Origin of the sequence: Nitrospira sp., from assembly GCA_037045225.1 — a bacterium.
GTDB lineage: Bacteria > Nitrospirota > Nitrospiria > Nitrospirales > Nitrospiraceae > Nitrospira_A.
This window is the reverse complement of the sequence record JBAOHZ010000009.1, coordinates 1-922746: the sequence shown is the minus strand read 5'-3', so window position 1 is coordinate 922746 and position 922746 is coordinate 1. Positions and strand designations below refer to the sequence as shown.

General features: G+C 57.9%; 786 protein-coding genes, 4 tRNA genes and 5 pseudogenes (1 of these 795 only partly in view). 506 read left to right on the top strand and 289 right to left on the bottom strand.

Annotation, left to right across the window (positions count from 1 at the left end; genetic code table 11):
• The 27 genes from V9G17_05110 to V9G17_04980 form a co-directional block, all read left to right on the top strand.
• Positions 1-531, top strand: partial view of a carboxypeptidase-like regulatory domain-containing protein gene (locus tag V9G17_05110; GenBank protein ID MEI2751962.1) — the 3' portion only. It extends 264 nt beyond the left edge of the window; 531 of the gene's 795 nt are visible here — the last part of the coding sequence; its start codon lies beyond the left edge, outside the window; its stop codon occupies positions 529-531.
• A gap of 30 nt (positions 532-561) precedes the next feature.
• On the top strand, positions 562-1488 hold the full coding sequence (locus V9G17_05105; GenBank protein ID MEI2751961.1) for a carboxypeptidase regulatory-like domain-containing protein: 927 nt from the start codon (positions 562-564) through the stop codon (positions 1486-1488).
• 37 nt (positions 1489-1525) lie between these two features.
• On the top strand, positions 1526-2125 hold the full coding sequence (locus tag V9G17_05100) for a hypothetical protein (GenBank protein ID MEI2751960.1): 600 nt from the start codon (positions 1526-1528) through the stop codon (positions 2123-2125).
• Between the two features lie 29 nt (positions 2126-2154).
• Entirely contained in the window at positions 2155-3552 is a 1398-nt protein-coding gene (locus tag V9G17_05095; GenBank protein ID MEI2751959.1) for a HEAT repeat domain-containing protein, read from the top strand.
• 218 nt (positions 3553-3770) lie between these two features.
• Entirely contained in the window at positions 3771-4568 is a 798-nt protein-coding gene (locus tag V9G17_05090; protein MEI2751958.1) for a carboxypeptidase-like regulatory domain-containing protein, read from the top strand.
• A gap of 293 nt (positions 4569-4861) precedes the next feature.
• Complete coding sequence (locus tag V9G17_05085) at positions 4862-5851, top strand: methyltransferase (protein ID MEI2751957.1); 990 nt, start codon at positions 4862-4864, stop codon at positions 5849-5851.
• An 8-nt stretch (positions 5852-5859) separates the two neighbouring features.
• The gene (locus V9G17_05080; protein MEI2751956.1) at positions 5860-6576 is read left to right on the top strand and encodes a DUF420 domain-containing protein; all 717 of its coding nucleotides are present in this window, start codon (positions 5860-5862) and stop codon (positions 6574-6576) included.
• Between the two features lie 35 nt (positions 6577-6611).
• A complete protein-coding gene (locus tag V9G17_05075; protein MEI2751955.1) occupies positions 6612-7112 on the top strand; it encodes a PCP reductase family protein in 501 nt (166 codons plus the stop codon).
• 76 nt (positions 7113-7188) lie between these two features.
• A complete protein-coding gene (locus V9G17_05070; GenBank protein MEI2751954.1) occupies positions 7189-8274 on the top strand; it encodes a hypothetical protein in 1086 nt (361 codons plus the stop codon).
• Complete coding sequence (locus tag V9G17_05065; protein ID MEI2751953.1) at positions 8271-10139, top strand: cytochrome ubiquinol oxidase subunit I; 1869 nt, start codon at positions 8271-8273, stop codon at positions 10137-10139. Before V9G17_05070 ends, V9G17_05065 begins: the two co-directional genes overlap by 4 nt.
• Positions 10140-10162: 23 nt before the next feature.
• Positions 10163-10825 carry a DUF3047 domain-containing protein gene (locus V9G17_05060; protein ID MEI2751952.1) on the top strand — a complete coding sequence of 221 codons (663 nt, stop codon included), beginning with the start codon at positions 10163-10165 and terminating at the stop codon, positions 10823-10825.
• Between the two features lie 42 nt (positions 10826-10867).
• Complete coding sequence (locus V9G17_05055) at positions 10868-11260, top strand: hypothetical protein (GenBank protein MEI2751951.1); 393 nt, start codon at positions 10868-10870, stop codon at positions 11258-11260.
• A gap of 15 nt (positions 11261-11275) precedes the next feature.
• A complete protein-coding gene (locus V9G17_05050) occupies positions 11276-12190 on the top strand; it encodes a formylglycine-generating enzyme family protein (protein MEI2751950.1) in 915 nt (304 codons plus the stop codon).
• A gap of 11 nt (positions 12191-12201) precedes the next feature.
• Positions 12202-13155: an SUMF1/EgtB/PvdO family nonheme iron enzyme gene (locus tag V9G17_05045; protein ID MEI2751949.1), complete on the top strand. Its 954-nt coding sequence runs from the start codon at positions 12202-12204 to the stop codon at positions 13153-13155.
• Between the two features lie 513 nt (positions 13156-13668).
• Positions 13669-15591 (top strand): cytochrome ubiquinol oxidase subunit I, encoded by a 1923-nt coding sequence (locus V9G17_05040; GenBank protein MEI2751948.1) that lies wholly within the window; start codon positions 13669-13671, stop codon positions 15589-15591.
• An 86-nt stretch (positions 15592-15677) separates the two neighbouring features.
• Complete coding sequence (locus V9G17_05035) at positions 15678-16991, top strand: nitric oxide reductase (protein MEI2751947.1); 1314 nt, start codon at positions 15678-15680, stop codon at positions 16989-16991.
• 48 nt (positions 16992-17039) lie between these two features.
• The gene (locus V9G17_05030; GenBank protein ID MEI2751946.1) at positions 17040-18077 is read left to right on the top strand and encodes a cytochrome c; all 1038 of its coding nucleotides are present in this window, start codon (positions 17040-17042) and stop codon (positions 18075-18077) included.
• 62 nt (positions 18078-18139) lie between these two features.
• Positions 18140-19909 carry a c-type cytochrome gene (locus V9G17_05025; GenBank protein MEI2751945.1) on the top strand — a complete coding sequence of 590 codons (1770 nt, stop codon included), beginning with the start codon at positions 18140-18142 and terminating at the stop codon, positions 19907-19909.
• Positions 19910-20000: 91 nt separating this feature from the next.
• Positions 20001-20621, top strand: a complete 621-nt coding sequence (locus V9G17_05020; protein ID MEI2751944.1) for a molybdenum cofactor guanylyltransferase — start codon at positions 20001-20003, stop codon at positions 20619-20621.
• A complete protein-coding gene (locus tag V9G17_05015) occupies positions 20618-21652 on the top strand; it encodes a glycosyltransferase family 9 protein (protein ID MEI2751943.1) in 1035 nt (344 codons plus the stop codon). The genes V9G17_05020 and V9G17_05015 overlap by 4 nt, the downstream gene beginning before the upstream one ends.
• An 84-nt stretch (positions 21653-21736) precedes the next feature.
• Complete coding sequence (gene argS, locus V9G17_05010; protein MEI2751942.1) at positions 21737-23491, top strand: arginine--tRNA ligase; 1755 nt, start codon at positions 21737-21739, stop codon at positions 23489-23491.
• Between the two features lie 13 nt (positions 23492-23504).
• Complete coding sequence (gene tgt / locus V9G17_05005; protein MEI2751941.1) at positions 23505-24662, top strand: tRNA guanosine(34) transglycosylase Tgt; 1158 nt, start codon at positions 23505-23507, stop codon at positions 24660-24662.
• Positions 24663-24685: 23 nt separating this feature from the next.
• Positions 24686-25006: a preprotein translocase subunit YajC gene (yajC, locus tag V9G17_05000; GenBank protein MEI2751940.1), complete on the top strand. Its 321-nt coding sequence runs from the start codon at positions 24686-24688 to the stop codon at positions 25004-25006.
• 35 nt (positions 25007-25041) lie between these two features.
• Positions 25042-26691, top strand: a complete 1650-nt coding sequence (secD, locus tag V9G17_04995) for a protein translocase subunit SecD (protein MEI2751939.1) — start codon at positions 25042-25044, stop codon at positions 26689-26691.
• Positions 26692-26904: 213 nt separating this feature from the next.
• Positions 26905-27822 (top strand): protein translocase subunit SecF, encoded by a 918-nt coding sequence (secF, locus tag V9G17_04990; protein MEI2751938.1) that lies wholly within the window; start codon positions 26905-26907, stop codon positions 27820-27822.
• Positions 27823-27898: 76 nt separating this feature from the next.
• Entirely contained in the window at positions 27899-31075 is a 3177-nt protein-coding gene (locus V9G17_04985) for a PAS domain S-box protein (GenBank protein MEI2751937.1), read from the top strand.
• Positions 31072-32523, top strand: a complete 1452-nt coding sequence (locus V9G17_04980) for a sigma-54 dependent transcriptional regulator (protein ID MEI2751936.1) — start codon at positions 31072-31074, stop codon at positions 32521-32523. The genes V9G17_04985 and V9G17_04980 overlap by 4 nt, the downstream gene beginning before the upstream one ends.
• A 1-nt stretch (position 32524) precedes the next feature.
• On the opposite strand, the gene V9G17_04975 is transcribed toward V9G17_04980, so the two are convergent.
• Positions 32525-33631: a WD40 repeat domain-containing protein gene (locus V9G17_04975; GenBank protein MEI2751935.1), complete on the bottom strand. Its 1107-nt coding sequence runs from the start codon at positions 33629-33631 to the stop codon at positions 32525-32527.
• A 196-nt stretch (positions 33632-33827) separates the two neighbouring features.
• Here V9G17_04975 and V9G17_04970 point away from each other — a divergent pair, with 196 nt between their 5' ends.
• The 13 genes from V9G17_04970 to V9G17_04910 all read left to right on the top strand — a co-directional run bounded on the left by V9G17_04970 (position 33828) and on the right by V9G17_04910 (position 47542).
• Positions 33828-34859, top strand: coding sequence for a hypothetical protein (locus V9G17_04970; protein MEI2751934.1), 1032 nt, complete (start codon positions 33828-33830; stop codon positions 34857-34859).
• A gap of 13 nt (positions 34860-34872) precedes the next feature.
• Positions 34873-35478, top strand: a complete 606-nt coding sequence (locus V9G17_04965) for a 4Fe-4S dicluster domain-containing protein (protein ID MEI2751933.1) — start codon at positions 34873-34875, stop codon at positions 35476-35478.
• Positions 35479-35689: 211 nt separating this feature from the next.
• Positions 35690-36667, top strand: a complete 978-nt coding sequence (locus V9G17_04960; GenBank protein MEI2751932.1) for a molecular chaperone TorD family protein — start codon at positions 35690-35692, stop codon at positions 36665-36667.
• A gap of 99 nt (positions 36668-36766) precedes the next feature.
• Positions 36767-37720 (top strand): ethylbenzene dehydrogenase-related protein, encoded by a 954-nt coding sequence (locus tag V9G17_04955; protein MEI2751931.1) that lies wholly within the window; start codon positions 36767-36769, stop codon positions 37718-37720.
• 276 nt (positions 37721-37996) lie between these two features.
• Positions 37997-39778, top strand: coding sequence for a radical SAM protein (locus V9G17_04950; GenBank protein MEI2751930.1), 1782 nt, complete (start codon positions 37997-37999; stop codon positions 39776-39778).
• Positions 39779-39868: 90 nt separating this feature from the next.
• On the top strand, positions 39869-40990 hold the full coding sequence (locus tag V9G17_04945; protein MEI2751929.1) for a hypothetical protein: 1122 nt from the start codon (positions 39869-39871) through the stop codon (positions 40988-40990).
• Positions 40991-41023: 33 nt separating this feature from the next.
• Positions 41024-41836: a tetratricopeptide repeat protein gene (locus tag V9G17_04940; protein MEI2751928.1), complete on the top strand. Its 813-nt coding sequence runs from the start codon at positions 41024-41026 to the stop codon at positions 41834-41836.
• A gap of 24 nt (positions 41837-41860) precedes the next feature.
• Positions 41861-42154, top strand: a complete 294-nt coding sequence (tatA, locus tag V9G17_04935; protein ID MEI2751927.1) for a twin-arginine translocase TatA/TatE family subunit — start codon at positions 41861-41863, stop codon at positions 42152-42154.
• Between the two features lie 46 nt (positions 42155-42200).
• Entirely contained in the window at positions 42201-43454 is a 1254-nt protein-coding gene (locus V9G17_04930; protein MEI2751926.1) for a hypothetical protein, read from the top strand.
• A gap of 195 nt (positions 43455-43649) precedes the next feature.
• A complete protein-coding gene (locus V9G17_04925) occupies positions 43650-44372 on the top strand; it encodes an ethylbenzene dehydrogenase-related protein (protein ID MEI2751925.1) in 723 nt (240 codons plus the stop codon).
• A gap of 117 nt (positions 44373-44489) precedes the next feature.
• A complete protein-coding gene (locus tag V9G17_04920) occupies positions 44490-44903 on the top strand; it encodes a PDZ domain-containing protein (protein ID MEI2751924.1) in 414 nt (137 codons plus the stop codon).
• A 24-nt stretch (positions 44904-44927) separates the two neighbouring features.
• Complete coding sequence (locus tag V9G17_04915) at positions 44928-46235, top strand: multiheme c-type cytochrome (GenBank protein ID MEI2751923.1); 1308 nt, start codon at positions 44928-44930, stop codon at positions 46233-46235.
• Positions 46236-46303: 68 nt separating this feature from the next.
• A complete protein-coding gene (locus tag V9G17_04910) occupies positions 46304-47542 on the top strand; it encodes a multiheme c-type cytochrome (GenBank protein ID MEI2751922.1) in 1239 nt (412 codons plus the stop codon).
• 84 nt (positions 47543-47626) lie between these two features.
• Here the strand turns inward: V9G17_04910 and V9G17_04905 are convergent, their stop codons facing one another.
• Positions 47627-47881 (bottom strand): hypothetical protein, encoded by a 255-nt coding sequence (locus V9G17_04905; protein ID MEI2751921.1) that lies wholly within the window; start codon positions 47879-47881, stop codon positions 47627-47629.
• 362 nt (positions 47882-48243) lie between these two features.
• Between V9G17_04905 and V9G17_04900 the strand changes: the two genes are divergently transcribed.
• The 5 genes from V9G17_04900 to V9G17_04880 all read left to right on the top strand — a co-directional run bounded on the left by V9G17_04900 (position 48244) and on the right by V9G17_04880 (position 56317).
• Positions 48244-50298 (top strand): sodium-translocating pyrophosphatase, encoded by a 2055-nt coding sequence (locus tag V9G17_04900; GenBank protein ID MEI2751920.1) that lies wholly within the window; start codon positions 48244-48246, stop codon positions 50296-50298.
• A gap of 171 nt (positions 50299-50469) precedes the next feature.
• The gene (locus V9G17_04895; GenBank protein MEI2751919.1) at positions 50470-50667 is read left to right on the top strand and encodes a ubiquitin-like protein Pup; all 198 of its coding nucleotides are present in this window, start codon (positions 50470-50472) and stop codon (positions 50665-50667) included.
• A gap of 194 nt (positions 50668-50861) precedes the next feature.
• Positions 50862-52568 carry a single-stranded-DNA-specific exonuclease RecJ gene (gene recJ / locus V9G17_04890; GenBank protein ID MEI2751918.1) on the top strand — a complete coding sequence of 569 codons (1707 nt, stop codon included), beginning with the start codon at positions 50862-50864 and terminating at the stop codon, positions 52566-52568.
• 2 nt (positions 52569-52570) lie between these two features.
• Positions 52571-54754: a bifunctional (p)ppGpp synthetase/guanosine-3',5'-bis(diphosphate) 3'-pyrophosphohydrolase gene (locus V9G17_04885; protein MEI2751917.1), complete on the top strand. Its 2184-nt coding sequence runs from the start codon at positions 52571-52573 to the stop codon at positions 54752-54754.
• 48 nt (positions 54755-54802) lie between these two features.
• Positions 54803-56317, top strand: coding sequence for a cyclic nucleotide-binding domain-containing protein (locus V9G17_04880; protein MEI2751916.1), 1515 nt, complete (start codon positions 54803-54805; stop codon positions 56315-56317).
• A gap of 16 nt (positions 56318-56333) precedes the next feature.
• Here the strand turns inward: V9G17_04880 and V9G17_04875 are convergent, their stop codons facing one another.
• Positions 56334-56846, bottom strand: coding sequence for a DUF192 domain-containing protein (locus tag V9G17_04875; GenBank protein ID MEI2751915.1), 513 nt, complete (start codon positions 56844-56846; stop codon positions 56334-56336).
• 141 nt (positions 56847-56987) lie between these two features.
• Here V9G17_04875 and V9G17_04870 point away from each other — a divergent pair, with 141 nt between their 5' ends.
• Positions 56988-57173: a hypothetical protein gene (locus V9G17_04870; GenBank protein ID MEI2751914.1), complete on the top strand. Its 186-nt coding sequence runs from the start codon at positions 56988-56990 to the stop codon at positions 57171-57173.
• 142 nt (positions 57174-57315) lie between these two features.
• Entirely contained in the window at positions 57316-57948 is a 633-nt protein-coding gene (locus tag V9G17_04865; GenBank protein ID MEI2751913.1) for an NAD(P)H-dependent oxidoreductase, read from the top strand.
• A gap of 693 nt (positions 57949-58641) precedes the next feature.
• Here the strand turns inward: V9G17_04865 and V9G17_04860 are convergent.
• The 12 genes from V9G17_04860 to V9G17_04805 form a co-directional block, all read right to left on the bottom strand.
• On the bottom strand, positions 58642-59931 hold the full coding sequence (locus V9G17_04860) for a 4Fe-4S dicluster domain-containing protein (GenBank protein MEI2751912.1): 1290 nt from the start codon (positions 59929-59931) through the stop codon (positions 58642-58644).
• Positions 59932-60039: 108 nt separating this feature from the next.
• Entirely contained in the window at positions 60040-63483 is a 3444-nt protein-coding gene (locus V9G17_04855) for a molybdopterin-dependent oxidoreductase (protein MEI2751911.1), read from the bottom strand.
• Positions 63484-63969: 486 nt separating this feature from the next.
• Complete coding sequence (locus V9G17_04850; GenBank protein MEI2751910.1) at positions 63970-65391, bottom strand: sigma-54 dependent transcriptional regulator; 1422 nt, start codon at positions 65389-65391, stop codon at positions 63970-63972.
• Positions 65392-66593: 1202 nt separating this feature from the next.
• Positions 66594-67784 (bottom strand): calcium:proton antiporter, encoded by a 1191-nt coding sequence (locus V9G17_04845; GenBank protein MEI2751909.1) that lies wholly within the window; start codon positions 67782-67784, stop codon positions 66594-66596.
• A gap of 41 nt (positions 67785-67825) precedes the next feature.
• Positions 67826-68140, bottom strand: a complete 315-nt coding sequence (gene sugE / locus V9G17_04840) for a quaternary ammonium compound efflux SMR transporter SugE (GenBank protein ID MEI2751908.1) — start codon at positions 68138-68140, stop codon at positions 67826-67828.
• Positions 68141-68332: 192 nt separating this feature from the next.
• Positions 68333-71464: a CusA/CzcA family heavy metal efflux RND transporter gene (locus V9G17_04835; protein ID MEI2751907.1), complete on the bottom strand. Its 3132-nt coding sequence runs from the start codon at positions 71462-71464 to the stop codon at positions 68333-68335.
• Between the two features lie 4 nt (positions 71465-71468).
• Entirely contained in the window at positions 71469-72704 is a 1236-nt protein-coding gene (locus V9G17_04830; GenBank protein ID MEI2751906.1) for an efflux RND transporter periplasmic adaptor subunit, read from the bottom strand.
• The gene (locus V9G17_04825; protein MEI2751905.1) at positions 72701-74134 is read right to left on the bottom strand and encodes a TolC family protein; all 1434 of its coding nucleotides are present in this window, start codon (positions 74132-74134) and stop codon (positions 72701-72703) included. The genes V9G17_04830 and V9G17_04825 overlap by 4 nt, the downstream gene beginning before the upstream one ends.
• 866 nt (positions 74135-75000) lie before the next feature.
• Positions 75001-75645 carry a response regulator transcription factor gene (locus tag V9G17_04820; GenBank protein MEI2751904.1) on the bottom strand — a complete coding sequence of 215 codons (645 nt, stop codon included), beginning with the start codon at positions 75643-75645 and terminating at the stop codon, positions 75001-75003.
• The gene (locus V9G17_04815) at positions 75642-76784 is read right to left on the bottom strand and encodes a sensor histidine kinase (GenBank protein MEI2751903.1); all 1143 of its coding nucleotides are present in this window, start codon (positions 76782-76784) and stop codon (positions 75642-75644) included. Before V9G17_04815 ends, V9G17_04820 begins: the two co-directional genes overlap by 4 nt.
• A gap of 82 nt (positions 76785-76866) precedes the next feature.
• The gene (locus V9G17_04810; GenBank protein ID MEI2751902.1) at positions 76867-78258 is read right to left on the bottom strand and encodes a sigma-54 dependent transcriptional regulator; all 1392 of its coding nucleotides are present in this window, start codon (positions 78256-78258) and stop codon (positions 76867-76869) included.
• Entirely contained in the window at positions 78230-80185 is a 1956-nt protein-coding gene (locus V9G17_04805; GenBank protein MEI2751901.1) for an ATP-binding protein, read from the bottom strand. The genes V9G17_04810 and V9G17_04805 overlap by 29 nt, the downstream gene beginning before the upstream one ends.
• 424 nt (positions 80186-80609) lie before the next feature.
• On the opposite strand from V9G17_04805, the gene V9G17_04800 reads away from it, so the two are divergent.
• From V9G17_04800 to V9G17_04735, 14 genes are all read left to right on the top strand, one after another.
• Complete coding sequence (locus V9G17_04800; protein ID MEI2751900.1) at positions 80610-81467, top strand: formate/nitrite transporter family protein; 858 nt, start codon at positions 80610-80612, stop codon at positions 81465-81467.
• Positions 81468-81523: 56 nt separating this feature from the next.
• The gene (locus V9G17_04795) at positions 81524-83122 is read left to right on the top strand and encodes a DHA2 family efflux MFS transporter permease subunit (GenBank protein MEI2751899.1); all 1599 of its coding nucleotides are present in this window, start codon (positions 81524-81526) and stop codon (positions 83120-83122) included.
• The gene (locus V9G17_04790) at positions 83119-84627 is read left to right on the top strand and encodes an efflux transporter outer membrane subunit (protein ID MEI2751898.1); all 1509 of its coding nucleotides are present in this window, start codon (positions 83119-83121) and stop codon (positions 84625-84627) included. The genes V9G17_04795 and V9G17_04790 overlap by 4 nt, the downstream gene beginning before the upstream one ends.
• 4 nt (positions 84628-84631) lie before the next feature.
• Positions 84632-86188 carry an HlyD family efflux transporter periplasmic adaptor subunit gene (locus V9G17_04785; GenBank protein MEI2751897.1) on the top strand — a complete coding sequence of 519 codons (1557 nt, stop codon included), beginning with the start codon at positions 84632-84634 and terminating at the stop codon, positions 86186-86188.
• 255 nt (positions 86189-86443) lie between these two features.
• Entirely contained in the window at positions 86444-87988 is a 1545-nt protein-coding gene (locus tag V9G17_04780) for a sigma 54-interacting transcriptional regulator (GenBank protein ID MEI2751896.1), read from the top strand.
• A 443-nt stretch (positions 87989-88431) separates the two neighbouring features.
• A complete protein-coding gene (locus V9G17_04775; GenBank protein ID MEI2751895.1) occupies positions 88432-91872 on the top strand; it encodes a molybdopterin-dependent oxidoreductase in 3441 nt (1146 codons plus the stop codon).
• Positions 91873-91964: 92 nt separating this feature from the next.
• Positions 91965-93254 carry a 4Fe-4S dicluster domain-containing protein gene (locus V9G17_04770; GenBank protein MEI2751894.1) on the top strand — a complete coding sequence of 430 codons (1290 nt, stop codon included), beginning with the start codon at positions 91965-91967 and terminating at the stop codon, positions 93252-93254.
• A 290-nt stretch (positions 93255-93544) separates the two neighbouring features.
• Positions 93545-94201: a CHASE3 domain-containing protein gene (locus V9G17_04765; GenBank protein MEI2751893.1), complete on the top strand. Its 657-nt coding sequence runs from the start codon at positions 93545-93547 to the stop codon at positions 94199-94201.
• A 1182-nt stretch (positions 94202-95383) separates the two neighbouring features.
• Complete coding sequence (locus V9G17_04760; GenBank protein ID MEI2751892.1) at positions 95384-95629, top strand: hypothetical protein; 246 nt, start codon at positions 95384-95386, stop codon at positions 95627-95629.
• Positions 95630-95653: 24 nt separating this feature from the next.
• Complete coding sequence (locus V9G17_04755) at positions 95654-96043, top strand: hypothetical protein (GenBank protein MEI2751891.1); 390 nt, start codon at positions 95654-95656, stop codon at positions 96041-96043.
• Between the two features lie 19 nt (positions 96044-96062).
• A complete protein-coding gene (locus tag V9G17_04750) occupies positions 96063-96968 on the top strand; it encodes a prohibitin family protein (GenBank protein MEI2751890.1) in 906 nt (301 codons plus the stop codon).
• 33 nt (positions 96969-97001) lie between these two features.
• Positions 97002-97217 (top strand): hypothetical protein, encoded by a 216-nt coding sequence (locus V9G17_04745; protein MEI2751889.1) that lies wholly within the window; start codon positions 97002-97004, stop codon positions 97215-97217.
• Between the two features lie 108 nt (positions 97218-97325).
• Complete coding sequence (locus tag V9G17_04740) at positions 97326-97739, top strand: response regulator (GenBank protein MEI2751888.1); 414 nt, start codon at positions 97326-97328, stop codon at positions 97737-97739.
• Between the two features lie 187 nt (positions 97740-97926).
• Positions 97927-98172: a DUF2934 domain-containing protein gene (locus tag V9G17_04735; GenBank protein MEI2751887.1), complete on the top strand. Its 246-nt coding sequence runs from the start codon at positions 97927-97929 to the stop codon at positions 98170-98172.
• Positions 98173-98248: 76 nt separating this feature from the next.
• Here V9G17_04735 and V9G17_04730 read toward each other — a convergent pair whose 3' ends face one another.
• The gene (locus tag V9G17_04730; protein ID MEI2751886.1) at positions 98249-100066 is read right to left on the bottom strand and encodes a M3 family oligoendopeptidase; all 1818 of its coding nucleotides are present in this window, start codon (positions 100064-100066) and stop codon (positions 98249-98251) included.
• 152 nt (positions 100067-100218) lie between these two features.
• On the opposite strand from V9G17_04730, the gene V9G17_04725 reads away from it, so the two are divergent.
• Complete coding sequence (locus V9G17_04725; GenBank protein ID MEI2751885.1) at positions 100219-100548, top strand: hypothetical protein; 330 nt, start codon at positions 100219-100221, stop codon at positions 100546-100548.
• A 23-nt stretch (positions 100549-100571) separates the two neighbouring features.
• Here the strand turns inward: V9G17_04725 and V9G17_04720 are convergent, their stop codons facing one another.
• Positions 100572-100889 (bottom strand): tetratricopeptide repeat protein, encoded by a 318-nt coding sequence (locus V9G17_04720; GenBank protein MEI2751884.1) that lies wholly within the window; start codon positions 100887-100889, stop codon positions 100572-100574.
• Positions 100890-101086: 197 nt separating this feature from the next.
• Here V9G17_04720 and V9G17_04715 point away from each other — a divergent pair, with 197 nt between their 5' ends.
• The 6 genes from V9G17_04715 to V9G17_04690 all read left to right on the top strand — a co-directional run bounded on the left by V9G17_04715 (position 101087) and on the right by V9G17_04690 (position 106162).
• Positions 101087-102031 carry a histone deacetylase gene (locus V9G17_04715; protein ID MEI2751883.1) on the top strand — a complete coding sequence of 315 codons (945 nt, stop codon included), beginning with the start codon at positions 101087-101089 and terminating at the stop codon, positions 102029-102031.
• The gene (locus V9G17_04710) at positions 102028-103302 is read left to right on the top strand and encodes a hypothetical protein (GenBank protein ID MEI2751882.1); all 1275 of its coding nucleotides are present in this window, start codon (positions 102028-102030) and stop codon (positions 103300-103302) included. Before V9G17_04715 ends, V9G17_04710 begins: the two co-directional genes overlap by 4 nt.
• A gap of 28 nt (positions 103303-103330) precedes the next feature.
• Positions 103331-104224, top strand: a complete 894-nt coding sequence (locus V9G17_04705) for a sulfurtransferase (GenBank protein MEI2751881.1) — start codon at positions 103331-103333, stop codon at positions 104222-104224.
• 80 nt (positions 104225-104304) lie between these two features.
• Entirely contained in the window at positions 104305-104661 is a 357-nt protein-coding gene (gene smbP / locus V9G17_04700) for a small metal-binding protein SmbP (GenBank protein MEI2751880.1), read from the top strand.
• Positions 104662-104745: 84 nt separating this feature from the next.
• Entirely contained in the window at positions 104746-105537 is a 792-nt protein-coding gene (locus V9G17_04695) for a nitrilase-related carbon-nitrogen hydrolase (protein ID MEI2751879.1), read from the top strand.
• Positions 105538-105601: 64 nt separating this feature from the next.
• The gene (locus tag V9G17_04690) at positions 105602-106162 is read left to right on the top strand and encodes a YqgE/AlgH family protein (protein MEI2751878.1); all 561 of its coding nucleotides are present in this window, start codon (positions 105602-105604) and stop codon (positions 106160-106162) included.
• A gap of 84 nt (positions 106163-106246) precedes the next feature.
• Here V9G17_04690 and uvrA read toward each other — a convergent pair whose 3' ends face one another.
• Complete coding sequence (gene uvrA / locus V9G17_04685; GenBank protein ID MEI2751877.1) at positions 106247-109033, bottom strand: excinuclease ABC subunit UvrA; 2787 nt, start codon at positions 109031-109033, stop codon at positions 106247-106249.
• Between the two features lie 152 nt (positions 109034-109185).
• Here uvrA and V9G17_04680 point away from each other — a divergent pair, with 152 nt between their 5' ends.
• The 7 genes from V9G17_04680 (at position 109186) to V9G17_04650 (ending at position 115785) form a co-directional block, all read left to right on the top strand.
• Entirely contained in the window at positions 109186-109977 is a 792-nt protein-coding gene (locus V9G17_04680) for an arylamine N-acetyltransferase (protein ID MEI2751876.1), read from the top strand.
• Positions 109978-110012: 35 nt separating this feature from the next.
• Positions 110013-111029, top strand: a complete 1017-nt coding sequence (locus V9G17_04675) for a WYL domain-containing protein (protein ID MEI2751875.1) — start codon at positions 110013-110015, stop codon at positions 111027-111029.
• A gap of 231 nt (positions 111030-111260) precedes the next feature.
• Complete coding sequence (locus V9G17_04670; GenBank protein MEI2751874.1) at positions 111261-112532, top strand: hypothetical protein; 1272 nt, start codon at positions 111261-111263, stop codon at positions 112530-112532.
• A 75-nt stretch (positions 112533-112607) separates the two neighbouring features.
• The gene (locus tag V9G17_04665) at positions 112608-112793 is read left to right on the top strand and encodes a hypothetical protein (GenBank protein ID MEI2751873.1); all 186 of its coding nucleotides are present in this window, start codon (positions 112608-112610) and stop codon (positions 112791-112793) included.
• Between the two features lie 55 nt (positions 112794-112848).
• Positions 112849-113547: a hypothetical protein gene (locus tag V9G17_04660; protein MEI2751872.1), complete on the top strand. Its 699-nt coding sequence runs from the start codon at positions 112849-112851 to the stop codon at positions 113545-113547.
• Entirely contained in the window at positions 113534-114289 is a 756-nt protein-coding gene (locus V9G17_04655; GenBank protein ID MEI2751871.1) for a hypothetical protein, read from the top strand. Before V9G17_04660 ends, V9G17_04655 begins: the two co-directional genes overlap by 14 nt.
• Before the next feature lie 194 nt (positions 114290-114483).
• Positions 114484-115785 (top strand): CHC2 zinc finger domain-containing protein, encoded by a 1302-nt coding sequence (locus tag V9G17_04650; GenBank protein ID MEI2751870.1) that lies wholly within the window; start codon positions 114484-114486, stop codon positions 115783-115785.
• Between the two features lie 33 nt (positions 115786-115818).
• Here the strand turns inward: V9G17_04650 and V9G17_04645 are convergent, their stop codons facing one another.
• The 8 genes from V9G17_04645 to V9G17_04610 form a co-directional block, all read right to left on the bottom strand.
• Entirely contained in the window at positions 115819-116232 is a 414-nt protein-coding gene (locus V9G17_04645; protein MEI2751869.1) for a DUF86 domain-containing protein, read from the bottom strand.
• Positions 116225-116620 carry a nucleotidyltransferase domain-containing protein gene (locus tag V9G17_04640; protein MEI2751868.1) on the bottom strand — a complete coding sequence of 132 codons (396 nt, stop codon included), beginning with the start codon at positions 116618-116620 and terminating at the stop codon, positions 116225-116227. Before V9G17_04640 ends, V9G17_04645 begins: the two co-directional genes overlap by 8 nt.
• Before the next feature lie 229 nt (positions 116621-116849).
• Entirely contained in the window at positions 116850-117059 is a 210-nt protein-coding gene (locus V9G17_04635; GenBank protein MEI2751867.1) for a type II toxin-antitoxin system RelE/ParE family toxin, read from the bottom strand.
• On the bottom strand, positions 117056-117322 hold the full coding sequence (locus V9G17_04630) for a type II toxin-antitoxin system Phd/YefM family antitoxin (protein MEI2751866.1): 267 nt from the start codon (positions 117320-117322) through the stop codon (positions 117056-117058). Before V9G17_04630 ends, V9G17_04635 begins: the two co-directional genes overlap by 4 nt.
• 60 nt (positions 117323-117382) lie before the next feature.
• Positions 117383-117721 (bottom strand): DUF3147 domain-containing protein, encoded by a 339-nt coding sequence (locus tag V9G17_04625; GenBank protein MEI2751865.1) that lies wholly within the window; start codon positions 117719-117721, stop codon positions 117383-117385.
• Between the two features lie 12 nt (positions 117722-117733).
• Positions 117734-118753, bottom strand: coding sequence for a hypothetical protein (locus tag V9G17_04620; protein MEI2751864.1), 1020 nt, complete (start codon positions 118751-118753; stop codon positions 117734-117736).
• A 98-nt stretch (positions 118754-118851) separates the two neighbouring features.
• On the bottom strand, positions 118852-119535 hold the full coding sequence (locus V9G17_04615; GenBank protein MEI2751863.1) for a CPBP family glutamic-type intramembrane protease: 684 nt from the start codon (positions 119533-119535) through the stop codon (positions 118852-118854).
• Positions 119536-119542: 7 nt separating this feature from the next.
• The gene (locus V9G17_04610) at positions 119543-121093 is read right to left on the bottom strand and encodes a TolC family protein (protein ID MEI2751862.1); all 1551 of its coding nucleotides are present in this window, start codon (positions 121091-121093) and stop codon (positions 119543-119545) included.
• A gap of 59 nt (positions 121094-121152) precedes the next feature.
• On the opposite strand from V9G17_04610, the gene V9G17_04605 reads away from it, so the two are divergent.
• The 6 genes from V9G17_04605 (at position 121153) to V9G17_04580 (ending at position 129533) form a co-directional block, all read left to right on the top strand.
• Positions 121153-121599, top strand: coding sequence for a hypothetical protein (locus V9G17_04605; protein MEI2751861.1), 447 nt, complete (start codon positions 121153-121155; stop codon positions 121597-121599).
• Between the two features lie 641 nt (positions 121600-122240).
• A complete protein-coding gene (locus V9G17_04600) occupies positions 122241-123314 on the top strand; it encodes a glycosyltransferase family 4 protein (GenBank protein MEI2751860.1) in 1074 nt (357 codons plus the stop codon).
• 33 nt (positions 123315-123347) lie between these two features.
• A complete protein-coding gene (locus tag V9G17_04595) occupies positions 123348-124628 on the top strand; it encodes an MFS transporter (protein MEI2751859.1) in 1281 nt (426 codons plus the stop codon).
• A gap of 224 nt (positions 124629-124852) precedes the next feature.
• On the top strand, positions 124853-125872 hold the full coding sequence (locus tag V9G17_04590) for a BON domain-containing protein (protein MEI2751858.1): 1020 nt from the start codon (positions 124853-124855) through the stop codon (positions 125870-125872).
• A 54-nt stretch (positions 125873-125926) separates the two neighbouring features.
• The gene (locus V9G17_04585; GenBank protein MEI2751857.1) at positions 125927-127270 is read left to right on the top strand and encodes an MFS transporter; all 1344 of its coding nucleotides are present in this window, start codon (positions 125927-125929) and stop codon (positions 127268-127270) included.
• A gap of 97 nt (positions 127271-127367) precedes the next feature.
• Positions 127368-129533 carry an amylo-alpha-1,6-glucosidase gene (locus V9G17_04580; GenBank protein MEI2751856.1) on the top strand — a complete coding sequence of 722 codons (2166 nt, stop codon included), beginning with the start codon at positions 127368-127370 and terminating at the stop codon, positions 129531-129533.
• Positions 129534-129638: 105 nt separating this feature from the next.
• Here the strand turns inward: V9G17_04580 and V9G17_04575 are convergent, their stop codons facing one another.
• Both V9G17_04575 and V9G17_04570 read right to left on the bottom strand, forming a co-directional pair.
• Positions 129639-131117, bottom strand: a complete 1479-nt coding sequence (locus V9G17_04575; protein MEI2751855.1) for a M28 family peptidase — start codon at positions 131115-131117, stop codon at positions 129639-129641.
• A 107-nt stretch (positions 131118-131224) separates the two neighbouring features.
• Positions 131225-131662 carry a DUF5069 domain-containing protein gene (locus V9G17_04570; protein MEI2751854.1) on the bottom strand — a complete coding sequence of 146 codons (438 nt, stop codon included), beginning with the start codon at positions 131660-131662 and terminating at the stop codon, positions 131225-131227.
• A gap of 201 nt (positions 131663-131863) precedes the next feature.
• On the opposite strand from V9G17_04570, the gene V9G17_04565 reads away from it, so the two are divergent.
• From V9G17_04565 to V9G17_04535, 7 genes are all read left to right on the top strand, one after another.
• Positions 131864-132109: a hypothetical protein gene (locus V9G17_04565; protein ID MEI2751853.1), complete on the top strand. Its 246-nt coding sequence runs from the start codon at positions 131864-131866 to the stop codon at positions 132107-132109.
• A gap of 107 nt (positions 132110-132216) precedes the next feature.
• Positions 132217-132966: a hypothetical protein gene (locus V9G17_04560; protein MEI2751852.1), complete on the top strand. Its 750-nt coding sequence runs from the start codon at positions 132217-132219 to the stop codon at positions 132964-132966.
• Between the two features lie 279 nt (positions 132967-133245).
• Positions 133246-133545 carry an RNA-binding protein gene (locus V9G17_04555; protein MEI2751851.1) on the top strand — a complete coding sequence of 100 codons (300 nt, stop codon included), beginning with the start codon at positions 133246-133248 and terminating at the stop codon, positions 133543-133545.
• Positions 133546-133693: 148 nt separating this feature from the next.
• On the top strand, positions 133694-135046 hold the full coding sequence (locus V9G17_04550; GenBank protein MEI2751850.1) for a DEAD/DEAH box helicase: 1353 nt from the start codon (positions 133694-133696) through the stop codon (positions 135044-135046).
• Between the two features lie 57 nt (positions 135047-135103).
• Positions 135104-135637, top strand: coding sequence for a peptidylprolyl isomerase (locus V9G17_04545; GenBank protein ID MEI2751849.1), 534 nt, complete (start codon positions 135104-135106; stop codon positions 135635-135637).
• A 228-nt stretch (positions 135638-135865) separates the two neighbouring features.
• On the top strand, positions 135866-137131 hold the full coding sequence (gene pfp, locus V9G17_04540) for a diphosphate--fructose-6-phosphate 1-phosphotransferase (GenBank protein MEI2751848.1): 1266 nt from the start codon (positions 135866-135868) through the stop codon (positions 137129-137131).
• Between the two features lie 47 nt (positions 137132-137178).
• The gene (locus tag V9G17_04535) at positions 137179-138132 is read left to right on the top strand and encodes a hypothetical protein (protein MEI2751847.1); all 954 of its coding nucleotides are present in this window, start codon (positions 137179-137181) and stop codon (positions 138130-138132) included.
• Between the two features lie 47 nt (positions 138133-138179).
• Here V9G17_04535 and V9G17_04530 read toward each other — a convergent pair whose 3' ends face one another.
• The 3 genes from V9G17_04530 to V9G17_04520 all read right to left on the bottom strand — a co-directional run bounded on the left by V9G17_04530 (position 138180) and on the right by V9G17_04520 (position 142834).
• Positions 138180-139931, bottom strand: coding sequence for a tetratricopeptide repeat protein (locus V9G17_04530; GenBank protein MEI2751846.1), 1752 nt, complete (start codon positions 139929-139931; stop codon positions 138180-138182).
• 308 nt (positions 139932-140239) lie between these two features.
• Positions 140240-141802, bottom strand: coding sequence for an AAA family ATPase (locus V9G17_04525; protein ID MEI2751845.1), 1563 nt, complete (start codon positions 141800-141802; stop codon positions 140240-140242).
• A gap of 171 nt (positions 141803-141973) precedes the next feature.
• Complete coding sequence (locus tag V9G17_04520; GenBank protein MEI2751844.1) at positions 141974-142834, bottom strand: DnaJ domain-containing protein; 861 nt, start codon at positions 142832-142834, stop codon at positions 141974-141976.
• Between the two features lie 198 nt (positions 142835-143032).
• Between V9G17_04520 and galE the strand changes: the two genes are divergently transcribed.
• The 3 genes from galE to V9G17_04505 all read left to right on the top strand — a co-directional run bounded on the left by galE (position 143033) and on the right by V9G17_04505 (position 145948).
• The gene (galE, locus tag V9G17_04515) at positions 143033-144052 is read left to right on the top strand and encodes a UDP-glucose 4-epimerase GalE (protein ID MEI2751843.1); all 1020 of its coding nucleotides are present in this window, start codon (positions 143033-143035) and stop codon (positions 144050-144052) included.
• 4 nt (positions 144053-144056) lie between these two features.
• Entirely contained in the window at positions 144057-145232 is a 1176-nt protein-coding gene (locus V9G17_04510; GenBank protein ID MEI2751842.1) for a hypothetical protein, read from the top strand.
• Between the two features lie 224 nt (positions 145233-145456).
• The gene (locus V9G17_04505; GenBank protein ID MEI2751841.1) at positions 145457-145948 is read left to right on the top strand and encodes a hypothetical protein; all 492 of its coding nucleotides are present in this window, start codon (positions 145457-145459) and stop codon (positions 145946-145948) included.
• A 122-nt stretch (positions 145949-146070) separates the two neighbouring features.
• Here the strand turns inward: V9G17_04505 and V9G17_04500 are convergent, their stop codons facing one another.
• A complete protein-coding gene (locus V9G17_04500) occupies positions 146071-146334 on the bottom strand; it encodes a hypothetical protein (protein MEI2751840.1) in 264 nt (87 codons plus the stop codon).
• 15 nt (positions 146335-146349) lie between these two features.
• The gene (locus V9G17_04495; GenBank protein MEI2751839.1) at positions 146350-147051 is read right to left on the bottom strand and encodes a hypothetical protein; all 702 of its coding nucleotides are present in this window, start codon (positions 147049-147051) and stop codon (positions 146350-146352) included.
• A 237-nt stretch (positions 147052-147288) separates the two neighbouring features.
• On the opposite strand from V9G17_04495, the gene V9G17_04490 reads away from it, so the two are divergent.
• Positions 147289-147540, top strand: a complete 252-nt coding sequence (locus V9G17_04490; protein ID MEI2751838.1) for a transposase — start codon at positions 147289-147291, stop codon at positions 147538-147540.
• A 493-nt stretch (positions 147541-148033) separates the two neighbouring features.
• On the opposite strand, the gene V9G17_04485 is transcribed toward V9G17_04490, so the two are convergent.
• Both V9G17_04485 and V9G17_04480 read right to left on the bottom strand, forming a co-directional pair.
• Entirely contained in the window at positions 148034-148726 is a 693-nt protein-coding gene (locus tag V9G17_04485; GenBank protein ID MEI2751837.1) for a carbonic anhydrase, read from the bottom strand.
• Between the two features lie 27 nt (positions 148727-148753).
• Positions 148754-149176, bottom strand: a complete 423-nt coding sequence (locus tag V9G17_04480) for a globin (protein MEI2751836.1) — start codon at positions 149174-149176, stop codon at positions 148754-148756.
• 243 nt (positions 149177-149419) lie between these two features.
• Here V9G17_04480 and ychF point away from each other — a divergent pair, with 243 nt between their 5' ends.
• The 3 genes from ychF (at position 149420) to trmL (ending at position 151613) form a co-directional block, all read left to right on the top strand.
• A complete protein-coding gene (gene ychF, locus V9G17_04475; protein MEI2751835.1) occupies positions 149420-150511 on the top strand; it encodes a redox-regulated ATPase YchF in 1092 nt (363 codons plus the stop codon).
• Positions 150512-150567: 56 nt separating this feature from the next.
• A complete protein-coding gene (locus tag V9G17_04470) occupies positions 150568-151023 on the top strand; it encodes a ferritin-like domain-containing protein (GenBank protein ID MEI2751834.1) in 456 nt (151 codons plus the stop codon).
• Between the two features lie 125 nt (positions 151024-151148).
• On the top strand, positions 151149-151613 hold the full coding sequence (gene trmL / locus V9G17_04465) for a tRNA (uridine(34)/cytosine(34)/5-carboxymethylaminomethyluridine(34)-2'-O)-methyltransferase TrmL (GenBank protein ID MEI2751833.1): 465 nt from the start codon (positions 151149-151151) through the stop codon (positions 151611-151613).
• 74 nt (positions 151614-151687) lie between these two features.
• Here the strand turns inward: trmL and V9G17_04460 are convergent, their stop codons facing one another.
• Complete coding sequence (locus V9G17_04460) at positions 151688-153571, bottom strand: potassium transporter Kup (GenBank protein ID MEI2751832.1); 1884 nt, start codon at positions 153569-153571, stop codon at positions 151688-151690.
• A gap of 321 nt (positions 153572-153892) precedes the next feature.
• Between V9G17_04460 and V9G17_04455 the strand changes: the two genes are divergently transcribed.
• From V9G17_04455 to V9G17_04435, 5 genes are all read left to right on the top strand, one after another.
• Positions 153893-156280: a Tex family protein gene (locus tag V9G17_04455; GenBank protein MEI2751831.1), complete on the top strand. Its 2388-nt coding sequence runs from the start codon at positions 153893-153895 to the stop codon at positions 156278-156280.
• Positions 156281-156711: 431 nt separating this feature from the next.
• Positions 156712-156966, top strand: coding sequence for a DUF2024 family protein (locus V9G17_04450; protein MEI2751830.1), 255 nt, complete (start codon positions 156712-156714; stop codon positions 156964-156966).
• 12 nt (positions 156967-156978) lie between these two features.
• Positions 156979-157647, top strand: a complete 669-nt coding sequence (locus tag V9G17_04445) for a MarR family winged helix-turn-helix transcriptional regulator (protein ID MEI2751829.1) — start codon at positions 156979-156981, stop codon at positions 157645-157647.
• Positions 157648-157680: 33 nt separating this feature from the next.
• Complete coding sequence (locus tag V9G17_04440) at positions 157681-158124, top strand: group 1 truncated hemoglobin (GenBank protein ID MEI2751828.1); 444 nt, start codon at positions 157681-157683, stop codon at positions 158122-158124.
• A gap of 118 nt (positions 158125-158242) precedes the next feature.
• Positions 158243-158842 carry a protoglobin domain-containing protein gene (locus V9G17_04435; GenBank protein ID MEI2751827.1) on the top strand — a complete coding sequence of 200 codons (600 nt, stop codon included), beginning with the start codon at positions 158243-158245 and terminating at the stop codon, positions 158840-158842.
• 288 nt (positions 158843-159130) lie between these two features.
• Here V9G17_04435 and V9G17_04430 read toward each other — a convergent pair whose 3' ends face one another.
• The 18 genes from V9G17_04430 to V9G17_04345 all read right to left on the bottom strand — a co-directional run bounded on the left by V9G17_04430 (position 159131) and on the right by V9G17_04345 (position 177092).
• Positions 159131-159733 carry a pyridoxamine 5'-phosphate oxidase family protein gene (locus V9G17_04430; GenBank protein ID MEI2751826.1) on the bottom strand — a complete coding sequence of 201 codons (603 nt, stop codon included), beginning with the start codon at positions 159731-159733 and terminating at the stop codon, positions 159131-159133.
• Positions 159734-159968: 235 nt separating this feature from the next.
• Complete coding sequence (locus V9G17_04425; protein MEI2751825.1) at positions 159969-161312, bottom strand: sigma-54 dependent transcriptional regulator; 1344 nt, start codon at positions 161310-161312, stop codon at positions 159969-159971.
• 19 nt (positions 161313-161331) lie between these two features.
• Positions 161332-162918, bottom strand: coding sequence for an ATP-binding protein (locus V9G17_04420; GenBank protein ID MEI2751824.1), 1587 nt, complete (start codon positions 162916-162918; stop codon positions 161332-161334).
• A 451-nt stretch (positions 162919-163369) separates the two neighbouring features.
• Positions 163370-163762 (bottom strand): hypothetical protein, encoded by a 393-nt coding sequence (locus tag V9G17_04415; protein ID MEI2751823.1) that lies wholly within the window; start codon positions 163760-163762, stop codon positions 163370-163372.
• Positions 163763-163828: 66 nt separating this feature from the next.
• Positions 163829-164800 (bottom strand): serine O-acetyltransferase EpsC, encoded by a 972-nt coding sequence (gene epsC / locus V9G17_04410; GenBank protein ID MEI2751822.1) that lies wholly within the window; start codon positions 164798-164800, stop codon positions 163829-163831.
• Between the two features lie 34 nt (positions 164801-164834).
• Positions 164835-166697 carry a family 2A encapsulin nanocompartment cargo protein cysteine desulfurase gene (locus tag V9G17_04405; protein ID MEI2751821.1) on the bottom strand — a complete coding sequence of 621 codons (1863 nt, stop codon included), beginning with the start codon at positions 166695-166697 and terminating at the stop codon, positions 164835-164837.
• A 4-nt stretch (positions 166698-166701) separates the two neighbouring features.
• Positions 166702-167673: a family 2A encapsulin nanocompartment shell protein gene (locus V9G17_04400; protein ID MEI2751820.1), complete on the bottom strand. Its 972-nt coding sequence runs from the start codon at positions 167671-167673 to the stop codon at positions 166702-166704.
• 226 nt (positions 167674-167899) lie between these two features.
• Positions 167900-168826: a cysteine synthase A gene (cysK, locus tag V9G17_04395; GenBank protein ID MEI2751819.1), complete on the bottom strand. Its 927-nt coding sequence runs from the start codon at positions 168824-168826 to the stop codon at positions 167900-167902.
• The gene (gene thiS, locus V9G17_04390) at positions 168826-169026 is read right to left on the bottom strand and encodes a sulfur carrier protein ThiS (GenBank protein ID MEI2751818.1); all 201 of its coding nucleotides are present in this window, start codon (positions 169024-169026) and stop codon (positions 168826-168828) included. Before thiS (V9G17_04390) ends, cysK begins: the two co-directional genes overlap by 1 nt.
• A gap of 26 nt (positions 169027-169052) precedes the next feature.
• A complete protein-coding gene (locus tag V9G17_04385) occupies positions 169053-169457 on the bottom strand; it encodes a sigma 54-interacting transcriptional regulator (protein MEI2751817.1) in 405 nt (134 codons plus the stop codon).
• 16 nt (positions 169458-169473) lie between these two features.
• Positions 169474-170541, bottom strand: coding sequence for a sulfate/molybdate ABC transporter ATP-binding protein (locus tag V9G17_04380; protein ID MEI2751816.1), 1068 nt, complete (start codon positions 170539-170541; stop codon positions 169474-169476).
• The gene (gene cysW / locus V9G17_04375) at positions 170538-171416 is read right to left on the bottom strand and encodes a sulfate ABC transporter permease subunit CysW (protein MEI2751815.1); all 879 of its coding nucleotides are present in this window, start codon (positions 171414-171416) and stop codon (positions 170538-170540) included. Before cysW ends, V9G17_04380 begins: the two co-directional genes overlap by 4 nt.
• A 17-nt stretch (positions 171417-171433) precedes the next feature.
• Positions 171434-172270 (bottom strand): sulfate ABC transporter permease subunit CysT, encoded by an 837-nt coding sequence (gene cysT, locus V9G17_04370; protein MEI2751814.1) that lies wholly within the window; start codon positions 172268-172270, stop codon positions 171434-171436.
• 76 nt (positions 172271-172346) lie between these two features.
• Positions 172347-173375: a sulfate ABC transporter substrate-binding protein gene (locus V9G17_04365; GenBank protein MEI2751813.1), complete on the bottom strand. Its 1029-nt coding sequence runs from the start codon at positions 173373-173375 to the stop codon at positions 172347-172349.
• 230 nt (positions 173376-173605) lie between these two features.
• On the bottom strand, positions 173606-173833 hold the full coding sequence (locus V9G17_04360) for a hypothetical protein (GenBank protein ID MEI2751812.1): 228 nt from the start codon (positions 173831-173833) through the stop codon (positions 173606-173608).
• Between the two features lie 29 nt (positions 173834-173862).
• Entirely contained in the window at positions 173863-174543 is a 681-nt protein-coding gene (locus V9G17_04355; GenBank protein ID MEI2751811.1) for a hypothetical protein, read from the bottom strand.
• A 47-nt stretch (positions 174544-174590) separates the two neighbouring features.
• On the bottom strand, positions 174591-175415 hold the full coding sequence (gene modA / locus V9G17_04350) for a molybdate ABC transporter substrate-binding protein (protein MEI2751810.1): 825 nt from the start codon (positions 175413-175415) through the stop codon (positions 174591-174593).
• Between the two features lie 36 nt (positions 175416-175451).
• The gene (locus V9G17_04345; GenBank protein ID MEI2751809.1) at positions 175452-177092 is read right to left on the bottom strand and encodes a hypothetical protein; all 1641 of its coding nucleotides are present in this window, start codon (positions 177090-177092) and stop codon (positions 175452-175454) included.
• A 226-nt stretch (positions 177093-177318) separates the two neighbouring features.
• Here V9G17_04345 and V9G17_04340 point away from each other — a divergent pair, with 226 nt between their 5' ends.
• From V9G17_04340 to V9G17_04290, 11 genes are all read left to right on the top strand, one after another.
• Positions 177319-178512 carry a substrate-binding domain-containing protein gene (locus tag V9G17_04340; GenBank protein ID MEI2751808.1) on the top strand — a complete coding sequence of 398 codons (1194 nt, stop codon included), beginning with the start codon at positions 177319-177321 and terminating at the stop codon, positions 178510-178512.
• 47 nt (positions 178513-178559) lie between these two features.
• Positions 178560-179390, top strand: a complete 831-nt coding sequence (modA, locus tag V9G17_04335) for a molybdate ABC transporter substrate-binding protein (protein MEI2751807.1) — start codon at positions 178560-178562, stop codon at positions 179388-179390.
• 118 nt (positions 179391-179508) lie between these two features.
• Positions 179509-180147, top strand: a complete 639-nt coding sequence (locus V9G17_04330; protein MEI2751806.1) for a hypothetical protein — start codon at positions 179509-179511, stop codon at positions 180145-180147.
• A 66-nt stretch (positions 180148-180213) separates the two neighbouring features.
• Positions 180214-181908, top strand: coding sequence for a porin (locus V9G17_04325; protein MEI2751805.1), 1695 nt, complete (start codon positions 180214-180216; stop codon positions 181906-181908).
• A 12-nt stretch (positions 181909-181920) separates the two neighbouring features.
• Positions 181921-182679 carry a molybdate ABC transporter substrate-binding protein gene (gene modA / locus V9G17_04320; protein ID MEI2751804.1) on the top strand — a complete coding sequence of 253 codons (759 nt, stop codon included), beginning with the start codon at positions 181921-181923 and terminating at the stop codon, positions 182677-182679.
• Complete coding sequence (locus tag V9G17_04315; protein ID MEI2751803.1) at positions 182657-183052, top strand: hypothetical protein; 396 nt, start codon at positions 182657-182659, stop codon at positions 183050-183052. Before modA (V9G17_04320) ends, V9G17_04315 begins: the two co-directional genes overlap by 23 nt.
• 70 nt (positions 183053-183122) lie before the next feature.
• Positions 183123-183251, top strand: a complete 129-nt coding sequence (locus V9G17_04310) for a TOBE domain-containing protein (protein ID MEI2751802.1) — start codon at positions 183123-183125, stop codon at positions 183249-183251.
• A 78-nt stretch (positions 183252-183329) separates the two neighbouring features.
• Complete coding sequence (gene modB, locus V9G17_04305) at positions 183330-184004, top strand: molybdate ABC transporter permease subunit (GenBank protein ID MEI2751801.1); 675 nt, start codon at positions 183330-183332, stop codon at positions 184002-184004.
• Complete coding sequence (locus tag V9G17_04300) at positions 183989-185083, top strand: ABC transporter ATP-binding protein (GenBank protein MEI2751800.1); 1095 nt, start codon at positions 183989-183991, stop codon at positions 185081-185083. The genes modB and V9G17_04300 overlap by 16 nt, the downstream gene beginning before the upstream one ends.
• A gap of 888 nt (positions 185084-185971) precedes the next feature.
• Positions 185972-186520: a transcriptional repressor LexA gene (gene lexA, locus V9G17_04295; protein ID MEI2751799.1), complete on the top strand. Its 549-nt coding sequence runs from the start codon at positions 185972-185974 to the stop codon at positions 186518-186520.
• Between the two features lie 11 nt (positions 186521-186531).
• A complete protein-coding gene (locus V9G17_04290; GenBank protein MEI2751798.1) occupies positions 186532-186783 on the top strand; it encodes a hypothetical protein in 252 nt (83 codons plus the stop codon).
• Between the two features lie 119 nt (positions 186784-186902).
• On the opposite strand, the gene V9G17_04285 is transcribed toward V9G17_04290, so the two are convergent.
• Positions 186903-187355, bottom strand: a complete 453-nt coding sequence (locus V9G17_04285) for a hypothetical protein (GenBank protein ID MEI2751797.1) — start codon at positions 187353-187355, stop codon at positions 186903-186905.
• Positions 187356-187481: 126 nt separating this feature from the next.
• Positions 187482-187664: an RCC1 domain-containing protein gene (locus V9G17_04280; protein MEI2751796.1), complete on the bottom strand. Its 183-nt coding sequence runs from the start codon at positions 187662-187664 to the stop codon at positions 187482-187484.
• A gap of 553 nt (positions 187665-188217) precedes the next feature.
• Here V9G17_04280 and V9G17_04275 point away from each other — a divergent pair.
• The 8 genes from V9G17_04275 to V9G17_04240 all read left to right on the top strand — a co-directional run bounded on the left by V9G17_04275 (position 188218) and on the right by V9G17_04240 (position 215184).
• Complete coding sequence (locus tag V9G17_04275; protein ID MEI2751795.1) at positions 188218-189711, top strand: TolC family protein; 1494 nt, start codon at positions 188218-188220, stop codon at positions 189709-189711.
• Positions 189689-190474, top strand: coding sequence for an efflux RND transporter periplasmic adaptor subunit (locus V9G17_04270; GenBank protein ID MEI2751794.1), 786 nt, complete (start codon positions 189689-189691; stop codon positions 190472-190474). Before V9G17_04275 ends, V9G17_04270 begins: the two co-directional genes overlap by 23 nt.
• Positions 190475-190477: 3 nt before the next feature.
• On the top strand, positions 190478-191842 hold the full coding sequence (locus V9G17_04265) for an HlyD family efflux transporter periplasmic adaptor subunit (GenBank protein MEI2751793.1): 1365 nt from the start codon (positions 190478-190480) through the stop codon (positions 191840-191842).
• 3 nt (positions 191843-191845) lie between these two features.
• Complete coding sequence (locus V9G17_04260) at positions 191846-193984, top strand: HlyD family efflux transporter periplasmic adaptor subunit (protein MEI2751792.1); 2139 nt, start codon at positions 191846-191848, stop codon at positions 193982-193984.
• Positions 193985-194337: 353 nt separating this feature from the next.
• Positions 194338-205746 (top strand): DUF4347 domain-containing protein, encoded by an 11409-nt coding sequence (locus tag V9G17_04255; protein ID MEI2751791.1) that lies wholly within the window; start codon positions 194338-194340, stop codon positions 205744-205746.
• Positions 205747-205763: 17 nt separating this feature from the next.
• Positions 205764-211397: a cadherin-like domain-containing protein gene (locus tag V9G17_04250; GenBank protein ID MEI2751790.1), complete on the top strand. Its 5634-nt coding sequence runs from the start codon at positions 205764-205766 to the stop codon at positions 211395-211397.
• Positions 211394-213319: an ATP-binding protein gene (locus tag V9G17_04245; protein MEI2751789.1), complete on the top strand. Its 1926-nt coding sequence runs from the start codon at positions 211394-211396 to the stop codon at positions 213317-213319. The genes V9G17_04250 and V9G17_04245 overlap by 4 nt, the downstream gene beginning before the upstream one ends.
• A complete protein-coding gene (locus V9G17_04240; protein MEI2751788.1) occupies positions 213316-215184 on the top strand; it encodes a response regulator in 1869 nt (622 codons plus the stop codon). The genes V9G17_04245 and V9G17_04240 overlap by 4 nt, the downstream gene beginning before the upstream one ends.
• 223 nt (positions 215185-215407) lie before the next feature.
• Here V9G17_04240 and V9G17_04235 read toward each other — a convergent pair.
• Positions 215408-215483: transfer RNA gene (locus V9G17_04235), tRNA-Met, on the bottom strand.
• A gap of 396 nt (positions 215484-215879) precedes the next feature.
• Here V9G17_04235 and V9G17_04230 point away from each other — a divergent pair.
• A complete protein-coding gene (locus V9G17_04230) occupies positions 215880-216809 on the top strand; it encodes a mechanosensitive ion channel family protein (GenBank protein MEI2751787.1) in 930 nt (309 codons plus the stop codon).
• A gap of 45 nt (positions 216810-216854) precedes the next feature.
• Here V9G17_04230 and V9G17_04225 read toward each other — a convergent pair whose 3' ends face one another.
• Genes V9G17_04225 through V9G17_04125 form a run of 21 tightly spaced genes read right to left on the bottom strand, consistent with a single transcriptional unit; the run spans position 216855 to position 239816 of the window.
• Positions 216855-218765, bottom strand: coding sequence for an acyl-CoA dehydrogenase family protein (locus V9G17_04225; protein MEI2751786.1), 1911 nt, complete (start codon positions 218763-218765; stop codon positions 216855-216857).
• 21 nt (positions 218766-218786) lie between these two features.
• Complete coding sequence (locus V9G17_04220) at positions 218787-220508, bottom strand: class I adenylate-forming enzyme family protein (protein MEI2751785.1); 1722 nt, start codon at positions 220506-220508, stop codon at positions 218787-218789.
• The gene (locus tag V9G17_04215; GenBank protein ID MEI2751784.1) at positions 220483-221661 is read right to left on the bottom strand and encodes a citrate/2-methylcitrate synthase; all 1179 of its coding nucleotides are present in this window, start codon (positions 221659-221661) and stop codon (positions 220483-220485) included. The genes V9G17_04220 and V9G17_04215 overlap by 26 nt, the downstream gene beginning before the upstream one ends.
• Positions 221603-222547: an isocitrate lyase/phosphoenolpyruvate mutase family protein gene (locus V9G17_04210; GenBank protein MEI2751783.1), complete on the bottom strand. Its 945-nt coding sequence runs from the start codon at positions 222545-222547 to the stop codon at positions 221603-221605. The genes V9G17_04215 and V9G17_04210 overlap by 59 nt, the downstream gene beginning before the upstream one ends.
• Entirely contained in the window at positions 222537-223943 is a 1407-nt protein-coding gene (locus V9G17_04205) for an MmgE/PrpD family protein (protein ID MEI2751782.1), read from the bottom strand. Before V9G17_04205 ends, V9G17_04210 begins: the two co-directional genes overlap by 11 nt.
• Entirely contained in the window at positions 223940-224743 is an 804-nt protein-coding gene (gene meaB / locus V9G17_04200) for a methylmalonyl Co-A mutase-associated GTPase MeaB (protein MEI2751781.1), read from the bottom strand. Before meaB ends, V9G17_04205 begins: the two co-directional genes overlap by 4 nt.
• Before the next feature lies 1 nt (position 224744).
• Positions 224745-225692 (bottom strand): hydroxymethylglutaryl-CoA lyase, encoded by a 948-nt coding sequence (locus V9G17_04195; GenBank protein MEI2751780.1) that lies wholly within the window; start codon positions 225690-225692, stop codon positions 224745-224747.
• Positions 225670-226518 (bottom strand): enoyl-CoA hydratase-related protein, encoded by an 849-nt coding sequence (locus V9G17_04190; protein MEI2751779.1) that lies wholly within the window; start codon positions 226516-226518, stop codon positions 225670-225672. The genes V9G17_04195 and V9G17_04190 overlap by 23 nt, the downstream gene beginning before the upstream one ends.
• Before the next feature lie 26 nt (positions 226519-226544).
• Positions 226545-228149, bottom strand: a complete 1605-nt coding sequence (locus V9G17_04185) for a carboxyl transferase domain-containing protein (protein MEI2751778.1) — start codon at positions 228147-228149, stop codon at positions 226545-226547.
• Between the two features lie 13 nt (positions 228150-228162).
• Positions 228163-228570, bottom strand: a complete 408-nt coding sequence (locus V9G17_04180; GenBank protein ID MEI2751777.1) for a cobalamin B12-binding domain-containing protein — start codon at positions 228568-228570, stop codon at positions 228163-228165.
• A complete protein-coding gene (locus tag V9G17_04175; protein MEI2751776.1) occupies positions 228561-229409 on the bottom strand; it encodes an MBL fold metallo-hydrolase in 849 nt (282 codons plus the stop codon). The genes V9G17_04180 and V9G17_04175 overlap by 10 nt, the downstream gene beginning before the upstream one ends.
• On the bottom strand, positions 229406-231001 hold the full coding sequence (locus V9G17_04170; protein MEI2751775.1) for a methylmalonyl-CoA mutase family protein: 1596 nt from the start codon (positions 230999-231001) through the stop codon (positions 229406-229408). Before V9G17_04170 ends, V9G17_04175 begins: the two co-directional genes overlap by 4 nt.
• A 30-nt stretch (positions 231002-231031) precedes the next feature.
• Positions 231032-231913, bottom strand: a complete 882-nt coding sequence (locus tag V9G17_04165) for a 3-hydroxyacyl-CoA dehydrogenase NAD-binding domain-containing protein (protein ID MEI2751774.1) — start codon at positions 231911-231913, stop codon at positions 231032-231034.
• Between the two features lie 13 nt (positions 231914-231926).
• A complete protein-coding gene (locus tag V9G17_04160) occupies positions 231927-233111 on the bottom strand; it encodes a thiolase family protein (protein MEI2751773.1) in 1185 nt (394 codons plus the stop codon).
• Complete coding sequence (locus tag V9G17_04155; GenBank protein ID MEI2751772.1) at positions 233108-234265, bottom strand: dihydrolipoamide acetyltransferase family protein; 1158 nt, start codon at positions 234263-234265, stop codon at positions 233108-233110. Before V9G17_04155 ends, V9G17_04160 begins: the two co-directional genes overlap by 4 nt.
• Positions 234266-234288: 23 nt before the next feature.
• Entirely contained in the window at positions 234289-235281 is a 993-nt protein-coding gene (locus V9G17_04150; protein ID MEI2751771.1) for an alpha-ketoacid dehydrogenase subunit beta, read from the bottom strand.
• Between the two features lie 2 nt (positions 235282-235283).
• Entirely contained in the window at positions 235284-236279 is a 996-nt protein-coding gene (locus V9G17_04145; protein ID MEI2751770.1) for a thiamine pyrophosphate-dependent dehydrogenase E1 component subunit alpha, read from the bottom strand.
• 28 nt (positions 236280-236307) lie between these two features.
• Positions 236308-237069 carry a hypothetical protein gene (locus V9G17_04140; protein MEI2751769.1) on the bottom strand — a complete coding sequence of 254 codons (762 nt, stop codon included), beginning with the start codon at positions 237067-237069 and terminating at the stop codon, positions 236308-236310.
• Positions 237066-238070, bottom strand: a complete 1005-nt coding sequence (locus V9G17_04135) for a fumarylacetoacetate hydrolase family protein (protein MEI2751768.1) — start codon at positions 238068-238070, stop codon at positions 237066-237068. The genes V9G17_04140 and V9G17_04135 overlap by 4 nt, the downstream gene beginning before the upstream one ends.
• Positions 238067-239182, bottom strand: coding sequence for a homogentisate 1,2-dioxygenase (locus V9G17_04130; GenBank protein MEI2751767.1), 1116 nt, complete (start codon positions 239180-239182; stop codon positions 238067-238069). Before V9G17_04130 ends, V9G17_04135 begins: the two co-directional genes overlap by 4 nt.
• Positions 239183-239219: 37 nt before the next feature.
• Complete coding sequence (locus tag V9G17_04125) at positions 239220-239816, bottom strand: VOC family protein (GenBank protein MEI2751766.1); 597 nt, start codon at positions 239814-239816, stop codon at positions 239220-239222.
• A 225-nt stretch (positions 239817-240041) separates the two neighbouring features.
• On the opposite strand from V9G17_04125, the gene V9G17_04120 reads away from it, so the two are divergent.
• The 11 genes from V9G17_04120 (at position 240042) to V9G17_04070 (ending at position 256308) form a co-directional block, all read left to right on the top strand.
• A complete protein-coding gene (locus tag V9G17_04120; GenBank protein MEI2751765.1) occupies positions 240042-240809 on the top strand; it encodes an iron-containing redox enzyme family protein in 768 nt (255 codons plus the stop codon).
• A 24-nt stretch (positions 240810-240833) separates the two neighbouring features.
• On the top strand, positions 240834-242549 hold the full coding sequence (locus tag V9G17_04115; GenBank protein ID MEI2751764.1) for a long-chain fatty acid--CoA ligase: 1716 nt from the start codon (positions 240834-240836) through the stop codon (positions 242547-242549).
• A 20-nt stretch (positions 242550-242569) separates the two neighbouring features.
• Positions 242570-243760, top strand: coding sequence for a thiolase family protein (locus V9G17_04110; protein ID MEI2751763.1), 1191 nt, complete (start codon positions 242570-242572; stop codon positions 243758-243760).
• Between the two features lie 31 nt (positions 243761-243791).
• Positions 243792-245015 carry a 3-hydroxyacyl-CoA dehydrogenase NAD-binding domain-containing protein gene (locus tag V9G17_04105; GenBank protein ID MEI2751762.1) on the top strand — a complete coding sequence of 408 codons (1224 nt, stop codon included), beginning with the start codon at positions 243792-243794 and terminating at the stop codon, positions 245013-245015.
• A gap of 90 nt (positions 245016-245105) precedes the next feature.
• Entirely contained in the window at positions 245106-245894 is a 789-nt protein-coding gene (locus V9G17_04100; GenBank protein MEI2751761.1) for an enoyl-CoA hydratase, read from the top strand.
• A gap of 36 nt (positions 245895-245930) precedes the next feature.
• Positions 245931-247151 (top strand): patatin-like phospholipase family protein, encoded by a 1221-nt coding sequence (locus V9G17_04095; protein ID MEI2751760.1) that lies wholly within the window; start codon positions 245931-245933, stop codon positions 247149-247151.
• 20 nt (positions 247152-247171) lie between these two features.
• The gene (locus V9G17_04090) at positions 247172-249109 is read left to right on the top strand and encodes an acyl-CoA dehydrogenase family protein (protein MEI2751759.1); all 1938 of its coding nucleotides are present in this window, start codon (positions 247172-247174) and stop codon (positions 249107-249109) included.
• 54 nt (positions 249110-249163) lie between these two features.
• On the top strand, positions 249164-250147 hold the full coding sequence (locus tag V9G17_04085; GenBank protein ID MEI2751758.1) for a hypothetical protein: 984 nt from the start codon (positions 249164-249166) through the stop codon (positions 250145-250147).
• 436 nt (positions 250148-250583) lie between these two features.
• The gene (locus V9G17_04080) at positions 250584-252401 is read left to right on the top strand and encodes a ShlB/FhaC/HecB family hemolysin secretion/activation protein (protein MEI2751757.1); all 1818 of its coding nucleotides are present in this window, start codon (positions 250584-250586) and stop codon (positions 252399-252401) included.
• Positions 252402-252537: 136 nt separating this feature from the next.
• Positions 252538-253815, top strand: a complete 1278-nt coding sequence (locus V9G17_04075) for a filamentous hemagglutinin N-terminal domain-containing protein (GenBank protein MEI2751756.1) — start codon at positions 252538-252540, stop codon at positions 253813-253815.
• Between the two features lie 18 nt (positions 253816-253833).
• Positions 253834-256308 (top strand): CHAT domain-containing protein, encoded by a 2475-nt coding sequence (locus tag V9G17_04070; protein MEI2751755.1) that lies wholly within the window; start codon positions 253834-253836, stop codon positions 256306-256308.
• Positions 256309-256456: 148 nt separating this feature from the next.
• Here the strand turns inward: V9G17_04070 and V9G17_04065 are convergent, their stop codons facing one another.
• Positions 256457-257134: a S16 family serine protease gene (locus V9G17_04065; protein MEI2751754.1), complete on the bottom strand. Its 678-nt coding sequence runs from the start codon at positions 257132-257134 to the stop codon at positions 256457-256459.
• 270 nt (positions 257135-257404) lie between these two features.
• Here V9G17_04065 and V9G17_04060 point away from each other — a divergent pair, with 270 nt between their 5' ends.
• The 9 genes from V9G17_04060 (at position 257405) to V9G17_04020 (ending at position 266780) form a co-directional block, all read left to right on the top strand.
• The gene (locus tag V9G17_04060) at positions 257405-258268 is read left to right on the top strand and encodes an SDR family oxidoreductase (protein ID MEI2751753.1); all 864 of its coding nucleotides are present in this window, start codon (positions 257405-257407) and stop codon (positions 258266-258268) included.
• Between the two features lie 53 nt (positions 258269-258321).
• Positions 258322-258744, top strand: coding sequence for an NUDIX hydrolase (locus tag V9G17_04055; GenBank protein ID MEI2751752.1), 423 nt, complete (start codon positions 258322-258324; stop codon positions 258742-258744).
• Positions 258745-259002: 258 nt separating this feature from the next.
• Positions 259003-262158 (top strand): PAS domain S-box protein, encoded by a 3156-nt coding sequence (locus V9G17_04050; protein MEI2751751.1) that lies wholly within the window; start codon positions 259003-259005, stop codon positions 262156-262158.
• 31 nt (positions 262159-262189) lie between these two features.
• On the top strand, positions 262190-262837 hold the full coding sequence (locus V9G17_04045; GenBank protein ID MEI2751750.1) for a response regulator transcription factor: 648 nt from the start codon (positions 262190-262192) through the stop codon (positions 262835-262837).
• 193 nt (positions 262838-263030) lie between these two features.
• The gene (locus tag V9G17_04040; GenBank protein MEI2751749.1) at positions 263031-263204 is read left to right on the top strand and encodes a hypothetical protein; all 174 of its coding nucleotides are present in this window, start codon (positions 263031-263033) and stop codon (positions 263202-263204) included.
• A gap of 57 nt (positions 263205-263261) precedes the next feature.
• On the top strand, positions 263262-263618 hold the full coding sequence (locus tag V9G17_04035; GenBank protein ID MEI2751748.1) for a hypothetical protein: 357 nt from the start codon (positions 263262-263264) through the stop codon (positions 263616-263618).
• Between the two features lie 106 nt (positions 263619-263724).
• Positions 263725-265137: a sigma-54 dependent transcriptional regulator gene (locus tag V9G17_04030; GenBank protein ID MEI2751747.1), complete on the top strand. Its 1413-nt coding sequence runs from the start codon at positions 263725-263727 to the stop codon at positions 265135-265137.
• Positions 265138-265449: 312 nt separating this feature from the next.
• Positions 265450-266016, top strand: coding sequence for a DUF882 domain-containing protein (locus V9G17_04025; GenBank protein MEI2751746.1), 567 nt, complete (start codon positions 265450-265452; stop codon positions 266014-266016).
• A gap of 287 nt (positions 266017-266303) precedes the next feature.
• Positions 266304-266780, top strand: coding sequence for an FKBP-type peptidyl-prolyl cis-trans isomerase (locus tag V9G17_04020; GenBank protein MEI2751745.1), 477 nt, complete (start codon positions 266304-266306; stop codon positions 266778-266780).
• On the opposite strand, the gene V9G17_04015 is transcribed toward V9G17_04020, so the two are convergent.
• The 5 genes from V9G17_04015 to V9G17_03995 form a co-directional block, all read right to left on the bottom strand.
• Positions 266777-267175 carry a hypothetical protein gene (locus V9G17_04015; protein ID MEI2751744.1) on the bottom strand — a complete coding sequence of 133 codons (399 nt, stop codon included), beginning with the start codon at positions 267173-267175 and terminating at the stop codon, positions 266777-266779. The two genes, V9G17_04020 and V9G17_04015, sit on opposite strands and share 4 nt — an antisense overlap.
• Before the next feature lie 162 nt (positions 267176-267337).
• A complete protein-coding gene (locus V9G17_04010; protein MEI2751743.1) occupies positions 267338-268507 on the bottom strand; it encodes a hypothetical protein in 1170 nt (389 codons plus the stop codon).
• Between the two features lie 34 nt (positions 268508-268541).
• Positions 268542-268754, bottom strand: coding sequence for a hypothetical protein (locus V9G17_04005; protein ID MEI2751742.1), 213 nt, complete (start codon positions 268752-268754; stop codon positions 268542-268544).
• 102 nt (positions 268755-268856) lie between these two features.
• Positions 268857-269519 carry a hypothetical protein gene (locus V9G17_04000; GenBank protein MEI2751741.1) on the bottom strand — a complete coding sequence of 221 codons (663 nt, stop codon included), beginning with the start codon at positions 269517-269519 and terminating at the stop codon, positions 268857-268859.
• A gap of 103 nt (positions 269520-269622) precedes the next feature.
• Positions 269623-270330 (bottom strand): chlorite dismutase family protein, encoded by a 708-nt coding sequence (locus V9G17_03995; GenBank protein ID MEI2751740.1) that lies wholly within the window; start codon positions 270328-270330, stop codon positions 269623-269625.
• Between the two features lie 142 nt (positions 270331-270472).
• Here V9G17_03995 and V9G17_03990 point away from each other — a divergent pair, with 142 nt between their 5' ends.
• The 3 genes from V9G17_03990 to thpR are packed head-to-tail and all read left to right on the top strand — an operon-like array spanning position 270473 to position 273025.
• Positions 270473-271087 (top strand): hypothetical protein, encoded by a 615-nt coding sequence (locus tag V9G17_03990; protein MEI2751739.1) that lies wholly within the window; start codon positions 270473-270475, stop codon positions 271085-271087.
• Between the two features lie 46 nt (positions 271088-271133).
• Positions 271134-272417, top strand: coding sequence for a competence/damage-inducible protein A (locus tag V9G17_03985; protein ID MEI2751738.1), 1284 nt, complete (start codon positions 271134-271136; stop codon positions 272415-272417).
• The gene (thpR, locus tag V9G17_03980; protein ID MEI2751737.1) at positions 272414-273025 is read left to right on the top strand and encodes an RNA 2',3'-cyclic phosphodiesterase; all 612 of its coding nucleotides are present in this window, start codon (positions 272414-272416) and stop codon (positions 273023-273025) included. Before V9G17_03985 ends, thpR begins: the two co-directional genes overlap by 4 nt.
• A 433-nt stretch (positions 273026-273458) precedes the next feature.
• On the opposite strand, the gene V9G17_03975 is transcribed toward thpR, so the two are convergent.
• Positions 273459-273710, bottom strand: a complete 252-nt coding sequence (locus V9G17_03975) for a hypothetical protein (protein ID MEI2751736.1) — start codon at positions 273708-273710, stop codon at positions 273459-273461.
• Between the two features lie 434 nt (positions 273711-274144).
• Here V9G17_03975 and uvrB point away from each other — a divergent pair, with 434 nt between their 5' ends.
• Positions 274145-276142: an excinuclease ABC subunit UvrB gene (uvrB, locus tag V9G17_03970; GenBank protein ID MEI2751735.1), complete on the top strand. Its 1998-nt coding sequence runs from the start codon at positions 274145-274147 to the stop codon at positions 276140-276142.
• A gap of 39 nt (positions 276143-276181) precedes the next feature.
• On the opposite strand, the gene V9G17_03965 is transcribed toward uvrB, so the two are convergent.
• Positions 276182-276442, bottom strand: a complete 261-nt coding sequence (locus tag V9G17_03965) for a DUF4321 domain-containing protein (GenBank protein ID MEI2751734.1) — start codon at positions 276440-276442, stop codon at positions 276182-276184.
• Between the two features lie 407 nt (positions 276443-276849).
• Here V9G17_03965 and ffh point away from each other — a divergent pair, with 407 nt between their 5' ends.
• The 11 genes from ffh to V9G17_03910 all read left to right on the top strand — a co-directional run bounded on the left by ffh (position 276850) and on the right by V9G17_03910 (position 285758).
• Positions 276850-278199, top strand: coding sequence for a signal recognition particle protein (ffh, locus tag V9G17_03960; GenBank protein ID MEI2751733.1), 1350 nt, complete (start codon positions 276850-276852; stop codon positions 278197-278199).
• A 106-nt stretch (positions 278200-278305) separates the two neighbouring features.
• Entirely contained in the window at positions 278306-278641 is a 336-nt protein-coding gene (gene rpsP / locus V9G17_03955; protein MEI2751732.1) for a 30S ribosomal protein S16, read from the top strand.
• A 10-nt stretch (positions 278642-278651) separates the two neighbouring features.
• Positions 278652-279179 (top strand): ribosome maturation factor RimM, encoded by a 528-nt coding sequence (gene rimM / locus V9G17_03950; protein ID MEI2751731.1) that lies wholly within the window; start codon positions 278652-278654, stop codon positions 279177-279179.
• Position 279180: 1 nt separating this feature from the next.
• The gene (gene trmD / locus V9G17_03945; GenBank protein MEI2751730.1) at positions 279181-279954 is read left to right on the top strand and encodes a tRNA (guanosine(37)-N1)-methyltransferase TrmD; all 774 of its coding nucleotides are present in this window, start codon (positions 279181-279183) and stop codon (positions 279952-279954) included.
• A gap of 19 nt (positions 279955-279973) precedes the next feature.
• Positions 279974-280387 carry a 50S ribosomal protein L19 gene (gene rplS / locus V9G17_03940; GenBank protein MEI2751729.1) on the top strand — a complete coding sequence of 138 codons (414 nt, stop codon included), beginning with the start codon at positions 279974-279976 and terminating at the stop codon, positions 280385-280387.
• 53 nt (positions 280388-280440) lie between these two features.
• A complete protein-coding gene (locus V9G17_03935) occupies positions 280441-281115 on the top strand; it encodes a ribonuclease HII (GenBank protein ID MEI2751728.1) in 675 nt (224 codons plus the stop codon).
• A gap of 16 nt (positions 281116-281131) precedes the next feature.
• On the top strand, positions 281132-281518 hold the full coding sequence (locus tag V9G17_03930; GenBank protein ID MEI2751727.1) for a YraN family protein: 387 nt from the start codon (positions 281132-281134) through the stop codon (positions 281516-281518).
• A gap of 112 nt (positions 281519-281630) precedes the next feature.
• A complete protein-coding gene (ftsE, locus tag V9G17_03925) occupies positions 281631-282299 on the top strand; it encodes a cell division ATP-binding protein FtsE (GenBank protein MEI2751726.1) in 669 nt (222 codons plus the stop codon).
• Positions 282296-283195, top strand: coding sequence for a permease-like cell division protein FtsX (locus tag V9G17_03920; protein ID MEI2751725.1), 900 nt, complete (start codon positions 282296-282298; stop codon positions 283193-283195). Before ftsE ends, V9G17_03920 begins: the two co-directional genes overlap by 4 nt.
• Positions 283192-284382: a peptidoglycan DD-metalloendopeptidase family protein gene (locus V9G17_03915; protein ID MEI2751724.1), complete on the top strand. Its 1191-nt coding sequence runs from the start codon at positions 283192-283194 to the stop codon at positions 284380-284382. The genes V9G17_03920 and V9G17_03915 overlap by 4 nt, the downstream gene beginning before the upstream one ends.
• 26 nt (positions 284383-284408) lie before the next feature.
• Positions 284409-285758: a S41 family peptidase gene (locus V9G17_03910; protein ID MEI2751723.1), complete on the top strand. Its 1350-nt coding sequence runs from the start codon at positions 284409-284411 to the stop codon at positions 285756-285758.
• On the opposite strand, the gene V9G17_03905 is transcribed toward V9G17_03910, so the two are convergent.
• A complete protein-coding gene (locus tag V9G17_03905; GenBank protein MEI2751722.1) occupies positions 285733-286254 on the bottom strand; it encodes a histidinol-phosphatase in 522 nt (173 codons plus the stop codon). The genes V9G17_03910 and V9G17_03905 overlap by 26 nt on opposite strands.
• 100 nt (positions 286255-286354) lie before the next feature.
• Between V9G17_03905 and thiS (V9G17_03900) the strand changes: the two genes are divergently transcribed.
• The 9 genes from thiS (V9G17_03900) (at position 286355) to V9G17_03860 (ending at position 295560) form a co-directional block, all read left to right on the top strand.
• A complete protein-coding gene (thiS, locus tag V9G17_03900) occupies positions 286355-286561 on the top strand; it encodes a sulfur carrier protein ThiS (GenBank protein ID MEI2751721.1) in 207 nt (68 codons plus the stop codon).
• Between the two features lie 17 nt (positions 286562-286578).
• A complete protein-coding gene (locus V9G17_03895; GenBank protein ID MEI2751720.1) occupies positions 286579-287349 on the top strand; it encodes a thiazole synthase in 771 nt (256 codons plus the stop codon).
• 129 nt (positions 287350-287478) lie between these two features.
• Entirely contained in the window at positions 287479-288105 is a 627-nt protein-coding gene (gene thiE / locus V9G17_03890) for a thiamine phosphate synthase (protein ID MEI2751719.1), read from the top strand.
• A gap of 122 nt (positions 288106-288227) precedes the next feature.
• On the top strand, positions 288228-289997 hold the full coding sequence (gene arc, locus V9G17_03885) for a proteasome ATPase (GenBank protein ID MEI2751718.1): 1770 nt from the start codon (positions 288228-288230) through the stop codon (positions 289995-289997).
• 11 nt (positions 289998-290008) lie between these two features.
• Entirely contained in the window at positions 290009-291508 is a 1500-nt protein-coding gene (dop, locus tag V9G17_03880) for a depupylase/deamidase Dop (GenBank protein MEI2751717.1), read from the top strand.
• A 13-nt stretch (positions 291509-291521) separates the two neighbouring features.
• Complete coding sequence (prcB, locus tag V9G17_03875; protein MEI2751716.1) at positions 291522-292346, top strand: proteasome subunit beta; 825 nt, start codon at positions 291522-291524, stop codon at positions 292344-292346.
• 3 nt (positions 292347-292349) lie between these two features.
• On the top strand, positions 292350-293033 hold the full coding sequence (gene prcA / locus V9G17_03870; protein MEI2751715.1) for a proteasome subunit alpha: 684 nt from the start codon (positions 292350-292352) through the stop codon (positions 293031-293033).
• A 131-nt stretch (positions 293034-293164) separates the two neighbouring features.
• Entirely contained in the window at positions 293165-294541 is a 1377-nt protein-coding gene (gene pafA / locus V9G17_03865; protein ID MEI2751714.1) for a Pup--protein ligase, read from the top strand.
• Positions 294542-294573: 32 nt separating this feature from the next.
• The gene (locus tag V9G17_03860) at positions 294574-295560 is read left to right on the top strand and encodes a M23 family metallopeptidase (GenBank protein MEI2751713.1); all 987 of its coding nucleotides are present in this window, start codon (positions 294574-294576) and stop codon (positions 295558-295560) included.
• Between the two features lie 68 nt (positions 295561-295628).
• Here the strand turns inward: V9G17_03860 and V9G17_03855 are convergent, their stop codons facing one another.
• The 8 genes from V9G17_03855 to galU form a co-directional block, all read right to left on the bottom strand.
• Positions 295629-298058 (bottom strand): response regulator, encoded by a 2430-nt coding sequence (locus tag V9G17_03855; GenBank protein MEI2751712.1) that lies wholly within the window; start codon positions 298056-298058, stop codon positions 295629-295631.
• A gap of 3 nt (positions 298059-298061) precedes the next feature.
• Positions 298062-298496: a response regulator gene (locus tag V9G17_03850; protein MEI2751711.1), complete on the bottom strand. Its 435-nt coding sequence runs from the start codon at positions 298494-298496 to the stop codon at positions 298062-298064.
• Positions 298497-298498: 2 nt separating this feature from the next.
• Positions 298499-301267, bottom strand: a complete 2769-nt coding sequence (locus V9G17_03845; GenBank protein MEI2751710.1) for a PAS domain S-box protein — start codon at positions 301265-301267, stop codon at positions 298499-298501.
• Positions 301268-301489: 222 nt separating this feature from the next.
• Positions 301490-302911 (bottom strand): HD domain-containing protein, encoded by a 1422-nt coding sequence (locus V9G17_03840; GenBank protein MEI2751709.1) that lies wholly within the window; start codon positions 302909-302911, stop codon positions 301490-301492.
• Between the two features lie 23 nt (positions 302912-302934).
• Positions 302935-303414: a DUF2062 domain-containing protein gene (locus V9G17_03835; protein ID MEI2751708.1), complete on the bottom strand. Its 480-nt coding sequence runs from the start codon at positions 303412-303414 to the stop codon at positions 302935-302937.
• The gene (thiL, locus tag V9G17_03830; GenBank protein MEI2751707.1) at positions 303414-304496 is read right to left on the bottom strand and encodes a thiamine-phosphate kinase; all 1083 of its coding nucleotides are present in this window, start codon (positions 304494-304496) and stop codon (positions 303414-303416) included. The genes V9G17_03835 and thiL overlap by 1 nt, the downstream gene beginning before the upstream one ends.
• Position 304497: 1 nt before the next feature.
• Positions 304498-306993: an endopeptidase La gene (gene lon / locus V9G17_03825; protein MEI2751706.1), complete on the bottom strand. Its 2496-nt coding sequence runs from the start codon at positions 306991-306993 to the stop codon at positions 304498-304500.
• An 84-nt stretch (positions 306994-307077) separates the two neighbouring features.
• Positions 307078-308019 (bottom strand): UTP--glucose-1-phosphate uridylyltransferase GalU, encoded by a 942-nt coding sequence (gene galU, locus V9G17_03820; protein ID MEI2751705.1) that lies wholly within the window; start codon positions 308017-308019, stop codon positions 307078-307080.
• A gap of 318 nt (positions 308020-308337) precedes the next feature.
• Here galU and bamA point away from each other — a divergent pair, with 318 nt between their 5' ends.
• The 70 genes from bamA (at position 308338) to cysE (ending at position 384727) form a co-directional block, all read left to right on the top strand.
• The gene (gene bamA / locus V9G17_03815) at positions 308338-310662 is read left to right on the top strand and encodes an outer membrane protein assembly factor BamA (GenBank protein ID MEI2751704.1); all 2325 of its coding nucleotides are present in this window, start codon (positions 308338-308340) and stop codon (positions 310660-310662) included.
• A gap of 42 nt (positions 310663-310704) precedes the next feature.
• On the top strand, positions 310705-311280 hold the full coding sequence (locus tag V9G17_03810) for an OmpH family outer membrane protein (protein MEI2751703.1): 576 nt from the start codon (positions 310705-310707) through the stop codon (positions 311278-311280).
• An 11-nt stretch (positions 311281-311291) separates the two neighbouring features.
• Complete coding sequence (locus V9G17_03805) at positions 311292-311828, top strand: OmpH family outer membrane protein (protein ID MEI2751702.1); 537 nt, start codon at positions 311292-311294, stop codon at positions 311826-311828.
• 42 nt (positions 311829-311870) lie between these two features.
• Positions 311871-312326, top strand: coding sequence for a 3-hydroxyacyl-ACP dehydratase FabZ (gene fabZ / locus V9G17_03800; GenBank protein MEI2751701.1), 456 nt, complete (start codon positions 311871-311873; stop codon positions 312324-312326).
• Between the two features lie 68 nt (positions 312327-312394).
• Positions 312395-313204 (top strand): acyl-ACP--UDP-N-acetylglucosamine O-acyltransferase, encoded by an 810-nt coding sequence (gene lpxA / locus V9G17_03795; GenBank protein ID MEI2751700.1) that lies wholly within the window; start codon positions 312395-312397, stop codon positions 313202-313204.
• A gap of 3 nt (positions 313205-313207) precedes the next feature.
• Positions 313208-314050: a UDP-2,3-diacylglucosamine diphosphatase LpxI gene (gene lpxI, locus V9G17_03790; protein ID MEI2751699.1), complete on the top strand. Its 843-nt coding sequence runs from the start codon at positions 313208-313210 to the stop codon at positions 314048-314050.
• A gap of 52 nt (positions 314051-314102) precedes the next feature.
• Positions 314103-315092: a Gfo/Idh/MocA family oxidoreductase gene (locus tag V9G17_03785; GenBank protein ID MEI2751698.1), complete on the top strand. Its 990-nt coding sequence runs from the start codon at positions 314103-314105 to the stop codon at positions 315090-315092.
• A gap of 39 nt (positions 315093-315131) precedes the next feature.
• Positions 315132-316265, top strand: coding sequence for a lipid-A-disaccharide synthase (gene lpxB, locus V9G17_03780; protein ID MEI2751697.1), 1134 nt, complete (start codon positions 315132-315134; stop codon positions 316263-316265).
• Entirely contained in the window at positions 316262-317998 is a 1737-nt protein-coding gene (gene msbA / locus V9G17_03775; protein ID MEI2751696.1) for a lipid A export permease/ATP-binding protein MsbA, read from the top strand. Before lpxB ends, msbA begins: the two co-directional genes overlap by 4 nt.
• An 11-nt stretch (positions 317999-318009) precedes the next feature.
• Positions 318010-318693 (top strand): lysophospholipid acyltransferase family protein, encoded by a 684-nt coding sequence (locus V9G17_03770; protein ID MEI2751695.1) that lies wholly within the window; start codon positions 318010-318012, stop codon positions 318691-318693.
• A gap of 49 nt (positions 318694-318742) precedes the next feature.
• A complete protein-coding gene (locus V9G17_03765; GenBank protein ID MEI2751694.1) occupies positions 318743-320095 on the top strand; it encodes a 3-deoxy-D-manno-octulosonic acid transferase in 1353 nt (450 codons plus the stop codon).
• A gap of 11 nt (positions 320096-320106) precedes the next feature.
• Positions 320107-321177: a tetraacyldisaccharide 4'-kinase gene (gene lpxK / locus V9G17_03760; protein ID MEI2751693.1), complete on the top strand. Its 1071-nt coding sequence runs from the start codon at positions 320107-320109 to the stop codon at positions 321175-321177.
• Positions 321170-322858: a lipopolysaccharide heptosyltransferase II gene (gene waaF / locus V9G17_03755; protein MEI2751692.1), complete on the top strand. Its 1689-nt coding sequence runs from the start codon at positions 321170-321172 to the stop codon at positions 322856-322858. Before lpxK ends, waaF begins: the two co-directional genes overlap by 8 nt.
• 17 nt (positions 322859-322875) lie before the next feature.
• Entirely contained in the window at positions 322876-323919 is a 1044-nt protein-coding gene (locus V9G17_03750) for a glycosyltransferase family 9 protein (GenBank protein MEI2751691.1), read from the top strand.
• A complete protein-coding gene (locus tag V9G17_03745) occupies positions 323916-325019 on the top strand; it encodes a glycosyltransferase family 4 protein (GenBank protein ID MEI2751690.1) in 1104 nt (367 codons plus the stop codon). Before V9G17_03750 ends, V9G17_03745 begins: the two co-directional genes overlap by 4 nt.
• Positions 325016-327157, top strand: coding sequence for a sulfatase-like hydrolase/transferase (locus tag V9G17_03740; GenBank protein ID MEI2751689.1), 2142 nt, complete (start codon positions 325016-325018; stop codon positions 327155-327157). The genes V9G17_03745 and V9G17_03740 overlap by 4 nt, the downstream gene beginning before the upstream one ends.
• A 52-nt stretch (positions 327158-327209) precedes the next feature.
• Positions 327210-328811, top strand: a complete 1602-nt coding sequence (locus V9G17_03735; protein ID MEI2751688.1) for a glycosyltransferase family 2 protein — start codon at positions 327210-327212, stop codon at positions 328809-328811.
• A gap of 49 nt (positions 328812-328860) precedes the next feature.
• The gene (locus V9G17_03730; GenBank protein ID MEI2751687.1) at positions 328861-329964 is read left to right on the top strand and encodes a glycosyltransferase family 1 protein; all 1104 of its coding nucleotides are present in this window, start codon (positions 328861-328863) and stop codon (positions 329962-329964) included.
• Between the two features lie 256 nt (positions 329965-330220).
• Positions 330221-331288 carry a putative lipopolysaccharide heptosyltransferase III gene (gene rfaQ, locus V9G17_03725; protein ID MEI2751686.1) on the top strand — a complete coding sequence of 356 codons (1068 nt, stop codon included), beginning with the start codon at positions 330221-330223 and terminating at the stop codon, positions 331286-331288.
• A gap of 206 nt (positions 331289-331494) precedes the next feature.
• A complete protein-coding gene (locus tag V9G17_03720) occupies positions 331495-332532 on the top strand; it encodes a glycosyltransferase family 4 protein (GenBank protein ID MEI2751685.1) in 1038 nt (345 codons plus the stop codon).
• Between the two features lie 72 nt (positions 332533-332604).
• Positions 332605-333093: a class I SAM-dependent methyltransferase gene (locus tag V9G17_03715; protein ID MEI2751684.1), complete on the top strand. Its 489-nt coding sequence runs from the start codon at positions 332605-332607 to the stop codon at positions 333091-333093.
• A 31-nt stretch (positions 333094-333124) separates the two neighbouring features.
• A complete protein-coding gene (locus tag V9G17_03710) occupies positions 333125-334204 on the top strand; it encodes a glycosyltransferase (GenBank protein MEI2751683.1) in 1080 nt (359 codons plus the stop codon).
• A 6-nt stretch (positions 334205-334210) separates the two neighbouring features.
• Entirely contained in the window at positions 334211-335008 is a 798-nt protein-coding gene (locus V9G17_03705; protein ID MEI2751682.1) for a glycosyltransferase family 2 protein, read from the top strand.
• An 88-nt stretch (positions 335009-335096) separates the two neighbouring features.
• Complete coding sequence (locus tag V9G17_03700; protein MEI2751681.1) at positions 335097-336176, top strand: glycosyltransferase family 1 protein; 1080 nt, start codon at positions 335097-335099, stop codon at positions 336174-336176.
• A 147-nt stretch (positions 336177-336323) separates the two neighbouring features.
• Positions 336324-337058: a sugar phosphate nucleotidyltransferase gene (locus tag V9G17_03695; protein MEI2751680.1), complete on the top strand. Its 735-nt coding sequence runs from the start codon at positions 336324-336326 to the stop codon at positions 337056-337058.
• On the top strand, positions 337059-338087 hold the full coding sequence (rfbB, locus tag V9G17_03690; GenBank protein MEI2751679.1) for a dTDP-glucose 4,6-dehydratase: 1029 nt from the start codon (positions 337059-337061) through the stop codon (positions 338085-338087).
• Entirely contained in the window at positions 338075-338917 is an 843-nt protein-coding gene (rfbD, locus tag V9G17_03685) for a dTDP-4-dehydrorhamnose reductase (protein ID MEI2751678.1), read from the top strand. The genes rfbB and rfbD overlap by 13 nt, the downstream gene beginning before the upstream one ends.
• Before the next feature lie 242 nt (positions 338918-339159).
• Complete coding sequence (locus V9G17_03680) at positions 339160-339774, top strand: CatB-related O-acetyltransferase (GenBank protein ID MEI2751677.1); 615 nt, start codon at positions 339160-339162, stop codon at positions 339772-339774.
• A 420-nt stretch (positions 339775-340194) separates the two neighbouring features.
• Positions 340195-341526, top strand: a complete 1332-nt coding sequence (locus tag V9G17_03675; GenBank protein ID MEI2751676.1) for an O-antigen ligase family protein — start codon at positions 340195-340197, stop codon at positions 341524-341526.
• 97 nt (positions 341527-341623) lie between these two features.
• Positions 341624-342634, top strand: a complete 1011-nt coding sequence (gene gmd, locus V9G17_03670; GenBank protein ID MEI2751675.1) for a GDP-mannose 4,6-dehydratase — start codon at positions 341624-341626, stop codon at positions 342632-342634.
• A complete protein-coding gene (locus V9G17_03665) occupies positions 342631-343581 on the top strand; it encodes a GDP-L-fucose synthase (GenBank protein MEI2751674.1) in 951 nt (316 codons plus the stop codon). The genes gmd and V9G17_03665 overlap by 4 nt, the downstream gene beginning before the upstream one ends.
• Positions 343582-343631: 50 nt before the next feature.
• The gene (locus V9G17_03660) at positions 343632-344312 is read left to right on the top strand and encodes an NTP transferase domain-containing protein (GenBank protein ID MEI2751673.1); all 681 of its coding nucleotides are present in this window, start codon (positions 343632-343634) and stop codon (positions 344310-344312) included.
• 39 nt (positions 344313-344351) lie between these two features.
• Complete coding sequence (locus tag V9G17_03655; protein MEI2751672.1) at positions 344352-345527, top strand: DegT/DnrJ/EryC1/StrS family aminotransferase; 1176 nt, start codon at positions 344352-344354, stop codon at positions 345525-345527.
• The gene (locus tag V9G17_03650) at positions 345524-346561 is read left to right on the top strand and encodes an NAD(P)-dependent oxidoreductase (protein ID MEI2751671.1); all 1038 of its coding nucleotides are present in this window, start codon (positions 345524-345526) and stop codon (positions 346559-346561) included. The genes V9G17_03655 and V9G17_03650 overlap by 4 nt, the downstream gene beginning before the upstream one ends.
• A 24-nt stretch (positions 346562-346585) precedes the next feature.
• Complete coding sequence (locus V9G17_03645) at positions 346586-347602, top strand: N-acetylneuraminate synthase family protein (GenBank protein MEI2751670.1); 1017 nt, start codon at positions 346586-346588, stop codon at positions 347600-347602.
• Positions 347599-348312, top strand: a complete 714-nt coding sequence (locus V9G17_03640; protein MEI2751669.1) for a formyltransferase family protein — start codon at positions 347599-347601, stop codon at positions 348310-348312. Before V9G17_03645 ends, V9G17_03640 begins: the two co-directional genes overlap by 4 nt.
• Positions 348309-349208 carry a polysaccharide deacetylase family protein gene (locus V9G17_03635; protein MEI2751668.1) on the top strand — a complete coding sequence of 300 codons (900 nt, stop codon included), beginning with the start codon at positions 348309-348311 and terminating at the stop codon, positions 349206-349208. The genes V9G17_03640 and V9G17_03635 overlap by 4 nt, the downstream gene beginning before the upstream one ends.
• A gap of 52 nt (positions 349209-349260) precedes the next feature.
• Positions 349261-350265, top strand: a complete 1005-nt coding sequence (locus tag V9G17_03630; protein MEI2751667.1) for a Gfo/Idh/MocA family oxidoreductase — start codon at positions 349261-349263, stop codon at positions 350263-350265.
• Positions 350258-351019 (top strand): GNAT family N-acetyltransferase, encoded by a 762-nt coding sequence (locus V9G17_03625; protein MEI2751666.1) that lies wholly within the window; start codon positions 350258-350260, stop codon positions 351017-351019. The genes V9G17_03630 and V9G17_03625 overlap by 8 nt, the downstream gene beginning before the upstream one ends.
• Before the next feature lie 75 nt (positions 351020-351094).
• Complete coding sequence (gene asnB, locus V9G17_03620; GenBank protein ID MEI2751665.1) at positions 351095-352924, top strand: asparagine synthase (glutamine-hydrolyzing); 1830 nt, start codon at positions 351095-351097, stop codon at positions 352922-352924.
• A 50-nt stretch (positions 352925-352974) separates the two neighbouring features.
• A complete protein-coding gene (locus V9G17_03615; protein ID MEI2751664.1) occupies positions 352975-354096 on the top strand; it encodes an N-acetyl sugar amidotransferase in 1122 nt (373 codons plus the stop codon).
• Positions 354093-354476 carry a hypothetical protein gene (locus tag V9G17_03610; protein ID MEI2751663.1) on the top strand — a complete coding sequence of 128 codons (384 nt, stop codon included), beginning with the start codon at positions 354093-354095 and terminating at the stop codon, positions 354474-354476. The genes V9G17_03615 and V9G17_03610 overlap by 4 nt, the downstream gene beginning before the upstream one ends.
• On the top strand, positions 354477-355316 hold the full coding sequence (locus V9G17_03605; GenBank protein MEI2751662.1) for a class I SAM-dependent methyltransferase: 840 nt from the start codon (positions 354477-354479) through the stop codon (positions 355314-355316).
• Entirely contained in the window at positions 355313-357067 is a 1755-nt protein-coding gene (locus V9G17_03600; protein ID MEI2751661.1) for a hypothetical protein, read from the top strand. Before V9G17_03605 ends, V9G17_03600 begins: the two co-directional genes overlap by 4 nt.
• 298 nt (positions 357068-357365) lie before the next feature.
• A complete protein-coding gene (locus V9G17_03595; protein MEI2751660.1) occupies positions 357366-358673 on the top strand; it encodes a phytanoyl-CoA dioxygenase family protein in 1308 nt (435 codons plus the stop codon).
• Positions 358674-358679: 6 nt separating this feature from the next.
• Positions 358680-359708, top strand: a complete 1029-nt coding sequence (locus V9G17_03590) for an FkbM family methyltransferase (GenBank protein MEI2751659.1) — start codon at positions 358680-358682, stop codon at positions 359706-359708.
• Complete coding sequence (locus V9G17_03585) at positions 359696-361462, top strand: ABC transporter ATP-binding protein (protein MEI2751658.1); 1767 nt, start codon at positions 359696-359698, stop codon at positions 361460-361462. Before V9G17_03590 ends, V9G17_03585 begins: the two co-directional genes overlap by 13 nt.
• A 29-nt stretch (positions 361463-361491) precedes the next feature.
• Positions 361492-362196, top strand: a complete 705-nt coding sequence (locus V9G17_03580) for an FkbM family methyltransferase (protein ID MEI2751657.1) — start codon at positions 361492-361494, stop codon at positions 362194-362196.
• Positions 362197-362198: 2 nt separating this feature from the next.
• Positions 362199-363110, top strand: coding sequence for a hypothetical protein (locus V9G17_03575; protein MEI2751656.1), 912 nt, complete (start codon positions 362199-362201; stop codon positions 363108-363110).
• Positions 363111-363113: 3 nt separating this feature from the next.
• Positions 363114-363926, top strand: a complete 813-nt coding sequence (locus V9G17_03570) for a methyltransferase, TIGR04325 family (GenBank protein MEI2751655.1) — start codon at positions 363114-363116, stop codon at positions 363924-363926.
• Between the two features lie 4 nt (positions 363927-363930).
• On the top strand, positions 363931-364659 hold the full coding sequence (locus tag V9G17_03565; GenBank protein ID MEI2751654.1) for a class I SAM-dependent methyltransferase: 729 nt from the start codon (positions 363931-363933) through the stop codon (positions 364657-364659).
• Positions 364656-365645 (top strand): GDP-mannose 4,6-dehydratase, encoded by a 990-nt coding sequence (locus V9G17_03560; protein ID MEI2751653.1) that lies wholly within the window; start codon positions 364656-364658, stop codon positions 365643-365645. The genes V9G17_03565 and V9G17_03560 overlap by 4 nt, the downstream gene beginning before the upstream one ends.
• Positions 365646-365656: 11 nt before the next feature.
• Positions 365657-366799, top strand: a complete 1143-nt coding sequence (locus V9G17_03555; protein MEI2751652.1) for a DegT/DnrJ/EryC1/StrS family aminotransferase — start codon at positions 365657-365659, stop codon at positions 366797-366799.
• Between the two features lie 455 nt (positions 366800-367254).
• A complete protein-coding gene (locus V9G17_03550; protein MEI2751651.1) occupies positions 367255-367815 on the top strand; it encodes a hypothetical protein in 561 nt (186 codons plus the stop codon).
• Between the two features lie 226 nt (positions 367816-368041).
• Entirely contained in the window at positions 368042-368959 is a 918-nt protein-coding gene (locus V9G17_03545) for a glycosyltransferase family 2 protein (protein MEI2751650.1), read from the top strand.
• 15 nt (positions 368960-368974) lie between these two features.
• Positions 368975-369817, top strand: coding sequence for a glycosyltransferase family 2 protein (locus V9G17_03540; GenBank protein ID MEI2751649.1), 843 nt, complete (start codon positions 368975-368977; stop codon positions 369815-369817).
• 23 nt (positions 369818-369840) lie between these two features.
• Entirely contained in the window at positions 369841-370923 is a 1083-nt protein-coding gene (locus V9G17_03535) for a glycosyltransferase (protein ID MEI2751648.1), read from the top strand.
• Between the two features lie 66 nt (positions 370924-370989).
• Positions 370990-372165: a glycosyltransferase gene (locus tag V9G17_03530; GenBank protein MEI2751647.1), complete on the top strand. Its 1176-nt coding sequence runs from the start codon at positions 370990-370992 to the stop codon at positions 372163-372165.
• Positions 372166-372172: 7 nt separating this feature from the next.
• Positions 372173-373573, top strand: coding sequence for an undecaprenyl-phosphate glucose phosphotransferase (locus tag V9G17_03525; GenBank protein MEI2751646.1), 1401 nt, complete (start codon positions 372173-372175; stop codon positions 373571-373573).
• Between the two features lie 100 nt (positions 373574-373673).
• The gene (locus V9G17_03520; protein MEI2751645.1) at positions 373674-374213 is read left to right on the top strand and encodes an HAD-IIIA family hydrolase; all 540 of its coding nucleotides are present in this window, start codon (positions 373674-373676) and stop codon (positions 374211-374213) included.
• A 41-nt stretch (positions 374214-374254) separates the two neighbouring features.
• A complete protein-coding gene (locus tag V9G17_03515) occupies positions 374255-375706 on the top strand; it encodes a mannose-1-phosphate guanylyltransferase/mannose-6-phosphate isomerase (protein MEI2751644.1) in 1452 nt (483 codons plus the stop codon).
• A gap of 81 nt (positions 375707-375787) precedes the next feature.
• Complete coding sequence (locus tag V9G17_03510) at positions 375788-377188, top strand: phosphomannomutase/phosphoglucomutase (GenBank protein MEI2751643.1); 1401 nt, start codon at positions 375788-375790, stop codon at positions 377186-377188.
• Positions 377172-378002, top strand: a complete 831-nt coding sequence (locus V9G17_03505; protein MEI2751642.1) for a DUF3108 domain-containing protein — start codon at positions 377172-377174, stop codon at positions 378000-378002. Before V9G17_03510 ends, V9G17_03505 begins: the two co-directional genes overlap by 17 nt.
• A 133-nt stretch (positions 378003-378135) precedes the next feature.
• A complete protein-coding gene (gene fbp / locus V9G17_03500) occupies positions 378136-379134 on the top strand; it encodes a class 1 fructose-bisphosphatase (protein ID MEI2751641.1) in 999 nt (332 codons plus the stop codon).
• A 36-nt stretch (positions 379135-379170) separates the two neighbouring features.
• Positions 379171-380094: a class I fructose-bisphosphate aldolase gene (locus tag V9G17_03495; protein ID MEI2751640.1), complete on the top strand. Its 924-nt coding sequence runs from the start codon at positions 379171-379173 to the stop codon at positions 380092-380094.
• Between the two features lie 27 nt (positions 380095-380121).
• The gene (locus V9G17_03490) at positions 380122-381666 is read left to right on the top strand and encodes a DegQ family serine endoprotease (GenBank protein ID MEI2751639.1); all 1545 of its coding nucleotides are present in this window, start codon (positions 380122-380124) and stop codon (positions 381664-381666) included.
• A 50-nt stretch (positions 381667-381716) separates the two neighbouring features.
• Entirely contained in the window at positions 381717-382742 is a 1026-nt protein-coding gene (locus V9G17_03485; protein MEI2751638.1) for a PIN domain-containing protein, read from the top strand.
• Positions 382743-383558, top strand: a complete 816-nt coding sequence (ispD, locus tag V9G17_03480) for a 2-C-methyl-D-erythritol 4-phosphate cytidylyltransferase (GenBank protein ID MEI2751637.1) — start codon at positions 382743-382745, stop codon at positions 383556-383558.
• Positions 383555-384037 (top strand): 2-C-methyl-D-erythritol 2,4-cyclodiphosphate synthase, encoded by a 483-nt coding sequence (ispF, locus tag V9G17_03475; GenBank protein ID MEI2751636.1) that lies wholly within the window; start codon positions 383555-383557, stop codon positions 384035-384037. The genes ispD and ispF overlap by 4 nt, the downstream gene beginning before the upstream one ends.
• A gap of 39 nt (positions 384038-384076) precedes the next feature.
• Positions 384077-384727 carry a serine O-acetyltransferase gene (gene cysE / locus V9G17_03470; protein MEI2751635.1) on the top strand — a complete coding sequence of 217 codons (651 nt, stop codon included), beginning with the start codon at positions 384077-384079 and terminating at the stop codon, positions 384725-384727.
• A 74-nt stretch (positions 384728-384801) separates the two neighbouring features.
• Here cysE and V9G17_03465 read toward each other — a convergent pair whose 3' ends face one another.
• The 3 genes from V9G17_03465 to V9G17_03455 all read right to left on the bottom strand — a co-directional run bounded on the left by V9G17_03465 (position 384802) and on the right by V9G17_03455 (position 387339).
• The gene (locus V9G17_03465) at positions 384802-385119 is read right to left on the bottom strand and encodes a PsiF family protein (protein ID MEI2751634.1); all 318 of its coding nucleotides are present in this window, start codon (positions 385117-385119) and stop codon (positions 384802-384804) included.
• 82 nt (positions 385120-385201) lie between these two features.
• On the bottom strand, positions 385202-385963 hold the full coding sequence (gene truA / locus V9G17_03460; GenBank protein MEI2751633.1) for a tRNA pseudouridine(38-40) synthase TruA: 762 nt from the start codon (positions 385961-385963) through the stop codon (positions 385202-385204).
• A gap of 47 nt (positions 385964-386010) precedes the next feature.
• Positions 386011-387339, bottom strand: coding sequence for an N-acetylmuramoyl-L-alanine amidase (locus tag V9G17_03455; protein MEI2751632.1), 1329 nt, complete (start codon positions 387337-387339; stop codon positions 386011-386013).
• Between the two features lie 93 nt (positions 387340-387432).
• Between V9G17_03455 and V9G17_03450 the strand changes: the two genes are divergently transcribed.
• Entirely contained in the window at positions 387433-387966 is a 534-nt protein-coding gene (locus tag V9G17_03450) for an NYN domain-containing protein (GenBank protein MEI2751631.1), read from the top strand.
• Here the strand turns inward: V9G17_03450 and V9G17_03445 are convergent.
• The 3 genes from V9G17_03445 to V9G17_03435 form a co-directional block, all read right to left on the bottom strand.
• Positions 387953-388732 carry a TatD family hydrolase gene (locus tag V9G17_03445; protein MEI2751630.1) on the bottom strand — a complete coding sequence of 260 codons (780 nt, stop codon included), beginning with the start codon at positions 388730-388732 and terminating at the stop codon, positions 387953-387955. The genes V9G17_03450 and V9G17_03445 overlap by 14 nt on opposite strands.
• Before the next feature lie 53 nt (positions 388733-388785).
• A complete protein-coding gene (locus V9G17_03440; GenBank protein MEI2751629.1) occupies positions 388786-397488 on the bottom strand; it encodes a glucoamylase family protein in 8703 nt (2900 codons plus the stop codon).
• A gap of 636 nt (positions 397489-398124) precedes the next feature.
• Positions 398125-399183 carry a 3-deoxy-7-phosphoheptulonate synthase gene (locus V9G17_03435; GenBank protein MEI2751628.1) on the bottom strand — a complete coding sequence of 353 codons (1059 nt, stop codon included), beginning with the start codon at positions 399181-399183 and terminating at the stop codon, positions 398125-398127.
• A gap of 174 nt (positions 399184-399357) precedes the next feature.
• Here V9G17_03435 and V9G17_03430 point away from each other — a divergent pair, with 174 nt between their 5' ends.
• From V9G17_03430 to V9G17_03420, 3 genes are all read left to right on the top strand, one after another.
• Complete coding sequence (locus tag V9G17_03430) at positions 399358-399678, top strand: hypothetical protein (protein ID MEI2751627.1); 321 nt, start codon at positions 399358-399360, stop codon at positions 399676-399678.
• Between the two features lie 104 nt (positions 399679-399782).
• Entirely contained in the window at positions 399783-402221 is a 2439-nt protein-coding gene (locus tag V9G17_03425; protein ID MEI2751626.1) for a TonB-dependent receptor, read from the top strand.
• Positions 402222-402424: 203 nt separating this feature from the next.
• Complete coding sequence (locus tag V9G17_03420) at positions 402425-402892, top strand: hypothetical protein (protein MEI2751625.1); 468 nt, start codon at positions 402425-402427, stop codon at positions 402890-402892.
• 46 nt (positions 402893-402938) lie between these two features.
• Here the strand turns inward: V9G17_03420 and V9G17_03415 are convergent, their stop codons facing one another.
• The 5 genes from V9G17_03415 to V9G17_03395 form a co-directional block, all read right to left on the bottom strand.
• Positions 402939-404438: a hypothetical protein gene (locus tag V9G17_03415; protein MEI2751624.1), complete on the bottom strand. Its 1500-nt coding sequence runs from the start codon at positions 404436-404438 to the stop codon at positions 402939-402941.
• A 104-nt stretch (positions 404439-404542) separates the two neighbouring features.
• Entirely contained in the window at positions 404543-406087 is a 1545-nt protein-coding gene (locus V9G17_03410) for an efflux transporter outer membrane subunit (GenBank protein MEI2751623.1), read from the bottom strand.
• A gap of 82 nt (positions 406088-406169) precedes the next feature.
• Entirely contained in the window at positions 406170-407441 is a 1272-nt protein-coding gene (locus V9G17_03405; protein MEI2751622.1) for an efflux RND transporter periplasmic adaptor subunit, read from the bottom strand.
• Complete coding sequence (locus V9G17_03400; protein ID MEI2751621.1) at positions 407438-409135, bottom strand: efflux RND transporter permease subunit; 1698 nt, start codon at positions 409133-409135, stop codon at positions 407438-407440. Before V9G17_03400 ends, V9G17_03405 begins: the two co-directional genes overlap by 4 nt.
• On the bottom strand, positions 409119-410618 hold the full coding sequence (locus V9G17_03395) for an efflux RND transporter permease subunit (protein MEI2751620.1): 1500 nt from the start codon (positions 410616-410618) through the stop codon (positions 409119-409121). Before V9G17_03395 ends, V9G17_03400 begins: the two co-directional genes overlap by 17 nt.
• Before the next feature lie 597 nt (positions 410619-411215).
• Here V9G17_03395 and modA (V9G17_03390) point away from each other — a divergent pair.
• The gene (gene modA, locus V9G17_03390; GenBank protein ID MEI2751619.1) at positions 411216-412076 is read left to right on the top strand and encodes a molybdate ABC transporter substrate-binding protein; all 861 of its coding nucleotides are present in this window, start codon (positions 411216-411218) and stop codon (positions 412074-412076) included.
• On the opposite strand, the gene V9G17_03385 is transcribed toward modA (V9G17_03390), so the two are convergent.
• Complete coding sequence (locus V9G17_03385; protein ID MEI2751618.1) at positions 412066-415263, bottom strand: multidrug efflux RND transporter permease subunit; 3198 nt, start codon at positions 415261-415263, stop codon at positions 412066-412068. The genes modA (V9G17_03390) and V9G17_03385 overlap by 11 nt on opposite strands.
• A gap of 12 nt (positions 415264-415275) precedes the next feature.
• A complete protein-coding gene (locus V9G17_03380; GenBank protein ID MEI2751617.1) occupies positions 415276-416442 on the bottom strand; it encodes an efflux RND transporter periplasmic adaptor subunit in 1167 nt (388 codons plus the stop codon).
• A gap of 215 nt (positions 416443-416657) precedes the next feature.
• Between V9G17_03380 and V9G17_03375 the strand changes: the two genes are divergently transcribed.
• From V9G17_03375 to V9G17_03355, 5 genes are all read left to right on the top strand, one after another.
• Positions 416658-417149: a MarR family transcriptional regulator gene (locus V9G17_03375; GenBank protein ID MEI2751616.1), complete on the top strand. Its 492-nt coding sequence runs from the start codon at positions 416658-416660 to the stop codon at positions 417147-417149.
• A 106-nt stretch (positions 417150-417255) separates the two neighbouring features.
• Positions 417256-417600, top strand: coding sequence for a helix-turn-helix transcriptional regulator (locus V9G17_03370; protein ID MEI2751615.1), 345 nt, complete (start codon positions 417256-417258; stop codon positions 417598-417600).
• Positions 417601-418099: 499 nt separating this feature from the next.
• Complete coding sequence (locus tag V9G17_03365) at positions 418100-422422, top strand: hypothetical protein (protein ID MEI2751614.1); 4323 nt, start codon at positions 418100-418102, stop codon at positions 422420-422422.
• 22 nt (positions 422423-422444) lie between these two features.
• Positions 422445-424310 (top strand): hypothetical protein, encoded by a 1866-nt coding sequence (locus tag V9G17_03360; GenBank protein ID MEI2751613.1) that lies wholly within the window; start codon positions 422445-422447, stop codon positions 424308-424310.
• Positions 424311-424553: 243 nt separating this feature from the next.
• Positions 424554-425683, top strand: a protein-coding gene (locus V9G17_03355; GenBank protein ID MEI2751612.1) for an IS3 family transposase whose coding sequence is annotated in 2 segments (ribosomal slippage) — positions 424554-424806 and positions 424806-425683 — 1131 coding nt in all. Because the reading frame shifts where the segments join, the coding sequence is not laid out codon by codon here.
• 355 nt (positions 425684-426038) lie between these two features.
• On the opposite strand, the gene V9G17_03350 is transcribed toward V9G17_03355, so the two are convergent.
• From V9G17_03350 to V9G17_03310, 9 genes are all read right to left on the bottom strand, one after another.
• Positions 426039-427763, bottom strand: coding sequence for a hypothetical protein (locus V9G17_03350; protein MEI2751611.1), 1725 nt, complete (start codon positions 427761-427763; stop codon positions 426039-426041).
• 2 nt (positions 427764-427765) lie between these two features.
• Positions 427766-433084, bottom strand: coding sequence for a hypothetical protein (locus V9G17_03345; protein MEI2751610.1), 5319 nt, complete (start codon positions 433082-433084; stop codon positions 427766-427768).
• 21 nt (positions 433085-433105) lie between these two features.
• The gene (locus tag V9G17_03340; GenBank protein MEI2751609.1) at positions 433106-433915 is read right to left on the bottom strand and encodes a hypothetical protein; all 810 of its coding nucleotides are present in this window, start codon (positions 433913-433915) and stop codon (positions 433106-433108) included.
• A 20-nt stretch (positions 433916-433935) separates the two neighbouring features.
• Complete coding sequence (locus tag V9G17_03335; protein ID MEI2751608.1) at positions 433936-436548, bottom strand: hypothetical protein; 2613 nt, start codon at positions 436546-436548, stop codon at positions 433936-433938.
• A gap of 20 nt (positions 436549-436568) precedes the next feature.
• Positions 436569-439823 carry a DUF6603 domain-containing protein gene (locus V9G17_03330; protein ID MEI2751607.1) on the bottom strand — a complete coding sequence of 1085 codons (3255 nt, stop codon included), beginning with the start codon at positions 439821-439823 and terminating at the stop codon, positions 436569-436571.
• On the bottom strand, positions 439820-442399 hold the full coding sequence (locus V9G17_03325; protein ID MEI2751606.1) for a M64 family metallopeptidase: 2580 nt from the start codon (positions 442397-442399) through the stop codon (positions 439820-439822). The genes V9G17_03330 and V9G17_03325 overlap by 4 nt, the downstream gene beginning before the upstream one ends.
• A 193-nt stretch (positions 442400-442592) precedes the next feature.
• Positions 442593-445922: a DUF6603 domain-containing protein gene (locus V9G17_03320; protein MEI2751605.1), complete on the bottom strand. Its 3330-nt coding sequence runs from the start codon at positions 445920-445922 to the stop codon at positions 442593-442595.
• The gene (locus tag V9G17_03315) at positions 445923-448028 is read right to left on the bottom strand and encodes a phospholipase D family protein (protein MEI2751604.1); all 2106 of its coding nucleotides are present in this window, start codon (positions 448026-448028) and stop codon (positions 445923-445925) included.
• 261 nt (positions 448029-448289) lie between these two features.
• Positions 448290-448568: a hypothetical protein gene (locus V9G17_03310; protein MEI2751603.1), complete on the bottom strand. Its 279-nt coding sequence runs from the start codon at positions 448566-448568 to the stop codon at positions 448290-448292.
• A gap of 150 nt (positions 448569-448718) precedes the next feature.
• Between V9G17_03310 and V9G17_03305 the strand changes: the two genes are divergently transcribed.
• From V9G17_03305 to V9G17_03295, 3 genes are read left to right on the top strand one after another with little or no spacing between them, the layout of a single operon-like run.
• The gene (locus V9G17_03305; protein MEI2751602.1) at positions 448719-449021 is read left to right on the top strand and encodes an integrase core domain-containing protein; all 303 of its coding nucleotides are present in this window, start codon (positions 448719-448721) and stop codon (positions 449019-449021) included.
• A 17-nt stretch (positions 449022-449038) separates the two neighbouring features.
• Positions 449039-449398, top strand: a complete 360-nt coding sequence (locus tag V9G17_03300; protein ID MEI2751601.1) for a transposase — start codon at positions 449039-449041, stop codon at positions 449396-449398.
• The gene (locus tag V9G17_03295) at positions 449328-449696 is read left to right on the top strand and encodes a hypothetical protein (protein MEI2751600.1); all 369 of its coding nucleotides are present in this window, start codon (positions 449328-449330) and stop codon (positions 449694-449696) included. The genes V9G17_03300 and V9G17_03295 overlap by 71 nt, the downstream gene beginning before the upstream one ends.
• A 54-nt stretch (positions 449697-449750) precedes the next feature.
• Here V9G17_03295 and V9G17_03290 read toward each other — a convergent pair whose 3' ends face one another.
• Both V9G17_03290 and V9G17_03285 read right to left on the bottom strand, forming a co-directional pair.
• A complete protein-coding gene (locus V9G17_03290) occupies positions 449751-450062 on the bottom strand; it encodes a type II toxin-antitoxin system RelE/ParE family toxin (GenBank protein MEI2751599.1) in 312 nt (103 codons plus the stop codon).
• Positions 450052-450345 (bottom strand): type II toxin-antitoxin system Phd/YefM family antitoxin, encoded by a 294-nt coding sequence (locus tag V9G17_03285; protein MEI2751598.1) that lies wholly within the window; start codon positions 450343-450345, stop codon positions 450052-450054. The genes V9G17_03290 and V9G17_03285 overlap by 11 nt, the downstream gene beginning before the upstream one ends.
• A 682-nt stretch (positions 450346-451027) precedes the next feature.
• Between V9G17_03285 and V9G17_03280 the strand changes: the two genes are divergently transcribed.
• On the top strand, positions 451028-451417 hold the full coding sequence (locus V9G17_03280) for a hypothetical protein (GenBank protein ID MEI2751597.1): 390 nt from the start codon (positions 451028-451030) through the stop codon (positions 451415-451417).
• 276 nt (positions 451418-451693) lie between these two features.
• Entirely contained in the window at positions 451694-452272 is a 579-nt protein-coding gene (locus V9G17_03275; protein MEI2751596.1) for a phosphatase PAP2 family protein, read from the top strand.
• A 5-nt stretch (positions 452273-452277) separates the two neighbouring features.
• On the opposite strand, the gene V9G17_03270 is transcribed toward V9G17_03275, so the two are convergent.
• The 10 genes from V9G17_03270 to tmk form a co-directional block, all read right to left on the bottom strand.
• Positions 452278-453243, bottom strand: coding sequence for a GTP-binding protein (locus V9G17_03270; GenBank protein MEI2751595.1), 966 nt, complete (start codon positions 453241-453243; stop codon positions 452278-452280).
• A 232-nt stretch (positions 453244-453475) separates the two neighbouring features.
• Positions 453476-454423 carry a cation diffusion facilitator family transporter gene (locus tag V9G17_03265; GenBank protein MEI2751594.1) on the bottom strand — a complete coding sequence of 316 codons (948 nt, stop codon included), beginning with the start codon at positions 454421-454423 and terminating at the stop codon, positions 453476-453478.
• 121 nt (positions 454424-454544) lie between these two features.
• Entirely contained in the window at positions 454545-456329 is a 1785-nt protein-coding gene (gene ftsH, locus V9G17_03260; protein MEI2751593.1) for an ATP-dependent zinc metalloprotease FtsH, read from the bottom strand.
• Between the two features lie 229 nt (positions 456330-456558).
• Positions 456559-458571: a hypothetical protein gene (locus tag V9G17_03255; protein MEI2751592.1), complete on the bottom strand. Its 2013-nt coding sequence runs from the start codon at positions 458569-458571 to the stop codon at positions 456559-456561.
• Positions 458572-458631: 60 nt separating this feature from the next.
• Complete coding sequence (locus V9G17_03250) at positions 458632-460206, bottom strand: radical SAM protein (protein ID MEI2751591.1); 1575 nt, start codon at positions 460204-460206, stop codon at positions 458632-458634.
• Positions 460176-460889, bottom strand: coding sequence for a glycosyltransferase family 2 protein (locus V9G17_03245; protein ID MEI2751590.1), 714 nt, complete (start codon positions 460887-460889; stop codon positions 460176-460178). Before V9G17_03245 ends, V9G17_03250 begins: the two co-directional genes overlap by 31 nt.
• 265 nt (positions 460890-461154) lie before the next feature.
• Positions 461155-462036: a hypothetical protein gene (locus V9G17_03240; protein ID MEI2751589.1), complete on the bottom strand. Its 882-nt coding sequence runs from the start codon at positions 462034-462036 to the stop codon at positions 461155-461157.
• Positions 462033-464054, bottom strand: coding sequence for a methionine--tRNA ligase (gene metG, locus V9G17_03235; protein ID MEI2751588.1), 2022 nt, complete (start codon positions 464052-464054; stop codon positions 462033-462035). The genes V9G17_03240 and metG overlap by 4 nt, the downstream gene beginning before the upstream one ends.
• Before the next feature lie 201 nt (positions 464055-464255).
• Complete coding sequence (gene holB / locus V9G17_03230; protein ID MEI2751587.1) at positions 464256-465287, bottom strand: DNA polymerase III subunit delta'; 1032 nt, start codon at positions 465285-465287, stop codon at positions 464256-464258.
• Entirely contained in the window at positions 465274-465999 is a 726-nt protein-coding gene (gene tmk / locus V9G17_03225; GenBank protein MEI2751586.1) for a dTMP kinase, read from the bottom strand. The genes holB and tmk overlap by 14 nt, the downstream gene beginning before the upstream one ends.
• 134 nt (positions 466000-466133) lie before the next feature.
• Here tmk and V9G17_03220 point away from each other — a divergent pair, with 134 nt between their 5' ends.
• The 17 genes from V9G17_03220 to glgA all read left to right on the top strand — a co-directional run bounded on the left by V9G17_03220 (position 466134) and on the right by glgA (position 482181).
• Positions 466134-466808: a DUF502 domain-containing protein gene (locus V9G17_03220; protein MEI2751585.1), complete on the top strand. Its 675-nt coding sequence runs from the start codon at positions 466134-466136 to the stop codon at positions 466806-466808.
• Between the two features lie 51 nt (positions 466809-466859).
• Positions 466860-468497: a bifunctional UDP-N-acetylglucosamine diphosphorylase/glucosamine-1-phosphate N-acetyltransferase GlmU gene (gene glmU / locus V9G17_03215; protein ID MEI2751584.1), complete on the top strand. Its 1638-nt coding sequence runs from the start codon at positions 466860-466862 to the stop codon at positions 468495-468497.
• 9 nt (positions 468498-468506) lie between these two features.
• Positions 468507-470339, top strand: a complete 1833-nt coding sequence (gene glmS, locus V9G17_03210) for a glutamine--fructose-6-phosphate transaminase (isomerizing) (GenBank protein ID MEI2751583.1) — start codon at positions 468507-468509, stop codon at positions 470337-470339.
• A 143-nt stretch (positions 470340-470482) separates the two neighbouring features.
• Positions 470483-470776, top strand: a complete 294-nt coding sequence (gatC, locus tag V9G17_03205; GenBank protein MEI2751582.1) for an Asp-tRNA(Asn)/Glu-tRNA(Gln) amidotransferase subunit GatC — start codon at positions 470483-470485, stop codon at positions 470774-470776.
• Positions 470777-470801: 25 nt separating this feature from the next.
• On the top strand, positions 470802-471167 hold the full coding sequence (gene panD, locus V9G17_03200) for an aspartate 1-decarboxylase (protein ID MEI2751581.1): 366 nt from the start codon (positions 470802-470804) through the stop codon (positions 471165-471167).
• Complete coding sequence (gatA, locus tag V9G17_03195; protein ID MEI2751580.1) at positions 471167-472642, top strand: Asp-tRNA(Asn)/Glu-tRNA(Gln) amidotransferase subunit GatA; 1476 nt, start codon at positions 471167-471169, stop codon at positions 472640-472642. Before panD ends, gatA begins: the two co-directional genes overlap by 1 nt.
• A gap of 18 nt (positions 472643-472660) precedes the next feature.
• Positions 472661-473062 (top strand): DUF948 domain-containing protein, encoded by a 402-nt coding sequence (locus tag V9G17_03190; protein ID MEI2751579.1) that lies wholly within the window; start codon positions 472661-472663, stop codon positions 473060-473062.
• Positions 473052-473372 carry a YtxH domain-containing protein gene (locus tag V9G17_03185; protein MEI2751578.1) on the top strand — a complete coding sequence of 107 codons (321 nt, stop codon included), beginning with the start codon at positions 473052-473054 and terminating at the stop codon, positions 473370-473372. Before V9G17_03190 ends, V9G17_03185 begins: the two co-directional genes overlap by 11 nt.
• A 2-nt stretch (positions 473373-473374) precedes the next feature.
• The gene (gene gatB, locus V9G17_03180) at positions 473375-474802 is read left to right on the top strand and encodes an Asp-tRNA(Asn)/Glu-tRNA(Gln) amidotransferase subunit GatB (protein ID MEI2751577.1); all 1428 of its coding nucleotides are present in this window, start codon (positions 473375-473377) and stop codon (positions 474800-474802) included.
• Positions 474803-474913: 111 nt separating this feature from the next.
• On the top strand, positions 474914-476200 hold the full coding sequence (gene eno / locus V9G17_03175; GenBank protein ID MEI2751576.1) for a phosphopyruvate hydratase: 1287 nt from the start codon (positions 474914-474916) through the stop codon (positions 476198-476200).
• 5 nt (positions 476201-476205) lie between these two features.
• Positions 476206-476568 carry a septum formation initiator family protein gene (locus V9G17_03170; GenBank protein MEI2751575.1) on the top strand — a complete coding sequence of 121 codons (363 nt, stop codon included), beginning with the start codon at positions 476206-476208 and terminating at the stop codon, positions 476566-476568.
• Positions 476565-477449, top strand: a complete 885-nt coding sequence (gene era, locus V9G17_03165) for a GTPase Era (protein ID MEI2751574.1) — start codon at positions 476565-476567, stop codon at positions 477447-477449. Before V9G17_03170 ends, era begins: the two co-directional genes overlap by 4 nt.
• 103 nt (positions 477450-477552) lie before the next feature.
• Positions 477553-478890: a magnesium transporter gene (gene mgtE / locus V9G17_03160; protein MEI2751573.1), complete on the top strand. Its 1338-nt coding sequence runs from the start codon at positions 477553-477555 to the stop codon at positions 478888-478890.
• 63 nt (positions 478891-478953) lie between these two features.
• Entirely contained in the window at positions 478954-479703 is a 750-nt protein-coding gene (gene recO, locus V9G17_03155) for a DNA repair protein RecO (protein MEI2751572.1), read from the top strand.
• Between the two features lie 63 nt (positions 479704-479766).
• On the top strand, positions 479767-480123 hold the full coding sequence (locus V9G17_03150; GenBank protein MEI2751571.1) for a DUF971 domain-containing protein: 357 nt from the start codon (positions 479767-479769) through the stop codon (positions 480121-480123).
• A gap of 49 nt (positions 480124-480172) precedes the next feature.
• Positions 480173-480628 (top strand): hypothetical protein, encoded by a 456-nt coding sequence (locus V9G17_03145; GenBank protein ID MEI2751570.1) that lies wholly within the window; start codon positions 480173-480175, stop codon positions 480626-480628.
• Between the two features lie 23 nt (positions 480629-480651).
• The gene (gene glgA / locus V9G17_03140; GenBank protein MEI2751569.1) at positions 480652-482181 is read left to right on the top strand and encodes a glycogen synthase GlgA; all 1530 of its coding nucleotides are present in this window, start codon (positions 480652-480654) and stop codon (positions 482179-482181) included.
• Positions 482182-482207: 26 nt separating this feature from the next.
• Here glgA and V9G17_03135 read toward each other — a convergent pair whose 3' ends face one another.
• A complete protein-coding gene (locus V9G17_03135; protein MEI2751568.1) occupies positions 482208-482705 on the bottom strand; it encodes a hypothetical protein in 498 nt (165 codons plus the stop codon).
• A 583-nt stretch (positions 482706-483288) separates the two neighbouring features.
• Here V9G17_03135 and aepX point away from each other — a divergent pair.
• Positions 483289-484923, top strand: a complete 1635-nt coding sequence (gene aepX, locus V9G17_03130) for a phosphoenolpyruvate mutase (GenBank protein ID MEI2751567.1) — start codon at positions 483289-483291, stop codon at positions 484921-484923.
• Positions 484924-485039: 116 nt separating this feature from the next.
• Positions 485040-486167 carry a phosphonopyruvate decarboxylase gene (gene aepY / locus V9G17_03125; protein ID MEI2751566.1) on the top strand — a complete coding sequence of 376 codons (1128 nt, stop codon included), beginning with the start codon at positions 485040-485042 and terminating at the stop codon, positions 486165-486167.
• Between the two features lie 261 nt (positions 486168-486428).
• Here the strand turns inward: aepY and V9G17_03120 are convergent, their stop codons facing one another.
• Entirely contained in the window at positions 486429-487040 is a 612-nt protein-coding gene (locus tag V9G17_03120; protein MEI2751565.1) for a LuxR C-terminal-related transcriptional regulator, read from the bottom strand.
• A gap of 664 nt (positions 487041-487704) precedes the next feature.
• Between V9G17_03120 and V9G17_03115 the strand changes: the two genes are divergently transcribed.
• The 38 genes and pseudogenes from V9G17_03115 (at position 487705) to V9G17_02930 (ending at position 533461) form a co-directional block, all read left to right on the top strand.
• Positions 487705-488406: a polysaccharide biosynthesis/export family protein gene (locus V9G17_03115; protein MEI2751564.1), complete on the top strand. Its 702-nt coding sequence runs from the start codon at positions 487705-487707 to the stop codon at positions 488404-488406.
• A gap of 60 nt (positions 488407-488466) precedes the next feature.
• Positions 488467-489090: a polysaccharide biosynthesis/export family protein gene (locus tag V9G17_03110; protein ID MEI2751563.1), complete on the top strand. Its 624-nt coding sequence runs from the start codon at positions 488467-488469 to the stop codon at positions 489088-489090.
• A 133-nt stretch (positions 489091-489223) separates the two neighbouring features.
• Complete coding sequence (locus tag V9G17_03105) at positions 489224-490672, top strand: hypothetical protein (protein MEI2751562.1); 1449 nt, start codon at positions 489224-489226, stop codon at positions 490670-490672.
• Positions 490669-493023 carry a GNVR domain-containing protein gene (locus V9G17_03100; protein ID MEI2751561.1) on the top strand — a complete coding sequence of 785 codons (2355 nt, stop codon included), beginning with the start codon at positions 490669-490671 and terminating at the stop codon, positions 493021-493023. The genes V9G17_03105 and V9G17_03100 overlap by 4 nt, the downstream gene beginning before the upstream one ends.
• The gene (locus V9G17_03095) at positions 493007-494074 is read left to right on the top strand and encodes a TIGR03013 family XrtA/PEP-CTERM system glycosyltransferase (protein MEI2751560.1); all 1068 of its coding nucleotides are present in this window, start codon (positions 493007-493009) and stop codon (positions 494072-494074) included. Before V9G17_03100 ends, V9G17_03095 begins: the two co-directional genes overlap by 17 nt.
• A 7-nt stretch (positions 494075-494081) precedes the next feature.
• Entirely contained in the window at positions 494082-495011 is a 930-nt protein-coding gene (locus tag V9G17_03090; GenBank protein MEI2751559.1) for an XrtA system polysaccharide deacetylase, read from the top strand.
• Between the two features lie 691 nt (positions 495012-495702).
• The gene (gene rfbF, locus V9G17_03085) at positions 495703-496473 is read left to right on the top strand and encodes a glucose-1-phosphate cytidylyltransferase (GenBank protein MEI2751558.1); all 771 of its coding nucleotides are present in this window, start codon (positions 495703-495705) and stop codon (positions 496471-496473) included.
• A gap of 5 nt (positions 496474-496478) precedes the next feature.
• The gene (gene lhgO, locus V9G17_03080; GenBank protein MEI2751557.1) at positions 496479-497675 is read left to right on the top strand and encodes an L-2-hydroxyglutarate oxidase; all 1197 of its coding nucleotides are present in this window, start codon (positions 496479-496481) and stop codon (positions 497673-497675) included.
• 10 nt (positions 497676-497685) lie between these two features.
• Positions 497686-498768 carry an SDR family oxidoreductase gene (locus V9G17_03075; protein ID MEI2751556.1) on the top strand — a complete coding sequence of 361 codons (1083 nt, stop codon included), beginning with the start codon at positions 497686-497688 and terminating at the stop codon, positions 498766-498768.
• A 50-nt stretch (positions 498769-498818) separates the two neighbouring features.
• Positions 498819-500054: a class I SAM-dependent methyltransferase gene (locus V9G17_03070; protein ID MEI2751555.1), complete on the top strand. Its 1236-nt coding sequence runs from the start codon at positions 498819-498821 to the stop codon at positions 500052-500054.
• Positions 500051-500599: a dTDP-4-dehydrorhamnose 3,5-epimerase gene (gene rfbC / locus V9G17_03065; GenBank protein ID MEI2751554.1), complete on the top strand. Its 549-nt coding sequence runs from the start codon at positions 500051-500053 to the stop codon at positions 500597-500599. The genes V9G17_03070 and rfbC overlap by 4 nt, the downstream gene beginning before the upstream one ends.
• Entirely contained in the window at positions 500596-501924 is a 1329-nt protein-coding gene (locus V9G17_03060; GenBank protein MEI2751553.1) for a DUF4910 domain-containing protein, read from the top strand. The genes rfbC and V9G17_03060 overlap by 4 nt, the downstream gene beginning before the upstream one ends.
• A gap of 12 nt (positions 501925-501936) precedes the next feature.
• Positions 501937-502878 carry a phytanoyl-CoA dioxygenase family protein gene (locus tag V9G17_03055; GenBank protein ID MEI2751552.1) on the top strand — a complete coding sequence of 314 codons (942 nt, stop codon included), beginning with the start codon at positions 501937-501939 and terminating at the stop codon, positions 502876-502878.
• An 872-nt stretch (positions 502879-503750) separates the two neighbouring features.
• On the top strand, positions 503751-504821 hold the full coding sequence (locus tag V9G17_03050) for an NAD-dependent epimerase/dehydratase family protein (protein MEI2751551.1): 1071 nt from the start codon (positions 503751-503753) through the stop codon (positions 504819-504821).
• Between the two features lie 40 nt (positions 504822-504861).
• Positions 504862-506100 (top strand): glycosyltransferase family 4 protein, encoded by a 1239-nt coding sequence (locus V9G17_03045; protein ID MEI2751550.1) that lies wholly within the window; start codon positions 504862-504864, stop codon positions 506098-506100.
• A 27-nt stretch (positions 506101-506127) separates the two neighbouring features.
• On the top strand, positions 506128-507045 hold the full coding sequence (locus V9G17_03040; protein ID MEI2751549.1) for a glycosyltransferase: 918 nt from the start codon (positions 506128-506130) through the stop codon (positions 507043-507045).
• Positions 507046-507108: 63 nt separating this feature from the next.
• The gene (locus tag V9G17_03035; protein MEI2751548.1) at positions 507109-508272 is read left to right on the top strand and encodes a glycosyltransferase family 4 protein; all 1164 of its coding nucleotides are present in this window, start codon (positions 507109-507111) and stop codon (positions 508270-508272) included.
• A gap of 83 nt (positions 508273-508355) precedes the next feature.
• Positions 508356-510242 carry a carbamoyltransferase gene (locus V9G17_03030; GenBank protein MEI2751547.1) on the top strand — a complete coding sequence of 629 codons (1887 nt, stop codon included), beginning with the start codon at positions 508356-508358 and terminating at the stop codon, positions 510240-510242.
• A gap of 36 nt (positions 510243-510278) precedes the next feature.
• Entirely contained in the window at positions 510279-511289 is a 1011-nt protein-coding gene (locus V9G17_03025) for a UDP-glucuronic acid decarboxylase family protein (protein ID MEI2751546.1), read from the top strand.
• A gap of 50 nt (positions 511290-511339) precedes the next feature.
• A complete protein-coding gene (asnB, locus tag V9G17_03020; protein MEI2751545.1) occupies positions 511340-513235 on the top strand; it encodes an asparagine synthase (glutamine-hydrolyzing) in 1896 nt (631 codons plus the stop codon).
• A 168-nt stretch (positions 513236-513403) separates the two neighbouring features.
• A complete protein-coding gene (locus V9G17_03015; protein ID MEI2751544.1) occupies positions 513404-514774 on the top strand; it encodes a glycosyltransferase in 1371 nt (456 codons plus the stop codon).
• Between the two features lie 62 nt (positions 514775-514836).
• Positions 514837-515889 carry a polysaccharide deacetylase family protein gene (locus V9G17_03010; protein MEI2751543.1) on the top strand — a complete coding sequence of 351 codons (1053 nt, stop codon included), beginning with the start codon at positions 514837-514839 and terminating at the stop codon, positions 515887-515889.
• A gap of 689 nt (positions 515890-516578) precedes the next feature.
• On the top strand, positions 516579-517619 hold the full coding sequence (locus V9G17_03005) for a FemAB family XrtA/PEP-CTERM system-associated protein (GenBank protein MEI2751542.1): 1041 nt from the start codon (positions 516579-516581) through the stop codon (positions 517617-517619).
• A complete protein-coding gene (locus V9G17_03000) occupies positions 517616-518893 on the top strand; it encodes a DegT/DnrJ/EryC1/StrS family aminotransferase (protein ID MEI2751541.1) in 1278 nt (425 codons plus the stop codon). Before V9G17_03005 ends, V9G17_03000 begins: the two co-directional genes overlap by 4 nt.
• Before the next feature lie 67 nt (positions 518894-518960).
• The gene (locus V9G17_02995; protein ID MEI2751540.1) at positions 518961-520091 is read left to right on the top strand and encodes a glycosyltransferase family 2 protein; all 1131 of its coding nucleotides are present in this window, start codon (positions 518961-518963) and stop codon (positions 520089-520091) included.
• Positions 520092-520164: 73 nt separating this feature from the next.
• On the top strand, positions 520165-520551 hold the full coding sequence (locus tag V9G17_02990; GenBank protein ID MEI2751539.1) for an SxtJ family membrane protein: 387 nt from the start codon (positions 520165-520167) through the stop codon (positions 520549-520551).
• Between the two features lie 16 nt (positions 520552-520567).
• The gene (locus tag V9G17_02985) at positions 520568-520720 is read left to right on the top strand and encodes a DUF5989 family protein (GenBank protein ID MEI2751538.1); all 153 of its coding nucleotides are present in this window, start codon (positions 520568-520570) and stop codon (positions 520718-520720) included.
• A 22-nt stretch (positions 520721-520742) separates the two neighbouring features.
• Complete coding sequence (locus tag V9G17_02980; protein MEI2751537.1) at positions 520743-521801, top strand: polysaccharide deacetylase family protein; 1059 nt, start codon at positions 520743-520745, stop codon at positions 521799-521801.
• Positions 521802-521852: 51 nt separating this feature from the next.
• Positions 521853-523040: an ATP-grasp domain-containing protein gene (locus tag V9G17_02975; protein ID MEI2751536.1), complete on the top strand. Its 1188-nt coding sequence runs from the start codon at positions 521853-521855 to the stop codon at positions 523038-523040.
• Positions 523041-523049: 9 nt separating this feature from the next.
• Positions 523050-523661: a low molecular weight protein-tyrosine-phosphatase gene (locus tag V9G17_02970; protein MEI2751535.1), complete on the top strand. Its 612-nt coding sequence runs from the start codon at positions 523050-523052 to the stop codon at positions 523659-523661.
• A gap of 64 nt (positions 523662-523725) precedes the next feature.
• Positions 523726-524472, top strand: coding sequence for a class I SAM-dependent methyltransferase (locus tag V9G17_02965; GenBank protein ID MEI2751534.1), 747 nt, complete (start codon positions 523726-523728; stop codon positions 524470-524472).
• Between the two features lie 108 nt (positions 524473-524580).
• Positions 524581-525957: an O-antigen ligase family protein gene (locus tag V9G17_02960; protein ID MEI2751533.1), complete on the top strand. Its 1377-nt coding sequence runs from the start codon at positions 524581-524583 to the stop codon at positions 525955-525957.
• 91 nt (positions 525958-526048) lie between these two features.
• Complete coding sequence (locus tag V9G17_02955; protein MEI2751532.1) at positions 526049-527158, top strand: glycosyltransferase family 4 protein; 1110 nt, start codon at positions 526049-526051, stop codon at positions 527156-527158.
• Positions 527159-527293: 135 nt separating this feature from the next.
• Positions 527294-528394, top strand: a complete 1101-nt coding sequence (locus tag V9G17_02950) for a glycosyltransferase family 4 protein (GenBank protein MEI2751531.1) — start codon at positions 527294-527296, stop codon at positions 528392-528394.
• Position 528395: 1 nt separating this feature from the next.
• Entirely contained in the window at positions 528396-529634 is a 1239-nt protein-coding gene (locus V9G17_02945; GenBank protein ID MEI2751530.1) for a glycosyltransferase family 4 protein, read from the top strand.
• A gap of 66 nt (positions 529635-529700) precedes the next feature.
• On the top strand, positions 529701-530942 hold the full coding sequence (locus tag V9G17_02940) for a glycosyltransferase family 39 protein (GenBank protein ID MEI2751529.1): 1242 nt from the start codon (positions 529701-529703) through the stop codon (positions 530940-530942).
• 4 nt (positions 530943-530946) lie between these two features.
• Positions 530947-532518, top strand: a complete 1572-nt coding sequence (locus tag V9G17_02935) for a hypothetical protein (GenBank protein MEI2751528.1) — start codon at positions 530947-530949, stop codon at positions 532516-532518.
• A 128-nt stretch (positions 532519-532646) separates the two neighbouring features.
• Positions 532647-533461 (top strand): annotated as a pseudogene (locus V9G17_02930) (IS3 family transposase).
• A 203-nt stretch (positions 533462-533664) separates the two neighbouring features.
• On the opposite strand, the gene V9G17_02925 reads toward V9G17_02930, so the two are convergent.
• Positions 533665-534951, bottom strand: coding sequence for an IS110 family transposase (locus tag V9G17_02925; GenBank protein MEI2751527.1), 1287 nt, complete (start codon positions 534949-534951; stop codon positions 533665-533667).
• 138 nt (positions 534952-535089) lie between these two features.
• On the opposite strand from V9G17_02925, the pseudogene V9G17_02920 reads away from it, so the two are divergent.
• Positions 535090-535341: pseudogene (locus V9G17_02920) on the top strand (transposase).
• Positions 535342-535387: 46 nt separating this feature from the next.
• Here V9G17_02920 and V9G17_02915 read toward each other — a convergent pair.
• A complete protein-coding gene (locus V9G17_02915) occupies positions 535388-536389 on the bottom strand; it encodes a hypothetical protein (protein MEI2751526.1) in 1002 nt (333 codons plus the stop codon).
• Positions 536390-536965: 576 nt separating this feature from the next.
• Between V9G17_02915 and V9G17_02910 the strand changes: the two genes are divergently transcribed.
• From V9G17_02910 to V9G17_02820, 19 genes are all read left to right on the top strand, one after another.
• On the top strand, positions 536966-538261 hold the full coding sequence (locus V9G17_02910; GenBank protein ID MEI2751525.1) for a nucleotide sugar dehydrogenase: 1296 nt from the start codon (positions 536966-536968) through the stop codon (positions 538259-538261).
• Between the two features lie 344 nt (positions 538262-538605).
• A complete protein-coding gene (locus tag V9G17_02905) occupies positions 538606-540921 on the top strand; it encodes a secretin N-terminal domain-containing protein (GenBank protein ID MEI2751524.1) in 2316 nt (771 codons plus the stop codon).
• On the top strand, positions 540918-541424 hold the full coding sequence (locus tag V9G17_02900) for a prepilin-type N-terminal cleavage/methylation domain-containing protein (protein ID MEI2751523.1): 507 nt from the start codon (positions 540918-540920) through the stop codon (positions 541422-541424). Before V9G17_02905 ends, V9G17_02900 begins: the two co-directional genes overlap by 4 nt.
• A complete protein-coding gene (locus V9G17_02895; protein MEI2751522.1) occupies positions 541399-541806 on the top strand; it encodes a prepilin-type N-terminal cleavage/methylation domain-containing protein in 408 nt (135 codons plus the stop codon). Before V9G17_02900 ends, V9G17_02895 begins: the two co-directional genes overlap by 26 nt.
• 13 nt (positions 541807-541819) lie before the next feature.
• Entirely contained in the window at positions 541820-542602 is a 783-nt protein-coding gene (locus tag V9G17_02890; GenBank protein ID MEI2751521.1) for a LysM peptidoglycan-binding domain-containing protein, read from the top strand.
• Between the two features lie 42 nt (positions 542603-542644).
• Positions 542645-543859, top strand: a complete 1215-nt coding sequence (locus V9G17_02885) for a type II secretion system F family protein (GenBank protein ID MEI2751520.1) — start codon at positions 542645-542647, stop codon at positions 543857-543859.
• A gap of 69 nt (positions 543860-543928) precedes the next feature.
• On the top strand, positions 543929-545662 hold the full coding sequence (locus tag V9G17_02880; protein ID MEI2751519.1) for an ATPase, T2SS/T4P/T4SS family: 1734 nt from the start codon (positions 543929-543931) through the stop codon (positions 545660-545662).
• A gap of 3 nt (positions 545663-545665) precedes the next feature.
• The gene (locus tag V9G17_02875) at positions 545666-546673 is read left to right on the top strand and encodes a hypothetical protein (GenBank protein MEI2751518.1); all 1008 of its coding nucleotides are present in this window, start codon (positions 545666-545668) and stop codon (positions 546671-546673) included.
• Between the two features lie 3 nt (positions 546674-546676).
• On the top strand, positions 546677-547303 hold the full coding sequence (locus V9G17_02870; protein ID MEI2751517.1) for a PilN domain-containing protein: 627 nt from the start codon (positions 546677-546679) through the stop codon (positions 547301-547303).
• The gene (gene pilO, locus V9G17_02865; GenBank protein ID MEI2751516.1) at positions 547300-547872 is read left to right on the top strand and encodes a type 4a pilus biogenesis protein PilO; all 573 of its coding nucleotides are present in this window, start codon (positions 547300-547302) and stop codon (positions 547870-547872) included. Before V9G17_02870 ends, pilO begins: the two co-directional genes overlap by 4 nt.
• Positions 547873-547876: 4 nt before the next feature.
• Positions 547877-548638: a hypothetical protein gene (locus V9G17_02860; protein ID MEI2751515.1), complete on the top strand. Its 762-nt coding sequence runs from the start codon at positions 547877-547879 to the stop codon at positions 548636-548638.
• A gap of 10 nt (positions 548639-548648) precedes the next feature.
• Positions 548649-549233: a hypothetical protein gene (locus V9G17_02855; GenBank protein MEI2751514.1), complete on the top strand. Its 585-nt coding sequence runs from the start codon at positions 548649-548651 to the stop codon at positions 549231-549233.
• A gap of 125 nt (positions 549234-549358) precedes the next feature.
• Entirely contained in the window at positions 549359-550672 is a 1314-nt protein-coding gene (locus V9G17_02850; protein MEI2751513.1) for a glutamate-5-semialdehyde dehydrogenase, read from the top strand.
• Positions 550673-552457 carry a hypothetical protein gene (locus V9G17_02845; GenBank protein ID MEI2751512.1) on the top strand — a complete coding sequence of 595 codons (1785 nt, stop codon included), beginning with the start codon at positions 550673-550675 and terminating at the stop codon, positions 552455-552457.
• A gap of 182 nt (positions 552458-552639) precedes the next feature.
• Positions 552640-553158: a type II secretion system major pseudopilin GspG gene (gspG, locus tag V9G17_02840; protein ID MEI2751511.1), complete on the top strand. Its 519-nt coding sequence runs from the start codon at positions 552640-552642 to the stop codon at positions 553156-553158.
• 309 nt (positions 553159-553467) lie between these two features.
• Entirely contained in the window at positions 553468-555855 is a 2388-nt protein-coding gene (locus V9G17_02835; protein MEI2751510.1) for a CHAT domain-containing protein, read from the top strand.
• A complete protein-coding gene (locus V9G17_02830; GenBank protein ID MEI2751509.1) occupies positions 555852-556718 on the top strand; it encodes a hypothetical protein in 867 nt (288 codons plus the stop codon). The genes V9G17_02835 and V9G17_02830 overlap by 4 nt, the downstream gene beginning before the upstream one ends.
• A 122-nt stretch (positions 556719-556840) precedes the next feature.
• Positions 556841-558037, top strand: coding sequence for a response regulator (locus tag V9G17_02825; protein ID MEI2751508.1), 1197 nt, complete (start codon positions 556841-556843; stop codon positions 558035-558037).
• A gap of 99 nt (positions 558038-558136) precedes the next feature.
• On the top strand, positions 558137-559456 hold the full coding sequence (locus tag V9G17_02820) for a hypothetical protein (protein ID MEI2751507.1): 1320 nt from the start codon (positions 558137-558139) through the stop codon (positions 559454-559456).
• An 84-nt stretch (positions 559457-559540) separates the two neighbouring features.
• On the opposite strand, the gene tmpT is transcribed toward V9G17_02820, so the two are convergent.
• On the bottom strand, positions 559541-560182 hold the full coding sequence (gene tmpT, locus V9G17_02815) for a thiopurine S-methyltransferase (GenBank protein MEI2751506.1): 642 nt from the start codon (positions 560180-560182) through the stop codon (positions 559541-559543).
• Between the two features lie 310 nt (positions 560183-560492).
• Positions 560493-561464 (bottom strand): alpha/beta hydrolase, encoded by a 972-nt coding sequence (locus V9G17_02810; protein ID MEI2751505.1) that lies wholly within the window; start codon positions 561462-561464, stop codon positions 560493-560495.
• A gap of 247 nt (positions 561465-561711) precedes the next feature.
• Here V9G17_02810 and V9G17_02805 point away from each other — a divergent pair, with 247 nt between their 5' ends.
• On the top strand, positions 561712-562665 hold the full coding sequence (locus tag V9G17_02805) for an AraC family transcriptional regulator (GenBank protein MEI2751504.1): 954 nt from the start codon (positions 561712-561714) through the stop codon (positions 562663-562665).
• Positions 562666-562908: 243 nt separating this feature from the next.
• Here V9G17_02805 and V9G17_02800 read toward each other — a convergent pair whose 3' ends face one another.
• Positions 562909-563037 (bottom strand): hypothetical protein, encoded by a 129-nt coding sequence (locus tag V9G17_02800; GenBank protein ID MEI2751503.1) that lies wholly within the window; start codon positions 563035-563037, stop codon positions 562909-562911.
• Between the two features lie 230 nt (positions 563038-563267).
• On the opposite strand from V9G17_02800, the gene V9G17_02795 reads away from it, so the two are divergent.
• Entirely contained in the window at positions 563268-563807 is a 540-nt protein-coding gene (locus V9G17_02795) for a Slp family lipoprotein (GenBank protein MEI2751502.1), read from the top strand.
• 194 nt (positions 563808-564001) lie between these two features.
• Complete coding sequence (locus V9G17_02790; protein ID MEI2751501.1) at positions 564002-564418, top strand: hypothetical protein; 417 nt, start codon at positions 564002-564004, stop codon at positions 564416-564418.
• A 329-nt stretch (positions 564419-564747) separates the two neighbouring features.
• On the opposite strand, the gene V9G17_02785 is transcribed toward V9G17_02790, so the two are convergent.
• Positions 564748-565266, bottom strand: coding sequence for a hypothetical protein (locus V9G17_02785; GenBank protein ID MEI2751500.1), 519 nt, complete (start codon positions 565264-565266; stop codon positions 564748-564750).
• 905 nt (positions 565267-566171) lie between these two features.
• On the opposite strand from V9G17_02785, the gene fdhD reads away from it, so the two are divergent.
• The 5 genes from fdhD (at position 566172) to V9G17_02760 (ending at position 573571) form a co-directional block, all read left to right on the top strand.
• On the top strand, positions 566172-567119 hold the full coding sequence (gene fdhD / locus V9G17_02780; protein ID MEI2751499.1) for a formate dehydrogenase accessory sulfurtransferase FdhD: 948 nt from the start codon (positions 566172-566174) through the stop codon (positions 567117-567119).
• Positions 567103-569580, top strand: a complete 2478-nt coding sequence (locus tag V9G17_02775; GenBank protein MEI2751498.1) for an FdhF/YdeP family oxidoreductase — start codon at positions 567103-567105, stop codon at positions 569578-569580. The genes fdhD and V9G17_02775 overlap by 17 nt, the downstream gene beginning before the upstream one ends.
• A 74-nt stretch (positions 569581-569654) precedes the next feature.
• A complete protein-coding gene (locus V9G17_02770) occupies positions 569655-570845 on the top strand; it encodes an alcohol dehydrogenase catalytic domain-containing protein (GenBank protein ID MEI2751497.1) in 1191 nt (396 codons plus the stop codon).
• Between the two features lie 439 nt (positions 570846-571284).
• A complete protein-coding gene (locus V9G17_02765; GenBank protein MEI2751496.1) occupies positions 571285-571635 on the top strand; it encodes a hypothetical protein in 351 nt (116 codons plus the stop codon).
• 175 nt (positions 571636-571810) lie between these two features.
• Positions 571811-573571, top strand: coding sequence for an amidohydrolase (locus tag V9G17_02760; GenBank protein ID MEI2751495.1), 1761 nt, complete (start codon positions 571811-571813; stop codon positions 573569-573571).
• A 579-nt stretch (positions 573572-574150) separates the two neighbouring features.
• Here the strand turns inward: V9G17_02760 and V9G17_02755 are convergent.
• The 4 genes and pseudogenes from V9G17_02755 to V9G17_02740 form a co-directional block, all read right to left on the bottom strand.
• On the bottom strand, positions 574151-575866 hold the full coding sequence (locus tag V9G17_02755; GenBank protein MEI2751494.1) for a thiamine pyrophosphate-dependent enzyme: 1716 nt from the start codon (positions 575864-575866) through the stop codon (positions 574151-574153).
• Positions 575867-576000: 134 nt separating this feature from the next.
• Positions 576001-576927: pseudogene (locus V9G17_02750) on the bottom strand (transposase).
• Between the two features lie 604 nt (positions 576928-577531).
• On the bottom strand, positions 577532-578572 hold the full coding sequence (locus tag V9G17_02745; GenBank protein MEI2751493.1) for a transporter substrate-binding domain-containing protein: 1041 nt from the start codon (positions 578570-578572) through the stop codon (positions 577532-577534).
• Positions 578573-578630: 58 nt separating this feature from the next.
• Positions 578631-579233: a hypothetical protein gene (locus V9G17_02740; GenBank protein ID MEI2751492.1), complete on the bottom strand. Its 603-nt coding sequence runs from the start codon at positions 579231-579233 to the stop codon at positions 578631-578633.
• A 661-nt stretch (positions 579234-579894) separates the two neighbouring features.
• Between V9G17_02740 and V9G17_02735 the strand changes: the two genes are divergently transcribed.
• Positions 579895-580239 carry a cytochrome P460 family protein gene (locus V9G17_02735; protein ID MEI2751491.1) on the top strand — a complete coding sequence of 115 codons (345 nt, stop codon included), beginning with the start codon at positions 579895-579897 and terminating at the stop codon, positions 580237-580239.
• Positions 580240-580387: 148 nt separating this feature from the next.
• On the opposite strand, the gene V9G17_02730 is transcribed toward V9G17_02735, so the two are convergent.
• Complete coding sequence (locus V9G17_02730; protein MEI2751490.1) at positions 580388-580546, bottom strand: integrase core domain-containing protein; 159 nt, start codon at positions 580544-580546, stop codon at positions 580388-580390.
• A gap of 177 nt (positions 580547-580723) precedes the next feature.
• Here V9G17_02730 and V9G17_02725 point away from each other — a divergent pair, with 177 nt between their 5' ends.
• From V9G17_02725 to V9G17_02715, 3 genes are all read left to right on the top strand, one after another.
• On the top strand, positions 580724-580972 hold the full coding sequence (locus V9G17_02725) for a hypothetical protein (GenBank protein MEI2751489.1): 249 nt from the start codon (positions 580724-580726) through the stop codon (positions 580970-580972).
• A gap of 22 nt (positions 580973-580994) precedes the next feature.
• Positions 580995-582203 (top strand): threonine ammonia-lyase, encoded by a 1209-nt coding sequence (ilvA, locus tag V9G17_02720; protein MEI2751488.1) that lies wholly within the window; start codon positions 580995-580997, stop codon positions 582201-582203.
• 823 nt (positions 582204-583026) lie between these two features.
• Entirely contained in the window at positions 583027-583971 is a 945-nt protein-coding gene (locus tag V9G17_02715; GenBank protein MEI2751487.1) for an alpha/beta hydrolase, read from the top strand.
• Between the two features lie 422 nt (positions 583972-584393).
• Here the strand turns inward: V9G17_02715 and V9G17_02710 are convergent, their stop codons facing one another.
• Complete coding sequence (locus tag V9G17_02710; GenBank protein MEI2751486.1) at positions 584394-584789, bottom strand: VOC family protein; 396 nt, start codon at positions 584787-584789, stop codon at positions 584394-584396.
• Positions 584790-585377: 588 nt separating this feature from the next.
• Between V9G17_02710 and V9G17_02705 the strand changes: the two are divergent.
• The 3 genes and pseudogenes from V9G17_02705 to V9G17_02695 all read left to right on the top strand — a co-directional run bounded on the left by V9G17_02705 (position 585378) and on the right by V9G17_02695 (position 588907).
• A pseudogene (locus V9G17_02705) lies at positions 585378-585512 on the top strand (IS3 family transposase).
• A gap of 135 nt (positions 585513-585647) precedes the next feature.
• Positions 585648-588170 (top strand): excinuclease ABC subunit UvrA, encoded by a 2523-nt coding sequence (locus V9G17_02700; GenBank protein ID MEI2751485.1) that lies wholly within the window; start codon positions 585648-585650, stop codon positions 588168-588170.
• 496 nt (positions 588171-588666) lie between these two features.
• A pseudogene (locus V9G17_02695) lies at positions 588667-588907 on the top strand (transposase).
• Positions 588908-589553: 646 nt separating this feature from the next.
• Here V9G17_02695 and V9G17_02690 read toward each other — a convergent pair.
• Both V9G17_02690 and V9G17_02685 read right to left on the bottom strand, forming a co-directional pair.
• A complete protein-coding gene (locus V9G17_02690; protein ID MEI2751484.1) occupies positions 589554-589898 on the bottom strand; it encodes a hypothetical protein in 345 nt (114 codons plus the stop codon).
• A complete protein-coding gene (locus V9G17_02685) occupies positions 589895-591805 on the bottom strand; it encodes a C1 family peptidase (protein MEI2751483.1) in 1911 nt (636 codons plus the stop codon). Before V9G17_02685 ends, V9G17_02690 begins: the two co-directional genes overlap by 4 nt.
• A gap of 1157 nt (positions 591806-592962) precedes the next feature.
• Here V9G17_02685 and V9G17_02680 point away from each other — a divergent pair.
• Positions 592963-593337, top strand: a complete 375-nt coding sequence (locus V9G17_02680) for a hypothetical protein (GenBank protein ID MEI2751482.1) — start codon at positions 592963-592965, stop codon at positions 593335-593337.
• Between the two features lie 135 nt (positions 593338-593472).
• Positions 593473-594495 (top strand): hypothetical protein, encoded by a 1023-nt coding sequence (locus tag V9G17_02675; protein ID MEI2751481.1) that lies wholly within the window; start codon positions 593473-593475, stop codon positions 594493-594495.
• 57 nt (positions 594496-594552) lie between these two features.
• Here V9G17_02675 and V9G17_02670 read toward each other — a convergent pair whose 3' ends face one another.
• From V9G17_02670 to V9G17_02650, 5 genes are all read right to left on the bottom strand, one after another.
• On the bottom strand, positions 594553-595116 hold the full coding sequence (locus V9G17_02670) for a hypothetical protein (protein MEI2751480.1): 564 nt from the start codon (positions 595114-595116) through the stop codon (positions 594553-594555).
• A gap of 207 nt (positions 595117-595323) precedes the next feature.
• Positions 595324-596441, bottom strand: a protein-coding gene (locus V9G17_02665) for an IS3 family transposase (GenBank protein ID MEI2751479.1) whose coding sequence is annotated in 2 segments (ribosomal slippage) — positions 595324-596189 and positions 596189-596441 — 1119 coding nt in all. Because the reading frame shifts where the segments join, the coding sequence is not laid out codon by codon here.
• 115 nt (positions 596442-596556) lie between these two features.
• Positions 596557-596889: a hypothetical protein gene (locus tag V9G17_02660; GenBank protein MEI2751478.1), complete on the bottom strand. Its 333-nt coding sequence runs from the start codon at positions 596887-596889 to the stop codon at positions 596557-596559.
• 137 nt (positions 596890-597026) lie between these two features.
• The gene (locus V9G17_02655; protein ID MEI2751477.1) at positions 597027-597320 is read right to left on the bottom strand and encodes an addiction module antidote protein; all 294 of its coding nucleotides are present in this window, start codon (positions 597318-597320) and stop codon (positions 597027-597029) included.
• Positions 597317-597649, bottom strand: a complete 333-nt coding sequence (locus tag V9G17_02650) for a type II toxin-antitoxin system RelE/ParE family toxin (protein ID MEI2751476.1) — start codon at positions 597647-597649, stop codon at positions 597317-597319. Before V9G17_02650 ends, V9G17_02655 begins: the two co-directional genes overlap by 4 nt.
• Positions 597650-598356: 707 nt before the next feature.
• Between V9G17_02650 and V9G17_02645 the strand changes: the two genes are divergently transcribed.
• The 4 genes from V9G17_02645 to V9G17_02630 all read left to right on the top strand — a co-directional run bounded on the left by V9G17_02645 (position 598357) and on the right by V9G17_02630 (position 602981).
• Positions 598357-598575, top strand: coding sequence for a hypothetical protein (locus tag V9G17_02645; GenBank protein ID MEI2751475.1), 219 nt, complete (start codon positions 598357-598359; stop codon positions 598573-598575).
• Positions 598572-598886: a type II toxin-antitoxin system RelE/ParE family toxin gene (locus V9G17_02640; protein ID MEI2751474.1), complete on the top strand. Its 315-nt coding sequence runs from the start codon at positions 598572-598574 to the stop codon at positions 598884-598886. Before V9G17_02645 ends, V9G17_02640 begins: the two co-directional genes overlap by 4 nt.
• Before the next feature lie 144 nt (positions 598887-599030).
• A complete protein-coding gene (locus V9G17_02635; GenBank protein MEI2751473.1) occupies positions 599031-600929 on the top strand; it encodes a radical SAM protein in 1899 nt (632 codons plus the stop codon).
• Between the two features lie 90 nt (positions 600930-601019).
• Positions 601020-602981: a radical SAM protein gene (locus tag V9G17_02630; GenBank protein MEI2751472.1), complete on the top strand. Its 1962-nt coding sequence runs from the start codon at positions 601020-601022 to the stop codon at positions 602979-602981.
• 353 nt (positions 602982-603334) lie between these two features.
• Here the strand turns inward: V9G17_02630 and V9G17_02625 are convergent, their stop codons facing one another.
• Positions 603335-603589 (bottom strand): hypothetical protein, encoded by a 255-nt coding sequence (locus tag V9G17_02625; GenBank protein ID MEI2751471.1) that lies wholly within the window; start codon positions 603587-603589, stop codon positions 603335-603337.
• Positions 603590-603671: 82 nt separating this feature from the next.
• Between V9G17_02625 and V9G17_02620 the strand changes: the two genes are divergently transcribed.
• From V9G17_02620 to V9G17_02605, 4 genes are all read left to right on the top strand, one after another.
• The gene (locus tag V9G17_02620) at positions 603672-604913 is read left to right on the top strand and encodes a hypothetical protein (protein ID MEI2751470.1); all 1242 of its coding nucleotides are present in this window, start codon (positions 603672-603674) and stop codon (positions 604911-604913) included.
• Between the two features lie 488 nt (positions 604914-605401).
• The gene (locus tag V9G17_02615; GenBank protein MEI2751469.1) at positions 605402-606331 is read left to right on the top strand and encodes a PhzF family phenazine biosynthesis protein; all 930 of its coding nucleotides are present in this window, start codon (positions 605402-605404) and stop codon (positions 606329-606331) included.
• 90 nt (positions 606332-606421) lie between these two features.
• Positions 606422-607453: a zinc-binding dehydrogenase gene (locus V9G17_02610; GenBank protein ID MEI2751468.1), complete on the top strand. Its 1032-nt coding sequence runs from the start codon at positions 606422-606424 to the stop codon at positions 607451-607453.
• Positions 607454-607503: 50 nt separating this feature from the next.
• Positions 607504-607938: a CBS domain-containing protein gene (locus V9G17_02605; GenBank protein MEI2751467.1), complete on the top strand. Its 435-nt coding sequence runs from the start codon at positions 607504-607506 to the stop codon at positions 607936-607938.
• Between the two features lie 354 nt (positions 607939-608292).
• Here the strand turns inward: V9G17_02605 and V9G17_02600 are convergent, their stop codons facing one another.
• The 3 genes from V9G17_02600 to V9G17_02590 form a co-directional block, all read right to left on the bottom strand.
• Complete coding sequence (locus V9G17_02600) at positions 608293-608841, bottom strand: molybdenum cofactor biosynthesis protein B (GenBank protein MEI2751466.1); 549 nt, start codon at positions 608839-608841, stop codon at positions 608293-608295.
• Positions 608842-608959: 118 nt separating this feature from the next.
• Complete coding sequence (locus V9G17_02595; GenBank protein ID MEI2751465.1) at positions 608960-609286, bottom strand: (2Fe-2S) ferredoxin domain-containing protein; 327 nt, start codon at positions 609284-609286, stop codon at positions 608960-608962.
• A 49-nt stretch (positions 609287-609335) separates the two neighbouring features.
• Entirely contained in the window at positions 609336-609779 is a 444-nt protein-coding gene (locus tag V9G17_02590) for a gamma-glutamylcyclotransferase family protein (protein ID MEI2751464.1), read from the bottom strand.
• Between the two features lie 202 nt (positions 609780-609981).
• Between V9G17_02590 and V9G17_02585 the strand changes: the two genes are divergently transcribed.
• Positions 609982-610437 carry a hypothetical protein gene (locus V9G17_02585; GenBank protein MEI2751463.1) on the top strand — a complete coding sequence of 152 codons (456 nt, stop codon included), beginning with the start codon at positions 609982-609984 and terminating at the stop codon, positions 610435-610437.
• Here V9G17_02585 and V9G17_02580 read toward each other — a convergent pair.
• A complete protein-coding gene (locus V9G17_02580) occupies positions 610427-610753 on the bottom strand; it encodes a Rieske 2Fe-2S domain-containing protein (GenBank protein MEI2751462.1) in 327 nt (108 codons plus the stop codon). The two genes, V9G17_02585 and V9G17_02580, sit on opposite strands and share 11 nt — an antisense overlap.
• A gap of 196 nt (positions 610754-610949) precedes the next feature.
• Between V9G17_02580 and V9G17_02575 the strand changes: the two genes are divergently transcribed.
• Positions 610950-611495: an HNH endonuclease gene (locus V9G17_02575; protein ID MEI2751461.1), complete on the top strand. Its 546-nt coding sequence runs from the start codon at positions 610950-610952 to the stop codon at positions 611493-611495.
• A 90-nt stretch (positions 611496-611585) separates the two neighbouring features.
• On the opposite strand, the gene V9G17_02570 is transcribed toward V9G17_02575, so the two are convergent.
• Positions 611586-612038, bottom strand: coding sequence for a hypothetical protein (locus V9G17_02570; GenBank protein MEI2751460.1), 453 nt, complete (start codon positions 612036-612038; stop codon positions 611586-611588).
• Between the two features lie 173 nt (positions 612039-612211).
• On the opposite strand from V9G17_02570, the gene V9G17_02565 reads away from it, so the two are divergent.
• Positions 612212-612865, top strand: coding sequence for a bifunctional precorrin-2 dehydrogenase/sirohydrochlorin ferrochelatase (locus V9G17_02565; protein ID MEI2751459.1), 654 nt, complete (start codon positions 612212-612214; stop codon positions 612863-612865).
• Positions 612866-612917: 52 nt separating this feature from the next.
• Entirely contained in the window at positions 612918-613226 is a 309-nt protein-coding gene (locus V9G17_02560; GenBank protein ID MEI2751458.1) for an MTH1187 family thiamine-binding protein, read from the top strand.
• 8 nt (positions 613227-613234) lie between these two features.
• On the opposite strand, the gene V9G17_02555 is transcribed toward V9G17_02560, so the two are convergent.
• The 13 genes from V9G17_02555 to V9G17_02495 form a co-directional block, all read right to left on the bottom strand.
• Complete coding sequence (locus tag V9G17_02555) at positions 613235-614656, bottom strand: DUF4403 family protein (protein MEI2751457.1); 1422 nt, start codon at positions 614654-614656, stop codon at positions 613235-613237.
• A 101-nt stretch (positions 614657-614757) separates the two neighbouring features.
• The gene (gene alr / locus V9G17_02550) at positions 614758-615921 is read right to left on the bottom strand and encodes an alanine racemase (GenBank protein ID MEI2751456.1); all 1164 of its coding nucleotides are present in this window, start codon (positions 615919-615921) and stop codon (positions 614758-614760) included.
• Between the two features lie 25 nt (positions 615922-615946).
• The gene (gene frr / locus V9G17_02545; GenBank protein MEI2751455.1) at positions 615947-616510 is read right to left on the bottom strand and encodes a ribosome recycling factor; all 564 of its coding nucleotides are present in this window, start codon (positions 616508-616510) and stop codon (positions 615947-615949) included.
• Between the two features lie 11 nt (positions 616511-616521).
• Complete coding sequence (gene pyrH / locus V9G17_02540) at positions 616522-617247, bottom strand: UMP kinase (GenBank protein ID MEI2751454.1); 726 nt, start codon at positions 617245-617247, stop codon at positions 616522-616524.
• The gene (tsf, locus tag V9G17_02535; GenBank protein ID MEI2751453.1) at positions 617244-617840 is read right to left on the bottom strand and encodes a translation elongation factor Ts; all 597 of its coding nucleotides are present in this window, start codon (positions 617838-617840) and stop codon (positions 617244-617246) included. Before tsf ends, pyrH begins: the two co-directional genes overlap by 4 nt.
• A gap of 51 nt (positions 617841-617891) precedes the next feature.
• Positions 617892-618665 carry a 30S ribosomal protein S2 gene (rpsB, locus tag V9G17_02530; GenBank protein ID MEI2751452.1) on the bottom strand — a complete coding sequence of 258 codons (774 nt, stop codon included), beginning with the start codon at positions 618663-618665 and terminating at the stop codon, positions 617892-617894.
• Between the two features lie 230 nt (positions 618666-618895).
• The gene (gene argJ / locus V9G17_02525; GenBank protein ID MEI2751451.1) at positions 618896-620107 is read right to left on the bottom strand and encodes a bifunctional glutamate N-acetyltransferase/amino-acid acetyltransferase ArgJ; all 1212 of its coding nucleotides are present in this window, start codon (positions 620105-620107) and stop codon (positions 618896-618898) included.
• A 54-nt stretch (positions 620108-620161) separates the two neighbouring features.
• A complete protein-coding gene (gene argC, locus V9G17_02520; protein ID MEI2751450.1) occupies positions 620162-621235 on the bottom strand; it encodes an N-acetyl-gamma-glutamyl-phosphate reductase in 1074 nt (357 codons plus the stop codon).
• A gap of 112 nt (positions 621236-621347) precedes the next feature.
• Positions 621348-621740 carry a 30S ribosomal protein S9 gene (gene rpsI, locus V9G17_02515; protein MEI2751449.1) on the bottom strand — a complete coding sequence of 131 codons (393 nt, stop codon included), beginning with the start codon at positions 621738-621740 and terminating at the stop codon, positions 621348-621350.
• Between the two features lie 42 nt (positions 621741-621782).
• A complete protein-coding gene (gene rplM / locus V9G17_02510; protein MEI2751448.1) occupies positions 621783-622214 on the bottom strand; it encodes a 50S ribosomal protein L13 in 432 nt (143 codons plus the stop codon).
• Positions 622215-622264: 50 nt separating this feature from the next.
• Positions 622265-622753: a bifunctional nuclease family protein gene (locus V9G17_02505; GenBank protein MEI2751447.1), complete on the bottom strand. Its 489-nt coding sequence runs from the start codon at positions 622751-622753 to the stop codon at positions 622265-622267.
• Positions 622754-622756: 3 nt separating this feature from the next.
• On the bottom strand, positions 622757-623212 hold the full coding sequence (locus V9G17_02500; protein MEI2751446.1) for a bifunctional nuclease family protein: 456 nt from the start codon (positions 623210-623212) through the stop codon (positions 622757-622759).
• A gap of 228 nt (positions 623213-623440) precedes the next feature.
• On the bottom strand, positions 623441-623722 hold the full coding sequence (locus V9G17_02495) for a Fe(2+)-trafficking protein (protein MEI2751445.1): 282 nt from the start codon (positions 623720-623722) through the stop codon (positions 623441-623443).
• Between the two features lie 177 nt (positions 623723-623899).
• On the opposite strand from V9G17_02495, the gene V9G17_02490 reads away from it, so the two are divergent.
• The 3 genes from V9G17_02490 to V9G17_02480 all read left to right on the top strand — a co-directional run bounded on the left by V9G17_02490 (position 623900) and on the right by V9G17_02480 (position 625438).
• A tRNA-Leu gene (locus tag V9G17_02490) sits at positions 623900-623986 on the top strand.
• A gap of 269 nt (positions 623987-624255) precedes the next feature.
• Positions 624256-625029: a hypothetical protein gene (locus V9G17_02485; protein MEI2751444.1), complete on the top strand. Its 774-nt coding sequence runs from the start codon at positions 624256-624258 to the stop codon at positions 625027-625029.
• A gap of 148 nt (positions 625030-625177) precedes the next feature.
• A complete protein-coding gene (locus V9G17_02480; GenBank protein ID MEI2751443.1) occupies positions 625178-625438 on the top strand; it encodes a sulfurtransferase TusA family protein in 261 nt (86 codons plus the stop codon).
• Here the strand turns inward: V9G17_02480 and V9G17_02475 are convergent, their stop codons facing one another.
• The gene (locus V9G17_02475) at positions 625439-626191 is read right to left on the bottom strand and encodes an SAM-dependent methyltransferase (GenBank protein MEI2751442.1); all 753 of its coding nucleotides are present in this window, start codon (positions 626189-626191) and stop codon (positions 625439-625441) included.
• A 64-nt stretch (positions 626192-626255) separates the two neighbouring features.
• Here V9G17_02475 and ccsA point away from each other — a divergent pair, with 64 nt between their 5' ends.
• The 23 genes from ccsA (at position 626256) to V9G17_02360 (ending at position 652637) form a co-directional block, all read left to right on the top strand.
• Positions 626256-627062, top strand: a complete 807-nt coding sequence (gene ccsA, locus V9G17_02470; protein ID MEI2751441.1) for a cytochrome c biogenesis protein CcsA — start codon at positions 626256-626258, stop codon at positions 627060-627062.
• Between the two features lies 1 nt (position 627063).
• Positions 627064-628470, top strand: coding sequence for a glutamyl-tRNA reductase (gene hemA, locus V9G17_02465; GenBank protein MEI2751440.1), 1407 nt, complete (start codon positions 627064-627066; stop codon positions 628468-628470).
• Between the two features lie 85 nt (positions 628471-628555).
• Positions 628556-629488, top strand: coding sequence for a hydroxymethylbilane synthase (gene hemC / locus V9G17_02460; GenBank protein ID MEI2751439.1), 933 nt, complete (start codon positions 628556-628558; stop codon positions 629486-629488).
• 5 nt (positions 629489-629493) lie between these two features.
• Positions 629494-631059 carry a uroporphyrinogen-III C-methyltransferase gene (cobA, locus tag V9G17_02455; protein ID MEI2751438.1) on the top strand — a complete coding sequence of 522 codons (1566 nt, stop codon included), beginning with the start codon at positions 629494-629496 and terminating at the stop codon, positions 631057-631059.
• 51 nt (positions 631060-631110) lie between these two features.
• Positions 631111-631503 (top strand): CBS domain-containing protein, encoded by a 393-nt coding sequence (locus V9G17_02450; GenBank protein ID MEI2751437.1) that lies wholly within the window; start codon positions 631111-631113, stop codon positions 631501-631503.
• A gap of 7 nt (positions 631504-631510) precedes the next feature.
• Positions 631511-632494: a porphobilinogen synthase gene (gene hemB / locus V9G17_02445; protein ID MEI2751436.1), complete on the top strand. Its 984-nt coding sequence runs from the start codon at positions 631511-631513 to the stop codon at positions 632492-632494.
• Positions 632491-633456, top strand: coding sequence for a bifunctional riboflavin kinase/FAD synthetase (locus V9G17_02440; protein ID MEI2751435.1), 966 nt, complete (start codon positions 632491-632493; stop codon positions 633454-633456). Before hemB ends, V9G17_02440 begins: the two co-directional genes overlap by 4 nt.
• 3 nt (positions 633457-633459) lie before the next feature.
• The gene (tilS, locus tag V9G17_02435; GenBank protein ID MEI2751434.1) at positions 633460-634947 is read left to right on the top strand and encodes a tRNA lysidine(34) synthetase TilS; all 1488 of its coding nucleotides are present in this window, start codon (positions 633460-633462) and stop codon (positions 634945-634947) included.
• A 2-nt stretch (positions 634948-634949) separates the two neighbouring features.
• Positions 634950-635501: a hypoxanthine phosphoribosyltransferase gene (hpt, locus tag V9G17_02430; GenBank protein ID MEI2751433.1), complete on the top strand. Its 552-nt coding sequence runs from the start codon at positions 634950-634952 to the stop codon at positions 635499-635501.
• An 88-nt stretch (positions 635502-635589) separates the two neighbouring features.
• Entirely contained in the window at positions 635590-637404 is a 1815-nt protein-coding gene (gene ftsH / locus V9G17_02425) for an ATP-dependent zinc metalloprotease FtsH (protein MEI2751432.1), read from the top strand.
• A gap of 277 nt (positions 637405-637681) precedes the next feature.
• The gene (gene folP / locus V9G17_02420) at positions 637682-638491 is read left to right on the top strand and encodes a dihydropteroate synthase (GenBank protein ID MEI2751431.1); all 810 of its coding nucleotides are present in this window, start codon (positions 637682-637684) and stop codon (positions 638489-638491) included.
• Entirely contained in the window at positions 638484-639833 is a 1350-nt protein-coding gene (glmM, locus tag V9G17_02415) for a phosphoglucosamine mutase (GenBank protein ID MEI2751430.1), read from the top strand. The genes folP and glmM overlap by 8 nt, the downstream gene beginning before the upstream one ends.
• A 26-nt stretch (positions 639834-639859) precedes the next feature.
• Positions 639860-642391 (top strand): DNA internalization-related competence protein ComEC/Rec2, encoded by a 2532-nt coding sequence (locus tag V9G17_02410; GenBank protein MEI2751429.1) that lies wholly within the window; start codon positions 639860-639862, stop codon positions 642389-642391.
• 426 nt (positions 642392-642817) lie between these two features.
• Entirely contained in the window at positions 642818-643999 is a 1182-nt protein-coding gene (locus tag V9G17_02405; GenBank protein MEI2751428.1) for a glycosyltransferase family 4 protein, read from the top strand.
• Between the two features lie 183 nt (positions 644000-644182).
• Positions 644183-645250 carry a DegT/DnrJ/EryC1/StrS family aminotransferase gene (locus tag V9G17_02400; GenBank protein ID MEI2751427.1) on the top strand — a complete coding sequence of 356 codons (1068 nt, stop codon included), beginning with the start codon at positions 644183-644185 and terminating at the stop codon, positions 645248-645250.
• 184 nt (positions 645251-645434) lie between these two features.
• Positions 645435-646466, top strand: a complete 1032-nt coding sequence (gene mtnA / locus V9G17_02395; GenBank protein ID MEI2751426.1) for an S-methyl-5-thioribose-1-phosphate isomerase — start codon at positions 645435-645437, stop codon at positions 646464-646466.
• A 187-nt stretch (positions 646467-646653) separates the two neighbouring features.
• Complete coding sequence (ndk, locus tag V9G17_02390; GenBank protein MEI2751425.1) at positions 646654-647073, top strand: nucleoside-diphosphate kinase; 420 nt, start codon at positions 646654-646656, stop codon at positions 647071-647073.
• Between the two features lie 7 nt (positions 647074-647080).
• Complete coding sequence (locus V9G17_02385; protein MEI2751424.1) at positions 647081-648640, top strand: tetratricopeptide repeat protein; 1560 nt, start codon at positions 647081-647083, stop codon at positions 648638-648640.
• A gap of 197 nt (positions 648641-648837) precedes the next feature.
• Complete coding sequence (gene gcvH / locus V9G17_02380; protein MEI2751423.1) at positions 648838-649224, top strand: glycine cleavage system protein GcvH; 387 nt, start codon at positions 648838-648840, stop codon at positions 649222-649224.
• A 91-nt stretch (positions 649225-649315) separates the two neighbouring features.
• The gene (gene lpdA, locus V9G17_02375) at positions 649316-650737 is read left to right on the top strand and encodes a dihydrolipoyl dehydrogenase (GenBank protein MEI2751422.1); all 1422 of its coding nucleotides are present in this window, start codon (positions 649316-649318) and stop codon (positions 650735-650737) included.
• Positions 650737-651279, top strand: coding sequence for a helix-hairpin-helix domain-containing protein (locus tag V9G17_02370; GenBank protein ID MEI2751421.1), 543 nt, complete (start codon positions 650737-650739; stop codon positions 651277-651279). The genes lpdA and V9G17_02370 overlap by 1 nt, the downstream gene beginning before the upstream one ends.
• Complete coding sequence (gene tyrS, locus V9G17_02365) at positions 651276-652493, top strand: tyrosine--tRNA ligase (protein ID MEI2751420.1); 1218 nt, start codon at positions 651276-651278, stop codon at positions 652491-652493. The genes V9G17_02370 and tyrS overlap by 4 nt, the downstream gene beginning before the upstream one ends.
• Before the next feature lie 69 nt (positions 652494-652562).
• Positions 652563-652637: transfer RNA gene (locus V9G17_02360), tRNA-Gly, on the top strand.
• A 398-nt stretch (positions 652638-653035) separates the two neighbouring features.
• On the opposite strand, the gene V9G17_02355 is transcribed toward V9G17_02360, so the two are convergent.
• Positions 653036-653743 (bottom strand): response regulator transcription factor, encoded by a 708-nt coding sequence (locus tag V9G17_02355; GenBank protein ID MEI2751419.1) that lies wholly within the window; start codon positions 653741-653743, stop codon positions 653036-653038.
• A gap of 531 nt (positions 653744-654274) precedes the next feature.
• On the opposite strand from V9G17_02355, the gene V9G17_02350 reads away from it, so the two are divergent.
• The 22 genes from V9G17_02350 to V9G17_02245 all read left to right on the top strand — a co-directional run bounded on the left by V9G17_02350 (position 654275) and on the right by V9G17_02245 (position 681577).
• The gene (locus V9G17_02350; protein ID MEI2751418.1) at positions 654275-654826 is read left to right on the top strand and encodes a UpxY family transcription antiterminator; all 552 of its coding nucleotides are present in this window, start codon (positions 654275-654277) and stop codon (positions 654824-654826) included.
• A gap of 67 nt (positions 654827-654893) precedes the next feature.
• On the top strand, positions 654894-655172 hold the full coding sequence (locus V9G17_02345) for a transposase (protein MEI2751417.1): 279 nt from the start codon (positions 654894-654896) through the stop codon (positions 655170-655172).
• A gap of 95 nt (positions 655173-655267) precedes the next feature.
• The gene (locus tag V9G17_02340; GenBank protein ID MEI2751416.1) at positions 655268-655942 is read left to right on the top strand and encodes a polysaccharide biosynthesis/export family protein; all 675 of its coding nucleotides are present in this window, start codon (positions 655268-655270) and stop codon (positions 655940-655942) included.
• Between the two features lie 27 nt (positions 655943-655969).
• On the top strand, positions 655970-656584 hold the full coding sequence (locus V9G17_02335) for a polysaccharide biosynthesis/export family protein (protein ID MEI2751415.1): 615 nt from the start codon (positions 655970-655972) through the stop codon (positions 656582-656584).
• A gap of 234 nt (positions 656585-656818) precedes the next feature.
• Positions 656819-658030, top strand: a complete 1212-nt coding sequence (locus V9G17_02330; GenBank protein ID MEI2751414.1) for an outer membrane beta-barrel protein — start codon at positions 656819-656821, stop codon at positions 658028-658030.
• 93 nt (positions 658031-658123) lie between these two features.
• Complete coding sequence (locus V9G17_02325) at positions 658124-658993, top strand: ABC transporter permease (GenBank protein MEI2751413.1); 870 nt, start codon at positions 658124-658126, stop codon at positions 658991-658993.
• A gap of 5 nt (positions 658994-658998) precedes the next feature.
• Positions 658999-660339, top strand: coding sequence for an ABC transporter ATP-binding protein (locus V9G17_02320; protein MEI2751412.1), 1341 nt, complete (start codon positions 658999-659001; stop codon positions 660337-660339).
• A gap of 963 nt (positions 660340-661302) precedes the next feature.
• Positions 661303-662691, top strand: a complete 1389-nt coding sequence (locus V9G17_02315) for a DUF6298 domain-containing protein (GenBank protein MEI2751411.1) — start codon at positions 661303-661305, stop codon at positions 662689-662691.
• Positions 662692-662702: 11 nt separating this feature from the next.
• Positions 662703-663695 carry a glycosyltransferase family 2 protein gene (locus V9G17_02310; protein ID MEI2751410.1) on the top strand — a complete coding sequence of 331 codons (993 nt, stop codon included), beginning with the start codon at positions 662703-662705 and terminating at the stop codon, positions 663693-663695.
• Between the two features lie 311 nt (positions 663696-664006).
• Positions 664007-664843 (top strand): class I SAM-dependent methyltransferase, encoded by an 837-nt coding sequence (locus V9G17_02305; GenBank protein MEI2751409.1) that lies wholly within the window; start codon positions 664007-664009, stop codon positions 664841-664843.
• Between the two features lie 140 nt (positions 664844-664983).
• A complete protein-coding gene (locus tag V9G17_02300; GenBank protein ID MEI2751408.1) occupies positions 664984-666414 on the top strand; it encodes a glycosyltransferase in 1431 nt (476 codons plus the stop codon).
• A 138-nt stretch (positions 666415-666552) separates the two neighbouring features.
• The gene (locus tag V9G17_02295) at positions 666553-667359 is read left to right on the top strand and encodes a class I SAM-dependent methyltransferase (protein ID MEI2751407.1); all 807 of its coding nucleotides are present in this window, start codon (positions 666553-666555) and stop codon (positions 667357-667359) included.
• Between the two features lie 93 nt (positions 667360-667452).
• Positions 667453-668295, top strand: coding sequence for a DUF2334 domain-containing protein (locus tag V9G17_02290; protein MEI2751406.1), 843 nt, complete (start codon positions 667453-667455; stop codon positions 668293-668295).
• Entirely contained in the window at positions 668238-670226 is a 1989-nt protein-coding gene (asnB, locus tag V9G17_02285) for an asparagine synthase (glutamine-hydrolyzing) (GenBank protein MEI2751405.1), read from the top strand. Before V9G17_02290 ends, asnB (V9G17_02285) begins: the two co-directional genes overlap by 58 nt.
• Positions 670169-671314, top strand: a complete 1146-nt coding sequence (locus V9G17_02280; GenBank protein ID MEI2751404.1) for a glycosyltransferase family 4 protein — start codon at positions 670169-670171, stop codon at positions 671312-671314. Before asnB (V9G17_02285) ends, V9G17_02280 begins: the two co-directional genes overlap by 58 nt.
• 88 nt (positions 671315-671402) lie before the next feature.
• On the top strand, positions 671403-672614 hold the full coding sequence (locus V9G17_02275) for an O-antigen ligase family protein (protein ID MEI2751403.1): 1212 nt from the start codon (positions 671403-671405) through the stop codon (positions 672612-672614).
• 216 nt (positions 672615-672830) lie between these two features.
• Positions 672831-674159 (top strand): glycosyltransferase family 39 protein, encoded by a 1329-nt coding sequence (locus V9G17_02270; protein ID MEI2751402.1) that lies wholly within the window; start codon positions 672831-672833, stop codon positions 674157-674159.
• Positions 674160-674175: 16 nt separating this feature from the next.
• Positions 674176-675381 (top strand): glycosyltransferase family 4 protein, encoded by a 1206-nt coding sequence (locus tag V9G17_02265; protein MEI2751401.1) that lies wholly within the window; start codon positions 674176-674178, stop codon positions 675379-675381.
• Between the two features lie 2 nt (positions 675382-675383).
• Positions 675384-676541: a glycosyltransferase gene (locus tag V9G17_02260; GenBank protein ID MEI2751400.1), complete on the top strand. Its 1158-nt coding sequence runs from the start codon at positions 675384-675386 to the stop codon at positions 676539-676541.
• Between the two features lie 452 nt (positions 676542-676993).
• A complete protein-coding gene (locus tag V9G17_02255; protein MEI2751399.1) occupies positions 676994-679645 on the top strand; it encodes a glycosyltransferase in 2652 nt (883 codons plus the stop codon).
• Positions 679646-679647: 2 nt separating this feature from the next.
• Positions 679648-680403, top strand: coding sequence for a class I SAM-dependent methyltransferase (locus tag V9G17_02250; protein ID MEI2751398.1), 756 nt, complete (start codon positions 679648-679650; stop codon positions 680401-680403).
• 154 nt (positions 680404-680557) lie between these two features.
• Positions 680558-681577 carry a glycosyltransferase gene (locus tag V9G17_02245; protein MEI2751397.1) on the top strand — a complete coding sequence of 340 codons (1020 nt, stop codon included), beginning with the start codon at positions 680558-680560 and terminating at the stop codon, positions 681575-681577.
• A 54-nt stretch (positions 681578-681631) separates the two neighbouring features.
• Here V9G17_02245 and V9G17_02240 read toward each other — a convergent pair whose 3' ends face one another.
• The gene (locus V9G17_02240) at positions 681632-682927 is read right to left on the bottom strand and encodes a right-handed parallel beta-helix repeat-containing protein (GenBank protein MEI2751396.1); all 1296 of its coding nucleotides are present in this window, start codon (positions 682925-682927) and stop codon (positions 681632-681634) included.
• A 294-nt stretch (positions 682928-683221) separates the two neighbouring features.
• On the opposite strand from V9G17_02240, the gene V9G17_02235 reads away from it, so the two are divergent.
• The 15 genes from V9G17_02235 to V9G17_02165 all read left to right on the top strand — a co-directional run bounded on the left by V9G17_02235 (position 683222) and on the right by V9G17_02165 (position 703851).
• On the top strand, positions 683222-684487 hold the full coding sequence (locus tag V9G17_02235) for a glycosyltransferase family 4 protein (GenBank protein ID MEI2751395.1): 1266 nt from the start codon (positions 683222-683224) through the stop codon (positions 684485-684487).
• Between the two features lie 126 nt (positions 684488-684613).
• On the top strand, positions 684614-685351 hold the full coding sequence (locus V9G17_02230; GenBank protein ID MEI2751394.1) for a class I SAM-dependent methyltransferase: 738 nt from the start codon (positions 684614-684616) through the stop codon (positions 685349-685351).
• A 461-nt stretch (positions 685352-685812) separates the two neighbouring features.
• Positions 685813-687462, top strand: coding sequence for a Gfo/Idh/MocA family oxidoreductase (locus V9G17_02225; protein ID MEI2751393.1), 1650 nt, complete (start codon positions 685813-685815; stop codon positions 687460-687462).
• A gap of 2 nt (positions 687463-687464) precedes the next feature.
• Positions 687465-688391 (top strand): class I SAM-dependent methyltransferase, encoded by a 927-nt coding sequence (locus V9G17_02220; GenBank protein ID MEI2751392.1) that lies wholly within the window; start codon positions 687465-687467, stop codon positions 688389-688391.
• A gap of 129 nt (positions 688392-688520) precedes the next feature.
• Positions 688521-689654: a glycosyltransferase family 2 protein gene (locus tag V9G17_02215; protein MEI2751391.1), complete on the top strand. Its 1134-nt coding sequence runs from the start codon at positions 688521-688523 to the stop codon at positions 689652-689654.
• 98 nt (positions 689655-689752) lie between these two features.
• Positions 689753-690802, top strand: a complete 1050-nt coding sequence (locus V9G17_02210) for an NAD-dependent epimerase/dehydratase family protein (protein MEI2751390.1) — start codon at positions 689753-689755, stop codon at positions 690800-690802.
• A 34-nt stretch (positions 690803-690836) separates the two neighbouring features.
• Entirely contained in the window at positions 690837-692189 is a 1353-nt protein-coding gene (locus V9G17_02205; GenBank protein MEI2751389.1) for an NAD(P)/FAD-dependent oxidoreductase, read from the top strand.
• Between the two features lie 64 nt (positions 692190-692253).
• On the top strand, positions 692254-693216 hold the full coding sequence (locus tag V9G17_02200; GenBank protein ID MEI2751388.1) for a polysaccharide deacetylase family protein: 963 nt from the start codon (positions 692254-692256) through the stop codon (positions 693214-693216).
• Between the two features lie 92 nt (positions 693217-693308).
• Positions 693309-694448, top strand: a complete 1140-nt coding sequence (locus tag V9G17_02195; GenBank protein MEI2751387.1) for a DegT/DnrJ/EryC1/StrS family aminotransferase — start codon at positions 693309-693311, stop codon at positions 694446-694448.
• Complete coding sequence (wecB, locus tag V9G17_02190) at positions 694445-695563, top strand: UDP-N-acetylglucosamine 2-epimerase (non-hydrolyzing) (GenBank protein MEI2751386.1); 1119 nt, start codon at positions 694445-694447, stop codon at positions 695561-695563. The genes V9G17_02195 and wecB overlap by 4 nt, the downstream gene beginning before the upstream one ends.
• Before the next feature lie 121 nt (positions 695564-695684).
• Positions 695685-697181: a VanZ family protein gene (locus tag V9G17_02185; GenBank protein MEI2751385.1), complete on the top strand. Its 1497-nt coding sequence runs from the start codon at positions 695685-695687 to the stop codon at positions 697179-697181.
• Positions 697182-697318: 137 nt separating this feature from the next.
• Positions 697319-698476: a DegT/DnrJ/EryC1/StrS family aminotransferase gene (locus V9G17_02180; GenBank protein ID MEI2751384.1), complete on the top strand. Its 1158-nt coding sequence runs from the start codon at positions 697319-697321 to the stop codon at positions 698474-698476.
• Positions 698473-701040 (top strand): SDR family NAD(P)-dependent oxidoreductase, encoded by a 2568-nt coding sequence (locus tag V9G17_02175; GenBank protein ID MEI2751383.1) that lies wholly within the window; start codon positions 698473-698475, stop codon positions 701038-701040. Before V9G17_02180 ends, V9G17_02175 begins: the two co-directional genes overlap by 4 nt.
• A 123-nt stretch (positions 701041-701163) precedes the next feature.
• On the top strand, positions 701164-703485 hold the full coding sequence (locus tag V9G17_02170; GenBank protein ID MEI2751382.1) for an AAA family ATPase: 2322 nt from the start codon (positions 701164-701166) through the stop codon (positions 703483-703485).
• A 93-nt stretch (positions 703486-703578) separates the two neighbouring features.
• Complete coding sequence (locus tag V9G17_02165) at positions 703579-703851, top strand: hypothetical protein (protein ID MEI2751381.1); 273 nt, start codon at positions 703579-703581, stop codon at positions 703849-703851.
• Positions 703852-704229: 378 nt separating this feature from the next.
• Here V9G17_02165 and V9G17_02160 read toward each other — a convergent pair whose 3' ends face one another.
• Entirely contained in the window at positions 704230-704595 is a 366-nt protein-coding gene (locus V9G17_02160; protein MEI2751380.1) for a hypothetical protein, read from the bottom strand.
• Between the two features lie 203 nt (positions 704596-704798).
• Between V9G17_02160 and V9G17_02155 the strand changes: the two genes are divergently transcribed.
• From V9G17_02155 to V9G17_02140, 4 genes are all read left to right on the top strand, one after another.
• Complete coding sequence (locus V9G17_02155; protein MEI2751379.1) at positions 704799-705260, top strand: cupin domain-containing protein; 462 nt, start codon at positions 704799-704801, stop codon at positions 705258-705260.
• Positions 705261-705299: 39 nt separating this feature from the next.
• Positions 705300-705710: a hypothetical protein gene (locus tag V9G17_02150; GenBank protein ID MEI2751378.1), complete on the top strand. Its 411-nt coding sequence runs from the start codon at positions 705300-705302 to the stop codon at positions 705708-705710.
• 8 nt (positions 705711-705718) lie between these two features.
• Positions 705719-706426, top strand: coding sequence for a septal ring lytic transglycosylase RlpA family protein (locus V9G17_02145; protein MEI2751377.1), 708 nt, complete (start codon positions 705719-705721; stop codon positions 706424-706426).
• 266 nt (positions 706427-706692) lie between these two features.
• Positions 706693-708006: a hemolysin family protein gene (locus tag V9G17_02140; protein ID MEI2751376.1), complete on the top strand. Its 1314-nt coding sequence runs from the start codon at positions 706693-706695 to the stop codon at positions 708004-708006.
• Here V9G17_02140 and ligA read toward each other — a convergent pair.
• From ligA to V9G17_02125, 3 genes are read right to left on the bottom strand one after another with little or no spacing between them, the layout of a single operon-like run.
• Positions 707981-709993 (bottom strand): NAD-dependent DNA ligase LigA, encoded by a 2013-nt coding sequence (gene ligA / locus V9G17_02135; GenBank protein ID MEI2751375.1) that lies wholly within the window; start codon positions 709991-709993, stop codon positions 707981-707983. The two genes, V9G17_02140 and ligA, sit on opposite strands and share 26 nt — an antisense overlap.
• A gap of 7 nt (positions 709994-710000) precedes the next feature.
• A complete protein-coding gene (locus tag V9G17_02130) occupies positions 710001-711899 on the bottom strand; it encodes a hypothetical protein (protein ID MEI2751374.1) in 1899 nt (632 codons plus the stop codon).
• Positions 711899-712849, bottom strand: coding sequence for a MoxR family ATPase (locus V9G17_02125; protein MEI2751373.1), 951 nt, complete (start codon positions 712847-712849; stop codon positions 711899-711901). The genes V9G17_02130 and V9G17_02125 overlap by 1 nt, the downstream gene beginning before the upstream one ends.
• Positions 712850-713088: 239 nt before the next feature.
• Here V9G17_02125 and V9G17_02120 point away from each other — a divergent pair, with 239 nt between their 5' ends.
• The 10 genes from V9G17_02120 to V9G17_02075 all read left to right on the top strand — a co-directional run bounded on the left by V9G17_02120 (position 713089) and on the right by V9G17_02075 (position 722339).
• Complete coding sequence (locus V9G17_02120) at positions 713089-713772, top strand: LysM peptidoglycan-binding domain-containing protein (protein MEI2751372.1); 684 nt, start codon at positions 713089-713091, stop codon at positions 713770-713772.
• Between the two features lie 19 nt (positions 713773-713791).
• Positions 713792-715288 carry an anthranilate synthase component I gene (gene trpE, locus V9G17_02115; protein MEI2751371.1) on the top strand — a complete coding sequence of 499 codons (1497 nt, stop codon included), beginning with the start codon at positions 713792-713794 and terminating at the stop codon, positions 715286-715288.
• Positions 715289-715380: 92 nt separating this feature from the next.
• Positions 715381-715944: an aminodeoxychorismate/anthranilate synthase component II gene (pabA, locus tag V9G17_02110; GenBank protein MEI2751370.1), complete on the top strand. Its 564-nt coding sequence runs from the start codon at positions 715381-715383 to the stop codon at positions 715942-715944.
• A gap of 85 nt (positions 715945-716029) precedes the next feature.
• Positions 716030-717046, top strand: a complete 1017-nt coding sequence (trpD, locus tag V9G17_02105; GenBank protein ID MEI2751369.1) for an anthranilate phosphoribosyltransferase — start codon at positions 716030-716032, stop codon at positions 717044-717046.
• Positions 717047-717050: 4 nt separating this feature from the next.
• The gene (trpC, locus tag V9G17_02100; protein MEI2751368.1) at positions 717051-717875 is read left to right on the top strand and encodes an indole-3-glycerol phosphate synthase TrpC; all 825 of its coding nucleotides are present in this window, start codon (positions 717051-717053) and stop codon (positions 717873-717875) included.
• Positions 717872-718186: a hypothetical protein gene (locus tag V9G17_02095; GenBank protein ID MEI2751367.1), complete on the top strand. Its 315-nt coding sequence runs from the start codon at positions 717872-717874 to the stop codon at positions 718184-718186. Before trpC ends, V9G17_02095 begins: the two co-directional genes overlap by 4 nt.
• 4 nt (positions 718187-718190) lie before the next feature.
• On the top strand, positions 718191-718823 hold the full coding sequence (locus V9G17_02090; GenBank protein ID MEI2751366.1) for a phosphoribosylanthranilate isomerase: 633 nt from the start codon (positions 718191-718193) through the stop codon (positions 718821-718823).
• 47 nt (positions 718824-718870) lie between these two features.
• Entirely contained in the window at positions 718871-720061 is a 1191-nt protein-coding gene (gene trpB, locus V9G17_02085) for a tryptophan synthase subunit beta (protein ID MEI2751365.1), read from the top strand.
• Positions 720062-720255: 194 nt separating this feature from the next.
• Entirely contained in the window at positions 720256-721056 is an 801-nt protein-coding gene (gene trpA / locus V9G17_02080; GenBank protein ID MEI2751364.1) for a tryptophan synthase subunit alpha, read from the top strand.
• A gap of 209 nt (positions 721057-721265) precedes the next feature.
• Positions 721266-722339 carry a GAF domain-containing protein gene (locus tag V9G17_02075; protein ID MEI2751363.1) on the top strand — a complete coding sequence of 358 codons (1074 nt, stop codon included), beginning with the start codon at positions 721266-721268 and terminating at the stop codon, positions 722337-722339.
• 2 nt (positions 722340-722341) lie between these two features.
• Here V9G17_02075 and V9G17_02070 read toward each other — a convergent pair whose 3' ends face one another.
• The 8 genes from V9G17_02070 to V9G17_02035 form a co-directional block, all read right to left on the bottom strand.
• A complete protein-coding gene (locus V9G17_02070) occupies positions 722342-722947 on the bottom strand; it encodes a hypothetical protein (GenBank protein ID MEI2751362.1) in 606 nt (201 codons plus the stop codon).
• A 46-nt stretch (positions 722948-722993) separates the two neighbouring features.
• A complete protein-coding gene (gene traF / locus V9G17_02065) occupies positions 722994-724139 on the bottom strand; it encodes a conjugal transfer protein TraF (protein MEI2751361.1) in 1146 nt (381 codons plus the stop codon).
• A gap of 144 nt (positions 724140-724283) precedes the next feature.
• On the bottom strand, positions 724284-724952 hold the full coding sequence (locus tag V9G17_02060) for an ABC transporter ATP-binding protein (GenBank protein MEI2751360.1): 669 nt from the start codon (positions 724950-724952) through the stop codon (positions 724284-724286).
• 61 nt (positions 724953-725013) lie between these two features.
• On the bottom strand, positions 725014-726291 hold the full coding sequence (locus V9G17_02055) for an FtsX-like permease family protein (GenBank protein MEI2751359.1): 1278 nt from the start codon (positions 726289-726291) through the stop codon (positions 725014-725016).
• Between the two features lie 2 nt (positions 726292-726293).
• Positions 726294-727775: a lysine--tRNA ligase gene (lysS, locus tag V9G17_02050; protein MEI2751358.1), complete on the bottom strand. Its 1482-nt coding sequence runs from the start codon at positions 727773-727775 to the stop codon at positions 726294-726296.
• 101 nt (positions 727776-727876) lie between these two features.
• Positions 727877-729020 (bottom strand): peptide chain release factor 2 gene (gene prfB / locus V9G17_02045; protein ID MEI2751357.1). Its coding sequence is split into 2 segments (ribosomal slippage): positions 727877-728950 and positions 728952-729020, totalling 1143 coding nucleotides; the frame shifts between segments, so codons are not numbered across the junction.
• A gap of 18 nt (positions 729021-729038) precedes the next feature.
• Entirely contained in the window at positions 729039-730673 is a 1635-nt protein-coding gene (lnt, locus tag V9G17_02040; GenBank protein ID MEI2751356.1) for an apolipoprotein N-acyltransferase, read from the bottom strand.
• Between the two features lie 94 nt (positions 730674-730767).
• Positions 730768-731139: a hypothetical protein gene (locus tag V9G17_02035; GenBank protein MEI2751355.1), complete on the bottom strand. Its 372-nt coding sequence runs from the start codon at positions 731137-731139 to the stop codon at positions 730768-730770.
• Positions 731140-731647: 508 nt separating this feature from the next.
• Here V9G17_02035 and V9G17_02030 point away from each other — a divergent pair.
• Both V9G17_02030 and V9G17_02025 read left to right on the top strand, forming a co-directional pair.
• Positions 731648-732592: a hypothetical protein gene (locus tag V9G17_02030; GenBank protein MEI2751354.1), complete on the top strand. Its 945-nt coding sequence runs from the start codon at positions 731648-731650 to the stop codon at positions 732590-732592.
• A 54-nt stretch (positions 732593-732646) separates the two neighbouring features.
• Positions 732647-732769 carry a hypothetical protein gene (locus V9G17_02025; protein MEI2751353.1) on the top strand — a complete coding sequence of 41 codons (123 nt, stop codon included), beginning with the start codon at positions 732647-732649 and terminating at the stop codon, positions 732767-732769.
• Positions 732770-732854: 85 nt separating this feature from the next.
• On the opposite strand, the gene V9G17_02020 is transcribed toward V9G17_02025, so the two are convergent.
• The 3 genes from V9G17_02020 to V9G17_02010 all read right to left on the bottom strand — a co-directional run bounded on the left by V9G17_02020 (position 732855) and on the right by V9G17_02010 (position 734318).
• Positions 732855-733196, bottom strand: coding sequence for a PilZ domain-containing protein (locus V9G17_02020; GenBank protein ID MEI2751352.1), 342 nt, complete (start codon positions 733194-733196; stop codon positions 732855-732857).
• On the bottom strand, positions 733193-733660 hold the full coding sequence (locus tag V9G17_02015) for a VanZ family protein (GenBank protein ID MEI2751351.1): 468 nt from the start codon (positions 733658-733660) through the stop codon (positions 733193-733195). Before V9G17_02015 ends, V9G17_02020 begins: the two co-directional genes overlap by 4 nt.
• Before the next feature lie 145 nt (positions 733661-733805).
• On the bottom strand, positions 733806-734318 hold the full coding sequence (locus tag V9G17_02010; protein ID MEI2751350.1) for a pyridoxamine 5'-phosphate oxidase family protein: 513 nt from the start codon (positions 734316-734318) through the stop codon (positions 733806-733808).
• Positions 734319-734503: 185 nt separating this feature from the next.
• Here V9G17_02010 and bamE point away from each other — a divergent pair, with 185 nt between their 5' ends.
• From bamE to V9G17_01985, 5 genes are all read left to right on the top strand, one after another.
• The gene (gene bamE / locus V9G17_02005; protein ID MEI2751349.1) at positions 734504-734905 is read left to right on the top strand and encodes an outer membrane protein assembly factor BamE; all 402 of its coding nucleotides are present in this window, start codon (positions 734504-734506) and stop codon (positions 734903-734905) included.
• On the top strand, positions 734880-735497 hold the full coding sequence (locus tag V9G17_02000; GenBank protein ID MEI2751348.1) for a hypothetical protein: 618 nt from the start codon (positions 734880-734882) through the stop codon (positions 735495-735497). The genes bamE and V9G17_02000 overlap by 26 nt, the downstream gene beginning before the upstream one ends.
• A 12-nt stretch (positions 735498-735509) precedes the next feature.
• Positions 735510-735947, top strand: coding sequence for a hypothetical protein (locus V9G17_01995; GenBank protein MEI2751347.1), 438 nt, complete (start codon positions 735510-735512; stop codon positions 735945-735947).
• Between the two features lie 3 nt (positions 735948-735950).
• A complete protein-coding gene (locus tag V9G17_01990; GenBank protein MEI2751346.1) occupies positions 735951-736553 on the top strand; it encodes a hypothetical protein in 603 nt (200 codons plus the stop codon).
• A 111-nt stretch (positions 736554-736664) separates the two neighbouring features.
• A complete protein-coding gene (locus V9G17_01985; GenBank protein MEI2751345.1) occupies positions 736665-738095 on the top strand; it encodes a DUF6298 domain-containing protein in 1431 nt (476 codons plus the stop codon).
• Between the two features lie 14 nt (positions 738096-738109).
• Here V9G17_01985 and V9G17_01980 read toward each other — a convergent pair whose 3' ends face one another.
• Positions 738110-738637 (bottom strand): putative 2OG-Fe(II) oxygenase, encoded by a 528-nt coding sequence (locus tag V9G17_01980; protein MEI2751344.1) that lies wholly within the window; start codon positions 738635-738637, stop codon positions 738110-738112.
• 276 nt (positions 738638-738913) lie between these two features.
• On the opposite strand from V9G17_01980, the gene V9G17_01975 reads away from it, so the two are divergent.
• From V9G17_01975 to V9G17_01945, 7 genes are all read left to right on the top strand, one after another.
• Positions 738914-739117 (top strand): dodecin family protein, encoded by a 204-nt coding sequence (locus V9G17_01975; GenBank protein MEI2751343.1) that lies wholly within the window; start codon positions 738914-738916, stop codon positions 739115-739117.
• Between the two features lie 8 nt (positions 739118-739125).
• Positions 739126-739302, top strand: a complete 177-nt coding sequence (locus tag V9G17_01970) for a hypothetical protein (GenBank protein MEI2751342.1) — start codon at positions 739126-739128, stop codon at positions 739300-739302.
• A gap of 211 nt (positions 739303-739513) precedes the next feature.
• Positions 739514-741079 carry a PAS domain S-box protein gene (locus V9G17_01965; protein MEI2751341.1) on the top strand — a complete coding sequence of 522 codons (1566 nt, stop codon included), beginning with the start codon at positions 739514-739516 and terminating at the stop codon, positions 741077-741079.
• Complete coding sequence (locus V9G17_01960; protein ID MEI2751340.1) at positions 741076-741549, top strand: hypothetical protein; 474 nt, start codon at positions 741076-741078, stop codon at positions 741547-741549. The genes V9G17_01965 and V9G17_01960 overlap by 4 nt, the downstream gene beginning before the upstream one ends.
• A gap of 433 nt (positions 741550-741982) precedes the next feature.
• Positions 741983-744088, top strand: coding sequence for a DNA topoisomerase VI subunit B (locus tag V9G17_01955; GenBank protein ID MEI2751339.1), 2106 nt, complete (start codon positions 741983-741985; stop codon positions 744086-744088).
• Positions 744089-744096: 8 nt separating this feature from the next.
• On the top strand, positions 744097-745203 hold the full coding sequence (locus V9G17_01950; protein ID MEI2751338.1) for a DNA topoisomerase IV subunit A: 1107 nt from the start codon (positions 744097-744099) through the stop codon (positions 745201-745203).
• Positions 745204-745367: 164 nt separating this feature from the next.
• Positions 745368-745790: a hypothetical protein gene (locus tag V9G17_01945; protein ID MEI2751337.1), complete on the top strand. Its 423-nt coding sequence runs from the start codon at positions 745368-745370 to the stop codon at positions 745788-745790.
• A gap of 95 nt (positions 745791-745885) precedes the next feature.
• On the opposite strand, the gene V9G17_01940 is transcribed toward V9G17_01945, so the two are convergent.
• Positions 745886-746317 (bottom strand): hypothetical protein, encoded by a 432-nt coding sequence (locus tag V9G17_01940; GenBank protein ID MEI2751336.1) that lies wholly within the window; start codon positions 746315-746317, stop codon positions 745886-745888.
• A 145-nt stretch (positions 746318-746462) separates the two neighbouring features.
• On the opposite strand from V9G17_01940, the gene V9G17_01935 reads away from it, so the two are divergent.
• Positions 746463-746771 (top strand): hypothetical protein, encoded by a 309-nt coding sequence (locus V9G17_01935; GenBank protein ID MEI2751335.1) that lies wholly within the window; start codon positions 746463-746465, stop codon positions 746769-746771.
• Between the two features lie 651 nt (positions 746772-747422).
• Here the strand turns inward: V9G17_01935 and V9G17_01930 are convergent.
• Both V9G17_01930 and pgm read right to left on the bottom strand, forming a co-directional pair.
• Positions 747423-748121, bottom strand: a complete 699-nt coding sequence (locus V9G17_01930; GenBank protein MEI2751334.1) for a CHAP domain-containing protein — start codon at positions 748119-748121, stop codon at positions 747423-747425.
• Between the two features lie 195 nt (positions 748122-748316).
• Positions 748317-749969, bottom strand: coding sequence for a phosphoglucomutase (alpha-D-glucose-1,6-bisphosphate-dependent) (pgm, locus tag V9G17_01925; protein ID MEI2751333.1), 1653 nt, complete (start codon positions 749967-749969; stop codon positions 748317-748319).
• Between the two features lie 157 nt (positions 749970-750126).
• Between pgm and V9G17_01920 the strand changes: the two genes are divergently transcribed.
• From V9G17_01920 to V9G17_01900, 5 genes are all read left to right on the top strand, one after another.
• Positions 750127-750393 (top strand): thioredoxin family protein, encoded by a 267-nt coding sequence (locus V9G17_01920; GenBank protein ID MEI2751332.1) that lies wholly within the window; start codon positions 750127-750129, stop codon positions 750391-750393.
• Positions 750394-750405: 12 nt separating this feature from the next.
• Complete coding sequence (locus tag V9G17_01915; GenBank protein MEI2751331.1) at positions 750406-750570, top strand: hypothetical protein; 165 nt, start codon at positions 750406-750408, stop codon at positions 750568-750570.
• 104 nt (positions 750571-750674) lie between these two features.
• Entirely contained in the window at positions 750675-753923 is a 3249-nt protein-coding gene (locus V9G17_01910) for a PD-(D/E)XK nuclease family protein (protein ID MEI2751330.1), read from the top strand.
• Complete coding sequence (locus tag V9G17_01905; GenBank protein ID MEI2751329.1) at positions 753916-757302, top strand: UvrD-helicase domain-containing protein; 3387 nt, start codon at positions 753916-753918, stop codon at positions 757300-757302. Before V9G17_01910 ends, V9G17_01905 begins: the two co-directional genes overlap by 8 nt.
• 17 nt (positions 757303-757319) lie before the next feature.
• On the top strand, positions 757320-757724 hold the full coding sequence (locus V9G17_01900) for a tetratricopeptide repeat protein (protein ID MEI2751328.1): 405 nt from the start codon (positions 757320-757322) through the stop codon (positions 757722-757724).
• Between the two features lie 27 nt (positions 757725-757751).
• Here the strand turns inward: V9G17_01900 and lgt are convergent, their stop codons facing one another.
• The gene (gene lgt, locus V9G17_01895) at positions 757752-758585 is read right to left on the bottom strand and encodes a prolipoprotein diacylglyceryl transferase (protein ID MEI2751327.1); all 834 of its coding nucleotides are present in this window, start codon (positions 758583-758585) and stop codon (positions 757752-757754) included.
• 327 nt (positions 758586-758912) lie between these two features.
• On the opposite strand from lgt, the gene V9G17_01890 reads away from it, so the two are divergent.
• The 4 genes from V9G17_01890 (at position 758913) to V9G17_01875 (ending at position 760628) form a co-directional block, all read left to right on the top strand.
• Positions 758913-759164 carry a YtxH domain-containing protein gene (locus V9G17_01890; GenBank protein ID MEI2751326.1) on the top strand — a complete coding sequence of 84 codons (252 nt, stop codon included), beginning with the start codon at positions 758913-758915 and terminating at the stop codon, positions 759162-759164.
• Between the two features lie 156 nt (positions 759165-759320).
• Positions 759321-759407, top strand: a tRNA-Leu gene (locus V9G17_01885).
• A 136-nt stretch (positions 759408-759543) separates the two neighbouring features.
• The gene (locus tag V9G17_01880; GenBank protein ID MEI2751325.1) at positions 759544-759888 is read left to right on the top strand and encodes a nucleotide pyrophosphohydrolase; all 345 of its coding nucleotides are present in this window, start codon (positions 759544-759546) and stop codon (positions 759886-759888) included.
• Between the two features lie 320 nt (positions 759889-760208).
• Positions 760209-760628, top strand: coding sequence for a hypothetical protein (locus V9G17_01875; GenBank protein MEI2751324.1), 420 nt, complete (start codon positions 760209-760211; stop codon positions 760626-760628).
• A gap of 213 nt (positions 760629-760841) precedes the next feature.
• Here the strand turns inward: V9G17_01875 and V9G17_01870 are convergent, their stop codons facing one another.
• Together V9G17_01870 and V9G17_01865 are read right to left on the bottom strand one after the other, a co-directional pair.
• A complete protein-coding gene (locus V9G17_01870) occupies positions 760842-761291 on the bottom strand; it encodes a hypothetical protein (GenBank protein MEI2751323.1) in 450 nt (149 codons plus the stop codon).
• Between the two features lie 323 nt (positions 761292-761614).
• Positions 761615-762505, bottom strand: a complete 891-nt coding sequence (locus tag V9G17_01865; GenBank protein MEI2751322.1) for a pseudouridine synthase — start codon at positions 762503-762505, stop codon at positions 761615-761617.
• A gap of 468 nt (positions 762506-762973) precedes the next feature.
• Here V9G17_01865 and V9G17_01860 point away from each other — a divergent pair, with 468 nt between their 5' ends.
• Positions 762974-763444: a tetratricopeptide repeat protein gene (locus V9G17_01860; protein ID MEI2751321.1), complete on the top strand. Its 471-nt coding sequence runs from the start codon at positions 762974-762976 to the stop codon at positions 763442-763444.
• A 17-nt stretch (positions 763445-763461) separates the two neighbouring features.
• Here V9G17_01860 and def read toward each other — a convergent pair whose 3' ends face one another.
• From def to hrpB, 3 genes are all read right to left on the bottom strand, one after another.
• A complete protein-coding gene (gene def, locus V9G17_01855) occupies positions 763462-763953 on the bottom strand; it encodes a peptide deformylase (GenBank protein ID MEI2751320.1) in 492 nt (163 codons plus the stop codon).
• A gap of 2 nt (positions 763954-763955) precedes the next feature.
• Positions 763956-764504 carry an ACT domain-containing protein gene (locus V9G17_01850; GenBank protein ID MEI2751319.1) on the bottom strand — a complete coding sequence of 183 codons (549 nt, stop codon included), beginning with the start codon at positions 764502-764504 and terminating at the stop codon, positions 763956-763958.
• A 102-nt stretch (positions 764505-764606) separates the two neighbouring features.
• Positions 764607-767105 (bottom strand): ATP-dependent helicase HrpB, encoded by a 2499-nt coding sequence (gene hrpB / locus V9G17_01845; GenBank protein MEI2751318.1) that lies wholly within the window; start codon positions 767103-767105, stop codon positions 764607-764609.
• Positions 767106-767292: 187 nt separating this feature from the next.
• Between hrpB and V9G17_01840 the strand changes: the two genes are divergently transcribed.
• Complete coding sequence (locus tag V9G17_01840) at positions 767293-767493, top strand: hypothetical protein (protein ID MEI2751317.1); 201 nt, start codon at positions 767293-767295, stop codon at positions 767491-767493.
• A gap of 7 nt (positions 767494-767500) precedes the next feature.
• Entirely contained in the window at positions 767501-768085 is a 585-nt protein-coding gene (locus tag V9G17_01835; GenBank protein MEI2751316.1) for a hypothetical protein, read from the top strand.
• Between the two features lie 32 nt (positions 768086-768117).
• On the opposite strand, the gene V9G17_01830 is transcribed toward V9G17_01835, so the two are convergent.
• The 3 genes from V9G17_01830 to V9G17_01820 all read right to left on the bottom strand — a co-directional run bounded on the left by V9G17_01830 (position 768118) and on the right by V9G17_01820 (position 774176).
• Entirely contained in the window at positions 768118-769440 is a 1323-nt protein-coding gene (locus tag V9G17_01830) for an outer membrane beta-barrel protein (GenBank protein ID MEI2751315.1), read from the bottom strand.
• Between the two features lie 277 nt (positions 769441-769717).
• Positions 769718-770686, bottom strand: coding sequence for an acetyl-CoA carboxylase carboxyltransferase subunit alpha (locus V9G17_01825; protein MEI2751314.1), 969 nt, complete (start codon positions 770684-770686; stop codon positions 769718-769720).
• A gap of 37 nt (positions 770687-770723) precedes the next feature.
• Positions 770724-774176 (bottom strand): DNA polymerase III subunit alpha, encoded by a 3453-nt coding sequence (locus V9G17_01820; protein ID MEI2751313.1) that lies wholly within the window; start codon positions 774174-774176, stop codon positions 770724-770726.
• A gap of 234 nt (positions 774177-774410) precedes the next feature.
• Between V9G17_01820 and V9G17_01815 the strand changes: the two genes are divergently transcribed.
• The 3 genes from V9G17_01815 to V9G17_01805 all read left to right on the top strand — a co-directional run bounded on the left by V9G17_01815 (position 774411) and on the right by V9G17_01805 (position 777933).
• Positions 774411-775352 carry a hypothetical protein gene (locus V9G17_01815; GenBank protein MEI2751312.1) on the top strand — a complete coding sequence of 314 codons (942 nt, stop codon included), beginning with the start codon at positions 774411-774413 and terminating at the stop codon, positions 775350-775352.
• 281 nt (positions 775353-775633) lie between these two features.
• Positions 775634-776626 carry a hypothetical protein gene (locus V9G17_01810; GenBank protein MEI2751311.1) on the top strand — a complete coding sequence of 331 codons (993 nt, stop codon included), beginning with the start codon at positions 775634-775636 and terminating at the stop codon, positions 776624-776626.
• Between the two features lie 74 nt (positions 776627-776700).
• Positions 776701-777933, top strand: a complete 1233-nt coding sequence (locus tag V9G17_01805; protein ID MEI2751310.1) for an NnrS family protein — start codon at positions 776701-776703, stop codon at positions 777931-777933.
• A gap of 100 nt (positions 777934-778033) precedes the next feature.
• On the opposite strand, the gene V9G17_01800 is transcribed toward V9G17_01805, so the two are convergent.
• Positions 778034-779284 (bottom strand): hypothetical protein, encoded by a 1251-nt coding sequence (locus tag V9G17_01800; GenBank protein MEI2751309.1) that lies wholly within the window; start codon positions 779282-779284, stop codon positions 778034-778036.
• A 4-nt stretch (positions 779285-779288) separates the two neighbouring features.
• Complete coding sequence (locus V9G17_01795) at positions 779289-780194, bottom strand: OmpA family protein (GenBank protein ID MEI2751308.1); 906 nt, start codon at positions 780192-780194, stop codon at positions 779289-779291.
• 355 nt (positions 780195-780549) lie between these two features.
• Here V9G17_01795 and purH point away from each other — a divergent pair, with 355 nt between their 5' ends.
• The 5 genes from purH to V9G17_01770 all read left to right on the top strand — a co-directional run bounded on the left by purH (position 780550) and on the right by V9G17_01770 (position 785254).
• Entirely contained in the window at positions 780550-782103 is a 1554-nt protein-coding gene (gene purH, locus V9G17_01790; GenBank protein MEI2751307.1) for a bifunctional phosphoribosylaminoimidazolecarboxamide formyltransferase/IMP cyclohydrolase, read from the top strand.
• Positions 782104-782274: 171 nt separating this feature from the next.
• Positions 782275-783552, top strand: coding sequence for a phosphoribosylamine--glycine ligase (purD, locus tag V9G17_01785; GenBank protein MEI2751306.1), 1278 nt, complete (start codon positions 782275-782277; stop codon positions 783550-783552).
• A gap of 26 nt (positions 783553-783578) precedes the next feature.
• Complete coding sequence (locus V9G17_01780; GenBank protein ID MEI2751305.1) at positions 783579-784226, top strand: L-threonylcarbamoyladenylate synthase; 648 nt, start codon at positions 783579-783581, stop codon at positions 784224-784226.
• 54 nt (positions 784227-784280) lie between these two features.
• A complete protein-coding gene (locus V9G17_01775; protein ID MEI2751304.1) occupies positions 784281-784709 on the top strand; it encodes a hypothetical protein in 429 nt (142 codons plus the stop codon).
• Positions 784710-785020: 311 nt separating this feature from the next.
• The gene (locus V9G17_01770; GenBank protein ID MEI2751303.1) at positions 785021-785254 is read left to right on the top strand and encodes a hypothetical protein; all 234 of its coding nucleotides are present in this window, start codon (positions 785021-785023) and stop codon (positions 785252-785254) included.
• A 301-nt stretch (positions 785255-785555) separates the two neighbouring features.
• Here V9G17_01770 and V9G17_01765 read toward each other — a convergent pair whose 3' ends face one another.
• Genes V9G17_01765 through rsmD form a run of 3 tightly spaced genes read right to left on the bottom strand, consistent with a single transcriptional unit; the run spans position 785556 to position 787803 of the window.
• Complete coding sequence (locus V9G17_01765) at positions 785556-786749, bottom strand: pyridoxal phosphate-dependent aminotransferase (GenBank protein ID MEI2751302.1); 1194 nt, start codon at positions 786747-786749, stop codon at positions 785556-785558.
• A complete protein-coding gene (gene coaD, locus V9G17_01760) occupies positions 786746-787234 on the bottom strand; it encodes a pantetheine-phosphate adenylyltransferase (protein ID MEI2751301.1) in 489 nt (162 codons plus the stop codon). The genes V9G17_01765 and coaD overlap by 4 nt, the downstream gene beginning before the upstream one ends.
• Positions 787231-787803 carry a 16S rRNA (guanine(966)-N(2))-methyltransferase RsmD gene (rsmD, locus tag V9G17_01755; protein ID MEI2751300.1) on the bottom strand — a complete coding sequence of 191 codons (573 nt, stop codon included), beginning with the start codon at positions 787801-787803 and terminating at the stop codon, positions 787231-787233. The genes coaD and rsmD overlap by 4 nt, the downstream gene beginning before the upstream one ends.
• Before the next feature lie 669 nt (positions 787804-788472).
• On the opposite strand from rsmD, the gene radC reads away from it, so the two are divergent.
• Positions 788473-789189 (top strand): DNA repair protein RadC, encoded by a 717-nt coding sequence (radC, locus tag V9G17_01750; GenBank protein ID MEI2751299.1) that lies wholly within the window; start codon positions 788473-788475, stop codon positions 789187-789189.
• 133 nt (positions 789190-789322) lie between these two features.
• Positions 789323-791428: an elongation factor G gene (fusA, locus tag V9G17_01745; protein MEI2751298.1), complete on the top strand. Its 2106-nt coding sequence runs from the start codon at positions 789323-789325 to the stop codon at positions 791426-791428.
• 43 nt (positions 791429-791471) lie between these two features.
• Here the strand turns inward: fusA and V9G17_01740 are convergent, their stop codons facing one another.
• The 11 genes from V9G17_01740 to lepA form a co-directional block, all read right to left on the bottom strand.
• Positions 791472-792872, bottom strand: a complete 1401-nt coding sequence (locus V9G17_01740; protein ID MEI2751297.1) for a Do family serine endopeptidase — start codon at positions 792870-792872, stop codon at positions 791472-791474.
• A gap of 90 nt (positions 792873-792962) precedes the next feature.
• Complete coding sequence (locus V9G17_01735) at positions 792963-793607, bottom strand: TrkA C-terminal domain-containing protein (protein MEI2751296.1); 645 nt, start codon at positions 793605-793607, stop codon at positions 792963-792965.
• A gap of 29 nt (positions 793608-793636) precedes the next feature.
• Positions 793637-794239: a glycerol-3-phosphate 1-O-acyltransferase PlsY gene (plsY, locus tag V9G17_01730; GenBank protein MEI2751295.1), complete on the bottom strand. Its 603-nt coding sequence runs from the start codon at positions 794237-794239 to the stop codon at positions 793637-793639.
• A 48-nt stretch (positions 794240-794287) separates the two neighbouring features.
• Positions 794288-794902 (bottom strand): CDP-diacylglycerol--glycerol-3-phosphate 3-phosphatidyltransferase, encoded by a 615-nt coding sequence (gene pgsA / locus V9G17_01725; protein ID MEI2751294.1) that lies wholly within the window; start codon positions 794900-794902, stop codon positions 794288-794290.
• Positions 794903-794935: 33 nt separating this feature from the next.
• Positions 794936-795868, bottom strand: a complete 933-nt coding sequence (locus tag V9G17_01720; GenBank protein ID MEI2751293.1) for a KpsF/GutQ family sugar-phosphate isomerase — start codon at positions 795866-795868, stop codon at positions 794936-794938.
• 83 nt (positions 795869-795951) lie between these two features.
• Entirely contained in the window at positions 795952-796773 is an 822-nt protein-coding gene (gene kdsA / locus V9G17_01715; protein ID MEI2751292.1) for a 3-deoxy-8-phosphooctulonate synthase, read from the bottom strand.
• A 151-nt stretch (positions 796774-796924) separates the two neighbouring features.
• Positions 796925-798526: a CTP synthase gene (locus tag V9G17_01710; protein ID MEI2751291.1), complete on the bottom strand. Its 1602-nt coding sequence runs from the start codon at positions 798524-798526 to the stop codon at positions 796925-796927.
• 17 nt (positions 798527-798543) lie between these two features.
• Positions 798544-799314 carry a 3-deoxy-manno-octulosonate cytidylyltransferase gene (gene kdsB, locus V9G17_01705; protein ID MEI2751290.1) on the bottom strand — a complete coding sequence of 257 codons (771 nt, stop codon included), beginning with the start codon at positions 799312-799314 and terminating at the stop codon, positions 798544-798546.
• Between the two features lies 1 nt (position 799315).
• Positions 799316-800389 carry a D-glycero-beta-D-manno-heptose-7-phosphate kinase gene (rfaE1, locus tag V9G17_01700; protein MEI2751289.1) on the bottom strand — a complete coding sequence of 358 codons (1074 nt, stop codon included), beginning with the start codon at positions 800387-800389 and terminating at the stop codon, positions 799316-799318.
• Complete coding sequence (lepB, locus tag V9G17_01695; GenBank protein ID MEI2751288.1) at positions 800350-801129, bottom strand: signal peptidase I; 780 nt, start codon at positions 801127-801129, stop codon at positions 800350-800352. Before lepB ends, rfaE1 begins: the two co-directional genes overlap by 40 nt.
• Positions 801126-802937: a translation elongation factor 4 gene (gene lepA, locus V9G17_01690; protein MEI2751287.1), complete on the bottom strand. Its 1812-nt coding sequence runs from the start codon at positions 802935-802937 to the stop codon at positions 801126-801128. The genes lepB and lepA overlap by 4 nt, the downstream gene beginning before the upstream one ends.
• Positions 802938-803080: 143 nt before the next feature.
• On the opposite strand from lepA, the gene bioA reads away from it, so the two are divergent.
• Positions 803081-804463, top strand: coding sequence for an adenosylmethionine--8-amino-7-oxononanoate transaminase (gene bioA, locus V9G17_01685; protein ID MEI2751286.1), 1383 nt, complete (start codon positions 803081-803083; stop codon positions 804461-804463).
• Between the two features lie 174 nt (positions 804464-804637).
• A complete protein-coding gene (locus tag V9G17_01680) occupies positions 804638-805864 on the top strand; it encodes a hypothetical protein (GenBank protein MEI2751285.1) in 1227 nt (408 codons plus the stop codon).
• A 22-nt stretch (positions 805865-805886) separates the two neighbouring features.
• Here V9G17_01680 and V9G17_01675 read toward each other — a convergent pair whose 3' ends face one another.
• From V9G17_01675 to pyrR, 11 genes are all read right to left on the bottom strand, one after another.
• The gene (locus tag V9G17_01675) at positions 805887-807035 is read right to left on the bottom strand and encodes an efflux RND transporter periplasmic adaptor subunit (protein ID MEI2751284.1); all 1149 of its coding nucleotides are present in this window, start codon (positions 807033-807035) and stop codon (positions 805887-805889) included.
• A 290-nt stretch (positions 807036-807325) separates the two neighbouring features.
• The gene (locus V9G17_01670) at positions 807326-808126 is read right to left on the bottom strand and encodes an SAM-dependent chlorinase/fluorinase (protein ID MEI2751283.1); all 801 of its coding nucleotides are present in this window, start codon (positions 808124-808126) and stop codon (positions 807326-807328) included.
• Between the two features lie 80 nt (positions 808127-808206).
• Complete coding sequence (gene greA / locus V9G17_01665) at positions 808207-808683, bottom strand: transcription elongation factor GreA (GenBank protein MEI2751282.1); 477 nt, start codon at positions 808681-808683, stop codon at positions 808207-808209.
• A 145-nt stretch (positions 808684-808828) separates the two neighbouring features.
• Positions 808829-812098: a carbamoyl-phosphate synthase large subunit gene (gene carB / locus V9G17_01660; GenBank protein ID MEI2751281.1), complete on the bottom strand. Its 3270-nt coding sequence runs from the start codon at positions 812096-812098 to the stop codon at positions 808829-808831.
• A gap of 21 nt (positions 812099-812119) precedes the next feature.
• Positions 812120-813103 (bottom strand): M48 family metallopeptidase, encoded by a 984-nt coding sequence (locus V9G17_01655; GenBank protein ID MEI2751280.1) that lies wholly within the window; start codon positions 813101-813103, stop codon positions 812120-812122.
• Between the two features lie 47 nt (positions 813104-813150).
• The gene (sppA, locus tag V9G17_01650; GenBank protein MEI2751279.1) at positions 813151-814113 is read right to left on the bottom strand and encodes a signal peptide peptidase SppA; all 963 of its coding nucleotides are present in this window, start codon (positions 814111-814113) and stop codon (positions 813151-813153) included.
• Positions 814106-815290 (bottom strand): glutamine-hydrolyzing carbamoyl-phosphate synthase small subunit, encoded by a 1185-nt coding sequence (carA, locus tag V9G17_01645; GenBank protein ID MEI2751278.1) that lies wholly within the window; start codon positions 815288-815290, stop codon positions 814106-814108. Before carA ends, sppA begins: the two co-directional genes overlap by 8 nt.
• Positions 815291-815299: 9 nt before the next feature.
• Complete coding sequence (locus V9G17_01640; GenBank protein ID MEI2751277.1) at positions 815300-815803, bottom strand: DUF4149 domain-containing protein; 504 nt, start codon at positions 815801-815803, stop codon at positions 815300-815302.
• 14 nt (positions 815804-815817) lie between these two features.
• The gene (locus V9G17_01635; GenBank protein ID MEI2751276.1) at positions 815818-817110 is read right to left on the bottom strand and encodes a dihydroorotase; all 1293 of its coding nucleotides are present in this window, start codon (positions 817108-817110) and stop codon (positions 815818-815820) included.
• Positions 817111-817165: 55 nt separating this feature from the next.
• Positions 817166-818086 carry an aspartate carbamoyltransferase catalytic subunit gene (locus tag V9G17_01630; GenBank protein ID MEI2751275.1) on the bottom strand — a complete coding sequence of 307 codons (921 nt, stop codon included), beginning with the start codon at positions 818084-818086 and terminating at the stop codon, positions 817166-817168.
• A gap of 14 nt (positions 818087-818100) precedes the next feature.
• Positions 818101-818661, bottom strand: coding sequence for a bifunctional pyr operon transcriptional regulator/uracil phosphoribosyltransferase PyrR (gene pyrR, locus V9G17_01625; GenBank protein ID MEI2751274.1), 561 nt, complete (start codon positions 818659-818661; stop codon positions 818101-818103).
• A gap of 329 nt (positions 818662-818990) precedes the next feature.
• On the opposite strand from pyrR, the gene V9G17_01620 reads away from it, so the two are divergent.
• The 4 genes from V9G17_01620 (at position 818991) to V9G17_01605 (ending at position 823176) form a co-directional block, all read left to right on the top strand.
• Entirely contained in the window at positions 818991-820877 is a 1887-nt protein-coding gene (locus V9G17_01620; protein ID MEI2751273.1) for a transketolase, read from the top strand.
• Positions 820834-821574, top strand: coding sequence for a Crp/Fnr family transcriptional regulator (locus tag V9G17_01615; protein ID MEI2751272.1), 741 nt, complete (start codon positions 820834-820836; stop codon positions 821572-821574). The genes V9G17_01620 and V9G17_01615 overlap by 44 nt, the downstream gene beginning before the upstream one ends.
• Before the next feature lie 172 nt (positions 821575-821746).
• Positions 821747-822718: a multicopper oxidase domain-containing protein gene (locus V9G17_01610; protein MEI2751271.1), complete on the top strand. Its 972-nt coding sequence runs from the start codon at positions 821747-821749 to the stop codon at positions 822716-822718.
• A 113-nt stretch (positions 822719-822831) separates the two neighbouring features.
• Positions 822832-823176, top strand: coding sequence for a hypothetical protein (locus V9G17_01605; GenBank protein ID MEI2751270.1), 345 nt, complete (start codon positions 822832-822834; stop codon positions 823174-823176).
• 207 nt (positions 823177-823383) lie between these two features.
• On the opposite strand, the gene V9G17_01600 is transcribed toward V9G17_01605, so the two are convergent.
• The 3 genes from V9G17_01600 to V9G17_01590 all read right to left on the bottom strand — a co-directional run bounded on the left by V9G17_01600 (position 823384) and on the right by V9G17_01590 (position 825241).
• Positions 823384-823704, bottom strand: coding sequence for a cupin domain-containing protein (locus V9G17_01600; protein ID MEI2751269.1), 321 nt, complete (start codon positions 823702-823704; stop codon positions 823384-823386).
• Positions 823701-824624, bottom strand: a complete 924-nt coding sequence (locus tag V9G17_01595) for a CoB--CoM heterodisulfide reductase iron-sulfur subunit B family protein (protein MEI2751268.1) — start codon at positions 824622-824624, stop codon at positions 823701-823703. The genes V9G17_01600 and V9G17_01595 overlap by 4 nt, the downstream gene beginning before the upstream one ends.
• A gap of 173 nt (positions 824625-824797) precedes the next feature.
• Complete coding sequence (locus V9G17_01590) at positions 824798-825241, bottom strand: hypothetical protein (GenBank protein MEI2751267.1); 444 nt, start codon at positions 825239-825241, stop codon at positions 824798-824800.
• Between the two features lie 186 nt (positions 825242-825427).
• Here V9G17_01590 and V9G17_01585 point away from each other — a divergent pair, with 186 nt between their 5' ends.
• From V9G17_01585 to V9G17_01575, 3 genes are all read left to right on the top strand, one after another.
• Positions 825428-826303 carry an HDOD domain-containing protein gene (locus V9G17_01585; protein ID MEI2751266.1) on the top strand — a complete coding sequence of 292 codons (876 nt, stop codon included), beginning with the start codon at positions 825428-825430 and terminating at the stop codon, positions 826301-826303.
• Positions 826300-827721: a Si-specific NAD(P)(+) transhydrogenase gene (gene sthA / locus V9G17_01580; GenBank protein ID MEI2751265.1), complete on the top strand. Its 1422-nt coding sequence runs from the start codon at positions 826300-826302 to the stop codon at positions 827719-827721. Before V9G17_01585 ends, sthA begins: the two co-directional genes overlap by 4 nt.
• A 160-nt stretch (positions 827722-827881) precedes the next feature.
• Complete coding sequence (locus V9G17_01575; protein ID MEI2751264.1) at positions 827882-829522, top strand: tetratricopeptide repeat protein; 1641 nt, start codon at positions 827882-827884, stop codon at positions 829520-829522.
• Here V9G17_01575 and V9G17_01570 read toward each other — a convergent pair.
• From V9G17_01570 to V9G17_01535, 8 genes are all read right to left on the bottom strand, one after another.
• On the bottom strand, positions 829488-831614 hold the full coding sequence (locus V9G17_01570) for an EAL domain-containing protein (GenBank protein MEI2751263.1): 2127 nt from the start codon (positions 831612-831614) through the stop codon (positions 829488-829490). The two genes, V9G17_01575 and V9G17_01570, sit on opposite strands and share 35 nt — an antisense overlap.
• A 242-nt stretch (positions 831615-831856) precedes the next feature.
• On the bottom strand, positions 831857-832582 hold the full coding sequence (locus V9G17_01565; protein MEI2751262.1) for a hypothetical protein: 726 nt from the start codon (positions 832580-832582) through the stop codon (positions 831857-831859).
• Positions 832583-832611: 29 nt separating this feature from the next.
• A complete protein-coding gene (locus V9G17_01560) occupies positions 832612-832968 on the bottom strand; it encodes a PilZ domain-containing protein (GenBank protein MEI2751261.1) in 357 nt (118 codons plus the stop codon).
• A 23-nt stretch (positions 832969-832991) separates the two neighbouring features.
• Entirely contained in the window at positions 832992-834443 is a 1452-nt protein-coding gene (locus V9G17_01555) for an RtcB family protein (protein MEI2751260.1), read from the bottom strand.
• Positions 834444-834598: 155 nt separating this feature from the next.
• Positions 834599-835039 (bottom strand): archease, encoded by a 441-nt coding sequence (locus V9G17_01550; protein MEI2751259.1) that lies wholly within the window; start codon positions 835037-835039, stop codon positions 834599-834601.
• A gap of 5 nt (positions 835040-835044) precedes the next feature.
• Complete coding sequence (sdhB, locus tag V9G17_01545) at positions 835045-836019, bottom strand: succinate dehydrogenase iron-sulfur subunit (protein MEI2751258.1); 975 nt, start codon at positions 836017-836019, stop codon at positions 835045-835047.
• A 69-nt stretch (positions 836020-836088) separates the two neighbouring features.
• Entirely contained in the window at positions 836089-837246 is a 1158-nt protein-coding gene (locus V9G17_01540) for a Xaa-Pro peptidase family protein (protein ID MEI2751257.1), read from the bottom strand.
• 51 nt (positions 837247-837297) lie between these two features.
• The gene (locus V9G17_01535; protein ID MEI2751256.1) at positions 837298-840714 is read right to left on the bottom strand and encodes an AsmA-like C-terminal domain-containing protein; all 3417 of its coding nucleotides are present in this window, start codon (positions 840712-840714) and stop codon (positions 837298-837300) included.
• A 303-nt stretch (positions 840715-841017) separates the two neighbouring features.
• Between V9G17_01535 and V9G17_01530 the strand changes: the two genes are divergently transcribed.
• The 3 genes from V9G17_01530 (at position 841018) to V9G17_01520 (ending at position 842980) form a co-directional block, all read left to right on the top strand.
• The gene (locus V9G17_01530) at positions 841018-842262 is read left to right on the top strand and encodes an MFS transporter (protein ID MEI2751255.1); all 1245 of its coding nucleotides are present in this window, start codon (positions 841018-841020) and stop codon (positions 842260-842262) included.
• A 144-nt stretch (positions 842263-842406) separates the two neighbouring features.
• Entirely contained in the window at positions 842407-842643 is a 237-nt protein-coding gene (locus V9G17_01525; GenBank protein MEI2751254.1) for a hypothetical protein, read from the top strand.
• Entirely contained in the window at positions 842636-842980 is a 345-nt protein-coding gene (locus V9G17_01520) for a type II toxin-antitoxin system PemK/MazF family toxin (protein ID MEI2751253.1), read from the top strand. The genes V9G17_01525 and V9G17_01520 overlap by 8 nt, the downstream gene beginning before the upstream one ends.
• A 60-nt stretch (positions 842981-843040) precedes the next feature.
• Here V9G17_01520 and V9G17_01515 read toward each other — a convergent pair whose 3' ends face one another.
• The 3 genes from V9G17_01515 to V9G17_01505 all read right to left on the bottom strand — a co-directional run bounded on the left by V9G17_01515 (position 843041) and on the right by V9G17_01505 (position 846193).
• Positions 843041-843520, bottom strand: a complete 480-nt coding sequence (locus tag V9G17_01515) for an NUDIX hydrolase (GenBank protein ID MEI2751252.1) — start codon at positions 843518-843520, stop codon at positions 843041-843043.
• Positions 843521-844106: 586 nt separating this feature from the next.
• Positions 844107-844439 (bottom strand): hypothetical protein, encoded by a 333-nt coding sequence (locus V9G17_01510; protein MEI2751251.1) that lies wholly within the window; start codon positions 844437-844439, stop codon positions 844107-844109.
• 224 nt (positions 844440-844663) lie between these two features.
• A complete protein-coding gene (locus tag V9G17_01505; protein MEI2751250.1) occupies positions 844664-846193 on the bottom strand; it encodes an MBL fold metallo-hydrolase in 1530 nt (509 codons plus the stop codon).
• A gap of 370 nt (positions 846194-846563) precedes the next feature.
• Between V9G17_01505 and V9G17_01500 the strand changes: the two genes are divergently transcribed.
• From V9G17_01500 to V9G17_01485, 4 genes are all read left to right on the top strand, one after another.
• Complete coding sequence (locus V9G17_01500; GenBank protein ID MEI2751249.1) at positions 846564-847085, top strand: peptidylprolyl isomerase; 522 nt, start codon at positions 846564-846566, stop codon at positions 847083-847085.
• 266 nt (positions 847086-847351) lie between these two features.
• Complete coding sequence (locus V9G17_01495; GenBank protein ID MEI2751248.1) at positions 847352-847738, top strand: hypothetical protein; 387 nt, start codon at positions 847352-847354, stop codon at positions 847736-847738.
• A 543-nt stretch (positions 847739-848281) separates the two neighbouring features.
• Positions 848282-848485, top strand: a complete 204-nt coding sequence (locus V9G17_01490; protein MEI2751247.1) for an AbrB/MazE/SpoVT family DNA-binding domain-containing protein — start codon at positions 848282-848284, stop codon at positions 848483-848485.
• Positions 848482-848853 (top strand): type II toxin-antitoxin system VapC family toxin, encoded by a 372-nt coding sequence (locus V9G17_01485; protein MEI2751246.1) that lies wholly within the window; start codon positions 848482-848484, stop codon positions 848851-848853. Before V9G17_01490 ends, V9G17_01485 begins: the two co-directional genes overlap by 4 nt.
• A 419-nt stretch (positions 848854-849272) precedes the next feature.
• Here the strand turns inward: V9G17_01485 and amrB are convergent, their stop codons facing one another.
• From amrB to V9G17_01415, 14 genes are all read right to left on the bottom strand, one after another.
• The gene (gene amrB, locus V9G17_01480) at positions 849273-850523 is read right to left on the bottom strand and encodes an AmmeMemoRadiSam system protein B (GenBank protein MEI2751245.1); all 1251 of its coding nucleotides are present in this window, start codon (positions 850521-850523) and stop codon (positions 849273-849275) included.
• 201 nt (positions 850524-850724) lie between these two features.
• Complete coding sequence (locus V9G17_01475) at positions 850725-851480, bottom strand: hypothetical protein (protein MEI2751244.1); 756 nt, start codon at positions 851478-851480, stop codon at positions 850725-850727.
• A gap of 4 nt (positions 851481-851484) precedes the next feature.
• A complete protein-coding gene (locus V9G17_01470; protein ID MEI2751243.1) occupies positions 851485-852330 on the bottom strand; it encodes a hypothetical protein in 846 nt (281 codons plus the stop codon).
• A gap of 78 nt (positions 852331-852408) precedes the next feature.
• A complete protein-coding gene (locus V9G17_01465; protein MEI2751242.1) occupies positions 852409-853059 on the bottom strand; it encodes a hypothetical protein in 651 nt (216 codons plus the stop codon).
• Positions 853056-854303, bottom strand: coding sequence for a DUF6754 domain-containing protein (locus tag V9G17_01460; GenBank protein MEI2751241.1), 1248 nt, complete (start codon positions 854301-854303; stop codon positions 853056-853058). Before V9G17_01460 ends, V9G17_01465 begins: the two co-directional genes overlap by 4 nt.
• The gene (locus V9G17_01455; GenBank protein ID MEI2751240.1) at positions 854300-855427 is read right to left on the bottom strand and encodes a hypothetical protein; all 1128 of its coding nucleotides are present in this window, start codon (positions 855425-855427) and stop codon (positions 854300-854302) included. The genes V9G17_01460 and V9G17_01455 overlap by 4 nt, the downstream gene beginning before the upstream one ends.
• A gap of 280 nt (positions 855428-855707) precedes the next feature.
• Positions 855708-857558, bottom strand: a complete 1851-nt coding sequence (locus V9G17_01450) for a glutamate mutase L (protein ID MEI2751239.1) — start codon at positions 857556-857558, stop codon at positions 855708-855710.
• Positions 857555-857929: a hypothetical protein gene (locus tag V9G17_01445; GenBank protein MEI2751238.1), complete on the bottom strand. Its 375-nt coding sequence runs from the start codon at positions 857927-857929 to the stop codon at positions 857555-857557. The genes V9G17_01450 and V9G17_01445 overlap by 4 nt, the downstream gene beginning before the upstream one ends.
• A 108-nt stretch (positions 857930-858037) precedes the next feature.
• Positions 858038-858475: a DUF4124 domain-containing protein gene (locus V9G17_01440; GenBank protein MEI2751237.1), complete on the bottom strand. Its 438-nt coding sequence runs from the start codon at positions 858473-858475 to the stop codon at positions 858038-858040.
• 138 nt (positions 858476-858613) lie between these two features.
• Positions 858614-858967 (bottom strand): hypothetical protein, encoded by a 354-nt coding sequence (locus tag V9G17_01435; protein MEI2751236.1) that lies wholly within the window; start codon positions 858965-858967, stop codon positions 858614-858616.
• A gap of 6 nt (positions 858968-858973) precedes the next feature.
• Positions 858974-859342, bottom strand: a complete 369-nt coding sequence (locus V9G17_01430; protein MEI2751235.1) for a hypothetical protein — start codon at positions 859340-859342, stop codon at positions 858974-858976.
• A 77-nt stretch (positions 859343-859419) separates the two neighbouring features.
• Entirely contained in the window at positions 859420-859725 is a 306-nt protein-coding gene (locus V9G17_01425; GenBank protein MEI2751234.1) for a Rieske 2Fe-2S domain-containing protein, read from the bottom strand.
• A 44-nt stretch (positions 859726-859769) separates the two neighbouring features.
• Positions 859770-860657 (bottom strand): Mrp/NBP35 family ATP-binding protein, encoded by an 888-nt coding sequence (locus tag V9G17_01420; GenBank protein ID MEI2751233.1) that lies wholly within the window; start codon positions 860655-860657, stop codon positions 859770-859772.
• Between the two features lie 286 nt (positions 860658-860943).
• Positions 860944-861777: a fatty acid desaturase gene (locus V9G17_01415; GenBank protein ID MEI2751232.1), complete on the bottom strand. Its 834-nt coding sequence runs from the start codon at positions 861775-861777 to the stop codon at positions 860944-860946.
• Positions 861778-862978: 1201 nt separating this feature from the next.
• Between V9G17_01415 and V9G17_01410 the strand changes: the two genes are divergently transcribed.
• On the top strand, positions 862979-865978 hold the full coding sequence (locus V9G17_01410) for a proline dehydrogenase family protein (GenBank protein ID MEI2751231.1): 3000 nt from the start codon (positions 862979-862981) through the stop codon (positions 865976-865978).
• On the opposite strand, the gene V9G17_01405 is transcribed toward V9G17_01410, so the two are convergent.
• Positions 865868-866773 carry a hypothetical protein gene (locus V9G17_01405; protein MEI2751230.1) on the bottom strand — a complete coding sequence of 302 codons (906 nt, stop codon included), beginning with the start codon at positions 866771-866773 and terminating at the stop codon, positions 865868-865870. The genes V9G17_01410 and V9G17_01405 overlap by 111 nt on opposite strands.
• A gap of 108 nt (positions 866774-866881) precedes the next feature.
• On the opposite strand from V9G17_01405, the gene V9G17_01400 reads away from it, so the two are divergent.
• Together V9G17_01400 and bioD are read left to right on the top strand one after the other, a co-directional pair.
• Complete coding sequence (locus tag V9G17_01400) at positions 866882-867637, top strand: SDR family NAD(P)-dependent oxidoreductase (protein MEI2751229.1); 756 nt, start codon at positions 866882-866884, stop codon at positions 867635-867637.
• Between the two features lie 181 nt (positions 867638-867818).
• Positions 867819-868565, top strand: a complete 747-nt coding sequence (gene bioD / locus V9G17_01395; GenBank protein ID MEI2751228.1) for a dethiobiotin synthase — start codon at positions 867819-867821, stop codon at positions 868563-868565.
• Here the strand turns inward: bioD and thiE (V9G17_01390) are convergent.
• The 14 genes from thiE (V9G17_01390) to V9G17_01325 form a co-directional block, all read right to left on the bottom strand.
• Positions 868513-869190, bottom strand: a complete 678-nt coding sequence (gene thiE / locus V9G17_01390; GenBank protein MEI2751227.1) for a thiamine phosphate synthase — start codon at positions 869188-869190, stop codon at positions 868513-868515. The two genes, bioD and thiE (V9G17_01390), sit on opposite strands and share 53 nt — an antisense overlap.
• 203 nt (positions 869191-869393) lie before the next feature.
• Positions 869394-870743, bottom strand: a complete 1350-nt coding sequence (gene accC / locus V9G17_01385) for an acetyl-CoA carboxylase biotin carboxylase subunit (protein ID MEI2751226.1) — start codon at positions 870741-870743, stop codon at positions 869394-869396.
• Positions 870744-871049: 306 nt separating this feature from the next.
• A complete protein-coding gene (gene accB / locus V9G17_01380) occupies positions 871050-871625 on the bottom strand; it encodes an acetyl-CoA carboxylase biotin carboxyl carrier protein (protein ID MEI2751225.1) in 576 nt (191 codons plus the stop codon).
• On the bottom strand, positions 871622-872182 hold the full coding sequence (gene efp, locus V9G17_01375) for an elongation factor P (GenBank protein ID MEI2751224.1): 561 nt from the start codon (positions 872180-872182) through the stop codon (positions 871622-871624). Before efp ends, accB begins: the two co-directional genes overlap by 4 nt.
• Before the next feature lie 25 nt (positions 872183-872207).
• The gene (aroQ, locus tag V9G17_01370) at positions 872208-872705 is read right to left on the bottom strand and encodes a type II 3-dehydroquinate dehydratase (GenBank protein ID MEI2751223.1); all 498 of its coding nucleotides are present in this window, start codon (positions 872703-872705) and stop codon (positions 872208-872210) included.
• A 143-nt stretch (positions 872706-872848) separates the two neighbouring features.
• Positions 872849-873505, bottom strand: coding sequence for a tetratricopeptide repeat protein (locus V9G17_01365; GenBank protein ID MEI2751222.1), 657 nt, complete (start codon positions 873503-873505; stop codon positions 872849-872851).
• Positions 873506-873509: 4 nt separating this feature from the next.
• The gene (coaBC, locus tag V9G17_01360) at positions 873510-874769 is read right to left on the bottom strand and encodes a bifunctional phosphopantothenoylcysteine decarboxylase/phosphopantothenate--cysteine ligase CoaBC (GenBank protein MEI2751221.1); all 1260 of its coding nucleotides are present in this window, start codon (positions 874767-874769) and stop codon (positions 873510-873512) included.
• A gap of 9 nt (positions 874770-874778) precedes the next feature.
• Positions 874779-875141, bottom strand: coding sequence for a DNA-directed RNA polymerase subunit omega (gene rpoZ / locus V9G17_01355; GenBank protein MEI2751220.1), 363 nt, complete (start codon positions 875139-875141; stop codon positions 874779-874781).
• Positions 875134-875850, bottom strand: a complete 717-nt coding sequence (gmk, locus tag V9G17_01350; protein ID MEI2751219.1) for a guanylate kinase — start codon at positions 875848-875850, stop codon at positions 875134-875136. The genes rpoZ and gmk overlap by 8 nt, the downstream gene beginning before the upstream one ends.
• A 30-nt stretch (positions 875851-875880) precedes the next feature.
• Positions 875881-876759: a YicC/YloC family endoribonuclease gene (locus tag V9G17_01345; GenBank protein ID MEI2751218.1), complete on the bottom strand. Its 879-nt coding sequence runs from the start codon at positions 876757-876759 to the stop codon at positions 875881-875883.
• The gene (nth, locus tag V9G17_01340) at positions 876756-877427 is read right to left on the bottom strand and encodes an endonuclease III (GenBank protein MEI2751217.1); all 672 of its coding nucleotides are present in this window, start codon (positions 877425-877427) and stop codon (positions 876756-876758) included. The genes V9G17_01345 and nth overlap by 4 nt, the downstream gene beginning before the upstream one ends.
• A 33-nt stretch (positions 877428-877460) precedes the next feature.
• Entirely contained in the window at positions 877461-879230 is a 1770-nt protein-coding gene (hflX, locus tag V9G17_01335; GenBank protein ID MEI2751216.1) for a GTPase HflX, read from the bottom strand.
• Positions 879181-880239, bottom strand: coding sequence for a tRNA (adenosine(37)-N6)-threonylcarbamoyltransferase complex transferase subunit TsaD (gene tsaD / locus V9G17_01330; GenBank protein MEI2751215.1), 1059 nt, complete (start codon positions 880237-880239; stop codon positions 879181-879183). The genes hflX and tsaD overlap by 50 nt, the downstream gene beginning before the upstream one ends.
• 246 nt (positions 880240-880485) lie before the next feature.
• Positions 880486-882915, bottom strand: coding sequence for an ATP-dependent Clp protease ATP-binding subunit (locus tag V9G17_01325; protein MEI2751214.1), 2430 nt, complete (start codon positions 882913-882915; stop codon positions 880486-880488).
• Between the two features lie 286 nt (positions 882916-883201).
• Here V9G17_01325 and V9G17_01320 point away from each other — a divergent pair, with 286 nt between their 5' ends.
• Positions 883202-884062, top strand: a complete 861-nt coding sequence (locus tag V9G17_01320; GenBank protein ID MEI2751213.1) for an NAD(+)/NADH kinase — start codon at positions 883202-883204, stop codon at positions 884060-884062.
• Positions 884063-884083: 21 nt separating this feature from the next.
• On the opposite strand, the gene V9G17_01315 is transcribed toward V9G17_01320, so the two are convergent.
• The 4 genes from V9G17_01315 to V9G17_01300 all read right to left on the bottom strand — a co-directional run bounded on the left by V9G17_01315 (position 884084) and on the right by V9G17_01300 (position 889211).
• Positions 884084-885454, bottom strand: coding sequence for an FAD-dependent oxidoreductase (locus V9G17_01315; GenBank protein MEI2751212.1), 1371 nt, complete (start codon positions 885452-885454; stop codon positions 884084-884086).
• Between the two features lie 185 nt (positions 885455-885639).
• Entirely contained in the window at positions 885640-887094 is a 1455-nt protein-coding gene (locus V9G17_01310; protein MEI2751211.1) for a class II fumarate hydratase, read from the bottom strand.
• Between the two features lie 233 nt (positions 887095-887327).
• Complete coding sequence (locus V9G17_01305) at positions 887328-887783, bottom strand: Hsp20/alpha crystallin family protein (protein MEI2751210.1); 456 nt, start codon at positions 887781-887783, stop codon at positions 887328-887330.
• Between the two features lie 294 nt (positions 887784-888077).
• Positions 888078-889211, bottom strand: coding sequence for a citrate synthase (locus tag V9G17_01300; GenBank protein ID MEI2751209.1), 1134 nt, complete (start codon positions 889209-889211; stop codon positions 888078-888080).
• A 467-nt stretch (positions 889212-889678) separates the two neighbouring features.
• Here V9G17_01300 and V9G17_01295 point away from each other — a divergent pair, with 467 nt between their 5' ends.
• The gene (locus V9G17_01295; GenBank protein MEI2751208.1) at positions 889679-890068 is read left to right on the top strand and encodes a hypothetical protein; all 390 of its coding nucleotides are present in this window, start codon (positions 889679-889681) and stop codon (positions 890066-890068) included.
• Positions 890069-890213: 145 nt separating this feature from the next.
• Here V9G17_01295 and V9G17_01290 read toward each other — a convergent pair whose 3' ends face one another.
• Positions 890214-890591: a hypothetical protein gene (locus V9G17_01290; GenBank protein ID MEI2751207.1), complete on the bottom strand. Its 378-nt coding sequence runs from the start codon at positions 890589-890591 to the stop codon at positions 890214-890216.
• 102 nt (positions 890592-890693) lie between these two features.
• On the opposite strand from V9G17_01290, the gene arsC reads away from it, so the two are divergent.
• On the top strand, positions 890694-891044 hold the full coding sequence (arsC, locus tag V9G17_01285; protein MEI2751206.1) for an arsenate reductase (glutaredoxin): 351 nt from the start codon (positions 890694-890696) through the stop codon (positions 891042-891044).
• A gap of 62 nt (positions 891045-891106) precedes the next feature.
• Positions 891107-891349 (top strand): DUF6116 family protein, encoded by a 243-nt coding sequence (locus V9G17_01280; protein MEI2751205.1) that lies wholly within the window; start codon positions 891107-891109, stop codon positions 891347-891349.
• A 10-nt stretch (positions 891350-891359) separates the two neighbouring features.
• On the opposite strand, the gene rnd is transcribed toward V9G17_01280, so the two are convergent.
• The 4 genes from rnd to V9G17_01260 form a co-directional block, all read right to left on the bottom strand.
• On the bottom strand, positions 891360-892565 hold the full coding sequence (gene rnd, locus V9G17_01275) for a ribonuclease D (GenBank protein MEI2751204.1): 1206 nt from the start codon (positions 892563-892565) through the stop codon (positions 891360-891362).
• A gap of 3 nt (positions 892566-892568) precedes the next feature.
• Positions 892569-893198, bottom strand: a complete 630-nt coding sequence (locus tag V9G17_01270; GenBank protein ID MEI2751203.1) for a J domain-containing protein — start codon at positions 893196-893198, stop codon at positions 892569-892571.
• 455 nt (positions 893199-893653) lie between these two features.
• A complete protein-coding gene (locus V9G17_01265; GenBank protein ID MEI2751202.1) occupies positions 893654-894913 on the bottom strand; it encodes a putative Na+/H+ antiporter in 1260 nt (419 codons plus the stop codon).
• 158 nt (positions 894914-895071) lie between these two features.
• A complete protein-coding gene (locus V9G17_01260; protein ID MEI2751201.1) occupies positions 895072-896514 on the bottom strand; it encodes an NAD-dependent malic enzyme in 1443 nt (480 codons plus the stop codon).
• A gap of 230 nt (positions 896515-896744) precedes the next feature.
• Between V9G17_01260 and V9G17_01255 the strand changes: the two genes are divergently transcribed.
• The 5 genes from V9G17_01255 (at position 896745) to V9G17_01235 (ending at position 903136) form a co-directional block, all read left to right on the top strand.
• On the top strand, positions 896745-896969 hold the full coding sequence (locus tag V9G17_01255) for a hypothetical protein (protein ID MEI2751200.1): 225 nt from the start codon (positions 896745-896747) through the stop codon (positions 896967-896969).
• Positions 896970-897122: 153 nt separating this feature from the next.
• Complete coding sequence (locus tag V9G17_01250; protein MEI2751199.1) at positions 897123-900821, top strand: aldo/keto reductase; 3699 nt, start codon at positions 897123-897125, stop codon at positions 900819-900821.
• A gap of 73 nt (positions 900822-900894) precedes the next feature.
• Positions 900895-901470, top strand: coding sequence for an OmpA family protein (locus tag V9G17_01245; GenBank protein ID MEI2751198.1), 576 nt, complete (start codon positions 900895-900897; stop codon positions 901468-901470).
• Positions 901471-901675: 205 nt separating this feature from the next.
• Positions 901676-902059, top strand: coding sequence for a CBS domain-containing protein (locus V9G17_01240; GenBank protein MEI2751197.1), 384 nt, complete (start codon positions 901676-901678; stop codon positions 902057-902059).
• Between the two features lie 162 nt (positions 902060-902221).
• The gene (locus tag V9G17_01235; GenBank protein MEI2751196.1) at positions 902222-903136 is read left to right on the top strand and encodes a PstS family phosphate ABC transporter substrate-binding protein; all 915 of its coding nucleotides are present in this window, start codon (positions 902222-902224) and stop codon (positions 903134-903136) included.
• A gap of 54 nt (positions 903137-903190) precedes the next feature.
• Here the strand turns inward: V9G17_01235 and V9G17_01230 are convergent, their stop codons facing one another.
• The 4 genes from V9G17_01230 to V9G17_01215 all read right to left on the bottom strand — a co-directional run bounded on the left by V9G17_01230 (position 903191) and on the right by V9G17_01215 (position 907038).
• Positions 903191-903730, bottom strand: a complete 540-nt coding sequence (locus V9G17_01230; GenBank protein ID MEI2751195.1) for a Slp family lipoprotein — start codon at positions 903728-903730, stop codon at positions 903191-903193.
• A 71-nt stretch (positions 903731-903801) separates the two neighbouring features.
• Positions 903802-905289 (bottom strand): hypothetical protein, encoded by a 1488-nt coding sequence (locus V9G17_01225; protein ID MEI2751194.1) that lies wholly within the window; start codon positions 905287-905289, stop codon positions 903802-903804.
• A 304-nt stretch (positions 905290-905593) separates the two neighbouring features.
• On the bottom strand, positions 905594-906355 hold the full coding sequence (locus V9G17_01220) for a response regulator transcription factor (protein ID MEI2751193.1): 762 nt from the start codon (positions 906353-906355) through the stop codon (positions 905594-905596).
• A gap of 107 nt (positions 906356-906462) precedes the next feature.
• The gene (locus tag V9G17_01215) at positions 906463-907038 is read right to left on the bottom strand and encodes a Slp family lipoprotein (GenBank protein MEI2751192.1); all 576 of its coding nucleotides are present in this window, start codon (positions 907036-907038) and stop codon (positions 906463-906465) included.
• A 185-nt stretch (positions 907039-907223) separates the two neighbouring features.
• Here V9G17_01215 and V9G17_01210 point away from each other — a divergent pair, with 185 nt between their 5' ends.
• Entirely contained in the window at positions 907224-907760 is a 537-nt protein-coding gene (locus V9G17_01210) for a Slp family lipoprotein (protein ID MEI2751191.1), read from the top strand.
• Between the two features lie 97 nt (positions 907761-907857).
• On the opposite strand, the gene V9G17_01205 is transcribed toward V9G17_01210, so the two are convergent.
• The 5 genes from V9G17_01205 to V9G17_01185 form a co-directional block, all read right to left on the bottom strand.
• Positions 907858-908730 (bottom strand): tetratricopeptide repeat protein, encoded by an 873-nt coding sequence (locus V9G17_01205; protein ID MEI2751190.1) that lies wholly within the window; start codon positions 908728-908730, stop codon positions 907858-907860.
• A 103-nt stretch (positions 908731-908833) separates the two neighbouring features.
• Positions 908834-909772, bottom strand: coding sequence for a hypothetical protein (locus V9G17_01200; GenBank protein ID MEI2751189.1), 939 nt, complete (start codon positions 909770-909772; stop codon positions 908834-908836).
• Between the two features lie 164 nt (positions 909773-909936).
• Complete coding sequence (locus V9G17_01195; GenBank protein MEI2751188.1) at positions 909937-910245, bottom strand: hypothetical protein; 309 nt, start codon at positions 910243-910245, stop codon at positions 909937-909939.
• Positions 910246-910335: 90 nt separating this feature from the next.
• Positions 910336-911706, bottom strand: coding sequence for a hypothetical protein (locus V9G17_01190; GenBank protein ID MEI2751187.1), 1371 nt, complete (start codon positions 911704-911706; stop codon positions 910336-910338).
• 280 nt (positions 911707-911986) lie between these two features.
• Complete coding sequence (locus tag V9G17_01185) at positions 911987-912373, bottom strand: winged helix-turn-helix domain-containing protein (protein ID MEI2751186.1); 387 nt, start codon at positions 912371-912373, stop codon at positions 911987-911989.
• 544 nt (positions 912374-912917) lie between these two features.
• Here V9G17_01185 and V9G17_01180 point away from each other — a divergent pair.
• On the top strand, positions 912918-913427 hold the full coding sequence (locus V9G17_01180) for a phosphate-starvation-inducible PsiE family protein (GenBank protein MEI2751185.1): 510 nt from the start codon (positions 912918-912920) through the stop codon (positions 913425-913427).
• Between the two features lie 165 nt (positions 913428-913592).
• On the top strand, positions 913593-913832 hold the full coding sequence (locus V9G17_01175; protein MEI2751184.1) for a hypothetical protein: 240 nt from the start codon (positions 913593-913595) through the stop codon (positions 913830-913832).
• Between the two features lie 33 nt (positions 913833-913865).
• Here the strand turns inward: V9G17_01175 and V9G17_01170 are convergent, their stop codons facing one another.
• Positions 913866-914606 carry a response regulator transcription factor gene (locus V9G17_01170; protein ID MEI2751183.1) on the bottom strand — a complete coding sequence of 247 codons (741 nt, stop codon included), beginning with the start codon at positions 914604-914606 and terminating at the stop codon, positions 913866-913868.
• A gap of 178 nt (positions 914607-914784) precedes the next feature.
• On the opposite strand from V9G17_01170, the gene V9G17_01165 reads away from it, so the two are divergent.
• The 6 genes from V9G17_01165 to V9G17_01140 form a co-directional block, all read left to right on the top strand.
• A complete protein-coding gene (locus V9G17_01165) occupies positions 914785-915804 on the top strand; it encodes a phosphate ABC transporter substrate-binding protein (GenBank protein MEI2751182.1) in 1020 nt (339 codons plus the stop codon).
• 23 nt (positions 915805-915827) lie between these two features.
• On the top strand, positions 915828-918032 hold the full coding sequence (locus V9G17_01160; GenBank protein ID MEI2751181.1) for an ABC transporter permease subunit: 2205 nt from the start codon (positions 915828-915830) through the stop codon (positions 918030-918032).
• Positions 918025-919674, top strand: coding sequence for a phosphate ABC transporter permease PstA (pstA, locus tag V9G17_01155; GenBank protein ID MEI2751180.1), 1650 nt, complete (start codon positions 918025-918027; stop codon positions 919672-919674). Before V9G17_01160 ends, pstA begins: the two co-directional genes overlap by 8 nt.
• Before the next feature lie 17 nt (positions 919675-919691).
• Positions 919692-920555, top strand: coding sequence for a phosphate ABC transporter ATP-binding protein PstB (gene pstB, locus V9G17_01150; protein MEI2751179.1), 864 nt, complete (start codon positions 919692-919694; stop codon positions 920553-920555).
• A 14-nt stretch (positions 920556-920569) separates the two neighbouring features.
• Positions 920570-921241 (top strand): phosphate signaling complex protein PhoU, encoded by a 672-nt coding sequence (gene phoU / locus V9G17_01145; protein MEI2751178.1) that lies wholly within the window; start codon positions 920570-920572, stop codon positions 921239-921241.
• The coding region (locus V9G17_01140; protein MEI2751177.1) for a Ppx/GppA phosphatase family protein at positions 921242-922746 on the top strand (1505 nt) is incomplete at its 3' end.

Here is a 922746-nt window from a genome sequence, read left to right as displayed (position 1 = left end):
TCGGTCATGAACATGGATCCAGTGATGCATGACATCCAGGCCTACGAGACCTCACAGCTCGGTCCTCGTGTCTTATTCAACACCCCATTGCCGATGAATCCACACCATAAGCGTTTAGTGAGCGCGGAAAGCCATGAGCATCTAGCGGGAACGCCAGTTACTGAAGTCATTCGTATGACCAAGGGGCGACGGATGTTTGTCATGCAGTGCGGGTTCCACGCGTATATGGAGAGTTGGGGATTTGCCGTCGATAATCCCTATTTCGCGTTGACCGCAGATGACGGCACCTTCAGCCTGACGGATGTTCCGCCGGGCGAATACACATTGATGGTCTGGCATCCAGGCGTCGGCACGATGTTGCAGAAGAAAGTGACCGTCACGGAAAAAGGCCTCTCGACCGTCGATTTTGACTTCAAGGCTCCCCAGGGCCGGCGAAGCGTGCATGAAATCGCGCAGAACCCGCATTACGGCCCTGAATCACTTGGGAAGGTTGTGGATATTCGTCCCACATTGCAGCGCCAGGTTCCATAAGGTCGGATTGAAAGAAGAAAGAGGGAGATCATGAGGTTGACTGGTTCAAGTCTGCTCCGTTGTCTTGCCCTCGTCGTGTGGTTAGGGCAGGCCGTGGCTCCTGTTTCGGCCTATGAGATCGTCGACGTTCAGCATGGCGGGACGCTTGAAGGACGAGTGACCTTGTCGGGCGCCGTTCCGGATCCGAAGGCATTTAATCTCATTACGTTCCCGGATCCCACCTATTGCGGGCGGATTTCAAACGGGAAGGGGTGGCGTCTCCTGCGCGACTTCATCGTCAATGCCGAGAGCGGGTTGAAAAATGCCGTGGTATTGCTCGAAGGCGTGGAGGCCGGGAAGCCATTCGATCTTTCAGTGCCCTTGATCGAGGCGCGTGATTGCGTGTTCGGCCCCTGGATGACGATCGTGCGTAATGGCCATGCGGTGGAAGTGGTCAACATGGACCCGGTCATGCATGACATTCAGGGTTATGAAACCTCTCCCGAGGCCGGGGCGCGCGTCTTGTTTAATACGCCCCTGATTCTGAATCACCAGCATCAACGGGGAAATATACATGCGATTCACAACCACGCCCCGGGAAAGTCGCTGGTGGGACCGGTCTATCTGAATAAGGGGAGACGGACATTTTATATGCAGTGTGGCTTTCACGCCTACATGGAAAGTTGGGCGATGGCCGTGAACAACCCGTATTACGCCGTGACGGATGACCAAGGTGCGTTCAGGATCGAACATGTCCCGCCGGGGACCTATCAGATGGTGGTGTGGCATCCGCAGGCAGGACCCGGGGTGACGCGGACGATTACGGTCGGTCCGGACGGAGCGACGGTTGAGCAAGTGGCACTCCCCGCTCCAAGGGGAACCCGGACGGTCTACAGGGCCATGGAGAATCCCCGTTTCGGACTGGAGTCCCTTGGCCATCCCGTGGAGATTGAGCCGCTGGTGGAGCATCAGCACTAAGCGCAAGTGGAGGAGCTTCTCACGGCGGTGGGTGGGAGTGACTCTTGCGGCGTGTCTCTGTTGGTCCGGTGTGTGTGACGCCACGGAGACGGACGGTGTATCCCCCGCCGCTCCGCAGGAGTTTTCCGCCTCGTTGGTGAAGCGGGTTGAAGGGCGGCGCTTCGAAGCCCAGGTTTTTGCAAAAGGCGATCGTATCCGACTGGAGTACAAGTATGCAGTCAAGACCGAGCTTGGTTACTCCAGTATAGAAATTATTCGATTGGATAAACGCGAGTCGTGGTTCTTGCTGGCTCAGCGCCGACAAATTCTTCCGGTTCCCGTCAAGCCCGAAGAAATCCTGCCGATTCAGCCAAGCCTTCCGGGAGAAAAGAGCCGGACATTGGTGGGCGATGCCACGACCATCGGCCATGCGTCCAAGCTCTACGAGGTGCGAGTGGATTATAACGGCCGGAATGAGCGGTTTTACGAATGGGTGGATGTGGAGACCGGCGTGGTCTTGAAACTGGTCAGCCAGGACCGGGATTGGTCCATTGAGTATTCGCGGATTCGTTTCTCTCCTCAGCCGGACTACTATTTTGAGGAACCCACAGGCTATCGACGCTGGGTTCCGGCATCAGCAACACAAGAAAGAGGATAGGCCTCGTGGTACGACCAGGAAGGGATTTCATGGCATTGCACAGTGGGTCGCGTTGGGTTCGAACCGTCAGTGGATGTATGGCCGTCGCGGTTGTGTCCGGGGCGCTTCTCTGCCTCTGGCCGTCGGCGGCGTCTGCGCGTTCGTTGAAGGAGGCACAGGCGGCGTTCGACAAGAAGCAGTATCAGGAGGCCTTGGATCTCCTCGAGCACGTGATGAAAGAGCAGGGGCCTCAGCTGGAGTCCAGGCAACTCAAGACCCGCGCATTGATTTTTTTGGGCAAGCCAAAGGACGCACTAGTCGAGTACGAGCACCTCGAGGCGGACGCGAAGCAGGAGGATCGGGCGCTGCTGAAAGACGTGGCGTTGGGGTTTATTTATGTGCTCGTGAAGGACATGCGGGAGCAGATGCGAGGGGCAGCCTACACGGCCTTGAAAGATGTGGATTCTCCAGAGACGATTCCTGCGCTGGAGGATGGACTGAGTGATGGGTCCGGACTGGTACGCGCCTTGGCGGCAGAGGCGTTGGGGAAATTAGAGGCTGGACGACGATCACCTCGCTTACGCAAGGCATTGGACGATCAGGCGGGATTGGTGAAGGCTACGGTGTTGAAGGTGCTGGGAAAGAGCGGGGATCGTTCGGTGATCCCCCTGCTGGAGAATGCGTTGAAGGACGAACAGCCGGCCGTGCGGCTTGCGGCGGCGGGAGCCTTGTACCACACTGGGCAGACGGCGATGTGGGATACGGTATTGAAGGCTGCCTCGGCCCCCAATCCGGAAGAGCGCGCGACTGCGTTGCGGATGGTGGGGGAGCTGAAGGATGCGCGAGGACTCTCGATCCTTCTGGAATCCATTACCAATACGCAGCCATCCGTGCGGGGAGCTGCCGCCGCCGCCTTGGGCGATCTCGGCAAGGTGCAAGGCATCCCCGCGTTGGAGCATGCGTTGGAGGACAAGATTCCGGCCGTGAAAACCTCGGCGGCGATCAGTTTGGGCGAACTAGGCGTCAAAGATTCGTTGGTGGCACTACGAAAGGCCTTGGCTGATCCAAACCCGGTGGTCAAAGCTTCTGTGGTGTCGGCCTTGTTGCGGGTGGATGAACCGTTTGAGTCGGTCGCATCTGATTTGTACCAGCTGGCACAAAACAATGACCCTGGTACCCGCTCTGCTGCGGGGAAGGCGGTGGGGAGGGCCCACGGTGCCAATACGACCGCCGCTGTGGAGTTCCTTGCCGGCTTGCTGAAAGACCCAATTCCAAGGCCTCGTATTGCCGCCGCCAGGGCGCTCGGTCAAATCGGAGGGGTTGAGGTGTTGCCGATCTTGAAGGCGGCATTGCACGATGAAGACGATGCCGTTCGGGCTACCGTGGGCGGGTCGATCGCACGCATTCTCGGCCATGCGAAGCCATTACCTAATCGCGCGAAATCGTAGGAAACTTTGATGGCTGGATTTCAAGTTGACAGTGTGAGTATGATTCCAGTATAGAAAAATGTTTAGAGGCCTAAGCGTCGTCGACGTGGAGCCACGTCAAATCCTTGCGACTGTCTTAACAAGGGGTAATGGTCACCAGCCCTTGTGCCCTTGTGATTGAGTGGTGACGGAGCAGGTGTTCGGTTTCGGTTAATGTTCATTACTAAGGAGGCAGTGACATGAAGAAGGGTGCGATGAAAGTAGTATTCGGCATTGCGGCCGCAGCATTTTTGGCTGCGCCCCTCACCTCGTTTGCCGGAGGCACGATTTCGGGGAAAGTGACCTATGCCGGGAAGGCGGAGAAGAAGGAGTTTGCGTTCTCCAAGTTTCCCAATCCGAAGTTTTGCCCGAAAAATCCAAACAAGGCCTTGGTTGATGGGGACAAGCGGTTTATGCCGACTATTGATCTTGCCAAGGATGGCGGGCTGAAGAATGCGGTCGTCGCCGTGGTCGATATCGAGGATCAGGCGTTTCAGGATGGATTCAAGGGAACAGACGTTGCGGCGGAGTTCTGTGAATTCTTGCCCTTCAGCGGCGTGGTCGTGAACAACAAGAATTTCCGCGCGGAGAATAAGGATGCCGACCCCGATGATCCCAAGTCGACCTTGGGTGTGTTGCACAACCCGCACAGCTTTGTGGTGAAGGGGTCCAGCTCCGCCACCGGCTTCAACATCGGTTTGGCGAAGAAGGGCGATAAGTTGGAGAAGCCAGTGACGTTCCGTGGCGGCGCGGAGAAGCAGGGCTTCTATCGTTTACAGTGCGACCAGCATGAATTCATGCAGTCCTTCTTCCTCCCTGTCTGGAATCCGTACCATGCAGTGGTGAAGGACGATGGATCGTTCGAGATTCAGGGCGTCCCTGCCGGAAAGCACAAAGTGGTGGTCTGGCACCCGTTTGTCGGCAAGGGCAAGCTGAACGAATTCGAAGTCGAAGTGGCAGAGGGTGGAACGGCCACCTTGAAGGCTGACCTGAAGTAGTTTTGTCTTCAGCGGCGGGATGGCCTGCTGACCGAGGGGCAGTGGTTCAAATCGGACCACTGCCCCTTTTGTTTGCGTGCGCACCGCGCACGACCGTCTCATGTCTCACGCCAGAGGTGTCTCCTTCTGAGTCCAGTGAGTCCATCGGTTCGATCCGGATTCATCGTGCCGGCTAATCCGCGTCCGTATTGGTTTTCGGAGGTGGTTCGCTGCTCGCCACTCGCCTTGCGTTTCCCTTTCTGAACTGGGTAAGATGCCAAATTTTCACACCACATTATCTGAGCGGGTGATCTGTGCCTCGCGAATTGTCTCTCGCCGAAGTTTTCCAGTTAGGGTACTACTGGGAAACCAAAATTCTTTTGACCGCCGTGAAGTTAGACGTCTTTTCGGTATTGGACGGACGAGGCCGTACCGCCTCTGAAGCGGCCGAAAAACTCGGTGCCGATGTGCGGGCGCTGGAGCTCCTTCTGAATGCGCTGGTGGCGGTCAGGCTTGTGTCGAAGTCCGGGGATCTCTATGCCAACACGCCGGTCGCCACGACGCATCTCGTCAAGCATGGGCCGCAGTATGTCGGGCATTTGCTCCTCCTGCACGATGCTGAATGGGGCAATTGGGGCAAGTTGGAAGAGGCCGTCAAAACCGGCCGGTCGCCCGTCACGCAGCATGTCTTTGAGACGGACCCCGCGCTTGGGGCAAATGTCCTGTCCGTGTTGCACCGGATCGGACAGCAGAGTGGCCCTGATTTGGCCAAGCGGCTCGCGCTCGGCGAGGCTCGGACGATGCTCGACCTTGGTGGTGGCGCCGGTACCAATGCTATCGCGTTTTGTCAGATCTATCCGCAACTTTCAGCGACGGTCTTTGATCTACAGACGACGCTGCCATTAACCGAGCGGACGGTGAAAGACGCCGGGCTGGAGGGTCGCGTTGCACTGAAGGCCGGTGATTTCAACCGTGATCCCTTGGGTGGTCCCTATGACGTGGTGTTGATGTCCGACATCCTGCACTATCAGGATCTGGTAACCAATGCGGCGTTGGTGAAGAAGATCTATAACCACCTGAATCCCGGTGGACGCTTGATCATCAAAGACCGGTTCTTGGATGCGTCGGGCACAAGCCCTGCCTGGACGGCGGCTTTTGCCGTCCATATTCTCGTGAATACTGAACAAGGTGCCTGCTACCGCACCGCGGAGGCCATGCAGTGGATGCATGATGGGGGCTATGGCTCGGTAGAAGAAATCGAGCGCACGGCGGTGGTGCAGGGTGTCAGGCAACGTGTCGGGTAGGATGTCCCATGTTTGAGTTTTTACGCCAACCTGGTTTCTTCGGTACCCATGCCACGATGGGGGCCGACCTCAGTCAGTTGATGGCCACCCTGTTCACGGGGCTCTTCATCATCGGGTGGCTGCAGGCTAAGCAGCATCGTGGCCATCACCATCACTGGCTCATGTTGGGCGGGATGGTGACGATGGTCGGGTTCTTCACCGCCTACTATCTGTTCCGGCAGCTAGGGGTGTTGGCATTTGAAGGCAAAGAAGGATTCGGCGGCTCCCAGGCCCTCTATGACTATGTGTTCATTCCCGTGCTGACGATCCACATCATTCTGGTGATCATTGGATTGGTCATGGCCGTGTACATGATTGTGCTGGGATTTCGCTCGCAGCAGTTTCTGAGCGGTGCACGGATTCTGAGCGCGGCTCGGTTACAGACGTCGTGGAAAAAGGTGAGCCTGATATTTGTGGCGCTCCTGGCTGTGGTGATGCTGCTCTTCGGAACACGTGTGATGTCCGCCGGGTTTTCCATGCGAAAGCTGGAGGTCTATATCGGGTTTCTCACGCTGGTGGCGATCGTGTTTGCGGTCGAGATGGGCATTCAACGGATCTGGCCGGATGGCGGTCAGCGGCATCGTGCTCTTGGCCGCTTCACGATGATCGTCTATTGCATCCTCTTTCTGACCGGAAGCTTTACCTATGCGATGTTGTACATCCTGTATCCGGGGAAAATCGGGTAGCAGCGTCGAGCGGAACTGAAGGACTGAGGGGCGATATGCTTGTGTGCGGCTGCGGCGGATGGATGCATACCGAGGGTGTTGAGGAGCGACTCTCCCGTGAAGGTGATGCCACGTGGTTTGTCCGCTCGGAGTGTCGGCCTTGTCGATGGATTGTTGGGGTCGATGTGCCGGTGGGGCAGGTTGATGGGCTGGTCGATCGTTTGATGTGGACTGATGATGCCCGACATCGTCTGGATCGTGTCCCGCCGTACGCCGTTCCAGTCTTGCGTGAACTGGTGGAGGGGTTTGCCCGAGCCAGACGGCAACGAGTGATTACCTATGATTTGATCGATCAGGCGAAAACGGGCGATATGGTCGCGTGGGACCCTGATGCAGAGCAGCGCCTCGCCAATGTGCCGTCGCCGGTTCGTGCCATGGCGCGCGTGGAGTTGGAACGGACGGCGGTGGATCGTGGTGAACGCTCGGTGACCGTCGCTCTAATGGAAGAGGTTAAGGCGCGATATTTCGGCATGGCGGCTCAACGCGACGACGCGTAAATACCGAGGAGGCTTTTGCGCAGGACCTCTAGTGTCGTGCTTGAACCCCGCTTCGTTGAGTTTGGTGACTGACAACATGTTGCACCGATTGGCATTACGAGTCCTTCCAAGTTTGACGCTGGCCGTCACCGAAGATTCCGTTCGTACACGAAAGCGCCTGGTCATGTTTGTCCCCGGCCTGGTGGCCTTTGCGGTATACCGGGCGGCGAAGCATGGCCTGTCGCTGGCAGAGCCGGTGACCCTGTTGCTGTTGAGTGGTGCCGTGTCACTGGTGACGGCAATCTGCGCCTATCGCGTCGGTCGAGCGGTGCCGTTTGCGCAATTGGTGCGTGCGGATGGCGCCCGGCGTATCGGATGGATTCTCGCCTGGATCGGCTTTGTGTACGGCGTGCAGTTGTCGCTGCTTGTGTTGGCGCTGCTCTGGCTGGTCGGATATGACTATGCCCAACATCCCGATGGGCCGGCCATGATGGCCATGATTATTCCGAGTACGGCGGTCGCGCGCGACGCATTCGAGATCGGCTACGTTCGATGGCTTGAAGCCAATGGGCGGCCGTTCATGACGTTTCCCGATGGCGCCGGGCTTCGTGCGCTGTTGGCGCGAGTGACGCCGGCACTGGCGGGGTGGGTGGCCGCTGGAGCGGTCAGTTGCGTAGGGTTCTCGATGCTCCTGGGGGCGCTCTTCAGCGGCGACATGGCCGTATTGGCGCAGGGTGCTGTGGTGACGCTGGCAGCAGGAACGATCGGCCTGCTGGCGTTTTTCGCTGGGCAAGGAAACGGGGCGCCCTGGATGGCCGGATTGTCCTCGACCCGCTGGGGTGAATTAGTAAAGTTTTGGTGGTGGCCCGGGCTGGCCTTTGCCTCGACCTACTATCTGGTATTGGTCGGAGCGTGTCTGTATGTGTTGAAACAGCCGATGAGTTCATCCGGACTCTTCGCTGGCGTCGCCGGCCTCGTCGGCGGCGTGATGGCGCTGTACTGCTACTACCTGGGACATCGGCGGGATATTGAGAATCGTCAGCCTGGAGGAGTGCCCAGCGCGTTATTGCGCTGCCCATTCGTCATGGGCATTCTCGGCAAGTCTCGCGAAGCTACGGCTGGTACGGCATTGAGTGGATCTGCGGCTGTCTTTGAGAAGAGCAGCCAGAGAGCGTCGTCATGATCAAACGCCTGTCGATTCCTGCCGTGATTCTGTTGCTGGTAGTCGGATTGCTGGTGGCCGCGAGTGTGCTGCTGCTGAGTCCGCCCACGCTGGTCGCCGCCGACCCCGCCGCAGATGTCTATTTCCATACGCCTGGTGTGCCCGACGGTCCTTCGGCGCCGACGGCGAATGAGAACCACTACCCGCAGGTCGGGTCACTCGATAGCCGGTTGTTGATGTGGTTTATCATTCAGCAGCATACCTACTTCGGAGGTTTTGTCCTGGCTCTGCCGATTTTTTGCGTCCTCTTGGAGTTTCTGGGGTTGGTCGCGAAGAATCCCGCGATGGCCTTGCGTTATGACGGGTTGGCGCAAGATCTGCTGAAAGTGGCGTTGCTTGCTTTGTCCGTGACCGCGGCGGTCGGGAGCGTGATGCTGACGATGTTTATCATGTTGTATCCCAGCTTCATGCAGTACATGGGGGGCACCTTCAAGGTCATGATGCCCCTGTATGCGCTGGTGTTCGTCGGGACGACCTTTCTGACGATCGCCTACTACTACAGTTGGGATTATATGGCGGCGTCGGAGTCGAAATGGATGCACCTGTCGATCGGCGTGCTGGCGGTGGTATTCGGTACCTCGCTGCTGTTGTTGGCCAATGCCTGGTCAGCCTTCATGATGGCGCCGTCCGGCGTCGACGGACAAGGGCGCTATTTGGGCAATCCCTGGCATCTGCTTCGCTCGGCTCTCTGGAATCCCCTGAACTTGCATCGATTCCTCGCGGACATCATGTCGGGTGGCGCGGTGGTCCTGGCCTATGCCTGTTATCGGTTCTTTTCCGGGAAGAGCCAGGAGGAGCGAGCGTATTACGATTGGGTCGGTTATGTGTTTTTGTTCGTGACCGTCTGCGCCTTGTTGCCGATGCCGTTCGCCGGTTATTGGCTCATGCGTTCCGTGTATGCGTACAGTCAGAGCATGGGCGTCACGATGATGGGCGGGTTGTTGACCTGGCTCTTTGTGGTGCAGGCGTTGTTGATCGGCGCCCTCTTTCTCGGCGTGAATTACTATCTCTGGCAGAGCATGGGGCGCATTCGAGGCGGGGAACGGTATCAGCCGTACTATCAATATCTTCTGCTCGCGCTCACGGGTTGTTTGTTTATTTGGTTGACGCCACACACGATTTTGATGACCGGGACGGAAGTCAAAGCCATGGGCGGAGCGCAACATCCGGTGATTGGAAACTACGGAGTCATGTCGTCGAAGAACGGGGCGGTCAACGTGATGATCTGCATCACCGCGTTGAGCTATATTTTTTATCGACGCGCAAATCGGACGATGACGATCTCATGGGCCAAGTCGGGAAATGTGATTCTTGGGGCCCTGTTCGGCCTCGGGACGGCGCATATCATCGGCCTATCGGTCTATGGATTTTATCTTCCCGCCAGCCTCCGCGTTGGGCTGTCCGGCCCGCAGGCGATCACCACATTGCTCGTGGTCACACTGGGTTTGTTGCTGAACCGGCGCATGTTGCGCGGTGCCACGATTCACGGGCCTGTGCAGTGGGGGCAGATTTCGATTCGCGGTATGGTCGGCTTGTTTGGATTGGCGGCCGCGTTTACCTGGGTCATGGGGTTGATGGGATATATCCGTTCTTCCGGGAGGTTGGCCTGGCACGTCAATGAGTTGATGCCGGATACGTCTCCCTGGGCGTTTACCCCGTCGCTCGGCTTCGCCGCCAAAATGGTCACGATCAACATGGTGCTGTTTTGGGGGGCGGTGTTTTTTCTGTTCTGGGTCTGTCAGCGCGGGCAGCAGCCTGTGATGCATGAAGATGTGAGTGCGGAGAAGGAGGCAGGTTTTCTGCCGTCTCCCTCTCATGAGGGATAGGGACGTTGATGAGGGAATGTGAGATGGCTATGAGGATGTTGGTTGCGGCAATCGGGCTGTTGGGTTTGATGGGGCTAGGCGGTCTGACGGGATCTGATGCGCCGGCCTATGCGGGTGAGGCCGGTGTGTTGGTGCTGGAGGATTTTCAGTCGGCGGATCAGGATGGGTTTCCGATCGATTGGCAACATGAAAACCAGCGTAGTCAGGCCAAGGGCCGCGATGCCTATAAGATTCAGTCGCAGGACGGGACGAAATTTCTCGCTGCGAAGGATGCGGGCCAGCGTGTGAAGAAACGCAAAATCGACTGGGATCCGAAGACCTACCCGGTCCTGACCTGGCGGTGGCGTCTTCATAAGGCCCCAAGCGGGTCGGAACCGATTGCGGCGTTGTATGCCTCGTTGGATACCGACCTCATGTTCATTCCGGTGTTCACCAAATACATCTGGAGCGCCGGTAAGCCAGAGGGGACGTTCGTTGAGGGCGGGATGTTCAGCGGCTCCGAGTTGGTGGTGCAGAGCGGCGTGCTTCCGGTCGGGGAATGGGTCGAAGAGCGTGTGAACGTCTACGAAGACTTCAAGCGTATTCATAAGCATGAGCCGGCAGAAAAAGCCTGGGGCATTTCCCTGTTTGCCGGCCCTGGTGTCGAGATTGATTTTGGCGCGGTCACGGTGAGCGCAGCCAAGTAGCGGCTGCCTGTCTCACGAACAGATGGGGCGAGTATGGAAGCGATGACCAGACCGTCACCGAGGGCGTGGTTCGACGTCGTCTTTGGAGTGGTCGTGATGGGCACGGTCGGTGCGCTGATCGGCACGATTCTGGGTGGCTCGTCCATTCCCCTGGCCTGCGGTCTCGGGTTGGCGCTTGGTGCCGTCGTCGGCTTTCTCGGTGGGCGTCGATTCCTGGTCAGCATTTTGGTTGGTACGGTCCTGGGAGGCCTGTTGGCGTGGTTGGTTGCGGGCGTTGAGAAGGTCTCATTCGGGGCGGGTGCCGGCGCGGCCATGGGTGGATTCCTTGGCGTGCAGATTTCAATGTTGTTGGACATACGCGCGGCGCGCAAAGCCGCGGCGCTGCAAGCGAGTGACGACGCAACGGCGGGGCATTCAGCGGTCACCAAATCATGAGGTGCGAGTAACCCAATGGAAAACAGGGGCGTGTTGATCGGGTCGATTATCTTTGTGTTCGGGTCGTTTATCCTGATGATTGGCAGCTTGGTCTACGAATCTTATAAGGCCAAGCAGATGCGTCAGCTGGCGCAGTCGATCACTACGGAAGCTAAGCCGGTTGCCGCCGCTGCGGCGCAGGACTACTCCATGTATAAGACACTCGTCGGCGACGACGGCCGTGAGATGGTGCAAGTTTCTGAGGGGCCGTTTGTGATGGGCAGCCGGGACAATGATAGTGATCCAGACGAAAAGCCTGAGCATCAGGTGTATCTGAAATCCTACTTTATGGATCGACACGAAGTCACGCAAGACGCGTATGAGCGCTTTGCCAAAATGACGAAGCGACTCAAGCGGAAGATTGAAGTGTTCGACGAGGATCCCGCCAAGTTGCTCAAGCCGGAATATCCCATGATCGCCGTCACCTGGGATGATGCCGAAGCCTATTGCAAATGGGCCGGCAAGCGATTGCCTACAGAGGCGGAGTGGGAAAAGGCTGCTCGTGGAGAAGGGAAGCGTCGCTATGCCTGGGGTGAGGAATTTTTGGTGGGATACGCGAATATCGATGGCAATGAGGATGGATTTCGTTATCTGGCCCCCCCCGGCTCGTTCGAGTCAGGACGTAGCCCGTACGGAATCTACGATATGACGGGCAATGTCGGCGAATGGGTCGCAGATTTTTACGATGAGCATGCCTATCGCGGCTCGCCGTATCGTGATCCGAAGGGGCCTGATCAGGGCGAGCAGCGCGTGATTCGTGGCGGATCCTGGCGGGAGACTAAGCGAAATGTGCGTTCCTCGAAGCGATTTCAGGCGAAACCGTGGCGACATGACATTACTGTCGGCTTTCGCTGTGCCAAAGATATCGAGGCTGATGTGGTAGTGAAGTAGTCGTCCGCACCATGCTCGAAACGCGATTCAAAGTGATCTTCCTTTTGGTGGTGCTGTTTGCCGCGAGCTTGCCCATCATAGCGATTCTTCGCGGAACGGTTTCCACTCCGTTTGAGGCTGAGCCCCAACCGGTTGAGCAGGACCAGGAAGGCTCGAATCCTGAGTCGGCCTCCGTCGAAGAGCCTCTTGAAGAAGAGCTCGTCGTAATTCCTGGTGGGCCGTTTGTGTTTGGGACCAATCGGGGTGGGTTCGATGAGCAGCCTGAGCGGACCATTTACCTCGACCAATTTCAAATCGATCGCTATGAAGTGACCAACGCGCAATATGCCGCATTTGTAAAAGCCACTGGGCATCGGAAGTCCGGACCTCCCCCCCGGTATGCCAAAAATACGCTGCGAATGCGCGGGGTGAATCAGCCGGCGGTGTATGTGTCCTGGGAGGATGCGAAGGCGTACTGCGAATGGCGCGGCAGGCGATTGCCCACTGAGGCGGAGTGGGAGAAGGCGATGCGCGGGCCTGACGGGCGCCTGTGGCCATGGGGAAACGTTGAGGTGCCGAACGGGGCGAATTGGGCTCGAGTGGACGACGGCTTTGAGGTGGCGGCGCCGGTCGGGCGAGTGAAGAGTGATGCTAGCCCATACGGGGTCATGGACGGTGCCGGCAACGTCATGGAGTGGGTGGGTGATTGGTATCTGGAGGGTGCCTATGCTGCGGCTGCCGATCGTAACCCACAAAGTCCTGAGTACGGAACCTATAAGGTGTTGCGAGGGGCGGCCTATACCAGCGCAGGGTCCGATTTACGCATCACCGCACGCAGCAAGATGATGGCGGACTTTCGGGATGAAACCATCGGCTTTCGATGTGCTCAATCGAGTGTGGGAACTACCCAGTCTGGAGCAGGACCAGCCGCGGAGAAAATCATAGGAAATCAAAGTAGTAGAGGATCAGAAACACGGCCAAAATGATATTGACAACCATTCCAGCCAAAACTATAATGTCGAACACTTTTGAATTTTTAGCCATAAAAATCCCTTTAAAAATCATGTGCGTGAGGGATTTTGATTAACACAGCGTCGCTGGTGTGTCAATTCAAAATACGTACTTAAACCGTTGGGGAGAATCATGATGGAAGCTGCTCAGGATGACGTCAAGGTTAAGATCGGCAAAATGATTTTCTACATCACCCTGGCAGTCGGTCTTTGGTTTTTCTACTGGTTTGGCGGCATTCAGTGCCCATGCTGATCCAGTATTCTGGCCTGGGAATTTGTTCATCTTGTTGAGGGGGGTTTGAGATGGGCCAAACAATTGTGTACGTCGTCGTATCGGTAGTGATCTGCGTCTCGTTTTTTGCGGCTGTTGACCACTTTTTGATGGACGCGCAGGGCTTGGACTTTTGGTATCTCCTTCGGAAGTAATGTTCCGACGGGGAGGGGTTTGAAGTTGTTGTTCACATACGCGATGTATCAAGGAGGTAACTCATGGGCTCTGTAACCCGCACGAAGTTGATGTCGATCATGGCGCTGTGCGCAATGATCGGCCTCCTCCTCATGCCTATTCTGGTTGCGATCCCTGCTCTTGCTAGCGACGGTGGCGCTCCTGCCGCTGGCGTGAAGGCGGAGGGTGGTGACGCAAAGAAGGTTGAGAAGGGTAAGGACGTTTATTACAAGACGGAGGGCATTGTCTCGGGTCCGCCGGCTCCGAAAACCACGGATAGCGACAAGGACTATCCGCGGTACAACTTTGAGAGTCGCGTCCTGCTCTGGTTTGCTAACCAGCAGCATCTTTACTACGGCAGCTTCGTGTTGGCTGTTCCTATTTTCTGTATGGTCATCGAATTCATGGGGGTCGTCACCAAGGATAAGGCCATGGCTAAGCGCTACGATCAGCTGGCCTACGACTTTATTAAGATCAGTCTGACGGCCTACTCGTTGACGGCTATTCTGGGCGGCATTCTGATCTTCACCTTCCTCACGCTCTACCCTGCCTTTTTCCAATACCTCTCGGGTATCTTTAGGCCGGTCATGCATATCTATGCATTGATGTTCGTGGCGGAGAGTGGGACGCTGTACATCTATTACTATGGCTGGGACAAGATGAAGGAGGGATTCCTGAAGTGGATTCACCTCAGCATGTCCGTTGTCCTCAACGTCATTGGTACTATCCTGATGTTCCTGGCGAACTCATGGATTGGTTTCATGATGTCACCTGCCGGAGTCGATGAGCAGGGACGGTACCTGGGGAACATTTGGCACGTGATCCACACGGCCTTGTGGAATCCGCTCAATCTGCACCGAATCTTGGGTAATATGGCATTTGGCGGCGGCGTCGTCGCGGCCTATGCGGCCTACCGATTCCTGTCGGCAAAAACCGATGAAGAGCGCGCCCACTATGACTGGATGGGTTATATCGCGATGGCGCTCGGCGTGGCGTTCCTCATTCCCTTGCCGTTCGCTGGTTACTGGTTGATGCGCGAAGTTTATGCCTATCGTCAGCAGATGGGTATTACCTTGATGGGCGGTTTGTTGGCGTGGTTGTTCATCATTCAGGCCACCATGATCGGTATTCTCTTTCTCAGCACCAACTACTATCTCTGGCAAGCATTGGGCCGGATGCGAGGGGCGGAGAAGTATCAGCGCTATATCAAGTATCTCGTGTTCTTGCTGACCTGCGGATTCCTGGTCTTTATTACGCCGCATACGATCGTTATGACTCCCGCCGAGTTGAAGGCGATGGGTGGTCAGCAGCACCCGGTGCTAGGCAACTACGGTGTCATGTCGGCCAAGAACGGCGGCATCAACGTGATCATTACGACCACCGTTCTTAGTTTCGTCTGGTACATGCGAGGCAATAAGGTCTCGACGGTGTCGTGGGCGAAGTTCGGGAACATCTTCATGGGATGTTTCTTCTTCTTCGCGTACCTCAACATCATTATGTTGGCTATCTACGGCTACTATATTCCAGCCAACGTGCGCGTCGGATTGTCTGTCCCGCAGGTGGCTACCACGTTGTCCTGCCTCTTCTTCATGTTCGCCCTGAATAGCGTCATGATGAAGGGTGCGAAGCAGATGGGACCGATTGAGTGGGGTAAAATTTCAGCCCGCTCGCAGTATGCCCTCATCATGTTGGCGACAGCGTTTACGTGGATGATGGGCCTGATGGGTTACATCAGGTCGTCCGTCCGCCTGTTTTGGCACGTCAATGAAATTATGCGCGATAACTCACCATGGGCCTACACCCATACCGTGGGATTCGCTGCGAATATGATTTCGGCCAACGTGCTCTTTTTCTGGATTTCTATCATGTTCGTCTTTTGGTTAGGGGCCCTTGCTGCTAAGAAAGCTCCTGTCGAAGTGAAGGCGGCTGTGCCCGGTCGGGCGACGGCGCCAGCAGTTGGTCACTAATCAAAGCGCAAGAAATGAATCAATGAGGGAGGGTGTCTGGTCATCATGGTGGCCAGAGCCTTCCCCTCCTGCAGGAGGTTTGAGCTGTGATTGAACTCATTAAAGCGGCCTTAGCGATGGGCTGGCCTGCATTAGGGATCCTTGTGGCCCTGATGTTCTATTTTAAGGCGTCCATTTCGGATCCTGTTGCCAACAAGCGTGCGGTGTTCAAGACGTTCATCGGCATCATTGGCGCGGTGCTTCTTTTTATGGCCATCGCCAATTACAAGATGAATTTCTTTGAAGAGTCGAGATTGTTACCAGTGTCGCTGGTCTTGATCACGTCGATGAGCTTCATGATGGCGCTGTATTTCACTAATATCAGTGCCTTGCTGAAGATTGGCGGATTCATGTTTTTTATCGCGGCTGCACTTTCTGGCTATGGTAACTGGTTGCCTCAGGTAGAGGGCGGTTTCCCGCCTGTCGAAGAAAAGAAAGATTTCAGCAATATGCCGCAGACAGAACTTGCCGACGAGGGTGAGAAGATCATCTTTGGCGGAGTCGGGCAGAATAAGGTGCAGGGGGCTATCGGCAAAGGGCAATGTCCCCTCTGTCACGCGTTCCACAAGGGCATGTTGGGTGAGCGAGCGCCAAACCTGGATGGACTTCCGGAGCGTGCAGGGACCCAGATTGATGATCCTCGCTATCACAAGGGTAATGCAGCGGCTCGTGATTCTGACCAGAAGGAAGCATTCCCAGGTTCCGGGACCGCTGAGAATGGGCAAGAATATATTGCAGAATCCCATGCCTGTCCGAGCTGTTTTGTGGTTGCTGGCTACGGCGTGAAGGGCACCAATGACAAAGTGAGCCCAATGCCGTCGATTCACAAGCCACCGATTTCCTTGTCCATTGCGGAATTGGCGGCTGTCGATACATGGCTCTATGTGAGAGAGGGCCGTGAGGCTCCATCTTTTGATGAGATCGTGAAATCGTATGAGAAGTTTATTCCTGAGGCCGACCGTCCGAAGCAGCAGGCCGAGGGTGATGCCAAAGCTGGCGCCAGTGCGTTGATGGCGGATGGGACCGAGCCTGTTGATCAGATTTTTGCCAAAGGTCAGTGCGTGGCCTGCCATACCATCCCTGGTATCGCCGGGGCGACGGGCACGATCGGGCCGAAACTGGTTGAGGGAACGAACGCTCCCTTGCGCATCAAGGACAAGGATTATAAGGGGAAGGCCAAGAGCGTCCCTGATTACATCATGGAATCCATTGTCGAGCCGAGTGCCTACGTGGTGAAGGGTTTCCCGGATAACACTATGCCCAAGGTGTTCGGCCAAAAGCTTAGTGCCGGTGCGCTCAAGAAACTTGTAGATTACCTTTCGCAGGTTCATGAAGGAAAAGAGCCTCCTAAGGCGTCCTAACTGCGATGGGTATCTGGTTGCTACTGCGGAAGAAAGGGAGATGAGGACATGAAAGCATTAATGTCAGTCGGGGCACTGCTCGGAGTCCTGGGACTGCTCATGTTGATCGGCATGATCTTCGGAGTGATTCCCTCGAATACGGTCAGGCTCGTTGAGGGCTATATGCCCATGCAGGTATTGAGTGAGCTAGCTATATTTGTGGCTGGTTTTACCGGCCTCAGCTATCTGGCCAATTCAATGGGAATGGCCTTCCCTCGGTTCTGGCAGGGAGTGTTGTTTTGGGCATTTATCCAAGCCTACCTGAAGTTTCGTATCTATCCGCCAATTCCGTTCAGCGTGCGTGCGATGTACGGAACCGTGTCATTCGTTGCGGTATTTATGTGGGTCTCCGCGAACGAAGAGGATTGGAAGAAGTTTCGTCAGCCTATCCTGAATGTCCTGGATGCCAATACTGGATTCCACAAGGCGCTCAGAACGATGTATCTCATTCTGTTGCCCATCCTTATCGGCGGATTCTCCTTCATGACCATGAAGCCAAGTGTGGATGAGCCGATTGAGCTTCGGACGGTACATCCGGCACCGCCAGCCAGCACGAAGGTGCACGGCAAGACCTATACGTTGCAAACATCACAGAATCCATTCCGGGTGAATCTCGAAGGCAAATATGATCAGGCCTACAGCAATAAGTTGATCGTGGAGCAGGGCATGGGGAGATTAATGGCCCCGAATGCCAACCCTTGGGATGACAAAGCTGAAGGTTATCTGAAGTACGTGCGAGAGGGTGGTGAAATATTCTTCCAGAATTGCCACTTCTGTCACGGTGACAACCTGAACGGCCGCGGTCTGCATGCCTTTGCGTTTAATCCGATTCCCGCTAACTTCACGGATCCGGGAACGATCGCCCAGTTGCAGGAAACCTTCATTTTCTGGCGCGTCGCTAAAGGCGGAATTGGGTTGCCGAACGAAGGATTCCCTTGGGCGTCAGTCATGCCACCATGGGAACAGCACCTGACCACTGATGAAATCTGGAAGGTGATCTTGTTCGAATATTGGCACACGGGATACTATCCTCGGACATGGGACTAATCCTGAATCTTACAAACAACCTGGGAGAACAGGTGGTGAGGTTAACAATGAGCAAACTTCGTATGAACGTAAAGCCGACCCCGATTATCGGAGCGGCCTTAGGTGCCCTTATCCTTTCCGCCAGCGCGGTTGGATTGGGCCACGCTGCAGATCTTCCGGAAGGTTTCGCAAAGGCGGAATTGTCTCCGGCACCTCCAGCGGAAATGATTGAAGCAGGAAAGCGGGTGTATTTCACCAAGTGCGTATGGTGTCACGGAGTTGATGGCGCCGGTGACGGACCAGGTGCTGATCGGCTCTGGCCGCGGCCGAGGAATTTCAATCAGGGCACGTTTAAGATTCGCCATACGGCAAGTGGAGAGTTGCCGCTGTTCAACTATAACGAGAAGAACCCTGATTCCGGAAAGAACGACCTTCTCGATACGGTTACGCATGGACTTCCAGGATCTGCCATGCCTCCGTGGGAAGGCATTTTGACCGAGGAACAGCGTGTTCAGGTCTTGTCGTTTGTGACCACGCAATTGGTCAAGGATCGTAAGTTTACGGACAAACAATCTGAGACGCAAACCGTACTTCAGCTCGGTACCCTCAAGCCTGCTGAAGCGACGGAAGAAAGCATTAAGAAGGGCGCTCAGTTGATTGTCGACAAAAAGTGTATCGAGTGCCATGGGGTAGAAGGTCGAGGAGATGGAAACGCTTTCAATCTAAAAGATGACTGGGGCTTTTCGATCCAGCCTGCGGATTGGCACAAGTGTTGGAACTTCCGTGGGAGCCGCCAAGATCCGTACAACGTGCGGAATATTTTCCGCACGTTCTCGACGGGTGTCAACGGCACGCCGATGCCCTCATTCGCCGATAGTACGTCGGTGGAAGATCGGTGGAGCATTGCCAATTTCGTCAACTCGTTGTGCGAGCGTGATGTTGAAGGTAAGCCGCTCGGCATCGATCCGCTGACCGATAAGCCGAAGATTAACTTCGTTGTTCCTTCCGCTGCCGTCGAAGGGGAAATTTCAAACGACCCTGAGAATGAAATGTGGAAGAAGCAGGGCCGTCGTTATGTTGCGATGGGCGGTCAGATCACCCATAAGCCACGTAACTTTGTGAATCGTATCGATGATATCTGGGTTAAGTCGCTGTACAACGAAAAGAATGTGGTGTACTTGATCCAGTGGGATGACCGGACGAAGAGTGTTGCCGAAGGAAAGCTTCCTTGGGCGCCGACTCAAGTCAATGTTGAGAACTTCGGTGTCAAGGAGCAGGCTCCGAAAACCGGAGAAGAGGGGTCAATCGCTGCTGCTCAGAACAACTATGCCGTCTATAACGATGGTATCGCGTTCCAATTCCCGATCAAGTGGCAGGAGATCCCTGCCCCATTTAAACCACGATATTTGTGGGGAGATGCGAAGTTCAACGCGGACATCTTGAAGTGGGAGGCGGATGGTTCGCTCCGTTCCTTCAAGGGAACTGGTTGGGATCAGGACTTCGAGGAGCGTGACGATTTCGAAGAAAAAGTTAAGCTCCTGAAGTCAGAGTGGAAGAACGGGCAATGGACCGTCATGATCTCCCGTCCCCTGAAGGGCGACAAAGATGATTATGATGAGTACACGCGGTTCGATATCGGTAAGTACATCCCGATGGTCTTTTTTGCCTGGGATGGACATAATGGCGACGCCGGACGCAAGATGGCCGTGTCGGCCTTCTATTACACGATCTTGCAGCCTCCGATCCCGCAGGAAGTGTACATCTATCCCGCGGTGATTGCTGTTGGCGTGGTGTTTTTGGAAGGGTGGATGCTGACCCGCCGTGCCAACAAGAAAAAGGGTAAGGTCCTCTAAGCAACAGTCAAGCTAGAGGCTGTCTTGGAGCGAGGGGGTGAGGAAACTCACCCCCTCGTTTTTTTACTATCGATTGAGGGAATGGTTCGGGATGAGTGAAGGAGTACTAGAGAACGTCACAGGAGTATTAATTGCCGGTGGGAAGAGTCGGCGAATGGGGCGCGACAAACGCTTTCTCCAGATTGGGGGGAGGAGTGTGTTTGATCAGACGCTCTCCCTCCTGATGAAGACCTTCGCGGAGACGATTGTGGTGCTTGCTGAACCAATCGAATTGCTGGATGTGCGTGGGTGTCGCGTGGTGTATGACGCAATTCCCGACGCGGGAAGTCTGGGCGGTCTCTATACGGGGCTTATATCGGCTACACAGCCTCGGATATTTGCCGTAGCCTGTGACATGCCGTTTCTGGATGTGGGGGTGATTCATTTCATGGTGTCATGTGATGAAGCGGCCGATGTGGTGGTCGCTGAGCTCGGTGGGCGATTTCAACCCATGCACGCGGTTTATTCCAAACGGTGCGTCCCATTCCTGAGGGCGATGGCTGAAGGCAAGAATCTGAAGATTCAGAAACTGTTTCTAACGGAAGGGCTTCGAGCGACTGTATTGGGCGAGAGTGAGTTTTCCGCTCTAGGTGCAGGCTGCCGCTCGTTTCAGAATATCAATACTCCCCAAGATCTGGCTGCTGCCGAATCACCGATCTCTGACAAACCGTGACAATTCCCGCTCCGGATGACGGCAGCAAGCGCAGGGTGTTAGTGATTCACCCCGGTGCCCTCGGCGATGTACTGCTCTCCCGCCCCACGATCTCCACGGTTCGAGCTCAGTTTCCTCAACATGAGATAGCGCTCCTGGTCGGACAATCCGTGGGCGAGCTGTTGTGTGAAGCCGGAGAGGTCGATCGAATTTTTCCGCTCGAATCCACTGCGCTGAGTGAATTATGGGCTGGAGTAGATACCCTCCGTCGGGAGTTTCGAACATGGCTCGGCAACTGCGATGTAGCAGTCGGATGGCTTTCGGACACGGAGGGCACCCTCTCGTCGACACTCCGTGCCACAGGTGTCCAGTCTGTTTGTCTCAAGTCTGCTTCGTCCGCTGATCTACGGGCTGAACATCAGTCGGATCGGTATCGTGAGGCCATTCTGGGGCAGGACGCGAGCCAGGCAGTCGGCACTCCACTCATACTCTCACCAATGATTCGAGAACGCGGGAGGCTGATTCTTCGAGGCCTCACTCGCGACAGTCAGCAACCGGTGGTGGTACTGCATGCGGGAAGTGGGAGCGCCCATAAATGTCTCGACGCGCAGCGCTTCGCGCCTGTGATTCAGTGGTTGGCCGAAGTCGGCATGACTCCCGTGTTGCTGGAAGGACCTGCGGATCGTGACGCTGTAGAACGTGTTCTCGAGGCGCTCAAGGGGGCGATACCAGTCATCCGTGGACTGGATGTCTCGATAGTGGCCGGAGTGCTGTCGCATGCGGAACTTTATGTCGGACATGATTCGGGTGTGACGCACCTTGCTGCTGCGTTGTCGATTCCTACGGTTGCCTGTTTCGGTCCTACGGATGCACGTCGTTGGGTGCCGCTCGGTCATGCCGTGTCGGTTGTATCGGGTGCGCCCTGTGCCTGTCTCACTTGGAGCCACGTAGCAGAGTGTCGAGAGCGGGTATGTCTTCAGATTGCTCCCGAGCGGATCATCGAGGCCTGCCGACTATTATTGGCAAAGCGATCGACGGTTCCTGCCTCCTAACTCGCGATCTTGTCTCTCATGTCTCGGTGTGTTAGATTCCCAGTTTGATTTTCGCTGTTTCCACGCAGACTTAGAGGGGTTTTTGTGACTCAGGGTGTGGTGCAAGATAAGGTCAGTCAGGCGTTGGTCGGGGCACTTCGATCGGCACAGCAACGAGGGATGCTGAAGCTTGAGCAGATGCCGGTGGTCAATCTCGAAGCCCCGAAGCGCCCCGAGTGGGGTGATGTCTCGTGCACCGTCGCCATGTCGTTATCGGCCTCGGAACGCCGACCACCGTTTGAAATCGCTCAGATTATTGTGGATCACATCGAGCAGCGAGATGCGTTGTTCAGCCGGGCGGAGATCGCGCGACCGGGGTTTCTGAATCTCACGGTCAAGCGAGAGCTGTGGATGGAGGTGCTGCGCGAGATTGAAGCGCAGGGTCCCAAGTATGGCCACAGCCAAGTGGGGCAAGGCCGGCGAGTGCTGGTGGAGTATGTCAGTGCCAATCCAACCGGGCCGTTGCATGTCGGGCATGGCCGAGGTGCCGCTGTGGGGCAAGCCTTGGTCCGTCTCTTACGCGCGACCGGGCACGATGTCGTCAGTGAGTATTACGTGAACGATGCGGGTCGGCAGATGAAGTTGCTGGGCGTGTCGGTTCTGGCTCGGTATCTCGAGGCCTGTGGACAGGCTGGAGTCTTTCCGGAGGACGGCTACCACGGCGGGTATATTCGCGAAGTCGCCGAACATGTGAAGGCAGAGCAGGGGACCGCGCTCCTCTCGCTTCCTGCTGTTGAGGCGGAACAGCGCAGCAAAGAGTTCGCCTACCGGGAATTGCTGGAGCTCATTCGGCAGGATCTGGAGACATTCGGGATCGCCTTTGAATCCTGGTTCAGTGAAGCCTCATTGTTGTCCTCCGGCGCTGTGGAAGAGGTATTGGGTGAACTGAAACGCAGAGACCTTGTCTTCGATCAGGATGGCGCGCAATGGTTTCGATCCTCTGCATTCGGCGACGAAAAAGATCGCGTTGTTCGGAAGCAGGAGGGGGACTACACCTACCTGGCGTCAGACATCGCCTATCATCGAGATAAGTTGCGGCGCGGTTTTGATCTGCTGGTCGATGTGTGGGGCGCCGACCATCATGGGTATATTCCGCGGATGCAGGCGGTGGTGCAAGCCTACGGGTATCCGAAGGAGCGGCTGCGAGTCGTACTGGTACAGATGGTAAACCTCCTGCGGGGCGGTCAGAAGGTCGAGATGTCCAAGCGGTCCGGCGAGTTCATCACGCTACGCGAGGTGATGGATGAGGTGGGGGCCGATGCCGCCAAGTTTTTCTTTCTCATGCGCGATTCGAGCACACATCTGGATTTCGATTTGGAATTAGCCAAACAGCAATCGCAAGAGAATCCGGTCTACTACGTTCAGTATGTGCACGCTCGCATAGCCAGTCTCCGACGCGTGGCGGCCTCGCGAGGTATTGCTTGTCTCCTTCCAAGTCAGGCCGATCTCAATTTGCTGGAAGACCCTGATGAACTCGCGCTCATTCGGAAACTGTCGACGTTCCCGGTGGTCTTGCAGGCGAGTGCCGTCGAGTTGGAGCCGCATCGAATGGCGTACTATCTTCGTGAATTGGCCGGCATGGTGCACCCCTTTTATAACAAGCACCGAATTCTCCCTCCGGCACCGGACAGCGATGTGACCACCGCCGTTTCTCCTGAGCAGGTGAGCTCTTCAGGCCGATCGGCGGAGGCGATGACGCCAGGCCTCACTGGTGCCAGACTGGCACTGATGTGGGCGGTGCAGCAGGTGGTTCGAAACGGGTTGAACGTGTTGGGCGTGTCAGCCCCTGAGCAGATGTAGGACCACCGATCCCATGTTCACCTTCCGCATCACCCATGAAGAATCCGGCGGACGCGCGCGCGTCGGTGTGTTGACCACCGGACGCAGTGAGGTCGCCACACCGGCGTTTATGCCGGTCGGCTCGTTGGGCAATGTGCGGAGCGTGGATGGGGAGGAACTGCTTAAGATGGGGTATGGCCTCATCTTGAATAACGCCTACCATCTGTACCTTCGCCCCGGGCACAAAGTGGTGGAAGAGTTAGGCGGGGTGCATGGGTTTACGGCATGGCCCGGTGCTATTCTGACGGATAGCGGCGGGTTCCAAGTCTTCAGCCTGGCAAAGTTTTGCAAGGTGTCGGATGAAGGGGTGATGTTCCAATCTCATATTGATGGGTCGTCGCGGTTCATCAGTCCGGAGACCTCGATCGAAATCCAGGAAGCGTTAGGCGCGGACATCATCATGGCATTCGACCATGTCGTGGCATTGCCTTCTTCCCTTGATCAAGTTCGTGACGCGTCGAAGCGGACGTCGCTGTGGGCACGTCGGTGCGTGAGTGCCAAACGACGGACGGATCAGTCCCTGTTCGGGATCGTCCAGGGTGGACTGGATGCCGGCTTGCGGGTGGAGTCGGCGCGTGATCTGGTCTCGGTGGGGTTTGACGGATATGCCGTGGGTGGGTTGTCAGTGGGCGAGGACAAGGCCGACATGTATGGCATGCTGGATGTGACGGTGCCCGAGTTGCCGTCGGCCAAACCTCGCTACTTGATGGGCGTGGGCATGCCGGAGGATTTGGTTGAAGGAGTGGCCCGCGGCATCGATATGTTTGACTGCGTCGTGCCATCGCGTCATGGCCGCACGGGCTGGCTGTTTACCTCGTTCGGACGCGTGGTGATCAAGCAGGCCCGCTATGCGCGTGACGAGCAGCCCATCGATCCGGCTTGCCGCTGCCCGGTGTGCACGCGGTACACAAGGGCGTACTTGCATCACTTATTCGGCGTGAAAGAAATGCTGGGCGCCCGGCTGAATACGATTCACAACTTATGGTTTTTTGCGAAGTTGATGGAAGAGATCCGGAGCGCCGTGCGGGGCGGAACCTTTCAGGAGTTTCGTCGCGAGTTTCATCGGACATATGTCGTGGATCGGCCGACTGGAGATGGTCGATCGGACATTCAGAATGTGGACGTGTCTTAACGGCGATGTAGGCGGGGGACATTATGTGGGATTCGGTAGCATGGGCACAGGGAACATCGGGGAGCACCGGCGCAAGTGGGGGGCTCCTCTCGCTGGTCCCGTTCGTCCTGATTTTCGTCATTTTCTATTTCATGCTGATTCTGCCGCAGCAAAAACGCCAGAAGCAGTTGAAGACGATGATGGAAACCTTAAAGAAGGGCGATAAGGTGATTACGGCCTCCGGAATCTGGGGCACCATCACCAATTTAGGGAAAGACACGGTGACGCTCCAGATCGCGGACACGACTAAAATCAAAATCCAGAAAGAGCATATTGCTCGGCTGCGCGGTGACGAAGAAGATTGACGCACGCGACGGAGACGGGAAGGATTGGCGCACGTATGAAAAAAGTCGGCGGACGGTTGTTAGCTCTGGTGACGATGGTCGTCGCCTCGATCATCTTTTTCTTGCCCTCGTATCAACCCCTGTATAAGGAATTGCCGCGGTGGGTGCGCGAGGTCCTGCCGGACAAGGGAATCACCTTGGGGTTGGATTTGCAGGGCGGTATCCACCTGGTGTTGGAGGTGGAGGAAGATCGGGCGGTAGAGATTGCGGTGGAGCGGTCGGCGGCAGGACTTCAAGATCTGTTGGTGGAAAAGAAGATTCCCGCGGAATCGGTCAAGCGGACCGGCCCGTCGCAGGTCACGATCGGGTTTCAGAATGCCGAATTAAAGGCACAGGTCCAGAAGCTGTTGGATGACTTCCCGACCTATGTCGAGATGGAAGCAGCCGGGTCCGCGAACACGGTCGTTTGGGAGTTGCGGGAAGCGGAGATCAAGCGCATCAAGGATTCCGCCATCAATCAGGCGTTGGAGACGATTCGGAATCGCATCGACCAGTTCGGTGTCGCCGAGCCGCTGATTCAACGACAGGGGCTCAAGCAGGTGGTGGTGCAGTTACCGGGCATCAAGGATGCCAAGCTCGCCAAGGACCTCATCAAGCAGACCGCGCTGCTCGAATTCAAAATGTTGGACGATGATAATCAGCTCAAGCTGGATCTCCCCGGCCGTGTGCAAAAGGGGAAGGAGCGGGAAGACGCGTTCTTGAAGCAGATCGAAGGGAAGGTGCCGGAAGGCGACCAAATTCTGTTCGAGCGGATCGTCGAAAAGGATAGCGGACAGGAATGGCTTGCGCCGTATCTGGTCAAAAAGCGGGTCATGCTCGCCGGCGACGTACTGAGCGATGCCCGCGTGTCCATTGGGCAATTTAATGAGCCCTACGTGTCCGTCACGTTCGATGCGAAAGGCGCGCGTGAATTTGACCGGATCACGGGTGAAAACGTCAAGAAGCGCATGGCGATCGTCCTCGACAATACGATCTATTCGGCGCCGGTCATTCAGGAGCGCATCAGTGGCGGGCGAGCCCAGATCACCGGGACGTTCTCGATGGAGGAAGCCAACAACCTCTCGATCGTGTTGCGTGCCGGCGCGTTGCCTGCGCCTCTCAAGATCATTCAGGATCTGACCGTCGGTCCGTCACTCGGGCGGGATTCGATTGAAAAAGGCGTGAAGGCCACCCTCTTTGCGGGGCTGCTGGTCATCGTGTTCATGGCGATCTATTACCGCTTGTCCGGTGTGATTGCCAACTTCGCACTGCTCCTGAACCTCATTTGCCTGATCGGGGCGCTCGCGGGGTTGAACGCCACGCTGACGTTGCCAGGCATTGCCGGTATCATTCTGACGATCGGTATGGGCGTGGACTCGAACGTCTTGATTTTCGAGCGCATCCGCGAAGAGTTGCGGCAGGGGAAGGCGGTTCGCGTGGCGATTGATGCGGGATACGACAAGGCCTTGCTGACGATTGTGGACTCGCACGTCACGACGCTGATCACGGGGTTCGCCCTGTTTCTGTTCGGGACCGGGCCGATCAAAGGGTTTGCCGTGACGTTGTGTCTCGGTATCGCGATCAATCTGTTTACGGCACTGGTCGGGACCAAAGTGGTGTTCGACCTGTTCAATCAACGCAGAAAAATTGAGCAGCTTAGTATCTAGTGGAGTGGTAATCGTTCGCGCTGGTCATGGGACAGCGGAACCGCTCTCTATCGGAGACAACGCAACAGTACTCACAGGATGTGTGAACAGGCCGTCCAGCGAGGCCGCAGCGAGTGAGGACGTGACGCGTACGGTGTGGTGTACGTGGACCTCTGAGCGACGCAAGAACGACGCTGGTGGGCGTTTCCAATATCCTGCCAGGAAGGAGCCGGCATGTTCGAGATTTTGGGGAAGACGAATATTGATTTCATGGGGAAGCGGTCCATCACATTTGTGATTTCCGGCCTCCTGGCCTTGCTTGGGCTCATCGCAGTGTTGCAAATCGCGCGTGGCGCGGCGAATCTAGGAATCGATTTTGCCGGTGGAACGGCGGTGCAGTTGAAGTTCGATCAGGCGATCCGGATCGACGAGGCGCGGCGTGCGCTGGAAACCAACGGTTTGGGGTCCGCGGAGCTGCAAGAATTTACGCAAGATAACAAGTTGCTCATTCGCGTGAAGGCGTCGACGACGATTGAGGAGAAAGTCGCCGAACGGGTCGTGGCGGTGTTCAGCAAGGAATTTCCCGCCAACAAGTTTGTGGTGGATTCGAGCATGGAAATCGGCCCGACGATCGGGAAGAAGCTCCAGGAAGATGCCATGATCGCGGTCCTGATTTCGTTCGTCGGGATCGTCATCTACATTGCGATCCGCTTCGAATTGCGATTCGGTGTGGCGGCCGCCTTGGCGACGTTTCACGATGTGCTGGCTGTCCTGGGTGTCTTTTATCTCCTCGATAAAGAGATTACGTTGCTGGTTATCACGGCCTTGTTGACCTTGGCAGGATATTCGTTGACGGACACGGTGGTCGTCTTCGATCGTATCCGTGAGAATTTACGGACGCGCCGGCGTGAGGATGAAGAAACGATCATCAACCAGGCCATCAATCAGGTCTTGAGCCGCACCATCGTCACCAGTTTAACCGTGGTCATCGTGCTGATTCCGTTGGTGCTCGCGGGCGCCGAGGTGCTGCACGATTTCTCCCTGGCGTTACTCGGGGGCGTGATGTTCGGCACCTATTCATCGGTCTTCGTGGCGAGCCCGTTGTTGCTGCTGTGGCCCGGCAGTGCCGGGAGTCTCATGAAGCGTCGCTAGGTTCGGATCGTCCGAGCCTGGGCTGAGGCCCTGTCGACTGTTGTGAGAGGGCCGTTGATCGGGGTAAGCCGCACCCATGCTGTTCTGGAGCCGGTCTCACAGTCTCCAGCGAAAGATCATTACGGCCATCGTGATGGTCGGACTCTTGCCGTTGTGTCTCTCCCTCGTGCTCACCTATCTCGAAGAGCGCCGGGCGCTTCGGGAAACCATCGGGGCCAATTTTAAAGAAGTGGCGGTGGAAGCCGCCCGGCGAATTGAGATGCAGGTGACGCGTGGCGTCAATGAGGCGCAACAGCTCGCTGCCACCCCCTTCCTCCGTACCTCGGTGACCGAATCCAATCGGACCTACCTGGATAAGGACGAAAAAACCGTCCAGTCCATGATCAAAGCGTGGCAGCAGCGGTGGCGTCAACGGGACAAACAGAGCGAGTTCCCGCTGTTCATCAACCGGATCGTGACCAATTACCTGATTCGATGGCATGACATCCGGAAGGCCGACTATGTGGGGATTTTTGTGACGGACAACCGCGGCGCGCTCGTGGTGAGTTCGATTCCGCAGGTCGAGTATTACCATGGCAAGGCCACCTGGTGGCAGGCGGTGATGAAACGGGGCACGGGCAAGGTCTTTGTCAGCGACATCTTTTTCGATCCGGCCTTCGGCACCCACGTCGTCAACGTGTCGGCGCCGATCATTGACGATGAGCAGCATGTGACGATCGGTGCGGTCACAGTTCTGCTGCGTCGGGATACCCTATTCCATTCCGTATCGGAAGCCACCGTCGGACAGACGGGGCATGCCATGTTATTCAATTCGGACGGGGTTCCGTTGATCTGTCCGGTGTTGGCGCCTGAAGAACATGCGGTCAAGCCGGAACTGGTGAGCGCCATCAGCGGAAGCGTCGCCGGCTGGACGACGGTCGGGACTGATTCGCATGGTGGAGAGAACTCGATCGTGGGGTTTGCGCCGGTCCGGCTGGGGACTGAATTGACACCCAATAGTTTGGGCGGCAAGCGATGGGTGACATTTGTCCGGCAGGACCCGTCCGAGTCCTATGCGCCGCTCTCACGGCTCGTCGTGCAAGTGACGGTGTATGGCCTGGGGGTGTTCGGTGTGTTGTTGCTGACGGGGTTGATGGTTGCGCGGCGCATCGCGCGTCCGATCGGGCTCTTGCACGAAGGGGTGCAGCGGATCGGAAGCGGGCGGTTGGATCAGCGGCTGGAGCTGAAAACCGGCGATGAAATCGAGCAACTGGCGGACGCCTTCAATAAGATGGCGGCAAACCTGCGCACCTCGTTCGAGCAGATCGAGCAGCGGATGGAGGAGGTCCGTCGGCTGGAGGAGCGATATCGCGATCTCATTGAGCATTCCCCGGAGATGATCTATCAGCTGAATAAGACCGGCCAGTTTGTCCATGTGAACAAGACCGGTCTGGACAAGCTCGGGTACACCCTGGAAGAGATGTTGCAAATGCGTCTCTGGGATCTCGTTCCCAAGGGTCGTGAGACGGAGGTGTTGGCTTATCTGGAGCGATTGGTCTCGCAAGGGCGCAGCACGATAGAAACAGTGTTCGTGGCTGGGGACGGCCATCCGATCGATGTGGAAATTCATGCCACGGCGTTGTTTGAAAGCGGTGGCGGCCTGGTCCACTCGCGCGCGTTTGTCCGCGATGTCACGGAACGGCGCCTGCTGGAGCAGCAAATCCATCAGTACACGACCAGACTCGAACTAGCGGTCAACGAGCGTACGCAGCAACTGGTGGCCTCGCAAGAACGCTACAAGGCGCTGTTCGATTTGGTGGCGGATTCAGTGTTCATGGTGGGAGAAGACGGCGTGATTGTCGCCGTCAACAAACGGGAAGAGCAGGCGTTGGGCTACTCGGAGCAACAGGTCGTCGGAAGCAGTATTCTCAACGTGGTCGAGCCGGTCCACCATGATGAGATGCGAGTGCTGCTGGAAAAGATCCGTGCAGGTGAGCGCCAGGTGCCGACTCAGGAAATCACTGTGTGCGATGCCACCGGCAGGAAAACGCCGGTGGAAATGGACCTGATTTTGGTGCGCGGCAGCGACCATACGTGGGTGATGGTTCAACTTCGCGACATCACCGACCGGAAACGGCTTGAACGGCAGATGCATACCTACCAGCAGGAGCTGGAAGCGAAGGTCAGCGAGCGCACCCGTGAGATCGAAGAGACCAAGCAATACCTTGAGAACCTCCTGGAGAATGCCAATGACGTCATTTACACGCTCGATCGGGAGCAGTGTTTCACGTATGTGAACAGCAAGATTTTGGCGTGGGGATATGCCAAGGAGGATCTGTTGGGGCGTCCGTATCTGGGCTTGCTCTCGAAGCGACATCGGGGGCGTCGGTTGAAATCGACGCTGGATATCGGGATGAAGCAGGTCTATGAGGTCGAAGTGTTGACGAAATCCGGCGAGCCGCGCTCCGTGATGGTCAGCGTGTCACCGCTTCACGGCGTGGAGGGGGAGATTCTGGGGGTGCTCGGGATCGCCCGCGATATGACGGACACGAAGAAGCTCGAGCAACAAATTAGAAACTCCGAGAAGCTGGCGTCGGTAGGAAAGCTGGCTGCGGGGGTGGCGCACGAGATCAACAACCCGCTGGGGGGGATTCTTAATTGCCTCTACAACATGCGTAAGGGGACCCTGTCGCCGTCCAGGCAGGAGGAGTACCTGGTGTCGATGGAAGACGGATTGCGGCGGGTGCAACGGATCGTCCGGCAACTGCTCGATTTCTCGCAGCAGCACAATCCCGAACTCGCGCTAGCCGATATCAATCAAGTCGTCAATCGGGTGTTACTGCTGACGGACCATTTGTTTGTTCCCCACCGGGTGCAGTTGGAGACGGCCCTCTCGCCCGATCTTCCCGAGCTGATGATCGATCGGCATATGATGGAGCAGGTGCTGATGAATCTTGTGTTGAATGCGATTCAAGCGATGCGGAACGGCGGGGTGCTGACCATTCGTACGTCGATGGACGAGGCGCATTGCCTGGTCCGGATTCAGGATTCCGGTTGCGGCATTTCTTCCTCGGTGTTACCGCGGATATTTGACCCGTTCTTTACCACCAAAAATGAAGGGGAAGGCACCGGGCTTGGCCTGTCTGTCAGCCTGGGCATTGTGGAACGGCATGGAGGGAAGATTTTTGTCGAGAGTGAAGTCGGTCAAGGGACCACCTTTACCGTCTCCATTCCGCTTGCGACGGAACGACACGCCATCGGGAGGTTTTCGTGAAAGGGCTGAAGGTACTGATTATTGACGATGAACCGTTGATGCGACTGTCCATGCTGGATGCCTTGGAAGGTATTGGGTGTGAGGTCATGGCGGCGGCGACCGGGACAGAGGGACTGTCTATCTTAGGCACCCGGCAATTCGAGATCGTGATTACCGATCTGCGTCTTCCCGGCGCCGACGGGCTCACCATCTTGAAGGCCTGTAAGGATCGGAGTCCGACGACGGAAGTGATTTTGATTACCGCCCATGGATCAGTTGATACGGCAGTGGGTGCGATCAAGCTGGGGGCGTACGACTACATCACGAAGCCGTTTCAAATGGATGAGCTCCTGTTGATCGTCGAGCGCGTGGGAAAAATTCTTGGGTTACGGCGGGAAAATAGTGAGTTGAAAGAGGTGCTGGAGGATCGATTTAGTTTCGGCGGGATCCTCGGGTGCAACCATCAGATGCGGGCCTTGCTGGAGAAGATCAAGTTGGTGGCCGCGACCGAGGCACCAGTGTCACTGATCGGTGAGCGCGGGACGGGCAAAGAGTTGGTGGCCCATGCCATTCATTTGAATAGTCCCCGGCGCGATCAGCCCCTGATCAAGGTCTGTTGTGCAGACCTTCCCGAGGCTCTCCTAGAGGCCGAGTTATTCGGTTACGAAAAGGGCGCGTTCCCCGGGGCGCTGCGCCAACGACGTGGACGATTCGAGTTGGCACACAAGGGAACCCTGCTGCTCGATGACATGGAGAGGCTCTCCGTCGACCTCCAGGCGAAGGTGTGGCGCGTGCTTCAAGAACGGCGATGTGAGCGTGTCGGCGGGCGGGAATCCATCGCTGTGGATGTCCGTATCATCGGTGCAGCTACGCGTGACCTGACGGAAGGGGCTGAGCAGGGGCGATTTCATCGAGAGCTCTGCGCGCAATTGACGGCCGTGCAGATCGTGCTCCCGCCGTTACGCGAGCGGCGCGAAGATGTGCTGGTGATTGCCGAGCATGTGCTGGAGACGAAGTTGGCCACCCTTGGCAAGTCTCTGGACGGCTTTGCGCAACCCAGTCGCGAGTTGCTGTTGCATTATTCGTTTCCCGGCAATGTCGGCGAACTGGAGCAATTGGTGGAGCGTGCCGCTGATTTGGGGCGTGACGGAGAAGCCGTGCAGCCCTGGGACCTCTGCGGGTTTCAGACCTGTCCCTATCTCGGCGGGGCGCCTCAAGCGGGCTGCGGTTTTTGTGCGGAGGGATTGATGGCGCACATTGAGAAGCCGGAGTCGAGCGCTCCGGTTACACTCGCGACTGCCCGGGAAGCATTTGAGCGGGACTACATTGCCGCGGTTTTGAAGCAGGTGGATGGCAGCCGAACCAATGCCGCTACGATCCTCGGGTTGTCGCGAAAGGCTTTGTGGGATAAATGCAAGCGCTACGGGCTCTCCTCCGCCAAGGGGGAGGCGGAGGAGAGAGAGGAGTAGGTTAGTCTGCCGGCTCTACGCCGCCTTCCCACAACTTCACCGTACGATCCCAGGACGCGCTGGCCAGGCGTAGTCCGTCCGGCGAGAGGGCGATTCCGCGTACGGCCCCACCATGGGTTTTATCGGTTCGGAAGTTGCGGCCCGTGGCGATGTCCCAGAAGCGAATGGTGTTGTCATCCCCCGCACTGATGAGCACTTGTCCGTCGGGGGAGACCACTAACGACCGAACCCATCCATTATGCCCGCGCACGACGCGCAGTTCGTTCATCGTCGGCATTTCAAAGAAACGGATCGTGTTGTCACGGCTGCCGGTGATCAGCATTTTCCCATCTGGCGTAAAGACCATCGCGCCGATCCAGAACTCCATTGGCTTTTGGAATCCTCCATCGTCTTCGATGAAGAAGCCGCGGGTTTCCGTTGAGTCCTCGGCGGTTTCTTCCCAATGACCATTGTGGAGAATTTTCTCCTCTCCGCTCGGCAGCACTTCCCAGATTCTGATCTTCCCGATGTCGGAGCCGCTGGCGAGGTGCATCCCGTCCGGTGAAAAGGCCACACAGACCGACCAATGGTGATCGAATTGGTCTTTCCCGAGCAGGGTCATGAGGTCGGTGCCGGTCGTGACTTCCCAGATCTTGATGTCCTTATTGTGACTGCCGCGAGCCAGCATGAGGCCGTCAGGAGACAACGACAGGCTGCAGACATTGTGATCGTACCGGGTAAATAAGAGCTTGGTCGGCTCGCCGGTTTTCGGGTTCCAGAGGCGGATGGTCCGGTCTTCGCTGCCTGAGGCCAGCGTGCGGCCGTCCGGCGTGAAGACCAGGGCGCGAATATCGGCGGTGTGGCCTCTTAAGGAACGCAGGAGTCGCCCGGTTTCAATGTCCCAGACGCGGACGTAGCGGTCGACGCCGCCGCTGACAATCGTCTGACCATCGGGAGCGTAGGCGACGGACCACACGCCGTGCGAGTGTCCTCGAAACGTCTTCAGTTCACGAAACCCCGCTTTCCAATATGCTAAATGGTCCACGGGCGGGGGCTGTGGGGTTCCGCTCTGGCTGGTCGGTTGTCCTGTTGCAGGAGTGGTCAGGGGCGCTGTCGTTTGATTGCTCATAAAAATTTGTGCCTCGTCGCTGTGCTGAGCGGGGGCCATTGTGCCCCGGCCGACCCTCAACGGTTTGCAAAAAACGCCAAGGGGTTTGTATAATCGGCATTCGTTTCGATGATCGTAAGAGAACGACTGGGAGCAAGTCAAGCGCAGTACCTGTGCGGGTTTTATCCCTTCACCGAACCAGAACATGTGAGGTCTTATGGCAACCGGAGTAGAAGTTTCCAAGCCGTCGATGGAGATCCGTTTTCAGCCGGCCTTACTGCAGGAAGTCATCGACTCCTTTATTGAGAAGACGGAGCGGGAAGGGGATCCGACTTACTATAAAGAGTTTCATGAACTGGCCGATCCGATTTATGAAAAGTTCACCCTCGATGACCGCGAGGCGGAGTTCAAGAAGCTATATCAGTATTTGTTCGGCATCTGGGGATTCTCCGATATCATCCGTGACGCGTTTAATGAATTTCCTGAGCTGAAGCAGCGGGTCGGAATCGTCCTGGTCAAGGGGGTGCTCAAGGAGGATCAGGAAGGGGTCGACGTGTTGCGCAAGTGGGGTTCCGTCGAGCACGACCTGGCCAAGCAATTCGAGGAAAAGGGCCTGAAGGGCGTCGGCATCAAGCTGATTCCGCGGCGATTCTACGATCCGGCATTGACGCGGTACTGTCGCCACGAACTCCTACACATCCATGACATGCTCGATCCGGCATTCGGTTACGATCCCGACACGCGGGTCGGACAGAATCCCGGCGAAGAAACGCTCATCCTCCACCGCTATCGTATTCTCTGGAATATCAGCGTCGACAGCCGCTTGATTGTTTTAGGGAAGGAGCCGATGCTCCAGAAGGAAGATCGATTCAAGGAGTTTCGGTCGTGGTATCGCAAGATTCCACCGGCTCAGTTGAAATCCGTCTTCGAAGGGTTGTGGCAGACGAGCTACTTCACCCATTCGGAACTGGTTGAAATGGCGACCGACACGTTGCGTATCCTTGATCGCGCAGTGGATGTCGAGGGCGGAGAAATTCCGGAGACCAGCACGAAGGTGATGCTCATGCCGGGCTTCCCCTGTCCGCTCTGCCGGTTTCCGACGTACACCTGGGTGGAAGATATGGAGACCAAGTTGGAAAAATATATCTTGGACTTCATCCGCGAGAACCACCCGGGCTGGGATGTCGAGTACGGGGCCTGTGATCGTTGTGTGGAAGTGTACAAGTTGCGGGCCGACGGGGTGATGTAAATCGGGGTGCGTCATGGCCGCTGATCCCAAATACGGGCGTCGTGATTTTCTGAAGGACTCTGTCGTGTCGGTGGCGAAGGCTGCGCGGGAATTTGCGGCCCATAAGGATGCGCCCCGCGCGCAACCGGTCGCACCCGTGCGAACTGACTGGCTGCGTCCTCCGGGTGCTGTCGATGAGGCACTGTTTCTTGAGCGGTGCACACGTTGTAGTGATTGCACGGAAGCCTGCCCGCCGGGCGCAATCGTGAGTGACCTGTCGAACGGGACGCCGGTCATTTTTTCGAATCAGATCGCGTGCGAATTATGCGACGATTTCCCCTGTATCGCCGCTTGTGCGACCGAGGCACTCCTGCCGGTTGCCGATTGCTTTGGTGTGCGAATGGGGCTGGCGACGGTGTCGCACCGTGTTTGCACGGCAGGACAGGGCTGCCACGCCTGTGTATCGAAATGCCCTGTTGAGGCCCTTTCGATGGATTTTCACGCACTCCACCTGGTGGTGGCTCCGGAACGGTGTGTCGGATGTGGTATGTGTGAGCAGATTTGCAAGACGGTCAATGATCGGATTGCGATCAAGGTCACACCGGCGAGAAACTTGTCTGCCGGTGCGATAGGGTACTGAATGCAGTGTGTGTCGAGTTGTGCTAGGCCGCGAAATAATCATGCATGGTAGTGAAACATCGGCGCTTGTGGCGAAGGGAAAGGAGAGAGAGTTCATGCTTGACATCCCTCCCTCCTTTACCTATCATACGCCTCCTGTGCCGCAGGACTCAGATGTTGCGTAGTGTGCGAAAAAAATGCGCAACATGTTGAGGTGAGGAGCAAGATTACGTATGACATCGAAACAGGTCGTGCAGCCCACCTCCCCGTCCTCCACCGCAATCGCTCCTCCGCAGGCGGTTGCTATAAAAGATTCGCCAGCCGTTGAACGCGCGCTCAATCGCAGCAAAATATACCTCCTCTTTTCCTGGAGCTTGTTGTACCCGGAGGATGAGGAGTTTTTGGATTATTTGCAGTGCGGGGAATTCGTCGAAGACGGACGCGCGGCATTAGATGGATTGCGTCTCGCGCTCGATGGAATCGGTGGTGATCGCGCTAGCCAAAAAATTGCCCTGCTGAAAAAGCAGTTCGATCAGATCGAAAAGCTGGTTTCAGCTGAGTGTGTCAATTGGCAGATCGGCGATCTTCAGACGGAACATCGCCGGGTGTTTACGAACGTGATCACGCTGGATTGTCCTCCCTACGAGACGCTTTTCGGGAATGATCACGTCTTTGCGCAATCCCATGTGATGGGGGATATTGCAGGTTTTTACAAAGCTTTTGGAGTCGAACTCTCGAAAGACGTGCATGAGCGTCTGGATCACCTGAGTGTCGAGCTCGAGTTCATGCATTTTCTGACCTATAAAGAGTCCTATTCGCGTTGCCATGATGGTATCGACAAGACCGAGATCGTGGTCGATGCGCAAAAGAAGTTCATCAAGAATCACATCGGCCGATGGGTTCCGTTGTTCTGTCGGATGCTGGCGAAGAAGTCGGATACCGGCTTGTTCAAATTGATTGCCGACTGTATGTCAGAGTGGATGGATTTTGAGGTCGCCTTCCTTGGGGTGACGGTGCAGCCGTACTCTGAGGCGGACTATAGACCAGCTACCTTCAATGCTCCAGAAGGTCAAACCTACGAGTGCGGGGCGCAAGACAAGGGTAATGAGCTCAGCATGCTGCTGAGTGAAGTCGGAGCTGAATCCTTCATGGACCAACGGACGAAAGAGAAGGATGGCGAGAAGAGCGAGGGCCCAGTCGGGACTGCGTAGGAGTTCTCGGTGTGCGGGCCATGCAGTATTCGGTTTTCGGTAGACGTTATACGTTCCCAGTTCTTTTTCTTATTAATCTTTCAGAGGAGGGCATACGCAATGAGACTGGTGCAGACACGCAATAAGCGTTTGGTGTTTGGCATACTGTTCTCTGCGCTGATCGTCGGCATCATGTTGACGATCGGGCAGGTGCCTCTCGCGGTCAGCCAACCGGTGACCATTCCCGTGAAGGCGATCAAGGGGGTAATCCCGATGGATGGTGCAAACCCCATCTGGGAATCAGTGCCAGGTGTCATCATTCCATTGAGCGGCCAGACCATTACGACTCCGATGCACCCGAACATTTCGGTGAAGTCGGTGTTTGTGAAGGCGGTCAGCAATGGGAAGGAATTGGGGTTGCGCCTCGATTGGAGCGACCAGACCAAGAACGACACGGCAATCGGTCCGCAGGATTTTCGCGACCAAGCCGCTGTCATGTTCCCGGTCAACACTGCGGGCGCCCCGCCATTCCAGTGTATGGGCCAGTCCGGTGGGACGGTCAATATCTGGCGTTGGAACGCCGAGTGGCAGAAGGATCTCGGCAAGGATAGCGCTGGTATGTGGGATGTGGATGACCAGTACCCTGGCATCTTCTGGGATTACTATTTCGAAGAGCCGGCAGGTGGAGTCACCTATCCGGATCGTATCGGCCGGAGCCTTGGCCCATTCAATTCCGGTATTTGGTCCGGCAATATCATGTCTGACCCAACCTTGCGCGTCAGCTCCGTCGAGGATCTGAATGCGAACGGGTTTAGCACCTTGACCACTCAAGCCCATCAAGATGTGATCGGCAATGGTGTGTGGGAGCCGTCCGGGTCCCTCAAGGGCGGTGGATACACCGGCCCAACCTGGCGTGTGGTCGTCAAGCGCTCGCTGGAGACCGGCGATGCGAACGACACCCAGTTCAAGGCGGGCGCTTCGGTGCCAATCGCTTTCGCAATCTGGGATGGTTCCAACATCGAGCGTAACGGTATGAAGGCGCTCTCCACCTGGTTCACGCTGAAATTGCCGTGAGCTAAGTGGCCTGACGTGGCCGATCCTGCTCCTGTGTTGGGCAGGAACAGAGTTTCAGATTCGTAGCAAGAGGGCCCCGAGTCGTTGCCAGAAATGGCAAAGTGACTCGGGGCCTTCGTGCATTTGGAGGGAGAGAATGTTTCCCGCTGAGTGATCTAAATTTCTCGCACTGCGAGAGGCGGAGGGTTGCATTCGGACTTGAGCGGAGTGTATAAACCGATACGGTGCAACTCTTCTGAAAACACTGATTTTCCTGCTTAATATAAAGATAATCCTATGAAAGTTTCACTCCTGTTTCCTCCTACGTGGCACCCGTCTCAGCCCTACCTCAGTCTTCCATCATTGACCGGATTCCTCACTCAGGCTGGCGTGAGGGACGTCTCGCAGCGCGATCTCGGTATTGAGTTGCTGGACAAGGTGCTGACGCAGTCCTTTGCGCATGACCTCTATCAGCAACTCGTTGCCAAGCAGAAGAATCTCGAGCGGGAGCGTACCGGAGAGACCGGGCCCGGGAGTGCGGAGCAGCTGGCTCGTGTGATCGAATCGCTGGACCGGTTTCCGTATTTGTTCGAGCGAATTGAGTTGGCAAAAGAGACGCTGCGGGGAGAAGGATTTTACGATATTGAGGCCTACCGCAATAGCCTCTTTCTGATCGATAAATGGCTCGAGGTATTGTCCTCTCTGTATTTTCCGACTCGGATGACCGTGGTCGATAACCAATTCGGCGACTATTCGATCTACTCGTCGAAGGACCTGATCAAGGCCATTCGCGACGAAGGGCAGAATCCCTATATCAGCCTCTTCCGCGAACATGTGTTGCCGTCCATTTTGGCTGATCGCCCCGATCTGGTCGGTGTCTCGATTACCGCGACCTCGCAAATTATTCCCGGTCTTACGCTGTGCCGACTGATCAAGGAGCATGCGCCGGAACTGCATGTGACGGTTGGCGGAAGTATCTTTACCCGGCTGGTCGATAATCTTCGGCGTTGCCCTTGGCTGTTCGATCTGGTTGATGACTTCGTCGTGTTTGAAGGCGAAACCGCTCTGCTGGAGCTGGTACACCAGATGGACGGCAAGCGGGATTTCAGCAAGGTTCCGAATCTGATTTATCGCCAGAACGGCAAAATTACTGTTAATCAGCCCTTTTATTCCGAAAATATCAATCAGCTTACCGCGCCCAATTACGACGGCTTTCCACTGGATCTGTATTTGTCTCCAGAGCCTGTCCTGCCAGTCCAATTTTCACGTGGCTGCTACTACAAAGATTGCGCGTTCTGCGCCCTCACGTTGGATCACCAGAACTTCAGACAGCGTGATCCGGGTAAGACGGTGGACGATCTGGTTTGGTTGAAAGAACGCTATGGCGCGCAATCATTTTTCTTCACCGACGAATGTTTCGCGCTCTCTCCAACCAAACGCCTATGCCAGCAGATGATCGATCGACAGGTGAATGTGAAGTGGACCTGCGAATTGCGGTTCGAAAAGAATCTGACACGCGAACTGCTTGGCCAGATGCGAGATGCTGGCTGTTTGAAGATCGTCTTCGGACTGGAATCCTTTAATCAGCGAGTCATGGATTTCATGAAAAAGGGGATCAAGCAGGAATCCGTTCGCCGAATCGTCGATGACTGCGTCGATCTTGGGATTGCCGTGCATTGTTATGTGATCGTCGGGTTCCCCACGGAGAAAGAGGAAGAAGCGCTTGAGACCATGAACTTCGTGGTGGGGAATAAGAAGCTCCATGAATCCTATGGATTCTCCTGTCAGCCCTGTCTGTTCGATCTGGAGAAAGAGGCGCCGATCATGAGTGATCCGGGGAGTTACGGGATCAGGCGTATCATGCGGCCGGCGACCGAAGACCTCAGCCTGGGCTTCTTTTTTGAAGTGCAGGAAGGTATGACGCCTGCTCAGTCCGAGCAGCTCTATCAGCAGGTCTACGAAAAAATCAGCGAAGTGGTGTGCGAATTACCGTTTAACTATTCCATGGCCGATGGGTTGCTCTATATCGCCCGGGCCAAGTCGCAAGCGTTGCAAGTGCCACAACCGACCGGCTCATAGTGTTCGTGCGGTCATCAGCGCAGGCTGCCCTGCGGCGTTGACCGGTTGTGGTCAGAGGATTATCATCAACGTTTTGCACAGGGGGCTGAGATGTCTGCTGGAGCCGCCGCCGTCGAACGGACAACCGGACGGGTTGAAGATCAGGGGTTGCTGTTCGAATACACCATCAAGGTGGTGTTGTTCGTCGGGTTTTTCGAGCTCGTCCTCTATCGGCTAGTCTCCCGGCTCGGCATGCATATCAGCAAGATTGCGGCCCAGCATGAGTGGGTGGGGACGATCTTCCAGGTGCTGACGTCCGTGGGGTTCGCCCTGTTGAATGTCGTTGCAATCTTTGTGTTTCTGGCCTTGGTGGTGCTGTTGGTCAATCGGGCTCGTACCAGGGGGATCACGGGATTTAATGCCGTTACGATTCCCAGTGTGGCGCTTCTGCTGATCCTCACGGTTTCTTTCTTGATTGTGCCGCCGGCCATGCTGGGTGCTATCGTCTACAATATCGTGACCCTCATTGCGCTCACTGCATTGATGTTGGAGTATCTCTCGCAGCAACAGGAGTGGTCGAAGCGAGTCATGGGGGTGGTGTATTACTTCGGCATATCCGGGTGGCTCTATTATCAAATTTTCTCCACCGCCTATGGGTGGATGGGGGTCATTGCGGCCCCGCCGTTCGTGTATGAGGCCAATCGTCTCGGCGAAGCGTTGATGGTGCTTGCCAGCATCCTGGTGTTCTGGGCCTATGGGCGCGGGGTGTCGTTCCGAACCAGGAACCGGCAGCAGCGCCGACGCGCAATCTGGTTCGGTGCCGTTTCGGCGGTGGTGTTCTTTGGGTTGCTGTTTATGGATTATTTCCTGGGGCTCTACAATCCGGTGTTGGCCAATTCCATCCGGAAAGCCGGGGAGGGGATCAGCTGGATCTTTCAGATGGGCATGGGGTATACCTTCTATCTGCCCTTTGCCTTTTATGTCGCAGGGCTGCTCTGTTGGTCGTACACCGTGATCAGGCTCGTGTCGATGGGGCGTCTGGCGGGATACGGCCTCGCGTTGATGTTTATCGCCGGCTATGCGTTGTTATTTTCCAGTTTGACGCTGATGGTGGTGCTCGGGGTGATGTTACTGACGCTCGACCGTCCCAAAGGTGCGCTGACGGAACAGGCGGCGGTGACCAGGCCACCCCTTGTCGGCACGCAGGAATCTCTCGTTGGTGGACAAATTTAATCTTATGAGTCACCCAGATTAGGATACGTTGTTATGGATGAACAGACACAGACAGGCGGAGCAGAGCAGGGGAGTGCGGCGGTGGATCCTGGCGATCAACCGTTGAGCCCGGATGAAGAAATTGCGGAAATCGAAAAACTGCTCAGTACCGAAGCGGACGATTTTCAGGCACGGTGCCGGCTGGGAGAGTTGTATTTCAGCAAGGGCCGCCTTGACGATGCGCTCACCGAAGTGAAAAAGTCGATCGAGATGGCGGAGGGGCTCCGGACCGAGATGAATCGGTCGCTCGCAATGTACTACTCCAACCTCGGGACCATCTATGCGACCAAGGGGATGATCGACGAGGCTGAAGCTGAATTCAAGCGCGCGCTCGATGTGCATGCCTATGATGTGCTCGCGCTGTTCAATCTCGGCCGCGTGCAGGCGGATAAGCGAAAGTACATGGAGTCGAAGAATTACTACGAGCGGCTTGTCGAGATCACGCCCGACGATCCGATGGCGTGGTACAATCTCGCCGGTGTGTACGTGGAGCTCGACAATCCACAAGTCTCCGATTACAACACCATGGACATGGCGATCCAGTGCTATCTTCGTGTCTTAGAGTTAGATCCGAAGCATCTGGAGGCGAGCTTCAAATTGATGGAAATCGCTCTCAATCACCGGAAGACGGATTTGGCGATCAAGGTTATGGAAAGTGCGGTGGAGCACAGTCCAGACGAACCCCTCGCCTACTACAACTTGATCAGCGTCTACGACAAGTGCAAGATGTTCGAGCAGGCCGAACAGGCTCGTCAGCGCTTGAAAGAACGATTCGCGAAGAAAGCCAAAGAGGGAGCCGCATCCTGAACATGTGAGCAAAGGAGACACACCATGTTTGGCAGTCTTGGTTTTACAGAGTTGATTCTGATCCTGTTTATCGTGCTGATTATTTTCGGGGCAGGGAAGTTGCCGCAGCTTGGTGAGGGGATCGGCAAGGCGATCAAGGGCTTTAAGAAATCCGTCCATGAGGCGGATGCGATCGAGGCTGAGGCCCAGGCGCAAGCGCAGGCTCAGCAGGCCGAACCGCTGCAGGCACAGGCCATTCAGGCCCCGACGCCGGTGACGATGCCGACGCCTGTTGTTGAGCAGCCGGTCGCCGCAGCGCCTCCGGCCGCGCGCGCATAGCATTTGTTCCCACCATGGGCCCAGCATAGAACGGATTGACACAGTTATGGAAACGGACGTTCAATTAGCGGTCGGATATATCGAAACCTTTGCCGGAAACGGGAAGGCGCGAAGCACGGGAGACGGCAAGCGGGCTGTCAAAGCCGGCATTCCCCTTCCGCACCATGTCGCACTGGATCGAGACGAACGCTGGCTGTACTTCGCCGAATCAGGCAGCGACCGGGTTCGTCGTGTCAGTCTCACAGAGGGCACCGTCCATAATTTTGCCGGCATTGGCGAGACCTGCTACAGCGGCGATGAAGGGCCTTGCGGAGAAGCCGGCCTGTATCTGCCGTTGGATATCGTCTGCGATTCCCGCAACGATCTCTATGTCTGTGATTCAGGAAGTAACCGGATTCGAAAAATCGATCGTGAGACTGGAACGATCACGACGGTCGTGGGCACCGGTGAGCATGGATTTAATGGCGACGGCCCGGCGCTAGAGGTCAATTTGACCTGGCCTGCGGCGATTGCCTTCGACGCGGACGACGTCATGTATATCGCGGATACGCAGGCGCACCGAATTCGTCGGTACGACTCGCGCACCGGTCTGGTGGAAACCATCGCGGGAAGTTGGACCGCGGAAGATGAGGCCCGGGAGCAGCCATTGGTGGCACGTAACCTGGTCGTATTGTCCGGCGACGCAATTGGAATCGACTTCAGTGATGATAACGGGTGGCTGATGCCGGTTTGTTCGGATGGTCTGAGTTTGTCGATGTACCTCGATGATGGTCGTCCGGCCTTGGAGGCGCGGTTGTATGATATCGTCGGGATCGCCGTCGACAATGCCGGTGATGTATACATCGTCGACAAAGGCAGCAATCGAGTGCGCAAAATCGATCGTAAGACCGGGCTGATTTCTACCCTCGCCGGTGTTTGCCGGTACGGATATGATGGAGACGGGAAGCCGGCGGCGAAGTCGATGTTGCACGCGCCGGAAGCCATCGTCTTCGATCAACACAATCACGCCTATATCTCTGATACCGGCAACCATCGAGTTCGAAAGGTGGATGCCGACACGGGCGTCATTAGTACGGTGGCCGGCAACGGCGACAGCGGGTACGATGATAAGAACATGGGCGGCTGCGGTGCCGCGCGGTTTGTTGCCAAAGATGCCGCCGGTGCGCTGAAGCACGGCGATGGTCTGCTCGCCATCGAGGCGGTGGTGAATTCTCCGGTGGGGCTGACGCTTGATACGCAGGGATATCTGTACATCTGTGAGCGGGGTGAAAATAAGATTCGTCGCGCCAAACTGTGGTAATTGGAGTGGCGGATTCAGCGTCCCGCGCGCGCACTGGGTGCGGGGGTTTTCACGGTTAGCGGATTGCGTCGGGACATGAGGCGAATGATATCGGTTCACACATCCCGCACTCGGTTAGTGACACTTCTCTCCTGCCTGTTTGTTCTCGCCCTCGTTCTGGGTGGTCTCGGTATCCCCATCGTCAGCTCAGAAGGCATGATTATCCGTGCACAGGCGATTACAGGAGACATCCCGGTCGCTCCTGAAGATCCTCTGTGGCAGAAAATTGCGCCTATGACGTTGCCCTTAAGCGGGCAGGTGATTACCCGTCCGGTGTGGCCGGAGCCGACGGCCCACGCGTTGTCCGTGCGCGCCGTGCATAACGGAACCGACATCGCCTTCTTATTGGAATGGCAGGACAATACGAAAAACGATCGTTTGACGCCGGGTACCTTCCGTGACGGCGTGGCGTTGGGATTACCGCTTGGCGATGCGCCGGCATTTTTCTGTATGGGCCAGCTGGATCATTACATCAATATCTGGCATTGGAAGGCCGATTGGCAGAGCGACATCGACCGGCGTGCGTCCAGAACCACCGAAAAAGACAAGACCGGAAGCGGTGAACCCAGGCGCTTTGAGGTGATTCCGCGGCGGGCGTCTTCGGTGGAAGATTTGATCGGCGGCGGCTTCAGCACCCTGACCACCAAGGAGAAGCAGGGACGCGTCCAGGGAAAAGCCACCTGGAAAGACGGCACGTGGCGGGTCGTGATGCGTCGGCCCTTGTCGAGTGAAGAGCAGGAGAATGAAGCCAAGCTGATTCCGGGGCGTATCCAGGCTGTGTCTTTTGCGGTGTGGAACGGGGAGAACAAAGAGCGCAACGGACAGAAAGCCATTGCCCCTTGGTTTCAACTCGCGCTCGATCCGATCACAAAGACGTAATTCTTCCTGGTAGGATGATACAGTCGGCAGGATGTGGAGGCGAGACCGTTGGAGGGAATGTCCCAGAAGAATCGCGCGATCCTGAACAGAGCCCTTTCTCTCGGAAGGGCTCTTTGTGTGTGTGGGGTCCTGCTTTCCGCAATGGGCTGGGGCAGCCAGGCCGAGGCAGGTCCCGGTGCGAACGGCGAGATGACGGTCGAGGAAGCCATTCAACTCGGGGAAGAGTTTGGGATTGCCGTCGGCGAAGTCGATGAAGAGGTGCAGAAGGAACTCAAGTTGCAACGGCCTGAAGGTGTGGCCGTGTTCGAAGTGATCGGCAATTCCAGGGCAGACTATGCGGGGATCAAGGTGCGGTCGGTCATCAAGGAGATTGACAAGAAGGAAGTCCGCAACCTGATCGATTTCGGGAAGGCCGTTAAGGCGGCCATGAAAGAGTGTAACTTTACCGTCGGGACCTATGAACCGGCAGATCCGGGTGATCCGGTGGGCTGGGGTGTGAACTTTCATTTCGTCGGATGCAAGCGGGACTAAATCAGAACCGGGTACGAGTGCAGCGTGAACGACAAGGGACGATCGATTCAAACATGGGTGATGGGTGGGTTGCTGCTGGTCCTGGCCCTGCTGAACGTCACCTTCCACGAACGGGCGATCGCGCAGAAGTCTGATGGACAGGCGCCGGCTGATTGGGTGGCTGAGATCGAAAAGATCTTCATCCGATCGGAAGACTGTAAGCAGTGCCATGATCGTCACTACGAAGAGTGGAAGGGGATGCGCGAGCAGACCCCGGACCTGAAATCGTTCGGGCGTGTGGACGCGGCCTTGCTGCATGGCACGTCATTCGAATCGCCGGTGTTCCGGACGGTACTGGGGATGTGGATGCAGACGAACCCGACGATGCAGGAACGGCAGCGCTGCTTGTCCTGTCATGCGCCGGCCGTGACGGTCTTCCCGCAGCATGTCGAGAAGATCAGCGCGCAAATCCTGTCCGGCAAGCCGCAGGTCGAGGGGATTGGGTGTGCGTCCTGTCACCTGATTAACGCGGTCGAAACGACGCCGCAGCCTCCTCCGACCTACAAGGTGCAGCCGGGCGACATGCTGTTTGGGCCCTATGCTGATCCGGAAGAGAATCTGGTGCATCCGGCCACGCAGTTGCCCCTGTTTCGTGGCGCGAATTTCTGCACCTCCTGTCATTTCGACAAAGTGAAGGATGTCACACAGAAGGATTTGCCCGGTGAGATCCTCCAAGGGACCATCTGTCAGGATTGCCATATGGAGCCGTCCACGGGGAGTTCCACGTCGAAGCGCGGTGCGATGACTCGCGCAATCGGCCGCCATTGGTTCCGCGGGGTGGTCATTCCGGGGACGTTGCTGAAGAACCGCAATCTGCAGGCAGAGTGGATGCCGCGTATCGATGTGGACGCCACGAAGTCCGGAGCGGCAGTGGAAGGTACTGTGCTGGTGAAGGTCGGCAGCTTGCCGCATAGTTTTCCCGACGGTGATCCGGTGCTCAAGCAGTTCTTCCTCTCGATCACGATCAAGGATGCGCAAGGGAATGTGTTGGGTGAGGACACGAAACAATTCGGCCTTCCCTACGACAAGATTTTGCGCGGCCCGATTCCGGACCCGTTCATCAAGGGCGGCAACACACGCCGTGTTCCGTTCTCCCAGGCCGTGAAGGAGGGTGGGACGCCGGCAACGATTGAGGTGGTGCTCAGTTACGCCTTGATCCCGGAGCCGGACGCGGAGCTCAAAGCCAAGTATCTGGCGACCCTGGCCAATGATCAGGAGCGGGCGACCGCGAAAAAGGTGATTGAGGAATACATTCAGCCTCGGATGCTGACCTATCGGGCCAAATCGCTCTAAGCTTCCTTGCAGTGTGCCGTGCATCGCAGGCAGTGAGGAGTATGCCCTGTGCGGAGGAGATGCCGACGGTGAAGAATCGACGCGGGCTTTTGCAGGGAATTGTAATCGGTCTGGTGCTGCTGATGGTGGCCATGGTCAGTTACGGCGTGCAACAGGGGTTAGCCCAGGACGCCAAGGCCCAAGCGACGATCGAAAAATCGTTTCCCAGTTCGAGCAAGTGCAAGCGTTGTCATGAGCGGGTGTTCGAAGAGTGGGAGACGTCGCCGCTCTCGCGCTCGATTCATACGCCGACGTTTCGAGCCGCCCTCGATGCCTATCTGACTGCCTCTGCAGGGAAAGATAAGGCCCTCTGTTTCCGCTGCCACGCCCCGCATATTCGTGAATTTGCCGACCATGCGCAACTGTTCGTGACTCAGGCCCAATCCGGTGAGCCGTCACTCGATGGTGTTGCGTGTGTGCAATGTCACCTCATCAAGCAAGTCGATCGGACAAAACAGCCGCCTGAGCCGAAGTACGATCTCGGCAGCAAGACGATGTACGGGCCGTACAAAGACTTTGCGCAGAACCTGGCGCATCAATCGATGGAAATAGGCTTATTCCACAAGTCGGATCTGTGCCTCAATTGCCACCAGGTTGTCCCCGCTGCGGTGGATCTCGGTAAGAGCAACGACCTGCTGGGGAATTGGGACCAGAGCAAAGCCGTGAAATCGGGAAAGGAGTGCCAGACCTGTCACATGCCGGAACAGGTCGGCGAATCAGCCAACGGAGAGGCGAAACGCAAAGTGGCGAACCACACGTTCCCTGGCCGCATCGGCCAACTGAGGCAAGAAGCGGCCAAGCTGGAAGTCTTGACCAAAGTTGAAGGGGACAAGACCACCGTGACCGTGGCTGTGCAGAGCCTGGTCCCGCACAATTTGCCGACCACTCACCCAGGGTGGGCCGGCGTCGTGCTGGAGTTAGAGATCAAGGGCAAGAACCTGAAAACGGTGTTCAGCGACAAACGCCTGTACGGCCGTACATACGCCGACGCCAAGGGGCAGAAGACGGTGTTCGACTTTGAGGCCGTGAAAGTGCTGGAAGAAACGGTGCTCAAGCCGGAAGAAAGGCGACTGGAAACGTTTACCTTTGCGACGCCAAAGGACACCAAGACGTTCGACGTCGAGGCCATTCTCAGTTACGCTCCCGTGACCGGGCCGGCTCCCTTTCTGCAGCGCATTGAAGCGGAATCCTCTAAAGGCGCACAGGATCCGGTGTTTCAATCCATCCCCATCGCGAAGTTCAGCGAGAACGTTCCTGTCTCCAGGTAGCGCCCCGTTCTTCGGGGTGCGTCTCCTGTCCGTGCAGAATTTCCGACGGTCACAACTGAGACACGACGTGTTACGAGATGTGGATCACTCGGAGACGATGCTGGAACCGGGGGACTTCATCTTAAAGATCTGAATGGCGCTGTAGATGCCTTTGGCGGGGTGATTGAGGATGAGTCGTGAGTTGGTGATGTGCGTGTCGATCAATTCGTACTGTCCGCCGCTGTAGTACACATCGCAATCATCGATTTCACAGTTCTTGTACACATGATTGTCCAGCGACAGCTTGGCTTTGCTGAATTTCTGCTGATCGACCAAGATATATTCCGGCGCAAATCCCATCACGCACTCCTCAATTCGCGCGCACTATAACAAAGTCGCCATCCTTCCGCAAACAGCCACCGTCGGCGCGTTGGCCGATGGTGTACACCTCCAACCCGTGACGGCACCGATCTTTCGTCTTGATCCGATTCCGACCTCGCTATAGAATGGCGCCACTTTTCGGCCGTTCGTAGCCGTGTCTGTTGTCGGGCCTGCAGCGCTTCTTCCTGCTGCGGTATCGCTCGCGATGGGGTCATCCACGGAGCCTCTGTAACATTCGTCGACCGTTGTCCGTGACTGGTTCATGTGCGCGACGGGGTCTTCACCTAGACATTTGAGCTGGATTCTCAGTTTCACCATTCTGTACACAGGAGGAGAATACTGTGAGCGACTCAGCGATTGTGACCTTTGCTCTGAGTGCGGCGGTGGCCGGTATTGCCTATGGGTTGTATCTTGCCATGTGGGTGTTCAAGCTCGATGCCGGGAATGCGAAGATGCAGGAAATTGCAAAAGCGATTCAGGAGGGCGCCGGCGCGTATATGAATCGGCAGTATAAGACGGTCGGGCTGGTGGCGGCCGTGTTGTTTGTAGTGCTCTGGGGCGCTGGCGCTGTGTCGGATAAGTTCGGCATGTTGACGGCGATCGGATTCTTGATCGGCGCCGGGGCCTCGGCGCTCGCTGGGTATGTAGGCATGATCATTGCGGTTCGGGCGAATGTGCGGACGGCCCAAGCGGCGCACAACGGGATGAATGCCGCGTTAACCGTGGCATTCCGCGGCGGCGCGGTGACGGGCCTGTTGTTGATCGGGCTGGGCCTTTTAGCCATCACCGGGTTCTACACGCTGGCTTCCCAGATAGCCGGACAAGAGAAAGCTATTCATGCGCTCCTCAGCCTCGGTTTTGGCGGCAGTTTAATTTCCGTGTTTGCGCGTGTCGGTGGCGGCATCTACACCAAGGCGGCCGATGTGGGCGCGGATCTGGTCGGCAAGGTGGAGGCGGGTATTCCTGAAGACGACCCTCGCAATCCGGCGGTCATCGCAGACAATGTGGGCGACAACGTTGGCGATTGTGCCGGTATGGCGGCGGACCTTTTCGAAACCTATGCGGTGACGACCGTGGCCGCGATGGTGCTGGCCTTCACGATGTTCAAGGGGGTCAGTGCGCCGATTCTGTACCCACTCGCATTGGGTGGTGTGACGATCTTCGCGACGATCATCGGTATCTTATTTGTAAAGGTGGGCCCGGGCGGCGAAATCATGCCGGCCCTGTACAAAGGATTGTTCGTGGCCGGTGGCATTGCCGCCGTGGCATTTTTCCCGATTACCTCGAAGATCATGGACGGGGTCGGCGGCGTGAGCGGGATGAATTATTACCTGGCGGCGTTGATTGGGCTGGCGGTGACATTAGCCTTGGTGTTCATCACCGACTATTACACGTCCAAGGACTACGCGCCGGTGAAGGATATCGCCAAGGCCAGCGAAACGGGTCACGCGACCAACATCATTGCCGGTCTGGCGGTGGGCATGCAGGCGACGTCCGCCCCAGTGGTCGTGATCGGCGCGGCGATTCTGGGTAGCTACTGGATCTGCGGCGGGGCGGACTCAGGAGGGTTGTATGGCGTCGCGGTGGCGGCGGTGTCGATGCTCTCGATGGCAGGGATCGTGGTGGCGATCGATGCGTTCGGCCCGATCACGGACAATGCCGGCGGGATCGCCGAAATGGCACATCTGGGCAAGGAGGTGCGTGACATTACGGATCCCCTCGACGCGGTCGGCAATACGACGAAGGCGGTCACCAAGGGGTATGCGATTGGCTCGGCCGCGCTCGCGGCGGTGGTGCTGTTTGCCGAATTCGCCCGTGAAGTGGCCAAAGGCACTCAAGCCAGTACCTTTGACCTCTCGAATCCGTTGGTGCTCGTCGGGCTGTTCCTTGGCGGGATGTTGCCGTTCATCTTCGGCGCATTGTGTATGAAAGCGGTCGGCCAGGCGGCCGGGCTGGTTGTCGAAGAGGTGCGGCGTCAGTTTAGGACGATCAAAGGCATCATGGAGGGAACGGGCAAACCCGAGTATGGGACCTGCGTGGACATTGTCACGCAAGCTGCGATTCAGAAGATGATGATCCCAGGGTTGATTCCCGTGGTGGCTCCGATCCTGGTGGGGGTGATCCTTGGCCCGCAGGCGCTGGGTGGAGTCTTGGTCGGCAGCATCGTCACGGGGCTTTTTGTGGCTATCTCCATGACCAGCGGTGGTGGCGCGTGGGACAACGCGAAGAAGTATATCGAAGAACAGGGACTGAAGGGGACTGATACCCACAAGGCGGCTGTGACCGGGGATACGGTCGGCGACCCGTATAAGGACACGGCTGGGCCGGCGATCAATCCGATGATTAAGGTCATCAATATTGTCGCGTTGCTGATCGTCTCGCTCATTGTGAAATAGCGGTAGAGGTACGTGGAGAGGCCTCGTTGATACGGCCGGCTTCATCATGGGCGCGAGGCCGCACTGGATCTCTTCCTTGGCTTGACGCGTTCGACGACCCTAGAGTATGGTGAGAAAGAGTGGATGGTTGGTGACACGTGCTGCACGTGCTGATTGACTGGAGGTGCTCCGATGGAGAAACAGGAGAGGAGACCGGAATCCAGGAAAGAGTCCCATCAGAAGGAAGAGGTCAAGCCGAATCCAAAGGTCGTCGAGTCAGGGAAGAAGATGAAAGAGGACATCGACAAGTTGGTCGATGAAATCGACGACGTACTCGAAAAAAATGCCGAAGAATTCGTGAAGAACTACGTGCAAAAGGGAGGGGAATAGTCCCCTCCCTTTTTTATGCCCCCCTCCCGGTCCGTCTCGTTTTTCTCCCGAAGCGCTGGTCGCTCACCTGAACCTTGACGGTGTCGCGCGTCGCTCTCGTCTCACGGACCCCGTTTGACAAAGAAACGATGACTCGATACCATTCCCTCGCTGCTTAGTAACTTCTGATTATTTCAGGCAAAGATAGAGGCTTCATGCAGGAAAAGTTATGGGTGTTTCGAGCGTTCGATAGTGCCTTGCAGAATACGCTTGCGCGGCAGCTTTCGATCTCGCCGGTGACGGCGTCGGTGTTGCTCGCGCGTGGGGTGACGACTCCGGGTGAAGCGACTCGCTGGATGTCCAGCGTGCAGGGTGGGTTGCACGATCCGTTTTTGCTGCCCGATATCGAGCCGGCTGTCGAGCGACTGCACGCGGCCCTCTCTCGTGAGGAGCAGGTCTGTTTTTATGGCGACTACGATGTGGACGGGGTGTCGGCCACAAGCCTCTACTTGTCGTTCTATCAAGGTCTCGGCGGAAATGCCTGTGGCTACATTCCTCACCGAGTTCGTGAAGGGTACGGGTTGAACGAGGGGGCGGTTCGCCGGTTGGCGCAGAAGGGGGTTACGCTGCTTGTCACCTCGGACTGTGGCACGACATCACATCATGAAATTGCGGTCGCGAAAGAACTCGGCATGGATGTGATCGTGACGGATCACCATCAAACAGATGCCACGATGCCGGCCGCGCTTGCCGTGCTCAATCCGCATCGGCGTGATGCCGTTTATCCCTTCAAGGGGCTGTGCTCCGCGGGGTTGGCGTATAAGGTGGTGTCGGCGTACCAGCAGCGGTATGGATCCGGCGACGTGGATCCTGAATCCTGCTTGGATTTGGTGGCCCTGGCGACGGTGGCTGATATCGTGCCGCTCCAGGACGAGAACCGAATCCTGGTGCGTGAAGGTCTGAGGCAGATCACGCGCGGGGCTCGCTGTGGACTTCGTGCGCTCAAGCAAGTGGCCGGCATTGCGAAGGACTGTACCAGCGAGACCATTGGTTTTCGTCTGGGCCCTCGGCTGAATGCCGCAGGTCGGCTGGATCACGCGATGCTCTGTGTCCAGTTGCTGACGACGAATTCAGATCAGGAGGCCATGCGAATCGCCGAACAGTTGGAGCAGTTGAATCGACAGCGGCAGCAGGTTGAAGAAGGCATCACCGAGGAGGCGGCTGCCTCGTTAAAGGATGAGGCGTCGGCCGCAGCGATCGTGCTGGGCTCGCGCGACTGGCATTTGGGGGTCGTGGGCATTGTCGCTGCTCGATTGGTGGATCGATTCCATCGTCCGAGCATCGTGATTGCGATCGATGATCAAGGGGTGGGCAAGGGCTCGGCCCGGACGGTGGAGGGGTTCGATCTGTATCAGGGATTGTCGGAGTGTAAGGATCTGCTGGAGGCGTATGGCGGTCATCCGAGTGCCGCCGGATTGACTCTCAAGGCGTCACGATTGGAGGAGTTTCGCCGGCGGTTTTGTGACGTGGCGGCCCAGTGGGCCGGTAGTACGCGCAGGGTTCCGACCCTGCACGTCGATGCCGAAGTGAAACTCACGGATGTCAATTTCGATCTGATCCAGGAGCTTGAATCGCTGCACCCCTTTGGCGCCGGTAATCCCGAGCCGACCTTAGCGGTACGTGGGCTGGATGTGGTAGATGCGCGCGTCGTGGGCGAGAAGCATTTGAAGTTGCGTGTGCGGCAAGGGCGATCGTTTATTTTCGATAGCATCGGCTTTCGCATGGGGTCATATGAGGAGCTAGGACTCAGGTCCGGCCGACCGGTCGATCTGGCGTTCAGCCCTGAACGGAATCATTGGAACGGATACGATCGGGTGCAGTTGCGTATCAAGGCGCTCCGTATGAGCGGTGAGGTATCGTAATCATGCCGCACGAGACAGTGACAGAACTCGATCAGTTGCTCGATCGCGTGAAGAGCTACAATATTGAGGCTGATCTCGATTTGGTTCGCCGGGCCTACGACTTCTCGGCCAAGGCGCATGAAGGCCAGATGCGTCGGTCCGGGGAGCCGTACTTTCGCCATCCTCTGGCAGTCGCCGGGTTGCTGACTCATCTGAAGACGGATGTGACGGCCATTGTCGCGGGCCTGCTCCATGACACGTTGGAAGATACGCTGGCCACCCCGTTGGAATTGGAACAGCGCTTCGGCAAAGACGTCGTGCATCTGGTCGACGGCGTGACGAAGATCGGCAAGATTACGTTTCGGAATTACGAGGAAAAGCAGGCGGAGAATTTTCGCAAGATGCTGTTGTCGATGGCGGACGATATCCGTGTCGTCCTCATCAAGCTGGCGGATCGACTCCACAATATGCGGACCCTGGAGTATCTCAGCGAGGGGAAACGGCAGCAGATTGCGCAGGAGACGCTGGAGATTTATGCGCCGCTGGCCAATCGGCTGGGGATCGGCTGGATCAAGAACGAACTGGAAGATCTCTGCCTGAAACATCTCAAGCCGGATGTGTACGAACTGCTGCGTGTGCGGGTGGCGAAGCGGGATGAGGACCGGCAGCAGTACATTGTGGAGGTCATCGATCTGGTCAAGAAGGCCATGGCCGAGGCCGGACTGCAAGGGGAAGTCTCCGGGCGGCCTAAGCATCTGTACGGCATTTACCAGAAGATGGAGAAACAGTCGATCTCGTTTGAGGAAGTGTACGACCTTGCCGCGCTGCGCATCATTACCGACATCAAGATGAACTGTTATGCCCTGCTCGGCGTCATCCATTCGCTGTGGCGACCCTTGCCGGGCCGCTTCAAGGATTACATCGCCATTCCCAAATCCAACCTGTATCAGTCGTTGCATACCACCGTCGTTGGTCCCAAGGGCGAACATGTCGAGTTTCAGATCCGTACAGAGGAAATGCATCGTGTGTCGGAGCAGGGCATCGCCGCCCACTGGAAATATAAAGAGCACGGACGGATCGACGAGAAGGACGGCAAGGTCTTCAGCTGGTTGCGACAGTTCGTGGAATGGAACCAGGACTTGCCCGACAATCGTCAATTTATGGATTCGGTCAAGCTCGATCTCTTTCACGATGTGGTCTACGTCTTTACCCCGCAGGGCATGGTGAAGGAATTGCCCAAAGGCTCTACGCCGGTTGATTTTGCCTATTCCGTCCACACCGAAATCGGCGACCATTGTGTGGGGGCCAAGGTGAACGGCAAGATTGTCCCGCTCAAACATATGATGGAGAGCGGGGACATGGTCGAGATTCTGACCGCCGCGAACCAAACGCCTCATCGGGACTGGTTGAAGTTTGTCCGGACCTCGCGGGCTAAAACCAAGATCAAACATTGGATCAAAGCCGAGGAGCAAACCCGGAGTATCGAGATCGGCAAACGGTTGCTGGAAGCCGAATTTCGCCGGCATGGTTTGGCCCCGGCACAGATGATGCGGTCCGAACAACTCCTTGTCGTGGCCAAGCAGGTGGGGTACGAGACCCCGGAGGAGTTGGCTGCCGCCGTTGGCTTCGGCCACCTGCCGACCTCGCAGGTGATGAGTAAAATCGATCTGCCCGTCGCGGCGGGCGGTCCGGCGGTTGCTCTCGAGACGCCGGCGCCGCCGAAACCACCGATCGGACGGACCGGTGACGTCGGGGTGCAAGTCAAAGGCGCGCGGGATTTGTTGATGCAACTCTCCCGCTGCTGCAACCCTGTGCCGGGAGATCGTATTTTGGGCTATATCACGAGGGGGCGTGGGCTCACGATTCATACCGTTGATTGTCCCAATCTCGAGGCGTTGGATTACGACAAGAATCGTCTGGTTGAAGTCGAGTGGGACCATTCCACTCCCAGTACGCATTCCGTCAAAGTCTCGGTGATTGCCGTGGACAAGACCGGAGTGTTGGCGCATGTCTCGACGGCCATCTCTGAATGCCACGCGAATATCAGTCGCGCTGAAATTACGACCCGCGAGGATCGGAAGGCGATGCTGGACTTCATCATCGAAGTCATGGACACGGCGCATCTGGCTCGGGTACTGAAGGCGATTGAGCGGGTTGAGGGTATCATCACCGTTCGACGTGTGCGTTCGTGGCAAGAGCGTTCCTAGCCTGAGAGGTTGTCGCTTGTTCTCCTCCTCGCCCCAGGTGCTCTCCGCATGAGTCTCGGGATTCTCGTCGGCGCCGCCACCGCGATGTTTGCCATCGTGGCCGCGATCCTGCTTGGCCTGATCTCCCTCTTTGCCAGACGCGGTCAATCCGCGCCGCGTCTTCCGTTCTACGCCGGTGGCGTGGCGTGGTTGTTTGTCACTGCATCGCTGGTGGCCCACAGTGAGTGGCTGCATCACATCCCGCATCTCGTCCAGGCAGGGCTTGATGTCGCGGCCTGGCTCGGCTCATCGTTTTTTCTTTTCACGGTGCTCGATGTCCTGATCATCGGCGAATGGTTGATCGAACGCGGACAGCGGTACATTCCCGATATCGTCCGGCAGATGTTGATCGGCGCAGAGGTGGTGGCCGCCGGAGTAATGATTCTCTGGTTGGTGATGGGGATCAACCTCGTAGCCCTGGTGGCATTGCCCACGGTCGCAGCGGCGATGGTGGGTGTGGCGTTGAAAGATACCGTGACCAGATTTTTCGCCGGTATCGAGTTGGGAAAGATTGTCAAAGTGGGAGACTGGATTACGGTGCTCGATCGGGAGGGCATCGTGACGCACATTGGCATGGAGCACGTCACGCTCCTCACGCGAGAGCGGGACTGTGTGACCCTGGCGAACGATTTGGTGATTCAAGGCGGTGTGACGAATTTTACCAGGCCAACCACGACGCATTTCTGTAACGTCTATGTCGATGCCGCCTATCGAACCCCGCCTGAGCAGGTTTGTGCGACGCTGCTCGAAACTGCTGCGGCGGTGGACGGCGTGTTGCCGGATCCGAAGGCGACCGCGCTGGTTGTCGCGTTTAACGAATCGGCGATCCAGTATCGAATCAAGTTCCCGATCGGTGATTTCGCCCAACGAGATGTCATTGAAAGCACTCTGCGCACCTACATCTGGCATGCGTTTGCGCGGAAGGGCATCGAAATTCCATTCCCGCAGCGGGTTGTGCGTCAGACGGCCGACACAGAGGCTCTGGCGAATAGCCATACGGTCGAGCGCATTGTTGCACAACTCGCGGTGGTCGACTTTTTAGGCACGCTCGACACGAAGCAACTTGGGATGTTGGCCCAGGAAGCGCGATGGGAGTCTTATTTGCCCGGAGAGCGAGTGGTTCGTCAGGGGGAGCCGGGCGAGGTGCTCTATGTCATTGTTTCCGGGAAAGCCACTGTCCGGTTGGAGGAGGGGGGGCTCAGTTCCACGGTGACCACACTCGAAGCCGGGAAGTTTTTCGGAGAAATGTCGCTATTGACCGGTGAGCCGCGTTCGGCCACGGTGTTGGCCGCGACCGAGTTGTTGGTCATTGCTGTGGGGAAGCAGGCCTTGCTGCAGGTCGTTCAGGAAGATCGGCGATTGATCGAGCGAATCGGCGAGGTGGTTGCTCGTCGACAGGCGGCAACCGCCGCGGCGAAGGCGCAGCTGTCTCGTGACGCCGCAGCTCTTTCGGCCGTCACGCACACGCGTTCTCTTATTGAGCGTATTCAGAATTTTTTCTGGGGTGCGCGGAAGGCGCAGTAATGAGGCTGAAGGATGGTCAGGGCTGCTTGAAGCTCAGTTTCATGCCGCGTTGAAGCTGCAGGGCAGCCGCGCGACCCCCGCCAAGCTCCAATACGTACAGGGCTCCTTCTTCCGAGTGGTACTGCGGGCAGCCATCGTCTTGTCTGGTGCAGATAGGAACATTTCGCTCGATGTGGATGATTGTTTTCTTCCCATCCATCCAGATGATATCGAGAGGGATTTTGGTGTTCTTCATCCAAAATGTCCAGGGCTGCGCGTCGCCGAATATAAATAGCATCCCGCGGTCATCGGCCAGATGCTCCCGAAACATCAACCCCTGGGCGCGCTTCAATGCCGTATCTGCTAATTCAGCCTGAATCAGGGTGCCGGTCGGCGTTTTGACCGTAATGAGGGTCTCGGCTGGTGGCTCGGCCGCCCAGCTGGAGCAGGTAAGACTGAACAGTGCGATGCCGAACAGGCACCACACCGAAGGCTTCAGTTTTCTCGGGGAGGCTGTATATTCAGGCCGATCTACCCTTCGGAGCGTCATGGCCGCATCCTAACGGGCTCCTTGTGGGCCGTCAAGGTGCCAACGTGAACGAGGTGGGCTGGCGCTATGCCGCTGTCTTGCAATTCCGCCGGCCCCTGTGCCATCCTCGCGTTATCATTTGATCTTGGATGGAGGGGATTCATGAAAGAAACGCGACGTGTGGTGTACATGCGAGGCGTGTTTGTCTGTCCGAAGTGTCGCCAATCCTACGTGCAGGAAAAATGGATTGAGGAGTTCAGAATCCGCTGCCACAAGTGCGACTATCGTGGAACCTTGACCCAAGTGTCGGTTGAAGAGCACATGGACGAAGAAATCGTTCGCCGGTAAGCGCTGCGGTTCTATTGGGCGAGTTTTCAAGAGTCCCAGTCCCCAGTCCTCGATTCGAAGATGCGACTAGTTCATGCCAGGCCGCTCATGGCCTGGCCCAGCCGATGTCAGGGTTGTTCTCTGCTCCAGTGAGAGGTGTGTCGTGATTCAGCTGTGGCGAGTGCTGCTTCTGTGCGCAAGCAGTCTTCTGGCCGTGCCGATGATTGCCCGAGCGGCTGATAACTCTCCGACGATCAATGTGCTGGTGGCGTATCACTCTCTTTTCGGGCACACCGAGCGAATGGCCGAGGCGGTTGCAGAGGGTGCTCGATCGGTTCCCCAGACGCAGGTTGTTCTGAAGCGTGTGGGGAAAGTGACGGCTGAGGAATTATTCGCTGCCGATGCGATTGTGCTCGGGTCTCCGGTCTATTGGTCCAACATGGCCGGCGAGGTGAAGGCGTTTATTGACGATTGGCAATTCAAGTTCGGGGTCTTCCCGGAATTCAAATTGAGAAACAAGGTGGGGGCGGCGTTCGCAACCGGCGGTCAGATTTCCAGCGGGAAAGAGCTGACGATGCTCTCAATCCTTGCGGCGATGCTGGGGAATCAGATGATTATTGTGAGCGGTGGTGGTGCGTTTGGTGCCTCCGCAACAACAGAAGGCGAGAGCCCTGGAATTGATGTACAAGAGATGACCGGAGCCCGTGAGTTGGGTCGGAGGGTGGCCGACGTTGCCGGTGCGGTCAAGCGAGGATTTGAGTCACAGGGAAATAGAGCCGGCTCGAGTGGGCCGTGATTACTTTGAGATTGGGATTCTAGGACGGCACAGGGTTTTGGCAGGTATTCTCCAGCTGGCTCTTTGCCAGCGACACAAGTTCATGAATATTCTTCGCGCATCGGCCGCAACATCCGCTATCGCGCAATCCGAATTCCGCAACGATTTGTCTGGTGGTCAGGCAGCCCTGACGACCGGCCGTCCGCACATCTGATTCTGTTAATCCCTTACATAAGCAGACATACATGGGTGGCATCTCCCACTGATGATCGGTTGTCCTTGCGGGCGTCTTACTCAGTCAATGTTGCGATACTGATAACCGTTCTCAACTATGATGAGTATAGCGGTCAAAGGGAGAGCTGTCAATATCTGCACAGATACCCTCTATGATGGGGATGAGCTGGGCCTTTCATTCGGCCGAGCCACAGGCTGGCAGGGCAACATACCCAAGGCTTCGCTGTGCTGATGAAGCACGGTACGGACAGAGTATGTTATTTGTGGGAGGAAATTATCGGGTGATGCCCGCAGGGCCTTTCGGCGCTCTTCATGCAGCTGGGTACGTGAAGTGCCTGAATATGTGCATACGCTGGCTCTAGCAACCGTTGCCTATCACCTGAAAGTACAAGGGCAGGAAGTTCTTGCGAACCTCCTGCCCTTGTTGTGCTGCGGTCCTTCACAGGCGAGAGAAGTTGCCCTCTCTCGCCTGTGTGAGTCTTACAGCCAGTTCACGCGCTCGGCCGGCCGAATGTAGATCGGCTCTTCGACCTGAATACGCGCCACTTCCTTGCCCGACTTGTTGAAGCCCAACACGGTATCGTTGTACATGTCGAACCGCTTCCCGTGAATCTGGGTTTCAAACACTTTCGGACCCGGAATGACATCGTACCGGAAGACGATCTGCTGACTGGCTCTCCAGAGCTGGAGCACCGCCAACAGTTCGCGGCTTGGCACGAGGTATTTCTCGATGGCGTTATCCACGCCCGGGCCGAACATCTGCCGTGCGTAGCCACGTGGGCTATGCCGCGGCGGGATGTAGTAGCCGTTGGGCTCGGTGCCCCACTGCGGATACAGCGGGAGCGCCACCTGCTCCACACGAATCGTGTAGTACAGGGGATGCCAGCGGTCTTCCGCCCACAGGCCGTCTTCCCCGATGCGCATCAATGACTGCATGCGGATTTTACCCACGCAGGCCGCCATACAACGCGTTTCCATCGGTTCGCCGCCTGTCAGCGGGTCTTTGCCTTCGATGCGCGGATAACACGCGATACACTTTTCCGAGACGCGCGTGGTGCCCCGATACATCGGCTTCTTGAACGGGCACTGTTCCACGCACTTCTTGTACCCGCGACACCGGTTCTGGTCGATCAAGACAATGCCGTCTTCCGGCCGCTTGTAGATCGCCTTCCGCGGGCAGGCTGCCAAGCAGCCCGGATAGGTGCAGTGGTTACAAATCCGCTGCAGATAGAAGAAGTAGGTCTCGTGTTCCGGCAAGCTGCTGCCGGAGAGACGCCACGGTTCATCGCGCGTAAAGCCGGACTTGTCGATGTTCTCGACCAAGGCCCGCATGGACGTCGCGGTGTCTTCATAGATGTTCACGAACCGCCATTCCTGGTCCGTCGGGATGTACCCGATCGCCGCCTGTCCGACTTTGGCGCCGGCGTCGAAAATGGTCATCCCCTCGAACACGCCGTACGGCGCATGGTGCTTGCGTCCCACGCGGACGTTCCACACCTGCCCGCCCGGGTTCACCTGCTCGATGAGCTGGGTGATCTTCACGTCGTAGAACTGCGGATACCCGCCGTACGGCTTGGTTTCCACGTTGTTCCACCACATGTATTCCTGCCCCTTCGAGAAGAGCCAGGTCGACTTGTCGGCCATCGAACAGGTCTGACAAGCCAAACAGCGATTGATGTTGAACACAAAGGCAAACTGCCACTTCGGATGCCGTTCCTCGTAGGGATACAGCATCTTCCGTCCCAGTTGCCAGTTATAGACTTCTGGCATTGTGAATCCTCCTTCTGAACATGATCATGTAGTTAATGGTTCGCATTCGTTTCAAGTATCGAGGACGAAGTGCCGAGAGGCGTACCCCTCAGACTGTGTACCTCTGTCCTAGACCTTGATCTTGATATGTTCACCCTTCAGCCACTTGATCATGAACTCGTTTTCCTGACCCGGCGTGAAGCCGGTCCGGACTGGTTCCCACGGACCACGGGCTCCGATGCCGCCATCTTCCGCCTTGGTGATGCGGATCAAGCATTCCTTCGGAACCGTGTTGATGCCATGGTGATCGATGGCATAGCCCCACTTGAACTTCCAGGCAATCGTGTGTTTGCCGGGGAGTGAGTCGGTCTGGTGCATCGGCATCAACCAGCTTCTGGTAAACGACTGTTGTGCGCCGTACCGGAAGTTGGACTGATAGCCGGTGTCCACCGCAATGGCGCGTCCGTCTGGCCGCGTCTCGTGCCCTTTCACCGACTTCGCCGTGGCCACATACGGGGCATGTTTTGCCATCGTGACGTGGTACGGATACGCCGGGTTGTACTTGGCACGAATCATCAAACGGGACACCTTGTAGAACGGATCCGAGGGCTTCCAGCCACGATAGGGCCGGTCCACCGGGTTACCGTCGACAAAGACGTAGTCGCCGTCGTTGATGCCGCGGTCTTTCGCCGCTTGCGGGTTGATGTGCAACTGGTGTTCGCCGACACCCGGTGTCCGTTTGTCCATGCGGTACGGATCGCCGAAGTTCGACTCATAAATCTGCACCCAGTCGTTCACTGACCATTGGCTATGCACCCGGTGCCGGGTTTTGGGCGTGACGCAGTAGAACTGGTAGCCCTTTTCCCACAACGGGTTCGGATGCCGCTTGATTTCCGCCCACGGCAGCTTGATGTTTCGCACGTGCTTATCATCATGGTGCTGCGCGGTGATCGGAATACCGTAGTCATCCGGCCGAATGAACGGATTGTTCGAGAAAATCGCGTTCGGCAGATACGGGGTACACTCCGGGCCTTCCCGGTGTGAAATGAAGTTTTCCCCGTATTCGATGGCTTCCGGCTCAATCCGGTAGGTCTCGATACGACCCGACCGCGTCCACTGGGGCTTGGACTCGTTGGTCTCTTCCCAGAGCGGGTGGCGCGGATAGGTACGACCCATGACCATCCAACCCTTTTCCGACTTCAACATGACGTCAGCGCTGTATCCGTAGCAGGTGGCGCTGGCATCCAGCATCCGCTGCGGATAAACATCGACGCGGTTCATGTACACGAAGTGGAATACGCCACGGAAGCGCGCATCTCCGGTCATTTCAGCCAACTTGGCTGCGACGCCGGCGAAGGTGTCCGCATCGTTACGGGTATCGTAGAGCGGGCGGATACCACCCTTCCAGATCTGAATCCACGGATTGGATACCGTGCCAGTCATTTCCGGATAGGTGAATTCCATCCACGAGTTACAGGCAAACGCCACGTCGGCATGGTTGACGTCCGAGGTCATCTCGATGTCTTGCGTGACGATCATCTCGATGTTCGGATCGACGTTTTTCACCATGTCATAGTGGTGCTTCGCGTTGTTCAGAATGTTCACGTTGGTCACCCAGCGGACTTTGCTGGGGCTCGGCATGTGGGTCTTGCCGGTGAACACCTTGCGGCCGTACTTCGGCGTGTTGATGATCAAGGCCGTATCACCATGGTTCCAGTACCCGACTTCTTCACCATAGTAATAGGAACGGGTCTTGATCTCTTTGCCGTGGGCATTCGGATCCAAGGTCAGGTTGAAGGGATCTTCACCGGTATGCACCGCGAGTCCCGCGCCGGACCAAGGAACGGCGTTCCAGATACCGGCCTTGTAGTTACCAGACCAGGTATGGCAGCCCGTCCCGAACTTTCCGATGTTGCCGGTGATGGTCATCACCAACGCAGCCGCCCGGCCCATTTCCGTCATGTGGAAATAGTGACAGACGCCTTCGCCGTTGTGCATCGCGGCCGGCTTGATCGTGCCCGAATCACGCGCCCAACGGACGATGAGGTCCTTCGGCGCACGGGTGATTTGGTGCGTGGTGTCCAGATCGTAGTCCTGCAAGTGGACTTGATACATCTGGTAGATCGACATCACATCGATCTCGCGACCGTTGAGCAGCTTCACCCGGAAGGTTCCGGTCAACGCTGGATCAATGCCGCTCTCCTTGAAGTGGAAGCCGACCTGTTCCCGGTGCAGGGGAACAGCTTTCCCCTTCGCCAGATCCCAGACCATCATGCCGCCGAGCCGTTCAATCTGCTCGGGCTTCAAGGATTGGATGCGTCCCGAATAGCTCTTTGAGAAATCCGGGAATTTGTAATCCGCAATCACATCGCGCGGATCGAGATACTGAAGCGTATCCGTCCGTACGAGCAATGGCAGGTCGGAAAATTCCTTGATGTAATCGATGTCCTGCATGTTTTCGTCGAAAATGATTTTGCAGGCACCGAGGAAGTTCGCGCCATCGGTCTCAGGCCGCAGAGGAATCCAGTAGTCTGCGCGGTAGGCCGTTGGGTTGTACTCCGGCGTAATGACGACGATTCGCGCGCCGCGCTCGATGGACTCGAGCTTCCAGTGCGCTTCCGGCATCTTGTTCTCGACGAAGTTCTTGCCCCAGCTGGTGTTCAGCTTGGAGAAGCGCATGTCGGAGAGGTCGACGTCGCAGTTCTGGGTCCCGTTCCAGAACGGATGGGATGGATCTTGGTCGCCGTGCCAGGTGTAGTTGGAATAGTACTTTCCGCCCTGCGCCTTTTCGGCATCGACTTTGCGGATCCAGGAGTCCAACAACGGCAAGCATCCGCCGTTGAAGCGGGTGTTCATCATCTTACCGACGATGCCGAGCACCGGCATACCGGCACGATGCTTGAACGTCCGTACGCCCGCACCCTTCATCATTTCAATCATTTCCGGAGCGTAGCCCTGCTCGCGGAGACGACGGGCACCGGCTTCACCACTATAGCGCGTCGCGATGAGCACGGCGCCTTTGGCGACATAGGTGAAGGCCGTGTCCCAGGAGACCCGGTTGAGGTCGTCGAGGAAGCGGCTGTCAAACTTGTACTTGCGTTTCACATCGGGCGTCAGCTCGGGGGAGCCGTCGTCCATCCACTGCTTCCAGCCCTTCCGCATCAACGGACCCTTCAACCGATAGGGACCGTACACGCGACGATGGAAGGTGAAGCCCTTCAAGCACATGCGCGGATTGTGTGCGAACGTGCCGCGGTTGCCGTAGAGGTCTTCATAGGTTTGGTGATCGTAGTTCTGCTCCACGCGCATGACGACACCGTTCCGGACGAAGGCCCGGACGCGACAGCCATGGGTGTCGTTCGGTGAGCAGCACCAGGTAAAGGATGAGTCGTACCGGTACTGGTCGTGATACACACGCTCCCAGGACCGATCCGGGTACTCACCCAGCGGGTTCCCAACCTCGATGACCGGCTGCAGCGCGGTCAACGCGAGGACTTTGTCCGCCACGGCCACGGCCGCGACGGTTCCCGCCGAGATTTTGAGAAACTGTCTCCGTGAAACGGAAACCTGCATAATAGCTACCTCCTTGTGAGGCACATGAGTCCCTCATGCACCTGTTCGTACAACCTCACTACACTCACGTGGATGCAATCTGGTCTGGTGTACCCCCTTTCCATGTGTCGAATTGGAAACATTCGCCCCTCACAATTCGAAATTGGTGAGCGGGTATTCGCTCGCGGTATAGGTGTATTACAAGTCACGTGCCGTCGTGGGCAGAAAATGTGGTTACATTTCGTTTTGGTAACAGGGAAATAAGCGCAATAAAAACAATTATTTAATGCGTTTGGTTGTAAGCGAAAATTTGGGATGATCGTCGGTGGGAACAGGGGGGGCAGTAACTGCTGACTACGATAGAGGGGGAAGTTGTTAACTTATTGAAATATATGGGTATATATGTGTCTGTAAAGGCGGACGAGTTGATATGTGTATTATTTATGTAAATTAAACAATGAGTTATGCCATGTTTTTGCTTGAGAGTGTCATGCTTTACTGACACCGCTATTTTTCGTCTTTTGTATAGCGGCGCATGATCTCATGGAAGTAGGAGCGCGGCAGTCCGGCGTCCTGGGCGGCGTGGGTGACGTTGCCCTGGTGGATGGTCAGCTTGGTTGAAATATACCGTCGATTGAAGGCCTCCAGTACCTGCTCCTTGGCTTTTGCATACGGCAGATGGAGATAGTCCTCATCGGAGGCTTCCCGCTGCCGCTCGTCGGGCACGGCGAGCATGCCGGCCACATCCGCGATCCCGATGCGGTCTCCTTTGGCAAGCATCACGGCTCGCTCCATCACATTCCGTAACTCCCGCACATTCCCCGGCCAGGGATAGGCGACCAGCTCCGTGACGGCGGAGGGCTGGAGATCTTCCACGCGTTTCGTAAATTCCTTGGCATAGCGGGCAACGAAATGTCGCGCGAGGACAGGGATATCTTCTGTCCGCTCACGGAGGGGCGGTACACGGATCACCATGACATTGAGGCGAAAAAACAGGTCTTTTCTGAACTCGTTCCGCTTCACCTTCTCTGCCAGATCCTGATTGGTCGCGGCGATAAAGCGCACGTTGACCTTGCGCTGTTGCGTACTGCCGACCGCACGTACTTCGCCGGCTTCCAGCACGCGTAAGAGTTTTGCCTGCAAATTGGCGGGCAGGTCGCCGATTTCGTCGAGAAAAACGGTGCCGTGGCTCCCTGACTCGATCAAGCCGGTTCTGTCGGCCACTGCGCCGGTAAATGCGCCGCGGACATGGCCGAACAATTCACTCTCCACGGTGCCTTCCGAGAAGGTGGTGCAGTCGACGACCTGAAACGGGCCGTCGCTATCGAGACTGCGTTCGTGAATCGCCTTGGCGATCAATTCTTTGCCCGTGCCGGTTTCCCCGATGATCAGTGTGGTGGACGGGACCCGGGCGATGGCTTCGATCATGGCCATCACGCTTCTGATCGGGGCGCTCACGCCCACCAGGTTTTTGAAGGGGATCCGCGGCGCGGTGGGCTCATCGGGTGAAGCTTGCAGCAGGATCTCCGACATGCGCATGGCGCGGTGAATGCGCGCCGAGAGATCCATCGTGTCGTAGGGCTTCACGATGTAGTCGAACGCCCCGTGGCGCATCGCGTCAATGACCGTCTCTATGGCATGGACTCCACTGACAATGATGACCGGGATGCGTCGATTCAGGTCTTGCACCCGCCGCAGGAGTTCAATCCCGCTCATGCCCGGCAAGCGCACGTCGGCAATGATCAGATCGATCGGTTGTTGTTGCAGCCGCTCCAGCGCACCTTCGGCCGTCGCATTGATGACCAGTGTGACCTGCTCGTCCTCATGGCGTGGCAGCTCCTGTTCAACGGTTCGCAAGAACATGTCCACATCTCCCGCGTCGTCCTCGACCAGCAGGATCGTGAAGGTTTTATGCTTGGTTCCAGACATACGTATCTTTACGGGAACTACTCGCCGTCCTTCCGAATAACGCTCGACTCCAATCGCGATTCCTGCGCGAGAGCAGACAAGCGGAGCGTGGTGGAAGCGTGTGAGGGCTGCAGTTTTCTGCAGCATAGCTGGTTATCTTAGGAGGCGAGGGCGAACGAAATCAACTGCTTGCACGGTAGTGTCCGCATTCGGATGGTAGCGTGCTCATGAAACCGTCGGCCTCTTCGTCCGATCGTGTTCACAAGGATGGCGCGCATGTCGGTCCATGTTCTGCGCCTCGCTGCGGCCAGAATTGAGGGGGGCATCTTGTGTCGAACAGGGGGAGTTGGTCATCCGGGAGGTGTTAGTTCCCTCCATGTATATTTTCGTGCGAGGCCTCGTTCATCCGTTCGTATTCGTTTTCTCGTTGCTGCGGAATCGCGCTCATGGCGAGGGGGAGCTGGTTGCTTCGAGACCAGGCGAAGATCGATGTGAGAGAAGATGCGTCGACGAGGTTTGTGCCCTGGTTGGGGGAGAGTGTCGGTGTTGCCTGTTCTTGTCTGCTCGGTCCGATGAACGGTTCCGGCTCAAGCCCTCCTGGCCTATTGATTGTCGGGGGAAGCGGCCGGAGGCGGAGGGTTTGTGGTTGACTGGTGCTGTAGCTTGCCGGGAGCCTCCCATTCTGCCTGCGGGGGACTGCGAGCAGCGTGCGGGTGTGTCTGTTCATTGCGGCGCGGACGGAGGACAGTGTGGAGGGGCCCCGTGTCTGCGAGTGGGCCGGCTGGCTCGTGAGCGGGGATCCGGGAGCGCTGGTGTTCGACTCTGTCCCTCTTACGCACTTGGGATCCCAGGTTGCTGAGAGAACTAGTAGTGTTGTGAGCCATAACGTAGGGAACGTGTGCATAGGCCACCCCTGTTAGGCGATTGTTTGACTGCGGATCAGAATGCCGTCGGGGTCTGTGCGATTCTGTGGCAGTGCACTGAATGGTAACGCATATTCCGTTCCTTCCTCGCTGGGATACGGCGCAGGAGGCAGCTAGGACGGAATGTGTGTGTTGGCCGAGCTGATTGAGGGCAGCGGCCCGATCGTTTCCGGTCTCGATGAGCGCCACTTCATTGTCAGAAGTATGGTGTTGCACTGTGCACGGTGTGCGAATTCGAACGATCAGGCGAGACAAGCCGAGATGCGAAACCCCTGCTGTGCGTACACGGTTCTTATCCGATCACTTCTCGAAAATCAGCATGAGGTAAGCCAGGAACAGGAGTAGGTGGACGGCTCCGAGCAGGACATTGGTGCGCCTGACGGCAAAGGTCAGCATGCTAACCACAAAGGTTAGAACCAGAAGAATGGTGTCGACCGTGTCGATGCCGAGAATGATCGTCGATTCAGTGAAGAATCCAATGGCGAGGACGGCCGGAATGGTGAGGCTGATACTCGCAAGCACCGATCCCAGGAGAATATTGACGGAGCGCTGTAATTGATTGGCCAGCGCGGCACGGACCGCGCCAAGAGACTCGGGAGCCAACACCAGTCCCGCCACCAGTACGCCACCTAAGGTGTGGGGGGCATTCCATAAGCGAAGCGTGTAGTCGATCGGTGTGGCGACATGTTCCGAGAGGATCACCAGTGGAAGCAGGTAGGCCATTAAGAGGAGGGTATGGTGCCAGACAGGCGTCTTCGGGGCCGGTTCAGGCTGATCATGGAGCCGGGCTGTTTTGCGTTTGCCATGACTGCGGGGCGCCACGAAGTAGTCGCGGTGGCGGAGATTCTGAATCGCGAGAAAGACGCCGTACAAACCTAAGGACATGACGATGAGAAAGATGGACTGATGGGGGGAAAACGTCGGGCCCGGCGAGGAGATCGTGAAATTCGGCAGCACAAGTCCCAGCACAGCCAGCGGGACAATGACCGCGAGGAAGGCGTTCGCCCCCTGTAGATTGTAGGTCTGTTCGTGGTACCGCAAGCCGCCGAGCAGCAGCGAAAGCCCGACCATACCATTCAGCACGATCATGACCACGGCAAACATGGCATCCCGCGCCAGGGAGGCATTGCCGTTGCCCGTGTACATAAAGGCGGCGATCATCATCACTTCGATTCCGGTAACCGACAAGGTGAGAATCACGGTTCCCATCGGTTCGCCGAGGCGCTTCGCAAGGTGCTCCGCATGGCGGAGTACGGCAAAGGCGGAGAGAATAATCACGAGCAGGAGCCAGCCAAGGATGGCGCTCAGTCGCACGGGATTAGAGAGGTCACTGAGCCACTCATGGCCATAGTGGAAAAATAGGGCGGCCGTTCCGATAGGCAGGAGCAGTGGCCATTCTCCAAGCGTCCAGCCGGTCGGCTTCGGGGGCTTGCAATTGGGGAAATGCAATACTGAAGACTCTGGTTGTGCGGGGGTGGTGAGTGGCAACATGGTCTAGGTGAATTCGTGAACGAACATCACTGCTGAATGGCTTAGGAGCTGCTTTTGAGCCCGATGATGCCGAGGATGATGCAGAGCAATGAAAGCACTTTGATGGTCGACGCAGTTTCGGCGAAGAAGGCCATCCCGAGGACGGCGGTGCCTGCTGCTCCGATGCCTGTCCATACTGCATATCCCGTTCCTACCGGAATTGTTTTCAACGCTTGAGCCAGGCAACCGAAACTCGCTGCCATGGCAATCAAGGTTCCAACCGTGGGCCACAGTCGGGTAAACCCGTCGGTGTACTTCAACCCGATGGCCCAACAGATTTCAAAGAGCCCGGCGACACAGAGAAACGTCCACGCCATAGTGTTGCTTGCATCAACTTTCGTGGCGTGTGACACGGAGAGGGCAACGCCAACGTTAAAATGGAAACTCCCCCAGGATAGAGATCGTACACGATTATCTCATCCGGGTAACCTCGGCATATCACTAGGGACATTACGCGGATGTGTGAGAATGGCGTGGGAAATGCCCATCCTCATCCGAGAGAAACGTCGTCAATGGGCTGGTTCCGCTTCGGGCCCGGCTGGTTGGTCTGGAGGATCGAGCCATCGATACAGCACCGGCAGGACGATCAAGGTGAGGAGGGTCGAACTGACGAGCCCTCCGATCACCACGACGGCCAGCGGGCGCTGCACTTCTGAACCGATGCCATGGGCGAATGCCAGTGGCATGAGGCCGAGCAGCGCCACCAACGCGGTCATCAGGACCGGTCTGAGCCGAAGTGTGCACCCTTTGATCACCGCGTCATCGCCTTGAAGGCCGTCTTCCCGCAACTTGTTGAAATAGGAGACCAGCACGATTCCGTTGAGGACCGCCACGCCGAACAGATTGATGAATCCGACGGAGGCCGGCACACTCAAATATTCACCTGTCAGCCAGAGGGCGACGATTCCGCCGATCATCGCGAAGGGCAGGTTCATAATGATCAGCGCCGCATGCCGGACTGAATTGAATGAGGCAAACAGGAGGATGAAAATCAAACCGATCGTGATCGGCAAGATGATTTTCAATCGAGCCATAGCTCGCTGCATGTTTTCAAACGAGCCGCCCCATACAAAATGATACCCGGCTGGAAGGTGAACCTCTTTCGCGATTTTGGCTTGAGCTTCGGCGACGACGCTTTCGATGTCCCGGCCCAGCGTGTTGAACCCGACATAGATCCGGCGCTGTAGCCCCTCGCGACTGATCAAGGACGGTCCTTCTTGCAGTTCGACCGTGGCGAGATCTCCGAGTGGAATCAGAGCCCCGGAGGATGTCGTCAGCAGGATATTTTTAATCGTGTCGACGCTGTTTCGATATTGCTCAGGATACCGCAACGTCAAATCGAATCGTTTGTTTCCCTCGTAGACGCGGGTGGCCGGTTCCTGTCCGATCGCCGTGGTAATAATTTCCTGGATATGGGCGACATTGATGCCATGGCGGGCGATTTTGTTGCGATCGATGTCGATGGTGAGGTAGGTCTGGCCGAAGAGTTGCTCGACCCGCACATCGCCCACGCCCCGGACCGACCCCATGATGGTCTGAATCTTTTCAGCCGTACTTCTCAGTACGGACAGATCATCCCCCAGTATCTTGATGGTGGCTTCCGATCGGACTCCGGACAGCAGCTCATCCACCCGTTGTTGGATCGGCTGGCTGAGCAGATAATTGGCCCCCGGCACCTTTTCAATGCGCTTGCGGATCGCATCGTCGAGTCCGGCTTTGGTTTTGGCCGTGGTCCATTCGTCCATCGGACGCAGACTCACGGTTGGGTCACTGGCATTAGGTTCCTGCGGGTCGTTTCCCATCTCCGAGCGGCCGATCTTGGATACCACCATGCGCACTTCGGGGAACTCCATCACGGCGCGCTGCATCTCCTTTTCGATCTCGATGGATCGATCGAGTGAGATGCTGGGATAGCGAATGGTCTGGGGCGAAATCGATCCCTCGTTCAAGATGGGAATAAACTCTCCTCCGAGAAAGGGAAACAGGGCCAGGCTAGCGCCCAGCAGTCCGAGTGCAACGGCCAGCACGGTGACGCGATGTCCCATCGCCCATCGCAATGTTGGAAGATAGACCTGCTTGGCCCAGCGGAGCAGGAAGGTGTCCTCTTCCGTTCCCCGTTTCAGCGTCATCGCGCAGAGAACAGGTGAGAGGGTCAGCGACAAGACCAGGGAGACCAGCAGCGCAATGATGATCGTATTGGCGAGCGGCTGAAACATTTTTCCTTCCATGCCCTGCAGGGTCAGAATCGGAAGGAAGACGAGGATAATGATCAGGATGCCGAAGATCACCGGTTGTCCGACTTCAGTGACGGCATGCAAGATGACCTCGGTCTTGTTGAAGCGGTCGTCTCGCTGTTCGGCGAGGTGTCGATACACATTCTCCACTACCACGACCGAGCCATCGACCATCATGCCGATGGCGATGACCAATCCGCCGAGCGACATGAGATTGGCTGTGAGGCCGACTTGGTCCATGATGATGAAGGTGACCAGCGGCGTCACGATCAGCGTGGCGGTCACGATGAGGGCGCTGCGCACGTTGCCGAGGAACAGAAAGAGAATCACGACCACCAGCACAATGCCCTCAAGCAGCGCTTTGTAGACGGTATCAAGCGCTGCCGTGATTAGTTCGATCCGGTCGTAGAACGGAACGATGCGCAACCCGTTCGGCAGCAGGTGTTTCTGGTGAATCTCCGAGATCTTGTCCTTGATGGATTGCACCACGTCCCGGGCATTGCCGCCGCGCAGCATCAGGACGATGCCGGTGATCACTTCGTGTTTCCCATTCAGGACGGCAGCGCCGTGCCGGACGGCGTGTCCGATTCGAATCTCCGCCACATCTCGCACGTAGACGGGGGTGCCACCCACCTGCTTGACGACGATGTGTTCGATGTCCTCGAGCGTCTTGATCAGCCCGACACCGCGAATCACATATTTTTCATCGTCCTTTTCCAGAATGTTCCCGCCGGCATTGGCATTGTTATTGGCGACGGCATCGAACACCTCATGGAGTGCAAGGCCGTATTTTCGAAGCAGCCCTGGTTCGACCATCACCTGGTACTGTTTGACGAACCCGCCCAGCGAATTCACATCCACGACATCGGGTAGCCCTTTGAGTAGCGGTCTGATCACCCAGTCCTCGATCGTCCGCCGCTCCATGAGGTCCGAATCGCTCATCACAAAGTCTTTGTCGTTGTCGTGCGGTCCCTCAAGGTAGAATTGATACACTTCCCCCAAGCCGGTGGTGTTCGGCACCAATTGCGATGAGGAGCCAGGGGGTAGCAGCTCTTGGACCTCGAGGATTCGTTCAAGCACGACCTGCCGGGCCAAATAAATATCGATGTCGTCTTTGAAGACGACGGTGATCATCGACAGGCCGACCTTCGAAAACGAGCGAATGTCCGTCAGCCCCGGCGCACCCATGAGCTGGAGTTCCATGGGGAAGGTGACGAACCGTTCGACTTCTGCCGGCGACATGCCGGGCACTTTCGTGACGACTTGGACCAGCACGGTGGTGACGTCCGGGAAGGCATCGATGGCGATGGTGCGGAAGGCATAGATCCCTCCGGCGGTCAGGATACACGCCATCACAACGACCAGAACACGTTGACGGAGAGCGAAGGCCAGAAGGGAAGACAGCATCGGGTTACATCTGTTCCCCGAGCAGTTCGGATTTCAGCACGAAGGCACCGTTCGTCACGATCGATTCTCCCTCCAGCAGTCCGTCTTCCACCTTGATTTCACGGCCGTTCGAACTGCCTAATTTCACATCGCGTGCCTCAAAGATGGCGGGCTCGCGTTCGACAAACACGAATTGCCGGTCTCGGTCGCGTTGAACGGCGGCCTGGGGGATGAGCAGCACGTTCGCCTCCGGTTCGGAATAGACCCGCACCGTGGCATACATGGCGGGTTTCAGTTTGCGTTCGGGATTCGGCAATTCCAGCCGAAGCCGCATCGTCCGGGTCGCGGGGTCGAGCACGTCTCCGACATAGGTGATGCGCCCTTGGAAGGCCTGTCCGGGATAGGCGGCCACATGGACCTCCACCGATTGACCTGCTCCTGTCTGATCGGCCCGGATGTAGGGGATATCCTTCTCGGGAATGACCGCCGTCACCCAGACATCAGAGAGGTCGGCGACCACGAACAGTTTTTCAGTGGTTTCTACGACCTCGCCCTTGGTCAGGTTGCGAGCGATGACGCGGCCATCGAAGGGCGCCACCACCGGGACGTGGGAGCGGATCGTGTGATTGCGATCCAGATTGCGCAAGTCTTCCTCCGTGAGACCCAGGATCAAGAGGCGGTCGCGAGCCTCTCGCAGCTCGGCCCGAAGGCTGAGCATTTCTCCTTCTCGTCGTTGCAACTCTGCCACGCCGATGACCTTTTCCTTCAAGAGCGATTCCGCCCGCCTGAACGCGCGTTCGGCGACGTTCAGCTTGGCCGTCGCCTTCAGATACGCCGATTGCGCCATCCCCAGTTCGCTGCTATAGAGCAGGGCCAGCAGGGTGCCCCCTTTGACCTCACGGCCCAAGTCGGCATAGACGTCGATGACCCGTCCGCGGACAAGCGTGGTGATTTCGGCCAGGGCATGTTCATTTGGTTCGACCGTGCCGGGGAAGTCACGGATCGTGCGAAATTCCGAGCGCATGACGGGTTTGATGATGATGCCTGCCGACTTCATTTCCTCGGCGGTCAACCGAACTAGACTTTTGTCGAGGGAGGGCGGCGGCGGGTTTGCTCCAGTCGCGTTGGGAGGTGGGCCCTCGCAGCCCGACAACGCGAGCAGCAGGAGTGAGCCGGCCAGCAGCCTCAGGGGAAACGGCCGGTTACGATTCGGCCGGAATAAACTTGATTGGGTCGTGACTTGTGTCGTGTCGTGCATCATATGGCGCCCCCCACGGCGCGTTCCAGGAGCGCGAGCGACATGGAGAGGTCGAACTGAGCCTGGGCATAGTCTAACAAAATCTGGCGCTGCACACGTTGGGCGTCGAGTACTTCAATGAGACTGGATGCACCTTGCTGAAAACTGAACTTCGCGATCCGCAGCGCCTCGTCGGCCTGTTTCAGGAGTCCCTTCTCATAGACTTCGATCATATCCGCGGTCGTTTTCGCATCCTGGAAATGTTGGCTGACGTTCCTGATGAGTTCATTCCTTGCACGAAGAAATTCGGCTTCGCCTTTCCGTTTGCTGCCGAAGGCTGAGATGATTTCTCCCTGCCGCCGGTCCCACACGGGGGTCGGGAATGTGACGCCGCCGGTGAACGCTTCCCGCCCGATCTCCCGCCAGTAGCTGCCTCCGATCGTGATATTGGGCACGCGGGCCTGACGTTCAAATTCCAAACTATGGTCGGCCTGTTCGACGGCCTTTTGCAAGCGCATGATCGTCGGATGTTGTGTCAGCGCACGTTCCGTCAAGATATCGATGCCGAATCCAGGGCCTGCACGGTGGAGTTGCCCATCAATGGCATACGTCTGGCCGAGCGAGCCAGCCGTCAGGGTATCGAGCATGACGCGATTGACGCGGACGCGATTGCCTGCTCTCGTCAGCGATTGATTGGCCTTCAGCACCTCCACTCCGGACCGGATCGCTTCGAACTGAGGGCTTTCACCGAGGCGTACCCTGGTCCGGACGGCCTTATCGACATCCTCTACCGTGGCCAGGTTTTGCTGTGCGAGGATCAACGCGCGCTGAGCCAGCAGGAGATCATAAAACGCGACCTTCACGTCGGCGACCAAATTCAGCTGGGTTTCCGCCAGTCCAGCCGAGGCGGCGGCCACGCCTGCTTCGCTGGCCCGTTGACGTGCCGCGCGTTTCGACGGCCACTCAATCGGTTGTCCCACCGTCACATTGAATTCCGTCACACGCTCGCGCACGGCCGGATCGAAGAGGCCCAGATCGCGCATCTTGCCGACGCCGCTGTTGGCGCTGACCGAGGGATTGAGATAGGTATAGGCGGCGACCTGCTGTCCACGGTTCTGGTCGATGGTTCCTTCTGCGCTGGCGACTGCGGGATTGTGCGTTAAGGCCAAATTCAGTACGGATTCCAGCGAATAGACCGGTTCAGCCGGCCCTGCCGACGGTGCGATTGACCGGTCGCCGGCGCGGCTGGGGATCGGACTGAGGAGCAGGAGGAAGAGGCCTGCGAGGAGGCCGCAAGCGGTGATCGTCGCGTCGAGCCTGCCCACCGGCATTCTTCGTAGGCCCCATGGTGTGGATCGTTGAGGCATGGAAGTCGGTCCACACACCCGGCCGTCTCCGGCCTCCGATAACTGCAGCGGCTCCTGCATCGAACCGCATCGATCTGCGTAGCTCATCGTCGCCATTCCTCCCTCCGCAGAACCGTGCCAGGCACTGAACGGGGCGTCACTACTACGTGAGAACCCGTTGTTCTGCTTCAACCAACGTAGCATCTTCGCGGAGTGAAGTCGATCAAGCGCACAGGAGTGTGTGCTGCGAGGTATGGTACGGAGAGGGCAGGGTTGGATGCCAAGCCGGTGTGTCCAGCGAGCGTCCAGTCTGTGTGGTGTAGGAGGGGTCTCCCAATGACTTGCGATAAAGCGAGTCCAGCACTGTGCGATTCGATGGAGCCGGCTTGGCGAAAACGTCGACGGTATGGTTCGATGCATCTGGTCGCGAGCATTCCTCTGTGAGCGATCCGTTGTCGCCCTTCGAGACAACGGAAACGAAATGGACAGGTTTTTTGTAACGATTGCAGGACAACCTGTCGATGGAGCCCCACCACGTGGGATCAGGGCCCCGTCATGTCATGTATGGATGAGTTACGCGTCGTAGAGCTGTTCTTGTGTGAGTTGGTGGTACAAGGTGGTGCACTGGGGGCAATATCCTTCGGACATGCGAGGGAGATGCGATGTCGCATTGTAATTATCCATGAACGTCTGCAGGTCTAACCACGTCGCACAGGACTTTCCGTCGGCGCTGTCATTCTGCACGCGCCAACACACCTGACATTGTATGGCTGCATCGTTCATCGTCCAGCCCTTCGTCGACCATACCAAGCCAGCAAGAAGGATGAGCATGGAAGCGTCCAAACCCATACGCGTAGAGTAACGAACAAAAAGAAGGGGGGCAACTAGGCAATGCCCTAGGTCTGCGGTGAAATCTACCGAGGCACATATCGGGGATGCATCCGTTGGCGAAGGGATCGGGGGGTGTTGACCAGCTACGCCGAGGTCAGTCCATGCGCAAGCGCGTACTTCGTCAGTTCTGCGGTGGTACGGAGGTTGAGATGGAAAATGATCTGAGATTTGTGAAACTCCACGGTTTTGGGAGAGATGTTCAGCAGCGAGGCGATTTCCTTGATGGTGCGTCCCTCGGCAATGAGCTGCAGCACCTCCCGTTGGCGCGGCGTCAGTTCCTGCCGTTGCGCAAACAGGCCGGCCTGTGCTTCGGAGAGGGTCGTCACCAGGTCTTTGGTCAGCAGGGAGGTGACGAAATACTGTCCCTTCAACACGGAGTCGATGGCTTGCTCCAGCTCCCTGGCCGCGGACCGTTTGAGCAGGTAGCCCGAGGCGCCGGCCTTAAAGGCCTCGCTGACATAGGCCGGGTCCGCATGCATCGTGACGAAAATGAGTTTCACGTCCGGCAGCAGCTTCTTTAATTGGCGGGCGGCATCGACTCCGTTCAATAATGGCATGGAGATATCCAGCAGGATCAGGTCGGGGCGCAGCTGCGTGGCCGCCTCGATTAACGCGCGGCCGTCCTCCACGGTCCCGATGACGTCGCATCGTTGCTCTAAAATCCGCCGGAATCCTTCCAGCACCAGCGTATGGTCGTCGGCCAGCAACACTCGAGGGGGCGTGCTCATATGGGAATCTCCGCATGCGGAACTGTGACATAGAGGCGTGTGCCCTGGTGAGGGATCGAATCGATGGTGACGGTCCCGTGGACTAGGCGGAGGCGTTCCGCCATGCTGATCAGGCCAAGCCCGCGATGGCTGTCCGCTAGTCGCTGAGTGTCAAACCCGATTCCGTCATCTTGCACGGTGAGCGTGATGGCATCGGCTGTCGCGGCAAGGGAGACCGTCACCTTGTTCGCCTGTGCATGTTTCATCACATTCGCCAGGCTTTCTTGGGCAATGCGGTAGAGACAGGTAGCAACGGCTTGCGGCACGGTCAGGGGCGTCGGCGGCGCTTCGAACGAGCCATGGAGGTTGGCGCGGACCGCACATTCATCGAGCAGGCGCTGTAAGGCGACCGTGAGTCCCAGGTCGTCCAGAATCGACGGGTGAAACTGATAGGCCAGATGGCGCACATCGTCCGACAGTTCGGTGAGCCGATCCTGGATCGAGCGCAGCTCCTTGCTGCAGTCGTCGGCCGAGGGGGGGAGGTTGCTCTCCAGCGACTCGGCTTGAACGATGAGCATGGCTAATCGTTGATTGATGTCGTCATGGAGATCCCGAGAGATGCGCCGGCGTTCCTCCTCCTGGACCGTGAGAAGACGGGCTGCCAGGTCCTGCAACTCCTGCCGACTGATGGCAAGATCGCGCTCGCTGGCGCGGAGGGACTCTTCCGTCTCGACGTGTTCAGAGATTTCATGCAATAGGGTGCGGTTCACGTCAGCCAGTTCGCTGGTGCGGGCGGCCACGCGCGCCTCCAGTTCGTCTTTCGCCTGGCGTAGTCGAATCTCCGCACGCTGTCGTTGTCGCAGCAGCACGGCCGAGATCCACACGACGACGAGCCCGAGGGACGCATTGGTGACGCCCACCCACAGCGGAATGCTGCTCAGGCGGGGCCCTCCCGCGGCCCCTACAATGAGCAGCGCTGTGGCGCATGCGGCGGTGAGCAGCGGAAGTCGTGGATTCGTGGAGAATGAGGCCAGCAGCACGATTCCGGCGTAGAGCGCGCCAATGGCGATCCCGAGCGGCATGAACAGATCGAGCGCGAAGAGGCCGCAGGTCAATCCGACGATGCCTGGGAGGACCCAGCTATTATGCTTGGCGACCATCGCCTGCCTGATTCATATGCCCATTATCCGTCCCTGGGTGATGCGGTTCAACCCCGGGATGCACTCCTTCCCGACTGTCGGTTCAGGCCTGTTCCATTTGCTTCTTGAGGCGCCGGTCCAGGGCGAATCGTGTCAACCCAAGATGTTTGGCGGCCAGCGTCTTGTTGTGATCCGAGAGACGCACGACTTCTTCGATCAGGGCCGATTCGATATCCGCCAGCGTCTGTTGCCCCAGCACCATTTCAATGCGAAGCGAGGGGTGCTCGCCCTGCGCCATGGCCACGGCGATCTGAGGGGACTGTTCGCGCAATTCACGCGGCAGGCAGCCGGCGGTCAAGGTCTTGTCGTGGCAGAGAATCATGGCACGCTCGATGATGTTCTGGAGTTCGCGAATGTTGCCCGGATAGGGGTACCGTTGGAGCAAGGCTTGCGCCTCCGGCTCAATCTCCACGACGTCTTTGCCGAACTCCTTGCCGAATCGCAGCACGGCTTGCATGGAAAGCGGGAGAATATCCTCCGTGCGCACGCGCAGGGGCGGGAGTTCGAAGGTGACCACGTTCAGACGAAAGAAAAGATCTTCCCGGAAGGTGCCGCGCACCGTGTCTTTCTTGAGGTCGCGATTGGTGGCGGTCATCAAACGAAAGTCTACGGACAGGTCTTCCGTGCCGCCGACGCGTCTGAACGTGCGTTCCTGCAGCACGCGAAGCAGCTTCGCTTGCATGGCCGGATCCAGGTCGCCGATTTCGTCCAGAAACAACGTGCCGCCTTCGGCTTTCTCCAGTAGCCCGCGTTTGCGTTGATGGGCGCCGGTGAAGGCGCCCCGTTCGTGGCCGAACAGCTCGCTTTCAAAGAGCTCCTTCGGAATGGCCGTGCAGTTCACCCCGACGAAGGGACCGGTGGCGCGCGGGCTGTTGCAATGGATGACCCGCGCCAGGAACTCCTTGCCGGTGCCCGTTTCGCCTTGGAGCAGCACAGTGGATTTGGCGTTCTCCGCCACATCCCGAACCTGACCGAGCAACAGCTGCATCGCCGGGCTGCGTGCATCGATATTGGCCAACGCGTAGGCATTGTTCTGGTCTTCAAGCGAAAATTCGACTCGGTGGCGCAGGGTGAGGAACTCGACGGCGCGTTCGACGACAGGGTCCACACTGGAGAGATCGACCGATTTGATGAGGAAGTCGTACGCTCCCAACCGCATCGCTTCGACCGCATCCTCCACCGTGCCATAGGCCGTCAGCATGATGATCAACGTGTGGGGAGCGATCGGGCGGAGCTGTCTGAGCGTTTCGGCGCCTCCCAAGCCGGGCATCTTCAAATCCAGCAGGATAAGGTCCGGCACATGCTGGGTGACGGCCCGGATCACATCCTCGCCCGATTCGAAGCCGGTCACGATGTGGTGGCGTCGCGAAAGGCGTTTGACAATGGCGGATCGAATAGCTGGTTCGTCATCCGTGACGTAGATCGTGGCCTGCATGCTGTTCCTCTTCCTGTAGTCGGGGTGGCTGTTGTCGCAAGGGCGCCCAGACGCGAACGGTGGTGCCGCGCGCCAATTCACTGTCCAGCGATATGTCTCCGCCGTGCGCCTCGAGAATGTTGCGGCTGATGGCAAGTCCTAGCCCGGTGCCTCGCGGTTTGCCGCTGGTGAAAAACGGTTCGAACACGTGTGGGAGATGGGTGGGGCTGATCCCGGTTCCCCGATCTGCGACTGCGACTTCCAGCCCCGGCTCCACACCTCGTGCTTGCTGGGCCAGGGTGATGGCAATTGCCCCACCGGAGGCGCTGGCTTCGATCGCGTTCTGCAAGACGTTGAGCAGCACTTGTTTCAGTTGATCGCGGTCGGCCTGAATGGTGTAGGGGGAGTCCGGCGCCGAGAGGTGGATGGTCACCTGTTTGCGCGTGAGCGGCTCATCCAACACCTTCATGACTTCCTGCACCAGCTGTGCCATGTCGAAGGCGAAGGCCACGATCTCACGGGGACGGGCATAGTCGATGATCTGGTTCACGATCCGGTCGAGACGTTTGGTCTCCCGCAGAATGACGGCCAGATCGGGGCGGCGCACATCGGTCGGATCGGTATCGTCGAGTAGGAGGGACGCCGTCGAACCGATGCCGACGAGCGGGTTTCTGATTTCGTGCGCGATGCCTGCGGCCACCTGCCCGAGTGTGGCCAGTCGCTCGGCCCGACGCAGCCGCGATTGCATGAGGTCAAGGGCGGTGATGTCCACGTTGAACCCCTGGTGCATGACGACCGCTCCGGAATGATCGCGAATCGGAATGCGCCGGCTCAAAACTTTTTTGACTGTGCCATCCGGATGGAGAAATCGGAAGACGGTCTCATAGGGCTGTCCTTCCGCCACCGCCTGTGAGAATTCCTCGATGACCCGGGCTCGGTCCTCCGGGTGAATGGCGCGGCGGACTGCGTCCGGGTCTTTTTCTTCGCTCGGGTCGAGACCCGCGAGGAAGCTGTTGTAGCGGTTGCTGAAGACGAGGGTCATGCCGCGCGTGGTGAAGATGCCGAAAGGCGCGTGGTCGACGATACTGCGATACTTGGCCTCTGACCCGGCCAGGTCCTGGTTGAGCTGGCGCAAGTTCGCTTCCGATTGTTGCACCATGGCAATGTGGGAATGGATGGCGGAACTCATGGTGTGCATCACGCGCGACAGGTTGCCGATTTCATCCGTTCGCGTCATGACAGGAACCTGCGGGATCGGGTTGCTATCGGACGCCACGACGGCCCTGGCCAGGCGTTCGAGCGGTGTCGTGATGGAGTGGGCGATGAGGTGCAAGGCGGCCACCATGCAGATCAACGCGAAGAGCCCACCTCCCAGGATGGTCATGAGCATGGTGTCGCGATCCTGAGCGAGTTTTGCGAGTTTGGTATTCAGCGCCGTCTGGGCGAGATGCTCGAAGCGTCCCATGTCCTGGCGAATCTTCAACATCAGGGTCCGCCCTTTGCCCTCCTCGATGTACAGCCGTGCCTCGTCGGGATGCTCGGCCTTGACGGCTTCGATCAACACTTCTTTTTCATCGATGAATTGCCTGACGTATTGTTGGACGGAGGTGATCAACGCGCGTTGATCGTCATAGGTGGAGACCTGCGCTTCCAGCGTCTTGCCGATGTTCAGCACATGGTCCTGAGCGGTCCGGTAGGGGAACAGATAATGCTCCTGGCTCGTGAGCACGAACCCCCGGAACCCTGTTTCGAGGTCTACGATGAGCCGCAGGTACTCCGAGGCCAATCGCTGGGAGTAATAGATGTCATTGAGTTGGCCTTCGTCGTCGGAGAACGTGGTGACGCTGCGGTAGGTCAAGACGCTGAGGAGCAGCACGGTGAGCGCAGGAATCACCGACGCAAGAAACAACTTGCGGGCAATGGGCAGATTGCTGAGCAGGTCACTCAAGGGCGGTCGTACTCTCCGAGGGTAGATATGGTAGTCCGCTCGCTTGTCTCTGTGCAACTTTGTCGCCTGATCCGTCCCGTCGGGGAAGGCGTCCCTCCAGGGGAAATCTATTGCGTCTTGCGCGGATGCCGGGCTCTCCTCCTCATGCAGTTCTTGCGGCCGGATGCAGAATGAGCGGTTTCGCACCGTGCGCCCGTGCGATCTCGCCCGTATTCACCCGCTTCGTCAAGGGAGCGGGTGATGTAGATGAGGATTCGGTCCCGGCAGCGAGGAACCAGCGTCTCTACCAGTCTACGAGGTAGACGGGCCAGCGAGAAACGATGCGGCACGCGCCTTGCTGAAGGCCTGTAAGAGAAACATCTCCGTGACCGTACCAGGCATCGCGCCGACAGTGATAGCCGGCGAACCGAACAAGGAGGATGTGATGGACTATGTGAAGCCATACGGTGTAGTAGACAGTATGCTGGCCGGCGGCGCGCTGAAGCTCAGCTTACCCCCGCGTCAACTCGTGCTCCGCGGCATGCTGGCCGGCGCCTATCTCGGGATCGGGACCAGCATGGCGGTGACGGTGGCCGTCGAAACCGGCTACTGGATTCTGGGCAGTCTGCTCTTCCCCTTCGGATTGGCGCTGGCGATTCTGCTTGGCGCGGAGATCATCACCGGCAGTTTCGCGTTGCTCCCCGTCGCGGTGGCCGATGGTCAGAAAAACGCCGATCTCCGTCATGTGGCGGCCAACATGGGCTGGGTATTTTTAGGGAATCTCCTCGGCAGCGTTTTGTATGCCGGTTTGTTCGCGATTGCGCTGACCACCGCAGGAGACGCGCAAATAAATGCGGTCGGGGCCAAACTCATTGCGATCGCCGAAGCAAAAACTAACTATTATGCCTCTCACGGCACGGCCGGTTTGCTTGCGGCGTTTACCAAAGGGATGCTCTGCAATTGGATGGTCAGCCTGGCGGTCGTTGCGGCCTACATGTCGTCGTCGTTCTCCGGAAAAATTCTCGCGATCTGGGGGCCGACCTTGTTGTTCTTTTCGCAAGGGTTTGAGCATGCGGTGGTGAACATGTTTCTCATCCCTGTTGGCATGTTGCTGGGGGCCAATATCAGTGTGTCGACCTGGTGGCTCTGGAATCAGATCCCGGTGACACTAGGGAATCTGGTCGGGGGTATGTTGTTCACGGGATTGGCAATCTATGCGGCGCATCATAAGAGCGCGTCGGCTGCGACCCCAGCCGTTTCCGCAACGGTGCCTGCTGCTCAACCAGAGACCGCCCGGGCCTAAGCAGTCGGGATACGTCACCTCGTTAAGTGATTACGTGATGGAGCTGGAGCGCGGCGATGGCCACTGTGTATCTCAGACGGTTGCATGGGTGGCGGTTTGTGTTGTTCAACGCCGTGCTTGGCCTGTCGCATATCGTGGTGTTGTTCAATGCCGGTTCCTACATTGCCCTGCTGCCGCATGTGTCGGGCGATCTGGGCGGTGTGTTACCCAGTTTTCTCACCTGGGCGCAGACCGACTTTATGGTCGGGTTGGCTCTGGGGTTTCCCCTCGCGCGATATCTTTCGGGGCGGATCGGCGATTACCGTCTGTTGATCGGCGCCTTCGTGGTGTATAGCGTGGCCTCGTATTTGTGCGGTGCTAGCCAGACGCTTGCGCAGTTTGTGCCTGCTCGCATCGTGCAAGGGGTCGCCGGTGGCATCACCTTGCCGATCGCCCAGTCCATGCTGCTCAACGAATATCCCAAGCGATTGAAGGCGGTGGCATTGACCGTCTGGGGCTTGTTTAGCATTACGCCCTTCACCATCGGGATGCCGGTGGGGGGCTACATCTCCTATATGCTCGGCTGGCGTTTTCTGTTCTACCTGGATTTCGTGCTGACGCTCGTGATCGTCGGTACGCTGGCGGCCTTATTATATGGGCGAGGCTTTCATCGTCGGTACTCGCGATTCGATTGGGGCGGGTTTATCTTGCTGGCGGTGTTGCTCCTGGGGCTTCAGACACTGCTCAATATGGGCAATGATTTCGATTGGCTGGATTCTCCCTTCCTGCAGGCCATCGCGGTCGTCCTTCTCGTGGCGTTTCCCTGTTTCATCATTTGGGAATTGGGGGAGCGCCATCCCACACTGGATCTGCGCCTGTTCATGCACCGTAATTTTGTGATCGGCGTCATCAGTCTGACGCTCGGGTTTTTCTCGATTCAAGGGCTGTTGTCGCTGTTGATCGTGCAGATCCAACTCATTCTCGGCTATTCATCCAAACTGGCCGGGCTCGCCCTGTTGCCGTTGGTGTTGTTGGGGGCGCCTGCCATTGCCGTGATGCATCTCCTCTGCAAGTACATCGATGCGCGCTGGTTGATCTGTCTGAACAGTCTGGGCTTTGCCTGGACCTTCTACTGGCTCGGCCTGTACGACGATCCCCATAGTTATGAGGAACTCTTCTGGCCGATGCTCGTAGAAGGCATTTTTCTGGGGTCGTTTTTTACGCCCGTGACGGTGTTGATTCTGCACGGCCTGTCCGGTCCGCTCATCCTGCGAGCCGCCGAGGTGGCCAACCTTTTACGTGTGGCTGCGGGCGCATTCGGGATCACGTTTCAAGGGATCGTCTTGTTCCGGCGAATCCACTTTCATCAACTGCACCTAGCTGATCACTTCGGCGGACGGCAGTCGATCTCGTTCGATCCGATGGGACAGTTGACGACTAAGCTGAGTGCGGCAGGGTTGTCGCCGGCGGAGGTTCAGGCCAAGCTTGGACAGCTGATTCGCCAGGAAGCGGCGATCCTCGGCGTCAACGATGCGTTTCTCGTCGCGAGTTTCCTATTTGTCGGATTGGGCATTCTCGTGTGGTTCGCCCATCCGACCCACTTGCCGTTGTCGCCGAGTCCAGCTGATGACCTCAGGGAGCGGCGCGCTGAAGAATTAATTGAGGAGGGGCCATGAGATTCCGTGTATCAACTGCCTGCCGATTGCCGATCTATCTCGGGATCGGCTGCGCGCTGTTCTTCGGGGGCTGCGCATGGGTCCCGAAAGGTGATCCAGCGGCACAATATCTTGAGGCACCTGAAATGACGGAGACGCTCGCAGAGGTGACAAGCCGGCTCCAGAATTGGCCGGAGGATCACTGGTGGGAACAGTTCGGCAATCAGGAACTGAATAGCCTGATCGAGGAGGCGCTCAAAGACAACCCCGGATTAAAACGTGCAGCCGCCAGGTTGCGGCAGGCGGAATCTCTTGTCAAAGTCGAAGGGGCGCGGCTGTTGCCGTTTCTGGAGGCCGAGGCATCGTTGACCTATGAACGTATTTCGCAACACGGTGTGTTTGCGGCGTTGAATCCGGAGGTGGCCGGCATACGCATCGCCTACGGGATTATCAACCCGTTGAGCTTCCGCTACGAGTTCGATTTTTGGGGGAAAAATCGGGCCATGCTGGAAGCAGCGCTTGGCCATGCTGGGGCCGAAGAAGCGGAAACGGCCGAAGTGCGCCTCCGATTGACCACGGGCATTGCCCGTGCCTATTTCCGTGGCCAGGCACTGCAACAGCAGCTCACGATTGTCAAAACCATCATCGGCATCCGCCAGGATCTCAAGACGCTGGCGGAGACTCGGTTTCGCCTCGGACTCGATAACGACCAGCCAGTCAAAATTGCGGTGGCCGAGTATGAAGCGGCGTTCAAACGCCAGGCGGCGATCCGAGATCAGTTGGATGTGCAGCGCCATTTGCTGGCGCGATTAGCGGGCAAGGGACCTGATGAGGCGGTGCATCTGTTCGCCAAACCGAAAGTGATCGTTCCCACTCAGATTGCGGCGCCGGACCATCTGTCGCTGGGGTTACTCGTCCATCGGCCGGACCTTGCGGCCGCCATCTATCGTGCTCACGCCGCATCGCGTATGGTCCGGGTGGCGGTCACTCAATTCTATCCCACCATCGATCTGACGGGATTCGTGGGATTCAATGCGCTGACATTGACGAAGGGGACCGATAAGCTGGCCAATTTTCTGTTTAGCGGTCAAAGCTTCAGTTATGGACTGGCACCCGGCCTGCGCATGCCCTGGTTTGAAGGCGGCCGGCTCCGCGGTGAATTGGGGGCGCAACGTGCGGAGTACGATGCGGCGGTGGAGCTCTATAACGATACCTTGCTGGATGCGATGCGGGAAGTGGCCGACAGTTTGAGCGCTTGGCAGACCACGAATGAGATCATGGCTTCGCATAGGCGGTTGGTGGCCTCGTTGGGTGATGACTGGCGGTTGGCGAAGGTGCGACTCGTGAATGGGCTCGATGATGATCGGGAGGTCTTGCGGCATCGTTATCCGGTCCTAGAGCAGGAATATGCGTTGAGGGCTTTGGAGAGCGACCAGTTGGTGGCGGCAGTTGATCTGATCGAATCCTTGGGCGGCGGTTATCACAATCCGGACATTGCAAAACGACCGAAACAGAATCCGAGCTAAATCTATGACCACTACGACGACAGATACGTCCCAGACTCCACAATCCCCTGGTGGCTCGCCGCAGGTTGGCCCCTACCGCATCCATCCGAAGGCTATTCGTGCGCGCCGGAATCGGCAACTATTGGTCGTGGCCGTCTTGGTGCTGGTCGCTACGGTTGCCTATCTGGTGTACTGGTATACGCATGACCGGTTTTGGGTACGAACCGATAACGCCTATGTCACGGGGAATCTGGTGCCGGTGGCGGCGCAGGCCTCCGGCATCGTGACGCAGGTGCTGGCGGAGGAGACGCAGTTTGTCAATCGAGGGGACTTGATGATCCGCTTGGACGAGCATCAAGCCTATGCCGCCCTGGGGAGGGCCCGTGGTCGGCTAGGGGAGGAAGTGCGTCGTATTGCGGCGCTGTTTATCAACCGGAAACAACTCGCGGAAAAACTGCACTCGCGCCGGGCCCGCCTGGACTTGGCCGAACACGACATGGATCGTTATCAACGGGCAGCGCCGAGCGGCGCGATTTCCAAACAGATCCTGCAAAATACCGCAGACAAAATTGCGAGTTTGGACGCGGAGGTGCGGGAGACCCAGGCCGAGCTGGATTCGTTGGATGCGCAGATCGGGGGCACGACCGTCATGGCCCATCCGGCGGTGGATCTCGCGAAGCATCAATTGATCGAAGCGCATCTGGAATATGCGCGCCAACAAATCCGGGCTCCGATTTCCGGATACGTCGCCAAGCGCAAAGCACAGGTGGGAGATCGCGTTCAGCCAGGGGCGCTGCTAATGACGATTGTTCCGCTGGATCATCTGTGGGTCGAAGCGAACTTGCGTGAAACGGAACTGCAACATGTTCGTCCCGGCCAGCCGGCGTTGGTGAATGTGAGTCTCTATGGGTCGAAGCAAACGTTCCATGGGACGGTCGAGGGACTGGTGCCGGGCAGTGGAAGCGCCTTTGCCCTGCTGCCTCCGGATAATTCGACCGGCAACTTCATTCACATCGTCGAGCGTGTCCCGGTGCGCATCGCCTTACCCGCGGACGAACTCCGGGAACATCCGATCCGGCCGGGCCTGTCGACCGTGACGAGCATTAACATCACCGAGTCCGGGCAATCCGTGTGGACTTCTCTGGCGACGCCGTCCACTGCCGAATATGAGACCGATGTCTATGCCGATGAATTGCCCACGGCGGAATCTCTGGCGAAAGAAGTGATCGCGACGAATTTAGTGACGAGCGATCGCAGAGAAGCGATTGGTTCCCTGCTCGATGAAGAAGACGATGAGGAGGAGCTTCAACGGATCGTACCCCGGAAAGGCGATCCGCGGCCATCATCTGAAGGGCGGGTTTTGCCGGACCTGGACCGGATGCGTCCGCATCGCGATCCGGTCCCGAGTGCATTGGTTCCCCGAAGAAGTCCCGATTTGGGGACGACGACGAATCCTCTTACGCCCTCAATCGGTCCAGACTCAGGATCCTTGGGACCCGCGTCCGGGCGCCGTTCTTCGCGACTCAGATCGGACGTTGAGATGGATGAGGGGCGGCGTGCCTTAGGCGTAGGGCGTCAGTAGTTTCACTGCGGAAGCCTTGCGAGGGCAAGCTGTGCCGGACCACGTGATCCAGTTGGCTGCCGCCGGCGACACATGAACGTTTGATGAAGATTCGATGAACGACTGGAACCAGCCATCGGTCAGGCCTATGATGCCGACAGTGCCCAAGCTATAGCGACCATCGAAGCGGGCCTGCGAGTCCTGTGCGTGTCGGTGCCTTTCCTGACGACGTGTCGCTCCAGCACACAGAGGTCGTGATCCGTTCATTGAGAGTCTTTGCTCCGAGAGGGGGGGCACGTCCTGCATAACCTTGCGCTCAACTATCGCACGCTGTTGTCCGTCACCAATGTGCTGAATTCTCAGCGCAACCGACAGAGTTTGTTTCGCGCCGTCACGGATCAGTTGGCGAAAGTGCTTCGGTGGGAGCGGGCTGGAATCACGGTGTACGATTTGGAATCGGACGCATTCCGGTTTTATGCGATGGAGACGAATCTCCCGAAGGTGGTGCTCAGAAGCGATGCGATGATTCCCCACGCGCGCAGCGCAATAGGGTGGGTCTACGATCATCATCAGGTGCATGTGCGGCCCTACCTTCAGAAAGAACGACTGTTTGTCGAGGACGAGAGTTATCTGCAGGAAGGGCTTGGTCGCATGATCAACCTTCCCATGGTCGTTCAGGAGGCCTGTCTTGGAACGTTGAACATCGGCAGCATCGAGGAGGGGTATCCGGACCCGGCCGAAGTCGATTTTCTTCAGCAGGTGGCAACGCAGATCGGCTTCGCCATCGCGCACGTCAACGCCTATGAAGAAATCCACCGTTTGAAACAACAGCTGGTGCGAGAAAATGTGTATTTGGAGGAGCAACTCAACGCCAGTCAGGATTTCGGCATCGTCGTCGGGCGAAGCCAGACCTTCGAGCATGTGCTGACGCTCGCTCGCCAGGCGGCTCCGACGAACGCCACCGTGATGGTAACGGGGGAGACCGGAACGGGCAAGGAGGTTCTGGCACGCGCCATCCATGAGCAAAGTTTGCGGCGCGACCGTGCCTTTGTGCGACTGAACTGTGCGGCGCTCCCTGCAGGGTTGATCGAAAGCGAGTTGTTCGGCCACGAACGGGGCGCGTTTACGGGCGCCGAACAGCAACGGATCGGCCGATTTGAGCTCGCCGATGGCGGCACCTTGTTTTTGGATGAAATCGGCGAGATGCCGCTGGAGGCGCAGGCGAAGCTGTTGCGGGTCCTCCAGGACGGTCTGGTTGATCGGGTCGGAGGCGCAACGGCCATTCCAGTGGATGTCCGGGTGATTGCCGCCACGAACACCGATTTGCAACGGGCGATCCAGCAGGGGCGTTTTCGCAGCGATTTGTACTATCGGTTGAACGTCTTTCCCATCCATATGCCTCCGCTCAGAGAGCGCCCGGAGGACATTCCCATCCTCGCCCGGTATTTCCTGCGGGTTCATTCCCAACGGCTGAAGCGACAGTGTGAGGACTTCGACGGACTGTCGATGGAGCGATTGGTGCATTATGCCTGGCCGGGAAATGTGCGGGAGCTGGAGAACATTGTGGAGCGTGGCCTGATTCTGTGTCGCGATCGCCTGTTGCGTATCGATCCGGCGATGGTGAATGCGCACGTCTCCACCGAATCCACTCCTCGGCGAACGCTGCATGACGAGGAACGACACCATATTCTTCAAACGCTCACGCTGCTCGATTGGCGCATCGAAGGCCTTGGCGGAGCTGCCGACCAGTTGGGGTTGGCCCCGAGCACGCTCCGCAGCCGGATGCTAAAATTGGCTATTCGGCGTCCCTCCCGTACGTAACGAATTCCTCTCCGTCCGTCTTTTTCTCTGCTCAGATGAATGGCGCATCCCACGATGTATCGTGGTGGAATCGTGGTGTCTCACCGCGTGTTGTCGTGGCTGATTCATGGGCCGCGAGAACTTCATGCATTCTTCATCTTCAGCGTTCGGTTTTTCAATGACATAGACATTTCGGCATGAACGGCCTTCGTGGCATGCGAGGTGCACAAGACGTCGTCATGATTTTTTATTTTCTCGATCTTCTCGATGTTCGTTGTGCTTCGCGCAGAGAGATGCGAAACGCTGCGCCGTCGTACGACCGGCCGCTCGTGCGTCGGGAGAACCATCGGCCTGGAAGGAGGGTTCATTTGCATTGGCCTGTTCCGGTCACTGGCGACGTGTTGTGTGGACGCCATGAATCGTGGCGTCGGTAAGGTGTCCTGTCTTCTTATGAGGAGGTATTCATGATGCAGTTATCCCGCAGGCAGTTCTTGAAGGTCTCGGCGGGGACGGTCGCAGTGGCTGCCATTGCCGACAAGGCCTTGGCATTGACCGCGTTGCAACCGGTCGTCGAGGTCGACAATCCCTTGGGTGAGTATCCGGATCGGTCGTGGGAGCGTGTCTATCACGATCAATATCGGTATGACTCGTCCTTCACCTGGTGCTGCTCACCGAACGACACGCACGCCTGTCGCATTCGGGCGTTCGTTCGAAACGGTGTCGTCATGCGCGTGGAGCAGAACTACGATCACCAAACCTATGAAGACCTCTACGGCAACCGCGGCACGTTCGCGCACAATCCGCGCATGTGCTTGAAGGGCTTCACCTTCCACCGTCGCGTGTACGGTCCCTATCGCTTGAAGGGTCCGTTGATGCGGAAGGGCTGGAAGCAGTGGATGGACGACGGTTCCCCTGAACTGACGTCGGAGGCGAAGCGGAAATATAAGTTCAGCAGCCGGTTCTTGGATGACATGCTTCGCGTGTCCTGGGATACGGCCTTTACCTACGTCGCCAAGGGATTGATCGTCATCGGTACTCGGTATAGCGGTGAAGCCGGCGCCCGTCGTCTCCGCGAGCAGGGGTATGCGCCGGAAATGATTGAAATGATGAAGGGCGCGGGCGTGCGCTGCTTCAAGCACCGTGCCGGAATGCCGATCCTCGGCATGATGGGAAAACATGCCAATACCCGGTTTAACAATTGCGTGCTGCCTTTATTGGATAGTTGGATTCGCAAGGTGAATCCGGACCAGGCGCAGGGCGGACGCTACTGGAACAACTACACCTGGCACGGCGATCAAGACCCGTCTCAACCCTGGTGGAACGGGACGCAGAACTGCGACGTCGATCTTTCCGACATGCGCTTTACCAAGTTGAATACGAGCTGGGGAAAGAACTTCGTCGAGAACAAGATGCCGGAAGCGCACTGGAAGTTGGAGAGCATGGAGCGGGGGGCTCGCCTCGTCGTCATCACTCCTGAGTATAACCCCACCGCGAGCCGCGCGGATTATTGGATTCCAGTGCGTCCCGAGACGGATGGCGCGTTGTTCCTCGGCGCCTCAAAAATCATTCTCGATGAAAACTACCAGGATATCGATTTTATTAAGGGCTTTACGGACATGCCGTTGCTCGTACGGACGGATACGCTGCAGTATTTGGATCCGCATGAGGTGGTGAAAGACTATCAGCTCCCGGATTTCACCAAGTCATACTCCGGACGCGTGCAGGGATTAACCCAAGATCAGGTACAGCGCCTTGGCGGCATGATGGTCTGGGACCTGGCGAAGGGGAAGGCTGTGCCGCTCCATCGTGAGCAGGTCGGGGTTCATCTGACTCAGAGCGGCATCGACCCGGCCTTAACGGGCACCTATCGGATCAAATTGCTCAACGGGCGTGAAGTCGACGTCATGCCCATCTATCAACTGTATACGATTCACCTCCAGGACTATGACCTGGATACCGTGCACCAGGTGAATCGTTCACCGAAGGATCTGATTGTTCGCTGGGCGCGGGACTGCGGTACCGTCAAACCAGCGGCCATCCACAACGGTGAGGGCGTGTGCCACTATTTCCATATGACCTCAATGGGCCGAGCGGCGGCGTTGGTGATGATGCTGACGGGCAATATCGGAAAGTTCGGCACGGGTTGTCATACCTGGTCCGGTAACTACAAGGTCGGCATCTGGCAGGCGGCGCCATGGTCCGGCGCAGGAGCGAGTGTCTACTTGGGCGAAGATCCTTGGAATTTGAATCTCAGGGACGATGTCCACGGCAAGGAAATTAAGTATCGCAAATATTATTACGGTGAAGAGCCGGGCTATTGGAACCACGGCGACAATGCCTTGATCGTCAACACGCCGAAGTACGGCCGTAAGGTGTTCACCGGCAAGACCCATATGCCAAGTCCCAGCAAGGTTCGATGGGTGGTGAACGTGAATATTCTGAACAACGCCAAGCACCACTATGACATGGTGAAAAACGTCGATCCGAACATCGAGATGCTGATCACGCAGGACATCGAGATGACCTCGGACGTCAACCATGCCGACGTGGCCTTCGCCGTGAATTCCTGGATGGAGTTTACCTATCCGGAAATGACGGCCACCGTGTCGAATCCATGGGTGCAGATCTGGAAGGGCGGTATCCGCCCGCTGTACGACACCAGGAACGATCTCGATTCCTTCTCTGGGGTCGCCGCCAAGCTGAAGGAAATTACCGGCGACCAGCGGATGGTGGATACCTATAAGTTCGTGTATCAGAATCGCGTGGATATTTACGTGCAGCGCATTCTCGATGCCTCGAGTACGTTTTACGGATACAGCGCCGATGTGATGTTGAAATCGGAAAAGGGCTGGATGGTGATGTGCCGTACCTATCCCCGCCACCCGCTCTGGGAAGAGACCAACGAGTCCAAGCCGCACTGGACGCGATCGGGACGCTTGGAGACCTATCGCATTGAGCCGGAAGCGATCGAATACGGCGAAAACTTCATTTCACACCGGGAAGGCCCGGAGTGTACGCCGTATCTGCCGAACGCCATCATGACGACCAATCCCTATGTCCGACCGGAGGACTATGGAATTCCCGTGACGGCGCAGCACCATGACGACAAAACGGTGCGAAACATTAAGCTGCCGTGGTCGGAAATCAAGCGGCATCCGAACCCGTTGTGGGAGAAGGGCTACCAGTTCTACTGCGTGACGCCCAAGACCCGGCATCGGGTGCATAGCCAATGGTCGGTGAACGACTGGGTGCAGATTTATGAGTCGAACTTCGGCGATCCGTACCGCATGGACAAACGGACACCGGGTGTCGGCGAGCACCAAATCCATATCAATCCGCAAGCGGCGAAAGACCGCGGCATCAACGACGGCGACTACTGTTATGTCGACGGGAACCCGGTGGACCGGCCCTATCGCGGCTGGAAGCCCTCGGATCCGTTCTACAAGGTGTCCCGGTTGATGATTCGTGCGAAGTACAATCCATCGTATCCGTATCATGTGACGATGGCCAAACATGCTCCCTATGTATCCACGGCGAAGTCGGTGAAAGGGCACGAGACGCGGCCGGACGGACGCGCCATTGCGGTGGACACCGGCTACCAGTCCAACTTCCGGTACGGCGCGCAACAGTCGTTCACTAGAAGCTGGTTGATGCCGATGCACCAAACGGACTCTTTGCCGGGTAAGCAGGCGAACTCCCTGAAGTTCAAGTGGGGATTCGAAATCGATCACCACGCGGTCAACACGGTTCCGAAGGAATGCTTGATCCGCATCACCAAGGCGGAAGATGGCGGTATCGGAGCCCGTGGTCCGTGGGAACCAGTCCGGACCGGCTTCACGCCGGGTCAGGAAAACGAGTTCATGATCAAGTGGCTGAAGGGTGAACATATCAAAATTAAAGTCTAGCGTGACGCGTGAATCGTCACTCGTGAAGCGTCGCTGGTACAGGGCGCTTCACGAACGACGAGCAGCGGATTGCGACTGAAAGGAGCACGTCAATGCCAGAAGTCTATAACTGGCAACTGGGACGGAAGATGCTGTATCCCTACGAGGAACGGCATCCGAAGTGGCAGTTTGCCTTTGTGTTCAACATCAATCGCTGTTTGGCTTGTCAGACCTGTTCGATGGCCGACAAGTCGACCTGGCTCTTCTCGAAGGGGCAGGAATACATGTGGTGGAACAACGTGGAAACCAAGCCGTACGGCGGGTATCCGCAGTTCTACGACGTGAAGATCACCCAGCTCATCGAGCAGGTGAACCCGGGCGGGCAGGTGTGGAACGTCCGCGTGGGACGCAAGCACCATGCGCCGTACGGCGTGTTCGAGGGGATGACCATTTTCGACGCCGGCGCCAAAGTCGGACAGGCGGCGATCGGGTACATCCCAACGGACCAGGAATGGCGGTTCGTGAACATCTATGAAGACACCGCGACGTCCATGCGGGCCTTGGTCGAGAACATCGACAAGTCCGGCTTTACGCGCGATGAACCGTGGCGTCTCTCCGGCAGCAGCTTGCCGGAACACGAGACCTACTTCTTCTATCTGCAGCGGATTTGTAACCACTGTACCTATCCGGGCTGCTTGGCAGCCTGCCCGCGGAAGGCGATCTACAAGCGGCCGGAAGACGGCATTGTCTTGATCGACCAGAACCGGTGTCGCGGGTACAAGAAGTGCGTGGAACAGTGCCCGTTCAAGAAGCCGATGTATCGGGGCACCACGCGCGTCTCGGAAAAGTGTATCGCGTGTTATCCGCGCATCGAAGGCAAAGACCCGCTGACGGGCGGCGAGCCGATGGAAACGCGTTGTATGGCGGCCTGCGTGGGTAAAATCCGCATGCAGTCCTTGATGCGCATCGGGGAAGACGGCCTGTGGGCGGAAGACCGCTGGCATCCCCTGTACTACACGATTCGTGTGGAGCAGGTGGCGCTCCCGCTGTATCCGCAGTGGGGCACCGAGCCCAACGGCTTCTACATCCCGCCACGCCACGCTCCTCGGGGCTATGCGCGGCAGATGTTCGGCCCGGGCGTGGATAACGCCGTCGAGAAATACCTCGTGCCCAGCCGCGAACTGTTGGCGGTGCTCCAGCTCTGGAGAGCCAGTCAGCAGATCGTCTTCCGGTACGATGTCATTCCGGGTCCGAAAGTGTTTGAAACCCAGATTCACGGGAAGCGATTCGACATGTACAACGATACCGTGTTGGGCTTCAACAAGTCGGGCAAAGAAATAGCGCGTATTCAGGTCGAAGAGCCGATCTACATTCGGCCGGCCGAGCGCGTGAACTGGCTGTAAGGTCGATGGGTGTCCAGGTAGCATGATGCGCACACGCGTGTTTAGTGCTACGGAGGTCATCGGCCCGGTCTGGTGCGTGGCGCGACACTGGCGCTGCGCGTGTGGCTGAGCAGCCGGTCTGGTGAAAGGAATGCGGTGGGGCGTCTCCGTGAGGGAGCTGTGTTTCTTCACGGGGACTGCCCACGCCGATTGCCTGTCGATGGTGCCGGGCAGAGTGGGCGAAGTCCGAAGGACGCTCTTGCGTGTCGGTCCGCTGATGTTCTGAGACGTGGACTACATCGCAGCGATTCATGAATATCAGAGGACGGTTCATAGGGTTCTTCATCGCGGCCATCGTGGCGTTGGCCGCAGTGTTCTTCGGCCACCTGTTTTTATTTGAGCAGTGGCGGGCTCAGCAGGAACGACAAGTCCATCGGGCGAAAATTCTCAACGAAGTGGCGCATGTGCAGCGGTTGGTCCTGGAAGTGGAGACGAACTTCCGTGGCTACCTACTTACAGAGCAACAGTCGTTTCTCGAACCCATTCGATTGGCAGAAAACAAACTGAACACAGCGCTGGCTCAGTTGGCCGAGTTGACCACCACCACTCCAGGGTTGCAGGCCGGAGTGCGTGTGCTTTCGTCGCGTCTCGATGAATTCGTTGAGAGTAAACAACGCTTGCTCGCCGTTATCGGGGCGGAGCAGCAGTCCCTCGTTCACTCATATGTTCGGGGTGGGAGTGGGCGGGCGTTGTTCCTCACCATCGAAAAAGCGATCGGGGATTTTGAGGTGCGCATTGACCGCGCACTGCCGAGTGAACCCATGACCTATGACTCATGGCTGGAACGAGCGCGTTGGCAGCTGTTGTTGATGGAAAGTGTGGGAGTGATGGTGTGTGTCTTTCTAACGAAAGCGGCGCTGCTTCCGAATAAGACCGGTCTCCAACCGAACCCCCGACTTCTCCTGTAAATCTACCTGGGCTGGTGAGCTCTCCTTCTCATCAATCCAGAGTCCGGTCGTGAACGGTCATCCCGTTTACCTGCCAGGTGTTGATTCGCACTGTGAGCACCGTGCGAATTCGCTCGATTTGGCTCGGTAGGTATCAGAAAACCACAGGAATTCCGCGCATAAGTCATGGCATATGCCTTGCTATATAGCCGTTCATAACAGTGAACGCCTACGAAACAAGGAGTTTACCCATGGTACAGATGATCAAGAAAGTCGGTGATCGGGAATTGGCCTGGGCGATGTTGGCGATTGCAGCAGTCGCTCTTTGGAGTACGTGGGGGCTGGTGAGCTAAATGCGATTCTTCGCATAGTCGATGTAGTCCTTCAGCACCACTGCCTGATTATGTTCCGTATCCGATGCCCCATAGAGTAGCGTGATGGTCTGTGCGTGTGCGAGCCGGGCGAGATCTTCAATCGCACCCTTCTAGGCCGGTAGGCTCAGTTCCTTACGATAACGTGTCTGAAACTCCACCCGCTTGGCCGGGTCATGGCCGAACTATGCGTGGATCGGGTCGTGCCTGGCGACGGAATAGGTGACTGCTCCATTTCTCCCGACAGGGAGGGGCAATATGTGCTGGTCCGCCACGAGCGTGATCGTGGCCGCGATCGGTGTCGATGTGTGGACGGCGATGGAATCCCTGATCATCAGCTCGGCCGCTGTCAGACTGTTCAAGTCCTTTCCTGCCTCAAGGGCCGTTGTGAACCGTTCAACTGGAATCCGCACCTGAACGATGGTGTCGTTTTTCGATGCGGCAACAGCCGTGGAGATTGCGAGACGGTTCTGTCAGTAGAGCTGCTGCGGCCTCCGCTGTTTCTCTGAGCGCGTGATCGTTCCTTCGCTCATCAATTCAGCAAGCGAAGTGCCAGGCTGGATGGGGGGCGATTTTCTGAGTTCCTATGCCGTTACAGGCAATGATCCTCTACGTAGGGGCGATTCCGCACAATGCCTATCGTGCGGAATGCCTCAGTTCGGGAGCTCTGAAGGTGGCGTGACCATGTCGTAGCCCTTCCTGCAGAGTGGATTTCGTTTCCTCGATGCACGTAGCGAGCAGGATCATATATTGCAATGTCGAATGTCTCATGGAATGGGCTGGATCGTAATGTGAAGTGAGCATGGCGCTCGGTGCACAATGGAGGTGCGTGATGGATACTCAGGTCGTTTCTCCTGGCGATGGTGCCATCGACGAGCAGATTCGTGAGTTGCTGCAGCGCTACCGGCGGTTGACCTTCCTCACCCTTGCAGAATTCCTTCCCGTGTACACCTGGCATGCGTTGTTTTCGGCGTTGAACCGGCTCCGCGGTCAGCATGAGGTTGATCTGCTGCCGCTTCCCATGGATTACGAAGTGGTCTGGCAACATGGGCGCGAGCGGCCGACCATAACGGCCTGAGGAGGCATCCCTCTAGGTGTGAGCATGCGATTGTCATGGCCACGTGTGATCAGAGGACTTGTGCTGGTGGCGATTGGTCTCCTGTTCGGTTGTGTCCGCGCAGGGAGTGAACTCGACTTGACGGCCTACGATCAGGCGCAGGACCAACACAAGATTGCTGGATTCTACAGTCAAGAAGCAACGCGACTCCGACACATGGCGCGTGACTTGAAGCAGCGGACTCTTGTGTATGAACGTCTTTTCGGACCGGGTTCAGATTGGGTAGCGGGAACGCGTTTGCTGGAGCAGTCGTATGAGGATGCGGCCCAAGAGTATGAGCGAACCGCCGAACAACATCGTGCGCTGGGTCAGAAGGGGGCGAGCCTCTCAGGCTGTCGCGCCGACACTCCGATGAGCGAGGCCGTCTGTCGTTAGGACGAGGAGGGAGCAGGCCATGCGGCGATGTACGATACTCTTCTTAATCATCGTGTCAGTCTCGGGTTTATCTGGATGCGGAAATACCGTCCAGCCGGGACAGCGAGGGCTTCGTTGGTATCCGTTGACCGAAGGATTGACGACCGAAACTCTCAAGAGCGGGTTCTATTGGCGGGCTCCGTGGAATGACATTTTTGTCTACGACATTCGGTTGCAGAGTTATACGGAGACGGTCGATGCGCTCAGTTCTGACGATCTGTTGGTGAAACTAAAGACCGCCATCATTATGCGGCCGATCGTCGAGGAAGTGTATTTCCTTGCACAGGAGATCGGCCCGGATTTCTATCCCAGGGTCGTGAGGCCGGAATTGTTGGCCGCCGTACGGAGTGTGGTGTCGAACTACCCGATGGTGTCGGTTCCCGAGGAGAGCGCCGAGATCGCCAGCAAAGTCCAGGCAGTCGTGGTGGAAAAACTGAAGGGACGGCATCTGGAAGTCCATAGCGTCGCGCTAGCCGACATCGAGCTGGCGAAGATCGTCCTGGAAGCGGTCGAGCGCAAGCAAGCGAAGGAACAGGAAAAGGAACAGAAGGAATTCGAGCTCGTCATTGCCGAAAAAGATGCGGAGATTGCGCGGCGACGGGCGCGCGGCGAAGGGGACGCCGTCCGGATCAGGTCGGAAGGCGAGGCGGAAGGGTTGAAGATTCGAGCGCTTGGCCAAGCCAAGGCGCAGGAAACGATCACGAAAACGCTGACCGCCGAGTATCTCCGGTACAAACTGTACGATAGTCCGAATGCCAAGATGGTGTTGTTGCCGGATAATTTGCGTGTGCCGATTTTAATCAATCCGGATCAGGATCGCGGAGCGAAGGCGGTTCCCGAGAGTCTCCTGCATGCGGATCAGGAGTTGATGGGGCGGGGACGGTAGATGGTCGGGGCCATTGTTCGAAGGAGGCGAGGCATGTCGTGCAGCCGTTGTCAGGGGTTGATGGTGACCGAGATGTTGTTTAACCCGAATGAAAGTATGAGTCATACCTGGGTGCCGGCCGCCCGCTGTCTCAATTGCGGGAATCTGGAGGATGCACTGATCCGCATGGCGCGGCGTCTTCCCGATCAACTCGGTCGGAGCCGTCGGCCTGGTCCGCAACGTCGGGGTGTGTGGATGCGCACTGGATGAAGGTCTGGACGAGAATCGTCATCCCACTGGTGCGGACCGGATTGTCTGAGTGTGATCGAGGGATTAGGAGAGTTGAGTGGGGGCAGGCCGTCGGCCGAAGGAGGTGCCATGGACGGGTATGGGAAGCGTGTGCTGATCGCGGAGGATGAGGAAAGTGTGCGGCACCTGCTGGCCGTGGTGCTTGAAGAGGCGGGGTATACTGTGCATGTGGCGGAAGATGGCATGGAAGCCCTCGCCGAAATGAAGAAGCGGTGCTTTGATGCGGTGGTGGCGGATTACCGCATGCCTCGCCTGGACGGCGAGCAATTCCTGCTGCTCAGTCGTCTGATGTGGCCACAGACTCCGACCGTGCTCTTATCGGCCGAACATACCGATGTCCCGGAGGTGTTGAGCATCCATGGCGCCTGTGCGCTGGTGCCAAAGCCCTTCGACCCGCAAAGGCTCCTGCAGGCCATGCAGTCGGCGTTGGAGACGGCTTGTGCCTGTGCTGGTCCTCAAACGATCGTGGGAAAAGGCGAATGATGCCCTCCCTGTGTGGCCTCTTCCCGTGCCTGTTCAAATCGAGGAATCCGTTCGTGCTTGATGGCGAATGGGTGGGGCAACGTTCTGTCAGCTGCTCGAATCGGCCTGAATATGGTATGGTACAGGATTCGGTCTCTTTCGCGAGAGGCTCGGTCCAATGATGGATACTCGATTTGATGGAGAATGCATGAAGAAAAAGACGGTGCCGAAGAAGGCCGCCTCGCGTCCGGCGAAACGGATGGTATCAGCGAGTCCAAAGGCGAAGGCTCCCGGGCCGGTCCAGGATATTCAGGTGCGGATTGCGGCACGGGCGCATGAGCTGTATGAACAACGGGGTTGCCTGGATGGGTACCACCTGCATGACTGGCTGGAAGCAGAGCAGGAGATCCTGGGGCACCCGGTGGTGATGGATAAGTCCTCAGAGCGTATCTGAGCAGAAGCGAGAATCATTCGTCGACACAGTCCGGCGACAGGGGGCCGCCCTCGGAATCGAGGACGGCCCCCTGCGGTCATTTCATCGTCTGTTCCAGCTGATCGACCATTCCTGAAATCGCGTCGAACCCAGACTGCCAGAAGGCGGGGGAATTCATGTCTACCCCCACCTCCGCAAGGATGGCTTGCGGCGCCTTCGACCCCCCTGCTGCGAGTAGCTCCAGATATTTGGGAACGAACCCGCTGCCCTGTTCCTGATACATCCGATACAACGCCAATACGAGCAGGTTGCCGAAACTATACGCATAACAATAAAACGGGCTGGCGTAGAGGTGCGGGATGGTCAGCCATTCCCATTGGAATTCCTGCGGCACCCGCAGCGACTTTCCAAATTGCTGCCGCAACAAGGTCATATAAGTCTTGGCCAGATCGGTTGTTGTGGCTCCCTGGGCTACCATGTCGTGGGCGGTTCGTTCGAAGGCGACAAAATAGGCCTGCCGCATGACCGTGGCATAGATGTCGTCCAGCTGGTTGACGAGTAAGCTCTGCTTGACGGACCTGTTGGTTTCCGTGGCCATCAAGGCATCGGACAGAATCCGCTCGCCGAAGACCGAGGCCGTTTCCGCCAGCGGCAACGTAGAGTGGAACGTGAAGACATTGTGCTGCTCGGCCATCATGGCATGGACCGCGTGGCCCAACTCATGCGCCATGGTGGCGATGTCGCGCGCTTCACCGGTGAAATTCAGCATGACATAAGGGGTCAGGGTGGGGGTCACGCTGTAACAATAGGCGCCGCCCATTTTGCCCGGCTTCGTGCGGGCATCGATGTGACGGTCGGCGAAGACGCGTTGCGCCAACTCGGCCAGGCGCGGCGAAAAGCCGTAATAGGCATCCAGCACCATTCGGACCGCGTCCGCATAGCGGTACGTCTTCTGCTCCGCTCGGTGAGGCGCATAGATATGGTAGCGGTTCATCGTTTTGATCTTGCAGAGTCGCGCCTTCAATTTGAAATACCGCTGGAAGATCGGCGCGTTGTTCATGCAGACGGAGAGGAGGGCCTCCACGGCGCGATCAGGAATGTCGTTGCTCAGATTCCGGGATTCCAGCGGCGTCTTGAAGTGCCGCAATTGCAGATTCTCCGCTTTCCAGTCGTTCACCAGGGTTTTGTAGATTTCCCCCAGTAGATCCTGCTGAGTCTCATAGACGCGATACATCTCGTGATAGGCGGCCTCGCGGACGGCGGCTTTCGGGCTCCGGAGGTAGGCCGTCAGGGCTTCGCGATTCATCGTGCTCTTTTTCCCGCCGATGCGCATCGTGAAGGTGAAGCCGTTCGTGACGACATCGTAGAGCTGGTGGACGGCACTCTGCCCGGTAATGTTCTTGATGTTGATGATCTTCTCTTCCGGTTCCGAGAGCGTGTGCGGCTTAAAGCGGCGGATGGTCTCCAGGTGGTACCGGAAGTCGCCGCTGTTCGCCATCAGGCGTTCCGCATTCCGTTGATCCACGCTCTGCCACCATAAATCGAAGAACAGCAAATGGTTTTGGAGGGCAGTGAGATGTTCTTCCACTTTGGTTTTGAATGACCTGGCCTGGAGCTGTTTCGTGTCTTCGGAAAACCACAAATACGCGTAGGCTCCGAGCCGGCCTGAATCCCTCGCGATCTGTTCCGAGAGGGTCAGGAGATTCAGGAAGGCCTGTTCAGGCATAGTGGCAGTCAGGTCTGCGCGAGCCGATTCGAAGCGTGAGACTTTCGCGCTCAAGTCTTTCAGATAGCGGTCGAACTGTGCCACCGGATCGGTGACAAGGTCGGAGAGTTCCCAATGATCGGCAAACTCCGGGGCGGCAGGCGAACGACGTACTGACGCAGCTGCGGCAGTCTTGCGCGAAACGGCCATGGTCGAGGCTCCTAGAAGGTAAGTAATAGACGGAATCATACCATCGTCACGGGCGGAGAGCGTGTAGATTTTTCCAGGACATCTGTCCTCGCCGGGCGGGGCCCCGTTGACAGGTCCGGCTCGAATGTTACAATCCGCCGCACGGTGAGGGTATGACGGAACAAGAGATCAATCGCGCGATTCAATACGTGACCGCCGCGACCTCGCATGGACGAGACACGGTGGCGGAGATTCTCCGGACCGGTCTGTCGGAACTCGCGCAATTGTCCGCGCGGTCCTCTTGCCGATTCGAACGGGAAGATCTCATGGGTTATCTCTGCCTCTGGACGATGAAACGCACCGGCCATCCGGAGCCGCTTGTCCGGGAAGTGCTTGATGGGGCCGGCCGCTGGCTGGATGAAGTGGCGACCACAGTGGAGCAGCGGCGTGACACGCAGGCCAGTGGCGGGGATGACGATGAGCCCGGCGCAGCCACGGCGTAACGGCCTCGGGCGAATGAGGCCGATCAGGCGGGGAGTGCGCTCTTCAGCGCTTCCAGATTTTTCGTGACCATCGCATCGCCGTTCTTGGTGGACACGTCGATGCCCTGCTCCGACACTTGCCGGCATTCTTCGACACGGTTCAGCTTCTGTAGCGACTGCGCCAGCGCATAGTAGGCGGCGGAGTAAGTGGGTTTGACGGTAATGCATTGCCTCAACGCTTTGGCGGCCTCTTCGAAATTGGCATCTTCCATATAGGCTTTTCCGAGGCCGAACCAGGCCACATCATCATCGGGCTCGATAGCTAACACTCGTTTCAGCGGTTCAATTCTCGGATTGGGCATGGTCTTCTCCGTGGTACATCGGTGCAGTGAAGCAAAACCGTAGCATGCGTTTCCGCTCATTGTCTACGCTCTTTCCTGCATGATACTCTGAGTTCGTACCTCGTCTCTCGTCGTTTGTATCTCGCGACAAGCAAGGCATGAGGCTGATAGCCGCCTGCGAGATACGCGTCACGTTTCACGATTCACGGACTCTTCTCATGGGAACCACCGGCCTCATTTACGATCCCCGGTACCTGCAACACGATATGGGCGCCGGTCATCCGGAATCGCCCGACCGGCTGCGTGCGATCATGCAACGCCTGGAACAGAGCGGCACGCTCGCCCGGCTGACCAGAATCGACCCGCGAACAGCCGAAGACGAGTGGATTACCCAGGTGCATCGGCCGGAGTATGTTGCCATGCTCACCCAGCATGCTCCGACGCATGGCCGGATCGCGCTTGACGCCGATACCTCCATGTCTCCCGGATCGCTCCGCGCCGCCTACCTTGCAGCCGGTGGAGCGTTGGCCGGGGTGGATGCGATTATGGTCGGCCAGGTTGAGCATGCCTTCTGCGCCGTCCGTCCGCCGGGGCACCATGCGGAAGCCGATCGGGCGATGGGTTTCTGCCTGTTCAATAATGTGGCGATCGCGGCGCGTTATGTGCAGAAACGGTATGGCGTACAACGGGTTCTGATCGTCGATTGGGACGTTCATCACGGGAACGGCACGCAGCACAGTTTCGAATCGGACCCGTCGGTGCTGTTTTTTAGTACGCACCAATTTCCGCATTATCCTGGGACCGGTCGTGCCAGTGAGTGCGGCTGCGGAGCGGGAGAAGGGCTCACGATCAATGTGCCGATGGAGGCGGGGGAAGGCGACGACGACTATCGGGCGGTGTTTGAAAAAGCGCTGGTGCCGGCCGCCGATGCCTTCAAGCCGGAGTTTGTCATCATCTCCGCTGGTTTCGATGCGCATCGGGACGACCCGCTGGCCAGCATGGGGCTCACGGAAGAAGGATATGCCGACCTGACGAGAATTGTGGCCGGGATCGCGACACACCATTGTCAGGGACGCCTGCTGTCTTCGCTCGAAGGCGGATATAACCTGACGGCGTTAGCCGCGTCGGTCGAGCGACATATTCAGGCGCTGGTGGCGGCATGAAGCCGTGGGTAAAAATTCTGCTGGGTGGGGCAGGTCTCGTCGGGGCGGTGTACCTCTATTACACTGAGGTGAAACCGGTCGTTATTTTCGGGCTCCGGCCGGAGTATGCCCATGCCATTCCATTTCAGAAGGTCCCGGAAGGCCTGACCAGTCTGAAGGCCGAGTCTTGCGGCCAATGCCATCGCGAAATTTATGACGAATGGAAATCCAGTATCCATGCCCATGCCTATGAAGATCCGTTCTTTCAAGCCTACTGGAAAAAGGACAAGCACATCTGGGTCTGTTTGAATTGCCATACGCCGTTGGAGAATCAACAGCCGACGTTGGTCGGCGATATTCCGCGGGGGCGGGTCGAGAAGGCACAGGAGGAACCGAATCCTCGCTTTGATGCCGCCTTGCAGAAGGAATCGATCACGTGTGCCGCCTGCCATGTGCGCGACGGAGTCATTCTCGGACCCTTCGACGATTCTGCCGCACCGCATCCCACGAAATTCGATCCCAGTTTCCGCAACGGGCAGTTCTGTTCGCGTTGCCATAATGTGGTGTCCGGCCCGGCGCAGTTTTACAACGTTGGCCCCTGCGGGACGTATGCCGAGTATGAAGGCAAGTACTTCATGAAGGAGCGGGGCTTCATCTGCCAAAGTTGCCATATGCCGGAGGTCGACCGGCCGGTGGCCGAAAACGGGCCGATCAGGCGTGGGCGTCGACATCTTTGGCGTGGGGGGCACGATCCCGACATGGTGAAGCGGGCGGTGGCCATTCAGGTGAAAGCCGATCCTCCTGCTCCCAAACCAGGCGAGCAGGTGACGGTCACGCTCTCCCTGATGAACGCCGGGGCCGGGCACAAAATTCCGACCGGCGATCCGGATCGGCACTTTACGGTAGAATTCACGGTTCAAGACGGGAGCCGGCAGGTGCTGGCCGAGAAATCGCACACGATGGGCCGCTGGATTATGTGGCAACCGGCCATCGTAGAGTTGTACGATAACCGCTTGCTCCCCTTGGCCAGTCGGGAGTATCAATTTACCTACCGGATGCCGGAGGCATCCAAGGGGTTGACGCTGAAGGCCCGCGTTCGGTACCACATTTTGACCGACGGGCAGCACGAGATGTTGAAGACCAAGTACGGCCTCATGGCGGATGACCCGTACGCGTTTACGGTCTATGAGCGTGAAGTGCCGCTGAATGAGACGCTGGCGAGGGCATTGGTCGATCCCTTGCCCGAACCGCCGCCGATGGCCTGTGCGAGCCCGACCGTATCGAAGGGGTAACTAATCACCGACTGAGATCGAGGAACCCATGCCACATCCATTACTCATTGATAGTGAAACGCTTCAGAACCGCCTGGGACAACCGGGCCTCGTCGTGCTTGATGTGCGAGGCAGGGCTGCCTACGAGTTTGGGAGTCATATCCCCGGTGCCGTGCAGTCCACTTGGCACGAATACAGCGACCCCAATGCTGTCGCCAAGGGGTTGCTGGATCCGGACTTGAAACGAATCGAGAAGCGCGTGCAAGCGCTTGGGATCAATCAGGATAGCGAAGTGGTGATTTATTCAAACCCCTTCGACAATTGGGGCGATGAAGGCCGCATGTTCTGGATGTTGGAGTATTTGGGCCACAAAAACCTCAAGGTGCTGGACGGTGGATGGGTGAAGTGGATCAATGAACGCCGACCGTTCGAGCATGGTGCAGTCCGGTGTGCGCCGGGCAATTTCGTCGTCTCGCCGGTCGAGTCGGTGATCATCATGAAAGAGGAATTGAAAGGGATTGTGCGGAAGGCGAACTCGACGACGACGATCGTGGATGCCCGAAGCCTGGAAGAGTATCTCGGTAAAGAAATTTCCGGGATTCCGAGGCCCGGCCATATTCCCGGTGCTGTCCATGTGGCGTGGAGCGGGTTCCTCCACCCTGATGCCACGGTGAAGGATTTAGCCGGCATCAAGGCGCAGTTGGACTCGAAGGGGCTGAATCCTGAACAGGAGACAGTCTGCTATTGCACGGGCGGGGTGCGCTCGGGCTGGCTCTATTTTGTATTGCGTCTGGCAGGGTATCAGCGGCTCCGGAATTATCCGGGGTCCTGGTGGGAATGGAGTCGCGATTTTGCGTGCCCGGTGGAACAGGATCTGGTCGGGCTGCAGAAACTTCTCGGCCTGTCGGAGTCACAGGTGCCGAACGGCATGCGTCCGTCTTGACAGGATGCGGGGCCGTCTTTATGCTGAAATGTAGTGATATTGCAATTGCGTGTTGTACATACTTAGAGAGGAGGCGGTTCATGCAGACTGCTCAATGGCGGGGAGTCGTGGTAGCCGGTGTGATGATGGCGCTCGTCGGGGCGCCGATGGGAGCCGGTGTGGCTTTCGCGGCAGGAAATAAACATCAGGCTGAAGCGGTGGAGCATGCCAAGGAAGCCGTAGCGCATGGGAAGCAAGGCCATGCGGATGCGTTGGTCAAGCATGCGGAAGCGGCGCTCAAGCATGCCGAGGGCGCGGTGGCCGAAACCAAGAATCCTCATGTCACTGAAGCCATCAAGGGGCTCAAGGACGGGATCGAGCACGGCAAGGCCGGCCACGCCGATGTGGCGACCAAGGCCGTTGAGAACGCCCTTCCCCATCTGTCGGAAGGTATGTAGTCGGTTCTTGCGCGTCGACAGCGTGTAGGTTGAAACGGGCAGGGCTGTCCCTGCCCGTTTTTCTTTGTCCAGAAAGGCGGCATCATGCGGGTCGGGTATTTCCAATTTGATCCGGTGTTTGGAGCAGTCGCGCGGAACCTCGACCACGTGAGTGCTCGACTCGGGCAGGTAGACGCTGACCTGATCGTGTTGCCTGAATTATTCGCGACCGGCTACCAGTTCGTGTCGCAGGAAGAGGTCTTCCAGCTTGCGGAGCCGGTGCCGGACGGGGCGACCACGAAACGACTTGCGGACATGGCCGCGCGTCGGGGGATGACGATCGTAGCCGGGCTGCCGGAGCTGGACGGCCGGCGCTGTTTTAATTCGGCGGTCGTGGTCGGACCCAATGGATTCATCGGTTGCTATCGGAAAACGCATCTCTTTTTCGAGGAAACGCTGTGGTTCACGCCGGGCGACAGCGGCTTTCAGGTCTGGGATATCGGCATGGCCAAGGTCGGCGTGATGATCTGCTTCGACTGGTATTATCCGGAATCCGCCCGCACCCTGGCGTTGCAAGGTGCGGAAATCATCGCCCATCCGTCCAACCTGGTGCTGCCCCACTGTCCGGATTCCATGGTGACCCGCTGCTTGGAGAATCGAGTCTTTAGCGTGACGGCGAATCGGATCGGCAGCGAAGCGCGCGGGGGGAAGGAGCGGCTGACGTTTATCGGGATGAGCGAAGTCGTCGGTCCGCGCGGCCGCATTCTGCATCGCGCGCCACGTGAAACCGAAGATCTGACGATCGTTGAAATCGACCCCGCCGAAGCCAGGATCAAGGCGCTCAATGACTACAACGATCTCCTGCGCGACCGGCGCCCAGCCTTGTATGGCGACTAATTCTGCATCGTATATGTTTCATGACTCAACTTGCGTCACTCACGAGCACACGGTAGGATGAACCATGTCAATTCCACTCGGTAAAGGCATTCTCCTTGTGGCCGCGCCGGCATTGAACGATCCCAACTTCCGGCAGGCGGTGGTGCTCCTGTGTGAACATGGACCGGAAGGGGCGTTGGGTGTGATCGTGAACCGTCCGACCGCCATGTCCATCTCTGAGGCGCTTCCGCAGGTGCCGATCCTGGAAGGCCAACCGCATGTGTTGTATTCCGGTGGTCCCGTGCAAACCAATCAGGTGATGATGCTCTACCGCATCAATCAGACGCCTGAAAATTCGCACCAGGTGTTTGATGGCGTCTGTCTGGGGGGAGACCTGGAGATCATGGAGCGGATTCTGATGGAGCAGCCCGGGCAGGAGTCGTTTCGAGCGTACCTGGGGTACTCGGGCTGGGGGCCCGGCCAGCTGGAGTCAGAAATGCAGGTAGGTTCCTGGATTACGTTGCCCGCCGATCCCTCGATTGTGTTTGAAAAAGAGCCAACCCGTATCTGGTCGGATATCTTTCTCTCCCTTGATGATACGTCCCGCCACTATGCGGATATGCCGTTCGATCCTTCCTCCAACTAAGAGCCTATAGCCAATAGCGTATGGCGTATGATTTGAGCCGAGCGGGTTCAGTATGTCATGCTATAGGCCATAAGCTATCCGCCATTAGCTCTCCAGCATCTTCGCCAGAAACCGCCCCGTGTGGGACTGCGCGACTTTCGCGACCTGTTCGGGACGACCCTCCGCGACGATCTGTCCGCCTGCGTCGCCGCCTTCCGGCCCCAGATCGATCACCCAATCGGCCGTCTTGATCACATCCAAGTTGTGCTCGACGACGATGAGGGTGTTACCGGCGTCCACCAGTTTGTGTAGCACCGTCAGCAGTTTCTTGATGTCGTCCAGGTGTAGGCCGGTCGTCGGCTCATCGAGGATATAGAGCAGATTGTGGGCTGAAGGATCCTTCAGTTCGGCGGCGATCTTCAGCCGTTGCGCTTCTCCGCCTGACAGCGTGGTGGCCGCTTGGCCCAGCCGCAGATAGCCCAACCCGATCGACGACAGCAGGTAAAGTTTTTCGGTCAGCTTGGGCGAGCCGGAGAAAAAGCCCTGCGCCTCCGACACGGTGAGGTTCAGCACATCGTGGATCGTTTTGCCCCGGTACCTGATGCTCAGCACCTCCGGCTTGAAGCGCTTGCCGTCGCATTGCTCGCAGGTGGCGTAGATGTCTTCGAAGAAATACATCTCGAGCTTTTCATACCCATTCCCTTCGCACCGCGCGCAGCGTCCCTCGGCAGAGTTGAAGGAGAAATGCCCGGGTGTCAGGCCTCGCCGCAGGGCATCACGCTCGGAGGCGAACAGAGCGCGGATCTCGTCGAATGCCTTCAGGTAGGTGATGGGGTTGGAGCGTGGCGTCCGGCCGATCGGCTGCTGGTTGATGAGGCGCACGCCGGTCACATGTTCGAGTCCCTTGATCGCTTGAAACTTTCCCATCGGCAATGACTCGATGCGAAAGGCGCGGGCGGCAGCCCGGTACAGGGTCTTTTCGATGAGCGTGCTTTTGCCCGATCCCGAGACGCCGGTGACGCAGACCAGCATGTGGAGCGGAATGCGGACCACGAGATTCTTGAGATTGTGCTCGGCCGCGCCGGCGATGCTGAGCACCTTGCCGTTGCCCGAGCGTCGCATCTTCGGCAGGGGAATGCTGGCCTCTCCGCGGAGGTAGCGGGCGGTGAGGGAGGCCGGATCGGCGAGGAATTGTTTGCGCGGTGCCGCGCAGACAATGTGCCCTCCCTGCTCGCCTGAACCGGGTCCCATTTCGATAATGTGGTCGGCCGCCTGAATCATCAACGGATCGTGTTCCACGACGACGACGGTGTTGCCGTCATTGGCCAGATCGCGCAGGATCCCGGCCAGGGTGTCCGTGTCGCGCGCGTGCAGGCCGATCGTCGGTTCATCCAGTACGTAGAGTGTGCCGACTAACCGGGAACCGAGCTGGTTGGCCAGCGCAATTCGTTGCGCTTCCCCGCCGGACAGCGTTTTCGTCTGCCGCGATAGCGTGAGGTAGTTCAGGCCCACGCGGAGCAGAAAGTTCAGCTTCGCGTGGAGTTGGCGCAGGATATCCTTGGCGATTTCCGCGTCGAAGGCCGGTAGGGTCAGACGCTCAAACCAAGCGGCTGCGGAGTCGATCGTGAGGTCACCGATCTCCACGATGTCTTGCCCTGCGAGTTTGACGAACCGGGCGGCCGGTTTCAGGCGGCTGCCGTGGCACGCCGGGCAGGTGGCGGGACTCCGGTAGCGGCTGAGCAGCACGCGCACGTGCAGCTTATAGCGTTTGGTTTCCAGATAGTCGAAATACTGCCGGATGCCCTCAATGTCAGGGCTCCCTTCCCAGATCAGCCGTTGCACCGTTTCGGGAAGTGCCTCAAACGGGGTGGTCAAATCCACGCCCTGTTTTTTCATCGCGAGCAACATCTGCTTCTGCCACCAATCCGAGCCCGGCTTACTCCACGGTTCGATGACCCCACCGGCCAGCGATTTGCTGCGGTCGGGGATGACCAGGTCCTTATCGTATTGCAGAATATTGCCGAACCCTTTGCATTCGGGGCAGGCTCCCAGCGGGTGGTTGAAGGAGAACAGCAGTGGGCGTAGTGGTTCGAAGGTCCGCCCGCACCCCTGGCAGCGAAAGTGGGTGCTATAGGTCTGGACGCCGTGCCCTATGATCAGTACCTGGCAGGTGCCGTCGGCTTCTTGGAACGCGACTTCGATGGCTTCGATCAACCGGTGGCGGTTATCCGGTCTGAGCACGAGTCGGTCCAGTACGACCTGGATACCCGATTCGCGGGTCTCCGGGAGCACAGCCTGCTCGTGAAGATCCAGGAGTTCCTCGCCGCATCGCAGCCGGGTAAATCCTCGCTTCAGGAGTGAGTCGAGCAGGGAGCGGTCGTGGCCGGGGCCGAGATCCTTGAGGGGAAAGAGAATCATGGCTCGTGCGTCGAGGAATCGTGCCAGCAGTTCCTCGGCGACCGATCCTGGGTGGTAGCCCCGCGCCTCCTGCTTGCAATCCGGGCACACGGGTTTGCCGATTTTGGCGAAGAGCAGGCGCAGCAGGTCGGCGAGTTCCGTGGCCGTGCCGACCGTCGAGCGGGCGGTGCGGATCGGATTTTTTTGTTCGATCGCAATAGCGGGGCGAATGTTGGTGATCCGGTCGACGTCGGGGCGGTTCACCTTATCGAGAAACATCCGCGCGTAGGTGGAGAGCGATTCCACATACCGCCATTGTCCTTCGGCGAACAGGGTGTCGAAGGCCAGGGACGATTTGCCGGAGCCCGAGAGGCCGGTGATGGCGGTGACCTGGTTGTGCGGGATCCGCAGCGAGATGTTCTTGAGATTATTTTGGCGCGCGCCTTCGACGATCAAGTCGTTCGTGGTGCGATCTGGGGGAATACGGTTGGCCACCCTGGAGTCCTCTGTCGGAGAAAGCCGACCATCGTAGCAAGCGCCGGCAGTGATCGCAATGTGGCGCGCGGCGTCAGCGCTGAGGCTCGTGTGATTCACCCGGTAGATTCGTATAATGACCCTCTGATTGAGAGGGCTGTCGGGAGGACTCTATGGTTGATCGAGCACTCTATCTGGCGCGTATCGGATATCGAGGATCAGTGGTTCCGTCGGCTGAGACATTGCGCGGCTTGCATCTGGCTCATGTCTTGACGGTGCCGTTCGAAAATTTGGACATCCATCTCGGGCGCCCCATTTCATTGGAGCCCGCTGCCATTTTTGAAAAGATCGTGGGGCGTTGTCGGGGCGGGTACTGCTATGAGTTGAATGGATTGTTTGCGCTGCTGTTGGAGCAGCTTGGATTTGTCGTCACGCGATTGGCTGCCCGGGTGTGGTATGGAGCGGAGAGTATAGGGCCTCGAAGTCACCAGGCGCTCCTCGTTCGTCTGGACGGGGAGCGGTGGATTGTGGATGTCGGATTCGGAGGTAATGGATTACGTGAACCGTTGCAGTTGACGGTCGGGCAGGAACATCGGCAAGGGCCGGATCAATTTAGGCTCACGACCGACGAGCGGGGAGAGTATATGCTGCAGTGTTGTCTCGAGAATGCCTGGACAAATCTCTATTCCTTCACGCTCGATCCTTGTCTGCCGGTGGACTACCAGTTTGCCAACTATTACCACTCGCATGCGCCTGACTCGCAGTTCGTTCAACGGCACATTTGCACGATGCCCACCCCGCAGGGGCGGAAGACATTCACCGGTAAACTGCTCAAAGTGCGAGGGCAAGATGGTACGCATGAACTTCATGTAACGAGTGAGAGAGAGTGTAAACAGCTGCTCCAGCAGCACTTTGGGGTGATTATTAACGATCACTTGAGGTTCTTGTCGGTGGACGGCGAGTAGCCGTTCGCTGAGGAAGTCAGAGGGGCAGAAGGGGGATGATGGTAGCGCAAAGAGGACGACGTCCCAGAGCCTATAGTCAAGCCGACCGGCTTGCTCGCATGTTGCGCGCACTGGCCAGCCGGTCGATGACGGTTCGGGATCTGGCTGAAGCCTTCGAGGTGACGAAGCGGCAGGTCTATCGCGATCTGGGTCGAATCCATGAAGAAGGGCATCCCCTGGAGCAATCAGACGGTGATGGCGAAAAGACCTGGCGCCTGCCGCTTGGTTATAAGGGGCTCCCGCCGATTATGGTGTCTCCCTATGAACTCATGGCGCTGCATTTTGCCAAGCGCCATCTCGACTATTTGACGGGCACGCCGTTCGTCGAGGATCTCGGCAGTCTCATCAAGAAGGTCGAGGTTGGGTTGTCTCACAGGGTGGTTAATCACCTGGCGCGCATCAATCAGGTGTTTCTGCCTCGCTCTGTGCCGGTGCGGAATTATGTGGGGCAGAAGGTTGTGCTCAAGCAACTCCAGAAGGCGTTACTCCTGCAGTGCACCGTCGTCCTTCAACATCGCAGGCCTGGCTACGACGAACCGGCCGAACATCGCGTGGATCCCTATGTGCTTCTGCTGTATCAGTTTGGATTGTATCTGGTCGGCTATTCGCACCGAGCCCAGGCCTTGCGCATGTTCGCGGTGGAGCGGATTGTGTCGGTGGAGGTGATGGAGGATCGATTTAACCTGCCTGAAGAACTCAAGTTGGATCAGATCTATCAGAGCCTGTTCGGCTTGGTCGATGAACCGGCTCAAACCGTCCGCATCCAGTTCGCTTCGGATGTCGCCTATCTGGTGAAGGAGCGCCGCTGGCATCCGAGTCAGCAGAGCGAGGTTCAGGAGGACGGCTCCGTGATCGCCACCTTTATCGCGGGCGGAGTGGATGAACTTGCCTCCTGGATTCTCTCCTGGGGGCCGGCGGCGAGGGTGCTGGAACCTCAAGTGCTGGTTGAGGCTGTGAAGGCTCAGCTGACTGGTGCGCTGGGCCGTTACCGCTCGGGCCATAACATCGACTAGCTCAGGGAAGTGGCGCCGGGCAAGTTGTCCTCCTTGCTCGCGCAACGCGCGGCCTGGGAAGGTTCTCGTTGGACGCGCGCAGTTGGAGGGCAACTCGCCCATCGCCAATGGCGGGGCATCAGAGCGGTTTGGCCCCTCTCTTTGTCCAATCCATCCCCGCTGCACTGTGACATTTTCTGTCACGCCTGCATGGTAGCGTCCTCTCATCAATGTACCCGGGGAGGGGGTGTCATGCTGACGAGACGGAGTCTTTTCAAATCTGCCGCGACATTCGGGGTGAGTGCCCTCATGCCATGGTTCGATCGGGCCGCTCATGGCTCAGTGCCGGAAGCGCCGCATGGGCATGGGCCAGTTTCTGATGGTTCGCAGTCAGGACGCGAGGGGGCCCTCCTGGAACTGGAAGGGTTGGAAAACCTCAAGGATGACTTGGACTGTGTGGAGGTCGTCGCGTCCGTGGCTTCGGCGCGAAGCATGCCCTGTTCAGCCGAGGTCAATCTGATCCAGGGCAGTTCCCATTGCTTGTTTTGCGGCGAGGCGGGTTTTCGCGTGGGGCCGGAATCTTTTCGCTGCATGTGGTGTGAGGCAGAGGGATCCGCGATTGAGTGTTACGCGAGGGCTGAAGGACTGCCGCATGAGGTGGCGGCGGCGCGCCTTGATGCGCTGTTGAGTGAGGGAGGGCTCAATGGCCGTCGCCGTGAAAACGAACATGCGTACAGGATGTTGGAGGAAGCAGAGCGCTTCTACCATGTCCTGCTTTGCGAAAGACCGGAAGGGGCGGTGGCCCGGGAGTGTCTAGCGAAACAAGAGATCGCGCCGTCCATGATCGAACGGTTTCAGATGGGGTATGCCCCGCCCGATCCGGAGGATCTATTAAGCCGCCATTTAGTGGCGGCAGGGTATGTGATTCCCAAACTGCTGCAAACGGTTCGGGTGAACGAGGAGGGTGAGCAGCAGCAGATCGATCGATTCGGTGGCGGCCACCTGCTCATCCCAATTTGCGACTCGGCCGGGCGTCGTTGGGGATTCATGAAACACAGACTCACCTTGGGGCATGGCTCTCTGGAGACAGGGTGGAGGCAGGACACCTTATCCATCTCGGAGCGACGGCTGCGCAGACTGATCTTTCCCCATCCCGTCTGGCCACAAGATTTCAACCGCCATCAGAGGTTGTTGATTGCGGAGACACCCTGGGAGGTCGTCGCCTTGCACAATGCGGGCATTGAGAAGGTGGCCTACCTGTTCGACAGTGCGACCGATTTCGTTCGGTTACGGACGCTGCTAGCTTCCGGCCAGGACTTCGTCTGTGCATTCGATCACCGAGGAGGGAGGCCGGTGACGGCGTTTGGTTTTCTTGAAAGATTTGAACGTGAGGCGAGGCAACTTTATGTCATGACCGTACCGTCCGAAGGCGGGCTGCTCTCCTTGCTGCAGTCGGGCGGCCACCAAGCGGTGCAGGATGCGATAAGTCAGGCGATCCCGTTTCATCAGTGGATGGGTGAATGACTTCCGCGAAGGAGGCTTGTCATGGAATGGCTGTTGCCGCTTATTTTGTAGATCGTGATTCCTGCCGACTCGCTCATGCAGGTCACCCTGAACAAGTCCCTGGCACAGGTCATTCAGGAGCAGATCAGTTGCCGGAGAGAGTTTGACGAGACGAAGCCGGAATTTGAACAGGCCAATAACATTGATGATGTTATTGCGCGGCTCAATGCTGTCGACAAGGTGCGGAGGGCCGTGCTACTACGCTGCGGCGTGCGGCCGTGAAATTTTGAGCTAGGAAGACCGAGCATTGTCGCAATAAGGTCGATGGAGGTGCCGAATGGCGAAAGGTAATAACCTCACGTATTTGTTTAAGGGGGATTCAGAAACCGCCAATGCGTTGCCGCACTGTTCTGAATCATTTTGGACTGCAGTATTAGGCTTGTTATTTTTTCACCTGGGCGCTCAAAAGGAGCGGGCGGGTGCTTTGAACGTCTACCAGTGCCTGCCTGATGCGAAAAAAGAGCCTTGGTATGAATCACGAAAACCAAACTCCCACATTCACTTAGACGGGGTCTGTCGGAATGATCTGTGTATTGAGCCCACGCGCCTCACTGACTATTACGGTGCAGATGCAACAATGGGGGGAATCCGGCCCGATATTGTTGTTAGGCTACCGCCGACAGAATGCGGCGGTTTTTCGACACATTTAATTCTCGAATGTAAGACGGTGGGTGCTAGGGCAGAAAACGTGCAGTTGGAGAAGTATGTGAAGTTTTCGGATCATCTGCAGGCAAACGGGCACCGGACGGAAGTTCTGTTGGTTATCCCCATTAGTTGCCATACTAATATCTATAATGCTGCTAAGCTGGCACAGCTAAAGTACTCCAACAGGTTTGGGTTGCTTCTTTGGGAGGACCTGTTTCGGAGAATGGTGGAAACAAATTTCATATTGCCTGGATTTGATTTCAAGAAGATCGTCGATGATGGATATACGGATGTCTTAGATACGGAGGTGGCGAAGGATGGATCACTATGATGTGAGCCAGGACAAGGATTGTTTCATAAAGGAAGTCTTGGAAAGCACCGCCACGAGCCTGGAGAAGCTTGGGCGTTCTTCCTTCTCGGTCTTCTATTCGAATCCTTGGATGACGCTGGAGAAGGGGAAATATTACATCGTGGGGCTCAACCCTGGGGGAGCTGAGAAGCCATCCGATAGGCAAGACCATGCGTCTCTCAGTGTCAGATATGGCGCAGACGGCAAGAAGGATTGGAGCGCCTATCTCGTGGAGAGTGAGGGGGAGAAGTGGGAGTCGGCCCTGCAGCCCAATATATCGGCGTTTGCAAATTGTTGTATGGCAGGAGGGCGTGAGAGCTTGCGGCGTATATTTTCGACCAACGCAATCTTTGCTCGTTCTCCAGACTCTTCAGGTATAGCTGGAAAAAAAGACGAGCTCTTCAATCAATCATGGCCGTGGCACGTAAAGTTTCTCGAACGAGTGCGGCCCGAAATCATCATCGCGATTTCCAACAGGGAAGGGAGCAGCCGGTCTGCGTACCAGCTTTTTTCTAAGCACCTGGAAGGTGTGAGTCCTTTGGGTGATCCGATCGAGGCCTACGGCACATTTTCTATCAAAGGCCAAAAGGGGAGGTATAGGCTCTCGTCTGGTCCGCTGGATGTTCGTCTTATTGGGTTACCACATCTTAGCCGTTGGAGCCCGACTTCCGCTAAATCAGCGGAGGCGATAGCAGCTCTGAAGCAACGTGGTTGGCTGGACTAGGTAAAATCAAGAAATCATGCATGGCAAATAGAAGATGGTCTAGCTGCTGAGTCCTGTCTAGATTTTTTATATAGGCACTCCGCTTCATTTTTGTTCTCCAACTGTCTCTGTGACCTTCTCTGTCACACCCTCGTCGTAAGCTTTCCCTTATTCGAAATCAAAGATCGTTCAGTGCAATCGCAGGAGGGAAAGTCATGTTCACGAGGAGGATGTTGTTCAAAACCTTGGCGGTGATAGGGACTGGTTCGCTGTTTTCTGCTGAGAGTGACGGCGCCGACGCACGATGTTCCAGCATCGGGCCCCTGTCCAGCATCGGCCACTTGGCAATGTCTGGTGATTCTTCTTCTGATATTCCTGTCCACGCGCTTGATGTGTCGGCGACCGAACAGTGGGAAAATCTGCTGGACGATCTCGATGCAGCCGAATTGATCGGACGCTACATTACGCTTAAGCCGACCCCTGATGGCATTAACCGCATCACTGGCAGCTGTCCATTCTGCCGCCATGGGACTGATTCGCTGCTGGTCGATGGGCGTGACGATTCCTATTTCTGTACCGACTGCCTTGCGGGTGGGCATGCCCTGGATTTCTATGCGCGCATGGAGGGGCGCAGTCTGTCGGAATCGGTTCGGCAGGTGACGGGGCTCATGGCTTCGGAGGAGTTACAAGGTAAGCGAGCGAGGCTGAAACGATTCCACTGCATTATCGATGAAATCGACCATTTTGCTTGGGAGTCGCTAATTTGCCGTCGGGAAGGAGCCTCGGCTCGCGGCTGGTTGGATCAGCAGGGCGTTACTGCTGGAACGGCAGAAAGATTTTCCATTAGAATGATGTCGTATGCGCTGGGCAAGCAACTCTTGGCGCGGTTGCGAGTGGTGGGGTTCAGTCCTGACGAGGTTGAGCAAGCCGGTGTCAATGGATGGCTGAGTCGCTTGGAAGATCGGCTCAAAGCCGGCGAGTCCGATAACAGTCTTCTCCTGCCGGTGCGAGACCGTGAAGGTCACTGTTGCGGATTCTACGAGCAGTCGATTGGGCCCGATGTGCCCCTCACCTGGTCATCGCACGTTTATCCTTATGGGTATCAGCTGCTCTCGCCTCATCGATCCAATCGACTCGTCTTTTCTGCGTCCAAGGGACGTGACTTTCCCTCCTCGGTCGTTCTGGCGGAGCGACCTTGGGACGTGGTGCTGCTTGTTCAAGGAGGCATGGCGCAGGCCGTATATGTCACTCCGCTCGATTTTGCTGAATACCGGGATCGTCTGGGCAAGTTCTTGATGTGTGCCCGGACGGTGATCTGGCCCATCCATCAGTCGGAGCTGAACGTCGGGTTTCTGCGACAGCTCTTCAGTCTCCCCAGTGAATCCATTGCGCGGCTGACATTTCTCTTATTACCTGAGGGGGAGAGCCTCCCTGGGTTGCTTCGACGCGAAGGGATCGCTGCCCTGCAAGCGAGACTTGCCCGGGCTGTCTCAGTGAAGGGTCTTGTAGGCGGGTGACGTTCGAGGTGCTCCTGAGAGCACCGGCTCAGTCTATGCGCAGGCCTTCACGATGGTCGAGGAGAAGGTGCGGAAGTCGTCCAGATGTTTGGTGATGATTGTGAGGACGATGTCGAGATTGAGGCGGGTGTATTCGTGCACGGCCACGTTGCGGAAGCCGACCATGCGCTGCATGCGGCCCGCCAGCTCGGACGGAAGGATGCCGGCCGTTTGTAGCAGCGCAAATGCGTCACGACTTTCTTGGGGAAGACCGAGTCGTCGCTGGCTGATCACATACATGGCGAGATCGATGGCGGTTTCACAGGCTCGTTGCAGGTTGAGGACGATGGCGTCTTGTTTGGTTTGATTGGCGGCCAGGTTTTGCCGGTCGCCCGCAAATTCTTCGGTGATGCGGCGCAGGCATCGTTCGATGCTCGCGGCTTTGTTGAGGATCACATCATCAGCCATAAACCAGTCCGCGTTCTTTGATGCTCTTCACCAAGTCGCGCCGCTCCTCGTTGAGTCTCGCATAGTCGGCGTAGGCGTACATTTCGAACTCAGCCTTTGCTTGAAGGTTTTTTGTGCCCAGGCACTGTCCCGTCGTGAGGACCTGCATGCGCATCACGGTCGAAGCGCTGCGCAAGTCCACAAGGTCGACGTCGCGATGGAGGCAGATGGCTAGCTCCTGGGCCAGGTGAAAGATCTGCTCGGCGGGGATCGGGTTGGCACTCAGGACAGCCAAATCGATGTCGCTGGTTGGCCGCGCGGTACCACGGGCTTGCGAGCCGAATTGGTAGACCGCCACCAAGTCGAGAATCCGTTCGTTAAGAAACTGTGTGATCGAGGGTGTGTCCATCGGTATGCCTGCTGATTGACCGGAGTATACGTGACGCTTGGAAAAATGTCGAAGCAGACCACTTCGTGCAAGGAAGTGTTGCCGCGCCAGCAGTTTCACCAGCCCCACCAACACATGTCCAGGACCATGTGCCGGCTATGGAAACGCTGCAATCTGACGAGCATCTGCTGGGAGTGAAGACGGTCTAGTGATAGACATCCTTGCGGTATTCAATTGAGAGGATATCCAATCACTCGCTGCCGGTCTTCCGGTAAAGGATTCGATAGGGCCAGACTCGGTAGGACCAGACCTTTTCTTTCTGAAATTTCCCTTTGATCGGTTTGCCTTCGAGGGGATGGTTTGCGAGGTGGCGGATGGCGTCTTTGATTTTGTTGCGGGTTCCGGCGTCGAAGGAGACCACATCCTTAATAGCTTGTGGGGTGAGTCTCGCTTGTCTCACTGCTTTTCGTCGAACACGTCCTTGAACGACCGAAGTTTTCCTGCTTTGGCTTCTTTCTGTCCCTGCTCAAGAGCCTTGACCGCTTTGGGATTTGAGAGCAGCTCCAACGTTTCAACCCAGCTTTCAAATTCTTCCGCCCCCATCACCACCGCTTTAGGGGTTCCATTTTTTGTCACGATGACCCGCTCGGACAAACGATCGGCATTGTCCACCAAGGAGGAAAATCGGGACCGGGCCTGCTTGAGCGACATGGTTTTTGTCATCGTCATACCTCGTTGATGCGGAGTGTACGCAATTGTGTCTCATCCGACAAGTTGTAAGCCCTACCGCGCCAGCAGTTTCACCAACCCCACGCAGCACATGTAGAGCACCATTGATCCGGCCATGGAGAGCCAGAAGCCGACACGTTCGACTCCATAAATCATGCAGCCGACATAGACGAGCCAGGGCGGCACGAACCACAGCAGATTCTTGGCGTAGGTCACGAGGTGTTCACTGCCGCCGTTGAGGTAGATGAGGATGAAGGTCGCGCCGGTCATCGCAGGAAAGGTGCTAGCGAAGGCGGCAAGGAACGACCGGCCTTGCGATCCCAGATAGGTGGAGATGCTGACAATCGTGCCGCCCAATAAGAAGTACAATCCGTACTTAGCCCACTCACCCATCCGCGACCTCCTTCAGCTGCCTCGAAATGCCTGCTGCGCTTCCGCCTCGATCCGATGCCCGAGTCCGGTATAGCGCGGGGAGAAATGGAAGACGACCAGCTCGCGCGCGCCGGCCTTCTTTGCCATCACGCCGGCTTGGTGTGCGGTCAGATGATGCCGGTCCCTCGCCTTGTCCGCATCCTGTTCCAGGTAGGGGGACTCACAGTAAAAGATGTCGGCGCCTTGCGCAAGCTCGACGATCTTGGCTTCATTGTCTTCGTCGTAGCGGGCATCCACGACATAGGCAAGTTTCTGTCCGCGGCTGATGGTGATGAATCGCTCGCGAACGTTGCCTAGGACGAACTCGCGCTCCTCTTTGTGGTGTTCATGGTAGAGCGTGGCCTGGAATCGAAAATCGTCCGGCTTGCTCTGCCAGAGGTACTGCTTCACTTCTTTCAGCCAGGAGCCCACGGGAAGCCCGGCTGCATGCAGCTGCTCCCTGTTGACGTTCACGTGAAACTGTTCTTGCAGCGAATAGGCCAGGGAGGGAATGCGGTGATTGAGCGCGACCGCTTCGATGGTGAACATGGGATCTTCGAGTACGGCAAAGCGATGACCGTCCTGGCGATTGATGCGAGGCACGTCCGGAGTGTCATGGCGCTGAAAGCCGTCGATTGCCGGGAAGGTGGCCTGTCGGATGACCTGCTCGTGGAATTCCTGCACGGTGATGGTGAGCGGATATCCGGCCACGAGGTTCCAGGTATAGCCATGAAGTTTTCCTTGAACATTGGCGATGAGGCCAGGCGGCCCGTAGAGGCGGAGCGTTTTGCCGCGGCCCAGGGCTACTCGGAGCAACGTATCGAACCCGATGAAGTGGTCCATGTGGGTGTGCGAGATGAAGATATCGCCGGCGCGCAACAGGCGGGTCGGCCCGAGCGCATCGTTATGGCCGAGGTCGAAGAGGAGCGCGCGTTTGGACCAGCGTACCTCCACGAATAGGCCGGGATCGCCGAAGACGTCATTCACGAGGTGGCTGGAGAAGGAGGGATTCATGGGTTGATGGGGCCTTCTCTCACGTTGCCTGGAGCGATGAATCCATCGTGAGTGTAACTGTTACTTTAGGTTCTTCAGGCTGCCGGAACAGGGCCGCGTCAGGCCAGAATTGCGCGTATGACACTGTACAAGACGATGACTTCGACGGCGTGGGCCGCGATAGTGGCGTAGAGGTTTCTGAGCATGACCCAGAGGACTCCCCAGACCAGCCCGTCCCAGACGGCAATCCAATGAAGGTGTTGAAAGGTTGCCACCAGAAAGGGGTCGAACGCAAACAGCAGGGCACTCATCGACACGGCGATCGGTACTGGAAGCTTCAGTGCGAGGAGGCGCCCCAGGATGAATCCGCGAAAGTTCAGCTCGACCATCGTGGCGATGAACAGGATGAACCAGGGCACCATGATCAGTTGCGGAATCCTGGCGTGGGGTGTATCGGCGAGAAACCGATAGTCTCCTCCCCAATAGGGGACGAGGTAGAGAATGACGAGAGTATTAATCAGCCCGAGTGCGAGGCCGGTGAGGATGCCCCAACGGAGCCCCTGCGGAATGAGTCGGCTTGTGAGTCCGAGACGCTGGGCCGTGCGTCCGTTGATCGTGCTCCAGGCGAAGAAGGCCGCATAGGCGCAGGCCTGGGGAAAAAACTGAAAGAGGCTGTGCTGTTGGAATGTGGTCGGGGAGCTGTAGAACAGGATCGTCGCGGTCAGGGGGAGCAGCACAAGGGCTGCTCCCCGTTCGTTGGCCTGAATCGCATGGGTTGATGGCGCGTCTTCAGGCTTGATCATGAGCAGGTTATTCGAGCTGCAGGCTATATCGCTCGAGGGTGGTGGCTTTATTGCGGGCCAGATTCGACAGGGACTTGTTGTAGTCCAGGACGGCGCGAAGCTCATTCCCTTGGGCGGTGGCCAGGTCGCGCTGAAAGTCCAGCACGAAGCGTGTCGTGCTGAGGCCGACCTTCAACCGTTCCTGTTCAGCCTGTAATTGTTTCTCGGCCATGATGCGGGCCGACCGGGTGGTTTCGATGCGCTTGAAATCGGTGTGAACGCGACGGACCGCTTCACGAACGCCGACGATCACCTGTTGCCGGACGCTCTGGAGCGATGACTGGGCGTTGCGCGATTCCAGCTGCCGTTTGTTGTAGGTGCTGTAGGCCGACCGGTTACCGATGGGGTAGCTCAGGACCAGGCCGGCGCCGTAGTTGTAGAAGTCACCGCCGAAATTCCGTCTGGTGGAATCGCCATAGTCTGCACCGAGTCCCGATAGTCCCATCGTGCCTTGGACGGAGAGGGTGGGGAGAAGTTGGTTCTTGGCAAATTTCACATTCAGGTCGCTGCTCTCTACATTCTTCCCTGCTTGCAAAACCTCCGGCCGACGCTCCATGGCGATATCGATAGCTTCCTGTAGGCTGATCGCCTCGAGCGACGTGACGGGTGGATCGGTCGGGATGAGGCGCAGGTCCTGTCGGAGGTCTGCTTCGTCGGGATTTAAGAGACGGCGTAGTTGGTCTTCCTGATCCCGAATCGATTTTTCCGCGACGAGGATCTGTTCGACTCGCGAGGCCACGGCGGCTTCCGCCTGCAGAACATCGACGATCGACATCACGCCGGCCTTGGCTTTGGCTCGATTGCTGGCCAGTAGTTCCTCCGCCGCCTTCAGCGCTGCCTGGGCCACCTTAAGGTTCTCATTCGCGAACACCATTTCCCAGAAGGTTTGTTCGACGCTGGCGATGACCGTCAGTACACGGTCGAGGAAGACATGCTGTTCGACGGTGGCATTGTTTTGCGCGATCGAGATGAACGTCCGATTAATGTCGGTGCCGAAGTTTTTCAACAGCGGCTGGGTCACGGTCAGTGCGAGGCCGCCGGTCCAGGCGGGGTTGAAGAGGAACGTATTGGGACCGCTCACATAGTTGCGCTGGGGGCTATAGTTCAAATCGTAGTTGGCGCCGGTCGGGAGATTCTGGGTGATGTCGGCGGTCACGGTGGAGGTGTTCTGGTCGAACTTTGTGATCTCTTGTAGGTTCGCGCCGGTGAAGCCCAGGATCGGCCGGTTGAGCGGTGCGACCTGTCGGTTGTATTGCCCGTTCAAGCTGACGGTCGGATCGAACTTTGCCTGCTCGATCACGATGTCGGCCAGGCGGCTCTCTCGCGTCTGACGGCCGATATGGATGTCGAGATTGCTTTGGAGCGCTTTCAGCACAGCATCGGCGAGCGACATGGCCTCGCGGCGTTCGGTCGGCACCGGCTTGTTCACTTCCAGGCCGGAAGAATCTGGCGCCGTCCAGAGGATGAGCGCCGCTGCACACCCGGTGAGCAAGCACCCCCGGCGGATTGCATTCGTCATAACAATCTCCTTGATGCGAGGTCTGGGTTGAGTCATATTGATGGCACAATGATAGTGGCGTGTACCATAAACACAAGTCAGTGTCCATGCTGGCAAGGGGCCTCGCGGCGGTGAATGTCCCGATGAAAATCTTGCCGGTCGCGGGGCTGACTGTACTGATCGTGGCTGCTTCGGCCGCGGCGCAATCTGTCTCGGGTGTGCGTGGCTTTAATGGTGGGGTGGCTCCACTGTTCAGTCTCGTGGGTCCCGGCAATTTATATGTCGATACTCAAGGCACTCAGGGGTATATCTATAACTTCGGGAATAACTTCGAATCATATAATTTTCGTAATCCCGCAACAGGGCAGGCCTGGAGCGGCGCCGTCATGACCCTTGGCCCGCAACTGTCGGTGGGGCTGATTCAAGGGGCCAATCAAGTCGGTTCTCCGGTGATTTTTCCCCCCGTGTCGCGTGAAGCGGGTCCACTGCTGCCCATTCAGTCCGGCCTCCTCGAGGACATTCCTTAGCCGCCACTTCTCATGCTTTGCCTCGGCGGCAGTTGTGGGTTCGCGCCCGCGCTTGTCGATGCACCATTCCTTCCTTACATAACGCCTCATCAAGAATCGTCTTGTCTGCGCGTCTGCGCCAGCCTGGCAATCGCTCGGCAGTCGTTCGGTTCGGCAGTCGTTCAGATAGGCTCTCAAGGCCGCGATCGTGATTCGTCGATTCTGATTCGGTGTGGACTGAGGGATTTCTGTGGCGGTTTGGTCCCGCAAGGCAAGGCTGTCACAGCTGTTTTGGGGCGGGCGCCTGAATTATCAACAGAATCCACAGGTCTGCACAGCGTTGGTTTCACGGCGACACGGTTATTTAATCATTCTAAGTCGTTGATTCGTAATAATTTTATTCGCAAATGTGGGTGCATGTGATGTGTGCGCTGTGCGGCGGTACAACGCTTGCTTTGCCCGTTGGTAGTTGCCAACGCTCATTCTATCGGCATCCGGACGGCAGGCAGACGACAAAAACAATCAGTCCATGTCAAAGATGTCAATTGAATCGGATAGGCAGAACAGAAAGAATGCGGCGGCTGATGGTGGGCTCGGTGTGAGCAGCGTCGCAGGTCCTGCCACTCGCCGCTGACCGTTCAAGACCAAAGGAGATTGTCCTTATGAGGATTGCCCAGGTATCGCCGCTTTGGGAGAGCGTCCCTCCGAAATTGTACGGAGGCACGGAGCGTATCGTCTCCTACCTGACGGAAGAACTCGTCCGTCAAGGGCACGAGGTGACTTTGTTCGCCAGCGGCGATTCGGTCACGAAGGCAAAGCTGGAAGCGCCCTGTCAGCAGGCCTTGCGTTTGAATACCGGGATTTTCAACCGCGAAGCGCCGCTCATTCAGATGATGGAGCAGGTCTTCGCGTCTGCCGACCAATTCGACCTTATTCACTCCCATCTCGATTTTCTGGCCTTTTCGCTTTCCCGACGCTGCCGCGTCCCCGTTGTGACGACGCTTCACGGCCGGTTGGATTTGCCTGAACTCGTGCCGGTCTTCCGTGACTTTGCGGAGCTGCCGCTGGTTTCCATCTCGGACTCACAGCGCCGGCCGTTACCTTGGTGTAACTGGGCCAATACCGTCTATCACGGCTTGCCCAGTGACCTCTATAAGTTCCATCCCGAACAGGGCAAGTATCTGGCCTTTCTCGGTCGAGTCTCGCCGGAAAAGTGTCCCGATCAAGCGATCGAATTGGCCAAACGGGTCGGAATACCCATGAAGATGGCGGCGAAAGTCGATCCGGCCGACCGTGCCTATTTCGAACGGGTCGTGGAGCCTCTCTTGGATCATCCCCTGATCGAGTTCGTGGGTGAAATTACCGATGCGGAGAAGAGCGACTTCATCGGGAATGCCATCGGTCTGATCTGCCCCTATGACTGGCCGGAGCCCTTTGGCCTCGTGTTGATCGAAAGCCTTGCCTGTGGTACACCGGTTCTCGCTTACCGACGGGGTTCCATTCCAGAAATTATCGGCCACGGTGTGACGGGTTTCATCAGCGAAAACCTCAATGAAATGGTGAGTCAGGTGGAGAAGCTCGGCACGATCGATCGCAACCGCTGCCGGCAAGTGTTCGATGAGCGATTCACCGCTCAACGCATGACGAACGACTATCTGAAGATCTATCAACAGCTCATCACGGATACGGCTGCGCTTCCTGGGAAGCCCGGGCAGCAACACGTGTCGAACCTCTAGTCAGCGCGACATTCACCTCGCGGAAGGACAAGCATGGCAGCTGAGTCGCAATCTACCCCTGAGTCGGAAGTCAACGGGTGGCGGTTATTGGGGACTCGTGATTTCGGCTGCCTTTGGGCCGGCCAGGTCGTCTCCCAGATCGGCGATGGTCTCAATAAGGTGGCTCTCCTCTGGTTCGTGTATGAAATGACCGGGTCCGCGCTGAAGATGACCGCGATCGGGTTGTTGCAGACGATTCCCCCGTTACTCTTCGGTCCGCTGATCGGCGTCTATCTCGATTACCTCCCGAAAAAGACCGTCATGATCGTCGTCGATCTCTTGCGAACGTTGATGGTGCTCTTGATACCGCTGTTTTATGCGTTCGATATGCTGACGCTTGAACGCTTGTACGTGCTGGTATTCCTCGTCTCCATCGTGTCCACGGTGTTCGGTCCGGCTCTGGCGTCCGCGGTGCCGTTGATCGTCCAGCGTTCGCAACTCACCACGGCGAATGCGTTGATTCAGAGTACGACCAACATCGGTGTCTTGTTGGGACCGGCCATGAGCGGGCTGGGCATCGCGTTGATTGGTGCTCAGAATGTGCTCTATGTGGACGCCGCGACTTTCTTGGTGTCCGCGCTCTTCCTCCTGCCGATTCGTGTGCGGGACAGCCGGACGGTGAAGGGCATCAATGTGCTGGCCACGCCGGTGATTCAAGACATGATGGTCGGATTTCGCTTCGTGTTCCTCCAGCACCGGGTGGTGTTCGCGTTGATGATTACAGCCGTGCTGTACAACCTGGCGATCAGCGCCTTCGTGTTTCTCCTCCCGGTTGTGGCGAAGGAATTGCTGCAAGTCGGCCCCATGGAGTTGGGCTGGCTGTGGTCGGCATTGGGGATTGGGATGTTGGCCGCTTCCATCTGGCTGGCTCGGACGCCACAGGGCACCTTCCAGGATCGCATCAGCAAGATCGGGCGCTCGCTGACGGTGGGCGGCATCGCGGTCTGTGCGTTGGGATTGATCCAGACGCCGGTTCTGTTCAGCACGTTCTTATTGATCATCGTCATCGGCGGGAGTACCTCCCTCTTTTATCCGGTCGTATGGGCGATGCTGCAGGAAGTCACCCCGGAGCATTTGCTCGGACGTGTCTTCACCACCTTCAGTGTGGGTGGGATGGCCTCCGCGATGGTGGGTATGGCCGGGTTTGGATGGGCCGCGGATACCTTAGGCCCTGCCGTCAGCCTGATCGGGATCGGAATCGTTTTATTGCTCACTGCGATGGTCACGGTGCAGGTAAGCCGCCGTGGCCTCGTAGTGAGTCCGGCTGTCGCATAATATCCCCCTCAGATCGGTTTCTTCTCGGCCTGCTCGGCCACCATACCGTGTTTGGCGTTTTTTTCTTGCGGATGTGGGCGAGGCTCCTTCGCCTGCTAGTCTCAGAGTTGCTTTCTGCCCCTCCGTCGCGTATGTCTTTTCTTCCAGCTATGCGTCGTTTCCCGAGACGAGCGTGAAGGCGATCGACGTCGAAGTCTTGGTTCCATTCAACACATGAGGGGCACATGCCTATGCGGCTGATTCGGACTGTTTACGTAACAGGAATGTTAGCGCTATTGGTTGCGGTGGGGCTGTGGGATGGGCCTTCGATGGCCTGGGCTGAATCGGCACCTGATGGAAAGTCCGAGGCTCCGCCGGTGCAACGATCGAAGGACCTCGATGTGAAGCCGAAAGAGCCTGAGCTGAAATCGAAGGAGCCTGACTCGAAACCCACGGAACAGAAATCCAAGGAGGCTGACTCCAAGCCGAAGGACGCGGAGCCGAAAGCAAAGGAGTCGGATCCCAAGGCCAAAGATCCCGAGCCCAAGACCAAAGATCCGGAGTCGAAAGCCAAGGAACCCGCGGCGAAGATCAAGGAGTCCGAGCACAAGGGCAAAGAGGTGGAGTCCAAGACCAAGGAACCGGAGTCGAAAGCAAAAGACGCCGATGTGCCGGTCGAGCACCCTTGTCCCACGGTGCCCCATGCGACAGACGTGAAGCCGGCGGCCGAGGCACAGGCTCCATCCAGCGAGCCGGGTGGGGGAGATCGTCTCAAAGCGGCCGAGCCAGAGACCAAGCCAGAGGTTAAGAAACCGATCCGGTCGTCGATGGTGACGGCCAAGCTGGCGCTCATGGCGGACCCGCACCTGTTTCCGTATGACATCGAGGTTGATGCTAAGGACAAGGATCTTGTGCTGCTCGGGAAGGTGTCGCAGGAATCGGATCGGCGAGTGGCCACGGACATCGTTCGCTGTCTCGAAGGCGTGCACGCAGTTGAAAATCGTCTCAAGATCGAACCGGACGCCGCCCATGGCCTTGTCGCGGAACGCGACAAACTCATCACGCAATTGGTGAAAGAGCGGTTCGAGAAGAGCAAAACCTTGCAATCGGTCAAGTTCGATGTAAAAACGGAGGACGGCATCGTCATCCTCAACGGGGCGACACGGTTTCAGATCATCGTGCTCGAAGCGGCGCAAGCGGCCAGACAGGTGCCCGGCGTGCGTGCCGTGAATTCCGACGCCGTGCGATTGGTGGCGGGAGAGTAGAGCGATTCATGAATCCAAGACTATAGGAGGTCCGGCACGAAAGCTGCCGACGCTATGGGACCACGGCACGTGAGCGGAGGAAAGACGGGACGCCCGAACGTGAAGTGGTCGCCGCAACTGTTGACGCGCGACTTCACACTGGTCTGGTGGGGCCAAATGGTCTCCCAAATCGGCGATGGTGTGTCGAAACTCGCCTTGCTCTGGTTCGTCTACGCCATCACCGGCTCTCCGCTCAAGACCACCATGATCGGGCTGCTGCAGACCTTGCCGCCCATTCTGTTCGGTCCCTTCATCGGGGTCATTGTCGATCGTGTGCCGAAGAAACTTCTCTTGATCAGCAGCGACTTGATTCGCGCCTTGGTGCTGGGTGTATTGCCTTGTTTGCTGCCGGTGGACTCGTTCAGCATCGAGCGGCTGTACCTCATGGTGTTCGTCCATGCGGTCGCCTCCGCCGTGTTTGGCCCGGCCTTGACCGCCGCCATTCCGTCATTGGTCTCCCGCCATGAATTCACTGCCGCCAATGCCTTGTTGCAGACGACGACCAGCATCGGGATCATCGTCGGGCCCGCCCTGAGCGGCGTTGGCATTGCGACCATGAGCTCGCAAGAAGTGCTTTGCGTGAATGCCGTCAGCTACGTTATTTCTGCGGTTTGTTTTGCGTGTGTTCAGTTTCCACGGATGGAGGCGGTGCCGTCGGTCGCTGGAGGCTCGCTGGCCGGAACCTTCCGCGATGTGCTGGATGGTTTCCAGTATGTGTTCCATCGGCAGCGGATTATTTTGATGCTCATCGGAGCGGCGTCCATGTATACCTTCGCCACGAGCGCCTTCAGCACGCTCTTTCCAGTGTTCGGCAAGAAGTTGCTGGACCTCGGTCCTATTGAGGTCGGATACCTCTGGTCGGCATTCGGTATCGGGTTGTTGCTGGTGTCGCTGGGCCTGGTGTCCCTATCGACCTGGTCGCTGCCCAAACGGATTCAGTTGATGGCGCTGTCCAGTTTCATCAGTGGTCTAGGGCTGCTGGGATTGATTATGGCGTCGAATCGGTTGATTGCGGCGGCGTTGATGGTCATCATCGGGATGGGGACCGGGACGCTCACGCCGGTGGCCTGGGGTGTGTTACAGGAGATTGCTCCGGCCTCGCTGCTGGGGCGAGTGCTGGCGATTTACAATCTTGGCGCGATGACCTCCGCCATCGTCGGCATGACGATTTTCGGCTGGGTGACGCAAGAGTTTGGCGAGCGCCCCAGCGTGTTCGGGATTGGTGTGGGGCTATTCTTGTCGGCGCTGGTGTCCATGCGGGTGGCGCGCTGGGTGCAGGCCAATTGGGCCGAGACGAGCCTGCCGTCTGAAGACGAGGTGCGCCCCGGGGTCATGGTCACGCAGCCCACGAGCCATTGAGCCGGTTCAGCGAAGAGACGGGAGTAGGCACCGGAGCGAGGCAGGCCGTCAGACGTGACTCATTGTGTCGGTGATTCTGCGAGGACGGGAGGAAGACGTGGAAGAAATTATCAGTGTCAATGATCAGTTCTATATCCTCGCCAGTTCGTCGATGGCGGACGACCGCACACGTGTGCTGAAACATGGGGAGACGTTCGGTGTGTTCGATCGATACGGCGACATTCAGCCGGTGGGGCGGGGGACCCAGGGCGTCTTTCATCAGGGGACGCGGTTTTTGTCGCGGCAGGAATTGTTTCTCAACAACGACCGGCCGATGCTGCTCAGTTCAACGGTCAAGGAGGACAATGCTCTGCTGGCCGTGGACCTCACCAATCCCGACTTGTACCGGGAGGGACGGATCGCGATCCCGCGGGGAAGCGTGCATGTTTTTCGCTCGCGTTTTCTTTGGAATGGGGTGAGTTATGAGCGGTTTCGTCTGTCCAATTACAGTTTAGCGCCGGTGAAGATGACCTTGTCGATCCGCTTTGAGGCCGATTTTGCGGATATCTTTGAGGTGCGCGGAAAAAAGCGTGAGCGGAAGGGTCGGATGCTGCCGAATCTCCTGCGGAAGGATTTACTGGTGTTACGGTATGAGGGTCTCGATGAGGTGACCCGGGAGGCACGGATTCAATTTACTCCCGAGCCGATGGAAATCACCGCGTCACAGGCCACCTTCAGCATTGAACTCGATCCGAAAGGCGAAACGGCGGTGGCGGTGATGGTAGCCTGCGACGTGGCCGACCGCCAGCGGACGCCGTTGGGCTATGATGCTGCGATGGCTGAAGCCGGGCTGGCCTTCGGTGCAGAGCAGACGGAGGATTGCACCATTCAGACCTCCAACGCTCAATTCAATGAGTGGTGGAATCGCTCGGTGTTGGATGTGCGGATGATGGTGACCGACACGAATGAAGGCCCCTATCCCTATGCCGGTGTGCCCTGGTTCAGCACGCCTTTCGGGCGGGACGGGGTCATCACGGCGCTCGAGTGTCTCTGGATTCGACCGGAATTAGCGCGCGGCGTGCTGGCCTATCTGGCATCGACACAGGCCAAAGAGGTGAACCCTGCTCAGGATGCCGAGCCGGGGAAGATCCTCCATGAAACCCGCAAGGGGGAAATGGCGGCGTTGAACGAGATTCCCTTCGGCCTCTATTACGGCAGTGTCGATTCCACGCCGTTGTTTGTGATGTTGGCCGGCGCCTATTACGAACGGACGGCGGATCTGACGTTTATCCAGTCGATATGGGCCAACCTCGAAGCAGCGTTGACCTGGATGGATACGTTCGGTGATCTCGACCGTGACGGGTTTGTCGAGTATGTGCGGAAGTCCCCCACCGGTTTGGACAATCAAGGTTGGAAAGATTCGCATGATTCGATTTCGCACGAGGACGGTTCGTTGGCTGAGGGGCCTATCGCCTTGTGTGAAGTGCAAGGCTATGTATATGACGCCAAGGTGCAGGCGTCAAAGTTGGCAGACGCGCTCGGGTATACCGATCGTGCCAGTCAGCTTCGTCGGCAGGCACGGTCGCTGAGGGAGCGGTTCGACGAGGCGTTCTGGTGCGAGGAATTGTCGACCTATGCCCTGGCGTTGGACGGACAGAAACGCCCCTGTCGGGTAAAGACCTCGAACGCCGGCCACTGTCTCTACACAGGCATCGCAAGTGACGAACATGCGAGGCGTGTGGCAGAGACGCTGATGACCGATGAGTCGTTCAGCGGGTGGGGTGTGCGCACTCTTGCCGACTCGGAGCGCCGGTATAATCCGATGTCCTATCACAACGGATCGATCTGGCCGCACGACAACGCGATGATTGCGATCGGTCTAGCCCGGTACGGCCTCAAGTCCGGTGTGGAAAAAATTATGACCGGCATGTTCGAGGTCAGCCTCGTGCTCGACTTCCACCGGTTGCCGGAATTGTTCTGTGGATTCGTTCGCCGACCGGGCCAGGGCCTCACGCGGTATCCCGTGGCCTGCAATCCACAAGCCTGGGCTGCGGGATCGGCGTTTATGGTGCTCCAGGCCTGCCTCGGGCTCTCGATCCTGGCCTCAGAGCAGAAGGTGGTGTTCACCCATCCGATCCTTCCGGAATTTATCGACAAGATGCAGATCAAGAATCTGAAGGTGGGCACCGCGTCTGTCGACTTGCTGCTACGGCGACATGACCTTGATGTGGGTATCACGGTCATTCGTCGTGTGGGTAAAGTCGAAGTGGTCTCGCTCAAGTAGCGGCGGTGCCGGAAGCGCCGGCCGCTCTGTGAGCGCCGATTCAACGGCATCCGGTTGGGCGTGCAAGTGGTGTGCACAAGAGGCTGCGCAGATGCTTCTGTACTATTAAGGCGCGTCGGCGAGTTGCCAGACGATGGCGAGTACGTACCGCGCGGCGGCGGAGAGAATGTTCGGATCCACGCTGTCTGCCGTGTCGGTGGGTTGATGAAAGTGCGGATGGACTCCGCCGCTCACCACGGTGATGGTGGGAACTCCCGCCTCCTTAAACGGGACGTGATCTCCCCCAGGAAAAAAGCCGAATAGATCGATACGGTCTGCAAGTCCGGCCCATTGCCCGGCCTGTTCCGCAGCAGGTTTCTCTAAACCTGTCACACCGATGGTGAGTCGTCCGTTTCCGACTGCGGCATGATCTACGTTGATCATGGCGATGGTCGAGGTCAGCGGCAGCACGGGTTGGCTCACGTACAGTTTCGATCCCAGCAAGCCTTGTTCTTCTCCGCTGAACGACACCAAGAGAATCGAACGTTTCGGTCCGGTGGGCATCGCGGCGAGCACCCGGGCGACTTCCAGGATCACGGCGGTGCCTGATGCGTTGTCGTCGGCTCCGGCAAAGAGTAATCCACCTTGTTTCCCAAAATGATCGCGGTGGGCCCCGATCAGGATCGCGCCGTTCTGATGAGCGGCGTCCTGTCCGGGAAGCCATGCGACGACGTTCCGGAGCGTGCCGTCCTGTTGCGTACTCTGCCAGTGCGCCTTGACGGACACGTCGGTGTGTGTGGATTGCGGAGCCATGGTGTCGTTCAGTTGTTGCTGGAGGCGACGCAAGCGGTTGTCTGCGCCGGGCGGCTGTGCGTCGAGGATGGCTGCAGCGAGGGCGGTACTGATCCAGGCGCCTGGAATGGTCCGTTGAGGGTCCGTAAGCCCGTAGAACGCACTCGGGCGACCCGTGACACCACGACGAGTTTCGTACGCGTTGAGGATCGGCCCGGTTGCGGTCAGGTAGCCGAGGGCGCCATGCGCGTGGGCCATGTGTACTTTATCCGCGTGGGAGACCTGCGTGGCATACCGTTCGGGTTTTCCACGGAGAAACAGCACCACTTTGTTTCGAACGTCGATACCGGCATAGTCATCGAGTCCGCCGGCCGGGTCGGAGATCCCGTATCCGACAAAGACAATTGGAGCCTCGAGCTCTGCTGAAGGAGTATCGAGGATCGGGAGATAGTCAGTGCCGATCGCGGCAGGTTGTCTCTCGAAAGTCGGTCCGATCTGGAGCAGCGCCCCCTCGCCGATCTGAGTTGTGCGGACGGGAGCGGACTGAATCTGGATCGGCGCGGGATGGCGAGCGGGCGTGGCGGGAGACTCGGAGCCCGCTGAGCGACGCTGTTGTAGATCCAGGAGTCGTTGCCGCACGAATTCGGCGGAAGCAAGGTCGTCGGATGTGCCGGTCTGGCGTCCGTTGAACGTCGGTCCGCTCAAGGTGCGGATATCCGTGAGCATGCGTTCGCTGGAAATCGAGCTCAATGCCTGTTCCAATTCTGGGGAGACCGTCTCTGCGGCGACATGCTGAGCGACAGCCAGAGCCATCCATAGGATGAGCAGTAGTGTGAGCGGGGGGCGAGCAACGTATGACGAGTCAGTGTACCTGGAGTCTCGCAGGCAAGACGCAAGCGGTATGAAACGATGACAGTCCATCAGATCGACGTGGCCGAAGCTTTTTCAGCCGACCAGCGTTGATACCACCGCCAGAGTGGTCGTTGAAGGAATTGGGGGAGCGGATAGCCCAGCCCACGGACATAGCCGTCATCCCGGTCTAGAATGGCGAATGCCCACCGATATTTTTCTTGAAACGCGGCGCAGCGCGTCCGGATTTCCTCATCGGTCAGCGGAATGCGCCGACGAATGGCCGCGCCGATGGCGTCATCGGAGGTCATGTCACGAACCAGCGGCTCGATATCGGCAGGTGTGAGCCGGAGGTGCCGCATGAAGGAGAGGTCCAGCGCGGAGGGATAGGCGTAGGTGCCGAGCGTACCGGCATGAAAAGCACGCACCTTATCAATCAACCGCGGTAGCCAGATCAGGTCTACCAGGGTATCACTCCATCGTCGTGGCGGCTGTTGGCGAAGATCCATGGCGAGGTCTCATAACCCTGGGTGTGAGAGGTTGTGTGTTCATGGGAGGGACTATAACATACCCAACCGATCCCATTGCAGAGAGCTGAAGGCTCAAGGTACTATCGGCCATCAGGGGCATGTCGGGCCTATTTTCCCCGAGCAGCGATCCCGCACGATGGGGCAAGGCAAGATCGATCAGCGAGGCAAGAGGTAGGACCTATGGCAGAACAGGGCAAGGGGCTGTACGACCATCAATACGAACGGTTTCGTGACAATCAGGGCACCCATCAGGGGTATGATTTTCAGCACGGCCCTGCGGGGAGTGTGCCTCCCCCGGTGGTCACGTTCATGGATAAGATCAAGTGGTGGACGTCGCGCGGCTGGCGGCGAAAGAAGATTCTGGCGGAACGCGACCGATTTCAGCAGGAGATTATTCAGCTCAAGCAGGTCCAGCCCAAATCGTAAGCTCTGCTCGAAGGAGGAGTGCTCCCGTGCAATATGGAACCGAGTCGGTGAGGCAGATACAGACTGGTCGTCATCGTCAACAGTGTTCTGAAGGTTATCTGAGACGTATGATAAAGGGGTGGAGTGTCGTCGCGTTGACCATCATGTGGATAGGCGTGGCGGTCACCGCGTGGGCCGTGCCGAAGGAAACGTCGACGGAGAAGGCCGAGCATTTACGCCAGCAAGCCAATCCTCAGCTCTTCAACGATTGGACGTTTGATAAAGATCAGGTTGGAGGGGTTCCAAGAGGATTCCTCGCTGTTGCTTCGGGCGATCAGCCTGGCGGGGCGTGGAAAGTTGAGGCGCAACTCGCCGCACCGTCATCACCGAATGTCGTGCTTGGGGCGTCTTCCTGTCACGCCTGTGTCGAGTTACTCGTCGCCCAGGGATTTCAGTATGAATATCCTGAAGTCGTCGTTCGGATTCGTCAGGGGGCCGATGCCACGTCTGGGCAGGTCGGCGTTGTGTTCGGCTTGAAAGATGCAAAGAATTACTACGCAACCGTGGTGGATTTGTCGCAGAAGTCCATCGAAGTGGTACGAGTGATTGAAGGGAAAGAGGCGATCCTGGGTCGGGCTTCGATGAAGGTAAAGCCGGTTGAGTGGCATACACTCCGGGTCCAACGAAACACCATCATCAGCAAGGATTTTGTGGAGACATTTTTTGATGGGAGCCTGACACTTTCTGTTGAGGATCAAGCACTTGGAGTCGGACAGGTGGGGATGGTCGTGCGGGGGCAGGCCGCCGCACGATTCGACAATTTCAACGCGGCGCCACTGTATTCCAGCCGCCCCCTCTCGGCACCGGCTGCGTACTAGGGCGCAATGGTCGGCGGGCCGGCATGGTTCGCCAGACAATTTCAGGCTTGCCTTTCCCATTTTGGTGGGATACAGTGAAGGTGCTTCATTGCGAAGAGCCTTGGCGGTGAAGCAGGAAAAGAATTACAGGGCTCGAATTCGATGTTGTTTTGGGTTCTTCCCGGGAATTTCGGAAGCCAGAGCTAAGATTGCCGCTGTGTTTGCATCTTCGCCCCATTCCTTCCTCGTCTCTTTCTCGAGTCCCAGACAACACCATTTTATTCTCAAAGGAGGAACCCAATGGGTTCGAAGATCTACGTTGGCGGCTTGCCATATTCAACCACCGAGCAACAGCTGAGTGACCTGTTTGCGGTGCACGGGGCGGTGACGTCGGCGCGCATCATCACGGACAAATTCACCGGTCAATCACGAGGCTTTGGCTTCGTCGAAATGTCGGGAGATTCCGAGGCGCAGGCGGCAATTAACGCGTTGAACGGGACACAATTCGGTGGCCGCACGTTGACTGTGAATGAAGCCCGCCCGCAGGAGCCCCGCTCCGGTGGTGGCGGAGGACGTGGAATGGGCGGGGGCCGGCACTAAGCTGCGCTCGTTTCGCTATACCTATTCAGGGGCTGCCGACAGGGTAGCCCCTGCGTTTTTCTTACCGTGTTGTCCTCTCTCTGGTCTGCAGGGCCATCAGGTTATCTGCCCCTGTTTTCCCAAGATAGAGATTTAGGAGTGTTGTTGCATGGTGTCGTTTGCCGAATTGTCTCTTACATCGTTTCTCGCTGATCGTTTACAACAGGCCGGGTTCACCGCGCCGACCCCCATTCAGAGCGCGGCCATTCCACTGGCGTTGGAGGGGCGTGATCTCTTGGCTCAGGCCAAGACCGGCAGCGGGAAAACGCTCGCCTTTCTGATTCCCTTGATCGAACGGGCCGTCAAAGAAGGCTGGAAGCCTGCCGGTCATGCCTCCGCATCGCATGGCGGATCTGCCAGATCGCCGCGGGCCCTTGTGCTCGCGCCGACCCGTGAGTTGGCCCTTCAAATTGAAATGGAACTGCGCAAGTATGCCCCGCCGTCCGTGACGTCGTTGGCGGTGTACGGCGGTGTACCCATTGAGCGGCACTATCGTGCGTTGCGCCAGCCGCCGTTGATCGTGATCGGCACGCCGGGGCGGTTGTTGGACGTGGCTGGAACGCGTCATTTGGACCTGCGCGGCGTGGAGTATGTCGTGATGGATGAAGCCGATCAAATGTTGGATCGCGGATTCCTGCGTGACATTCAGCGTATTCTGCAATTGCTCCCAGCGCAACGGCAGACCATGCTGTTCTCCGCGACCTTTTCGCCGGAGATTCTGACGCTCGCGGAATCGATGCTGAAGAATCCGGCTCGCACGGCGGTGGATCCCGGAGTGAATACGCCGACCACGATTACGCATGCGTATTACGTCGTGCCCAGCGAATCCTCTCGGGTGCAGTTGATTCACACGCTGCTCCAGTCTCCGGAGTCCGGCGACCAGTCGATGGTCTTCTGCGACCAGAAATACAAAGTGAAACGATTGGCTGCCCGTCTCGGCGGAGAGCCGGCCTCGGTCGGGGCCATCACTGGAAATCACTCACAGGCCCAGCGGGAACGGACCCTCACCGCGTTCCGATCGGGTCGGTTGCGCACCCTGGTGGCGACTGATGTCGCGGCTCGTGGATTGGATGTGCCGACGGTGTCCCAGGTCATTCACTACGAATTACCGGGGAACCCCACGTCGTATGTGCATCGCACGGGCCGAACGGGTCGGGCTGAACGATCCGGGGCCACGCTTTTGATTCTCTCTCCGCAAGAAGAGCATGAATATTTGGCCATGGTGCGCCGTTTGCGAATCCAAACGAAGCGCCTGACCTTGCCGGTATTGGCGGCACTGCCGCCTCCAGCGCACGAGCCGGAGTCAAACGGCCAATCCCGACATGATGGGCGGGGGCGTGATGCCCGACCGCGGCGTGCAGGAGAGCGTCAAAATTCCACGCCTCAGGATGCGCGAGGCGGGCCTGGTCGTCGAGGTTGGCGTGCTGATCGTCCCGCCGCGCCGCGCCGTGGCAATAGTTGAAGAATCGCATGGTCCGGCAGGGATTGCCGGACCGGCATGATTGAGGAGGACGTGTCGATGAAAGTTGGACGGAGTTTGTTGCTGGGCCTGCAGCTGGCCGCGGGTAGCCTGCTCTTGGGTGAAGGTGCGTACGCCCAAGTCGAGCTTCCGATTACCGATGGGGTCAAAGTGTCGTTGGAGTACATCCTGACGCTTCCCGACAAATCCGTGGCCGATTCGAATGTCGGTCAGGAACCGATTGTGTTCGTACAGGGGGCGCATGAAATTGTCCCCGGCCTCGAAAAGGCTCTCGATGGCATGAAGGCCGGACAGAAACGGCGCATCGAGGTGGCGGCGCAGGATGCCTACGGTCCCTACAACAATAAACTACGCCAGAGCGTGGATAAAGAGAAGCTTCCCAAGGACGTCAAGGTCGGGGACATTTTGCAGGCGTCGGATAACCGGCTGGTGAAGGTCTTGGAAGTGAACGACAAGAAGGTGCTGATCGACCTCAACCATCCATTGGCTGGAAAGATGCTCACCTTTGATGTCAATATCCTCAAGGTCGAAAAGGGCGATGCCACGGACGCTCCCGCAAGCAAGACCCCCTAAGCGCGCTCTCCTTACCTGATCGGCGTGGCAGCCGGCGTGAAGCCGGCTGTACCGCCGCCGTTCTACGCAGACATCATTGTCAGGAGTTCCATGAGGCCCATCGATTGCGCCGTTGTGCCGCAAGGGCCTGTCCCCATTCTTGACGCGCACTTCGTCTCCGTGTAGGTTCACAGCACGAAACTTTTTGGACTGAAACACGATCCAAAGCATAGAGGAGATCCATCGCAAATGGGAACCATCAAGCAACGACCGGTGGTGGCAATTCTAGTGGGGGGTGGGCCGGCGCCCGGTATCAATAGTGTCATCGGAGCCGCCACGATCAGGAGTATTCTCGGCGGCTGTGACGTGATCGGCATTCAGGATGGCTTCAAATGGATCATGGACGGCCAGACCAGTAAGGTGAAGCGCCTGTCGATCGAGGATGTCAGTCGGATTCACTTCAGCGGCGGCTCCTACCTCGGCACGGCGCGTGCCAACCCCACGAAGAAACTCGAGCATCTCGATGCCTGCCTGGCGAGTTTGAATACCCTCGGTGTGACCCGGCTGATTACGATTGGCGGTGACGACACCGCGTTCTCCGCGTTGAAGTTGGAACAGCGGGCCGCCGGCCTCTTGCAGGTCGTGCATGTGCCGAAGACCATCGACAACGATCTGGACCTGCCGCATGGAATTCCGACCTTCGGATTTCAGACGGCGCGCCACATCGGCGTGGAGCTTGTGAAAAGTTTGATGGTGGATGCGGAGACGACCTCGCGCTGGTATTTCGTGGTGACGATGGGCCGCAAGGCCGGACATCTGGCGCTCGGTATCGGCAAGGCCGCCGGCGCCACGTTGACGGTCATTCCCGAGGAGTTTCAACAGAAGCCCCTTCGGCTGAAAACGCTGGTCGATATCCTGGCCGGCGCGTTTATCAAACGGCTCAATGCCGGACGATCGGACGGCGTGGCGGTCTTGGCGGAAGGACTGGTGGAAATCATCGATCAGCAGGATCTCGACGGGCTGCAGGATGTGGAGCGTGACCAGCACGGACATGTGCGGTTGGCGGAGATCAACTTCGGTTCCATGCTGAAGCGGGCGGTCGAGAAGGAATTGCGTTCCTTCGGTATTAAGACCACCATCGTCGATAAGAACATCGGCTATGAGCTTCGCTGCGCCGATCCCATTTCGTTCGATATGGAATACACCCGGGATCTCGGTTATTGCGCGGCGCAGTTTCTCCTGGAGGGCGGGAATGCCGCCATGGTCTCGATTCAGAACGGCCGGTTCATACCGATTCCGTTCGGCGACATTCTGGATCCCGCGACCGGCCGCACCAGAGTGCGTATGGTGGATGTGGAGTCCGAGTCGTACGTCATCGCGCGGCGGTACATGATTCGGTTGGCTCCGGATGATTTCAATCACCCTCAGGATCTAGTTCGATTGGCGACTACGGCGGGTCTGGCCGTGGATGATTTCCGGAAACGGTTTGAATACCTGATGGGCAAGGATGTATGAGCGAGGGGCGAGGGCGTGGACCTTGCCTCATCTGCGTGTAGGGCGTCATGACGAGTGACACGACATCGGACACAGAAATTGCGCTCGCCTATGGGCAGCAGCGCGCGCGGGTCTCACCCTGGGGAGCGGCGTTGCGCCGATACTACCAGCTTGAAGGCGATGGGAGCGAAACTGACATTGTCTGGGGGTATGCAGGCGGGGCGCATAAGAAGGGCGGGCAGGGGGATGTGCTCATTCCCTTTCCAGGCCGTGTGGCGGAAGGACGCTACTCCTTTAACGGACAACCGCTGCAGCTCGAACGCAACGACAAGGAAGGTCCGAACGCGATCCATGGATTCGTCCGAGCCCTGCCGTGGAACACACAGCAGGTCGACACGAATAGCGTCTTGTTCGAGGTGTCGCTCGATGCTGCGACGTATGGCCCACGAGGGTATCCCTTTTCTCTTGTCATTCGTGTTGGATATCGTTTGGACGCGCAGGGATTGGCCTGCTCGTTCGCCGTTCACAATGTGGGGCCTGAAGCCGCGCCGGTTGGAGTCGGATTCCACCCCTATTTCGCGGTCGGGACTGCGTTGGTGGATGAGGTGGATGCTAAGATTCCCGCTTCCGGGTACCTCGAGTTTAATGAGCGACTGGCGCCGACGGGCAAGGTCCTCGATGTGAAGGGCACCGAGTGGGACTTTCGCCACCCTCGCCGGGTCGGCAATCGCCGTTTCAATCATTGCTATATCGGATTGGAACGTGATGCGAACGGAACGGCGACGGCCTCCTTGCAACATGAGGGGAGTGGCCGCAGAATCGACATTGTGATGGATCGTTCTTTTTCCGCGATCGTCGTCTACACCGGCGATGCGATCGTCGATGCGCCGCGCCGTGCGTTGGCGATTGAGCCGATGACGTGCGCGACCGATGCCTTCAACCATCCTGAGTGGGGCTTGAAGCGCCTTCTGCCGGATGAAACCGTGTCCGGCCGATATCTGGTCACCCATCGTTCCATCTAACTCTCCTGTTCGGCTGAGACCACCCGAGCCCATCCGCTGTGTGTGCGCTACGACGGCTTCGTCGATTCAACGATACGGAACCGCACTTCATCCACCTGGGTGTAGGCCGAGGTTTGCTCCCCTGCAAATAACCCGCATCGGTAGAGTCCCGTCGTCCAGCCGGTGGATGGACGTGACAGGACGAAGTAACCGGATTGGTCGTTGGTGGACATGATGAGCTGATCCTGTGCCACCGCTGGCTGCGCGCCGGTTAGTTCCGCGTGCTCTTTGAAACAGCGCGCCGAGAGCGGAATTTCATCGTACGAGGCCGTCACCAATCCGAACACCAGGTAAATGTCCGGCTGAGTAGCGGAAAAGCTGATCCCGGGGTCCAGAGGAATGAAGTCGTGGGCGCCGGTGGGCGAATCGTCCCGCATGACTTTCTTTGCCGGGATGACGAATCGGAACCAGGCAAAATCGGCGTCCCGTCCGACCAGGGAGGCCGCTGCATCCAACGTGTTCTGTGGTTTCAAATTCTCCATGGCCTTCGCGGCCAGCTCTGCTTCCGACGGAACGACCGGCGCCGCCGGCGTGGCCTGGGCGGCGTTCTCCATCTCGATTTCCTTGGCCAGTTCGGGGACATGCGGACGAATCTTCTCCAGCCAGCGCAGCAGTTTGTGTTTGTCCAGAATTCTGGTTCCTACTGGAAGTTCGACCTCCTTCGTCGACTGCTCGAATGCCACGGTCGTGTCGTAGAGGATCTTGAATTGAATGTATGCGTCTTCCCATTTCCCCAAATCTACCAGACATTGACCGAGTCGATAGACAGTGGCCGCATAGTCTTCATCAAGCGGATCGAGCCCTTCCATTTTGGGGATGATGCTGATGGCCTCCTTGCACCGGCCCAGGTTCATAAGAATCAGTCCAAGGTGCTGCTTAGCAAGGGGGTCCATCGGATTGAGGAGCAGGAGTTGCCGATACATCGGTTCGGCTTCCTGATAGCGCCCGGCCTCGAAGAGCGCGTAGGCGTCGTGGCGAATCATCGACCAGTCTTTGAGTTGTTTCGGGTTCGCGTCCGGGCTCATCATAGGTGCAAAGCGGCGGCCTCGCTCCGTCGATCCGTAAAACACGGTCAGCAGATTCTTGGCGGACAGCTCCAACGGGGAACCGGGGGAGACTTGTTGCAACACAGACTGCACCTCGCGGTCTGCGCCTTCGTAATCCAAAATGTCGAATCGCGCGCGGGCCATCGCCAACCGCCAGTTGAGCATGTCGGGTCTCAGCTCCACCGCCTGCTGATAGGACTTCAGAGACTCCTCCAGCCGGTCAAGTTTCCGAAGCTCACGGGCCAGTCGCAAATGGATCAACGGGTTCTGAGGGTCGATGGCGGCAATGCGCTGCAATTCAGTGACCGCTTCTTCCACCTGCCCGGACCGTACCAGCACGCTCCACTTCGCCCATCGCACGTCGAGAGCCTTGGGAATGCTCGCCAGGACGGTTTCATAGGATTCAAGGGCCGCTTCGGTGTGGCGTGAGGTGGCGAGCATATCGCCGCGGAGTTGGTGCAGGGCGAACGCGCGCGGGTTGTCATGAATGCCCTGGTCAAGAATACCGAGGGCCAAGTCGGTCGTCCCCTGCTCCCAGGCGGCTTTGGCGCGTTGGGCGACCTGGCTTTCCGAGTGCGGTGCTGGATCGTTCGCCATAGCCCTGGGTGCGTCTGTCAGCGTGACGGGCAGGAGCAGGAGCAGTCCGAGGATGCGAGAGGCCTGAAGGATGAATAGTTGTCGCGCATGTGCGTGAAACCATGTATGGATCGTCATGACATGAGTCTCTAGTGAAGGTGAACAGGTCCCTGTCATTCTCAGGCGAAACACCGGATCGATAGAGATACACTCGGCGCATCGGCCTGTATGCGGTTAGAGGCACCCCGAAGGAGAAGGATTCGCCGTGCTCAGCGGGCGCCTGCACCGTAAATGATCTTACTGTACGATGGCCCAGTTCTGCGAGGTGTCACCACCGGAGCCGGTTCAGGGCGGAGCACGAGGCATGTCCTGACAGGAGGTCCCCCGGTCGGCCGGTGAGGGTTGTCACTGATGCGATTGTCCGGATGGCCCGGAACTGAACCCGCCTACCGCACGTTGACGAAGCGGCCGTGAGCCATGGTTCGAAGCTGATCGATGTCTTCGTGGCGAGTGACCGAGAGCGGCACGGTGCCGGACAGTTCCTGAATCAGGAGATCGGTCGTCAGAGACGTTTTGTGGTGCAAGGCCCGGTAGAGTGCGGCCACCACCGCCTGTTCGATTTCCGATCCGCTGAATCCATCGCTGACACTGACGATCTTTGAAAGATCAAACTTCGTACAGTCCTGTTTGCGGAGCGCGAGATGGATCTTCCAGATGGCGGTCCGTTCGTGGTCGTCCGGCAAGTCCACAAAGAAGATTTCGTCGAACCGTCCTTTACGCAGCAGTTCAGGCGGAAGGGATGCGAGGTTGTTTGCCGTGGCGACGACGAACACCTCCTGCTTCTTTTCCTGCAGCCAGGTCAGAAACGCGCCGAAGAGCCGACGGCTCAATCCGGCGTCGGCGTCTCCGCTCCCGCCGCCTGACACCATGGCCTTTTCGATTTCGTCGATCCAGAGCACGATCGGCGAGAGGGACTCCGCCATCTCGATCGCCTTGCGGAAGTTTTTCTCCGACTCTCCGACGAATTTATCGAAGAGTCGCCCCGCATCGAGTTTGAGCAGCGGGAGTTGCCACTCGCGCGCGATTGCTTTTGCGGCGAGTGACTTGCCGCAGCCCGGGACCCCCACCAGCATAATGCCGCGCGGCGGCGTCAGGTTGAGCGCCTTGGCTTCCGCTGTAAATCCCACCTTCGCCCGCTCCAACCATGACTTCAGGTTGACGAACCCGCCCAGTTCAAATCGGTTATCTTCCAGGGGATAATATTCCAGCAAGCCGCCGTCTTTGATGGCCTGGACTTTCCGTTTCAGGATGGTCTGCACGTCATTGGCGGAAAGGGTGCCGTCTTCGACGATACATTGTGTGATGACCTGCCGGGCTTGATGCAGGGTCAATCCCTGCAGGGCGCGAAGGATGGCGTCGCGTTCCTGTGCCGAGGGGCCGGACTGTGCGGGTTTGGAATCGGTGAGCGAGCGAAGAATGCTCTGCACGACGGTCGTCGAGCCGGGACGACGAGGCGACGTTCTCTTGCCGAGTGACTGCAGCACACTGTGGAGCATCGACTGTAGTTCGTCCCGATCAGGCAGTTGCAAATCCAGCCGAACCGCGATCTGTTCGATGTCGGACGGGAGGACGATGGGATGACCGGTCAACAGACAGGTGGTACGGGAGCGGCCGAAGTGATGACTGACTTCACGCAACTGACGAGCCACGGCGGCGTCTTGCAAGTGCGGCGCAAGATCCTTGAGCCAAAAGATCGCTTCCACAGTCAAGCCGTTGAGGTGTTGAAGGACCGCCAGGGGAGTGGCGGTCATCTTGCTGATGGTTTGCCCCTCGTCCTGCCTGGTGAGGCCCCTGGTGATCGACCATTCGAACAGCGGCATGCGTTCCTGAGCCGCCACGGATTGAAGCAACGTCAGCACCCGTTCTTCTTCCACCGTCTCGATGATAATCAGGGGGTGGCTGGAGCGAATCAATGTGCGGAGGTCATGTACGCTCGTCGATAACGCCATAGGAATGAAATGCTAGCACGAGGGTTTCACCACACCAAGAAAAGGGGCGAATGTGACGAGGCTGGAGGCGCAACGCTAGCGCTGAGGACTGATGGTGGGAGACAATTCCGACAGTCACGACTCCTTCCGAACCGTCAGCGATCGGCCATTCGCCAGCGGCTCTTCTTCCGCCTAGGCGTCATTCTCCGTGAGGCAGCGACCGAGGCCCTGTTGTTCGGCGAGATGGTAGGCATAGTGGAGCGCCGCCAGGTTGGCAACCCGTTCTTCGGCTTCTTCGCGACTGTCTGAATAGATGATCTGCAGCCCGAATCTGGCCGTTAGGGAATCCAGAAAGTCCACGATGCCGTTTCGGTGATACTGGCCGAGCCGCCCTCCGCCGCGGTTGTATTGGATCGTGCCTTCGATCACCAGAAAGCGATGGGGAAAAGCGCGGAGCGGTTCGAGCTCGCGGAGAAAGCGCGGGCGGTTGTCGGATGGATTGGAGAAGATGGTGTCGAACTCCTCTACGCGACGGCGTTCCACGCAAAAAATATCCGGGGCTTCCGCAATCGCATAGTCACCGGCCGGCAGGGTTTGTTTGACTGTTCCAGCGATGCGCACCAGGCCCTTGAATTCGTAGGGCTGGTGTTCGCGGCTATCGACCAGGATATGGATCGCCGGTACCATGATTTTGGGATGGCTGAATCGGGTGACGTTCAGCATCGTTTGTGGACCCCGCAGTTCCTGACGGGATCGCGGAGCTGGTTGCGGTCGAGGCGCCGGCGAGGGGCGTGGAGGCGGTGTCGGTGAGGAAGGATGTTGCCTGCCGGCATCGTACCTGGCCCGGGCCGCGGGGTCGCTGAGTGTTTGATAGGCCTGATTGATTAGTTGGGTTCTGGCCTCGGCCTTCCGGTGCAGAGCCGGCGAATGAACGAAGCGATCGGGATGCCAGACCTGCATGTGCTCATGCCAGGCGCGTTTGATCTCCGCGTCCGACGCGCCGGGAGAGAGTTCAAGAATGGTGTAGTAGTTCGTGGTCCGTTCGTCCCGCATGCGGTGTCCTGATCGATATGACGAAGTGTAGCGGAGTGCGACGGCGAAGCGCTAGCCCGCATGATCGGAGTCGGCAAGGGGCGGTGGGTGAATCCTGCGCGTGTAATACGGGTTCGCCATTGTGGGAAAAGTGTCGGCGGTGTATCGTACGTCAGGATCAGGTAATTCCTGTTGTAAATTCCATCGGAGGCGATTCGCATGATTCTGGTCACCGGCGGTGCCGGCTATATTGGTTCGCATACCTGTGTGGAACTGTTGAATGCCGGCTGTGCGGTCACGGTCTTCGACAATTTTTCCAACAGCCATCCCGAAGCGTTGGTTCGTGTGGAGCGGATTACCGGAAAGTCTGTTCGCCTGATACGCGGCGATTGCCGTGATAAAGCCGCCCTGGTGGCAGCCCTGCGCGAGAGCCGGGCGACGGCGGTGATTCATTTTGCCGGTCTCAAGGCGGTGGGCGAATCGGTCCAGCAGCCATTGACCTATTACGACAACAATGTTGTCGGGTCACTGCGTCTCTTGGAGGCGATGCGGGAGTGCGGCGTGCAGCAGCTGGTGTTCAGTTCCTCTGCCACCGTCTATGGCGATCCGCAACGGCTTCCGCTCACGGAGGACCATCCGTTGTCGGCCACGAATCCCTACGGCAGGACGAAGTTGATGGTGGAGGAGATTCTGCGCGATGTCCAGCGTAGCGATGCCTCCTGGCGAATCTGCATTCTCCGCTATTTCAATCCGGTAGGCGCGCATGCCAGCGGCTTGATCGGTGAGGATCCTCAGGGGATGCCGAATAATCTCCTGCCGTTCGTGGCCCAGGTGGCGGTGGGTCGGCGGGAATACTTGAACGTGTGGGGCAATGATTATTCGACTCCGGACGGCACGGGAGTGCGGGATTATATTCATGTGGTGGATCTGGCACTGGGGCACCTCAAGGCGCTGGAAGCGCTTGATCGGCTGGAGCGTCCGGGCGAATGTTTGACGGTGAATCTCGGGACAGGGAATGGGTATAGCGTGCTGGAGATCGTGCGTGCGTTTGAAGCGGCGAGCGGCAAGCCGGTTCCCTACAAAGTCGCCCCCCGCAGACCCGGTGACGTGGCATCCTGTTATGCCGATCCAGAGCAAGCCCTAAAATCTTTAGGGTGGCGGGCGGCGCGCGGATTGGACGAGATGTGTGCCGATGCCTGGCGCTGGCAAAGTACGAATCCAAAAGGCTATGGGGGCTGACTCTATGGTCGTGTTTCGGGCTGCAGCATGGACAATCGGTGTCGGGGCAGTTGTGTGCGTGCTCTACTTCGTGCCGGTGGCGCATGCGAATCATCAAGGCCATGGAAGCCACGCCGACGGCGAGACTCATCCAAGGGTGGGAACGGGGTACTCGATTCCAGGTGCGTCCTTTCAGATATTCTTGGGGCAAGCCAACGATGTGGCAGAAGGGACCGGTCTGATTCAGGCAGACCGGAGCGCCGCCGTTGAAACGGTGCGGGAGGCGTTGGTTGTCCTCTTGCAGCACCGGTCCGACTATCCGCGTGTCGATGAAAGTCTCGCGAAAGAGGCGCTGGCCAAAGTCGTGATTGAGACGACTGTGGTGAATGACGAGGGGAAAGCATTTCCGTTTCTCGTCGTGCGCACCACACAGCCGGGACGCGTCATCCTGCTGATCAGCGCGGCCTCGCTGAAGGAGAAGGGGTATCTGCATCACCCGGAGACACTGGTTCCGGTGCTTGCGAGAGAATTTCAATGGGTGGCCAGCAAGGCGGACACCGCGCCGAAGCCCAAACTGGTGTCAGGTGAACGAGTGTTGAAATCGGCCGCGATCCGCACGGACCAGGACATTGCCGCCTTGCCTGGGGAGGAGCGGGTACGTATCCTCCAGCAGCTATTCGACACCTACCTGCGAACGGTCGATGAGCAGAAGAGCCTCGATGGTCAGCCCTTTTATGAAGTCGGCAGCACTGCGCCGGTCGCGCCGATTCATCAGGATTCGACGACCAAGCTGTATGAGATCCGGGTTCGTGAGGCCCTGCAGAAGATCGTCCGCGAGCCGTTCTTCTGGGACCGTACGCCGAAGGCAGTTAGAAGCCTGCTGAACGGGAAGGTGTGGACTGTCGCGTTCGTAAAAATCGATCAACGAGATTGGGCGACCCGAACCAGGGTGCTGCCGGAAGAGAAGGCCATTGTGGTTGGCGCGCACGACCAACGCATCCAGCCGGCGGCCATCTTGGTGAATACCTATCGAACGGCTGCGTCCGACGACCCGTTTTATTCGGATACGCAGGGGTTGCCTATGGGCGCACTTTCGGCGGACCAATTGGCGCGTGTGATTGCCTCGGAGATTCAGCACAATATTCAGGAAAAATCGATGACGGGTCACGTGGCGCAGGATGCGCTGACGGCTCCTAAATAAAGACGGAGCCAAGCAGCACAGGATTTCTATCGATGCATCGGTCGCCCGAGTGCCTCACTGTCTGCCGAATAAGAATCGGAAATGACTCTCTGAGGGCTTGCTGATGTTGGCAAGCAATTAATCGAGCAGGAGACCCAACTCGATGCGTTGACGACCTGAGTGCCTACGCAAAACAATTTTTATGTCTCATCGCAATTTGCTGAAATCTCAACAAAAGGTGCCCCATGGTTTACCTTTTGGGAGTTGGGCATCAGGTACAACACAACGGCCCACCCATGACACCGGAGAGGGAGCATGCGACTCGTGATTTCTGCACGTTTCTAAAGTCACGGGCTAAAGATTTGAACATTTCAATGTTGGCAGAAGAATTTAGTGAAGACGCGTTGCGCATAAGCAAGGCCCATGTCGCGATTGTTAAGGATGTCGCCCACAGCCTCGGGTTAAAACATCTTTTCTGCGACCCGACGCGTCAGGAGAGGGTCGAACGTGGTATCAACAATAATCTCGAAAGCCGTGAGCAGTATTGGCTATCTCGACTAGAACATCATTACGACAGCGAGACCATTTTACTTGTGTGTGGTGCTGACCACTTAGAAAGTTTCCGGGAAAAGTTGCAGGATAAAGGTGTTAAGGCGGAGATTCTTCCCGATCAGTTCGGTATCGGTTTACCACCGCTCATGATCACGGAAAAGTCCGGTGTATTTTTAGATTTTTAAGAGCATAGGTCGGAACCCACTCAGTCTTTCGGTGAGCTGTTTAATCGAGTCCGATGATTGTTCAATGCACAACTACTCCTCATTTACCCACAGCAGCGACGCAATAGCTGATGAAAACTAATCTATTGCCCTCTATAAACACAGGTCTGCAAAGCACCGACAAAGGCCAGTACCAATCCGACTATTGCAACGAGAAGACCAACTTTTGCCAATCGATCTGCCGATCTGCCAGCGGTATCAATTACCTCAGTGAGACGTTTGAAATGACGGCTGGTCAATTCCATGCGGAACTGTTCTGCAGGGGGAGAATCCACTTGATACCCTTCCAAAGCCTCCAATAGTTCCTCATCATTCTTCTGCTTGGCCATTTCCCGATATGTTCCCACGTAGTCCGTCTCCTATTATGCGCACTCTTGCCACTCGTCGCCCTTAGAGGACTCCAGGTCTTCAGGCGAAGCAATTTCCATGGTAGAAACAGAGTTTCGCATTAACTTATAACGGATCCCATACTTCACTACATCATAGGCGCGCGTCACTCTTTGATGGTCCGACCACGGCCCCTCTTGCTTATCTAGAATTTGGCACAATATCCGTATCTCTTTATCAAACCTTGCAAGAATGTTGGCGGCGCTGTCGCCACAGATAATGCCATTCAAAGATGTGAAATCAGTTTTGTTTTCCATGCATGAATATAAAACGCGCACTATTTTGCCGTTTCGTAGCGTTGCCTGCACGTGAAAGGGGTTGAAGGAATATATTTCTTCTTTGTTCGTGGGTAATTCAATCACAAATCGACCAGGATTTCCGAGCTTGAATGTTGCGTCGGAAAGACTTTCGCCAAGCTTTAGCTCTTTGAATTCAGTTATGACTTTCGGCAATCCGTGGTAGTGGCGGTATATGAAAAGTCCGCCGATTGAAATTAGCCCTAGCAGGATACCTACGACTAAAGTAACGAATGCTACTTTGCTTGCCCTTGTCCAATTCCATCTATCCATAGTTTGAGTGTAAAGATAGATTATTCCGCAGGAGAATAACCCCAAAAAAATTCCTGAACCTATGCTCATAGTGAACCGGCCAGAGTGTTGAAGGTAGGTATCAAGCACGAGCAAATCATGGTCTCAATTACTTTCTCGCCTTTAGAATCCACTCTCGCAGACCAAGGCTAGGCCAGCCGTGAGAATGTGTCAAGATTGAATGGACATCGGATATGTTGAGCGACACCGTAAGCTCCCCTTGAAATTGAGACCACCCCGACGACATGGTCCAGAGTGGACCGCGGAGGTGGCGAGATGACCGCAGGTGCAATCGAACCCATTGAACGCTGGACGACTTAACCGCGCGTGGCCCTGGTGGCCAGTATCCTGAAGGGCGAGACCTCCGTGGCGGAGGCGGCTCGGACGCATGGGCTGACGGTGGCGGAGGTGGACGAGTGGCGGGAGAAGTTTCTGCTGGGGGCTGAGAACGCCCTGCGGAGTCGCCCGCGAGACGAAGAGGCGTTGAAGGAGGAGCAGATCAAGAAGCTGAAACAGAAGATCGGGGATCTCGTCCTCGGAAACGATATCTTACGGGAGGCCTTGAAACCGTACCCTTGAGCCCGGAAGACATCCGACGCGTGAGGGCCGGCGTGTCGGGTGTCTCGGAACGGCGGAGCTGCCAGGTGCTCGGCGTGGGCCGGGCCTGCCTGCATCGACCGGCCGTTGCGAGAGGGCGGCGTCAGCGGACCGACCCGCCGTGGACGGAACGGCTCCGTCAGCTGATCCAACAGCATCCTACGTTCGGGTATCGGCGACTGTGGGTGCTGTTGCGACTATCGCCTGCAGCAGGAGTTCATCACGCCCTATACGCCGGAGCAGAATGGAATGATCGAACGGTTTTTTCGGAGCCTGAAAGAGGAGTGTGTCTAGCCACACACGTTCCAGACGTGTGTGGAGGCGCGGCGAATCATTCGGAACTGGGTCCAGTGGTACAACCACGAGCGGCCGCATCAGGCGCTGGGGTATCGGAGCCCGATCCAATATAGGGGACAACAATCAACGCAGGTGGCTTGATTTCAGGGGAGTACTACACTGAGTCATGGTGGCTGGGCTAACGGCCGGTCTGTTTGGGCTGTCCGGCTTTGGCTAATTGCATGTTCACGCTCACGACGCCCTCGTTGAGATTGCGATAGGGATAGGCGGAGGTGATGACAGGGAGGGCATCGGCTTGGTCCTGTGTGGTCACGAGGGTGAGCGCCGGTACATACCGGCCGGCGGCGACTTTGACACCGATCAATTTCGCGCCCGGTTCGACCACGACGTGATCGCCGAGTTCAGTGCGGAAGACCAGGGCTTGCATGCCGACAAAGGTATCGTCACCGATTCTGGCTGGTCCATGCACCTGCGATTGGTGGGCCAGCGAGACGCGCTTGCCGATATAGACCGAATAGGTCTTGCCCGCGACCTGCACTTCATTCTCCGGCAATTCATGGTCCCCCTCGAACGTTTCCAACCCATGAATGACGACCCCGTCCTGCACGTTACTGTGATCCCCGACAAAAATGTTCTGCCCTTCATCGGCCCGGACCGAAGCGCCGGGCGCGACGAAAATCAGCTCGCCGATGGTTACGGATCCGATCACCGCAGCCAGGGGATGAATGCGTGCCGACGTGGCAATCGTGGGCACCGTCACGTGAGGATTAAATGTGGTGGGCACGTTGGGGGACACCCAGCCGACCAGCGCGATGCCGATGAGGAGCATGTTCAGGCTCAGGCTGAGTGAGAGTGGCCATGATCGAGTCATCAACGATTCTCCACGGGACAACGGCACTCACCCTTGCTTGGTCGAGGCGGTGTTTGTTCCCTGCATGACGATGTAATGAATCCCCGCATGTAACGCTTTGCGCCATTCAGTTTCTAAGCTCGGCGTACAGTCGCCGTCGTATTCCTTGACGGTGGCAATTAAGCTGTTGACCCAGTACTCATAGAGTTGCGGCGTGATATTCATATGGCGGGCATTATGGGTATCGGCAATACGATTCAGGCACAGGGTACCGACTGGTTTGCCCTCCAAATGCATCAGCATCATGGCGATCCCTTCACGCAGGAGCGCTTTTTGCTTCGTGAAATTGGTATGGGCGAACATCGGTCTGATGCTCGGATGGATTCCGAGAAACATCTCATAGAACCGGTCGAAGAATTCCGGTTGCAGGCAGCATCGTCCATAACTTGCCATCACCTGCTCGATCGGCATGAAACCTCCCTGGGACCGGGCTCACAGCTCATCCTTTTGAAGGTACCCCTTGTCTCCATGTCGGCGGATGGCGCCTTAAACTTGAGGTACGCTTCGGGTCCCTTCATCCCGGCACTCGGGAGTGGACCGGACCGGCCTGGAACACGTAGAATGCGCCTCCGCGGTGCTCACCCCCTCCACCGGTGAGGGGGGTGGGAACCGACAGGGCTGAAACAACAGTGGGCTGACTAGGAAGGGATCGTCATGAGTGTGAAATGTGGAATCGTCGGGCTGCCGAATGTGGGCAAGTCCACCCTGTTCAATGCGCTGACCAAGTCTGGGATCGCTGCGGAGAACTATCCGTTCTGCACGATCGAGCCGAATATCGGCATTGTGGAGGTGCCGGATGCGCGGATGCAGGCGCTGTCGGACATCGTGAAGCCGCAACGGATGCAGTATGCGACGACTGAATTCGTGGACATCGCCGGGTTGGTGGCCGGAGCCTCGAAAGGGGAGGGCCTGGGCAACCAGTTTTTGGCCAATATCCGAGAGACCGACGGGATTGTGAATGTCGTACGTTGTTTTGAAGATGATAACGTGGTCCATGTGGCGGGTAAGGTCGATCCGATTTCCGACATCGCGACCATCGTGACGGAACTCGCGCTGGCCGACCTCACGACAGTGGAGAAGGCTCAGGAGCGGAACGTGAAGCTGATCCGCTCGGGGGACAAAGATGCCGCCAAGCTGGGGGAATTGCTGGTGCAGGTGGCGGCCTGTTTGAACGAGGGGAAACCGGCCCGCACGTTGACGCTCGATCCGGCGCAGCGCGCCTTGTTGAGGCCGTTGTGCCTGCTGACGATGAAGCCTGTGATGTATGTGGCCAATGTGGCTGAAAAAGGGTTTGCCAATAATCCGCTGCTGACGCGAGTGGAAGAATATGCTGCGCATGAAGGGGCGCCGGTCGTGGCCATCTGCGCCGCACTGGAGTCCGAGATCGCGGTCCTCTCTGATGAGGAAAAGCGAGAGTTCCTAACCGACATCGGGATGACCGAACCGGGGCTGAATCGACTGATCCGCGCAGCCTACCAGCTGCTGGGCTTGCAGACGTATTTCACTGCCGGGGTGAAGGAAGTCCGTGCATGGACGATTCATATCGGCGATACCGCGCCGCAGGCCGCCGGCGTCATTCACGGTGATTTTGAGAAGGGGTTCATTCGCGCGGAAGTGATCGGGTATCACGACTTTATCGCCTGTAAGGGGGAAGCGGGAGCGAAGGAAAAAGGGAAAATGCGACTGGAAGGGAAGGAGTACGTGGTGCAGGACGGCGACGTGATGCACTTCCGTTTTAACGTTTAGATGGGTGCGCGAAACATGGGTGGCGCCGGAACCTCCGGCTTAATTGGAGAGATGCGATGAACGAACAAGATACAGAACGGGCGGTCGCGATATTGAATCGGATTATGGAACTGGAGTTGGCCGGCGTGGTGCGGTACACCCACTATGCCTTGATGATCTATGGGTACAATCGGATTCCGATCGTGTCCTGGCTGAAGGGTAATGCGGATGAAAGTTTGGCCCATGCCCACAAAGCCGGCGAGTTGGTGACTCTATTGGGCGGGCACCCCTCGTTGAAGATCGGCACCTTGCTCGAAACCGAGAAGCATGATGTGGGGGATATTCTGCGCGAGAGCCTGGAGCATGAGAAGGCCGCTGCCGCCTCGTATTACGAATTGCTGAAGCTTGCGGAAAGTAAGTCTGTGTTGTTGGAAGAGTATGCACGCGAGATGATCGTCGGGGAAGAGTTGCATCTCGATGAGGTCAATAAAATGCTGCGCAAATCCGGCGATGTGCAGGCATTTCGTTCCTAACGGTTCAAGCTGCCTGACGGAGGCTTGGTCCGGAACTCCAGGCCAAGCCTCCGTTAGGATTCCATGTGCCGGTTACTGTCGCGCGCTGAAGTCGCCCTCCCACCGTCACCCGCTGCTGTCTCCTCATGTTTAACGTGATTCTGTACCAGCCGGAAATTCCTCCGAACACGGGCAACATTATCCGACTCTGCGCCAACACGGGTGCGTCGTTGCATCTGGTCAAACCGTTGGGTTTTACGCTGGAAGACAAGCAGTTGCTACGAGCCGGACTGGATTATCATGAGTTCGCGTCGATCACCGTGTACGAGAGTTGGGCGGAGTGTCTGGAACGGATGAAGGATTGCCGGCTGTTTGCCGTGTCGACAAAGGGCAGGCAACGGTACGATCTGGTGCGTTACACCGAAGGCGATGCGTTGGTGTTTGGCCCGGAAAGCCGTGGATTGCCGGCGGAGATTCTCGGGAGCGTACCTGACCAGCAACGGATCCGCGTACCGATGGTGCCGGGAAGCCGCAGCCTCAATCTGTCCAACTCGGTCGCGGTGGTGCTCTACGAAGCCTGGCGACAGGCGGGGTTTGAAAAGGGGATCTGATCGCTGATCATTTCTTGGCCTGCGCCGTGAAGTCCGACGGAGCAGAATGTGTTACCTGCCGTTCAGTGGAGCCGTCAAATCTCCAGCACCAGCCCTATTTCGACTACCTGATCCGCCGGCAGGTGGAAATAGGAGCTGGCTCGCTGCGTATTGCGTGACAGGAAGACAAATATTTTCTCTCGCCAGATCGCCATCCCCGGTTTCGGTGTCGCCAAAAAGGTTAGTCTGCTCAGGAAGAACGTTGTCTCATCGACAGGAATCGAATGGCCGTGGGCTGCGAGGTGGGCGAGGACACGTGGAATGTCCGGCGTTTCCATGAATCCGCATCTGGCGACGACTTGAAACAGGTTTTCTTGGATGGTGGTGACCTTCAATGGGCCGCCCGATGGAATATAGGGTACGGGCTCTGTGCGGACCGTGAGGATGTAGACCTGCTCGTGGAGAGATTTATTGTGCCTGACATTCTGTAACAACGCGGGCGGGGTGATGTCCGGATGTTGAGATAAAAATACGGCGCGGCCGGGGATTCTGTAGGGTGCCTGCGAAAGAACTTCCCGGACGAACTGAAGCAGGGGAGGAAACTGCTCGCGTAAGTGGTCCGCCACTATCGCGCGTCCTCTCGCCCAGGTACTCATGATCGTGAAGACCGCCGCGCCAAGCAGCAGCGGGAACCACCCGCCATGGGGAATCTTTTGGGCATTCGCGAGAAAGAAGGCGAGGTCGATGAGCAGGAAGCCTCCGACGGTCATGGCTGCCAGGAGCGGGCTCCAGTGCCAATGGGCCTGGACCACGCGATACATCAGGAGGGTCGTGATGATCATGGAACCCGAGACGGCGATGCCATACGCTGCGGCCAGATTACTAGACGATCCGAATGAAAGGATCAGGCCGACGGTACCGATGAACATGAGCCAATTCAACAGACCGAAGTAGATTTGGCCATGTTGCTCGGCGGACGTGTGGGTGATTCGCAACGGCGGCAGATAGCCCAATTGAACGGCTTGCAAGGTCAACGAGAAGGCCCCGGACAGCATGGCTTGTGATGCAATGACAGTCGCCATGGTCGCGAGCGCGATCAAGGGGTACAGCATCCAGTCGGGGGCCAGGAAGTAAAAGGGATTGGCCAGAGCCGCCGGGGTCCGCATGAGGAGCGCACCCTGGCCGAAGTACTGAAGTAGGAGGGCAGGCAGTGCCACCGCAAACCAGCCGAGTTGGATCGGCCGGCGTCCGAAGTGGCCCATGTCGGCATACAGCGCTTCGGCTCCCGTGAGGACCAGAAACACACTGCCCAGCACCAGGATACCGACTGCGGCATGCCGAATCAAAAATTGGATTGCATAGAGCGGACTGGCTGCACGCAGTATTTCAGGGGTTTGGATCAAGCTGTGGAGCCCGAGCAGAGCCATCGTGACGAACCAGAGCAGCATGATGGGACCGAAGATACTTCCGATCGTTCCGGAGCCGCGGCGTTGGATCATGAACAATAAGGCGACCAGCGCGACGGTCAGAGGCAGAATGTAGGGGGTGAACACATCGGTGGTCAGCGTGAGCCCTTCGACCGCGCTCAGGACCGAAATGGCCGGTGTAATTATGCCGTCGCTATAGAGAAAGGCCACGCCGATCAAGCCGAGGGTGACGACAACGTTGAGTCCTTTGCGGAGATCGACCGGGCGGGACTGTTGACTGAGCGCCATGAGCGCCAGCATGCCTCCCTCGCCCTCGTTGTCGGCTTTCATGACGAACAACAAATATTTCACGGTGACGACAAGCACGAGCGACCACACGATCATGGAGAGAATCCCCAACACGTTGTCGGGCGTGACCGGCAGGCCATGCGATTCGTGAAAACATTCGCGCAGGGCATACAGCGGGCTGGTTCCGATGTCGCCATAGACCACTCCCATGGCGGCCACGGTGAGGGAGACGGAAGAGGATTGCTTGTTGAGATGCTTCGGCATGGATGCGTGACAGGGGTTGGACCCGATTCGCGATGCTCCTGTGTTGCAACGGGCGGACTATACCATGTTCGATGAAGAGATGCCGGTCGGTTGTGCAGGACGTCGTACGGCGAAGCATCTGCTCCCATAGGGAGAGAGGTGCGGTTTCCGCATCCGGCCTGGAAGTTGTGCGAATCTTCTGCTAGATTCCGGGTCGACTCGTGAGAACGATCAGCGGCGTCGAGCCGGCCAAGTCCTTCACGTTCATGTGCCAAGAAAGCCTCTGCGACCGGGAGCGTTGCCTCCAGCCAGATTTCGCTTTCGGAAAGTCTACACGAACCTATGACCTCTCCAACGACGCCGACTATTTCCGCTTCAGCGCAGCAACGTATTGTCGATCTCATCGCCAAGGAACTTGGGGTAACCGCCCCACAGATCGCGGCCGCAGTGACGCTGCTGGATGGCGGGGCGACGGTACCCTTCATTGCGCGCTATCGTAAAGAGGCCACCAATAATCTGGACGACACGCACCTGCGCACGTTGGAAGAGCGGCTGCTGTATCTGCGTGAACTGGAAGAGCGACGGCAGACGATCCTGGCCTCGATCGAAGAGCAGGGCAAGTTGACGGACGAACTGCGTCGGGCGGTCGAGCAGGCCGCGACGAAACAAGCCGTGGAAGACATCTATCTTCCCTATAAACCCAAACGTCGCACCAAGGCGCAGATTGCGCGCGAAGCCGGCCTGGAGCCGTTGGCGAACGCGCTCCTTGCCGACCCGACGCTCGATCCGGAGCAGGAAGCCGTAGCGTATGTAAAGGTCGTGCCGGCAGCCGAAGGAGTCGAGGCTATCAATGTGCCTGACGTGAAAACCGCGCTCGAAGGCGCACGCGATATTCTGGTCGAGCGATTTGCTGAAACCGCCGACCTGCTTGCGGCCTTGCGCGCAAAATTGTGGAGCGAAGGCATCGTGACCTCCACGGTCATGCCCGGCAAGGAAACGGCGGAGGAAGAAAAGTTTCGCGATTATTACGCCTATTCGGAAACGATCCGGACGATTCCTTCGCATCGCGCCCTGGCGATGTTCCGCGGTCGTACGCTGGGCGTCCTGAAGCTCGACCTCGGTCTTGGCGAGAGCCTCGAAGCTGTGGTGCCGCATCCCTGCGCGGCGATGATTGCCGCCCATTTCGGCATCGAACAGCGCGGCCGTCGCGCCGACAAATGGCTCACCGATGTTTGCTACTGGGCCTGGCGGGTGAAGGTGCATCTGCATCTGAGCACGGAGTTGCTGTTGCAGGTACGTGAGGCGGCGGAAGCGGAGGCAATCAAGATTTTCGGGCGCAATCTCCATGAACTACTGCTGGCGGCCCCCGCCGGTCCGAAGGCCGTGCTCGGTCTCGATCCTGGTCTCCGCACCGGCTGTAAAGTGGCGGTCGTGGATGCGACTGGAAAATTGCTGGAGACCGCGACGATCTATCCGCATCAACCCCGCAATGATTGGCAGGGGTCGTTGTCAACCATCACACAATTGGTGTTGCGGCACGGTGTCGCCCTCATCTCGATCGGCAACGGCACGGCCAGCCGTGAGAGCGATAAATTTGCCGTGGAAGTCGTCAAGCTGGTGGCGGCGCAGAAGCCGGAACAGAAGCTGGCGAAGATCGTCGTGAGCGAAGCCGGCGCTTCCGTCTACTCGGCATCGGCTTTTGCCGCCGCGGAGTTTCCGGCGCTGGATGTGAGTCTGCGTGGCGCCGTGTCGATTGCCAGGCGGTTGCAGGACCCGTTGGCCGAGCTGGTCAAGATCGATCCAAAATCCATCGGAGTCGGCCAGTATCAGCACGATGTTAATCAGCGAGCCCTGGCGAGATCGCTCGACGCCACGGTCGAAGACTGCGTGAACGCAGTGGGCGTAGACGTGAACACGGCATCGGCGCCGCTGCTGGCGCGAGTATCGGGACTCAATCGCGTGTTGGCTCAAAACATCGTGGAGTACCGCGACGCGCACGGGCGATTTCAGAATCGGCATACGATCCTCAAGGTGCCTCGTTTGGGCGAGAAGACCTTCGAGCAGGCGGCGGGGTTCCTGCGGATTAACGACGGCGACAATCCATTGGATCGTTCCGCCGTCCATCCGGAGGCCTATCCGGTCGTCGAGCGCATGTTGGCGCGGCTCAAGAAAGACCTTGCCGACGTCATGGGCAAGCCGGCTGTGCTGAAGGACCTCTCACCGGCGGAATTCACGGATGAGACATTCGGTCTGCCGACGGTGCGCGATATCCTGACGGAGTTGGAAAAACCCGGCCGTGATCCGCGTCCTGAATTCAAAACGGCGACCTTCAGGGACGGAGTCGAATCGCTTGCCGATCTCCAGTCCGGGATGGTGCTCGAAGGGGTGGTAACCAATGTCGCGGCGTTCGGCGCATTCGTCGATATCGGCGTGCATCAGGACGGCCTCGTGCATGTGTCGGCGTTGGCGAACAAGTTCGTCAAAGATCCGCATGACGTCGTGAAACCGGGGCAGATCGTGAAGGTGAAGGTGCTGGCCGTTGATGTGCAACGGCAGCGGATTTCGCTCACGATGCGCATGGAAGATGCTGCAGCCCCCGCCCTGCCATCTGGCGCGGGAGCCGCGCGTGATCGGCGTCCTTCTGATTCGTCCCGTGCGGTGCCTCGTGAACCCCAACCCGTCGGCGCCTTTGCCCTGGCGTTGGCGCGGGCCAAGGAGAAGCGATCATGATTGGGGCACAGTCCGTGAAGCCCTGACCGAACGGGCTTCTGCCCAGTGCGAATCACGTGAAGGAATTGCCGCCCTCAGGCCTGACGAGCGTGTTGCGGGAAGTCCACGCATCCATTCCATGTTGTCAATCATCCTCTCCTCCGGAAGTCCTCGGTAGAGAGTCTTGCGCCGAACGATTTCTCTTCAGGCGTGTGCCTCTTCCATCGTGCGGCCGCTGATGTCTCGCTTGTCTCGTGTTCCGAGCATGATCATGGGCTAGGCCAGACATTCTCCATTCCACCCTACCGTGAAGTTTCGAGCTAATCGATCGGGGGCTTGCCCCGCTCATCCCGTACTCTGCGAACGTAGGGCCTTGACCGGGGTCGCGCTCTTTGCTATATAGTTAGGAGTCCTAACTATTGCAGTGAGGTCACATCAGAAAGGAGTGAGGGATGGATGCATTGAAGGTGTTCGACACATGGGTCGAGGTTCCGGGGAAGACCCTGCACTTTGACGTTATGACGTTAGATCAGGCGACTGCGTTGAAGTTAGCGAACGAGCATGTTGTGACCCAAGGCTATGCGGCGATCACCGTGACAGCGGAAGAATGCCGGTTTTGCCATCAGGAGCCGCTGGCCATGTTCACCCAACATCAGCAGAGCGAGTTCCTAAAGGCCGGTGGATTCATCGTGCAGCTGTCTGCATAGAGGAGCGTCGATATGGGAAAGCAGCTTCCAATGCAAGGAGAGAAAACGGTCGTTGATCATATTACGACCGGATTGACGAAGGTCGCCGCTGCGTTACGGAGCCAAGCCTGGGAGGGAGGAAGTGCGCGCAAGCTCACTCCGACTCAAGGCCAAATCCTGGTCTTGCTGGCCGAGCGGGCCACGCAACCCATGCGACTGAACGATGTGGCGCGCGAGTTGTGTTTGACGGCGGCGACCACGAGCGATGCGGTCATGACTCTTGTGGAGAAGAAACTGGTCAAGAAAGAGCGATCGCCTGACGACCAGCGGGCGCTTGTTCTCACGCTGACGGCAGGGGGGCGACGCGAGGCGCAACAGACCACAGGATGGACCGAGGTGGTGCGCGCCGGGGTCAGGAGTCTGACTCCGGATGAGCAGACAGTATTTTTGCGAGGACTGACCAAGGTCATGTACTCGTTGCAGGAGCAGGGCGTGATTTCAGTTGCTCGAATGTGTGTCGGCTGCACCTATTTTCAGCCATATGTGCATGTGGATGCGGCACGGCCGCACCATTGCGGGTTTGTGAACAAACCGATGGGGGATGGGCAGTTACGGCTTGAGTGCCCGGACTTTATTCCAGGGTCGCAGCCAGATCAGGCGCGTCGGTCGCAGGAGTTTCTCCGCGGCGGGGAGGGGCACTAAGCCCGAAGCCTTATTTATCAAAGGAGGAGTGTGATGACACGTCATACATGTGCGGGTTTGGTGCTTGTGAGTCTGATGGTGGTAGTCGGAGCAGCCCATGCAGGCGATGGAAAAACAGCCCAGTCGCTCTATGAGCGATTAGGCGGCAAGGATGCTATCACGGCGGTGGTGGAGACCTTTGTGGGAACCGTCGGTGGAGACACCCGCATCAATGGCTATTTCGCGAGTACGGATCTGACGAAGCTCAAGATGCATCTGGTGAACCAGATCTGTGAAGCGAGTGGCGGGCCCTGTGCGTATACAGGTCGGACGATGACCCAGACACACAAGGGCATGGGTGTGCAGGATGCGGCATTTGGAGCCCTGGTTGAGGATCTGGTGGCGGCCTTGGATCACCATCAGGTCGGCAAGGTGGAAAAACGCGAACTGCTGGCCGTTCTCGGTCCGATGAAGAGTGAGATCGTCGAACAGAAGTAAGTCCTCCTGCTGCGAGAGTGGTGAGTGCGCAAGCCTATGGGGCATGGACGTGGCTCCGATGGCATTGGCCTATCCCGCATGCACGATTGTGATGATGAGATCTACATAAAGGAGAACAATGATGAGCCTTAACCCAACGATTCCTGGTTATACCTATGGCACTTCGGCGGTCCCACGTGCGGCGATTTCGATGGAGGAGTTCGAATTACTGAAGAAGACGGTGTTATTTGGTGAGGAGGATGTGAAGGCGCTCCAGCAGTCGAAGACGGTGGTCAAGGATCAGGTCGAGGCCATCCTCGACGTCTGGTATGGATTTGTGGGGTCGAATCCCCATCTCGTGAGCACCTTTGTCCGTGTGGCAGATGGTCAGCCGGACATGGAGTACTTGGGAGCCGTGCGGAAACGGTTCGGCCGGTGGATCCTCGATACGGCCGCTGGTAACTACGATCAGGCCTGGCTGGATTATCAGTTTGAAATCGGGCGTCGGCACCATCGTGTCGGGAAGAACGTGACAGACAAGGTGGCGGCCGCTCCGCATATTCCATTCCGCTATCTTCCTGCTCTCCTCTACCCGGTGACTGCAACCCTTCGCCCCTTCCTGGCGAAGCAGGGGCATAGCGAGGCCGAAGTCAGCGCGATGCACCAGGCATGGATCAAGTCTGTCTTATTGCAGGTGATACTCTGGAGCTATCCCTATGTGAAAGAGGGTGATTTCTAGGGGGCAGGGGCATAGATCGTGGGACGGACGTAGAACTGTTTGTGTCCGTCGGCGATATGAAGTCTCTGGCGGAAATCCGGATTCCGCCTTTCCAGAGACTAATGGGAAAGATGAGGAGCGTGATGATGGTTGCGCAGGCTCGGTTGATGCGTTGGGCCGAGTCTGCAGCGCCCGCCCTGCCATCTGGCGCAGGAGCAGTCCGTCGGCACTTTCGCTGGCCCTCGCTCGCGCGCGAAAGAGAAGACGTAGAGCGCGGTCTACTCGCCATCCGTTGTGCGCGGCAAGCGTTCACGGGGTGACTTTGAAGAAGTTTCCGCCTTTGGCCTGTTCGTCGTCGCTGCCCCACGCCATATGCTTATCCAGTCGTTTGAGGAGCGGCACGTGTTTGGAGCAGTGGATGTACGCTTCTTCCACACCGATGAGGACCCAAGCCTTGGGCTGACGTCCGCCCTTGACGAGGGCGGCTTCGGCGATGCGCGCCGGAATCCGGGAGAGGCTCTCCGGTTCGCTTGGGGTCAGCACACGCGCGGTTCCATTGACATGTAGTCCGACCGTGCTCTGACAGAAGTCGACAAAAATCAATCCGATGTGGGGATTCTCCAGGATGTTTCCCAGGCTCGCCAGCACGCCGTTGCCCCGGTATTCCGGATAGATCAGCGTCTTCTCATCGAGTACTTGAATGAATCCCTGTTCACCGGCTCGAAAGGAGCAGTCGCATTCCCCTTTTCCATCGGCGGTGGCAACGAAGACCATGTCCATCCGCGCGATGAACTGCTGCATCTGTGGATTCAGGTGGGGCAGGGTTTGGTGGGTATAAAATGCCGCGGCGCGAGCCGAGGTGCCGAATTGCTCTTGTGCACGCTGTTCGCCTGATGATCCCGGCCTGGTCATATCGAACGCTCCTTGTGGAAGATGTCGGAGTACGGTGTTGCATGGCTGATTGTCCCTTATGTACGGCAGCGCTGTCGATATGTGCCTGATGGCGAAATCGGGGAGGACGGAAGAGCGATCGGTTGTGAGGGCTGCTCTGGAGGCGTGTCGTCGAACATGATGTAGGCGCCTGATGGATTCGGCGCATGGCTCATGCGGCAAGGATTACATGCGCCAGGGTCAGCCGAGGGGGAATTCAGCCGCCACTCTCGTACTTTTTGAGTTTTGCCGACAGCGTTTTGTAGTCGATCCGGAGCGTTTGGGCGGCTTTGGTTTTGTTGCCGCCACTGGATTCCAATACCCGTTCAATATGCAGGCGTTCGACCTCGTCGAGGGGCAGGTGTGTCTGGTCGTCGGGCGATGGTGTCGCTGACGCGCGCGGGAGCACCTGCAGGACTTCTTCGCGGGTGATCGGCCCGGAGTTCGGACTCATCAGGACCATGCGTTCGATGACATTGCGAAGTTCGCGTATGTTTCCCGGCCAGCGGTACGCTGCCAGGTGCGTGAGAGCCTCCGGCGTAAGCGTTCTCGTTGCGGTGCCAGGAATATGCAGGTGGTGCAGAATATGATCGGTCAGAACGGCGAGATCTTCCGGTCGTTCGCGCAACGGTGGCACCTGCAGCGTCACCGTGTTGATGCGATAGAGGAGATCGTCTCGAAACCGGCCTTGCAACACAAGTTCCTGGATGTCCCGATTCGTCGCGCAGATGATCCGGACATCGGCCCGGAGTGTGCGTGTGCTGCCGACCGGGCGGTATTCGTTCCGGTCGAGAAACCGCAGCAGGCTGACCTGCATCGGCCCCGGCATTTCGCCGATCTCGTCCAGAAACAATGAGCCGCCGTCGGCGGCGGCGATCAGTCCGGGTTTGGCCTGAATGGCGCCGGTAAACGCGCCTTTCTCGTAGCCAAATAATTCGCTCTCCAGCAATTCTCGACTCACCGCTCCGCAATTGACGGCGATACAGGGGCCAGCGGCCCGCCGGCTGTGCGCATGCAGCAGACGCGCGACCACGTCTTTGCCGGACCCGGTTTCTCCCTGGATGAGTACCGGGGCTTGCGACGGCGCGACCTGAGCGATCTGGGTTCTTACTGTCTGCCAAGCCTGGCTGGTTCCATCGACGATGTCGTCCTGCCGATATCCACCGTGGCGCGCGGCCAGATTCTCGCGACGAAGCTCCCGCACCGTACGAAGCTTTGCCAGCGCGGCCTTTACAGCTGCACCGTCGAATGGCGTGTCCTTGATGAGGAAATCCCATGCGCCGTCTTTCATTGCCGCCACCGCGTCTTTGACGTCGCCATGGCCGGTCAAGACGATCACATCGACGTCCGGTTGATGGTCCTTCACCCAACGCAAGATTGCCCGGCCGTCGATCCCGGGCATGCGGAGATCGGTGATGACACAGTCGAAGGAGGCCGTACGGAGTCGATCAAGGCCTTCCTGCCCGCCGCTCGCCGTCTGTGTATCGCAGCCTTCTTCACGGAGTGCCTGTTCCACGACGAGGCGAACAAATTCTTCATCGTCGACAATGAGGGTGCGCATGTGTTCCATGGTCATCCGGTCACGCTGAAGGAGGAGAGGGTGGAGCAGAGGGCCAGTCGACGACGGATCCGGCGCGATCCGGAAAGGCCAGATAGAATGTGCTGCCCGCTCCGGGAGCGGATTCCACCCAGACCCGACCGTCATGTTTGTCCATGACGAGTTTTACGATCGCGAGACCCACGCCCGTGCCCTCGTATTCCTGCGGGCTGTGGAGCCGCTCGAAGAGCCCGAAGATCTTGTCGTATTGAGCCGGGTCGAATCCGATCCCGTTATCTTGTACCCACAGGACGCGTTCACGTTTCATTTGAGTACCGCCGATGGTGATGGTCGGGGGCGTAGCGTGGCGGGAGAACTTCGCCGCATTGTCGAGCAGGTTCGCGATCGCCTGACGGATGCTCACCGGTTCTCCGTAGAGATCGGCAAACGGCAGGGCGACCTGGATTTTCGGCTTTGGACTCTGGAGTCCGCTGAAGCGATCGGTGATGAGGGGCGTGATCATTTCCATCACATTAAAGCGCTGACGAGGCAAATCCTGCTGCTCCAGCCGCGAATATTTGAGCAGGGCGTCGATCATGTGGGTGAGGCGCAGCGCGGAGCGCCGGATCACATCGATCTGGTGTCGGGTCTGCGCGTCGCCTCCGTCAGCGAATTGTTTCTCCAGCAGGGAGGAGAACCCTTCGATTTCCCGCAATGGACCTTTGAGGTCGTGGGCGACGGAATAGGTAAACGCTTCAAGCTCTTTGGTCTTCCGGGCAGTCGCGGCGGTCTGCTCGCGGAGGCTGGTGACCATCGACGAGAGAGAGGCGGTTAAGGTGCCGACTTCGTCGCGGCTGGGCCAGGATTCAAATTGCGCCGTGAGGTCGTGGTGAGCGACACGATCGGCCGTGACCGAGAGACGTTGGAGCGGTTTGGCGATCTGCCGATTGACGGAGACATAGATCACGGTGATGACCAGTCCGAGCACCGCGACGAGGCCTAAGGCAATCAGCCGCGCTTGTTGGAGCAGCAGATCTCCCTCCACTTTCATTTCCACATCGATATCGCGATGGGCGTCGACCAGTTGATCGAGATTATTCATCAGTTTCACGATCAGGCCGTCGGTCTTCGTCACCGGCGAGGGTGCCACGCCGAGGCGTTGGGGGCTGGCGAGCGCAGACTGCCACAAGGTGGATAGTTCCTGCAGGATCCGATCGATCTCGGCGATGGCGCGATCCTCCTGGTCGGCAAGATCCAATCGTTCATGCTGAGTCAACATGCCGAGGAGAATTGGATGGGTGCGGGCCGCATGGGTGGAACGATACAGGTCGAGAGAGTTGCGGATCTGTTCGGCATGGCGGCTAAGCCGAGCAAGGGTGTCGGCCGCATCGGCCTTCGTGATCTGCTCCAGAAAGAGATGCAGCGTGAGGTTCATTTCATAGGCGGAGCGTTGCATGCCTGCCGCCGTGACGATGGCAGGCACCGTAATGCGTTTGTGGCGGTCCACATAGCTGTTGATGCGGCTGAGGTACACGAGCAGCGCTGTGAGGCTCAACGCCAACAGGCTGAGGATGACTCCGAAGGAGATGAAGAATTTTTGTCCGATCGAGCGGTCGTGGAGCCAGCGCATGCAGGCCTCGTGGTGAACATCGAACGTACCACAGAGAGACGGCCCCTGTCAGTCGGGTGCAACCGGCACCGTACTCGAGCGATCTGACAACGCATCTGCGATACGTAGGACCGTTGTTAATGGAAGCAGTGTGCAGCACCGGGCGACTGCTGTTCCAGCAACGGTGCTCCAGCACAGGCTGCTGCTTCGACAGCTCAAAGGTACCATCAGCGCGACCGATCGCCGAGAAAAGCAGACTGTGGATGAGGCAACGAAGGCGGAAAGCAGGGTGAGAGCGATGGGTGTGGGCCTGACGATTGTGGCTGTATCAGCAGGTGCTGTTGATCGCGTGCATGAAGATCGGCCGCGTGCGACAGGGAGGCCTTTGCCGACCACTACGTTCAAGAACTGAATGGCGCGGCAAGAGACAAACGTGGACGCCAAGCGATGCATTGCGTTCAACAGCCGGTGCTCAACGAGTGGCGGCCTCGCCCTGCCACAACATGTCATACCCCAGTTCTTTGGTGTCGGAGCAGAAGGCGGTGACTTTGGCGAAGCTGTTTCGGAAGATGTGATTGGCGTGCGACCGTTCGTGCTCTTCAAACGATCGCCAGTAGGTCACGATCACGTAATGTTCGTCGGCTGTCCTTGATGGAGCGAGTGATCCCTCGTCCGACACAAAGCCGGAGAACCTGAAGACCTGTCCGGCGATGAATCCACCCTTGTCGCCGCCGTACACATCCTTCACGACACTGCAGAGTTCCCCGAAGGCCAACTCGACATCGTCGAAGGTGATCTCGGGTTTCAGCGTGACCGTGTTGAACAGCATTTTCGAGCCGAACGGGACGGTAATGGGTCCGAACATGGGAGCCTCCGCAAGCGAATGGTCATGCAATAGAGCGATCGCCACGCGCCGTTCAAAAGTGTAGGTCTAAATCCTCGGTTGATACACTGCGTCGATCAAATGTTTGGGCTCGACGGTCGTATTGCGCATTTGCGCCTGCAACACATTACTGCCGGCCGGCACGCTGTGGGTCAGCCAGACATTGCCGCCGATGATCGACCCCTTGCCGATGGTGATACGCCCCAGAATGGTCGCGCCCGCATAGATCACAACGTCATCCTCGACGATCGGATGGCGCGGGGTGCCTTTGACCAACCCCCCGTTGTCTCCCTCCTGGAAGCGTTTCGCGCCGAGGGTGACAGCCTGATAAAGTCGGACTCGCTCACCGATGACGGCTGTTTCTCCGATCACGACGCCCGTGCCATGATCGATGAAAAAGGAGCCTCCGATGGTGGCTGCCGGATGGATATCGATCCCGGTGGTGGAATGTGCGATATCGGAGATGAGACGCGCCGGCAGGCGTGCGCCCAACTTGTAGAGCGCGTGCGCGACGCGGTAGTAGATGACTGCGGTCATGCCGGGATAACAGAGCAGAATTTCGGAGGCGCTGGTTGCCGCGGGATCTCCCTGATAGGCCGCCTGGAGATCGGTGAAGAATCGCGCACGAATCGCGGGTAACTGCGCGGCAAACCTGGTCGTGATGTCGTATGCGGACTGGTGTGCGTCGGCGTCCTCCCTCTCATTTCCTTCCGACACGAACAGGAGTCCGCGACGAACTTGATCCTGCAACATGCTCAGAGTCTGGTGTAGTTGGTTGCCGACAAAATAGTCGATGTTGGCTTCGTTCAGATCCGACCGGCCGTAGTGGGTCGGAAACAACACGGCGCACAACCCACCCAGAACTTCCAGTAAGGCTTTCCGGGACGGCAATTCCCGGATGCGGCCTTGATGTCGCACATTGTGCTCGATTTCACGCGAGTGCCGGAGAGCGGCCACGACCTGGTCGATATTCCAGGTCGATGGCGGAGCCTCCAACGATTTGGCCAAATCCTTTTCCATACACCTCTGCCTTTTCCGCGTCGTCTTGCGCTGCCTATTCCGTTTTCAGTTGATGCAAGGCGCGCACGAGTGCGTCGATTTCGTCATGTGTGTTGTAAAACGCCAGCGACGGACGGACGGTCCCGTTGAACCCGAAGCGGCGCACGGTCGGTTGCGCGCAATGGTGTCCGGAGCGCACGGCAATACCCTGTCGATTCAGATGCCGGCCGACCTCTTCATTCTCGAAGCCATCCAGCACAAACGACAAGACACTTGCCTTGTGGGACGCTGTGCCGATCGGTCGAAGCCCGCCGACCGATGCCAGCGCCTGCGTGGCATATTCCAGCAATTCGTGCTCGTAGGCGGCAATCGCAGACATGCCTAGTTTGGTGAGATAGTCGATCGCCGCGCTGAGGCCGACGACACCGGCGATATCCTGGGTGCCCGCCTCGAACTTTTGAGGAATGCCTTGATAGGTCGTCTTGGTAAAGGTGACGTCTTGGATCATATTTCCGCCGCCTTGCCAGGGAGGCATCTCTTCCAGGAGCGCCGCCTTACCGTAGAGCACACCGATGCCGGTCGGGCCGAAAATCTTGTGGCCCGAGAACACGAAGAAATCGCAATCCATGGCTTGTACATCGATGGGCATGTGCGGTGTCGATTGCGCGCCGTCCACGAGCACCGGGACACCGTAGCTGTGCGCCAGCGCAATCAGCTGCTCCACCGGATTCACCGTGCCCAGCGCATTAGAGACATGGGTGACCGCCACCAGTTTGGTGCGACGGTTCAGCAGCGCCGCAAACCCGTCGAGGATCAGCTCGCCGGCTTCATTGATCGGGGCCACCTTGATCGTGGCTCCCGCCTGTTGCGCCAGCATCTGCCAGGGCACAATGTTGGCGTGATGTTCCATGGTGGTCAGCAGGATTTCGTCGCCCCGGCCGATATGCGCCCGGCCATAGGTGTTGGCCACCAGGTTGATCGCCTCGGTCGTCCCCCGCACGAAGACGATTTCCTTGGCATCGGCTGCGTGAATGAAGCCTCGCACCTGTTCACGGCCCGTTTCGTAATGTTCGGTCGAACGGGCGGCCAGTGTGTGGGCTGCGCGATGGATGTTGGAGTTGTCGCGACTGTAAAAGCGCGAGGTGGCATCGATGACGCTTTGCGGCTTCTGGGTGGTGGCCGCGTTGTCGAGCCAGATGAGCGGGTGACCGTTCACCTGTTGGTGCAGCGTGGGAAAGTCGCGGCGAATGGCCTCCACGTTCAAACTGGAAAAGGTCAGGCGTCGCGAGGGAGACGCGGCGGCAGGTGAGGCCGGAAGGCCGGCCTCAGGGGTACGGAGAAAATAATAGTCCGGTGGCGAGACGGTATCGTAAGCAGGAAAAGGTGTTGCAATGGACGGCCGGTGGTCGGCGAACGACCGGTTCGCGGTCGGGGTTGATCCATTGCGCCAGTCGAATCCATTGCCGTGGTAGTGCGGACCGCCGAAGGCGTAGGCGTCTTCGAAGTCCGGGGTGAGTGGTCCAACCTCGGAAGGGTCGTTCGTCAACGGCTGGTTTGCGGATGGCGCCGCCTGATGGTGTTGCTTGCCCCCGTTCCCGTTGCAACGTGGTTCACCGAAGGGGTAGGCGTCATCGGAACCGGGAGTATGTTCACCCGACGGTGTGCCGGCTCCTGTGGGCTGCGTCGAGAGTGCTTGCAAGCCCGGATGGACCGGTGGATGCGAATCGGGTGTGGCCGAGGGGTATCCGCCGGCCAATCCGGGAGCGCCGGGGGCGCTCGCCGGAAAGGTCTGCAATGTGGCCGGCGACGTATTGTGGCCGGCCTGCTCCAAAAAGAACTCCTGAGCCAATCTAGTGATCAGGGCTGTATCGAACGGGTCATGTGTGGGTGTCGGTCCGTTATTGATCGTAGTAGTCATCGTCTTACGCCTTTGGATAGACATACTCGTGATAGAACTTGATCGAGACGTTGTCGAGACGCGCGATGGCATCTTCGGTCAAGACCGCCGCTGAGAAATAGCGTGTCACCAAATGGGACGCGATACCGTGTTCGTTCGTCCCCATGTAGCGGACGGAGAGACCGGTTTCGAGTTCACCGGTGACGCCCGCCTTTTGCAGCCCGACGACACCCTGTTGGGCTTCACCGACGCGCAACAGCAGGATACTCGTGTTACCTGCCTTATCGATCTCCAACTTGTTGCTCGGGATCAACGGAATGCCGCGCCAGGTGATGAATGGCGAGCCGAAAAGATGGACCGTGGGAGGCGGCACTCCGCGCCTGGTCGCTTCGCGTCCGAATGCGGCGATGGCTTTGGGATGAGCAAGGAAAAAGGCAGGCTTCTTCCAGACCAGGCTCAAGAGTTCGTCCAAATCGTCCGGCGTCGCCGTCCCTTTGCGTGTATTGATGCGCTGAGCCGGAGCGACTTCTTTCAGTAGGCCGAATTGTGCATGATTAATGATTTCCCACTCTTCACGCTCCTTGACCGCTTCTACCGTCAGACGCACCTGCTGACGCAATTGGTCAATGCGGTTGCTGTACAGATCGGTGACCCGCGTATGCGTGCGCACGACCGTCTGGATCGTACTCAGGTGATACTCGCGCGGGTTGAGCTCGTAATCCTCAAAGGTCGTCGGCAGTTCCGGCTCGCCACCATCTACCGTGAGGAGATTGACCTTGGCCTCGCCGAATTCATTGGCCTCCTGTCCCTTGACGGCCTTCGCCACCCGATTGAGACGGTAGACACCGCCGTCTACATCCACCCAGGGGAGCAGTTTGTGCAGCCACCGCGGGGTGATATCCGTCATTTGCGGGACGGTGACTGTGGCAGTCGCCAGGTTCCGCGCGGCTTTGGCGCTCAGGCTTTGTGGTTCGGAAACAGTCGCTCGTTCACTCATTGTGTTGTCCTTTCCATAATGTTGGGTACATGCTCTGAACTTGTGATACTGGTTCTCCTTCTTGGCTCACGTCTTCATGCGGTGCCCTCCAGGAATCCGGCATGGTCTGGGGCGGCTCGGTCGCCCGGTTATGGCTCATTCCCATGAGCGGCAGCCACAGGGGGCCGTAGCTCGCAGGCGGCCTGTTCGTGATCGATCAGTTCGGTGACGGTCGGATGCGTTCCGCTTAAATGTTGAAATACTTCTGCATGCTGATGTACCTCTCGCCTGTATCGCAGAGGATGGTCACCACGCGTTTGCCGGGGCCGAGTTCCCGGGCCACCTTCTGGGCGGCGGCCACATTGGCTCCGGCCGAGATTCCCACGAGCAAGCCCTCCTTCTTCGCCAGGAGCTTCGCCGTTTGGTATGCCTCGTTGTCGGTGACGGTGATCACGCGATCGAGAATCTTCTGATTCAACACCTGCGGGATGAAGCCCGCGCCGATGCCTTGAATCTTGTGCGGACCAGGTGGCCCGCCTGAGAGGATCGGGGATCCACTCGGTTCGACCGCCACGATGTCGATGGAAGGATTACGTTCCTTGAACACTTCCCCGCAGCCGGTGATGGTCCCGCCGGTCCCGACCCCTGCGACGAAGGCGTCAAACCGTCCGTCCAGGGCCTCCCAGATCTCCACGGCCGTGGTCTGCCGGTGTGCAGCCGGATTCGCCGGGTTGGAAAATTGGTCGGGCATGAAGCAGGACGGATGCTGCGCCGCGATCTGTGCGGCTTCCCGAATGGAGCCGTTCATGCCCTGGGCGGCTGGCGTCAGCACCAACTGCGCGCCGTACGATGAGAGGAGGCTGGCCCGCTCCGAGCTCATGCTCTCCGGCATGACGAGAATCATCGGATAGCCGCGGACGGCGGCGATGAGGGAGAGCCCGATGCCGGTATTCCCGCTCGTAGGTTCGACGATGGTCGTGCCAGGCTTCAGGCGGCCGCTCCGTTCCGCCTCGTTGATCATGTTGAGGCAGATCCGGTCCTTGATGCTGCCCCCGGGGTTGGAGGATTCGACCTTCGCATAGATCGTCGCGCCGCCTTCTGGTGAGAGCCGATTGAGTCGCACCAGTGGCGTCCGGCCGATCAGCTCTGTGATGTTCCGGTGTACTCGTTCCATCACCGGCCACCACCCATGTAGAACAGAAACTCCAGGCGATCGCCCGGCTGTAACGGGGTGGATCCCAGGTGCTCGCGTTCGATCAGCGTATCGTTCAATTCCACGGCGACCATTTGCGGGTCGATGTGTTTGGCGTTCAGCGCATCCAGGACGACCGACCCCGGAATCTCTTCCGATTTTCCATTGATCTCCACAACCATAGCCGTATCTCTCCAATCCATAAGCATTATGCGTTTACATGAACAACGTGGTCTCGGCGCCGGCCGTCAGTGCCAGGATGGCCGGCAATCCCAAGACCGCATCCACTTCCTTCGTCACCGCGCTCGTGACCGAAGAGTTCGCTTTCCATCAGCGTGTCGCTGGTGGCGGCGCAGTTGACGGCCACGAAGAGCCCTGTCCGGCGGGTGCTCAGCTCATGAATGTGCCGCGCAATCAATTCCTTGCCGGTGCCGGTTTCGCCGATGATGAGCGCGGTCGCATGGCTCGGGGCAATCCTCTGTCCCAATTCCAACAAGGCCTTCGATGTGTCGTCCTCGAAGACCAGGCAACTGGCCCTGCCGGACAGGGAGTGCCCGGTTGGATCGGATGCGGAGACGATCTTCAGCGCACGTTGGGTGTTCGTCGTCGTCACGTGATCCTCTGTGTGCCTATTCCACCGGCTCGGGAAACACCCGGAGCGATTTGGGCCTGACGTAGACGCGTTCGCCGGTGCTGAGCGCGAGTTCCCGCCATTGTTGCTGACTGACTTCACCTTCGATGAGTTCGCCGTTGTCAGTGCGAACCATTTCCAGGCGCGCGACGGCCCCAACGGGCTGGATCCGTCCTACCAAAGCTTCGATGGCTCCCTCCTCACCGGGATGGCGGTACAGATCGATTTCGTGCGGCCTGACGTAGCCGATCGCCGGCCCATCCGGAATATCGCCCTGTTCACGGAGCGCCAGATCGAGGTCTCCGACCTGGACCCGGCCTTCATGGACCCGGCCGTGGAAAAGGTTAACGCCGCCCAGAAAGTCATACACGAACGGGGTGGCCGGCCGTTCGTAGACCTCTTCCGGAGTGCCGATCTGTTCGATGCGCCCCTTATTCATGACGACCACCCGGTCCGCGACCTCCAGCGCTTCATCCTGATCATGGGTGACGAAGACGCTGGTGACATGGAGATCCGTGTGGAGCCGTCTGAGCCAGCGTCGGAGTTCCTTGCGGACCTTGGCGTCGAGCGCACCAAAGGGCTCGTCGAGCAACAGGACGGTCGGTTCGACGGCCAAGGCTCGCGCGAGGGCGACGCGTTGACGTTGACCGCCTGAGAGTTGCCGCGGATAACGATCGCCGAGCCATTCCAACTGCACCAGCTTGAGTAGCTCGCGGACCTTCGCGTCGATGGTCGCATCGGGCGGCCGGGTGGCTCTGGGCCGGACTCTGAGCCCGAATGCGATGTTTTCGAAGACGGTCATATGGCGGAACAGGGCGTAGTGCTGAAAGACGAACCCGACACCGCGCTCACCGATATGGCGATCGGTGACGTCCTGATCGTTCAGGAGAATCGACCCGGTGGTCGGTCCCTCCAAGCCGGCGAGGATGCGGAGCAGCGTGGTTTTGCCGCATCCCGACGGCCCCAGCAGGGCGATCAGCTCTCCGGTCTTCACGTGCAGGTTGATCTCGTGCAGCGCGGAAAACGTTTGAAAGGTCTTGGTGACGTTGCGGACTTCGATACTCATGCGTGGGTCTCCTTCTGTTCTACCGATGAGGTCCATTCCACCAGGCTCTTGGCGGCCAGAGTAACCAGCGACAACAAGGCCAGCAGGGAGGCGACGGCAAAGGCGGCGACGTAGTTGTATTCGTTGTAGAGAATCTCCACATGCAACGGCATCGTATTGGTCTCGCCGCGAATGTGCCCGGACACGACCGAGACCGCGCCGAACTCTCCCATGGCGCGCGCGTTGCAGAGAATGACCCCGTACAGCAGGCTCCATTTGATGGAGGGAAGGGTCACGCGCCAGAAGGTCTGCCAGCCGGTGGCGCCCAGCACGAGCGCCGCTTCCTCTTCGTCCTTACCCTGCGCCTGCATGTGCGGAATCAGTTCGCGCGCCACGAAGGGAAAGGTGACGAAAATGGTGGCCAGCACGATGCCAGGGACGGCGAAGATGATCTTGATGTCGTGTGCGGCCAGCCAGGGACCGAGGGCGCCCTGCAAGCCGAAGAGCAGCACATAGATCAATCCCGCGACCACCGGCGAGACGGAGAATGGAAGGTCGATCAAGGTGATCAAGACCTGCTTGCCCCAAAACTCGAATTTCGCGATCGCCCAGGCGGCCGAGACGCCGAAAACGACATTCAGCGGGAGGGCAATGGCCGTTGCCAGGAGTGTCAGTTGAATTGCGGCGATCGCATCCGGTTCCTGAAACGAGGTCAGATAGGCGCCGAGGCCGTGCTTGAGCGCCTCGAAGAGAATGGCCGCCAGCGGCACGAAGAGGAAGAACCCCAGGAACGTCAACGAAACCAGGATCAGCGTCAGGCGCACAAGGACCGGCTCGGCCACGGTCGAGGCGATACGGGGCACTCCTTTGTCCAAGCTTAAGGCACCGGTTGTCATAATCCCTCCCTGTTCGATTACACTGCCACTTGCCGTCTGCCACTCCACCACTGCAGCCCGTTGATGATCAGGAGCAGAATAAATGAGGCCACCAGCATGACGACCGCGATGGCTGCCGCTCCGGCATAGTCGTACTGTTCCAGTTTCGTGATGATGATCAACGGCGTGATTTCCGTCCGCATCGGCATGTTGCCGGATATGAAGACGACGGACCCATACTCTCCCAGCGCCCTGGCGAAGGCGGAGGTGAAACCGGTCAACAGCGCGGGAAACACCTCAGGAAAGATCACCTTGGTAATGGTTTTCCAACGGGTCGCGCCGAGGCTGGCGGCCGCCTCTTCGATTTCTTTTTCGAGATCCTGGATGACCGGCTGGACGGTTCGCACCACGAAGGGGAGGCCGATAAAGGTCAGGGCGACCAGCACGCCCAGCGGTGTGAATGCGACCTTGATCCCCAGCGGCTCCAGATATTGGCCGATCCATCCGTTGACGGAGAACACGGCGGTCAGGGCGATGCCGGCCACGGCAGTCGGGAGCGCGAAGGGAAGATCGACCAGCGCATCCACGAATTTCCTGCCCGGGAATGAATAGCGCACGAGGACCCAGGCGATGATGATGCCGAAGACGGCATTGATGAGGGCTGCCACGAAGGACAGCCCGAATGTCAATTGGTAAGAGGCCACCGTCCGCGGGTCCGCGACGGCCTGCCAGAATTGGTCCCCTGTCAGCGCAGACGCCTTCACGAACAGACCGGCTAACGGAATCAACACGATCAGGCTGAGATAGAACAGGGTAAACCCGAGTGTGAGTCCGAAGCCCGGTAACACCGTCGGTTGTTTCAACAAGATCGACATGATGGCTCCTTGAGTTGCCATGTGTGCCGGTTCGGCCGGTGACCGCAGATCACCGGCCGGGCCGACACAAGGGCGTTCACTTTCTGGTGCGTGAAATCTCTTGATAGACCTGGTCGAACACGCCGCCGTCCACGAAGTGGACCTTGTTGGCGACATTCCAGCTGCCGGACACTTCATTGATGGTGAACAGCGTCAGCTTCGGAAACTGACCGGCATATTTGGCCGCCACTGTGGCGGATTGAGGGCGATAGTAGTGTCTGGCCGCGATATCCTGCCCCGCGTCGGAGTAGAGATATTCCAGGTAGGCTTGCGCCACTGCTCTCGTGCCCTTCTTGTCGACGACCTTGTCCACCAGGCTGACCGTGGGCTCCGCGAGAATACTGGCCGGGGGCACGATGATATCGAATTTGTTCTTGCCCAATTCTTCGCCGCCCAGGAGGATTTCATTTTCCCAATTGATCAGCACATCGCCGATGCCACGCTCCACGAAAGTGGTTGTGGCGCCCCGCGCGCCTGAGTCGAGCACCGGCACGTTCGTGTAAAGACGGGTGATGAAGTCCCGCGCTTTGGTGTCGTCTCCGCCCGCTTGTTTCAGGGCATAGCCCCAGGCCGCCAGGTAGTTCCAGCGTGCGACGCCGGAGGTTTTCGGATTGGGTGTGATGACCGCCACGCCCGGCTGCACCAGGTCGCTCCAATCCTTGATGCCCTTCGGGTTGCCTTTACGCACGAGGAAGATGATGGTTGAGGTATACGGTGCGCTGTTGTGGGGGAGGCGAGTCTGCCAGTTTTCCGGGAGCAAACCGGCCCGGTGGGAGATGGCGTCGATATCCTGTGCGAGCGCGAGCGTTACCACGTCTGCGCCGAGGCCGTCGATGACCGCTCGTGCCTGTTTGCTTGAACCGCCATGTGACTGTTTGATGGCGACGGTCTGGCCGGTCTTTTCCTTCCAATGTTTGATGAAGGCGGCGTTATATTCCTGGTACAACTCGCGGGTCGGGTCGTAGGACACGTTCAAGAGTGATGGCGACTCAGCAGCCTGCGCGGCTGTGACGGTGGTCAACCCGAGTACGATCGCAAGGGCGCTGACGATATGCGTGAAAGTCATGATGCTCTCCTTGATAAAGGCACACGTATAGCGATTCGGCAGGTCGGCGACCTGCTTCACGGTTCTTCACGGGCACGCTGTTCGGATCAGTGCGGTCGATCGAAGGTCAACAGGGCTGCGGCGCGCACATGCGTGCGTAGAAACGGTATCGGGCTGAGATGATCGGCGTATGGAATGGTGTCATGTGAGTTCCCTTCTCTTCTCCATTCTGTTCGTTCAGGGGCACAGCTCTAAATATTGCGATAGAGAGCGGACCGATTATCCTCGTGCCTGCCTGTACAGGCTCGGCTCCAGTGGTTGACTCGATCCAGCACCACGGCCTCCGTATCTTTGGGAATCGACCTCGTTAAATCCCTGGTCTTGCGTCCGCTCCAATGTTCGACGCATCCATGGCCGCCGGCGTAGGCCCGTTCTGTGATGGCACTGACCGAATCGCCGCCGACGACCAGGATCGACATGGGATCTCCTTGCTCTCTCGCAGATCGCCCTAGGGCTGCGAACTTCTTTCGCTTCCGCGTTCCAGCCCGGGTTGCACCGGCATGGACGACAACGCTTCTCGATAGCGAATCTGCAGCTCTTCTCGCTGATCAGGGGAGAAGAGGCGTACGCCTGAACTCACCTGGACCAGAAACTCCTCCGGCTCGAACGTCACATCGTGCGCGGCTGAGGCCTCGGGGATATTCGGCAGCTGCCGGTCGTATTTGCTGATGTCCGGACCGGGGCTGTGCCGGTCATGCACGCCGCTGATGGTGAGGTGCAGAACGGGCCCTCTGATGGAAATCCAGCCGGTCGTCGTTTCTTCGTCTCCCTGGTCCGTGGCATGGCTCAGGTGGAAGTACGCCCGTTCGGTGGGACCGGCCTGTGCCAGCGCCTTCGCGAGCGGCGGCGCCAACACGGTAATCTCCTCGTTCCGGAATGCCCTGGTGCGGTCGGCTTCCCCGACAAACAACCGATGCAGGAAGTTTCGCCGCTCCCATGCGCGCACTCCTCGAAGTAAAGTCCCGACCTCGGTCGCCGTCAGTGTTGCGGGATGCGCGTTGGTTGTCGCATCAGGGTCCTGTTCCACACGCACTTGACTCAATCCCGATTGATACACGGTCTTGGGTGGTGTCGCAGGCCTGCTGGCGCAACCGGCGACCAAGGTCAGTCCGATCAGAGTGAGTAACACCCGTCTCGATAAAGGGTGCGTGTGCGGTACTGTGCTTCGGATACCGTTCATTGTTTCACCTCCTGCCGCTGAACGAGACCAGCGTCTTCTGTGACACGATCGAATCCATATTCCTGAAAGAGCGCCTGGGTCTGGGGCGCGAGCAAGAACTCAATGAAGTCGCCTGCGCCGGAGACGTTTTTCGCCGTCCATACAGCGGCGACGCCGTAGCGGACCGGCGTGTGGGATTCCACCGGGGCCGTATCCAGTATGCGGACCTTGTCGTTAGAGGCGGCATCGGTGCGATACACGACGCCGACTTCGGCTTCGCCCTTGGCCACGAGATCGAGGACCGCGCGCGAGTGTTCACCGAAGACGTATTGCGACTTCAGTTTGGGTTCGAGTTTGCTGTACTTCAAAAACTGCGCGGCGACTTTCCCCACCGACGAGGTTTTGGGGTCGCCGATCGCAATGCGCCGGACAGGGACGGTTTCGAGGTCATGAATCGTCCCGACTGGAGCGGGAAGCGCGACCCCGGTGATCAGGACCAGCGACGTGCCGGCGAAGGCGCGTTTGGTGCCTTGAATGATTAGCCCTTTCGTTTCGAGCTGATCGATTTCATCAAAGAGCGACGGCAGGAAAATGTCGACCGGCGCGCCCTCTTCGATCTGTTTGCGAAGGCTTTGTGAGGGGCCGTAGATCACCCGCACGTTGATTCCAGGGTGCTCGGCCTCAAATCGTGGCAGCACTTTCCTGAGCGCGTCTTTCAAGCTATTGGCGGCGGCAATGGTCAATGCTTCCGGTTGAGCATGGGCCGGCGGCACCACTCCGGTGATGCCGATCAGCATACTGAAGAGGAGCCAGATGCCGAAGAATGTGTTGCGTCGTGTCATGATCGTCCTCCCGTGACGGTCGCAGGGTCAGGTTGCCTAGAAAAAGAACTGATATTGGACATTGATGCGATTCTCGATGAGGTCTCGTCCGAATCCCGCCTGGCTCTCGAACGGGAACCGGTCCGGGGCGCGGCCGCCGCTCCCCAGGGTGATGTTGGAATAATCGACGACGAGCCGGTTGTTGTAGGTGCCGTCGAAGCTGTAATTGATCGCGGCGCCGAACTCCTTCACCAGATCATCAACCTGCTGCGTTGAGGGATCCATGAATCCATATCGTACGGCCACTTCGAGCTTTCGTGGAATGATGTATTTACCCACCTGCGCGTACCATCCATAGGCTTGGCCGAGATTCACGGCCGGGCCCAGGAATTGAGCTGATGGGACGGTGTTGAGGTCGAAGGGGCTGGTGCCGCTGTTGGCATTACGCAGTCTCTGGTGCCGGTAGTAGCCTTCGGCCTGAAACGACCAGCCTTGATACTTGGCGATGAAGTCCACTTCATAAGTTTGGAAGTCCCAGATTCCGCCGGCGAGCAAGCGGCCGTTGTATGCCTTGGTGACGGCCTGCCGGTAGGCTCGCTCGACAATGTCGGAACGGATTGAACTGAGATAGTTCTGCGCCGGGTTATAGGCGTAGCCGAAGGCGATGGCCGATTGAAGGGTGCGCGAATTCAGGATGTCTCCCTGGCCGTATCCAGGATTGCCGGCGATCTTGTACAGCAACCGAGCGGTATACATCATCTCACCGGTCATGAAGCGCGTGTCATAGTTATACGTTCGGGTCGTTGCTGCCCCCGGGGCTCCGGGTGTTCCGGTCTGGGGGAGCACATTTTGACTGACGGACGTCCCTTCCCTGGCGAGATTCGCGCCGACCCCTCCCCAGAGGCCGAATGCGTAGTTGAATTTGTACTGGTCCTCGTCGCTCGAAATGCTGACGCCGATATCACGGCTATTCTGCTGGTTGGCGGCAAAGGCATTTTGCACGATCAAGTTGTCGGCGAAAGTTGAAGTGGCCATCGAGCTGATGGTCGCGCGATTGAACCAGACGCGCTGTTGACCGGCCTGAATGGTCAACCAGGGGATATGCCAGGAGGAGATATAGGCGTCGAGCAGTCCGGCCCTTCCGCTCCCGCCTTCCTGATTCGAGGTTGTCTGGTCGAAAGCCCAGGAGATGTTGTAGCGAAAGTCCGGGTCGAAGGCGTAGCCCAGAAACTGGAGGCGGGCACGCGGCACGCTAAATTGGTTGGAATCGCTTTGCCTCCTGATGGCGCGGTATTCCACCTGGCCGCCGAGGATCTCGGGATTTCTCGAATCGCCGACGGTGCCCCATCCTTCATTGTAGGCACTGTGGCTGTACCGAACCTGGGTGAGCAGTCGGAGCTTCAGGAAGAATTTGTCGCCGACGCGAAAGTTCAGTCCATTATTGACGTCGATGGTGTAATTCGGCTTCGCGATCTGGTCGCGCTTTTCGAGGACCTTGAGTCCCTTGTCGTATTCTTCCTGGTTGATGATGCCTTTTAAGAATAGGTATTTAAGGCCTGGGTCTTCGCCTGAATAGTATTCCCACTTCCCATCCTTCTTAACCAGCTGCCCTTCCTCGACCGCTTGCACGGAGGTGAAGGTTCCAGCGATCAAGCTGCCGGCCACCAGGGCAATCCCCAAAAACGTGTTGGCTCTCATCTGACCTAACCTCCGAGTTGGCTATATTCGAAACTGTTGATGCCTTACAAAATATTAATGCGTATGCTTTTTATTAAACATCTGTATTCCGGTGAGGAATTAAATACATCAAGTTATGTAAGTTTGTCAACAATTGGATAATAAGAAACTTCGCAAAACAGATCTTTCTTGCCATTCGACAGAATACTTGACAATGGTAATGCATACTGTCATTGTCCGGTCCGCCATGACGAAACACGTTTCTGCTGACGATTCCCAGCTTGTAGAAAATTTACTGAGTCAGCTCAGGCAGGCCAAGGGTCTCTCCCGTGTCGAACTTGCGGCCCAGGCCGGTATTACCCGGCAAGCCGTCCATGCCATCGAAACCAATCAATATCTTCCGACCACTGCCGTCGCACTCCGGCTTGCGCAGGCCCTGGGCTGTCGCGTGGAAGATCTCTTCCGGCTGCTCCCTCAGGAAGAGATTGTCGAGGGCGAATGGTTCACCGCTGCGGCTCCGCTGCACGTGCTCCAGAGTCCTACGCGTGTCAAGGTGGCCCGAGTGGGTGCGCGATTCATCGTTCGACCGGTTGCCGAGTTGGGGGAGGTGATGAATTACGCCGTACCTGCGGACGGATTTGCGCTGCCGAACGCTCACTCATCGCAACGGTCTCAGCATTCATCCCGCCACGTTCAGGTTCGACTTCTGCGTAACCGCCGTGTGATTGAGCAGGAAATTGCCGTGGCTGGTTGCGACCCGTCGGTGTTTCTGGCAGGCGACTATCTTCGACGGCAAAAGGAAGATTGCACTGTGGTGGGATGGACACTCGGGAGCGCTGCCGCGATCGACGCGCTGAAGCGGGGTGAGGTGCACGTGGCGGGTGTGCACGTCGTGGACGCACAATCAGGAGAGTCGAATCTTCCCTATCTGCGTCGGCATCTCAAGGGCAACGAGTACTTGATCATTACCTTTGCAGTCTGGGAGGAAGGGCTGTTGGTCGCCCCGGGCAATCCGAAATCGATTCGTGGAGTCGAGGATCTCGTTCGCGCCGACATCAGTCTGATCAATCGGGAAGCGGGGGCGGGTGCGCGCCTGTTGCTCGATCAACAGTTGGCTTCCGCCGGCATCGCCCCAGGGACGATTCTCGGGTATGACCAGATCGGGCGCTCCCATTTTCAGGTCGCTCGCACCATTGCGGAAGGTCATGCGGATGCGGCGGTTGGAGTGCGGGCGGCGGCCAATCTCTTCGGGCTCGGATTTCTTCCTCTTCAGCGGGCGCGCTACGATTTTGTGGTACCGAAAGCGCACCTCAAGGACCATCCGGGCATTGAAGCATTTTTGAATGTTCTGGTCAGTCGGTCCTTTCGATCAGAAATCGATGCCCTTGGCGGCTACGACATGAGCGAGACGGGAACCGTGCGTGATCTACGCGGGCATTGAAACGGTTCTCGTCGGTAGTGTGACAGGCACCAACGGAGCGGAGTGACATGACAGTTCGAAATAGAGTGATCATGGTGAGGCTCCTGACTCTCGTGTGCGTAAGTCTGCTCCTGTGCGAAGGGTCTGCACGCGCCGGGCAGGAAGTATTCGTGATTGCCGGCTCGCACAGCGTGAAGGGTGTCGTTGATCGCCTCGGTGCCGGATTTGAACGGACCCATCCTGACGTCCGCATGAAGCTCTATGTGGATAGCGGGCTGGATTTGAGGCGAACGATTGCGGGCATGGAAAACAGTATGGTCGGCCAGTATTTCATCGGCAGCGGCCCCATTCATATTGTGGCGCCCGGCGGTGACGAGGTGCTGACCAGGCTGGAGCAAAAATACTATGTGCTGCCGGGGACGAAACAATCCTATGCGGTGGAGCAATTGGTCTTGATCGTGCCGGAGTCATTGGTCGACGCGGCTGAATCGCTGGAAGCCTTGAGCCGAGGAAGCGGTCGCCTCGCAGTGGCCGACCCGTCACACACCCGCTTGGGAGCGCAGACCGGTGCCATGCTGCGCGCGATGGGGCTCGAGGCATCCTTCAAGAGGCGTCTCGACGTGGCGACTGATTCCCGTGGCGTCCTTGACCATGTGTTGAGCGGGCAGGCCGATGCAGGCATTCTTTTCGGGCATGAGGCGGTGAAGGCGCAGGAGCGGGTTCGGGTCGTGGCGAGGCTGGAAAAAGGATATGCCCAAACCGTGCATTCGATGGCCATGGAACGGTACTGCCCCAATCGAAGTCTCTGTGAAGAGTTTTTGGGATATCTGCGCAGCGAGGAGGCGCAAGCCATCGTGCGGGAGGCCGGGTATGGCGTGCCTTCGGATCGGCGTCCATAGCCCAGGCCGCCTGTCATTCAGAAGTGTGAGGGCATCATTGATATATTCATCATCGCGTATAGGCATCCATGAGGAGAGGCAGATGGGACGCATAACGAGACAGGCTCTGTGGAGGCACATGGTCCTCTGGACCTGCGTCGCCGGGTGGGCAGTCGGCCTGACCCTGGGCGGCTGTGCCAGGCTTCCTTATGTGACACGCACGGTGCATGAGGATCAGCGGGTCGTGGTGAAGGTGCAGCGAGAAGTCGAACCCACGTCGTATACGCACCCAGTGCAATTGACCAGCGGTGAGATCGCCAGTTTGCTGCGGGGCTTTTCGATCCGTGAGCAGCAGCGCCTGCCGTTGCGCTGGTTCGCGGAGGAATTGCCGCCCAAACCTCTGTTTCGAGAAGACGAACTCCAGGCCCTGGCGCCACACCTCGAGCAGGGTCTGCAGCAAGTCGGCCCGAACGAGCGAACGCATTTCGAACTCCGTAGCCCCGGGTTCAACCCGGAGTATGGCCGAGATACGATTGCCGGATGGATGGCCGTCCGTGATCCCTACCTCTATATCACGATCGAATATTTTCACACGCAAATCCCCGTACGCAAGTTCGACAATTACGACTCCAACTATCCCCTCCCGCCGCCCACACCGAAGGACTACATCCTCTACTTCGAGCCAGGACGCTTCTGGAGCACCGATGAGGCAAAGGCTCGAGCCGTGGCGTATCGGCAGTTCCTGAAATCCGGAGAGGCCGGCACGGCGCCGCGTTGACGGCCGAGAGGCCGTTGAACCGGCCGATCCGTACGTCGATTTCAACAAGACATCATGGAGTTGATCATGAGTACATACAGGAGAGGTGTGCGCGCATTGATGATCGCCGCGCTGCTTGTGGGGCTCAGTTCTGTGACACTCGCACAGGCGGCGGACTCAGGGAAATTGGTGGAGAAAGACGGCAAGTATGTCTTCGTTGAAAGCATGGATCCGTCCCTGAAACTCCTGCTCGAACGATCCGTCAAGAGCGGCATGATCACTCAGGGAGAGTACGACCAGGTGATGAAAGAGTCGGAGGAACGCACCCAGTTGCTGTCGCCGAGTTTTCGCGGGTGGTACGACCGGGGATTCAACCTCTCGATGAACGACAACGCGTTCTTCCTGAAGATCCGCTTTCGCAGTCAGCTGCGATTTACGCAACGGTTCCGCAACGATGCCTGGCGCAATCCCGGCGAAGCCAAAAATTTCCCTGAATTGCTGGGCGTATTCGGCGACTACCGGGCCAATCGTTCGGAGAACAGCGCGTCATCCTTCAACGTGAGACGGCTGCGGTTTTATTTCATGGGTCATTTGTTCGATCCGGATTTTAAATACTACATCCAGATGCGGGCGGAGACGGCTGAAAACGCGCAGTCTCCCGGGTCCTTGTCGCTCTTCGATGTCAATTTTTCCTACACCCGTTTGCCTTGGGCGAACGTGCAATTCGGCCAATACAAAGTGTATTTCAACCGCTCGCAAATCAACTCGACCGCCTCAATGCAATTCGCCGAACGTGCGCTCGTGCAGGATGCCTTCACGGCGAGTGGTCTGGACCGTCGTGATATCGGTATCACGATCATGAACGATGAAGAGTTGTTTCCCGTCAACTACTACATCGGCGTGTTCAACGGCGCCGGGCCGAGCTTCAACCGGCTGGGCTCCTTTACGTCGGAACAGGCCACCGTCGATTGCCCCGGCGGGCAGACGAGCGGCAATCCGTTCCCCACGCCGGCCGGATGCCCCGTCAATCAACGCAATTTGAACGCGAACACGCGTCTCGATGTGGACCGGCTCATGTATGTCGCACGATTGAACTGGAACATTCTGGGGCGCCCGGGGTATGGAGAAGGAGACCTCGCCTATTCTGAAACACCGCAGTTCGCCATCGGCGGCGGATACTCCTACAACCCCGGGATCAATACGAGTTCCGATAACGCCTTCGTCGGATTGGACCTCGCCAACTTGAACATCCGGCGGCAGCTGGCGGCTTTCGGTAACGGACGCCAGCTCGGCCTCGGGATCGTGGACTATTCCACATGGGCCGCCGATGGGGTCTTCAAGTATCGTGGATTCTCGTTGCAGGGAGAGTTTTATTTCAAGAACGTGATCCGGCACAACAAGGGGTTGCCTTGTATGAATACCGCCTGTACGGAGACCGCGCCGAATAATTTCGGCAATGCCATGGGTTGGTACGTGCAAAGCGGATACTATCTCATCCCGCGGACCGTGGAGCTTTCGGCGCGGTATGCCTATTGGGATCCTGATACCGCCTCCGCCAATGACTTGATCAAGCAGGCGGATGTGTCGCTCAATTGGTTCTTGAACGGGACGTACGATCATCAAATCATGGTGACCTATAGCAATACGCAGTTCGGAACCGGGGGCTACGCGATCGGCCGCAGTGCGCCCCTGCCGCCGGGGTCCGGGATCGTTCCGCTCGACACCGTGGGTGGTACCTTGATCGAAAATGCCATCCGGGTGCAGTATCAAATCTTTTTCTAAGGAGTCTCGAATATGAAACGGCTCATTGCTGCCTGTCTGCTGATATTCTGTGCGACCAGTCCAGTGCGGGCTGAAGACATCGCCGTCGCAGCGGCCTCCGATTTGAATTTCGCCATCAAAGAACTCATCGGTGCATTCGAGAAGCAGACCGGTCACCATGTGAAACTCTCGTTGGGGTCGTCGGGAAACTTTTTTGCCCAGCTCCAGCAGGGCGCCCCCTTCGACCTGTATTTTTCAGCGGACATCGGCTATCCCAGGAAGCTGGAGGAAGCGGGGCTGACCGTGCCGGGCTCCTTGTATCGGTATGCGGTCGGTCGTGTCGTGCTCTGGGCGCCGAAGAGTTCACCGCTTGATGTGTCGAAGGGGCTCACGGTTCTCCGCGAACCCACAATCAAGAAAATTGCCATTGCCAATCCCAAACATGCGCCATACGGGCGCGCGGCGGTCGCCGCGATGGAGCATGCACAGGTGTATGCGGATGTGAAGGATCGCCTGGTGCTGGGGGAGAACATTTCGCAAGCAGCGCAGTTTATTGAGTCAGGTGCCTGCGATGTGGGCATCATCGCCCTCTCCTTGGCGTTGGCTCCGGCGATGAAGAGCGCCGGCACCTATTGGCAGATTCCGGACGAAGCTCATCCACCGTTGGAACAAGGCGCGGTCATTGTGAAGCAGTCCAAGCATCAAGATACCGCGAGACAATTTCTTACCTTCATGCAAGGCCCGCAGGGGCAGGAGATGATGACTCGATATGGATTTACGCTGCCGAAGTAGCCGCGGGGCCTTGGCCTTCTGTGCGCTGACGTTCCTCTTTGCCGCCGGTTGTTCCGAGGCCGTGCTGATGAGCCAGGAATCGGACCAGGGGGGGGTCGTGACGTATATCTTCAAGCAAGACCGCGGCGGGCCGATGGGGTCGCCGTATCGACGGCAGGCGCTGGCGGCGATAGAGGCCAAGTGCAAGGCCGGGTCCCGGTTGGTTCGTGAAGGCGAGGTCAGGGGCTACACCAGCGCGGGAATGGGCACGATCGAAGGCACGGAGGACGAAGAGAGGGGCCGGCGGTGGGGGATTCGATTTGAGTGCAAGGGGAGTGAGAGAGAACACGAAGCAGCTGACCAGTCTCAGTCAGAACCACGGAGGAATCCATGAAACTCAGTGCGAGACATCAATTTGAAGGACCGGTGGTTCGCCTTACCGAGGTCAGGCCATAGCCGAAGTCATGCTGAAGGTCGGGAGCTTGGAATTTGTGTCGGCGATTACCGAAGGCTCCGTCAAAAATATGGGCATCAAGGTCGGTGATGCTGTCACGGTTGCGGTGAAGGCGACCGACGTCATCGTCGGAAAATAATCTTCTGTCGAGCCTCATTCTGCGGTAGCATCCGGCAGGAGCAGATCCGGTACAACGATATCGGTCGTGGACGAGTGTATGAACTGGATCGCGATTTGGGTGACCTTCAAGCTGGCCGCTGCCACGGCGCTGGTTCTCATGATCGTCGGCCTCCCGATCGCCTATTGGGTGAGTTTTTCACGCCGCCGGTGGAAATTTCTCGTGGAGTCAGTGGTGGCACTGCCTTTGGTGCTGCCGCCGACTGTGCTGGGATTCTATATTCTCGTCGCCATCGGACCACACAGCCCGTTCGGACGGTTTTACAATGAACTCGTCGGACATCCACTGCCGTTTACCTTCGAAGGCCTCCTGCTCGCCTCCATTCTCTATAGCCTCCCGTTTGCAGTGCAGCCGTTTGCCGCGGCGTTCGAGCAGGTGGATCGTCGCCTGATCGAGGCTTCCTGGACGCTGGGCGTGTCGAAGCTCGGCACGTTTTTCAAACTGATCGTGCCGTTGTCTAAAGCCGGATTGCTGACCGGTGCGGTGCTTAGCTTCGCCCATACGATGGGAGAGTTCGGGGTAGTACTGATGGTCGGCGGCAATTTGGAGGGTGAGACACGCACCGTGTCGATCGATATTTACGATGAGGTGCAGGCGCTCAATTATGCCGGAGCGGCGAAAACGGCGCTCTTTCTCTTGGTCGTGTCGTATGTCATCTTGCTCCTCGTGTATGCGGTCAATCGGAACGTGTGGGCAGCATGGCCGCGGAAATAGATATTCAACTCGTCAAGACCTTCCCCGGACGTGCGCCGATCAGGGCGCAGATCCGGTATCCGGTCGAGGCCTCGACCGTTTTAATTCTCTTCGGCCCGTCAGGTTCCGGGAAAACGACGATCCTTCGATCGGTGGCCGGGCTGGAATGGCCGGAAGAGGGCACCATTCAATTTGTCTCGCGCACGTGGCTGGATACCGCCTCAGGGATCAGGGTGGCGCCGCAGGATCGTCACATCGGCTACATGGCGCAGGACTACTCGCTCTTTCCGACCTACACGGTGGCTGGAAACATTGGGTACGGCCTCAGCCATCTTTCCGCGCAGGATCGCAAGAAGCGTGTGGATGAGATGGTAGAGCTGTTCCAGCTGCGTGGGCTGGAGACCGCGAAGCCGCGCGAACTGTCCGGTGGACAACAACAACGGGTGGCCCTTGCGCGCGCGGTGGCGCCTCGACCGCTGTTGCTGTTGTTGGACGAACCGCTCTCTGCGCTGGATGCCCCGACTCGGGTACATGTGCGTGATGAACTACGGGGTCTGCTGAAACAGCTTGCGTTGCCGTCGATCATTGTCACGCACGATTGGACCGAAGCCCTCACGCTGGGCGACGTGATGGCGGTCATCAGCGCGGGGAATGTCCTGCAGGTGGGGGCGCCGATCGACGTATTCAGCCGGCCTCACAACGCGGAGGTTGCGCGTGTCGTGGGGGTTGAAACCGTCGTGAAAGGGCGGGTGGTCGGCACTTCGGATGGTATGGTGCGGGTGAGTGTGAACGGTACCACGTTGACGGCCGTGGAAGGTGAATACGCAGGTCCTGAAGTCTTCGTGTGTATCCGGTCGGAGGATGTGGTGCTAGAGCGGAAGCCAACCGCCACAAGCAGCGCGCGGAATCATCTGGCCGGGACGGTTGTCTCGGCCACGGTCCTTGGGGCCTTGGCGCAAGTGACGATCGATTGCGGCTTTCCGCTGGTCGCCATGGTCACTCGTTCGACCGTTGAGGAGTTCGGGTTGTCATCCGGCGTTCCCGTGGTGGCTGCGATTAAGGCAGGCTCGGTCCACCTGGTATCGAGGCAGAGCGACTAACAATCGACGATACGACCGGTCGCCGGGGCGACGGGGCACGCCCACCGACGTACTACGGTTTTCTTGGCGTCGGGCCGTGATGTCTGCCAGACCTCTTCCCCCAATGCGGTCCTCAATCCCTCCACGGGATTGAGGGGCCCATCCTAGCCAACTCTCCTATGAGTGGCTTTTCTAGGTTGTTCTTCCCCGCAATTCTCGTCAAATCAAAGTGTTCCCACAAAGCAGCGGTGCCGATGGTTTGCCTAAGGCCTCGATTAAGCTGCGGAGGCAGAGCCCAGCTCTGTGGCTGAACCTTGGAAGGCAGTCGGAGGGGGCCGAAGGTCCCTTAGGAAGAAGGATTCTAGTCAAAAAAAATAAGGAAGAAGTTGCCTGTGCCCGTGCTCTTTCGGGAGCGTGGAATGTGTGCAGGAGTCAGAGGGAGTCGCGGCGCGATTCTATGGGAATGGATCAGAGGTTTCAATCATGAAAATGCATATTTCGAGAAAAAATCCTCTCCCCAAATTCTGTGGATATCTCTGTTGATAGTCATCCGGCTGACGGCGAATAGACCCGTTAATTCATGCCTCACACCACGTTGCCTATTTATTGGGCATAGAGAAGCGTGCCCTTCTTGACCACAATATATGGGGGGCGGCATCCTATGTGTATGTATTAGCATTCATATTTCTCTGGAATCCAAATCGCTTCAGCGATGATCTGTGGATAGGTGCTTTATTTCTTTCGAGTGTCCACATGGCTCTTGACTTATGCACAGAAGTTTTTCGTTTCCGGAGAAATTTTGGCGTTCAGGACTCAAACGCCACGCTGGAAGAGGCTGTCAGAATAGTCAAGAAAGATGACGGGCATCGCTTGACAGGGGGTACGATATATGTAACCATTGGTTACATCATGACGCCAAGCGAGTTTTATCACATTCGTGAACAATTAGGCCTTACGCAAGAGCAGTTGGCAACGGCGCTCCAGACGACGCGAGTGTCGGTGGCTCGGTATGAGTCCGGCATGCGTCGGATCAGTGGTGCCGTTCAAGTTGCCATCACGCAGCTGGCCAAGAGGACTCAGATTCCGATGGTAGGAGTAGTTGCCGCAGGTCTGCCGCTTGAGCCGGTGACGCAATCTGAATGGGTCGAGGTTCCGTCCGGCATGGTGCGGAGCGGTGAGACCTTTGCGCTTCGTGTGAAAGGGGAGTCGATGATCGATGATGGAATTCTCCCGGGCGACCTGGTTGTCGTTCGTAAGCAGGCGACGGCACAAAACGGTCAGACGGTTGTGGCCCTCGTGAACCGGGAGGCGACCATCAAGACCTATTTCAAGCGTGCGATGCATATCGAACTGCATCCTGCCAACGCGGCGATGAACCCGATAGTTGTGTCACCTGAGGACGAGTTTGCCATCGAAGGTGTGCTTGTCGGCGTGATTCGTCATTGTGAACAGTCGTAATCGAGGAGGGAATGATGATGACTCATCAGCAGCTCGCCATGGTTGAACGTGTCGATGAACTAGAGCGGATGATTGTCCGACTGAATGGGCGTATCGGGGAATTACAGCGAGAGCTGAAGTCTACCAAGGGGATGACGACTCAATCGTGGTCTGGCGCTTCGCGGCTGCGAACGTTGCTGGGCGGAATGAAGCCGGTCGTCACCACGTCTCATCCGATTCGAGAGAACAGGAGGATTGAACGCCATGATCTCTATCTCTTCTGACATCGAGGCCGTGACGGCCGGATGCTGCGCGGATTGTGGGCAGCTGGTGTTACGGCGAACGCCTGTCTGCGATGAGACGACAAAGCTTGTGCGGGAGGTCTGTATCCGGTGCTTGGTTCTCACGTATCAGCGGCGTCAGTTTGAGGCGGGGTGTTGCGGCTGAACCGCTTATTGGTTGACTCGAACGACCATGGCTCCCATGAGGCCACCAGCTTTTCTTGGGAGTTGGCCTTGAGTTTCCTGAGCGCTTCGGCCTCTGCCGGGGTTTGGGAAAAGTTGAGTCGATAAATGAGTGCCTGGCCGATCAGGCGCAGTGCGAAATCATGAATTTCTGATCCCGCTGCTTTGATGAATTGGATCGGCAGCATGATCGCGTGATCGTCTTTTCCCCAATCCTCCTTGGGGGTGATACCGGCTCGCGTCGCTTGTTCAGCGACACCGTTAGCATGCACGGTTCTGAATGCCTGTGCTGTTTCCAGGATGTAGAGCGCCGTACGTTCTTCCGGCGGTGCCCCGTGGATGCCTGCGCAGCCCGTGACGAATAAGAATATTCCGATCCAGCACTTCTTCATCAGCCTCTCCTGGTTCATTTGTAAAGACATCTGAAATGGAGTCGCGTTCGGATGCCGCGTACGTCTCAACGATCCAAGTGATCAACGTTCCTTTCCTAGCTGGTCATAGATATTGCTGTTCGCCGGTTACCACTGATCGCGCATCCCGCTGGTCAGTCCTGCCACCGTGTTGGGTGTGACCTGGTCGTCCGTCGTCCCGTCTTCAAGGCGACCGTCATGATTGCTGCCCCAACATGTAAGTCCCCCTTGCATCGTCACGGCGCAGGTGTGTCGTTTTTCGGTGGCGATCCCTGTGGCTGGCATCATCATGCCAATAACATCCTGGGGAGTGCCTGGTTCGTCAGTGTGCCATCACCAAGTTGGCCGCTGTCATTGCGCCCGCAGCATTGAATCTGTCCACCGGCATGCAGCAGGCATATGTGTGAGGAGCCTGCTGAAACAATGCTATCTTGTCGTCGATGGCCGGTCCGTAAGCAATTTCCCCGTGTTGGAGCCGAGGCGACACCATGCGTCTCGCAAGCAGCTGTTTCATGGACATATGTGTCTCAATGACTGTGGGTTCTGGCCGGTCGAACGGGCAGCCTGTCGAGATGCCGATGGGCAACTTGTGCCGTGCGCCATCTTGAAAAACAGATGGCTGTAGGATTCTGCTGATACCGCTCCCCGCAGGTGAGCAATCGGTGATTTCTGCCGGTGCTCTGCTCCGATCCGTTGCGTCAAGTTTCTGCTCAATGAGACCGATAGTCATACAGGAACAGGGACTCCTGAACGGGAGCCTTTATCTGCAGTGCACCAGGTGCACACGACTCCGGGCTGCATGATGACACGAGTAGTCCTACGAATATTTAGGATGGTGGGGGCCATGGTGATGGTCTCGGGGTGTATGGTCAAACCCTATGTCCTTACTGAGGAGGATGTACGAACCCGTGTTGCCAATGATCTTGAAACTGTGTCCAGTCTCCAGGAGCCGCTGACCGGGCCGATTGATCTCTATGACGCCATCGCGCGAGCGTTGAAATACAATCTCGATGCGAAGGTCAAGGCGATGCAGGCTCAATTGGCGCATCAACAGTTGAATGTAGCCCATTACACGTTGCTGCCGCAGCTGTCGGCGAACGCCGGGTTCGACGGCCGCAATTCGTATAGCGGCGGCAGCGCACAATCGCTGATCGACGGTCGCCCCGTACTGGAACCATTTACTTCGTCGGACAAGAACGTGGTGTCGGGGAATCTCGCGCTGAGTTGGGATGTGTTGGATTTCGGGTTGTCATTCGTGCGCGCTCAGCAGGCGGCGGATAACGTGATGATTGCGGAGGAAGAGCGGCGTCGCATTGCCGTTCGCCTTGTCCAGGATGTCCGGAGCGCCTACTGGAGGGCGGTCAGCGCGGAACGGGTGCTCTACCGGGTGAAGTTTCTCGATGAGTCCGTCAACAAGGCGTTGGAGCGCGCGCAGCAGATCGTCGACAAGAAGCTGCAGACGCCGCTGACGCCGCTCAACTACCGCCGCGACCTGCTGAACATTCAGCGCGAAGTCCAGCGTCTCTATCGTGAGCTCAGTACGGCACGGGTTCAGCTCGCGTCGATGATGGGATTACCTCCGGGGACTGAGTATGAACTGGCCGTGCCTCAGCGGGCGAGCACCTTGCCGGCGGTCCAGTTGGATACCGCGCGGATGGAGGAGCAGGCCCTGACCTTTCGCGCCGAGCTCCGCTCCATCGACTATCAAAAACGCATCAATGCCAAAGAAGCGCGGGCCGTGTTTCTGGAGCTCTTTCCGAATTTGAAGCTCAGCCTCGGAGGCTATTACAGCAGCAACAGCTTCTTTCTCTATCAAAACTGGCTTGGGTATGCGTCTCAGGTGAGTTGGAATCTGCTCTCGGCTTTTCGTATGCCGGCCAAACTGAAGGCCGTGGAGATACATCGTCAGGTGTTGGATGCCCAGAGTATGGCGCTGACCATGACTATTCTGACCGAGGTCCATGTCGGTGCGCTGCAGTTTGCGCATGCGAGTCAGGAATATCTCAATGCAAAAAACTACCACGAGACGCAATTGGCGATCACCGATCATACGAAGAATCTGTGGCTCACGAAGAGTACCAATGACCTGACATTCATTCGTGAACGCGTGAACGATGTGTTGGCTGAGGTGCGCATGGATAGCGCACAGTCCGGCGTCGAGTCCGCATACGCCACCTTGATGGCGTCGCTGGGCGAGGATGCTGCACCGAACGGCATCGACGGGCAGAGTGTCACCTACCTCGCCGACGAACTGAGGAAACAATGGGCGCCCGCTGCGAGTACGGTGGCTGATCCAGGAAGGAGACCGGAATCCCATGCAGTACCGCTGGCCGATTAACGGGGTTTTAGGAGTGACGATCCTGTGGATGGTGTTGCTTGGGCCGCAGGTGAGTTGGCCGAAGGAGGAACGATCGACCCCGGTACTACGAGGCGTGAATGGCGCGTTGCGCGGCATCGTGAAAGCCCGCACGCAGGCCGTGCTCTATTCCCAAATTCAAGGCCGGATCGGTCAGATTCCGGTGAAGGAAGGGCAACGGTTCGAGAAGGGGGCCGCCATGGTCGAAATCGACTGCGAGAAGTATCGTGCAGAATTGGCGGGGGCCTTGGCCGAACATGAAGCAAAAGACAAGACGTTCCGGAACAATAAGGAACTCACCGTACTGAATGCCGTGAGTACGCTGGAGCTGGAAATCTCCGAGGCCGAGATGAAGAAAGCCGCGGCGTCCATTCGTCTGGCGGAGCTGAATGTGCGGAGTTGTCATATCGCGGCGCCGTTTTCAGGCCGTGTGGTGGCGGTGCTGGTCAATGAGTATGAAAACGTCTTCCCCAACGACAAACTACTCAGTCTCCTGGATGACAGCAGCCTTGAAATCGAGTTGGTGTTGCCGTCCTCTACCTTGGGATGGTTGAAACGAAAGTCACCGTTTACCTTTACCATCGATGAAACGCGTCGGGAGTACACGGCGAGAGTGAAAGAGATCGGGGCGAATGTGGATCCGGCCAGCCAGACGATCAAGGTCATCGGCGCGTTCGGCTCGCTTCCCGCGGATGTGCTCGCCGGAATGAGCGGCACCGCACACTTTTCATCGGGGCCACCGTAAGCCATGGCGACGTCTGCCGAACCGAGCGCACAGCAGCTGGCGACACTGATCCATTTAGCGACCCTCACGCACCTGGAGGGCCAGATCCGTGTGGCCAAGACCATCCCGGAACTGCAATTCCTATCGGTGAATGAGACTCGCCGACTGGTTCCGTATGAACAGGCCTATCTTCTGAGCGGCGATGTACCGGGGGGCGGCGCCTGCCAGGTGGTCTGTGCCTCCAGCGTGGCCGTCGTGGAGCGGGACGCGCCCATGATTCATTGGTTGGAGCAGGTCGCTCGATCGCTGAAACAGCAGCAGTCGAGCGATGCTCCGATGGTGGTGTCGGAGGAGATGTGCCCCGATTCGTGCCGCGAGGGGTGGCGCGAGCATGTTCACGGTCATGTCCTGTGGTGTCCATTGAAGCACCCGGACGAAACGGTCTTGGGCATCTGGTGGCTTGAGAAGGAGATTCCCTGGGAAGAGAACGATGTGGCGATCGTTCAGCGGCTTGCTGGAAGCTTTGCGTATGCGTTGAAGTCGGTCGCGCAGCGAAGCCGGACGTGGCCAGGGAGGATCAGAAAGCCGACCGCATGGCTGGTCGGTGCGGCTGTCGTCTTGGCACTCTGCCTGCCGGTTCGGGTGTCAACGGTGGCACCGGTGAAGGTCATGGCGAAAGACTCGACCATTGTCAGTGCGCCGATGGATGGCGTGATTGCCGAGGTCCTGGTGCCACCGAATACGGTGGTCGCGCAACATCGGCCGCTGTTCCGTTACGACGACACAAATGTGCGAAATCAATTTCAGGTCGCGGAAAAGCAATTGGCGGTGGCGGAGGCCGAGCATGCCCAGGCCATTCAAGGCGGGTTCGCCGATCCGCAACGAAAAGCCGATGCGCCCCTCAAGGCGGCCGAAGCCGCGTTGAAAGCCGCGGAGCTCGCCTACGCGCAGGAGATGCTGGATCAGGTCGAGGTCGATGCGCCACAGGCGGGCCTGCTGTTGTATACCGACAAGGCCGACTGGGTCGGAAAGCCTGTCTCTGTGGGTGAACGGATCATGGAGATTGCGGATCCGCAGCGCATCGAGCTGCGCATCGACCTGCCGGTGAGTGACGCGCTGCTGTTGAAGGAAGGGGCGAGCGCGGTGGCCTTCTTTGACGCGTTACCGTTGGAGTCGTTCGAGGCGACGGTGAGCCGGGCTAGTTATCATGCGGAAGTCCTGCCTGGGGATGTGTTGGCCTACCGGGTCACGGCGGAGTTGGCGGCGGTCGACCCCCGTCTTCGCATCGGCTGGCAAGGGTCCGCCAAGGTGTATGGAGAGCGTGGCCCGTTGGCGTTTCTCCTGTTCCGCCGCCCCTTCACGGCTGTGCGCCAGCTGATCGGAGTGTAACCGATGGCCGGGCCCGGGTCAGTCTCCTCTCCACAAGAACGCAAGTTGCCCCCGCTGCGGAAGCATCTGCAGTTTCTCCGGGGGGCACCCACACCGGACGGGGTGCCGACCTGGACGATCGTCGATCCTGTCCGTAATAAATACTTTCAGATTCAGTGGCAGGTCTATCAGCTCTTGCAGCGCTGGTCATGCGGGACGGTGGAGCAGCTGGTCGCGGTGATCAGCCGTGAGACCACGTCGCGCATCGGCGCAGAAGACGTCGAGGATTTGGTCAGGTTTCTGTATGCCAACAACCTGACCGAGCAGTCCGCAAGCGGTCACACCAAAGACTATGTCGAGCAGGAGGCCGCGCGCCATCATGCCTGGTGGCAGTGGTTGCTGCATCACTACCTGTTCATCAAGATTCCGTTGATGCGCCCGCATCGCTTTTTGCAGGCCACGCTGCCGCTGGTGGCGCCGTTCTATACTCCGATGGCGGCCTGGTTCTTTGGAATCGTCGGCGTGGTCGGGTTGTTCCTCGTTGGGCAACAGTGGGAAACGTTTCTCTCGACGTTCTTGCACTTTTTCAGCTGGCGCGGGGCCATGATGTATGGCGCGGTGTTTTGCGCCGTGAAGGTCGTGCACGAATTGGGGCACGCGTATACGGCGACACGATTCGGGTGCCGCGTGCCCACCATCGGGGTGGCGTTGATGGTGATGATGCCGGTCTTGTATTCCGACATCAGCGACTCCTACCGACTGAGTTCTCGACGGAAGCGGATGTGGATTGCCGGGGCCGGGGTGATCGCTGAACTCGGACTCGCCTCGGTCGCGACGCTCTTGTGGGCGTTTTTGCCGGACGGATTGTTCCGGAGCGTGGTCTTCGTCGCCGCAACAACAAGCTGGGTCATGAGTCTGGCAGTGAACCTCAACCCATTGATGAGGTTTGATGGCTACTATTTGCTGGCGGATGGCCTGGGGCTGCCGAATCTTCAGGATCGCGCGTTTGTCTTTGGTCAATGGCAACTGCGGGAGTTGCTCTTCGCGCCCGCCGCCTCTCCGCCTGAGGCGGTCGGGGCATCCACCAGGCGAGTGCTGGTCTGGTATGCCTGGTGCATCTGGCTCTACCGGTTGGTCCTGTTTACCGGCATTGCACTTACGGTCTACCACTACTTTTTCAAAGTGCTCGGTGTGCTGCTGTTTCTGGTCGAAATTCTTTTCTTCATCTGTCTGCCGATCTGGCGGGAGGTAACCGGGTGGTGGAGTCGCCGCGCGGCATTCGCCCGCACGAGCCGCTTTCTCGTGACGATGAGTGTCTTCGCTACGCTGCTCCTGCTTGCCTGGATTCCTTGGTCCAGCCGTGTGGCGATTCCGGGGGTGTTGCAAGCCGGCTCGTACGCCACGGTCTACCCTCCGGCGCCAGGTCGGATTGTGTCGGTCTCTATGCATGCGGGGCAGGCCGTGCGAGCCGGCGACACGTTGCTGGTGCTCGAAAATCCAAAGTTAGCCAAGGATGCCAGGTTGGCGCGGACCCAGGCCGATCTCCTGGATTTCAGGCTGCAGCGTCAAGCTGGGTACGCGGAGGATCGAGACCGCGCGCAGGTGCTTGCTGAATCGCTGCGCTCGAAACTGGCGGAGTTGGACGGCTTTGACGAGAAGCAGCAGCGCCTCGTGTTGCAGGCGCCCATGGATGGGGTGGTGGTCGATCAAGCCGATGCGCTCTATCCGGGACGGTGGATCAACGAAAAGCTGGCGGTCGCCTATGTCGTGAATGCGCAAACCGCCATCGTGGCCGCACTGGCGCCCGTGGAGGACTTGGACGTGCTGGCTGTAGGGCAGGAGGCTCTGTTTATTCCGAACGATGTCACTCGCGAGACCGTTCGTGCCCGAGTGACCGAAATTCGAGATATCGATGAGCAGGATTTTTCGATGCCCTACTTGGCGTCGATCTACGGTGGTGCCGTGCCCGTGCGAAAAGATCCGCATGGCCGGTTGCAGGCGGAGCAATCGGTCTATCGCATTGAACTTAAAGTATTGGATGATGGTATGCAGGCGGACCAGGCCGTGACCGGACTGCTCCATGTTACGGGCAAGACCCAGAGTGTGGCGGCTCGTGTCTGGGATCGGATCGTGGCGGTGATGATCCGGGAAAGTGGTTTCTGAGCAAGGAGTCCCATGACAGCCTGTTCTGTTCACAATCTGGTCGCTCCCAACGCTCCTTTTCCACGTGAGGTGGCGGTGAATCCCGTCCGTTGGTGTCCATAGTTGCTTATTCCTCGATTTTGTTGTCTTCGGTTCTGGCCTTGGGCACTTTCTTTACATAACCCTTCAGACTGACGCGATTTCTGCCGAGAAAGAGGGGGGACACTTTTGCCTTTCAAGGTGATCAGGCACCGGATATGTTCAATTTTTTCAAGAAAATAAGATGGAGGAAGACAGAACGGCCAGCGGCGCCGCAGGTTCCTATCGCTTCTTCGTCATTTAAACAATCTCTCCTTTCTCTCGAGCAACGGTTGATGTTCGACGCCGCGGCGGCGGCTACGGCGGCCGAGGTGACGTCCGAGCAAGTGGCGCAGGACCAGGCCGAGGCGGCAGTCTCGTCAGAGGGGACGGTCGAGGAAACGACTCCGCAGGAGCAGGAGTCGCAAGAATTGCTCAGCGCGATTGCGTCGTACGCACCGGGCGAATCCACGACAGAAGTAGTGTTTGTCGACCCCACGGTCCCGGACTATGAATCCCTGATTGCGGGTATGGGGCCCAATGTGGAAGTCGTTGTGTTGGATGCCTCGCGAGATGGGGTCGAGCAGATTGCCGAATCATTGGCCGGGCGATCAGGGATCGATGCCATACATCTCATTTCGCACGGTGATGAAGGCCGTCTGAATCTGGGGAGCGGCGTCCTCACAAGCGAATCGATGACCGGCCAGTACGCTGAGGAGTTGGCCACGATCAAACAAAGCCTGTCCGAATCGGCCGATTTTCTGGTCTATGGCTGTAGTTTTGCCGAAGGCGAGGCCGGACAAGAAGCGGCCGCACTTCTTAGCCAATTGACCGGCGCCGACGTGGCGGCCAGCATCGATGCCACCGGTTATGCAGGCTTCGGCGGCGATTGGACCTTGGAGACCCAGACCGGCGCCATTGAAACGCACATTGCCGTGACCGATTCCCTGCAGATGGATTGGGTCGGGTTGCTCGACATCTCCACCGGCCTCATCGGCAACTGGACGTTCGACACAAATGCCAATGACAGCAGTGGCAATAACTACGACGGTACGTTGACCAACGGCGCAGCGATTGACACGACCGATGCGACGGACGTCGTCGGCGTGGCAAAGCTGTCTTTGGACGGCGTCGATGACTACGTCGACCTCTCCGCCCATAGCGCCAATTTGGCCGGATTCACCCAGGGCACGATTGCCGGCTGGATCAAGACCACCAGCACCTTTGAGACGATCTTCTCGATCTCCGATACAGCCGACACCGGGAGTTCTGTGGCGTTGTTCCTCGGTGCCTCGGGGTACCTCACCTACGAGGTGCGGGAGAACGGGGTCCTGCAGCTGGGAGTGTATCGGAGCAGTGCCACCATTAACGATGGCAATTGGCATCATGTCGCAGTGACGGTAGGGGCCTCCGGAAACAGTCTGTACGTAGATGGAGTTCTCGCAACCGCAGGCCAACTCACCTACGATGCGGGCAACGCAACAACACAAGGCTTCTTTAGCAGCGTCACCAGCCTCGACTCGATGGCCATCGGGCGGAACCAAGATTCTAGTGGAGGCACATGGTACACGACTGGACTAGTCGACGACGTCCGTGTCTACGACCGAGTGCTGACCGGGGGAGACATCGCACAGCTCTACACCACGAGCAACGATGCGCCGACCATCACGAACCTGAGCGGCGACAGTCTGAGTTATAACGAAGGCGCCGGGGCGGTGGTGATCGAGCAAGGGGCCAATGTGCTGGTGGCCGATATCGACTCATCGAATTTCGATACGGGCACGCTGACCATCTCCATTCCCTCCGGCGGGGACAGCGCCGAAGATGTGCTCAGCATCCGGAACCAAGGGACGGGGGCCGGTCAGATCGGGGTGAGTGGCAGCACCATCAGCTATGAGGGCACTACCATTGGGACCTTCACCGGCGGCAGCGGAGGCAGCAACCTCGTCATCACGTTGAACAGCGGTGCCACACCCACGTCCGTCATGGCGCTGATCAAGAACATCACCTATGAGAATAGGGATACGACGGCTCCCACCACCGGGGCGCGCACCGTGCGCTATGTGCTCACCGATGGAGATGGCGGCACCAGTGCCAACTACGACGCCACTGTGACGGTCAGCGCCGTCAACGACGCGCCCACGGACCTGTCACTGACAGCAGTGGTCGATGATATGGCGACGCATCCAATCACCACGATCGTATCACAAACCGGTTCACAGTTGACCACGGCGACGTTGACCAGCGGATACTCCGTCGACGTCTATCGGTTCGGCAGCGATGTCTGTGCACAAATTTACGATCCTCAGGGGAATCCGGTCGGAGCGGAGGTTCGCGTCTTGGGTGATAGTGATCCGGATATCGGGCCCGTGGCGAATCCGGTGGTGGCGGCCTTGCCCACAGGCGGATTTATCGTCGTGTTTCAGGCTGAGGGGTATCTCAATTCCAATATGTGGGGAGAGGTCATTGTCGCCCGGGCATATGACGATGGAGGGCAGCTGGTTAGTGTGTTGCCCGGCCACGATTCCACGGGCGTGATGATTATCAGTAATACGAGCGCCGGGAATACGTATCAACGTAACCCGACAGTCGACGTCGCGGGCGACGGCACCATCACGGTGTCGTGGAATAATGTGACGGCCGGTCTGTTGCAGCAGCGTCAATTTCATATTCTTGGACCCGTCGTTGCGGAAAATTCGGCCGCGGGCACGGTGGTGACGACCTTGCAGGGCGTGGACCGGGACGCAGGAGAGACGCTGACGTACTCGATTGTCGGAGGCGACTCAAATTTTGAGATCGTTGGCACGCAGCTGCGAGTCAAAGCCGGTGCGGCATTGGATTACGAAACGGCCACGAGCCACACCCTGACGCTACGAGTCACGGACAGCGGCGGGCTCACGCGCGATGAGGTTGTGACCATCGGCGTCACCAATACCAACGACGCACCGACCGTCACGAACCTGAGCGGCGACAGTGTGAGTTATAACGAAGGCGCCGGGGCGGTGGTCATCGAGCAAGGGGCCAATGTGCTGGTGGCCGATGCGGACAGTGCCAATTTCGATACGGGCACGCTGACCATCTCCATTCCCTCCGGCGGGGACAGCGCCGAAGATGTGCTCAGCATTCGGAATCAGGGGACGGGGGCCGGGCAGATCGGGGTGAGCGGGTCGAACGTCACCTACGGCGGCGTGACCATCGGGACCTTCACCGGCGGCAGTAACGGGACGAGCCTCGTCATTACCCTGAATAGCAGTGCCGATGCGACCACGGTTACGGCGCTCATCAAGAACATCACCTATGCGAATACGGATACGGCCGCTCCCACCACCGGGGCACGCACCGTGCGCTATGTGCTCACCGACGGTGATGGTGGCACCAGTGCCAACTACGACGCCACGGTGACGGTGAGTGCCGTCAATGACGCGCCGGTTCTTACCGATTCTGGGTTGACCTTCACCGTGCTCGAAGATGCCGGAGCGCCGGTCAATGGCACGGCCGTGGGCTCGCCTCTCAGTGCCTTTACCGGAAGCATCACCGACCCTGATGGAGCCGTTGCAAAAGGGCTTGCGATCATTAGCAGCACGGAAACCAACGGCACCTGGTACTACACCACCGATGCCGGGGCCACCTGGCTCACTGTCGGAACCGTGAGTAATTCGGCGTCGCTCCTGCTGGCGGATACGGCCGGCACGCGCCTGTATTTTGCGCCCAACAGCAACTACACCGGGAATGTGTTCCCGGGGTTGATTGTGCGTGCCTGGGATCAATCCAGTGGGGTGGTCGGCACCAAAGTCAACACGTCTGTGCAAGGCGGCACCACGGCGTTCTCCCTGGTGGGCGACACGATCGACCCCACCGTCATCGCCGTGAACGACGCCCCCGTATTCAGCAATCTGGACGGGACCCCGGCGTTCACCGAAGGTGGAGCAGCGGTGGTGCTGGATGCCAACGTGTCGATCGGTGATGTTGAACTGTCGGCCCTGAACAATTTCAACGGGGCGACCCTCACGCTGGCGCGGAACGGCGGAGCCAGTGCGGAGGATGTGTTCTCCGGCAGCGGCACGCTGAGCCTCAGCAGCGGCAACGTGGTCGTGAGCGGGACCACGATCGGCACCTATACCAACAGCGGTGGCACGCTCCAGCTGACGTTGAATGCCAGCGCCACGAATACGCTCGTCAACTCGGCGATGCAGCAGATTGCCTACAGCAATAGCAGCGATGCGCCTCCGGCCAGTGCGCAAATCAATTGGACCTTCAGCGACGGCAACAGCGGCAGCCAGGGAACAGGCGGTGCCTTGACGGCCACCGGCAGCACGACCGTGACCATCACTGCCGTCAACGATGCCCCCACCATCACGAATCTAAGTGGTGACAGTCTAAGTTATAACGAAGGTGCCGGGGCGGTGGTGATCGAGCAAGGGGCCAATGCCCTGGTGGCCGATGCGGATAGTGCCAATTTTGATACGGGCACGCTGACCATCTCCATTCCCTCCGGCGGGGACAGCGCCGAAGATGTGCTCAGCATCCGGAACCAGGGGACGGGGGCCGGGCAGATCGGCGTGAGCGGGTCGAACGTCACCTACGGCGGCGTGACGATCGGGACCTTCACCGGTGGCAGTAACGGCAGCAACCTCGTCATCACCCTGAATAGCAGTGCCGATGCGACGACGGTTACGGCGCTCGTCAAGAACATCACCTATGAAAATACGGATGCGGCGTCACCCACTACCGGGGCTCGCACTGTTCGTTATGTGCTCACCGATGGAGACGGCGGCACCAGCGTGAACTACGACACCACGGTGACGGTGAGCGCGGTGAACGACGCGCCCACCTTTAGCGTGGGGGACGGGAAGGCCACGACTAGTTTTGGGTCGGGATGGGAGTTCGGCAAGGAAACCATTCTCCAACCGGACGGCAAGATTCTCGTCGCCGGGTACAGTGACAGCAGCGGCAGCGATGACTTCAGTCTGGCTCGGTATAACGTTGATGGCACGCTGGATACCAGCTTTGGGGGTGGGGACGGCATTGCGCTAGCCGGCATTGTCGGGCGCGCCGAAACGGCGGTCCTGCAGGCGGACGGCAAGATCGTCTTGTCTGGGTACACGACCAATGGCGGCTATCAAGTGTGCCTCGTCCGCTTCAACACTAACGGCACGCTGGATACGAGTTTTGGGGGCGGCGACGGCATTGCCTCGTCTGGGGTGTATGGATCGGCCAAGGACATCGGCCTCCAGACCGATGGCAAGTTTCTGGTTGCGGCTGATTTGTCGAACAACAACTTCAATCTGATGCGGTTCAATAGCGACGGGTCGCTCGATACTAGCTTCGGCGGTGGCTCAGCGTACGTCAGCACCGATCTCGCTGGGGGGAGTGATCGTGCGGACAGCCTCACCATCCAATCCGACGGGAAGGTGATACTTGCAGGGTTTGGGTCCAACGGAACCAGCTTCGATTTTGCGTTGGTTCGGTACAACACGGACGGGTCGTTGGATACGAGTTTCAACGGCACAGGGAAGGTCTTGACCGACTTTGGCGGAAACAGCAGCGATACGGGCAACGAAGTGCGGGTCCAGGCCGATGGCAAGATCGTCGTGGCCGGGTGGAGCGACACCGGCGGTACCAACGATTTTGCGATTGCCCGCTACAACGCCAACGGGACGCTGGATACCGGCTTCGGCACCGGCGGCAAGGTGACCATCAATCTGGGCGGCAGCGACCTCGCCGAAGGGCTCACGATCCAGGCGGACGGCAAGCTGCTCGTCACAGGTACGGCTGGGATCAACGGAAACGATTTTGGTCTGGTGCGACTCAATACGGACGGCTCGTTGGATACGACCTTCAGCGGCGATGGGATCGTCACGATCGATTACACGGCATCTAGTGATGACCGGGCTTATAGCGTGGTGGTGCAAAGTGACGGGCACATCGTGGTGTCAGGGACATCAAAGGTTGGCGCGCTCGGTGAGTACAACTATGCGCTCACCCGATACACCAGCACCGGCGCGCTGGATCCCACACTTGATCCTGTGAATACCTTGGACGGTGCGCCGACGTATACCGAAGGCGGGAGTCCGGTCGTGCTCGATGCAGACGTATCCATCTTCGATGCCGAACTTTCTGCGCTGAATAATTTTAGCGGGGCGACCCTGACGTTGGTGCGGAACGGCGGAGCCAATGCCGAGGATGTCTTCTCCGGCAGCGGCACGCTCAGTCTCACGAGCGGCAACGTGGTCGTGAGCGGGACCACGATCGGCACCTACACCAACAGCGGCGGCACACTCGCCTTCACGTTCAATAGCAACGCGACCCAGACTCTGGTCAACTCGGCCATGCAGCAGATTGCCTACAGCAACTCAAGCGATGGGCCACCGGCGTCGGTGCAGCTCAACTGGACGTTCAGTGACGGCAATAGCGGCAGCCAGGGGAGCGGCGGTGCGTTGACGGCGACCGGCAGCACCACGGTCACGATCACCGGGGTGAACGATGCCCCGACCCTCACGAACCTGAGCGGCGACAGTGTGAGTTATAACGAAGGCGCCGGGGCGGTGGTCATCGAGCAAGGGGCCAATGTGCTGGTGGCCGATGCGGACAGTGCCAATTTCGATACGGGCACGCTGACCATCTCCATTCCCTCCGGCGGGGACAGCGCCGAAGATGTGCTCAGCATTCGGAATCAGGGGACGGGGGCCGGGCAGATCGGGGTGAGCGGGTCGAACGTCACCTACGGCGGCGTGACCATCGGGACCTTCACCGGCGGCAGTAACGGGACGAGCCTCGTCATTACCCTGAATAGCAGTGCCGATGCGACCACGGTTACGGCGCTCATCAAGAACATCACCTATGCGAATACGGATACGGCCGCTCCCACCACCGGGGCACGCACCGTGCGCTATGTGCTCACCGACGGTGATGGTGGCACCAGTGCCAACTACGACGCCACGGTGACGGTGAGTGCCGTCAATGACGCGCCGGTTCTTACCGATTCTGGGTTGACCTTCACCGTGCTCGAAGATGCCGGAGCGCCGGTCAATGGCACGGCCGTGGGCTCGCCTCTCAGTGCCTTTACCGGAAGCATCACCGACCCTGATGGAGCCGTTGCAAAAGGGCTTGCGATCATTAGCAGCACGGAAACCAACGGCACCTGGTACTACACCACCGATGCCGGGGCCACCTGGCTCACTGTCGGAACCGTGAGTAATTCGGCGTCGCTCCTGCTGGCGGATACGGCCGGCACGCGCCTGTATTTTGCGCCCAACAGCAACTACACCGGGAATGTGTTCCCGGGGTTGATTGTGCGTGCCTGGGATCAATCCAGTGGGGTGGTCGGCACCAAAGTCAACACGTCTGTGCAAGGCGGCACCACGGCGTTCTCCCTGGTGGGCGACACGATCGACCCCACCGTCATCGCCGTGAACGACGCCCCCGTATTCAGCAATCTGGACGGGACCCCGGCGTTCACCGAAGGTGGAGCAGCGGTGGTGCTGGATGCCAACGTGTCGATCGGTGATGTTGAACTGTCGGCCCTGAACAATTTCAACGGGGCGACCCTCACGCTGGCGCGGAACGGCGGAGCCAGTGCGGAGGATGTGTTCTCCGGCAGCGGCACGCTGAGCCTCAGCAGCGGCAACGTGGTCGTGAGCGGGACCACGATCGGCACCTATACCAACAGCGGTGGCACGCTCCAGCTGACGTTGAATGCCAGCGCCACGAATACGCTCGTCAACTCGGCGATGCAGCAGATTGCCTACAGCAATAGCAGCGATGCGCCTCCGGCCAGTGCGCAAATCAATTGGACCTTCAGCGACGGCAACAGCGGCAGCCAGGGAACAGGCGGTGCCTTGACGGCCACCGGCAGCACGACCGTGACCATCACTGCCGTCAACGATGCCCCCACCATCACGAATCTAAGTGGTGACAGTCTAAGTTATAACGAAGGTGCCGGGGCGGTGGTGATCGAGCAAGGGGCCAATGCCCTGGTGGCCGATGCGGATAGTGCCAATTTTGATACGGGCACGCTGACCATCTCCATTCCCTCCGGCGGGGACAGCGCCGAAGATGTGCTCAGCATCCGGAACCAGGGGACGGGGGCCGGGCAGATCGGCGTGAGCGGGTCGAACGTCACCTACGGCGGCGTGACGATCGGGACCTTCACCGGTGGCAGTAACGGCAGCAACCTCGTCATCACCCTGAATAGCAGTGCCGATGCGACGACGGTTACGGCGCTCGTCAAGAACATCACCTATGAAAATACGGATGCGGCGTCACCCACTACCGGGGCTCGCACTGTTCGTTATGTGCTCACCGATGGAGACGGCGGCACCAGCGTGAACTACGACACCACGGTGACGGTGAGCGCGGTGAACGACGCGCCCACCTTTAGCGTGGGGGACGGGAAGGCCACGACTAGTTTTGGGTCGGGATGGGAGTTCGGCAAGGAAACCATTCTCCAACCGGACGGCAAGATTCTCGTCGCCGGGTACAGTGACAGCAGCGGCAGCGATGACTTCAGTCTGGCTCGGTATAACGTTGATGGCACGCTGGATACCAGCTTTGGGGGTGGGGACGGCATTGCGCTAGCCGGCATTGTCGGGCGCGCCGAAACGGCGGTCCTGCAGGCGGACGGCAAGATCGTCTTGTCTGGGTACACGACCAATGGCGGCTATCAAGTGTGCCTCGTCCGCTTCAACACTAACGGCACGCTGGATACGAGTTTTGGGGGCGGCGACGGCATTGCCTCGTCTGGGGTGTATGGATCGGCCAAGGACATCGGCCTCCAGACCGATGGCAAGTTTCTGGTTGCGGCTGATTTGTCGAACAACAACTTCAATCTGATGCGGTTCAATAGCGACGGGTCGCTCGATACTAGCTTCGGCGGTGGCTCAGCGTACGTCAGCACCGATCTCGCTGGGGGGAGTGATCGTGCGGACAGCCTCACCATCCAATCCGACGGGAAGGTGATACTTGCAGGGTTTGGGTCCAACGGAACCAGCTTCGATTTTGCGTTGGTTCGGTACAACACGGACGGGTCGTTGGATACGAGTTTCAACGGCACAGGGAAGGTCTTGACCGACTTTGGCGGAAACAGCAGCGATACGGGCAACGAAGTGCGGGTCCAGGCCGATGGCAAGATCGTCGTGGCCGGGTGGAGCGACACCGGCGGTACCAACGATTTTGCGATTGCCCGCTACAACGCCAACGGGACGCTGGATACCGGCTTCGGCACCGGCGGCAAGGTGACCATCAATCTGGGCGGCAGCGACCTCGCCGAAGGGCTCACGATCCAGGCGGACGGCAAGCTGCTCGTCACAGGTACGGCTGGGATCAACGGAAACGATTTTGGTCTGGTGCGACTCAATACGGACGGCTCGTTGGATACGACCTTCAGCGGCGATGGGATCGTCACGATCGATTACACGGCATCTAGTGATGACCGGGCTTATAGCGTGGTGGTGCAAAGTGACGGGCACATCGTGGTGTCAGGGACATCAAAGGTTGGCGCGCTCGGTGAGTACAACTATGCGCTCACCCGATACACCAGCACCGGCGCGCTGGATCCCACACTTGATCCTGTGAATACCTTGGACGGTGCGCCGACGTATACCGAAGGCGGGAGTCCGGTCGTGCTCGATGCAGACGTATCCATCTTCGATGCCGAACTTTCTGCGCTGAATAATTTTAGCGGGGCGACCCTGACGTTGGTGCGGAACGGCGGAGCCAATGCCGAGGATGTCTTCTCCGGCAGCGGCACGCTCAGTCTCACGAGCGGCAACGTGGTCGTGAGCGGGACCACGATCGGCACCTACACCAACAGCGGCGGCACACTCGCCTTCACGTTCAATAGCAACGCGACCCAGACTCTGGTCAACTCGGCCATGCAGCAGATTGCCTACAGCAACTCAAGCGATGGGCCACCGGCGTCGGTGCAGCTCAACTGGACGTTCAGTGACGGCAATAGCGGCAGCCAGGGGAGCGGCGGTGCGTTGACGGCGACCGGCAGCACCACGGTCACGATCACCGGGGTGAACGATGCCCCGACCCTCACGAACCTGAGCGGCGACAGTGTGAGTTATAACGAAGGCGCCGGGGCGGTGGTCATCGAGCAAGGGGCCAATGTGCTGGTGGCCGATGCGGACAGTGCCAATTTCGATACGGGCACGCTGACCATCTCCATTCCCTCCGGCGGGGACAGCGCCGAAGATGTGCTCAGCATTCGGAATCAGGGGACGGGGGCCGGGCAGATCGGGGTGAGCGGGTCGAACGTCACCTACGGCGGCGTGACCATCGGGACCTTCACCGGCGGCAGTAACGGGACGAGCCTCGTCATTACCCTGAATAGCAGTGCCGATGCGACCACGGTTACGGCGCTCATCAAGAACATCACCTATGCGAATACGGATACGGCCGCTCCCACCACCGGGGCACGCACCGTGCGCTATGTGCTCACCGACGGTGATGGTGGCACCAGTGCCAACTACGACGCCACGGTGACGGTGAGTGCCGTCAATGACGCGCCGGTTCTTACCGATTCTGGGTTGACCTTCACCGTGCTCGAAGATGCCGGAGCGCCGGTCAATGGCACGGCCGTGGGCTCGCCTCTCAGTGCCTTTACCGGAAGCATCACCGACCCTGATGGAGCCGTTGCAAAAGGGCTTGCGATCATTAGCAGCACGGAAACCAACGGCACCTGGTACTACACCACCGATGCCGGGGCCACCTGGCTCACTGTCGGAACCGTGAGTAATTCGGCGTCGCTCCTGCTGGCGGATACGGCCGGCACGCGCCTGTATTTTGCGCCCAACAGCAACTACACCGGGAATGTGTTCCCGGGGTTGATTGTGCGTGCCTGGGATCAATCCAGTGGGGTGGTCGGCACCAAAGTCAACACGTCTGTGCAAGGCGGCACCACGGCGTTCTCCCTGGTGGGCGACACGATCGACCCCACCGTCATCGCCGTGAACGACGCCCCCGTATTCAGCAATCTGGACGGGACCCCGGCGTTCACCGAAGGTGGAGCAGCGGTGGTGCTGGATGCCAACGTGTCGATCGGTGATGTTGAACTGTCGGCCCTGAACAATTTCAACGGGGCGACCCTCACGCTGGCGCGGAACGGCGGAGCCAGTGCGGAGGATGTGTTCTCCGGCAGCGGCACGCTGAGCCTCAGCAGCGGCAACGTGGTCGTGAGCGGGACCACGATCGGCACCTATACCAACAGCGGTGGCACGCTCCAGCTGACGTTGAATGCCAGCGCCACGAATACGCTCGTCAACTCGGCGATGCAGCAGATTGCCTACAGCAATAGCAGCGATGCGCCTCCGGCCAGTGCGCAAATCAATTGGACCTTCAGCGACGGCAACAGCGGCAGCCAGGGAACAGGCGGTGCCTTGACGGCCACCGGCAGCACGACCGTGACCATCACTGCCGTCAACGATGCCCCCACCATCACGAATCTAAGTGGTGACAGTCTAAGTTATAACGAAGGTGCCGGGGCGGTGGTGATCGAGCAAGGGGCCAATGCCCTGGTGGCCGATGCGGATAGTGCCAATTTTGATACGGGCACGCTGACCATCTCCATTCCCTCCGGCGGGGACAGCGCCGAAGATGTGCTCAGCATCCGGAACCAGGGGACGGGGGCCGGGCAGATCGGCGTGAGCGGGTCGAACGTCACCTACGGCGGCGTGACGATCGGGACCTTCACGGTGGAGTAAAAACTCTATATAATAATATGCGAATATTAAATTATAACCAACGACCCACCATCACGAATCTAAGTGGTGACAGTCTAAGTTATAACGAAGGTGCCGGGGCGGTGGTGATCGAGCAAGGGGCCAATGCCCTGGTGGCCGATGCGGATAGTGCCAATTTTGATACGGGCACGCTGACCATCTCCATTCCCTCCGGCGGGGACAGCGCCGAAGATGTGCTCAGCATCCGGAACCAGGGGACGGGGGCCGGGCAGATCGGCGTGAGCGGGTCGAACGTCACCTACGGCGGCGTGACGATCGGGACCTTCACCGGTGGCAGTAACGGCAGCAACCTCGTCATCACCCTGAATAGCAGTGCCGATGCGACGACGGTTACGGCGCTCGTCAAGAACATCACCTATGAAAATACGGATGCGGCGTCACCCACTACCGGGGCTCGCACTGTTCGTTATGTGCTCACCGATGGAGACGGCGCTACCAGCGCCAATTACGACGCCACCGTGACGGTCACCGCCGTCAACGACGCGCCGGTGTTGGCCCTGGGTGCCACCAATCTGCTGACGAACGGCTCGTTTGAAAGCGGGGCGACCGGCTGGACCGGGAATACTGGCGTGGAAGTTAATAACCTACTAGGACAATACGGGGTTCCGGCTCCCCCTGACGGAACGTACTTCGTTGAGGTAGAAGGCTCTAATACGCCGGGTGCCCCGAGTTATATCGAACAAACCTTCACCACCGTCGTGGGGCAGACCTATGTGGTCAGCCTCTCTGCAATTACGCGGACGGATGTCAATGTGCAGGATCGTGGCGCGTTCAGTATCAACGGTGTTGAGATCGGCCAGTTCACCACCGGCACGTCCTGGAAAGACTATGCGGTCAGCTTCACGGCGACCTCCACCTCGTCCACCCTGCAGATCACATCCTTGGGCTCGCTCTCAGGGGGCGCACCGCTCACGAGCGATGGTGGAGGCTTAGTCATCGATCACGTACAGGTCGTAACCGTTCAAACGGCGGCGGCATACACCGAAGGGGGATCGCCGGTGGTGCTGGCCGGCACTGCCCGGGTCTTCGATGCGGAACTGAGCGCCCTCGATACGTTCAACGGGGCGACCTTGACGCTGGCGCGGAACGGCGGGGCGGCTGCCGAGGATGTGTTCTCCGGCAGCGGGACGCTCAGTCTCACGAGCGGCAACGTGATCGTGAGCGGGACCACGATCGGCACCTACACCAACAGCGGCGGCACACTCCAGTTGACGTTGAATGCCAGCGCGACGAATACGCTCGTCAACTCGGCGATGCAGCAGATTGCCTATAGCAATAGCAGCGATGCGCCTCCGGCCAGCGCGCAAATCAATTGGACCTTCAGCGACGGCAACAGCGGCAGCCAAGGGAGCGGCGGCGCGTTGACGGCGACCGGCAGCACCATTGTCACGATTACGGCCATCAATGATGCGCCGACGATCACGAGCAACGGCGGCGGTGCGACGGCCTCGGTTTCTGTCGCCGAGACGGAAGCAGCTGTCACCACCGTCACGTCGACGGATGTCGACGGCGGGACCGCGGTCTATAGCATCCTGTCCGCCGGGAGCGGCGGTGCGGCTGACGCGGCACAGTTCAGTATCGACAGCAGTACGGGCGCGCTCGCCTTTTCGCTGGCGCCGGATTTTGAAGCTCCGACCGATAGCAACGGGGATAACGTCTACGAGGTAACCGTTCAGGTGGCGGACGGGAACGGCGGATTTGCAACACAGCTTATCCGCGTCTCGGTCTTGGATGTGGCCAATACGCTGACGGTGAGTACCACCGCCGATACCAACGACAGCGGCATCACCGCCGGCACGCCTGCCCACACCGTGGAATGGCTGAATGCTCACCAGGGCGCCGATGGGCTCATCTCGCTTCGCGAAGCCATTATTGCGGCAAACAACACGCCGGGGCTCAATGTGATCGGCTTTGGCATTGCCGGAACCGGTACGCATACGATTCTGGTGACTGCTGCGCTTCCCACCATCACCGATGCGGTGGTGATCGATGCCACCACCGACGACAGTGTGGCCGCTAATGGCAACCGCCCGGCGATTGCGCTCGACGGCGGACATAGTGTCGCGGGCAGCGGCTTGGTGCTCTCGGCCAGCGCCGACGGCAGTACGATTCGAGGCCTGATCATCCGTGGTTTCAACAGTCACGGAATTCAAATTGAGGCGGGGTCCAGCGGGAATACCATCGCCGGTAACTACATCGGCAGCCTGGATTTCAACGGGGCCAACGCCGGCGCTGGCGCACAAAACCTCGGCGAGGGTATTGCGGTCTTTGGGGACAACAATATCATCGGCGGTGTGACGGCGGCCGATCGCAACATAATCTCCGGCAACGCCTACGCGGGCATCAGTGTATCCGGGGAGGCCGCCGACGGGAACCAAATCCTCGGCAACTACATTGGGCTCGACGCGGCCGGCACGGGCGCCATCGGCAACCGCTCGGGCATCTGGGTTTCCGGCGGCGCCGATGCCACCCTCATCGGCGGTACGACGGCCGCGCACCGCAATGTCATCGCAGTCACGGTGAACGAAGGTATTGGGATTGTCGATACCGGGACGAACGACACCATTGTGCAAGGCAACTACATCGGTACTGATGCCACGGGTACCGCCGCCATGGGTACCGGGCGGTCTGCGGTGACCGCCGCAGGCGGCACGGGGACTGTGATTGGCGGCGATACGGTTGGGGCGGGGAACGTCATTGCCAATAGTGCCGCCGACGGAGTGCGCGTGTATAACACGGGTACATCGGCGTCCATCCTCGGCAACGCGATCTACAACAACGCCCAAGAGGGTATCGACGTTCGAAACGACGGCGTCAGCCTCAACGATGGCGCGCTCCTTGCCGGAGAGCCCAATCTCATGATGGATTTCCCCGTCTTCACGGAGTCGAGCGTTTCCGGCTCCACACTGACGGTGGCGGGGTATATCGGAGTCAATCCGCTGGGCGATACGGATTTTGCCGGTGCCCGCGTCGAAATGTTTCTCAGCAGCAATGACGGCGCCTACGGCGAAGGCCAAGTCTTTTTGGGTTTCCTGACGGCCGATGCCAACGGCCGTTTCAGCGGAACCCTGACCCTCACGACGGCGGTGCAGGTGGGCGACCACCTTACGGCGACGGCCACCAGCACGACGAACCAGACGTCGGAGTTCTGCGCCAATGTGGCCGTCATCGCCGGCAACGGCGCGCCGGTGAACACGGTGTCGGGGGCGCAGAGCGTGGCCGAAGATACGACGTTGGCGCTCAGCGGCATCAGCGTGGCCGACGTGGCTGGGAATCTGAGCACGGTGCAGCTCGCGGTGGGGAATGGGCGGCTCGATGTGACGCTCAGCGGCGGCGCGACGATCAGTGCCGGGGGGAACGGCACGAATACCCTCACGCTCAGCGGCAGTCAGGCGGCCATCAATGCGACCCTAGCCAGCCTGAATTATCAAGGGACGCTGAACTTCACCGGCAGCGACACACTCACGATGACGAGTACGGACAGCAACGCCGCGACCGATATGGATACGGTGGCCATCACCGTAACGGCCGTGAACGACGCGCCGACGGATCTGGTGCTGTCGGCGAATACCGTGGCCGAGAATGCCGCGAACGGGACGGTCGTGGGGACCGTGACGGGGACAGATCCCGATACGGGTGATACTAAGACCTACAGCTTCACGGACAACGCCGGAGGCCGTTTTGCGATCAACAGCAGCACCGGCGAGATCACGGTGGCCGACGGCAGTCTACTCAACTATGAAGCGACGACGAGCCATGGCGTCACGGTGCGGGTCACCGATTCCGGAAACCTCACCTACGACGAGACGTTTACGATTAACCTCACCAACGTCAATGAAGCGCCACTGGGCGCCGACACCACGGTCACGATCACCGAAGATACGTCCCACACCCTCACCACGGCCAACTTCGGTTTCAGCGATGTGGATGCGGGCGATAGCCTGAGTGCGGTGCGGGTCGACACGCTCCCCGGAGCCGGTTCGCTTACACTCTCGGGCGTGGCTGTCACGGCGGGCCAGGTGGTCATCGTTGCCGACATTACGGCTGGGAATCTCGTCTTTGCGCCGGCGGCCGATGCCAACGGCACCGGCTACGCGAGTCTGACCTTCTCGGTGCGAGATGCGAATAACGCGTACGATTCGACCCCGAATACTCTCACGATCGATGTCACCGCCGTAAATGATGCGCCGACGATTGTGATTAATAACGGCAGCACCGTGGCCGAAGGAGGCACTGATACCATTACAGGCGCAGAGCTGGCGGCGAGCGATGTCGACAATTCAGACTCGCAGCTGGCGTTCTCTGTCGGCACCGGTCCGGCCCATGGCCGAATAGAGCTGACGACGGCTCCCGGCCTGTCGGCCACGTCCTTCACGCAGGCCGACATCGTGGCGAACCGGTTGGTCTATGTACATGATGGATCGGAAACGCTGAGCGATTCGTTTACGTTTGCCCTCAGCGACGGAGCGGGAGGATCGGTCGGTGCGACGACCGTGACGCTCACGATTGCACCGGTGAACGATGCGCCGACGATCACCAGCGGTGGAGGCGGGGCAACGGCGTCGATTAACGTGGCCGAAAATGTGACCGGGATTACGATGGTGGTCGGCGCCGATGTGGATCTCCCTGCACAGGCCTTGACCTATGGCATCAGCGGCGGCATCGACCAAGCGCTCTTTACGATCGACGCAACCACGGGTGCGCTGAGTTTCGTGGCGCCCCGCAATTTCGAGGTGGCCACTGACGCCAACGGGGACAATGTCTATGTCGTGCAGGTCCGTGTCACCGATACCCAGGGTGGCGCGGTCACGCAAACGATTCAGGTCACGGTTACCGATGTGGCGGAGGGACTGCCTCCCGCCCCTGTAGCTCCTGTGCTTCCCCCGTCGCTCATCCCAATGCCTCCGCCATCGGTGGTCACCCCTGCTCCACAAACTCAAGCTCTGCCGGCATCACAAGGTTCGCAGGAGTCGATGAGTGCTCTGAAGGCTCCCACCAGAGGGATTCCTACGGAGCAGAGGTTTATCGCCGAGCGCGCTGGGGTGAAGTCATCAATGACGGCGCCTCGCACGGATGACGGTTCGGGGGGAGACGAACGTCTCAAGGGTCGGCTGGTCTCTCGACCCGATGAGGGGGAGACGCAAAACCCATTCGTGATTATGCCGGTCGAGCTTGTCGCGTCCGATGACCCAGCCGGTCCGGAGCCGCCGTTGTCGATCAGTGAGGTTCTGATGACCAAACTGGATGAGGTGGCACGGTCGCTTCAGGAGGCAGCCGGCGTGGAGCAGGAGCAGCAGGCATTCGTGGCTCATGTCACGGCCGTTACCGGAATGACATTATCGGTGGGATTTGTGGCCTGGGCGATACGCAGCGGTTCCTTGCTCGCCAGTTGCTTGACCACCATTCCTGCGTGGCGGACATTCGACCCATTGCCTGTGGTGAGTCTGAGCCGGCGCGAGCGGGCTCGTTGGTGGGAACATACGGATGCCTCGATGCAGGCTGAGGATGTTGAGTTCGAAGGGCTCCAGGATTTATTCGACGCACCTCCGTCTCCCGCGTCCCCATCTGATCCATCCAAAGAATCTGGCTCATCCGGAACAGGAGGCGTATGAATCGGGTGTCGCCGCTCCTTTTTCTCAGCTTCTGCCTCGTCTCGTTGACCGTCGGCGCCCTGTTTGCCGGGGAGGCGCTTGTAGGGTTGGCGCCGGATGAAGCCAAACACGTCTTCGAGTCCCGTAAGGCGCTCTGTGAAAATCTGGCCGTACAGTATTCGGTGCTGGTTTCTTCCCGCCAGATTCCTGCGATTGAGACGGCGATGCATGCGCTGGTCGAACGGAATGCCGATATCTTGTCTACGGCACTGCTGGGGACCGATGGTCAACCGATTGCCGTCGCCGGTGATCACGCGCAGCATTGGGTTCAGCCGGAGGGGGATCGTTCAACGCTGCGCCACATTCAAGTCCCGATCTATAAGGCCGATGCTCATTGGGGCACTCTTCAGCTCTCTTTCCGCACCTCCTACTCATCCTGGATCGAGCAACTGTTCATGGCGCCGTGGCCGAGATTTGTGGCTGCTGTCGCCGCGATCGGTTTTGTCGGGTATCTCGTGCTGTTGAAGCGCACGTTGCGTCATTTGGACCCATCGCTGGTCATTCCTTCTCGTGTCAAATCGGCGCTCGATAGTCTGACCGATGGGGTGGTGATGTTGGATCATTCCGGGTTGATCGTGCTGACCAACGACACATTCTGCCGATCGACGGAGCAACGCCTGTCCTCGCTCCTGGGAAAGCCGTTATCACGCCTTGAATGGATTCAGGAGCAGGGGCCGCTGCCGTTGGTCGCTAAGGGGTATCCTTGGGAACGCGCACAGAAGACGAAGGTACCCGAGCAGGGCACTCGTCTCGGATTGTTGAACAACGACAGACAGTTACAGATGTTCTCCGTGACCAGCACGCCGATATTCGATGATCAGGGAGGAGTACGAGGGGTGGTGGCTTCGTTCCACGACGTGACGGAAGTCGATCGCGCGCACAAGCAGCTGCAGGAGGCGATCGGGGAGCTCGAACAATCCCGCACGAAAGTGGTCACACAGAATCAGATGCTGGAGCAGACAAATGAGACGCTGCAGACTGAAATTGAGCGTCGGAAACGTGTGCAGGACGAGCGGGAGGAGTTGAACAAGCGGTTGATCGAGACGTCGCGTTTGGTGGGAATGGCTGACGTGGCGTCCGCCGTCTTGCACAATGTGGGGAATGTGCTCAATAGCGTGAATGTCTCAGTCGATGTGGTCATGAAAACATTGAAGCAAGCCCCGATCGGCGACGTGGCCCTGGTTGCGTCCATGTTGCGGGCACACAGTCATGATTTGCCTCAGTTCCTTTCCCTGGACCCTCGCGGGCAACAGATTCCAGAGTATCTCTCCATGCTGGCGGAAGCCGTCAATCAGAATGCGTCGCTCGTCGAACAGGAACTGGGCGGCCTCAGCCGTAATATCGATCACATTCGACAGGTCGTCTCCCGCCAAGTGGATCTTGCTCGTCCAGGCGGGGTCGTTCGCGAGGCGGTGCATTTCCAGGATTTGATGGAGCAAGCATTGGAGATCAACCGGTCGGCGCTCCAGAGCTGCGGGTGCGAGATCCGTGAAGAGTATGCGAAAGGGATCGATGGGGTGACGGATCGGCATCAGGTCATTCAAGTGCTGGTGAATTTGATTAGCAATGCCAAGAATGCCATGGCCGTGTACGATGGACCGGTGCGCCGGCTCACACTCCGTCTGAGAGCGGACCCGGATCGTGCCGGATTTGTCCGCTTTGAGGTGACCGATACCGGGGTTGGGATTTCACAGGAACATGCGTCCCGCCTGTTTACCCAGGGATTTACGACCAGGCCGGACGGACATGGTCTGGGGTTACATAGTGCCGCATTGGTGGCCAAGCAGTTGGGTGGTTCCCTTCAAGGTCACAGTGATGGCGAAGGTTTGGGTGCGACGTTTACATTCGATATTCCTCTTCAATCGGTGGAGGTTTCGGCATGACCCTGCCCACGACTGCACGCAATCGGCGCATTATTGTGATCGACGACAATCGAACCATCCATGAGGATTTTCGAAAGATTCTCATTCCTGCCGCAGCCCCGTCTGGCTTACAGCAGGCCAGGGCGGCGCTCTTCGGGGATACGCCCATTTCGCCGACCGTCGAGCCGTTTGACCTCGACTTTGCCGACCAGGGACAACAGGGATTCGACCGGATTCGTAGTGCACGGGAGATCGAACAGCCCTACGCGCTCGCCGTGGTCGACATGCGCATGCCTCCTGGTTGGGACGGCCTGAAGACCATCGAGCATATCTGGGAGGCCGATCCCGAAATCCAAGTCGTCATTTGCACGGCCTATTCGGACCTATCCTGGAATCAGATCGCCTCGCGTCTGGGGGTGACGGATCGATTGTTGATCTTGCGAAAGCCCTTCGATTCGATTGAAGTCCAACAAATTGCCAGTTCGCTCACCTGCAAATGGGAATTGGGGCGCGCGGCCCGGTTTAAGGTCGACGAGCTTGCAGCATTGGTCGATGAGCGTAATCGCGAATTGCAGGCGGTGAATCAGCGACTCGAGCAGGATGTGCAGGCACGGACGACCGAGCTGCAGCGGCGTAATGAGGAATTGCAACAGCTGGTCGATGCGCTCCGGGAGGCGAAGGCGGCGGCCGACAACGCCAACCAGGCGAAGTCCCGATTCCTGGCTCAGATGAGCCATGAAATTCGCACGCCGATGAACGGCGTGCTGGGTATGACAGAACTCCTGCTGGCGACCAGTTTAACCGACAAGCAGCGCCGCTTTTCCCACACGATCCGCGAGTCGGGAACGGCGCTGTTGCACGTGATCAACGACATTCTCGATTTCTCCAAAATTGAGGCCAACAAGTTGGAGCTGGAACAGGTGGAATTTGATCTGGCCCCCATGGTCCGTGGACTCACCGATCTGTTTCACGAGCCGCTGCAGCGAAAAGGACTTCAATGGCACTGTGAGGTCGACAAGACGCTTCCGGCCCGGTGGTGCGGTGACGCAGGGCGCGTCCGTCAGATTTTGCTCAATCTGGTCGGCAACGCCGTGAAGTTTACGGAGCGAGGCGAAATTGTTGTGTCACTTCAGCGGCACCACGACGCCCTCGGACAGGTGATGATGAAGGTGTCCGTGCGTGATACCGGCATCGGCATTCCGCTTGAGGCCCAAAGGAAAATCTTCGACCCGTTTGCCCAGGCCGATGGGTCCATGACTCGCCGGTTCGGCGGAACTGGATTGGGGCTCGCGATCGTACAGCGCCTGGTTGAGATGATGGGGGGGCAACTCGGCGTGGAGAGCGCACCCGGCCACGGATCGACCTTCTGGTTCATGCTCCCCTTGAAGCAGCCGTCAGATGGGCTCGCGACAGGTGACAGCGATGGGGCTGATGGCTCGACGGAATCCGGCCGGATCGTGTCGTCTTCGAAGCCGTCGGATGTCCCTTGTACGGCGCGAATTCTTCTGGCTGAAGATGATCTGACGAATCGCGAGGTGTTGCTTGGTATGCTGGAGTTGTGCGGAACCTCCGCTACCGTCGTGGGGACAGGAACCGGCGTGTTGCAGGCCCTCAGTCAGTCGCCGTTCGACATCATTTTTATGGATTGTGAGATGCCTGAGATGGACGGCTTAACAGCCACCAAGGCGATTCGTGAGCGGCAAGTGACCGGGTCGGATGGCAGGCCTGTCCCTATCATCGCCTTGACCGCGCATGCGCTTGAAACGCATCGCATCGCCTGTCTGGCTGCCGGAATGAACGACTATGTCACGAAACCCGTGACGCTCGAACAGATTGCCAACGCCCTTCGACGGTGGCTCCCCTCGAGTACCTCACAAGCGGCGTAACCTTTCGCAAGGCACAGCGTCTGATGGTTGCGGCCAGGCACCGTGAGACGATGTGTCCCCTCCGTCCTTGCCGAGCTTCCTGCCTCGATGTCTTTCGAGCGTGTGTCTAGGATTCTTCTGAATCAGTGCAGCGAGAGTCTGAGGGGGCACGCGACCCCGCTGGGCGGAGCCGTCGGCAGGCCTGGTGAGGCTGTGCAGTTGCTCGTCGATTCCAGACGAAATTTGGTGGCGGTGACCCGGATTGAACGGGTGACCCGCGGCTTATGAGTCCGCTGCTCTACCAACTGAGCTACACCGCCACTAGAGGATACCGAACCGGTCGAAGTGAACCGGAATAATAGCCGAAGACGAGTTGCAGTGTCTACCGACTGATGCACGAAATTCTTCCTTGATCCGCCAGGCAGCTCCGCCTCCTGTTACGGACTCTTGCACCCTCAGCAGGTCCGGGATCATCCGGCCCCTGTCCATTGTCGCCTGCGAGGTATGACTTGGAAGGAGTGGCAAGAGGGGTGTGATGTCGCTAGACTATCACGCGTGCCCCACGAGTGACGGAATCAATGTAGCCATTCTTGTCGCGCGTCACGATTCCATCGGCGACCACGCCGCGCTGTACCGTATTGCGAGGTTGCGCGGGTACTGACGTGGCCCCGTCGCGAATTGGAAACGCCGGCAGTCCTTACACAAGGGAGATCGATATGATAACTGGAGTATCCTTGCAGACTGCCCTTCCCTGGCTCCTGAGTATGTCCGCAACCGTAGGCATCGCCCTGTTGCGGGTCGGGTTGGTGTTCGTGGTCGGATATATTGCGCTTCGATTTGCCCGATTGGGGTTGCAACAGCTGGAACGGGTGATGGTTCTCACAAGTGACGACGGCGATCAACAGTCCGGAACGGCTCAGAAACGCGCCGCGACGCTCACGGGGATCCTCAGGACCATCGCCCTGACGGCAATCTGGGCGATTGTCATCATCGAATCGCTGCAGGTCGTGGGGTTGGACATCGCACCGATTTTGGCCGGCGCCGGCATTATCGGCTTGGCCGTGGGATTCGGTGCCCAGAATCTGGTGCGCGATCTCATCAGTGGATTCTTCATTATCCTCGAAGATCAAATCAGGCTGGGAGACGTGGCTGTGATCAACGGGACCGGGGGGCTCGTTGAGACCATTACGTTCAGAACGATCGCGTTGCGTGATTTTTCAGGAGTAGTGCACATTTTCCCCAACGGCGGCATCAACACGCTGTCCAATATGAGCAAGGATTGGTCGGCCTTCGTGCTGGACATGGGAGTGGCCTATAAAGAGGACACGGATCGGGTGGTCACGGTGATGCAGGCAGTCGGTGAAGAATTGCGTCACGACCAGGAACTGGGGCCGCTGATGATTGAGCCGATTGAAGTCGTGGGTATTGAGAATTTTGCCGATAGTGCCGTGACGATTCGCGCGCGTATCAAAACCAAGCCGCTTGAACAGTGGAAGGTCGGACGTGAATACAGGCGTCGGATTAAGAAGGCGTTCGACGCGCAAGGCATCGAGATTCCATTTCCCCATCAGACGCTGTACATGGGGGAGGCGAGTCATCCGTTCAAGCTAGAGGTGGTCGCAGGCCTGGGGCTTCAGAAGGTCTAGCAGGATGCTGAAAAAGTCCGCCAGCGGCGTGCACGAGGGTGACGCTCATGTCATGTGCTGGTTGCGACGATAGTCCTCTAGCCGCCGTCGAATGATCCCTTCCGAGAGGGTGGGGTAGTACTCTTTGAGGGCTTGTTTCCCGGTGGTCGCGGCAGTGGTGTCGCGGTGATGCCTGAACTCTCTCAGCCGTTGTTCGATCCGCTGTGTCGCCGTCGCACGGAACGCCTCTGCCAATTCCCACACCGTGGTATGCCCGTCGAGCCTGGCCTGTCGTTCGGCATAGAGCACCGTGGCCAGCATGGCGAAAAGGTCTTCGCCGACGGCTTCAATCTTGTTCTGCAGCCGCTGTTCGTCCCGAAACGCGGCCTGGAATCGCGCCATGGCGTAGAGAATTTCCCGCGCCAGCCGCCGGCTGGTTCGTTCGACATAACGAACTGCAGGCCGAACTTGGGGATGGGCAAGTTCTCGGCCATCGGGCCGTGGCCCTGTTCGCCATTGTCGCAGGTACCAGGGCAGGTAGAAGCGTAGTAACTTCAGCGCTTCCCGGATTTGCTCGAGTATCGAGAGGTGTTCTGCATACAAGCTTTTGGCGCGATCCAGATGAGGACTCAACCCTTCGCGGACGACGAAGGGGCGCAAAATATCGGTGGCGCCTTCGCCGATGCGATACATCTCGGCGTCCCGCACGAGTTGCTCGATGCCGAAGGCCGCCTCTCCGCGCGCCTGTTTGGAGTCGGCGGTTTCGTACCCCATCCCTCCGAAGATCGTTTGCGCGTCCCGGACGAACCGGATCGTGTGTTCCGAACAGAAGATCTTGGCGACAGCAGCTTCAATGCGGATGTCGTATCGATGTTGATCGGCCAGGCGCCAGACCAGCAGTGCCACCGCCTCCATCGCGAAGAGATGACCTGCCATGTCCCCGATCCGGATCTGCTGTGTCTGTCGTTCCGCCAACGGTTTTTGAAATGTGATCCGGGTGGTGGCTCGATCCAAGGTCGGTTGCCAGGCCTGTTTGGCCATGCCCAGGCAGATGGCGGGAATGCTGATGCCTCGCCCCACGTTCAGAATCGTCAGGGCATACTTCAGTCCCTTGCCGATGTCGCCGATCACCTGGTCGACCGGAACCTGTACGTTCTGCAAGGCAATGTGGGCGTTTTCAATCCCGCGACAGCCTTCGAACTGGCAACGTTGGCGTACCTGCACTCCCGGTACCGTCATATCCAGAATAAAGGCCGTGTGGACATGATCGTCTGCCCGATGTCCCTGCGGAGCCGGGATCCAGTCGCGTTTTCCTTCACACTCCACCCGTAAAACTGGAACACGAGCGATGAGCGTGAGATACCGGGCAATCGGCCCATTCGTGCACCAGAGTTTTTCGCCGTTCACGAGGAAGTGGGTGCCGGAGGAATTCAGTACCGCTTCGGTTCGCACGTTGGCTGCATCCGAGCCGGTCATTGGTTCGGTGAGGGCAAACGCGGACAGGGCTTCTTTCGCGACGAGCGGGAGATATTTTTTCTTCTGATCTGCATTCCCGAACAGGAGGATCGGCATGGCAATCCCGATGGACTGCGGCACCGCGACCGTCAACGCCAGAATGTTGCTCCAACCGGCAATCAGGGTCAGGACGCGGCCGTAGTTCGTATAGGAGAAGCCGAGCCCGCCATATTCTTTGGGAATCTTCATGCCGAAGGCTCCGAGCTTGAACAATCCCTGGATAACTCGTTCAGGAATTTTCGCCTGGCGTTCGATTTCCTCCGGGTCCACCTCGTGAATCAGGAAATGTTCGACCTGTTTGCAGAAGGCTTCGCCGGCCGCTTTCTCATCCGGCGGTTCGGGAGGTGTCAGCAAGAGGTCGAAGTTGGGTCGGCCGTCGTAGAGACCGGCCAGGAAACTCTTTCCGGCGAATCGCTCGCGGGCTTCTTCGATCCGTTCAAATCCTTTGAAGAGGATGCTCATGTGGTACCTCACCCGATCTGCTCAATCAGTGTCTTTGAATTGCCTGTCACGATATTGGGCCAGGGTGCTCGCGAGCCTGGATTTTAATTCCAGTCGCTTGGGTTTTCCGGTGGAGGTGTAGGGCACCTCCGTGCCCATCAACAGCACTTTCGGCTGTTTGGCGAACGGCAATCTTCCGCGGCAATGGGCGCGGATGTCGGCCTCTGTCGAAGGCGATGCCGGGTTCTTCGGCACGATGTAGGCGGCGATCTCTTCGCCGTAGTAGCGGTTCTCGAACGGAACGGCCATGGCGAACTTCACGGTCGGGTGCCCCTTCAGCACGTCGTCGATTTCCAAGGGAGAAATATTGACGCCGCCGCGAATGATGAGTTCTTTCAAGCGGCCTGAAATGAAAAAGAACCGTCGTCCACTCTCGTCGGCGATGTAAAATCCCTCGTCGCCTGAACGGAACCAACCCCATTGGAATGCGGCCTCGTTCGCGTCGTCGCGCTTGAAATAGCCGGCGCAAACTGTGCGCCCCCGGATGCAGATTTCTCCACGTGTGTGCTCGGGAACAGGCTTCCCGTATTCGTCCAGAATGGCCATCTCATTGTGACGCAGGGCCGTTCCGATCGACGGGAACTCAAAGTCCGTGAGCCAGTGACGATGGTCTTCTCCCGTGAGGTCGTTCGGGAGAAAGCAGGAATAGCAGGTCGTTTCAGACAGGCCGTATCCATGGCGGATGGGGAATCCAAAACGATCTTCAAAACGGATGGCCGTGTCTCTCAGTAACGGTCCGGCGCCGCAGATCACACCACCAAATTGATCCAGGCGATAGGCCGCGAGGTTTTCGTCGGCATCCAACAGAAACTCAAGCAAGGTGGGAACCACGCTCACACTGGTGACCCGTTCTTCGTGGAGCCGCCTCCAGAAGCTCCCGGTCTTAAACTTCCGATTCAGGACGACGCTTCCCTTGCAGAAGAACGGAGTCATCAGGGTGACTACGATGCCGTTGACGTGATGAATGGGCAGCACGCACATCAAACGGTCGGTGAGACCGAAACCGTGCCGGTCGGCGATGGCATCCGCATCGATCAACAGGTTGGCGGTTGTAAGAATGACGCCTTTCGGCGGGCCGGTTGTGCCGGACGTATAGATGATTAACGCAGGATCGTCGAGTCGGGATGCAGGCGTGGCCGGGCCGGGTCGCGCGGCGCTGCTGATCGTTCGGCGCTTTCCCTTGGTCTCGTTCTCGCCAATGATGCCACCGTCACCCAGGGCAACCACGTCTCGCAGGGCCGGCAGCATGGACTGAAGGCCTGTGATTTCCCCATAGACATCCTGCCAACACAGGGCGACCGAAGCCTCCGAATGTTCGAGGATATATCGCTTCTTCTCCGGTGGTTCTTCGATATTGATCGGCACCACGGCGACTCCCAGCGTCCAGGCTGCAAAGTAGATCAGCGTCGTCAGGTCGTGGTTGAACAGCACGGTGGCAATCCGGTCGCCACGGGTCAGGCCGAACTTGAAGTGCAACATCTCAGCCATTTGTTCGACGATCGTGCCGAATTCCGCATAGCTGTAGGTTCGTCGCAGGTTCCGGTCGTCGTCGCAATAGGTCAGGAAATTTCTGGTGACGAGCCGCGGGTCGTACACGCGTGATCGAAAGAACTCGGCAAATGAGGTCCAGTGGAGTGCCGGCGCACAGCCCACTGCCTCGCGGGCCTGCTCGATGCGGTCATGTACGTCGGTCAACAGGCTCATAGGTCCTCGGTGCCGGCCCGGTGTAGAGCGCTCGTGGTCTGATCAATCGGTTATGTTCCTGCTGCTCCATCACATGGGCGCACCAGCCGGTGATGCGGGAGCAGACGAACAATGGGGTGGACAGTTCACGCGGAATGCCCATCAGCAGGTAGGCCACGGCTGTGTAGAAGTCGAGATTGGGATGCAGCCCTTTTTCCTCCCGCATGATGCGGTGGAGAATGGAGGCGATTCCGTACCAGCGGTGATCGCCGCAGAGATGGCTGAGTCGTTCGGCGTGGCGCTGGATGATGGCTGATCGTGCGTCGCCCTGCCGAAGCACGCGATGCCCGAATCCCATCACGCGACGTTTCTCCGCGAGTGCTTCGCGCACCCATGACTCCGCTCGTTCCGGCCGGCCGATGTCGATGAGCATCGACGCCACCGCTTCGTTGGCGCCGCCGTGGAGGGGCCCTTTTAATGTTGCGACGGCTGCCGTGATCGCGCCATGTAGGTCGGTGAGGGTCGAGGCCGTGACGCGGGCGGCAAACGTAGAGGCATTAAACTCATGCTCCGCGTAGAGGATGAGCGACACGTTCAGCGCTTCGGCCATGGCCGCGCCGCGTTCACCGTCCTTGTGGCCTGCCACCAGATGCAGCAGGTGTTGTGCAAAATGTCGACTCTCGTCCGGCTTCCGGGGGACGGTGCCGGACATCACTCGATGACTATCCGCGATCAACAGTGGGATCTGGCTCAGCAGCCGCATGGATTTGCGGAGATTGGCTTCATGGGATCCATCCTGTGCGTCGGGATCGCTGAGGCCCAGCAGGGAAATCCCGGTGCGCAGCACGTCCATGGGATGCAGGCCTGGTGGCAGACGATCTACAAAACGTTGTACCGGCTCAGGCAGAACGCGATTGTCTCTCATCAAGGCGGTAAAACGATCCAGCTCGTTCCTGGTGGGGAGATGACCGATCAGCAGTAAGTGCGCGACGTCCTCGAAGTTGCTCCATTTCGCTAGGTCGCCGATGGCATACCCACGATAACGAAGGCCTGCCTCTCCTTCATCCACCTGACAGAGGGCCGATTCCCCTGCGATCACCCCCTCAAGTCCGGGGCTATACAGGGGCTGTTCCGGGGTTTTCGTTCCGGGCTGTGCTTGTATCACCTGGTTCATAGGCGCTCCGTGTCTGGTCTTGCCCATTCTCGTATCGAAGCAGACGATAGAGTTCCTGTCGCGTCATCATATGATCGAGCCACGCCCGTTGAGAGCCGAAGAATCTGAGTTCTTGCAGCAGCTTCTCCACCGCGAGGGCTGCCACCCTGAGCGTGCTCACGGGAAACAACACGCCGCGATAGCCCAACGCTTCGAATGCCTCGACGCTCAAGTAGGGCGTCTTGCCGAACTCCGTCATGTTGGCGATTAAGGGGACCTGGACACCTGCCGTCCTCATTGCCAACGCAAAGGTTCCGAACTCCTCCGCGGAGAGCAGGGCTTCGGGGAACAACGCGTCGGCGCCGGCGTTGGCATAGGCAATGCTTCGCTGGACGGCGGCCTGCAGCCCATCGACGGTCCGTGCGTCCGTGCGCGCCACAATGATGAAATCACGATCGCGTTTCGCCTGCACGGCGGCGGTAATTTTATCGACCATGTCACCGGTTGGAATCAGTCGTTTGCCTGACAGGTGGCCGCATTTTTTCGTCTCTTCCTGATCTTCGATCTGCATGCCGGCCAATCCGGCCCGCTCAAATTCCTGGACTGCCTCTTGAACAACCGAAGGCGGCCCATAACCAGTGTCCGCATCCACGATGGTTGGAACCGTCACTGACCGAGCAATGGCAGCCGCTTCCCGCGTCATGTCTTCCAGGGGGATCAACCCGATATCGGGCAGGCCACGGGCGGCCGAGATGGCGGCTCCCGATACATAGACGATGTCGAATCCAGCGCGCTCGATTTGCATGGCCGTCAGGGCATTACAGGCGCCGGGGATGGCCCTCGTTCTGCCGGTCAGCAGCTCACGCAGGCGTTGAGCTTTTGAGCGCGTAGAGCCGTTAGGCATCATGATTGGGCACCCTCAACAGAGGCATCAGCGTGGCGATGTCTGTCTCCTGTTCCAATGTCCATACGAAGCCGATGAGTTTCTCGACACGCGCGCGACCGATTCGTCTCGATGCGAGCACACGAAGTTTGTTTTCCACATCCTGGTCCGACATGGGATTGCCCGGGTGGCCCAAGGGGATGTCCGCCTGCCTCATATACACGTTTCCCGTCGTCGTCCTGAGCGTGAGGCGAGTCGGCATGGTTTCAGGGTAGCGGCCGGCGAATTCCGGCTGGAGGACGACACGCACCTTTTTCATGAGTTCGTGGAGCGCCGGGTCTCGTAACCGGTCAGAGTCGAAGGAGTGTAATGTCGCGCGGCCGTCGAGCAACGCCACGGAGACACAATAGGGGAAGCTGTGATCGGCCGTTTCCCTGGTCGTCGGGTGCCACTTTTCCGGATCACGTCCGATGATGTCGATGGCGACGTCGTAACTGCCGATTTCAATCTCGCTCAGGCGTTGGACTGCATCGTCCCCCTCTGCCTTGAGCAGTTCGGTGCGCAGGGCCAGCGCCGCTTCGACCGCAGTCTGGGCGTGGTATTCGACCGGGAAATGTTTAATGTAGGAATCGAGGATTTTGAACGGGGTCGGCCTGTCGTCGGGAGCCCTCTCTCCACCCAATCTAGGCAGCTCGAACGGACCGGAGACCAGCTTCATGAACCCCTTTTCGCCCTCGAAGACGGGTGCCGGACCTGTCATGCCTCGTTGGGCCAGGAGGGCGGCGAAGAGGCCATTACGTGCCGCATTGGAGAACGCACAGGCCTTCCACATGGACATGTCGCCGACTCTGGTTTGCCGGAGTGCCACGTTCGCCACAGCCGCCAGGTTGATGGCCTGCGTGGTCTGGGCCTCCGACAGTTTCAGCGTTTTCGCTACGCCGAGCGCGGACGAGATCGCTCCGTACGTCACATGGTCCCATCCACGGGGACGCAACGCGGCAGCGTCGCAAAGTCGACATTGGATTTCATAAGCCAGGGCGATAGCCTGGATCACGCGCTTGCCCGAGGCATGGGCTATTTCGCCGGCGGCGAGGACTGCAGCCAGATTGTCCGAAGGATGGGCCGGCTCTCGAGAAAGATAGGTATCGTTGAAGTCGAGGTATCGAACCAACGCGCCGTTGGCGAACGCGGCCAGGTCCGGCAACGTTTTGTGCGACGTTCCCCAGATGGTCGCGCCGCCGGGAACGTGCGCAGATTGCGCCACATGACGGGCGATCCGGCAGGGAGTCGCCTTCCAGGCCCCGAAGGCGCAACCGGCGCTGTCAAGAATCCGTCGCTTGACTTCATGGACGACGTCGCCGGACAGGTCGTCGTAACAGAGAGCCTGGGTGTAACTTGCAAGGCGGTCCGCCAGCATCATGACCCTCTCAACCGCACGCCGGTCTGTCCGTTCGGCGCGTGTGCCAGATCCTGCAGCCGTTGTTGTTCGGCAATCATGGCGAGTAACTCAGGAATGCCCTCTCCCTTCACGGCCACGGTGCGCAACACGTGCGGATACCATTCACGCAGATCGCGCACGGCGGCGTCGGCGCCGTCGCGATCTCCTTTATTGACGACCACGATATTCGCCACTTCTAACAACCCCGCCTTCATGGCTTGCACGGCGTCGCCCAAGCCCGGCGCAACCAGGGCGATGACGGTTTCGGCCACCGACACGACCTCGATGTCGCTCTGCCCGACCCCGACCGTCTCGATCAGGATTACGTCGTAGGCAGCTGCTTCCAGGACTTGCAGCGCGTCGCGAGTCGCCCGTGCCAGCCCGCCGAACTGCCCGCGAGTTGCCATGCTGCGTATGTAGACCCCCGGATCGTCCGCATGCCGCTGCATCCTGACTCGGTCACCCAGCACCGCACCACCCGTGAGGGGGCTACTGATATCCACAGCCAGGACGCCGACCGTTTTGCCGACGCGGCGGTAGGCGGTGATGAGTTGATCGATCATGGTGCTTTTTCCCGTGCCGGGATAACCGGTGATACCGAGTACCGTGGCGCGTTGCTCGGGTGGCGCCAGTTGTTTCAGTACAGCGGTGCCGGTCGGTTCCCGGTTCTCAAGCCAGGTGATCACGCGTGCCACGGCCCGGACTTCACCGGCCTGCACGTGCCTGGCCATCGTCTCGACATCCTCCTGTTTCGACAATCGATCGACGTACGCGTGGCTCATGTCATGCCTTCATCGCAGGCTGTCGTTTTTCACGATCATGGAGTTGCGCGAGTCGCGAGTTCAGCGGATGCCGCACGGCGTCACTGAGTTGTTGCGCACAGGCAGCGACCAACATTTCATCTACTGGTACATTGGCGCCGGATGCTTTCAACGCGAAGACCAGATCTTCCGTCGCCACGTTGCCGGATGCGCCGGGCGCATAGGGACAGCCGCCGAGACCTCCCGCCGAACAGTCAAACGCTGTGATGCCATAGTCCCACCAGGCCGTGAGGGCATTGGCGACGGCCATGCCATAGGTGTCGTGGAAATGGAGTGAGAGGTGCGCCGGCTCGACATGCGGCAGGATCGTGTCGAGTAAACTCCGCATGTCCGTCGGTGAAGCTTTGCCGACCGTCTCGCCCAAGGAGATGTCGTCGACCGCGAGATCCAGCAGTCGTTCCACCAAGTCTCGTACCTGCGTGGGAGGAATCCGGCCTTCATAGGGACAAAACACGACCGTGGACAGGTAGGCTCTCACCGCCATGCCGTCTCGTTTCGCCGCCGCCACAATCGGTCTGAAGCGCACGAGCGATTCCTGCACGGTCGCTTTGATGTTGTGGCGGGTAAAGCTGTTTGAGGCAGCCGTGAAGATGGCGATTTTGTCGACGTTGGCCGCCCGCGCCCGCTCCAGGCCTCGTTCATTCGGGACGAGAGCCGAGTAGATGACACCAGGGATGCGATCGATGGCGCGGAAGACCTCATCGGAATCCGCAAGCTGCGGGATGGCAGCGGGTGACACGAAGGAACCGGCTTCAATTTCCCTCACACCGGTTCGTGACAGGGCATTGATCAAGGCGATCTTGCACAGCGTGGGCACGAATTCCGGTTCGTGTTGCAACCCGTCGCGCGGAGACACCTCGGTGATCCGGATGGGGGCACGCCGTGAATTAAATAGGCCGGCCTGCAACATGCTGGTCCTCCGGTCTCTTCCGTTCTGACTGATGTGCTTGCCCGTCGGCCCATTGCGGTGGTCGCTTTTCTGCAAAGGCGCGGAGCCCTTCCACCGCTTCGGAAGTACAACGAGCACTGGCGTTGGCTTTTGCGCAAGCTGCCTCACGGTCCTCATCGGACAACGAACGTATGCTTTGGATCAATCGTTTTGTTTCTCTGGTTGCGCGGGGAGCCAGCCGCATGATGGTGTCGATGAGTTCGGTGATACGCTCGTCCAGATCGTGCTGAGGAACGACGTCGTGCACGAGGCCGAACCGGTGCGCGACTGATGTCGTGAAAGTCTCGCCGGTCAGGGCATACCGTCGCAGAAACGATTCGCCTGCCTTGCGCAGGAGAAAGGGCGCGATGACGGCTGGGATCAAGCCGAGCCTGGCTTCGCTGAGTGAAAACGTCGCATCCTCTGCGGCGACGACGATATCGCAGACGGCCAGCAAACCAAGCCCGCCTCCGAAGGCAGGTCCCTGCACCCGAGCGATAAGCGGACAGGGCACTTCGTCGATGGTGCGATACATGCGGGTGAGGCGTTGCGCGTCATCTTGTGCCTGGGCGTCCGTGGCCGGAGACGTGGATTGCATCCATTGGAGATCGGCCCCGGCGCAAAAAACTGGTCCGGCACTGGAGAGCAGAACGCCTCTCAGCGAGGGCTCCCGGGCGACGTCGTCGAACGCTTGAGTCAGGTCACTCATCATCAGACTATCGAACGCATTGCGCCGTTCGGGCCGGTTGAGTGTGATGCAGCGGATGGTGTCGCGTGATTCAATCGTCAGGGTCGTATACCGGCGCATGCCTGCCTCCTCATCCACCGCGATCCTCACATACGAAACACCGGCGCATGGGTTTCTCTGGTCGGCGTGGATGCGGCGATATCCAGGCAGAGGCCCAGGACGTGTCGCGTGTCCACGGGATCCAGGATGCCGTCGTCCCAGAGTCGTGCGCTGCTGAAATAGGGACTGCCTTCCTGCTCATATTGCTGCCTGGTGGTCTCCAGGATTCGCCGCTGTTCGTCATCCGACAGCCGTCCCTTTTCTCTGGCCCGCTGTTGTTGCTTCACGGTGACGAGCACTTGCGCTGCCTGCTGCGCACCCATCACCGAGGTGCGTGTGTTGGGCCAGGTGAAGAGGAATCGAGGGCCATAACCACGCCCGCACATGGCATAGTTGCCGGCTCCATGGGAGGCACCGATCAGAATGGTGAATTTGGGGACCTCGGCCGTTGCGACGGCCTGCACCATCTTGGCGCCGTCCTTAATGATGCCTCTCGTCTCATAATCCTTTCCGACCATAAATCCGGTGATGTTTTGCAGGAACACCAACGGAATACGCCGTTGTGCGCACAGCTGGACAAAATGCGCACCTTTCAGGGCCGACTCGGAGAGCAGGACTCCGTTGTTCGCGATGATCCCCACGAGATGGCCCATCCAGTGGGCGAAGCCACAGACCAGCGTGGAACCGTACCGCGTTTTGAATTCATGGAAGCGGCTGCCGTCCACGAGTCGCGCAATCACCTCCCGGACCTCCCATTTCTGGCGCGGATTCGCAGGGATCATTCCGTAGAGTTCTTCGGCCGGGTACAGGGGCGCGTCGATGGTTTCACGACGAAGTTTCGGCGGCCGTCTCCCAAGTGTGGCAATGATCGATCGGCAGATGTCCAATGCGTCGTCGTCATCTTGTGCCAGATGATCGCTGACGCCCGATAGTCGGGTGTGCAGGTCGGCTCCCCCGAGTGCTTCAGTGGTGACGTCTTCGCCGGTTGCGGCTTTGACCAGCGGCGGTCCTGCCAGGTAAATCGTGCCGGTGCCCTGGACGATGACGTTCTCATCGCACATCGCCGGTACGTAGGCGCCGCCGGCCGTGCACATGCCCATGACGACGGCGATCTGGGGGATACCGGCTGCGGACATTCGCGCCTGATTGAAGAAGATCCGTCCGAAATGATCCTTGTCGGCGAAGACCTCAGCCTGCATTGGCAGGAAGATGCCGCCTGAATCGACGAGATAAATCGCCGGCAGACGGTTTTCCAAGGCGATCTCCTGCGCACGCAAATGTTTCTTGATGGTCATGGGGAAGTACGTGCCCCCTTTGACCGTCGCATCGTTGGCCGCGATGATACAGAATCGCCCCGCCACAACGCCGATCCCTGTAATGATCCCGGCGGCCGGCACCTGATTGTCATACAGGCCAAAGGCGGCGAGGGGGCTGAGTTCGATCCAAGGAGACCCTCGATCGAGCAGGGCAGCAATGCGCTCACGTGCCGTCATCTTGCCGCGTTGTTTGTGGAGCGCCATCGCATCGGACGGACCGCCTGCTTGTATGATGGTTAGGTGCTTCTTCAGATCGGCTATCAGGCTTTCGTTGTGTGCCTGGGCACGGCGAAAGTCTTCCGAAGTCTTATCTATGTTGCTCTTCAGGACACGCATGGCGAAATTTCTCTCACTGCTCGACTCGAAGTCCCTTCACGAAACCGACGATATCCTGCATCGGCGTGGCCGGGCGAAAGAGCATTTGCACGCCCGCGGCTTTGAGTCGCGCGGCATCGTCATCGGGGATAATGCCTCCACCAAACAGCGTCACGTCTCCGGCGCCCTGCTCTTTCAGCAACTGCAACACGCGGGGAAAAAGCGAGTTATGGGCGCCGGAATGGATACTGAGGCCGATGGCCCGCACGTCCTCCTGAATCGCGGTGGATACGATCTGCTCCGGCGTCTGATGGAGCCCGGTGTAAATGATCTCCACGCCGGCATCACGCAGCGCCCGGACGACGAGCTTGACGCCCCGGTCATGTCCATCCAATCCTACCTTGCCGATCAGTACTCGAATGGGTGTCGTCGCTACTGCCATAGTTGCACCTCTTCCAGCACATACCGTCCTTCCACGTCCTTCCTGAGATGACCGGCCTGGATCAGGGGGTCGTGTTCAAAGAGCAGCAACCAGTTCTCCGCGAACGCTTGATCCAGCACCCGGCGTTTGGTGTCGAGTGTCCGGAGCGGATCGAGATCGTATCCCATGATGTAAGGGAGGGGCAGATGCGAGACGGTCGGAATCAGATCGCCCAGGAAGAACGCGATCCGGCCTTCCGATTCGACTTTGACACTCTGATGAAAGCGCGTATGGCCCGCTGTGACCACCGTGGTGATTCCCGGCAGCAGTTGCGTATCGCCTTGGATGAGCTCCCACTGATTCAGTTGCGCAACCGGTGTGAAATTGGTTTGTCGATAACTGGCCCTGGTCCGCTCATTAGCCGCAGTGGCATCGTCATATTCACCCTGTTGCACGTAGTAGGTGGCGTTGGGAAAAGCCGGGAGTAGCGCGCCGTTTCCGTTGGTGACCGTATTGCCTCCGGCATGGTCGAAGTGCAGATGGGTGTTGATAACCAGATGGATGTCGTTGGGGGTGAGGCCATGGCGATGGAGCGAGTCGCGCAGGGACGGTGTTCGCTCAACTGCAAACATGGCGTGAAACTTGGCATCCTCCTTATCGCCGAGACCCGTATCCACCAGGACGTGCTTGCCATGGGCCCGGATCAACAGGCAGTTTAAGTGGAGGGGGATACGATTCAGTTCATCAGCCGGGCAGCATTTCTGCCAGAGCGCCTTCGGCACCACTCCGAACATGGCCCCGCCATCCAGCCGGAACCGGCCGTCGGTGACTGGATAGATGTCAAAGGCTCCGAGTTTCATAACACCACCGCTTCGCGATAGGTTCCATACACTTCCTTCAACGCGGCGCAGATTTCTCCCAACGTCGCCTTCGCCTTCACGGCTTCAATCAGAGCCGGCATGAGGTTCTGGTGACAGGCGGCCGTTTCCTGCACCTCCTCTAATGAGCCGGCCATCTTGAAGGGATCACGCGATTTTCTGAGATCGGAGAGGCGCGCGACCTGTTCCTGTTCCACTTCCGGTCCGATCTTCAAAGTGGGGATAGAACGTTGTTCCTGTTCCACGTGATCGGTGACGCCGACGATGGGCCGCTCGTGTTGTTCAATCTCTTTCTGATACCGTTGCGAGGCATCCAGGATTTCCCGCTGCGGAAAACCGCGTTCTATGGCCGCCACCATTCCACCCATCTCATCCAGCTTTCGGAAATAGTTTCGTGCTCCCTCTTCCAATCGGTTCGTCAGTGATTCCACAAAGTAGGAGCCGCCCAACGGATCGACGCAGTTCACGATTTCACTCTCGGCGGCGATGAGTTGTTGTGTCCGCAAGGCCAGCGTCACGGCTTCTTCCGTGGGCAGCGCCAGGGTTTCATCCATTGAGTTGGTGTGGAGCGATTGTGTCCCGCCGAGCACGGCGGCCAACGCCTGCAACGTGGTCCGCACCACGTTGTTCATCGGCTGTTGGGCGGTCAATGAGCAGCCGGCCGTCTGAGCGTGGCAGCGGAGTTGGAGGGAGCGGGGATTCTTTGGGTGGTAACGCTGCTCCATTTCACGCGCCCACAAGCGTCGGGCGGCGCGGAACTTGGCAATCTCTTCGAAGAAGTCATTGTGCACGTTGAAAAAGAACGAGAGTTGCGGAGCGAATGCATCCACGTCGAGACCGGATTTTACAGCCGCCTCCACATAGGTGAGTCCGTCGTACAGTGTGAACGCGAGTTCTTGAACGGCTGTCGAGCCTGCCTCCCGGATGTGGTAGCCGCTGATGCTGATCGGGTGCCACTTGGGAAGATGAGTCGCACAGTAGGCGATCGTATCGACGATGACCGCGAGGTGTGGTTCGGGCGGGAAGAGCCACTCCTTTTGCGCGATATATTCTTTCAGCATATCGTTTTGTATCGTGCCGCCGAGCCGCTCGAACGGGATGCCGCGTTTTTCGGCCAGGGCCAGATACATGGCAAAGATCACCGCCGCCGGTCCGTTGATCGTCATGGAGGTGGTGACCTGATCCAGGGGAATTCCATCGAATAGTCGCTCCATGTCGGCGAGTGAGGAGATCGCCACGCCGCAGTAGCCCACTTCACCCCGTGCCATCGGATCATCGGCATCCAGGCCCATGAGCGTCGGCAGGTCAAAGGCAACGCTGAGGCCGGTCTGTCCCTGTGCCAGGAGATACTTGAAGCGCCGATTCGTATCGTCCGCGGAACCGAACCCGGCGAATTGCCGCATCGTCCAGAAGCGGCTTCGATACATGTTTGGGTAGATGCCGCGGGTGTAGGGGAATGTGCCCGGTTGGCCGAGATCCTGCTCGACGTTCCATCCCTTGAGATGGTCTGGGCCGTAGACTCGTTCGATGTCTAATCCGGAGAGGGAAGAGAAGTGAGATTTCCGCTCGTTCATGACGCAGCCCTCCAGGAAGGAATGCAAACGTCAGCTCACATATGCCGTTTGGTCTCCATACACATAGAATCCGTGTCCGCTCTTTCTCCCCAGCCAACCGGCTTCGACATACTTGCGCAGCAGGGGACAGGGGCGAAATTTCGGATCACCCAGGTCCTGATGGAGCACCTCGCAAATTGCGAGTACCGTATCCAGACCGATGCGGTCGGCCAAGGCCAGGGGACCCACTGGATGATTGGTCCCTTCCACCATCGCCAGGTCGATCGATTCGGCTGTTGCCACGCCCTCCTCCAATGCAAAGACGGCCTCGTTAATCATGGGAATGAGGACCCGGTTGACGATGAAGCCGGGGGAATCCTTGCACAGCACCGCGGTTTTCCCCGTGCGACGGACGAGTTCCAGCGCCAGTTGCACCGACTGCTCGGAGGTCTCGATGGCACGCACTACTTCGACCAGTCGCATGACCGGGACAGGGTTCATAAAATGGATCCCGACGACGCGATCTGGACGACCCGAGGCCATGCCCAAGCTCGCGATTGAAATCGAGGACGTATTGCTGGCCAGCAGGGTCGATGGTTCGCAGACTTGTCCCAGTTGGGCGAACAGCGCCCGCTTCATGACGGGATCTTCGGGTATGGCTTCGATCACCACTTGCGCCTCTCGCAATCGTTGCATGTGCCTCATCGGATGAATGATCGCCATGGCCGATCCGGCCTGATCGCCTCGCAACGCTCCCTTTTGAACCGCTTTTGTGACCCCCTGCCAGATTTTCTTGATGGCGTCTTCCAGTGCCTCTTCCGTCGCATCTATGAGGAGGACATTCCATCCCGCGGTTGCCAGCACCTGGGTGATGCCACGCCCCATCTGTCCCGCGCCGATGACGCCGATGGTTTTGATATCGTCGATCGTCATAGTCGTCCCTGGTTCAGCGCTCCACGAGGAGGGCGAGCGCTTCTCCGCCTCCAATGCAGAGGGCAGCCAGTCCGCGCCGAGCGTCGCGTGCCTCCATGGCATACAGCAGCGTTGTCAGGATCCTGGCGCCGGTTGCGCCGATGGGATGACCCAGGGCCACCGCACCGCCGTTGACGTTGACCTTCTTGGGATCGAGGTCGAGTTCACGATTGATTGCCAGCGAGACGGCCGAAAACGCTTCGTTGATCTCGAACAGGTCGATGTCGTTGACCGACAGGCCTACGTCTTTCAACAGCCTCCTGATCGCATCGATCGGCGCAATCGTGAACCATTCCGGTGCCAGCGCCGCACCGGCATACCCTACGATGCGGGCCATCGGCGCAAGGCCAAGACGGACGGCTTCTTCTTCAGCCATCATGACCAATGCTGCCGCGCCATCGTTGCAGGAGGGGGAGTTGCCCACCGTTAGGACTCCATCGTCCTGAAACACCGGTTTGAGCTGTCGCAGCTTCGTCAGATCCACCCGATTCGGTTCTTCGTCGTCCGAGACGAGAGCCGGCGCTCCCTTTTTCTGCGGCACTGCAACCGGAACGATCTCTTTCTTGAAAGCCTCGCGGGCAATCGCGTCCCTGGCCCGGCTGTAACTTTCCAGGGCGAAATCGTCGACCTCCTGTCTCGACAAACGATACTTGGCCGCACACAATTCTCCCGCATTCCCCATGTGAAACTGGTTATAGACGTCCCACAGTCCGTCCTTGACCAAACTGTCGGTCAGCTCGCCGTGCCCTAGTCGATATCCTTGCCTGGCCTTCTCCAGCAGGAAGGGGGCTCGTGTCATGTTTTCCATTCCTCCGGCCACCATGATGTTCGCTTCGCCCAGCGCGATGGCCCTTGTCGCCATGATCACGGTTTGAAGACTGGAGCCGCAGACCTTGTTGACCGTCACGGCGCCGACGGAATGGGGCAGCCCCGCGCCGATTGCCGCTTGTCTGGCCGGTGCTTGGCCCAAGCCCGCGCCGAGCACGCATCCCATCAGGACGCCGTCGATCCGCTCACCCGGCCGTTGGATGCGTGTCACGGCTTCGGCGATGGCGAGGCTTCCGAGCTTGGTGGCCGGGACTGAGCTGTAGCTTCCGTTGAAGCTGCCCATCGGGGTTCGGGCTGCGCTGACGATGACGGCATGGTGTCTGGCGTTCACAACCGTTTCTCCCAGTCGCTTTCTTCCAGATACTGTTTGACCGTGGCCATGAAGCGGTCGGCCGTGGCGCCATCGATCACTCGATGGTCGAACGAGAGGCTCAAGTAACACATGGGACGGATGGCGATGGCATCGTTGACGACCACGGCGCGTTTCTGCACCGATCCCACTCCGAGGATGGCGGTCTGCGGTTGATTGATGATCGGGGTGCTGAACAGACTGCCGAAGCCGCCGTGGTTGGTGATGGTGAAGGTTCCGTCCTGAACTTCTTCGGGTTTTAATCGCTTGTTCCTCGCCCGTTCGGCCAGGTCTGTTATTTCATGGGCAATCTGGTTCAGTCCTTTGCGATCGGCATGCCGGACGACGGGAACCAGCAGGCCGTCGTCAAGTGCCACCGCGATGCCGATATGCATGTCGTGTTTGATCACGAGTCCCTGCTCTCGCCAGGAGGAATTCAGAAGCGGATGCGCTGTGATGGCGCGAGTGACCGCGCTGATCACGAACGGCAGATACGTGAGTGCGTGACCGTCGCGGAATTTCGCAATGCTGGAGAAGTCCGCTTCGAAAAATGTCGCTACATGGGCCGCCGTGTGACGACTTTGGACCATACGTTCGGCGATGGTCTTTCGCATTTGAGAGAGAGGCACGGTTTCTTCGTGCGTTGAGGCGGGGGGCGGGGATGGCGTTGCAGCTGACGCCTCCTGCGAGCGGCCGGTCGATTCACGCGTGCCGATCACCTCCAGCAGGTCGTGCTTCGTGACTCTCCCGCCATCGCCGGTTCCTGTGATCGCGGTGAGATCCAGGCCATGCTCCTTCGCCAGTTGTCGCACAGCGGGCGAGTAGTGACGCTCGCCCGGTCCTGCCTCCATCGGCCGGACCGTCACGCCCCCGACACGATTCACGACGCCGGATGCCGGCTGAGTATCGAGCCTGGCCAACATCGTTCCCACCGGAACGGTTGTTCCTTCCGGCACGAGTATGTCGGTGAGGAACCCGGTCGCAGGAGAAGGGATATCGAGGGCGACCTTTTCGGTTTCCACCTCCAGGAGGGGCTGATCCTTTTCGACAGAGCCGCCTTGAGGGATCAGCCATTTGACGACGGTCCCTTCTGCGATGCTTTCACCGAGTTGGGGCATCACAATGTCGGTCGCCACGTCAACCTCCGGTTAGGCTCCCCTCAATACGACGCCAACTTCTTCGCTCCCGCGACGATGTCGCTCACTTTGGGCAGAAAGAATTCTTCCAGCGGTGTGCTGAACGGTACCGGCGTGTCCGGCGGGGCGATGCGGAGAATCGGCCCGTCCAGAGAGTCGAAACAGTCTTCCGCCAGCAGAGCGGAAATTTCGGCTCCGATCCCGCCGGTTTTGTTGTCTTCGTGCAAAAGGATGACCTTGCTGGTTTTGCGCACCGACTCGTATATCGTGTCCTTGTCGAGGGGGATCAATGTGCGAAGGTCCACAACTTCCAGGTCGATCCCTTCTTTAGCCAACAGTTCCGCTGCTTCCAGGGCCAGATGGACCATCGCGCCGTACGTGATCACCGAGACGTCGCTGCCGACTCGTTTCACCTCTGCTTTTCCGAGAGGCACGATGTACTCTTCCTGAGGCAAGGCCGCTTTGATCCGGCGATAGAGAAACTTGTGTTCAAAATAGAGAACCGGGTTGGGGTCGCGGATCGCGGCCTTCAACAGTCCTTTTGCGTCGTAAGGAGTGGAGGGCGCGACGATCTTGAGGCCGGGTGAATGGAAGAACCAGCCCTCGGGACATTCGGAGTGAAAGGGGCCACCGTGGACGCCGCCGCCGAATGGGGCTCGAATGACCAACGGGACTGCCGCGCCCCAGCGGTAGTGATTCTTGGCGGCGACTTCGACGATTTGATCGAAGGCGCAGGAAATGAAGTCCGCAAACTGCATCTCGACGACCGGCCGCAAGCCCATCATGGCTGCGCCGATGGCCGCGCCCACAAAGCCGGATTCGGAGAGCGGCGTATCCAGCACGCGCCACTCGCCATATTTTTTCAGGAATCCTTCCGTCACCTTGAAGGCCCCGCCGTAGGCGCCGATGTCTTCGCCCATCAGAAAGACGCGCTCGTCTCGGTTCATTTCTTCATCCAGGGCCTGCGAAATCGCGTCTACGTAGCTGACCTCCTGAGTGAGCGTTGCGGTCGTCATGGCTACACCTCGCCTTCCGTGGCGAACACTCCCACCAGCGTCTCCCGTCCTTCCGGCAAGGGGCTCTGTTCGGCGAACTCCGTCCCTGCGTCGACCTCTTTCTTGGCTCGTTCTCCCACCTCATGAAAATACGATTCGTCGCCATACCCTAACTGCATCACGAGACGTTCGGCCCTCAAGATGGGATCTTTGGTTTTCCATTCCTCCAGCAATTCGCGCGGGACGTATTTGGCGCCGTCGTGTTCCGAGTGGCCATGCATCCGCATGGTTTTGAATTCGAGAAACGTCGGGCCTTCGCCGGCCCGGGCTTTTGCCACGGCTCGCTTCGAGGCGAGGTAGACGGCCGCGACATCGTTACCGTCCACGATCTCGCCCGGCATGCCATAGGCTTTCGCCCGCTCCACGACATCGGTAATCGCCATTTGATACCGCACCGGCGTCGAATAGGCGTATTGATTGTTGGTGCAGAAAAACACGACCGGGAGTTTGCGCACCGCTGCGAAGTTCATGGCTTCATGAAAGTCGCCTCGACTCGTTCCTCCGTCACCGGTTCCGGCAACAGCGACGCGCGATTCTCCTCTGATCTTGAAGGCCAGCGCCGCACCGGCGGCAACCGGCATGTTGTCGGCCAGATGGCTGACGAATCCGATCATCCCGCGTTTCAAATCGCCCATATGCACATTGCCGTCTTTTCCTTTGGTCGGACCTCCCTGCTTGCCGAGGTACTGGGCGATGATTTCTCCGGGTGAAAAGCCACGAATGAGAAACGCGCCCATATCGCGATGAAACGGCGCGATGACATCATCCGGCATCAGTGCCGAGGCATACCCGACGGCGATCGCCTCCATCCCATGACTGGTATAAACGCCGCCGACGATGCGGCCCTGCCGGTAGAGTGCGCTGATCCGGTCTTCCAGGCTTCTCGTCAACCGGAGGTAGTAGTACATTTCAAGGAGGTCGCCGCGTTTGATTTCGTCGGCAATGACCGCAATGTCCATGATGACCTCCTGTGAGGTGGCCAAATACTCAGAGTGCCGGAAGATCCCGCCATGACAATAAGGGTTTCTGCTCCTTGCACGAGTGACACTCAGACGCGTCCCACTGCGGCATGTCGAGGTCCACGCTGAAGTAAAAGGGGAAGCGTGCCGTGAGTTCGTCCATCAAGGGGAATTGCCCGCTGTCTCGTCTGGCAAAGACCATCATGCCTGCCAGTTGTCCTCCGCGATCCGTCACGACCTTTCCCAGTTTGCTGACGCATAAGCCGCGGGTGGTCACATCATTTAAGGAGAGAAAGCGTTCTCCCGCTTCGACTGTGCCTTGGATGATGTCGGTACCGATCTTGCCCGTGTCGTGATTGAAAGGGGTCAGGACGACGCGCAGCGGCATCTGTGCGGCGAGGATGTCGCTGGTTCGTTCGGCCAGAAGGCGAGCGTCCGACGAGGTCGTCACAATGCCCGTCGGCGGGTCGTGTCGAAAGGTCTGCAGGATCCACTCCGCCATGTTGGCCGCGATGAGCGTCACGAAATCGGGGAATCGCGCGATGGATTCAAAGCGCAGATAGACATCGGTGTGGTGACCGGAGACCACTTCCACATGGCTGTCGAAATACACGGCTCGTGAGTCGCGCAGCAGGCGCTGAATATCCCAGGACGACAGGGTGGGATGCGGGGTGTCGCGAATGAGGTGTTCCAGCCGCACATGAAACTCCAACCCCTCATAGACCTTCCTCTGTTGCTCCATCAGCTCCAGAATGGCGGCCTCCGGGGGTTTTATCATTGATGGCATCATGGCCTTCCTGTGCTCCTCTCGTCCTGTGCCGCAATGGTCGTTCTCAGGATGCCGATCGGTTGGATCTCCAATTCGACGACGTCGCCTGGTTTCAAGTATCGATCAATCTCCAAGCCGCAGCCGCCGCCGACTGTTCCAGACCCGAAGAGATCTCCCGGATAGAGGAATTCTCCTCGCGATACGTGCTCGATCATGTGTGCGAAAGACCAGTGGATGGTGCCGAAGCGCCCCTCCGACCAGATCTCGCCATTGATACGGGCGATCATCCGCAGGGAAGCGAGGTCCTGAATGTCATCGGGCGTGACGATGCAGGGGCCGATGGCGGTGGCGAAATCTTTTCCTTTTGCCGGTCCGAGGCGGCAGGCCATTTCCTGGAACTGGATGTCGCGCGCGCTGAAGTCATTCATGATCGTGTAGCCGGCGATGTAGTTCACGGCGTCCCGCTCGGCAATATCGATTCCCTTCCGTCCGATGACACAGGCCAGCTCCAGTTCGTAATCCAGTTTCTGTGTGTTGAGCGGCCACCGAAGTTGATCATCGGGCCCGATGATCGATCGGTGGTTGCCTTTGTAATACACCGGGGCCTTGTACCATTCCGGTGGAATCGGCTGTCCGCGTCGCTTGGAGGTTGCTGCGATGTGTTCCTCGAATGCGATGAAATCGCGCAAGGAGGCAGGATTGGGGAGAGGTGCCGTCACGCGGACATTCGCCGGATCGTAGTAGATCGTCTCACCAGCCGGACCTGTCACGGAGGAGCCCTGGCCCACGGCATAGTCTAATGCGCGACGGGCTGCGGCTGTCGCAGCGGGGCCGCCTTCCAAAAACTCCAACATTGTAGCGGGAAGCTGCGCGTCGGCGAGGCGGCGCGGTTGTGTCTCGCCTTGATCGGCGAGATAACGCGCCTGCGCCATGTTGAGATCCACGATCGAGGCCGCATGTTGCGCTCCGATCCTGGTGAAGGTGCCGACAGGCGTACGCACCTGGAAACTGACGAGTTTCATGGCTGCCTCCAGCTCATGGCATAGTCCTTCAGTTCAACCGCCTCATAGTCTGGCATCACCGCGAAGGCTCGTCGCGACTCGATCATCACGGCGACTTCGTCCGTTTGCTCCTTGATCTTGCTCGCGGCGATGGCCTGCGGGTGCGGGCCATGATGAATCCCTTGGGGGTGCAGCGTGAGCATGCCGGCGTGAATGCCGGTGCGGCTGAAGAACGATCCCTGGTGATAAAAGATCACTTCGTCATAGTCCATGTTGCGATGGTAAAACGGAACGCGCAGTGCGCTCGGGTCGCTTTCCAGCGGCCTTGGCACGAAGGTGGAAATCAACAGTCCGCCGGCTTGAAAGGTTGCATGCACGCTGGGCGGGAGGTGGTAACGCGGGCTGGTGACCGGACGAAAATCTCGCACATTCAATTTGGCGACCCAGAGGTCACCCTTCCAGGCCGCGACATCCATCGGATAAAACGGGTAATACACACGGGTGTAGTCTCCGTCGCGTTTGATGCGCACTTCCCATTCGTGCCGACTCTGGGCATCCTCCGGAGGCAAGGCCAGTTCCGGCTGGACGAGGACCCCCGGATCAAATAACGCATGGCGTCCGAGCGGGCCCCGGTCCGGCACTTCGACGGGCGCCGGGGTTTCGACGATGAGAAACAGCCCTGCTTCTCCCTTCGTCTCGACATGGACCCGGTAGGTGGTGCCCTTCGGAATCACCAGGTAGTCGCCCGGTTCATAACTCAAGCATCCGTAGTCCGTTTCCCATCGGCCTCGTCCGCGATGCACGAAGACGATCTCATCCCCGTCGGCATTGCGCACGAAGTGGGGCATGGTCTCCGTGCGTCTGGAGAGGGAGACTCGGGCATCCGGACTCTGCAAGACGAGGGTCGGGCGTCCGTCGGCGGAAAGGTAATCGGCGGTGGGTAACTCGGTACAGGTAAATGCCCGCGGCCGGAGCGGACCTTCTATTCTGCTCCATGCGGTAGGCGGGTGGTGATGGTACAGGTGCGAGGCGGGGCCGCTAAAGCCCTGGCGACCATGCTCCTCCTCGTGCAGGCCTTCGGGGATCCCAACGTGCGCTTGATTCGGCACGGAACCCTTTTTTACCAGGTACATCACGAACCTCCTGAGGCGTCAGGGACGGCTCGATGCTCTAGGACGCCGGCTGAAACGACTCGGACGGCAAGTCTTTAAACGGCAGCGGAAGTGTTTCGTAGTCGATGATCGTATTCTCAATCCCTCTGGTTTGATCTCGCTCAATATCTCGATAGAGCGCTTCGACGGTCGCGCGGACGAAGGTTTTGGATTCCTCCAGCCCGTGTTGTCGCTGGGTCAGTTCCAGAAACACCCCACACCCGGGAAAGAGGGGATAGGTGAATCGCTGTTTGAGCGGTCCGAAGCCGTCCCGGCCATTCTTGGTCTCTCCGGAGAAGCGGACCCCATGGGATTCCCATTCGCGACAGACCGCGTCGATGTCATCGACCTCGATGGCGATGTGCTGAACCCCTTCGCCGTATTTATCGATGAAGTTGCAGATCTGGGATCGGCGTGCCTTATTGCGACCCTGCATCAGCGCGATCTTCGCGTCGCCCCGTTGAACGACCACGGTATCCATGCTGGACGAGTCACTGCCAACATCCTGAGCGGACCATATAATGTGAAAGCCGAGTACGGTGGTGAAGAGGGATTCAGCGGCGGCGAGATTCTTGACGCAGAGCGTGATGTGATCGATACCGACGGCTTCTTTCATGGTAAGTCCTCCTACCCGGCCAAGGATAAACGTGGAAGGGACTCATGCCATTGTTGCGATCGGGAAGCGAACGATTCACATACGTTCACACTATATAACATAAGAGTTGCATCATTCAATATAGATTTTGTATCATTGCCAATGACGATGAACATGGGAAAGGAAATTCGTATGACGTTCGTTGGAACGAGAAGGGACATTCCGGTATGACCGCGGAGGTGCACGATGTCGTTTTACGAACATGTGCGCGCGGATGTGCTCCGGCACGGAGCGATCAATAATCCCTACCTGTCACGCTTTCGAGGCGGGAACCTTACCGAACAAGAGTTTCATGAGTTCGCCGTGGAGTTTTATAGCTTCGCGCGATTCTTCCCCCGCATTCTTGCCGCACAACTCGTCAACACCGAAGATGAAGCCGTCGCCGATGAGTTGACGAAAGTCCTCTATTCGGAACTCGGCGACGGCATCGTCAAACATCGTCATGAATTGCTGTACCGAAATTTCCTCCGATCGATCGGAATCACCATTCGCGAAGCCATGAACAAACCCATGAGGCCGTCTACCCGTGCCTACATTCATGGGATGGAACGGCTATATGGCAGCAGAAATCATGCAACCGCGTTGGGGGCGTCTTTTGGACTGGAAAACATGGCCATTACCATGTGGGATCATCTGATTCCGGGGCTGATCCTGTTGAAGGAAACCCGGTTTCCACGCATGGATCCCACGTATTTCACCTTTCACCGCCAGCTCGAGGCCGAGCATGAACGAGCCATGGAGCATGCCATGGAAGCCGTCGGTGGAACGGGATGTGCCGAACAGGCAAGGATGTCGGAATCGGAGCAGCGAGATTTCCGCTTCGGAATGAATGCGGTGCTGGACTATCTCGAAGGGTTTTGGATGGGACTGGAGCGGGAGGTGCCCGACTCCATCCAGAATCGGCCTCAACCCGCGCAGCAATTGGTGAGTGACCTGCGCGGGCCATCGCATTGACCCGCTCGAGGGTCGGAGGGTCACATGGAGCGCGTGTGGATCAGCCGCTACGATGCGGGTGTTCCTCTCACCTCCGCCTATCCGGAATGGGCCGTTCCGGACCTTCTTCGGCGTTCTGCCTCACGGTTCCCCGAATCGGCCGCCCTCTTCTTTTATGGCGCACGCATTTCCTTCCGTGAACTGAACGATCTGACCACGCGTTTTGCACGGGGGTTGCTGCGGCTCGGCGTGAAGCCGGGCGATCGCGTCACCCTCATGCTGCCGAACATTCCGCAGGCGGTCATCGCCTATTACGGGGTGTTGAAGGCCGGAGCGATTGTCGCGCCGATGAATCCGCTCTACGTCGAACGCGAAATTCAGAGTCAGTTGGCCGATGCCGGCAGTGAGACCATCGTCGCGTTGGATCTTTTTTATTCCCGCATTCAGGCCGTCCGCGAGCAGGCGGGCCAGCCTGAGCGGATCATCATTACCAGCCTCAGAGACTTTCTTCCGACCGTGAAGCGCCTGATGTATCCGGTCAAGGCGCGATTGGCCAAGCGCTGGGTTGTGGTCGAGAAAACTCCCCCGGTCTACGACTTTCTTGCGCTGCTGGATGCGGCGTGCCCCGGCATCGAACAGGGTTCTCCGCTTCTGCCGTCGGTGGAGCCGGATGCGCTGGCCCAGATTCAATATACCGGCGGCACCACCGGCACGCCCAAAGGCGTCATGCTTTCGCATCGAAATGTGGTGGTCAACGCCATGCAGGGCCGCCTCTGGTGTGCTGATTTTCAGGATGGAAAAGAAGTCTTCTTGGGTGCGGTGCCGTTTTTTCATTGTTATGGGTTGAGTACCTGCCAGAACCTCGCCGTCGCGACTGGTTCTCAGATCGTGCTGCTTCCGCGCTTTCATGCGGAGGAGGCGGTGAAATTGATTCATCGGCACCGGGTCACGATTATGTCTGGCGTGCCGATGATGTTCGCGATGATCACAGAGTTTTCGAAGGTCGGCCGCTACGACTTACATTCGATACGGGTCTGTCTTTGCGGGGCCAGCCCCCTGCCTTTTGAGGTGCAGGAACGATTTGAGCGGTTGAGCGGGGTGAACATTTCGGAAGGGTACGGGCTGACCGAAGCGGGTCCTACGACCCATTGCAATCCGATTCACCGGGAGCATCCGCGCGGCTCGATGGGAGTGCCGTTTCCCGATACAGATGCGCGGATTGTGGATGAAGAGACGGGCGTCAGGGACATTCCCACGGGAGAAGCGGGTGAACTGATCGTCCGCGGGCCGCAGGTCATGCAGGGCTATTGGAAAAAGGCGGCGGACACGCAGGCGGTGTTGCGAGACGGGTGGCTCTATACCGGAGATATTGTGAAGCGGGATGAACGTGGTTTTTTCTTTTTCCTGGATCGCAAGAAAGATGTCATCAAACCATGGGGCGAGACGGTGTATCCGAGGGAGGTTGAAGAAATTCTCTCTCAGCATCCCGCCGTGCGTGAGGCGGTGGTCGTGGGCGTTCCCGACCACCATCACGGAGAAGCGGTCAAAGCCTATGTCGTGCAGAAGGATGGATGGGCGATCACCGAACGCGAACTGATCGACCATTGTCGCCGATTGCTGGCACGATTCAAGGTCCCCGTGACCGTCGAGTTTCGCCGCGAACTACCGCGCACCATTATTGGAAAGGTGTTGCGGCGTGCGCTGCGCGATGAGGCGGAGCTGATGTCGGCTGATGCGCGGGCGTCCCGCAAGGCGATGTGACAGCCTGCAAGGAGGTCGCGATGAAAGACGTCGTCATTGTAGCCGGCGTGCGGACACCCATCGGCAACTTTGGCGGCGCACTGAAAGACCTCCCGCCGCACAAGATGGGCGAATTGGTCGTGCGTGAAGCGGTCTCGCGCGCCAAGGTGGATCCCCGGCTCATCGACGAAGTGATCGTGGGTTCCGTCGGCCACACGAGTGATGCGTACAACGTCGCGCGCGTGATGGCGCTCATGGCCGGACTTCCGGTCCGTACCCCGGCTTATTCGGTGCAGCGAAACTGCTCATCCGGCCTCCAACCCTTCGTCAATGCCTATCAGAACATTCAAAGCGATGACGCGGACGTGCAGGTTGTGGGGGGAGTGGAGAGCATGAGCCGCGCTCCGTTTGTTTCTCGGGACATGCGGTGGGGAAAGCGGCTTCGCAACGCCGAATTGATCGACAGCATCTGGGAAGGATTGACCGATGCGTTTTGTGGCCAATTAATGGGCCGGACGGCCGAGAACTTGGCCGAGGAGTTTGGCATCGGTCGCGAGGAGCAGGATCGATTCGCCGTGGAGAGCCACCGCCGGGCGTTCAAAGCGATTCGAGAGGGTCGTCTCAAGGACGAGATTCTTCCCCTGATGGTGCCTAAATCAGTGGCCGGACGTGAGGTGGCACCGGTCGTCGTTGCGCAAGACGAGGGGCCGAATGTTGGCTTGACGGAACCGCAACTCGCGCTGTATCCGCCGCTCTTCAAAGAGCAGGGGACTGTCACGGCGGGCAACAGTTGCCCCCTTAGCGATGGAGCCGCCGCGGCGATCGTGATGTCCGCCGCACGTGCGCGTGAGTTGGACTGTCGCCCGCTCGGCCGCATCAGGGGGTATGCGTTCATCGGTGTGGAGCCGACGCGTATGGGGATTGGTCCCGCCGAAGCGCTCCCATTGGCGCTCGGGCGCGCCGGCGTCACACTCGCCGATCTGGAACTCATCGAACTGAACGAGGCGTTTGCCGTGCAGTATCTCGCGGTGGAACGTGTGTTGGGACTCAAGCGGGAACTCGTCAACGTGAACGGCGGCGCGATTGCACTGGGGCATCCAGTCGGCATGACGGGAGCCCGGCTGGTGATCACGCTGCTGTACGAGATGCAACGACGCGGCGTGGCGCTCGGTGCGGTGGCGCTGTGCGTCGGCGGCGGGCAAGGCGCTGCGATGGTGCTGGAACGGACGTGATCGGTACGAGTCGAGCGACAGGAGTCGTCCCATGTACATCTATCGAGTCGGTGTGGTGGGGGCCGGGACCATGGGCGCACAGATCGCCGAAGTGGTGAGTTATGCCGGTGTGCCGGTGCTGTTGGCCGATATACAGGAATCACTGGCCAGGCGCGGCGTCGAGTCTGTGCGAGCGATCTACCAGGCCCGCGTGGACAAGGGCAAGATGACGCCTGAGCAACTGGAAGAGAAAATGCTGCTGGTGACGCCGGCGTCGAACCTCGAGGCTCTTCGTGATGTCGATCTGGTGATCGAGGCGGTTTCAGAAGAGTTAACGCTGAAACAACGGATATTCCGCGAGCTGGACCAGGTTTGTGCGCGAAGTACGATATTGGCGAGTAACACCTCCGCGTTATCCATTTCATCGATCGGAGCTGCCACCAGGCGCCCCGGCAAAGTGATCGGACTTCATTTTTTCAATCCGGCCTATGTGATGCCGCTGGTGGAAGTCATTCCCGGCATGGCCACTGATGCTCAGGCCGTCGATGATGTTGTCGGTTTTGCCGAAAGCATCCGGAAGATGCCGGTGATCGTGAAAGAATGCGCGGGGTTCCTCGTGAATCGCCTGCTCTCTCCCTATCTGAATGAAGCGGTATGGTGCCTCCAAGACGGGGAGGTCTCCATAAGAGACATCGATCAGGACATGGTGGCATTCGGCATGCCGGTCGGCCCATTCACCCTGCTGGATACCGTCGGACTCGATATTGCACTCGAAGTCGCCCGTATCCTCCACCGATTCTACGGGCCTCGAATGGTGCCGGCGCCACTTCTCGAAGCCTTGGTGAAAGCGGGGCGATGGGGCGTCAAGTCAGGTCACGGGTTCTACGACTATTCGGGTGCCGAGGAACGGCGCGGCGAGCAGAACCTGGATACTCTGCTGCGGCACGTGCGGCAGGGCGGCAAGTATAGAAAAATGGAATGGACCAGGGCTCGGCCGCTACTGGCGATGGTGAACGAGGCAGTGACTGCGTTGCAGGAGGGCGTCGCGTCGGCGCGAGACATCGATGTTGCGATGGTGGCGGGAACAGGCTTTCCCAACGAGAAGGGAGGACCGTTGCATCTTGCCGATCAGCTTGGGGTCGACCATGTGCTGCATGAATTGGAAGCATGGCGGGATACGCTGGGCGTCCGCTTCTGGCCGGCGCCGATGTTGCGCCGAATGGTTGAGGCGGGCTTCACCGGACAGTTTGCGGGACGAGGGTTCTTTGCCTATTGACGTTCTTGTCGACGGGTTTGATCGGGATGACCTCTCCTTCCTCGATCGAATCTTTGTGGGAGTATTCACCATCGATGATGTGAGGCTCATATGACGACGATAGCCGGCTCGATGCTTTCGTGCAACATTGATGGAGCAGTGGCCACTTTGTTGATCAACCACCCTCCGGCCAACACCCTGACGCCTGAATTGCTGGTAGAGCTGAGCGCCACGTTTGAGCAAGCTGCCAAGGATGACGCGGTCAAAGTGGTGGTGTTAACCGGAGCCGGGCGGTTTTTTATTGCCGGGGCAGACATTCGGGTATTGGCCGCCATAGCTTCGTCAAAGGAGGGGGAGGCCATTGCTCTGCAGGGCCAGGCCATCTTGGATCAGATCGAAGGGTTTGGAAAACCGGTGATCGCTGCCATCAACGGGATTTGCTTAGGCGGAGGTCTGGAATTGGCCATGTGTTGCCATATCAGGTTCGCCGCCGAAGGCAGCCGGTTGGGCCAGCCTGAAATCAATCTGGGCATTATGCCGGGATTCGGCGGCACTCAGCGACTTGCCCGGCTCCTCGGTCAATCGAAAGCCTTGGAACTGATTCTGACCGGCGAGCCGATCTCGGCGCAGGACGCGAAGACGATCGGTCTCGTGTCGCAGGTTTTTCCCCCTGAAGATCTTCTCCGTCAGGCTCAGGGGCTGGCGCGTATGATTGCTTCGAAAGGCCAGATGGCGGTGCGGGCGTCGCTTCGAGCGATTCGTCAAGGTGTTGCGCTGAATCTTCATGACGGCCTGGCCTTGGAAGCGCGCCTGTTCGGAGAGTTGTGCGACACGGAGGACAAACGAGAAGGCGTCTCGGCATTTCTTGAGAAGCGGCAGCCGCATTTCACGGGTCGATGAATGGCCGTTGTGTGTTGAGTCGATGTGGAGCCCAGAATGGCACCGTCTTTCAGCAAGCGGGCGCTGGCGTTGGGCGGAGGCGGCTTCACCGGCTACCTGTTCGAAATCGGCGCGTTGACCGCCCTGGATGATCTTTTCGAAGACGGTGTGACGATGAATGATCTCGACCTGTATGTCGGGGTGAGTGCCGGCGCGGCGGCGGCGTCACTCTTGGCCAATGGCGTCAGGCCGCAGGAGATTCTGGACACGAACCTATCCGGCACCAGACCGTATTACTTCGACCATCGGAATGTGTTTTCTCCCGCCATCGGCGAAGGGCTCAAAACGGTGTGGCGGGTGACACGGCAACTTGTTCCGCTCGTGAAGCTCTATGTGCGTCACTATGGAGAGATGACGTTTATCGATTTGCTCGACAAGGCGCAAGACGCGCTGCCGAGCGGGATTTACACGCTGGAACCCTTCGCGAAGTACCTCGAGACGATCTTCACGGTCAAAGGGTTGAGTAACACGTTCGGCGGACTCACCAAAGAACTCTATATTCCGGCCATCGATCTGGAAACCGGCGAGGGTGTGTTGTTCGGCGACCAGAATTGGCAGGACGTGCCGATTGCACGCGCCGTGACGGCCTCCTCAGCCGTCCCGATTTATTTTTGCCCGGTCCGGATCCAAGGCCGGGACTACATCGATGCGGGTATCGGCCGTATGGCGTTCTTCGAGGTCGCCGTTCAGAAGCATGTGGACTTCATGATCATGATCAATCCGATGGCACGAACTCAGGAGAGGCGGTCACCGCAGGCGCCGCCCGCCGTCGGCAAGTCCGGACGTCGCTTGCGGGATAGGGGATTTTTGTCCATCGGGGAACAGGCCTCCCGGATCAATTTCGACGCGCGGTTCTCGCAAGCCTTGGCGGGCTTCCAGCAGGACTATCCGGAGAAGGAAGTGCTCGTTATTTCTCCGGTGGAAGCCGATGCCCTCCTGTTCGAACGGAGTTTTTTGAGTTACGACGATCGGATTCATCTCCTTCGGGCCGGATATGTGGCGGTATGGACGCTGGCCCGGGATCGTTTTAGTGACCTGGCCGCGCAATTCGGTCGCCATGGTCTGGTGATATCGCAGGCCAGGTTCGAGGGCCGTGCCGGGCGGCGCCTGGAGCAGCTTGAGGAAGTGGCGATGGGTTCTGCTCCGAAGCCTCTTTGTCCCATTGTTGGGCCGGCGCGCATCGGCGGTCTCGGCGCGGCTTGGCGCAAGGCCAAGTAAGCAAATCAGAAGAGGTACGTATGGCGACACCACACCCACTGTTCAAGGGGTCGCTCGCGGCGGCGGAAGTGGCACGCGACACACGTGCCTATTCAGGGTTCATGGCAGGGCTCTTCGAAGGCGTCGTTCGGAGATCGCTCTTTACCGAGGCATCGATCTCGGCGATGAGCGAGGACGCGAAGGAATTTCTCGACACCCTCCGCCTGCTGTTGGTCGACACCGTGGATCCGGAAGCCATCGATCGAGACGGCGCCATCGGCGAAGACGTGATCGAGGCGTTCAAAGCGATCGGTGCGTTCGGGATCAAAATCCCGCGCAGCTACGGCGGGTTGGGTCTCTCGCAGTCGGAGTATCACACCGTGGCGACTCTTCTCGGTAGTCACGACGCGGCGACCAGCGTGTTGCTGTCGGCCCACAATTCAATCGGAGTGGCGGAGCCGGTCAAATTAGTGGGCAATCGCGAGCAACAGCAGCGGTTGCTGCCTCGACTGGCCCGGGGCGCGATTTCCGGATTTGCCCTGACGGAAAAGAGTGCGGGGTGCGATATCTGGGCTCTCAAAACCTATGCCATTCCTGTGCATGAAGGTGGCGTTCTGGTGGGGTATCGACTCACGGGTGAGAAGTTGTACACGACGAATGCCCCTCGTGACCATCATGAATTCCTGGCCTCACTCCTCGTCGTCATTGCTCAGATCGTCACGGTGCCTCAGGACGTCGACCGTCCCAAAGAAGAGCGACGATTCGGGGCGTTTGTCGTTGAGACGAAGTCTGAGGGGTGTCGCTGTACGCGTCTCAACTTCATGGGGGTTCGAGGTATTTACAATGGGCAGGTGCATTTGCGCAACGTGTTTGTGCCGGTGGCTGACCGGCTTGGAGACGAGGGCGAAGGCCTGCGGCGCGCCCTGGAGAGCCTCACGGTCGGCCGACTGACGCTGCCTGCCGCCTGTCTGGGCAATCTTAAGCAATGTCTCTGGCTGGCCCGGGCTCGCGCGCAGCAGCGAGTGCAATACGATCGCCCGATCGGCGAGCATACGGATATCGGTTCCAAAATGGTTCTCATGGCGTCCCGCGTGCTGGCGCTCGAGGCCATCGTGAAGATCACGGGAATCTGGGCCGATGCCAAGGTGGATGTCCGGTTGGAGTCGGCGGCGGCAAAGGTACTCGCAACGGAATGGCTGTTGGACTCGTTGCTCGAGCTGTTCCGCATCTATGGCGGGCGCGCATTTGAGACGCCTGATTCGTTGCGCCTCCACGGAGACCTGCCGGTGCCGATCGAACGGATGATCCGGGACGCGCTCATCAATGTGATCTGGGAAGGCAGTAACGGCATCTTGACGTTATGGATTGCGCGGGAAGGACTTACCGAGTACGTGACGCAGGGCAGGACGTGTCTGGAAGGCGGGATCGATGACATGGCTCAGGCTCTCCCGTTTTTCACGAGGATCTCCGCGCGAGCCTTTACTCCGATGGCTTTCGTTACGCGAGGTCCGCGGTCTGGGGCTGACGCGGCCTCATGGCAGCAGTTTGTGTCAGCGCAGAGCCATGCGCTCGCGCGGAAGGCGCTCTGGGTCAGCGCCCGAGACCGGTACAATCTCCCGCGCAATCAACGTGTGTTGCGAAGCCTGGTGACAGCCGGCCTCCAGCTATTTGCCGTGGAAGCGTTGTTGTGGTACGCATCACAACCGAAGCTCCGGGAGCAGGCCTTGTCGGGAGCGTTGGTGGAAGATTTCTGCCTGCGAGTCAAGGAGGCGTTTCATCCCACACCGTTACTCTCGCTGAAGACGCCCTTGTGGGATGACGATCGGAGGCTGTTTCATCTGGCGAAAGACATTCTTGCAGGCCGGGGCGAGTGGTTGGAGGAGGGCATTATTCCCTGCTGTCCGGGGGGGCGAATCGGTGCCGCAGAGCCCGCGGGTGTAATGCCGGGGTCTTTGGTGGAGCCCTGGTCGGGTCATTGAGACCGGGAGGAGGGCGGCAGTGTCTTCCTAGGATGCATGTTGAATGGAGCCTGTATGACGGAAATGTCCGGGTATTTTGAAGCGATCAAAGACCGCTACGCGTTGACCAGTGATTATACGTTGGCCGAAAAGCTTGGGATTGCGCAACCGGACGCCAACTTGATGCGGCGAGGGCTCAAGGTTCCCAAACCTGAACTCTGCATCAAGATCGCGAAGCTGCTCGACAGGAATCCAGTGGAACTGCTGCTGATTGCCCAAAAGGACAAGGCCCCGAAGCAGGCGAAGGAATATTGGACCCTGGCGTTGACGGCGGTGGATGTCATGCTGCATGTGCCGAAACGTCCGCGGTATCTTCCGAAGAAGGTCGAAGCCATCGGTCGGGAATTGAAGCAGTTGGAGGCACAAACTCTGATCTATGACGGTGCTGCCGCCAATGCGGAAGCGGTTCGACTTATGGAGACGGCGGAACAGTCCGTCGATGCGATGATGGAACGGTGGAATATTTGGAAGAAGGGGGAAGCCCTGTATCCGAATTACCTGTTGGCGAATCAGGCTGCGGTGCGGCGACACGTCAACATCAGACGCCTCCTGATTCTCACTCAGGAACAGATGCAGAACCGCCTGACGGTGTCCGATGCGGTGAACGTCATGGACGATCAGCAGCGTGCCGGCGTCAAGGTATTTTATGCGTTTCGAGAAGCGTTGGTGCAGTCGCCCACTTTTCAGCGGCTCGAGGAGGATTTTCGAAAGCACGGTGCCGCCGAGGACATGAACACGGCGATGTTCGATCGGGAAATTTTAATCTTCTCGCAAACCTATGGTACGGTCCCGCTTGGGATGGTGGGCACGCCCACGCCCATCACCATGATCAATCGGCTTCAAATTTCATGGAAACCGGAGATGATTCGCGACCTGGATCCGGCCCCGCTGTTCGATATGACCCGCTATGTGTTCGAGTATGAGGAAGCCGGTTCATTCCAGGAACAGTTGGCCCGGTTCATGCGGTCGATGCGGGAGGTTCCTCGCCGAGCCGTCTAGAGTCACTCGCACCCATCCGACAGCACACGATATAACACACTAATCGGCGGCCGCATCGTGCGGCACGTGGAGTCAGTCGCTCATCCGGAGTGAACCGTCGCGCGTCGGGCTCGGCGCGCGGAATCTCTTGTGCCGCCGCTCCCTCACAAATGTTCCTTGTGAAGATGGACTCCGCCTGGATGAAAAAACTTTTCGAGGCAGGAGTATTTTGATTCGAGACATGTTATAAGCAGTCCCTTCGCAGATCATACTCTCCAAAGAGATACGTATCGAGCGACTGTCTCATTGTCGTGCAGGCACGGTTTTCTCGAAGAGCGGTACATTGACGCAACAAGAAACATCGCGTGGGTATAAGAGCAATGATGGTGGTCTGGATTGTGGCGGGCAGGGGGACAGCCAGGCTGTACTCCGTCATCAAGAAAGAGGGGAGGCCTTGATGGCTTGCGTGAAGAAGTCGGTGGGGCAGGACGCAGGGATTATTACGTTGACTGGCGCGAGTCTGGCTGTACATGGTGGTGCATTCCGCTCTCAGACGTGCGGTCATTCGTCAGGGAGCCGGCGTCGAACGTTCGTGGCTGTGGCGGCGCTTGTATTATTCGGCGCGCTGGCATGGCCGGCCTATTCACAGACCGGCTCACAGCTCGGCCCCTTGCCCCCGAAATTACCTCAATTGCCTGTGGTGCCTCCTCCCGAACAGCCTCCTACTCTTGACCTCCCATCACCACGCCCCCCGAGTGCGCTCGATCAGGCGGCAAAGGGGCCCAAGATCATGGTGAAGGACGTCCGGCTGATCGGAAATACCGCCTTCACGGCGCAGCAGCTCTCGGAAATCACCGCTCCCTATACCAATCGGGAGTTGACGGCGGAAGATTTGGAATCGTTGCGCCTCGCCCTCACGTACTACTATGTGACCCATGGATATGTGACGTCCGGTGCGGTGGTCCCGGAGCAGGACGTGGCGGACGGTGTTCTGACCATGCAGATCATCGAAGGCAAGATTACGCAGGTCAACGTCGAGGATACCAAGTGGTTCCGACCCTCGTATTTTCAGAGCCGGGTCAATCTGGCGGCTGGTCCTCCGCTGCACGTCGATGCACTCCAGGAACGGTTGCGCGTGATGCAGGCCAATCCCCGGATCGAACGGATCAACGCCGAACTGTTGCCGGGCGCGACCCTGGGAGAGAATACGCTGAACGTGAAAGTGAAAGAAGCCAACCCGTTGAAGGCCTGGTTGGAGTTCAACAACTACCAGTCTCCAGTTGTGGGGGCGGAGCAGGGGTTTGTCACGCTGGCTCACCAGAACCTGTTGGGATTCGGCGATACGCTGAGTCTGCAATACGGGCGGTCGGCCGGGGTGAATCCGATGCTCAACTTTAAATACGAAATTCCGGTGGGGCCGCGTGATACCACGGTCTCGCTGCAATACCGTCGGTTTGATTTCGGAGTTGAGGAATCGCCCTTCGACACGTTGGATATCAAGAACAAGGCGCAGATTTTCGGACTATCGGTCAGACATCCTGTCATCCGGAGGGCCGACCAGGAACTCGCGTTTTCTCTCACGGGCGAACATGCCAGGAATGAAAGTACGTTGGGAGGTAACCCGTACGAGCTCATCAGCGGGGCGCCGAACGGGAAGTTCCGCGTGACCTCGCTCCGCTTCGGTCAGGAATATGCCCGCCGTTCGGCCGATCAGGTGATCTCCCTCTTGTCACGGTTTTCCGTCGGTGTCGGCGCGATGGGGGCGACCGCGAATGGCGATCCAAACCTGCCCGATGCGCGGTTCTTTTCCTGGTTGGGAGAGGCGCAGTGGATCCGCCAGCTTCCCTTGTGGCGCACGCAGTTGGTCAGCCGCGGTGTGGTGCAATTGTCCAACGACCATCTGTTTCCCCTCGAACAGATTGCCGTCGGTGGTCGATACAGTGTCCGTGGATATCGTGAATTCACGTTGATTCGTGACAATGCCGCGATGTTATCGATCGAGGCGCGCGTGCCGGTGTATACGACGAAGGCTGGCGTGGATACGGTTTTTCTCGCGCCCTTTTTCGATTTGGGGCATGGCTGGCAAACGACGGCCCAGACGCCCGGTACACCCCCGAAAACATTGGCAAGTTTGGGTGCCGGCGTCATCTGGAATTTTTGGCGCGGGAGTCATTTCGAACTCTATTATGGAAAACAGTTGAAGCGGTACGATACTGATCACAATAACCTGCAGGATCATGGCGTCCATCTGCAACTGGTGGTAGAGGCGTTCTAGGGGCGAATGGCCAGGGCCGATGGATGGTGTCCTACATCCGTCGTCTCATGGAGTAAGGGGTTCTGCGAGTTGAAGTTGCGCAGCGTTTAAGGTAAGAGAGGAGGCCTTCCTCTCGTATCACATGAGGAGAATTACCATGACGTGTCGCCCCGCAGGTCTGCCGCTGTTCACGTACGGGTTACTCGCCTTCCTGATGCTTCTGGGACATACGGGGTCGATCGCCTACGGGCAGGCCACGAACATCGTTGCGACCCCCTCCGGACCGGGTGGTCTTGGGACCTCCCTGAGCACCTCGGGCAATACCACGAACATCACCGGAGGGACGAGACCGGCAGGCGGGCCAAACCTGTTTCATAGCTTCAATCAATTTTCCGTCGGTACAGGGGATGTGGCCGCCTTCGTGAATCCCGGTGGCGTGTCCAACGTCATCAGTCGGGTGATCGGGGGATCGCCATCCAACATTAATGGAACGGTTCAGGCGCTCAACGCGAACCTGTTCTTTATCAATCCTGCCGGAATTGTATTCGGCCCCACGGCTCATTTGAACGTGTCGGGCTCTGCGTATTTCAGTTCGGCTCAACAAGTGCGCTTGAGCGATGGCGGAATTTTTACGGCCAACACGGGTCTTCTTGCCTTGGATTCCACGCTGTCGGTCGGCACGCCGATCGCCTTCGGCTTTTTAGGGCAGGGTCCGTATGGGTCCATCGTTCTGACTTCTTCCTCTACGGTGCTTCAGACCGGAGCCGTGCTCGGCCTGATGGGGGGCGGAATTCAGATCAACGGATCGAAGATTACTGCGCAGCGGGTCATGCTCGGCAGTACGAGCTCAGCTGGGGAGATGAGTGTTCAGCCATTTGTCTCAAATCCTTTTTCCGGCGTGTCAGGGAACGGGCAGGTCCAAGCCCTGCCTGGAACGTTGATCGTCGCGGGCGGTGGAGGTGTGATTCCCGCATCTATCGATGTGACCCCCAATATCGCCGTGCCGACGGGGGCGCAGGCCAATATCACGACGAATCCTTTCACCCAACGTGTGACACAAATCCAAGTCGTGGGTGTGGATCTGGGTGGGTTGTCGCCTCTTCCAACTGCGAATGCGGCCAGTGTGAATACGGCTAACCCCGTTGATCCTGTGGCATTCTTAAATCGCGCCGCGATGGTGCTTCCCCAGGAGGCACCGGCCCCGCCCGCCCCGTTGTTGACCAGTCGGTGCGCGGCCCGAAAGGACGGCGCATTCAGTAGCCTTGTTCAAGCCTCGCGCGACGTCACGCCGTCACAACCCGGAGGATCCCTGGCGGCGCCGGTGGTGTTGGAGGAAGTCGGCGGCGAAGTCGAGCCAGGCGCTCCCGCGACACAAACTGCACAGAGTCAGGGACAGTCAACGGTACAAGGTCTGGAATCATGGCAAGGGTGCTAGCTTCCCAAGGAGGACGTCATGCCTACGATGCGTAACATGGTCATTCGCCGCGGCATGAAGCGGAAGCAGGGGGCCGCTAATCCATGCCTCACGCGCGCGCGTATCTTGCCGCTGACGATACTCGGTGTAGGGGTGCTTGCATTGAGTGGATTCGCCTGGCCTGCGAGCGGGATGGCGGTGGATTTGTTCGGCGGCTTCGGTGCGTCGTCGATACCGCCCGCACAAGAAATGAAACGGGGGACGACACAGTTTCAGCAGGGCGCGTTTGCCCAGGCCGCAGTGCATTGGATGAACGCGGCGCGCGGGTATGAGGAGGACGGGCAGCCGAAGGAACAGTCCCAGGCGTTGATCAATCTGGCGCATGCGCTTCAGCAGGAGGGGCAGATCCGTCGGGCGCAGGGTACCTTGCAAACCGCGCTGAAACTCTCGGAACAGGCCGGTGAACGCGGCCTCACGGCGGCGATTCTCGCTCAGCTCGGCAACACCTTTCACGTGTTGGGGAAAGACGAACCTGCCACCGAACACCTGACCAGAGCATTGGCGCTGGCGCGTGAGGAAAAAAAACCCCTGTTGGTTGCCGGGGTGCTGAACGATCTGGGTAATGCCCTGACGGCCCGTCGGCAGTTTGCCGAAGCCATCGACGTCTATGCGGAGAGCCGGAGCCTTGCAATCGAGACCAAGCAGCCGGCGCTGGTGGCAACGGCGGAGATCAACGGCGCGATGGCCTTGCTCCAGAACCAACAGCTGGGTGAAGCCCATCGTCATTTGGATCAAGCCTGGTCGGATGTGCGGTCGCTGGAGGATGGTCAGGCGAAGACCGCCGGGTTGTTGAATATCGGCCTTGGTTATCAGGAGCTGTTCTCTGCCTCGACCGCGAAATCCGGCGTGGCCAAGAAATCGGATACGGGGAAGGGGCGTGCGACGGAGGCCGCTGCTTCTGCTGGGCTCGGAGTCGGCCTGCTGAGGCAATCGTCCGATGCCTTTTCCGCGGCCAGGGACGTAGCCGAGCGTACCGGCGATGCACGCGGACAATCCTATGCCTGGGGCTATCTGGGCGGATTGCTGGAACAGGAACACCGCAATCCCGAGGCGTTGGAGTATTCGAGGAAGGCCACCTTCGCCGCGCAAAAAGTGAATGCGCCGGAATCGCTCTACCGTTGGCAATGGCAAACGGCCCGGCTGTTGCGCGCGGCCGGCAAAGAAGAAGAAGCCTTGGCCGCCTATCAACGTGCTGTGACGCTGTTGAAACCGATCCACTACGAATATTCCGTTGGGTATCAGGGACGGCATCATTCCTATTACGAGTCTGTGGCGCCGCTGTTCGTGGAATATGAGGATGTGTTGTTACGGAGAGCGGCGGCTGCAAAGACGCCGGATCAGAGTGAGCAGTTGCTTGTTCGGGTGAAGGAGACGGTTGAGGTTTCCCATGCAGCCGAACTGCAAGATTATTTCCAGGACGACTGTGTGACGACGGTCGCAAGTCATCGAAGCCCCGCTACACTGGCGCCCGGTACCGCGGTGGTGTATCCGATTTCTTTCCCGGACCGGCTCGAATTGCTCCTGGAGACCGTCAATGGGCTCAAGCAGGTCAGGGTTCCGGTGACGGGTGAGAAACTCACGAAAGAAATTCGTTTATTCAGGCGGCTGATCCAGGATTCCCAATCGCAGAACTACCTGTCTTCTGCGCAGACGTTGCACGGGTGGCTGGTGGCGCCTCTTCAGCAGGATCTCCAGGGGGCCGGTATTCATACGCTCGTGATGGTGGCCGAGGGCTCGCTCCGGACCATTCCAATGGGAGCCTTGCATGACGGGCGGCATTTTCTTGTGGATTCACTTGCCGTGGCTGTGACCCCGAGTCTGGCATTGACCGATCTGAGTGCCGCTCAGCGCCGCAAAGGCAGTTTGTTGTCGGTCGGCCTGACCGAATCGGTCGACGGCCAGTCGGCTCCGCGTTATGCGGAGACCGAAGTCCAGGCCATCAGAACGCTCTATGGCGGAAAGTTGCTGATGAACAAACAGTTCTCGGCACCCTCTCTAGAAGAAGAGATCAAGGATCAGGGCGTGGGGATCGTCCATGTGGCCTCTCATACGGTCGTCGGCACTGAGGCCAAAGATTCGTTTGTGCTCGCGCACGACGGTAAGATTACAATGGATCGGTTGTCGCAGTTGGTGGGGCTGCAGCAATATCGGCAGCAACCCTTGGATCTCTTGACGCTCAGTTCCTGTGAAACGTCGGCTGAGGATGATCGCGCGGCACTCGGACTGAGCGGTGTGGCCGTCAAGACAGGGGCGCGGACGGCGTTGGCGAGCTTGTGGACGTCGGATGATGAAACGACTACCGAACTCGTGTCGGAATTTTACCGACAGCTGCAGGACCCGGCGATCTCAAAAGCCGTCGCCTTACAGCGGGCGCAGCAGAAGATCCTTTCTCAGCGTGGTCACACGCACCCCAGTTTCTGGGCGGCATTTCTCTTGATCAATAATTGGATGTGATCGGGACCGGATCTAAGATCCTGATGCGCACACGAGACAGAGCCATCGATCCTATATCGATGGTGCTTGTGTTGGCGTGCAATCAGATGTGGCAGATGTGGGGCGAATCTTGCCGGAGTGTGCTCACGACACTGTAGGAGGGGAGCGACTAGAGTTTTTTCCCAGTCATGATTTCGTAGGCTTCCTCGATCGTTTCCACTTCTCGCACTAGCACATTCGATTCAAGGTTCAGGCTGACCCGGTTGATGCGAGGGGCATAAAACTGTCCTCGCGGCACCAGCAGCACGCGGTAGCCCGCCTTCGCCGCCGCCGTTGTTTTTTCAGCCACCTGTGCGACTTGTCCGATCCTGCCATCACCCTCCAACGTGCCCGTGATCGTAATATCCTGTTTCAGGTGGTCACCTTTCAGCAGGGCGAGGAACCCGATGGCTAGGATGGCCTCTGCCGTTGATCCTTCTGCGTTCAATGGCCCGGAAAATGTCGCATAGAGGGACAAGGTTCCGGTCGGGCGAACGGATGGCGCAAGGCGTTCGACGGCGAAGCGAAAAGCCCGCTGAATGGACCTCATCCCGGTCCCTCTGACGGGAACTTGACTCCGTCCCCACCGAAAGGACAAGGGATCCGGTTGGCTTCCTTCGTCCCATTTCATTACAAATGTTGGGAAGCCGACTTGGTCCTCGGTGTAGGTGGCGATGGAGATGGGGACGGTGAGGGTTCGGCTTGCGGAGGCGGCAGAGGGAATCAGCGACAGCAGGGCAGCGAGGGAGAGGGCGACTCCCGCAACCATGGGTGAGAATGTGCCGCTTCTTGGAAATGCTGTTCGCATGCGCATAAATCAAGTCTAGATGAGGATGCTCGATTGTCAAATCGATGTGGCGTCGTGCTTGCAGGCCGCTGGTGTTCGAGGCAATGGCGGGGCAAACAGCCGAAATTCAACAGATATTTTTCGATGCTGAAATTCCCTACTGAAATGTGTGAGGTGATGAGTCCTAGGAGAGCCTGATGCCTCTTCTCGCTCGCGCGTGGTATTCTGCTGCCGGTCCGCCTGCACAGGTTTGTGTGTGCCGGAGCGGGCTCTGCGTGGAGGAGGTCGGCAATGTCGGAGCGAGGAGCCGTGGTGATCACCGGAGCGTCATCGGGAATCGGTGCTGCCTGCGCACAGTATCTCGATGGGCTTGGCTTTACGGTGTGGGCCGGTGTCCGGAGGAGAGAAGACGGCGAGGCGCTGGCACGTCTGACCTCATCGCGACTCCGGATCGTGATGCTGGACGTGACGGATCCCGCATCAATTGCGGCGGCCGAACAGGTCGTAGCCCAGGCCACGCGCGACACCGGCTTGGCGGGTCTGGTCAATAATGCCGGCATCTCCGTGGCCGGTCCGTTGGAAGTCTTACCGCTGGATGCGGTACGGATGCAATTCGAGGTCAATGTCATCGGCGCGCTTGCCGTGACCCAAGCGTTCATTCCCCTGCTGAGGCCGGCTCGTGGTCGCATCGTGAATATCAGTTCCATCGCCGGCCTGGCGGCTACTCCGTTTCTGGGGGCCTATTGCGGCTCAAAGTTCGCGCTGGAAGCCATGAGCGACGCGTTACGGCTGGAGTTGGTGCCCTGGGGTATTTCGGTCTCGTTGGTCGAGCCGGGTGCGATCCAATCTCAAATATGGCAACGCGCCACGATGTCGGCGACACGGACGCTTGGTGGTGTCGCACCCGAGTCGCTCGCACGCTACGCGCACCTGTTGTCCCGTATGCAAGATGTCATGCAGAAAGCGGCGGCACGCGCGATTCCGGCGGAGGCTGTGGCCCGCGTGGTGGCCGATGCGTTGACCGCCTCACGACCGCGTGCGCGCTATCTCGTCGGCGCCGATGCGCGGTTCAGGGCCATGCTGAAATGGATCCTGCCTGACCGGGTACAAGACCGCCTCTTGGCGTGGTTTCTGGGATTGCCCCACCGCGCCTAGATGGAGTCTGTCAGAGCGAGCCCTGGGTCGTGTGGTGGGGAGAGGGGTGGGTCATGCCTGAAGCGGGCCTCGTGCGATCGGCTGGTGGTGTGGTGTTGCGGCAACAGAATGTGTTGCTGATCCGGGTGTCCGACATCAAAGGACGTCCCGTCTGGTCGTTCCCTAAGGGACGGCTCGATGCCGGTGAAACGCCTGCTCAGGCTGCCGTGCGGGAAGTGTTAGAAGAAACCGGTTGGTGGTGCCGGATCGAGGCGGACCTCTCTACGACCGAATATTGGTTTCAACGACAAGGGCGGCGGTTTCGCAAGACAGTGGTGTGGTTTCACATGTCGGCGCTCGAGGAGTCGGGCGTGCCGGACGGAGAGGTTGACGAGGTGCAGTGGGTCAGTCGCGAGGACGCGCTGGAGCGCCTCACTTATCCCTCGGACGTGGCGTTGTTGTCTCAAGCGCTCTCTCAACGGGCTTTCCCCGGATAGCTGCGGTCGTTGCCCGCACCCTGGCCTCATAAGATTCCATCCGGTCGTTCTTCTCGCCGCCTTGAGGCGTCCCGCATGACTACCTGCCTTGACAGGGCGGGTCCCCTTTACTAGACTCGCCTCGAGAGTAACTCTGTGTCTCGCCGTGCAAGGCAGTGTTCTGCAGAGGCGCGCCCTTCCTCATGATTTGGCTTCTCCGGACGAACGTCCATCAGTGGCGCGTAACTCCGTATTCCCCCATCACCCGAGGACCCGCCTGTGTATAGTCTGGCTCGTTTTTCCCTGTTGGAAATGACTGAATGCTCAGCCGTGTTGCGTCAACTGGGGGAGCAGTCGAACTCTCTGCAGGAGGCGGCGTCGCGTGCGGTGGACTATCTCTTCAACACCCTCGGCGATGCAGGCACAGGGGACCGTGACTGCGTCCTGGTCCGCTGCTTCAAGACGAGCTCCTACAGCCGGTTGGATCCAACGACCCAGGAGATGGTGCGCGAAAAACTGGGGGGGACCGCTCCATTTCCCGATCTCAAGTGTTTTACCCTCATCGCCACGGCCGGTGAAGAGCCGGACTGGAATCACGTGGAACGCTCCCATCGCTACCGCGTGATTCCGATGGTCAACGCCGATTTTGTGAAGCAGTTTCCGATGTTTTCACAACTCCTGCACCAATTCGGTGCGGCGTCCAGCTTCGAGGTGACGCCCGAAGGGGAATGGCTGGTGGATCTGGAGGAGAAGACCTTCAACGTTTTTTATGTTCCGGACGCGGTGGGAAGCACGCATGTGCCGATGCAGAAGGAGTTCGTTCTCAAGTATGGCGTCAAATCGGTCTTGTGTTTCGGCGGGATGTTACCCTCCCGTGATCTGTTCGCGGTGATCTTATTTTCACGAACCCCGGTACCTCGCGAGACGGCGACGCTGTGCAAATCTCTGGCGTTGAGTCTCAAGACGTCATTGTTGGCCTTCGATGAGACCGCTCCTCCGGAAACGGGTGTCGAGCCTTCGTCGAGCGCCGGGTGTGTGGCCGGCGCGCCGGAGCGGCGGCCCCATCTTCGGCACGACTCACGATTGGCCGTGGCAGAGCAATTGTTACAGGTATACGAAAACGCGGTTCGGACGCAGTCGGCAGGCATTGCGCAGGCCAAGCAAGCGGTTCGTGAACGAGCGGACGCGCTGGAGCGATCTGAACAGGCATTGGATGCGCAGACGAGAATCGTGAACTCCGTGCTGCGAAGCATGGGCGACGGCGTGGTGGTGACGGATGCGGCAGGGCAGCTGGTCGTGGCCAATCCGGCGGTGGAAAGCATTCTCGGATTTTCTCCTACGCAGGCCCCTCCGATAGCCTGGGCGGAGCGGTATGAGTTTTTTCATGCGGATACGGTGACGCCGTTCCAGCCGGATGCCTGGCCGCTGGGGCGCGCGCTGCGAGGCGAGAATATTGGGTGGCTCGAAGTGTATCTGCGGGCTTCTCCGAGTTTGCCCGGCCGGTGGATCAGTATCAATGCCCGGCCGATCAAAGATGAGGCCGGTGCGCTGTCCGGGACCGTGCTGGTGTTTCATGACATTACGTGGCTGAAACGGGCGCAGGATGCCTTGTTCGAATCCGAATATCGTTTCCGAAGTTTGGTCGAAGGGGCGCGGGATATCATCTTCACCCTCTCGGCCGACCTCACAATCACCTCACTCAATCCGGCCTTTGAGACGGTCACGAACTGGTCCCGTTCCCAATGGATGGGAGAACCGCTGGTTGCGCTGCTGCATCCCGATGACGCAGGGTTTTGTCAGGATGTCTTGCAGGCCATTCTTGAGCGCGGTGCGCCGCTCACCTGTTCGATGCAGATCAGTACGAAGCAGGGCGGGTATGTGACGGGAGAGTTCGTCGGCACGCCGCAGATGCGCCAAGGCCGAGTCATCGGTGTCTTGGGGATCATCCGTGATGTCACCGAACGCCGCCGGATCGAAGATGCGCTGCGGGTCAGCGAGGAACGGTTGCGCTCCATCGTACAGTCGACGAAGGACGCCATTGTCTTGGTGAATGCGCTTATGAAAGTGGCGTTCTGGAACAAGGGCGCTGAGGCGACCTTCGGGTATTCGGCGGAAGACATCATTGGGCAGCCTGTCACGACCATCATTCCCGAGCGGTACCACGAAGAATTGGAACGAAACGTTCAGCGGGTGCGAGTGCTGGAACGGGTGCAACTGACCAGCAAGACGCTGGAACTCCTCGGTCGACGAAAAGACGGAGGCGAATTTCCGCTTGAGTTGAGTGTGACGTCCTGGCAAGGGAAATCGGATCTCTTTTTTACGATTATCATGCGCGACATCAGCGAGCGGCGCGCGGCGGAGGAAGAACTGGACCGCCTGCATCATCACAACCAAGTCGTGTTGAATTCTGCGGGAGAGGGAATCTACGGGATCGACCGCGACGGGCGACTGACGTTCGTCAATCCGGCGGCCGCGAAAATGTTTGGCTGGGAGGCAGAGCAATTGATCGGACAGTCGTTTGCGACGCTGGTGCATGGTCCCGATGATGCCGACCCGTCCTTTGCTGGACACGGGAGCCCGATTGCCGAGACGCTTCAGGCCGGTGAAATTCTGGAAGAGGCGGACAGCCGGTTCTGGCGAAGAGACGGAACCAGTTTCTCCGTGGAATATGTGAGTACCCCGATTCGTGAACGAGGGGACATCGTCGGGGCGGTGGTTGTCTTTAAGGACACGACGGATCGGAAACGTGCCGAGGAACAATTGCAGGATTCTCTGCGACGCCTTCGTAAGCTCTCCGGGCGGATGGAAGGGATTCGTGAAGAGGAACGCGGGCGAATTGCGCGCGAATTGCACGATGAGTTGGGCGTGGGCCTGACCTGCCTGAAGATCGATCTGTCTCGTTTGGGCGGGTTACTGGGGGAACGGCTGATTCCACGGGATCGTGCCAAGATCGACGACAAAATTCGAGGGATGAAGGAGCAGGTTGATAGTACCATCACCTCCGTACAGCGGATTGTGGCGGAGCTCCGACCGGGTGTGCTCGATGATCTTGGTCTGGTTGCGGCCATCGAATGGCAGTGCCGTGATTTTCAACGTCGCACCGGCATTCCCTGTCACTGCACGGTCAGCCATGAAGATTTGCGGGTGGCCCCTGAGCATGCCACTGCCGTGTTTCGAATTTGTCAGGAGGCGTTGACCAATGTGACCCGGCACGCCAAGGCGACGGAGGTGCAGGTGCGTTTGGAGGATCAGGGCGTGGGATTGTTGTTGCAGGTCAACGACAACGGGTGCGGAATTCCGCCTGATCGGCTTGCCGACGCCAGATCCTTTGGTTTGTTGGGGATGCGCGAGCGCGCCGGATTGCTCGGCGGGGACGTGCAGATTGACACGAGGGAAGGTGCCGGCACGACGATCGTGCTGCAATTGCCTCGGTAACAGAGAGGACCAGCGCATGATGGAGGGTACTATGCGAACAACCGGAACCGTGCGAATTCTTCTCGTGGATGACCATCCGTCCTTTCGCCGTGGTGTGAAGGATATTTTGGAAGAAGGCTTCGAAGGCGCCACGATGGCCGAGTGTGGAAACGCGCAGGAGATGCTTGATCAGGTGCGTGAGCGGTCCTACGATCTTGTGGTCATGGACATCAGCATGCCGGGACGCAGTGGTCCCGAGGTGCTGAAGGAGCTCAAGCAACTGGCGCCGACGTTGCCGGTCTTGATTCTGAGTATGCACCCGGAGGACCAATATGCGATTCGTATGTTCAAGGCCGGTGCCGCAGGGTATCTCACCAAGGCCAGCGCGCCGGAAGAATTGGTGCACGCATCAAAAAAGGTGATGGCCGGTGGCCAATACGTCAGTGCTTCAGTGGGAGAAGCCCTGGCGCTGACGGTCAGGACGGGTATCGACAAGTTGGCGCATGAACGGCTGTCGGATCGGGAGTACGAAGTGCTGTGCTTGATCGCGTCTGGGAAAACCGTCAGCGATATTGCCGAAAGTATTCACCTGAGCGTCACGACCATCAGTACGTATCGGGCAAGAATTTTGGATAAAATGAATCTCAAGAACAATGCGGAGTTAACGCGCTATGCCCTGCAACATGGGTTGGTCGTATGATTGCATGGCCGACAGTCTGCCAGACGTAGTCGTAACTATGACGAACTAATACTGTCTATTTGTGACGCATAAATGGCACCCCTGCCTATAGCATCAGGTTCTCTCCGGGCCTATTCTCAGGCTCATGCATAGTCCCTGGATATCCCCGACGACGACATTGCTCGAGGTCTTTGAGGCTGTTCAAAGAAACGGGATGGTTGAGCGATCGTGTATCGACCGTCGGACCGGTTCGTTTCGGCCTGGTTGGCCCAGTATCTTGACCAAGTTGACTGTGGTGGAAATCGCCATGCTGCAAGACTTGAGCTGGTGGGGGCATCACATGGAGCATCGATTGACGCAAATCACCGACGTTCGACGCACGAGTTAGGCCGATGAACGTGTGGAGGGAATGATGGTGCAATCGGTTGGGAGCAACAGGCCGCGAATGCCGAGGCGACCGACGGTCGCCGTGGTGTATGAAGACGTGACGAACGGGTATAAATGCGCGGATTGGTTTGCGCTGCACGGGTATCAGGCCACCATAACTTCGGCCGTGCATCACTTGGAGCATAACCTGAAAGAGCTTCGGCCGGATGTCATCGTGCTGAGGGTGTCCTCTGTCTCGGCCCCTCTTCAGAGTCCCTTGTCTCGTCTCAAAAAGACCTGCCCGCAAGTGCCCATCATCGCAATGGTAGATCGAACGGCGGACCGCTGGAGCGGATCCCTTCCAGACTTGGCCAAAGCGTTCGGTGCCGATGTGTTTCTGTGCGACTCCTTGGATCCTCCGGCACCGCTTGCGTAGTACGCCTCCACGCCTGACTTGCTAAGACATCGTGTCGCGTAGACCGCGAGCCGAGGGGCTTTTGACCCGTCGCTCTCCGGCCTCATTAGCTGAAAGGAGCCGAATCGTGGCGAAACCCAAAGTATTCATTTTGGAAGATGATCCGTCCATCGCGGCGGCCGTGCGTTCATCGTTCGAGGACGAATTTGAGCTGATCGCCGCCGAGTGGACCCAGACGGCGGTGTTGCAGATTCACGAACAGATGCCACTGGTGACTCTCCTGGCCTTGGAATCGTCGTCGAATTCCGTTGCCGAGGGATACGTGCGAGTCTTGCAGGAATTGCGGCAGACCGGACATGGCGGAAAAGTAATCGCCTACACGGAGAGCACGGAGCGAAGTCTTGCGGTTCGCGCCGTTCAGCAGGGTGCCTACGACGTGTTGTCCAAGCCGCTCGACATGAGCCTTCTCCGGCAGATTATTCGGCGTGCGGCGCGCGTCGCCGATTTGGAACGGGATGGGTTGGGCGTTACGGCAGCGGCAGGTCATGATGAATTCAGCGGCATGCTCGGCACGAGTTCCAGCATCCATCGGATTTTTGACGCGATCCGCAAGGTTTCGACCAATGATGCCCCTATTTTGATCACCGGTGACAGCGGGACCGGCAAAGAGCTGACGGCCCGCGCGATCCATGATCGGGGACTACGGCGGCAGGGGCCGTTTATCCCGATCAATTGCGGTGCGATTCCGGAAAGCCTGCTGGAGTCGGAGCTGTTCGGTTACGAGCGCGGAGCGTTCACGGGAGCCGTGGGGCAAAAGAAGGGCAAGGTTGAATTTGCTCAGGGAGGAACGCTCTTCCTCGACGAGGTCGGCGAACTGCCCAATGCTCTGCAAGTGAAGCTGCTGCGGTTTCTTCAAGATCACACATTTGAACGGGTGGGCGGGTGTCAATCGATCGAAATGAATGTCCGCATCATCGCGGCCACGAACGTGAATCTCAAGGAAGCGATTGAAAAGGGCACGTTCCGCGAAGATCTCTATTATCGGCTCGGCGTCGTGCACATCAATCTGCCTCCTCTGCGAGAGCGCGGCGAAGATATTGCCTTGATAGCCATGGCCTTCCTTCGTCAGGCCGCGGCTCACTACAAGAAGCCGCTCGAGGGATTCACTCGCGAAGCGATGGAGGCGATGCGGGCCTATTCCTGGCCCGGCAATGTGCGTGAGTTGTCCAACAGGGTCGGGCGTGCGGTCGTCATGGCGGAGGGGACGCACGTCACCCCGATGGATTTGGATATCGCGCACTCGACGGTGCCCGGCGACGACGGTTCGATTTCCTTTAAGGTCAATCAACAGCGGATCGAAACCGATCTGATCATGAAGGCGTTTACCTTGTCGCAAGGGAACTTGAGTCGGGCCGCGCAGGAACTGGGTATCAGTCGATCGACCTTGTATCGACGGCTGCGCCAATATGGGATGGATCGAACGCTTGATGCGCGGCGCGTGCTCGGGCTGTCCCCGCGAGCCTCGATGACCGAACACTAATCTCACTGCCGATGGGTGGTGCATGGCGTGCACATGATGCGCGATCTGTGCGCGTCTGAAGGCGGAGCCGGCATTCATCGGGGGAATTGGTTGACCGTTCCTCGGCGATTTGCTAAGAGTAACGGTCTGCATTCACCCGCTGAGTTGGGTGTCTTCCGAGGTGTCTTCTTCCTCGAGGTGTATTCTGTGCCCCGGCGATGTTGACGTGCCGCTCCCAGATGTGGCGGCGGTCAACCACCGGTTCTGCGCGTCACGGCAGACAGCCGCAGAGAGCGACTGATTGTGACCAGATGATTGAGTGGGAGCAACGTGATGGGATCTGACGCACCGTCTCTCTGGACCAGACGGGGATTATTACGCACGGCCACGGCCGGGGTTGCATTGGCATTTGCTCGCGTGGCCTTTCCGTCCAAGACGTGGGCGTCGCGGTTGCCTGACGGCCGGTTGAACTTATACAACCTGCAGACCGATGAACGGCTGTCGGTTACGTACCGGGACGGAGCCGGCGAGTACGATCAGGATGCACTCAATGCGCTCAATCATTTTCTGCGCTGCCACCACACGAACGAAACCGCGATGATGGATGTGCAGCTGATTGAATTCATCAATCTCGTGCAGAAGCGAATCGGCGGTCGTCGCACGGTGCATATTGTGTCCGGGTATCGTTCGCCTGAGTATAACGAGCAGCTCATCAGAATGGGCACACGCGCGGCGCGCCATAGTTACCATATGTCGGGAAAAGCGGTCGATGTGCAGATTCCCGGTGTGTCGTTGCGGACACTACGTGAGGTCGCATTGCGACTCGGTTGTGGCGGGGTGGGATACTATCCGCGTGGCAAGTTTGTGCATCTCGATTCAGGTCCTTACCGGCACTGGTAACGATTGATTCCTGCCTGTTCCTTCGTCGTGCCCCGATTTTTGGCCGCACCGGGCGATTCCCGTTTACGTCGGCCTCCTGCCCAGATCGGTCGACGCCGGACGGTGGTTCCTGCTATTCGCATGACCCCCGTACCTCTCCGTGATAGGGTAGGAGTGGATGTGGCTCCCTGAGTATCGCTATCCGCCACTTGATCGACGAGCGAGAGCAGCCGGTTGGGCGCACAGTCGGCCACGGAGGCGTGAACCATGGCCTGAGTCCATGGGGCAGCCGAGAAGGAGTGTGAGAGATGTTCGTATCCAAGGGCGATCTTGTGTCCGTCGAATATACCATTCGGCTCGAAGACGACCGTGTCATTGAGACTACTGTCGGGGAATCTCCGCTGATCTACACCCATGGACAAGAGGAGATTCTGGAAGGCTTGGAAGCGGCACTTGACGGCATGGAACTCGGGACAGCCAAGCTGGTGTCAGTCGCGCCCGTGGATGCCTACGGAGAGATTCACCCTGAGGGGTTTTTCGAAGTCAGTCGAGATCGAGTTCCGGAGGAGGCCCAACGGATCGGGATGAAGTTGGAAACTACCGCTCCGGACGGTCGGGTGGTGTTTCCTTATGTCGCCGACATCAGGCCGGAAGTGATCGTGCTTGACCTCAACCATCCGCTTGCCGGGAAGACGTTGTTGTTCAATCTCAGGGTGCTCGACATCCGGCGTGGTGAACGCCAGCTGATGACGGGAGCTGTGTTCGGGGAAAACGCAGCGCGTTAACCGACCAGGTCTGGATTCATCCTGGCCATCGACTGGACCGATGTGGCCTTGATCTCGTTATACACAATAGCGCGACCGGCCTGACGAAGACGGCTGAAGATCCCTTCGACTACCACGTAGTCACCCTCTCGCACATCCGACTTTCCCAGCCCCACCACTTTCACAGTTCCTGCGGTGTCCTGCAGGAGAAAGCCGAACGCCGGTTGGCCGTCGCGATTGGTGGCCAGTTGAAAGCTAGTCACGCGTCCGCTGACGGTGACGACTTGGTGGTCGTAGTGATCGGGATGGGCTAGGAGTTCTGTCACTTCGACCAAGGCTGCAGCCGAGAGTACGCTAATGGGGAGGGCGCAAGCCAAAACCGTTACGATTCCGAGCCGGACGACTGTGTTACTCATCGCCCGCCGGAGTGAATGCCCGTCCGTAGGTTGCAGCCTCATGGTTGGATTATACAAAATTCACTCCAGGCTGAGAATCAGGTACTGAAAAAATTTTCAGAAATTTAAGCGTGCAATACGCGTTCTGTTGGCGGGGGCTTCGGCCTTGGTCCCCCCAAGCCGCTATCGCCGCAGATCGTCGTGTAACTCGCCCATGAAACTCGTTAAGACATGCTGCTTCATTTGCCCGACTTCTTCCACCGCCGATTGAGCCGCTGCATCCGCCAGCGCCAGGGCTTCCTTTGTCACCGGCGCCGTACGAGTCAACATCTCCTGCTCGAGTGCATCGGGACTGGTATCGATTTCCGACAGCACAGCCATCAAGCGTTGCAGGCCAAATAACGAACGGGTGTTTTCAGAGTGGACGGCGTTGGAGCTGGCGCCATGGACGAGAGAGAGCCAGAACTTTCCTTCGAGGTCTTCGCCCACGGTGCCCCAGGCGAAGGTCCGAAGTTTTTCCACGAGCGCGTCTTCGGTGCGCTCCAACCCGTCGTAGTGTGCAATGGATCGCTCCACCGGTCGTTCGCCCAAGACCGCGAGGGTCTCTTTCCAGAGGTCGAGCGGTGCGGTTGCCGGAAGATCCTTCGGCGACGACCGTTGGAGAGAGGTTTGAAGGGCCTGCAGGTACTGGTGGAGATGTTTGACCTTCCGCGCTGCGAGACTTCCGGCGGGAATACCCCAGATATGCCCGATCTCGTGATCCTGTAACGGCGCAGCATTAACCGATTTCCATTCCCGCGCTGAGAGTTCATACCGCTTTCGGTACTTGTCCAGCAGGCGCAGTTGCACTTGAAGTTCCAGGCCGAGCCGGGCTTCCTGATAGGCTTCGGCAGAAATGTCGTCTTCATCCCACCGACGATTCAACAGCCGGATGGCCGGTTTGGGAACCGCTGCACGAGCGTCCTGCTTGAGCGCAGTCACCGCGGCTTCGTCTAACTTATATTGTGTGAGCAGGATGTCGGAGGCGGCACGCACCAACCCCTCGGCGAGGGCGATCATCCCTTTCATGCTCTCCATCTGAAGCCACAGGCGTTCTCGGCGCAATCGGACCCGACGTCGATACTCGTCACGGCGGCTGGTCACATCGCGCAACGCATCTTGTTTCACAACCTGGTGGAGGGGTTTCGAGCCGGCAACACAGCGCGGATCGGGCCGATCAGCCGCGATATGGGTGATTTCTTCTTCCGTGATATCAAAGTGCTGCAACAGCAGCAGCTTGAGCATGATCCGGCCTTGAATCGGAGTCTGTTCGATCGTCGAAGTAATGAGATCTGAGGTGAACAAAGCGGTCATGGTGTGGCCCTTCGTGCGACGTAAAAAGGTTCGCTCAAGCCGTGCCTTGGTGGCTGGTTTCAAGGTAGACCGCGACGTATTCACGGATTTGCTGGATGCTGCCGCTGACAAACAGTTCCCGGGGGATTTCGACCCGCACTAACTTGGCAGGATCGACGCCCCGGTCAATGGCGTATTCTTCGTCGATATACAAGGTGACCGAACCGTCGGGAAATCGAATGGCGTAGACCGCGTTGTTTTCAGCCATGGAAGCTGCTCCGTCTGAAGATGTGGACCGGTATAACTATTAGAGGTAACACAGGCTCAACCCGAGTGTCAAAATACGGAAAATGGGACTGACGGTGGGCGGTCAGGGCCTGAAAATTCGCCATCGCCCGATCACATAGCCGGTGAAAAGGACGAGTGCCACGAGGAGTGTGTTTCGAATCCGTCCCGGGCCAAAACAGGCCAAATTGACGAGGGCGTTGGTGGTGCCGTAGGCGGCATACACCAGATAGATCAGCAACGACCACTTCTTGACCCGCAAAAACCCATACCCGACCAGGGTATGGAGAATCGGCGACAGCCCCTTGGTGATAACGCCGGCGACGCCATCCAATTTGGTGCAAAAGAAGGGGAGCAGGTAGTCGGGATTGCTGAGGATGAGCAGGGTATCGTTTGCCGCACTCACGAGAAAGAGGAGTCCGAGAAACCGGATGTCGTGTCCCTGTGACCAAGCGGTGCGGGTTGTTCTGACGAGGTCAGAATCGTTCTCGGCCGGTCCAAGAGCCGCATCGTAGCTTTGCAGGGCCCACCAGGGAAGGGCCAGCAACATAAAGAGGAAGACTTCGGCGGCGCGGCCGGAGAGCCGCCCGAGCGCCAGGCTCAGGAGGATCAGGAGAATGGTGACCAGCCCGTAGGAAAGTCCTGCTCTATATCGTCCACGAATGAGTTGCCCCAGCCCTGGCAGGAAGGCGGAGTAGATCGCCGCAGGGCGATCGGATTTGACGGGGGGAGGGAGTGCAGTGGGCATGGATCGCGAGCGCGTGAGATCAGGCGACGTGTCGGGATAGAAACAACACGGCCTTCGATCTTGAGATCGAAGGCCGTGTCCACAAACTGCTGCGTACTAGCGGTTAGCCGCCCAGGGTATCCAAGGTTTCTTTCAGGCTTTTACGGATGCAGGTGAAAATCGGGGTGTCGCGTAAGGTGTACCGACTGCCCTCGGTCTCACGGAGCGCCATGACCAAGTCGAGGAAGTCTTCCGGCTTGTCGCTCTCGAAGGCCACAACCCATTCCTGGTCATCGAGACCGAACGAATAGGTGGTGTTGAGCTTGACCGAGGGGAAGCGGTGGCCGACTTCAATGTGTTCGTCCATCATGCCCTGCCGCGCGGCTTTGGTGAGCAGGAACCACTCACGAGTTTTCACGAACGGATAGACGAAGATGTACTTGGCTTTGCCGGGAACCACGGTGAGCCGCTTGCTCTCCTGGTTCTCATGAGTATGGTGGTCGACATAAATCGAGCGTTTGGTGATCGCGAGGTACGAATAGGGATTGTAGAGATACTTGCCCAATCCGGAGGCCATGATCTTCGTGCTCATTTCCTGGAACAGTTCGAGCTCATAACTGATGCGCCAGAGCATCAGGTCGCAATCTCCGCGAATACCGACGGTCGTGTAGGCGATGACGAGCACTTTTCCTTGATACTCTTCGACGGCTCGGAGAAACTCCTGCTTGCCGCGTGTGCGTTCATCTTCAGGAAGCCGACGCCAGGCGGGATCGATCTTATAGAACGTAAAATTGACGTACTGACGGCGGGGAGCTTGTTCGGGGCTGGACATGACGAACCCTCCAGACAACTTCTTGATAATGTATAAGAATAAGAGTTAGCTCTTTAGCATTTCGTCTCTGGAGCTGTCAACAGAGTCCGGGGCACGCGAGGCTCGAATTGACAGGCCTATATCGATCTGATACTGCCTGCACATGATGCGCCGTGCTTCAAACTTGCCGATCGGATTCTGGCTCGCGGGAAGCCTCTTTCTGGTGCTGTGCTGGGGCACCGGTTCATCGTACGCCATCGAAGTGCAGCCGACCGCTGAACAGATTGAGGCGACGGTGGAACGGGGGAAGCAGGCGGCCGCTCAAGGTCTCTCCCCGGACCAACTCCATATCTGGTTCGGTGCCGGCGAGGACCTTGCTCCGCGCGGCTTCATCATGACCAAGCTGGGAAGTGTGCTGGTGATGGCTAATCACCTCTCCTTACGAGCCTTGTCGCCGACCGAGCAGGATATCGCCCAGGTCATGGCGAACGAGAATCTGCTGGTCAACGTTCAGTTGTACGGCGATCGGGTGAATTTTGCCGCCGATAGTTACGTGGTGCTGGAGCAAGCCGGTCGGACGGTGAAGCCGGCGACGGTTCGATTTGATGCCAGAGGCGACCGCACGGCGGTGTGGCCGCAACAGCCTGCCTACCGCGCCAAGGTCATTGCGCAGTTCGCCTACGCCGAGCTCGATCCACGGGCGAAGACTACGCTCACGGTCTTTCCTTCCAGCGGAGGCCAGGTCAGCTTCGAGCTGGACTTTGCGCGGATCGAATAGCATCCGCCCCCTCTCGTCTCCTTTCGATCGCACAGGGGTATTCCTCATGAGCAAAACGAAATCCTGGACGGCTGAAACCATCGCAATCGGATCCGAGCTGTTGCTGGGCGGCCGTCTCGACACGAACTCGCTGTTCATTGCCGACCAGCTGGCCGCCTGCGGGGTTGAGCTTCGGTATAAGACGACGGTTGGTGATGACCTCTCTGACATGGTGTCTGTGTTGAAGACGGCGTTGCGGCGTGCTCGTGTGGTGATTCTCACCGGTGGGTTGGGCCCGACGATCGACGACGTCACACGTGAAGCCGTGGCGCGAGCGACGGGGCATCGATTGAGCCGGCGAAAGGCCGCGCTGGATGGCATGACCGCTCGGTTGGCCGAATGGGGAAGAACCCCGACTACGTCGCAGTTTCGGCAGGCCATGATTCCTGCCCGCGCCGATGTTCTTGCCAATCCGATTGGAACGGCGCCGGGCTTCTCGCTTGTGTGGAAGGGCGTGTATCTCGCCGCTTTGCCCGGGGTGCCGCGTGAGATGGAACCGATGGTGCGTGACGGCGTGCTGCCGCAATTGCAAGCGTGGATGCGTACCCAGAAACGATTCAGCGCGTCTCCCATGATTCGGCGAGTGCTCCACACGTCCGGGGTGCCGGAATCAATCGTGGATCAGGCCCTGGCCGGGCTGGTTCCCACAGGGGGCACGATTCAGCTCGGCATCTATGCGTCTCCAATGGAAGTCATGGTGTCGCTGACGGGACCAGCCGGAGCGGAAGGCGCGGTCACCATCGAGCAGATGTTGTGTGAGGCCAAGGCGCGGCTCGGCGATATTGTTTATGGAGAGGAAGAGGAAACCATGGAGTCGGTGGTCGGCCGGTTGCTCAACGAGCAGAAGCTAACTCTCGCCGTCGCCGAATCCTGCACCGGCGGACTGATCGGCCATCGGTTGACGCAGGTGCCAGGCTCATCGACATACGTCGATCGAGTGGCTGTCACCTATAGCAATCGGGCCAAGATCGAGATGTTGGGCGTGCCGGTCGTTGTGCTCGATCGTCATGGTGCAGTCAGTGCGGAAGTGGCCGCGGCGATGGCACGGGGTATTCGTGAACGGAGCAGCGCCTCCGTCGGCTTGAGCGTGACGGGCATTGCCGGGCCCGGTGGCGCGACGGAGAGGAAGCCGGTGGGCCTGGTCTATGTGGGGCTCGACGGAGGCCCGGGCGAAGCGATGACGCAAGAGTTTCGTTTTCATGGCGGTGACCGGACGGTGATCAAGCAACGGTCCTCGCAGGCGGCACTCGATCTGCTCCGTCGCTGGCTGATCAAGAAGGGGCCGGGATGATCAGGGCGTTCCTCGCCATCGAGGTGCCTCCGGAGATATCTACGGCCCTCGCCACTATTCAACAGACGTTGAAACGACAACTCGAACGAACGTGCGATCGCCAGGCGAGGATCAGTTGGGTGCGGCCGGTCTCGATGCACCTCACACTCAAATTTCTCGGTGATGCAACGGACGAATCGATTGAACCGCTTCGGGTGGCCATCAAACAGGTCGTGTCAGCGCATCAGGCGATTCCTATTCCTCTTGAGCGACTGGGTACGTTCCCGGGCCCGCAGGCACCACGGGTGCTTTGGGTGGGACCATCAGGGAGTTGGGAGCAGGGCCGGGAGGCGCTGCGGCTCGCGGCGCTCCATCGTGAAGTGGAAGCCTGCTGCCGGGCAGCGAACTTTGCGCCGGAGGAGCGGCCATTCAGTCCACATTTGACTCTTGCGCGGATCAAAGACGGGGCGCGAGAAGTTGGGCGGGCGTTGGCCCAGAGCGGTGTGATGGAGCGACCTCTAGAGATAGGAGCGCTTCCTGTTGAGGCGGTGGTCCTCATGAGGAGCGACCTGCGCCCGACCGGCTCAGTCTATACGAAACTGTGGAGCGCGAGGATCGGGGAGAGGTAAGTTCTGCGCCCTGAAACGTTTCGAGGCTCGTTCGGGAGGCTCATTAGGATGGTGTCGTCGGAACCGTTGCTTGTGAAGGGTGATGTAGAGGCGATGGCTGAGGCAACGCGCAGGATGCTTGCCCTCTGTGTTTGATACGTGAGACCGACCGACTCTCTCACGCAGCTGTTATTCTGAGTATCCTCATCCCTCAGCCAAACGTGGCGACTCTTCACGCGCCTGGTTTGGTCGAGTGTCTTGGTGGGGGTGTCAACGGGCGTGACGGTGGCCTGGAGGCACGGCTTCAAGCAGGGACTGCCGGCAGGAACCTTTGGCTCGCGGTCTGCTGATTCTTGCCGACTGCGTGCCTGTCTCATGGTTCGGCAATCCGTGCCGCACGATCCGATCTCCAGGCCGAGAGTGCACGCACACACATAATGCGGGGTGTGAGTTCTTACCGGGTGAGGCACTCCTCCGTGACTTCGGTCTTGGTCAGTGAGGCGACCTGTAGGCGACACATGGCGGCCACGATGCCTTCATACACGATGGCGGCGGCTGCCGACCAAGCGGGATTAAAGGGCTCGCCTTGAAACGCCGCTTCGGCGGCTTTTTTCTGATCGTACGTGAGGTCTCGGAGGGCGCGTGCACTACGTTCGTTCGATTCTGCAATGCTCTCGCCTGAACAATGATCTGCCTGATCTGTCATGGGGTCCTCCTGTGTGAATCGACTATGAAATCGACGTCCAAGGCCCGCTAGCGAGAAGTAGAGCAAGCTTGGTGCCAGATCACACTCCCTGATTTGATGTACGAAGACAATTGGCTCAATGTCGTCAGTGGTGGAGGCGGTTGCTCTATCTCCAGCACATTTTCATATACTTACGGATGCCGGGCCGCATCCCATTCGTGGCGACAGGGTGAGAGTGGCTGTTGGGACGAGTGGCGGTCCTGTGGCGGATATGACAAACCTCTACCTATTTGACACTCGCGAGTTCCTGTGGCGACATCGGTGCTCTATCTGTGGGATGAGTGGGTATGTGTGCAGCAGAGAAGAATCCTTGCCGCTGGCGAGCCCTATCATCAGGCCTGTCCGGGTGTTATCTTGGTGAGGCATGAACCATCTAGCAAGTGGATCCATTCGATATGCCTCCGTTTAAACTCGAAGCGCCATTTAAGCCCTGTGGAGACCAGGGGCAAGCCATTGAAAAGCTGACGTCCGGAATCCTGGCCGGGAAGCAACATCAGGCATTGCTCGGCGTCACCGGTTCCGGCAAGACGTTCACCATGGCGAATGTCGTCGAGCAGGTGCAGAAGCCGACGCTCGTGCTCGTGCACAATAAGACCCTGGCCGGCCAGCTCTATCAGGAGTTTAAGCAGTTCTTCCCGCAGAATGTCGTCGGGTATTTCATCAGCTATTACGACTATTACCAGCCGGAAGCCTATATCCCGCAGAGTGATACCTACATTGCGAAGGATGCCTCCATTAACGATGCGATCGACCAGATGCGTCACGCAGCGACGGCGTCGTTGTTGCAACGCAGTGACGTGCTGATCGTGTCGTCGGTGTCCTGCATCTACGGCCTTGGATCGCCGAAGGTGTACGGCGACATGTTGGTGTATCTGGAAGTGGGGATGGAGACGCGGCGTGAAAAGATACTCGCGAAGCTGGTGGAGATTCAGTATGCGCGGAATGATGTGGATTTCCACCGCGGCACGTTTCGCGCGCGTGGCGATGTCATCGAAATTTTTCCAGCCTCGTCGGAAGCGAGCTCGGTGCGGATTGAATTGTTCGGCGATGTGGTGGACGCCATCCTCGAGATCGACCCATTGACCGGGAAGTCGTTGGGCAAGTTGTCGAAGATCACCATCTATCCGAATACACACTATCTCATTGCACCGGATCGATACGAACGAGCGATTACGGGAATTGAGGAAGAGTTGGATCTCCAAGTCGCGGCATTTAAGAAGAACGGTCAGTTGCTGGAAGCGCAACGGATCGAGCAACGCACCAAGTTCGATCTCGAAATGATTCGCGCGATGGGCTATTGCCACGGGATCGAGAACTATTCGCGGCATTTGAGCGGGCGTGCGCCGGGCGAAGCACCCCCGACCTTGCTGGATTATTTTCCGAAAGATTTTCTGCTGATCATTGACGAGTCGCACGCGACGGTGCCGCAGGTCGGCGGCATGTACGAAGGCGACTTTTCGCGCAAACGGACGCTGGTGAATTACGGGTTCCGCCTGCCGTCCGCGTTCGATAATCGCCCGCTGAAGTTTGCTGAATTCGAGCGGATGCTGAAGCAGGTGATCTACGTGTCGGCGACACCCGGTCCCTATGAGCTCGAGCACGCCAAAGGCGAAGTCGTCGAGCAGATCATCCGCCCGACCGGGCTGATGGATCCCCTGATTGATGTGCGGTCGGCGAAGGGGCAGGTCGACAATCTGCTGGCCGAGGTGCGGACGGAGGCGGCGAAGGGAAATCGTGTGTTGGTGACCACCTTGACCAAGCGAATGGCCGAAGACCTCACCGAGTATTATCACGACCTGGGCGTGAAGGTGCGGTATCTGCACTCGGACATCAAGACGCTGGAGCGGGCGGAAATCATCCGCGACCTCCGACGTGGCGTATTCGATGTGCTGGTCGGGATCAATTTGCTGCGAGAAGGGCTCGATCTCCCGGAGGTGAGTTTGGTGGCGATTCTGGACGCAGATAAGGAAGGGTATCTCCGCTCCCATCGGTCGCTGATTCAAACGGCGGGCCGCGCCGCGCGAAATCTGGACGGGCGCGTGATTTTTTACGGGGACACGGTTACGGATTCCATGCGGCGCGCCATGGACGAGACGGCGCGTCGACGTCATATCCAGGAAGCCTATAATGCGGCCCATGGCATTACGCCCGAGAGTATCAAGAAGCAGATTCCCGTGCTGGACTATCCAACCAATAGCGGGAATGAGGGGCAGCTCGAACTGGCGGCAGAGTCGGTGAGCGAGTATGCCACGACAGGCAACATGGAGCAGGTGATTTGCCGGCTTGAGGTTGAGATGAAGGCGGCCGCCAAGAAATTGGAGTTCGAGCGGGCGGCCGAATTACGGAATCGGATCAGAGCCTTGAAATTGAAGGAGTTGGAGTTGGCGGAATAGCTGCAGTCAACTGGGGGGCGCAACGCGCTCGGATTTCTCCTACATCTGTTTGTAGAGATAGGCTCCGAGGAACATCCCTAACACGCTAAGCAGGTTCACCTTGATGCTGAAGCCGAACGTCAGTTTGAGGAGGACCAGGTCGATGGTGAGTGGAGGGCTGATGCCGGGGGAAAAATTGCTGGCAAAGATGTTCTGAATTGCGCCATTCGGGGCCATCACGCGAAGAATTTCCCCGAAAATCCCGCCCAGCATTCCGCCGATCAGGATAAAGATCAGCAGCACGCCGATCGATTTTCTCATCCGATATCTCTCCTCGTTCCCACCGGTCGGCGTATATGTGCCGACTTGAGGCACCATATCGGAAGCGGAAAATGATGTCAACAAAATGCATGCCAGGCGCGGCTGTGGATGCATGTGGCTGATTGCGGAGGTTCTTCCAGAACGAGCCTCGCGTGGCTCCGGGCTTCTTGCGGCGGCCGGACTGAAATGGCCGCACAGGTCTGACGAGGTTGCTGAGGCGAGTTGAGTGCCGTGTCGGCAAGGTGAATTGGAACGGCCTGAGGGAATCGGTCGGAATCGCTCCCGAATATCTTGACTTCACTCTGCCCCCTTCTATAGACTGCCCGATGCTATTTTTTTGATGTTTTTCGAGGCGATCGGAGCTCTGGCTCGACCCCGGCTTCGATGGCCTTTTTGTTTGGTGACTTGTGCTTGACGCGCTCAGCGAAAAATTCGAACGAATCCTCAAGAAGCTTCGTGGGCAGGGTGTGCTCACGGAAGACAATATTGCTGAGGCTTTGAAGGAAGTTCGTCTCGCGTTGCTTGAAGCGGACGTCAACTTCAAGGTCGTCAAGGATTTCCTGGACCGCGTTCGTGAGAAGGCGGTTGGTCAGGAGGTTCTGAAAAGCCTGACCCCAGGGCACCAGGTCGTCAAAGTGGTCTGGGACGAGCTCCGCGGCATGATGGGCGGTGAGCGGTCCGGTATCAGTCTCGCCTCCAGGCCACCGACCATCATTATGATGGTGGGGTTGCAGGGAGCCGGGAAAACAACGACCTCCGGCAAACTCGCTCGGTTGTTTAAGAGCCAGGGGAAGCGCGTGTTACTGGTGGCGGCCGACCCCCGTCGCCCCGCCGCGGGTGATCAGTTGGCGAGTCTCGGGCACGATCTTGAAATCGATGTGCATCGATTCGATCAAGTCGATGCGTCACGTGCCGACGTCGTGCGAATCTGCCAACGTGGGGTAGAGCGTGGCCAAGAGCAAGGGTACGACCTCATTGTGTTGGATACCGGCGGCCGGTTGCACGTCGATGATGAATTGATGGCCGAACTCGTGGCAGTGAAGCAGGCCGTGAACCCCCACGAGGTGCTCCTGGTAGCCGATGCCATGACCGGCCAGGATGCCGTCAATATGGCCGGCCAGTTCGATCAGCAAGTCGGTCTCACCGGGGTCATCTTGACAAAGGTCGAGGGTGATGCGCGTGGAGGCGCTGTGCTGTCCATCCGGGCTGTGACCGGAAGGCCGATTAAGTTTCTTGGGATGGGGGAAAAACTCGATGCCTTGGAGCCGTTCCATCCGGACCGGATGGCGTCGCGAATCCTCGGGATGGGCGATGTGCTCTCGCTCATTGAGAAGGCTCAGGAGACGTTTTCACGGGAAGAGGCCGAAGCTGCTCAAAAGAAACTGACCAGTAGCACCTTTACCCTGGAAGATTTTCGGTCGCAACTCGGGCAGATGAATCGGCTGGGGTCATTCGAGCAAATCCTGGGGATGCTGCCAGGCGGACAAAAGTTGAAAGATCTCGCCAATAGCGGACTGCCGGAAAAGGAAATGAAGCGGGTCGCGGCCATGATCGACTCCATGACCTCACGCGAGCGGCGCGACCACACGTTGATCAACGGGAGCCGAAAGAAACGAATCGCCCGTGGCAGCGGGACAAGTGTGCAAGAGGTCAACCGCTTGATCAAGCAATTCCTGCAGGCCAGGAAAATCGCCAAGGTCATGTCAGGTGGTGCGGGAGGTCGGCGTCAGTTGGCCCAAATGCTTCGAGGCATGTAACTAGGTGACAGTGGTTTCTGTGTGCATATGTTCACGATGGAGAAGAGAGTCCTAACCGAGCGAACACAGCCTATGGCTGACAGCTCATTACTCTGAGGAGGTTCTAGTGGCGGTTCATTTACGATTGGCACGGACAGGGCGACATAAGCGGCCGATGTATCGGGTGATTGCGGCTGACTCACGGAAACCACGCGATGGGCGCTTTTTGGAAATCCTCGGCATTTTCGATCCGCTCAAGAATCCGGCCGTGCCGGTACTGAAGTCGGAGCGGGTGTTGTCCTGGTTGCGGCATGGTGCTCAGCCCACGGTAACCGTGCGGACGCTATTGAAGCGACACGGGGTCTGGAAAGAGTTCGAAACGGAGAAGAGTGCGAAAGTCGAAAAGACTGCGAAGCCGGAAAAGGCCGAGAAGGCTGTCACGAGCGTGAAGAGCAAGAAGTAGCTCGGCAGGCATGGCGACGCTCGACCACGCAGAACTCGTCACCATCGGAAGGATCGAGCGATCGTTCGGGGTGCGAGGCGAGGCGCGCGTGCGTTCGCTTACGGATGTGCCGGGGCGATTCGAGGCTCTTGGGCAGGTGACCATTGTCGGGTCTGCCGGGAAGACCATCGAGACCCGTGTGACACATGTGCGGCCCGGGGGGCCGACGTGGATTGTGGCGTTCGAGGCGTTTACGACTCCTGAGCAGGTCGCCGAGTTTCGCGGAGCCTTCATCCAAGTTCCCCGCGGAGACTCGCCGGCGTTGCCGGCCGACCAGTACTATCAATGTGATTTGATCGGGATGGTCGTGCAGGATGAGGTCGGGACGGTGTTCGGTCGCTTGGAAGAAGTGGTCGCCATGTCCGGCAACCAGAGTTTTCTGGTGCGACAGGACGGAAAAGACATGCTGATTCCTGCGGCGAAACAAGTCGTGGTTGCGGTCGACGTATCGGCACGGGTCATGACCGTGCGGCTGCCGGAAGGGTTTGGAGAGCTGTAACATGCGGTGCGCGGTCGTGACATTGTTCCCGGAGATGGTGGCCCCGGTGCTTGGCCAGAGTATTCTGAAGCGCGCCCAGGAAAAGGGGTTATTGGAGGTGTCGGTTCAGAACTTGCGTGACCACACCTTCGATCGGCATAAGACGGCAGACGATGTGCCGTATGGCGGGGGGGCCGGGATGGTCATGAAGGCAGAACCGGTGCTCCAGGCCATCGATGCGTTAAGGACCCGTTATCGGGCCTCTCATCCGGAGACGACGTTGCGGGTGATTATTCCGTCTCCGCAAGGGCGGCCTTTCACGCAGGAGTTGGCACAGTCGCTGGCGCAGGACGAACGGGTCGTAGTCTTCGTCTGCGGACATTATGAGGGGATGGATGAGCGTGTCAGACTGGCGCTGCATCCGGAAGAAATCTCCGTCGGAGATTATGTCTTGACCGGAGGAGAACTGCCGGCGCTGGTGATGATCGATGCGGCGGCGCGCCTGGTTCCAGGCGTGTTGGGCGATGCGGCGTCGGCGGCCGAGGAGTCGTTTACTGAGGGATTGTTGGAGTATCCGCACTACACCAGACCGGCGGAGGTGCGCGGGATGGCGGTTCCGGAGGTGCTGGTCTCGGGTCACCATGAGGCGATCCGGTTGTGGCGTCGGAAGGAAGCGTTGCGGAATACCTATCTGAAGCGGCCGGATCTCTTGCGGGATCGCGAGCTTGGATTGGAAGATCGACGGTTGTTGAGCGAAGTGATGCAAGAGAGTCTTGTACAGGTACCTGTTCGTTGAGAGGAGGAGGGGAAAGATTATGAATCGGCTAGAACGGATCCAACGATCCTTAACCAAGAAAACGACGCCCAAGTTCGAGATCGGGGATACTGTTCGTGTCCACGTGAAGGTGGTCGAAGGTGAAAAAGAGCGTATCCAGGTGTATGAGGGGACGGTCATCGCCAGAAAAGGCACGCTCAATAGCGAAACCTTTACCGTGCGCAAGCTGTCCTACAACGTCGGCGTCGAGCGGACGTTCCCCATCCACTCACCCAATGTGGCGAAGGTCGATGTCGTCCGCCAAGGGCGCGTACGCCGGGCCAAGCTCTACTATCTGCGCACCAAGAAGGGCAAGTTTGCCAAGGTGGAAGATCGTGAGTTTAAGGTCGAGAGCAAGGCACAGGCAGCGGCCAAGCTTGAGGCGGCCGCAGCAGCCACGGCTGCGAAGGCCTGATCGATCAATCGATTGTGTTGTGTTCCGCTTGAGACCAGGACAGAGGCGCACGTTTGGCTGGTACTCCGAACCCGACGATAGGAGGCCCCACCGAGGAATTTGAGGTGGAGGCTTGGTGTCGCGGGTACCGGCATATAGCCGGGCTCGATGAGGCCGGGCGTGGGCCTCTCGCCGGTCCCGTCGTCGCGGCTGCGGTGGTGTTGCCGCGTCGATGCCGTCTGCTAGGCCTGAACGATTCCAAGCAGGTCGGGGAGGCGGACCGTATTCGACTGTTCGCTGAAATCGTTCGTCGGGCCATCGGCGTTGGCATCGGCGCTGCGACGGAGGCGGAGATCGATCGGTTGAACATCCTTCAGGCGACCCGGGTGGCGATGCAGCGTGCTCTCCAGGCATTGCCGTTTCCGCCGGATTTCTTGCTGCTGGATGCCGTGACGCTCTCCGGGCTGTCGGTTCCTCAACGTTCCATCATCAAGGGCGATGGCCTTTCCTGCTCCATTGCGGCCGCCTCGATCATCGCGAAGGTGATGCGTGATCGCGTGATGGTTGAGTATCACCGTTGGTATCCCCAATATAATTTTGCCGAACACAAAGGCTACGGGACTCCGGAGCACCTCCGTCTGCTCCGGGAGCACGGGCCTTGTTCGATCCATCGCCGGAGTTTTGCGCCGGTGCAGCACCTCTGTGCCGGTGATGCCGGGACGGGGTGTTCCGCTGTCGCCCAGGTTTGAGGGGCCCGCTGGATCGATGCGTGATCGACGTCGTGAAGTGGGGGATGAAGGGGAGGGACGGGCGGAAGCCTACCTGCGGCGGCAGGGGTTTCGTATCCTTGGCCGGAATGTGCGCTCCCCCTTGGGCGAGCTCGATCTGGTGGCCGATGACCAGGGGGTACTGGTGTTCATCGAGGTCAAACGTCGTCGGAACGGAACCTACGGCGGCGCGATCGAAGCTGTCGATGCGCGCAAGCGTGCCAAATTGATTCAACTCGCGGCGCAGTATCTCGCGCAACATCGAATTCGTGATCGTGCGTGTCGGTTCGATGTGGTTTTGATACAGGATGAGGCCGGGACGGTTGGCCCGGTGCAGCATATTGCGAATGCATTCGACGTCGCGGGGGATGATCTGCGATGGTAGGATGGGAATCGCGCTCCTGCGCACTCCTGATTGATCTGCTCACAGTGTGCCGTGTTAAGCGGAAAGGGCTTGAGAGTTCACTCCGGTCCGGCCGCTGTCTCTGCTGCCATCCATGATTCAACTTTTTCACGTCTCAAAATATTACGCCCGCCGTCCGGCGCTATCCGATGTGACGCTGGACATCGAGAAGGGCGAGTTCGTCTTGTTGATGGGGCCGAGCGGCGCGGGTAAATCGACCTTGCTGAAATTGCTGATCGGCGCAGAACGCCCGGATGAAGGGCAGATTCTGGTGCAGGGCCGAAGCTTGTCCAAATTGCGACCGTCTGAAATCCCCTTATTACGTCGAAAAGTGGGGGTGGTGCTGCAGGATTTCCGTCTGCTGCCCAAGAAAACGGTGTTCGAGAATGTGTCGTTGCCCCTGCTGGTTCAGGGGGCCTCCGCCGTTGAAATCAGACGGAAAGTGACGGAGGCGTTACGGTCGGTGGGGCTGGATCATAAGAAGGATCTCTTTCCTCCTGGACTTTCCACCGGCGAACAGCAACGGATTTGCATCGCCCGCGCCATCGTCAATGGGCCGATCATGCTGCTGGCCGATGAGCCGACCGGGAATTTGGACCCGGAGCTGACCAGCGAAATCATCGAGCTGTTCAAGTCGATCAACGCCCGTGGCACAACCATCATCGTGGCGACTCACGATCCCAACGTCTTGGCGCAGGTCAATCGGCGCGTGATCACATTGGATCAAGGGAAGGTCGTCTCGCGGGAGCAGGTGTCCCCGTGAGGCGCCTCGTGTATGTGCTGCGGGAGGCGGTCGCCAATGTGTTGACGAACCGTACGACCACGGTGGTGGCGGTGGCTACCACGGCGTTCACCTTTGCCTGCGTCGGCGTGTTCTTGCTGCTCTATGTCAATTTGAGAGCCATGGCCTCGTCACTCGAGCAGGATATTCAGGTGATGGTGTATTTGCAGGATGACCTGACGGAGCAGACGAGAGGCGATATCGAACTACAACTGAAAGCCGATCGTGCCGTCGGGTCGTTGACCTTTGTGTCCAAGGAGCGGGCCTTGGCCGATTTCCAGAGTCAGTTTCCGGCGGAGTCGCATCTGTTGCAGGGGCTCGGGCAGAACCCGCTTCCGGCGTCGTTCGTCGTGACGCTTGCCGTGGAGTCTCGCTCATCGGACGCGATGCGGCGTTGGGCCACCCGCGCCCAGGCGATTCCCGGAGTCGCGCAGGTGCAATATAATCAGGAATGGGTTGAGGCCTTAGCCGGCATTGTCCGGTATATCGAGGTGGCGGCCATCATCGTCGGCATCATTTTATCCGCGGCGTCGGTCACGATCATCGCAAACACGATTCGTTTGGCGCTGTATTCACGCCGGGAAGAAATTGAGATTCTGGGACTGATCGGCGCGAGCGCCACCTTTATCCGTGTGCCCTACCTGCTCGAAGGCGCCGTGCTCGGGTTGCTCGGCAGCGCCCTTTCGCTGGTGATCCTCAAGGCCGGGTTCGAATTGTTTCGTCATGAAATCCGGTCTGCCAGCCGATTCCTGGGCGTGGACGCCATGCTGACGTTTTTTCCTGTCGAAATGTGTGTGGTGCTCGTGTGTGTGGGGCTCTTCCTCGGCTGTGCCGGCAGTTTTCTCTCCTTGCTCCGATTCGGGGAGGGGCGGGCATGACGTGGGCACGATGGGGATGTGTCGTGATGGCTGTTCAGATGGTTCTGTGGACGGCCCCGGCCTGGGCGGAGCGCAAGGATTCGTATGCGGACAAGATCGAGCAAGAAAAGAAAACACTGGAGAAGCTGCGCGGTACGATTGTCGAGAAGCGTAAGAAGGCGGATGAGGCGGAGAAGAAACGCGAGTCGGTCCTGCAGGGATTGCAGTCGTTGGACGAACGTCTAGTGCGCTACCGTCAGGAGCATCAGGACGTCGTCAGGAAGCTCAAAAAGAAGGATGTGGAAATCGAGCAGATGAGCGTGCAGCTGAGCCGCCTGTCGGAACGTATCGATGAGCGGCAGGATGCCATCGCCGCCCGTTTACGGGTTCAGTATGTCGAAGGGCGCTTTTGGCACCTGAGAACGCTGCTGGCAGCCAGTTCGTCAGGGGACTTTCAACGACGATTTCGGTACCTCTCCGCCGTCACTCAGCGAGAGTATGAGATCATGGACACCTACCGAAAAGATGCCGAGCGGATTGCCGAGGTCGAGCGGAGTCGAGAAGAGGCGCGTCAGGGCATCCTGGCCTACAAGGTCAACACCGAAGAAAAGCTGACCCAGATCCAAGGTTTGAAAAAGCAGAAACGAGTGTATCTTGCGAAAATTACTCAAGAAAAGGAATCGCATGACCGGGCCGTGGAGGAATTGGAGCGGTCGGCCACCCGGGTCGACAGTTTGCTGAAAGAGCTGGAAACCAGACGTCGGGCGGCACTGGCAACTCGCCCCCCCTCTGCGGCTGGAGGCCTCCGTGCGTTGCGAGGGACGCTTCTTTGGCCGACCGAAGGGCAAGTGGTGTCGTACTTCGGCCGGCAGAAGCACCCGACCTTCAATACCTATATCCAGCGAAAAGGGATTGAGATTCGCGCTGCGGAAGGGAGTAATATACGGTCGGTGCTTGCCGGCCAAGTTGTCTACGCGGACTGGTTGAAAGGCTACGGACTCGTTATAATCATGGATCATGCCAACGGAGTCTTTTCGTTGTATGCCCATGCGTCGAAAATATTGACGTCGGTCGGGGCCCGGATCGAAGCTGGAGAAGCGATCGGTGAAACGGGTGATACAGGTATGACGGGTGAAAATACGCTCTATTTTGAGTTGCGCGAGGGGGCGGAACCGGTGGATCCCCTTGTGTGGCTGTCAAAACGGTAGGTCTCGGAAGGAAGGAAACCCACGATATGGAACAGCGGCGAAGCCGACGGTGGTTATATCTCTTGCTGATGGTGACGGTAGCCCTGGGCATCGGCATCGTGCTGGAGAAGGGATTGGAGCGGACCGGCCACGCCTCCGAGACCTATGAAGAACTGCGGACCTTTTCCGAGGTCTTGACGCAGGTGCAGAAGCATTATGTCGACGATACCAAGGTGAAGGATCTCGTGCAGGGGGCGATTCGCGGGATGCTCTCCACGCTGGATCCGCACTCGGCCTATATGACCCCCGAGATGTACAAAGAAATGCAGGTCGAAACCAAAGGCGAGTTCGGCGGGGTGGGGATTCAGATCGGCGTGAAAGAGAACCGATTGGCCGTCATCTCCCCGATCGAAGGCACACCTGCGCATCGCGCCGGGATCAAGGCCGGTGATTTTATTACCAAGGTGAACGACGAACCCACGAAGGATCTCACGCTGATGGATGCGGTGCAGAAAATGCGCGGTCCCAAAGGCACCAAGGTGAACCTCACCATTCAGCGGGACGGCACGGCGGATCCGCTGGCATTTTCACTGGTGCGGGACACCATCAAGATCGAAAGCGTGAAGTTCAAGGTGCTCGACAATACCATCGGGTACGTGCGGTTGACCCAGTTCCAGGAAGCCACCGGGCGGGACCTCAGCCGGGCGCTCAAGCAGTTCAAGGAGCAGAAGGTTCAGGGGACGATTCTCGACTTGCGGAACAATCCCGGCGGTCTCCTGACGGCGGCCGTTGATGTGTCCGAGCAGTTTGTGGGGAACGGGAAGCTGATCGTGTATACCAAAGGTCGCGAGGGGAAGAAGGACGAGTGGTTCTCCAAGACGAAGGAGACGCTGGAAGATTCTCCGATGATCATTTTGGTGAACGAAGGGTCGGCCAGCGCGTCGGAGATTGTGGCTGGTGCGTTGCAGGATTGGGGACGGGCCGTCATTGTTGGGACCACGTCCTTCGGTAAGGGATCAGTCCAGACGATTCTGCCGTTGGGCGACGGGTCGGGACTTCGCCTCACGACCGCCAAGTACTACACCCCGAAGGGGCGCTCGATTCAGTCCACCGGCATCACGCCGGATATTGTGGTCAAGTTGCAGGCACAGACAGTGGCCAAGGCCGGCGAGAAAGACGGAAAAGAGTCTGAGCCGAAGACGGCTAAAGCACCCGCAGGCGGAAAAGATGCCTCATCTTCGGCCAAGCCGGGTGAGGAACCTGCCCATAAGAACGGCACGGTGCCCGCAGGCGATGCCGCTGGGGACATTTCTCTGGACGATGATGTGCAGCTCCAGAAGGCGGTTGAACTGTTGAAGACCTGGAAGATCTTTAGGGAGCTGCGTCCGGCGGCGTAGCCGGCACGGTTCCGATCCGTTCGCGAATGGCAGCGAGCAGCGTATCCTCCGACCCCGAAAAGCCTGGTTGTGTTCTCAGTAAATGAGATGCAACCAGGCTTTCTAAATCGTCTAGTGTGCGGATGTTCAGCCGGAAATATAAGTAACTCACCAGCGCATCGGAGAGGCCCGGCAGTGTAGCCCAGCCGGCCACTTCCTCCGGCAATGGGATCTTCAGTTCTTCATACGCACGAATCGTCCCTGTTGCCAGAAACTCTTCAATCTTCACGGCCAAGTCCCGCCCGATTCCAGGGATATCCTGAAGTTGATGCCGCGCGGCCAGATCAGCCAGGTCTCCCGTCACCGCCAGGATTGAGTCAGCCGCTTTCCGATACGCGCGGACACGATAGGGATTGGCGCGTTGGCCTGCCAATAGGTTGGCCATCGCGCGAAAGATCTCTGCCAGTTGATGGGGATGGTCGTCCATAGTCCTGTGCCCAGCGGTCTTCATCGACATTGTGCGAGGTTCCGATCCCAAACAGCAAGGCCTCTCGGGGCTTGGTTGACAATCGGTTTTCTCGTTTCATAGGATGATCTGGAAAGGCTGAGGTGACACGGTGACCATTCAGGTGAACGGCGAGTCTCGTGGAGTCGGCGACGGACAGACGGTCGCCGCGTTGTTGCATGAGTTGGAAATCCGGGCCGATCGTGTCGCCGTTGAGTTGAATTTGGAGATTCTGGATCGCAAGGAGTATGAGACCCGTGGACTCCGCGAAGGGGATCGGGTCGAGATATTGAGCTTTATTGGCGGCGGAGCGAGGTAACCACATTTATGGATACGATGAACGATCGCTTAGTGATTGCCGGCCGGGAATTTAAGTCTCGCCTCTGGGTGGGGACCGGTAAGTATAAAGATTTTGTCGAGACCAAGAAGGCGATCGAGGCGTCCGGTGCGGACGTGGTGACGGTCGCAGTCCGTCGCGTGAACATTACGGATCGGTCCAAGGAAAATCTTCTGGACTATCTCGATCCGAAGAAATACATCATCCTGCCGAACACCGCGGGCTGTTACACGGTGGAAGATGCCGTCCGGTATGCCCGGCTGGCTCGCGCGGCCGGCGTCTCCGATCTGGTCAAGTTGGAAGTCCTCGGCGATGAGAAAACGTTGTTCCCGGATACGGCCGGATTGATCGAAGCCGCCAAGATCCTCATTAAAGAGGGGTTCATTGTCCTGCCCTATACGAACGATGACCCGATCGTGGCCAAGAAGCTGGTGGATATCGGCTGTCCCGCGGTGATGCCGTTGGCTGCTCCGATCGGCTCGGGGCTCGGGATCCGTAATCCATACAATCTCAAGATCATCATGGAAACGGTCAAGGTCCCCATCATCGTGGACGCCGGTGTCGGAACAGCATCCGATGCCGCGCTGGCAATGGAGTATGGCGCAGATGCCGTGCTCATGAATACCGCCATTGCCGGGGCACAGGATCCCATCGCGATGGCCGAGGCGATGAAGTATGGTGTGTGGGCCGGCCGCCTGGCCTACAAAGCCGGCCGTATTCCACGCAAGCTCTATGCTACGGCCAGCAGTCCGATCGAAGGGATGCTCTAAAAGCCAGTGAGCGATCATGGGCAGATGCCGGCGAGCCGGGTGAAGTTCGTGTGTGAGTGGTGACTCGGTTCTGTTGTGTCGGCATTGCGCATTCAACTGGCATCTTTCAGCATCCAGAATGTTTCTCGAATGCCCTCCGTTGATTTCCGTCTGTATGTAGTGACTGATCGTCATCAGACCGCCGGACGTCCGCTCGCGTCGGTTGTTGGGCGGGCGGCGAGTGCCGGTCTGCGTGCGGTGCAGCTACGGGAGCGTGATCTTCCGATCCGAGAGCTGCTGTCGTTGGCGCTTGAGCTGCAGTGCGCGTTGCCGGACATACAATTGTTCATCAATGACCGTCTAGATCTAGCGGTGGCGCTGGGGTGCCGGGGGGTACATTTGCGCGAGAGTAGTTTGCCGGCCCCGGTGGTCCGAACCCTGTTGCCGCCCTCGCAGTTGTTGGGTTTGTCCGTCCATTCCATCCAGGGGGCGGTGGAGGCAGAGCGGCACGGCGCGGACTTTGTGGTGTTGGGTCCGATTTACGACACGCCTTCGAAACGGGAATATGGGGCGCCGCTCGGTCTCCAGGTACTTGAACAGGCTGCGTGCACGGTCAACATTCCGATTTTTGCGATCGGAGGGATGACGGCCGCTCGCACACGTGAGGTGCGGCAGGCGGGCGCGTTCGGTGTGGCGGTGTTGTCCTCGATCCTGAGCGCGTCGAATATCGAAACCGCGACCGAAAAATTTCTTGCGGCGATCGAGCGTGAATCATGAACGTGTCTGCTGCAGCGTCGGTACCTGCTGCTGTTGACCACCCCATAGGCGGGTGATAGAATCCGAGCCAGTGTTGATGACCGTCACTGACAGGGATTGTAATCGATCCAACGAGTGGGGCGATGGCCGAATCAAAAGGGAGTTCAGGCCGACTCCGGTCCTTCCGTGATTCCGTCAAGCGCCTGACCAAGTCACTTTCTGACGGAGATGGAGTCGTGACACACAAGAACGACGAACAGGCTCGCGAGGTTGAGAAACTTCGCACCCAAATCCAGTCCATGGAGGAGGAGATTCGGCGGCTCTACCAGTCACGCTACCAGCTCGAGCAAACGACGAAGCAGAACGAGAAGCTCGTCGCCACCCTCCAAGAAGCCAAGTCTCAAATCGAAACGTTGCGGGCCGAAGTGGAGAAGCTGACCGCTCCGCCCTCGACTTACGGGATTTTCTCCAGCCTCGATACCGATGGCACCGGGAATGTCTACGTATCCGGCCGTAAGATGAAGGTGAGTCTTCATCCCTCCATCAAAGCGAAATCTCTTCGCAAAGGGCAGGAGGTCATCCTCAACGAAGCGCTCAATGTCATCGAGGTGCGTGGATTCGATGTGCAGGGCGAAGTCGTCCGTTTGAAGGATGTGCTGGAGGGGAATCGGGCGCTGGTGACGCTGCACTTCGATGAAGAAAAAGTTGCGGAGCTTGGCGAGCCATTGCTGAGTGAGCGCCTCAGCGTCGGCGATCATCTCTTGTACGATCCACGGTCCGGCTGCGTCATCGAAAAGTTACCGAAATCGGAAGCCGAGGAACTGGTGCTCGAAGAAATCCCCGATGTGGACTACGAACATATCGGCGGACTCCAGAAGGAAATCGAGCAGGTGCGCGATGCCGTGGAGTTGCCCTTCCTGTATCCCCATATCTTTTCGAACTACAAACTCAGCGCTCCGAAGGGCGTATTGCTCTACGGTCCGCCGGGATGCGGCAAGACGTTGATCGCCAAGGCTGTGGCCAGTTCGATCGCCAAAAAGCTCGGGCATCTCAAGGATAAACAACTCCGCAGCTACTTCCTCCATGTGAAGGGGCCTGAACTACTGAACAAGTATGTCGGCGAGTCGGAGCGGCAGGTGCGTGAGGTGTTCAAGAAGGCCAAAGAACGCGCCGACGACGGTCATCCTGTGATTGTGTTTTTCGACGAGATGGACGCGCTCTTTCGTACGCGTGGCACCGGGATCTCGTCGGACATTGAATCGACCATCGTGCCGCAGTTCCTCTCGGAAATCGACGGGGTGGAGCGTCTGACCAATGTCATCGTTATCGGCGCAAGCAATCGGCAGGATTTGATCGATCCGGCCGTGCTTCGCGCGGGTCGTCTCGATGTGAAGGTGAAGGTCGGGCGCCCGGATGCCACCGCCGCCCGGGACATTTTCTCCAAATATGTCTCGACCGATCTGCCGTTTGACGAGGAGGATCTGAAGCGGCATGCCGGGGATGCCCGTGCACTGGTGGACTCCCTGATGAATATGACCGTCGATGCCATGTATGCGACGACGGACGAAAACAAGTTCATTGAAGTGACCTATGCGAACGGCGAGAAGGAAGTGCTGTATTTCAAGGATTTCGCCAGCGGCGCGCTGATCGAAGGAATCGTGTCGCGTGCGAAAAAATTCGCCGTGAAGCGGGCGATTGCGCAAGAAGGAACCGGCCTGCGGGCCGAGGATTTGATTCGAGCGATCCGTGAAGAGTTCAAGGAGCACGAAGACTTGCCCAACACCACGAATCCGGATGATTGGGCCAAGGTCGCCGGCAAAAAAGGCGAGAAGATTGTCCACCTCCGGACGATCAGCGGCGGGCCGGCTGAGGCGCGCCAGATCGAAACGGTCAACACCGGTCACTACCTGTAGCGCGATATTTCATGAGCGACAATCCTACGCACAGTCCGTCCCGTGTCATTGGCACGGAGACCGAATTCGGTATCGCCAGTCGTGACCCGAATGCGGCCGACCCGGTGGCCAACTCCATTCACCTCATCGGATACTACCCGAATCTGCCGGCGCCGCATGCGGTGTGGGACTACGAGAATGAAAATCCGCTGCTGGATGCGCGCGGGTTTGAGGTCGATGGCGAGCGGGAACGGCCGGGCCCCGATTACAATCGCCAGCTGAATAAGGTCTTAGCCAACGGTGGCCGCCTCTATGTCGATGGCGCGCATCCTGAATATTCTACGCCGGAATGTCTGAACGCCAGGGACGTGGTGGCGTTCGAGCGGGTCGGCGAACGCATCGTCGCGCAGGCTCTGGAGGGCATTACCAAGGCGCGTGGCCGTGATCAGTTCGTGTTGTATAAGAATAATTCAGACGGCAAGGGCAACAGCTACGGGTACCACGAGAATTATCTCGTGTCGCGGGCGGTGCCGTTTGAACGCATCACCCAGGTCCTCACGCCGTTTTTGGTCACCCGGCCGATCTATGCCGGGTCCGGTAAGGTCGGGGCGGAGAACCAGACCAGTCCCGTCGACTATCAGATTTCGCAGCGGGCTGACTTTTTTGAAACGCTTGTCGATCTCAACACGATGGTTCGGCGGCCGATCATCAATACGCGGGACGAACCGCACTCCGATTCGACGAAATACCGCCGGTTACACGTCATTGTCGGAGATGCCAATATGGCCGAGGTATCGACCTATCTCAAGGTCGGGACGCTCTCGATTGTGTTGGCATTGCTCGAAGCCGGCGCCGAACTTCCCCGAATCAGCCTAGCCGATCCCGTGAATGCCATCAAACAGGTCTCCCGAGACGTGCAGATGAAGGAGAGCCTCACGTTGACCGATGGGAGCGCATCGACGGCGATTGCCGTGCAGCGAGCCTACCTCAAGGCCGCTCAGAGCTACTATGCCTGCCACGAACTGGACCAAGTGACGAAGGACGTGCTGGTGCGGTGGGAAGATGTGCTTGACCGCCTGGAACGAGACCCCCGGTCATTGGTGCGGGAACTGGACTGGGTCGCGAAGCGGTATTTGATCGAGTCCTATATGGAGCGCAAATCTTGCGGGTGGGACGATCCGCGCGTCCGCCTGATGGATCTCCAATATCACGATGTTCGTCCTGACAAAGGGCTGTATTACACCCTGGAACGGAATCATCGCATTGAGCGGGTGGTATTGGACCATGAGATTGTGCGGGCGGAATTTAATCCGCCGGTTGGGACCAGAGCCTATTTTAGGGGCCAGTGCGTGAAGAAGTACCCGAACGTCGTCTACGGGGCGAGTTGGACGTCCGTGCTGTTCGATATCGGGCAGAACAAGATCAAGAAAATTCCCTTGATGGATCCCTTGCGGGGAACCGAGGCCCTGACCGGGGAACTCTTGGCTCAAGCGGAGACGGCGGCTGCCCTGCTCGCAAAACTTTCAACCTGACTGCGACTATTGAATGAAACAGTCCTCCTTTCTGCCACATCACGAAGGATCCAGCTTCTTTGATTTCCTTACCCAGCATCACCCTGAGTTGAAGCCTGGTTTGAACGACATCGTGCTCCAGCGAGCGACGCTTCCCGTCGACCTCGGTCGGCCCGGAGCAATCCCGGTGCCGCATGGAACGACGGTCCTGGCGTTGAAATATCGGGATGGGGCGATTATCGCCGGTGATCGACGCGCGACCGAAGGATTCCAGATCGCGGACCGGCGAATTGAGAAAGTCTTTCGCATCGACGACTATTCCGCCATGGCGATCGCAGGGGCTGCGGGGCCGTGTATTGAGATGGCGAAGCTGTTTCAAACGGAGCTTGAACATTACGAGAAGCTTGAAGGTGTGCAACTGTCTTGTGAGGGGAAAGCCAACAAGCTGGGGCAAATGGTGAAGGCCAACCTGCCGATGGTCTTTCAGGGCTTGGTCGTCATGCCGTTGTACGTCGGATATGACCTGAAGCGTCAGGAAGGCCGCATTTTTAAATACGACATCACGGGTGGTCGCTACGAAGAGTCCGATCACCATTCCATTGGCTCCGGCGGCAAAGACGCGCGGAATACCATGCGTGAACATTACCGTCCGGGGCTCCCGGAAGAAGAGGCCCTTCGCGTTGGATTGCTGGCGCTCTACAACGCGGCGGATGAAGATGTAGGGACCGGTGGTCCTGATTTGGTCCGTGGTATCTATCCGACGGCGAAGATCGTCAGTCACGTCGGCATCACGGATGTTCCCGAAGACCGGGTGCGTGCGATGTATGAAACCATGATCGCAGAGCGAAGGAGATCTTAGTCGATGCCGCTGCCCTACTACGTCTCGCCTGAACAGATGATGCAGGACAAGGCGGAGTATGCCAAAAAAGGCATCGCCAAAGGCCGTTCCATCATTGCCCTGGAATATGTGGACGGCATTTTGCTCGCCGCGGACAATCCCAGCTCGTCATTGCATAAAGTTTCCGAGGTCTACGACCGGATTGCGTTTGCCGGAGCCGGCAAATACAGCGAGTTTGAGCATCTCCGGAAGGCCGGCATTCGCCATGCCGATCTGACCGGGTACATGTACAGCCGGGAAGATGTGAGCGCGCGGACCCTGTCCAATGCCTATTCGCAGAGTTTAGGGACGGCGTTCAGTACCGATGTCAAACCTCTGGAAGTGGAAATTCTCGTCGTGCAAGTTGGTGGACAAGGGCAGGCGAATGAGATATTTCGCATCTCCTTCGACGGGAGCATCGTGGATGAAAAAAACCTTGCGGTCATTGGCGGAAGGTCGGAGGCCGTTCAACAATACCTGCGGGAGCATGCCACATCGCAGCCACCAACGCTGAAGGACGGGCTCCGGCGTTGTCTTGCCGCCCTGGAGCAGGTCGCCAGCCAGAAGATCCCTTCCGAAAATCTCGAAGTCGCCGTGCTGGACCGAAACCGGCAGGGGCGGAAGTTCAAACGGTTGAGCAGCACCGATATTTCCCAACTCTTCTCCTAGCCGTCCCCTCCGTGTAACGTTCTCTGTATTCGGGTTCCTGTTCGTGACGCAGGTGTCATTGCGGGCATCTGTTGAAGCCTCACCCTCCACGGTGTATCCTGAAAGAAGCGGAGTCGAGGAAACGTCTTTCCATGCAGCAACGTATTTTCGGTTTGGAAAACGAATACGGCCTGATTTTTTCTCCGAATGGGAAGATTTATCTCCCGATGGAGAAAGTGCTGGGTTATATCTTCGAAGGTCTGATTCCGAACAGCTGGCCGTCGAATGCCTTTCTGGTCAACGGCGCGCGCTTTTATCAGGATACCGGCTGCCATCCCGAGTACTCCACCCCGGAGTGCGACAATATCCTCGATCTCGTCATTCACGATAAGGCGGGAGAGCGATTGCTGGAGGCCTGTTTGCCGGCCGCAGAGGAGCGCCTGCGGGAAGAGGGGCTGTCCGGCGAAATCTACATTTTCAAGAACAACACCGATTCGCTCGGCAATACCTACGGTTGTCATGAAAATTATCTGATGCGCCGGGATGTAGATTTCTGGAAAGTCACCGAGCAGCTCATTCCGTTTTTCGTCACCCGGCAGATCTATTCCGGTGCCGGTAAGGTCCTGAAAGTCTCGGGTAAACCGCAGTACTTCATCTCGCAACGCGCCCAGCATATTCATGAAAAAACCTCCTCTTCGACGACCTCGTCCCGGAGCATCATCAACACCCGCGATGAGCCTCACGCCGACGCGGAGAAGTATCGGCGACTGCACATCATCGTGGGCGACTCCAACATGTCGGAGTATGCGACGTATTTGAAAGTCGGTACCGCCACGTTGGTGCTCTCGATGATCGAAGCCGGGTATGCCGTCAGCGGGATGGAACTTGAAGATCCCGTGAAAGCCATCCGTGAAATTTCCCGCGACCCGACCCTCAATAAGAAGGTGAAGCTGGACGACGGCAGGCAGATGACCGCCATCGAGATTCAGCGTGTCTACGTCAAGCGTGCGAAAGAGTTTTTGGCGGAGCAGGCACATGACCCGGTGCTGGACGATGTGTGGGAGAAGTGGGTGTCGGTGTTGGATCGTCTGGAAGAGGATCCCATGCAACTCGTGCGCGAGGTCGATTGGGTGATGAAAAAGCATCTCATCCAATCGTATACGGATAAGAAAGATTGCGGGTGGGATGACCCTCGGGTCTTTTTGTTGGATTTGCAATTTCATGACGTGAAACGAACGCGAGGGCTGTATTATTTGATGGAAAATCGGGGGATGGCCGTGCGGGTGGTGGAGGAGGAAGCGGTGCAACGGGCGATGTCCGTGCCGCCTCAGACCACGCGCGCCAAAGTGCGTGGCGACTTCATCCGGTTCGCACGGGCCAAGAATCGTTCGTACACCGTGGATTGGACGTATCTGAAGTTGAACGGGTACTGGGAAGAGACGATCCTCTGTATGGACCCATTCAGTGCGGTGAATCGGCGAGTCGAGGAATTGTTGTCGCAGGTGTCGGGCGCGCGATTGTATCGATGAGGCAGGGTAACGGGTAGAGGCGAGAGCAGACCATGTCGTTCTTAGATCGCTTTCTCATCATCTCCGTGGTGCTGCTCACGAGTGTGTTTCCCGTCGAGCTCTTTCCGAACACGGGGCCGGCGCCTCGCGGGGGAGACGGTCAGTTTACCGGGAAGCAGGGGCAGGTGATCCTCATCAACGTGCCGGACATCAAGGATGCTACCAGTGTCAAAGGCGGGTTTCTCGGGCGTAAGGTGACACTCTTTCCGGACCCGACTGCCGGTGGCGGCGCCGGGTATGTCGGATTACTGGGGATCGATCTCCAGGATGAGCCGGGAGCGCACGAACTGACCATCGATGTGCAGCAGGGAGAGAAGATGCGGCATCTCTCCTACCAGGTGCTGGTGTTAAAGGAAAAGTTCTCCGTCGAGCATCTGAAGCTGCCCAAAGACAAAGTCGATCTCGATGAGAAAGCCGCCGCGCGTTGGAAGGCCGAACAGGAACAGGTTCGGAAGGCTCTGGCCGAAGAGTCCGCCATGCGGCTTTGGCAAACGGGGTTTATCGAACCGGTTCATGGCAAGCGCACAGGGATTTTCGGGAGTGTCCGTATTATGAACGGTCAGGCCAGAAATCCGCATAACGGAGAAGATATCGGGGCGCCGATGGGGACCGACGTGATGGCCAGCAACGATGGCGTGGTGCGGCTTGTCGTGGATCACATCTTTTCCGGCCGTGGCATCTTCGTGGATCACGGCCTCGGCCTGTATTCGATGTATTTTCACCTCTCCGACGTGCTCGTGAAAGAGGGCGACCTCATCAAAGCCGGACAGGTCATCGGCAAAGTCGGCGCGACCGGTCGAGCCACCGGTCCCCATCTCCATTGGGGCATGAAGGTCAACGGCGCGCGGGTGAATCCGTATGCCTTGCTGGAATTGCCGTTTACACAGAATCCCGCTGCTGTGCGGCCGGCATTGGCTGCGCCGATGGGGCTCCCGCAAACAGAAGTCAGCCCTACCGCCGTCGGTGGGGATACACGGTAAGGTGAGACGGTTCTAACGCACCGCCTGCCTCCCTCCGAATAAGCCTTCAGACGTCGTGAGAGTATTTCCTAGCTCTTATTCTGCAACCGTGAATCAAGCGCCGTGCCCACCGCTTTTATCAGTGAGTCAGGGGTATAGGGCTTGGGGATGAACGCTGTTTGTGCATCGAGCTTTTCCAACAGCATTTCCCCGCAGTCTGAATAACCGGAGGTGAGGAGAATCTTGATGTTTGGTTGTAGCTTCCGGAGTTGAGTGGCAAGTTGTAACCCGTCTATGCCGGGCATCACCATATCGGTGATCAAGAGGGAGATGCTGCCTTCCCGCTGGTGAACCATCTGGAGGGCTTCCTCACCCGTTCGAGCAACCAGGACCGTATGATGCTGTGCCGCCAACACGGTATGTGCCAAGCCGCGAACCATGTCATTGTCTTCGACCAGAAGAATGGTCTTTGATTGTTCGCTGGCGGTCTTGGGTTGAACCACCGGGCGCGACGGGTTGGAATCCTCGGTGATGCAGGGCAGATAAATGCTGAAGGTGGTGCCGCATCCAGGCTTGCTGTCTATCCCGATTGCCCCCCCACTCTGCCGAACGATTCCATAGACCGTAGACAACCCAAGGCCGGTGCCTTTGCCTAGCTCCTTCGTGGTGAAAAACGGCTCAAATACCTGTGTCAATATATCGGCTTCCATTCCGCAGCCTGTGTCCCGGACGGCGAGCATGACATACGAACCGGGAAGAAGAGGATCTGGCGAGAGCGAATCGGAGTGATTGATCGAAACCGCTTTCGTTTCAAGCTCCAGGCACCCGCCTTGCGGCATGGCATCGCGAGCGTTGACCACGAGATTCATGATCACTTGCTCGATTTGGCCGGGATCCGCCTTGATTCGCCCCAGCGTAGGATCCAAGGCGAGGACGAGTTGCACGTTTTCGCCGATGACGCGCTTCATCAGCTCGACGATATCGGTGACGCGGTCATTGAGGTTGAGCGGTTGGCGTTCGACAATCTGGTGACGCGTAAAGGCCAGCAATTGCTGAGTCAAGGCGGCGGCTTTATTGCCGGCTTCCTTGATTTGTATCATCCCACGCTGCGTCCGAATGGATTGTCCTGGCTCATCCGTTAAGAGCTCGGCCCAGCTGTTGATAATCGTCAGCAAATTGTTGAAGTCGTGTGCAATCCCTCCGGCCATGCGCCCCAGGGCGTCCATTTTTTGTGCCTGGCGAACCTGCCGTTCGAGATCCTTTCGATGAAGAAATTGGGTGATCATGGCGCCTAACGCACCCACCTGTTCCAATCGCGAGGCACTCGGACGCAGCCGTTCAGAGGTGAGAAACTCCATGATGCCCAGGATTTCCTTCCCCGCATCAATGGGGAAGGCGATCCCTCCGTGGAGGTCGGCTTCATGCGCGGCGTGGAATGCCGGGAACTCGGCCTCGTTGAGTATATCCGAGCAGAGAATGGCTTCCCCCGTCTTCCAGACCTGCCCGGCCAGTCCGACTCCTTGTCGTAAGGCAAGGCTCTGATAGATCTGGGAGAAGTGTTCTGCGGGGAGACTTGCCTGGTGCCACAGGGAATTGCAGTGCAGTGTCTTGTCGTGTGAATCGACCAGCCAGAATGCGCCTACCGTCCAACCTTGGAGCTCGCACATAGTGCGAATGATCCTGGGCACCGCTTCACTGAGCGAGACGGAGTGTTCGAGCGCGAGGCCGACGGAGAGTTGAACGGCATGCATCGTTTCGGCTTGTCGGCGTTCGGTGATGTCGGCTTTGGCGCCGATCATGCGAGAGGGCTTCCCCTGGGCGTCGCGGTGCACATACCCGCGATCGATCACGTACGCATAGGTGTCGTCGAGTCGGCGACATCGATATTCGGCCATCCACAAATGTTGATCCGACTGAAGCACGTGGACAAGGTTGGTGAGGACCGAGGCCCGGTCCTCAGGATGAATCTGGTCGGCCCAGGGAATCTGTCCGTGCCGAAGATCCTCAGGCGCCGATCCGTATACTGTTCGATAGACGTCGTTAACCCACGTCGCGCCGGAGGTGATATCCCAGTCCCAGATGCCGTCACGGGTGGCGAGGCAGGTCAATTGAAACCGCTCTTCGCTCTTCCGCAAGGCTTGCTCGACTCGGTGCCGTCCCATGGAATACCGGATGGCGCGTCGCAGCGCGTCGCCCGTCAACCGACCCTTGACGAGGTAATCCTGCGCGCCGCGTAAGAGAGATTCCTCGGCGATGACGTCGTTATCCAATCCCGTCATCACGATGACCGGCGCGTCAGGTGCGTGAGCCCGCACCCGATCAAGGATCTCCAAGCCCTGGCTGTCCGGTAGCGAGAGATCGACCAAGACGGCATCGACGGGACACTCCGCAAGTTTCAGCATCCCGGTTTCAAGCCGATCTGCCCAATTGAGCGTGATGCTGTCCGCTGACTCCTCACAGAGCGCTTGATGGATCAGCTCGGCATCGTCTTCATTATCCTCGATCAGCAATAGATGCATGGATTATCTCTTCAGTAAGGGGAGTTTAGATACCAGCGTCCAATAAAGTTCGAACTGTTTCACGACCATCTGGAATTGGCTGAACGTGACAGGTTTTCGAATGTAGGAGCAGGCCCCCTGTTGAAACGCCCGCACAATATCCTCCTCGCGTTCACTGACGGTGAGCATGACGACGGGGAGCGGGCGAAATCGAGGTTCTGATTTGAGTTCGATCAGCACATCGAGTCCGTTTTTTTTCGGCATGTTGATATCCAGGAGGACCATGCCGGGGAATGGACATTGACTGTAGGGACCTTTCCCACGCAAATAGTCGAGGGCTTCTTCGCCGTCCCGCACGATGGCGACTCGGTTGGCCATGTTTGCAGTTTCGAAGGCTTCCCGGATCAGCAAGATGTCGTCTTCATTGTCTTCTGCGAGAAGAATATCAAATGGCCGCATGGTTATCGCTGCACCTTTCTTTCACCTGGCTGGCTCGCGCCGAACGAAATGATAAAGTCTGATCCGCCGCCTTCGCGAGGTTCGACCCAGGCTCGACCACCGTGCCGTTCGGCCACCTGCCGAACGATGGCCAGCCCTGCGCCGGTCCCCTCTATCTCACGTCCGACTGCACGGCGGAACAGCTCAAATATCCGATCGCGCTGGCCCGGCGCCACTCCGGGGCCGCGATCCCGCACGACCACGCCGAGGAGTTCGGTTCCCTCAAGATCCATCCCGCAATACGGGGCGATCTCAATGTCCGGGGGCTGCCCGGCGGAGGCAAACTTGAGCGCATTCGAGAGCAGATTGTAGATGCCCTGGACGGCCCAGGTGGTATTGACTCGCAGGCACGGAAGGGGCGAACGAATCGTGATGTGTGCGCCGGTTTCTTTGATGCGGTTCTCCAGGCGATCCAGGGCTTCTTGCACCAACTGTTCAGCGTCGATATCGTCAACGGGCGATTCCATGCGTTGCGCGCGGGAGAGCTCCAGGATGTCCTCGAGCAGTTGATTGAGCCGCTGCGTGGCCCGGATCACGCGCCGGAGGAAGTCTTGCCCCCTCTCGTCCAACCGGTTCGCATACTCTTTCTGGACGAGGACGGAAAACCCCTCGATCGCTCGCAGCGGCTCTTTCAAATCGTGCGAGGTCACATACAGGAGGGTGGCCAGATCCATGTTCTTCCTGAGGATCATGAGCTCGGCCCGTCGTCGCGCGGTGATATCCCGGTCGGTTTCCAGTACGAGGCTGCGGCCGTTCATCTTGAGCAATCCCCAGCGGCTCGCCACAAGCACGTCCCGTCCGTCTTTCGTGCGATGGTGAATCTCACCGGTCCATTCCCCGGTGGTCTCCAATTGAGTCTGGATCGTGCTCAGAGGAGAGGGGAGTCGGCTTTGCAGCAGGTGAACACTGTTGTGTCCCAATGCCTCCGATCGGGAATAGCCGTACAGTTGCTCGCATCCTCGATTCCACTCCACGATGCCCATGTCGACGTCCCAGGCAAAAATCGGTTCATACGATAATTCGATGAGCTGGCGTTGCTGAGCCATCAAGTCTTCGGTCCGCTTCCGTGCCGTGATGTCACGGAGGATCACGGTAAATAGCTTTTGCCCGCGGCTCGTTATCTGTGAAATGCTTGCTTCGATCGGAAATTCTTCGCCATTGGCCCGCACGCCGGAAATCATGCCAAGCGTGCCCATCTGGCGCTTGCTGACGTTCGCGTGACTAAAGCCCAGCACATGCTGGCTGTGCGCGGTACGGTACCGTTCGGGAAGGAGCACGGCGACCGGTTGCCCGATTATTTCCTGGACTCGACGACCGAACATCGATTCCGCTGCCGCATTGAAGTGCACAATTTCCTGGCACTCATTGATCGTGATAATGGCGTCCATCGCAGAATTAAATATGCCGCTGAGGATTTGCTCGCTGTCGTGCGCGGCCGCGATCGCGGCTTTCTGTTCGGTAATATCGATGCACGAGCCGATGAAGCCGACGAATCTCGCTTCCCCTTCGAAACGAGGAACCCCGTGATTCAGTAGCCAGCGCCATTCTCCATCATGCCGACGCAGGCGATATTCCATCCTGAATTCGTGCTGCTTACGGAAGGCGTTGTCGTAGACGCGGAGGGTATAGTCGATATCGTCCGAGTGAACATTCTCGACCCATCCATCGCCCAAATCCTGCTCGCGGGTGCGACCGACGAATTCCAGCCAGGGGTTGTTCACCCAAATGCATCTCTGTGTCAGATCGCTGATCCAAATCAACACCGGCGCGTGGTCCGCCATAACCTGAAAGCGATCTTCAGTGGATTTCAACGTCGCTTGCATATTCGTGATGGTCAGCAGCTTCTGTTCCAGCCGTTCATTGGTGAGCCGGAGTTCTTCGGTTCGTTCCTGGACCTCGACTTCGAGACGTTCGTGACTCCTACGCAGGAGGTCCTCTGCTCGTTTCCGGTAGGTGATATCCACGAGGGTGGAGCGGCTGGCGACGAATCGACCGTCTGGGCCCTTGATGGCCGTGGCGTGTACCAGAACCGGCATCAGTACGCCGTCCCCACGCCGCATCGTGAGCTCTAAGTCCCGCACGAATCCTCTCTCCATGAAGCGCGGGTATTCTTGCTGAAACAGTGCGGCGGACTCGGGGGTGATCAGGTCCCGAAAGCACACTTTCCCGATGACTTCGTCTTTGCGATATCCCAGCCAGTCGAGTTCGGTTTGATTGATCGCGACGTAGATGCCTTGCGCGTTCAGTGAGTGGTACCCGCAGGGCGCACGGTCGAACAGGTCCTGCACGTCCTGCGCGTTTTTCAGGAGCAGGGTTTCCCGCACTTCAAAGGCCTTGTGTGACGAATCCAAGGCGGCGGTCTCAACAAGAGTTTGGGTGACGCGCCTATACTGGACGATCAGATAGGCGGTGACCGTAAACATTCCTATGCCGGCCGTGCGATTCACCCATGGTAACCATGTCGGCACGCCATCGAGCAGGGGGGAAAGCAGGAGACCCACGGGGGTGAGCACTGCGCAGATTCCTGCTGTGTAATAGGGGGTCCAGAGAGAGGGAAGCTGGTACGTAAGGAGCACAGGAATGAGGTAGAAGACCCAGACGGGAATTCCGGCCGGTGTGACACAGTCGATCGCGAATATGATTCCGAGCAGGGCGGCAATTATGGAAAAGACGACTCGCTCACGAAGCGAAGCAGCGCTCTCGTATGTGTTGGCCTCGTCGGTAGTATCCATGGCCGCGTCGCTCCTCTGCGGGGGGGGGGGGCCGTATCGCAATCAAGACGCGATGGCGATGGCACCGCAACTATGCACAAACTCGCCGACGATGAATAGAGGCGATATGACCTAGTAAAGTACGCAGGCGTGATGGTTGCCTGAAGAGGACAATGGGGTGTGGGGGGGGGGACGGCCGGAAAGGGGGCCGCCTGGAGCTGGCGTCCGACTAGGGCAAGAGGCTTAGAAATTCGTTTCTATACTTGATGGGGTCTTATTCAGCACGGTTGCAGCGGCGCGGGAGAGGGCGGCGTCCTGATCGTGGTCGAGGGCGTAGATGCGGAACTGCACGAGGCGGGTTGGAAGCAGATCGAGAAATTCCTCCAGTGGCTCAGTCGAGACACCCTTTGTGCCGGGATCGTAGACGAGTAGGGGAATGCCGCGTGTATCTTTGGGGTCCGGGCGCGGATCGAGCGGCGCCATGTCGACGCGGAACGGCAAGGTGTGTAGTTTTGCCGGGAGCGCTTTCTGGATCTGCTGTTGGAATTGTTCATGGCTGGGAAAGTCCATGCCTCGTTCGATGCCCTTTTCCTTGAGTACGGTACTGTAGGCCATTTTCCACTTCACGTCGCGTTCCAGGATATGCGCCCATTCCTGATGTAAGCGCCGCAGGCTGCTCTGGCCGGCTTTCTTCCAACGTCTGACATCTTCCAATAACGACCAGTCGGTCAGCGTCAGGTATTCGTCCATGTGTTTGGCCGGATTGGAGGGGAACAACAGCTTCATGGTGTCGCCGAAGATGTCCCGCAGGTGGATGTCGATGGCGCGGGTCGTACGGTGATAGTACACATTGGAATAGAGATACATGCGGGTGTTCAAAAACATCTGCAGGGCCGGCAGTCCGGTTTTATGGATCGTGAATCCCTTGTCGGTGATGATGGTGTAGTGGATCAAGCGGGTCAGGTCCACCGGTCCCACGGCGACGCCGCACATGTAGGCATCGCGCAGCACATAATCCAGGTTATCGGCAGTGTAGCTGCCGGAAATCACCGGCTGGAGCATGTTGATCCAGCGCGGGATGCGGGAGTTGTCTTTGCCTTTTTCCTTCAGAATCACGTGCGCGATGTGATCCGGATTCAGCTCTTCTCCGCGATCGAAGGGGCCGGATGGGCTGCGACGGATTTTTTTGATGAGCGGTCCCAGGTGCTCGCGGACGATGATCTGGCCGAGCTTTTCATGCGAGAGGCCGAAGGTGTGCAGAAAATTATCATCGAAGAAGTGGCAGAACGGGCCATGCCCGATGTCGTGCACGAGCGCGGTGATGCGCAGGAACTCCTCGACATAGGCGGCTGAAGGCACGTCGGGCGCCGCCTGTTTCAGAAACGGGTACAGGTGGCGCGCAAACCGGCCCGCGACATGCATCGTGCCGAGTGAATGCACGAATCGCGTATGTTCTGCCGAAGGGTACACCCATCGCGCGCTTTGGAGTTGATAGATATAGCGCAGCCGCTGGACCCAGGGAGAATCGATCAGGTCTTTTTCCGTGCGCTCCGATGGATCCGGCGAGGAATACGGGACCGTGAACGAGACATATTCGTGGATGGGATCGGCAATGAGGGCTGATCCGTCGTACGGAGCGGGAGGATGTGCGGATGGGAGTTTCATATATGGTCGACCGCTCGGTGATCTTATCGTAGGCCTGAGGGAGGGGGCAACGGTTGATGGTCGTCTTCCGGCTTCGTGCTGCGATACTTGGACAGTAGCAGATAGGCGAGCGGGTAGGCCAACAGGCTGCCGGCAATACTCAAGACCATCCCGCCGACGAAGAACGGCCAGGCGTAGGGCATGACCTGGTGATAAATCCCAGAGAACGACAGATCGCTCCAGTCGAAGGACGGAAAGTCACGCACGCCCAACAGGACGGCACCGGTCCAATAGGTGCCTCCGAGGATGGGAATCAGCGTCCAGGGATTGTTGAGGAATGCGCCGGCCAGTAACGCCACCACATTGAGCCTGAAGGCCCAGGCGCAGAATCCCACCAGCACCATGTGCAACCCATAGGCCGGAGAAAAACCGAGGAAGACACCGATGGCAAAGGCCAGTGCCGTCCGGTGCGGTGTTTCATTGAGATGGAGAACTTGGCGAAACAGCGATCGTACGTCTGTCATCAACAGCCTTCACAGCCTTGGTGCGAGTCCAGTGACGAGGGACGGAGAAAATGTTCGTAACTGGTGACCGGCAGCGTTTTGGTGGCACCGGCCTCGGTCCGCACCCGCAAGCCGAGCCGTTTCGGAGTAATCGAGCCGATACAGGTCATGCAAAAATCGGTGTTCGCGGCCAGCCGGTCAAATTGCTGTTGTTTGCGGCGGGGGACGGTGAACAAGAGCTCGTAATCCTCACCGCCTTGTAAGGCAATTTGCTGAGCATCGAGCCCGCGCGCCAGGGCGTAGGCTCGGCAGGCCGGAGAAATGGGCAGGGCATCTGGGAAGATCTCTGCGCCGACGCCGCTGGCTTCGCAGACGTGGCGAAGGTCACCGGTCAAGCCGTCGGACAGATCGATCGCCGCGCTCGCCAGTCCATGGGTGAGCAGCCAGCGGCCCTCTGCGATGCGGGCTGACGGCCGGTGGTGTCGAGCCAGCAAGAAGCGAGTCTGTGCCGGGCGCAGATGTGCCTGTGTTGGCCGCCGTGCTGTGGTTAAGAGGTCCAGCCCTGCGTGGGAGTCGCCCAGCGTGCCTGTGACATACACGCGATCGCCGACGCGGGCGCCGCTGCGTAGGAGTGCTCGCCGAGGTTCGACGGTTCCCGTCAGCGTGATGCTGAGAAAGAGGCCTTGCTTGGATGCCGACGTGTCACCTCCGACCAGGCAGACCCGGTAGGGCGTGGTGGCGTGCATCATGCCGCGGTACAGCTGCTGAATCTGTTTCGTCGAACAGGTCGGAGGAATGGCGATGGCAACGAGCATGAAGCGGGGCGTTCCCCCCATGGCGGCGATATCGCTCAGGTTGGCAATCGCGGCCCGGTAGCCGATGTGTTCATAGGCGGAGGTGGCAGGATCGAAGTGCACCCCTTCGGCGAGCAGGTCCGTCGTGATGAGGGTCCATTCATCGGCTGAGGTCTTGAGAATGGCGGCGTCATCGCCGATGCCGCGGTACACCTGCCGATCCGGCCGCGCGGCCTGCGCCTGCAGGAGCCGGATCAGGCCGAACTCGCTACCGACGGAGTTGGGGCGGCGAGATCGGCCTGGCGGCATGTTAGAGAATCAACGAATGGGAGGCGTCCGGGAGGTGGAGGCTCTTCCTCGGCGAGCCGGTTGCCCGCTTGGATGGGGTCGATCGAGCTGATTTTTTTGTCGGCTTGTTGGGTGAGCCCGCGCGTGGCTTGCGAGTAGCCGTGCGTCGCAGCGCTTCCCGGATCACATCGTCCACGGTATCGACAAAGATCAACTCAATGCCTTTGAGGATGTGTTTGGGAATCTCTTCGAGATCCTTTTTGTTACGCTTTGGAAGGACCACCGTCGCGAGCTTCGCCCGCTTGGCCGCGAGAATCTTTTCCTTCAATCCTCCGATCGGCAACACGCGACCGCGCAGGGTGATTTCTCCGGTCATCGCGAGGTCGCGCCGCACGGGAATCTGGGCCAGCGCCGAGGCAATGGCTGTCGCCATGGTGATACCGGCGGACGGCCCGTCTTTCGGGGTTGCGCCGGCGGGGACGTGAATGTGAATGTCGTTTTTGGCGAAGATATCAGGACTGATGCCCAGGGTCTTCTCCCGCGAGCGGACATAACTCAAGGCGGCCTGCGCCGATTCTTTCATGACGTCGCCGAGATGCCCGGTGAGGGTGAGCTGGCCCTTGCCCTTCATGACGGTCGCTTCGATATACAGCACATCCCCGCCGCTTTCGGTCCAGGCGAGGCCCGTGGCGACGCCGATTTCATCCTTTTCAAGTTCCGCTTCGGGAACGAATTTCGCAACGCCCAAAAACTTATTCAAATTGTTCTGGTCGATGGTCTGGCACTCCGATTTGCCCTCGGCCACCTTCTTCGCGACTTTCCGCATGAGGTTGGCGATCTCGCGTTCGAGGTTGCGGACACCGGCTTCGCGGGTATAGTGCGAGATGACATGCCGGATGGTGCCTTCATTGACGCGGATATGTTTCTCGGTGATGCCGTGTTCGTTCATCTGGCGAGGGATCAGGTACTTTTGGGCGATGCCGAGCTTCTCTTCTTCCGTATACCCGGGGATATCGATCACTTCCATACGATCCCGCAAGGCGGGCAGAATCGGATCCATGAGATTGGCCGTTGTCACGAACATGACTTCGGTCAAATCAAACGGCACGCCCAGATAGTGATCGGTGAAGGTGTTGTTTTGTTCCGGATCCAGCACTTCCAGCAGGGCGGCCGACGGATCGCCTCGGAAATCCATGCCGACCTTGTCGACTTCATCGAGCATAAAGACCGGATTGTTCGTGCCGGCTTGTTTCATCCCTTGGATGATGCGACCCGGGAGCGCGCCGACGTAGGTCCGGCGATGCCCGCGGATTTCGGCTTCATCTCGTACGCCGCCGAGGCTGATGCGGACGAACTCGCGCCCCAGCGCGCGGGCGATGGATTTTCCTAACGAAGTTTTGCCGACGCCGGGCGGACCCACGAAACAGAGGATGGGCCCCTTCATCTTCTCTTTCAGTTTACGCACGGCGAGATACTCGATGATGCGTTCTTTCACTTTTTCGAGATCGTAGTGGTCCTCGTTCAGCACCTTCATCGCGGCCTTCAGGTCGAGATTGTCTTTCGACTTTTTATTCCACGGCAGTTCGACCATCCATTCGAGGTAGGTTCGAACGGTGGCGGACTCCGCCGTGTCGGGGTGCATTTTTTCCAGCCGCTTGAGCTGTTTCTCGGTTTCCTTGAGCACTTTCTCGGGCATCTTGGCGTCTTTGATCCGCTTGCGGAATTCCGCCACTTCCTCTGCCCGTTCGTCCAGCTCGCCGAGTTCTTTTTGAATGGCTTTCAATTGTTCGCGCAGGAAGTATTCGCGCTGGGTCTTGTCCATCTCTCCCTTGGCCTGAGCCTGGATCTTCTGCTGCATGGAGAGGACGTCGATTTCCTTGGCGAGAATCTCGCTGATCTGGCGGAGTCGTTGAATCGGATCCACGATTTCCAGCACGGCTTGCGTGATATCGACCTTCAGTCCGAGGTTGGAGGCCACCATGTCGGCGAGGCGTCCCGGATCTTCCAGGTTTTCGATGACGACCATCACATCCGGGATCAGCACCTTCCCCAAGCTCACGATCTTCTCGATCTGCTCCTTGACCGTGCGCATGACCGCCTCGGTCTCTAATGTGGAGCCGGGTTGCTTGATCTCAACCAGTTTCTCGATCCGGACCGAGTAATAGGGATCGTTCTGGATGTATTCCTCGATCCGTGCCTTCGCGAGGCCCTGCACCAGAATCTTGATCCGCTCGTCGGGCAGTTTGAGCATCCGCATGATGATGCCGACGGTGCCGACCGTGTGAATGTCTTCGGGCTGCGGGTTCTCGACATCCAGGGATTTCTGCGTGGCGAGGAAGAGCATGCGGTTGCCCGCGAGCGCTGCCTCAATGGCTTTGATGGACATCTCGCGGCCGACAAACAGCGGGAGCACCATGTAGGGAAACACGACGATGTCTCGCACCGGCAGTAGAGGGAGCTGATCCGGCGGTTCGAGGTTCTGGTTGTTTGAGAAGTCTTGTTCTACTGCTTCAGCCATGAGGCTCCAGTCTGCTGGTGTATGGTCTCAGTCACGATGTCGTGCGGTGGCACGGTTTGGGTGACGGTGATCCGTCATGCCCGGCTAGGTAGTGGTGCGTGTTCGACCTTGGGTGGACCGGCCGGAGCCTCGGCGGCGTGTCTCGGCGGGGGTCGGTCGGAGTCGTTGCTGCAGGAACTCGCCGAACGCAGGTCCCAAGGACGGGTTCTTGAGGGCTAATTCCACGGTGGCGATCAGAAACCCGAGTTTGTCGCCGGCATCGTGCCGTTGCCCTTCGACTTCGTGGGCGAACATCGGGGTGTGTTTCACGAGTTGTCGCAAGGCGTCGGTCAGTTGAATTTCTCCGTTTTTCCCCGGAGGGGTCTTGCGGAGAATCGGGAAAATTTCCGGCGGCAGAACATACCGTCCGATGACCGCGAGATTTGACGGCGCATCGGCGGGTGCCGGCTTTTCCACCAGATCGTCGACCCGGTGCAGCCCCTTGCCCAGGCTTCGAGCAGAGATGATGCCGTAGCGGCTGACCTCTTGCGGCGGCACTTCTTGCACACCTAAGACGGCGCCTTTGCGTTGCTTGTAAATGTGAATGAGCTGTGCGAGACCGGGAACCGGCGAATCGATGATCTCGTCGCCAAGGATGACGGCAAATGGTTCATCGCCGATCAGATGCTGGGCGCAGAGCACGGCATGCCCGAGTCCCATGGCTTCTGGCTGGCGGACGTAGCAGAAGTTTGCGAGATTCGAGATGTGCCGCATCTGGTTGAGCACTTGCCCCTTGCCGCTGCCCTTGAGATTTTCTTCCAGCTCCAGCGACCGGTCAAAGTGGTCTTCGATCGCGCGCTTACCGCGGCCGGTGATGATGATGATGTCTTCGATGCCGGATGCAACGGCTTCCTCCACGACATACTGAATGAGCGGTTTGTCGACCAGCGGCAGCATCTCTTTCGGAGACGCTTTGGTGGCGGGAAGAAAGCGTGTACCCAGTCCGGCAGCAGGAATAATCGCTTTACGTACATCTGTTCTTGTCATAGGGGGGATAGTATGTGAAGGGGTAAGTGAAGTCAAGATTTCCTCCGGTCTTTTCAGGTGCTGCCGATGCGTCGTGGCGCGGGGAAACTCCTTTACATTGAAAAATGTGGTCAATATAATTCGAGAGTTTTTCTGCACATGTGCGGTGGTGCTGCAACGAAAGCGGCGCATCGGTGATGGTTACGACAACAGCTCGCGGGTGGCTGCGCAGGGCCGGTCGGCTCCGTGCGCACGGCTCGACACGGAACGCGACGGTGTCTTATCTCGAAGGCCGGGACAACCAGTGCGTGCATTCCCAGGTGGTACGGAAGGATTGCGGTGACCAAGTCGGGAGGCAGGCGGTGGAGGCTGATTGTCATTCTCGCGCTGGTGATATTCTCCACGTGTGGTGTGGGGGAATTCCTCTACGCGCAGGACGGCGTGCCCACGGTGACGTCGGTCACCATTCGCGGGCAGAAACGGATCGAGCTCCAGGCAATTGAAGGGCGTCTCACGCTCAAGGCCCACGATCGTTTTACCGCGGATGCGCTCCGTGAGCAGGTCAAGATCCTCTATGGCACGGGGTACTTCGAAGACGTTCAGGTTGAGACGGAGCCGGACGCGGGCGGTGTGTCGGTCGGCTTCATCGTGCGGGAGAAACCGTTCATTACCGAGATCGTCTTCGACGGTAACGAGGAATTGAGCGACGATAAGCTCAAAGAGAAGATCACGATCAAGAGCCAGACGTTTCTCGATCAGCAGCAAGCCAAAGAGAGTGCGGAGAAAATCCGGCTCGCCTATCAGGAAGACGGATTCTTCAATTGCCAGGTCATTCCTGTGATTCAGGCGGTGGATGAGGACCGGAAGCGCCTGACGTACTTCGTGAAGGAAGGCACCAAGGCCAAAGTGCGACGCATCAATTTCGAAGGCATGCGGGCTGTCACCAAGGAAGAAATGTTCAAGGTGACGGCGACCCGTGAATGGATTCCTTGGTACGGACTCATCACGCAGATGAAGGTGCCGTCGTTGCTGTCCGATGCCGGCGTGTTGAAACGCGAGGAGCTTGGGAACGATATCGAGCGCATGCGGGAAGTCTATTTGAACAAGGGCTACTTGAATGTGCAGATCAGTCAGCCCACGCTGGAATTGACCGACGATAAGAAATGGTTCGAAATCAGCTATCAGATCGTGGAGGGTGAGCCGTTCATCGTGGAGCAGGTCGGGTTTCGTGGGAACACGGTGTTCGAAGACCATGAATTGCGCGAAGGCTTGAATATTCGGGCCGGCGAGATTTTTCAACGAGCCAAAATCCGGGGTGAAATCACCCGCATCACGGACCTGTACGGCGCGAAGGGCTACGTGTTTGCCGATGTCGTGCCGAACGTCACGCCCGACAACAATGCGCGCACGGCGACGATTCTCCTCAACGTGAAAGAGGGGGAGATGATGCGGATCCGGGAGATTCACGTCACCGGGAACGACAAGACCCGGGACAACGTGGTGCGCCGGGAATTACGCCTGGACGAGCAGGACGTGATCGATACGCTGGCGTTGAAGCGCAGTTTTCAACGCTTGAACAATCTGAACTTTTTTGAAACGGTGGAAATTCTGCCGCAGCAGGTCGACGTTGATAAGGTGGACCTCAATGTGAAGGTGAAGGAGAAGCCGACCGGCCAGTTCAGCATCGGCGGCGGATTCAGCACCTTGGACAAGCTGGTGGCGATCGCGGATATTACCGAAGGCAACCTGGGCGGCAACGGCTGGTTGGGGCGTATCCGCGGGCAATTGGGCCAGCAGCGGTCGTTGGGACTGGTGACCTTCAGGAACCCCTACGTGAACGACTCGTACAATGCGCTCCAGTTGGATATTTACCGGTCGATGACGAACTACATTTCCTACTTCGAGTCCAAGTCGGGCGCGAGCGCAACCTGGAGCCGGTGGCTGTCGGAATATGTCAACGGCAGCGTCAGCCTGTTCGCCGAGCAGTTGAAGTACAGCGATCCGCAGGAAGGCTTGTGTCCGGATCTGATCCCGCTTATCTGCCGACAGCTCGGGACGCAATCGTCGACGGGGTTTCGTACCTCGATTTTTCGCGACACGCGCGACTATTATCTGGATCCGCGCACCGGCTGGCGATTTAGTCTCGGCGTAGACTACGCCACCCCCTCGCTGGGCGGTACCAATCACTTTTTTAAGTATTACGCGGACGTGATCAAGTACACGCCGTTGATCTACGATACGCGGTTTTCGGTGCACGTTCGGTACGGCGCGACGGAGGGGCTTGGGGGCCGGCCCATTCCCCTCACCGAGCGTTTCTTTGTCGGCGGTATCAACACCATGCGCGGGTTCGTCTTTGGTCGGGCAGGTCCCGTGACGCCATCCGGCTCGCTGCTGGGTTCCGCCAAAGAACTCATTTTTAACAACGATTTTATCTTCACCATTTCGTCCGAAGCGAAGCTGAACGGAGTGTTCTTCTTCGATTACGGAAATGGATTCGACGACAACGAGCCGGTTCAGTTTAACAAACTGCGGAGCGCGGCCGGGTTCGAAGCCCGGTGGATTTCTCCGTTCGGTCCCTTGCGGGCGGCCTATGGAATCAACCTTGATCCACGGGAGAATGAGCGCATGGGCGTGTTCGAGTTTACGATCGGGTCGTTGTTCTAGCTGTTAGGGTGTGTGTCGGGGGCTCAGAAAGGAATCGCCGGAATGTATGGATGCGTAGGCCGCAGTGGATCGAGGGGCGCCGGTTGGGTCGGATCGTGCCTGGTGCTCTTGGCCGTGGTGTGGCTACTCGGCGGGTGCCGGTTCGGCCAATCGACGGTGCCGACATCGATGCGTCTCGGCGTGGTAGATCCTCAACGGGTACTAGGGGAGACCAATGCCGGGAAGAAGGCCAAGGAGATGCTGGCCAGCTTTGCGAAGAATCGGCAGGCGTTGATCGAGTTGGAAGAAAAAGAGCTGCGGCGGATGGAAGAAGACTTCGTGAAGCAGGGCAGTGTGTTGAGCGCCAATGCCAAGCGCGAACGGGAGGAGCAATTCCGTCGCCGCATGTCGGAGTACCAGCAGAAGGTGACCGACCTGAATCGTGAAGTGCAGGACAAGCAGAAAGAAGTGTTGGACGGGTTCCGCGAAAAGATCGAAGCCTTGTCGGGTAAGGTGGCCAAACGGTTGGAGCTGCAGGCCGTGTTCGATCGCGGGCGCGGCGGGCCTACGCTCTATTTCGATGAGACGGTGGATGTGTCGTCACAGGTGGTCGAAGAATTCAATAAAACGTATCCATGATGAGGGGGGCCATGAACGTACGTACTTGGATCGTAGCAGGCATGGTGCAGGTGTTGTTGGCGTGGTTGGCGCAGCCTGTCCAGGCTGCGGACCGCATCAAGGTCGCGATGATGGACCAGCAACAGGTCGTCGAGCGGAGCGTGGCCGGGAAACGCGCGCTCGAGGATCTGAAGAGTTATTCCACGACGCGCCAGAAAATCATCGATTCCGACGACCAGGAATTGAAGGAACTTGAGAAGGGGCTTCAAGACGCCTCGCTCTCCGAAGAGGTGCGCAAGGAGAAACAAGAGCAATTCAGGGCGAAGCTGGAGGCCTATCAGCGCCGGATTCAAGACTTCAATCGTGAGGTGCAGGAAAAGCAGAAGGGCATGGTCCAGGATTTTGCACAGCGCATCCATGCGGCGGTCTCGGCGGTGGCCCAGAAGGAAGGATATACCGCCGTCATCGACCGGGGCAGTGAAGCCTCGGTCAAGATCGTCGTCTACGGACACTCGTCGATCGATCTCACGGAGCAGATCGTCAAAGAGTTCGATCGCCAGAATAAGTAGTCGGCAGTTGTAATCGTCTACGCAACACAGGAGGCGGGGCTGATGTCAGTGATGGACAACGTGGAGATTCAATCAATCCTTCCGCACCGGTATCCGTTTTTGCTGGTCGATCGTATTCAAGAGCTTGATCCGGACCGCCGGATCGTCGGTCTCAAGAATGTGACCATCAATGAGCCGTTTTTTCAGGGGCATTTTCCGGGTCGTCCGGTGATGCCGGGCGTCTTGATCCTGGAGGCGTTGGCGCAGGTCGGCGGGGTGCTGGCGTTTAAGTCGCTGGGACCGGCCGGCCGGCCGGTCGTGTATTTGACCGGCATCGACGGGGCGAAATTCAGGAAACCGGTGGTTCCGGGCGACATTCTCCGCCTGGAAGTGGATGTGCTGAAGAAGCGCGCGCCGTTCTGGAAGATGCAGGGCCGAGCCTTCGTGGAGTCCGAACTGGTGTGTGAAGCGGAAGTCACGGCCATGGTGACGGATGAACAGGCGGGTGGGGGCAAGTAGCCGGGGCTCCGTGTCGGCCGGTCGCGTGGCGTTGAACAGCATAGCAGTCGATGGTGAGGAGGTTTTGAGTGAACATACATCCGACCGCGGTGGTCCATCCCAAAGCGGTGCTTGCAGACAATGTGGAGGTGGGCGCCTATTCCGTTATCGGTGAACATGTCAGGATCGGTGCAGGTACCCGAGTCTCGTCCCATGTCTGTGTCGACGGCTGGACCGACATCGGAGAGCGGTGCGAATTGCATCCCTTTGTGTCGGTCGGCGGACCGCCGCAACATATGCAGTACAAAGGGGAGCCGACGAAGGTTGTGATCGGCCACGACAACATCTTGCGCGAGTACGTGACCGTCAATCGGGCGACGGTGCAGGGCGGCGGAGTGACCAGTATCGGCGATTCCAATTTTTTGATGGCCTATGTCCATGTCGCGCACGACTGCCACCTGGGCAATCATCTCATTCTTGCGAATGCGGCGAGTTTGGCCGGACATATTTCGATCGGCGACCACGCGATCATCGGCGGACTGTCGGGCATCCACCAGTTCGTGCGGATTGGCGCCTATGCGATGGTCGGCGGGTGCTGCGCGCTCGGCCAGGATCTGCCGCCGTTCATGCGGGCCGCCGGCGGGTATCGCGCTCGTATGTACGGGTTGAACTCCATTGGCCTGCGGCGACATGGTTTCTCCTCCGAGCGCATCGCAGCGCTGAAGAAGTCCTATGAAGTCCTGTTTCGTTCCGGGCATCGGGTCGCGGAGGCTGTCAAGCTGGCGCGGGAGACCTTCGGGGCCAGCCCGGATGTGATGCAGGTGGCCGCGTTTATGGAAGGCACCAAACGCGGCATTTGCCGTTCGGTCGGTAAGGATCAAGAGGGCGAAGAGGAGTAGCGAGTGGGTGAGCAGGCGGCCGAGGGCAAACACGCGTCCAATGGACTGCAGATTGGGCTGATCGCGGGCAATGGCCGCTTCCCGATCATTTTTGCCGACAATGCAAAGCGGCTTGGGTATTCCGTGTCCGCGGTGGCGCACGAAGGCGAAACCGATCCGGAGCTCGCCCGGCACGTCGATCATATCCACTGGATCAAAATCGGGCAGTTCGGGAAATTAATTGAGGCCTTGAAGGGCGACGGCGTTCAGCGGGCGGTCATGCTGGGCGGCATTAAGAAGACGCATGTGTTTTCCACGGTCCGGCCGGATTTTCGGGCCTTGGCCCTGGCTGCCAAACTGATTCATCTCAAGGATGACGACATTCTTCGCCGGGTCGCGGAGGAAATTGAGCAGGAAGGCATTCAGATTTGTGAATCCACGTTCGGGCTGGAAGGCATTCTCGTTGAGGACGGTACGTTGACGAGGCGAGAGCCCAGCAAGAAAGAATGGGAAGACATCCGGTACGGCTGGGACGTGGGGAAACAGATCGGAGCGTTGGATATCGGGCAGTGTGTCGTGGTGAAAGATCGGGTGATCGTGGCTGTGGAAGCCGTGGAGGGCACGGACGGCGCGATTCGGCGCGGCGGGGAGCTGGCGCACGGCGGTGCGGTGGTGGTCAAGCGCTGCAAACCCCAGCAGGATCTCCGGTTCGATCTTCCCGCCGTCGGCCCGCGTACCATTGAAGTGATGGAGTCGGTGAAGGCATCGGTGTTGGCGTTGGAAGCGGGACGCGGGATTCTCTTAGACCGTGACGAAACGATCGCCAAGGCAAACCGTGCCGGTATCGCGATCGTCGGCATGACATGATGGCGTCCAGGATGGGAACCGGGGCGTGCCTCGTGAGACAGGACTCTGTGCGATGAAACAGCTTCGAGCCGGCGTGATCGGCGTCGGTCATCTGGGGCAGCACCATGCCCGGCATTATGCGACGCTCCCGGGCGCCACGCTGGTGGGCGTGTGCGATGCGTCACCGAGCCGCGCGCAGGTGATTGCGGAACGGCATGGCGCGCAGGCCTGGACGGAACTGGGCGATCTGTTGAAACAGGTCGACATCGTCAGTGTCGTCGTTCCCACCTCCGCCCACTTTGAGACCACCAAGGCCTGTTTGGAAGCCGGCAAGCATGTGCTGGTTGAAAAACCGATTGCCTCGACCTCGGCGGAAGCCCAGGAATTAGTGGCACTCGCAGCGAGGCGTGGGTGCCTGCTTCAGGTCGGACACAGCGAACGATTCAACCCGATCATGCAGCGCATGCGGCCGTACATTGAGCGTCCCGCCTTTATCGAGTGTCATCGATTGAGTGCCTTCGGCGAGCGGGGCACCGATGTCGACGTGGTCTTGGATCTGATGATTCACGACCTGGACCTCGTGCTGTCGTTCAACCCGGGGCCGGTCGAAGAAGTGCGGGCAGCCGGTGTGCCGGTGCTCTCTCCGAACATCGATATCGCGAATGCCCGTATTGCCTTTGCGAGCGGCTGTGTCGCAAACGTGACGGCCAGTCGCGTGTCGACCAGCAAGATGCGTCGCTTGCGTGTGTTTCAGCGCGACCGCTACGTCTCCATCGATTTTCAGTCACGCCAGGCCATCGTCTCGCGCCGCGTGCAGGAGCCTGGCGCCAAGCCGACGATCGATGTCGAATCCTACCAGGCCGGAGATGATGAGCCATTGCGGCTCGAACTCGACTCCTTCATTCAGGCCGTGAACACGGGGACCCGTCCCGTCGTGTCCGGTGAAGACGGGACCGCGGCGCTCAAGTTGGCGACCTTAGTGCAGGAGGCCATCAGCCGGTTTACGCAACGCCATTCCGCAGAGGCCGCAGCGGCGGCGGCCTTTAGCCAAGAGAACGTGTAAGGGGATGACCTCTGTGCCGATCTGCGTGAGACGAGCAGCATGCCGCGCATCTTAATCGTCACCGGGGAAGCCTCCGGCGACCTCCATGGAGCCCACTTGGTGACTGCCCTCAAGGAGCTGGCCCCCGCCCTTCAGATTGTGGGAGTCGGCGGCGCGTCGATGCGAGCGGCCGGCGCCGAACTGGTCAAGGACATCCCTCAACTGGATGTGATGGGACTGATTGGCCTCTCTGCCGTCAAGACCATGTTGCAGCGAATTGCGCGCATTCGGGCACTGATCAAGGGCGAACGCTGGGACCTTGTCGTGTTAATCGACAATCCCGGGCTGAACTTTCATTTTGCGCGGGTCGCCAAAGCCTGCGGACTCAAGGTGCTGTACTACATCGCGCCGCAAGTGTGGGCCTGGCGGCGTGGGCGGATGCGCTGGATTCAGCAGCGCGTCGATCACGTGCTGGCGATTCTGCCGTTTGAAGAACCGCTGTACCGAAAGGCCGGCGTGCGGTGTACGTTTGTCGGCAATCCGCTGCTTGACGAAGTGGCGCCGTCGTATGATCGGGAGGCCTTGCGTCGGCAGTTTGGATTATCGGACGCCGGTCCGGTGATCGGTCTGTTCCCGGGCAGTCGAAAAGGAGAATTGCTCGAGCACATCCCGCTGTTGCTGGAGACGGTGAGGCGACTGGCGGAACGGCATCCGGGCATTCAGTTTCTCCTGGCACAGGCCTCCTCGATTCAGGATGCGTTTCTCGCCGACCTGTTGAAGCAGAGTCCGGTTCCCATTCGGGTCTTCCGCAATCAGGCCAGCGAAGTCATGGCGGCCTCGGACCTGCTGGTCGTCAAATCCGGAACCTCCACGTTGCAAGCTGCGGTGGTGGGGACCCCCATGATTTTGTTTTACCGGGCTTCTTCCTGGCTCACCTATCGATTGGCCCGGCTGTTGATTCGGGTGCCCTGGATCGGTCTCGCGAATCTGGTCGCCGGGCGGGGGATTGTGCCGGAGCTGATTCATGATGAGGCGACGCCGGAACGATTGGTCCACGAAACCGAACGGCTGTTGGGGGATTCCCGAGCGTATGAGGACATGAAGACTGCACTGTTGTCGGTCCGTCATGCGTTGGGCACGCCGGGCGCCTCGCGTCGTGCCGCAGAAGCCGTTCTAGCCGAGTGTCGCTCATGAAGCAGTATCTTCGGTTGCTCAGCTATCTGAACCCCTACCGGTTTCGACTGGGCGCGGCGTTCCTGTGCGCGTTGCTGGTGGCCGGACTCTCCGCTGCCTATGCCTGGCTGGTGCGTCCGGTGCTCGACGGTCTGTTCATCAGCAAGGATGAAAGCCTGCTGCTGGTGCTTCCGATCGCCATCCTGGCGGTGGCGGTGTTGAAGGGGGTCTTCAACTACGGGCAGAATTATTTGATGAATTTTGTCGGGAACCAGGTGATCGGAGATATCAGGGAGCAGCTGTTCTCCAAGCTGGTCCGGTTGCCGGTTCATTACCACGATTCAAATACCTCGGGTCGTCTGGTGTCGCGGGTCATCAACGACGTCAACCAGATGGCCAACGCCGTGACCGGCGTGCTGAAAGATTTGTTCCAGCAGGGGCTGACCTTTCTGGCCATGATCGGCGTGATCATTTACCAGAACTGGAAACTCGCGGCGGTGTCCATGATTGTCGTCCCGCTGTCGGTGGTAACCATGGCGCGTATGGGACGGCGCTTGAGGAGTCTGGCCACGCGCGGGCAGGAACGCATGGGCGATATGGCCTCGACGCTGCAAGAGACGCTCGCCGGGATCCGGATGGTGAAGTCGTTCGGCCGGGAAGACGAGGAGGCTAAGCGGTTTCGCCAGAGCAACGACGCCTTTATTCACACCACCATGAAGGCCATCCAGGTCTCATCCCTCGGGGCGTCCCTTATGGAGGTCATCGGTGTGCTCGGTGTGGCGGGCATTATCTGGTATGGTGGGTATCTGGTCATTCATGACGAGATGACCCCCGGGGCATTCTTTTCGTTTCTGGCGGCGATGTTTATGGCCTACACGCCGATTCGACGATTGTCGGGCGCCAATAATACGGTGCAGCAGGCGCTGGCCGCTGCCGAGCGGGTGTTCGACGTGCTCGATCTTCCAAACGAGCAGGATGTCAGCGGCGGAACCACAGAGTTGCCGGCGATCACCCGGTCTCTCGAGTTTCAGCAGGTCGCGTTCCGGTACGAGGGGCAGGGTGATGCCGCGTTGATGGGGATCGATTTGACGATTCGGGCAGGCGAGGTCATTGCCTTTGTCGGCAGCAGTGGGAGTGGAAAGACGACCTTAGTCAGTCTCCTGCCGAGATTTTACGATCCGACCGGCGGGAAGATTCTCATCGATGGGGTGGATCTCCTGTCGTGCAGCCTGCGTTCGGTGCGGGGACAGATCGGGATTGTGTCGCAAGAAGTCGTGCTGTTCGACGACACGGTTCGCAATAACATCGCGTATGGACGGCAGGGCGCGACGCCGGAGGATGTGACACGAGCTGCGCAGCTGGCCTATGCGCACGAGTTCATCGTTCGCATGCCGGATGGATACGACACGTTGATCGGAGAGCGCGGGGTGAAATTATCCGGCGGCGAACGGCAGCGTCTCGCCATCGCGCGGGCGATTCTCCGTGACCCGCCGATCTTGATTTTGGATGAAGCGACATCAGCTCTGGATACGCAGTCCGAGCGGATCGTGCAGATGGCCTTGGGCAATTTGATGAAGAACCGGACGACTCTGGTGGTCGCCCACCGGTTGTCGACTATTCAGAACGCCACTCGCATCGTGGTTCTGGACAGGGGCAGGGTTGCGGAAGTGGGGTCGCACGAAGAACTCCTGCGCAAGGGCGGCATGTATAAGCGCCTGCATGCGATGCAGTTTGCCGATGCGCTTTCGGAGTAAGGACGTGGGTGATGGAGAAAGACGGTCGTCCGATGCCAACTGATCGATCCGCGGCGACTCCTTCGCCGCAGCCGCTGCTGAAACGGGTCGTCAACGCGCTCAAGGTTGCGGTGGTCCCGCCGGTCGGCTACCAGATTATTCACATGCTGCGCCGCACGATGACCTGGCGCATCGAGGGGGCCGAGCATGTGGACCGGTTGTTTCGAGAAGAGAAGCGGGTGATCCTGGCGTTCTGGCATGCCCAGCAACTGATGATGCCGCTCGCTCTTCCGGGGCTCGAGGCCCATGTGTTGATCAGTCAGCATCGCGACGGGGAATTGATCCGCCGCATCGTGGCCCGGTTCGGGTTGGATGCCGTTCGTGGGTCCAGTACCAGAGGGGGCGCGGAAGCGTTCCGGCAGTTGATTCGCCTCGGTCGGTCCGGCGGCAATCTCGTGCTGACGCCGGATGGGCCGAAGGGACCACGTCAGGTCGCCAAGGTGGGAGTGGTCCAGTTGGCGCGGGCCACCGGTCTGCCGATCATCCCGATGGCTTTCGGCTGCTCAAAAAAAAACTCTTCGCGAGCTGGGATCGGTTCATCATGCCCCACCCGTTCTCACGGGGCTTCTTTCTGCTGGGGCCGCCGATCAGCGTGCCGCCGGACGCCTCAGCAGACGACCTGGAGCGTGTCCGCCGGGAGTTGGAAGACACGCTGAACCGCATGACGATCGAGGCCGATGAGGCCGTCCTGCGGGCTGATCCGTAATGTGGTATCTGTTCTACAACAGTCTCCTGCTTCTGGTTTCCCCGATTATTCTGTTCGTCCTGTTGGCCAAGCAACGTTGTCGTCGCGGGTTGCCCGAGCGGTTGGGCCTGCGTGCGGACAGGGTGTCGGCGGACTCTGCCGGAAGAGCGGGCTGCATTTGGATTCATGCCGTGTCGTTGGGCGAGGTGGTCGCCGTGGCGCCGCTCGTGCGGGAGTTGCGTCGGCGGTATCCCGAGACGAGGTTGGTCGTCTCGACCGTGACCGAAACCGGGCGCGAGGCGGTGGAGCAGCGTCTGGAGGGCGTGGCCGAACACCGGTACGCGCCGCTCGATTTTCCCTGGGTCGTCAATCAAGCGATCGACCGTCTGAAGCCGAGTCTGTATATTTTTGTCGAAACGGAACTCTGGCCGAACATCCTGCGGAGCTTGCGGCGACGGAATGTGCCGTCGATTCTTGTCAACGGCCGATTGTCCACTCGTTCCTTTGAGCGACAGCGCCTTCCGCTGATCCGCGACTTCTACCGGACGATGCTGAACATGATCACCTGTTGTCTCATGCAATCGGAGCGGGACGCGCAACGCATGATCGAGTTGGGGGCCGAGCCGTCGCGAGTTCGATGTACGGGTAACATCAAGTTCGATCAACCGATTCCGCAGGTTTCCGCCGGTGCGGTCGTGTCCAAGGCGGCGCTTGGGCTCACCGACCGGGAGTTATTGGTGGTGGCTGGAAGCACCCATCCCGGTGAGGAAGACGCGATCGTCAACGCGTATCGGATGCTGAGTCCTGAATTTCCTGATCTCCGGTTGGTCCTGGCGCCCCGCCATATCGAACGGGCGGCGCAGGTAGAACAGATGATCCAGGCGAAAGGCCTCACGGTGGCGCGGCGTAGCACCGGCGGACAAGCGCCCATGGCGGGCACGGGCGCGCGGGTGTTGGTCTTGGATACGCGGGGAGAACTAGCCCTATTGTATCGAGAGGCGGTGGTGGCCTTTGTCGGGGGCACTCTCGCGCCGGTGGGCGGGCATAATCTCCTGGAGCCGGCAGTCTGGGGGAAACCGGTGCTGTTCGGTCCGCACACCGACCATTGTGCCGAAGTAGCGGCGCTCCTGGTGAATGCGCAGGGAGGACAGGTGGTGCAAGACGAACAGGACCTTGCGCAGGGCCTGCGAGAGCTCCTTCGCGATCCCGCTATCCAGCAACGGATGGGAGCGGCGGCGCAGCGGGTCGTGGCGGACAACCAGGGCGCGCTCCAGCGCAGCGCGGACATCATCGCCACGTTTTTGCGGGGACGAGAGCCTTCGAAGCACGCACCGGTTCAACAGGGGCACGAGGTATCGGGTCGGCAATCGTAATGGCGGCAACGATGTCGAACGGGCTACGGTCCTGGTTACGGTGGCTCGGCTACCCCTATGAATGCGCGGCCCGGTTTCGCCTGTGGTGTTACACGCATGGGTGGTTTCGCACGCGCCGGCTGCCTCGTCCTGTGATCAGCGTGGGGAATCTCACCGTCGGTGGAACGGGCAAGACACCGGTCGTCATGTATCTGGTGGAGCGGCTGACGGCGCAGGGAAGGCGCGTGGCGATTCTGAGTCGCGGGTATCGGCGGCGCAGCACGGCGCAGCAAGTGCTGGTTTCAGACGGGCAACGGATTTTAGTGGGGCCGGACGAAGCCGGAGACGAGCCCTATCTGATCGCGCGTCGCTGTCCTCAGGCCGTCGTGGCGGTAGGGGCGGACAGATATGCACTCGGCCAGTGGGTGTTGAGTCGCCTGCCGGTGGATTGTTTTGTCTTGGACGACGGGTATCAGCATGTTCAGCTCCATCGCGATGTGAATTTGCTGCTGGTGGATGCGACGGACGCGGCGGGTATCCAGGCGGCGTTGCCGGTCGGACGGTTGCGGGAACCCCTCTCGGCGGCCGCGCGTGCGTCGGCCATCTTGATGACCCGGGTCGATCAGGAACATGACGGTGAATCGGTGCGGCGTCGGTTGGTGGAGGCCTGCGGCTCGTTGCCGTCGCTGGTGCGTGTGGGATTCCGGGCGGAGGAGTTCCGGCGTGTGGGGACGGACGAGCGGCGTCCGCTGGATGCGTTTCGCGGCCGGTCGGCCCTGCTTTTCAGCGGGATCGGCAATGCGGAGTCCTTCCGTACGTTGGTGGCCGGATTGGGTCTCACCGTGGGTGAGTTGCTGGCATTTCCCGATCATGTGCACTATACCCGTGGCGTCATGGAAACCATTCGAGCCAAGGCGAAATCCTGTGGAGCCGATCTGTTGGTGACGACGGAAAAAGATGCCGACAAGGTTGCGCCGTTGTTGGCTGCGGACGAGGTCTGTTGGGCCGTGAGGCTTCGCACCGAGATTCTGTCAGGGCAGGAAGATTTGGAGCGATTGTTGCGATTCGATTCAACCGCAAGCAGGGCGGGGGGCCATGCGTAAGGAGGGCATCCGTCGCATCGTCGTCCGTGGACCCAACTGGCTGGGAGATGCCGTCATGTGCGAACCGGCCTTGAGTCAGGTGCGCACCCTCTTCCCAGAGGCAGAGATCACGTTGCTGGTGAAGCCCGGCATTGCGGATCTGTTGGCGCAGCATCCCGCGGTGAACCGGACGCTGGTGTATGACGATCGGGGACGCCATGCGGGGCTGGTCGGAAAATGGACTCTCGCCGGGGTCTTGCGTCGACACCGATTCGATCTGGCCATCCTGTTTCAGAATGCGTTTGAGGCGGCGTTGATCAGTTTCCTGGCAGGCATTCCGAGACGATTCGGATACGCGACGGACGGGCGAACGCTGTTGCTCACCGACCCGGTGACCGTGCCGCCACGAACGGCGCAACGGCATCAGGTCGAGTACTACTGGGATCTCTTGAAACCCCTGGGCGGGCATGGGCCCGCGCCTGCACCTCGTCTGTTTGTCACGCCGGATGAATCGGTGTTGATCGCCGGGCGGTTGGCGGATGCCGGAATCGGCCCGTCGGATCTGGTAATCGGTGTGAATCCCGGCTCGACCTATGGCCACGCCAAGCGATGGTTGCCGGATCGGTACGCTGAGGTCGTGAATCGTGTGGTGAAGGATGCCCAGAGCCGATCGGGTGCCAGAGTCGGCGTGGTGATCTTGGGAGCCAAGGGTGAGGAGCCGCTGGGAAAAACCATCGCCGAGCAGATTAAGGCACGCACGGTCGTGTGTTCCGGCCAGACCACGGTGCGAGAATTGATGGCGCTGGTGAAGCGGTGCCAGTTATTTCTCACGAACGACACAGGCCCCATGCATGTTGCGGCCGCGTTTCAGGTTCCGCTGGTGGCCGTGTTCGGCCCGACCGATTGGCAGACCACGTCGCCGTTCGGTGTTGATGCCAAGCTGGTCCGGCAGCCGGTGTCCTGCGCGCCCTGTCTCTTGCGGGAATGTCCCATCGATCATCGGTGCATGACCGGGGTGACGGTGGAGCAGGTGTATGCTGCGGCGGTGCATCATTTACCGCTGGTGGCTCCTCCTCCGGCGGTCGAACCAGCGCCGCCGCCAAGCCTCTCCTCCACGTCGCTGGCGGGGGTCACGGTGTTTCTCGATCGTGACGGCACCCTGAATGTCGATACGGGTTACGTGAAGTCTCCCGATGACTTCACGGTGCTGCCCGGCGTGGGCGCGGCGTTGGCCAGATTGAAACAGGCCGGGGCACGCCTGGTCGTCGTCACAAACCAGTCCGGGTTGGGACGAGGATACTTTACGTCAAAGGATCTAGAAGCGATTCACGGCAAATTGCGAGCGATACTGGCCGAGGACGGGGTGACGCTCGACGGGCTGTATTTTTGTCCCCATCATCCCGACGATCGATGCAATTGCCGCAAGCCGGCGCGGGGCATGATCGACCGGGCCCTCGCTGAATTGCAGGTGGACCTGAGCCGCGCCTATGTCGTCGGAGACAGTGTCCGCGATGTTGAATTAGCCAAGCTGGTGGGGGCGCAGAGCCTGCTGGTCATGACCGGACCGTCCGGCGCGGAGGCGTTAGCCGACTTGACGGCGCGCGACCTGCCTCCTGACTATGTGGCGGAGGCGATGTCGCAGGCGGTGGATTGGATCGTCGCCCATGCGACGCACAGGCCTGTTGCCGACTTGCCGCGCTGATCATCCCTGGTGGCTGAATGATCGACATTGTACGCCGACTCCTGCTGATCAAACCGAGCTCGCTGGGCGACATCGTGCATACGATGCCGACCCTGGCGGCGCTGCGCGAGCGGTTTCCCCAGGCTGAGGTCACCTGGCTGGTGAAACGGCAATGGGCGCCGCTCGTGGAGGTCATTGCCGGGGTCGATCACGTCTGTTCGGTATCGGAAGGGCTCAGGGGCTGGTTGGGTCGGGTGCCCGCTCTGCGTGGGGCCGGGTACGATCTGGTCGTCGATCTTCAAGGACTCTTCCGGAGCGGGGCGATGGCGCTGTTGGCCGGCTGCGGTCGGCGGGTCGGGTTTGCTACGGCGCGGGAGGGCAGCCCTCTGTTTTATACTCAGCGGGTGGCGGTTCCTCCGGCGCCCATCCACGCGGTCGATCGTTACCTGCTCGTCGCCGAGGCGCTGGGCGCGACACGTCCAATAGAGCCGCGGTTCGAGTTCATCGATCGATCCGGCGACCAGCAGGCCGTGGACACTATGCTGACCCGAGCGGGAATTACCCCGCATCAGGTCTGGATCGCCATGAACGTCTCTGCGCGTTGGGAGACAAAACGTTGGCCGCCGCAGCATTTTGCGGAGGTTGCCGATCGTCTCTCTCAGTCACATGGGTTGCCGGTGGTCTTGATCGGCGGGCCGGCCGAGCGGCCGGAGTCGCTTGCGGTCACCGCGCTCATGCGTACGAAAGCGATTGATCTGACGGGACAGACCCCTGTAGGCTTGCTCCCCGGTTTGTTGCGTCGCGCGTCCCTGTTGGTGACGAACGATTCCGGGCCAATGCACATCGCTGCGGCGGTGGGGACGCCCGTGGTGGCCCTGTTCGGCCCGACGGATCCGGTCAAAACCGGGCCCTATGGCAAGGGACATGTGGTCTTGTCGTATGCGGTGGAATGCAGACCCTGTTTTCGCCGTGACTGTGCTCGTCCCGTGCCCCTCGAATGTCTGACCGCTGTGCGGCCGGACCAAGTCGTTCGTGCCGTTGAACAACACCTTGAGCGATCACATAAGCCAGGATCATTGTGAACATTCTTATTGCGGAATCCAGCACGGCGGTCGGAGGGCAGGAGCTGGCTGTTTTGCTGCACGCCGAGCGCCTCTTGAAGCGCGGCCATCGTATTCGGCTGGTGCTGGAGCCGCGCAGCCCGATCATGGCCATGGCGAGGGAGCGAGGGCTTCCGGTCGAGCCGTTTGTCATGCGGCAATGGCGCCTCCCGCTGTCGATCCTGGCCTTCCGCGCGTTACTCACGCGGGAGCGTCCGGAGATCGTTCACGTCAATAGTTCGCGCGACAGTTGGATTGCGGCGCTCTCGACACGCCTGCTCAATCCGCGCCCCAAGGTCATTCGTACGCGGCATATTTCGGCGCCGCTCAATAACAATGCCACCACGCATCTGCTGTATCGGCGTCTTTTCGATATGGTCATTGTGACCGGAAGCGAGCGGAACCGGCAGGACCTCATTCACCGGGACGGATTGGCGCCGGAGCGTGTGGCCTCGTTTCCCATCGGGTTGGATGTGGAGCACTTTTCGCCGGCCAAACCTCAGCACGATATCCGGGCCGAACTGGGGATTCCCTCCGGGCATCTGCTGGTTGGGATGATTTCCTATCTGCGGGACTATAAGGGCCACCGGTATCTCGTGGAGGCGGCCGCCAAGGTGCTGAAGGAGCATCAGGGGGTGGCCTTTCTCATCGTGGGTGAGGGACCGGAAGAACAGAATATCCGCGCGCAGATCGAACGCCTCGGGTTGACGGCCGATGTCCGCATGTTGGGATTTCGCGACGATCTGCTGGATGTGTTCCGGTCCTTGAATGTGTTTGTGATTCCCACGGTCGAAGGCGATACCATTCCCCAGGTGCTGATGCAGGCCCTGGCGATCGGACTTCCGGTGGTCTCGACGACCACGGGATCGATTCCCGATGTCCTAACCGACGGGGAGTCCGGGTTCATCGTCCCGCCGCGGGATGCCGATGCCTTGGCCGATCGGATCGGTCGCCTGCTGATCGATCCTGAGCTGCGCGCCGCAATGGGGCGACGGGGCCGTCAGACCGTGGAGCAGTCCTATTCGATCGACCGGATGGTGGATGAGTTGGAGCGCGTCTATCGGCGGGTGATCGCATCATGATGCAACGATGGGCGGACGCTCGCGCCTCGATCCGTAAGAGCGTGTTGTTCTGGTGGATTCTGTTCGTCGTGATGCAAATGGCAGAGCGGGTGTTTCTGCTGCGCGACGCGTTCGAGCAGGAAACTCCCAGCCTGCCGTTGCTGTTCAAAACTCTCATCGTCGGTGTGCGAGGGGATTTCATCACGGCGACCTTCGCGTTAGTGCTGGCCGGGGTCGGGGCCGGAGGGTGGGCGCTGCTGCGGCACGGCTGGAGCGGTCTGAGACGTGCGACACAATCTTTCCTTCTGACGTTTCGATCCGCGCTGCATGTGGGGTGTGTGCTGACCGGCGTCCTCCTGTTCGTGCTGTTGAGTGTGGACATGGGGTACTACGGGTTCAATCGGCAGCACATGGATTTCGTGTTCCTCGAATATGTCGGCGACCTGTTTGCGCCTGCGGCGACACCGGAGGCCACCAATGTGCAGGCGATGCAGCAAACCAGCGCCGAGTTAGGCGCAGCGGGTAAATGGGCAGCACGGCTGGCCCTCTTTCTGAGCATCCAGGCTGTGGCGATGGGGCTGTGGTGGTGGAGTTTCTCTGTTGCCGTTGTGCCGGCGCTGGATCGCTGGCGGCCGGGTTCTGGGTTTCAGGCGAACACGTTGCTCCTGGTTGCGTTGGTGGCCGGCGGAGCCGGATTCCATCATTCCGGTCCCTATGGGATTCGGATCGCGCCGATCGGGAGCATGGTCTATTACACGCTGGCGCAGAATCCCGTCCTCTTTGCGGCTGAGGCCTTACGAATCGCGGTGGTATCACGGGGGTCGATGGAGCAGCGCGCGAATGTCGAGGCGATGCCCTATGAGGTCGCCGTTCAGACCGTGCAACGATTGCTTGGCCCGCAGGGCGCGTTTGTGGACCAGCGGTATCCCTTGGTCCGCACCATGGCGGCTTCTCCGGACGGTGTCCGGTTACCCGCTCAGGCTAATATCCTGCTGATATTTTTGGAAGGGTTGGATCGACGGTATCTCGGGCAGCGGTATGGCGAGATTCAGGGCACGCCTTTTTTGGATCGTCTGAAGCAGGACAGCGTCTACTTCGAGAACTTTTTTTCCAACGGCGTTCAAACCTCGCGGGGACTGTTTGCGACCCTCTGTAGCGCGTTTCCTCGGCAAGGCGCGGCCGCGATGAAAACGCGGTATGCCCACGACTACCTCTGTCTGCCGTCCCTCTTACAGCGTCAGGGGTATAGCACGGAGATGGTGATCGGGCAGCATCGCGACCTGAACCGGCTGCAGTCGTTCGTGGCGCGCAACGGTTTGCAACAGCTGATCGACGAGAGAGATTTTCCTGCGGATGTGGAACGAATGGGCCTCGGCATTGTCGATGGTGCCCTGTTCGACCTCTGCTACGAACGGATCAAGCAACGTCAGGCAGAAGGTAAGCCGTTTTTCCTGACGACGCTCACCTTGTCGACCCACCATCCCTTCGCGGCTCCGCTGAACCATCCCGAGGTGCGTCTGCTGCAGGAGCAGGTGTCGGACAAATATGTGGGCGCCTTGCGCTATACGGATCACGAATTGGAGCGGGTGTTTTCAAAACTCGTTCACGAGGGGCTCCTGCGGAACACCGTCGTCGTCGTGTTGGGCGACCATGGCCGGCACGAACCGGTCGGGAGCAGCGATATCGAGCGAAAGGCGGGCCATTTTGCTTCGCCGTTGTTTATCTGGATGGACGAGTCGTTGCGTAGTCCGGCGACGTATCGCCCGCGAACCGTGTCGGCCGTTGCCAGCCAAGTCGATGTGGCTCCGACCCTGCTGGCACTCAACGGTGCTTTGCCTGCGGTGGGGGCGTTTGCCGGACAGGATCTGACCTGTCTGTTGGTTCGGGACTGCCTATCGAATCAGGTGGCGTATCTCACGAGTGTATACGACAACCTCGTGGGATTGGCCAGTTCAGAAGGGCTCTTATTGTATTCGTTCTCGACCGAGTCGTTTCAAGATGCCACGCTCATGTTCGATGCGGTATCCGAGGACGAGTCGGGCCGGCGACGTCAATTCACTGCTCGCGACCGGGAGTTGATGGCCTTGTACGAGGTGGCGAATGTCGCGCTCGATTCCAATCGCCTTTGGTCCTGGCGCGAGTTCGGAGCACGCTTATGATCCGATGGGACCGAGGATCCATCTCTCAGGTGTGGCAGAAGGATCTGTCGTTGTGAATCATCTACCGGTGTCGGCCGTGGTCATTGCCTACAATGACGAGCCCAATATGCGAGCTTGCTTGGAGTCCACCACCTGGGCGGATGAAATCATCGTCGTGGATTCTCACAGCACTGACGCCACCGAGCGGATCAGCCGGGAGTTCACCGGCAAGGTCTATCAGCATGACTTTCACGGGTTCGGCCGTCTGCGGAACGAGGCCCTGGCCCATGCCACGCACGACTGGGTGTTCAGTCTGGATACCGATGAACGGGCCACGCCCGAATTGCGCGAGGAGATCCGGCGTGTGCTGGCAGGCGGTCCATCCGCCGATGCCTACTTCGTCCCTCGTAAGAATTACTTTCTCGGCCGATGGATCAAACATTGCGGCTGGTTTCCTGACTACCGGCAGCCGCAGTTGTTTCGGAAGAGCCGGTTGCGTTATCGAGAGGAACTCGTCCATGAGAGTTTCGATCTGGACGGGAAAATCGGCTATTTGACGGCGACTGCGCTGCAGTACCCGTTTCGCGATATCGACCATTACTTAGCCAAGCAGGAACGCTACTCCGATCTCATGGCCCGGCGTATGGTCGAGCAGGGGCGTGCATTCTCCTGGCATCAGTTGATCTCGCATCCCTGTTTCACCTTTCTGAAAATGTATGTCGGGCGCAAGGGCTGTCTGGATGGTGTGCCGGGCCTCATCTTGTCCGGGCTCTATGCCTATTACACGTTCATCAAGTACGCGCGTTTCTGGGAGTTGCAGTTGCCCGTGGGTGCGGAGGGCCTCCCGCCCGCACCGGTGAAGCCATCGAGTCGCAACATGAATGCCACTCACGATGGGACGAGACGGAGGGCCATCAGGATTGCAGCAGTGATCATCACGAAAGATGAAGCACACAATATTGCCGACTGCCTCGAGTCCGTGCGCTGGGCCGACGAACTGATCGTCGTGGATGCGGAAAGCCGGGACCGAACCGTGGAGTTGGCAAAGCCGTACACCTCGAAAGTGTTCGTCCGGCCGTGGCCGGGGTATGGTCCGCAAAAAAACTTCGGCATCGATCAGGCGGATGCGGACTGGATCCTCGTCGTGGATGCCGACGAGCGGGTGACGGAGGGCCTGCGACGGGAAATTGAAGCGGCGTTGGAGACAGCCCCGCCTGCCGACATCGGAGGGTATGAGATTCCCCGACGGAATTTTTTCTATGGGAAATGGATCGAAGGCGGCGGGCTCTATCCGGACTATCAGCTCCGGCTGTTCAGGAAAACAGCCGGGCGATACGACGATGTGAAGTTGCACGAAAACTTGACGCTCAGCGGACGTCGGGAGCGACTTCGGGAGCCGTTCGATCACTACAGCATGCCGACCGTCAATCATCACATCCGCAAGATGATGCGGTATACGACGCTCGGTGCCGACGAGAAACTCAAGCGGGTGACGCACATCAGTGGCTGGGTCATTGCCACGCACCATCTTGGAACGATCCTCAAGACCCTGTTCTCGCGCGGCGGGTATCGCGATGGCGTGCACGGCCTGGTGGTGGCGATGTTTGCCGGCCTGCACACGTTCGTCAAATATGCCAAGGCCTGGGAGCGTGTGAACGTCAGGCGGGACGCATGATCGATTCATCCCTGTCCGGCACGAACTCGGCGGAGGTTTCGTTTCCCTGATGCGTATCGGGATCGACGCGGCGTCAATCGTGGGGGACAAGGGCGGCGTCGGCTGGCACACGTATCATCTGCTCCGCTCGCTGCTGGCCTTGGATGAGAAGATCGAGTATGTGGGGTATCTTCGGCCCGGGTCGCTGCAGGCCGGCCGGCTCGAAGGCTGGCCCGTGCACGATCGTCTGCGGTGGGTGGAAACGCCGCGGTGGCTGATGCCATGGCGGGGCGCCTGGGACCGGCTCGATCTCTATCACGGTCCCAATTTCAAGATGCATACGACGGGCCGATCGGGCGGGATCGTGACCATCCATGATTTGTGGCTGGCCAGGCATCCGGAATATTCGAGGAAGTTGTTAGGGCAGGCCGGTTCATCCCGGCGCGCGATGGCCACGGCCAATCGGGCGCGACGGGTGGTGACGGTGTCGGAGTTTTCAGCCCGCGAGATAGAAGCCTTGTATGGAATTCCGCGTGACCGGGTGGTCGTCATCCATAATGGTGTGACTGAGGACTTCTCTCCGGTGCAGGATGAGCAGGCGATGGCAGCGCTGATGAAGCGGTGGTCGATCCCTGCGACAGGATTTATTCTGTTTGTCGGCGGGGCCGATCCACGAAAAAACCACCGTGTTTTTCTGCAGGCCGTGGCGCGGTCGCGGTCTCAGCTTGGAGGACGAGTCATTCTGCTCGTGGGGGATGCGGAACATCCGCAGGGAAGCTACCTCGCGACGGCCCGGTCGTTTGGACTGGAGCAGGAGGTGCGCTGTACCGGTCGTCTCGATCGTGACGAGCTGTGCCGGCTCTACTCCTTTGCCGATCTGTTTGTGTTTCCGTCGCTGTATGAGGGCTTCGGCATGCCGGTCCTCGAGGCAATGGCCTGCGGCGCACCGACGATTACCTCTTCGACGTCGTCGCTTCCAGAAGTGGCAGGGGATGCGGCGCTGCTGGTGGACCCGGAGGATGCCGAGGCGTTAGGAGCGGCGATGGTGAGGGTGCTGTCCGAGCAGGCGCTGCGACGGCAGCTTCGGGATCGTGGCTTTGAGCGGGCGCGACTCTTTACCTGGCCGCGTGCAGCGGTGCGTACCAGTGCCCTCTATCGTGAACTCTGTGCCTGAGGCAGGCTGTTGAAAAAGCCCGCCGGCATCGTGGTCAACGTCTGTGAAGCGTGAATCGTGGGGCGTATCTGTCGGAGATAAGAGCGCATGGCTGATGGCGTATAGCTGGTAGGAAAGACGCGCACTCTCTATTTCGGACCATACGCCATGAGCTATACGCCATAGGCTCTTTTCTGCGGACGAGACACGAACGACGCTTCACGAGCGACGAACGAATGTGCGATTCTCGACGTTGCCGTAGGTCAAAGGAGCAGCGGTGCAACGATCTGCTAGAGTCGGTGGGGTGATGAATTTCCAGAATATCCTGATCATCAAGTTGCGGCATATCGGCGATGTGCTCCTGTCGACGCCGGTGTTGCGCGGGTTGCGGGCCGAGTTTTCCCCCGCGCGGTTGACGGTACTGGTCAATCGTGGAACGGAAGGGGTGTTGGCGAACAATCCCGACGTGAACGAGGTGTTGTGTCTCGAAAAGGGACCCTGGCAAGCCCAGCTGAAATTTGTGCAGATGCTGCGAGGGCGGGCTTTTGACGCTGTGGTCGATCTGACCGATGGCGATCGCTCGGCCGTCATCAGTCTGGCGACCGGTGCGCCCGTCCGTATCGGATTTAATGCGGAACATCGCTGGCGAGGGCTCTTGTACAGCACCGTGGCCAAGCCCCGCCCGACGGATCAGCATCGGGTGGACTACGATCTTTGTGCCCTGCGCGCCCTGGGACTGGACCCGAAGCCGGGCACGCCTGCCTTGTACACCTCGCCGGCGGATGAACAGGTGGTGGAGACTTGGATGCGGGAATCCGGCCTGTTGTCTGCGCAAGGCTCTCCCTTGTTGGTGCTGTTGCAACCGGGGGCCCGCTACTCGCTGAAAGTCTGGCCGCATGAGCGGTTCGCGCAGTTGGCCGATCGTCTTGCCGACAGGTTTGGCTGCCGGATTCTCCTGGGCGGCGATCAGCGTGAACGTGAGGTGGCCGAGCAGGTTGCCCGCAAGACGCGTTGCGCGCCCACCGTGGTCGCGGGGAAGTTTTCGCTGCTGCAGTTTGCCGCATTGGTCAAACGGTGCGCGTTATTCGTCGGAAACGACGGAGGCGCGATGCATATTGCGGCCACGATGGGCACTCCCGTCGTGGCGCTGTTCGGGCCGACCTATCCGCAACGGTGGGGGCCGCGCGGCGGACCGGCCCAGGTGATCTATAAGGGCTTGGACTGCCGGGCCTGCTATCATCCGACCTGCTTGCGCGGGGATGAGAGTTGTATGCAGCAGATCACAGTGGATGAGGTCTGTCTGGCGTCCACTCGCATGTTGGAACGAAGGATGGCGGGGGCGTGAGCGAGGAATCGGTGCGCAGGTGCATTCCAGTGATGTCTGACGTCTGGATGTCTAATGGAGGCCTGCTGTCTGTAATGCGCTGAGCTCGACGATCACCGCGTATGCGTGCCGGGCTGAGGGAAAAGGTGTCTGGGAACTAGCACAGATTGCGGGCATCATTCGTACGGGCTGCGCAAATGCGATAGCGTCCTGAGGGGGATCCGTTCATGGCAAAGATCCGCGTGCTGCATGTGTCGAACCGGCTCGAACTCGGTGGCACGGAGAAGACCCTTCAGATTTTCTGCCAATATCTCGACAAGTCGCGGTTCGAGGTCTTCGCTTGTGGCCGCATGGGCGGCGGGGTTCGGGTTGAGGCGCTCGAACGATACGGCATCCCGGTGTTCATCGAGCCGCCTGATTTGACGCAACTGGTACGCGACTACCACATCGATATCTGTCATGTTCACCGAGCCGGGACCTACGAACCTGGCTCTCTACCCGCGCGTCGCCCCGGCGGCCCTCGCGTCGTAGAAACCAATGTGTTTCATGCGCTGGACGAACAGGAAGGGGACCGCATCGACTGCCACTGCTTTGTTTCCGAGAGTTCCAGGTCGACCTATTTTCGTCGCTATGGAGCCCAGCCTGGTAAGCGGTACGAAGTGCTCTACAACCCGGTCGACTTCTTAGAGGTCGGCGGCGGGGAGAAGTCGTTCAGCCGTACCATCGGACGCTGTAGTCGACCGGATGATCAGAAGTGGCATGATGTCTGCTTGAAGAGTCTGCCGAGAATATTTCGGAACGTGCCGGAAGTCCGTTGCCTGCTTCAGGGTGCGACGGAACGGGTACGGAGCACGCTGACAGGGCTGGGGCTGCAGGGGCGAGTGGAGTTTCTGGAGCCGTCCATGTATGTCAAAGACTTCTATCGGCGTCTCGATATCTTTACGCATGGTTCGCGGATTGGGGAGACGTTCGGGTGTGTCATCGCCGAGGCCATGGCCAACGGCATCCCCGTTGTGACGCTGAGTACCCCTCAGCGAAAGAAGGCCAATGCCCAGGCAGAACTGGTCGAGCACAATGTGACCGGGTTCGTGTGTCGATGGCAGTGGCAATATGCGGGCGCCGTGATTGAGCTGCTGCAGAATGAGGCCTTACGGGCCGCGTTCGGACGACGCAGCTACGAGAAAGCCCGAGAACAATTCGACGCCGCTCTGCTGACGAAACGGTTGGAAGATATCTACGTCGATCTGATGGATATGCGTCCGTAACAGGCGAGGACGTGCCGGGTCGATTGGCCCACCGGCCGGAGCCGGCCGGGCGTGGGAAAGGGTGGTTGCGGAGTGATTGTCATCGATCTTGGATGCGGGAAAAATAAGCAGCGGGAGGCCATTGGGTTTGACTGCCGACGGGAGCCAGGGGTCAACGCCCTCTGCAATATCGAACAGCCGCTGCCGCTCAAGGCCGATTGTGTTGATGTGGTTCACCTGAGCCATGTCATGGAGCACGTGCGCGAGCTGATTCCGTTCATGGAAGAGGTCTATCGGGTGTGCAAGTCGGGCGCTCAGGTACACGTGACCGTTCCCTACTACACGTCTCGCGGAGCCTTTCGCGATCCGACGCATGTGCGGTATTTGACGGAGGATACGTTTCAGTATTTCGAGGCGCCGACCGATTATGGCATCCGGACGAATTTTCGAATTGAGTCGGTTCGGTATGATACCCGCAAGCCGTTTCGATTTCTGCCCGAATATGTCCGCAAACGCTGCCGGCGGCACCTCTGGAATGTGGTTGAGAATATGTACGTGACGCTTCGCGTGGAGAAATCCTAGGCCGCACGAGGATCGAGCCGATCACACTGACATGAAGGTGCTCTATCTGACCGATTCGGAGCCTGACTATCTGGCCGACCAGATCTATGACGGGCTTTGCACAGTGCTGGGGGGGGAGAATGTTTTTGACTTCCCCCGTAAAGCCGCGTATCACGGTCCGGATCCTCGCTCGTCGGCTCTCCTCATCGATCGAGAAGGTGAGGAGGCGCAGGATGCGCTGGTCGAGAGGCTTCGCGCAGGACAGCTTGACTTGGTTCTGTTGTCTTCGCCGAGACGAGGGGTTCAGTCGGCGTTCCGTACCCTCGCAGATCACGTGAGGCTCCCTCCTATTGTGGTGCTCGATGGGGAAGACGATGCGCAGCTTCGCCTGGATCTCCTCAGAGCGGTCGGAGCCGGGATGTATTTTAAGCGCGAGTATCGCAAGCGACCCGCTGGACAGGGCAGGGCCTGGTTTCGAGGTCTGAGGTCGGCGCACGGTGAGGAGTTTGAAGGGCGTATCTTTCCCCTGCCGTTTTCAGTCAGTGCGGCGGCGTTATCGGGGGCGCCGAGTCCGACCCGAGACATCGACGTCTCGTTCGTCGGGCGGGCTTCGCACCGAAAGCGACTGGCCGCGGTCAGGTTATTGAGGGATGCGAGGGATATCCGGTTCGAGGGCGGGGTCTATGCCGAGCCGACCGATCGGCGGTCGAGGCTGGCCGAGTCCTGGTTTGACATCATGGCGGCGAAATTGGTGGGTGATCCTCCGGCCAGAGGCTCGATGAGTAGAATGGGGCGGGAGGCGTATCGCTTGCTCTTGGGCCGTTCAAAGACGGCGCTTTCTATTCGCGGTGGCGGATTCGACACGGTGCGTTATTGGGAAATTGTGGCGGCGAAAACCCCGTTGATCTCCGAGGCTCCGGACATCGACATTCCGCATAACTTCGAACACGGTGTCCACGCCGTGTTCTGTCGGCCGGATTTGAGCGATCTGACCTATTGGGTGCGGCGGCTCCGCGACGATGAAGCCGAACGGCAGCGGATGGCCGAGTCTGCCTATTCGCATGTGCTGGCCTATCATACGACAGCCCATCGGGCGTCGTATCTATTGAAGTTGTGCGCACAGGTACTTTAAGCGTCCATGAAATCACTCAGCCTCGTGATTGCGCTCTACAATCAACTCGAGTTCACTCGACAATGCCTCGCGTCGATCAAGGCCTATACCCCCGCTCCGTTTGAGCTGATTCTGATCGACAACGGTTGTGTGGACGGGACCGCGGAATATCTTCGGGGCGTCGATGCGACCGTCATTTCCAATGCGCAAAACCTTGGCTGTGCGAAGGCCTGGAACCAGGGGATACGTGCCAGTCGAGGTGATGTCATCGGTATCCTGAACAACGACCTGCTCATGACCGCGGGGTGGAGCGAAGCCCTGTTGGCGTTCATGGAACAAGGCGAGTACGGCATTGTGTGTCCCTCGGCTCGAGAAGGACCCCTGGACTATGACTTGGCGGCCTATGCCCGCGAGTTTACTCAGGCCTGCGCCGGGGCGGTGCGGCGGGAACTCTATGCGCCTTGTATGTTGATCGACCGCGCGGTGTTCGATCGGATTGGCCTGTTCGATGAGGCCTTTTCTTATGGCGGCTGCGAAGATACTGATTTCCTCTGGCGCACCAAGGCGGCAGGGTTTTCCGTCGCGATGACCGGCTCGGCGCTCATCCATCATTTCTCAAAAGTCACTCAGGTTGCGGTGTCTCGTACGGAGACCGACCAATACTGGGACCACAATATGGCCCATTTCAAACAGAAGTGGGGTCGGACGATCCGTGGCAATTGGTTTCAACGGCGTCTCACCGATGTGAGAGCCAAGTTGGTTAAACGATCGGAGCAACGCCGATTCGGCCATACGCTGGTGGAAAAATTTCCTCGACGTGTCTGATCGGGGGCAGCCGCTCGGATGAACGACGTCGGCGGGTTTGTTTCGCATCCCGTTCGTCGTGCCACTGCATGAGAGGGATGCCGAGTCTGTGAAGATTGTCATCGCCGCCTGGCATCTCAAGAATGCGACTGTGGGCATCGGACGGTATGCCCGGGAACTGATCGAGGCGCTGGGGCGCGTCGATCAGGTGAATCACTACGAGATTCTGATCCCTCATGCGGAACATCCGTTCACCGTGCGCCCGAATATGCGCTATCGTGTGATCCGGTTCCCGCTGTTCCGTCGCCGTTTCTGGGAGCAGGTGGCGCCGCTCCTCGTCGGTCCGTACGATGTACTTCACTTCCCGTACGATTCCTGCGTGGCCTGGAAACGCGGACGGTTCGTGGCCACCATCCATGACGTCAAGCCGTTGCTGTTTCCGGTGCTCCGTGCGCGGACCAATCTCAATAGTCGCATCGAACAGTGGTTGGTCGGGGACCGCTGGGAAAAGATCGATCACGTCATTACGATCTCCGAACATTCTCGGCGTGATTTGCTGGCGCACGTTCCGCTTCGCCCCGAACAGGTGACCGTGACGTCACTGGGCCTCGATGCCGAGCGGTTTCGGCCGGCCGAGCATCGAGGCGAAAACAAACCCTACGTCTTCTGTGTTGCCGGTGCCGACCCGACCAAAAATGTCGGCCTGCTCATTGACGCGTTTGCGAAACTCCCTGAGACGCTGCGCAGCCGGTTCGATCTGGTCCTGGCGGGTGATGTCTGCAAACGCCTCGATATTCGAGCGGCCGTCGAACATCATGGCATCGGTGCCCACACTAAACTGGTCGGCGTGGTATCCGACCGGGAACTCGTGGCGTATTATCAGCAGGCCACCGTGTTTGTGTTTCCCTCGCTCTACGAGGGGTTCGGTCTACCGGTGTTGGAGGCGATGGGGTGCGGCTGCCCGGTGATCTGTTCGAACGCCTCTTCACTGCCTGAAGTCGCAGGTGATGCGGCGGAATTGATTGATCCACATCGAGCCGAGTCGTTGACCGACGCCCTCGTCAAGGTGTTGGGCTCATCCGATGTGCAGGCGACGCTGCGGGCGTGCGGGATTGCCCGAGCGAAGGAATTTGTATGGGATCGTACGGCCAGGCAGACGGTCGCGGTGTATGAACAGCTCATCGGATAACGGGGCACCGGACGATATGAGCGAATTTTCTGGTCTGAAGCTGGGGCGAGACGTTACGATCCAATCGATGGGGGATGGCAACGGCCGTTTCGCGCAGCGAGTATCCGTCCCGCTGATCCGATGGGCTTGTGACGCTGGGGGTGATGTATGAAAGGTGTCGTGCTTGCCGGAGGGCTCGGTTCTCGCTTACTCCCGCTGACCAAAGTGACGAACAAACATCTCCTGCCGGTGTATGACAAGCCGATGATCTATTACCCCATCCAGACGCTGGTCAATGCCGGCATTACGGAAGTGATGTTGGTGACAGGCGGGAACAGCGCGGGTGACTTCCTGAAGTTGTTGGGAAACGGTCGTGATTTCGGCCTGAAGCATCTCAGCTACACCTATCAGCAAGGAGAGGGCGGCATCGCCGATGCGCTGCGGCTAGCGGAGCATTTTGCCGATGACGGCCCGATCTGCGTGGTGTTGGGCGACAATTTGATTCAGGGGAATATTGCGAAGGCCGCAGGGGCGTTTCGCGCGCAGAAAAGAGGCGCAAAGATCCTCCTCAAGGAAGTGAAGGATCCGCAACGGTTCGGGGTGCCGCACCTCGAAGGCGATCGGGTGCTGAGCATCGAAGAAAAGCCGGCACAGCCTCGCTCGTCCTATGCGGTCACCGGAATCTACTTTTATGATGCCCGTGTCTTCGAGATTACCCGGACATTGAAACCGTCGGGGCGCGGCGAATTGGAAATTACGGACGTCAATAATGCCTACATTGCATCCGGGGAGTTGACCTGGGATGTGCTGGATGGCTGGTGGACGGATGCCGGCACGATCGAATCCCTGTTGGCAGCCAACCAGCTCGTGGCCCAGACCGGGGCGAATAGGATGGAGTTCTAAATGCGACTACTTGTCACCGGCGGGGCCGGCTTTATCGGATCGCACCTGGTACGCCGCTTGATTCAGAGCGGCTCTCATTCGGTGGTGAATCTCGATGCGTTGAAGTATTCGGGCAATCTGGAGAATCTCGCTGACCTCGCCGGGCATCCGCAGTATGCCTTCGTGCACGCCGACATCGGTGATCAACCAGTCGTGCACACAATTCTGCAGGAACACCGCATTGAAGGCATCATCAATTGCGCTGCGGAAACCCACGTGGACCGGTCGATTCTCGATCCCGGGGCGTTTGCCCGCACGGACGTCGTGGGGACGGGCATTCTATTGGAGGAAGCGCGACGGGCCGGAGTGCGGCGGTTTCTGCAGGTCAGCACCGATGAGGTCTACGGTAGTGTCGAGCAGGGCAGCTCTACGGAGAACGATCGATTGGAACCACGAAGTCCCTATTCGGCGAGCAAGGCCGGAGGGGATTTGCTGGTGCTGAGTTATTGGACGACCTACCAGTTTCCGGTGCTGGTCACGCGTGGAAGCAATACCTATGGGCCGAACCAATACCCCGAGAAATTTATTCCGTTATTTGCGACCAACGCGATCGACGGGGAGCCGCTTCCGTTATACGGCGACGGCAAACAATGCCGGGATTGGTTGTCCGTCCATGACCATGTGGCGGGGATCCAGCATGTGTTCGAACAGGGGCAGCTGGGGACTGTGTACAACGTCGGCGGCGGGAACGAGCGTGAGAATATCACCGTGGCCGAACAGATCGTCGGGACACTGGGAAAGTCTCGGTCGCTGATCCGTTTGGTGCAGGACCGCCCCGGACACGATCGTCGCTACTCGATCGACTGCAGCCGGCTGCGGGCTTTGGGCTGGTCGCCGCAAGTGCCGTTCGAGGAGGGGCTGAAGGAAACGGTTGAGTGGTATCGTACGCATGAGAGTTGGTGGCGGACGATCAAGTCCGGAGAGTTCAAGGCCTACTATCAACAGCAGTACGCGAAGCGGTTGCAGCAGGGGACGGCGTGCGGATCGTAATCACTGGTGCGCAGGGGCAGCTGGGGAGAGATCTTCAGCAGACGCTACGCGGGCATCAGCTGACGTTGCTTGATCTTCCCACGTTCGATCTGACTCGGCCGGACTGCGGTCGCGTCATTGCCGAGGCCGTCCCGGAAGTCGTGATTCATGCCGGCGCCTACACGGATGTGGATGGGGCTGAAGGGAATCCGGCCCTGGCCCTGGCGGTGAATGCTGAAGGGACTGAGCGCGTGGCTCGCGCAGCCGCTGACATCGGAGCGAGGCTCATCTGTATTTCCACCGACTACGTATTCGACGGCCGGGGCACGCGCCCCTATGTTGAAACCGACCCGACCCATCCTGTGAGCGTCTACGGTGCGTCCAAATTGGCCGGCGAGCAGCGTGCGTTGGCCTGTTGCCAAAACACCCTGGTGGTGCGTACCGCCTGGCTCTATGGTCTTCACGGGAGGAATTTCGTCAAGACCATCTTGAAACTGGCGGCCGAACGGCCCAAGTTGACGGTTGTGGCCGACCAGCGAGGTTGCCCGACCTTTGCCGAAGATCTTGCGGACATGATTGGACAGTTGGTGGCGCATCCGGCGCAGGGGTTGTTGCATGTGACGAACGCCGGCGAGTGCACGTGGCATGAGTTTGCCGCTGAGATCGTCCGATTGTCGAACGCCCGGATTCCCGTTGAGCCGATCACGACGGTCGACATGCCGAGACCGGCGAAGCGGCCGGCCTATTCCGTCCTTTCAGCAGAGAGGCTCCATCATCTCGGATTCACCATGCCGCCTTGGCAGGATGGCTTGGGGCGTTTCTTGAGCGCACAGAGCAAGCTGGCCTCCTAACCCGCATTATTCATGAGCACTTCTGCCGCAATCGACGCTCCGCCGTTCCGACGAGCCGGCGGGCTCTCCCCTCGGATCTTCGACGTACTGCACGAGTGCGCCTCAGATCTTCTGACCTCGGCGTGCCGGTCTCACGACGCGGCTTGGCGATTTCGAGATGAACGGTCATCAATCATACGGGCTAGCGGAGTCGGGTTCTGCGGGTCTCTGTATCCGAGGCGCGGGCAGCTGTGAAACCGAGAATGAAGTGGTGGTCAAGACTGCTGGTCGCGTTCGGTATCAAAAGTAGTGGGCCTTCTTCCCTGTTCATGCAGCACAATCCTCGATATGCCGCCTTTGAAGTTGGGGAGGGGACCTATGGACATCCGGATATTGTCGTGCCTGACGACGGTAGCACGGTTCGCATTGGTCGGTATTGTTCCATTGCCGGTGGGGTCTCGATTCTTACCAGCCAAGAGCATCACCTCGAGTGGGTCTCGACTTTTCCGTTTCAAGTCATCTTTGGGAACGACCGGGGTCTTCCCATGCCCTCTCGGTCGAAAGGCAATGTGAGTATCGGCCACGATGTGTGGATCGGGACCGAAGCCTTGATTCTCTCAGGCGTCTCCATAGGACATGGTGCGGTGATCGCGGCAAGGAGTGTGGTCACGAAGGATGTTCCCCCCTATGCCATTGTGGCGGGTGTGCCCGCACGTGTGATCCGGTATCGATTCGATCCAGCCACCGTTGCCAGTCTGCTCCGCATCGCCTGGTGGGATTGGCCGCGTGAAAAAATTGAAACAGCCCTTCCTCTGTTGATGTCCGATCGATTGGATGCCTTTCTTGCACAGTACGATGCGGTCAGTGATCGGTCGTAGCGCCTCTCCCTCGGTCTCGCGTTCGAATCAGTCCCGCTGAACCCATCCCCTTGTGCCTGCCGCTCACTCATGTCTCGTGTCCTGGCTCCTCAGGGGACTCGTTGCCTGGATGAAGCATGGCTCGAGCGCTGTGTTTCTTGTGGAAGGGGAGAATTTTCTCTATACTGCGCTTCCACAGAGCCCCCAGCTCGTGCCGCTGTGATGCGCCGGGGTGCGCCGATGGTGAGTGTAACCCCATCACGTAGTTGCCTCCTCGATAGGTGAATAGGAGATTCATATTCCATGCGATGGACTGCCTGTCGGGGATGAGATGATCTGTCCACATTCGAGGAGGCATGGTCATGCGCCATCTGTGGTGTGATGCCGTGGCCGGAGTGAGAATGCTCGAGTTGATCTGCGTCGAACGTGATCTGTGATGTTATGACTGTTACGACTTCATCACCCGTCGATCCAACCATCCAATCCGCTCAAGAAGGAGAGCAGCAGGCCCGTGCGCGTGCATTTTTTTGGGGATTTCAACGGTATGTGATGATCGCCATTGCCTGTTCGAGTTTCGTGCCTGTCTTGTTTCGCTACCAAGAACATATCGTCATCATTCTCATCGCGCTCTGCTTGGGTATGTGTGCGTTGGAAAAGAAAAGCCCCTGGATCAGAAATCCCCTGGATCTACCGCTGTGGCTCTTCATAATCTGGGTGGTCTGTACCGTTCCGTTCGCCACCGATCCTGCCTATAGTTTTGCCGAGTGGAAAAAATTCGTGGCGCAGGCCGGTGTGTTTTATTGGTCCTTGCTGGTATTGGATCGTTGTCGACGAGAGAACCTGCCGCAGCAGATTCTCTGGGCGCTGGTGATGGGCGGGACGGTGCTAGCCATCTATGCACTCGTCGAGTTTGTGCATGACGGGGGAACCTGGAAAGATCGCTTTATACGGGCTCATGGCTATGGATCCGACTACAACTGGCTCAGCACCTATATGGTCATGGCGCTTCCGATCGCCGGCAGTCTCCTGGTTGTGAGTTATTTTGCCTGGGCTCGTGCTATGCAGGTCCTGGCGCTTGTTCTGACGGGAGCCGCACAGGTCTTTTCATATACTCGCGGTGGATGGCTAGGCCATGTGGCCCAGGGAATGATGCTCGCGCTGCTGATCGGTGGACGGCGCTGGGTCTTGGGCGTGCTGGGGTTCCTGGCCCTCGTTGGCGCAGGGTTGGTGGTTGCCTCACACTCTGGATTCCAGACCGATACGGTGGCTGCCAAAACCGTGGATACGAGATTGACGGTCTGGACCATTGGCTTGGGGGAGGTGTCAACTCATCCGATGGTCGGCATTGGCTATGGCAACAACTCGTTTATCAAAAAATTTCAGGAATATTCGGCCGAGAGGCAGGTTCAGCTTCCGGAGCAGGAACGTATCATCCCGGCTATGCACAATACGTTTCTCATGGTGGCGTTGGGAAGCGGCCTTCCTGCGTTACTCAGCTTTATCTGGATCTTTGTCGCGCTCCTGCGTCGACTCATTCCGATTCCCTGGTTGGCTGGGCGGAACGATAAAGTGACAGTGCTGGCTGCGGGGATCGGATTGGCCGTCATCGGCTTCGCGGTGCGCAATCTCTTCGACTATATGTTTATGGGTAGCCTCGCGCATCTATTCTGGTTGTTGGCGGCGGTTGGGATCACCGTGACGGGGCCGGGTTGGCGGATGGCGCGTCACGAGTCAACGTCCGACGATGTGGCGTCGCTCGGCAGGATCGCATAAATCTATCGGCCATGGGTGGTCGCCAGTTCCAGTGCGCGGGTGTGGTGTGGATGCATCGGCCTCCCATGGGGAGGGGGCGAACGGGAGTGTTCAGAGAATGAAAGCCTTGATCACGGGTATTACAGGCCAAGATGGGTCGTACCTGGCCGAATTTCTTTTGGCCAAGGGGTACGATGTGTACGGGATCATTCGCCGCTCGAGTTCCTTCAATACGGCGCGGCTCGATGGGATTTACCAGGATCCGCATATCTCCGGGGCCAAGTTGCATCTGGTCTATGGAGACCTGAATGACGCCAGTTCGCTGAACACAATCATACGAACGGTTCAGCCTGACGAAATTTATAATCTCGGGGCACAGAGTCATGTCCGGGTCAGTTTCGATATTCCTGAATACACCGCTGAAATCACGGGTTTGGGCACGGTTCGATTGCTGGAAGCGATTCGTGAGTCGGGGCTGCGTCCGAAGTTTTATCAGGCCTCATCGAGTGAAATGTTCGGCAAAGTACTGGAAGTCCCACAACGAGAAACCACGCCGTTTTACCCTCGGAGTCCGTACGGTGCGGCGAAGGTCTATGCGCACTGGATTACGGTCAATTATCGTGAAGCGTATGGTCTCTTCGCCTGTAACGGTATCCTCTTCAATCACGAATCGCCTCGTCGTGGTGAAACGTTCGTCACACGCAAGATCACAAAAGCGGCAGCGCGGATCAAACTGGGCCTCCAGCAGGAGTTGTTTCTCGGCAATTTGGACGCGAAGCGGGATTGGGGTTATGCCGGGGACTATGTCGAAGCGATGTGGCTCATGCTGCAGCAGGAGGAGCCTGATGATTACGTCGTGGCGACAGGCGAGACCCACACGGTCCGTGAGTTTCTCGATGCGGCGTTTGGTCATCTGGGGTTGGATTGGCAGCGGTATGTGAGGATCGATCCGCGGTATTACCGCCCGACCGAGGTCGATCTCCTGATCGGCGATCCGGCGAAAGCCCAGCGGCAACTTGGCTGGAAACCGACGGTGGATTTTCATCGACTGGCCATCATGATGGTAGATGCAGATGTGGAAGCCGAACGGCTGAAGTGGCACGGGACCGCATCAAGGGGGGAGAAGTGATCGACACACACGCACGCATTTATGTCGCCGGGCATCGGGGGATGGTGGGATCTGCGATTGTGCGGGCGCTCACGGCTCGTGGATATGACAACCTGCTTCTCCGGACCAGTAAAGAATTGGATCTGCGTGACAACAGGCGCGTCGCCGAATTCTTTTCGGAAACGAAGCCGGAATACGTGTATTTGGCTGCGGCGAAGGTGGGGGGCATTCTGGCAAACTCCACATTGCCCGCTGAATTCATCTATGACAATCTGGCCATTCAGAACAATGTCATTCATCACGCCTATGTTCAGGGCGTGAAGAAACTCCTGTTCCTGGGGTCCTCCTGCATCTACCCGAGAGATTCCCTGCAGCCCATGAAGGAGGAGTACCTGCTGACCGGTCCGTTGGAGCCGACCAATGAGTGGTATGCCGTCGCAAAGATCGCCGGCATCAAGATGTGCCAGGCGTATCGCCGTCAATACGGGTGTGATTTTATTGCGGCGATGCCCACCAACCTGTATGGTCCGAACGACAACTTTGACCTGCAGAACTCCCATGTGCTGGCGGCGTTGCTGCGGCGGTTCCATGAAGCGCGCGAGCAGGGGAAGGAACCACTCCTGTGGGGGAGCGGAACTCCGCTGCGCGAGTTTCTGCATGCGGACGACTGCGCCGAGGCTTGCCTGTTTCTGATGGAGCGTTACTCCGATGCGCAGATCATGAATGTCGGAGCTGGGCAGGAAATTTCTATTGGCGAATTGGCAACGTTGATTGCCGAGGTGGTCGGATATCGGGGGGCAATCCACTGGGACCGTACCAAGCCGGATGGCATGCCGCGGAAATTGATGGATGGAAGTCGGATGCAGACGCTGGGATGGAAGCCGGCGACGTCGTTACGAGCGGGGTTGACCGAAACGTATGCGTGGTATAGAAGGCATGTCGTTGTGCCGTCGATCGCTCCTCCATAACAGATGGACGTGAGTTTCTTTGACTGTGTGCTTCGAAGGCAGGTCCAGTGATGAAGCCGGTTATTAGGGGATTCATTCAAGCGCGAATGTCCTCCAGGCGTTACCCGGGGAAGGTGCTCGCTCCGTTTCGCGGAGAAGCGATGATTCGTCACGTCGTGCGCGCCGTCGAAGAAGCGCTTCCCTCCGAGGACGTGATTGTGGTAACGAGTGTAGAATCCTCCGATGATCCGCTTGTGCGCTATATCGAATCTCTCGATAGGCATGTGTACCGAGGTCCGTTGGACAATGTGCTGGCTCGTTTCGTCGCCTCTGCGCAGGAGTATCCCTGTGATTGGATCATGCGAATCAATGGCGATAGCCCATTGTTGGCTCCTGAGCTAATCCGGCTCGTGTTGTCTCATGTGAACCAGGGTGTTCCGGATGTGGTAACCACCATTTTCCCCCGATCGTTCCCGAAAGGGCAGAATGTGGAACTCATCAGGGTCAGTGCGCTGCAGTCAATCGTTATGGACGATACCACTCGGGACGACCAGGAGCATGTCACCCCATATTTCTATCGACACCCGGACCGATTTCAGATTGTGAATGTGGAATCCGGCGATCGGAGGTTCGCGGATCTCAGTTTGGCTGTGGATACGATCGAAGATCTGTGTCGGCTTGAACAGTTATCAACTGAGGAACTTCGTCGCTTCAGCCCGCCGGTTTTGGCGACGAGCAGCGCCTCATCGTAATCATGTTTCGAGTGGTGTAACCAGAAAGATACGATAGACATGAGTGACAGCGTACCCATTCCATTTGCCCGCCCCTGGATTACCGATGGGGATCGACAGGCGGTTCTAGAGGTGTTGAACGGGCATATCTTGACCCATGGTCCGCAGTGCAAGTCGTTCGAGCAGGAGTTCACAGAGTTTCTCGGCGGCGGCCATTGTGTGTCGGTCAGTTCCTGCATGGCAGCCTTGCATCTGGCGTATCTTCATTTTGGTATCGGGCCAGGCGATGAGGTCATCGTCCCGGCACAAACCCATGCGGCAACGGTTCATGCGGTGGAATGGGTCGGAGCTACGCCGGTATTTGTCGATTGCGATTCCAGGACCGGAAATTTGACCGCTTCGGCAATCAGTTTGGCGCTGACCCCTCGGACGAAGGCGATCTCAGTCGTGCATTTTGCGGGGATTGCGTGTGATATGCCCCCCATCGTCGATCTTGCGCAGCGGCATGGCCTGAGAATCATCGAAGACTGTGCGATTGCGTTGGGCGCGCGACATCAAGGGCGCCATGTCGCACTGTTCGGAGATGCCGGGTGTTTTTCATTCTATCCGGTCAAGCACATGACTACGGGTGAAGGTGGAATGTTCGTTACTCGCCATGAAGCAGTTGCTTCTGCTGTCGCCAGGCTGCGCGCGTTCGGCGTGGACCGTACACACAGTGAGCGAACCGTGCCGGGCATGTATGATGTACCAAGCCTCGGATTGAACTATCGGATGAGTGAGATTCAGGCCGCCCTTGGTCGTTCCCAGCTTCGGCGAATGCCGGACGTACTGACGCAACGGGCGTCGTTGTTTAATCAGTATCGGACACTCTTGGGGGATCTGCCGCAAGTCCGTCTGATCGACACCGATGCGCCCGAATCACGGTCCAGTCACTATTGTGTGAGCGCGGTATTCGAAGGAGAATATGCAGGCAGGCGGAATGACGTCGTGACGAAACTGAATGCGTCTGGAATCGGGACCAGTATCTACTATCCGCAACCTGTTCCCCGTATGACCTACTATCGAAACAAGTATGGCTTTCTGCCTGGTGCGTATCCCCAAGCGACACGCATTAGCGATCAGTCCGTCGCGCTGCCGCTCGGTATGCATATGACGGAGAAAGATGTCAACAGAGTCGTAGCCATGCTGAAGCAGAGCCTGGCAGAGGCTGACAGTGGGAAAGGGCCCGGACGGTGAGCAAACTCCAAGGACGGAAAATTGCGCTGATCGGTGGCGCTGGGTTCATCGGCCATAACCTTGCGTTGAATCTTGCAAAACTCGGTGCGGATGTCCACGCGGTGGACAGTCTACAGGTCAACAATCTTGGCGCGTTCTCAAATTCGCACGACGATGCCAATAAGTCGCTCTACCTTCACTTTATTCACGAGCGACTACAGTTGTTACAAGCGGCTCAAGTCCCGCTGCATGTCGTCGATGCGCGGGACTATCATGTCCTGTCTCGGTGCCTCAACGAAATCAAGCCGGATACGATTGTGCAGTTGGCAGCGATCGCCCACGCGAATCGCGCGAACAAAGATCCGTACAGCACTTTCGATCATAGCTTGCGAACGCTGGAGAACGCACTCGACTGCGCCAGGGGGTTAGGTGCCCAGTTTATCTATTTTTCCTCTTCGATGGTGTACGGGAATTTTGACGGGGAAGCCGTGACCGAGGAGCGTCACTGTGAACCGCTCGGGATCTATGGCGCGCTGAAATATGGAGGAGAGAAACTCGTTATTGCGTATGGCCAGGTCTTCGGCCTTTCTTACACGATTGTCAGGCCGTCCGCATTATACGGCGAGCGTTGTGTCAGTCGTCGTGTTGGTCAGGCATTCATTGAGTCGGTCCTTCGCGGGGCGCCTCTGAGCGTGAACGGGGATGGGAGTGATGCCCTCGACTTCACATATATCCAGGATCTCTTGCAAGGTCTGGTGCTCTGTATTGTCAAAGACGAAGCACGGAACCAAATTTTTAATTTGACCTATGGGGGGGCGCGGTCACTGAAACAGATGGCTGATATCGTGCGTGGCCAATTCCCCAATGTTGAAATCAAATACCAGCCGCGTGATGTGCTGATGCCTGAGCGCGGAACCCTTTCTATTGAAAAGGCAAAGCGATTGCTTGGCTACTCCCCCCAGTATCCACTGGAAAAAGGGTTCGTCGATTACATTCAGTGGTATAAGGAGCTGGCGAACCAACATCAGAGATATTTCCGTCCATCCCGGCGTTGACCCGCGCGAAGAGAGTAACCTGCGTTGAAGTTATTTGGGAAAAATCTTGATGAGACGGTTGCGGTGGTCGCGGAAATTGGTCTCAATCATGAAGGAGACGCGGTAGCCGCAGAACGATTGATCACTCTTGCCGCGCAGGCCGGGGCGGATGCCGTCAAGCTACAAACGTTCACTCCAGAACGTTACGCCTCCGCGTCAGATCCCAATCGACTCGCTAGGGTGACGCGGTTTAATTTGTCACAGGAGGCCCACCTTCATTTGGCAACCCACGCCACAACATTGGGCATTCCTCTGTTTTCAACAGCTTTGACCGAAGACGTGGTCGGCTTCCTCGACCAGTGGTGTCCAGCAATAAAGATTGCCAGTGGGGACTTGACCTTTGAGCCGGTCATACGAGCCGCTATGAGCACGCGAAAACCGGTCATTCTTTCCACTGGAAACGGCACGGTGGAGGAGATCGATCAAGCGTTGCAATGGTGCACAGACGAATTGGGGTCTGATGCGCTGAAAGACCGTCTGGTTCTGATGCATTGCGTTGCTGCGTATCCTGTTCCTATCGAGCAGGCGAATGTTTCGAGCGTGCATTTCCTCAAGCAGAGGTATGGTCTGACGACGGGATATTCCAACCATGTGATTGGTTCGGAAGCTGTCCTTGCGGCAGTGGCAATCGGCGCGCAACTCGTTGAGGTCCATTTCACCGACCGTCGGGAGGGGCGAGAATTCCGGGATCATGCGCTCTCGTTTGAACCGCAAGATTTGAAACAACTGGTGCACAGTATCGGGAGAGTAAGGGCCAGTCTAGGCCGCGTAGGGAAGGAGTTGCAGGCCTGCGAGTTGCCTTTGCGTGAGGTCATTCGCAAGGGCGTGGTCGCGGCGAGAGATCTTCCCGCGGATACCGTACTTTCTGCAGATGATTTGATGTGGGCTCGTCCTGCGACAGGGGTGAAGGCTGCTGAATTGCCCGCGCTTATTGGGAAGCACCTTGTGCAGTCGCTCAGGCGCGGAGAGCAGATTACCTGGAACAAGGTGTGCGAAAGATGAGGGTACTGGTTCTGACGACGGATACTCTGCATCACGCATATTTTGTCCGTGAACTTGTTTCTCAGGTGTCTCGATTGCACGTGATCCTTGAAACCACCGGCATCAAGCCGACGTTTGATGTTGCCCACCCGTTTGAGTTGTTACGTGACCAATACGAACGTGATGAATGGTTTAAAGGGGGGAAGCCGGCGGTCGGCGATTTTGCCGCGGTCACGACGTGTGCAAACGTGAATGACTCCGATGCGGTCGAGTCGGCAACGCGTTTTGTCCCAGACATCACGGTCGCATTCGGTATTCGAAAAGCGGAGTCTGCTTTGATTAGAGCCGCTGGGACCCGAGTGGTGAATTTGCACGGCGGGGACCCTGAATTTTACCGGGGGCTGGATAGTCATCTTTGGGCGATATACCACAGCGACTTCAAAAATCTTGTCACGACGTTGCATATCCTCAACGAAACCCTCGATGATGGGCCGATCATTGGCATCCGCTCCGTCTCGGTCTGCCGAAATATGCGCCTGTATCAATTGCGGCATCACAATACCGAATCAGCGTTGGAACTCACGCGAGTGGCCTTGGACGAGTTGCGGCGTACAGGTGATGTCTCGAGTCGTAGGCAGCGTCAAACAGGGCGCTACTATTCTTTCATGCCCGCCGTGTTAAAGGAGGTGTGTGTGAAACGATTTGAGAAGCATTGTGCCGGGTTAGCATGAACTACTCGTCGAGAATCGCGGACGGTCATATTGCCATCTTTCTGTTTCATGGCGTGACGCTTCCGGTTGATTGTGCCATACGGAACTACACCAGGAAACATATCGAGCGTGAATACTTTATCACCGTGGTCAGGCAGATGAAGCAGGTGGGGACGCCGGTGGGTATGAATGACATACTCCATCACCTAGAGACGGGAGGCCCCCTCCCACCACGACCGTTTGCAGTGACGTTCGATGATGGTTTTCGAAACAATTTATCGGTAGCGGCTCCAGTGCTTGTAGATGAGCAGGTGCCCACGACATTCTACATTACTACCGACTTTGTTGAACGCAACACTATGTCCTGGATTGACCGAGTCGAGTTCGCTGTGGAACAGCGAACTCACGCTGAGCTTCAGCTTCCGTGGGGGGCTCGAGAGTTTCGCGGAGATGAAGAGCGCCGACGTTTCCTGACTGAGGTTCGGCGTATCGTCAAGAATAACTTACTGATCGACGGGGAGCAGCTTGCGACCGAGATACAGCAACAATTGGGAGTAGGGGTCACTCATTCCAGTTCTCATCCGTTGGATCAAAAACTGGATTGGAGCGAAGTCAGGGCACTGGCGGCTGAGCCGTTATTTACTGTCGGAGGGCACGGGCACTCACACGCCGTCCTCGAATCTCTTTCTGGGCAGGAGCTGGATCGAGAGCTGGATATGGGTATGCAATTGTTGAGAGAGAAGGCCGCCGTGCAGGGGCCGCATTACTCGTACCCAGAAGGAATGGCGAACTGCTACTCTTACCGGATTATTCAGGCTTTGAAGGGTAGAGGGGTGCGCTGTTGTCCAAGTGCGATTGATGGCGTCAATGATTCGGCCTCCGATCTATTTCATTTGAAACGGGTGATGGTTGTCTGATCAACTCAGCGGGTGAGTCTGTGGCAAGGTATACAGAGGCAGTAATTCGTTCATGGCGAAGTTGAGAGTTGCGGTAATCGGCCTCGGTGTCGGGGAAAAGCATGCGGAAGCGATTGCCGGCATACCTGAGTGTGAGCTAGCCGTCATCTGTGACACGAACCCGACGAGACTTGCGGCGGTAGCCGAAAGGTTTCCCGGTGTCTTGGCGGTGCAGTCCGATACCGACGTCCTTGATGATCCTGCCATTGATCTGGTCTGCATTGCCAGTTACGATGACAGTCATTTCTCTCAAACGATGCGGGCCTTGGAGCAAGGCAAGCATGTATTCGTCGAGAAACCCTTTGTGCTCCACGAAGAAGAAGCGGTGCTCGTTCGAGAGCAGTTGCGGAGGTATCCGAACCTTCGCTTGTCCTCGAATTTGGTCTTGCGACGATCCCCGCGGTTTTTGGACCTCCGACAGCGAATCATTGCCGGCGATTTCGGCGCGCTCTACCATTTGGAGGCCGAGTACAACTATGGTCGTCTAGAAAAGATTATCGAGGGGTGGCGAGGGAAGTTGCCTTTTTATTCCGCCGTTCATGGCGGCGGCGTACATGTTGCCGACCTCCTCATGTGGCTTGCGCGCGATCGGATTGTCGAGGTGTCGGCGGTAGGGAATGCGGTGGCGAGCAAGGGATCAGGGTTTGGAAATTTCGACAACGTGGTATCGGTACTGCGTTTTGCACGCGGTGCGGTGGGAAAACTCGGCGTCAATTTCGGCTGTCGCCTGCCGCACTTCCACGCGGTGGCCGTATATGGAACGAAAGCCACGTTTTTGAACGGACGGGAACAGGCCTGGCTCTATACCACTCCGGATCCTCATGTTCCCCCCCTCGTGCTGGACACGGCCTACCCTGGCGTGCACAAAGGCGCGCTCATTGCCAGCTTTGTGAAAGCTATCCAGGGAACAGGCGAGGCGGATGTGAGTGAGGACGATGTCTTTTCCTCGCTCTCGGTATGTTTTGCGATCGAACGGAGCGCCCACTCCGGTCTCCCGGTGAAAGTGCACTATGTCTGAACGGTCTTCAGGTCCCCATGCGTCGATTTCCACGTCAGAGCTCTCGATCGTGTCGGATCCATGGCTGGCGACGATCATGGCCCGCGACGTTCACCGTGTGACCGGGGTGTGGACGGTGCGGCAGGAGCACGATACGCTTCGGGAGATTCGAAGGCTGCTCAGCCGTCCAGGATTTGTGTTTGCGCGGATTGCCACACACGAAGTGGGCACGAGTCATCGGCTGGAGGAATGCGGGCTCCGGCTCGTCGATACCGCTCTCACGCTGGAGGCCCAACCACTTCCTAGTGTCAAGACGGTGGGGGGGCGGGTACGGTTCGCAGTATCGGCGGATGAGGCGACGGTACTTGATATTGCCCGGCACAGCTTTCGCTATTCCCGATTTCATTTGGACCCCGATATTCCTCGATCTCTGGCCGATGAGGTCAAAGCGCAGTGGGCTAGAAATTTTTTTAGTCGGCAACGAGGGGATTACATGGTGATCGCCGAACACGAAGGGCGAGTCGTGGGGTTTCTTCAAGCGATCAGTGCGGCAGATCAGGCGCTCTGCATCGATCTGATTGCCGTCCATCCTGACCATCGTGGACTGGGACTGGCTGGCGAAATGATCCGATTCGCATCCAGGGAATGCGAGCGTCCCCGTGCGCTTCGAGTTGGCACGCAAAGCGCCAATATTCCTTCGCTCATGCTGTATCACAAGCTTGGATTCCGCGTTGCGGCCAGCCATCACGTATTCCACTCCCACGGTCCCCTGTAGGAGGTTGACAATTGCCACTGCTGCATAGAAGGCCAGGCGGTGTTCATCTGCTTGCCTGGATGAGGAACCCCTGAGATGTGCGGGATAGCTGGGTTTATCGGGACGCGACGTATTTCCGATGAGTCGTCCCGCCAGTGCCTCGATCTGATGCGACGCCGGGGCCCCGATGCCTCGGGCATGCATCGTTTTATGACACCCACGGGACAGCATGTCCTATTGATGCATAGTCGACTTTCGATCATCGATCTGGATGCCCGCTCCAATCAACCATTCAACGTGGATCGCTCCTGGATGGTACTCAATGGAGAACTGTACAACTACCTTGAAATCAAGCAACGCCTTGCAGAGGTAGGGGTTGCCTTTCTCACGCGATCCGATACAGAAGTCTTTCTCACGGCTCTTTGCCGCGACGGATGGGGGATGCTCGATCAGGCCGAGGGGATGTGGGCGTTGGCGGTCTATGATGAGGAGCGCTGCGAGCTGACCTTATCGCGTGACCGATTTGGGGAAAAGCCGTTGTATGTGGTACGGGCACCGGAGGGCCTGTATTTCGGTTCCGAGCCTAAGTTTCTCTTTGCTCTCATGGGGAGAACGCTGCCGGTCAATCGACACCACGTCCGTCGGTATCTCGTAAACGGATACAAGGCGCTGTACAAGTCCACTGACCGATTTTTTATCGGACTCGAGGAAGTGCCGCCGGCCGGCGTGCTTAGAATAGGCCTCGGGGGTAAAGAGACGCAGACCCTCTATTGGCAGCCGGCCTATCGGCCGGACGACGCGATGTCCTATGCGGAGGCTGTGTCGGGCGTGCGCTCGAGGATCATTGAGTCGATGAGACTGCGCTTGCGCAGCGACGTGCCAGCCGCGTTTTTAATGAGTGGCGGGGTAGATTCGAACGTGCTGATCGGGATTGCCAAGCGGGTGTTCGGGTACGACGTCCACGGGTTTACGATTTTGACGGAAGATGAACGCTATGATGAGAGCGACATGCTCGATCGGTCGATCGCTGCATTGGGCGTCCGGCATACGGGCCTGAGAGCCGACCCTACTGACTATTTGGACAACATGAAGGTCCTGGTGGACTACCATGACGCTCCCATCTCAACCATCAGCCACTACGTGCAATGGCTGCTGATGCGCGACGTGCACGCGCAGGGATACAAGATTTGTTTCAGCGGGGTCGGCGCAGATGAGTTGGTGAGTGGGTATTATGATCACTACTTGATGCATCTCGCGGAGATTCGCCATGAGCCGGAATACGCGTCGACGCGCAAGGCATGGGAGCAGTATGTCCAGCCGCTAGTGAGAAATCCTTACTTGAGAGATCCCGATTTGTTTGTCGCGACTCCTGAATTTCGGGGTCATATTTTTCTGAACAACGACGAATTTTCAGAATATCTGACGGAACCGTTCTCCGAGCCGTTCGCGGAATCTCACTATTCTGACTCGTTGCTTCGAAATCGTATGATGAACGAGATGTTTGTGGAGGCCACCCGCGTCATCCTACATGAGACAGATCTCAATGCCATGTACTTTTCCATCGAAAACCGATCTCCCTATTTAGATCGCGCGCTGTTCGAATTCTGCTATTCGATACCCAATCGGTATCTCAGTCGAGACGGCTATAACAAAGCTGTCTTACGTGACGCAGCACGAGGGCTTGCCCCGGACTGTGTGCTGGATGAACGGCGAAAAGTCGGCTTCAACGCCCCGATCCATGCATTTCTGGACATTAACGATCCGGTCGTGGTGGGGCGGTTGATGGAAGACAGTCCGGTGTTCGATCTGCTCAAGCGGAACAAGGTACGAGAGCTACTCCGCAAGCCTCGGTTGGCCAACAGTGAAAGCAAATTTCTATTCTATTTTGTAAATGCCAAGGTGTTCCTTGAAACCTGTGCCGGCTAATCTTGTCCGATACACAGGAGTGCTGACTCACGACGTCGCCGCTGGTTGATATGGTGTATTGCACCACATGTGTGTTGCCTGATACCCGGCCTAACCTCACGCTCGGTCAGGATGGGGTATGTATTGCCTGCCGGACGCATGGCCGCAAAAGCGAAATTGATTGGGACAGTCGCGCACGTGCCTTTGATCGACTGGTGGTAGAGGTGAAGGCCGCCAGCCACGGGTATGATTGCGTGATTCCTGTCAGTGGCGGGAAGGATAGCACCTGGCAGGTCATACGGTGTCTTGAGGCCGGGTTGACGCCGCTCGCGGTCACCTGGAAGACTCCGGCGCGTACGCTGATCGGACAGCAGAACCTTGACAACCTCGTGGCCCTCGGCGTGGACCACATTGACTATCAGATCAACCCAAAAGTTGAGGGCCGGTTTATGCTGCGAGCGTTGGAACGGTTCGGCAGTACGGCCATTCCGATGCATCTGGCGTTGTTCAACATTCCGCTTAGAGTCGCCGTGAAATTTGGGATTCGGCTGATCGTGTGGGGAGAAAACTCGGCCTTTGAGTATGGGAGTGCGAGCCACGCGCATACCGGGGTCAAATTGGATGACGAGTGGTATCGCACCTATGGCGTGACCCACGGCACCACCGCGGCCGATTGGGTAGGGGAAGATTTCACGGAGAAGGAGCTGGCGGGTTACGTGGGGCCCAATCCCGATGAGTTGGAGAGAAGCGGAACGCACGCAGTGTTTCTCGGATGGTATTTCCCCTGGGATCCACAGAAAAGTCTTGCCGTGGCTCGCGCGCATGGTTTTCAGTCACGATCCTCCGGAGCACGGACGGGCTACTATGATTTTGCCGACATCGACGATGACTTCATCTCGATCCATCACTGGCTAAAGTGGTATAAGTTTGGATTTACGCGGCTCTTTGACAATTTGTCGCTGGAGATTCGAAACGGACGACTTACCCGCGAGCAGGCGGTGGCGATCATCCGTGAGCGCGGGGATCAGACACCCCACGAGGACATCGCCAAATTTTGTCGTTTCGTCGGTATTGAGCAGGCTCAGTTCTGGAAGATTTGCGAAACTTTTCGCAATCGGGCCATCTGGACGCGAGGGGAATCCGGAACCTGGCGTATACCGAACTTCTTGATTCAAGACTGGACCTGGACATGAAATTCAATCCTCAGAATCCGCCCCGACGTTTCGAAGTGGGGAATCGTCTTCGATTCGAACTGCAGGATTGCGGGACGGCACACTTGAATCCCGATGAACAGATCACCTTCGTGACGGAACAGGGCGGGCAGTATGACGTGGTGCGGAAAGACTGGGGCTTCTATGCGACTCCGTCGCTAAACGGTCGGCTTGCGCAGTACGGCTTGCGTGGGGCCCTCGTAGTGAATCAGGCATCACGGCGCTACTACGTGTTGCTGGTTGAGGACGGGAAAGAGCAACTATTCGCCGCATACTGTTCGCAAGAGGGGCTGCAGGTCGTGGCATGGCTGGACAAGGCGGAGACCATAGAAACCATGCTCGGTCAATCCAGTGGATCGTAGATGATGCAGCCCACCTTGCGATGTCCGTGCAATTTGACCTACTGCCAAACGGTCTTTCGTTATGACACGCCGCCATCTGGGGAGATGCGCTTCGATATAGGCGCACAAATGTATCAGCGGTCCTATCTCCGCTGCGCGCTCTGCCGGCACTGGTACTCGGACAATCATCTCGATCTCTCGAGTCTCTACACGCGTGCCTATGTCGATGCCACCTACGGTGACAGGTTTCAAGCGACGTTTCGGCGAATCTTGGCCCTACCTCCAGAGTGTTCCGACAACACTGCGCGCGTAGCTAGAGTGCTGGAATTTATGCGGGCCTTCCCGGTGGCCGGCAGGTCACCCACCCTTCTCGACATCGGTTCGGGGCTCGGGGTCTTCCCGTATCGCATGAAGGAAGCCGGATGGGACTGTACCGTTCTTGATCCCGATACCCGCGCGGTGCAGCATGCCGAAACTGAGGTTGGTGTACGAGCCTTCTTGGGAGATTTTCTCGCAGTCAATCCTGAACAGGTCGGAGTGTTTGATCTGATTACCTTGAATAAAGTGCTGGAGCATGTGGTTGATCCGGTGTGTATGTTGGAACGGGCTGCCGGGTTCCTTAGGCCTCAGGGGCATGTGTATATCGAGCTCCCCGACGGAGAGGTTGCGTCACATCATGGCCCGCAGCGTGAAGAATTTTTCATCGAGCATCACCATGTGTTCAGTGTCGAATCACTCAGCATGCTGGCTGAGCGAGCTGGATTCCTGACGCTATCTGTCGAACGTCTGCATGAGCCCAGCGGGAAGTTTACGTTGTGCGCATTTCTTGCGCCGAAATCTGTTTCGCCGACGGCCCCGTGAAGATTCTTTTTTTTGCCCCTCATGCGGCGATTTGGGTCCATGCGTTTCCCGAGGCGCTGATCGCCGAAACGCTGGCTCAGTCGGGGCATAGCATCGTATATGTGAGCTGCGGCGAGGCTCTGCAGCAGGTCTGTAATCCCATGAACGCCTCTGGCCTCGATCACCTCAGCCGGATCGAGGCACGTCGCGAGATTTGCCGGCTGTGCGGACAGCAGAAGGAGTTACTGCGGCGTGAATTCGGTTTTACAGGATACGATCTGACAGATCTCCTGGAGCCCGCCGATCAGATCAGGGCAACTGAGATGTTGAAGGATCTATCGTTCGAGCAGTGCACGTCACTGAGGCTGGAAAACGTTCCTGTCGGCAAGCTCGCATTGTATGAAACGATTCTCAATCACAAGAAGACCGGCATTGAATTTGATGCCGGTGAACAGCGCGAATATCGTGCGTGGTTGCAGGGCGCCGTCACGACGGTGACAGCCGGAAGGCGACTATTCGAACGGGAGCAACCTGACTGCCTCGTTGTGTATAATTCGTTCTATTCTGTCAATAATGTCATGTGCTGTCTGGCGAGCGAGCACGGCATTCCCCATTACTTTCTGCATGCCGGGGGCAATCTGTCTCGTCGGCTGCAGACATTGATGGTCGGCCGCAATGAGGCCTATGGGTACGCGCGGCGTATTGTCGAACGGTGGCCACAGTTTCGCGATAGGCCGTGTCCGCCGGGTGTAATGCGGGAAATTACCGATCACTTTCTCACGTTGTTCGGTGGCCGAAGCGTATTCAGCTATTCCCCCGCCGCGTCGCGGCAACCATTCGATGTTCGGGCACGATATGGTATCGGAATAGATCAAAAAGTCATGGTGGCGACCATGAGCAGCAACGACGAACGTGCGGCTGCCAAAGCGATCGGTGCGCTTCCGGATCACCCCGCGACCTTGTTTCCGCAACAGGTGGATTGGGTCAAGCGACTCATCGAGTTCGCTGCCGGTCGTACGGATCTATTTTTACTCATTCGCGTGCATCCGCGGGATTTCCCGAACAAACGTGAAGGTATCAAATCCGAGCAAGCGAGGAATCTCGAAGCACTCCTTCGGAAACTTCCCGCGAACGTCTGTGTCAATTGGCCGAACGACCACGTTTCACTGTATGATCTTGCCAATGAAACATCCGTATTTTTAAACGCATGGTCGAACACCGGAAAGGAGATGAGCTTGTTGGGGCTGCCGGTCGTGATCTATGCTCCGGAGTTGATTTATTATCCTTCCGACTTGAATTATGTCGGCACGACGGAATGGGAGTTGATCGAGCGAATCGATCAAGCCCTTCAAGATGGGTGGAGCCTCGAAAGGAGTCGAGCCACGTACCGATGGCTTGCCGTCGAATACAAGTATGGTCTTATCGACATTGGCGACAGCTATAATAGGCCCGAGGATGCTCATGCACGTTCTGTCATGCAACGAATTGTGAACCGTGTGGCGCAGGTGGTCGCGCCATTATACCAACAGGAACAAGATTGCAGGAGAAGAGCTAGTCGGCTTCAGGCGGCACAGGCGGTCGATTCGATCTTTCGTTCGTCCGCGCAGACCCCCTTAGATATTGAGGAGGAGGGTACATTTTCTGACATTTCAGAGAATGAAGAAGGATGGGCGCTCCGGTCTGAATTGGTTCGCATCGGGAAGGCGCTGTTCGGCCCCCGCTCGACTGGAAGAAGCGATACACTGGCTGCACGGTTGCTCGCACTAGAATAGTCAAATTGTTCTGCTTCGCATCAAGTACGTATCGGTGAAATGGTACGTGTCGGTGTGGTCGGTGGTGCCACCGTGGCATCTGGAGCGGTGGCAAGGCGGCGAGTCATCGTTCAGGATCGAAGTGAAAGAACCGGGGTACGCAAAAGGGGCTACGTTAAGTATTCGAACAGCAGCTTGGGAAAACATTGCGTATACGCACGTCCGATACGATTCCGAGCTCGTGTTCGGCAGTAGGCTCTAACTGCCGGCAAATAGAGTCGGCCTTCGTGGTCCGAAGCCCAGAGGTCACATGAACACCATGGTCACACTACCTAAGTCAGAGATGGCAGCATTCCCGCGTGTCGACTATTCCGCACACCCTGCTTACGCCTCGACAGAGTACCTCTGCTCGCTCGATGATGATCGAATAGACAGGGAGGTAGCGGGGATCGATACGGCGTTTCGTGATTTACTGATGCAGGCTGACGGCAAGACGGAAGACGTGGACGTCCGATTCGGCGAGGTAGTTGGGCGCCGGATTGACGTATTGCAGGCCTATGCGCTCGGCTCAGGTGGCCTGACCGGCCGGATCGCGGACTATACGGTCCGAGCCATAGAGGTCGCGAAACAGTCACTGTTAGATGAGTGGAAATTCAAGGTCTGGAGTCATTCTGCCCGGTATCAGCCGGTACTTACCCCGGCGGAAGAGGGGAAGCTGGAGGTTCTCAAGACCGATGGCGTGGTATGCCTTGACTCCAGGGAAGATGTGGTGGCAGGCCTGTGGGAGAAGATGTGGTGGGAGCGTAAGTTATTGAGGCAACAAGCCGCTAGGTTGCCATGGGGGCGTTGCGCGATGGCGCTCGATCTGCACTCGCCAGCCGCACAGTTGCTTCAGTCGGCCTTACAACGCTCGCGAGTGTTCGAGCTCGCCGGCGCGTATTCGGGGTGTCGTATGGAGCTTCTTTATGCAGCCCTGGATCACGCGCATGAACGGCAAGCGTGGTACAAGGGGTGTTACGCCGATGTCGGCATCGACACCACCGCCACTGCCTATATGCACCTGGATGCGGATTGCGATATTGTGAAGGTCATGCTGTATCTCACCGACGTGGAGCCTGAGAATGGGGCATTTCGATTCGTACGTGGGAGTCACCGGTGGGTGCGGTCGCCTTTTCTGATTGCCTTGTACAAGGGATTTGACTGTGAGCAGGACGCCTATTTTGAGCGAGCGCAGAATGGACTCGACTATGAGGGAGGGTACTATCGACCTCGCTTCCATTTGGCATCCCATCGCCAAGAGTTGATGTGTCTCCCGAGCAGTTTTCGGGGCTCGACTCATTTTGGCGACGATGTGATCGATGGCTCTCCGATGTCCAAACGGTTGCTGACAGACGAGCATGTGTTCACGGGGCGTGCGGGAACTGTCGTGCTGTTCCATGGCGCCGCCGGAATCCATCGTGGATCGCAGGTGTCTCGGGGTGAGCGCTGGGCGATACAGATCGCGCTTCGCGCATCGGGAGCGAAAGTGCCACGTCCGTATCGCTCGGCAAAGGACGGCCTTGCTCGGCTTCGATACTATATCCGACGATTGAGGCATACCTTGACTGTAACTTCCGAGGTCGCCTGATCCGCCGTGAGTCAATCTAAGGAGCAGACGGCACTTAAGCCGATCCTTGAACGATTGCTCGGCGACCAGCGCTTGATCATTGCGGATGCCGGCGCAGCGTATGGGTTACCGGCCCATCTGCAGCTGCTGGCCCCTGTGTCTCTCCTCTGTCTTTTCGAACCGCATCCCACGCGAGCAGAAGAACTTCGTCAGCTCCTCGGTGTCGACGCCCGGGTCTTCCAGACAGCGCTGTCACGTCAAGGTGGCGAGCGGACGCTGTATGTGACGAATGTCCCGACGGGAAGTTCCCTGTTGCGGCCGGGGTCTGATGCCGCCCTCAGACTGACCGAACAGGCCTACTTCTTTCCCGTTGAGGAGCAACGGGTTCACACGCGTCGTCTTGAGGATGTGCTCGACGAAGGTGGAATCCCACGCTTGGATTTCTTAAAGGCTGACGTTCAAGGCGCGGAGTTGGAAATTCTTCAGGGACTCGGTGCCTCGCGGGGCCGAACACTGCTGGGGGCTGAACTGGAGGTCGGATTTCCGGGTGGGTATATCGGACAGCCTGGGTTTGGGGACATCGATCAGTTTTTGCGTGATCTTGGTCTCGAATTACTGGACGTGCGTTTGGCCCGCATTCACCGGTTCGTTTCTGGAAGCTACCGCTATCTTTCGGAGAACGTATTCGGTGTCCACGCTGACTCCGCATCGCTTAGTAAGCGGGTCTGGGAGGCCGACGTACTCTACTGTGTGAAACCGACGACACTCTTGGAATCCGGCGATGCACTTGGAGTTCGTCGTCTGGCTGTGCTCTACTGCGCGTACGGATTCTATACCGAAGCGTATCATCTGTTCGATCAAGCCGGTCAGGCAGCGCTGTTTCCTTCCGGCGAAGCCACGCGGCTGAAAGATGATGTTATTCGGCTTCACCGAAGGGCTCGATTTAGTGTGTTTCAGTCAGTCATGTGGCAGCGCCTCACGAATCCATTCCGCCGGTTAGGGGTTCGCGTGCGAAACAAATTATGCGGGCCTCAAGTAGGGAAATGGCAGGAATGATGCCGCTGTTCGGTGTTCGCTGGAGCGCAGCCGCGTCGTGGCTGTCGACTATTCGTTCGCTGGTGGCGTATGCAGTTTTGAAATTTCCGCTGCTCGTTGTCTGTGTCATGCTGTCCCTGATCTCGGTCGCGACGGAGCTGGCGGCCATGACGAGTCTGGTCCCGTTAACGGAATTGGCGGTAGGGCATAGCATTCCCTCGACCAGTAAATGGGTGAGTGTTCCGCAGTGGCTTGGGTATGCTCCAGCTATCGAGTTTTATCTGGCTGTGTTTTTGATACTCATCGGATCGCGTTTGGTGACGTCCTTTGCTTCGAGTGCGCTCGTGTCCTATCTCACGCGGCAAATGATCGCACATTTCTCATCCGAAGCGTTCACAACGTTTGTGAATACGCTCGCTTTCGAGGAGCTTCAGGAGCGTAGCGTGGGGTATTTCATTAACCTGGCCGGCGACGAGGCGAACCGGGCGAGTCAGGTCATCACGGCGTTGCTCCGTCTTATTCCGGTGGCGGTGCTCGGTGTGCTCTATTTTTCAGCCCTTGTCTATCAGTCGTGGTGGGTTGCGATGGGAGTGCTGGGATTTTTAGCGTTGTCCTTGCTGTCTTTAGCGCAAACGTTTCGGAAAGTACATGAACTGGGAGCACGGCAGCAACAAGAGTCTCGGGATCTCAATTCGCACTTTCTTGACGCACTCAATTCGTTGAGGACCGTTCGCAGTTATACGGCTGAAGATTTCGTCAGCCAGAAGTATAAACGGATGATTTATGGATACGCGAAGACCTGTTTTCGTGTCGATGCGCTTTCCCTATTGTCGAGTTTCGTGCCGGCGCTGCTTCTCGTGCTGGTAAGCGGAGCGGCGATTCTGTGGGTGATCGATGCGTCGACAGTCTCGGCCCATGTTCCCCTGATCATGGTGGCGGTCGTGCTTTTGTTGCGATTTTTCCCGGTGGCCGGACAGGCTATCGATATTTTTCTGCGTCTGGTGGCAGATCTTCGCGCAGGGGATGATCTGAGACGAGTTCTTCACGATGTGTCTTCACGGCCCGTGTTGGTGCCTGCCCCGGAGGAGACCACGATCCCTCAGGCCATTCGCCATATCAGATTCAAGAATGTCTCCTTCGGATATTCTCGGAATGCCCCGGTGTTGAGGGAATTTACGGTTTCATTCGAGGCCGGCAACAACTATGCGGTGTTGGGTCCTTCCGGGGTTGGCAAATCAACGTTTGTCGATGTGTTGCTGAAGTTTTACGCTTTTCAAAGTGGGCACATTGCCGTGAACGATGTAGATCTTTCCAGAGTGCCTACGCAATGGCTCCGGGAGCACGTTCGGGTTGTGGAGCAGCATGCCCGTCTCTTCAACGATACGATATTTAACAACGTCGCCTTCGGTGCCGATGTCACGTTGAATGCGGTGCGAGAGGCCTGTCAGGTTACGTGCATCGACGCTGACATTGACCGACTTCCGGATGGATTTAATACTCTGGTGACCTATCAGGGGAGCAATCTTTCTGGGGGACAACGGCAGCGATTGGCGATTGCCCGGGCATTGGTTCGAAATCCCGACGTACTGATTTTGGATGAAAGCGTCAACGCATTAGATGTGCCTCTTCGCCGTCAATTATTAGCGAGTATTCTTGAAGCCTACCGGGAGCGTATCGTGATTTGCATTACTCATGATCCGGCGGTGTCAGAACAGTTTGAGCGGGTCCTCGAGTTTGCCCAGCTCCGTGCGGAGCCTCAGCCGCTCACGTTCTGACGTGGATCGATCAGCCCTATTGAGACGCTATGCGTGACTTCTTCGTCAATTGCCTGAGCACTGTTGTGTATTCCATCGTGCGGGCAGTTCGCCCCGAAGTGCAGTGCTCGTATGCTCAAGAGGGTGAGGACCTTGTGTTGAATCGCCTATTTGAGGGACAGCGGCATGGGTTTTATGTCGATGTTGGTGCCCATCATCCGTTCCGGTTCTCCAATACGTATTTGCTCTCTCGACGTGGCTGGCGAGGGATCAATATTGATCCCAATCCGGAAGCCATGCGGTTGTTCGGACAATGGCGTCGGCGTGACGTCAACCTGATGATCGGTATTGCCGAGGAGTGCGGCAGCCTCCGATTCTTCCAATTCAACGAGTCTGCGCTAAATACATTTGATGAGCAGCTGGCCCGTGATCGGGAGGTGCGGGACGGCTATCAGCTGATCGCGTCGACACTCATTCCCGTACAGCCGCTTCGGCAAGTGTTTGAGCAGCATCTGCCGAAGGGACAGGTCATCGATGTGTTGTCGGTGGATGCTGAAGGGGTCGATCTAAATGTGATTCGGTCGAATGATTGGGACAGGTTTCGTCCATATTGCGTTCTCGTTGAGTCATTACAGTCATCGTTGACTGCTCTGGAGACAAATCCGATGCACCGGTATGTCTCGGAGCATGGGTACGGCTTATTTGCGAAGACGGTCAATACCTTCATCTATTTGGACCAAAAGAACCCGAGATAGCAGTGCTAGCGCCGATTGCCTTGTTCGTCTATAAGCGTCCTGAGCATACGGGACGAGTCCTCGAAGGCCTGAAGAATAACCGCGAAGCACGGGAGTCAGATCTTTTTGTGTTCTCCGACGGGGCTAAGAACTCGCTCGTGAACGAAGATGTGTCTGCTGTCCGGGCACTGCTTCGGGGGCTCACAGGGTTTCGTTCCGTCACCGTCGTCGAACAGTCTGTTAACTTGGGGCTGGCTCGTTCAATCGTGACCGGGGTCACTGATTTGGTGGAACGATATGGACGTGTGATTGTATTGGAGGACGATGTGCTCCCGGGTCCGCATTTCCTGCAGTATATGAATGCGGCATTGGAATGGTACCTGAATGTTTCCGAAGTAGTCAGTATCCACGGCTATTCCTATCCCGTGAGCTGCCAGCTGCCGGAAACATTCTTCCTCCGTGGTGCGGATTGTTGGGGATGGGCCACGTGGGCGCGAGGGTGGCGGCTTTTTGAGCCGGATGGAGCGAAGCTGTTGACTAGACTTTCTGAGCGGGGACTCGCACGTGCGTTTGATATGGATGGTGTGTATCCCTACATGAAAATGCTCGAGGACCAGGTCGGTGGACGGAATGACTCCTGGGCGATCCGTTGGCATGCGGCGGCATTCCTGGAAGGTCTCCTTACACTGTACCCGGGCTCATCTCAGGTGCAAAATATCGGAACCGACGGTAGTGGAACACATGGGGGGCGTGCCGACGAATTTGTGCATATTTCTTGGGGGAGGCCAGTTGTAGTAAGGGATATTCCGATTGAGGAAAGTCAGCCTGCGCGCCAAGCATTTATTCGGATGCTGAAGTCGTTACGACCCTCCGTGCCTCGGCGGATCTGGGCACGCCTACGAGGAATGGTTGGCGACCATGCCGGAGGGATCTGAGGAATGAAGCGAGTAATCAAGTCCTGGATCCCGCCGGCTATTCTCAATGCCTATCGAGGGTTTCGTGCTGATGATATTCGGTTTCAGGGGCTGTTTCCAACTTGGGAGGCTGCGCGTGCTGCCTCATCCGGGTATGACGATGAAGCCATTTTTAGGAAGTCCAGAGTCGCGGCGCTGAAGGTCAAGATGGGGGAGGCTGCGTACGAACGTGATTCTGTGCTGTTTGATCACGTGGAGTTCTATTACCCTCTCTTGGCCGGTCTCTTGCGTGCCGCATGTGCACGAGGTGGACACCTGCGCGTGTTGGATATCGGCGGATCATTCGGAACGGTCTACCGACAATTCAAGGCGTTCCAGCCCCCTCTGGCGTCCGTGCGGTGGAATATCGTCGAGCAGTCTCGAATTGTCGAATCGGGGCGGGCCGAGTTTGCAGATGGCGAGCTGAATTTTTTTTACACGATAGAGGAAGCCGTGAAGCCAGAAGCCCCTGACGTCGTGTTGTTGTCGAGTGTGGTGCAGTATGTCGAGCACCCCTACGATCTCATCCGGGAGGCTTGTTCCATCGGAGCGAACAGTATGCTGATTGCGCGAACGCCCTGTGCGGACGCCATTCAGGATGTCCTCACGGTCCAGATTGTTCCTCCCTCGATTTATAAGGCAAGTTATCCCTGTTGGATATTTGCTGTGGCCAAATTTCTCGAGGCCTTCGCGCCCCAGTATCGACTTGTTGCTTCATTTCAGGAATCAGAGGGATCGTTGCAGAGCGATCGAGGCCCGTTTGAGCTTCGTGGTTTCATCCTGGACCGAAGTTCTTAGCTCTATGTTGACTAGTCTGAAGCGGTACTATGATGCTCAGATGATGCGTCCCGGCCTTCCCGGGCTGTTCATCAACCCGTTTTATTTTGCGAGGAAGGGGTTATATGAGAGTGTCTGTCGCCTTACCCCCCATATCACGGGACGCGTCCTAGATGTTGGCTGCGGGAGTCAACCCTATCGACCCTTATTTAAGGCCGTTGAGTACATTGGTATGGAGCTTGATACGCCGGAGAATCGTGCTCACAAGCAGGCAGATGTGTTTTATGGTGGCCAAGCCTTTCCGTTCGATTCTGAAAGTTTTGATTCGCTCGTGTGTAACCAGGTCTTGGAGCATGTGTTCACACCCACGGAATTTGTGCGTGAACTGAATCGAGTGCTCAAGCCGGGCGGACATTTGCTACTGACAGTGCCATTTGTTTGGGATGAGCATGAACAGCCGTATGATTATGCCCGTTATTCCTCTTTTGGCCTCCTCGCCCTCATCACGAGTGCTGGTTTTGAGGTCGTGGAGCATGTCAAGACTATGAGCGATGTTCGAGTTCTCTGTCAGCTCGTAAATGCCTATCTCTATAAAGTTACGGTCCACAGAAACCAGTATCTCAATCTCTTCAGTACATTGTTGTTGATGGCGCCTATCAATCTTTTGGGTGCCATAGGTCGATTCATGACTCCTTCAAATCCTGATCTGTATCTCGACAATGTCATCTTGGCAAAGAAAGTAGATCACAAATGACGGAGTCTGGCGATTTTTCCGGCTCCAAGGTGTTGATTACGGGAGGAATGGGGTTTATTGGCTCCAACCTGGCTCGAGAACTTGTCCGAAGGGGTGCCAGTGTGACAGTGGTTGACAGTCTCGTCCCAGAGTATGGCGGCAATTTGTTCAATGTCACCGATATTGAACGAAACATCCGGGTGAATATTTCTGATGTTCGGGATGAGCACAGTTTCCGCCATCTCATTCAAGGCCAGGATTTTCTGTTCAATCTGGCTGGGCAGACAAGTCATCTTGACTCTATGGAAAATCCGTACACGGATTTGGAGATCAATTGTCGCGCTCAGCTGTCGATCTTGGAGGTCTGCCGACGCTATCAACCAAAGATTAAGATTGTGTTTGCGAGTACCAGGCAGATCTATGGAAAGCCGGACTATCTGCCGGTGGATGAAAAGCACCTTCTTCGTCCGGTTGATGTGAATGGGATTAACAAGATGGCCGGAGAGTGGTACCACATTCTCTACAACAACGTGTATGACATTCGCTCGTGTGCCTTGAGACTCACCAATACGTATGGGCCCAGGATGCGGATCAAAGATGCCAAGCAGACCTTCTTAGGGGTATGGATTCGTTTGCTTGTTGAGGGTAAGCCGTTTGAAGTGTGGGAGGGGCAGCAGATACGGGATTTTTCATTCGTGAGTGATGTTGTCGATGCGATGCTTCTGGTCGCGGTCAGTGAAGAGGCTAACGGGCAAGTGTTCAACCTGGGCGGAGAGTTGGCAATTACTCTCAAGGACCTTGCTGATCTGCTTGTGAAGGTTACCGGTGGGGGAAGCTATGTCCTGCGATCGTTTCCTGGTGAAAGGAAACGTATTGATATCGGTGACTACTATGCGAATTTTGAGAAAATTCAATCGACGCTTGGATGGGGACCAAAGGTTTCCTTAGAGCAAGGGCTCCATCAGACGGTTGAATTCTACCGTGCGCATCTCGCGCACTATCTTTGACAAGGACCACTGTGTCGGATTCCTCTGCTATTCCTGCCGCCAACCCGCTGGCGGATTACCTTGCTCGGCGACCAGAGATTGATCAGGCGATCCAGCGGGTCCTCTCCGGTGGCCGGTATATCCTGGGGCCAGAGGTCATTGCATTCGAGCAGGAGTTTGCCTCCTTTTTGGGCGCTCGTTTCGCCATCGGTGTAGGAAGCGGCACAGAGGCGTTGCATGTGGCTCTGCGTGCCTGTGGCATCGGCCCAGGTGACGCCGTCATCACGGTGTCTCATACTGCTGTGGCTACGGTTGCCGCAATCGAGTTGGCCGGTGCGATTCCCCTCCTTGTCGATGTCGCCCCCCTGAGCTACACCCTCGATCCAAATCGGCTTGAGGCGGCGATACAGGCCAACCCATCGTTGCGCATCAAAGCGCTGATCCCAGTCCATCTCTACGGTCATCCCGCGGATATGCCCACGATCATGAGCGTTGCGGAGCGATTCAATTTGAAGGTGATCGAGGATTGTGCGCAATCCCACGGAGCTTCGATAGATGGGCGAAAGACAGGTACGTGGGGCCATCTGGCCGCATTCAGCTTTTATCCAACCAAGAATCTGGGGGCACTAGGGGATGGTGGTGCCGTAGTGACGAACGATCCGGAACTGGCTGAACGTGCCACATTGTTTCGTGAATATGGTTGGCGGGAACGCTATATCAGTGAAGTCCCCGGAGCTAACTCCAGACTCGACGAGCTACAGGCTGCCATCCTGCGTGTGAAACTCCAGTTTCTCGACGAGGACAATGCGAAACGGCAGGAGGTGGCCCGGCAGTACGATTCAATGTTGTCGGTGCCCCAGCTCATTTTGCCGCACTGCAGCCCTAGCTTCACGCACGTGTACCACCAGTATGTGATCCGTAGTCCCCGACGTGATGAATTGAAACAGTTCTTGGGGGCGCATTCTGTAGGAACGCTCATTCACTATCCTGTACCGATTCATCAACAGCCGGCTTACCGCGATCGCGTGTTGACACAGAGCGGACTTGCGGCAACCGAGCGGATCTGCCAAGAAATCCTAAGCCTTCCCATGCATCCACACCTGACCTCTGATCAGGTTCGTCGGGTCGGTGATTTGATTCTGTCGTGGCTCAAGGAAGATCATCGGCCTAGGTGATGCGTCATTTTTGTACGTATTTTGACCGGAATTATCTGCCTCGAGGCATCGCTCTATACCGCTCACTTGTGCGGACCTGTTCTTCGTTTCAGCTCTGGATTCTCTGTATGGATGCTGGATGCTATGACCTGCTGGTTCGACTTCACCTCCCACAAGTTCGATTAATCACGATAGAAGAGTTTGAACGGGCGGATCCAGAATTGCTGGCTACGAAAGGGGCGCGATCGAGGATCGAGTACTACTTCACATGTTCTCCGTCCCTTCCGTTGTACATTCTCCGGTGTGACACGGAGATTGATATTATTACGTATCTTGATGCGGACATGTACCTCTTTTCAGACGTTGAGCCGATCTTTAGAGAGTTCAACACGCACTCTATCGGAATCTCTGGCCATAGGTTTCCTGTGCCGTTACTTCATCTGGAAAAGTATGGACGTTACAACGTTGGATGGCTCATGTTCCGAAACGATCAAGCCGGTTTGGACTGCTTGGCATGGTGGCGGCAGCAATGTCTCGACTGGTGTTACGATCGATACGAGGACGGTCGGTTTGCAGATCAGAAGTATCTGGACGAGTGGCCGAGCCGTTTTTCAGGCACGGTGGTACTTAACCATCCCGGTCTGAATGCGGCTCCCTGGAACCTCGGCGGAGTCATGGTGTCTCAGTCGCGTGCCGGAGTTCAGATTGACGACAAGCCGCTCGTTTGTTTTCACTTTCACGGATTCAAACGGATTTGGTCGTGGCTCTACGAACCTAACTTGCTCGACTATCAGGTCAAACCCTCGACAGCTATACGCCGTGGTATTTTCGCGCCGTACATTCGCGAATTAACGGCGATCGAGGCTGAGTTGCAGGCACTACCTGACGGCGCTGCTTCGGTGATGATACTGGAGCGTGGTGGCAGCCAACGAACTGGCGTGATGCGATATCTACGTGGCCTGCGGCGGTGGTTGAAGATGTCTCGCGAGACTATTATGGGGCAGTATCTTATCCGGGTGAACGGACGAGTGCTCTAGGGCTGTGGCTGCTGTCGACAGCGTAAATTGATCATCGCTGTACGGTTGAAGTAGTTTTGCGTCTTTCCATGAGAGAGAATGAGTTGTCCTTGGGCCTCAGTACTCTGGGTGAGTCAGGTGTTTACACCAGGAGTATTTGAATGTCTTGGTGTCGGCGATTTTACTTTACGAGTCGAGCTTCCAGGAGGAGTCTCATAACGAATAGTTCTCACGGTTGGTATATGAAATGATCTCTCAGCTGCCCCTCATCTCGATCGTCACACCATGTCTCAATGGACGTCGGTTCATCGAGGAAGCCATTCAGAGCGTCCTTGATCAGGGTTATCCTCGGATTGAACATATTATCGTCGATGGTGGTTCGACTGACGGGACGCTTGATGTTGTCGGTAAGTATCCACATCTACGCGTGATCAGTGAGCCTGATCGAGGCCTCTACGACGCACTCAATAAGGGGGTGCGGTTAAGCAGTGGGGATATCATCGGGCATCTCAATTGTGATGACTTGTATGAAAAGTTGATGTTTGGGCAGATAGCTGAAAAGTTCATGGCGATGCCTGCTGCCGATGCAGTTTGTGGAGGCGTGGAGGTATTTGAGCATGGCTCGAGGGGAGAGAAGCGTATTATTGGTCAATATATGGGTCCCAAGGATTTGGAGCTTTCATTTGAAAATGTGACCATTGGTCCGGCCATGACGAATGCCCGCTTTTTCAGAAAGAGGGTCTATGAAAAAATCGGACTCTATGAGACGCGTTTTCGTATTGCTGCTGATCGAGAGTTTCTCATTCGTGCGACCTTGGCGGGGATCGAGAGTGTCGGAATACCGAGGGTGTTGTATCACTATCGGGCTCACTCGGGGTCGTTGACTTTTAGTCATAATAGTCCTCATCGCCTGAGGATGCTCAACGAGTATTTGGAAATTGCGGAAGAGCATATACGTACAAATAGCCAGCGCGAACCGGTAGAGCCATTCTGTCGAAAATGGCATGCCAGAACGACAGCCGAAGCTGCTTTACGGGCACTGCGTGAGAGGAACTATACATTAGCGCTGAGCTATGCGAGACGTGGACGAGAGTATAAGCCATCGTGGTCGGTTACCTTCATGGCTATTCTTCTCCGAAGAATTACGACTGGTAAAAGCCATTAACCCAAGATACCGTCCATGAAATTTTCCTTGATTGTCGCAACTGTTGGGCGAACATCCGAATTGCATAGATTGTTGACTTCGTTAGACGACCAGACCTACAGGAATTTTGAATTGATTGTTGTTGATCAGAATCTTGATGATCGGCTCGAGAATGTGATTGCTTCATTTTGTGATCGTTTGACGATTATCCATCTGACTTCGCCCCTTGGTGTTTCGCGAGCTCGCAATGCGGGAATTCAGAAAATAACGGGAGACATCGTGGGATTTCCCGATGATGATTGTTGGTACCCCCATGACCTCTTGCAAAATGTAATTCGATTACTTGAGCAAGGTCACTGTGATGGTGTGACAGGTCGCGTCATAAGCCAAGATGGGCAGATGAGTGCCTATTCGAGATTTGATGAGACAACTGGTCTTGTGTCTTTGACGAACGTGTGGAGGAGAACATGTACCTTTACAATTTTTCTCAAACGAAAAGTCGTAGAAACAATTGGAGGCTTTGATGAAATGATGGGGCCGGGCGCTGGGACCCCTTGGGTGGGAGGAGAGGACATCGATTATCCTGTCAGAGCAATTAGGGCCGGATTCAACATACTCTACTTGCCGGAGATTCAAGTCTTTCATCCTAATCCATTCGACCAGGGATTGGAGGAAATGGCTAAACGGGCGTATACCTATGGTGCGGGAATCGGGAGAGTCTGGAAAAAGCACCATTTCCCACTGTGGTTTATTGCATACTATTTGATCCGGCCACTTGGGGGAGCACTCGTGAGCCTTGTAAGAGGAGAGTGGACAAAAGCCTACTATCACTGGAATGCCTTGTGTGGCAGGTTCGAAGGTTGGAGATCAAAGGTGTAAGTGCCCACACATGAGACTCAAACATGAGAGTGTTACAGATTATTGCGTCCGGAGATGTTGGTGGAGGGACCAACCATGTGCTGCAGATTCTGCGCGGGCTCAAAGACAGCATGTCACTCTATCTCGTAACCCAGCGAGACTCGTACCTTTCCCGAAAAGCGGGAGAGATGGGTATCCCGTGCGTTGGGCTAGACTTTTTCTCAGGTCGACTGGATCCCCGTGTTCCCTTTCGACTCCAAAAAGTTCTGAGGTCCGTGAAGCCACATGTCGTCCATGTTCACGGCGGTCGTGCTGCATTCTTTCAGGCACTCGCAGGGAACGCCGTTCCCTCGGTCTATACCGTTCACGGGTTCCATTTTGCACATAAACCGTTTCCGTTTCGGTGGTTGGCTGCAGGTGCAGAGCGACTTGCTTTGAACCGCGCGAATCATGTGATCTTCGTCTCGCGGTTCGACCAGAACCTCGCCAAAACCTATCGATTATTGTCAGGGAACACGCCTAATTGTGTGATTCACAACGGGATCCCCTGCCCTTCGGTGACGGTTGGTGCTCAAGGTCGGCAGTGCCTCATCGGTTTTGTAGGTCGCCTCGAACCACCGAAGGACCCGCTTCTCTTTCTGGACAGTTTGAGGGAACTTCCCCACTATCGAGCCGTGATCATTGGGGCAGGTTCGCTAGAAATAACTGTCCAGAAAGAAATCGCGCGCAAAGGTTTGGCAGATCGTGTGACGATGCGAGGAGGTCTCTCACATGAGGAAACTATGAACGTAATGAGAGATCTTCACCTATTGGTAATGACGTCGCGGTGGGAAGGATTGCCACTGGTTCCTCTGGAGGCGATGAGGATTGGTGTTCCTGTTGTGACCACTGACGTAGGGGGGATGAGAGAAATAATTGAGGATGGTAAAAGCGGTGTCCTCGTTCCGGACCGTACATCGACAGCCATTGCGCTGGCGGTCAAACGGGTTTGCGAGGATGAACGCTTGCGAGCCAATCTTGTGAATGAGGCACGCAAGCGGGTAACCGAAATATTTTCTGAGGAGACGATGTTGTCTCGAGTGCGAGAGGTATACGAGGGAATCGCTCGGTTTGGTCAAACCGTGTGAAGGTATTCATGAGGAGCATCATTGCCGGCATTGCCTTCCAGTAGTGTATGTCGACATGACGTCGACATGAAAGTTGCCATTGTCCACGACTGGCTGACCGGGATGCGGGGGGGCGAGCGGTGCCTGGAGGCGTTCTGCGAACTGTTTCCTGAGGCCGATCTCTATACGCTGTTGCACCTTCAAGGCAGCGTGTCTCCCACCATCGAGCGCCATCGAATCACGACCAGTTTCATTCAGTCGATGCCGCTGGCGGCGCGATACTACCGATACTATCTTCCGTTGTTTCCGTTGGCCATTGAGCGGTTGCAGCTGGAGTCCTACGATCTGATCCTGAGTTCGAGCCATTGCGCGGCCAAGGGCATCCGCCCGCCGGCGGGCGCGAAACATCTCTGCTACATTCATGCGCCCATGCGGTATGTGTGGGATCAGTTCGACAATTATGCCGGCGGCGGGCGATCGGGACTCGTAGCACGATTGGGGATGGGGGTGTTCCGCGAGCGCTTGCAGGCCTGGGATGTGGCATCCGCCGCGCGAGTGGATGAGTTCGTGGCCAACTCCCATAACATCGCCGCCAAGGTGCAGCGGTACTATGGACGGCCGGCGGCCGTCGTGCATCCGCCTGTGGATTGGCACGCATTTGAAGTCGCGCAACAATCCGAGGACTTCTATCTCATGGTCACGGCATTTGCTCCGTACAAACGGGTTGATCTCGCCATTCAGGCGTGTAATCTTATGAAGCGGCGATTGAAGATCATCGGCAAGGGGCAGGAAGAGTCGAGGTTGCGAACGTTAGCCGGTCCGACGATCGAGTTTCTCGGTTGGCAGCCGGACGAAGTGGTGCGAGACCATTACGCACGGTGCCAAGCGCTGCTCTTTCCAGGTGAGGAAGATTTTGGTATTGTCCCGCTCGAGGCCATGGCCTGCGGAAAACCGGTGATTGCGTTCGGCCGAGGCGGCGCCCTGGAGACGGTATCTCCCCTGGCCGCAGGGGTGCCAGGAGAGGGGGGATTGTGGTCGGCCGCTCATGCGGGTTCGAACCCTCCCGGCCCTGTCGCGACCGGCGTGTTTTTTTTCGAGCAGACCACCGCGTCGCTCGTAGGGGCACTGGAGGCGTTTGAACATCACCGCGCCGAATTCGATCCGCAGTCGATTCGCACGCACGTGGCCGTCTTCGACCGCCGGCTGTTCAAGGAGCGCATGAAAGCCTTCGCGATGAAGGCGCTGACCGGCACGGCTTCATAGGGGGAGCATGCTCAAACGCCACTCCCAATTCCTCAAGAGTCTGTTGTTCTGTATCGACCTCGGGCTGATCTGCGCCTGCTGGGTCGGCGCGTACTACCTGCGTTTCTCCGAGATCGTGGAGCCTGCCACTAAGGGTATTCCTCCTCTCCGGATCTATCTGCTGTTGCTGGTTCCGATCATCGCCGTCTGGGGCATGTCGTTCCAGGCCTTCGACCTCTATCGGCCGCGGCGGATGGGGACGCGGTTGTCGGAGTTTCTCGATGTGGCGAAGGCGAATACGCTGTCGGTGCTGATCCTTGTGGCGCTCACGTTTTTCTTGCGGCAGTACGAATACTCCCGGCTCGTGTTGCTCTTTTTCTGGCTCTTGAATCTCGTCGTGTTGGGATTTTCGAGGGTCTTGTTCAGGGAAGTGCTGCGATTCTTCCGTCGGCAGGGCTACAACCAGCGTCATGCGCTGGTGATCGGCACGAGCCGCCTGGGGCGCCGCGTGGTGGATGCGCTCGCTCAGCATCCGGAACTGGGGGTGAAGGTCAATGGTTTTTTGAGCGCCGATGCCCGGAAGATGGGTGAGCGGATCGATGGGGTGCCGGTGGTCGGGCAGTACGATGATCTTCAGGCGCGTGTCCAGTCCAGCGTCGATATCGTGTTTGTCTGTTTGCCGCCGGAGGATGAGCGGTGGGCTGAGAAAATGTTTACGTTCCTGGCTACCACCATGGTGGAGGTTAAAGTCTTACCCGCCATGTGTGAATTTGTAAGTCTGCGGGCGGAAGCCGAGATGTTCGAAGGGCTCCCGCTCATCACGTTGCAAGGGTCGCCGCTGCACGGATGGAATCTGGTGGTCAAGCGGATGTTGGATGTGGTCGGTGCCTCGGCCGCCCTGATCTTGTTTGCGCCGCTGTTCTGCGCGGTCGCAGGCCTGGTGAAATTCACTTCTCCTGGTCCGATCTTCTTCCGGCAGCTTCGCATGGGGTTGGACGGGCAGGCCTTCGAAATGTTGAAGTTCCGGTCCATGAAACCGGATGCAGAGTCGGAAACCGGTCCGGTCTGGACGCAACCCAACGACGATCGCCGGACACCGATCGGCGCGTTCCTGCGGCGAACGAGTTTGGACGAGTTACCGCAATTCTGGAACGTCTTGCGCGGGGAGATGAGCATTGTCGGCCCCAGACCGGAGCGGCCTGAGTTCATTGCGCGATTTCGTGAGACGTTGCCGCAGTATATGCTACGGCATAAGATGAAAGCCGGCATTACCGGGTGGGCGCAAATCAACGGCTGGCGTGGCAACACGTCGCTGGAGAAACGGATTGAACACGATTTGTACTACATCGAGCATTGGTCGATTTGGTTCGATTGTAAGATTATGCTGCTGACGTTGTGGCGAGGATTTATCCACCGGCATGCCTACTGATCGCGGTGGCCGCCGTCCGGCACCGGCCGCTCCTCCATGGGGAGTTTTCTTGAGTTTCGCCCAATGACTTGTTAACATCGCCAAAGTCGAAAGCCTCTGCATGCCCAGCATACAACGCCGCACAACACACCCCGCGAAGTCGCGTGCTTCTCTGCAACGGATCCTTCGGGGGATCCGACTCTTTGCAACGGATGTCGACGGCGTCTTGACCGACGCCGGCATGTACTACTCCGAATCCGGTGACGAATGGAAAAAGTTCAATACGCATGACGGGATGGGGATCAAGCTCCTGCAGAAGGCCGGCCTTGTGACGGCCATCATTACGCAAGAGTCGACCAAAATCGTGATGCGTCGTGCACAAAAACTAACGATTCCTGAAGTGCATCAGGGCGTATATGACAAATTGGCCGTGCTCAAGGAGCTGGTGGCGCGACATGGTTTTTCTCTGGATCAAGTCGCCTATATCGGTGATGATGTGAACGATCTGCAGGCGCTTGGCGCCGTCGGGTTTTCAGCGGCGCCGGCCGATGGCATGCCGCCGGTTCTTAAAACGGTTCGATACGTGTGCAAGAAAAAGGGCGGAGAAGGTGCCGTCCGGGAAGTGGCCGATCTCATTTTGGCGGCTCAACAGCCACGTTAAGCCGCTCACATTCACGTGATGCCGAAAGTGAAGGGCGCTCCATGGATATGATGGAACATCTCTATCCGGTCATTTTGGCCGGCGGCAGCGGCACCCGCTTCTGGCCGTTGAGTAGGCATCTCTACCCGAAGCAATTGCTGCGGATCATCGGCAATGAGACGCTGATTCAACAGACGATGCGGCGTGTCCTCTCCTGCGCGAAGCCCGAACAGGTCATCATCTCCACCAATCCCGGCCAGGCGGATTCGATTCGTGTGCAATTGGGAGAGTGGAAGTCCCAGTTGCGTGACAACTACGTGATCGAACCGGTCGGTCGCAATACCGCGCCGGCCATCGCATTGGTGGCTGCCGAGCTGCTGTTGCGCGACCCACATGCGATGATGCTGGTCCTGCCGGCGGATCATGTGGTGACGGGGGAGCCGGCGTTCAAGGCGGCGGTGGCATTGGGTGCGCAATTGGCGGCCCAGGGGCATCTGGTGACGTTCGGCATCAAGCCGACCAGGCCGGAAACGGGTTATGGGTATATTCAGCCCAATCGACGAAAATCGCTGGCCAAGAAGGGGCGGCTGACGGGCCATCCGGTCGCGCGTTTTGTCGAGAAGCCAAATCGGACCAAGGCCGCGCAGTATCTCAAGAACGGCAATTTCTACTGGAACAGTGGGATGTTTCTCTGGAAGGCGTCCACGATTCTGGAGGAAATTCAGGCGCACCAGCCGCAGCTGGCCAGGGCGATTCAGCGCGTCCATGCCCTGATGGCATCGGGTGCCGAGCCGGGAGTGGTCGAGGCCGCGTATAAGAAGGTGCCCTCGGTGTCGATTGATAACGGCGTGATGGAGCTGTCGGCTAATGCGGCGATGATCCCGGTCGGATTCGGATGGTCAGATGTGGGCAATTGGAGCAGCCTCGAGGAAGTGGCTCCACGCGATAAGGCCGGCAACGTCGTCAGTGGGCGCGTCGTGGATATGGACAGTACCAACTCCGTGCTTTATGCCGATCGCCGGGTCGTCGCGACGATCGGACTCTCGGACATGGTGGTGGTTGATACGCCCGATGCCACGTTGATCTGTCCGAAATCGCGCTCACAAGACGTGAAGCAGATGGTCGAGATTCTCAAGCAGCAGGGCGCGCCCGAGCATCTGGAGCACGTGACCGTGTTTCGTCCATGGGGATCCTACACGGTCTTGGAAGAAGGTCTTGGATATAAGGTCAAACGCGTGACGGTGAATCCGGGCGGGCGGCTGTCTCTCCAACTCCACCACAAGCGCAGTGAGCACTGGGTGGTGATCGCCGGGACCGCGCGGGTGACGAGAGGCGAAGAGCTGCTGGATCTCCGCGTGGGGCAGAGCACGGCAATCCCTGTCGAGACACCCCATCGTCTGGAAAATCTGGGCACGGAGACGCTCCATATTATTGAAGTCCAAAACGGCCCCTATCTCGGGGAAGATGACATCGTGCGGTTTCAGGACGACTATGGCCGAACGTCTACACGGTGACGTGTGAGTGGGGCGATTGTGCCCTACCTGTCTCGACCAATCAGCAGTTCACCACATCGAACCTCGTACCCGGAGTAAGGCATGGCGCTGTTTCGCGAATATGATCTCAGGGGCATTGTCGGAGAAGAACTCACGGAAGCCATCGCCGAGCAGGTGGGCCGTGCCTACGCGACCATGGCGCGTGAGCAGGGGGCGGTGCGAATCAGCTTGGGGCGCGATGGGCGATTGAGCTCGCCCGGGTTGCAGGAGGCGTTGCTTCGAGGCTTGCTCGCCGGTGGGCTGGATGTGGTGGATTTGGGGCTCTGCGCCTCGCCGCTCCTCTACTTCTCGTTGTTCACCTTGCCGGTGGACGGTGGCATCATGATCACCGGCAGCCACAATGCGGCCGAGTACAACGGCTTTAAAATCTGCATCGGAAAAGAAGCGATTCACGGCGAAGAGATTCAGCGGCTGCGGCGCATCATGGAAGCCGGTCGATTCTCCACCGGTACCGGACGCCTTTCCTCTCACCCCATCATCCCGGACTACTTACAGCATCTCAAAACGAACTTTGCCGGCGTGCGGGCCGACCATCTTCATGTCGTGATCGATTGCGGCAATGGTGCGGCGTCGTTGGTCGCGAAGCAGGCGCTTGAGCAAATGGGCTGCCGCGTGACCGGCCTCTATGACGAGTTGGATGGGCGATTCCCCAACCACCATCCTGACCCCACCGTGGTGGAAAATCTGCAGGACCTGATCGCAACGGTGCGTGAGCAGAAGGCCGATGTCGGCATTGGGTATGACGGTGATGCCGACCGGATCGGCGCGGTCGATGAGCGGGGAGAGATCCTGTGGGGAGACCGTCTGATGATTGTCTACGCGCGGGATATCCTGACCCAGCGCCCGGGCACCACCTTTATCTCCGAGGTCAAGGCCTCGCAATGTTTGTACGACGACATTGCCGCGAAGGGCGGCCGTCCGATCATGTGGAAAACCGGCCATTCGCTGATGAAGGCCAAGCTCAAGGCGGAGTCGGCGGTTCTCGCCGGCGAAATGTCCGGGCATATGTTTTTTGCCGATCGGTATTTCGGATTCGACGATGCCATCTATGCGTCTTGCCGATTGGTTGAGATTCTGGCCAAGACCAAGCAGTCTCTCTCCAGCCTCGTCGCCGACCTTCCTCCGACGACGGTGACGCCGGAGATTCGCGTCGATTGCCCCGACACGTTGAAATTCCAATTGGTCGATCAGGTGCGCATGCAATTAACGACCTATCTCAATGCCGGCAAGCCGGTCGGCGCCTCGAATCTTCGTCTGCGTGAGTTGGTGACAATCGACGGGGTGCGTGCGATTTTCGAAGACGGCTGGGGGTTGATTCGAGCCTCCAATACTCAGCCTGCGCTGGTCCTCCGGTTTGAAGCCCCGTCGCCGGCCCGATTGGATGTGATTCGTGCGACCATTGAAACCGAGCTTGCGCAGGCCAGACGTGTGCTGTCGGCGTAACGCGCCGTTCTTCCCTGCCGGGTTCCATCCGGTGTTGCTGCTCATCGCTCTCATCCTGACGACAGTTCTTCATTTAAGCCCATCTCCTTCTCACGCGATCATAGATGGGCAAGTCCTCGCTTCTGCCCCGCTTCCGTTTGCGAACGGGGAGCGATTGTCCTATGACGTGACCTGGTTGGGGATGCGCGCGGGACTTGCGACCATGGTCGTGGAGGGAACGTCGGGCGAGGGGGGGCGTCAGCAACTCACCCTGGCCATGACCGCCCGATCAAGTCCGACCGTTACGAAGTTCTATCCGGTCGATAATCGAGGCGTGTCCATCGTCGATCTCGATTCGTTCCTCCCCAGGCACATGACGTTTGCCCGTCGGGAGGGCAAGCGGTTCAATGATTTCGACTATACGTTTCGGCATGCTGAAGGGCTGGTGACCGCGGTCAAGGATGGGAAAACCGACGAACTCCCGATCCCTCCCGATGCGCAGGACGCCATGTCTTGTCTCTATTACGTACGCAAGGTGCTGCCGTTTGTGCCCGGGGCGTCACTGGCGATGACCGTCCATCACGATAAGAAAAACTACAAGATGGAGGTCAGGGTCGAAGCCCTTGAAACCGTAGAGGGGGTATGGGGGAAACGGCAGACGGCCCGGGTGGTGGTCATCATGCCGTTTCAGGGGATTTTCCTGAATGAAGGCAATATTCGTGTCTGGTTCACCAACGATGAGCATCGGATACCCGTCAGAATGAAGGCCAAGGTCGTCGTCGGGTCGATTGTGGCCGAACTGACTGATGGGTACGGACCGGCGTCACCCTCCTAATATCCCCGCCTTGGTTTGCTCGTCCGGACGAAAACCGCTATACTCACGCCGAGTTCGTGGGGAGGGCTTCGGCTCTGTCCGAGGCCCTCTTCATGTTGACTTGTCGTCGTCCGCTCCACAAGGATTCCTACGCATGGCAAAATTTCCCATTACATTGAGCCGTTTTATTATTGAACAACAGGCCGCGCATCCCGAAGCGACCGGCGAATTCTCTGTGCTGCTGACCCAAATCGGTCTCGTCGGCAAAATGATTGCGCATGACTTACGCAGGGCCGGATTGAACCAGATCCTCGGCACCACCGGAGAGACGAATATTCAGGGCGAGGTGGTCAAGAAGCTCGATCAGATCGCGAATGATACCTTTGTTCGCGTATTCGAACAAAGCGGGCTCGTGTGCGTTCTGGCTTCTGAAGAAATGGAACAACCCCTGAAAATGGTTCACGAGGGGGCCAAGTACATGCTCTTGGTCGATCCGCTGGACGGATCCTCTAATACCGATGTCAATATGCCATTGGGCGCAATTTTCTCCATCCGCCGGTCGCAGGTGGGGGCGCGCCGGGGGGTTGAAGACGAGTTGCTTCAAAAAGGCACTCAGCAGATTGCCGCTGGGTATGTGTTGTATGGGGCGAGCACGATGCTGGTATTCACTGTCGGGCAGGGGGTGCATGGCTTCACGCTCGAACCCTCCATCGGTGAATATCTCCTGTCGAATGAGAACATTCGAATTCCTAAAAAGGGCAAGGTCTATTCAGTCAACGAGGGGAACTACCACCGTTGGCCCGCCGGCACACAGAAATATCTCGATTATCTGAAAGTGCAGGATAAGGCGACCGGGCGTCCCTATAGCGGTCGGTACAGCGGGTGTTTGGTTGCGGATGTGCATCGCATCCTCTTGGGTGGCGGCGTCTATCTGTATCCGGGTGAGACGGCGAAGCCGGAGGGAAAACTGCGCTTGATGTACGAGGGGAATCCGCTCGCCATGGTCGTGGAGCAGGCTGGTGGCAGCGCGACGACAGGGTTGACGCGTATTCTCGATGTGGAACCGAAGACCCTCCATCAGAGGGTGCCGTTGATCATCGGGAGTGCCGAGGATGTCGGCCAGGCGGAAGCCTACATACAAGGACGTGCGTAACGAGTCATGTGACAGACGTTTGTTGGGAGGATGATTATGAGCAATCGGGTCCAGGAAATCCTGAGTTGGTACGAGAGTGACAATGCGGGGACGAAGACGAACATTGCCCGCCTGCTGAATCATGGCAAGCTGGCGGGTACGGGGAAATTGGTGATTCTTCCGGTGGATCAGGGGTTCGAGCATGGGCCGGCCAGAAGTTTTGCCCCCAATGCCGGCGGCTACAATCCACATTACCATTTTCAATTGGCATTGGATGCCGGATGCAACGCGTACGCGGCGCCCCTCGGGTTCATCGAAGCCGGGGCGAGTCATTTTGCCGGGCGGATTCCGCTTATCCTCAAAGTCAACAACCACGATACGCTGCATGACGAGAAGGATCCGCTGTCGGCCGTGACGGGCAGCGTGCGGGATGCCTTGCGGCTGGGTTGTTCGGCGGTTGGGTTTACGATCTATCCGGGCTCGTCTCATTGCAACGCGATGTATGAGCAGTTGCGGGCGATTGCGGAAGAAGCCAAGAGCTGCGGGTTGGCCGTCGTGGTCTGGTCCTACCCGCGTGGGTCAGGATTGAGCAAGGAAGGTGAAACGGCTCTCGACGTGGTTGCCTACGCCGCGCAGATTGCCGCGCAGTTGGGCGCCCATATCATCAAGGTCAAACTGCCCACGGCCCATTTGGAGCAAGCGGCGGCGAAGAAGGTGTATGAGGCCGAAAAGGTGCCGCTCGGGACGTTGGCGGAGCGGGTCAAGCATATCGTGCAGAGTTCGTTCGATGGACGCCGGATCGTCATCTTCTCCGGCGGCGCCAAGAGCGATGAGAAAACGGTGTTCGAAGAAGTGCGCGCAATTCGTGACGGCGGTGGATTCGGATCCATCATCGGCCGGAATTCTTTCCAGCGTCCTAAGGCGGAGGCCGTCAAGTTCTTGAACACCATCATGGGATTGTATGCCGGGGAAAAGCCGTAAGCGGCGTCCCTTTCGACTGGGAGCACGATGAACGACTTTCGTATTCCTTCAGCGCAGCCACCTGCGAGACGTCCCTGGATCGTCCCAGGACTCCTCGTGATTGCAGGAGTCCTGATCGGAGTCATCCTGACCTCCGATCTCGGATGGCTGCCGACCGGGCATGCGGTTCCTCAACCGAGTCCTGCTCCCGTCGCGACGCCGGTCTCCACGGCCGTGCAGCCTACGCTGCCCGGTGCGGGTGGCCAGAGTTTTGTCGATGTCGCCAAAGTCGTGAAGCCGGCCGTGGTGAACATTTTTGCGACACGGAACGGATCGAATGAGGAAGGGAAGGGCACTCCGTTCGACGATCCGTTTTTTAGACGGTTTTTCGGCGAAGAATGGATGAAGCGATTCGAAGCGCCCAAGGAACGCAAGGAACGAGGGTTGGGATCCGGCGTCATTGTCGATTCGAACGGCCTCATCATCACGAACAATCACGTGGTCAACAAGGCCGATGAGATCAAGGTGTTCCTGTCCGATAAGCGAGAGTTCAAGGCCAAGCTGGTCGGAACGGATGCCAAGACTGACGTCGCCGTGCTGAAAATCGAGACCAGTGGACTGCCGACCGTGGCGTGGGCTGATTCCGACAAACTTGAGGTCGGTGAATTTGTTCTCGCCGTCGGCAACCCGTTCGGATTGACGCAGACAGTCACGTTGGGAATCGTCAGCGCCCTCGGCCGCGCGGCTGGGATTGCCGAATACGAAGATTTCATTCAGACCGATGCGGCGATCAATCCGGGGAATTCCGGCGGTGCCCTGGTGAATGTGCGCGGCGAACTGGTCGGCATCAACACGGCCATCTATAGTCAAAGCGGCGGGAACATGGGAATCGGATTTGCCGTTCCGAGCAACATGGCCCATTCGATCATGGACCAGTTGATCCAGCATGGCAAAGTCGTGCGAGGGTGGCTGGGGGTCTCGATTCAGGAGCTCACACCCGAATTGTCTTCCCAGTTCGGCGTGCCGAAAGACGTGAAGGGCGTTCTCGTCAGCGACATCCTGGATGACAGCCCTGCCAAGAAGGCCGGGTTTGAGCGCGGGGATGTCATTGTCGACTACGATGGCAAACCGATGGATTCGCCGGCGCACCTGCGGAACGCCGTTGCCCAGACGGTGGTGGGGAAAAAGGTGACGGTCAAGATCATCCGCGAAAAAAAGCCGAAGTCCATCGAATTGACCATTGCCGAGCAGCCGAAGAACCTGGCACAAGCCGGAGTCGAGGAGGGGGCGGAATCGGTGGCTCCCGCCGGACTCCTCTCCGATTTCGAGGTGAAAGAACTGAATACGGAATTGGCCGGCCGGTATGGATTGAAGTCGAGTGATCATGGCGTCATCGTCGTCAGGGTGAAGGCAGGGAGTCCTGCAGAAGAGGCCGGTGTGCGTGAGGGCGATCTTGTTCTGGAGGTGAATCGCAAAGCAGTGGGGACCATGAAGGCGTACGAACATACCGCCGCCAATTTGCCGAAAGACCAGGCGGTATTGCTCCTGTTGAGACGGCAGGGGCGAGCCATTTATCTGACACTGAGGCCGTGATTGCTCCGGATCGTCCGTTCGGGGTTGATCACAGAGAGGAGGCAAACAGTATGGTAATACGGGCCATATTTGTTCTTCTCAGCGCTCTTGCCGGTATGGCCTTGTTTCTGCGGGCCCAGGATCCAAGTCGCGAGTTCTTGTTGATGGGGCTGGGGATGGGGGCGGTGGCCGGCGGACTCATCCTGGCTGGCGAATATGCGCTCCGCAGACTGTCATTCGGTATTATTGTCGGTGGTGCAGTAGGTCTCGCCGGCGGTCTTATTCTTACCGGTTTGGTGGAGTGGGTCGGGAGCGCGGTCTTCGATGTGGAGACCTTCCTCTTTCATATCGGTGGGTTAGTCTTTCTCTTGGGATTGCCCTATTTGGGCCTCGCCATGGGCGCGCGGTTCGGCAATGAACAGTTTCCTGGTCTGGATCAGGGGCCGTCGGTAGCCGGGACTTCCCATGCGAGCCTCAAAGTGTTGGACACCAGCGTGATCATCGACGGCCGGGTTGCCGATCTGTGCGAGACAGGGTTTCTGGAGGGGCCGTTTCTGGTTCCCCATTTCATTTTGAATGAATTACAGCACATTGCAGACTCATCGGATTCTTTGAAACGGGCACGCGGGCGCCGCGGGTTGGATATTCTCAACAAGATTCAGAAAATGCCGGGCGTCGATGTCCGGATCATCGAAGAAGATTTCCCCCACGTCAAGGAAGTGGACGCCAAGCTCGTGGTGTTGGCCAAGAAGGTTGGGGGGCGCATCGTCACCAATGACTTGAATTTGAACAAAGTCGCCGAATTGCAGGGCGTGCGGGTTCTGAACATCAATGAGCTGTGTAATGCGCTGCGACCGGTCGTATTGCCGGGTGAAACCATTCGGGTGTTTGTGTTGAAGGAAGGCAAAGAGGCCGGTCAGGGCGTCGCTTATCTCGATGACGGGACGATGATCGTCGTGGACAATGCGCGGCGCTGTATCGGTCGCAATGTGGATGTGACCGTGACCAGTGTGCTTCAGACAACGGCAGGGCGCATGATCTTCACCCGTTTGAAGGAAGACTCCGAACGAGAAGAGTATCAGGTTGCGCGTGGGTAAGTGGGTGCGAAGGACTGGGAGGCGGGTGGCCACCTCTGGCCTCGTCCTGTTGTGGCATTCGTGAGTGTGCCGGTGTCCTCTCGTGACGCGACGCTGCCGTGGTCAGGTCCTCGCACGGTCGCCTTGGTTCCGGCGGCCGGTCGTGGACTTCGCATGGGCGGCCATATCCCCAAGCAGTTTCTCGCCCTCGGGGGACGGCCGATTCTCGCGCAGTCCCTCCTGGTGCTCCAAGCTTCCCCGGTTATCCATGAGATCATCCTGGCCGTTCCTCAGTCTGACCGCCAATATTGCCTCGACCATATTGTGGCGACGGGTGAGTTTGGGAAGGTGACAAAGGTTGTGGCCGGGGGGGAGCAGCGGCAGGATTCGGTGCGGCATGCGCTGGCCGAAGTGAGCCAGGATACGGAGATTGTCCTGGTCCACGACGCGGTGCGGCCGTTTCTGACCGAGGACATGATCCGGAGAGTCGTGGCCGCGGCGGCGGAGCATGGGGCGGCCATTATTGCGCTGCCGATGCGCGATACGGTGAAATATGTGGGCGCAGGCGGAGTGATCGAGCGGACGGTTGATCGCCGGCCCCTGTGGTTGGCACAGACCCCGCAGGCGTTCCGCCGTGCCTGGCTGGAAGAAGGCCATCACAAGGCATTGTTGGGTGGCGTACAAGCGACGGATGACGCTCACCTCGTGGAATTGATCGGAAAACCGGTCGTGGTGGTCGAGGGGAGTGGCGACAATATCAAGGTGACGAGGCCGGAAGATCTCGTGATCGGAGAAGCGATTCTCGGCTCACGAACGGCGGCAAGGAGTGCAGAATGACGGGTGTACGCGTGGGATGTGGTTGGGATATTCATCCGTTGGTCGCCGGGCGCAAATTGATTCTGGGTGGACTCGAAATTCCCCATCACAAAGGCCTGCAAGGGCATTCCGATTCCGATGCCCTGGTGCATGCTATCTGCGACGCGCTGCTCGGGGCGATGGGGGAAGGCGATCTCGGACGCCACTATCCGAGTTCGGATCAGCGATTTAAGAATATTTCGAGCCTCAAGTTGCTTGAAGATGTCGTCGAGAAGCTGCGTGCGAAGGGTTATCGTCTGGCGAATGTGGATAGCACGATCATCGCGCAGGCGCCGCGGCTGAGCCCGCATCTGGCGGCCATGCAGAAGATCATCGCCGGGGTGCTGCACGTGGATCCGGATCTGGTGAATGTCAAAGTCAAAAGCGGCGAAGGGTTGGATGCGGTCGGGCGAGAAGAAGCGGTCGCGGCACAGGCCGTCTGCCTGATCGAGCGGGCCTAGCGCGTAGCGTTCGGCCGGCTGTTGACTCTGATATCACGTATGTTCAAGACCATCTCCCAGGACCTCCAAGCGATTTTCGACCGAGACCCGGCCGCCACCAGCCGGCTCGAAGTCATTTTGACCTACGCAGGATTTCACGCCTTGTTGGCGTACCGCCTCGCGCATTGGCTCAAAGGGCGTCGTGTGCCGTTCCTCCCCCGCGCGATTTCTCAACTAGCCCGCTGGCTGACAGGAATTGAGATTCATCCTTCGGCGAAGATCGGGGAGCGGTTTTTTATCGATCACGGCATGGGTGTGGTGATCGGAGAAACGGCTGAGGTCGGGGACAATGTCACCCTGTTTCAGGGCGTGACCCTCGGTGGAACGGGGAAGGAGCGTGGCAAGCGTCACCCGACGCTCGGCAGTCACGTAGTCGTTGGGGCGGGGGCAAAAATTCTCGGCGGGATTACGATCGGCGACAACGTGAAAATCGGCGCGAATTCCGTTGTCTTGAAGTCCGTGCCGCCGAACTCCACCGTGATCGGAGTGCCGGCCAGGATCATCAAGTCGCAAGGGGAGCGGCTTCCCGATGCGACCATGGACCACACCAATATGCCGGATCCGACCGCCGATCGATTTGCCGCTCTCGAACTAGAACTCATCGAGTTACGGAAGAAACTCGACAATCGAGATTCCCACAACCCTCGCTAGGGTCCCATTCCGCGTCGATGTGACCCTGGTTACCCCCCGGCGCGGCCGTGCGGTGGCGCCGGGGGGTACTGTGCCTAGTTAGACAAACACTCCTTCATAAACTTCTTGCGCTCGTCGCCGGCCAATTTCTTCGCTTTCGCGTCCTTGTTGCACGTGGCCATCTTGTTCTGCTGCGTCGAACCGGCTGCGGCTTTTTCCGGCTTGGCGGAGAGGCATTCCTTCATGAACGCCTTGCGCGCGTCTCCCTTCCCTTCACCACTCAGGCCTTGGGCGTTGGCATCCTTGTTACAGGTAGCCATCTTGTTCTGCTGCGCCCCGGCGTAGCTGAGCTGCGGGGTGATGAGCACGGCTGCCAACATGAGGACAGACATGGCCGTACAGAGATGTTTCATGAGGGACTCCTTGTGAGGTGAACGTAAGTTGCTGGCGCGACTATACCAAACGGAGGGGTTCCTGTCTCGCAGGGGGAGTCACCTAGGTGGGATGGGGGATAGTCGTCTCGCCATAGTCCACCCGGACAAGGTACAGGCCATGGGCCGGCGCGGTTCTTCCCGCCGCTGCGCGAGTGTGCGCGGCGAGTACGTGGCGCATGTCGGCGGACGCTCGTTTCCCCTGGCCCACTTCCACCAGGGTTCCGACCATGGCGCGCACCATCTGTTTGAGGAACCGGTCGGCATAGAAGGAGAGGATGATGAGATCACCGTGGCGGCGAAGGTCTGCCTGCTGTAACGAACACTGCGGGTTGTCGTTGTCGGTCGGGGCGGTTTCGAAGGAGGAGAAATCGTGGGTGCCGGTCAGCGTCGCCGCAGCCTCCGTCATCGCCGCATAGTCCAGCGGTTTATAGAGCATCCAGCTCCAGGCACGGAGGAGGGGCGCTCGCTCGGATCGATTCATCAGGTGATACTCGTACAGCTTCCCTTTCGCCGAGTAGCGTGCGTGAAACGTATCCGGCACCGCTTCAACTGAGAGGGCGCTGATATCGGGAGGGAGGTGGGCATTTAAGGCGCGAAGCCACTCCCGCTGAGAGAGTCCGCGCTCGGTCCTGAAACTGGCGACTTGCCCGAGGGCGTGTACCCCGGCATCGGTCCGGCCTGCTCCGACGAGCGTGAGTTTTGTTTGCGCGATCGCCGCCAGCGCCTCTTCGACGGTGGCCTGGATGGTCGGCACGTTCGGCTGGCGTTGCCACCCGGCATATTGTGTCCCGTCGTACTCGAGGACGAGTTTGAAAGTGGTCATACCATGGAGTCAAAAGGGAGAACTCTAGCCCAACGAGACGGCGCTTGTCATCTGGGAGGATTGGCGTGGAGGTAGGTTTTGACCCCTTCGAAAATCGATTCCGCGATATGTGCCAGGAACGGCTGTGAGCGCATTTGCTCTTCTTCAGCGGGGTTCGACATGAAGGCGATTTCGGCGAGAATGCTGGGCATGGTGGTGAATCGGAGCACGTAAAAAGGGGCGGTCTTCACCCCGTGGTCAATTGTGCTATAGCGCCCGTTGAGGTTTGTCACCATCGCCTGCTTGGCCGTCCAGGCGAGATCGAGCGAATGCTCGATCTTCTTGCTCGTGAGCAGGTCGGCGACGAGGTATTCCCAGCCCACCCCGGTATTATTCAACGGGGTACCGTTTTCTCGCGCGGCCACTTCCAGGGCGCGCTGATCCTTGGCTTCACCGAAATGGTAGATCTCCAGCCCACGGACGCCCTTGTGTGGGTGGGAGTTGACGTGGATGGAGATGAACAGGTCTGCGTCCTTCCCGTTCGCGAACTTGGCCCGGTCTTCCAGCTCGATAAATGCATCGCGCTCACGCGTCATCAGGACACGTGTGTTCGGCAAGGAGCTGAGCAACGATTTGAGCAGCAGGCTGACCTTCAACGTCACATCTTTTTCCGTCGTGCCGTGCTGTCCTACCGTGCCGGGGTCTTTCCCTCCATGTCCGGGGTCGATGACGATGGTCTGGATCGGGCTCGCCGGTTTGGGCGCCACCGGGCGAGCCGGTTCCGTGACGGTGGGACTCGGAATCGCCGGCGGGGTCGGCAAGGAGACGGCCGGAGCCTGTGGCGACGTCGCCGAGGTCTCCCCGATCTGACGGATCTTATCTTTTGGACGCTGTGTGATATCGATGACGAGGCGGTCCGGATTGTCGAGCGAGAACACTTTGTAGCGGGAATTCTGGTTGCGTGTCAGCGTGATGCTGACGACTCGCGGCCGGCTTTGCGCAATTTGAAACGTTTGCGGGATCGTCCCGCCCGACACGCGCTGCTTGGAGGACTTTCCCAGGATCGCGTTATTCACCTCGATGAGCACTCGGTCGGGGTTGCGCAGATGCGTTTCGGAGAAGGAGGTCTTGTGATTCAGGTCGAGTACGAGGCGTGTGCCCTCGGCGGTAGACCACGTGCGAAGGTCGCGGACGATGATCGGATATCGTGAGGGGGCGGTGTGGTCTTGTTTGACCAGCAGGAACCGAGGGGACGGCTCCCCCGTGGAGACCTGAGGAAACTGCGGCCAGGACGGGTCGGTCGTGGTATCGGCGCCGAATGAAGGGCCTACACTCAGCAGGACACAGGCGAACGCGAGCGTGAGAAGGTGCTGGACCAAAGAGACAACATGAGCCACGAACCGGAACTCCTCTCGACAGAGTACCCTCTAGGCCTTTTCTCAGATGTTTGTGGTATTGTCAACAAAAGGCCTTAAACCTCGTAATTGTAGATGGCAACACATCTTCTTGTCGATGGGTATAACCTTGTCGGAAGCGCCGGAATGGCCCTCCCCGCCGGTTCCGGACGCCTGGAGGCGGCGCGTGAGACGCTCCTCAAGAGCCTGGCCGGGTACCGTCAACGAAAAGGCCATGCCATCACCGTCGTCTTCGACGGCTGGCAGGGCGGGCTGGGCGCGGAACATCGCGAATTTCAATCCGGTGTCGAAGTCGTCTATTCCAAGCGAGGTGAACGGGCCGACCAGGTGATTCAACGTCTCGCCCGGTTATACGGCCGGGACTGCGCGGTGGTGTCTTCGGACCATGAAGTGGTCAATTCGGCCAGGGCGGCCGGCGCGTTCGTCATCGGCGCGGCGGAGTTTCGCGCCAAGTTACACGATCGGTCGTTCACCCCGTCGCCTGTGGCCTTTAAAGAGCTGGATCGAGGGCCGGATGATGTGGTGAAACGATCCAAGGACAAGGGGGGGAATCCCCGCAAGCTGCCGAAGTCCCAACGTAAACGAAAGCATCAGCTTAGGGAATTTTGAACAGGCGGCGGGCATTCTCACTGGTGCGGCGGCCTACGTCTTCAATGGTCACGCGGGCGTTGTCGGCGGTGATCGTCGCCAGCAATTCGGCCACGTGCTTCACATAAGCCGGTTCGTTGCGTTTGCCGCGGTGGGGGACCGGCGTGAGATAGGGGCAATCGGTTTCAATGAGCAGCCGGTCCGCCGGGACCGTCTTGGCGATCTCGCGCAGCATGGTCGCATTCTGAAAGGTCAGGATGCCGGAGAACGAGAGATAGAACCCCAGTTCAATCGCATCCTTTGCCAGCCAGGCATCTCCCGAAAAACAGTGAAACACCCCGCCGATTTCTGAGGCCCGTTCTTCCTTCAAAATTCGAACGGTATCGTCCTGCGCTTCTCTGGTGTGGATGATGACCGGGAGCGTCAGTTCACGCGCCAATTGAATCTGCTCGCGAAAGCGCCGGCGCTGTAATTCCGGATCGGAGTGGTTGTAATGGTAATCGAGACCGATCTCGCCATAGGCCACCACCTTCCTGTCGAGGGCCAGTTTCCGGAACTCATCGTACCACTCGTCAGTGATGTGTTTGACTTCATGGGGGTGCACGCCGATCGAGGCATACACGAAGGGATACTGGCCGGCGAGGGCCACAGCCGACCGGCTGGTCGCAAGGTCGCAGCCGATGGTGATCATCGATTCCACACCGGCCTCGCGCGCACGGGCGATCATCGCCTCACGGTCCGATTCGTAACGCGCATCGTCGAGATGGGTATGGGTGTCGATCAGCATGAGGCGCATCCTAACATGGTGACGCCTGCGCTCGAAAGACGCTTGCTGTGCATTTAAGAGGTTGCCACATTCACCTCAACGAAATGTTCGCGACGGTCATCCACAAGTCGAATCGTGAGGTCGGCTTGTTGAACGCCATCGATTGCCACCGACATGGCCTTCTGTTCAGCAACTGATTGCCGCACCGTGATGTGATACAGCGTCTCCCTGAATCGGTAGTGCAACGTGAACGCCTTCCAATCCTGGGGAAGGCAGGGAACGAACCGTAACTGGTTGTGTTCCAGTCTCAGGCCGAGCAGTGACTCGACGATCAACCGATACATCCATCCGGCCGAGCCGGTGTACCAGGTCCACCCGCCGCGGCCGATGTGCGGTGATACCGCATAGACATCCGCCGCCACGACATAGGGCTCGACTTTGTATCGATTGAGGTCCTCGGGTGACCGGGCATGGTTCACCGGGTTGATCATGCGAAATAGTTCCCAGGCCCGTTCCCGGTCGCCCAGTGCGGCGAAGGCCATCGTGGCCCAGAGTGCGCCATGGGTATATTGTCCGCCGTTTTCCCTCACTCCCGGCACGTAGCCTTTGATATAGCCGGGATTCAACGCGGACTTATCGAAGGGTGGATCCAATAGTTGGATGAGGGCATCGTCGCGCCGAACCAAGCGTCGAGCAACGGCCTCCATTCCCTGGTGCGAACGAATGGCCTCTCCCGCTCCCGACAGCACAGACCAGCTTTGCGGAATGGAATCGATTTGGCATTCGTCGTTGGTAGCCGACCCGAGCGGGGTGCCGTCGTCGAAATAGGCGCGACGGTACCATTCTCCATCCCAGGCCTGTTCCTCAATGGTTGTCTGCAACTGAGCCGCTTCTAAGTGGCAACGTTCTGCGAAGGGCACATCACCTTTGCCTTTCGCCACCTCGGCAAACCGCATGAGGACGTCGTAGAGGAAGAAGGCCAGCCAGACACTTTCGCCCTGGCCTCGATCGCCGACCATGTTCATCCCGTCGTTCCAATCACCGGAACCGATGAGCGGCAGGCCATGCGCACCTTTCGTAAGCCCTCTCAGAATGGCGCGCACACAGTGGTTGTATAAACTGTCTGATTGCTCCGAACGGGTGGGAAGGTCGTAGTAGGAGTCTTCGTCCGTATTGATCGGGCGGCCTTCAATGTACTGGATCGGGGCCTCCAGCACTCCGGTGTCCCCGGTCGTCATTACGTAGCGACTGGTGACAAAGGGCAGCCAGAGGAAATCATCGGAGCAGCGTGTGCGCACGCCCCGGTTCGAGGGAGGATGCCACCAATGTTGCACGTCTCCTTCTTTGAACTGACGTCCGGCGCACAGCAGCAGCTGCTCCCGCGCAAGGTCAGGCCTCGCATGCACCAATGCCATCACGTCCTGCAGCTGATCGCGAAACCCAAAGGCGCCTCCCGATTGATAGTACCCGCTTCGCGCCCAGAGGCGGCAGGCCAGCGTTTGATACAGCAGCCAGCCGTTGGCGAGCACATTGAGCGACTGATCGGGTGTTTCCACATGGACCGCTCCCAGCGTATGCGTCCAGTGGTGCCAGACTGTTTCCAATGTCGCGCGGCCTGCCGGCGCCCCTCTGAAGCGGCGAACCAACTGGCGGGCCTCGTCGACGTCTTTTCCAACTCCCAAACGGAAGGTATAGTCGCGCTCTTGTCCCACGGCGAATTCGAACGGTATTTGAATGGCGCCGCAAGGATCCAGGCCGGCGCCAACTTTTCCGGACAGCCGTGAACGACCCATCGACGCCGGATTGCGCAGGGTGCCGTTCCGTCCAAGAAACTCAGTTCGATCGCCGGTGATGCTCCGGGTTCCCTCATCCACGTCGAAGTACGCAATCCGTCCTGGGAAATCCGTGTTGTAGGGATTCCGTGCGAACAACGCACCGGTGGTTGGGTCCACCTCACTGATCACATGCATCACCGATTTGGGTCGCAGGTCGCCCAGCACCCATTCCACATAGCCGGTCGCCGATAGCCGTCGTGGCCGACCCGATTCGTTGCGCAGCTTCAGGACCGTAAATTTCACCGGGGCATCCAAGGCCACATAGACCCAGACCTCTGATCGAATCCCGTTTTCCGTATGCTCGAATACGCTGTAGCCGAATCCATGCCGGCTGACATAAGGGCTCGTGCCCCTGCAGGGCATCGGCATCGGCGACCAGACGTGGCCGCTCTCTTCATCACGGAGGTAGAACGCTTCTCCGCTCGAATCGGTCACCGGATCGTTGTGCCAGGGCGTGAGGCGAAATTCGTGCGCATTCTCGCTCCAGGTATACGCGAGGCCGTTTTCTGAAACGACGGTGCCGAACTGTGGGTTGGCCAGCACGTTGACCCAGGGGGCCGGTGTCACCTGGTCCGCCGTCGTCGTGATGACGTATTCGCGGCCATCGGAGGAAAATCCGCCGAGCCCGTTGTAAAAGAGCAGATCCGTTCGAGCCTCGATGGTAGCCGGTGGATCGGCGCGGTGCGTGCGGGTCGGTTTGAACCGGTAGGCGGGCACCGCAGGGGAGGCGACACGCGCAATCTGCTCCGCCAGCGTGCCGCGTCGATCCGTCAGGATCACGCGCGCGACCGATTGTTGCAGCAGGCGGTCCTCGACCGACATCTGTTCCGCCGTTCGTACGAAGATCCCGCCCGGCCGATCCATGACGTTGGCCTCGACCCCTGCCGAGATCAGGCCCATGATTTGATCGTGGAGGACCTGGCGATAGCCGGCATGATCTTCGTTCCAAATCACGAGGTCCACGACGAGCCCTTTCAGTCTCCAATAGGCATGGGCTTGGACCAACTGGCGCGCCAGATCGATGTTGGATGGGTCCTCGATCCGGAGCAGCACGATCGGCAGGTCCCCCGAAATCGCATAGCCCCACAGGCCTGATTGCCCTCGGCGGTTTTTACTCAAGACGGACGCGTCTGCCCTGAGGGAGGCATTTGCGTAGAGAATCGAGCCGGCCAGTCGGCCATATAGTTGGGCATCCGCTTCGGTGGTGTTGAGCTGACGCAGCACGACTTGGCTGTGGGTCCAGGCGAGTTCAAAAACGCGATCGGCGAGACGCCGGTCTTGATACTTGTCGACCAGGCGCAGGCACAGATCGCGGGTCTCTCCGATGCCCGACACCAGATCCACCGTGACGGACTCCTCCGGGGCGAGGACGATCTGGCTGCGGATGGACACGATGGGGTCCAGTACCGAGCCCTGACTTCCTGAAAGGGGCGCGGAATGGTCCATGGCCTGTGGAGAGGCGAGGGTGCGTCCTCGGCCGATGAACTGCAGGCGATCCGTTTCGTAGGAGAGTTCTCCGTTGTGGGGGCCGCGTACCGCCATGAGGTGAAACGCCCAGGGAGACTGCTCATTCTGCGAACGGCCGCGGCGCGTGGAGAGAATGGCCTGACGTTCGCGGAGGATTTCGGTCTGCACGAACAGATTGCTGAACGCCGGATGGAGGGCATCGGCTGCCGGCAACGCCAACACCACTTCCGCATAACTGGTGAGGTCGATGGTGCGTGTCGTGTCGGAACAGTTGGTGAGCCGGATCCGCCGCAATTCGATATCATCTTCCGGCGACACGACGATTTCAGCATGGGTCTCGATCTCGTGGTCGCAGCGGCGAAATTCGGCTCGCCCTTCGGAAAAGATGACTTCATACGTTTTGGATGGTTTTAAGGTCGGCTGATAGGCCGTGGACCAGACCTCGCCGCTCTCCGCGTCGCGGAGATAGCAGAATGTCCCCCAGTTGTCGCAGGTACTGTCTTCACGCCAGCGCGTCACGGCCAGGTCTTTCCATCGGCTGGATCCGCCTCCCGCGTTCGTGACCATCACGTGGTAGCGGCCGTTCGACAGGAGCTGCACATCCGGTACCGGGCTGTTCGCAGTCGTGAGTACGCGCACCGGTGTGTCTGCCGTGCCGGACGTCGTGCGCAAATCCGAGAGCTCAGTACTGTGGGCATAAAACGCCGTGGCTTTGGGGATTCGCTCTTGTAACACCAGGGTGGTCGCCTGGAAGAGCGGATCGGATTCGAACCGTTTCTGCATCGGGCGGTCGAGGACCAAATAGGCGAAGGAAAGGAAGCTCATTCCCACATGGTGAGCCATGTAGGAGCGAATGATGACTCGCGATTGTCCGCGGGGAAGACGCGAGGGGGTGTAATCGATGGCTTCGTACAGCCCGAACGGTCCATCGGCTCCTTCAGCCGTGAGTCGCTGGAGATTCAGGCACGCCTCTTCCGGCGCAACCATGAGGGCGAGAGAGGTGGCGTAGGGGGCAATGACCAATTCTTCGCCCAGGCCGCGTTTCAGTCCAAGGCCCGGCACACCGAACGCTCGATACTGATAATTCAACTGCACGTCGACCATGTTGTAGCCGGATTCCGAGACGCCCCAGGGAATGTCCCGCTCTCGCCCATATTCGATCTGTCGCGCCACTGCCGCGCGGTAGGTTTGGTCCAGCAACGTGTGTTGATATGTCGGCATGACGAGCAGGGGCATGAGGTATTCGAACATCGACCCGCTCCAGGACAGGAGAATCGGCTCACCCCCTGTCGTCGTGAGCAGACGTCCGAGGGCAAACCAGCTTTCCTGCGGCAGTTGGCCTTGTGCAATGGCCACGAAGCTGCACAATCGTGCTTCCGAAGCCAGAAGGTCGTAGTAGCTGGCGTCCCGTCGTCGTTCCGCGACGTTGTATCCGATGGAGAGCAGGAAACGTGTTTCATCGAATAGAAAGTCGTACTCCATCTGGGCAAACTGATTCGCTTGTTGGGCTAGGTGGTCGAGCGAGGCGATGCGTTGTTCGGCCAGTCGGGTGGCCGTGCCCACATGCCGTCGAAGTTCAAGCAGCCGGGCCCGCTCCGTGTCGGATGTGTCTGGTCCAAGTCGCGCGTCGATCGCCGGAAGCCATTCGCTTTCCAGTCCGGTCAGTGCTCGGAGTGTGGGGATGCGATCCAATTCTGGAAACAGGCGAAGTATCTCCGTGGTGGCGGGACGATCGATCCAGGGCGCCAGCAGGATCAGCTCCGCGAGCGCGTGATGACATTGTCTCGCGACGGCATGGGCCCATCGGTGTGCCTCGGCATTGGAGGCGGGATCGAGATGTGCGATGACCTCATCCACCTGTGTCGTGAGTTGCGTGAAGCTATGGTGCGCTTGCGTTAGCGTGGTCGGCCTGTTGTGACAGGCAGCGGCCAGGCTTTTCTGCAGCGCGTCAGTCTGAGGCGTTGTTGGAGTTCCGAGCGCATCACTCGCCAGCGCGAGGGTATCGCAGAGCCCCTCCAAGGTGCGCTCAGAGAGGATGCTCTGTTCCGGCAGACTGAGGAGGCCCGCTCGCAGGGTCATGACATGCCCTGCCAGATTTCCGCTGTCTACCGAGGAAATGTACATGGGCAGCAGGGGTTTCAATGTCTGGGTGTCGTACCAATTGTAAAAATGACCTCGAAATCGTTCCAAACGTGCCATGCTGTCGAACGTATGAGCCGTGCGTTCGATGAGCTGTCCGGCCGACAGGTAGCCGAAGTCGTAGGCAGAGAGATTGGCCAGTAGTGCCAATCCTATATTCGTCGGCGACGTTCGATGCGCCACCTTCGCGACCGGCTGTTCCTGAACGTTGTCGGGCGGGAGCCAATGATCCTCCTGACTGACGTAGGTCTCGAAAAAGGCCCAGGTCTTGCGGGCCATCTTCCTGAGAAACATCGTCTGGTCGGCCGTGAGTCTGGCTTCGCGTCGGGCGAGCGGTCTGCTGATCCACCAGGTGAACAGGGGAGAGAGCGCCCAGAGGCCGAGTATCGGTGCCGCAACCAGCAGTGCCTCGGCTCGTATCTGTATCAGCACGATCGCGATGATCAGGGCGCCGACGGGACCAATCCACATCGATCGATAGGACGTGATCACGTCTGTCCCGCTCCTGTCCACAGCGCCCGACGGGCTCCATTCCAGCAAGCCTGTCCGGGTGAGCCATATCCGTCCGGCCGTCCGAAGGATGGCGCCCAGGCTGTAGAAGCTTTCGTAAGGCATGCACATGAGTGTCAGGAGTACGTGGGTCAGCTCTTGCGTCATGGCCTGCGCAGTGGCGGTGAGGTGCTGGCTGATTCGCATGTCTTCCGGCTTGCGGCACAGAGCCACGATGGCGGTCAGTAGTGGCGCGATCAGGAATAGGCCACACGTGGCGAGAGTCCAGAGCCAGACGGGGGAAAGCAGGGTCCATCCCAACACGAACAAGGCTGTCAGCGCAGCAGGGACGAGACTGCGTCGCAGGTTGTCGAAAATCTTCCAACGCGACAACGTCGATAGCGGATTGTTGCGGTTGTGTCCATTCGGTCCCGGCACACGCGGAAACGCCCAGCGCGCAATCTGCCAATCTCCGCGGATCCAGCGATACCGTCGGGTCACGTCCGTGTTGTAGCGGGCAGGATATTCTTCGTAGAGCTGCACATCGCTCAAGAGTCCGGCTCTGGCGTAGGACCCTTCCAGCAGGTCGTGGCTCAGGATACGATTCTCCGGGAAGCGATCGCCGAGCGCCTGCTCGAAGGCGTCGACTTCATAGATCCCCTTACCGATGAAGGACCCTTCTCCAAACAGGTCCTGATACACGTCTGAGACGGCGCGTGTGTAGGGATCGATACCGGGTTCGCTGGCGTTGAGCCGCGCGTATCGAGAGCGGTTGGTGCCGGGGAGGCTGACGGCGACCCGAGGTTGCAGAATCCCGTATCCCGCCGTCACGCGTTGTGCCGCAGGATCGTACTGTGGGCGATTGAGCGGATGGGCCATGGCCGCCACGAATTGCCGCGCGGCATCGCGAGGCAACTGGGTATCCGTATCGAGCGTAATCACATATTTCACCGTGGACAGGATGTCCGGTTGTCCGACAATCGTGGCAAACCGATCCCTCGACCGGTCACGCAGGAGCCCGTTCAAGTCCGCCAGTTTGCCTCGCTTGCGCTCGTATCCCATCCAGAGCCGTTCATGCGCATTCCAGCGACGTGGGCGATGGAAAAGAAAAAACGTCTGGCCACGCTCGCCTGCGTATTTGGCATTCAGTGCGTCGATGCCTGCTCCCGCCGCCATCACCAGCTGCTCATCACCCGGGACTGTTTCCTGGTCGGCATCCTGGAAGTCCGTCAACAGGGCAAAGTGCAGGTGGCTGTCCCGGTTGGCGAGGAATCGGACTTCGAGCGACTCAAGAAGGGCGTCGATGCCCTGGGCATGTTGGAGGAGCGTTGGAACGACAACCAATGTTCGTAGGGACGGAGGAAGGCCGTCCGAGAAATCCATTCGCGGGAGGGGATGTGGTGTCACCAGCGCTGTGGCGATCCGGTTCACCAGTGTCACCGCCAGCTGACTGACAGCCAATGCCGCCAGGAATCCCAGCAGGATCAACGGCCACCCGTTCCAACCTCCTGCAAGGGCGAGGGCCAGGAAACATCCAGTGAATGTAGCCGTGAGGAAAGCGATGGAACCGAGATAGACCGGTACGGCACTGGAGCCACCCCATCGTCGAATCGTTTCCACAGCGGAATGGCGTACGCTCACGGCCTGTTCCAACTGCGTCCGTCCGTTGTCGATGAGATAGAAGCCGACATGGGCTGTGCGATGGTCATGCCTCTCTGCAGTCGCCCCTGCCTGCGCCAGCAGGACCGCCTGGCGCGCGACTTCAATTTCCGACAGGGGGCTCCTCTTTGCGAATTGCTCCACGGCATGGCGATACCGGTCACGCGTGGCAAAGTCCATTTGCCCATAGACATGTGCCGGATCTTCATGAAGCGTCTGCTCCACCAGGCTGTGCTCTTCGACAAACTCGCGCCAGTCCATCGCCGCTAGGAAGCGGAGGCTGCCGATGCTGTTGCTCATGGAGACTTGATCGATCGCCTGCTGTTGTGTCTCCGACTGCACCAACTGCTCAATGGTGAGTCCTGACTCGGACAGTCGCTGTTCGATCCAGGTCAGGGGCAAGGCCAACGCCGCGCTCTGTCCCTGGAGACGGCGGGCGAGTTCCGCCACGAAGGCGCTCACCATGGGCGGGTTCGATCGTGCCATGTCTGCGATCACCAGGATGAGGCTCTTGGGATCTTTTTCAGCCGTCTCCATCATCTGGCCCGCCCATTCGTGGGCACGATTGCGATCCACCCTGTCGCTCGCGATGCGGGTGCCGGCGCGTCGCAGGTTTTCAATCAACGCCAGACGAATCATGATGGGGATGGCCCACAACTCACCAAGCTTCAGAGCCGTGACCGTCTGATAGGCGACGACGAAACCGCTAAGACTTTCCGGGTCCACCCGTCCGTCGCCATGCGAGATGATTTCGAGCGCGATGTCATAGACCCTGGGCAAGCCGGCCGATGGACCGTTGCCCAGCCGGGGCAGTTCGCGGCTATAGCCTTTGGGTAGGTGTCGCCTGGCCAGGCGAATCTGTTCTTCGATCAGGTAGAAGTTATCGAGCAGCCATTCTCCGGCCGGTGTGATGCGTCGACTTCCCTTTACGGCCTCGGCCACCAGATTCCGCACATCCAGCAGGACGGCCTCATTCTCAGCCAGTCGAGCGAGCAACGGGTCGGGCTTGTGCTCGGCACTGACGGCATGCAACCCCGCGAGGGTCTTGCCATGCTGGTGCATTTGTTCAGCGCTGAACAGCTCCGATCGCAACGGCGGCTCATCATCTGCATAGGGCCGCGTCGCCGGTTGTCCACTCAGGCGTCCGGTCACCCGACGCCAATTTGCCAAGAGACCTAGGCTGCTCATCTTCAAATTCGAGATTCCCTTCGGTTGAGGTCGCGCACATGGTCTGCGGGGCAGAGGTACGAGGTCGGTACGAGCCGGAAGGCTCCTGCGAGTATAAGCACGGAAGCGGGCACAAGGAGGCGGTCATGCCTGGACCGCATGATGCATGACGACTGCTGTTGCACTCGCCGGTTTGTGGCGACGGCAGGTATTCGGCCGGCGGGCTCGCCCCTCACGCCCGCACCGCGCGGTACGAGCACGCGATGGGTTTTCAGGGCTCCGCATACCGGTCTCACGACGCGGCTCAGGGATTTCCCGGCGAACCGTCATGAAGAATGCGGGCCGCGGAGTCTGCGAGCAACCGGCTATGGGACAATCGACAATTCGGACACTTCGATGCGAGCTGTGATGCGGATCGAACGCAGCGATAGGAGGCGTGCTAGATGCTGTGTCACTCTAGTCCCTTTAGGTGGGGAAAGACAGACAAATCTCCGCAGGGTATCCGACCTGGAGCGTCGAGGGGAGTGATTGAGATACGCGAGGAACAGAGGCGTAGGGTGAGCCGTCGGCGCTCGGTCCGTCGCACTGTTCGTAAGGCAGAGCTGGCGGGTGTTCCTCAGCGGAGGACCGAGTCGTCGACACGAATCTGCCGCAAAACTACACGGAGCGCGTGGCGAGCGATTCGGCCATGCCATAGAGCAAGGCTTCGGTGTCGCTCCAGGCCAGGCAGGAGTCGGTGATCGACATGCCGTAGGTGAGGGCCTTGTTGGGATCCCAGCTTTGCCGGCCACCTTGCAGGTGACTTTCCAACATGAGGCCCATGATGGAACGACGGCCTTGCTGGAATTGCTTGAGGACTTCGCCGGCGACTTCCACCTGGCGTTGGTGGTTCTTGCCGGAATTGTCGTGCGAGCAGTCCACCATCACGCCGCGGGCCAGGCCTTCGCTGGCCACCGCCGTTTCTGCGCGGGCGATATCCTCGACGCTATAGTTCGTGCGTCCGCCGCCGCCGCGCAGCACGATATGATGATCGGGGTTGCCGGTGGTTTTGATGATGGAGGTGATGCCGTCGGCATTGACGCCGACAAAATGGTGCGGGCTCCGGCTGGTGATCATGGCGTTGATGGCGACTTGCAGGCTGCCTTCCGTTCCGTTCTTGAATCCGACGGGCATCGAGAGGCCGCTGGCCATCTCGCGATGGATTTGGCTTTCAGTCGTCCGTGCGCCGATCGCGGTCCAGCTCAACAGGTCGGCGATGTATTGTGGCGTGACCGGGTCGAGCAATTCCGTGGCACAGGGGAGGCCTTTGCCGTTGATGTTCAAGAGAATGGTCCGGGCCAGTTGAATACCTTGAGTAATGTCGCAGGTGCCATCCAGCTGAGGATCGTTGATCAGGCCCTTCCAGCCCACCGTGGTGCGGGGCTTTTCAAAGTAGGTGCGCATGACGATCAGGAGTTTGTCGCGGACGGCGTCGGCCACCGGTTTGAGGCGGTCGGCATACTCGTAGGCGGCATCGGCATCATGAATGGAGCAAGGGCCGACGATCACGATGAGCCGGTCCATGTCACGGCCGTGCAGGATGTTCCGGATCGCCTGCCGCGTCTGGAAGACCAACTCGGACACCTCGTCGCTGATCGGCAGGTTGGTTTTGACATCGCGCGGCGAGGGGAGCGGTTTAATCTCAATGACGTGCTGGTTATCGATCGGCCTGGTCATATGTGTCCCTTTGAAAAGGTCTGTCTGGTTCACCCGTCACGTTAAGAAGGTGCACCAAGATAGCGAATGTTAGAGGATAAAGTCCAGAGGGACGGGGGCGTGCACCGCATTCTTGCTTTCAACCGGGGCGTTTGTTACAACTCAGGCCTCGTAGACCTGTTCACCAGGATGGTCATGTTTCGTCGTCTCGCCGACAAAAAGCCCAGCTCGGTCGTCGCGCTGCTGCTCGCGTGCATGTTGCTCGCGATGGCGCCGTTTGCCGCGGCGTTGGAGATTCATCACGAGCTGGCGGCGGCCGACCATGACGGGCATGAGCATTCCGATACCGACCTCTGTCAGTGGGTGCAATATCATACCGGCCATTCGCTGGTTGGTGATGCACCGGCGACCTGCTCGTTCCTGGCGGAAGCTCCGCCACCGCCCGTTGATCAATCCATCCTCAGTTCTCAGTCTCTCGCGACCACCAGAACGTCGCGCGCACCGCCTCTACCCTAATCTTCACGCCGCGCGTATTTAATTCGGCTGTCTCCGTATCGTCGACGGACCGGGCTTTGCCCTGGGTCGTGACGTGCGCGGGATGATTGTTGGGGGAGGTTTGTATGATGGTGTCGTGTCGTGCCCTGTGTCAGCTGTGTCTCGGACTCATCTTGAGTGTCGTTGCGTTCGGGGCCGTGTCTGGCTACGCGCAGGAACCAGCGGGTCGGCCATCACAGACCATCGTCGGAGTGGTTCAACATCAGGATCTGCGCCGTGTCGGTCAAGCCACCGTTGAGGTAAAGGATCAGGAAGGGAGCCTGGTCGGGACAGCGGTAGCCAATGAGGCGGGAGAGTTTGCCGTGGACATTCCGGCGGCGGGCACCTATTCCGTCAGCGCCGTGCAGGAGACCTATCGTAGCGAGTATGCCATCGTGAAGGCGGGGGCTGCGTCTCTCGCGCCCATCGTGCTCACCCTGTCGCAGACGAAGGAGATTGCACTCGAGGTGGTCTCACCGCTCGCGCCCATTCAGTACAAGGCCTCCAGCGAAACCTATGCGCTGAGTCGCAAGGAGATCGAGGCGTTGCCGCGAGGAAATAACAACGAGCTGCAGGATGTACTCCTCACGATTCCGAGTGCGGTCTACGGATCGCTCAAGCAGGTGCATATCCGTCAAGACCATGCCAATCTTCAATTGCGGGTCGACGGTGTGCCGATTCCAGACACCGTCTCGTCCACCTTCTCGGATGTGATCAGCCCCCGGGCCTGGGAGCGGGCGGACATCATCCTGGGCGGTATGGAAGCCCAATATGGGAACAAGGCGGCGGCCGTCCTGGACATTACGACAAAAAGCGGGACCAAGCCGTCGTTCGGGTCGATGCAGGTCATGGGCGGGTCGAATCAGACGATTAATCCATCGATGGAATACGGCGGCACCATCGGCGAAAAGTTTCGGTTCTATATCTTGAACAGCCACACGGCCACCAACCGTGGCATTGAGCCGCCGACGCTCGGTCATTCGATTTTCCACGGACAGAGCGAACGCAATCAGACGTTCATCCGTGGCGACTATCAGCACGACAATAGAAACAATTTCACCTGGCTGTTCTTGAACTCTGTGGCCAAGTATCAGATTCCGACGCAACCGGGCCTGGACCTGGATCCGAGCGGGCAGATGTTGCCGCTGCTGCAGGCCGGGCGGCCCGGCTTCACTCCGGTCGCCTCACAGGCGCTCAATGAATTCCAAAAGGAAAATAACCAGTACGGCCACATGGTGTGGCGGCATGATGTGAACGCGAACAATTTTTTCAGTCTCGCGGGATACATGCGTCATACGCGCGCCACGTTTAAGACCGACCCGCTGAACGTGCTGGCCTACACGGCCGACCCTACGGGGCCTTTTTCGGCGTCCGATCAGGATCGGAACGCCTATTCGACGGGCCTGCGTCTCGATTATACCTACGTGCATAGTCCTCAACACCTCATCAAAGCCGGGTTCCAAATCGACCGGACCCAATCAGTGAACAAGACGCGGCTGTTCACCTTTGCCGACGATGGGGCGGGGAATCCAACGGGAGACCTACTCAGCCTGAATGCCGACAACCGCCAGATCGGGTATCGCCAGGAGTTTTGGATTCAAGACCAATGGACACCCAATGAACGGTGGACGTTCAACCTCGGGCTCCGCGGTGACGCCGTCCAATACTTGCGGAACGAAGGGCAGGTCAGCCCGCGCGTTGGTGTGAGCTACAAGTACGACCCCTCGAACGTGTTTCACGTCTTTTATGGTCGCATGTTCACGCCGCCGAATCTGGAAGCCATTTCCTTTGCGAAGCTGAACACCGCCGGCACGCGGGCCCAGCCGGATGACACGACGAACAATACCGTGCGGGCCGAGCGGGCACACTACTTCGAGGTCGGCAGTTACCATGCGCTGAACCGGTATGCCACGTTGCAATTCACCGGCTGGTACAAGCTCAGCAATTTCCTATCCGATGCGGGACAGTTTGGCACGACGCCGTTGTTGAACTACTTTGCCTTCGAGCGGGGGTGGCAGCGGGGCATGGACGCGGCGTTGAAACTGCAATTGACCGAGAATCTCACGGCGCGCGGCAATGTGGCCTGGGGGCAATGTAAGGGGTATGGGTTGCAGTCCGGGCATTTCCTCCTGGAGGCGAAGGAAATTGCGGACATCAATTCACGGGGCGGCGTGTTCTGCGATCACATGCAGACCCTGACGAGTTCGGCGATTATGACGTATCGGTTCCTGGAGCGGACCACGGTGACGGGGCAGATGTTGTTCGCGTCAGGATTACGGACGGCGGAAAACGAAGAGGCCAAAACCAACTCCACGCACAGCCCTTCGTACACCATCTACAATGTCTCGATCGCCCATGTGTTTCCGTTGCCTTGGGAGGGACAGAAGTTCCTGCTCGGCTTCGACATCATCAACCTGTTCGATCAGCAGTATTATATCAATCAGGGAGAGGGCAGCATCGGGTTGGGGGTCGCCCATGCGGGGATGCCGAGGTCGTTCTTTTTTCGCGGCCAGTGGTTCTTCTAGGGCAGATGCCGAACAAGGTCGCCAGCGGCGTTCTCGGTCACTCGTCTCCCTGCGACGTACCGCAAGGGTACGCCTCACTCGCCGAGTCCCCTGCGGCCTTGCTGGACGACCTTGTTGGGCATCTGCTCCTGACTGTGAGAAAATGCGGTCTTGCTGGATGGCCTGTTTGAGCATCATCGCCTTGGAATGATTGGGATGACGATATGACGAACATCATTGATGCAGTAGGGTGTGTGACGGGACGGATAGTCTGGATCTGTGTCTTGTGTCTGTGCCTGTCGCCGCTTGCGGCGAGGGGCACGACAGGTGATGAGGCGACGCATGAAGCGGATCATGCGTTGGATGCGGACATCATCGAATTGCCGGAAGTGCATGTGCACGGGCTGTCGCTGAATAAAGATCAGCAGGTAGGGCCGGTGCCGAAATCCACGCCCTGGCCCGCGATTCCCTCCTCGCTGGACGGCAAGCCGCTCGATGATTGGATGAAGGCGCGCTTGCTCGTGTCGAAAGAATCACAGGTGACGGTCGTGGTGTTGGAACCGGCAAAACACCGCGAACTGACTGTGGCGGGCATCATCGCGTTGAACAAATGGACGTTCCTACCGCAACTCAAGGGCGACGACCCCGTCGAGGGAGAACTCACCGTGCGGATTCACTTTCGGTCGCAGTAGGGGCGTCTCGAACAAGCGAAGCCGACGGTCTTTTCGGTACGACTCCTCACTGCGTCGGTCGGCGGCCTCCGTACGGTTCGAACCCTTCTGGAAGAGGATGGTGGAAAGGTGTCGAACCAAAATTGCCGGTCCATGTGTCCGTTTTACTATAATCCTGCCCGGGGGAGCCGACATCTACTGCCACGACGTACTCGCGGTCGTTCGTGATGTGAATGATTGGATTCCCGCCTTCCGGTGAGCCACCCACCCATGCGCCATTGTGCCGAACATACAGATGGCCTTGCGTCAGGTCCATGGCCAGTCCTATCACATCTTTGTCACGCAGCCCGCCCGAGTTCGTAAGATACCGCTTAACTCCGTAGGACAATTGCCCCTCATGTGGGACAAGTCCCCCTTGCTCATTGGCTGTAGACCGGATCCCGACATTGGTCCATGTGTCTGAGACCGCGTTGTCGCTTCCGACATGAACCATGAATTCGGCGTACCATTTCCCTCTGCTGTGCGGCACACTGGCGATGCTCTCCGTCGAAGCGCCGCTCATCCCGTAGCCGACCGTCAGTCGATCCGGCGAAATCATCTTGCGTCCGTGGAATCGTGCAGATGATTCGTTGTCCGATGTGAAGACGACTGGTTGCGTGATCGGCCTTTCGATGGGGGCAGGATAGGCGAGGGTTGTCTTTCCGTCGATCACAATCGAATGGCCTGTATACATGCTCTGGACGGTCACGGGCTCGACTCCGACCATCGCGCGCACGTAGGATTTAAACTCAATCAGCCCATCTCGGGAGGTCACGAGCGTTCGAGAAAATGGAGGCATCATCTGTTCCGGTCCGTCATCCTCGAGAGAGACAATATTGATGGGAACGGTCTTGCTCAGGCCTTGAATCGTTTGACGAGAGTACCCGCGGAGAATAACTGACTCTATGTGGGCATCATCGGTGGCGGAGACCCTCCAATCGACCGGGTCATAGGACATCAGAAAGAGTGTGATAGGTCCGTGCGTGTGCTCCACCTTGATGTGGATGATTCCCTGCGGAGTGTCGATAGGGTGGGGATCGGGACGAATTGCCGTCCCCTCATACACCACCACCGCATGAAGGGCGTGAACAGGTATCCTGTCGAGTGCTGTGGAGGTAAACGTTTGCGGTATGCGCGGCTGCTTGCCCGCTTCAAGAATCTGGCCAAACACCTGCGCAAGAGGCACAGTCATGCCATTGTGGAACCTCACCGCACTGTCCTTAAGAAAGCTCTGCATGGCTGGGTGCAGAATATTTTCGCAGATCACGGAGTCTTTGGTCCCTCGGAGAGAAATCTTCGCGCCGTAGGAATGTGTCCGAGTTGCCTCCAGATCCTCGAGGGCGATAGTGGGGCCGACTCGTATCAGCCCGACGCACTCGGATCGTTTCTCTCCCGCCCCTCTGGATAACTCATAGTGCTGAGCGGCCTGTCGCTGGTCTGCGGCATGGGCATGGTGTACAGCGTAGACGCCCAGGTGCGCGGTCAGCACAAGAGTAAGGGGAAGTGCGAGAGCGTTCCGCATCATCATGAAGGGTGCTACGAACCTCGTAGGGAGGGGAGAAGGGCACATTCCCAAGGATCGCACGAACAACGCCTGCCTCCAACCGATAACGTCATTTATGGGGGCGCCGGCTATCGAACGGCGGGCTTGGTGAGATCGTTGTGCACCCGATTGTTTTCCGCATTGACGTCGATGCCGCCCGCGGGTGCAGGTTTATCGAGATTCGTGTACTGGAAGGTTCCGAAGGGTTGAATCTGGTCGTCGGTCGGCAGTTGCTGGCGGTTCCACCCTCCGCCGAGTGCACGGATGAGACCCACCGAGGATTTCAGTAGTTCAGCCTTGATTTGTACTGAGTCGATGCGCGCGGTGAGCGTGGCGACCTGTGCATAAATAAGTTCAAGGCTGGACGCCAGCCCGCCCTGATAGAGTTCCGTGGTCAGATTTTGCGTCTTGAGGGTGGCACCGACAGCGGCGTCCTGCCGATTGGCTGCAAGGGTCAGTCGGTCCGTCAGGCTCAAATTATTTTCGACTTCGCGGAAGGCGTTGAGCACCGTTGAGCGGTAGAGGTCTTCTGTCTCGCGATAGGCCGACCAGGCCTGCTGCAATTGAGCACGGCGATACCCTCCCTGAAAAATCGGAAGCGACACACTTGAGCCGTACGACCAGAAACTATTGGCGAGCGAGATCAGATTAAAGGCGGTATCTTCAAACCCGCCTCCGGCTCGGAACAACACATTGGGATAAAAGGCGGCGCGGGCAATACCGATCACGCGGTTCGCCTGCGCCATTCGACGTTCCATCCCCGCGATGTCGGGTCGACGCTCAAGCAAGGTGGAGGGGATGGTTCGCGGAATCGTAAACTTCGCCACACGCAGATCATCGACCGGTTCGACCTGAAAACCGGCCGGCGCGAGATTGAGCAGGATGGCGATCGCTTGTTCGGTCACTTGACGTTGCCCCTGAATCTGCGCGTATTTCGTCTCGGTGCTGAACAGCAGCGATTCGACTCGAGCGACGTCCAGCGCCGATGCGATCGCGCCGGCGAATTGCGCCTTCACGAGGTCCAGCGACTGTTGGTACAGGTCGATCGATTGTTTATAGATGGCGCGTTGCGCGTCGTATCCTCGTAGGACGAAGTAATCGGCGGCCAGTTCCGCCTGCAAACTGAGGCGCGCGAGCCCGTAGTCGGCGGCGCGCTCTTCGGCGCGATAGAGCTCGGCACGCGTCGCATTCCGAAGCGCCGACCAGAAATCCGGTTCCCAGGATGCGAGCCCTCCGCCGAGAACGGTCGTCCCGAATTGCGAAATGTCCGGAGGACGAAACAGTCGATTAATGGATTCCCTATTGTCCGAGGCGCCAAACCCTAGGCCGAGGTGAGGCAGGTATTGTGCGCGGGCCTTCATCATCACATCGCGAGCTTGGACGAACCGCTCGGCGGCGGCCTGCAGATCGGGATTGGCCGCCATGGCCTGTTCTTCAAGCTTGTTCAGGACGGGATCGTTAAATAGCTTCCACCAATCCGTGCGCAATTCGTCATCCGACGGCGTCGCCTCGACGAAAGGACTGGCGCCCTTCCATGAGGCGGGGACGACGTACTCAGGCAGTTCATAGCGCGGCGCTAAATCGAAGGCCGGGAATCCCTTACAAGCCGGCAGGCCGAGCGCCAGCAGTATCAAGCTGCACCGCGCGCAGGTGCGAACGAGGTGGAGAAGATCGGGTCTTGTTCGTATGCGTTCGCCCATCACGTGTAACAGCCCCCTATTGGGGTGAGTGTGCAGTTGGGGTCGGGGCTACTTGTGAGCCGGGATCTGCTGTGGCCGTAGGAGCTTGTGCCTCGGGAGTTGTTATTGAGTCAGGGCCTTCTGCGCTGAGGAGATCATAACCGGACGCCGGTGTCACGACGCGCACCTTATCGTTGTCGAGCAATGCGGCGCTCGGATTATTCACGATACGGTCACTCGCCGAAATCCCTTCTGCCACTTCGACGGAGCTGTCGAGGAGTCGGCTCACCGTGATGGGGTGTAAGCGCACGCGGTTGTCCTCCGTCACCACGGCCACTTGCGTGCCGTGCTCTTGGAACACCAACGCGGTGGAGGGAATCGTGAAGACTTGTCTGTCGACCGGTGCCGTGAGATGCACCTGAGCATACGAGCCCGGCCAGAGCGCGCGGTCCTCATTTTCAATGGTGAAGACGGTCACGGCCGTACGTGTGCCCACATCGAATCCGCGGGCGACGGTCAGAAACTTGGCGGTGAAATGACGATTCGGCAGTTGCGGAACGGTCACAGTGGCCGTGAGGCCGGGCTGGAGAAACGGCCCGAACGATTCCGGTACGCTGACGAAGAGGCGCAGCATATGGACGTCGGCCACCGTAAAAAGATTGGTGATGGCTTTTGGAGTATTGAGGTTGCCTTCCTTGCTGACCAGGTCCCCGACATTGATGTTGCGCTGAGTGACCACGCCGTCAAACGGGGCGATGATGTTTTTGAAGCGAATGAACGCATCGATGTTCCGAACCTTTTGCTCCGCGGCCCTGACCTTCGCCGCTTCGGCTTTCAGGTTTTGTTCCTGCACCGTGATCGACTGCTCGGAGACGGCGTGATTGGGGCGTAGTGCCACCCACCGTTGGGCGGTGACTTCGGCGAGTCGGTACCTGGCGCGCTCGGTGTCCAGATCCGCTTTGGCCTGCGCATATTCGGCGTCCAGATCCGGCGCATTGATTTCAGCGAGGATGTCGCCTTTCTTGACCCGATCGCCGTAGTCCTTGTACCACATCTTTACGTAGCCGGTGACGCGTGCGTACATCGGTGCTTCGTACCAACCGACAATATTGCCGGGGAGTGTAATCGACTCGCTTGAGGCCCCCGGCTTGGGATTCACGACGGCCACCGTGGGGACCGCGTCTTCGAGCGTTTGCTCGGCCAAGACTACGGCGTTGCTTTTGGATTCGTATATTCGATAGCCGAGATAACACGCGCACAACAGCGCAGTTGAGAGTGCCAGGCTTTTCCCAGCGAATAAGTGGCTCATGCAGTGTGCTCCTCTTGCCGGGGCATGCGCCGGCTATAGATCATCGCGTAGATGCAGGGCACGAACAGTAGGGTGAAGAGGGTGGCAACGAGCAGGCCGCCGATGACGGCGCGACCCAGTGGCGCATTCGCAGAATACCCCGTCGCCATGGGGACCATTCCGATGATCATAGCTGAAGCGGTCATGAGCACAGGACGGAAGCGCGTGGTGCCGGCTTCGATCGCGGCTCGCAACGCGTCGCCGTGCTCTTCGAGCCGTTCACGGGCGTAGGAGACGACAAGAATCGAGTTGGCGGTCGCCGTGCCCATGGTCATGATGGCGCCCGTCAGCGCGGGTTCCGATAGTCGCGTATGGGTGAGGAACAAAGCCCACGCGATGCCTGCCAGTGCGCCGGGCAATGCCGTAATGATGATGAAGGGATCCAGCCAGGATTGGAAGTTGACGACGATCAGCAGATAGACCAGCGCGATTGCGACAAGGAGTCCGAAGATCAACTCGAAGTAGGCGTCGTGCATGAGTGAGGCCTGGCCATGGATTTCGAGCGCCGCGCCGCGGGGTAACTCGTCTTCCATGCGTTTGGCTACCTGTTCGACATCTGCCAGCACTCCGCCGAGATCGCGCCCTTCGGCGGAGACATAGATGTTGAAGAGCGGCATGATGTTCCCGTGCGTGACGACCCCCGGCGTGCCCTCCGCTGAAAGGTTGGCTAAATTACCGAGGAGCTGGACTGACTGGCCGCTCGAAGAGTCGCCGGAGGACTCGACCGGGATGGTTTTGAGACTATTGACGCTGTTGATCTGTGCCTGCGGCGTATAGACGTTGATCAGATACGACATGCCGGTACTGGGATCGAGCCAATAGATCTGGTCGACCTGTTGGCTCCCGGCGGTGGTCATGAGCAGATTGTCGGCCATCGTCTTCAGGGTTCTGTTGACGCCCAGTCCGAACGTGCGGTTGCCTTCGACCATGAGGGTCGGTGTGCGCATCGTTTGCTGGATCACCACGTCGGTGGCGCCGGGGATCTCGCGAAACTTGCCCACTAATTTGCGGGCGTATTCGTAGTTGGGGTAGACGTCCGGCCCGTTGATTTGTACATCGATCGGTGCCGGTGCGCCGAAGTTGAGAATTTTGGCGGTCAGATCAGACGGCTGAAACGTGAATTCGGTTCCCGGATAACGTTCCCGTAATCCCTTGCGAAGGGTGCGGCGGTAATCCCATACCGGCGACTTTTCATTCTTCAAGAGGATCGTCAGGTCACAATCCTGAGAACCGATCGTCGGCGTCGGAATGAACGCAAGGTTGTGCGGCCCGACCGGCAAACCGCAATTGCTGACGACATTTTCGACCTGGCCCGGCAGTAACTCATGAATGCTGTCGGAGACAAGCGTGGCAATGCGTCCTGAGACTTCGATGCGCGTGCCGAGCGGCGCCCGCATATGCATCGTAATGATCCCCGACCTGATCTCGGGAAAATAATCGCGCCCGAGAAAGAAGAAGAGCGACAGCGAGGCCAGTGCGATGGCCAGGGAGATGGTCACGAAGCTACGGCGATGGGCGATGGCCTGCTCGAGCAGCAGGCCATAACGCTCGCGGAACCGGTTGAAGCCGCGTTCGAATCCCTGCTGGAAGCGAACGAACGGGTTCCGTGATGGCGCCACATCCGTCTGACTCGTCGGATCATGCGGTCGCGACATGGTGACTCTTCATCATATATTTCGCCATGGTCGGCACCAGTGTGCGCGAGAGGATGAAGGAGGCGAGCATCGCGATGATGATCGCCTCCGCCATGGGTTTAAACAGGTAGCCTGCGACGCCGCCGAGTTCGAAGAGCGGAAGCCAGACGATCGCAATACAGAGAGTCGCGACGAGCGTCGGAACGACGATCTGATTGGCGGCATCGATGATGGCCTGTTCGAGCGGCTTCCCCATTTCGATATGGCGATCGATATTTTCGATCATCACGGTCGCATCGTCGACCAGAATACCGACGGCCAGCGCGAGCCCGCCCAAGGTCATCACATTGACGGTCTCTTCGAGGAGATGCAGGCCGATGATGGCGGTCAGGATGGACAGCGGGATCGAGGTCCAGACGATGACCGTGGCCCGCCAGGAGCCGAGCAGCAGGAGCACGATGAGACCGACCAGGGCACCGGCCATCAGCATTTCGTGCAGCACGTCGGAGATCGAATCCTTCACAAAGGTCGAGGCATCGTCGAGCAGCGTGATTTCGACACCTTCCGGAGAAATTTGCTCGGCGCGCGGGATCATCTTTTTGATCCCATCGACCACGTCGAGGGTCGAGGCCTCGGTGCTTTTCATCGCGACGAGGATGACGGTCTGTTTGCCCTTCACCAGCACTGCGTTTTGTTGCACCCGGCCCATGAGCTGCACCGTGGCGACGTCGCGCAGATAGACGAAGGCGTTGCCTTCCCGTTTGATCGGGATATCGTTGAAATGATCGATCTTCAGCGGCGACGCGTTGGTCATGACGATCCAGTCCGTCGACTTGATTTTGATGTCGCCGGCCGGCAGCACGAGGTATTGCTTCATGAGGGCATCGTGAATGTCCGCCGGAGTGAGTTGCCGGGCGAGCAATTTTTGCTGGTCGAGGTTGACCATGACCTGCATGTCCTGGCCGCCGTAGGGGTGCGGCAGCACGATTCCCGGTACGGTCACCAGCAGGGGACGGATGCGCATGTAGACGAGGTTATAGAGCTCCGCGGGCGTCATGCGGTCGGAGCTGATTTGGAGCATGGCCACCGGGATGGACGAGGGGGCGAGGCGCATGACCATGGGCGGCGAGATGTCGGGTGGCAGCGCCTTGACGACGTTCTGCGCGATCCCCACGATATCCGCTTCGGCCCTGCCCACGTCGACTCCGTCCTGCAGAAAAATATTGGTGATGCTGCTGCCGAAGTAGGAGTGGCTGTGGATGTACTTGATGCCTTCCACCGTCGAGGTCAAAAAACGTTCGAACAGATAGGTGATGCGCCCTTCCACCTGCTGCGGCAGCAGGCCGCTGTAGATCCAGACTACGGAGGTGACAGGAATCGTGATATTCGGAAAGATGTCGGTCGGCATATGGAGCACCGTCTTGGTGCCCAACAGTACGATCAGGATGGACATGACCACGAAGGTGTATGGCCTGCGCAGCGCGATGAGGACGATCTCGTTCATGCTCGCCCCCTGCTAGGAGTCTTCTGATGCCGTGTCATTCGAGCCACTCGATCCCCCATGAACATCATCGGGTTCGGTTGCTAAAAGGGGCCGGTGCATCGGCCAATTTTGATGCGGCGAGACATCGTTTTCCTGAGATCAATGATCCCACCTGATGGTGGATCAGGCTGATCCGTCCTCGGTGATAGGGGTGAGGGAGAGCAAGGGACTTGCCATGGAAATTCGATGGCGTTGCGAAGGGGCTTGGCGCACTAGGGCCATATATGGGGCAGGCTTCTCGCCCGTAGCTCCGTTATTTAGTGTCTCCACGGCAGGGTGCCACGAAGAGTGCAGATTCGCTCTGAGCGAATAGTGCGGCAGTTCACTGTTCTTGCAGGATCGGCACGACTGTGAGGAAGCGGGGTCTCAAAGAGGGATCGCGATAAGTATGACTGTTGATTGGTTTGCTCGAGATGGCCGCATGGATTTACGTAGGGGCATCGATATTGCTGCGTATCTAGCCGGTTCTCTGTACCCACTCCGCACGAACGATCATCCGTAGGCGGCGGGGGCCGCGTCGATTCGATCCAAGCTGTTACAACCGGGAGGGCGAGCGAGATGCGTGGAATGACGAATATGCGGAAAGTCGGTGTGGCGCTCTGTCTTGCGGGTCTTGTTGCGGGCGCCATGACGGCCGTCGAGCCTGCACGGGCCGAATCTCTGACGATTGGAGCAGCCTATAGTCTCAAACCGGCCTTCCAGGAACTCGTGCCATTGTTCGAGGGGGAATATGGTGCGACGGTGCGGGTCGTCTATGGCCCCTCGCAGACACTGCGTCGGGACATTGAACAGGGAGCGGCGATCGATGTGTTTCTACCCGCGGCGGCCGAGGAAATAGAAAAATTGCAGAAGAAAGGGTTGACGGTCGGCGAGAGCCCTCGGATCTATGGGCAAACCTCGCTCGTGCTCGTCATGTCGGCAACGTCCAGAGCCACGCCGGTCTCCTTCCGTGATGTCGGGCTCAATCGGGCATTTCGTATCGCGCTCGGTGACCCGAAGACGTCGGGGCTTGGGGACCTCACGGCTCGGCTGCTCACGCAGGTCGAGCCGACGTACAAGAGTCGCTTTCATCCGATTTACGCCCGGCATAGTGAGGAGATGGTTGATCTCATTCAGCACGGCGCGGCCGATGCGGGCATCCTCTATCGCGTGGATGCCATCAGCAACGGGCAGGTGCGCATCATCGACGAAAACCCGTTTGGTGTGCATAGGCCGGTGTATTTCGGTCAGGCGGTGGTCTCGACCTGTCGGACGGAGTCGCGTGCCGTGGCGGAGGAGTTTCTTGATTTCATGACGAGCCCCCGCATCCAGAAGCTGCTGCTCAAGTATGGGTTCGAGTCGATGTCAGCGATGGGGGGAGAGGAGGGGATCAAGCTGGCAGACCGTAAGTACGAGACCATGGACGTACTTAATGAATAGGATTAACTTGGGTCTGCGCGCTGTCCGGCGCTTCGTGTCTCATCGGCTCATCGTGCCGGATCAGCGTGCGTCCCGACAGCAGGCGGAGGCCGACGTAAAATACCGGTGTGAGAAACAAGCCGAACAGGGTCACGCCGATCATCCCGGCGAACACGGTGATGCCTGTGGCGGAACGCACCTCCGCACCGGCGCCGTGGGAGAGCACGAGCGGAACCGTCCCGGCAATGAAGGCGACCGACGTCATCACGATCGGGCGCAGTCGCAGGCGGCAGGATTCGAGTGCCGCCTCGACGATGCCCTTCCCCTGCAGTTCCAACTCGCGCGCAAACTCGACGATCAGGATCGCGTTCTTGCAAGCCAGGCCCATCAGTACGACCAGGCCGACCTGTACGAACGTGTTGTTATCGCCCCCGGTGAGCTTCACGCCGGCGAGCGCGCAGAGCATGCACATCGGCACGATCAGAATCACCGCCAGCGGCAAGGTCCAGGACTCGTACAGGGCGGCGAGCACGAGAAACGCCAACAGGATAGCCACCGGGAACACCAGCAAGGCCGCTTTTCCTTGCGACGCTTCCTGAAAACTTAAATCGGTCCATTCGATGGTCATGCCGTTTGGCAGTACCTTCCCGGCGATCTCGCGAATATTGTCCATTGCCTGTGCCGACGAGAACGTGGCGGGATCGGCCTCTCCCATGAAATCGGCGGCGGGATAGCCGTTGTAGCGCAGCACCGGATCGGGCCCATATGTCTGGCTGAATTTCACCATTGAGCCGATCGGGACCATCTCGCCGCGGTTGTTGCGTGTTTTGAGGTTTGCGATGTCTTCCACCTTGCCGCGGAAGTCGCCGTCGGCCTGTGCGTAGACGCGCCAGGTGCGACCGAATAGGTTGAAGTCATTCACATACGCTGAGCCGAGATAGATCTGCATCGTGGCGAACAGATCCGTCAACGCAATGCCCTGCGTCTTGGCCTTCACACGATCAACCTCGGCATCGAGTTGCGGCACATTGGCTTGGTAGCCGGAAATCGGATACCCCATACCTGGCGTCTGCATGACCGCGCCCTGCAGGCCGCTGACGGCATTCTGCAGTGCTCCGAAGCCGAGTCCGGCCCGGTCTTCCACAAAGAGCCCATATCCCGCGCCGTTGCCGAGTCCGAGAATCGGCGGCGGCATCAACACAAAGGTGATGCCTTCCTTGATGGCGGAAATCTTTTGATTCACTTCTTCGCTGATGTCCTTCGCGCTGCGATGACGCTCCTCGAACGGCGTCAGGATGAGGAAGGCGAGGCCGTAGTTGGGCGTATTCGTAAACTGCAACGGATTCAGTCCGGTCATGGCCACGACATGGGCGACACCGTCGACGGTCTTGCTGATCGCGACGACCTGACGCAGGACCGCATCCGTGCGCTCGAGTGAGGCGCCCTCCGGCAGTTTCACGCCCGCCATCAGATACAACTTGTCTTGCGTGGGAATGAAGCCGCGGGGCACCGCTTGGAACATCAAGCCGGTGGCGAGCAGCAGCAATGCATACACGGCAAAGACAGAACCGCGATGTTTCAACGTACGCGAGACGGTGCCCTGATATCGGTCGGAACTGGCTTTGAAAAAGCGATTGAACGGCCTGAACACCCAGCCGAACAGACGCTCGATCAACCGGGACAGGGCATCCTTTGGTGCGCCGTGGCTCTTGAGCAGTTTTGCCGCCAGTGCCGGTGAAAGGGTCAGTGAATTGATTGCCGAGATGACCGTCGAAATGGCGATGGTCACGGCGAACTGTTTGTAGAACTGGCCGGTGACGCCGCTCAGGAATGCCATCGGTACGAAGACGGCGCACAGCACCAGCGCGATGGCAACGATCGGACCCGACACTTCTTGCATCGCCTGGTGGGCCGCCTGGAGCGGAGTACGGCCTTCTTCGATGTTGCGCTCGACGTTTTCCACCACCACGATCGCGTCATCCACCACGATTCCGATCGCAAGGACGAGGCCGAAGAGCGTCAGGGTATTGATCGAGAACCCGAACAGGTACAGCGCGGCGAAGGTGCCGACCACGGAAATCGGGACGGCAATCAGCGGAATGATCGACGCACGCCAGGTCTGTAGAAAGAGAATCACGACGAGCACGACGAGCAGGATCGCTTCCAGCAATGTTTGGACGACCGCCTGAATGGAATCGCGCACGAACACCGTGGTGTCGTAGTCCGAGCGATAGGTGATGCCGGGCGGAAAACGCGTCTTCAGCTCGTCCATTTTGGCGATCACCGCATCGCGGACGGTCAGCGCGTTTGCACCGGGGGCCTGGAAGATGGCGATCGGCGGCGCATCCTGATTGTCGAGTTGTCCGCGCAGGGTATAGTCGTTGGCCCCGAGTTCGATCCGTGCCACGTCGGACAGGCGTACGACTTCGCCGCCGGCTCCGATCTTCAGCACGACGTTGCCGAACTCTTGGGCCGTACGCAGGCGGCCTTGGGCATTGATGGAGATGAGGAAGTCGGTGCCTTGTGTGATCGGTTCCGCGCCAAGCTGCCCGGCCGAGACCTGGATGTTTTGCTCTCGAACAGAGGCGACGACGTCGCCGGCGGTCATCCCGCGTGACGCGATCTTGTCCGGGTTGAGCCAGATGCGCATGGCGTAGTCGCCGCTGCCGAAGATCTGCACCTGGCCGACGCCGGGCAAGCGAGCCAGTTCATCTTTGATTTTGATGTTCGCATAGTTGCGCAGGTAGAGCGCGTCGTATTTCCCATCCGGCGAAAGCAGCTGGACCATCACCAGGAAGGTCGGCGACTGCTTCTGCGTCGTGACGCCGAGGCTCACCACTTCCGCCGGCAGCCGGGACAGCGCCTGGCTGACGCGGTTCTGTACTTGCACCTGGGCGGCGTCGGGATCGGTGCCGGGCCGGAACGTGACCGTCATTTGCAACACGCCGTCGGAACCGGCGACCGACTTCATGTACATCATGTTCTCGACGCCGTTGATCTGTTCTTCCAGCGGCGTTGAGACGGTTTCGGCAATCACCTTGGGGTTCGCACCCGGATAGATCGCGCGCACGATGACCGCGGGGGGGACCACTTCAGGGTACTCGCTGATCGGCAAAATGGGGATGGCGATCAACCCGGCGGCGAAGATGACGATGGACAGCACCGCGGCAAAGATCGGCCGATCGATGAAGAATTTTGAAAAGTCCACAGCCGTGGCTCCTTATTTCTCAGCCATGGCTGCCGGCGCGGCCGTTGCCGACGGCTTGCCCATCGGAACCTCGGCGGGTATGACCGGCATACCGGGATAAAATATCTTCTGCAGGCCGACCACGACAATTCTGTCGTCCGGTGAGAGGCCGGACCGGACCACGCGTAATCCATCGACCATGCCGCCCGGCACGATGTCCTTGCGTTGCGCTTTCCCGTCTGTGTCGACCGCATACACGTATTTGCGATCCTGATCCGTGAGAATAGCCTTCTCGTCGATCAGGAGCGCCTGTGCCTTCTGGCCGCTGACGAACTGCACGCGAGCATAGAGGCCGGGGGTAAAGATACGGTCGCGATTGGGAAGTACGGCGCGAGCACGTACCGTTCCGAGGGTTGGATTCACCTGAGTGTCGAGAAAGTCGACCGTCCCTGTATGCGGATAACCGATCTCGTTGGCGAGGCCGACGTGCACGGCGTTGTCCTGTGTCGTGCGCTCACGGTTGCGCTCCTGTTCTCTGTAGCGCAAATAACTGTTTTCGTCGGCATCGAAATAGACGTACATCGGATCTTGCGACACCAGCGTCGTCAGCAGGGTTTCGTCGGCTGTCGCCAGATTGCCGACCGTCAGGAGGGCCCGGCTTGCCCGTCCGGAGACCGGTGCACGCACTTCAGTGAAGGACAAGTTGAGCTTGGCGGTGGCCACAGCAGCCTCGGCAGCCTGGACATCTGCCGCGCTCTGCGCCTGCGCGGCGCGACGCAAGTCGAGTTCCTCGTGCGAGATGGCGTTATCCTCGATGAGTGACTGGGCGCGTTTGTTACGGATTGTCTCCAGCCGTTGCGCCACGCGCGCGCGTGCCAGTTGGGCTTGAGCATTCTCCAGGGCCGCGCGGTAGGGGCGAGGGTCGATCAGAAACATCAAATCGCCCCGTTTCACATCCTGCCCTTCCTTGTAGGCCACTCGTTGTACGTAGCCGCTGGCGCGCGGTCGCAATTCAACCGTATCGATCGCGGTGATGCGGCCGGTGTATTCGTCCCATTGTTGCACCGACTTCGAGAGTACCTGCGCAACGCCGACTTCAGGGGGCGGCGGTTGGCCGCCGCTGCTGGCTTGTTCGTTGTTGCAGCTCGTCACAGTCAGCAGTACCGCGAGGAGCCATGGGCTATATCGAAACATGATCATGGTGTACCTACTGGGAATCTTCTTGATGAACGAGATCTCGATGTTTTGAGCCGACAGTGTCAGTCTCACAGAGCCTGTGGCCGAAAGTGTTTCCTCATGACTCTCAGTCGCGTAGTATCCGCCATGACGTGAAATATAGTCAATATATGAATGATCAAAGTATGAATAAGTTAGCGTTGAATGTTGTCTTTGTTTGAAGTACCGTATAGGTCACGATGAAACGTACGAAAACAGTCCCGCCCTCCAAGGACAGGAAGAAGTCAGCGGTCTCTCCCTGCATCTCCACATTGCCACGGCATCGGTTGGTTGAACTCTTGTGGAGCTTTGCTCCGGCCTATCAGCGGTGGTCGGAGTCGCTGTTGGTGGAGAAAGGGTTGTCGCCTCAGCGGTTGCGCATTCTCAGCTCAATCCATGAGCGTGGCCCGAGGATCATGAGCGACCTCAAAAAGGAACTCGGCGTGACGGCGACGAACGTGACGGCGCTCGTCGATTCGCTCGAGAAAGACGGACTGGTCGTGCGAACCAGTCACCCGACGGACCGCCGGGCCACCGTGATCGAACTCTCGGATAAGGTCATGACCGAGCTCTCCCCGCGCTGCACGGAATACAAAGAGCAAGTGGCGGAACTATTCTCCGATCTCAGCGACCAGGAGTGTAAAGCGTTTGTGAATACGCTCGAGAAGCTCTGGAGTCGATTGCAGGGGTAGAGGATGTCCAATGGCCTCAACGACCGTCGGTCATTTCACAACTCAGCCCGACGATCCCATTGACGGCGAACTCTCCGGTTGGATTCACTTCAGAGCGCACTAGACCATGGCACGCGTGACAGTTACCAAAGCTAGCGGAAATATATTTCGAGACTTGGGGTTCTCCGAGGAGAAGTCTGCGCAGTTGATTCTGAAAAGCAACCTGCTGCAGGCCGTTCAGGATACCATCAACAGCCGGGGATGGAAGCAAGTAGAAGCGGCGGGTCAGTTGAGGATTGATCAAGCCAAAGTATCAAAGCTCCTAGCCGGACAGATGGCAGGATTTTCCATTGAACGCCTCGTGCATTTTCTGTCCCTTTTGGGTCAGGATGTCGTCGTGACGGTCCGCCAGGCCCCTCGTGGGAGAAGACGCGGGACAGTGAGAGCAAGGGTGGAGAAGATATCAGTTTAGTATTGTTCCGATTCGTTGGGGGGAGACTACGTGGTTGTTGTATTTCCACTCTCCTTTTTCGGCAGCACGCGGCTCTAAGTCCAAAAGATCGGCCACAGACAAGTCCGTTTCCTCTGCTTCAAACCTGACATATGGGATATGACAATCATTCCCTTTCTATACGTATCTTCCGCCTCGCTATGGGGCGGCTGCGCATGCTCGTGTCACAAGCGGCGCAAGTGACCGTGGTCGTGTTGGAGCCCGGGGAAACACCGGGAGCTGACCGTCGTTGGCATCATTGTGCTCAATAAGTGGACCTTTGCTCCGCAACTCAAAGGTGGCGGTCCCGTCGACGGCGAACTCGCCATGCGGATTCAATTCCGGACGCAGTAAATCTATCACATGCGTGACAGTCAATGGGTCTGCTCCTCAACGGTAGTCTGAATATAAGGCTGATACTGAAAACCTTAATTGAAGAATTGACGAGATTGGTGCCTAGTACCAAGGTCGTAGGAGTGAGATGCCTTACGCTACCCTAGCCAGATTGATCCAGTCGCTTGTTTCATTGTTCCGATCAGCATGGAATAATTATGGTATTCGCCTTTGGGATGAGCGACAAGCCGGGCGTAACGTGTTTCCAGATGGCAAAGTAGAACTGATTGATGTTGAGTTCGACAAGACCATTGCTCGCCTGCGGGGAGAGGAACTTGAAGATGGTTGGATCAGCCCAATTCTAACAACCATCGCGCATCCCTTTGTTACTCCTCAATTTCTTCGTGAGCAAGAAGTAAAGGATTGGCTCGTAGACGAGCAAGTCCGTCGCGACCTAAAAACCTTGGCAATCCGACAACTTCTTGGAAACACGACGCCTGATACCGCAACTCAGAAACGGCTCGTTGAGGCCTATTCAACAGTTTCCACCAACCCACCCTCAACTGCTATTGAAGCAACCAACGGAATAGTTGCCATCCTTGTTGCAGGGTATAAAGCCAGTTTGGAGACGAAGCCTGCTCCTGTTGCAGCCCTAGTTCAGGCTGCAACATCGGAACACAGGGGGGCCATTGAAACAGTTGCTCAGCAAGTATCCAGCGTTGCGGAAAAGCTGAATAGCATTGGGCCAGACGCACTCGTCGTCAGAGTTCATACGGAGCAAGCTTCAAATGAGCTTCGGGGGATTCTCAAGAAACGGAGTTTTCGAACAGATGAAGCACGCGACCAGATGCGGGTCCTTGTTGAGAAACTCTTCTCTGGTGAACTGCGCCAGGCTGATCAAGGAGTAAAGGTTGAAGCGCTTTACTGGGCGGCCAGGCTCCACGTTTTCGAAGCTCAACACGTTCCCCAAGCCAGTAGGTATCTCCACCAATTGCGAGATCTGGATCCCAAATACGATGCGAGGATTGTTGACGCATTCATTCTAGAGCATAAAGACGATGCTGCTGGCGCATTGAGAATACTGCGGGACATCAATACCGCTGACGGCCATTCGACACTGTGGTTAGTCCTCAGTCGAACTCAGGGCAAGCCCACCGCACTGGCTTGGATGGAAGGACAACCCGATCATGGTGAAACGGATTTCTTCACCGGGATTGGATGGCAAAATGTCGCTGTCACACTATGTGAAATGGGAATGTGGGAAAGAGCGGCGACTATCTTATCTGCCGCCCAGGTTCTTGCGGACGACTGGCCGGATCTTGCGTTCGTCGAGGGAGTGGTTAACGCGGCCTTACTACTCCCGGCTGAATCACGGCCACAAGCATTAAGTATGAACATCTTTCATCCCCATATACAGGTAATCCAAGGTCCTGATGCAGATCAGCACCGAACTCGTGCCTGTCATTCATTCGAGCGGGCAGTGAGCCTCCTGACAGGGATTGGCGAGAACAAACGAGCGCAGGTGGCAAAAGATTGGATTCTGTGGCTTCGGCTAACAAACGACAACCTAGAGATTAGGAAGAATGCCCAGGATGAAGTCCGAGCCGCAATGGGCAATGGCAAGCGCGCAGTTGATTACCTCCCGGTCGCCCTTAGGTTCGAAATTGATTTCGATAAGGAGCCTCTTCAGCGATATCTGGCGAATCGGAAAGAGATGGGTGGCCTGGAAGGTCAAGAAGTGTTCGCTGAAGTGAACATGGCTGAGGTAACGATGACAGCAAGAGAATTTGCTGAATTCTTAGAGAGTGAAGAGGCGAGACTGGCAGCACAGGTTCCCAAATCCTTGCTGTCAGGGAAACGTGTGGAAGCCCTTGTCGCGGATGGTCAGATTGCGCGGGCGCGTCATGTCTTGGAAGAGCGCAAGAATGAATGTATCGACCATGACTACGATCGTTTGAACGCCATGATCATTCAGAAGGAGGGTGGTGACGCTAGAACAAAGCTCGAAGAAATCTATAGACAAACTGGAGGATTGCTTGATTTGCAAAATCTTGCCCGAGAGGTTGGTAAGTCGAGGGATTGGGGTGCCTTGCGACCACTCTTGGAAGAGCTATTCCGTCGAGAGCGGACATCGGATAATGCTCGTCGTTTAGTCGAGTGCCTGCATCAAGATAGAAAATGTGGGGATGCCTCTATTGTTAGCTTCTTGAATGACAATGCGGATCTAACCAAAGCTAGTGATGACCTCAAATCGGCGAAAGCCTGGGCGTGCTTTTATCTGGGGAATCTGAAGGAAGCCCGAGGCTTGAACGATCAACTTCTTAAAGCTAGAAACCATCCTGCGGATCTCTTGCTCGATACAAATCTTGCGATCCAGACCGGTGATTGGGAGAGATTTCCAGCCATCGTTGATCGTGAGTGGGAAAGACGAGATTCGTATGACGCCAACCTATTGTTACGTCTTGCTTCCCTAGCTGCAGAAACAGATGCAAGTGCTGGTCGAGCATTCGAATTGGCCAGGCTCGCAGCATCCAAGGCTCCGGACAATCCGAGCATACTCATGAATGCCTATTCCCTCGCCTTTCAGCTTGGTCGAGACCACGATGCAGATCCAACGTGGGTTGCTCGGGCGTCAGAGCTTTCAACCGATAGTGGACCCGTTCACCAAGTGGATATGCGGACTCTGGTTGAGAAGATGGTTCCCGCTAACCGCGAACGGAAACGGCTGATCGAGCGAAGTCTGCTCCAGGGCGAGGTGCCGTTGCACATGGCAGCCGATGTGCTCCACATGCCATTGTCGCGAATGCTCTTGGACCTACCAAAACGGAATACCGAACAGAGTGACGGTCGCCGACGTGCCGTTATTCCAATCGTTTCCGGAGCACGGCGAATTGTTGAACTCAATCCGTCTTGGACAGTCGGTCTCGATATCACCTGCATTATGGTTCTCGCATTCTTAGGATTGTTGCCGAAGGTGTTGCGGTCATTCACTCGGGTGGTTCTTTCAGCCGAAACGATGGTGGTTTTGCTCAACGAGCGCCGCCGAGTGCGTTTTCATCAACCCTCGCGCATTAAAGATGCAGAGAACCTCCGTGAGCTTATTGAAAAAGGACAACTCAAGATAACGAAAATAACTGCAAAACCACCGGAATGGCTTGTAGCAGAAGTAGGTCAGGATCTTGCTGAAATGCTTGAGCAGGCCAGGATGGACAATGGACGGGTCATTCACCCCCGCCCCATCTACCAATTGCGTACCTTCCTCGACAAACATGCTGAATTGAGAGAGTACGAGCACCTGATATTGTCCACTACAGACCTAGCAAATCTTCTCCTTGAAGCTGGAAAAGTCAGTCACGACCTTCACGAACAGGCCAGGAGATATTTGCTAGCACGAGACAAGGATGGAGCAGCGGGCCTTTCTCTGTCTGGCCCCATTTTCGATGCACCCATTTACATCGATGACCTCGCTATTACCTATCTCCAGCAGGCACAATTTCTATCTTCAATTTGTCGGATTGGGATAGATGTTAGAGTTCATCCCTCGATGAACGAAGAACAGTCAGCACTAGTTGCAGCGAGCAGAGAAGGAGAACGACTTAATGAGCAAATCGGTGAGATCGTATCAGCACTGCGCGTGGCCATAGAGAGCGGTAAGGCCGCGTTTCTTCCTCGACAAGATGTTGCCGATGAGAAGATCGGATCGATTTCACATTTCCTTTCGGACACCGGTCCATGCGACATCCTCTGCATCGATGATCGTTTCATGAATCGCCACGGGTTTCTCACCGATAAGAAGGGACGCAATGTCCCAATCATTTGCACTCTGGATTTGATCGGTCACTTAGAAAATCTTGTGGCAATCGACACCGAGGCTAGACATGTCGTCTTACACAGACTTCGTGAGGCGGGTTTTGGGCTGATCCCTGTAACTCTCGATGAACTGGAACGACTCTTACACAAAGCGAATTTCGACTCAGACAATAATTTGATCGAAAATGTAGAGCTTCGGGTGATTCGACAATACCTCATGCGAATTCGTAGTTTGAATATGGTTCAGTCTCCGCTGGAGGAGCCTTTTCTTGCACAGCTTCGGCTAACCTGTGTGCTTATAATCCGCCGACTCTGGCAAGATGACGATCTACCTGTTGCGCGGGTATTGGCTCTGACGGATTGGGTTTGGGATAATGTGTCACCTTCGCCTCTGGATTGGGAGCATTTGGCTCGTTTGGACGATGGTACTGTTTTACGTCAGAGGCATGTCAACTATCTGATCCCCCTACTGAGCCCTTTGGGGCTCAAAGATCCAATCAGATACGATGCTTTTCGGCAATGGATTGAGCGAAGTGTTATAGCACCGCTTCTGCCTGCGAATGATCGATTGATTGATGATTTGGCAGAAAGAACCAAGCTCGAAATAAATTCGCTAGTAAAACGGATAAGTGATGGGAATACCCCCAATCCTGATCGCTAGACACTTGTGCGAGCTTCTGCCTATGCAGATCCAAGCTCGCGTCCTTGGAGACCATGCTTTCGTCTCTCAGTATGGTCGACTCTCTAGAACAGCCTTGACCATTGGTGGAAGAGTTTCCATAGATCAGCACGTGTTGGTTGCAGCTGCTCGTCGATTGTTAGCTGGCCATGGCGACCAGAAGTTAAAAGATATATCAGGTAACCAACTCACTGTTATGTTGGACCATAGTACCGTGGTTTTGAAAGTGGTAGGGCAGAAAGACCAAGAACAGCTAATAGCTCTTACTGATCTCAGCGTTCTTTCCCCAAGCCTCGAACAGAGGGTACAAGCCCTTAAACGCATAGTCGACAGTTTTGGTCCAGCAGCACCGGACTTTTCGGCTCTGGAGACTGCCGCTGAAAACCGCGAACTTACGGATGAAGAAGTTGTAGATCTACTGGAGGAGCGCAGCACCGGGTTTGCCGCTTACAAGGTAAGAATGGAAATGGCGCACAGAGCGGATCGTGTCGAGGTCGATGATATTCTGCCCGATTCTCTTCGTTACTATGAGCTATATTGCGGGCCTGATCCGCGCTTGCTCCCTCCAGAAGAATACCTTTCGGTGGTATTGCCCACATACAGGCAACAGCTGCTACAACGAAATCTTATCAAGGGACTAGAAATCTGCCTACTTGGTGCACTTCGAGACGATCTCATGCCTGCTGCATGGACTAGCCATGTTTCCGATGACGATATGTGGCAAGCTCTTCAGTCAATTGATACCCGTGCTAACCCCTTTGTTGCTCTTGGCGTACTGGATATTGCGATTACCCGCCAGCACGACAGTCGGTATGAGTCATTGGCGAGTGAGATAATAGTCGAGCTTGGGAAGGACAAGTTGCTACGCCCAGATGGCGTAGATTATTACGAGATTCTGTCCCTATTTGCTCAACTCACACTTGACCGTATCAATGTTCTGGAAGGCGGTACGCTACGTCAACCTTTCTGGAAACGCCTTTCTGCTTGGATGCATTCCGGTTTGTTGGTGCAGTCAATCTTGAATATATCCATCAAGCTGGATGCCTTGCGCGAGTGGGTTAACAACAACCGTGATGTGGCTGGGATATATGCCCAGATGGTGGACCTGCGTCGAGAACCGATGTATCGGGCTGGAGAATTCAGTCAGTCGTGCCTGAGAGAAGAAGTCATAGGCAGGTTAGCTGTGCTTAGGACCAGACATCAGGCTGCCGGACGCCTTGTGCCAAACTCTGACGTAATCGACGCAGCGATGGCCAAACTTGCGAAAGAGGGATCGCCACTTGGCTGGGCAATGCCAGGTCCACTTGATGGACATATTCGGCCATCTGAGCGATCGAACCGAAGCCTGTCAGATGCCGACACGGAGTACGTTCTGCGACAGCTTTCTGAAGATCCTTCTGGATCCATCTGGTCGAAGCTGGCGTATTTTTCTCAGTGCTTTGTATTAGGAGGGAAGGTCTTAGCGCAAGCCTGCCAAGCATGTGTAACAGCGAACTTCGACCATGAATTAGTGAAAGGGAGAGAACACCTGGGCCGACTCTTCGACGTGTGTCTTATTGCTGCATCCCACCGAAGCAAAGAATTGGCAAACTCAATTGCAACGATAGCGATCAGGAGAGCGCCCTCGGCTCTAACTGGTGAAGCGGCGGTGGCGCTCCTCCAAATCATATTGTTCGCTAGCGCAGCATTCGAGAATGAGGGAGAATGGGTCGCTTGGACAAGTGATCACCTTGATCGGGTAGCGAATACCCTACCGTGCGGTGAAGCGACAAAGAATTTTTACGAGCATCTTGTTGAGGTTGGGAAAGTATTGCCCATCAGTTCGGCTGTGACTTCTCGCGCCGAATCAGTAGCTGCGGCAGCGAACTGAAATCAGGAAGGAAGCAATGGCGGATTCTCTATAAGTCACTTTGCCATCTTGAAGTGATCTTTTGCTTTTCTTTTCTGAGACCCCCATAAATACGGCCTCTTCAATATAAGGTAACGGGTCGTCTGGCGTATGCAAATCATGGCCAGTGAGCTGATTAATCCCTGCCTCTGACCTTCCCCCCGAAAACTAGACCATTGGCTTGGAAGTGCACCTGTGCTGAGATGGGGCCCACAGGAGGGGCCCATGACTCGAAAACGGCACACGGAGGAACAGATCATCGCAGTGCTCAAGGATGCCCAGGCGGGCATTGGGGTCCACGAGCTCTGCCGCAAGCACGGCATCTCGGATGCCACCTTTTATAAGTGGCGGACGAAATATGCCGGGCTCGAAGTCAGTGATGTAAAGAAGCTGCGCCAGCTGGAAGATGAAAACCGTCGGCTGAAACAGATGGTCGCAGAGCAAGCGCTGGACATTCAGGCGCTGAAGGCCGTCACCGCAAAAAACTGGTAGCGCCCAAGGCGAAGCGAATGGCGGCGCAGTGGATGGCCGAGCGCTTTGGGCTCAGTCAGCGACGAGTGTGCTGGTTACTCACGCTCGACCGGAACACGCTGCGGTATCGCAGCCGACGCCAGGAGGATGCGGCCCTGCGGACGCGCATCCGAGAAATCGCCGAGAGCAAGCGGCGCTATGGGTGCCCCCGAATCTATGTCCGGTTACGGCGGGAAGGTTGGCGCGTGAACCATAAGAGAGTGGAACGGATCTATTATCGCGACGAAGGGCTGTCACTACGGCGGCGACGACGGAAGAAGACCGTGGCGGTGCCACGGGTCGTTTTGCCAACACCCACGCAACCAGGGCGCTGTTATGCGATGGACTTTGTCCATGATCGGCTCGTCAGGGGCCGGCAGTTTAAGTGTTTGACGATGACGGATCTCTACTCGAAAGAAGTCCCGGTGATTGAAGTAGATGTGTCGATTGGTGGGGCGCGGGTGTGCCGAATTCTCGATCGGGTGTTTCTGACTCGCCCGCTGCCCGAGACGCTGATTCTGGACAATGGCCCCGAATTCGCAGGGACCGCACTGGATGCCTGGGCGGCTCAGCACGGCGTCCATCTCCACTTCATTCAACCGGGGAAGCCGACCCAGAATGCGTTTATTGAAAGCTTCAATGGCAAGTTTCGAGACGAATGTCTCAACGAGCATTGGTTTCTGACGTTGCAGGAAGCACAACTCGTGATTGAAGCCTGGCGACGAGAGTACAATGAAGAGCGGACGCACAGTGCCATCGGGAATCTGACACCCATGGAATTCATTCTCAATCATCACAACCGGCCCCAGGCAGCACAGGAGTTAACTTCGTTGGCCGTGGTGTAACAAACGGGGGAAGGTCACCTCAAGCCTAATCCTGTGAGTCGGATAGGTTTTCGTTGCTCAAATCCTGTAGACTTCTGCTCAATACAGGGTGTTCGACGCGGTCTTTCTTTGAAAATATTTCAGCAATAACTTTCAAAGAGAGAAGGGCTTTGCAAGAACACTTACAGATTGGTTGAGTCTCAAGGTAAGAGAGAGGGGGCGAGTGATCGCGGTAGGAAAAAATATTTTCCTATTCTTCGGCTACACAGTGTCTGCATCGGTGATTTGGATAAAAATTGTGGATTGTAAGCGGTTGATTTTGGTTGGCCGTGTGGGGCGCAAACCTACGGCCCGCCGATCAAAATTCAGCGGGCGCTCACGAATTTCCCTCCGTCCCCTTCTCCGCCACATCGAACTGCAATCCGCTTGAGCCTTCGCCACGACCCGGTTCTTTGCGCCGGCCGATCCAGAGATGGGTTGAGCCGTCGATCCAGCGCGCATACTGATACGTCCGTGTGACTCGCGCGCCTTCGCGAGGGACTTCCTCTTCGAACAGCAAGAGTTCGCGATTCGGTTCAAGCAATCGACCCTTCGGATGGTGCAGTCCCTGAATGCCGCCCTCGCCGAATGCCGGGAGTGCTCCGCGCTTGAGTCGCAGGGTGGTGCCGTCTTTCACCGGCAGCAACGGAATCCAGTAGTCCGGCACCGTGGTGCCGAGCCGGTAGATCAACGGTGCGCCATCACTGCCGGCGGCGGGTGGAGACGGTTGTGCCGCCAATGTCTCTTGATAGGCTTCATGGCGGTCCAACGGCCGACCGGAGGCGCTTTCGACGACCTGCTCGACGGCCCAGGCCACGTTGGCCATTTCGTCCCTCAACAACGACAGGTCTTCCACCGGCTGGCTCTCCAACATCGGCCCCAATATCGGCGGCAGGAAGAACAGTTGCTGGTTATCGTTCGTGAGACTGAACATACGCCAGGGTGTGGAAGGTCCATCCACCACGTTCGCGTGGGGAATGAGGAAACGTTCGCCGAACGTGTTGGTGACGACGAGCGCGCGGATCCGAGAAAGCGTGCCCACAGCCAGCTCGAGTGGCAGCAGGAACCAATCGTTGCTGTATTCCAGCGCGAACTTCACGAGCAGCAGGCGGGCCAGGTCCTGCGGGGCGGCCTGGATACTCGCGAAATTCACGGCCCCGTCTTCAAATTCCCAGAAGCGCGCGGAGGGCATGCCGCGAAACGAGACCGGGGCAGGAAGAAACGCTTCCGACAGGGACGCGCGGCTTTCGGTGGCCCCGAGCCCGGTTCCTGAACTCGTGGTGAACGAAAACCAATCCAGTCGTCCATCGAGATATTCCGGCGCAGTCAATACCACTTCGCCTGCGGCTGTCTTGCCCGAGATGCTCAGGGCGTACTCCATTCGTTCTGGAATCCAGGCAGAGGGAGCGGCGCCTTGTTGGAACAGTCTGTCGAGCCACGTCAGCCAGGTCGTGAGGATGCCGATGACTTTCGGTTGATCTCCTGCGGCAATCTGATCGAATGGTGACTCGCGAAACAAGTCATTCAAGGTGTTGCCGGCCTGCAGCACTCTCAGGCGCGCGGCGACCCGAAGGCCATCGATGGTGCGGCCGCTCAGTACGTGGATAAAAGACAGGCTTGCCGCGTCTATCTGCTTGGCTTGTTCCGCCGCGGGAGCGACCAGCACGTAAGTGCTGGCCAACCACTGGGCGCGGGTGGGGCCAAGTCTGGCGGCCTCCAGCAAACGAAGCAGATGCCGGCCGGATTCGGCCGCGAGGCGCCAATTGGGGCGCGAGTCGTCCGTCACTGGTTCTGCTTCCACCAGTGTTTCCAGCGCCAGGTTGTCGGCTGCATAGGGCCTGGCCGGATGTGGGCCGGAGCGTGGCCCCGGTTGGTAGCGGGTCACCGCGGCTGTGTCCACGATCACCTGCGCGGCGGCAGGCGAACCGGCGTCAGCCCCATTGAATTCGCCGAACTGCCATTGGCGGCCCAGCATCCAAAGCGGGTCGTGGAGGCGGGCCTGCAAGCCATCCTGCAAGTCGGGGTTGTTGATGCTGAGGTCAAGTCTGATTCGGGAGGCCATGCCTATGCTCCTATTGCCGGATCGATGACGCTGTTGAAGTCGATGGTGCCGCCGGTGAAGAACAGCGCCGGTGCCGATGGGTCCTGCTCTCCGGTACCCACCGGTTGCAACGCGCGTTTGCCCGCGCAATCCCACGTGGCCGTGCCGTCGAACAGGGTGAAGGCCATGCCGTCCACGATTCGTCCTTCGACCCCCACGGCTGCGGCAGGCACTTCGAGACGCACCCACCTGCCGGATGGCGGCAACGGCCCCATGTACTGCCGGCTGACGGTATTGTCGAGGCCCCACGGAATGAGGTTCTCGCCCCAATAGGCGCGATGTTCCCAACTGTCGTCATGCCACTGCAACATGACCTGTCGCGGCATACGCGCCGGATCGAGATAGATGTGGGCGAACAGGCGATCTCCGACACTAACGAACAGCGGCGCCTTGACACCTCGAAAAAAATGTTGGTGCATTCCGGCGGCGGCCGCCGATTGGTGGGCGCGCGTGCCGGACAGCGGTTCCGGTTTCATACGGATCCAGGTCCAGGTCTCGCCGTCGTCGAAGGGAATAGCGCCCTCCGGCAGTTGATCCTCCACCCAGATCACTTCATCACCGCTGTCGGGCACCACGGCGCGGAGTCGAGCCAAGTCCATCGTCTCCTGCAGGACGGCTTCCAGGCTGTTGAGGTCCCAAGTGGTGCGTCGGTCGGACGGCACGGCGAGCAGCAGCGCTTGTGGGGGTGCGCTGTTGGGTTGATCGTAATGGAATGCCACGCCTGTCGTTTCGCTGGGGCTCGGCACCGTCTCCACCCATTCGTCGAGCAGGAGCCCGGCGAAGGGCTGATCGAAACGGAGCGGTTGCGCGGACGACAGTTGCGCGACCAACGAGACGCGCCCGCGCGGAAAGGGTTTGTCCGGGGCCGGCGGCAGGGCCACCCAGCGATCCTGCGACTGATAGGGGAGTTGTCCGACATGGAAACGAAGTGCGGCGCTCCCCACGGTTTCGGCATACAGCAGGACTTCGTTCAGGCGCGTCGCGCCGGGTCTGACGTAGGCGGCACGTTGGAACCAGGTGACGGCAGCCAGCGGATCCTGCCCCTGGAGCGCGAGGCCGGCGGCGAACGTCTCGTTCAATTGCGCAGCGTTGGCCGCAGTCACGCGCGGCAGTACCAGGAAGTCCTGGCCGAAGATGATCCGGAATCGGGCCAGGTCGTGATCGCGCCGTTCTTCCGGTGTGGCGTTCGCGCGCACAAAACTCTGCTCGGATTCGGCCGCGCGATTCAGCCGCCGTTGGGCTTCGAGCCGCACCGACTGTGCCTGAGTCAGAAGCACGGATTGTGCTTCCGGTCCTGTGCCGCCGAGGTCCATCGGGACTGCGCTCGGTATGCCGAAGTTGGCCAAACCGAACAGCGCGCGGCGAACCTCGTCAAGATTGGAAGTGAGGTCCTGTGACGAGGGCGGCGGCAGGAGGCCGTTCAGAATACGGTGTGCGTCGGTCAGCGCTTGCACCGAACGTGTCGCGCGGCCGGCAAACTCTTCATGGTCCAGCCCAGAGTCGACAGGTGATTCGGGCAGTGACAGGTCACGGCCGTCGAGCGATCGGGCGTTGCTGAGCAGACGGCGCACTGTGGTCGCGACTTCGCACCATTCCGTCACGCTGACGATATCCGCACCCCAGCTACTGTCGCGGCCGAATTCCAATCGAATGATCGCATCCGGCGGCACCGTCGCAGGCCGCGTCTGCTGCAACACGAACCGCCATCGTTGCTCCAACTCGGCCTGCTGTGCCCGAGTGTTGCCTTCGGCCAGATAGATGGCATCCAGCGGGGCGAGTCCGAGCGAAGTCAGCGCGCTCTGGACTGTCTGATAGATCTGCCCGTCCTGCTGGTTGACGTAGTCCGCCTTGCAACGGACCTGGGCTGGGGTTGGCAGGAGCGTTGCCACCCAGGCATTGAGGACCGGTTCGGCCTGGGCACGAGCCGACGACGTGGTCATCGGCCAGGCGCCGGGCGCCGTCCCGTCCGTCGCTGGGAAGAGTGTGCAGAGGCGATGCGTCAAACCGATGCCGCTCCTCGGTGTGCGGATCACGTCCAAGTCAGGTGGCGGAGTTTCACCTGCGGCGATGGCATCCAGTGTGGCGCCGGAGCGGAGGGGATTGCCTTGCACGAGCTGGTAGACGCTTTCGGCCACGACACTGTCGCCCACGGAGTCGACCAGGTCGTCGAGCGCCTTGAGTGTTTCCACCAGCGCCGTGAAGTCCGGGCTGCCGGGCGGTGGAAATCCCAAGGTCGCGTTGCCGAACGGAACGGTGGTGACATCCCACGGAGTTTGCGGCGCCTGGCGTTGTTGGCTCGCGGTCCATCGTCGATGCAGAGCCAGCCCGTCGACGACGGCGGCAGCCGGCAGCGACTTCAGTGCTTCATTCCAATGCGCGGCGAGACGAGTTGTGAGTGTGGCTCTCGCGGCGACAAGGTCGGCCATGGCCTTGCCGCGCTGCCCGCCTTCCTTGGCGAGAGCCTGGCGGTCGAGCTCGGCCGCCAGAGTCTCTTGTCGTCCCGCCATCTGTTGCGCCGCCGGAATCGAATCCGGGTCGGCGGCATTGAGTAGCGTGGCCTGGGCCCGTTCCGCGAGCAGGCGCGAGCCATCCAGTGCGCTGACGGTCTGCTGTGCGGCGGCGGCCTGGGCCATGGCGGTGGTATGCGCCTGGGTCAGCTGTTCTACGCGGGTATCCCACTCATCCAAATCCCGCGCTTCCAACAATTGCACGGCATACCGCCGCACGGTGGATTGGGACACCTTGCCCTGTGGTTTTGCCGCCTGTTGTTGCGCCAACACCTGGGCCGTCTGCGTCACGTGTGCTTGCGCGGCCAGTGCCCGTTGCGCAAGTGTGCCGATCGTTCCGAGTGCGAGGCGGTAGGTTTGCTCGCGACGCTGTCGTTCGGCCTGTAATCCGCGTGCATCTTCTGCCCTGCGCGAGGCCTGGTCGCGCTGCGCCGTCAGCAGCGTCACTTCTTGCGCCAACCGTTCGGTGCGCGTGAGTGTCTCCCGGATGTCGGCAAACCGGTCGGTGCCGGTGAAGCTCGTGAGGGCGCGAAAACGTTGAATGTAGCGGTCCAAGCCGCGTTCGTGGAGACTGCGTTCGAATCGATATCCGAGCAGCGCACTCAGGGATTGCCCTCGGCGCACACCATCGAGCAGCCACTTGGCGCGATGAACCCGTTCAGACGATAGGTCGACGGCAAAGGGTGAAGCGCCGGATGCGCGATTCGACTCCTGGGAAAGGTAGCCGCTCCGCAGCACGGCTGCTGCCGCCGCATGTCCCAGCGACGGGGCATGGACGAATCCTTTGTTGTGTGCCTGGCGCGAGACCGGTGCGGCAACATCGACGGCCGGTGTCGGGACCGGTTGCAGCGGGGCCGCACGCCGGACTTGTTCTACCCAGCCATAGGCGCCAAGCCTGAGGCCGGTGGGTGCTGCCTGCCGCATCATGATCAGCCGTCGGGTAGCGAGGGATGTGCCCCAGGCATCGAGGCGATAGGTGAGAAGATCCATCGCCTCTGCCAGCAGCTGTTGTCGGACCGGTTCGGGCAAGGTCGTCAATTCCTCCCACGCCGGATCGTGTGCGGTCGAGAGCGCGCGTGTCAGCAGCAGCGTTCGAAACTTCGAGGTAAGCAACCGATTTGGCACAGGCGGTTGTTGGGTGGAGACCTCAGGAAATTCGCGCGACGTGTAACGGCAGGCGTTCGCTTCCTGCGCCAACAGCACGACGGGGTTGGATTCCACTGTGGTCTGGAGGGCTTGGGGAACCTGGCGGCGACGCGTCAATCGTTGAGCATGCCACCAGGCGGCCAATGCCCTGTCCTGGTCCTGATCGGTCGTCGAGGTCCAGCGGTCGAGCGCCGCCACCGGCAATAGGCCGTAGGGTTGGCTGTCGACGCGCAAGACCGGCAGTGGTCCGCGAGCACGGACGTACTTCGTGAAATGGTCGCGCAACACCTCCGCCCCGGCTGCGCCGAGCAGTTGCCGCAAGAGCGGACTGTCGCACAGCGTGAGCAGGGCCGCCTGCATGAGCGACGTCCGATGTTGTTCCGTTCCGCCTGCTCCGCGGACATGGGCAAAGACGGTCGCCGGCAGGCCCAGGGCTTGCGCCAGTAGGTCGCCATCGGATCCGGGACGGATCAGCGAGGCGTCCAGCTCGACGCCCATGCTGTCGGCTGCGTCGCCCATGGTCGAACGATAGCCTGCGGAGGTGTCCGCGGTGTTGTTCGTCGGCACGTGTTGCTCGATGAGGGCGAGGCCGCCGGTGTAATGGTGGGCGTCGAACAGTTCGCCCAATCGGCCGGCCGTGGTCGGGGCATCCCATGAGGCCTTGAGGCCCAACACCACAATCCGATCGAATCCTGCCTGCGCGTCTTCCGCCGTGATTGGAATACGTAGACCCATTCCGATGGACTCCGCCGTCTCGAAATCGGTGATCCACTTCATGCCTTCATCGACGGGCGGTAGTCCATTGTTGCCGAACGGGCCTGTGCTGCCGGGGTTCGGCCCGACCGCCACGGTCTCGGGGATTGACTTGCCCCAGGCAGTGACGCGCGCCGCATCGCCACGATAACCGATGGCGACCCAGCGGTCCGGGAGGACCTGCGTGCGTGGCGCGCGCGTCCAGCTGTCGTCGCGACGGGTGACCGTTCCAGCCTGGGCGGGATCAAGCACATGGGCGATCCAGGCGGCGCGGGTGGTGCCGAACTGTTCGGTGAGTCGTTGCCAGCCTTGCCTGATATGCTCCTGTCGGTTTGCGCCTGCTGGGGCAGTGGCGGCATGGGTCCAAAATTCCTTGCCGCGGCGTTCCTCTTCCTCCGTCAATGCCGGCTCGTGGCTATCGAGATGGATGTCGTCGGGATAGACGCGAAGCAGAAGGTCGGTGCCTGGTCCTGGCCGTCTCGAGGCAAACCTGGTTTCCACACGGACAGGAAACAGCAGCAGCGGATGGGTCGTGGCGACCGTGCCGCTGAGGCGATCCGTGCCAAGCAGTCGGGCGGTTGCGGCATCGCGGGCGGTTCGATGTTCGGCGACCTGCGCCGACAGCGCCGCAACGTCGGCTTTCTTGCGAGCCACCGTCTCCTGCGTGGCCGTGATTTGGGCATTGACCCGAGCCAACTCGGCCTGGTGGAGCGCTCGTTGCCTGATGAGCAGGGCGACTCGCCGTTGCGCAGCCTGGGCCCTCGCGACGGCCCGGTCGTGCGCCGCCTGCAATTGCCGGAGTTTGGTCGTCCATGCCCGAAGAAGTGCCGGGGGTAATCGTTCGGGAATCTCTGGTCCTTCAGCGATCGGTCTCACGCAGCTGATCCTTTCATGAACTTAGGGGCCGTCCTGCAAGAGTGTCGTGACTTCAGCTTCGGCTTCCGCCAGCGCCCGTTGGGCCGCCGCCATTTGCGCCTCCGCCTCTGGAATTTGCGTCGCCAGGCCGGCGAGAAGCGTCGTCAGTTCGTTGCGCCTGGTGAGTAAGCCGGCGAGTAGGGTCTCGGCATCCTCCAGCTCGAACCGCGTCGTCAGAAGGGAATCTTCCAACGTCGCTGTGCGGGCCGAAAGTTCCGCCGCCACCTGTTGCAGGGCCTCCCTCGCCATCGGGTCGCGCGTGATCTCTACATTCATGCGCTCGATCTCGGTGAGCTTGGCGTGGAGTTCCTGCCGGCGGAGGTGCAGGGCGGCGATCGCTGCTTGGGTGGCTTGCACCGCGGCGGTTGCCGCCGCAATCTGAGCATCTGCAGCACGCACCTGCGCCTGCGCTTGTGCTGCCCCCTGCTGCGCGTCGGTCACCTTGGCATGGGCTGCGGTCGCGGCGGTTTTGGCCTGAGCAAGTTTTCTTTGCAGCGCAGCCAGACGCGCTCTCCAGGTCGCCGGGGGAATGCCGGCGGGCGGTTCGGATGCATCGAGCAGGTTCTGTTGCGCCTCGGCGACCTGTTCGTCTGCGGCGGCGGCGGCGGCCAGCAGCGGCAGAATGCGCGCCTGGGCCTGGGTCGTCCCATTTTGTGCGTTGGTGCGCTGGGCCTGTGCCGCCGTCGCCGCCTGCTGTTGGGTGGAGAGTTGGGTCGTCAACGTCGTCTGTTGCGCAGCCAAGGCCTGCAGGGCCGTCTGGAGTCGCGTGGTCTCTTGTTCTAAGTAGGGCATGATCTCGTCTCTTTCCGTCGCTACTGCCGGCCCGGCAGCCAGGTTCTGGCATGGACCGCCACGCGGAACGGCGGTTGTCTGGTGATGGTCGCCATATGTGCCGAATTTTTCCCCCAGGGAATCTGATCGACCACGGTATTGTTCAACAGGCCGTCTATCGGCACATAGACAATCCGTTTGAGCGCGGCTTCGTCCGGTGCCAGGTGTCCCCATGTCAGGTCGGGCCAATGGGTGGGCGTGCCGCCATAGGTCGTGGCGATGTCCAGGCCGAATCGCGGTTCTGTCGGCTGCTCCTGCAGCACGAAGAACCAGCCCGGGTGTCCTCCGGCTTTGTTGTCCGCTCCACGCACCTGATCCTCGGTGAGGGGAAAGCCGAGCATGGTGATGTCAGGTGCCTGCGTGGCGCGGAAAATCGGATAACGTTCCGTCGTGCCCAGCTCACGCCTGGTGCCGTCCGCAGACCAGACACTTTCGAGGGCATAGACCATGGCTCTTGGATAACGTCGCAGGAGGTCGCCGCGAATGAGCAGCACTATCTGGCCCACCGCTGAGCCGCGCGCACTGTGGGATCCGAGAGGGCTCTCCGCTGCCCAGGAGGTGATCCGCGTGATGTCGAAGCGAGATTCGCGCTGCGCGTCGGTGGCGGGCAGTTCATCGCCGCCGGCATCCCAGAATTGCCGGAAGTAGGTGCCGCGTTGATCGGTCGGAAATCCTCGCCAGAGCAACTCGCGACTCATCTCGTGGTTGAGCCCGACCAGGTAGGCTTCGATCAATGCCGGATTGGTCTTTAAGAGTGCAATGGTGTTTGACGGCACCTGCTCCATGCCGGGCAACAACAGATCCGGTGCGTAGTCGCGCAAGGGTTCATACATCGGTTGAGGAAAACTCGGCTCGAAAGTCGTCAGCTCCGTATTCTCGACGGTGGGCATCGTCTGTTTCACCGCGGCCAAGACTGTTTCCTTCGAGGCCAGGCGTCGCAGTACTTCGACCTTCAGATCCGACCATTCGCGCAGTGCCGGCACTTGTCGCTGTTTGGTGGCGACGGCGAATTCCATGAGCGGGAGAAACGGCCGGCCAGCCGTCGAAGCAGGCGACGTGATCGGGAGTCGAAGGGCGTCGAATGTGGCGGCATGAGACGCGATCGGACCATTGGCGCGGGTTAGGCGGCGAAAGGCGCCGGTCACGGCCGGATGGCCGGATAACAGGCTGTCCGTGGCAGTCGGCGGCGTCGTGAGGGACGTGGCGATGCCGGTCAACGCCCGCAGCGCCGGTCCCGTGAGTTGCAGCAGCCCGGCCGGGTCGAGCGCCGCGAAGTGTTTCTTGGAGAGGCTGTCACCGACCGCTTCGGCCAACTGTGCGCGCTTGAGCCGCTGCCGATCCCGCCGTTGTTGTTCCAGTTGGTCCCAGGCCGAGGCCATCAACGGCTCCTGCTCGTTGCGGATCACCATGGTGCCGATGCCGGCGGCGATGCGGTGACGTGGATCCAGATTCAGATCGCGGAACCAGTGCGGCGGTTGGTCGGCGGACGGCAGGTTGTCCCGATCGACGTGCCATTGTCCGTAGAGCGGCGGGCCGAGGAGCGCTGGAGATCCACTCGTGCCGGTCATGGCTGCCGGTGCGTTGAGGATGGCGCCCAGAGCCAGCTGGAACGTCTTACGCGGTGGATCGGGCCAGACACGCGGCTGAGTCTCGGGAGTGAGAAGAGCTCCACCCAGATCCAACAGGCTGCCTGGTGCGCCGTGCGGCAACGTCGGCATGCCCCATCCGGGAGTTCGGATGTCCACGGGCCGTAAGCCCACGGTGGACGGCAGGGGTTGGGCTTTCAAGCGGCGTGCGAGTGATTCGAAGTCTCCCGCGAGGCCGGTCCGAAATTCCCACTGGAAAAAAACCGGCAATGTGATCGGCCCGGACGAGTCGGTTTTCGCCCAAGCTGGTTTTAAGGCTTGCTCCTCTTCGGGTTTGATCGGCTCGCCCAGACCGGCCTTTCTCCCCACGTCGTAGGTGGGCACGAGACAGGCGTAGTAGGCGGTATTGGGATCGAGTCGGCGTGGAGCCAGCAGCCGCGAGAGTGTGCGATCGGGATGGTCCTTGAGTATCTGCTGCAGCGTGGCGCGAGGCGTGGGATCGGGCGTCGAGTGTTGGCCGGCCACGATCTGGGCATGGGCCCAGGCCCATGACTGGTCGAGGTCGGGCAAGTCTTCAAGGGCGCAGGTGATCGTCGGCAAGGGCCGATGTGGGTTCGTTTTGAGCGTGGCTCGTTCCTTGGGCACGACGATCAAGCAGACCCACGGGCGCAAGCGTCGTGCGTTATCCGCCGCTGCCGGGGTGAAGAGCCACGGAAAGTCGGGGTGATCGAATTCGATAGCCGGAAAATAATTCGGCTCGAAGTCGGTCATGTGCGCGTGGGGTTCGGTGCGAATGATCTCGCGCGCGTCCAGGCCGGTGATGTCGCCGGGACCGTAGAGTTGCACGTTGACGTCGATGGGCGCACGGTCGTTCACCCTGAGGCGGACGGGTAGGGAGAGGCGCCCCGCCGTGGGCTGGCTGGACGCGCCGGGGCCGGAGAGACCCGCGAGGAGTCCTTGTCTGAGCCAAGAGTAAAATCGATAGATGGCTGCGGTTTGTTCAGGCATGGTGTGTCATTCCGGTTGAATTACATCGTGACAACGGTGTTCCCTCGCCGCCGTTTCCGCGCCGGGGCCTGGCCGGCGGCGCCGAAGGGCGCGACGCGGACCAACACCGCCGCTGAGAGTACATATCCCGGTTTCGGTCGCTCCGGCGGTCGCGTGGGATCCAGCACCAACGTCTCATAGGCAATCGGCGCCGCCAGACCGGCTTCGTCATCCACCGCCAAATCGTCGGCCGCCACCGTGAGGCCGCCCTGTAACGGCACAAACGCCGGTTGCGCCAACTGCTCGTCCTCGCGCAGGTCTTCGAACTGCGCCCGCGCGAAGGGCTCGTGGACCGGCGTGGTCCGCCAGGGTGAGGCCCCGGCGCGATCGGTCACCGAGACCGTCACCGTCGTCGGCCCGCCCACGAGTGGCGCCGTCCCGAGCTTCGTGATGTGCCGGTTGAGCGGCGCGATCCGCTCCCGCAGCGTCAGTTCCGCCCAGGGATGCACGCGGAGACCACTGGTCGGGGGGGCCGTCTCGCGGAGTGTCACCACCGGGGCGCTGCTGCGTGGGACGGCTCCGCTCCAATTGCGCTGGTCGGCCAGGGCGGCGGCGATTAGGTCCACCACATCCACCGCCGCCGGCAGCGGAGGCGCCGTCTTGCTGCCGAACGTCCGCGAGAAGGACACTGAGACCGAGAAGAACAGGAACTTGATCTTGGCCTTGCCCTCCACCTGCCAGGGCGTCGGACCGGCCAGCCGTCCCTGAAACGTGATGCCCATCAATAGGCGGCCGTGATAGCGCAGGGCCAGCGCGGCGCCGACCTCCACCTCAAAGGCCAAGGGGGCCAACTGGATAATCGCATCGAAGCCGAGCAGGCCGTCAAAACTAAAGCCACCTCCCGCCGCATGCAGATCCACGCGGGCGCCGAACTGGACGGTATTCGACGTGACCGCCAGGTAGGCCTGACAGCGTAATTGGAGTGAGTCTCCGTCGGCCAGCTGCAGGGCCAGCCGCTTTAACGCGGGCAATCCTGGCGGCGGGGCAAAGCGCGGGTGGAAGCCGCCGATGGCCAACACGAACTGGGGCTCTCGCCCCCAGCCGGCGCGCAAGGCCATGTCGCCCGTCAGGGTGAACTGGAGAATGCGGGAGTCATAGAGCGTGGCATCCAACGCGACGGTCTCGGCGCTGAGATCCAAGACACCCAACGCATCCATCCGGATCTGAATGAGCGGATGGGTCTGGTTCGGCAACAGGACTTGCAGCCGGCCCAAGACGACCACCCGAATCGGCGCGGGGAATTCGACCAGCAGGGCCAGGTCGAGGGTGAGCAGGGTCGGACTCCCCCAGCGTAGTTGCACCATCGGCCCCACCACATGGCGGCCCGCGGTCGGTGGGAAGACGCGGCGCAGGTCGCTGAAGATCTGCGGGGCATTCCGCAGCGGATCGACCGGGAACAGGATTGAATTGAGCGTGCCGGTCTTGAGCCCATCACGCAGCACCTCGGTGCGGACGGTGCGATGCAGGGCCACCAATCCACCGATGCCGGTGAGGGTGAAGCCTAGGCCGACGGGGATCGGCGTGAAGCCTTCGGCGGTCAAGATGACAATGAGCGAGTAGCCCTTACTGCCGTCGGGCATCCGAGTGGTGAGCAATCCAATGGCCTTGAGGGCGATGGTCTCGGCCAGCTCCAGCTGCAGCATGCCGCTGTATTCGGCCCGTTGGGGATCGAACCCCAGGAAGCCGCCGCCGGTCACCCCCGCCGCGCTAATCGCCAGGCCGAGGCCCGCCGGCGGTTTGAAGCCGAGGGCAAGATCGAACGGACCGACATTACCTTGAGCAAAGGTCGTTTGCAGGCGGAATCCCATTCCTTCCACAGCAAACGATACCGGGCCGAGTTTCCCGGAGATCTGTACCCCGACTGCCAGGGTCAGATCCGCGGAATGGTCGGTTGGCGCGAAGAGTTGCAGCGCAATACCTTTGACCGTGACGGGGCCGATCGAGAGATTCGCAGGCAGGAACGTCTCGAAGGCCTCGCTCCCGGCGAAGTGCACGCCGTTGCGTCGAGACCATTCAACGCCGAGCGGGATCGTGATGCGGCGTTCGCTGTCGCCGAGCAGGTTGTGCAGGAATGAATCGGCCTCACCCGGCTGAAGGACGAGCGTGAGCCCCTTGAGTTGAGCCGCTAACTGAATATCCAGATCGTTGTCGACGGAGGAGGCCCCGAGGTCGACCGACCCGCCTTGGAATTCAAGGCGCGTGCCCTTTGGTGAACCGAGCAGCAAGGTCGGCGTAGCTGGTTTGAAATCGAACCCGATGCCGATGCCGGCTGAGGGGGGCGTCGTTCCCGGTTGGAAGGGGTACTTGATCGACGCGTCGCCGGGGCGGAGCACGATGCCGAGTTGGGAGGCGGCATTGGTGCCCGCGCGCACCCGCAAATCGATGGTCGACGCCAGGCGCAGGGTAAGCGGGAACTCATTGGGGATGTGAGGTTGGATGGCAAGGCCGGGCAAGGTGGAGCCCTTGCCTTTCAGTTCCACGATGCTGATGGCGGCTTCGAGTTCCCGGTCGGCGATCGTAATGTAATAGAACGGGATCTTGAGCCACTGTGAATCCTCATCGAGTTCTTCGTCCTCGTCTGAGTAACCGTTGGCCAAGGATTCTTCTGCCTTGCCGATGAACACGGGAAAACCGAATGCGAAGCACAGTTCGCTGAGGTGTTGGAGCAGCAATGGAAACTTCAAGTCCTGCGTGCCCCATCCGTACACCGTGTGCGGGAGAGACAATGGATCGCGAATGATCTTCGGAATATTGTGCCAATGAAAGTGCGTGCGTATATGGCCGCGCTGATGGGCCGTGGGCGGGATGCTCTCCGTTTCGATGACATTGAGGATCGAGAGCCAATTGAAGAGTGCCGGTTGATGAGCGGCGAGGTAGTCCGTCAGCAGGACCTCAAATAACCGCTCACCGATCTGGCTCAGAAACGCGCTCGCATCCACGTCCGGTGGCGCCTGATCGATTCGATTGATTGCGAGATAGCTGGCTTTGGCTTTCCCGAGTAGAACCAGAATCTCGCTCTCAGTCGGATCATCTCGCAGGGCTTCTACCGCCTGCATGGCTTCGGCAATGGCAGTCCCCAATTGCGTATAGGCCGGAGGGACGGAAGTGGTTTCCCAGCCGAGGCGCAGCATGAAGGATCGGAACGCGTCGGTACTCCCCAACGCGCGACGCAACGGCGCCGAAGCCTCGATCATGGCGCGCGCGACCTGTTCGAATGTGCCGGCCGTGGTGCTCATTTCTGCGGATAGATCTCGCCGTAATCCAGATCGATGGAGAAATGTTTGTGCGGATCGATGATATCGACCAGCAGGTATCGGCACACGGGGCAGAACTCCTTCCCGTCACTGTCCGAGTTGCGCATGATGCAGTTGCCCGTGGGGTGATAGATCCCGCAATGGTATGTTTTTCCGCCGGTAAACAAGCCGACGATCCGGTTCTTATGTTTGAAGCAGCAGGGAAAATCGATATCCAGTTTCTTGGGCTTTTGAATGTCGTTCTCGTCCGGCACGCAGATTTGGTTGCTATCGGGGTCCTGGTTGAGTGCGCAGCCGCGGTTCGTGATGTGGTCTCTGACGTCCAGGGCGATCAGTTCGGCGAAAGGGTAGTCCTCGGAGCGGGCTGATTCGCTGGCTTCAACGGGTAGGTAGAGTACGCAACCTACATCGAACCTTCCTGCGTCGGTTGCAGTAAACGAGTGGCCCGCTTTGGGGGAGACCAGGATGGCGGCGCCCAGGGGATTGTCCGGGCCTTCCGGCTTCGAGAGGTCAGCTACCCCTCCCGGGTCCGCCAAGCCGACGATCTGTAACTGTTCGCTGACATCCGGATTGCGCGGGAGTGGATTGGGGTATCGTCGAGCGCGCAAGAGCACCGTATCGCCCTGCTTGAATTGTAGGCTTTGACCCAAGGGGATCGGAATGCGGAAGACGCCTGGCGTGGCTCGGTCGATGGGGCCCATGACGACGGTGGCTTTGCGGATGCGATGCCAGCGCCATTTGATGAGGTCGCCGTCGATGTCCTTGAACACGTCGATAAGGTCGCTGTGTTTTTGGAGGTTGCCGTATTTCTGATCGATCTGGATGCTCTGCGGCAACGTCCCCTTTCTATTTTCGCTGTACTCGTCGCCCAGGCCGAACGAATGCGCCACCTCGTGACAACCGCGGATCAGACGTCCGTGGGAGATATTCTTGGTGATGCGGCCGGTGAGATCGATGCGATAGGTCGGTTTGCCCGAGACAGGTCTGGCCGGGATTTCGTATCGCTCTTCGACGTTCATGGCGATGTACCCGCGGCCGTAGTTCACCCCTCGATCCCATTTGAGCGAAGAGAAAAGGAAGATCAGTGGGTAGTTGTTGGGGAGTGTGCCGTCCGAACGTTCGGCCCACAGTTGACCGATCGGATTGCCGTGGCCGTCGCGCAGGCGGTTCAAAATCGGATCCACCCGTATGCGTGACATCCGTCGTGGATGAAATCCCACCAATTCCGTATCGCTGCCGTCCGACAGGTTGGGATAGTCTCCGTAGGCCAGTCCGAAGGTCGAATCGGTTTCCTCGAAAAATGTCCGTCTCGCCAACTTTTGCCAATGTCGGACGGTCTTATTGGAAATCCTGTCATGCGGCACGTCGTCGAGGATGCTATCCCAATAGTCGCGGATTTCCTTGATCGGCCGATCGAGCCCTTGGCCAGGAACGGGCAGGCCGAGTCTGAAGAGGAGATTGTTGAGTTCCCAGGGTTTTCCTGCCGATGGATCCTCTGGATCGGGCACGCAGTAGAGGTCCACGGTGTCGTCGGCATTGGTCCGCACGTCCCCGTTGTTCCGTTGCGAAGGATAGACTTCACAGAGCACCGAAATGCCATGGTGGCTTGAAGGCACGAAGGCCTGAAAATAATTCATCGACGTGGAGAGGAGGTCGAAAGGGCGTGTCAGGCGGCTTTTCTTCATCAGGCCTAACAGGCTCCTGATTTGAGATTCGAATTGCGGTTTGTCGTCGGTGGTGTAGCCGTCGCACAGGAAGAGGAAATTGGGGACGAGTTCGGGATTGATCGTCCCGGGCCAGGTGTCCTGGATTTGCACGATCTCGGTTCGAATGGTGGGTTCCACAGCCCAGTCAGATGCGAAGCGAATATGAGCGCTCGCCCTGATCTCTGGTGGCGTGGGGTTGCCGGGATCCCGCAGATCTGCCGGAAGTGTTGCCGTGATCTCCACGGCTGGGTCGCTCGGGCCATTCCCAACCGAAATGATTAACCGGCCTGATGGTTCCACGTTGGCCAGGGGGCTCCACGTCAGCCCCTGATGATTGCTCAGGTCGCCGACGGTATTGTCATCGAACTGCGCGCGCACACTGAATCGTCTGAACGTGGTTTGCGGCAAAGGTGAACCGTCCGGCCGCAAGGTCAGGATCGGCGGCGTGAGCCAGGCGGAGGTCACGCGGTTATGAAGATGAATCCGGATGCTGATGCGGTATTCCTTACCGTCGCTCGAATCCTGCGCCGTGGCGTGAAGGAGGAAATTATGAATGGTCGTGACCGGGCCGGGAGGCGCAGGCACTTGGATTTCCCCGTTGTCATTATTGATCGTGATACCGAATCCGGAGCAGGCCGGCGGCGTCACGGTGAGGTCGAGCACATTTCTGAATGAGGGTTGAAAGTTGATCGTCACGTCCGCATTGGCAGCCAGGTAAGCCGCGGCGTCTTGCGTCGTACCGTCAGGAAGTTCGATATCGACTGTATTGAGTAGTGCCGGCAAGGTTCTGCCGCGCAGGAGGTGGATGTCGTACTCCCGATTGTTTTTCCATCTGATCCCGGTTATCGGCATGGTGGCGTAGACCGTCTGTGGCGATATTCGTGCTGCCGGATGGATGAAACACCTAGCCTCGTGTTGCCTGGCTACACAGGGTCACAACCGTTCCTGCAGGAAGAGCCGAAAGTACTCCGCTCGTGAAAAACTGTCAAATTCGTCTCCGTGGAAAATACGTGTATTGCGATGATGGAATCTGCACGATTCCATATTATGCGACCGCGACGGTGTTCCCTCGCCGCCGTTTCCGTGCCGGGGCCTGGCCGGCGGCGCCGAAGGGGGCGACGCGGGCCAACACCGCCGCCGAGAGCACATACCCCGGTTTCGGCCGCTCCGGCGGTCGCGTGGGATCCAGCACCAACGTCTCATAGGCAATCGGCGCCGCCAGACCGGCGTCGTCATCCACCGCCAGATCGTCGGCCGCTACCGTGAGGCCGCCCTGTAACGGCACAAACGCCGGTTGCGCCAACTGCTCGTCCTCGCGCAGGTCTTCGAACTGCGCCCGGGCGAAGGGCTCGTGGACCGGCGTGGTCCGCCAGGCTTGCGCCCCGGCGCGATCGGTCACCGAGACCGTCACCGTCGTTGGCCCGCCCACGAGTGGCGCGGTCCCGAGCTTTGTGATCTGTCGGTTCAGCGGCGCGATCCGCTCCCGTAGCGTCAGTTCCGCCCAGGGATGCACGCGGAGACCACTGGCCAGGGGGGCTGTCTCGCGGAGCGTCACCACCGAGGCGCTGCTGCGTGGGACGGCTCCGCTCCAATTGCGCTGGTCGGCCAGGGCGGCGGCGATTAGGTCCACCACATCCACCGCCGCCGGCAGCGGAGGTGCCGTCTTGCTGCCGAACGTCCGCGAGAAGGACACCGAGACCGAGAAGAACAGGAACTTGATCTTGGCCTTGCCCTCCACCTGCCAGGGCGTCGGACCGGCCAGCCGTCCCTGAAACGTGATGCCCATCAACAGGCGACCGTGATAGCGCAGGGCCAGCGCGGCGCCGACCTCCACCTCAAAGGCCAAGGGGGCCAACTGGATAATCGCATCGAAGCCGAGCAGGCCGTCAAAACTAAAGCCACCCCCTGCGGCATGCAGATCCACGCGGGCGCCGAATTGGACCGTGTTGGAGGTGACCGCCAGATAGGCCTGACAGCGTAATTGGAGTGAGTCTCCGTCGGCCAGCTGGAGAGCCAGCCGCTTTAACGCGGGCAATCCCGGTGGCGGGGCAAAGCGCGGGTGGAAGCCCCCGATGGCCAACACGAACTGGGGCTCTCGCCCCCAGCCCGCGCGCAAGGCCATGTCGCCGGTCAGGGTGAACTGGAGAATGCGGGAGTCATAGAGCGTGGCATCCAAGGCGACGGTCTCGGCGCTGAGATCCAAGACGCCCAATGCATCCATGCGGATCTGAATGAGCGGATGGGTCTGGTTCGGCAACAGGACTTGCAGCCGGCCCAAGACGACCACCCGAATCGGCGCGGGGAATTCGACCAGCAGGGCCAGGTCGAGGGTGAGCAGGGTCGGACTCCCCCAACGCAATTGCACCATCGGCCCCACCACATGGCGGCCCGCGGTCGGTGGGAAGACGCGGCGCAGGTCGCTAAAGATCTGCGGGGCGTTCCGCAGCGGATCGACGGGGAACAGGATTGAATTGAGCGTGCCGGTCTTGAGCCCATCACGCAGCACCTCGGTGCGGACGGTGCGATGCAGGGCCACCAATCCCCCGATGCCGGTGAGGGTGAAGCCTAGGCCGACGGGGATCGGCGTGAAGCCTTCGGCGGTCAAGAGAATCACCAGCGAGTAGCCCTGACTGCCGTCGGGCATCCGAGTGGTGAGCAATCCAATGGCCTTGAGGGCGATGGTCTCGGCCAGTTCCAGCTGCAGCATGCCGCTGTATTCGGCCCGTTGCGGATCGAAGCCCAGGAAGCCGCCCCCGGTGACCCCCGCTGCGCTAATCGCCAGGCCGAGGCCGGTCGGCGGTTTGAAGCGCGGCGACAGGCCGAAGAGACCCAGATTGCCCCCGCCGAAGGACACGTTCACCAGCACACCCAGCCGATCGATCGTGGCCCTTATAGGCCCAACAGTGATAGTGCCGGTTACGGAGGCTTCCGCATCCAATCCCTCCCCCTGCACATCAAAGCCCAAACGCAGCGCCTGCACCTGCAGCGGCCCTACGCACTTGTTCAACGTCAAGGTCACATCTAAACCGCCGCTGCCTTCGAAGTAGATGCCTCGTTGGCTTGTCCAGCCGAGAAGGAGGTCGAAAGACGCATCTATTTGATCCCGACCGATCGTCCCAGCCAGAAATCCGTCGGCCTCGGACAATGACATCGTCACGTTGCCGTCGACCAGAGCGAGTTCGAGAAAGCTCTCGTAGTCGGTCTCCGAGGTTTTGTCGTAGCCCCCCCTGAGCGATATCTGGCGGACGGTCAGATCAACACCACCGGGAAACGAGACCAGCGAGACGGGCGTACTGTCGGGATGACCATGACGGATCGCCAACATGACACGGCCGTCCGCCGACTTACCCAAACTGGGGGCGGTGTGGACCTCCAACGGCTTGTTCGGCCGAAGGATTATTGCTGTTCGTCTGAGGACATTGGCAGCCGCAGAGATCTCAACGACCGTGTTCTCGAATGTATGCAGGGGGATTTCTCCGTTTAACTGTCCACGTATGATCGGAAGCACTCCGATCCCGCCGTCGGCGGCATTCGGTGAAGTCTGTCTTGCACCGAATACCGACAGCCCAACAATGAGCCCTCCGATGTCGCCTAGCTGCTCATAGAGACGGGTGGAGAGCTGGAAGGTCGTAGCCGCTTCACTCTCGGGAATCGCGCGGCCGAGCAGGATTTCTTCGGCACGGCGGTCCATGGGCTCGAATCGAACCGTTGATCCGATCGCACGAAGGACCAAACCGATTCGGTTAAGCAGATCCACAGCGGCAAAATCTGGAGTGCCCCACCCATACGTTTCTTGCAGATAGCGAGGGGGATCGGACAGCAGCGCTCGCAGATGATTGTAATGAATGATGGCGCGAATGTGCTCCACCTGAAACAGGCTCTCATCGGCGTCGAAATGCTTGAACTCAAATACGTTGATCAAATGGAGCAGGGAGGAGGCGAACGGAGAGGCACCCGAGAGATAGCCGGTCAGCAATAAATCAAAGGTTCGCCGGGGGAGTTCCTTATGGATGTTGGTCCTGGACACATAGTCGCCTTGCGCGGCGAGTCGGGTCGGCAGACCATCGGCGAAACGGCGGATATCTTGGACCAGTCTGCCCATGGCCCTCGCAAGGTCCGCGATGCGAGCCGCCATCAACAGCTCATCGTCCCGTTCGGCTTCGGATGATTCCAGAACAGCGCCCAGCTTTCCGAGAAAGTCGGTCAGATCAATCCCGGTCAGCCCGATCTCGTCCAGCCCCGGCGGGAGCTTCCATCCCAAGAAGTTGACAAAGGCTTTGACCGATCCCGAATTCCGAGCCACCTCCTTGAGGATCGATAAGACCTGGCCAAGCCCAATTACCGCATCGGAGAATGTATTAGGTTTGTTCGCCACCTACTGCTCCAATTGTCCGGCCTGGAAGTCAAACTTGTCCGCCTTTGACCGTATCTTCAGGTCGCTCGTCTTCACACCCAGCCTGCGGAGATACGGCTCGGCCTCTTTTTCAGGCTGCCAGACAAGAATCTTCGCTGGGTGTTTGACCCGCAGACCAGCCGGTTGGGTCGGCTCGTTCAGGAGATTCTTCAATTTGTCATCGGCACGTTGATTCCAGAAGTCGATCCAGCCGGTTCCCGGAACTGGGAACAGCGAGGTGAGGCCGAGATGTTCGCCCCAGAGGGATTGACGGAATGAGACTACGGTTGGGTTGGGAACCGCAGGGTCCGGTTGCTTCTCACAGATCACCACGTTCAACTCGGTGGACCTCGTCGGCTGCCTTGCTTGGCCTGGATTCGCATGTTGCGTCGGCCGTGCCATTCCGATCTTGACCGCTGTCGTGAGGGCGATGACGAGCGGCGTCAACAGCCAGATGACGATACCCATCATCAATCTTTTCCACCATTTCCCTTCCTCGATCTGGTCGGCCAGTTTTTGTTCCACAATCGTAGCAAGCTGAATCTGGTTCAGGGATGCCCCGTCCAGATTGGCGCTGCCGACCGTCGCCCACAGATCATCCACGATGGCCGTCTTGCTGTGGATATAGATCGGCATGATCTCGTATTTGGCGGCAGCTTCCTGGCAACTCCAGATAGTAAAGATGCCCAGGCGTTTCTTGACCGCCGGCTCGCCCAATGCTGTGACAAGATCCGAGCGAAATTGCCTGATCAGTTGGATCTGCCTTTCCGGATAGCCTGACACATCGGGTTTGGCGTTCATCACAAGAATGACTTCCAACTGGGAGGCCTCCGGCATCTGCATCCGCTCAAGCAGGGCGTCGAAAATCTCGGGAGCCGTAAAATACTGATCTTCGAGATAGACGAACTTTTTGGCCTGAGCGATGGCACGCTGGTAGGCCTCGAGGGCACCGGTTTCCCCGTGAGGAAGTGCACGGCCTCCCGTGTGTGACGTCGTAAAGGTCCCTCCGGGCAGGGTACGAACGACCTGCACTCCAATGCCCGGCTGAACCGCAGGAGGCTGCGCGACGGCAGGGGAGAGTGCGGACGACGACGAGTCCGCCGCGTTCCAGACCGTCGTAAAGGTCCGATCAATATGCTCGACCGCCGGTCCCACCACTTTGACGCTGATGTCATGAATCAGAGAGCCGCGATGCCGGCGGTCTTGAATCAAGTGGTCCTGGGCGCCGAAATATGATTGCGACATGGTCGAGCCCAATACGAAGGCGGTGGATCCGTCCAGGATGACCGCTTTCGCATGCATGAAGGACGGAAGGTTCAGCAGAGAAAGAAAGATCGGGAAAGACCGAACGCTGGCGCGACTGCCTTTGAAGAAATCCTCTACCAGGCCGTCTGTGTCGGCGCCGAATATTCTGCCGAACACGGGAATATCCTGAACGAGGATATTGGTGGATCTGAGGCTCGCGGCTTTCACTTTGAGAATCTCGTGCACCCTCAATCCATTCACCGGCACGTTGCTCGAAGGTGGGTCTGGAATGAATTTGGTGACCAGGCCCTTCCCCAGCCAAAAATTCATGTTCATGAAATGGATCGAGGTACTCGCATTGTTGATGGCGTCTGTCAACATGGGAAACATAGTTTCCCCGTCTTTCAATATGACCACCTCGTTGCCGGTGGTCCAGGTGGGGGGAGTGCCGTCCGCGCGAAGATCAGGCTGAGTTGGATCGAGCGTCGCGTTCGTGACCAACCAGCCTTCGATGTTGGCCCGATGGATATTGATCGTGGTCAAGGTAAGGGTACTGTCAGTCACGTCCTTGTGTTCGGCGGTTTGGTGCAACAAGCGCAATCCTGGCCCGTAGACCCTGAGCACGATGTCGGGATTCCTATCGAGCACCCAGACGCGGTATTGGTCGGGTGTGTACCGAATGCTGAAGGAACCATCGTCGTCGCTGAAAACTGGCGTGGAGTCCTCGTTGAGAATCTCCTCGGAGAAGAGCGGATCAAAATCGACCGCAACGATCGCGAGTCCTTTGATCCCCTGATTCGTTCCGGCGTATACGACTCGCCCCTGGATGCTTGTATTGGCCATGATGAAGGCGTTGGAGGAGAATGAGGTGCGAGATTTCTTGAGAAAACTACTCCGGTCGCCCGCACCTGTCAACCGTCGAGGCACGTGTGAATACGTGTATTTATGCGGGTCGGAGCGAGACCGATGGCACGGTTCGGGGAGACGTCAGCCCGCTGGAACAGGCGTCAAGCGACTCATCGAGCAATAGGTGCCTGCATGCCACACCCGCGTGCCCAGGCAATCTCGACGACTCGCTCGCTGGATTGCGCGACCGACATCTGCTCATCGAAGAGCGTGGAGTAGGACGCTGCCATCGTTGTTTGAAAGTCGGGCCAGCGATCTGCCGACACACCAGCCAGAGCTGCGAGCGACGCCCGGTGTCGTGCTCGACGTGAATTCGGTCGTCGGATCGAAAAACTCCTTAGTGGCTCCGGTCGTGCCGTCGGTGAATTGGGTCGTGGCGTCGAACGGCGTCTTTGTCATCTCGACGGTGGCATTCGTCATACAGCCGCCGAGGTTGAGGAGCAATCCGGTAATCAGTGCAAAGCGTGTGGTGATCATATGAGGCCTCTTGGGTTCGCCCGATGTGTACACCAGTGTCATACCACATCGAGGTCCAGGGCCGACCCTAAGAGGAGCCCTAGTTGTGCCGGAACTTGGATTCAGTGCGAATGGGCACGGTTTGGGACACTGCGTCCGATCGGGGCTCACGTGCTGCGAAGCGACAACGGCCTGATCTTCCAGAGTCGGCGGTTTCGACAGGCCTGTCGTGACTATCGCCTGCAGCAAGGGTTCATCACGCCGTATACGCCGGAGCAAAATGGAATGATCGAACGGTTTTTTCGGGGCCTGAAAGAGGAGTGTGTCTGGCAACACACGTTCCAGACGTGTGAGGAGGCGCGGCGGATCATTCGGGACTGTGTCCAGTGGTACAACCACGAGCGACCGCATCAGGCGCTGGGGTATCGGAGCCCGGCCCAATACCGCGTGCAACAATCAACTCAGGTGGCGTGATTTCAGGGGAGCATTACATGCATGCCTACTGCCTGATGAGCAACCACTTCCACCTGCTGGTGGAAACACCCGAGGCTAATCTCTCCAGTGCGATGCGTCAGCTCAATGGTGTCTATACCCAAACCTTTAACCGCCGCCACAGCCGGGTGGGCAATGTCTTAGAAGGCCGCTTCAAGGTGGTCGTCGTGGAGCGGGACAGCTATCTCCTGGAACTGTCACGGTATGTGGTGCTGAATCCGGTGCGCGCGCCTCACTCGCAAGCCGGAGACGTATCTTTGGTCGAGCTATCGAGCGACCGCGGGGCTCATGCCTGTTCCGCGCTATCTGAACGTGGAGTGGCTGCTTGCCCAGTTTGGGCGACAGCGAGCTGTTACTGAGCGGAAGTATCGGGCCTTCGTCGCCGAGGGAATCGGGCAGGATACTCCCTGGGAGCAGAAGCAGGGGCAGGTGCTGCTTGGCAGCGAACGATTCGTCGAAGGCCTGCACTCTCATCTCCAGGACAAGCAGGCGCTCACAGAGATTCCGCGGGCGCAACGCTTTGCCGGCCGCCCGACACTCAGCGACCTGTTTCCCGCCAGGCTCCGTGCCAACCGTGCCCAGCGGGACGCGGTCATTCACCGGGCCCATGTTGAGTATGGATACTCATCCCATTCTCACAGATATTTTCCGCGGTAGGGCGATGAGGCAGAGGCCGTGATGGCCGCATGCGAGGGCCGAGGACCGGCCCTTCTATCGCTTCCGGTGTGTTAACCGTTTGAGTGCTTCCTGATAGACCGCGAGATCTTCCCGTTTTCCAATGGCGACGACTTCGACCAGGATCTCTTGGTCGATGATCCGGTACACGATACGGATTGATTTCTTCGCTGCGTAAAGTTTGTAGTAGCCGGTGAGATCGAGCCCTGCCCGATTGCCAAGATGCTCGCCGAGCCGTGGGGCCGTTTCGAGCTTTCTGAGCTGCTTCGCAACCGGTGCTTTCAGCGATCCGTCAAGCTGTCGAAAGTCCTGGGCGGCTGCGACGGTCAGGACGACGCTATATCGCAACGCGCTGTTCCTTCAGCAACGACTCCAAGGTGACAGTTTTCTTCCCTTTCTTGCGTGCCCGCTGTGTCACTTGGCGATGGATCTCCATATGCTCCAAGAGGTCGAGCGCCTCCGCCATTTTTTCATAGTCATCCACCGGCACGATTACAGCCTCTACCTGATTGTTCTTGAGGACGACGACTCGCCGCCGCTGCTGGGCCTTCAGCGCGGTCAGCACTTTTCCGAACGACCGCGCGACTCGAGATGCGCTGAGAATTTCTTCCTTCTTGTAGGCCACGGCCATGTGGTACCTCATGATTTATTATGCGTGTAATATAGCGTACGATTATATGCAATCACAGGCTAAAAATGCCATGTGATGTAAAGGGGGAGATCCCTTTAGGTGATTCGCGTTCATGGCTATCCCTGCTACCCTGTGATTCCTGGACTAGAAATGGTTGAGCGGCTTGCGCTCTACCTTTATGATGGGTTTCCTCCCTGTCTTGCGCGCCCGCTGCGTGATCCGGTGATGGATCTCCATGTGAGGTCGCAACCGGCATCGACGGGCGGCTCTGATCCTGTCCGCATAAGAGTCGGACGAAATCCGCACTTGGAACTCATTGAAATGATAACCATCACGGCGTATTGTTCATGAAGGGGAGCGGCGTGTTCTACGGACTGAAATGGTCGGACCCGGCTCTCAAGCAGATCCGCCTAAACATAGGTAGTCAGTCACGCGGGGCTTGAGGCGGGATGGCACTCAGCTTCTTCGTGATCGACACAACGATGACTTCCACAGCTCGTGATGACGATGCCTTTGTGCTCGATGCTCCAGATCTGGCTGAAATCAAAGTCGATTGAACCTTCGTGTGGGCCGTGTATCATGAGTTCCTTTCGGTCAGTCCTGGCCGAGAGGAACTTGCGTTCGGAGTCATTGGCTTTGACTGAAGCAGGCTGGCTAACAGCCGACAGGGGTAGTGCAACTCATGCTTCACCCTAATCAATTTACAGTCAACGATGCCTGGATTGGTTTTCGGCTCAACGATGCGGCTGTTGTCACGGAACACGACGGCGACTTTGATTGCCTCGCCTTGATGGACGCGGCGAGTTGCTACATTGTCGGTATGGAAATGTATTCCGCCCGCGCCACGGGGCCGTCCGAGCTAGGGTCGCGCCGTTTGCTGCAGCAAGGGCATGGACGCGCAGGCACATGGCCCTCAAAGCTGTTCGTGGCGAAAGGACAGATTCCAGATACGTTGTGTCAGGAAGCCTCTGGCCTCAACATCGAAGTGGTCATTGTTCCGGAGGATGAACTACTCGTGTTCATCGGCGAAGCACGTGACGGGTTTAAAGAGCGGTTCGGGAGAACACAGTGACGCATAACGAGCTGCTCGAGCCGTGGGGGAATCGGGACGGTGCGGTTGTGTAGAAGCGTGAAGTGAAATGTGACGGCCTGTGGGTAGATGCAGCGGAATGGTGTCAGGTGCCGGTATTGTATGCAGGCGCCTGCACCTCGACACGCTCCACATTGCCATTCTCAGACCTGGTACACGGGCATCCGAATGCCCGATGGCCATTGCTTCTTCCTGTTTTCACGCTCACCGTGTATCGAATCATTTGACTGATCCCTTCGGACCCTTTATCGTCGCGCCATGGGCTTGGACGAGATTCTCTTTCGTGGCATCAACGGCGTGGCCGGGCAGTCGAGCCTGCTCGATTGGGTGATGGTCGAATTGGCCAAGCCGAGCAATCTGCTGTATCCCGTTCTGCTCGCCGCGGCGTACTGGTTCTGGACGAATCGCCGGGAATGTCTGATCGGCGCGGTGGGATTGGCTGCTGTTGTCGGTGCGGCGGATGCCTTGGGGACACAACTCAAGGGGCTGGTGCAACGTCCGCGGCCCTGTGTCACGCTTGCGGATGTGCACCAACTGCTGGGCTGCGGCGGTGCGTTTTCGTTTCCCTCCAATCACGCGGCCAACACGGCGGCGGCGGCGGCGTTTTTCCAGGTGCTCTATCCCAAGACCGGCTGGATCGGCTGGCCGTTGGTCGCGGCCATCGGCATTTCGCGCGTCTACATCGGGGCCCATTACCTGACGGATGTGATCGGCGGATGGGTCCTGGGCGGATTGATTGGGGCAGGCGTGGCCTGGTCACTCACCCGCTGGTCGCGATTCAGGCCGGTTGCTGAGCCGGCCTCTCCCTCGGGGGCCGAGGCCGGCTCACTTTCCTAAGGCAGCTATTCCGCCAGGCAGGCGAGAAGGGCGGCGCGGCAGTTCTCCTGGTCGAAGTTGCGGCCGATCAGCACCATGACGTGGTCGGGTTCATCGAGCAGCATGACCGGCGAGACGGTGCCGGTGCGCGGCGGAAAAAACTGAAACTCCTGTAATTCAGGTTCCTGCGCAAAACGGAAAAAACCCTTCGCTCGTTCCATTCCCTCCGGTAACGACTTCGTCCATTCCATGAACTTTGTGCGATCGAGCGGCTTCGGAAGCCGCACCGTGGTCACCATGGGGTGGTGAGGTGCGCGTGCGTCGCGCCTCTCGTCTGCCGTGGGAAGTTCCCCAAACGACACATTGGTTGGGACCGTGCGTGTCGCCGGTGCGGCGAGCAGTGCTGAAATGTCTAGCCTGGCGTGGTTGGTTTCCCAGATCCGTCCATACGGATTGTGGTGCGTGATGATCTTGCGGAACTGCTCCCAATGACCGGGAATATAGAGATCCCGTTTATTGAGGATTACGTCATCGGCGTAACGAATGGCGTTGCGGGTCACGAGTTCCGCCATGCCGCTATCGGGTAGGGGCACGGGATGCAACATGGCAAAGACCCGCTCAAGCTTCGCGATGCGTGACACGTAGGCATCCGTCACGGCATCGACCACTTCCGCGGGGTCCGCCATGCCGGAGCATTCCAGCACGATCACCGTGGATTGGTAGTCCTGCACGAGTTGAGTGATGCTCCAGGCGAGGTCGTCTTTGGTATCGCAACAGATGCAGCCACCGGCGAGGTTGAGGACCTGCTCCGCGATGGTGCCGGCGCGCGGCCCGTCGATGCTGACTTCGCCTGCCTCGTTCATGAGTACGCCGACCTTGTGCCCCTGGCTGTTCCAGAATTCCAGGAGGCGCATGAGCAGCGTCGTCTTGCCTGCGCCCAGCGATCCGCACAGGACGTAAAAGGGAACGGGGAGAATCTGCGGTTGAGTCATGCGGCTATTGTAACTGCTGAGGTAGTGAGACGGCTAGTTGGTGCTCTAACGCGAGAACCAGGCACGAAGGAATGCAGCGATCATGGACAGATGGTAGGCCAGGTTTCCGGCGGATGATCAACAAGTCTGTCCAGCGCGGCCGCAGCGAGCGAGGAGGCGAGGCGTACCCTTGCGGTACGTTGAGGCCCTGAGCGATGCGAGAACAATGCCGGAGGATTTTTTCACCATCCGCCTAATGATGGCTGTGCAGAAACTCGGGGTGTGAATGTTGGTCGGCGAGTTTGGATAAGTCGCAATGAACGGCTTCGGGATGGCAGCATTCCGTTTCAAGCTGGATGGTCAGATGTTTGATCTTGAATTCACTGGTCACTCGGTTTCGGATCGCCTGGAGAAGGTCGGTCGTTAGCGCCTCGTCGTCCCCATCGACCTGCACGTGTGTGGTCATCATGATGAGGCGCGGTTCAACCGCCCAGATATGCAGGTCATGAACATTTTTCACGCCTGGAATGGCCTCGATGGTGGCGGCAACCTGCGCGGGACTGAGTCCGGGCGGGGTGGACTCCAGGAGGACCTCAAGTGATTCTTTAAAGAGTGGCCACGCACCTCGCACGATCGCCAGCACGACGAAGAGACTGACCAGCGGATCGAGGACCGACCATCCGGTCAACATAATCGCCCCTCCGCTCACCACGACTCCCAATGACACCCAGGCATCGCTCAGCATGTGCCAGAACGCGCTGCGGATATTGAGGTCGTCTTTCGCGCCGTGCTGGAGCAGGAGGGCGATCGACAGATTGGCGGCGAAGCTGATTAGGGCGATCAGCATCACCCAGCCGCCGGGGATCGAGACGGGAGTCAGGATACGTTCGGCGCTCATGATCGTGAGGCCGGCGGCGGTGAGCAGCAGAAGAAACGAGTTGAGGAATGCGGCCACGATGCCGGCCCGGTGATACCCGAAGGTCCGGCTGTCGGTGGCGGGGCGCGCCGTCAGGATATGGGCATACAAGGCCAAGAACAGGGAGCCTTGATCGACGAGGTTGTGGCCGGCGTCTCCGATCAGGCCGATACTGTTCGTGAGGAACCCTCCGACGAATTCCGCGACGATGATGACGGCGTTGAGGGCGAGCGCAATCCTCAATCGGGAGCGGAGTTCATGGTAGGTGTGGGGAATCATCGTCATCAGTGTCTCACGAGAGGCCGACGGGGGCAAGGCGTTGTCAGGGTCTTGTTACGGGCGGGAGGAGGGGCAGCTTCACGTGGGAGGGATGGTACGGGAGGACGTGGCGATAGACGGGACGGTTTCAGTTCGATGCCGCGAGTGTCTTGAGTTCTTCTCCGCTGATCGTTTCTTTTTCGAGCAGCACCTGTGCCGCTTTGCGCAGGATGGCCTCTTGGGATGTGATGAGGGTGCGGGCGCGTTCGTACTGTTCATCGATCAACAGGCGGACCTCACAGTCGATTTCACGGGAGGTGTGTTCGCTGTAGTCCCCCGGTGTCTGCGAAGGGCCGGTCTGCAGGAAGACGGATTGCCGGTCCCGTTCCAGACTCACCTGACCGAGTTTCTCGCTCATGCCGTAGGCCTTGACCATACTCTTGGCGATATCGGTGGCCTTACGCAAGTCATCTTGCGCGCCGGTTGAGACTTCGCCGTAGATGACTTCCTCTGCAGCGCGTCCACCCAGGAGGACCGCAATCCGGTTCTTGAGTTCGGACACGGTCATGAGAAATCGATCTTCAGTCGGGAGCTGCATGGTGTAGCCGAGCGCGGCAATACCTCGAGGAATAATTGAGATTTTATGCACGGCATCGCCGCCCGGGATGGACATGGCCATCAACGCATGGCCGATCTCATGATGGGCGACCCGGGCGCGTTCCATCTTGTTGAGGACGCGGTTTTTCTTTTCGAGCCCGCCGATGACTCGCTCGACCGCTTCTTGCAACTCGGAGAGGGTGACGGTGTCTTTGTTTCGCCGGACCGCAAGCAGCGCCGCTTCGTTCAGGAGATTCGCCAGATCGGCACCGACAAACCCCGGTGTCATGGCGGCGATCGTTTCCAGATCCGCCTGGTTGGCGAGGGTGATGCTGCGGGCATGGACTTTCAGAATCGCGAGCCGCCCGATTTTATCCGGCCGGTCCACAAGTACCTGACGATCGAACCGCCCGGCGCGCAACAGGGCGGGATCCAGGATTTCGGGGCGGTTGGTGGCGGCCACGAGAATGACCCCGGCGCGTGAATCGAAGCCGTCCATTTCGACCAGCAGTTGATTCAGCGTCTGTTCCCGTTCTTCATGGACCATCGGACCGGCCCCGCGAGCCTTCCCCAGCGCGTCGAGTTCGTCGAGAAAAATGATGCAGGGCGCCTTGCTCTTGGCCTGTTCGAACAGGTCCCGCACGCGGGCGGCGCCCACGCCGACGAACATCTCCACGAATTCTGAGCCGCTGATGGAGAAAAATGGGACACCGGCTTCGCCGGCTACGGCCTTGGCTAGGAGGGTCTTGCCGGTGCCCGGTGGGCCGACGAGTAAAATGCCCTTTGGGATCTTGCCGCCCAGCCGGCGAAACTTTTCGGGTGTCTTGAGAAATTCGACAATTTCTTCCAGTTCCTGCTTGGCCTCGTCGACGCCTGCCACATCGGCGAACGTCACCTTCACTTCCTTCTCCACATAGATCTTGGCTTTGCTCTGGCCGACCGTCATGAAGCCTTGGCTTTGTCCCATGCGACGCAAGAGAAACCACCAGACGCCGAAGAAGAGCACGATCGGCACAATCCAGGACAACACGTCGCGGAAGAGCGTGCTTTCGATGACGCCGGTGACCTTTACCTGATGTTCGGCAAGATTCCTGAGCAGGTCCGGGTCTTCGATGCGAATGGTGTGGAAGACCTTGTCCTCTTTCAGCTTCCCATGAATGATCTGCGGCGCGACCGCGACTTCGATGACTTTTCCTGCCGCCACGGATTCTTTAAACTCGCTGTAGGGGATTTCAGTCGGGTTGAAGAACGAGGGGAGAAACGTCTGAAGAAGGATCAGCACCCAGAGGGCGATGAACATGTACCAGATGGAAAATTGCCGCTGTTTAGGATCCATAGAAGACGTGCCGAGTTGGTATGGAAGCGATCTGATCTTGATGATCGCAGGTCTGCTCTTACCAGACCATGAATCAGCCGAACTAGTCAATGGGGAAGCGGGTTGAGGTGAGGAAAGCGAGCTGGCGTGGCCCGCGCCATGCGTAACACCAGCGTTTCATGTCTTGGTTCGGCGCACCTGGGAGGCTGGGACTGAGCTAGGACGCATCTGACCGTCTGCGACGAGGGGGTTAAGACCCTTGCGGTCGCTCAACCGACGCCTCTGATGGAGGGGGTACTGCAAACACGAAGACGCCATTTTTTGAGAAGAGAGGGGTGAGGACACGAGACAGGTCTTTGAGTCGATGATCCAGCACCTCTGCCTCCGGCCCGTCGAATTTCAGGACATGATAGGTCGTGTGCACTCGCCTGAACTCGCGAATATTGAGAATCACATGGGTGAGCCCTTCTGCACGAAGGCGATCTCTGAGGGCCTCTGGGGAGGCCGCGTCCTTCACCCATTGTGTGAGGGGGTGGTCGTGAAATGGGTAGGGGGCAATCGACGGTCGGTCGAAGTAAAAAGGCCTGGTCTCCCCGATGAACAACAGTCGCGCCTCTACGGGCAATTGCTCCCTGACATAACGTGCGGCCTCATAGTGGTCGAGGTACCGGGCCGCATAGCTGTCGGGAGACTCTCGGCCAAGTGCGACCTGGTCTGATGAAAAGACCAGCGAGTGTTGTGCGACAAACCGAGTCCCGCCCCAGATCCCCAACAAGAGGATGCCGGCACAGGCCGCAATGCGGGCATACCGTTTCAGTCGAAGGAGCAAGGTCGTCGTGACGACTAGGCTCAGCACGAGCGCAGGGGCGAGAAAGCGGGTGGTGGTCGAGGTGCTCACCCAGCTTGCCAGCACCAATCCTAGAAATATCGCCAGGGCATCGTACATCCTCCGCGATTCGGGACTGGCCTGCGTCAGGCGCATCACGATCGGGATGATCAGGACGATGCAGAGGGATGCGACGGCGAAGGGGCCTGCATCCGAGGCGGAGCCGAACCGGTCGGGGGTGATCACCATGTCGTACGGGAGTCGTAGAATCTCCCAGAGATCGTACGGACTGCCGAGTGAGGGCAGGTCCCCCAGGAGCCGCGCTTGTTGTTCATCGCCCCAATACTGTCCGCCCAGCCATCGATACCCCATGGGATAAATCGGGTTCCCGGTGGTGATCCAAGCCCGCCCCCACCAGGGAGCGGAAGCCCCGACCGCGACCAGGCTTGCGAGGCCGACCGATCTCCAGGGCCATCCTATAACCAGCGCGGCTACCGCTTCGGCGAGGATCCAGGAGGCGCCGGATAGTTTCACCGAGGCTGCAAAGCCCCACAAGAGGCCGACGGCCAGCCATGGCTGTGAGCGGGTCGGCGGCAGCAGGAGCAGAGCCGCCGCCGCCACGACGGCGATCGTCAGTGACGTTTCGGCAAACGGGAGCGTTCCCAGGAACAGAAGGGTGACGGAAGACGCCAGTGCGCCGGTGATGGCGGCAGGGATTCCGTGGCACTGTCCGGAACGATCCAGCGATTCTGCCAGTCCCCATGCACAAAGACACATCGTGAGCCAGGCGGTGACGTGCATGGCTTGTGCACCGATGGCGCCGGCGAAGGCCATGCCCCATCCAAGCAGCAGGTCGGACGCATGAGGCATGAAGAAGAAATACGACCAGGGAAAGGTCGGGCTGGTTCCTGCGCTCAGCGCATATTGAGGAATAGGGAGGTGGTAGGCGAGGGCATCATAAAATGCGGGTGGGATTGTGGCCCATAGAATGACCAGCAACCACACCGCCCCGACCACGAGACCGTTGAGCCAATCCATCCCTCTGATTGGGGTGAGCCGGGACATGCGGACGTTCCGGCCACAGTCGATGAGCGTCCAGATGGCGAGAAGGCCTGTCACAAGTCCCGCAACCGGATAGATGCCGCAGAGGGCTGCGATCGCCGCAATCAGGGCCAAGATGGCCGTTCCCGTAGCCAGGCTGGTTGCGAGGTGGAGCAGAGGGCGTTCGCTTGAAGGGGAGGGACAGAGCGGGCCCGAGAATCGCTCGACGGCCCTTGCCGCGCCGGATGCTGCAAGGAGGAATGAGCTCGGTATGAAGAGGTATGGAAGACGTGCGGGATCGATCAAGAGGACACCCAGGCCTATGGTCGCCGTTGCGATGAGCGGGATGGTGAACCGTTGGTCGCGATCAGCGGGAAGCCTGTCGTTCTGTTCCATAAGGCAAGAGGAGAAGAGGATTGAACGGCCGCTGCCGGTACTGGCGGCAGCGGTTCCATATTAGCCGGTTTGCACGCGCCTACTTGTCTGGAACGTCGATGTTCTGAGGATCGAGGACGGTATCGCGCTTTGTCCCATGGAGTGTTCGTACCGCAGGGAGGCCGCGCCCTGGCTGAACGGAATATTCAGCCGGCTGCGCACCTCGTGTTCCAACCCGTCGCGGAGCTGGACGAGTTGTGCGGCATCGAGATGGTCGGTAAACACATAGGCGCGATATTCGCCGGGAACTCCCTTGTAGTATTCCGCCACCTCACGATAGTCGACATCAAGGCTATGGAGCCGATCCCTCGATTTCGGGCTGGTATAGGTCCAGATGTTCGGCATGGTTTCGACGGCTTCGTCGAAGTAGGGTGTGCCGGGATAGGTCGTGATGACACTGGCATCGAAGTCGTCTGGTTTGACCGCCAGCAACCAGTCTTGTGTTGCGCGAATGGTCTCGGCTGATTCTCCGGGATGGCCGACCGACATGAGCGCTTTGACCTTCAAGCCGTGCCGTCTGGCGATGTCGATGCAGCGTGTATTGTCGGCGAGGCTGGCCTGCTTTTGGATGTTGGCGAGGATTCGCTCATGGCCCGACTCGAAGCCCACCAGGATCCACCGGAAACCGGCTGCATACATGGCCTGAGCTTGCTCCTCAGTGAAGAGCTCGGCCTTAATGAACCCACGTAGCCGGAACTCGACACCCAGGCGTCGTTGGGTGGAGGTGATGAGCTGCATCAACTCGACGAGGCCGGGATTCACGTTCAGTTCATCGTCGTACAGCATAAATCCGTTGATGCCGTAGGTGTGATGGATGTGGACCATCTCGTCGACGATATTGGCCGCGCTCCGCATTCTCGTGCGGCGCAGCATCGGACTTTTCCTGCCCCCACAGAAACCGCAGCCGAAAGGGCAGCCGAGTTGCGCGATCATTGAGAGCGCCCGGACGCCGTCGATGGAATAGTGGTAGCCGTCGACGTCGACCAGGTGTCGCGCCGGGAATGGGAGCGCGGTCAGTTGGTCGTTGGTCAGGAAGAGGCTCGTTGAAGGATCGTCGCCGTCCACCAGCTTCGGCGGGTGAGCGCTGAGCGCTTCGAACACTGCCTGTTCGCCGTCCCCGGCGACCAGCACATCGAACATGTCTTCCAGTTGCCGAAGAGCGGCCTGGCCGCGACCGGTCACCTGGCGTTTGCGTTCTTGCCGGGAGGCGGCATGGACCAATGTGACGTGTGGTCCGCCCAGGATGATGCGCGCATGGGGACGCACAGCCCGAATCACCCGCTGCAGCTTCGTGGCAGCCGGCATCTGAGGCGTCGTGGCGGTCAAGCCGAAACAGTTGGCCTCGCTGTGCGCCACGTGCAGCCGCGCCACCTCTTCATAGTTTTCGATTCCGGCGAGATCGAGTAATTCAACGGCGATTCCCGCCGCTTCCAGCACCGCGGCGATTTTCAAAATGCCCAGGGTCATGAAGACGCGTTCGTCGAGCAGAAAGATCGACGGGGGAATGATCAGGCACACTCGGTTCAGGACGGCATGCGCCCGCATCCGCTCCCGAGAGGTTGCCATCAGTTGGTGATTGCCGGGCGAAAACGCCATTTGCAGATGGTCCAGAGAATGATGAGGCCGTGGCGCCATGTGATCTTTTTGCCTTGTGCATAGGTCCGGGGCGCGTAGTGAATCGGCACTTCGAGAATGCGAATGCCCTTCCGCATCAGTTTGCAGACGAGCTCGTTGTCGAATTCGAAACCTTTCGCCTCGATCGGGGTGTCGAGCAAGACGCCACGGGTAAAGGCTTTGTAGCAGCCTTCATAATCGGTGAAGCGTTTCCCGTAGAGGAGGTTCGTCGTCCATAGAATGAGGAGGTTTCCAAGATAGTGATTCAGGTACGGCGATCGACGCTTTCCCCAGAATAGAGGGCGTTCGTGGAGGAACCGTGAACCCATAACCGCCTCGCAGCGTCCGGCCAAGATCGGTTCCAGTACGGCCGGATAATCTTCCGGCAAGTACTCCAGGTCTGCATCCTGGAAAATCACGATGTCACCCGTGGCGGCCTTGATTCCGCTGGTGAGGGCCGCGCCCTTTCCGCTGTTGATCGAGTGAGAGATGGTGTGAACGTTGCGAAGGGTTTTCAGCACGTCGCGGGTTCGATCCTGGGAGGCATCGTCGACGACGATGATCTCTTTCGTGATCGAGCCGAGATCGACGGCTGCGACGCGGTTGACCACGGCCTCAATGGTCGATTCCTCATTGTAAGCCGGGATGATGATGGACAGTTTCACAGTTTGATCGGTGTCTGCGGTTTAGGAACGGCTGACGGGACCGCTCGGTCCAGGCTTGTTCTCTGGAGGGGGCGATGACGTGGTCTTGGCTCAGGATTGACGGAAGGACCAAAAATGTCAAACGGATGTCGATTTTCTGAATGAGTCAGGGGCTCTGCCGGTTGTCCAAAAATTTTCCGGTCCGGTGAAGCGCGACGGTCTCCGGTCGCTGTGGACGAAGAAAGCGGACTACAGGAAAGTGTGTGGACTCACTGGGAGAGGAAGGCTAGGGGGTTGGGGTTGGTTTCCGTGTGGGGCGAAGCCGTTCGGAGAGTACGGGGTATTGAGCAGAACCCATCCCGAAGTTACCGGTCGCGTTGTCTGCTGCGATGACGCGCAGCGTGATGCCGTCGGGCGCGTCTTTCGACATCGGCACGAAGAACGGCGCTTCGAAGCGGCTTTTCTCGCCCGCATAAAACATTTGCAGGCGCTCGACGATCCGGTCGCCGAGCAGGAGTTCCGCATAGATGTGGACCTTGCGGGAATCCCAGTCGCTATGCGGTCGGACCAACGCCCCCGAGAGGGTACGTACCGACGCGCGCAGCATGACATCTTCTTTGGCGATGAGTGGCTCGCCCGGTTTCGGATGGTCAATCTGTACCAGGTACCCGTAGAGGTGCAGCACGATGCCGTCGCTTGTCAGGTCGTGTCCGGGAATCAGGAGGACCGTTGTGCTTGCCCGTTGCAAGGCGTTGGGATAGGCCAGCGGTCCTTCGGCAGCAATTTCAACCAACGTGGGGCGCGTGAGGTCGAGTGTGGTGGAGAAGGACGCCGCCGGACGGCCGCTGTAGAGCGGTTCGTCCATGAGGTGCGGCGTGCGCATGATCTGGGTCTGATCGCCCGGTTCTCCCTGTTGAAGGCCGGAAGCCAGGAGTTGCCCGGTTGTCACATCGGTGATGGTGACGCGCGCGCCGCCGACGTCGTGGCCGAGCACGAGGGAGCGGTGCGCGACGACTCGCACGAGTATGGTGGTGGGGAGGGGATCGTTGTAATGGGTTTTGCTCTCGAGTTCGGACTCGGAAGGGTCCGGTGTAAACGCCGCACCCGTACTGCTCAGGAGCATGAGGAGGCAGGTGCCGATCAGTCGAGTGAGGAGGACGCGGTTCATTTCACTTTGGTGCCGGGCTCCACGTCTTCGATGAAGGTGGCGAGGCCGCGTACTTCGCTGTCGCCTGCCGCGAGGACCATACCTTGTGATTCGATGCCCATCAGCTTGGCCGGTTTCAGATTCGCCACGATGACGATGGTTTTTCCGATCAGTGTTTCCGGCTCGTACTTTTTGCCGATGCCGGCGACAATCTGTCGTTGTTCACTGCCGAGGCTCACCTGGAGCTTAAGCAGCTTCTCGGATTTCGGAACCCGCTCCGCCGCCAGTACCTTGGCTGCCTTGAGCTGCACCTTCATGAATTCATCGATGGTGATCTGCGCCGGTTGCGCGGCAGCGGGGGCGGCGGCCGAAGGGGCTGCGCTTGGGGTTGCAGTGGCGGCGGCCGGAGCGGCTGGAGCCGGAGCGGCCGGGGTCGGTTGTGCGGGGGCTGATGTATCGGTCACGTGCTTGGCTCCTTGTGGTTTGGATTCGATGCGAGGGAAGAGCGAGGCGCCCTTCTGGATGCGGCTTCCAGCTAGAGGCGCGTCCCAGCCGTTCTCCGTATCTGAAACCGGCTGCGACAGCTCCAGCGATAATCCAAGTTGGTGAATCATCTGCTGCGCCGCTTGTGGCATGAACGGGTAGAGAAGGATGGCCAGCAGGCGAAGCGCGCGTGCGGACACATTCAATACGGTGTGCAGTTGCGGCTGCGTCTCCGGCTGTTTCGCCAGTTTCCAGGGTGCGCTTTTGTCGATGTATTCATCGCAGGCGCTGTTCAATTCCTCGATCATCAGCAGCACGTCCCGGAAGAGCAAGGCCTGGTAACCGGATTCCACCCTGCCGGGTAGTTGCCGAGCCAGATCTTCGATGCGTGCTTCGAGTTCCGGCAGGACCGCAGGGCCACGATCGGGAATGACGCCTGCACAGGAGCGCTCGATCATGGTGAGTGTCCGGCTCAGGAGGTTGCCGATGCCGTTCGCCAGCGCGCTGTTGATGGTGGTGACCATGGCGCTGTGTGAGAAGTCTCCGTCTTGCCCGAACGGCACTTCGCGCAGCAGGAAGTAACGAAACGCATCCGCGCCGAATTGATCGATCATCGCGTTGGGATCGACGACGTTGCCCCGGCTCTTGGACATTTTTTCGCCATCCACCGTCCACCAGCCGTGGGCAAAAATCGAGTGAGGCAATGGGCGCTCCAGCGCCATCAACATCGTGGACCAGTAGACGGCGTGGGTGGTGAGAATATCCTTGCCGACCAGATGGACGTCGGCGGGCCAGTACCGTAAGCTGACCGGTTTTTCCTGCGGTAGGTATTCGAGGGCCGAGATGTAATTCACGAGCGCATCGAACCAGACGTAGGTGACGTAGTCTTTGTCGAACGGGAGTTCGATGCCCCAGGAGAGTCGGGATTTCGGGCGGGAGATCGACAGGTCGCCCAGCGTTTGGGTCTGCAGAAATCCCAGCACTTCGTTGCGCCTGGAGACGGGGCGAATGAAATCGTCGTGGGTTTGGATGTGGTCGATCAACCGTTCCTGATACTGCCCCATTTTGAAAAAATAGTTATGTTCGCTCAATTGTTCGATGGGACGTTTGCAATCCGGGCACAGGCCGTCGACGACATCCTTTTCCGTCCAGAACCGTTCGTCGTACGTGCAATACCATCCTGTATAGTCTGCCTTATAAATCAGTTGTTTGTCGTATAGCTGTTGAAGGTATCGTTGAACCACTGCCTGATGTGGTTTGTCCGAGGTGCGGATGAAGGCGTCATTTGAAATGTTCAACCGTTGCCAGAGGTTTGTGAACTGTGGCGCGAGGCGGTCGCAATGGGCTTGCGGGTCGATACCGGCCTTCGCGGCGGCCTGCTGGACCTTCTGCCCATGTTCATCCAGACCGGTCAGGAAAAACACGTCGCGCCCACGGAGTCGCCAGTAGCGGGCGAGCACATCGGCGGCCACGGTCGTATACGCGTGGCCGATGTGCGGCACGTCGTTGACGTAGTAGATCGGCGTCGTAATGTAGAAGGTGTCGTGTTTGTTCATCTATTTTCGACTGAAGATAGCAAGATGCCGGCGATGAAAGCTAGCTGGCTGTTGAGAAAGGCCGCCGCCGACATTCTCGGTCGAGGGTCTCCCTGCGACGTACTCGGAGAGTGCGCCTCAGTCGTCGTGCTTCCTGCGGCCTTGCCTGTGCAGGCATTTTCTTCGTCTGGCTAGGAGGATTTGCGCGGAAAGGCTTCTGGCCTATCGCGGCGTGTCGGCGGTGTCGTGAGGTATCAGCAGGTGACGGACCCGCAGCAAGATGGTTTCGAGCGCGATCTGTACGTTCAGGTTCCGATGGGCCTGCCGCTCCAGCTTTTCGAGATCGTTGATCAGGTCCAGCAGTTCGTCGATGTCGATGCGTTCGGCCAGGGCCTGCATTCCGGCCTTTTGATCCAAGTTGAGCACATGATCGGATCCGGCGCCGACGGCCACTAAGAGCACATCGCGCAGCCAACGCAGCAGCCAGTCGAAGGCTTCCGGTCCGCGTTCTTCTTTCGACAGGGCTTCGGCGGCGGTGAGGACGGTGGCATACGATTGGAGGCCTTTGGATGAAAAGATGGCGGCGAATTCTCTCTGGCTGGTTCGTGCCTGTTCAAGATCGCATTCCAGAGCCCGCCCCAATTGCCCGTCGCTGAGCACGGCCAGGAAGTGGGCGTCGGCCGGCGGTAGTTCTCGTTTGAGGATCACGGCGGCTTCGACTTGGGTTTGCGCAGGCGCCGTCAGTCGCAGGGCTTGGCAGCGTGAGCGGATCGTGGCCGGCAGGGCATAGGGTCGGCTCGAGACCAGTATGAACAGGCTGTGGTCGGGCGGTTCTTCCAGTGTTTTCAGCAGCGCATTGGCGGCGCCGATCGTCATGCGATCCGCGTCGTCGATCAGGCAGATCTTTCGATTGCCGATCAGTGGGCGATAGATCATCTGGTGTTCGATGTCGCGAATGAGCTCGATCTTGATTTGAGGATTCGCGAGTTCGCGATCCGGCTCGATCACCATGAAGTCGGGATGGGTGCGTGCCTCTACCTGGCGGCAGGCCCGGCAAGTGCCGCAGGCGTCCGGAGTCTGATCGATCGAGATGGTTTCGCAGAGCAGCGTTTGCGCGAGGCGCAGGGCGAGGAGACGTTTGCCGATGCGATCGTCGCCATGGAAGAGGTACGCGTGGGCGAGCCGATCCTGCATGATTGCAGACCGGAGCAAGGTTTTGGCGCTGTCATGGCCGATGATATCAGCGAATGGCATGGCGAGCCTGTGATGTCTGAGGTGACGGGCGGCCTGTTGCCGGCCTGTTGCGAGCTGCGCTCCGGCGGATCTTATCGAGCATCGGTGTGATGGCTCGAGCGACGGCGCGGGCCACCGTTTCTTTCGATGCCCGTGCGGGTACGACCTTGATTCGTGTGGGGTGACGTTTCGCCAGATCGAGAAATCCGGCGCGCACCTTCTGATGGAACCGGAGGGACTCGCGATCCAGTCGATTCACTTCGGCGGCGGATCGCCGTCGCGCCAGCCCGGTCGACACGGGGAGATCGAACACCAGCGTCAGGTCCGGCGTGAGCGATTGGGTGGCAAGGCGGTTCAGCCGTTCGAGCGTGGCGATGTCTAATCCTCGCGCATACCCCTGATAGGCGAGCGTGGAGTCGGTGAACCGGTCGCAGAGCACGAGGCTGCCACGCGCGAGGGCCGGTGCAATGACCTGAGCGACATGTTGCCGGCGAGCGGCGAGGACCAGAAAGGCTTCGGTTTCGGGCGCGATCGGTTCGTCGGCGCGATCCAGCAACACTGCGCGGATTTTTTCGGCGAGCGGAGTGCCCCCCGGTTCACGGGTTTCCACCGTGTCATATCCCTGCTTCCGGAGGTGCTCACCCAAGAGTTTGGCCTGGGTCGATTTTCCGCACCCCTCGGTTCCCTCGAGGGTAATGAACAGGCCCCGGGGTGGTCGGTTGCGTGGCGTCATGATTCTGGCTGAAAAAACGACGGAGAAAGAGGGCCGGATCCTATTCCAAGTGATTGAAAATAGCAAGAAAAGGCTTGCGACGATTGGTGAAAGACCAGTATCATGCAGCTCTACCAAGGGCCCTTCAGCCGCACATGTTGAAAGCTTCACTCAAACGTTATTTTCTCACCGGTTTGCTGATCATGATCCCCTTCTGGGGGACCATCCTGATCTTGAAGACCCTGTTCGTCAGTCTGGACGGCATTCTCGGTGATGCCGCCGCTCGATTGGTGACCCCCGGCTACTATGTGCCGGGACTGGGGATCGTGGCGCTCATTCTGCTCATTTTTGCTACCGGTCTGTTTGCCGCGAACTTTATCGGCCGTCATGTGGTCAGGCAGTGGGAGGGATTGCTCAATCGCGTACCGGTCGTGCGCGGCATCTATTCCACCATCAAGTCGATGATGGACATTCTCTCGTTTGCGGAACGGGAGAGTTATCGCCGCGTGGTGCTGATTCAGTTCCCCAAGAACGGTCACTATTGTTTTGCGTTTGTCACCGGCGTGACGAAGGGGGACATGCAGCAGCTCTCGCCGGACCCGCTGGTGCACGTGTACGTACCGACCTCGCCCAATCCCACGTCTGGATATTTCCTGTTGGTGCCCGAGCGTGAAGTGATCGCCGTGGATATCACGGTGGAAGAGGCCATGAAACTGATCGTCTCGGGTGGACTCTACACGCCCACTCCTCCCTCGGGCGGCACGTCGCAGGTCGGTGGAAAGACGTGGGCGCCTATTAAGCAACCCGATGCAGGTGTGCAGGTCGGTTGATCCCGCATGCACTCGACAGACCTTGCGTCGATTTTTTATGGTGAAGACTCAATGACTCATGCATCGCAGGACAAGGCCGTGTCACCTTCCATTCCTGGGCTCGGTGTTATCATCATGGCGGCAGGACTCGGCAAGCGCATGAAGTCGGCGCTGGCCAAGGTGTTGCATCCGGTCGCGGGCCGACCGATGGTGATGTACGTACTCGATATCGCCTGTGGCCTCGCGGAGCAGGGTGTGGCAGTCGTGGTCGGCCACCAGGGGGCTGACGTCAGGAAGGTTGTTGCAGCGGTCGGCGGGCAAGTTGCCGTCGCGGAGCAAACCAAACAATTGGGGACGGGGCATGCGGTGTTGCAGGCGCGTCCGGTGTTCGGCGGTGACGCGCAGCGTGCACCATCGCGTTACGTGATCCTCAACGGCGACACGCCCTTGTTGACGGAAGCCACGGTGCGGGAACTCCTCGCGATGCACGATGCGCAGGGAGCTGCGGTGACCCTGTTGACCGCCGTGCTCGACGACGCCTCCGGCTACGGACGAGTCATTCGCCGGCGTCGCGATGAATGGCTGCAAGGCGCGGCGGATAACGCGGTGCAGAGCATTGTGGAAGACAAGGACGCATCCGACGTCGAACGGGCGGTGCGTGAGATTAACGTCGGGACGTATGTGGTCGACGGCGAATTTCTCTTTCCGGCGCTCGACAAACTCGATCCCCGGAATGCGCAAGGCGAGTATTACCTCACCGATATTGTGCAGATGGCAGTTCAGCAGGGACGCACGGTGTCGGCCTTGCGGCTGCGCAACATCGACGAGGGACTCGGGATCAACAGTCGTGTACAGTTGGCGGAGGCTGAGCAGGTGATTCGACAGCGCATTCGGGAGCGATGGCTGGAAGCCGGCGTGACGATGCGGGACCCGGCGTCCACCTGGATCGATGCCGATGTGACCATCGGCCGTGATACGCTGCTCTATCCGAACGTGACGCTCGAAGGCCGGACGGTGGTCGGAGAGAATACCGTGGTGCATTCCGGGACCCGGATCACCGATTGCTCCATCGGCAACAGGGTGGAGATTCTGGATCACTGTATTCTGCGTGAGTCGCAGGTGGAGGAAGAGTGCCATCTCGGACCGTTCGTGCACCTGCGCCCCGGTGTGATCGCGCGACGCAAGGCGAAGGTCGGCAATTTCGTGGAGATGAAAAAGACGGAACTCGGCGAGGGGTCGAAGGCCAACCATTTGAGTTATCTTGGCGACGCCACGATCGGCGCCGGTGTGAATATCGGCGCTGGAACCATCACCTGTAATTACGACGGCTATAAGAAATTTCACACCGTGGTTGGCGACGGCGTGTTCATCGGCAGTGACGTCCAACTTGTTGCGCCCGTGACCGTCGGACAGGGGGCTGTGATCGCGGCCGGGGCCACGGTGACGCAGGATGTGCCGGCGGATGCGCTGGTGATTGCCCGTGTGCCTCAGGTGACTCGCGAGGGCTGGGCGGCTAGGCGGCGTGCGTTACAGAGCGGGCAGGTTCCCCCTGCGGTTCCAGCCGCGACGCGTGCCATGCCTGTCAAGGCTGCAACGTCTGCCAAGACCGTGAAGCGTGCGAAGACTTCTGCGCCTGCCAAGGCAAGGACGGCCTCGACGCGTTCCGTGAAGAAGAAGCAACCGGCAGTTCAACGTACAAAACGGAGGTAACGGCGACCTATGTGTGGCATCGTTGGCTACGTGGGAAATCAGGACGCAGTACCGATTTTGTTGAACGGGTTGTCGAAGCTGGAGTATCGCGGGTACGACTCGGCCGGCGTGGCGATTCAGCGGGGAGAAAAGATTGAGATTCGCCGCAGCGTCGGCAAGTTGATCAACCTGCAGAAGTCGTTGGAGCAGAAGGCCATCGGCGGGATGTGCGGCATCGGGCATACGCGGTGGGCGACGCACGGCAAGCCTTCCGAGCAAAACGCGCACCCGCACCGCTCCGAGAGTTGCGTGCTTGTGCATAACGGAATCATCGAAAACTACGTCGAGCTCAAGCAGCGCCTGGTCAAGGACGGTTACAAGTTTCAGTCTGAAACCGACACGGAAGTCGTCGCGCACTTGATCGATACACACATGAAGACACACAAACTGCATCTGGCGGATGCGGTGCGTGCGGCGGCCAAGGAGATTCGGGGAAGTTATGCCATCGCGGTGATTTCGGAGCGCGAACCCGGCATGCTGGTCGCAGCCCGGTCCGGTTGCCCGCTGGTGATCGGCCGCACGGCTGATGCGTCGTTCGTCGGTTCGGATGTCATGGCGATGTTGTCCCATACCAGGGACGTGACGTTTCTCGATGAAGGCGATGTGGTCGAAGTCACGGCCGGCGCGGTGACGTTTACGGATCTCGACGGTCGGGCCGTCACGCGCAAGAAGACGACGGTGACGTGGGACGCCTCTGCCGCTGAAAAAAGCGGGTATCCCCACTTCATGCTGAAGGAAATTCACGAACAGCCGCAGACGATTCTGGATACCATCCGGGGGCGCTACTCCTATGAGAGTGGTGAGGCGGATCTTCCGGACATCGGACTGACACCGAAGGAGTTTGCCGAAGTCGGACATATTTGGATCGTGGCCTGCGGAACCAGCTGGCACGCAGGCCTGGTCGGGAAGTATTTGCTTGAAGAGATGGTCCGTACACCGGTACAGGTCGATATCGGAAGCGAGTTCCGGTATCGCGACCCGCTGATCGAAAAGAACGACCTGTTCATCACGATTTCGCAGTCGGGTGAAACGGCCGATACGCTGGCTGCGGCGCGGGAAGCGAAGCAAAAAGGGGCGCGTGTCGTCTCGATCGTGAATGTGGTGGGTAGCACCTTGGCTCGCGAGTCCGATGGTGTGCTGTATACCCATTGCGGCCCTGAAATCGGCGTTGCCTCGACGAAGGCGTTTACCGCTCAGTTGGCGGCCCTCTACATGTTGGCCTTGCATCTTGGCCGGGTCCGGGGTGTCCTGAGTGTGGCGGACGGAAAAGCCTGGCTCGATCGCCTGGTCACGGTGCCGACGTTGGTGAAACATGTGCTTGGCCGGGAGGCGGAAATTCTGGCGATCGCAAAACGTTATTACAAGAAATCGGATTTCTTGTTTCTCGGGCGTGGGATCAACTATCCGATCGCGCTCGAAGGGGCGCTCAAGCTCAAAGAAATTTCGTATATCCATGCGGAAGGATATGCCGCGGGAGAAATGAAACATGGACCGATCGCCCTCATCGACAAGAACATGCCTGTGGTGGTGTTGGCCCCCCGGGACCGGCTCTATGAGAAGACCGTCAGTAACCTCATGGAGGTGAAGGCGCGTCGGGCCCCGGTGATTGCGTTCGTGGCGGAAGGTGAGCGCGAATTGGGCAAGATCGCCGACGCGGTCTTTACGATTCCCGACGTGCATCCGTTACTGTCGCCCATTCTCTTTACGATCCCGCTGCAGTTGCTGGCCTATCACATTGCGGTCTTGCGTGGAGAAGATGTGGATCAGCCGCGGAACCTGGCCAAGAGTGTGACGGTGGAATAGTTGGATGTTGAACCTGGCTTCCCACTGCGTTCTCGGTCGCCCGGCATCCTGCGACGTATCCAGAGGGTACGCCTCGTCGTCGAGCTTCCTGTGGCCTTGTGGGAAGACCATGTTGAACATCCTTACAGAAATGAGAGCATGAGATGGAGATCACGAAACAGGACGTCGAGAAGGTGGCCAAGTTGGCGCGGCTGGCGTTGACCGAGGCCGAGACCACGGCCTTTTCACAACAGCTGAATCAGATCGTGGCCTATGTGCAGAAGTTGAAATCGTTTTCCACGGAGGGCGTCGAGCCGACGTCGACCGTGCCGGGGCAGAGTAATGTTTTTCGTCCCGACCTGGTGCAGGCGTCTCTGACGATCGAGCAGGCGTTGAGCAATGCTCCCGATGCGGAGGCGCAGTGTTTCCGAGTTCCCAAAATCATCCAAGAATCCTAAGCGATCGAAGGAGCATCAGCCGACTATGTTTCGACAAATGTTGCGGGCAAAGATACATCGAGCGACGGTGACCGAGGCCTGTCTGGACTATGAAGGCAGCCTCACGGTGGACGAAGATCTGTTGGACGCGGCGGGTATTTTGCCCTACGAAGCGATCGTCTGTTCCAATCTCAACAACGGCGAACGGTTCATGACCTACGCCATGAAGGGAAAGCGGGGACGCGGGGAGATCGTGCTGAACGGGCCGACCGCCCGCAAGGCGGCGGTGGGCGATCAGATTATTATTTTTTGCTACGAGTATTATAGCGACGAAGAGATCAAGCGGCATAAGCCGAAGATCATCCAGGTCGATGGGAAAAACCATATCACTCGTAAGGCTGTGAAGCGCTGATGTCGCTGACGTTGATACATAAGTTTACGCTGGCCGAATTGCAGCGGAGGTTCACGGCCGGGGATGTCACGGCGACGGAGATTGTCCGCGCCTACTTTCTGCGAGTGACGCAGGTCGAACCGAAACTGAACGCCTATCTGACGCAGTGCAAAGAAGCGGCCCTCGGACAGGCGGAACGTCTCGACCAGGCGTTGAAAGGGTGGCGGAAAACCACGCCGATGATGGCCATGCCTTTGGCGGTGAAGGACAATATCTGCACGGAAGGCGTGCGGACGACCTGTGCCTCACGAATGCTCGACACCTTCGTACCGCCCTATGACGCGACCGTGGTCGCCAAGTTGCGGGCGCAAAACTATCTCCTGCTCGGCAAGACCAATCTGGATGAGTTTGCGATGGGGTCGTCCACCGAGAATTCAGCGTTTGGCGCCAGCCGCAATCCCTGGAACCTCCAGACGGTGCCTGGCGGATCGAGCGGCGGGTCGGCGGTGGCTGTGGCGGCGGATGAATGTGTGGCGGCGCTGGGGTCCGACACCGGCGGGTCCATTCGCCAGCCTGCAGCGTTCTGCGGCGTGGTGGGGCTGAAGCCGACATATGGTCGTGTCTCTCGATATGGATTGGTGGCGTTCGCGTCGTCGCTGGATCAAATTGGCCCGATCACCAAAGATGTGACGGATGCGGCCATCCTATTGGGTGCCATTGCTGGTTACGATCCGCGCGACTCGACCTCGGCGAACGTGCCGGTTCCGGACTATCTCAAGGCGCTTAAACGGAAAGATCTCAAACGGCTGAAAGTCGGCGTGCCTGCCGAGTATTTTGCCGACGGACTCGATCCGGAAGTGGACCAGGCCGTGCGTACAGCCATCGAGGGCCTGCGGGAACTCGGGGCGGACATCCGCGAGATCAAATTGCCGACCACCGATGCGGCCGTCGCGACGTACTATGTCATCGCCACGGCCGAGGCCAGCTCGAACCTGGCCCGATACGACGGCGTGAAGTTCGGTGTGCGGGCCGCGGAGAGCAACGATCTCCTAGAGATGTACCTGAAGACCAGAGCGGAAGGATTCGGTCCGGAAGTCAAGCGTCGGATTATGTTGGGGACGTATGTGCTGAGTGCAGGATACTATGACGCGTATTACGGGAAAGCGCAGGCAGTCAGGACCCTCATTCGCCAGGAGTTTGAATCGGCCTTCCAGACGGTCGATCTGATCGTGACGCCGGTCACTCCGACCACCGCCTTTAAGTTCGGTGAGAAGGCCCAGGATCCGCTCCAGATGTATTTGTCCGACATCTACACGATCTCGGCGAATCTGGCCGGGTTGCCCGCCATTGCGCTTCCTTGTGGATTCAGCAAGGCAGGATTGCCGATTGGCTTTCAGCTGATCGGTCGGCCATTTGAAGAGGAGACCCTGTTGCGCGGGGCGCATGCCTACGAGCAGGCGACGAACTGGCGAGCAAAACGGCCGCTGATCCGGTGAGCCTGACAAGGAGGCCCTATGATTGTTGATGTCGCCGCTATTCTTGTCGCCAGTGCCTTCGCGGTGTTGGTGGGCTATCTGGTCCCGCTCTTGATTCAAGTTCGGAAGATGGTGATTGAATCGGAACAACTGGTGACGAAGCTGAACGTCGAGTTGCCGACGCTGATTACTGAATTGCGCACGATGAGTCAGAATCTGAATGAGGTGACCGAGCAGGCGCGTGACGGGGTTGAGCATGCGGCCGTCTTGCTGCATGCGGTGGGAGAAGTCGGGGAATCGGTCAATCAGGTGCATAGTTTGGTGCGAGGGTCCGGCGGGTCGTTGTTGGCCAATGTGGCCAGCGTGGTGGCGGGGCTTCGCGCCGCAAAGCAAGTGGTGAAGGAACGTTTCAAAGAAGGAGGGTCTCACAATGGCAGATAATCACGGTCCATCGTCGGCAGCGGTGTTGTTGGGCTTCTTGAGCGGCGCGGCGCTGGGTGCGGTGGCGGCCATTTTGTTGGCGCCGAGAAGCGGGCAGGAATCACGCGAGATGCTGCGCGGCTACGCCCGACGCGCAGAGGACGAGTTGCGGGATCTGGTCGGCGAAGCGGGTGAGCGGTTTGAAGGGGCGGTCGAAGAAGGTCGTGAGTTCATCGAATCGAAGAAGACCGTCCTGCGCGATGCCTTCGATGCCGGGCGGGAGGCGATGCGTCGGGAGCGTGAGCATTTTACGAAGGGGGAGCCGAGCTGAGCGTGGCATACGAAGTCGTCATTGGTGTGGAAGTGCATGCGCAGTTGCGCACGCAATCGAAGTTGTTCTGTGCCTGCGGGACGACCTTCGGTCTCACGGCGAATTCGCAGACCTGTCCTGTGTGCTTGGGACTGCCCGGGACGTTGCCGGTGATCAATGAGAAGGCCGTGGAGATGGCGGTGCGTGCCGGTCTCGCGATGAACGGCACGATCGGCGTCCGCAACCGTTTTGCGCGCAAAAACTATTTTTACCCCGACCTGCCCAAGGGGTATCAGATTTCGCAATACGAAGCGCCGATTTGCGAGCATGGCTGGATTGAAATTGCCGCCGGCGGCGGTCGCAAGCGTGTGCGAATCCGGCGCGCCCATTTGGAAGAAGACGCGGGAAAAAATCTGCATGAGGCCGGCAGCGGGATGAGCCTGGTGGATTTGAATCGTGCCGGGACACCCCTGTTGGAAATTGTGACTGAACCGGACCTACATTCTTCTGAAGAGGTGGTGGCGTATCTCAAGGCGTTGCGCGACCTCTTAATGTATCTCGATGTCTGTGACGGGAACATGGAGGAGGGAAGTTTCCGCTGCGAGCCGAATCTGTCTCTGCGTCCGGCCGGCCAGACCGCGTTCGGAACGAAGGTGGAGTTGAAGAACATCAATTCGTTCAAGTTCGTGAAGGACGCGGTTGATTACGAAATCAAGCGTCAAACCAAGGTGCTGAACGAGGGCGGGAAGATTTATCAGGAAACCAGACTCTGGAATCACGAACGTGGTGAAACCGCTGTGATGCGCAGCAAGGAAGAAGCGCATGACTATCGGTATTTCCCGGATCCTGACCTGGTTCCATTGGACATTTCGGCCGAATGGATCGAGCACTTGCGCGAGGGATTGCCGGAACTGGCTTCGACGAAGCAGCAGCGATTTATTTCCGAGTACGGCGTGCCCGAATATGACGCGGGCATCCTCACGTCAAGCAAATCGTTGGCGATGTATTTCGAGGCTTGCGTGAAACTGTACCCGCAGCCCAAGACGGTGAGCAATTGGGTGATGGGCGAATTGCTGCGTGAGCTCAATAACTCCGGGATTGAAGCCGATGGATCGCCCGTGACGCCTGAGCGGCTGGTCGAGTTGTTGACCCTTGTGGATGAAGGGGTTGTCAGTCTCAAGGTGGCGCGGGAAATTTTTCCTGATGTCTACGCCTCGGGTAAGGCACCGGCTCAGATCGTTCAGGAAAAGGGGCTCCGGCAGGTGTCCGACGAAGGGGCCTTGGTGACAATGATTGATGAAGTCTTGACGAAGAATCCTGCGCAGGTCGGGCAATATAAAGAAGGCAAACAGCAGGTGCTGGGATTCCTCGTCGGGCAAGTGATGAAGGCCTCCGGCGGCAAGGCGAATCCCGGGAAGGTGAATGAGCTGCTGAAGAAGGCATTGGCCTGAAGCGGGTGTCCGGTGGTCGCCGCGTCACGCATGTCGGCGCGGTATCCAGTGAGTGGTCAGAGAGGCGACAGTGTTGATGGTTCGGTGTGAGTACCTGGAGGAGATACGAGCATGAGCGGAATCAGGAACGTGAAGGCACGACAGATTATCGATTCACGAGGCAATCCCACGGTGGAAGTCGAAGTGCTCCTGGAGAGCGGGGCGCATGGTCGGGCGGCGGTGCCGTCTGGGGCGTCGACCGGTGAAAAGGAAGCCATCGAATTGCGTGACGGCGACAAGAAACGCTGGATGGGAAAAGGCGTGTCCAAGGCGGTGGCGAATGTGAGTAAGACCATTGCGCCAAGGTTGATGGGCATGGAGGCGCTGGATCAGGCGGCCGTCGATCACGAAATGATTGCGCTGGATGGAACGAAGACCAAGGGCAAGTTGGGCGCCAATGCCATTCTGGGGGTTTCGCTGGCGGTAGCCAAGGCGGCGGCCAATGAAACCGGTCAACCGTTGTATCGTTATCTCGGTGGGACGAATGCGCGGGTGTTGCCGGTGCCGCTCATGAACATCATCAACGGCGGCGCTCATGCGGATAACCGGCTCGATCTGCAGGAGTTCATGATCATGCCGGTGGGTGCGCCCCGCTTCAGTGATGCGTTGCGGATGGCCACCGAAGTGTTTCATACGCTGAAGTCGCTCCTGAAGAAAAAAGGGCTGAATACGGCCGTCGGCGACGAGGGGGGATTTGCGCCTGATCTGCAATCGAACGAAGAGGCCCTCGCGCTCATTATGGAAGCGATTGAAGCGGCCGGGTATCGTCCTGGTCAGGATATCGCGCTGGCCTTGGACTGCGCGGCCAGCGAACTCTATGAAAAGGGACGGTATCGACTGGAGGCGGAAAAGAATCCTGAGCGCTCCTCCGAGGAAATGGTGGCCTATTATGGCAAGTTGTTGGATCGTTATCCGATCCTTTCGATTGAAGACGGCTTGAGTGAATTGGATTGGAAGGGGTGGAAGATCCTGACGGAAAAGCTCGGCAAGCGAGTGCAACTCGTGGGAGACGATATTTTCGTCACCAACGTCGAAATCTTTGCCAAGGGCATCGCAGAGGGTATCGGCAATTCAATCTTGATCAAGCTCAACCAGATCGGCACGTTGACGGAGACGCTGGATGCCATCGAATTGGCCAAACGGTCGGGGTATACGGCCATCATTTCCCATCGCTCGGGGGAAACGGAAGATACGACGATTGCCGATGTCGCGGTGGCAACAAATAGCGGATTGATCAAGACTGGGTCGTTGTCCCGGACAGATCGTGTTGCAAAATACAATCAGCTGCTTCGCATTGAGGATGAATTGGGCGCAGTGGCCGTCTATCGAGGCCGTGCCGCTGTTCCATCGAGGACCTAATCGTGATGATGATCAAGCCGAACCGGGGGCGAGATTGGTTGGATTGGCAACGAAAGCTCTGCTCCGCAGGGAAGTGGGTGGGGCTCGGCGCGCTGTTCCTCATGATGGGGACGCTATTGTTCGGCGAGATGGGGATTTCGCGGTATTTGCATTTGCGTGATCATGCGGAGCAACTTGATCAGGAGCTGGCCGAACTTCAACGCTTGAACGGTGAACTGCGCGCGGATCTGGATCGCGTGCAATACGATCCGACTCGTATCGAAGAACTGGCCCGAGAACGGTTAGGGTACGTACGGAAAGGCGAAACGGTCTATCAAATGGCTCCGATTGGAGAGAAAGAGCGGTTTCCCACGGTGAGGACACCATGAAATTTGGAAGTGTGGCCATCATCGGACGGTCGAATGTCGGGAAATCGACGCTCCTCAATCGTCTGCTGAAAGAAAAGATCGCGATTGTTTCCGACAAGCCACAGACCACCAGGACGAGGATCCTGGGTGTGGCGCATGTTGAGGGCGCTCAAATTGTTTTTCTCGATACGCCCGGTTTTCACGAACCGCACCATTTGTTGAACCGCCGCATGGTGCGCACGACGCTGGATACCTTCGACGACGCCGATGTGCTCTACGTGGTGGTTGAGGCCACGGCTCAGCCCGGTCCTGGTGATTTGGCCGTCATCGATCATGTGAAACAGGCCGTCGCGAAGCAGGCACGTCCGGTGGTGCTGGTCATCAATAAAGTCGATCTCGTGAATAAGTCGCGGTTGCTTCCGTTGATGGAGCAGTATCTGCGGATTTTCCCCTGGACGGAAATTGTTCCGGTGTCGGCGGAAACCGCGGACAACGTGGATCGTCTATTGTCAGTGACGGTGTCGCTTCTGGCGGAAGGTGAGGCGACCTACGGCGACGATATGGTCACGGATCAATCGATGCGCACCCTGGCGGCGGAACTGATCCGGGAGAAAATTCTACAGCAGACCTACGAAGAAGTGCCTCACTCGGTGGCGGTCGAGATCGAAGAGTTTATCGAGACCAAGAAACTGACCAAGATCGGCGCCGTGGTGCTGGTCGAGAAAGAGTCGCAAAAGGGCATTCTGATCGGCAAACACGGCGAACGTCTCAAGTTGGTGGGGACTGCGGCACGGGAAGACATGGAACGTCTGTTTGGCATGAAGGTCTTTCTGAAGGTCTGGGTCAAAGTGCGCGAATCGTGGCGGGAAGACGAACAAACACTTGCGGAGTTAGGTTATTAACGACCTTACCATCCAACCGTCCGAGCCGACGCGACTTCCTGATCGGGAGCCGCTGGGGAAAGATGCGTCTCGTGACGCCGGCGGCGGGCAGGCCAAGCCTGACGTGCGGCTGGTCTCCATCCAGCGGCTCTTGCGCCGTGGCGCCATCACCAATTTGGCCAAGATGCTGGCACGCATGCATCCGGCGGATATCGCCAACGTGATCGACCACCTGTCCTCGCAGAAAGAAAAACGCGAAATCTTCGAGCTGGTGCGTGGGGATGTCAAACGCGGGCAGGTGCTCAGCGAATTGGACGGCGAGAGCATCACGCTGGTGTTGTCCGATTTGCTGCCGTCCGATGCCGCCTGGTTGTTGAAGGATCTTGGTTCCGACGATATTGCCTACATCTTAAGTGTGATTCCGAACGATCGCGCCAAGGAGATCCTGGCGTTGATGCGGACGGAGGACTCCACTGAAATCGCCGACCTGTTGAAGTATCCCAAAGGCACGGCCGGCGGGATCATGACCACGGAGTTTTTTGCGCTTTTTGAGGATGCCACGGCGCAGGAAGCCATTCGGCGGTTACAGCAGGCGACCGATGCGGAAATGGTGTTCTACATCTACGTGACGGACAAGGAAGATAGGCTGGTCGGTGTGTTATCCCTGCGTCAATTGCTGACCGTCCCTCCCGCGACTCCGCTCAAAAACATCATGACCCGTGATCTGATCAGCGTGGCCGTGGACATGGATCAGGAGGAGGTCTCTCGCCAGGTTGCGAGTTACAACCTGCTGGCCATTCCGGTGGTGGAGAAAGACGGCAAATTGGTCGGCATCATCACCGTCGACGACGTCGTCGATGTCATCCGAGAAGAGGCGACCGAAGACATGTTGAAAATGGCCGGGGCCATCGAAGAGGACGCGATGTTCAAGTCCTCCAGCATGGCCGCTGCGCGAGTTCGCCTGCCGTGGCTCTTTACCAATCTCGTCGGGAGCCTCCTGTCCGGCATGTTGTTGTGGATGTTCCGGTATACCATTCAGGAAGTGGTGGCCATCGTCAGTTTTATCCCTGTTATCGCAGCTATGGGGGGTAATGTCGGGTTGCAGTCCTCCACGCTGATTATTCGAGGGCTCGCCACCGGTCTGGTGGAACCCACCGACGTGTGGAAGATTTTCTTCCGTGAAGCGAAAATTGCCTTCCTGATGGGCATTGCCTGTAGTTTGATGCTGACGGTGGTGGGCTGGTTGTGGCATCAGGTCTTTCTCGGCATGGTCGTCGGAGTGTCGCTCATTACGGCGTTCCTGGTCTCGACGAGCATGGCGACGGTGATGCCGATCGTGTTGAAGCGAATGGGCGTGGATCCTGCTGTTGCTGCCGGTCCGTTCGTGACGACGGCCAATGACATCACCGGCATTGCCATTTATCTCACGCTGGCAACGATCTTCCTCGAGCAAATTCGATAACGATGCGGCCCAAGCCTGCTCGTTCCCCTGTCTTCCTTCACGCTGGGTGATGAGATGCCGTTGGTGAAGACTGCTGCCATCGTGCTGCACAGCCGAAAGTGGGGCGATGCCGACCGGATCGTGACGTTCTATACGATGCGATTAGGCAAGTTGCGCGGGGTTGCGCGCGGAGCGCGTCGCTTGAAGAGCCGTCTCGGCGGGATGATCGAGCCGTTTACCCTCTGCCAGCTGGATCTGTTTGAGAAGCCCGGCGATTCGCTCTACCGCATCTCGCAGGTGGCGTTGGATGAGCCGTTTGCCAAATTTCGAGACGATCTGACACTGATGACGGCTGCAGGACGTATGGTCAACCTGGTCAGTGCCGTCATGGCAGAAGGTGATCCGGAACCGCGGGTATTTGAGATGTTGGCGTCGGGGTTGCGCACGCTCTTGGAGAGTCGGGACGCGGCCTGGACGACCTTGTTGTTCCAGATTCGCTTACTGGGCATTACGGGGTTTCGGCCGCAAACTGAGCAGTGCGCGACCTGTGGCCAAGCGCATCGCAGTCCGCTTCCGCAATTCTCACCGACGGCCGGAGGGATTGTGTGCGAGCGGTGCGCAAGCCGTCAGCCGTTTCGTTGTACGGTCTTGTCTCGCGGAAGCGTGGCATTTCTTCATCAAGCGTTACAGATACAGCCGGCGCTCTTGACTCGATTGCATGCGGCCGGCCAGGTACGGGCTGAAGTCGAGTCGGCCATTGAAAGTTATGTCACGGTGGTTGCGGGACGACGGCTTCCACCAGTCGATTTTTTGACCAGTGGAGGCCCTGCGTAAAAGGGTGTCCGGTTTGTGTGTTATAGGTGTGTTCGGAAGCCGAGTGAGGGGGCGCTGCTTGTTATGAACGAGACGGTACTTGAACCGACCGATATGGAATGGGTGGAGAAGGGCGTTTTGGGCATCACGTGGAGTGATGGGCACAAGGCCCTCTATCCTGTCCGTTATCTCCGGCAGCATTGTCCGTGCGCTGCCTGCACGGACGAATGGACGGGAGAGCTTCGTCTGAAACCGGATGATGTGCCGATGGTGATTATGTTGCAAGATGTGCAACCGGTCGGACGGTATGCGTTTCAATTTACATGGAGCGATGGACACGATACGGGCATCTATTCGTATACGTTTCTTCGGCGGATGTGCCAGTGCGATATCTGTCAGCCGGTGAAACCTGTGGAACCGCGATCCAGACGGTTACTCTGATCGGTCAGCCGCAGGCGCCTGGTGTCGACGGAAGGGGAGGTGCATTCAGATGAAACCAGCTCGGATTATTGCCGTAGGAGGGTGGCTGCTTGTGGGGCTTCTCTCGGTGGGCTGTTCGAGTCTTCCTTCGCTGGATCGTCAAAAACAGTTGGTTCAGCAGGGTGACTATCGCATTCAACAGTTGACCCCGCGAGCCTTTGTTGAAATCTGGGGGGAGCCGACTTATACCCATCCGCAGTTCACGCATTTCTTCGTGATGCAGGACGGACGGCTGATTCCCCAGTCACGCATGGCGCTGGGAGAATCTCCGCAAGGGTGGGAGACCGGGCTTGCCGCCGGCGATGCGTTGTTCCTGGCCTACGCCGATCGTGGCCAGTATCTGGTATTTCTCGATGAGGCGCTTGTGTACCATGAGGCGATGACGCCTGAGAAGGTCCATGCTGTCGGCAAAACCTGGAAATACGAGTCTCAGTTCAAGACGCGACTCGAAATGTCTCCGCCATGAAGTAAATGGTGCTGGATCTTTCTATGACGCCCTCCTCCAATTATCGTCCCCTGAAGATCTGCATGGTCTCCTCTGAGGTCGTGCCCTTTGCAAAGACGGGTGGGCTTGCCGATGTGGTCGGAGCCCTCGCGACGGAGTTTGCCAGGCTGGGACACGATGTTTGTGTGCTGCTCCCGGCCTATCGGCAGGTCGATGCCCTCGGCTATCAGATGACCGACTGTGCCAGGGTAGCGGTTCCGACGGCGCATGGCCTGATTGAGGCGCGAATACAAGAGCTCGTCGGTCCATTTGCACAGGTGACGGGTTCCGGCCGCCTGCGAGTGTTGACGGTTCGCCATGATCCATTTTTTTCCCGGTCAGGTCTCTACCAGGAGGCCGGTCACGACTACCCCGACAATCTCGAGCGGTTCGCATTTTTTTGCCGGGCCGTCATGGAATTGTTGGTGCACTTCAGCGAAAAAGACGGGTGGCAGGCGGATCTACTCCATGTGCATGACTGGCAAGCGGCCTTGTGTGCGGTGTATTTGCGGGCACTCTATCAGCCGAAGTCCGCTCTCACCCACGTCCGCAGCGTGTTGACCATCCATAATTTGGGGTATCAGGGGCTGTTTCCGGCTGAACAGTTTTCTCTCACCGGCCTGCCTGGCCAGTTGTTTACTCCCGCTGCGCTTGAGTTTTATGGGAAACTGAATCTACTGAAAGGTGGACTCGTCTTTGCGGATCTCCTCACTACGGTGAGCCCCACCTACAGTCAGGAAATTCAGACCCCTGACTATGGGTGTGGTCTGGAAGGGGTGCTCAACGGGCGGAAGCGCGTGCTCCATGGGATCGTCAATGGAATTGATGCCGAGCTCTGGAATCCTGCCAAGGATCTACACTTGCCGACCCAATATTCTCTTTCCGACATGTCCGGGAAGGCACGATGCAAGAAAGGGCTTCAGCGTGAACTGACGCTTCGTACGGAAAAGGGGCCGCTCCTTGGGATGATTGCCAGACTGATTGGCCAAAAAGGTATCGATCTTGTGATCGATGTTATTCCGGAGCTGATGGAACTTGATGTGCAGGTGGCAATTCTCGGGACCGGAGATACGGGGTATGAGCAGCAGGTGCGTGAGTTGGCGGAACGGTATCCGGGAAGACTCGCGGTCCGCAACGTATTTGACGAAGGACTGGCCCATCGGATTGAAGCCGGCGCGGATATGTTTCTCATGCCGTCCCGCTACGAACCGTGTGGCCTGAGTCAGTTATATAGTCTTCGTTATGGCACTGTTCCAATTGTCAGAAAGACGGGCGGGCTGGCTGATACGGTGGTCAACTATACGCCGAGCACGTTCAAGGGATCACGTGCCACCGGTTTCAGCTTTACGGATACGACCGCGACTTCACTCTTGACCTGTCTCTTGCTGGCGTTATCGATCTACCGGAAAAAGGCAGATTGGTACCGTATCGTCAAGGCGGGAATGGAACAGGATTTATCCTGGACTCGATCAGCCGAGACCTATGTGCGTGTATTCCGGGAGCTGGTGCAAGAGAAACGGACGCAGGGAAATTAGGGCGTCACCCGTGCGGAGGCCGTGCGTTATCGGAGAGCGGCCTGGAGTGTGAGTTCGAGATACGACAGCCGTTCCCGAGCCTGCGCCGCATAGTAGGAATAGTCGGATTGTGTCTGGTTTGCTAGTACCTGCCTGAACTCATTTCGTGCCAGGTCATGCTCCCCGACTGCGACGGCCAGATTCCCTGCATGCAGACTACAGGCTGCGGCCATGGCGTGAATGTCTACGGCCAGCCTCGACGCCGGTTGGGTCACCATGCTCTTCAGCTTGGTCGGGAGAAGATTTTCAAGTGGTGATGGGAGGGCGTGGGCCTGGCTAACCTCGCGTAACTTGTATGAATCCAGCACGGCCGACTGGGTTTGGTCCGAAGATAAGCAATGTGTATAGGTGCTCCACACATCCATGAACCGGACATTATCGTATCGAACGGAGGTCGTCGCAGCGCTTGTTTGGCAGCCAGCGATTGACAGGGCAGTGACTAGAATGGCGAGGATGCCGATTCTCATGTCGCGCGTACCGTTCATGTGCCCACTTCCTCCAATCCGCGTCTCCTTGTCGAGACGATAGGGTATTGAGCAAGTGTCGGGCCACGGTTTGAAATTGTAAGTTATTGAAATAATTGACGTGAAATTCGTGTTTGCGGCAGCTCCTGTCTCAATAATATTTCACTGTGTTGAATAGCGCACGGAAGATTAGAGATGTGTGGGGATTTTGGCCTGGCCAATTTGGGGGGGCAGTGTGCCTTTTCAGGAGGCCGACTCGGCTGTTCGGCTGGAACTTCCGGTGGCGCGATGCGCAGGGCCGGGAGGCCGATAATAAGGGGTTGGATCGAGGTCAGCAAGTGTCACTCTAGCGAATTTTTTGCGTGGCTGATATTGTCGGCAAATTGTAGTGTGCGCTGGGTAATTGGATAGGGCACACTCGCGAAAGGTCTGTAGCCAATTGTGATTGGCCTGGCCATGAAAGTTCGCGGTATGCATTGGGTCATGCAGGTCTGTTGCGACGGAAGTGTGACTGGGGCTACCCAATTGCCGGAGTGTTTTGATAGATCATCCCAGCAGTTTAACAGTATCGGGTGCCATCCTTTGGTGAAAGGTTCCTCTGCCAATGAATTCGAGACAAGCACTGACCAAGTCCCGTCAATTCAGAAACCTGCTGTGTTCTGATCAACTGCAATTTATTTGCGAAGCTCACAACGGGCTCAGCGCGAAAATCGTGGAGGAGGCTGGGTTCGCAGGCATCTGGGCAAGCGGTCTCTCTATTTCTGCCCAGTTCGGAGTGCGCGACAACAATGAGGCCAGCTGGACGCAGGTGCTTGAAGACCTGGAGTTCATGTCCGATGCGACTCGAATCCCAATCCTTCTTGATGGCGACACGGGATATGGGAACTTCAACAACATGCAGCGGCTCATTCGCAAACTTGAACAGCGCAACATTGCTGCGGTGTGTATCGAAGATAAACTGTTTCCCAAGACCAACAGTTTCCTCAAAGGCGATGCGCAGCCGCTCGCTGATATGCAGGAGTTCTGCGGCAAGATTAAGGCAGGGAAAGATGCTCAGACCGACCCTGATTTTTGTCTTATCGCGAGGGTGGAGGCCTTCATCTGTGGGTGGGGACTAGCTGAGGCGCTTCGTCGTGCGGAGGCCTATCATCAGGCGGGAGCCGACGGCATTCTCATTCATAGCGCGCTTTCGGTGCCGGATGAGATCCTGGCGTTCAAACGGGAATGGGGCAATCGCTGCCCCGTGGTGATTGTGCCCACGAAGTACTACGCGACGCCGACGGATGTGTTTCGGCAGCATGGTTTTTCAATGGTGATCTGGGCAAATCATATGCTGCGTGCCGCTGTGGCCAGCATGCAGAAGACCGCGCGAGCGTTGAAGGAGAGCGAGCATCTCCTCTCCATTGAGGATAAGGTTGCGCCGGTCTCCGAAATATTTCGACTGCAGAATGCCGCAGAGTTGCTGGAGGCGGAGGAGCGGTATCTCCCTCGAGGTGCCGAGGGTACCTCAGCGGTCGTATTGGCGGCCTCCCGTGGTGAGGAATTGGGGGAGTTGACAGAGGAACAACCCAAGACCATGGTGAAAGTGCAGGGTATTCCGATCCTGAGCCGCATCGTCGATGCGTATAATGCCGTTGGGATTAAAGACATTCTCGTGGTCCGCGGCTATAAGAAAGAGGCCGTGACCCTCCCCAATTTGACGTACATCGATAATCGTGAATTCGCTGAGACCGGCGAATTGGCGTCTTTGTCCCAGGCGCTGCAATCCAGAAAGGGGCGGTTTCAGCCGACGATAATTTCATATGGGGACGTTCTGTTCAATAAGTATATTCCGCAGGCATTATGCCAGGAGCAGGATGACTGCGTCGTGTTCGTCGACAGCAATTGGAAGGATCAAAGCAGTTATGCCCGCCTCGGTGGTTTTGCCGAATGCTCCATTCCGAATTCACGGAGAGCCTTCAATGCCAAAATCTATCTTAAGCAATTGGGGCGGACTGTACCTGAAGAGTCGATCCATGGAGTCTGGATGGGATTTCTGAAGCTCTCTTCCATCGCAGCGAGCCAAGTGAATGAGCTCCTGATAGACATGCTTGCCGATCCAGCGAATCGACGGGCCGGCATTCCGCAATTGTTGCAGGAACTCCTGAAGCGGGACGTTCCGATTCGTGTGTTGTATACGGTCGGTCACTGGTTGGATATCAATAGTCTGGAGGATGTTGTTCAGGCTGGCAATTTCTGAGTGTTCACCCACATTGAGTTGGTGGTGTGATCACGGTTGGATGAAAATCCTATCTGTAGTACAAATACATATTATGTCAGGCTATGCGAAACGTACGCCTTTGGAGGTCTGGCGGCATGATTGACCCACAAGAGTTTATTCAACATCTTCAAGCTAATGGGGTGGAGTTCTTTACTGGAGTGCCGGATTCTCTATTGAAGGATTTCTGTGCCTGCCTTGATCATGTGTCCGGTGCAGGTCAGCACATCATCAGTGCCAACGAAGGGGGTGCTGTGGCGTTGGCGCTGGGGTACCATCTCGCGACACGGAAGGTTCCTCTGGTGTATCTGCAGAATTCAGGGTTGGGAAACATCATCAACCCTCTTCTGTCGTTGGCCGATCCCGAAGTGTATTCGGTTCCTCTGGTGCTTGTGATTGGGTGGCGAGGAGAGCCTGGTGTCCATGATGAACCACAACACAAAAAACAGGGCCGCGTAATGCTTAGCATGCTCGAGGCGATGGAAATTCCCTATTCCATCTTGGGGCCGGAGACAGACGAGTCGTCGGTTGCGCTCGCGAATGCCCTGGCTCATGTTCGAAACGCCAGCGCACCGTTTGCGCTCGTCATTAAGAAAGGGACCTTTCAGCCCTTCACGTTGCCTAGGTCTGATAAACCGGATTTTTCACTTTCCCGAGAGGCGGCGATCCAGCAAGTGATTGGGTTCTTGGGTGCCCGCGATGTGGTCATCTCCACCACAGGCATGTCCTCTCGAGAAGTGTATGAGTATAGGCACCAGCGGGGCGAAGGCCACCAACGGGATTTTTTAACTGTGGGAGGCATGGGGCATGCTTCCCAGATTGCTCTGGGAATTGCCCTCCAGAAACCAGACCGCTCCGTCTATTGCCTTGATGGTGACGGGGCGCTTCTCATGCATATGGGGGCGCTGGCCATTAACGGCGTGCGCAAGGCACGGAACTTCAAGCATATCGTGCTGAATAATGGAGCTCATGACTCGGTCGGCGGGCAGCCAACGGTAGCACTTGATGTCGATATTCAGGGCTTTGCGCGTGCTGCCGCGTACGAATCGGTCTTTCGCGCTCAAACGAAGCAAGAACTTGACGTTTGCCTAGTGGAGTTGCAGCGATCGAGCGGCCCGAGCTTGTTGGAGATCCGAGTGCGCTGTGGAGCCAGAAAGGATCTTGGGCGTCCAGTCACAACTCCCATTCAGAACAAGCATGCGTTTATGGATTTTGTGGAGCGTTGAGCTACCCTGAAGCGATGTGGTTGGGATCGGCCGTCCAGCTATGCGGGGGACTATCTTCTGCCGTGGGAAGGTACGGAAGTGGGTGTCCATGTCATCGAGCGGCGGCTAAATCACCATAGAAGGTTATGAGCAGATACCGAGTATCAGCGTCAATGGATGCGTTCCTGGACTAGGTGCGCCATTAAGGAATGGTGTGAGCGCGGCCGTAAGGTATTTAGATTGAACCAGGTAACTTCTTGTGGCAGGATAAAGTGCGCAAGGCTAAGATCGAAAGACCTGAACGAGCACCCCTGTGCGGGTTGTGGAGTTTGTTTTACGCATAATGTGCTTGATGTGTTCTTTAACGGTCTGTTCGGTAATTTTCAGCGCATTCGCTATTTCCTTGTTAGTCCATCCTTTTGCCAGGTTTTCGACAACAGATTGTTCTCTGTTGGTAAGTTGGAACCGTTCCTTGGCTTGATCGGTATTGAGTTGCTGGCGTCGTCCAAGCTCTTCTAGTGTTACAACGAGGCGGGCATATTGGATTCCGCCCCTGTCTGGGAGCCCAAATCCTCGGAGCAGCACGGGTTGGTTTGGGTTACCCGCGATTCGCTTGACCTCAAATTGCTCCCAATCCTTTGCCTCAGTGCGAACGTGGAGGGCTTTCATGATCTCTGCGCAGAGCTCGGTCAAGGCCGAGGGCAGCACTCCTTGCGCGGCCTTGGCAGGCGCGCCTCCGTTCTCGGCCATATTGATGAGCTTGGAGAGTTCGGCGGCCTGGCGATTCATATGAAGTAGCTGCATCGAGGATGATAAAACGACGATTCCTGCGCCTGCGCGTTGGTCAGCGAGGTTATCTGCAGGTTCCTGAGAGCTGACAGCGTTTTGAGTCACGGTGATTCTCCGTAGGATCGTTGGTCTTTCTAGACAATGGAGCTATTTCTGATAACCTAAGACATATGCTGATCACTAGTAATGCTACATAATACTTTCGAGGTAGTCAAATTATACTTTTGAGGAATCTATCCGTACATCATTGGTATTGTCCGTTCACGTTCGTACTTCTATACTCGTATACTCACACCCGTGCGACACTGCTGTTATGCTAAGGCTTCAGAGGTAGTTCGTTGTGAAGAGTCCGTTAGTCGGGGTTGATTGTTTGCGGAGTGCCCTAGTTTTGGTGGTGGGTACGGGTATCAAAGTCGTAAATCATTAAATTGTAAGTGAAATAACTGAAACAGCTTGCTAAGTGTCTCGAAGGGATAGTGTTCTCAAGCTGCAATCTGATGAGCTTGGAGCAGATCCGCTGATCAAGACCGATTGAGTAGCCCCATGCTGGTGGGCAATTGCTGCGCGGTTAAGGCTTTCTTTGATGAAAGGTCCCTTCTCAGCCTCTCAGATCTATGAGCTATTCCGCTGGACCAGAGAAGTGTAATCCCCCTCCATTTGGAAGCGTGGCACCCTTTGTTACAGGATCGAGACTTCGGTTCTTGCTGGGAAGGTAGATGATTAGTCGTTGTTGCAAATGGTAGTTGGAATTTCTTCAGGAGAATAACTAATGAATGGTACGGCGTTATTTAGCACTATTGTTCTTGTGGGGAGCTTGGGAAGTATCGCGCATGCTACCCAATTTGAGCAGGCACCAAAATTGACCTTGGTGGCAGGCCCATCCCAGGGGACAAACCCTGCCAGTGTACGGCATGGAGGCGAAGGGGCAGAAAAATCATCCCTTACGGTGACTCCAGATTACATTATGGGGCCTGAAGACGTCTTGGAAATTACGGTGTGGAAGAACGCGGATCTTTCTAAGCAAGTTCAGGTTCGTCCGGATGGTCGGATTTCGCTCCCCCTTATCGGTGATGTGTCGGCAGTGGGGCGGACAGCGGGACAATTAACTGACGAGATCTCCGCACGGCTCAAATCCTATATGGAGAACCCGACGGTTTCGATCCTAGTCCGAGAGGTCAATAGTTATCAAATTTACGTGTTGGGAGAGGTGAATGCTCCCGGTAAGTATCCTCTGAAAAGTAAGACCACACTGCTGCAAGCAATCACGATTGCTCATGGCTTTACACAGGTGGCTGCTCGCAACAAAATTGTGGTATTTCGGTTCGGAAAAGATGGTGAGGGATTGAACAAGATTAAGGCGAGTTATGACGACATCGTGCTGAGAGATGGCTCAGATCAAAACATAGAGTTAAAACCGGGAGATCAGATCGTTGTGCCCTCTGAAACAATGGTTGTATTACCGTCAAGGTGAAGTCCATTTGCTAGAATTGTACGGGTGCATGTCGCTGGAGCGAGCCAAAGGAGTTGGAACTTGAAAACTTTCGGTTGCAGATGGTTACGAGGGGGGGTATGTATTGCTGTCAGCTTTCTTCTCACTCTCCCGGGGTGCTGGATCGGGAATGAGCAGATAGACTTCAATGTCACGTATATTCCTCCGAATGAATTTTTGCTGGGGCCTGAGGATGTTCTGGTCGTGAACGTTTGGCGGAATCAGGAGCTTTCACGAGAAGTCATCATTCGGCCTGATGGGAAGATTTCAATGCCGCTGATCGGTGATGTTCAGGCAGCGGGAATGACGTCGAATGTACTGGCCAAGCGAATTGCGGATGGCTTGGCTGAGTTCATGTCGAATCCAACCGTCTCGGTGCAAGTGAAGGAAGTAAATAGTTACTATGTGTATGTTCTTGGTGAAGTGTCAAAACCTGGGAAGGTGCCGTTGAAGTCTTATGCGACAGTGTTGCAAGGGATCTCGCTTGCCGGAGGCTTCACAACATTTGCGTCGAGAAACAAGATCCATGTGCTGAGAGTTGTTCCAAATGGCCAAGGGCAACCGAAGCAGGTTCAGATTCCCGTTCCCTATGAAGATATTATTCAGGGTAAAAACTCGGAGGGAAACTTCTTCCTCAAGGCTGGTGATGTCATTGTTGTGCCGTAGTCAGCGTTTGAGGGTGCTTCGGGTTATCTCGGGAGCGTTGGCCCTGGTGGTGTGGTGGAGTATCTCGGACTCTGCGGCGCAACAGATCCGCGTAGTGCCATCGATATCGGTTACGGAGAGATATGACAGCAACGTGTTCTTTACTCCCGAATCATTCCTGCCGGCAGGAACAAAAGTTGATGATCTCATCACGACGATTACGCCTCAGCTAAACTTCATTCACGGCAATACCCTTGTGAAGACAAATCTGTCAGTCGGGGCGATTATCCAGAAATTCGTAAATAATTCAGCTCTTGACAACGTCGGATTCAATGGAAGTGCAGGGATTGACCTCTCACAGGCTGTGAATAGGATGTTGCCTCGGATGCGAGGCTTTCGGATCATGGGCACGTACTTGTATACACCTTCGGCCCCGGCCTTCGGTGCTGGCGGCCTTGGTGGTGGAGCCGGTATGGGAGGAGGAGGGGGATTTGGCGCAGGAGGGATCGGGCTTATGGGCCCAATTGATTCTGGCCTAATTACTCAACGGATTAGGACCACTATGTTCAGTGTTGGGTTTTCGAACTCCTACTCGCTTTCACCGACCACGGATTTTCAGACCAGTTACATGTACTCTCAACTTAGTTTCGGTGGCTCATTTACACCGTCGACAACAGTTGGCGGGCAACCATCGAACACGGTGTTCGATACTACGACTCATACTATTTCCGCTGGACCAACCTCAAGGATTTCGGCCATAGATTCGTTAAGTATGAAGTATACGTTCACTCAAATGTCTCAACCGCAATTTGGTGATTATGCGACACATGGCGCAACACTGGGTTGGGGGAGAACTTGGAGTAAGGAATGGAGTTCCTCAGCTACTGGAGGGCTAACACTCATTGAGCCAATTCCGGACACCTCTTCTTCTGGTGGGCAACGGAGAATTCCTGCGACGATGTTTCCGACTGGAAGTGTAAGTCTAAGTTATGCGGCGGGCTCATCATTTCTCAGGAAGTTAGGTAGTGAAATTCAAGAGACGACGGGCGGCAGTCCGACCGCTGGTGCAGGCTTCCTTCCCCTCCTTGCTGGGATGAACATGCCGGGAGGGATCGCGGCGCCCGGATCATACCGCCTCACCCTCATGTATAATCTCGGCGTGTTCCCAAGCTTTGTTCAAGCTGCGGGACCTATATATACACACTCCATAATGTTGGGAAGCATGGCTGGCATCACTGACAGACTGAGTGCCCAGGCGCTTTTCAATTTTGCGCGTAGCACTTTTACCTCGGATGCCATTGGTACGACTTTTACTACTTACGGTACGACAGTGTCCCTCAACTATCTCATTGCGCCCATGTTTACGGCCAATCTTAGTCATCAATGGTTGATGTTTGATAGTCAAAGTCAATCGAATGGTTTGAATGCCGCAGATCTCGGATTTGCAAAACAAGTGATTCTGCTAGGTTTCACATACGCGTATTCACCGCGCGGAGATTTTTTCCGATCAGGTGCTTTTTGGGAAGGTTCTTCTGGCGGCTCTTCGTCTGCTGAGTCAGGACTCGGTAAATCTGGATCAGGAGGAGTGGATACAAAGAAATGAATACGCGTACATTGTCACCAGAGGATTATTGGCGAGCAGTTGTTAGCCGAAAGTGGCTCGTTATTTCTGCGATCTTGGTGTCGCTCAGTATCGCTGGTGCAATATGTGCGCTGATGCCCAAGATCTACCAATCAGCCACGAAGATGTGGTTTGAGGGTGCAAAGATAGAAGAGTCTATAGTGAGTGGGCCCAATCCAGCTGGTGCCGGATACATACCCACACTTGAAGATCGAGTGATGGAGGTGCGGCAGTTTGTAATGGGGAGAAAAACGCTCGGTCAGATTGCCGGGGAATTTGGGCTGTTCGGGTACGAGAAAGAACATCCGGAGGCTGCAGAATCTGAGAATGCGATTAGAGCCATGCGAGGGTCAATCAAGGTTGAACCTACCAAGGACAAGCTATTCATAACACTCTCATTCTCAAATGAAGATCCCATTATAGCCAGGGATGTCACGTCACGACTCAGTGATCTGTTCATTGAGGAGACGTTGAAAGACCGGGAACGAGGGGTCGAGGCGGCGGAAGATTTTCTTGGATTGGAGTTGAAGCATGCAAAGGCAGAACTTGAAGTAAAAGAGAAGATTATTTCGGAGTTCAAACAGCAGCATCTCGGGGAGTTGCCGCAGCAAATAGACGCTAATCTTCGGAAGCTTGATCGGCTTCAGGACGATATGCGCTCGCAGAGCGAGCAGGCGCAGAACCTGGCCAATCGCCTGGCTCAAATCGACAAATCAATTAAAGATTACGAGGAAACAGGAGAGGTCGGTACTGATTCTCCCGTCGGCAGTTCGAGTAAACGGAATAAGGATCCGCGCCTGGGGAGAATTAAGGAATTGGAGCGGCGGTTAGTTGAACTCTCGTCCATGTATAAGGAGACGTATCCCGACCTCGTACAAGTGAAGGAAGAAATAAAGAAGCTTCGAGAGATGACGTCAGCTCAATATCGGGATCTGTTACCCGAGAGCGAGGGAGCTGAAGAGCCGGTGGCTGGGAAAAAATCCAGGCGCAAAGCAATTGATCCTTACCACGCCGAACTTCTAAAGCAGAGGGAGGAGATCGTCCTCGAGTTGGAGTCCGTGAAGCGCCATCAATCGCATATCTCTGGGGAGATTTCTCAGTATGAGCGAAGGGTGGAGCATACTCCAGAGCGAGAACAGAAACTGAAGACGCTTGAGCGGGATTATGAAAATCTTCAAAAGAACTATCAATCCCTCTTGGATAAGAAGCTCAGCGCGGGGATGCAGAAAAGTTTGGCTCAGGGTCGTAAGGGAGCTAAGTTTAGCATCGTAGATCCCGCCTACACTCCAGTTGTTCCTGTTGTTCCCAACATTCCATTGATTATGGCGGCGGGTCTTGTCCTCGGATGTGCTTTGGGGTTTGGGGGGGCCGTGGGGCTCGAACTCATGGGGAGAGGGTTCCGATCTGCGGAGGAAGTCGAACTTACTCTGGGCTTGCCCGTCATCGCGTCTATTCCGCTCTACGAAAGTGCCTTTGGCGGCTCAATGCAAACCGTTCGGGCGCTCTCTGGGAAAGCGCGTAGTTCCCCGCTATTGCTGCCAGGTCAGGCAAGGCGGGATGACGAATTTCAGGGATCAGGTGGTCTCCCTGCTACATCTATCGGCAAGCACAGGGTGAGCAATGGGCAACTGCAGAATCCGACTCCTGGGCTAGAATTAGTGTCAATGTGGCGACCCCTTTCATTCGTGGCGGAGCAATACCGCGTTGCGGCGACCCGGCTTGAATTAATGACTGGGGATCGAAAGAGTACGGCGATTGTTGTGACCAGTGCTGTCATGGGGGAGGGAAAGTCTTCGACAGCCCTGAACTTGGGTTATGTGTTGGCCAAAGACCTTGATCGTAAAACCATAGTCATCGATTGTGATCTTAAGCGTCCGATGCAGCATATTTACGCTGGAGTCTGGCAGCAACCCGGACTAGCGGAAGTTCTTCGTGGTACGAAGGTGGTTGAGGATTGCTTGCAGCGACTGGGCGAGGCTGGCCCATGGATTCTCCCTGCCGGGGCGGTCGGAGATAATCCTCTCGCCTTATCTAAGATGCATCAGTTGACTGATTTGATTATTGAACTGAAAGAGAAGTTTGACTATGTGATCATTGATGCTCCGCCGGTATTGCCACTTGCTGACATGCAGGTGTTAGCGAGTATGGGGGATCTGCTAGCCTATGTGGTGAAGGCAAGCATGACCGGGCGTGATGTTGTGCAAAAAGCACTGAAAGCTATCGGTGAGACTGCCAATGTAGGAATCATCTTGAATGGCTTAGATGCACATACCACTCCCTATTATATGCAGCAGGAGTATTACCGCGAAGCGCGCCATGAACAGCTCAAGTAAGTCTGGACATGAGGTTGACCTGGAGCCAGTGGTTTCTCAGCAACCGCTCGTTTCTGTGTCGGTGAGTTTCCCTAAATTCACGCGGCGAATCTTGATTCTTGGGGTGGGACCTCTTGCCCGCGATCTGTGTCAAACCCTGTTGTCAAAACGAACCGGTTTCGCCGAAGTTGTGGGCTTTCTTGATAAGGATGCGAGTCGGATTGGCGAACGTTTAGTGAACCCAAGCATCATTGGAACATATGATCAATTGTTTGAGATTGCTGAACGCTACCAAGTCCATACGGTGGCGGTGTGTTTAGAGGATCGTCGTGCGGTTCTACCAGTTCAAACCCTTTTGGACATGAAGGCCATGGGCCGTGATGTCGTTGACGGCCACTACCTGTACGAGGAAGAATCTGGACGCCTTTCGATTGATCATCTCAAGCCAAGTGCGCTAATTTTCTCGACGGGGTTCCGCCGTCGGTTGGTCACGATGCTTCTTAAGCGGTGCCTTGACGTGGCGGTTGCTGTCGTAGGGATGATCGCGCTGGTGCCGCTGGTATGCATTCTCGCTATTCTCATCAAGATAGATTCATCCGGTCCCGTTTTTTATAGGCAGATGCGAGTTGGCCTGCGCGGCCGTCCGTATATGATCTGGAAGTTTAGGTCCATGCGTCAGGATGCTGAACAGAGTGGTGCACGGTGGGCAACGAGCGAAGATCCCCGGGTTTCCAGGGTTGGGCGATGGATTCGAAAGTGGAGGTTGGACGAGCTCCCACAGTTGATTAATGTCGTGAAGGGCGAAATGAGTTTGGTCGGTCCAAGGCCGGAGCGTCCCGTATTTGTACAAGAATTGAGAAATACCATTCCATACTATGATCTGAGGCACACTGTCCGACCAGGAATCACGGGATGGGCGCAAACCCGTTTTCGGTACGGTGCATCGAAGGAGGACTCACACGTGAAACTTCAATACGATCTATTCTATGTGAAGAATCTCTCGTTGGCGCTGGATTTGAGGATCGTCATTCACACGGTGAAGGTCATGCTGATGGGCGAAGGAGCACGGTAGAGACTGTATGGCTAGTACCATTCCGAGACATTGCTTGTCTTTCGATGTTGAAGAGCATTTTCAGGTCTCTGCATTTGAATCTCCGATGCGAAGACGGCACTGGGAACAATTTGAGAGTCGTGTGGAGGCAAATACCGAGCGACTGCTTGAGATATTAGCGGAGAGGGGTGTGCGGGCAACCTTCTTTGTTCTTGGGTGGGTAGCAGAGCGCTATCCTTCTTTGGTTCGCCGCATTGCATCAGGTGGACATGAAGTGGCGTCACACGGGTATGCTCATGAACTCATCACAAGTCAAACCCCTCATGCTTTTCGTGAAGACATTCGAAGGGCGAAGGCCATTCTAGAGAGCATACTTTCTCAGCCGGTGCTGGGCTATCGTGCGCCAAGCTTTTCGATTACCAAGGATACGATGTGGGCAACTGCAGTCCTGGTCGAGGAGGGGTACGTTTATGATTCCAGTATTTTCCCGGTACTGCATGACCGGTATGGTGTGCCCTCTGCAAACCCAGACGTGCATCAACTGTTGACCGAATCAGGTGTGCTATGGGAAGTGCCTCCCTCAACTGTGAAGTGTCTGGGAGTGCGGGTCCCCGTTGCCGGTGGAGGGTATTTTAGGTTGTATCCATATGTGCTATTGCGCACCCTGCTTCGCAAGCTGGAGGGTGAGGGGGCTTCGCTCGTGATGTATATGCATCCATGGGAGTTCGATCCAGGTCAGCCAAGAATGGAAGGCTCTCTGCTGTCACGAATGCGACACTACCTGAATCTCGATAAAACAGAACGCCGGATGTGTGAACTGCTACAGGATTTTTCCTTCGCTCCCATTCGGCATGTGTTTCCTCAAATTGAACAAACGCAGAGCGGGCGACCGATTTCTGCAGTTGTTGTAGGGCAAGAACTCCTCTCGAAAAATGTATCTCCGGCGGTGCTCAGTTAGTAGTCGACCCGGTACGAGGTGTTGGCATGGGCAATCGTGTGATCCGATTACTATAGGGTAGGTTTTAGGGAGAGTAGCTGTTACGCATTCCGAAAGAGCGCCCAAGTTAGAGCCGGCCAGTTATTGCAGCGAACCAGAATTCATCTCGATATGCTAGATGAGCTTCCTGTGCGTGTGAGGGTGTTGAGGAAGTCATGTAGCTCTCCCCTCAAGTCGTCTAACTTTTGCGACGAGCAGGCTGCAGTGATGTTCGGGGAACATTCCTTTGTGTGCTAAGACTCATAGGTGCCTGCTGTGGCTCAATGATGTGGCGCAGATTGTGTTGAGACCAAAATCCCCTGCAATCGGCTGTGCTACTCTTGTGATGTGGCATTGCTAGTACTATAGACAGATTTTGCAGGGGGTGATCTGTTGCGTTACGACATGGGGCCTGGTCATGTAATGGTAAAGAAATTGACTGGGCAGGCCAGAATGTTCCGTAACAACAAATATCTGAGAGTATATGCTGGAGATCTGGAGGGCTATCTTGCTTATAGTGAGGGGCCAGGATTCTTCTCGCATTAGAGGGCGAGCCGTTTATGGATTGTGGGGGAATTAAATGGCGTGCGGTAGCGAAGCCTGAGGGGTCTTGGTAGGGCAGGTATCGGTAATGGCCTGATTGTGAAAACTATCGACTGCTGGAGGGAGTGACATGAAAGCCGTGATTCTAGCTGGTGGGTTGGGAACTCGTTTGTCGGAGGAAACGGTGCTTCGTCCGAAGCCAATGGTGGAGATCGGTGGTAAACCAATCTTATGGCATATCATGCAGATTCATGCAGTGTATGGCGTCACGGAGTTCGTAGTCGCTCTCGGGTATAAGGGCGACATGATTAAGGAGTATTTTCTTAATTTCTTTGCCATCAACAACGACCTATCCGTTGATCTCTCCACGGGAAAAACAACAATACATGATCGCAATCAGCCAAAATGGACGGTGCATCTCGCAGACACAGGGCAAACAACGCAAACAGGTGGACGAGTCAAGCGTTTAAAAAAGTGGCTGGAGCCGGATGACACGTTCATGCTGACTTACGGAGATGGGGTGGCAGATTTGAATGTCGGCAAGTTGCTTGAGTTTCATCGTTCGCATGGCAAGCTTGCGACCATGACGTCCGTCCGTTCTCCTGCGCGATTTGGTCGTATTGGTTTTGAGGGCGACCGAGTCACGGAGTTTTTTGAGAAGCCCGAGGCAGGGGAGGGCTGGATTAACGGCGGATTTTTTGTCCTCAGTACGAAGGCCTTGGACTATATTGATGGCGATCAGACGGCGTGGGAGCGTGAGCCAGTTGAGCGCCTTGCTCATGCCGGTGAGATGGTCGGGTACAAGCACTATGGATTTTGGTCCTGCATGGATACGTTGAAAGAAAAGGAATATCTCGAGGGACTTTGGCAATCTGGTAAGGCTCCTTGGAAAATGTGGTAGGTCGTATGCAATCGGATTTTCTCGTCATTGGCGGTGGGGTGATTGGCCTCAATATTGCGCGCCGCCTCCGGCAAACGTTTCCTGGCGCATCAGTTCACCTTGTTGAGAAAGAGGAAGACTGTGGCTTGCACGCAAGTGGCCGCAATAGCGGGGTGTTGCATGCAGGATTCTATTATTCGCCAGACAGCTTGAAGGCTAAGTTTACGTGGAACGGTAATCGTCTCTTGACCGAATACTGTGACACGAAGAGAATTCCATTGAACAAGTGCGGCAAATTAGTGGTCGCGAAAGACCAGAATGATCATGCTGGTCTTGATGAACTGCTTCGACGGGGCCGTGTAAACGGAATTCCGCTTGAGGAAATTTCTGAGAAAGATGCAAAAGCGATTGAGCCTCGGGTTAAGACGTGTGCTCGAGCCTTGTTCTCGCCCGCAACGTCAACGGTAGATCCGACTCAAGTCATGCGAGCTATGAAAGCAGATGCCATAGAGGAAGGGGTGCAACTGCACTGCGGGGTTCGGTATCTCTCTTCCTCGAACGGGCAGGTCGTGACCACGAAGGGGACGCATCATGTTGGGTATGTGGTGAATGCTGCGGGGCTATACGCTGATCGCATCGCGCGTGAGTTTGGCTTTTCAGAACACTACCGAATTCTTCCATTTAAGGGACTGTACCTCTACTCCAGTGAACCTGCTGGATCGATTCGAACAAACATCTATCCGGTTCCTGATTTGAAGAATCCATTCCTCGGTGTTCACTTTACCGTGGCGGCGAGCGGAAAAGCGAAGATTGGTCCTACCGCAATTCCGGGATTATGGCGAGAACATTATGGCGGCATAGCAAATTTTCATTGGAACGAATTTCTTGAAGTGGCCATGCGTGGGGTTGGGCTGTTGGCTACCTCCAATTTTGATTTCAAAACCCTCGCGATTCGCGAGATGGCGAAGTATTCGAAGGCAACCATGGTGTCATTGGCAAGTCAATTGGCGGAAGGTGTGACGGCCGAACACTATCAGAGCTGGGGCAGGCCTGGGATTCGAGCCCAGCTGGTCGACATCAGAAAGCGTAAACTTGAAATGGATTTTGTGCTGGAGGGTGATAAGCGGTCGATGCATGTGCTGAACGCCGTGTCTCCCGCGTTCACTTGCTCACTTCCATTTTCCGAACATGTTTGTCAGCAGATCAAAGCCACCTTAAGTTGAGGGAGTACCAATGAAGATTTTGGTCACCGGCAATATGGGGTATGTGGGACCATTAGTGCTGCGTCGTTTACGCGAATCCTATCCGGGAGCAACGCTCATTGGGTATGACATGGGGTACTTCGCTCATTGCTTGACAGGTGCGCCGCGATTTCCTGAAAGTCGGGCGGATGTGCAGTACTTTGGAGATATTCGACAGGTGTCTGAGGACATTCTTCATGGGGTCGATGGGGTAGTTCATTTGTGTGCTATCTCCAATGATCCCATGGGGGCGTTATATGAAGACGTTACGATGACAATTAATCATCGAGCGAGCGTCGATCTTGCGAAAAAAGCAAAGCGTGCCGGTGTGAAGAAGTTTGTCTTTGCGTCAAGTTGTAGTGTGTATGGGTTTGCCGAAGGGGGGCCTCGTCGTGAGGAAGACGAACTGAATCCTCTTACCGCCTATGCGAAGTCAAAAGTGGCGACGGAGCGTGACCTCGCGTCTCTCGCGTCGGAGACCTTCACGGCTACCTGCCTCAGGTTTTCCACTGCCTGTGGGATGAGTGATCGTGTGCGACTGGATCTTGTCTTGAATGATTTTGTCGCTGGTGCATTGGCGTCGAAACGGATCAATATTTTGAGTGATGGAACACCATGGCGGCCACTCATTCACGTCAAAGACATGGCACGTGCAATTGATTGGGCCTTGCAGCGAAATCATCGAGAGGGCGGAACGTGTTTGACCCTCAACGTAGGAAGCGACACCTGGAACTATCAAGTTAAGGATCTTGCAACAGCGGTGGCCGAGGTGATCCCTGGCGTGGAGGTCTCGATTAATAAGGATGCCCAACCTGATAAACGCTCCTATCGCGTAAACTTTGATAAGTTTACGAAAATGGCTCAAGGATTTCTTCCGGCTGTGGATCTTTCGAATGCGGTAGTGGATCTTCGAAATGGCTTGACCGCAATGAAGTTCCAGGACCCTCAATTCAGAACAGGCGAATTCATGCGGTTAGTGACGCTGAAGCGTCTTCGGGAGAACGGGCACCTCACCGACAATCTTGAGTGGGCTGAGCGCGCCGGGACAGGCGCCAAGGGCGTTGCCGGAGCGTAGGTTCTTCAAGATGGCGGTGTAAGGCAACCGTAGTGAAGAAGGGGGTTCATATGGGGCAATCATTGTGTCGATCATGCGGAGCGGTGCTGAATCATACCTTCGTGGATCTGGGCATGTCACCGCTAGCCAATTCGTATATTAAACCCGAACAACGCAACCGCATGGAGCCATTTTTCCCGTTACATGTCTATGTCTGCGAAAAGTGTCTCCTTGTGCAGTTGGAGCAGTTTTCCTCTCCGGATGATATCTTTTCCGACTATGCGTACTTTTCATCCTTTTCTGACTCGTGGCTTGCACATGCGAAGGCCTATGTCGACATGATTGCGGATCGGTTCCATCTGAGTGAGAAGTCAAAAGTAGTTGAGATCGCAAGTAATGACGGATACTTACTGAAGAACTTCGTGGCGCGAGGAATTCCGGTCCTTGGCGTCGAGCCGGCTGCCAATGTGGCTGAAGTGGCAAAGAAGAATGGCATTAATACCAAGGTGGCCTTCTTTGGCGAAAAGACGGCGCTAGGCCTAACGAACGATGCCTGGTCGGCCGATTTGATTATCGGTAATAACGTGCTGGCGCATGTACCGGACTTGAACGATTTCGTGAAGGGTTTGAAGATACTGCTAAAGCCAACCGGCCTGATTACCATGGAGTTTCCTCATTTGCTTCAGCTCATGGAGTCCAATCAGTTTGACACGATTTACCATGAGCACTTTTCCTACTTTTCCTTCCTGGCAGTGGAGCAAGTTTTTGCGCGTCACGGCATGAAGTTGTTCGATGTCGAGGAGTTACCAACCCACGGTGGTTCACTCAGAATCTACGCGTGCCACGATCAGGATGAATCAAAGTCCACCCAGTCCCGAGCGAGAGACCTTAAAGCGAAGGAACAGCGTGCCGGATTTGGTGAATTGAAGCACTACCTCTCATTTTCGCCCAAGGTTGAGGCGACGAAGCGGAAACTACTCTCGTTCTTGATTTCAGCTAAGCAAGAAGGGAAACGTGTGGTTGGGTATGGAGCACCGGCCAAAGGCAATACGTTACTGAACTACTGTGGCGTGCGCACAGATTTGATGGACTATACAGTTGACCGGAGTCCGCACAAGCAAGGTCATTTCCTGCCGGGAGTACATATTCCTATCTACGCGCCAGAGCAGATTCGCCAGACCCGCCCGGACTATGTGCTCATTCTTCCGTGGAATCTCAAGGATGAGGTCATCCAGCAGATGGCGTTTATTCGTGAGTGGGGAGGGAAGTTTGTGGTCCCGATCCCAGAGGTGACGGTCTATCCATGATTTTTACTGAAACTCTGCTGAAGGGTGCGTTTGTCATTGAGCTCGAGCCGGTGCAAGATGGGCGGGGAATGTTTGCCCGAGCGTGGTGCCAGAAAGAGGCTGCGACCAAAGGGATTCAGGTTGCCTGGGTTCAACATAACCTTTCGGTGAGCCATTACAAGGGAACCATGCGCGGTATGCACTACCAAGCAGCTCCGTACGAGGAGGTCAAGCTTGTTCAGTGTATCAGGGGGGCTATCTACGATGTCATGGTAGACTTGAGGCCCGCGTCTCCCACGTATTGCCAGTCTGTCGGGGTGGTGTTGTCCGCGGAGAATCGCCGGATGCTCTATATTCCTGCCACATTCGCCCACGGCTATATTACGCTCCAAGATTCAGCAGAGGTGTTTTATCATATGTCGGCGTACCATGTGCCAGATGCCGCGCGTGGATTTCGATGGGATGATCCCGCATTCGGGATCGAATGGCCGGAGTCTATCACTCACATGTCGGATAGGGATCGAAGTTGGCCGACGTTTGCTCCCAAGCGAGGACCACACTCGTGAGCACAGTGGAGGGGGACAAAGTATCTGGCGCTTCTGAGGTTGGGCGATCGTTGCACGATTTTGTGGCTGAGTTGTATCCCTTGTGCCGGAGCATTACTGGTGACGGGGTGCGTGAGACGCTTCGTTTAATTCAGCGGCGAATTCCCTTGACGATGTGTGAGGTGCCGAGCGGAGCGCAAGTTTTTGATTGGACCGTTCCTTTGGAGTGGAATGTCAAAGATGCGTGTATCAAGGATAAGAATGGGGGACGGATTGCTGACTTCAAAGTCAACAACTTACACCTTATGAGTTATAGCACGCCGATTCAGCGGCGTATGCGACTCGATGAACTACGGCCGCATCTTTTTAGCCTGCCGGATCATCCGGAGTGGATTCCCTACCGTACATCGTACTACCAGGAAAACTGGGGGTTTTGTCTTCCCCATAAGGATCTCGAACGATTAGTGGATGAGGAGTATGACGTATTAATCGACTCCAGCCTTCAGTCCGGCGCACTCACATATGGTGAGTGTTACTTACCCGGTCAGACCTCTGATGAAGTCCTTGTTTCATCTCATATCTGTCACCCATCGCTGTGTAACGACAATCTCTCTGGGATTGCTGTAGCGGTCATGCTGGCTCAGACGCTGGCGCTTCGTCCGCGCCGCTACTCCTATCGGTTTGTGTTTATTCCTGGGACGATCGGTTCCATCACGTGGCTGGCGAAGAACGAGAATGTCATTCCGCACATTAAGCACGGATTGGTGCTGACAGGGATCGGTGATGAAGGCGGGCTTACGTACAAAAGGAGCCGTCAGGGTCAGGCAGAAATTGATCGTGCAATGGTCCATATCCTCAAACATTCGGGAGACGCCCACGCATTGATTGATTTCTTTCCATACGGGTATGACGAACGACAGTATTGCTCGCCTGGCTTTAACCTGCCAGTGGGCTGTTTGATGAGGACGCCCCATGGCGAATATCCAGAGTATCACTCCTCTGCGGACAACCTAGACTTTGTGAAGCCCGAATCCCTGGCTCATTCCTATACTCGCTGCATCGAGCTCTTCGACTTGCTGGAATGTAATCGGACTTATCAGAATCAAAATCCTAAGTGCGAGCCTCAGCTGGGACGCCGCGGGTTATATCGGGCCATCGCCGGGCAGCAAGATAAGCAATTCAAGGAGTTGGTGCTTCTGTGGGTGTTAAATCTCTCAGATGGGCAGCATACTGTGCTCGATATTGCCGAGCGTGCTGAGGTCCCGTTTCATCGAGTTCATGCCGCGGTGGAAGCCCTGTTGAAAGTCGGATTGTTGAAGGAATGTGGGGAGTCCGATCACGTCTGATGTGAGGAGAACATGAACAATACCATTTATTACGATTCTCCTGTCTCCGATGAACAACGACGCCAACTGTTGTTTGATGGGCAGCTCTTGGTGTATACCCCGCGCCCGAGCACACTGGCGCTGATCAGATTTGCCCGTACGTTGATTCAGGAAGCGTTTGCACCGCTTGATCCGGAAACGGCTCAATACCACATGTCCATAGATCAGTACGCAGACACCTTGTTGAAGTTAAAGCCAGGGTTCATTCACCATCCTGAGTCGAAGCGTCTGATTCAGAACATTTTCTTGGAAATGGGGTGTGACCTTGAGAAGACGTACTTTGATGTTCCGAAAATGCGCAGCTCCACGAGTGATAATTACCTGACGACCGGTATTGCCTATGCCTGGCATCCGCATCGGGATACTTGGTATTCTGCTCCGCCCTGCCAGATAAATTGGTGGATTCCAATTTATGATATTCAGTCCGACAATGCGATGGCTTTCCATCCGCAGTATTGGAATCGCCCCGTCAAGAATAGCTCAAACGGGTACAATTACTATCAATGGAATCAGCAGAATCGCGGCGCTCATGTTGCAAAGTTTTTGAAGGAGGATCCTCGCCCTCTTCCTAAGCCGACCGAGCCGCTTGAACTTGATCCCCAGATCCGTCTCATCGTTCCGGCCGGAGGGATTGTCTTTTTTTCAGGGGCACAGATGCACTCGAGTGTTCCCAATACTTCAGGAAAGACAAGGTTCAGCATTGATTTCAGAGTCGTTCATGAAGACGATGTGCGAGGAAAGAGGGGCGCCCCGAAGGTGGATGAAGAATGTACAGGGACCACAATGCGGGACTATTTGCGGGGGACAGACTTTTCGCACTTGCCGGAAGAGTTGGTCGCTCTGTATGACGACGGGACTTCTGCTGATGGTGACCTTGTTTATCGGCACCGGGTAGGTACAGAGGATGCCAAGTAGCCTGTGAGTGGAGTCTCTGTGCTTCTGAATTCTTCTGGGAGTCCGGATAGTCCGAACCTGAGCATTTTCTGGCGACAGTTGTGAGCCCGTGTATCAGGCTGAGAGTCTCGGCTCATGCCTGTTTCAGTTATCGAGCTTGTTCTGTCGACAAGCAAGCGATAATCCTCTGAAATTGCCTATCTGTTGGGTCTGGGTAGAGACGTTCCGTTTACTATTTGAGGATGTGCCTAGGTTCAGGATCTCCCCGTATATGTTGAATGACCCCGTCAGGATTCGAGTAAATTGATATTGGCACTATGCCTGGATTGCACATGTATAAGGGGTAGGCGTTCTTTGGGACTCGTGCCTGACCTCAGGCGATGACCCAATGTCGTAGGCTGGCTAGTTTCGCGTCACTCATGGCGCAAATGGAATATCCGTGCCGCCACGAAAGAAGATCGGCCATGTGTGGCGGTGTGCGATAGCTTGGGTGGTGGGTGATATCGCGCTGCTTGGCGTAGCAGTAACGCTTGCGCTCGGCTGCCTCGATCCCTGCTCTATCCACCTTGGAGAAACAGAATGCCAGATGGGGAAAGCGTTGCAGTGAGAAGGGGGCCGATGGTATTGGGCAAATGTGGATATCGATAATGACAATGAACTTGAATGCTTAAGCATTGTGATCAAGAATAGGCGGAGAAGTTCCGATTCGATGAGCGGGACTGCGTAACTGTTGCGACCGAAAAATTTCTTGGTTGATCGCGGCCATCATGGGAAGAAGATCTTTGCCCTGCCGATGGTTTGCGCTGGAACGAGCAGGCCCCTCAACTGCTAGGGTGGGTTCTCGATCGATGCAGGGCACAGTGATTTGAGAATAGGGAGGGAGTAAGCACATCATGAAGCGAATGCTCGTCACCGGGTCTTCTGGTCTCATCGGCTCTGAGGTGTGCGCGTACTTTCATGGTCACGGATGGTCTATCCATGGCGTCGATAACAACACTCGAGCCACGTTTTTTGGACCACAAGGGGACACGCGTTGGAATCAACGTCGGTTGCAGGCTGATCTGAAGCAGTTCCGCCACCACGAGCTCGATATCCGAGATCGCAAGGGCGCATTAGCGCTCATTCAGGAGCTCAAGCCGAGTGTGATTGTGCATACGGCAGCACAGCCTTCACATGACCTCGCAGCCAAGATACCATTCGATGATTTCGATACCAATGCGGTGGGTACGTTGAATCTCCTCGAGGCGACCAGGTTGCACGCTCCAGACGCAGTATTTGTGCACATGTCCACAAATAAAGTGTACGGCGACGCGCCGAATGAATTGTCTCTCGTAGAGCAAGCCAAACGTTGGGACTATGCGTCGCCCAACGATTTCGATGGAATCACGGAGCAGATGCGTATCGATCAGTCGAAACATTCGCTTTTCGGTGCCTCGAAAGTGGCCGCGGATGTCATGGTGCAGGAGTATGGGCGCTATTTCAGCATGAAGACCTGCTGTTTGCGGGGAGGTTGTCTCACCGGCCCGAATCATTCTGGCGTTGAGTTACATGGCTTTTTGAGCTACCTCGTCAAATGCAATTTAGAGGGCAAGAAGTACAGCATCTTCGGCTATAAAGGGAAACAGGTTCGAGACAATATTCATTCCCTTGATGTCGCACGATTCATTCACGCCTTCATCGAGAATCCACGAAGCGGCGAGGTCTACAATCTCGGCGGCGGACGAGGAAACAGCTGTTCCATTTATGAGGCGTTCGACATGATTGAGGCTATTTCGGGTAAAAAGATGCTGTATGAGTATGTCGACAAGAATCGCGAAGGCGATCATATCTGCTACATCAGCAATCTCAATAAGATGACCACACACTACCCTGGCTGGGGCATTACGAAATCGTTGAAGCATATCTTTGAGGAAATTCACCAGTCGTGGGTAAAGCGGACGGCTGCGGTCAATTCGGCGGTGTAACGGGTTTGTGCTGCGAAGCCACCGAGACGATGCGTACGAAATGAAAGTATTGGTGATTTCAGCGGCGTATCCTCCAATGCATGCGGGGGAAGCGACGAATACGTATCATTTGTGCCGACAGTTGGCTGAGCGCGAGATTGAAGTGCATGTGCTTACGTCGGTCGGGAATGGCGGTACCAATGATCCTCGGATTCATGTGCATCCCATCATGCGGACATGGGGTTGGCTAGAGCTGCCCCGGGTTCGGTCTTTTTTGAAGTGCTGTGCCCCGGATGCGATTTTTCTGATGTACATCGGCCTTATGTACAGGTTTCATCCAATGGTGACCTTCCTGCCCACGCTCTCTAAGAGGCTATTCCCAGATGTACCATTCGTTTCCCGGTATGAGAGTGCGTTCGTGGGGGCCGACCCATCTAAAACGAGTCATGTCTCGCGTTTGTTCAGAAAACTGATGGTTCGATGGGCTGGTACGAAGGATGTGGCGTATAGCTCAGGAACATTGCTGCGCGATAGTGACGTGGTCATTGCATTGTGCGAGCGTCACCGTACGATGTTGATCGAGGAGTGGGCTCCTGTCAGCAAGAAAGTGGAATTGATTCCGCCGCCGCCGAACTTGTTCATTGCTTCGAATGCAGGAGGAGAGGCGCGTGCTCGAGGCCGGAAACGGTTGGGCATGACGTCATCCGAGTTTGTTGTCACGTTTTTCGGATATCTCTATCCGATTAAAGGCATTGAAACACTGTTGCGGGCTTTTGCGGCCGTATCTGCGCAACGGCCTGAGGCCCGTCTCCTGTTCATTGGCGGGAAGGTTGGCTTGGATGTCGAAGGTGGTGCATCCTATTTCGATGAGATGCAGGCGCTTGCGAAGGAGCTGCGCATAGACGGAGTTACAACATGGACCGGCGCCTTCAAGTCTGAGGAGGAGGAAGCATCGCTGTTTCTTCATGCATCAGACGTATGTGTGCTGCCTTTTCTTGAAGGGGTTCAGCTAAATAACAGCTCTTTCGCGTCGATGGTCGCGCACGGACTGCCCATCATTGTGACGCGAGGGCCTTTAATGGATAAGGCATTTGTCCATGGGGAAAACGTGCTGACCTGCGAACCGAAAGATCATCCCGCCGTGGCGAATCTCCTGCTTGAAGTGATGGATCACGTGGATCTGCGCGAGCGCCTCCGGATTGGTGCCTTCAAGCTCGCCGCTGAATGGTTTTCTTGGGAGACGGCGACAGAGAAGACACTGACAGCTTTGCGACCGCGGCTGTCCGACAAGGTTACATAGGTCGCTTATTCTGGGTATCGCCTTCACATGCCTCGTGTATCCGTCGTGATTCCGACATACAATTGTGCGCGGTTTCTTGGGCAGACGATCGACTCGGCGTTGAGGCAGGCATACCGTGATTTCGAAATCATCGTGGTCGATGATGGGTCCACTGACGACACGCAACAAGTGGTGGCGGTCTACGGCAAAACGATCCGCTACGTGTATCAGTCTAACCAGGGCGCATCAGCCGCACGAAATGTTGCCCTCTCAATCGCCAGCGGCGAGTTTATCGCTTATTTAGATGCCGATGACCTGTGGATTGCTGACAAGCTATCTCGTCAGGTCGAGTATATGGATGACCATCCTGCCTGTGGTTTTCTCCATACAGAGGTGTCGGTGATCGATGAACAGAATAAGGTGCTGCATACTCGGTTTAATTACGAGACTAACAGACCTGTTCCGCAGGGGCTCTGTATCAGAGAGCTGTTATTGCGCTCTCATATCCAGACATTGACCGTACTGGAGCGTCGCACCGCGTTTGACGATGCGGGGATGTTTGATTTGCGCTTACCGGTTGCTCAGGATTACTTACATTGGCTCGGAGTGGTCTTGCGTGGCTATGAAGTGGGCTACCTGGCTGAGCCGCTAGGCCAGTATCGGTGGAGAGCAGGAAGCCTCATGTCCAGTCAGCGTCGGTTGGTAGAAGATTTTGTGAGGATATACGAAATCATTGTGGCGGAGTACGGCCTTGAACAGTCGCAAGGGGCTGAAGTGATGGAACTGGTTCAGGCGCAACTGTATGCCACACAGCGACAGCTGGCATATCTTGAGCGGCGGGAAGGTTCGGGTGCAATCGCTAGGAGGCGTCTCTCAAGTCTGATCCGCCAACGGCCGTTTGATCTCAAACTCTATCTGGATTTTGCTAAGAGCTATGTCAGTCGTCAGGTGGCTCAACGCAATTGAATCAGTTCTATCCAAGCTACGAACATTGGTAATTGGTCTGTATCAGTAGGTGCCCCCAGAACTATGAATATTATGCTCGTCACCCCTTGGAGACCGTCCCTAACCGGCGGGGTTAGTACTGTTATCGCTCGTCTGGCTGGAGAATTTCAGAAGAAAGGCCACAATCTAACCATTTTTGTCGCTGATAAAGAAAATCGCCTTCGTCAAATTGAAGCATTGGATGATATTCCTGTCTACGGCATGTACCTCCGCTCCCCGGTGTCATCAACGCATCCTATCCGTGCTGTGATCATGTGTGGTCTCTGGTTCCCGCTTACAATGGTCCAGCTTATCTGGTTGGCTAAGTGGAAACGACTCGACGCAATTTTAATTCAGTACCCGCTGCCCTCAATGTTTTATTTCGGCGTATTGCACCGTGTGCTTGGAGGCACCCTGATTGTGACGTATCAGGGCAATGATGCTCATGACTTGTCCCTGTGGGATCCCAGAGAGCAGCGATTGGTCCGGTTTCTACTGGAGCAGGCCGATCTGGTGTTGGGTGTCTCTCGAACACTCTTGGCGAAAGTGGAATCTGTGCTGCAAGGCGTACATCTGAGATGTCGTCGGCTACTTCCGAACGGTGCGCCACTAGATGTCATCGAGGCCGTTTCCGCTGGTGAGACAGGTCTAACTCTACCCCCAAATTATTTCTTCACTGCGGGGCATCTGATCCATCGGAAGGGGATCGACCTTGTGATCACGGCTTTGCGGGAGGCAAAACAACGGGGGATGGTGTTGCAACTCGTTGTGGCTGGTGACGGACCAGAGCGAGAAAAACTGACACGGCAAGCTCACGAACAGGGTGTATCAGATCAACTACAGTTGTTAGGGAATCAAACTCATAGGCAGGTGCTCAGTTTGATGAAGTCCTGCCTTGCCTTTGTCCTGGCGTCGCGGGCTGAGGGTATGCCGTTGGTCATTGCGGAGGCGATGGCTTGTGGGAAGGCGGTCATTGCGAGCAATGTTGATGGCGTACCGGAGATCGTTCAGGACGGCACAACTGGAATCGTGGTACCTGCAGAAGATCCGGTATCTCTCGCGACGGGCTTGATGAGGTTGTCTTCGGACGTTGTGTTTCGCGAGACGCTAGCCAGGCAGGGAAAAGAGTGGGCTTGTCGCGAGTATAACTGGGAAGTAATTGCAGAGCGATATCTGGGATTCATAGAGGAATTCCAGGTTTCACACTAGAGTTGATGCTTAGGCATCTGGACTGAGGCGCAAGCCCTGTCCCTCTATGAAGATGTGCTGCGGGAGTGCTGACATGGTGCTAGATGGGGGTATCGACCTACTACTTCTATTGGCAGAGAGTCGTGATGAACATTCTCGGTATTTCCGCCTTCTATCACGATAGCGCTGCGTGTTTAGTGTGTGATGGGGAAATTATTGCGGCGGCCCAAGAAGAGCGATTTACGAGGAAAAAACATGATCCGGGGTTTCCCCACAGAGCCATCGACTACTGCTTGCAGGCAGGACAAATTAAGCTCAAGGATGTGCGGCATCTGGTCTTCTATGATAAGCCGCTGGTCAAGTTCGAGCGATTGTTGGAGACCTATCTCGCGTTTGCACCTCGAGGTCTCCAATCCTTCGTGGCTGCGATGCCGGTGTGGCTGAAGGAAAAATTGCTCTTAAAGAGCCTGCTTCAGAAGGAATTCTTGATGCATGCCCCGGATCTGACAACGACTTCATTGCCGCAGATTCTCTTTTCAGAGCATCATGAGTCGCACGCGGCATCAGCATTTTTCCCGTCTCCCTATGAAAAGGCAGTGGTACTGTGTATGGATGGGGTTGGGGAATGGGCCACGACGTCGGCTTGGCTGGGGCAAGGGAATGTACTGACCCCTCTCTGGGAAATTCCTTTTCCGCATTCCATCGGGCTGTTGTACTCCGCGTTCACGTACTACACGGGTTTCAAGGTGAATTCCGGGGAATACAAGGTGATGGGCCTGGCGCCCTATGGTGAGCCAAAATATGTGAAAGCGATCTATGACCATTTGCTGGATCTCAAGCCGGACGGAACCTTTCGTCTGAATATGGACTATTTTAATTATTGTACCGGGCTGACGATGACCGGAGGAAAGTTTGATGATGTTTTTGGGGGGCCACCTCGTAAGCCGGAATCAAAACTGACTCAGCGCGAAATGGATCTGGCCCGTTCAGTCCAGGAAGTGACAGAGGAAGTCATGCTGCGGCTGTCTCGCACGCTGCATCGAGAGACCGGTGTAGACTATATGTGCATGGCCGGTGGTGTCGCTCTGAATTGTGTTGGCAACGGTCGCATCCTTCGGGAAGGCCCCTTCAAGGGGCTCTGGATACAGCCTGCTGCAGGCGATGCGGGTGGGGCATTGGGTGCCGCACTCACTGCGTGGCACCAATATGAGAAACAGCCACGCAAGGTGACTCCCGGAAAAGATGGTATCAAGGGATCGTATTTAGGGCCCTCGCACACCAATGAAGAAATTGAATCCTACCTGAAGAAATCAGACGCCCCCTATATCCGACTCGATGAGAATCATCTCTACGCTCGTGTGGCTGAGGAACTCGCTGCAGGGAAGGTGGTGGGGTGGTTGCAAGGACGTATGGAGTTCGGGCCGCGGGCATTGGGTGGACGTAGTATCCTGGGAGATGCCCGTAATAGAGATATGCAGTCGGTGATGAACCTCAAGATTAAGTATCGGGAATCATTTCGACCTTTTGCCCCATCAGTATTGCGTGAACGAGCATCCGATTACTTTGAGCTGAATGCCGACAGCCCCTATATGCTCCTCGTGGCGCCCGTCGTTGAGAAACGGCGTCTTCCAGTGAGTTCAACTCATGATGGATTATGGGGGATTGAATTGTTGAATATTCCACGGTCTGACATTCCTGCGGTAACTCATCTTGACTATTCAGCGCGGATTCAAACCGTTCATCAGGACACCAATCCACGGTACTACGCCTTGCTCAAGGCCTTTGAAGCCAAGACCGGACACGCGGTGCTGGTGAATACGTCCTTCAACGTGAGAGGGGAACCGATCGTCAGCACTCCAGAAGATGCGTATCGGTGTTTTATGCGCACGGAAATGGACGTGCTCGTCCTTGAGAATTGTGTGCTGTGCAAGGCCGACCAGAAGCCATTGGGAGACGATTCGAATTGGAAGAAAGAGTTTGAGCTCGACTAACCGGTAGCAGAGTGAACACGAAGGAGGAATTGATTCATGCGAATATTGATTACGGGTGGAGCAGGATTTCTTGGTAGCCACTTGTCTGAGTTGCTGGTGGGGCAGGGGCATGACGTCATTGCGCTGGATAATTTGATTACCGGACGGGCTGAGAATATTGCTCACCTGATCGGAAATCCAAAATTCAGTTTTGTGAAATACAATGTGTGTGATTACCTGCACGTAGATGGACAGTTGGACGCAGTAATGCATTTCGCGTCTCCGGCGAGTCCGCAAGATTACCTCGAGATGCCCATTGCTACATTGAAAGTGGGGGCTTTGGGGACACACAAGGCACTTGGGTTGGCGAAAGCCAAAGGGGCGCGCTTTCTATTGGCCAGCACCTCAGAGGTCTATGGAGATCCGTTGCTCAATCCGCAACCAGAAACCTATTGGGGGAACGTGAATCCCATTGGCGCGCGTGGGGTCTATGATGAGGCGAAGCGGTTTGCTGAGGCCATGACGATGGCGTATCACCGGTATCATGGTGTTGATACACGCATCGTGCGAATTTTCAACACGTACGGCCCCAGGATGAGGCCGAAAGATGGCCGGGTTGTCTCGAATTTCATCGTGCAGGCACTTCAGGGCAAACCATTGACGGTTTTTGGTGACGGTTCTCAGACCCGTAGCTTTTGCTATGTCGATGATTTAGTTCGTGGTATCGTGGCATTGTTGATGGTGAAGTCTGACAAGTCAGTCGCGGAACGCACCGACCGCACGAAGTTCCTCACGCAAAAGCCCGACGCAAGTCTGGACAGTATTCATGATCCGGTCAATATCGGGAATCCGCGGGAACTCACGGTTCGTGGGATTGCCGAGATTATCTTGAAATTAACCGGATCTAAGAGCGTAATCGAAGAGCGCCCGCTTCCAGCCGATGATCCGAAAGTACGCCGGCCGGATATTACGAGAGCCAAGAGTCTTTTGGGTTGGGAACCAAAAGTCGAACTGGAGGATGGCATCAGGAAAGCGACAGACTATTTCCGACAGGTTGTCGCGAAGTAGCGAACATCCACGAAGAGCCTCGTCGTTAAACAAGGACTCAGATAGTTGTTATGTGTGGGATTGCAGTTGCCATAGGGTTGAAGGGGCAGCCGATAGAGCGCGTGGCGATCGAACGGATGGCCAAGAGCTTACTGCACCGAGGTCCCGACGATAGTGGGATCTATGTCGATGGTGCTGTTGGAATGGGATTTCGCCGACTTTCGATTCTTGATTTGTCTGAGGCCGGCCATCAGCCCATGGTGAGTGAAGACGAGCGGTATGTGCTGGTCTTCAACGGTGAGATCTTTAACTATGTCGAATTGCGGTCCGAACTTCGGCAATTGGGGTACCAGTTTCGGTCAAGCGGGGACAGCGAGGTGCTGCTTGCGGCCTACCGTCAGTGGGGTCGCGAGTGTCTGTCTAGACTTAATGGCATGTGGGCATTTGTGATCTATGATCGCCAGCATCGGCGGCTGTTTGGCTCGCGCGATCGATTTGGCGTCAAGCCGCTATATTACAGCCGTACTTCAGACGTGATGCAGTTCGCCTCAGAGATCAAGGCGTTACGAGCATCTGGATACCGGCGCGGTGAGATCAATTGGCGCACTGCTTCCAGGTTTCTCTTGGATGGACGTCTGGACAGTCAGGTCGAAACGTTTTACGAAGGGATTGAGCAAATTCCTCCAGGGAGCGGGTTTGAGCTGACACTCGATGGTACGTGGCATCAATGGTTTTTCTGGTCCCTGGATGGGTTACCGCAAAGTGTATCCGAGGACCCTGCGACAACGTTTGCCAATTTGTTCGAAGACGCCGTTCGAATTCGGATGCGAAGTGATGTTCCGGTAGGCGTCTGCTTGTCGGGAGGACTTGATTCGACCGCGATCATTTGCGCCGCAGCCAGGCAGCGAGGTGAGGCGGGCAGTAGTACGTCTGAATCTCTCCAGGCCTTTTGCTACATGGCCAAGGAGTTCGACGAATCGAAGTATATTGCCGATACGTTGGCTCAAACCCATGCTCAGCTCCGGCAGCTGGGAACCAGCCCGGCCGAGCTATGGAGCGATCTGCGCCGATTGCTCTGGTTTCAAGATGAGCCGGTGCATACGATGACGGCGTTAGTAGGTTATCAACTCATGCGCCTTGCCGCGTCTCACGGGATTCGTGTCGTATTGAATGGGCAGGGCGCTGATGAGACCATTGGTGGCTATTCCAGCTATTTTCAAGACTACTGGGTGTCGCTTCTTCGACAGGGACGGGTACGAGAAGCCTGGCAAGCTGTGGCGTCCTACACGGCCGCTCATGGTGGGAATTCGCGGCAACGTTTCACTGCAGCCGCAGCGCGCGGGTTCTCTTGGGAAATGTATAAGGTCGGCGCGTACCGTACCTGGGCGCAGGCGCGTCGCCAGGCACGGCTTCGCCAGAATCCGTGGTTTTCTGAGGACTTCACCAGGTACTTCATCGATGAAGATCCCTCGCCGGTTGAGATGACGTTGTCGCATGCGTTGAAGCAATCGGTAGTCTCTGCCCCGTTGCCCTTGTACCTGCGGATTGAGGATCGCAATTCCATGGCCCATTCGGTCGAAGCGCGCCTTCCCTTTTTAGATTATCGGTTGGTGTCGTTTGTCTCAGCACTTCCCGACGACTGGAAGGTGCGTGGACCGTGGAATAAATATGTGCTTCGAGAAGGCATGAGGGGACGGATCCCGGAGTCTGTGCGAGCGCGTGTGGATAAGATGGGGTTTCCTACCGCGAGCAAAAAATGGTTTGCACATGATCTCTACGAGCCTCTCCGCGATATTCTGGGGAGTCAGGCGGTTCGCGAACGAGGCATCTATAACGCGGGTGCCCTAATCAACGATCTGGAGCGTCATCGCAGAGGTGAAGTAGATTTGGCCAACAGGTTATTCCACGTTGCGGAATTTGAGATCTTGTCGGAGCTCGTGGGCCAAGACCTTGGTCTTGCTGCGTGATGAATAGTCTGGAGCGGCTTTCCGCTGCTGCACCCTGGTGGTTTCTTTCGTGTGTGCCGGCCACATTATTGAAAGTAACATCCATTTGCCCCTGATCAATGTCGTATTTAGCGGGTTGCCTAGTATGCATGGAAGGCATCGAGGTGCCACGGAATCGATGGTGAACCTGTGAAGCGCGTCCTCATTGTCGCCTACTATTTTCCGCCGGTTGCCGCAACAGGAGCGATGCGGCCGCTTGGCTTTTGCCGATACCTCAGCACGTATGGATGGACTCCCCATGTTGTAACTACGACACCGGACTCGGTCTATCCGGTGCATTCGGTCGATGAACGGCTCTCGGGAAAGTTGCCGTCGAGTATTAAGGTGGAGGCGATACCCTATGCGAGCACGCTCGATCGGTTGCTTCATTTCCGCAAATTGATTCGTGATCGTATCGGAAGGAGAGGGAATCACGCAATCGCTGCTGGAGTCAATTATGGCTCTAACGTGAAAACTAATGAGCTGAAGAATTCGGGGCACATCGGTCAGTTGAAGAGATTTGTTCTCGATCGCATGTTCGCGTTTCCAGATCCGCAAAGCGCATGGATGGAGCCTGTGCTCAAACATGTAGGTTCCTTAGCGAAGGATGAGCAACCCGACCTAGTGTTTGCGACTGGCAGCCCATGGACAAGTTTAGCCATTGCTCGGAAACTGGGCCGCCGATTTAGAGTGCCGTTCATCGTCGATTTTCGTGATCCCTGGGCGAGCAATGCAGGTTTTCACTACATTTCCCCTCAGCTCATTCGAAAAACCGAAATGCTTGAACGACAGATTTGCCAAGAAGCTGCGGCTGTGATCGCGAACACTTCGGAACTAAGAACGCATCTTACGGCGCTATATCCAGAAATTCAGGACAAGTGCGTAGCCATTCCCAATGGTTTTCATGCTGACGATTTCGCATTGCCCGCTACTCCTGATGGTGATCAAGCCTCACAACGAGTGGGAATAGAGCTGTGCCATTTCGGGACTATGTACATGATGAGAACGCCGGTGGAATTGCTGCGCGCTCTGTTAGAGTTGGTAGAGGAGGGGACAATTCGAAAAGCTCAGCTGAGGCTTCGATTCATTGGGACCTGGGATGTAAGAAGCGACGAGTGTGAGCGTATGGCACAGGGCCTTGAAAAGCATGGAGTGCTATTGCGAGAACCTCCGGTCAGTCATCAAGAGTGTTTGCGTCAAATGGCTAGGGCCGATGCGTTACTGACAATGCAGCCAGGGTCAACGCTGCAGATTCCGGCGAAGATTTATGAGTACATTGCGACGCGGCGTCCATTAGTGGTGATTGGCGATCCGGGGGCTACTTTCAATTTGGTGCAACGGCATCGCTTGGGCGTATGTTGCTCAAATCAAGCTCCTGCGATCAAGCAGCTATTCACCGACCTGATTTTCGATTCTGCCAAGTTTGTCACTCCTTCGGAAGATGCGACAGCGCTGTTTGACTATAAGAACCTCACCGGCCAGTTGGCGAAGGTCTTTGATGGGGCGAGTGGTCGTACGTAAGGGGAAAGAATCAACTAGACACGCACAAATGCCTTCGTCAGTTGATATCGATATCTTGAGGAATGGAAGGGGCAACGACTGAAATGAGTTGGGCGAGAAATCTCTACTATCATTTGCTCACGTTTCCTGGTGTGGACAAATTGAGTCGCCTGGTGCAGCGAAATTGTGCGACGGTATTCATGCTGCATCGATTTCGCCACATGGGGCGAGGAATCGAAGGGTTTGATGTAGAGCATCTTCGCAACGGTCTGGAGTTTCTTCGGAAACGCAAGTACGATCTGCGTTCACTGGCTTCTGTGATAGAGAGCATGATGCAAGGCGGCACCCCACTCCGAGGTGCAGTGGCTTTTACGATCGACGATGGATATGTTGATCAGGCCGAGGTTGCAGCAAAGGTCTTCGCCGATTATGACTGCCCTGTGACGACGTTCCTCGCTACAGGGTTTGTCGACGGCAAGCTCTGGTTCTGGTGGGATAAAATTGAGTTCATATTCGCCTCCACCAGACGACACGCTATCCGTGTACGGCTGGCCGACCGTTTGATTGACTACCACTGGGACTCCATGGCGGATCGCATCTGTGCACAAGCAGACTTCACTGCAAAGTGTAAGTTGGTATCAGATTCCGATAAACATCTTGCTATTGCTAGTTTAGCAGTTGAGGGGGAAGTATTGGTTCCTGATGTCCCCCCAGAGATATTTTCTCCGATGACCTGGGACCAAGCAAGAGATTGTGAACGGATCGGAATGACCTTTGGCCCTCATACGGTGACTCATCCAATCCTTAGCAGGACGACCGACGTACAAGCCAAAGATGAGATCATGGAATCATGGAAGCGAGTTCGGGAGGAACTGAATAGCCCGGTGCCTATTTTTTGCTATCCAAATGGAGGCTGGGGAGATTTTGGGACGCGGGAAACAGACATTCTGAAGAATGCAGGATTGATTGGAGCCGTGGTTGGAGAACCCGGTTTTGCAGATCCCGACTTACTGGCTCGGGAATGTGCTGGTCCATACAAGATAAGGCGTTTCGGGTTTCCGGAAACGCTGCCTCGCCTAGTGCAGTATGTGTCCGGGATAGAACGATTGAAGCAGAAAGCGCGCAGGGAGTGTTGAGCGTGATCGACTTTCTAATAGATTTCGCAGCCCTGATCAAATCGAAGTTTGACCGGAAAAGATTGGATCGTCGTTGGGCTAAGCTCAGACAGCGTGGAATGGGCCTCGGTGCGGATGTCTGGCTTCCGGCTTCCACCTGGATCGATCCGGATTACTGCTTTCTCATATCCATTGGAGCGCACTGCGGATTTGGAGAAGAATGCCTTATCCTTGCGCATGATGCGCAGATGGACGAGTTTCTTGATGGTGCCAGAGTCGGTAGTGTCAGGATACGTGAGTCTTGCCACATTGGAGCGAGAACAGTGATTCTCCCTGGTGTCGAGATCGGACCGCGTACAATAGTAGGTGCTGGGTCGGTGATTAGTCGGTCCTTGCCACCTAATTCAGTATGCGCAGGGAACCCAGCTCGCGTTCTCTGTTCCCTCGACGAATACTTAGATAAACATCGTAAGAATATTCAGGCTGGACCCGTGTTCCCCTGTATCACCTCGCAGTCGTCTAAAGAGGAGCGACGGAGGATAGCAGAATCCGTGATGGTCAAGTCGGGTTACGTGGTCGGAGGCCGAACCGCGGAGATAAAAGGTCAGGGGGGAACGCCTCGCACTCCGCAGTCATTCTCGCTGCCGTAAATGGCTAGTGACCATGCAGTCTGTTTTTCCCTTCCTCTGAAGATCGTACTCGGGACTGGTATGAAATTAACTATTTCTGATTGTAGCTCCGCCGAGGACCGACTGGGTTGGGATGGCTTTGTTCGTAGTCACGAATGTGGAACTGGATACCATCTGTACTCCTGGAAAAGCGTCATCAACGAGGTGTTTGGACACGATACGATTTATCTCATGGGAAAGAACGAAAGCAGGGAGATCGTTTGCGTTGCTCCGCTCGTTACTCTGTCGAGCCCACTCTTTGGTCGTTTTTTGATCTCGATCCCTTTCCTAAATTACGGTGGCATACTGGCAACCAATCAAGAGGCACGAGCTTCATTAGAAGCGTGTATCGAAGAGATTGCGACTTCCAAAGAAGTTGATCATGTCGAGTTGCGGCAGCAGGAAATCGTGGAAACATCATGGGTCCGAAGCGAGCGAAAGGTGTCTATGCGCTTGTCGCTTCCAAGCACCTATGATGATCTTCAAAAGCAGTTTTCCTCAAAACTGCGTAGCCAGGTTCGCCGGGCTCAAAAAGAGGGTATGACCGCACGCGTCGGCGGGAGTGAGTGCCTCGATGAGTTCTACTGTGTTTTCTCTCGTTGCATGCGCGACTTGGGGACGCCGGTCTATGCGAAGGGATTCTTTGCAAAGATTCTTGAGGTGTTTCCAAAGGAGGTGCGCATCTGCGTTGTTTCTCACGGAGAGACTCCAGTCGCTGCAGGCTTCTTGTACGGGTTCCGATCGTCGTTGGAGATTCCATGGGCTGCATCGGACAAGCGATTTAACAAGCTGGCCCCAAATATGTTGCTCTACGGTACGGTATTGGAATATGCGTGCCGACAGGGTTTTCAGGTCTTTGACTTTGGCCGTTCGAGCCCCGATAGCGGGACCTATCGGTTTAAGGAACAATGGGGAGCTCAGCCACACCAGCTGTACTGGTACTATTGGATGAAAGGTGGGCGCCCGGTTCCTCAGCTGAACCCCCAGAATCCGAAATACGCTCTCGCCATTCGTCTCTGGCAAAATTTGCCAGTCGCGGTTGCGAACCTTCTTGGGCCTCATATTGTGAAACATCTTCCATGAAGGTTCAGCGAACGCTTCCTCCATCGGCTGCACCGATCGAATTCAGGGACCTCGTTGAAGGGCTGCTAGGGCTCCTGCATCCGCAATCCACACTGGAGCAGCTACAGGCTGAATTGGGCCAATACTTTGGCGTGAAACATGTGTGGTTTGTGTCATCAGGAAAGGCCGCGCTCACTCTCATCCTCCAGGCGCTGCATGGGTTATCTGGACGAGAGAAAGTTGTGCTTCCCGGGTATACATGCTTTTCTGTGCCATCGGCCGTTGTGCGTGCAAGACTATCGGTGGCACTGTGTGACGTGGATCCTTTGTCGTTGGATTTCGACTTTGCCCACCTTTCCAAGATGGCCGATTCGAGCGTGTTATGCGTGTTAGCCACCCATTTGCTTGGGATGGGTATTGATGTGCCCAGAGTGGTTGAGTTATGCCGCCGACAAGGGATCTTTGTCGTAGAGGACGTGGCGCAGGCGTTTGGTGGCCATTGCGGTGCCGTTCCATTCGGGGCGATAGGCGATGTTTCGTTCCTGAGTTTTGGGAGAGGTAAAAATATTACCTGTGGTTCTGGAGGTGCCATTCTTACGAATAATGATCGCATCGGTGAAGCCTTGGCGCGTGAATATGCACCGCTTCCTGATATATCGCTGGTCGGCATGCTGAGAAATTGGCTGGAAGTGGCAGTGACGCAGTTGTTGATCAAGCCGTCCCTCTATTGGTTGCCAGCCGGACTTCCGTTTCTAAAGCTGGGCGAAACAAAGTTCTACACGGATTTCCCGGTTAGCCGTCTCGACCCAATACGGGCCGGGTTATTGCGGCGTTGGAAACGGCGGTTAGACAAATCGACTGCGAGCCGAGTCGCGCATTCCGAGCAGATTCTTCGATCGCTCGCCGTAGGTGATGTGCGGACGCTCAAGCCGTTTGTGCGGGGACAGTCGGTATATTTGCGATTTCCCGTGTTGATGCGTTCGAAGCAGGAAAAGGACGCAGTGTGCCGGTTGTCTGCGAGGCAGGGACTGGGAATCAGCTCTATGTACCCATCATCTCTGCAGCATATTGCTGAGCTTCGTGACGCGCTCTCATCCCAGGAGGTACCCCAGTCGACCTCGATAGCGGAACGACTGGTTACGCTTCCAACGCATGAATTCTTGTCCGATTCCGACCTCGTTCGAATTTCTGATGTACTTCAAGCGGCTCAGCGAGTTGCCGGGGAAGAAACGAGATGTCCTTCGGATGTGGCGAACGGTCAGCATCCTGGTTCTCGGTTACCTCGAGTGAACTGATGGATTAGGCGAGTATGGTTCGAGTGGCAGTGGACGGTAAAACGCCGGGAAACTAACGATGTGGTTTATGGAATGGATGTTCTGGGGCTCGATAGTGTTCATTATCTATGCCTATGCTGGCTACTTACTTGCGTTAGTGGTCCTCTCCTGTTTCAGGAACCGGCCTGTGCTGGCCGGCGATATTCAACCCATGGTCTCGTTTGTCATCACGGCCTATAATGAAGAAGCACGGATCAGGGAAAAGATCGAGAATAGTCTTCAGCAACAGTATCCGCGTGAGCGGCTCGACATAGTTGTGGCTTCCGATTGTTCGTCAGACCGAACCGAGGAGATTGTGCGATCGTATGCAACTTCGGGTGTGCGCCTTGTCCGCGCCCAGGAACGAAGAGGAAAAGAGGCCGCTCAAAAGCTGGCGGTGAGTCAGACAAGCGGGGAGATACTGGTGTTCTCAGATGTCGCGACCACCTTGCCGCCTTACGGCATCGCCAATATTGTCAAGTCGTTCAATGATCCAACGGTCGGCTGTGTCAGTAGTGTAGACCAATTTGTAGATGCCCAGGGAAATCTGAGCGGGGAGGGCGCGTATGTTAAATATGAAATGCTCCTGCGCCAGTTAGAAACGAAGGTGAACACATTGGTCGGGCTGAGCGGGTCATTTTTCGCCGCTCGGAGGACGGTCTGCAGCCCTTGGGCAGACGATCTCCAAAGCGACTTTAATACATTGCTCAATTCCATGAAAACCGGGCTGCGTGGGGTGTCGGATCCGCGAAGTGTCGGCTACTATAAGAACTTAACGGATGAGAAAAAGGAGTACCAACGCAAAGTTCGTACCGTCTTAAGAGGAATTGCTGTGCTGATGCGGAGCTTACCGATGTTAAATCCGTTTCGGTATGGAATCTTTGCGTGGCAACTGTTTAGTCATAAGCTCTGTCGGTGGCTCGTGCCATTCGCGATGATTGGCGCACTGGTCTCGAATAGTGTATTGGCAATCGATTCGGTGCCATACCGGGTTCTTTTGCTGGCGCACGTTCTGTTTTATATGATCGCCGTAGCCTATGCCGGGTGCAGCTGGATGCCAAAGAGTAACGTATTTCGATTACCTTCGTTTTTTGTTGTGGTGAACCTGTCCATTCTTGATGCCTGGATGCGGTATTTTCGGGGAGACCGGGTGTTTCGTTGGGAGCCGTCCAAGCGTTAAGTCAAGGATGGTGGTATCGACTGCAACACAAATACGGGTAAGAAATGGAAACCAGAGGTACTGAATGGATGCGGTGGCTGAAAAGAAAGAATTGCGGAATTTTGGATTGATTATTGGTGGTGTCTTTTTCCTGATCGGGATCTGGCCCCTCATCCGGCATGGTGATGGGATGCGCCTCTGGGCCGTTGTGTTGGGAGCAATTTTGGTACCCTTGGGATTGGTGGCGCCGACTATCCTCGCGCCTCTCTTCAAAGTCTGGATGAAGATTGGCCACGTGATGGGATGGGTCAACACCAGGATCATCCTGGGGATTCTATACTTTGGACTGATCACGCCGATGGGGGTCGTGATGCGGATGTTTGGTTGGGATTCTATGCGCAGAACGCTGAGCCGAGATGCTGCGAGCTATCGGGTCGTGCGGCAAGCGAGGCCTCATACCCATATGACCAAGCAATTTTAGGGAGACGGAGATCGGTATGGGGGAGTTTCTCACTGAGCTGTGGGCATTTATGAAGGAGCGGAAGAAATTCTGGCTCTTGCCGATTATCATGATGCTCGCCTTGTTGGGTAGCCTGATAGTCCTGACTCAAGGATCCGCCGTTGCGCCGTTCATCTATACGTTGTTCTAATTCATGGGACGACTCTCTTGATATGAACATTGGCGTTAGAGGGTTCAAGCAGACGATTCGTTCTGCGGTAGCGGGGATCCTCCACACATCATCGGTGTACAGATGGCGGCACCGAGGCAAGGTCCTGGTGCTCATGTATCACCGGGTGCTGACGACGGACGAAGTCTCCTGTCATCCTGTCCAGGCCGGAATGTACGTGCTCGATACCGTATTCGCTCAACAGATGTCTTTTGTGAAAAGCAATTTTACGGTCCTGTCTCTGCAGGAACTTCTTGATCAGTGGCACCGTGGTGCATGGAATGAGCAGGCACGATACTGCGTAATTACCTTCGATGACGGCTGGTTGGACAATTATCGCCATGCGTATCCCGTTCTGAAGCGATTACGTATGCCTGCGACTATTTTCCTTCCCACCGACTATGTGGGAAGCAACGAGTGGTTTTGGCCTGATCAGTTGGCATCCTTATGCAAAGCTGCTGCTGGTAGAACAGAGGGGACTATATCTCCAAAAAGGATTGAGGCTGTGTTGTCCGGTTTCCTAGGCGGAAGCCTCCCTTTCTCGGCTGAGTCGATGGCGAATCATGAGCAGCTAGCGGACCAAATTATTGAGCGTTGCAAGCATCTGCCGATCGATCGTATCCGCGAGCTGGTTCGCGCGTTGGCGTTGGAACTCAAGGTGACATTGCCGCATGGCCGAGTGATTGTAAATTGGGACGAGGTGCGTGAAATGTCTCAGGGAGGCGTGTCATTCGGTTCCCACTCCTGTACACACCGTATTATGACCACCATCACACCAGACGAGGTTTCCGAGGAGCTTGTGAGATCGCGACAGATTCTGCTGGAGCAAGGTGTGAACTATGTGCCGGTCTATTGTTACCCCAATGGAAATAGCGATACCCGCATTCAGGAACAGGTGAGAGTCAGTGGGTATGAGGCTGCAGTGTCCGTGCAGATGGGTGTGGAAGGGAACCGTCCTGAAAATCGGTATGCGATCCGCCGCGTGGGCATTCATAACGACATCACACACACCATTCCACTGTTCTCCTTTCGTTTGTTCGGTCCTCAACCGAGTTCGGTATAAGGTAATCGGGGGAATGGATGTGAGGGCTGTGTCCCGGGGGCGAACATATTCGTGAGAGTCTTGGTTACCGACGGAAATGAGCGAGCGGCGCTTGCCGTCACCAGAGCGCTAGGACGGGAGCATGTGGAGGTAATTGTTGGGGCGGAGTCCCAACGATCCCTTGCAGGATCTTCTCGTTATTGCTGGCAGCGGATCGTCTATCCGTCTCCTTATCAAAATCCTGAAGGTTTCATCGCCGCCTTGATGGAGGTCTTACAGCGCCATCAAGTAGATGCTGTATTTCCCGTGTCCGATATCGCCATGCATGTCCTTGGGCCGGAGAAGGCCCAGATTGAGCGGTACACGCACTTTCCGGCCCCCACGGCCCAGGCATTTCAGGAAATCTCGGATAAGTACCGATTGATGCAGTGCGCGGTTACTGAAGGCGTTTCCATCCCGGGCACTGTCTTTGTCCCTGATGGACGACTCGAGGGGATTATTGCGAAAATCGATGATTTTCCCGTGGTGGTCAAGCCTGGTTGCTCACTGGTGAAAGAGGGCAATTGCTGGATGAAGACGAGCGTCTGCTATGCCGAGTCGCCCGAGGAACTCCTTCGACTCTATCGTGAGCGGCCGTATCTGCAACGACCTTCGTTGATTCAGCAGCGCGTCATCGGGGAAGGCCAGGGCCTGTTCGTGTTGATGCAGGAGGGAAGGCCGTTGGGAATGTTCGCTCACCGGAGACTTCGTGAGCGTCCCCCCTCTGGTGGGGTCAGTGTGTTGCGGGAAAGTATTGCCTTGCCGAAAGTGATGGTTGAGGCTACCCTCAAGCTGTTGCAGCGTGTGAAATGGAACGGGGTGGCGATGGTCGAGTTCAAAGTAGATGCAGCCACGCAGTGTCCCTTGTTGATGGAGATTAATGGGCGGTTTTGGGGTTCATTGCAGTTGGCGGTGGATGCTGGGGTGAATTTTCCGATGCATTTGCTCAACATGGCGATGGGACGGGGCGAGATGGTACCTGAAGATGGATATCGTATCGGAGTCAAGTCCAGGTGGTTGTTGGGGGATTTGGATCAGTTGTTAATGCGTGTGAGGAAGAGCGATCGCGCGTTGAATCTTCCACCAGGGGCCCCGTCGAAGTTGCAGTCACTCATGTCTTTCTGCCTGTTTTTTGAGCGAGACGTGTTTTATGAAATTGAGCGGTTCGATGATCTGGCCCCGAGTCGTTTCGAAGTGATGCGGTATCTCAAATTGGCATAAGGAGTGGTCATGTCGGAGGTTGACGCTCGATCTGAGGTAAAGGTGGTGTCCGCCTCTGTGCGGGATGTCGCTCGTTCAGTGAAGCGAGCTGTCAATGGGGTGCTGGATCGGTGGCGCTATCGGATGTTGCTCACTCGCCAGAGTTTCCCGAATCCTACGAATGCCATTCTAGTGGTGTGCAAAGGCAATATCTGTCGGAGCCCACTCGCAGAAGCCTATCTTAAGCATCAGGTTGGAAAACATGGGTTGACTACTGTGGTTGAGTCGGCAGGGCTCGAAACATCGTTCGGAAAGCCTGCACATCCGTTGGCACAAGTCGTCGGCACGCAGGAAGGCCTCTTGCTTGGCAAGCACGCAACCCAGCCGCTGCACAAAGAGCAGGTCGAACGAGCAGACATCATTCTGGTTATGGAATGGGAGCAGCGTAATCGGGTCATCAAGTTGTACCCTCAAGCCACGCAGAAAGTATTTCTACTCAGGCAATTTTATGACCAATCTGTGCGGGAAGTTGCCGACCCCTACAGCGGGACGCTACAGGATTTTCAGGTCTGTTTCTCAATGATTAAGCGAGCCTGCGATGTGCTAGTGATGCGAATGTTGCCCGCGGCCAAGTCGGGCTAGGGCGACCGGATCGAGGATGAAGAGGCACGTGGATGGCAAAGACTAAGGGAGGCCCGGCATCGACATGAGCTTGCGGACGAGACTGTTCAATATCTATTGGACAATGCGGGGCGCCATTGTGCCGAAGTTGAGATACTCCCAGTATTCGTATGAGGAATCGCTGAAGCGCTATGTGACGCCATCAGTTGAATGGGTGGAGATAGGCTGTGGACACTCCGTCCTTCCCAGTTGGCGAGCGAATGAAGAGCGCCAACTTGTGAAAACCTGCAAGGCCATTTTTGGCATCGACTATGACCTGCCTTCACTGAAGGCACATCCCAACATTACGAAGAAGCTGCGGGGCGATGTCACCAAGTTGCCGTTTAGAAGTCAAGCCTTTGATCTGGTGACAGCCAATATGGTTGTCGAACATCTCGATAATCCAGATGAACAGTTTAGAGAGATTGGGCGGATCCTTAAGTCGAAAGGCGTGTTCTTGTTTCACACCCCAAACGCATACGGTTATGGAGTGATTTTATCCAAGGTTGTGCCTGAGTGGCTCAAGGGTAAGCTTATCTACTTGCTTGAAGGTCGCGAGGAGCATGATGTGTTTCCCACCCACTATAAGGCGAATACTGAAGCTCAGGTCAGGACGCTTGCTCAAGCCAACGGCTTTGAGGTATTGCAGCTTGATTTGATTCCAACCGATGCCATCTTTGCTATGCTTCCGCCGCTGGCAGCCGTAGAGTTGTTGTGGATCCGGTTGCTTATGACGCGGCCGTTCAGGAGTCTTCGGACAAATATGATTGTGGCCTTGAGGAAAGCGGCATAGGAATACCCTGATCCACCAACCTGCCACCTGCACATGCTGGTTTTACCAAGAGGTGGAGATTGGTACTGTCAGTCGTGTGGTAATGTCAGTGGAGAGGTGCGGTTCGATATGTTGAAACCCAGTTCCGTTCGTGTTCACGAGGGGACTCGCTCTGCTAATTCTCGCTTCCGTGTAACGCCACCTGAATCGAATATCGGCTTCTATCTAGTCCTTGTGGCTCTCTTGTTCGAGTTCGGGCGACCGCAAGATTTTTTACCCCCTCTTAAGGTGATTCCGTTTCCTTCTCTCATTGATGTGTCGCTGGGATTAGCCGTTCTTATTTCGGGTAAAGCTAGCCTTGCCAATATTCAAACCAGGCTCTGGATGGGGCTATTAGGGTTCATGGCACTATGGGTGCCATTTGCAAATAATAATTTCCACGCCTTGATGACGTTTAAAGACATGACTTTGTATTTCTTTTTTTATTTAGGGATTGTCACTTTCGTCGATTCTACCAGTCGTATGCACAAGCTTATTCTCGCGTGGTTGGCTGTACATGCCGTATTGGCCGTTAACGGCATGTTGCATCAAGGGCGTGGAGTTGGTGGATGGTTAGGGGACGAGAACGACTTTGGAATGGAAATGAATGTGGCTGTTCCGGTCGTATTTTTCATGTATCAGGCAGCGTCGACTCAACGGGCAAAGTTCGGCTATATCGTCTTGCTGGGCCTCGTTGTTATGTCAGTCGTAGCTACGTCATCGCGAGGCGCATTTTTGGGTTTGCTGGCCATTGGGGCATTCTGCTGGTTTTATTCTTCCCGCAAAATCATGTCACTCCTGGTCGGTGTATGCCTTGCCGGCTTGATCCTCATTGCAGCGCCTCAGGAATACTGGGATCGAATCAGCTCAATCACCGATGACAGCACAGTGGAAACTGGCACTGCTGGCCAACGGATGTTCACCTGGGGAATAGGGTGGGAAATGTTCCTCGCCAATCCCATTTTGGGCGTAGGGCAGGGAAACTTTCCCTGGACAATCGGCGAGTACATGGGAGGACGTACGTGGCAAACGAAATCACTGGCCGGGCGTCAGGCGCATTCGCTTTACTTTACGTTGATGCCAGAACTCGGGCTTGTAGGAATCATCATTTTCGGTGCGATGATCTATCTCAACTATAGAGACACGAGGGTGCGTCAGTACTTTCCCATCGGGTCGCACAGGGTGGGTCAAAAACGTGAAAATAGAGAAGGAAACGATCCTGAATTTGAACGGGCAGCCTTGTTCGGTAATGCAATTTTAGGCGGCATGATAGGGTATCTCACGACTAGCGCCTTCATCTCCACTCTTTACTACCCCACCTTCTGGATTTTGATGGGGTTTGCGGTCGCCCTTCGAAATACCACGCAGTTGTATGCCGTGGCTCAGTCGGATATTGCTGCTTCATCGAGCCCTGAACAGAAGGTTTCTCTTTGGAGCCGGCCTCGAACCGTGAGATTGCGACATTGACGCTGCTGCCGTGTCAGTCCATCCCTGAGAATGGGGTTGCCCCTCTTTCCACATTCACCAGGCAGAGCTGGTGGGAATGCCACCACGCAACATGATTCGAACAATTCTCTTTCTTTCGACTAGCAGCGGGCCTGGTGGGGCGGAGCGAGTGATCAATAATTTGGCCGCGTCGCTGGATCCACAAAGATATCGAGCCGTTCTGTGCCTGTTTCGACCTGGCTGGCTCCAGGACCGAAGTGAGAGTCGAGGAATCCGCACCTTCATCATTCCGACGCACGGGATGACCGATTGGCGATGGGCAATTCAATTCAAACGACTCCTGCGACAGGAACAGGTGGATCTGATTCACGCGCATGAGTTTGATGCCAATGTACAAGGGACCTTTGTCGCGGCGCTTACAGGCCTTCCGCTCGTCGCAACCGTCCATGGGAAAAACTATTTCTGGGAGCGACTCCGGCGTCGCCTGGCATACCGCTGGGTGAGTCGCAGGGCAACTATGGTGGCTGTATCGGAGAATCTCAAGCAATTCATTGTTGAACAAGTCGGAGTTTCTCCGAGTCGCGTCAAGGTGCTCTATAACGGCGTGGATATGTTGCCTCAGTGTGACCGCACTGAGGTGGAGGCGTGTCGAAAAGAATTGGGCCTGCCAGAGAGTCATCAAATTGTGGGGGTGGTGGGTAATCTATATCCTGTTAAAGGGCATCAGTATTTGATTGAGGGGATTCCCTCTGTCTTGGCGAAATGTCCTAACACCTCGTTCGTGTTTGCCGGCAGAGGGCAGCTCGAAACTGAACTGAAGGCGCACGTAGATCGGCTTGGTGTAGGAGGAAAGGTTTTCTTTCTTGGTCTGAGGCAGGACATCCCACGAATCCTGGCCATGCTGGATGTGTTTGTGTTGCCCTCTCTCTCGGAGGGGCTTTCAATGGCAATCCTCGAGGCGATGATAGCCGGAAAACCAGTGGTCGCGACACAGGTTGGAGGGAATCCGGAACTGATTCTCGATGGAGAAACAGGCTTTCTGGTTCCGCCGCGTGATAGTCAGGCCCTAGCGGCTCGGTTAGTAACGTTGTTGACCGATAAGCAACAGGCGGCCCTCTTTGCAGAGAGAGGCAAGCGTCGGGCCGAAGGGCAATTCAGCCTGCGGACCATGGTGTCTTCCTATCAGTCGCTCTATGAGGAGTGCCTGGAATTGGGAAAATAATTCGCCACCCTTCGATGTTGAGCGTATAGTGCCGCTCAGCGTTCCAACAGGGAGAGGCGGTTGTGCTAGGTGGTGAGGTGTTCTATTGAGCAGAACGCAAGTTGCGAATCAGCTGTGAAGGTATGTCATGTCGCGATGGGCGACTTGTGGGCAGGGGCGGAAGTTCATCTGCTTGCGCTCATGACGTACCTCGTTCGACTACACGGGTTCGAATGGGCGGTGGTTCTATTCAATGAGGGGCGGTTGGCGGATGAACTTCGGAAACTTCCGCTCTCCCTCACGGTCATTCCCGAAAAACACCATGGCCCGCTAGCTCTCGCTTCTCGCCTTGGAAAAGTTTTTCGGCAGTTTCGTCCCGATGTCGTTCATACCCACAAGTACAAAGATTCCATCCTCGCTGCACTTGTCGCCCGCTACATGGGGGTCCCTCATGTGGTCAGAGTGGTTCACGGTATGCCCGAACCATTTAAAGGGCTGAGGAATGTGAAGATGGCCGGGTACACGATTGCGGACAGATTCGTGACCGGATGGCTGGTGGATAGGGTGATCGCTGTCTCATCCGACATTGAACAGGCTTTGCTCAGGAGCTATGACGCCGCTCGAATCGTCTGTATACACAATGGGATCGATCTGGAAGCGGTCCGCGTCACTACTCAAAGGGCGGATATGCGTAGGAAGTGGAATATTGACGACAAGGCCGTTTTGATTGGAACGGTGGGACGGCTGGTTCCAGTGAAAGGCCATGCCCTGTTATTGAAAGCCTTTCGAATCCTGTCTCAGTCTTTTCAGAATGTGATATTAATTTTTGTTGGCGATGGGCCGTTGCGTGAGCAGCTTGAAACGGAAGCGAAACGGTTAGGCTTAGATCAATCCGTGATATTCTCGGGCCATCAAGAACAGTCTTATGATTTCATCAACATGATGGACATTTTTGTTTTGCCGTCTCTGCATGAAGGAATTCCGATGGTCCTATTAGAAGCCTTTGCTCTGAAGCGGCCGGTCATTGCGAGCCGAGTCGGTGGAATTCCTGAAGTGGTATCACATGGTGAGTCTGGAATTTTAGTAAACCCGGCGAAGCCTGATGAACTGGCGAGAGCGATTGGCGCTCTCATCGATGATCAGGTAACGGCTGTTGCATTTGGCGTGGCTGGGCGGGCACGAATTGAGGCTGACTTCAGTGCGAGTACCATGGCAAATCAAACAGCTGGGATGTATCGGTCAGTGTGCAAGGGGTGAAATGAGAATTCTGTGGTTGGGACATAATCTTGCTTATCCTCCTAAGGGAGGCCCGCTTCAGCGAAATTACAACTTGCTGAAGGAAGCGGCCAAACATCATGAGGTGCATGCACTCGTGTTTGATCAGCCGGCATCCAGGCCCCAAGGTGTGACTCCACAGGACTGTGTCGAAGCGTTGCGAAAGTTCTGCGCCGGTGTGGAGTGGGTGCCTCTTCCACAGGATTCTCTCGGACTGGGCCGTTATTGTAGGGCGTTTGGTGCTATGGTGAGTGGTGAGCCATATGAGTTCCGGTGGTTGCGTTCTGAAGAGATGTCCGCTCGTCTCACCAACTTGGCCAGCAGGTTTCGCTTCGATGTCGTGCATGTGGATACATTGGGATTGTCTCCCTATGGATTGCTCGTTCCTCATGCAGGGAGGGTGTTGAATCATCACGATATTGAGTCTGCACTGGTCCAGCGACGTGCGTCCAACGAACGCAGTGCAATGAGGCGTGCATTCTGGTTACGGGAATCGGCACACCTGCTTGCCGCAGAAAGACGATGGTGTCCTACCTTCGATGCTAACCTAGTGGTGTCTGAGGATGAAGGACAGTTAGTGAAGGCCTCCTGTGGGAACAGTGCCATTTGCGTCGTTCCGAACGGCGTCGATATCGAATACTTTACCCCGCGACCAGATCCAGGAGGAGCGCAGTTGTTATTTTGCGGGCGCCTCGATCAACTAGCGAACAAAGGCGCCATAACCTACTTCTTTGAGTCGATCTGGCCTCAATTAACAGACAGAATGAAAAATGTGGAAATTAACGTAGTGGGAAAAAACCCTCCGGCCTGGTTAGTGAGGCTATCTCAGCACGATCCTCGAGTGCACGTCCCTGGGTTTGTGGATGATGTCCGGCCCTATTTCCAGAAGTCGACGGTATTCGTCTGCCCCATCACGGACGGGGGAGGGACGCGATTGAAAATACTCGATGCCTTGGCGATGGGCATGCCGATAGTGAGTACGACTTTTGCGGCATCTGGTTTGCGTTTGTACGATGGAAAACATTTGCTTCTGGCTGATACGCCGGCCGACTTTGTGAGCAAAGTCTGTCGATTATTGTCGGATAAGGCTCAAAGAGCCGATTTGACCTTGGCTAGCCGTGAGGTGGTAGTCAGTGCGTATGCATGGGAGGTCATAGGACAGCGGTTGCGCGATGCATATGCTGCCGCGAACTCTCTGAGGATTGCCAAGCGACTGTCGTAAGAGTGCTGCCAGCGCCATACCCTCCGTCTGCCGAATGAGTCTGTTAAGCAAAATGGAAATCTATTAATGAAAACAAATCTTTCCATTTTTGGGGCCGCTGTAGTTGTTCGCCTGCTGATGTGGTGGCTACTGCCCGAGCCGCATTTGCCTTACAATGCTGTCTTTGCCTATCTGAACGGGGCAGAACTCCTGCTGCATGGAGAGGGTTTTTCAGATGTCACATTTCCTTTCTATACCCCTCCATTATATTCCATGTGCATTGCGTTGGTGGCATTTGTGTTTGGTGGGGACGGAATCGTTGGTATCAAGGCCATTCAAGTGCTAGTAGATTCACTTACTGCTGTGACAATATTTGTAATTTTCAGAGACTTGTTCGACCGAGCTATTGGATATCTATCAGCCATGATCTGGGCGCTATATCCCTTCGCCGTTTATCCAACCCTATACATTGGAACGGAAACATTTTTTACGTTCTTCGTTGCCTTGTGGGTGTTGCTTACCACCCGTGCTATGAGGGAAGGTAAGTGGCAACTTTATTGTGGGGCTGGTGCCGTTTTGGCGTTGGCTACCTTGACAAGAGGAACGACTCAGTTCTTGCCACTACTGCTGCCGTTTGTGTTACTAGCCTTTCGAAAACCAGGCGCGCATTGGTGGAGCTATTATCTTATGACGCTGGCATGCTTCATCCTTGTGATCCTGCCATGGGGGGTTCGGAACTATCTTGTCCTGCACGAGATTATCCCGGTTGGGGCAAACAATACGGTTGTTCTGTGGGGATCTTCTGAACCGCTTTGGACCATTGATACCAGGAGTCGAGAATATCCCTTACTACTCGAGGCCGCAAAATCAAAAGGGGTAGTGCCGGAATTATCTGTTACCAGCCTCGTTGAAAGAGACCGGCTTAATGTGCGTTTAGCTATGGAGAACTATCGGGAACGCTTAGCGAAGGATCCCATCAGCATAGTACCTTTTATGGTTAAGAAGTTTCTTCGGCTGTGGTATTCGACAGAGTCGGGTAGCAACCATGGCATGTCTCTGGCCATTAATAGTTTTATTTACATCCCTGCGTTAGTCGGTGTGGTTGTTGCCTGGAGAAGAAAGAGGGCCATCACGGTGGCTCTCTGCGGCCTGGTTGGTTACTTCGCTTTCTTACACTGGATCACTTTGCCCCTATTCCGCTACATGATTCCGGCGATGCCTTACATCATACCTTTTTCTGCGATTGGCCTATTGTTCATTGTAAAGCATAGTTGGCCTGCAATGTACGTCCGCATACATGCCGTGTCACATGCGGAACGGGTAGGCTGAGACTATGAATCGGGAGGCGAATTCTCGGATTAAACTTTTTTTTGACGTGTCAGTACAACGACGATCGTACTACACAGTTTTTGTTCTTCTCTTTCTACTTCAGCTTTGCCCCATCTGGTTTATTTCCTATCCAGCTATGCATGATTACCCGAACCATCTGGCTCGTATACATATTCTTCATCAATATGGTGACAATGAGTCCTATCAGGCTACCTATAGTCGTGACTTGAGCATTCTTCCAAATCAGGCCATGGACCTAATCGTGCCAGCACTGATGGACGTCGTAAGCATTGAATATGCGAGCAAGATCTTCCTTTCACTGGTAGTGGGGGCTATCAATTTTGGCTTCCATTGCCTAGGCCTTGCGGTCAATGGTCGACCTCACTGGAATGCTCTGGCTGCCACATTCTTTACTTATAACTTTGCCTTTGCTTACGGATTTGTGAACTACTTGTTTGGGCTAGGGGCCTATCTTATTACCTTCTCCGTTTGGTTATGGTCATGTTCAAGGTGGACATTCTGGCGAATCGTTTCAGTTTCAGCGCTTGCCATGATCTGCTACGTCTCCCATCTTTCCGCCTTTGTATTTCTAGGAGTATCCATTACATTCTTCATAGGGTGTAATGTTAGCAAAAGTGGGAAATTCCCCCAATTTCATCAACTGCTAGGGTTGATACCATTGCTTCTTCCAGTTAGTGTCCATATTCTTCACGGTGCCATACTGCATGATAAAGGGGGCATGACTTGGTGGCATCCGTTGGTATCAAAAAAGTTGGTAGGTCTGGCATATCCGTTTTTGACCTACGATCTCGTAGTGGATCTCAGCCTCGGACTCGTTTTCATTTTCTTAGTCTCGTTGGCCACCAAGAGGAAAGGACCTCGTTTGGTTTGCCCAGAACTGTTTCTTCTTGGCGTAGTTTTCCTGATTCTTTACGTTCTCTCACCCATGAGTGGTGTTCAGACTAGCTATATCGACAGGCGGTTCTTGCTGCCAGCAATTGCCTGTCTGTTGTTGGGAATTCGATTGGACCTCTCACGACAGATAGGACAGTATGCGATGGTAGGTTTGATTGGTCTATCCTTCGTGCGAGGAGCAGAGGTGTGGTACTTTGGCGACCGAATCGCTAGAGAAGTTCAGAGTCATGTTCGGATGCTTGACATTCTTCCGGATGGTGTACGGTTGTATCCGCTAGTAGTCCACAACCAGTCCTCTGGGCAACGCTGGTTGTGGGACATGCACTTTTTTTATACAGCGCACTATGCCACCGTTTATCGACATGCTTTTGTACCAACCATTTATGCCTGGAAGGGTGCGCATCCCCTCAATCTACGCTCGGCTGTCCAGGACTATGCTCAGATACAGCAGGATACTTCTATGGAGCAAGTCAACTGGTCGAGTATCTTTTCTAAGTACGATTATTTGTGGGGATACAATTTGTCAGATGAGTTCAGGCGATTCCTACTCGCAGAACATAACCTGGTTGCTGAATCGGGGAATGCGATGCTTATTCGGATTGGAAAGGGTGTCATCCCAGAATACTACGGCGCTTCCGAATTGGAATCTATGCAGGAGTGATTACGTCTCGTCCTCTTGATCGCCTCGCTTCTCTGGTTCCCCACCGGATGATCGTAAGCTCCCCCTAGATCGAGACAGCCATGAGGAGAATTTTCTGGCACAATCGTCATCCTAGCCAGGAGGTTCCCATGCGCCAGTCGAAGTTCACCGACACGCAAATCGTGTCGATCCTGAAAGCAGCCGATGCCGGGCGCCCGGTCAACGAGTTGTGGCGGCAGCACGGCATCAGTTCCGCGACCTACGACAAGTGGAAAGCCAAGTACGGCGGGCTCGAGGCCTCGGACGTGAAGCGACTGAAGGAGTTGGAGCACGAAAATAACCGTCTCAAGCGGATGTATGCCGATCTCTCGCTGGAGAATGCAGCGCTGAAAGATGTCATCGCAAAAAAACTCTACGGCCTGCTGAGCGGCGGGAGGTCGTGGCCCACCTGGTCATGGAGGGCGGCCTTCCGGTTCAGCGGGCCTGTCGCGCAGTCGGGCTGAGTCGGGCGACGTACTATCGGCCTGGCATCGATTGGGCTCAGCGGGATGCGCCAGTGATTGCGGCGTTGACGACGCTCGTCGCGGCGAAAAGCCGCTGGGGTTTCTGGAAGTGCTGGAGACGACTCCGATTGGATGGCCAACCGTGGAATCACAAGCGGCTGTGGCGGGTGTACTGCCAGCTCCGCTTGAATCTCCCCCGTCGGACGAAGAAGCGGCTCCCTCTTCGTCCGCGTCAGCCGCTCGTGGTGGTGCCTCAGCCCAATGTGGTGTGGGCCGTGGACTTCATGAGCGATACGCTCTACGGCGGCCGACGCTTCCGGACCTTCAATGTGTTGGATGAAGGTGTCCGGGAAGGCGTGGCCATTGAGATTGATACGTCGCTTCCGGCTGAACGCGTGATTCGCGTGCTGGAGCAAGTCGTGAGCTGGCGGGGACAGCCCCAAGCGATTCGGCTCGATAACGTACTATAGGCGGAAAGCAAACACGCACTGCGGACAGATCTCCTCCGTGCCGTCGGAACGGCCATCCTGCACTGTCGGCAGCCACTCCCAATGGTCTTCCACGGTTTGTGAGGCACTGCTCACCATAGTGATACAAGGTCCTGGCTCAGGCCTTGACCGTACTCCACACAGCAGGCAGCCCCAGTGGAAGCTCCGAGCATTATCTACGAGGTCAGTGCTTGCCTCGACGGCCCACGCGAACGGAGTGCTCCACTGGGAGGGAGTGCCTCAAAGTACGGCCGATAGTCGGTCCCCGTCTTAATCAGGCCATGAGCCACGCGCGCCACTTTAGCGGCGACGGCGCAGAGGGCCTTGCGCTTCCGATCCGGATTCTGAGGATCGGCCTTGATATACCGCGCATACTTTTCGCGAAACGTATTCTGCCGCATCCGAACCGCCCCATTGGCAGCCATCCAGAAGGCATAGCGGAGTCGCGCATTCCCATGCTTCGACAACCGGCTTATCCCACGGAACTGGCCGGACTGCTGCGTGCTGAGATCGAACCCGCAGAACTTGAGGAATTGTCGGTGATGCGGAAACCGACGCAGGTCCCCGGCTTCGGCCAAAATCGTGAGGGCGAGAATCGGTCCCACTCCCGGTAAGGTTCGGAGCCGGTGATAGTCGGGATGGGACTGAAGCACCTGGTCCGCCTGGTGCTCAATCGCGGCCCGGAGAGCGCACAGGTGCTGATGTTCCGCCAGCATCACACGGAACATCTGAATGGCTTCGGAGTCTTCCGCCACGGCGAGCCCAATGCTCTGACGAGCAGTGGCATAGAGGTCAGCGAGGAAACCGCGCTTATTCACTTTGCGGCCCACCACGGTCCACGCCTCGTGCGCAAACACTTCTTGGGAATAGCGGGTGATGGCGGCGGGACAGGGGAACCGATGCAGCAGCTGCGTAAACCACTGCGCCCGCGAGTTCGTGTAGTACCGTTCCGCCTCGGGAAAGTACAGCGGGAGGTAATGGATCATGATGCTATGCTGGACCTGCACCTTCCGAAGTGAGACCTGGTAGTGAGTCTGGGCGAGTTCCTGCAGGTCGTTCATGGCGTGCACGAGCGGATCGTGATACCGCTGGGAAACACCGGTTTTGAGCAAATGGAGCAAGACTTGCGTGTCTTTGGGATCGTTTTTATCCCATGAGTTGTAGAGCGCATCGCGCGTCCGCGCCACCGCGAGGGAAGAAATGAGGCGCAACTCGAAGCCGCATTGGCCCAGATAATAGGCCAGGGGGCGATGGTAGTTGCCCGTGGCTTCAAACCCAATGAGGACCGGCGTCTCGAACGCGCGGAGCCGGTCGCGCAAGGTCTCATAATCCGGCTGGCAGTTCCTGATCCGCCATCGCTGCCGGCGTCCGGTCGGTGGCTCCACCAACACTTCATGAACCAATTTCGCTACATCAATCGCCACGAAGGTACCATTCTGCGTGGTTGTGGAACACGCCATCATAAGATGCCCTCCTCCTAGAGTGAGTTGCTGCTTGGCATTCTAGGGGAGATCTGAACAAACGATGAATGCCTGTTCCGCTTATACTATGGTCCCGAATTCCTCGCCGACCGGTTCATCACCTGGTGCGCGGAACGAGGGATTCAGCTGTGGCACATCCAGCCAGGCAAGCCGGATCAGAATGCCTTGATCGAGCGGTATAACCGGACGTATCGGACCGAAGTGCTCAATGCGTACGTGTTCGAGTCGTTGGAGCAGGTGCGAGAGATCAGTGCCGAGTGGGTGCAGAGTTATAATGAAGAGCGGCCTCATGATGCGTTGGCGGGCCTGCCGCCCGCCACGTATCGGGCCCAAGTGGAGGCCAGAACGTCTCCCATGAAACTGTCTCCTTGACGGGGAAGCTTACGGGGACCCCCGCTTGAACCCGGGAGCGCAACTTTTAAGGCGTTGTAACGGCTCGTAGGGTTGGGCTTGCAGGTGGTCCTGGTGGTTGGTCAGGGGAGGTACCTCCGCTTCCCACCGACACATGCAGGTGGTCCCACATGTGATGCCAAGCTTTGCTGCAGTCACGCCCCAGTGAAACGTTTGGGTAACATTGGTAGACGGCCGTTCCGTCCCAGGTGTGATTATATTGTATGTCAGTAAAACCACCTGGAGAGAGATTTACGCCTGAGTAATTGCCGACAAGTCTGCCGTCTACCCACCATTTCAATATCCCGTCGCGAGAGGTCATTGTGGTGCTTGCTTTTTGATAGAGCTCTATGAAATGCCAACCGGATCCCGGTAGCACGTTCCCGTTTCCGGCATTCGGATTGAACCAGCCACTTCCAGCTCCAGCGGACGGATTGCCACATCCGGGGCTATAGTACGAGGGAATATGGCAATTGTCGTATTGTGTAGATTGCATGTACCATTGAAGTGTTCGAGCCTGATCATAGCCCTGGGGCCCCTGCCAACTTAGGAAGTTCGCGTCGATGTCGCTCTTAATAAAGATAAGTTTATTTACATTATTTGCATTGCCCTGAAAATCTGAATTCGTTTTCCACAGTGTTCCGAGATAGACTTCTCGTGCCGGTCCGGATTGAAACGAATAAACAAATTGCCCTCCACCGGTAGCAGCATTTGCTTCCAGCACCTCGTCAAGTATGCCGGATGGTGATACTGGTCCCGAAGAATCCGTAGAGAAAGGCTGATTTCCATACACATTCAGCATGTTGCAAACGGTTCCCGAGAAGGGGCAATCCACGTGCTGGGAAAATCCAGCCGGTTCATTGGTCCAGACTCCTGCTGCATAACTTTGCTGAACGGCCACAAGGCTCGCACAGAGAGTCAGCATGGCCACAATCGCAGCCAATCGCTGGGAGACCTGAGGTGTCGAGTGACCATCCATGATTGCCCTCTTATTGGTGGTGTATCCCGTATCGAGTGGTGTTGTGATCATGTGGCTCCATCTGTTCGGCTGTAGATCCCTGGTGAAGTGGGGGCTCATGGTTTGGCTGAACAGTTTCCTCCCTCGAGTGAATCTCCATCCGTCATGCAGCAAGATCGATGCCTGCCACACCCGCTGCGGTTCTACCATAACAATAGCTCTTATAACCTTGCAAATGCTTTCACAATTCTTACTTGCTTGATCCGCGACTGCACGACGACCTGTCGGCCACTGAGGACTGAGTGCTGTGTGGAGAAGAGGTCAGTGCCGGTCAAAATGGTGCTGGCCGGACTGCGGCTTGACGAAATGTTCAGGCGCGGCGGTCAAATCTTCCCTGTGAGCAGGAAGGGGAAGGCGTGTTTGGTCATGTCCCTGGACATCACTAGTCGATGATCGTCTGTGCAGCGATGGAGGGGCAGGGTTCGTGCTGTTGTTAGGGCATGTCATCGACAGCCTGTGGTGCGTGGCAGGAGGTGATTGTTGATAGCATGTCCCTGTGCTTGTGGGAAATCGTTGACGGATGGATGATATTCTGCCATTCTTTTTTACGACATGAGTGTTGTGGTGGTGACTGACGAGGGGAGCGACATGGCGAAGAAGACGCAGCGGCAGATCGCAGTAGTGGGGTTGGGGTATGTGGGGTTGCCGATCGCGGTGGCGTTCGGTAAGTCTGCGCCGGTGATTGGGTTCGATATCAATAAGACCAAGGTCGAGGAGTTGCGCAAAGGGGTGGATCGAACCGGGGAGGTATCACCGCAGGACCTAAAATCCAGCCGCGTTCGCTACACGTCCGAGCCGAGCGACCTCAAGACGGCTGACTTTATTATCGTTGCGGTGCCGACCCCCATTAATGACGCCCTTCAGCCGGATCTGACGGCCCTGAAAAAAGCGTCGGAACTGATCGGTTCCAATCTCGCTCCCGGTGCCATTGTGGTGTATGAATCGACGGTGTATCCCGGTGCGACAGAGGAAGACTGTCTGCCGATTCTGGAAAAAGCGTCGGGCATGAAAAGCGGCATTGATTTCAAAATCGGATACTCGCCGGAGCGCATCAATCCTGGGGATAAGGAACACACGCTGGAGCGAATCATTAAGGTGGTCTCCGCCCAGGACGAGGAGTCGTTGGAGATCGTCGCACAAACCTATGCCATGGTGGTGAAGGCTGGAATCCATCGGGCCTCCAGTATCAAAGTTGCTGAAGCGGCGAAGGTGATCGAGAACACGCAGCGCGATCTGAATATCGCCCTCATGAACGAGCTGTCGTTGATTTTTCATCGGTTGGGGATCGATACGCGAGCGGTTCTGGACGCGGCAGGCACGAAGTGGAATTTTCTGAAGTTCAGCCCTGGGTTGGTCGGGGGGCATTGCATTGGAGTCGACCCCTACTACCTCACCGCGAAAGCCGAATCCGTCGGATATCATCCTCAGGTGATTCTGGCAGGGCGACGGATCAATAACAGCATGGGCAAGTATGTCGCCGAGCAGACGATGAAGTTGTTGAGCCAGGTCGAACGGCCGGTCAGTGATTTGCGGGTCGGGGTGTTGGGACTGACCTTTAAAGAGAATGTTCCGGATCTCCGGAATAGCCGGGTGCCGGACATTGTGAACGAACTAAAAGAATATGGAATTCAGGTCATGGTCCATGACCCGCTCGCGGAACCAGAAGAGGCCGTGGGGGAGTATGGCCTGCGCCTCTCGCCTTGGGAACAACTAAAGCAACTCGATGGGATTGTGTTGGCTGTGGCTCATCGGGAATATCTGAAGATGGACATCTCAGAGCTGTTGAAGCCATTGCGGAAACAACGGAACAATGTGGTGGTCGACGTGAAGAGCGTGCTGAGCCCAGACACCTTGCCGGGATCGGTCAAGTATTGGAGGCTCTAGGCTATCGTCGAAGTAATCAGACGGAGATCGTTGACCTCCACCCTCCACCCTCGAATCTCGATCAACACCTTAGTTGATGGATCTTCTCTCCGGAGGCCGGACGGAGCGTCCGGCCTCGTCGGTTCTCCAGCTGCCTTGATGTGCCGATCGATTAATGCCGCGTCTCCTATCTGCCGAAAGAGATAGGCGACGCAGGAATTACGCCTACCGTTCAAAGCGAGAAACTGATTGTCGCGTGTGTGTCAGTTTGATATACCAAAGAGGTTATCATTGTGTTGATCCGACCTATGCGTTCACCCATCCCTATGAAACACATCCCAGCCGCATGTCAATGGACTCGTTGGGTGTTCACGGCGGCGCTCGGTCTGGTATGGGGCTTTGCCGGCGCGGGGTGCGGGACATTCGTATCCCCTGACGTCAAACGCGGGGATCAGCATCTGGCAGCGGGCAACTGGGAAGAAGCCACGGTAGCCTATCGGCAGGCCCTCAAGGACGATCCGTTCGAGCCCTCCCTACAGAACAAATATTCCGTGGCCCGAGAGCGTGCGGCTGCGACGCATGATGAGCGTGGTCGTCAGTTGCTGAAGGACCGTCAGTTCGATCAGGCCGCCGAGGAATTCAAGCGCGCCCTGACGATCGAGCCGACGAGCAAGGAGCATGAGTCCGGCCTGACGGAGGTCTTGCGGTTGAAGGAAGCGCGCGACCGGTATCGGGAAGCGGAACGTCTTGCGCAGTTGGGGCGTGTGAGTGAAGCCATGACCGGCTATATGCGGGCCGTCGAGTTGGACCCCTCCTATAAAGAGGCGCTGGAAGGCGTGGCGAGGCTCTCCGCCGAGCAGCATGCGATCGATCGCGACGACCGACAGAAGCAGCCGGTCACGTTGCAGTTTCGCAATGCGGGCCTGAAGGAAGTGGTGGAGGCGCTGGGGAAGGCGGCTCACGTCAATTTTGTGTTCGACAAGGATGTGCGCAACGATCCTATTACCATCTCGTTGGAAGACAAGCCTTTCGACGAGGCGCTGGCGCTGGTTTTGAACAGCAATAGCCTGTTTTCCCAGAAGGCCGGTCCGACCCTGTTCATCATCAGCCCCAATACCAAGCAAAAGCAGGAACAGTACCAGGACCTGATGATCCGTACCTTCTATCTATCGTCCGCGAAAGCGAAAGACATGGTGGCGCTGCTGAAGTCCATGCTGGAGGTCAAGCACATTCACGGCAATGAAGCGTTGAACACCATCGTGATTCGTGATCAGCCGGAAAAGGTAGAACTTGCGGAGAAGATCATCCAGGCGAACGATCGTGAAGATTCAGAGGTGTTGTTCGACGTCGAAGTGTTGGAAGTGAATCGTACCGTTGATCAGACCTATGGCTTATCCTACCCGAAGCAGCTGGCCGGAGCGGTGATACCTCCCGGATTTGCCGGCACGATTGCGGGGGATATTGGGCAGCAACTCACCTATCGCAACCTGGCGAGTCTGGGGCAGGACAGTTATCTGTTCAAGCTCCCGACAAACGTGCAGCTGGATTTCTTCAAGCAGGTCACTGATGCCAAGACCCTGGCCGCGCCGAAGGTGCGGGTCCTCAATAACAAGAAAGCGGAAGTGAATATCGGCGACAAACAACCGATCTTGCTCTCGACAACCAACGTGCTGCCCGGACAAGCTGCGACCGGTGCGGTACCGACGACCTCGACAGTCACGTCGATCGAGTTTCGCGACACCGGTGTGAAGCTGACGGTGGAGCCGAATATCCACCTGGCGAACGAACTCTCGTTGAAAATGAAGATCGAGGTGATTCGGCTGGGCGATACCGTTCTGCTGCAGCAGTCTCCGCCGATCACGCAGTTCAAATTCGGCAATCGTTCCGCCGAGACCATGTTGAATGTGCGCGACGGGGAAACCATTGTGCTGGGCGGGCTCCTGCAGGAAGAAGATCGTCGGACCAGGGTGACGATTCCCTGGATCGGCGATATTCCCTTTCTGGGCAATCTGTTGAGCTCATTTAAGACCCAACGGGTGACGACAGAGGTGATCTTGACTATCACGCCGCACATCGTCAACTCCTTGCGTCTCCCGAGCCCGCAGGGGCAGGCCTTCTGGTCAGGGACGGAATCAGTGTACTCCACATCCCCCTTGTTTGCCGCGCAGCCGAAAAAGGTGCTGGCGCGCGTGCCGGCGTCGGGTGGTCCGGGGGCAGTCACTGAGAAGAGTTCGCTGAAGAAATCACAAGGCGATGTTACCGGTCAGGACTCGGTGTCACTTTCCCCGCAGCTGACGATTCAGCCTGCGGATGCCACGGCCCACACCGGAAAGGAATATCGTGTGGATGTGCTGGCGAAGCAGGTGCAGGGGCTGGATCGAGAGACCTTTGCATTGGAATTTGATCCAAAGATCCTAGAGTTTCGGGATGCAACCATGGGCGAGGTAGTGGGTGTTGAGTCGGGGAAGGCCGCCGTGGCCGTGAGCTCTGTTGACGGTATCGTTGAGCTGCGGTTGCCTGGTTCCACGAGTGCCGCGAAGGATGAGGGCCGCCTCCTACGGTTGACGTTCCTCGCCAAGGCTCCAGGCGTCTCGCCGCTGCGCATGCGGGTGGTGAAGCACGGAGAGGTCGACAGCCCGGAAGGCGCGAGTGAAGCCAAGGGAGTGGTGAGAGTGCGGTGAAACAGTCAGGCGTCACGTTGCTTGAATTGCTCGTTACCCTGACCATCCTCACCATCCTTGCCTCGGTAGCACTCCCGTTCACAAAGGTCTCCTCCAAGCGGAGCAAGGAAATCGAACTGCGCCAGAACCTCCGGGTCATTCGAGCGGCCATCGACGCATTTCATTTGGAGTGGGCGCGCGACGGGGATACCCTGACGGGGCCGGCATGTGTCAAGAACCGGTTGAGCTGTAAAGACGTCACCGGGCCCTATGGCTACCCGAAATCCCTGGATGTATTGTTGGGAGTCAAGCTGACGGGGGAACAGGCGACGGTGCGTGGGACGACGATGAGGCGCTACTTACGGTCGATCCCTCCGGACCCCATGAGCGGAGCGCCCGACTGGCGTATGCGTTGTTATCGAGATCCTCCCAGTGTGAAGGACTGGTGCGGGGAAGATGTCTACGATGTTACGAGTCACAGTCAGGAACTTGCGCTCAATGGTACGAAATATTGGGAGTGGTAAGCCCGAATGGCCGGCCTCGTCCTCGCCAGGATTTACAATAATCGAATTGATGATCGTGGTGACGATCGTCGGGATTCTTGCCACCCTGGCGGTGCCGTCCTACCACGCAGCCGTCATCAAGGCGAAAGAAGGCGCCCTGCGCCAGGATTTGTTTTCACTGCGCGATGTCATCGATCAACATCGTGCAGATAAAGGGAAGTACCCTGAGGCCATTGATGCATTGGTGTCGGCCGGCTATCTGAGGCGGGTGCCGACCGATCCGTTGACTGGTTCGACCACGACATGGCAGGAGATGGTGGACGAAGGGGAAGGCGGCATGGTCGATGTTTTTTCCGGGTCTGATTTAGTCGGAACCAACGGAGTACCCTACAACCAATGGTAAGGCGATGAATACCATGATACATCAAGGTGGTCTCGTGTGCCGGACGGTCGTCGGCTTGCGACGTGGGTGCTGGGTCTTGATGGTGTTGGCGCTCTCGTTTGGTGGAGGGTGTGCGCGGGTGACCCCCGGTCCTGACGGGCTCCCATCCGACCTCCAGATCACCGCGGATTCTCTTAAAACGGCTGTCCGCGAAGCGCAGCGCACAGCAAGCGAGCTACGTGCTGAACTTGAGGAACAACGGAAGGACCTGGCGGATGCACACGTGGCTCGCGCGCAACTTCAGGGCATGTTGCAGGAGACTGAGCGGCGTCTGGCCGATGCCCGTCAAGTCATAGAATTGCAGCGGGAAGAATTGGCTTCGGCTCGGTCCGAGCGAGAGAAGGTTGCTCAGCTGGATCAGCCGATGACCGGCACGCCTTCCGAGGAGACGTCACCAGCAGCTGATCCGGAAGCCATGGGGCCGGCCCTAGATCGTGAACGAGACCGGTCGGGTGCCGGCCCCCATACCGGCGGCGCCGCAGTGGCGCATCCGGCTGCGTTGGTTCTTGGTAATGAACGACGTTCGGAGAGATCGGCCTCGGCTCAGTCCGCCGCCTCGATCCGAACCATTGTCATTCAGGCGGGGGACACCTTGTGGAGGATTGCGCGTCGTCACAAGGTCCAGCTGAATGCCCTTCGCGCGATCAACGGACTACAGAACAACATCATTGTCGTGGGACGAACGCTCCGGTTGCCGGAGCCTCGGCTGCAGCAGGCGACTTTGCAGTCGGCCTCCCGGGACACACTCGTTCAGTAGAGACCATCTGTTACCACGTGTTGTGTCGAACCGATTAATCCCATGGCTGTCTTCGCATACAGAGCGGCTCGTGCCGATGGCACCACCTTTGAAGGCCATATCGAGGGGGATGATGAGCATCTCGTGCGAGCCAAGCTCGAATCAGACGGGCTGCTGGTCTTTCGTCTGGCGAGGCGGGGAGCGGGCTTTGGAACATCCGGGCTTGCGGCAGGTCACTGGAGGAAACTCCCGCTTCAGGATTTCCTCGTCTTCAATCAAGAGCTGCTGGTCTTGATCAAGGCGGGCCTGCCGATCCTGCGGGTGTGGGATTTGCTGATTGATCGTACCCAACGCGCATCCTTTCGAGAAGCACTCAAGGTGATCAAGCAGGACATTCGCGGCGGAGCCTCGGCTTCCGAGGCCTTGGCCAAGCACTCCATCTATTTTTCTGATCTCTATCTGGCGACGATCCGCGCCGGTGAGCAGTCGGGCAATCTGGCAGAGGTGCTGCAGAGGTATATTGCCTATCTGAAGCTGATGATCGGGCTCCGCCAGAAGGTTTCTAAGGCCTTGGCCTATCCGGCGTTTCTCGTGGTCGTCGGAATTGCGGTGGTTGGGTTTCTGCTGAGTTATGTCATGCCGACCTTCGTGTCGGTGTACGGTGAATCGTCGGCGAAACTTCCGGTGGCCACTCGATGGCTGATCTCCGTGATCAGCGTGGGAGAGGCGCAGCTCATTCCTGTGGCGATCGTCGCCGGTGTAGCTGGCGTGTTGGGGCGTGCATGGTACCAGACTCCGGCCGGTCGATTGTCGGTGGACCGGCAGCTCCTACGGTTGCCGCTTCTCGGGACGATTTTGGTGGAACACCACACCATTCAGCTGACCCGTACGCTGGCGACTGTATTGGCCGGCGGGACTCCGCTGGTGGAAGCGCTTGATATCGCGCGCGGGGCCGTATCTAATCGATTCGTCTCGCGAGGGCTAGTGTCGGCGGTTGGTGAGATTCGAGAAGGCAGCACGCTGGCGGCTGCCATTGAGCGCCCGCAGATTTTGCCGAAGCTCGCGATCGAGATGTTATCGGTGGGTGAAGAGACCGGCTCTCTGGAGCCGATGCTTCGGGATGTGGCTGAGTTTTACGAAGGGGACCTCGACGTCCGGCTCAGCCAGCTCACCACCTGGATTGAGCCGGTGTTACTGCTCGTCATGGGATTGCTCGTCGGTGGCATCGTGATCATCATGTATTTGCCCATTTTTCAAATGGCCGGGACGATCCAATAATCCAGCACCGTCGCGGGTCGTAGGCCCCGTGAGGTGGCTGTTCCCGTATCAGGCTGGGAAGGACTGACTATGCTGATGCAACGTCACTTGACTCGCCCGTCACTTGCCGACGTGCTGGTCCGAGAAGGGATTTTGCCGAGGCGGACCGTGGACCAGGTGGCAGCTCGCCTGGGAGGCAACATGGCGGCCTTGGGGCAGACCCTGGTCGAAGAAAGCACCATTTCCGAGACGCAGCTTGCACAGGCGTTGGCGGCGCAGTATGGCCTTCCATACGACCCGCTGACGGGGTTTCGGGTCGACTCCGAGTTTTATCACACCATTTCGGTCAAGCTGATGCGGCGGCACCCGTTTGTGCCGGTCAAAGAGGAGAATGGAGCGCTGACGATTGCGATTGCCGATCCTCAGAACCTCCTGGCGCTTGATGAGCTGGAAATCCTGTTGAATCGGACGCTCCACTACGTCGTGAGTTCGCGGGCGGCGATTCTTGCTGCGCTGGAGCGAAGTGAAGGGTCCAGTCAGGCGTTGCGTGAGTTGGAAGCGGAGTACCGGTCGGTGCTCGTCAAGGAAGATGAGCGGGGCGAGGAAGTCCTGACCGTCGATCATTTCGGCGAAGATCAGAGCCCGGTGGTCAAGCTGCTCGATACTATTATGTTGAGTGCCATGCAACGCCGGGCGAGTGATATTCACATTGAGGCGACCGATCGTGCCACAACAGTGAAATTCCGCGTGGACGGCATTCTGGTCTCAGCCATGGATCCACTCGACGTGAAGTTGCACCCGCCGCTGGTGTCCCGGATCAAAGTCATGTCCGATCTGGATATTGCCGAACGGCGGGTGCCGCAGGATGGCAGTTTCCGCATGCGGCTTGATCGAAAGACGGTGGACTTCCGGGTGTCGATTCTTCCCAGTGTGTTCGGCGAGTCCGTGGTGATCAGAATTTTGGACCGCGAGGCGATCACGACCGGGGTCTCCACGTTGCGCTTGGACCGGCTGGGGTTTAATGCCGAGGATCTCAAGCGGTTTCGGCGCGCAATTACCAGGCCCTATGGCATGGTGCTCGTGACCGGCCCGACCGGCAGCGGAAAGACCACGACACTGTACGCCGCGATCAGCGAAATGAACATTCAGGAAGACAAGCTGATCACGATTGAAGACCCGGTGGAGTACCAGCTGCCGGGAGTCGTGCAGATTCCGGTCAACGAAAAGAAGGGCCTGACGTTTGCCCGGGGATTACGATCGATTCTGCGGCACGATCCGGACAAGATCATGGTCGGCGAAATCCGGGATGCCGAAACCGCTCAAATTGCGATTCAGTCGGCGCTGACGGGTCACTTGGTGTTTACCACGGTGCATGCGAATAACGTTTTTGATGTCATCGGGCGATTTGCCTCGATGGGCATCGATTCGTATAATTTTCTGGCGGCCCTGACGTGCGTGCTCGCGCAACGACTGATTCGGATCATCTGTCCGGCTTGCCGGCACCAAGTGGTGCTTGATCAGGCGTTGGCCGGAGAATCCGGCCTCGACTACGATCAGTATAAGAACGAGCCGTTTTACGAAGGTAAAGGCTGCCTTGAATGCCATGAGACGGGGTATCGCGGACGGAAATGTATTACTGAGTTCCTGGACCTGACCGATGAGATCAAGGAAATGATTTTGGCCGATCGTGCCTTATCGGAAATTCGGTACCGTGCGGTGACGGACGGGATGATTACCTTGCGGCAATCGGCAGTGAAGAAAGTATTGGCCGGAGAGACGACGTTGCGAGAGATCAATCGCGTGACGTTCAGCGAAGAGCGATAGCCGATGTGGGATTGGATCACTAGTCGTCCGCAGTATTGTTTGAAGATCGGGGCGCGGGATCTTGCCTGGGCCGAGGTGCATCGGAATTGGCGTGGTCGGCCACGGTATCAATGCGTGGTGTCGGCGTTACCCGAGGGAATTGTGCGCCTGTCGCCGCTCGAGCAAAATATTTTGTCCCCGCATGAGTTGGAGTCGCACATTCGAGCGATCGCTGCGTCGGCCACCGCTCAAGACGCCGCTCGGTCGTCTGATCCGGGAGTCCCTCGTGCGGCGACGATCATCTTACCGGATATGGCCGTGCGGCTGGCGGTACTTCAACTCCAAGAACTTCCGTGGAGCTCGGAGGAACGCGAGGCGCTTGTGCGTTGGCGATTGAGTCAGGATCAATTGCTGTCGCTCGCCGGCGTCAAGGTCTTTTCTCAAGTCCTGTCGGAACCAGGCGTTTCGGGCGAGGGGCCTTGCACCGTGTTAGCGGTGGTAGTGCAAGAGGTCGTCCTGGCTCAGTACGAGGCGGTGTGTGAAGCGGCGGGGCTGATTCCGCAGGAAGTGGATATCTCGAGTCTGCGGATGTTTAATTTGTGGGCACAAGGAGCCGGGCGCACCGTTCAATCGACAGCCGACTACCTCTGGGTGAACGCCACCGACGGCGGGGTCACGGCGTTTATTTTTCATAAGGGTACCTTGGTGTTTCTCCGTTCGAAGTTGCAGGGCGGCGTCGGGTCAGGCAGTGCATGGGGAGCGGGTGCCGGGCAGGTGGGGTTGGACCGTATCGTGCAGGAGTGCGCCGATTCCATCTATGCCTGTCAGCAGCAAACGCCGGATTTGGCGATTGATCACGCGGTCCTCGTTGCGGATGACGCGATGGGGGCCGGACTGCAACAACTGTTGGAAAAAGGATTGGGCGTACCGGTGCAGGCGGTGGAGTGGGATCGAGTGCAGCAGTCCGGCGGGGGGCCCATTGCGGGACCACACACGAGTGCCGCATTACCCGCGATTGCAGGGGTCGTGTAGATCATGTCGTTGGATACGCTTGTCTCGAAGGTTCGTGATTTTGCATTGCGCGTCGGGCAACCCTCGGCACGAAGCGGCGCTTTCGCGATCAATCTCAGCAGCCGGTATCGCTGGTATCTGGCTCCGGCGAGACTCGTCATCATGTTATTCGCGGGGGCGATCGGCTTGGCCATCTTGTGGGATATCTCCCAGGCCTGGTTGGTGTGGCAGGATGTGCAATCCATGGAATCGGCCTTGAACCAGGTTCAAGATCGGGACAAGGAGTTGTTGCGAGAAGCACAGCAGGAGGGGCTTGATTTGTCGGAGGCGGCCCTGCAGGTCTTGCCCAAGGAGATCGAGTTCGCCAATCAGTTGATCGAGAAGCGGAGTTTTTCGTGGACCCGGTTTCTGACGGAGTTGGAGCGTGCCATTCCGCAACGCATCGCCGTCAACAGCATTCGGCTTGATCCGACGAATGCCACGATTATGCTGACTGGCTCCGCGAGGGCGCTGGAAGACGTGACCACCCTCACCGTGACCTTTCAAGACCATCCCCAATTCAAGGAACCGGTGTTGGGGCAGCATCGGGTGATGGCCACCGGATTAGTGGAGTTCGACCTCTCGTTACGTTATCGGAACCGTAACCCATGATGTGGCCTGGCCTCGACCGTCTCCAACATACGTGGCGTCAACCCTACGCGCCCATCCTCCCCTGGCTGGCGTTTGTCGCGACGCTGGCCCTCATGAGCTATGCGATTCATGCGTTAGCCCTGGGCACGGCCAAGCAGGAGCAGGTCCGGCTCGAGGCGGACTGGATGAGGGCCCGCCAACAACTGAGCCGGCATAAGGAGGCCAAGAAGGCGAAGGCGGATCTGCAGCGGGTGTGGGCGGTATTGCCGCTGTTTCGTGATTTTGCGCCGCTGGCACTTGGGGTGACGGAGGAGGCAAAGCGAGACCAGGTGACCTTACCGGCGCTGTCCTATCGGACAGAAAAGACCGCGGTCGCGGATGCGACCAAGGCCATCCTGCAGGGAACGGTGACGGGTCGTTATGAGGATTTGCGTCGGTTTCTCTACAACTTGGAATCAGCGGAGGAGTTGCTGTTCATCGAAGACTTAAATTTGGTTCGATCGGGGAATGTGCAGGATCAGCAACTCACCTTTAATATCCGGATTTCGACCTATCTACGAGGGCAACAGTTACAGCCTCCGGCGCCGTGACCTTATGAATCGAATCAGTAAGAATCAAGGGATGCTGCTGGCGGTCCTCGTGGTGTTGTGGCTTGGGTTGCTCATGTGGCAATTCGGTTATTCCACCGAGCAGGAGCGTGTGCCCTTGACTCATGTCAAGGGACAGCGGCCACTGGGCAAAACTTCAGCGGCCCCCGCGGCTTCGCCGCTGCAGGTTCATCTGGATCGGTTGGCCGCCATCAAGGGCCAGCGCGAGGCAACCTTTTCCACGCCCCGGAATATCTTCGCCAGTTTGATGCCGTCCGTATCGACGCCTCCGGCCCCCAAGCCTCAGCCAAGACGGCGTCGGGCTCCCAAGGGAGAGGAAAAGAATCCATCTGGACTGTGGGAATTCAAGCTCCCTGCAGGGGAATTCCCTGGTACGCTGCCGTTTGAAGGGCAGGTGACGTCTGAAGAGTCCCCCGAGGGAGAATCATCCGAGGGAGAGGCGGTTGTTGAGGGACCACAGGGCCCGACCCCGGAGGAGGTGGCGCGGCTGCGCATCGCGACGGAGTTGAACCACTTTCGGTATGTCGGGTTTATGGCGGTGGGAGGCGGTTCGCAAAAGAAGCGCAATATGGCCGTGGTGATCAAGAACGACGAAATGCACGTGGTGCAGGTCGGTGAAGTGATAGCCGGTGAGGTGCTGGTGAAGGATGTGTCGATGCACGAGATCACGCTTCAGGATGTCGCCTCCAAGGTGACGCAGGTCATTCCCGTCACGGATGCACCCAGTGCGGGCGCGCAACCCAACTAGGCAGGGATGTGTGGGGGGTCTTCTCAAGACTGATCGCGGCATTACCTATCTGGCCTTGATGTTCTCGATCGTCCTGATCGGGATCTCTGTGTCGGCGGCCACCCGTCAATGGACCGTGATGGTACAACGGGAAAAAGAAGCCGATCTCATAGCCAAGGGGATCGAAATTCAAAACGCCCTGGCGCTCTATTCAGCCACCATGCAGGTTGGGCGGGTGATGCCCAATGAAATGTATCCCCAGTCGTTAGCCGAACTGACCCGTGCCTACAAGCCGTATTTACGAAAGGCCTATCAGGATCCGATGACGGGCGGAGACTGGGAATACCTGCGTGCGCCGACCGGCGGGATTATGGGGGTCCGGAGCAAAAGCAAGGCCAAACCGATCAAGGAACGGGACTTTCCCCTCGCGGTTCGCCACTTCGAAGGCCGAAAGACGTATCACGACTGGATGTTTCAACATCCCAATCCTTCCTCGCAGTCGATGTTGATGCCGCCGATGATGGGCCTGACTCCCGGGATGATGCCGATGCAACCCGGCGCGCCCGGTTCTACTCCAGGCGTGCCGCCGACACCGGGTCCCGCGCGCAACCCTTGACCCGACTCAGAATCCCACAGTATCCTGTCTGGCTATAAATCGTCGCGTTTCCGTTCACCATCTTGAATAGGCGGAGAGGCTGAGGCAGTAGGTCTCAGGTACCGCCAGCAGCAGGAATCCACGACATGGAACAAGATCTCACCGAATCCCCGGTTCCGGAGCTGGATGCTCCAGTTGAAGTACTCACTCCGGAAGAGTATGTCGCGACCCTGGTCAAAAAGGCCAAGGGGGCGGCCGGCCGGCTCTCCACCCTTTCGACGGCGATTAAAAATCAGGCCTTGGAGGCCATGGCCGATGGGCTCGAAGAGCATGAGGCGGAGCTGTTGGCCGAGAACGAGAAGGATCTCGAGCAATTCGATGCCACGCCCGAGCGAAAAGCGATGGGGGATCGATTGCGGCTGACGACGGAGCGCATTCGAGAGATGGCCGCAGGGATCCGTGATGTTGCGCGATTGCCGGATCCGCTTGGCGAGACCCCCAAGATGTGGACGCGGCCGAACGGGATGCAGGTGGGCCGCATGCGTGTACCGATCGGCGTGATTGGGATCATTTACGAAGCGCGTCCGAACGTCACGGCGGATTCGGCGGCCTTGTGCCTCAAGTCCGGGAACGTCTGCATCTTGCGAGGAGGATCCGAGGCCCTGCATTCAAACGTGGCTATCGCTAAGGTGTTGAGTGAGTCGGCGGAAAAGGCCGGTGTGCCGGCGGGTGCGATCACATTTGTCGAGCGCGCCGAGCGTGAGATCGTTCAGTTGTTGCTCAAGCAGGACCGGTACATCGACCTCATCATTCCCAGGGGCGGGGAATCGCTCATGCGGACGATCGCCGAGCATGCGACGATCCCCGTGCTCAAGCACGACAAGGGAGTCTGTCACACCTATGTGGATGTGGATGCCGATCCCCAGGTCGCCGAGCGGATCTGTCTGAATGCAAAAGTGCAACGGCCCTCGACGTGCAACGCCATGGAGACTCTGTTGGTCCACCACAGCATTGCGCGTACCTGGCTGCCGGCGCTGGTGGAGAAGCTCAAAGCGGCGAAGGTGGAACTTCGTGGTTGTCCGAAGACCGCTCAGCTTTGTCCTGAAGTGACGCCGGCCGCTGAGGACGATTTCGGTCGGGAGTTTCTGGATCTGGTCCTGGCGATCAAAGTGGTCAAGACGATGGATGAAGCCTTGGAGCACATCGCCACCTACGGATCCCAGCACACGGAGGCGATCGTGACGAATGACTACGCCCGCGCCATGCGGTTTCTGCGCGAGGTGGATGCCGGTGCAGTCCTCGTGAATGCCTCGACGAGGCTGAATGACGGCTACCAGTTCGGCCTGGGGGCGGAAATCGGCATCAGCACGTCGCGGCTCCATGCTCGAGGGCCGATGGGACTTGAAGAATTGACCTGTTCAAAATTTGTGGTGCTCGGGAGCGGTCAGATCCGCGAGTAAATGCCGCCTGATTCCTTGGTACACGAGATTCTCCGACGTCCGGGTACGCTCACCTTTCCTTCCAATTTGACGGACCTGCCGCACCTGCTGTGTGTGGCAGGATCCGTCTCGCAGCAACCAACCGGTCATCTCGTCGTCTATGGAAGCCATGGTCGCCGCATCTGCGCGACCGACCCTGATGGCCATCCCTTGCATGAATGTGAATGGGGGACCATCGACGGGACACTGCGCCTCCTGCGGGCCAGGGTGCATCTCGACTGGGGGGCTTGGGTGGGACTGACTCCCAGCGGCCTGGTGAATGTCATGACCCTGGATTTGTCGCGCAAGCCGGGTTGGCAGCGACTCAGGGCGGATGATCTTCGTGGTATGGCGGCGCAAGCGATGCAGGTTCCGTTGGAGGAAGTCCGGTTTTTTTACAACGATCAGGACATGACCATCGGGGCGAAGGGGGTCGCCACGATCCGGCATCGAAAGGATGCGATCTATGTCCTACCGGACGGGACGTTCGACACCAAACAATTCATGGCCTGTATGGGAGCCATGCATTGGGAGGAGATCGACTTTCTCCCGGTGGTGGAGCTCTTTCTCTCGTTGCTGCCCGGCACAGGCTCGGCGCTGTTTGAGTTAATCCGCGGGCTGTATGACGACCAGAACCGGACAAAACCCGCGCCACGCGCGCTGCGGTATCGAGGCATCCCTACGTATCCGTCGGATGCGGCCTACCGGTTGTTCAGTAACTTTTTCTCCCCGCAGATCCCGGGTGGAGGTGATCCCTTTCCTTTGTTCATGGATCCTCCCCGGTCGCACATGGTGACCTGGCTTCCGGTATCGGATGCGCCCAGACGGCATGCCGAGGCGGCACGAAAGCTCTGCGTGACGATTCAAGGACCACGGATCTTGAAAGCCACCTGTTGGGATGATCCGGCCGGATTATCCTATCAACCGTTCGACCGGCGGGGCATGGCACCCTGCGAGCGCGGAGTGGCCGTTGAGCAGGAGCAGCTCCTGTTGGTGGATCGAGGCACCCGCCGGGTGCTTCCGTTGGGCCGCAGCTGGGGGGCTGTCACCGGTCCGCCTCTGGTCGGCGCTGCGCAGCCCGGCATCGATTGGACCGCTGTGTTCGGAGGGGCTGCGCCGGTGGTGAGTCCGGAAGAGGCGTTTGGTGCAGTCCTGCTCTATCCGGACGATGAACGTGAGATCGGTGAGTTACCGACGCAGCCGTTTGTGGCGGACTATCTGCAGGACCTCATCGAGCAGGATCGCCCGTTGGCCGCGCAGGTCGGGCGGGCAGGGCAACAGTTGATCAGCGGCTTCGACGCGGCAATCACCACCTGTATCGCCAACGACTGCCCCCGCGCCTGCACCGTGCTCTACGACCACCCGGCTTTCGCGCAGCGGCAGGCGCAGATGTTATGGAACCTGTGGGCCCGCGCACAACGACTGGATTGGCTCTCCCGTGTACGCATGCGCGTTCGCGCCAATGAGAGGGGCGATCTCAACAACGGGCCATACGATCTCGCCTACGAGTGGACGCCGTTCAGTCACTATGACAAACCGGATGCAGTGGCTGCACGGATGCAGCAGCTTGCTCGGCGGCTCATGCCCGGTGCCGTTGCGTTCATTGTGGGCCCTGCGACGGTCGCAGACGGATGTCGAGCTGCCGGCATGCAAGTCCAGGCCATTACGCCGGTGTCATCGTTGCCGACCTTTCGTATGCACCAGAGCGTGCTTCCCCGCGCGCAGTTGAAGCCCGGCGTGATGCTCTTTCAGGTTGCGCGGCCCTGACAGCAGGGAAGAGACGGGTGTTCTGACGTTTTCGGGAAAGAGCTTACTGTCGATGCGCGATGGAATGGTCGGCAGAAATTGGGCTACAGCGAGGAACGGGTTCCTGTTACAATTCCTGATCGTTATTAAGCGTGAGGAGTACAAGCTCCTCAGGTTCTCTCGAGAGAAGGAGCCGCGTGTATATGAAATGGCATCATGATCCGACCAGTTCAAGCTACCGTCGTCACGGGATGATGCCCGATTCTCGTAGCACTCCACTCCCTCGACTGAAATCGTGCGAGGGATTCTCGTTCATCGAGGTCATGATCGTCGTGGTGATCCTCGCGATTCTGGCTACGCTGCTCATTCCGCGGGTGATGGGGCGCACGGAAGATGCCAAACGGGCCGCGGCCAAGGCCCAAATTTCGAATATCGAAAGCGCGCTGCAACTCTATAAACTCGATAACGGCAACATTCCCACGACCGAACAGGGCTTGAAGGCCCTCGTTGAGCGACCGGTCACAGGTCCTGCCGCCCCCAATTGGAAAGCCGGCGGGTATCTTCCCAAAGTGCCGGTCGATCCCTGGAACGGTCCCTACAAGTACACCACTCCTTCCACGCAGGGTGGCGAGTTCGAAATCATCTCCTTCGGGGCCGACGGGGTCCCGGGAGGCGAAGGGAAAAACGCCGACATCGTGAGTTGGGACCTCGACCGTAACTGACAGTTTTGCTGTGTGATTTCCACGACAGCCTGCTCCCTTCGCCGTTCCTGACCACGCCTGCAGTGCACGTTCTTCTCTCCTCAGTCTTCCTGCGCTCGGTCCCTCACATGCCTCGCGTTGCGTGTTTCTTCTAAAGCCCTCATGGCAGAGAAGGAGGAATGCGTTGGAGTACTGCCGTGTTGGCTTTATTATTGAGGCATGCAGCTAGTCTGTATCATCACTCCAGTCGATTGACGAATAGGCTCATTTAGCGCGTGCGCCACGTCGACTGCGCAGGGCGTTTGGAATTCACTCGTAGGACATGCGGTTATGACTCGTCAGACGAGAAGTCTGTTGTTGCTGTTCGTGTTGATCGCACTGGGCATCTATTACGTCCAAGAATCACGGGTGACGAGTGAGGTTCAATCCAGACCGATCGTTTCAGCCGGCCCGGGACCGGTGGTGGTGGACCAACCTGCCTCCCTTGAGCTGGATGACGCGTTCAAGGCCAATATTCTTCACTATATAGACGGCGTTTCCGTCGTGCCTGCGGAAGACAATATCGCGCATGCCATTCAGTTAGACCATGCGGTGGGCCGCCCGCAAATTTCGCGCGGAGAATATCGAGAAGCCTATCGTACCTACCAGCAAGTCCTCGCGATCAGCTATCGACATGCGAATCTCATGGGGATCGGGATCGCATTGACCATCATGGCCGATGTCGCCCATCGCGCAAAGAATCTCGATGAAGCACTGTTGACCGCCTTACTTGCGTACAAGGTGGCAGAGCAGATGAAAAGTCCTGAAGAAATGGGAGTGGTCGAACTGCTGTTTGCGAGAATGTTGCACGACCGGGACCCCGGTGTGTCGGTGATGTGGCTTCTTCGTGCGCGGGAACATCTTCAAGCCAGCCGCTATCGAGAAGACTATGTCCGTGCGCTTCCATCCCTTGCCGGTAGCCTGACCCACCTGGGCGATCATGAGGGCGCCACAAAGTTGTATGCGGAGGCCTGGGAGGAAAGCCAACGGCTCGGAAACGAGCCTACCCATCAGTGGACAAAATCCGAGGCCGCCAACGGGTATGCGACCGATCTGGCCCGCGCCGATCGGCACGAACAGGCCATTGCGGTCTTGCAGCGTGCCCAAACATTCTTCACGCCGTCGGAAAAACCCACCGATCGTTATACGGGTGTCCTCCGCAGGCTGGCCTACTCCTATGCAGCGCTGAAGAATACCGAGGAGGCCGGGCGGTACTATCATTCCGCGTATGCGAACTATGAGTTGACGCGAGCGAATGAGCCGGGAGAGGACGCCAAAGCGAGACTGGATACGGAGCACGCGGAGTTCATCAATGATTTTGTCAGGTACTCTGTGCGAACCGGAAGCCTTGCGGCTTCGCTGGCGTTGTTAGAATCGAATAAGGCGCGGACGCTCCAGGATATCTTCGAGGATCCGTCCTATAAACAGAGGCAGGAAGAGTGGACGGCGATGGAGCGACGGCAGGCCAAAGAAGGTATCGAATTCTGGGAACGTCCGGGGGATGATTTATTGCCGATGGCGGGAGCAGACCGAGCTCGTGATTACACCGAGATGCGTCGGAGGCATGATCATGAGCGGCGACAATTGCAGGTGACGCTTCAACTCAAGGAACTGGTGGCCATGGGGAGCCTGTCCGCAGAACACATCGGAGAGATTCAACGTGGAATACCGACCGACACGGCCCTGATATCTTTCTTGTTCAGTCACGAGGAGGTGTCGGCGTTTGTGTTGAGCAAGGCAGGAATTCGCCATATTCCGTTGCTCGCTGACGGGGAGGAATGCCGGCGAATGATCCAGCAGCTTCGCCTCACGCTTACGAACCCTCACAACGACCTGTATCGCGAGCCGGCTCAATGGCTGTTTGCGCATCTGCTTCAACCGATCGTAAAAGTGATTCCCAACACGATCAAGACGTTGGTCTATAGCCCTGACGGGCTCCTCTCCCGCATCCCGTTGGAGGCGCTCATGGATGGCGGGCATTTTGTCGCTGAATCATACGAGATCTATCGGGTTCCCTCGCTGCGGTATGCCACGGCGCTTCATACGCTCAAGGCGAGGCCGGTACAGTATGGCATTGCCTGTGTGGATCCGGACATCTCCGGTGCTCGCCTGCCTTTTCAGCAGGAGACAGGGGACTTGCTCAGGCAATTGTATGGTGCCCACGTGACGGCGCTGGTCGGGAAAGAGTGCTCGGAAAGCCGGTTGGTACAAGCCATTCAAGGGACACGACATCCGTCGTTTCTTCACATTGGCGCGCATGGGACGTTTTATCCTGCCCGTGCGATGGAGTCAGCGATCTGGCTGTCGTCGGAAAACGGACATCGCGTCCGCGCACAGAACTGGAATGCCAATGCCATTGCGACGGTGGCAATGAGCGAGGTGGAACTCGTCACGTTGAGTAGTTGCGAGACAGGGCTGACCGATCCGGCTGTTCCTCGGGATGTATTCGGACTGGAGCGAGCGTTCTTCTTTGCAGGGGCGAAAACGGTCGTGGCTCCGCTCTGGGCCGTGAACGATCGGGCGACGGCGGAGTTCATGAGCGTGTTTCACAAGGCCTACCATCGAAACATACCGGCGATTTCTGCCCTCAAACACGCGCAACGAACACTTCTGCAGACGCGGGCTCACCGGCACCCCTTCTATTGGGCCGCGTTTGTGTTCACGGGAGCGGCACGATGATGCTCCGACGAGTTGTTCTACTGCTCCTGCTGCTGGGGAGCCCTGTCGTCTGCGTTGCCGAACAGGAGACGCAGGAGCTGTTGCGTAAAGCGATGCAGCAGCTCACTGCCACTGGGTACTCCGGAGATACGTCATCGGCCGAGCGCTACTTACAGGCAATACTGGAACGGCAGCCGGATCACCTGGAAGCCCGATGGCAGCTTATCTATCTGCGGCTTGCCTCATTGGAAAATTCATCATTGTCTGACCGGGTGGAGGCCCTCTCCCAGATTTCTGAAGAGTTTTCACGCCTGACGCAGGCAATCCAGGAATCAAAGCAAGCAGGGTTTCTTCATTACGTCACGGCGATTCATGCAGGGTATTACAAGGCGTATGATCGCGCATTGAGAGAGATTCATCAGGCGTTGGTGGTGGCCCCGACATCGGCGCGGTATCTGGCGGCGAAGGGAAAACTCTTGATAGCCTCGGGCAACTGGTCAAACCACGATGCGGAGATTGAAGATGGCATCAGGGTGCTCAAGCAGGCCAGGGGGATGACGCAAGGACCGTTTGAGTCAGCGGCGGGCAATGCCATGTACGATTTCTATCTTGCCGGCGCACTGGCCGGCCTGACACACCCTCGGTGGCGGGAAGTGGCGGAACATTACGAGCGCTTCATCGCACAATCCTCTCCGTCGACGGCCTATGCGTTCGCCTTGAACAATGTGAGTATCGCCTATACGCATCTCGGTGCCTGTGACAAGGCAAGGGACGCTGCCAAACAGGCCTTGGTGGTCATGAGTTTCGGTGCCGCTGAATCCAATAAGCGCCATGCTGAATTTTGTCTGGAAATGCAACACATGGGGCTGTTAGCGAAACCATAGGAAGCCTGAGCCCACGGAGGAGCGGCGGAACCGGGCAGATCAGCCCTCGAGTTGCTGCAATTGTTAAGGTTCCCTTGAAGCTGACCGATGAGGAGAGGAGGAAGATCTTGTCGGAGGAGGGGATGATGCGACGTGTAGTCTTTGTGGACGATGCGCCGGAGATCTTGAAGCATCTGCAACGGACCTTGGCTCCGATGCAGGCTGAATGGGCAATGGCGTTTTTTCCCTCCGCCACGGCCGCACTGGCCGCCATCCGTGAGACCCCGTGCGATGTGGTGGTGTCGGATATGACGATGCCGGGGATGGACGGCGCGCAATTTCTCGGCGAGGTGCGCAAGGTCTGTCCGCAGGCGACCCGCATTATCCTCTCCGGAGACCAGAGCCCTGCCAATTATCTGCGCTCTGCCTCAGTCGCCCATCGGTTTCTTCAAAAGCCATTCGATGTCGCCACGCTGAAAGCGACGATTGAGAAGGCGGAAGCATTACGGGACGTGCTGGCCAATCCCGCGCTGCGCAGTCTGGCGAACGAAATTAAGACGCTGCCGAGCCTCCCGTCGATCTACCAGGAATTGATGAAGGAAATGCAGGCCCCGCAGGCTTCGCTGAAGAAGGCGTCCCGCATCGTGGCCAAAGATCTCGGCATGGTCACGAAGATCTTGCAGTTGGTAAATTCCGCCTTTTTCGGTCTCCGTACCCGCGTATCCGATCCCGAGCAGGCGGTGGCTCTGTTGGGTTTCGATACGATCAAGTCGCTCGTACTCTCCAGCCAGGTGTTTGCGCAGTTCGATCAGACGAAGCTGCCGTCGTTTTCGCTGGATGACTTGTGGCGGCACGCGATGCAGGTCGGCACGTGCGCGCGCCGGATTGCGAAGGAAGCCGGGGCGAGCCAGCAGGTCATGGACGAAGCGTTTACCGCTGCCTTGCTCCACGATGTGGGAGTGTTGGTACTGGTGGCGAATAAGCCTGACGACTACGCGCGCGTGCTGGAATTGATGCAGACGAAACAGATACCCGATTGGGAAGCCGAGCGGGAGGTGTTCGGGGCCGATCATGCCCATGTCGGAGCGTATCTGCTTGGAATCTGGGGACTCGGCGACGGCATTGTGGAGGCGGTGGCCTATCATCACCATCCTGCCGACTATAAGGGATCCGGGTTCTGTGCCGTGACTGCCGTGCATGTGGCGAATGCTATGGCTGAGGCCCAGACCCGCTCCGGGGAAAATCCGACCGAAGTATCCGGTCTCGATGAACACTATCTGGCACGTGAGCAGTTTCTCCCTCAGCTTCCGCGATGGCGCGATCTGTGTGTCGCCGCGTGATCCCATCCACTCCATCTTGACCTCCAGTCTTTCTCGGCAGTACAACCGAATATCCTCGGCGTTCGTTGAGTGGAATGTCTCCTAGGAGGAGCCGCGTCCGTGCGATCTGCCTCGATCATCAGTCTGCTGATAGGTACCCTCATCTTGTTGTGCGCACCCTGGAGTCTGGCCGGCACCATCATGGTCGATCTGGGGGTCGAGCAGGGTCCGATGAATCATCGGGCCAACGGGTATTTGGTCAGTATCGAACCGACAGACCCGCCGATGGAGCTGATTCTTCCCTTGAAGCCGACCAGTTTTCGCGGAAACACCGGCTACGTGCTGCACAACTATGACCGGCTCAAGCAGGCCGGGGTGACGGAGTTTCAACTCACCCTCGGATTGGTCTTCGAGCATCGCGCGCTGCAGATTTTCGATATCAACCAGATCGGGCTCGACGACAATTATGGGCCCTGGCTGGCGCATGTGGACCATGTGATCGATCAGGTGCTGCAGCGACAAGTGTCGGTCATCTGGGATATCTATAATGAACCCGATCTTGCGACGCTTCCCCTCAATGACAATGAGCGACTCAAGGAAGGTTGGCGACTGGCCTATCAGCGCATCAGACAGCGAATGCCCGGTGCGAAGATCGTCGGTCCGAGCGTGAGCCGATACCGGTTACTCAAGCCGTTTCTGGAGTGGAGTCACGCCCACGCGGTCTTTCCGGATGTGGTGGCCTATCATGAATATGCAGACCCCTCCGAGGCGCTTAGTTATGTGGCGGACTTGCGCGAGTACTTGCAGGCCCGCGGGCTTCAGCGGCCGATTTCAGTGAACGAGATCCTGGGGCAGGAGTCCTGGACGATCGCCGGATATACTGCCGCAGTGCTGGCGGTGTATGAGCGGGCGGACATCCTCAGTGCGATGCGTGCCTGTTGGCCGGATCCTCAGGATACGAGCCGGGACAGCGTGGAGAACACCTGTGATAACCCCACGCTGGACGGCTTGTTGTATGTCGATCGGAAGCAGACACGGCCGGGGTGGCACATCTACAAGGCCTATGCGGAGATGGAGGGCGTCAGGCTCTATACGATGACGGATCGTGCAAGGCTTCATGCCCTCGCGGCGCTGGACAGGCCGTCCGGCACGTTGCGGCTATTGCTGGGGAAATACGAAGACGATTCGCCTGAAGACACGAGAGTCGTGCTGAAGAATGTCAGGCGGTTGTTTCCCTCGCCGGATGGTAGGACAGTGCATCTGTGCGCCGAACAAATACCTGATGTGGGGTCCGCTCCTCTCGAGTCGCCAGTTGTCACCCTCGATCGTACGCTCTCCGTGGAGACGGATGAGCTCTCGTTCACACTGCCGCAGTTTTATCACTCCGACGCCTACCACGTGAGGCTGAGCCCAACAGGGCATTGCCCAGCCAAACGCTAACCGGCCGCCGACCAGAGAGAACTGGCTTGGATCGGCCACTGTCCTCCGCCCGCGCGGAGCCTGGTGGTGTGCTGCCTACGTCCCTCAGTTCTGTTGTAGCAGCCACACGTGTTCGGTCGCCGCACATTTTCCCTTCAGTCCACCGGGCACCTCTTCGCTGGTGAGGAGCGTGAGTTGGTACTGATCCGCATAATGTCGGCGGACCTCCTCGTGGCTGATTGAGAAGGGAGGGCCTTCTGCCGCGCGTTGGTCATACTCATAACAAATGAGCAGCTGCGGTGCGTGATTGGTGATGTCCGTGAGGTGTGCGGTGTAGCGGCTGCGTATGGTGTCCGGAAGGGCGACCAGGGCGGCCCTGTCATAGATCGCATCCACCGGACCCAGCATTGTTCTCGTCACATCAAAGAGATCGCCGACAAAGATGTCGATGTTGTTCGCGTAGTAGTGAGCGATGCGACCGTTCTTTGTGATGGTTGGTGTCACCCCGAGGCCCGAGAACAGTTGGTCGATGGCGAGTGCGCTCAGTTCCGATCCGGCAATGCGGTAGCCGTTAGACAGCAACCACGGGATATCCAGCGTCTTGCCGCACAAGGGGACAAAAACCCGGTTGCCTTTTCTCAACGCCAGCGCATGAACATACTTCACCAGGAACGGGTTGGCTTCACTCTTGTGGAAGCCAATCTCATTCTTGGCCCACCTGTCATGCCAAAATTGTGCATCCATCATCCCTCACCATCGAGTTGCGGTTGTGATGCCCAGCGGCCCCCTCGTCTCGTCATCGGCAGTCCGGCTGCCGGATCCGATCGCACAGAAGAAGCGCTGCGCATAAGTCAGCCAAAAGGAAAGCAGTCTGCGGGAGCTGAAGCGATTCGAGCCCTGCATGGTGCCATTCTGCTCCAGGCAGTGGGTTCGGCCGGTCGGTCGAGACAGAACGCAGAGGTCTCGGCCGACCGGCTCCAGTGAACATCGCCGGTACTCTAGCAAAACGTGCCGGCTTCTTCCATGTGTCGCGGCCCATTGAAAGAACGTCCGGCGCTTACTTCATATGTTTGCCGAAGAAGGCGAGGACTTTTTCCGGATGCCTGCCGAAATAATTGTATCCATCCTTGAAGCGTCTTGTGGTGTTCTCGATCCAGAGTAATTCCTTCTCCTTGCTGCCCAATAGGTCGAAGGTCTTTTGCGCATCTTCAGGATTTCTCGTCCAAGAGTCTTTCAGTACCTGTACCATCAGCACCGGCATCGTGACGCTGGCGGCCCACAGATGCGGGGTCATTTCGGCGGCAACAAACGCGCCCATCTTGAGCAGCTCCAGATCGATCAACTCTTGATACTGCCTCACGCCCTGCAACTCCGAGAAGGCATCGTAGATCGCTGCCATGGAGACGACCATTGGACTCACCATGCAGCGCACGTTTGCAAACAGGTCGGGGCGTCGGTGAATGGCATGATATTGTGAGTTGCCGCCCATGCACTGGCTGTAGAGTCCCACCTGCATCTTGCTGAGCGTCGGGTGGTTATCCACATATGTCTTCACGCCGACGCAGTCGCGCCATTCCCATTGTCCGATGCCGCTCAGACCGCCGTTGGCCGCGCTGCTGTTGCCGTGATTGCGGATGTCATAGGTGAGCACGTTGTAGCCGGCATCGGTCAGATGCTTGTACTGGATCACAAAGTCGATCTCGACCGCGTCATACAGGCTCCACGGCTCACCCAGATGTCCGGGGAAACCTGCGCGACACATCGGCAACGCGTGATTGAAGATGACGAGCTTCTTACTCTCGCCGCCCTTCGCCGGGATGTACCAGGCTTCCAGCGGGGTGCCGTCGTCGGAGGGGATGACGAGATCCTTCCAGCCGGTCATGCCGCAATCGTCAGGAGTCTTGAAGAGGACGCTTCGTAGCGGCCTGACGATGGCTGCCAGTCCCTTCACTTTCGCGTAATCTTCCTGGGAAATGGTTTTGAGTTGCTCCAAGGCCTTGCCCATTCGTTCTGTCGACATTCTGCTCATGCGATCTCCTCCTGTCATGTTGCGTGAGTACCGGGAACGATACGGTGGATCAACGCAGCGTGCTGCGCCGGGCGCCTCGCCGTTAGACCAGTTCATGTGGCGAGAATCAGCGCCCTTGATCATGACGATGTTGTACTCCTATATGTGCGGAGCTCGGTAGAGCGATCCTCCTCGATTATTGCCTAATCCTCCGGAATTGTAGGCGAGCGGCTTGTCTGGCTCTCTTGCCTCTGATAGGGTTGCAAGTGTGACGATCAAGAAGACAGGACAGACGGCAAAGACCGACACGAACGCAGGCCTGGAGACCACGCGTACCCTGCTTGGGAACAGTATTGCCCAATGGACCGAGTGTGGAGATCAACTCACGACCGCGATTCAGGGATTGTCCCTCTACCGGCGTGAGGAACCAACGCGGCCGGTCAGTTATCTGTGTGAGCCGAGTATCTGTGTGATCGCGCAAGGGAGCAAGCGCGTCGTGCTCGGCGATGAGGTCTATGATTATGACGCACGGCATGTCTTCATCACCTCCGTGGATCTCCCCGCGATCGTGCAGGTGACCAGGGCGAGCCGGGAGGAGCCGTACCTCAGCCTGCTCTTACAACTGAATCTTCACGAACTGTCACAGTTGGTGGTCGAGACCCGGCTTCCTCCGCCGCGGACACAACCGTCGAGCCGTGCTATGGCTATCGGTGAAGCCACGGTGCCGCTGCTCAGGGCCTTTCAACGGCTGGTTGCGTTGCTGGACGAGCCCCAGGATATTCCGATCTTGGCGCCGATCGTCGAACGGGAGATTCTGTATCGGTTGCTGGTGAGCGGGCAGGGGGCGCTCTTGCGTCAGATCGCGGCGGCGGGGAGTCACAGTCGACAGATTGCGCGGGCCATCAGCTGGCTGAAGGGTCATTTTACGGAATCGTTCCGGGTCGATGCCCTCGCCGATGAGGCCAACATGAGTCTCTCCACCTTTCATCATCATTTTCGCACGGTGACCAGCATGAGCCCGCTGCAGTATCAGAAATGGTTGCGGCTGAACGAAGCGCGGCGGTTGATGCTCACAGAACGGCTGGATGCCACCACTGCCGCCTTTCAGGTCGGGTATGAAAGCCCTTCCCAATTCAGCAGGGAATACAGTCGCTCATTCGGCGCGCCCCCGCTGCGCGATATCGCCTCCCTGCGGCTCGTCGCGGGCGATGCCGCCATGTGACAGGCCTGGAAACGCCTGTTCATTCCGTTAGTCGGATAGCTTCGGCTCCGGACTGGGCATGCCGCTCGAAATGCTCACTACCCGTCAAAGAGAACCGCCTCTTCGCCTGGAACGCTGCCTCAATCTGGACCGCATGAGAGAAGGTTTGATTACAGGACTGGACTCTATCTCAGTCCTGCCTCCGCATATGCGATCGGCTAGAGGCGGAAGTGGGCCGCATCAGTGGATTGCCAGATCTGGTATTCAGGCCTGGGTCTGGAGCAGGTGTGCGGCCATGAAAAAGACAAACAGCTGGGTCGGGATGTCCACGGTATCCGGCAAATCGATCGACATCTCCCGGACCGCCATAATCGCCGCGCGGTCCTCAACCATACCAATCGCGCCGGAGTCGTTCTCAACGCTTCGTGATGCGAGTAGCGAGACTTGTAAATTGACTTTTGGAATGGCCTGGTTATACTGCGGCCCCGCTGCGCACAAGCAGTTGCGGTCACGCGCAAGAACATGCTCGTGGTGTCACGAGCGGAGAGCAATATCCGAAGGTCGGCCGTGCGAGGTATCTTCCCTTGGCGTGTCTAGTGAGAGGGGGTTGCATGAGGATCTCGATGAGGGTGGTGCAAAGAATTGTCTGTCTCGGAGCGGCCGTTCAGGTGCTGGCCATGGTGACCGGCTGCGGCAATATGCCGAGAGAGTATCGAAAGATGGCGGAGCCGAATGTCACCTTGACGGCGCTCACGGCATCTCCGAAACAGTACTACGGAAAAGTGCTGCTGATGGGAGGCGTGTTAGTTGAGCAAGAACAGGACGACCAGTATGTGTTGCTACGGATGAAGAATCGACCGTTGGATGAAGATGACATCCCTCGCCGTCCGATCGACCCTGACGGGCCTGAGGCTGGGCATTTTTGGCTCAAGGTGCTGAAGGCGCACCTTCCCCCCGGGTACCAGCATTGGGCGAGAATGAGTCTCGCTGGGCGAGTCACGTCCAAGGTCAAGCGGGGACACGAACCGGTGCTTCGGTTGCTGTATGCCAGGCATTGGGGGATCGACGAAGGCGATGGGGAGTGGCGGAGGGATTTCGATCCGAATTACGACTTTGTTGCGCCGGCTGGAATCGGCATTGAAGTGGACTTTGGATCGGAGTAGCTCCTTGCGTCTCGAGGCAAGTCTTGCAATCACATAGGCCTCGCGCTCAGTCATGGTTGATCGATAAGCCCAGATTCTTCGCTCATGGGGCAAAGAGAAGGGGTGGACCAAGAAAGAGGGCGGGCTGAAAGAAACAGCGGGCTGCGTCCGCGGGGAAAGAGAAGCCAACCGTAAAATGTCTTGGTGCTCTCTCGGTGCCGGGCTACACTGGGACCATGGAAAAACAGCATCAGCGGGGCAGGTGGACAAGCGTAGGAATCTTCGTCGGGTTTCTTACGGGCCTGCTCTGGTTTTTTCTCAGTTTCGCGGCCGTGTTCAACGGCGTGTTTTTCTTCCTGCTGCCGCTGCTTCTCGCGTACGCCATTTCGGGAGCGCTCCTGGTGTGGCTGTTTCGACTTCCTCCGATTCATGCGGCATTGTCGCTCGTGAGCTCGGCGTTACCCTGGGTGGCCTGGTTGTGGCCCGCGACCATGTCCAGCTCCGGCTGGCTGAAGTCCCTCGTGTGGCCTGCTCTGGTTGGCACGGCGTTTGGGATGAGTTTGCTTGGCGCGCAGCTCGTGGCTGCCCGACGGCGTCGCAAGCCGGCCCAAACAGATCCGACTCCCGCCTAGCCGTTTGTCGGTGAGGCTCCTGCCAACGGTCTGCTGCGCGTTTTCGGAATATCTCGTCGGGACATCTTTCAGCACCTGCCTCAACAGCACGGTCATCGTCACGCCGGCAGCTCACAGGTGGGGCGTCATTTCAGCGGCGACGAACGGACCCATCTTGAGCTGTTCCAGCTCAATCAGCTTCTGATACTGCCTCACGCGCTATACATCTGAGATCGTCGAGCGCGCCTGCATCACCTGTTCTCCCTGGCGGCACCCCTGTCCCGTACCACGTCATTCCAATTCGGCGAAGTGAGCGCGAGCGAGAAGTTCGGTCTGCGGGTCTATTCGGTTTACTCGCGCACCCGTTCTGGCCTGAGGGCGGGACGTCCCTGCTGCAGGAGGAACCAGGCATAGAGCAGAAACAGTACCGTGAAGTTCGGGATGAGAATGGCCGACTGATTCCACTGCCACCCGTCGAATTTCCAATCGGAGAGCGGCCAGAGGACGGGCGTCGGAAAGAAGGCGAGGGAATGGGTAGGAATGTCGACCAAGACGTGCAAGCCCCAGGCGCCGAGTTCCCAGACCGGCCGCTTTGCCAACAGCCAGAGCAAGGCAAAGACGGCGAGAAACAGCACGAAACTATGGGTGAGATTGTAGAGATGATGGACGTAGAGCGGGATGGTGGATTCCGGAGGCGTGCCGTGACTGAAATCGGGTGTCGGCGACAGACCCAGTGTGGCTGCAACCCACAGGACGCCGAACGAGAACAGATCCGGCGCCATGCCGATGGCAAAGGCCAGGGAGAAGCTCGTGCGGTTCCGGCGTCCAAACGCCAATGCTCCCCACAGTCCATGCGAGACGATATCCATGCTCCGCCTCTCCTTGTGAGGCTCCCCACGCTTCCTTACATTGGGAGCCGTGACGACGAGGCTACTCGGGTATCCTTGCAATGTCAAAAGATGGCTCCGGAGTCGGAGCGATCGATCACAAGGTCGTGGCTGTACCTGCGCAGGCGCGGTGCCACGAATTGATCAGACCAACCGCCCGTCTTCCTCATTGATGGGGCAGCGATTTTCATTTGCCACGCGGTAGGAAGGAGTGGCGGTGGAAGGGCGTATGGCTCTAGAAGAGGTCTGTGTCGTCTCAGTAGAGCGTCGAGTGACCGGTCAGCTATCAATGGGGACGCAGGAGTCAGCCAGCTACCAGCTCGGAAGTATTTGATCGCAAGACCTGACCCTGATGCTGCGGCACGATAGGGAGGGGGCATGAGAGGGGCAAGGGATGGGGCCAGAGAGTGAGAAGGCCGAGTGCGGGTGTTGGTGGTCGAAGTTGCCGCTTCCGGTCGCTCGTCAGGATACGGTGATAGTGAGCGGCAAGGAGCGCGTGCGTTCCTGTGAGCAAGATTGTGGTCATATGAGGTTGTGTTGGGCATGGAGTAAGTAGACAATGCGTCAACCGAGGGTAGGTCACTATTGGATGATTGATCTCAGGATGAAGCCCGTGGGATCTCATCACTCGATGGCTGACATGTATCATTGTGCTGGAAGCTTCGGTGAGGATAAGGCTGTGGGCATCATGCATCTGGAGCTGAGCCGCATTTTGTGAGCGGCGGCAAGGGTGTAGGGTGCTCGTTCTGTCAGCACTGTGAGAATATTCGTGCGGGGTGTCGTGGTTCATAAAAATAAACTACTGCAACGGCACTGTCTGTGGGGGAAAGAACCCACTCCTCCCGTTTCCCCGCCTGAATCGAAGCCGTGATCAAGGAGAAGAAGCGATGCTAATACTTGATGACTCCAGCGGCGGTCATTCTGCACGGCTCGACATGCTCGAACAGCGAATGATCGACATGAAGGTAGAGCGGTGGAGCGGCGCCGACCTGTTGCAGGACCACGATCGGGTAGTTGTGGAGGAGGCCCTTGAGATTTGTCTGGTGTATGGGGCCGTCGATCAGCGTACACGCAAGACGGTGACGGTGACGATGCGCACTCCGGGCAACGATCTGGAGCTGGCGGTCGGGTTTCTCTTCGCTGAAGGCCTTGTCCGTTGTCCCGAGGACGTTCAGAGCCTGCAGCACTGCGGGCTTCCTGCAGGACCGCTCGGGCTTCAGAACGTCGTGCGCGTTGAATTGCGACCGGAGGCAACGATCGATCCGGCTCTTCTGGAACGGAATTTCATGTCGACGTCAAGTTGTGGTCTTTGCGGGAAAGCGTCGCTTGATGCGCTGCCGGCGTTGCCCCGCACCGGATTATCCGATGGTCTCGTTGTGGAGGCGGCAGTCATTCAGGACCTCTCGAGCAGGTTGCGCCACGCGCAGGCGGTGTTCGATGCCACGGGTGGGTTGCATGCCGCCGCCCTGTTTGACCGGCGGGGGGAACTGCACGATGTGAAAGAAGATGTCGGGCGGCACAATGCGATCGACAAGTTGGTCGGCAGACAGTTTCTCGACGGGAGCGTCCCTTTGTCTGACCGCATGCTGCTCGTGAGCGGACGAGTGGGGTACGAACTGGTCCAAAAAGCGTTCGCCGCCGGCATTCCGTTTTTGGCCGCCGTGGGCGCCCCATCGAGCCTTGCTGTGGATCTCGCGAGAGCAGCCAATCTCACGTTGGTCGGTTTTGTGAAAGAGCGTCGGTTTAACATCTATGCTGCCTCTCAGCGAATCAGCCACAACGCAGGAGTGTGTGAACCATCTTACCCACGAGGGTCCCATGAGCACAGCAGATGACGCCATGAATGGAAAAACTGAGACGAACCGACGGGATGCTGACCATCGGCCGCAGCGCCAAGCCGGTCGATTAGACGGAGTGGATACGGCCGAGGCGCAGCGGGCAAGCGACCCGGCGTTGCGGCTCGCGCAACCTCCGGAAGAGACGGTACCGGCGAAGCGCGGGCCTGCCTCTGAAGCCGCCGCCGGCATTCCCGCCGTTCTCAAAACCTTCGAATTCGGATTCGGTGAGATGGGCGTCGTCCCCACCCTCAAAACGCTCCCCAACATGAACAAGAAAACCGGCTTCGACTGCCCGGGCTGCGCGTGGCCCTCTCCCGACGGGAAGCGCCACATCGCGGAATTTTGTGAAAACGGGGCCAAGGCCGTCTCGTCGGAAGCCACGACCAGCCGGGTCACTCCGGAGTTCTTTCAACAATGGTCGGTTGAGCAGCTCGCGGAGCAATCCGATTACTGGCTCAACCAACAAGGCCGTCTGACTCATCCGATGATCCTGAGGAGCGGGCAGCGGCATTATGAGCCGATCGAATGGGCCGACGCGTTTGCGTTCATTGCTGCGGAATTGAACCAGCTCGCCTCGCCCGATGAAGCGACCTTTTATACGTCCGGCAAAGTCGGCAATGAAGCCGCGTTTCTCTACCAATTATTCGTTCGCCAGTTCGGAACGAACAATCTGCCGGACTGTTCGAACATGTGTCATGAATCGTCCGGCACGGCGTTGGACGAGAGTATCGGAATCGGCAAGGGCACAGCGACGCTCGAGGACTTCGAGCTCGCGGACATGATCGTCGTGATCGGCCAAAACCCTGGCACCAACCACCCACGCATGATGACCGCTCTCCTGCACGCCAAGGAACACGGCGCGAAGATGATCGCGATCAATCCGCTTCCAGAAGTCTCGTTGCGGCGCTTCAAGAACCCGAACCCGCAAGAGTACTCCAACCCGCTGTCATGGCTAGGCGATTTCCTGGGAGAGGGCGCGGCGCTCGCCGACCTCATGCTTCAAGTGCGGATCAACGGCGACTTGGCGGTGCTCAAAGGCATCATGAAAGAGATGCTGGAAGAAGAACAGCGCCGCCCCGGGCAGGTCTTCGACCACGAATTCATCCGCCTACACACTGCCGGGTTCGAGGACTTTATCGCCGATCTCACCCGCACGAGTTGGGAGGAAATTGTGGAGGGGAGCGGCTTGCCGCTCGACCAGATCCGCGAGGCCGGTCAAATGATCGCAAAGGCCAAGCGCGTGATTTGCTGTTGGGCCATGGGGCTGACACAGCATAAAAACGGAGTGGAGACCATTCGCCAGGTCATCAACCTGCTGTTGCTCGGCGGACACATCGGAAGGCCCGGTGGCGGCGCCTGCTGCGTGCGCGGGCACTCCAACGTCCAGGGTGACCGCACGATGGGAATCTGGGAGCGGGTTCCGCCTGAATTTCTGGATGCCCTTCAATCCGAATTCCATTTCGATCCGCCGCGGAAGAACGGTTTGGATGTGGTGAAATCTATCAACGCGATGCATGCGGGCGAGGTCAAGGTGTTTTTCGGACTGGGCGGCAACTTTCTGTCGGCGACGCCGGATACGACGTACACGGCTGAAGCGATGCGCCAATGTCGCTTGACGGTGCAGGTCTCGACCAAACTCAATCGCGGACATCTCATCACCGGCAAACAAGCGTTGATCTTGCCCTGCCTCGGCCGGTCTGAAAAGGATCGCGGCCCCAAGGGGGAGCGATTTGTCACCGTGGAGGACTCGATGGGCGTGATTAGTGCCTCGCGCGGAGTATTGGAGCCGGCTTCCGATGGTCTCCTGAGTGAACCCGCGATTGTCGCGGGATTGGCGAAGGCGACACTGGGCGGAAAAGGCATCGTGAATTGGGAAGCGCTCGGAGCGGATTACGATCTCATTCGTGATCACATCGCCCGTACCATTCCGGGCTTCGAGAATTTCAACGAGCGCATCCGGCAGAATATCTTCTATTTGCCCAACGGTGCGCGGACGCGCGACTTTAAAACCGATACGGGCAAGGCGAATTTCATCGCAGCGCCGATTCCACAGCACAACCTGGCTGCGGGAGAGTTTCTCATGACGACCATCCGGAGCCACGATCAGTTCAACACGACGATCTACGGGATGGATGACCGATACCGCGGGATCTATGGCGGACGGCGTGTCGTCTTTCTGAATGCTGACGACATTCGTGGGGCAGGGCTCAGCACAGGCCAGTTGGTCGATCTGATCAGCCTCTTCGAAGGGGAAGAACGAGTGGCGCATCACTTCCAAGTGGTGCCGTACCAGATTCCTCGGAGATGTGCCGCCACTTATTACCCGGAAACCAATGTGCTGGTACCGATCAGGAGCGTGGCGGATAAGAGCAATCAGCCGGTGTGCAAGTCGGTCCGAATCACGCTAAGGCCGTCTATGCCGCAGGGGAGCGCGCGGCAGCAGAAGGGGGGAGGTTGAGGGCCCTCGGAAATAGCAGACCCGTGAATAGGGCTATGCCCTCAGCTCGTTACTCACTACACAAGGAGGTTGTTATGTCTGGGAATCGAGCGGTCGTTTACCACAGCGCGAAGAAGATCTCTGTCGAGAAAATTGACTATCCCAAGCTTCAGTTCGGCAAGCGGCCTTGCCACCACGGGGCCATTCTGAAGGTCCTCACCACCAACATCTGTGGCAGTGACCAGCATATCTACCGGGGTCGGTTCGTCGTCCCCCAAGGGACCGTCCTCGGCCATGAGATCACTGGCGAGATCGTGGAGGCCGGGCGGGACGTGGAGTTCTTGAAGGTCGGGGACTTGGTGAGTGTGCCATTCAATGTCGCCTGTGGGCGGTGCCGAAACTGCAAGGAACGGCACACCGACATCTGCGAGAACGTGAACGACGACGCACCGGTCGGGGCGTACGGGTTCAACCTCGGCGGGTGGCCGGGCGGGCAGGCGGAGTACGTGCTAGTCCCCTACGCCGACTGGAACCTGCTGAAGTTTCCGGACAAGGACGCGGCGATGGCCCGCATCCTTGACCTCACCCTCGTGTCGGACGTGTTGCCGACAGCCTTCCATGGATGTATCGAGGCTGGGGTAGGGGTGGGCAGCACGGTGTACATCGCCGGGGCAGGGCCGGTGGGGCGAGCGGCGGCAGCATCCGCCCGTCTACTCGGGGCGGCATGCGTGATCGTCGGGGACATGAACAAGGATCGACTCAAACTCGTCAAGAGCGCCGGTTACGAAGTCGTGGACTTGTCGAAGGATACGCCGCTGGCCGACCAGATCGAGGCCGTGCTAGGTGAGCGGACGGTGGACTGTGGGGTGGACGCCGTGGGGTTCGAGGCTCACGGCCATGGTCCGGCGTCCACCAAGGATGTGCCGGAGGCGGTGCTGAACGATCTGCTCAATGTGGTGCGGGCAGGGGGCGGCATCGGTGTGCCGGGCGTCTACAACGCAAACGACCCCGGTGCAGCGACCGCTGCTACCAAGCGGGGAACGCTCACTCTCGACTTCGGGCCGGCGTGGGTGAAGTCGTTGACGCTCAAGACCGGAATGGCGCCGATCATGAGCTACAACCGGCAACTCATGCGGGCCATCCTCGGCGGTCGATTGGATCATCTGCGGCAAGTGATGGCAATGGAGGTCGTGTCGCTGGATCAAGCGGTGGCCGCCTATCAGGCGTTCGACGACGGAGTGGCGAAGAAGTACATCATCGACCCGCACGGGGCGCTCAAGGCGTAGCAGCCGCGGTGTGGCCCTGCGGTTGAGTCGCTTTGGACTCGACTGCAGGGCCATACCTAGCGATTGACGGCAGCTGCAAGCCTAATGCGCGGAGGAGGGCGGCGAGGTCTCAAACCTACGGAGAGTCAATCAGGCAAACCGGCTGCGTTCGTCGGAGGTGGGGCAGCGATTTTGATTTGCCACGCGGAAAATAGGAGTTGGTGCGAAAGACCGGACGGCGCCGGAAGAAGTCCGTGTCGTGGCGGGAGAGGATCGACTGAATGGTTAGCTCTCAATGAGAGCAGCAGGAGTCGACCCGCTACTAACCTGGATGTGTGTGATTACAAGACCTGAACCGCTATGCATTGAATATAGGTGGGTGGCATGACCTCAGATTCAATTAGTTCAGCAGGACCTGCATATGTTCAGTAAGAGAACGCGAGATCAAGTCGTGGGAGGGATGATTATTGGGTCTATAGCCTTGGGACTAGCGGGCTACTGGTTTGCAACAGATCATATGGATGGGACAAAAGTTGCTGGTTTTCTTGTAGGCTTGTGGGCAGGGTTTGTTTCCGTGATTGCAGGGCATATGTGGGAGCGGAGCAAACAGAATAAGCTGCTAAGAATATTCTTTATAGGTCTAAGCCCTATAGGTATGTTTGCCATGCTACCATTTTCTCCAGGATTTGCGGGAGGGTACTTTTTAGGATCTGGAGTCAGTTTTGCCTTTTCATGGGCGGTTCGTTGCATCATTGAAAAGGATAAGCATCGAAGTGCTGTGCCACACGCCAATCCACCCACTGTTGGTTGAGTCGATCAAGTTACGTTGCCAAGGTTGCCCAGACGGGACTCGACCAGGTGGCCTATACGTACGACTTACTCGGGAGGTTGTCTGCGCTCGACGTTGCTGAAGGTGGGTGCGCGTTACCTCAACACCATCCTTAAATGGTAGATCACCCGCGGATGTGAGCTCATAGGAGGCAAACATGACACGATCATTGAAGCTGATAAGAAGAGCGGCGGTTGGCGCATTGCTTGCCTTGGCTCTGGTGTCCCCGGTCACAGCGCAGGACCAATCTGGCGAGATCGTCGTCTTCATCGCCAAGAAGATTGTCACCATGGATCCTGCGCGTCCCACGGCGACGGCCGTGGCTGTGCGCGGTGGGGAGATCCTGAGTGTAGGCTCGCTCGCCGATCTGCAGCCCTGGTTGACGGCGCATCCGCACAAGATCGACACTCAGTTCAAGGACAAGGTATTGATGCCGGGCCTGATAGACCCGCACATGCACCCCATGCTCGGCGCGATCGCCTTTCAGGCTTTCTGGATCACCCCGGAGCCCTGGAATGTGATGGGCCGGAAGACACCCGCAACCATTGGCGAAAAAGCCTATCGAGATGCCCTCGCGGCGGCCTTTGCTGCCCGCCAGAAGGACACACCTGTGTTCATGACCTGGGGCTTTAGTGCTGACACCCATGGCGAGCTCTCAATCGAGGTGCTGGACAGCATTTCCAAGGATGTGCCCATTCTGGTGCTGCAACGTTCCATGCACGAAATCTACCTGAACACGCCGATGCTGGCGCTGCTGAAGGCTAAGGGCATGGACGAAAATAAGTTCAAAGATCACCCGCAGATCGACTGGAAGAAGAACCACTTCTGGGAGGACGGCATGTTCAGTGTGGCTGTGCCCTATATGGCCGGCTTTCTGCTCGATCCTGCGGCTGCCGATCCAGGCTATCTAAAAGCGCGTGATTACCTGAACTACAACGGCATCACCACGGTGGCCGACATGGATACCGGCGGCACGAATTGGGATCTCGAAATAGCCGCCCTCAAGCGCAACCTCGATACGCCAGACTCACCAGTGCGTGTACGTTTGACCCCTGATGTGTACAAGCTTAGCCTCGCTCTGAAAAGCCCCGAAGCGGTAATGAAACGGGTCGGTGAACTCAAGAGCCAGAATACCAGGCACCTGATTTTCAACAATGGCATCAAGCTGTTTGCAGATGGCGCCATGTTCTCCCAGGCTATGCAGATCGGTGCTCCGGGCTATATCGACGGCCATCACGGGGAGTGGATCACCCAACCTGCGTCGTTCGAGGAATTCGCCCGCAGTTACTGGAAGGCAGGCTATCAGATTCATGTGCATACGAATGGAGACGGCGGTGCCAAGCTGGTGCTCGATACCTTGCAACAGTTGCTGGACGAGAAGCCTCGGGTGGATCACCGCCTCACCATCGAGCACTATGGTTATGCGGACGACGGCACCTCGCGGCGGATTGCCAAGCTGGGTGCCCAGGTGTCAGCCAATCCTTTCTACCTTTACGTGTTGGGTGACCGCTATGCGGCCACCGGCCTGGGCACTGATCGCGCCGCCCGCATTGCGCCCTTGGGTGGCTTGGTCAGGCGCAATGTGAATGTGGGGCTGCACTCAGATTTTCCGATGGCGCCCTCTGAGCCGCTCTTCCTAGCGTGGACCACGGCAACGCGGGAGACCCTGTCGGGCAAAGTGTTCGCTCCTTCCGAACGGCTGACCTTGGATCAGGCCATACGTGCCATCACCATCGATGCCGCCTACTTGATCGGCATGGAAACCGAGCTAGGCAGTATTGAAGCCGGTAAGCTGGCCGACTTTGCCGTACTCGACAAAGATCCCTATGAAGTGGGCGTGAAGGGACTGCGTAATATCAAGGTCTGGGGCACGATTTTCGAGGGCCGCCCATTCAAGGCTAAAGCCGTGGAGAAATAGAACACTGGAGATATGCGACTGAGAGCTTGGATCTGGGCGATTCCGCTGATCCTTTCAACAGATGAGGAACAATCGATTCGCCGACGATCAGCTTACGCGCATGCTGCACGTAAATTTCAGGTAAATTTGGACAGGTCTTGCAATCAAGCAGTTAGCCAATTCTTGGTTGGCGGCAGAGATTCATTCCCATGCCCTGTCATCTGCACCCAGCGATTGACAACAACTACCAGCCGAAAGACTAACGTCTAACGCGCGGAGGATGGCGCCGGGGTTTCGAAACCACGAAGAGTTGATCAGACAAACCGGCCGCATTCCTCGGCGGTAGGAACAGTGATTTTGATTTGGCGCGCGGGAAGTAGAAGTTGGTGTGGAAGGGCGGGCGGTGCTAGAAGAAGTCCGTGTCGTGACAGAAGAGCATCGACTGAACGGTTGGCTCTCAATGAGAGTAGCAGCAGTCGGCCAGCTCCCAGCGGGCAACTATTTGATTGCAAGACCTGACCCTATACTTCTTCTACACTTCGGCGGGTTGATTTTTAAGACAGTTGCTGACCCTAAGCTCCCTATGTTCCACACCCAGGCTCAAGGAAAGTTTTCCCTTACCATTTCCCAGACATCACCACCTTTTCCGTGCAGCACGGCCTTGGCTGTATAAAGGGCCATACCGATGGCTGGTTCCATTGCAATGAAAGGAGGCATTACCAGCTCCATCGGGTTCACCATAACATCAAGGAGTGCGGGACCGGGCTGTGCGAGCCAAGTGGTAACGCTTTGTTCTAGTTCTTCAACTTTCTCAACCTTGCTGCCCCACAATCCTACTACTTCGGCAACCTGACCAAAATCTGGATTCTTCAGATGCGTATAGGTGTCGACCATGCCTTCGGCTTTTTGCTCGATTTCCACAAAGCCTAATTTCCCGTTATTAAAGACTACAAGTTTTATCGGCAGATTTTCCTGGACGATCGTCATGAGATCGCCCATCAACATGCCAAACCCACCGTCACCACATAGTGCGACCACCTGGCGATCCGGGCATCTCTTTTGAAGCCCAATAGCTGAGGCCATGCCAGCTGCCATTGTGCCGTGCAGTAGACTCGAGAAGAACCGACGCTTGCCGTTTGCGCGGATGTGTTGTAACGCCCACACCGCTGCCGTTCCGTCATCAGCTGAGAACAAGGTATCTTCAGCTGCATATTGATCAATAAGACTGGCAAGATAAATTCCGGCGATACCGCCGCCATGCTTGCCAGGCTGAACTTTTTCAACGGTTGATTGCACTTTGCTTTTGTAGAGTGTGACAAAAGTGTCCCGGAACGTGGTGTTATCATGCTGTTTTAATCTTGGCAACAGTGCCGCTAACGTTTCTTTAATATCTCCTACTACCCCCTTCGTCACTGGATGACGGCGACCTAGGTGGAGTGGGTCAATATCGATCTGAACGATTTTCGCGTGTGACGGGTAGAACTGGCTCCACGCGAAATCCGCGCCAAGCATAAGCAATGTATCGCATTCCAGTACGGCTCGATACCCTGATTCAATGCCTAGAACGCCAGTCATGCCAACATCGTATGGATTATGAGGTTCGAGCGCGTCCTTGCCACGCGATGTACGCGCAATCGGTGCGGCAAGTTTTGCAGCCACCGCCATCACTTCATCCTGTGCGCCCATACATCCTGAGCCGCCATAAATAGTGACATTGCCGCCTTTATTGAGGATAGCGGCTATTTGATCGAGTTCGTTATCATTCGGCCGGATAAGTGGCGCACTAATAGTTACACTATATGGCAGCTCATTGGCGGCAGCGGCGCTGGAAACGTCGGCAGGTACGATAAGGACAGCCACGCCCTGTTTCGCGAGCGCGGCCTGACAAGCGGCAACCGTCTTTCGGCGTGCCTGTTCCGGATTGAGAATCATATCGCAGTAAACCGAGCACTCGCCGTAAACCCTTTTAAAATCTACTTCTTGGGTTGATTGGAAGCCTAAATCTTGTCGTGCAAGCTGGCTTGCAATCAGAACAATTGGGGCGCGATTGCGGTTTGCTTCGTAAATCCCATTGATGAAATGCAAGCTGCCGGGACCACAGCTTCCTGCACAAGCCACTAACTCACCGCTGAGTTGAGCTTCAGCAGAAGCGGCAAAAGCGCCTGCCTCTTCGTGGCGCATCGATACCCATTCAATTTCGCTCTGCTCGATCGATTCCACGACACGATTCAGAGTGTCACCGACGATGCCATAACAGCGTTTAACACCTGCAGATTGCAGGATCTCAATAATCACATCGGAGACTTTTTTGCTCATCGCGCCTTCCCGTGTTTCATATTGAAATATACACAAACGGGTTTTTCGTACTGTAGGTAGTTTTGTCGAAAAAATCAAACATTGGCCACAGGGAGAAGAAAGGGGCGGGAGTCTTTTCTCCAACCAGATTGGGGTCAGCAACGGTCTTGATAATCAAGCTGGCCAGCCGTGCCTCGCCATGGCGTGCCACGCTTCACCATCGCATTGAGAATCGTGAGGAGCTTTCGCATGCAGGCCATCAACGCCCACTACTTTGCCTTCCCCGCCTGACACAAGCGCTGAATCACGGGATTCTTCCGTGTCGCCACCAGAGTTGCCATGTAGAGTGCGGCCCGCACATGGGCACGGCCTCCCCAAATGGTTCGTCGCCCCTTGAGCGTCCTGCTGTCGCGTGGAAACGGCGCGACGCCAGCTAAGAGCCGCCACTTCTTTGCTGGTCAACGTGCCCAGCTCTAGGAGGTTCGCGAGCAGCGTCGTGGTGAGCACCGGGCCCACGCCCGGCACACTCCGCAACACGTCTTCCTTCTCGCGCTAGACCGGACTCGTACGTATCGTCGCCGCAGTTCCTTCTCCAACCATGTGATGTGCACGCGCAGACGTGTCTAGATGGGCCGGGCTCCCAGGCGCAATCGATTCTTTTCCGCAGTGAGCATCTCGATCGGCTGCCGACGGCGCGCGACGAGGGCAGCCAATCCCTGGGTCTGCTAATCCGGGACAGAGCGGCCGGGCGGGCGAATCGCCTCGGCAAATTGGGCGAGGACCTGCGCATCGAGCCGATCTGTCTTCGCTAACTGTCCCGTGGCCCGCGCAAAGTCCCGCACCTGCCGGGGATTGATGACCACGACCGGCAGTCCGGCAGCGGCCAGCGCGCCCGTGAGGGGCACTTCAAGACCACCCGTCGCTTCGAGCACGATCAAGGTGGGCTGCACGGCCTGAAGCCGCTCGACGGCCTCCGCAATTCCTCGCTCATCCTGCACAATCTGGAAGGCGGTCCCGGGATGGACCGCCACATCGACACCGCCTTGCGAGACATCCATCCCCACAAAAATCTCGGCGCTCATGGTACACCTCCGTGTCTCCCGTCCTTGCACAATGCGGGCTCGAGGCCCCCTCAACTGTTCGGGTTGGTGAACGGAGGAACGGGACGACCCGAGCTGCCCGTCGGTCTTCATGATTCCAGACCCGGATCTTTGCGATCTGTCCCGCTCCCGTAGTGCCATGATGCGAAACCTCCTGTGAAGATACAAGGTCTTGCAATCAAGCAGTTTGCTAATTCTTGGTTGGCGGCAGAGATTCATTCACATGCTCTGCCATCTACACCCAGCGATTGACGACAACTACCAGCCGAAAGACTAACGCCTAACGCGTAGAAAAGGGCGTCGAGGTTTTGAAACGGCGGAGAGTTGATCGAACAAGCCGGCTGCGTTCCTCGGCGGTAGGAACAGCGATTTTTATGTGCCACGCGGGAAGTCGGAGTTGGTGCCGAAGGCGAGACGACGCTGGAAGAAGTCCGTGTCGTGACAGAAGAGTATCGACTGAACGGTTGGCTCTCAATGAGAGTAGCAGCAGTCGGCCAGCTCCCAGCCGGCAAATGTTTTATTGCAAGACCTGACCATATTAGGAGGGACATCAATGGACGAGGCCTGCGGAGTGCGAGCGGGCAGGTTATTTTGTCGTGGGGGTATGCGTAATTCGACAGCTTCCGGGCGACTTGACCCGGCTCTCCTTGCACTCGGAGCATGGCACCGCGATCTTTAACGCTTCCGCAGAGTCGGGGTAGCTGGGAGTCAGCCAACGACGGCGCATATCCGCTAACCGGCCGGATTCTTCCAGCTCCCACAGCAGATCATTCACCAACCAGCGCAGATGGTATTTTGTTTCAGCCAGGACGACCGCATACTGTTCGTGCACCAGCAGCAGTGGCTTCGCATGATCCAGAACAAGTGGCTGCCAGACTGATGGTTCACGTTGTTCCAAGAACTCCAACGTCTTCTGTTTGCCCAGCACCACGTCGGGCGACTGGTCAGAGGCGAACGCCGCCGTCAACGTATCGCAGACCAGCAGGCGACTGTCGGTGAGCCGGGCCTTGGCAAGGAGATGGCCTGTGCGCCCCTCCTGCACCGCCACGGTCAGCCCTCTAAACGCTATCCTTCTGGCTTCGGCCACATGATGACCGGCATTCAGCAGTTCTTGGAACGTGGTTCGGATTCGCTCTGCGACCTGTGGGTCCCGCGTCAGAGCGATAATGCCGGTGTGGGAAAAATAGGGGGCGGAATAACCAATCCCCGTCGCGTTCAAGTGAGGCATGTTCGCGGCCATTGCCGAGAGAAAGAGATCCACGCGTCCTTCCGTCAGTTCGATGAACAGATCCCGGACAGGTAGGAGAATCGGCACGGCTCTTACCGGCCGACCGCACTCGCGCGATATCGCGGCTGTGATCGCGTGGAGCAGCTCGATGTCCAGGCCTGTGATTTCAGGGGTTTTCTCAGCCAGCAGGAAGACGAAGGGCGGGGTCGGATTGTTCGCAATGCCGACATGTAACTGCTCGTGTCGGCAGATGACGGCGAGGTCATCCGGCAGAGAAGAGGGGACGGGCCGCACCCACTGCGCGGCATCCATTAGCAGCCCACATCCAGCGAGCGATCCTCCGCCCGCCAGGATGCCCAGCAAAATCGCGAGTGTGTGAAGCCGTCTGTGCCATCTCATGCGGCAGACCATCCTTTTCCGGGCACAATCGACGCGGACCGTGTGATCGATGTGGCAGCTAGAAGACGAACCCCGTTGTAAACAGTAATTGGCGCTCTCGGTCGCCGTGCTCATCGAAGCTCACTCCGTAGGCAAAATACGACAGGGCAAGGTCAAGCGAAACGGTGTGGGCGACTGGAAACCGCACACCGACTTGCCCGCCCAAGAGGTAGCTTGGGGGGCGGTTGTCCGGCCCGGTCAAGGCCGAACCCAGCACCGCACCGATATACGGAACCGCCCGGTCCTCCAGCAGCCCGAATAGCAGATGCCGCAGCAGACGGCCGATTGACGGGCCGCTCGGAAAGTCCAAGATATCCAGAAAGTTGTTCCAGCGCGGATTGAGATAGAGGGAATGCACGCCGGCATGACGTTCGTGGGATGCGAAGCCGAAATACTGATAGGTCGCGCGTACCTCGAAATCGCTGTACTGCAGCGCGGTCAGGCTCGCCTGCAAACCAAGTTCCCGACCGCCTGGAGTGAAAGACTGGCGGAAGGCGAGATCTATACCGAAGGGCCGCACGGGGAGCAATTCGAGACGTCCTGTCTCGCCCAGGGTCGAATTGGGGAGACAGGCCGAGAACAATGCGAGGCCCAGGAACACTCGAACAGTCAACGTTCCCAACAAGCCATTCCGCAGCGAGAGGATCTGCCTAATACGTATTCGTCTGGCTACGTATCCAGAGAGACCACACATATTTTCTTGTACCACATTCCTCGAGCGATTGGGATATCCTGCGGGCGGCCGCCTCGTCAAAACTATTCTGGCTCAACCACGGGGAGCCAACCTTGGCGAGGCGCTTCTGTAGCACGTTCGTCTTGCCTGATCACGCGTCGCCAATCACCATCATCTCGGCTCCCTCGAAGGCAGTGGCGTTGCCCCGATGGCCACTTCTGGAGGTCAGCGCTGCGTACAACGAGGGTCTTGTGCCAGAGCTTGGAGGTGTCTGTCAAATCCGGGCCACCTCAATCTAACCCTGTCTCTCGTATCTATTGCTCCTCGTTGCAATGAACCAAGCCCGCTCTATATATTTGCCAAGCTGGTGATAGGCTCACAGGTGAAAGGAGTATCTACCATGAGGAAGTCCATCAAGGTTTGGTGTCATCTATCTGTGTGGGTCTGCACGGGGATCCTACTTGCATCTGGGCTTGGCTTGTCCATGCCCTCGAGTGCGTCCGCTGAAGATCTCACTGTTTCCGAAGACACCTTCGGCTGCATCCTCGACTGGCCAAAGGTCCGTAATACGCGTTTCAGACATTCAAATCCGGAGAAATTGAAAGAAGCGATGCAGATCTTCCGAGACAGCGTGCCGGACAAGGAGTATCCAGTCGGCACCATCCTCCAACTGGTTCCGTTTGAAGCCATGGTGAAACATCCACGCGAACAGTTCCCCAATACGAACGGCTGGGAGTTTTTCTTTCTGGATGTCTCCAAGGAAGGGACCAAGATCGCCGATCGAGGCGAGCAAGTGGTGAATCGTTCCCAAGGGGTCACGTGCTTAAGTTGCCATCAACCGGCGGCAAGATTTGACTTCGTCTGCGAAAAGGGGCACGGCTGTGCTCCTATTCCATTCGATGATCAGAAGATCGCAGAGATCCAGCGGTCAGACCTTCGTTGTGTCAAGAAGTAAGCGCAGAGGTGTTTAACTTCAGATAGTGTGGACTTGGCCGCATGGACTGACGAAAGGACGGCATACACCGGTCTGCTCCATCGCTTTACTCGGGCCGGTGATGAATCGCACAACGACTACGTAGCTCAAAATGACCGTTCCCCATTTGTTACACCACGGCCACCGAAGTTAATTCCTGCGCGATCTGAGGCTGGTTGTGATGGTGGTTGATGAACTCCATGGGTGTCATATTCCCCATGGAGCTGTGCGTCCGCACCTCGTTGTATTCCCTCTGCCGGGCTTCAATCACGAGCTGCACTTTCTGCAGCGTCAGAAATCAGTGCACTGGCTGAGGGCAGATCTTGTCAACCAGCATTTAGGCAAGTCTTGGCTGGCGATAGGGTTCATTTAGGTGTCCCGCGATCCGTGCACCTGGCGATTGACGGTAACTGCAAGCCGAAAGCGTGGAGGGGGGCGTCGAGGTTTCGGCACGACGGAGAGTTGATTGAACAAACCGGCCGCGTTCCTCGGCGATGGGGCAGCGATTGTCATCTCCCACGCGGGAGAAATGAGTGGGGGCGGAAGGCCGGAAGGCCGGACGGCGCGAGAAGACGTCCCTGTCGTGGCAGTAGAGCAGCGACTGAACGGCCTGCTACTCGCTGGGATGTATTTAATTGCAAGACCTGACCCCACTATTCTCTCGCGGGCGGATTCAATCCCGTCAGGGGATTTTTTGTTGTCGAAAGCAGGCTGATACAGTGAAAGGAGAGCAGGGCATGGTGACAGTTCAGTCGATAGCAGCTGCGGCTACACGTATCGGACCATCGATCTATGAATCTCCATTGGTTCATTCCAGGACCTTGTCCCGGCTTACCGGCAATACCATCTTCCTCAAGCTCGAAAACCTTCAGATGACGGGGTCGTTCAAGGAGCGGGGCGCGCTTAATCGGATTCTCATGATGACCGATCAGGAACGGCGCCGCGGCGTCATTGCAGCCTCGGCCGGCAACCACGCGCAGGGTGTGGCCTACCACGCAACGCAACGAAACATTCCCGTCCAGATTTGGATGCCGCGATCGACTCCTCTGGTGAAGCTCTCGGCGACGCGCAATCACGGCGCGGATGTCGTCCTCCACGGTGAGAATTACGACGAGGCGTGCCGGGCGGCCATGGAGCAAAGTCTGGAGCGACAGGCCACCTTCATCCATCCCTTCGATGACGACGAGGTGATCGCAGGGCAGGGTTCACTCGGCTTGGAACTGCTACGGCAGAATCCGACCTTGGATGTGATCGTGGTACCGGTAGGAGGCGGAGGGCTGATCGGCGGGGTTGGATGCGCAGTGAAGGAACGCGCGAGCAAGATTGAAGTCGTTGGTGTGCAAACAACCAGCCTCCCATCGATGGCCGTCGCGCTCCAGAACAGCGGTCCGGTCGAACTGCCGGCCGGCCCGACCTTGGCGGACGGGATCGCGGTGAGGAAAGCCGGTTTCCGTACGTTGCCGTTGGTGCAACGCTACGTCGATCAGATGGTCACCGTCGATGAAGATGAGATCGCCGCGGCAATCCTCACGCTGCTTGAGGGAGAGAAGACCGTGGCGGAGGGGGCTGGGGCCGTGGCTCTGGCGGCTTTGCTGCAGGGCAAGACCGGTCATCGCGGCAAAAACATCGCGGTGCTCGTGTCCGGCGGGAATCTGGATGTGAATCTGCTGGCCCGCATCATCGAGCGGGGAATGGTCAGGGATGGAAGGCGGCTGCGGCTGCGCGTGCGGCTTCCGGATTATCCCGGCTCGCTTGAAGGATTGACCTCAGTGATCGCCAAGGCCAGCGCCAACATCGTGGAAACGTCCTACAACCGCGCCCACTATGGCGTCGGGCTGAACGAAGCGGCGTTGGACGTAACTATGGAAACGCGCGGCCGCGACCATGCGTCGGAATTGCTGGCGGCGTTAACCGGTTCCCGCTATGAATTCAGCGTGATCGAGTAGGACGGCCGGTGCCTCAAAGAAGAGCAGTGCCAGGTGCAGTAGGTAAAACGCCGGGCCGAACAGTCGGCCGACGATTATCAACCCTGTTTGAAAGCACCGGGCAGCGCCGACGATTAGGATGGTTGTTAGGAGGCAGGCGAATCGTCGAGGCTGAGGGTGAGGCGGAATCCTCGGACCGCCAGACAACGGGCGGATGCCGAATGTGTAAAGGGATGGCCGGGGAGCAACGCCCCTAAGAGGGTGAAGGGCGCGCGAGCCCACAGCTCCGGCACGGATTGTAGTGCTGTGCCGATAGCCGTTCAGGTGATGCAAATCGCCGGCGACGACCGGACGCAAGACTCAGCCAGCTACCAGCCGATAAATGTTTTATTGCAAGACCTGACCCCAAGTTCGCGCTTAAGACGGCTCTAAAGAGCGCGGGGTTCTCTGATACACAAGCTACTGACTTTATCAGCGCCTATTCAGTCGTTAGGGTGTTTGATGATCCGGCCACCGATTTTTCCGCCAGAATGAGGCCAGGTCTTGTAATCAAACATTTACCAAATAGTTGCTTGGCGATAGGGTTCCATTAAAAGTCTTGCGATCTTCCTTAACGATTAACGAAAACTGGAGGCCTGACGCGTGGAAGGGGGTGTCGGGGTTTCGAAACGACGGAGAGTTGATCGAACAAACCGGCCGCGTTCGTCGGCGATGGGGCAGCGTTTTTGATTTGGCGCACAGGAAATAAGCGTTGGTGCGGAAGGGCGGGCGGTGCTAGAAGAAGTTCGTGTCGTGACAGGAGAGCTTCGACTGAACGGTCTGTTACTCGCCGGGAGGTGTTTGATTGCAAGACCTGTCCCTTATATTGCTACTTGTTCTCACCATAGCGTTGGCGATGACCATCTTGGTCTATCGGCATGATCTGTCGATCGCGAAATCTCGTGTTGCGACAGGAAGTGAACTGTTGAGAGGACCAGATAGCACCATCGAATTTGCCGACAGGGGCGAAGGCGATGTCGTCATGGTGGCTCATGGGTCAGGTGGTGGCTTTGACCAAGGCATAGCAATGACACAGCGTTTGCCTGCGTTGGGGTTCAGGGTGGTTGCTCCATCTCGCGCGGGCTATCTTCGTTCTTCAATGCCGAAGCATTTTTCTGTGGCTATGCAGGCCGATGGATATGCGGCACTGATGGCGCACCTCAAGATTGAGCGCGTGGTGATGCTCGGCGTCTCTGCAGGAACGTGGTCATCCATTGAATTCGCCCGGCGTCACCCCGACAAGTGCCGGGCACTAATATTGATAGTCCCCGCAGACTATCTGCCTGAAGGACAGAAGATGCGAGGCGGCTTGATTTTTGAGGCAGTTTTCCGGTCCGATTTTGCGGCGTGGATCGCCGCTCGTTCCACGTCGCTGATGCCGAGCCTCTTCTCGCGAGCGATGCTCGCCACCGATCCTGACGTGATAGGCAGGGCAGACTTGAAAGAACGCCAGCGAATTGCCGACCTTCTACAGGGGCTCTTACCTGTTTCTGCGCGACGACAGGGGATGGTGTTTGACATTGAAACAGCCAACGCAAATCCACATCGCGAAACGGTTCGCCTTGCATGCCCCATACTCCTTATCAGCGCGCGTGACGACGGGTTCGAGACTGCCCGTCGCGCTAGAGAATGGGCTAAGCAAAACCCGATGTCTGAACTCGTAATTTTCCCAACCGGAGGCCATGCACTGGTTGCACGCCAAGGCGAAGTGGCCACTGTCATCAAAGCGTTCCTGGACAGAGTCAAATGACGCAATGCGAAGAACATTGGTTCCCAAATTGCTCTTGCCGGAGAAGCAAGGCCACCTTTCGTCAATAACGATAAGGCCGAACTCCGTCACTGCCTGTGGTCGGCCATAGCTACTCGATGCGGGTCGACAGTCAGGCAAGGCCCATGTGTGGACGGCCCTCGCGGTGCAGGATGTGTTTGAGTCTTGATGAGCATCGGTCGGATGCATCCATCCATGTGTTCGGCCTGTTCGTTGAGCACCTTATGCAGGCCGCGGCCAGTATCGATAGGATGTGGTTCATGAGACTGGTGCAGCCCCGTGGTTTCGAGACTTGCGGCGGCGCCGACAAGAGTGGCGTGCGATGGGCAGCAATGCCGCCCCATCCGTGCCCGTCGCAAGTTAAGCTGAAAGGGCGCCTCGGAACCGTCCGTTGCCGATCCCACTTAACGGAAATAGGGTTCGTCGGTCAGGCGCTGCGAAATCCACCAGATGTTTCCAGCAGGATCGCGTACTCCACCTTGGCGGTCGCCATATGGCATATCAGCGACTGCCATGATCTCCGCCGCCCCGGCATCGATCGATTTCGCCATCGCGGTCTCGGCGTCCGCCACATATAGGTAGAAGGCGGCGCTACTCGGCGGAAAGTCCGCACTCGCTTCGCTGGTTATCAGCGTGGCGCCGTTGATGTTGATTTGGCAATTGGCGATGCGGCCACTCGGCGCGACACTTCGTCCAAGTTCCTCACCGCCGAAGGCTTCTCGCAAAAAGCGAACGTAACCGTCGGCTTCTCGCGCGAAGATGTATGGAGTCACGGCTGAAAATCCGGTCGGCACGATCATAGCAAATCTCCTTCGGCCACACTCTGCACCTTGTCAGAACTGAAATCTTGGAAAAATGTTACGCCTGCTTAACGAATGCGGTCGGCGGCAAGCCGACGAAGCTGACGAAATCACGGATCATGTGGGCTTCGTCGTGATAGGCGGCATCGATCGAACGACTGGCCTAACCATTGCCACCATCGTCACGCTCGGACTCAAACAGGTGACCACCATATTAGTGTCAGGTTTTGTAATCAAGCACTTAGCCAATTCTTGGTTGGCGGCAGGTGTTCATTCACTTGCCCCGCGATCCGAACCTAGTGATTCATCGCCACCGCGGACTGAAAGCCCAGGGCGTGGAGGAGGGCGTCGGAGTTTCGAAACGACGAAGAGTTGATCGAACAAACCGGCCGCGTTCCTCGGCGGTGGGCAGCGTTTTTGATTTGGCGCACAGGAAGTAAGAGTTGGTGCGGAAGGGCGGGCGGTGCTAGAAGAAGTCTGTGTCGTGGCGGTAGAGTATCGACTGAACGGTCAGTTATCAATGGAGGCGCGGGAGTCAGCCCGCTACGCACCGGGATGTGTTTGATTGCAAGACCTGACCCCTATATACGGGAGGAAGCCAGGCAGGACATGTTCGATTACATCAAGATGTTCTATAATCCGGTGCGCAAGCAGGTCAGGAACGGGATGTTGTCGCCCGTCGAGTTCGAACGGCAGCAGATTGTGAAAGCGGAAGGCGTCTAGAAAACTAGAGGCTATTCAGTCATTCAACGCTACTGGACGCTATTCCTCGCTTAGGCTAGCATAAATCTGTGTTCGAAAGTCATCCTCTTGGGGGTTATTATGGTGCGCCACATTTCCCGAAAGAGCTCAGACGGGATGGTTCACGTGCGTGGCGCGCGCGAACACAATTTGAAGAACATAGATGTAGCCATCCCTCGTGATTCACTGGTCGTGTTTACAGGTGTTTCCGGATCTGGAAAATCCTCGCTCGCGTTCGGAACGATCTATGCCGAGGCGCAAAAGCGTTACCTAGAGTCCGTGTCTCCCTATGCGCGCCGACTGTTTCACCAATTGGCGGTGCCGGAAGTGGATCAAATTGATGGCCTGCCACCAGCAGTCGCGCTGCAACAGCAACGCGGATCGCCCACAACCCGCTCAACAGTGGGCAGCGTCACAACGCTGTCGAATCTTTTGCGCATGCTTTATTCCCGTGCGGGCGACTATCCTCCCGATCAGCCGCTACTCTACGCCGAATCCTTTTCGCCCAACACTGCCGAAGGTGCCTGTCCTACGTGCCACGGTTTGGGTCGCGTCTATGAGGTCACCGAACAAACACTTGTTCCCGACGACAGCCTGACAATCCGCGAACGTGCAATCGCAGCATGGCCGACGGCTTGGGGCGGACAGAACCAACGCGATATTCTGGTCTCTTTGGGGATCGATGTGGATCGCCCGTGGCGCGAACTGCCGAAAAAGCAGCGTGAATGGATTCTATTCACCAACGAGCAGCCTGTGGTGCCAGTCTATGCTGGTCTGACACCGAAAGAGACGCGGCGCGCGCTGAAATGCAAGGAAGAGCCTAGCTATCAGGGAACCTTCACCAGCGCGCGCCGACATGTGCTGCATTCGTTCGCGAATACCCAGAGCCAAGCGATGAAGAGGCGGGCGCTCCAGTTCATGCTCAGCAATCTGTGCCCATTGTGTGACGGTAAACGGCTACGTTCGGAATCACTCTCGGTCAAGTTTGCGGGTCTAGACTTGGCGGAATTGTCGCGCCTGCCGCTTGAGGAACTGGACGGAGTTATTCGGCCCTATGCCGACGGTACTGAACCTCGCCTGAAGATCATCGCCGTCGAGCACCCCGAAAAGGCGCTGGTCATGCGGAGGATCACCGAGGATCTCAACGCGCGTCTGGCAACACTGCTCGAGCTGGGTCTCGGATATCTAACAATTGAGCGCGGTACGCCGACACTTTCTCCCGGCGAATTGCAGCGCCTGCGGCTAGCAACCCAGATCCGTTCGAACCTGTTTGGTGTTGTTTACGTCCTGGACGAGCCCTCTGCAGGACTGCACCCCGCCGACACCGAGTCGTTGTTGATCGCACTCGACCAACTCAAGGCTGCAGGCAATTCACTCTTTGTCGTCGAACATGATTTGGATGTCATCCGTCGCGCTGACTGGATTGTCGATGTCGGACCCGCAGCGGGCGAGTTCGGCGGCCACATTCTTTACAGTGGCCCTCCAAATGGCCTGCGGAATATAGAAGCTTCACAGACCCGCCATTACCTGTTCGAGAGCGATTCTCCACGGCAGAAGCGCGCTACGCGCGAGCCCAAGGGTTGGCTAAGCCTCAGAGGCGTGACACGTAACAATCTCGACAACCTAAGCGTTGCTTTCCCCAAAGGTGTCCTCACGGCTGTGACCGGCGTTTCTGGATCGGGCAAATCCAGCTTAGTAAGCCAAGTGCTGGTAGAACTGGTTGCTAAGCGGCTAGGGGCCGAGATCTCCCCAGACGAGCCCGAGGTTGATGATCTGGAGCACGAAGCGGTTGTGACTCAGGGCGGCGAGATTGCTTCCGGAATGGGAGGCATCGCGCGTATGGTTCGCGTTGATCAAAAGCCAATCGGCCGTACTCCGCGCTCCAATCTGGCGACCTACACCGGATTGTTTGACCATATCCGGCGCCTGTTTGCCGCAACGCCAGAAGCGCGTGCGCGCCGCTATGATGCCGGGCGATTTTCTTTTAATGTCGCCAAAGGTCAGTGCCCAAATTGCAAGGGTGAGGGGGCGGTGATGGTAGAACTGCTATTTTTACCCAGCGTCTATGCACCGTGCTCGGTCTGTCACGGGACCCGCTACAATCCCCAGACCCTTGAGATCAGATATTGCGACCAGTCGATCGCCGAAGTGTTGGAAATGACTATCGATACAGCGTGGGCTTTTTTTAGCGATGAACCACAGGCACGCCGCTCGCTGACCTTATTGCGCGAGGTGGGGCTTGGCTATCTGCGGCTTGGACAGCCGGCGACCGAGTTTTCGGGTGGCGAGGCCCAGCGGATCAAACTCGCCACTGAGCTACAACGTGCGCAGCGTGGTGACGCACTTTACGTAATGGATGAGCCCACTACCGGATTGCACCCGGCCGATGTGGATAGGTTGATCGCGCAGCTCGGTTCCCTCGTGGATTCGGGCAACACCGTCATCGTGGTTGAGCACGACATGCGCGTGGTGGCGGCGAGCGACTGGGTTATCGATATCGGCCCCGGCGCCGGCGACAATGGCGGAAAAGTTGTTGCATCAGCACCACCGTTGGAGTTGGCGCGAAGCTCTGGGCGTACCGCCCCATATCTGGCCGCCTACCTTGGCTTGCCGCAAACGCGTGATGATAGATCATCCTGAGAAGATACCAACCCGCCTCGCAATACAGACTCTCTGGTTCTATCCGGAAAGTTGAGGGTCGCTAAAGCCTCGGAAGTGCAACGCCGCTACTCGATTGCTCGATCAACGCAGTTGGCTGTCCTTGCTGCCGCGCCTATTAATACCGCCAATCCGCGGGCGGCGGTCACGTTCAACCTGACAAGTAATGCAGGTCCGCACACCCGGTAAGGCTGCCTGACGCTTTGCGGGGATCGGAGCACCGCAATCCTCACAATGTGTGAGCGACTTTCCGCTTGGCATTCGCGCCCGAGCGCCTGCCACGGCATCCTTGATGCTGTCCTCGATCTGCTCTTGTACTGCGCCATCTGGTGCCCAGCCACTAGCCATATTGTAATCCTTTCGATCGAAGTATCGACATTTCAAGATAGCGCTTCCACGATTCATTTTCAATATGGACTTGTCACGGTTTTGTGCCGGTCACTTGAGAGTTAAACACTCGCGCAAGGAGACCGATGAGGTGATCAAGCATAGCGAAGAGTTTAAGCGGGAGGCGGTGCGGATCGCGCTGACCAGTGGTTTGCTCCGTGCGCGGGTTGCGGCGGATTTGGGGGTTGGGAAGTCGACGCTGGGGAAGTGGTTGGCTGTCTACCGTCCTGCTGACCTGGTGTCGGCACCGCAAGCCGATCTCGCTTTGGAGAATGAACGGTTGCGCGTTGAGAACCGTATCCTGAAGGAGGAGAGGGACATCTTAAAAAGGCCACGCAGTTCTTCGCCAAGGAACGGGTATGAGATTCGCGTTTATCGATGCCTGGCGGCACCAATGGCGCGTGGCGACTCTTTGCCGGGTCATGCGTGTTGGTCTGAGCACCGCAATTTCCTCCAGATTTGAGTAGAGTCCGGCCCACCAAGGGAGTCGGACGACAATGAAGCGGAGCAGGTTCGAGAAAATTAAGGTCAGGTCTTGTAATCACACAGTTGGCCAATTCTTGGTTGGCGACAGAGGTTCATACACTTGCTCTGCGTCTGCACCTAACGATTGACGGAAACTGGAATCCTAACCCCTAGCGCGTGGAGTAGGGCGCCGGGGTTTCGAAACCACGGAGAGTCGATCAGGCAAACCGGCCGAGTTCCTCGGCGATGGGGCAGTGCTTTTGATTTGGCGCGCGGGGAGTACGAGTTGGTGCGGAAGGCGAGACGACGCTATAAGAAGTTCGTGTCGTGGCAGGAGAGCATCGCCTGAACCGTCAACTATCAATGAGGAGAGCGGGAGCCGACCAGCTACCAGCCGACAAATGTTTGAGTGCAAGACCTGACTCTAATTACTGGTCCTGTGCCGGTAGTATGGGGACAGCATCGGGTCAAGCGCGTCACGCGGGTCGCGGCTATGGGCTGTCTGATTCCACGTTACTGCACAAGTACCTGCAGCTCCTGATCCACCAACGGACTCTCGGGCATCCAGGGACGGACGAGCCTCAGTCTCCACCGGGCGGTCCCCTCGCGTAACCCGGTCACGACCAGTTGCATGGGCACCGGCAGATTCTGAGGGATGGCACCTTGTTCCGGGGCGTGACCTGTTTCGATCGTGAGGGTTGCAGCATCGCGCTCTCCCGCGATCAGGAACACGTGCCACTGGTATCCCGCCCCCGCGCGTGAAGGCAGAGGGAAGCGGGCTTCCGTCCCGGCTCGAACGTCGAGCCGGTCCGGAAGCCCGGGACGAAAGTCTTCCTGTATCGCTTGATCCGCGCTCATGCAGGACCGATCACCGGACCTTCATGCCATCCGGCACCATCGCGCCAGTAATGCTGGAGTTGGCCGTCGCGACGCAGCACAATGACTTCCAAATTCATGCCCCATTGTCCTTCGCACATCCCTGCGACTGCTGCCACATCATGCCCGAATGTCGTACTGTGGCGCCACTGCGCATCTCCACCGTTCCATCGCCACCAATGCTGCACCTGTCCGCCGACCGCCACGCATAACTCGAAATTCCCATGTGGGCCGGACTCATCGCGCATGCCGTATTGACCCTGGATCATCACCGGCGAGCCGGCCACTCCGGCGCCGAAGACAATGCCGGTGTTCCAGGTCAAGGTCGGCTCATGGCGCCAAAAGTGTTGCATGGTCCCATTGGAACGAACTGCGACGCATTCCAAATTTCCATGCGGTGTCCCATAAGTGCCTTGCACCAGGGTGGCTCCGGAATAGGCGAGGCCGGTTCCGAACTTCACGCCGTTATGCCAGCCTGCTCCATCACGCCACACGTGCTGGAGTTGCCCACCGCCCACCAGGACCACCACTTCGAAATTCCCCGGTGCGCCATAGTCTCCCTGGATAAAGCCGGGAACGCCTCGGCAATCCGTCGGACCGAAGATTCCACCGTCGCTCCACGGTCCCGTACCTCCGCTTGGGCCCCACCAATGGTGAAGGCGACTGGCCGTCGTCAAATAGACCAACTCCATATTGCGGGTGAACGTTGTTCCGGTGAAGGTGGGGCAGGCCGCCGCGTCGCTGCCGAAACTCTTACCCACGCCCCAGGTCCAAGGTGGGCCACCCTCGCGCCAACGGTGCTGGACTCGACCTTTGCCCGCGCCCATCACCTCGAGGTTTCGGTTCATGGCGCCGTTGCCGCTTTCGTACAAGTTGCCGTTGTGGAGCCGGCGCTTGGTCCAAGGGTCGGGGTTGACGTTCCGCACCCCGGCTTTGGCATAGCGATCGATCCCAGAATCTCCATAGGCTACCCAGCAGAAGCCGCTCATGCCCCAACCAGTTCCCCACGAGTTCTTGCATAACCAGGCCTGGAGCGCGTCGCTATAGCCGATGACCAACATGAAATGCGTCCCAGCCAGCGTATTCGACGGGGCAGTACTGCGGCGGTAGACGCCCGAGCCGTAGGCGAAGAAGTCGTTGTAAACCTCCAGCCAGGTGATCAGCGGTCCAACTGTATCAATCCAGTCCTTGGCTTGCTGCACCGTCCCGACCCATTGAAAGGCCGGCCCTCGAACCGTTCTGCCGTTGCGGTCGGGGGTTGGGGTGTAGGGCGGGGTATTGGTTGCCCACGGAAAGCAGCCGGGGTCGGCAAATCCGCTGTTCGTGAAGAAATTGGAGACGTTACCAATGTTGCCATAGTCGGCACATTGCGCGCCGATCCCGCGGTGGACATCACCCTCCGAGAGTCTCGTCCAGAGTGAGTCTTCAATGCGCACCATCGATTCAACCAGGGCGACACCGGCAAAGGCCCAGCAGGCGTTACAAGGATTTTGATCACGCACCGTCGTAATGAAATTGGTCCCCCAGCGATTGCGCCAATCCACCGATGCGACCGCACCGCCTTCGGGCTGTGCATCACGTTGCAATAATTCCGGGAGATCGCCGTACCCGAGCCTCATCAATTCGCTTTTTCTGAACCGTTCCTCGAGTGCTTCCCGCCTCACGAATCCGCGTTCGAGTCGACGAATCGCGAGACGCGGATTTGTGCCGATACCGAGCGTCTCCTTGAAGTCGATGCTCGGAACCGCTTCCGCCTTCTGCAGTCCTTTGGTGTCGCCACCGAGACTTTTCGGTGCCACGCGGTCGGTATCCGACCGATCCGTCAGTGGTTGCCAGGTCAACGATTCATGTTCGACCGCTTCGCGTAATTCACGAAATGTCTGTGCCATGTCCGATTCCTCCTCCGATTGGATGGTTGCCGCCACTCGCCGCTCAATCTGTTTTCGTGCTACGACACAGGTGTAGAACTGGATTCGGCGCCGTTACAAGGATGATCCTCACGCAAGAAATGCACCGTCGTACGATCGGCAATGAATACGAACAATTGCAGGTAGATGACGGATCGGCGTGTGGCGGCATTAAATACGGGCAATATCCGAGTGGATACATGATGCGAGAGAAAAGGATACAGTCAAGTGACGAGTGTCTCAGAAGTGAGAGCGGAATAAATCCATTCTTGCTGAGGCCGCGATATTTGCCCTCTCGAAACGGCGAAAAGAGGGGGCTCCGAGATGGAGCAGCAGATTATGGTCAGGTCTTGTAATCAAGCAGTTAGCCAATTCTGGGTTGTCGACAGAGGTTCATTCACTTGCTCTGCGTCTGCACCTAACGATTGACGGAAACTGGAATCCTAACCCCTAGCGCGTGGAGTAGGGCGCCGGAGTTTCGAAACGACAGAGAGTCGATCAGGCAAACCGGTCGCGTTCCTCGGCGATGGAGCAGCGATCGTCATCTCCCAAGCGGGAGAAAAGAGTGGGGGCGGAAGGCCGGACGGCGCGAGAATACGTCCCTATCGTGGCAGTAGAGCATCGACTGAACGGTTGGCTATCAATGGGAGCAGCAGGAGTCGGCCAGCTACCAGTCGGCAAATGTTTGAGTGCAAGACCTGACCCGTCTTTTTTGATGGTTTTGGTTATGCTTATGCCTGGCCTTAGGAAAGTGTGGGGTTTGGTGAAGGGTCCTTTGGAGTCTCCAAAATACATGAGATGCGCCAGCTTCAAGGGATCAGTTCAGATCAATATATTTTGAAGAGTCTGAAGCACCGCTCATTGGTGATTCACGAGCCGTTTGACTTGAGGCGAGATGCATGTAAGTTAGTATTGTTATGTATAAGTATTTAATTTAATTGTATCGCTTCGTAGCGTGCATGTATCAGGGTCTAGTAATAATACAACCATTTACTTATATGCTCACGAAACAGCGCTTGACGATTATTTGATGGGCGTATAGATTACGAGAGGGTCATTGGCGATCATGTAAACGCAGAGTTCGGAGAAGGCTTGTTGTTGTGGCTCGATCAATCACTTTGAAATAAAGGGATCTGCGTATGTCAGAACTGATGCGATTCCGCCTTGCCCGGGCACCACAAAAGCAAGCTGTGGATTCAGGAATGCATGTTTCTCTCTATCATCAACCCCGAAATGTGATCCTGGCCCACGTTCCTAAGGAACATCCTGTGGGCAAGGTAGTCACGCAGCTGCTAGTGGTACCTGCGGATTTTATCGTTGGTTTCCAGAAAGATGGATTCACCGTTTTGGATAAGAGGGATATGTTCTCTAGGCCAGTGAGTAAGTTCGAGCACTGGCTTACTAGCGTCAGAAATAGACCGGAGATTGAAAAGCTAAGTGGCAAGCTCCGAGAAATTCTTGTCTCCCTCGACCCTTATCTGAGGGACTGTTTGACCTGTGATCTAGGTATGTAAAGTTTGACGGGTTGAGTAGCTGCGGTAGTCTCGAATGCTAGAGGCTCGTGACCTGATCGGAATATGTCCTCGAGACGAGACGTCATATCTGTCACCACGGTCCATGGGACCTTTGCCAGATCCGCATCCTGGGCCATGCCTGATTCGATCTTCTGCCGCGCCCTTGAAGCTAGTATTCAACAGTCCTACCAAGTTGCCGGCTGTCTCCCACCTACAGTAACCGTTTCCAAATTTACCTGGAGTGGGTTGAACGGACTACGTGCACGAAGGAATGCAGCCTACAGATTGCGTGAGAAACTGGCTGAAGACCTCCGCCAGTCTCCTGAAGCCCGTCATTTCGTTGTTGCGCATAGCCATGGTGGCAACATAGCGATGTATGCCCTCAGAGTTCCGGAGCTTGCGGAAAGAATTTCTGGAATCATCTGCATGGCTACTCCCTTTTTGCTTGTACGTCTTCGAGATCCGAATTCGGGACTTTTTGCCATCCATGCTGCCGTCATCCTTACCCTCACATGGCTGGGTATCTTCTTTTTGCCATTCTGGACAGGATTTCCAGCATTGGCGAAAGTGGCCTTGGTCATAGTGCTGTCTCCGCTAATCTTGAATCTCTTCTTTAAAACTTGGCAAAACAATGCTCGCTACTGGGTGCAAGAGATGGGGCCTCCATCCTTGGGAAAAAACCAGATGCTTGTTGCAAAAATAACAGGCGATGAGGCGAGTGATGTGCTAAAGACAGCTCACCTTGTCTTTTGGCTGTTGAACGGAGTATTTGAGGTCATGGGACTGCCTGACAACTTTCTCCGAAAGAAGCTAGGCCGCGCATATTTCAGTCGTTCCCGTGTCTATCCGCTTGGAATCGCCATGAGCTTAGTCCTACTCTTGAAGACAAGTCCGCAAGTGGCTTTGTATACAGTATTGGGAGTCTATCTTGCCTCCTTCGTTTCAACTGGAGGAAGGTTTCTGCCACACCTTCCTCTAGACATCAGTGCAGAACAAGAGCCGCCCGTCCCGCGTGAGTGTTACACCTTTGAGCCATTGTTTCGACCAAGCGGGCTGAAACCGACCCTCCCTTTTTCACTGCAGCACAGTCAAATCTACGAGCATCCGGCTCTGTTCGTTGTTATTGCCGACTGGGTTAGATCCAAGCGCGAGCGGTGACCTTATTCGAATGTCTTCTTTCATCTACTGTCACATTGAGAAAATTGTTATCCTTAATTACTGGCCCTGAAGGGTCGTCGAGAAGTTGGCCACAGCCTCATCGATTTCATTAACTAATTCATCACATATATTCGTATCGGTTGACAGTTTTGCATCCGCGGCGCAAGCTGCCGTGATGCCATTTAGTGAGGCGATCACTTCCTCTGCCGAATTCGCGTTATCCGCAGTGGGCCCCTCGCTCGCCTGGTTTTCACCACGAGTCTTATTCGGCTCCGCCCTCCAGATCTCTACGGGTGTATCTTTACCATCCCCTTCCTTTCCCTGAGGAGAGGTCAGCATATAAGCGCCTTGTTCCTTCCTCGTTCGTTCGAGAAGCTTCTTAAAAGCCTGCGAAGCCTGGTACTTGGGCTTAGACGCAAAGGCTTTTGACTCAAAAGATTGAAACAGTTTTCCTTCTCGATCGTAGAGATTCAGCTGATAGCCGCCGGCATTCGGTTTGATTTTGATCCTTGGGCTACCCTTCGGGATAAAAAAGGGTCCAGCGTAAATTTCCCCGACACCCACAGCGAAGATAAAAAAACTGAGGACATATGCCACAAGGATTGCTGTTCTCATCCACATGATTAGCCTCCTCAAATTGTGAATGGATGTGGTTTATGCATACATCACACCAATTGCGGGCAATGGGATTGTGTTGCAGATATCAAAGGATTGTGCCAACAAAACAAAAGCGCCTGGAAACAATTGCATCAACTTAGATACACAAGATGTATCCACTAAGATAAAACGGCAGTAAACCGAAGTGTGCTAATGCCGTAAGCTCCCCCGTCAAGGAGACAGTTTCATGGGAGAAGTTCTGGCTTCCACTTGGGCCCGATACGTGGCAGGCGGCAGGCCCGCCAACGCGTCATGGGGCCGCTCTTCATTGTCACTCTGCAACCATTCGGCACTGATCTCTCGCACCTGCTCCAACGACTCGAACACGTACGCATTGAGCACTTCGGTCCGATAGGTCCGGTTGTACCGCTCGATCAAGGCATTCTGATCCGGCTTGCCTGGCTGGATGTGCCACAGCTGAATCCCTCGTTCCGCACACCAGGTGATGAACCGGTCGGCGAGGAATTCAGGGCCATGATCGAGCCGAATCGCTTGGGGCTGTCCCCGCCAGCTCACGACTTGCTCCAGCACGCGAATCACGCGTTCAGCTGGGAGCGACGTATCAATCTCAATGGCCAAGCCTTCCCGCACGCCTTCATCCAGCACATTGAAGGTCCGGAAGCGTCGGCCGCCGTAGAGCGTATCGCTCATGAAGTCCACGGCCCACACGACATTGGGCTGAGGCACCACCACGAGCGGCTGACGCGGACGAAGAGGGAGCCGCTTCTTCGTCCGACGGGGGAGATTCAAGCGGAGCTGGCAGTACACGCGCCACAGCCGCTTGTGATTCCACGGTTGTCCATCCAATCGAAGTCGCCCCCAGCATTTCCAAAAGCCCCAGCGACTCTTCGCCGCGACGAGCGTCGTCAACGCCGCGATCACCGGCGCATCCCGCCGAGCCCAGTCCACGAGTGGCCGATAGTACGTCGCCCGACTCAGTCCGACTGCGCGACAGGCCCGCTGAACCGGAAGGCCGCCCGCCATGACCAGGTGGGCCACGACCTCCCGCCGCTCAGCAGGCCTTAGAGGTTTTTTGCGATGACATCTTTCAGCGCTGCATTCTCCAGCGACAGGTCGGCATACATCCGCTTGAGACGGTTATTTTCGTGTTCCAACTCCTTCAACCGCTTCACGTCCGAGGCCTCGAGCCCGCCGTACTTGGCTTTCCACTTGTAGTAGGTCGCGGAACTGATGCCGTGCTGCCGCCACAACTCGTTGACTGGGCGCCCGGCATCGGCTTCTTTGAGGATCGACACAATTTGCGATTCGGTGAACTTCGACTGGCGCATGGGAACCTCCTGGCTAGGATGACAATTGTGCCAGAATGTTCTCCCAATGGCTGTCTCGATCTAGGGGGAGCTTACGAGTTGAATGGGAGCGAAGAGATAGGTAGGCTCGCCGGAATTACTTCTTGACTCGTAAGGCAGGCCAAAGAGCTGGATTAACAACGTATTTCGTTGAGTGCCCCCATTTCCGAATTCTTACACGCAACATTTCGATATCATAATTTACATCGTAGATGTACTGTGTTTCTTCTTCTGGGCGTTTTACGCCGAGCACCCCATAATACAGGAGAAAATTAATTACGCGATCAGCATCTAATGCATCTAACCCCGTACATTGCACCAAAGTAGAAAGTTCATCCCCGGAAAACTCTGAGCTCTCTTCCGAGAACTCGTACACCAACTTCCTAGCTTTTGGAAACACATCCCCAAGCTCCCGGTCTACTTCGATCACTAAATCCTGAGCATATGTCAGAAGCCCACGCGTGATGTCTTCCGAAAGCAGATGAGGGTCAGGTCTTGTAATCAAACATTTATTTAGTCAATTCTTTGTCGGCGGTAGATGTTCATTCGATTGCCCTGCGGTTACACCTAACGATTTACGGAAACTGCGAGCCGAAAGCCTAACGCGTGGAGGAGGGCATCGAGGCTTCGAAATTCAGGATTGCCGCGCTCCGAGAGCATGCGATACAGACTCTCTCGATTCAGCTTCGTTTTCTCGGCGAGCGATGCTATCCCTCCTTGTGCCTCCGCCACATTTCGTAACGCCAGCAAGAACAATTCCGGATCATCCTCTTCGAGCGCGGCATTCAAATACTCTTCAGCTTCCCGAGCATCTCGCAGGCTTTCGATGAGATCTGCTTGATAGGCTTTGCTCTTCTTCATGGCCGCCTCCTGTATCCGCTCCAATACCGTTGGGCTATAACAATATCGTTCTCCTGTGTGCTCTTATCTCCTCCGCAAAGGAGCACCACGATTGTCGTTCCTTCTTGTCCGAAGTACACCCGATACCCTGGTCCATAATCGATCCGAAGTTCCTGAACACCGCCTCCAACGCCATGGCAATCGCCGAAGTTTCCCAAGCTGACTCGGTCCAACCTCACCCGTATTTTCGCGCGGGCCCTATGATCGCGTAGCGATATCAGCCACTCACTGAAGGGTTCGTGGCCTTCTTCCGTGACATAGATCCGCAACTCTTTCGGCGTGGTCTCCACGAATCCAAGTGTAGCTTATAAGCTACTTCGTGGCAAGGGGCGCCCCGGCGGGTTCCCTGCGTGCGTGCGTCCAACGAGGGGAGTCATCGACCGCGCGTTGCGCTTTCCACGCATCATCAGAGGAATGGCCAGGCTGCCCTTCACCTGCGCGCATGGGACGAGCACCGTTTCATCGTGCGCGTTCTGCGAGGTCCACGGCGCGAAGAATAATGAGCGCCACGTTTGCGCACGTCGGCGAGACGTCATTCTATTTTTTTCCCTCCATCTCCATTGCAAGCGGGGCTTGGTTTGCCCCAAACTGCGCGCGTCCAACGAGGGCCTTCTGAGGCCGCGCGTTGCGCGAGCAATGGGGCAATCAAGCCACGCTTGCATCTCCATCTTTCCCCCTCGTACAATGTCGTTCTCCAAGCTAACCCCTTGGCATTCTGACTGTTTCGGAGTGCCGGACCGATACAGGAGCCACCTTCATGCGTGTGGAATATATGAAGGGTGAACGGGCCTCCTGCAGGATGCTGAAAAAGCCTGCCAGCGTCGTTCTCCCCTCGTAAGTATCCTCAACATAGCCCGAGGCTATGCCTCCGGTGCTTCCGTCGGCTGCGGCCTTGCTGACAGACTTTTTGAGCATCCTGCGGACCTATCTCCAATCAGCCTGAAGAAAATCGCACTGGACCTTGGACGGCCACACTCTGAAGTGCTAGGATCCTCCTATGCTGATTACTACGGGAATAGTTCACGGCGGGACGATTCAGATCGATGCGAAAAGCCTTCCCGAGGGAGCCACGGTCACCGTCCTGGCTCCGGAGGGCGATGAGACCTTCGAGCTCTCGTCCGAGGAAGAAGCCAAGCTGCTTGCTGCGATTGCAGAGGCTGAGCGGGGAGAGACGACGAACGCGGCTGATCTCCTGAAGCAGATCCGCCGACCGTGAGTCATCCACTCCCTGTCCGGATAGTCGGCAGTGCCGGCCAGGCAATCGTTGATGCGGCTGAATGGTGGGTCTCTAACCGGCCGAAAGCCCCTGATACATTTGCGATTGAGCTTGAGCGTGCGATTCAAATCCTCGCATCCCAGCCACTGATCGGTTCCCAGGCTCGAAACGTCAAGCTGGCTGGTGTTCGCCGCCTTCACTTGCCGCGGGTTCGTTACTATCTTTATTATCGCGTGATTTCTCATCCTGAAGTCGTCGAAATCCTCGCGCTGTGGCACACGAGCCGCGGCATTTCACCCAATCTTCTGTAGTTCGCTGGATAGCCGTATCTAGCAGAATCGACCCCTCTCGCTCTTGCATCTCATTCTTTCTCACCATTACAATACCTCCGTAACCCGTTGGCTTTCTGATTATTTCTGTCGCTTCTCGGCCGGGAAGAAGAAGGACCAGATGTTATGAAAGTGGAATATTCCAAAGGCGAGCGGGCCTCCAAAGAACTGATCCTCCTCAATCGCCAAAGTTTCGAAGCCACCAGCGGCCGGAAGATGAAGGTCATGTTGATCTTCCCGCCCGATTGGTTCCCCTCCGAACCCTATCTCAGTCTCCCGTCCCTCACTGCGGTGCTTCGTCAAGCCGGTCATACGGTCATTCAAAAAGACATCAACCTCGAGATGTGGGATTGGTATTTCAGCGAAGACTTTTTGAAGAAGGTCCTACGCCGGGTGCCGCAGCAGCTCGACCGGTTGCGCAAGTTGGCGAAGAAGCGCGAACTTGAAGAATGGGAGCAGGATCTCCAGCTCACGCTCTGCGATCTCACGCGTCAACGCATCGACGATTTGATCAAGAAAGCCGAGAAGGCCAAGGCGATCATTCGCGGAGAAGTGTTCTATGAAATCGATCAGTTAGAGTGGGCCATTCATGTATTCCGTGAAGTCACGTCCGTGATTTCAATGGTCTATGCTCCGGCGCGGATCTGCATGCCGCCGATGGAGACGGACCTCTCCTATAAAGTCTTTGTGTCGCACGAAGTGATGGACGCGGTGAACGACACCCAGGTGAACATCTATCGCGATGTGTTCGAGCATTTGGTGAAGCCGGCAATCGAGGCGGAGCAGCCGGATGTGGTCGGCATCTCGATCGTCTTGCAGCAGCAAATGTTTTCTTCCATGACCTTCTGTGCCCTCATCAAGCAGCACTTCCCCAATATTCATGTGACCATCGGCGGCAACACGGTCACGCGCTTGCGCGACGTACTGCCTCAATCGCCGCTGTTTCAATACTTCGACAGCGCGGTGGTGTATGAAGGGGAGACGGCGTTCGTGCAGCTGGTGTCGGCGGTGGGGGCGAAGCGGAGCTTGGCCGATGTGCCGAACACCATCTACAAGGACGCGACCGGGGTGCATGTCTCGACGACGAGTTTTGCGGAAGACATGGCCGCGCTGCCGCCGCCGGACTTCGATGGTCTGCCGCTCGACAAGTATTTTGTGCCGACTAAAATTCTGCCCTACCTGGCGACCCGCGGTTGTTACTGGGGCCGTTGCGAGTTCTGCGACCACGGCGAAGGTTACACGGCGGGTTACCGCACCAAGAAGATCCAGGACATTTTGGCCGAGGTGACCTATCTCCGTGACAAGTACGGCTCGCGGCATTTTCACTTTACGGATGAGTCGTATCCGCCGGCCCTGTTCCGCAAGCTGACGCGGGGGCTGATCGACAACAACATGGGCATTGCCTGGACAACGCACATGCGGTTCGAGAAGAGCCTGCTGGAAGATCAGGTCTGGCAAGATGCGAAGGCTTCCGGCTGCAAGTATCTCCACTTCGGGTATGAATCGGGGAATGAGCGGGTGTTGCGGTTGATGGACAAGGCGACGACGACGGACATCATGACGAAACACTTGAAGTATACCGCCGAGGCAGGCATCTGGAACCACTGCATGGGTTTCTTCGGATTTCCCGGTGAAACACGGGAGGAAGCCTGGTCGTCGGTGGAGTTCCTGGAGCAGAACAAGGACTATGTGCATTCGTTGGGCTTTGGCACGTTCGACCTCGGCCGGCATAACCCGGTGGCGAAACATCCGGAGAAGTTCGGCGTGACGGCTTACAAGAATCCTGAATGGGACCTGGCGCTCGACTACTACTTTACGGTGAAGCAGGGGTTGAGCATCGAGGAGGCCGAGCGGGTGTTCGAAGACTTCGAGCGCAACCACAATCCTGGTTGGGACTTGCGGCTGTTCATCCGCGAATACATCTTTCTCTACATCGCGCGCTTCGGGTTGGAGAAGCTGCCGGACCTGCAGTTCCGGTCGGCGAGGGTGGCCACGGTGCCGCCGTCATTAGCCGGAAAGATGTAGGGGCGTCTCTCGCGAGAGATGCTGCACGAAAGACGAGCGCCGGTTTGTCAACAATAGGCCTAAGGGCGAGTAGATACATCGAAGGAACACATGAGCAGTAGCGGCTTAGTCCAAATCGACGGCTTGTCTCCGATCAAGACGGAGGAACGGAAGACCTCCAAGGTGATGTTGCTGTTTCCGCCCGAATGGGTGCCGACGGCGCCGTATCTCGCCTTGCCTTCGTTGACCGCCGTGTTGCGGGAAGCCGGGCATGACGTGGTGCAGCGAGACATCAACATTGAGATGTACGATCACTTCTTCACCATGGAGTTTTTGATCTGGGTGAAGGGTCGTCTAGGGATGCAGCTGAAGCCGCTGCAGGACAAGGATAAGGCGGGGCGGCTGACGGAGCAGGAAGCCGCTCAGAAGGCGGTGCTGGAAGAGGCCTATGCGGTGGACGTGTTCGACCTCGCAGACCGGGCGGAAGACGCCAAGCTGGTTGTGCGCGGCGAGCGGTTTTACGAAGCGGAGAAATTGGAGCGGGCGCTGAATACGTTCCGCGAAGCGATGCAGTACATCTCCTCTGCCTACTACCCGGCCTCGCTGGTGTTTTATCCCATGGAAAGTAACCTGGGCTATCGGCCCGGAGTGTCCAAGGAAGTCTTTGCCTGCCTCGACGACGAACAGGTAAACGTCTATCGCGATATCTGCAATCAACTCGTCTTACCCAGCGTGAGTAAAGAAAAGCCGACCGTGATCGGCATTTCCATCGGTACGCAGATGCAGCTGATGGCGGGCCTCACCTTCTGCAAGATGATCAAGGAAAGTTTTCCCGACATCCACGTCGTGGTCGGCGGCAACGTCGTGACGCGGCTGCAGGAAGAATGGGCGAAGCATGAGCGGTTCTTCACCGACGTCTTTGACGCGGCCATCTTGTACGAGGGTGAGCATGCGCTGCTCTGGTACCTCGAGGCGGTGAACGGGCAGCGGGCGATCGAGTCGGTGCCCAACCTCATGTATTACGCGTCCGGTGCGGTGCAGCAGAGCAAGGAAGTGTATACAGAGAAGACGGCGGCGCTGCCGCTGCCGGATTTCGATGGCTTCCCGCTGGACCTCTATTTTGTGCCCGAGCGGATCATTCCCTACCTCGCCACCCGCGGTTGTTATTGGGGCCGCTGCACGTTCTGCGACCACGGCCAGGGGTATTTCGATCAATACCGCGGGATGACGGCGCAGCATGTGCTCGAGCAGGTCACGGCGCTCCGGGATAAGTACCAGTGCAGACATTTTCTGTTCTCCGACGAGTCCTATCCGCCCGCGTTGTTCAAGAAGGTCTCGCAGCTGCTGGTGGACCGGAACGTCGGCATCAAGTGGACGACTCTGATCCGGTTTGAAGAGACGCTCCAGGACCAGGCGGTCTGGGACCTCGCGGCAAAGGCGGGCTGCTGCACGCTCTATTACGGCATGGAATCGGCGAACGAGCGCGTGCTGAACCTCATGGACAAACACGCGAAGAAGAGCGTGATTCAGAATAACCTCCACCAGGCGGCGAAGGCCGGCATCTGGAACCACGTGATGGCGTTTTACGGCTTCCCCGGCGAAACGCGCGACGAGGCGCTTGAGACGCGACAGTTCGTCATCCAGAACCAGCCGGTGATTCACTCCGTGGAGCTGTTCTATTTCGTGGCCTACCGCCACACGCCGATGGTGCGCAACCCGGATAAATTCGGCATCACGATCCACAAGCAGGAGGAATACGACCTGCCGCTGGATTATTACTACACGCTGAACGAGCCGGTGGGCATTTCCTGCCTCGATGCCATGCAGCTCTGCGAAGAATTCTATAAGAACGACTTCAGTCCATGGGCCGTGCGGGTGAATAGCCGCGAGCACGTCTTCCTCTATATCTCCAAATTCGGCACGAACAAGCTGCCGCAGATCTACGCGGCGACGAAGGACGGTGCGACGGCGGCCGAAGGAGTCTCCGGTCTCGTGACCTGGCCGATGGCTATCGGTGAAGGAGATGAGGGGAAAGAGGGGATGTCACGCGTCGTCTCCCACGGGGTGGGATAGCAGGCTGGTGAAAACGCCATCTCCCGGCGTTCTCGGTCGCCTGCCTCCCTGCGACGTACCGCAAGGGTACGCCTCAGTCGCCACGCTTCCTGCGGCCTTGGCATATGGCGTTTTGACCAGCCTGCGAGATGCGGATTGTACCGGATGCTGAAAACAACCTCCCGCGTCGTTCTCGGTTCGTCAAAATCCTCAACGTACCCCTGAGGGTACGCCTCCGGTTTTGACTTGCCTGCGGCCTAGCGGGATGCCGTTTTGAATGTCCTGCTGGAATTAGCGCGTGGTGCTTGAAACGTGAAGCCTGTCTCGCGAGATACGAACGACGAGAGACGAGCGACGGTTTTTTCCGAGACGCTTCACGAGAGACGGTGGTCGTCGTCGGGAACGACTAGCGCAGAGAGCAGGGCATACGAGGCTTCGACGAGTCGGGTCATTTCCTCGGCCTTCGTGTAGGCCTGCATGTACTTCTTGGGATTGTTGGTCAGGTTGGCGAAGCGGCGAGGCGTCCAGGTGTGTAGAAGTTCCTCGCGTTTTCGATCCAGTTGTTCGCGGGTATAGGGAGGCGTGAGCGCAAAAAGTTCCTGGGCTTTGGTGAGGAGATCCTCGGTCATGTCACGGAGTCTGGCAAGTCGATGATGACACTGTCAATCTAGCAGGCGTTGCCCCTCGCGGCAACAGGCAAGGTGTTTCACCATGGCCACTGCACTCCCGATTTTTCAGCCCACCCCGATCTTCAAGGATCGTACGGACTACCGACAGGTGCTCATCAAAGAAATGGAGGCGGGGAAAATTCCCCTGAGTCTGGGCCGAGACTGTCCGGTCAAATGCGAGTTCTGTTACGAACTCGACCATTCCTACCGCGAAACCCTCGACCCGCCGAAAACCACCGACGACGACTGGAAGTTCATCCTCAACTACATCAGCAAGAAACCGACCGATCCCACACAATTCTGGTGCCTGGGCGGCAACGAGTTCATGGAATGGACCGATCTGTTCCTGCACCCCAAGGCGATGGAATGGGTGGAAGACTTCCTCCGCGAGACGGACAAGTGTATTCAATTCTTCACCGTGGGATTCGTGCACGTACCCAAGATCCATCAGCTGGTGGCGCGCTACCCCGGCCGGATCAACTTCGAATTGTCGGTCATCACGTTGAGCGACTACCGGCAGCGGTTGATGCCCCATGCGCCCTCCGTGAAACATCTTATGAAGGTGCTGGATGGGCCGGCCGTGTCGTCGGCGAATTTTTACGCGTTCGATAAAGACACGATGTCGAAAGATGCGGCGACGATCTCCAAGGTCAATCAGCAGTGTGTCTTGTGGATGGGGACGTTGACTCCGGTGCGTGGGCTCAGGGAGGAGACGGCGGCGCTGATGCGGCAGGGGAGGACCTTCCTGCCGGAGGAAGCTTCCCACGTCTACGATCTGGCGCTGCCCAATCTCCAAACAATCCACACGGAAGCCTACACCACTGCCTTCTTGAGTCGCCGGCGTATCGTCAGCCTATTCGACTCGCTGGAGTTGGAAAAGAAGGACACGGTCGTGATGGCGGGCAGCGTTCACAAGATCCTAACTCTCTACCGGAAAAACCGTGCGCGGTTTCTCTATGTGCCCAATGCGTTGCTGAGCGGCGACTCCGACTGCACCGTACTCCTGACTTTCGACGACATCGCGCGGCGTCTGACCAAGGAGAAGGTGGTGCATGTGCCCAAGTGCATCATGCAGTCGGGGAGAGGGCCCTATACCGACATTACCGGCGTGACGCTTGAGCAGTTCACCAAAAAGACCGGTGTGCGGGTGAAGGTGTTGCACAAGATCGATACCCGATTCGCCAATCAGCAGCTCTACCGCAACGGCTCGCTCCAGAACTACGTCGAGCAATACATCAAGCATCCGTTGAGGGCTTCGTATGAGGCTATGCCGCACCCCGCTTAGCCGGCTGGCCGACTGCTCAAAACGCCCTCTCCCTGCGTTCTCGGTCACCTGTCTCCCTGCGACGTACCGCAAGGGTACGCCTCAGTCGCCACGCTCCCTGCGGCCTTGGTAGACGCCGTTTTGAGCAGCCGGGCTGAGGGCGGGTTAGGATGGATGTCGAGTACGCCTCCGGTTTTAACTCGCTTGCGGCCTAGCGGGACGCCGTTTTGACCAGCCTTCGAAATGCGAATACCAGAAGATGAAGACAGCATTTCCTGGCGTTCTGGGTGGCGTTCCTCCCTGCGGCCTTGGTAGACGCCGTTTTGAGCAGCCGGGCTGGGAGGGAATCATGGGGTCGTAACACGGAGTGGTCCGACATGCGCACCGTTCGATGCGCCTTCAAAATTCGCATCGAAATACCTTTCCGCTGAGCTGCGTCGCTCTCTAACCCCCTTGCAAAAAATACCGACTCGGGGCAACATGCCGCCAACATCTTTTGTGAGGAATGTATGCCTGGTCCGAGGCGATTGCAGTTCTATCAAGCCGATGTGTTCACCGATGAACCGTTCGGCGGGAATCCGGTCGCCGTGTTTCCCGATGCGGATGGCCTGACCGACGTGGAATTGCAGCAGATCGCCCGCGAAATGAATCTCTCCGAAACCGTATTCGTGTTTCCCCCGACGGACAAGGCCGCCGTCGTGAAGATGCGCATCTTCACCCCGACACAGGAAATCCCTTTTGCCGGGCATCCGGTGATCGGGACTTTTTTTGTGCTGGCCACCTTGGACCGGCTCGCGCTTCGAGAGCCGGTCACGCGGGTGCTGCAGGAATGTAATCTCGGGCTCTTCCCTGTCGACATCCACACCTGCAATGGCGTGATTGAGCGCGTGGTCATGGCGCAGCCGAGCCCGCAGTTTCTGGATGTGATCGATGAGCCGGAGGCGTTATTTGCGATCGCCCGCGGATTGGGGATTACGAAGGCTGCGATTTCCGAAACCCGCTTCCCGGTGCAGGTTGTCTCCACCGGGTTGCCGGTCATCATCGTGCCGGTGCGGACGCTCACGGCGGTGCGGCAGATCGTTCCCGACGTCGCGGCCATTGCGGACCTGTCTCAGCAGTACGGCGCCAACGGCATCATGGTGTTCAGCACGATGACCGTCGAACAGTCTTCCAGCGTGCATACGCGGATGTTCGCTCCCTTGATCGGCATCGTGGAAGATCCGGCGACCGGAAGCGCCAGTGGCGCGTTGGGTGCCTATCTGGTTCAGCATGGTGTGGTGGATATCAGGCCGTCGACCGAGATTACCGCCGAGCAGGGGTACGAGATCGATCGTCCATCCCGCATCCTCATTCAAGTGGATTCTGATGACGATGTGATTCAGTCCGTGACCGTTGGAGGACAGGCGACGATGGTGGTGGAGGGAACCCTTACCTTCTAGAGGCATGTTCAATCGTTCATGTGCGATTCGCACGAATCAGGCATTGAACGTCGATGGTTGCAGAGTCAGCCTTCTTTGCTTGGAGGATGCATGAATGCAGTGGTGTTCCACGAACATGGCGGGCCGGGGAAGCTGCAGTATCAAGAGATGCCGATGCCGACGATCGGCGTCGATGAAGTGCTGGTGCGGGTCAAAGCCTGCGCCTTGAACCATCTCGACATCTGGATTCGGCAGGGCAGTCCCGCCTATCCGATGCCGCTTCCGCATATCCTCGGCTCGGACATTGCCGGCGTGGTACAGCAGATCGGTGCGCATGTGGAAGGGGTTGCCGAGGGCGAACGCGTGTATGTCTCTCCAGGGGTCGGCTGCGGGCATTGCGAGCAATGCCTCGCCGGGCGCGACAACATGTGCCGCTCCTACGGGTTGATCGGGGCGATGTGTCATGGCGGGTATGCCGAGTACGTGAAGGTGCCGGCGCGGAATGTGTTCCCGATTCCCGGTGCGTTGAGCTTCGAGCAGGCTGCCGCATTTCCGTTGGTATCGGTCACCGCCTGGCATATGTTGTTCGGGTTGGCCGCTCTGCAACCCGGTGAAGACGTGTTGATTATGGGCGCGGGGAGCGGGGTGGGGCACATGGCGATCCAGATGGCCAAGCTTGCCGGCGCCCGTGTGCTGACCACGGTCGGGAGTGATGACAAGGCCGCAAAGGCCAAGGCGCTCGGTGCCGATGAGGTCATCAATCACACTCGCGAGCAGGTGAGCCAGCGGGTGCGGGAGCTGACCCACCGACGCGGAGTGGATGTGGTGATCGAACACATCGGCCCGGAGGTATGGGTGCAGTGTATCGATTCCTTGGCCAAAGGCGGTCGGTTGGTGACCTGTGGCGCGACGACGGGCGCGGAGGTGAAACTCGATCTGCGGCATGTATATTCGAGGCAGCTCACGATTCGTGGCTCCTACATGGGGACGCAGAGTGAATTGCTCAAGGCCGCTCAGTTGGTCGGCCAGGGCAGGTTGCAGCCGGTGATCGACCGGACGTTCCCGCTGTCCGAAGCGAAGGCTGCGCAAGAATATCTTCTGAATCGAAAGTTTTTTGGTAAGATCGTGTTGAGCGTTTCATAATCGGTTTTATTAGTGGCTCTCTTGTCCCAACGGGCAGAAAGGTATGTGACATGGCAAGCGTTGCGCAAATTATGAACAAGAAACCTCAGAGCATTGGTCCGACGATGTCGATTCGCGGTGCGGCGAAAAAGATGCGCGAATTGCGTGTCGGTTCGCTTCTGATCAAGAAGGGGAAGAACCATGTGGGGATTGTCACCGACACGGATCTTGTCCGCAAGGGACTGGCGACCAGCCAGGACGTCTCGAAACTCACGGTCGATAAGATCATGACCACCCCGCTCTGCACCATCGAGAGCAACAAGTCGGTCGATGACGCGCAGGATATGATGGGCGATCTCGGCGTCCGTCACCTTGCGGTGACCAAGGGGGGCTCGATCGTTGGCGTCGTGTCGGTGCGCGATCTCTTGATGCACTACAAGCGATACGCCCAATCGAACATCGCGGCGAATCAGACGTATTCTGAGCCGAAGATCTCGCAAGACTAATCGGATGTTGAAAACGGTCTCCAGCATCGTTCTCGGCTCATCAAAATCCTCAACGTACTCTACGGGTACGCCTCCGGTTTTGCTTTGCCTGCGGCCTTGCTGGAAGGCCGTTTTGAACATCCTTCAGCGGGCGGATGCTGAAACGGTCTCCAACTTCGTTCTCGGTCGCACGGCTCCCCGCGACGTGCCGCCAGGGTACGCCTCAGTCGCCGTTCTTCCTGCCGCTTGGTTGGAGCACCGTTTTGAGCAGCCGTGAATATTCTAGGTCGCCGAGTCTGATTTTATCTGAAGACAATCCTCACGCCGTACTCCGTTGGACTGCTCCAGTCGGGGCGCGCGCTTCACGCTTCACGACTATTTGGTGAGTTCTTTGACGAGGTGGCCCAGTTCGGGCAGGATGAGTTTTTCCATCGCCAGGCGCACGGCATTTTCTGATCCCGGAGTGGAGAAGAGGATGCGGCCCTTGATGATGCCGGCGGTGGCCCGGCTCATGATGGCCGGTGAGCCGATGTCCTGATAGGTCAGATAGCGAAACACTTCGCCGAATCCATCCAGCCGTTTTTCCAGCATCGCATCCACCGCCTCAAACGTCGAATCCCGCCGGGAGATCCCAGTTCCGCCGTTGATGATGATGGCCTGTACGGACTCGTCGGTGATGCCTTCGGCGATCCGCGCCTTGATCTGCGCCGGTTCGTCTTTTACGAGATGATAGGCAGCGATGTGGTGGCCCTTGTCCTTGAGCAACTGTTGGATCAACTGGCCGCTGGTGTCGGTCTCAGGTGTGCGGGTGTCGCTGCAGGTAATGACCATGCATCCGATGGAGCGTGGGGCGTGGTGTTTGTGTTCTTTGTGGCTTGGGGTGGACATGATGGCAATGGGATGATGAAAATGCTTTTCCAGCAAGGCCGCAGGCAACTCAAACCGGGAGGCGTACCCTCAGGGGTACGTTGAAAAGTTTGAGGAGCTGAGCACGATGCTGGAAGGCATGTTCATCATCCGCAAAGAAAAAGATGTTGCTGAGTTACTTCCAGATGCTATTCGGATTCAACTTTTCGGCCGGCTTGCCGCCCTTGATGTGTTCATCGAGAATCGTAGCAACATCGGCTTCGGTGACCTTGGAATACCACGTGTTGTCCGGGTACACCACGACGGTCGGTCCCTGCTCGCAGGGGCCCAGGCAGGAGGAGCCTGTGACGAGGACTTCGCCGGGCATGATGCCGCGCTGCATGAGACCCATGTTGAACGACATGAGCAGTTGCGCGGAACCCTGGCCGCCGCAGGACGGTTTCGGGTGACCGGGCGGACGGGCGTTCGTGCACACAAGGATATGATACTTCGGTTTTGGCATCGTGACCTCAATGTAAGGTTATGGGGTGAGTGAAGATTGTGTGAGTTCGTCAGGCCGGCTTATAGGCTTTCCACTGCTCGGCGCATTCTTCAGGCAACTTCCACTGCTTGATGCCCTTGAGAACCCAATCGATGTAATGCTCTTTCGGCTTGAATTTGCCGATGGGGGTGGCCGCATGGGTGGTGACCAACAACTTTTCGCCTTCTTCCGTGATGACGGTGACAGGCAGATGCCGGTAGGCTCCCTGCGGTACGTCGCCCTCGAATTCGTCGAGGATCTTGAGATCTTCGTCGGTGATTTCGAAGACGGCTCCCCAGACTTTTTCCCCCGGCGACGGAATCACGCTCGCCAGGCCACATCGCCATTGCGTCGACCAGCGGCAGAACTGAACGCTATGGTCGGGAAGGTACGCCGTAAAAATAAACTTGTGTTCCGGGGCGCGACGCTTGAGTTGAGACAGGTTCAAATTGTCCGCGTAAAAGAAGAACTTCATTGAACGGTGAGACTCCGGTTATGTCGCGAAGGTTGACCGATACTTGTACCATAGCGTTGCGCAACCTTGTCAAGCTCAGCGGTCTCTCTGTGTCGCCGGCTTCACCGCCTCTCGCTGTGGTCCGACGATTGACAGTGAATTCACACGCCACCTATGATGACAAATTCATCAACCATCTATCGGCAGTCTAGTGTGACGACCTATGAGTAAAGTGATCCATTACACCGTGCTCGCGCTTCTCCTGACTGGAGGGCTGGCCTACTGGTGGATGAAACCACCTGGCCTCAATCCGATGATCGATCCGCAGGCGGCCGAGGCCCTTGCGTTGGTGCAAACCCACCGGGCCGCCGGGTATCCGACGATTCTTCAGGCATTCAACGAGCGGGTCCGTATTCAGGAGAACCGGAAGTTGGGATTACGCTTGGGAGAGTGGAAGGTGATCAAGCAGGACGGTCAGCGCTATGAGGTCCGGATCTACATGCGGGAGCAGGGGAGCACACAGTGGTTCGAACGGGATTTTATCTGGCATGTGGATCTGGCTACGAAGCGCGTCAATGCGGCCTCCTTGCCGGCCGATGGGTTGATGCCGGAAGGCCCGGATAGTGGACGCCCGCGTGCGCCGGGCGGTGAGGTCCCTCCGTTCCCGCCTACAATGTGAGGGGCGTTCTCACCTGCACGTTCGTGCCCTGCACGCGCACTTCCACACAGGCTACGCGGATCTCCGGATTTTCAGGTCGCTCACCGGTACGGACATTGAATCGCCATCCGTGCCAAGGGCATTCGATCACTTCGCCATCCATGCATCCTTCGCCCAACGGACCGCCCGCGTGCGGGCAGGTATTGTCGACGACGTGAAAGGTTCCGTCGACGTTGCACAGGGCGAGAAAAATTCCCTCGACTTCAACGGTGCGACACGTGCCTGGGGGCACCTGTTCCACCTGGGCGACGGTGACATAATCGATGCGCAAATCCATGCGGTTCCTCTACGGGTTACAGCGAGGTACAAGTCGTCTCAAGATTGTGTGACATGGTGGGAATATTTCGTAAGCGCTTGATTTCATTGGCTGCATATGGCATAGATTGAGCAGGGATTTTCAGGGAAGGACCACAACAGCGCCGTCATTTGCTATCCTCTAAATAGTGCACTCATAGGAGATCGCCGGAGCCACTATGGAAATGACCTTGTTGCTCAACTCCACCTATGAACCGCTTCGTGTCCTGCATTGGCAAAAGGCCATTACTCTGCTCTGGCAGGGGAAGGTCGAAGTCCTCGAAGTCTACGATCGCCAAATCCACGGTATCTCGATCTCGATCAAGCTCCCCTCGGTGATGCGCCTTCTGAAGCTGGTGAAGCTGAAGGATAGCCATCGCGCGGTGAAGTTTTCCCGTATCAACATTTTTACGCGCGACGGCTATTGCTGTCAGTACTGCAAACACAAGTTCCGTACCGAGGAGCTCACGTTCGACCATGTCGTGCCGATTGCCAAAGGCGGACGGAAGACCTGGGAGAACATCGTCACGGCCTGCTGGCGATGCAATAATCGGAAGAGCGGACGGACGCCGGAAGAAGCCAACATGCGTCTGATCAAGAAACCCGTGAAGCCGCGCTGGAGTCCCACCGTGACAATTACCATCGGGATCCGGAATACGCCGGAAAGCTGGCGGGACTATCTCTACTGGAACCTCGAGCTGGACGCGGACCCCGCCGAGCCGTAGCCGTCGATTTTTACTGGTCACTTTGCAATGGGCAATAGCTTCTCTTCTCCATTGCGCATTGAACCGTGAGCCTCGTATATGTCGCCAGGGTTAGTACACCTTGTCGATGGTAATGTTCACGTCCTTTCCTCCCGGTAACGTCGGATTCTTCGGGTAACGTCCCTCCATATCGCCCGGTTGCGCCTGGCCGGCCTGGCCGTCGCGATCCAGACGCGCAATCACATCCACCATGCCCTTCAACTCGGTGCCCTGGACCATGACATCGGCACTTGTGATCTCAAACTGCACCGGAAATTTCGGTGCGTCGATTCGTTTGGCGGCGATGGGTCTCGGTGGCCCGGTCGGCCGCCGCACAATGACGAACAGCACATCGGTCGGTTTGACCTGGTCGACTAGGTTGGGCGCAATCTGTACCTGCCCGGCAATCGATCCGCCGCCTTGATCCGGCTCCCCGATGTGGGCGATGCCGAAATAGGCCGCGACGGCCGCGATGCCGATGATCCCTCCGGCCATCGCCAGGGATCGTCCTGTATATCCAGCCACAATAGACTCCTTTGTTGCGCAGCATGAGCCCGAGAGTTTCTGCCTTGAACTGCGGGCGCATTATACCCAGCTCCAGTCACAAAGGGGAATGGCGGAGCGGGTTTACCCTGTCAAATCAGCTGTTGTATGATACGCACTCACGTGGTTGTCGATTTGTTGGAGGATGAATTCAAATGGCTGCAAATCCCGGGTTTCAAATTTCACTCGATGTGCGTGGGTGGCCGGTCCTGGTGATCGGTGGTGATGAGGAAGCGGCAGATAAAGTGCAGCGGCTCCTGGAGTCGGGCGCGAAGGTGACGGTGATCAGTCCCACCCTGCACGAAGTGCTTCGTAAACTGGCCGCTTCGGCCAAGATCATTCATCGTGGACGCCACTTCCGCGCGAACGATCTGGAGGCGGTCATTCTGGTCTTGAACACGATCCGAGATGATCGCGAGCTCTCCACCTCGCTCATCCGATTGGCTCGCGAACAGAAGTTTCTAATCTGGTCGGTCGACCAGCCCGATGTCTCGAACGTGGTGATGCCGGCTGTCGTCAGCTCTGGTCATGTGCGTGTGGCGATCAGTTCGAGCGGGCAGGCGCCGGCGCTTTCCGGATTCATGAAGGAAGATCTCGAGCGTATTTTGGACAGCGAGTTCGTCGCGTTCGTCGATTGGCTCGGGCAGCTCCGCGAGCAGGCCAGGGCCAACGAACCGGACGCCGAGAAACGCCGCGCGCTCCTGCGTGAGGCGCTGGATGGATTCCGGCTCTTGGGCAAGGTGCAATATCCGAAGGTGTGGCTGGATCAACGGGCCACGGCTGCATCAGGCGTGAAAGGTGAGTCGTAAGAAAGCGCCGCAAGTCTGACCGCTGTCGACTGACAGCCAGGAGTTATCGAACATGGTGTTGCTGGAATTCAGTATGTCGCCGCTGGGCAAGGGTGAGAGCGTGAGCAAATACGTGTCACGCTCGTTGGATATTATCGACAAGAGCGGTGTGGACTATCGGCTGAATCCGATGGGTACCGTGCTTGAAGGGGAATGGGACGAGGTCATGGCGGTCGTCAAGAAGTGCTACATGCGCATGCGCAAAGACTGCAATCGCGTGTCCTGCAGCATCAAGATCGATTACCGCAAGGGACCGAAGGGCCGCTTGTCGAGCAAGGTGTCGAGTGTGGAGTCGCAGCTGAAGCGAAAACTGAAGAGCTAGGGCGCGTATTATGGCGCGGCGATGTCCGCATGGGCGTCGTAGTGGAGCATGCCCTCAGTTTTGAATCGCACCGAGAGGCTGGCGGTCTGCACCGTCAGCGCCTCGAGGGACAACCGGCTGACCGTGCCGCGTAAGCGCCCTCCCGTCAGGTTGCGATTCAATCCCTTCTCCAGCGCCTGTCGCATCAGGTCCAGTTCCTCTCGAACGGGGAACACCAATCTTCCCGCCAACTCATTACGCAGAGGCTCATGTAACCACTCTTCGGCTAGGTCCGTGGCCGGCGTGCGTTCCTTGATCGTGTAGTCGACGTCTCGGAACAAAATTCTTCCCGTCGATTCGTCATACGCCGGCGTTCCTTTCAACCGAAGTGTGAGCGGCAGCAAGCCTCGCAGGATGAGTTCCACTCCCACTTGATTGCCCAGTGGGTACAATGTCGCCCCCACGATCTTGATTGTGCCGACGCCCAGTGACCATTCCTGTCCGACCACTGCTTCGCGCAGCCGTTGATTGGCTTCCTCGATCGGGACTTGAAGGGCGAAGGCGACGTGAAAACCATCGTCATGAAACTGAGACTGCAGGTCGGGGAGAGCAAGAGGTCGTGACAGGGGCTTGGTGCCACGCACTACAGTCGGTCTGGCCGTCACGCCGTACCCGGCGGTTGGCGTACCCGAGAGTGTTTCGATTCCGGCTGGGCCGATTGCTTCAGGATTCAGTTGGAGCCAGACCCCTTCCGCTTCATCCAACAGCAAGGGCTCTTGCAAGTCCTTCCACACCTGTGCGACGGCGGGCTTCAGTGTCACGAGGGCGCCGGCCTTCCGGTCCACCGTCGGCAGGATTCCCTGTAGCTCACTACGATAGACCTGCGCCATCAGAGGCGCTGTATCCACGCCCTGTTCGGAGAGCCGGCAGGGCCGGTTCGCTTCGACCGCAGTCACGCTGCTCGCAGGCAACAGGGTGTAGGCGCGGCCTTGCGTCAAGGTGGTTGCCAGTGTCACCGATAATCGGCCTGTGCCCGTTGAGGCATCCTGTTGGCCGCAGTCGGCGATCTTCGTCACCGTGCCGTTGATCTGCTTGGCATATTCCACGCCGAACGGAAAGCTGGATTGGGACAGGAGGCGAACTCCGGTTGTCGTCGAGCTCTGTTCTCCCGGCCAGACCCGGTACTTCAAGAATCCGGTGCCTCCGCCCAGTGCCACCCAATCCTTGTGTGAGTTTCGATGTGCGGTGAGCGTCTGATGAATGCTGGCGTAGGGCTCGGCCAGGGTGGTCATTGGAATCGGTACATGAACGGTCATGCTGGAGGCTTCCGGCTGCTGGTGTCGAGCCGTAGCGGTGCCTGCCGCTGCCGCAGGTGTGGTTGCGCAGAGACTCAAGATGGCCGCAGCGAACCAGAGCAGGTCATGTCGCTCACATCGGGGCCGTCCGCCCATCGTTCTCTCCTCATGCTGGTGACAGAGAAGGTGGTCGCTACTCGAACTTCTTCCGAACATATCGCTCAACTATGGGGGAAGGAAAAACGGAAGGCAAGCCGTCATTTCTTCGGTGACGAAGTTTCGTCGATTGAACGGAGCGTGAGATAGTGGCGTGGGACGCGTTGACCGATGGCGCAAAGCACTTCATAGGGAATGGTCTGTTGCCAGGTGGCGAGGTCGGCTGCGGTGATACGCTCGTCTCCCTGTTGCCCGATGAGTATCGCTTCCTGTCCGACTTGCACACCGGGCACATCGGTCACATCGACCATCGTCATGTCCATGCACACACGTCCGACCACCGGCACCCGGCGTCCGCCGATCAACACCATGCCTCGGTTGGATAAGAGGCGATTGTAGCCGTCTGCATAACCGACCGGGAGGACCGCAATACGCGATCGCCTCGCGGCGATGAAGGTCCGGTTGTAGCTGACGCTGTCGCCTGGCTGGATGGTGTGCACATGCGCGATGGTCGCTCTCCAGGTGAGGATTGGCCGCAGCTCGGGGGCCGCCGCTGCGTCGGACAGGGTATGGTAGCCATAGAGCATGATGCCCGGGCGCACGAGGGAATAGAGGCTTGCGGGATATTTGATGATGCCCGCGCTGTTGGCGGCGTGTATCAGGGGAAATGACCGCCCCCCTTGGCGCAATGCTTCGAGCGTCTGCTGAAACTCCGCGAGTTGTTTTTCGGTATGTGTCGTCTCGGCATTGTCGGCATCAGCCAGATGGGTCATGAGCCCTTCAAGTCGGAGGGTGGCTTGAAAGGCCGGCAAGGCGGCGAGATCCGGCATCTCGCGAGAGCGTACGCCCAAGCGGCCCATACCGGTTTCGATTTTGACATGCACAGAGTAGGGCGCGGCATCGGGTGGGACGGCCGAGGCAAAGGCTTGGACCATATCAGTTCGATAGAGCACGGGCGTCAGACGATGTGTGGTTAGGTCGGCGAATTGTGCCGGGGCCGTCGGGCCCATCACTACAATCGCATCGTGGATGCCTGCCTGACGAAGCGCGATGCCCTCGTCGACTGTCGCGACGCCGAATCGGTGGACAGCCAGTTGTTGCAGGGCGCGCGTGAGTTCGAGCGCCCCATGGCCATAGGCATTGGCCTTGACGACGGCGAGCACCTCAGCATGCGGTGCGAGACGGCGCACATGAGCGACATTCTGCGCAAGGGCATTCAGATCGACTGAGACGGAGGTTGGGGGGAATTGAGACGGCGTGTACACGCAGCTTGTGGTGGCAGAATGGGCGCTAGACTTCCAGAATTTCGCCTTCTTTTTTCTTCATCACATCGTCGATTTTTTGCACGTATTGGTCGGTGAGCTTTTGAATCTCGGCTTCCGACTTGCGCAGTTCATCTTCGGTCAGCTTGGTGTCTTTCTGCAGCTTCTTCAGTTCTTCGTTGCCATCCCGGCGGAAGCCACGAATCTGCACCTTCACTTCTTCGCCGTGTTTCTTGCAGACCTTGATGAGTTCTTTCCGGCGCTCCTCGGTGAGCGGCGGAAGGGGAATACGGATGAGCTTGCCGTCGTTCGATGGCGTCAGGCCGAGGTCCGAGATTTGGATCGCTTTTTCGATTTCCCTGATGAGGTTCTGCTCCCAGGGCTGGATCGTAATGAGCCGGGCTTCGGGGGTGGCGACGTTGGCGACCTGCTTCAGCGGTGTCATGGTTCCGTAGTAGTCGACTTTGATGCCGTCCACCAGTGCCACAGATGCGCGCCCGGTACGAAGTCCGGCCAGGTCGCGTTTCAGATGTTCGATCGCGTGGTCCATTTTTTCAGTGACACGTTGTTTCACTTCTTGCGCCGTCGACATCAGCCTCTCCCTTAGCGACTTTCTACGGTGACCAGGGTTCCGATAGGTTCTCCCTGGACGACACGTTTAAAGTTTCCCTTCTCTTTTAAATTGAAGACGATCAATGGCAACTGGTTATCCATGCACAAGCTGATGGCCGTCGAGTCCATGACCTTGAGGTTCTGGGTGAGAATCGACAGGAACGGAATCTCTGCATATTTCTTGGCTTGTGGATTCTTGACCGGATCGCTGTCGTAGATACCGTCGACTTTCGTGCCCTTCATGATGACCTGAGCGCCGATTTCCATCGCGCGCAATGATGCCGCGGTATCGGTGGAGAAATAGGGGTTTCCCGTTCCTCCGGCAAAGATCACCACCCGTTTTTTTTCCAGGTGCCGGATGGCGCGGCGGCGAATGTACCCTTCGGCCAATTGACGCATCTCGATGGCCGATTGGACGCGGGTGCTGACGCCTTTGCCTTCCAGTGCATTTTGGAGGGCGAGCGCATTCAACACCGTTGCGAGCATGCCCATATAGTCGGCGGATGCCCGCTCCATGCCGCGGGCGCTGGCAGCCAGGCCGCGGAAGATATTGCCGCCGCCGATGACAACGGCTACTTCGACGTCCATCGCCACGACGTCGGCAATTTCTTCTGCCAACCCTTCGAGAATCGAGGGTTGGACGCCATAGCCCTGCTCACCGGCCAGCATTTCTCCGCTGACTTTCAGCAGAATGCGGCGGTAGTGAGCAGAACTCATGCTTGGCCTAGTTGGAATCGTGTGAACCGGCGGATGTTCATGTTCTCGCCGATTTTGGAGATTTGCTGCGCCAACAGATCCTTGATCACGACGGAGGAATCCTTGATGAAGGCCTGCTCAAGTAAGCAGTTCTCTTGATAGAACTTTTCGAGCTTGCCCTCGATGATTTTGGGCCAGGCGGCCGGCGGCTTGCCCAATTCCTTGGCTTGCCCTTCGTAGATGCTGCGCTCTTTCGCGACGACATCTGCCGCAATCTCTTCCCGTCGGACATAGGACGGACTGGCGGCCGCTACCTGCAGCGCCAGATCGTTCACGAAGGCTTTGAACTGCTCATTGCGCGCGACGAAGTCCGTCTCGCAATTGACTTCGATGAGCACGCCGATCTTTCCGCCGGCATGGATATAGGCATGGATCAAGCCCTGGTTGGTCTCACGACCAGCTTTTTTCTGGGCTGCGGCCAATCCCTTTTGCCGGAGATAATCGATGGCTTTGTCGATGCTGTTTCCGTTCTCGGTCAGGGCCTTCTGGCAATCCAGAATGCCGGCTCCTGTTTTTTCACGCAACTCTTTGACGAGCTCACTCAAACTTGCCATGGGTTCCTCAGTTGGTCGAATAGAACAATGCCATCCTGCGCGAGGCCGCCGTTAGGAAGCGGACGCGCCGGCCAGACTTGCCGTCGGTTTGGCGCCGCCACCGGCTGGGGCCGATGCAAATTCTTTCTCTTCTTGCTGGGCCCGGAGGTGGGCGCCTTCGAGGCACGCGTCCGCAATCCGGGAAATAATCAGCTTGATGGAACGAATGGCGTCATCATTGCCAGGGATGGGGTACTGAATGTGATCGGGATCGCAGTTTGAATCGACGATGGCAATGACCGGAATTTCCAACCGGCTGGCCTCGAGGATTGCAATGTGCTCAATGCGAGTATCCAAAATGAACACCGCGCCGGGCAAGGCGCGCATGTTGCGGATGCCCGACAGGTTCTTCTGCAGTTTGACGACTTCCTTCTGCATCTGTCCGAGCTCTTTCTTCGTATGACCCTGGTGCGTCGGATCAGCGAGCGTCGTCTCCATTTTCTTCATTTTGTCGATGCTGCGACGGATGGTCTGGAAGTTGGTCAACATGCCACCCAACCACCGCTGGTTGATGTAGAATTGATTGGCCCGTTTGGCCTCTTCCTCTAGAATTTCCGCCGCTTGGCGCTTGGTTCCAACGAACAAGACGGAGTCACCGGCCGCCACGGTGTCGCGCGCGAAGGCATAGGCCTGCTCCATGCGTTCGACGGTCTGTTGAAGGTCGATAATGTAGACGCCGTTTCGTTCCCCGAACAAAAACCGCTTCATCTTGGGGTTCCAACGATTCGTCTGGTGTCCGAAGTGGACGCCGGCTTCCAGTAATTCCTTAATTGCAACTACTCCCATACCTTCACCTCCCTCCGAAGCCTGCAGAGCGCCTGGCGAACGCCAACGACGAGGGGGATGTCCCCCTTATTCTCAGGCTGCGCAGCGTGCGCATCACGCTGGTGTGGATTTAAATAAGACGTCCCTGATTTTAGATGCGAAAATGTGAACGATGGGACGGACCATTCACTGCACGAAAACGTTCGAACGCTAGCATAACCCCTCGCTATTTTGCAACCGCACGAGGGGAATTACGATCGGTAACTCGCGTTGATCCGCACGTATTCATAAGACAAATCGGTTGTCCACATGTGTGCTCCGGCCTTGCCCTGTGCGAGATCGACGAGAATGGTGAATTCTTTCGCCCGGAAGACCTTGGTCAGTTTCTGTTCGGCCACGCGTCCCAGTCCTTGCCCGTTCCGTACCATCGGCACCTCTCCAAATTGCAGGTTGACCCGACTGGGATCGATGGGTACCCCTGCGCGGCCGAGGGCCGCCATCACACGGCCCCAGTTGGCATCACCGCCAAAGAGTGCGGTCTTCACCAGGTTAGATGTGGCGATTGTCTGGGCAATCTGTTTGGCTGCCGTCGTAGACCGGGCGCCTGTGACCTCCACCCGGACGACCTTGGTCACGCCTTCGCCGTCCCAGCAAATCTTTAAGGCCAGCGTACGGCAGACTGTTTCAACCATGGCGCAGAACCGACGAAAGTCCGCCGAGCCCGGCTTGAGTATCGAATTACCCGCCATTCCGTTCGCGAGGCAGAGGACCGTGTCGTTGGTGCTGGTATCGCCGTCGACGGTAATGCAGTTGAACGATTGATCGACCGCCTGGCTCAGCGCTGTCTGAAGCGCAGGTCGACTGATGGCCGCATCGGTCGTGAGATAGCCGAGCATGGTGGCCATGTTGGGATGGATCATGCCGGATCCCTTGGCCATGCCGCCGACCGTCACCATCTTCCCTCCGAGTCGCGCGCGCACCGCCGCCTGTTTGGGTTTCAGGTCCGTGGTCATGATGGCTTGGGCTGCGTCAGCTCCACCGCGGCGCGTGACTCGGGTGAGCAGGGTCGGGACGGCCTGTTTGATGCAGTCGATCGGGAGGGGTTGGCCGATGACCCCGGTCGATCCGACGAAGACGGTGTGGGGCGCAGTGTTGAGGGCCGTGGCAACCAGTTGTGCCATCTCCTTGGCCACTCGCATTCCGTCTGGTCCAGTGCAGGCGTTGGCGTTCCCGCTGTTGACGAGGATGGCCCGACCGACACCTTTTTTCAGATGCAGACGATCGAGCACAACCGGTGCAGCCACGACTTGATTGGTAGTAAATACGCCGGCGACGGGTCCTTCCTGCTCGGAGACCAGCAAGGCCAAGTCGAGTTGTTTCTTCTGCTTTTTCTTGATGCCGCAATACATCCCGGCGGCCCGAAAGCCGAGGGGTGCGGTGATGCCTCCTGAGATGATTTTCATAGTGATCCTGTGTGATGAAAATGGTTCGTAGCGCGGAGTCGCTCAGGCCTCACGTTAGGGATAGATACCCGGCGCCACCAGGCCCGTTTCTTCGGGATAGCCGAGCATGAGATTCATGGCTTGAATTGCTTGTCCTGCTGCGCCCTTGATCAGGTTGTCGATGGCCGCCACTGTCACTACCCATCCGGCTCGTGAATCGGTGTGGACTGCGAGATCGCAATAGTTGGCGCCTCGCACATGACGGGGATTCGGCATCGCGCCTTCGAGCAGTCGCACAAATCGTTCACCTTTGTAGAAGTCCCGGTAGAGCGCCCGCAGTTCGACCACATCAAGAGAGCCTTTCATGCGCGCATAGGCCGTGCTCAGGATGCCTCGATTCATCGGCACCAGGTGCGGCGTGAAGGCGATGGTGACACCGGAGGTCCGTCCCGTGCCTGCTGGTCCACGCGTTCCTGCCAATCCCGTCAGTTCCTGCTCGATTTCCGGGATATGTCGATGTTGGCCGATCTTGTAGGGTTCCAGGGACTCATGTGCTTCGGGGAAGTGGTAGGGCAGGGCCGCACTTCTTCCCGCGCCGGACACGCCCGATTTCGCATCGATCACGATCGTATCCGGCACAATCAGGTCATGAGCAATGAGGGGCGCCAACTGCAAAATTGCAGCCGTTGGGTAGCAGCCGGGTGACGCGACGAGCCGGGCCTGTGCGATGGCCGATCGATGGAGCTCCGGCAGGCCATACACGGCGCTTCCGATCAGGTCCGGGTGCGCGTGCGCGGTCTGGTACCAGGTTTCATAGGTGCGAGGATCTTTGAGTCGGAAGTCTGCGCTCAGGTCGACTACGCGTTTACGGGCTTTCATGCAGGTCGCCACCGGACCCATGGATTTGGTGTGGGGGAGGGCGAGAAACAGCACATCGGCGCGTTCGGCCAGGGCCTCAGGCGCCAGGGCCTCGAAGGTGAGTGGCACGATGCCCTGCAAATGGGGGAACACGGTGGAGACAGCGGTGCCGGCCGATTTCTCGGATGTGACCGCGGTCAATTGAACGTGGGGATGCTGGGACAGCAGCCGCAGTAACTCCGCTCCGGTGTATCCGCTGCCCCCTGCCACTGCTACTCGTACCGACGTCATGTCATGCCTCCCGGCCAATCGCGAGTGATTACTCAATCAGTTCGCCGCCCACATAAAAAAAGGGAAGGCTGCGGAGCCTTCCCTTTTGACACCCTGTCGCTCCAGTGTTTCTTTATCGCTTCGAGTATTGGAAGCGCTTTCTGGCGCCCTTCTGGCCGTACTTTTTACGTTCTTTCACGCGTGAGTCACGGGTCAGAAGGCCTTCCTTCTTGAGCGGGCTTCGGAATGCCGCGCTCATGATCACCAGCGCCTTCGAGATGGCATGCCGTAAGGCTCCGGCCTGACCCGCAGGACCACCACCATACACGGTGGCTCGGACGGAATACTTCCCGGCCACACCGGCCAGTTCGAACGGAAATTGAATCACATTCCGTAGGGTCATGCGAGGAAACGCTTTTTCCAGCGGCTTCTCGTTGACGACGATATCACCAGCCGCGGCGGTCACCCATGCACGAGCGATCGCGCTCTTTCTCTTCCCAGTTGCGTACTGCGTAATTGCTGCCATGTCAGGCGGCCTCCTTCACAGATCGAATCCGAACAATAATGATCACAGCGAAAGTGATTCCAGTTGCTGCGCGTGATGTGGATGGGTTGAACCTGCGTACACGCGCAGTTTCTTGGCCATCTGATTCCCAAGAGGATTCTTGGGTAACATGCCTTCGATGGCGCGCGTCAAGAGCTTCGTCGGGTCTTTTTTATGGATATGCTCGGCGGTCAGGGTCTTGAGCCCGCCAGGATATCCGGTGTGATACGAATAGGTCTTGTCTTCCATCTTGTTGCCGGTCAATCGGATCTTCTCCGCATTGACGATGACGACATGGTCACCCGTATCCACGTGGGGGGTAAAGGTCGGTTTATGTTTGCCGCGAAGCAAGGTGGCAACCTTTGCCGCAAGACGACCGAGTGTCTTGCCGTCGGCATCCACCAAGAACCATTTCCGTTTCACATCAGCTGGCTTCTCAAGATACGTTTTTGTCATGGTCTCCATCTACTCCTGCACGATAGGATTCTAATGTGAGGTGTCAGGCCTCACGCCTGTTGGGGTTCGATATTCTTTGTGTCGATTTTATTGATCCAAGCATCTAAATGAACAGCCGTACGTCGGCTCAGCACATCCTGTGTGGCATAGATCGGACAGTCCGCACGAAGGGCAAGTGCAATGGCGTCGCTGGGTCTGGCGTCCAATGTTCGATGCACACCCTTCGAGGCGAAGGCCACGCTGGCATAATAGGTACTGCCCTTCACATCCGTAATCACCACTCGCTCTATCCGGACGCCGAGATGATCCGCAAAACTTCGAATGAGATCGTGGCTCATGGGACGGGGAGTCACTACTCGTTCCATCGCCAGGCGAATGGCATTCCCTTCGGCAGATCCGACCCAGATGGGCAGCGTCACACTTGCGTCATCATTTTTCAGTACGACAATACGGGTATCGGTTGTGCCGTCGTCCAGCACCTGTTTCACAGTCAGTGCGACAAGCTCCGGCGACTCATTCTGCGGCTTGGCCGTGTCCATGACTCAGCTATCCAGTTTTCCGAAATCTTCTGGCTTCAGATTCTCAAGCCACTGCTCGAGCTCTTCGGAAGACTGCTTCTTAATGACCTTCTCGCTGGCGAAGATCGGCGCGCTAGAGCGAAGGGCCAGTGCAATGGCGTCGCTGGGGCGAGAATCAACCGTATATTCAGAATCTTCGTACATCAGGTGAATCGTGGCGAAATAGGTATTCTCGTTCAGATCAGTAATCACTACACTGATAATCTTCGCATCGAACGTTTCCAGAAACGACTTCATTAAGTCGTGGGTCATGGGGCGCGGGGCGGTGACACTCTCCAACGCAAGGCCGATGGCGCTGGCCTCTGATTTCCCAACCCAGATCGGGAGCATGTCCGAATTCTCTTCGTCTCGCAACACCACTATATAGGCGTTGTTATAGGGGTCGAAGATCAGACCCTTTACCCGCATTTGTGTGATCACGGCGGGAGTATCCTTCCCGATGTCAGCCAAAAAGCTCAAGAATAGGGCACTCTAGCACTTCCGAAATCAGAGTGTCAATGAATTCGGTCGGGCAGCGTTGAAGAGCGCCGAAGGATCGCCACTCCGTCAGACGCAAACGTGAGGACAGTCCCTCCGTCATCTGAAGAACAGGCACTTAATCACCGACGGTTCTGACCGGAGAAGTCGTCAGAGTGGAAAGAGGAACCTTTACGAGCCGGCTGGGCGAAAGTTCTGTTCCAGTTTGGACGTGTCGGTTTGTTCTCCCAGTTTGAGGAACGCCTTCATCTGCTTTTTGACGAGCTCACGGCCGCTCTCGTCGCCAAGATTGACCTGATACTCGTTGATCACCATGACACGCATCCCTTCCCACTTTTTCCAGCAGGGCTTGCAGACTTTGGCCTTGATTTCCGCTTCAAGCTTTCCAAGGAACAGCATATCCGTAATCGCTTCGCCTGCTTCTCCGCAGGTGACACATTGCACATCTGCCATAATTGCCTCCGTGAGTCTGCCGGATCATGAATGATCAGTTCTACGACATTCTAACATTCGAGTGCCGCAGAAAAAAGAGTGTGCCGTGCGGATTGACGCCTACTCGGGTTCATGTTAAAAATGCGTCCCTTCAAAGCCGAATGGCAAACCAAGGAATTGTCGCCGCATGACACATGTGCCCGGATGGCGGAACTGGCAGACGCGCCGGACTCAAAATCCGGTTCTCGCAAGAGAGTGGGAGTTCGACCCTCCCTCTGGGCACCATCATTTCAACACCTCTGTCTCTATCCCGACGATCAGCGCATTCGTGGAGACGTTGCAGCCTGTCACGGGTGTAGGTGCAATGCGATTAAATAGACGGTGCGTTTCGACACAACACTATATAGTGGATGTCGTGGCTGAAAACATCTTGACATGATGTGGGTGTTAGCCTATAGTTCGCCCGAAATTGCTTGGAACTACTATGGCCTGTTTAGTTTATCGCCGTTCATCATTACTCTCTTATCAATTCCAACTCACTAAGGAGGCAGCACATGCGTAACGTGTTGGCACTTGGAGCTGCGGTGCTTTTTATCAGCTCCGTTGGTGTTGCAGGCGCTCAAGAGCGTTTGCCACAGTCCTCGGCAGGTTCAGGGTTCGGAGTCGGCACCGGAGTCGGAGACGTTTCGGGGAATTCCGGCCGGACGACAGCGTTTGATCGGACCGCTTTCATGGAACGCCTCGCACAAGCGGAAACCGTTTTTGGTCGTGTCATGGGAATTGATATTCCCGGCGGCAAATTGTGGCTGGAGACGGGCGGCAGTTCGCATGATGAGGGCCGAGCTGGAACAGGTGCAATGTCCTCTCTGACCCTCTATATTGATGATAAGACCAATCTCGACCAAATGCGAGCCGTGGGTACGGGAGACGACATCTCTGTGCAGGTTGTCGAAGCCACGTCACCGGGCCACGAGTTCGGAGTAGGCCATAAGCTTGTGCGTGAAATCTATGTGTTTCGCGGTAACGAGAAATTGGCAGGCTTCGGCGGTCTTGGACAGCGACCTAGCCCTTCGAATGAGCGCGGAATTGAGACGAGCTCAGCCACCGTTGTCGGCGGGCGAGTCAACGATGTGTTCCCTGGTACCGTGACCAACGGCGTGATCACCACCACCGTCGGTGAGTTTACCGGACAGGCACCGTGCTGGAACTGCGAACCGCAGCCAGGATGGGGCTACCAGACCGTCGCTCCGGAAACCAAATTGCAGAACAAGTCTGACTACGGGACCGATGGTGCCAAGCCGAACTTGCAGAAGGGCTTGAGCAACTAAGACTTACGCCACGACTGTGGCAGGTTTTGAGCGGGGTGCTTCGGAAGAGGCACCCCGCTTTTCTTTTGTTTGTACGATTCCTTGCCGCCCTGTTGCAACACAACAGGGCGGTTGGTACCATCTGCCATCATGTCTCTTGAGGAATCTTATGTCTGAGTCGCCGTCTCCTGTACCTTCACCTGATGAAGAGCTGGATCTTCGCGGTGTCATTTGTCCTTACAATTTTGTGAAGACGAAGCTCAAGCTCGAGAGCATGGCTCCAGGGCAACTGCTGTTAGTCCATCTTGACGATGGTGATCCGATTCGAAACGTGCCTCGGAGTGTGAGTGACGACGGGCATGATGTGGTCTCGCAGGAGCGTATCGATCAGTCCTACCGTGTCCTGATTCGTAAACGATTCGACGAGTAGTTATTGCGACTCCTTGACGCTGTTCTTCCTCCTCAATCTGGCGCCTTCCACCACGAGCACGACGTGAGACGTGCTTTCGTGGCTCGGTTTGTTCGAGAGCAGTTCTTGGACTCGTCCTCGTAGGATCTGTTCCGTGCTTCGGGTCATGTCGATGGCCACCATTACCTTCCGGTTGCCTAGCGTCCGCTGCAGCAGGGCGAGAAATTGTCGAAGGTTCTGTGCCGGCGGGAAGAAGATCATCGTGCGTGGCTCGGATCGTAACAGGTGAAGCCGAGTGGTGAGTGTTTTAGTGCCACCGGTCCAGCGCCCGTCAAAGATGAAGGCATTGCCGTCCATCCCGGCGAGGGCCGCTGCCGCTACCACAGCGGAAGTTCCAGGGATGACCGTGACGGGAATCTGCGCTTTCGATGCGGCTGCGATGAGTAGTCGACCCGGATCGTAGACAACCGGCATTCCGCAATCCGACACCAGCGCCACTTGATCTCCGTGCTTCAAGCGATCCAGCAATAGTGGAACTTTGTCGGCGGCATTGTTCCGATCATAGGTGGTGATGGTGGTGTGAATTCCGTGGTGGGCCAGAAGGACGTGAGTGGCCTGCGGATTTTTCGCGGCGATGAGATCAACCTGTCGAAGAGTCGCAAGACCTCGGATCGTCAGATCGTCCGGATGTCCGATCGGCACGCCGACGATGAATAACGTTCCTGCCGAAGAGGCAGATTGCGCGCGCTTTCCTTGACTCCGTTCTCGTCGCATCGATATAATTTCCAGTTATCAAAAAAAGTGGCTTTGCGCTGAAATGTTGCGAGGATAGAGCACAATGTCTTCGGTGTTTTTCATGCTCACGATGGGCCTGTATTTCGTGAGTACGGTCTGCTACCTGGCCTATCTGTTGCGACGGGCGGAAACCCTGTCAAAGGTGTCGCTCGGAATCACGGCTGCCGGGTTTGCCACGCACACAGTTGCCTTGGTCGCCAGAATGACCGACACAACCCAGGCTCAGCTCCCGACTTTTCACGAAGCCTTGTCGTTTTTCTCCTGGATGCTGATTCTGGTGTTTCTCGCCGTCGAATTTCGGCGTCAGTTGCATGTCCTTGGCTCCTTCATCGTACCATTGGCTCTCGTGTCATTGGTGACGGCTGCGGCCTTCCGTTCCGACGAGGCTTCGAGTCTCCAGCCGGTGTTCAAAACGCTGTGGGTTCATGTCACCCTCAGCATGTTGGGTACGGTTGGCTTTGCCGTCGCATTCGTTGCCGGGGTGATGTATCTCATTCAGGACGGCCTTCTCAAGTCGAAGCGCTTCAACGTGCTCTATGCAAAACTGCCTGCGCTGGATTATCTCGATCACTTGAATCAGCAGTCAATCGTCATGGGGTTTCCACTACTGACCCTCGGGATCATCAGCGGCGCCTTCTCAGCGGAGATTGTTCGCGGTACGTATGTGAACTGGAATCCGGAACAGACGTGGGCCATGGTGACCTGGGGCTTCTACTTCGCTGTCCTGGTCGGGCGTTTGACCATCGGATGGCGAGCCAAACGAGCCGCATATCTGACGATCATTGGGTTTGCCGGCGTGATTTTGACCCTAATCGGTGTGGTGTTGAAAAGTCACGGGTCGGTGTCTTGACATGCATGTCATTGTCGTTGGGTTAAGCCATAAGACTGCCCCGGTCGAGATTCGTGAGAAACTCGCCGTGCCTGAAAGTCGGCTCAGGGAAGCCCTCAGTCGCCTCTGTTCCTATCCCGGTGTGCGCGAAGGGCTGCTCCTCTCGACGTGTAACCGGGTGGAAGTCTACGCCGTCGTCGAGGAGTTGGAAAGCGGGTATGGTCGTGTGCAGGAGTTCCTGGCCGATGCGCATCTCTCCCTCTCCTCGGACCAGTTGACCCCCCATCTCTATTGGCACGCCGGGGACCGCGCTATCGGACATCTCTTCCGGGTCGCCTCCAGCCTCGATTCGATGATCGTCGGGGAATCACAGATTCTCGGGCAGATCAAAGATGCGTTTGAGGTTGCGCTCACACACAAGGCCTCCGGCCTGCTGCTGAATAAGATCGTCAAAAAAGCCATCTCAGTGGCCAAGCGGGTGCGTACCGAAACCAAGATTGCTGAGACGGCGGTGTCGGTGAGTTATGCGGCGGTGGAGTTGGCCAAGAAGATCTTTTCGAATCTGACCGAGAAGACCGTGCTGCTGATCGGGGCCGGGGAAATGGCGAAGCTGGCGGCGCGCCACCTGATTGCCAACGGCGTGCGCCAGGTGCGGATTACCACCCGTAACTTTCAGCATGGCTTGGAATTGGCGCAGCGGTTCAATGGCACGGCGGTGCCGTTTGAGGACTACAAGACGGAATTGGCGGGAGCCGACATTGTGCTGGTGTCCACCGGGGCCTCGCATTACCTGGTCACGGCTGATGATGTACAGCGGGCCATGCGACAGCGCATGAGTCGCCCCATGTTCTTGATCGATATTTCTGTGCCGCGCAACATTGATCCGGCCGTCCGTCCGATCGATGATGCCTTCCTCTTCGATATCGACGATCTCCACATGCGGGTCGAACAGAATCGTGAAGACCGGTTGCGGGAAGCCGCCAAGGCCGAACACATGGTCGTGGAGGAAGTGGCGGTGCTCGGCCAGTGGCTGCAGTCATTGGAAGTCACGCCGACGATCGTGGCGTTACGTAGCCGCACCGAAGAGATCAAGCGGCGTGAGGTCGATAAAATCTTGGCGCGACTGTCGCATCTCTCGTCCGAGGATCGCGCCTCCGTTGAAGCGTTGGCCTCGGCCATCGTCAACAAGATGGTTCATGGCACGATGGTCACGTTGAAAGCTGAAGCCAACTCATCGGGCGGCGCGACGTATGTCGATGCGGCTCGCCGGTTTTTCAATCTTGAAGAGACTCGTGCGGTGTATCCGCCCGGACCATCCGACGTCCCGGAGCTTCCGGATGAGAACATCCCCGGCAACGGAGTTGGTCGATTGCCGGAGTCATCACTGGTCCAGCACACGAGCAAGGAGCACGGCAGGCGGGTCCGCTGACACCGCCGCTGAGAAATTTCATGATCAGATTCGTTGACCCTTCTGACCGGGCACCCGTGATCGCTCGAGCGAGTGACGGCCGCTCATGAATCGCACAACACTTATTCTTGGCACGCGCGGCAGCAAGTTGGCCGTGCATCAAAGTCAGTGGGTGCAGGCACGTCTCCAGGAGCTCGCGCCCGGCCTGACCATCTCGCTGCAACGTATTCAAACGTCGGGCGACAAGATCCTCGATGTTCCGTTGGCCAAAATCGGCGGCAAAGGGCTGTTCGTGAAGGAGATCGAGGACGCTCTATTGAGCAAAGAGATCGACCTGGCCGTGCACAGCATGAAAGACGTGCCGACGGCGTTGCCGGATGGATTGGACATTTTGTGTGTGCCGCCGCGCGAAGATCCGCGGGATGCGTTGATCACGCGTGACGGTTCCCGGCTGGACCAGCTGAAGCCGGGCGCCAGAATCGGCACCAGCAGCCTGCGTCGGCAAGCCCAGTTGCTGCACTACCGCCCTGATTTCACCATCGAGATGTTGCGTGGCAATCTGGACACACGCCTAAGGAAACTCCGTGAGGGGCAATTCGACGCGATTGTCCTTGCGGCGGCAGGATTGAGACGGCTTGGATGGGACGCGGAGATCACCGAATATCTTCCTGTGCAGCTCAGTCTGCCCGCTATTGCTCAAGGTGCCCTGGGGATCGAAGCCCGCAGCGACGACTCTTTTGTGCGCGAGCTGTTGAGTCGGTTTGAGCACCGCCAGACCCGTATTACCGTCACGGCAGAACGCGCGCTCTTGCATCGCCTCGAGGGCGGATGCCAAGTGCCTATTGCGGCGCATGCCGCGCTAGAAGGCGACAGGCTGACGGTTGATGGTCTGGTGGCCAGTGTGGACGGACGTCGGGTGATCCGTCATCAAATCCACGGTCCGGCGAGTGACGCCCAGGCTCTGGGGACGAAGCTTGCGGAACGGTTGCTGGCCGATGGGGGGGATGTGATCCTCAAGGAAATTTACGGGCAGGCGTGAGTGGTATGACGACGCGTGGAGGTACAGTGTATCTGGTCGGGGCCGGTCCAGGAGATCCCAAGCTGCTGACGATACGCGGCAAGGAATGTCTGGAGCAGGCCGATGTGGTGTTGTACGACTATCTCGCGAATGAAGCACTGTTGCAGCATGTGTCTCCCAAGGCCGAACGGTTGTATGTCGGTCGACGTGGTCGAGGTCAATATCGCGATCAGGCGGAAATCAATCGGTTGTTGATCGATCATGCGCAGGCCGGGAAACGCGTGGTCCGCTTGAAAGGCGGCGATCCGTTCGTCTTTGGGCGGGGCGGAGAAGAGGCGGAAGCGGTGGCCGCCGCAGGGTTAGAATTTGAGGTCGTCCCAGGTGTGACAGCCGCCGTCGCGGCGCCGGCGTACGCGGGGATTCCGGTCACCCATCGGACGATGGCCTCCACCGTGACGTTTGTGACCGGACACGAAGACCCCACGAAAGATCGAAGCGGTGTTGAATGGCGGCGCCTGGCGACTGTACATGGTACCCTGGTATTTCTCATGGGGATGACCAACCTGCCAAAGATCGTTCAATGCCTTCAAGCCGAAGGAAAAGAGGGCACCACGCCGGTTGCACTGATCCGATGGGGGACGCGCGCCGCGCAACGAACCGTGGTGGGGAGCTTGAACGATATTGTGGCAAAAGCAGCGGCAGCTCATATGGAACCGCCCACGGTTATCGTGGTTGGTGAGGTGGTGCGTCTCAGGGAGCAACTCAATTGGTTCGAGCGCCGGCCGCTCTTTGGAAAACGGATCCTTGTGACGCGGCCGAAGCCGCAAGCGGCGGAGTTTTCAGATTTGATCGCGGCTCAAGGCGGCGAACCGGTGGAATGTCCGACGATCGAGATTGTGCCCCCGGAGGACAGGGCTCCATTGGATCGGGCCCTGGCTCGTCTGGCGACTTACAATTGGTTGATTTTCACCAGTGTGAACGGAGTTGTTCCATTCATGACCAGACTGTTGGAGACGCACCGTGATGTTCGCGCGTTGTCCGGCCTCACCATTTGTTGCATCGGACCGCGTACGGCGGAGGCTCTGGCAGCCTATGGGTTACGTGCCGACCTGATTCCGGAGCAGTTTCAAGCCGAGGGAATTCTGGAGATGTTGGCCGCGCGGCAGATGCGCGGGGCACGCGTGTTGATTCCGCGGGCATTGGTGGCCCGGGAGCTGCTTCCGGATCAGCTCCGTGCCCAGGGGGCGGATGTGGACGTGGTGCCGGTGTATCGCACGGTCAGACCTGCGATTGCGACGGATCGCCTCATGGAGCAACTTCGAACGGGCGGGATCGACGTGATTTCCTTTACGAGTTCCTCGACGGTGAGGAATTTCGTCGAGTTGTTTCCGACGAAGGAAGCGTTGTTGCGGTCGGTTGGGACGACGACGGTGGCGTGCATCGGACCTATTACTGCGGGGACTGCCCGCGAAGCAGGTCTCACCGTTCAGGTGATGGCCGGACAGAACACCGTTCCAGCATTAGCACAGGCCATCGTGGATTTTGTTGTAAGCCCGACCGAAGGCCGAACCGCGTCGGCGGTGAGCCATTGACCGGATGGCAGTGATCGTGAAGATGTTTCTTACCAACAGGGAGGATGTGGCATGGTTCCAGTAAAGTCATTCATGGTTCCGAAGGACAAGTTCGTCACCGTTGAGCGTGACCTGGATGTGCGCTCCGCAGGACGAGTCATGCGCGACCGCAACATCGGCAGTCTGTTCGTCACGAACGGCAAAGAGGTCATCGGTATTCTGACCGACACGGATATGGTACGGCGGGTGGTCGCGACAGGGGCCGACACGACCAAGACCACCGTCGAGCAGATCATGTCCGCGCCGCTCGTCACCATCGAAGAACACAAGACGTTGCTGGATGCGAACGACTTGATGGCGCAAACCCATCTTCGGCATCTCGGTGTCACCAAAGACGGGCAGCTGGTCGGCATGATTTCGGTGCGCGATCTGGTGGTGTTCCTGACCAACTTGCCGAGGAAGTGAGCGGAGCATGGCCTTTCCGATTCAGCGCCTGCGTCGTCTGCGGGAGACGGAGCCGCTCCGGCGGATGGTTCGAGAAACGAGCCTGACGCCGAACGACTTCATCTATCCGGTGTTCGTGACCGAAGGGCAAGGACGGCGCGAACCGATCGCCTCGATGCCGGGACAGTCGCGGGTGTCCATCGATCTCCTGATCAAGGAAGCGGAGGAGGTCAAGGCCCTGGGCATTCCGGCCATGATTCTCTTCGGGATTCCCGATCAGAAGGATGAGCGCGGCAGTTCCGGCTTCGACCCGGACGGAATCGTGCAACGCGCGATTCGGGCGGTGAAGGCGCAGGTACCGGATTTGGTGCTGATCACCGATGTCTGTGTCGATGAGTATACGAGTCATGGCCATTGCGGCATCGTTCGGGGCGGCAAAATTCTCAACGACGAAACGCTGGATTGTCTGAGGACCATGGCGAAGACCCATGCACAGGCGGGGGCCGATATGGTCGCGCCATCCGACATGATGGATGGCCGCGTGGCCGCGATTCGCGATGAATTGGATCGTGCCGGATTTGCCGAGATTCCCATCATGGCCTACGCGGCTAAGTTCGCCTCGTGTTTTTACGCGCCCTTCCGTGATGCCGCCAATTCCAGTCCGCAGTTCGGCGACCGCCAGTCCTATCAGATGGATCCAGCCAACAAGCGGGAAGCCTTGCGGGAGATCGATCTGGATATCGAAGAGGGGGCCGACATCATCATGGTGAAGCCGGCCATGCCGTATTTGGATATCATCAGCGCGGCGCGCGAGCGAACGCTGCTGCCGATCGCCGCGTATCAGGTGAGCGGTGAATACAGCATGATCAAAGCGGCGGCTCAAGCAGGGTGGCTCGATGAGCGCCGCGCGATGTTGGAGTCGCTGCTGTCGATCAAGCGAGCAGGCGCCGAAATGATCTTGACCTATTTTGCCAAAGAGGCCGCCAGGCTTCTGCAGACACGGTCCGTATGAAGGTTTCCCACGGTCTCACTCCATCCACAGCCAGACCCTATTCGGTCGTGACCATCGGAAATTTTGACGGACACCATCATGGTCACCGAGCCCTCCTCGACCAGGTTGTGGCGACAGCACGCCGCGAGGCCGGCACGGCGCTGGTGCTGACCTTCGATCCGCATCCCGTCAAGATCCTAGCCCCGCAGGTCAATCTTATGTTTCTGACCACGCCGGAGGAGAAACTGGCTCGCTTCGAAGCCGCGGGTATTGATGAAGTCGTCTTTCTTGAATTCACCACGGCGTTTGCCGCTCTGAGCCCGGCTCAATTTGCAAAGCAGGTCTTGTGCGACGGTATCGGCACACGGGAGTTGTATGTCGGGGCGCATTTTGCTTTTGGAAAAGGCCGGGTCGGACGGATTGCGGATTTGCTCGAATTCGGCGCTCAGCTCGACTTTCGCGTTCATCCGATGGCGCCTGTGACCATTGACGATGAGATTGTGAGTTCTACGCGTATTCGCCAGCTGATCCAAGCGGGGGAGCTGCAAAAAGCTCTCCGCCTGTTGGGGCGTCCCTACAGTATCGAGGGGACCGTCATCGCCGGTGCCCATCGCGGAACGGAACTTGGTTGGCCGACCGCCAATCTTCGGCTTCCCGAGGGGCGTGTGATTCCCCCGGATGGAGTGTACGCGGCACAGGTGTGCTGGCAGGGGACGAGCCTGAAGTCCGTGGTCTACATCGGAACCAGGCCGACATTCGGCGCCGGCGAGCGGCTCCTGGAAGTCTCGATTCTGGATAAACGGCTCGATCTGTACGGAGAAGTGATTCGAGTGGATCTGCTCAGCTTTATTCGCGAGGATCGCGTCTTTGCCTCAGCGGAGGCGCTGACCCAGCAAATTGCGTTGGATGTAGAGGCGGCTCGGGCACACTTGCGCGACGTCGTGATCACCGATCCGCTCTCGACTCTCCTGCCTCGGTCATGAGCCATGAGAGGTTCTCCGACAGGTCTCCATCACCCGCTCCATAAGCAGGTCGTCCGGGCTATTCGCGCACGCACGTTGCTGCATCCGGGTCAACAGATTCTGGTGGCCGTGTCAGGGGGGCCGGACTCCGTAGCCTTGTTGTCCATTCTCTCCCAACTTGCGCCGGCCTGGAATCTTTCGCTGACGGTCGTTCACTGTAACTATGGTCTGCGTGGCGCCGAATCCGACGGTGATGCGTCATTCGTTACGGCGCTCTGTCGTCGGCTTCAACTCCCGTGTCTCATCAAGCGACTGACGACAGACCGGGGAGGAGCAGAAGATTCGAGTTCCTTGCAAGCACGTGCCAGAGACTCTCGGTATCGGCTGTTTCGTGATGTGGCTGCTGAACTCGGTGTCGATCGTGTGGCGCTCGGGCACACGGCGGATGATCAGGCCGAAACCGTGCTCTTGCGGATGTTGCGCGGGGCCGGCTTGCGAGGATTGGCCGGCATGCCGCATATCCGGGAACGCCTCTTCGTCCGGCCGCTGCTCAATTGTTCACGTCAAGAGATCCTGGCGTATCTGGAAGCGATGGGATTGTCCTACCGAACGGATTCCAGCAATGCTAAATCGATCTACCTCCGCAATCGTGTCCGGCACGAATTGCTCCCGGTGATGCAATCGTTGGCTCCGGCTGCCGTCCGGATGTTGGCGCGGCAGGCTGATCTTCTTCGTGAGGATGATCGGGTGCTGGATGCCATGGCGGCGCGCCGTTTGGCGCAGCTCACTCAGAGCCGCGATTCAGCCACGATCCTGCTTGATCGCACAGCCTGGCTGAAACAGGCGCCCGCATTCCAGCGCCGGATGCTCCGTCTGGCCCTGCACGCGCTGGCTCCCTCGATCGGTGCACCGCGAAGCGATGTGCTGCTGTCGATGGTGACCTCCCTGGCATCGAAGAAATCGGGAACGATCTGGAATATCGGATCTGTGACGGTGGCTTGTGAGCAGGATCTGATCAGATTGTACATCGAGTCCACGGAACCTGCGGCAGGGAGTACCGGCGCTGACACGAGTGCCGCGGAATTTGCGGCCGACGGGGTGACGATCGATTCGCTCCCTTCGATCGTTACTTGGCGATTGACGGGAGCCGTGATTCGGTTGCATGCCGTGACCCAGGAGCGGGGACTGGCGCTGCTGGAGCAGTCATCGACCGCTATAGCCCTGCTCGATGCCGAACACTTGTCCTGGCCGTTAACGATCCGGACCTGGCGCCGGGGGGATTGGTTTTGTCCCACCGGAATGGCGGGGCGACGAAAGAAATTGCAAGATTACTTCACAGATGCAAAACTGGGTCGGTCTGTGCGAGAACGGATACCACTGATGCTCTCGCGTGACGGCATTGCCTGGATCGTCGGGCAGCGGGTGGATCTTCGGTTTGCCGCTACTCGTTCGACCACTCGATTTGTGCTCGCTCGTGTCACGCAGCCGCTGCGCCGGAAAGGAGTTTTCTAGAAATGGAACGCATTTTTGGTCGCCCCATTGTGACGCAAGAGCAGATGCGGACTCGAATCCGTGAGCTCGGCCGACAAATTGCCTCTGACTATGCCGGAAAAGATCTTGTGCTGGTTGGGGTGCTCAAAGGTGCGTATGCCTTCTATGCCGACCTGGCGCGGGCGATCCGGATCCCGATGCGTGTGGAGTTTATTGTGGTGACGAGCTATGGTGCAGGCAAGAAGAGTTCCGGCAAGGTTAAGCTCGTGTCGGACCTCACGGAGCCGATTGCCGGCAAAGATGTCCTGCTGGTGGAGGATATCGTCGATTCCGGCCTCACCGTGCAATATCTGATAAAGACGCTCTCCCGGAGAAAGCCCCGGTCATTGAAGGTCTGCACGCTGCTGAGTAAGCCTGATCGTCGAACGGTTGAGGTGGATCTCGAGTATGTAGGATTCAAGATCCCGAATAAGTTTGTCGTCGGCTACGGTCTTGATTATCGACAGGAGTATCGCAATCTGCCGTACCTTGCTGCGCTCGATCAAGGTGAGGAACAGGAACAGGAGTCTGCATGAAAGGTTGTTCCCCCTGCGGAACATATGGTAACATTCTGCAGGGTTAGCTAATTTTTCGGTCTGCCTAATATCCCCAAAGGAGAGGTGGATGAATTCACGTGTAAAGAATTTGCTGTTCTGGGTCGTGGTCGGCCTCTTCATGATCTTGCTATTCAACCTTTTTAGCGTGCCGACTCACGCGCCGGAAGATGAAGTCATATTCAGCGATTTTATGGCCAAACTCGACAAGGGTGAGGTCATGAAGGTGACGATCAAGGCCAACCATATCAGCGCAATTTTGAAGGATCAAAGCCGGATCAGGACCTACACAGCCGAATATCCGGAGTTGGTCAAACATTTGCGCGAGAAGGATGTCCAGATCGAAGCTCGGCCGCCTGATGAGAGCCCGTGGTACATCACGTTCTTGGTGACCTGGGGGCCTTTTATCCTCTTCCTCGGACTCTGGTTCTTCCTCATGCGCCAGATGCAGATCGGCGGGAACAAGGCCCTCTCCTTTGGAAAGAGCCGCGCTCGTATGTTGACTGAGGAGCGCAAGAAGGTGACGTTCTCGGATGTGGCCGGCATTGAGGAAGCCAAGGAAGAAGTTCTTGAGATCATTGAATTTTTGAAGGATCCACGAAAGTTCCAGAAACTGGGCGGCCGCATTCCGAAGGGTGTCCTGATCGTCGGCCCTCCGGGGACTGGAAAGACGTTGTTGGCGAAAGCTATTGCCGGGGAGGCGGGCGTTCCGTTCTTCAGCATCAGCGGATCGGACTTTGTCGAAATGTTCGTCGGGGTGGGTGCTTCGCGCGTGCGGGATCTCTTCGAGCAGGGGAAGAAGCATGCCCCCTGCATTATCTTCATCGACGAAATCGACGCCGTCGGTCGTTTGCGGGGCGCCGGTCTTGGCGGAGGCCATGATGAACGCGAGCAAACGCTGAACCAGTTGCTGGTGGAGATGGATGGGTTCGATACGACTGAAGGCGTGATACTTATCGCTGCCACGAACCGCCCAGACGTGCTTGATCCGGCACTGTTGAGGCCGGGCCGCTTCGACCGTCAGGTTGTGGTAAACCGACCTGATCTGCGTGGCCGATCGGAGATCCTGAAAGTTCACACCAAGAAAGTGCCGTTGGCCGCCGACGTCCAACTTGAGAAAATTGCACGAGGCACACCGGGATTCTCCGGTGCCGACCTCGAGAATCTGGTTAATGAAGCGGCCTTGTGGGCAGCTCGCTGGAACAAGAAAGAAGTCGAATTGATCGACTTTGAAATGGCGAAAGACAAAGTGCTGATGGGAGCCGAACGCAAGAGTATGGTGCTCACCGATGAGGAAAAGCGCACCACTGCATATCATGAAGCCGGTCACGCGTTGATGGCCAAGCTGCTGCCAGGGACGGATCCTGTCCACAAGGTGACGATTATCCCCCGTGGTCGTGCGCTGGGCGTGACAATGCAATTGCCGACGGACGATCGCCACAATTACTCGAAGGACTTCCTCTACAATAACCTCGCGATTCTCATGGGCGGGCGCGTGGCGGAGGAGTTGGTGCTGCATGATGTGACGACCGGAGCCGGCAATGACTTGGAACGGGCCACCGACCTCGCCAGAAAAATGGTGTGTGAATGGGGCATGAGTGAAAAGCTCGGTCCGTTGACTTTCGGCCGTAAGGAAGAAGAAGTGTTCCTCGGTCGTGAGATGGGCTCGAAGCGCGATTTCAGCGAGCAAGTGGCGCTTGAAATCGATCACGAAGTCAGGCGTCTGGTTACGGAAAATTACGAACGTGCGAAGAGAATTCTCACCGACAACATGACAAGCCTGAAGGCGCTGGCCGAGGCCTTGTTGGAAAAAGAAGTGCTGGACGCGTTGGAAATCGATCAAATCCTCATTCAAGGGTCCTCGTCGCAGACGGTTCCCGCCTAAATCCTGTTTTGCTGTCCTCACAGGTGCACCGTACGTGTGCCCTGTGAGAACGGTGCTTCCTGTACGATCTGTGCCACGGGTTGGGAAGTCAGCGAAATTTAAGATCGTCTTTGGTTCTCTTTCCCTCCCGCAGTTACCCCATTTCGCCGATTGAAGTTTCGGTGATCATCGACATGAGAGAAGGCTTGGCTTGACCGGTCCCACCGCTTCATCCGCTAGTTCCCTTCTTTTGACTGCAGGCTCCCGCCTGTTCAATTTTAAATCAGGTCCGCTTTTGATGGGCGTTCTCAATGTGACTCCCGATTCGTTTTCCGACGGTGGGGCCTATCTCGCAGTCGAACAAGCCTTACAGCATGCCAAGCAGATGCAGTCGGAGGGTGCCGACATCATCGACATCGGGGCTGAGTCTTCCAGGCCTGGTGCACAACCCATCGATGAGACGGAAGAATTGCGCCGCCTTCTTCCTGTCTTGGAAGCGGTTCATGCTGCAGTGCCGCTCCCCCTTTCCGTTGATACGACGAAGGCTGCTGTGGCCCGCCGGGCGATTCAGGCGGGTGCCACGATGGTGAACGACATTACCGCCTTGCGAGGCGATCCCTTGATGGCGCCGCTCATTGCTCAAACCGGCGCGGCGGTCGTGTTAATGCACATGCAGGGGACTCCTCAGACCATGCAACAGGCGCCGCGGTATAGCCATGTCGTAGAAGAGGTGCTCGCGTTCTTGCGTGAGCGGGTGCAGGCCGCGCTTTCTCATGGGATCAAAGCAAGTCAGATCGTTCTTGACCCCGGCTTCGGGTTTGGTAAGCTCGAAGAGCATAATCTTCAACTGCTCGCTGAGTTTGAGGCGTTTACGACGCTGGGGTATCCGGTGCTGGCCGGGGTGTCACGGAAGCAGTTCATCGGGAACCTGACTCAACAGCCGGTGCATGAACGGGGCTACGGTACCGCCGGTGCGGTTGCCGTGGCTGTGCTTAAGGGAGCCCAGATCATTCGTGTGCACGACGTACGGTCGATGCGAGATACCGTGTCTGTCGTGTCAGCCATTTCCCGTCACGCGCGTTCATATGTAGAGGTATCCAATGCGTAAATTATTCGGCACAGACGGTGTTCGCGGGGTGGCAAACCTCGAACCGATGACCAGTGAAATCGCCATGCAGCTCGGGCGCGCCGCTGCTCATATTTTCATGCGACGCGCAGGCCGCCATCAGGTGGTGATTGGAAAAGATACGCGTCTCTCAGGATACATGCTGGAATCGGCGCTGACCTCTGGGATCTGCTCAATGGGTGTGGATGTCCTGCTGGTCGGGCCGTTGCCTACCCCGGCCATCGCGTTCCTGACACGGAGTTTGAGAGCCGATGCCGGCGTGGTTATTTCCGCGTCGCACAATCCTTACCAAGACAACGGGATTAAGTTTTTTTCCAACGAAGGGTTCAAGTTGCCTGACGAGGTCGAGGCGCGTATTGAACAGCTCATCATTTCCGATGAGATCAAACACCTGCGCCCGACTGCCGATGCGATCGGGAAAGCCTATCGTATCGGGGATGCGGAAGGTCGTTATATCGAGTTCGTCAAACGCTCGCTTCCCAAGGATCTCGATTTTCAGGGGATCAAGCTGGTGGTGGACTGCGCCCACGGCGCCGCATACAAGGTCGGGCCGGCGGTGTTCCGTGAACTCGGGGCCGAGCTTGTCGTGATCGGGGATAAGCCGGACGGAACAAACATCAACGACGGGTGTGGCGCCGTCCATCCGGAGCGGTTACAGGAAGCGGTTCGTCGGCATGGGGCGCATATCGGCGTGGCGCTGGACGGCGATGCGGATCGAGCCATCTTTGTATGCGAACAGGGACAGATCGTGGATGGTGACCATGTAATGGCCGCGCTCGGACTCGATTTGCACGCGCAAGGACAACTCGCCTGTCAGACCGTGGTGGGAACGGTCATGAGCAACTTTGGGTTGGAACTGGCGATGAAGAAGGCTGGTATTCAGCTGAAGCGCACGCAGGTGGGAGACCGCTATCTCATGGAGCGGATGCTGGCCGATGGGTACAATTTCGGCGGGGAGCAATCCGGTCATTTTATTTTCCTCGACCACAACACGACGGGCGACGGGTTGATCTCTGCATTGCAGATTCTGTCCTTGATGAAGCGCACCGGGACTCCGCTCTCCGAACTTGCCAAGGCTATGACCGCAGTGCCGCAGATTTTATTGAACGTGCAGGTTAAGCATAAGCCGGACCTGAATCAGATCCCCGATATCCAGCAAGCCATTCAGGCTGCGGAAGCGACGCTCAATGGGAGTGGCCGCGTTCTCGTACGATATTCCGGCACCGAATCGCTCTTGCGCATCATGGTGGAAGGCGAACGGCAGACCACCATTCGTGAGGTCGCGGATCATATTGCAGCTATCGTTCGCGCTCGTATCGGATAGCCTCAAGCCGATGTCGTAGGCGCCGGATGTTACCGACTCTTACGATCACCTGGATTCTCGGCCTCGTTCTTGGTTCCTACTTCACGTATTTTCCTATCACCATCGGGATCACCCTGGCAGCGTGCATCGCCTGTTGCGTGCTGCTGGAGCGTCGGGGCTGCCTCACGACGCGGCAGGGCAGCGTGTTGCTGGCCTGTGTATTCGGTGGATGTCTGTACTGGTCCCTCTGTGCCTGGTTCACTCCGCATGTCGCAGTGCCGGATGTACCGGGCGCTCTTCCTGCCAGACTGACCGGAACAATTGTGGAGGCCGTTCACCACGCGCCTGGCCGCCTCACGACACTGGTGCAGGTGACGGCGAGCGATGATCCTGAGCAGCCCATGCCGTTTCACCTGCGACTGACCTGGCGAGATCCGGACCGCGATCTCCGCCGCGGGTTGCAAATTCGTACCCGTACCCATGTGCATGCCCCATCCGGAACCCTCAACCCGCGGGGCTTCGACTATGCCGCTTATCTGGATGCGCAGGGTGTGGATGCTGTCGCATCGGTGTCCGGTGCCGGTGCCATTGAGGTGCTTGATCCGGCGGAGGATACGCCGCTTCAGCTGTTCCCATTCATCATTGAGGAATGGCGCGGCCGGGTGAGAGCCGCTGCCGAGTCGCTTCCCCAGCCTAGTCGAGGCCTCTTCCTTAGCCTGACCATCGGTGAGCAGGGGTTTCTTGCGCCGGAGGTCCGTGAATGGTTCATGACGACCGGCACGGTGCACATTCTCTCGATCTCCGGCTCCCATCTCGGTCTCATCGCCTTGCTGTCGTTCGCGTTACTGAGGAAGACGTGCCTGCTGCTGCCGTCCATGCTGCTCCTGAGTCTTTCCCGATGGCTGACCGCGACGAGACTGGCCGCGGTACTCACACTGGTGCCGGTGCTGGCCTATGCCGTACTGGCGGGTGCAGAGACGGCCACGATTCGGAGTGCCATTATGATCACCGTCGCGCTCTGGACGGTCTGGCTGGGCTCACCGCACTATCTTCTTCATGCGCTCGCGGCAGCTGCCGGTCTGACCCTGCTGGTGCATCCGGCGGCGCTGTACGATATCTCTTTTCAGCTGTCTTATGTGTCGGTGTGGGTACTGGCCCTCGCGCTCTCGCGCGAGACGCCTGCGGATGAATTGGCGGCGCAGCAGCCTTCCACTGCCGAACGCATGCGCTCCTGGCTGCGTCAGTCCTTGCGGCTCACGGTGTGGGTGACGCTGGCCACCGTGCCCCTGGTAGCCTGTTATTTCAATCAAGTGTCGTGGATGGGCCTCTTCACCAACCTGCTCATGGTTCCCTTCGTTGGTCTTATCTTTCTGCCGATCAGCCTGCTCTCCGCAGTCTGGGTGATCGCGACCCACAGCAATACGCTTCCCGGTGCTGCCTTCATTGACGCCTTGGGGCAAGGGCTCATCGCAGCGACACATGGACTGGCCGCGCTGCCTGGCGCCGAATGGTTTGTGGCGGCACCGACCATCCCCATGATGGCACTGTTCTACATGTTGGGTTGGGCGTTGATGAGCCGGTGGCCTTCGCAAGCGACACCGGTGCTCAGAGGGGCCATGGTGTTGAGCCTGACCGGTATCATGCTCTGGTGGTTGTGGTCTCCGCGTCCGTTCAGTAGGGAAGGAATGGTGCGCGTCACGTTTCTCGATGTGGGGCAAGGCGACAGCGCGGTCATCGAATTGCCGGACGGAGTCGTAGTGTTGATTGACGGCGGGGCAACGTACGAGCGGTTTGATATGGGGCGGAGCGTGGTGGCGCCGTTTTTATGGAATCGAGGGATTCGAACCATCGACCATGTTATCGGAACGCATCCGCAGCTGGATCACGTCGGAGGGCTGGCGTGGATTTTGGCTCATATTCGAGTCGGCACGTTTTGGACCAACGGGACGGTCCGGCAGGAGGAGTTCTGGCGCAGAATCGAACGGGCGCTCGCGCAGCGAAAACTTGACGCCACGATGGCTACGGAGGGGCAAGTGCTGTTCAGCGGACCGGCTTGCCGCATGCTGGTGCGGAACCCTCAGTCTCGTCCAAACGAGTCGCGCTCTACACAAGGCGATTCGCTGAACAATCTGTCGGTGGTCACGGAATTGGAGTGCGGCGAGCAGCGCCTGTTGTTCACGGGGGACATCGAACGGGAGGCACTCACCCGGCTCGCCCAATCCGGCACGCTGGCACACATCACGGTGCTGAAGGTGCCGCACCATGGCGCAAAAAGTTCGCTGGCCCGCGGGTGGCTGGAAACTATCAGGCCGGAGATCGCGGTGGTGTCCGCCGGTCGACGCAACCCGTACGGTCATCCGGCCGGCGATGTACTGGCGGCCTATCAGGCGGTGAATGCACAGATTTGGCGAACGGATCAGGAGGGCGCCGTCTGGGCCGATCTCGATCTGGCTCGACAACAAGTCACTCTACACAGTACGCGAGAATGGATGTTTCAGCCGACGCTGCGATCGGCTGACCTGTGGTCGGTCGAACAGGAGAATCTCCGTCGATTATGGCGTCGCTGGAATTGGAGCTAGATCCGACGCCCTCGCGGGCTGTGGGCCTTCGATCCTCTGCCGGCTGGGACCGGCGCTGATTCCCACCGCTCAACCGTCTCCGCTGCGTGCAGCGTCTACCTGCCTGATGGCACCAGGCCGTCAATTTACCGACAGGTTCTGGACGGGCTTGTCATAAGTTGTGAATATTGCACGCTCTTGCATGGGAGCGGGGGAGTTCTGGGAAGGCATAGCACGTGCAGACATTCTGCATCGGCTGACCATGATGTCTTTCGACAGTTATGGGATGCCCCTACTTGTCGGGTTCGTCATTCTGTTAGGGGAGGGAGGAACGGCGTCGTTCCTTCATGGCCTGAGGCAGCAGGGTAACTGAGCTAATAGTGTGTTCCCTGTGCACCTCGACGGTGTATGTGGAAAACAGTGCATGCGGAAAAAGGCAGCGAGATCATGACACAGCGTCTCTTGTTTCTGGCCCCTGCGCCGCCGACTGATCGGCAGGGTGGGGGAGCCTTGCGGATGGTACATCTGCTGCGGTTTCTGGGGAGCCGTTTTCAGGTTGACCTGGTTGCTCCGGCGCTCGACGGCACAGAGGATGCCCAACGATTACTCAAGGATGTCTGCGCCGAGATGGTCTTCGTGCCGCCGCAAAGTCCCGGTTTGTTCGATCGGCTCGGCCGGATGAGTCCGTATGCCAAAGACCGGGCGTTGGCTGGCGTGGTCCGAGAGCGTCTGGCGAGTGGGCAGTACGGAGCGGTGCAACTCGAAAAACCTGCGATGATTCCCTATCTTCCTCCGCAGGTGACGGTCCCGCTGGTATTGGACATGTGGTCCTATGGTGCAACAAGCCCGTGGCGGATCCTCAGGGGCGGAAGCGGTGCAGGTGATCAGTCCAAGCAGTTAGTGCGGTTGATGAAGGTGCGGCTCTTCGAGCGGATGCATTGGCCCACCACACATTGTGTGACGGTTGTGTCGGACGAGGATCGAATTCGCTGCGAACGGGCGCACCCTGGGCAACGGGTGCTGGTCGTTCCGAACGGCGTTGATTGCCAGACGATCCTTCCCAAGCCCGATCATGTGGCCATGTCGCCCCTCTTGCTGTTCGCGGGAGACATGGGGCTAGAAGCGAACATCGAGGCGGCGGTCTTTCTTGCTACGGAAGTGTTTCCCGGTATTCGTCGAGACTTTCCCAAAGCCGAGTTACGACTTGTTGGGAGGAATCCGGACCCTCGAGTGCGACGGTTGGCGGGCTCGGGCATCGAGGTGACCGGCGCGGTTCCGGATCTGCGGCTCCATCTGCGGGCGGCCACGATCTATGTCGCACCCCATTTTACCGGCCCGGGGACGCGTACGAAACTGCTGGAAGCGATGGCCGCAGGCTTGCCGATCATCACGACCTCCGTCGGGATCGAGGGGATGAAGGTACAGCCGGGGCGTGATGTGCTGGTCGCCGATCAGCCCGTCGATATGATCGAATCGATCCATACGTTACTGTCGAGCCAGTCTGATCGAGAGCGCTTTGCCCATGCGGCGCGCCATATGGCAGAGATCTGGTATGACTGGAGCCGCTGCCTCTGGCCGCTGGAGCCGTTGTATCAGAATCTGTTGATTCCGAAGGCGGTGGCCTGCTGACGGCGCGCGTCGCAGTCCGGTCGAATGCCGGCAGCCAGACGGCCCTCGTTCCAGCCCCTACCATAGCTGCCGGGTGGCACGACAAGAATCTGTTGTCATCGGGTGGGCCATCCTCGTAGAATTTCCTGCCGACAACTCAGCTGCTCCGATATCTAGGCCCCGTACGAAGATCCGCATGACGCGATGACGATGATTCCGCACTCAAAGCCTTCCCTTGGACAGGACGATATTCGTGCGGCCACCGAGATCCTTCGATCCGGTCAGATCGCCGAAGGCCCAATAGTCGGGCAGTTCGAGCGGGGCATGGCTGCGTACATCGGGGTGCAGGGCGGAGTGGCGGTGAGTTCCGGCACGGTCGCCTTGGAGCTCGCGCTGCGCGCCATGGGGGTCGGACATGGCGACAATGTCATCCTGCCGAGTTATGTGTGCTCGGCCCCTTGGCTGGCGGTGCAGCGGGTCGGCGCGCAAGCCAGAATCGTCGATATCGATCCGACGACCTACAATGTGGATCCACAGAAAGTGCGCAAGGCCCGTACCTCCCGTACCCGCGCGGTGATTGTCCCGCACCTGTTCGGGTTGCCGGCTGATCTGACGGCGTTACAATCCCTCGGCATTCCGCTGATCGAAGATTGTGCGCAGACCCTCGGCGCCACGGAACAGGGCCGGGCGGTCGGCAGCGTCGGACTCCTGACCGTCTGCTCCTTTTATGCCACAAAACTGTTGTGCACCGGCGAGGGCGGCATGGTGCTGTCGAACGACGACGCTTTGTTGGAACGGGTACGGGCGCTCCGCGAATATGATCAGGCGCCGTCACTCAATCCGGCGGCGTTCAACTGTAAGATGACGGATCTTCAAGCCGCGATCGGCGTCTCGCAACTCAACCAGCTGGGGGAGTTCCTCGAAAAACGGGCGGCGTTGGCCGCCGTCTATCGCGAGAGCCTACCGATCGAGCTCTTCACGCCGCCGGCGGTTCCGGCTGGGCGAACCCATGTGTTTTATCGATTCATTGTACGGCTGCAACAAGGAGCGCCATCGTCCGATGAATTCACCGCGTTCCTCTCGCGCATGGCCCATCGTGGTCTCCAGTGCCGCAAGCCCGTCTTTCGTCCCTTGCATCGATATCTTGAATTGCCTGATTTCCCCGCCAGTGACGAAGCCGATACTGTCGCAATTTCGCTGCCCATCTATCCGTCGTTGAGCGAGGACGAGGTGAGGCTGGCCTCGCAGATCCTACAGGAAGAGCTCCGGTAAGGTCGCCTTCGCCTCGAGATCTGCCGATCGACTGACCCAAGCTGTGCGATGCGCGCCCGATCGACGCATCTGCTGCAATCTGACCCTTGACCCGCGCCTCGCTGATCGTCATGATGGGCACGATTTTCAGCCCGCCCTGAGACGATGGCGGGTTCCTGCCCATTCGACCCCGGAGGATGTCCCTATGGTGCCCACCGTTGAGTGGAAAGACGGAGCGGTTCGTCTGCTGGACCAAAGCCGCCTCCCGATGCACGTCGAATTTCTAGACTGTCGTGACTATCGTGCGGTGGCACAGGCGATCCGGGAACTAAAGGTTCGTGGCGCACCGGCGATTGGCGTGACCGCGGCTATGGGGGTGGCGCTGGGAGCGCAGGCGCTGACGGTGACCGAGTACCACGACTTTGCCAAACAGATAGGGGAGATTTGCACCCATCTGGCGGCATCGCGGCCGACCGCCGTCAATCTATTTTGGGCCATCGCCCGGATGAAACAGAAGCTGGAGGCACTCGACAAGAAACCTGTCGCGGAGATCAAGGCCGACCTCATCAAGGAGTCGCAGGCGATCCTGGACGAAGATATCGCGCTCTGCAAGGCCATGGGACAGCATGGGGCGGCGTTAATCGAGAGTGGCCAGACGATCCTGACGCACTGCAACGCCGGGGCCCTGGCGACGGCTGGGTATGGAACCGCCCTGGGCGTGATCCGGGCAGCGTGGGAGCAAGGGAAGAGGATCCAGGTGATAGCCGATGAAACCAGGCCCGTGCTGCAGGGGGCGCGCCTCACGGCATGGGAACTGATGCAGGATCAAATTCCGGTCACACTCATCACGGATAACATGGCCGGTGCCCTCATGCGCCAGGGAAAGATTCAACTCTGCGTCGTCGGCGCCGATCGCATTGCCGCCAACGGCGACGTGGCCAACAAGATCGGCACGTATTCGGTGGCTGTCCTTGCGCGGGCGCACAACATCCCCTTCTACGTGGCTGCGCCGTACTCCACCATCGACCTCCAGACGCAATCGGGGGCCGACATTCCCATTGAGGCACGGAACCCTCTCGAAGTGACGGCAATCCATGGCAGTCATCCCATCGCTCCGCCGGGCGTGGCGGTGTTGAATCCTGCTTTCGACGTCACCCCAGCGTCCCTGATTACCGGCATCATCACCGAACGAGGCGTCTTCAGGCCTGGGGATCTCGCCGCGCATTTTCGATCGTAAGTAGGATGAGTCGTACCGGCATGTTGCCTCTGTGATCGTGAGGTGATGGTCGGGTATTCGAATGGCCATCCAACTGGTTTAGTCGTCCTATACCTTGCCAGTCATTCCGCTGCTTCTTTATAATGTCGGTAGTATGTTCATTCCGAGACGCTGTCGATATTCTTTAGCTGAAGGAGCCTGACGATCCATGAGTGAACGAACGCTTGCCATTGTGAAACCGGATGCCGTGAAAAAGAACGCGATCGGCGACATTATCAATCGTTATGAGAAAGCCGGATTACGGCCGGTGGCGATGCGTCTGATGCACATGTCCAAAGCCACTGCCCAGGGGTTTTATGCCGTGCACAAGGCGCGCCCGTTTTTTGACAGCCTTTGTACGTTCATGTCGTCCGGTCCTTGCCTGGTGCTGGTGCTGCAGGGCAACAACGCCATCAAGGCCAACCGTGAGTTGATGGGTGCGACCGATCCGGCCAAGGCTGAGCAGGGGACGATCCGCGCGGCCCATGGCGCGAACATTGAATTCAATGCCGTCCATGGCTCGGATGCACCGGAGACGGCAAAGTTCGAGATCGGGTATTTCTTTGCCGAAATGGAGTTGGTCGGGTAGGCGCACGTTGAGCGCAGACGTCTCTTATGTGGTTCTTGCTCGACGGTCCTTGCCGGGTCGTCGAGCCGACACGTCGCTTCTCTCGGTCCTGTTGCTTCTGGTCTTCGTGGCCGGTTGTGCTGGGTCGCCGCTCCCTCAGGCGGCTCCGGTCTTGAAGCCAACGGAAAATCCGGCCGTCGAAGCCGAGACACGCCTCTGGTATCAAGCCTCCACTGCGTTTTCCGATGGACGGTATTCCGCCGCCATCCATCTGTACGAGCGGTACCTGACGACCTATCCGAAATCTCGCCGCGCGATGGAAGCCCATTGGGAGTTGGGGCAGTCGTACGACCAAATGGGCGAGGTGACTGCGGCGGTCAAGGAGTACCGGTTGTTGGCCGGCCCTGAGGGCGCGCCGGCGTCCACCCAGAACGTCTATGCCGAACGAGCCCTGCACCGTATCGAGGCCCTGCGCAATCAACCGGCGTTGCCTGCCGGCGCGAGGTCGGGGCACACCGCGTTGTACGTGTCTTTTAGCAACCTGCCGCCGATGTCTCAGGTCGAATCGTGGGTGCGACAACTGAGCGCGCAGGGGGTCAGTGCCATTCTGATGGATGCCAGTCTGGAGTCATCCTTCACCCGTCCGCTGGTTCCCACCGGCCCTCCGACGAGCAGCCCGCTTCCGAACTTACCCGCTGGTGCGTTGTTTGCCACGTCGCAAGGTCCCGTACTTACGGACTGGTACGGGGTGATGGTGCCACAGGCGCATGAACTCGGCCTCTCCGTCTATGCCGTCCTCGATCTCTATCACGCGCCGCTGTCCGACCATCGTCCGGAGTCGAAGATGTTGCTCTACGATCCAACCAGGCGCAAGGTTCATCCCTGGACGCAGTTCGACCTGTTGGCTCCGCCCGTTCAACAACAGATGGCTCAGTTGCTGGCTGATTTGCTCAAGACCGGTGTCGATGGGGTGGTGTTCCGCAGTCGCGCCGAGAATAGTTTTGCCTATGAGGTGAGTGACGGCGTGTTGCGCCAATTCGAAACACAGGTTCATCAACCCTCGTCGGAGGTGGCCCAAGCTCTTCGTGATCGCATGACACTCCGTCCGAACGAGGAGGTTCCGGCGTCTGATAAAACACTCTGGCGTTGGGTCGGATGGAAGGCGCGGCAGGAACTCGATACGCTGGCCCGCCTCAAGAAATATTTGCAGAAGGCGGTGCCGCGGCTACGGATGGTGCTCGAAATTCATCCGGAAGCCTTATCGAATCCGACGTCTGCGCTGATGAACTATGGGGAAGATGCCGCCGAGGCGCGCCGGCGTGGGTTTGATTTATTATTGGGCGGGGCGTCCCGTGAGGCCTCGGATGTTCGGTCGTTCGGAGGGGCGTTCAAAGGCTGGAGTCGGGATGTCATTCAGTCGGAGAAGGGGGAGCCCCAAACCTTGCCCCAGGGGTGGGTGTTGCTCCGCACGCCGGCTGAGCATGGGGGTGGCATGTTCACGGGGCTGGCACAGCAGGCGGATGAGTTGCGCACGCCGGACATTCGACACCTTGTGTTTGTGCCGGATGCGCCGGTGGTGATTCCTTGACAAAGTTTTTCGCAGCTTTTACGATCCGGCGGCACTAAACTTTTGATGGAGTGTCTTATCAACTAGGTCGCTCACACGCATTTCCAGCAAGGCCGCAGGCCGGCCAGTTTCCGAGGCGTACTCCGGTTCTGGTACGGTGAGGAGAGTGGCAGACTGAGAACGCCGCTGGGGGCAGCGACCTATCCAAGAGGAGAGTCATGATACCGTCTAATCTTCGCTACCACCAAGAACATGAATGGGTCCGTGCCGAAGGCGCCCAGGCGACAGTTGGCATCAGTCATTTCGCGCAAGATGCGTTGGGCGACATCGTCTTCATCGACCTTCCAAAGGTCGGTGCCAAGGTCACAGCCGGTCAGCAGATCGGCGAAGTGGAGTCCACTAAAACCACCTCCACGATCTATACGCCGGTCAGCGGAACCATCGCGAAGATCAATGCCGATCTCAAGGACCATCCTGAGGTCGTCAATTCCGATCCCTATGGCAAGGGGTGGATGGCGGTTATCGATCTCACTGCGCCGGCTGAAGTGGAACAGCTGATGACGGCCGGCCAGTACGAAACGTTTTTGAGTAAACAGAAACATTAGCAAGTGGTGATCGGGTGATGTCGTGCCGTTCGACCTCTTGCGTCCCTGATCCATCACCAATCCACCATCGTCATATGTCATCAGATCGTTTATGAGTCACCTCGCAATTCTTGGCGCCGGTCCCGGCGGATACGTGGCGGCGATTCGCGCGGCCCAGCTTGGGGCGCGTGTCACCGTGATCGAAAACCAAGCCTTGGGCGGGGTCTGCCTGAATTGGGGCTGTATCCCGAGCAAAGCGTTGTTGTCGGTCGTGGAGCTTGGCGACAAGGCGAAAAAGGCCAAGGACTTCGGGATCCAACTCAGCGGACCGGTGACGTACGATCCTGCCGTCATGGTGGCTCGCAAGAACAAAGTCGTCTCCACGCTCGTGAAAGGCATTGCCACATTATTCAAAACGTGGAATATCGAACACGTAGAGGGGACGGGGACATTGCTGGATGCGCGTACCATTCGCGTGCAGAAACCGGATGGCAGCGAAACCAGGGTCGAAGCCGACGGCGTGATCATTGCCACCGGTTCATCCTGGCCGAATCTGCCCCTGTTCCCCATCGACGGCACCCAGATCATCACCAGCAAGCAGGCGTTGGACCTCAGCAGGGTTCCCGCGAGCCTCTTGATTGTGGGCGGAGGAGTGGAGGGCTGTGAGTTCGCGTCTCTCTATAGCGGGCTAGGGACGCAGGTCATCATGGTCGAGCTCATGCCGCGGCTACTTCCCTTGGAAGACGAAGAAATTAGCCAGAGCATGGAGCGGGAATTGAAGAAGCGGGGTGTGGAGATCCACACCGGAGTGACGGTGGACAGTATTGTCCGGCAGCCCGACCTGGTCACGGCCCACCTTCGTAACGGACTGTCGTTCAACGCAGAACAGGTGTTGGTGTCCGTGGGGCGAGGGTTTAACTCGCGCGGTATCGGACTGGAGAACGTTGGAGTGCAGGTCGGGCCACGCGGAGAAATCGTGGTCAACGCACGGATGGAAACGAACGTGGCCGGCGTCTATGCGATCGGGGATGTCGTCGGCAAGGCCATGCTGGCGCATGTGGCATCGGCACAGGGAAAAGTGGCCGTCGAGAATTTTATGGGCCATGCCAAGACGATCGACTATGATGTCATCCCCACGGGCATCTTTACGTTACCCGAAGTCGGACGGGTGGGGTTGACGGAACAGCAGGCGCGCGACCGGTGTGTGGCAACCGGGAAAGATCCGCAGCAGGCGGTGAAGGTCGGACGTTTCCGCTACGGCGGATTGGGGAAGGCGCAGGCCTCTGGGGACATTCTAGGCTTGCTGAAGGTCATTGCCGATGCGGAGAGTGACCGGATCCTGGGGGTGCACATTCTTGGAGCCCATGCCACCGATCTCATTCATGAAGCCGCGTTGGCGATGCATCTTGGCGCGACTGTCTCGCGTGTGGCGGAGATGATTCACGCACACCCGACCCTGGCCGAGGGGCTCATGGAGGCGATGGAGGACGTTCATGGCCACGCCATTCATCTTGCGCGAAAGCCGTCGACATAATGGTGCGTTCACTCCTCATTAAACTCGCGATGCTGGGAGTGACCTTGGGATCGCTGATCTGGATCGGCTCGGTCACGCCGATCCGGCAGGTCGCCCCTCATTCGGCGCAACCGGTGGTGGTTGCTCAGACTGGAGCGGCGTCGCGGCAGGTTCAAGTTTCTCCGTCGACCACGTTCACGCCAGGTGGCGAATCGACTCTTGTCCTAAAGGTGCCAGAGGTTCCGACGATACAGCCGGTTCAGGTGTCGGAGTCGCTCGCGCCGCGCGAGGAGCCGGTGCCTGCAGTGCGTCCGGTGCACCATGCGGTCGCGCGGCAGGTGGATCTCAATCATGCGACGGTTTCGGACTTAGAGGCCTTGCCTGGCATTGGGCCGAAGCTGGCACAGCGGGTGATTGAGCATCGGGTTGCGAAGGGGCCCTTCATGAAGGTTGAAGACCTCCGGCAGGTGAAGGGCATCGGACGCAAGAAGTTCGATCGGCTTCGTCCTCATGTGCTCGTGACCAATACTCGATCGTTGTCTCGACATAAAGGAACTCTGTGACTCCGGTAGCACAACAATTAGAGCTGATACTTCGTGGAACAGTTGAAGTTATTCAGCCGAACGAGTTGGAATCGAAGCTGGTGCGTTCGATCAAGGAAAACCGCCCGCTGCGCGTCAAGGCGGGGTTTGATCCAACCGCGCCGGACCTGCACCTCGGCCACACGGTCCTCATCCACAAACTCAAGCACTTTCAAGACTTAGGGCATCAGGTGATCTTTCTCATCGGTGATTTCACTGGCATGATCGGCGATCCGACGGGCCGATCGGAGACACGGGTTGCGCTTTCGAAAGAGAAGGTGCTGGAGAATGCCAAGACGTACGAACGCCAGATTTTCAAGATCCTGGACCCTCAAAAGACGCTGGTGGAGTTCAATAGCCGTTGGATGAGCAGCATGACGGCCGAGGGACTGATTGAGCTGAGCGCGCACTACACCGTGGCTCGCATGTTGGAACGGGAAGACTTCCACAAGCGGTACACGGAGGAGAAGCCGATCAGTATTCACGAGTTCATGTATCCCTTGATCCAGGGCTATGATTCGGTCGCACTCAAGGCCGACGTCGAGTTGGGCGGTACCGATCAAAAATTCAATCTCCTGATGGGGCGGGATCTGCAGCGGGATTATGGGCAGGAAGCGCAGGCCGTCATCACCATGCCGCTCCTGGAGGGGACCGACGGCGTGCGGAAGATGAGCAAGAGTTTCGGCAATTACATCGCGCTCGAGGATCAGCCTGCCGATATGTTCGGCAAGCTCATGTCGATCAGCGATGCGCTGATGCATCGCTATTACGAACTGCTGACGACGGAAGACCTAGGCCGCATCAAGACGGCTCACCCGATGGAAGCCAAGCAATCGCTGGCGGAGCTGATTGTGGCCCGTTACCACGGGCAGGAGGCCGGTCGCGAAGCCAGGGCGATGTTTCAGCAGAAGTTTCAGGCGCGAGAGTTTCCGGAGCAGCCGGACGCCCATGTGATCATGACGCCAGCCGATGTGAAGGATCCCGCCGTCCCGTCGATCGGCCTGGTCGATTTAATTGCCAAGACTGGGCTGGTGCCGAGCAAGAGCGAGGCCCGTCGGTTGATCGTGCAGGGTGGGGTGGAGATCAATGAGCAGAAATTGACCGATGCCAACGCCGCCATCCCATTGGTGGTCGGCAAGCCGCTCTACATGCGCGTCGGTCGCCGTAAGTTTGCGGTGGCGGAGTATACGGCATAAGTGGCTCGCGGCAGTTGCCTTGACTTAGTAACGGCTCCGGCGTAGGATTCAGCTCCTCTGCAGCGAGGGGCGGGCGTAGCTCAGTGGTAGAGTCCTTGCTTCCCAAGCAAGTTGTCGTGGGTTCAAATCCCATCGCCCGCTCCAAAAAAAAACCAGCCTGTATCCAGCAAGCTGTGTCCCTGCCCCATCGATTTGAAATCTGGCCTGTCGTTGGTGCCTCGCAGCTCTGGAGTGCTCATTTCCTCACGGGATAGTTCTCTGCACCGTTCCTCCCGCATCGACTGCTGTCCGGTCTGAGGCTCTCTCCAGGGTGTTTGATCAGCCGGCTAGTCCGAAATGCGAGCGGATCGGCTCCCATCTGTTCAGTTCGAGTCGGACAGCCGCGCGGCCCTAGGGAAATCCTTCGGGCATGCCCCAGAATTAGGGCTCGTCCCATCGCATCATCTTACAGACTAGCAGCAGTATGGATACCGCGCTAAGCTTGCCTGCAATCAGTAGGGGGGGGGGGGGCGAGCCGCCGACAGTTGTGTGAGTGTGGAGCCCTAGGCTAGGGCAGATGATCTTGCCAGCCCTTGCTGGTGTGCTCTAATGAGGAGTTTCTGGCGGTTTGACACGCCGAGTTTATCGAAGATGCTGGTGAGGTGGTGTCGAACTGTAATGCTGGAAATGCAGAGGCGGTCGGCGATGTCTTTATTCGAGAGACCTTCCCCGATCAGTCGAACCACTTCGCGCTCCCGTTCGGTCAGCCCGTCTGAGCACTTCGAGGGGGCAGGGGAGGGGCTTGGCGGGGCTAGAATTGCCGGGGAATGGTTCAATTGTAACTGAGTAGACGCGTGGTCGATCGGCAGCGCAACCGCTTTGCGCGAGTGGGCCAGATAGTTGATGGTCGCGAGGAGGACGGCGGATGGCTGCACTTTAAGGACGATGCCATCGGCCCCGGCAGCAAGCGCTTGCCGGGAATATTCGATATCATCGAATCCGCTGAGAAGTATCGTTTTGATCCTTGGTGCGGCCCGCTTGATCTTTCGAATCAGCTCCGGTGCCCCGCCGCCGATTTCCGTATCGAGAATGACGATGTGAGGCTGCTCGTTCGCGAGAATCTCATCGAGATTGTCGGAATGTGCGGCGTGCCCAACCAGCCGAATCGATTTCGCCTCGTCCACAAGCTTCTGCAGGCCGAGCCGAAGAAGATAGTTGTTGGTTAAGATAGTGACCAACGTGATGGTCTGTAGTTCTACGATTCCGCTCATCAATCCTCCTGGGTCAACCGCACCCCACCGAGCATCGGGTGGGAGGTCCGAATAGTCTCTATATAGTTAATAACCAATTACGCAATCGGTGCTAGGTTGAACGGGTGATTGAGTGTGCATACATGACGCATATTCTCATAGCTGTTTGTCTCCAGGCAATGAGGAATTGCCATTAATTCATTGACCGCAAAGGATTGTGGGCAAACGGTTTGCTGGGTTCCATGTGAAAGTGCTCGTGAGGTAATTTAATTGTTCATGATTGTACACTTTGTCTATCTACCAGTATTTTGGCTGGTTATTTTTCTAGGTTGAGAGGCTTGATGGCACTAGGCATGAACGCAGAATCCTGGCGAAGTAAATACCCGTATTCATTGTTGTCCGTTCGTACACATTTTGTATGGTGTCGCATTGGCACAAAGGTGCTGATGGTAAAAAGTGGTTGCGCCCAAGATCAGCACCATTGTCCGATGTAAACGCGGTGAGAAATCTTTACAAAGATGCACGTACTGATGGGACTCAGAGGGCGAAGCTATGTTGACCACCATTCAATCTGTTCCTGAGCTTGCGAATTCGGAGACCACTGCCGCTGCCGTCGATCTCCGCTGGTATGCGATCAGCACTCGTTCTCGTCACGAAAAGATGGTTCGGGATCGCCTGGCCGGCATTGGGATTGAGCCGTTTCTTCCGTTGGCGAACAAGTTGAGTCAGTGGTCGGATCGAAAGGTCTGGACGGCCAGCCCGCTTTTTTCCGGCTATTGTTTCGCCCGTTTTTCGCTGATGAATAGCCATGCTGTACTTCAAACGCCGGGTATCGTTCGAATCGTCGGGTCGCTGATGCCGGAATCGATTCCTGATGAAGAACTTGCGGCGATCAGGACGCTGGCCGAAAGCGAGCGAGCGTATGAACGCCATGATTACCTGGTCGAAGGAGCCTGGGTGCAAGTCGTACGAGGTCCGTTGATGGGGCTGCGAGGACAACTACTCCGGAAGGCAGGCCACGATTGTCTCGTCATTCGTGTGAACCTCATCCAGCAAGCCGCAACCGTCCACATCGATATGAGTGAAGTCGTCGCCGTGCAGTAACCCTCCGTTTGTCCCGTCTCTCCACGCCATCTTCGGATGTGGCAGGGGCGTGTTCTACGAATCGATCATGCCGAACTCCCGTTTTAACCACGACCAAATCAAAGCCATCGTCCTCGAGATGGAGACGGCGCAGACCATCAAGGCCCTGGCGCACAAGCATGGGGTCTCGACGGCGACGCTCTATCGATGGCGACGACAGATGGGCGAGGTGCGAAAGCCTGCGCGAGATCGTCTCCGGTCATTGGAGATGGAGCATCGTCGGCTGAAGAATAGATATGCTGAGTTGTCGCTAGACTATCTTTCGCTGCGGGCTGCATTGGTGAAGGATGTCAGTCGAGAATGTTAATGCAGCGGCCGGCGGGGCTTGGGCGTTGTGAATTTCTAACCGTGTGGAGGCATACAATGCGTTGGTTTATCGCCATAGCAGCTGGATTGACAATCATGTGGGGAGTCGCCCCGGCATTCTCTCAATCGCCGGGCGCATCGGCCTCCGTCGGTTCGCCTGAGATGGGTGGCAAAGAGGGCGTCCCGGCGTTTACGACAGGGCCGACGCATTCGAGCGGGCATGCTCTTTCCAACATCGTCACCGATGCGTACACTATCGGGGCCGAAGACATTTTGGAAATTACCGTCTGGAGAAACCAGGATCTGTCGAAAACGGTACAGGTGCGACCGGACGGGAAATTTTCATTGCCGGTGATTCGTGATGTCGTGGCGGTAGGAAAGACTCCGTCGCAACTGGCAGACGAAATTACGCGCAAGCTCAAAGAGTATGTGCAAAATCCGGTTGTAGCCATTAGTGTGCGAGAAGTGAACAGTTACAATATCTTCGTCTTGGGTGAAGTGATGAAGCCGGGGAAATATCCGCTCAAGAGCAAGACCACGCTTTTGCAAGGGGTGACGATCGCGGGAGGGTTTACGCCGGTGGCGGCGAGAAATCAGGTGGTAATTTTTCGATTTAGCGACAACGGATCGACGATGCAGACTGTGACCTCCAGCTATGACGATATCGTCCTGCGCGGAGGAATTGCCGGAAACCTTGAACTTCGAGCCGGAGATACGATCGTGGTGCCCAGCGAGTCCATGGTCGTGTTCCCGGGTCAGCAGCAACAATAAGACATCATTCATTCAGGCAGAATTGACATGCATATTAAATATGTAACCAATTTCATCGTACTGCTTTGCGCGGTCAGTTTCACCAGCGTGTCTCTAGTGGGGTGCGCCGCTGTTGTTAAGGAGCGTGAGTATGAGGCGCCGAGCGGCTTTCTGCTGGGGCCGGAGGATCTCCTGGAAATCACGGTATGGAAAAACGCGGATTTATCCAGAATCACGGCCATTCGCCCGGATGGGTTGATTTCCATGCCCTTGATCGGTGACGTACAGGCGTCGGGACTTACCGCGGATGGGCTCGCCCATCGGATTGCGGAGCGGCTGAAGCAGTTTGTCGCCAGCAATCCGGCGGTCTCAGTCAGTGTCAAAGAGCTCAATAGTTATTCTATCTTCGTGTTGGGAGAGGTAACCAAGCCGGGAAAGTATCAGGCCAAGTCATACGTTACGCTCCTGCAGGCCATTTCGATGGGCGGCGGCTTTACGGAATACGCAAAGAAAAATAACCTGCAAGTCGTCCGCAACCGTTTGAATGGAGACAATAAGATCCATGAAACGAGGATTCCCATTCGTTATGACGATCTCCTGGTCGGGCGAGGAGAACCGGGCAACATGATTCTGCTCTCCGGTGATACAGTCATCGTTCCATAACAACAGGTCTACTCTATCTCAACGCTCAGGTGATTCCGGACTGGCGCATGTCTCCTACAATCCGATCTCCGGAGATCTGTGCGGCCGTTAGATCCTCAATGTTGCCGTCATTCGGGTACGGGGAGAGAACGGTCACACGCAACACGTTGTCCGGTGATTGAATTGGGCTGTCATAGCAGGATCAAACAGAGATATGGCAGGCTGTGCTGGTTTGCCATGGTTCTTATGTGTGGAATGGTGATTGGGTTCGAATCTAGTCGGCCTCTGCCGGCGCATGCCGATACGAAGGTCATCCCCTCGGCGGTGTTATCGGAACGATACGACACCAATGTGTTTTATGCTCCACCGGAATTGCTTCCCGCGGGACAACGTCGGAGCGATTTTGTTTCGACACTTGCCGGCGGGCTGCAGGTTCTCCACAAGTCGCGGGCTGTCGAAGCCAGTCTCAGCGGAGGCGCGGATGCCAACGCCTATGCCTACAATACGGGGCTGAATTATGTCTCCACGACTGCAGAAGCCTATGCCAGGCTCGATGGATGGGTCGGTCAGTTTGCAGAAGGAGCGCGATTGCTCATTGTCGAACGATTTCGCTATACGCCTGAGCAACCTGGCTTCGTGACTGGGACCAAAGCCCAAGTAGTCGACGATCCTTTTCTCCGGGGTATTCAGGGATTTCGAGCCAACACCTTTTCGAATACGGCGTCTGCCAACGGTGAACTCCCGATATTCAGAGGGCTTGCCTTGCAGGGTAGCTATTCTTTCTCTACCTACCGGGTGGGTTCAATTGTCGCACTGACGAGTACTGGAGCCGCCTTTTTTGATACCAACATCCATACCTGGTCGATTGGTCCTGGGTTTCGGCTCAGTCCCGTGGATCATGTGGCGCTATCGTATCAACAGAGTCTAGTGTCTCAATCCCTGACCAATGCCGGTCCGGGGATCGCACAGAATCTAGCCTATAACACGCAGGAGGTCTCGGCAAGTTATGTGCGGGTGATGCCAGAGTGGACGGCTACGCTTCGGGGGGGCGCTACACTCATCGAGCCGGCAAGCCAAGCGTTCCCGAGTGCTTCGTTGACCTTGGCGACCAATCCTGAACGTGCCACCTCTCTCAGGTTGGACCTGTCGCGCCGGGCTGCCCCGTCATTTTTCTTTGCGGCAGGTGCCACAATCAGCAACGTGGCCCAAGTGGCCGTCGTGCATCGTCTCTCCAGTCGATTTAGTTTCAGAAGTAGCGTCAGTTATGGATATAACGAGATTGTTCCTGGGAAAACCATCAAGTTTGAGAACGTGAGTGCCTTGGCAGGGGTTGAGTACAAACTGACAAGGACGATGGCGTTGGATTTTTCGTACAGCTACAGCGATTTTAAGATCAAGCAAGTCGCCGCGCCGTTCGAGGTGCAGCGCGATGTCGTGATGCTCTCCCTGACAGTGCAATGGAAATAGCGGCAACGTTTGAGGCGTTCGTGCCTGAGCAGGGCGGAGAACGGCATCGGCCAGGTGCAGGCATAGTATGCACTGCGGAAATGAGGTGAATACGTGGAGCAGGCAGTCAAATTAGGAGCCGCAGCGGGGGCGGTAGTCTCGCAGGAGCCGTTGCTGGTCCTCCGCCCCAGGAAGGGGTGGCAACAGCTCGGCTTGAAAGATCTGTGGCAATATCGCGAGCTGCTGTATTTTCTTTGCTGGCGAGATATCAAAGTTCGGTACAAACAAACAGCACTCGGTGTGGCGTGGGCGATTCTCCAGCCCGTGATGACGATGCTGCTCTTTAGCCTATTCTTTGGGCGGCTGGCAAAGATGCCGTCGGATGGGATTCCGTATCCACTGTTCGTCTACACGGCATTGGTGCCGTGGATGTTCTTCTCCAGCGGAATTACCCAATCGTCAGGAAGCCTCGTCGAGAACGCAAGTCTGTTAAAGAAGGTTTATTTCCCGCGCCTGGCAGTTCCGATCGCTAGTGTGGTCTCCGGATCCGTGGATTTCCTCTGTTCGTTCGTTGTGCTGATTGCCATGATGTTGTATTACGGCATTGTGCCGTCTTTGGCCGTGCTCTGGTTGCCCTTCTTCCTCATCTTGGCCTGTACCGCTGCATTGGGTGTCGGGCTCTGGCTCTCTGCGCTCAACGTGCAGTACCGTGATGTGCGGTACGTGATTCCGTTCCTCACGCAGCTCTGGCTCTTTGCGACGCCGATTGCCTACCCGAGTAGCCTGCTGTCCGAGCCATTGCGCACACTCTATGGTCTCAATCCGATGGTAGGTGTGGTTGAGGGATTCCGTTGGGCTTTGCTTGGGACCGAGACATCGCCCGGACCGATGTTGTTGGTGTCGTCCCTGGCGAGCGTGGTCCTAATGATTACGGGCGCGTTCTATTTTCGACGAATGGAAGTCACCTTTTCGGACAGGGTGTGAAAAGTATGGCTGATCTGGCAGTTCGGGTTGAGGGACTTTGGAAAGAGTATCGTGTCGGCCGGCAGCCGCAGCGGTATTCGACGCTGCGTGACACGATCACGAATGTAATCCGCGCTCCGTTTCAGCTGATGCAGGGCCTCCTCAGTGGCCGAGGGGAGGCGGCCGCGACTAATGACACGTTCTGGGCGGTGAAGGATGTGTCTTTCGACATTCGTCGGGGGGAAGTCGTCGGGATTATTGGCCGGAACGGAGCGGGCAAAAGTACGCTCTTGAAGATTCTCTCTCGGATTACGGAACCGACCGTGGGACAGGTTTCCTTGTACGGGCGGGTGGGGTCGCTCTTAGAGGTAGGAACGGGTTTTCATCCTGAGCTGACCGGTCGGGAGAACATTCAGCTCAATGCAGCCATTCTCGGGATGAAGCGGGAGGAGCTCGCTGCGAAGTTTGACGAAATCGTGGCGTTTGCCGAAGTGGAAAAATTCATCGATACGGCAGTCAAGCATTACTCCAGCGGTATGTATCTCCGGCTGGCTTTTTCAGTCGCAGCGCATCTGGAGCCGGAGATCCTCATAGTGGACGAAGTGCTGGCCGTAGGGGACGCGGCATTTCAAAAAAAGTGTCTGGGAAAAATGGAGGGGGTTGCCAAAGAAGGCCGCACTGTCCTCTTTGTCAGCCACAACATGCAGGCGGTGACTCGTCTGTGTGAACGCGTCATTCTCTTGGATAATGGCGGGGTCGTGGGTGATGGACCCGCCAGTCAATTGGTGACCCGATACCTTTCATCCAGCGAGGGAAGCACGAAGGTACGCGAATGGGACGATCCTGCGCGGGCGCCAGGTAGCGATGTCGTGCGTCTTCGGGCGGTGCGGGCACGGGGGGAAGATGGTCAACCGACGGATTTGGTCGAGATTCAAAAGTCGGTCGGTGTCGAGATTGAATATGAGGTTCTCAAGTCCGGGTATATGTTTCATCCCTGTTTCAGCGTCCACAATAGTGAAGGTGTGCTTCTATTCTCGGCCCAGGATACTGATCGGACGTGGATGCGCCGGCCGCGACCGGCAGGCCGTTATACCAGCACGGGATGGATCCCCGGTGATCTGTTGAACGAGGGGGCCTTGTTTGTGGGCGTGGCGATCTGGACTCTGGCTCCGGATCATTGCCACTTCTATGAGCGGGATGCCGTCGCATTTCACGTCGTCGATTCTTTTGAAGAAGGATTATCACGAGGGGGCTGGTTGGGAAACGTACCGGGCGTTATTCGGCCCTTCTGCAAATGGGAGACGCAAGTCGAAGAGAGCATGCAGGAAGCGTTTCATGCCGCACCTCAAAAACAGCTCAAATCATAATTTAGGATCGCGGCGAAGTTTCGGCCCCGACCACCGATCGGTTCTTCCACTCTTCGGATAGCTATCTTTCTGATGCCGGTCTTGAGAAAATTCATGCTTGACTGTGCCCACTTCTTTATGTTGTGGGCATGGGTCCGTCCGATCGGACGTATAGCGACTTGGTGTGCGACGTGGTTTGTGCCGCCGGATCGGGGGCGTTCTTGCCTCGCCTGGTTTAACCGGCGAGGGTATGTGTCACTCAGAGCGACCATTCACGGCGAAGATGTCACACTGGGGAATAATGTGTTCGTGGGCGACCGTGTCGTCTTGTATCAAGATCGGGATGGTGGTCCGATCGAAACGGGAAAAGGGGTGCATATTTACGGTGATACACATATTCAAACGGCGCAAGGCGGTCGTATCACAATCGGCGCAAATACGCATATTCAGCCCCGGTGCCAATTTACCGCTTGTCTTGCCCCTATTGAGATCGGAACCGGCGTGCACATTGCGACTGGCTGTGCATTCTACCCATATGATCATGGGGTGGCTCCCAACGTACCGATAGGCGAGCAGCCCTTGCAAACCAAGGGAGCCATTCGTGTGGATGACGACGCATGGTTGGGGTGTGGAGTAATTGTGTTATCCGGCGTACGCATAGGAAAAGGGGCCGTTGTAGGTGCTGGCTCCGTCGTAACGCGAGATATCCCAGATGGAGCCATCGCCGTCGGATCTCCTGCCCGTGTCATCAAGATGAGGAGCGATCTGCGGGAATCAGTGCCTATTGAAAGATTGGTTTCTTGAATGAACCACACTGGTTTGACGTTAATGGTGTGGCAGTGTCTAAAGAATATCGCAGGCCTCCCGAGCTGCTCTCTCGGTAGTCGTATCCTTATGATCGCCGCGCTTGGATGTTGGCTGATTCCGTCTTTGTCATTGGCGAGCCCTGAAACCACGATCACCCAGGCCAAAGGCCCTTTGAGGGTGCTCAAGTCAAACCCGCGTTACTTTTCAGACCAAACCGGCAAGGCCGTCTACCTGACGGGCATGCACATCTGGAACAACTTTCAGGATTGGAGCGGTCAGGCAGACCTGGACTATACCGCCTATCTTCAGCGGCTCGAGTCGTACAATCACAACTTTATCCGGATGTGGACATGGGAGCATGCGCCGGTACCTCCGCATCAAGGAGAATGGCCGGATGCGCCATCGCGGTATCAGCGAACAGGACCGGAGACGGATTTTTCTGGCGAACCCAAATTTGATCTTACCAAATTCAACCAGGAGTATTTCGATCGCTTGCGGGCGAGGGTTCAAGCGGCTCAGGATCGTGGCATCTATGCGTCCGTGATGCTGTTTCAGGGCGGAAGTATCGAAGGGAAAGGCGAGCCTGTCAATCCCTGGTTAGGCCATCCGTTCAATGTGAAGAACAATGTAAATGGCATTGATGGTGATCTCGATCATGACGGCGAGGGCAAGGAAGTACACACGCTCCGGTCTCCCGCGGTGACGGCGGTGCAGGAAGCGTATGTGGGAAAAGTCATCGATACATTAAACGATTTTGATAACGTCTTGTATGAAATCAGCAATGAAAGCCACCGCGACTCACAGGAATGGCAATATCACCTGATTCGATATATCAAACAGTACGAGGCCGGCAAACCGAAACAGCACCCCGTAGGAATGACCGTGGAATATCCCTATGGTGATAATGCGGAGCTCTTCTCCAGTCCGGCTGATTGGATTTCGCCGAACGAATGGGCCATACCGGGAAGACAGGATGCGGAGTCCACGTACAAGATGTCCCCTCCCCCCGCGGATGGACGCAAAGTTGTATTGGCCGACACTGATCATTTATGGGGGCTTGGCGGGACTCCGGAGTGGGTCTGGAAAAGTTTTACGCGAGGGTATCAAGCAATATTTATGGACCTCGACGAACCTCGGTTTGCCAAATATCAGAAGCCTGAGAATCGGGAGACATGGGATTCTACTCGGCGCGCGATGGGGCACATATTGGGACTTGCGCGACGAATCCCACTGCAGACGATGCTGCCTGCCACAGAGATTGCTTCATCCGGTTACTGCCTGACAAATCGTGAATCGAGTTATGTGGTGTATCTGCCCCTGGATTACTACGGATCGACTAGAAGGACCTTGGCGGGGAAAGTGCTTCGGTTCTTGTTCCGGAAGGAAATGGTCAAGAAGATAGTTTCGGTGGACCTGTCAGCGGCGACCGGTCCGTTTTTAGTCGAGTGGCTCAACGTCAGTACGGGTGAATCCGTTGTTGTCGGTACGACGACCGGGGGAAGTATTCAAAACTTTGGAGTGCCCTTTGACGGGGCTGCCGTCCTCTATCTAAGTACTGCTAAGTGAGGTCTCTGTCTATGCCACCGAATGCGCAACCATTAGTAACCGTGCTCACACCTGTCTACAACGGGGAAAAGTACATCGTCGAATGCATTGAAAGTGTGCTGGCCCAGTCCTATGACAACTGGGAATATCACATCATCAATAATTGCAGCACAGATGGCACGCTCAAGATTGCCGAAGCATATGCCGCGCGAGATCCACGGATTCGCGTGACCACGAATCCGCAATTCGTATTGAGGGAGGAAAACCACAATATCGCATTTCGACAGGTTTCTCAGAACAGCAAATATTGCAAGATGGTGCATGCGGACGATTGGTTGTTTTCCGACTGCATCGCCAAGATGGTGGAACTTGCCGAGGCGAATCCGACGGTCGCAGTGGTCGGGGCGTATGGACTTCGGAAGGAACGGGTGGTTTGGGATGGACTCCCGTATCCAAGTTCATTTATGACCGGCCGGGAAGTGTGTAGAAGGGTTTTTCTGAACGGGATTTTTGTCTTTGGGACACCTACGTCCGTGCTGTTTGCGTCGGATGTGGTGAGAAGCCGTCCAGCGTTTCACAATGTAGACAATGAGCATGCTGATGCTGAAGCCTGCTTTGAAGTCCTCACGGATAGGGATTTTGGTTTTGTACACCAGGTACTAAGCTATACCCGTGTGCATTCGGAGAATGCATCGACCTTCGATGAGGTCTGCATGTGGCTTCCTGAGATCGAAATTCTGCTCAAGTATGGACCGGCCTATCTTAGTGCAGACGAATATAAGCAGGAAACAGAGAAGATCTGGGATCAGTATTACACCTTTCTGGGTTCCCGGGTGTTTCGCAACAGGGCAAAGGGGTTCTGGTCGTATCACCGGAACACCCTCGATCGACTCGGACATCCGCTTGCGGTGCGGCGGGTTGCAAAGGCTATCGCGTTGAAGGTCTTCGACTTGTTGTTGAATCCGCTTACCACCTCGACGAGGATCGTCGGTCGCCTCACAGCCAATTGCTCTCCTTCAAGATAGTAAAGTTGCAAAGAGTTGCATTCCCTCGCCTTATTCGGAGAAGGCCGGGATGTCGCAGTGTGGTGCGCAAACAGTGTCAGTTCTCCCTCCATCTTTTGAGAAGACTCTGCGTATCTGAGCAAGTGTGGTCTCGCTGCGAGGATAGGCCTTCGTAGCTGAACGGTAGAGACCGCGATAGAACATGGAAATGGCACGATTCGTCGCTTAGACAGCGCCTCTGAGAAGTCACATCACTTCCCCGAATCTGACGTGCCAGCCTCGAGCGCACGTGAGTTCCCGTCCCGCACCACGACTAAAGGATTGAGAGCGAGATGAAGAAGCTAGCATTCAGTAATTCTTTGAAAGTAGCAGAACGACGCTATATCCAATCAATTCACGAACAACGCGAACTGAAGAATCCCGATAGTCTAGTCGGCATGTTTCTGCCGGTCCTACGACGGTGGAGATGCAGATGGCTGAGCCCAAGGATCGTTGCTGCGTTGCAGACCGATCCCATCTACTACTACCTCCTTGCACGAACGCGATACTACGATGCCCTATTCCTGAACGCGATTACGAATAATGTGCAGTACATCATCAATGTTGGATGCGGGACGGATACGCGGGCCTATCGATTTGAACAGGCTTTGACGCAAAAAGGCGTGAAGGTGTTGGAGTGTGATCAGCCGAACGCGATCCAGATCAAGCAGGACTTGGCGAAGCGAGTTGGCTGTAATAGAAATCTTGCCTATGTTTCTATCGACCTGAATGCCGACAGTTGGTCGGATTTCGAGGCCTGGTTGACGACGAAGAAGCCGGCAAAGACATTGGTCTTCATGGAAGGTGTGGCCCCCTATATCAAGGCAGACCGGTTCACACAATTTCTGCGATTCCTGGCACAAAACTTATCGACTGGAAGTCGTGTGGCCTATGATTTTAAGCTGCGTGGTTTTGATGAGGACTTGGACAGTGCCGGTCAAACCAAGAATTTGTTCAGGTTAGCAGGGGAGAGGGACACGGTGGCCGCCTTTCATGGAGAGATTGGATATCAACTCGATCATATGGAGCGAAGTGCCGACCTCACCACGCGGTTGTTAGCCGGCCTAGACGCGTCGAGAAGTCCCTTGTTTATTGAAGATGCGCTCATTCAACTTGAAGTCATGCATTGATGCGGATGGCTGGACGGTCCTTGAAGTCCGGTCACTACCTTCTCACTCGCTATTGCATTCAGGGCATGGTTTCGGCAGCTGGGGTCGCAGACGATGACACAGTGGCCCATTCCATCAAACAAACAGGGTTCGTGGTTTAGATGCCAAAGCTTGTAATGATTGCATATCACTTTCCCCCAGAAGGAAATGCAGGTTCACATCGCCCGTTACGGTTCGTTAGGCAATTGCCGACATTTGGGTGGGCCACCACCATTGTGACAGCTGTTCCTAGCCAATATGAACGCTACGATCCAACGCTAGTAGCAGCGATTCCTGTCGATACGGAAATTATTCGCATCAACAGTGCCGATTTGTGGCGGAAGTTTCAGTCCTGGCGGGGGCGGAGCGTAGTTGGAATGTCATCGGGGGCTGCGCCTTCGAGTAGTGGCAAAGTCTCGAATGGGGCGTCCAGTACGCTCCGCGCGAAACTTAGAGAAGTGATACGCCTAGCTGAGGCCTGGTGGTATCACCCAGATATGGCAAGTCCCTGGATCAAGGGCGCAGTCCATGCGGTAACCGAGGTCTGCCGGCGAGACCGAGTATCGGTGATTTGGGCCACCGCCGGCCCGGTCAGTGCGTTGTATGTTGCGCGGGCTGCTTCGCAGAAAAGCGGTATTCCCTATGTTCTCGACTTCCGGGACTCATGGACCATTACACATAACGACTTCGAATCGAGGCGTCCCTCCTGGGCTATCAGGCGTGACAGGATCAGAATGTATGAACTGCTCCGAGGGGCGCAAGCTGTGATCTTTCGGTATCACACGGAGGCCGAGTGTTTTTGGCAAGCGTATCGAGGCGCTCTGGAGGCATCGAAGATTTATATCATCCCTAATGGATATGAGTCACCGATTGAAGAGCATGTCACCGTGACTGGAGACACATGCAATGTTCTGTATACCGGGACGCTTGATACGTATCGCTATGATAGCCTTCTCGAAGCCTTGGTCATCTTAAAAACCAAAGAGCCGTCGCTCGCACAGCAGTTACGCCTGCTGTTTGTAGGCGAAGGGATGGACTCGCTAGCCAATGAAGCCGACACGAGAGGATTGTCGAGCATGATCCAAACCATGGGGCCGAAGACTCATGCCGAGGTTGCTGGTATGCAACGAGAAGCTCATGCCCTACTCGTATTAGGGCGTCTGCCGACTATCAATGGTTACGAATTGTTCGCTGGAGCCAAACTGTTTGGATATCTGAAGGCCGGACGACCCATTGTGGGTATACTCCCCTCCGATGAGACCCAAAATGTTCTTCGTCGTGTTGGGTGTATGACGGTTGCCGATGTGGATTCAGTGGAGGACATCACCAGGGTACTGCGGCTTCTGCTTGATCGTTGGTCAGATGAAACTCTGTCCTCGCTGGCTCCCGATCGCAAGGCATGCGCCGTCTACTGCGCAGAGCGACAGACGGAGACACTGGCACATGCGCTGGAACGGCTGCCTGCTAAGGAGGCCTTTATCCCTGGGGCGCAAACTGTTCCCGCCACGTTACGCGCAAGGGTTGAGCACATCCGTCGATTGCTAATACCCTGAGAGTGAGTTCACGGCACGCCGTTCTTTGCTCCTCTTTACCTACTACAGAACAGACTTAGGCGGGGCGTCGACCGCTCTATTGACCGAAGGATGAACATTGCAAGTGATTATATGACCGGCCACCGCGGAAGGAGAGTCATGAGCTACGACAAGAGACTGGATTCAACAGTGAGTGAGGTCTTCAACTCGAACAGTCTTTATTATGAAATGATGGCAACCTGGCATGGTCGGCAGGATGGACCGGTCTTGGAACCGGAAGTGAAGCAAATCATTGAAGCTCATTGTCGGCCAAACTCGCATGTTCTCGAAGGCGGGTCAGGGTCGGGCAGCATTACCAATTGGTTTGCCGGACGGCATACTGATGTAAATTTTGTCGGGGTCGATATTTCGAGCATTGGAGTACAGATGTCGCGCGAAGGCGCGCCACCCAACGCCCAGTATCACACAGCTGATTTGAAACAGCTTCCGTTTGCGGACAAGACCTTCACATTTATTTTTTCGCAATCGGTAATCGAGCATGTCGTTGGATGGGAAGATGCACTGGTCGAGCTCCATAGAGTGTTAATCGACGGAGGCGAACTGCTCATTCGCGTCGGAAACGGCGGATCAGGATTTCATGGTCAGCACACCGGTTCACATTTGCGGGCGATCCTCAACTATCTCCTCAGGAGAAATCGCGCCGAGGTCCAGACCCCCTCGTTTCAGTTGCGATCAGGAGACTGGAGCCAACATGTAACCAATTTCGATGTGCAAGAAATTCCATCAGATGTCCTACTGAGGGAGTTACGTCGGGCCGGGTTTTCGATCTCATACTTCACGACTGGCACGGAAAAGTGGCGCGGAAGTGGCAATTGGAAGGCCGAACTGATCTCTTATCTCCGATTCTGGCCGTTTAATCACTTGGGTTCAACCTCGATTGTCTTAGCCAAAAAACCTAGCCGCTAGTTTCCCAGACGCGTTCTTTCCTGGGTAGGTTTCTGATCCCTCAGGCAACGCGCCAATTTTACAATTTCAACCTTTTCTAGATCTAAAGGCCACGTGTATTTCTGCATCCGCGACGACGATACGAGTTTTTTTACCTCCCCCGAGGACTTGGAGCGAGCCTATGGTGAGGTTACAAAGCAGGGACCGGTGTCTCTGGCCATCATTCCATTTTGTCGGGCAGGGAGCAGTAAGGGGGTACCGGTGGCCTACCGCGAGCAATGGTCGATCCATCCGCTCGAAGACAATAAGGCCTTGGTGGACTACCTCCGTCGTGGCATCGCAGACGGTCGATACGAAGCCATGCTGCATGGGTACCATCACGATGTGCCCGGTATACGATGGGAATTCATGGACGGGACGGAGTTGGCCAGAAAGGTCCTCGAGGGTAAACAATACCTTGAGCAACTCCTCCACACGACTGTGCGGGTGTTCGTTCCGCCCCACAATGCTATCGGTAAAAGCGGGTTGATCGGGCTTGCCCAAGCGGGGCTTCACCTCGGTGGCGTGGCCGGCATGCGTCGCGGCTGGTCATGGTCCTCTCCGAGCACCGTAAAAACCTGGTGGAGACTACGAAGTCGTCGCGCAAAGGGGTTGGATGGTATTCCCTGGGTGCTTGATTTGGCGGACCATAAGGAGCTTGCCGGAAATCCCATTACGCCTATGGCCAGGTTTCAGAACAATCTCAAGCGATTTGACGAGGCCTGCGCGGTTCGCGGTGTATTTTGTGCCGCGACGCACTATTGGGAGTTCGACCAAACAACGGGAGACCCTCAGTCTCCCACAGTCAGGGAGCATCTTCATAAACTGATCCAACGTGCGGTGGCGGATCCGAAGGTCCGATGGGTTCCCGTTGGAACTGCGCTTCTCAACTCAGAAGCTTTACCTCAGGGCTCCTAGCGGCCCGTCTTGTGCAGGTGGAGTCAACTCGTCGCCGGCAGGAATTTCCTCTTCAGCGGCGCACAATCGGGGTGAGTATGTGCGGTTTTCTCGCCGTCTTTCAAAGTGCTCCCATCATTGACTGGGAATCGGCGTGCAGGGCGGCGAACGCCATTGCGCACCGAGGCCCTGACGAACGAGGTGAATGGCGGGATCGGCATGCCCAGTTGTTTCATCGGCGTCTGTCGATCATCGATCTGGGCATGGGTCAGCAGCCTATGCTCAGTAAGGATGGCCGGCACGTGATCGTGTTTAATGGTGAGATCTATAACTTCGCGGAGCTGCGCGAAGAGCTTCGACGAGACGGGGTGACGTTCACCACACATTCTGATACCGAAGTGTTGCTGGAAGGGTTCCGTAGATGGGGAGTGAGCGTCGTTGAACGGCTGAATGGCATGTTCGCCTTCGTGGTATGGGACCGGCTCGAATTGCGCGTGTTCGGGGCACGCGATCGATTAGGCATCAAACCCCTGACCTGGGCCATGCACAAAGGGGCGCTCGTTGCCGCCTCGACACTGGAGCCGTTCATCGCGCTCGAAGCGTTCCGATCGATCGATCCCGTGGCCGTGCGCGATGTGTTGACGTTCGACTATATTCCGGCCCCGCGCACCATCTTGCGCGATGTCTCCAAGTTACAGCCTGGGAGTCGGTTCGAGTGGCGATTGGGGGACGCGGCGCCCCGCATTGAGCGATACTGGCATCCACCCCTCGTGGACCAGTCGGCTGTGGCGCCCTGTGAGGCGGAGATCGAGGAGTTGCTCCGGCGGGCGGTCAAGCGTCAATTGGTCAGCGATGTTCCGATCGGGGCATTTCTGTCCGGAGGGATCGATTCGTCCTTGATCGTCGCCCTCATGGCTCGGGAAAGTAGCCGGCCGGTCAAATCATTTTCAGTCGCATTCGACGATGAAGCGTTTGACGAGTCCCCCCTTGCTGAACTGGTGGCAAAGGAATTCGGCACCGACCATACGGTGCTGCGCGGGGACAGCCTTTCAGCGGAGGGAGTGTTAGATCTTCTCGGTCGACTCGATGAGCCATTTGCCGACCCGGCGGTAGTTCCGACCTGTGCGTTGGCGCAGCTCACCGCCGGCCATGTAAAAGTGGCGCTGTCGGGTGATGGCGGCGATGAAGTCTTCGGCGGTTACTCGAAATACCTTGTGAGTCAAGAGCCCCGGCCTTTTCCGGGACATTCTATGCTGGATGCAGCGTTACGCGCCACGACCTGGCGCCCGCGAGGAATGGCAAATATCTACCAGCGAACATTGTCTTCCCGCGATCAGCTTCGCTGGTCCCGCGTGCGGTATGGAGATTTTCCCGTCTTTCGGAAGGATCTTCGTCAGGTGCTTTCGCTTCCCTACCACGACCGTGCCGACATAGCCTCTTACTTTGAACCGTGGGATCGCGTGGCTGGGCGATACGGGGACACCACAACCATGGATAGCCTGATGCGGACTGACTTGGAAACATACTTGAGCGAGAATTGTCTCGTGAAGACAGACAGAGCCAGCATGCTGGCCTCGCTCGAAGTGCGGGTCCCGTTTCTCGATGAACTCCTGCTGGATCGGTTACTTCCGCTGCCGGCGGACAGGAAGATCATCGATGGATCTTTAAAGGCGCTCTTGAAACCGATTGCGAAACGTCTGTTGCCCAGACAGGTGTGGGACAGGCCCAAGCACGGGTTTAATACACCCGTCAGCAGTTTACTGGCCCGGCAGTGGCGACCAGCCATGGCGACTGTATTAGAGTGGGGACGGGCGAATGTCGACTTCTTCAACTATGATTATCTCCAGCGCCTCAATGCCATCAATCTTGCGGAGGGAGGCATCGATCGCGAGTTGTGGAATCCATTCGTGACGCTGGCCTGGATGATGCGGCATTCTTTACGGGCATCATGAAGCTTCTCTTCATCAACGACCTCATTTATGACTATGCCTTGAACGCACCCGGCGCAACCGGAGGTGCGGAACGATACGCCTGGCTTCTGCTGCGAGCGCTGGCAGCCGATGGCTGGAACGTCACAGTGGGGGTTCGGAGAGCGGTACCGGTCGGCGAGAGAATGACGGTGGACGGAGTGCAATTTCTCGGGTTGGACGGCGGGCATGTTCTGGGAGTGTGGCGGAAGGTTCTTCGGGAGGAGCGCCCGGACTGGTGGCTCTGGCAATGTGCGGATCATTGGTGGGGGCCAGCCGTGGAACTCGCTAAAATGGCGGGTGTACGGACGATCTTCTCTGCGATGCACGACATGGATTTTCGCTTTCGCCAGGCACTGTCGTTACACCCTCGTTTGTGGCCGATGTACGCCTGGGGGCTCATGCGGGCAGACAAGATCTTCGTTCAGCATAGCCAGCAACTGGCCGAGTTATTGCCGGGATGGCGCGCGAAAGCTACGGTATTGCCTGGGGTCGTCACGCCGTCAGAGGATGCGACGGCTCACGCCGGTCGTGCGCCCTATGTGGCGTGGGTTGCGATGCTCCGTGAGCACAAACGGCCGGACTTACTGGTCGAAGTCGCTCGACGATCTCCGCAGATTCGATTTGTCGTGTGCGGTGGGGTGAGCCGGCATCGATCACAGGCCGGGTATAGTGAGCAGATGGTTTCTGCGCTTCAGGCGTTGCCTAATGTCGATTATCGAGGGCTTGTGCCGCCGGAAGAATCACTCGATGTGATCGCTCAGGCGGCGGTCCTTCTTTCAACATCAGATTCCGAGGGGTTTCCCAGTACGTTCCTTGAGGCTTGGACCAGTGGGACGCCCGTCGTCAGTCTCACAGTTGACCCGGACCGACTGCTGAGGGACGAGGGGCTTGGAATGGCTTCCGGCACCGTCGCCCAGGCAGCTGTGGACCTCCAACGTCTGGTGGGACAGGTCGATCTCCGCGAAACCATCGGGATTCGGGCTCGTGAATTTGTCGTGAAGCGGCATTCGCCCCAGGCTGTATCGGTGGTGTTCAGAGAAGCGCTTCCCTCGAAAATGAGACTGTCATGATGTGCTGCAACGACAGTTCTGTGGCACAAGTAGCAATCTGGGGTAGGGAGATGAGAGTTGCCACCGTTTCGTGTTCAGCAAGTCTTATTTGGGAAAACAAGAGCTGGGGGCAGCTAAACTGATGGGAGGTCAGATTGTGTCGATGACCCCTTCTTGCGAGGAGCCCCCGTTCCTATCAGGTCTCTCTGCGTCGGAGGTGGGCTATTACTTCGTTATCTTCTACACCGTATTAGGTGGTCCGCTCAGATTGACTGTGGGGAATATTGGGGTCGGCTTTCTCATGTTATTCCTTCTGACCCTATGGTTTGTACAGAATGCTGCAAGTTGTGGGTTGGTATTGAAGCAGGCTGGTTTGGCATTAGGATGCGGGATCACTTATTTGCTGATTCAACTGCTAGTGCACGACGAGTCTTCCACGCAACTATATGTGCGTGGCTTCGGCATTTGGCTTCCCGCATTGGTCGTCGTCCAATGGTTATCCAACCAACCTGGTTTTCTCCGCCGTTTTGCGTTTTTTACGGTTGCCATGGGTTTCGCTATGATTCCCTTCATGAAGATATCCGTGTCAGCAGGGTTATATCAGCGGATTGGGCTGGAGAGCGGCGTAGGTTTCGCAAACCCTAATGATCTCGGGTACTGGTACGGTTTCTGTGCCTTATATCTGATACTGGCCGGTTTCTCTACCAGTGTCGCCGGTTCTAGGATATTGTATTGGGCATTCGGGTTAGTTTGTCTGTACCTCGTCACTCTCACTCTCAGCCGGTCGCCGCTAATCGCAATCGCAATTGCAATTATGGTTGCCTCACGGCGTCTCCTCCGAGAGGGATTTCTTCTTCTATTCCTGCTGGGAGGGCTGGTCTATGCAGCAATTCAATTGGGAGTGTTCGATGCGGCACTGAAATCCTACGGCCTGCGAGCGGGAGAAGAAACTGGCCGAACGACAGTTTGGCCGATTCTGATTGATGCATTTTTAAACTCGCCAATGGTTGGATTAGGGGCGTCACACGCGGGCATGTTTGTTCCTGATGGACGATTTTTTACCCCGCACAATGGATTTCTCCTGATTGCCGTCTCTTCTGGAGTTGTGCCGCTGATGTTTTTTATCGCTCATTGTATCAAAGCGGCAAAAGCCGCATTTCTTTCCACAGCCAGAAATATGCCAGACTCCATATATTACCTCCCACTTCTCACGTACGTGTTACTGGTGGTCAACACGAGTAATGGGACGTTTATGGCACCGTGGGCAATGGTCAGTATTGCCCTCCCTCTCTGCGTCCAGACGTGCCAGCAGCATGATTGAGCCGGCAAAGGACTGCTGGTTGACATTAGCACAATAGAATGGCGCTATCCTGTTTGCTCGCTGCTCCTGTGCTCGGGAACGTAACTTGACCAGGTGATCCTCAATATGCACATTAGTGATGTAAACACGCACTGTTCAGATCAGGGAGTTCAAGGGATTCCTCTCCGCACTCTGAATCGATACCAGCACCTCTCTGACTGGTTAAGATCTCATGTGGTGTTCGCATCGCTGATTATCATGGCATGCTCGCTCTCCATGCGGCTCGCTCTTACGTGCCGCGCGGAGGTGAGCCAACTCGTCTTCCCGGATTCAGCAACCTACATCGAAACTGCCCAGAGTCTATGGGAATCAGGCTATTTTTTAAATCGGTATCATAAGCCTGAGATTTCTCGCACTCCCGGATACCCTGCATTTCTGGCGGTCCTCATGTCTGTGGTTGGTACGGAATTGCGGACCTTGTTGATCACCCAAACCCTGATCGTGTCATTGAGCGTCCTTGTTCTGTATTGGTTAGCGAGGCAACTACTTCCGCCGCCGATGGCATTTGTGGGAGCGTTGCTAGCTGCCTTTTCCCCCTGGGGAGCGGTAAGAGCGGGGTTTCTCCTCACCGACGGTCTGTTTCTTCTTGTGCTCTCGCTCCTGTTCCTTGCCATGTATTTTGTCGTTCAGTACGCGCGGACTGTCGTGATGGTCATAGCCGGTGGCAGTTTGATCGGACTACTGACGAGCGCCGCCGTATTTGTGCGACCCGTACTTCCCTTGATCCCACTTGTGGCAGTTGTAGTATTTGCGCTGTATCCCGATAAAAGACTCCGGGCTTGGTTGCTAGTGGCTGCCATGCTGGTCTGTGCTGCCGTACCGGTGCACCTCTGGAAAATGCGCAATATGCATGAGGCGCAGTTCAACGGCTTTACCGATGTTTCTGGGAAGGCGGCCTGGCAATGGTTCTCGTCTAGTGTCAAAGCACAGATTTCTGGGGCGGATGGGGATCGTTGGGCAATGCTCCGGGCAGCTGAAGAAGATGAAGCACATTGGGTGTTGTCTCCCCAAGAAGCTGATGAAGAGCGGTGGCGCCGGGTGAAGGCTCTTCTTCGCGAACATCCGTATGCAGCCGCTTATGCTTTTGGAATGAACGCAGCTGAGCCATTTGTTCATCCGCATGCCGGCATTTTGGCCCCGGCTCGATTGAATTTTTCAGGTGACGCATTGATGCTAGGAGGGATTTGGGCGGCGTTGGTATTGTGTGCCGCGATCGGAATGAGGCAGGCCTGGGGGGCAAGTCAAGGGGACGATGCCATTAATCGGAACTGGCTATTGGCAATACTCGGCATGTGCTGTGTCCTGACCCTGACGGCAGGTATTTCATTCGGTGCAGGCTCACGTTATCGAGTTCCGCTCGAGCTCATTATTCCTCTGCTCGCCGGCGTAGGTCTCGTGCGCATGGTCCGCCTTGCTAGTAGCCAAGGATGGATACTCCTGATGAAAGACCCGGATCGGCTGGATAGATCGCAACCGATTTCCTCGGCGCAAGAAATACATAAATAGGCTTGGTCTCACGGTCGTGAATATCCTGGTTGTCCATTCCGAGTTAGGCGTGTTGCGTGGAGGGGGGGAAAATTTTACCCGAAACCTTTTCTCGGCGTTCGCCAAACGAGGCCATACTGTTGCAGCCACCTTTATCGCCGGTTCGAGGGGCCATCATCCGATCACGTTGCCTGCCCAGATCGCTCCACTTCCTCTGTCCGGATATTGGTCGAGGAAATTAGGTCAGGATGTCTTGTCGAGACTGGCTGGATGGATTCCGGAGGGAACGTCCTTGCGAGCTACCTGGGATCGCCTCCAAGGGGCGCTGTGCTGGAGGACTGTCCGGTGGCACGACCAGCGTTTTGCGCGTCGAGTCGATCTGGAATTCAACGGCCGCTGGAAGGACTTTGATGCCGTCTACGTCCATGGGAATTCGGTATTAGCCGGACACATTGCGAAAGTGTGTCCCACTGTTTTGCGGCTACCCGGTCCCGTCTCCGCAGATCTGGCTCCGCTGTTGAAGGGGATCCATGCAGTCTGCGCCAATGGCGATGCCCTACGTCACATCCGTAAGTTTCTAGGCGAGCATGCTATGGAATTGCCGATCGGCCTGGATGGCGATGTATTCAAACCAGGCCAATCTGTGGCGCGACAACGGCTTGGCTGGACCAACGCGGAATGGGTCATCGGCTACGTTGGGCGGCTGGCTTATGTGAAAGGTATTGATCTTTTGGCCGAAGCCTTCAAGAAACTCCTCAGTTCAATCCCTCATGCAAGGCTGCTCATCATTGGATCAGGGGAGGAAGAGGGAAAACTTCGCACTGTCCTCAATGAAGAAATCGCTGGGCGACTCGTCCACATGGAAGCCGATGTGCCACATGAACGGTTGGCCGATTGGTATCGAGCGATGGATCTGTTCGTCATGCCGAGCCGCTACGAGAACTATTCCAACGCGGTACTGGAAGCCCTCGCTTGTGGAGTGCCATTTCTCGGATCTGACATTGGGGGGAATCAACGCCTCGCGGAAAGAGCGCGGGGATGGTTGTTCACAAATGGGTCTTCTGATTCTTTGGCTAGGACACTCTCTTCCATTGCCGATGGTTCATGCCCTGTATGGGATGGATCGGCTGGAATTGGAGAACAACTTCGACAAAATCTGAGTTGGGATATGAGCGCACGGCGGTTGGAAGAGATCGTTGTCTCGTGCTTGCAATCTCAGGAACAAGGAGCGTGCAAACGGTGAGTATGATCATGAGTACTCACGCAAGAGAGCAGGCGGATCCATCCATCCTGACGCAGGCTTCCTGTCGTCTTTTGTATGTGGTCGGGCAGCTTGCGCTCGGTGGATTGGAGCGACAGCTGTACTATCTCCTGTCCACGCTGGAACGTAGCCGCTACAGGCCGGCTCTGGTGGCTTGGAACCTCAATCCGGAGGAAAAATATTATCAAGACATTGCCGCTCTAAAAATCCCGATCTATGGACTGCCCTCAGCTGCCTCACCGATAACGAAACTTCGGGCGTTCCGAAAGCTGGCGCGGGCCCTCGCGCCTGAAGTCATTCACTCGTACGGATTTCATACAAATTTCGCGGCTTACTATGCTGCCTCAGGGACAGAGACTGTGGCCGTTGGTTCATTGCGCAGTGATTTTGCTGCCGCCAAGATGGCAGGGGGTAAATTGAGGGGCGCCTTGAATGCTCGGTGGCCCTCCTACCACATTTCGAACAGTCTCGCTTGTGCGGTTGCCGCCCAGAAAGAGTCGGCGTTCTTTGTTCCCAAACAGTTCGCGGTGGTGAGGAATGGGTTAGATCTAAATGTCTTTCGGTGCTTAGAAGCGGAGCCAATGAAAAGAGCTTATGCCGTCGGCGTAGGGTCGCTTTTGCCGGTAAAGCGTTGGGATCGATGCCTCAGGGTAATTCGTGCGGTCAACGCAGATGGGAGAGTGCCTATACGGTTTTGCATCGCAGGGGAGGGTCCTCTTCGATCTAGACTCGAACGTGAAGTTGCGGATTTGGGACTTTCCGATGACGTCGAGTTTCTGGGTGCCGTTCACGATATACCTACTTTGCTACGAGGGGCAAAATTTCTGATTCATACTTCGGAAAGCGAAGGTTGCCCCAATGTGGTGATGGAAGCCATGGCCTGCGGTCTTCCGGTGGTAGCAATGGAGGCCGGGGACATTTCATATCTGATCGATGATGGTCGAACAGGGTTTCTCGTTAGCCAGAACGATGAAAATGTTCTCGTGGAGCGTCTCCGTCTCTTGCTGAGCGACGTAGAGCTCTGTCGCCGTATGGGGGAAGCAGGTCGAGAGAAAGCGCAACAAAAGTTCAGTTTGCAGCAGTTTGTTTCGGCGACTTTGCATGCCTATAGAGGGGCAGGGTGGGCTGACAAGGAAGCTTAACCGCACGAGAAAGGTATCCTGGATACGTAGATATGTTGTCCTATCCTCGCGCTTCCTAAGGTCGTCTTTTTGCTGCCGTTACTCTACTGTCCGACGGTTACCAGAACCTCATTGTGTTTTCGGAGGGATCGCGACATTTATGTGTGAAGTATTGCTGGTGCGCGGCTCCGCCCCGCAGCTGCCCTCACCGACCTTCTCTCACAATTTTGTCATTACGCCGTCGATGAGGAATCCGCTCGTACAAAGGGGAATGGCCTATGGCTACTAATAGCGGATTCCGAGATACTAGGGGCGACAGTGTCGTCGCTGAAATGACATCGGGTGAATCGATCTACGTAGGGAGATGTAGCCGACTAAAAAGCCCTTACGGTAGATTCTCCCTTTGGCTGAAGCAGCACTTTATTTTAGCTTCCTTAACTATCCTTGTCTGCGCTCTAGGACCGCGAGTTGGTATGGCAGTAGTCGCGGATCCTGCTCAATTAGCCCCTCCCGACTCGGATTCACCGACCTATCTGGTTCCGGCCCTGAGCTTAATCGAGTCAGGGGCATATCTGAACGATCATGGGAATCCAGAGGTCTCGAGAACGCCTGGCTATCCAGTATTTCTAGCAGCTCTGATGTCAATCGTGGGGAAGGATGTGCACTCCCTTGCCATTACCCAGAGTATTGCTCTTTCGACCACCATCTTATTGTTGTATTGGTTAGCAAATAAAATTCTTCCTCCGGTCATGGCATTTACAGGTTGTCTGTTAGCGTGTTTTTCTCCGTGGGGCATTGTCTATAGTGGCTTGCTTCTCACCGAGGGATTATATGTATTCTTGCTTGCCGCGGCGTTTCTTCTTATTAAGCTTATTGAGGACACAAAATCCCAACGTATGACTATGCTTTGGGCTGCGGTGACAGGTGCACTTATCGGTGGGATTGTGCTGGTTAGACCTGTCTGGCCAATTCTCATCATCCTTGGAGTGGTCACCCTTCTTCGCTGCGGATTGAGGCGAAAAGGCCTCTTGATGCTGCTCACTGTAATGATTGTGAGTGCACTGACTCCTGTATACCTATGGTCTGTTCGCAACTCCGAGGTGGCGCAATTCAATGGCCTCAGCGATGTGCCAGGGAAAGCAGCATGGTTTTACCTAGCCTCCCGAGTGACAGCTCAGGCCGAGTCTCGAGATCGATGGGAAGTTCAGCGAACAGCGATGTCGACGGACAATCTTTCAGGACAATCGCTCGCACTTGCGAACAAAGAAAGGTGGGAAAAGGCAGCACAGGTATTCGCAGCCCATCCAGTATTAACGATCTGGAGTTTCGTGCTGAATGCAATTGAGCATGCTGTGCATCCGTCCCCAGGTGTATTGAGTCCTGCGCGGATGAATTTCCGTGGCGACTATTTGTTTCTAGCAATTTTATGGGCTGTATATCTCGGACTAGCTTATGTCGGCTGGCGATGTTCCCCGGATCCGGGCTGGGATGATGGACTCACAGACAAAGGCTGGTTGTTTGCAATTTTAATTGCCTGCACTGCGTTGACGTTTTCTACAGGGTTAACGTTCGGTGCGGGTGCGAGAATGAGGGCGCCACTCGAATTGATCATTCCGCTGTTGGGAGGCATCGGACTGATTCGCGTTATTCGCTCATTCCAACCGACCGAGCCCGCCGTATCTCCTGAGCGGCAGTTGTCGAATGAAATCAGTCCTAAGCCAGTGCTAGCTGTGCTTATCCCTGTATTTAACGAGGTTCAGTCAATTAAACGGCTCATCAATCGAGTACTCTCATCACCGAATGAGGTGGAGGTCAGGATTTTTATTGTTGACGATTGCAGTTCAGATGGAAGTGGGGCGGTTCTTGATGCTTTAGCGTTAGATAACTCTCGGATCACGGTCCTTCACCACAAGAATAATCAAGGAAAAGGCGCGGCAATCCGAACTGCGATAAGTGCAGCCAGTGGGGATTTTGCTATTATCCAGGATGCCGACTTTGAGTACGATCCGAATGACTATTCTCGGATTATCGCTCCTTTGATTAATGGTGCTGCGGATGCAGTATTTGGTAGTCGCTACCTGAGCGGTAATGAACGTCAGGTTAGGGGATACTGGCATTCGCTCGGTAACAGTCTTTTGACCACGTGTTTTAATATTGTTCATGACGCCCACCTGAGCGATATGGAGACATGTTATAAGGCCATGCCTTTAAGAATACTCAAGAGCCTCCGTCTGACCACGGACCGTTTCGGTATTGAGCCCGAACTTGCCGCTCGACTCATTGCTGTCAGGGCAAGGATAGTTGAAGTGCCGATTTCTTATAATCCACGTGGTTATAGTGACGGGAAGAAAATCGGTTGGAAGGATGGCCTGGAAGCTATTTACTTAATAGTGAAGTTTAAGTATTTCGATGTAATTCCTTGTTTCGATGCTGCAATGCTCCGGCATTTGGCTATGGCGAAAGCCCCACGATACCAAAAGGCTATCGCTCAAGAAATTGAACCCTTTATGGGAACACGTGTTTTAGAGGTGGGTGCAGGTGTAGGAAATTTGTCTAAACATATATTGGTCGGAAAGGAACTCATTCTTACAGAGCCGGTTAATGAATTCCGACTGCAGCTGTCCTGTAACATGGATTACCGAGACAATGTGACAATTTCAGAGCAGGATGTGTTTAGTGAACAGGGTGCGGAATGGGCAAAAAGCGTCAATCCGGATACCGTCATCAGCATCAACCAGCTTGAGTTGATGGATGACGATAAGGTGGCATTGGATTCACTTGCCTCTTCCGTTTGTCCTGGAGGTCGAGTAGTACTCCTCCTCTCAGCTCAACATAACCTCTATGGGAGCCTCGACAGTGCTCTAGGAAGACGGCGTCGATATAGCCGGGAGTCTATTAAGGGTCTTCTCAGAGCCGTAGGACTTTCGGCTGTGGAGGAGCGATGGTTTGGGAAGTTGGTTCTCATCGGATGGTTCTTCGAAAGTAAGATATGTCGCCGCCAGTTTTTCTCGCCAAAATCAGTTTCGTGGGTAGATGTGCTCTCGCCGTGTATGAAGAAAATTGATCGATGGTTGCCATGGGACGGCTTGTCGCTCCTAGTGGTTGCTCAAAAGAGTTCGCAGTGAATATGATCAAACAAATAGGGCCTAGTGAGGGCCAAGATGGTGGTCATCCGAGTTCCCCCTATTGCCTAGAAACGCTTGCCGAAAGTGTTCAGTATTATCAATGGATTTACGGAGTGATGCGTCCCTATCTAGGATCGCGCGTCATGGAACTCGGTGCTGGGATTGGTAATTTAACAGCCCTTTTGCTTGGTGATGAGCGTGCAGTAGTTGCCATCGATACCGATGAACAAATGATTGAGAGGCATCGCCAACGAGTACCGGCAACTACTCGGTTACTAATGGAGTGCGTGTCGCTTCAAGAATTGGCGCGTCGGCCATCTTATCGAGAGCGATTTGATTCAGTGATATCGGCAAACGTTCTCGAGCATGTGCCGGATGGGGAACACGATGAGATTCTCTCCTGCAGTTTTGATGTTCTACGACCAGGAGGTTATTCGGTGCACTGGGTGCCGGCTTTTGAGTCGATCTATGGAAGCCTTGATCGCCTATTCTTACATCACCGGCGATACAAGAAGAGACAACTATGCTCTCTATTTGAAAAAGCCGGGTTCAAAATTGTGAGCTGTGAGTACTGGAATCTGGTGGGATTTTTTGCGTGGTGGTTGACTGGTCGAGTCTTAGGCTCAACTGAAATTTCTCCCAGTGCGGCAGAAGTATTTGATCGATATGTTGTACCTATTGCTAGCCGCATAGAACCCAGACTGTGGCGCCCATTTGGACAGTCTCTTTTGATCGTTGCACAACGCCTCAAGCCTTAATGCGCTTGTGTGAAAATGATCGTCGAATGCTAAGCGGTCTTGTTTGAGGCCGTCTCATCGCTCAGTAGTATCTTTTTCATAGCATTTAGTACCTCTATTGGTTGTTTAATTTATTGGCGAGTTGTCGCTAGACGCTAGGATTGAGAAATATCGAATGCGCGTGCTTGCCGTCACAAATCTGTTCCCGAGTCCTCATGCTCCACACGCAGGGCGATTCATTGAACAGCAGATCCAGGGGCTCAGACGAGCAGGTATGGATGTGGAAGTGCTGCTCTTGGATCGAGTGCGCCTGGGGATGCGCATCTATGCTCATCTGCCGGCACTGGTGCAGGGAAAAATAGCTGAGTATCAGCCTGATCTTGTGCACGTCATGTACGGCGGTATCATGGCAGGACTTGTGGCGCATGTTGTGCAGGATAGACCTGTAGTGGTGAGCTTTCACGGATCGGATTTATTAGGGCAACCATTTGAGCGATTCCGTCGAAGGTTGATTGCGGGTTGTGGGGTTCTCGCGTCGAAGCAGGCGGCCAAACGGTGCAGTGGCGTGGTTCTCGTGGCTGAGCACTTACGGCAATCGCTACCAGCCGATAAGGGGAGATCACAAGTTCGGGTGATCCCTTGTGGAATCGATCTAAACCTATTTAAGCCACATGACCGTGATTATTGTTGCGGCCTGTTGGGGTGGAAGAAGGGGAGCTTCCATATCCTCTTTCAAAATACCGGCGATCCAGTTAAGCGTCCTGCGTTAGCATATGCTGCATTGGATTGTCTCAGAAAGTTAGGTGTGAATGCTGAAATCCATGAACTGTGTGGGGTCACCTACGACCAGGTGCCTGTTTGGCTCAATGCCAGTGATGCGCTCCTAGTTACATCTTTTCATGAGGGGTCCCCGACTATCGTGAAGGAGGCCTTGGCCTGTAATTTGCCGATCGTGTCTGTAGCGGTTGGCGACGTACCTCAGCGAATTAACGGTATTCGTGGCTGTTATCTCGCGGAGCCCACTCCCAAGGACTTAGCGGACAAGTTACAGAGTGTGTGCAGGCATCCCCAAAGAATAGAGGCTGGGAAGGCAATCAGCCCGCTCTCGGTGGATCATACGGCCCGCCAGCTTACCGAGTTTTATCAGGAGATGCTGCATGGCGCGGGTAGAGTAGAAACACCTTATCCTGCTTGAGGTTGAGAGTTGCACGAATAGGACCTTCAGCCAGCCATTGTGCGAAGGTTCTTGCTAGGGTGTAGTGATTGATTTAATGACCGGCTGGGTTGGCGGAATGGTATCTGTGCTCGTGGAGGAATATTCGTGCGCGCCTATATCATGTGTACCACCTTGGGGGCGAGTGATACCTGTGAGGTCATAAGGGACCTCGGTTAGAAGGACACCCTGGTTAACGGCTGGACTGCTCAACTGCAATTTGAAGTTGCCGTTAAATTCATCCACAAAACGAGGATCTACAAGCAGGTTATTCGTGTTGATCACATTACTGCCAGTATTCAATATCGTGCTGCCGTTCTTGTAGATAATGTTATTTTTAACTTCGGTTTGGGAAGCGCTGGAGGCGATATTGAGTCCTACCCCGGGCAGGTTGGCGAAAATTGTATTGTTGTAGACTTTTGTGCCGGTTGCGCTGAAACCCGATGTCCAGTGATTGCCAACATGAATGCCATTCTTGTTCCCTCTGACAATATTATTGATAGCGCGATTACCCGTGCCGTAGTCCAGCAGTATGCCTGGGGCCGACCCGCTTAGTACTGCGTTGCTATAGACGTCGTTCCCATCGATCGTGTTGTTGTCGGCAGTAACCGAGACATTGCCCGTATAGATGTGCACGCCGTGGCCGCTATTATGGTGCACCTTACCCTTTTGAACCAGGTTCCCGCTCGTCGCTAAATAATACCCGTGATCGCTGGGATCTATTCCGTTGTGATGTGCGTCACATCCTATGAATTCAAAGTAGGTCGGTGCACTCGATGAACCTCGAGTGATTAAGACACCTGAACCTGCAGCATTCTTGATTTCCGTGTTGACAAAACGAACGTGATGGGCACCATTTGTTCCGCTAACGCCGTAACTGCAACCGTAGCCAGTCGAGCAGGTTCGTTGGAGGCCGGAGGCGTCTACAATCAAGTTGCTAAACACGACATACTTGATATAGGCATGAGCGAGATTAATGACCGCTGTCCCACCGATTGGCTGCAAAACCACCGCTTCTCCTGAGTAGGCTGAAATCACTGGCGCGTCCTGCCAGGAACTGCCGGTCGGGATGGATTGTGCGTTGCTATCGATGCGTTCCGGGTATATTCCTCCCCGGATGTAGAGCGTATCACCAGCTGACAGCACGCTCAGGCCCTTCTTGATGGTTTGAAACGGCTGGAGTTCAGAGCCCGAATAGGAATCATTGCCCGTGGTGGCAACATAGTAGCTTGAGGCCTGTACCTGTAGGTTATTAACAAAGGTGATGAGCAGGCTCAAACCGAACACGATTAGATACGCGCTTCTTCTCTTCACCGTGTTTCCATAGACCATCTGGCCCTCCAGGGCTATATACGACAGATACGCAACTTTCATTTGTCAAATAAAGCAGAATGCATGCCCAGAATGGGCCTGCCTCAAGACACTCACAAAGTCATTTTTCTCAATGGTTTATGAGAATCCGCAATTACGGACACTGTTCAAAAAAGTCATCTGAAGCATGGAAGAGACTACAGCCACGTGTGCCGGCAACGGTAGGACTTAGAATCTATGGTAGTCGACCCCTCCGCGTCAAGCTCTTGCCGAAGGCTGTAAATCGGTCTGTTTCCCAAAACTAAAGGCTGAACAATGCGCATACTGATCCTTACGCAGTACTATCCCCCTGAGGTAGGAGCGGCTCAGAATCGTTTGTCCTGTCTGGCTCGTTTTCTGAAGCGAGCGGGCCATTCTGTGACTGTGCTTACGGCGGTTCCGAACTATCCGAGCGGGAATATCCATGCCCAGTATCGAAATCGATTGATTGTCGAGGAAGTTGAAGAGGGGATCACAGTCCTTCGAACCTGGTTATATACTCGGCCCGGCCTTCGATTTTTCGGAAGACTGGCGAATTACCTCTCTTTCTCTGCGTTGGCGCTGGTTATGGCCGTCAACAAGGTTGGTAGGCAGGACGTCGTGATCACAGAATGCCCCCCCCTTTTTACGGGTTTTTCTGGTTTCTTCATCAGCAAGCTGAAACGGGCTAAATTTGCGTTCAATATCTCCGATCTCTGGACCGATTCTGCGGTAGATCTCGGGATGTTGAAGAATAAAACCTTGATCGCGTTGGCGCATCGCATGGAATTGTTCCTGTATCAGAGAGCTGATTTGATCACGTGTCAGACGCAAGGAATTGTCAGTGGTGTCCGTGCGCGAGTGCCGGAGGCAACGATCGCTCTGGTTACCAATGGGATTGAGGGCGACTTTTTCAGGAAGACTGATGATGCACGAGGCAGAAGGCTACAGCGTTCGTACACTGCTTCCGGTAAGTTTGTCGTTGGGTACGCAGGTCTCCATGGCCTGATGCAGGATCTGGAAACTGTCGTTGATGCAGCACGTCTTCTCCGCGACAACGACCGGGTTGCCTTTGCCTTTTACGGTGATGGTCCTCAAAAGGTGAAACTCATGCGGCGAGTGTCGGAGGAGCGTCTGGAAAATGTTGAGTTCTTCCCCCCACAGCCTGTCGACCGGATGCCGGAGATTTTTGCGGGATTCGATGCCATGGTCGTCCCGCTTAGGGACCTTCCTGTCCTGAAAGGAGCCATCCCCTGCAAGTTGCTCGAAGCGATGGCTGCGGGGGTGCCCATTGTTTTGGCAGCTCTCGGTGAAGCCAAGCATGTGGTAGAGGCTGGGCGATGCGGTATCGTAGTTCTCCCAGAGGCGCCACAATTGATGGCAGATGCGATTTGTGCCTTACACCATAACGAGCCAATGCGTGTGAGTTTTGGTCAGAACGGCAGGCAGCATGCGTTTGAACATTACAACCGTGACCGAATTAATGAGCGATTTGAAGTAATGCTCTCCGGGCTCTGCTCGGGTGAACGCGGCGACGGTACGGCTCATTGGGTCAAGGTCTGACGTCAGTGCTGATCACGATGAGCTCGCACTTGTGAAGGTCGATCCTTTGATGAGTCTCCCGTCTCTTGGATCTGAGTATTTCTCCGGTCCATGGTGCTAACCGATCTGAGGCAATGGTCAGAAACAATGTTGAATGAAGATACCTCTTCTCTACTATCTGGCAGTCATGCCTCAGGCGCAAAAGAGGAAGAGGCGCGTATTCGCTTGGCGTATGCGCATCGGCAACCCTCAGCGCTCTATTCTTGGTTCAATCAGGGGCAGCTGTTTCGGGTGCAGCAGCTGGAGCGAGCCTTGCTGGCTGCGCTTAGACGCAATCACCTTGTCGCTCTTCGTGACAAGAGAATCCTCGAAGTGGGATGTGGGCAAGGCTATTGGATTCGGGAGTTCGTGAAATGGGGAGCATCTCCCGACAATCTAACGGGTATCGACCTCCTGGAGGATCGAATTGCGGTAGCACAACAGCTTTGCCCGAGCGGTGTGAAACTTCATTGTACCAATGCGACTCTTCTGCCGCTGAAGGATAGTCACTTCGATCTGATCTGCCAGTTCACAGTTTTTACGTCCATACTGGATAGTGCCACCAAGAAGCGGATGGCACAGGAGATGTTGCGTGTATTGAAAGATACGGGTCGCATTCTCTGGTATGACTACCACACCGACAATCCCAAGAATCGCGATGTGCGAGGTATTCGAAAACGAGAGATATTCGAACTGTTTCCTCGGTGTGATATTCAGCTTCATCGAGTAACCCTCGCACCTCCAGTTTCACGCAGGGTTGCTCCCTATTCGTGGCTGGGCTGCATGGTATGTGAATCGCTCAAAATCATGAACACCCATTACTTGGGCATCATCCGCAAGCAGTAAGGAGATTCTCTCTTCTTCGGAATCCACACGGTGCTAACAGTGGTCGGAAGCGAAAATTGCTGCCGATCTGTAAGTTTGTATCTTGCCAATGGGTTTAGACGATCAAAAGAAATGAGCGCCTTTTTCCCCTAGGGACATCACCAGCTAGACAAGTAATCTGTAGCCTCATTGTCGGAGTTCGCCTCAATACGAGCCATTAGTTGCGTATTCGAGGAGGGTAGGCCGACACCCTGCCGGGAAGCTCTAAAGAACGCCCTATAGGTGATGGCAGAACCACGGCTCCTCTGGTCGGGAAATGCGTTTACCGGTCCATCTTTATTCGACCTCAATCTCACACCGTTGGACGAATCCCGATTGCCTTTGTCCACTGCCGTTATTGTTGCTGCGACTAGTGTGTCACTAGTAGTCAGTTCACAAGATTTTATCTCGCCTCACCTGTTAACTAAGAAGGGATGATTTGTATGAATACAGATCAGACTGCATCCACATCAAAAGTGCCTCAATTAGCAGTTGTCGGGTCCGGATACTGGGGGAAAAATCTTGTCCGTAACTTTGCCGAACTCGGTGCCTTGGCGGTGATCTGCGACACGGATAAGGTCACGCGGGATGCCTTGGCTGCCCAGTATCCGGGCTGTCGTGCGGTCGCCGACTTTGCCGAGGTACTGCAGGACGAGAGTATTCAGGCTGTGTCGATTGCCACGCCGGCTGAGACCCACGGGGCGTTGGTGCGACAAGCGCTCCTGGCGGGGAAAGATGTTTTGGTCGAGAAGCCGCTGTGCTTGATCGAGGACGAAGCCCGATCGTTGGTGGCGTTGGCCAAACAGCAGGGGCGTCTCCTCATGGTCGGCCATCTACTCTGGTATCACCCGGCGATTCTCAAGCTCAAAGCGTTGATCGATAGCGGGGAGTTGGGGCGCATTCAGTACGTGTATTCCAATCGATTGAATCTCGGAAAGATCCGCCGCGAAGAGAACATTCTGTGGTCCTTCGCGCCGCATGACGTCTCCGTGGTTCTTGGTTTGCTGGGCGAAATGCCGAATGCCGTGTCGGCGCAGGGGGGCAACTATCTTCATCAGGAGATCGCCGATATTACGGTCACGATGCTGTCGTTTCCCAGCGGGGTGAAATCGCACATCTTCGTGTCCTGGCTGCATCCGTTCAAGGAGCAGAAGTTGATCGTCGTCGGCGATCGCAAAATGGCGGTTTTCGACGACATGGAGAAGAAAGACAAGCTTTTGCTGTATCCGCACTCGATCCAATGGAAGGGGCAGGTCCCAGTGGCGAACAGGGCTGAGGCGCAACCGGTGGAGCTGGACAAGTCCGAACCGCTTCGCGAGGAGTGCGCCCACTTTCTCGAGTGTCTGCAGACTCGCCGTCGTCCACGGACAGATGGAGAGGAAGGGTTGAGGGTCCTTTCGGTGCTGCAGCGATGTCAGGAAGCCCTGGAACGGAAGGAGCGCAGGCACATGCCGACTTCGTCCCCAGCGCCGCGCTCCTGGTTTGCGCACGGGTCGGCCTTCATCGACGAGGGCGTGGACATCGGGGAAGGAACCAGTATCTGGCATGTTTCGCATGTCTTGAAAGGATCCAAAATCGGTCAGTCCTGCAAGATTGGGCAGAATGTGGTGATTGGCCCGAACGCCGTCCTCGGCAACGGTGTGAAGGTGCAGAATAACGTGTCGGTCTACGAAGGGGTCACGCTGGAAGACCATGTGTTTTGCGGTCCCTCCATGGTGTTCACCAACGTATTTAACCCGCGCAGCGAGATCCCTCGCATGTCGGAGCTGAAACCGACGCTGGTGAAGCGAGGCGCCACGCTTGGCGCCAATTGCACGATTGTGTGCGGCACGACTATCGGACGATATGCCTTTGTCGGGGCCGGGGCGGTGGTGACCAGGGACGTTCCGGACTATGCCTGTGTGATGGGATCTCCCGCCAGGGTCTCCGGATGGATGTGCGAATGCGGCGAGAAACTGACATGGCAAGCGGAGACCTCGCACTGTGCCTGTGGGGCGCGTTATCGCAAGGCTGCATCTGGAGTGTCGCGCGTGCCGGCCGATTCCGGGGTTGAAGAACAGCCGGCGGTGTTAGCGACGGTCTTGGAAGGGTAGTTATGGCTACTGGGATGACACAGACGATGGTGGCTCGCTCCCTCAGCAAGGGGAGCGAGCGCGTTCTCACGCAGTGTCCGCTCTGTGAGGGAACCGATCTGCACGCCGTCTATCGCTTTGCTCAGTTCTCCGTGCTCAAGTGTCGCGGATGCGGGGGATCCTGGCGCACCAACATGTATTCCGCCGGCGATATCACCGCCATGTATACCGGAGAAGAATATTCGCGCAATCCCTATTTTTCCTATGACGTCCGGGAGTTCAAGGAGCTGGCCAGGGGGCGGTATGCCAACTACGTCAAGGCGCTTTCGGCGATCGAATCCATGGTTGGGGTTGGGAAATTGCTGGATGTCGGCTGCGGGTCCGGGGCGTTCCTGAATCTGGCTCAACAGCGTGGATGGAAGGTCTCCGGGGTCGAACTGTCGCCGGAGTTGAGTCAGGTCTCGCGACGCGCCGTTCGGACTGAGGTGATAACGGCCTCGTTCGAATCGGTGGAGCTGCCCGCCGCAGCCTATGATGTGATTACCATGTGGGACATCATCGAACACGTGGTCGATCCGGTCCTGTGTTTGGAAAAGGTCAGTCGGTTGCTGAAGCCGGGAGGTGTCGCCCTCTTCTGCACTCCGGATGAAGATAGCCTGCTCGCCCGCGCCGGACTGTTTCTGTACCGGATTTCCGGAGGGAGAGTGTCTTATCCGGCCTTGGCTCTTCATCCCACCTACCATACGTATTTCTTTTCCAGGAACGGGTTTAGCTCCCTGGTCGGGAAAAGCGGGATGCAGGCGGTGCGCTGTTACTCGCAGGAAGCGTTCTTCGAGCATTCGCAACTCCCGAGCCCTGTCGTGAAGTGGGGGATCTGGGCGATCGAAAAACTGAGTGCGCTTGCCGATCGACGGTACGAAATTGTGTGCTTGGCCCAAAAGCCTCGATAAGAGGGTCCGCAGACTGCCGGTCCTTCGTCGACCCGACTAACAATCTGAATCAACGCGCCTCGATCCTCAGGTCTCTGTCCTGTAATCCCGTTCTCGCTGCTGCAAGCCATCTAATTTTTGGAGCCTGTCATGCTCGTCACCACGTCATCCGAACCGATCGCGCCGGCTGAACACCTGACTTCCTCGAAGGAGGAGCCTCTCCGCCAAGACCGGGGAGGCACCGATCAGCCGCTGGTCTCGATCGTCATTCCGGCGTTCAACGAGGGTGCGATGTTGCCCTCGACCTTAGCGAAGGTCTGCCGGTACATGAGCACCCTGGACGCGCAGTATCGGTGGGAAATCATCGTCGTCAATGACGGCAGCACGGACCATACCGCGCTGGTCGCCGAGGAGTTCTCCAAGGGACGGAACGAGATTCGGGTGGTGCATCATCCGAAGAATCGAGGCCTTGGCTATGCGCTCCGTACGGGATTTCAGAGCAGCCTGGGCCGGTACGTGGTCGTGCTTGACTGCGATCTGAGTTATGCGCCTGAACATGTCGGAGAGTTACTCGATCGGATTCAACAGACTCAGGCCACGATAGTGGTGGCATCGCCGTATGCAGTCGGCGGACAGGTCAGCGACGTGCCGTGGCTTCGACGCACGATGAGCCGGTGGGCCAATCGGTTTTTGGCCGGTTTCGCCCGCTGCAACCTCTCGACCCTGACCGGCATGGTGCGCGTGTATGACGGACCGTTCATCCGGGCGATGAGCCTGAGGGCTCGCGGTCAGGAGATCAGCCCCGAAATCATTTACAAGGGGGTGTTGCTTCGGGCTCAGATTGAGGAAATCCCCGCGCATCTCGACTGGAGACTTCAGCACGAGGCGGGCAAGGGGCGGAACTCCAGCATGAAGATGCTGCCGCACGTGCTCTCGACGATCGTGTCGGGATTCATCTTCCGCCCGTTCATGTTTTTTCTGCTCCCCGGCATGGTGCTCGCGGTGCTCGCCGTCTACGCCGATGCCTGGATGCTCATTCATTTTTATGACGCCTATGCGCCGCTGATTCAACACGATTGGATCATGACGCGTGCTTCCCTGGCGGTCGCACAAGCCTATCAGGCGTTTCCTCACACCTTCATCATCGGAGGGCTGTCGTCGATGCTGAGTATTCAATTGATCAGCCTCGGGTTGTTGTCCATGCAGAGCAAGCGGTATTTCGAAGAAACGTTCCATCTGGTCAATTCGATGTATCGGTATTCACGAGACAACGAACACGTGTGACAGTCGACGACGAGAGAGATAAGAATCCGACGCGACCGAAGACAAAGTGCGTCGTGCAGGTTTCACATCGGGCACAACCACGAAAGAGCGGCGAGCGCATGTCACTATCATCGGCTTCATCCAAGTACATTCTGGTGACGGGAGTGGCGGGATTTTTGGGTTCGCATTTCTTAGACCGCCTGTTGGCCGCCGGCCATCGGGTCATCGGAATGGATGATCTGTCAAAGGGGTCGTTGAGCAACATTGCGGCACATCTGGGCAATCCTGCCTTTCGATTTCTCGAGCGCGATGCGACCGACCCCGCCGCATTCAGCGACCTCGGCGAGGACGCCGACTGCCTCGTGCATCTGGCCTCGCACAAGATTCCCCGGTACGGCAATGCCCTGGCGACCCTTCGCGTCAATACACGAAGCTGTGAAAACGTCTTGGAGTTGGCCCGAAAGGCGGGTTGCAAAGCTGTGCTGGCGTCGACTTCCGACGTGTATGGACGAAATCCCAGGCTGCCGTTCGCTGAAGATGATGATTCTGTCTTCGGCTCTTCGAAGGTCGCCCGTTGGGGCTATGCCGTGTCCAAACTGTTCACCGAACACTTAGCGTTCGCCTATCAGGAGGCCTATGGGCTTCCGGTCTCGGTGTTGAGATTCTTCGGATCCTATGGACCAAGAAATCATGTCAGTTGGTGGGGAGGCCCGCAGGCGGTGTTTATCGATGCCATTTTGAACGATCGGGACATTTCCATTCACGGCGACGGCCTGCAGACGCGCAGCTTCACCTACGTCGCCGACACCGTCGACGGAATCTATGCCGCGATGATCACGCCTGAGGCCAACGGTGAAATTTTGAATGTGGGCTCCACGCACGAGATCACCATTCTCGATCTCGCTCGCACCATTCACAGGCTGGCCGGGACGCCATGGCCGCTCAAATGCACCTTTGTTTCCTACGAAAGCTTTACCGGCGGCAAGTATGAAGATGTTCGGAGACGCGTGCCCGACATCGAGCGGTCACAGCGGATCCTGGGTATTACGGCGCGGGTCGGGCTGGAAGAGGGGCTGTTGCAGACCATTAATTGGCAGCGATCGCTCGTGAGTCCGACGGTCGTGGCCAGCGAGTCGCCAAGCTTGCAGGAGACGGCGATCAGGATCTAAGCCGTTTGACATCGAGACTGGAAGGGGTGTGCCGTTGCGTGTCGGAATAATCGGTGCGGGAATCATGGGGCTGGCATTGGCTCAACGCCTTTCGGCCAGAGGCGTCCGTGTGACCGTGTTGGAGCGCGAGCGTCAGGCCGGCGGGTTGACGACCTATCATGATTACGGCCTCTTCTGGTGGGATCGTTTCTATCACGTGATCCTGTCCTCCGATACCCAGCTCATTCAGTATCTCCATGAAATCGGGTTGGGTGATCGCCTGCGATGGAGTGCGGCGCGAGCCGGCCTCTATGCGAAGGGACGCTTTTATTCAGTCAGCACCACGCTGGAATTGTTGCGATTTCCCCTGGTTGGAATCATTGGAAAACTACGATTAGCGCGCACGATTCTCGCGTGTAATCGAATTCGGGATTGGCGGGAGCTGGAGTCAGTGTCCGTGGAGGAGTGGCTGATTCGTATGTGCGGGCGCCGCACCTATGAGGCCTTTTGGAAGCCCCTGCTGTTAGCCAAGTTGGGAGCACAGTACAAACGAGTGTCGGCGGTGTTTATCTGGTCGTACATCACCCGCCTGTTTTCCACCCGTGACACGACGGCCCAACGGAATCAATTGGGCTATGTATCCGGCGGGTATCGCACGGTCATCACTCGGCTCGAAGAGCTGATTCAGGCGGCCGGTGGAACAATCAGGCTGAATACCCCTGTCCAAGCCATCGAGCCAGGCGCGCATGCCGGCATCACCATCAAGATAAACGGCGGTCATGAGCATTTTGATAAAGTCATTTGGACCGGCCCGATCGATGCGGGCAGTCCCTTGGCGACGCAGGGACTTGTGTCGGTAGAAGCCTCGGCCGACCCTATCGAGTATCTGGGGGTGGTGTGTCCGGTGTTGGTGACGCGGCGGCCGCTGCTGCCGTACTACACCTTAAATCTTGCCGACGCCGATGTGCCCTTTACCGGAGTGATCGGCATGAGCAGTATTGTGCCGACCGACGAGACGGCGGGCTATTACCTCACCTATTTTCCGAAGTATGTGCCGACCGGTGATCCGGAGTTCCACCTCCCTGACGAGACGATTACCCAGCGGTTCTTTGAGGGGGCGCGCAGGCTGTTTCCGGATCTCCGCGAGTCGGATGTCGTCGGTCTGCATCTCAACAAGGCTGCGAAGGTCCAACCTCTGCAAGTGTTGGATTACTCGAAGCGGGTCCCTCGTGTCACGACGCGGCATACAGATTTCTTCGTCCTCAATACCTCGCAATTCGTGAACTCGACGCTGAACAACAATGCTGTTATTCGAGCCGTGAACGAGTTCGTCCAGGAACATCATCTCTGCTTCGAGACGGCGGAGGATCGATCCGCATCCGCTCTTTCGACCCTGTCCAGTCCATAGATTGGATCATATGAAGATGCCTGTCATGTCTGAGTCATCTTCCGTGAAAATCAAAAAGGAAGCAATGAGCAAGCCAATCGCAAGTCTTTCCTGCGACCTGGACGATAAGTGGGCCTATATGAAGACCCACGGCAATCCTGCTTGGAAAACGCTGCCGTCGTACCTCGATGTGGTAGTGCCTCGAATTCTCGCCCACCTCGACGGGCATGACCTCAAGGCCACATTTTTTCTCGTCGGGCAGGATGCCGCGCTAGAAAGAAACCAGGACCAGTTCAGGGCCATTGCCGCGGCAGGGCATGAGATCGGGAGCCATTCGTTTCATCACGATCCCTGGCTGCACCGGTACGATGAAGCCGGCATGGCTCGTGAACTATCGATGGCTGAGGAGCACATCGAACGGGCGACGGGGCAACGACCGATCGGGTTCCGGGGGCCCGGTTACAGCCTGTCGGAAACCACGGTCACCGAACTGGCCAGACGGGGATATCTCTATGATGCCTCCACGCTGCCCACGTTCATCGGTCCCCTGGCGCGCGCGTATTTCTTTATGTCCAGTGCCTTCACCCGGGAAGAAGCCGACTGTCGGAGCACGATTTTCGGCGGATTGCGTGACGGGTTCAGGAGGATTCAGCCCTATCGGTGGGATGTGGGCGGGCAAGGCCTCATTGAAATTCCCGTGACGACGATGCCCTTTTTTCGGGTCCCGATTCACTTTAGCTATGTGGTGTATCTGAGTCTCTATTCCCGGATGTTGGCCGAGCAATATTTTCGCACGTCCTTACAACTCTGTCGGCTCGCCGGTGTCGAACCATCCTTGTTGCTCCACCCGTTGGATTTTTTAGGCAGTCATGAATCGACGGGAGTCGAGTTTTTCCCCGGCATGAAATTGCCGCTGGCTGAAAAGCTGGACATGATCGATGCGTTGCTTGCCGCACTGAGTGACACCTTCCGCGTCGTCACGATGCGCGACCATGCCACGGCAGTCGCTCAGAGAACGACGCTCCCGCTGCTCACTGCGGCGATGTAGCGCCCGTCGTTGTTCCAAGTTATGCGCTGTTCCTATGCGAGGCCGGTCCTGTCATCCGGTGAGGGTATGTCCCCCAATCAAGGAGTTGCTGTATGAACGTGCCACTGCTCGACCTGAAAGCTCAACATGAACCGATTCGGAAAGACCTGCTGGCCGCCATGGAACGGGTACTCGACCAGAACAACTTTATTCTGGGCCGTGAGGTGAGCGAACTGGAAGAGAAGGTCGCAGCCTATTCCGGCACCCGATACGCCATCGGCGTGTCTTCGGGAACCGATGCGCTGGTGGCGGCACTCATGGCATTGGATCTCAAACCCGGCGACGAAGTCATCACCACGCCGCTCTCATTTTTCGCCACGGTGGGTGCGATCGTTCGCGTCGGAGCCACGCCGGTTTTCGTCGACATCGATCCCATCACCTACAACCTTGATGCGAGGCAGATTGCCGCCGCCGTCACTCCGCGTACCAAGGCCATCATTCCGGTGCATCTCTATGGTCAGTGCGCCGATATGACACCGATTCTTCAGGTGGCTTTAGCGCACAATCTGGCGGTGGTGGAGGATGCGGCACAAGCCATCGGGGCGGAGTATGGCGATGGACGCAGGGCGGGGAGCATGGGGACGATGGGGTGTTTCTCGTTTTTCCCAAGCAAGAACCTGGGCGGACTGGGTGACGGCGGTATGATCGTGACCAATGACGAGCACCTCGCTGAGCGCCTGCGGGTACTCCGCGTCCAGGGCGGAAAGCCCAAGTACTACCATCGTATTCTCGGCGGAAATTTCAGGCTCGACACGATCCAGGCTGCCGTATTGAACGTCAAGTTACCCTATTTGGATCGCTGGACGGCCCTCCGCCAGCACCATGCCGATCTCTACGAATCGCTGTTCCGATCCCTCAACGTCGAATCGGAGTTCGGCATACGCCTCCCGCAGGCGGTCTACAAGCAGCAGGGGGTTCGGCACTACCACATATACAACCAGTTTGTGATCGGTGTGCCTAAACGGGATGCGCTACGTGACTATCTCAAAGCCAAGGGCATCGGCACGGAGATCTACTATCCGGTCCCGCTCCACCGGCAGGAATGCCTTCAGAGCCTGGGATACAAGGAAGGGGACTATCCTGAGGCCGAGCGCGCTTGTCGAGAGTTGGTGGCGCTTCCGATCTATCCTGAGTTGAATGAAGATCAACAGCATTATGTGGCTCAGACCGTGCGCGAGGGACTTGCGCAATGAAAGTCGTCTCGATCATCGGCGCACGTCCGCAATTCATCAAGTGTGCGCCCGTGTCTCGTGAGTTGCGCGCAGTGGCCGATGAGGTGCTGGTGCATACGGGACAACATTATGACGATGCCATGAGCGGCGTCTTCTTTCGTGAGCTCGGCATTCCCGCTCCGCAATACCAGCTCGGCGTGGGCTCCGGGCCGCATGGACAGCAGACCGGAGCGATGCTGACCGGCATTGAGCAGATTCTAGAGAAGGAAGCGCCGGACGCCGTGCTGGTTTATGGTGATACCAATTCGACTCTTGCCGGGGCCCTGGCTGCGTCAAAGCTTCATGTGCCGGTGGTGCACGTGGAAGCGGGACTCCGGAGTTTCAACCGCAGAATGCCGGAGGAAATCAACCGGGTGGTGACCGATCAACTCTCTGCGTTGCTGCTGTGCCCGACCGACACAGCCGTCGAAAACCTTCGACGGGAGGGGGTCACCGCCGGCGTGCATCTGGTCGGCGACGTCATGTATGACGCACTGCTGGATACCGCTGATCGTGCGCAGGGCGCCTCGACGATACTCGAGCGGTTGGGCCTCACGCCTCGGCAGTATCTGTTGGCGACCGTGCATCGCGCAGACAATACCGATCGGTTGCCGCAATTGGCGCAGATCATGACCGCGCTTCGTACCCTGGTCGATACCGGGCTGCCCGTTGTGTTTCCCGTTCACCCGAGGACTCGCAAGCAACTGGGGTCCATTGCCTGTGAGCATTCCGACCGGCTGCTGCTGATTGATCCGGTGTCCTATCTGGACATGGTCCGTTTGGAATCCATGGCTCAGGCGATTGTGACGGACTCGGGCGGCATACAAAAGGAAGCGTATTGGCTCGGGGTGCCTTGTATCACGCTTCGGGAGGAGACCGAGTGGGTCGAGACCGTCGAGCGCGGATGGAATCGTCTGGTGGGGACTCATCCGGAGTCCATCGTGAACGCCGTCCTGACCGCCGGTCCAGGCCGGTCGGGCGAGTGGCCCTGGCGGAGGGGCGAAGCATCTCAAGCGGTTGCCCGAATTCTCGATCATGGTTTCTCCGAACCGACGGTTGTTGGCCTGTCAGGCTCGCGGTCCCTGCAAGGGAGGTAACGAGAGAGCCTTGCGTCTGTTCAGGAGTGTCACATCATGTCAGTCTCTCAGTCGCCGGTGTTGCCCTGCGTTGGCTCGAAGCGGCGCGGGAACAATAGTCTGGCGGCGCGACCGAGTGGTCATGACGCTGTTGGGACTGTATCTCGTGTATGTCGTGATATTCGGGCTAGCACCCTTTACGTGGTCGCTTCCCCATGCCGCTTCAATTACCGAGCTATTTGTCGATCATTTCGAGGGCTGGTCTGGATTTTCCAACGTCACTTCGTGGGATGTTTGGAGCAACGTTGTTTTTTTCATTCCATGCGGGGGCTTGATGGTCCTGTTGCCGGGGATGTCCCGGCGACCCTGGTTTATCAGGCTGCTCCTTGCCTTCATCGGGGCGGCCGCACTGAGTTCCGGAGTGGAACTGGCCCAGCTCTTGTTCACACGTGCCCCGTCCTTCGTGGATATTGTCTGTAACACCGTGGGTGGCATGGCGGGCGGCGTACTGGGGGTGCTTGCGAACACGGCCTATCACGCCTCTGGCGAGGTCTGGGCCAAGACCTGTTACGCGACTGCATGGCTGGGATGGATAGTGGCGGGATACGTCCTCTTGTTGGCTTTCTTCACTGCATGGCCGTTTCCGTTGGCGAGTGATTTCAGTAACTGGAATCCGACCTACCGACTCTTGCTCGGGAACGAAGGGACCATGAATCGACCCTGGCTGGGGACCTTCCATTTGGTCGCGGTGTACGATCGTGCGTTGCCGTCCGATGAAATCACAACCCATTTTTCCTTGGGGCCTCTGGTTGATTCTCAGGAGAGGCGAACGAAACAGGGACTGGTTCTCTACTACGACTTTTCCGAGCAGGCCGGAGCCATCGTTCATGATCGGGCTGCGAAGGGGCCCTCCACGGATCTGTATATCCAGGATCTGTCGCGCACTGCGTGGGTGTTTCCCAATGGGCTCACCCTCAGTGCGGATACGGTGATTGCGTCCCGTCTCGCACCAGACCAAGTGGTTGGCGGCGGGCTGCTTGCCGACAAGGAGTTGTCGGTTGAGGCGTGGGTGACTCCGGCAGATTTGGCGCAGACCGGGCCGGCCAGAATTGTTTCGTTTTCAAAAAATACAGACGTGCGTAACTTCACGCTCGGGCAACAATCCAAGGATGTCGTCTTTCGTCTGCGCACCCCGATTTCAGGATACAACGGTGCCAATCCTGCGTTATCAACCAGTGATGCGCCCTTGACCCGTGCGACCCAGCACATCGTGGCGACGTACCGCGAGGGAACAGAAACGATGTACGTCGACGGCATCGAGCGGGCGCGAGTGCGCTTACAACCCCGCGAGTCTCTACGCCGGATCGTCGCAGGTTATACGGGTGACTCGCTCGAATGGTCGCTGTACTCCGCCATGGTATTTCCCCTGGGGCTTTTGAGCAGTCTCTACTATCAAATCAAGTCTGTCGCTTCGGCAAGGCTCTGTGCCGTGAGTAGCGCCTTGGGCGTTCTCGTCGTGCTCGATGGTCTGTACCTGCTGACTATGTCCACACCGCTGAGTCTCTTTTTGCTCATGGTTGGCGCAGGCACGATTCTGGTGTCCGTCTTCTGGGCTTCGTTCTTTTTCGATCGCCTCTGATTGAATTGAGTGGTAGGGCCTCTCCGGCGATTCACCACACACCACTATCATTCAGGTCTTGGAAATCTTGATCCGGAATCTATCGGGTCATATGTGTTCGTATCAGCGCATCGTCAGTTGTTGAAGGAGACCTACTCATGTCCGAATTTCTGCCCTTTCATATGCCTGATATCGGGGAAGAGGAAGTCAGCGAAGTTGTCCAGGTCCTCCGGTCCGGATGGCTGACGACCGGCACCAAGGCCAAACAATTTGAGAACGAGTTCGCTGCGATGGTCGGCGCCCGGCATGCGATTGCGGTGAATTCCTGCACGGCTGCCTTACATCTGGCATTGGAAGCCATCGGGGTTCGCGAAGGGGACGAAGTGATCGTACCGACGATGACCTTTGCGGCTACTGCCGAAGTGGTGGCTTATCTGAAGGCGAAGCCGATCCTGGTGGATTGCACGCCCGATACGCTGAACATTTCTCCGGACTGCATCGAACGGGCGATTACCCCGCGAACGAAAGCGATCGTGCCGGTTCACTTCGCGGGGCATCCTTGCGAAATGAGTCGGATTCAGGCGATTGCCCGCGCACACAATCTTGCCGTCATCGAGGATGCCGCGCATGCGCTCCCCGCGCGGTACCGGGGGAAGATGATCGGGAGTCTGTCGGAACTGACCTGCTTTTCGTTCTATGCCACGAAGAACATCACGACGGGAGAGGGTGGCATGGTGACCACGGATGATTCAGCCCTTGCCGCCCGTGTCCGGATCATGAGTCTGCATGGACTCAGTCGCGATGCATGGAGTCGCTATACGGCCCAGGGGTCGTGGTATTACGAGATCCTCTCTCCGGGTTTCAAATACAACCTGACGGATATTGCCGCCGCGTTGGGGTTGGCGCAGTTGGCCAAATGCGATCGATTCTGGAAATCGCGTGATCGTCTGGCCGCGCTCTATCGCGACGGTTTTCATGATGTGCCGGAAATTCTCTGTCCTTCTGCGGCCGCTCATGTCCAGCATGCCTGGCATCTCTATGTGATCCGATTGAATCTCGAAGCCCTGCGCATCGACCGAAACGAGTTCATTGCGCAGTTACAGCAGGCGGGGATTGGGTGCAGCGTGCATTTCATTCCGCTCCACCTGCATCCCTACTATCGAGAGACGTATGGGTATCAACCGAGTGATTTTCCGACGGCGCAGGCCGCTTTTGAACGAATCGTGTCTTTACCTCTGTACCCGAAGATGACGGAGGCCGATATTCAGCGTGTCATCACGGTGGTGAGGGATATTGTGAAAGGGAATCGGAGATGATAAAGCGTGCCGTCGATGTCGTTGTCGCTCTACTCGCCCTCACGGTGAGTGGGCCGCTGTGGCTGATCGCCGCAGTTCTGATCAAGCTTGAGTCGCCGGGCCCCGTCTTTTTTACGCAAAGACGTATCGGTCGGAACTTTCGGCCGTTTTTTATCTATAAATTCCGCACGATGGTTGCGGGTGCCGAGGCCTTGGGAGGGCCGATCACGGTCGGGCAGGACGCGAGGGTGACCAGGGTCGGCAGTGTTCTGCGACGTACCAAGCTGGATGAATTGCCTCAATTGCTGAACATTCTGTTTGGGGATATGAGCCTGGTTGGTCCCAGGCCGGAAGTCGCTCGGTATGTTGATATGTTTTCGGATGCGTACGCAGAGATTCTCTCCGTGCGTCCCGGGCTGACCGATCTTGCGTCCCTGAAGTACATCGACGAGGCGGCCGTTCTTGCTGCTGCCGCCAATCCCGTCGAAGAATACGTGATGGTCATCCTGCCTGAAAAAATCAAACTGGCGAAGTTTTATGTTCAGCATGCATCGACCCTATTGGATTTGGCGATCGTTGCCCAGACGCTGCTCTGTCTGTTGAAGATCCCGCTGCTGGTGTGTGATTTGCCGGATCTCCAGGTGACGCGACCTTCGCAGGCATCCGACATTGGTCCGCGAGTGATCGCCTTTGTGTTGAAATGGCGGCGCCCCCTGATTATGTTGCTCGAAATCGGCCTGATGATCTTGGCCAACTACCTGGCATTCTGGCTGCGGTTCGATGGGCGGATCCCGGATGCGGAGTGGGGAACCTTTCTCCTTGTGTTGCCATGGCTGGTGATGATTCGCACCGCAGCCTTTTTCATGTTTCGCCTCAACGAAGGGCTCTGGAGATACACCAGCCTCTGGGATGTGCAGAACATCGTCATCGGGGTGATCACCAGCACGGTGGTTCTCTATGGATGGACACGCTGGGGTATGGGGGTGACCGGATACCCGCGCTCGATTTTTATTGTCGATGCGATGCTGCTTATCGGATTTGTCGCCGGTGTGCGACTCCCCAGGCGGATGCTGCGCGAGGTGGTGATTTATCGCCCGAAAAAAACCGTCCTTATTATCGGTGCCGGTGACCGGGGCGAACGAATCGTGCGAGAAATGAGACAGAGTCCGACCTCCCGCTACCAGCCGATCGGATTTATCGACGATCGTGCTCCCCTTCGCCACAAGAGAATTCATGGGGTCAAGGTGCTTGGCGCACGCGGGGAGTTGGCTCCGATTCTCTCAGCCGAAAGGCCGGATGAGGTCGTGCTGGCTCTTCCGCACGTGACCCCTGACGTCTTGCGGCAGATCATGTCGGCCATCGGCCCCTTTAAAGTCTCGGTGAAGATGTTGCCGAGTATGCAGGAGTTGTTGGGTGATCGAAGTGTGGTGAGTCAAATCAGAAACGTGGCCGTGGAGGACCTATTAGCCCGGGCGCCGGTGCAATTGGAGACCGACGCTATGGTCGATATGATTGCGGGCCGGCGGGTGCTGATTACCGGCGCCGGTGGTTCGATCGGCTCCGAACTGTCGCGCCAGATCGCCGCCATGCGACCCGAATCCGTGGTCCTCTATGAACGGCATGAGAACAGTCTGTATACCATCGCCAAGGAGTTGGAGGATCAGGGGTTGTCTTCGCTGATCCACCCCGTACTTGGTGACGTGACAGACCGACGCCGCCTTATGGAAACGATGACCCGGTATCGGCCCTGCATCGTATTCCATGCGGCTGCCCACAAACATGTCCCGCTTGTGGAACTCAACCCATCGGAAGCGCTGAAGAATAACTGTCTTGGGACGCGGATCGCCGCAGAAACCGCAGATCGTTGCGGGGTGGAACGATTTGTCCTGATTTCGACGGACAAAGCCGTGAATCCCACCAGCGTGATGGGAGCCACGAAACGTGCGGCTGAGCTGATTGTGCAGGACATGGCCGATCGTAGCGCGACACGGTTCCTGACCGTCCGGTTCGGAAACGTGCTGGGTAGCAACGGTAGCGTGTTGCTGCGGTTTCAAGAACAGATCCGGGCAGGTGGTCCCGTGACCGTCACCCATCCCGACATCCGCCGTTTCTTTATGTTGATTCCCGAAGCCGTTCACCTAGTTTTGGAGGCTGCGACCTTGGGTGAACAGGGGGCCACCTACGTTCTCGATATGGGCGAGCAGATTAAGGTGCTGGACCTCGCGAGGAATCTCATCCGTTTGTCCGGGTTTGTGCCGGGGCGGGAGATTCCGATCCGTTTTGTCGGATTACGGCCGGGTGAAAAGCTGTATGAAGAGTTGGTCGGTACGGAAGAAATAGCGGAGCGGTCTTCCCTGGGCAAGATTTTGCGGATTCGTCGGCTGAGCGGAACAGATGTGAGCAAGGTTGCCGGCATGATGATGGCCATAGAAGCAGCGGCCTACTTGAACAACTCTGCCAAGGCGATCGAACGGTTGCGCGAACTCGTTCCGGAGTTTCGCCCTCCGGACAAGGTCGAAGATGTGGGTCTGTTAGGCACCGAGTGGATTGAGGACGAGGCGGCCATTTCGGCGCCTCATCCGTAACCTAAGCCGCTCACTGGGTTGAGGAGCGCGTGGATGGTTCTGCGCATTCGAGGGTAGGATTCGGGTTCGGCGGCATCAAGCATCGTTATCCGTATGTTGAGCGTAAGAGGTAAGGTGGAGGCTATGGGTCAAACTACTAGTGTGGCGCAGAATGGTAATTCCGCAGCAAACCTGGTCCATGAGTATTGGGGCATGGTGTTGCGCCGCAAATGGATCCTTCTCGGCGCAATTGTGCTTTCTTTGGGGGCCGCGTTCATCTACTCCAAGGTGGCTACGAAAGTGTATCGCTCGGATACGTTGATCCTGCTTGAGGATCAGAAGGTGCCTGAAAGTTACGTGCAGTCAAACGCTGAGGGTAACAGTAATTTCGACCGCCGCATTTTTGTCATTGAAACTCAAGTGCGCGACCGCATGCGCCTCGACGCAATTCGCAAGGAGTTGAATCTCTATCCGGCGCAAGTGGAGGAATTCGGCCCGGAATGGGCGGTACTCCAAATGAATGCCGCGCTGGAGGTGACAACCGTCAGCAAGGGCAATATGCCCGGCCAGAACATGATCGGCGCTTTCACGGTCTCCTTCGCTCATGAGGATCCGGCTACGGCCATGAATGTCATCTCGAAGATCTCGGCCATGCTCATTGACGAGGATCTCAAGGATCGTACGAAAGCGGCAGAAGGGACCACTGAGTTTCTTGATAACGAAGTGAGCCGGACGCGAGTGCAGCTCGACAGGAAAGAGGAAGAAATCAGCCAGTTTAAATCGCAACATGTCGGCCAGCTTCCGCAGCAGATTGAGGCCAATCTGCGCGCGCTCGATCGCTTACATGATGATCTCAATCTGGTGAGCGAAAGTATCCATCGTCAATCGGACCGGCTCGTGATGGTGGAGAATGCGCTTCAGAAGTACCTCGAGTTCGGTGTCACGATTCCTGCGCTGGTCAATGGCCCGGTCCAGCCCAATCCGTCGTTCGCCCGCCTGAATGACTTGAAAAATAAACTGACGCAGCTGGAATCTGAATTCTGGGACGGGTATCCCGAGGTTGCCCTGACGAAAGAGGAGATCAACCAGCTTGAGCAGAAGCTGCATCGCCAATATGGTCCGGATTCCGCGGGATCGAATGAGCAAACGAAAGATCCCTACTATCAGGACCTGAAGAAACAACGAAGTGAATTAGGGAGCGAGCTGGGGTTGCTCAAACAGCGGCAGCAGACGCTTCGGGCTGAGAAGAAGAACTATGACAGCCGTGTCGAGACCGCCCCAGCGATCGAACAAGGCCTGCTTACGCTCATGCGGGATTATGAGAATCTCAAAGGGAGCTATCAATCGCTGTTGGACAAACGGCTGCATGCGTCTGTTGCGGAGAACCTGGAAAAGCGGCAGAAGGGCGCGCAGCTGAAAATCTTGGAACGACCGAAGTTCCCACGGGTCCCCGAACGGCCGAATCAGCCACGTGTGTTGATGCTCGGTTTGCTCATGGGTTGTGCCATGGGAGTCGGACTGGCGGTGCTCCTCGAACAGCTGAACCCTCAGTTCCGACGGCCGGAGGATGTCGAGTCGGTATTCGGCCCGCAGCTGTTGGCCGCCATTCCCGATTTTTCCTTGGACTATGCCTATTCGAACTGGAGACGCTTCTTTCCGACGTATCACTTCGGACGCGGGGCCAAATCGATCCAGCCGACGCCCGGCCTCGTGCCGCTACCGGCCGGGGAGATCGGGAACAATGGATCGAACGATCACTTATTCGATCGTAGTTTTGTCGTCAAATGGATGCCCAATGCGATCGTCTCGGAGCAGTATCGCGTGGCCGCTACACGATTATTTCTTCTGGGAGCGGAAAAGCAATCGACGGTTGTGGCGGTCAGCAGTGCCGTGAAAGGTGAGGGAAAGACAACAACGGTCATCAATCTCGGATACACATTGGCGCGCGATTTGGGGAAACGGGTGCTACTCGTAGACTGCGACCTGAAATGCCCTGGACTTCACAACTTTATGGAAGGCCATCCCAAGGGGGGCATGGCCGACTATCTGGCCGGCGACCTTGAGATCGATGAATGTGTAGCTGGTTTCGGCGAGGTGCCCTGTTGGATCATGCCGGTGGGAAATCCGGTGGTCAATTCATCGGAATTGCTGCGGACGGATCGACTGGCGGCCCTATTCGATCGGCTGCGGAACCGCTTCGACTATATCATTTTGAACACCCCGCCTATCCTTCCTCAAGCCACCATGAATGTGCTGGCCGGGCATTCCGATATTTTGTTGCTCGTGGTCCGGGCCAACTCTACGCCCCATGACGTGGTGAAACGGGCCGTGAGCTCACTGCGAAGCCGCAAGCCGCTTCACGTGGTGCTCAATGCAGTCGGGAGTCAGTCGCTCCCGTCCTACGTCTATGAATATGCGCAGCCGCAAGTCCCTACGACGCGCGGCCGCTTGAAGGGGAGTGCCTGAGGAGGCTCCACTCGTACATCGAGTGTGCCGTGTTTCCATGAGAAGTATCTGGTCATACGTAAATCGCGAGGTCAAGCGGAAGGAGGGACGTGTATGGGAAGCGATCATTGGATTGTCCACAATCGGGCGGGAGAGGAATGGGGGCTGATTCGGCGCTTGATTCTGGATTTAGTCACCCGGCAGATTAATTTTGCCGATGTGGTGGTGATTCAGACAGGCCACGTGGCTCGTATTCCCTGGGATGGGTTCGAGATCAGACCTGAAGGCATCACGCTTGGTATGTCTGAGGCCCAGGTGAAGATTGGTAGCGCGAACATTTCGACGGCCATGGCGGAACAAGGGGTGGCTATGGATGTGGGGCCCTGATGAGTGAGGTTGGGGTAGCCGAATCTGTGTCCACCCGTCCACCTCCTTTCTCGTAATTATCCTGAAGGTACTCATGTGCCATCTGCGCTGCCCGGTGTATTTCGGAATAGACGGGCACCGTTCCGCGCGCGTTCGCGTGTCCGTCTGACCGGGTCTGTCCGAGATCGCCGCCGTTTCCTGACATTTTCTGAGCCATCATCTGGAACTCTGCAGTAAGCCGCTTCGTCTATTTCTCTACGCAACACCCGTCCTCTTCTACTGCCAGCCCCACTTCTTTTCTACGTCTCATCACGGTACTTCGCTCATCGACATCATCGCAGCCTGTTGGCGGGGAGCCCCCCGGGGCTTCTTATTGCTTGTTGCGCATTTCCTCGGTCTCTAGGGCTCCGTTCCCGGCATGCATTCCTGCGGCATCAGTTCACCGCCATGGAAATGGGACACCTGCCTCCATTTCTGCAGCACGGCTTTGTCGTCGAAGGTAACGAGATATCGTTCGCACCATGTTCCCGGAGCGGTCAGCCGGTTCCCGGACTGTTGCTCCCGCAATTCATAGACCCACACCGTCGTTCCTCCATCAGCCTGTTGAATGGCCTTTGGAGCGCCTAGTTTCTCCCGTACCTGGGCCTGAGTGGCCCAGCCCTTGGCAGAATCAAGATACGCCGCTTCGCGGTTCTGGAAGTAGCTACAGGCAGTGATCAGAATGGAAATGAGTACCAGGCCGAGCGACCGACTAACCTTCATCATGCTGCCTCCTGAGTCGACTGGGGGCCGTACGCGTCCGTATTGCGGCCTGCCCGGGCATTGTACATGGAGTTGCCCTGCTCCTCAAAGTATAGACCATTGCCGAAAAGGCTCCATGTGAGCATGAACGGGGCACATTGCAGCCGCGCCTTGATGCGTATGTGTCAGGGGACAGACCGATCAGTCTATGGCTGAAGGGCGCTCTAGTGAGTGCTACGGTGGAAACGGTCTGCTGTCAGCAAGACGAAGCGAACGATGGCGCTCCTGTTGGGATCTTGGCGGGCGGCAGACTCGCCGCGCCACAGGATTTGCTTTATCATCCGTCGCACAGCGAAGAGGCTGGAAAGCTCTTGTGTAACAGCTTCGACTCGCTGCCGAAGGAAAGGAATCGGGCCACGGTCGATCAGCAGGCAGTCGCCAAGCAATGGCAGGCGAGGGGCTTCAGTTGTGATCTTTGGGTTGATCCGCCCGGTCAAGTGTGGGAGGATTACCGCCACACGACCGACGAACTGGTGATGCCGGTCGAGGGCCGGTTGGAACTGGAGTTCGGGGGCCGGTGTTTCAGACCCGAACCGGGCGAGGAAATCCTCATTCCGGCCGGAATGTCCCATACCGTCAGAAACATCGGCGGCACCAGCGCGAAGTGGCTGTATGGATACAGTCGCTAACATTCGAGACGAACTGACTCAGCAGAGGGAGAGGAGCCCATGCCGACAACGACGCAATTTGTGGTGAGTGGACAGAGTAAGCCCGGGGTGCTGGCTGAAGTAGCGGCCGTGCTGGGGGCTGCGGGAGTCAACATCAAGGCCTTCTCTGCACCCGAGGTCACCGGACTCGGGAAGCTGCGGTTGATCGTGGCAGATGTGGACGCGGCTCGTATTGCGCTCAGAAAATCTAAGATCAAGTTCCGCGAAGAGACCGCCCTGATTTTGAGTCTGGAGAATAAACCCGGCGCCTTGAAGCAGGTGGCCGATTCGCTCACCAGGGCGCGCATCAATGTGAAGTGCGGCTATTGTACCCCGTCGCGGGAAGGCAAACGTGCGATTGTCGTACTGACTGTGTCGAACACAACCAAAGCCCTCGGGGTGTTGCGTACCCATTCACTCGACGAATTTTAGTCCGCCTCATGCTGGGGGAGAAGAGGACAAGCATACGCCGTCTTCTTTTCCCCCTCTTCATTCTTCTCCTCACCACATGGCTCAGCGGGTGTTCCGGCTGGAGTCCGGCGCGTCCGTCGTACCCGCCCGGCTATCCGTTGGGGTTTGTCGAGCGGGGTAGCGCGTCCTGGTACGGGCCTGGCTTCCACGGTAACCGCACGGCAAATGGGGAAGTCTACGACATGCACAAGTTGACCGCCGCGCACCGGACCTTGCCGCTGGGATCGGTGGCGGTTGTGCGATCACTGAGCACCGGCCGCCAGGTGACGGTGCGGATCAATGATCGGGGGCCGTTTGCGCGCGGGAGAATTTTGGACCTGTCCCTGGCTGGAGCCCAGGCCGTCGGGATGGTCGGGCGCGGCACCGATGAGATCGAACTCCGGGTGATTAGTTACGAGGGACGAGCCGGGGGGATGGGGGTGTTGCGCGTGCAGGTCGGTTCCTTTGCCGATCCGGCCAACGCGCAAGTGCTGGTCGAGCGGCTGAAGGACGCCTATCCTGGTTCCAAGATCGTCGGGATTGATTTGCCGGACGGACGCCGGTATCGAGTCTACGCGGGACAATTTCGAACAGAGGCCGCCGCCGAGCAAGCCGCCGCGCATCTGAGACGGGCCCTGGAGACCGACCCATTTATCGTGCGCGACGATGCGGTAGGGGGGACTACGGGGAATCCTTGAGGGGCGGGAGCATGGCAAATATCCTAAATGACTGATATGCTGACTATTTGTTGCCGGGGTGGAATTGCTGTAGTGCTTGATGCATCTGTCTACCTGTGCTAATTGTAATACGCGATGGATGAAAGTGACCCGAGAGGACCCGGTCTGGTTGTCTTCTCACGACAGAGGGCAAGTCTTGCAGTTCGAACCCCAGGCTTCGAACTGATCCAAGGTTCCATCATTCACACCTTCAACTTGAGTCTGCACCTCTAACCTCGATAGGTCATATGGACATTATCGTACTGATAGTCCTCATTCTATTGTCGGCGGTGGTTTCTGTCGTTGAGGTCGGATTCTACTCCGTCAACGATACGAAGCTCAGGGCGCTGGCCGATACGGGCAGCAAGCGGGCCGAAATGGCCCTTCATCTTCGAACCGATCCGCAACGCCTCCTGCTGACCATCCTGGTCGGAGATCGACTGATCGACACCGCCACGGCCTCATTGGCGACGATTATTGCCTTGAATCGATTCGGAGGACAGGGGCTGGAAGGTGTGCTGGGCGAAGCCTTCGCGGTTCTGGTCGGTATTCTCACGTTTGTTTTGTTGGTATTTGCCGACTTGGTACCCAAGACCCTGGCTGCCAAATACTCGGTTCCTGTGGTGCTGAACATGGCCTATCCGGCCTATGCGGCCCAGCAGGTGCTCACGCCGATCATGTTCTTCGTGGTGCCGCTCATTTATAAGTTGACCGGCGGCAAAGGGCTCAACGTGCCGTTTGTCACGGAAGAAGAGCTGAAGATCATGCTGGATCAGAGCAGCAAGAGCGGCGCGATCGAAGCGCAGGAAGTGAAGATGATCAAGAACGTCTTCCAGCTGAAGGACATCACAGCGGAAGATTGCATGACGCCGCGTATCTACATGTTCTCGCTCGACTGCAATCAGTATCTGCGCGAAGCGAAGGAGTTGCTGTTCAAGTCGAAATATTCCCGGATCCCGTTGTACGAAGGGACGTTGGACAACATTATCGGGATTCTCTACAAGACCAAGGCCTTGACGGCGTTGGCCCAGGGTCATACGGAGATGAAGCTTCGCGACATTGCGCAGCCTGCGCTGTTCATCCCGCATACGAAATCCGCCGACGACCTGATGAAGCAGTTTCAGTTGGACAAACGCCACATGGCGATTGTAGTCAACGAGTTCGGCGGCGTGATGGGATTGGTCACGTTGGAAGATCTGCTGGAGGAAGTGGTCGGCGAGATCGTCGACGAGACCGACATCACCGAAGAGTTGATCAAGCGTATCGGCAAGAACCAGATCCTGGTGCATGGGCGCACCGAGGTGAGGAAGGTCAACGATTTCCTCAAGGTGGATTTAGGCGACGATGCCGTGACGATCAGCGGCCTGGTGCAGCACGAGTTGGGCAGGATACCGAAGGTCGGTGAAGAAGTGCATATTGCGAACTGCCGCCTGGTCATTCATGAGGCGGATCCGCGCGTGATCAAGAGCGTGCAGATCTATAAAGAAGAGAAACATCCCATCACGCATGAGCCCATCATCGATGAGCATGTGCCGGTCACTCAGGCGTCACTAGAGCGGTAAATTCCGTTTCTGTCAGAATCCGTACTCCTAGTGTCTGGGCTTGGTCCAGTTTCGACCCCGGATCGGTTCCCGCCACCACAAATGACGTCTTCTTGCTGACGCTCGACGAGACCTGCCCTCCGAATTGCTCCACCAGCTGTTTGGCTTGATCTCGGCTATACCCGGCCAGGCCGCCGGTGAAGACGAATGTCTTGCCCGCGAGGCTCTGGCTGCCGGCTGTGTTTTCAGCCGAGGGGGGAGCGATCGTCAGGCCTCGTTCGATCAGGCGCGTGATGACTGCTCGGTTCCGTTCTTCAGTGAAAAACGAGGCGAGGCTTGCAGAGATCTCCGGGCCGATTTCGCGAACCTGCAGCAAGTCCTCCTGCGTCGACGACATCAGCTTCGGCAGGGTGCCGAACTGTTTTGCCAGCACGCGCGCGATATGCTGCCCAACCTGTCTGATGCCAAGTCCCATCAACAGCCGGTCGAGAGAGACGGATTTACTGCGGTCGATCGATTCGAGCAACAACGTCGCCGACCGATCGGCGAACCCTTCCAGTGTGAGGATCGCCTCTTTGGTGAGACTGTAGAGGTCCGCCAGGTCGCGGACCAGTCCTACGTCGACCAACTGGGCCACCGTCTTTTTTCCCATCCCGTCTATATTCAACGCGCTCTTGGAGGCGAAGTGTTCGATGGAGCCCTTCAGTTGCGCGAGGCAGAGGGTCTGGCCGGTGCAGTAGAAATAGGCTCCCTCGCGCGCCGCGGCTGATCCGCATACCGGGCAATGGTCTGGCATGACGAACGGGTCCTGCCTCGTTTCTCCGGGGACCGCGACACGCTCGGCGATGGCCGGGATCACGTCGCCGGCTCGCTCGACTTTCACCGTATCGCCGACGCGAACATCTTTGCGTGCCACCTCATCGGCATTGTGAAGCGTAGCCCGGCTGATCGTTACGCCGCCGACTTCCACCGGCTTGAGTAAGGCCAACGGTGTCAGGGTGCCGGTGCGACCGACCGAAACGACAATGTCTTGAATGACCGTGATTTCTTTTCGAGGCGCAAATTTATAGGCGATCGCCCAACGGGGGCTGCGGGATTTGCTGCCAAGCTGATCTTGCCACGCCCGACGGTCGAGTTTGACGACGACGCCGTCGATTTCAAACGGAAGCGAGTCCCGCATCGCATCGGTGGTCTGTTGGAACGAGAGGACTTCGTCGATCGAGTGGCAGCGTTGTCGGTGTTCCGGCACGGGGAGGCCCCAGGCTGCGAGGGACTCCAATTCGTCCCAATGCGTGGCGGGGAACGTGCCTGATACCGACATGATGTCGTAACAGGTCAGGGTCAACGGGCGCGCCGCGGTGATGCGGCTGTCCAGCTGCCGCAACGAGCCTGCGGCGGCATTGCGCGGGTTCGCAAATCCTTCCTCACCCCGTTCCGTCATGCGGCGATTCAATACCTGAAATTCATCCAGCCGCATGTACACCTCGCCGCGCACGACCAGGTGCGCCGGCAGGGTCGGATGAGGATCGAGCTGCAGCGGCAGCGCGCGGATGGTTCGCAGATTGATCGTCACATCTTCGCCGACCATCCCATCTCCGCGGGTGGCGCCACGCACGAATGTGCCCCGGTCGTAGACGAGTTCCACCGACAAGCCGTCGAACTTCGGTTCCGCGGTGTACACGATCTGGTCGGTTTCCAGCTCCCGTTTCATCCGCGTATCGAAGGCGCGGACATCATCCTGATCGGTGATGGAGTCGAGACTCAGCATCGGTTTTTCGTGTGACACTTTGGTGAGTTCGTCCAGCGGGGGTGCGCCGACTCGTTGGGTCGGCGAGTCGCCGGTGACCAGGTCGGGATGGGCGGTTTCCAGTTCGACCAGTTCGCGAAAGAGCCGGTCGTATTCCGCGTCGGAAATCTCCGGCCGGTCCTTCGTGTAGTAGAGGTGGTCGTGATGGCGAATGTGCCGGCGAAGATCGGCGATCCGTTGTTCGACTGGTTGATGAGACATGGGCTGGTTACTCACGAATAAATTGGGCTGCGAAGCTGCGGATCTCGTGTCCGTTCAAGACATGGAACCGCCGCAGACGGTCGATCATCTGGCCTGAAAACCGGCTCAACGGAATCGGGACCAGTTGCCGACCAAACTGTTTGGCAATCTGCCTCCAGCGCGCTTTGGGCGGAACCGGTGTCACCAGGGCCAGGTGTGTTTCACGTGAATGGACCGCTCCGGCCGCAATCAAACGCTCTTCGAGCGTCTTGGCAAATCCGAGTGCCTCGTCGGTCCAAATATCGGGGATCGGGCGGGGCGGGAAAATAAACAGGGCGCCACCGTAACGCGATTGCCCGATGCCCGGCGCGATCATGTTGTTCAGGAAGGGAGTGGCATAGAAACAGAGGGTGGACTCCTGCGCATGTTCGGCATACCAGGTGGCTTGCCAGCTGTACTGCTCCGGATCACCTGGGGTATCGAACAAAAAAATCACGGTATCCACGTTCCCGCGCGCGGGGGGAATTTCTTTGACGTAAATCTCCATCCGTTGCGGACGACCCGGCTTCTGTCGCTGATGCCAATGGCGCAGGCTTTCCCGGATGTCGATCCCATCTTTCATCGAGGTGGTGAACTTCTCGCTTTTGGCGAGATCGGCCCCGATGATGGCCTTCGCCTGCTCGCGGACATGGGTGTGGAAACTTTCGATCTTGGAATCTTCCGGCGGCCAGGAACATTGCCGATGTGGATTCCACAGATAGGACCACTGTCGGCTCGTGCGACCCGGCGGTCGTGGCCGGAGCGAGAGCGAACGCCAGGTGAGCGGCGTCCCCTGGAGCCGGTTTTTTGCCTGCACAATCTGCTCGTCCGGCAGGGCGAATTGCCCGAGCCCGGCCGAGAGACGAGGAACCTGGCTGGGCTCAATGTCTTGATAGGAGTAACTCTTGGCGGTTTCGAGCAGGCGAACCGCGAAATCATCCCCCGCCATCTGTTTTGCGGCAAGCACGAGTGTGTAGAGATCGGGCGTCAAACGCCGGTCCAGTAGCGCGTGGTTTCGCACATACTGTAGGTAGGCTTGCAGTAACTGCGGTGTCACCCAAGTGGGAACGGTCTGGCCCTCTGCATCATGGCCGGTCTGCCACCGTGTGCGTGTTTCGAGCAGGAGTTCTTTGATCCCATCGATGGAGAGGTGGCGGTCCGAATGGACGGTGGCACGGCGTCGTTCATACAGCTCCGTCAGGAACGGCAGTTCACCTAAGATGAAATAGAGCGAGGCCGGCTCGACGAGATACCGTTCAGGCCGCCCGAAGTCGAGCGCCGGGATTTGATAGTCGGTTCGCTGCTGGTACGCCTGACGAATCCAGGGCCAGTCGGCGAAATGACAGAGGCAGAGAATCTGCTCGTATTCCATTTCGAGCTGGTGGAGCTGAAACGCCATCCAGGCAATGCGGGCCTGCTGCTGGCTACCTTCCGTAGGCAGCGTGAGCGTGGGCACCATCGCCGCCGCAAAGGCGGCGTAGGAGAGGCGTTTGAGCGCATAGGCATCGGGGGAGACGAAGGGCACCGGTTCCACGACGGCGGTTTCGCGATCGATATAGGCCCTGGGGATACCTTCTCCCATGGCCACGCGAATCCCCATGATGACCGCCTGGCAGGGATCGACCGGCACGTAGTTGACGATGGCGCCGGCTTCCTGCTCGCGTTCCGGCTGGACGATCACGCTGATCGCCGGCAGGCCCAGCACGGCGTCTTCCAGCGGATGTTCGAAGGAGGGTGGAAGCGGCACTGCGAGGCAGTCGTATCGGCGGTCGGTCAGCCGGTCGCGCACCTCTTGAGCGACATCTCCGCTTCCATGCAGAAGCGGGAACAATTCGATGCGCGGTGAGAGGCGGAAGACGGAGTCGGCGGTGGAGGATGACACTGCCATTATCGGCCGGGATGTAGGGGGTCGTCGCTTTCGAAAAAGAAATCGCCGAGGCCTTGCGGCAGGGCCTGGTCGCCCAAGGCACGCTTGCGTCGGCGTGACTGAGTCGGCAGGTCGAGTGCTTCGTCGCCCAGGACTTTGATCAGTGATTCCCGCCAGGCGGCATCGGCCGACAGCGGGTGCGCCGGGTCCTGCGCACGACGCTTCAGTGCATACTGCAGCAGATGGATGCCGTCGCGCACGGAATATTCTAGGCTGAGCTGGTGGGCTTCCTGGAGAAATTCGACGGTCATGGCCAGCATCTCCGCCGGGGCAAAGGGCAAATGGTACCGAAGAATCGCCAGCTCGTCTTCGCGCGCGGGGAAGCCCATGCCCAATGTCGGTTGCAAGCGCGACAGGATATAGTCGGGCACCTCGTAGGTGGACGCATCTTCGTTCATGGTCACGCAGCAGCGGAAATCGGCATGGGCCCGGATCAAAATGCCCGCGATGATGGATTCCACGCAGCGCCGGTGATCCAGGAGCGAGGCAAGAGAGGCCCAGCTTTTTTCATTCATGCGGTTGCCCTCGTCCAGCACGCAGATGCTGCCCGTGAGCACCGCGGTAGTCAGCGGTGAGGCGTGGTAACTGATGGTGCCGGATTCCGCCAGGACAGGCGTGATCAGCAGGTCTTCCGGGCGGGTATCGGCGGTGCACTGAAACACATAGAGATCCTGCTTGCGTTCGCGGGCCCCCGCCATCGCCAGGGTGGTCTTGCCGATCCCCGGCTGACCGGTGATGCGGGGAGACAGCGGCAGGTCACGCTCGTCGATCACCAGCCAGCAGGCCAGCAGCTGTTTCAACACCTCCCGGTTCCCGATCCATTCCTGGCCCATCGTCATGGGCTGAGCGAGGTGGAGCGTGATGCCCTCGATGGCGAGTGTTCGGGGAGCGGCTGGTTGTGTGGATGACATGGTCTTTCGTGTCGTCGATTGGATAGAATGGGCGGAACGGCAATCTCGTGCGAACGGTAGCATAGGGGCGGGGAGGGGGTCAAACGTCCGATCGGCCCATTTCACTTTGACTTTCGCTGCCTTGGACCGTATTCTACCGACTTTCAAAGGCTGCGAATTGGAAGCGGATGCGCTACGCGATGGTTGTCTTGATGGCATTGGAAAGCCTTCCCTTGAGTGGGCAGCAACGAAGGAGCGACATGATGAGTGAGCGAAACGGACGGATGAGACGCGCAGTGGTAGTTCCCATCGGTCTGCTTGTATTGACCGGCTTGAATCTGAGCGGGTGCGTGATGTCGGAGAAGTATGAAGCCGAGAAAGCGCGCAGCCTGAACTTCCAGCGACTTCTGGCGCAGGAAGAGAAACGAAGCGCCGAATTAGACAGTGAAGTCAAACGAAGCAAGCGCGAGCTGGGTGACTATGAGGCGCGGAATCGCGAACTCGGCGCGCAGGTGGAAGCGGTGCGTCAGCAGGCGGCTCAGATTCAGGAAGAGGCGCAGGCGATGAAGGAAGCGAGCCTGCTGGAGAAGCGGGCGCATGAAGACATGAAGCGCCTGACGACGATTCCGTCCAAGAGCAAGAAGGCCGTGTCGGCGTTGAAGAAGGACTTTACGACCGCCGTCGATGATGTGGCGTCGGACTTGGGGCTGGAGCCCGCGAAGGAAGCGGCCAAGGATACATTCGGTCACGAGCAGACGGCAGCGGATGCGCTCGGTGCGGCAGCAGCGCCCGCAGCCGGCACCACCCACACCGTGCGTTCCGGTGAAACGTTGTATCGTATCGGGCTGAAGTACCATGTCGGTGCGGATCAATTGCGGAAGTGGAACAATCTAGAGAATAACACGGTCGTAGTCGGGCAGAAGTTGATTGTCAGCCGGCCTTAGTGCGACGTGGTCGTGTCGTATGAGTAGACAGCAATACTCTCTCACCCTGGATGAGTTTCGAGCCCTGGCGGCGGAAGGCAATTTGATTCCGCTCTATCGGGAGATTTTGGCGGACTATGAGACGCCTGTGTCGGCGTTTGCCAAGATCGACCATGGGCCGACGGCCTATCTGCTGGAGAGTGTGGCCGGCGGTGAAAATTGGGCACGGTATTCGTTCTTGGGCAGCGGCTCCTCGGCCGTGGTTCGTGAAGAGAAGGGCGATCTGGTGTTGACCCGCGGGAAGAAGAATCTACGGATTCAGAGCCGCGGCAACCCGTTGGAGCGGCTGCGGGAATTGATGGAAGCGTATCGCCCGGTGACGGTGCCCGGCCTGCCCCGGTTCGTCGGCGGCGCGGTCGGCTACTTCAGCTACGATATGGTGCGGACGTTCGAGGAGCTGCCGGCGCTGCGTCGAGACAGTCTCGGAATGCCGGACTTCGCTTTTCTGCTGACCGATACACTGCTGATCTTCGACAACGTGTCGCAGAAAATCAAAGTCGTCGCGAACGCCTATCTGGAATCGACCAAGGAACGGGATATCCGTGACGCCTATCGTCATGCGACGGCGCGGATCGAAAAGATGATCGCGCGGTTGAAGCGGCCGCTGCGGCAACCACGCCAGAAGCGCCGCCGGAAGCCGATTACCTTCACTTCCAACATGAACAAGGCCGATTTCGAGAAGATGGTCACGCGGACCAAGGAGTACATCCGTTCGGGCGATATCGTGCAAGCGGTCCTGTCGCAGCGCTGGGAAACACAGATCCATACGACGCCATTTCAGCTCTATCGTGCCCTCCGGGTCATCAATCCCTCGCCCTACATGTATTATCTGCGTGTGGCCGGCGTGGAGTTGGTGGGATCCTCGCCGGAAACGCTGGTGCGGTGTGAAGATGGGCAGATCTCGTTGCGTCCCATTGCCGGCACGCGTCGTCGCGGGCAGACGCCGGAAGAAGATCAAGAACTCGGACGACGTCTGCTGGCGGATGAAAAAGAACGGGCGGAACATGTGATGCTGGTGGATCTGGGCCGGAACGACGTGGGACGAGTGGCGGCGCGCGGTTCGGTGAAAGTCGAGTCGCTGATGCAGGTCGAACGGTATTCTCACGTCATGCATATCGTGTCGCAGGTGACGGGCCAATTGGAAAAGGGCAAATCGGTGTACGACGTCATGCGGGCCTGCTTTCCGGCGGGGACCGTGTCGGGGGCGCCGAAGATTCGCGCGATGGAAATTATCGAGGAGTTGGAACCGACGCGCCGTGGTCCCTATGCGGGCGCTGTGGGGTATTTCGGTTTCTCCGGCAATATGGACATGTGTATCAACATCCGGACCGTCGTCATCAAGGGGAGGCAGGCCTATATTCAAGCCGGCGCGGGCATCGTGGCCGACTCGAACCCCGAACATGAATATGAAGAAACCTGCAACAAGGCGCGGGCGATGATGAAAGCGATCGAACTCGCCGAGCAGGGATTGGAATAGGAGAAGAGCGCATGGCCAATAGCATATAGCTGATGGGAAGAAACCTTCTTGTCCGTGCTATAAGCCATCTGCCATACGCTCCGAGCATTCATATGTTGTTGATGATCGACAATTACGACTCCTTCACCTACAACCTCGTGCAATATTTCGGCGAGTTGGGGGAAGATGTGGTCGTCTACCGGAACGACAAGATTTCCATCCAGGAGATCGAGGCGTTGAAGCCGCGCCGGCTGGTCATTTCGCCCGGCCCTTGCACGCCGAACGAGGCAGGTATATCGGTGGAGGCGATTCGATATTTTGGGGGCAAATTGCCGTTGCTGGGCGTCTGTCTCGGACACCAATCGTTGGCGGTCGCGTTCGGTGGCGAAGTGATTCGTGCCGAGCGTCTGATGCATGGCAAGACCTCTATGGTGCGCCACGATGGTCGCACCATTTTCCGCAACCTTCCGAACCCGTTTGAGGCCACCCGCTATCATTCGCTCATTGTGAACCGCAAGAATCTCCCGGACTGTTTCGAGATTAGCGCCGAGACGGCTGAAGGGGAGATTATGGGAATGCGGCATAAGACGTTGGGCATCGAGGGGGTGCAATTCCATCCGGAGTCGATCCTCACCACCGCGGGCAAGGAGCTGCTCAGGAATTTCTTGAAACTCTAGCCCACAGCCGTCGACCAGCTGCAATCAGTGTTCTCTGCGGGGTCTTCTGACTGATTGCCGATAGCCGATCCTGATCGCACCCCTCATGATCAAAGACGCCATCCATACAGTAGCCGAACGGTCGGATCTCACCGAGCAACAGGCTGAAGCCGTCATGGGCGAGATCATGGACGGTGCGGCGACCTCAGCCCAGATTGCCGCGTACCTCATGGGGCTGCGCATGAAGGGAGAGACCGTCGAGGAGATCGCCGGCTCGGTGCAGGCCATGCGGGCCCGCGCGACGAAGATCCGCGTCAGAGACTCCCAGGTGGTCGATACCTGCGGGACCGGCGGCGATCGGGCTCATACTTTCAACATTTCGACGACTGCGGCGTTTGTGGTGGCGGGCGCCGGTCTGACCGTCGCGAAGCATGGGAACCGGTCGGTTTCGTCCAAATCAGGCAGTGCCGATGTGCTGGCGGCGTTAGGTGTGGCGATCGATTTGCCACCTGATCGGGTCGCCGATTGTGTGAACGAGGTGGGAATTGGGTTTCTCTTCGCGCCGCTCTACCACAGCGCGATGAAACACTGCGCCCAGCCGCGGCAGGAGCTGGGGATTCGTACGATGCTGAATATCCTGGGTCCGTTGACCAATCCGGCCGGCGCTCGCATCCAGGTCGTGGGTGTCTTCGACGCCGGCCTGACGGAGGTGTTGGCCAAGGTGCTGCTTCACCTGGGTGCGCAACATTGTTTTGTCGTGCACGGTATGGATGGCCTGGATGAGATCACCGTCACGGACCGGACACGCATTTCAGAAGGCAAAGCCGGTGTCGTATCGAGTTACACGATCGATCCGACGGAATTCGGGCTCACGCGCGTCAGGCCGAAAGAGTTAGTCGGTGGGAGTGCGGAGGACAATGCCGCCATCACGCGCGATATTTTTCGGGGACGGAAAGGGCCGAAGCGCGACATTGTGTGTCTGAACGCCGCGCCGGCGTTCGTGGCCGGGCACAAGGCGAAGACGTTGCAGGAAGGGTTTCAACTGGCTCAGCAGACCATCGACTCGGGTGCGGCGATGGAGAAACTGGAACAGCTCATCGCATTTACCAAGAAGGCCTCGTGACATTGTGATTCTCGATCGTATTCTCGAACATAAAAGGGCAGAAATTCGCCACAAGAACAGCCGCGGGTACCTCGCGGATCTGAAGACTAAAATTCGCGACGCCGGTCCGACGCTGGGGTTTGCGGTGAACCTCGACGCGCGACGAACACCGACCAGGCCCGCACTGATCGCGGAGGTCAAGAAGGCCTCACCGAGCTTGGGCCTGTTGCGCCCCGAGTTTGAACAGCGGTTTGAGCCGGTGGCCATCGCCGAAGCCTATCGGGAGCATGGGGCCGCGGCTGTCTCCGTGCTGACGGATAAGGATTTTTTTCAGGGCAGCCTGGAGTATCTCGCTGAGGTGAAACGGAACGTCGGCCTGCCTGCGCTGAATAAAGAATTCATGGTGGCGGACATTCAATTTTACGAAGCCCGGGCCTATGGCGCCGATGCGGTCTTGTTGATTGTGGCCGGTCTGGAGAAACGCCAACTGATCGACTTTTCGGCCCTGGCGAAAGAGTTGTCGCTCGATGTGCTGGTGGAGACGCACCATGAGCGAGAACTCGATACCGTGTTGGAATGGCTCCCGGATGTGCGGATGATCGGCATCAACAATCGTGACCTCAAGACCTTCTCGACGGACCTGGGCGTGACCCTACGATTGGCGAAGCGCATTCCCGGTGACAAGCTGATCGTGAGCGAAAGCGGGATTCACAAGCGGGAGGATGTCACGCGGTTGGTGGAGGCCGGCGTTCATGCCATGCTGATCGGCGAGTCATTGATCCGAGCGCAGGATATTGGCGTGAAGATTCGGGAGTTGCTGGGTGATGAATCCAACAAGGAGAAGCCATGAAGACGCGATGTTCTCTCGCTATGATGGCGGCGCTACTGACCTTAGCCGGTTGCGTGAATCAGGAGATCCATGAATATTCCCCGAAGTGGGACTCCTGGATGGGCAGCAGCAAAGACGACCGCATCAAGGAAATGGGCATTCCCACGCGGTGCCATTCGTTCAAGGATGGCGGCGAAGTATGCGAGTGGTCGATTGCTCAGCAGGACGGGCGGCAGGATTTGATCGGCTTGACGTTCAACGGTAAAGGACAGGCTTGCCAGTGGTCCTATCGCGGGTTCTACGGCACGCAGAAGAGCAAGACGAGTTGCTGACGTGATGGCGGTGAAGGTCAAAATCTGCGGTCTGACGAATGCCGAGGATGCGGCGGTGGCAGTGGAAGCCGGCGCGGACGCGGTGGGGTTTGTGTTTCATAAGAAGAGCCCTCGTTGCGCGGACATGGCGGTGGTGAAGGCCATCGTGAAGGAGCTACCCCCGTTTGTGTTGCCGATCGGAGTGTTCGTGAATGAAGATGCGAAAGTGGTGCGCGATGTGATGGACAGCTGTGGCCTGGCTCTTGCGCAACTCCATGGCGATGAGACTGCGGCCTATTGTGAGCAGCTGGGGCGACCCATGCTGAAGGCGATTCGTCTCCGGGATCGGCACTCGTTTCTGGCCTTGGCTGAGTTTCAAGGCCGCGCCGGCGTGCGGGGATTTCTGGTGGATGCGTTTTCGCCAGACGCCTATGGCGGGACCGGCCAGGTGGCCGATTGGTCGCTGGCCGCCGAAGCGGCAGCGGTGACACGTATCCTCCTGGCCGGAGGGTTGACGCCGGAGAATGTCGCGCAGGCCATCGAGCAGGTGCGGCCATATGGCGTCGATGTCAGCAGCGGAGTCGAGGCCTCGCCGGGTCGGAAGGATCATGCGAAGGTCCGGGCTTTTGTGCAGGCCGTCAGGCTTGTCTCCCGCTAGGGTAGCGTCTATACTTTTATTTTTTACGACTAGCTGAAGGAAGAGACATGGCGATACCAGATCGACATGGGCGGTTCGGCCCCTACGGCGGACGATATGTTCCCGAGACCCTGATGCCCGCGCTGCTGGAGTTGGAAGAGGTCTATCAGCGCACGCGTCGGGAGAAGGGATTTCAAGCCGAACTCAGGCATTATTTGAAAGAGTATGTCGGGCGGCCGACGCCCCTATACTTTGCGCAGCGACTCACAAAGCGGTTGGGCGGCGCGAAGATTTATCTGAAACGTGAAGACCTGTGTCATACCGGTGCCCATAAGATCAACAATGCGATCGGGCAGGCGCTTCTGGCGAAACGCATGAAAAAACCTCGCCTCATTGCGGAGACCGGCGCGGGCCAGCATGGAGTGGCGACGGCCACGGTGGCCGCGATGTTCGGTCTCGAATGCGAGATCTACATGGGCACGGAAGATATGCAGCGGCAGGCGCTGAACGTGTTCCGCATGCGACTCCTTGGTTCGACGGTCACCGGCGTGGATGCCGGCAGCCGCACATTGAAGGATGCCATCAGCGAAGCGATGCGGGATTGGACGACGAATGTGCGGACCACGCACTACGTGTTGGGGTCGGTCCTGGGCGCGCATCCGTACCCGATGATGATCCGAGATTTTCAATCTGTGATCGGACGTGAAGCCCGGAAGCAAATCCTTGCGGCGGAAGGTCGCCTTCCCGATTGTCTGATCGCCTGTGTCGGCGGCGGCAGCAACGCGATGGGGTTGTTTCACGCCTTCGTCCAAGATAAGAAAGTCAGAATGGTCGGGGTGGAAGCCGGCGGGTTGGGTGTTGAGAGCGGCAAACATGCGGCCCGATTCGCAGGCGGTCGACCCGGCGTGCTTCAAGGGACCATGACCTATCTGTTGCAGGATGAGAACGGCCAGGTGAATCTCACCCATTCCGTCTCAGCTGGTTTGGACTATGCGGCGGTGGGGCCGGAGCACAGCTACTATAAGGAAACCAACCGCGCCCAATATACGTCGGTCACGGATGACGAAGCCTTAGCGGCATTCGATCTGCTCGCACGGGAGGAGGGGATCATGCCTGCGTTGGAAAGTGCCCACGCCATTGCCGAGGTGGTGAAGTGTGCGCCCACCATGAAGAAGAGCCAGGTCCTGATCGTGAACCTGTCTGGGCGGGGTGATAAGGATGTGCAGCAGGTGGCGAGAATCAAAGGCGTGACGCTGTAATCCGATCACGTGAGACGTCTCTCGTGAAGCGTCTCTCGTAGGAGACCGGAGCCTATGGCTCATGGCGTATAGTTGGTTACAAGACTCCTACGCGCCATCGTTGACCATACGCTATCTGTCATAGACTCTTTTTCGGACGAAGGACGAGTGACGAACGACGAGGTACGAAAGACATGCGGAGGCATTCCTGAAAAATGAATCGTTTGGATCACACATTTAGTCGGTTGAAGACGACGGGGCAGAAGGCGCTGATTACCTATCTCATGGCGGGTGATCCGTCGTTGCAGGAGACCGAGCAGTTAGTACTCGAATTGGAGCGGGCCGGCGCCGACGTGATTGAGTTGGGGGTGCCCTTTTCCGATCCCATCGCCGATGGGCCGGTGATCCAAAAGGCGGCCGAGCGGGGCCTGCAAAGCGGTACCTCACTGCGGAAAATTCTGGAGTCCGTACGGCATCTGCGCATCTCAACCCAAATCCCGATTGTGTTGATGGCCTACTACAACAACATCCATGCGTTGGGGGAGGCAGAATTTTGCCGTCTCGCCACGGATGCCGGTGTGGATGGGTTGATCGTTCCCGATATGCCGGCCGATGAAGCGGGGCCGTTGCGTGGCCCGGCCGATGCGCTAGGGCTCCATCTCATTTTCCTGTTGGCTCCGACGAGCACGGCGTCGCGCCGGGCATACGTGGCGAAGGAGTCCGGCGGATTTGTCTATTATGTTTCCATCACGGGCATCACTGGGGCTAAACTACACGATATGGCGAGCGTGGGTGAAAACGTCGCCAAAATCAGAAAATACACCAAGACGCCTGTGGCCGTTGGCTTCGGCGTGGCTACACCGGAGGATGCCGCGCGGGTCGCGCAGGTAGCCGATGGTGTGATCGTGGGTAGCGCAATTGTACGTCGTGTTGGAGCGCATGGACAGGATGGCCGACTCGTTGAGGAAGTGGGTGCGTTCGTACGATCCCTCAAGGAGGCTATGCAGCCGGTCTAGGTCGGAAAATCCTCTGTCCCCCCGCAATCTTCTTTTCAGCCCTTCAGCCAAGATCTTTTGGAATCAGTCCCTTGGAGTTCTGTCCATCTGGTCTAGTAGACCACAATGGCGGTTCCTGACTCCGTATTGTCGCTCGAATTCAGTGCATGCCTGGCAGTGGAGAGTATTCCCTGCCGTTCAACGTGTGACGCTTTAGATGAGGAGATGCCATGGCCGTAGCTCGTCGTAAGGTCAGTCGAACCAATCGCAAAACGACATCCAAAACTACAGCGGTCGCGCCTCGTCGCAAGGCGGCCGCCCGCGGCCCTGCCGCCATGGGTGAGGATCGCGTGATTCGCGCTGTGCAGCAGCGTTTACTGGAGACGGTGTCTGGTCCTGACGGGGAAGTCCGTTCCCCCATTGGCGTGTCGGCTGCGTTCGTTCAGGTATTTTCGCAGCTGACAAAAGTGCAGGGGATTGCCGTGTATATGCGTGATGAGCAGACACGCGAGATGATCTGTTTGGCCGAGGCCGGCACGGTGCATGGTTCAGTTGCGGCAGAGTGGCGGGAGATGTTGGCGAAGACCGAGCAGCAAGGCCGCATGCTGCATGGCGCCCTGCAGGGGTTTCGACTCCATCGGATCGGACGGATGGAAGGTCTCGTCATGGTACAGAGCGGGAAGTCGTCGCGCTTGACCGCACGCAAGTTAGTGGCGGTGGTGGCGGCCGTCGAACCTTGGCTGGCTGTGGCTCTCGACCATGCTCGACTGACCGTCAAATATGCGGCGAAAATCCTGCGGATTCAACACATGGAGCAGGTGAGTGACCTGTTGAATTCATCTCTGGCGGAGGAGGAGAAATTACGTCGAGCGCTGGATGCCGCGGTGCGTTTGGTCGAGGCGGAGGCCGGGGCATTGTTCCTCACGGCCGGCGATGGAACATTGACTCTATATACGGTTGCCGGGGAGCGCGCAGCCGGACTGCCGGTGTTTCAGTCGCCGATTGCCACCGGCGTCCATCGTACCGGCCAAGCCGTGCTGATCACACAGGGGGGACAGGATGCTCGCTTGGTCGCCGGCCAGGGATGGCAGACTGCCTTGTCGGTCGCCTCGTTAGTTTCGGTGCCTGTTCGCATGGGAACGCGGGCGGTGGGTGTGTTGGAAGTGGTGAACCGACGCAGCGGTAAGCCCTTCAGCAACTGGGATGTGCTGGAACTCGCAAGTCTCTCGAATCAGTTCGGATTGGCGATCGACAATCTGCGTAGAGGAGCCGTCGGGGAGGGTGGCTCGAAACGGGGCGGGTAAGGTTACCGTTTCTCGGGCGGCATGTACTTGACCATGTCCGTCGTCAGCTTGGTGGCCAGATCTCGCATATCCGGACGAATGAAGAGGTAACTTTCCTGAATCTGGTGCCGCGCCTTCCAGACAATGGCGCCGTTGATGGCGTCGACCAGACGCATGCTGAGACCCACGCGGGCGATGTTATCGCCTTCTTCTCTCGTGTATTCCCAGGCATTCACCTTGACCACCAGCAGTGAGTCGGCTGCCAGTGCCTGCCCGATCTTGATTGCGGAATTCTTGTCCGATTGACCGGTCGTTTCCATGCGTGAAAAGTAGGTCACCAGGGCGTCGAATGCGTCTTTGGTGGTCTGGAACGTATCGGTGACCTGGTCGGGCGGCACCACCTTCTCGACGCGCCGGCTCTTGATCAGCACCTTCGCCACCACCTCTTCCACGTCTTCCCGGGCGCTATCGTAGGTGCCTGAAATCGGGAGGATAGCCATGGTCTTAGGGTAGAACCCGCGTGCAGCCGGTCCTTCCCACATTTCTTGTAAGCCTCCGCAACCGGCCAGGAAGCCGGTCATCACAAGGCACAACATCACGCTGATGGTCCGAACTGTGTATCGTGTCATGGTTCGTACAGCAAGTGTAGCAGATTGGTTCAGTGCGAAGGTCGCTCTAGAAAGTGAAGGCAACCGAGCCGGATGCCAAGGCCGCCTGGTCTCTGAAATCATACCCGCCGGCGATATCGATGCGCAAGGCTAGGATGCGAAGTCCGAAGCCTGCGGTCGGAATAAATGGCGTCTTCGCGTCCTGCATATTCTTAAACGCGCCGGCCCTGAAGGAGAGTAATTCGGACAAGATGGTTTGCTCGGCTCCGAGGCTCAATACCTGGCTATAGACGCCGGGGGTGAGTGTATTGTTCTTCGTAATATCCACATCTGCCGTCAACGTCAGGGAGTTGTATGGGTTCACCGCCACGCCGGTACGGACTTGGGGGAGCAATTTGAACTTGTCTCCGTTCGCCGCGTCGAAGGTGGGTGCGTTAATGTCCTTGGCCACGATCCCCATCCGCAACCAGGATGATGGGCGGAACATCGCGCCCACGTCGATCCCGATGGCCGTGGAGATCTTGGCGCGTCCGATGTCCTCAAACACTTTGATATCGTCGCTGGCCCCGCGGATGTTTGTCGCACCCGTATAGGCCGCACCCTGGATGAGCTTGCCGGTGATACCGATCGAAAACATTCGATCCATGAAGGCATAGGCATAGGAGAGGGCGGCCTGGCGGACTTCCAGCCCGTTCATGGCGAATTGCCCGTTGACGCTGAGGTTGGTGCCGTTATTCGTAAATCCGACCGGGCTGCGGAGGAATCCGCCGGCAGTGGCCACATCGGAGACGTTGAACCCCAACGCATGTTCACCGAAGTTCCCTTTGACATAGAGGCCACCGGAGGCCGCCGCCGTGAGGTTGGTGCCGGGACGGTTGAGGCGATCGATTTGCTGCTGGAGGCGGGCGATGTTCCCGGCCGAGGTATCGTTCAAGTTCAGGTTGTTGATGTCTTTGAGCGAATCAAACACATCGCCGCGATCGACCACTTGGCCGCCACCTTGAAAGCGGATATCGAACTTTTTGCTCATCGCCATGCCGGCAGGGTTCCAATAGGTGGCCAGTGAATCGGAGGTGGTGGCTACTCCGGCTCCACCCATACCCATTTGACGTGAGCCGACGAACACAAATTCTACCGCAGCCGCCTGAATCGGCAGGAGGATGGTCAGACAGAGAGCCGTGAATCGGACGTATGGTGTACACGATATCTTCATACAATCGCTCAAACGCTACTTTCAGTGACAATGCTGAGTCAGTCTACGAAAAGATCCTGAAGTCGTCAAGAAAACACCGGCTCGGCCTGGCCGCTCATTCTGACCGCATGAGCAACCGCTTCCAGGTGGCCGACGAGCGATGCGCTAGGAAGACACGATCATCCCGTCTTGCATGGAGACGATCCGGTCGGCCTGAGACGAGAGTTTGTCGTTGTGGGTGACGATGACGAAAGTCGTTCCACGGGAGTGGTTCAATTGACGAAGCAGTGCGAACAGCGCCTCGCCGGTGTGGGAGTCAAGGTTGCCTGTCGGCTCATCCGCCAGCACCAGATCCGGCTGCTGCATCAAGGCGCGTGCGACGGAGACCCGTTGCTGTTCGCCCCCGGACAATTCTCCCGGCTTGTGGTGGAGCCGATCCGCCAAACCGACTTCGCTGAGGAGTTTGGTGGCTTCGCCGACGACATCGGCCATGTCACGTTTCTGGATCATGGCCGGGAGGCAGGCGTTTTCGAGCGCCGAGAATTCAGGTAAGAGGTGGTGGAATTGAAACACAAACCCGACCCGCCTGTTCCGAAACTCCGCTTGTTGCTGCTCCGTGAGTTGAAACAGATCTTGGCCGTCGAACGAAACGGTGCCCTTCGTCGGGCGATCCAAGGTGCCCAGGATTTGCAGCAAGGTGCTCTTGCCGGCTCCGGAGGCGCCCATGATGGTGATGAGTTCGCCGCGTTTGATGTGCAGGTTGATGTTGTTCAACACCACCAGCTCGCGCCCACCCATCGGAAACGATTTGTAGAGATCGACGACGTCAATCATTTATGCACGGTACTGCGACATGTTCAAGGCGAAATGTTCAGGAACGTCTCCGCGCGCCGGGTTATTCATAACGCAGGGCGGCCGCCGGATCGAGTTTGGCTGCCTGGAGCGATGGATACAGCGTGGCCACAAAGCTGATCAAAATTGCCGACCCCGCAACGAGCAGCACATCTGATCCCAGCACATGGACCGGAATGCGGGAGATGTAATACACGGTCGGGTCGAATGTCCAAAACGTCTGGATCAGCCAGAGAAACGTGTATCCGAGCGGGACACCGATGGCCGCGCCGGAGCAACCGATAATAAGGCCGTTGAGCATGAAAATACGCATGATGCCTTTACGCGTCGCGCCCATGGCTTTCAGGATGGCGATCTCGCGCTGCTTCTCTGTCACGATCATGGTGAGCGTGCTGACGATGTTGAAGGAGGCCACGATGGTGATCAAGACCAGCAGCAGGAACATCATCGTTTTTTCCAGTTTGAGGGCCGAGAACAGGTTGCGATTCATCTGCATCCAGTCCCGGGCCCAGAAGGCGAATCCCAAATGGTGCTCGATCGCGCGGGCGATATCCGCGGCGCGAAACACGTCGGTCACCTTGACCTCGATGCCCGTCACACTGGCGCCCATGTTGAAAAACTTCTGGGCCTCACCCAGTTCGATGTAGGCCAGGGAGGAATCGTATTCGTACATGCCGGAGTGAAAGATCCCGACGACGACGAACTGCCTGATTTTCGGCGTCATGCTGGCGCCGGTGACCGGTCCCACCGGAGAGACCACATTCAGCGTGTCGCCCGGAAAAGCGCTGAGCCGCATCGAGAGCTCTTTCCCGAGAATAATTCCCGGGCGCATGGCCGTGTCGGGACCGTTCGGTTCCCGTTCCTTGTCGGGAATAACCACTTTATTCTGATGGGAGAGATCGTCGAGAGCGCCGTTGACGAGGTTATGAGCCAGCTCGGTAACGGTCCCTTCCCGCGTCGGATCGATCCCGCGAAGAATAATGCCTTGGACGCCAGACGGAGAGGTGAGCAGGACCTGGCGGAAAATGAACGGGGTGGCCGCGACGACATCCGGAACGCCCACGACCTTCTGTACTTGCTCTTCGTAGTCGACTATCGATTCTTTCATACGGTCGTTCACGAGGATGTGCGCGGTGGTGCCGAGAATCTTGGCCTGCACATCTTCCTTGAACCCGGTCATGATTCCGACCGTGCCGATCAGGGCGGCGACGCCGAGGGTAATTCCGGCGATGGAGACGATGGTATTGAAGGAGATGGTGCGGTTGCGTCGCTTTGCGCGCAGGTAACGCAATCCGATGAAGATTTCATAGGGCAGCGCCATGTCTACTTTTCAGGCCTCAACTGAGGGAAGAGGACGACATCCCGGATGGAGGACTGATTGGTGAAGAGCATGACCAGGCGATCGATGCCGATGCCTTCGCCTGCGGTGGGCGGCATGCCGTATTCAAGTGCGCGCAGGAAGTCTTCATCCACTCGGTGGGCTTCTTCGTCGCCGGCCGCATGTTTGGCCGCCTGGGCTTCAAACCGTTCCCGTTGATCGAGCGGATCGTTCAACTCGGAGAAGGCGTTGGCGATTTCGCGCCCTGCGATGTAGAGCTCAAATCGGTCGGTCAGTGAAGGATCGGAATCTTTTCTGCGCGCGAGCGGGGAAATTTCGATCGGGTAATCGGTGATGAACGTCGGCTGCTGGAGGCGCGGTTCGACGGTCTCTTCGAAAATCTCGTTGAGGATGTTCACCAGGGATTCCTTGGGAGACACCTCGACGCCCAGGCGTGAGGCCGCCGCGAGGGCCTCGTCTCGATTCGTGAGGACAGACGGCGGCAGGTCATTCACTTCCAGAATCGATTGGTAATATGACCATCGACGCCAGGGCGATCCCAGATTGATCGCGGTGCCTTGATAGTCGATGGTGGTGCTGCCGAGAATGTCCTGCGCCAACCGACCGAAGAGTTCCTCGGTCAGCACGATCAGATCGTGATAGTCGGCATAGGAGACGTAGAACTCCAACATGGTGAACTCGGGATTGTGAATCGTTGAAATGCCTTCGTTTCGGAAGTTCCGGTTGATTTCAAACACGCGTGGGAAGCCGCCGACGATCAGTCGCTTCAGGTACAGTTCCGGGGCGATGCGAAGATACAGCTCGGCACCCAGGGCGTTGTGATGCGTGACGAAGGGTTTCGCGGCGGCGCCGCCGGGAATCGGATGCATCATCGGTGTTTCGACTTCGAGGAAGCCGCGTTCGGTCAGAAAGGCGCGGATCCCGGAGACGATCCGGCTGCGTAGCGCGAAAATCTGGTGCACCTGAGGATTGGCAATGAGATCGACGTAGCGTTGGCGGTATCGGGTTTCGACATCGGTGAGTCCATGCCATTTTTCCGGCAACGGGCGGAGTGCCTTACTCAGGAACGTGAGGGTTTTCACCTCGACGGTAAACTCGTTGGTCTTGGTGCGGAACAGGATACCCGTGACCCCGATCCAGTCGCCGAGATCCAGTCCCTCTGAAATCTGGTGGGCTTGGTCGCCCAGGGTGTCCTTTTTTAGATAGACCTGCAGGCGGTCCGCTCCGTCTTGTAAGACTGCGAAGGCGGCTTTGCCGAAACGGCGCAGGCCGACGATACGGCCGGCGATGGTGCAACTGATGTGCTCCTGTTCGAGGACGTCTTTGGCTTTTTCACCGTGCAGGCGCGTGAGTTGGCCGGCTCGGTCCTTGACTTCGAAGCGCGTGCCATAAGGCGCCACACCGAGTTGCCGAAGGTGGTCGAGTTTCTTGATACGTTGTTGGCGTTGATCGTTCAGTTCATCCATGATCACACGGAGCGTATGGCTGTTGGCGAATAGCTGATGGTCCGGAACAAGCTCCGGTTCCTGCTATCTGCTAGAGGCCATAGGCTATCAGCTCCCTTTCTTTACAGGTCGTCATCCTTCATTGAGGCCGGCTCCGGGGCTTTCCCGCCGGTGAGTTTTCTCTGGAGATAGGCTTCGATGAACCCATCCAGCTCACCATCCATGACGGCGGAGACCTGGCCGACTTCGTGTCCCGTCCGGTGGTCTTTTACCATCTGATAGGGCTGGAAGACATAGGACCGGATCTGACTGCCCCAGGCGATATCTTTCTTCTCGCCGACGATGGCATTGAACTCGGCTTCTTTCTTCCGTAGTTCCACTTCAAACAGGCGCGCCTTCAAAATTTTCATGGCGCCGTTGCGATTTTGTAGTTGCGACCGCTCGTTTTGGCATTGGACCACGATACCGGTCGGAATGTGGGTGATACGAATCGCGGTTTCGACCTTGTTCACGTTTTGACCGCCGGCGCCTCCGGCGCGAAACGTATCCACCCGAAGATCTTTGTCGTCGATCACCACTTGCACGTCGTCTTCGAGCTCGGGATACACAAAGACCGATGCAAAGGACGTATGTCGCCGTTTGTTGGCGTCGAACGGGGAGATCCGCACGAGGCGGTGTACGCCGGCTTCAGCTTTGAGATAACCATAGGCATAGGGGCCGGTCACGGACAGGGTTGCGCTCTTAATGCCGGCTTCGTCTCCCGCGAGCAGATCCAACGTTTCGACCTTAAATCCCTTTTGTTCGGCCCATCGCACATACATGCGCAGCAGCATTTGCGCCCAGTCTTGCGACTCGGTTCCGCCGGCCCCGGGATGGATGGCGAAGATGGCATTACTCGAGTCCAATTCGCCCGAGAGCAATAACTCGATGCGGAATTGGGCGACGGCTTTTTCGAACGGCTCGAGTTCGGTTATGAGTTCCTGCTCCAGCCCGGCATCGCCGGATTCCAGCGCCAGTTCCAGGAGTGCTTCCATGTCGTTTTGCCGGCGTTCAGTGTCTCGCCAGCGCGACAGTTCGCGATCAAGGGCCGCTTTGCGGCGGTTCACCTTGGCGGCAGCCTGCGTATCTTTCCAGAAATCGGGCTGGGAGGTTTTGACTTCGATATCGTTGAGTTCAGCGGTCATCCGAGCCAGGTCAAAGATGCCCCCGTAGTTGGGCCAGCTGTTCGCCGAGGGAACGCACACGGGTCCGGACATCATCTAACATGGCACGGTCCTTTCTCTCTCAGGCCGGTCGCCCGGCTGGTTCACCACCGGCCGGTTCTGTGTCGTGTGAGAAGTAGCCGGTCAGGCATAAAAGCGCGATGAGTATAGCACAGGCATAAGCAAAGAGATCACCGTATTGCGAGTAAAAGGTCCGTTGATGGCCGACGGCAATCGTCCCTCTCAGCGCCTCCTGCGAGAAGATCGGTGACTGTTGCAGGATACGGCCGTACGGGTCGATAAATCCGGAGATGCCGGTATTGGCTGCCCGCGCGAAGGCGACGTGGTTTTCGACGGCACGAAAGACCACCATGCCAAAATGTTGATAGGGCGCCGATGATGGACCGAACCAGGCGTCGTTCGTGACCGTGACCATGAAGTCAGCCCCGTTCGCTGCAAACTCTCGCACGAGATTAGGAAAGATCACTTCGTAACAAATAACGACGCCGAATTTCACATGGAAATCGGTATTGGTCGCCGGGGTTGGAATGGGTGGCGTCTTTTCATGAGGTCTGAACATCAACAACGTGGAGCCCGGGCCGGCTTCGAAGTCGCCGATTCCTTCGACCAGTTTGTCGAGGAAGAACAGCAGGGAGTTGTGGAATGGAATGTATTCGCCGAAGGGCACTAGATGTTGCTTGTCGTAGCGACCGAGGATCTGGCCATCCGTTGCGAGCAGGTAGGCGCTGTTGAGCAGGAAGGGGCGCCCGTCCGGATGGCGTCGTAACGCCGGACTGCCGAAGAGCAGCGGGGCACCGGCGCGGCGGGCCATGTCCTGCACGATCGCGCGGTATTGCGGTTCCATTTCAAAGACAAAGGGCGTGGCGGCTTCAGGCCAGACGATGAGATCCAAGTTGTCGCCCAATCCCGCGGTGAGCCGATCGTAGCGCGCCATGGTTTCCTGACGGAACGCCACATCCCATTTCTGCGCCTGTTCAACATTCGGTTGTACAACTCCCACCGACAACGTGCGGGCGGGTGTGTGCTGAGCGGCAGACAGCAACGTGGTGCCATAAAACAGGGCCACGCCGAATCCGGCCGCCGCCGCGACCGATGACGGCCAGGGAAAGGAGCGAATCTGAAATCCGCGATAGGCTTTGAGGCTCCAGATAATCGTTTCGGCAATCGCGGCGTTGACCAGCACCAGGAGGAATGAGACGCCGTACACCCCGAAATGGTCGGCCAGCTGAATGATGGGGATCCATTGATATTGGGAATAGCCGAATAGCGCCCAGGGCAAGCCGGAGAGAAAGTAGGTGCGGATCAGTTCCAATGTCACCCAGAGAAACGGTGCCGGTAAGAAGCCAAGCGTCGGGAACGCAGTTCTGATCCACGACAGTCCCCCAGCATAAATGGCCATGTAGAGCCCGAGGTAGACTGTGAGCAGCAGCATCACCAGCGTGGCAATCGGAAAGGGGACCTTCCCGTAGACGTTCATAGCGGTAATGACCCAGAACATCGAGCCCGTGAAGGCCAGTGTGCCGGAGAGCCATCCGATGCGAAAGGCGCGGCCGGGTGCGAGGTATTCGACCGCGATATGCAGCGGGACCAGCGCGAACCAGGCCAAGATGCCAAGGTCGAACGCGGGGAAGGAAAGGGGATAGAGGAGACCGCTCGCGCAGGCAAGCAGGATGAGGCGTGCGCGGGAGATGGTCATTGCCCGTAACTTAACGAAAGACCTGAAGAGATTCAACCGTGCTCTTTTGTAAGTTGACTGGGGCGGGCATGATCGGAGCCTGGTCGCTCGGGCCCTATCGGCCCGATTGTCGCCAGGATGATGAGGGCGCCTGTGGATACGGGGTTGCCATGCCTCGAGGTTGGGGCGGCAGCAGCGGGGGCGGTGTGATGAGATTTGGTGGCGTCGGGGTTCCGAACGGGGTCACGAATCCAGGCGCTCCGCCATGGGGAGAACTGAATGTGTGTGAGGGAAGGCCGGATCCGAGATGGGTGACGCTCTTATTCCCATGGGCATCGGAATAGATGGCGTGTTGTTCATCCAGCGGAGACAGGGTGCCGGTGGTTCCGTCGCGCTGTTGAAATGTCGACGGCTGGGAAGCCGTGATGGAAACCGGGCCGAGAAGTATCCATACGACCAGCAGCATGAGCGTGGGGGTAGTTGGCATGGCGTCCTGCTGTGTGCGGAGAAGGCCATACAGGCACATCCAACATTGTACTGAATCTCCGGCCTGGAATGGGTTCATCGTCATAATTTATGCCGAAAATGAGTTGTGCCCGGCAACCCGCGCCCGCTCTTCGTTCTTGCCGTATTGACTGCCCTTTGAGCGAGGCATAGACTGTTTGCGTTGTTCAATGCCACCCTTTCTGCAGGTGGTCACATGGTCCTCCGTGGCGAACATGACCGCCGCTGTGACCAAGCCAGCGCTGTCCCTTCTCCTCCGGCCGCAGCCCTCAGCAGCGACCATTCTCTTCAGACTTCTCGACCTGCGCGTTGTGCCTCGCAAGCAGGGGATACATTTCTATTCTGCAGATGTTCTGCTCCGCCCTACACCCATCAAGGAGGATGTCTTTATGCTGAGACGACAGCAATCTGGTGCGGATCTGTTTCCGGCGCGCCGGCATCCTGCCTGTTTGCCCCGCGCCGAACTCCCCGAGGCAGGATAGGAGGGCATCATGGGACGAAAATATGACCTCGTTGATGTCATGGTTGCCATCGGATTGGTGGCCACGCTCTTCGGCGGCTATCTATTGGTGACGGCTGCCGATGGTTTTTGGCAGGCACCGATCGCTCCCGCAGTAAACATGACCAGCGTGACGCAGGGTCCTTCCGCGGGCATGCAGTATCTCCAGCCGGTTTTAGGCCAAGCGATTCTTCAGGATGTCTTGCTCGACCGGGAGGCTGGTGCCGCGATCTCTACGTCCGCCATGGAGCTCAACCGGGCGGTAAGTGAGTCTCAGCTACTCTCGACGACGTTGCTGAGTCCGCTGGTGCTGGCGGAGTTGCGTGCATTCGGACAGGAAGCCGATCATCGGGCACGGATGCAATTTGTCATGGGTAAGGCCGTTGTGAATCAGACGCGTCGCGGCCTTGCGAGTGGAGTTCTCTCGGCCGATCAGTACGCGGGCGACTTCAACACGGCGCTCATTCGTAGGGCCGAATTGATCGGCCAGCGCATGCATGACCAGTTCGAGTCGACGAGGCAAGCGATGCTTGGCCGGTCGATAGTCGAAGCCATTCAGGAAGAAGATCAGATGGCCGCGACGATACAGGAGCGTATCGGTCGGGCCGTCGTGCAAGTGACGCAGGCGCAAGAAGGGTATGCGGAGGCGAAGGCGGCCGGGCAGATTCAACTCGCCAGTGCGATGAGTGCGGCGGTGCGCACCGATGCATTGGTGGATCGATTAGCGTTCCTCGATGAATCACCTGTTGGAGGTTCGATGGTCGCCTACCACTCCAGTGCGACCCCAGATATTTCTCGCGGTGCTCTGGTCCTGGCTTGCCTGGGATTGATTGCGTTGTTTGTCGGCGGGTTGGCTTTTAGCAGCAAGAAGGAAGTGGACGGCATTCCGCTCTGGAAACTGGAGACACTGTTGCAACTGCACCGTTCTGGTCGGTAACGGAGCACCCTGGAATCGGTTACCGATTCCAGGGTGGAGTAAAGGAGGCTGAGTATGTCGTGGGAAAACTGGGCCGTGGCGATCGGGCTGGGCGCACTCCTCATGATGTTCTTTGTGTTAATGGAGTTGTTCTTCGCCGGGCCGCGTCAGCCTTGGGATCATCTGCGGCGGAAATAACGCTCTGAGGGGTGTGACCTCGGGGGGAGCGGTCCTTCTGATCCTCCCTCCGGTGGGGAGAATTTCCTAATTTGTGACGTGGATGTCAGTTCAGGCAAGACCAGAGGCCTGGGAGCATCACTTTGGCCATGGCCTTGAGTTCGGATTCAGATTGAGGGGGAACGTCCGAGAGGGCGATGCCGAAGTTCTGGCCTTTCGACCAACGGACGGTGGCACGCCGGACCAGCATGGGGGCCTCAGGGGTTGGTTGGATGATGATGACTACCAACTCCATTCCCACACTCACCTGTTCCTTGCCGCGTATACGCCCGCCGGAGGTGTTAAAGTCCTCCGTGACACCGATGGTCTGGAACGTCCCGTTTGAATAGTAGATGGGGTATTGAACGGGAATGCGCCTGGTCCCGCGTTCGTGATAGGCCGTGTTCATCTCCGCAAGGTTCCTTTCATCAGGTGACAGAGGTTCATTCTCATCGTCGGCGCGAATGCACACCATCGAAACTGGGTGGTGTGTTGCCATACCATGACGGTGCCCGCCATCATTGCGCCCAATAGATCGTTCAATAGGTCGTGGAGGGAGGCTTCCCGTCCTGGGGCCAGCCCCTGTGCGACCTCCGTCCACAAACCAAACACCACTGCACACGCGATTCCGACAAACAGCGCGTAGCTGAGCGGCCAACCGCGCCGACGGAAGCCCAGCATGACTAACCAGGCCAGCAGGCCATAGGCCGGCACGTGCGCCCCATCTCGCCAGGCACCCGGCACAAGGTTTATGAGCGATCCGGTGAAACCGATGCCCGGTGAGGCGATAGAAAGGCCGACCAGCAGCATCATATAGCTGGCCACCACGACAAAGAAGGGAAACATGGGGCGAAGTCCTTTCGATGAACTCATGTGACCTTGCGCAGAGTACTGCACAAGGTGCGTGAATCACCATTGGTCCTTCGGCAGAGAGGCTAGTGCTTTGGAGGGGCGAAGCCCGCGAGGCTGAGGCTATGGGGAAGATTGATGATGGATCTGGAGCGGGAAATGCGCAGGGTCAAGGTTTCTTGTTGGGCGTCTGATGGTGCCACTGTCCCGGTGCGGTGGAGTGGGCTTGGTAGGCTTGGCCGAACCCCAGCACGAGGTGGGCCTCGCGCATCTGGAGTTCCCACAAGGCGAAGTCGCCGAAACCGAACATCATCTGCGATTGGGGAAACTTTGCCAGATACCGCTGCTTCACCGACTCATAGGACCCATCGCTCGGGGGAAGAATTGAGGCCGTCCCTTGCAAGTTGATCCGTTGCAGCGCCAGCGGGTTCTTCCCTGGCTTGTCCGGCTCGGCGAGAAACACGCTCACACGGGCATCTTCCAACAGGTGCTGTGTGTGAAAGGCCAGCCGGCTTAAGTGGAGATAGACACGAGACCAGTCGATTCCGAGCAGGTAGGGGACATGAGAGCCGAACGGATGCCCGTTCCGGAGCGTCAGCAAGACACCGGTTCGGGCCTGCTCGGTGAACGTTCTCCACGCGGCTTCAACATCATCATTCGACAGGGCATCCGGCATCGGCATGAAGTCACCTCCCAGTGGAAACATTGTAGCGGCCTTCGGCGAATTGTCCAGCTCTGCAAGGGAGGGTGCCTGGACGGATGATCTTCCTCTGTGGGGAGCAGGCTTTTCATCGCGAGGGAGGACAGGATAAGATGGGCCAACGGCGGGGTGCATACATGGTCATGCGAGGAAGGGAGACGCGTACGATGAGACACATGCGATGGGGATTCCTAGTGGTAGGACTGTGCGTGCTCATGGGTGGAACCGGGTGCGGCGGTAAGCAAGCCGAGATCAAGGAAGACCGGTTGACTGTCGGGCGTGTCCAGGGCGAGGTGAAAGTCGGGATGTCGGCTGCGCAGGTGGCGGAACTCTTGGGTTCGCCGAATATCGTCACCACGGACGATAAGCGCCGCGAGGTCTGGATTTACGACAAGGTGTCGACCGATCGGGTGGATACGGCGAGTTCTTCCTATGCCGGTCTGATCATTCTGGGAACCAACTCCAGCGACCACTCCAGTTCGCAACGTCAACGCACCCTCACAATTATCATCAAGTACGACGAAGAGAAAAAGGTTCGAGATTTTGCCTACAACTCTACTCAGTTCTAAGAAGACCGGTCGACTCTTGCTGCGCCTCGTCGCGGCCCTGGTGTTGTGCGTTGGGCAGCCCCTGCTATTCCTGGGTTGCGCGCAACCGACGCAGCCGGCGGAATTGTTTCAACTCACGCCGGAGAGTAATGCGAATCGGGCCATGCAAACTCGTTTCTTCGACACGGAGAACGATCGGGAATTGTTGTCCGCCTCGGCTGCCGCGCTCCAAGATCTCGGGTTTCAAGTTGAGGAAAGTGTGCGGGAAGTCGGGTTCCTGCGAGCCGCGAAAGAACGCAGTGCCCGTGAGTACGGTCAGTATCGTAACCGGTTCTTTATCTGGCTGCTGTCGCTCGGGCATGTCGTCATCCCGATCGATCTGCACCAGAAAATCGCGGCCAGTCTTGTGACGCGACCGCTGAACGAGGCACGCTCGCGGCAGGAAGTCCGGATTATCTTCTATCGGGCGGTGTGGAAGGGGGACGGCCAGGCCGACCGCAATTACATCCCGCCTGGTGAGCAAAAAATGGAAATGATCCGGGATCCTGAGATGTATCAGCAATTCTTTGCCAAGCTCTCCAAGGCGGTCTTCCTGGAGCCGCATTCGATCTAACGACGAGGATTCATGAACTGGACACAGGTGACCGGAGCCGTTGCGATTATGTTGGGGAGTGTCATGGTGTATGGCTGTGTCGCGCCGGAGCCGCGGCAAGAGCTCTTCACATCGACCGATGCGCAAATGAAAATTCGGAGCGCGCAGACCCGTACCTTTGAGGTCAAGGAGCATATGGTTGCGATGCGCGGCGTCATCGCGGCCCTGCAAGATCTGGGATTTATCATCGAGCGGGCCAATGAGCCGCTTGGACTCGTCACGGCGGCCCGGTTTGCCGAACCGAATTATTACGATGTGCTTGGCGTGACCGTGACCGTGCGCCCACAACCGGACGGGAAAACGATGATCCGCGCCAATGCAATCTACAACAGCAAACCGATCGAAGACCCGAAGGTGTATCAAAATTTCTTTGCGGCGGTGGAACGTTCGCTCTTTCTGGTGAAGGACTAGACGGTGCGTTGCTCTACTCAGCCCATGTTCTCTCGACACAGCTGTTCGGGCAGCCGACTGTTCGTGGTCGGCGTTGTTCTATTGATCTCCCTGGCCGCCGGTTGTTCGCCCTATGAATGGCGTCATGACAATCAATGGGATTCGCGCGACCAGATCTGGTTATCCGAAGCCAGCCAGGTCAAAGTCCGGGCCGCTCAAAGCCGAGTCTTCGACACCGCCGATCGCCTCACAACGATTCAGGCCGTCGTGTCTGCCTGCCAGGACCTCGGTTTTGCCGTGGAGGTGTTGGATGACACGTTGGGTATTGTTTCCGGCAAGAAATTCGACGACTATGAATCCTTGCCATGGGGTGATCCTAGTTATCACCTATATCGGGACGACGGGCTCCTGATCCTCACGCGGCAGTTCCGCAGCTGGGGGCCGTTTTATCACCGGAGCAATCTTGTGCGCCTCACGGTCACGATTCGGCCGCGCGGAGACAAGCAGCTGGTCGTGCGGGCCAGCGCGCAGTATTACCTCAAGGCCATCGAGTCCCCCGAACCCTACCAACAATTCTTTCGCACGTTGGAACAGGCGCTCTTCATCCAAGCAAACGCAGTGCCGTAGTCACCGGTTATGACATTCGGTGTGGTGTGCGCAGCCTAACTGCAGAGAGTTGAACGAGCCGGATCACTGCAACTCAGGGCGAACATCAAGGAGGCAACTGAATTGCTGCGGGTGAGGAAGCTTGGCGCGTACCTTCTGGGCCTGATGCTGTCGTGCAACGTGCTTGCGTGCACCGAACTCAGGACACCTGCCGAGTCGGGCTCCGTCCAAGCCAGTGGTCCACTCCAAGTCGACGCCGTGAACCCGCGATACTTTTCGGACGGTTCGGGCCGTGTGGTGTATCTCGTCGGATCCCATACATGGAGGAACCTTCAGGATGTCGTGTCGGAGAAGAGCCGGCTGTCCTTTGATTACAGCGAATATTTACGATTCTTGACGCGATATCATCTGAACTTTTTCCGGCTCTGGCGTCAGGAGGATGCGCTGTTTGAACCCATGCCGTACCTGCGGACGGGACCAGGTGTTGCCTTGGACGGAGGGCCGAAGTTTGATGTGAATCGCATCAATCCGCTCTTCTTCGAGCGAGTGTCGGCGCGGGTGGAGGAGGCCGGACGGCACGGTATGTATGTCGCGGTGATGTTGTTCCAAGGGTGGGGTATCGAACGGAAAACTCCTGAGAGACCCGAGAACCCTTGGGCGTTCCATCCATTTCATCACAGCAATAACGTCAACGGCGTGGATGGAGATCGCGACGGCGATGGCGAGGGATCCGAAACCCATTCGTTGACGGATGCGGCGATGGTTGACCGACAGGAAGACTTTGTGCGGCAGGTCGTGGATGCGGTGAATCCGTTCGACAATGTGCTCTACGAGATTGCGAATGAGAGCACGCCCGGCTCGGTCGCGTGGCAGGAGCATCTTGTCGCGGTTATTCACGACTATGAGAAAACCAAACCGAAGCAACATCCGGTGCTGTTAAGTGCACCCTGGGGGAGCAAGGAAGCAGATCTCTGGAAGTCGCGGGCGGAGGCGGTCTCACCGGCAGTTCCGGCTCCGTATACACCCGAATACGCCTATCGGGACGACCCACCTGCCAACGATGGGCGCAAGGTCATCATCAATGATACGGATCATCTCTGGGGAGTCGGAGGGACCAGCGATTGGGTCTGGAAGAGTTTTACCAGGGGCCTCAACCCGATCTATATGGATCCGTACGATCCCGCGACGGATGCCGAGTATTTCGAGCTGGTACGAGACAGCCGCGAAGGAGTCCTCCTCTCGCTCGGGCAGACGAAGCGGTATGCCGATCGCATCCCGCTCCGAACCATGGTTCCACAGAGCCACCTGTGCTCAAGCCGCTATTGTTTGGCGGATCCCGGGCGGGCGTATCTCGTCTATGCGCCTTCCAACGGTGCCGCCGGAGGCGCTGAGAGCATTGAACTGGATTTGCAGCAACATTCCGGTTCATTTACGGTGGAATGGCTTAACCCACGTCTGGACCAAACGCATGTGGAACCGACGCGTCGGCTGTCCGGGCGGACCCGGTTCGTGGCGCCGTTCGTCGGCGATGCGGTGCTCTACCTCCGGGCTTCCCAGCCGTGAGGATGTTCAGGGGATCAGCGCGCCGCGTCATCCGGTGAAGGGGCGCGAGAGTGTGCCCGAGAGGGGGCAGGGACGGTGCGAGTCGTCGAACGCTCCGCGCCGACGGCGGCGTGAGAGTCGGTCGTGATGACGGGAGCTAAATTAAAGGCCACACTGATTCGGGGTGCGGTTCCACGATACGTATTCACGGCATGAAACAACCAGTCGGGGAACAGGAGGCATTGTCCGGGCGCAGGAGTATAGGATATGCTGGTTCTGGCATCGTGCAATTCGGCCATGTTGTACTGGAGATAGGGGGCCAGCATTCGTGGCAGGCAGCCACGCGGGTCGTAAATCTGCAGTTCGCCACCCTTTTCTTGAGTCGAACAGGTCTCGCCGACATCCACGTAGTAGACACCCGCCCAAAAACTTCCGGGATGGGAATTTGCGCCACCGTTCCGCTGCACGTTGGCCCACACTTCGACGACTTCCCAATCAGGTCGACGCGCGGCCTGGCGGCATCGGGCTGAAAGGGTTGTGATTTGTTTGGCGACTTCGGTCACGGGCGCAAACAACTCGCGGAGGGGGCTTCCTGCTCAATCCAACATCGACAGGTCGTGAGGCGAAGACCATCCGATGACTTCCGTGTCGTCGTGGCTTGACACGGACGCTTCACGTGCAAGAATCAGCCGGGAGAGTTCGAGGTCGATGCGTTCGTGTGCGCCGGTCTCGGGTCGCAGCGCTGACATGCGGTCGAATGGTAGGCTTGACAGGCCTCTATGCTCGGCCTAGCCTGATGTGGCGAGTGTGTCGCCTATCATCTAACCAGGGAGGCTATCATGTCTGTTGCACGTGTGACGGAAATCATTGCCGCATCCCCGAAGAGTTTTGATGATGCCATTCATCTTGGAGTCGCTCGCGCGAATAAGACCCTGCAGAACGTGAAAAGTGCCTGGATAGAGGATCAAAAAGTGGATATCGAAGACGGAAAGATCACCCAGTATCGTGTGGCGTTGAAGGTTACATTCGTCCTGAAGGATTAGGGAGCATTATGAAAAATGTGGAGATGACCGTCGAAGGAACCGTGCTGACCATCAAGGTGGATTTGTCGAAAGAGTTCGGGCCATCGGCTTCGGGAAAGACCACCATCATTGCCTCGACGGAAGGAAATGTCACGATTCCAGGCCGGGAGGAAAAAATCGGCTTGAATGTCTACCGGAAGAAGTAAGGTGTTCTGAGTGACACAGGGTTCTTCGAGCGAGCCGGTGAGACGAGACGGCGCCGAGTCTTCGCTGGGCCCATGGCTTCGGGTGGCCGAAGCGATGAGCCACGCAGGGACTCGTTAATGGAGGACTGGATTCTTGTCGTCCAAAAGAGGACAATGAGCTCCGAAGCAATAGACGGGTTGTACGACGATTCCCTTGGTTTCGTTGACCACCATGTCCAAGACCACGCTCAGCGTGACCGCGCTTCCTCCTCCCACGATCCTCATCGTCGACGACGATCCCGACATCGCTCTCGTCTTGCATGACCTCCTGGAACATGTCGGATACCGTGTTTCGGTAGCCGGCACCGGTGCCGAGGCACTTGCCAAGGCAAAAGTCGAATCCCTGTCTGCGGTGTTGTTGGACTTGATGCTGCCGGATATGGACGGACTCTCGGTACTCACGCTTCTCAAAGAGGTTGACCCGGTCCTTCCGGTCATCATGCTGACGGCCTTTGTCGAGGTTGCGAAAAAACACAGTTCCCTCACCGAAGGCGCGTTCGGGTACCTGACGAAGCCGTATGATCCTGAGGAATTGAAGGCTCTGATTCGTCGTGCTGTGGGCGTGAAGCATCTCTCTGTCGAGGCCGCGGCCACCAAGCAGGCCCTTACGGCCAGCGAGGATCGGTTTCGCGAAGTCGTGCAGACGGCTCCGGACGCCATTGTCCTTGCGGACGGGGAGGGTCGGATCCTATCCTGGAACAGTGCGGCCGAGCGCTTGTTCGGATACAGGGCCGAAGAGGTGTTGGGGGAGTCTCTGATCATGATTATGCCCGAACGGTACCGTGCCAGGCATGAACAGGCGTTGGCGCGGGTCCGTACGACGGGCGATCTGCGTTTGAAGGGCACCGTTGTGACCATGCATGGTCTGCACAAGGATGGCCGGGAGTTTCCGATCGAGATGTCACTCAGCAGTTGGATCTCTGCTGGTCAACGCGTGCACTGTGGCATCGTGCGGGATATCACGGCGCGGAAGGAGGCGGAAGCGCGCCTCGTGCAACAGCAGATCGAGCAACAGGTGCTCTTGGATTTGATCCCGGCCATGGTTTGGTATAAGGATTCCCACAATCGTATCCTGAGGGCGAATCGGCGCGCGGCAGAATCCATCAAGAAAACCGTGGCGGAGATCGAGGGGCGGTCGACCGATGAATTTTATCCGGAGGAGGCCGAGCGGTATCATCAGGATGATCTGGCGGTGATCGTATCAAGGCGGCCGAAGCTCGGGATCATCGAACCCTATCGAATAGAAGCGGGGGAAAAACGTTGGGTGCAAACAGACAAGGTGCCCTATCTGGACCCGCAGGGGAATGTGCTCGGGGTCTTGGTGTTCGCGCAAGACATCACGGAACGGAAGCGGACCGAAGAGGCGCTGCGTGAGAGTGCGGATTGCCTGCGTGTGGTGCTGGAATCGGCATCGAACGGCATCATCGTGGCGGATGCCGAAGGCAAGATTCTGCGGACGAATACCCAGATCGACCGACGGTTCGGTTATGAGCGAGGCGAACTTCTTGGACAGTCTGTTGAATGCCTTCTGCCGGCATGGTTGCGTGCTGCATCTCCAGAGGGGCCGTCGGTTTTTCGTGCCCGGACGGAAGACCTTTCGGCGAGCCATGTGCGCAACCTTGTCGGTGTCCGGAAAGACGGCACGGAGTTTTCTTTCAGTATGACGCTGACTCCATTGATGACGACGAACGGAACGTATTCCGTGGCAGCCATCGACCAGGCACAAGGGACCGTATGAACCTTCGGTTTGGGTTGACCGTTGTTGCCTTGGGGTTCGTCGGCCTTCTGTTCGTCATAGGCATCCGCACAGCCGTTCGTTGGTTGAAGATCCACTATCCGCAGCGGGCCAATGCCATTGTATTCGGGGTGTGCGCGATACTGGCCGGGACAGGCGTGGTGATTGCCGTTGAGATAAAGGACCAACCGACCTTCCGACCGGATGACCTGCTCACGCTGCAAGAGCCGGTGGTGGTGAAGACGATCGTGAGTGATCGTGAGTCGCGCAGCATCACCTGTGTCGTCGATCTCCATGAGCATCTGGGGGTATTGGAACTGGAGAACGAACGTGGCACCGTGAGGGCGCGAGTCGAGAGTAACAATACCTCGGTGCCGTTGTACTGCCCTATCGGAGCGGAGGTCCGAGTCGAGGCTGCCTGGCTCCATCACCCGACCATTACACATCGACAGGCACGCACAGACGGTTCATAAATCGCCTGCTCCGGCTCTTGACTCACCGGCGTCAGGAGGCCTATCGTAATTGAGTGGGGGGAGTTAACGCCCCGGGGGAATATGTACAAAAAGGGGATTGAGTGTTGAGGGTGGTGTGCATGCCCAGCTCGTACTGGGAAGCCTGAAATCCTCCCGAGATCTCCGCCGTATCTACCTCTCCTCGGTAGGTGCGTCCTCCTCCCACCCAAACCTTCGACACCATCCTCGCCTCATCGATTCTCACGTCCTCCCCTTCGATCACCTCCGTACTGTGTCCACCGTGGCATCGTGTTTTTCGATCTCGAGAGAACGACGAGAATACTCTCAAGGCTTGACTCTCATGAGTGTTCCCTGTAAACGACGAGGAGTGTACGTATTGATCGGGTGAACCGAGTGATCCCTTCCAGTGTGAATTCCTTGCGTGAGAGGTTGAATGGCCACCAAGACATCATCGCCGCGTGCTGAATCTCCCGTGCCTGCGCCCCCATCCGACTCCACCGTGTCAGAATCGGTCTCATCGCGAAAAAAATCCGCTTCAGCCGAGAAAGCGTCGAGTGCGGTGACGGCAGTCGAGATGGGGGCGCGGCAGCGGGAAATATCCGTCTCCGAATTTTTTACGAAGAACCGGCATCTCCTGGGCTTCGATAATCCTCGGAAAGCGCTGCTGACTTGTGTGAAGGAGGCCGTGGATAACTCGCTGGACGCCTGCGAAGAGGCAGGCATCCTACCGGATGTCACCGTGAGGCTCGAAACTGTCGCGAACGGACAGGCCCCGGTTACACCTAGTCAGGCGACGCGCTTCAGGATCACGGTGACCGATAACGGGCCTGGGATTGTCCGTCAACAGATTCCCCGTGTGTTCGCCAAATTGCTGTATGGCTCAAAATTCCATCGCATGCGAATGAGCCGGGGACAACAGGGGATCGGCATTTCTGCCGCCGGTATGTATGGTCAGCTCACGACGGGCAAGCCGGTGAAGGTGATTTCCCGCACGGGACCTCGCGCCGCGGCACATTATTTCGAAGTGCAAATCGATACGAAGAAGAACGAGCCGCTGGTGCACGAGAATAAACAGATTGAGTGGGCTCAGCCTCAAGGTACCGAGGTGGCGCTCGAAGTCGAAGGCCGTTACCAGAAAGGCCGCGCGTCGGTCGATGAGTGGCTGGAGCAGACGTCGATTGCGAATCCGCACGTGCGGTTGGTGTACCACACGCCGGAAGGGGAAACGAAAGAGTATCCCCGGACCTATCACGAACTGCCGCCTTCACCGAAAGAAATCAAGCCGCATCCGTATGGCATCGAGTTCGGGGCCTTGCTCAAGATGTTGCAGGACACGAAGAGCCATACGGTGGCCAGTTTCTTGGCGAGCGATTTTTGCCGGGTGTCGCCCGCACTGGCCGAGGAGATGTGCAAGGCGGCGAAAGTGCCGCCCACTGCCAAGCCTCGCGATGTGAAGCACCAGGCGGCCGAAACGCTGTACAAGACGATTCAGACCACCAAGATCATGGCGCCGCCCACGAACTGCATCTCGCCGATCGGAGAGAAGGCGATCCTCTCGGGTCTCTATAAACAAATCAAAGGGGAGTTTTATACGGCCGTGAGCCGGCCACCGGCCGTGTATCGCGGTTATCCCTTTGTCATCGAAGCAGGGTTGGCCTTCGGCAAGGGACCGGACGAAGCAACGAAACCGCAGCAGGCGTCCGTGCCTTTGGCCGAGGGGGAAGACCAGGGCAACGATACCGAGCAGGCGCGGGTCATCCGGTATGCGAACCGGGTGCCGTTGCTCTATCAGCAATCGGCCTGCGCCACGTTCAAAGCGGTGCTCAGCACGACGTGGCGAAACTATGGGGTGTCGCAGTCCCGCGGCGCGCTGCCTGCCGGGCCGATGGTGATTTTTGTGCACATGGCCTCCGTGTGGGTACCGTTCACCAGCGAGTCGAAAGAAGCGATTGCCGACTACGACGAAATTCAGAAGGAAATCACTCTGGCGTTGCGCGAAGCCGGTCGGCGGCTGGGGATTTTTCTGCGGCGAAGAGAGCGGGCTGCCAGCGAGTTCCGTCGCCGCAATATCTTCGATCTCTATATCGAGGAAGTCGTGGCCGCCTGTAATCGACTCAAAGGCGGAAACCTGCCCACGGAGAAATTGAAGGAGCAGTTGCATAAGATCGCCAGTTCACGCACGGGAGGTCACAAGACCGATGAGGCCCTTGGGAAAACAGGCGCCGGACCTGAAGGCCTGCCGCATTCGATCATCGTGACGGCTGAAGGAATCGAGGGAGAGACCGAGATTGCCGAGCGGACTCCCGGGACGCCGGCGGTTCCGGTCGAGCCCGCCCAGGTCGGGCCGATCGCGAAGGCCAAATCCCTGGTGAAAGCCAAGCGGAGGACAAGCGATCGAGGAACTACGGCGAAGGGCGTGGCGCCGAAGGTGAAAGCAGGGCAGCAAGCCTTGTTTGTCGATGAGCCGCCGCCAAAGAAGAAGGCGGCTCCGCGCAAGAAAAAACCCGCGCAGGCATCTGCTACGCGGAAAAGGACATAGGACAGGGTATGGCACAGGCAAAGACGAAGAAGACCGGGGCTGTGGGGAAAAAGCTCGTCGGGATGGCCGATGTGGTCATCGCGGCCGCGCAACGGGCCAAAGACCCGACGTTTGAGATTCCGATTCGCGCCTTGTCGAACGTGTCGTTCAATCCCCGCAGGGGGCTGATCGAGATGGGCGAGAAGAAACAGACCCGGTCGTTTTTTAATGTCGGGATGGCGAAGAAATTCATGCAGACGATGTTGGTGGCCGATGCGCTGGCGGAGTTGCAGCAAGCCGATCTGACCACCTCGCTCAGGGAAATTTATTATCGGACAAAACATACGATTCAAGACTCCCATGAAAATACCTTCGATACGCAGGACGAGTCCGACCCGATCATCGAGGATCTGGAAGTCTCGTTGGTGGCGCTTCGAGAGGAACTCCATGTGCGGGCGGAAAATAGCGGCAGCATCGTCGGGCCAGTGGTCTTCGGCGATGACGGCGATAGGGTGGATTGTGCCAAGCTGGGCAAGGGCGGGTATTCTGTCCCCTCGATCGTTGAACCGGAATATTTGGAGATCCGCCGCTGCACCGCCGATTTTCTCCTGCTGGTCGAGAAAGGTACGCAGTGGAACCGGTTGTCGGAAGATAAGTTCTGGCGGCGATACAACTGCGTGTTGTTGACGGGGAACGGGCAACCGCCACGAGGGGTGCGACGGCTGGCACGCCGCCTCCACGAGGAGTACAAGTTGCCGGTGTATGTGCTGGTCGACAACGATCCCTGGGGGTATTATATTTATTCGGTGGTGAAGCAGGGCTCGATCAACCTTGCGTTTGAGAGCCAGCGTATGGCGATTCCCAAAGCAAAGTTTATCGGACTCTCCAGCGCCGATCCGGAGCGGTATGAGTTGCCGCGTAATGTGGGCATCAAGCTGAATGAGAAAGACATTACTCGGGCGAAAGAACTGCTGAACTATCAATGGTTCCAGAAGCCGGCCTGGCAGCAGGAAATTAAACGGATGCTTACCAGCGGGTTAAAATACGAACTGGACGCACTCGCGAACAAAGACTTTCAATATCTGACCAAGAAGTACCTGCCGAGGAAGCTGAAGGAAAAAGACTGGTTGGATTAGCGGGCGGACTTTGTTCGGTGGTCGTTGAAGGAACGGGTGCACGTGGTACTCGAACAATGTGATGTCCGCGCCTCCACCGAACTGGCCAAGACGACCGGCGCCCTCTATGACGGTATGTAGCTGGCCTTGTCGGCAACCGGTGTAGTCGAAGAAACGGAGCCTCTGTGAGTCGGCATGGTACATCGTATCCGGGGCTGGTTCACGGAGATATCCGGATCCTCTGCCTCAGTGTGGTTATGCTGGTGGTTCCGTCGTTCGTAATTGCCCAGACTTCGCCACCGGCATCGACCCAACAGAACCAACCGGGACAAAACCCTCAGCTACCGGGGACGCTCCCGCTCCTGAACCCTCTCGCACAGCAGTCGACGATTGCGGCCACGGCCTCCGGGGCCAGCGCGCCGCAAAGTAACACCATCCCCTCCAGTCAGGGCAAGTCGTTCGGGACGATCGGCAAGGGGTTGCCCGGCATGACGGGTGGACCGGCGCTGACCGCGCCCATGGGGTCGCAAGATCCGTCCTCACGCTTCATGCGTCCTACCGTGATTCCTCCGCTATTCTGCGATCCCTCCATCAATATTCCCTGCTAACGATCGTTGGCCGCTCGGACAAACGAGTGTCGGCGTAGAGGATCTCACCATCGGTGAGTTCGACAGGCCTCCGGCCCTGGCGAATTCGATCGAGATTAGGAACTGCGTTTCGAGGCGGAGGGTTCGATGCGAACGCTGCCGGTCGGGGTCATGGCGCCTTGCGGATTGTCGGCTTCGAGCCACACATTAAAGCGAATGGTGGTGGGTTTCGAGAAGCAGAGGCTGACAGACTGCTGGGGTGCGATGATGACCGAATCCTGTAACACGCCGAATTTCGAAAAGCCTTTGTCGCAGGCGATCAACTCCGGGTTGGTTTCTTCGAGCATTCGTAACTGGACGGCATGGGCATTCAGGTTTTGCCACCGGATCTCATCGCCGACTTGCACGATCAGATGGCGCGGCGCCACGTCTGTCCGGATATTGAAATACCGAATCGCCCCCGTGAGACGGGGGCCGGGTGAAGTACTGCAGCCGGTATCGATGACGAGAAGGCCGAGTAAGATAAGGAGCAGCCAGGTTCGACGCATACGCGATCCTACAGAAATAAGAACCGCGTTGGCTACTAGGATAGTTACCAGGGTAGACAAGCGGTGCGGAGCGGTTCTGTCAACCATGTACGTGCCATGTCGTTAAGAGAGACAGTGTCGCCCTCATCGTCCTGAGAGTTCACGCATGTCTCTCACATTCGACGAGGCCCGCCACTTTCTCTCCCGCACCACGTTCGGTGGAACGCCTGAAGAAATCCGGCGTGTGATGCAGTTGGACCATGGCACGGCGGCCCCGCACTTCTTCATGGGCGGACGAGTGAAAGGCGGTTTCTATGGTGCGCCTCCTTCACTGAAAAATCTGCAGGCCGGGGATCTGAAGCATACGCTCGATTATCGGGCCCTGTACGCGACCGTCATTGAGAAATGGTGGGGCTTACCGGCCATGTCATTCGGAACCGGGCGCGATCCGGCCATCGACTGTTTTACGCGATGATTCGAGACTTGATTTCACGGGCGATTCTTCCTATCCTGCTGCCGTCTGAAAGGGAGGTGACGGCATGACAAGGTATTCATCGCGATGCAGGGCGGGAAGTGTAGGGCTTCTGCTGGTTGTCCTATTGATCGGTGTTGCGACGCCGGTGTGGGCAGAGCAAGTTGGCGTAGAGAACAATCCAGCGATCACCCAGGCATCGGAGAGTGCTGGCCGCGTCCTTCAGCAGACCCAGGCTCCGGTCGCGCCATCACTGCCGTTGTTGTTTGCGGAGGGCTCCAACTCGTGCGAGATCGTGTCCTGCGGCATGGGGATCAAGCAGACTTGCCAGATCACCTGTCCGGCCGATAAGACGCCTAAGTGTAGTTGTGACTGCGAGCGGAGCTTCGGTCCGATGTGTATGGACTACAAGGCGAACTGTCGCTGCGAATAGTGTGTGATCGGCCGGTCACACATCGTCCGGTGAAGACGATTCGGATCCCCCCACCGTCAGGCTCGGCCCTGCGACTCGGTAGCGTTCTCCCGCCCAAGCCCCTAAGTCGATCGTTTGACAACGTTCCGAGCAGAATGGACGCCAGGGATTGTCCTGCCACGTCGTAGGCTGGTGGCATTCGGGGCAACGGGTCGTGCGGGGAGCAGTAGGGGACAAGGTGTTTACCTTCTGTCTGGTGATGAGGCTGACTCTACCACCCTCGTGCCGAAGGCGGCAAATAACTCTCCCGTCAGGTAGGGCGTCCGTTCCCCATCCCGCCAGTGTTTCCGGCGCATGTAATCGTTGAGCAGGCGGCCGTCGGCGGTGCGGTGGATATGCGGGTAGGCCACATTCATCCGGTAGCGTTCAATCGCTCCGGACACCCGACTGATAAAGACGATCGTGCCGTTGCGCTCCACCGTCTCCACGACTCCCACATGGGTCAAGGGATCGTTGACGAGGCCGTCCCCGTTATAGTCCCAGGTATTGTCGAAGAACACCAGATCGCCGGCTTGCACGACTGGACCGCGATGAAGCTGTCCATGTTTCCGCAGGTGATTGTAGATCAACCCCACGCCGTTGACCTTCCCGTCGCCGGCCCCTCCTTCAAAGAGGTCGATGCCGTTGGCGAGGTAGATGGCGCGGGTCACGCCGGCGCAATCATAGGCGATACGACGCCCCTGGCTCTCGATTGTTTTCGCGCCGACCAGGTTGACGGCTGTTTGTACGATCGCCTGTGTGCGCGGGCCGGCCTGGATTGTGCGGCAGCAGTCTGGAAGCGGGGTGACCGCCTGACGGAGCCCCTGAGAGGCCGGTGCGGCGCAGCCGCTCAGGGCGGCGCAGACCAGCACGGTGCGCAGCGTGTGAGATAGTCTGGGCATACTGACTTAAGTATAGCTGGTCTTCCGAAGGATGGGATGTCATAGGGCGTTGCTCGCGCAGGGGTACGCACAATGGCCGGGTTGGCCCGTTCATCGGCCGGATTCTATTGTTCGCGCGAGTCGCTTGACGAACGACGCTTCATGGATCTCACAGAGGAAGCGACATCCGCCTTCGCCCACCTGTTCAGCATCCTGTTAGGCTCCGGCGTTGGAGAAGACCTGCTTGATCAATGCTTGCGCATCCTCCTGAATTCGTTTGAGATGGGCCTGGCCGTTGAAACTTTCCGCATAGAGTTTATAGACGTCTTCGGTTCCGCTGGGACGCGCGGCGAACCAGCCGTTGGCCGTCGTCACTTTCAACCCTCCGATCGAGGCCTTGTTGCCCGGCGCGTCCGTCAGCATGGACGTAATCAGTTCTCCCGCCAGCTCCCGACTCTGCACTTGCTGTGGGGAGAATTTCTGGAGCGCCGCTTTCTGGGTTCTGGTGGCCGGTGCATCGATCCGTTCGTACACCGGCTCGCCGAGATGGGCTGTCAAATCCGCGTAGAGTTGTGCCGGATTTTTTCCGGTGACCGCGAGCATTTCCGCCGCAAGGAGATCCATGATGATGCCGTCCTTGTCGGTGACCCACGTGGTGCCGTCACGACGGAGAAATGCTGCGCCCGCACTTTCTTCTCCGCCGAACCCTAACGACCCGTCGCGAAGGCCTTGGACAAACCACTTGAAGCCGACCGGGACCTCCACCAATTGACGCTGCAGACTGCCCGCTACCCGGTCGATGATGCTGCTGCTGACAACGGTCTTGCCGATTCCTGCACCGGCCTTCCATCCCGGGCGATGGGTAAATAAATATGAGATTGCGGCGGCAAGGTAGTGATTGGGGTTCATCAGGCCGGCGCCCGGCGTCACGATGCCGTGGCGATCCGTGTCCGTATCGTTGCCGAATGCCAGATCGAAGCGGTCTTTCAGTGTGATCAGCGAGGCCATGGCGTAAGGGGACGAACAGTCCATCCGGATCTTGCCGTCCCAATCCAGAGTCATGAACCGAAAGGTCGGATCAACGGACTCGTTAACGATGTGCAGATCCAATCCATACCGTTCGGCTAGGGGACGCCAGTAGGCCACCGCCGCACCGCCCAATGGATCCACGCCCAAGCGCAACTTTGCTGCTTTGATGCGTTCGAGATCGACGACGTTGATGAGGTCCGCGAGATAGTGGCCCATAAAATCATGCCGCGCGGTAGACGCCGCCTTCAGCGCCTGTTCATAGGGGACACGTTTTACGCCATGTAACTTTGTTGCCAATAAGGCATTGGCGCGAGTCTCGATCGCTTTCGTGACCTCCGTATCGGCCGGGCCGCCGTGTGGCGGATTGTATTTGAAGCCGCCGTCCTCGGGTGGATTGTGCGAAGGGGTGATGACGATGCCATCGGCCAGGCCCGAGGTCCGGCCTAGATTGGTGGTGACAATGGCGTGTGAAATGACCGGCGTGGGGGTATAGGCATCGGTCTGATCCATGCGGATCTGAACGCCGTTTGCGGCCAACACCTCCAGCGCGCTGCGTTGAGCCGGTGCGGAGAGCGCGTGAGTATCCTTGCCGATGAACAGAGGACCGGTGGTTCCGGCCTGAGCCCGGTATTCGCAGATGGCCTGGGTGATCGCGAGAATGTGGGCTTCATTGAAGGTACGGCGGAGAGAGGAGCCACGATGTCCGCTGGTGCCGAAACTCACCTGCTGTTGCGGATCGAACGGGTCCGGCACTTCCCCGTAGTAGGCCTGTTCGACTTTTTCGAGATTGATCAATTGTTCCGGCTGTGCCGGTTGACCGGCACGAGGATGGAGAGCCATAGGTTCCTCAGCAAGACGATGATGCGTGAATGACGCGATTCTAAATGATGTGGCAGCCAGTATATACGGCTCGATGAGGAATGTCAGGCCTGCGTTTGCTTGCGTGGCCCTCCGCGCGGGTGTTAAGATCCGTTCACGTTAAGGAGAGGGGTTGTCCATGCCGAACATTACCTTATTGCACTCACCGACTTGCGGAGCCTGTCCATCAGCGAAACGCCTGTGGAAGGAACTCAGGGTAAAGTATAGCTTTAGCTATCGCGAGGTCGATATCACGACCCCGGATGGTCAGGAATTGGCGAATCGGCATTCGGTCCGGGCCGTGCCCGCGACGATTATCGATGGCCGGCTGACCTTCGTGGGTGTGCCGCCTCGTCAAAGCGCTGAAAAGGCGTTGCAGCTGAAGATGAAACCGCAGGGCGCGTGAGACTGGAGAGATATGACCGTTCCCGATGAAGACGATTTCGAACTGCCGATTCTTCCTATGATCGATAAGGGACCGCCGCCTGAATGCGGGACGTGCGGGGACCCGATGAAGTTCATCGATGGCGATTGGGCCTGCGTCGATTGCAACGGTGAGCTGCTTGGTCCGGAAACCGGCTAGCAACCAAGGGCATGTTCGCCTTTTACGCGTGAAGTGCGGAAGGTTGCGAGACACTCTCTGCGACCTTCCGCTTCGCGCTTCACGATTGATGGCCCACGGTCTCCATGCTCCGCCTCGTCACCGGCCAGTTCCATCCCACACTCGAAACGCAACTCGTTCACGATCTTCGTGCTCTCAAGGCCGGCCATCCCGAGGCCGCCGTCGCGCTTGTCGTGCCCTCGGATCAGTTGCGTCGTTCGCTTAAGCAGCTGCTGGTCGTGAAGCAGGGGCTCGCGCTGCTGAATGTCCACATTCTCTCGTTTCATCAACTTGCCCTGCAGTTGGATCGCGAGCGTCGCACTGCTGCGAGGGGAGCCGGCGCAGAACGACGGATCGAACTCGTCACCGACATGTTTTTCGAGCGCCTGCTGCAGCATCTCGCGCAGCGCAACGTACCACAGACCGGGGTACTTCGTTTGCCGCAGTTGCCGTCCGGCGCCTGGCCGGCTTTGTGGGCCAGTCTGCGAGACCTCAAGGATGCCACGGTGGATTCTGCCCTGGCGTTACGCGCGGTGGAGGAAGGGCAGTTCCCGCCGGAAGACAGTGAGAAGCTCAGAGGCTTGTTGACGTTATATGCGGCGCTACGGGAAGGCAGTGCGGCGTTGGGGGTGGGATCTCCGGATGACTTGACCGCGCTCGTGACCGACTGTGTGTCCACTTCTCCCTTTCTCCGTGGCCTCGCCGGTCTCTGGTACTACGGGTCGTACGATCTGACGCAAACTCAGCTGACTCTTCTGGAAGCGTTGAGTGTCTCCCTGCCGCTCACGGTCTACTTCCCGCTCGGCGAACAACCGGCCTACGGTTTTGCGCGACAGTTTCTAGAGCGACACCTCTATCCGATTGCCGGAGGTCCAGGCGAACGGTCGCGTATGACAACCGGTGACTCTGCTCCCGATTCTCAGAAAGTAAATGTATCGGTTGAAGTGCGGAATGCCGCCGGTCTCGACGATGAATTGACGCTGGTCTGCAAGCAGATTCTTTCGCTGGTAGAGACCAATGGGTATGCCTTCGGTGAGATTGGGGTGGTGGGTCGTACCCTCGTGCCATACCAGGCATCCCTGCGACGCATCTTCGACCAGCATCGCATTCCATTTGTCTCCAGTGCGACGGTGCCGCTGTTACAGGAACCATCCGTGAAGACGCTGCTTCACCTGGCGCGACTGAAGGAAAACGGCTTGCATCGACCGGCCATGTTGGAAGTGCTGACCTCCCCATGGAATCGCCGCCTCACGACGGGTACGCACGAGGTTGAGCCCCGTCCCGACCTCTGGCGCGTGGCAGTGGAGACGCTCGGAATTACTCGTGGGGAAGAGGAATGGACACGCCTGGCGCACCTGGGCCGTCTGGACTCCTGGGCGACCGACGGCGAGGACAGCGTTGCGGAAGAACTCGAGGCGTTCTCGATCGACGGGGTGCAACTGCGCCTGCTGTGGGACTGCCTCGCGCCATTGATCGAGGATCTGAAGCACCTTCCGGATCGGGGCGGATATGGCGCCCTGACCGACGCCTTCTGCGCTCTCGCCGACACCCATCTGACCGTTCCTCTCGGGCTGACCGTTCCCTTCGGGTTATCCACCTCCATCGACGCGACGGCACAGGGGGATGATGCCCAGGACGTGCCTGAGGCGTTGTCCAGAGTCTTCGCCGAGTTGCACGCACTCGACCGGCTCGGCGCCGATATCACCTGGGACGAATGGACAGACACGTTCGCGGAGATCGTCTCGCGAACGACCTGCGCCCTGGCCCCCCCTTCGCACCAGGGCGTACAGGTGCTGGATGCGATGGCAGCCCGCGGGCTTGGATTTCGGGCCCTCTTCCTGATCGGAATGAATGAAAAACTGTTTCCCCGGTACATCCATGAGGATGGATTTCTCCGTGATCGGCATCGACTGGTCCTGAGCGAAACCCTGGGCTACAAGATCGACCAGAAGCTGCAGGGGTATGGAGAGGAGGCACTGCTGTTCGAGCTGTTGCGAGCGTCGGCCAAGGAACGATTGTATCTCTCCTATCAACGGGCGGATGCCGCCGGTCGCCCGCTGGTGCCGTCCAGTTATCTGGATGCGGTCGGGGTGGTGCCGCACCCATCGGATACGACATCTCTCCTCGCCCTTCCGCGTCGATGGTCGGACCGTGTCGATCTTCCGCTCTTCACGCCGCAGCTGCAGACGAGGGAAGAGCTCACCGTGAGTACGGTACTGCAGGGTTGCGATGTGACTGCGCTCTTGGAGGCAGTCGGGCGTGACGGATTGTTATTTTCCCACGGGCTGGGAGCGCAAGGCGTCATCGAAAGCGGGCATCCGGCCCTGAGCGCGTACGACGGGATGCTCGAGCATTCAGGCGCCCATTGGAAGGCGGTCACTGAACGCGGGTTCTCACCGACGGCGCTGGAATCCTATGCCCGCTGCCCCTTTCAATATTTTTCCAGGCAGGTGCTCAACCTTGAATCGGTGCGTCAGACTCCTTCTATGGAACTGACCCCTCCGGCAATGGGGCAGCTCTGTCATGGCGCGTTGCGACTTTGTTATCTGGCGCTGATCCAACTGGGCTGGCCGGTTACGGTACTGTCCTCCTCTGCCATCACTGAGGAGGTCGCTCGGGCCGTCGCGCAGACCTTTGACGCGTACGCCAGGACACATGGAACCGGCTACGCCCTGACCTGGCAGTTGGCACAGGAATCGGTCCGGCGGTTGATCGAAGCGACAATCATTCTCGATCGTGACGCGGCGTTGGCCTCGGGATTCCATCCCGCTGAATTCGAACTGGATGCCATAGGGAGTGTGCCGGATGGATCGCAAGGCGAGGAGATTCCACTGCGTGGACGATGGGACCGGGTGGATCGGCATCCGCAGTCTGGCGCGCTGAGGGTTATCGATTATAAGTATCGAGCGAACGATCGCGTGGAGGCCAAGGATCGCAATCTCCTGCAAGCGGCCCTGCGCGCGCAACGACTGCAGCCTGCGCTGTACTCGTTGATGGCGGCTGTCGGCTCGCCAGACGGTCAGCAGGGAGTATTGCCTGAAGCGGTCGAGTTTCTCTATTTGCTCCCGCATGCCGATCCTGCGGTTGAGCGTGTGGCCTTTGCCGCGTCAGCCTGGCAGGGGCCGTCCGGTCCGATATTGAGCAGGACGATGCAGGTGCTGCTCGACGGCATACGCGCCGGGCAATATTTCATCGCCCCGGATGCCCACTGTACCCATTGTGACTTTTCGACCGCGTGTCGCCGAACCCATCAGCCGAGCTGGTGGCGGGCTTCTCGGTCCTCACCGTCCAGGACATTGCGGGATGTGCGATCGCAGAAGGTGGCGCGTGACTGAACCGGCCTCGATTCCAGACCAGGCGGCACGAGAAGCAGCGGCTACCACGTTCGACCGGAATGTCGTGGTGATCGCCGGGGCGGGAACCGGGAAGACGACGCTGCTGGTGAATCGATTGATATATCTGCTCATGCGCCGGACCGATCCGCTGGACCTGTCGCGCATCGTGGCTCTCACCTTCACCAACAAAGCCGCCGCCGAGATGAAACTTCGTTTACGAGAGCGTCTTCGTTCCTTGGTGAATGCGGAAGGCCGTGACAATTCCGTGGTGGGCGGTGGCACGGTTTCAATCGCCGACCTACGCCTACGATATGGATGGACGACCGATGAAATCGTGGCTCGGGCCGATGCCGCACTTCGTGATGTGGAGAAAGCGCAGATCGGAACCTTGCATAGTTTTGCCGCGCATCTGTTGCGCCTGTACCCGATCGAAGCCGGGGTCACACCGACGTTTCAAACGGACGAGGATGGATCGCGCTTCGAGGAACATTTCACCGCTGAGTGGGAGTTGTGGCTGGATCGTGAGCTAGGCGCGGCGGGGAGTGATCACAGACGCTGGCGAGAACTCCTGGACACATTCGGTCTCGACGAACTGCGAGAGCTGGCCTACCGTCTGCACAGTGACTTGATCGATCTGAATGGGTTGGCGCAGCAGGTGGCCGAGACGGGCCTGAATCCGGAATTGCGTGACTGGTTCTCCAGTAGGAAGGCGCTAGCGGAAAATCTGCTCGCACGGTATGAACGCCCGAAGCGACGCAAGATCGAGCTAATGCTGGCGGCGGTTGCGGAACTCTTCGCACTCCTGCTTGCCGATGGGATCAACGGTCTGCGCGCTCTCTCACGTGAGACGCAGGAGTTGCTGGCCAAAGACCTCGGCGCCGCACCGACCGGATGGCAAGAGGATGATCATGCGGAAGTCGAGTCGTTGCAACGGATCGCCACGCGGTTGCTTAAGGTCGACCATGCACTCCTGCAGAATCTCCTGGCTGTGCTCTCGCCGTTCGTGCAGTCGGTGCGAACGTCGTTTCTGGATTCCGGCTGGCTCACCTTCGATGGTTTGGTCGGCAAGGCCCGGACGTTGCTGCGCGATCATCCTGCGATCCGCGAGCAGTTGAAGCGGGACTATCGCGCGTTGCTGGTCGACGAATTTCAGGATACGGACCCGGTGCAGTACGAGATCGTGCTGTACCTGGCCGAACGCCTCAACACGCAGGCCGGTTCATGGCGAGAGACGGAACTCGAATCGGGAAAACTGTTCATCGTCGGTGACCCGAAGCAGTCGATCTATGCGTTCCGTCGGGCTGATATCGAAGCGTTCGATCATGTGGTCGATCGCCTGGAACGCAGCGGGGCGTTACGCTGCGAGCTCGCCACAAATTTTCGCAGTCATGCGCAGGTGCTCGATCTGGTTAACGGCGTCTTCAACCGGCTTCTGGTCGCGCAGCCGTCCATTCAGCCGCCGAATGTCCCGCTCACGGTACAACCGAATCGATCCAGTCAGTTTCGCAATCCCGGTGTAGAACTCCGCTTGGTCGCGTCGGAGGACGAGGACGAGTTGGATTCGGCCGCAGCAACCCGGGTGGAGGCGGAACAGATTGCGCACTTGGTGTCAGGTTTGCTCCGTCCGGCCGGAGACGCGGGAGCGTCAAGGGGAACGGAAAGCGGGCTCCGCCCAGGGCATGTCGCGCTCCTGTTTCGAAAATTGACTCAGGCTGAGCCCTACCTGGAAGCCCTCCGCCGGCACGACATTTCGTACATCATCGACGGGGAAAAACATTTTTATCGGCGGCAGGAAGTGATCGATCTCGTGAACATGCTCCGGTGCGTCGGCAATCCCCACGATCGCGTCGCCCTGGTGGGGCTGCTTCGATCGGCAGTGGGTGGCCTGCCTGACTCCGCGTTGGCCGAGCTGCAGGAACGGGAGTCGCTGGATTACCGCGAAACCGATCGCCTGACAGACTGGAGCAGTCCGCATGCCGAGCCGCTCCGTCGGTTGTACGGCGTGCTGGCGCGGTTGCATGAGCTGGCGCCCCGTTGTCCGCTCCCTCAGGTGCTGGACCTCATTTTTACACACCTGCCGGTACTCGAACTGGCGGCGGCGTCCCTCCACGGCGAGCAGGCGGTGGCCAACCTGTTGAAGGTTCGCCAGATGGCGGCGGACCTGGCGGATCGCCCGAACCTGACGTTGACCGGATTTGTCGCGCTGATGCTGGATCGGCTCACGGAGCAACCGGAAGAAGCGGAGAGTGCGCTCTCGGAGGATACCCTGGATGCCGTTCGTGTGTTCACCATCCACAAGGCGAAAGGTTTGGAGTTTCCGCTGGTGATCCTCGCCGGGTTACATCATGGAGATGGTGCAGGCCGCGGTCCTGCGCGACCGATCATTTGGCATGATTGGTCGACCGGTGTGCAGGGGCTCGATCTGGGGGACCGGTGTAGCCTGGGCGCGGTACTGGTGGCTGAGAAGGCGCGTACGCGTGAACAGGCGGAACGGCGTCGGCTGTTTTATGTCGGGATGACGCGCGCGAGGGAGCGTCTGGTCTTATCCGGAGCTCTGCCGCGGCGGCGGGTGCGGGGGGCGTTGCTGGAATTGTTAGAACAGGCTGCCGGCGTGGAGCTCGGGCTAACCGATCAGCAGGACATTTCTGTCGGTGGTGTCGGCTTGCGTCAGACCATCCTCCAGGGAGATGATCGTCCGCCGGCGAGACAGCGCGAACGTCCGATGGTGTTGGAGGGCGTGGTCACTGACCGGGCATTTTCAGACCGCTGGATGCAGCGCGACCAAAAATGGCAGGCGCAGCGAACGGAGTCCTTGCAAGTCTCACCGTCCGACTTCCTGCAGAAACCCGCTCCGGCCGTCGAGCGAGAAGCAGGGCAGGTGAGGCTGGTGACGCGGGGAAAGACCCTGGGGACGATGGTCCACCGGCTGCTGCAATACTGGGATTTTACCGCTGATGTCGACGCGCAGGTAGCCTTGATCGACCACATTTCACTGGCGCTCGATGAACGGGATACGGCGACGCATGACGTGGTGATCGGGGAGGTGCGAGACTTGCTGCGAACCTTCGCCCAGTCTCCGGCCTACGAGCGATTGCGCCGGGCGACTGTGATCGGTCGTGAGGTGCCATTTCTCATTCCCTGGAACGGTGGTCGGCAAATCATGGAAGGGGCCATCGACCTGCTCTACCGCATCGATGGCGAGATCTGGATTGCCGATTATAAGACGGATATGATCCCGGCGGATCAGGTAGCGGCGAGGGTTGAGCTCTATCGAGAACAGGCACGGTTGTACCGGATGGCGGTGGAACAGGCGTTGGGTGAATCCGTCGCAGGTTTCGAATTCATTTTCCTGCGGCAAGGAATGACGGTCACGGTGTGAGTACAAAGGAGGGTGGCATGAGGGTGCTCGTGTGGGCGGCAACGGTAACGATGGCGCTGGTCGGGTGTGCCGGCCAACACAAGGTGGAATTGCGGCCGCTGCATGCAGCGGCGGGGACCAGCGTTGCGGTGAGTCAGCAGTTGGAACAGGGCAATCAGTTGTTCGCACAACAAGATTGGGCTGGAGCCCGACAGGTGTATGTGGCGACGATCACAGCCGACCAGACTCTGGCGGAAGCGCACTACAATCTGGGGTTGACGCTGGAGCGATTGGGAGAGAAAGCCGAGGCCAAGAAGCACTATGTCGCCGCGGCCAACCTGGCTCCAGGTAACAAGGTGATCTGGGACGCCCCGCCTCTTCGGAAATATGACAGCGATATCGGGTTAGACCGGAAATCCTGGATGGACGCCAACCCCAAGTAGCAGGGGGCGGCAACGGCCGCCCACGCTTCAGAGCGGGGCGGCTGAACCTGAGTCTGGTTGGAGCGGGCGTTTTCGCTGAGACGCGATTGCCAGGATAACCGCTCCCGCCACGATCATGGGAATGCTGAGCATCTGCCCCATCGAAATCGTGCCGATGATGAATCCAATCTGCGCATCCGGCTCGCGAAAAAACTCCACTACAATCCGGCAGATCCCATAGCCTACCAGGAAGGCGCCGAAGACGGTTCCCGGTGGCGGAAGGCGGCGCGTGATCAGCCAGAGTACGGTAAAGAGCAGCAGTCCTTCCAGGAACGCTTCATACAGCTGGGAAGGATGGCGGCAGGCCATGCCGCCGGCCGGGAACACCATACACCAGTCTACGTCGGTGGGGCGGCCGTATAGTTCGCCGTTGATGAAATTGCCAATTCGCCCCAGTCCGAGACCCACCGGGGTCACACCGGCCGCTAGGTCGGCAATAGTCAGGATCGTCATGCCTTGCCGCCTGGCAAACAGGATGAGGGCCACAATTGTGCCGATCAGGCCGCCATGGAACGACATGCCGCCTTCCCAGACGGCGAAAACCTTGAGCGGATTCTCCAGATAGTAGGAGAGGTTATAGAAGAGCACATAGCCTAATCGGCCTCCGGCAAAGACGCCGACTGCCGCGTAGACGATCATATCGTAGACCTGATCCTTATTCAGCGGCAGCTTCTGTGCCCTGGCCCGAGCCCCGATGATGAAGTAGGCCAGGGTGAGTCCGATGAGATACATCAAGCCGTACCACCGGAACTGGAGTGGCCCTAACCGCAAGAAGACCGGGTCGATATCGGGATACACAATGGCGTGTAACGAGGACAGCATAGAAGGACCCCACATAGTTTCGCGATCTTATGTGAGCCTGTTCTGCAATGCAAGGCTGGGCTTGAAGCCTTGCCGGGCAAGGCCTGCAGCCCGATCAGCTGGTTTCCTTAGGAACACCTGTCGCTTTTCTGAAACGGTTGTCTCCTTCCGTTGTTCACAAAACAGCACCCTTTATGAGAAGTCGCTAACCCGATTTTGACGCATCGCAGAAATACCCAGTGAATCCGCATCACGCGTCTGTGGCACGGTTGATGCTGTAGTCATCAGTAGCTCTCGCCGAAAGTCAGTGGACAGTAAACCTTGTTGTACCAAAGGGAGGATGTCACGATGTCTACCAAGGGGCGTGAAGCAGCGAAGATTGCAGCCATTATCGGAGGGGGCGCAATTGTGGGTGCGGCGCTGGGGTTACTCCTGGCACCGAAGAGCGGGGCGGAAACGAGGCGCGACGTGGCGCGGTATGCGAAGCGGGCACAGGTCCAGGCCACCCGGTTCAGTCGCTCGGTGAAGAGCGGCGTGTCCACTATGGTGGAACGTAGTAAAGCATTGGTGAAGCGAGACGATCATAAAGAAGCCGCGTAAGCCTGCCGGCTTGTCGGCACTGGTTTCGATAGAGCAATGACACTGCAACGGCCTGTCTCGGGAGGGACAGGCCGCTTGCACGTGTGAAGATGTTCTGCCGATCGCTTGACCCCCCGGGAGCCCGATGTTAGATTTCGCCCCGATACTTTTCTCTCTGCGGGAGTGGCGGAATCGGCAGACGCCCAGGACTTAAAATCCTGTACTGTAAAAGGTGTGCGGGTTCAAGTCCCGCCTCCCGCACCAACCAGCGATAGCGTCTCTTGCACGAATGGACGCTGTGTCTTACGCCCCGAACGTATTCTGAGCCCGGCGAGCAACGTATTGTTCGTGGCAGTTGTTCGCGCCTGATCCGGCACGTGATTCGAGGGAATGAACCCCGATGTTGAACGACGATGTGTTGACTGCGGTGCTGGAGTTTCGGCGGAAGCGCGATTGGGAGCAGTTTCACAAGCCCAAGGAACTCGCGGCGGCCATCACTGTCGAGGCGAGTGAGTTGCTGGAGGTCTTCCAGTGGAAATCTCATGACGAGGCGGCCCGTCTCCTGGAAAGCCCGGCACGAGTGCGTGTGGAGGATGAAATTGCCGATGTGGTGATTCTGCTTTCCTACCTTTGTCATGATCTGGGTCTGGATGTGAATGCCGCGGTGCTGTCGAAGTTAAAGAAGAACGAGGCCAAGTATCCCGTCGAGAAGTCCTACGGCAATGCCCGGAAATATGATGAATGATCGGGCGTACAGAGCGCACGTTCGTCTCTAACGGTGTTGTGCACCTTGAGCCAGGCTAACCGGCTAGGTAGGCTATCTCCACTATTACACCCCCCCCAGAGCATTGTTTCCGGCCGTGAAGGTTTTTCTCCCGATACCTCGGCTCACACCTGCAGGACCTTGCTCGAACGTATTTCCATGTGGAATACCACGGGGATTTGGGCACGGTTGTCGATCGAATGAGGCCGTACGAGTTTCGCCTTCCATGCACAGTGGTGGTCTGAAATGCTATGATGCCCGACAGTAACCACATTGTTGATTCCATTCGTTGAGGAGACATTATGAGTAGGTATCTCTCACGCCATATTGTCGGGGTCTCATTGGGCGTCGTGCTGTTCGCAGGGAATGGTCTGGCAACGGAACCGGCCGATGTGGAGAAGTTTGTGAACGCCCGGATCGAAATCGGCGAAATGATGACGAATTATTTCAAGGGTGGAGAGTCTTACGGGTCCGGACAGCGGCCGTCGCCGGAGAAAATGAAGGAGATGAGCGACGACATCAACGCGAAACTGACCACACTCTTGTCCAAGCATGGTTTAACGCTTGAAGATTACCGTGCGCGCAGCAAGGATGTGTTTGCTGATGATGCGGCAGTCAAAGGATATCTCGCGCAACATCCGGAGCTGAAGACCAAATATGAGGCCCTTCCGCTGAATCGGATGAGTGGGGGCGGAGGAGGCAGTACCGGACGGGGCTATTAACAGTATGCGGAAAAATCCCGCCGGCGTCGTTCTCGACATCCGTGAAGCGTGAAGCGTATCTCGGCAAGGTCAGAGCGTATGGCTGGTGGCGTATAGCTGAAAATAAAGCCGCCCGATCTCGATTTCTGGCCATAGGCCACACGGGATGAGCTGTATGCCATAGGCTCGTTTCTGCCGACGAGAGGCGAGATATGAACGACGAGCGTTGGGGGCCTAGATGACCTGGATCAAAAGGTTCGTGAGGTGCTCCATCCCGATGCAGTCGAGGATACAATAGGCGCGATATTGCGTTCGGCCCTTCTCTCCGGCCAGAAAACTCACGCTCGATTCCCGGTTCATCACCCAAACTGAGCCGGTCTCCTGTTTCCAGCCGTCTTCGGCCCTGATCGTAATCTGGTGTGTATCTCCCACGGCCAGGCTCGTCACTTCTTCACTGAAGACGAAGGTGATCTTCACCACCGTATCCTTGGGGATCTGCAGGGCTCGTTTCGGTCCATAGGTCCGGCCCTTCTCATCCATGAATCCCTTTTCACTGACTCGCACCTTGATCTCGACCGGGGCCTTTTCCGGGGTGGCTGCAGCCGTTATCGTCGGTCCGGCGACGGTGGCGACAAACGCCAGCATGGTGACCATGGTTGCCAATCGCTTTGTCATTTGGGGCATTGCTCTCGTGCTCCTCTATTGCGCTTCCTGCGATCGCAGGGGGGCCATTCCCATATCACAGGGTGGCTGCTGCGAGTCTTGGTTGGAGTGGACTACAACTGGGGGCGACTGTTACGACAATGCGGAAAGTCACTCTCAGAAATTTCGTGTGCTGTATTCACCATAGCACAGGCAGGCAGGTTGGCAAGTTCTTTTATCTGCCGCGACAGAAAGCCTGAAACGCGTAGGGGAACAGGCGTAAGGGGCAGTGGTGAGGCCAATGTTCACGGAGTGCGCCGTAGCCTGCTAGGACTTCAGCTGACTGATGGGGTGTGAGTGAGCACTCAGGTTGTTCGCTTATGGAGCAGGTCTGGTTTTGCCTGTGATACTCGGGTCGTGTCGGCCGGCGGCAATTGGAGTTGCGCTCGGGCGGCTTCAATCGGGAGTTCGCGCCAGGCGCCTGGTTGAAGATCGCCGAGTGTGAAGGGGCCGTATTGAATCCGTCGTAACCTGGTCACTTCATGTCCCAGCGCTTTGAATAGCCGCCGGATCTCGCGATTCTTGCCCTCGGTCAACGTCACGGCCAGGTGGGATTCGCGTCCTGAGCGTTTCTGAATCGTGACGGCTGCGCAGTGCAAATGCTCGCCCTGATCATGTACGCCGTCGAGCAAGGCTTGACCCGTCTCGTCCGTGACCTCACCGCGCACGGTGACCAGATACAGGCGGGGCACCTGCTGCGTCACATCGGTCAGGAAGCTGGAGAGCGTCGAGTCGTTCGTGAGCAGGAGGAGTCCGCTTGTCGCTTGATCCAACCGGCCAACCGCATGCAGGCGTTTCATCTCCGGGGGAAGCACATCGAAAATGGTCTGCCGACCCTGTTCGTCTTGATGTGTGGTGACCACACCTTTGGGTTTATGGAAAAGAATGAACCGCAGGAGACTTTGCTGGATCGGTTGATCGTCCAGTGAGACGACATCGCCGGGCCAGTCCACCCAGATGTTTGGTGCGCGTACCAGGCGTTGATTGATGCGAACCCGTCCTGCTCTGATCCATTCCTGTGCCTGACTCCGGCTGGCGATGCCTAGTTTGGACAGTAGACGATCCAGTGTGACTCGTTTGGTGGTGGTTGCCTTCGGGCGTGACGTGCTCCGCGCTGGATTTCTGGCAGCCGGAACCGGTCGCGACGGTTGTGCCTGGTCCTGCGCGCTGGATTTCGGATGACCTGTTCTGCCCATAGGACTCACGCGTAGGAGCTGTTGCGGAGGGATCGCCTGGGGTGACTGTACACTGCCGGGTGCTGAAAGAAAAGGAGATCGCTTGGAGGCTCGATGTGGAGCGTGGGGTGAGGTGTGCTTGGATCTATGTATGTCACCTAGCTGTGATGGTATGATGGCCGCGGCTTTACGGGTATACACGAATCATGTTCTGAGTGGCAGCAGGGTAGTCACACCGGCGCTTCTGATCACCGGCCTCTTGTTGGTAAATAAGCGAACAGGCCTGTGAGCGTCGGTACGTGCGGACGGACAGCACGAGGCTCCTCGGTCGCCATGGGCTGGAGGGTTGGATGTTGATGCACATCGTGTGTCTGATGTGTGAGGCATCGCGGTAATGCGATGTGGGGGACGGCGGAGTGGATGTTGGTCGGTGCACGCGCAAGTACGACGGCTATGTGGACGGGTGACTGTTCTCGCGGAGGGGAGGCGATGGTGAACGGACGGGCTGCGCGGGTGACGACTCATGCGAGATGGAGATGGGTGCTGCTGGCGACGATGGTGCTGTTGTGTCGTCCGCTGCCGTTCGCCATGGCTGATCCGTCCTCCCAACATCAGCTGCAGGCGCTCGCCGGGCAGGGGGATGCGAATGCTCAGTGGATGTTGGGACAGGCCCTGCTCACGGGCAGTCTCGGCGATACCGATGAGGCCGAAGCGGTGCGGTGGCTGCAGTTGGCGGCCGATCAGGGCCATGCCTTAGCGCAACGGGACATGGGCATGTTGTATGAGCAGGGGCAGGGCGTGACGCAGGACGTCCTGGAAGCGTATTTCTGGTATTCCCTCGCGAGTCGGCAGGACAGTAGTCGAGCCAGGCTTCGTCGTGATGCCCTGTCGGCTATGCTCACCGCGGAGCAACATGAAGCCATTGCGGCACGCCTTAAGGGATGGCGGCCGATAAAATGATTCGTCGGTGTCGGGCGTTATTTTTTTCGTCTGAAGAGATCGGTGCTGAGCGACTCAATGCGGTCGAGAAAGAGCAGGCCGTTCAGATGGTCCATTTCATGCTGAAAGGCGAGCGCCTCGAATCCTGACGCACTCACCGTGACGACTCGGCCCTCGGGTGTCAGCCCCTCCACCAGCGCCTCTTCGTAGCGCAGCACATTTCCCGTATAGTCCGGTACGCTCAGGCAGCCTTCCCGCACGCTTTTTTTCCCTTCCAGCGAGAGAATGACCGGGTTCAACAGCACGACCAACCCATGGCCTCGCTCGCCTTTCTTGCGCGACACATCGACGACGATCACCTGCACCGCCTGTCCGATCTGGGGCGCCGCCAGTGCCACGCCGGGTGATGCGGCGAGCGTATCCAGCATATCTTGAACCACCGCTTGCACGGCGGGATCGGAGGGGACGGCGGCGGCGTTTGTGGATTTGAGTGCCTGGTGGGGATACTGCAGAATCGGACGGATAGCCACGATCAGAAGGTGACACTTTCGAGCAAACGAAAGGTCAGGTCGACACCCAGCAGCGGCTTCAATTGTTCCAGGGCCTGTCTGAGCTGGTCGGCTTGCTGGGCCTCCTGCAACTGAACCTCCAGGACCATGACATAGATGGGACGATCTCCCGATCCGACCACACGGGTGTTCATGTCGGTAATGTTCCCTTGGTGCTGGGCGACGGTGCGGGCCACCCGCGCCACGATGCCGGGATGGTCGGCCCCGTAGACCGACAACATGAACGTCGGTATTTCCAGGGCCGTCTGTCTGCTGGCCGCCTGGTCGGGCATCGCTCTGCATAAGACGGCAAGGTCCAGCGGCGTCGTGTAGGGCATCAGGCGTCGGCCAAGATCTTCGGCCACGATTCCCTCCGGCAGGCGCACCATGAGCATCATGGTGAACTCGCCGCGTAGGCGGGTCATGCAGGTGTCTTCGATATTACAGCCGAGCTGGTAGAGGCTATCGGCCATCAGGGCGACGATACCGGGACGGTCTTGTCCGAAGGCGGTGATGATCGCGAAATGGTCCATCGGCATCTCGTCGGTCGCAAGCAGGGAGCAGGGTGCACGTAGAATGCGGCAATTGTCGTAGATTAGCAAGCGCCGGTCGGATCCACCTGGCGAGACTTGTTCCTACGTGCGTCGTTTCGTACGGTTTGTCGGGGTGGCGGCGAGTGGATCATCGGGCCAGTGGTGGCGTGGATACCGGCCGCGCAGTTCCTTCTTCACCTCTTGATAGGCCGAGCGCCAAAAGCTGGCCAAGTCTTTCGTGACCTGGACAGGCCGTCCCGCCGGCGACAGCAGATGCACCATCACCGGGACCCTTCCACCCGCGATGCGCGGCGTGTCCTGACAGCCGAACATTTCCTGCAAGCGCACGGCCAGCACCGGAGTCTCGCGCTGGTCGTAATCCAGCTTCACATGGGAGCCACTGGGCACGGTGAGATGGGTGGGCACGAGCTTGGGCAGTTCCTGTCGCTGTTGCCAGGTGAGCAGGCTTTCGAGTGGCGGCTGAAGGTCGAGGCGGCGGACCTGCGCCAGGCTCGTGAGGCCGCTGACGAATGGCCCCAGCCAGGCTTCGAGGTGTTTTTCGAGCGCGGCATCCGACAGATCAGGCCAGGTGGGGTCGATGCGATGAAGAAACCCGACGCGTGCGCGCCACTGTTGCAGCTCGTTGGTCCAGGGCAGACAGGCGAGGCCTGCCTTCCGGATGCCGAAGAGCAGCGCGGCGGCGACTTGAGTCGGGTCCGGGTCGTGGGTGGCCCGATCATCGAGGATGAGTTGTCCCAATCGGCGCTGCCGTCTGGCGCGAACGGACTCCGACCGGTCATCCCATTCCAACAGGTCGACGGCTTGGATCTGCTCCGCGCAATGCTGCTGCAGATCTGCCAAGCCAACCGGCGCGGCCAAGAGAATACGCGCCCAATCGCCGGTGCCGTCGAGCTGAGCCACCACCAGATACTCGTCTTGAGAGAGTCCCTGTACGGTTTGAAATGCCGCACCTCGGCCGTTGGCTAAACGATAACGTCCCTCGCTGCCCGTGATGCGTTGCGCAATGCGATCCGGGTAGGCCAAGGCCAGTAGCGTGCCGGTGTGTTCGGTGCCGTCACCGGAAGCGCCTGCCAGTTGCAGCTGGCGGCGCCATTGTTCGGCGGCGCGTCGCACCCGTTCGTATCCGGTCCGATTGACGGTCGCTCCGGCAAGATGTTCCCTGACGCCTCGTAAGGCTTCGACTCTGATACGCAGATCGGCATGTCGCCAGCCCGGTCCGCCTTGGAGAATGTCGCGTTCACTCAGCAGCGCCGCCAGGTCACAGGCGTGAGCAGCCAGGCCGAGAGGCACGGCGGTCACGATCATGTGGGCCAATCGTGGATGGACCGTGACGTGAGCGAGTCTGCGACCATGGGCGGTGAGGGCTCCTTGCGCATTGAGCGCCCCGAGTTGCCGCAGCAGAGCACGGGCCTGGGCGAAGGCGCCTGCCGGGGGCGGGTCGAGCCAAGACAGTTCGCTCGTTTCCACGACGCCCCATTCTGCGAGATCCAGCGCCAGTGGTGCCAGGTCTGCCTCCAGGATTTCCGGCGGGCGGCGTGGCAATAGCGCTTGCTGTTCGGCTGTTGTCCAGAGACGATAACATGTTCCCGGTTCCAGTCGACCTGCGCGGCCGCGCCGTTGATCCGCCGCATCCTGGGTCACGCGAATAGTCTCGAGTCTGGTGAGCCCTGAGCGGGGATCGAAGCGCGGCACCCGCATCAGTCCCGCATCGATCACGACCCGCACCCCCTCGATAGTCAAACTGGTCTCGGCGATGGAGGTCGCGAGCACAATCTTTCGTCGCCCTTCGGGTGCGGGAAGAATAGCTTGTTCCTGCTCATGCTGCGGGAGTTCTCCATGGAGTGGCGCGATGAGCATATCCGGGCCGAGCGAGGCGGCGAGCAGTTGTCGTTCGACGCGCCGGATCTCCGCCATGCCGGGGAGAAACACCAGCAGACTGCCTGTATCACGCGCGAGGGCCTGGCGAATGCTCCGGACCACCGCCGGTTCCAGATGCCCTTCGATCGGCTGGTCGAGATACTGCGTGGTGACGGGGAAGAGGCGGCCTTCGCAAGAGATGGTGTCTGCATCCTGCAGCAGGCGCGTCACTGCCGCGCAGTCGAGTGTGGCCGACATGACGAGTACGCGAAGGTCCGGTCTGAAGAGGCGTTGTGATTCCTTCACGAAGGCCAAGCCAAGATCCGCTTGCAGGCTGCGTTCATGAAATTCGTCGAAGATGACGAGGCCGTATCCGGCGAGTGACGGGTCGTGCTGCAGGAGCCTGGTCAGGATGCCTTCGGTGACGACTTCGATCCGGGTATCCGGTCCGATCTTGCTGTCGTGACGAATGCGGTATCCGATCGTCTTGCCGACGGGTTCTCCTAGCGTGGCAGCCATATAGGATGCGGCCGCGCGCGCCGCCAGTCGCCGAGGTTCGAGTAGTACCAGTTTCTGTTCTGTCAGCCAGGGTTCGTGCAGCAGGGCCAGCGGAACACCGGTGGTTTTCCCCGCGCCTGGCTGCGCCGTTAATAGTGCCGCGCGGCCGGCTGCCAGGCTTTGGCGGAGAGCCGGGATCGCCTCTTCTATTGGTAATCGGACCATGGTAGGGTGCGTCTCCTGAGGAGCCTATAGGCTATAACACATAGCCGCTACCGAATGGGACAGTCGCCGGCGCGGATAACCTATCGCCGGAGTTGTGAGAATAGTTTCGTCCAGCCCTACGGCTATACGCCACTGGCCATACGTTCTTTTCCCTGACGAGAGACGCTTCACAATTTATAGGAGGATCATGACGAGTTTAGGATGGACAAGCGACAAACCGGCCAAGGCCGGGTGGTATTGGTGGCGTGGGTTGGGAGAGGACATGGATCCGCTGATCCTCTATGTGGATGAGGTGGGGTATTTCCAGTGGCCTGATGGAGCTTCGCAGGAAGTCGGCCTGACGAAGGGCGAGTGGGCCGGCCCGCTCACTCCTCCGAGTGAGGAGTAATGGTTCGATGATGGTTCTGCCTCAGACGTGTGAAAAGGCGTTGCTCGAACGGTTTCTGCGTGCCGAAGCTATGGCGCTGTGGGCGGTGCGGGCCGCTCAGATGCAGAACCTTCCCCGCCATGTGCAGACGTTCCTCCAGCGCCACGAGATCGACGAACAGGATCACCTGCGGCAATTCGAAGGGATGCTCGGCACGACCTCACAGCGGGCGCCGATGCTCCCGACCGTACCCTCGCAATGGGAAATGTTGGCGGTGTTGTTGTTCGGATATGAGGCGCTCGGACTGGAATTCGCGACGCTCCTCGCAACGGTGCGGCCGGACCTGGCGGACATCCTCGAAGACGAACAGGTGCATGTCGGATTTTTCGAGCAGGAACTCAAGATCATTCTGGCGGGTGGGGAAGTGGGGGCTCAACAGGCACGGGAGGCGGCACGCACCTGGTGGAAGAAGTTGCCTCGCACGGTGGATCGCTATCTCGGTGATCCCTCGCTCTCGCCCTACAGAACCGAACTTCGACAGCACATCCTCTCGGTCATTCAGGATCGATTCACCGCGTTGGGCCTGCTGGCTGCCGAGCAGGCAGGCCGGTAGTCTCCGACCCGCCTGCTCCGTTCCACCTCGTGCTAAAACTGCAGCGTGCCGTTGATGGCGGCCAAGACCTGATTCTTGTTCAGGCCGTCGTTGTACGGCGAGCGCTGCCCGTCGAACCAATCGGCGCGTACTTCGGGACGGATCAACACATTGGGGTGCGGCCGATAGTTGAGGCCGGCGCTGAGCGAATAGAAGGATCCGGCAAATGGCCCGAGGTTCGGGTTGTCGCGCACCGGGTTGCCGCCGACCCGGGTGCCGGCTTCGTCGCGCATCCACTCGAAGCGCAGACCCGCCCGCCATTGATCGGTGAGCGCATAGTACAGATAGTTGTCGATGCCGTACCAGCGCGCGGTGCCGCCGTCGACCTTCCCCTGGTTCTGATACGCATAGTGATGATGGAAGACGTATTCCCATCGCTCGGCTGGATGTGCCGTGAAGATCAGGCTGTAGCGCGTGCGGGTTTCAAATTGTGTGGCCACGGCGCTGGGTTCGTTGCCCGTGACCATGGAGAAGGAGAGCGACCAGAGATCCTCAGGCGCGGTGTACTTGATGCTGGCCAGCCCCGTGGTGCTGTCCTTCGTCCGGTCCAGCGAATCCCAGCCGTTGACTAGGCCGCCTTGCAGCGTGATGCGGTCGTTCAGGTGCCAGGTGGCCAGTCCGCCCCAGTGGGTGAAGGGGCCGGCGAATTGGTAGGCGTAGGATTTGGAATAGAAGAAATTATTGATGGACGGTACACCTTCGTAGCCGATGATGGTGTAGAAGTGACCGACCTTCACCGAGAAGGTCTGGTTGCCGATTTCGGCATAGGCCTGCGGCATGGCCAGTCCGTAGTGCTGCCCCTGGGCGTTCCAGCGCTGGGCGCCGTTCTCACGCCGCTCGACGCCATTGCTCTGTGTCAGGAAGTAATCGTAGCCATACATGAAATCCAAGCGTCCGCCGATGCCCCAATTGCTACCGGTGGCGGTCAGCGGTTTTTCGACGATCATATACAACTGGTTCAGGACAGGAATATCCCGGTCGATGGCGTTGTAGGGCCCGCTGAAGTTGCTGCGCGGGTTGCTCGCGTTATACGTATACCCGCCGTCCACCCAGCCGCGTACGCGGAGGAATCCGTCCTGCGGAAAAAAGCGGTTGATGCCCTTTTCATCCGCGTGCCACAAGGAATCGGTCCACAATGGATCCGACGAAGAGCGGCCATCCAGCCCGGGCGTTTGTGCGGAGAAGATTGGAGGAGGCGTGACACCCAGCGGGATGCCGGTGAGCAGCGATTGCCCGAAGGCGCCTCCTGTCCAGATTCCCCAACTCCAGAACATGGTGAGCACGAATGCGTTCACGATCGATTTCGACATACCCATACCCGTACCGCCCTCCTGTGGTTAACGTCTGTCACGTGATGGATGATGATGCCGCGAGCAACGCTAGCGTGTGAGCCGGTAGTCGACACGTGGTCCTGGTCGAGGCGGTTGTCACTCAGCGCGCGCAGCGGGCGGCAGTCTAACAAGTTGGCGGGTAAGGGAAAATTGGGGCAAGCATTTAAGTGAATTCAGTGGGGCCACATGGCCGGAGCCGAGTGTCACTGTGACGGTTGCGTGGAGTCGGTTGTGGAAGTGCCGGGACGATGGGGTGAACGGGCTAGGCTCCCACCGGGACGAGTCCGCCGACGACCCCGATTTTACGGAACTTCTGATCGCGCTGAGCGATGAGTTGGTCGGTCGGTAGTTCAACGAGGGCATACAGCTGATTGGAGAGGGCTTTGGCCACTCGATCGCACATCGCTCTGGGATCACGATGCGCGCCGCCGAGCGGTTCGGGGATGACCTCATCGACAATGCCGAGTCCGACTAGATCCTGGGCGGTCATTTTCAGCGAAGCGGCCGCATCCGGCACCTTGGACGGGTCGTCGTAGAGAATCGCGGCGCAGCCTTCGGGAGAAATAACGGAGTAGACGGAATGTTCCAACATGAGGATGCGGTCGCTCACGCCCAATGCCAGGGCGCCGCCGCTGCCGCCTTCGCCGATGACGACGGAAATGATGGGTACGGTCAGCCGGGACATGACGAACAGGTTCCTGGCGATCGCTTCGGCCTGTCCGCGTTCTTCGGCGCCGATGCCGGGATAGGCGCCCGGGGTGTCGATCAGCGTAATGATCGGACGGCCGAATTTTTCCGCCAGTCGCATAAGTCGCAATGCCTTGCGATACCCTTCCGGATTGGGCATGCCGAAGTTCCGCTGCATCCGCTCTTTGAGGGTCTTTCCCTTCTGATGGCCGATGATCATCACCGACCGGTCGTTGAAGCGGGCGAAGCCGCCTACGATCGCGCGGTCGTCGCCGAAGCTGCGGTCGCCGTGCAGTTCGAGGAATTCGCGCGAGAGTTCGTTGATATAGTCGAGGGTCGTGGGCCGCTGAGGATGGCGGGCCAGTTGGGTGCGCTGCCAGGGCGTCAGGGTCGTATAAAGTTGGTGCTCGACCTGCGCAAGTTTCGTCCGGAGCTTGCGGATTTCATCTTGTGTGCCGGACTTGGGAGACTCGGCTGAGGCCAGCTTCTCGATTTTCTCTTCGAGTTCGCGGATCGGTTTTTCAAAGTCGAGGTAGTCTCTCATACTGCTGAACCCCCTTAAGGGTGTTGCCTAGGTTGGCCTAGGTTACCAAAGTGATGGCGCCCTTGCCTAGCACTTCCTCGATATCGGCGACAAAATGCTCACTAGGAGTGATCTTGACGTTGGGGAGGGGAGAGGTCCGCGCTTCCATCGTGCCGCCGAGGGCCATGACTAGGGAGACGCTCGACGCACCGGGATATTTCTGGAACACCTGCCGGAGCATCGGCAATCGGGTGGAGGCCGTCGGGCCGTCATGCAGGCGAATCATCACCCGCGAGATCCCTGTGTTCTGCAAATCAGCCAGCGGTTCGATTTTGGTCCCACGCAACTTGGTGCCTTTGTCGCCGCGATCCACGGTGCCCGTCAATCGCACGACCCGTTCCGGCACGATCATCTCGGCATGGTCTCGATACAGGTCGGGGAAGGCTATCACTTCTACCAGCCCATGTAAATCCTCGAGTGTGATGTAGGCCATGCGGTCGCCTTTTTTGGTGAGCATGGATTTGACGGTCGTAATGATGCCGCAGAGTTTGACCTCTCGTCCGTCCGGCACATCGGGGATCTGCATGGTCGTAGTGTTGGCAAAGAGTTGGATGGCCGCTTCATACCGGGCCAGCGGATGGGCGCTGATGTAGAAGCCGGTCAATTCCCGCTCATACTTCAACAATTCACCCTGGCTCCACTCGGGTACATCGGGCAAGGCCGGGTCTGCCAGATTTTGCGGCAGGCCGACTGTCTCGTCGCCGAAGATGCTGGTCTGTCCGAGCGCGCGCTCCTTCTGGATGCTCATGCCTTCGTCCATCGCTTGATCGAGCACGGCCAGGTATTGCGAGCGCCGTCCGCCCATGGAATCGAACGCCCCGGCCTTGATCAATCCTTCCATCATGCGTTTGTTCAACTTGCGCAGGTCGACCCGGCGGAAGAGATCGAAAAAGGAGCGGAACGGTCCGGTCTCGTTACGAACCTCGATGATGGATTCAACCGCGCCTTCGCCGACATTTTTGATCGCCGCGAGTCCGAAGCGGATGCTGGTCTCGACGACGGCGAAATTCTTCTGGCTCTGGTTCACGTCCGGCGGGAGCACCGGAATGCCGAGCCCGCGACATTCGGTGAAGTAGCCGACGATCTTGTCGGCGTTGCCCATGTCGGTGGTCATCAACGCCGCCATGAACTCGGTCGGGTAATGGGCCTTGAGGTACGCCGTTTGATAACAGACCACCGCATAAGCGGCGGCGTGCGATTTGTTGAAGCCGTAGCCGGCGAATTTCTGGATCAACTCATACAGTTTGTCGGCCTTCTTCTCAGAGATTTTTTTCTGCTTCGCCCCTTCCAGAAATTGGACGCGCAGCTTCTCCATCTCCTCCGGCTTCTTTTTGCCCATGGCTCGACGGAGAATATCCGCTTGTCCCAGGGAGAAGCCGGCCACCTTGTTGGCGATGGCCATGACCTGTTCCTGGTACACGATCACGCCGTACGTGTCCTTCAGGATCGGCTCGAGCTCGGGCATCTCATAGGCGATCGGGATCTTGCCCTGTTTGCGTTTGATGAAGTCCGGAATGAGGTCCATCGGGCCGGGGCGATAGAGCGCGATGATGGCGATGATGTCTTCGAACCGGTCCGGCTTCAGACCCATGAGGAGGTCGCGCATGCCGGAACTTTCCAGCTGGAAGACGCCGGTGGTTTTTCCGGACGACAGCAGCGCGAACGTGTCGGGATCGTCGAACGGCAATTGCTCGACGCGCAGAGGCGGCTGATCCGGGCGCACCTCGTTCACCAACGTCTCGGCGCGGTGAATCATGGTGAGCGTTTTCAGTCCGAGAAAGTCGAATTTCACCAGGCCGATTTTTTCGACATCGCCCATTGAATATTGGGTGACGATTTCGTCCTTGGGGCCTTTATACAGTGGGACGTGTTCGGTGAGCGGCTGGTCGGAGATCACGATACCGGCCGCATGGGTGGAGGCATGGCGGGCGAGGCCTTCGAGAGACTGCGCCACGGACATGAGTTCCTTCACCTTCACATCTTTGTCGACAAGTTCCTTGAGGCGCGGTTCCTGTTCGAGCGCCTTGTCGAGGGTCATCTTCAGATCATCCGGGACGAGCTTCGCGATTCGATCCACCTCGGCATAGGGCATTTCGAGCACGCGGCCCACGTCGCGAATGGCGGCCTTCGCCTTCATCGTCCCGAATGTGATGATCTGCGCGACGTGGTCTTCGCCGTATTTATGGATGACGTAGTTGATGACTTCATCGCGGCGATCCATGCAGAAGTCCATGTCGATGTCGGGGAGGGACACACGTTCAGGATTCAGGAACCGCTCGAAGAGCAAGGAATAGACGAGCGGATCGAGATCGGTAATGCGCAAGGCGTAGGCGACGAGGCTGCCGGCGGCGGAGCCGCGTCCCGGTCCCACCGGAATTCCGCGTGAGCGTGCGAACTTGATAATGTCCCAGACAATGAGGAAGTACCCGGCGAATCCCATCGAGCAGATCACCGCGACTTCTTCTTTCAGTCGGACTTGATAGGCGATCTCGGGAATGGAGCTCGGCCGTTCCTTGAGGCGTGCCGTGAGCCCTTCCATGGCCAGTTGCTCCACGTAGGATTCGCGGGTGTAGCCTTCCGGCACTTTGAACTGGGGCAGGTAGGTCTTATTAAACGCCAGGTCGAGGGTGCAGGCCTCGGCGATCTTGACGGTGTTCGACACGGCCGTCGGCATTTCTTTGAATTCAGTCAGTGCCTGCGCGGTGGACTTCACATAAAGTTGGTCCGTATCGAACTTCATGCGGTTGGGATCATTGATCGTCTTCCCCGTCTGCAAGCACAGCATGAGGTCGTGCGGGCGGGAATCTTCCTTCTTAAGGTAGTGGCAGTCGTTGGTGCCGGCGAGCGGGATGCCGAGCTTCTTATGGATCTCCAGCAGGCCGTCGTTGGCGATGCGCTGGTGCTCTAATCCGTTGGCCTGGAGTTCGAGGTAATAATTGTCCTTGCCGAAAATCTCTCGATACTCGCCGGCTGCCTTGGTGGCACCTTCCAGATCCTTCTGTCCGATGAGGTAGGCGACCTCGCCGCTGAGACAGCCTGAGAGGCCGATCAATCCTTCGTGGTGTTGCTGAAGAATTTCCTTATCCATCCGCGGCTTATAATAAAATCCTTCAAGATATGCTTTGCTCACCAACTTGATTAAGTTCTGGTATCCCTTGAGGTTTGTCGCGAGCAGGATCAGATGGTAGTAGTCGTTGTGCGCGAGGTGAGAGTTCTTTTCCAGGCGACTGCCTGGCGCCATGTAGGCTTCGCACCCGATGATGGGTTTGACCCCCGCTTCCTTGGCCTTCCGGTAAAACTCCACCGCGCCGAACATGTTGCCGTGATCGGTCATGGCGACGGCGGGTTGCCCGAACGACTTCACCTGTTGCATCAGGGGGTCGATCTGGTTGGCGCCGTCGAGGAGGCTGTATTGAGTATGGAGATGCAGATGAACGAATTGTGATGCCACGAGCGAATTGTAGTGAGAGGCAAAGTTGAAGTCAAACGGAGAGGGGCGAAGGCGGCCTAACAGTCTCCTTTGTTCACGCAACGCGCGGCCTCAGAAGGCCCTCGCCTGGGTAAACGGCGCGTCGCGGCGCGCCGGAGGGTTGGGTGGGTAAGAAGGCTGCGCGCAATTGAAGGCTACCCCAGTATTGTGTTCTCAGAAAGGCAATGGCAACATGGTTCGTCGGAGGGTATGAGTATGACTCAGAAGCGCACAGGTAAACGGGCCGCATCGAAAAAGACTCCGGCAACGCCGCAAACGGACCGCTTCGGCGCGGAAGGGGTCATGGCTGATCTCAGTCGAATCATGCGGGAGCAGACGTTTGAGAGTTTGGACGATGCCACGCAGTTCATGCAGCGTCTGATGGAGAAGGAGGGTGGGAAGATTCCACGCTCTCGGACGCAGGGAGCAGCTGAACAGGCGCAGGAGTTAATCTACCAGGCATGGGAAGCGAAGACCGATCGGCAAGCTGCCGCGCTTGCCCGCCAGGCGCTGGAGATTTTCCCCGACTGTGCAGATGCCTACAATGTGTTGGCGGAAACAGAGGCTCGGTCAGCAGAGGACGCCCGTACCTTCTATCAGCAGGGAGTTGATGCCGGGCGGCGTAGTCTTGGAGAGGCCTTTTTTCGCGAACACACCGGCCACTTTTGGGGCATGATCGAAACCAGACCGTACATGCGCGCGTGCCAAGGCTTGGCCGATTGTTTATGGGCTCTAGGTCGGAATCGGGATTCCATCGCGCATTGCGAAGCGTTATTGGAACTGAACCCCGATGATAACCAGGGCATTCGTCATGGGCTGTTGAGCCGTTATCTTGTGCAAGGGGACGATGCTGGAGCAGAGCGTCTTTTTCGCCGATATGCGGATGATTCGTCGGCCGCGTTCCTCTGGAGCCGCGTCCTGCTGGATCTTCGTCGGGGTGATGAGGTCGCGGCCAAGGCGGCCTTATTGGAGGCCATGGATTGCAATCCGCATGTAGCAGGCTTCTTTGCCGGCAAGCGGAAACCGCCGGCTACGTTGCCGGAAAGTTATTCTCCGGGAGACCGAAACGAGGCGGTCCTATATATTGCGAGTTTTGCCGAAGCGTGGCTGGCGTCATCGGACGCGATGGATTGGCTGATGGGGCAAGTCACGAACTGAATCAAGCAACTGTTGCCGAGCCAGCACTCGGATACCCCGCTCTCTGCACGCCGTCCTTGCTTCACGTGAACGGACCTGGTACAGTGCAGGTGTTCGCGTAAGACCTTCTGTAGCCGGGGGCAGCCGCCCTCGAATCTCAAAAGTCTTACGCGATTGTTGTTTGTGCCCGCAGATGTGTCGTTTCCGCTGAGCCTACCGCCGAAGGTTGTTCCTCCGTCGTTCGCACCGCCAGCTCGTCACCGCCGTGGGAATCTTTCTTTACCTGTTCTAGAGGTGTCTCGTTGTTTCACGAATTCTGTTCCATTTCCCGGGCATTCCTCCGCCATGCGGCAGGCAGCCTGTCTCACATCGTCATCGTCGCCATGAGCGCAGGCATTGCGCTCCTCCTACCGATGGGCGCCGGCCAGTTCCTGTCGTTTTGGTCGCATGTCGAACATGACAAATTTTCACTCATCGCCGTCGAGATGATCGCCGCTGTGCTGTTGATGGGTGGCTTCAACTATATCCATCGTAGTCTGCGGGATCGGGCGCTCGCCGAAGTGGCACTCGGCGCCGGCCTGGTCTCCTTTTTCCCTCGGCGCGGTCCGGAGGCGCGTCAGCGTATTCAAGCCTTGAAAGATGAGCAGGGCTCCGGACGTTCGGTTATGGTCATTGGATCCAGTGGCGCCGGCACCCTGGTGGACCAGGTCGGCGATCTGTCGTCGGTGCTGGATAAGTGTCTGGAGGCGAAGATCCTCCTGGTGAATCCGTTCAACCAGGAGGCGCGGGCGCGGATGCAGGCCTTGGCTCATCCGGCTTGCACGTATCCGACCTTTCGTGAGGAGGTCCGACAGAGCATCGCGTTGCTCAAGCGTCTGAAGGCGATCGGCAAGGTCGTGAAGCTGAAGCTCTATGCCGATGCTCCACTGGTCAAACTGGTCATTCTCGGTGACTACCTCTGGTTGCAGCATTACCATGCCGATCTGGATAGTCAGAACATGCCCGAGTATGTCCTCCAACGGAACCGTAAGGAGCACGGTCTGTATACGTTCTACGCGCACTACTTCATGCAGCGTTGGGAGAGCCCCGAGTTGCCTGAATACGATCTGGATACCGACGAGCTGGTGTATCGTAGCCGGACCGGTCAGGAGATCCGTCGGGAGCCGGTTGAGATCGGGACGGCTCCAATTGCCGCACATTCCACGGAAACGGTACGGGGTGATGCACGCGAAGCGTTTCAATTGCTGCACGCGCCTGGTCCGTACCTGCCGGTTCGCGGGTACGAGATTGAGTAGCTCGTCGCCCGGTCCCGCCTGTTTGATCGTATCGGTAGGCTCTACCGTGAACTGGCCGGCGCAGTCGTAGTACTATGGCGGTTGTGCTTGCGCAGCAGCGTGAGAGAGAGGGAGTGAAGGCGATGGGCGATGGAATGGAACGGAGCGCAGCCGCGCCGATGACGGCGTTCTTTTCGTACGGATTTCGTCCGTTTTTTCTGGGAGCTGCGCTGTTTGCCGGTGTGGCTGTTCCTGTTTGGATTCTGATCCTGACCGGGGCCGGGAACCCGGTCCTCCTCGCCTCCGCTCGCGACTGGCATGTGCACGAGATGCTCTTCGGGTTTCTCCCTGCCGTGATTGCCGGCTTCCTGCTCACGGCGGTGCCTAATTGGACGGATCGCCCGGCCATTCAGGGCCGTGAGCTGATGGGGCTCTTCATCCTCTGGCTGGCGGGACGTGTGGCCATGGCGATTCCTCTCGGGACGCCACTGGTGTCTGCCGTTGTGGATGGGGCCTTTCTCGTCGCGCTTGCGGGTCTGCTGTGGCGGGAACTTGCGGCGGGACACAGTTGGGGCCATGCCCCGGTAGGAGTGGCCATCAGTCTGTATGCCGCGGCGAATATCACCTTTCACGGCCTTGCATTCACTGGCGCGGAGACCGACCTTGCGCTACGCCTGGCCCTCGCGCTCGACCTGTTCCTGTTGACCTTCATCGGTGGACGACTTATCCCAAACTTCACGCGTGAGTTTCTGGTGGGGCAGGGGAATCGAGAACGCCCGGCCCCCTTTTCACGTTTTGACGGGCTCTCGATCGCGCTCGTGCTTGCGGCGGCGCTGGCCTGGACGGTGCAGCCGCAGGCGGTGACAACAGGCTGGATCTTCCTCGTTGCCGGGGCCGTGAATTTTGTTCGCCTCATGCGCTGGTATGGTTGGCTCACCTGGCGTGAACCGCTCGTGCTGAGCCTGCATGTGGGCTATGGCTGGCTCGTCTTGTCCATGCTGGTGCTCGGTGGTGCGCTATTGGGCACTGGGCTTGTCAAGGAAGATGCCGTACACGCGCTGACTACCGGTGCGGTCGGTGTGATGACCCTGGCGGTGATGACTCGCGCCAGCCTCGGCCATACTGGGCGACCTCGGCATGCCGGTCCTGCGACGATGTGCATCTATCTCCTGGTGATACTCGGCGCGATGCTCCGGGTCTTTGGGCCCGGTACCGGTCTTCCGACGAATCTGATGTTCGGCTCCGCCGGGGCTGCGTGGAGCGGCGCCTATCTGCTGTTTGCCCTGGTCTATGGACCGTTCCTGCTTCGTCCAAGCCTCGACGAGTGAAGGCAGGCACAACGGGAGGAGTGGCGAGGGCTTGGTAAGAGGTGAAGTATCGAGGTGCGCGAATCGGAGGAGGATATCGGGAGATCGGATGGACCGCTGGTTACAGTTCTTCCCCGTACTTCAGGAAATGCTGCTCCTTGGCGCCGTCGATCCAGTTGTCGTGGCGAATCCGATCGGGGAAAGTGTTGAGCTCCGACGCCATATGTTCGAGGTCGTGTTCTTTCCACTCGGCGATTTGCCGGAAGGTGAACATGCCCATCCGGTTGAGGACGCGCTCCATCACCGGGCCGATTCCGCGAATCTGTTTGAGGTCGTCCTTCTGGGAAGGATGGCTTTTACCCGCGATGCCCGTGGGTGCAGGTGTATTGGGTGATCTCGACTCTGTGCCTCCGGCCGACTTCGCTTGCGCGCTGAACCGCTGAGCCACGCGATACTCGACGAGTCGCTTGCGGAGTGCGCCGATTTCTTCCTCCCGCTCGCTCACATCCATTACGCGACGCTCTTCGGCCTCGCGGAGCGCAATATCTTTTTTCTCCACCTCGCTGCGGAGCAGGTCCAATTCATCGACCGTCGCCCGCAGTTTCTGAATCTCCGCCTCCCGTTCCTGCAGGGTGTTCTCGAACCGCGTGAGATCTTCCTGGCTCTGTGTTCGCAGGTTGGCGAGATCCAGTTCGATTGCCTGGAGGCGTGCCCGGGTCTGTGTGAGTTCCTGCTCTGTGGCCTGTAGTGCGGCTGCAGCGCGGGTGCGGTCCTGTTCCTGTTCGCGTTCCAGGCGGCGGCTTTTTTCCAGGAACGGTTCCAGCTCTTGGGTGTGCGCGCGCAGTCTGGCGATCTCGGCATCTTTCGGAGCCAGTTGCTCGACCCAGGTCTTCAAGGTCGCAATCTCCTGATCGCGAGCAATCAACACATCTTCGGCATTCTCCATCTGTGCCTGCATCTCGGCAAATCCCGTCGATTGTGCCTTGATCTTCGCCTCGGCTGCTTCGACTTCGCGTCGCAGAGTGTCCCGTTCACGTTCGGCGGCATGCAGACGCACTCCCTTTTCGCGGACCTCGGTCTGCAGCGTGGTGAGCTGTTCAACTTTTGTGGCGAGATCGGCGGTCAGGTCCTTGAGCGCCGCTTCCGAGGTCATCATCTTGCCTTCCAGCATCTGGACGGCAGACGTGCGCACCTTCAACTCATGATTGAGAGTGTCTAGTTCGTGTTCTCGCCCGCGGAGCCGGGTGGCGATTTCAGACAGTTGCTGCCGTTTTTCAGAGGTGGCAAAGCTGCGGAGCAGCCACCCCATCATCACCCCGATGGTCGCCGCCACCAGTAAGCACCCGATCATTTGTAGAATCATGGCTCCCATAGGTTCACCGTTCCTCTTTCACGCGAAATTCGATGCGCCGGTTTTTCTTGGATGCGGCGCGCGTCCGGTCCTGGCTCAGGGGGCGTGTTGATCCATACCCAACGGCGGTCAACCGATTCGACACCTGATGTTCGACCAGGTATTGCCGGACGGATTCCGCTCGGGTGCGACTCAGTTGCAAGTTGTAGTCGGGATCGCCATACGAGTCGGTGTGCCCGCCGATTTCGATGACCGCGTCGGGCGCCCGTTTGAGCGCCGGCACGAGCTTGTCGATCACGGCGCGCCCTTTGTGGGTGAGGACCGCGCTATTACTTTCGAAGGCGATATGTTCGCCCCGCAGGACCTCATCCAGTCCGGCTTGCACTTGCGCACGGGAGGCATGCGGCGTGGCGGACGGCTGGCCGGCGGAACCAAGGTTGGCCTGACTCACGGAACCGGCCGAGGCCACGGTCAACTGATCCTGCACGTGTACGGAGGTTCCCAGTAATGAAGCCATATCATGGAGCAGTTTGGTCTTCGCGTCGGTGCTTGCGGCCGCGCCTTTCACCGTGGCTGTCTGACCTGAGAGTGAGATGGTAGCTTGATGGTGCTGGAGGGTAACCATCTGGGTGAGGAGTGCGGGGAGGGTGGCTTCCCATCCGGCGGCCTCGCCGTGTTCGATGATCTCGAGGTTGTCGGTGACACGGAGCCTGAGATTCTTTGAGAGATCCTGTGCGCGCGCGATGACGGCGGCTTTGGCGTCCTCGCTGGCGACCGCGCCGGAGAGGGTCAGCTGGCCGTTTTCAATGTGGGCACTGAACGCAGGGTGACCGGTGGCCGACGACGTCACCGGCAGGTGTCGAGGGATACAGAGGAACGCCAGTAATGTGAGGGCGAAGAGTCCTACGCTGAAAATAATTCCGCGCGACATGCGCAAGCCCTTATCGTCTCAGGCACGAGGCCCCGCTGCGGCATCGAGTCGCCGGTGGGCTGGTGTCGTTTCAAGACTTCGAGTGTTACTTGATTGCCGTGATGCGTCACCTCACGTTGACGTATCGTTATCTGCGGAAGGGTATCACATCGCCTAAACTCATGCTAGCCTGGATTCTGCGTAAGAGGGGGCGGCTGTTGCCGTCTGAAGTCGTCTTGCACGGCAGCCCTGTTCGGCCTCCTAATCAGGTGTCGTCGGCTTGCAGTGGCCGTGAGCCATCTGGTATTGTCACGGCGCTTTTCGTCTAGCTGATGGTTTCCCACCCACACGATATCAATAGTTGAAGGAGTTCATCATGGCCAGCATTGCGCGGGCACTGATCAGTGTTTCTGATAAGACCGGAGTCGTTGAGATGGCCAAGGGACTGGCGGCCCTGGGGGCCGAAGTGTTGTCTACCGGTGGAACTGCGAAGGCGTTACGCGAGGCGGGTGTAGCGGTCACCGACGTGGCCGCCTATACGGGGTCCCCGGAGATTCTGGACGGGCGCGTGAAAACGTTGCATCCGAAAATTCATGGCGGACTGCTCGGCCGCCGTCGGGTTCCCGATCATGTGGCGCAGATGCAACAACATGGCATCGGTAACATCGATGTCGTGGTGGTCAATCTCTACCCCTTTGAATCGACGATTGCAAAGCCCAATTGTCCGTTCGAGGAGGCCATTGAAAATATCGACATCGGCGGTCCGTCGATGTTGCGATCCGCCGCGAAGAACCATGAAGACGTGCTGGTCTTGGTTGATCCCGCTGATTACGGCCGTGTGGTGGAAGCGCTGAAAGCCGGTTCCGTCACGCCCGCGTTGCGACGGGAATTGGCGATGAAGGTGTTTCAGCATACGGCTCGGTACGACAGTTTGATCGCCGGATATCTTGAAAAGCAGGTGCAGGGGAGCGAGGTGAAATTTCCCGCCATTCTCTCGCTGCAGTTTGAGCGTGTGGAGACCTTGCGGTACGGAGAAAACCCGCATCAGCAGGGGGCGTTCTATCGTGAAATGAACGCCAAGGAGCCGGCCGTGTCGCGCGGGAAAATTCTGCACGGCAAGGCCATGTCCTATAATAACTTCCTCGACTCCAATTCAGCGCTGGAGCTGGTGAAAGAGTTCGATCAGACCGCTGTGGCGATCATCAAGCACAATAACCCCTGCGGTTGCGCACTCGGCGCGACGCCGGTGGAAGCGTATGTGAAGGCGCGCGCGACTGACCCCGTGTCGGCATTCGGTGGCGTGATTGCGTTCAACCGGCCGGTGGATCTGGCCGCGGCAAAGGAAATCACCTCGACCTTCGTCGAGGTCGTCATCGCCCCGGGCTTCGCCGAGGATGCCTTGGCTGAACTCAAGCGCAAGAAGGACATCCGTCTTCTGGATGTGGGACCGCTGAGCAAGGCGACTGCGGAAGGGTACGATCTCAAGAAGCTGGTCGGCGGGTTGATCGTGCAGGATCGCGACTTGGGCGTGATCAAGGACATTAAGGCGTTGGCGGTTCCGACCTCGCGCAAGCCGACCGAACAGGAATATGCCGCCTGCGCGTTTGCCTGGGTGGTCTGCAAACATGTGAAGTCCAATGCCATCATTTATGGGCGGCCGGGCGAAATCGTGGGCATCGGAGCCGGACAAATGAGTCGGGTGGACTCGGTGAAGCTGGCCGTCATGAAAGCTCAGTCGCCAGTGAAGGGCTGCGTGATGGCATCCGATGCATTTTTCCCGTTCCGTGACGGCATCGATGCGGCTGCGGAAGCCGGCATTACCTGTGTGATTCAGCCTGGTGGTTCGATCCGCGACCCCGAGGTGACGAAGGCCGTGGATGAACATGGGATGGCGATGATACTCACGGGCATGCGCCACTTCCGCCACTAAATCGGCTTCTGAAAATGGCCGCCAGCTGCGTTCTCGGTCAGCCCGAGGCTTCAACGTACCAACCATGGTACGCCTCAGCCTCTGGTTTCCCTGCGGCCTTGCTGGACGACCATTTTGAGAAGCCTCAGGGACGAGCATCGTGTTCACTTCTCATAAAGTAAAGGTTGAGCTGTGAAGATTCTTGTTGTCGGTGGTGGTGGGCGCGAACATGCCATGGTGTGGAAGATCGCCCAAAGTCCGAGGAAGCCGCAGATATTTTGCGCACCGGGGAATGCGGGCATCGAAGGTCTTGCCACCTGCGTGCCGATCAAGGCCGATGATCTTGAGGGCCTCAAGGCGTTTGCCCTCAAAGAGCAGATCGATCTCACCGTGGTGGGCCCTGAGGCGCCGCTGGCCTTGGGTATTGCGGATGAATTTCGCAAGGCGCGACTGAAGATATTCGGTCCGACCAAAGCCGCCGCTCGATTGGAATCCAGCAAGAGTTTTTCCAAAGACATCATGGCCGCCAATCGGATCCCAACCGCAGCCGCGCGCAGTTTCGAGCGGATGGATGAGGCGCTGGCCTATCTGGACGAGCAGCCGGTTCCGATTGTCGTCAAGGCGGACGGGCTCGCACAGGGCAAAGGCGTGGTGGTGGCTACGACGCGCGAGGAGGCCAAGCAGGCGGTCCGCGATGCGATGGAGAACTCCGTGTTCGGTCAAGCCGGACATCGTGTGTTGATCGAAGAATTCCTGGACGGCGAAGAGGTAACGCTCATGGCGTTCACCGATGGGAAGACTGTGGTGCCCATGGTGCCGGCTCAGGACCATAAGCGTGTGGGAGACGGCGACACCGGTCCGAATACCGGCGGGATGGGTGCCTACGCCCCGGCGCCGATTGCCACGGCCGCGCTTCGTGAACAGGTCATGCGTCAGGTGCTGCAACCAACTGTGGATGCGCTCGCTCGCCTGGGTTGCCCCTTTCAAGGTGTGCTCTACGCGGGACTCATGGTCGTCAAGGGTATCCCCTATGTACTGGAGTTCAATGCGCGTATGGGAGATCCTGAAACTGAAGTCGTGCTGCCGCTCTTGAAAACCGATCTGGTCGAGGTGATGGAGGCGGTGGTCGAGCACCGTCTGGATGGACTGACCGTGGAGTGGCATCCGGATACGGCCGTCTGCGTGGTGATGACGTCGCCGGGTTATCCCGGTTTCTATCTGACCGGCATCCCCATTCAGGGGCTGCCTGTTTTATCCGGCGAGTCACGTGTCGCGGTGTTTCACGCCGGCACGAAGCGGGATTCGAATCGTGTGGTGACTGCGGGGGGACGAGTTCTAGCGATCACCGCCTGGGGGCCGTCCTTGCTCGATGCGCGGGCGCAGGTTTATCAAGCCGTGCCGTCGATTCTGTTTGAAGGATGCCATTATCGAACCGATATCGCGCATCGCGCCTTGCCTCACAACAGCTGATCCGAGTAGTCCTCGGCCATTATTCCATGGCTCTGGTCCTTCCCTTTACAGATGCAACCTGCGACCGCGTTCTACCTGATGTCAGGCGGGTGTTAGATGCGCATGGCGTGGTCGCGCTGCCTACCGAGACCTACTACGGCCTGGCAGTCCGTCCGACGGATGATGCGGCGCTCCGCCACCTGATTGAGTTGAAGGGGCGGCCCTCCGATAAGCCGATTCTGGTGCTCATCGGCAGTCGAGACCAATTGCCTCAGTTGGTGCAGTCGATTCCACCCGCCGCCGCCTTTCTTATGGATCTGTTCTGGCCCGGCCCGCTTACCATCGTGTTTCCTGCGGCGCCCGATCTGTCGGCGCTGTTGACGGGGGGAACGGGAACGATCGGAGTGCGGTATGTTCCCTTGCCTCAGCTCCGGCATTTGCTGCAGCACACTGGCCCCCTGACCGGAACCAGCGCCAATCGTGCTTCAGAACCCCCGCTCGACCACGCAGCGGCGGTGCAGGGCGCGTTGGGGGAGGGCCTGGAGCTCATTTTGGATGGAGGGCCTACGCCGGGAGGTCTCCCCTCTACCATGGTCGATGCGTGCGACCGCCCGCAGCTGATTCGAGCCGGGGTGCTGGCGACGGACGTGATCCGTACGGCCCTTGCGCGCCAAGGTTACGAACTTTCATCATGATTTGAGGCTCGGTAGTCGGTATAATTCACCCTCATGGGAGGACCACTTATGCTCATGCATTCACGTCGCGCGGTGATGGGACTGTCTCTATTCGGGGTCGGTGCGATGCTTCTGCTGTCAGGATGTGATTTCTGGCCGCCGGCTCTCCAGGCGCAGATCGAGCAGTTGCACTCGGAAGCCCAACAGGCGGCAGCAGACAAGGCGCTGCTTCAGAATCAGCTGAACGCTGCGAACAAGGCGAAAGAGGAACTGCAGATTCGGGTGGAAGATTTGACGCGGGTGAATAAGGAAAAATCCGTGATGATCGCGAACCTGGAGCGCACGATCGCCGCCGCTCGAGAGCGCGCCGTGAAAACGACGAAGAGCAGTGTCATCAAGTCGGCAGCAAAACCGGCGGGCAAGAAGTCCGTGAAGCCGACGCAGAAGCCCGCCACGAAGTCGTCGCTCAGTATTAAGAAACCAAAACCCGCCCCCGTGAGGTAACCAGCCCGTCACTCCCGCTGCCGGTCGTGTTCGTCCTCGTTGCACGATAGACCGATACGCCAGAGAAACAGTCTGTCAACGGCAGAGTCCTGCATCGTCCCGGGCTTCAACGCACCGCACAGGTCCGTTTCAGGCCGACACGGCATGGCGGCTGACTCCCTCGTCGAAGCCACAGTCCGGGTGCGCCTCGAATGGTGCGGCGGTCTTACGGTGTGACCACGTTCAGCGACCTGTGTCCGCTGTGGAGGGGATGCGTGATCGCAGCCGATGCAACAGCGCGTGGGGGCAGCCGTCTGTCAAGAACGTGTTAGGTGCTTGAGGACGATGAGGAGGTTGAGCCCGAGGTGCTCGTGCCGGACGAGCTTGAGCTTGTACTCGAGGGCGTCGCGGAGCTTGGAGCTGCCGCAGCGGCCGGGGCCGGGGTGGTCGTGGAACTCGTACTGCCGCTTTCAGAAGAGGCCGGTGTTTTTGTCTTATCGGTGCTGGCGGCTGCTGGTTTCTCGGAGGTATCGCTTCCAGAACCGGGCTTCATCTTGTCCGAGTAGTCCGTGATGTACCATCCGCTGCCTTTGAACATAATGGCAGGGGATGAGATCAGCTTCGTCACTTCTTTCCCACAACGCACACATTCCTTGATGGGGTCGTCCTTGATGCCTTGCTTCACCTCGAAGCGGTGGGCACAACTGGTACATTGATATTCATAGATTGGCACGGGTGTTTCCTCCTCTGCTTATCCAGCGTCGCGCGGTATGCTCATGCGCGGGTCTCTCGGCGTCGCTGTATCATCTTCTAGTAGCATCGAATTACGCACAATCAAGTGGGGCGATATCCGTGAGGCTCAGCTTGTCAGGATAAACGACGGAGCGCCGCATCGATCCGGGTCAGTCCTCGCTCAATCGCCTCCATGGCGGTCGCATAGGACAGTCGAATATGGATGTTGCTTCCGAACGGTTCACCGGGCACCACCGCGACTTGGGCCTCGCTCAGTAAATAGGTTGCCAGATTCGCTGCGGAGCCGATGGGTTGATCCTTCCAGCGCTTGCCCAGCAGGCCGCTCACATTCGGGAACGCATAAAACGCCCCCGTGGGCATACGACAGGTCACGCCGGGCATGGTATTGAGACGCTCGACCATGACGCGGCGGCGACGGTCAAACTCTGCCACCATGGTTTTGGTGAAGGGATTGCCAAGGCGCAGCGCCGCTACCGCGGCCTTTTGCGAAATCGAACAGGGGTTCGAGGTGCTCTGGCTTTGAATATTGGCCATGGCCGTCAGGAGGGGCTTTGGTCCCGCGGCGTACCCGATACGCCAGCCGGTCATGGCGTAGGCTTTCGAAACTCCGTTGATGACCACAGTTCGTGCTGCCACTTCCGGACTCAAGGTCGCAATGCTGATGTGCTGGGTGCCATCGTACAGCACTTTCTCGTAGATCTCGTCCGAGATGATGACCAGGTCGTGGCGCATGGCGACAGCCGCAATCCCCTCGAGGGTGTTCCGGTCGTAGGTGGCACCGGTCGGGTTGCAGGGACTGTTGACGATGATGGCTTTGGTCCGTGGGGTGATGACCGCTTCCAGGGCATCTTGGTTGATCGTATATCCGTCTTCTTCGCGCGTCTGGAGGAGGACGGGTGTGGCGTCGTTGAGCAGGGTCTGGTCCTGATAGGAGACCCAGAAGGGGACGGGGATAATCAGTTCATCCCCTGCTTCAAGCAGCGCCTCCGCGACATTGTACAGCGAATGTTTGGCGCCGCAGGACACGAGGATCTGGGACTTCTCGTAATGGAGTCCTTGTTCTTCCTTTAACTTATCCGCAATTGCTCCGCGCAATTCGTCGATGCCCGATGAGGGTGTATATTTCGTGAAGCCGGCGCGAATGGCAGCTTCTGCCGCTGCCTTCACCGGTTCGGGCGTATCGAAGTCCGGTTCTCCGGATGCGAAATCGATGACATCGATCCCTTGTGCCGCCATCGATTTGGCGGTGGCGGTAATGCTGAGGGTTGGGGAGGGGACAATTCGTCCGACACGGGCTGCAAGTTTCATCCTTTGAAACTCCGAATTCGTTCTTGGAGCCTCCGAGCCACTTCGGGGTGCACAAAGTCCTGGAGCGACCCGCCATGGCTGGCGACATCCTTAATGATGGTGGAAGACAAATAGGAATATTCCTCACTGGGCATCAGGAAGACCGTTTCGACGGTTTCCGCCAGTTTGCGATTGATGAGCGCCATCTGAAACTCATGTTCGAAATCAGAAATTGCCCGTAGGCCGCGCAGAATAGCATGGGCACCGCATTCTCGCACAAAGTCTACCAGCAGCCCTTCGAAGGTCGTGACTTCGAGGTTCGGCAGATCTTTGGTCACCAGTCCCACCATCTCCAGGCGTTCCTTCACCGTGAAGAACGGGTGTTTGCCAGGGTTGGGCGCGATCGCCACAATCACCTTTTCGAACATCCGAAACCCGCGTCGGATGATGTCGCTGTGTCCATGCGTGATCGGGTCGAATGTACCGGGATAGACGGCGATCTTCATTGGGATTGGGATGCTTTCGGTGTGACGTGGAATCGTGTGAGCGCGGTATCACCGTAGTCGTACCGTTTGACCTGAGAGAGCGGCCCCAGGGTTTGGGGAATCTCCGCATTCTTTCCGTGCTCAAGGATCAACACGGCGTCGTCGGCCAGCCATCCGGCGTCCCATTTCTGCGCCATGGCGATGACTTCCGGGGTCAATTGATAGGGCGGATCGCAAAACACAATATCGTAAGGGCCTGAACACTGGGTTGCCCGCCTGAAAAACTGGCTGACCTGGCAGGCGCAGACTTGGGCGGATTGTTGGAGACCGCACTGCTCAAGATTCGAGTTGACCAGGCGCAGGGCCTGACGATCAGTTTCCACAAAAGTCACATGTGCCGCTCCACGGCTCAGCGCTTCAATTCCGATCGAGCCGGTACCGGCATAGAGGTCGAGCACACGAGCTCCCGTGGTCCGTTCGCCAAGGATCGAAAAGAGGGCCTCTTTCACTCGGTCGGACGTCGGTCGAATCGCCTGTCCTCTGGGACCATACAACCGTCGGCCCCGATGAAGCCCTGCGATGACGCGCATGATCGTATTCGGGTGAGAACCACTCGTCTCTGGCTAAGAAGTAGGAAACTCTAACACAGCGTTTTTGAAGGGGTCAAGGTGATGAGTGGTGAAGGGGGGCGATGGGGTGCCGAAAGAGTCTTCTCCCCGCCGCGGGGCGGGGAGCGCTGCAGACGTCGAAGAGGAGGGGGCGCGCTTTGACGCGTGGGAAGAGGCTCGCTATAATCGGGCGACACCAAGACTCGGTTCACGCGGGCTGAGGAGGTGGCCGAAATTCCAAGGTCGTCACACCACCACATCATCACAGAGAACAGAGCGAGCGTTTGCCGGACTAGCGGGTCGCGACCGGTTGAGCTTCGCGGGCGGCGAGGCTCTTCCTCCGATTTGCCGAAATCGTTCGATCGATGATGGCTCCGCAGTTAATGCACTTCCATGCGTAGAATATGAGGAAGAAGTCTGAGAACCGTTCCAACATCATCATGCCTTTGCACTTCGGACATTCCATTTGCTCCTCCTGGGTGGTGACGTTTACAGCTGTGTCACCTCTCAAGCAAGAGCCGAACCAGAATGTCAAGTCTATGTTTTTCAATCACTTGCGCATGGATACCACCATACACGAGATACCCCAGGCGTCAAGTCTCCAGCACAAAAAGGTGCAAGCTGACATTTTTTTGTCGTAGGAAGTAGGCCATGACACCCAAAAAAGCAGGGCGAGGGATCGGAAAATGGCCCGAAACTGAACGCCCGCGCGAACGTTTGCTCCGTGAGGGTGCGGAAAGCCTCTCTGACGCGCAGTTATTGGCCATTCTCTTGCGCGTAGGGCGGCAGGACGCCTCTGCTGTAAAAGTCGGCATGGAGGTGCTGGATCGTGTCGGAGGCATTGTCGGCCTCCTGCATTGCAGCGCCGAGGAGCTGTGCGCCATTCCCGGAGTGGGTCCTGCCAAGGCTGCGCAGTTGAAGTCGGCGATAGAAGTCGGGAAACGCGCGGTGTCCGCGCCGTTGACGACCGGAACACGTATCAGCTCCAGCGCCGATTTGTTTAAGCATTACCACGCCCGGTTGCGGGATCTACGGCACGAAATTTTCGCTGTGGTGTTGCTGGACGCCAAGAACCAGGTCATCCGCGACGTGACGATTTCTGAAGGCAGCCTGACGTTGAGCATCGTGCATCCGAGGGAAGTCTTTATTCCCGCCATGCGTGCGTCTGCCGCCGGAGTCATTTTTCTCCACAATCATCCCAGCGGGGATCCCACGCCAAGCCAGGAGGATCGGGTGTTGACGGCCAGGTTGGTGTCTGCCGGCGTGCTCCTGGGCATTCAGGTCCTGGACCACCTCATCGTGGGGGACGGGCGCTATGTCAGTTTTGCCGACCAGGGGTGGTTGAATGGGGAAGGCGTCACGGCATGAACCCCGACAACAGGCTGCGCCGGCGCCCTTCCCGGCAGAATTCAATCGAGTTTTTTGAGAAAGGATGGCATCACCTGCACGTATCTTTCTAACCAGGCCCCTAGCGGCCGCGGGCTCACCGGAGGAGGTCATCATGAACGTTCCCCTCACCGAATCCATCAGGAATGTGGCTGTGGTATCGCATGCGGGATCGGGCAAAACCTCGTTAGTTGAAGCACTGGCGTACTGCGCGGGCAGTCTCTCCGCTCCCGGATCTATCTTTACTGGAACCACCGTGTCGGATTTCGAACCGGAGGAAATCCATCATCGTACCTCAGTCAACACGGCCGTCCTTCGTTGCTCCTATCACGATCACCTCCTCCAGCTTCTCGATACCCCGGGGTCGCCCAGCTTTATCGGCGAGACGCGATCGGCGTTGCGTGTGGCCGACGGCGTGGTGCTGGTCGTGAGTGCGGTCACGGGCGTGCGTAGTGCTCTCCAGCGGCTCTGGTCGATGATCCGTGAGGCCGGGTTACCCTGTGTCGTGTTCGTCAATGACTTGGACAAGGACGACACCGTATTCGACAACACGGTGGAAGCCCTGACCAAGGAATTGGAAATGACGGCTGTTCCGCTGATCCTGCCGATGGGTAACGGTGCGCAACTGGGCGACACCGTGGATCTGTTGCAGAATCGTGTGGTGACATCCCGGCCGGACCACTCGCAATCACAGCAAGAGCCGGTGCCGCCTGAGTGGCGAGACCGAGTTGATCAAGCCAGGCGTCGCGTGACGGAGCTCGTGGCAGAGGGAGACGAGGCCCTGCTCGAACGGTATTTAACCGACGGCGCATTGACGGAGGAGGCGTTACTGGAAGGACTGCGGGCCGGAGTCCAACGCGGGTTGCTGGTGCCCATCGTCGGAGGATCGGCTTTGCGACAGATCGGGGTGCACTCGCTCCTGCAGACTCTCGTCGATCTATTGCCCTCACCAACTGATCGGGCCCGAGTCGCACCGCTGCAGGGTGAGGCGTTGATGGAAGGCGGGGAGCCAGTCAATAGGCAGCCGCGGCCGTCTGATCCATTTTCCGCCGTCGTCTTCAAGACCCTTATTGATCCATTCGTCGGCCGTCTTTCTTATGTGCGGGTTTACTCAGGAACCCTGGAGTCGGATACCGCCGTGTATAACTCCACGCGGCAGGTCAGGGAGCGGGGCGGGCATCTGTTCTCAATTTTCGGCAAAAAATATACGCCGATCACGCGTGCGGTGGCCGGCGAGATCGTTGCGATCGGCAAGCTGAAGGATAGTCTGACGGGGGATACGCTGTGTGATGAACATGCGCCGGTCCGATATCCCGGCATACCATGTCCCAGGCCGGTGGTGTCCTTTGCGATCGACCCGAAATCGAAGACGGATATCGAGAAAGTGAGCTTGGGGCTGCATAAGTTGATCGAAGAAGATCCGAGCCTGGAGTTCGTTCGTCATCTGGAGACGAAGGAGATGGTCTTGAGCGGCATGGGACAGTTGCACATCGATGTCGCGTTGGAAAAGCTGCATCGCAAGTACGGCGCGGAAGTGATCGTGCACGCGCCGAAGATTCCCTACCGCGAAACGATTCGCAGCGTGGCCCAGGCACAGGGGAAATATAAGAAACAGACCGGCGGCCATGGCCAATATGGTGATTGCTGGTTGGAAGTCGGTCCGTTGCCGCGTGGCCAGGGGTTTGAGTTCGAGAACAAGATCGTCGGCGGCGCCATTCCGCGCAACTTCGTACCAGCGGTCGAAAAGGGTGTGGTAGAGGCGCTGCACGAAGGGCCGCTCGCCGGATATCCTGCCGTCGATGTGCGAGTGACCGTCTACGATGGCTCCTACCATGTGGTGGATTCGTCCGAATTGGCCTTCAAAATTGCCGGGTCGATGGGAGTGAAAAAAGCGTTGGAATCGGCCCATCCGATCCTGCTGGAGCCGTTGATGACGGTTGAAGTCGAAGTGCCGGCCGAATGTGTGGGGGCGGTCCTTGGCGATTTGAATGCGAGGCGAGGCCGGATTGTCCTGGTCGAGGCGAACGGCCACATCGAAATCGTTAAGGCTCTGGTGCCCCAGGCCGAGATGCTCAACTATGCCGCGTCGTTAAATTCGTTGACGGGAGGACAGGGGAGTTACGCGATGGAGTATGCTCAATACGAAGAGGTGCCGCGCGAGTTGGCCGGCCGCATCGTTGAGGAACACAAGATGGAGCGCCACGGGGCCGTGGCGCATTGAGCGGCGGGATCTGCCGGAAGGAATGATTTGCAGGCGGTCCCGCTTACCGATCGGCTGGCTTCAGTACGACGTAGAACGCCCGCCCTTCGCGCAGGACGCGCAGGAGAATCGTGTCGCCACGTTTGACCTTGGAGACGGCCACCGTGAATTCTCCGACGGTACCCGTGTCGACGCGGTTCACTTCCTTGATCAAATCGCCTTCCCGTAGTCCTTCGGCTTGGGCCAGACTGCTCGCCTCGACCTTCGAGATCAACACGCCTCGACTTTCATTCAGGCGGAATTTTTCGGCCAGGCCCGCGGTCAGGTCCTGCACATCGATACCCAGCTTCAGGTCGGTTTTGCTCTGAGGAAGCGAGGCAGTGACCACCGTATCCCGGCGTTCACTCAAGGCCACGTTCAGAGTCAGGCGTTTGCTGTCCCGCACGACTTCGACACGCGCGGTGGATCCAGGGTCTAACGCGGCGACCAGGCGTGAGAGTTTGTTCGGGGTGTCGACGAGGGCGCCATCGACTTTGGTAATGACGTCGCCGGGCTTGATACCGGCTAAGGCTGCCGGGTCCCGTTCGAACACTTCGTTCACCAGGACACCTTCGTTTTCATCCACGCCGAATTTGTTGGCCAGGTCAGGTGTCAGCGGTTGCAGGCCGACGCCCAGCCAGGCCCGTACGACCTTTCCCTTCGAAATGAGCTGGTTCATGACCTGTTTGGCCATGTTGGAAGGAATCGCAAATCCGATCCCCTGGGCAAAATTGATGATGGCCGTATTGATGCCGATGACATCCCCCCGTAAATTAAAAAGCGGTCCGCCGGAGTTCCCAGGATTGATGGAGGCGTCGGTCTGGATGAAGTTTTCGTACCGTGAGAGATTGATGTTTTCCCGTCCGATGCCGCTGACCACTCCGAGGGTGACCGTGCGATCCAAACCGAAGGGATTGCCGACGGCCAGCACCCATTGTCCGACCTTCACTCCGGTGGAGTCGCCGAATCGGGCCGCGGGGAGGGGGTGGTCGGTGGTGACTTTCAGCACCGCCAGATCGGTATCCGGATCTTTGCCGATGACTTGTGCAAAAAGTTTGGTTTGATCGGAGAGGCGAACCTCAACTTCCGTGGCCTCGCCAACGACATGGTTGTTCGTAATGATGTGCCCCTGAGGATCGACGATGACCCCGGAGCCGGACCCTGTCGAGTTCGGGACCCGTTCTCCTGATCCGTCGCGTAACTTGCTTGCGTTTTGAATGGGGAAGATGCTGACGACCGAGGGTTTGGCCTCCTCGGCTAAATCGGTGATGACGGTTTGGAGTTCCTCCAGCATGCGTAACGCGGGGGATATTTTTCGAGGGGGTGGCGCGATGTCAGCAGCGGCCAGGGTGATCTCTGGGGTGCCTGCCAGCCAGCCAGAGAGACTGAGCACGAGTGCTGTCGCGAAAGACGTCTGTGTCTTCATGCTGGGCACGCTCCGAGGGCGAATCTCACTCACGAACCAGGCTCGACGTCAGAATAACAGATTCTTGAGCGGCAACGGAAGTGAGGAAGCTTAGGCTGACTTGGATGCAGCCGGTTGCTGGAAATGGGGCAGCCAGTGGGCCAGGTCATGGCGAAGGCCGACAAGAATCACGATGTCGTCGGGCCGGAGCGTCATGGAATCGGACAGCGGAAGGAGAAAGGGGCCGCGAAATACGGCCACGATGCGGGTCGTCGTCGGCAGGTCGAACTCACCGATCGGATGGCCGATGACCGGTGCGCCGCGAGCGACGACCACGCGCTCGATCGAGGCGTCACGCAAACCCAGTTCTCGCTGCATGGTGAGCAAGTCCTCGTGAGCCAGTTCGACCTTGAGGTCGCGAATGTGCCGCTCGATCTGTTGCAAGGCCGCTTGTTGCTCCTTGATGCGGTCGGAGGCTATGCGGATGGCATCTTCCAGCGGAGGAAGCGTGGGGGAAGATACCGAGGGTGAAAGGCTGGCTCCGGTCGGCGTGACGCCGAGACCTGCGATGCGGCGTCCGATCTGCCGATGGATGGCGTGGATCTGGTTCAGAATCGTCGTCGCTTGACCATGGAGGCGCAGGACATGGACCTTGCGGTTGACGCGTTCTGCGATGGCGACAATCGTTTCGTAAAGCGCGCTGCCGGTGAGGGAGAGTTCTTTGCGGATGCGAGCCAACAGCTCAAAAGATAACATCGGATAAATGTCTGATAAGATATATTATGTCAACTCGTGCGTCCGATTCGAGATTCCGTCCCGCTCCACAATCGAACCAGATTGTCCTTGTGCCTCACCCAAATCAAGAGGCTGACGACACAGGCAAATCCGATAAACGTCCAAGATCGATGAAACAACAGCGCTAGGAATGGAAACATGGCGAAGGCGAAAAGCGCGCCACCCGACGAATATTTCCACAGAAACACGGCGCCGACCCACAGGCCCATCAGGGTCAGTCCGATCCACGGAGCGACTCCCAGGGCTGCGCCTAATGCGGTGGCCACACCCTTTCCACCCTTAAACCTCAGAAACACCGAATGTAGATGCCCGATGATGGAGGCCAACGCGACCCAGAGTACGGCCGATTCCTGATGCAGCAGCATGGTGCCAACCCACCCGGCCAGCCAGCCCTTTCCAATGTCGCCGAGTAAGGTGAGGATACCGGCTTTTTTCCCGCTCACACGCAAGACATTGGTGAATCCTACATTCCCGCTGCCGGCGGTTCGTGGATCGACCGCACCCAGAAGGCGTGACACGACAACCCCAAAAGGAATCGACCCAAGGAGATAGCTGGAAAGGATGAGGAACCCGATGAGCCAGGGACTGTCCATCAATCGTTGACCGAATGACCGGGTGCGAGCGTCCGTCGAGTCGTCCGGTTACAGACCTTTCGCTCCGACTTGACGCCAGAAGCTCCAGACATATTGTGCGCCTGACACATAGCCCAGGATGAGTGACAGATACAAAGTGACAATACCGGCCAGATGCAGATTGCCGATCGCTTCCACCACGGTGCCTTCAAGCAGTAAAAGCACGATGGCGATCACCTGTAACGCCATTTTGTATTTGCCGGTGGCTTCGGCGGACATAATCAAGCCTTCGGATGCCGCGATCGCCCGCAGGCCGGTGACGGCGACTTCACGCGCGATGATCAGAATAGCCACCAGCGCGCTCACGCGATCCACTTGCACCAGCAGAATCAAAGCCGACAACACCAGCAGCTTGTCGGCAATCGGGTCCAGCAACCGTCCGAGTTTTGTGATCTGGCCGGTCTTGCGCGCAACATATCCATCCAGCAGATCCGTTACGGCTGCGACGACGAATACAATGGCCGCGGACAAGGCTCGATCCGGCGTCGGGTCGATGAGCAGCATGACGAAGACCGGGATCAAGAGAATCCGGACGAGCGTCAGTACGTTGGGCAGATTGATGTTGCTTTCCTGCCCTGCCGACCGCATCAGTACCAACCCGGCTTGTTTCCAGTTTTCTGCCATAGTCCCTTCGACGCGCAGCGTGTGACGACTCCCCTATACAATGCCGTGTTTGAGCAGGTCATGCAAGTGAATGACCCCTGCCAGGCGGTTCTGCCCCTCCAGGACCACCAGCGCCGTGATGGAAAACCGTTCCATCAGCGCAACGGCCGTCGTGGCCAGTTCGTCTGGTCCAACGGTTTTCGGTCGGCGGCTGGCGAGATCCCCGGCGGTCACTGTGCTGAAATTCCCGCCTGCTTGAATGAAGCGTCGCAAGTCCCCGTCGGTCACGATTCCGTACAGCGTCCCCTTGGCGTTGACCACGGTCGTCATGCCGAGCTTTTTCGATGTCATCTCCAGGATCGTATCCGCGCCGGACACATTGTCGCGCACGCAGGGCAGGTGATCGCCATGCTGCATGAGGTCACGCACTTTGACCAGGAGCCGCCGCCCTAAGGTACCGCCAGGGTGGAACTGTGCGAAATCGTCCTGCTTGAAACCGCGTTTTTGAAGTAGCGCGACTGCAAGCGCATCGCCCATGGCGAGGGTCGCGGTGGTGCTGGCCGTCGGGGCCAATCCCAACGGGCAGGCTTCTTCACTCACCGATACATCCAGTGTGACATCGCTGTTTTTCGCGAGGGTCGAGGCCATTTTGCCCGTCATCCCCACGACGGGAATATTCATGCGCTTCACGAAGGGCAACAATTGGAGGACTTCTTGTGTCTCGCCGCTATTGGAAATAGCGATCAACACATCCCGTCGAGCCAGCATGCCGAGATCGCCATGAACACCTTCAGCGGGATGCAGGAAGAAGGACGGAGTGCCGGTGCTGGCTAATGTCGCCGCAATCTTCTGGCCGATCAACCCGGACTTGCCCATACCGGAAATGACGACCTTCCCCTGGCATTCATAGAGAAAGTTGACCGCCGCAGCGAAGCGTTCATCGAGCCGGGCGGTCAGGTCTTGCACGGCGCGGGCTTCGATTTCCAAGACGCGTCTCCCCTCCTGTACGCTGGGATCTTGCAGAGGGCGGTGCGCGGCGCGCTTGGAGGGTGTTGCTGTTGCGGACTTGGTTATATTGCGGCTGCGTCCCATATACGTAGTACCCGTTCGAGAAGTGATTGGAGCGCATGAAGCGGGACCATATTCGGTCCGTCAGACAACGCGGAATCCGGGTCGGGGTGTACTTCCATGAAGAACCCGTCACAGCCGGCTCCTGCTGCTGCACAGGCCAATGGTTCGACAAATTCGCGCTGCCCGCTGGATTTCGTGCCGCCCCCACCGGGCAGTTGCACGCTGTGGGTTGCGTCGAACACCACCGGATAACCGAAACGCCGCATGATAGGAAACGACCGCATGTCGACCACCAGATTGTTGTAGCCGAAGGAGGAACCTCGTTCGGTCAACACGATGCGCCGGTTCCCGCTGTCTTCCACTTTCTTCACCGCGTTGTTCATTTCCGGCGGCGAGAGAAATTGTCCCTTCTTGATATTGACGACTTTGCCGGTCTTGGCGGCAGCCATCAAGAGGTCGGTTTGGCGACAGAGAAAAGCCGGAATTTGCAGGATATCCACCACACGACCGGCTTCTGTGGCCTGCTCCTCCGTGTGCACATCGGTCAACACCGGCACACCGATCTGTTGCTTAACCTTGGCGAGCACGGCGAGGCCCTTCTCCAACCCCGGCCCGCGAAAAGACGTAATGGAGGTACGATTGGCCTTGTCGAAAGACGACTTGAAGACGTAGGGCATCCCAATCGATTTCGTAATCTCGGCAATACGTCCCGCTGTATCCACGACGAGTTGTTCGTTTTCAATCACGCAGGGCCCCGCGATCAAAAACGGCCGATTCCCCGCCCCAATCTTAAATTGTCCGAGATCAACTTCGTACGCCATAGTCTCCAAATCTATCTGGTCTTCCTCAGATGCTCAAACCGGTCTTCCAGCTAGGCCGCAGGAAGCGTGTGGACTGAGGCGTACCCTTCGGGTACGTCGCAAGGATGCACGCGACCGAGAACGCAGATGGATGCCGGTTTCAGCATCCCATTTAGTGGCCACACTTGCGCCGTAACGCCGCCCCTACAAACCCGCTGAATAACGGATGCGGGTGATGCGGCCGTGACTTGTATTCCGGATGAAACTGCGTAGCCAGGAACCAGGGGTGGTTCTGCAACTCGACGATTTCAACCAACCGGCTGTCGGGAGACAGGCCGCTCAAAATCAGTCCTTTGGCCGTCAACCGTTCGCGATAGGCATTGTTGAATTCATATCGATGGCGATGCCGTTCGCGTATCTCACTCACTCCGTACATCTTCTGCGCCAGCGTCCCCTCGCCCAGCTTGCAGGCATAGGCGCCGAGCCGCATGGTGCCGCCCTTGTCGTTGACCGACTGTTGATCGGACATCAGGTGAATCACCGGATGGGGGGCCCGTTCATCGAACTCAGCGCTGTTGGCTCCGGCGAGCCCGGCGACGTTGCGCGCAAATTCGATGGTGGCGCATTGCATGCCCAGGCAGAGGCCGAGAAACGGAATCTGATGTTCTCTCGCATATTGGATCGTCACGATTTTTCCTTCGATCCCTCGTGCTCCGAATCCGCCTGGAATCAAAATGCCGTCGGCTTCGCGGAGAATACGCTCGGTCCCCTGCCGCTCCACTTCTTCGGATTCGATCCAGTTCACGTTCACGCGGGTTTCATGATCGATGCCGCCGTGGACCAGGGATTCGGCCAGACTTTTGTAGCACTCCTTTAGGCCGGCATATTTCCCGACCAGCGCGATCGACACCTCATGCTTAGGATGTTTGATCTTCTGCACCATTGCATCCCACTCGCGGAGGTTCGGCGGGCCGGTTTCCAGCTTGAGCAGACGGACGATCAACTCGTCCAGGCCTTCCTTGCGAAAGACGATCGGCACTTCGTAGATGGTCTCGACATCTTTGGCCGTGATGACCGCATCTTTTTCCACGTTGCAGAACATGGCGATCTTGGCCTTGAGCTCCGGCGGCAGGTAGCGGTCTGTCCGACACAACAGAATATTCGGCTGAATACCGATTTCACGCAGCTTGTTGACGGAATGCTGCGTCGGTTTGGTTTTTAATTCGCCGGCCGCTCCGATGTAGGGCACCAAGGTGAGATGGACGTATAGGACGTTGTCACGTCCGACGTCATAGGGAATCTGCCGGATGGCTTCCAGAAATGGCAGGCTCTCGATATCACCCACGGTTCCACCGATTTCGACGATGGTGACGTCCGTGCCTTGTGAAATGCGCATGATGCATTGCTTGATCTCATCCGTGACATGCGGCACCACTTGCACCGTGCCGCCCAGGTAGTCACCCCGTCGCTCCTTCGTGATGACGGCATGGTAGATCCGGCCGGTGGTGTAGTTGTTCTCACGCGTCAGGGTCAGGGAGGTGTACCTCTCATAGTGGCCTAGGTCGAGGTCGGTTTCCGCCCCGTCTTCCGTGACATAGACTTCTCCATGCTGGTACGGGTTCATGGTCCCTGGATCGACGTTGATGTAAGGGTCGAGCTTGAGGAATGTGATCTTCAGCCCGCGGCTTTCCAGCAGATTGCCGATAGACGCGGACGCCAGCCCTTTTCCGAGCGACGATACGACACCACCGGTCACAAAGATCAGTTTGCTCATCGTGACACCTTCTCTCGTCATGGTTGAGTGATGCCGAGTTCGGCCTCACGGGTGCGCAGTTGTTTCAGCGCGCCGGGCACGTCCTCGGGGCTATCGATGCGTAATGAGCCATGGGTGGTTTCCCACACACGGATGCGTATTCCGTTCTCTAACGCGCGCAGCTGCTCGAGCTTTTCAGCCTCTTCCAACGTACCTGTCGGGAGGGCGGTCAGCCGCTGCAAGGTCGCTCGGGTATAGATGTACAGGCCCAAGTGGATGAAATGTAATCCAGGCACGGCGGCCCGTTTGGGATCATCCCGTACTAGCGGGATCGGCGCACGTGAAAAATACAGCGCATAGCCGTCGCGGTCCGTGGTCACCTTGACCACTCCCGGGTTGTGGAGATCCTGGTCGGATTCGATCCGCCGCTTTAATGTGCCCATGGTGGCGTCGCTCGCGAGAAACGGCTCGACCAGATCGGTGATGAGATCGGGATGGAGCAGGATCTCGTCGCCCTGCAGGTCCACGAAACAGTCACCGGCTCGGGTGTGTGCGACGGCAGCCACGCGGTCGGTGCCGGTGCGATAGGGTTCCGTCATCATGAGCACCTGCCCTCCGAAGCGTTCGACGGCCGCTTTGATGCGTTCGTCGTCCGTCGCGACGAGGACTTCGTCGACTACGCGACAGGCCTTCGCCTGCTCGTAGACGTGTTGGATCATCGGTTTGCCCAGCAACTCCACCAGCGGTTTGCCCGGGAACCGTGAGGATCCATACCGGGCTGGAATGACGACCGTGACCGACCGTTTCACGTCAGTTCTGCCCCAGGGCATCCGTGAGTTGCGCGGCGGTCACCGTGGCGGTGCCGATCATGCCCACGACCACGCCGGCGGCCTGGTTGGCAAGCACCGCGGCTTCCCGCATGCTTGCGCCGGTTGACAGGGCGAGCGCCAGCGTCCCGACAACGGTGTCGCCGGCGCCGGTGACGTCATAGACCTGTCGGGCGCGTGTGGGAATATGCCAATGGTCGCCATGGGCCTGGTAGACACTCATGCCGCGCTCACCTCTGGTCACCAGGACGGTCTGGCATGCCAATCGCTGACGGATGACCGTGCCGGCTTTCGTGATGGCCTTATCGTCATCCCCTTGCACGCCCGCCGCCTGGGTGGCTTCGAGATGGTTGGGGGTGATGACGGTGACACCTTTGTAATAGCTGAAATGCTCCACCTTGGGGTCGACCACGATGGGAATTTTGCGCTGCCCGGCCAATCGAGTCAACTCCGTCATCAGCGACGCGGTGACCACACCCTTCGCATAGTCGGAGACGACGAGGCAGGAGAGTTCTTTCAGACGTGATTCCACGTAACGGAGAATGCGGCGCTGCAGCAGCGCGGAGAGTTCCGTGCGTCGTTCGACGTCATACCGGACGATCTGTTGATTGTGGGCGACGACCCGGGATTTTCTGGTCGTGGGCCGACTCTGATCGATGACGACGCCGCCACGACCCTGCCGGCGCCCACCCAGTTCTTTCAGGAGCAGCCGCCCACTCTCGTCGGCTCCGATCACGCCGCAGATATCCGCCTGGCCGCCGAGCGCGAGAATGTTGTTGAAGACGTTCGCCGCGCCGCCGAGTTTGAGGGATTCCGATTCAACGTGGACGACCGGAACAGGAGCTTCCGGAGAAATCCGGCTCACACGTCCCCAGACGTAGTGGTCGAGGATCAAATCCCCGATTACCAGCACGTTGGCTTGGGAGAACCGTTGGACGTAGGCGCTCAGTGCCGCCGGATCCAGCGCCGCGTCTTCACCCGTTTGCCCAATTGAGGTGCCGGCCTGTCCGGCCCGCCCTAATGGATGGCTTTTCCTAACCTTTCCCATCGTACCCATTCCGTCCATGATCCTTGGCCGCTCCACGACCAGTAAATGCGAAATGCTTTGCCGCGCACTTTTTCCGTGCGGACATAGCCCCAAAAACGACTATCGAGACTGTGGTCCCGATTGTCTCCCATCACGAAATACGCGTCCTCCGGCACCGTGATCGGGCCGAAATTATCGCGTGGACTGATGCGCCCGTCATGCACGGGGGGATCAGTGTGTTGCGTGAAGGCCTGGTCGTCAAACGGGGTCCCGTTGATGTGCACGACTTTGTTCCGCACCTGAATGGTATCGCCCGGGAGACCAATCACGCGCTTGATGAAGTCCTTGTCTTCATCTTCGGGAAACCGGAAGACGATGATATCGCCGCGTTGGATCGATCCGAATGGAATAAGTGTCCGCGAGGAGTAACAGGTGACCGGCGGAAATCCAGGCTGGAATTTGCAGTCGGCCGGCCATTGTAGGCCGTACGACAGCTTACTGACCAAGATATGATCGCCGACCAGCAGCGTTGGAATCATAGAGCCGGAGGGAATCTTAAAGGCTTGCACCACGAAAACGCGGATGGCAAAGGCGAGCAACATGGCGATGATGATCGCTTCCGCATATTCCCGCAGGATCGACTTGTGAGCCGGCTGGGCGGCTGTGACGACGTGCGCATCGCCTGGCGCTGGTTCCTGCGGGGTGGGAGACGTTGCTGGTCCGGTCGTCGAGGACAACTCGTCGGGGCGTGGATTGGGGTCGAGACTCATTCCTCGCCCACCTTGAGAATGGCCAAAAACGCCTCTTGCGGTACCTCGACTCGTCCGACCGCTTTCATGCGTTTCTTACCTTCCTTCTGTTTGTCCCACAACTTCCGCTTGCGCGAGATGTCGCCGCCGTAGCACTTCGCCGTGACATTCTTCTTGATGGCGCCGATCGTCTCCCGCGCGATGATCTTGTTGCCGATGGCCGCCTGAATGGCAATTTCGAACATCTGCTTGGGAATGAGTTCCTTCATTTTCTCGGCCACCTGACGGCCGCGCTGATAGGACCGTTCCTTATGCGTGATGAAGGACAAGGCATCGACCGGTTCCCCGTTGAGCAGAATATCGAGGCGTACCAGTTCGGATTCCCGATAGCCGAGGAGTTCATAGTCGAGCGACGCATAGCCCTGCGTCTTTGATTTTAACTTGTCGTAGAAGTCGAGGATGACTTCGTTCAGCGGCAACTCATAACTAATCACGACGCGGGTGGGATCCAGGTAATGAATGCTTCGTTGGATTCCGCGCCGTTCCTGACACAATTGCAGCAAGGTGCCGAGATATCGCTCCGGTGCGATCAGCGTCGCCAGAATGAAGGGTTCTTCGAATGAGGCGATCGAACTCGGCTCGGGAAGGTCCGCCGGGTTATTGAGTTCGAGCACGTCGCCTTTGGTCGTTAGAATCCGGTAAATGACGGTCGGTGCGGTGGTGATGAGCGTTAATCCGTATTCGCGCTCCAACCGCTCCTGAATGATTTCCATGTGGAGCAGACCGAGGAAGCCGCAACGGAAACCGAACCCGAGGGCCAGTGAGGTTTCCGGCTCATAGATGAATGAGGAGTCGTTCAATCGCAGCTTCAAGAGTGCATCCCGCAGGTCTTCGTAGCGAGCCGTATCCGTGGAGTACAGCCCGCAAAACACCAGCGGTTTGACTTCTTTGTAGCCGGGAAACGGCTGTTCGGTCGGGCGCGCCGACTCGGTCAACGTGTCGCCGATCTTAACGTCGGCTACTTCTTTCATGTTGGCGCAGAGGTAGCCGACCTCCCCGGTCATGAGTCGGGTGCCTTTGGTCCGTTTCGGCGTGAATTGTCCGACTTCGGTGACTTCGAACAGTCGGTCGTTGGACATGACCTTGATCTTCATGCCGGGTCGCACAGAGCCGTCGATGATGCGGGTGAGGACGATCACGCCTTGGTAATTGTCGAACCAGGAATCGAAAATCAGCGCCTTGAGCGGGCGATCGGGATCTCCGGATGGCGGTGGAATCCGTTTGACGATCGCCTCGAGTACCTCCGGAACGCCGCGGCCTTCCTTGGCGCTGACCAACATGGCATCGCTGGCATCCAAGGTAAGCACATCGGAAATTTGTTGTTTCGTACCTTCGACATCGGCGCTGGCGAGATCGATCTTATTGATGACGGGAATAATCGTGTGGTGATTGCCCATGGCCAGGTTCACGTTGGCAATGGTCTGCGCCTGCACTCCCTGCGTCGCGTCGACGAGCAACAGCGAGCCTTCACAGGCGGCGAGGCTGCGCGAGACTTCGTACGTGAAGTCGACGTGACCAGGCGTATCGATCAAATGCAGTAAATAGATCTTCCCGTCCTGAGCCTTGTAGCGGATGGCGACAGCGTGCGCTTTGATCGTGATGCCGCGCTCACGCTCCAGGTCCATCGCATCGAGGATCTGCTCTTTCGCCTCTCGCGCAGTGACTGCGCCAGTTGCGTCGAGGAGCCGGTCAGCGAGGGTCGATTTACCGTGATCGATATGGGCGATGATCGAGAAATTTCGGATGAGACTTTGCAAATCCTGGTTCATGTTCCCCAAAATCGGTTCATTATAGTGACCACTCCCGAGGTTGTCAAAGAAATCGCCCGCCGTTATAATCCGCGCGTGGCGCGCTGTTGTCCCTCACCCCTGCGCGGATGCGCGCGATAGAGATCTACACTCTCCCATCCATCATGAAGCACACATCCAAGGGTCTTCCACTCGCGGCCTGGGACCATGCCTATCTCTGGCATCCGTTCACGCAGATGCAGGAGTGGGAACAGGAAACACCGCTGATCATCGAGAAGGGCAAAGGGGCCTATCTCATCGACACCGAGGGCCGGAAGTATCTCGACGGCACGTCGTCCATCTGGGTCAATATTCACGGTCACCGGCATCCGCAATTGGATCGTGCGCTCACGACGCAGCTCGGACAGATCGCGCATTCCACCTTCCTCGGTCTGTCCAATCCGCCGGCCATTCGACTGGCGAGGGAGCTGATTCGGATTGCGCCGAAAGGCCTACGTCGAGTGTTCTATTCCGACAACGGGTCGACGGCAGTTGAAGTGGCTCTGAAGATGGCGGTTCAATACTGGCAACAGCGGCGGCCGACGGCGGGCTCCAAACAGTCCTTTGTACACTTAAAACTCGCGTATCATGGTGACACGGTCGGGGCCGTGAGCGTGGGGAACATCGAATTGTTTCACGCGCGCTTCAAGGCGCTGCTGTTTCCTACCCATCAAGTCGATCCGCCCCACTGTTATCGTTGCCCACTGAACCTGACCTATCCCGCCTGTCAGATGGCCTGCATCGATCCGTTGGAAAGACTTTTGAAAACTCGGCACCGCGAACTGGCCGGGGTCATTCTGGAACCACTTGTTCAAGCGGCGGCGGGAATGATGACCGCGCCGCCCGGATACCTCACTCGTGTGCGCGAGTTATGTACGAAGTACCACGTCCTGTTGATCGCTGACGAAGTAGCGACCGGCTTTGGCCGCACAGGCAAAATGTTCGCGTGCCAGCATGAAGGCGTGACCCCGGACCTCATGGCGATCAGCAAGGGCATGACGGGTGGATACATGCCGTTGGCAGCCACCCTGGCGACCGAGGAGATCTACCGAGCGTTTCTCGGACGGTATGAAGACTGGAAAACGTTCTTTCATGGCCATAGTTACACGGGCAATCCGTTGGGCTGCGCCGTGGCCCTGGCCAACCTGGACCTCTTTCGTCGTGAGAAGACGCTCACGCACGTTCGAAAGCAGACCAAACTGCTCGCCCGGCTGCTGCGTCCGACGGCCTCGTTGAGTCATGTGGGCGATATTCGGCAATGTGGTTTGATGGTCGGAATCGAATTGGTGCAGGATCGCTTGACGCGTACTCCCTACCCGCCTGACATGCGTATCGGTCATCGCGTGGCCCAAGCCTGCCGGCAAGGCGGGCTCCTGATGAGACCGCTCGGCAACGTCATCGCATTGGTCCCTCCCCTCTCAACCAGCCCTCAAGAATTAACCAAGATGGTGGCAATTTTGTACAGGGCCATCATTGACGTGACCGAAGGCAGTGCATCTCCGGCGTAGAACCTCCCGTCATTGCGGCTGATTTCTATGTGTCGGAACGCGGCGTCACGCGTTCACCGATGAACATCCCTCGACGGTTTTTGTGCATCCCCACAGGCGCCCGGACGGCTGAGAATCGAGTGCTACACTTGATTTCATGCTGCACCACGACATCCTCTCGACGGATTGTTCGGTATGACAGGCCGTCTGATGTTGTGGGGCTGGTTCTTGCTGTTGGCCCTCCCGTTGACGGCTCAGTCGGAGGAGGCCCAACAATCAGATCTCCTCCTGCAACGGATTCAGTTCACGGACACCGCCCGCGAGTCCGGTTCATCGTCGATCCCGTTTTCGATTGCGTCTCCCGTGCTGCACGCCTCTTTCAACACCACCTCCTTTGCACCGCCGCCTACGTCGACGCGTTTGAAAGACCTGGTTCCTGATTCGGAACGGCCGCAAACAAAAGGTGTGGTGGCGGCGTCGACATTTTTTAAGGGGCAGCTGACGACAGAGGGCGAGGTGGCCAACAACGCGACGAACGATGCGGGCATTCCTTCGCGTATCGATCAGCGAGATGACGGGACGAAACGCATGGTGCGGATGGCGTTGACCGGCACGAACGGGCAGTTCCGATACGGCATCAACTATCGGTCGGCCGGCAAGGCATTTTTCAATTCACCCGATCAGACGGTGCGGGAAATGTGGGGCGAATGGGGAATGGGGATTGCCAAGCTCCGAAGCTCATCCGGTCAAACCTGGAATAATGTCGACTTGGATCCGAGCCGGGCCAGGATTCAACACACCTTCAATCGCATCGGTCTCGCGGTCGCCAAGCCGGCGTGGCCCGAACTTAGTCTGACCTATACGCGAAGCGCCCTCGCGAGCAGTTTCGATCCCAGCGGCGCTATCCCGCAGCGGAGTCAGAGCAACAGCATGGAAGCCGCGCTTTCCTATGCAGGACTCACCTGGAACGCGCGGCTCTCATCGAGCTATATCCTGACGAACGATGAAACGCGAGGAAGCTCCCAATCGACCGCCTTTGCCCAGACGTTGGTGGCGACATATCGGCCCATGAACACCTTGACCCTGGCTCCGACGCTGAGCTACCGGACGGAGACCCAGAGTTGGTCCGGCGCGACGATTCAGACGCCTATGGCGTCCCTGTCGTTGCTGTATAAACAGAGTCAGCGGTTATTAGTCAGCGCGATGGGAGGGTATACGAGCACCAGTTCGAGTGATGGACTGATCGATACGAACAGTATCGTGGGCAAGGGGATGTTTGCGTTGCATCTGGACCCGATTTACGGCCATCCCACGACGATTTCTCTGGAAGCCGCCTATACCAACACGACCAATCGGGCAGTCGCCCGACTGGATTCTGAGGATCTCTCCGGTCTGGTTCGCATTCTGGTTGCGTCTCTGTAGGACCTGCCGCGTTCTTCTGTCGCTACGCCCCGCCGGGAGAGGTGTCACCAGCCGCGAGATGGTCGACGGCCGAGGGGGTGAGCACGATCCGTTCTCCGGTGGTCAACCCTTCGCGAATCGTCACCTGATTGTCGGTCACGCTGTCGATCTTGATGGCACGTTCCTCAAGCCGGCCGGTCTCATCTTGTAACACCACCCACTGTTTGCCGGAGTGTTCAAGGATGGCTTGTTTGGGGATCACAATCTTCGGGCGGATGGTCTGGCCGGGGATGGTGACACGGGCGAACATCTCGGGCTTCAGCCGGCGATCTGCATTCGAGACGGAGGCACGAATCTTAATCGTACGAGTGGCAGGATCCACCACATCTCCGATCACGCTGATGGTGGCAGGGAACTCAATGCCCGGATAGGCCTCGACCGTCATCGGTGCGAGGGCACCCACCCGAATGCCTGAGAGGTCATGCTCATAGACGTCCGCCACCACTTGCAGCCGATCGAGATTTGCCACTGTAAACAGCGGGGAGTCCGACGCAGGCCCGACGATTTGTCCCGGTGTCACGTTGCGTTCGACGACGGTTCCTGTCAATGGGCTTCGGAGTTCGAACCGCGAGGTAATTTGTTGCTGCGCAAGCGGCTTGCTGAGTTCGGCCGCCGGCACGCGTAGGGACAGCAGCTGTCCTTTCGCCTGTTTGAATTCAGCCCGTTCGCGGTTGAGGTCGTTTTCCGCATGTTCCAGGTCCTTCAGGGACATGGCCTGGGCATCATACAGGTCCTTCGTCAATTCGTAGTTGCGTTCAGCCAGCCCCAACTCAGAAATTTCTTCGACGTAGGCCGCGTAGGCCTTGGCGATATCGGCCGCATCGATGACCATCAACACATCGCCGGCTTTGACGGCTTGGCCGAGTTTGACCCGGACATCCAGCACCGGCCCCTGGAGGGGAGAGGAAATTCTCGAAAAGCCATCCTCGGCATAGGTCACCCGGGCCGAGAGGGTCAGGGCCGGAAGCGAGGGCGATGCATCGATGAGCATCGTCGGAATCTCCGGCTGATGGCCGGCGGCGACGGGAGGCGTCGCCGGTGGGGTCGAGGGAGCCGGCGGATCGGCCCGGGTACAGGTCGCGCATGCCAGACCGAGCAGCAGAGCGGACACATAACAGAGACGTGATTTCATGGCACTCCGTTGATTGCTAATTCCCTATCGGTTGTTCTGCTGCGGAAGCGAAGCGTGTCATCTGGGTGGAGGGCGGGATGCCGTCGGGTCGAACAACGGCGAAGGTTAGGATCCGAATGGCCAGTGAGAAGAGACGCAAAGAAACCAACATGTTCCGGGTGACGACCCCACTCGTCCCAGCCTACATTCCACTGGTGTCATTAAAACATCGACATCTTTGGCCTGTCAATTGTGAGGGGGCGATGCATAGGCTGGGCCAGCCTCCTCGTGAGGCTGGCGTCACCGGAGACTCAGCAGAGTTCAATCCGCTGGCCCCGTGAGACGTTCAATCGGTCGGCAGCGCGACCTTCTTTAAGGAAGACTTCCAGGTAGCCGTTGCTGTTGATCAGGGCCTGCGGCGTCTCAGGCGACCCCTCCGCATAGCTGCGCACCATCCCGTCGATGGTGACACCGCCGATGCGAATGTATGGCTCGGGACGTTTGCTCAGCCCGCGCACTTCCTTGAGGTGATAGGCGGTGAGATCGGAAATGAGATTGCCGAAACGATCAATATACAGAATGTGTCCTGCAAGGACGTGTTTGTCCCAGGCCGGTTCCGCAATCGGGAGGCGTTCGTAATTCGGCAGCAGCCGACCGAACGAGCCGATTGGCTGGCCCTTGGTCAACCAGGCGGCGGCCGGCGCGAAGAGATCGCGTCCATCGAACGTGGCGCCCTCGGAGTCCAGTCGATACTGCCGGTTCTCAAGGTGGCGCACTTCAATGCCGTGTTCTTCCTGGTAGATATGGGTGAACAGACCGTTGTCCGGCCCGATAAACACATAGCGAGAAGACGAGACGAGCAGCGGTGATCTGGTCCCACCCACGCCCGGGTCTACCACGGCCACATGGATCGTGCCGTCCGGGAAATAGCGGTAACAAGATTTGAGGAGGTATGCGGCATCCGCCACATCATGGGGCGTGACGTGATGCGAGAGATCCACAATCCTGGCCTGTGGATTGATGTTGAGGATCACACCCTTCATGCTGGCGACGAAATAATCGCGCTCGCCGAAATCCGTCAGCAGGGTGATGAGCGGGATCGTTACCGGCATGGCACAAGCAAATCCCGGATGCAGGAAGTTGGTTTAGGACAGGACGGGCGTCCGGCAGCGGTGGCCTTTAGCATCGGTGCTTACAATTCTTCGAAGCGAATTTCCATCACTTCGTATTCCACGATCTTCGCGGGAGTCGTCACTTCCACCATATCCCCTACGCGTTTGCCGATGAGGGCCCGCCCGACCGGCGATTGGACGGAGATACGGGAATACTTCAGATCTGCTTCATCCTGCCCCACCAACGTATATTGCTTCTTGGCTTGGGCTTCCTGCTCGATCAGGACCACCGTTGCGCCAAAGACGACCGTTTCGCTGGTGCGGCCGGCGATCTCGATGATCCGGCAATCGGCCAGCTTGCCTTTGAGTTCGGCCAGTCGCGCTTCGATAAACCCCTGGCGCTCTTTGGCGGCATCATATTCGGCGTTTTCGCTGAGATCACCGTGGGCGCGAGCCTCCGCGATGGCCTCAATCACCCGCGGTCGTTCGACTTTGTGGAGCCGGTCCAATTCGGCTTTCAGTGCTTCATACCCTTTTTTCGTAATCGGTGTCGGCATCTCTTCCCCCCGATGACCAGTGAAACTGGGTTCCGGCCTGACGTCTCGGTGTTCGTTCCGCTCGCACCGCATTCAGCACGACGCGCACGTTCCGGCAGTCAACCTGGGAACCCCTTGCAGGTGCGTCTGCCCCGTCTTCCCTCGCTCACTTCACCCGGTGATACTCCTGCAACGCTCGAATGGCAAGCCCCTTTTTCAGCAAGGCTTCGATCCCCATCACCGCCGCCAAGGCTCCTCGCATCGTGGTGTAGTACGGAACACCTTTGTGTAAGGCTTCGCGGCGAATAGAAAGAGAGTCGGTTTGCCCTGAAGCGGTACGCACCGTATTGACGACCAGCGCGATCTCCCCGTTCTTAATATGATCGACGATGTGCGGGCGTCCTTCCTGGACTTTATTGACGACGTCGACACGCATCCCCTGTTCGCTCAGGTACAGTGCGGTGCCGGAGGTGGCCGTGATGCGGAACCCCAATTCTACAAGTCGCCGAGCGACGTCGCTGGCCAGGGACCGATCTTCGCCCTTCACGCTGATGAAAGCGGTGCCGGAAGTTGGAAGAATGGCACCGGCACCGGCTTGGGATTTGGCGAATGCCCATCCGAAATCGCTGTCGATTCCCATGACTTCCCCGGTAGATTTCATTTCCGGACCGAGCAGCACATCGACGCCTGCGAATTTCGTGAAGGGGAACACCGCTTCTTTCACCGAGAGGTGCGTGGGGGTCGGGGCGGTGGTGAAATTCAATTGCTGGAGCGACTTGCCGACCATCACCTTCATGGCCAATTTAGCAAGTGGGACGCCGATGGCTTTGCTGACGAACGGCACGGTCCGCGAACCGCGCGGATTGACTTCCAAGACGTAGATCGTCTGATCCTTGACGGCGAATTGCGCGTTCATGAGGCCGATGACGCCGAGTTCCAAAGCGAGGGCCGTCATTTGTCGCCGGATCTCCTCGATGATCGTGGCATCCAGGGTGTACGGAGGCAGTGAACAGGCCGAGTCGCCGGAGTGCACGCCCGCTTCCTCGATGTGTTCCATGATCCCTGCGACGACCACAGTGGTGCCGTCGGAGATGGCGTCGGCATCGATTTCAATCGCATCGCGCAAATACTTATCGATCAGCACCGGATGCTGCGTGGAGGCTTTCACCGCCGTGTTCATGTAGTGGAGCAGCCCTGCCTCGTCATAGACGATTTGCATCGACCGTCCGCCCAGGACGTACGAGGGTCGCACCATCACGGGATAGGTAATGTTGGCAGCAATCTTCAAGGCTTCGTCGACGGAGCGGGCCATCCCGCTCTCCGCCTGACGTAAACCGAGCTTGTCGAGTAATTCGCGGAAGCGAGCCCGATCCTCCGCGCGGTCGATCGCATCCGGACTGGTGCCGAGAATCGTGACGCCGGCTCGGGACAGGGAGAGCGCCAGCTTCAAGGGCGTCTGTCCTCCAAATTGCAGGACGACTCCCATCGGCCGTTCTCGCTCAACGATATTGAGCACGTCTTCTTCCGTCAGCGGTTCGAAGTAGAGTCGGTCGGATGTATCATAGTCCGTGCTGACCGTCTCCGGGTTGCAATTGACCATGATGGTTTCGATCCGTTCCTCCCGCAAGGCCATGGCAGCATGGACACAGCAGTAGTCGAACTCGATCCCCTGCCCGATTCGGTTCGGTCCGCCGCCGAGAATCACGACCTTCTGTCTCTCGGTCGGCCGCGATTCGCATTCCCGCTCGTAGGTTGAATAGAGGTACGGTGTATGGGCCTCAAATTCAGCGGCACAGGTATCGACGCGTTTGTAGGTCACGCTGCGGGGCCTGGTCCCTTGGCTCAGGGCCACTCGCCAGCTGCGCACGGTCTGCTGTTCCACTCCCAGGAGTTGAGCCAGGCGTTGGTCGGAGAAGCCCATCTCCTTCGCTTCGATCAGGAGATCCGGTTGCAGCCCTGTGGCGCCGAGTGTTGACCGCTCTGCGACGAGTCGAGACTCAAATTCGACGATTTCACGGATCTGTTGCAAAAACCAGGGATCGATTTTGGTGAGCGCGAATAATTCCTGATTGGACATGCCGAGACGCATGCCGTCGGCCAACCGCCAGATCCTGTCCGGGAGCGGCGTACGCACGGACTTGCGGACCTGCTCTGTCGCCTCTTCCCGGTCGAGCCCGGACGGCAGCGCGAGATCCAGTCCCATCTTCGAGCTGAATCCAAACTGATCGATCTCCATGGAACGGATCGCCTTCTGGAGCGACTCCTTAAAGGTTCGCCCGATGGCCATGACCTCGCCCACCGATTTCATCTGTGTGGTCAGCGTGGGATCGGCTCCGGGGAATTTCTGAAAGGCAAAGCGCGGAATTTTGACGACGACGTAATCGATGGTTGGCTCGAACGAGGCCTTCGTCACTCCGGTGATGTCGTTCGTAAGTTCGTCGAGCGTATAACCCACGGCCAGCTTGGCGGCGATCTTTGCGATGGGGAATCCCGTCGCTTTCGAAGCCAAGGCCGAGCTCCTGGATACACGCGGATTCATCTCGATGACGACCATCTCGCCGTTGACCGGGTTCAGGCCGAACTGGATGTTGGCTCCGCCGGTGTCGACACCGATCTCCCGAATAATGCGCACGGCCGCATCCCGCATCATTTGGTACTCTTTGTCGGTCAAGGTGAGGGCCGGGGCCACAGTAATACTGTCGCCGGTGTGTACGCCCATCGGGTCGAGGTTCTCGATCGGGCAGATGATGACGACATTGTCTTTCAGGTCGCGCATCACTTCGAGTTCGAATTCTTTCCAGCCGATGACGGATTGCTCGACGAGTACCTGGCGGACCGGGCTCATGGACAGGCCCCATTCCACCTGCGTCCTGAATTCCTCGATGTTATAGGCAATGTTGCCGCCGGTTCCGCCCATGGTAAAGGAGGGGCGGACAATTGCCGGGAAGCGGATCCGCTCCAATTCACGCTCGGCCTCGGCCAGGGACGTCGCCACGCCGCTGTCCGGCACGCGCAGGCCGATTTTCCACATGGCCTGTCGAAACGCGTTGCGGTCTTCGGCCTTATGGATCGCCGCGATCGACGCGCCGATCAACTGGACGCCGTATTTTTCGAGGACTCCCCGTTTGGCCAGCCCGATGGCGGTGTTTAAGGCCGTTTGTCCACCCATGGTGGGCAAGAGCGCATCCGGCCGTTCGCATTCGATGACTTTCTCCACCACGTCGAGTGTGATCGGTTCGATATACGTCCGGTCGGCAAAATCCGGATCGGTCATGATCGTAGCCGGATTGCTATTGATCAGGATGACGCGGTAGCCCTCTTCCTTCAGGGCTTTGCAGGCTTGGGTGCCTGAATAGTCGAATTCGCACGCCTGCCCGATGACGATGGGGCCGGAGCCGATCAAAAGAATGGAGCGGATGTCTGTCCGTCGTGGCACAATTGACCTCTACTCAAGAAGTTAGCCGGTCGGCAGAGGCGCCTCGGGCATGGGCCCCACCGGTGGTCGGTAGGGTTGGATCGGTCCGGTCGGGATAACCGGGGCCTGTCCTGCGGGATGATAGTGTTTCATGGCCTCCGGGATCCAGGCCTCGATCTGATTGATACGAGTCACATCGGACGGATGCGTCGAGAGAAATTCCGGAATGGCCTGCTGGGAGCGGAAACAGAGTTTATTGATCATGGCGCGCGGACAGCCGCTCATCCGTTCCCAGAACGCGACCGCTTCACGCGGGTCGTATCCGGCGTCGGCCATCAAGCGCAGGCCGACGAAATCCGCTTCCGATTCCTGCCGGCGGTTGAAGGGCAACGAAACCCCGACTCCGTAAACGGTCATGGCCGCCATGGCCGCATCCGGTCGCCCCACGGCCGCACCGGCTCCCAAGGCCGCCAGTTGTCCGATCTGTTCGAGCACGCTGCGACTCATCCGTTCCGCTCCATGACGCTGCAGAGCATGCGCGACCTCATGACCCATGACGGTGGCCAATCCGTCTTCATTCTTTGTCACCTTCAAGATTCCGGTGAACACCGCCACCTTGCCTCCAGGGAGCGCAAAGGCGTTGATCGTGCGATCGTCCTGAATGACGGCGAATTCCCACTGATATTCCGGCTTGTTCGCCGCTTTGGCGATGCGGTTCCCGACCCGGTGCACCATTTCGTTGATCTCCGGATCGTCGCTCAGCGGCGCTTGCCGGAGCACTTCCCGAAAGGCCGAGAGGCCCATCGCCATTTCTTTTTCTTCTGAAATATAGATGAACTGGTCTCGTGCCGTGCCGGGCGCCCGTTGACAGCCTGCAAGAGACTGCATCAGTCCAGCCATCGCACCCAATCCCACCGTCGTCGAGAGAAGATAGGCGAAGCGGACTCCCAGGGCCAACGCCGCCCGTCGCCCCATCGGGGTCCTGAGCATGCCGTCGATTGAATGCTGGCCTGCTGGATGCATCATGTCCACTCCATTCAATCAGCACCAGGTGCGGGATGCAACTCATCGGCTCAGGGCATCCACAGATACATGAACTGCGGGGACCCGCCTCGCACAACGGACAGCAAATCGATGTTCGCTAGATTAGCCAGGCTCGGCGCGGGCGCCGCCAGTCGCGAGTAGATATTGTTCTGGTACTCACCCGGTCGTCGATACGTCACCACTCGCGCTTCCGTCAGACCGGCCTTCTTCTTCGCCAGCTCGATGGCGTCTTCGAGATACCCAATGTCATCGACCAGCCCGGAGGCTTTCGCCTGTTCACCCGAATAGATCCGGCCGTCAGCCAGCTTCTTGATGGTCTCGCCGTTCATGTTTGGGCGGCCTTCCTGCACGACCTGGAGAAACCGCTGGTAAAATCCGTCGATGACCCCTTGGAAAATCGCGCGTTCCTCCGGCAGCATCGCCCGGAACGGCGAACCCATATCCTTGCGCGGTCCCGAGGTCACGGCGTTGGTCTCCACCCCGACCTTTTCGAGCAGTCCTCTGGCGTTAACGGTCAGCATGATGACGCCGATGCTGCCGGTGACGGTTGAGGGATGAGCGAACACGGTATCGGCTGCGGCGGCAATATAGTACCCGCCGGAGGCGCCCACATCCATGATGGAGGCCACGATCGGAATCTTCCTGTTGCTCTTGAACGACTTGAGCTCGTGATAAATGATGTCGGAGGCGGTGACCGTGCCCCCCGGACTGTTGATCCGGAGCACGACCGCCTTCACATGGTCGTCTTTGGTGGCCCGCTCCAACTCTTCCTTCACGGTGGCGAGCATACCGGGCGAGGAATAAAATCCGTCTTTATTCTCCGAACTGATCACGCCCGACACGTCCATGAGCAAGACCTTGTCTTTGCCGGTTCCGCTGACCTTATGTTCTTCCAACGAGCCCGGTCCAGGCGGCAGGTTGATCGTGACACAGGCGGCCTGCATCAGGGCGAGGACGAGTACGGCGAAACCGGTACAGAACTTCCTATGCATGGTGAGTCTCCATCAACGCAACAAATTGTTCAAAGAGATAGGCCGAATCGTGCGGGCCCGGTGCGGCTTCCGGATGATATTGGACGGAGAAGACCGGGCGGTCCAGGCACATCAGCCCTTCGACCGATCCGTCGTTGAGGCTGGTATGGGTGAGTTGCACCCGCCCGAACGGCGTGTCCACGATCGGCATCCCCTGCCCCTGCGCTTGTTGGCCGATCGGGAATCGCACGGCGAAGTTGTGGTTCTGGGAGGTGATTTCCACTTTTCTGGTTCGGAGGTCGATCACCGGATGGTTGGCGCCATGGTGGCCGAACTTCAGCTTGTACGTCGAAAAGCCGAGCGCTAGACCGAGCAGTTGGTGACCTAAACAGATGCCGAAGATCGGCAACCGGCCGATCAACTCCCGCAGCGCGTCCATGGCGTAGGGCACTCCTTCCGGATCGCCCGGCCCGTTTGAGAGAAACAAGCCCTGGGGGTTCAGCGCCAGCACGTCCTTGGCCGGGGTTGATGCGGGCACCACGGTGACGTCGCAGCCGACATCGACGAGCCGCCTGAGAATGTTCTGTTTGACGCCAAAATCATAGGCCACCACACGCCAGGTGTTTCGTGCTGTTTGCGCGGCCCCGGGTTCGGGCAGCGTCAGCTTCGGCGCCCAGTCTCCGGTTCCAGTGGTCCAGGCGTATCGTCGCTCACAGGTGACGGTTGCGGCGAGATCACGCCCGATGATGCTCGGCGCCTTCCGGGCCTTGGCCGCCAGACGATGCGGATCGAGGTCGGTGTGGGAAATCACTCCCGGCTGCGCGCCGTGCTCCCGCAGGTGTCTGGTGAGGGCTCTGGTATCGACGCCCTCGATCGCCACGATGTTCGCCGCCTGCAAGTATTCCTGAAGCGTGGCCTTGCTGCGCCAGTTACTCGCCAGACGGCTGGACTCCTTGACGACGAAACCTTCCGCCCAGATCCGGTTGGATTCGATGTCTTCAGGCGTGACGCCGTAGTTACCGATCTGGGGACAGGTCATCGTCACGATCTGGCCGCGATAGGAAGGATCGGTCAATACTTCCTGGTACCCGGTCATGGCCGTGTTGAACACCACTTCGCCGCCGGTTTCTCCTTCTGCTCCCAAGGCCCGTCCTTCGAACCAGGTTCCATCGGCGAGCGCAAGAATCGCTTTCTTCAAGATGACTCCTTAGCGAGGAACCCAGGATCGCACCCGTACGGTCAGCAGTGCGATTCCGAGTCCGACATTGACGATATATAAGACCCGTACCGGTTTGTGCAGCTGAAAGAATGCTTCGAACGCCGCTTTCCGCGCCTCATCCCCTTTGGAGGCGAACGCCTGTGCTTGCAGGGCTGCCGCTTGGGGATGCAGCACAAACGTGAGGACTCCAGCGGTGAGGAGCATGGCTCCCAGCAACAACCATTCGGTTCTCGTGATCTCATCATCGGCTAGGCCCCGTTGGAACAACCAGGCCCGCCAGAGGATGCCTGCGATCAGAATCGCCGCCGATCCGAGCACCAGACGATTGTACCCGTCGAAGGCGCGTGTCAGGAAGAACCCGCCGGTGTCCTGTCCGCCGAATGTATTAAAGACGGCAGGGATCACGGCGGCGACGAGCACCAACAAACCGCCGATCCAGACCGCCAGGGCCAGCAACTCACAGGTAATACAGGCGATCAGTCCTTGGCGCACGGTCTCAAAAATTCCTATGCCTGCCGACCAGAGGGCTCAAGTTCGAACACGACGCGACCGGAGACGATGGTGGTCGTCACCTGTCCCTTCACTTTCCATCCGGCAAACGGTGTGTTGCGGCTCTTGGAACGAAACCGTGAAGGATCGACTTGCCACTGCCTGTTGGGATCGACGATGGCCACATCGGCCGGAGCCCCGACGGCCAGGGTCCCGGCATTGAGGCTGAAGGCTTTCGCCGGCGCCGTCGAGAGTTTCTCCACTGCCGATTCGAGCGTGAGCACGCCTTCGTCCACCAGCGCCAGTGTCAACGACAGCGCGGTCTCCAAGCCGACGATGCCGAACGGCGCTTCAGTGAACTCCAGCTGCTTCTCTTGCGTCGCATGCGGGGCATGGTCGGTGGCAATCACGTCGATGGTGCCGTCGCGGAGCCCCTCCTTGATCGCCTGGACGTCCTGCAGGGTTCGCAGCGGAGGATTCATTTTTGCGTGGGTGTTGTATCCGCGCGTCAGTTCTTCGGTCAGCGTGAAATGATGCGGACAGGCTTCTGCTGTGACCTTGAGGCCGCGCGCCTTGGCTTCCCGCACCATTCGCACCGAGCCGGCGGTGCTGATATGCGCAAGATGGAGGCGGGCGCCGGTCAATTCGGCCAGCGACACATTACGGGCCACCATGACATCTTCCGCCGCGGAGGGAATTCCGGGCAGGCCAAGTTCGGTCGAGACTAGGCCCTCGTTCATACATCCGCCTTCGGAGAGGTGCAAATCTTCACAGTGGTCGACGACGGGCACGTCGAACGCCCGCGCATATTCCATGGCGCGACGCATGACGAGGCTGTTCATGACCGGCTTGCCATCGTCGGAAATGGCCACGCATCCTGACCGGCGCAGGTCGCCGATTTCAGCCAATTCTTTGCCTTCCGATTTTTTCGTGATGGCGCCGATCGGATAGAGGTGGGCGTTCCCTGCGGCCCTCGCGCGCTCGAGCATAAATTCGGTCACGGCCTGATTGTCGTTCACGGGATTGGTATTGGGCATGGCGCAGACGGTGGTAAATCCGCCCGCGACGGCGGCAGCCGTTCCGGACTGAATCGTTTCTTTATACTCGAAGCCAGGCTCACGGAAGTGGACATGGAGATCCACGAATCCCGGCAGTACCAGTTGGCCTTTGGCTTGAATGATGGTGGCGCCGGCCGGAGCCTTGAGGGCCGTTCCGACGGCAGAGATTATTCCGTTCTCGATCAGGACATCCGCCACGCCGTTCACGCGTCCGGGATCGATCACATGACCGCCTTGAATCAATAGTGTCATCGTGTACTCATACAAAAGAAAAGGTAAAAGGATTCACTCGGTCGCATGGCCCGTCTCAGCCCGCTCCCGACATCAGATACAAAATACCCATGCGCACAGCGACGCCGTTCGCCACCTGATCGAGAATGACGGACGAAAGACTGTCCGCCACGTCAGGGGCGATTTCCACTCCGCGATTGATCGGACCCGGGTGCATCACGATGGCGCCGGGCTCGGCCAGCTTTACGCGTTCGCTGGTCAATCCATAATGTCGCGCATATTCACGAATGGTCGGAAACAGCGCCCGTCCCTGTCGTTCCAGTTGGAGTCGCAACATCATGATGACGTGCACGCCTCGGAGGGCTTCGTCCAGGTTGTGGTACACCTGCACTCCGAGTTGACCGATTTGCAGGGGGATCATGGTCGGCGGTCCGACGACACGCACTTCCGCCCCGAGTTTCGTGAGGGCAAAAATGTTCGAGCGGGCGACGCGGCTATGTGCCACATCGCCGACAATCGCGACGCGTAGCCCGGCGAACTCCAGTTGCCGACTGCGAATGGTGTACAGGTCGAGCAATGCCTGGGTTGGATGTTCATGCCACCCGTCTCCGGCATTGATGACCGAAGATTTCACGCCCCGCGCCAAGGTCTCCGCCGCGCCGGCCGAGGAGTGTCGCAGGACGATGATATCGGCCTGCATGGCTTCGATGTTTCTGGCCGTATCCAGGAGGGTCTCTCCCTTCACCACGCTGCTGGAGGAGGGAGAAAAATTGATGACATCGGCGCTGAGCCGTTTGGCGGCCAGTTCAAACGACGTTCTGGTTCTCGTGCTCGGCTCGAAGAAGAGGTTGACGACTGTCTTGCCCCGTAACGCCGGCACCTTCTTGATCTCCCGGCCGGAGACTTCCTTGAAGGAGTCCGCGGTTTCCAGGATCAGCGAGATGTCATCCGCCGACAGGTTGGTCAGGCTGAGCAGGTCTTTCCGTTTGAGCCCCACGACAATGTCTCCGGTTACGCCCTAAGGATGACGACACGGTCTTCTTCCCCGTTTTCTTCGAGATGGACCTCAATGGCCTCCTCGCGCGACGTGGGAATATTTTTACCGATGTAATTGGCTTTGATCGGCAGTTGCCGATGGCCGCGATCGACCAGCACCGCCAGTTGAATTTCTGCCGGTCGCCCCAGGTCGATCAGGCTATCCATGGCGGCACGAATGGTGCGGCCGGTGAAAAGCACGTCGTCCACGAGCACCACCTTGAGATCGGAAATCTTGAATGGCACCGAGGTTTTGCGGAGGATCGGTTGATCCTTTCGGAGCGACAGGTCGTCTCGATACAGTGTGATGTCCAATTCGCCGATCGGGATCTGGGTACCCTCGATGTCATGGATGCGCCGCACGAGACGATGCGCCAGGTGCACGCCCCCCGTTCGGATTCCCACCAAGGCCAGATCCTTGATGCCTTTATTGCGTTCTAGGATTTCATGCGCGATACGAGTCACGGCGCGGGCGATATCGCCGGCGTCCATCACCACACGTTCCTGCCGGTTGCCTGTTGCGGGTTCGGTTGTCATAGGTGGTTCACTCAATGGGGCATAAAAAAACCTTCCCACCGGTTTGGATGAGAAGGTGCGGGCTGTCGGACGGCGGGTTGCCGTGTCGTGTGGTCATAATCTCCTTACCCACCTCACAGGATGAGCGTTAAAGGCCAGCCGATCTTAACGAGTTGCTCCTACCGTGTCAAGAATCCTGTGTCCCGATCGGCCGGCGTTTCAAGGCGATGCGTTCATTGACTCCCTGCATGCCATTTGTTAGCTTCGTGCCGTTGAGAGGCGGTTCGACTCTCTCGACGATCATCCAGTCACCCGGAATTTATCAGCTCCCATCTCTGAAAGGATCGCGCATGACTGCCTCTGCTGCTTCTACCGCCACGCCTGACCTTCTGACCGCATTGGCCAATAAGGCCACACACCTTCGCATAGACAGTGTGAAGGCGACGACTGAAGCCGGGAGCGGACATCCCTCCAGTTGCTGTTCGGCCGCAGACATTGTCGCGGTCCTGTTTTTTTCGGTGATGCGGTACGATCCGAAGAATCCGAAATTACCCAATAGCGATCGATTCGTCCTCTCGAAAGGCCATGCGGCGCCCCTGCTCTACGCAGCCTGGGCGGAAGCCGGGTTGTTTCCCAAATCGGAATTGCTCAAATTGCGCACCCTCGGGTCCGATCTCGAAGGTCATCCGACTCCCCGCCTCTCATTCGTGGATATGGCCACCGGCTCGTTGGGGCAGGGATTGCCGGCTGGAGTAGGTCTCGCATTTAATGCCAAATCGATCGACAAGACTGACTACCGGACCTATGTGTTGATGGGCGACGGCGAATCCGCCGAAGGCTCCGTGTGGGAAGCGGCGGAAGTGGCGCGGCACACGGCGTTGGACAACCTGTGCGCGATCGTGGATGTGAACCGGTTGGGGCAAAGCGACCCCACGATGTTGCAGCACGACATGGAGGCCTACCGTGCCCGATGGGCCGGGTTCGGCTGGCATGCCATCGTGGTGGACGGTCATGATGTCGGTGCCCTCGTCGCGGCATTCGCCGAAGCGGCGCGGACCAAGGGGCGACCCACGGTGTTGCTGGCAAAGACCTTCAAGGGGCGCGGCATCTCTTTCATGGAGAATCATCCGGACTGGCATGGAAAGCCCTTGAAGAAGGGCGAAGAAACGCAGAAGGCCCTGGATGAGCTGACACGTCAACTTAAACCCAGCTCGACGGAACTTCAGATTCCGGTGCCGACCGCCATCAAAGCCACGGCCCCCGCCAAGGGGACGATGGCACCCCCACCGTACAAGCTCGGTGACTCAGCGGCGACGCGTGAAGCCTTCGGAGCCGCCCTCCTGGCGCTCGGTGAAGCCAACCCGCAGGTGGTGGCGCTGGATGCGGATGTGAAAAATTCCACCTATAGCGACAAGTTTGGAAAACGGTTTCCCGACCGCTTCCTGGAGAACTTTATCGCGGAGCAGAACATGGTGGGTGCTGCGGCCGGCATCGCGGCCTGCGGAAAAATTCCTTTTGTGGCTACGTTTGCCGCGTTCTTCACGCGAGCGTACGATTTCATTCGTATGGCCGCGATCAGTCAGTCGAACATAAAACTCGTTGGCACTCACGTCGGTGTGAGCATCGGTGAAGACGGCCCGTCGCAGATGGGACTCGAAGATCTGGCGATGATGTCGGCGCAGCCCGGTGTGACGGTGCTGTACCCGTCCGACGCGCTCTCGATGTACAAACTAGTGGAAGTGGCTGCCGCGCATAAGGGGATAGTCTACCTCCGGGCCGGTCGTCCCAAGACGTCGGTGATTTATGGCGCGGATGAGACGTTTCGGATCGGCGGTTCCAAGGTTGTCCGGCAGAGCGCAGCCGACCAGCTGACAATCGTGGCGGCAGGTGTCACATTATTCGAAGCCTTGAAGGCCCATGACCAGTTGAAGGCGGCCGGGATTACCACTCGTGTGGTCGACCTGTACAGTATCGTGCCGGTGGATCGGGCGACGTTGCTGGATTGTGCCCGGGCGACCGGTGGACGGTTCCTGACGGTCGAAGACCACTACGCGCACGGCGGTATCGGCGATGCCGTGCTGAGCGCACTGGCCTCGGAAGGTGTCCGGGTGCATAAGTTGGCGGTTCGGGAGATTCCACGTAGCGGAAAACCGGATGAGCTCGTCGATCATTTCGGAATTGGAGTACGCTCGATTGTCGAAGCTGCCAAAGAAATCGCCAAAACAGCCTCCCGCTGAACAATCCGGTTCCGATGTTCCGGTTGGGCTGAATCAGATTCCTCTCCTCCAGATCCTCAGCGCCCAGGATCGCCAGAAGGTCCTGGGCGAAATGACGGAAACCCGTTACGGCAAGGGACAGTATATCTTTCGTGAGGGTGATCCCACGGAGTACTTCCATATCGTCAAGGAAGGGTCGGTCAAGTGCGTCAAATCGTCGCTCGACGGGAAGGAGTGCACCTTGAAAGTGCTCATGCCCGGCGACCTGTTTTGTTGCGATGCCTCGGCCTTCAACGGCGCTTCCCATCCGGGCACGGCCCAGCCCATGGGGGATGTCAGCGTGTTGCGGATGAAAAAGGATGCGTACTTCAAGATGTTGCGCGCGAATCCCGATGCCGCGATGGAAGTGATCCGATACCTCGGCAACCGTCTCAATGAAGCGCAGGAAAAAGCGAAGGTCCTCGCACTGGATCGAGCCGACCAGCGCCTGGCGGCTCTGCTGGTAAACCTGGCTGAACGAAGCGGCATCAAGGAACCGAACGGAATTCGAGTGTCCGTTCGTCTTACTCGTCAGGATATGGCGAATATGGTAGGCGTGACCACTGAAACCGCCATCCGAATCATGGCGCGCTTCAAGAAGGATCGCCTGGTATCCGGAACGGCCGCCCGCCTCGTTATTCGTGATCTCCTGAAGCTCAAGCTCCTCGCTTCCACGTAATTTCTTTCACGACAGGGCGTGTATCTTTAAAAACATGACATTTGTCATGTTTTCTTGCCTTCGGCCTGCGTATGGTGTAGGCAGATGCGCAACATTCCTTGCTGGAATGTCGATCTGGGGGCAAATGAGCTTTCAGGCGCAGAGAGAATCAATCGAATTACAGGAGGCATGAATGCACGAACAGGCACGGGGTAACAATCACGGGCGCGACCGGTGCAAGGTGGCGGCGCTGTTGGGACTGACGCTGGGGATGGTGGCCAGTATGGCCATGCCCGTCGAGGCCAAGACCCACGATATTCAGATGACGGCGGTGGAGACGGATATCGTCATCGACGGCGGCGGGGAAAAGTATGCCGCCTGGACGTTTAATGGGCAGTTTCCAGGTCCCGTGGTGCGGGTGACGGAAGGTGATACCGTCAATTTTACGTTGACGAACCCCAGCACCAACAAGAATCCGCACGCGATGGATTTCCACGCGGCTGAAGTCGATTTCTTGAAAAACTATCGGGCCGTCAACACCGGCGAGAGCATCAGCTTCACCTTCACGGCTAAGAAGCCGGGGGTATTTTTCTATCACTGCGGCGCACCGCCCATGATCCAGCACGTTGCGCGCGGGATGTTCGGTGCGATCATTGTGGATCCGAAGGATGCCAAAGTGTGGCCGAAGGCGGATCGCGAGTACGTGTTGGTGCAGTCTGAGTTCTTCAAGAATCCAAACGATGTGCAAGCGATGTTCGATCGCAAGTATGACGGCATGATGTTCAACGGCGGCATTTTCAAATATCACCCCTTCGTGACCGGCGGGGGAAAACTCGATGCCAAGCCAGGAGAGCGGGTGCGGATTTATTTCGTCAATGCGGGCCCGAACGAGTTTTCTTCGTTTCACCCGATCGGCGAGATTTGGGACAACGTGTATGAGAGCGGCAACCCTGCCAATAATCTGAAGGGCGTCCAAACCTACGTGGTGGGACCGGGTAGCGCGGCCACCTTCGATGTGGTGGTGGAATCTGCCGGAGCCTATCCGCTGGTGACCCATTCACTCACAGGGGCCTTGCGGGGGGCGATCGCGGTGTTGCTGGCAGGTCCAGATGCCAAGCCGGCGCCGTTGATGCCGATGGTGCCGTGGGAGTTGCCAGCGAAGTAAGACGAGTGGTGTTTGTGAACGAGCCCAGCCGGCCCTCACGGGCGGCTGGGCTCAGGGACCGGTAATCGTGAACAATGAATTTGTACCCGGTGTGTGGTTATTGGGAGGTACTTATGCGCTTTTCGGTAACGAGACTGGCGTGCAACTCCCTGATCCTCGGCGGCTTACTGAGCCCAGTCGTTGCCGAAACCTCGCAGGAGCGCGTGGCCCTTTCCTTGTCAGGACCAGACTGTGTCTCGCAACGCCCGTCCATCGTCGCGGCCTTGGTCCGGATTCCCGGCGTTAATCATGTTGATGTCGAAAGCGTGCCGGACCATGCACTGGTGGATGTCGTTCAGCCTGGAGTGACGCCGGAATCCCTCGCGACGGCGGCGCACGGTGTGGCGTCGAGCCGGCAGTGCTCGGTTTCGATCATGAAGTCCTGCATCTCCGCAGCCCCTTCCCCGCCACACCCGTAACGGATGCTTGCAACGGTTCGACCTTTTCTTCAGCATCCATACCCAGGAGTTCCGGACCGACCAACCTTTGCTGTTTTTCAATCCCCGCTGGAATAACTTCATCGACATTCTTGATTTTCCGAAGCACAAGCCGCTGAGTCCGCGAAAGTGAGCGGTCATTTGGTATGAGCGGATGCGCGTGGAGTGACGAATGAGGATGGTGGAATGTTACGACAAACCCGGCGCGACAAACACCAGCACTTTCAGCTGCTGCTGCGTATGATTCTGCACCCCGTGTTCGTCACCCGCCGGCGCCATGGTACCCTGCCCCGAGCCGAGTACTTGCTTCTCTGAGCCGACCTGAAAGGTGCCTTCTCCTTCCAGTACGATGTAAATCTTGTCCTGCTCACCGTGAATGTGGCCCTTCTGTTCCTGGCCCGGCTCGAAACAATAGATATCACAAAAAAAACGGGGTGTTTGGAAGAGGTTATTCTTCTTCATTTTCTCGGCACTGAACTGCTGATAGTCTGAGAGCGTGATCACTTTCATGTCGTGGGCTCCGCGGGTAAGGATGAAGAAACGGTGTCAGGCCTGTGCAGGCGCGTGATAATCGGGTCGACGGAAATCAGGTGACGCGAAAGACCCAAGTCCGATGCGGGGAGGCCCATCGCGAGGCCGAGTAGTTGCGGGAGATGGAGAATGGGGAGATTCAGCGCGGCCTTCACGGCCCGCCCTGCTCGTTCCTGATAGATGTCTAGGCTCATGTGACAGAGCGGACAGGGTGTCACCATAAAGTCTGCGCCGTGCTCCTTCGCGTCTTTCATATTGGTTCCCGCCATGGCGACCGCGATGGCTTCTTTCTCCAAAATGATCGGAAAACCGCAACACTTGGTTCGTCCGGCGTAGGCGACCGGTTCTCCGCCGACGGCGCGAATGATTTTTTCCAGCGAACTGGGGTTTTCCGGATCGTCGAATCCCAATTCCCAGGACGGTCGTAGCATGTAACAACCATAGAAGGGGGCGATACGGAAGTCACGAAAGGGAGAGTGAACGGTGTCGGCCACTCGAGTCAGTCCGAGATCCCGCACCGCAATCCAGAGCAGGTGTTTCACCTGGATGCTGCCGCCGTAGTTGATGCCGTCTTGCGCGAGGATCTTATTGATTCGCTGGAGGGTGGCCGGTTCGTTCTTCAGGCGCCGGTTGGCTGCGCTCATCACTCCCTGACAGGTGCCGCAAATGGTCATCACGTCCAGTCCGAGCCGCTCTGCCTGGGCAAAGGTTCGGGCATTGAGCGCGAGGGCGAGATCCGGATCGGCCTCCCCGATCACGCCGGCACCGCAACAGGAGGACGCGGCCAGTTCCACGACCTCGATACCCAAGCGGCCGACGATGGCCATCGTGGATTGGTAGAGTTCAGGTGTGGCGCCTTTTGCGGCACAGCCGGGATAGAGAGCAAATTTCAATGGCATGGAATTGGTCGCCTGTTCGTCTGATCCGCTCGTCTCACCATAGCGTATTTCACCCCTCGGTGAACAGGCCGAGATGAAGCTCCTGTGGCAGATGCCTTGGCATGGTAATTGAGGGAAGAAGGGTGAGGTTGCATCTGGATGATCCTCTGACCGGGGTGAGCCATGGGGCTCGACTACGGCAGTTTGGAGAGCGTCTCGCGATAGCTTTTCTTGAGGTCTTCAAGGGATTCGTTCAAGCCGTCTTTCATCTTACTCCAGGCTGAACTGGTCGAAGCATTCAACTCATCAAACCGTTTCCGGGCCTCGTTCTTGCGGTGCTCAAGGTCCTGAATCGCCTTCTGCAGTTCGGTCCTGGCTTCCGCCGATGCGACGCTGGTCTTCTTCTGCAGTTCCGTCATCTTGATCTGGAGGTCGCCCAGCTCGGCTTGCACCGCCTGCAAGAAGCTGTCTTTTTGCTCGCGCGTATACTGTTTCGTGGATTCGACCGCCTCCTTGGTATCCCGGATGACCTTGTCGGCCGTCGAAGAGGGTGGTTGGTCGGGTGGCGCTGCCCAGACCGAAACCGTGAGGCAGCCGACGAGCAGACTCAACAGAGCCAGTGTTTTTCCAACGATCATGAGGAGACTCCTTCGTGATTTCTGAGGCGCATGAGCCGTCCGATGTATGTAGGCCTATGATATTCACTCTGCCGCATGTTCTGTGTCCATCCTTGGATTTCGCAGGGTTAAGGTTTTTGGCAAAACGAACCGAAAAGGCTCTAGAACGCAGAAGAACCCGAAACCTTGAGCTGTGGTGTGAGGCCTATGAGCGCTGAACCAGCTAGAACCACGGACGCGACCCCGGCTTCAACAGGGCCATTGGAACAACTTCTCATTGAGCGTATCCAGAAGGGCGCGATCGAGCTCCCTCTGCTCCCTCAAGTCGCCTCTAGGATTCTGGCGATGGTCTATGATCCGAATGCGGAGGCAGCGAAACTGGCGGCCCTCATTCATCAGGACCAGGCGTTGGCGGCCCATGTCATTCGAATTGCCAATTCCCCAGCCTACATGACACGTAACCCGGTGGTGTCCCTACAACATGCCGTCTCCATGCTGGGCATGAACCTCATGTCGGAACTGGCATTTTCCGCTTCCATCAAGGGGAGCGCATTTAAGGTGCCGGGATGGGATGATGAAGTCAAGCGTCTCTGGCAGTATTCATTGGCCAGTGGCGCCTATGCCAAGGAAATTGCGCGCACGCGCCGGTTCAACGTCGAAAGTGCCTATCTTTGCGGCCTCTTGCACGGGATCGGCAAACCAGTCGTGCTGCAGACGTTGGTGGCGCTGGCCAAGGAACAAAATTGTACCTTGACGAAAGAATGGCTCCATCAACTCCTCGAGGGCTATTACATCCAGGTGGGGTTGCTCGTAGCCGAAGATTGGGGCCTCCCGCCCCCGGTGGTGGAGTCGATCGGCTTTCACAACGATTACCAGTATGCAAAAACGGCCAAACAAGAGTGCATGACGACCTGTCTCGCCGGTCGGTTGGCCACGCATTTTCTCGATCCGGAGGGATTCGATGAAGCGACGGTGCGGGAGCATGCGGTCTTTGCCGATCTCAATTTGTATCCAAAAGATATCGATATGCTTCTGGCTTTGAAGGAAAAGGTGCAGGTTGTTGTGGAGGCGATGCCATTGTGATCGGTTCCAACGCGTATGACATCGTGGTGGTGGGCAGCGGTCCTGCCGGGCAGAAGGCGGCCATCCAAGGCGCCAAAGCCGGCAAGAAAGTCGTCCTGATCGAACAGGAACAGGGCATCGGCGGCAACTGTGTGTACCGGGGGACGATTCCCAGTAAGACCCTGCGCGAGACGGCCTTACAGTTCGAGCGACTCAAACGGTCGAGCGAAGTGTTCGAGGGACGGCTGCGGTCTGATGTGCCTATGTCCGTGTTGCTGCATCGTTTGGATGAAGTGGTCAAGGCGCACGAATGTTACATGGCCGATCAACTTGCGCGTAACGGCGTCACCTATCGGCACGGGCGCGCCCGATTTCTCTCGCCGCACGAGATTGAATTGGAGGCGATCGATGGCGCCAGGCAGGGGCTCCAAGCCGATACGATTGTCCTGGCGACCGGATCCCGGCCGCGTTCGATTCCTGAAATCCCTGTCGACCATGAACATGTCTTGGACAGCGATTCGATCTTGTCGATGATCTATTTGCCCCGCTCGTTGACGGTCGTCGGGGGAGGCGTGATCGCCTGCGAATATGCCGCGACCTTCGCGTTGCTCGGGGTGGAAGTCACCCTCATCGACAAGGCCTCGCGTCCACTCCCCTTCATGGATAAGGAAATCGTCGACGTATTTCAACGCAGCATCGAGCAGCAGGGCGGTCGGTTTTACGTCGGCCATACCGTCATAGAGGTGGCGTGGGATGGAGTCTCCGCTGTCATTGCCAGGTTGGAAAACGGCATGGCGGTGAAGAGCGAAAAAATGTTGGTCGCCTTGGGGCGGCAACCGAACGTCGAGGAATTGAATCTCCAAGCGGCAGGGTTGACGTTGGATGAAAAGGGCCGCATTCCCGTGAACGAATATGGGCAAACCGAGCTCCCTCACATTTTCGCGGCCGGTGACATGTTAGGCCGCCCTCCGGCCCTGGCCTCACAAGCGATGGAAGACGGTCGCCGAGCCGTCAGTCACGCACTGGGAATTCCCATCGGGGACTCCCTGAACCAGGTTCCCGTCGGGATCTATACCATTCCCGAGATCGCGTCGATCGGACTTGATGAGGAACAGGCCGCTGCCCGTTACCGCGGCCCGCTGGTCGGGCGCGCGCGGTTCACAGAAATTGCCAAGGGGCAGATCACGGGAGCCTGCAATGGACTGTTAAAGCTCATTGCCGATCCCTCCGGCGAGCGATTGCTCGGGGTACAGATCGTCGGCGAGAATGCGACCGAATTAATTCACATCGGCCAGATGGCCCTGCAGGACGGGGCGACGATTGATCGGTTTATCGACTCCATCTTCAGCTTTCCCACGTTTGCCGAAGGGTATCGCGTGGCCGCCCTCGATATCCTAGGCCAACGCCGCAAGCAACAGAGTCCTCCTCAGGCCGCATAATCTCCCGTTCTCCTGTCGCCGTCTTCCTCTTTGACCCCCAGGCCTTATGTGCGCTACTCTCTGGTCGATCCGTACGTCCACCGCCGGAGGGCTGGTCGTGAATCGGAATGAGCGCCGTCGCGATGACAAATTGCATGGCAAACATGGCGGAGGCACCGACATGTCAGCGGCGCTTCTGCGTGAGGCGCAAATGCATCATCAGGCTGGGCGGCTGGATGAAGCCGAACGGGGCTACCGGTCCCTGCTCGAGCGGACACCAGCACAGCCGGATGCCCTCCATGGTCTGGGGCTCCTCACCTATCGACGCGGCAATCTAAAAGAGGCCATCACCTGGCTTGCCCAGGCCTGCGCCGCTGCTCCGCGCAATCCGGTCTATTGGTTCAACCGCGGCGTGGTGCTTCAACGTGCAGGGTTCACCACAGAGGCAGTCGATGCCTATGGCCAGGCTATTCAATGGAATCCCCGCTATATCGAAGCCCGTACGAATCTCGGGAATGCCTATAAGGAACTGGGCCGTCTCACCGATGCGCAGGCTGCCTATGCGCAGGTGCTGGTTCTCAACCCCGAGCATTCTGAAGCGCACAACAACCTCGGCGTGGTGCTGAAGGCGCAGGGGCGATTGGATGAGGCCGCGGAGTCGTATCGGCGGGCGATTGCCTTGAAGCCGACGCACGCGGAGGCCCAGAACAATCTTGGGTTGGTCCTGCTTGAACAGGGTCGATCGGATGAGGCCATCCGCTGTTTCGAACGCGCGCTTCAGATCTTCCCTGGGTATGGCACCGCGCTCTATAACCTGGGTATCGCCTGGATTTGGCGAGAGGATATGCCGCGGGCTCTGCGTTGCTTCGCTGAAACGGCCCACGCCAAATATGCGCATGGCCGCCCTGTGAGCGAGACCACCGTCTTTCGTTCCCGCCTCAAACATGATGCGGAGCAACTACAGTATTTGGATGAGCAGGGTCTGGTGGGGGCCGAATGGCGTCCCTATCACGAGGCGCTGACACAGTTGCATGCGAAGTTGATTCCATCGGAGACCGTGGGGGCGGCTGCTCCCAATCGTGTGCCCTTGTCCCCTGCTGAGATGCAACCCATTGCGCCGTCGTTCAATCGATTGATCTATGTCGCCCCTTGCGAGGCGATCGATGGCGGGGCATTGGCGCCTGATTTGGACAGCGCAGCCATCGAGGCCCGGTATCTGGCGACGCAGCCGGAGGCGACGTACATCGACGGGCTGTTGACGGATGAGGCCTTGCGCCGGTTGAGGCAGTTCTGCTGGACCTCGACGATCTGGAAGAAAGACTACGAGAACGGCTATATCGGGGCTTTTCTGGGCGACGGCTTCGCCTCTCCCCTGCTGCTGCAAATTGCCGAGGAGTTACGGCGCCGGTTACCGCGTATCTTCGGCGCGCACCGTCTGACTCAGGCCTGGGCGTTTAAACATGATAGCGCCAGGCGTGGACTGAACATTCATGCCGATGCCGCGGCGGTCAACGTCAATTTCTGGATTACACCCGATGAAGCGAATCTGAATCCGGAGAGCGGCGGATTGGTGGTGTGGGATAAAGAAGCCCCGGGGGACTGGGATTTCAAGACGTATAACAGCGACAAGGCCCGAGGCAGAATCTATGAGTGGCTGAAGTCCCAGGGGGCTCAGGAAATCAAGATTCCCTATCGCGCGAACCGAGCGGTGGTCTTCAATTCAGATCTGTTCCACGAAACCGATGACATCGCGTTTAAGGAGGGACTGATCAACCGGCGGATCAACATTACGCTGCTGTACGGACATCGGCATCGCCCTTGAGTAACCGTTCAAAATCCTCGGCACAGACCGGTCGGCTGAACAGATAGCCCTGAACCTCATCGCAGCCTTCCTCTCGCAACTTTTCCAGCTGTCCTTCTGTTTCGACCCCTTCCGCCAAGACCGAGAGATTCAGGCTGTGCGCCATCGCGATGATGGCCCGGGTGATCTTGACGTTGTTCTCATTCGTGAGCAAATCGCGGACAAACGACTGATCGATTTTCAGCCGGCTCAGGGGAAATCGCTGGAGATAACTGAGCGAGGAATAGCCGGTTCCGAAGTCGTCGATCGAGAGGCGGACTCCCATCGTACGGAGACCTTCCAACATGGTGACCGACGCCTCGACGTCCCGCATGGCGATGGACTCGGTCAGTTCCAATTCCAGTTGCGAGGCGTTCAGGCCGGAGTCGCGAAGTGCATCGGCGACCGTGGTCGGCAGCGTTCGTCCGTGAAACAGGGAATTGGATACGTTGGCTGAGACGGTGATGGGCGGCAGTCCGGCCACTTCCCACGCCTTGACCTGACGGCAGGCCTCACGAAGCACCCATTCGTCCATCGGTCGGATGAGGCCTGTGTCGATGGCCGCGTTCAAAAAGACGCCCGGCGGCACCACGCCGCGTTTGGGGTGCTTCCAACGAACGAGCGCTTCCGCGCCCAGAATCTTGCGGGAGTGAATATTCAGTTTCGGCTGATAGTAGACGAGGAACTCTTCCCGTTCCAATGCGCGGCGGAGTTCGTTCTCCAGATCGAGGCGCTCGGCGGCGGCGGCATTGAGGCCGGACGAATAGAATTGGCAGTTGTTCCGCCCCTGCTCTTTGGCGTGGTACATCGCGGTGTCGGCGTTCTTGAGCAACGCCTCCACGGTGGAACCGTCAGTGGGAAAGATCGAAATGCCGATACTGGCTGAGATGAAGATTTCGTGCCCGTCGATGCTGAAGGGGTGTGCCAGCGACTCTAAAATTCGCCGGGCCACTCTGCCGGCATCTTCCGGCGCCGGCAAGGCGGTGAGCAGAATCGTAAATTCATCCCCGCCGAGCCGCGCCAGAGCATGGGGCGGTTCGTGGTCGGCATGTCGGCCGACCGAATCGCTCAGGCGAACCGACTCACTCAACCGTTCCGCCACATGTGTGAGCAGACGGTCTCCCACCGTGTGTCCCAGTGTATCGTTAATCACCTTAAAACGATCCAAGTCGATGAAGAGGGTCGCCAGATGCTGATGGTGACGCTCAGCATAGGAGAGTGCATTGGAGAGGCGATCTTTAAATAAGACGCGATTGGCCAGGCCTGTGAGACTGTCGTAATACGCCAATCGATGGATGGCCCGTTCGGCCTGTTTCCGTTCGGTGATGTCCTGAGCGGTTCCGATGACCGTCAGCTCACCCGTTTCCTCTTCGCGCACGCCTTCCGCCTGAAGATGAATGATGAAGTCGGTGCCGTTCGGCAACATTACCCGGTGGTCGATGTCGCAAGGGGTATGTTGGGCGATCAATTTTTCGAGCGCGCCGTTCACCACCGGGCGGTCGTCCGGGTGAACGAAATTGAGGAAGGCCTCAAAGGTTCCGGAAAAATCATGCGGACGTATGCCGACCAGACGGCACAATTCATTCGACATGGTGAAGCGATTGGTTCCGGGATTCCAGTCCCAGTTGCCGATGCGGGCGATACGCTGGGCCAATTCAAGGCGAGATTCACTGCGGATGAGCGCATGGAGCACATTGTTGGTTCGGAGCATGTATCGGACATGATGACAGAGAATCGTCGCGTTGACCGGTTTGGTGATGAAGTCCGTCGCGCCGTGTTCATAGGCCTGGGCGATGGAATTGGCGTCATCCAATCCCGTAAGGATCAAGATCGGGACACGTTTCCCACGGGGGAGCGTGCGAAGCCGGGAGCAGGTCAGATACCCATCGATGTCCGGCATCATGATGTCCAGCACGACAAGGTCCGGTGCCAGGGTCTCGAACTTCGTTAACGCATCCTTGCCTCCCATGGCTTCGATCACGGTCATGCCGGCCGGTTCCAATGCGTTCCGGACAAAGAGTCGTGACAGCGGATCGTCGTCGGCAACAAGGATGGTGGGATGAGTTAGCGTCATGGTGTCGGCTTCAGGATTACAATGAGGTGCACCGCACGTCTACAGAAACCTACGCCGTTCTGCTACCAGGGCGCCTCGGATCATTCTGACAGTTCGGTGTATGGCGTTCCTGTCTGAGCGTAGCAAAATTTCCAAGAAGCGCTAGAAAATTAACAGTTTCTGTGGCGTAGACATGTAGGAATACTTCTTAAGTGAAACACATGATTTCAGGGGCCTGTATTACGGCTAGGCGCCGCCGGGCATTATCCCCGCTCAGAGGGTTCGGCCCTGTTTTCGATCGGAGCCAGGGTTTGACTCTTGGCGTCCATCAAGAGATCGAGCAGGAGCACTCGGACGCGGTGCATCAGACCGCGCATGGTCAGACTCAAGAGGAGGATCATTATGAGGAGCAACGGTCCGATCACCAGCGCCACGTCCCGTCCCAAATCATCCTCGGAGCGCAGGGCGGCGGAGTCTGGAGGGAGTGCAATGACCAGTCTGATCCATCCCGCGATGCGATTCTGCTGACGGAATGGCTCAATCACCATTATGACCGGTCTCCCTTTATCCATCCCGGCGGTAAGGGAGCCGCTCTGGGTTTTTCGCGCAGCCAGCCAGGCTGGATCGTAGAGCTGAGTTCCAAGGGTGGCAAGGTTGCTGGTCGCCACGACGGTGTTGTCTTCTGTGATGACTGCGGCATCGAGCCAATTCGCCTGGTTCGCATGTTGCTCGAGCGTCCGCTGCATGGTGGCGAAATTGTCGTCGACCAGCGACTCACCGAACCAGGCCACCGTGCGTGCCATGGCCCGTGCGCTCTGCTCGGTTGCCATGACCATCGCCGCATTGCGTTGGGTGACGAGCGAGCGATCCTGCTGTGCGAGCAGCACATAGAGTCCCGCTGCGCAGCAGGCGGAAATAATGACGCTGATGAGGATTGCCGGCAACCAAGTACGAGGTAATCGAGACGTGCGAAGCGGCGCGTGGGCCATGATGAATCCTCCTTAGCGGGACGGGCACGTCAGGTATTGAGGCGGTCTTGTGAGGAGTGAGTTTGTTCGTAGGGTTGACGAGTCAGTTCTTTCACAATGCTTTGGAGTCGCGCCCATTCCTCCGGTTGCAGCGAGATGAACTCGAGCCCGATGCGGCCGTCGCGGCACCACCGTACGACGCCTTGCTGAATGACCAGCGGCGGGTCAGTTGCCGAGGTGTGGATATGGAGTTCCATTGTGGTGCCGGGATGCACGACCGTCGAACCGACGATGCCACACCCGCGCATCGACAGGTCGATGACGGTTCCGTCACCTCCCACGCGGTTGACTGAACTGAAGGAACTCCGAAAGTGGACGGGAAAACGTGGATGGTGGCGTTGATCCATGATCGGTTTGGGCTCGTGTAGGGCTAGCCCTTTATATTGCCGATTGGTTTCAGTTCCGCCACCTTTTTTGTAATTCCCGCGTGCTCTACGGTGTCGACGATATCGGAGATGTTTTTATACGCGAACCCGGCTTCTTCAGCCAGTCCCGACATGGACACGGCTTTGACCAGAATCCCGTGCTGTTTCATGTCGCGCATGAGCTGCTCGCCGCGCACGGTGCGTTTGGCCTGCGCACGCGACATGGTTCGGCCGGAACCGTGCATGGTCGACCCGAAGGTCTCCTGCATGGCTTGATCGGTGCCGACCAACAGATAAGACCCGGTCTCCATCGACCCGCCGCAGATCACCGGCTGGCCCATCCCTCGATAACAGGCCGGAAGTTCCGGACTCCCTGGCCCGAACGCACGAGTGGCTCCCTTGCGGTGCACGAGCCACTCCCCGTCCTGGTAGCGTTCCACCTTGGCGATGTTATGCGCCACATCGTAGATCAACTGCAGCCCCAGGCGGCGGGCGCTTTCGCCGAACACCGCCTCAAAGGCCAGCCGGATCTGATGGGTGATCACCTGCCGATTGGCGAATGCGGTGTTGGCGGCGCAGTTCATCGCGCCAAAATAGTCCTGCCCTTCCGGAGAGCGAAACGGCGCACAGGCGAGCTGCTGATCGTTGACGAAGATGCCGTATCGACGCATGGCTTTTTCAAATATTTTGAGATAGTCGCTCGCCACTTGATGGCCGAATCCTCGGGACCCGCAATGGACCATCACCACAACCTGGTCGCGACCGGTCAATCCCATGGCTGCGGCGGTCGCACGGTCGTAGATGCCCTTGTCGGAGAGCACTTGTATTTCCAGGTAGTGGTTGCCGGATCCCAGGGTGCCGAGTTGGTTGATGCCGCGCTCGATGGCGTAGTCCGTCACATGGGTAGGATCTGCGCCCTCCAGGCACCCGCGCTCCTCGATCCGTTCGAGATCCTCTTCCCAGCCATATCCCTGCGCGATACACCAGCCTGCTCCTTGCCGCATGACATCGCGAAAATCACGCCGGGACAGATTCACGAAGCCCCGTGATCCGACACCAGCCGGCACACGACGGAACAGCTCGGTCATGAGCAGTTCCAGTTTCGGTTGCACCTCGGCAAGTGACAAGTCAGTGCGGATCAGCCGCATCCCGCAGTTGATATCGTAGCCCACGCCGCCGGGAGAGATGACTCCGTCCTCGGGGTTGAATGCCGCCACACCGCCGATGGGAAACCCGTATCCCCAATGTCCGTCAGGCATGCAGAGCGCATAACGATGGATCCCTGGCAGGCAGGCCACGTTGGTCACTTGATCGAAGACACCCCGGTCCATCGCGCCCAGAATGGCAGCGCTGGCGTAGATGCGGGCCGGCACCAGCATGCCCGGCTTTTCTGAAGGCGGAATTTCCCAGAGGTAGTCCGTGATCTTGACGACCTGCATGTCGGTGTTCAGTTTCATAGGTTCAGCCGGGTGTTGAAGAAGGTCTCCAACGTCGTTCCCGGGCACTCAATCCTCACCACGCAGGGTGAGATTCCTCGAGGCATTCGCGTCCCGTGGCCTAATTGGCGATCTGTTGTGAGCATGCGTGTAGTGATTCTGCGGAAAGGGAGGTCTCACACGTCCAAGACCACCCTGGCCTTCCAGTGCTTTCCCTCTTGTGTGACCGCGTACAGATGTTTGGTGACACCTTTGACGTCGGAGCGCAGGTCTTGTGTCGCGGGATTAACCGGTGCACCGGTCAGTTCCGCATGGAGGCACCAGGCTGCAGGGGCAGCCTTCTGATGCAGCGAGAGTCTCGCCTGATGGAAGACCACGCTGTGGGCATCCTTCAGATAGACGAGACAGCCCAGCCATTCGAAGAGGAGCGTTTCGATGTCCGGTTCTTCCATGTCTACGCTGTGGTGCCACGTGTCGGCGATGGTCGACGGATCCGCCAGGCTTTCGACGAGGGCCTGTGTGGCGGCGTCGAATAGGGACGGGAGGGACTCCCCTTCTGCGTCGAAGGCCATATCAGCGAGCGCGATGTCGTCGAGGAATCGGAAGGAGCCCGGCATGGGCGTCAGCTGCGCGGAGCCCGACGGCCTGCGGCGGCAAAGATGGCCCGGACCTGTTTGATGCCTGGAATAGTGTGGCCGAACGGCAACGGCACCTTGCCCTTGAGCCACATCCGTATTCCCAGCGGCATGACATCGAGTACTCGTCGGAGATTGAAGCCAAGGACTTTCAACGGCATCACTGCTTCATTCAACCGTCCATCATGACGGACGAGTTCGACGAAGCTGGTGATGTGCCGAGCGCCTTCTGCGGAGGTTAATTCATGCCGGAGGGAGGATCGGCGCAGTCGAATGATGGCCTCCATTGGCTGGACATCCTTCGGACAGACTTGCACGCACATGTTGCAGCGGGTGCAATCCCAGATCCCGTCGGCCTCCTGGAGCGCAGCCAGTCTGGCTTGTTTGGCCCCCGCCGGTTCACGAGGGTCTGCGACAAAACGCGCGGCCTTTGCGAGTGCCGCCGGACCGAGAAAGCCCCGTGAGACTTCATGCGAGGTGCAGGCGGCCACACAGGCCCCGCACATGATGCAGGCATCCACGTTGTGAAACTGGTACGTCTCGGGTGGCAGCCGCAGTTGCCCGGATGACCCGTATCGTTTCGTCGGATGTGTGACGGGGGTCAGCCAGGGCGTGACGGCCCGGATCTTATCCCAGAACGGCGACATATCGACCACGAGGTCCTTGATCACCGGAAGGTTGGGTAAGGGCTCGATGGAGATGCGCCCGTGGCGTTCGAGTTCTTTCCGAATGGAGGTGCGGCAGGCCAATTTCTCCGTGCCGTTGATATGCATGGCGCAGGAGCCGCAAATGGCGGAGCGGCAGGAATAACGCAGTGCCAACCGGCCGTCGAGTTCGTTCTTGATTCGGATCAGGGCTTCGAGCACCGTCATGCCTCGTCCGATGTCGAGACGATACTCTTCCTGGTGAGGCCGTTGATCGGTTTCGGGATTAAAACGCTGGATGGTGAAGGTCAGGCGCATAACATCGTGACACGTGACGCATCGGGCGTGAAGCGTGAAAACGGGGGACGTGTGTCTTCGTCGGACCGACTAGCCGAGTTCAAATATTTTCGGATAGTTCGTCAAATTCCGGCAACCGTCTTTTGTCACAAGGACCATGTCTTCGATACGCACCGCCCCGAGGCCCGGGTAATAGAGGCCGGGCTCGACCGTCACGACATGTCCTTCCTGCAGCAGCGAACCGGTTCGGCTGATACGAGGCGCCTCGTGAATATCCAATCCGACGCCATGGCCGGTGCCGTGAAAATAGCCTTGCATGCGGCCGTTGACCAGGCCCGTCTTGTACCCCGCCTTCTCGAAACGATCGCAGATGCCCTGGTGGATGGCGGCCCCGTCGGCCCCGTCGCGAATTTTGGTGATCGCTTCTTCCTGCGCATCTTTCACCGCGTGATACAGGCGCGTTAATTCCGGCGAGGGTGTTCCGCGGACGACGGTGCGGGACATGTCGGCGAAGTAACGAGAGTCGGCTGATCGGGGGAAGACGTCGAAAATAATGCTGCGATGAGCCGGCAGCGGCCCGCTGCCTTCATCATGGGGATCGCAGGCCTGCTCCCCCCCCGCCACGATGGTATGTTGTGCGATGCACCCACATTCCATCAGGGCCACGTTGATCAATTTCTTGACCCGTTCAGAGGTGAGGACTTCCCCATCCAGCCAGAGCACGTGGTCGCGAATCTCGGCGCGGCGGAGGCTCTGATGCGCAGCGGCCACGGCCGTTTCCGTCGCGCGTTGAGCAGCTTCGATGTGCCGAACCTCTTCGGCCGATTTCGTGACCCGCTGTTCGTAGAACGGTTCACGCTTGGTCCGCAGCCGATAGCCCAGTTCCTGCAGTCGGGCGGCATGGAGAAAGGGAAAGGTCGGAGGGACCAGAATTTCTTTCAGACCGGCATCCTGCAAGACCAGATGGACGACATCGATCGTACCCGGGTCTTTTGCACCCATCGATTTGGCGCGCCGTTCCAGCTCGGAATACGACAACACACGATCGACTGTCGCCTGATGACGCGCCCGGTCCACTTCCAGGTCGCTCATGACCATGAGGCGTTCGCCCTTCACTTCGAGATAGATGAACGGATCGGGCGCGATGAAACGGGTGGCGTAATACAGATTGGACTCTGTTTCGCTGGCGGCGATAAAGAGTACGGCGCTCTGCTCGGGATGGGGGCTCTGTTCGGTCGAATGGCTCATGAGATGGAGGCGTTCACGTGAGGTGGATGCTATCACGCGGTCCGGAGGTGGTCAAGGCGCGGCCGGTGCCGGTGCCGTAGGTGCGGGCTCACTCGGCGGCGCGGCGGCCGAGGGCGTTTGGATCTCCAGCGCCGGATCGAATACCGGATCCTTTTCTTCCTGTGGCGATAAAATGTCGATCGGGAGCATGACCGTATTCTTCAACAGATCGAACGCAAGCTGCGCGACACCGGTTAATCCCGTGGTGAAGGACTTCATCGGCATGTAGGTGACGTCCGGATCGTCGATGGAGCCCTTGACCTGGAACAGGGCCGTCGCCAAGCCCTTGCGGTCCCCGGCCATCAACCGTCCGAAGAGCGGAATCGATTTGAGGAATTGCGAATAGGACCCGAAGGGACTTACCGCCCAAATCATGTCCAGTTGATCGGTGGGCATGTCGTAACTGCCGACGGCAGAAATCTTCAGCACCGGGCTGTCCAAGACAATATTTTGCGTTTTCACCGATCCGTTTTGGATCGTGATGGTGGCGCTGGCGCGGTTGTACTGCAACCCCTCTTTCTCCAGATCCACTTTGCCTTGCAACACCGCCGGCAGATTCAGAATGGAGAGAATTTTCCAGATGGCGCGTTTCTCCGTCTTGAGGATGCGTCCGTCCTGCATCACCAGTTCGACTTTGCCGTTGAGGGTCGGCAGGATGCCGTGGGGGTTCCGTCCATGCCCGCGGATCACTCCGGTCAGCTTCATGTCTCCGGTCACCGGATGATCCTGCGCCCCGAGCAGCGGCAACAGGGCTTCGGCCGGGATGCCGGTCATCCTGATCGAGGTTTCGGTTTCAGCCGGCTGTTCCTTGGGCAGACGGACGACCATTCGTCCTGCCGCATGGCCGGTTCCGGACTGGGCCACGACCCGGTCAAGATCGAGCATGCCGTCTTGAATGGTCAGTCGCCCGGACAACCCACCGAACCGCAGATGTTTGTACAGGCCCTTTTCGATCGTGGCGGTCGCACTGACCTGACTCGTCGAGGCCAGGGTCTCAAGAAATTCACGGATCGGCGACCGGTGTCCTTTGGGAATCAGCAGGTCGAGATCCATTTGCGACGATTCGATCTTGACCGCGATGACCGGCTTGGTCGTCCAGTTCTTCAGCACCCCCGACAGACTGACGTCGCTGTCCTTGATGCGGAACGAGAGTTGTTTGATGTCGGCGATGTTTTTGGAAAACTTCAGGCGCAGATAGATGTCCTCGACCGGGCCCTCGACGCCCTTCACTGTCATCAGTCCGTTGGTGAGCGCCAGCCACCCGCCCGTGCGCCAGTTTCTCCACTCGGCGTCCGTGCCCTTCACATCCATCGATACTTCGAGATTGCCCGCTTCAAGTCCACTGCGGTAAATCCACTCGGGCAGGCTCGACAACGAGACCGTACCGGATGCCAGTGATGCGTCGATCGAAAACTGATCGCCGAGGGTGACACGCCCCTTTAACGGGAGACGTAATGGCGGGACGACGATTTCCAGGCGTGAGATAACCAGGCCGACTCCCCGCGTGACATCGGCGTCGAGTTCCAAGGAGGCCGGGGAACCCAGCGGTTTTTCTCCGACCATCGGCAACACGAGCTTGGCTTCGTTCAGCCCGATTTCTCCACGCAAATGGGGCGTGCCGGACGGACCGGATAACTGCACCTTCGCGTTCACCATTCCATAGAGCAAATCATCCGGAAAGGTTCCGGCGGAGACCATCTGGCGAAGCTGGGAGGCGCTGCCCTTCGCTCGGATGACAAAATCCTGAAAGACGCTCGGCGTGCCGCCGCTGATCATGCCGTTGAATTGCAACTGCGTCTCGCCGACGTTGGCGGTGACCTGATCGAATTGTGCGCCGCCTGTTTGAGAGAAGACGATGCGACCCTGCATGGCCGTGAGCCGTTGCGGCAAAGAAGGATTCATGAGGCTGACCTGCTCGGCCAGCACTTCCCCACCGGCAAAGGTGATGCCTTCTGGTTTGTCCAGCGGTCCGACGAGGCGAAAGGTCGGATGTGTCTGCCCTTCAATTTCACGCGATTGCGCGAGCAGTGAGGTGAGCCGGTCCGCGTGGATCGTTTTGGTTAGGAATTTGACCAAATCCGACGCCGTCATATCGCCGCTGATGTCCAATTCCATCCAGGGCCCTTCATCCAGGAACGACACCACGGCTTTGCCGTCGGTCATTTGGAGGGTGCCGTAGGTACCTGTGATTTTACCGACCCGGATACGTCCCGGCTCGACTGAAATGCTGGCGGCCAGATTCTGCGTCGACACCCGGTCGCTCCCGATCAGCGCCGTGCCCTTCTCAATTCGGAAGTCACCTGTGAGCGACAATTGCGGGCTGGGCGCCGTGGCGCCCGTCAAGGTGGCCGAGAGAATTTCTACCGTTCCGCCCAACTGGCGCTGTTCGACGATGCCCGGCAATTGGGGGTGAATCCATTGTGCCGGCATGCGGGCGAAGAGTTGCTTGAGATCGATTGTGGGTGCGGCGAACGTGATGGAGAAGGTGGGTTGCGAGGTCAAGAGTCCCGCCAGGTTGGCCTTGCCGCTGACCGTCAGCTCATCGACATTCGCGGCGATCTCCGTGAGCACCACATCATACCCCGCCACGCCGGGCGCCACGCGGATACGGCTGTGCAGATTGGCGCCGCCTTGCAGTTGAATCGGCACGGGGCGCGGCCCGAAGAAATCGGCAGCTTCACGCAGGCGCAGGTTGCTGGTTTCGATCTCACCGTCGAATTGAAACACCGGATGGACGGAATAGGGCGCTTCGGCCGACAGCGATGAAGAGGACTCGCTCAAGCTGATGGTGCCGGTTAGGGAAAACGACGAAGGGACCGCTTCTGCCGGCAACGACGCCGAGATGTGGAGGTCGCCCTGGGCCTTGCTCGGATAGACCTTCAGGGCCATCTCGACCGATTCGAGCTGGGTGGAGCGGACGCCGTCCGGACGGGCTTCGTCCGTGATCGTAATGTGCCCGTGCTGAATCGTGGCTTCGCGAACTTGCAGGAGACGGCTGAACATCTGATAGGCCGACTCGTCTTTCGCCGCGGACGGGAGCCCAGCGAGCACATTCCAATGCCCCGACCGATTGCGGACCAGTGTCACGGTTGGTTCGTTGAGAAAGATCCGCTTGGCCACAACCTGTTTTTTCAGTAGCGGCAGGAGGCGCAGGACAATATCGATTTCTTTGGCCTGGAAGACGATGTGTGTCGGGTCGTCGTGACCATAAACAGCGACGTCGGAGAGCTCGAGCCGGAGGCTGGGCAGCACGACCAGCTTAATCCGATCCACCTCGATCTTGCGCCGCAGACTGGTTTCGAGTTGCTGAAGGAAGAAATTCTTGATGACGTCGACGCCGAACAGCTCGCGTGAATAGAGGAGAAGGAGCGCACCCACGACCACGAGGCCGAGCAGCGATAGCACCACAACGCGCGGACGAACCCTCACTCCACCTCCATTGGCAGGTCAAAAGTGCAGTGTACTGGATGCGCAAGAGGGAAATCCATACGAGGCGTGGCCGCGCAGGCACGTATCTTGTGAAGGGGATCCGTAGACGACCGTATCTCGTCTCTCGTGAAGCGTATTTCGTTTAGGATCGAAACTGACGGCTGATGGCCTCTGAACGAGTGACGCTTCACGAGAGACGAATGACGGTTTTGGGGCAGGCCTCGCAAATAACTTTCTTCGGTTGGTGCGAGCCGGTCTATAATGCCCCGCGCTCGCGCATGGCGCTGAGAACCGGAGGACTGAGTGGCAGTCGGCAAGTCGGCAACCGAACCGCGATGGGGCATCCTCGGCCTCCTGTTTGCCATCAGCGCCGTGACCTACATGGATCGGGTCAACATCTCCGTGACGGCGCGACAAATGATGCCGGCCTATGGCCTGACGGATCAGGACATGGGCTATATCTTTTCCGCCTTCGTGTTCGGCTACGCACTTTGTCAGATTCCCGGCGGATGGCTGGGCGATCGTTGGGGTGCCAGGGTGGTGTTGGCCGGTGCGTTGCTCTGGTGGTCGTTGTTTACGGCCTTGACGGCGGTCGCTGCGACCCTTCCATTGGCTGCCATGGTCGGGACGGTCGGCGCCTTGATCGTCGTGCGGTTTCTCCTCGGCGTGGGTGAAGCCGTAGCCCTGCCGAACTTCAATCGCGCCGTGGCCGATTGGATTCCCCCGGCGCAACGTGGGCTCGGCATCGGCATTGCCATCGGCGGCATCGGTATCGGCGCCGCAATCACCCCTCCCCTCGCCTCCTGGGTCATGGTGAACTATCACTGGCAGACGGTCTTCTACCTGTCCGCCCTGATCGGTCTGGTGGTGGCCCTGTTGTGGGTGCTCTGCTCCCGGGAGCAGAAGGCGGCAGACGGCGCGGCTTCGTTACACCCGCGCGTGGTTGTTCCCTGGCGGCAATTTGCGGCTTCGTCATCCCTGCGCTGGCTGGTGCTGAGTTATGCCTGCCTCGGCTACGTGGCCTACATCTACATGTCCTGGTTTTATCTGTACCTCGTGAACGTGCGCGGCATCGATCTGTTGCGCGGCGGTTGGCTCGCGGCTGCACCCTTTGTCGCGATCCTCGTCTTCTGTCCGCTTGGTGGTTGGACCACCGACCGCCTGGTCTCGACCCTCGGTTTGACGAAGGCCCGTATGATCGTCGGCATGATCGGCATGGGGCTGGCCGGTGGACTCATCGCCGTCGGCGCCTGGGCTGACTCACAAGCCGTCGCCATCGCCTCCCTCTCGCTGGGGGCCGGCTGGCTGTATTTTACGGTGGGGGCTTACTGGAGTGTGACGACCGATCTCTCCAAGGCCCACGCGGGTACCCTGTCGGGCGTGATGAACATGGGCGCGAATGTGGGCGGGGTGATTTCCCCCAGCCTCACCCCCTGGCTCGCCGATCAGTGGGGTTGGACGGCCTCGTTACTTGTCGCGGCGTTCATCGCCCTCTGCGGCGGCGTGATGTGGATGAAGATCGATGCGAGCGAGAGATTACGTGAGTGACGCGGTGGAACGGTGTCATCTGCACGGGGACGTCGATCTGAACATACAGCACGGGCCATTCGTCATCTACCTAGTTTGCCACGCCGATCTTCCTCTGGTATAGTACAATTCGATATCATGAGTTGATGGTAAGTGGAGGTATCGATGAGTACCATTACAGTGACATTGCCGGACGAATTGCTCAAGCGCTGCACCCGCTATGCCGAATCACTCCACGTATCGAGGGCGGCGTACATCCGACGATCCTTGGAACGCATGAACCGCGAAACCGAGCGACAGCTTCGTGCCGATCGACTCACTCAAGCCTCGCACAAAGTGCGCGGCGAAAGTATGCGCATCAACGCGGAGTTTGATGCGATTGAGACAGACCTGGATGCGTAAGCGCGGCGAGATTTGGCTGGCCGACTTGAGCCCTCGGCGTGGGACGGAACCGGGAAAGACCAGACCTGTGCTTATCGTCCAAGCCCAAGCGTTGCTCGATGCTGGACATCCCTCCACCCTGATCATTCCCCTCACCACCCAGCTCATCGACGACGCGGAACCGCTCCGGCTCAGAATTACGGCCCAGGGCAAACTTCGGAAAGACTCCGATCTGCTGTTGGATCAACTCCGCGCGATCGATAACCAACGATTGATCGAAGGCCCGTTGATTCGCCTCAGCGCGATCCAACTTAGGGCCATAACTCATGCCGTCAAAGAAGTGATGGATCTCGGCTAGTTCTAGAAAAGACTCCAAGCACTGTCGCTATTGCCACCTATACACAAGCGTTCGGTGGGGTCATTGAACGTCCTCACGGACCCTCGCAGCCATCGACGCGACGCGTGCAACGTCAAGACTCATGACGATGTCGACTGAGTCCAACGTCTCGACCGGGAACCACTCTGCCTCCAACGCATCACCAGAAGCCTGCGGGACGCCCGAAATCCACTCGCATAACACGGCAATCAACACATAATGAGTCACCAACTGTCCACTTGCGTTTCGATGGAAGGCGTCGACCGCCGTGAACACGTGCAGCGGGCGCACGACGAGGCCAGTTTCTTCCGCCACCTCCCGTGCCGCGGCAGCCTGGACCGGTTCACCCGGATGGATCTTGCCACCGGGAAAGCCCCACTTCCCCGCGTCCGGCTGATTCGCGCGGCGGACGAGTAGAACCTGGCCGCCTCGCAGCACCACACCGATCGCCGCCGCAACCGGCGTGACGGTCGTGGCCGGCAGCGAGCTTTTTTGCGCTTTCGTCTTGTCATGGTGACTCATGTGAGGATTCCTCCTATCCGATGTGTATGAGGCCGCGGAGGCTGGATGCCGTACCGGGTCGCGTCTACGTCGCGTCCTTGTCGGGCACGCATTTCTCCTCTTCCCATGGGAAGCGAAGGTGGCAGCCGAAAAGTGCAACGGGCAGCAATCAGGCTAGGCAGTCTGGCTCACACTGTCAAGCAGACCGCACAGGGCTGTCCGCCGACCGGCGCCGGTTTTCGAAGCGGCGGTGCTGGCGTGAGTGACAGAAAGTCGGCTGCGCGCTTGACTGGACTCTCGAAGACCCAGGCGAATAGGTTGTCAGGCGTGATGAATAGGGTCGCGAATCAAGGCGGGCCCATCTCTCCGGGCCTCACCCTCTGGCTAGCCGAGCTTAGAGGGAGAGCCCCCTCGTTGCTGCTCGCGACCCTCATCGCCCTCTGCAGCGGCGTGACGTGGATGAAGATCGATGCGAGCGAGAGATTGCGGGAGTAGGTGTAACGGAGGGGCTTAGCCTGTGCGGGGTGGTGCCGCGCAGGCAGCACCACCCCATGGATCAGGTTTCCGTGACGGCCGAGGTCTTGCGTCTTCCGTCGGGTGTCTTTTCTTACTTGGTTCCGTCCTGGAAGATCTGCTTGATATCCTGCACGTCCTGCTTGATGGCCGCACCCTCTTGCTTGAGTTCCTCGCCGGTTTGTTTAATGGCATCGCGGGTATCGGTCACAGCTTGAGTGGCGCTGGTCTTCTCGGTTTGAATACGGTCTTTCGTGCCCTGCGTGACGGTCTTCACGTCTTGCTTGACGGCTTCCCGGGTTTGGCGAGCAGTCTCGGCTGCCGTCGGCTGTCCCGCCTGCGGGTCGGCCGCGCATCCCATGGTCAGGCTGAGGCCGCCGGCTACCATCGCGGCCATGACGATTCGCGTTCCTGTCGATGTCTTCATGCGGGACTCCTTTTGGTTGTTCAGAGCAGGGCGAAAAGGCCAAGTTCTTTGAGTATAGTCGGCAATCGGCATTTGGACAAGGCATGCTCCCCGGCTGCTGTACCGACGATCGTGACATCTGGGGCATTGGAGATCAAAACAGCCGCCTTTCGTTGCTTGTGAAACGTCTCTCGAGGGGGAAAGACACGCGGCTCGTCCGGATGGGCTTGAGCCACTCCTGCTCTTCATGCGCGGATGACCTCGGTCGGTTGTGGCACCCCGGAGGAATCCAGGTCATAGGCGTAGGCCTCTTTCATCTGGACATTTCCGCTATCGGTATAGACAAACAGACGTTTGCCGTCGGTGCGTGTTTTCACGAGACCGTAGGCGGTGCGGCTGAAGCCGTAGAACGGACCACGTTTCTTGGCCTTCTTGTCGTCCTGCAGGCGGGACGGGCCTTCCTCTTCAAAGAACGCCACCAACTCGGTGACGAAGATGAGCGGTTCGGGCACTCGTGACCATTTACCCAAGGCTCCCATGAGGGTGGCTCGCGGATGGATGTATTCTTTTCGCGCGCTTTCGTCCCCGCTCGACACCACGCTCAGGATCGGTGACACCGCTTGAATGAACGCGCCGGAGAAATCGGCTGATCCATGGTGGGGCACCTTGAACACTTCCGATCTCAAGTTAAGGCTCCCTCGGTTGTGTTCTCGTGCTAGGAACCGGCTGGCTTCATCGTTGAGATCGCCAGCAAACAAGAAGCTGAACCCGCCATAGACCAGACGGAAGACGATCGAATGGCCGTTGATGGTGTGGGAGGCGGAATGACCGGTGAAGCCTTCGTCGCGGTCGTTCAAGGACTCATGACCGATCCGCGGTCCTTTCGGTGGCTCACCGAGAAATTTCAGCGCCGGTTGTCCGTTCACCGTGGTGGTGATCGGCCCTAAGGTTTCGATGCGTAGATCGCCTCGGTTGAAGAATTCAAAAGCCTGGTTGTCGCCGAACTGGAGCCGCCGGAACGCCACTTCACTGCGGCTGTTGTACACGGCCAAGGTCTTTTTCCATTCGCGAAACGGCTCGTTCATCTCCGAGTCGGCCACGTCGAGCAGATTGTCCTCCAGCCCTACGAGGTAGAGGTGTCCGTTGTCGGTCTTCGTGGGTCCCAAGAGTTTCGTGTCGGGAACAGCTTTGTTGTTCATCTTGCTTGGGCGTTTCACGATGCCGTTGTGGTAGACCCGCTTCGGTTGCATGAAGAAGCGTTTGCGTTTTGTCCTGTTCGTTTCCGACGTGAGAATCTCGGGGAGGCCGGCGAAATGGTCGGCATCCCCGTGGGTGACGAGGATGCAGTCGATCGGTTGTGGATGCTCGGCCGTCGTGTCGCGAAATCGTCCAGCCAGGTAGCGCGCAAACATCTGGTTGTCTCCCCCATCGACCAGGATGATTTTTCCGTCCGGCGACTCGATGACCGCGCCGTCGCCTTGCTGGACATCGACAAAATTTACTTTCAGCACCTGATTAGTTGCGAGGGGCCTGGTCAAATCGGCAATTTTGATGGGGGAAGTCTTGCTTGGTTCGATGTAGCCGGTGATGGCTTCAGGCAGGATGCTGCCGTCCGGTTTCTTGCGGAAGACGGTGGTGCTGACTTCAAGGTAGGTGCCGGTTACTTTCAAGACGGTCACTTCGTCGCCCCAGGCAACCGTTCGGATGAGCTTTTTCCGTCCTCGTTCTTCCCACACATCCGCCAAATCGACATTCAGAACGACTGTGTCAGGCATAGATCTCCCCTCGCAGGCTGATGCTCACGACTGCCGTCGGCGTTCCCGGTCGCAGGCCTCCTTGTGATGTACCGCACGGGTGCATCTCAGTCGCCGTGTGTCCGTGAGATATTGGTGGACAGCCTTGCTGAACGGCCCTTATTGAGCCGCTTGCCGGTGCCGACGATGTCCCCCACTTGTGTCCATTGGGTGCATACTCCACTGAGCCCGGTCATCGACGGCCCGAGAGGCTGGGCACAGAATACGCCGTTCACCGCGGGAAATCATGCCTGTTGGAACGGAGCTCGTGAGTCGTGACGCGCCGTCCGCTGTCTGCCGCTCCGCTCCGCCCCCTTGCCGTTGGAATCCCCGCCCTGTTAGATTTGGCTCCATGATTATGCAATTTCAGAAAAAAGATCCACGTGCCACCATCACCACCAAGTTCGGGGAGATCAAGATTAAGTTCTACCCGGACGATGCGCCACGCCATGTCGAAAACTTCATCAACCTGGCGAAGATGGGCTTCTATGACGACACCACGTTTCACCGCGTCGTGCCGGGGTTCATCATTCAGGGCGGCGATCCGCTGAGCAAGACGCCTGACCGGATGTCGCACGGCACCGGAGGACCCGGTTTCTTTCTCTCACCCGAGCCGAACGACCGGCCGCACAAGCGCGGCGCCATTTCCATGGCGAAAATGCCGCGCGACGGCAACAGTACCCGCGATTTCAACGACAACGGGTCGCAGTTCTTCATCTCGCTCCAGGACAACGGCGGATTGGATCGTCGCTATTCCATCTTCGGCGAAATCATCCGAGGGATCGAAATCATCGACATGATTGCGAAGCTGCCCCGCGACGAGCGCGATAATCCGCTTGAAGCCATTCGGATGAAGGTGACGGTGAAGGAATAGGCGTAAGCGGACGGCCGATGCCGGGTACGGAGGAGAACAGTACTTCCTCCTGCCATCAGCTCTGAGTGATAAGCCGGAAGCTCTGCCAGAAGCTCTGATAGGTCCTGACACGCTCTGTGTTCTCTGCGGGACTTCGCGATATGAATGCCGCCCGCAGACACTACCGCCTGCCCTCGCGTTGTTTCCCGTGCTGAACGTCCCATTCTTTTCCTGCTCCCACGACGCTGTCGAGACGAATAAACGGGGCTTGAATAAGGGAGCATGCCATGGTGCCGGTGAAACGAATCCTTTTCATGAGCCTTCTCCTGCTCGCCATCGCGCTATCCGGGTGCGACACGGAACGCCACCGGCTGATGAGCGACCACTATCCGTCTTACCCTGAAGGCGTGCGCTGGGCTGTCGATCACGGGCACATCCTGCGCGGCATGAACCAGGACCAGGTGTATCTCGCGCTGGGCAAGCCGGTCTGTAAGAAAGAAGTGGAAGAGGAAAGCCGGAAGGTCACGGTCTGGCTCTATCCGCCCATCGGCAGAGATGCCTGCGTGACGAGTGCGTTCCGTGTGTACTTCGAGGAAGGCGTCGTCACCACCTGGGACCGCTTCACTACGCCCACCAGATATACCGATCCGGCCGGCGGCATGCCCGCTTACTAGCCCGCATGATTCATGAGCGCTTCTGCTGCAATCGCGGATTCGCAGCTGCGACCAGCCTGTCGGCGGGCGGGCTCGCCGCTCGGTCTGTCGACATCCTGTTCAAGGATGCCTTCCTCTCTCACGACTCCGCGCGCCCGTCTCGCTGTGCGACTTCGCACTTTCGCGACGAACCGTCACAAATAATGCGGGCTAGCCGGCTGTTCAGAATGGCCGCCCGGCGGCGTTCTCGCGTCATTCAGAGCCTCAACGTACCGCAAGGGTACGCCTCAGCTCTTCATTCGCTGCGGCCTTGCTGGACAGCCTTTCTGAACAGCCTGCAGGGCGCTAGCTCCGATTGCCACCTTGTGCACCGACCCTTTCCCGGAGGCAGCGAACAGTGTGTCAACACGCTGCTAGTTTGCCGAGTTCGTCAAGGGTCAAACGTGAAACGTATCTCGTGAGGCTGGAAAGCCAGTTCGTAGGCATGGCCTTCGCGCTTGACGGGTACAGTGTATGACGATAGGATGATCGATAAATGATTGGTAAGGAGGCATTGCGATGTCCATGACCACCATTTCGACGAAGTTTCAAATTGTGATCCCCAAAGACGTGCGGGAAAAGCTTCACCTGAGTCCTCAGCAGCGCCTGCAAGTCCTGGAAAAAGGCGGAGTAATTACCCTTGTTCCGGAAGTGCCGCTTAAGTTACTGAAGGGGGCCCTCAAGGGAATGTCCAAAACAGGCATTCGGGAGAAGAAGGATCGGCTGTGAAGATTTTGTTGGATTCTAGCGGATGGATCGAATTCTTTACAGGCGGACCGTTGGCTGATCGCTACGCTGTGTATCTCACTTCCCGATACGACATCATCACGCCGACGATTGTGTTGTATGAGGTGTATAAGAAGATTAAACGCGAGCGTGGTGAGGAGACAGCCATATTATTCTCTGGACGACTTCATGCCACTCAGGTGGTGCAGCTCACTGAATCTATCGCCTATTTGGCTGCGGATATCAGCCTTCGGCACGGTTTGGCAATGGCTGATGCGATCGTCTATGCGACGGCTCAAGACCAGGATGCCGAGGTCATTACGGGTGATTCAGATCTTAAGGACCTACCCGGAGTGGTATACGTGAAGTAATCTGTTCCCTGGGCGAGCTTCGAAGAACACCCGTCAGCAGAACGGTCAAAACGATTGTCCGCCTAGGCCGCAGCTAGCGAAGGAGCGAGGCGTATCTATCATGACGGCATGACTTCCGATGCAGGTTGCTCAAACAGGTCAGCCAACGAGCCCGCAGCCGATGAAAGCACCGGAGGCGTGACATTCTTACGCGCCCGCCATGAGCCTGCCGAGACAGGCTCTTTTCCCATGAGGCTACGTTGAGGATGGTTTCGAGGAGAGAACGAAGCTGGGGGCCTGTTTCAGCAATCTGCCTCCCGGACGATCAAAACGACCGTTCGGCAAGGCCGCAGCAAGTGAAGGGCCGAGGCGTACTGATTAGTATGTTGAGGACCTGAGCGAAGCGAGAACGACGCCGACGGTTGTTTTCATCGTCCGGACTAGAAGAAGGCCATGCTGGCATACGTGACGGTCGAATTATACTGATCCGTAATCCCGCGATCGTACCGCAACACCTGCCCCGTCTCCGCTTGAATCAAACGCAGCAACGAGTAGATCGGCGAGAAGCCGGAAATGCGGCGTTGATCGTTTTCTTTCTGAATGAATTTTGCGAATTCTTCCGGGTCGCGGTTCTCGACATGTTTGAGCATTTCGAGATCGGTTTGCATGCAGCGGTGGAAGGAGAAATCCGTCGGCGGCGCGGAGTCACCGTAGCGCATGCCGATGTGGGCCAGTTCCGCTCCCACGACGACACAGTAGTTTTTGCCGGTGGCCACGAGGGCGTCCTTCAGGACCTGAAGAAACGTCTCGACCTGCTCCCGTATTTGCGGATCGCGCAAGCTGTCCGCTGAAAACGATGTGAGGATCGGAACAATCGTATACGCCCGGTCCTTGCCGAGACTCTCTTGCAGGAACGGCAGCTGAAATTCCAATGCATGTTCATTGTGGTGTGCCAATTCGTCGGTGAAAGCTGAAGGAATCTGCTCGCGCAGTCGATCGGTGATCGTACGTTCGACCTTCACGAGCCCCAATGGTGTCTCGAAATCCTTGTCCGTCATCGCCACGGGTTGTTCGAGTCCCGAGTAAGCGGTGCCGATAAGCACGTACAGGTCCGGCTGCTGGGCTTCCTGCAATTCTTTGTAAGCCCAGGCATAAATCGGTCCGGCATGTTTCAGTTCGTAGGTCGGCGCGACGAGGCCCTTGATGAGCTTGCCCGCATGTTCCGATGCCTTGACCTCCGGTCCTTCTTTTGACGTGAAGAAGCCGTTGATCTGGGCACGAAGTTTAGCGGCGTCGGCTTCGTAGCTGCGGCCTGCAAACTGCGGCAACCGGGCGGGGGCGTGACGATAGGCGTCCAATGCCTGCTGCTTGGCCTGTTCGGTACGCTGCCCTTCCAGGAATAATTTCGTATCCAGATCGGCCAGTAACTGCTCGACCTTGTTCGGCATCAGGAACTCGCCGAACCGCTTCAGGTAGATCGCACCGATGTCCTGGACGCTGTGTTCCCCGTCGAGATGCTGAACGATGAAGAAATAGTTCAACGGCAGGACCAGTCGTTCCTTGCTCAGTCCGGTGGGGTCCCAGAGCACGATGTACTGCTCCTCCCCTTCCTTGATGGGCGAGAATTGCAGGTTGCGCAACAGCGGATATTGCGCGGGATCTTTAGCGGCGATGGTCGGCGTTGATTCCATAATGAGCGGCATTGTAGCGGAGGCAACTTTCCAGACGCAAGGTCGGTGGTGAAAGATAAAACGTGAACGGTGCTGCACCCACCATTGGGAATAAAGAGCTGATGGCTTATAGCGTATGGCAGGAGCCCGCCTCCTTTCGAACGGGTTACAGGACCTTGATTCCCAGCTATTGGCGATACGCTATACGCTCTGAGGAAGCCACTACTGTTTCGGCGGATGGGCGCCACTGCGCCGACTGAGCACGATGAGGGTGGCGACGGTCAACAAGAAGAGCCAGAGTGTGGGGCGGCCGTAGGAGGCGTCGGAGAATTCGATCAGGTCCGTCAGGCGGCCGATCAGGAGGGACATGCGGGCCATGACGGTATACCCGAAGGCTGCGCCAAAGGAGATCATCAGAAAGAGGATGCCGGCGCGCGCGACCGCCTTGCCCGGTCCGGAATGCTCCACGGAGAAAAAGAAATAAAATAGGACTGACACCACTCCGATCAGGATGATGATGCCGTTCAGATGGCTCGCGGGGTTCAGTAACGAATAATCGAACGTGATGCCGCCGCCCGGGGCCACGGCCAGGAGCGGGCGAACCGTATCCTCGATTTGCTTCAGGATGAACGACGAAATGGTGCGGGGAATGGCAAGACCGGCGCCGATGCCCACGATAAAGGCGAAGGCATACCGCGAGAGCCAGGCGGCTTTCGGCACATATCGGGTCAGCATGAGCATGCCGATGGCGACCGGGATCAACAGCGACCATTCTCCCTTCTCGAGGATCGGCCGCAGGATCAGGGTCATGACCACCGTGTCGTAGGTTTTGACGATCGTGTACCCCAGCGAAACGCCGACGTACAGGTGCTCAGCCAGCTTGAACAGCGGATTGTCCTCATACAGGAAGGACAGGATGAAGAGGGTCAACCCTGTGGCGATCCAGGCGCCGAGTATGACATCGAAGGAAAGATCCATGCGGCTACGATCCTAACCCGTCGTGCCGGCGCTGCTGCCGCCGTAACGTAAAGTAAAAGATGTTACAGATGGCGACGAGCACGATGATGGCGAGGTGCGTGGCCGACTGCGCATCCATTCCGGCGACCGCCTTCCCCTTCTGCCCGATCAAGGTTTCATATTCCGCCGCTCCGCGCAGGCCGCCGATCAAGCCGTTGATTTGGCCGCTTCTGAGCAAGGGATAGAGACCAGGCGCAATCACGCCGGTGCAGCCGCCGCCGAGTTCGAACTTGTATTTGTCTTTGCCGAAGACGTACCAGGCTTCGACGCCGGGATTGCCCGCGCCCAAACTCACCGCATAGGTTACATCGCGCAGATTCTGTACACCGGCTAGCACCGGCAGTCCCTTCGTGGCCTTGCCGCCATAGTCAGCCGGGAAGGCATTGTAGAGGTCTTGCCCCATGTTCAGGATGACGGCGCTGCCGCCTGGGCTCCAGCCCAGAAATACATAGTCCTTCCCGTTTTCCTTGCCCGCTTCCTTGGCTGTTTGCGAGAGGATTTGATCGGCCAATCCGGTGCCGGACACCCAGAGGGTCATGCCCACGACGCGTAGGTTTTTCTTGAAGGCATGACGGAGGATGGCGATGGCCTGGGGATAGAGCTCGGGTTTGGAGGCGGGATCGAAATCCAGCGACAAGAGGAAGACCGATCCTTCGGGCAACCCTTCGATATAGTCGTACACGCCACGCACTTCCGAGGAAATCTTGATGGGCAGGCCCACGGGAAAGAGCAGCGGCAGAAGCGTGCAAAGGCCGATCACCAGAAAGATGATCCGCCGGTCGATGCGCAACATATGTTCAGCGAGGTTCATCAGTTGTTCCTCGCGAACCGTGAAGGGGCTGTCATTCGGAAGCGCTTGCGCTTCACGCGATAGGAACGACGCGCCACGTTATTCCTTGCCTCCGCCCAGGTACGAGCGTTCGACGCCGAAGATGATCTTGAACGAGAGGGCAACAGCGCCGAGGCTCACGCCGATCAAGATGGCGCGACGCACCGACGCGTTTAAGACATTCAGAATCCAGCTGGAGAGGTCGCCGCTGATCGGCAGCAGATATTCGCCGAGCGGCACCCGCCCCATCATGACGATGACGGCAGCCACCAACAACACCGCGGCTTCACGGCTGCGCGCCCGAAACGACCGGTAGGCGGCGGAAGCAATGAAGAAGGCCAGGATTGCAAACATGGTGCCCTGCAGCGGCACGAGGGTATAGGAGTAGACCCAGCCGAAAGACGTCAGCGCCCCGTCGATGCTTTCTTTCCCGCCGCTCCAGAGCCCGACGATGATGGTGCCCAGCATCCCGACGTAGAGGACGAGGCTGTACGCCCAGCCGGCTTCCTTCCGCCTGATTTTTGACGCATGCACGTGAAAGAGGCTGGTAATCCCCAACACGAGGGCGAAGCCGCCGATGATCTGTAGCCATTTGGTGACAGTGGTCAGCAGTTGCTCGGAGGCCGGATGCGGCACGTAATACTGTGCGGCCATGACGAGGCCGGTGACCATCGTGATGAGCAGCGGCAGTTGGCGGCGAAGAAAAATCATTTGAGATCCTTGAAGAGGTCGAGCAGCGGCTGTGCCCAATTGTTGCCTGTGACGACGGCGAGCGTGGCCAGCACTGTTCCGATTCCGATGACAACCAACACGAAGGCCTTCCCCAGGTCTTGCCCGCGCAGGGTGCCGATCTGGATCGGCTCTTTCGACAGGTAGGCGCTGGCGGCATACAGTTCCTCACCGATCAACGTGTAGTCGCAGGTCGTCACGAAAAACGGCAGCTGGTGATCGGAGTCCGTCCCGGCGATTTGAATCGCTCCGGTGCTGGCGCCGGTTTCGGTCAGGAGCAGCGATTCCGCAAAGTACGAACCCATGAAAAAGTTGGCCGCCGGTTTCCGGCGAAGCATGATGCCGTCCACCGCCGCGGTGTAGCTGAACTGATCGCTCGTGATGAAAAAGTTTGCGTCCTCCTTGAAGAGGTCCGGCTTGCCGGCTTCCATGTACGCTTGTTTGGTAATTTCCTGGCACACGGCCATGGTGATCGGCTCGCGGTGCGGCACCAGCAGTTCGGTTTCATAGGCGGCGGCCTTCTTGGCGACACGCCCTAGGATGACGGCGGCGGCGATCGTCGAGGGATCGTTCATATCGTGCGCCCCGGTCATGTAGAGAATCGGTTTGCCCAATTCCGTCGCGCGCCCGATGGCTTCATCGACGGCATCGAGCCCGGGAATCCGCCGTAAGAAAATCTCTTTCCGCCTGGCCAGGTTGATGGCGTAGAACACGACGCCCCCGAACATCAAGGCCAGCACTAGATTGTTGAGTTGGTTCCAATTCATCCAGTTCGGTTCCGGCGAGGCGACGATCGGTAGGGCGATCACCCGTTCCTGACCGTTCGCGGCAGCCACTGTGACGGCATAGGCTTGGTTGGCTTTCAGCTCGACGCCCTTCCCGTTCTTGAGCAGGAAGAGATGATCGCCGGGGTCGCCGGACCTCGTCCACCAGGCGGTCTTGCCCTCGCGAACATAGCGGGTGTTTGCCGGAAATTCGGCGACGACTTTCCATGCGGACGGGTCTGCCGGCACGCTACCCTCATGCAGCAGGATTTGATATTTCCACGTGGCGCTGTCGTTTGCCGAGGGAGCCCAGAGGACTGTGAGACTGCCGCCCCCATCGCTGGGGGTATCGATGACCCGAAGGCGCTGCGGGAGGGTTTGTGCCGGGAGGAACGACGGCAGGCACGCGAGCATCGCGAGGGCCAGAGAGAGGAGGCGAAGGTAGTGTGGCACGCGGCTCATGCTCCCTCGATCACTTCGATGTTGGCGCGGGGCACTACGGTGGTCGTGCCGTCGGGAAACCGGACTTCGAGCACGCGGACTTCACTCTCGGTGGGAATCGCTCTGAGTTCTGAGGGCAGGCCGGACACGGCGCCGATCTTGCCGAACAGCGGGTCGCGGATGACTCGCACGGGATCGCCGAGCTGAATGCCTTCGCGTTCGATCCGTGGAGGCTTGGTGCCGCCGGCGAGTGCCGCCTGGGGGATGATGATTTCCGGACGAATCACACCGGCTCGAATTTGAGTCGCCCCTGAGATAGACGCCTTCTGGCCCGCCCGGGAGGACAACAGGGCGAATGTCTTGGGCGCCATCGGGATTGTGCCGAACCCTTCCGTCAGGATCAGCGTGAAGCCGACCTGTTCGCTGCCGGTGATTGCCACGCCCAGGTCATATCCGAGCAGCGCGCGCAGGTCTTTGTCGTGAATCCCCCCGACGACCAGCCCGACGATGCCGAGCTCTTTGGCGCGGGTCATGGTGGCGGCCGGCAGGAATGCGCCTCCGACGACGATCTTGCCTTTCATCGCCGGCGTCAGCAGCTCAGGCGTCAGGGGTTGCTCCGGCGATGTGACGCCCATGACCAATTCGCCGCTGGTTTCCCCGCCGATGCCGAAGATTCCTTGCACCAGACTGCAGGTCGTTTCGACGGTGACGCCCTGATCGGGATGGACTTCGACGATCGAGCCGTCGATATAGCCGCGCAGTTCGAGGATGCGCGGCGGTTCCCGCAATAGAATCTGGCCGGTGATGGTGGACACGGATTCCACCTTGCCGGTGATCGGCGAGCGGATTTCCGTTTTAAACCATTTGATGAAGGGTTTGTTCTCGGCCAGCACGTCGTCCTTCTGAACCGAATCTTTTTCCTTCTTTACCAGATAGTCGTTGATCTCATCCGGTGCAATGCCCAGCTGGTTGGCCAGGTTGAGCGGAACGACTTTGCCCGGCAACTCCGCGCGGGCCACAGCGGTATCGGCGTGCACGGGGGCTCCTACCTCGACCAGGACGGTTCCGGGCAGCGGGAGAATACGCCTGCGGCGAACGGTGGTCCGTTCGGTGACGGTTAAGCCTGGTGTATACGAATGCGCCATTGTCGGTTGCTGAAAACGCCCTACCGCTTCGTTCTCAGTTGCTCGCTCCCCTCACCGTACAACTTCCGGTACGACTCGGGGCTCTCGCGCCTTGCGGCCTCGCCGCAGGGCGCGAGAGCAACCTCCTCATGATAAGAGCTGATGGCTAATAGCCGATGGCAACGAGCCCGAAGCCAAGAGCGAATAATTCATGGCTTGTCTCTAACGGATTGCATGACCAACTTGGTTGCATGGGCTATCCGCATTCGGTTTCTTGCCATAAGCCATTCGCTATCAGCCATTAGCTCCCCGTCGGGTACAGTCCGACTGCCTGGTACCATCTGTTCAAGGTGGCGACACGGGCAGCCTGTTGGCCTGGTAATTGTAAGGGGCGACCACGACCGTCGAGCATGAGGCCGACCACGCCACCCTGTACTGTTTTTGTGAACGACTGTCCTGGTCCGCTGCCGAGATCAACCTGTTTGGCCGGTTGCATTGTCACCGTGGCCTGCTGCTCTCGCGTCAGCGCAAACAGTTTGAGCTCTCCGAATGCGAGCTGGCCCTTCTCCATCCGTCCGTCCGGCCACGCAAGTTCATAGTCGGCGCAGCGCTCCCCGTCTTTTCCCTGCCCGATCGGAGCGATACAGGTGCCGAGATACACCATGCAATCCCGCACAAATACATCGGTGGCAGCCTGCTCGTTCACGGTCGAGAGCACACCGAGGTGCGGCATCATGAAAATGCTGTCAACCGAGAGTGTCGTGACGCCGAGTGGTTCATAGGCATCGACCATCATCAACATGGATTGAATGCGGCGTGGCGCATGCGACAGGATGCCGCCGCTGCCGACGATCAAATCCAGGGTCAACAGATCGATCAGGGTTTTGCCGGAAGTCCGCTGTTCGAACACATCGGAAATAGTGCGTTCCTGCTGGATGCCTTTGAGCCCCGTGGCGAGTGACTTGTGGTGAATCAACGCCAGCCGCAAGGCTTCACGCGCGATGGCATGTTCGATCTGCAGTTCATCGAGCGATTGCGGAATCGTCGTGGGCCGCACCATCTTGTTCTTGATGCGGTTGCGCAGGGTTTGTTCGTCGATGGTAAACGGCACCCAGCGCATGATGTTGTCGAGCCCTGCTTCCGCCAGCACGTTGGAAATGCTGTAGGACATGCCGAGGTTCGCGCTGACCGTGCGATTGAAGAGTCCGTTGAAGACCGAGAACACGTCGGTGGTGGCCCCGCCGATATCAACGCCGATCAGATTGATGTGTTCGCGTTTGGCAATCGTCTCCATGATGACGCCGACTGCTGCCGGAGTCGGCATGATGGGCGCGCCGGCCATCTCGATCAGTTTCTTGTAGCCGGGGGCCTGCTGCATGACGTGCTCGAGAAATAGGTCATGGATCTTGTTGCGGGCCGGCGCCAGGTTTTCGCGCTCGAGGACCGGCCGGATATTGTCGGCGAAATCCAAGGCGGTCTTTTCGCCGAGAATGGTTTTGATTTGCGGGCGGGCGTCTGTGTTGCCGGCGTACACGAGCGGCAGTCGGTAGGTACTGCCGAAGCGCGGTCGAGGATCGGCGGCGGCAATGTACTCCGCCATTTCCACCACATGGGTCACGGCGCCGCCGTCGGTGCCGCCGGACATCAGGATCATGTCCGGGCGCATGGTTCGAATCCGTTCGATCTTCTCGTACGGCAGCCGTCCATCGTTGGAGGCCAGGACGTCGATGACGATAGCGCCGGCGCCGAGGGCGGCGCGTTGAGCGCTTTCTCCCGTCATGTTCTGTACCACGCCGGTGACCATCATCTGCAATCCGCCGCCGGCGCTGCTGGTGGACACGTAAATATCCACGCCTCGCTTGGGATCGCCCTGCGCCGCTTGGTTGGGGGTGATGATGCGGTCGCCGTCCAGAATCGTCCGCCCGGACAATTCTTCGATCTCGGCGATGGCATTCAAGACGCCTCGGGTGACGTCTTCAAACGGCGCTTCGACGGTCGTCGGCGCTTCACCACGGTAGGTCTGGCGATACTCCTCCCCGACCTTTTCGATCAGAATGGCTTTGGTGGTGGTGCTGCCGCAATCGGTCGCGACGATGACGTTCAGGGGAAGGGCCGTTGCCGGTGTTGCGGGCGCGTGAGGCTGTTCCGTCATTGAGCGGACGCCCCCTGAGGAGCCGTGGCCTTGGCTTCGATGAGGGCGGTCAGGCGATGAATGGAATCACGTTGCTCCAGGAGGCGCGCGATCTGTGCGAGCTCCGTGCCGGTCAGCACGCATTCAATGATGGGAGCCAGGAAGTGCAGCGCCTGGCTGCCGAGAAAGTTCATGGGCCCCATCGATTCGAGAAACAGCGTGGCCGGTGCCGCCATGCGGCGCTCGACGACGGCGTCGGCAACCCGTTCAAGCAGAGCCAAGTCATCGATGGTGAAGGTTGCTTGTTCGGGACGCACGGCAAAGGCGTGCCGGAGACCGGCTCGAAGATCCTGTGCGCGACGGGATAAAAAACCAGCGGAGAACGCAGACATAAGTGCTTGTGAGATCAGCTTAAACGGTTCGTTTCGGCATTATATGAAGGGGCATCGGGAGAGTCAATCGAGCCTGGTGGTGACGTGTGCGGCGAAGGGCTACAGATTCTACTTCTCCGCCGGTGTCTCGCCTGAGGCCGGTGAACAATTCACGCCGGCGAAGGGATTCAGCGGGTTGACCCGTGGTGAGCAACGTTGCGCTTCGGGGGCGGCCTTTTCTGAGGCCTCCTTTGCAGCCGGTGCTGACAAAACCGGATCGCCAGGGCCCGGTTGGTGAGGAACCATCGGGGCATCCGAAATGAATGGTAAAATCAAATTCGCCGGGAGTTCAGTCTGTGCCGGTTCGTCCGGCTCCACCGGCGGGGTGAATCCTCCCGGGAGCGAGGGCGTGGCCGTGTCGATCGCGACGCAGCCTGGTTTGCCCTTCGGCTGGTCTGTCAGGATGGTGCGGCCATTGGCGCCTTGGCAACGATAGACCTTGGCGGTTGCCCCGTCCGGCAAGAGGAGTGCGACAAGGGTGAGAAGCAGGAGGTGAACCCAGAACATCGTGAATTTTCCGGTGCCGGATCCAGTCAGGTACAGGCCTGCAGGCGAAGGATCGGGCTATTGATCTGGATGGACTATAGGCGTGAGGCGAAGGAGAGTCAATGTCGTCGGGGTACGGCACGCGGACGGCGCCTGCCGTCACTTAGGTGAATGTCCCAACCATTTCTTCAGCAAGCCCAGGAGTCCGACCTCCGGGGCTGCCTGCCGGTCCGGATAGTCCACCCACAGCTCCTGCGATCCGAGGTAGATGCCGTCGCGATAACTCTGCTGACTGCGCAATTGTGTGTATCCTTGCGCTTGGAGCAGGGCGATCAAGTGCTGCAGGGCCTCGGCGGTACTCGGCGCTTCAGGAGTGACGATGTGCGTCGTTTCATAGCGCAACGTCGCCTGGTATCCCGAGGCAGTTCGCGCAAATTCCACCGGACGATTGAACCCCCGCTCCCGGGCATCAAAGCCGGCGAGTTGGTGTTTCTCTCCAGCCGGGGTGGACATGAACGACTACAGCGCGCGGTAGACGGCCAACAGATCGCTCAAGGCGATGGTCTTGTTTTTGAGAATGACGCGTTCGGCTCCCAACACATCCAGCGCGGCCACCTTTTCGGTTCCGCCCATCAGACACTTGCTGCCTAGTGCGAGGACCCGTTCACATTCTTTCTCTACCTTGCCCTTGACGACAGGGTTCACCTTCAAGATGTCCATCATCTTGGCGCGGGTTTCGCCGAGATGCTTTTGGAGTTCGGCCTCCGGATACTCCTTGCGTGCGGCTTCATCTTCGCAGCGGTCGATATACTGCGTCAGAAAGACGTAGAGCCGCACGAATGTTTCGGCGACTTCAATGTGTTTCAGGGGCAAGGTATTGTCTGCCATCGGAGCCTCCATTCACTGTTGTGTCGGACACATCGGTCTGTGGCGGTCGATTGACGACCGACGCGGTCTCGCCTGTGTTACAGCCGGACCTTAATGTCGGTGCCTTCCACCGTGACTTCGTATACGGTTACTTTTGCCGAAGGATTGTTGATGCAGCTTCCGGTCTTCACGTTGAACTGCCAGTGGTGCCACGGGCAGGACACGACATCGCCTTCGACATCGCCCTCGCCTAGTGGGCCGCCTCGATGGACACAGGTATTGTCGATGGCATAAAAGGCACCATCCACGTTGAATACGGCGATGGCCTTGCCGTTCACTTCCGCCACCATACCGGCTCCCGGCTTCACGTCGGCGGTTCCTGCGATTCTGATCAACTCGCCCATACATCCTCCCTGAGTGCGTACATCTTCCGTGATCCGGTGCCCGGTCAGTGTCCGGTGGCCGGACGTTTGATTTTGTCTAACAGACTGGCAATCCGGCTCTTCGCCGCTCCTGCCTCGCCTGTTTGTAGCGCTGCGGCAAGTTTCGCGGCGATCTCGCGAAACGCCTGCGCCTGCGGGGAATCCGGCTTGGCGACCACGATCGGGTTTCCCGTATCGCCGCCGGCGCGAATAGCCGGATCGATGGGCACCCGTCCGAGGAAGGGAATGCCCAGTTTCTCCGCCGCCCGTTCTCCTCCCCCGTGGGAGAAGATCTCAGTGCGTTCGCCGCAATGGCCGCAGAGGAAAAAGCTCATGTTCTCGATGATGCCCAACAAGGGTACGTTCACCTTCTGGAACATCATCATACCTTTGCGCACGTCGTGGAGCGCCACTTCTTGCGGAGTCGTGACCGTGACGGCGCCCGACAGAGACACCAACTGCGTCAGCGTGAGTTGTGCGTCGCCTGTTCCCGGCGGCAGGTCGATCAGCAGGTAATCCAACTCGCCCCACAGGACATCCCGGAAGAGTTGTTGGATGGCCGTATGCACCATCGGACCACGCCACACGACGGCGGTATCTTCAGGAACAAAAAAGCCCATGGAGATCAGCTTGACGCCGTGGCTTTCCGCCGGGGCGATTTTACCGTCTTGCTGTTCGGGTGCTTTCTCGACGCCCATCATCATCGGGATGTTGGGGCCGTAGATATCGGCATCCAGCAGTCCCACCTTGGCTCCGGTGAGCGCAAGGGCAACGGCCAGATTGACGGATACGGTGGATTTGCCGACGCCGCCCTTGCCGCTGCTGATGGCGAGGACGTGTTTGACGCCGGGAATAATATTGGGCTTGGCGGCCGCCTCTTCTTGCGGCGGTGCGCCACCTTGTTGCTCAGCCATAATAATGCCTCCTCCACCTCGCGGGTCGGGATGGAATTCGCAGGTTTCATTGCATATTAAGCTATCGTTGCGACGAAAAGAAATGGGCCAGTAGACGCAGTGCGATGCTGGGTAGAAGAGGACTCACTGGAACGGGAGGGACGCTGAGAATAATGTGTCGTGCACGGTGATCCATTCTCGACGTGCAATCCAACAGTGATCATCGAGGGGCAAGCAGGTCTACACGATGGGCGATCCGTGCCATCGTTTCGGGCCACCTGTGCCATGGCGCCCGACCTCCATCCTGCTAGGTGCGTTCGCGGTGCAGGTTATAGGTCAGTCCCAGGAGAGACAAGGAATAGATCAACCATTTTGACGGGTCGAAGTTGTACCATTTCGTTCCGTTTCGATAGTCGTGCGAATAGGTGTGGTGATAGTTGTGGTAGCCCTCGCCGAAGCTGATGAACGAGATCAGCCAACTGTCGCGGCTGCTGTCCTGTGTGCCGTGCGGCTGGGTGCCGACCATATGGCAGAGGGAGTTGATCGTAAATGTGGAGTTCAGAACCAGCACCGTCCGCAGCACGCCGGCGAGCAGGAAACACCCCAGTCCGCTGATGAATCCACCGTTCAGATAGCCGACCGCGAAGGGCAACAACAAGCCGGAGGCGACAATCACCCAGTAATACCGGTGTTGCCACATGATCATCGGGTCAGTGCGTAATTTTGCGGCGAACCGGTCCTCACGATACGGGGTATCGAAAAACAACCAGCCGACATGGCTGTGCCAGAACCCCTTCGACGCATTGTAGGGATCGGCCTCTTCGTCCGTGTGCGCATGGTGGCGGATGTGGTCGGCGCACCACAAGAGGGCGGAGTTCTGCACGGCCCACCCTCCCATCACTAACAGGCAGGCTTTCACCCAGGGGCGACTCTCGAAGCTACGATGGGTGATCATACGGTGGTATCCGACCGTAATCCCCATGCCGGTCACGATATAGAGGACGGCGAGCAGCACCCAATCGAGCACGGTGTAGTCATAGTAGTAGCCGAAGAGCGGGACGCCGATGAAGGCCAGCAACGTGATTGAAGTGAAGAGGGCGACGGTGCCCCAGCAGACAGATTGTGTGGTCGAGTCGGCCATCGTACTCCTTCGGAACCTGTGCGCAACTCTTCGCCACAGAGCACCGCCGTGGAAATGGTGTAGGTCAAGGCAAACGGCGCATGCTACCGGAGCGGCAGGTTGATTTTCAAGTAGTGATGCGTAGCGATCGGCGCCGTCGCAACCGAATGGATTGCTCGCCACGGTGGGGTGCGCTCAAGTCAAGTGCCTGCTCAAGGCCGGGAAGAGGCCGGGAAGCACTCGGTGGAGGGCGGCATTCAGGGAGTCAATCGTGGAAGGCTCGAGGCCTAGTGAGATCAACGACGGCTTTGCGTGGCCGGAGAGGGCATGAAATCAACTCAACGGTACGAGGGGGCAATGTCGAGATCGGCCAGCAGCCTCATGGGGTCAGTAGAGGTGGCTCGTTGGCGAGCCTGGCGCCTCGTCTGTTCCAAACAGCCCCGCATGGCTCGTTTCTGCCAGCCCACCTAGTACCATCACAGCGCCTAGCACCTGCATCGTCAGTCCGAGTCGTCGACTTCTCATGGTCAATTCGCTTCCGTGAAGGCGCATGGCGTCGCCCAGGGTATTCTGTCCTCAATGGCTCCGACCAACTCTCACCTCGCCGCCTTGGCACCGCACCTCCTGCAAGGCCTGCGTGTCCTCTGCTCCCACGAATAACTGTTCATGCCACCAAGCTTGTGCGGTTCCCCTACCTCATCGACGTGACGGTGGTGATTACATCAAAAAGGCCGTTTCTTTCGTTTCGGCCCGTAACCACGCCTGGGCCGACATGGCGTTGCCTCTGGCTGCACCAGCGCGATGCGGGCTTTATTGACCTCGGCTCGCACCTGATTCAGTTTCCGTCGAACCAGGGCATCTGGAGTAAGAGTGCCATAGTGTGCATATCCAGGCTACTATTCCAGCGATCTTGAATTAACCGAAGATTGGCCTGTCGCATCGTTAATGCGGTGGCCGCTGTCAGCCCTTCGAGAGAGGCCGATCTCCTGTCGGCCATGGTCTCGAAGAGACACTGCGTCTGTTGGCGTTGCCGCACAGTGGCGGTGTATGGAGGGGCCTGGCAATCATTTCAATCGATGGGCCTTCCTTGACGAAGCCGACGGATGTGGTTGCTCTCCACGAGGCGACTTTCCCTGAAAGCTCTTGATGCATCAGGCGTTGATCGGTGTGTCCAAATATTCAAGTGTTGCCCTGCGGTGTATACTGCAATGAGACGTTGTGTATGGCGCAGGAGGAACCGATGACGCTCGACCCCACCCTGCTGGAACCCCGTATCCGCGCGATCGGTGAAGACTTGGCCCGGCGTTCCGGCGGGCGGGCCCCCGGCCTGTTCGATTCGCGTTGGTGGTCACAGGCGGCGATCAACCTGGCGATGAAAGATCCCGCCTTCAAAGCCCAGTTGTTCCGATTCATCGATGTCCTGCCGTCGTTGCAGACTGATGCGCAGGTTGTGCGGTTGGCCGAGGAGTATTTTGGTGAGATGAGTGCACATCTCTTCGGCGCGCAATGGGGACTCAAGGCGCTGGCGTCCACGAAGCTCGGCGCGTCGCTCAGTGGCAAGGCCATCCGGCATCAGGTGGAGCAGATGGCTACCAGTTTCATTGCCGGGGCCTCCATTGACCAGGCCGTTCCGACGATTCGCAAATTATGGGAGGACGGCAGGGCTTTTTCAGTCGATCTCCTGGGCGAGGCCAGCGTCAGCGAGCGCGAGGCGGATGCGTATCGTGATCGTTGCCTCGTGGCTGTGCAGACCCTCGGTGAAGCGTGTCGCGGTTGGTCTCCTGTGCCGTTACTCGAACGAGATCATCTTGGTCCCCTGCCCCGCGTGCAATTGTCGATCAAGATTTCGGCCCTCTATTCGCAGCTCGACCCTATCGATCCGGAGGTGAGTTACCGTGCCGTTGCTGCCCGCCTGCGGCCGCTCTTGAATCTCGCCGGCACCCTTCCCGCCTCCGTCATTTTCGATATGGAACAGGCGGACACGAAGGAATTGATTCTTTCGATCTTCATGCGCCTGTTTATGGAAGAACCGTACCGGACGTTTCCCCATGCGGGGATTGCGCTGCAGGCCTATCGCACCGATACGTACGAAGATGTGCAACGGCTGCTGGCCTGGAGCAGGGAGCGGCTGGTCCCTATCACGATCAGGCTGGTGAAGGGGGCCTATTGGGACTCCGACGCGACTCGTTACCGGCAACATGGCTGGCCGATGCCGCTGTTCGAGCACAAGGCACAGACGGATGTGAGTTATGAGAGGCTCATTCGGGTGCTGCTGGAACAGAGCCAGGTGATCCGGCCGGCCTTCGGCACGCATAACCTCCGTAGTTTGGCCGTGGTCGAAGCGGTGGCTGAGGCGCTCAGGCTGCCGCCGAATGCCTGGGAATACCAGATGATCTATGGCATGGCCGAGCCGTTTCAGCATGCGATGAGTGATCGCGGCCGGCGCCTCCGGCTCTATGCCCCGGTCGGAGAACTTCTTCCCGGTATGGCGTATCTCGTGCGGCGGTTGTTGGAGAACACCTCGAACGAATCGTTCCTGCGGAAGGAATATGTGGAGTCGCAGCCGCTGTCGTTGTTGCTCTCTCCGCCTGAGGCGACTCTCCCCTCGTCTCCTTCCTCGATGACGAATGAAGCAGGAGCGGCTTCCAGCATTGAGCGTGCTTACTTTGTGAATGAGCCGGCCGCGGATTTTTCACGAGCCCAGGTTCGTGGCGCCATGGCTGAGGCGCTCGATCTGGTCCGCAAACGATTGGGGCAACGGTTTGAGGTCTCGACGCTGAATACATACCTCCCGACAGGCCCGGATCTGCGCTCGTTCAATCCCGCTCAACCAGATCAACTGGTCGGCATTGTGCAGAGTTATCAACCTGCTGATGTCGCGGGTCTCTTGAAGGTCGCCGAGTCACGTGCGGAGGAATGGAAATATCGGACGGTTGCGGAGCGGGTCGCGGTGATGCGGAAGGCCGCTTCGTTGATGCGTGAGCAACGTTGGGAGCTGGCGGCCTGGGAAGTGTTTGAAGAGGGCAAGCCCTGGCGCGAGGCCGATGCCGATGTGGCCGAGGCCATCGATTTTCTCGTGTACTACGCCGAAGAAATGGAGCAACTTGAGCCGCCGCCTCGCCTGGGCCGGTATCCCGGTGAATTGAACGAGGTATTCTGGAGTCCGCGTGGAGTGGCGGTGGTCATTGCGCCATGGAATTTCCCGCTCGCCATTCCCACCGGTATGACCGCGGCGGCTCTGGTCTCCGGCAATCCAGTCTTGTTGAAACCGTCCGAGCGCGCGTCGATCATGGGGTACCGGCTTGCCACGATTCTGAGGCAGTCTGGGGTGCCGGCGGGCGTCCTGCAGTACGTGCCGGGTGGCCCGGACGTGGGGCGTGAGTTGGTGGCCCAGGCGTCCGTCGCGACGATTGCCTTTACCGGATCGAAGGATGTGGGATTGGGCATGGTGCAGGCCGCTGCGGTGCACCAACCGGGGCAGCGGTTCGTCAAGCGAGTGATTGCGGAAATGGGCGGGAAAAATGCCATCATCGTGGATGACACGGCCGATCTCGATGAAGCCGTGACCGGTGTGGTGCAGTCGTTTACCGGTTATGCGGGACAGAAATGTTCCGCCTGTTCACGGGTGATCCTCCTGGATTCGATTCACGATGCGTTCATTCAACGGCTGGCCGATGCGGTGATGAGTCTTCGCATCGGAGCGGCTGAGGATTCGGCTACCCAGCTTGGTCCGGTGATCGACGGGCGGGCGCAACAACGGATTCGGGAGTATCTGGAGATCGGGCGACGCGAAGGGCGAGTGGTGGTCGATCGCTCGATGGAAGGCCCTGGTTATGCCGTGGGACCGGTAGTCATCGCAGACATTGAGCCGGCTCACCGGCTGGCGCAGGAAGAAATTTTCGGCCCCGTGCTGGCCGTGATGCGGGCTTCGTCGTTCGAACAGGCGCTCCAGCTCGCCAACGGCACCGCCTACGCCTTGACCGGGGGGCTCTACTCACGCAGTCCCCGGCATATCGAGCTGGCGCGTCGGGCGTTCGATGTCGGCAACCTCTACATCAACCGTTCGATCACCGGGGCTCTGGTCGGTCGGCAACCGTTCGGCGGTCACCGGTTATCGGGTATAGGGGCGAAAGCCGGGGGCGAAGAGTACCTGAAACAATTCATGGTCGCGCGTGTCGTCAGCGAGCAGACGCTCCGGCGCGGATTCGCTCCGACCCTGTAGGGTGGGCGCAGATTTGACGCTGACCTCTTCCAGTTCTTCCGTGATATCGGTGATGTTGCCCCGGTCTTCTTTGAGCGCGGCCAATTCCTGCCGTTCGATATACTTCACCAGCCCGACACCCTTTGCAAACCAGGCGGTCATCACGTCGGTGCCGATCGCCGTCCGATCGGCTGAGGAGAGATGAATTTTGAGCGTCATGCGCGCTTCCACGCGGACAGCGTCGGGGTATGTGCCTGCGGGCACAGTGATCGATTCCTGACCGATCACGGTTGAGACGCCTTCGACGTCCACATGCTCGTTGGTGCCGTCCCCATCGATATCGCTTCCGAAATCGGTGTCCGTCCGATTGAACTGTTGGAAGGATTGGGCTACTTTCATCGGGAAGCGGATAATCTGGTACGGCGTCAGTTGCTTCTCGAGCGGCGTGCCCGGCTCGGAGCCGTAGTACACCACACCGGCGGCATCGCGCCGGTAGAAGCTGTCGGACGGCCCATGGTTACCGGGGTTGGTATCGTGGAACACGGTGACCGTCGGGCCGCCTTTCAAATTCCGAGTTCCAGTCACTGACGACACGTTGGAAAAATATTTATGCTCGATCGTCTGCAGCGGCCCCTCTGAGATCTGTCCGCGGTACTGCCAGCGTGTGCCGATGGTGTCGGGGAAATAGTCGGCAGACTGGGCGATGGTCTGCCCTGCCTCGGTTGCGTGGGCCTCTCCATGCCCCAACGGGATGCCCAGGAACCCGCACATGCCCACTGCGATCACGGTCGAGCGCACCAAGGTCTGAACGATCACGGCTGTCCTCCAGTCAAAAAAATCACGGTACCATACCCGATTCCCTGCAGCAAGCCGGCTGGTCCGCCTTGCCTTCTCCCGTGCCTCCTTTCATAATCGCTCGCCGTGATGCTCAAGGTTCCCCTCGCAACTCAAGACGTTCGTGAAGGCCGTACGGTTCTGGTATCCGGTGGGTCCGGTGGAATCGGTCGTGCGCTCTGTCTGGCTTTCGCCCAGGCCGGGTATTGGGTGGGCGTGCATTACTTGCACCGGCGGCCGGCGGCCGAAGCGACCCTTGCTCTCCTCGAGCATGCCGGTGGTCAGGGGGCCCTCTATCAGGCGGATGTACGATCGAGCGATGATGTCCAGGCGATGCTGCATGCGATCGAGGCTCAACGGGGCCGGCTCGATATCCTGCTCTGTAATGCGGGCATTGCGTCGAAGCATCTCCTGATGACTTGTCCGGAAGACGCATGGCAAGAGATCATCGACACGAATCTGACCGGCACCTATCGCTGCATGACCGTGGCGGCGCAAGGCATGAGCACACAGGGCGGCGGATCCATCGTTGTGATCGGGTCTTACGCTGGTTTGCAGGGAACGGCTGGCCAAGTTGCCTACGCGGCGTCGAAGGCCGGGCTGATAGGACTGGTAAAGACCGCCGCGCGGGAATGGGGATCGTACAATATTCGTGTGAATCTGGTCTGCCCAGGCTGGCAACAAACAGGTCTTGCCGGTGACTCCTTTCCCACCGGGGAACGGCTCGGCGACCACGTGCTGGGGCGTGTTTCGAATCTGGTTGATGTGAGCAGGACCATTTGCCACCTGGCGCAGCTCTCCGATATGTCGGGGCAAGTGTGGAACCTGGACAGTCGCATTCTGTGACAGGATGCTGAAAACGCCCGCCGGCTTGGTTCTCGGTCGTACGCTTCAGTCATCGTACTCCCTGAGGCTTTGCTGGGGGCCGTTTTGAGCATCCTGTTGATGACTCATTCGTCGGTATCGATCGCCGTTCGTCGAATTCGGAGGGCGAATCTCTGTTCACAGCGTGTGAGGTGAAAAGAGAGTGGCAACAACCAAAGGGGTGTTCGTTACCGGGACGGATACGGGCGTCGGAAAGACTCTCGTTTCTGTTGCGTTAGTCCGGAGGCTGGCGCAGGTGGGTTGCTCCGTCGGCGTGATGAAGCCGGTCGAAACCGGGGTGCTTCCCGGGCAACTGAGTGAAAGCGACGCGGGGCGACTCATGGCAGAGGCAGGAGTAGATGATGGGCTCGATCTGGTCTCTCCCTATCGGTTCTCTGCGCCGCTCGCTCCCCTCGCCGCTGCATCCGCGCAAGGCGTCGTGATCGAGATGCAGGAGATCGTGCGAGGGTACGAACGACTTGCGGCCCGTTACGCCTGCGTTGTGGTTGAAGGCGCCGGCGGTTTGCTTGTGCCGATGGGGAAGGGTTGGGATCTTCGTGACTTGATCGGCCGAATCAGGCTGCCGGTTGTGCTTGTCGGGCGGACCGGGCTAGGCGGGATTAATCATGCGTTGCTGACGCTGGAAGGCCTTCGGCACCGTGGGCTGGCAATCGTGGCTGTCGTGTTGAATGAGACCCTTTCGTCCACGACCGCTGTACAGCAGGCACAGTGCGCCTCTACGGTTGCGCTGTTGCAGGAGCGAGCCGGTGTTCCCGTGTTGGGACCGCTGCCCTTTCGACAGCAGTGTTGCTCCGATTGGCTTGCTGCTGTCGAGATGCTGGCGCAGAGCCGTGCGATCAGGGAGCTTGCCGATCTGGTGTGGACAAGCTCTGCTGAAATGCCCGGATAGCCGCGCCGAGATCCGGTGCCTTGAGGATTGCAGCAATCACCGCCACACCATCCGCCCCTGTCGCCATAATCTCGTCAACCGACTCAGTCGTGATTCCCCCGATCGCAAACATCGGCAGCGTGGTCAAGGCGCGTGCGGCGCGTAATCCTTCCAGTCCGACCACCGGGTCGTGATCGGCTTTGGTAGCGGTCCTGAAAATCGGGCCGAACCCCACATAGTCGGGCTGTGCGGTGACGGCCTCGCGCACCTGGGCTGCGCTGTGCGTCGAGAGTCCGATGATTTTTCCCGGCCCCATCAGTCGCCGGGCGTAGGCGATGGGCAGGTCGTCCTGGCCCAGATGCACCCCGTCCGCGTTCACCGCCATGGCCAAATCACAGCGATCGTTGACGATCAAGAGGGCGCCGACGTCGGTGGCGGCTTGACGCAGTGCGAGCGCCTTTGCATAGGCGTCTTTCATCGTGGCCTGCTTGTCTCGGTATTGAAAGAGGCGAATACCGTATGCGGCTGCTTCCCGCAGGAAATCGGGCAGCGGGCGGTCGGGCCTGACCGTGGGGTCGAGCACGAGGTACAGCCCTTTCAAGAGCAGTTGTCGAGTGGCCTGAGACGTGGCGGGCTCCCTGGTCATTTAGCGGGCCGTTGAAACAGTCTGCCAGCGGCGCGCTCGCGTCGCTCCATGGCTCACCGTACGACAGGTGTACGAGTCGCCACGTCGCTTGCTGCGGCCTTGCTGGACGGCCATTGTGAACGGCCTGCGGGTGATGGGCATGGGATACATGATCTCAGCCGGTTGGCAAAACACAGAGCTGACATCTGTGTGTCAGCAACCTGTTAGGAGGACTGGCCGGCAAGAAAGCGGTCGAGGAATGTCGTGGAGACATGCCCCTTCTGGAAATCAGGATCGTTAAAAATTCTCCGATGGAGCGGGATCGTCGTCTTGATGCCTTCGATGACAAATTCATCGAGTGCGCGGCGCATGCGGGCCATCGCCTCCTGGCGATCACGTCCGTGCGTAATCAATTTGGCGATCAGGCTGTCGTAGTACGGAACGACCACGGCATTTGGTTCCATTGCGGAGTCGACACGTACACCGAATCCACCAGGCGCGGAATATTTGGTGATCTGGCCTGGACAGGGCGTGAACTTTTCCGGGTCTTCCGCATTGATCCGGCACTCGAAGCTGTGACCGTTCAGCTTGATGTCCTGCTGTTTGAATGAGAGGGGCATGCCTGACGCGATCCGTATCTGTTCTTTCACGAGATCGATCCCGGTCACCATTTCCGTGATGGGGTGCTCGACCTGGATGCGGGTATTCACTTCCATGAAAAAGAAGTTGCGGTCCTTATCCAGCAGAAACTCCACCGTGCCGACGTTGCAATAACGAATGGCTTTCACGGCCTGGACGGCCACCCGGCCGATTTCGCGCCGTAGTTCTTCATCGATGGCCGGCGACGGGGTTTCTTCCACCAACTTTTGGTGACGTCGTTGAATGGAGCAATCACGTTCGCCGAGGTGGACCACATGGCCTCGATTGTCGGCCACGATTTGTACTTCGATGTGTCGTGGTTCGAGGAAGTAGCGTTCGAGGTAGACGCCGTCATGACCGAAGGTGGATTTCGCCTCGGCTTGCGCCGCTTGAAACGCCCGCGCGAGCTCCTCCGGTTTGTTCACCACACGCATGCCCCGTCCGCCGCCTCCGGCGGAGGCCTTGATGATCACGGGGAAGCCGATGGTTTTCGCGGCCTCTTGCGCATCCTGTTCGCTTCGGAGTTCGCCGGGGCTGCCGGGGGTGACCGGGAGGCCCTTCTTGGCGACCACTTCCCGTGCTTTGGATTTGTCGCCCATCAGGGCGATGTTTTCCGAGGTCGGGCCGATGAATTTGACGCCGATCGATTCGCAGACTTCTGCGAAGTGTGCGTTCTCTGAAAGGAATCCGTATCCGGGATGGATGGCATCGGCTCCGGTGACTTCGGCTGCGCTCAGCACATTGGGGATATTGCGATAGCTGAGTGCGGCTTCCGGCGGGCCGACGCAGACGTGCTCGTCCGCTGCCCGCACGTGCAAGCTCGCGGCATCGGCTTCGGAGTGGATCGCCACAGTTTTGATGCCGAGCTCTTTGCAGGCCCGGATCACTCGCAGGGCGATCTCTCCACGATTGGCGACCAACACTTTCTTAAACACAGAATACTCCGGTACGGATTGCGGTCTGCGCTCGCCTGGTTCTTACGGTTTGCTCTGCCACGGCTGAGACCTGACTCGGATCTGCGGCATGATTCGGCACGTGCCGCACGACTTGGACACCAGATTCATAAGGCACGCATCCCCGGGCGTCTCGCCATGAACCCTCATGATCTCTCGGGCGCTAGCCCGCATGAGTCACGATGGTTGCTCGCGACATCGCTGAGGCACGTTGCGAGCCCATCGGCCAAAGGCTTCTCGGAGCACCGGATCGGCGATTGCAGCAGCAGTGTTCATGAATCATGCGGGCTAGGGCGTGGCGTTGGGGTCTATCAAGAAGAGAGGTTGTCCATACTCAACCGGTTTAGTGCTCTCCGCCAGTATTTTTGTGATCCGCCCGTCGGACTCGGATTCGATTTCGTTCATGAGCTTCATGGCTTCGACGATACAGAGCACTTGCCCCTTTTTCACGTAGTCTCCCTCCTCCACATATGGATCTGCATCGGGAGAGGGCGAGCGGTAGAAGGTACCGACGATGGGCGAGGTGATCGTCACCTGCCCGTCCGTTTCTGCTGGCGGACGGGTCTGTGTCGCCGGTGTCGTGCCGGTTGACGCCGACTGGTTCGTGGTGGCTTCCACGGTCTGGGCCGCGGTCGTCCGGATCACCGGTTCGTGCCGAATGCGGATGCGGACTCCGCTGCGCTCGATTTCCAACTCCGTTAAATGGTTGCGCTTCAGGAGGTCGGCCAATTGCTGAATTTGCGCAGCCTGGTCCGGAGACAGCAGCGTGTCCGAGGCCGTCGAGCGAGGGGCAAACGCGCTCGGCAAGACGATCGGCTTGCCGCTATCGCGGCGTTTTTTTGGCTTTTTCCCTGCTGAGCTCAACGCACGCGCTCCACAAATTCACGGGTTCTCGTGTCGATGCGAATCGTCTCACCGATTTCCAGGTAGAGCGGGACCTTGATCGTGGCGCCGGTCTCGACGATGACCGGCTTGTTGCCGCCCGAGGCCGTGTCGCCCCGCACGCCCGGCTCGCCGTCGACCACCTTGAGTTCGATGAAGTTCGGCAACAGGACCGTGATCGGCCGATGCTCATAGATGAGAATCTTCGCGATCATGTTCTCTTTGAGCAAGTCGGCGTTGCTCCCTAACTGGCTCTTCTCGTAGGTCGACTGCTCATAGGTCTCTGTATCCATGAAGGTGTAGGAGTCGTTCGTGGCATACAGGAACTGCATGTCGCATTCTTCAATCTGGGGGGTGTCGAATTTTTCTCCAGAACGAAAGGTCCTGTCGAGGACGTTACCGGAGAGATAACTCTTCAGCTTCGTTCGGACGAATGCCCCGCCCTTGCCGGGTTTGACATGCTGGAATTCCACGATATAAAAGGGTTGGCCTTCTACCATTAACGGGCTGCCGTTCCGAAACTCTGCGGTCGAAATCACAACAACTCTCCTTGGTACAACAAGTTCAACGGCGCGAAGCCGCGGGTTTATTCTTCGAGGCCGTCCGAGGACGTGCTGCCCTGGCGCCGGTCTCGAGGTGCGAGGTCAATGCCTCCAGCGCCAGTAGATAGCCGGTAGGGCCGAATCCGGAGATCTGTCCCAGGGCGACCCCGGCAATGAAGGAGTGATGGCGAAACTCCTCTCGCTGATGGATGTTCGACAGATGTACCTCGACCGTCGGCAGGGCGACGGCGGCAATCGCATCGCGAATCGCGACGCTCGTGTGGGTATACGCGGCCGGATTGATGATGATGCCGTCGAAATGGCCCCTGGCATTCTGAATCCAGGTGACCAATTCCCCTTCTACATTCGTCTGTTTGGTCTGCACCGCAATCCCCAGTTCGCCTGCACGACGGACAATCGATTTGTCGATGTCAGTCAAGGACACCTGTCCGTAGACGGAGGGTTCTCGCGTCCCCAGGAGATTGAGATTGGGACCATGAAGCACTAGCAGCCGCCGCATGTGTCAGTCGCGCGCCCCCGGTTATCAGTAGGCTGCAATGGATAGAGATGCCAGCAGCGGCGGCATTCTAACAGGCTGTCAGGAGTGGGTCAAACGTTGTTCCGGGGGTGGAGGAACGCGTGTTCGATTGCCGGGCAACGAAGTCAGCGAACGCGTTGGGCTTGAATGGTTCGCAGCCAGGCTTCCAAGCGTGCGATAGTGGCCGCATGCTTGAGGACGGGTGGTTCAAGGCTGGGTGGGGCGATGGTTTCTGGCATCGGCTTCAGTGGGGCAACCACAAGCGACTCGGCCGCTAGGACGAGTTTTTCGGTCTCGATTTTGGCCTCTGGCGCGGGACGTTTTCTGTCCCGTTTCGTCGGTGGAACTTCCTCAGGTGCGCCGGTGATGCTTCGCTTGAGGGAGAGAGCCTCTTCGTCATACGGATTGGCGTTTAGAATGGCCGTGCAGGACTGCAGGGTCATTTCATTGTTCCCCTCGCTCTTGTACAGCTTGGCGAGGATGCGATGAGCACGAAGATTGTCCGGGCGCTGCTTGACGACTTCTTCGAGGATCGCTTTGGCCTTTACGGGCTGAGCGAGTTGATCATAGACGCGGCCCAGTGTCGTCATGGCGGTGATAAATCCGGGATAGGCCTTGAGACCGTCCTCCAGCACGGCTGCGGCTTCCTGGCACATGTCGACCTTGATGTATTCGTCGGCAAGGGGGAGGAATTCCTTCGAGCGTGGATCTTTTGCCACGGCAGTGGCCAGACGATCGATGTGTGCGGCGATGGATGGATCGATACGCGGTGATGACGCCACGCCCCTACTCCTTCTGAGACGATCGCTCGTGCGATGTTTTTTTCGCCGACCGGCACGAGGTCTGCGTGACCAGGACCCGGTCTAAAATACGGTTCGCAACGTCACGCTTGGGTAACAGGGGGAGTTCCTCGGCGTTGCCGTCACGATCCAGGATGAACACGTGATTTGTGTCTGCCCCGAAGCCCGATCCTACTGCCGTCACGTCATTGGCAACCAGCAGGTCTACGCCCTTAGCTTGCAGTTTTTCCCGTGCATGAGCAAGCAGATCCTGCGTTTCTGCGGCAAACCCCACGAGCACCTGTGTCGTTCGTCGCTCGCCCAATTCCTTCAGAATATCGTCGGTCGGAGTCAGGGCCAGGTTGGTGAGGGGCTGTTGCCGTTTCTTGAGTTTCTGCGCAGCGGGTTGTGTGGGACGAAAGTCTGCCACCGCGGCAGCCATGATGACGGTGTCGCTCCAGGTAAACCGGCTCATGACGGCGTTGCGCATTTCCTCGGCTGTTGTCACCGGGCAGAATTCGATCCCGGCGGGTGGTTTCAGCGCTGTAGGTCCGGAGACCAACAGGACATCCGCGCCGCGTGCTTGTGCGGCTTCGGCGAGGGCATACCCCATCTTTCCAGACGATCGGTTGGAAATGAACCGCACCGGGTCGATGGCTTCCTGTGTCGGGCCGGCAGTGATAAGCAGACGACGACCAGACCAATCTCGACGCGGGTGGAGCGCAGCGTGGAGTGCCGAGAGGATCTGTGATTCATCGGCTAGCCGTCCCTGCCCTGATCGGCCTGAGGCCAGGGGGCCTGCTTCCGGTTCGACGATGATGGCACCGCGGGTTCTCAGCGCGGCGACATGTTCCACAACGGTCGGATGATGCCACATGTCCCCATCCATGGCCGGTGCGATAATCACGGGACATTGGGTGGTGAGGAGCATGGTCGAAAGGAGATCGTCGGCAAGGCCCAGGGCGGCCTTGGCCAGGCAATTGGCGGTGGCCGGGGCGATCACGATGGCTTGCGCCTGCTCCGGCAAGGAGAGATGCAACATTTCCTGGTGGGCTTCGAAGAGGTCGGTTGCCACGTGGGAGCCGGACAACACTTCGAAGGTCAGCGGAGTCACGAACCGGCAGGCCCCCGCCGTCATGACGACGCTCACCGTCGCGCCTTCGCGACGGAGCAGGCGTAAGAGCCCGACAGCCTTATAAGCAGCAATACTCCCTGTGACGGCGAGCACAAGGCGGACACCGGTGAGTGAGGGGCCGGTGGTCTGCACGAAGCGGGGCTACTCCTCGCCCTCCGGAGCAGGGGCGGGCTTGACAGTATCGTCGACGTAGACGCTGAGCTCTTTCTTGATTTCCTTGGCGTCTTCTCCGGTCATCATGGCCAGGCGTTCCGTCTCGCCTTCCTTGACCCGTTTGGATTCCTTGATCGCGTCGCGGGCTTCCTGTCCGATCAGAAACTTCACTTTATGCCGCAAGACTTCGTCGAGCGCGATGCTCGTTTCTTTGGTGAATTTTGACGGGCCGGACATGCGCGCGCCCTGCACGAGTTGTTTGGCACGCTGTGCGGCGATGATCACCAACCGGTGTCGTGAATCGAACTCGCCGGTGGCGTATTCTGGTAACAGACTTAACATTTCACCCATGATGCAAGTGCTCCTTTGATGCGGGGGCGGAGGAGGAATTCCCCTGCTTTCCCTCTTTGTCGAGAATGAATTTTTCTTCCAGCCAGGTCATATTCAAGCGTTTGGTTTTAATCCGTTCCGCCAGAAAAATGCTTTCCAGTTCTTTCAAGGATTGCTTCAGATCGTCGTTCCGGACGATGTAGTAGTACTCCCGGTAGCTCCAGACTTCTTCTTTGGCCTTGTGCAGGCGGCGTTGAATTTCGTCTGGTGAGTCCCCAGCCCGGTTTTGAAGCCTTGTCCGCAACGTGTCGAAGGACGGCGGCAGGATGAAGATATAGACGCCGTCTTCAAACTTTTTTTTCACTGAGCGGGCGCCCTGCACATCGATTTCGAGCAACACATCAATGCCCTGTTCCATTTTCTCGGTCAGCATCTTACGCGGTGTGCCGTACAAATTGCCGTAGACATGCGCCCATTCGACGAATTCATTCCGATCGATCATCTGACGGAAAGTCGGCTCATCGAGAAAATAATAATCCTGCCCATCCACCTCGCCTGGACGCGGTTTACGGGTGGTATACGAAATCGAATGCCACAACCCTGGGACGTTGGCTGTGATTTGTTTACACAACGTGGTCTTCCCGCTCCCCGACGGAGCCGAAATGATAAACAAAATGCCTCGCCGTACTTGGGACGGTTTATCGCTGGCTGAAACAGGCGCGGTGCTCATAGGTTGTTCGATGCCGGCGCAGGGCCGACACTATTCGACATTCTGAACTTGTTCGCGCAGTTTTTCCAGTTCGGCTTTCATTCGAACGACCAACGCGGCAACGTCTGCGTCATTAGCCTTTGAGCCGATGGTATTCACTTCCCGTCCCATTTCCTGGAGCAGGAACTCTAAGGTCTTCCCCACCGACTCCTTACTGTGGAGCTGCTGGTCGAACTGTAGCATATGTGACTCAAGTCTGACCAATTCTTCTGAGATGTCCGAACGGTCGGCATACACCGCTAGTTCCTGCTGGAGACGAGCCGGATCCGGCAATTCGGACTGCAAGAGGGCCTGAATCCGGCCTTTCATGCGCTCAAATGCATGTTTGGCCAGTACAGGGGCCTTGTCCGCCACGGTGGACTTGGCCTCCCGGATCGCATCCAGATGGAGAACCAGGTCTTTGGCGAGCGCCTCCCCTTCCCGTCGGCGCATCTTCTCAATGTCCGTGAGCGCGCCTCCCAGTACCCGTAGGACGGTTTTCGTCAGTTGCCCGGCATCGACCGGCTCATCGGACACGGACAGGATGTCCCGGAATCCCGCGAACGTGGAGACATCCACCGCTCCGCGCAGTCCCAGTGTTTTCTGCAGCTTCTTGAGGGCGGTATGATACTGCTTGGCCAATGCCTGATCGATCTGGACCGTCTTCAGGCTGCCGCCGGCGGAATGGATCGAAACCGATACGTCGACTCGTCCGCGGAGGCAGCGTTGCTGGACGGTTTTTCGAACCTGCTCCTCCAGTTGTGCCAACGATCGGGGCAGTCTGACTGCCACTTCAAGAAATCGGTGATTGACTGAACGGATCTCCACGGTGACGCCGGCTTTCTGTGACGTCCCGTCCTTCTTCCCATATCCCGTCATGCTTCGAATCATCGTGCGGCTTTCCCCTTCCAACGGCAATCGGTATAGATCGGACAGTGCCGACATTTCGGTGTGCGCGCGAGGCAGATGTATCGGCCATGCAGAAGGAGCCGTTGCGATCCTTCCGTCCACTGGTCTGCCGGCAGTAAGCGTTGCAGATCCATCTCAATCTTTTCGGGATCCGTATGGCGGGTCAAGTCGAGCCGCCCGGCCACTCGTTTTACATGTGTGTCGACCACAATGGCCGGCTTTTCGAATACGTTGCCAAGAAGGACATTTGCCGTCTTTCGCCCGACTCCCGGTAGCGTGGTGAGTGCTTCCATGGTATTGGGCACCTCACCGTGGAACTGCTCGGCCACAGCCTTCCCACAGCGGATCAGGTTTCTGGCTTTGGTTTTGAAGAAGCCGGTCGGCCGGATGAGGGCTTCCAATTCCGCAGGGTCGGCCGAAGCGTAATCGTGAGGGTGCTGATAGCGACGGAAGAGATTCGGGGTGACCTGGTTCACCCGCTGATCGGTGCATTGCGCCGACAGGATCGTGGCGACCAGCAACTCCCAGGGCGTGCGATGGTCGAGTTCGACTTTCATGGCCGGTGATGTCGTTCGTAATGCGGTCAATATCCGCGCGAGGCGACGTTTGGCCGTCACGCCGGCCTGTTGATCTGTTGTGGCGACTTTCATGATGCGGTGTAGTGGCGGCCAATTGTGCAGAGGTCAGGAGTGAGATGCAAGCGCTAGATCCTGGGGCGGCTGGTCGGGGTTTTCCTCCTGTCCCGGAAGTGTCGGGTTGGCGGGCAAGATGGTTTCGAGGTGCGCGATCAATGAGCGCAACGTCTCACGGTTCGGTGCCGAGATTCCGATTGCGTGATACCGCTCGCAGAGGACGTCGGTTTCGTGTGCCGAGAGGCGGTCACACTTGTTCATGACCATCACGCGGGGAATCGTGTCCAAGTTGAGCGATTGTAAGACGATTTCGACGGCGGCGATCTGTTGATCGACGTTGGGGGCCGAGGCATCGACCACATGCAGGAGTAGGTCGGCATCCCGCAACTCGTCCAGCGTGGTGCGGAAGGCTCCCACAAGATCTTTGGGGAGATCCCGGATGAACCCCACCGTATCAGTCACGATGACTTCGCGGTCGTGAGGAAAACGAAGGCGGCGGCTCGTCGTGTCGAGGGTTTCAAAGAGACGATCCTGGGCCGGGATCTGACTCTGTGTCAAGGAGTTGAGCAGCGTCGATTTGCCTGCATTGGTGTAGCCGACGATGGAAAGGATCGGAAGCCCCTGGCGCACACGGCGGGATCGGCGCTGATCTTGATGGCGGGCCACGTCATCGATTTCCCGCTCCAGGTGCGCGATGCGATCGCGGATGCGGCGGCGATCGGTTTCCAGCTTGGTTTCACCGGGGCCGCGTGAACCGATTCCCCCTCCGAGGCGCGACAACGAGGTGCCATGCCCGGACAGTCGCGGCAGAAGATACCGAAGCTGAGCCAGCTCCACTTGAACTTTTCCTTCACGGGTATGGGCGCGCCGAGCAAAAATATCCAAAATGAGTTGCGTGCGATCGATTACTTTGAGATCTGTCACCTCGGAAATGGCGCGGGCTTGCGCCGGGGCAAGATCCTGGTCGAAGATCACGAGGTCGGCTCCCTTCTGGAGCGCGCGCATCACAACCTCTTTCAGTTTGCCTTTTCCGAGCAAGTATCGCTCGAACCCTTCGTGGGTGCGCTGGGCGATGCGATCCAGCACCCGGACCCCGGCGGATTCGGCCAGTTCCTTCAGCTCGTCCAAATGCTCTTCCTGCTCGGCGTGACTTCTAGGCGCCGCGCTGACCAGAATGGCGGATTCGCTCCCTCCGGCGACGTCATGCGTGCTGTCCGCTCGTTGCAGATCGCTTTCGAGGGTGTGCAGGAAGCTGTCCAGTTGAAGCTCCAGATCATGGAACGGGACGGGCTTCAGAATGCGGCAGACTTCTCCCTGTTGATTAGGCGGGAGGAGGTGCGCGAGATGAATCAGGCTGGGCTCGCCTTTGTCGTCCACGCCGAGGACACCGATCAGGTCCAGCCGTAACAACGCCAGGTGTGTCACATCATCCTGGCTCAGCGGGTCATCGTGGAGTTGCACACGAATCAGCCGGAGACCGCGGAGGGAATGTGATCCGACCCTGAACTTTGCCAGAGACTCGAATGTAGGGGCACAGCCAGCTCCGACGAGCACCTGCTCGATAATGCCTCGACGGGTGATCAGAAGACCGATGGGGCGGCGCATCTCTCGTGCGAGCTGACTGGTTGTCCGTGCCAGTTCGGCCGTGAGGACGGCCGAGGCCGGCACGCGGCGTCGATAGAGTCGCTCCAAACCAGCGAGGTGACTGGCTTTTAGACCGCTGATCTGACCGTGAATGGTTGGGATGGTGAGGCTCCTTGGTACTCGAACGCTACGAGTTGTGACGGGCTGTTCCGCCGCTCGCCCCTGAAGGCAGCGCATAATTCGGCAGCGCTTCGCACTCGAACGACGCCAGCTTGCCCTGGAGCAGGGCTCGTTGTCCCGCCGCCGCAATCATGGCCGCATTGTCGGTGCAGTATGAGAGGGCTGGGAGGCCCAATTCAATCCCCTCCTCGGTTGCCCGTTCCGTCAATCTCGCTCGGAGCCGGGAATTGGCCGAGACACCTCCGACGACCGCAAGGGCTGAGACGCCTGCCTGTCGCACGGCGGCGAATGCCTGACGGACCAAGACGTCCACGATCGCTTCCTGGTACCCGGCGGCCAGGTCGGCCTGCTGTTCGGCAATGGCCTGCTGATCCATGCGCTGGAGGTGGTAGAGCAACGCCGTTTTCAGGCCGCTGAAACTGAAATCCAGTCGGCCGGTTCGCACGCGTGATCGAGGGAATCTCACCGCAGTAGGACGGCCTTTCCGTGCCGCTTGGTCGATGAGCGGGCCACCCGGGTATCCGAGCCCGAGCATCTGGGCGCCCTTGTCGAATGCCTCCCCTGCCGCATCGTCGATCGTTCGTCCCATGAGGCGGAAGTCCCCATGTTCGCCGGCATGAAAGAGGTGCGTGTGTCCACCTGAGGCGATCAACACCACGCAGGTTCTGGGAAATAACGGCCTGTCGATCCAGGCTGAGGCGATGTGTCCCTCGAGGTGACTCACGCCGACCAGCGGAATGCCAAGGGCATACGCTAAGGACTTGGCATAACTGATGCCGACCAGCAGGGCGCCGGCCAGGCCTGGCCCCTGTGTGACTGCGATGGCACCGAGGTCCTGCCAGCAGAGACCTGCTGCGTCCAGAGCCTGATGTGTGACGTGATCCACATTTTGAATGTGGGCACGAGATGCCAATTCCGGCACCACGCCCCCGAACCGTTCATGGACGGTTTGCTGGGAAGAAATGACGTTGGCCAGGACATGTCCCTCACCGTCGAGCACCGCTGCGGCAGTCTCATCGCAGGACGTTTCAATTCCCAGAATCGTGGTGGATGCGCGAGGTTTCATAGGGGAAACAACCGGCATAATCGTTGCGCTTGAATCTGAGCGAGAGAACAGGCCGGATTCCGGGCTGTAGGATAACGCACAGTGGCCGTAAACTGCGAGTGTTGCTGTTCGTCAGGAAATCGTGTCAGCTATTGATCCTGCCAGAAAATGCGACAACCCCCGGGTCCGGTTGAGGACCGCGGGGGTTGCCGGGTGGTCTTAAAGAACGCCAGTCGATCGATCTTGAGGAAACGTTACCTGCTCGGGCTAGACGCCCGCCATGGCTTCCTGTTCGATGAAGGCCGGCGCGCCGTCACGCAGGACGACTTTGATCTTTCTATTTTCCTTGAAGCGACCCTTGATGAGTTCTTCGGACAGGGGATCGCCGATCGCCCGCTGAATAATGCGGCGCATCGGGCGCGCACCGTAGAGCGGTTCGTACCCTTCCTTGATGAGCCACTGCTTCACCTCGTCCTCCACCTCGATGCTGACGCTCTTGTCGATGAGGCGGAGATTCAGCTCGTGCAGCAGGATATCCAGGATGTGGATCAAGTGCTCCTTCTCCAGGGAATGGAAGATCACAATTTCGTCGATCCGGTTCAAGAACTCCGGGCTGAACGAACGCTTGAGTTCTCCCATCACCTCTTCTTTTCGACGCAAGGCTTGTCCGCCATGTTCATCATTCTGGAATCCGAGCGACACGCCCTTCTGGATCATCTTCGTGCCGATGTTCGAGGTCATGATGACGACCGTATTCTTGAAATCGACTTTTCGGCCCAGGCTGTCTGTGAGGACGCCGTCGTCGAGCACCTGCAGCAGGACGTTGAACACGTCCGGATGTGCCTTCTCGATTTCATCGAACAGCACGACCGAATAGGGACGCCGCCGCACCTTTTCGGTGAGCTGCCCGCCCTCCTCGTAGCCCACGTAACCCGGAGGGGCTCCGAAGAGCCGCGAGCTCGTGAACTTTTCCTGATACTCGGACATATCAATTCGGATAAGCGCATCTTCACTGTTGAAGAGGAACTCCGCGAGGGTCCTCGCCAATTCCGTTTTTCCGACACCGGTCGGGCCAAGGAAAATAAAGGACCCGATGGGCTTCTTCGCTTCCTTGAGGCCGGCTCTGGAGCGACGGATGGCACGTGCCACCGCCGAAATGGCCTCGTTCTGGCCGATGACCCGCTTGTGGAGGAATTCTTCCATGCGGAGCAGCTTATTGGATTCTTCTTCTTCCAATTTGAAGAGCGGAATGCCGGTCATCTTCGACACGACGTACGCGACTTCTTCCTTGCCGATGGTCGGCTTGTGCTTCTCTTGGTTCTTCTTCCATTCCCGCTTGGATTCATCGAGGAGCTTTCGCAGGCGCTCTTCTTCTTCGCGATGGCGAACGGCTTCCTCGAAGTTTTGCATCGAGATCGCCAGCTCTTTATCGCGCGAAATTTTCTTCAGCTCCTGCTCCAGCGCTTTGAGCTCAGTCGGCAGCGCGTACGTTTGCAGTTTTGCCCGCGAGCCGGTTTCGTCGATCAGATCGATCGCCTTGTCCGGCAGGAACCGGTCGGTGATGTAACGATCTGCCAACTTGACCGCCTCGACGATGGCGTCTTCCGTAATTTCCACGCCATGGTGTTCCTCGTACCGGTCTCGCAATCCCTGGATGATCCGTACCGTTTCATCCGTGCTGGGCGGTTGCACGTGAATGGGTTGGAAGCGGCGTTTGAGCGCCCCGTCCTTCTCAATGTGCTTGCGGTATTCGTCGAGAGTTGTGGCGCCGATGCATTGGATCTCGCCGCGGGACAAGGCCGGCTTAAGCATGTTGGAAGCATCGATGGATCCTTCTGCCGCTCCCGCTCCCACCAGCGTGTGCAATTCGTCGATGAAGATAATGATGTTGCCCGCCTGCACGATCTCTTTCATCACAACCTTCAAGCGCTCTTCAAACTGGCCGCGATATTTCGTGCCGGCCACCAGCGAGCCCAGGTCAAGTGCGATGACGCGACGGGACAGCAAGTTGTCCGGAACCTCCGACGCGATGATGCGTTGGGCCAAGCCTTCGACGATGGCGGTTTTCCCCACGCCGGATTCGCCGATGAGGACCGGGTTGTTCTTCGACCGTCGGCTGAGAATCTGCAAGACACGCTCGATTTCGTCTGCACGACCGATGACGGGATCCAACTGCCCTTCTTGGGCCAGCTGAGTCAGGTCACGTCCGAATTCGTCGAGTGCCGGTGTGTTGCTCTTGCGATCCCGCTCGCGCGGCGCAGATTTACGCAAGAAGGTCACCGTGAGTTGTCGGGCGGTCAGGAGGTTGGCGCCAAGACTCCGGAGAATCTTTCCGCCGATCCCTTCTTCTTCCCGCAGCAGACCCAACAGCAGATGTTCGCTGCCGATGTGGTTATGCCCGAGCAGTCGGGCTTCTTCAACCCCGTACTCGATAACTTTCTTGACCCGCGGGCTGAATGGAATTTCCCCGAAGGTCATCGTCGTGCCCCCGCCCGGAAGATTGCGCTCGATCTCGAGACGAATCTGCTCGGTGGAGAGGCCCATTTTTTTGAGGATCATCAGCGCAATCCCATCCGTCTCGCGAAGGATGGCCAACACCAGGTGCTCGGTGCCCAGGTAATCGTTCTGATGGCGCTCGGCTTCTTCACGTGCCAGGATGATGATCTTGCGACCCTTGTCCGTGAACCGTTCGAACATCCCGCCTCCTTATGGTGATGGGGTCTGTAAGAGAAGCCTTAGCTGAGTGATGAAATGCAGGTCAAAGGCTCGAAAATACTGATGTTGTGATTCTAACTACCGCAATATGGGGTGTCAAGGTATTGAGAGAAACGTGAGAGGCGCGCTACGCCTGGTGAAACACCGTCGTGCATCTCGGATCAGATCATCTTTGCATCGTGTGCTTGTTTGACAGTAAAAGAATCATCCCGATACAATCCCGCACCTTTCACTCGACTTCTTATTTCTTCGCGACGCGGTCTCATTTATGAAAAGCAAAAGCATCGGGATTCTGACAAAACCAAAATTTCCGGAAGTCAAAACGACTGTGCAAGCCGTGGTCGAGTGGCTGCGTTCCAGGAACATCGACGTCCTCTTGGATATGACGGCCACGACCCTGCTCGGCGAGCAGGGAGGGTTTCAGAAAACGCAGCTCGCCAGCAAGGCCGATGTCCTGCTCGTGCTGGGAGGCGACGGCACGATGCTCAATGCGGCGCGATTGGCCGGCGAGCGTGGCATTCCGATTCTCGGTGTGAATATGGGGGGGCTGGGTTTCCTGACCGAGGTCGTGCTGGAAAACTTGTATCCGTCGCTTGAGCGGATGTTCGCGAACGACTTTGTGCTCGACGAGCGGCTGATGTTGAAGACCCATGTCCATCGGCACGGTGAAACAGTGGCGCGAGGGGTTGTCTTGAATGATGTGGTCATTAGCAAGGGCACCCTCGCCCGGATGATCGAACTGAAGATTGCCATTCAAGGTCAATTCGTCACGAATCTGCGTGGAGACGGTTTGATTGTCAGCACGCCGACCGGATCGACTGCCTACTCGCTTTCAGCCGGCGGTCCGATCATCAACCCGGCGGTCCCGTCATTGATCCTGACGCCCGTCTGTCCTCACACGTTGACACATCGGCCGTTGATCGTGCCGGCCAGCGCAGAAATCGAAGTCGTCCTGACCAGTAAGGATGATGGGGCGATGGCGACTCTCGACGGCCAGGTCGGAGTCGCGTTGACGCAGGGCGACACAGTGGAGGTCCATGCGTCCGAGCACATGACCAGGCTGATCCGCTTCCCGGAGAGTAGTTATTATGAGGTGTTGCGGGAGAAGCTGAAATGGGGCGACGGATAAGGTCGGTTGAACGGGACGCGGCTAAGCGCGTCCCTGTTCGATGCGGGCCAACATGTCGGCGTTCGAGGCAAACTTAAACTCGCCGATCGCCTCGGGCGAGGCGGCATGGGCCTTTTCCACGGCATCCAATACTTTGAGTCCCTCGAGATCGACCGGGCGGCTCTTGCGTTCCTTCAGCACCGTCTGAAGTTTGGCGAGCACTCCCTCAATCGTTCCGCGCGACTGGGACGTTTGCGTCGCCAAGTACCGGGTGATCACTTCCGCGCACCAGTCGCCGTCCCGCTTCGCGATTCCCACCAGCCCTTCGCTGGCTTTCCTGGCCCAGCCGGCGAGGAACACGCCTGCCACCACCTGCCCTGATTTGTCGTCATAGGCTTGGAACAGCGAGTCGTCCGGATCATTGCTGGTCTTATTCGGGTTCGTGACGTAGACGCCGTTCTTGTAGGGCAGTCCCACGGTATCGTCCACCCGGTCGCCCACGGCAAACACCACGCTGTCGACCGGGAACTCATACAATTGCTTGAGTCCAACGGCAGCCGTGTCTTCCCCTTTCGGCTCCAGTTTATTTTCTTCCATCTCGAGTGCGCGGACGCGATTGTTCGCGTCGACCAGCACGCGTTTGGGGGACGCCAGAAAGCGAAAGCCCATTTTGGAGGGACTGCCTGTCGGTTCACACTTCGTGAATTCGGCGGTCATGCTCGCCAGGACTTCATCGGCATTCTGCCCCACGGCCGCGAGCCGTTCCTTGACGCGAGCAAACTCCTTAACAAGGCCGTCCTGATCCATGTTGGCACAGACCGCTCGAATTTCTTTTGGGTTGTATTTCCGTTCAACCGGACCGCGGCGGGCAATCGCCGTGACCCGCTCCACTTTCTTATACTTGATCAACCAGTGAGCGATATCCACCATGACATCGCCGACGCCGATGATGGCGACATGTTTTCCCATATCGAAGGGACGATCGCCGAAGCCCGGGAGCCGGTTGAAGTGGTAGACCACGTCCTTGGCATGGAACACGCCCTTGGCGGATTCTCCCTCGACTCCGATGGCCTTGGTTCCTTGGGCGCCGATGGAGAACGCTATGGCGCTTGCGCCCAATCCGTGCAAGTCTTCAACCGTGAGGTCTTTCCCCTGCCCGACCGAGACATTGCCGAAGTAGTGGACATTGGGTTGCTCGAGCATTTCCCAATATTGTTTCTTCAATCCTCCCCGCAGCTTGAGTTTGCTGGGAAAAATCCCGTACTCCGCCAAGCCGCCGAACTTGATGTCGCGATTCAGAATGATGACCTCATGGCCCGCGTCCGACATCTTCTTGGCGACGGCCATTCCGGCCGGGCCCGCGCCCACGACGATGACCACCTGCCCGCTTATCTCAGAACCGGTTGCACTCATTATCTACCCTTCAATCTATATCGACGGTGAATCGTGAATGACGTAAACCCTTAGGATGATCACAGATGTGAAAATTTTTCGCACGTTAGCATAGGGTTCCTCGGGCTGTCAAAATCCATGGCCGCATCTGAGGGTGCCCTGGTGAGGCCCATGGTTCATGTCCGGTGACCTGGTATGGCGGCTGCCTACCCGCCCGCACTTCCGACCGGCCCGCCGGCCTGGGTCATACGCCAGGGATCGAGGAGTTGTGTGAGTCGCTTTTCCGGCAACACGTTCTGTTCGCGAGCCACGTCCCGCACGGTCTTGCCGGACTTATAGGCATCCTTCGCGAGTTTCGCGGCGGCCTCGTATCCGATCACCGGCGCGAGCGCCGTGCACATGGCGAGACTTTCTTCGATCAGACTCTTGCAGCGTTCCTCGTTCGCCTTGATGCCGTCGATGCATTTCACCGCAAAGTTCGTCGAGGCCGTCGCCAGCAACTCGATGGACTGCAGGAGGTTGTAGGCCATGACCGGCAGCATCACGATTAATTCGAAATTGGCCGCCTGGCCGCCGACGGTGATTGTGACATCATTGCCGATCACCTGAGCGCAGACCATGGTCACGGATTCCGCGATCACCGGATTGACCTTGCCCGGCATGATGGAGGAGCCCGGCTGGGTTTCCGGAAGGTTGATCTCGCCGAGACCGCAGCGCGGACCTGATCCGAGCCAGCGAATGTCATTGGCGATCTTCATCAGGCTCACCGCCAGCGTGCGCAATTCACCACTGGCCTCGACCAACGAGTCCTGCGCGGACTGGCCTTCGAAGTGGTTGACCGCTTCCTTAAAGGCGCATCCGGTTTCTTTCGAAATGATGGCCATGACTTTACCCGCGAATTTCGGGTGACAATTGAGTCCGGTCCCGACTGCGGTCCCGCCGAGGGCCACTTCGCTGAGCGCCGCCTGTGCCCGTTTCATGCGTGCGATGCCCAGCTCAATTTGTCTGGCATAGCCGCCGAATTCCTGACCCAACCGAACCGGTGTCGCGTCCTGCAAATGGGTGCGTCCGATCTTGACGATCTTGTCGAACTCGCGTGCTTTCCCGTTGAGCGCCTTGTGCAGCCGCGTGAGCGCGGGAATCAGTTGCTGTTGAATCGTCTCCGAGGCCGCGACATGGATGGCAGTGGGGACCACGTCGTTGCTGGATTGGCCCAGGTTCACGTGGTCGTTCGGGTGCACCAGTTTGCTGCCTCTGGCGCCGCCGAGCAGTTCCGTGGCCCGGTTCGAGATGACTTCGTTGGTATTCATATTGGTGGAGGTGCCGGAGCCGGTTTGGAAGATATCCACCGGGAATTCGGCATCCAGGCGTCCTTCCACCACTTCGGTGGCGGCGCGAACGATGGCGTCGGCCGGCTTCTTATCGAGTAGTTTCAACGAATGATTTACCGACGCGGCGGCGCGTTTGATGAGTCCCATGGCCCGGATCATGGCCCGGGGAATCCGCAGGGAACTGATCGGGAAGTTCTCGATCGCGCGGGCAGTCTGGACCCCATAATAGGCATTGGAGGGAACCGGCAGTTCTCCCATCGTGTCGCGCTCCATGCGTGTGGACGTGGTCATGGATGCGGTGGTGCCGGTGGTGCGCGAAGCTTTCTTCATCGTCGGGTCTCCTCGAATAGCTGGCGGTTGACATGCTGGAGCGGGGCATCTTAAACGGTCCCCGTGCGGAAGCACAAGCATATCGGTACCCGGGCGTGGAAATTGTACTGCCCCGTCCGTGAACAACCTAATCCGGATTCAACAGCGGGATGGTGATGCGAGGGCGGGCTGGGTTGCGGAAAAAGAAAAGGCCCGCAGCGCGCGGGCCTTCCTTTTCATGGCACAGAGTCCTGTTACGCGATCTTGACGTCGATCTGTTTCGGTTTCGCCTTCTCCGATTTCGGGAGATGCAGGCGCAGGACGCCGTCCACATATTCTGCCTTCACTTTGCTCTCGTCGACCGAATCAGGAAGCGTGAAGCTTCGGGCGAACCGACCGTAGGACCGTTCGATCCGATGGTACTTCGTCCCCTTGTCTTCCGTTTCTTGCTTCCGCTCGCCTTGAATGGCGAGGACGCCGTCTTCCACTGTGACCTTCACCGCGTCTTTTTTCACGTCCGGAAGCTCGGCCTTAATGACATATTCGGCTTCGCTCTCGCTGATGTCCACGGTCGGAATCCAGTCGGCCACGGTCATGACTTCTTTTCCTTGTCCGGCAGCCGTGCTGCTTGCCGGCCGCGCAACCATGCGATTCAACCGCTCCGACATGTCTTCCAACTCCCTGAATGGATCCCATCGTACAATCGTCATGGAAAAACCTCCCTGTGTGGATGATGTTGTTAACGGTGTTCACTTGAGACATCCTACTTACTAGTGAAGAGGTAATCTTCCTGCCGGTGAAGTCAAGGCCGAGGGGGAAAGAGTTCCCGTCGTCGATGAGGCCTTGACATTGAGACCCCTGGCATTATTTAGTAGCCCCCTTCACACAGGGAGACGATGACCATGCTGGAATTCATGTCTTATGCACTGCTCGGCGGCATCATGTTCGTGACATCGATTGTGTTGTGGTGGTTCATCGGTCGCACCGAGTAGCCGGTTGTCCGGCTACCGCCGCTCCATCGGCACGTAGTGCCGGTCATGCTCCCCGGAGTAGATTTGGTCCGGCCGATACAGTTTGTTCTCCCGCAATTGCTCCAACCAGTGCGCCAGCCACCCGCTCACCCTCGCCATCGCGAACAGCGGCGTGAACAAATCCGTCTCGATGCCCATCTTGTCGTAGATGATGCCTGAGTAAAAGTCGACGTTCGGGTAAATCCCCTTGTCCTTCAATCGTTCGCCCGCGAGTTGCTCCACCGCCACCGCCACTTCATAGAGCGGAGACGTTCCACAGACATTAAACAGCCGCATGCAGAGCTCCTGCAGCACGGTCGCACGCGGGTCCTTGACCTTGTAGACTCGATGCCCGAACCCCATGAGTTTGTTTTTCCCCTGCAGTCGGCTTTCCACCGCCGCATCGACGTGAGACGGGGTGCCGATTTCCCTCAGCATCATGACGACGGCTTCGTTGGCACCACCGTGCAGCGGACCCTTCAACGCGCCGATTGAGGAGGCCACCACCGTATAGGGGTCGGCTAGGGTTGAGGCCGTCACCATGCCGGCAAAGGTCGAGGCGTTCATGGTGTGCTCGGCGTGCAGAATCAGACAGTCATCGAAGACTTCACTCCACAACGGATGCGGAACAGTTTCGGTCAGCATATAGAGAAAGTTCTCGGAAAACGGCAGATCATCCCGCGGTGGGATGTACTCGTCCCCACGTCTTAAGCGCGCCCAGGCCGCCACGATGGTGGGGAGTTTGGCGATCAGGCGCACCGCCGACCAGTAGTTGTTGGCCACGTCTTTCACATTGCGGCCCGGGTAGAACATGCCGAGTGCTGCGACGGCTGCTTGTAATGCATCCATGGGATGTCCATGTTCTGGCATGACCTTCAGCAGGTCCACGATGCGAAATTTAATTCGCCGGTGGTGGGTCACGTCGTCCACCCACTGGGTGAGCTCGGATGCGTTCGGCAATCGCCCGAACAGCAGCAGATAGCTGGTTTCAAGAAACGACGACTGCTGACACAGCTCCTCCACGCGGATGCCACGATATTCAAGTACTCCTCGTGTTCCATCCACATCGCTGATCGCTGATTTTGCGGCAGGCACCCCGGCCAATCCCGGCATGAAGTCGTGCGGCATAGACGCTGTCTCCTCTCCTCAACAGAAGGAATGATGGCCCATTACATGTGCACTTGGCGGCAGCGGACGTGCTTTCGCGCGCCCGGTTCCGGCACCGTCCCCTGCGCCTGTGCGTGGTTCAGCTTACCATGATCCGCGGTATCGACTCAGCCGTCACCTTGAATTGGTGCGACACGCTTGGCATACTGGCCCAAGGGTGAGGTCATGGTCGGATTCGGAGGCAAGAAGTGACGGGTTTGACGCGGATGCTGGTGCTGGTCGGGCTCCTGGTTCTGGGTGTGGCCCTGTTCATGGTCGGGCGTGGCGAGCATTCCACAGGCCCTACGGGGGATGCTCGCATCGGGCGCAGCGCACTGAGTCATGGCGGGCCTGGCCCAGAAACTCCACCCGCGCCACCCGGAATCACTCCATCCGCTGATCGCCATTTGTCTGTGAATCCGTCGCCCAACGCAACCACGAGGTGAGGCATGAGCCTGTTTCGCTTATGGGCAGGGAGAGTTGTACCGCTGTTGGTGTTGGGCCTCCTGGCCCCGGCGTGGGCGGCCGACGAACAGACGGTGTTTGCCGTCATCAGTGACGTGCCGAAAGACAAGACGCGCGTGCCGGCGAAGGCGTTGCTCGACGGTGCGCTCTCTGACGTCAAGCTCCTGCCGGGAGAATCGATCCTTGGAAATCCGGTCTGGCGCTCGCTGGAGGTCTGCCATGCGCTCAAGATCGAAGGCGTAAGGACGAGCGATGGGGTCAAGGTCACGTCAGCACGGGTGCTCGACGCCAGCATGCTGCCCATGACGCTGCAGGGGTATGCCGGAGATTGCTTGATTAAGAAGGCGGTGGAGATTGCGCCGTTGGCGGACTAGTGAGAAGGCGGAAAAATCAGCCGGCGGTGTTCTCGACATCCGTGTCGCGTGAATCGTGCAGCGAATCTCGTCAAGAACCGCACGTGCGGTGAAGCCAGAGACGGCCGAAAAGGACGTATTTTTTTCGCACCCTGGGAGCGGTCCGCTAGGATGCGCACTCGGGGCAGACGGTCGGTTCTTCGTCCGTGTCGCATTCGTCGACCGTGAGCGGGAAAAATTGCTCACATTGCCGGCACGTACGGATTTCGAAATAGGCCACCCCTTGCTCATCGATTTCAGTCGGAAGCAGGAGTTCGAGCGGATCGTACCCCAACTTGACCTCGTCATCGAATCGAATAATCGCCAGGCGGTCGTTGAAGACTTCGAAGGTGGCTTCTGTGCCTTTTCGTTCTAAGCGATGGCCGACGACAAACACCGGTTGTCCCTTGCGTTTGGCTCGCAGATCTTTCAAGGTGCGTTGTGTCGTCGACGTGCATGCAAACTTGCCGGCTTGGTCGCTGGTGTCGGTTCCGAAAATGGGCATAGGTCAATTGTATCGCATTAGGGTGAAGTCTCGTGTGTCCATGTAACACAGGTCAAAAATTTGCGTCAAGGGAACCTTACTGGAGGAGGAAAGGCTAACAGCATGGCGGAGATCACGATCTATCAGAAACCTACCTGTTCAACGTGTCGCGAAGCCGTACGGATTGTGCGAGAAAGCGGGGCACCGTTCAAGGCCATCAATTATTATGAACAGCCGTTCACGAAGAGCCGGCTCAAGGCCCTGCTGAAGAAAGCCGGACTGACGGTGCGCGAGGTGTTACGTGCGAAAGAAGATCTGTACAAGTCGTTGAAGTTGTCCGATCCCACGCTGAGCGAGGATCAGCTGCTTGATCAAATGGTTTTGCACCCGGACTTGATTCAGCGTCCGCTCGTCGAAAAGGGTGATCAGGCCATGCTGGCGCGCCCGGCGGACACGATCAGGAAACTGCTGTAAATCACGTAGGCGCCTGGCGCTTCTGCGGAGGCGCCGGATGGGCATGACGGAGGACCGCGCCGATGTCTGCATTCGGTTCCATGGATCGCGTGTCACTGTTCGGGCGGATTCTACAGCGGCTCAACCTTCGTTTTCCGTCCCTTTTTGTGTTGTTCGCCGTGCTGACCCTGGCGGATATCATTGTGCCGGACGTGATCCCGTTGGCCGACGAAATCGGCCTGGCTCTGCTGACGTTGTTGTTGGGGTTGTGGAAGGAGCGCCGGCCTCGTAGCCGCGCCCAGGCCTCCCCAGGCGCGACCCGGTAAACGGCGGAGATTACGGGTGATCGAGATGGCCGAAGCGGAGTTTGCCGAGTTGCGGGTCGATCCACACCTTCAGATCGCCGGATAAGACACTGAGGAGTGTTTCTCCGACCAGTTGCCGCCGCCATCCTCGCAACACGGGAATGTCCATCTCCTCCACCGGCGAGGCGCGTTCGACCAAAGCCTGCAAGTCGCCTGTGGTGGCGATCAATGTCGGAGCGATATTTTCCACGGAGGCACGGGACTTCAGCACGGCTTGCAGCAGCTCCAGCACCCCGGTGGACTCGGGGTCTGGCTTGCGATCACGCGGAATCTCGGGCCATTCGGATTCCGGTCGCGCCAGCGCCTGCTGCATGGTGGTGAGAAGGGCTTGCCCGTTGCGTTCGACTTCAGACGAATACATGCCCCGCATGCCGCGCAATTGATCCAGTGTCCGCGGCGTTTGACGGGCCAGCTGCACCAGCACCTCGTCGCGCATCACTCGTCCTCTCGGGACATTACGACGTCGCGCTTCCCCTTCCCGCCAGGCTGCGAGGTCACGCAGAACACCGGCCGCGCGCGGCTTGAGGCTATCCCATCCACGAATGCGCTGATACCGTTCCTGCGGGTCGCGCGCCTGGGCGCCGAGGGACACCTCCAAGCGGGAGAACTCCTCATCCACCCACTCCAAACGACCCATGACGGACAATTTTTGCCGGAGATGCCGGTGCACCGGCAGCAGAAAGGTCACGTCGTCCAAGGCATAGACCAGTTGCTCTTGGCTCAGCGGACGCTGACTCCAATTCGTAAACGTATGGGCTTTGTCGAGTTTCACGCCCTGGACTCGCTGCACCAGGTTGGCATAGGCCGTCTGCGCTCCATACCCGACCATGGCGGCGGCGATTTGCGTATCGAAAAAGGGTTTCGGTAACCGTCCGGCATGATGTGCAAACAGTTCCAGGTCCTGTCGTCCCGCATGGAGCACCTTCTCGATACGGGCGTCACAGACGATGTCCCAGAACCGGGCCATCGGCGCAGTCTCCTGCACGGCAGGGAAATCGATCACCGCCGCCACTCCTTCTGCCGCTACCTGGATAAGTTCTAAGCGAGGGATGAAGTGTTCCTCTCCCATGAACTCGGTGTCGATGGCGATGACCGAACTGTGGATGAGTTGATCGCAGAGGGCGTCGAGGGCATCGTCGGAGGTAATGAAGCTCTGATCGGGGGGCAGTGTGGCCATAGGTTACTCAGTGGGACGATATTCCGCCCCGCGCGAAATCGGCGGTTCGGTGTTGCTGAGGCTTAAGTATTCTTTGAGGAATTGATAGGCTTCGAGAATGCGCCGGAGTTCAGGTTCGGAACTGCGGTCGCCGTTGCGGGCGTCAGGGTGAAGCTCCTTGGCGCGTTGGCGAAAGGCGGTGGTGACATCGGCCAGCGGCGTGCCGAATTCCAACCCGAGCAACTGATAGGCATCGTAGGCGTTCGTGACTTCATTGGTCGCGCCGCTGGGGTTCCCCTCCCCTCCTGCCGCTTTGAGAAAGTCTGCCAGGTTGATCTTGCGACGTCGGCGGCGCGGGCGCTCACGCACTTCACTATCGAGCTCATCCCAGCGGTCTTCGACGAACTCTAATCGGGATTCCAGACGAATCGCGCCCGAGACATCTTTGACCAGGTCCAACTCATCTTCGATCTGCTGCAGCGAGCATTCCACTTCTTCGAGGCCCGGCTCGATGCGGAAGTAGCTGTCGACTCGTTCCTGCATCATGAAGTCGACGGCAAACTCCATGCTGTCGACGTTCTTGGCGCGCAACATACCGATGCGTCGCCGCATGCCTCGTTGATATTTAAACAGGCGATTGGTTGAAAAAGCCACGAGTCCTCGTTGGCATGACCTCACAGCATTCCGGCAAGGTCGGGAGCATCTTAGCACAACCGTTTGCGCTTCGATAAGAGCCGAGTATCCGGGTCCGGAGAAGAGATCAGCGGTGTACGGGCATCGGAGCCTGAGTCCCGCGATGATCGTGAGCGACACCCCAATTAGGCACAGTCTTGTCGAGCCACCGTCTCGTTCTCGGAGCGCTCGGGAAGGATGGCAGCGATTTCAGCATGGAGAACGAACGCCTAGGAATGCGCGAGTGTCATCGCGACGTAGGCCGCATACCCTGCCAGGAGGACGAATCCACGTGCGCATTGAATTACTTGCTGCCGAGCAACGTCCCACTCCCACATCATCGTGACCATGCCGGCGGGAGAGCGACGTCGCAACCAGTAGGGCGACAAGATCGATCGAGGAGAATGGCCTCTCACACATCACTCTGTCGTCAGGATTCATAGGAAGCGAAACGCCAGGGCCGCCACGACCGTTGGCGGCAGCGCGGCCAGGAACAGTCCGAGCGGATGGACGGTCTCATTTTCGAAGTGGTCGCGAAGAATGGCACGACCGGCCGGATTCGGGGCGTTGGCAATGATGGTCAGCCCGCCGCCCGTGACTGCGCCGGCGACTAACGCGTACTTAGATCCATCCGAGAGTCCTTCGACGAGTGACCCGAGATAGGTCAAGGCTGCGTTGTCGGTGAAGGCCGTCAGAATCATCGCTCCGAAGAAGAGCGCATCGCTATTCATACTCAGCAAGATGGGCTGCAGCCACCACTGCTGCTGTCCTCCCAGGACGACGAGGCCTGCCAGAAAGAATCCGACAAGCAACCCTTCCCGCAGGATCAAACGATCCTGATAGCGTTCATAGGCTTGTGCGATGCCCAGGAAGAATAGGAAGATCCCCATAAACATTACCGGATGATGGGCGAAGCGCACGACCAAGCCGAGAAAAACCAGGTGGAGTCCCACCATGGTGAGGGGCACCGTGTCATCTGTCGTTTCGCGGACCGTTGCAGAGATTCGGCAGAGTTCCTTCCGGAACACCAGGGTCGCCATCAGCGCATTGATCACCACCACGATAGCCGCTTTCCAGCCGAAGGTCTCCATCATAAACGGGAAATCCCAGTTCCAGGTCCCGGCCACCATCAGGACCGGAGGCGCGGCAAAGGGGGTGAGTGTCCCTCCGATCGAGACATTCACGAACAGCACACCCAACGTGGCATACCGCAAGCGCTTTGAAAGGCCATTACGAAAAAACCGATCGCGCAGCATCAGGGCAGCCAGCGTCATCGCTGCGGGTTCGGTGATGAATGAGCCCAACACGGGAACCAGGGCCAAGAGGGTGAAATAGGTGCCCAAATTGTGAGGCAGCGGGAGGGCCTTGCTGAACAGTCGCACTGCGGTCGTGGCGGCCTGCAGGATCGGGCGCGTTCCCGCGATGACCATGATCGCGAAGACGAACATCGGTTCCGTAAAATTGCGCGAATCCAGGTAGTGGGTGGCAGCGGCGGCGCCATCGGTGAAGAACATGGTCACAACAAGCACGAGGGCCCAGAAGCCGAAGACCACCTCGAGTTCACCCAACAAATGCCAGAGCCCTGCATGCGCGGGTCGCATACTGGCCAGTTGTTCAAAAAATGCCGTTGAGAAGGTGTGCAGGATCGCGACGACAAAGAGTACCGTCCCGATCAATTGAATGGTGGTTGGGGTCACGCCGATCTCCTAGCGCACTGTTCAAATGAAACTGCGGTGCCATAGTTGTTCGACCACAAAGCGTGGCCTCACGCAGGGTCCGCGTACTGTACACGGATCGTGCGCAACACGCCAACGGTGCAGGAAAACCAATGAGGGGGAATGCTGAGGAGGAGCGATCAGCGAAGGTCGTCGTCGATCCGGATACGGCGGCGAGCCACCCCGGTTGCGCGTGCGGCGGCGGCCACTGCCTTTGCGACCCGCGGCACCACGTCGCGATCGAATACGCTGGGGATGATGTAGTCTTCCGACAGGGCCTCTGCAGGCACACAACCGGCGATGGCTTGGGCCGCGGCCAGCTTCATGGCTTCGTTGATTTCGCTGGCTTGCACGTCGAGCGCCCCACGGAAAATGCCTGGAAACGAGAGGGCGTTGTTGATCTGATTGGGAAAGTCCGAACGCCCGGTCGCAAAGATGCGCGAGGCCTTGTCACCGACCTTGGCATCGATCTCCGGATCCGGGTTGGCCATCGCAAAGACGATCCGGTCCTGATTCATCCGTTCGAGATCGTCCCGATTCAGCACATTCCCCACGGAGAGCCCGATGAACACGTCGGCGCCTTTTAGGGCATCGTGTAACGTTCCCCGCGGCTGATCACGTCGGATACAGGCCTGAAGATCGGTACGACAGGTTCGCAGTTCCTCCGCATCACCCATCAGCACGATCCCCTCTTTGTCGCAGCCGATGAGATGTGAGGCTCCGGCGGCGAGCAGAATGCGGCAACAGGCGGTGCCGGCCGCGCCCAGACCGTTCACGACGATCCGGACGTCCTCCATCCGTTTTCCGACGACCTTTAACGCATTGCTCAGGGCAGCGAGCAGGACGACAGCCGTACCGTGTTGATCGTCATGCATGACAGGAATGTCGAGGGACGTCTTCAGCGCCCGTTCAATCTCAAAACAACGTGGCGCGCTGATGTCTTCCAGGTTGATGCCCCCGAACCCCGGAGCGATTCCACGCACGATGCGGATGATTTCGTCGGGGTCCTGTGTAGCGATGCATATCGGCCAGGCGTCGATCCCGGCTAGTTCCTTGAAGAGCATGACTTTGCCTTCCATGACCGGCAGCGCGGCGGCCGGGCCGAGGTTGCCCAGTCCGAGCACCGCAGACCCGTCGGTGACGACGGCCACGCTATTGCTCTTGATCGTGAAGGCATAGGCTTTCGAGGGATCTTTTGCGATGGCCTGGCAGACGCGCCCGACGCCAGGGGTGTAGATCATCGAGAGGACGTTGCGCGTATTGACCGGGACTTTGCTCTGGACTCTGATTTTTCCACCCAGATGGAGGAGAAAAATGCGGTCGGATGCCGAGAGCACATTCACTTCCGGCAGGGCTTCGAGCCGCTCGAGGACACGTTCTCCATGCGCCTCGTTCTGAACATCGAAGGTGATGTCTCTGATCATGCGTTCGGCATTGGCCGACACGATGTCCACGGCCCCGAGGTTCGCCCCCTCCTCTGCCAGTAGGCCGGCGACCTTCGCGAAGATGCCGGGTTTGTTGAGGAGTGCGAGGCGGACGGTCAGGCGGTAGTTAGAATAGGGGCCGATGTCATCGGTGGTCATAGTGGTTGACCCAGGGAGTGAGGTGCTCTGCGTATGAGTGTATCACAGCAGGTGGGGCTCGAACGCCTGACGTGTAGCCGTGCGTCTGGCAGGCACTGCAGCAATGGGTAGATGGTCAGGGACCTGGACCGGCGCAAAGAGTTTCGTTGACTTTTTTTTTCAGGTTGGCTACCCTCGGCCCGCCCTTGTGGTGGGCACTTATATTCTCAACCTTTCAAGGAGGGGTTTCCATGAAGCGTACTCTATTTGCATTCGTAGCGGCAGCCATTCTCGTTGCATTCACCGCTCCGTCCTTCGCGGGTGACGACAAGAAGAAGGAAGAGAAGAAGGGCGGCCACTTCTCCCAGACCCTCTTCGGCGATGACAAGAAGAAGGAAGAGAAGAAGGGTGGACACCTGTCCCAGACCGTGTTCGGCGAAGAGAAGAAGAAGGACGAAAAGAAGGGCGGACACTGATCCCCGCTTCCGACGTTCTTGCGTAGTCTCAATTGGCCCGCGATTCCGGATGCCGGCGCGGGCCAATTTTTTTTCTCTCGCGCGATGGCCGATCCCTCTCTCGCCCGCTTCACTTCATTGACCCATTCGATTGGTGCGTGATACGGTTCGCGCATGACCAGTACAACCACCGGCCGCGAGCCGAATCGCCTGATACACCAGACCAGTCCTTATCTGCTGCAACATGCCTATAACCCCGTGGATTGGCATCCCTGGGGGCCTGAAGCGTTGGCCGAGGCCGCGAAGCGGAATCGGCCGATTCTGCTCTCCATCGGCTATTCTTCCTGCCATTGGTGTCATGTCATGGAGCGGGAATCGTTTGAGAACGAGTCGATCGCCCGACTGATGAATCAACATTTCGTCTGCATCAAAGTCGATCGCGAAGAGCGCCCCGATCTGGACGAAATTTATATGCAAGCCACCTTGGCGCTGAACCGGAATCAGGGTGGCTGGCCCATGACCGTGTTCCTCACTCCCGACCAGAAACCGTTTTTTGCCGGCACCTATTTTCCGCCGGAGGATCGATGGGGCCGCCCAGGGTTCCCGACGCTGCTGAAGAAACTCGCTGAGTATTGGGAGAAGGACCATGCCGGAGTCGTTGCGCAAGCGGCGACACTCACCGCGCGCCTGCAGAACGGCAGCCAGGCCCCTTCCCCGACCACGGTCGGCGAAGGCGAACTCGACATGGCTGTGACCCAGTTCGCGGAGGATTTTGATGCCAAACTGGGAGGATTCGGCGGCGCCCCGAAGTTCCCCCCTGCCACTGGCCTCTCGCTGTTGCTTCATTGTTATCACCGCACACAGGATCCCCATACGCTCACGATGGTCCGCACCACGCTGGATGCCATGGCAGCCGGCGGGATCTATGATCAGATCGGCGGCGGCTTCGCGCGGTATTCGACCGACGAGCGTTGGCTGGTGCCCCATTTCGAGAAAATGCTGTATGACAACGCGTTGCTGGCGCGCGTCTATGTCGAAGCCTTCCAAGTGACGGGTGATCACACCTACCGCCGCGTGGCCTGTGAGACTCTCGACTATGTTCTGAAGGAAATGACGTCCCCCGAGGGCGGGTTCTATTCCGCCACCGACGCCGATTCCGAAGGGGTGGAAGGGAAATTCTTCGTCTGGACGCCGGATGAGATTCGCGCGGTGCTCTCGAACGAAGAGGACGTGCGGCGGATCTCTGCCTATTACGATGTCACCGCGGCCGGCAACTGGGAGCACAAGAATGTGCTGCATACGGCCAAGCCCGTAGCGTCGGTGGCGAAAGAGTTAGGGGTCACCGCCGAGGAATTGCAGGAGACCATCGATCGGGTCAAGCCGGTGCTGTATGCGGCGCGCGCGAAACGGGTTCCACCCGGACTCGATGATAAGGTCATCACCGCCTGGAACGGGATGATGATCAGCGCCATGGCAGAAGCCGGGCGGGTGTTCGACAGTCCGCGCTATCGGGCTGCTGCCGAGCGCGCCTGTGAGTTTCTGCTGACCACGCTCTCCAAGGCGGATGGACGGCTCCTGCGGACCTATCGTGCCGGCACGGCTCATCTGGATGCCTATCTTGAAGATTATGCCTACTTTGCCGAAGGGTTGATCGACACCTATGAAGCGGGCGGCAATGAACGGTACCTGTCTGCGGCAGTGCAGCTCGTGGAGCGAATCCTGGAAGATTTCTCCGACGGTCAGCACGGCGGGTTTTTCACCACGGCCACGGGCCATGAAGCGCTGATCATGCGCAGCCGTGAAGGTCCGGACGGAGCCACGCCGAGCGGGAACGCGGTGGCGGCATCGGCCCTGGCCAGGCTGTCATACCACTTCGGCCGTGAGGACTTCCGGCAGGCGGCGGCGGCAGCGATCCGCGCCTATGGCCGGCAGGTCGCTCGTTACCCGCGCGCGTTCGCGAAGAGTTTGATCGTCGTCGATTTATTGACCAGCGGGCCGGTCGAACTTGCCGTCGTCGGCGCATCCGGCGATGCCGACACCGTGGCGTTGTGCGCGGCAGTCAGCCGGACCTACCTCCCGAATCGTGTCATTGCCTATCGGACCTCGCAGCAGTCCGAGCCGACCCATCCATTATTGCAAGGGAAGGCCCTGGTCGGGGGCAAGGCGGCGCTGTATGTCTGTCGGAATTTTGCCTGCCGGCAACCGATTACCGATCCTGCGGACCTCCCTGCCCTGCTCGATCCATCGCAAAAAACTGCACCGGCATTAACGGTGCCCGAGCAGAAGGTCTTGAGCGGAAATTTACATCCCGGGGCCGCGACCGTTCAGGGCACGGCCGGATATGCGGCGAGAATGATCCACGACGCGACCGGGGCCGGCTCCCTGGCCAACGGGTTTGGGCCATTCGGGGCGACGGGACTGACGGTGAGCCGTCTCGGATTCGGCACGTACCGGGTTGGAGAACGGGACGCGGAGCATCGGGAGGCTTTACTCAAGGCGATTCGCTCGGGCTGCAATTTGATCGACACCTCGACGAATTATATGGACGGCGAAAGCGAGCACCTGGTGGGTGCGGTTCTGCAGCAATTGATCCGTGCGAGTGAAGTGGCCCGCGAGGACATCGTCGTCGTGTCGAAGATCGGTTATGTGCAGGGCCAGAATTTGGCGCAGGCCAAAACGCGTGAAAAATCCGGGAAGCCCTACCCGGATATGGTGAAGTACGGCGACGACATCTGGCATTGCATCCATCCGGAGTTTCTGGCCGATCAATTGACGCTGTCGCTGGATCGACTGGGCCTGGCGACGCTGGACGTCTGTTTGCTCCACAACCCGGAATATTTCCTGTCTCATGCAACCCGTCTCGGAGCCAGTGAGCAACGGGATCTGTCCATGCTGCGCGACGAATTCTATGCACGCTTGCAACTGGCATTCGACTATTTCGAGCGGCAAGTTGAAGCCGGCCGGCTGCGCGGGTACGGTGTCTCGTCCAATACCTCCACGGCCCCTCCGGATGAACCCGGCGCCACGTCGTTGTCTCGGATGATTGAAGCAGCGAAAGCGGCCGCCAAGAAGATCGGTGCGCCCGCTCACCATTTCATGGTCTTACAGTGTCCGATGAACCTGTACGAATCCGGCGCGGCATTAATCAAGAATACCGGCCCGAATAACGGCAAGACCTTGCTGGATGAGGCCGTGAAGGAAGGTGTCGCGGTGCTCGTCAATCGCCCGCTGAACGCGATGCCAACGCAGCGCGGCGGAGTGGTGCGGTTGGCCGATATCCCGGTGCCGGCCCCGGAGGCGGAGTTCGATCCGCAGCGACAGAAGGTCGCCCTGTTGGAAGACGAGTATCGAACGGCGCTGGCGCCGGCGGTGGCCCATAGCGGCCAGGGCATGCTTCCCGCAGACTTTTTCCGATGGGCCGATGAATTGCAGCGCATCCGTACGCAAGTGCAGGGCTTGGAACATTGGGAGCAAATCGAAACCCAGATGATTGCCCCGCACGTGAACCAGGTGCTTCGCACGCTCTCGGACGCGTTTACGGGAACCGTGGCGGAGCAGTGGGAAGCCTGGCGTGACCGATACGTACCGGAACTCCTCGCGCTCCTGCGAACGTTGCATCGTGAAGCCAGTGAGCGGAGTCGGCTGCGCGCTGAGGACCTGCATCGAACCATCGATCCGCTGTTGCCTGAACACCGGCGGAAGGCCAGCTTGTCGCAGAAGGCTCTGTGGGTGCTTGCGAGCACCACGGGTGTCACCTCCGTACTCAACGGCATGCGCACGCCCGCCTATGTGGAGGATGCGCTGCAGATGTTACGGTGGGAGCCGTTGTCGGATTCGCGACGAGTCTTCGCTCGGTGCGCAGAAAAGAAGTAACTTGCCCTGTTCGCTCGATTTGATTATTCTGTGCCCGTCCACTCCAGAAACTCACCATGCGCCGGAGGTGTTCATGATACGTTTGCGCCCGTTAGTCTTGCTCGGATTGCTTGTCGTCGCCGGCCCCCTGTTTCTTGACGGCTGCGCGAGCAAGTCGGGAACCAGTGGCGGAGTGACGGCGACTCCCCCGAAGCCACGGCTAGAGGAGCGTGTGGCTGCGGCTCCGGTCCAAGAAATTCCTCGTCCGCCGCAGGAGGCTCCGATTCCGTTGCGTTCGGCCGAGATGGCCGCGCGGAATGCGACTGGGGAACAGAACATTCCGTTTCCCGACGTGCTGTTTGATTTTGATCAATATGTGCTGCGAGACGATGCGCTCACGTCGGTCGAGGCCAATGCCAAGCGGTTGAAAGACAACCGGGTAACCAAGGTGTTGCTGGAAGGTCGTTGCGACGAAGTGGGGACCTCCGAATACAATCTGGTGTTGGGAGAACGGCGAGCCCTCTCCGTGAAACGGTATCTCGAATCGCTGGGGATCACTCAACTCCAGGTGGATGTTACCAGCTACGGTAAAGACCGTCCGTTGTGCCTCCAGCACAATCCAGTCTGCTGGCAGAAGAATCGCAGTGTCCATTTCGTAGTGAAAGAGTAGTCGTAGTCCTCTCACGGTGCGGCATGGGCGATTCTCGCCTGTGCCGCATCTGTTCTCCCCTCGTCTCACTTCGAACTCATTCGTAACAGAGAATTTACCTCTGCCTAACCGTCCTGGAATGTGGCCGGATTATCCTTTCTCGTAGAAGATCGGCACGGTGAACGACACCGACCGATCACACCCATTCAACAAGGAGGATGCAACGATGGTCACAGTCAGTGAGTTGATGACGAAAACACTGGTGACGGTCCCGGCCGGCACGTCGGCGGCCGACGCGGCCAGAGTGATGAACGAGCGCCGTGTCGGCAGCGTATTCATCGAGCAGAACGATCGTGTGATCGGCATCGTGACCGAGTCCGACATCGTTCGAAAAGTCGTGGGAGAAAACAAGCCGGTGCATTTCGTTCCGGTCGAATCCATCATGAGCAGCCCCGTTATCAGCTTAGATGAGCGGCGGTCGATTACGGAAGCAGCCGATCTCATGCAGCATCACCACACGCGTCATCTCGGTGTCTTGAAAAGCGGCGCGATCGTCGGGGTGCTCTCGGTTCGGGATCTCTTGCAGCCGGTGTCGGTGGACGAGTTTTAACTCGCCGCCGACTCGCCGTCTGCCCATCGACGGTCTGCCGGGTTTGAGCAGGCCGACTCTCCCCCCCCCTTTCCTCGTAGACCCTCTAACCTGTTCCCCGCCCCGGCGACGCCCTCGCCGCCCGTTTCCTATTCCAGAGGCTTTATCCCGCATCCGTTGGAGATGTCACCGCGGTACAACGCGGCGGCGGTCCGCGGTCACATGAGTCCTCTACTGACACGGCTCGCGACAGAGTTCCGTCGACGCCAGCCTCTCGTGGCGATCGATGTGAAAGGCGGCGGCTCGGCGAAGGCTCTCGCAGATTTCCTTCGAGTTCCAGCCGCGGATAATCTTAAGAGAGGAAGAACGGGACAGACGTTCTTGGTCAGTAGTTCACGCGAGTTGATGTCCTCCGAAATGAACCAATTTGCAACTGGTCACGGGCACAATCCCGTTGGGATTCCCGTGGCAGTTGATGCAGTGGCGATCTATGTGCATCGGGACAATCCCATCGAGCATCTCACGCTTGATCAGATCGACGCGATCTTTTCAGTTTCGCGTAACCGCGGATATCCGGTTGAGGTCGAAAGGTGGGGGCAACTAGGTTTACCTAACGGATGGCAAGACGCTCCGATTCAACTCTTCGGACGGGATCGGAGATCCGGGACCAGAACATTTTTTCAGGAGCATGTGTTGTCGGGTGGCGAATTTCGACCATCTATGCAGGAAGAGCCGGGTGCGGCCTCCGTAATTTTGGCATTGAGTCAATCGCCCTTAGGAATTGCTTTTAATGGATTGGGCTTGCATTCGACCATGGTACGAATCGTCCCGTTGGCGGAAACGAAGGACAAACCATTTGTGGCTCCATCCGACGCGACCATTGCCGATCAAACCTACCCGCTGAGGCGAGTGCTGTATCTTTATGTAGACACATCCTCACCGGTGGCTATGAGCCCTGCGGCGAAAGAATTTCTCTCGTTTATTACGAGTCGAGAAGGTCAAGAGTCAGTGATGAGAGCAGGGTTTTTCCCACTACCAATCGCCCAGATCGAGCAGACCGTCGCTGCTCTTGCCGGATCAACGTCCGATGCCCATTAATCCATAGAATTCCGACGTGGCTGTCCACAAGTGCTTGCGTCCAATCAGGGGCCCTCACCGATCCGACAGGCAGAAGGTATTTTCCTCCAAGGGTTCATATCCTGCACCGGCATTATAGGGAAATTCAGCGATTTCTTTGCCGCCTGTATTCCAAATGTGAAGGCATTGGGCCGTTAGGGAAGGAATATTTCGCTGCACCTCATCCACGTTGACGACCTGAGATTGTTCGGTGGTCCCGATTACCATCAGGCGGTTCCCAGGCCTGAGTGATTTAGGAGTGATCGCCCCCGCATAGAAAATGGCATACTCGCCGGCTCTTTTCCCTATGTCTCTTGGGCCATAGGCGGGATGCTCGACCACCGGCAGGTGTGCGGCAATAATCACGAACCCGTCATTCCTTTCATTCACCTGAATGATCCGGCCGCCCAGCTGCACCTTTCGTCCCACAGTGGCTTTCGGTAAGGCCCACCAGGCGTTAAAGTCAAAGTTTGTATCTGCCCCTTTCGTGACTTCTGGTGGGAAGGCCGTCATTGGTCCGCAGCCGTTCACCAATAAGAGGGCTACGAGCATTACCGATCCATATAAGAGCTTCATGCATCTGTCCTTCTCGTCGGAGTTGATTGCACGGTCGGCCTGCACAGGCCCTTTCCTCCAACGCTTCTCCGCTACATAAACCTGGCTTGAAACTGTATCAAGAAGGCATTCTGCGCGAAGGCGTCGAAGGTCGCATCATAAGGAACTCCTGGTCCATTTCCCTGATGATGCCGGAATTCATAGTTGAACTGAATTTTCGATTGAACTTTCGGAGGGAAATTTTCAAAGTAATACGTGAGGCCGAGAATGGTTCTCGAATACAGGTCGTTGGACATGCTGGTGCTGGGGTCGAATTGTTCGTACATGACCGTCGGCTCCCAGTTTTGAAAAACACCGTCGGAGATCAGGTATTTTCCCAGGACGTACCAGGTTCGTCTTTGCGCGCCAGGCGCGCCGGAGCCACCGCAGATGGCCTGGTCGAGACAAGCCCCGTTAGCGGGACGACCGACGGTGGTTTGGTTGGCTCCATCGTGACCCTGCCACCACTCGCCTTGTACCATTAGACCAGGGATAATTCTTGAGGTGTAGCGGAAGTCCACGCCATACCGGTCGAATCTTCCTTTTCCGCGCCCGTTGATGTTGGTGTTGGCATTGTTGGATTCGCCCTGAATCGTTGTGAAACTGATCCAAGAGATGTCCGACCCGAAGAGCCGGATTCTCGTATAGAAACTTTTGGGGGCGTTCGCGCCGGTCGCATTGGCATGGAAATTATTGTTGTTCATGATGCCCGCGACATACTCCAGACGGTTGAACAAACGCCCGCGTACATCGACGAAAAAGTCGCGTTCTTGCAGGAAATCGATGGCGCCGGCTGTGCCGGTTCGGTTGCCGTTGCCGCTTCCGACGGACGTGAGGTAGGGCGAGCTGATGATGTCCCGCAGACCACCGGAGGTCTCAGTAAAAATGCCGAACGGCATTCTGAAAATGCCGAAACGAAAGAAACCGATATAAGGAGACAGGGATTGGAAGGGACGAAAATCTATGTAGGATTCTCGAAAGAAGGTGGCCGCAATCGGTTGGCCGGTTGCGGCGCCGCTCCCGCCCGTAGGCGTTTCTCGCCCGAAGCTGATGCTTTGAAACTCGAAGAGCGCATGCCAGCGTGGAAGGGTATCATTGATTCTTCCCCAAAAGAGGATTTCTGAACGCCGGATGGAGAAGTTGTCCTGACTCTTGCCTTCCGGGACATGGGCATCCTGATGGGTGTAGAGCCATTGCATCGCATTGAGGCCGAAGTTCACCTTATCCCTCAAGATCGGCAGCAACTCGGTTCTGTTTTTCCAGTCTTCGATCGCATCGATACGTCTTTCCCTTTCGTCCAATCGGTATTCTTGTTCGGCACGGATCTGGATCCATTCGTCCATAGTGATCGTGCCTTTTTGAAGTAAGAGATCTTCTATCGAAATTCCCCCCGGTCTGAACTCCGGACCTTTCAGCGCCGGCTGAGGGCTAGTGAGCGGCGCTTCCAAACCTTTTTCTCTGATGTTCTGTTCGGGCTGTGGCTGCGGTCCCTGAGAGGTCGGCAATTCTTGCGCCGGTGCGAGCGTTGCCAGCATCACCATGATGGCGACTCCTGCCGGGCAGGCCCATGAATGTCTTGGAGTCATGGTGATCATTCGGATTCTCCCCTGCCTGAAACCGCTTCAATGTCCAATTACGCCGCTAAGAAGAGTGCGAATATATTATAGTTTCAAAAATAATATAAGCGCCTACCGATTGCCTAGTCCTGGCACGTATGCCTATCTGAATCAGGTGCGCGCAGGGGGTGGTGGGGAAGCAAGCGGCAGTCGTGTCCGCGGTTTAATGCATTGGCGGAATATGACAGCGGGGGAGGATGCAGGAGCTAGAGAGGACGCGTATGGAATACTACTCAGACAACAATTTATACCCTATGCCTCGGACAGTGATGATAAAGCGAGGTCTTGAGGGGTCCGGCTCGATTTTCCGTCTCAGTGAGTGGATATGCACATCGAGGGCATGCTCCTCGAGGGCATAGTCTTCTCCCCACACGCGATTAAGGAGTTCCTGGCGTGAGAGTACGTGGCCTGGTGATAAAAGGAGTTGGTGCAGGATTTCAAATTCTTTTCTCGTGACAGGTTTTTCCACGTTGTCTACGGTGATTTCATATTTGGCCAGGTCCATGACGAGGGTACCGGCGGTGAGCACTGAACTGCGAAGGGCGTCCGATTTGGTTCGCCGGAACATGGCTCGAATTTGAGCGACAAGCTCACGGTAGCGATCTGAGCAAAAGACAAGGTCATAGCCCTTCTCAAGGTCATGAAGATAGTCCTCCTCAGAGACCTGATGTTCGACCGGAAGAATTGCAATGGATGGTACTGCACCAAGTATGGCGTGGTTTCGAAATTGATCAAAAATATCCAGTCGTCGATCGATAATCGCCAGGTCCGGTGCTCTCCCAGTATAGACATTCACTCCGGAGATGGAGCGGGCCACTGACACTCGATACCCATTTCGAACTAAAAGCCGCTCGATGGTGCTGGCGAAGTTCGTATCTGCCGTGAGAAATAAAATGGATGATGCGACCTGAGGGGCAATCATCGTGACGGGAGGCAAGGCCTCAGTCCCGTCGCCTAAGCGAGGCTGAAATGATGTCGACGATCGAAGCATAGGATGTTTCTGTACCGTGTCGGTCCTGTACTGTGAGATGCCGTGAGCCACGCCCAGTCGAGTCTGGACGTGGCCAGGCCGCTCTGCTCAGAGCCTAGTGGAGAGACTCAATGCTTCTTGGGCGCGCAGGAGGTGACTTCGGGAAGCGGTGAATTCCCCGCGCCTGCACTCTCCTTGAATTCAGAGATTTCGGTTCTTCCTGTCTGCCAGACATGAATGCAGTCCGCCACTAAATAGGGTTCGGTTTTCGGAGCCCCATTGACGACGACGGGTTTCCTGCCGTTCGTCGTCCCGATCATGACGAATCGGTTTCCGTTTCTGAGCGTGTCCGGAGCCAGCTCGGCCGGATACAGGAAGGCAAACTCATATTCTCCCTTGCGCGTGCCACTATCCGTTGGTCCATACACGGGATGGTTCACAACGGGAAGTTGTTCAGCCACGATCAGAATACCCTTGCTATCTTTGCTGACCTGTACGATTCGCCCACCAAGTTCTACTTTTGTGCCGGAACCAGACTTGCCGCCGGGATTGCTGGGTGAGGCATCTCGCCACGCTTGAAAATCAAATGTCGGTGCTACCTTGTCCCGGACTTCTGTCGGAAATGGCGAGTTGCTTGCGCAGGCCGGCAAGATAGCGGGAAGCACAAGCAATAGACCGATCATGTAGTGGCTGGTTGTCCTCATGAGAACTCCTTGGTAAAAGTTAGAAGTATGCTGACGTATTTCGTGCCGGAAACGGTCTCTCTCCGGGGGTGAACCCGATCAAATCTTCACATTTGTGAATCTTGTTGCACCTCGGACCTTGTGTTACATTTGTGTTAACGAATGATTGTGGTTGTGTAACATCAACCTTTACGGTCAGGAGGTGCATGATGAAATCACTCTCTCTTGGTTTATTGCTGGCCGCCGGGCTTACCGCCGGCTGCTCAACCTCATCGCTGTTTCCTCCGGAAACGACGCGCAATGTCGCTCCTGCTGAATTCGGTGTGGTGCAGGCTCAGCCGGATGTCTTCAAGGGACGCGTTGTGCAGCTCGCCGGCCGCATTGTAGGGGTTGAGGAATCCGCTGACGGTTTCCTTATCAGAGCACAGGAGCTTCCAGTTGGAGCGCATCCGGCGTATGGACCGGTGGAAACTGCGCGACCTGCACCTGAATTTGCAATCGCCTATCGCGGCAAATTGGATCCCGCGGCGAGATGGTATGGCAACAAATTGGTTGTGGTCGCCGTCGCACAAGGGGCTCAAGACATCACCGTAGATGGAGCTACTCGAACGGAGCCGTTTGTCACCGCAAAATGTATGCATGTGTGGAAAACCGGTGAGTACGGGTCCTATGGCGTTGCAGACTTTCCTCATACGACCGATGGCTACTACCCGCTTGAGCATCAGACCTACTGCGTGAACTAGACTCAGGGGGGCACGGGTGTTTGTCCGACCTGTGCCCCTTTGATAATCCCTCGCCATTCTCAGCTTGCACCCCAAGCAGCCCTATCTTGCGCAATAATTACGAGCGCGGTGTATCGATATGAGACAGGATCCTGCTGAACTTACAGGCTGGAACGTATCCGGCATGGCATGAGCTGTCATAATCCTGTATTGCGCCAAGCTTGTCTCCGAGCATAGATCGAGCCACACCTCGATTGTAGTAGAGGGTATGATCGTCTACTCCCATGGCGATCGCTTGTGAGAAATCGCTCTCCGCTCGATCAAATTCCCCGGTCAGCATTTCGACGAGCCCGCGGCTCTGATAGACGGCAGGGAGAGTCCGGTTGAGCGTAGCTGCTCGGTCGAGATCACGTTTGGCTTGCTCGAAGTCCTGCTTTAGGGCATAGACGACGCCGCGATTTGCATAGATCGTGGCATCTCGGCCATTGAGTTGTGCGGCTGCATTGAAATCCTGTAGTGCCTCATCGAATTGACCGAGGTGACGGTAGGTTTGGCCGCGCTGATTGAGCACCAACGCCGAGGGGGGGGCCACGCGCAAGGCATGATTGAATGAGTCCAGGGCCTCACCGTAGTGCCCCGAGGTCAGATAGACGGCTCCCAGATTGCTGTGGTACAGCGCGTGGTTGGGATTGAGCCGAATGGCTTCAGCAAAGTCTCGTTTCGCTTCTTCCTTCAAGCCTTGCGAATGGTACACAAATCCTCGCGCATTCCTTGCCTCAGCATTGGCTGGAGACAGGACGATGGCCTGGGAAATCGTCGCCAGCGCCCTATCGAACTGGCCCTGATGGTATTGAGCCTGGCCTTGGGACAGGAGGGTGGCGGTGGGATCCTCATTGCCGGCCGTGATTGCTGATGTTGAGCAGCCCCACAAAAGGGCGATATTCAGCCAGAGTCCGAGACCGGCTCGAAGTGGTCGTGGGATTGCGCGCATACTCTCCTCCTCTAAGGATGCCAATCGGTTCGTCAGAATAGCTGACGGGAGAGTATCGGGTAGGTGTTACCGGGTTCCCACCGCAGAGTTAAATCGGCGTTAACTATTGGGTAGGTTTTGTGCGGGACGGTGTGCGCTTGAGAATCGACTTTGAATCCTTGGCAGATTTCATATCCTCGCGGATGCGTCGCAACTCTTCTTTTAGTTGGTCGAGCTCCTTCGTCTGCTGTTCGGACTGCGTACGTAATTGTTGGTTGGCATTGCCGAGTTCCTGAATCTGCTGTTGCAGCGTATCGTGATTGCCCGGTGCAGGTGCAGTCGCATCCTTCATCGGTGACGCGGATACAGCTGCTGCAGGAGCTGGACTCGCGGCTGGTGGCTTAGTGACGTCGTTAGTGCCCCCGAGCGCCGTCAGCACCTCTCTCACGTTCAACGAAATATGCACTTTCTCAAATGCGCTCCAGTGCGGTTCTTTGTCTTCCGGTACGGACGCCGATTGCGCCGGGCGGGTCACCCAGAGCCTCATGCCCTTTGTATCGCGAGGATCCCGCTGTTCCCCTCCTCCGGGATCAGCTTTTTCGAACCCGTAGTGATCCCCAAGAATGAAATGAAGATACCCGTCTCGGATAAACATGCTTCCGGCGGTGCGATCCGTCTCATAGCGGGCCGTCGGGTTCTGCAAGGAGAAATAGACACGATCCTCGGGGGTGGCCTCACGGAACGCTTTCGCAAACTGTTCGGCCAGGTTCGCAAGCGCAGCACCTCCAAATACCGGCTTGGGTTGCGGGGTTTCAAAGATGCCCACAATGATACCAGTCCACCCTGACACCTCCAGCGATCCCAGGAGTGTTCGTATTTCTTCAGTCGTGATCTTTGCCGGATGGCTGTTGAGGACCGGCGGGGTAGCGCGAAGATCGACAGTATGGTCTGCTTCGATACCCACTTGAATCCCCTTGGCTTCGTAGATCGGACGCTGATTGAGCGGACCTACACACCCTGGCAGAGCAAAGAAACCGGACAGGACGATGCAGAAGTACGCCATCGTCGCGCTGCGGGTGCGAGCGTATGAGCGAACCATCTGAATCAGCATCGATCGTACTACGGCCGCACAAAGTCGGCGGGGAACGATTGGGTACGGATGAGTATTGAGCAATGAGTCCTCGTGAGGTGAAAGGTCTGTGGAGGTAGGTGGTTGAGCGATCTGACCTACTTGCAGCTGAATTGCATCGCCCAGAGCAGTTCTCGGGAAACCTGTCCGTTGCCGGAGACTTGCCCCTTCCAGGCCTGGTCAACGGCTTGACTGATCCGTGGAATTTGTCCCTCTCTGGAAATGCGTGAGCCGCCGGGGCACTTCGCCTCGATGAGGCGAAGTGCGTCGTGGCGCGCCGGCGACGAGAGCACGTCCTGCTCGTCGAAGTAAGGATAGACAATCGTGCCGCCATTCTCGGATTCGGTCAGCATCCTGGCTGAGGAGGCACACCCGAGGATCAAGGCCATGGCGCAGGCCCCTGCCATCGGAACTCCCCATTCACGAATGCAGGTAACGACGAATTGCGACGAATGAGAAGTAATGGTGGTCGAATCCTTCCTTATCTTCACGCCGGACTACTGGTATCGAACTTGGAATTGCACCAGAAATGCGTTATTGGCGAATGCATCGGTATTGGCCACAGTGGTTCCGGGTCCGGTTCCTTGATGGTCGCGGAATTCATAGTTAATCATCAGTTTAGTTTGAATCTTTGGTGGCAAATTTTCAAAGTAATAATTCAGGCCGATGATGGTTCTGGTGTACATGTCGTTCGACACCTTGGTATTGGGATCAAACTGCTCATACATCACGACCGGTTCAAAGTTCCGCAGCGGCCCGTCAGAAATCAGATACTTGGCGAGCAGATACCAGGTGCGGCGTTGTGCGCCTGGTGCTCCGGAGCCTCCGCACTGCGCGATATCCAAGCAGGCGCCCTGGGCCGGCGTCCCTACGGTGGTCGCATTGGATCCGTCATGACCCGTCCAGGCTTCACCTTGAATCATAAATCCTGGCAGGAGGCGAGAAGTATATCTGAAATCCACCGCAAACCGGTCGAACTCGCCCTTTCCGCGACCGTTGATGAATGTGCCGGTATTGTTGCTCTCGCCGGCGAGAAAAGTAAAGCTGACGAAAGAGATGTCGGTGAGGAAATATCGCAGACGACCGTACCCGACTTTCGGGCCATTTGCGCCGGTGATATTCGCCGTGTAATTGTTGTTATTCATGATGCCGCCGACGTAGTCCAACTTATGAAAGAGCGTCCCGCGCATATCCACAAAGTAATCGCGCTCATGAACGAATTCAATCGGGCCGCCTGTTCCACGGTTGTTCTGGGCTCCACTGCCGACAGAGGTGAGATAGGGCGAACTGATCACATCGCGAAGACCGCCCGACGTTTCCGTGAAAATACCCCAGGGCATGCGGAATACACCCATGCGGATAAAGTTCAGATTCGGTGCGAGATTCGGGAACGGTCGAAAGTCAATGTAGGATTCCCGAAACCAGGTTCCAGCCGTTGGTGTCCCACCGGCTTTCGCGGCGCAATTGCCTCCAGGGGCCCCAGCACAGTCCGGCGTGTTATTGGCCAAATTGATGCTTTGAAACTCGAACAAGACGTGCCATTTCGGGATGTATTCATTGATTTTTCCATATGCGAGCAACTCAGAGCGTCGGATACCAAAGTTGTCCTGACTCCGACCCTCGGCTGTCTTGGCATCCTGATGGGTGTAGAGGAATTGCAACGCGTTCAATCCGAAGTTCACCTTATTGCTCAGCGCAGGAAGTCGTTCTATCGTCGCCTTCCATTCTTCCATCAGGCTCAGTCTCTTATCGAAGTTGGCCATCGAGTCTTCGACTGATGGAGCGGCGGCCGGAGTTGGCGGCCCCTCGACGGCGGGCGGTGTTTGCGCCATGACATTGGTGGTAAAGAGCAGTGCGGTGATCATCACCGCGACGCTCGTAACAAACCTACTCGGCATTTTGTACATGAACTTCCTCCTCTTGGGTTTGAATCGACGATTTCATGGCGCTTTCAGAACGGAGCGAATCGTGCCGTATCTGTCTGATACACCCCTGCTGTAACGACCGATTCACTGGTTTGTTAGGAATCAGTAAACTCCAGAATGCTTGTGAGTGAATCCTGCATGGCGAACCGTGACGGGGAAGGCGGCGTAATGGTGAGCCGGGTGTGTTGATCGGCATGAAAAAAGGAGTGATCGGCGAGAACATCTACTGTGGCCCGATTTGCAAGCGATAACCGACGCCCCAGATTGTTTCGACAATATCCGGATGATCTTCACGTGTCCGAAGCTTGCGCCGTAATTTGGCCATGTGCACGTCCACCGTTCTCACCGCGACGAATGTCTCAGTCCCCCACACCAGAGTGAGTAATTCTTCCCGTCGATAGACCTTTCCCGGCCGTTGGGTCAGCGTCCACAGCAATTGAAATTCACGAGGTGTGAGGTGCACAACCCGATCGCCCACCGTCACCTCATGTCGCTGCCGATCAATGGCCAACTGCCCAAGGAACACGAGGGCAACGGTCGCTCGCTTGGCTGGTTGTGATTGCTGTCTGCGACGGGCTGGAAGGGAGATCGGTCTCCGCTTAGGACGCATGCGTCATGCATTCCTAAGGGCGATTGATTTGAAGCGAAATCGGCTCCCGAGGCGCAATGTGAAGTAGGTGACCATCAGTGGTGCTCCAGGTTGTGGGTCAGTCATCTAGCCGGTTGACAATTCTCTATCGCGAGGACGTTCCTCTTCCATCACGGGCGCATTAAGCTTCTGTTAACTATTTTCGGGGGCCGCGCAGCAGAGTTAACCATTGTGTAATGGATCAGTGAGTCGGCCGGAACATTCCCGGGCTATGCTCTGAGGGTGATGTACGTATTGGATAGAAATCGCGAGTCTGTGAGGAGCGCCTCGACGTTCCTCACACAGAGTCCGTTCGGCCCGAGTGCCCTCTAAACTGTTGAGAGGAGGCCCCACATGCCGCCCACCGACTTCTTGATATCATCTCCGGCAAATGGAGCATTTCAAGTCGCAATGGTCGTATTGGTCGGTCTCTTTATGGGTTTGTGGTCTATGATGACCGGAAAGGGGCCGTAGGCTTGGGCCTGATCCGAACGGTTTCATTCACAACAAAAGGGAGTTCTTTCGTATGACGTTTACGAATTTTCAGCCTCGGATGCACCGTGTGTCACACCTTGCAGGTCGCGTGATTGATATGGACTTGACTGAACTGTGGATGAAGGCCATCAAGGCTGTGTTGAGCCTCATGATTTTGACGATTCTCATCGCGCTCACCGGAGGGGTGATCAAAACATTTTTGGATATCCGGCTCTTGTTCGATGCGGCGGTTGAAGTGGGGCTTCGGCAGATTATCGTCGATACATTGATTCTGCTCGCCGTTGTCGAAGTGTTTAAAACGACGTTGACCTATTTCTCCGAGGGGCGTGTAAAAGTCACCTTTATTGTGGATACCATTCTGGTGGTCATGCTGACGGAGATCATTTCATTGTGGTTCAAGGAGGCCGATCAGGGGAAGATGTTGCTTCTCGGAGCCATTCTTCTCACGCTCGGCTTGGTTCGAGTCGTCGCCGTCCGCTGTTCCCCGGCACAGGGAGAGGGAAGCGGGCATGTCTCTGTTTGTGGCCGGGAAGACTGCTAGTGTCCTTCCGATGCCTGCGGACGAGTTAACGAACACTTAATCGGCTGTTGATATCCGGGAAATGAGACTGACGCAAACTGAGAGATATACGCTACCGCGCACATCATCGCTCTTCGGGCCGACCATATCCGGGAGGGCGACAGTCGTCTGACCAGGAGGAACGTCATGGCTCATCTATCCCCATCCTTCAGCAGCGAATCCCTGATTCTCGATCTGATGCGTGTCCGGAAGTCTTTGACGCTGGAACAAGTGGTTGTTCTCCTGCCCGAACTGAGTTGGAATCAGGTCTTTACGACGGTGGATGAACTCAGTCGGCGCGGCGCGATCATTCTTCTGCGGAGAGGCTTTCAGTACGAGGTCGAGGGGGTTTCTTCCAGGGCGTCAGCGTTGTCTAGCGCCGGTTGATTCTGGCCTCAGAGTGATACCCGGGCCACGATGTCAGGCCGGTCGTTCCTGCCTCAGGAATCTGTAACGATATCCCGGCAGTATGTCTATCGACCCTGCGCGCGCATTATCCAGTTTCCGGCGCAGGAAGCGAATTACGTGATCCACCTCCTCCTGTGTGCTTCTCCCCTGTTCTTCTCCCAGAGCGGCGACCAACTCTGTGGCACCTATCAATTTCCCTTCATGTGCGAGCAGACATCGGAGCAGAGCCAGTTCCATCATCGAAAGCGTGAGCAAACGATCCTGCCAGGAGACTTCAAAATATGGGCCTTGCACCGTGACTGAGGCGTCGACCAGCCGGATCGGTTTCGGAAGCGCTGCTCTGGTTCGACGCAGGACAGCCTGTACACGTGAGACGATTTCTCTAGGACTGAATGGTTTCACGACATAGTCGTCTGCGCCCATCTCCAGGCCGACAATACGATCCTCTTCCGTGCCGACCGCCGTCAGCATGATGATCGGAATATGTCGGGTCCTCGGGGTACTCCGTACCAACCGGCAAATCTCATGGCCGCTCATGCCCGGAAGCATCAGATCGAGCAGGATCAGCGCCGGCAGGGTTTCACATACCTCTCGCCATCCACGATTGCCGTCGGCGGCGATGGCAGTCGTAAAACGGGCCTGGCGCAATGCACGTTCCAGCAGGTTTGCGTGGAGCGGTTCATCCTCAATGATCTGAATAATCGTGTCTGTCATGACGTCACGATACAGAAGGTCCTGTTTCGTGATGCTCATGGCCGGGTCAACCGTTCGTTAACTCGCCGAGCAGTGCCGCTGATCTCATTGCTGACCCTCAAATTAACACGCCGTTAACACCGTTGTGAGGGTGGTGCAATCACGCCAACGTATCCTCATTCATCGATGCTGATGAACGTGCGTTATTTTATTCTTCATCATAACTTGGAGGAAACATATGAAGGGTGTCTCGCATCGACAGATCTGCATGGGTGCCATGCTTACCGTACTGGGACCGTTCATGACGACCAATCTTTGGAGCGCCAGTGCGGCTGGACTTGTCGTTGTCGCGGAGCAGGGAAAAGTTGATGAGGGCCTCAAGTCCTATAGCAAGGTCAGTGGCATTTCCGGTGCCATCAACAGCATCGGTTCGGATACCCTTAACAATCTGATCACGCTGTGGGCCGAAGGATTTCGGAAGCAATATCCCAATGTGAAAATTCAGGTCGAGGGCAAAGGTTCCAGCACGGCGCCGCCAGCTCTCATCGAAAATACCGCTCAACTTGGTCCGATGTCGCGGACGATGAAATCGAGCGAGATCGATGCGTTTGAAGCGAAGTTCGGCTACCCGCCCACTGCCTATCCCGTGGCGATTGATGCGCTGGCGTTGTTCGTCAACAAGGACAATCCCATTAAAGGGCTCACGATTGCGGAAGTGGATGCGCTTTTCTCAAAGTCTCGGCGGCAGGGGTACACCACTGATCTGACGCGTTGGGGACAGGTCGGCCCCACCGGTGATTGGGCGAATGCGCCGATTAGTCTCTATGGTCGAAATTCGGCTTCCGGTACGTACGGATTTTTCAAGGAACATGCACTGAAAAACGGCGACTTCAAGGATCAAGTGAAGGAACAACCGGGTTCCGCGTCGGTGGTCCAGGGCATCAATGAAGACCGTTACGGCATCGGGTACAGCGGAATCGGCTATAGCACATCCGGAGTCAGAATGGTTCCGCTGGCGGCGAAGTCCGGACAGCCGTTCATCGAGCCCACTCAGGCGAATACGAAGAACGGCACGTATCCGCTGTGGCGATACTTATACATCTATGTAAATCAGGCCCCTGGGAAACCACTCTCCCCCATCGTCAAGGAGTTTCTGGCGTACGTGTATAGCAAAGAAGGGCAATCCGACGTGCTGAGAGATGGTTATTTCCCTGTCGATGCCACCCTGGCCGAGAAGCAGCTGAGCCAGATCCGCTAATGATGACGGACCGATTCCGATCCATGCTCAAGCCTGTCCATATGCGATTCCTGATCGACCGGCTTGCGCGAGCCTTGATTACCGTAGGCGGGCTGGCGACGATTATCAGCATTCTCGGGATCTTCTTCTTTCTGTTTCGTGAAGTCACCCCGTTGTTCACAGCGCCGAGCGCGAAGCTAACGCAACGCCTGAGTGTGCCTGCCCTGCTTGAGGACGGAGGCCCGGCTCAGGTGGCGGTGGATGAACATCGTGAGATCGCACAGGTGTTCACCTCGGGAGCCATCCAGTTCTTCGATCTGGCATCCGGCCAACCCATTCCATTGGACATGCCGGCCCAGGTGAAGGACCGCCGGATCACGGCGATGGCGTCGGGTGGCGGCAATACTCCACGGTTGGCGGTGGGCACGGCCGACGGTGAAGTCCTGTTCTTGAAAGTCGGCATCACGACGGATTTTTCTGAGCAAGGCGAGCGACGGAAGCGTCCGCACATTCGCGCCGGACAACCCATCGCGGTGACGAAAGGTCCCATCGTCCGGCTGGCCTATCGGGCCAATGATCAAGGTAGTCTCCTGGCCCTCTTGTCCGAGGGAGGTCGGTTACTCCTCGTGCGTATCGCCGCAGATGACGCGTCAGGCAGCAATCCGATCATCACGGAACTTCCGCAACCGGAAGGAAAGGTCACGGCTCTTGCCCTGGATGTGTTGCTCGAAAATCTGTATGTGGGAACATCGGAGGGGCAGGTGATGCATGTCGCCCTATCCGAGACGGGGTCGCCGGAGATGAGGGCCGCCTATGCGGTCGCCGCGCCGTCGACGGCAGTGACGACGTTGGGGTTTCTGAGCGGAGACCGTAGCCTGGTGATTACGTCTGCCGACGGTGCGGTCTCGACCTGGGGACTCGTGCGACGTGCCGATGCTCCGTCCGGATGGAGACTGACCCAAATCCATACCCTCCGCTCTCACAATGTGCCGATCACTGCGTTTGCTCCGTCTCAGCGGGTCAAGGCGTTTGTCACCGGCGATACAAAGGGAAATCTGTTTCTCCACCATGCGACTTCTTCTCAAACGTTGTTGCGGCTGGCCAACGGTGAGTTTCCGATTCGTGCCGTGGGGTTCGCGCCGAAAGGCGATGGGGTGATCGCGTTGGATGCAGCCGGGCAACTGTCCCTGTACCAGGTTCAGATGGCCTATTCTGAAGTGACGCTCGAGACACTCTTCGGCAAGGTCTGGTACGAGGGGTACGATCAGCCGGCGTATGTGTGGCAATCCTCTTCCGGGTCGGATGATGTTGAGCCGAAACTCGGCCTGCTTCCGCTGGCATTCGGGACGCTCAAGGGGACGATGTATGCCTTGTTTCTCGCTGTCCCGATCGCCATTCTGGCGGCGATGTGCACCGCGCAGTTCATGCACCAGGATCTGCGCGCAAAAATTAAACCGATCATTGAAGTCATGGCGGCCTTGCCGACGGTGGTCTTGGGCTTCCTCGCCGGGCTCTGGCTGGCTCCCCTCCTGGAACGCATGCTCCCGGCGGTGGCCGGTATGGCGTTGGTGTTGCCCCTGCTCGTCATCGCGTCCTCGTTCGCCTGGTCTCTCTGCCCGCTCGCCGTCAAGCGACATTTCTCGCACGGGCAGGAAGCCTTGCTGTTGCTCCCTGTCCTGGCGCTCGGGATCGTCGGGTGCCTGTGGGCCAATGCCACCATCGAAGGCTGGTGGTTCGACGGGAACGTCAAGGCTTGGCTCTCGAGTCGGCTCGGCATTCAATACGATCAACGGAATGCCCTGGTCGTCGGGCTCGTGATGGGGTTTGCCATCGTCCCGGTGATCTACAGTATTGCCGAAGAAGCGATCTCCAATGTGCCGAAGACGCAAATTGCCGGGTCTCTCGCGTTGGGAGCCACCCGTTGGCAAACCGTTCTGCATCTGGTGTTGTTGTCTGCCAGCCCGGGGATCTTCTCTGCCGTGATGATCGGGTTCGGGCGCGCGATCGGGGAAACGATGATCGTCCTGATGGCTACGGGCAATACGCCCATTCTGGATTGGAACTGGGCGAACGGTTTCCGGACACTGTCGGCCAATATCGCCGTGGAAATTCCGGAGGCTCCGCACGGTGGCAGTCTCTACCGGGTGTTGTTCCTGGCTGCGTTGCTCCTGTTCATCGTCACGTTTGTCATCAACTCGTTGGCGGAACTCATTCGTCAGCGGCTCCGGGATAAGTACAGCCATGGTTGAACGATCGACACGCATGAAGGATTTCTGGCGAGGCGGGGAGCTGTTCGTCTGGATGACGGCTTCCGGTGTGGCGCTCAGCCTGTTGATGGTGGCCGGGATGCTGGCACTGATTATGATCAACGGATTGGGTCAGTTTTGGCCAGGCGCACTGCAGGAGACCGGGCTGAGAACGCAGGAGACCGTGATCGGTCAGGTGGTGGGAGAAGAAGTCATCCCCAATTCAATATCGCCGGACTCGCCGTCAGGACAGCGTCGGTTCCGGTATCGGGTCGGCAATCGGGACGTGTTCGGGGCCGAATATCGTTGGATTAATGAAGCGGAGATTGTGTCGAGTGCGCGTCCCGATGATTTAGTCGTTATCCAGCGGCGTGAGTGGGGACCTGCCTTTGGTCGCGTCACTGTCGGCGTGGAGGGGAATGCGGCAGACGGCGAACACGGGAGCACCTGGTCGACGGTGGTGACGTTGGTGGAGCGAGCCAATCAGTTACGTCGGCGGATCGAACATCTGGAGCGAGAGGAAATCGGTGCCATCAACTATCGGATTGAGAAGGCCAGACTCGCCCGGCAGGCGTTGGCGCTGAATGGTCCACTTACCCCCGGCGATGCCGAAAAAGACCGGCGTCTCCTCGATCAAATGACCGCGTTGGAGCGGGACTATCTTGCCAAGACCGAGGCGCTTGAGCGGCTGCACGAGGAGGCCGGGAAGGAAGTCTTGTTCTTGACGCTCTCCACCGGCCGGTCGGTGCGGCTCTCTCTCGATCAGGTGTTGGACGTCAGTCGGCCGAACGCGATGCACTGGTTTGAGAAGCTCCTGGCCTATGTCCATAATCTGTGGCTGTTTGTGTCCAGCGAACCGCGTGAAGCCAATACGGAAGGCGGTATCTTTCCGGCGATCTTCGGCACGGTCTTGATGGTGTTTCTCATGACCTTGGCGGTGATGCCGTTCGGGGTGATGGCCGCCGTCTATTTGCGGGAATATGCGAAGCAGGGACCGTTGGTGAGGCTGGTCCGGATCGCGGTGAACAACCTGGCCGGTGTGCCATCCATTGTCTTCGGCGTATTCGGCCTCGCCTTTTTCGTCTATGCGCTGGGAGGCACGATCGACCAGTGGTTGTTTCCCGAGGCATTGCCGAATCCCACCTTCGGCACGGGCGGCATCCTCTGGGCCTCGCTGACGTTGTCCCTGCTCACCGTCCCGGTCGTGATCGTGGCGACGGAGGAAGGTTTGTCGGCGGTCCCGCGTGATTTTCGGGAAGGGTCGCTCGGCCTGGGCGCCACCAAATTTGAAACGCTCCGGCATGTGATTCTCCCCTGCGCGTTGCCGGGAATTTTGACGGGACTGATTCTCGCGATGGCCAGGGCAGCCGGGGAAGTGGCGCCGTTGATGCTGACCGGGGTGGTCAAATTGGCCCCTGCCCTTCCGCTGGATGAGTACCTGCCCTATCTACATCTCGATCGGAAGTTTATGCACTTGGGCTTTCATATTTACGACGTGGGGTTTCAATCCCCGAACGTGGAGGCAGCGAAGCCGATGGTCTATATGACCACGTTGATTCTGATCCTCGTGGTCGTCTTGCTGAATTGGGCGGCCGTGCGGCTACGTAATCGGTTACGGCGGCGATTTGCCGCATCGGCAGTATGATCACAGAAAGGGCCTGCATGGATAACCCAACTCGTACCCTGTCGCAGACGGCGCCGACCTATTCAGTGCGTCCGACCGTTCCCCAACCAAGGTTCACCCGTCCCCACGAAGAGCATGGAGCCTCTGTCGATGCAAAAGTGCTGATTCGCAATCTCGACTTCTACTATGGCCAACGGCAGGCTCTCTTTCAGGTCTCGTTGACGGTACGGGCCCATTCTGTTACCTCCTTCATCGGTCCGTCGGGGTGCGGGAAATCCACCCTGCTGCGCTGTCTGAATCGCATGAACGACCTGGTGGAAGGGGCGCGCGCGGTGGGGCGCGTGGAACTGGACGGGGTGGACATCTACGATCCCGCCATCGATGTCACCGACCTTCGAAAACGTGTGGGTATGGTGTTTCAAAAATCGAACCCGTTTCCCAAGTCGATCTACGACAATGTCGCCTATGGACCACGCCTGCATGGCACCAAGGACAAGCGGTCGCTGGACGAACTTGTGCAGCACAGTTTGCACGGCGCGGGACTCTGGGATGAGGTGAAGGACCGGCTCACGCAGAGCGCCCTGGGACTGTCCGGCGGACAGCAGCAGCGGTTGTGCATCGCGCGTGCGTTGGCTGTGCAGCCCGATGTTATCCTGATGGATGAACCCTGCTCGGCCCTCGATCCCATCGCGACCGGGAAAATCGAAGAGTTGATCCATACCTTGAAGGATACCTACACCGTGGTGATCGTGACGCACAACATGCAGCAGGCGGCGCGTGTCTCGGATCAATGCGGATTTTTTCTGATGGGCGAGCTGGTGGAGTTCGGCGATACAAAGACCATCTTTACGACCCCGCACGACAAACGAACGGAAGATTACATTACCGGTCGATTCGGATAGACGGAAGGAACTCGATGATGCAACGACATTTCGATCAAGATCTCGCGCATCTCAAGCAGACATTGCTCCGTATGGGCGGACTCGTCGAGTCGCAGATCCAGCAGGCCCTGGAGGCGCTGGTGGACCGGGATTCCGATCTGGCGGTCGACGTCATCAAGCAGGATCACGATGTGAATGCGTTGGATGTCGAGATCGACGAGCTCTGCATCCAATTGCTGGCCCTTCAACAGCCGACGGCCCGCGACCTTCGTTTTGTGACGACAGGGATGAAAATTTCGTCCGAATTGGAACGCATGGGTGACCTGGCCGAGAACATTGCTCACCGAGCCCTGGAATTGAACGGCGAGCCACAGCTGAAGCCCTATATCGACATCCCGCGCATGGCCAATTGGACGATGCGCATGGTCAAGGATTGCCTGGATGCGTTTGTGAATTCAGATCCGGTGCTGGCGCGGAAGGTGTGTGCCGATGACGATTTTGTCGATGAGGTGAACGAGCAGTTGTTTCGCGAACTGCTCTCCTTTATGCTGGAAGACACGCGTACCATTACCCGTGCGATCCGGCTCACCTTCGTGGCGAAATCGCTCGAACGGATCGCGGATCATGCCACTAATATTGCGGAACTTGTCGTCTACATGGTTGAAGGCAAGAACATCCGACACGTAGCCCCCTCTGCGAGCCTGTAGATGCCCAAGCTGGCCGTCCTCGATATCGGCACCAATTCCATTCATATGGTCTTGGCGGAAGTTCAGCCGGACTACACCTATAAAATCCTCGACCGCTTCAAAGACATGACCCGCCTTGGTGACGGGGTGTTCACGTCGCGCCGCCTGTCCGATCAGGCGATGATGCGCGGCCTCGAAGTCATCCGGAACCTGGTCACGCTGGCCAGGAACAAGGGTTACGAGCGGATCGAAGGCGTGGCGACCAGCGCGGTACGAGAGGCGCGAAATGGCGGAGAATTTCTGGATCATGTCGCGCAGCAGACCGGCTTGACGGTCCGGGTCATCACGGGCGCGGAAGAAGCCCGCTTGATTTTTCTCGGCGTGCAAAACAGCGTGGCTCTGCCTGAGCCACCGACCCTCGTGATCGATATCGGAGGCGGGTCGGTCGAGGTGATCGTCGGAAACCGGGAGACAATCTATCACGCTCGCAGCCTCAAGTTGGGAGCCATTCGCCTGAAAGACCTGTATTTGACCAAGACGCCGCCCTCCAAAGCGATGCTGCACGAATTGGAAGACGCCGTGACCGGACAACTCAAGCAGGCGCTTCGTTCCTATAAGGCGAAACGCGTGGAGCAGATCATCGCCACCTCCGGGATGGCGGGCAATCTCGCCGAAGTCATTTACCTGCAGCGCACCGGCCGCCCGCTCCAGCAGCTCAATCTCACAAAGATTTCCGCGAAGGAAATTGCCGCCGTTGAAAAACGTCTGGCTGATGCCACGCTCAAAACCCGGTTGGCCATGCCGGGGCTGGATCCCAAGCGCGTGGATACCCTGCTTCCTGCGACGATGGTGTTCAGAATTCTGCTCGATGTGTTACGGAAACAGGAGCTGACGATCTGCGACAAGGCGATTCGAGAAGGGATCATTTACGATTTTATCCAGCGACACCACGAGGGCATTCAGGCGGAGCGGGACATTCCCGATGTCCGAAAACGCAACATCCTGGCCCTGGCTCGTCGGTGTCATGTTTCCGAGACGCATGCGCTCCATGTCGCCGGACTCGCGTTACGGCTGTTCGATCAAACCACGTCTTTGCACGGATTCGGGCAGCGGGAGCGTGAGTGGCTGGAGTTCGCGGCCATCCTGCACGATATCGGATATTTGATCAATTCACGGCAACATCACAAACATGCCTACTACCTGATCAAGAACAGCGATCTCTCCGGATTCACCGCGGAGGAAATCGATCTGGTCGCGAATGTCGCGCGGTATCACCGCCGTTCGGTTCCCACCCGGAAGCACAGTGAGTTCACCGCGTTGCCGCAAGGGCACCAACGCATCATCAATGTGCTGTCCGCCCTGCTCCGTATTGCCGACGGATTGGATCGAAGCCAGTTTTCCGTGGTGCGGAACGTCGATGTGAAACTCGGGAAGTCCGTCGTCATAACGGTGCAGGTCTCCGGTGATGCCGAGCTGGAAATCTGGGCGGCGCGGGGTCGCAGCGATTTGTTCGAGAAGGTGTTCAA

Excerpts from the sequence above, each read along its gene's own strand:
- V9G17_01185 (MEI2751186.1), bottom strand. The coding sequence starts at position 912,373 with ATGCGTCCTAAGCGGAGACCGATCTCCCTTCCAGCCCGTCGCAGACAG.
- V9G17_04000 (MEI2751741.1), bottom strand. The coding sequence starts at position 269,519 with ATGCCCACTGCACTCCCTCCCCCCGTCAAATCCGATCGCCCTGCGGCG.
- hemA (MEI2751440.1), top strand. The coding sequence starts at position 627,064 with ATGCATGTCATTGTCGTTGGGTTAAGCCATAAGACTGCCCCGGTCGAG.
- V9G17_03415 (MEI2751624.1), bottom strand. The coding sequence starts at position 404,438 with ATGATGATGCGGAACGCTCTCGCACTTCCCCTTACTCTTGTGCTGACC.
- V9G17_01315 (MEI2751212.1), bottom strand. The coding sequence starts at position 885,454 with ATGAGTGCAACCGGTTCTGAGATAAGCGGGCAGGTGGTCATCGTCGTG.
- V9G17_01435 (MEI2751236.1), bottom strand. The coding sequence starts at position 858,967 with ATGTCCACCCCGGCTGGAGAGAAACACCAACTCGCCGGCTTTGATGCC.
- V9G17_04240 (MEI2751788.1), top strand. The coding sequence starts at position 213,316 with ATGACCCTGCCCACGACTGCACGCAATCGGCGCATTATTGTGATCGAC.
- bamE (MEI2751349.1), top strand. The coding sequence starts at position 734,504 with ATGAGACACATGCGATGGGGATTCCTAGTGGTAGGACTGTGCGTGCTC.
- V9G17_01900 (MEI2751328.1), top strand. The coding sequence starts at position 757,320 with ATGAGGGTGCTCGTGTGGGCGGCAACGGTAACGATGGCGCTGGTCGGG.
- V9G17_02860 (MEI2751515.1), top strand. The coding sequence starts at position 547,877 with ATGAATCGAATCAGTAAGAATCAAGGGATGCTGCTGGCGGTCCTCGTG.
- V9G17_05070 (MEI2751954.1), top strand. The coding sequence starts at position 7,189 with ATGTTGCACCGATTGGCATTACGAGTCCTTCCAAGTTTGACGCTGGCC.
- secD (MEI2751939.1), top strand. The coding sequence starts at position 25,042 with ATGAAAAAAGTCGGCGGACGGTTGTTAGCTCTGGTGACGATGGTCGTC.
- V9G17_01400 (MEI2751229.1), top strand. The coding sequence starts at position 866,882 with ATGCTCAAGGTTCCCCTCGCAACTCAAGACGTTCGTGAAGGCCGTACG.
- V9G17_01430 (MEI2751235.1), bottom strand. The coding sequence starts at position 859,342 with ATGGCAGACAATACCTTGCCCCTGAAACACATTGAAGTCGCCGAAACA.
- V9G17_02495 (MEI2751445.1), bottom strand. The coding sequence starts at position 623,722 with ATGGCAGATGTGCAATGTGTCACCTGCGGAGAAGCAGGCGAAGCGATT.
- V9G17_04225 (MEI2751786.1), bottom strand. The coding sequence starts at position 218,765 with ATGAGCATCCTCTTCAAAGGATTTGAACGGATCGAAGAAGCCCGCGAG.
- V9G17_03705 (MEI2751682.1), top strand. The coding sequence starts at position 334,211 with ATGAAATCACTCAGCCTCGTGATTGCGCTCTACAATCAACTCGAGTTC.
- V9G17_02345 (MEI2751417.1), top strand. The coding sequence starts at position 654,894 with ATGCCGAACTCCCGTTTTAACCACGACCAAATCAAAGCCATCGTCCTC.
- V9G17_01590 (MEI2751267.1), bottom strand. The coding sequence starts at position 825,241 with ATGATCGTTGGAAAAACACTGGCTCTGTTGAGTCTGCTCGTCGGCTGC.
- epsC (MEI2751822.1), bottom strand. The coding sequence starts at position 164,800 with ATGGAAAAGGATTTGGCCAAATCGTTGGAGGCTCCGCCATCGACCTGG.
- V9G17_02830 (MEI2751509.1), top strand. The coding sequence starts at position 555,852 with ATGATGCTCCGACGAGTTGTTCTACTGCTCCTGCTGCTGGGGAGCCCT.
- V9G17_02770 (MEI2751497.1), top strand. The coding sequence starts at position 569,655 with ATGTCTGGGAATCGAGCGGTCGTTTACCACAGCGCGAAGAAGATCTCT.
- tsaD (MEI2751215.1), bottom strand. The coding sequence starts at position 880,239 with ATGAAACCTCGCGCATCCACCACGATTCTGGGAATTGAAACGTCCTGC.
- V9G17_02655 (MEI2751477.1), bottom strand. The coding sequence starts at position 597,320 with ATGAAGAAGAGCAAAGCCTATCAAGCAGATCTCATCGAAAGCCTGCGA.
- V9G17_03655 (MEI2751672.1), top strand. The coding sequence starts at position 344,352 with ATGAGTGACAGCGTACCCATTCCATTTGCCCGCCCCTGGATTACCGAT.
- V9G17_04180 (MEI2751777.1), bottom strand. The coding sequence starts at position 228,570 with ATGGCAGTAGCGACGACACCCATTCGAGTACTGATCGGCAAGGTAGGA.
- V9G17_02810 (MEI2751505.1), bottom strand. The coding sequence starts at position 561,464 with ATGAGCAGAATGTCGACAGAACGAATGGGCAAGGCCTTGGAGCAACTC.
- V9G17_01410 (MEI2751231.1), top strand. The coding sequence starts at position 862,979 with ATGGCGCAGGAGGAACCGATGACGCTCGACCCCACCCTGCTGGAACCC.
- V9G17_04090 (MEI2751759.1), top strand. The coding sequence starts at position 247,172 with ATGGCGACACCACACCCACTGTTCAAGGGGTCGCTCGCGGCGGCGGAA.
- V9G17_04835 (MEI2751907.1), bottom strand. The coding sequence starts at position 71,464 with ATGCTGTCTTCCCTTCTGGCCTTCGCTCTCCGTCAACGTGTTCTGGTC.
- V9G17_04425 (MEI2751825.1), bottom strand. The coding sequence starts at position 161,312 with ATGCGCACCCTCATTGTCGACGATGAAGAATTTGTTCGCCTCGTCGTG.
- V9G17_02165 (MEI2751381.1), top strand. The coding sequence starts at position 703,579 with ATGGGAAGCGATCATTGGATTGTCCACAATCGGGCGGGAGAGGAATGG.
- V9G17_04280 (MEI2751796.1), bottom strand. The coding sequence starts at position 187,664 with ATGATGATGCCAGCCACAGGGATCGCCACCGAAAAACGACACACCTGC.
- V9G17_02610 (MEI2751468.1), top strand. The coding sequence starts at position 606,422 with ATGAATGCAGTGGTGTTCCACGAACATGGCGGGCCGGGGAAGCTGCAG.
- V9G17_02885 (MEI2751520.1), top strand. The coding sequence starts at position 542,645 with ATGGCTGTCTTCGCATACAGAGCGGCTCGTGCCGATGGCACCACCTTT.
- V9G17_05030 (MEI2751946.1), top strand. The coding sequence starts at position 17,040 with ATGAAAGCATTAATGTCAGTCGGGGCACTGCTCGGAGTCCTGGGACTG.
- V9G17_02225 (MEI2751393.1), top strand. The coding sequence starts at position 685,813 with ATGAATACAGATCAGACTGCATCCACATCAAAAGTGCCTCAATTAGCA.
- V9G17_04565 (MEI2751853.1), top strand. The coding sequence starts at position 131,864 with ATGGCAGAACAGGGCAAGGGGCTGTACGACCATCAATACGAACGGTTT.
- V9G17_02630 (MEI2751472.1), top strand. The coding sequence starts at position 601,020 with ATGAGCAGTAGCGGCTTAGTCCAAATCGACGGCTTGTCTCCGATCAAG.
- V9G17_02330 (MEI2751414.1), top strand. The coding sequence starts at position 656,819 with ATGGTGATTGGGTTCGAATCTAGTCGGCCTCTGCCGGCGCATGCCGAT.
- V9G17_04460 (MEI2751832.1), bottom strand. The coding sequence starts at position 153,571 with ATGCCGAAGCATCTCAACAAGCAATCCTCTTCCGTCTCCCTCACCGTG.
- V9G17_04285 (MEI2751797.1), bottom strand. The coding sequence starts at position 187,355 with ATGAAGAAGTGCTGGATCGGAATATTCTTATTCGTCACGGGCTGCGCA.
- glgA (MEI2751569.1), top strand. The coding sequence starts at position 480,652 with ATGACGCCCTCCTCCAATTATCGTCCCCTGAAGATCTGCATGGTCTCC.
- V9G17_05090 (MEI2751958.1), top strand. The coding sequence starts at position 3,771 with ATGAAGAAGGGTGCGATGAAAGTAGTATTCGGCATTGCGGCCGCAGCA.
- phoU (MEI2751178.1), top strand. The coding sequence starts at position 920,570 with ATGATGCAACGACATTTCGATCAAGATCTCGCGCATCTCAAGCAGACA.
- V9G17_04585 (MEI2751857.1), top strand. The coding sequence starts at position 125,927 with ATGGGACCACGGCACGTGAGCGGAGGAAAGACGGGACGCCCGAACGTG.
- V9G17_01540 (MEI2751257.1), bottom strand. The coding sequence starts at position 837,246 with ATGAGCCATTCGACCGAACAGAGCCCCCATCCCGAGCAGAGCGCCGTA.
- V9G17_03765 (MEI2751694.1), top strand. The coding sequence starts at position 318,743 with ATGTGGTATCTGTTCTACAACAGTCTCCTGCTTCTGGTTTCCCCGATT.
- trpA (MEI2751364.1), top strand. The coding sequence starts at position 720,256 with ATGAATCGTTTGGATCACACATTTAGTCGGTTGAAGACGACGGGGCAG.
- V9G17_01735 (MEI2751296.1), bottom strand. The coding sequence starts at position 793,607 with ATGTTATCTTTTGAGCTGTTGGCTCGCATCCGCAAAGAACTCTCCCTC.
- V9G17_02410 (MEI2751429.1), top strand. The coding sequence starts at position 639,860 with ATGTTACCGACTCTTACGATCACCTGGATTCTCGGCCTCGTTCTTGGT.
- rsmD (MEI2751300.1), bottom strand. The coding sequence starts at position 787,803 with ATGCGCGTCATCGCAGGGCTTCATCGGGGCCGACGGTTGTATGGTCCC.
- V9G17_03595 (MEI2751660.1), top strand. The coding sequence starts at position 357,366 with ATGGTCACACTACCTAAGTCAGAGATGGCAGCATTCCCGCGTGTCGAC.
- V9G17_03025 (MEI2751546.1), top strand. The coding sequence starts at position 510,279 with ATGCGAATATTGATTACGGGTGGAGCAGGATTTCTTGGTAGCCACTTG.
- trpE (MEI2751371.1), top strand. The coding sequence starts at position 713,792 with ATGAGTAGACAGCAATACTCTCTCACCCTGGATGAGTTTCGAGCCCTG.
- V9G17_04820 (MEI2751904.1), bottom strand. The coding sequence starts at position 75,645 with ATGAGCACGCCCCCTCGAGTGTTGCTGGCCGACGACCATACGCTGGTG.
- arsC (MEI2751206.1), top strand. The coding sequence starts at position 890,694 with ATGGCGGAGATCACGATCTATCAGAAACCTACCTGTTCAACGTGTCGC.
- V9G17_03055 (MEI2751552.1), top strand. The coding sequence starts at position 501,937 with ATGAACAATACCATTTATTACGATTCTCCTGTCTCCGATGAACAACGA.
- hemB (MEI2751436.1), top strand. The coding sequence starts at position 631,511 with ATGGCCTTTCCGATTCAGCGCCTGCGTCGTCTGCGGGAGACGGAGCCG.
- V9G17_03680 (MEI2751677.1), top strand. The coding sequence starts at position 339,160 with ATGAAGTGGTGGTCAAGACTGCTGGTCGCGTTCGGTATCAAAAGTAGT.
- V9G17_03070 (MEI2751555.1), top strand. The coding sequence starts at position 498,819 with ATGGGGCAATCATTGTGTCGATCATGCGGAGCGGTGCTGAATCATACC.
- V9G17_01455 (MEI2751240.1), bottom strand. The coding sequence starts at position 855,427 with ATGGCGCATTCGTATACACCAGGCTTAACCGTCACCGAACGGACCACC.
- V9G17_02090 (MEI2751366.1), top strand. The coding sequence starts at position 718,191 with ATGGCGGTGAAGGTCAAAATCTGCGGTCTGACGAATGCCGAGGATGCG.
- V9G17_04415 (MEI2751823.1), bottom strand. The coding sequence starts at position 163,762 with ATGTTCGGACCCATTACCGTCCCGTTCGGCTCGAAAATGCTGTTCAAC.
- V9G17_01965 (MEI2751341.1), top strand. The coding sequence starts at position 739,514 with ATGTCCAAGACCACGCTCAGCGTGACCGCGCTTCCTCCTCCCACGATC.
- ccsA (MEI2751441.1), top strand. The coding sequence starts at position 626,256 with ATGTCTTCGGTGTTTTTCATGCTCACGATGGGCCTGTATTTCGTGAGT.
- rnd (MEI2751204.1), bottom strand. The coding sequence starts at position 892,565 with ATGGCCACACTGCCCCCCGATCAGAGCTTCATTACCTCCGACGATGCC.
- V9G17_02645 (MEI2751475.1), top strand. The coding sequence starts at position 598,357 with ATGCTGATTACTACGGGAATAGTTCACGGCGGGACGATTCAGATCGAT.
- V9G17_04925 (MEI2751925.1), top strand. The coding sequence starts at position 43,650 with ATGATTATCCGTGCACAGGCGATTACAGGAGACATCCCGGTCGCTCCT.
- V9G17_04960 (MEI2751932.1), top strand. The coding sequence starts at position 35,690 with ATGACATCGAAACAGGTCGTGCAGCCCACCTCCCCGTCCTCCACCGCA.
- V9G17_02845 (MEI2751512.1), top strand. The coding sequence starts at position 550,673 with ATGCCGCCTGATTCCTTGGTACACGAGATTCTCCGACGTCCGGGTACG.
- V9G17_03530 (MEI2751647.1), top strand. The coding sequence starts at position 370,990 with ATGAAAGTTGCCATTGTCCACGACTGGCTGACCGGGATGCGGGGGGGC.
- V9G17_03850 (MEI2751711.1), bottom strand. The coding sequence starts at position 298,496 with ATGCGGCCATTTGATATTCTTCTCGCAGAAGACAATGAAGACGACATC.
- pabA (MEI2751370.1), top strand. The coding sequence starts at position 715,381 with ATGTTGTTGATGATCGACAATTACGACTCCTTCACCTACAACCTCGTG.
- V9G17_01180 (MEI2751185.1), top strand. The coding sequence starts at position 912,918 with ATGACGTTTACGAATTTTCAGCCTCGGATGCACCGTGTGTCACACCTT.
- V9G17_04745 (MEI2751889.1), top strand. The coding sequence starts at position 97,002 with ATGTCGTGCAGCCGTTGTCAGGGGTTGATGGTGACCGAGATGTTGTTT.
- V9G17_03840 (MEI2751709.1), bottom strand. The coding sequence starts at position 302,911 with ATGAAACTCCCATCCGCACATCCTCCCGCTCCGTACGACGGATCAGCC.
- V9G17_04110 (MEI2751763.1), top strand. The coding sequence starts at position 242,570 with ATGAAAGACGTCGTCATTGTAGCCGGCGTGCGGACACCCATCGGCAAC.
- V9G17_03430 (MEI2751627.1), top strand. The coding sequence starts at position 399,358 with ATGTTTCGTCGTCTCGCCGACAAAAAGCCCAGCTCGGTCGTCGCGCTG.
- V9G17_02620 (MEI2751470.1), top strand. The coding sequence starts at position 603,672 with ATGGCCACTGCACTCCCGATTTTTCAGCCCACCCCGATCTTCAAGGAT.
- dop (MEI2751717.1), top strand. The coding sequence starts at position 290,009 with ATGAGCGACAATCCTACGCACAGTCCGTCCCGTGTCATTGGCACGGAG.
- ispF (MEI2751636.1), top strand. The coding sequence starts at position 383,555 with ATGACGGGTGTACGCGTGGGATGTGGTTGGGATATTCATCCGTTGGTC.
- V9G17_03145 (MEI2751570.1), top strand. The coding sequence starts at position 480,173 with ATGAAACCAGCTCGGATTATTGCCGTAGGAGGGTGGCTGCTTGTGGGG.
- V9G17_01445 (MEI2751238.1), bottom strand. The coding sequence starts at position 857,929 with ATGTCTGCGTTCTCCGCTGGTTTTTTATCCCGTCGCGCACAGGATCTT.
- V9G17_04750 (MEI2751890.1), top strand. The coding sequence starts at position 96,063 with ATGCGGCGATGTACGATACTCTTCTTAATCATCGTGTCAGTCTCGGGT.
- V9G17_03495 (MEI2751640.1), top strand. The coding sequence starts at position 379,171 with ATGAGCAATCGGGTCCAGGAAATCCTGAGTTGGTACGAGAGTGACAAT.
- V9G17_03540 (MEI2751649.1), top strand. The coding sequence starts at position 368,975 with ATGAAATTTTCCTTGATTGTCGCAACTGTTGGGCGAACATCCGAATTG.
- V9G17_02910 (MEI2751525.1), top strand. The coding sequence starts at position 536,966 with ATGGCGAAGAAGACGCAGCGGCAGATCGCAGTAGTGGGGTTGGGGTAT.
- V9G17_04525 (MEI2751845.1), bottom strand. The coding sequence starts at position 141,802 with ATGGCGTTATCGACGAGCGTACATGACCTCCGCACATTGATTCGCTCC.
- V9G17_01565 (MEI2751262.1), bottom strand. The coding sequence starts at position 832,582 with ATGGCCCACGCGCCGCTTCGCACGTCTCGATTACCTCGTACTTGGTTG.
- V9G17_03995 (MEI2751740.1), bottom strand. The coding sequence starts at position 270,330 with ATGTCCAGCCCCGAACAAGCTCCCCGCCGTCAGTACGTCAATTTTACG.
- V9G17_01670 (MEI2751283.1), bottom strand. The coding sequence starts at position 808,126 with ATGCCGGTAACGATCCCGCTCATCACCCTGCTGACGGATTTCGGCGAG.
- V9G17_02175 (MEI2751383.1), top strand. The coding sequence starts at position 698,473 with ATGATAAAGCGTGCCGTCGATGTCGTTGTCGCTCTACTCGCCCTCACG.
- thiE (MEI2751227.1), bottom strand. The coding sequence starts at position 869,190 with ATGACCAGGGAGCCCGCCACGTCTCAGGCCACTCGACAACTGCTCTTG.
- V9G17_04795 (MEI2751899.1), top strand. The coding sequence starts at position 81,524 with ATGGCCACTGTGTATCTCAGACGGTTGCATGGGTGGCGGTTTGTGTTG.
- V9G17_01440 (MEI2751237.1), bottom strand. The coding sequence starts at position 858,475 with ATGTTCTGGGTTCACCTCCTGCTTCTCACCCTTGTCGCACTCCTCTTG.
- V9G17_04185 (MEI2751778.1), bottom strand. The coding sequence starts at position 228,149 with ATGCGTGTCCTGAAGAGCAACATAGATAAGACTTCGGAAGACTTTCGC.
- V9G17_03895 (MEI2751720.1), top strand. The coding sequence starts at position 286,579 with ATGAACGATCGCTTAGTGATTGCCGGCCGGGAATTTAAGTCTCGCCTC.
- V9G17_03750 (MEI2751691.1), top strand. The coding sequence starts at position 322,876 with ATGATCGACATTGTACGCCGACTCCTGCTGATCAAACCGAGCTCGCTG.
- V9G17_01290 (MEI2751207.1), bottom strand. The coding sequence starts at position 890,591 with ATGCCCATTTTCGGAACCGACACCAGCGACCAAGCCGGCAAGTTTGCA.
- V9G17_03300 (MEI2751601.1), top strand. The coding sequence starts at position 449,039 with ATGCATGCCTACTGCCTGATGAGCAACCACTTCCACCTGCTGGTGGAA.
- V9G17_04445 (MEI2751829.1), top strand. The coding sequence starts at position 156,979 with ATGGGAAAGCAGCTTCCAATGCAAGGAGAGAAAACGGTCGTTGATCAT.
- V9G17_04765 (MEI2751893.1), top strand. The coding sequence starts at position 93,545 with ATGAATATCAGAGGACGGTTCATAGGGTTCTTCATCGCGGCCATCGTG.
- hflX (MEI2751216.1), bottom strand. The coding sequence starts at position 879,230 with ATGCGCTGCCTTCAGGGGCGAGCGGCGGAACAGCCCGTCACAACTCGT.
- V9G17_03485 (MEI2751638.1), top strand. The coding sequence starts at position 381,717 with ATGGTAATACGGGCCATATTTGTTCTTCTCAGCGCTCTTGCCGGTATG.
- V9G17_04705 (MEI2751881.1), top strand. The coding sequence starts at position 103,331 with ATGCCACATCCATTACTCATTGATAGTGAAACGCTTCAGAACCGCCTG.
- V9G17_04970 (MEI2751934.1), top strand. The coding sequence starts at position 33,828 with ATGGCAACCGGAGTAGAAGTTTCCAAGCCGTCGATGGAGATCCGTTTT.
- V9G17_01160 (MEI2751181.1), top strand. The coding sequence starts at position 915,828 with ATGCTCAAGCCTGTCCATATGCGATTCCTGATCGACCGGCTTGCGCGA.
- galU (MEI2751705.1), bottom strand. The coding sequence starts at position 308,019 with ATGACAAGAACAGATGTACGTAAAGCGATTATTCCTGCTGCCGGACTG.
- V9G17_02125 (MEI2751373.1), bottom strand. The coding sequence starts at position 712,849 with ATGTCATCCACACAACCAGCCGCTCCCCGAACACTCGCCATCGAGGGC.
- V9G17_01600 (MEI2751269.1), bottom strand. The coding sequence starts at position 823,704 with ATGAAAGTGATCACGCTCTCAGACTATCAGCAGTTCAGTGCCGAGAAA.
- V9G17_01570 (MEI2751263.1), bottom strand. The coding sequence starts at position 831,614 with ATGACGCTAACTCATCCCACCATCCTTGTTGCCGACGACGATCCGCTG.
- V9G17_01915 (MEI2751331.1), top strand. The coding sequence starts at position 750,406 with ATGACCGTTCCCGATGAAGACGATTTCGAACTGCCGATTCTTCCTATG.
- lnt (MEI2751356.1), bottom strand. The coding sequence starts at position 730,673 with ATGACCATCTCCCGCGCACGCCTCATCCTGCTTGCCTGCGCGAGCGGT.
- V9G17_04940 (MEI2751928.1), top strand. The coding sequence starts at position 41,024 with ATGGATGAACAGACACAGACAGGCGGAGCAGAGCAGGGGAGTGCGGCG.
- sdhB (MEI2751258.1), bottom strand. The coding sequence starts at position 836,019 with ATGCGCCTGACCTTCACCATCCAGCGTTTTAATCCCGAAACCGATCAA.
- panD (MEI2751581.1), top strand. The coding sequence starts at position 470,802 with ATGTTTCGACAAATGTTGCGGGCAAAGATACATCGAGCGACGGTGACC.
- V9G17_04450 (MEI2751830.1), top strand. The coding sequence starts at position 156,712 with ATGGATGCATTGAAGGTGTTCGACACATGGGTCGAGGTTCCGGGGAAG.
- cysT (MEI2751814.1), bottom strand. The coding sequence starts at position 172,270 with ATGTCGATCTTGTTGAAACAACCGACGGTGTTACCGGGCTTCGGACTC.
- V9G17_01450 (MEI2751239.1), bottom strand. The coding sequence starts at position 857,558 with ATGACGGAACAGCCTCACGCGCCCGCAACACCGGCAACGGCCCTTCCC.
- V9G17_02055 (MEI2751359.1), bottom strand. The coding sequence starts at position 726,291 with ATGGCGCTGCCCTATGAAATCTTCATCGGATTGCGTTACCTGCGCGCA.
- modA (MEI2751807.1), top strand. The coding sequence starts at position 178,560 with ATGACAGTTCGAAATAGAGTGATCATGGTGAGGCTCCTGACTCTCGTG.
- V9G17_01890 (MEI2751326.1), top strand. The coding sequence starts at position 758,913 with ATGTCTACCAAGGGGCGTGAAGCAGCGAAGATTGCAGCCATTATCGGA.
- V9G17_01310 (MEI2751211.1), bottom strand. The coding sequence starts at position 887,094 with ATGAAGAAAGCTTCGCGCACCACCGGCACCACCGCATCCATGACCACG.
- V9G17_01620 (MEI2751273.1), top strand. The coding sequence starts at position 818,991 with ATGACTGCCTCTGCTGCTTCTACCGCCACGCCTGACCTTCTGACCGCA.
- V9G17_04035 (MEI2751748.1), top strand. The coding sequence starts at position 263,262 with ATGCCGAGGCGACCGACGGTCGCCGTGGTGTATGAAGACGTGACGAAC.
- kdsA (MEI2751292.1), bottom strand. The coding sequence starts at position 796,773 with ATGGCGTACGAAGTTGATCTCGGACAATTTAAGATTGGGGCGGGGAAT.
- gatC (MEI2751582.1), top strand. The coding sequence starts at position 470,483 with ATGGAGATCACGAAACAGGACGTCGAGAAGGTGGCCAAGTTGGCGCGG.
- V9G17_03770 (MEI2751695.1), top strand. The coding sequence starts at position 318,010 with ATGGAGAAAGACGGTCGTCCGATGCCAACTGATCGATCCGCGGCGACT.
- V9G17_02960 (MEI2751533.1), top strand. The coding sequence starts at position 524,581 with ATGTTGAAACCCAGTTCCGTTCGTGTTCACGAGGGGACTCGCTCTGCT.
- V9G17_01425 (MEI2751234.1), bottom strand. The coding sequence starts at position 859,725 with ATGGGCGAGTTGATCAGAATCGCAGGAACCGCCGACGTGAAGCCGGGA.
- V9G17_02255 (MEI2751399.1), top strand. The coding sequence starts at position 676,994 with ATGGCAGTAGTCGCGGATCCTGCTCAATTAGCCCCTCCCGACTCGGAT.
- V9G17_04675 (MEI2751875.1), top strand. The coding sequence starts at position 110,013 with ATGATGGTAGCGCAAAGAGGACGACGTCCCAGAGCCTATAGTCAAGCC.
- gcvH (MEI2751423.1), top strand. The coding sequence starts at position 648,838 with ATGATACCGTCTAATCTTCGCTACCACCAAGAACATGAATGGGTCCGT.
- V9G17_02160 (MEI2751380.1), bottom strand. The coding sequence starts at position 704,595 with ATGATGAAGGTTAGTCGGTCGCTCGGCCTGGTACTCATTTCCATTCTG.
- V9G17_03615 (MEI2751664.1), top strand. The coding sequence starts at position 352,975 with ATGGTGTATTGCACCACATGTGTGTTGCCTGATACCCGGCCTAACCTC.
- V9G17_02850 (MEI2751513.1), top strand. The coding sequence starts at position 549,359 with ATGGAACAAGATCTCACCGAATCCCCGGTTCCGGAGCTGGATGCTCCA.
- V9G17_04405 (MEI2751821.1), bottom strand. The coding sequence starts at position 166,697 with ATGACTACTACGATCAATAACGGACCGACACCCACACATGACCCGTTC.
- V9G17_03170 (MEI2751575.1), top strand. The coding sequence starts at position 476,206 with ATGATGATCAAGCCGAACCGGGGGCGAGATTGGTTGGATTGGCAACGA.
- V9G17_01295 (MEI2751208.1), top strand. The coding sequence starts at position 889,679 with ATGAGCCTGTTTCGCTTATGGGCAGGGAGAGTTGTACCGCTGTTGGTG.
- V9G17_05040 (MEI2751948.1), top strand. The coding sequence starts at position 13,669 with ATGGGCTCTGTAACCCGCACGAAGTTGATGTCGATCATGGCGCTGTGC.
- V9G17_04175 (MEI2751776.1), bottom strand. The coding sequence starts at position 229,409 with ATGAAACTCGGAGCCTTTGACATCTATCCAGTCACCGACGGCCGGTTC.
- lpxK (MEI2751693.1), top strand. The coding sequence starts at position 320,107 with ATGTCGAACGGGCTACGGTCCTGGTTACGGTGGCTCGGCTACCCCTAT.
- V9G17_01500 (MEI2751249.1), top strand. The coding sequence starts at position 846,564 with ATGATTATGCAATTTCAGAAAAAAGATCCACGTGCCACCATCACCACC.
- V9G17_04760 (MEI2751892.1), top strand. The coding sequence starts at position 95,384 with ATGGATACTCAGGTCGTTTCTCCTGGCGATGGTGCCATCGACGAGCAG.
- V9G17_03545 (MEI2751650.1), top strand. The coding sequence starts at position 368,042 with ATGATCTCTCAGCTGCCCCTCATCTCGATCGTCACACCATGTCTCAAT.
- V9G17_02240 (MEI2751396.1), bottom strand. The coding sequence starts at position 682,927 with ATGGTCTATGGAAACACGGTGAAGAGAAGAAGCGCGTATCTAATCGTG.
- lepA (MEI2751287.1), bottom strand. The coding sequence starts at position 802,937 with ATGAACCAGGATTTGCAAAGTCTCATCCGAAATTTCTCGATCATCGCC.
- V9G17_01930 (MEI2751334.1), bottom strand. The coding sequence starts at position 748,121 with ATGCCCAGACTATCTCACACGCTGCGCACCGTGCTGGTCTGCGCCGCC.
- V9G17_04145 (MEI2751770.1), bottom strand. The coding sequence starts at position 236,279 with ATGGACATTGCGGTCATTGCCGACGAAATCAAACGCGGCGACCTCCTT.
- V9G17_04885 (MEI2751917.1), top strand. The coding sequence starts at position 52,571 with ATGCCGCACGAGACAGTGACAGAACTCGATCAGTTGCTCGATCGCGTG.
- V9G17_01470 (MEI2751243.1), bottom strand. The coding sequence starts at position 852,330 with ATGAACCTCGCTGAACATATGTTGCGCATCGACCGGCGGATCATCTTT.
- V9G17_01595 (MEI2751268.1), bottom strand. The coding sequence starts at position 824,624 with ATGCCATTGAAATTTGCTCTCTATCCCGGCTGTGCCGCAAAAGGCGCC.
- purH (MEI2751307.1), top strand. The coding sequence starts at position 780,550 with ATGGCCAGCATTGCGCGGGCACTGATCAGTGTTTCTGATAAGACCGGA.
- V9G17_03515 (MEI2751644.1), top strand. The coding sequence starts at position 374,255 with ATGGATATGATGGAACATCTCTATCCGGTCATTTTGGCCGGCGGCAGC.
- V9G17_04485 (MEI2751837.1), bottom strand. The coding sequence starts at position 148,726 with ATGACTCGATCATGGCCACTCTCACTCAGCCTGAGCCTGAACATGCTC.
- V9G17_02300 (MEI2751408.1), top strand. The coding sequence starts at position 664,984 with ATGCCAAAGCTTGTAATGATTGCATATCACTTTCCCCCAGAAGGAAAT.
- V9G17_05075 (MEI2751955.1), top strand. The coding sequence starts at position 6,612 with ATGCTTGTGTGCGGCTGCGGCGGATGGATGCATACCGAGGGTGTTGAG.
- tmk (MEI2751586.1), bottom strand. The coding sequence starts at position 465,999 with ATGACGCCACGCAACCGACCACCCCGGGGCCTGTTCATTACCCTCGAG.
- V9G17_02170 (MEI2751382.1), top strand. The coding sequence starts at position 701,164 with ATGGGTCAAACTACTAGTGTGGCGCAGAATGGTAATTCCGCAGCAAAC.
- lon (MEI2751706.1), bottom strand. The coding sequence starts at position 306,993 with ATGGCTGAAGCAGTAGAACAAGACTTCTCAAACAACCAGAACCTCGAA.
- V9G17_03915 (MEI2751724.1), top strand. The coding sequence starts at position 283,192 with ATGACGTGGGCACGATGGGGATGTGTCGTGATGGCTGTTCAGATGGTT.
- pyrH (MEI2751454.1), bottom strand. The coding sequence starts at position 617,247 with ATGAGTTCTGCTCACTACCGCCGCATTCTGCTGAAAGTCAGCGGAGAA.
- V9G17_01215 (MEI2751192.1), bottom strand. The coding sequence starts at position 907,038 with ATGAGGACAACCAGCCACTACATGATCGGTCTATTGCTTGTGCTTCCC.
- V9G17_01320 (MEI2751213.1), top strand. The coding sequence starts at position 883,202 with ATGAAAAGCAAAAGCATCGGGATTCTGACAAAACCAAAATTTCCGGAA.
- nth (MEI2751217.1), bottom strand. The coding sequence starts at position 877,427 with ATGAAAGTCGCCACAACAGATCAACAGGCCGGCGTGACGGCCAAACGT.
- V9G17_03565 (MEI2751654.1), top strand. The coding sequence starts at position 363,931 with ATGTTGACTAGTCTGAAGCGGTACTATGATGCTCAGATGATGCGTCCC.
- V9G17_04740 (MEI2751888.1), top strand. The coding sequence starts at position 97,326 with ATGGACGGGTATGGGAAGCGTGTGCTGATCGCGGAGGATGAGGAAAGT.
- V9G17_02075 (MEI2751363.1), top strand. The coding sequence starts at position 721,266 with ATGGCCGTAGCTCGTCGTAAGGTCAGTCGAACCAATCGCAAAACGACA.
- wecB (MEI2751386.1), top strand. The coding sequence starts at position 694,445 with ATGAAAGTCGTCTCGATCATCGGCGCACGTCCGCAATTCATCAAGTGT.
- V9G17_01225 (MEI2751194.1), bottom strand. The coding sequence starts at position 905,289 with ATGGTGATGCTGGCAACGCTCGCACCGGCGCAAGAATTGCCGACCTCT.
- V9G17_02915 (MEI2751526.1), bottom strand. The coding sequence starts at position 536,389 with ATGATCACAACACCACTCGATACGGGATACACCACCAATAAGAGGGCA.
- V9G17_03855 (MEI2751712.1), bottom strand. The coding sequence starts at position 298,058 with ATGCATCTATTGCTGATCGAGGATAATGAAGACGATGCCGAGCTGATC.
- V9G17_01830 (MEI2751315.1), bottom strand. The coding sequence starts at position 769,440 with ATGGGTATGTCGAAATCGATCGTGAACGCATTCGTGCTCACCATGTTC.
- V9G17_01815 (MEI2751312.1), top strand. The coding sequence starts at position 774,411 with ATGACTCAGAAGCGCACAGGTAAACGGGCCGCATCGAAAAAGACTCCG.
- meaB (MEI2751781.1), bottom strand. The coding sequence starts at position 224,743 with ATGAGCCACGCGTACGTCGATCGATTGTCGAAACAGGAGGATGTCGAG.
- V9G17_03040 (MEI2751549.1), top strand. The coding sequence starts at position 506,128 with ATGCCTCGTGTATCCGTCGTGATTCCGACATACAATTGTGCGCGGTTT.
- V9G17_03395 (MEI2751620.1), bottom strand. The coding sequence starts at position 410,618 with ATGAACGAGATCGTCCTCATCGCGCTGCGCAGGCCATACACCTTCGTG.
- V9G17_03810 (MEI2751703.1), top strand. The coding sequence starts at position 310,705 with ATGTATGGATGCGTAGGCCGCAGTGGATCGAGGGGCGCCGGTTGGGTC.
- prcA (MEI2751715.1), top strand. The coding sequence starts at position 292,350 with ATGCCGCTGCCCTACTACGTCTCGCCTGAACAGATGATGCAGGACAAG.
- V9G17_03730 (MEI2751687.1), top strand. The coding sequence starts at position 328,861 with ATGCGTATCGGGATCGACGCGGCGTCAATCGTGGGGGACAAGGGCGGC.
- V9G17_04715 (MEI2751883.1), top strand. The coding sequence starts at position 101,087 with ATGGGAACCACCGGCCTCATTTACGATCCCCGGTACCTGCAACACGAT.
- thiL (MEI2751707.1), bottom strand. The coding sequence starts at position 304,496 with ATGCCGCCAGGCCGATCTCGCCGCCCCAACTCCGTCGGTAGCGAGTTC.
- rfaE1 (MEI2751289.1), bottom strand. The coding sequence starts at position 800,389 with ATGGGTACGATGGGAAAGGTTAGGAAAAGCCATCCATTAGGGCGGGCC.
- V9G17_01255 (MEI2751200.1), top strand. The coding sequence starts at position 896,745 with ATGAAGCGTACTCTATTTGCATTCGTAGCGGCAGCCATTCTCGTTGCA.
- asnB (MEI2751545.1), top strand. The coding sequence starts at position 511,340 with ATGTGTGGGATTGCAGTTGCCATAGGGTTGAAGGGGCAGCCGATAGAG.
- V9G17_04080 (MEI2751757.1), top strand. The coding sequence starts at position 250,584 with ATGGCTTGCGTGAAGAAGTCGGTGGGGCAGGACGCAGGGATTATTACG.
- lgt (MEI2751327.1), bottom strand. The coding sequence starts at position 758,585 with ATGCTGTCCTCGTTACACGCCATTGTGTATCCCGATATCGACCCGGTC.
- V9G17_04455 (MEI2751831.1), top strand. The coding sequence starts at position 153,893 with ATGACCTCTCCAACGACGCCGACTATTTCCGCTTCAGCGCAGCAACGT.
- msbA (MEI2751696.1), top strand. The coding sequence starts at position 316,262 with ATGAAGCAGTATCTTCGGTTGCTCAGCTATCTGAACCCCTACCGGTTT.
- V9G17_03365 (MEI2751614.1), top strand. The coding sequence starts at position 418,100 with ATGCCTTACGCTACCCTAGCCAGATTGATCCAGTCGCTTGTTTCATTG.
- V9G17_04165 (MEI2751774.1), bottom strand. The coding sequence starts at position 231,913 with ATGACGATCGACGATATCAAAACCATCGGCGTCATCGGCGCGGGACAG.
- rimM (MEI2751731.1), top strand. The coding sequence starts at position 278,652 with ATGGCGACGCTCGACCACGCAGAACTCGTCACCATCGGAAGGATCGAG.
- V9G17_04710 (MEI2751882.1), top strand. The coding sequence starts at position 102,028 with ATGAAGCCGTGGGTAAAAATTCTGCTGGGTGGGGCAGGTCTCGTCGGG.
- V9G17_04135 (MEI2751768.1), bottom strand. The coding sequence starts at position 238,070 with ATGAAACTCGTCAGTTTCCAGGTGCGTACGCCTGTCGGCACCTTCACC.
- V9G17_02940 (MEI2751529.1), top strand. The coding sequence starts at position 529,701 with ATGAAAACAAATCTTTCCATTTTTGGGGCCGCTGTAGTTGTTCGCCTG.
- V9G17_01575 (MEI2751264.1), top strand. The coding sequence starts at position 827,882 with ATGTCAGCGGCGCTTCTGCGTGAGGCGCAAATGCATCATCAGGCTGGG.
- V9G17_03240 (MEI2751589.1), bottom strand. The coding sequence starts at position 462,036 with ATGAACCGCGTCCTCCTCACTCGACTGATCGGCACCTGCCTCCTCATG.
- V9G17_03860 (MEI2751713.1), top strand. The coding sequence starts at position 294,574 with ATGTCGTTCTTAGATCGCTTTCTCATCATCTCCGTGGTGCTGCTCACG.
- V9G17_04400 (MEI2751820.1), bottom strand. The coding sequence starts at position 167,673 with ATGAGTGAACGAGCGACTGTTTCCGAACCACAAAGCCTGAGCGCCAAA.
- V9G17_02580 (MEI2751462.1), bottom strand. The coding sequence starts at position 610,753 with ATGGATTTGCGCATCGATTATGTCACCGTCGCCCAGGTGGAACAGGTG.
- V9G17_04680 (MEI2751876.1), top strand. The coding sequence starts at position 109,186 with ATGGTTGATCGAGCACTCTATCTGGCGCGTATCGGATATCGAGGATCA.
- V9G17_03325 (MEI2751606.1), bottom strand. The coding sequence starts at position 442,399 with ATGCCGATAACCGGGATCAGATGGAAAAACAATCGGGAGTACGACATC.
- V9G17_04505 (MEI2751841.1), top strand. The coding sequence starts at position 145,457 with ATGGTTTACCTTTTGGGAGTTGGGCATCAGGTACAACACAACGGCCCA.
- V9G17_03560 (MEI2751653.1), top strand. The coding sequence starts at position 364,656 with ATGACGGAGTCTGGCGATTTTTCCGGCTCCAAGGTGTTGATTACGGGA.
- V9G17_02215 (MEI2751391.1), top strand. The coding sequence starts at position 688,521 with ATGCTCGTCACCACGTCATCCGAACCGATCGCGCCGGCTGAACACCTG.
- secF (MEI2751938.1), top strand. The coding sequence starts at position 26,905 with ATGTTCGAGATTTTGGGGAAGACGAATATTGATTTCATGGGGAAGCGG.
- V9G17_04855 (MEI2751911.1), bottom strand. The coding sequence starts at position 63,483 with ATGCAGGTTTCCGTTTCACGGAGACAGTTTCTCAAAATCTCGGCGGGA.
- cysE (MEI2751635.1), top strand. The coding sequence starts at position 384,077 with ATGTTCAAGACCATCTCCCAGGACCTCCAAGCGATTTTCGACCGAGAC.
- V9G17_04045 (MEI2751750.1), top strand. The coding sequence starts at position 262,190 with ATGCGAACAACCGGAACCGTGCGAATTCTTCTCGTGGATGACCATCCG.
- V9G17_04195 (MEI2751780.1), bottom strand. The coding sequence starts at position 225,692 with ATGTTGCAGGCCGGCCTATTTAATTCACGGCGTGCCCCCATCCGGATC.
- V9G17_02220 (MEI2751392.1), top strand. The coding sequence starts at position 687,465 with ATGGCTACTGGGATGACACAGACGATGGTGGCTCGCTCCCTCAGCAAG.
- V9G17_05060 (MEI2751952.1), top strand. The coding sequence starts at position 10,163 with ATGGCTATGAGGATGTTGGTTGCGGCAATCGGGCTGTTGGGTTTGATG.
- V9G17_04015 (MEI2751744.1), bottom strand. The coding sequence starts at position 267,175 with ATGAGTAACACAGTCGTCCGGCTCGGAATCGTAACGGTTTTGGCTTGC.
- V9G17_04325 (MEI2751805.1), top strand. The coding sequence starts at position 180,214 with ATGAGTACATACAGGAGAGGTGTGCGCGCATTGATGATCGCCGCGCTG.
- V9G17_01865 (MEI2751322.1), bottom strand. The coding sequence starts at position 762,505 with ATGGGCAGAACAGGTCATCCGAAATCCAGCGCGCAGGACCAGGCACAA.
- V9G17_04875 (MEI2751915.1), bottom strand. The coding sequence starts at position 56,846 with ATGACGCTCCGAAGGGTAGATCGGCCTGAATATACAGCCTCCCCGAGA.
- V9G17_04300 (MEI2751800.1), top strand. The coding sequence starts at position 183,989 with ATGGCCGCGGAAATAGATATTCAACTCGTCAAGACCTTCCCCGGACGT.
- V9G17_01875 (MEI2751324.1), top strand. The coding sequence starts at position 760,209 with ATGAGTAGGTATCTCTCACGCCATATTGTCGGGGTCTCATTGGGCGTC.
- V9G17_02320 (MEI2751412.1), top strand. The coding sequence starts at position 658,999 with ATGGCTGATCTGGCAGTTCGGGTTGAGGGACTTTGGAAAGAGTATCGT.
- V9G17_02870 (MEI2751517.1), top strand. The coding sequence starts at position 546,677 with ATGTCGTTGGATACGCTTGTCTCGAAGGTTCGTGATTTTGCATTGCGC.
- V9G17_02690 (MEI2751484.1), bottom strand. The coding sequence starts at position 589,898 with ATGAGCGCGGATCAAGCGATACAGGAAGACTTTCGTCCCGGGCTTCCG.
- V9G17_03990 (MEI2751739.1), top strand. The coding sequence starts at position 270,473 with ATGATGCGCCGTGCTTCAAACTTGCCGATCGGATTCTGGCTCGCGGGA.
- lpxB (MEI2751697.1), top strand. The coding sequence starts at position 315,132 with ATGCCGCGCATCTTAATCGTCACCGGGGAAGCCTCCGGCGACCTCCAT.
- V9G17_03315 (MEI2751604.1), bottom strand. The coding sequence starts at position 448,028 with ATGGCCAATACAAGCATCCAGGGGCGAGTCGTATACGCCGGAACGAAT.
- V9G17_01970 (MEI2751342.1), top strand. The coding sequence starts at position 739,126 with ATGAAAAATGTGGAGATGACCGTCGAAGGAACCGTGCTGACCATCAAG.
- V9G17_03035 (MEI2751548.1), top strand. The coding sequence starts at position 507,109 with ATGAATATTATGCTCGTCACCCCTTGGAGACCGTCCCTAACCGGCGGG.
- V9G17_03280 (MEI2751597.1), top strand. The coding sequence starts at position 451,028 with ATGCTTCACCCTAATCAATTTACAGTCAACGATGCCTGGATTGGTTTT.
- V9G17_02890 (MEI2751521.1), top strand. The coding sequence starts at position 541,820 with ATGATACATCAAGGTGGTCTCGTGTGCCGGACGGTCGTCGGCTTGCGA.
- V9G17_01940 (MEI2751336.1), bottom strand. The coding sequence starts at position 746,317 with ATGCGTCGAACCTGGCTGCTCCTTATCTTACTCGGCCTTCTCGTCATC.
- V9G17_02350 (MEI2751418.1), top strand. The coding sequence starts at position 654,275 with ATGTTGACCACCATTCAATCTGTTCCTGAGCTTGCGAATTCGGAGACC.
- V9G17_03310 (MEI2751603.1), bottom strand. The coding sequence starts at position 448,568 with ATGATCACCACACGCTTTGCACTGATTACCGGATTGCTCCTCAACCTC.
- V9G17_03630 (MEI2751667.1), top strand. The coding sequence starts at position 349,261 with ATGGCGAAGTTGAGAGTTGCGGTAATCGGCCTCGGTGTCGGGGAAAAG.
- V9G17_02480 (MEI2751443.1), top strand. The coding sequence starts at position 625,178 with ATGTCTGAGTCGCCGTCTCCTGTACCTTCACCTGATGAAGAGCTGGAT.
- V9G17_04730 (MEI2751886.1), bottom strand. The coding sequence starts at position 100,066 with ATGGCCGTTTCGCGCAAGACTGCCGCAGCTGCGTCAGTACGTCGTTCG.
- V9G17_01505 (MEI2751250.1), bottom strand. The coding sequence starts at position 846,193 with ATGCCTGACACAGTCGTTCTGAATGTCGATTTGGCGGATGTGTGGGAA.
- radC (MEI2751299.1), top strand. The coding sequence starts at position 788,473 with ATGACACCCAAAAAAGCAGGGCGAGGGATCGGAAAATGGCCCGAAACT.
- glmU (MEI2751584.1), top strand. The coding sequence starts at position 466,860 with ATGACTCATGCATCGCAGGACAAGGCCGTGTCACCTTCCATTCCTGGG.
- V9G17_02295 (MEI2751407.1), top strand. The coding sequence starts at position 666,553 with ATGAGCTACGACAAGAGACTGGATTCAACAGTGAGTGAGGTCTTCAAC.
- V9G17_02800 (MEI2751503.1), bottom strand. The coding sequence starts at position 563,037 with ATGGTTGAGGACCGCGCGGCGATTATGGCGGTCCGGGAGATGTCGATC.
- V9G17_02185 (MEI2751385.1), top strand. The coding sequence starts at position 695,685 with ATGACGCTGTTGGGACTGTATCTCGTGTATGTCGTGATATTCGGGCTA.
- gmk (MEI2751219.1), bottom strand. The coding sequence starts at position 875,850 with ATGAGCACCGCGCCTGTTTCAGCCAGCGATAAACCGTCCCAAGTACGG.
- V9G17_02675 (MEI2751481.1), top strand. The coding sequence starts at position 593,473 with ATGCCTGATTCGATCTTCTGCCGCGCCCTTGAAGCTAGTATTCAACAG.
- aepX (MEI2751567.1), top strand. The coding sequence starts at position 483,289 with ATGAATTCGAGACAAGCACTGACCAAGTCCCGTCAATTCAGAAACCTG.
- V9G17_03270 (MEI2751595.1), bottom strand. The coding sequence starts at position 453,243 with ATGACTCAACCGCAGATTCTCCCCGTTCCCTTTTACGTCCTGTGCGGA.
- V9G17_03640 (MEI2751669.1), top strand. The coding sequence starts at position 347,599 with ATGAGGGTACTGGTTCTGACGACGGATACTCTGCATCACGCATATTTT.
- V9G17_03635 (MEI2751668.1), top strand. The coding sequence starts at position 348,309 with ATGAACTACTCGTCGAGAATCGCGGACGGTCATATTGCCATCTTTCTG.
- hpt (MEI2751433.1), top strand. The coding sequence starts at position 634,950 with ATGGAACGCATTTTTGGTCGCCCCATTGTGACGCAAGAGCAGATGCGG.
- V9G17_03380 (MEI2751617.1), bottom strand. The coding sequence starts at position 416,442 with ATGATCATGTTTCGATATAGCCCATGGCTCCTCGCGGTACTGCTGACT.
- V9G17_01495 (MEI2751248.1), top strand. The coding sequence starts at position 847,352 with ATGGTGCCGGTGAAACGAATCCTTTTCATGAGCCTTCTCCTGCTCGCC.
- pgsA (MEI2751294.1), bottom strand. The coding sequence starts at position 794,902 with ATGGCAGAAAACTGGAAACAAGCCGGGTTGGTACTGATGCGGTCGGCA.
- V9G17_01910 (MEI2751330.1), top strand. The coding sequence starts at position 750,675 with ATGCTCCGCCTCGTCACCGGCCAGTTCCATCCCACACTCGAAACGCAA.
- V9G17_04360 (MEI2751812.1), bottom strand. The coding sequence starts at position 173,833 with ATGTCGATCCTGGTCGTCGGCGGCGATTCGGTCAGTGCCATCACAGAA.
- V9G17_04100 (MEI2751761.1), top strand. The coding sequence starts at position 245,106 with ATGACGACGATAGCCGGCTCGATGCTTTCGTGCAACATTGATGGAGCA.
- V9G17_03965 (MEI2751734.1), bottom strand. The coding sequence starts at position 276,442 with ATGAGAAAATCGATCGGCGTGCTGCTGATCTTTATCCTGATCGGCGGA.
- V9G17_01525 (MEI2751254.1), top strand. The coding sequence starts at position 842,407 with ATGAGTACCATTACAGTGACATTGCCGGACGAATTGCTCAAGCGCTGC.
- V9G17_01795 (MEI2751308.1), bottom strand. The coding sequence starts at position 780,194 with ATGTCGCGCGGAATTATTTTCAGCGTAGGACTCTTCGCCCTCACATTA.
- V9G17_02400 (MEI2751427.1), top strand. The coding sequence starts at position 644,183 with ATGACGATGATTCCGCACTCAAAGCCTTCCCTTGGACAGGACGATATT.
- V9G17_03985 (MEI2751738.1), top strand. The coding sequence starts at position 271,134 with ATGAGCAAAACGAAATCCTGGACGGCTGAAACCATCGCAATCGGATCC.
- V9G17_04480 (MEI2751836.1), bottom strand. The coding sequence starts at position 149,176 with ATGCCGATCGAGCAGGTGATGGCAAGTTATGGACGATGCTGCCTGCAA.
- V9G17_04880 (MEI2751916.1), top strand. The coding sequence starts at position 54,803 with ATGAGTCTCGGGATTCTCGTCGGCGCCGCCACCGCGATGTTTGCCATC.
- V9G17_04815 (MEI2751903.1), bottom strand. The coding sequence starts at position 76,784 with ATGGTCGCCAAGCATAATAGCTGGGTCCTCCCAGGCATCGTCGGATTG.
- V9G17_04205 (MEI2751782.1), bottom strand. The coding sequence starts at position 223,943 with ATGATGCTGGCGGACCGCCTTGCAAGTTACACCCAGGCTCTCTGTTAC.
- V9G17_03805 (MEI2751702.1), top strand. The coding sequence starts at position 311,292 with ATGAACGTACGTACTTGGATCGTAGCAGGCATGGTGCAGGTGTTGTTG.
- V9G17_01240 (MEI2751197.1), top strand. The coding sequence starts at position 901,676 with ATGGTCACAGTCAGTGAGTTGATGACGAAAACACTGGTGACGGTCCCG.
- V9G17_04095 (MEI2751760.1), top strand. The coding sequence starts at position 245,931 with ATGGCACCGTCTTTCAGCAAGCGGGCGCTGGCGTTGGGCGGAGGCGGC.
- galE (MEI2751843.1), top strand. The coding sequence starts at position 143,033 with ATGATTCTGGTCACCGGCGGTGCCGGCTATATTGGTTCGCATACCTGT.
- V9G17_04590 (MEI2751858.1), top strand. The coding sequence starts at position 124,853 with ATGCCTATGCGGCTGATTCGGACTGTTTACGTAACAGGAATGTTAGCG.
- gatA (MEI2751580.1), top strand. The coding sequence starts at position 471,167 with ATGTCGCTGACGTTGATACATAAGTTTACGCTGGCCGAATTGCAGCGG.
- V9G17_04010 (MEI2751743.1), bottom strand. The coding sequence starts at position 268,507 with ATGACCGCTTTGTTCACCTCAGATCTCATTACTTCGACGATCGAACAG.
- plsY (MEI2751295.1), bottom strand. The coding sequence starts at position 794,239 with ATGGACAGTCCCTGGCTCATCGGGTTCCTCATCCTTTCCAGCTATCTC.
- hrpB (MEI2751318.1), bottom strand. The coding sequence starts at position 767,105 with ATGGTCCGATTACCAATAGAAGAGGCGATCCCGGCTCTCCGCCAAAGC.
- V9G17_01250 (MEI2751199.1), top strand. The coding sequence starts at position 897,123 with ATGACCAGTACAACCACCGGCCGCGAGCCGAATCGCCTGATACACCAG.
- V9G17_04545 (MEI2751849.1), top strand. The coding sequence starts at position 135,104 with ATGAAAGTTGGACGGAGTTTGTTGCTGGGCCTGCAGCTGGCCGCGGGT.
- V9G17_04800 (MEI2751900.1), top strand. The coding sequence starts at position 80,610 with ATGGACTATGTGAAGCCATACGGTGTAGTAGACAGTATGCTGGCCGGC.
- V9G17_03605 (MEI2751662.1), top strand. The coding sequence starts at position 354,477 with ATGATGCAGCCCACCTTGCGATGTCCGTGCAATTTGACCTACTGCCAA.
- V9G17_05080 (MEI2751956.1), top strand. The coding sequence starts at position 5,860 with ATGTTTGAGTTTTTACGCCAACCTGGTTTCTTCGGTACCCATGCCACG.
- trmD (MEI2751730.1), top strand. The coding sequence starts at position 279,181 with ATGCGGTGCGCGGTCGTGACATTGTTCCCGGAGATGGTGGCCCCGGTG.
- V9G17_04595 (MEI2751859.1), top strand. The coding sequence starts at position 123,348 with ATGGCAGCTGAGTCGCAATCTACCCCTGAGTCGGAAGTCAACGGGTGG.
- V9G17_04535 (MEI2751847.1), top strand. The coding sequence starts at position 137,179 with ATGACGAGTGACACGACATCGGACACAGAAATTGCGCTCGCCTATGGG.
- hemC (MEI2751439.1), top strand. The coding sequence starts at position 628,556 with ATGAATCGCACAACACTTATTCTTGGCACGCGCGGCAGCAAGTTGGCC.
- V9G17_04655 (MEI2751871.1), top strand. The coding sequence starts at position 113,534 with ATGGATCACTATGATGTGAGCCAGGACAAGGATTGTTTCATAAAGGAA.
- rpsB (MEI2751452.1), bottom strand. The coding sequence starts at position 618,665 with ATGGGAGTAGTTGCAATTAAGGAATTACTGGAAGCCGGCGTCCACTTC.
- V9G17_04790 (MEI2751898.1), top strand. The coding sequence starts at position 83,119 with ATGAGATTCCGTGTATCAACTGCCTGCCGATTGCCGATCTATCTCGGG.
- V9G17_03490 (MEI2751639.1), top strand. The coding sequence starts at position 380,122 with ATGAACGACTTTCGTATTCCTTCAGCGCAGCCACCTGCGAGACGTCCC.
- V9G17_01260 (MEI2751201.1), bottom strand. The coding sequence starts at position 896,514 with ATGACCACCGATGACATCGGCCCCTATTCTAACTACCGCCTGACCGTC.
- V9G17_02785 (MEI2751500.1), bottom strand. The coding sequence starts at position 565,266 with ATGGATATCGTCTCGCATGGACTGTGGGGAGCATTGGCGTTTGGACGC.
- V9G17_04640 (MEI2751868.1), bottom strand. The coding sequence starts at position 116,620 with ATGGACACACCCTCGATCACACAGTTTCTTAACGAACGGATTCTCGAC.
- V9G17_02200 (MEI2751388.1), top strand. The coding sequence starts at position 692,254 with ATGAGCAAGCCAATCGCAAGTCTTTCCTGCGACCTGGACGATAAGTGG.
- V9G17_01680 (MEI2751285.1), top strand. The coding sequence starts at position 804,638 with ATGACAGGCCGTCTGATGTTGTGGGGCTGGTTCTTGCTGTTGGCCCTC.
- V9G17_05050 (MEI2751950.1), top strand. The coding sequence starts at position 11,276 with ATGGAAAACAGGGGCGTGTTGATCGGGTCGATTATCTTTGTGTTCGGG.
- V9G17_04345 (MEI2751809.1), bottom strand. The coding sequence starts at position 177,092 with ATGAGAGCCAACACGTTTTTGGGGATTGCCCTGGTGGCCGGCAGCTTG.
- V9G17_03005 (MEI2751542.1), top strand. The coding sequence starts at position 516,579 with ATGAAATTAACTATTTCTGATTGTAGCTCCGCCGAGGACCGACTGGGT.
- V9G17_04085 (MEI2751758.1), top strand. The coding sequence starts at position 249,164 with ATGACGGAAATGTCCGGGTATTTTGAAGCGATCAAAGACCGCTACGCG.
- V9G17_01955 (MEI2751339.1), top strand. The coding sequence starts at position 741,983 with ATGGCCACCAAGACATCATCGCCGCGTGCTGAATCTCCCGTGCCTGCG.
- sppA (MEI2751279.1), bottom strand. The coding sequence starts at position 814,113 with ATGCATAGGAAGTTCTGTACCGGTTTCGCCGTACTCGTCCTCGCCCTG.
- V9G17_01515 (MEI2751252.1), bottom strand. The coding sequence starts at position 843,520 with ATGAGTCACCATGACAAGACGAAAGCGCAAAAAAGCTCGCTGCCGGCC.
- V9G17_01415 (MEI2751232.1), bottom strand. The coding sequence starts at position 861,777 with ATGGCCGACTCGACCACACAATCTGTCTGCTGGGGCACCGTCGCCCTC.
- V9G17_03740 (MEI2751689.1), top strand. The coding sequence starts at position 325,016 with ATGATGCAACGATGGGCGGACGCTCGCGCCTCGATCCGTAAGAGCGTG.
- V9G17_01960 (MEI2751340.1), top strand. The coding sequence starts at position 741,076 with ATGAACCTTCGGTTTGGGTTGACCGTTGTTGCCTTGGGGTTCGTCGGC.
- V9G17_02985 (MEI2751538.1), top strand. The coding sequence starts at position 520,568 with ATGGGGGAGTTTCTCACTGAGCTGTGGGCATTTATGAAGGAGCGGAAG.
- pyrR (MEI2751274.1), bottom strand. The coding sequence starts at position 818,661 with ATGACAACCGAACCCGCAACAGGCAACCGGCAGGAACGTGTGGTGATG.
- V9G17_01230 (MEI2751195.1), bottom strand. The coding sequence starts at position 903,730 with ATGAAGCTCTTATATGGATCGGTAATGCTCGTAGCCCTCTTATTGGTG.
- V9G17_03135 (MEI2751568.1), bottom strand. The coding sequence starts at position 482,705 with ATGAACGGTACGCGCGACATGAGAATCGGCATCCTCGCCATTCTAGTC.
- V9G17_04125 (MEI2751766.1), bottom strand. The coding sequence starts at position 239,816 with ATGAAAGAAGCCGTCGGTATCGATCACATCACGCTCTGCGTCAAGAAT.
- V9G17_01780 (MEI2751305.1), top strand. The coding sequence starts at position 783,579 with ATGGCTCTGGTCCTTCCCTTTACAGATGCAACCTGCGACCGCGTTCTA.
- V9G17_04965 (MEI2751933.1), top strand. The coding sequence starts at position 34,873 with ATGGCCGCTGATCCCAAATACGGGCGTCGTGATTTTCTGAAGGACTCT.
- V9G17_02825 (MEI2751508.1), top strand. The coding sequence starts at position 556,841 with ATGATGCGACGTGTAGTCTTTGTGGACGATGCGCCGGAGATCTTGAAG.
- V9G17_01520 (MEI2751253.1), top strand. The coding sequence starts at position 842,636 with ATGCGTAAGCGCGGCGAGATTTGGCTGGCCGACTTGAGCCCTCGGCGT.
- V9G17_02060 (MEI2751360.1), bottom strand. The coding sequence starts at position 724,952 with ATGATTGACGTCGTCGATCTCTACAAATCGTTTCCGATGGGTGGGCGC.
- V9G17_01870 (MEI2751323.1), bottom strand. The coding sequence starts at position 761,291 with ATGCCCCAAATGACAAAGCGATTGGCAACCATGGTCACCATGCTGGCG.
- V9G17_01550 (MEI2751259.1), bottom strand. The coding sequence starts at position 835,039 with ATGCCGGGCTCCTTCCGATTCCTCGACGACATCGCGCTCGCTGATATG.
- V9G17_02505 (MEI2751447.1), bottom strand. The coding sequence starts at position 622,753 with ATGGACACGGCCAAGCCGCAGAATGAGTCGCCGGAGCTTGTCGCACTG.
- V9G17_01205 (MEI2751190.1), bottom strand. The coding sequence starts at position 908,730 with ATGCGCGCAATCCCACGACCACTTCGAGCCGGTCTCGGACTCTGGCTG.
- V9G17_04530 (MEI2751846.1), bottom strand. The coding sequence starts at position 139,931 with ATGACGATCCATACATGGTTTCACGCACATGCGCGACAACTATTCATC.
- V9G17_03295 (MEI2751600.1), top strand. The coding sequence starts at position 449,328 with ATGCCTGTTCCGCGCTATCTGAACGTGGAGTGGCTGCTTGCCCAGTTT.
- rpsI (MEI2751449.1), bottom strand. The coding sequence starts at position 621,740 with ATGGCAGCAATTACGCAGTACGCAACTGGGAAGAGAAAGAGCGCGATC.
- V9G17_01995 (MEI2751347.1), top strand. The coding sequence starts at position 735,510 with ATGAACTGGACACAGGTGACCGGAGCCGTTGCGATTATGTTGGGGAGT.
- V9G17_02595 (MEI2751465.1), bottom strand. The coding sequence starts at position 609,286 with ATGCCAAAACCGAAGTATCATATCCTTGTGTGCACGAACGCCCGTCCG.
- V9G17_04310 (MEI2751802.1), top strand. The coding sequence starts at position 183,123 with ATGCTGAAGGTCGGGAGCTTGGAATTTGTGTCGGCGATTACCGAAGGC.
- V9G17_01555 (MEI2751260.1), bottom strand. The coding sequence starts at position 834,443 with ATGAAACTGAACACCGACATGCAGGTCGTCAAGATCACGGACTACCTC.
- V9G17_04615 (MEI2751863.1), bottom strand. The coding sequence starts at position 119,535 with ATGATCAAGCCTGAAGACGCGCCATCAACCCATGCGATTCAGGCCAAC.
- traF (MEI2751361.1), bottom strand. The coding sequence starts at position 724,139 with ATGAAGATATCGTGTACACCATACGTCCGATTCACGGCTCTCTGTCTG.
- thiE (MEI2751719.1), top strand. The coding sequence starts at position 287,479 with ATGCCCTCCGTTGATTTCCGTCTGTATGTAGTGACTGATCGTCATCAG.
- V9G17_03045 (MEI2751550.1), top strand. The coding sequence starts at position 504,862 with ATGAAAGTATTGGTGATTTCAGCGGCGTATCCTCCAATGCATGCGGGG.
- V9G17_02575 (MEI2751461.1), top strand. The coding sequence starts at position 610,950 with ATGGAAATGACCTTGTTGCTCAACTCCACCTATGAACCGCTTCGTGTC.
- V9G17_02605 (MEI2751467.1), top strand. The coding sequence starts at position 607,504 with ATGGCAAGCGTTGCGCAAATTATGAACAAGAAACCTCAGAGCATTGGT.
- V9G17_01280 (MEI2751205.1), top strand. The coding sequence starts at position 891,107 with ATGTCTGCATTCGGTTCCATGGATCGCGTGTCACTGTTCGGGCGGATT.
- V9G17_03075 (MEI2751556.1), top strand. The coding sequence starts at position 497,686 with ATGAAGATTTTGGTCACCGGCAATATGGGGTATGTGGGACCATTAGTG.
- V9G17_01245 (MEI2751198.1), top strand. The coding sequence starts at position 900,895 with ATGATACGTTTGCGCCCGTTAGTCTTGCTCGGATTGCTTGTCGTCGCC.
- yajC (MEI2751940.1), top strand. The coding sequence starts at position 24,686 with ATGTGGGATTCGGTAGCATGGGCACAGGGAACATCGGGGAGCACCGGC.
- V9G17_03255 (MEI2751592.1), bottom strand. The coding sequence starts at position 458,571 with ATGGAACAGAACGACAGGCTTCCCGCTGATCGCGACCAACGGTTCACC.
- V9G17_04810 (MEI2751902.1), bottom strand. The coding sequence starts at position 78,258 with ATGCAGGCCACGATCTACGTCACGGATGACGAACCAGCTATTCGATCC.
- V9G17_02025 (MEI2751353.1), top strand. The coding sequence starts at position 732,647 with ATGTCGTGGGAAAACTGGGCCGTGGCGATCGGGCTGGGCGCACTCCTC.
- V9G17_02835 (MEI2751510.1), top strand. The coding sequence starts at position 553,468 with ATGACTCGTCAGACGAGAAGTCTGTTGTTGCTGTTCGTGTTGATCGCA.
- thiS (MEI2751818.1), bottom strand. The coding sequence starts at position 169,026 with ATGGTTGTGGAGATCAATGGAAAATCGGAAGAGATTCCGGGGTCGGTC.
- V9G17_02070 (MEI2751362.1), bottom strand. The coding sequence starts at position 722,947 with ATGACACGATACACAGTTCGGACCATCAGCGTGATGTTGTGCCTTGTG.
- V9G17_02680 (MEI2751482.1), top strand. The coding sequence starts at position 592,963 with ATGTCAGAACTGATGCGATTCCGCCTTGCCCGGGCACCACAAAAGCAA.
- V9G17_02230 (MEI2751394.1), top strand. The coding sequence starts at position 684,614 with ATGTTGAATGAAGATACCTCTTCTCTACTATCTGGCAGTCATGCCTCA.
- lysS (MEI2751358.1), bottom strand. The coding sequence starts at position 727,775 with ATGGATGAACTGAACGATCAACGCCAACAACGTATCAAGAAACTCGAC.
- V9G17_03435 (MEI2751628.1), bottom strand. The coding sequence starts at position 399,183 with ATGACCAGGCCGATCGATAACCAGCACGTCATTGAGATTAAACCGCTC.
- V9G17_04690 (MEI2751878.1), top strand. The coding sequence starts at position 105,602 with ATGTCAATTCCACTCGGTAAAGGCATTCTCCTTGTGGCCGCGCCGGCA.
- V9G17_04260 (MEI2751792.1), top strand. The coding sequence starts at position 191,846 with ATGGCCGGGCCCGGGTCAGTCTCCTCTCCACAAGAACGCAAGTTGCCC.
- V9G17_04075 (MEI2751756.1), top strand. The coding sequence starts at position 252,538 with ATGACGTGTCGCCCCGCAGGTCTGCCGCTGTTCACGTACGGGTTACTC.
- ligA (MEI2751375.1), bottom strand. The coding sequence starts at position 709,993 with ATGTCTCATCAACCAGTCGAACAACGGATCGCCGATCTTCGCCGGCAC.
- rfbB (MEI2751679.1), top strand. The coding sequence starts at position 337,059 with ATGCGACTACTTGTCACCGGCGGGGCCGGCTTTATCGGATCGCACCTG.
- V9G17_04275 (MEI2751795.1), top strand. The coding sequence starts at position 188,218 with ATGGTGATGGTCTCGGGGTGTATGGTCAAACCCTATGTCCTTACTGAG.
- V9G17_04830 (MEI2751906.1), bottom strand. The coding sequence starts at position 72,704 with ATGATGCACGACACGACACAAGTCACGACCCAATCAAGTTTATTCCGG.
- modA (MEI2751804.1), top strand. The coding sequence starts at position 181,921 with ATGAAACGGCTCATTGCTGCCTGTCTGCTGATATTCTGTGCGACCAGT.
- V9G17_03975 (MEI2751736.1), bottom strand. The coding sequence starts at position 273,710 with ATGACAGATCAGGCAGATCATTGTTCAGGCGAGAGCATTGCAGAATCG.
- V9G17_02010 (MEI2751350.1), bottom strand. The coding sequence starts at position 734,318 with ATGCCGATGCCGGATGCCCTGTCGAATGATGATGTTGAAGCCGCGTGG.
- folP (MEI2751431.1), top strand. The coding sequence starts at position 637,682 with ATGGGCGTTCTCAATGTGACTCCCGATTCGTTTTCCGACGGTGGGGCC.
- V9G17_01850 (MEI2751319.1), bottom strand. The coding sequence starts at position 764,504 with ATGGACCATTTCGCGATCATCACCGCCTTCGGACAAGACCGTCCCGGT.
- V9G17_04255 (MEI2751791.1), top strand. The coding sequence starts at position 194,338 with ATGTTCGACGCCGCGGCGGCGGCTACGGCGGCCGAGGTGACGTCCGAG.
- V9G17_02950 (MEI2751531.1), top strand. The coding sequence starts at position 527,294 with ATGGGCGACTTGTGGGCAGGGGCGGAAGTTCATCTGCTTGCGCTCATG.
- V9G17_02405 (MEI2751428.1), top strand. The coding sequence starts at position 642,818 with ATGACACAGCGTCTCTTGTTTCTGGCCCCTGCGCCGCCGACTGATCGG.
- V9G17_02755 (MEI2751494.1), bottom strand. The coding sequence starts at position 575,866 with ATGAGCAAAAAAGTCTCCGATGTGATTATTGAGATCCTGCAATCTGCA.
- pfp (MEI2751848.1), top strand. The coding sequence starts at position 135,866 with ATGGGAACCATCAAGCAACGACCGGTGGTGGCAATTCTAGTGGGGGGT.
- V9G17_04555 (MEI2751851.1), top strand. The coding sequence starts at position 133,246 with ATGGGTTCGAAGATCTACGTTGGCGGCTTGCCATATTCAACCACCGAG.
- V9G17_04430 (MEI2751826.1), bottom strand. The coding sequence starts at position 159,733 with ATGACCAGGCCGGGATCATCAGGCGAACAGCGTGCACAAGAGCAATTC.
- V9G17_03845 (MEI2751710.1), bottom strand. The coding sequence starts at position 301,267 with ATGGATACTACCGACGAGGCCAACACATACGAGAGCGCTGCTTCGCTT.
- thpR (MEI2751737.1), top strand. The coding sequence starts at position 272,414 with ATGATCAGGGCGTTCCTCGCCATCGAGGTGCCTCCGGAGATATCTACG.
- V9G17_04985 (MEI2751937.1), top strand. The coding sequence starts at position 27,899 with ATGCTGTTCTGGAGCCGGTCTCACAGTCTCCAGCGAAAGATCATTACG.
- pilO (MEI2751516.1), top strand. The coding sequence starts at position 547,300 with ATGATGTGGCCTGGCCTCGACCGTCTCCAACATACGTGGCGTCAACCC.
- tilS (MEI2751434.1), top strand. The coding sequence starts at position 633,460 with ATGAGAGGTTCTCCGACAGGTCTCCATCACCCGCTCCATAAGCAGGTC.
- argJ (MEI2751451.1), bottom strand. The coding sequence starts at position 620,107 with ATGAAAATCATCTCAGGAGGCATCACCGCACCCCTCGGCTTTCGGGCC.
- V9G17_04650 (MEI2751870.1), top strand. The coding sequence starts at position 114,484 with ATGTTCACGAGGAGGATGTTGTTCAAAACCTTGGCGGTGATAGGGACT.
- V9G17_01165 (MEI2751182.1), top strand. The coding sequence starts at position 914,785 with ATGAAGGGTGTCTCGCATCGACAGATCTGCATGGGTGCCATGCTTACC.
- ychF (MEI2751835.1), top strand. The coding sequence starts at position 149,420 with ATGAGTGTGAAATGTGGAATCGTCGGGCTGCCGAATGTGGGCAAGTCC.
- V9G17_04770 (MEI2751894.1), top strand. The coding sequence starts at position 91,965 with ATGCCAGAAGTCTATAACTGGCAACTGGGACGGAAGATGCTGTATCCC.
- V9G17_03510 (MEI2751643.1), top strand. The coding sequence starts at position 375,788 with ATGGCGCTGTTTCGCGAATATGATCTCAGGGGCATTGTCGGAGAAGAA.
- V9G17_03095 (MEI2751560.1), top strand. The coding sequence starts at position 493,007 with ATGAACAGCTCAAGTAAGTCTGGACATGAGGTTGACCTGGAGCCAGTG.
- V9G17_02485 (MEI2751444.1), top strand. The coding sequence starts at position 624,256 with ATGCGTAACGTGTTGGCACTTGGAGCTGCGGTGCTTTTTATCAGCTCC.
- gmd (MEI2751675.1), top strand. The coding sequence starts at position 341,624 with ATGAAAGCCTTGATCACGGGTATTACAGGCCAAGATGGGTCGTACCTG.
- V9G17_03000 (MEI2751541.1), top strand. The coding sequence starts at position 517,616 with ATGAAGGTTCAGCGAACGCTTCCTCCATCGGCTGCACCGATCGAATTC.
- sugE (MEI2751908.1), bottom strand. The coding sequence starts at position 68,140 with ATGGCGTGGACGTTTCTCTGTGTCGCCGGGCTCTTTGAAATCTGTTGG.
- V9G17_03340 (MEI2751609.1), bottom strand. The coding sequence starts at position 433,915 with ATGCCCTACTTAGAACAAGAGACCACGCGACTCCAGACGGCCCTGCAG.
- bioA (MEI2751286.1), top strand. The coding sequence starts at position 803,081 with ATGAAGCACACATCCAAGGGTCTTCCACTCGCGGCCTGGGACCATGCC.
- V9G17_02765 (MEI2751496.1), top strand. The coding sequence starts at position 571,285 with ATGATTATTGGGTCTATAGCCTTGGGACTAGCGGGCTACTGGTTTGCA.
- V9G17_04955 (MEI2751931.1), top strand. The coding sequence starts at position 36,767 with ATGAGACTGGTGCAGACACGCAATAAGCGTTTGGTGTTTGGCATACTG.
- V9G17_01560 (MEI2751261.1), bottom strand. The coding sequence starts at position 832,968 with ATGGATCAACGCCACCATCCACGTTTTCCCGTCCACTTTCGGAGTTCC.
- asnB (MEI2751405.1), top strand. The coding sequence starts at position 668,238 with ATGGGTTCCCGTTGGAACTGCGCTTCTCAACTCAGAAGCTTTACCTCA.
- V9G17_04845 (MEI2751909.1), bottom strand. The coding sequence starts at position 67,784 with ATGTTGCCACTCACCACCCCCGCACAACCAGAGTCTTCAGTATTGCAT.
- V9G17_02615 (MEI2751469.1), top strand. The coding sequence starts at position 605,402 with ATGCCTGGTCCGAGGCGATTGCAGTTCTATCAAGCCGATGTGTTCACC.
- V9G17_01585 (MEI2751266.1), top strand. The coding sequence starts at position 825,428 with ATGAGCGCTGAACCAGCTAGAACCACGGACGCGACCCCGGCTTCAACA.
- V9G17_03570 (MEI2751655.1), top strand. The coding sequence starts at position 363,114 with ATGAAGCGAGTAATCAAGTCCTGGATCCCGCCGGCTATTCTCAATGCC.
- coaD (MEI2751301.1), bottom strand. The coding sequence starts at position 787,234 with ATGAAGATCGCCGTCTATCCCGGTACATTCGACCCGATCACGCATGGA.
- ftsE (MEI2751726.1), top strand. The coding sequence starts at position 281,631 with ATGATTCAACTTTTTCACGTCTCAAAATATTACGCCCGCCGTCCGGCG.
- V9G17_02760 (MEI2751495.1), top strand. The coding sequence starts at position 571,811 with ATGACACGATCATTGAAGCTGATAAGAAGAGCGGCGGTTGGCGCATTG.
- V9G17_03720 (MEI2751685.1), top strand. The coding sequence starts at position 331,495 with ATGGCAAAGATCCGCGTGCTGCATGTGTCGAACCGGCTCGAACTCGGT.
- modA (MEI2751810.1), bottom strand. The coding sequence starts at position 175,415 with ATGACACGACGCAACACATTCTTCGGCATCTGGCTCCTCTTCAGTATG.
- V9G17_04720 (MEI2751884.1), bottom strand. The coding sequence starts at position 100,889 with ATGCCCAATCCGAGAATTGAACCGCTGAAACGAGTGTTAGCTATCGAG.
- mtnA (MEI2751426.1), top strand. The coding sequence starts at position 645,435 with ATGGTGCCCACCGTTGAGTGGAAAGACGGAGCGGTTCGTCTGCTGGAC.
- V9G17_05020 (MEI2751944.1), top strand. The coding sequence starts at position 20,001 with ATGAGTGAAGGAGTACTAGAGAACGTCACAGGAGTATTAATTGCCGGT.
- V9G17_03375 (MEI2751616.1), top strand. The coding sequence starts at position 416,658 with ATGAAACGTACGAAAACAGTCCCGCCCTCCAAGGACAGGAAGAAGTCA.
- V9G17_01420 (MEI2751233.1), bottom strand. The coding sequence starts at position 860,657 with ATGGCTGAGCAACAAGGTGGCGCACCGCCGCAAGAAGAGGCGGCCGCC.
- V9G17_03905 (MEI2751722.1), bottom strand. The coding sequence starts at position 286,254 with ATGTCGATGAAGACCGCTGGGCACAGGACTATGGACGACCATCCCCAT.
- V9G17_01920 (MEI2751332.1), top strand. The coding sequence starts at position 750,127 with ATGCCGAACATTACCTTATTGCACTCACCGACTTGCGGAGCCTGTCCA.
- V9G17_02590 (MEI2751464.1), bottom strand. The coding sequence starts at position 609,779 with ATGAAGTTCTTCTTTTACGCGGACAATTTGAACCTGTCTCAACTCAAG.
- V9G17_03625 (MEI2751666.1), top strand. The coding sequence starts at position 350,258 with ATGTCTGAACGGTCTTCAGGTCCCCATGCGTCGATTTCCACGTCAGAG.
- V9G17_01860 (MEI2751321.1), top strand. The coding sequence starts at position 762,974 with ATGGTGAACGGACGGGCTGCGCGGGTGACGACTCATGCGAGATGGAGA.
- V9G17_04975 (MEI2751935.1), bottom strand. The coding sequence starts at position 33,631 with ATGAGCAATCAAACGACAGCGCCCCTGACCACTCCTGCAACAGGACAA.
- V9G17_03425 (MEI2751626.1), top strand. The coding sequence starts at position 399,783 with ATGATGGTGTCGTGTCGTGCCCTGTGTCAGCTGTGTCTCGGACTCATC.
- V9G17_02140 (MEI2751376.1), top strand. The coding sequence starts at position 706,693 with ATGGACATTATCGTACTGATAGTCCTCATTCTATTGTCGGCGGTGGTT.
- V9G17_02980 (MEI2751537.1), top strand. The coding sequence starts at position 520,743 with ATGAACATTGGCGTTAGAGGGTTCAAGCAGACGATTCGTTCTGCGGTA.
- rplM (MEI2751448.1), bottom strand. The coding sequence starts at position 622,214 with ATGACAAAAACGTATCTTGAGAAGCCAGCTGATGTGAAACGGAAATGG.
- V9G17_03585 (MEI2751658.1), top strand. The coding sequence starts at position 359,696 with ATGGCAGGAATGATGCCGCTGTTCGGTGTTCGCTGGAGCGCAGCCGCG.
- V9G17_03370 (MEI2751615.1), top strand. The coding sequence starts at position 417,256 with ATGGCACGCGTGACAGTTACCAAAGCTAGCGGAAATATATTTCGAGAC.
- V9G17_03550 (MEI2751651.1), top strand. The coding sequence starts at position 367,255 with ATGTTCCGAAACGATCAAGCCGGTTTGGACTGCTTGGCATGGTGGCGG.
- V9G17_04420 (MEI2751824.1), bottom strand. The coding sequence starts at position 162,918 with ATGCGCTGGCTCCACGACCGCTCGATCGGACAAAAATTCTTCATCTCC.
- lexA (MEI2751799.1), top strand. The coding sequence starts at position 185,972 with ATGACGCCAAGCGAGTTTTATCACATTCGTGAACAATTAGGCCTTACG.
- V9G17_05045 (MEI2751949.1), top strand. The coding sequence starts at position 12,202 with ATGCTCGAAACGCGATTCAAAGTGATCTTCCTTTTGGTGGTGCTGTTT.
- V9G17_04825 (MEI2751905.1), bottom strand. The coding sequence starts at position 74,134 with ATGAGCTACGCAGATCGATGCGGTTCGATGCAGGAGCCGCTGCAGTTA.
- V9G17_04785 (MEI2751897.1), top strand. The coding sequence starts at position 84,632 with ATGACCACTACGACGACAGATACGTCCCAGACTCCACAATCCCCTGGT.
- V9G17_01710 (MEI2751291.1), bottom strand. The coding sequence starts at position 798,526 with ATGAGCAAACTGATCTTTGTGACCGGTGGTGTCGTATCGTCGCTCGGA.
- V9G17_03710 (MEI2751683.1), top strand. The coding sequence starts at position 333,125 with ATGAAGGTGCTCTATCTGACCGATTCGGAGCCTGACTATCTGGCCGAC.
- V9G17_04570 (MEI2751854.1), bottom strand. The coding sequence starts at position 131,662 with ATGGATCTTCGCCAACAGCCGCCACGACGATGGAGTGATACCCTGGTA.
- V9G17_02560 (MEI2751458.1), top strand. The coding sequence starts at position 612,918 with ATGGTGTTGCTGGAATTCAGTATGTCGCCGCTGGGCAAGGGTGAGAGC.
- V9G17_04575 (MEI2751855.1), bottom strand. The coding sequence starts at position 131,117 with ATGGCTCTGGCTGTCGCTCAGCATGTCGCCGCAGAGACGGTCTCCCCA.
- V9G17_04230 (MEI2751787.1), top strand. The coding sequence starts at position 215,880 with ATGATAACTGGAGTATCCTTGCAGACTGCCCTTCCCTGGCTCCTGAGT.
- V9G17_04600 (MEI2751860.1), top strand. The coding sequence starts at position 122,241 with ATGAGGATTGCCCAGGTATCGCCGCTTTGGGAGAGCGTCCCTCCGAAA.
- V9G17_04670 (MEI2751874.1), top strand. The coding sequence starts at position 111,261 with ATGCTGACGAGACGGAGTCTTTTCAAATCTGCCGCGACATTCGGGGTG.
- V9G17_04065 (MEI2751754.1), bottom strand. The coding sequence starts at position 257,134 with ATGCGAACAGCATTTCCAAGAAGCGGCACATTCTCACCCATGGTTGCG.
- frr (MEI2751455.1), bottom strand. The coding sequence starts at position 616,510 with ATGTCGACGGCGCAAGAAGTGAAACAACGTGTCACTGAAAAAATGGAC.
- V9G17_03420 (MEI2751625.1), top strand. The coding sequence starts at position 402,425 with ATGACGAACATCATTGATGCAGTAGGGTGTGTGACGGGACGGATAGTC.
- V9G17_02935 (MEI2751528.1), top strand. The coding sequence starts at position 530,947 with ATGAATCGGGAGGCGAATTCTCGGATTAAACTTTTTTTTGACGTGTCA.
- V9G17_02875 (MEI2751518.1), top strand. The coding sequence starts at position 545,666 with ATGTGGGATTGGATCACTAGTCGTCCGCAGTATTGTTTGAAGATCGGG.
- V9G17_01300 (MEI2751209.1), bottom strand. The coding sequence starts at position 889,211 with ATGCCGCACGACTTCATGCCGGGATTGGCCGGGGTGCCTGCCGCAAAA.
- V9G17_04470 (MEI2751834.1), top strand. The coding sequence starts at position 150,568 with ATGAACGAACAAGATACAGAACGGGCGGTCGCGATATTGAATCGGATT.
- V9G17_04895 (MEI2751919.1), top strand. The coding sequence starts at position 50,470 with ATGGAGAAACAGGAGAGGAGACCGGAATCCAGGAAAGAGTCCCATCAG.
- recJ (MEI2751918.1), top strand. The coding sequence starts at position 50,862 with ATGCAGGAAAAGTTATGGGTGTTTCGAGCGTTCGATAGTGCCTTGCAG.
- lhgO (MEI2751557.1), top strand. The coding sequence starts at position 496,479 with ATGCAATCGGATTTTCTCGTCATTGGCGGTGGGGTGATTGGCCTCAAT.
- V9G17_01835 (MEI2751316.1), top strand. The coding sequence starts at position 767,501 with ATGATGGTTCTGCCTCAGACGTGTGAAAAGGCGTTGCTCGAACGGTTT.
- cysK (MEI2751819.1), bottom strand. The coding sequence starts at position 168,826 with ATGGAACGAGTACACCGGAACATCACAGAGCTGATCGGCCGGACGCCA.
- V9G17_02095 (MEI2751367.1), top strand. The coding sequence starts at position 717,872 with ATGAAGACGCGATGTTCTCTCGCTATGATGGCGGCGCTACTGACCTTA.
- V9G17_04870 (MEI2751914.1), top strand. The coding sequence starts at position 56,988 with ATGAAAGAAACGCGACGTGTGGTGTACATGCGAGGCGTGTTTGTCTGT.
- V9G17_01235 (MEI2751196.1), top strand. The coding sequence starts at position 902,222 with ATGTCACCGCGGTACAACGCGGCGGCGGTCCGCGGTCACATGAGTCCT.
- fabZ (MEI2751701.1), top strand. The coding sequence starts at position 311,871 with ATGTCAGTGATGGACAACGTGGAGATTCAATCAATCCTTCCGCACCGG.
- V9G17_04435 (MEI2751827.1), top strand. The coding sequence starts at position 158,243 with ATGATGAGCCTTAACCCAACGATTCCTGGTTATACCTATGGCACTTCG.
- V9G17_02775 (MEI2751498.1), top strand. The coding sequence starts at position 567,103 with ATGAGCACAGCAGATGACGCCATGAATGGAAAAACTGAGACGAACCGA.
- gspG (MEI2751511.1), top strand. The coding sequence starts at position 552,640 with ATGAAATGGCATCATGATCCGACCAGTTCAAGCTACCGTCGTCACGGG.
- V9G17_04130 (MEI2751767.1), bottom strand. The coding sequence starts at position 239,182 with ATGTACCTGGTAAAAAAGGGTTCCGTGCCGAATCAAGCGCACGTTGGG.
- V9G17_04265 (MEI2751793.1), top strand. The coding sequence starts at position 190,478 with ATGGCGACGTCTGCCGAACCGAGCGCACAGCAGCTGGCGACACTGATC.
- V9G17_02635 (MEI2751473.1), top strand. The coding sequence starts at position 599,031 with ATGAAAGTGGAATATTCCAAAGGCGAGCGGGCCTCCAAAGAACTGATC.
- argC (MEI2751450.1), bottom strand. The coding sequence starts at position 621,235 with ATGACGTCGGTACGAGTAGCAGTGGCAGGGGGCAGCGGATACACCGGA.
- arc (MEI2751718.1), top strand. The coding sequence starts at position 288,228 with ATGGCCGAATCAAAAGGGAGTTCAGGCCGACTCCGGTCCTTCCGTGAT.
- V9G17_02970 (MEI2751535.1), top strand. The coding sequence starts at position 523,050 with ATGTCGGAGGTTGACGCTCGATCTGAGGTAAAGGTGGTGTCCGCCTCT.
- V9G17_04040 (MEI2751749.1), top strand. The coding sequence starts at position 263,031 with ATGGTTGAGCGATCGTGTATCGACCGTCGGACCGGTTCGTTTCGGCCT.
- V9G17_05105 (MEI2751961.1), top strand. The coding sequence starts at position 562 with ATGAGGTTGACTGGTTCAAGTCTGCTCCGTTGTCTTGCCCTCGTCGTG.
- V9G17_03185 (MEI2751578.1), top strand. The coding sequence starts at position 473,052 with ATGGCAGATAATCACGGTCCATCGTCGGCAGCGGTGTTGTTGGGCTTC.
- eno (MEI2751576.1), top strand. The coding sequence starts at position 474,914 with ATGAGCGGAATCAGGAACGTGAAGGCACGACAGATTATCGATTCACGA.
- V9G17_04005 (MEI2751742.1), bottom strand. The coding sequence starts at position 268,754 with ATGGCTGAAAACAACGCGGTCTACGCCATTCGATTTCCCGACGGTTCG.
- greA (MEI2751282.1), bottom strand. The coding sequence starts at position 808,683 with ATGCCGACACCGATTACGAAAAAAGGGTATGAAGCACTGAAAGCCGAA.
- cobA (MEI2751438.1), top strand. The coding sequence starts at position 629,494 with ATGACGACGCGTGGAGGTACAGTGTATCTGGTCGGGGCCGGTCCAGGA.
- V9G17_03405 (MEI2751622.1), bottom strand. The coding sequence starts at position 407,441 with ATGAGCCACTTATTCGCTGGGAAAAGCCTGGCACTCTCAACTGCGCTG.
- V9G17_01200 (MEI2751189.1), bottom strand. The coding sequence starts at position 909,772 with ATGGCGTACTTCTGCATCGTCCTGTCCGGTTTCTTTGCTCTGCCAGGG.
- aepY (MEI2751566.1), top strand. The coding sequence starts at position 485,040 with ATGATTGACCCACAAGAGTTTATTCAACATCTTCAAGCTAATGGGGTG.
- V9G17_01345 (MEI2751218.1), bottom strand. The coding sequence starts at position 876,759 with ATGATTCGAAGCATGACGGGATATGGGAAGAAGGACGGGACGTCACAG.
- V9G17_03400 (MEI2751621.1), bottom strand. The coding sequence starts at position 409,135 with ATGTCGCGACCGCATGATCCGACGAGTCAGACGGATGTGGCGCCATCA.
- V9G17_04245 (MEI2751789.1), top strand. The coding sequence starts at position 211,394 with ATGAATCGGGTGTCGCCGCTCCTTTTTCTCAGCTTCTGCCTCGTCTCG.
- V9G17_04440 (MEI2751828.1), top strand. The coding sequence starts at position 157,681 with ATGACACGTCATACATGTGCGGGTTTGGTGCTTGTGAGTCTGATGGTG.
- V9G17_01825 (MEI2751314.1), bottom strand. The coding sequence starts at position 770,686 with ATGAGAGACTACCTCGACTTTGAAAAACCGATCCGCGAACTCGAAGAG.
- tatA (MEI2751927.1), top strand. The coding sequence starts at position 41,861 with ATGTTTGGCAGTCTTGGTTTTACAGAGTTGATTCTGATCCTGTTTATC.
- V9G17_02745 (MEI2751493.1), bottom strand. The coding sequence starts at position 578,572 with ATGAGATGGCACAGACGGCTTCACACACTCGCGATTTTGCTGGGCATC.
- V9G17_04025 (MEI2751746.1), top strand. The coding sequence starts at position 265,450 with ATGGGATCTGACGCACCGTCTCTCTGGACCAGACGGGGATTATTACGC.
- V9G17_04625 (MEI2751865.1), bottom strand. The coding sequence starts at position 117,721 with ATGGGTGAGTGGGCTAAGTACGGATTGTACTTCTTATTGGGCGGCACG.
- V9G17_03445 (MEI2751630.1), bottom strand. The coding sequence starts at position 388,732 with ATGCTGATCGACACCCATACCCATCTCGACGATGCGCGTTACGAATCG.
- V9G17_04660 (MEI2751872.1), top strand. The coding sequence starts at position 112,849 with ATGGCGAAAGGTAATAACCTCACGTATTTGTTTAAGGGGGATTCAGAA.
- V9G17_04140 (MEI2751769.1), bottom strand. The coding sequence starts at position 237,069 with ATGATGCCATCAATGATAAAACCCCCGGAGGCCGCCATTCTGGAGCTG.
- V9G17_02355 (MEI2751419.1), bottom strand. The coding sequence starts at position 653,743 with ATGAGCGGAATCGTAGAACTACAGACCATCACGTTGGTCACTATCTTA.
- V9G17_04120 (MEI2751765.1), top strand. The coding sequence starts at position 240,042 with ATGTCGTTTTACGAACATGTGCGCGCGGATGTGCTCCGGCACGGAGCG.
- glmS (MEI2751583.1), top strand. The coding sequence starts at position 468,507 with ATGTGTGGCATCGTTGGCTACGTGGGAAATCAGGACGCAGTACCGATT.
- V9G17_04755 (MEI2751891.1), top strand. The coding sequence starts at position 95,654 with ATGCGATTGTCATGGCCACGTGTGATCAGAGGACTTGTGCTGGTGGCG.
- rfbF (MEI2751558.1), top strand. The coding sequence starts at position 495,703 with ATGAAAGCCGTGATTCTAGCTGGTGGGTTGGGAACTCGTTTGTCGGAG.
- V9G17_02370 (MEI2751421.1), top strand. The coding sequence starts at position 650,737 with ATGGTGCGTTCACTCCTCATTAAACTCGCGATGCTGGGAGTGACCTTG.
- metG (MEI2751588.1), bottom strand. The coding sequence starts at position 464,054 with ATGAACAAACACGACACCTTCTACATTACGACGCCGATCTACTACGTC.
- V9G17_04330 (MEI2751806.1), top strand. The coding sequence starts at position 179,509 with ATGGTCCTCTGGACCTGCGTCGCCGGGTGGGCAGTCGGCCTGACCCTG.
- V9G17_01765 (MEI2751302.1), bottom strand. The coding sequence starts at position 786,749 with ATGAAACTTGCAGCCCGTGTCGGACGAATTGTCCCCTCCCCAACCCTC.
- V9G17_04060 (MEI2751753.1), top strand. The coding sequence starts at position 257,405 with ATGTCGGAGCGAGGAGCCGTGGTGATCACCGGAGCGTCATCGGGAATC.
- V9G17_03535 (MEI2751648.1), top strand. The coding sequence starts at position 369,841 with ATGAGAGTGTTACAGATTATTGCGTCCGGAGATGTTGGTGGAGGGACC.
- V9G17_03525 (MEI2751646.1), top strand. The coding sequence starts at position 372,173 with ATGCTCAAACGCCACTCCCAATTCCTCAAGAGTCTGTTGTTCTGTATC.
- V9G17_04020 (MEI2751745.1), top strand. The coding sequence starts at position 266,304 with ATGTTCGTATCCAAGGGCGATCTTGTGTCCGTCGAATATACCATTCGG.
- V9G17_04315 (MEI2751803.1), top strand. The coding sequence starts at position 182,657 with ATGGATTTACGCTGCCGAAGTAGCCGCGGGGCCTTGGCCTTCTGTGCG.
- V9G17_03930 (MEI2751727.1), top strand. The coding sequence starts at position 281,132 with ATGCGTGATCGACGTCGTGAAGTGGGGGATGAAGGGGAGGGACGGGCG.
- V9G17_04620 (MEI2751864.1), bottom strand. The coding sequence starts at position 118,753 with ATGAATCCCTCCTTCTCCAGCCACCTCGTGAATGACGTCTTCGGCGAT.
- V9G17_03785 (MEI2751698.1), top strand. The coding sequence starts at position 314,103 with ATGAAACAGCTTCGAGCCGGCGTGATCGGCGTCGGTCATCTGGGGCAG.
- ftsH (MEI2751593.1), bottom strand. The coding sequence starts at position 456,329 with ATGGATCCTAAACAGCGGCAATTTTCCATCTGGTACATGTTCATCGCC.
- V9G17_02250 (MEI2751398.1), top strand. The coding sequence starts at position 679,648 with ATGATCAAACAAATAGGGCCTAGTGAGGGCCAAGATGGTGGTCATCCG.
- modB (MEI2751801.1), top strand. The coding sequence starts at position 183,330 with ATGAACTGGATCGCGATTTGGGTGACCTTCAAGCTGGCCGCTGCCACG.
- V9G17_04365 (MEI2751813.1), bottom strand. The coding sequence starts at position 173,375 with ATGACTTTCACGCATATCGTCAGCGCCCTTGCGATCGTACTCGGGTTG.
- V9G17_03660 (MEI2751673.1), top strand. The coding sequence starts at position 343,632 with ATGAAGCCGGTTATTAGGGGATTCATTCAAGCGCGAATGTCCTCCAGG.
- trpD (MEI2751369.1), top strand. The coding sequence starts at position 716,030 with ATGATCAAAGACGCCATCCATACAGTAGCCGAACGGTCGGATCTCACC.
- V9G17_02035 (MEI2751355.1), bottom strand. The coding sequence starts at position 731,139 with ATGCCAACTACCCCCACGCTCATGCTGCTGGTCGTATGGATACTTCTC.
- V9G17_03910 (MEI2751723.1), top strand. The coding sequence starts at position 284,409 with ATGGAACAGCGGCGAAGCCGACGGTGGTTATATCTCTTGCTGATGGTG.
- V9G17_02555 (MEI2751457.1), bottom strand. The coding sequence starts at position 614,656 with ATGGGCGGACGGCCCCGATGTGAGCGACATGACCTGCTCTGGTTCGCT.
- V9G17_02795 (MEI2751502.1), top strand. The coding sequence starts at position 563,268 with ATGAGGGTGGTGCAAAGAATTGTCTGTCTCGGAGCGGCCGTTCAGGTG.
- V9G17_02015 (MEI2751351.1), bottom strand. The coding sequence starts at position 733,660 with ATGAGTTCATCGAAAGGACTTCGCCCCATGTTTCCCTTCTTTGTCGTG.
- V9G17_03250 (MEI2751591.1), bottom strand. The coding sequence starts at position 460,206 with ATGGCGTTTTCGCCCGGCAATCACCAACTGATGGCAACCTCTCGGGAG.
- V9G17_01490 (MEI2751247.1), top strand. The coding sequence starts at position 848,282 with ATGACCACCATTTCGACGAAGTTTCAAATTGTGATCCCCAAAGACGTG.
- V9G17_01475 (MEI2751244.1), bottom strand. The coding sequence starts at position 851,480 with ATGGATCTTTCCTTCGATGTCATACTCGGCGCCTGGATCGCCACAGGG.
- V9G17_04850 (MEI2751910.1), bottom strand. The coding sequence starts at position 65,391 with ATGTCTGGAACCAAGCATAAAACCTTCACGATCCTGCTGGTCGAGGAC.
- truA (MEI2751633.1), bottom strand. The coding sequence starts at position 385,963 with ATGACCACTTTCAAACTCGTCCTCGAGTACGACGGGACACAATATGCC.
- V9G17_03465 (MEI2751634.1), bottom strand. The coding sequence starts at position 385,119 with ATGAAACATCTCTGTACGGCCATGTCTGTCCTCATGTTGGCAGCCGTG.
- V9G17_02565 (MEI2751459.1), top strand. The coding sequence starts at position 612,212 with ATGGCTGCAAATCCCGGGTTTCAAATTTCACTCGATGTGCGTGGGTGG.
- modA (MEI2751619.1), top strand. The coding sequence starts at position 411,216 with ATGCGTGGAATGACGAATATGCGGAAAGTCGGTGTGGCGCTCTGTCTT.
- V9G17_03835 (MEI2751708.1), bottom strand. The coding sequence starts at position 303,414 with ATGACAGACGTACGATCGCTGTTTCGCCAAGTTCTCCATCTCAATGAA.
- rplS (MEI2751729.1), top strand. The coding sequence starts at position 279,974 with ATGAATCGGCTAGAACGGATCCAACGATCCTTAACCAAGAAAACGACG.
- V9G17_04115 (MEI2751764.1), top strand. The coding sequence starts at position 240,834 with ATGGAGCGCGTGTGGATCAGCCGCTACGATGCGGGTGTTCCTCTCACC.
- V9G17_02965 (MEI2751534.1), top strand. The coding sequence starts at position 523,726 with ATGAGCTTGCGGACGAGACTGTTCAATATCTATTGGACAATGCGGGGC.
- V9G17_01510 (MEI2751251.1), bottom strand. The coding sequence starts at position 844,439 with ATGAAGACATCGACAGGAACGCGAATCGTCATGGCCGCGATGGTAGCC.
- V9G17_02235 (MEI2751395.1), top strand. The coding sequence starts at position 683,222 with ATGCGCATACTGATCCTTACGCAGTACTATCCCCCTGAGGTAGGAGCG.
- V9G17_04905 (MEI2751921.1), bottom strand. The coding sequence starts at position 47,881 with ATGGGATTTGCGCCGGAATATATCTTGGTCGATCAGCAGAAATTCAGC.
- V9G17_04055 (MEI2751752.1), top strand. The coding sequence starts at position 258,322 with ATGCCTGAAGCGGGCCTCGTGCGATCGGCTGGTGGTGTGGTGTTGCGG.
- uvrB (MEI2751735.1), top strand. The coding sequence starts at position 274,145 with ATGCCTCCGTTTAAACTCGAAGCGCCATTTAAGCCCTGTGGAGACCAG.
- V9G17_04170 (MEI2751775.1), bottom strand. The coding sequence starts at position 231,001 with ATGAACGAGCGGAAATCTCACTTCTCTTCCCTCTCCGGATTAGACATC.
- V9G17_04945 (MEI2751929.1), top strand. The coding sequence starts at position 39,869 with ATGTCTGCTGGAGCCGCCGCCGTCGAACGGACAACCGGACGGGTTGAA.
- V9G17_02120 (MEI2751372.1), top strand. The coding sequence starts at position 713,089 with ATGATGAGTGAGCGAAACGGACGGATGAGACGCGCAGTGGTAGTTCCC.
- V9G17_03115 (MEI2751564.1), top strand. The coding sequence starts at position 487,705 with ATGAATGGTACGGCGTTATTTAGCACTATTGTTCTTGTGGGGAGCTTG.
- smbP (MEI2751880.1), top strand. The coding sequence starts at position 104,305 with ATGCAGACTGCTCAATGGCGGGGAGTCGTGGTAGCCGGTGTGATGATG.
- V9G17_02995 (MEI2751540.1), top strand. The coding sequence starts at position 518,961 with ATGGAATGGATGTTCTGGGGCTCGATAGTGTTCATTATCTATGCCTAT.
- V9G17_02305 (MEI2751409.1), top strand. The coding sequence starts at position 664,007 with ATGAAGAAGCTAGCATTCAGTAATTCTTTGAAAGTAGCAGAACGACGC.
- V9G17_01305 (MEI2751210.1), bottom strand. The coding sequence starts at position 887,783 with ATGACGATTGTACGATGGGATCCATTCAGGGAGTTGGAAGACATGTCG.
- V9G17_03100 (MEI2751561.1), top strand. The coding sequence starts at position 490,669 with ATGAATACGCGTACATTGTCACCAGAGGATTATTGGCGAGCAGTTGTT.
- V9G17_05025 (MEI2751945.1), top strand. The coding sequence starts at position 18,140 with ATGAACGTAAAGCCGACCCCGATTATCGGAGCGGCCTTAGGTGCCCTT.
- V9G17_03335 (MEI2751608.1), bottom strand. The coding sequence starts at position 436,548 with ATGCCTGAACAAACCGCAGCCATCTATCGATTTTACTCTTGGCTCAGA.
- V9G17_03610 (MEI2751663.1), top strand. The coding sequence starts at position 354,093 with ATGAAATTCAATCCTCAGAATCCGCCCCGACGTTTCGAAGTGGGGAAT.
- V9G17_04860 (MEI2751912.1), bottom strand. The coding sequence starts at position 59,931 with ATGCCAGAAGTCTATAACTGGCAACTGGGACGGAAGATGCTGTATCCC.
- V9G17_02710 (MEI2751486.1), bottom strand. The coding sequence starts at position 584,789 with ATGATCGTGCCGACCGGATTTTCAGCCGTGACTCCATACATCTTCGCG.
- V9G17_01325 (MEI2751214.1), bottom strand. The coding sequence starts at position 882,915 with ATGTTCGAACGGTTCACGGACAAGGGTCGCAAGATCATCATCCTGGCA.
- V9G17_03695 (MEI2751680.1), top strand. The coding sequence starts at position 336,324 with ATGAAAGGTGTCGTGCTTGCCGGAGGGCTCGGTTCTCGCTTACTCCCG.
- V9G17_04210 (MEI2751783.1), bottom strand. The coding sequence starts at position 222,547 with ATGATGCCTAACGGCTCTACGCGCTCAAAAGCTCAACGCCTGCGTGAG.
- trpB (MEI2751365.1), top strand. The coding sequence starts at position 718,871 with ATGGCGATACCAGATCGACATGGGCGGTTCGGCCCCTACGGCGGACGA.
- V9G17_03050 (MEI2751551.1), top strand. The coding sequence starts at position 503,751 with ATGAAGCGAATGCTCGTCACCGGGTCTTCTGGTCTCATCGGCTCTGAG.
- asnB (MEI2751665.1), top strand. The coding sequence starts at position 351,095 with ATGTGCGGGATAGCTGGGTTTATCGGGACGCGACGTATTTCCGATGAG.
- lpdA (MEI2751422.1), top strand. The coding sequence starts at position 649,316 with ATGAGTCACCTCGCAATTCTTGGCGCCGGTCCCGGCGGATACGTGGCG.
- V9G17_01880 (MEI2751325.1), top strand. The coding sequence starts at position 759,544 with ATGTTGAACGACGATGTGTTGACTGCGGTGCTGGAGTTTCGGCGGAAG.
- V9G17_02020 (MEI2751352.1), bottom strand. The coding sequence starts at position 733,196 with ATGAACACGGCCTATCACGAACGCGGGACCAGGCGCATTCCCGTTCAA.
- rpoZ (MEI2751220.1), bottom strand. The coding sequence starts at position 875,141 with ATGGGTGAAATGTTAAGTCTGTTACCAGAATACGCCACCGGCGAGTTC.
- V9G17_02130 (MEI2751374.1), bottom strand. The coding sequence starts at position 711,899 with ATGGCAGTGTCATCCTCCACCGCCGACTCCGTCTTCCGCCTCTCACCG.
- ftsH (MEI2751432.1), top strand. The coding sequence starts at position 635,590 with ATGAATTCACGTGTAAAGAATTTGCTGTTCTGGGTCGTGGTCGGCCTC.
- V9G17_01220 (MEI2751193.1), bottom strand. The coding sequence starts at position 906,355 with ATGCTTCGATCGTCGACATCATTTCAGCCTCGCTTAGGCGACGGGACT.
- V9G17_02450 (MEI2751437.1), top strand. The coding sequence starts at position 631,111 with ATGGTTCCAGTAAAGTCATTCATGGTTCCGAAGGACAAGTTCGTCACC.
- V9G17_01840 (MEI2751317.1), top strand. The coding sequence starts at position 767,293 with ATGACGAGTTTAGGATGGACAAGCGACAAACCGGCCAAGGCCGGGTGG.
- V9G17_02440 (MEI2751435.1), top strand. The coding sequence starts at position 632,491 with ATGAAGGTTTCCCACGGTCTCACTCCATCCACAGCCAGACCCTATTCG.
- holB (MEI2751587.1), bottom strand. The coding sequence starts at position 465,287 with ATGCCATTCGCTGATATCATCGGCCATGACAGCGCCAAAACCTTGCTC.
- ilvA (MEI2751488.1), top strand. The coding sequence starts at position 580,995 with ATGGTGACAGTTCAGTCGATAGCAGCTGCGGCTACACGTATCGGACCA.
- V9G17_03580 (MEI2751657.1), top strand. The coding sequence starts at position 361,492 with ATGCGTGACTTCTTCGTCAATTGCCTGAGCACTGTTGTGTATTCCATC.
- V9G17_02150 (MEI2751378.1), top strand. The coding sequence starts at position 705,300 with ATGCCGACAACGACGCAATTTGTGGTGAGTGGACAGAGTAAGCCCGGG.
- V9G17_02955 (MEI2751532.1), top strand. The coding sequence starts at position 526,049 with ATGATTCGAACAATTCTCTTTCTTTCGACTAGCAGCGGGCCTGGTGGG.
- V9G17_02895 (MEI2751522.1), top strand. The coding sequence starts at position 541,399 with ATGGTACGAAATATTGGGAGTGGTAAGCCCGAATGGCCGGCCTCGTCC.
- tmpT (MEI2751506.1), bottom strand. The coding sequence starts at position 560,182 with ATGATGGATGCACAATTTTGGCATGACAGGTGGGCCAAGAATGAGATT.
- V9G17_01210 (MEI2751191.1), top strand. The coding sequence starts at position 907,224 with ATGATGAAATCACTCTCTCTTGGTTTATTGCTGGCCGCCGGGCTTACC.
- V9G17_01805 (MEI2751310.1), top strand. The coding sequence starts at position 776,701 with ATGGCGGTTGTGCTTGCGCAGCAGCGTGAGAGAGAGGGAGTGAAGGCG.
- V9G17_03190 (MEI2751579.1), top strand. The coding sequence starts at position 472,661 with ATGATTGTTGATGTCGCCGCTATTCTTGTCGCCAGTGCCTTCGCGGTG.
- fusA (MEI2751298.1), top strand. The coding sequence starts at position 789,323 with ATGAACGTTCCCCTCACCGAATCCATCAGGAATGTGGCTGTGGTATCG.
- lepB (MEI2751288.1), bottom strand. The coding sequence starts at position 801,129 with ATGAGTCTCGACCCCAATCCACGCCCCGACGAGTTGTCCTCGACGACC.
- V9G17_03275 (MEI2751596.1), top strand. The coding sequence starts at position 451,694 with ATGGGCTTGGACGAGATTCTCTTTCGTGGCATCAACGGCGTGGCCGGG.
- V9G17_01950 (MEI2751338.1), top strand. The coding sequence starts at position 744,097 with ATGGCACAGGCAAAGACGAAGAAGACCGGGGCTGTGGGGAAAAAGCTC.
- V9G17_04290 (MEI2751798.1), top strand. The coding sequence starts at position 186,532 with ATGATGATGACTCATCAGCAGCTCGCCATGGTTGAACGTGTCGATGAA.
- V9G17_04220 (MEI2751785.1), bottom strand. The coding sequence starts at position 220,508 with ATGAGCCTGTTGACCGACGTACATGACCGCATCGAGCAGGCCCGCGAG.
- V9G17_04630 (MEI2751866.1), bottom strand. The coding sequence starts at position 117,322 with ATGACAAAAACCATGTCGCTCAAGCAGGCCCGGTCCCGATTTTCCTCC.
- V9G17_01195 (MEI2751188.1), bottom strand. The coding sequence starts at position 910,245 with ATGGCAGGGGCCTGCGCCATGGCCTTGATCCTCGGGTGTGCCTCCTCA.
- V9G17_04380 (MEI2751816.1), bottom strand. The coding sequence starts at position 170,541 with ATGAGTATCGAAGTCCGCAACGTCACCAAGACCTTTCAAACGTTTTCC.
- V9G17_04510 (MEI2751842.1), top strand. The coding sequence starts at position 144,057 with ATGGTCGTGTTTCGGGCTGCAGCATGGACAATCGGTGTCGGGGCAGTT.
- V9G17_03265 (MEI2751594.1), bottom strand. The coding sequence starts at position 454,423 with ATGACGATGATTCCCCACACCTACCATGAACTCCGCTCCCGATTGAGG.
- V9G17_01635 (MEI2751276.1), bottom strand. The coding sequence starts at position 817,110 with ATGACACTATTGATTCAAGGCGGTCATGTGATCGATCCCGGACGCGTG.
- V9G17_04270 (MEI2751794.1), top strand. The coding sequence starts at position 189,689 with ATGCAGTACCGCTGGCCGATTAACGGGGTTTTAGGAGTGACGATCCTG.
- V9G17_01800 (MEI2751309.1), bottom strand. The coding sequence starts at position 779,284 with ATGGGAGCCATGATTCTACAAATGATCGGGTGCTTACTGGTGGCGGCG.
- V9G17_02210 (MEI2751390.1), top strand. The coding sequence starts at position 689,753 with ATGTCACTATCATCGGCTTCATCCAAGTACATTCTGGTGACGGGAGTG.
- V9G17_01175 (MEI2751184.1), top strand. The coding sequence starts at position 913,593 with ATGGCTCATCTATCCCCATCCTTCAGCAGCGAATCCCTGATTCTCGAT.
- aroQ (MEI2751223.1), bottom strand. The coding sequence starts at position 872,705 with ATGCGGCGGCTGCTAGTGCTTCATGGTCCCAATCTCAATCTCCTGGGG.
- V9G17_04215 (MEI2751784.1), bottom strand. The coding sequence starts at position 221,661 with ATGAACCAGGTGATACAAGCACAGCCCGGAACGAAAACCCCGGAACAG.
- ndk (MEI2751425.1), top strand. The coding sequence starts at position 646,654 with ATGAGTGAACGAACGCTTGCCATTGTGAAACCGGATGCCGTGAAAAAG.
- cysW (MEI2751815.1), bottom strand. The coding sequence starts at position 171,416 with ATGACAACCGGTGCCTTAAGCTTGGACAAAGGAGTGCCCCGTATCGCC.
- V9G17_02880 (MEI2751519.1), top strand. The coding sequence starts at position 543,929 with ATGCTGATGCAACGTCACTTGACTCGCCCGTCACTTGCCGACGTGCTG.
- V9G17_01460 (MEI2751241.1), bottom strand. The coding sequence starts at position 854,303 with ATGAGCCGCGTGCCACACTACCTTCGCCTCCTCTCTCTGGCCCTCGCG.
- V9G17_02625 (MEI2751471.1), bottom strand. The coding sequence starts at position 603,589 with ATGACCGAGGATCTCCTCACCAAAGCCCAGGAACTTTTTGCGCTCACG.
- tsf (MEI2751453.1), bottom strand. The coding sequence starts at position 617,840 with ATGGCAAGTTTGAGTGAGCTCGTCAAAGAGTTGCGTGAAAAAACAGGA.
- rfbC (MEI2751554.1), top strand. The coding sequence starts at position 500,051 with ATGATTTTTACTGAAACTCTGCTGAAGGGTGCGTTTGTCATTGAGCTC.
- V9G17_02030 (MEI2751354.1), top strand. The coding sequence starts at position 731,648 with ATGGGACGAAAATATGACCTCGTTGATGTCATGGTTGCCATCGGATTG.
- V9G17_02180 (MEI2751384.1), top strand. The coding sequence starts at position 697,319 with ATGTCCGAATTTCTGCCCTTTCATATGCCTGATATCGGGGAAGAGGAA.
- V9G17_04665 (MEI2751873.1), top strand. The coding sequence starts at position 112,608 with ATGCAGGTCACCCTGAACAAGTCCCTGGCACAGGTCATTCAGGAGCAG.
- V9G17_03090 (MEI2751559.1), top strand. The coding sequence starts at position 494,082 with ATGGCTAGTACCATTCCGAGACATTGCTTGTCTTTCGATGTTGAAGAG.
- V9G17_04695 (MEI2751879.1), top strand. The coding sequence starts at position 104,746 with ATGCGGGTCGGGTATTTCCAATTTGATCCGGTGTTTGGAGCAGTCGCG.
- V9G17_03450 (MEI2751631.1), top strand. The coding sequence starts at position 387,433 with ATGGCAACACATCTTCTTGTCGATGGGTATAACCTTGTCGGAAGCGCC.
- V9G17_01675 (MEI2751284.1), bottom strand. The coding sequence starts at position 807,035 with ATGAAATCACGTCTCTGTTATGTGTCCGCTCTGCTGCTCGGTCTGGCA.
- V9G17_05065 (MEI2751953.1), top strand. The coding sequence starts at position 8,271 with ATGATCAAACGCCTGTCGATTCCTGCCGTGATTCTGTTGCTGGTAGTC.
- V9G17_01655 (MEI2751280.1), bottom strand. The coding sequence starts at position 813,103 with ATGATGCATCCAGCAGGCCAGCATTCAATCGACGGCATGCTCAGGACC.
- V9G17_01605 (MEI2751270.1), top strand. The coding sequence starts at position 822,832 with ATGCGCTTTTCGGTAACGAGACTGGCGTGCAACTCCCTGATCCTCGGC.
- V9G17_03150 (MEI2751571.1), top strand. The coding sequence starts at position 479,767 with ATGAACGAGACGGTACTTGAACCGACCGATATGGAATGGGTGGAGAAG.
- V9G17_04070 (MEI2751755.1), top strand. The coding sequence starts at position 253,834 with ATGCCTACGATGCGTAACATGGTCATTCGCCGCGGCATGAAGCGGAAG.
- V9G17_03220 (MEI2751585.1), top strand. The coding sequence starts at position 466,134 with ATGTTGAAAGCTTCACTCAAACGTTATTTTCTCACCGGTTTGCTGATC.
- V9G17_04150 (MEI2751771.1), bottom strand. The coding sequence starts at position 235,281 with ATGACGACCGCAACGCTCACTCAGGAGGTCAGCTACGTAGACGCGATT.
- V9G17_02585 (MEI2751463.1), top strand. The coding sequence starts at position 609,982 with ATGAGTAAAGTGATCCATTACACCGTGCTCGCGCTTCTCCTGACTGGA.
- V9G17_02335 (MEI2751415.1), top strand. The coding sequence starts at position 655,970 with ATGCATATTAAATATGTAACCAATTTCATCGTACTGCTTTGCGCGGTC.
- era (MEI2751574.1), top strand. The coding sequence starts at position 476,565 with ATGAAATTTGGAAGTGTGGCCATCATCGGACGGTCGAATGTCGGGAAA.
- V9G17_02260 (MEI2751400.1), top strand. The coding sequence starts at position 675,384 with ATGATCATGAGTACTCACGCAAGAGAGCAGGCGGATCCATCCATCCTG.
- V9G17_05095 (MEI2751959.1), top strand. The coding sequence starts at position 2,155 with ATGGCATTGCACAGTGGGTCGCGTTGGGTTCGAACCGTCAGTGGATGT.
- amrB (MEI2751245.1), bottom strand. The coding sequence starts at position 850,523 with ATGGAATCAACGCCGACCATCGCCGCTAAAGATCCCGCGCAATATCCG.
- V9G17_03360 (MEI2751613.1), top strand. The coding sequence starts at position 422,445 with ATGCAGATCCAAGCTCGCGTCCTTGGAGACCATGCTTTCGTCTCTCAG.
- V9G17_02945 (MEI2751530.1), top strand. The coding sequence starts at position 528,396 with ATGAGAATTCTGTGGTTGGGACATAATCTTGCTTATCCTCCTAAGGGA.
- V9G17_02340 (MEI2751416.1), top strand. The coding sequence starts at position 655,268 with ATGTGGGGAGTCGCCCCGGCATTCTCTCAATCGCCGGGCGCATCGGCC.
- V9G17_02700 (MEI2751485.1), top strand. The coding sequence starts at position 585,648 with ATGGTTCACGTGCGTGGCGCGCGCGAACACAATTTGAAGAACATAGAT.
- trmL (MEI2751833.1), top strand. The coding sequence starts at position 151,149 with ATGTTTAACGTGATTCTGTACCAGCCGGAAATTCCTCCGAACACGGGC.
- V9G17_04610 (MEI2751862.1), bottom strand. The coding sequence starts at position 121,093 with ATGACGAATGCAATCCGCCGGGGGTGCTTGCTCACCGGGTGTGCAGCG.
- glmM (MEI2751430.1), top strand. The coding sequence starts at position 638,484 with ATGCGTAAATTATTCGGCACAGACGGTGTTCGCGGGGTGGCAAACCTC.
- V9G17_04550 (MEI2751850.1), top strand. The coding sequence starts at position 133,694 with ATGGTGTCGTTTGCCGAATTGTCTCTTACATCGTTTCTCGCTGATCGT.
- V9G17_02145 (MEI2751377.1), top strand. The coding sequence starts at position 705,719 with ATGCTGGGGGAGAAGAGGACAAGCATACGCCGTCTTCTTTTCCCCCTC.
- V9G17_04645 (MEI2751869.1), bottom strand. The coding sequence starts at position 116,232 with ATGGCTGATGATGTGATCCTCAACAAAGCCGCGAGCATCGAACGATGC.
- V9G17_02670 (MEI2751480.1), bottom strand. The coding sequence starts at position 595,116 with ATGTGGATGAGAACAGCAATCCTTGTGGCATATGTCCTCAGTTTTTTT.
- pstB (MEI2751179.1), top strand. The coding sequence starts at position 919,692 with ATGGATAACCCAACTCGTACCCTGTCGCAGACGGCGCCGACCTATTCA.
- V9G17_03030 (MEI2751547.1), top strand. The coding sequence starts at position 508,356 with ATGGGGGTATCGACCTACTACTTCTATTGGCAGAGAGTCGTGATGAAC.
- V9G17_04105 (MEI2751762.1), top strand. The coding sequence starts at position 243,792 with ATGTACATCTATCGAGTCGGTGTGGTGGGGGCCGGGACCATGGGCGCA.
- tgt (MEI2751941.1), top strand. The coding sequence starts at position 23,505 with ATGTTCACCTTCCGCATCACCCATGAAGAATCCGGCGGACGCGCGCGC.
- V9G17_03350 (MEI2751611.1), bottom strand. The coding sequence starts at position 427,763 with ATGGCCTCCCGAATCAGACTTGACCTCAGCATCAACAACCCCGACTTG.
- V9G17_02475 (MEI2751442.1), bottom strand. The coding sequence starts at position 626,191 with ATGCGACGAGAACGGAGTCAAGGAAAGCGCGCGCAATCTGCCTCTTCG.
- V9G17_03520 (MEI2751645.1), top strand. The coding sequence starts at position 373,674 with ATGCCCAGCATACAACGCCGCACAACACACCCCGCGAAGTCGCGTGCT.
- V9G17_01935 (MEI2751335.1), top strand. The coding sequence starts at position 746,463 with ATGTCTCTCACATTCGACGAGGCCCGCCACTTTCTCTCCCGCACCACG.
- pafA (MEI2751714.1), top strand. The coding sequence starts at position 293,165 with ATGCAGCAACGTATTTTCGGTTTGGAAAACGAATACGGCCTGATTTTT.
- V9G17_04520 (MEI2751844.1), bottom strand. The coding sequence starts at position 142,834 with ATGCGGGACGAACGGACCACGAACTACTACACCATTCTTGAACTCTCT.
- V9G17_04190 (MEI2751779.1), bottom strand. The coding sequence starts at position 226,518 with ATGCGCCGGTATACGACCCTGACGATTGAATCACGCGACACCATCCGC.
- V9G17_01465 (MEI2751242.1), bottom strand. The coding sequence starts at position 853,059 with ATGATTTTTCTTCGCCGCCAACTGCCGCTGCTCATCACGATGGTCACC.
- pstA (MEI2751180.1), top strand. The coding sequence starts at position 918,025 with ATGGTTGAACGATCGACACGCATGAAGGATTTCTGGCGAGGCGGGGAG.
- prcB (MEI2751716.1), top strand. The coding sequence starts at position 291,522 with ATGAAACAGTCCTCCTTTCTGCCACATCACGAAGGATCCAGCTTCTTT.
- V9G17_02195 (MEI2751387.1), top strand. The coding sequence starts at position 693,309 with ATGAACGTGCCACTGCTCGACCTGAAAGCTCAACATGAACCGATTCGG.
- V9G17_01610 (MEI2751271.1), top strand. The coding sequence starts at position 821,747 with ATGCACGAACAGGCACGGGGTAACAATCACGGGCGCGACCGGTGCAAG.
- V9G17_01170 (MEI2751183.1), bottom strand. The coding sequence starts at position 914,606 with ATGAGCATCACGAAACAGGACCTTCTGTATCGTGACGTCATGACAGAC.
- V9G17_04775 (MEI2751895.1), top strand. The coding sequence starts at position 88,432 with ATGATGCAGTTATCCCGCAGGCAGTTCTTGAAGGTCTCGGCGGGGACG.
- V9G17_02735 (MEI2751491.1), top strand. The coding sequence starts at position 579,895 with ATGCAGATCTTCCGAGACAGCGTGCCGGACAAGGAGTATCCAGTCGGC.
- V9G17_01775 (MEI2751304.1), top strand. The coding sequence starts at position 784,281 with ATGCATTCACGTCGCGCGGTGATGGGACTGTCTCTATTCGGGGTCGGT.
- V9G17_04725 (MEI2751885.1), top strand. The coding sequence starts at position 100,219 with ATGACGGAACAAGAGATCAATCGCGCGATTCAATACGTGACCGCCGCG.
- V9G17_03285 (MEI2751598.1), bottom strand. The coding sequence starts at position 450,345 with ATGGCCGTGGCCTACAAGAAGGAAGAAATTCTCAGCGCATCTCGAGTC.
- V9G17_02310 (MEI2751410.1), top strand. The coding sequence starts at position 662,703 with ATGCCACCGAATGCGCAACCATTAGTAACCGTGCTCACACCTGTCTAC.
- pgm (MEI2751333.1), bottom strand. The coding sequence starts at position 749,969 with ATGGCTCTCCATCCTCGTGCCGGTCAACCGGCACAGCCGGAACAATTG.
- V9G17_01975 (MEI2751343.1), top strand. The coding sequence starts at position 738,914 with ATGTCTGTTGCACGTGTGACGGAAATCATTGCCGCATCCCCGAAGAGT.
- V9G17_03330 (MEI2751607.1), bottom strand. The coding sequence starts at position 439,823 with ATGAGCACCACGGCCGGCACATTCGAACAGGTCGCGCGCGCCATGATC.
- V9G17_04930 (MEI2751926.1), top strand. The coding sequence starts at position 42,201 with ATGGAAACGGACGTTCAATTAGCGGTCGGATATATCGAAACCTTTGCC.
- V9G17_03010 (MEI2751543.1), top strand. The coding sequence starts at position 514,837 with ATGGAAGGGGCAACGACTGAAATGAGTTGGGCGAGAAATCTCTACTAT.
- V9G17_04250 (MEI2751790.1), top strand. The coding sequence starts at position 205,764 with ATGCGAATATTAAATTATAACCAACGACCCACCATCACGAATCTAAGT.
- V9G17_01740 (MEI2751297.1), bottom strand. The coding sequence starts at position 792,872 with ATGAAGACACAGACGTCTTTCGCGACAGCACTCGTGCTCAGTCTCTCT.
- V9G17_02925 (MEI2751527.1), bottom strand. The coding sequence starts at position 534,951 with ATGATGGCGTGTTCCACAACCACGCAGAATGGTACCTTCGTGGCGATT.
- V9G17_04735 (MEI2751887.1), top strand. The coding sequence starts at position 97,927 with ATGAAGAAAAAGACGGTGCCGAAGAAGGCCGCCTCGCGTCCGGCGAAA.
- V9G17_05055 (MEI2751951.1), top strand. The coding sequence starts at position 10,868 with ATGACCAGACCGTCACCGAGGGCGTGGTTCGACGTCGTCTTTGGAGTG.
- fdhD (MEI2751499.1), top strand. The coding sequence starts at position 566,172 with ATGCTAATACTTGATGACTCCAGCGGCGGTCATTCTGCACGGCTCGAC.
- V9G17_04340 (MEI2751808.1), top strand. The coding sequence starts at position 177,319 with ATGACGAAACACGTTTCTGCTGACGATTCCCAGCTTGTAGAAAATTTA.
- V9G17_04560 (MEI2751852.1), top strand. The coding sequence starts at position 132,217 with ATGATAAAGGGGTGGAGTGTCGTCGCGTTGACCATCATGTGGATAGGC.
- waaF (MEI2751692.1), top strand. The coding sequence starts at position 321,170 with ATGCGTAAGGAGGGCATCCGTCGCATCGTCGTCCGTGGACCCAACTGG.
- fbp (MEI2751641.1), top strand. The coding sequence starts at position 378,136 with ATGGCAAAATTTCCCATTACATTGAGCCGTTTTATTATTGAACAACAG.
- V9G17_03675 (MEI2751676.1), top strand. The coding sequence starts at position 340,195 with ATGACTGTTACGACTTCATCACCCGTCGATCCAACCATCCAATCCGCT.
- V9G17_02685 (MEI2751483.1), bottom strand. The coding sequence starts at position 591,805 with ATGGCACAGACATTTCGTGAATTACGCGAAGCGGTCGAACATGAATCG.
- V9G17_02245 (MEI2751397.1), top strand. The coding sequence starts at position 680,558 with ATGCGCGTGCTTGCCGTCACAAATCTGTTCCCGAGTCCTCATGCTCCA.
- V9G17_03440 (MEI2751629.1), bottom strand. The coding sequence starts at position 397,488 with ATGAGCAGCCTAGGTCTCTTGGCAAATTGGCGTCGGGTGACCGGACGC.
- V9G17_04950 (MEI2751930.1), top strand. The coding sequence starts at position 37,997 with ATGAAAGTTTCACTCCTGTTTCCTCCTACGTGGCACCCGTCTCAGCCC.